A 922,746-nucleotide genomic window follows, 5' to 3' on the forward strand; every position below is an offset into this window, starting at 1 on the left:
TAGCCGGATTCACGATGCACCGCCTTTGATGGCCTGCCGGCGGGGAGTCTCCTTGCCGTCCGCGCCCCGGGTCCGCAGCATCCTCGACACCGAATCGTCCGCGTAGGAGCCGTCGGGCAGCAACGCGGCCACGTCAACCGCGTTGTGGCGTGCATAGACGCCGGGGTTGGGTAGCGGGGTCGGGCGCCCGCCGGAGCGGAACCGCTCCTCGGACAGTTCACGTTGTGTCTTGCGGCGTTCGAAACGCTCACGGTGCGCCAGCACCATCGCTCCGACCGCGGCGGTGATCAGCAGCGCGCTGGTCAGCTCGAACGCCCACAGGTAACGCGAAAAGATCAGCGCCGCCAGGCCTTCGACATTGCCGTTGGCGTTCGCGGTGGTCAGTCCGACGAAGCCCCCGGTCGTCACCTTGCCGATAGCGGCAACCAGCAGAATGCCGAACCCGACTCCGGTGATCACCGCGGCGACGCGCTGCCCGCGCAGCGTTTCCTTCAGCGATTCCGCGGAGTCCACGCCGATCAGCATCAGCACGAACAAGAACAGCATCATCACCGCGCCGGTGTAGACCACGACCTGAACTACCCCCAGGAACAGTGCGTCCTGGATCATGTAGAAGATCGCCAGGATGATCATCGTCATCGCCAGGAACATCGCTGAGTACACGGCGTTGACGGCGGTGACCACTCCGATCGCGCCGATCACGGCGAGAGCGCCCAGCAGCCAAAAGGCCACCGCTTCGCCGGTGGAGGTGGAAACGATGACGTCGGTCGCCAGGTTGCTGGCAACCGCGCCCGTCATCGGGCTTCTCCGGCAGCATCTTTCGCGTGGTTTCCCACGCTTAAGCCATCCGCGGTGACGTTGCCCTGGTAGTAGTCCTTGTCCGTGGCGCCCTCGGCCCTGGGGTGCGGCGGCGCGAGCATGTCTTGCAGCAGCGGCGCCAGCAGCCGGTTCTTTTCGTAGATCAGGTCGGCGCGGTTGTCGTCGGCCATCTCGTAGTCGTTGGTCATCGTCAGCGCGCGGGTCGGGCAGGCCTCGATGCACAGGCCGCAGCCGATGCAACGCAGATAGTTGATCTGATAGACCCGGCCGTAGCGCTCGCCCGGCGAAAACCTTGCCTCGTCGGTATTGTCGGCGCCCTCGACGTAGATCGCGTCGGCCGGGCAGGCCCAGGCGCACAGCTCGCAGCCGATGCACTTCTCCAGGCCGTCGGGGTACCGGTTGAGTTGGTGGCGGCCGTGGTAGCGCGGGGCGACCGGGCCTGGCTTCTCCGGATACTCCTCGGTGACAGTCTTTTTGAACATCGCCGCGAACGTCACGCCGAATCCGGCCACGGCGTCGAGGAATTTAGCCATGTGCTTTCTCCTTGGTCGCACCGACTGACGACGTCAGAACTTTGCCCGGCATCGGTGGTGTGGGGAAGGCCGGTGGTGGCGGTAGGGCGTCGCCACGCTTGCGAAGCTCTCGCGCCAGTGCGCGATTGGCCGGTGTCGTGCTGAATGGCTTGCGCAGCAACAGCACCAGCGCTACGGCGAAGACGATGCTGCAGACCACCAGCAGGGGAGTCCAATGCGCGTCGCCCTGGTTGCGCAGCGTGCGGATGACCGCCGCGATCAGCACCCAAACGAGCGAGGCGGGGATGAGTAGTTTCCAGCCCAGCGCCATGAACTGGTCGTAACGCAGCCGGGGCAGGCTGGCTCGCAGCCACATGTAGATGAACAGGAAGACCCACATCTTGGCGGTGAACCAGAGCACCGGCCACCAGCCGCTGTTGGCGCCGTCCCACATATTGAGCGGCCACGGGGCATGCCAGCCGCCGAAGAACATCAGCGTGGCCAACGACGAAACCGTCATCATGTTCACGTATTCGGCCAGCATGAACATCGCGAACTTCAGCGACGAGTACTCGGTGTGGAAGCCGGCGACGAGTTCACCCTCGGCCTCCGGCAGGTCGAACGGGGCGCGGTTGGTTTCGCCGACCATCGAGATCAGATAGATGATGAACGACGGCAGCAACAGGAATATGTACCAGACGCCGTCCTGCGCCTTCACGATTCCAGACGTCGACATCGTCCCGGCGAACAGGAAGACGGCCGCGAATGACAGCCCCATCGACACCTCGTAGGAGATGACCTGCGCGGTGGATCGCACCCCGCCGAGCAGTGGATAGGTCGAGCCGGATGCCCAGCCGCCCAACACGATCCCGTAGACGCCGATCGCCGACAGCCCGAGGATGAACAGCACCGCCACCGGCATGTCGGTCAGCTGCAGCGGGGTGCGGTGACCGAACACCGACACCTCGGGGCCGAACGGGATGAACGCGAACGCGGTAAACGCGGGGATCGTCGAGATGACCGGCGCCGCCATGTAGACAAACCAGTCGACGCCGCGAGGGGTGATGCTCTCCTTGAGCGCGAGCTTGATCCCGTCGGCCAGGCTCTGCAGGGCGCCCCACGGGCCCGCCCGGTTCGGGCCGGGCCGCAACTGCATCCAGCCGAGAATCTTGCGCTCCAGCAGAATCGCCAGCAGCACGTTCAGCATCAGGAACACGAAGATGGCCAGCGCTTTACCGAGCACCAGCCACCAGGTGTCGTGCCCGAAGGCGGTCATGAGCCCACTCCGATTCGCACGATGTTGCCGACTGTGACACCCAGGTCCCGCTGCACCGCCGAGCCCGGCGAGTTCAGTGGCAGCCACACCACCCGATCGGGCATGTCAGTGATGTTCAGCGGCAGGCTGATTGACCCGCGCGACGTGCTGACCGTGACCGTGTCGCCCTGCACCGCGCCGATCTCGGTCGCGGTGCAGGCCGACAGCCGCGCCACGGGTTTGCGTGCCGTTCCCGCCAAATGCGGTTCGCCGTCTTGGCCGCGGCCGTTGTCGAGCATCATCCGCCAGCCGGTGAGCACGGCCTCGCCCTGGCCGGGCTGCGGCGGTTTCGGTGCCTGAACCGTTGCCCCGCTTGCGCGTTCGCCCACCCAGTTGCCCAGCGCCGAGACTTGCTCGCGGGCCGCCTGGACGCCTGTCATACCTAGGTAAACACCCATTTCGTCGGCCAGCGTGTCGAGTACTTGATGGTCGGACTGGGTGGCCCGCTGGGTGCTGCCGTGCAGGGCCGGCTCGAAGGGCCGGAATCGGCCTTCCCAGTTGACGAATGCGCCCGCCTTCTGCGTCGTCGGCGCGACCGGGAACACCACGTCGGCTCGCTCGGTGACTTCGCTGTGCCGCAGTTCGAGGCTGACCACGAAATTCGCGGCATCCAGCGCGGCCAGCACCGCATCCGGGTCGGCGAAGTCGGCGGGCTCGATACCGCCCACCAGCAACGCGCCCAGGCTCCCATCCGTCGCCGCGGCCAGGATGCCGTCGACGTCACGCCCAGCGGCAGCGGGCAATTCGTCGACGTTCCACGCCGCGGCCACCTCGGCGCGCGCGGTCTCGTCGGCGACCAGACGACCACCTGGCAGCAACCCGGGCAGTGCGCCGGCTTCCAGCGCGCCACGTTCTCCGGCGCGCCGCGGCACCCAGGCCAGCCGAGCCCCGGTGGCATCGGCGAGCCGGGCCGCCGCGGACAATCCGCCGGGCACTGTGGCCAGGCGTTCGCCGACCATGATGACCGCTCCGGCCTTCGACAACAGGTCGCCCACCTCGCCGGTGGCCAGGCCGTCCAGTGTGGACGGTTCGGTGCCCGGCACGGTCTGCAGCAGCCGGCCCGACATCTTCGTCAGCGCCCGAGTGGTGAACGGGGCGACCGCGTAGATCGGCACGCCGCGCTTGCGGGCGGCCTTGCGTAGCCGTAGGAACACGATCGGTGCCTCGTCCTCGGGCTCGAACCCGACCAGCACGACCACCGGCGCCGATTCCAGATCGGCGAAGCTGACCGTCAGCGGCTGACCCGCGACGCGGGCCGCCAGGAACTCTGCCTCTTCGGCCGAGCAGGGGCGAGCCCGGAAGTCGATATCGTTGGTGTCCAACACAATTCGCGCGAACTTGGAATAGGCGTAAGAGTCTTCCCAGGTGCCGCGGCCGCCGACCAGCACGCCGGTGCGCCCGCGGGCGGCTTCGAATCCCTGCGTTGCGGCCACGATCGCGTGTGCCCACGAGGCAGGCTGCAGCGTGCCGTCAGCGTCTCGGACCAGGGGAGTGGTGAGCACGTCGGGCTGGGTGTCGTAGCGGAAAGCCCAGCGGCCCTTGTCGCAGTTCCACTCCTCATTGACCTCGGGGTCGTCGCCGGCCAGCCGTCGCAGTACCTTGCCGCGGCGGTGATCGGTGCGCTCGGCGCAGCCGCCGGCACAGTGCTCGCACACGCTGGGGCTGGAGACCAGATCGAAAGGGCGGGCCCGGAATCGATATGCGGTGCCGGTCAAGGCACCCACCGGGCAGATCTGCACGGTGTTGCCGGAGAAGTACGAGTCGAACGGCTCGTTGGCGTAAATGCCCACCTGCTGCAGGGCGCCGCGCTCCTGCATGTCGATGAACGGGTCGCCGGCGATCTGCTCGGAGAATCGCGTGCAGCGAGCGCACAGGATGCACCGCTCGCGGTCCAGCAGCACCTGCGAGGAGATGTTGATCGGCTTGGCGAAGGTGCGCTTGACATCCTCGAAGCGAGAATCGGCGCGGCCGTTCGACATTGCCTGGTTTTGCAGCGGGCACTCGCCGCCCTTGTCGCACATCGGGCAGTCCAGCGGGTGATTGATCAGCAGCAGCTCCATCACGCCGTGCTGGGCCTTGTCCGCGGCCTCGGAGGTGAGTTGGGTACGTACCGCCATGTCGTCGGTGCACACGATCGTGCACGACGCCATCGGCTTGCGCTGGCCCTCCACCTCGACCATGCACTGCCGGCACGCACCGACCGGGTCGAGCAGCGGGTGATCGCAGAACCGCGGAATCTGGATGCCCATCAACTCGGCCGCCCGAATCACCAGAGTTCCCTTGGGAACCGAGATTTGATTACCGTCGATGGTCAGCGTCACCATGTCCGGCGGCGTCACCTCGTCGCCTGTCTGGGTCTTGGCCGCACTAGTCATGGGGCTGTCAAGCCTTTCCGTTCGTGCTCAACATGGAGTCTCGTGGGTCGAATGGGCAGCCGCCTCCTTCGACGTGGGTGATGTACTCGTCGCGGAAGTGCTTGATCGACGACATCACCGGGCTGGCCGCGCCATCGCCCAACGCGCAGAACGACTTTCCGAGGATTGCGTCGGAGATGTCGAGCAGCTTGTCGAGATCCTCGTGGGTGCCTTCGCCGGACTCGAGCCGGGTGTAGATCTGGTCCAGCCAGAACGTGCCCTCGCGACACGGCGTACACTTCCCGCACGACTCGTGCTTGTAGAAGTATGTCCAGCGCTGCACCGCGCGCACCACGCAGGTCGTCTCGTCAAAGATCTCCAGCGCCTTGGTGCCCAGCATCGAGCCGGCCGCACCCACGCCCTCGTAATCCAGTGGCACGTCGAGGTGTTCGTCGGTCAGCAGTGGTGTCGACGACCCGCCCGGTGTCCAGAACTTCAGGCGGTGCCCGGCGCGGACCCCGCCGGCGTAGTCGAGCAACTCGCGCAGCGTGATGCCCAGCGGGGCCTCGTATTGGCCGGGACGAGTGACGTGCCCGGACAGCGAATACAGCGTGAAGCCAGGCGATTTCTCGCTGCCCATCGACCGGAACCACTCGACGCCATTGAGAATGATCGACGGCACGCTGGCGATGGTCTCGACGTTGTTGATCACCGTTGGGCAGCCGTAAAGCCCGGCCACGGCGGGGAACGGCGGGCGCAGCCGGGGCTGGCCGCGCCGGCCCTCCAGACCCTCCAGTAGCGCGGTTTCCTCGCCACAGATGTAGGCGCCCGCACCGGCGTGCACCACCAGCTCCAGGTCGTAGCCCGAACCCGCGATGTCGCGGCCCAAAAAGCCTGCAGCGTAAGCCTCGGCGACCGCGTTCTGCAGCCGGCGCAGCACCGGCACCACTTCGCCGCGCACGTAGATGAAGGCGTGGCTGGCCCGGATGGCGTAGGAGGCGATGATGGCGCCCTCCACCAGCAGGTGGGGTGTCGCCAGCATCAGCGGAATGTCTTTGCACGTACCGGGTTCTGATTCGTCGGCGTTGACGACCAGGTAGTGCGGCTTGGCGGCCGCGCCGGAGTCGCCCTGCGGGATGAACGACCACTTCGTTCCGGTCGAGAAGCCGGCGCCGCCGCGACCGCGCAGGCCCGAGTCCTTCACGGCCCCAATCACCGCGTCGGGCTCCATCTTCAGGGCCTTCTTCAGCGCCTGGTAGCCGTCGTGGCGCTGGTAGGTCTGTAGCGTGAACGACTTCGGATCGTCCCAGTAGCGGCTGATGACCGGGGTCAGCGGGGTGGTCATGACTTGCCTCCGGGAGCCGGCGGGGGTTCCATGCCCTTTTCCTTCGCCACCCGCAGCCCGGCTAAAGTGGCTGCGCCAGCGCCACCTTGGCCCTCGTCCGGGCGCTCGTCGGGCAGGCCGGCCAAGATGCGCGAGGTCTCGCGGAACTTGCACAGCGGCGCACCGCGGGTGGGCGCGTTGGGCTTTCCGGCCCGCAGCGAGTCGACGAGTTCGCGCGCCGATTCCGGTGTCTGGTTGTCGTAGAACTCCCAGTTGACCATCACCACGGGCGCGAAGTCGCACGCGGCGTTGCATTCGATGTGCTGCAGGGTGACCGATCCGTCGGGGGTTGTCTGGTCGTTGCCGATGCCGAGATGCTCTTTGAGTGAGTCGAATACCGCGTCACCGCCCATCACCGCACACAGCGTGTTGGTGCAGACGCCGACCAGGTAATCGCCGGTGGGGCCGCGGCGGTACATCGTGTAGAAGCTGCCCACCGCCGACACCTCGGCGCCGGTCAGTCCGATCTGCTCGCCGCAGAACTCCAGACCCGCCGGTGTCAGGTAGGAATCCTCCGACTGGACCAGGTGCAGCAATGGCAACAACGCGGAGCGCTTGTTGGGGTAGCGGCTGATGATCTCCTTGGCGTCGACCTCCAGTCGTGCCCGAACCTCCGGCGAATACGACTGTGGCGCACCCTCAACCACGAACTGGTTGGGTTCTTCGGGCGGTGGCCCCAGCCGGATGAACACCCGCTCGCCGCTGCCTCCCACCGGTGCGGTCATCGGTCGACTCCGCCCATGACCGGGTCGATGCTGGCGACCGCGGTGATCAAGTCGGCGACCATGCCGCCCTCGCACATCGCGGCGACCGACTGCAAATTGGTGAAGGACGGATCCCGATAATGCACGCGGTAGGGCCGGGTTCCGCCGTCGCTGACCATGTGCACGCCGAGTTCTCCCCGGGGTGATTCCACCGCGCTGTAGACCTGGCCGGCCGGCACCCGGATGCCCTCGGTGACCAACTTGAAGTGGTGGATCAACGCTTCCATCGAGCCGCCCATGATCTTGGCGATGTGCTCGGGCGAATTACCCATGCCGTCGGGGCCTACCTTCAGGTCGGCGGGCCAGGCGATCTTGCGATCCTCGACCATGTGCGGTCCCGGCCTCAGTTTGTCCAGGCACTGCTCGACGATCTTGATCGACTCCCACATCTCCTTGACGCGAATAATGTAGCGCCCGTAGGAATCACACGTGTCGGCGGTGATCACGTCGAATTCGTAGTTCTGGTACCCGCAGTAGGGCTCGCTCTTGCGCAGGTCGTGCGGCAAGCCGGTGGCACGCAGGATCGGGCCGGTGATGCCCAGCGCCATGCATCCGGCCAAGTCGAGGTAGCCGACGTCTTGAGTGCGTGCTTTCCAGATCGCGTTTTCGTTGAGCAGGTCGCCCATTTCGCGCAGCACTTGCCGCAAGCCCTTGAGGCCTTCGACGATGTCGGCCTCGGCGCCCGGCGGTAAGTCCTGTGCCACGCCGCCCGGGCGAACGTAGGCGCTGTTCATCCGCAGACCGCTGATCTTTTCGAACAGGGTGAGCACGATCTCGCGTCCCCGGAAGCCGACGAACATCGGCGTCATCGCGCCCAGTTCCATGCCGCCGGTGGCCAGCGCCACCAGGTGCGAGGAGATTCGGTTGAGCTCCATCATCAGGACGCGAATGACGTTGACCCGCTCCGGGATTTCATCGGTGATGCCGAGCAGCTTCTCGACCCCGAGGCAGTAGGCGGTCTCGTTGAAAAACGGTGACAGGTAATCCATCCGGGTCACGAAGGTGACACCCTGCGTCCAGTACCGGTATTCGAGGTTCTTCTCGATCCCGGTGTGCAGGTAGCCGATTCCGCACCGGACCTCGGTGACGGTTTCGCCTTCGATCTCGAGGATCAGGCGCAACACCCCGTGCGTGGACGGGTGCTGGGGCCCCATGTTGACGACGATGCGCTCACCGGGATCCGCGGCACGGGCCGCTTCGACGACCTGCCCCCAGTCCTGTCCGCCGGCGACAACAACAGTTTCGGCGCCGCCATCGTGCGTCGAGTCAGTGATTGTGCTCATTAGTTGTACGCTCTCCGCTCGTCGGGCGGGGGTATCTCTGCTCCCTTGTACTCGACGGGAATACCGCCGAGCGGGTAGTCCTTGCGTTGCGGATGGCCGTGCCAGTCGTCGGGCATCTCGATGCGGGTCAGCGACGGGTGCCCGTCGAAGATGATGCCGAAGAAGTCGTACGTCTCGCGCTCGTGCCAGTCGTTGGTCGGGTAGATCCCATATAGCGACGGGATGTGCGGATCACCGTCCGGTGCAGACACTTCCAGCCGGACTCGACGATTGTGCGTGATCGACAGCAACGGGTAGACGGCGTGCAACTCGCGGCCCGCTTCGTGCGGGTAATGCACACCGTTGACGCCCAGGCACATCTCGAAGCGCAGCTCGGGATCGTCGCGCAGACGTTGGGCCACGTGCGGCAGTGCCTCGCGGCGCACGTGCAACGTCAGCTCGTTGCGGTCGACGACGACTTTCTCTATGGCGTTTTCGAATTCGACGTCGCCGGACTTCAGTGAGTCGGCCAGCCGGTCGACGACGTCGTCGAAATAACCGCCGTAGGGCCGGGGGCTGCTGCCCGGCAGCGTGACCTCGCGTACCAGTCGCCCGTATCCCGACGTGTCACCCGATCCCGAAATGCCGAACATGCCACGGCGCACGTTGATCACTTCTTCGTCGGGCGCGGGCAGCGCGCCACCCACTTCGCTGGCGGCTACCTTGGGGTCGTGTTCGGGTGAGCTCATCGCAGCAGTCCACGCATCTCGATGGTGGGCCGGGCGCCCAGTGCGGCCTGCTCGGCTTCCGCGATGGCCTGCTCGCGGTTCACGCCGAGCGGCATTTCCTGAATCTTCTCGTGCAGCTTGAGGATTGCGTACAAGAGCATCTCCGGACGGGGCGGGCAGCCGGGGAGGTAGATGTCCACCGGAACCACGTGGTCCACGCCCTGAACGATCGCATAGTTGTTGAACATCCCGCCGGACGACGCGCAGACGCCCATGGCCAGTACCCATTTCGGTTCTGCCATCTGGTCATAGATCTGGCGCAGCACCGGCGCCATCTTCTGGCTCACCCGCCCGGCCACGATCATCAGGTCGGCCTGGCGCGGTGTTGCCGAAAATCGCTCCATCCCAAACCGTGCGATGTCGAACCGTGGTCCGGCAGTCGCCATCATCTCGATCGCGCAGCAGGCCAAGCCGAATGTTGCGGGCCACAGCGAGTTCCTGCGGACGTAGCCGGCGATCTTCTCGACAGTCCCGAGCAGGATGCCGGCGGGTAGCTGTTCTTCCAAGCCCACGGTTTACCTCAATCCCATGTCAGGCCGCCGCGGCGCCACACGTAGGCGTAGGCCACGAAAACGGTGAGCATGAACACCACCATCTCGACCAGAGCAAAGAATCCCAACGCGTCATAACTGACCGCCCAGGGATATAAGAAGACGATTTCGATGTCGAAGACGATGAAGAGCATTGCGGTCAGGTAATACTTCACCGGAAACCGCTGCCCGGGCGTTGCATGCGGGCCACTCACCGACGTTTCGGTCGGCTCGATTCCACACTCGTAGGCCGCCAGCTTCGACTTGTTGTAGCGCGACGGGCCGGCCAGGCTCGCGATCACGACCGAGCCCACAGCAAAGGCGGTGGCGATTCCGCCTAGGACCAGGATGGGTATGTAGACGTTCAACTCGCTCCAAGATCCGTCGTGGGCCGCCTATAAAGCGACCAGGCGGCGACCGGGCTGCTGTGACGAGCCGGGTCTGTAGCCCGTCACAGTGATCTTCAACATAGCGTTGAGGCGGCTGGGGCACGTGCTCGGGGTGGTGCTAATGCTGTGAGATCCGGCACGTTTTTGGGGTACGTCCAACGCGGCGCCGGGACGGCGCCGGGAAGCAGCAGGTCGTTGGCTTCAGATGGCGGGAGCGCGGAGCAACCCGAGCACGGTTCGACCCAACACGATGGGGTCGATCGGATGCGGCACCGAGGCTTCCGCGCGTGACCAGTTCGCCAGCCATGCGTCATCGGGGCGCCCGGTGAGCACCAGGATCGGTGGACAGGTTTCGAGTTCGTCTTTGAGCTGTTTGGCGATTCCCATGCCACCGGTCGGCGTCGCTTCGCCATCGAGGATGGCAAGGTCGATGCCGCCCTCGTCCATGGTGCGGACCACCATCGGGCCGGTCGCCACCTCGACGTAGTTCAGCTCGGGCAGATCCGGGTGCAGGCGTTTACCCAGGGCCCGCTTCACTTCGTCGCGGGTGTTGGGATTGTCGCTGTAGACGAGGATCCGCAGAGCGATGGTGGCGTCGGGCACGGTGCAGATGCTACTGGTGCGCGGCCAGCTTTATTGGCCAGACCGCACGAAAACGGCCTGCACCGCTGCCTTGGCCGCCGGCGCGATCATGCCGAACTTGTTCCAGCCGATGTCGAACTGGGATCGATCGATCGTGGTTTTGCCCGAGATCTGGATCGAACCGTCGCCGGCCTCGGTGACGGTGACGGGCAGTTGGAGCCCGGCGGTGACTCCCTTGATGGTGAAGCTGGCGCGCAGCTCCGCGGTCTTGCCTTCGATCGGGTGCACCGCGGTGACGACGACGCTGATCTCGGGAAAACGCTCGACGTCGAAGAAGTCGGCCGCGCGCAGGTGGTCGTCGCGACGGCCGATGCCGGTGTGCAGCGACGCGGTGTCGATGTCGAGGCGGCCGAAGGCCGCGCCGTTGCCGGTGAGCTGTCCGTCGCCGGTGAACTCGGCGAAGCGGCCTTTGACGTTCACCAGGCCCCACATGTTCCTGATCTTGAAGGTGACGGCCGACCGGTCCGCAACGATGTTCCACACCCCGGCTAGGTCGGGATCATTCAGCAGTGTTTCCAGCGTCGTCACTGTCCGTCTCACCTAATCAGCGGCGCGATTTCGGCGGGGTCGAAGTACTCGTCAATCCGGTCGATCAGACCGTTTGTGCCCACCCTGATCACGATACAAACACGCATGGAGATCGATTGCCCCTGATGGCCGGTGGCGTGCAGGACGTGCTGCTGGACGAAGCCGCTGACCGATCCGTCGTCGAAGAGCCGACGATCGAGGATTTCGTAGCGGCGCTCGGTGGTGGCGCCGATGAACCAGTCGATGACTCGCAGCGCCCGGGGCTTGTCGTTGTCCCGGCTGGCGCCCACCCGCCACACCGCGATGTCGTCGCTGCACAGCCGGTCGACCGCGGCCTTGTCGCCGTTGACGATCGATGTGAACAGCTGGTCGGCCGTGTCGACGACGACCTCAGCAGTAGCAGCGGGCATGTCAGGCTCCTATTCGCTGTCGTATCCGGGATGCGCAACCGCCAACCGATTGCGCACCAGGGTCCTTAGGCCGGCGAGGACCTCGGCGGCACGCTCGTCGAGCTCGCCGGCCCGGATGGCGGCGGCGAGTTGTTCTTCGTCGACGAAACCCAAGCCGGCCAGCGCGGCTCGCGACTGCGCCTGCCTCTCGTCGAGCAACTCGCGCTCGACGATGCGCAAGGCGTTGGCGGCCACCCGGGAGTGGAAGTTGACCTGTCCGTCGGTCGCAGCCCGAACGTCGGTCTCCAGGAATTCGGCCACCGCGGCCACCAGCTCGGCTGCCAGCGGGCGGCCGTACGCGCCGATCATGCCCGGACCTCCTCGAGCAGGTTGAGAATGTCCCACTCGGTCTCGCTGACCCGGCGACCGATTGCCGCCAGTTCGACCGAACGGGATTGACCGCTCAAGTGCCGCTCCGCCTGGAAGCGGCAGATCACACCCCAGCGCAGGGTGGCCAGCACCAGCCACCAGTGCAGTGCCACTCGGTCTACGGTGGTTTCGCTGGCCTGTTCGTAGTGGCGCACGAAGCTCTCGATGCTGCCGAGGCCGCCGGCGCCAAGGCGGGCTGGAGCGCCGAATCGCCAGGCGCGAATGCAGAACCAAGCCAGGTCTTCGTAGGCCTCGCCGAGGTGTACCAACTCCCAGTCGAGGACCGCGGCGAGGTCGGATCCGTCGACGATGAGGTTGCCCATCCGGTAGTCACCGTGCACCAGGACCGTCGCCGACGCGTGCGGTCGGTGGGCGGCCAGCCAGTGAAACGCCCATTCGAACGTCGCGGTGGTGTCGTTCATCGCGTCGAGCCGCCCGCGGTATTCCACCAGCTGGTCCTGGTAGGCCAGCCCGGGGATTTGCGGGTCGGCGCGGTGAATGGCCGCCAGTGCCCGTGCGCATTGCCGCAGCAGCTCGGTTCGGCGGGTTTGCCCGCCGGCGGCGTCGAGCTGGCGCTGGATACGCCGGACGATGGTCTCGCCCTTGATCTCATCGCAGACGAGATACGGATTACCCAGTGCGGCAATCGAATCGTCGGCGACCAGGATGTGGGGGACCGGTGCCCCGGCCGCCGCGGCGGCCGCCTGCGAGCGGGCTTCGAGCTCCATGCCGGCGTGCACGTCGTCGGGTGGCCCGGTGCGCAGGATCAGCGCGTGCCGTTGGGTGCCGGTGACTGCGTCGAACGCCCACGTGGTGCGGCTGGCGCCACCGGTCAGCGCCCGCAGATTCTCGATCGCGGTGCCGGCGCCGAGTGCCGGCTCTAGTGCTGCCGCAAGTCTAATGTCGAGTTCGTTGCCGTCGGTCACTGCTTGCCAAACTTGAACAGCCGCTGCGCCACTCGGCGAATCTGGATTTCCTCGGCCCCTTCGGTAATGCGGTAGCGGCGGTGATGGCGGTAGATGTGCTCGAACTGCTCATGGCGGCTGTACCCGAGGCCGCCGTAGACCTGCATGGCGCGGTCGGCAGCGTCGCAGACAAGTCGGTTGGCGCGATAGTTCGCCATCGACACTTTGTCCGACACCTCCATGTGGTGGTCGCGATCCAAGTGCCAAGCGGCGAATTGCACCAACAGCCGCACCATCTGCGCTTCGGTCTGCAGCTCGGCCAGCGGCCATTGCACGGCCTGGTTGACCGATAGCGGTTTGCCGAACACCGTGCGCTTGGCGGCGTATTCGGCGGCGCGGTCGATGCAGTACTGGGCCGCGCCCAGGCTGCTCGCGGCTTGGCGGATCCGGTTCTCGTGCAAGAACGTTTGCGCGACTTCGAGGCCGCGGTCGACCTCGCCGAGCACCGCGTCGGCGGGGATGCGGACATCGGTCAACTCGACCTCGCCGTGATCGGTGGGCATGTTGAACGTCCACCAGTAGTAGGGGACCGAGAAGCCGGGCGTGTCGGTTGGGACCAGAAACGCGGTGATACCCCGGGCTTGCCCCGGCTCTCCGGACGTTCGGGCGAAGACCAAGTCATGCGTGGCGCGGTGCACACCGGTGTTGAACCGCTTGGAGCCGTTGATCACCCAGCTGTCACCATCGCGTTGGGCGTGAGTCTCCAGCCAGGTCGCGTCGGATCCGTGCTGCGGCTCGGTCAGTCCGAACGCCATGGACCGCTCCCCGGTGATCAACGCCTCGGACCATGCGCGACGCTGCTCGTCGGTGCCGAACCGCTCCATCATGATCACCTGGGGAAAGTTCCCGACGATCGACGACTCGTTCTGCAAATCATTGTGCAGCCCAAGTCCCTGGTGCGCCAGGTGTTCCCGGATCACCGCCATGTCGACGTTGGAACCGTCGCGGCCGCCGAGCGCGGCCGGCAATCCGTAACGCAGCCAGCCCGCCTTGTCGGCGCGTCGCCGCATCTCGGAGAGCAGCTCCTCCCACGCTAGAGTCGGAATGCCGTCGTTATCCCAATCGGTGCGAGCATGCTCTCGGCGCTGGTCGAAATACTGGATGTTTTCGCGTTCCAGCGGCTTGATCTCCGCCTCGATGAACGCATCCATCTCGGCTAGCAGGCCCGGAAGATGCTCTGGCAGGGTGAAATCCATAGTCAACTCCTCGCGATTCTCGCGTTACGCGCCATAGAGGGTCTTCTTCCAAATCGTCGACAGGGTAACGATGGCGTCTTCGTCGCTGATCTCCATTCCCAGACCAGACTGTCCGACGAAGACGGTGGTGAAGTTCTCGAATAGCAGCGCGATGGCCGCCGCAGTGTGCTGCGGGTTGAGCTCGCCGCCATACCCCTGCTGCTGAGCGCGCCGCACCGATGCGGCCACGATGTCCATCCCGAAACGCCGAAACTCGTTCTGCACAACGGCGAACCGCTGCTGAGTGGTGGCCAGCTGGGCGACGGCGATCATGATGCCGATGTTCTGCTTGAAGATGTTCCAGTATCCGGTGACCACCGCAGTAAAAAAGTTGTCATCTTCGGTGGGGGCACCTCCCGCTTGCGGGGGAGAATCCGGTAGATGCACACTCAACCCGGACGGGGCGACGACCTCGTGCAGGAAAGATTCCGCCAGGGCGGCCAGCAGATCTTCCTTGTCGGCGAAGTACCGGTAGAAGACTGCCGGTGATTTTCCCGCGGCCGAGGTGATGTCGGCCAGTGTTGTGCCGTGAAAGCCTCTTTCGGCAAACAGTTTTCGCGCCGCAAGTTCGATGGCCTGCCTGGTCTGGCGGCCCTTGGATGTCAGTGGCCGCGTCGATTCGGGGGCGGGCGTGGGCATCAGTTCCTGATCCGGTCGCCGGCCCGCAGCAGCGCGCTTGGCAGGTCATGGCGGACAGCCGATTTCGCGACATCGGCGGCGGCGATCGCGGCCTGCAGGTCGACGTCGACGTCGATATCGCTGTCGGTCAGCAGGTAAACCAGATCCTCGGTGGCGATGTTGCCGGTGGCGCCCGGTGCGAACGGGCAACCGCCGAGCCCGCCGACCGAGGCGTCCAGCCGGGTGACTCCGGCACTGACGGCCGCATACGCACTGGCCAAACCGGCACCGCGGGTGTTGTGGAAGTGCGCGCCCAGCGGCAGCTCGCCGATCACCGGATGCAGTTGGGCGATCAGCGAACTCACCCGGCCCGGGGTGGTGGTGCCGATGGTGTCGGCGATCGACAGTCGGTCGGCCCCGCGGTCGCGCGCGGCCGCGGCGATCTCCAGCACCCGCTGCGGCGGAGTAGGACCTTCGAACGGCGAGTCCCACGCGGTGGCGATGACAACCTCGACGGTGACGTCGCTGCCGTGCGCGATTGCGACGATCTCGTCGATCTGGTCGGTGGCCTGCACGCTGGTGCGCCCGACGTTGGCCGTGCTGAACGTGTCGTCGGCGGCCACCACGTACTCGATCGACCGCAGGCCGGCGGCAACGGCGCGCTTGGCGCCGTTAGGGCTGGCGACCAGCGCAGAGAACTCGATGTCGGGGTACAGGTGCAGTTGCGCCGCGAGTTCGGCGGCGTCGGCCATCGACGGCACCTTCGTGGGGGACACAAAAGCCGTCACTTCCACCTCGCGCACGCCGGTGGCAGCCACCGCCGCGAGCAGCTCCAGCTTTGCCGACAATGGGATTGGCGTTTCGATTTGCAGCCCGTCGCGCAGCGCCACCTCACGGATATCGACGTGTTGGTTCACAGCACCCCCTCGGTGCGTAGCTCCTCGATCTCTGCGGCGGTCTTGCCCAGCAGCCCCACATAGATGTCGTTGTTGTGTTGGCCCGGACAGGATGGCCCGGCGTGGCGGACGCTGCCCGGCGATTCGGACAACACCGGAATGACGCCGGGCCCCAAGACATTGCGCTCGATGCGTTCGTCGTAATGCTCGACCAACATGCCGCGCGCGCGCAGTTGGGGGTCTTCGACAACCTCCGCGACGGTGTTGATGGGGCCCGCGATCACGCCTGCGGCACTGAGGGTTTCGACGATGTCTGCGGGCTGTCGCTCGCCGGCCCAAGCGCCGATGATCTTGTCGATCTCGTCCTGGTTGCGGCCGCGCGCGGTGTGGGTGGCGAACCGGTCGTCGCTGGCAAGCTCCGGGCGCCCCATCGCGGTGCACAGCCGGGCGAACACGGTGTCCTGGTTGGCTGCGATCACCACCCAGGAATCGTCGGCGCTGCGATAGATGTTGGACGGTGCGATGCCTTCCAGCCGGGTGCCCGACGGTCCGCGCACCACGCCGCCGACGTCGTAATCGGGAATCGTGGATTCCTGGATAGCTAAACATGATTCGGTCAGTGCGACGTCGACGACCTGGCCCCGCCCGGTCACGCTGCGGCGATACAGTGCCGCCATCGCGCCCTGCGCCCCGAACATGCCGGCCAGGCTGTCGCCAAGGGATAGCGCAAGCCGCGGCGGCGGACCGCCGGGAAAGCCGTTGAGGTGCCGCAGCCCGCTGGACGCCTCGGCCACCGAGGCGTAGCCGGCCTTGTGTGCGTCGGGGCCGGTCTGTCCGTAACCCGACACCCGGACCAAGATGATGCCGACATTGCGTGTGCTAAGCACGTCGTAGCCCAGGCCCCACTTTTCCAGCGTTCCCGGGCGGAAGTTCTCCACCACGACGTCGGCCTTCTCGACGAGTTCGAGGAACAGTTCGCGGCCGGGTGGCCGGCGCAGGTCGAGCGTGATGGCTTTCTTGTTGCGCGCTGCCACCGTCCAGAACACGTGGTGCCCCTCGTGTTCGGCTTGGCCCCAGCTGCGCAGTGGGTCCGGCGCGCCGGGCGACTCCACTTTGATGACCTCTGCGCCCATGTCCCCGAGTAAGCGGCCGGCGAAGGGACCCGCGATCAAAGTGCCCAGTTCGAGCACCCGGATACCGTCCAGCGGGCCGCTGACGGTCATTCGGCGCTCGCCAAATCGTGCCTGATCAGCCAGTCGGTGACGATATCGACGGCTTTGCGCAGTTTATCGCGTTGGTCAGGGCCCGCGTAATAGTGTGTGGCGCCAGGTATTTCGTGCATCTCCTTGTCGGGATGCCCAATCGCCTCGAACAGCCGCCGGGTGTGGCTGGGTGTGCAGGCGTCGTCGGCCAGGTTGCCGATCACCAGCGCGGGGATCGCGATGTCACGCCCGCAATCCACGCCGTCGCCGCGCGCCTCGTCGTAGCTCCATTGCGACAGCCAGCCGCGCAGCGTCGAGAAGCGGGCCAGCCCGACCGGGCTCATGTTCACTACCTGGGGGTCACCCAGGTAGCAGGTTCCGGGGGTGCGCTCGTTGGGATCCACGGTGGGATCCAGCCACCGGGGGTCGGCCATGGTGCCGTGCACGACGAATCCGAATTCGTCGTCGGGGCGGCCCTGAGCGCTCAAATCTGCCAGCTTCTCTTTGACCCATGTGGTGATGCGGCGGTTGCGATCGATCTGCGCTTGACGGTACCGGTCCAGAAACTCCTGGGTGTAGGGCGGTTGGTTGGGGTTGTCGGGGTTGTAGATATCCAGTTCGGGATCACGCTTGGTGGGATCGGATTCGTCGAGGATGGACGCGTCGAGCCATTCGGTCAGCGTGCCGTGCCGGCTGATGTGCGCGGCCAGCAGCATGATTGCGTCGGCGGGGGGCAGTTCCAGCGCGGTCAGGTCCGGGCCGTCGCCGGTCGGGCTCGACGTGATCGTCGCGTGCTGGGCCTGCTGCTGGTAGAACACGGACAACGAGCCGCCGCCACTCCACCCGGCGAGCACCACTCGGGAGTAGCCGAGACGGTTTTTCGCATCCTTGATGCATTCGCCGAGATCCTCGACGACCTTCTCCATCAGCAGCGCCGAATCCGTGCCGCGGAACCGGCTGTTGCAGTAGATGACGTGATGGCCGGCCCGGGCCAGCGCGTTGATCATCGGTAGGTAGGCGCCGCCGCCGATCGGGTGCATGAACACCAGCACGGTGTCTGACGGCTTGTTTTTCGGTTTCAGCAGGTAGCTCTCCAGCACGGTGATCTCGGCCAGCCCGCCGTAGACATCGCGGACGCTGGAATTGTTCTGGAAGGCAACCAGATACGGAATTCTTTCGTAGTCGTGCTTGACGGCTTGCTTCACAGTTTGCGCGCTCCCCATGTCAGTGTTGTCCCAAGTCGTGTGCCAGTACTTCGGGTGACGGTGTCAGGCGCCGACGGGTGTCGACGGCGATGACTTGCCAGTCGACGCGTGAGTGCTCGTCGAACTTGCGGCGTGCTCGTTCACGCGCCTTCTCCGGCGCGCCGTGGTGAACCCCTTGCGGCGCATGGCTAATCAGACCTGGGGGCATCGGGATGCCGTAGAGCGAGCCGCCGTGGAAGAACGCGATCTCGTCATAGTCGACATTGCGGTGATACCAGGGCGTGCGTTCGGTGCCGGCAACGCCCTCGGCAGGCTTGGGCAGGAAGTTCATCACGTAGACGCCGGTGGCCTGCATGAACAGATGCACGGTCGGCGGCAGGTGGACGCTGTCGGAGGTGATGACGTTGTAGTCGTCGATATTGAAGGTGAAGGCGAAGTTGTCGCCACGCCATCCTTCGACATCGAGCGGATTGTGTTGGTAGAAAAGTGTTGTCGGACCGCCCTCGTGGACGAGCCGGACCTGGTACTCGTCGCGGCCGTCGTCGTCGATCGGCGCCGGCTCGGGGATGGTGGCCTGCGACGGATCGAACGGGAAGTGCCGGCCCAGCGGGCCAGGCGGTGGCACCCGGAACTCGTCGGTGGCCTCGATCATCAGCAGCGTGGTCTCGCGATCCGGTACCTGGCGCCAGGTGCAGGCCTTCGGGATGTAGACCCAGTCGCCGTCGGCGTAGCGCAGCGGACCGAACTCGGTCTCCAGCAGCCCGGTGCCTTGGTGAACGAAGGACAGCAGATCGCCGTCGACGTGGCGGGCGAAGTAGGGCATCTCGTCGGCGCGACGGCTCAGCAGGATGCGGCAGTCGTCGTTGCTGAACATCAGCAGCGGTCCGCCGTTGGCGTCGGAGGCGTCGCTGGGCTTGAGCTCGCTGGACAGCACGTCGACCGGGCGCAGCGGTCCGGCCGACCGATACGCGATGGGGTCGTGGCGGCGGTAGATGTTGGCCGTCCGTCCGGTGAATCCGCCGCGGCCCAGCTCGTCGTCCTTGAGGCCGTCTAGATCGGCGTGCAAGCGATGCGGGGTCTTGCCTTTACGCAGGTGAACGAATGATTCCATGGTGACTCCCGAGTGGTGGGCGGCCCGTCAGGCGATCAAAACTGAAAGTGACATTACTTTCTCTTTTGGACGCGCACAAGGGCCGCCCGTCCGCGGGGGCCGGGTTCAGCGGACGCGAAGGACGACCTTTCCTTTAGCGGTGCGGTTCTCCATGGACGCGACGGCGGCGGCGGCTTGGTTCAGCGGGAAGACCTGCGGCTGCGGGGCGGCCAGCTGGCCGGAGCGCAGCAGGCGCTCGAGTCCGGCCCACTGCTCGTCCAGCGCGTTGGGGTGCGTCGCCGTCCAGGCGCCCCAGCCGACGCCGACCACGTCAATGTTGTTGAGCAGCAGCCGATTTACCTTAACGGTGGGAATCTCGCCACCGGTGAAACCGATGACCAGCAACCGTCCGCCCGGGACGAGCGAGCGCAGGGAATCGGTGAATCGGTCACCGCCGACCGGGTCGACGACCAGGTCGACGCCGCGGCCGCCGGTCAATTCCTTCACCGCGTCCTTGAAGCCGTCGGCCAGCACCACATCGGTTGCGCCCGCCGCGGTCGCGACCTGGGCCTTCTCCTCGCTGCTGACCACCGCGATGGTGCGTGACGCCCCGAGCGCGGGTGCCAGGCGCAGCGTCGAGGTTCCGATCCCGCCGGCCGCGCCGTGCACCAGCACCGTCTCGCCCTGTTGCAGGCGGCCGCGCACCGTCAGCGCGAAGTACATCGTCAGGTCGTTGAACAGTAGGCCGGCCCCCGCCTCGAAACTCACGTTGTCCGGCAGCTTGAACGCTCGGCCCGGGGAGAGCACCGCGACTTCGGCCATGCCGCCGGTCAGCATCGTCAGGCCGACAACCCGGTCGCCGGGACGGAAGTCGGAGTTGTCCGGTGCCGATCGAACGACCCCGGCGATCTCGGCCCCCAGCACGAACGGTGGGTCGGGCCGGTACTGATAGAGGCCGCGGGTGAGCAACGCGTCCGGGAACGCGGCGCCCGCCGCGTGCACCTCGACGACGATCCCGTCGCTGGTGGGTTCGTCGACCTCGCCGACCTCGATCGCGTCTGGACCATCTAGCCGCGTCACCCGTGCTGCACGCATGCTGCCTCCGTTGTCGATAGGGCCGAAACCTTCCGGCCAGCGCTCGAATAGCCTACTGCCAGATCAGAATCCGCCGGCGACGCGTACCACCGCGCGACCGGAGAAGGTGCCCGCGCGCAGTTGATCCAGCACGCCGACGACGTCTTTGACGTCAACATCGCTGGTGACTGTGTCCAGATGCCGCGGCCGCAAGGAGTCGCCGAGCAGCGCCCACAGCTCGCGGCGGCGGGCGATCGGCATCAGCACCGAGTCCATCCCGAGCAGGGAGACGCCGCGCAGGATGAACGGCATCACCGTGGTGTGCAGCGCCGGTCCGCCGGTGAGGCCGCTGGCTGCCACGGCCCCGCCGTATTCGATGGTGCTGAGCACATCGGCCAGCGTCGCACCCCCGACGCAGTCCACCGCGCCTGCCCAACGCGCCTTGGCCAGCGGTCGCGGCTTGGCGTCGGGATCGGCGGGTAGCCGACCGATAACCTCCGCGGCACCAAGGTCTTTCAGCATGCCGGCGGCTTTCTCCTTACCGCTGGAGGCGACCACCTGGTAGCCGGCGGCCGACAGCAGGTCCACGCTGACCGACCCGACGCCGCCGGAGGCGCCGGTGACGACGATGGGCCCGTCGTCGGGCGTGATGCCCCAATCGATCAGCGCCTGCACACTCATCGCGGCGGTGAAACCGGCGGTTCCGATGGCGGCACCCTGGTGCGGGCTCAGCGCGCCCAATGCCACCAGCTGGTCGGCAGGCAGCCGCGCATACTCGGCGTAGCCGCCGTGGTGGCCGGTGCCGATCTGATACCCGTGGGCCAATACCTTGGCGCCTACGCTGAAGTCCGGTGACTGCGATTCGACGACTTCGCCGGTGATGTCAATGCCGGGCACGATCGGATAGTCGCGGACCACGCCGCCCTTAGGCGTCAGCGCCAGCGCGTCCTTGTAGTTGACGCTGGAAAACAGCACCCGGATCGTCACTTCACCGGGCGGCAGGTCAGACAAGCTGAGCGTCTCGACCGACGCGGTTACTTCCTCACCGTCTTGGCGGGCTACCAGCGCGTGAAAAGTGTCCATACGACGACGCTAACCTCACCCTATGGATCCCTTTCCACTCGGTCGCTTCTCGGTAGCCCGGATTGGCTTCGGCGCCATGCAACTGCCTGGTCCTGGTGTGCTGGGGCCGCCGCGCGATCGCGACGAGGCGCTGGCCGTGCTGCGCAGGGCCGTCGAACGCGGCGTCGACCATATTGACACCGCACAGTTCTACGGCCCGGATGTCGCCAATGAGCTCATCCGCGAGGCGCTGCACCCGTACCCGGAGAACCTGGCTTTGGTGAGCAAGGTCGGCGGGCGTCGCGATGACGCCGGCGCCTGGCTGCCGGTCAGCGAGCCGGCCGACCTACGCCGCGACATCGAAACGAACTTGCGGACGCTCGGCGTCGATCGATTGGCGGCGGTCAATCTGCGGCTCTTCGAGAGCGACGGGCCCAACCAGCAGTTCGACGATCAGCTCTCGGTCATGATTGATGCTCGCGACGAGGGGTTGATCGACGGAATCGGGTTGAGCAACATTAACCGTGAGCACCTGCTGCATGCCGTGGAGCGCACCGAGATCGCTTGTGTGCAAAACGCTTTCAATCTGGTCCAGCGGGACTCGGCCGCAGTGCTGGACGAGTGCACTAGGCGGGGGATCGCGTTCGTTCCGTTCTTCCCACTGGGGGCGGCTTTCATGCGGCCGAACCCGGTGCTCAATCACGAGCTGGTAGGCAAGGCCGCCGAGCGACTCGGGCGCACCCCGGCGCAGGTCGCGTTGGCATGGACGCTGAGCGTGGCGCCCAATGTGCTGCTGATTCCGGGCACCTCCACGGTGGCGCACCTCGAGGAGAACCTGGACGTCGCTTCGATCGAGCTCGACTCGGACACCCGCGAGCAGCTGAACGCAGTCGCTGCCTGATGCCGCCACGGATTCGACGCGCGACCGCAGCCGACGCCGCGGCGTGCGCGGACATCTACCGGCCTTACGTGCTGGACACTGCGATCACGTTCGAGACCGACGTGCCCACGGCGGGGCAGATGGCCGAGCGCATCGACAAAGCGCTCGCAACGCACGAATGGCTGGTGCTCGAGGCGGACGGCAACGTCATCGGTTATGCCTATGCGCAGCAGTTCAATCCACGTGCCGCCTACCTATGGTCGGTCGAGACGAGTGTCTACCTCACTCAGCACAGGCGTGGCGCCGGCGGTGGCCGGATGCTCTATGCCGAACTGCTACACCGGCTGGGCGAACGCGGCTTCCGGCGGGCGTTCGCCGGTATCGCGCAACCCAACGAGGCTAGCAATGCGCTGCATGCGGCGTTCGGCTTTCACCCCGCGGGTCACTACCAGCGCGTCGGATGGAAACTCGGCGCGTGGCATGACGTCGCCTGGTGGCAGCTTGACCTGCTTGGGCCCGACGACGAGGTTGACCCGCCGCGTCCGATCGCTACTTGAGTTCGGCGGACGACAGACCCAGCAGGCGGCGGGCCACGACCAGCTGCTGAATTTGCTGGGTGCCTTCGAAGATGTCCATGATCTTCGAATCGCGTGCCCACTTCTCCAACAGTGTCTGCTCTGAATAGCCTGCGGTACCAGCCAATTCGACGGCCTTCAGGGTGATGTCGGTGCCCACCCGGCCGGCCTTGGCTTTGGCCATCGATGCTTCTTTGGAGTTGGGGATCTTGTTGTCGGCTTGCCAGGCGGCCCGCAGGGTCAGCTGGTAGGCCGCCTCCCAGTCGGCCTCCATCCGCAGAAACTCGGCGGCGGCAGCGCTTTGGGCGTGCGCCGGCCTGTCGTAGGAAATCTCCACCCCGGCCTCGGTCAGGATCGTTCGCAGCTCTTCCAGCGAGGCGCGGGCAATGCCCAGGGCCATGGCGGCCACCGCCGGCCGGGTGCTGTCGAAGGTCTCCATCACACCGGAAAACCCTTTGCCGGACTCGATTTCCGGTTTGCCCAGCAGGTTGTCTTTCGGTATCCGCGCGTTGTCGAACCGGAGAACGGCGGTGTCGGAGCCCTTGATGCCGAGCTTGTTCTCTAGCCGCTCGACGCTGACACCTGGATGTTCGCGCGGCACGACGAACGATTTGATCGCCGCCCGGCCCTGTGATTTGTCCAGCGTCGCCCACACCACGATATGGGTGGCTCTCGAACCCGCGGTGACGAAGATCTTTTCGCCGTTGATCACATACTCGTCGCCGTCCAGTTTTGCGGTGGTGGATACCGCCGCCGAGTCGGACCCGAACGCGGGTTCGGTGATGGCCATCGCGGCCCAGACTCTGCCTAGCCGCTGCAATTGCTCGTCGGTTGCCACACCCGAGATCGCCGCGTTGCCCAGACCTTGGTAGGGGATGGACAGCATCAATGCCGCGTCGCCCCAACAGGCTTCCAGGGTTTGCAGCACCGCAGCCATGTTGGCGCCATTGCGGTTTTCTTCCTTGCCTTCGGCGCTACGGAGCGCTTCGGCTCCCGCCAGGCCCAGGGCGTTGGATTCAGCGGCCCCGGAGAACAGATTGGCCAACGTGTCCAGCTCCACCGGATACGCGTGTTCCTTGAGGTCGTATTTGCGGGCGATCGGGCGCATCATTTCGGCGCCGGCCTGGTGTGCCTTGTCGACCACCGCTTGCATCTTGCGGGGCAGTTCCAGATTGATTGCCATGAAAGGTCTTTCGCTAGATGACGACTTAGATAAGGACGACGCCCTCGGCGACGCCGACGGCCCGCAGGTCGCGGTACCAGCGTTCGACCGGGTGTTCTTTCGTGTAGCCATGGCCGCCGAGCAGTTGTACGCCGTCCAGGCCGATTTGCATGGCCTTGTCGGCGCCCAGTCGCTTGGCCAGTGCCGCCTCGCGAATGAACGGAAGTCCTTGTTCGGCCCGCGCGGCGCCGCGCCAGGTGATCAGCCGCAGTCCGTCCAGCTCGATGGCGATGTTGGCGCACATGAACGCGACGGCCTGCCGATGGGCGACGGGCTCGCCGAATGCCTCGCGGTCTTTCACATACGGGATGACGTAGTCCAGGACCGCGTGCGAGGTCCCGACGGCCAGTGCCGCCCAGCCCAGCCGGGACAGCGCGATCGCCTCGGAATAGTCGTCATCGGTGGCTTCGTCTTCACCCAGCCGGGCATTCAGCGGCACCGACACCCCAGAGAGCTCGAGCTGGCCCAGGGCCGCGGCACGGATACCCATGCTCGGATCCGCTTTGACGGTAAGGCCTTTGGCGGCGGACTCGACGATGAACAACGCCGGCCTGCCATTCAGTTGCGCGCCGACGATGAACAGCTCAACGTCGGCCGCGGCCGGGACCAAAGACTTCACGCCGTCGAGCCGGTATCCGCTGGGTGTACGCACCGCGGTGGTCTTCAGGCGGGTGGGGTCGAACAGTGGCCGCGGTTCAGCGATGGCCACGCAGGCCTGCGGAACATTCTCGCCCGCAAACTCTTTCAGATATGTTGCCTGCTGATCCGCGCTGCCCCAATGGGTCAGCGCGGACGCCACGCCGCCCGGCGCCAGGATTGGCAGTGCCAGCCCCATATCGCCATAGGCCAGCGCCTCGGCCACCAGCACGTTGGTCACGCTTGAGCGGTGTGCGGCAATGCCGTCGAAATCCTCGGGGATGTTGATCGCGGTGATACCCAGATCGGCGGCCTTCGCGATCAGCTCCGGCGGGTAGGTCGCGGCCGCGTCAGCGTCGGGCGCCGCGGGCCGCAGCACTTCTTCGGCGAATTCCTCTAGGGTCTCGACGATCATCTTCTGCTCGTCGTCGGGCGTCAGGTCGTAGAAATCCTTGCCGCTGGATTTGAGGCGGGTCGGGCCACCGCGGAGGTTCTGCACGCGTTTGAACTGCCGGGAAGCGGCGCCGGCGGTTGAGAAGATCGTTTTTGTGCCGTAGCGCAGGCCCCGGTTTATCGGGTCGCGCAGATGGTATTTGTCCAGGAACTCCTGGCCGACAATCGGCGTGAGCAGCGCCATCGTGATGTCGATCCCGGTGCGTTTGTGCGGTTGTAATCCGACGCCGGTGTTGCGGCCGCGCCGTTTGGCGCGCGAGCGGGAGGTATTTGAGCCGGAAGCAGAGTCCGTCATGTCAGCAGCCTCGGTAGTTGGGGCGATGCAGTCGGAAGACTATCTTACTCCGGAGTAAGATAATGAGGGCTTGTTAACTAATTCACACCCAGGCTGCGCAGTACGCGCTCGTGTAGCAGGCCGTTTGTCGCCACGACGTCGCCGCCGTGTGGGCCCGCGGCGCCGTTCAGGCCGGTGAATGTGCCGCCCGCCTCGCGGACCAGGATGTCGAGCGCGGCCAGGTCCCACACCGAGACTGCCGGTTCTGCCGCGATATCGACGGCCCCCTCGGCAAGCAGGCAATACGAGAAGAAGTCGCCATAGGCGCGTACCCGCCACACCGCATCGGTCAGCTCGATGAGGCGTTCCCGCAGGCCGCGCTGCGCCCACCCCGACAGGCTGGAGAACGAGAGGCTCGCAGAATCCAGTTGTGCCACCGACGATACCGACAGTGGGCGCGGCGGCGCGCCGTTGACCGACACGAAGGCCCCCCGGCCGCTGGCCGCCCACCACCGACGTTGCAGCGCGGGCGCACTCACGACGCCTACCACTGGGACGCCGTCTTCGAGCAGGGCGATCAAACTCGCCCACACCGGTACTCCGCGAACGAAGTTCTTGGTGCCGTCGATCGGGTCGATGACCCATTGACGCCCGGTGAATGTGGTGGTCCCGCCGAATTCCTCGCCGACGACGCCGTCGCCGGGCCGCTCGCGCCCGAGCACCTCACGCAGGTCGGCTTCGACCGCCCGGTCGGCGTCGGTGACCGGAGTCAGGTCCGGTTTGGTGTCGACGCGCAGGTCCAGCGCGCCGAACCGGTCGCGGGTCAGCGCATCGGCGCGGTCGGCAAGCGTTGTCGCCAACGCGAGATCATCCTGACTCATGCCAGCAGTCCTACCACGGCGGTCAGTGGCCGTGTGCGGCGTCCGTCATCCCCGGTGGTTGAAGTTGTCGACGACGCCCCGCAGCGCCTCGGGGTTGCGCAGGAACGGCGTGATGATGTCGACGGGGAGGGGAAACACCACCGTCGAATTCTGGTCGGCGCCCAACTCCAACAGCGTTTGCAGATATCGCAATTGCAGTGACGCGGGGCTCTTGGACAGGGTCTCGGCCGCTTGGCGCAGCTCGTCGGAGGCCTGCAGTTCTCCGCGGGCGTTGATGACCTTGGCGCGGCGCTCGCGCTCGGCTTCGGCCTCGCGGGCCATCGCCCGCTGCATCGACTCGGGTATCTCGACGTCCTTGATCTCGACCACCCGAACCTCGATGCCCCACGGCTCGGTCATCTTCTCGATGATGGTGCGCAGATCGCTGTTGAGGTCTTCGCGATGTGCCAGCAGCGTGTCGAGATCGGCGCGGCCCAAAAGCGACCGCAGTGTCGTCTGGGCTATCTGCGAGGTGGCGACCGCATAATTCTCGACCGCCAGAATCGCCTTCAGCGGGTCGGTCACCTGGAACATGACGACGGCGTTCACCCGGGCCGGCACATTGTCGCGGGTGATCACCTCCTGCGGCGGAATGGTCAATGTAACCAGCCGCTGGTCAACCCGAATCATCTTGTCCGCCAGCGGAATTAGTAGCTGCAGCCCTGGACGATAGAGCGGGCGGACATGACCCATCCGGAACACCACACCGCGTTCGTACTCGCGCAGTACCGACAACGACCGCCACGCAAGGACGACCAGGACAACGATCAGCGCGGTGATCATCGCGATTGCTACTCCGGTCATGTCGTTCTCTCCTTGTTGGCATCCCGGCTGCCCCAGCGAGTCGAATACCGGTCGATGGTGGCGGCGATTTGGTCCTCGATCGCGGTGCGGTGCGGTAGGTGCTCGGGCGCGTTGGACGGCGTGTTCCACAGGTGGCGCACAAGGGGCAGGCCCAGCACAACCACGACCAGGATTGTTCCCGTCAGCACCAGCAGATCGCTCACGGAATGATTGGCAACTGAGGTGGCCAGCGGCAGGATCACCCCCAATGAAGCCACGCAGCAAGCGATTCCACGGTGGAACCGCCCGGCATCCGAATGCGGCCAAGGGTCGATGTCACGGCTGATCTCCCGGCCGTGATCTGACGTCGTGCAAGTGGCTTTGATCGGACAGCTATTGCACACCACGGGTAGCGCGCGATAGCGCATCACCCGGTGCTGCGGATCGAACGAGCTCGGCCACAACCAGTGATCCTGTGGGCACACCCAGGCGTCATGGTCGGGCCGGTAGGCGAATTGCCCGGTGCGCCACTGGGCGGCGCGGGCCGACGCGTGCCGCGCCATCGCGTCGAAACCCCATCCGATGGCCATTAGTGCCACCGAATATCCGGCGATCAGCCACACCGATGTGGTCGGAGGCGGCATCGGTCAGCCCTTCACCGACGCGGTAGCACCGGCGGCGGTCTCGGTGTAGAGCGGGTGCTCCGGCAACTCCTCAACCGTCGTACCGGAGCGGAAATTGCGCAGCGCGGTCCATGCGATCCAGACGAAGGGCACCACACCGCCGACGATCATGATGGCATCGCCGGGGAGCCGCAGCCATTCCAGTAGCGAGTTGCCGGGTTTGGTGATGTAACCCAATGACCGAGCTTCGAAGTAGCCTTCGCCGACCGAGTGATAGAGCTGCATCACACCGAGCGGCAAGAGGGTGGCGAACACCATCCACGCCAAACCGATGTTCATGCACCAGAACGAGATTCGGGCCAGTCTATCGGGCCACTTCTGCGGTGGAATCACGTAGCGGAACGCGAACATAGCCAGACCCACGGCGAGCATGCCGTAGACCCCCATCATCGCCCCGTGCGCATGGTTGGCGGTCAGGGCGGTGCCTATCTCGTAGTAGGACACCACTGGCAGGTTGATCAGGAAACCAAAGATGCCTGCTCCCAAGAAGTTCCAGAAGCCGACCGCGACCAGGAACATCACCGCCCATCGATGCGGGAACGGTTTTGCGTCGCCCGACTGCTGGCGCGCACCCAGCTGCAGGAACGCCCAGGCCTCGACGGTCAGGAAGGTCAGCGGGATGACCTCGCCCGCCGAGAAGAACGCGCCCAGCGCCATGTGCTCGACCGGGGTACCGGAGAAGTACAGATGATGCATGGTGCCGATCACGCCGCCGGCCGAATACAAGATGACGTCGAGGAAGATCACGCCCAACGCAATCCGCTCACGCACCACTCCCAGTAGCACGAATATGTAGGCCACCATCACCGTGGTGAACAGCTCGAGGAAATCCTCGACCCACAGGTGCACCACCCAGAATCGCCAGAAGTCGGCGACACTGAAATGGGTGTCGCTACCGGCCAGCAGTCCAACGGCGTAGAACGCGGGGATCGCCAGCCCCGCGAAGAAGAACATCCACGGCATGTTCATCTTCGACTCGCCTTTGAGCCGGGCGCGCATGCCGCGCCAGATGATCGCGATCCAGACGAACAGCCCGACGACCAGCAGGATCTGCCACAGCCGCGGCAGGTCAAGATATGCCCACTGCTGCGAGAGCAGACCGCCCTGCGGAATGACGCCGTAGATGGACAGCGCCTCACAGATCATCGATCCGAACACCACCGCCGCGACCGCGCCAAGCAACACGTAGGTGAGCAGTCCCTGACGTTTCGGCTCGCGGCCCGCGATGAACGGCACCAGGAAGATGCCGCCGGCGAGAAAGGCCGCCGCGGTCCAGAACAGCGACAGCTGCACATGCCAGGTGCGGGCCAGGTTGTAGGGCAGCAACCGGGCCAGGTCCAGACCGAAGAATGTCGACAAATCGGCCCGGTAATGCTCGACCGCCCCACCCAGCACGGTTTGCGCCAGGAACAACACCGACACCACGGCGAAGATCCAGATGCAGGCCCGTTGCGCCGACGTCAGGCTGACCTCGCCGGGCTGGCGAAACGACAGGTTCGAGGCCTCGGCGCTGTGCCAGCCGACGTTCTGACTCCATCGCCCGTAGACCGCGAACATGATCCCGATCCCGCCCAGCAGTGCGATCAGCGACAGGCCCGACCACACGACCAACGCGGCGGTGGGACCGTTGTCGACTCGCGTCTCGGCCGGCCAGTTGTTCGTGTAGCTGTACTTGTGGCCGGTAGCTGTACTTGTGGCCGGGCCGTTCGGCGGCGGCGGCCCATGCGGTCCAGGCGTAGAACGCCGTCAAGTCGCGGATCTGCGTCTTGTCGGTGATGAACTTTGGCTTTAGCCCGTACTTGGTTGAATCCTCGCCGAAGTAGGCCGCGTAATAGTTTTGGATGTGGTCAAACGCCTCGGCTTGGCGGTCGGTGAACACCAGCGTTTTGGTGTTGGCGTTGTAGCGGTTGGTCCGGAATTCGGTGACCAACCGGTCATGCGTATCGGCCACGCCCTGCGCGCGCAGTTGATTGGACACGTCGTCGGTTGCCATCCGCAGGTACTCGGCGGTGTAGTCGGGGCCCAGGTAGGCGCCATGCCCCAGGATCGAGCCGTACTGCATCAGGCCGCGGGACTGAAAGAGTTCCTGCCCCCGGGTGATGTCTGCACCCGTGAACAGCGTTTGGCCTGATTCGCTGACCACCTTGTCCGGCATGGGCATTGACGCCGAGTAGGTGCGATAGGCCAGGATGCCCATCACGAGAAACCCGAAGATCATCACCAGGGCAACGCCCTGGAGCCAGCCCTTTCCGATGAGGGGTTGCGACGTTGGCTGATGAACGCTCTGGTCGGTGGTGATTTTGACGACCTTCCTGTCGGGCGGTGGGTTCTAGCGGCGTCTACCAGGGGCGACGCCAGCTGAACATCCACGGCGGGCTGCGCTGCGGTGGCAACAGTATTGGCTGCAGAATTTGACCAATAGGGACCAATGGCCTTGATTTGCTGACCAATGCTGTTGGGGGACAGAGGCTTCGGGGGCAGCAACCGTAGCGAATCAGGCCGCGGTGGAGAAGGGACTTTTGGCCCTAACGTGCAACACCTCGCGGCGGGATGATGTTACTGCGGGTTGCAGATAAGCCGCACGTAGCTCGGAAGGTCGCTGATCATGAACCGCCTGACGACACTGGACGCCGGTTTCCTCAAGGCCGAAGACGCCGATCCACGGGTCAGCCTGGCCATTGGTGGTGTGGCGGTCATCGAAGGTCCGGCACCGGACCAAAGCGCGTTGACGTCGGCATTCGCCGACCGGATGCGCGCCTGTCCCCGGTTCGGTCAGCGGTTGCGGTTGCGCCCGTTCGACCTCGGCGCTCCGCAATGGGTGGAGGATCTCGGCTTCGACATCGGCCGTCACGTTCGGCGGGTGGCGCTGCCACAGCCAGGAGACGACCAGCAGCTGTTCGCGGTGGTCGCCGATTTGATGGCGCGGCGTTTGGACCGGGATCGACCGTTGTGGGAGATCTGGGTCATCGAAGGTCTCGCCGACGGCCGATGGGCGATGCTGACCAAGATCCACCACTGCATGGCCGACGGAATCGCGGCCACACACATGCTCGCCGGGCTGTGCGATGACGGCGTCAGTGACAGTTTCGCCCATCACATCAGGGCCGCAAAGGAAGTGAAAAAGCCTGCACCCGAGGTCAATCCGCTGGTCATGTTGGGCGGGTTATGGAACATTTCTACCGCCGTGGCCGCGGGTGCCGCGCGAGCGGCCCAGGGCGCAGCCGAAATTGCCCTCGGTCTGCTGCGTACGGCACCGTCGCCGCTGAACGGGCGCATCGGCGATCTGCGTCGATACAGCGGGGCGCGGGTGCCATTGGCCGACGTCGAGCAGGTATGCCGGGCTTTCGATGTAACGATCAACGATGTTGCGCTGGCAGCGATTACGGAAAGCTACCACAAGGTGTTGGTCAAGCGCGGCGAGCGACTGCAGCCGGGTTCGCTGCGCACGCTGGTGCCGGTGTCGATGCGATCCAGCCAAGCCTTCGACAAGACCGACAACCGCGTTACGGTGATGCTTCCGCAGTTGCCGATCGACGAAGAGAACGCGGTGCAGCGGTTGCGGATGGTGCACGCGCGGCTGCACCGGACGAAGGTGGGCGGGCAACGGCAGCCGGAAATGCGTTCGTGTCCATGGCAAATCACGTTCCGTTCGCGTTCAGTGCGTGGGCCCTCGGGTTGCTCACGCGGCTGCCGCAACGTGGCGTCGTGACGTTGGCCACGAACGTGCCCGGTCCGCGCCGGCCCCTGCGAGTGATGGGCAAAAAGGTGCTGGGTGTGTTCCCGGTCCCGCCGATTGCGATGCAATTGCGAACCGGCGTCGCGATGCTTAGCTATGCCGATGATCTGTTCATCGGCATACTCGCCGATTACGACGGTATCGCCGACATCGATGAGCTGGCTCGTGGAATCGAAGCCGCGGTGGCTCGTCTGGTGACCATCAGCAAGCGGCGCGAGGCGCATTACGCGCGCGGACCGTTGTCCCTGGTCGTGTGACGATGAGCAAAGGCCATGCGGATCTGGTCGACCGCGCCGACATCGAGGAACTGCTTCGTCGCTTCTATGACCGGGTGCTGACCGACGAGGTGCTGGCCGAGCCGTTCGCGCAGCTGCGGTCGGAGGGATTGGATGCGCACATCCCCGTGATGTGCGACTTCTGGGAGACGGTGCTGTTCCGCGCGGGCCGCTACCGCGGCAGCGCGCTCACCGTGCATCGGGTGGTTCACCAGCGGAGTCCGTTATCCGGCAAGCATTTCGTGCGTTGGCTGACCGTCTGGCGCGACACCGTCGACGAGATGTACCGGGGGGCGGCGGCCGAGCGGGCCAAGGTGCAGGCCGCCAGGATTGCGTGGGCGATGCACCGGCGGCTGACGGGGGTCGACGCACAGGAACTCGACGCGCTGCTGGCGGGCTGACCGGCTCAGGCGAAAGAGGCGTTGGGATCGGGTTCTGGACCGAAGGTGAAGTGGCGTCCGGTGATTTCGGTCGGGGTCACCCGGACGTAATGCTTCTTGATGGTTGCGGTCCACGGCATCAGCTGAACGCGTTCGGCTTCCTCGATCTCCGCCGCGGTGCGCAGCACCCGGGCGCGGCCGCGGACAATCACACTCCAGCCCTCGGCGACGTCGTGATCGTCGGCCTCGAACACCACAACGCCGATCGCGACAGCGGAAAACAACTTGGTGCCCTCGGCGGTGCGGAACAGCACGGTCCGGTCTTGCACCGCATAGTTCACCGGGAAGATCTCGGGTTCACCGGCGAAACTCGTCACGAGTCGGCCCAGGGCGGCGCCGCCCAGCCTGCGCCAACTCTCGCCTTCGGATAAAACGACCGCGGGCTCATCAGTCATCGACCTCACCTTTCCTCGGTGCAGCAGTGCCCACGACGCTACGGTGAATCCGCGTGCGACAGTAGGGCCCTAGGTCAACTTCGCCGAACGCCGCCATCGGTCGGGGACCATGCTGGCCGCGGCCGTCCTACCATGGCGATGTGTGGGAATTCGGTCTGCTGCTTTTGCTCGTCGCGGTCTTGGGCTTATTTCTTGCCCAGCGGTTCGTCCCGCGCGGCCCGCGCGGCGAGCTCCTCGACGGGACATTGCTGGTGACCGGGGTGAGCCCGCGACCCGATGTCAGCGGGGAGCAGTACGTCACGCTCGCCGGCGTGATCAACGGGCCCACCGTCAACGAGCATCCCGTCTACTGGCGGTTGGTGGTCGACGTCGACCAATGGCCGGCCATGGGTGAACTGCACCCGGTGGTGTATTCCCCGAAGAATCCGGACAACTGGAAGTTCGCCCCGCCCGAATCACCCGCGGGCTAGCTCGACGATCACTGCTTGCATTGTGGGTATCAGGTGGCATTCTGATGTCATGGCGGGCAAAGACATCGAGCGGATGCGGGCAAAGAGTGCTCTCGAAGTGATCAGGCAGCACCCGGTCCTGGTGCTCTTCGCGGTGTCGCCCGCGATCGCGGTGCTGGGCGTCATCTGGTGGGTCGCCGGGGCGGGGTGGGCCATCGCCCTGCTGCTCGCCAGTGCGGGCTTCATCGTCTTTAGGAGCTGAGTCGCACTCAGCCCCAACATAATTGGGCCATCGCGGGGCCGGTCTGCGATCAGCCGTGGCTGATGCGCAACAGCTCGGTGAGGTTCGGCAGCTTGACGCGCGGGCGCCCGTGCGGCTCGCCGGCCGCACGTTCGTGGGCATCGATGATGTCCCAATGCGCCGAGGTAACCAGCTTCGGCTGACGCGACGCCAGCCAGTCCGCCAGCTTGTCGGCGTGGTCGTCCGGGAACTCGGATAGCTCTGCAGCGCCGGTCAGATCGTTGATCAGGGTATCGACGGTGTCCTGGGAGTCCTTTTTGTTGGTGCCGATCACACCGGTCGGCCCACGCTTGATCCACCCGACGACGTACTCGTTGCGGCGGCCCTGGACCCGGCCGTCGGTGTTGGGGATGGTCGCGCTCTTGTCGTCGAACGGCAGGCCGGGAGTGGGCACGCCGCGGTAGCCCACCGAGCGCACCACCAATTGAGCCGAGAGCTCCTCGCGTTCCCCGGTGTCCTTGGCCGACACCCGCCCACTCTCGTCGGCGACCAACTCGTTGCGGCCCAGCACGATTCCCTCGACCCTGTCGTCGCCCGTGATCTCGATCGGAGACGTCAGGAACCGGAAAACCATGCGGCGGTGTCCCGGACGGGGCTCGCGGCTGGCGTAGTCGCGCAGCACCTTGATGTTGGTCTTGGTGGTCTTGCCGGCGGCTTCCGCTTCCTCGTCGCTGATGCCCTCCAGCTGCGCGGGATCGACGATGACGTCGACGCCTTCGAGGTCGACGAGCTCACGCAGCTCCAGCGTGGTGAACGCGGTCTGCAGCGGCCCGCGCCGGCCGACGACCACCACTTCTTCCACGCCGCGTGGGCGCAGCGATTCCAGCGCGTCGGGGTCGGTGATCAGAATGCGTGCCACGTCGAGCGCGACATTGCCGTTGCCGATGACGATGGCCCGGGCGCCTGACAGGTCGGGCGAGATCTGCTCGAAGTTCGGGTGCGCGTTGTACCAGCCGACAAAGTCGACGGCGGCGACACTGCCGGGCAGCTCCTCGCCCGGGATGTTCAGGGAACGATCGGACTGCGCACCGACCGCGTAGATCACGGCGTCATACTGCTCGGCGAGTTCGGCGGCCTCGACGTGCTCGCCGACCACCACATTGCCGAAGAAGCGGAAGCGTGGATCACCGGCGGTTTTTTCAAACTGCTTGCTGATCGACTTGATCTTGGGGTGGTCGGGCGCGACGCCGGAGCGCACCAGGCCCCACGGCGTCGGCAACATTTCGAGCATGTCGACGGCGACGTCAATCTCATCGGAGGAATCGGCGGCCTTCAGCAAAGACGCCGCGGCGAAGAATCCCGACGGTCCGGAGCCGACGATGGCGACATGGAATGGACGCATATACAAGCCTTCTGTTCATGCCCGGCTGCGACGCAAGGGGCTGAGAACGGGCTGGGCGTCGCAGTAGCGGGCGCACATGATGGTGATTCGATGCTAGACGCTGAACCCCGGCAGGTGGTCAAAGTGCCGCACGTCGTGACCTGAGCATTCGCCTCCGACCAGCGCGCCGGTAACGTGGTCGGCTGTGGAACCCGACCGTCAAGCCGATATCGCCGCCCTCGACTCCGCCCTGACCACGGTGGAGCGGGTGCTCGATGTGGATGGTCTGCGCAGCCGCATCGAGAAGCTCGAGCAGGAGGCGTCCGATCCCAAACTGTGGGACGACCAAGCCAACGCGCAGCGCGTGACCAGCGAGTTGTCCCACTCTCAGGGGGAGCTGCGCCGTATTGAGCAGCTGCGGCAGCGGGTCGACGACCTGCCGGTGCTCTATGAGCTGGCCGCCGAGGAGGGCGCCGCCGACGAGCTGGCCGAGGCAGACGTCGAGCTGAAGGCTTTGCGTGCCGACATCGAGGCCGCCGAGGTGCGCACCCTGCTGTCGGGCGAGTACGACGAGCGCGAGGCGCTGCTCACCATTCGCTCCGGCGCCGGCGGGGTGGATGCCGCGGACTGGGCCGAGATGCTGATGCGGATGTACATACGGTGGGCCGAAGCGCACAAATATCCGGTCGAGGTGTTCGACACGTCCTATGCCGAAGAAGCCGGCATCAAAAGCGCCACTTTCGCGGTGCACGCACCGTTTGCCTACGGCACGTTGTCGGTGGAACAGGGCACGCATCGGCTGGTCCGAATCAGCCCGTTCGACAACCAAAGTCGGCGTCAGACATCGTTCGCCGAAGTCGAGGTGCTGCCGGTGGTGGATACCACCGATCACATCGACATTCCGGAAGGCGATGTGCGCGTTGACGTCTACCGCTCCAGTGGTCCGGGTGGCCAATCGGTGAACACCACCGACTCGGCGGTTCGTTTAACTCATATCCCGACGGGTATCGTCGTAACTTGCCAGAACGAAAAGTCGCAACTGCAGAACAAAGTTTCGGCGATGCGAGTGCTCCAGGCAAAGTTGTTGGAGCGCAAGCGTTTAGAAGAGCGCGCTGAGCTGGACGCGCTGAAAGGGGAGGGTGGCAGCTCCTGGGGTAACCAGATGCGCTCCTACGTACTGCACCCGTATCAGATGGTCAAGGATCTGCGGACCGAGTACGAGGTTGGCAATCCTGCGGCCGTTCTGGACGGGGACATTGACGGATTCCTGGAAGCGGGAATCCGATGGCGCAACCGAAAAGATGACGACTAATACAACCTTTCTTGCTATGTCGATGACGCAGCAGTGGCACAGCTTTTGGCACGGCCACATCGGGGGATGGATCCTCGACCAGGGTCTGCGCATCGTCATGGTGTTCATCGCGGCGATGCTGGCGGTCCGCTTTGTCACCTGGGTAGCCCAGCAGGTCACCCGGCAACTCGACGTCGGCTTCGCCACCAGCGACGCCCTGGTGCGCTCGGAGGCGAACAAGCACCGCCAAGCGGTGGCGTCGGTGATCCAGTGGGTGTCGATCGTCCTGATCGCGATCTGGGGCGTCATCCAGATCAGCGACGTACTGAACTTTTCCGTCGGCGGTTTGGTCGCCCCCGCCACCGTCATCGGTGCGGCGCTGGGTTTCGGTGCTCAGCAGCTGGTCAAGGATCTGCTGTCGGGCTTTTTCATCATCGTCGAGAAGCAGTACGGCTTCGGTGACCTGGTTTCCCTGACCGTCAGCGGGATCAACGCCGAGGCGCGCGGCACGGTCGAGAATGTGACGTTGCGGGTGACCCGACTGCGCTCGTCGGACGGTGAGTTGTTCACCATCCCCAATGGCCTGATCGTCAAGACCATCAACCTGTCCAAGGACTGGGCGCGCGCAGTAGTGGACATCCCCGTCTCGACCAGCGCCGACCTCAACCGGGTCAACGAGGTCCTGCATGAGGCGTGCGACCACGCCATGGACAACCCGCTGCTTGGTGAGTTGTTGCTGGACGCGCCGACTCTGATGGGCCTGGAGAAGATCGAAGTCGACACCGTCACGCTGCGTATGGTGGCCCGCACACTGCCCGGCAAACAGTTCGAGGCCGGCCGGCAGTTGCGGGTGATCGTGATGCGGGCACTCGCGCGCGCCGGCATCGTCACCATGGCCGAGGCGACAGTGAGCGTGCTTGAGGACGACCCGAGTGCCACCGCGGCGCAGGCCGCCGAGGCATCGCGTGAGAGCGCGGAGGGGTCGGTGAAAAAGTGAAGCTGACCCTCAACGTCCTCGAGAAGCACCGCGACGACGAGGAACGCCGCTGGCCGCGCTATGTGTTCGGTGGCCGGATACGCACCTCGACCGTGGCATTGATCGTCGCCTTCCTCGCCATTTGGTGGGTCTACGACGCCAACCGCCCGGAGCCGGCCCCCAAGCCGGCGCCGTCGCAGGTGGTGCCGCCGGGTTTCGTCCCCGACCCGAACTACACCTGGGTGCCGCGCACCAGGGTGCAGATGCCGGCACCGACCAACACGTTCGTGCCGACTCCGACCAGCACGGTGCCGCCGCCCCCGCCCACCACGTCGACGCCGCCGCCACTGCCGACGACCCCTTCGCCGCCGCCGTTCCAGCTGCCCTGCTTGCTGCCGCCGCCATTCTGTCCGCCCAGCCCGAGTCCCTCTCCACCCGCCCCACAGCAACCGCTGCCGGAGCCCGGTCCGGCGCCCACATCGGCGCCACCGGTGAGCTGACCTTCGCGTTGCAGCGAAATTCACCGCTACACTGGCGTGCCGTGATGATCACCCTTGACCATGTCAGTAAGAAGTACAAAGCGTCGGCACGCCCGGCGTTGGACGACGTCAACGTCAAAATCGACAAGGGTGAATTCGTCTTCCTGATCGGCCCCTCGGGTTCGGGGAAATCGACGTTCATGCGGTTGCTGCTGGCTGCGGAGTCGCCGACCAGCGGGGACGTGCGGGTCTCGAAATTCCACGTCAACAAGCTGCCCGGCCGGCATGTGCCGAAGCTGCGCCAGGTGATTGGCTGCGTTTTCCAGGACTTTCGTCTACTACAACAAAAGACGGTGTATGAAAACGTCGCCTTCGCGCTGGAAGTCATCGGCAAGCGTGCCGATCAGATCAACCGGGTGGTGCCCGATGTGCTTGAGACAGTTGGGTTGTCCGGCAAAGCCAACCGGCTGCCCACCGAGCTGTCTGGTGGTGAGCAGCAGCGGGTTGCGATCGCGCGCGCGTTCGTCAACCGGCCGCTGGTTCTGCTGGCCGACGAGCCGACCGGCAACCTCGACCCCGACACCAGCAACGACATCATGGATCTGCTGGAGCGGATCAACCGCACCGGGACGACGGTGCTGATGGCGACGCACGACCACCACATCGTCGACGCGATGCGGCAGCGCGTCGTGGAGTTGGCGCTCGGCAGGCTGGTTCGCGACGAACAGCGTGGCGTCTACGGGATGGATCGCTAGTGCGCTTCGGCTTCCTACTCAACGAGGTCCTGACCGGGCTTCGCCGCAATGTGACGATGACGGTCGCGATGATCCTGACGACCGCGATTTCGGTCGGCCTGTTCGGCGGCGGGCTGCTGGTAGTTCGGTTGGCCGAGCACTCGCGCGCCATCTATCTCGACCGCGTCGAGACGCAGGTCTTTTTGACCGAAGACGTGTCCGCGAACGATCCGGCCTGCAGCACCAATCCGTGTAAGGCGTTGCGGACCAAAATCGAGGGCCGCGATGACGTCAAATCGGTTCGCTTCCTTAATCGTCAGGACGCCTACGACGACGCGATCCGAAAGTTCCCGCAGTACAAGGACGTTGCGGGCAAGGATTCCTTCCCCGCGTCGTTCATCGTCAAGTTGAACAATCCGGAGCAACACAAGGATTTCGACGTTGCGATGCAAGGCCAGCCGGGAGTGTTGTCCGTACTCAACCAGAAAGACCTGATCGACCGGCTGTTCGCGGTGCTGGATGGCTTGGGCAATGTCGCGTTCGCCGTCGCATTGGTGCAGGCAGTCGGTGCGATCCTGTTGATTGCCAACATGGTTCAGGTTGCCGCATATACGCGGCGCACCGAAATCGGGATCATGCGACTCGTGGGCGCCAGTCGCTGGTACACCCAGCTGCCCTTCCTGGTGGAGGCGATGCTCGCTGCCGCTCTTGGTGTGGCGATCGCGGTAGGCGGTTTGCTCGTGGTGCGGGCATTTTTCCTGGACAACGCGTTAAATCAGTTCTACCAAGCCAATTTGATCGCTCGGGTTGACTACGCCGACATCCTTTACATCTCACCGATTCTGTTCCTGCTCGGCGTGTCGATGGCCGGGTTGACGGCATACGCGACGCTGCGCCTATACGTACGGCGTTAGCTGTGGCCGATAAGTCCGGTGGGCGCAAAGCGAGTGGCGGCAAGCGCGACAGCAAAAAGGTTGTCGCCACCAATCGCAAAGCCAGGCACGACTACGCGATCGTCGAATTATTCGAGGCCGGAGTGGCTTTAGTCGGCACCGAGGTGAAAAGCCTGCGGCTGGGCCAAGCTTCGCTCGCCGACGCGTTCGCAACCGTCGATGACGGCGAAGTGTGGTTGCGTAACTTGCACATTCCCGAGTACGAGCACGGTAGCTGGACAAACCATGATCCTCGCCGCAATCGCAAGCTGTTGCTGCACAGGGCACAGATCGACACGCTGATCGGAAAAATCCGCGATGGTAACCTCGCCTTGGTGCCGCTTTCGCTGTATTTTTCCGAGGGCAAGGTCAAGGTCGAGCTCGCACTGGCACGAGGCAAGCGAGCGTACGACAAACGTCAGGACCTAGCCCGCCGTGACGCCCAGCGCGAAGTTGTTCGTGAGCTGGGGCGACGAGCAAAGGGTATGAAGTGATCGGAGCCGCTTACGCTCAGCTGTCCGCCGTTTCGTACGGGGTCAGCGATTTTATGGGCGGCGTAGCAGCACGGCGGGTTGCCGCGCTGCGCGTGATGTTGGCCGCGTACCCGGTCGAGGCAGTGTTGCTGGGCCTGCTGGCACTGAGCGTGGGCGGGCCCATTCATTCCGGTGCCATCCTGTGGGGCTGCCTGTACGGCGTCGGCCAGGCGTTCGGAATGTGGGCGTTCTACGCAGCACTGGGCTCCGGCCCGATCTCGGTGGTGGCGCCGTTAGCGGGCGTACTCAATGCCGCCGTACCCGTGGCGGTAGGTGTCGCTCTAGGGGAGAGACCCGGCGCAGCGGCGTCGGCCGGCGTGGTGCTGGCAATCGTCGCGGTCACGTTGGTCAGCCGCGAGGCCACGGTCGAGGGCAAGACACAATTCCGGTTCACTCCAAAAGTGGCCTGGCTCACAATATTGGCCGGCTGCGCGTTCGGGCTGGACTTGGTGTTCTTGCACCAGTCGCCGCACGACTCCAAACTGTGGCCGCTGATGTTCGCCCGGCTGTCGGCCACCGTGGTGATCACGATTCTGGCCGCCTCGAGACGTAACCTGCGGCTGCCGCGGGGGCAATCGATGAAGCTGGCTCTGGCCGTTGCGCTGCTGGATATCTGTGCGCTGGTGACCCAACTGATAGCGATACAGTCGTGGCTGCTGTCGTTGGCCAGCATCATGATTTCTCTGTATCCCGCCGCCACCGTCGTACTGGCGATGATGGTGTTACGCGAGCGAGTGAGTCGCTGGCAGGGCATAGGCATGGTGATGGCCATGGGATCTGTGGCCATGATCGCCGCCAACTAACTTCTGCGCCGCGACCTACTATGGACCCGGCGGGACTATGTCGGGAGAAGACGTTGCGTGAAGACCCGGTAATTCGGGAGTTGTCTGTTGCCGTCGAACGCACCCCTGATGTGGTCGAGCTGCGGTTGCATCTGGCCGGCCTACTGGCCGACCGGGGACGCTACGCCGAAGCCGTGGGTCACTGCAGCGCGGTTCTGGGTCAAGATGCCGGGAACGCCAACGCGTTAAGCCTGTTGCAGCGATGCAGCACGGCGCTCGCGGCGCCCGCTGCGGCGGCAGCAGCCGAAGAAGCACCCGCGGCGGGGCGACCTGCCGCGAACGACCAGTTCGACTGGTCCAGCGCCGAACGGCAAGTCGCCGACATCATCGAGCCGGCATTCGTCGAGGTGCCCGCCGACGTCATCAATGAAGGTGACTTCGACGTTTTGAAGCGCAGCAGCGTAGGGCTCGACGATGTAGCGGGCATGGCCGATGTGAAACGGCAGATTGAGCTTTCGCTACTCGGTCCGATCCGAAATCCCGAGCTGATGAAGGCATACAAGGTCTCTGCGCGCGGTGGCTTGTTGCTCTACGGGCCGCCCGGTTGTGGCAAAACCTATATCGCCAAAGCTATTTCGGGTGCGCTCGGGGCGAATTTCTATCAGGTGGGAATCGCCGACGTTCTGCACCATTGGTTCGGCGAGAGCGAACGCAGCATCCGTTCGGTCTTCGACAGCGCTCGTCGCAACGCTCCCTGTGTGCTGTTCTTCGACGAACTGGACGCCCTAGGGCATCGGCGATCGGCGCTGAGTGGAACCTCCGGGATGCGTCCGATTGTCAATACGTTGTTGGAAGAAATGGACTCGGCCACTTCGACCAACGACGGGGTGTATGTGCTCGGTGCCACGAATGCACCGTGGGATGTCGACCCGGCTTTGCGTCGGCCCGGCCGGTTCGATCGCATGATCTTTGTGGGATTGCCCGACGCCGAGGCCAGGACGGGGATTCTGCGCTCGCACCTGGTGGATCGGCCGGTGGCGGGCATTGATTTGAAGTCGATCGCGAAGCGTACCGATGGGTTTTCCGGTGCTGACCTTGCGCATGTGTGCGACAGCGCAACGCAATTGGCGATGTCGGCGTCGATGCGCAGCGGGCAGGTTCGTCCAGTGACGATGGCCGACGTGGATGAAGCCGCGGCGCAGATCCGTCCGAGCACGGGGCCGTGGTTCGAGGTCGCACGCAACATCGTCGAATTCGGCAACAACGATGGAACTTACGACGATCTAGCAAAGTATCTGCGGCGCAGGAAAATTCGGTAATCGCCGATGACATCGCAGCCCGGTGTCGATCAAGCCGACCAAGCGATTCGCATTGCTGAGGCGTACTTCGACACCGAGAATTACGAACGCGCGCGTGAAGTTCTGCGCAGTTCGTTGTCGCAACACCCGGACGATCCGGGCCTGTTGGCCCAGCACGCTCGCGCCGAATATCTGCTCGAAAACTATGATGCCGCGGCGCGCAGCGCACACGCCGCGTTGTCCGTCTCGCCGCAGCACGAATTGGCTATGCGGATCTACGCCTTGTCCCTCGATGGTCTCGCTCGGCACGGTGAGGCGCTGTGGATGGCTTGGCAGGGAGTAAGGTCCCATCCGAATGAGACTCTGCAACACCGGGTTTACGCTCGACTACTGCAGAAATCTTTGCAACTGCAATCGGCGCTCGTCGTCGTCGACGAGGCGTTACGGCTCGACCCGGCGAGTCCCGACGGGCTGGTCTTGCGGGGCTCGATCCTGCATGACATGGGCCGCATCAGCGAATCGACTGAGTCGTATCGACAAGCGTTGGCTTTGGATGCGAACCATGCTGCGGCGCTGAACAATCTGGCTGTCAATCGGCTTCAGCGCGGCAAGTTCGGCCACGCTATGCGCGGGTTTCTCGGTGCCGCCGGTAGCGACCCGGCGCTCGGCGAGCTGGTGCGCAGGAATATCGGCGCGGTGCTGGCAAAGATGTTGCGGCGGCTGACTGTCGTTGCCACTGTTCTGGCGGTCCTGATCCAGATTGTCGGGATTGCCCGCGGCGACGGTCATCCGACCGGGACACTGCGCGTGGTCACCGGCTTGGTCTCGGCGGCACTGATCGTCATTCTTGGCCGGCTGCTACACACCATCCCCCGCTCGGTGCTGTCGTCTGTCTTACGGCAGCGGGGCTTTGTCGTTGCCCGTCTGGGCCATGCGCTGCTGGTAATCGGTCTCGGAGCGTGGGTTACCGCCTTCGGTGGATCGACCTGGACGATCGCGGCAGCCGGCATTCTGACGATCATCGGTCTGATTCTGGCGCGCGTGGGGCTAACGCTGGATCGGTAATAGGCCTAGCATCCGACCATGGCCACGCGTGCTGTCACCACACTCGACAAATCGGATGTGCTGAACGGTCTGTTCGCGGTGTGGGACTCGATCGATGCGCTGCTCGCCGCGCTGCCCGAGGCGCAGTGGCGGGCGGTGACCCCACTGCCAGGTTGGGACGTGCAAGGCGTGGTGTCGCACATCATCGGCACCGAGTCGTTCCTGGAGGGGGTTTCCGCACCCGAACCGGACATCGACGTCAAGGGCCTCGACCATGTGCGTAACGACATCGGGGCAATGAACGAGTGCTGGGTGCGCCACCTCGGCGGGCAATCCGGCAGCAGCGTTCTGGCGAAATACCGCGCGGTGACCGAAGGTCGTCGCAATGCTTTGCGGGCGATGTCCGAGCAGGACTGGAACGCCGAGACGTTCACGCCCGCGGGTCCAGACAGTTACGGGCGGTTCATGCGGGTCCGCGTCTTCGACTGCTGGATGCACGAGCAAGATATCCGCATGGCGATCCAGCGGCCGTCGACCGACGCGGAACTGCAAGGATCCGCCTCCCAACTGTCCCTGGATGAGGTCGCCGCCACATTGGGCTTCGTCGTCGGTAAACTCGCCAAAGCGCCCGACGGCTCACGCATCCATTTCGATCTGACCGGACCGCTGACGCGCAGCATCCGCATCAACGTCGACGGTCGCGCTCAGTTGGTCGAGGACTTCGACGGTCGCGAGCCCACCGCGACGGTCCGCGCGGACGCGCTGCAGTTCACCCGGCTCGCCGGCGGGCGACCGCTGTGCCCGGCGCGACCGCAGGATGTCGAACTCGCCGGTGACGCCGACGTCGCCGCCCGGATCGTCGAGCGACTGAACTTCGTGATCTAGGACCAGCCTGCCCAGGGTGTCGGGCAGATAATTCCGTTGCCGCTGGTTGCAGCTGCCGTAGAATGGGTTGTCCTGCCGAAAAAGCGGCAGGTGCGAAAAGTGCTAGAGCGCGAAAACACACGACAAGGGGCTGAACGGTTTCGACTTCGCGCATCGAATCAAGGGAAGCGTGCCGGTGCAGGCAAGAGACCACCGTAAGCGTCGCTGCAACCATATAAGCGCCGATTCACATCAGCGCGACTACGCACTCGCTGCCTAAGCGACTGCGTGTCCGTCAGACCGGGAAAGCCCTCGACCCGGACCCTGGCGTCAGCTAGAGGGATCCACCGATGAGTTCGGTCGCGGGACTCATCGGGACACCAACAGCGACTGGGATCGTCATCCTGGCTAGTTCGCGTGAACAGGAGATCCGAGTAGAGGCATAGCGGACTGCGCACGGAGAAGTCTTGAGGGAATGCCGTAGGACCCGGGTTCGATTCCCGGCAGCTCCACCAAAGGGCCGCAGCGATGCGGCCCTTTCGTTTGACTGGATTATGAGCAGTAATTTCGACGCACCGGTGGATCACGTACGACAGCGAGGAGCGCCCGTGGGCGGCAAACGATTGCTTGTGCTGATCGGTATCGCCGGTGTCGCGGGGTTGGCGGCATGTAGCAACACGACCAGCACACCCGCAGAGCCGCCGTCGATCGCCAGCGAGCCGTTCGGTCAGGTGGATGGGACCCCGGTGACCCGCTACACGCTCACCAACAGGCACGGCATGCGTGTGCGAATCCTGACCTACGGCGGCATCATTCAGTCGATCGAGGTCCCCGATCGCAGCGGGCATGTCGACAATGTGGTGCTGGGCTTTGCGACGCTGGCCGATTACCTGAACAACACCGGATCCGCCAAGACCTATTTCGGCGCGATCGTCGGCCGCTATGGCAACCGGATCGCCAAGGGAGCTTTCTCGTTGAACGGCAACGAGTATCACTTGCCGATCAACAATAACGGCAACAGCCTGCATGGCGGCACTGTGGGTTTCGATGCGAAGGTGTGGCAGGCCAGTCAGCACAACGCTAGCGACAGCGTGAGCCTGAAGCTCCAATATGTCAGTCCCGCAGGAGAAATGGGCTACCCCGGAACACTGACGACCACTGTCACCTACACCCTGAATCAGAAGAGCGAACTGCGCATCGACTACCACGCGACCACCGATGCGCCGACCGTGATCAACCTGACCAATCACAGCTACTTCAACCTGGCAGGTGAGGACACCGTAGACATCTACGGCCAGAGGGTCACCATCCATGCCGACAACTACACGCCAACCGACCCCACGCAGATCCCTACCGGCCAGATTGCCCGGGTGCAGGGCACACCGTTCGATTTCACCTCACCGACCGCGATCGGCGCGCATATCACCGCGAATGACCCGCAACTGTTGTCGGCCCACGGTTACGACCACAACTGGGTGATCAACCGCGGCGACAACACGGGGCTGGTGGAGGCGGCCAGGGCCGAGGATCCGCAGACGGGGCGCACCCTGACTGTGTCCACAACCGAGCCCGGGGTGCAGTTCTATACGTCTAACTTCCTCGACGGGGCGTTCACGGGCACCAGCGGGCATATCTACCGGCAGGGCGCGGGATTCGCGATGGAGACCCAGCATTACCCGGATTCGCCGAATCACCCGAACTTTCCGACCACCACGCTCAACCCGGGCCAGACCTACGATTCGACAACGGTTTTTGCCTTCGGCGCGCAATGAGCGCCGGTGTCAGCGCGCAGGCCAGTTCGCGTGCTTTCGCGTTGTTTCAAGCAAATCAAGAGACCTACGGGTTGGCCTATGCCTGGGGTGAGCCGCTTTAATCGTCAATGACGCCGATGGCACGTTGTGCACGCCCGACACTGCAGCACGAGAACGTGAGGAGCCCTGATGACCAATCGCCGTCTTGCGTGGGCGCTCGGCGCCGTGCTGGCGGCGGCGGCCGTCATTCCCGTCACGGCCCACGGCGAGCCGCCGACGAAGTGCCTGACCAACACCCCCAAGGGCAAGCAGGTCTACGTGCCCTGCGATCTGCTCAACGCCGGCGCCAATTTCCCGCCGGGGCAGCGTTGTCCTCCACCGCTCGAGCAGTACCCGAAAGATGTGGCGGACTGGTGTGGCGAAGGGCCAGGCCTCGCGAGCACCACGCCGACGAGTCCCACGACTCCGACGAGTCCCACGACTGCGACGAGTCCTACCACGCCGACGAGTCGTACCACCCCGACGAGTCCCGCGCCCACTACGACTACTACGAGATAGCATCGCGGGGCCACCAGCGCATTGGCGTCCGTAAATCCCGAGATCGACGTTAGCGTGCAGTTCACCGGCGTTTCTTCGCGCCAGCGTCGATCTCGAGGAAGAGTCGCAGAAAGCACCGCGCCGCCAGGCTGCGGCAGGGCATTACAACAGGCCGAGTTCTCGCCCCCGGCTGACTGCCGCGCTGCGGTGCTCAACGCGCAGCTTGCGGTACACGGCGCGCTGGTGGGTCTTCACGGTATTGAGAGAGACGTAAAGCCGCTCACCGATTTCACGTCGCGATAACCGGGTGGCGAGCAGACGGAGAACCTCAACCTCCTTGGGGGTCAGCTCCTCACCTACCTCGACCCGCTCGTTGCGCGAAGTCACCGTGACGCCCGCGCTCCGTTCGGCCGAAGCGAGCAGCGCCGAGGCGATGCCGGCGTCCGGGCAGCCGCGCACCATGGTGGCGGCCTCTTGGAGGATGCTCTTCGCGGTCTGGCGGTCGCCGAGATGTTCGGCGATCTCCGCTCTGACCAACAGCGTCTTGGCCACCTCGAGGACGGCTCCACCTTGGCGGGCCGACATGACCGCGATGACGGCGGCGGCCTCCGCGGCAGCCGTGTCACCGTGCACACGCGGGAGTTCGGCCGTGGCAAGCGACACCATCACGTCCACGAGGTGTTCCGCGTCCGCCAGGTCCCGGGAGCTGCCGGAAGCCTGACGGATCTGACGTTCGGCGTCTACGAGCTGCCCATCTTCGGCCGAAATCAGTGCCAGATGGCCCAATGCGTAGATGCGGGCGCGACGATCACCGGCCTTTTCGGACAGCTCGACGGCCCGTCGGAAGGCGGCTTGCGCCTGCTGGGTGTTACCCGAAAAGTACAGCGCGGATCCATAGATGCATAAGGCGCTTGATCGGCCTGGCGGCGTTTCGCCGAGGTCGAGGGTGATCGCCCGGCGAGCCGTCTCGAGTGCCACGGTGACTTCAGCCGTCTTGAACGAGTGAACCGCGCGCAACAGGACGACTTGAGCGCTGAAGACGCCACCATCGGTGGCTGATCGAGTGTCGACAGCCTCGATCCACTCGGCGGCGTCATCGAGTTGGCCAACGCTCAGGGCGATCCAGGCGCGGGCCACGCCCAGCCGCGGATCCTGTAGCACGGTCTCCTCGGGAAGCAGGTCAAGCATGCCGGAGACGGTCGACAGGCCACCCCCGTTGAATTCGTCGACCCAGTCCGCGGCGATCAGGTCAGCACCGCGAGCGAGGTCGCCGCCAGCGACCAGATGGCGCACCGCCTCATCGATGAGGCCCTCGCTCTCGAACCAGGCCGCGGCTCGTCGGTGCAGATCGGCGACGAGATCGGGTTCGGTGCGACGCAACTCGGCGCGCAACAACTCTCCGAACAGGTGGTGATAGCGGTACCAGTGACGTGACATGTCCAGCGGCACCACAAACAGGTTTTCGCGCTCGACCTTCTCCAGGACCGAGGCCGAGTCAGATGTTTGCAGCATCTCGTCGCATAGCGGGCCGCTGAGTCGTCCCAAGATCGAGGTGCGCAGCAAAAAGCTGCGCACCTCGGCGGGCTGACCGTCGAGCACCTCGGCCATCAAGTAGTCGACGATGTGACGGTTATCGCCGGCGAACGTCCTGATGAACGTGGCGCTATCGGCACGCCCGGCAAGTGAGAGGGCGGCAAGGTAGAGGCCGGCCGCCCACCCTTCGGTGCGTTGGTGCAACAGTTGAATATCTGCGTGGGCCAAATCCAGCCCAAGGACATCGTTCAGTAGATGGCCCGCCTCAATAGCCCCGAAACGCAAATCGTCGGCTCGAACCTCGGTGAGCTCGCCGCTGGCCCGCAGCCGGGCCAACGGCAGCGTCGGATCCGATCGGGTGGCCAATACCAAGTGAAGATTCGCCGGCATCCGGCTGACAAAGAATGCGAATTGCTGATGGACCGCTCGACTTACCACCAGGTGGTAGTCATCAACAATGAGCACCATCGGGCTCGCGATCGTGTCCAGATCATTCAGCAGGGTAGGCAGAACGACCTGTACGGGGTCCGCGCCCATCGCAAGGAGGTCGACCGCGCGCATCCCCACGCCGGGATTGATCGTCTGCAGCGCGGCGATCGTGTACATCCAAAACCACACCGGGTCGTTGTCGGAGGGATCAAGCGACAGCCAGCCGAATCGCCGGTCCTCCCCGGCCCCCAGAGTCCACTGCGCCAGCAATGTCGTCTTGCCCCAGCCCGCCGGCGCACTCAGTAGGGTCAGCTTGCCCTGGCTCCCCGCCGACAGCGCGTCGAGCAGGGCGGCGCGGTGAACGAGCTGGGCCCCGATGGTCGGGACGTGCAGCTTGGTGGCGAGCAGGACTGCGCGCGCGGCGGCTTCTCCGGCGCCGCTATCGCTACGCCCAGCTGAGCCGACCATGTCCGAACCCCCCGCACTCCGCGAATCGGTAGAACCGAGCTTCCGGGCGGCAACGCTCGGTGTCGACCCATCCTGGGCGGGTGCCGACTTCTGCGCATTCCAGTTGTTGCCCGTAGGGCCGGATGGGCTCGTGCTGCGTGGCGATCGCGGTGACTCTATTGAATCAGTTACGTTCTCCGCGAATACCTCTGGTGCACGCGGTCGGTGCCCGTTTGGGCTGGTCGGCCGGCGTACCGCCACTGGTCCGATGATGTTCTCGTGAGCCGCGCTCACGCTGTGCCCGCTCACCGAATTTCGCCTCTTTCCAATCGATGCGATGGCTGGTCGCGGCGATCCAGAACTTACTGAACACGTTGGCAGCACGGGCACCGCCGCCGCAATCGCCCAGCGGCTGATCTTTAGGGCCGGGTCGGTGTATGGCTAGTGGCCTGGATTTTTGACGGACCGGTCAATCCGGGCGGCGCATGAGTTGCGTCAGTTGAGCTCGAGACGTGATGCCGAGCTTGGCAAACGCATTGTGCGCGTGGGTCTTCACCGTGTGAGGGGACAGGTGCAGTTGTTGCGCGACGGAGCGGTTGGTCGCGCCTTCGGCGATCAGATGGACCACGGTGAGTTCCGATTCGGTGAGGCTGTCCCAGCCCGTTTTTGCCCGTGGGTGGTTGACGATGCGTCGTTCCACGCCCAACCCGCGCAACGCGCGGCCGACCCGGCGGGCATCGGCGGTCGCCCCGCACTCGATGTAGGTGTCGAAGGCCGCATTGAGCTGGCCAAGCGCCTCGACGTTGCGCTGTGCGCGACTCAGCTCGGCTCCGGCGTCCTCGGCAGCGCTGGCATAAAGCAGCGGCCTTGAAGACGCGCGAAGCAACTCCGCAACTGCCACCAGCGCCTGGGCATCGTGTTCGAGGATCCCGCGGGCATACCGAGCCACCGTCGCCAACAGTGGCACCGCAGGTCGTTCACGCTCAAGCACCTCGGCGGCCTGCAGGACCCGTGCGCGCAAGCCGGCATCACCGGCGGCCGAGGCCACCCGCGCAGCCAAGATCAGCCGAACCAACGCATGGGGGAAAAGGGGTGTCCCCAGCAGGCTGATGTCGCCAAGCCAGCGCGCTGCCTCATGAACGTCGTCGCGATACCACGCCGCCCGCGTCAGCACATACGCTGATGCTCGATGTTGGCCAGGTGATGAACCGGCGGAGTGGGCATCGCGTGCATCATTGGCCGTCTGCTGCAGCAAGCTCCGGTTGTCGGTGTGCGCCGCCACCTCAGCGAGGGTCAGCATACGATGTACGTCCTGCTCAGTCGCGCCTGTCGGCTGTGGGGGCGGCAGAGAATCAGCCGCGTCGCGAGCGGCCGACAGCCGCCCCGCAGCGAGGTGGACCCACCCACTGAAGACGGTCCAGGTAGTAAGGGCCAACGAGTTGCCTTCCCGGCTGGCTTGCCCTATGCCTTCGGCGACCCGGGCGGTCGCGTCGTCCAATCGGCCGACGACTGCCAGCAGGTTTGCGTGGAACATCCCGGCATAGGCATGTGCCAAGGCCGTTTCATTCGTGTAGGCGATTGGGCGAAGCTGTTCGAGGCGGGCTAGGGCGCGGCCGCATACCCCTCGCCAGAATCGAGCAAAGCGTGGGTGACCTCGGCCATGATGGTGGCCTCGAGATCACCGGTGGCTGCTGCAGCGGCGGCGGCTTCGTCGGCTGCGGTGCGCCATTGCCCGCTTTTGTCCTGCAACGCCAGGTTGAAGGCCAGCCACGCCAGATGCCGTGTCCGGGTGACCTCGCTGATGCCGCTCAACTGCAGCGCTCGGCGGTTCTCCGCTACCCGACGCGGAGAGCTGTGCTTGGTATGCGTCGGAATCCGGAGGCGGATCTCAGCCTCGACTTCGGGCGAAGCCGCCTCCGCGAGGGCCACGGCGGCCAATTCTTCCGCCTCGCCATAGCGGCTGGCCCGGTTAAGCCACTCCACCGTTTCCGCGACCAGGGATCCACGCTCAGCGTCGTCGGCGGGCAACAGCTGCAACGCGCGTTTGCTCAAGTCCGCGGCCGCGCTCGCATCGCCGCGGCCGACGGATTGCGCGGCTTGGCGCAGTGCATTGATCGCCTCCCGGTCTCCCGGCTCGGCGCTGCGTGCCAGCTGGGTGGCCACTTCGGCTGGCGCGGCGCCCATCCCCAGCATGACCGACGCCGACTGGCGCTCCATCGCTCGCCGCAACGACTGCGGCAGCGACTGCCGGGTGGCCTCGCGCAACAGGTCGTGCCGAAACCTCAACTGCTCGCCGTCTTCGACGAAAAGATCCGCGCGCACCGCCTCCTCGAGCGCCGACAGCAACGACGTCGGCGAGCGTTCCAGCATCGCGGCCAGCAAGCCGGCCGAGAACCGGTCCGGCAGCACCGCGGCCACCCACACCACCTCGGAAGCACTATTGGAGAGCAGGTCCAGCCGTTGCTGCATACCGGCGCCCAGCCGTCGCGGCAGCCCGTCACCGGCGGCCACGGCCAGGCCGCCGCTGACATTCAGACGGCCCTCCTCGCCCAGACCCCCGACAAGCTCGCTCACCAGGAACGGATTTCCGTGCGCCTTGGCGGCCAGATTCAGGAGTGAGGGATCCGGCCGCGCCCGCACCGCGTCTTGGACCATATCGGCGACCGCGTCCGGCGTCATGGCCGCCAATTGCAAGAAAGTGGCGTTCTGGCGGTGCAACGCCGACAAGGTCTCGTGCGCCGCCGGTCCGCCGGTCCCGGTGCGCGCGGTCAACACCCATAACACCGCCACATCCGGCCGCGCGGTGGCCAACGACCGCATCGCCAACAGCGTGCCCTTGTCGACCCAGTGCAGGTCCTCTAACACAATCACCAGCGGGGTCACCGCAGCCGCCGCGTTGATCGCATTGTGCAGATCGTTGACTACCCAATAGCTCAGGTCCGTTGAGCCGCCCAGCCGGCGCAGCGCCTCGGCGTCTCCAACCGGGGGATCGGCGCGCAGCGTCGCCATGAACAGCGAGAAAAACGGCACCGTCTGCTGATACTCGAACGCTTCGCCGAACAGCGTTCGAACACTTGCCTTTTCGGCGAGCGCCAAGACCTCGGTCAACAACCGGCTCTTCCCGATGCCTGGCGGGCCCTCGATGACCAGTACGCCCCCGCGCCCCTGAGCGACCGCCGCGATCAGCCGGCTGATCACCTTCAGCTCGCCCGCCCGCCCGCGAATCGGCGGTATCCGCATTTTCCCTGACGCCCTCGCGGTACTCACGCGAACTACCGCCCTCCGACGTGAAGTCGGTGGGCGTAAACCCTCCCGGTTGTGTCGTCCACAGTCCTCGCCACCGCTAGCGCTGGTAGTCAGTGTAGGAGGAGGCGTGTTTGCTGCGCCATCCGCGGTGCTGGCGACGGCGCAACGCTGGCGGGCCACCCTGATTCCTTTCGCCTGCCCAGTGCTGCCGTTGCACTCACCCGGGTGAATTAGCTCTCCGGGTGATGACGAATCACCCCGCCGCGATGAACGCTGGATCAGCAGTTGGCGAGCGGAGGGTTACATGCAGTCGACGATGTACCGGATCTGCATTCGAGGCCGCGTGACTGAGCGACTCGGGTCCGCATTGGAAGGGATGCGGCTCGAAGCCGCCGGGACCGAAACCGTGTTCACCGGCGAAATCCGTGACCAGTCGCAGCTTTACGGACTGCTCGATCGGGTCCGTGATCTAGGCCTTGAGCTCATCAGCGTGCAACCGCAGCTCGCGGCCGACCCGACAACAAATGCCCACATCAGGAGGGACCCGTAATGCAAGCCATCGCTGTGCCAGATCATGTAATGCAAGCCATCACGGTTTCAGATCGCGACGCCGGCGTCGCCGACCTGTCGCTGACGGAGCTGCCCTATCCCGAGGCGGCCGACAACGAAGTCATCGTGCGCGTACACGCCGCGGGCTTCACACCCGGCGAACTTGACTGGCCGCACACCTGGATCGATCGTGCGGGCCGTGACCGGACACCGAGCGTGCCCGGCCACGAGCTGTCCGGGGTCGTGGTTGAGTTGGGTTACGGCACAACTCTTTTGAGTGTCGGCCAGCGAGTGTTCGGACTCACTGACTGGGCCCGCAACGGCTCGCTAGCCCAGTACACCGCTATGGAAGCCCGGAATCTCGCACCGCTGCCGATGGACATCGACCATACGGTGGCCGCGGCGCTGCCGATCTCTGGATTGGCCGCCTGGCAGGGCCTGTTCGACCACGGCCGCCTGGCCGCCGGGCAAACGGTTCTGGTCCATGGTGCCGCGGGTGGAGTTGGGTCGATCGCGGTGCAGCTCGCTCGCGAGGTCGGTGCGCGTGTCATAGGTACCGGCCGCACCGCAGACCGAGACCGGGCAGCGGAGCTCGGCGTCCACACCTTCCTGGACCTGGAGACCGAAAAGCTGGAAGACGCAGGCGAAGTCGACGTGGTGTTCGATGTGATCGGTGGAGACATTCTGACCCGTTCGGCGGCTCTGGTGCGGGCTGGCGGAACGCTCGTCACCATCGCCGAGCCGCCAAAGACCCTGCCGCGCGACGGCCGGGCGATTTTCTTCCTTGTCGAAGCCGATCGCGGCCAACTCGCCGATCTCGCAACACGAGTGCGGGATGGGCGCCTCAAGCCGGTGGTGGGTGCCGTGCTGCCGCTGGCCGAAGCTGCCGCCGCATTTGCTCCCGGCAAGCGCACCCCTGGCAAGACGATCCTGCGTGTAGCCGAAGACTGAAGGTAGCCAAAATGGCCTTAAAGATCCCATTGGCGGCATTGGCAGTCGCAGTGATACTCGCGCCCGCGGCTCACACCGAGCCGACGCCACAGAATTCAGGTCAAAACCCGGTTGTCCGGCCAGTTTTCAATCAGCCTGCCAATGTTGTGGGCAAGTCACTCGAGGCAGTGACCGTCAGCTATCCGCCCGGAGCCAAAAGCGGTGCTCACCACCACGCGGAATCGGCGTTCATCATGGCCTACGTGATTTCCGGAGCGATCCGCAGCCAAGTTGAAGGTGAGCCTGCACGCGTCTACCAGGCCGGTGAGACGTGGAGCGAAGCTCCGGGCGCGCACCACACGATCAGTGAGAATGCCAGTGCCACCGAACCCGCTGAATTGCTCGCAGTCTTCCTGGTCGACACCGGAGACGGTCCGCTCACCACCGCTGACGACGCGAAAGTCACTGGCTCGTAACAGCTGTACGCGCCGAGCCGCGTCAACGATTCCACACCAGCAAGGAGTCGAGAGATGACCATCGTTACCCCGATCTACATCGGAGTGGCCGCTCAGACCGGCACCGCCATCCCGCTGACATGAGCGATTACGCGAAAGTCGACTTGACCATCGATGAACTGCTGACCACGACCCGTTCGGTGCGCAAACGTCTCGATTTGACCAAACCTGTTCCGATCGACCTGATCCGGGAATGCCTGGGGATCGCGATACAGGCACCGACGTCGGGCAACGTGCAGAATTGGAGTTTCATCATCGTCACCGATGCCGAACAGCGTCGTGCGATCGGCGATGTGTACAGCCGCACATGGGACTGGATCGTCACGTCGCCTTTCGCGGTCGCGGATCGGTTCAACGACGACCCCGCGCGAAATCGTGAGCAGCGCAAGGTGTCCGACAGTGCGGCGTTTCTTGCCGAGCATTTCGGCGAGGTCCCCGCCCTGATGATCCCGTGCGTCGAAGTCATCGACGGCGATGGCTCGCTGACGGGCGAGAACGCCAACCAGTATTGGAGTTCGATCATGCCGGCCGCGTGGAGCTACATGCTCGCCGCGCGTTCTCGGGGCTTGGGAACCACCTGGACCGGGGTAACCATAATGGCCGACGACGAGATGCGGGCCATCCTCGGCCTGCCCGACAACGTGTATCACGCCACGACCATCCCCACCGCCTACTACACCGGCACGACCTTCCGCCGCGCCCGTCGGATTCCGCTCGACGACGTGCTGCATTTCGACCGATGGTGAGCCCGCGATGACGCTGCGCGACACGGCACCGACCAGGCGCGCGATGGTGGTCGCGGTGATGGTGTCGATGGTTGCGTTTCTCGACTCCACCGTGATCAACCTGGCTTTGCCGGCCACCGAGCACGACCTCGGCGGCGGTCTGGCGATGCAGCAGTGGGTCATCGACGGCTACCTGTTGGCGATGGCGGCTGCGATTCTGCCCGGCGGGTCTATCTCGGATCTGTTCGGGCGCGTTCCAGTAATGCGGTTCGGGCTGTCGGCTTTTGGGGCAGGCTCTGTGCTGGCGGCCGTTGCCAGCTCACCGGCGATGCTGATCTCCGCGCGCCTTATCCAGGGCCTGGGTGCGGCGTTTCTCGTGCCTGGCTCGCTGGCGCTGATCAACACGGTATTCGACAAAGCGCACCAGTCTGCTGCGATCGGTGTCTGGACGGGGTGGACGGGAACCGCCTTCGCGTTGGGTCCCTTGCTTGGCGGGATGTGCGTCGATTTCCTTGGCTGGCGTTGGATTTTCGTGTTGTCAGCGATCCCCATGGGGATCGGATACGCGCTGACGTTCTGGCTGTGCCCAATGTCGGGGCGGGTTGAAGGCGCCCGCGTCGATACCGCCGGGGTGGGCCTTTCGACGGTAGGGCTGTCCGCGACCGTGTATGCGTTGATCGAATCACAACGCGATGGCTGGACCGATCCGATGGTCAGCACACCATTGGTCATCGGGATTGCTGCTCTCGGCGGGTTCGTAAGCTGGCAGCGCCGCAGCAAGTCGCCAATGCTCCCGTTGCCGCTGTTCACCTTTCGCAACTTCGCTGCCGCCAACCTGGTCACCGCGTTCGTCTACGGCGCGTTGACACTGGGATCGCTGGCCATCGCCCTCTACACCCAAGAAATCGGCGGATACTCCGCCACCGCGGCCGGACTGGCCACCCTGCCGATCCCGGTGGTGTCGTTCGTGTTCGCCCGTCATGTCGGCCGCATCGCCGCGCGGGTGGGACCACGAGCATTCCTGATCGCGGGCCCCGCCCTAGCGGGGATCGGGCTGCTGCTGATTCGCCCGAAACCCAATGGATTCCACGCAATCGCCGACCTGGTCCCCGGGATGACCGTGTTGGCCATCGGGCTGGTCGCGACTATTACACCGCTGACGTCGGTGACGCTGGCCTCGGTGCCGATCGAACGCAGCGGCTTGGCGTCGGCAATCAACAACGCCGTCTCGCGGCTCGCCGCGCTGATGTCGATCGGGTCCATAGGCCTGATCAGCGTTGGCACGCCGAGCGCCACCGGTTTCGCCCACGTGCTAGAGGTGAGCGCGGCACTATTCGTGTTGGGCGCGTTGTGCGCCGCGCTGTTGATAACCAACCCGCCCGCCGGGTGCCAACCCGTTCCCTGCGACATCGCGGCGCTGTGCCGCGACCGGCCCGGTGTGCAACCCGCCCTGGCCAGCAGCGCCTCGGCTGCGAGATGAACGCTGCTGCCACGGCGCGCCGGTATGGTGGCCACGGCGGGAATCAGCGCGACCACTATGGCGTTTGCCTTGCGGTGGCGTGGTCATCGATCTGTCCTAATATCAGCCCATCGAGTATTCCGGAGCGGGAGGCACTCGGTTGCTGACACTTCTTAAGCGAGCTTGGGTTCCGCTGGTCGTAGTCGTGGCTCTGATTATCGGCGGTGTTGCAGTGGACCGACTCAACGGCGTCTTCCCGGGACCGGGCTTGCCCAAGCCTGATCCCCGCGATGCCACCCCGCCGTATGCGGCCAAGACCGCCGTATATGAAATATTTGGACCACCCGGTACGACCGGCGTCGTCAACTGGATGGACGCGGAGTCACTACCGCAGAAGGCCAACTTCACCGCGTTGCCATGGTCGCCGACGATCGTCGCCGAGATGCCCGGCATCTTCGCCTACGTCGTCGCCCAAGGTGACAGCACCTCCATCGGATGCCGGATCACCGTCGACGGCAAATTGGTCGACCAACAACAGGTCGTCAACACCCGCGACGCGCAGGTTTCCTGCTTGGACAAATCCGCATGACGAGCGACGCGCGCGACGCTGAGGACACCGACGAAAGCCCGGTCCCGCAGCGCACCGTAGTCGAGCGCAAACCACGTGTGGCCCGCACCCTCCGCGTCCTGGCGCTGCCGATCATCGTGGTCTGGCTGCTGATCGCGGTCGGCGTAAACGTCTTTGTCCCACAGTTGGAGAAGGTTGCCGAGGACGTCTCGGTGCCGCTTTCGCCGTCCGACGCGCCTTCGGTAACCGGGATGAAGCACATCGGGGAGAAATTCAAGGAGTACGACTCCGACAACCTCGTCCTGGTGACCCTGGTCGGTGACAAACCTCTGGGCGAGGAGGCTCACCGGTATTACGACGGCTTGGTCACAAAGCTGCAGCAGGACCACGAACACGTCGAGCATGCGCTGAATTTCTGGGGGCAGCGATTCACGTCCTCGGGTGTCGAGAGCTACGACCACAAAGCCGCCTACGTCCAGGTCAACCTGCGCGGTGACCAAGGCGGAGCCGTCGGCGACAAATCGGTTGCCGCGGTTCGCAAAATCGTCGCGGACTCGAAGCCGCCGCCCGGGGTGAAGGCCTACGTCGCCGGCCAAGGAGCCCTGACCGCCGACACGATCGTTGTCGGCGACGCGAGCCTGGCCAAGATGACGATCATCACCATCATCATCATCGCGATCATGCTGATATTCGTCTACCGATCCATCGGCACCGTGCTGCTGACGATGGTCATCCTGTTCGTCGGACTGGCCACCGGCCGAGGCGTGGTAGCGCTGCTGGGCGAAACCGGCATCATGGGGCTGTCGACTTTCGCCGTCAACTTGCTGACGGCGTTAGCCATCGCGGCGGGTACCGATTACGCGATATTCATGGTCGGCCGCTATCAAGAGGGCCGCGCACGGGGGCTGGACCGCGAAGCCGCCTACTACGACACCTTCGCCGGGGTCACCAAGGTGGTGCTGGGTTCGGGTTTGACGATCGTCGGGGCGCTGGCCTGTTTGCATTTCACTCGGCTGCCGTACTTCAGTTCGCTGGCGTTTCCGTGCGCCGTGGGTCTGCTGGTGGTGGTGGCCGCCGGGGTGACCCTGACGCCGGCGCTGATCGCGTTCGCAAGCGGGTTCGGCCTCTTCGACCCGAAGCGCGAGTTCAACTACACCCGGTGGCGCCGTCTGGCGACGGCTATCGTGCGGTGGCCGGCGCCGATCCTCGCCATCTCCGTCATCCTGGCGATCGTCGGCGCCTGGGCTTGGCGGGCTTCACCCCGCGCTACAACGACCTGTATTACCTGCCGCAGAGCGCGTCGTCGGTGAAGGCATACACCGCGGCCGATCAACACTTCACTCAGGCTCGTTTGAACCCGGACCTGCTGATGATCGAATCGGACCACGATCTGCGCAACACCACCGACATGCTGGTCCTGGACAAGATTGCCGGCGCGATCTTCCGGGTGCCCGGCATCGAACGGGTGCAGAGCATCACCAGACCACTCGGGCCGCCAATCCAAGACGGATCGATTCCGTTCCAACTCAGTGTGCAAAGCGCGCCGATCCGCGACAACCTCAATTATCTGAAGTCCCGTGTCGGCGACATCAAGAAGATCACCGGCTTCCTCGACACTCAGATCGCCCTGTTAGAGCGCCAGTACGCGGTGACCCAGAAGCTCGCGAATGCCGCGGACGACAGCTCGAAAACCACGGGGGAGACGGCTGCCATCACGGACGAGATCCGGGACCATATCGCGGATTTCGACGACTTCTGGAGACCGATTCGCAGTTACTTCTACTGGGAGAAGCACTGCTACGACATCCCGATTTGCTGGTCGCTACGATCGCTCTTTGACGCGCTGGATGGGTTCGATCGGCTGGCCGAGAAGTTCCACGCCCTCACCAGCGACCTCACCGACACGGCTGCAGCCACCCGCGAATTGTTGGCGATCATTCCCGAGAATATCGCCGTCACGAAGGCGATCCGAGACACGACGCTGACCATCTACAGCTCGTTCGACAGCCTGATCGATCAGTTCGACCGGCTGACCGACACTAACGCCGTGATGGGTAAGTCTTTCAACGACTCTCGGACAGAAAGCCTGTTCTACCTGCCACCCGAGATCTTCCAGAACCCGGACTTCCAGTTGGGGTTGCGGTTGATGGTATCGCCGGACGGAAAAGCCGCTCGCTTCATCATCACCCACGCGGTGGACCCGGCGACGACGAAGGGAATCGCGTCCGTCGATCAGGAGCGCCAAGCGGCCAAGGAGGCGCTGAAACTCACGTCGCTGGAGAACGCCGATATCTATCTCGGCGGCACGGCCGCGACGTTTTACGACATCGCCAACGGCGCTAAGTACGACCTGATGATCGCCGGGGTGGCCTCGATCGTGCTCATCTTCATCATCATGGTGATCGTCACCCGCGCTTTGGTCGCAGCGGGCGTCATCGTCGGCACCATTGTGATGTCGCTAGGGGCGGCTTTCGGATTCTCGACACTGATCTGGCAGCACCTTGGCAATTTCCAGTTGCACTGGGTAGCAACCGAATTCGCGTTAATCGTGCTCTTGGCGGTGGGATCCGATTACAACTTGATGCTGGTGTCGCGGATCGAGGAGGAGATCGGTGCCGGCCTGAAAACGGGACTCATCCGTGGTATGGGTGTGACCGGCCCGGTGGTGACTGCTGCCGGTGTGGTGTTCGCCGTCACCATGGGCACGATGATCACCAGCGATCTGCGGGCGATCGGCCAATTCGGCACGACGATCGGAATCGGCCTGTTGTTCGATACCTTCGTCGTCCGATCGCTCATCACGCCCTCGATCATGACGGTGATGGGACGCTGGTTCTGGTGGCCGAAACGGGTGCGGGTCCGCCCGGCCAGCCAGATGCTTCGGTCCGTCGGGCCGCGCCCGCTGGTTCGTGCCCTATTACACCAGCCGCGGCACGGGGTCCCGCCCACATAGCACCCGATATTGTCCGCGCTGCCGATTACGGATTGGGCTGCACCGACAACACGTCTTGTCCATAGCTTGTTTAACGAATTCGCGAATGGCGCCAACGAATTTGGTTGATTTCACGCCACCGAGATGGGGTCAACGCGCGTAGTCTGACCTTTATGGTCAAGACCAAGACCTGCGTACACTGCGGCCATACCTTCCATCCGGACGCCCGGCCGCGTGACCTTTCTGATCCGGAATGGCTTCCGGTGGCATCTGTCTATTGTTCGCGTGAATGTAGTGACCGGTTCCATTGCGATATGGGGCATCGCTGCTCCACCCATGTGAAAGAAAAGGCGCAGCGCGAGGCCGCCAAGGCGGCGCACTCCAAAACGTAGACCGATCGACACCGCGTTTAACATCGCCGCACGCCGGCTACACCGCGCGACCTTCTCGGTATCCGTGACCTCGCGGTCCGCCTCATCTGCCGCACAGACTTTTCGGCTTTCTGGCTCTCAGCCATCCGCACGTCGGTTCACATCGCGCCGCCAAAACTCGCCCGGGTGAAACAACGCCTGGGGTGATGACGGCTCACCCCGCCGGGCAGCAGTCTCGGTATGACGGCGTGGTCGATACGAAGAACGGCGGTTCGGTCGGAGCCGTCAGGAGAGCCTGGAAGGGATCCGATATGCATTTTGACGCCAAGAAGGTCGTTGTCGTCGGAGGTAGCGCCGGCATGGGTCGGCAGGTCGCCGTTGATATCGTGCGCCACGGCGGCAGTGCGGTGATCGTCGGACGCTCGCAAGACCGTGTCGACGACACCGTGACCGACCTGACGAGCGGGGGTGGCCAAGCCTGGGGGATCACCGCCGAACTGACCGATCGCAGCGCGGTCGCCGATGTGCAGCGTGCGATTTCTGAGCAGCACGGCGATGCGACACTGTTGGTCAATGCGGCCGGATTCTTCATCCCCAAGCCGTTTCTCGAGTACGACGCGCAGTTCTACGACTCGTACCTGGATCTCAACTNCTCAACTATGCCTTGTTCTTCCTGACGCAGACCGTCGTCGCGGGCACGATCGCGCGCGGGGAGGGCGGTGCGATCGTCAACATCGGCAGCATGTGGGCACATCAGGCCATTGGTCTGACCCCATCGTCGGGATACTCGATGCAAAAGGCTGGCTTGCATGCGCTGACCCATAACCTGGCCATCGAGCTTGCCGGGCACAAGATTCGGGTCAACGCGGTCGCGCCGGCCGTCGTCAAGACCCCGCTCTACGAGGGCTTCATTCCCAAAGACGAGATTGACGCCACCTTGCACACTTTCGCGCCACTGCATCCGTTGGGACGTGTCGGCACTCCCGCCGACGTCGCCAACGCCGTCACCTATCTGCTGTCTGACGAGGCGAGCTGGGTGACCGGCGCGATTCTCAACGTCGACGGTGGCATCATGGCCGGCCGCAACTAACCCGATGGAGGATATCCGTGCCACACGAATACAACAAGAACCCTGCCGCTGTTGATGCGTTGAGCCCCGAGCAGTACCACGTCACCCAGGAGAACGGCACCGAGCTTCCGTTCACCGGCGATTATCACAACAACCATGAACCCGGCATCTACGTTGACATTGTTTCCGGCGAACCACTTTTCGCTTCGGTAAACAAATTCGACAGCGGTACCGGTTGGCCGAGCTTCACCGAGCCTATCGACGCGGATAACGTCGTCGAGAGGCGAGACCGGAGCCATTTAATGGACCGCGTCGAGGTGCGTTCCGCCCACGCCGATAGCCATCTGGGACACGTATTCCCGGACGGCCCAACAGAAGCCGGAGGATTGCGCTACTGCATTAACTCGGCATCGCTGCGGTTTATCCACCGCGACAACCTTGACTCTGAAGGCTACGGCCAGTACCAGAGTCTGTTCACGAACGCGGTACCGGCGCACAGGGAAGGAACAGGAAAATGAACGACACCAAGCAGTTGCTCGAAGATCTGGCGATCCTCGAGCAACTCAACAGTGACTACGTCCACTCCGACCAGTTCAACGACGTCAAGCGCTTCAGCGAGTTCCTAGCTGAAGACTTCATCGTGCAGACTCCTGGCGTCACCCGCAACCGTGAAGAGTTCCTCGACTACATCGGTAAGCCGCGCCCCTTCAGGGATCTTGCTGTGCACGACGTCAACATCCGCATCCTCAGCGACGTTGCTCTGATCCACGCCCGCGCCACATACACCACGCTCTCCGATGGAGTGGACCAGGAAGCTCTGTACACGGACACATATCAGAAGCGTGCGGGCACCTGGGTCTGTGTCGCAGCCTGTGCGATCGCTCCGGGCGCTTAGGCGACAGCCAATTCTCAGTCGATACGAAGAACGGCGGTCCAGTCGCGGTCGCCAAGAGAATCGGGAAGGGGCCCCGCACATGCATTTTGACGCCAAGAAGGTCGTTGTTGTCGGCGGCAGTGCCGGCATGGGCCGCCACGTCGCGATCGATGTCGTCGATCACGGCGGGAGCGCGGTGATCGTCGGACACTCGAAAGCGCGTGTCGACGACACCGTCGCTGAACTAAAGGGCCGGCGTGGCGAGGCGTGGGGCATCGCCGCCGACTTGACCGATCGCACCGCCGTCGCCGATGTGCGGCGTGCGATTTCTGAGCAGCACGGCGATGCGACACTGTTGGTCAATGCGGCCGGATTCTTCATCCCCAAGCCGTTTCTCGAGTACGACGCGCAGTTCTACGACTCGTACCTGGATCTCAACTACTCAACTATGCCTTGTTCTTCCTGACGCAGACCGTCGTCGCGGGCACGATCGCGCGCGGGGAGGGCGGTGCGATCGTCAACATCGGCAGCATGTGGGCACATCAGGCCATTGGTCTGACCCCGTCGTGTGGGCACTCGATGCAAAAGGCTGGCTTGCATGCGCTGACCCATAACCTGGCCATCGAGCTTGCTGTGCACGAGATTCGGGTCAACGCGGTGGCACCTGCCGCCGTCAAGACCCCCGCTCTCGAGCGGTGGGTCCCCAAGGGCGAGATCGACGAGACGCTTGACGCTTTCGCGCCACTTCATCCGCTGCGGCGAGTCGGCACCCCCGCCGACGTCGCCAACGCGGTCACCTATCTGCTCTCCGAACAAGCCAGCTGGGTCACGGGCGCGATCCTCAACGTCGACGGAGGCTTCATGGCCGGCCGCAACTAACCCGATGGAGGTCCTGGCACGGCAGGGAACTGGGCCGAAACATTCTGGGGCGCTGGACAATCGACCGCACACCCAGCTGAGGCGCATCGTTGAGAAGGGAATCCAGTGACAAATGACATCCTGAGGCCGGGTGGCCCGCCGGCTAAGTCCGTTGGCCGCACCGAGGGCAAGTCGGTGTTCCTGGGGACGGTCGGTGTTCGCCACATCGTCGACAAGGTTGCGGCGGAAGGGCGTTTTTCCGTCCTCGAGCATCCGATGTCACCGCGAGCGCTAGCCTCGGCGCTGCATCGTCACCATAACGAAGATGAGTACAGCTGGATCATCGAGGGACGGGTAGGCGCTTTGCTTGGCGACGAGGTGCTCTACGGCGGACCCGGCGACTTCATCTTCAAGCCACGAGGCCAATGGCATACCTTCTGGAACGCGGGCGATGAGCCCGCCCGCATCCTTGAGATCATCTCACCCGCGGGATTCGAGCAGTTCTTCGATGAACTTTCTGACCTCGGCGGTGTGGACCAGATATCGACAGAGAACCTAGATGAACTCTGTGCGCGGTATGAACTGGAGATGGATGTCGACAGTATCCCCGAACTATGCAAACGCTTCGGCCTAGAATTTCCCGGTGTGCCTATTTGGCAATGAACCGTAAGGTGTCGAAATCTCGCTATGCCCAAGCAATGTCGGCGATAACCAGTCAAACACGAGCCTGAAAGGTTCATCATGAAGATCGTAGTCATTGGCGGTGGTGGGCTTATCGGCTCGAAAGTAGCGACCAAGCTGCGCGCGCAGGGACACGACGTGATCGCCGCCTCTCGCCGATCGGGTGTCGATTCACTTACCGGTGCGGGCCTAGCCAACGCCGTCGACGGCACAGATGTCCTGGTCGACGTCGCCGACTCGCCATTGTTCGACGATGAACCCGTGATGCATTTCTTCACGACCACGACCACGAATCTTCTTGCTGCTGAACAGGAAGCGGGAGTCAGTCACCATGTGGCGTTGTCGGTGGTGGGCGCGCAGGTCATGCCAGATAGCGGCTACAACACGGCGAAAGCAGCTCAGGAAAACCTGATCAAGAATTCTGGCCGGCCGTATTCGATCGTGCGAGCAACTCCGTTCTACGAATTCGCGCTTGGCTTGGCAGATTCCGCCACAGACGGAGACGTTGTCAGGTTGCCACCCGCATTGTTCCGTCCTATCGCCGCCGACGATGTCGCCACCGCCGTGGCCCGTGCGGCCGTGGCGCGCCCTACCAACGCAGTACTGGAGATCGCTGGACCCGAAGCAATGGGGATGGACGACTTTGTCCGCTTGGGCCTTGCCGCCAATGGTGATCAACGTCGGGTTGTGACTGACGCCCAGGCGCCGTACTTCGGTGCGGTGATCGACGATCACTCCCTCGCACCAGACGAGACCGCCACTATCTTCGCTACTCGATACTCCGACTGGATCGACGCAGACTCCAGCCGCCGCATTTAGGGATAAATGTTGGATACGACGGGCTCCAAATCGAAATCGACAATCAAGGTAGTGCAGGAAGTACAGTCACCGTTGATACCTCAGGATGCCCACGTATTGACTGTCCTCATCAACCATCCACCGGGCGCAGCCGGTTACCCGCCACATCGCCTTCCTGGCGGCCCGGGATTCGGTTACATGATTGCCGGTGAAATGTTGTTCGAGCTCGAGGGTGCAGCACCACGGGTCCTTCGCGCCGGCGACGCGTTCTGGGGACCCGGCGGCGACGTAATCCACTATCAGGACGCCAACAATCGCGCTAACATCGCTTGCAGCTTCGTCCTCACATTGTTGTGCCGGCCCGGGCAGCCGATGCTCGAACCGGTTACCGAAGAGGAGCTTGAGGAGCGAAAGGGACTGCGCGTCGTGCGAGGCTAGCGACCCGGCAACATCAGCGGGTTCGGAGCCGCGCCGGCACCTGGAGACTGGAATGGGAAGGACGGAAAGGGATGGGCGCCGGGCGCTTGCATCGGGAACGGCATGTTCCCGTGGGCGAGCGACGTCATCACGCCCGGGCATTGCGTCTGTATCGCCATGCTGGCGACCATCCCGGCGATCGTCGGCGAAAGTCCGGTGTTCCCAGATAGTTGCGATGTGATCGACGCGAGGGTCGCACCTGGTTTCACCAGCGACGGGCAGATCGACTGACCGATGCTGGCAATCCTGTCGCTGAACGAGCCGCTGTTGGCAATTCCTGCGCCGTTCAGTGCGGTGGTTATTGGGTCGTTCGACGGGTCGGCTTGCGCGAGAGCAGGCAACGTCGATCCAGCCGCGATGATGCCCGCCGCAACCGCTACTGGACGAAGTCCCGCTGAAGCAGCAGTGATGATATCTGCCCATAGCGCCGGCAGGCGAACCGCCGAGGCGCGACGAACCGTCTGCCGGTTCCGTGCGCGGGACATCATCAATGCCGTCATGCATTGCTCCTCAGTGCTTTGGGGGAAGTGCACAGCTGCGCACTCCTGACACTTCGGTTCGGTTGATCGATTCGTTACATCCATCTCCCGCTCGCGGCGGCAAGGCCACGCGAACGAGCAGGGCTAAACCGTGTCGACGTGGAACGAATCGGCAGTTCAGATGTCCTGGTAGAGCATCGGTTTCAAGTCCCGGCAGCTCGGTTGGCCGCAGACGTCGTTGACTTGGATGACGACTTTGTCGTTGCCCGTAGTTCGCTGTAGCGATCCGACCAGCCATGGCACTTCGTATGGTGTTCCCCATGGACGCCGTCACGCCTGGCCATCGCGAGGTCGGCCGTGTGCCCGTCAACCGTCGCCGGTTGCTGCAGCTGGCGGGCGGCGCGGGGGCGCTGGCGATCGCGAGCGGGTGCGGGCAATCCGTGACTGAGCCCGCGACGGCGTCCGCGGTTCCGCTTAGCGCAGCTTCAGCTGCCATGTTGTGCCGAGATGCTTGGGGCGCTCGTCCCGCCCGTGCCGGCGGCAGGCCTCACACCATCACCTGCATGACTCTTCACCACGAAGCCGTCGTCTTGGAAGACAACCGGAACGCTCCGGGTCGCCACCGTCAGGATCAGCGCTACCACCAAGACAAGTTGGGATGGGTCGACATCGCCTATCACGTCGGCATTGACCGCGACGGCAACATCTACGAACTGCGAGCGCCGCAGATCGCGGGCGACACAGCGACAGACTACGACACGACAGGGCACTTCCTGGTTCTGTGCGAAGGAGACTTCGACAAAGAAGTTATCCGAAGCCCAACTTCACGGAGCCGCTCTCGCCTTCGCCTGGGCCACCCAAACCTTTCACGTCGCCGCCGGCACTCTGGCCGGCCACCGCGACCTGGCCCAAACCTCATGCCCGGGCACGAACCTGTACGCGCATCTTTCGTCGGGAGACCTCAAGCACCGCATCGACGATTTACTTGCCGCTGGACCGGTAAACCTCGAACGCATCTGTGGGACCGATGCGGCGGCGACTGTCGCGGCAATCGAGGCTGGCTAATCCTCAGGTCCCGCAAGGACAAATTTGTCGCGCACTCAGGTCTTCGCTGGCGCTGGGAAGCACAGTCCGCGATGCATCGCAGCGCTGGCGTCGTCCAGCGGCACTCTCGATGGGTCGCGCAGTACCAGCGTCGCGGCCCCCGCGAGCAGAAAGCAGATGCCGGCCAGCAGAGTCGTCATGCGCAGCCCCATTCCGCTAAGCACCAAGGGGGTGACGAGAGCTCCGATGAAACCGCCCACCTTGCCCAGACACGACGACAGCCCGTGTCCAGGACGACAGCCCGTGTCCAGTACTGCGCACTGTGGTGGGATAGCACTCCGCGCCGAGCAGTATCAGCCCATAGTTCGGCCCGAAAGTGGTACCGAATAGCGACAGTCCGAACACCGCCGCGAACAGTGTGACTGTTTGGGTCAGCCCCGGAATGGCTGTGATGAGCAGCATCGACACCGCGCACAACACCAACCCGCAGATTTGCAGAGTGGTGCGGCGCATCCGGTCCACCACGGCCAACCCTGCGAGCGCACCGCCTAGTCCAAAGCAGATCATCAGCACGGCGTTGATCGCCACATTGGTGATGGTCTCAGTGGACGGCGAGATGCTCTTGATCAAAAGCGGTTGGCTCACCGCATTGCCGTAGGTGGCGATGTTGAAGAAGAACCAGCTGCCACCGGTCCCGATGAGTGTGATCACAAAGGTGCGGTTGGTCAGCATCTCGGAGAGCCGGACCCTTATCCGGGCCTTGCCGGTGGCGGCGACCGGTTGCGATGTCGCGGAGAACGCTGACAGGTCGCGTTCGGCGCGCTCGCGGTCCTGGGCGACCCGCAGCGTCCAACGCGGCGACTCCGGCATATGTCTGCGGTTCCACAGCACCAGGAGTGCAGGCAGCGCACCGAGACCCAGGATGAGCCGCCAGGCCAGATCATGCGGCGTTCCCACGGCCAGAATCAGCAGTGCCGCCAGATACGCGGCGACCTGACCGAGCGCAAAGAACAGGAAGGCGAAACCGACCAGCCGGCCCCGGTTGGAGCGGTTGGCGTACTCCGTGGTGATCACACTGGACGCCGGGTAGTCGCCGCCGATACCGATGCCGAGGACAAACCGTGCGACCAGCAACCAGGTGAAGTTCGGCGCGAACGCGGACAGCAGTGCACCCACCACCATGATGGCCGCCTCGAGGCCATACACCCTGCGCCGGCCGAGGAGATCGCCAAGCCTGCCGAACACAAACGCGCCGATGGCCACGGCTAGCAGGGCCGAGCTGGTCAGCAGCGCCACCTGTCCCGAGCTCAGCCCAAACTCCGGCTTGACCAGCAGGATGACGGTGCCAATGACGTTGAGGTCGTAAGCGTCAGTGAAAAAGCCGGCGCCCGCAGTCGCGGCAGCCTTGAAGTGGAACAAGCTCAGCGGGGCATTGTCGAGGGCTTTTTCGACCGGATCCGTTGGTGTCTGGGCGGCTGGCCTATTGGCATCCAGGGTCTGCGTCATCTACTTCTCCCTGATGGTGAGGAAGGATCAAATACCTCCTCAGTTTCGGGATCTATGCGACGGTCAAATCGAACGCCGTTGACGCGCGAATTAACAACTGGAGAATGTGCTTGCCCGTCTTCCGGATAAGTGAGGCACGTCTCAGGCGCAGGTCGCACCCGTATTTCTCGGCGAACGCGTAGCCGGATACACCGCTTTGCGTAACCGCGTCTTTTTCCGATGGCTACCCGCGGTGCGTACACCGGATGGCCGACGCCCGGATTGCGCCGGGTCAGCCGACGAATGGGGAGCGGTCAGGACATGAGACGCGTGCTATTTCTCGGGGATGTCGTCGGTCCCGCTGCGGTGGACCATGTCTGCGAGCGGATGCCCGCGCTGCGTTCGCAATACAACGTCGACTTGGTCGTGGTGAACGCGGAGAACGCGCAGCGCAGCGGACCGCACATCCGGACCGGGTTCGGGCTCAGCATCGAAGTGGCAGAGCGCCTGCTGGAGTCAGGCGTCGACGTAATCACCGGTGGAAACCATTCCTGGGACGGGGAGATGGCCGAGGTGGACAAGGTGCTCGCGCACCCCAAGGTGCTGCGTCCGTTCAACATGCCCGATGGCCTGCCGGGTTCCGGGGTGCTCCAATTGAGCGTCTCCGGAACGGATTTCACCGTGATCAACCTGATGAGCAGAACCGCCGTGGTCGAGCCGGACCCGCTGTTCGGCAGGTGGCTGACCGAACGACAACACGTGGCGCCGCCGTGGCCAGCGTGGCAGTCGATCGACCGTCGCGGCGCGGTGATCGTGGATTTCCATGGGTTGAGCATCAACGAAAAGCAATCGTTCGCCCACGCTGTCGACGGCACTGCCGCCGCGGTGCTGGGTACCCACACCCACGAGGCGACGCTGCCGCTGCATTTGTTGCCCGGGGGTACTGCTTTGGTCACCGATGTCGGAATGACCGGCGCCACCGGTGGTGTCATCGGTATCGATCCGCAGCATTGGGTGGCCAGGATGCGTGGAGAAGACCATGTCACATTGGCGCCCTACCGGCTGGCCTCAGGGCCGATGACGATGGGCGCGGTGCTGCTGGCCATCGACGGCACCCGGTGTACCGCGATGGAGCGGGTGCACTAACTACCGCCTAGCGGATCGGTATCTCGGTCCTTCCACGGTCACAAGAAGGTAACGCTTGGTTGCCAACGACCGAAAAGTAATACATGGCAACCGGCAACATGACGATGAAAGTCAAGGTTACCGCCGTGTTCGCGCTCGGCGCCTTGTTCGTCACGGCTCCCGCGACCGTTGATTTTGCTGCCCGCGCCGAGGGTCCGGGGACCGCCCTGTACAGCGGCGTCAGCCGGATTCGCGAGGCATGCGGGGTGATCGGCAACGACCCGCGGTTGACCGAAGCGGCGCAGCGGCACGCCGACGACATGCTGCGCAACGGTGTGAACGGTCATATTGGTTCGGACGGATCTTCACCGCAGGTGCGTATCACCGATGCGGGCTACCGGACCCCCTACAGCGGTGAGGTCGTCTTCTGGGGCACCGGATCCGCAGCGAATCCGGGCGAAGCGCTCGACTTGTGGATGCAGAGTCCTCCACACCGCGCGATCATCCTGAACTGCGCATACTCCGCGGCTGGCTTCGCGACCGCTTCAGACGGCAACAAGATGACTATCGTCGGCGACTTCGCCGCCTGACGCCATCACGCCGTAGTCTTCCCACGTGAACGCGATCGACCCGGACAAGCTCGACATTTGCCTACAGGTGCTGGCAGACATCGAGTCGTTGCCGCCCGAGCATCCTGATGCCATTACGGTGCGCAGGGCCACCGCCGGCATATTCAAGTCAGTCAAGAAGGCCCGCCGCAATGCCAAGCGCGACGAAATCGCGGCCGCCGACCGCGCTGTGGTCGCCGCTACCGCGACCGGCGCCCCCGGCCGCATCGACGACGAGACACAGGGCCTGCCGTTGGTATCCACGGCGGTGGGCGCCTCCGCGGGCACGTTGCGTCGGTCACGCGCCTGCTATATCTGCAAGAACCATTACACGGTGGTCGACGCCTTCTACCACCAGCTCTGCCCGGGCTGCGCCGCCCTCAACCGCGCCAAGCGCGACGCGCGCACCGACCTCACCGGTAGGCGCGCTCTGCTCACCGGTGGCCGCGCCAAGATCGGCATGTACATCGCACTGCGCCTGCTCCGCGACGGCGCCGACACGACCATCACCACCCGCTTTCCGAACGACGCTGTGCGCCGCTTTGCCACGATGCCCGATAGTGCCGACTGGCTGGATCGGCTACACGTCGTGGGCATCGATCTACGTGACCCGGCCCAGGCCGTCGCGCTCGCGGACACCGTGGCTGCGCAGGGCCCGCTGGACATCCTGATCAACAACGCCGCCCAGACGGTGCGCCGAGCCCCCGGTTCCTACGCGGCGCTCGTCGAGGCCGAGCGCACGCCGGCGCCGGAACTAGTCGACGTGATCACGTTCGACCGCGTCAGCGACGCCCATCCCAAGGCACTTGCCGGAAGTCTGGCAGAACACCAAACTCCGCACGCCATAACCGAATTGGCTCTCGCCGCTCGAAGCGCCTCGCCGGACCGGATCGCTGCGGGCATCGCAATCGACGCCGGTGGCCTGCTGCCTGACACCGCGCCCATCAACAGTTGGACCCAGCGCGTGCACGAGGTCGACCCGATGGAACTGCTCGAAGTTCAGCTCTGCAACCAGACCGCGCCATTCATTCTGGTGAGCCGGCTGCGCCCGGTGCTGGCCGCTTCACCCGCCCGCCGCAAGTACGTCGTGAACGTGTCCGCGATGGAGGGGCAGTTCAGTCGCCAATACAAGGGCCCGGGGCATCCGCACACCAACATGGCGAAGGCCGCACTGAACATGCTCACTCGCACCAGCGCCGGCGAGATGCTAGAGCAGGATCGCATCCTGATGACCGCCGTCGATACGGGCTGGATCACCGACGAGCGTCCACACCCGACCAAGTTGCGGCTTGCCGACGAGGGTTTTCATGCCCCGCTTGATCTCGTCGACGGCGCCGCCCGGGTGTATGACCCAATCGTGCGCGGGGAGTCCGGCGAAGATCTGCGCGGCTGCTTCCTCAAGGATTACTCGCCGAGCAATTGGTAGCTGCCTTCTCGTTGACAAAAGCTGCGGTGAAATCGCCGAGCCGATGGCGCAGCCGCCGCTAGCGGGAGAGCTGGAGGTAGCGATGGACGTGGGCGACCGCCATGCCGCCTTCGCCTACGGACGCCGCCACGCGCTTGACCGATCCGGAGCGAATATCGCCGACTGCGAAGATCCCCGGGGCGGTTGTCTCGAGAGCGAAGGGCTCGCGGTCGGCCTTCCATTGGCCCGCCTTCAACGCGTCGGTCCCGGTGAGGATGAACCCGTGCTGGTCGCGCGCGATCGCCGGGGGGAGCCAATCAGTCGTTGCTTCGGCACCGATGAGAACGAAGAGCACCCGCGCATCCCGTCGAGTTGTCGTGCCGGTCTCGCGATCGATGACCTCGATCGCCTCGAGTTGTTCGTCTCCGTGCACGGCGACAACCTCGGATCGCGTTTGAACCCGGACGTTCGCTTTTGTTGCGATCTGCTCGATGAGGTAGTGGGACATGCTCGCTGCGAGCGACTCTCCCCGGACCAGCAGCGTCACCGATCGCGCGTGATTGGAGAAGAAGATGGCGGCTTGCCCGGCCGAGTTGCCGGCGCCGATCAGATAGACATCGTTTCCCTGTGCCAGACCGGCGTCGCTGCGTGCCGCACCGTAGTAGACACCGGAGCCGACGAATCGATCGATCGAGTCGACATCGAGGCGTCGCCACTCCACGCCCATCGCGAGCACGATCGATTCCGTTCGCAGAACGTCGCCTCCGTCGAGCGTCACGGTCAGCTCGGCGGGGTCGATGCCTTCGACCCGACGGGTGACGACGATCTCGGCGCCCAGCCGCTTCGCCTGCTGCAGTGCCCGGCTCGCGAGCTCGTCACCGGCGACGCCGTATGGGAACCCCGTGTAGTTCTCGATCCGCGTCGAGGTACCGGCTTGTCCGCCAGGGGCGAAGGACTCGATTAACGCCGTTTGCAGGCCCTCGGAAGCGCTGTTGACCGCCACCGTCAGACCTGCCGGCCCGCCGCCCACGATCACGACGTCGTAGTGCGCCCGGCCGGGCGTGGCCGTTAGTCCAGCGACAGTGGCAACGGCACGCATCGTCGGGTTGATCAGCCGGGTGCCGTCGCGCACCACCACCACCGGATAGCCGGTGGTTTCGCCTGCGATGAAGGCGTGAGCTGCAGGATCGTCCGGGTCCAGGCGTTCATAAGGAATCTGATTGCGATGCAGGAAGCTGTCGCAGCTGTGCACGCCCGGGTCGACGCGCGGGCCGATCACGAACATTGCTGGCTCGCGTGGGTGCCCATTCGCGTTTTTGAGCATCTCGATGCGTTCCAACGCGGCCGCACCGACCGCTTCGGAGATCTGGGGGGCCATGGCGGCGAGCGTGTGGAACACCTCGACCGTCAGTTTTAGTACGCGCGATGGTTCGACGGCTCGCATGCTGGCGGGCAACGGGGTACCGAGCGTCATCGGGATCTCGCCTCCGACTTCGCCCGGAAGTCGGACGCCAATCACCTGCTCGACTCCGTTAACCAATTTCGTCAGCTCGGCCTTGCCTTCGACCATGATCGCCAGGGATCGGCCTTCGCCCTCATGGCCTACGTACTCGCCGGGGATGAGGTGGATGTCCTCGACGGTGCCAGCAAGGTACTCGAGTTCTTTTTCTCCGAGCGTCGAGAAGAGCGGGATCGTGGCCAGCTCCTCGATAGTGAACATGATTGCCTACCAAGAACTTTCGGGGAGCCGCTGGTTCACAGAAGCGGCTTCGCATTCGGTGTCGAATCTTCGATGCGGTAATCGTCCGCCACGTACTCACGGCGGCACATGAGGCATCCGCCCCAAAGTTGGGGATCGAGCTCGGTTGGCGCACGTTCAGCTCGTGTATCGATTTCGATTCCCGGCAGCTCCACGAAAACGTTGTTGCCGCTGTCGCCAACGCAGCCAAATAACGCATTACCAATGCGAGTCAGTTTCGACGTCATCTTCGACTCCTTCAGCTGAAGGTCCGTCGAGCTGATTCGAGGACGACGAAACTTTCCCGAGCCAGCGTCGATGTGCTGGCTCGGGAAAGTGTGTGACGTCGCCGCTACTCCGCTTGGTCAGGCTGGCGGCGGTGGCGGACCGCCTGGAATTGCCCCGTCGCAGCCGCCAGGTGGGGGCGGGGCCGGGAAAGGTTCGTCGCCGCTGACGCAGTCGAAGTGGTACGTGTAACTGTCTTCCCACTGATGCCAGTACGACCCGTCGGCGTACTTTGTGCCGTCGCAGATATATCCCCACATTCGCGCACCTTCGCACCAGTTCCGCGTGATGTTGGGCAGATGCGGGTCTGGTGGGCTAGCGGTAGCAACGCCGGCGGACAACACAGTCGCCGCAGCACAGCCCAGCAGCGCAGCACCGATTCGACTAAATTTCGACTTCATTTCGACTCCTATTCAAAGTGTGTGGATCGGGGTCAGGCGGGCGGAATCGCCCCGTCGCAGCCACCAGGCGGGGGGAGGGCGGGGAAAGGCTCATTGCCGCTGACGCAGTCGAAGTGCCAAATACGAGGACCCTCGCCGTACTCGCCGGTCGACTGGGACCACTGATGCCAGAACGATCCGTCGGGATACTTGGTGCCGTCGCAGACATTTCCCATAAATCGCTGGCCCTCGCAGTAGTTCGACGGGAGGTCCGGCTGGTGTGGGTCTGGCGGATCGGCGTTGGCGACGCCAGCGGAAAACATAATCGTCGCAGTACAGCCCAGTAGGGCAGCGCTGACGCGAGCGAGTTTCGACTTCATTTCGACTCCTATTTCAGAACTTGTGGATGAGCCTCGGGCAACGCAGCGTGAGCGGTCGGACGTCTGGTTGCTTTGCGGCAATCCTTACTATAGCTAACAATATATATTGCAGCGTAAAACATATACAACTTACTAACAAATATGCGGTTGGTGAGTTACGGCACAGGCGACGAAGGGCTCGGCGCGTTGCTCGCCCACTCCTTAGGGATTGGGACCCGTCGCGGGCGCCCTTTTGAACGCCGGGCTGCTTTGAGCTGAAGCCCAATGCGTCAGTTGCGCAACGTCTTTCCCGTTGGAGCAGGGACCCAGCTGTCCAACGCCTTACGCCCAATCAATTGACAGCGGTGCGTGTAGGCCAATTGCTTTGCAGCAGAGGTGAACTCCTGGTTGCTCACCACGATGCTGCGCGTGCACCCGTGATGACGCGCACCCGCTACCACCTGCTGAACCGCTGCGACGCCGACCGCTTTACCGTGTCGTTTGCACTGGACGGCCGCATACTGACCATCTTTTTGAGCGATAAGATCGACGCCGTAGTCGCCGACGGCAGGGGTGAAGCTGACCTCCCAGCCCGCGCGCTGCATACGTGCGGCGACGTAGTCCTCGAACTCCACGCCGTCCATTGCGTCGATCTCCCCGATGCCCGCGTTGGCCCGCAGCCGCCGCGACCGACGGTAGGCCGGCTGTATCAACGCGGCGAAAAGTAGGCCACAACATGCCCCGGCTAGGCCTAGCGAGACGCGGTGCCCCAGGAAGCCAAGCAGAAGCCCGAAGTAAATCGGGAGAAAGACGAATGCCGTCTTCATGTCGAAGACACCGTATGCATGCGCCGATGATAGGGATCAGCAGCGACAAGGTCGTGAATATGGGGCCTGCTTGTCGTCATGCTCGTCGCCGCAAGCCCGAGCGCTTGAGGTGAAGGGCGCCGTCTGGCAATTCTGGCTAAGCTTCACCGCGCAGCGCCGGCGAAGCAATGGGGGGGCATCGTGGCTGATGAGTTCGATGTAGATGTCGTCGCGCTACACCTCGGTAGCAACCATGTGCTCAATGGCATTGGTGACGCCGCCATCGACTTCGTCGGTCATGAAGACGGGCTGGCCGACGCTGTGCCGGGTTGGGTCGGGTCCTCGCAGCTGGCGTTGGGCGAGCTCGCGGCCCGTTGGGAGGCCCGGCACAACCAACACAAAGTCCGGGTGGGCGGTTTGGGTACGCATGTCGCCGAGGCCATGGTCGGTTATTCCACGAACGAAGACCGTTCGGCCAGTGCTCTCAGGTCGGTGCGGGAATAGGGGTAGCGGGTGGGTTCGCTGACTCCGGCAGACGTCAAACGCTGGGATCTCAACGCGATTCACGCGGTGTTCCAGACGGCCACCGGACGCGCTAATACCTTGCAGCGCTTGGGCGACAGCCTGCAACAGGCAAACAACGTGCTTGCCGAGTGGCAAGGTGAGGCGGGTGACGCTTTTCGCGTCGACGTCGGCTTGATTCGCCGCGACATCGAGGCGGACGGCGCGGAATCTCGGCAGGTAGCGGCGGCGGTCTCGCGCGCCGAGGCGGATGTGAGCGCCTGCAAGCGCGAGCTGGATGACATAGAACAGGCCGCCCAGGCTAACGGCTGGGCCATCACGCCGGACTGGCGAATCGACATCGGCCCCAAGGGGATTCCACCGAATCGAATCGACCTCGCCAACAAACTGCAGACTTTGCAGGGCGAACTCAACGCCTGCAAGGTCCGTGCCCACACCGCCGACCACGAGCTTGCCACCGCGATCGGCGCCGCCGTCGGCGCAGTCTCGCTGGATGCCGCTGGATCGGCGCCAGATGGTGCCCCAGCGCCACAAGGGCCGCCGAACCCTGGCCCGGGAGGCAAGCCGAAGACGTGGCAAGAGATGTTGCTGCCCCCTGGCGCCGCGGACGCTTCACCTGGCGGTGCCCCGCCGAAGGATCCGTCGGTGCCTGCGGGCCAGCCGCGTTCGTTGGAAGACATGCTGTTGCCCGAGGGCGCCGTTGCGCCCCCTGCGCCGAGCCCGGCGGAGATGGAAAGCGCCAAGGCTTTGCTACGCAAAGTGATGCTCGGTGACGGCGTCCCGCCGGATCAGATCGAAGCGCGCGTGAACGAGATGGTGGCCGGTGCTCAGCAGTGGATCGACCAGGGAGGAATTCCTCCTTACCGTCCGCCCGAACCTAAGCCCTTGCCGCCGCCGGGATTCGGCGAAGGTTTCGGTGATCGTTGGCGTGCAACTGAAGAGAGCATCCATAACCTTCTCGGGGTAGGACAAGGCGGGGCGCCGGGCGCGCTGCAGGCGTGGAAGCAAATGCTCGAGGGCACGCTCGAGACGGTCCAAAACCCGGCGGCCGCCGCGGCGGGCGAAGTCAAAAACATGTTGGACTCGCCCAGCGCGGCCTACTACCTGGGCGGTAAAGTCTCCGATGGCGCGTTCGCCTTGCCCGGAATGCTCTTCGGGCCGGAAGTTGCCGGCGTTTCACGCGCAGCCGAACTGGCAGACCTCGACGCCGCCGCCGGACTGCCACACGATATGCCTGGCGGGCACCCGTCGGTAGGTGCTGGTGATCACTTGCCTACTGGCATTAGTGATCACCACATCCCTGCGGCGGGGGACCACACCGTCCCGGATGGGAACCACAGTCTTGGCGGCTACCCCATGGACGCGGCGGGTCACTACCTACCCGGCAGCTTGCCGTCATATGAACAGCTTCAAGGAATCACGTCGACAGCGCCGAATAGCGCATACTACTGGTCGGGCCGAACCGCCGATGGAATCGGAGTTGGCCCCGATGGCTCAGGAGTAGCGGAACTTATTGCTCACGGATCTGGGGGCAATACTTTGGAAATGACGCTTGCGGAGAACGGCGTAGATCCGCTCCCAGTCTGGAATCGCCATGATCCGGTATCGGTCAAGTTCTGGGAGGATGCTTCGGCGGCTTACGCGGGAAGCGCACGCGGTGAAGTTACCGCAATCGTGGGCAGCAATTTGCGTCCAGGCAACATTTGGCAATCTGTTGAGATACCTCGCTTGATGGAAAATCCAAATGTGACTCGCATTGTGCAGATAGATCCCGATGACGGTCATTCAACCATAATATTTGAGAGAGGTAAGTGAGGTTCCACTACGTGACATCCGGAAATAGCTTTAATACAAGTGATGCCATTGTGCTATACCTGAGGCGCTATCCGGGAAAGAACGAAGAAGAGTTCAACTTATACTATGGCTCCGCGAGGGAATACGCGCATGAGCAGGTGCAGTTACTGCTCAAAGAGGCGATGCGGATCGAGCCTGACTGGAATCGCCTTACTCTAAATGAAGCCGGCGATTACATCGAATCTGTGATGCGGGAAAGGCATCCAGATCTCACATCGGAAGCGCTGGAAGCAATCGGTAACTATTACACCTTCCTGATGCGCTGAGGCCTGGGGCGGTAGGCGAAAGGGTTCCGTTGTGTTCTTCCGTTCGGTTGACAATCGAGAATGTGGCACTACTTCAACGACTTGCAGATCAATCCAAACTGGCGCTGGAAGAGATGGTGCAGAAGCTTCGGGGAGAGCGCGTAAATCTCGAAGCTACCCCACGAGTCATCCCGATACTGCGTCCCGCCCGGGTCCTCCCCAGCGACGAGCCACGTGCTAGCCGCAGTGTGGCTAGTGTGACGACGGCAGACCGGCGGTTGGCCCGTCGCAGGAATTTGCGTTGCACTCGCGGGCGTTGGTTGTCGGCAGACTACAGATCAACGGCGGCAGATAGGGAAGAGCATGAAATTCGGGATCGCGACGTTCGTCAACGACCACACCATCGACACGGTATCGCTGGCACGAGCGATCGAAGAGCGGGGTTTCGCATCGCTGGTCATCGCCGAACACACCCACATTCCGGCGAGTCGGGAGTCCGCCTATCCAATGGGTGGCGAGCTGCCGTCGATCTACTACCGCACCCTCGACCCCTTCGTGACGCTGGCCGCGGCGGCAGCGGTGACCTCATCCATCGAGTTGTTCACCGGGATCGCCCTGCTGATCGAGCGCGATCCGATCATCACCGCGAAAGAGGCTGCCAGCATCGACCTGATCTCCGGTGGCCGCTTCGTGTTCGGCGTGGGCGCCGGCTGGAACATCGAGGAATTGCGCAATCACGGCACCGATCCGAAGACGCGCGGCGCGCTGCTCGACGAACGCATCGAGGCCATCAAGGCGCTATGGACCACCGAGCCGGCTGAGTACCACGGCAAGTACGTCGACTTCGACCCTGCCTACCTTCGCCCCAAGCCGGTTCAAAAACCGCACCCGCCGATCTTCATCGGCGGCGATTCGGATGCCACCGTCAAACGGGTGATTCGCCACGACGCCGGGTGGATATCCAACCCGCTCCCGGTTGAGCGGCTCACCAAACGCGTTGATCAACTGCGTGAGGGCAGCGGACGCGATGTTCCACTGGCAATGTTCGGCACGCCGGCCGACCCCGGCTATTGGGACGCTGCCCGGGACTTGGGTTTCAGTCGACTCGCACTGATGCTGCCCACCAAGCCGCTGGACGAATCGCTTCGGTTGCTCGATGAGTACGCCGCAAAGGTAGGCAGCTACTCCGATTGAGGTGGTTCGACCCGTTCGATCGTGGCGGACGCTGAAACTGCGATCCCAATAACCCGTCGGCAGGCCTGGCCGATGGCCTTTGGGCCGTCCCAAAAACCTTCGACAGGACAGCGTCGTCGATCTGTAGGAGGATGGTCTGATGCGGGGAATTCTTCTTTTGCTTGCAAGCTTTACTGCAGTAGTTGCCCTGGCCGTGCCGGCTCAGGCCGACCCCAGCCCGGATGCGAAATTTCTGGCCGCGCTGACCAAAGCCGGCATCACCTATCAGACCCCGAGCGTCGCGATCAGCGTCGGCAAGAGGGAATGCGCGCTGATGGACCAGGGCATGCCCGAGGGGGACGTCATCAGGACGGTGTCGGAGAGCAACCCGGCATTCAAGGGGAACGCCGCCGTCGAGTTCACGACGATCGCAGAAGACGCCTACTGCCCTCAGCACGAAGGCGAATCAGCTGCCCAGCCGGCACCACCTCCTGCATAGCTGAAGCCGATAGCCCTGTGCGGCAAACTATTTCGTAACTTATTGCTGGGTGCGGCTGACGTGGCCCGTCGGCCGCGTCCGCAATTGCGCTGGTAGGCTTTTGAATCCGTGCAAGGTCACCAACTCGAGTGGTTCGGGCTGCTCGCGCAGGCTCAAGCCAGGGAACCGTTCGAATAAGGTGCGAAGGGCGATGACGCCCTCTATTCGCGCCAGGGCCGCGCCGAGACAACCGTGTATGCCGGAACCGAACGCCAAATGTTCTCGCGCGTTGGGTCTGGTGATGTCGAACCGCCCAGGGTCAGTAAAGACGCCTGGGTCGCGGTTCGCGCCGCCCATCAGCAGCACCAACATCGCGCCGGTGCGGATGTGTTCGCCAGCGATCTCAACGTCGCGGCGAGCGGTGCGTACGAGCATCTGCACGGGGCTTTCGAACCTTAAGATCTCTTCGATGGCAGCTGGCCAGAGTCCCGGATCATCGCGCAACAGCCCCAACTGCTGAGGATGTTTGAGCAGCAGAACGATCCCGTTGCCGATCAGGTTCACTGTCGTCTCGAACCCGGCGCCGACCAGAAGCGCTGCATTCGCAGCGAATTCGCGGTGGGTCAGCTCGCCGCCGGCGGCCACCCGGCTGAACGGATCGTCGCCCGAGTCAGCCGCACGCGCCCGTTCGATGAACTCGGCGGCGTAGTGGTCGACCTCGCGCAGATGCTCGATGGCGTGCCGAAACGTCTTCCAGTTGGTACCGAAATCCAGCAGCGGCGCCAAGCTGTAGCCCCATTCGCGCACTTGTGGGCGCGCATCGGTTGGTAGACCGAGGATCTCGGCGATGACGGCCACCGGTAGTTCCGTCGCGAAGTCGGCGACCAGATCGGGTTGCGGCTTCCGCTCCAAATCGTCGAGCAGTTGCGCGGTGATCTCTTCGACTCGAGTGTTGAGCCTGTCGATGGCCCGAGGTGTGAAGCTCTGCGCGAACAGGCGTCGATAACGGGTGTGATCGGGCGGATTCGTCATCACCATCGCCGGCCGCTCGACGGGATTGGGCAGGCCCGGATCACTTCGGGCGAGCAATGCCGGAATTGGCTGGGGGAGAGGCGCGTTGACGAGATTGGTGGCCCCGAACGCGCCGTCGCGCAGTACCGTCCGGCAGATTTCGTGGTCGGCGCTCACCCACACGAATGGCCGTTGTACCAGCCGCCCCTGAGTCCTGATGTCTTCGACGAGCCGATACATCTCGTCTCCGCCGGCACGGCCCAGCAACAACCGGGCCAACGGTTGTCCGCGGCGAGCCTGCACCGTCAAAAATGCGCGCGGCGCACCGTACCTCGCCACCCAGCGAGCCCAGATGCTCGTCCGCACAGCGATTCCCCTTCGGCGGCCGCGATGTCGTTTGCGGGAACATATCACCGGCGTCCGTCGTCCGCCGCTCGGGCTGGACCATGCCAGCTGGTCCAGGTTGGCCGGGGGCCAGGAATTTCCGGACTAATTCGGTTACTCAGTACGAGCCGACCAATAACGGACGCACGCACTTTCAGTGAGTGTCGCTCCAGCGATCCAGCGCCGGCTGTACGTCGAGGCAGAATGTCGCGACGGCGGCTCCCACGATCATGCCCGTCTGTCCGGCCGCATAGCCATTGCTCGCCACCGTCGGGTAGATGGTGTCCTGGTCGCGAAGTGGTCTATATCTTGGCGGGCACGTAGCTCGTCAGCCCGCCGTCGACAACGAACTCCGCTCCGGTGGCGTATGCCGACTCGTCGCTGACCAGGAACACCACAAAGGTGGAAACCTCGCCCGGCGCGGCACCGCGCCGCAACGGAATGGGTTGCATGAATTCTTCGGTGACGCCCTGGCTTAACGGGGTGTGCACCAGGCCCGGGTGGATGGAGTTGACCCGGATGTGGTGTTGGGCCAATTCCACAGCGGCCGATTTGGTAATGCCGCGCAGGCCGAACTTGGCGGCCACATAGCTATGCAGGTGGGCGCTTCCAGCCAATCCCTCTACCGACGAGATGTTGACGATCGATCCGCCGCCGGCGGCGATCATTGGTTCGATCGCCGCTCGCATACCCAGGTAGGCGCCGGTGAGATTGACATCGAGGACTCGCTGCCAGTCGGACAGCGAGGAGCCGCGCAACGAACCGAGCTTGACGATCCCGGCGTTGTTCACCAGCGCGTCCAATCGCCCGAAGCGGCTGACCGCCGCATCGACGGCCTGGTCCCACTGATCCGGGTCCGCCACGTCCAGATGGACGAAATGAGCTGATTTCCCGAGCTTTTCGGCGACTGCGTAGCCAACGTCGTCGAGGACGTCGGTGATCAGAACGCAGGCGCCCTCGGCCACCAGCGCATCCGCATGGGAAGCACCCATGCCGCGGGCACCGCCGGTGACCAGCACTACCTTGCCTTCAACGCGTCCCGCTCGTCCCATGGCGGGTTACCGTACACCCGATCGAACCGCGCAGCGGGTACCCTCCAACGCCATGGCGGGGACACGATGAGTGCAGGTCTCTTCGGGCTCCTCGACGACGTCGCGGTTCTGGCACGCCTGGCGGCGGCCAGCGGCCGCGCGACAGCCAAGGCGGCCGGCGTGATCATCGACGACACCGCCGTGACGCCGCAGTACGTGCACGGCATCGCCGCCGAGCGCGAGCTGCCGATTATCAGGCGGATCGCGATTGGATCCCTACGCAACAAGCTCTTGTTGATCCTGCCCGTCGCGATGTTGCTCAGTCAGTTCGCGCCCCGGCTGGTGACCCCGATCCTGATGCTCGGCGCCGTCTATTTGTGCTACGAAGGCGCGGAGAAGGTGTGGGGGAGTTTCCACGGTCATCACGCCCACGCAGCGCCGGCGGCCGAGAATGTCCTGGTGGCCGGGGCGGTCCGGACCGACTTGGTGCTGTCCGCCGAGATCATGGTGATCGCCCTGAATGAGGTCGCCGACCAGGTGTTCCTGCCGCGGTTGATCATCCTGATCGTGGTTGCCTTGATCCTCACCGTGGCGGTCTACGGCGTCGTGGCCGTCATCGTCAAAATGGACGACGTCGGCTTGCATCTCACGTCGACCGGATCCCGAATCGGCCAGCGACTCGGCCGGGGCTTGGTCGCGGCGATGCCCCGACTGCTTTCAGCGCTCTCGGCCACCGGGATGGTGGCGATGCTCTGGGTAGGCGGACACATCTTGCTCGACGGCGTCGATCACCTGGGTTGGCACGCACCGCGGGGCCTGGTTCACCACGGCGAGCATCAGGTTGGCCTTGCCGTCGATTCCGTTGGTGGCGCGCTGGCCTGGCTGCTCAATGCCGGGGTGTCCACGGCGATCGGGTTGATCGTCGGATTCGCTGGTTTCGCGGTCGTTCAGCTGCTGTCACGGGCCCGGCGAGGTCGTTAAGGCCCGCTACCGACCAGGTTGTTGTGCTGCGGGCAATAGGCGTGTACCGAGATGGTCACGTACGCCTCGGCGTCGCTGGCAAGTGCGGGGTTGCTCGTCCGGAAATCTGCGATTATCTGCTGCACCGTCATGCCCAGACGGATGTTCTCGCACACCATCTTGCCGTTGTAGATGGCGGCGTCGGGATTGGCGAAGGAGATTCCCCGGTCGTTGAGGGACTGAACGTACTTGTTGTCCTGATCCGGCGTCGACACGATCGATGACGGCGCAGCCGTCGATGCCGACCTGGGTGTCGTGGGGGCTGCCGTTGATGTCGGCGCCGCGGCCGGTGGGGGCGCCGCGACTTTCGGATGCGGGGTCAACAGCGAACGCCCCAAGACAATCGCGCCAGCGATCACGAGCCCGGCCGCGAGCAGAGCGGCGGCGGTGCGCCAGGTCGACCGCCACGATTGGCGCTGGTTCGCCTTTTCGGGCGGCGTCTCGACGTCGTCGTCGCGGGACCACGCCAGGCCGGCCGAGTTCGCCGAAGTGGCGGCCTCGGGCTCCGCGGAAGTGGGCGCGGCAGCTGTCTCGTCCCCGCCCAGCCCGGCAGTCTTGTCGGTAGCTGGTACCGGCTCGGACATGACGGCCATGGTAGCGGCCGCCAACGACGACTTGGGGAGCTAGTTGGGCGCCCGGGTGCCGAGCAGCTCACGGACCTGCGGACGCGTGCCCTCAGACCGAAGCAGGAAACTCGCCGGCCGCGGTCGCACTCGCAGTGGCCACCAGAACCAGCGTCCGAGCAGCGCGGCGATGGACGGTGTCATGAACGCGCGCACGATCAAGGTGTCGAACAGCAAGCCCAGACCGATCGTGGTGCCGATTTGGCCGATCACCATCAGGTCGCTGACGACCATCGAGGCCATCGTGACGGCGAATACCAAGCCCGCGGCCGTGACGACCTTGCCGGTACCGCCCATCGCCCGAATGATGCCGGTGTTTATACCGGCGGCGAGTTCTTCTTTCATTCGGGAGACGAGAAGCAAATTGTAGTCAGATCCGACGGCCAACAGAATGATGACGGACATCGGCAATACGAGCCATTCCAGCCCGAGCCCGATAATGTGCTGCCACAGCAGCACGGACAATCCGATGGATGCCCCCAGCGACGTTACGACGGTACCCACGATCACCATGGCCGCCACAAAACTCCGCGTGATCATCAGCATGATGGCAAAGATGAGGCAGAGCGACGCAATCCCGGCGATCATGAGGTCATACTCGGAGCCATCTTGCAGGTCTTTGTACGTCGCCGAGACGCCTCCGACGTAAATATTGGTGTTCTCCAGCGGCGTCGACTTAAGTGATTCCTCGGCCGCATTCTTTATCGCTTCGACGCGCGCGATACCTTCGGTGGTTGCGGGATCGCCCCGATCCGAAATGGTCATGCGCGCCGCTTTCCCGTCCGGCGACATGAACAGTCCCATAACCCGCTGGAAGCTTGGGTTCTGGAAAACCTCCGGCGGCAGGTAGAACGAATCATCGTTTTTCGCGGCGTCGAACGCTTCGCCCATCTGCGTCGAGATGTTGCCCTGCGAGTCGGCCTGGCCGATGATTCCGCTCATGGTGGAGTGCATCGTCAGCATCATGGTGCGCATGCTCTTCATGGTTTCAATCTGAATCGGGAGCTCTGCGGCCAGTTTCGGCATCAAGATGTCGATCTTGTCGACGTCTACAACTAGTTCGCCCAGTTTGTCGTTGATCTCGTCGATGCCGTCGAACGAATCGAAAAGAGATCTGATCGCAAAGCAGACCGGAATGTCGTAGCAGTGCTTTTCCCAGTAGAAGTAGCTACGGATCGGCCTCAAAAAATCCTCGAAATTCGAAATCTGATCTCGGATCTCACCGGTGATTGCCTGAACGTCGTGCGTCCTGCCGGCCAGGTCATGGGTCACGGCGTTCAGCTGCAGGATTAGGTGGTACAGCGTTGTTGTGATTCCGATCGTTTTGTTCAGCTCTTCGGCCTGCGTGAGCATGTCGTTCATGCGGGCTTTCTGATATTCGAGATTGACCAGCTGACTCGCGTTCATAACGCCGAACCGGAACGGGATGGTCGTATGTGCCATCGCGGTGCCCGCCGGCCGAGTGACAGATTGCACTCGAGAAACACCAGGAACCGCGAGGACACCCTTGGCCAATCGCTCCAACACCAGAAAATCGGAGGGATTACGCATGTCGTGATTGGCCTCGATCAACACGAACTCGGGCAACATCCGGCCCAGGGGAAAGTGCCGACTTGCGGCCGCATATCCCTGATTCGTCGGGAGGTCGTCGGGGAGGTACACGCGGTCGTGGTAGTTGGTGGTGTATCCCGGCAGTGCCAGCAGGCCGACCAGAGTGACCGCGCACGCCGCGGCGAAAATCGGTCCCGGCCAGCGCACTACTGCCGTGCCGATCCGTCGCCAGCGCCGCACCGTGATCCTTCGCGCGGGCTCGAACAGGCCGAATCGGCCACCGACGGCCAGCACGGCAGGAACCAGCGTCAGCGCAATCGCGACGGCAACCAGCATGCCCACCGCGCAGGGGACACCGATCGTCTGGAAATACGGCATCCGGGTGAAACTGAGGCAGAAGACAGATCCGGCGATCGTCAAGCCGGAAGCTAAGACAACCTTCGCCGTGCTCCGGTACGTCGTGTAGTAGGCCGTTACCGGATCTTCGCCGGCCTGGCGTGCCTCTTGATAGCGGCCGACGAAAAAGATCCCGTAGTCGGTCCCCGCCGCGATCCCGAGAGTGATCAGCAGATTGACGGCGAAGGTGGAAAGGCTGATGGCGCCGACATTTCCGAGGAATGCGACGATTTGGCGCGCGACTTGCAGCTCTATTCCGACCATCAGCAACAGCAGGACGACGGTGCCAATAGACCGGTAGACGAGGAGCAACATCGCGAAGATCACCACGAGGCTCACCACGGTGACCTTGAGGATCGTCCTCTGGCCGCTGTGATTCAGGTCCGAGATGAGCGGGGCGGGGCCGGTGACGTAGACCTTGACTCCCGCCGGTGCGGGCGTGCGCTCTACGATCTTGCGGACGGCGTCAGCTGATTGGTTCGCCGTGCTGGTGCCTTGGTTGCCGGCGAGCTTCAGTTGCACGTACGCGGCTTTACCGTCCTCGCTTTGGGCGCCACCCGCCGTGACTGGGTTGCCCCATAAATCCTGGATGTGCTGCACATGCCGCGGGTCGTTTCCCAATTGACGGAGCAACTGGTTGTAGTAGTGGTGAGCGTCGTCGCCCAGCGGCTGATCGCTCTCCAGGACAATCATCGCCAAGGCGTCCGAATCGGATTCGTTGAAGTCCTGGCCCATTCGCTGCATGGCCTTGATCGACGGCGCATCTTTGGGGCTCAGCGATACCGAGCGCTCCTGCTCCACTCGCTCGAGCGAGGGCACGCCGATGGTCACGATGACGGTGAGAGCCAGCCACGCCAGGATGATGGGCACCGACAACAGATGGATCGTCCGCGCGACGCGGGGCGTACGACGTCCGCCGTTCACGCGTTGATCGGTCATGCGGCCCTCAGGCGGCAGAAGTTGTCGGCGTTCACGTCGGATGTGGTCACGGTCGACCACGCCCTCCACCCCGGTGCGCCAGCAGCTGCTGTCACTATTGCTCGTCTCCTCTGGTGATGCAGTCGCCCCGCCCCGAGAGCAGGTGATATCCACGCAAGGCTTCCAAAGTCTCTCATTGATGCATCGGTGGCGACAGGAAACCTATTACACCTGACCGTAGCGGCCCGGTTTCGCGCGCGCCCGACAGGGCTGTGACCTGCGGTAACCATTTGCGTCTATCAGTTGCATGGCGGCACCTCTGATGGACCAGTAAGTTCGCGGGCAGGCTAATCGGGGCTTGTTTGCGCGCGGAGTTCGCGCGAGGACGGGATGTCAATGCATTGGGCGATCACCGGCGCGACCGGGTTTCTCGGGGTTCACATCCTGAGCGAACTCCTCCGCGAGGACGATACGTTCACCTTGCTGACTCGGCCGCAGTCCGACCCGGTACTGCGCATCCATAAGGCTCTCCCGCTCGCGGTCACCGACGGGCTGGTGTGGGCCGAGGGCGAGCTGCGCGAAAGATTCACCGTCGTGCCGGTGGATCTCGCCGCGCCCAAGCTCGGGTTATCGGATCAACAGTTTCAGGACCTTGCCGACAGCGTTGACGCGATCCTACATTGCGCCGGGATCATCGAGCTGGACGCCGATCTCGCCGACCTTCGATGTACGAATGTCGGCGGTACCACGCGCATCCTCGAACTGGCCGAGGCCGGGTCGCGGGAGCCGGATCTGTTCCATGTGTCGACCGCCTTCGTTGCCGGCCGGCGCCGGACGGGTCGCATCTACGAGACCGAGCTGCGCGACGACCAAGGATTCGAGAACAACTACGAACAGTCCAAATTCGAGTCCGAAACGCTGGTGCGGGAGTGGGCGCGGCGCACCGGGCGCCGGGTCGTGGTGTTTCGGCCGAGCGCCCTGATCGTCGAGCGGCCGCCGCATCCGGACTTTCCGTTGCACCCGCTTTCGTTTCTTTCGACGTCGGCAGACAGCGGGATGCGCCTGTTCTCGGTTTCCGGACGACCGTTGCGCACCAATTTGTCAATGCGCCTGCGAGGTGATCTCAACGGCCACTTGAACTACATGCCGGCCGACGAGGCCGCCGACGAGATGGTTCGGCTGATGCGGCTGGCACCCGATGGCCTGAGTAGCTTCCACGTCGTTCACCATCACGACGTCGCTGTGCAAACTCTGGTCGAACTTTTCAACGCCGTGTCTCCGATCCCCTTGACGCTGGTCGAGGGACCGATTGAGAACCCCAATCTGCTGGAACGCCGCCTGCGGTGGGCCAGCGGATTCATGCCCTACCTGGAGCACAGCCGGACCTACGACACGACCGATGCCCGAGCGGTGATCGGAGAGCCGCACCGCCGGACGGTTGTCGACTTCGAGTACCTGCTGGGAAGCGTGGGGCGGTACAAGCGCTACTTCACGGTGAAATCCGAACCGCGCCAGCCCCGCGAGTCGGCGCCGGCGGTTGAACCCCTGGTATCGATTGGGCGTCCCTTCGATGTGACTGCCCACAGCGCCGACGAGGCTCGTCCCACGCGAGGGTTGACATTCATCGTCACGGTCGGACGAAGCGGATCCACCGCACTGTCGCGAATCCTCAGCGCGCACCCGGATGTGCTCAGCCTCAACGAGTTCTACCTGTCGGTGCGTGCTTCGTCGGCGGCCGATCACGTCCTGTCGGGTGAGCAGTTCTGGCGGATGCTGGCTGAGCCGCACCCGATCTTCGATTCGATGGTCCGGGGCGGTTCGGCCATGCCGGAGTTCATCTATCCACGACTGCAGGGGACCCGGTTCGATGCGAGCACGACCGGGATTCCCGCGATCTCCATGATGACGCTGCCGCATCTGACGTCGGACCCCGACGCCGTGTTCGACGCCCTTTCCGCGGAGGTTCCGTCGTGGCCGGAACAGACCTCGCGGCTGCACTACGAGCGTCTCTTCGCTTGGCTGGCAACATATTTCGGCGGGACTGTCGTAGTCGAGCTGTCGGCCATGTCGCTGAGCAGTGTCCCGTGGTTACGGGAGACGTTTCCGGACGCGAAGTTCGTGCACCTATTCCGGGATGGTCCGGACACGGCGGTTTCGATGAGCGACCACACCGGATTTCGCTTGATGGCGCTGATTCAGGACGCGCTGGAGCTGCTTGATTTCGATCCGGAGCGTCGCCATCCCGGGCTGCGGCTGGATCCGACGGCGATACCGATCGAGCTCGCCTCTTTGGTCGGCGACACCTGCGAGGTCGAATACCTGATGGGTCAGAACATGCCCGTCAGCCGATTCGCTCGTATGTGGAGCGAGCTGATCGTCACCGGCGAAGCCGAACTCGCCGATCTGGATGCAGACCGCTATCTCCCGCTGTCGTACGCCGACCTGGTGGCCGATACCCGGTCATCGCTGGCGCGGCTGGCGCGTTTCCTCGACGTCGACGCGGACCCGAAGTGGCTGGAATTCGGCGCCAGCGTCATCGACCCGAGGTTTACCGGCGCCTCTAATCGGTTGTCCGCGCAGGAACTACAGGCAGTCATCGAAAGCTGCGCTCCCGCCGTGACCCGTCTCGCGAAACATGCCGTTGCCACAGCAGCCAACGAAATTGGGGCGGCCCGGTAGACGGCGCAGTAGGCTGCGGCCATGGCGATCGACCGTGCCGCGCTTATCGCGGGCAGTATCCGACTTGCTTCAGGTGTCCACTTTCTCGTCGATCCGCTGGGTGCGAACCGGCTCTGGGGCGACCCTGGGGAGCCGACGCCGACGGCGCGACTGCTGTTGCGATCGATGGGCTACCGCGACGCATTGATCGGCGGGCTGCTCGCGACGGCGGCGCTGCGCGGCAAGAACACCCGCGGCTGGTTCCTGGCGTCCGGCGGAGCCGATGCGGCCGATCTGCTGGGCGGACTCAGTGTGCATCAAGAACTCAAACGCTCACAGCAGCTGATCGGCCTGGGCGGCGCCGTCATCGGAATCGGCGTTGGATTGTGGGGCGCGGCGCGGCCCGCACCTGCAGCGGCGGAGACGTTGGAGGACTGAGGCCCGCCGCGAGCCCGGATGGGGTTGACTGGTGACCGTCAATCGGCGAAGGGAGCGGACGTGGGTATCGGTGTCCTGACTTTTGCGACCGACGAGGGGATCGGCCCCGTCGAGCTGGGTAGAGCAGTTGAGGAGCGTGGGTTTGGGGCGCTGTTCCTTGCCGAGCACACGCACATTCCGGTCGAGGCGAAGACTGCCTACCCGCTGGGCGGTCCGATCCCGCGCAAGTATTACCGGACTCTGGATCCGTTCGTGGCGTTGACCGCGGCGGCGGGGGCCACCGAGAATTTGGTCCTGGGCACCGGTATCGCCTTGATTCCCCAGCGCGACCCGATCCTGACAGCCAAGGAAGTGGTGTCGCTGGATCTGGTGTCACAGGGGCGTTTCCGCTTCGGTGTCGGCGTGGGCTGGCTACGCGAAGAGATCGCCAACCATGGTGTCGATCCCGCTGTTCGCGGACGCGTGGCTGACGAGCGGCTGCGCGCGATGATCGAGATCTGGACACAGGAAAAAGCGGAATTCCACGGTGATTTCGTGAATTTCGACCCGATCTACGGGTGGCCGAAACCGTTGACGAAGCCGCATCCGCCGCTTTACATCGGCGGCGGGCCGGCCGGTTTCAAGCGCATCGCCCGGTTGAAGGCGGGCTGGATCGCGATGGCTCCCTCACCGAACGCGCTTTCGGGTCAGCTCGAAGAATTGCGCGCGGTGGCCGGGCACGACGTGCCGCTGATCAACATGCACATGGGGGAATCGACAGCGAAAGCCGTTGAGGGCTATCGTGATATCGGTGTTGAGCACGTTCTAGTAGAGCTGGAGACCGAGCCCCGAGACGAGACGCTTCGACGCTTGGACCAGTTGCGGGCCGAATTCGCAGAGGTTATGTAAGGCTAAGTGCCGCAAAATGTTTGGTAGGTTCCAAAGTCTTCAGGAGCCGGGCTGGTGTAGCGCTCGAGGCCTGGCCGCTCGTCGTAGGGAGCGGTCACGGCGTCGAGGAGCTGCTCGACTGGACCGAGATCGCCCGTCGTCGCCGCGGCCAGTGCCTCTTCGACCAAGTGATTTCGCGCAATATAGATCGGGTTCGTGCGATCCATCAATTCGGCGTCGGGGCGCAACCCGCGCCAGCCCGACATCCAATCGTCGAAGCCGGCGAGGTCGATGAACACACCGCGCGCGGGTTCGGCGTCGCCCCGGGCCGCGTGGCCGAGGTGGCGGAAGAACGAGGTGTAGTCGACGTGGCTTTCCTTGAGTAGCCGCAGCAACTGATCGGCCAGCGCCGTTACGGCCCCGGCCGCGACACTCGCTGGCAGGCCGAGTTTGGCGCGCATGCCAGACGCCCACATGGCGTCGTATTCGGTTTGGAATTCCCCGAACGTCTCCTCGGCGAACGCGACTCCCTCCTCGATTTCGTCGGATAACAACGGAAGCAATGCCTCTGCGAACCGGGCCAGATTCCACCCGGCGATGGCGGGCTGATTGCCGTACGCGTAGCGCCCCCAATGGTCGATCGAGCTGAAAACGGTGTCGGGGTCGTAGGCCTCCATGAACGCGCACGGGCCGTAATCGATCGTTTCGCCGGAGATCGTGGTGTTGTCGGTGTTCATCACGCCGTGGACGAATCCGATCAGCATCCACCGAGCGATCAACGAGGCCTGGACACCGACCACCGATTCGAACAGCGCGCGATACGGGTTTTCGGCCCCTGCCGCGCCGGGGTAGTGGCGCGCGATCGCATGGTCGGCCAGCCGTCGCAGCAGGCCGGCGTCGCGGGTGAGGGCCGCGTACTGGAAGCTCCCGACCCGCAGGTGGCTGCTGGCGACGCGGACGAGCACGGCCCCCGGCAGCAGTGAGTCGCGCTGCACCGGCCGCCCGGTGGCGACCACGGCCAACGAACGCGTCGTCGGGACACCGAGGGCGTGCATCGCTTCACTAACCACGTATTCGCGCAGCATCGGGCCGACCGCCGCGAGCCCGTCGCCACCACGGGCGAACGGTGTCGCCCCGGATCCTTTGAGGTGGATGTCGCGTACGCGGCCGTGCTCGTCGGCCAGCTCGCCCAGCAGCAGTGCGCGTCCGTCGCCCAACCGCGGGACAAGGCCGCCGAATTGATGCCCGGCGTAGGCCTGCGCGACCGGGACCGCGCCGCTGGGCAGCAGATTGCCGGCGAGAAAGCGCAGCCCGTCGGGACCCCGCAGCCAGGCGGCGTCCAGACCGAGCCCGGTGGCCAGCGACTCGTTGAGCACAAGCAGCTGCGGGGCCGGAGTCGTCTCGGCCTGCCAGCGCACCCCCATCTCGGGCAGCTCGCGGGCGAAGCGGTCTTGCAGGGGGACGCTGATCTCCGAAGCGACACTCACCCCATCGAGACTACGAGCATCGACGCACCCGGCCCTTTGGGTGCGGTGGCTACGCTGGCGGGATGAGCGCCAAAAGCCGTATTCGGGTCGGGCGTCTCTACGACGACATCGACCCCGACGACGGCCAGCGCGTCCTGGTTGATCGAATCTGGCCGCGGGGGATCCGTAAGGACGACCCACGGGTAGGCATCTGGTGCAAGGACGTTGCGCCGTCGAAAGAATTACGCGACTGGTACCACCATCAGCCGGAACGTTTCGACGAATTCGCGTCGCGCTACCAAGCCGAACTGACCGGCAACACCGCGCTCGACGAGCTGCGCCAGCTGGCCAAACGAGAGGTCGTGACCCTGGTTACCGCCACCCGGGAAGTGGAGGCAAGCCATGCGGCGGTGTTGGCGAAGTTGCTCAAAAGCCGCTGAATCGACGCGTGAGACGATCGTGCGATGCAGATTGGATTGCACGCTCTGGGAATCGGCGCCGGTGCCGATCGGGCGGTGATCGATGCCGTCGCTTCCTCGGCCGACGAATGCGGTTTCGCCACCTTGTGGGCGGGTGAGCACGTTGTCATGGTTGATCGATCTGCCTCGCACTACCCGTACTCCGATGACGGCGCCATTGCCGTTCCGGTGCAGGCAGATTGGCTTGACCCGATGATCGCGCTGGCGTTCGCCGCGGCGGCATCGTCACGGATCACCGTGGCGACGGGCGTCCTGCTGCTGCCCGAGCACAACCCGGTGGTGGTGGCTAAGCAGGCGGCGAGTTTGGACCGGTTGAGTGGCGGGCGGCTGACGCTGGGCGTGGGCGTCGGGTGGTCCAGGGAGGAATTCGCTGCTCTTGGAGTGCCTTTCGCGCATCGCGCGGCGCGCACCGCCGAGTACGTAGCGGCGATGCGCACGTTGTGGCGCGACGACATCGCCTCGTTCGGCGGGAAGTTTGTCGGCTTCGAGTCGATTCGGGTGAATCCCAAGCCTGTTCGCGATCGTCGCATCCCGATTATGTTGGGCGGCAACAGTGATCCAGCGCTGCGTCGGGTGGCAAGCTGGGGCGACGGTTGGTACGGATTCAACCTCGACGATGTGGCCGCGGTGCGCGATTGCGTTGGCAGGCTGGACCGGTTTTGCGTCGAGTCGGGCCGTGACCGTGCCGGGCTGCGGTTGGCAGTGGCACTTCGCAATCCGCGCGATAGCGACGTCGGCGCGTTAGCCGAATTGGGGGTCGACGAACTGGTCTTGGTGGCGACCCCGCCTGAGAGTGCGGACGCGGCCGCCGACTGGGTGGCCGCGCTCGCCGAACGGTGGATCAAGAACCGCAGGTAGGCCCCGGGGGGAGGGGGTAATCTCGCCGGAAGACATGAGTAACTCCGAAGCGATCCTGCCCCGCCAACTGACCGGCGTCAGCGCCGAGATCCGAAATATCGCGCCGCCGCCGATACCGCAACTGCCGGCGCCGTACGGCTTGCGTCTTGCTGATCCCGATATCGATGCCGAGTTGATCTCTGACTGGATGAACCGACCGCATTTGGCCGAATCGTGGGAGTATCCCTGGCCACCGGAGCGCTGGCGTCGTTATCTGCGTGCGCAACTCGACAGTGACTTCTCCCGCCCCTTCGTGGCCAGCCTGGACGGGGTAGACCACGGATACCTCGAACTCTACAGAGCAGCAAAGGATTCCATCGCGGCGAGATATGACTACGATCCCTACGATTTAGGGTTACACGTCGCCGTCGCCGATCTGGATTATCTGAGTCAGGGGCACGTCAGCTACTTGCTGCCGTACTTGTTGATCAGCATCTTCGAGCTTGAACCGGAGTGTCGCCGGATCATGTTTGATCCCGACCACCGCAACGTGTTGGCGCGCAAGTTCTGTGAGCGTGGTGGCTGCGTGTTTCTCGGCGAGCACGATATGTCCAACCGGCGGATGGCGCTGTACGTGCTGCCCCGGACGCCCGATGACGTGCCCCGGCCTCGCGAGAGCTGATCTGTCTCTGCGAAAGTGAACAGCCATGTGGGCTCGACTTGTGGCGGCGCCATGGGGGGTGCTGTGGCTGGTGAATGCGGCAACCTTCACCGTCACGCTCGGCGCGATTTGTGTGCTCGGATTCTCCGGCTTTGCCTCCTGCGGCTGGACGTGGCCACTGCTGTCGGTCCTGGGCTTCAGCGTGATCGCGACCGCGCTGATAACCCTTTCCCGGCGCCCGGTACAGCAGAGCTATGCGCGGACCGTGGCCGGATTGAGCCGGGCGCAACGCTCGCAAGCGGTCGGGGCGCTGCGGCGTGGTGAGGCCCCCTCCGATCCGGCGGTCTTGGCGGCCGCCATTCGCATCGGCAACCTCTCGATGGCGTACCAGCGGCGGGTGCCGCGGTGGCAGAAGAGGCTGGCTTGGTGCGTGCCGCTGCTGTGGGTGGTGGCCGGAGTGCTGGAATTCATCGGCAACAATGCGCGCGGCGCGCTGACCTGGAGTGCGCTGGCGCTGCTGGTGGCGGCTCGAATGGCCTGGGCATCGCAGCGAGCACGCCGATTGCCGCAACGCCTTGAGCTGGTGCGTTCGGCGGCCGCCTTGAGCCCGCCTGCACTGTCGGCGCTGGCTGATACCCAGGACTCCGCCGCGCCGCCGCCGAGCCGGCGTTTCCGTCTGGCCTTTGCGGCCGTGGTCGCCGTCGCAGTCGCCGGAGCAATCGTCGCGGTGTACCAGCAGGGCCAGCCCAGCCGGGACTGTCGTACCGCCAACGCGGTCGTTGGCTTCATCCACGCCCACCCCGACATGCTCGATTCCACGCTGATCAACCCCGGCGGGCCCGGCCTGGACAAGTACCAGGACTGGTCGGATCGACTGATCGCCTACTCGCAGCAGGTGTCCGCGCCCGATCTCGCGCCGCACCTGCGCCGCATCGCCAAGATCTCCACAGAGGCACTCAAGCTGGTGACTGAGGCGCGACAAGACTCCTTCGCAACCCAGCCCGGCGACGAAGTAGTCGCTCGGCAAGTCACCTACCACGCGATCATCGGCCAGCTGATCGACGACGACAAAGCCCTCATCCCGCCGTGCCACCCACACCGCTAAGCGGTTGTAGGCGAACAGGCTTAGCGTCAGTAGTCGAGCTGTGCCAGCGAGATGTCGCCGAGGCGTTGCGTGTCGTCCAGTGACAAAACGGCCGGCACCATTTCGCTGGTGACCAGCCCGTGGCTGCCGGTCAGCTCGTCGACGATGTCGAAACTTCGCGCGATCGACTCTGGGGTGTCGACGATGATGGTTGTCACCGGAACCCGCCGCGCGACCTGAAACATCTTGTCCCCGTGCGGTTTATGGTCGCCGTGGAACCCCCAGAGGCCACGCAACACCGTCGCCCCGCGGGCTGTTCCGCAGTGCAGCAGTCGCTGTACGAGTGCGCGGTGGATCGGCAGCGCCTCGTGCCGGGTGGTTTCGGCCGTGTACACCATCAGCTTTTGCCACAGGGTGCGTCCCTGGCTGTCCGTCATCGGTAGCTGCTGCGGGCGTGCGAACGTCTCTCCGTCGCGCTTGCACAATCGCACCCGTTCGACCGTCATCAGCGGGTCGGTCAGAATGTCGGCCAATTCCGTTGCGGCATCAGATGCCTGATCAGTTGTTCCGATGCCGATGATCATCATCGGAACATTGACATTGCGGCCGAAGAAGTGCGCCCGATGGCGCTGTCCGTGTGCTGTGCCGTCGACGCCGAGAAGCACGATGGCGCCGGCGAATCCATGTCGATACAGCAGGTCGCAGACTGCGTAGTGCGCCGGCTTCGCGCCGATGCGTTCTTGACGGCCGACATACACGGTCAGTTTTGTGGCGTCTCCGTTGTGCGCCTCGAAGCCGCCGAGCGCGTCGGTGCCTCGTCGCCGGGTGAACAGCCGCGCCCGCTCCAGGGTCAGTAGCCCGTGGCCGGTCATCGCGGCCACACCGTCGACCAGGGAGCGGATCTTGGGCTCAACGTCGACCGCGGCGATCGCCACCGCGGGATCCTCGGACAAGCTCAACGACACGTCGGTGCGCAGCTCGTGGCTCGACCCGAAACTTGCGATACCGCGCAGCATCACGCTGGTCGCGACGTCGTTGGCGCCGAACACGTCGAACATCGCATCGGCCAGAAAGCGCCCACCGTCACCGACGGCGCGTTGGCGCTCACCGAAGTACGCGGTCAACTTCAAGCAGGGCTGGTTCATAGCTGCTCCGCCAGCCATTGTCCAAGTAATGCCGCGGCCACGCCGAGCACGACGCTGACCACGCTGTTGGCGGTCGCCGCCCACATCCGACGCTCCTCGCCGAGGCGTTGGGTCTCCAGCATCCAGGTGGAGAACGTGGTGTAGGCGCCGACGAAAGCGGTGCCCGTCAGCATCGCCGTGTCCTTGCTCAATGCGAGGCCGCTGAGGAATCCGAGCGCCAAGGCGCCGGTGATGTTCACCGCCAGCGTGCCGACCGGAAATGGCCGCGCCACCCCGCGGGTGACCGTGCGATCCACCAGAAAACGCAGCACCGATCCGATGCCGCCAATGACAACGACACCGGTCCAGACCAACATGATCGTCGCGGTCATCAGCGAACCCGCACCCGGCGGACCAAAGCGGTGGCCAGATGCACTGCCAACAATCCCAGCACGATGCTGACGACCGTGTAGGACACCGCCAGCATCCAATGGCCGTGTTCAAGCATCTTCAGGGTTTCGACCTGCATCGTGGAGAAAGTGGTTAAGCCGCCACACAATCCGGTGCCCAGCACCGGCCGTCGATAGCTCGACAACGGCAGCCGCTCCAGCAGACGGGTGGTGAAATAGCCGATCAGGAACGCGCCGACGATGTTGACGGCGAATGTCGGCCATGGCCAGCCGGCGGGGTCAGGGACCGCAAGGGTGCTCAGCGCGGCGCGCGCCAGCGTGCCCAGCGCACCGCCGACGAAAACCGCGGCCAACTCGCGATAGTCGGGTTGTGCCACTGGTTTGTTCCCTTTCGTTTGGCAATGCGCTACGCAGCATAGAGCGACGTGAACGTCCGACGCGGGCACAATCTGTAGATATGGCCAACCCGCGAGCCGGTCAGCCGGCCCAGCCCGAAGACCTCGTCGATCTATCCCATTTAGTCACGGCGTATTACTCCATCCAACCCGACCCCGACGACGTTGCGCAGCAGGTGGCCTTCGGCACGTCGGGCCACCGCGGCTCGGCCCTGGTCGGTGCGTTCAACGAAGCCCATATCTTGGCGATCACCCAGGCGATCGTCGAGTACCGGGCCGCGCACGGCACGAGGGGTCCGTTGTTCATCGGCCGGGATACCCACGGTCTCTCCGAGCCGGCGTGGGTGAGCGCGCTCGAGGTGCTGGCCGCCAACGATGTGGTTGCCAAGATCGACTCGGCCGACCGCTACACGCCGACTCCGGCAGTCAGCCACGCCATCCTTACCTACAACCGCGGCCGCACCGACGCGCTGGCCGACGGGATCGTCGTGACGCCGTCGCACAACCCGCCGGCCGACGGCGGCTTCAAGTACAACCCGCCCAACGGCGGCCCGGCCGATGCCGACGCGACCAACGCAATCGCCAAGCGCGCCAACGAGATCCTGCGCGCCCGTGGTGCGGAGGTGAAGCGGGTCCCGCTGGCCCGCGCGCTGCAGACCGCCCAGCGCCACGACTACCTGGACGCCTACGTCGCCGATCTGCCGAACGTCGTCGACGTCGACGTGATCGGTAAGGCCGGGGTCCGGATCGGCGCCGACCCGCTGGGCGGGGCCAGCGTGGATTACTGGGCCGCTATCGCCGAACGGCACAGCCTGGAGCTGACCGTGGTCAATCCGCTGGTCGACGCGACCTGGCGGTTCATGACGCTTGACCATGACGGCAAGATCCGGATGGACTGCAGCTCCCCGAATGCGATGGCATCGCTGATCGCCAACCGCGATCACTACCAGATCGCCACCGGCAACGACGCGGACTCAGACCGCCACGGCATCGTCACTCCCGACGCGGGGCTGATGAATCCCAATCACTACCTGGCGGCGGCCATCGACTACCTCTATACGCATCGACCGTCCTGGCCGGCCGGCATCGCGGTCGGCAAGACCGCGGTCAGTTCGTCGATCATCGACCGGGTGGTCGCGGGCATCGACCGCAAACTCGTCGAGGTGCCCGTCGGGTTCAAGTGGTTCGTCGACGGCCTGATCGGCGGCACCATTGGCTTCGGCGGCGAGGAGTCGGCAGGCGCGTCGTTCCTGCGGCGCGACGGATCGGTGTGGACTACCGACAAGGACGGCATCATCCTGGCGCTGTTGGCTTCCGAGATCCTCGCCGTCACCGGCGCCACACCCTCGCAGCAATATCAGGCGCTGGCCGACAAGCACGGCACACCGTTCTACGCCCGGGTCGACGAACCCGCCGATCGCGAGCAGAAGGCCCGGCTGGCCAAGCTGTCGGCCGACCAGGTGACCGCGACGGAGTTGGCGGGGGAGCCGATCACGGCAAAGCTGACCGCCGCGCCGGGCAACGGCGCCGCACTGGGTGGATTGAAGGTGACGACCGCCAATGCGTGGTTTGCTGCAAGGCCTTCCGGTACCGAGGATGTGTACAAGATCTACGCTGAATCCTTCAACGGGCCCGAGCATTTGGCCGAGGTGCAAGAAACGGCGCGCGAGGTAGTTAATAAAGTCATTGGGTGACTTGTTCCCTCCGTCTTGCCCGCCCGGGGGGCGCGGGTTGTCTTCAGTTCGGTTGCCGCGCGAAGTTTGGATTCTGAGCTGGGCAAATATCATGATCGCGCTCGGCTACGGCGTCGTCTCACCGGCGTTACCGACCTTTGCGCGCACGTTCGGGGTCAGCATCAAGGCGGTGACCTTCTTGGTTACCGTCTTTTCATTGGCCCGATTGTGTTTCGCACCGGTAAGCGGGTTACTGGCCCAACGGTTGGGTGAGCGGCGTATCTATATCGGTGGTTTGCTGATCGTGGCGGTATCCACAGCCGCGTGCGCATTTTCGCAGACTTACTGGCAATTGCTGCTTTTCCGTGCGCTCAGCGGCATCGGGTCGACAATGTTTTACGTTTCGGCGCTGGGCCTGATGATTCACATCAGCCCGCCCGATGCGCGTGGACGGATCGCGGGACTGTTCACCACCTCATTCATGGTGGGCGCGGTCGGGGGGCCAGCGGTCGGCGGCCTGGCGGCGGGGTGGGGGCTGACCGCCCCCTTTGTCGTGTACGGCGTCGCAATGCTCGGTGTGGCGGTGGTGCTGTTCTATAGCCTGCGGAATTCGGAGCTGGCCGCGCCCCCGCCCCCGACACGAGCGACGGTGACGATGCGCGAGGCGCTGCGGGTCCGCGCGTATCGATCGGCGCTGCTGTCAAATTTCGCAACGGGCTGGGCGGCGTTTGGGCTGCGCGTCGCGCTGGTCCCGCTGTTCATCGCCGACATCATGCACGGGAGCGTCGGCGTCATCGGTTGGGTGCTCGCGGCGTTCGCGGGCGGGAATGCTCTAGCCGTCGTGCCCAGTGGCTACTTGTCTGACCGGATGGGACGGCGCACGTTGTTGATCGTCGGCCTGGCGGCTTCCGGGGTGGCGACCGCCTGGCTTGGCCTCGTGTCGACATTGCCGGCGTTTCTGGTCGCGGCGGTGGTGAGCGGCGCGACGACCGGCGTCTTCATGTCACCGCTGCAGGCCGCCGTCGCGGACATCCTGGGTGGTGAGGCTCGCGCGGGCCTCCCCGTAGCGCCGGTCCAGATGGTGACGGATCTGGGCGCGATCGTCGGGTCCATGGTGGTCGGCTGGGCCGCCGAGCAGCTCAGCTATACCTGGGGCTTCGCGATTAGCGGGGCCGTGCTGCTGATCGCCGCGGTCGGCTGGGTGGTGGCACCGGAGACCAGGACGATCATCGATCCGGCACCGGATCTCTTACCGTCTGAAGCGGACCTGGATGCCGTCTGAGCAGCAACTTTGAAGGACCGTTGCCGGTGGTGTAGCTTCGATGGGCACGACATCTTGGGGCTATGGCGCAGTTGGTAGCGCACCACACTGGCAGTGTGGGGGTCAGGGGTTCGAATCCCCTTAGCTCCACTTTTTTGAACAGGTAGTTTATGAATCTTGCGGCTCGGTCGAAGCCGTCTGACACCGTCTTGACGACAGTTTTGACGACACTTGCAGCTTGGCGCCGCGACCACTTCCGCGCGGCTCTCGGCGGTATCGAAGCGGTCTGTCGATACCTAATGCCGAGCTACCTCGTCGGACGTATCGTCATGGGCCCCGACGGGTTCACTCCAACCGTGCTCAATTCGGCGCATCTCGTGCTGGCATCTAATGAAACATCGGTCGCGAGTGCCTTCGTAGGACTGCTGATCCTAGGTAGCCGCGCGAAAAGCTAAGAATATGTTGGTTTTTGAGGTTATGCGCTTGCGAGGATGAGGTCGACCGCTTTTTCGGCGATGGCTAAGACGGTGGCGTTGGTGTTGGCCGCCGGGACTGACGGCATCACCGAGGCGTCGACCACCCGAAGATCGTCGACACCGTGCACCCGCAGCTCGGTGTCGGTCACCGCGTTTGCATCGGCCCCCATCCGGCACGTGCCCACGGGGTGGAAGTAGGTCCCGACACTCTGGCGGAGGTAGGCATGCAGCTGCCGATCCGTTGTGATGTGCGCGCCGGGAACGACCTCGGCGTCGCGCCAGGCTCCGAGGGCAGCGGCGGCTCCGACGTCGCGAGCCGCGCGGGCCGCACGCAGCATGAAGGCGACGTCGCGTTCGTCGGTGAGGAAACCGGGGTCGACCAACGGTGCAGCGGCCGGGTCCGACGAAGCCAGCCGCACGGTCCCGCGGCTGTGCGGGCGGAGCATCGCGAACTCGATCGAGTATCCGGGCATGGGAGCGGCCCGGCCCGGCGGGGGGAGGGGCACGTCGCAGAAGAGGATGTGGGTGTCGGGCGCCGTTGAGGCGGGATCGGTGCGAACGGCCGCCAACGCGTCGCAGTGGTTGGTGGCCCCAGCAGGCATTGGCTGAGATGCCGAGTAAACCAGTACCCCCAGTGGATGGTCGGCTAGATTGGCGTCGACGCCGGGCAGGTCAGAGACGATGTCGATGCCCCGCTGCCGTAGGTGCTGGGCCGGACCGATTCCCGCGAGCTGTAGTAGATGGGGTGATCCGATTGCGCCGGCGCACAGAATGATCTCGCGTTCGGCGTGAACTGTGCGCTGGTCGGAGCCGCCTCGGCCATACTTCACTCCAGCGCAGCGGCCGCCAGTCACGATCAGGCCGGACACTGCGGCGCCGGTGTGCACGGTCAGGTTGGGCCTGTTCAGGTTGGGTCGCAGATACGCGTCGGCCGCCGACTGGCGTCGACCTGCGACGATATTGCGGTCATACCAGCAGACCCCCTCGGACTGGGCGCCATTCAGATCGTCGGACACCGGATACCCATGTTGCTCACAGGCCCGGAAGAAGGCCTCCGCCGCGGGATGAATGTCGGTCGCGCGCTCGATGGTCATTGGACCTTCCGTGCCGCGGAAATATGGATCAAGGCCCCGGGTGGTTTCGGAGCGTTGGAAGTACGGCAACAGGTCGTCGAAGCCCCAGCCCTTTGCTCCCTCAGCTGCCCAGTGGTCGTAGCTGGAGCGGTCAGCACGCAGGTGCGCCATCGCATTGATGCCGCTACATCCACCAAGCACCTTGCCTCGTGGGTACGGCAACGCGGCGCTGTCGAGCCCGGCCTGTGGCACTGTCTGCAAGCCCCAGTCGACCACTGAAGTCAGCAGAGTCGGCCACATCGCAGGCACGGTCATCGCGTCAGGTCCGCGGTCTTTGCCCGCCTCGATGAGGAGGACTCGCCGATCTGGCTTCTCACTTAGGCGCGACGCGACAACACATCCGGCGGTACCTGCGCCGACCACGACGAAGTCGAAAGATTCCATACCAAACGACGCTATGGCCGCGCCTGACCAGCGGGTAGCCGCTGCGTGCGGCGGCAGTGTCGCAATGTGCGAAATCCCTCTCCGAATTTTTTCGGGCGGCTGGGGCGTCTATGTAGACGAAGGTGTCCTCAGAAGGAGTCATCAGTTGACGGACGACGCGAGCGTGCCGGCGGCGCACGGATGGATTACGGCTCGGTCATTGGAAGACGCGGTGACGTTGTGCGGTGCGGCGTTTTATCCGCAGCAGGACATCGGTGTTCTCGATGATCCGAGGGCCTTCTCACTTACCCAGCGCGTGGGCACTCTAGGCCCGATCACCGTCGGCGAGGTCACGTTCGGGTCGCCGGTCTGGATGGATTGCGGGGAAGATCGCAGCGCCTACCACGTCAACGTGCCGCTGTCAGGGCGCTTGGAGTCCACGCACCGTGGCCAGCACATGTCTGTGCGGCACGGGGTGGCGGCGGTGTATCACCCCGAGGGTCACACGGCTATTTCCCGATGGGAAGGGGGTGGTCGGACGCTGTTCGTGAAGCTCGACCGTGGCTGGGTCAACGACGCGCTCGCGCACAGTCTCGGTCGCGAACTGACATCCCAAATCGACTTCCATGCCGCGATGCCCACCACGTCCGGGCCGGGGCGCAGCTGGATCGAGATGCTCCTGTTGCTCAAGAGGCAACTATTCGCGCCCGACAGTCTGATTCACCGACCGCTGGTCGGCCTGCCGATGATCGACAGTCTCGTTTGGGGGTTGTTGTTTGCTGCTGGACATCGCGAGCGAGAGGCGGTCATGCGTGGTTCAGGTCACCTGGCGCCCAGCGCGGTTCTCGCTGCCATCGACATCATCGAGGCGGAATCCGAAATGCCGTTGACGGTGTCCGCCCTGGCGGTCCGCACCAGCGTCAGCGTCCGGACTCTCTACGACGGGTTCCGGCGGCATTTGGGTACCACCCCGATGGCATATCTACGGGACGTGCGACTTCGCCGGGCCCACGAAACGCTGCTCGAGTCTGATCCCAGCGTCAGCACGGTTGCCGCCGTCGCCCACCGCTGGGGCTTCACCCACCACGGTCGATTCGCGGCGGCATATGCCAACCGCTACGGCGAGAAGCCGGGAACTACTCTGCGGCGCACGACGTTTGGCGCAGCGAGGCTTCGCACTATTCGGCCATAGGTCTGCACTCGACAGCTAGGCGACGGTCTGTCGCCTACATAACCTAGACGTGTGCGGGATCCCGCCCGCCGACGAGACATTCAAAACTCTTTGCTCAGTGGCGATTTCGGGACCCTGGACGACTCGCGGAACGATGGGACGAATGATCAGTAGCGGACGAGCGGCCCTCGAATTCATATGTTTGCGTTTCGGCAACGACGAGCCGCTATATGGACTTGCGGATGTCTCGGCACGTACCGCCGGGCTGTTGAGTGCAGTCTCGGCACTCTCGCACTCGCTTTGCGAGACGTGGGTCCATACCGACACGGTGATCTGCGAGGTGGCGATCACCTACGAGCGTCGTGACGGCTCGCAAATCACCTTGCCGTGTATCGACGTCTTCCGAGTGAGCAACGGTCTCATCGCCGACTACCGCGGTCCGCTGTTTACCACTGCGACCTGACCCACCGGACGGCCGATCATCAACACCAAGGAGTGCGGGATGGATTCAAATCATGCGGGTTTCACAGCTCTGCGGCCCTCACACGAGTTGGCCATGCGCTATCGGGCCGAGGGCTGGTGGCGGGATACCGGGCTCGTCGGGGATCTTCGCAAGTGGCGTGACGCGGCACCCGATGCTGTGGCCATCGAGGCGATCGCCGACCGGCAGCGCAGGACCGTCACCTACCGGACCTACGCGCAGATGGCGGAACGGTTTGCCGGCGCTCTGTACGAGCTCGGGGTTCGCCGGGGACAGGTCGTGGCTATGCAGCTGCCGAACTGGTGGCAGGCGTGCGCCATGTACGTCGCAGCTGCCCGGCTACGAGCCGTCGTCGCCCCGGTGATGACGACCATTCGCGGTCGCGAGCTCGAACGACTCCTCGTCCGTGCAGCGGCTGGCGTGTTCGTGACCGTCGACCGATGGGACGGTTTCGACCATGCCGAACTGGCCCGTTCGATCACACCCCGACTGCCGGAATTGCGCCACCTCGTCGTCTTTGGGCAGCCGGGGCTGGGCACCGAGATCGACTTCGGCGAGTTCTTCGAGAACACTCCGTGGGAACAGCGGCACTCCGTTGCGCTCGATGACGCGCGCGAGGATCCCGATGCGGTGTCCATCCTCCTCTACACCTCAGGTACGTCCGGGCAACCCAAGGGCGTCTTGGGCACGCAGAACACCTGGTATGCGGGCAGTTCGGGACTGGCCGCCGCCGAGGAGATCACACCGTCAGACGTGATTTTCACCCCGCACAGTGCGATGTACAGCCTCGGTACTGTTTTCTCTCTGTATCTGCCGCTACAGACTGGGGCTCGGACGGTCCTGCTGGAATCGTGGTCGGGATCGGCGGCCTTGGAGGTCATCGAGCAGGCCCAGGTGTCCGTAATGATGGCCGCGCCAAACTATTACAGCGATCTGGTGGCCGCGTCGGTGGAGCACCGGCGGACGTCGTTGCCAGCGCTGCGTGTCATGGCAGCCACCGGCACGACGATTCCGAGCCGCGTGGTACGCGATGTGATCACGACCTACGGCATCGGGCTGCGGTCGGAGTGGGGCATGACGGAAGTCGGCTGCGCGACCATGACCAGAGCCGAAGACCCCGTCGACTGGGCGCTGCGCAGCGACGGACGGCCCTTCCCGAGTTGTGAGCTCGAGGTCCGCTCTGACGAGCCGGTTGCGTCTGCATCGCCGGGGCGGCTTTTCGTGCGCGGTCCCGGGGTGTGCCTCGGCACTCTTCACGGCGACGACAACGAACTGTCTGTCATCAGTGAACATGCCGACGGTTGGTATGACACAGGTGATCTCGTCACTTGGGATGGCCGCGGTGGAATCCGACTTCTCGGACGCGTCGCCGACAGGGTTGGTGGTGCGTTCATGATTCCGGTCGCCGATGTCGAAGACGTGCTGCGCCAGCACCCCGCTGTCGCCGACGTCGCGGTGGTCGGCTACCCCGACGAGCATGACGGCGAGCTCGCGTGCGCCGTGATCTCCGTCGAAGGAAACACACCGCCCACTCTGGCCGAACTGCGCGGACACCTTACCGGCCAAGGAATGACCCAGTGGTACCTGCCGGCTCGGCTCGAAATCCTCGACGAATTACCGCGGAACTCGACCGGCAAGGTGCAGAAGCACCTGCTCCGTTACTGGCTGAGCGGCGCGGACTAGAAACGCCACCCGACGAGAGGCCAGTTGTTCTTCCCGGCCCGCGGGTCTCTAGCTGTCCACATAGAGCCTCGACGAACTCGATGTGCGCGTCCGGCGATGAATTCGACCACGTATCAAACAGTGCTGCTTGGCATTTCGCGCATTGCTTCTAACGCGTCGCAGCCAAATGTAAGGCGGACAGCGATTCTGGTGGCGATGCCGCGTCTAAGGCACCCGTTCGGCCCGCGAAAACACTTGTCCGGAGAATTTGGCTGCTCAGCCGCCGCGGCTTTTTGGGCCCGGCGGAAGCTTCGAGTTGTCGTGGACAATACGACTTTGCCGATATGGTCGCGAACTGCGCGGCGCCGTTGGTGGTCAGGCCCGGATTGTTGTCTCGCAGGTCGTTGAGGAGTTGAAGGCCGGATACGCCTCGAGAAATTAAGCCGCACACCGACTTTCCGGCCTCGATCGCTTGGCCCGGGTCCTGGAAGCCGATCCCTGCCTTCGTCAGGTCGTCGATGAAGACCTCGTTGCTCTCATCTGTGGCCGCCTCGCCCTCGCCGTGTATGGGGTACGCCGGTGGCGCGACAACGATTCCCAGCGAGACGCCCAGAAGTGCTAAGAAAAGTTTCACGAATCCTCCCTCGATGGTACGAAAATCATTGTGGTGCGGTTCTTTACCCCAGCTTGCATTCGGAACCGGTGCCCGTGACCTCTTCGCCCTCTGTCACGTGCACGGCGTGTACGCCAGGGGTTGTTCTGAGTTTGGCGACCAGGTCATCGAGGTTGGCCTCGTCGACGTTCCAGTGCTGCACTTGTTCGGGCATCTCCTGCAGCTGGGCGATGATGCGGTCGAGCTTGACCGGACCCGTGCGACGCTCGCCGGTGATGGTGGGGGCGTGGATGCCGGTCGAGCTGACGACGCGCGCCGCCGGGGCGCCCAGCGCACCCCCCCGCCAGGCTGTCCAGGGTCGCCTCGTTGACCAGGCCGCTGGGGAAGCCGGGCACGGCGGCCGCCGCGACGCTGGTGGCCGGTAGTGCGCTGGAGGCCAGCCTGATCGCCGGGGTGGCGGTCGCCCAGCTGGGTGGCACCGATAACTTGCCCACCGTTGGCGCGTTGCCTAGTACTGCCGATACGGGCTTAGCCGGGACGGCCGCGGCGACGTGCCCCGGGGACGTCAGGCCGGCGCCTAACGATGATTTGGACATCGCGGCGAAGTTCGTACCGACCTTTGCGAGCGAGTGGCCTGCGTCGTACAGCTGGATGGCTTCGGTGATCTGGTCGTCAGTCAAGCCCTGACGGCGGACGGGTACGTCAGCATCGCGAAGCAGCCTGATGACACTGCCCTTGCTGAGGCCGAAGCTCTTGGCTATGGCAGTCGACGGCTCGCCTGATTCGTAGCGAGTGATGATCTCGGCGATGGCTTGTGGTTTGAGGCGCTGATCGAGCTTGAAGGGCTTGGGCGGGGCGGCGGGATGTCCCTTGATGGCGAGTGAAAACTGCCGTCATGGCTTCTGACCAGCGATTTTGTTAAAATAGCGACGGATCTCTGGAACGAGTCAAGTTTCGAGTAGCGTTGCAGTAGCTCCACCAAGATCAATGGCATTTTGCGTGCCTCGTTTGAGGCTTCTGACGACAACGGCAGGCTCCTCGGCGACCGCGACTGAAAAGCGGGGTGGCGCAGGAATGCCGCAAATCACGGACTCGTGGCTGTCGCAAGTCGGCTGTCTCGCACAGCGGATGGAACATTCGATTGACGTTGCACGGTTCGACGTAGCTGCCGGTCGCGGTTGTTTGACGCTACTTCCCCAAACGGGAAAGGCGTTGTGTCGCAACCATAGTCAGACGCGTCCATTAGACGGCACGACTTTAGTCGATGTCATTGCGCCTAATGGTCGATCACCGCGCGAGCCACTTCGGTCACTTGTGGAACGCACAGATATCCAAGGCGATTAGGAGCGATGCGGTGAAGTGGTAGCTGGTACCGACCGCGGATTGGCTCACTCGATCGCCGTAGGCGTCGGCCAGTGCGTGTAGCGCTCGCCAGCCCGTGCAGTGGCCGCAGATGATGTACCGAATATCAAAGGGTTCCAGGCCGTCGACTGTTTCGGGGATGATCCGTTCCATGACCCCACCAAGATGTAAACCGCCCATCACGGCGTGGATCGGGATATCGGGAAACAGGCGGCGCACTTCGGTGCATACATTGACGATGCCGGCGTGAGAGCAGGCACTAAAGACAATGAGGCCCAGATCGCGAACGTGGACAACCAGCATCCGCTCGTCTAGAAGCAACGGATCCGGTTGCCAGTCCGCGGATCCGCCGGCGGGTCGGCACATGTGATCATCACGGCCCTTCTCAAAGGCCGTAACCCGCGGGATCTCGCCGCTGTAGTACGCGTGCCCGTCGCCCAGCAAGCGAGCCTCGTCGTCGTTGACCACCGTCGCGCCATGGCTTCGAAGCTCGTCTGGTGTGGGCACCATCTCGACCGGTATCACCGCGCCACGCGACAGTCGCACCGCGCGCTCGTTGAACATCTGGGAATTGACGTGCACGGTCACCGATCCCCGTTGTGCGACGATCGCATCGACGGCCGCTGTCAGCGCCCCTATGTGGTCCCAATGTCCGTGGGTGATCGCGATTTCCTCGACGGCTCCCAAATCGAGGTCCAGGGAGTCGCAGTTCCGAAGGAACGCAGCGGGTTCGGTACCGGTGTCGAACAGAAACGCGTGCTCGGCGGCGGCTAACCGGGTACGGAGCAGTAGGCCATAGCCAAGGTTGGCCACAAGCAGCGAATGGCCTGAGATGATCCTGGCGCCGCCGTTGATGACGTTGTCAATTTCGGAGCGGGCGAACGGCGTCTTGCTCACATAGGTGTCGCTGACGTTGTCGCTGATGACATCGACCTGCAACGAATCCAACGCAACCAGCGCTTCAACGGCGAGGCTCACCTCTTCACCCACCCGCCTGACCCAGAGACGGCAACCAGAGAGCATGGCATCTGCACGATGGTACGCAGGCACCGTCACGTCAGGAGGCTGCGATCACAGCGCGGCTCATCGCAGCGCGCAGGAAAACTTCCCCTGCCCACCGCGCCGAGAGTCTCGGTGGGCACGCCGTCGATGACGACGGCTGGCCACTGATCAACACCGCCTTCGCCAGGCCGGCATCGTCACGTGATCGGTTACATCGGGTCCGACGCCGTGGGGCGAAGCCGCTGGCTTAAACCGAGCACCTAGCGACGCCGACCGCCTAACGCGACAACAGAGCCGACCGTGAATGCAACTCGGCGTCCGACACCACCGTCGTCACCGTCCGCTTCGGGGCTGGTCCACTCCACCTGAGCTGTACCGGACAGCTGAAGGCTGGCGCCGGTGACAAAGTCGACGAACAACAGGGCAGCCTCATCGTCGACCGCCAGGTTGCCGAAGCTGTTGAACATGTTGTTGCCCGGGTAATCCGGCCACCACAGCCGTGTGGGGGAGTCGACCCGGACAAATCCGGCCGGACCTCCGCGGTGCGACGCATCACTGCCCCGGGTGGGATGCGTTGTACCCAGGAAGAAGGTATCCGCGGCTTCGATCATCGCCCGATCAGCGGCGATCAAAGATGTTGTGTGCCTTGAGTGTTCCACGGGAGAGGTGACCGCGGAGACGTAGATGTCGCGCCGGTGGATGTACTGCGGGCAGTTCCCGTACGCCTGGTCGACGCGCACCGTCATGCCCGCGTTGTCCCGATCGACGAGGCTGCCGTTGATGCGTATTCTGCGTCGGGCAGCGAACTCGATGGCGATCAACCCGATCTGTTGTCCGACGGGCATTCCATGCAGGGGATCGCCTTCGCGCGCTGCGGCCGCGATCTGCAACGTGTCGTTGCAGCCGCGCAAGAATCCCGGCTGTCCCGACAGGGGGGAAATCCACAGCAACCCCTCGCCGTCGCGTCCGGTCAACGCGGCAAACCGCTGCCTGGTCAGGAACTGGGTAGCACCTGCGGATAATTGGTTCGCGCCGAGCATGTTCTCCAGCCGTTTTGCGGCGGCTTCGACGCCGGCCCGGCGTTGGGTGGCTATCTCACCCTCGTGAAAACCCGTTACGGCCACAGGCTGAGCAACGCCGCCGGTGGTGCAAAACTTCCCGTTGCCTGACCCGTACCGTCGTCAGCGAAATCTTGCGTCCTGGTACGCGTTGCTCGCGTGCTTCAGCTTCGCAACGCTGCCCGGCCTGCGGCACGGTGACAACAGCTCGAGGACCGCGTCAGCCATATCGCGGGCCTTCGATACCACCGGGTCGATGTTGTGTGGCTCCTTCGCGAAGCGCAGCGCCGCGGCTCTCAACTCGGCCTTCTCTTCGTCGGTGGGTGCGTGGTGGCCCAGCCAGTGGTCGCCAAGAAACCAAAAGACCCGCACCGCCAGGTCGTCGGCGTGCTCAAGTTGACTCATATTTCAGAATTCGAAGCTGTGCGCCCTACGGATGGGTGTTTCACATCACCAGGGCGCGGACCGGGCGCCCCGGGACGCAAATCCGGTCAAGACGCACCGGTGGCTCAGCGCCTCCGGGGCTTATGAGTGCTCACCAGGTCGCGGATCAGCAGCCCCACCAAGGCCGCCACGCATAGTGGCACGTACAGCCTGAAGTTGTTTGAGGCGTGCTCATACAGCGCGATGTAGGCGATCGTTACGAGCGCCATGATGGTGAGCAGAATGTCGCGGATAACCTTGTCCGTGCTCATGCTTCGACCTAACTTTTCGGTCGGCAGTTTGCCGCGAACATCAGCATAAACCTCCCAACCTCATTTCTCACCGACCTATTTCGCGCGCCGCTGAAATGACGTGAATTGCGCGATACAGTCGTGGCGATTCTGCGACACACGGCTCATCATTTTCACCGACCGGAGATCTCGCGGAAAACGGCTACCACCTCTGCACGAGCGAAGCGCAAGCTCTACTCTGACCCCATGGCACCGACGCCGCGCCCGCGCCGATCCGCTCTCTATCTCCCCGGCAATAAAGATCGAGCACTCGAGAAGGGGAAATCGCTACCCGCGGATGTGTTGATTTTCGATCTCGAGGATGCGGTAGGCCCCGACGCCAAAGTCGATTCCAGAATCAGGGTGTGTGACGCGGTCTCGTCAACGGGCTATCGGCCTCGCGAGATTGTGGTGCGCATCAATGGTGCAGGCACCGACTGGCATGACGACGATCTGGCCGCCGTGGCCGGTTCGGCCGCCGACGGTGTGCTGGTGCCGAAGGTCGAGACGGGACAAGAGGTCCAAGCGCTGGCCGACGCGCTCGACGCGCTCGACGCGCCGCCGTCGTTGCAGCTGTGGGCGATGATCGAAACGCCGCGGGCGATATTGCGGGCCGAGGAGATCGCCTCGGCCAGCGATCGATTGACTGTGCTGGTCGTCGGCACCAACGACCTGGTGAACGATCTCCATGGCTTGCACGTACCCGGGCGTGCGCCCGTCGCCCCGGCGTTGTCGTTTGCGGTATTGGGTGCGAGGGCTGCGGGGAAAGCCATCTTGGACGGCGTGTTCAACACCATCGCCGACGAGGCTGGCTTCCGGGCCGAGGCTCAGCAAGGCCGCGAGCTGGGTTTCGACGGCAAGACGCTGATCCATCCGTCCCAGGTTGGCCCGGCGAACGAACTGTTCGGCCCCTCGGAACAGGAATTGGCCGACGCACGCAAGATCGTCTCGGCCTACCAGGAAGCCCGGGCAGCGGGAACCAGCGTTATCACCGTCGATGGCCGCATGATCGAAAGCCTGCACGTGCGCGATGCTCAGCGGATCCTCGCGCTGGCTGACCTCATTTCCGAGCTGCAATCCCAATGACGGTCCGCCCGAGCCCATTTCGGGCCGATCTCCTGCAAGGGAAGGTCGCGCTGGTGACCGGTGGGGCTACCGGACTCGGACTGGAGATCGCGCGGGTATTGGGCACTCACGGCGCGCGTGTGGCCATCTGCAGCCGAAAAGAACCCAATCTCCAAGCCGCGGTTGCGGCGTTGCGGGAACAGGGCATTGAAGCCAGCTACGGCGTGTGCGATGTTCGTCGTGGCGACGAGGTGACGGCGGTCGTCGAGGAAGTGTTGGCCACCTTCGGCCGACTCGATGTGGTGGTCAACAATGCCGCCGGAAACTTCCCGGTGCCGATCAGTGAACTCAGTCCTAACGGATTCAAAGCAGTGGTCGACATCGACCTGCTGGGAACGTTCAACGTATCCAAGGCGGCATACGACCTTTGGCTGCGCGATCACGGTGGTGCAGTGGTCAACATCAGCGCGGCGATCCAGTACCGCGGCATGGCCTTGCAAGCGCACGTCGTTGCGGCCAAGGCCGGTGTTGACGCGTTCAGCCGCGCCTGTGCGATCGAATGGGGGCCTAACGGTGTTCGGGTCAATGTCGTTGCCCCCGGGGCGATGTCGGGAACCGAGGGGGTCCGCAGAATCGCCGGCGACGACCAGCACCGGGCTATCCAGAATCCGCTGCGACGTCCCGGCTCGACCACCGAAGTCGCCGAGACGGTGCTGTTCCTGGCCGGCGACGCCGCGTCTTATGTGACCGGAGCAGTGCTGGTGGTCGACGGCGGTGGCTGGTTGACCGCCAGCGGCGTACCGGATCTACCGGGCTATCACTGACAACGATCACGCAACGGCGAGATCACGGCCCAGGCTCGGAGTCTCCTGGCCGATTAGGTGTTTTGCCCCGATCCGCATTATTCTTGCCCGCGGCTCATTGTCGACTCAGGAAAAGTAGATGCTGATTCAGCCCACCCTGCGACGGGCACAATCGCCGCGCAGCGCTCAACGTGTGATCTTCCCGAAGATCGGTCAGTGCTTCGACGTCGAAGTCACCCGGGAGACCGACGGGTGGCTCGTCCAGATCCCCGAGATCGCCGCGATGGCTCGTACCGGCCGCCGCTCGACCATCGAGTTGGTGGCGCGCGAGTGCATCGCCGCTCGCACCGGCATCCCGATGGGTTACATCAGCGTCTACGTGACGAAAGAGACCCGCTAGCGCCGCAACTGCGGTGCTCAGATTTTCACGGTCAGCGGCCAGACCTTCCAAATGTCGTCGCAATACTCCGCGATCGCGCGATCGGATGAGAACTTACCGCTGCGCGCGGTGTTCAGGATCGACATCTTGGTCCACGACTCCCCATCCAGCCACGCGGCGCTCACCCGGCCCTGGCACTCCACGTAGGAGGCGTAGTCGGCGCACACCAGGAAGGGGTCGTCGTAACGCAGGTTGTCCACCAACGGCTTGAACACCTCGGTGTCGCCGTGCGAGAACGTCCCGTCGGCAATCAGATTCAGCACCGCGCCCAGCTCGTCGTTGCTGTCGATGTACTCCGCCGGGCGGTATCCGCGTGCCTTGAGCGCCTCAACCTCGTCGACGGTCAGGCCGAATAGGAAGAAGTTCTCTGCTCCGGCCTCTTCGCGAATCTCAACGTTGGCGCCATCGAGCGTGCCGACCGTCAGGGCGCCGTTGATCATGAACTTCATATTGCCGGTGCCCGAAGCTTCCTTACCGGCGGTCGAGATCTGCTCGGAGACATTGGCGGCCGGATAGATCAGGTGCGCGTTCTGCACGTTGAAGTTCGGTATGAATGCGACCTTTAGGAACTTGTTGACCATCGGGTCGTTGTTGATCGTGTCACCGACGGCGTTGATCAACTTGATGATCCGCTTGGCCAAGAAGTAACCGGGCGCTGCCTTGCCGCCGAAGATGAAGGCGCGCGGCGGAATTGAGAGCTCCGGGTTTTGCTTCAGCCGATAGTACAGCGCGATGATGTGCAACACGTTGAGGTGCTGGCGCTTGTATTCGTGAATCCTCTTGACTTGGATGTCGAAGATCCATTGCGGGTTCAGTTCGACGCCGGTCGTCTCGTGGATGAAGTTGGCCAGCCGCGCCTTGTTGTTGCGTTTGATGTCGCGCCACTGCTCCCGGAAGGACGAATCGTCGATGAACGGTTCCAGTCCACGCAGCATGCCCAGGTCCGTCAGCCAGCCATCCCCGACGGTGCGGTCCAGCAGCTCGCGTAGGCCGGGATTGGACAACGCAAGGAACCGCCGTGGTGTCACGCCATTCGTCTTGTTGCTGAAGCGCTCCGGCCACATCTCATAGAAATCTTTAAGCACACTGGATTTCAGTAGCTCCGAGTGCAGGGCGGCAACACCGTTGATAGCGTGGCTGCCGACGGTTGCCAGGTGTGCCATCCGGACGAACTTGGCGCCGTCCTCGCCGATCAGCGACATCCGGCGCACCCGGTCCGCGTCGCCGAGGAATCGGGTGCGCACCTCGTTGAGGAAGCGCCGGTTGATCTCGTAAATGATCTCCAGGTGTCGCGGCAGCGAGTCGCCGAACATCTCCAGCGGCCACGTCTCGAGCGCTTCGGGCAGCAGGGTGTGGTTGGTGTAGGCGAATGTGGCGACGGTGATGTCCCACGCCTCCTCCCACGCCAGTCCGCGCTCGTCGATCAGCAAGCGCATCAGCTCGGCGACTCCGATAGATGGATGAGTGTCGTTGAGCTGCAAGGCGAATCGCTGGGGGAGTTCCCGGACGCCCGCGTCGGCGAGATCGTCCATGATGTGCAGCACGTGCTGTAGCGAGCAGGACACAAAGAAATGCTGCTGCAGCAGACGGAGCCGCTTGCCGGCTTCGGGTTCATCGTTTGGGTAGAGCACCTTGGTGACCGTCTCCGAGGTCACCTCATCTTCGACCGCTTTGTAGTAATCGCCGGTGTTGAAGGCGTCCAGTGCAAACGACTTGACCGCCCGCGCGCTCCACAACGTCAACACGTTGCAGGTGTTGACGCCATAGCCCTGGATGGGCGTGTCGTACGCAACGCCTTTTAGTAACAACCCCGGCACCCATCGGGAGCGCTCGCGCCCGGCGTCGTCGGTATAGCGCTCGACGTAGCCGCCCCATTTGACGAGATAGTTGACGTCGGGTTTAGCTATTTCCCAAGGATTTCCGCGATCCAGCCAGTTGTCGGTCTGTTCGACCTGCCAACCATCGTGGATCTCCTGGTCGAAAATGCCGAATTCGTAGCGGATTCCATAACCGATTGCCGGCCGCTCCAGAGTGGCCAGCGAGTCCAGATAGCAGGCCGCGAGCCGGCCGAGGCCGCCGTTGCCCAGCCCGGGTTCTTCTTCGCAGGCCAGCACCTCGTCAAGCCGCTGTCCCATCGCGGCCAGCGCGGACTTCGCTGCCCCCTCCAAGCCCAGGTTCAGCAGGTTGTTGCCCAGCTGCGGGCCCATCAGGAATTCGGCCGACAGATAACAGGTCACCTTGCGTCCGAGGTCGAGCGAGGTCTGCGTCGATGCCACCCGACGGTCCTGCATGCGGTCCCGCACGGCCAGCGCCAGGGCCCGGTAGTAATGCTCGGGCCGCAGCGCCGCGGCCGGACGGCCGATCGAATACCGCAAGTGATCGGTGATCGCGCGTTGCAATGCGGGAGCGCCCATCCCGGTACGGGAGTGCTCGGTCAGGTCGGCCGGCCGGGATCCGGCGGCCGACATACCGTCGGAGGGGGTCTGATCGAGATCGGTCATGTGAGTCCTACTCCCTAGATGTGGTGGCAGTATCGCACCGATCTGGTCGGCTTGGCGCAGTTCGTCAGGCTGACAGCGGTGTTTGCATTCCTGGCGCGAAACGGACGACGGCCACATGAACGCAACCTCACGCACTGGCGACAAACCGGCGTTGCCGGGGCAGACGAAGGCCGGGCAAAATCTCCTGCTGTGAAGCAGGTGCCGTTGGCGTCGCCGGGGGCGCGCTGGTTGATCGCGGCGGCCGTGCTCGGCTCGGGGATCGCCTTACTGGACGCCACCGTGATCAATGTCGCGCTGCCGGCCATCGGGCGAGAGCTGGGCGCGGACCTGACCGGCCAGCAGTGGGTGCTCGACGGCTACCTGCTGACCCTGAGCGCGTTGCTCCTCTCCGGCGGCGCGGCGGGCGACCGCTATGGCCGTCGCCGGGTATTCCTTGTCGGGTTGGCCGTCTTCACCGCGGCATCACTGGGCTGCGGTCTCGCCCCGACCATTGGCTGGTTGATCGGCGCCCGGCTGGGGCAAGGTGTCGGCGCGGCCGCATTGGTTCCCGGCAGCCTCGCGTTGATCGATGCCGGAATCACCGACGACGACCGGGGCCGCGCGGTGGGAATCTGGGCGGGCATGTCGGGGGTGACGACGGCGCTGGGCCCGTTCATCGGCGGGTTCCTGGTCGACTCGGCGTCGTGGCGCTGGGTGTTCTTCTTGAACGTTCCACTCGCCGTCGCGGTGGCGTGGATCGCGGCCCGCCACGTTCCCGAATCACGAAATCCGGCCGCCTCTGGCCCTCCGGATATCTTCGGAACATCCTCTGTCGCAGTCGGTTTAGGTGGAGTGGTATACGCGCTGATCGAGATTCCGGCACGGGGTGCGACGCTGAGCACCGTCGCCGCCGCCATTGTCGGCGTCGCCGGGCTGGCTGCCTTCCCGCTGATCGAAGAGCGGGTGCAGTCACCGTTCTTGCCTCTCAAGCTCTTTCGTTGCCGGCAGTTCACCGGTGCCAACCTGACCACCCTGGCCGTGTACACCGCGGTCGGTGGTGCGCTGTTCCTGTTGGTCCTGCAGCTGCAACAAAGCCTGCACTACTCGGCGCTGTGGGGTGGGCTGGCGACGCTGCCGATGACGATCATCATGCTGGTCGGTTCCCCATGGATAGGCGCGGTCGCACAGCGAATCGGGCCGCGGATCCCGATGACGGCCGGGCCGCTGATCGCCGCGGCAGGCGTGGCTCTGATGGCGCGCGTCGTGCCCGGGGCGACTTATCTGGGTGCGGTTCTGCCTGCCGTAGTCGTGTTCGGCCTCGGCTTGGCGATCACCGTGGCGCCGCTGACTTCGGCAGTCCTGTCCGCAGTCCCCGACAGCTATTCCGGCACCGCATCCGGTGTCAACAACGCGATTTCGCGCGTCGCGGGACTGCTCGCCGTCGCCGTGCTGCCGGTCGCGGCCGGGATCCGTGCGAGCCCCGGGCAACCACTGGGCCCCGGCTTCTCACTGGCGATGCTGATTACCGCCGGCATCTGCCTGATAGGTGGAATCACGGCGTGGGTGACCATCCGCACTGGCGCCGTCGTCGCACACCAGGTGCTGCCGGGAATCAACCACGCCTGCCAAGACCCATCCACCCGACGCGCCCGCGATGTTGCCTAGTCGAAGATGACGACCGCGCGTAGACGTGTTGTGATACAGCCGCTTTGACCCTGACAATGCCAGCAAACAATCAAGCTGGCAACAGCGAGCTCGCTCGACTAGCCGGTGACCGTCATCTGGTCGTCACCGCTGTCCCACGATCGCATGAAGACGTCGATCGGGACCTGCTCGTCGCGGCCCTGCTCGCTGCCGCTGTCGTTGAGGTGCACGATGCCGGCCGCGGTGTCGACACCGGTCACCACCACGGCGTGGTTCGCCAAGGGCTCACCGTCCGAGTTTTTGTCCTCGACGGGCTCACCCCAGATGATTTCGGCGTTGACCCCGGCAATGACCTTGTGGCCCTTGGCCAGATCCTGCTCGAGCGCCACCAGGCCGGTTGGGACGTGTGTCGTCGCGGCACTTTGCTTGTCGGTGCTTTCGGCACGGATTCCATAGTGCGCCAACAGTGTCGGTTCGTCGTCGAATGAAGTGCCCTCGCCGCTCTTGTGTTTCTTCGGCTTGGTGTAGATCGGCCCGGGGTGAACGCTGCTGGGAGTCGATTGGGCCAGTTTGACGATCTCGTGCTCGGAGGGCTGCTTGCCGGTCAGTTCGCCGACCACGTCGGCAACCGCCATCTCCACGCAGTCGTCGTCGTATTGCTGGTAGCGCCAGAACGGGGCGGCTGCGGTGGGGTCGCCGTAGAGCGTGCCCGCGCCGCTGGGTAGGCCGGGGCCGCCCGGAGCGGCGTGGGCTGTGCCCACCGCCAACCCGAGGGCGACCGCGCCGGTCAGCACCGCAACGGCAGCGCTGCGGGCCACGGTCGCAATCCTGATCATTCGGTGTCCTGTTCCAGAGCTTCGCGGCGGTGCGGTGACTGTCCAGGAAAGGGTCTCTTGCTGACCTCCACGAATTCTTGAAGTCCTGGTCCGAATAGGCGCAGGCGCGCGTTAGGGTCATGCTCCATGACTTCTGCCCACGTCCGAACGCCGATGCGTTTCGACGTCAGCGACGTGGTCGGGGAGCAGGCCTCGCTGGCCGCGACTTACTACCCGGCACGCAACGACATCGCAGCCCGCGCGCTGCTCGTCTGCCTGCCCGGCGGCACCTACAGCCGCGAATACTGGGACCTGCGCGTTGTCGGCCACAGCGGATACAGCTTCGCCGACTTCGTCACCGAGAACGGCTATGCCGTCCTGACGGTCGACCCGTTGGGCACCGGCGAAAGCTCAAAGCCAGCAAGCGATTTCGACTTCACCGATATCGCCACCGCGCTCGCCCGCGCCGTCGCCGTGCTGCCCGCCGCAATCGGTAACCACGCGCCGCCCATCGCGGTAGCGCATTCGCTGGGCGGTTATCTAGCGATTACCCAGCAAGCGCTGTTCTCCAGCTATGCAGGGCTCGCGAATTTCGGATGCACCAATCAGCACGTCGCACCGCTGAACTTGGACCCGGCGTTCATTGCCCGCGCCGCCACTGCGGACGGCCGCGCGGCGCTTGCGCAAGAGATCCTTTCGGCTCTTCCCGAAGCGTATTTCGAGGGCCCGCGCGAACACTTACAGGGTTGGTTTCACCTCGACGATGTTCCGGCCGATGTGGTGGAAGCCGACAGCGTAACCGCGAAATCGGTGGTGCCGCGGGTATTTGGCACGGCCATGATTCCCGGCGTTGTCGCCCAGCACGTCGCGCTGATCGACGTCCCGGTCCTGCTCGGCTACGGCGTGGTGGACGTCTCGCCGAACCCGCGCGCCGAGGCCGCCCTGTATTGCAGTAGCCCCGACATCACCACGTTGGTGGTGGCCGGCAGCGCACACTGTCACAACATGGCATCGAGCCGGCACCGGCTGTGGCGGCGACTGCTCGCGTGGACGGAAGGCGTCGTCGCCCTCAGTGGGCGCCGGACAAGTTCAACGTAATCACGCCCACGATGATCAGCCCGACGCCGACGACTTTCGCCACGGAGATCGGCGAGCCCAGAAACAGCACGGCGATCAGCACGATCGCCGCGGTACCGATCGCCGACCACAACGCGTAGGCGACGTCTGTCTGCATACCGCGCTGGATCGACCAGGCCAGCAGCGCTAAAGAGGCGCCGTAGCCGAGCAGGCAAATCACGGTCGGCCATAAACGGCTGAAGCCTTCGGTGCTCTTGAGCAGGCTCGTCGACACCACCTCCGCGACGATCGCGCCGAACAGGAGCAGGTATGTCAGTGCGCCTCCTTGCATACGGACGTGTTTACACCACCCGCACGACCTCGTGGTCGCGACGCTCACTGGGCCGTCGGCCGTAACGTGGCGCTATGATGACGAGTCTCAACGACCGCCTGACGCGCTCCACGCCAGCCGCGGTGAGCCTGTTCCGGTTGGTCTACGGGTTCCTGTTCGCCTGCTACGGCTCGATGCTCCTGTTCGGCTGGCCGGTCCGGCCGCCCGCGCCCGTCACGTTGGGAGCATGGCCCGGCTGGTATGCGGGACTCATCGAATTCGTTGCGGGGCTACTGATCTCAGTCGGATTATTCACTCGCCCCGCCGCATTCGTCGCCTCCGGCCACATGGCGGTCGCTTACTTCTGGATGCATCAACCGCGCTCGGTGTGGCCGATCGGTGATCCACCGGCCGGCAATGCCGGAACCCCGGCGATCCTGTTCAGCTTCGGCTTCTTGCTGTTGGTGTTCGTCGGCGGGGGCCGCTACTCGGTCGACGCCTGGCGCAAACGCTGATCAGATCAGTTGCCCCACCGACCCTGCGAGGCCGCTAATTCCAACAGGGTGACGCCGTCGGTCTGGCGCTCACGCAGCACCTGGCTGGGAAATGTGTAGGGCGGCGCCGCCTCGGGGCTGCGCTCTGCCTGCGCGGCGATCGCGTCCATCAGCGTGCGCGCCATCGCTAACCGTGGATAGCGGGCGTGGATCGTGGCCGCGATTTCGTCGTCGATGAATTCGGCGTCGCGGCCGAAATCCGCACCCACACCGCTGCGCACCAGGTGGCACAGCGCGCCCCGCCGGTCGGCGATGCCCATCGAGGTGTGTAGGGCAATGGCCTCCCACACGCCGTCCACCAGCGCGCGCTCGCAGCCGTGTTCGGTCAGCAGCGCGGCCGCGAGGTCGGCGCCTTCGACTTCGAACCGCTGCTTGCCGGGCGCCGCGGAGCCAGCGCCCAGGTCGTGCAGGACGCATCCCAAAAACAGGGCGTCCCCGTCGTAGTCCGCGCGAGGGCGCATTCCCTCGCGTGCGGCGATCAGTTCGCCGAACAGGTAACTGCGCACGCTGTGGTTGAACACCGACGGCGACTCGGTCGACTGCGCCAACCGGATCGCGGCCTGTGCGACGGCGGTGTCGGGGAGAGCGGAAATGACCTGCATAGCGAGAACATTAGGGTCGCCACCGTCATCTGGTGAGTGGCTGAAACGACACGATCCCCACGATTTGAGCCACGATGCCGGGGGGCCGTGCCTGCGCTTCGCATCGATCAGTGATAATGACGTTCTCTAGTTTGGAGAAGGCATTTCCGTTTAGCGGACCGTCCCGTGGAGGTCGACGATGAGCGCCAACCAACGATGCGACGGGATGGTGGCCCTGGTCACCGGCAGCAGCCGCGGACTGGGTAAGGCAATCGCCGCGCGGCTTGCCGCGCAGGGTGCCGCGGTCGCGCTGACCGCCCGAACGATGGACCCCGATCCCAAATACCACGGGTCATTGCGCGAGACCGTCGATGAGATCGTCGCCGCGGGCGGGCGGGCTGTTGCCATCCAGGCGGATCTGTCCCAACCCGAGGAACGCGAACGGCTGTTCGTCGAGGTGGTGGATGCCGTTGGCGCCCCGGACATCCTGGTGAACAACGCCGCGGTCACCTTCCTGCGGCCGCTCGACGGGTTTCCCGAGCGGCGTGCCCGGCTGATGATGGAGATGCATGTCCTTGGGCCATTGCATCTGTGCCAGTTGGCAATTCCCGCGATGCGCGAGCGCGGTCGGGGCTGGATTCTGAACCTGACCTCGGTCGGCGGCGACTTACCGCCCGGGCCACCGTTCTCCGAATTCGACCGAACCGCCGGCTTCGGGATTTACGGCACAGCCAAGGCCGCGCTCAACCGACTGACGAAAAGCCTTGCCGCGGAACTGTACGACGACGGTATCGCCGTCAATGCCGCCGCTCCTTCCAATCCCGTGGCGACCCCGGGCGCGGGCACCCTCGATCTCGCCAAGACCGACACCGAGGATATCGAGCTGATCACCGAGACCGCGTACCGGTTGTGCACGGGAAATCCGAGAACCCTTACCGGTCGTGTTGCCCATACCCAGGCCTTCCTCGCCGAGGTCGGCTGGTTTGCGCCCGCCGGCTGATGGTCGAGGTCGACCTCGACGAGCTGCGAAACCGGCTCGCGGCTGCCGACATCACCGACGTCACCGCGTTGGCCGGCGGTGCCTCCAGCTTCACCTTTCGCGGCGCGCGATCCGGCCGGCCAGTGGTGATCAAGCTCGCCCCGCCAGGCGTTGAGCCGATCGCGCACCGGGATGTGCTGCGGCAGGCCCGCATCCTCAAAGCGCTTGCCGGGACTCGGGTTCCGGTTCCTGAGGTGCTATGGGAGGAGCCGGGGGATCCGCCCGCCACCCCTCCGCTGTTCGTGATGTCACACGTCGACGGCGACTCCGCCGAGCCGCTGTTCGACGGTTGCGCACCGGCACCCGAGGTGGTCGAGCGCTACCGCAACGCATGCCGAGCGATGGCCGCATTGCACAGTCTGTCACCGGGCGACCTCGGGCTGCGCGGGGAACCGGTCGTCGAGCCGGTCTCGGAAGTCGAGCGCTGGTGCCAGACGTTGCAGACGGTCGATGCGGCGCTGGTTCCCGGCTGGCAGGGCGTACGCGAAGCATTATTGCGTTGTGCGCCAACGGCTATCGGGTCGAGCGTGGTGCACGGTGATTTCCGGCTGGGCAACCTGATGGCCGTCGGAGCCAGCGTCAACGCGGTAATCGATTGGGAGATCTGGTCGATCGGTGATCCGCGCATCGATGTGGGCTGGTTTCTGATCAACTGTGACTCCGAGACCTACCAACGTGTTGCGGCCCCGGCCGGTATCGCACCGCCGATTGCCGAACTCGCCGAGATCTACCAACGCGAACTGGGGCACGAGGTCGCCGACCTGGCCTGGTTCAGCGCGCTGGCATGTTTCAAGTCGGCAGCCACCTGGTCGCTGATCGTCAAGCACAACCGCCGAAGGCATACCCCGCGCGAAGAATGGGAAGCCATGGCATCCATGTTGCCGAGGCTGTTGACCCGTGCCCGGTCGATTGTGGACTAAGCCGACGGGAGGTCGGTTACCCGCACCGGATGAAAATATTCTGGCAATACATTCCGACACCGTCCCAGTTCTTCTCTATTGGGCGGCCACGGTCCGCCGGGTTCGTGAATATCGAGGGCGCGTCAATCGTGTCGAATTGACCGAGTTCTGGGATCACTGGAATCGGGGTAGGGCCGTCGGGATCCGCCTGTGCCAGTCCGGTACCGCCGCAGAGGGCAATGACGCTGATCGCACCGGCAACCAGTCCGCGAGCGCACGCACGAGCCTTCATAGCGCCCTCTCTGTCGTTGCCTTGTGTCAGCCTCCTGCAATTTTAGCCGGTGGCCGGCTATAGGGGCCAATGCCAGCGTGCCGAGGCCGCATCGCATATCAATTACGAACGCGCAACAACTCTGCCGGATCGGCCAGCAAATTCCCCGGCTCGAATGTCACGGCGCATACGTTGTTGCCCGTGAGGGGGAAAGCCCTGGTCTTGCGTCGCGCCGGCGTATTTGACGTGTGCGTGGCCATGTCCGTGATCATGGCTCCCACGGCGCGAGGGGATCCCGACACCGAGTCCGTCGCTGCTGCCGCGGCACCGGCCGGCGGGCCGGTGGCCTCGAATCCGCCGGCAACGATCACGACACCCGATGGCTGGAGCCTGGGCCTCGGCGCCAAGGACGAGGCCCAGGTGCCCGTCTCACCGCTGACGACCGCGATCTCGTCCCGGGAGTACCTCTCGAGCGGAGTATTCGTCGGTTCGCTAAGGGGGCCCGAACAAGCCCAGGGCATCCTCGAAGTGGGTTACGAGATCGGTTGTGGAATCGACATGAGCACGTCCAATGGTGTCGAGGTGGGCGGCGACGCCGGGCTTACCCCGTCGCTGGGTTTCACGGGCGCGTTTCCCATACCGGGAACCCTCCTGCCGGTGATTTCCGCCCCGATGGGCGGTTCGATCAATATGGGGCTCAAGCCCGGCTTCGTGATCGTCGTACCGGTAGTCAAAAAGCAGTTCCGGGGCGCGAATCCGTGGGTGATGATCAGCAACTTCCACGTCAAGATCGACGGCTGCGTGGGCCAGTCGTTCATTCGCCCCTACGCCACGCTGACCCGGGTGACCGATCTTTCCGACGTGGTGCTGTCCTACGTCGGTGTCACCACAGCCGTCTGAGGGCTAGCCGCGGGGGATGCCGGCCAGCTTGTCGGCGAACTTGGCCTCGGCGGCCGCACGCAGCCGCAGCAGGTGTTCGGAGGGAAACAGATCCGGCGCGGGCTCGCGGTCTTTGAGCAGCAGGCGGGCCAGGGTCACCTTGTGCACTTCGGTCGGGCCGTCGGCGAGGCCGAGTACAAAAGACTCCACCAGATACTGCACGAACGGCATCTCATGCGTGGTACCCAAGGATCCGTGGAGTTGCAGTGCCCGCGCCGACACGTCGTGCAGCACCTTCTGCATCATCGCCTTGACCGCGGAGATGTCGGCGCGCACCGCCTTGTAGTCGTTGAATTGGTCGATCTTCCAAGCGGTTTGAAGGGTGAGTAGCCGAAACGCCTCGATCTCCATCCACGAGTCGGCGAGCATCTCCTGCACGAGCTGCTTGTTGGACAGGGCCTCGCCCTGGGTGTGGCGTGACACGGCCCGTTCACAGATCATGTCGAAGATCCGTCGCACCAAGCCGACGGTGCGCATCGCGTGATGAATGCGCCCGCCGCCCAGGCGGGTTTGCGCCACGACAAATGCTCCGCCCCGCGGGCCCAGCATGTGATCGGCCGGCACCCGCACGTTCTCGTAACGGACGTATCCCTCGCGCCCGCCGCCGAGTGGCTGGTAGCCGAGTCCGACGTCGCGCATCACGTTGATGCCGGGTGTGTCGCCCGGGACGACGAACATCGAGTAGCGCTGGTAGGGAGGTGCGTCGGGGTCCGTCATTGCCATCACGATGAGGAACGACGCCATCGAGGCGAACGACGAGAACCACTTCTCGCCGTTGATGATCCAGTGATCACCGTCGGGCACTGCGGACGTGGTGAACACCTTCGGGTCCGCACCGCCTTGTGGTTCGGTCATCGAGAAGCAGGACACGATGCGGTTGTCCAGCAGCGGCTCGAGGTAACGCGACTTCAGTTCGGGCGTGCCGTAGTGCGCGAGGATTTCGCTGTTCCCGGAATCGGGAGCTTGGGAACCGAACACGATCGGTGCGCACTCCGAACGACCCAGAATCTCGTTGAGCAGAGCCAGTTTCACCTGACCGTAGCCCGGGCCACCCAGATGCGGGCCGAGGTGGGTGGCCCACAGTCCGCGGTCCTTCACGATCTCCTGCAGTGGTGGGATCAGCGCTTGGCGCACCGGATCGCCCAGATCGTGCGACTCCTTGACGATCAGGTCGATGGGCTCGCACTCGGTGCGCACGAAATCCTCGACCCATTCGAGTTGTTGCGCCCAGTCTGCATCAGTGGAGAAATCCCACGACATCTTTCATTCCCTTCATTTCGTCAGTGCGAGTTGCTTTGCGCCACCACTCCGGCGTTCACGAGCTCGGTGACGGCGTGTTCATCGAATCCCATTTCGTGCAGTAGGGCGTTCGTGTGATCGCCCGGCAACGACGGCGACGAGGGCGTCTCGGGCTGGGTACGTGAGAAGCGTGGCGACGGCGCGGGCTGGGTGATTCCATCCATCTCGATGAAGGTGTCCCGGGCTACCAGGTGTGGATGCCGCGGCGCCTCTGACAACGAAAGAACCGGTGTTGCACAACATCCTGGTGAGTCGAGGAGTTGTTCCCACTCGGCGCGCGACTTCTCGGCGAAGCGTCTAGCCAGCGCCGTGCGGTGTGCGGCCCAGCCGGCCGGTTCGTCGTCGTCGTGAGGAACGTCGACGCCAAGGCGATCACAGAGTTCGGCATAGAACTTGGGTTCCATTGCACCTACGGCGATATGGCGGCCGTCCGCGGTGGCATACGTGCCGTAGAAATGTGCGGCACCGTCGAGCAGGTTGTCCTGGCGATGGTCGCGCCAGGTGCCGGCGGGCACCATCCCGAAGTAAGGGGCCAGCAGCGTGGCGACGCCATCGACCATGGCGACGTCGAGTACCTGACCTTCACCGGAGTCGCGGGCCTCGAGAATGGCGCTGAGCAGGCCGACCGCCAGGAGCATTCCGCCGCCGCCGTAGTCCCCGACCAAATTAAGTGGCGGAATGGGTGATTCGGCGGTGCCGATGCCGTGCAGCGCACCGGCCAGTGCGAGGTAATTGATGTCGTGGCCGGCGTGACCGGACAGCGGTCCGTCCTGCCCATAGCCGGTCATCCGGGCGTAGACAAGACGCGGATTTCGGGTTCGCAGCGCGTCCGGGCCGATGCCCAGCCGCTCGGCCACACCCGGGCGGTACACGTCGACGAATGCGTCGGCGTCGGCGACCAGCCGGTGCACGATATCCCTGCCGCGGGGATCCTTCACGTCGGCGGCAAGGGACCGCTGGCTGCGGCGGACCGTGTAGTCGATGGGGAGTGGACCGCCCACGCCCGCAACAGGGTCGACGCGGATGACGTTTGCGCCCAAGTCGCCCAACAACATCCCGCAGAATGGTGCTGGCCCCAGGCCTCCCATCATCACGATGCGGACGCCGCCCAGCGGACCGCTCACTGGCTCTGTCCCGAAGACCACTTCTGCCGGCGCGCGGCCGCTTCCTCGGTGGCGTGCGAGATCACCTGATTGCGGTTCTCCAACTCCAGCGCCGAGGAGAGATTCGCCGCGTCGGTGTTGACCTGCAACGCGCGCTTGGTCAGCTGCACCCCCAGCGGGGAAAGATCTGCGATCGACGATGCCAACTCGACCGCACGGTCGGTCAGCCGATCCGGCTCGACGAGCTCGCTGACCAGACCGCGCCGTTCGGCCTCCGGGGCCGACACTGTGCGACCGGTGAGCATCCAGTCCGCCGCGACACTGGTCCCGACGATGCGGGGGAGGTGATAGCTCATGCCCATCTCGGCGCCCGACAACCCGAGCAGGATCGCAGCATTACCGAATGATGCTGCCGCCGAACAGATACGGATGTCGCAGGCGAGGCACAGCGCGAACCCCGCGCCGACGCACGGGCCGTTGACGGCGGCGATGACGGGCGCGGGCAACGCGCGCAGAGCCTCGGCCAATGCTGCCATCCTCTCCTGAAACCGCATCCGGTCCAGTGCGGGCGCCGTGGCCTCGAGCATGCCGGGCCCGAAGTCGCGCATATCGATTCCGCGCAAAAGCCCCGCTCGGTGCCCGTGAGGACGACAGCGCGCGCCGAGCCGTCGTCGGCTAAATCGCTGAAGACCTGGATCAACTCGGATTGCATCACCGCGTTGATCGCGTTGAGCCGCTCGGGCCGGTTCAGGCGCAGGATGACGACGCCGTCACGGGGCCGGTCGAGGTTGAGCGTGCTCGGCATGGTCACACCCGCTCGACGATCGCCGCGGTACCCATGCCGCCACCGGTGCACATGGTCACCAGTCCAGTTGTCAGGTCACGACGTTCGAGCTCGTCGAGGATCGTTCCGATCAGCATCGCGCCGGTGGCACCGATCGGGTGGCCCAGGGCAATCGCGCCGCCGTTGACATTGACCCGGTCGGGATCGATGTCGAGGTCGCGGATCGTCTTGAGCGGCACCGCGGCGAAGGCCTCGTTGATCTCCCACAGGTCGATGTCCGCCACCGTCATGCCGGCTCGCGCCAGGCAGCGCTGCGCCGCCGGACCCGGGGCGGTCAGCATGATGATGGGCTCGCTGCCGATCGCGGCAGCCGCCCGGATCTGGGCGCGCGGTTTCACTCCGTTGGTCTGCGCCCAATTCGGTGAGGCGAGCAACACCGCCGCCGCACCGTCGACAACCCCGGAGGAATTGCCGGCGTGATGAACGTGGTCGATCTGATCGATGCTGGGATAACGCTCGAGGCAGATCTCGTCGAAGGTGCGGTGTTCGCCGCCGGCGCATGCCGCACCCATCGCCGCGAACGCCGGCCGCAGTCGCGCCAGCGTCTGGGCCGACGACCCGGGGCGGGGGTGCTCGTCACGGGCGAAGGTGCCGTCGGGCGTAGCCACCTCGACCAAGGAGCGATCGAATCTGCCCTCGTCGATGGCGGCGGCGCGGTCCTGGCTAAGTGCGGCATAGCTGTCGACGACCTCGCGGGTGAAGCCCTCGAGTGTCGCGATCAGATCGGCCGAAATACCCTGCGGCACCGTCGGATAAGCCGCACGGAAGTCTGTGTTGTTGCCGTCGATGGTCGGCACTCCGGCCGTGACGTCCCAGCGGGACATCGATTCGACGCCGCCGGCGATCACCAGATCTTCGCTGCCCGCGGCGATCGAGGACGCCGCGACGGTGACGGCTTGCTGACCCGATCCGCAGAACCGGTTCAGTGTCATCCCCGGCACGGTCTCGGGCCAGCCGGCCAACAGAACGGATAGGCGCGCGATGTCGTCGCCGTGGTCACCGGAGAGGATGCCGTTGCCGGCGATCACGTCATCGACGTGCGCTGGGTCGAAGCCGGTGCGCTTGGCCAGCGCTGCGAGGCAAGTGGCGAACAGCGTCTGCGGATGCACGTCGTGTAGTCCGCCGTCCGGGCGGCCGCGGCCTCGGGGCGTGCGTACCGCATCGAGAATCCAGGCGTCGATGGTGGGCTCCGATCGTTGTACGAGGGTTTCGATACGGCACCGTTGATTCGTTTCCGATCGTAATGGGTCTCGCTATTTTGGAGAATAATCCTCTCAAAAATAGCGAAGCTATTCTCGGTCGCGCTGGGACACCGGCGCGGGTTTGGGTCCCTCGAAAGAACATGGCCCAGTGGGCGGCGCCTACTTGATCGCAATCGGTGTGGTCGGGGAGCCAACGGCCCCGCTGATGCGAAGCGGTGGGGCGACAAACATGAAGCTCCACTTGCCATCGGCCGCGCAGTCTTGCGATAGCGCATCCAGATCGAGAATCTCGGCCAGCGGCATGCCCATGTCGCGGATCAAGATGCAATGCAGCGGTAGCAGGGTCGCCGTTTGACTTGGCACGACTTCGACGGCCCAGTTATCCGCGCCGACAGCGGCGACGCGCCGGTCACGCAGCCAGCGTGGACAGTCGATACCCAGTCCGGGCTCGGCCTCCATCCACCCGTCCTTTCCTTCTCTTGCTAAGCGCTGCCGCCAACCGGTGCGAACCAGGAGAAAGTCGCCATCACCGACGGTCACGCCTTGTGCGCGCTCGGCCTCCTCGAGGTCGCCGACGGTGACCGCGGTACCGGGCCTCAACCAATCGGCACCATGCAGTCGAGCGATGTCGAGGAGTACGCCTCGACCGACGATTCGATCGCTGAAAGCATCAATCGCCAATTGCTGGGCGCCATGGAGGGCACTGACTTGGTCGATGCCATAGCCGTTATACAGTTTGCCGGCGTAAGCGATGTGCGACAGGGCGTCCCACTGAGTGCCGGACTGCAACGGCATGACGATCCAATCGTCGGCCACCTGCGGGCCGTCAGGATTCCAGTTGCCGGGTTGCATGGACATTAGGTGAACGGGATTGACCCGACCGATAAACCCGTTTTGCGGCCCATCCTTCCCGACCGGAATGCTCAACTGGAATACCTTGCCGGTGACGATTTCGCCGGCGGCTGCTTGAATGTGACTGGCAGTAACCAGGTTTAGCGTGCCGATCTGATCGGCCGCACCCCAGCGTCCCCAGTTGGACAGCTCTTGGCCCAGGGCTTTGAAGTCGATACTCATGATTGCAATTTAATGCGGTGGTGCGCCTTCACATTGCCTACGCCCTGGTGGTACGTGCTGTGGTGTCGCGCTGCGGGACGGGGATTGCCCGCCCCGACCCGCGCAGCGTGGCCGCCGGCGTCTCGCCGTACCGGGCGGCGTGTGCCGCGGCGAAGCGTCCGGGGTTCGTGTATCCCCAGCGCTTGGCGATCGATGCCACGGTTTCGACCGAAGGATCGGCGTTGATGAGCTCCTCATGCGCGCGCCTCAACCGCACCTGCCGCAGGTAAGTCATCGGCGACATACCCATATGGCGGACGAAGCTCTGCTGCAGGGCGCGCGAACTGACATGGCATTCAGCTGCTAGGGAGGTGATCGTCAGCGGCAGATGCGGCTCCGATTCAATGATGTCCACAGCTGGCCGAATACTATGGGGTGCAACAAGTTTGGTCTGCTCGGCGAGCACATCGCGGTATGGGTGGTCCGCGGCAAGTAGCAGCGCATGCAGCAAGCTGTCCACGAATGGAGTCGCCACCAGCGGTTGTGACAGGGCACTGTCAGTTCGAAAGAGCTCCTGGGCGAACACCGTGAACATGTGCATCCAGCTGCGCGCCGGTCCTTTGGTGGTGACCATGGACGGCTTGAATTCGATCTGTGTGGTCAACGGGCGCCCGAGCGCTTCGCCGAGAGTGTCCTCGAGCGCATTTCGGCCTACCCGCAACGCAATCATTCGGCAGCCCGCTTGCCACCGAGGGACCATCAGTTCGCCCTCGGGCAGGCAAATAGTCGCCAGACCGGGCGCATAGGTAATCGAAGAGCCACGCTGGAATAGCTCCATTTGGCCGGACGCAAGAATATTGACTTGGTAAAACGGCCGATCATGGGAGCACCGAATGCAGGCATCGACATTCAATGCCAGGTCAAGGACTGTGATGGGGCCGACACTGCCGGCGCGTTGGGTCAGCGAAACCGGTTTCCGGCGGTCCAGCGGGCCAAGCGCTTGGATACACGGAAAGAATTTGGTGACTTGCTTGAAGGTGTCGGTTGTCTTGAGTTCCGCGACGATTGCCGATCCGCTTTTCTCGCCCATTTCGAACTCCGCTTCTGCAGCTTTGTAGTCCGCTGACCGGACTAGTCGGGCATTCGCGACAAGTGCCTGTACGGATCGCTTAATGTGGCGGACGTCACACCGTCACATTCGTGATTGCGGGACGTTCGCAATTGGGCGTTTGCCGATTTCCACAACCGTTGAGAGCTCGAACCTCGGCATGCGTAGCAAAGTGTCTCAAACGTTGCGCGAACTGTACTGATAAGAGGTATCGCGGGCCTAGCGGCTCTAGCCTCGCTGTGAAAGCGTTACCCGACAACGGATTTCGTACGCGTGATCGGAGTGAGATGACATCAACGTCAGCGCAGTGTCCCACAGCACATGAGGAGCTGTTGGCCAGTGCGGTGCGATTGCAGCCGCTGCTTCGCGAAAGCACGTTGGCGAGCGAGGCCACGCGCAGGCTGCCGAACGAGGCGATCGATGCCCTGGCCGAGGCCGGCTTCTTCCGCTTGCTCAAGCCAGCTCGGTTCGGCGGTTTGGAAGCCCAGCAACGGACGGTGCTCGAGATCGCCGAAACTCTCGGCCACGCAAACGCATCGGCTGCGTGGCTGGTGAGCATCGGGGCCGGGGCCGCAATCGTGGCCAGGCATGGGTCGGAGCAGGCTCAATCCGAAATCTTCAGTGCGCCCGACGCCCGGATCGCCGGCGGACTGGCCCCGGGCAGGGCGCGACGCGTGGCGGGCGGGTTCTCGATCAGCGGAAGCTGGTCATACGCATCGGGCGCTCCGCACGCCGACTGGGCATCCATCGGCGTCCTGGTGCCCGATCAGGACGAACGCGACATGGAGACTTTTCTGTGCTTCGTGCCGGCCTCCGAGGTGCGACTGCGCGACACCTGGCACACCGTTGGTATGCGCGGTACCGCGAGCCAAACATTGTTGGCTGAAGACGTTTTCGTCCCGGAGCACCGCGCGATCGCATTCGGCACATTGCTGAACGGGCGGACGCCCGCAGATGAATCCGAACATCAGCTTCCGTTGGTTCCGGCCGCAGCTCTTCTTCTGGTCGGGCCACTGCTCGGCATCGGCCAAGCCGCCGCGGACCTGGTGCTTTCGACAGCGACGTCAAAACCGCTGACCAACACGTCATTTACCCACCAAAGTGACTCGGCGGGTGTGCAGATACAGGTCGCCGAGGCCGAGCTAAAGCTGCGGACCGCCAGACTGCATGCGTTTGAGGTCGCCGATGCCTTGGACGCGGGTGAGATCGTCAACGGTGAGGCGGGATACCCACTGCGCGCCCAAGCGCGCGCGCAGTGCGCTTACGCCGCCAGTCAAGTGCTCGAGGCGATACAGACGCTGATAAATGTCCACGGCGCAGGAAGCTTCGCTGATTCCAGTGCCATGCAGCAATATTGGCGCGACGCCAACGTCGCAGCCCGACATGCCGCACTGAATTCGTATGTCGGATATGAGATTTACGGCAAATCGCTGCTGGGTGTGCTCGAACGCATCGCCCCGCTCGTATAACGGGGGTAGGCGGTGTCGACTGTTGTCTTGGTTCACGGGGCGTCCCATGACGGCTGGTCATGCGATCGGGTCGTCGAACGATTGAATGCCCGGGGGCACAATGCATGCGGTCCCACCGTCGCCGGTCCTGGCCGGGATACTGGCCGCCCCGTGACCCACGCCGAGACGACGCGATCCCTCGTGGATTTCGTCATCGACAATGAGCTGACCGATATCGTGCTGGTCGGTCACGGTCACGGTCACGGTGGCACCGTCGTCAGCAAGGTGTCCGAAGCGATTTCGGAACACATCCAGGACTTGGCGACGGCATGCTGGACCTACGATCAGCTGTCGCCTCAGCCCTTCGGGCCGATGAGCGAACCATTGGACCTGAAGAAGTTCCACGCACTCGACACGCCGAAAAGCTACTTGGTGTGCACCGACGACATAGCGATGCCGCCCGGTGAGTGGGGCTGGCATCCCCGGCTATCCAGCCGGCTCGGGACGCACCGGCTCGTTCAAATGCCGGGAAATCACGAGACCATCTTCACCGACCCAATTGGTTTGGCCGACAAGATCATCGAAGCCGCCAGCGACTGAATCACCTGGAGTAGTCATGAATTTCGTAAGTCCGTTTCCCCACGTCGTCATCCCGGAGACCGGTGTGTACGAGTACGTGTTCGGCGACCTTGACGAGGCCGACGGCGATCGCGTCGCACTCGTCGAGACCGCAACCCAAACCGAAGTCAGTTACCGCGCGCTGGTCACTCGCATCGAGTCCTTCGCCGCCATGCTGGCCCACCGCGGAATCGGTGTCGGCGATGTAGTGGGTCTGCTGTCGCCCAACAGTTCGGCGTTCGCGGCTGCCCTGCACGGCATCCTGCGGGTAGGCGCAACGGCCACGCCGATCAATGTCTTGTTCACCGTGGACGAGATCGTCCGCCAGCTACGGGATTCGGGCGCACGACTGCTGATAGCGGCCCCACGATTGCGAGCGCAGGCCGAGGAGGCGGCGTCCGCGGCGGGCATATCCGGCAGTGATGTCGTGCTGCTCGATATTGACGAACACGCAAGTCCAACGGGCAGCTGCAGTCCGGACGTCGACTTTGATCCCGCGACACATGTGGCGGTTTTGCCCTACAGCTCGGGGACGACCGGAAAACCCAAGGGGGTGATGCTGACCCATCGGAATCTGGTCGCGAACGTAGCCCAATTGCACCCAGTGTCAGGAGTGGGCCCCGATGAGACACTGATCGCGGTGGTTCCTTTCTTTCACAGTTACGGATTGACTGGGCTCCTGTGTGCCGCCCTGCGGGACAGAGCCCGGCTGATCGTCATGCCGGCCTTTGACCTCGGCGAATTCCTAACCGCCATACAGGATTATCGTTGTACACAGGCTTATATCTTGCCGCCGGTGGCCGTGGCACTGGCCAAAGACCCGATGGTTGATTCGTTTGATCTATCGTCCCTGCACACCCTGACATCGGCGGCCGCGCCGCTGGACGAAGAACTCGCCAAGGCGGTGATACAACGGCTCGGGTGCTGCGTCGTGCAGGCCTACGGGATGACCGAACTAAGCCCCGCCAGCCACGTGATCCCGCTCGAAGGCCGGCATCCGGCGGGCACGGTAGCTCCCGTGAGCTCATGCGGGTGGACGGTGCCGAACTCGGAGAGCAAGCTCGTCGACATCGAGACCGGAGACGAAATACCCGTTCCCTCTTCAGGCTTCAGTGAAGCGGGTGAGTTGTGCTTCCGTGGGCCCAACGTGATGGCGGGCTATTTGGGAAATGCTGCCGCGACAGCGGAGATCATCGACGCCGACGGGTTTCTGCACACCGGTGATTTGGCGCGGGTGGATGCGCAGGGCTGCGTGTACATCGTGGATCGGCTCAAGGAGCTGATTAAATACAAGGGTTATCAGGTCGCACCCGCCGAACTCGAGGCGCTCCTGTTAACCCATCCAGGGATCGCTGACGTCGCGGTGGTTGGTGTCACCCATAACGCCTCGGGCGAAGAAATCCCGAAGGCGTTCGTGGTAAGGCAGGACGGCGCCGCGCTGTCGAAGGGTCAGGTCATCGACTTCGTTGCGGAAAAAGTGGCTCCCTTCAAGAAGATTCGCCAGGTCGAGTTTGTCGACAAGATCCCGAAATCGCCGACCGGCAAGATTTTGCGCAAGGATCTGCGCGCGGGCTGACCGCCGAAAGCCAGGGGGGACATGTCCACCACCCAACTCGGACGTCCCTTAACACATTGAAATGCATGCTGATGATTGACACACCACAGCACGCGCGTGATGGCGGTGTCGTAATCATCGGTGCCGGCCCGGCGGGAATCTCTGCGGCACTGAGCCTTAACGATCTGGGCCTCCGGCCGCTGGTCGTCGAACGGGCTGGTGAAGTCGCCGCAGCATGGCGTGGTCGGTATGACCGGCTCAAACTCAACACCGGCAGGCAGTTCTCGCATCTGCCCGGAAGGCGCTATCCGAAAGGGACTCCGGTCTATCCGAGTCGCGACCAGGTCGTCGAACACTTCGAAAAGCACGCTCGCGAAGAGGGTGTCGAACTAAAGGTCAACACTGAGGTCAAGCGGATCGACCGGCAGCCGTCGGGATGGCTGATGAGCACATCCGACGGTGACATCGAGGCTCGACATGTCGTGGTGGCCACCGGCTATCTGCACACACCGGTCCTACCCAACTGGCCGGGCAGCTTCGCCGGTGAGTTGTCGCATTCACATGGCTACCGCAATCCGGCGCCGTATGCCGGCAAGCGAGTACTTGTCGTCGGCTCGGGATCCTCAGGTATGGAAATTGCCCATGACCTGAGCACCGGTGCCGCCGCTAAAGTCTGGCTGTCCGTGCGCACGCCGCCGAACATCATGCCGCGCAACGGCCCTGCCGGACTGCCCAACGACGTGCTATCGATCCCCTTCTACCATCTGCCTGCGCGGCTATCGGACCGGATCGCCACCGCCGCTCGCCTCAAGGCATTCGGGGATCTCACCGAGTTCGGCCTGCCGGTGCCGGCGGAAGGCCCATTCGCCAGAGCGCATCGGCTAGATGTCGCGCCGACGATCGTCGATCCCGAGGTCGTCGACGCGGTCCGCGATGGATCCGTCGAGGTGGTGCCCGCGGTCGCCGGGTTCGAGGATAGCGACGTCGTCCTCGGCGACGGCAGCAGAATCAACCCCGATGCGGTCATCGCGGCGACGGGTTACCGGGCCGGATTAGAGCCGCTGGTCGGACATCTGGGCGTGCTCGCGCCCGATGGCGTACCGATTTATTTGTCGCCGTCACCCGCCGCTGATGGACTGTATTTCCACGGGATGCTGACCCGGCCCGGGTTGATCGGCCATGTGGCCAAACAGTCGCGAGCGCTAGCGAAAAGCATCGCCCGCGGCTGACGCCGCCGCTCAGTCCAGGTTGGTGCTACCGGTCAGCTGTTCCCATTTCGCGATCAGGCTGGCGCGGGCGTCCGCGGTGTAGCGATACAGGGCCAGGGCGTCGGGGCCCAGCAGCAAGAAGGCGGGCGGCTCGCTGGATGCAACGGCGGTGACGATCGCGGCGCCGGCTTTAGCCGGGTCGCCGGCCTGATTGCCGTCCATGGTGTCGTTTTCCTTGCGTCGTCGGCCGGCTGTGTCAGCGTAATCATCTATGGCAGTGCCTGATTGGACCAGTGAACGTCCGGCGAAGTCGGTGCGAAATGCGCCCGGCTCAACAACCGTCACCGATATGCCGAGCGGGGCCAGCTCGCCGCGCAGTGCCCCACTCATGCCTTCGAGTGCCGCCTTGGCCGCGGAGTAGTAGCCCGATCCCACCGGCGTCACCTGAGCGCCGATCGAGGAGACGTTCACGATCGCGCCGCTGCGGCGCTCCCGCATGCCGGGCAGGACGGCCTTGATCATGGCGACGGCGCCAAAGAAGTTCGTCTCGAACAGGGTGCGGACTTCTGCGTCGTCACCCTCCTCGACTGCGGCGCGATAGCCGTAGCCGGCATTGTTGACCAGCACGTCGACACCGCCGAACCGCTGTTGAGTCTGTCGGATGGCCGCATCGATCTGATCTGGCTTGGTGACGTCGAGCGCCACAGCCAGCACCCGGTCGGGTGCGGCGTCGGCGATATCCGCGACATTCGCGACGTCGCGCGCGGTGACGACGGCATTGTGGCCGGCCCCGATCACCGCGTCGGCGAGCGCGCGGCCGAGTCCGGTTGAGCAGCCAGTGATGAGCCAGGTGGGCATGAGCGGTCCTCTTCGGTTCGTGGCGCCGTCTGCGCCAGCATCGTTTCTAGCTCAGTCGGTCAGCGCGCGGCCCACAATCAACGGATCCGGCTCGCCCACCACCTCGTCGTCCTTGTCGTCGTAGTCGGATTTGGCGAGGACGTAGCGCATGGCATTGATGCGGGCCCGCTTCTTGTCATTGCTGCGCACCACGATCCACGGCGCAACGTCGGTATCGGTCGCTTCGAACATTTTCTCCTTAGCCGCGGTGTAGTCGCCCCACCGATCTATCGACTTCATGTCCATCGGCGAAAACTTCCAGTGCCGGACGGGATCGACCAGACGGATGGCGAAGCGGGTGCGTTGTTCGGCGGGGGAAACAGAGAACCACAGTTTGGTCAGGTTTATCCCGTTGGCAACCAACATCTCTTCGAACAGCGGTGCTTGCTGCATGAACTCGGCGTATTCGTCGGGGGTGCAGAAGCCCATCACCTTCTCGACGCCGGCCCGGTTGTACCAGGACCGGTCGAACAGCACTATTTCGCCGCCCGATGGCAAGTGGTTGATGTAGCGCTGGAAATACCACTGCGTCTTTTCGCGATCAGTCGGCTTCTCGAGCGCCACGACCCGCGCCCCGCGCGGATTGAGGTGCTCCATAAATCGCTGAATGGTTCCGCCTTTGCCGGCCGCGTCGCGACCCTCGAACACGATGACGTGCCTGGCCGCGGTCCGCTTGCTGTGTTTCTGTAGCTTCAGCAGCTCGATCTGCAGTCGCCGCTTCAGATGCTCGTATTCGTCGCGCGGCATTCGCTGATCGTAGGGATATCGCTCGCGCCACGTCTGGATGTGATTGCCCTCCCGGTCGAGCAAGACTGGGTCGTCGTCATCGTCGTCGATGACGGTGTAGCCGTGTTCCGGAGTGGACAGGGCTTCGAGATCGATCTCTGCCATGCAATCTGACGCTACTGCCATGTGACAAGGCCGTACTACAACCCCACAGAGGCGTGCCGCTCCAGGCGGAAGGTGCGCATGAAGCCGCCCGGTTGCGTCGTCAGCGTCACCTGCACGGCCCCGCTGGGCGCGACGACGTAGCGCTCTTCGACATCTGGTCCGTCCGTCCACCGACCGACCGGCTGGCGCCCGAGGTCGTCGCGGTCGTACAGGGCGGGGTCGAACGGGAACAGGACAGGATCGTAGGGGGTCACGTCGCCGTCGGGGCGGCCGTTGACGAGGCGGCTGCACTCCACGAAGCGGAAATGCCCGATATTGTGCGCGGCGCGGTACGTCCGCCGGACGATCAACGGAGTGTCCGCGCCGGTCGACAGTGAGACGTCTTTGGGCACGATCGGGTCGAAGACGACGCCGGCGCCGGCCTCAGCCTCGCGGAAGACGCCGAAGTGTCGCGAAAAGCGTTCGGATAGTGCGAAATCGGATTCGTTGTCGAGGAAGACGGCCAGGCCGATGGCCGTGGCGGCAAAGGGGTGCGGCGACCGTTTGACGCGCTTGTCCCCGAAGGCGGTGCGCAGCATCCTGGAGATGACAGGAAAGCCGCCGGCGCCGCCCACCACGTAGATTCCGGCGACCTCGGACCACGCCACGTCGCTGCTGCCGTCGTGCAGGATACGGCCGAGGAGATCGGTCGTGGGCTCGACGAGTGGCGCGCATGCCGAATAGACGTCGTCGATGCCGCAAGCAAAAGGCGGGCGATCGACCGAAGACAGGTCGACCACGAAGCGGCGCGTCTGTGGCCCGACGGCTTCCTTGCGAACCGCGCACTCCTCGCGAAGAAGCTCGAGCGCCGGGGCCGTTACGTCGCGCAGTTTCGCGCCGTCGCGGACGAGCCGCACAATCGCGTCGTCGAAATCATCACCACCCAGGCGCTGGATGCCCTCGCTGATCACCACCTCGTTCGAGTGTCCGGTCATCTTGAGCAGCGACGCGTCGAAGGTGCCGCCGCCGAGGTCGTAGATGAGGACGTACTCACGTTTGGCGGTGATAGTGGAGCGGTACCGATGGGCGTACTCGAGGCTGGCGGCGGATGGCTCGTTGAGCAGCGCGACGACGTGAAAACCGGCCGCCACGAAGGCATCCAGTGTCAGCAGGCGCTGCGCGCTGGAGGCGTTGGCGGGCACGCTGATAGCTGCCTCGATGGTTTCGCCCGGTGTCAGGCAACCATTCGAGCGCAGCAGAAGATCGTTTTTCAGCTGCGCCAGAAAGCCGGCGAGGAGTTCGCTCAACCGATAGCTGCGGCCGGCCAGGGTTACCTCGGTTTGCGGTCCGGCGTCGTTGAGCAGACGTTTGATCGATCGCAGCACCGACCAGTGGCGATCGTGGCGGACGGCGGCGGCGTCCACCCCGAACCGCAGCTCCCCGGCCGCATTGGCGGCGATCAGCGACGGCCAGGCATCGACGCCGTCGAACGATACGACCGGGTAGTTACCCCGGTCGACGAGTGCGACGACAGTGTGGGTGGTGCCGAAGTCGATACCGACTCTCATTCCGCACAATCTTAGGGCGGTGCAGCCAAATTCGGGACTCTAGACTTGTCCGGCGTGGCGCTCGCCGGACAGTGCCGCCTGCGGCTCGTCCCATTGCCATTGCACTTCGCGCTCCGCGGCGGTGGCCAGCAGGCCAGAGGGCGCGAAAATCTTCGACGGGATCGTGTCATCCTCGGTCAGTGGCCTCCCGCCACCACGAATTGCGTTGAATGCGACCGCAATTCCGGCAGCCAACACGATGATCACCACGAGCGCGAAAAGAATCGACAGGGCGCCCTGAATGAAAGTGTTCCGGATGACCTCATCGAGCTGGTGCGCATTCTTGGCCGAGCCGAAGGTGGTCTTGCCCGCATCTTTAGCGGCCGAATACTGGAAATGCTGTGACCAGTAGCCGATGGCCGGATCCGCCGAGAAGATTTTCTGCCACGACGCGGTCAGCGTGACCGTCAGATCCCATAGCAGCGGGACGCCCGGAATCCACACCCATCTCAGCAGCCCCTTCTTGACGACGATCACGGTGATCACGGTCAGCGCGATCGCCGCGAGCAGCTGGTTGGCGATACCGAACAGCGGGAACAGCGTGTTGATGCCGCCGAGCGGATCGGTCACGCCCATCAGCAGGATGCCGCCCCACGCCGCGACCACGGCAAGGCTGCAGCCCCGGACGCCTGGACGCCAGCTCGGATTTTGCAGCTTGGCCAGCGGACCGCCCAGGTTGCCCAGTGCGTCGGAAAGCATGAAGCGCGCGACCCGGGTGCCCGCGTCGACGGCGGTCAGGATGAACAGCGCCTCGAACATGATCGCGAAGTGGTACCAGAACGCCTTGAGGCCCGCGCCGCCGAAGGCCCGGTTCAACACCTCGGACATGCCTACCGCGAGCGTCGGGGCTCCGCCGGTGCGCGACACGATCGACTTCTCGCCGACGCTCGCGGCGGCCTGGTTGAGCTGGTCGGTCGTCGCCGGCGCACCCGACAACCCGAGCCCGTTGACGTAGTGCGCGGCGGTGGCCGCGGTGCCGCCGGTCTGTGCGGCCGGGGCGTTGAGCGCGAAATACACGTGCTGGTCGAGGATCGCCGCGCTGATCAATGCCATCACGGCGACAAACGATTCGGTGAGCATGCCGCCGTAGCCGATGAAGCGCATCTGGCTTTCCTTCTCCAGCAGCTTCGGGGTCGTCCCCGACGAGATCAACGCATGGAATCCGGACAGCGCACCGCACGCGATCGTGATGAACAGAAAGGGGAATAGCGAGCCGGGGAACACCGGGCCGTCGCCGTTGTGGGCGAACTGTGACACGGCGGGCGCCTGGATGAATGGGCGCGCGATGAAGATGCCGAGCGCCAGCAACGCGATGGCGCCGACCTTCATGAACGTCGACAGGTAATCGCGCGGTGCCAGCAACAGCCACACCGGCAGCGCCGAGGCCACGAAGCCATAGATGATGATCAACCACGAGACCGTCACCGCGGACAGATTCAACCACGATGCGCCCCAAGAGGTTTCGCTGACCCAATTGCCGGAGGCCACGGCGAGCATCAGCAATGCGAAACCGATCAGTGAAACTTCTCCTACCCGCCCGGGACGCAGGAACCGCAAATGGCAGCCCATGAAGATGGCAATCGGGATGGTCATCGCGATCGAGAACACACCCCACGGACTCTGGGCCAGGCCCCGGACCACCACCAGTGCCAGCACCGCGATGATGATCACCATGATCACGAGGACGCCGACAATCGCGGCGGCGCCGCCGGCGGCACCGAGCTCGTCGCGGGTCATCTGGCCCAGCGAACGGCCGCGGCGCCGGGTGGAGATCCACAGCACCAGGTAGTCCTGGACGGCACCGGCGAATACCGCGCCGAAGATGATCCAGATGCTGCAGGGCAGATAGCCCATCTGGGTGGCCAGCACCGGACCGACCAGCGGCCCGGCTCCGGCGATCGCGGCGAAATGATGGCCGAACAGCATCCGCCGGTCGGTCGGCACGTAATCGGCGCCGTCGTCCAGAATTTCGGCCGGGGTCGCGTGGTCGTCGCGCGGTCGGACGACCTTCATCTCGATCAGCCGGGCATAGAAACGAAACCCGATGATGTACGTGCAGATCGCGGCCACCACCAACCAGAAGGCGTTCACCGTCTCGCCGCGCACGAAAGCGATGATCGCCCAGGAAATCGCACCGAGCACCGCGATGATCCCGAAGACGATCTTGTGCCGGACGCTGATCGGGGAGCGGTCGATGATCGCGACGGGCGGCAAGTCCTTGTCAGTGCGGATGTAGCTGACAGCGTTGTCATGCACAGCCACGGACAAACCCTACGACGACGAGGGGTTTAGTGCTCGGGTGAATTAGTACAGCGCACGGACGTTGTCGATGGTGTCCGCCTCGGCCGGGCTCTTGTCATCGCGATAGCGCACCACCCTGGCAAACCGCAGGGCCAGGCCGCCGGGGTAGCGCGTCGACTTCTGTACACCGTCGAGCGCGATTTCGACGACCTGTTCGGGACGCAACTGCACGACATAGCCGTCCGTCGATCCGACGGCCAGTTCGCTGAAGCGCGCGGTCTGCCATTCCAGCATGGCATCGGTCATGCCCTTGAAAGTCTTTCCCACCATGATGAATTCGCCGGTGACCGGATCGCGTGCGCCCAGGTGAATGTTGGACAGTTTGCCGCGCCGGCGTCCCGACCCCCATTCGACGGCCAGCACCACGAGGTCGAGCGTGTGGACCGGCTTGACCTTGAGCCAGCCCGCCCCGCGGCGCCCGGCCTGGTAGGGGGAGCCTGGCGCCTTTGCCATCACTCCCTCGTGGCCGGCGGCCAGCGTCGCCTCCAGGAAGGCCGCGGCGGCGCCGGGGTCCGACGTGGTCAACCGATCGACCCGGTGCCGCGGTCCCACCAGCACGTCCAGGGCGGCCAATCGCTCGGTGGTCGGCGCGTCCAGCAGGTCGACGCCGTCGCAGTGCAAGATGTCGAAGAAGAACACCGAAAGCGGTTGCGCCGCTTGGGCTGCAGTCACGTCGACCGATCGGCCGAAGCGGGAGGCGGTGACCTGAAAGCGGTGCGGCCGGTTGTCGGGCCGTAACGCGATCGCCTCGCCGTCCGCGATGAGGTCGTTGACGGGCAGCGCCAGCGTTGCCTCCACCACCTCGGGCAGCCGGGCCGTAACGTCGTCCAGGCTGCGCGTGTAGACCGTGACTGTGTCCCCGGCGCGGTGGATCTGCACTCGCGCGCCGTCCAGCTTTGCCTCGAAGATCGTTGTGCCGCCGTGACGTTCGAGCGCGTCGGCCACGCTGGTCGCGGTTTGTGCCAGCATCGGGCCGACGGGCTGGCCCACCCGCAGCATGAATGCCTGCACCGCCACCGCTCCACCGCACAGGGCGGCCGCGGCGACCGCGGGCAGGTCGCCGCCCAGCATCGCCGCGCGCTGCACCGCGGCAGCGGGGATGTCGGCGGCCTTGGCCACCGCGTCGGCCATGATCCCGGCCAGCGCGCCCTGGCGCAGCTCGCCGCCGAGCAGCCGCACCAGGAACGTCTGCTCGGCTTCGGTCGCAGCGGCGAACAGCGTCGCGAGCAGTTCGGCGCGGCGCGCCTGCGACCCCTTGCCCGCGAGCCCGCCGATCTCGGTGAAGCTGGCGTGCACACCGGTCACCGTGAGCTCTGGCTCCGAAGCCGCCGGCGGTCGCGACCGCAACGACGCCCAGCCCACGCCGATCTGGCGCTGCGGCAGCTCACCGGAGAGCCACGACACGACGATCGCGACCAATTCCGGGTCTGGTGCGGCCTTCGTGAGAAGGTCGGCAATGCGTGCGACCTTGGTCAGCCGTGACGACGTGGCACCGACGTCAACCGACGTGGCTACCACCTCGAGAAGGAGCACGGTCGCCAGCTTGGCATGGCTCGGTGACAACCGTGCAGAACGGACACGCTAGCGTTCCTACGTAACGTTACAGATTGCACAGGATCTGACAACCCAAAAAGGAGACGTCCGGATGGAGATCAACGGGAAGAAGGCCGTCATCATCGGCGGCGCATCGGGGATGGGTCGCGCCACCGCCGAGCTGCTGCACGAACGCGGAGCGGATGTCGCCATCTTCGACCGCGAGGGCTCCGACGGCAAAGCGGTTGCCGAAGGCATCGGCGGCACGTTCTACCCGGTCGACGTCACCGACTTCACCGGCACCGAGCGGACCTTGCAGACTGCGGTCGACAAGCTCGGCGGGCTGCACGTCATCGTCACCACCGCCGGCGGCGGAATCGCCAAGCGCACGCTGACCAAGTCGGGCCCCCACGATCTCGAATCCTTCCAATCCGTGATCGATCTCAACCTCATCGCGACTTTCAACATCAGCCGGCTGGCGGCCGCGCACATGGCCAAGAACGAGCCCGAAGACGACGAGCGCGGCGTCATCATCAACACCGCTTCGATTGCCGCCTTCGAGGGTCAGATCGGCCAGGTCGCCTACACCGCTGCCAAGGCGGCGATCGCGGGTATGTGCCTGACGATGGCTCGTGACTTGGGGTCGATGGGCATCCGCGTGCTGGCAATCGCCCCGAGCCTGTTCCTCACCGGCCTGACATCGATGGTTCCCGATGAGATGGCGGCGACGCTGACCCGCGACGCGGCTTTCCCCAAGCGGATGGGCCGGCCGGAGGAGTACGCCAAGCTGGCGGCGGCCATCGTCGACAACCCGATGCTCAACGGCCAGTGCCTGCGGCTGGACGCCGGGCAGCGCTTCGCGCCCAAGTAGAGACCCCCGGTAGGGGCCTGTCCGCAATAAGTACACTCTTTAGGCAGCCACTCCGCTCCCCCTCGGAGCGGGGTGGCCAACCACCCGACGACGGTGCGGGGAGGGTACTGGCGCGAGGAGGTCTCCATGGGTATCGCACTTACCGACGACCATCGCGAGCTTGCCGAGGTCGCTCGGTCTTTCCTGACTTCGCAGAAGGCGCGCTTGGCGGCGCGTGCGCTGCTCGACAGCCCCGAAGAGGATCGGCCGACATTCTGGTCCGACATCGCCGAGCTCGGCTGGCTCGGACTGCACGTCGACGAGCAACACGGCGGCTCCGGCTACGGGTTGCCCGCACTCGTGGTGGTGATCGAAGAGCTTGGCCGTGCGGTCGCTCCGGGTCCGTTCGTCCCGACCGTGATCGCCTCCGCGGTGATCGCCAAAGACGGTACAGCCGAACAGAAGTCGCGATTGCTACCCGGCCTGATCGACGGCACTGTCGCCGCGGGTATCGGCTTGGACAGCAGCGTGCAGGTCAAAGGCGGCGTTGCGAACGGCGAGGCCGGAGTCGTATTGGGGGCCGGGCTCGCCGAGCTGCTGCTGATCGCGGCCGGCGACGACGTTCTGCTGCTGGACCGCGGCCGCGCCGGTGTGTCGGTCGACGTGCCCGAGAACCTCGATCCAACTCGGCGTTCCGGACGGGTTCGCCTGGATAACGTCAGCGTCGATTCCGACGACATCGTTACCGGGGCGCGGGAAACGGCGCTGGCCCGGGCGCGAATGTTGCTGGCCGCCGAGGCGGTGGGCGGATCGTCGGACTGCGTCGATGCCGCCGTCGACTACGCGAAGGTGCGCCAGCAATTCGGCCGGACCATCGCCACATTCCAAGCGGTGAAGCACCATTGCGCGAACATGCTTGTCGCCGTCGAGTCGGCGACGGCCGCGGTATGGGACGCCTCGCGTGCAGCGGGAGAGGACGAGGAACAGTTCCGTCTCGTCGCCGCAGTCGCTGCGGCGCTGGCACTTCCGGCGTATGCCCGCAATGCCGAACTCAACATTCAGGTACACGGCGGTATCGGCTTCACCTGGGAGCACGACGCGCATCTGCACTTGCGACGGGCGTTGGTGACCTCGGCACTGTTCGGCGGTGACACGCCGGCGCGCGATGTCTTCGATCGCACCGCGGCGGGCGCTGTCCGGGAAAACAGCCTGGACTTGCCGCCCGAGGCCGAGGAACTGCGCACGCGCATCCAGGCCGATGCCGCCGAGCTGGCCGGTCTGGACAAGCAGGCGCAACGCGACAAGCTGATCGCGACCGGCTACGTGATGCCGCACTGGCCCAAGCCCTGGGGGCTGGCCGCCGATGCGGTGGAGCAGCTGGTGATCGAGGAGGAGTTCAAGGCGGCCGGCATCAAGCGCCCGGACTACGGCATCACCGGCTGGGTGATCCTGACCCTGATCCAGCACGGAACCGAGTGGCAGATCGAAAGATTGGTCGAGAAGGCGTTGCGCAAAGACGAGATCTGGTGCCAGCTGTTCTCCGAACCCGAGGCGGGGTCGGATGCGGCATCCATCAAGACCAAGGCCACTCGGGTCGACGGCGGCTGGAAGATCAACGGCCAAAAGGTGTGGACCAGTGGAGCCCACTACTGTGCGCGTGGCCTGGCCACCGTGCGCACCGATCCCGACGCGCCCAAGCATGCCGGCATCACCACGGTGATCGTCGATATGAAGGCGCCCGAAGTCGAGGTGCGTCCGCTGCGGCAGATCACCGGCGGCTCGGACTTCAACGAGGTGTTCTTTAACGATCTGTTCGTTCCCGACGAGGATGTCGTCGGGACGCCGAACTCGGGATGGACGGTCGCGCGGGCGACGCTGGGCAACGAGCGGGTCAGCATCGGTGGTAGCGGATCTTTCTATGAGGGATTGGCGACCGCGCTGGTAGAACTGGCCCGACAGCACGCAGATCGATTGGCGGGCGCGGATATTCGGGTCGGCTCCTACCTTGCCAACGAAACCGCGCTGCGGCTGCTCAACCTGCGGCGGGTCGCCCGCAGCGTCGAAGGCGCGGGCCCGGGACCCGAAGGCAACGTCACCAAACTGAAGCTGGCCGACCACATGGTGGAGGGCGCCGCCATCATGGCCGCCCTGACCGGGCCCGAGGTGGCGCTGGTCGACGGCGCTGGTGCCGCGCCGGGCCGGCTGATCATGGGTGCGCGCGGCATGGCCATTGCCGGCGGTACCTCGGAAGTCACCCGCAACCAGATTGCCGAGCGCATCCTCGGCATGCCGCGTGACCCGCTGATCAATTAGCTCTAGGCCGGTGCGAACAACGGCGCACCGCCGGCGCCCTGCTCGGGCCGGATGCTGACCGGCATCCCGCACGTCACCGAATCCGGTTCGCAGTCAACGATATTGGCTGCCACTCGCAGGCCGCTTTGTTCGGCGAGCTCGACGATGGCGATCACATAAGGGACGGGGATCTCCGGGTTATACGGATGGTGGTTTACCGTGAAGGTGAACACCGTGCCCTGTCCCGAAATCGGGCGCGCCACCAGTGCGGCGCCGCACTCCCGGCATTCGCCGGTTGCGGGATGCACCCAGCGTGAGCAATCGTCGCAATGCTCGATGAGCAGCGGTGATGTCGACTCGGCTGACACGGGCAATACAGTACACTCTATTGATTCCAGTGGTTGCGATGGGTTCTCCTCTGACTGGCGGTGCAGATGACGTATTTCGAAAAAGACGCGATTGTGTCCGGTATCGGCATTTCCCGGATCGGCCGCCGGACCGGAATCCCGGGGCGGGAGCTGACGATGGAAGCGGTGCGCGGCGCGATCGCCGACGCCGGCTTGGTGCCCGCCGACATCGACGGCATCGCGACGTTGGGTGATACCCCCGCCGAAGAGGTCAATGCCGAACTGCAGATCGAGGCGGCCGACTGCGGCAGCGGCTTTGGTACCGGCGGGCTGCTGAGCCCGGTGATGTCGGCATGTCGTGCGGTGTCCGAGAGACGCGCCCGGCATGTGGTGGTGTACCGGACCATCCAAATGCTCGGCGGCACAGTGCCCGTCAAGCAGGAGGAGAACGCGCCCGCCCCGCCGCTGGCGCGGATGTTCGAAACACCCGAGGGCGCAAAGCGGCCCGCGGTCGGCCCGATGGATGACGTCAACGATCTGGTTGCGGCCCAAGCATATTCCGCCGCGAACTGGTTGGCACTGAACTGCCGTCGTCATATGGAACTGTACGGGACCACCAAGGAGCAGCTGGGTTGGCTGGCACTCAATGGCCGGCGTAATGCTGCGCTGAATCCGCTTGCCGTGTACCGCGAGCCGATGACGATGGCCGACTACCTGGGGGCGCGGCTGGTTTCGACGCCGTTCGGGCTGCTGGACTGCGACGTGCCCATCGACGGCTCGATCGCCGTGCTGGTGTCGAACGCGGAGTACGGCCCCGATTGCCCGCACCGGCCGGTGCGGGTGGAGGCGATCGGCGGGTCGGACGGCGCTGGTGGCTGGTTCCACCGCGACGACTACCCGAGGATGGCGATGTCGGATGCGACCGCGCAGATGTGGTCGCGCACCGACTTGAAACCCGCCGACCTCGCGCTTGCCGAGCTGTACGACGGCTTCACCTATCTCACCATCGCCTGGCTGGAGGCCCTGGGGATTTGTGGCGACGGCGAAGCCGGCCCGTTCGTCGAGGGCGGCGCTCGGATCGCCCGCGACGGGCAACTGCCGTTGAACACCTACGGCGGCCAGCTGTCGGCGGGGCGCATGCACGGCTACTGGGCACTGCACGAAGGGTGTCTGCAGTTGCGCGGGGAAGCGGGGGAGCGACAGGTGTCGCGGCGTCCCGAGGTCGGCGTGGTTTCCGTGGGCGGGGGTCCGGTCGCGGGTTGCATGCTGCTTAGCTGTTGAGACAGCTTGTGGGAGTGCAGTATTGAGATTCAGCTAAGCCCCGCGCCGGCCGCGGGAGGGACAAAGAAACTGGCTGCGACGATTGCCCGTCAGATCGAGGCGGACATCGTTCGCCGTGGCTGGCCCGTCGGAGAGTCGCTGGGTTCAGAACACGCTCTACAAGAACGCTTCGGCGTGAGTCGTTCGGTGCTGCGGGAGGCCGTTCGCCTCGTCGAGCACCATCAGGTGGCCCGGATGCGCCGCGGGCCGGGCGGCGGGTTGCTGATCAGTCAGCCCGATGCGGGACCCGCGACTCGCGCGGTCGTTATCTATCTCGAATACCTGGGCACCACGCTCGCTGATCTGCTCAACGCACGGCTGGTGCTCGAGCCGCTGGCGGCCTCGCTTGCGGCGGAGCGGATCGACGAAGCGGGTATCGAGCGGTTACGCGAGGTGTTGCGCGCACAGGAACAGTGGCGGCCGGGACTGCCGGCGCCCCGGGACGAATTCCACATCGCGTTGGCCGAACAGTCGAAAAACCCGGTCCTGCAACTCTTTATCGATGTGTTGATGAGGCTTACCACTCGATACGCCCTGCGATCGCGAACCGACTCGGCAAGTGAGGCTATCGAGGCGCTCGACTATATGCACAGCGACCACGCCGAAATCGTTGCGGCGGTCACCGCCGGCGATCCCGGCCGGGCCAAGTCGCTGTCCGAGCGACACGTCGCGGCGGTGACCGGCTGGCTGCAAGAGCATCACCCGGGCGACCCGGGGCGCCGCAGAGCGCGGAAGGGACGCCAACGCGAGACGCCCGAGACGGAAGTTCCGCGCGGCAAGTTGGCGGAGGTGCTCGCGGCCACCATCGGCGACGAGATCGGTTCTGGCGGCTGGCGGGTCGGGTCGGTCTTCGGCACCGAGAGTGCCTTGTTGGAACGCTATCGAGTGAGCCGTGCGGTGTTGCGCGAAGCGGTGCGACTACTCGAATATCACTCCGTCGCGCAGATGCGACGCGGACCCGGCGGCGGGCTGGTCGTCACGCAACCCCATGCGCAAGCCAGCATCGACACGATCGCCCTGTATCTACAATTCCGGAAGCCGCGGCGCGAAGACCTGCGTTGTGTGCGGGACGCCATCGAGATCGACAACGTCGCTAAGGTCGTCAAGCGACGGGCCGACCCCGAGGTGGCGGCTTTCCTGCAGGCCCACCGGTCCGCACTCGAGCACAACCTGCACACCGCCGATGACGTGCGCCAGGCGACCTTCGAGGAATCACGGTTCCATATCGGACTGGCGCAGCTGGCCGGCAACGCGCTGCTGGACCTGTTCCTGCGGATCATCGTCGAGCTGTTCCGCCGGCATTGGTCCAGCACCGGACAGGAGCCGCCGGCTCGGGATGACGCCGTCGCCGTCGAGCACGCGCATTTGCGGATTCTCGACGCGATCACGGCCGGTGACGACAGCTTGGCGCGCTATCGCGTCCGTCGTCATCTCGACGCCGCGGCCTCGTGGTGGCTGTGACGAACATCCTTCTACCCGAGGCGGGTTTGTGATCCGTTTCCTGCATAGGGAACGCGCGTGCGGGGTATTGGGAGGGGTAATGGGGCGCGGGGATAGGGACAGGAGAGCCGGTCCGGCTGGGGGTTGGCATTGGTGATGATGGAAAGCGGGAGTGCCGAAATGATCAGGGGCACGGAGAACGGGCATCAAGGTTTCGTTCATTCCGCGCTCCTCTACAACTCGCAGCGGGAGTACCTGGACGCAGTGGTGCCCTTCGTGCTCGAAGGTTTGGCGATGGACGAGCCGGTGCTCGTCGCGGTTCCCGGCGAATATTTGGCCTCGCTCCGTGACGCGCTCGGCGGTGAGGGCACGACATCCGCACTGCAGCTGGTCGACATCGCCGAGGCTGCCCGCAACCCGAGCCGGTTTCTGGCGCTAGAAGGCTCCTTTGTCGAGGAGAACGCCAACCGGCGGGCCCGGATTGTCAGCCAGGTTTTCTGGCCGGAGCGCAGCGCCGACGAGTCTTTGGCCTGCATGCAGCATGAGGCGCTGGTCAATAGCGCGTTTGAAGGTCGTCGGGTGACCGCGCTGTGTCTCTACGACGCCGAGCGGCTGGACAACGACGTGCTGGCAAGCGCCGGCATGACGCATCCGCTGTTGTGGAAATTCGGTTCGCCGCAACGCAGCGACGACTACGCGCCGGATGAGGTGCTGGCGCAGTGCAATCAGCCACTGCCCGTCAATCCGGGCGCGGTGACGTACATGGTTCGCAAATCCGCGGACCTGCGGCCGGCTCGATCGTTCGCCGTCAACTACGCCGGGTGGGTTGGGCTGTCCCAGGACGGAATCGAAGATCTGCAACTGGTCGCGACTGAGCTGGCCACCAACAGCTTGATGTACACCGACGGCGCCTGCCGGCTGGCGTTCTGGCGCGACGATGACCATTTGGTGTGCGAGGCGCGCGACAGCGGACGACTCGATGATCCGTTGGTAGGACGGCTGGACCCCGGCCCAACCGGACCGGCCAGCCGGGGACTTTTTCTGGTCAACGCCATCTCGGATCTGGTGCGTACCCACACCGCCAGCACCGGAACGACGATTCAGGCATATCTGCGGCTGGATTCCCCGGCCGGCCCGGTCAGCTGAGCAGGAAGGCGGCCCACCAGGAACCGAAGTTCCCGGCAGGCCGTCTTCTCCTGGGGCGGTTAGATGCAGAGGGACCCGACGCAGATTGGCGGGACGGCGACGCCGCCGACTACGGGTGCGCCGGTGCCACCCGCGGCTGTTGAGCAGCCCGGTAACAGCAACACCGCGGCCACGCCCGCGGCAGCTGCAGCAGCTTTAACAGTTTTCTTGGTGTTGTTTGCCTTCATGATCGTCTTCTTTCTAAACGATTAAACACATGTTGAATAACAAAGGGCGGCGTGTGCCGCCGACCGGAACTCCGGTGAGTAAGCGTGCGAATAGGTCACACACAGGTGAAAGATCGGGGGCCATCCCGCAGCGAGCGGGCGCTAGTTCCGTTTGGCTAGACGCAGACGAGGGAGCAGCCCGTGCCGCCGGCGGCTGTGGAGCATCCCGTCGGCACTAGCAACACCGCGACGACACCCGTCGCTGCTGCCACTGCTCTTAGGGTTTTCCTGGTGCGTTTCGACTTCATTGTCGTGCCTTTCCGAGTGAGGGGACAATCTAGCCGTTGATGGCCAATGCGACGGGGCGCATACCCTCTGTTAAACACGTGTAAACCAGATTTTGTGATGTTTTTAGTGGCGCGTGCTAACAATTGCGTTTTGTCACATCGATACTGGCGCAACGCAATAGCGTTTTGTCACGCTTGTACTGGCACAACAGGGTAAAGATTAGGTTTTGTCATATTCCTACTGGCGCAAAACAATTGAGTTTTGTCATGCCAACACTGGCGCAATGCACTAGCGCAATTACGCTGCAGGGCAAGCGATGTGAATCGATGAAGTTAGCGCAACAGCGCGGCGACCGGCTGAATTCCCTGCAGGCTCGATTGGCTGGAAACCAAAGCGGCCCACCAGGAACTGAGGTTCCCGGTGGGCCGACTCCCTGGTTGATTTAGATGCAGACGATCACGCAACTGCCGCGGGGGCTGGCGGCGCGGTGCCGCCGGCGGGCGCGCAAGCCGGTAAGAGCAACGCTGCGGCCACCCCCATCGTTGCTGCAACTGCTCTGAGGACCTTCTTGGAGTTCGGTGACTTCATCATTGCTCCTTTGTGGGAGGGACAAATAGTCCGTTGCGGACACTGGCACCTCAGATACTCCACCTAACCGACATATAAAGCTATCATTCGTGACACAACTCACTAGTATGAGACATAGATGTCTTATACCCACGTCCGCGCACGCGGCGCGAGAACATGCAGCGGTGGTGGGACGTGTCGCGGTCATGGATACGGATGCGATGAAGTGCACGTAGAAGTCTGGGAGGGCTTGCCGCGTTTCCGCCAATCGACTTCAGCCCCAAGCCATTTAGCTGAGTGGTTGCTTAGCCGCCTTCTGGCGCGACGACGGAATAGCGCTCGACCGACACGGATTAATTGGTTTCGCAGCGCGGCGATCAGTTGCCTGCTGCCGCTACCCGCTCCCACGCGGATGACAATCTCGTCGGCACCAACAGCACTTCGATCAGGCCTATCGCAACTGTCGCCGCTTCACGCGCCTTGTCGATGCTTGTCGACTTCATTGCCGTCGCCTTTCATCTGACGAGGATGGGGCAGCTGCTTGCGTAAGGCGACGACGGGATAACCACTATTTAACTAAGGTAAACCTAATTTGGTGAATTTTTTCAAACGCCGTCTCGCGGTCGCGAAAATGAAGTTGCACTCTCGACGGACGGCGCCTACTGTCGCGTTCGTGCGTCTTCTCAAGAGTGCCGTAGTAGCCAGCACCCGCAGCGGGGTCTGATCCAGACCGACCCCCCGCTGTGGGTCGCAAGCTACTACCGTCGGTCGCTCCTGCTGACCAGAGAAGACCGACGCAATGCCTCTTACGCAGCCCCTTTCCAGACCTCAGTCCCTTCGCGAGCTGGACTTAGCCAGTGTGGTGGCGCACCCGTGCGACGCCAATGCGTGGTTCGGCGATCGCTTCGGGGTCGCCTTGCCGCGCGGCCTGCGGGAACAAGCCGGCGCGATGCCCTGGGAGAGTTTCCTGGCCAGATATGGTCAGGCCGCCGGCCCACTACGGATAGGGCACTGGAAGTGCGCGGACATCGAGCGACCCACTGGGCGGCTCGGTGCGCAAGCCCGCAACTTCCGGGCGATGATCGCCATCGGGGATTGCATCAGCACCTCGACCGCTGCCGCCAGCGGGCCGATCGCCGCACTCACCGCAATGTTGCACGAGCGCGGAATCGCGATCGAAACACTGAAGTTCCATCAGATGGCTTCTGACGGATGCACCGCAACGTTCATCTGCGGCAGCGACGGCATCCGCGCCGAGTGGGCAATGGGTCTGTCCGAAGATCCGATTCAGTCGGCGCTGCGCGCGCTGATCACGTGCGCCAATCGGCTGATGGCCTGAGCTCGCGGGTACTCGAGTTCAGATCGGGCGCAAAATAATCGGCATGCCGTCTTTCGGCACCGGCATCCCGCCGTAGTCCCAGTCGCACTTGTAGCCCGGGCGGGGTTGCTCCAACCGGTAGCGGCGCAGCAGGCGGTGCAGGATCGTCTTGATCTCCAACTGCCCGAACGTCATGCCGATGCACTTGTGGGCACCCCCGCCGAACGGTGTGAACGCATAGCGGTGCCGTTTGTGCTCGTTGCGTGGCTCGGTGAACCGCTCCGGGTCGAATTTCAGTGGGTCCGTCCATAATTCGGGGAGCCGGTGATTCATGCCCGGATAGGCGATGACGTTGGTGCCCTTGGGAATGTAGTAGCCCAGCAGTTCGGTGTCGCGGACTGTCTGCCGCATGGCCCACTGCACCGGGGTCACCAGCCGGATCGACTCGTTCATTACCAGGTCGAGTGACTCCAACTTCTCCAGCGACTCGATGTCGACGGGCCCGTCGCCGAGCCGGTCGGATTCTTCGCGGCAGCGCTGCTGCCATTCCGGGTGGGCGGCAAGGTTATAGGCCATCGTCGTCACCGTCGATGTCGACGTGTCGTGTGCGGCCATCATCAGGAAGATCATGTGGTTGACGATGTCCTCGTCGGAGGACTTGTTGCCGTCCTCGTCCTCGGTGCGGCACAACACCGACAGCAGGTCGTCGCCTTGGGTGGCCCGCTGTTCCTTGACTCGCTCGCGGAAGTAGTTCTCCAGCAATTCGCGGGCCTTGAGTCCACGCCACCAGGTGAACGGCGGCACGGGAGTGCGGATGATCGCGTTGCCCGCGCGCGTGGTGATCGCAAACGCGTTGTTGACCTTGGTCACCAGTTCGTGGTCGGTGCCCGGCTCGTGGCCCATGAACACCATCGACGCGATGTCGAGCGTCAGTTCCTTCATTGCCGGATAGAGCAGGAAGCGCGCGTCATTGGCCACCCAGTCGTTGGCGATCGTCTGCGAGACCACCTTGTCCATCTGCTCGACGTAGCTGACCAGCCGGGAGCGGACGAAGGCCTCCTGCATGATCCGCCGGTGGAACATGTGCTCTTCGAAGTCGAGCAGCATCAGGCCGCGGTGGAAGAAGGGACCGATCACCGGAACCCAGCCCTGCTGCGAGAAGTCCTTGTTGCGGTTGGAGTAGACGACCTGCGCGGCGTCTGGGCCCAGGGCGGCGATGCCCGGCAGCACGGGTGAATCTCCGAAGACCACGGGCCCCTTGGTTTGGTAGAGGTGCATCAGATAGTCGGGTCCGCCCCGCAGCATCTCGATGATGTGCCCGATGACCGGAAGTCCCGCGTCGCCGACCGCCGCCTTGAGGCCGCTGCCCGGCGGTGGGTCGGCGAGTTTGCGCTCCTCGAATTGAGTGTTCAGCAGCTTGCGCTCGACCATCCCCATACCGGGAAAGTTGTTGATCGACGGGGTGAACCGGCGCCGTGCCTGGTCAAGCAGGTAATGCGGCGTGCTGATGGTGGCGGGCATGGACGCTCCTTTGCGGACCCGGGGCTGGTGACATCCGTCACTTGCCACTATCCTTCGATACAAAGTTGACGGCTGTCAAGTTTGTATTTGGAGTGGTGTGGTGCAAGGTCAGGGGATGAGCAGCCACGCGGAGCCGGGTGAGTCGGCCACCCGACGACGTGGCGACAAGCACCGGCAGGCGATCATGGCCGCGGTGCGCGAACTGCTCCAGGAGCGGCCCTTCGCGGAGCTGTCGGTCAGCACCATCAGCCTGCGCGCCGGGGTGGGCCGGTCCGGCTTCTACTTCTACTTCGACTCCAAGTACGCGGTGCTCGCGCAGATCGTGGCCGAAGCCACCCAGGAGCTCGAAGAACTCACGCAGTATTTCGCTCCCCGCCGTCCCGACGAGTCACCGGAGCAGTTCGCCAAGCGGATGGTGGGTAGTGCCGCCGCCGTCTACGCGCACAACGACCCGGTGATGGCGGCCTGTAATGCGGCCCGCTACACCGATATCGAGATCCGGGGCATTCTCGATCAGCAGTTCGACGAGGTCGTGCGCGAGATCGTTGCCATCGTCGACGCCGAGATGAAGGCCGGGACCGCGAGTCCGATCAGCGACGACATCACGACCCTGGTGCGCACCCTGACCGGTACCACCGCGCTGATGCTCAGCGGTGACCCGGCGTTTATCGGCGGAGCGAACGACGACATTGACCGTCGCATTCGCCTGCTCGAGCAGTTGTGGCTCAACTCCTTGTGGGGTGGCGGCCGGGGATAACGCGGCCCAGCCGGTACCGGCGGTATCGTCACCCTCATGGCGCAACGGGGATCCGCGCGGTACTTCGCAGGGAAGCGCTGTCTTGTCACCGGCGCGGCCAGCGGCATCGGCCGGGCCACCGCGTTGCGGCTGGCGGCGCACGGGGCCGAGCTGTTTCTGACGGATCGCGACGCGGACGGGCTGGCGCAGACCGTGGCCGACGCCCGTGCGCTGGGGTCTCAGGTGCCGGCGCACCGGGTGCTGGATATCGCCGACTATCACGAGGTCGCGGCGTTCGCCGCCGACGTTCACGCCACGCACCCGACCATGGACGTCGTGATGAACATCGCCGGCGTATCGGCCTGGGGCACCGTCGACCGGCTGAGCCACGAGCAGTGGACCAAGATGGTCGAGATCAATCTGATGGGCCCGATCCACGTCATCGAATCGTTTGTTCCCCCAATGGTCGCGGCGCGCCGCGGTGGGCATGTGGTCAATGTGTCGTCGGCGGCCGGGCTGGTCGCGCTGCCGTGGCATGCGGCCTACAGCGCCAGCAAGTTCGGACTCCGTGGCCTGTCCGAGGTGCTGCGCTTCGACCTGGCCCGGCACCGCATCGGGGTCTCTGTCGTGGTGCCCGGGGCGGTAAAGACGCCGCTGGTCAATACCGTCGAAATCGCCGGCGTCGACCGCGAGGACCCCAAGGTCAGCCGGTGGATCGACCGCTTTAGCGGTCATGCGGTGTCACCGGAAAAGGCTGCCGAGAAGATCATGGCGGGCGTCGCGAAGAACAGATACCTGATCTACACGTCTCAAGACATTCGGGCGCTCTACGCATTCAAGCGGCTGGCGTGGTGGCCTTACAGCGTGGCGATGCGGCAGGTGAACGTCATCTTCACGCGGGCGCTTCGGCCCAGCCCGGCCCAGCTAGGCCGGCAGCACCAATTCGAGCCGGACCCCGAGTAGCCGGACCGGACGGTCGAGTTCGAACAGATCCAGGACGCCCAGCGCCGCTGCGATGATGACGTCGGGATCGGTAGTTGGCGCCGGCAGCTTGCGAATCTTGGTGCGGGTGTAGAACGTCGCCGTACGCACGGTGACCGCGACCCGGGTAACAGTGCGGGCCGATGCCACAACTTCGTCCAGCGCGCGCCTCGCCAATTGTGTGACAGCCGAGTCCATTTCGGAGCGGTCGGTGAGGTCGCGCGGGAAGGTGACGACATGGCTGCGAGAGCGCGGGACCCACGGTTCGGCGCTGACCTCCGCGTCGCCGCCGCCCTTGGCGAGCAGCAGCAGCCACAGGCCGGTGCGTGGTCCGAAGATGGACGTCAGGACCTCGGCGTCACTGTTAGCCAGCTCTCGTACCGTGGTGATATCGAGGGCCGCAAGCTTTTTTGCCGTCTTAGGGCCGACGCCCCACAGCGCGTCGACCGGCCGATCGGCCATTACGTCCATCCAGTTCGCGTCGGTGAGCGCAAACACCCCGCCCGGTTTCCCAAAGCCGGTGGCCACCTTCGCGCGCTGTTTGTTGTCGCTGATGCCGACCGAACAAGACAGTCCGGTTTCTGAAAAGACAACGGCGCGAATCTGTTCCGCGACTTCAGTGGGATCGGCATGCGTCACCGACAGGTAGGCTTCGTCCCAGCCCCACACCTCGACCGGGTGCCCCAGGTCGCGTAGCAGCCCCATCACCTGGTCGGACGCCTCGTCGTAGGCGGCCGGATCCGACGGCAAGAAGGTGGCCCCTGAGTTTGGCGGGCAGCGCCGAGCGGCGGTGCGCAACGGCATGCCCGCGTGTACCCCGAACTCACGAGCCTCGTACGACGCGCAGGTGACGACCTTTCGCGGCTCGGTGGGATCACCGCTGCCGCCCACGATGACGGGTAGCCCAGCCAGTTCGGGATGACGGCGCAGTTCGACCGAGGCCAGAAATTGATCGAGATCAACGTGCAGGACCCAACTGGATGGCGGCGCGACCATGTCGGTCAGGTCACTGTCCGCATAGCTTGCGCGCCAGACTCTCCCAGGCATCGCCCAGCATCTCAAGAGTGAGGCCGCCGTAATTCAGTTGGTGCTCAACGTAATCCACGTCTAGCAAGGCCAGCAACGCGTCGGTCTGCACATCGAGATCGCCGCTGGTGTTGGCCGCTTGCAGCAGCACCCGCACATGCGTGCGCTGCACCGCTGCGGCCCCGACGTGGCGGGTGAGCGGCTCGCCTTTGGCCGCCGACAGCAGTGCGTGATGGGTGTGGACAAAGCGCAGGCGATCGCGGCCGAATGCCTCCAGTCGATCCATCGGCGGCGCGTCGGGCCCCAGCGGCGGCGGCCCGAATAGGAAGGCCTGCTGACTGCTGCGCTCGTCCTCGTCGAGCAGCACCATCATCAGCCCGGCTCGACTGCCGAACCGGCGGAAAAGCGTGCCCTTGCCGACGCCGGCAGCCGCGGCGACGTCGTCCATCGTGACCGCTTCGGCGCCGCGTTTGGCGACCAAACGGCGGGCCGCCTGCAGCAGCAGTTCCCGGTTGCGCGCGGCGTCGCCCCGTTCCTGGGGTAGCTCGCGCGGAGCCGACACACGCAACTCGCCCAATCGCTCGACACCGCTCACCACTGCACTTTAACGCGGCTGGAATAAAACGGACTATAGTCCGCTTAACCCGTGCGAAGATATAGAACGACAACCGGAGGGAAACGAAACAGTGGCAGAGATCAAGGTCCTGGCGTTGGTGGGCAGCCTGCGCGCGGCATCGATAAATCGCAAGATCGCCGAACTGGCGGTTGATGTGGCGTCCGACGATGTCATCGTCACCGTGTTCGAAGGGCTGGCCGAGCTTCCGTTCTACAACGAGGAGATCGATGACTCGATGAACCCCGAGGCTGCTGAGCTGGCTCCGGTGGATGCACTACGCGCCGCGGCGGCTGCGGCAGACGCCGCGCTGGTGGTCACCCCCGAGTACAACGGCAGCATTCCGGCCGTCGTCAAGAACGCGATCGACTGGCTGTCTCGCCCCTTTGGCAACGGCGCGTTGAAGGACAAGCCGCTGGCGGTCGTCGGCGGGGCCTTCGGCCGATATGGCGGAGTTTGGGCGCACGACGAGACCCGCAAGTCGTTCGGCATCGCCGGTGCCCGGGTCGTCGAGGCGGTCAAATTGTCGGTGCCGTTCGGAACTTTGGAGGGCAAGGCCCCCGCCGAGCACGCCGAGTTAGTGGCCAATCTGCGCGATGCCGTCGGCAAGCTCGCGGCCGAAGTCGGCTGAATTTGGCTGCCTGAAATTGGTAGAAGCCAACAAGGCGTTCGTTGGGTGACCAGCAGCGTTCCGGAAAGTTAATAGTTAAAGCCGCCAGCTAGTGCTGGCGGCTTTGCTAGCTGCGGGCTAGCAGGACGGCGGCACCGGGGTTGTCGGTGGCCGCTGCTATACCAGTACGCATGAGCGTTCTGGACCGGGTTTGTGATCTGCGACACGCCGGGGCGTGGCTGCGCGGCAGCGCTTGCGACCAGCGAATTTCAGAATTGTTATTCAGAACATGTTGTATCTCGACATCTTGTCAGCCACTAGGTGTAGTGTTTCGGGAGCCGGCAGATCCCAGGTTCACGAAGCTCGCAAGGCCCACTGAACCTCCCGAAATCGGCTTAGCCAGGTCGTTCAGCCTGACAGCCGCAAGACGGGAATCCGGGGGCTTGACGGATCGCTGAACATAGCGGCGATGTAGTGCCCCAAGCAGTTGCCAGTCCGTAATAAAACTCCCGACCTTCCTTCCCCGCAGAGGAGCGGCTTCCATGAGCATCACCGTGTACACCAAGCCGGCATGTGTGCAGTGCAGCGCCACCCACAAGGCTCTCGACAAGCAGGGTCTTGCTTACGAGAAGGTCGACATCAGCCTGGACGCCGAGGCGCGCGACTTCGTGATGGCACTGGGTTATCTGCAGGCCCCCGTCGTGGTGGCAGGAGATGCCCACTGGTCGGGCTTCCGGCCCGATCGCATCAAGGCGCTTGCCGGAGCCGCGCTGAGCGCGTAGTGCAGTAGATGAGCAAGTAAGGAGGTTGCGGTGCCATGGACATCACGCAGCGCAACCTGGTCTATTTTTCGTCGGTGTCGGAGAACACCCACCGTTTCGTGCAGAAGCTGGGTGTCCCCGCCACCCGAATCCCACTGCGTGGCCCTATCGAGGTCGACGAACCGTACGTATTGATACTGCCCACGTATGGCGGCGGTCGGGCTACGCCGGACATCGACAACGGTGGCTACGTCCCCAAGCAAGTCATCGCCTTTTTGAACAACGAGCACAACAGGTCGTTGATCCGCGGCGTCATCGCCGCGGGCAACAACAACTTCGGTGCAGAATTCGCCTACGCGGGCAACGTGGTTTCCCGCAAATGTGGCGTGCCCTACCTCTACCGCTTTGAACTGATGGGAACCCCGGACGACGTGGAAGCCGTTCGCGTGGGCCTTATTGAATTCTGGAAGGAACAGACGTGCCACCAACCGTCGCTGCAGAGCCTATAACCGCTGGCACGCATGTGTTGCCCGAAGAGACGGACTACCACGCGCTGAACGCCATGCTGAATCTGTACGACAAGGACGGCAAGATTCAGTTCGAGAAAGACGTCCTCGCGGCGCGTCAGTACTTCCTGGAGCACGTCAACCAGAACACGGTCTTCTTCCACAATCAGGACGAGAAGATCGACTACCTGATCCGCGAGAACTATTACGAGCGTGAGGTTCTTGACCAGTACTCGCGCAACTTCGTCAAGACGCTGCTGGACCGTGCCTACGCCAAGAAGTTCCGGTTCCCGACGTTCCTGGGCGCGTTCAAGTACTACACCTCCTACACGCTCAAGACGTTCGACGGAAAGCGCTACCTGGAGCGCTTCGAGGACCGGGTCGTGATGGTGGCGCTGACCCTGGCCGCCGGCGACACGGTGCTGGCAGAGAAGCTGGTTGACGAGATCATCGAAGGGCGGTTCCAGCCGGCCACCCCGACGTTCTTGAACTCGGGCAAAAAGCAGCGCGGGGAACCGGTTAGCTGCTTCCTGCTGCGCATCGAGGACAACATGGAGTCGATCGGGCGTTCGATCAACTCCGCACTGCAGCTGTCCAAGCGCGGTGGGGGAGTTGCGTTGCTGCTGACCAACATTCGTGAGCAAGGCGCGCCGATCAAGAACATCGAGAACCAGTCGTCGGGTGTCATCCCGATCATGAAGCTGCTCGAGGATTCGTTCTCCTACGCCAATCAGCTGGGCGCGCGCCAGGGCGCTGGTGCGGTGTACCTCAACGCGCATCACCCTGACATCTACCGCTTCTTGGACACCAAGCGCGAGAACGCCGACGAGAAGATCCGGATCAAGACCCTGAGCCTGGGGGTGGTGATTCCCGACATCACCTTCGAGCTGGCCAAGAACAACGAGGACATGTATCTGTTCTCGCCCTACGACGTCGAGCGGGTCTACGGCACGGCGTTCGCCGACATCTCGGTGACCGAGAAGTACTACGAGATGGTCGATGACGCTCGCATCCGCAAGACCAAGATCAAGGCGCGGGAGTTCTTCCAGACGCTGGCCGAGCTGCAGTTCGAGTCCGGCTACCCGTACATCATGTACGAGGACACCGTGAACCGGGCTAACCCGATCGAGGGCAAGATCACCCACTCCAACCTGTGCTCGGAAATCCTGCAGGTGTCCACGCCGTCGCTGTTCAACGACGATCTGTCCTATGCCAGGGTGGGCAAGGACATTTCGTGCAACCTCGGGTCGCTGAACATCGCCAAGACGATGGACTCGCCGGACTTCGCGCAGACAATCGAGGTGTCCATCCGCGCGCTGACTGCGGTGAGCGACCAGACTCACATCACCTCGGTACCGTCAATCGAACAGGGCAACAACGACTCTCACGCGATCGGGCTCGGGCAGATGAACCTGCACGGCTACCTGGCTCGCGAGGGCATCTTCTACGGTTCCGAAGAGGGCGTTGATTTCACCAACATGTACTTCTACTCCGTGCTGTATCACGCGCTGCGGGCATCGAATCGCATTGCGATCGAACGAGGTAGGGCATTCGGTGGTTTCGAGCAGTCGAAGTACAAGTCGGGAGAGTTCTTCGACAAGTACACCGAACAGGTGTGGGAGCCCGCGACCGACAAGGTCCGTCAGCTATTCGCCGATGCCGAGATTCGCATCCCGACGCAGGACGACTGGAAGCGGTTGAAGGAGTCGGTGCAAACGCACGGCATCTACAACCAGAACCTGCAGGCAGTCCCGCCGACGGGGTCGATCTCCTACATCAACCACTCGACGAGCTCGATTCACCCGGTCGCGTCGAAGGTCGAGATCCGCAAGGAAGGCAAGATTGGGCGGGTTTACTACCCGGCGCCGTACATGACCAACGAGAACCTGGAGTACTACCAGGACGCGTACGAGATCGGCTACGAGAAGATCATCGACACCTACGCCGCGGCCACCCAGCACGTCGACCAGGGGCTGAGCCTGACGCTGTTCTTCAAGGACACCGCCACCACCCGCGACGTCAACAAGGCGCAGATTTACGCCTGGCGCAAGGGAATCAAGACGCTCTACTACATCCGGCTGCGGCAGATGGCCTTGGAAGGAACCGAAGTCGAGGGCTGCGTGTCCTGCATGCTGTAAGTCACGGCGCTGGTTCGACGGCGCGTCGCGTTGGGCAGCTCACACTCGGTCACTGCGAGTTGGCGCCCCGTGGCGCGCCGAGCGCGTTTTTCGGCCATCACCGCGCGATTCGGGTAGACCCGCGGCGGCCGTCGCTTACCAGTGGGGGTTCGGTAATCTCGGCCGGTTCTCTGCCGACTACCGGCGAGAGTTCGGCCGCTTGCCCAGCGAGGTACTGCGCGCGCCGCGCTGATGCCGCCGAGCAGCGACATTTGGCGAAACTGGGCCGGGTCGTTAGGGCATGCCGAAAAACAGATACGTACACGCATAGCAGTCTGCGCAGGTCAGCGGGTACAACGGGGTAAGGTGCGTGATTGTGGTGAGAATTTCTCGACCCCACCCGAGCGTGAAGCCGGGGGCCAAGGTCGACGCGCGAAGCGAACGTTGGCGTGAACACCGCAAGAAAGTGCGCAGCGAAATCGTCGAGGCGGCGTTTCGCGCTATCGACCGGCTGGGGCCCGAGCTCAGCGTGCGTGAGATCGCCGAAGAGGCCGGCACCGCCAAGCCGAAGATCTACCGCCACTTCCACGACAAGTCCGATCTGTTCCAGGCGATCGGTGAGCAGCTGCGCGACATGCTGTGGGCGGCGATCTTCCCGTCGATCAATTTGGCCACCGACTCGGCCCGCGAAATCGTCCGGCGCAGCGTCGACGAATACGTCACTCTCGTCGACAAGCACCCCAACGTGCTGCGTGTTTTCATCTCGGCGCGTTCCGGAGCGACCACCGAGTCGACGGTGCGCACGCTCGACGAGGGTCGTCAGATCATGTTGACCATGGCCGACATGTTCGACAACGAGCTCAGGGACATGAAGCTGGATCACGCGGCCTTCGAGCTGGCCGCACATGCGGCCTTCGGATCGGCCGCGTCATCCACCGAGTGGTGGTTGGGCGAACCCGACAGCCCGCGCCGGATGCCGCGCGACCAGTTCGTCGCCCATCTGACCACGATCATGATGGGGGTCATCGTCGGCACCGCCGAGGCGCTGGGCATCGTGGTGGACCCCGACCAGCCGATCCACAGCGCCGTGCGAAGCAATCCTGCCGCGAGCTGAGCTGCGGCGACGGCGTTGACATCGCCTCGGGCATCGATAACACTCGTCCTATCCGATACCTTGGGTACTGGGTATTTACGTTAGCTAGGCGGGGGTCTCTAATTAGCTGCGCCGGCCGACGTACGAGCTGACCGGCCGATAGAAAGACCGATCCACTGTGACCGATGCATTGACACAAGCCGAAGCAAACCCGGCTCCGGGGCCCGAGGCCCCGACGCCGGTGCACACCCGCGCGCTGATCATTGGGACCGGATTCTCCGGTCTGGGTATGGCGATCAAGCTGCAACAGCAGGGTGTGGACTTCGTCATTCTGGAGAAAGCCGACGACGTCGGCGGCACCTGGCGCGACAACAGCTACCCCGGGTGCGCCTGCGACATCCCGTCGCACCTGTACTCGTTCTCGTTTGAGCCCAAGCCGGACTGGAAGAACCCCTTCTCGTATCAGCCCGAGATCTGGGACTACCTCAAGGGAGTCACCGAGAAATACGGGCTGCGCCGCTACGTCGAGTTCAATTCACTCGTCGACCGCGGACATTGGGACGACGAAGAAAACCGCTGGCATATTTTCACCGCCGACGGCCGTGAATACATCGCCCAATTCCTGATCTCGGGCGCGGGCGCGCTGCATATCCCGTCGATCCCCGAGATCGAGGGTCGCGACGAATTCCGTGGTCCCGCTTTCCATTCCGCGCAGTGGGATCACAGTGTCGACCTCACCGGCAAGCGGGTGGCGATGATCGGCACCGGCGCCAGCGCGATCCAGATCGTGCCGGAAATCGTCGGACAGGTCGGCGAACTGCAGCTCTACCAACGCACTCCGCCGTGGGTGGTCCCCAGGTCGAATCCTGATCTCCCGATAGCGGTGCGCCGGGCCATGGCGAACGTCCCCGGGCTGCGGGCACTGGTGCGGCTGGTGATTTATTGGGGGCAGGAGGCGCTGGCCGTCGGGATGACCAAGCGGCCGAACCTGCTGAAATTCATTGAGGCGTACTGCAAATACAACATTCGCCGGGCGGTGAAGGACCGCGAGCTGCGCCGCAAGCTGATCCCGAGCTACCGCATCGGCTGCAAGCGGATCCTGAACTCCTCCACCTACTACCAAGCCGTGGCGGATCCGAAGACCGAACTGATCACCGACGGCATCAGCCGGATCACGCCCGACGGGATCGTCACCGCCGACGGCACCGAGCACCAGGCCGACGTGATCGTCTACGGCACCGGCTTCCACGTCACCGACTCCTACACCTATGTCCAGATCAAGGGACGCCACGGTGAGGACCTGGTCGACCGCTGGAATCGGGAGGGCATTGGTGCGCACCGCGGCATCACCGTGGCCGAGATGCCCAACCTGTTCTTCCTGCTCGGCCCCAACACTGGGCTGGGGCACAACTCGGTGGTGTTCATGATCGAGTCCCAGATCCGTTACGTCGCCGACGCGATCAAGACCTGCGACAAATACGGTGCCCAGGGTCTGGCACCGACCCGCGTTGCGCAGGACAAATTCAACGACGAGCTTCAGGAGATGCTGAAGGACTCGGTGTGGAGCCGCGGCGGATGCAGCAGCTGGTATCTCGATGCGCACGGTAAGAACACCGTGCTGTGGGGTGGCTACACCTGGCAGTACTGGCGGGGGACCCGGTCGATCAAACCCGATGAGTACCAATTCTTTGGAGTTCGCACCGATTCACACGGAAAGGGTTCGGCGGTGGCTGCTGGGAGCTCTACACTGGGGGACTTATGAGCGCCTATCAGACCGTCGTGGTCGGCACCGATGGCTCGGACTCGTCGCTGCGTGCGGTAGACCGCGCGGCCGCTATCGCGGCGGACCACGGCGCGAAATTGGTCGTTGCGACGGCACATCCGCCAGTCCCCGAGGAACGCGGACGCTACGCCATCCCGCCGGGGAGCGACCACGGTCAGGATTACCGGACGGTGGGCGAGGCCCCTTACTACGCGATCCTGCACAACGCCAGGGAGCGGGCGCACCAAGCCGGGGCCAAGAACGTGGAGGAGAAGGCGATCGTCGGTGCCCCCATTACCGCGCTGGTGCAACTCGCCGAGGAGGTCGACGCCGACCTGATGGTCGTCGGCAACGTCGGGCTCGCCAGCGTCGCCGGACGGCTGCTGGGATCGGTCCCCTCCGAAGTCTCCCGCAGGGCCAAGATGGACGTCCTGATCGTCCACACCGCCGGCTGAAGCATCGTTAAGAATTGTTCGGCCTCATCGAGGTCGATACGTGTCACCGCCCTTGCCGCGCAGCAGAGAAACGAAAGCCGCTGCGGCAGCGTCCACACCGGCATCGTCGTTGGTGGCGACCAGGTCCAGCAGTAGCCCGCGGGTGACGGCCAGCCCGAGCCTCGTCATCGCGGGGTCGGTCGAGCCGGGCGCTGCCGCCTCGACCGCGCTGAGCCAGCCGTTGACCGCGTCGGGAGTCATTCGGGCGAAGGGCTTTTCGCCCTGGGCGGCGCGCGCGTAACACTCGAAGAACAGGCTTTCGAGCCGGCGTAGCTCGGGCCGACGCAGGTCCGCCCACATGGCTGCGAAACCAATCGCTGGGTCCGTGGGCAGCCCACCGAGTAGGCCCATCTGCCGGCGCTCGACCTCCTCGACGACGGCCAGCAGTAGATCCTCGCGAGAGCCGAAGTGGTGCAGCAACATTCGATGGCTGGTGCCGACGGCGCCGGCCACTTCGCGCAGTGAGCGGTCGCCGATGCCGCCGTCGGCGAACTCGTCGATCAGCGCATCGAGAAGCTGTCGGCGCCGCTGCAGGTCAGGAGTGCGGACCATTGGCCCGGCGCAGCTGCTCCGAGCGGGCCTTGAGGCCCTGCGCCTCCAGCTCGAGAAAGCGCTTGGTCTTCTTGGCCATCAGCCGCCCGACGAGAGCTCCCAGGACACCGCGTTGGTCAAGTTGCTGGCGTACCAAGGTGCAGCCGCCGGGCCCGGTGGTGACATCGTGGCGCGCGGTCACGAGTACGCCGGGGGAGCGTTGCACCCAGGTCCAGGACGAGCCGGGATGGAGCTCGGTGACCTGCCAGACCAGCTTCTGCATGCCGGGCTGTTTGATCGCAAACCGTTTGCCTACAGCGAGTTCGGGTCCATCGAGCCCGACCAGTGAGGTCACCGAGGCGGTCCAGCCAGGCCAGTGCTCGACGTCGGTGAAGACATCCCATACCAGTTCCGGTGCGGCGTCGATCTCGATGCCGTCTTCGCTAAACATGTACCAAATGGTACATGAAGGATGGCGCTTTGCCTACGCCTGGGCTACGCGCACGTCGAGATGCTTGAGCGCGGCTTCGGCGCCGTTCCATCCGGGGATGCCGGTGACTCCCGGGCCGGGGTGGGTGCACTGGCCGCACAGGTAGAGGCCGTCGACCGGGGTGGCGAACTTGTCGGCCCCTTCGACGACGCGGCCGGTCCACAGTTGATTGGGCTGCAGCAGGCCGTGCGAGTAGTCACCGGCGTGCGCGCTGAAGGTGCTGCCGAAGTAGCGGTTGGAGAACACGACGCGGTTGGTGACGGAGTCGGCGAATCCGGGCGCGTACGTGTCGAAGATTTGTACGCAGGTGTCGGCGTATTGCTCTTTCCAGCTGCGATTTTCGTCGGCGTCGAGACCGGTGGGGAAGTAAGGCGTGAAGATCGTTGCGCTGTGCTTGCCTTCGGGCGCCAGCGACGAGTCGACCATGCTGGGGATGTAGAGATAGGTGGGCGGTGCGTCGGGCAGCTGGCCCTTGCGGTATTGCTCCCAGGCATCGCTGATGTATTCCGCTGACGGCGCATAGGCGACGGTCGGACACCATTGCCCGTTGTCCTGCATGTAGGGCTGTAGGCGCTCGATCCATTGCGGCGCTTGGTCGATGGTGAGATGCGCCTGGATGTATCCCAGGTTGAAGTTAATCTCCTTGATCTTGCGGATGTAGTCGGGTGGAAAGTTCTGCGCGCCGGCCAGATTCACGAAAGTGGTGAACGGGTCAAGCGACGAGAGCACGACGTCGGCGGAAATTGTTGTGCCGTCCCGCAACTGGACACCGGTGGCACGTCCGTCCTCGACCAGGATTTCCTTGACGTGCTGCTTCATCTGCACTTCGGCGCCCAACGATTCCGCGCGCCGGCACAGCGCGGTGCTCAGCGAACCGATGCCCGCGCGCGGCATGATGTATTCCACGTTGCCGCCGCCGATCAGGTAGTGATACAGCGTCGAGGCGTTCGAGCCCGGCGTCCACGGACCGCCGTCGAACGCGTCGATGGACATCGCGGCCAGCGAGCCCTGGATGCAGCGGCCCTGATCCGGCGCCAGGAAACGGCGAACGGTGTCCATCGTGCTGCCGTACCACATTTGGGCGAAGTCATGGCGAGCCTCGGGCGTGGGCTGTGACGCGATCACCTCGATGATGTCCAGCGGCGGCCCGAACGCCGAGTCGACGAAATACGGTGCGAACCGGCCGATGTGGGCGAATAGGCCGCCCAGGCTGGCCGCCACGTCGGCTCCGTGATCCTCGAACAGATGACGACCCATCCGCTCCAGGTCGTTGTACATCACGAACGGGGTATCGGCGGCGTCGCCGAACGTGCACGTCGAGGTCCACTGATCCATCAACTCGAAGCCCCACTTGGTGAGCTCCAGGCGTTCGGTCATCTCCTGGCGCCAGATCAACACGGCCCAGGCGCCGACGCTGTGCTGGTAGCCGTCGAAGAGTTCGCGGGTCGCGGCCATGCCGCCGAGGAAGTGCGCGCGCTCCAGCACAAGCACTTTCGCGCCGCCCTTGGCCAGCACATTCGCCGCTACCAGACCGTTGTGACCTGCTCCGATGACGATCGCGTCATAGTCCGCCATGCTGACTCCTCCGGTGATAATCCCTCGACAGAAGGCACAATGTCACATGTGACATATTTGCGTCAATGGTGACATTTGGTGTCTGCTAATAACGTGGAATCTCGTAGTCAGCGCACTCGGCAGGCCCTGTTGCAGGCGGCAATGAAACGCTTCGTCGCCGACGGCGTGCACCAAACCAGCGTGTCCGACATCGTGGCCGATGTCGGGGTCACCGAGCGGACCTTCTATCGGCACTTCCCGTCCAAGCACGCGGTGATCTTCGCCGACTACGACATCGGCTTCGAATGGTTCGCTCGCGCGCTGGCACTGCGACCGCACGGCGAACCCATCACCGCGTCGGTGCGAAAAGCCGTAGACGCCTTCCCTTTTGATTTCGCGATGGTTCGCGAAGCCGCCACCATCCGGTCGCGCGACCTGGACCAGGACATCATCAACACGCACATTCGACGGATGACCGATCAGGTCGCTGCCGAGATAAGCCGCTTCATCCACGGACGGTCCAAACCCACTGCCGACGGAGCCATGATCGCCGACATTGCCGCGCACAGCCTGGCGACCGCGGTGTTCGTCTCGCTGGAAGCGTGGATGAGCAAGGGCGGAGAGGACATCGACGAACTGAGCCGGCTCACCGACATCGCGCTGAGCGCGCTCGAAGACGGCCTCACGCGCACATTGCGCGACGCTGGATTGGATTGACGACCAAACAACCACCCCGAGCAAGCAGGCACAATTGATTTTGGAGGCGATGTGAGTGCTTTCGGCTCGGCCCGGCTCGCGACACGCAAACACAAGTTCTTGTGTTGCCACCGGTTGTCGTACCCCAGGGGTAGTGTTTGCAGCCTGACGTCCCTCGGGCAAAAATCGTGTGTGAAGTGGGGTTCTGGTGACTGAAAACATGAAGCTGATCGATCGCGCCTCGGCGATCAACTGGAACCGGGTGCAAGACGAGAAGGACGCCGAGGTCTGGGACCGGCTGACCGGAAACTTCTGGCTACCCGAGAAGGTGCCAGTCTCCAATGACCTCCCGTCCTGGGCAACGCTGACCGCCAACGAGAAGCAGCTCACGATGCGCGTCTTCACCGGTCTGACGTTGCTGGACACCATCCAGGGCACCGTCGGTGCGGTCAGCCTGATTCCCGATTCGCTGACGCCGCACGAGCAGGCCGTCTACACCAACATCGCGTTCATGGAGTCGGTGCACGCCAAGAGCTACAGCTCGATCTTCTCCACGCTGTGCTCGACGGCCGAGATCGACGACGCGTTCCGCTGGTCGGAGGAGAACCCCAACCTGCAGCGCAAGGCCGAGATCGTCATGCAGTACTACCGGGGCGACGAGCCGCTCAAGCGCAAGGTCGCCTCCACGCTGCTGGAAAGCTTCCTGTTCTACTCCGGCTTCTACCTGCCCATGTACTGGTCGAGCCGGGCCAAGCTGACCAACACCGCAGACATGATCCGGCTGATCATCCGCGACGAGGCCGTGCACGGTTACTACATCGGCTACAAGTTCCAGCGTGGCCTGGCGATGGTCGATGAGGCCAAGCGCGCCGAGCTCAAGGACTACACCTACGAGCTGCTGTTCGAGCTCTACGACAACGAGGTGGAGTACACCCAGGACCTCTACGACGAGGTTGGGCTGACCGAGGACGTCAAGAAGTTCTTGCGCTACAACGCAAACAAGGCGCTGATGAACCTCGGATACGAGGCGTTGTTCCCGCGTGACGAGACCGATGTGAACCCGGCGATCCTGTCGGCCCTGTCGCCCAACGCCGACGAGAACCACGACTTCTTCTCCGGCTCGGGCTCGTCGTACGTGATCGGCAAGGCCGTCGTCACCGAAGACGAGGACTGGGACTTCTAACGCCGTAGCGAACGGCCTGGAATCTGGTTTCCTGCAGGCGGATTGGCGTTGCCCGTGCGCTGCTCGGGCAGGATGGGCGAGATGAGCAGTGAGAACCCGGTGGGCGCGGCGGACTTTCGTCGCGCACTGGCGCTAATTCAGCACGGTGAACGCGGTGACGAAGCGGGTATGCGCGTCATCGTCGACGACGAAGTGATTCCCGCTGACCGGTTGCCACAGCTGATCCGCGCCACCGTGTCGATTTTCTGGCAATTGGTCGCTCAGCTCTGCGAACCGAACGAGATCGCCGAGATCGGCGAGACGCTGACCATGGCAGCTGCCGCTGACGACGTCGAACTCGACCGCGACAACCGGCTGGTGGCCCGCATCGCGATGGCGCAGCATTCTCAAGATCTCAACGCCGAGTACGAGGTGGTCCGCGACGCGGACACGGCGCCCGACGGACTGGTGTGCCTCGCGCTCACCGCCGCCGGTGTCGTCTCCGCGATGCTGCCCCAGCTACGCACCGAGGTGGGACGCCAGCTGCTCAACAACTTGGCGATGCAAGCCCTACGCGACGAGAACGGCTGACGGGAGGCGTCAGCTGATGCCGCACACGCCCATGCCGTCCGGGCAGTCGATTGTGCACCCCGACGTGGTGGCGGCGGCGAAGGCGAGAACCAGGGCGACGATGAGTTTGCTCGTGAGACCAGACATGACCACTCCGTTCTTCCGGGCGCAGCCCGGGCCCCCTTATCGGCTCGCTGATCGTAATTCGCGTCCGCGGCGAACAGAGCGGATTTCTAGAGGATGACCCGCTGCACTCTTCGATCGATGCGGCGCAGCGATTCCAAGCAGCAGATGTTCGGGTCGTGAACGGCATGTGAATTGTCGCCGTGGCGTGCCGCCATGGCAGCGTCCCTACCGCGAGACTGGGTGGGTGTCTGAAACTCACAAGCACGCGAAATTTCTCAAGTCGGTGATCCGCTGGCTGGACGTCGGCTACCCCCAAGGCGTCCCGGGCCCGGACCAGGTGGCGTTATTTGCCCTGCTGCGGAGCACACCGCTGACCCCCGAGCAGCTCGAAGAGGTGGCTCACAAGATCGCGGTGAAGGAATCGCAGCCAGGAGCCGACGGCGTAGTCAGCCGCGAGGAGATTGCCGACTTCATCACCCAGACCACCAACCGCGACGCCGGGCGGGAGAACATTCAGCGCGTGGCCGCGACACTGGCCGCCGCCGGCTGGCCGCTGGCCGGCATCGACGTCAGCGAGGTGATTCCCGGTGACGAGCACGGCGAGGCGGCCGAAGAGATCGCCTGGCGCCGTGACGATCTCGCCGAGGGCGTCTCACAGGGTTGAGATGTCGATCACGAAGCGGTAGCGCACGTCGCTGGCGAGCACCCGCTCGTAGGCCTCGTTGACGTAATCCGCTTCGATGACTTCGATTTCGGGGGTCACGTCGTGTTCGGCGCAGAAGTCGAGCATCTCCTGGGTTTCCGCGATGCCGCCGATGTTCGACCCGGACAGGCTGCGGCGCGCCAGCGCCAGCGGGAACGCTCCCACCTCCATCGGGTGCTCGGGGATGCCCAATTCGACGAGCGTGCCGTCCACGTCGAGCAGGTTCACGTAGTCGTTGAGGGGCAGGTTCGCCGAGACGGTGTTCAGGATCAGGTCGAAGCTGCTGCGCAGCGTGCGGAAGGTCTCGCGGTCGGAGGTCGCGTAGTAGTTGCTGGCTCCCAGCCGCAGCCCGTCCTCCATCTTCTTCAGTGACTGCGACAGCACGCTGACCTCGGCGCCCAACGCCTTGCCCAGCTTGACGCCCATGTGGCCCAATCCACCCAGGCCGATGATGGCCAGGCGGGTGTCCTTGCCGGCTTTCCAGTGGCGCAGCGGCGAGTAGAGCGTGACGCCCGCACACAGCAGCGGTGCCGCTTTGTCCAGCGGCAGCGAGTCGGGGATGCGCAGGACGAAGTTCTCGTTGACGACGATGGCCTGGCTGTAGCCGCCCAGGGTCGGGGTGCCGTCCTTGTCGACGGAGTTGTAGGTGAAGGTCGCGCCCTGCTTGCAGTACTGCTCAACCCCGGCCTTACAGCTGCTGCACTGACCGCAGGAGTTCACCATGCAGCCGACGCCGACGTGCTGGCCCACCTTGTGTCTGGTCACCTCGGAGCCGACGGCGCTCACCACGCCGGCGATCTCGTGGCCGACGACTACGGGGTAGTTCGGCACGCCCCATTCGGATTTGGCGGTGTGGATATCGGAGTGGCAGATACCGGCGAACTTGATGTCGATCGCCACGTCGTGCGGGCCAGGCTCCCGGCGGGTGATCGTCGTCTTGGTCAACGGTTCCGTCGCCGAAGTGGCGGCGTACGCGAAAACAGTGCTCATGGCAATTCCTCTTCGGTTCGAGTGCGTCCTGAAATAGCTTAGCTAAGGTAAAGGTTTCAAGCCAATCGTGCCCGAATCCGAATATCAGCCTATGACGATTTGTGCGTACCGGACCTGCGGCGCTAATTGGCTAATTGATCGCGGCGTTGACCAGGCGCAGGTCATCGACGATGCCGCGGGCGGCGATCACACCCTCACCGGTCTGCCATACCTCGTCGTTGACGATGTAAACGCGATTGTCCCGGTTGGCGGAGAGCTTGCGCCATCCGGCGCTGTCCAGGATCACCGCAGCGCGGTCGGCGGCGGCACGGGTGGCGCACGACATGTAGATGACGTCGGCCTCGGCCGCCGAGAAATCCGGTGTCTTCGCCAGATCGGCGTCGGTGGCGCCGATCTCGATGTACGGCTTGTCGGTGAACCGCTGGGAAGCCGGCCGGTCCACCCCGACCGCACTGAGCACAGCGGCAGGGAAGTTGTTGGCGCCGTAGATCCGCAGGCTGTTGACGGTCAGCTGGACAACCGACGCCTGGAAGTGGGCGGCGTCGTGGCTGGCCCCGATCTGGTTGGCCCGTTGGGTGAAGCTACCGATCAACCCGTCGGCGGCGCCGCTGCGCGCTGTCGCGGCGCCGACGACACGCAGGTTGTCCTCCCACGCGGCGCCGGGTGCGCCGGTGAACACCGTCGGGGCGATCGCCGCCAGCTTCGGATACATCCGCGGCGTCAGCGCCACCGAGCCCAGGATCAGATCCGGGTGCAATGCGGCAATCCCGTGCAAGTCGGGATTGTTCCGGGGACCGACGCCCGGCAGCGCGTGCACGGCGTCGCCCAGATAGGACGGCTGACTTGACGAGTCGTCCGGCAGTGCCGCGGCGACCACTCGCGATTGCAGGCCAAGCGCGCACAGAGCGTCGAGCTGATCACCGGAGAGCACCACGATGCGTTGCGCCTCCGCGGGCACCTGGACCGAGTCCGGCGTGAGTCCCGCGGCGTTGTGGGCCTGGTGGGTCGACCCCGAATCGGCCGGCGCCGCGTCGCGCGCACACGACTCGTCGGGCTTGCGGTCGTTGCCCAGCACCCCGGCGCCTGCGATTTGCGTGGTGGGCGTCACCAGGGGCCGAGTCGAGGGCCCCTTGGAACCGGACTGCCCGGACCCGCAACCGCTGCATGTCAGCACGGCGGCTGCCGCGATCGCGGCGACGGCCACCAGTCGTCGGTTGATGGGTCCTTCGATGGGGCTCAGGGTGGGTCGCCTACCGCCGGATTGCACGCGTTCGACGCTAACATCTGGCCAGCTTGGAACCGGTCTGCCGACCCGGCCGCCCGCCTGTGACGAACCAAATACGACAGTTTGTAGGACCAGCACTCCCCGCGGCCAGATCGGGGGCTAAGATTTGGGGGAACCCTGTCTGGGATGGATGTTTGGAGGAGCTGTTGACAGCCGAAGCGCCCCCGTTGGGAGAACTCGAGGCCGTTCGGCCGTACCCGGCCCGCACCGGTCCCAAAGGGAACCTGATCTACAAACTGATCACGACTACCGATCACAAGCTGATCGGCATCATGTACTGCGTCACCTGTTTCATCTTCTTCTTCATTGGTGGCCTGCTGGCGCTGTTGATGCGCACCGAGCTGGCCGCGCCAGGTCTGCAGTTCTTGTCGAATGAACAGTTCAACCAGCTGTTCACCATGCACGGCACGATCATGCTGCTGTTCTATGCCACCCCGATCGTGTTCGGTTTCGCGAACCTGGTGCTGCCGCTGCAGATTGGCGCGCCCGATGTGGCATTCCCGCGGCTGAACGCCTTCTCGTTCTGGCTGTTTCTGTTCGGCGCCACGATGGGTATGGCCGGTTTCATCACGCCGGGCGGCGCGGCCGACTTCGGCTGGACCGCCTACACGCCGTTGACCGACGCGATCCACTCACCCGGCGCCGGCGGCGACCTGTGGATCATGGGACTGATCGTCGCGGGTCTGGGCACCATCCTGGGTGCGGTCAACATGATCACCACCGTGGTCTGCATGCGCGCACCCGGGATGACGATGTTCCGGATGCCGATCTTCACCTGGAACATCCTGGTGACCTCGATCCTGGTGCTGATCGTCTTCCCGTTGCTGACCGCAGCGCTGTTCGGCCTGGCCGCCGACCGCCACCTGGGCGCCCACATCTATGACTCGGCCAACGGCGGAGTTCTGTTGTGGCAGCACCTGTTCTGGTTCTTCGGCCACCCCGAGGTGTACATCATCGCGCTGCCGTTCTTCGGCATCGTCTCGGAGATCTTCCCGGTCTTTTCCCGCAAGCCGATCTTCGGTTACACCACGCTGGTGTACGCGACGCTATCGATTGCCGCGCTGTCGGTCGCGGTGTGGGCGCACCACATGTTCGCCACCGGAGCCGTTCTGCTGCCGTTCTTTTCGTTCATGACGTATCTGATCGCGGTGCCGACCGGGATCAAGTTCTTCAACTGGGTTGGCACAATGTGGAAGGGGCAGTTGACCTTTGAGACGCCGATGCTGTTCTCGATCGGCTTCGTGGTCACCTTCTTGCTCGGTGGACTGACCGGTGTGCTGCTGGCCAGCCCGCCGCTGGACTTCCACGTCACCGACAGCTACTTCGTGGTCGCGCACTTCCACTACGTGCTGTTCGGCACCATCGTGTTCTCCACCTTCGCCGGGATCTACTTCTGGTTCCCGAAGATGACCGGCCGGCTGCTCGACGAGCGACTGGGCAAGCTGCACTTCTGGCTGACCTTCATCGGTTTCCACACCACGTTCCTGGTGCAGCACTGGCTGGGCGACGAGGGTATGCCGCGCCGCTACGCCGACTACCTGCCTACCGACGGCTTCCAGGGCCTCAACATCGTGTCGACGGTCGGGGCCTTCATCCTGGGCGCCTCGATGTTCCCGTTCGTCTGGAACGTCTTCAAGAGCTGGCGCTACGGCGAAGTGGTCACCGTCGACGACCCCTGGGGTTATAGCAACTCGCTGGAGTGGGCAACCAGTTGCCCGCCGCCGCGGCACAACTTCACCGAGCTGCCCCGAATCCGTTCGGAGCGACCGGCTTTCGAGCTGCACTACCCGCACATGGTTGAGCGCATGCGCGCCGAGTCGCACGTCGGCCGTAGCCATGGCAAAGAGGGCAACGACGTGACGCGGCTCGACGACGTCGACGTCCGCAGCTAATGGCCTTTTCCGGCCGCAGTCGCGAGTGAACGCACCACCCAAGGTGTCGGTGCTGATCACCGTCACCGGCGTGGATCAACCGGGTGTGACGTCGGCGCTCTTTGACGCGCTGTCCGGGCACGGAATCGACCTGCTCAACGTCGAGCAGGTGGTCATCCGAGGCCGGCTGACGCTGGGCGTGCTGTTGTGCTGTCCACCGGAGGTCGCCGACTCCATCGTGCTGGGCGACGATGTCGCCGACGCCATCCATGCCGTCGGCCTCGAGGTCACGATCGAGCGCAGCGAGGCCGTGCCGATCATCCGCGACCCCTCTACCCACACCATCTTCGTGCTGGGCCGGCCGATCACCGCCGGGGCATTCGGCGCGGTGGCCCGGGAAGTGGCGGCGCTTGGCGTCAACATCGATTTGATCCGCGGTGTCTCCGACTATCCGGTGACCGGTCTGGAGTTGCGGGTTTCGGTGCCGCCCGGAGCCGACGGGGAGCTGCGGACCGCGCTGAACAAGGTGTCCTCCAACGAGGGTGTCGACGTGGCGGTCGAGGACTACAGCCTGGAAAGGCGAGCCAAGCGGCTCATCGTGTTCGACGTCGACTCGACGCTGGTTCAGGGCGAGGTCATCGAGATGCTGGCGGCCAAGGCCGGTGCCGAGGGCAAGGTCGCCGCGATCACCGAGGCCGCGATGCGCGGCGAGCTGGATTTCGCGGAGTCGCTCGAGCAGCGGGTCGCGACGCTGGCGGGCCTGCCCGCCACAGTGATCGACGAGGTCGCCAGCCAGCTGGAGTTGATGGCCGGCGCCAGGACCACGCTGCGGACACTGCGCCGCCTGGGCTATCACTGCGGCGTGGTCTCCGGCGGATTCCGGCGGATCATCGAACCGCTGGCCGAGGAGCTGATGCTGGACTTCGTCGCCGCCAACGAGCTCGAGGTCGTCGACGGCAAACTCACCGGCCGGGTGGTCGGCCCGATTATCGACCGGCCGGGTAAAGCCAAGGCGCTGCGCGACTTCGCGCAGCAGGCCGGCGTACCGATGGCGCAGACCGTCGCCGTCGGAGACGGCGCCAACGACATCGACATGCTGGCCGCGGCCGGGCTGGGAGTGGCGTTCAACGCCAAACCGGCGCTGCGTGCGGTCGCCGACGCGTCGCTGAGCAGCCCCTACCTGGACACGGTGTTGTTTCTGCTCGGCGTGACCCGCGGCGAGATCGAGGCCGCCGATGCCGTCGACGGCGAAGTGCGCCGCGTCGAGATTCCGCCCGCGTAGATGAGCTCTGAGCCGACCCGGCAGCCGTCGCACTCTCGCGGTACGGCACGATAATCGGGTGCTGCAAACCGGTCCCGAATCTGGCTCCGAAACCGGCACTGCCGCAGCCGACCCCGATCTGCTGATCGACTTCAGAAACGTCTCGCTGCGACGCGGCGAGCGGGTCTTGGTCGGGCCGCTGGATTGGGCAGTCGAACTCGACGAGCGCTGGGTGATCATCGGACCCAACGGGGCCGGCAAGACGTCACTGCTGCGCATCGCCGCAGCCACCGAGCACCCGTCGTCCGGCGTCGCGTTCGTGCTCGGCGAGCAGCTGGGCCGGGTCGACGTGTCGGAGCTGCGGGCCCGGATCGGGCTCAGCTCATCGGCTTTGGCGCAGCGGATCCCCACCGATGAAATCGTGCGCGACCTGGTCATCTCGGCCGGCTATTCGGTGCTGGGCCGCTGGCGGGAGCGCTACGAGGACATCGACCACCAACGCGCCGTCGACATGCTGGAGAGCCTGGGCGCCGAGCACCTCGCCGACCGCAGCTACGGAACGCTGTCGGAAGGGGAACGCAAGCGGGTGCTGATCGCCCGGGCGATGATGACCGACCCCGAGTTGCTGCTGCTCGACGAACCCGCCGCCGGCCTGGATCTGGGCGGCCGCGAGGAATTGGTGTCCCGGCTGACCGACCTAGCCGCCGACCCCGACGCGCCCGCTCTGGTGCTGGTCACCCACCACGTCGAGGAGGTTCCGCCCGGCTTCAGCCACTGCCTGCTGCTGTCGGAGGCACGGGTGGTGGCGGCGGGATTGCTGCCGGACGTGCTGACCGCCGAGAACCTCTCGGCCGCATTCGGTCAGTCGATCGCCCTCGATGTGATCGACGGGCGGTACTTCGCGCGGCGCGTCCGTACTCGCGCGGCTCACCGGAGGGGGCAGCAATGAACACCACGCCCGAGCCGCTCCCGACCCGGCCGGCGGCCACCGTGATGCTGGTCCGCGATGTACCCGGTGGCTTGAAGATCTTCCTGATGCGGCGCCATTCGAAGATGGAGTTCGCCCCTGGCACGATGGTTTTCCCCGGCGGCGGGGTCGACGACCGCGACCGCAATGCCGATATCGCGTGGGCCGGTCCGTCGCCGGACTGGTGGGCACAGCGGTTCGGCATCGAGACCGACCTGGCCGTGGCGCTGGTATGCGCGGCGGCCAGGGAGACCTTCGAGGAGTCCGGGGTGTTGTTCGCCGGCCCGGCCGATGACCCGGACGGGATCGTCCGTGACGCCTCGGTTTACGCCGAGGCCCGCCGCGCCCTGGACGACCGGACGCTGTCGTTCGCGGACTTCCTGCGCACCGAAAACCTGGTGCTGCGCTCCGACCTGCTGCGGCCGTGGGCCAACTGGGTCACCCCGGAGGCCGAGCGCACCCGCCGTTATGACACCTACTTCTTTGTGGCGGCTCTGCCCGAGGGGCAGCGTGCCGACGGCGAGAACACCGAATCCGACCGGTCCGGCTGGGCGTTGCCGCAGGATGCCGTCGACGACTTCGAGGCTGGTCGCAGTATCCTGTTGCCGCCGACCTGGACCCAGCTGGACTCGCTGGCCGGCCGCAGCGTCGCCGACGTGCTGGCCGTCGAACGCCAGATCGTCACCGTGCAGCCCCTGCTCGAGAAGCGCGGCGACAACTGGGTCTTTGAGTTCTTCGACTCCGACCGTTACCACCAGGCGCGCAAAGCGGGCGGCTCCATGGAGTGGCCGCTTTGAGCGAGTTCGTCCACGTCGTGGTCAGCGACGGCACCCAGGACGCCGGCCTGGCCGTGCTGCTGCTGTCGCGGCCGCCCACCAACACGATGACCCGGCAGGTCTATCGGGAGATCGCGGCCGCGGCCGCCGAGGTGGGGCAACGCGACGACGTCGCCGCGGTGATCCTGTTCGGCGGCCACCAGATCTTCTCGGCCGGTGACGACATGCCCGAGCTGCGGACACTGACCGCGGCCGAGGCCGGTATCGCGGACCGGGTGCGCGCCGAGGCCGTTGACGCCGTCGCGGCCATCCCGAAGCCCACCGTCGCCGCGGTGACCGGCTACGCGTTGGGTGCCGGCCTGACACTGGCGCTGGCCGCCGATTGGCGGATCAGCGGCGACAACGCGAAGTTCGGGGCGACCGAGATCCTGTCCGGCCTGATCCCCGGTGGCGGCGGCATGGCACGCCTGACCCATGCGGCCGGGGCGAGCAGAGCCAAGGAGCTGGTGTTCAGCGGGCGCTTCGTCGACGCCGAGGAGGCCTTAGAGCTGAGCCTGGTCGACGAGTTGGTGGCTCCCGATGACGTGTATGACGCCGCCGCGAATTGGGCACGGCGCTTCCTGGATGGCCCGCATCGCGCGCTGGCCGCCGCCAAAGCCGGGATCAACGCCGTTTTCGATCCGCAGTCGCACGGCAGTTAGGCTGCCCTGCATGACCGATGCAACTCCGGCGGCCCACGTGACGGCCGATCAGGTCGAAGCCGCCCGGCACGACACCAAGCTCGCCCAGGTGCTCTATCACGACTGGGAAGCCGAGACCTATGACGAGAAATGGTCCATCTCGTATGACCAGCGCTGCGTGGAGTACGCCCGGGGCCGGTTCGACGCGATCGTGCCCGACGAGGTCATCGCCGAGCTGCCCTACGACCGTGCGCTCGAATTAGGTTGCGGCACAGGATTTTTCCTGCTCAACCTGATCCAGTCCGGCGTCGCGCGGCGGGGGTCGGTCACCGACTTGTCGCCCGGCATGGTCAAGGTCGCCACCCGTAACGGGCAGTCGCTGGGTCTAGACATCGACGGTCGGGTCGCCGACGCTGAGGGCATTCCCTATGACGACAACACCTTCGACCTGGTGGTGGGCCATGCCGTGCTGCATCACATTCCCGACGTCGAGCTGTCGCTGCGCGAGGTCATCCGGGTGCTCAAGCCCGGCGGCCGGTTCGTGTTCGCCGGCGAGCCGACCAATGTCGGCGAGGTCTACGCCCGTTCGTTGTCGACGCTGACCTGGCGGGTGGCCACCAATGTCACCAAGTTGCCCGGCTTGGCGAGCTGGCGGCGCCCGCAGGTCGAGCTCGACGAGTCCTCCCGGGTCGCCGCGCTGGAAGCCATCGTCGACCTGCATACCTTCGCGCCAGAGGACTTGGAGCGGATGGCCGCCAACGCCGGCGCGGTCGACGTCGAGACCGCCAGCGAGGAGTTCACCGCGGCGATGTTCGGCTGGCCGGTTCGTACCTTCGAGGCGTCGGTGCCACCGGGGCGGCTGGGCTGGGGCTGGGCGAAGTTCGCTTTCAACGGCTGGAAGACGCTGAGCTGGGTCGATGCCAACATCTGGCGGCACCTGGCGCCGAAGGGCTGGTTCTACAACGTGATGGTCACCGGGGTCAAACCCTGCTGAACCAGTCCTTTCAAGGCCTGCGCTTTACCGCCGACGACGTCGCCTACCTGCGGTCGGAACCGGGTGTCGCGGCGCTTGCCGCGGTCGCGGAATTCGCGTTGACCGACGCCACCCGGATCGCCGACATCGCCGCGGCGCGTGCCCGCTTCGGGGACCGGTCGCCGGTGCTGGTGGAAACCACGCTGCTGCGCCGGCGCGCCACCGACAAGCTCGGTGACGTGTCGAGCTGGCTCCTGACCGACGAGGCGCTACAGCAGGCCACCGCGGCCCCGGTGGCGGCGCATCGGGCGCGACGGCTGGCGGCGGGCGGCGCTGTCGTGCACGACGCGACGTGTTCGATCGGCACCGAAGTGGCCGCGCTGCGCGACGCGGGCGCCGCCGTGGTGGGCAGCGACATCGACCCGGTACGGCTGGCGATGGCGGCCCACAATCTGGGCCCCGGCGCCGTGCTGTGCCGCGCCGACGCGCTGCACGCGGTGACCCGCGACACGGTGGTCGTCGTCGACCCGGCACGCCGCCACGGCGGGCAGCGCCGGTTCAACCCCGCCGACTACCAACCCGGCCTGGGTGAGCTGATCGACTGCTACCAGGGTCGCGATCTCGTCGTAAAGTGTGCTCCCGGAATTGATTTCGATCACGTGCGACGTCTCGGTTTCGGCGGCGAGATCGAGGTGACGTCGTATCACGGCTCGGTGCGCGAAGCGTGCCTGTGGTCGGGTCGGCTGGCCGAGCCCCGGGTTCGGCGGCGCGCGAGTGTCCTCGACAGCGGCGAACAGCTCACCGACACCGAGCCCGACGACTGCGCAGTGCAGCCGGCCGGGCGCTGGATCGTCGACCCGGACGGCGCCGTGGTGCGGGCCGGCCTGGTGCGTCACTACGGCGCCCGGCACGGTCTGTGGCAACTCGATCCCGACATCGCCTACCTGTCCGGAGACCGGTTGCCGGACGGCGTCCGCGGCTTCGAGGTGCTCGAGCAGTTGGAGTTCGATCAGCGACGGCTCCGCCACGCGTTGTCGGCGCACGATTGCGGGGCGCTGGAGATCTTGGTGCGCGGGGTGCAGGTCGACCCCGACGCATTGCGGCGACGGCTGCGGCCCCGGGGCAGCCAATCGATGTCCGTGGTCATCACCCGCATCGGCACCCGACCCGCCGCCCGCGCGATGGCCTGTGTCTGCCGTCCATCGCGGTAACGCCCTGTACGCTGTCGGCGGTCACTTTCCGGGGGACCTCGCCATTTGAAACCGACGAGGACAATTCGACTTATGCGTTTTCTGATCGCAGCCGCGACGCTGATCGCCGCGGCACTGGCGGCCTGGCCGGCTGCTGCCGAGCCACCAACCTGTGCCGGCCTGGGCGGAACCGTCGAGGCCGGGCAGCTGTGCCACGTGCGTGCCACCGGCCCGACGTACACGCTGACCATGACCTTTCCCGCCGACTACCCCGACCCGCAGCCGCTGGACGACTACATCACGCAAAACCGGGACGGGTTCATCGCCGTCGCGCAGACCTCCGGGCCGCGCGATCAGCCCTATCAATTGGAGGCGACGACCGAGCAACACGGCGCCGGTCAGCCGCCGCACAACACCCGCAGTGTGGTGCTCAAGTTCTTCCAGGACGTCGGCGGATCGCACACGTCCACCTGGTACAAGGCGTTCAACTACAACCTTGGGACTAAACAGCCCATCACGTTCGACAACCTGTTCGCCCCGAACACGTCGCTGCTGGACGCGATCTTCCCGCTGGTTCAGCGCGACCTGGCACGGCAGAACGCGCTGGGTGCCGCGATATTGCCGTCGTCGGGGCGCGACCCGTCGCACTATCAGAACTTCGCGATCACCGACGACCAGTTGATCTTCTACTTCGCTCCGGGGGAGATGCTGCCCGCGTTCGCCGGCCCGTGCCAAGCCACGGTGGCTCGCAACGCGATCCCGCCGCTGGCAATCTGACCGGCTTAGGCCGGGGCGAAGCCGTAGACCTGACCGTCACTGGTGGTGGCCACCACCCGACGGTCGCTGCCTATCGCTAGTCCGAGCGGGTAGCCGGTGGCTGCGGGAAGTGGGTAGCTGTTGATCGTGTAGCCGTTGCCCGAGTCGAACACCAGTAGCGACATCCCGGCAGCGTCGTCGCGGGGTGGGCCGCCGGTCACGGCATAGCCGACGCTGCCAGCGGCCAGGCCCGGTGACGACAACGGGGTGACGTCGTCGCGGCGCCAGACCTGATCGGCATGATCGCCGCCGTCCTTGAAGGCCACCAGCCGGGTGTCGGGCCCACCGCCGGACACGATCAGGCCGCCGGGGGTGACCGCGGGCGGCGTCTGGGCCAGGAACCCCAACGGCATGGACCACTTCGGTTTCCCGTCGGCGGCATTGAGCGCCCACAGACGCTGGTCGCGGCCGTTGACGTAGACGGTCGATCCGTTGGCCGACAGCACCGGGCTGGCAATCACACCGGCGCCCACGGCGTCGCTGGTCCACTCCCGGGTCACCAGCGGAGTCTGGCCGCGGTGGTATTTGAGCCCGACCAGCCCGGCCGCCGCAGCGCCCGGCTGCCACACACCGAGCACCGCCATCCCGCTGGCCGCGGAGAAGGCGGGAGCCGCCGCGACCGGGCAGCCTTGGCGCGCCGGGGCGCAATCGGCCAGCCCATGCGTCGCATCCGTCGGGTCGATCCCATCCACCAGGTCCAGCGGACTGCCGACCACCATGCCGCGGTGCGCGTCGAAAACCAGCACCTGTCCCAGATGCGTAGCGACCAGCAGTTGACCATCGCCGAGAAACCTTGGTGTGGACGGCATTCCGATCACCGGTTGACGCCAGCGCGTCCACTGTGTCACCGGGAAGGACAGAAAAGCGCCCGGCTGACCGACGTAGAGATTGTCGAAACCGTCGAACAGGGGACCGCCGAAGCCGCCGCCCTGGAAGAGCCGCACGCACCAGCGTTGCCGGCCGTTGTCGTTGTTCTCCCACTCCATCAGCGAACACCCGGCGGGGGTTTGTGCGTTCAAGGCGAGGTAATTGCTCGAGCTCAGCGCGGGTCCGGCGCCCAGGTTGCCCTTGACCGACCGGGTCCATTGCAGTGACAGCTTGTCGGCGCCGCCGGTCGTCGTGTAGCTGCTGTTGGCCGCGTCGCCATACTGCGCGGACCAGCCGGGTGCGGCCGCGGCCTGCACCCATGCGTCGGTATTGCCGCAACCGCCGAGCCCGGCCGTGAGCCCAGCCGCCAACACCACGGATGAGCAATGCCGAAGGCCACTGACGAGTTGTCGGGCAAGCACCTTGGGTTTCCCAAATCCTTCTTTCAACGCGGGCCGCTCGTGGGCGGGCCGGGCTGTTCGGCAGCGATTGAGTACAGGTGAGGGTAACCCGTGGCGGTTCGCGGGCTGGTGATTGACCGGGCTAGGCTTTCCGGCTGTGACAAGCATGTGGGGTGCCCCGGTCCATCGCCGCTGGCGGGGTCACCGGCTGCGAGACCCACGCCAGGCCAAGTTCTTGACGCTGGCCTCGCTGAAGTGGGTGCTGCGCAATCGTGCCTACACGCCGTGGTACCTGGTGCGCTATTGGCGGCTATTGAAATTCAAGCTGGCCAACCCGCACATCATCACCCGCGGAATGGTGTTCATCGGCAAGGGCGTCGAGATTCACGCGACGCCCGAGCTGGCACAGCTGGAGATCGGCCGTTGGGTGCACATCGGCGACAAGAACACGATCCGCGCGCACGAGGGCTCGCTGCGGTTCGGCGACAAGGTCGTGTTGGGCCGCGACAACGTGATCAACTGCTACCTCGACATCGAGCTCGGCGATTCGATGCTGATGGCCGACTGGTGCTACGTCTGCGATTTCGACCACCGGATGGACGACATCACGCTGCCCATCAAGGATCAGGGCATCGTCAAGTCCCCGGTGCGGATCGGGCCGGACACCTGGGTCGGGGTGAAGGCGACCGTGCTTCGCGGCACGTCGATCGGGCGGGGCTGCGTGCTCGGTTCACACGCGGTGGTTCGCGGTGTGGTTCCCGACTATTCGATCGCGGTCGGCGCTCCGGCCAAGGTGGTCAAGAACCGGCAGCTGTCGTGGGAGAGCTCGGCCGCGCAGCGCGCCGAGTTGGCCGCCGCCCTGGCCGATATCGAACGTAAAAAGGCGGCCCACTGACCCCGCCGGTCCCGGGCACCACACCGGCGCGTCCCGGATGGGATGTGGCGCTATCCATCGTGCTGATGGTTGTTGCCGTCGTCGGCTGGGGCGTGGCAGCGGGCATGGAGTTCATGTTCCTGGCCTTCACGGACTACTGCCCCCCCGAGCATTGCAGCGTGGACAATGCCGCCACGTCCGTGTTGGTGTCCGTATCGGTGGCGGCCGCCCTGACCGTCATCGGGTGTGTCGTGACGATCATCCGACTGGTTCGCCGACGGTGGGGCTGGCCGTATGCCGCCGCGACGCTAGGCGCGTCCGCCCTGGCCGAACTGCTTGGCATCGTGGGTTACTTTGCGGCTGTTGGCCATTGATCGTTCGGGTAGGGCGTTAGGACGATGACGGCTGGTCGTCGACGACGAAGTGATAATCGACGGTGCCGGCGTCGACGCCTGTGACGGACACAGTCACCCCGTAGGTTTTGCCGTCGGTAACCAGCTTGCAGCGCAGCGTGGCGCCCTGCACGCCCTTCAGATTGTCGGGGCACGTCACCGATTCCGGCTTGGTCCCCACCTGCTGCGTGATGTTGTCGCTGATCGATGCGGCGACCTGGCTCTTGTCGACCGTTTCCACCATGTCGAACTTGACATTGCTGCCTTCGACGCTGGTCACCGTCACATTGACGTTGTAGGTGGCGCCTTTGACCTTCATCGAACAGTTCAGCTGTGCGCCCACGTTCGCCGGCAGATCACCCGGGCAGTCGACGGAGTCGGGCTTGTTGCCCTGGGCGTCGGTCATCTTCTGGATGATCTGGCTCGCGACATCGCCCTTGGCGACCGCGTGCGACGACGATCCGATCGAACACGAGCAGGCGCCGGCGCTGGCCATCAGCCCCGCGGCAGCACCGGAAACCAGCAACGTCCGAACGATCGAGTGAGCCATATCGCCTCCCTGCGCCTTGACAACTGTGAGTTGGCTGATAATTACATGCCAAACAGCGTCGGCAGGCGATTTCGGCAAAAGATGGTTGCGTGCCCCGCAACGCTGTGCGGAAAGGCGGCGCCGGCACCGGGCTACGAGCTTAAGCCCTGATAGCGGTTCAGCGCTTCGGCCCGCTCGGTGCCATGGTCGACGATCGGCGCCGGATAGCCGTGCGGGCGTTCGCCTTTACGCAGATGGACATCGCCGGCGGCACTCAGTTCGGGGACCCAGCGCCGGATGTAATCGCCTGCTGGGTCGAACTTTTCACCCTGAGTGATCGGGTTGAACACCCGGAAATACGGAGCAGCGTCGGTGCCACACCCCGCGCTCCACTGCCAGCCGTGCTGGTTGCTGGCCATGTCGCCGTCGGTGAGTTGATCCAGGAACCATTCGGCGCCCCACTGCCACGGCAGGTGAAGGTCCTTGACCAGAAACGATGCGACGATCATCCGCACCCGGTTGTGCATGAAGCCGGTCTCGCGCAGTTGGCGCATGCCCGCGTCGACGATCGGATAACCCGTTTCGCCCGCCTTCCACGCCTCGAAGCGACGTTTGGCCTGCGTGCCGGTGTCGGTCAAGATGGCGTCGAAGTCGCTGTTCCAGTTTCGCCAGGCGCTGGCCGGCCAGAAATGCAGCACCCCGGCATAGAAGTCACGAAAGGCCAACTCCCGCAAGTACGTTTGTGCGCCGGCACTACTCAGGTCCATCGCCGCGAGCATGGTGCGAGGATGGATGGTGCCGAACTTCAGGTGCGCTGACATCCGGCTGGTGCCCGCGATGTCCGGCCGGTCGCGGGCTTGTGCGTAGCGGTCCAGTCCGCCGTCGACAAACTCCTCCCATTGCGAAAGCGCTGCTGCCTCACCGGCATCGACGCCAAGCTCGATGCCGGGGTCGGGGATCTCGCACTGCTTGACCAGATGAGCCGGGTCGAGCCAGCGTGCGGAATCGGCACTCGATTGCGCGGACTTGCGCCATCCGACTTCACGCCACTTCCGCAGAAACGGCGTGAACACCTTGTAGGGCTCCCCGTCGTCCTTTCTGACGCGGCCGGGTGTAACCAGATACGGCGAACCCGTCGCCACCAATGGAACCGAGCGCAGTGCTGCGCGCACCTTTTCGTCGCGGCGCTTTCCGTACGGTGCGAAGTCTTCGGAGATGTGTACCGTCGACGCGCCGATCTTGCGGGCAATGCGGGGAATCTGTTCTTCGGCGACCCCACGGGTCACCAACAACCGACCATCCAGGTCGTCGCGCAGGTGCCGCAGCGTGTCGCCCAGGAATTGCAGGCGGCGCTGGCCGGACGACTTCTCGAGACGTGGATCGACGACGAAGCAGGCGAGCACATCTTCGCTTTCGGCGGCGGCGAGCAGTGCGGGATGATCGCGCAATCGCAGGTCGCGGCGAAACCACAAGAGCGCAGGCATTATTGGGCGCGACGGTTGAGTCGCCAGATATGGGTGGACAGGACGGTGGCGAAAGCGCACCACAGCGGGTAGGGCGAGAGCGCTTTGCCGGCGCGCGGATCCGCCGCGGCGGCCCGGCGGGCGAGGTCGGCGCTGCTGACCGTCAGTGCGGCCGCGCCCAGCGCGGATGCGCCGAGTTTGTGAAAGCGGAAGAAAAGCCAACTCCACCCGGCGTTGAGGAGCAGGTTGATGCTCAATGCCGCGGCATAGCGGCGCGCCTCAGCCTGCTGTCCGGTCGCGCGAAACTTGTCGATTGTCACCGCGGAAGTGGTGGCGATGTCGCCGTAGAGTGCGGTCCAGACGATCGGGAAGGCGGCACCCGGTGGCTGGTAGGAGGGTTTGGGTAGCCGCGAGTACCAGGCCCCCACGCTACGTGGGCTGGCGATGCTTCCGGTGCCTGCGGCCACCGCGACGGCGATTGTGGTCGCGGCCAGGGTCGAGGGTTTCACAGCCTGCTCCGTTCGTCTTGTAGGGAATCCGTTTGCCGGTCAACGATTTTGGTGTCGGTCGGGTCCGCCGGCCACCAGATGCGATCGCCGATCAGGGCGAACAGCGCGGGGATGACGAGCGTGCGCACCACGAAGGTGTCGAGCAGGATCCCCAAGCCCACGATAATGCCGAGCTGGGTCAGCACGATCAGCGGCAATACTGCCAGCACGCAGAAGACCGCCGCCAAAACGATTCCCGCGCTAGTGATGACGCCGCCGGTGGCCGACACCGCGCGGATCATGCCTTCGCGCGCTCCGTGCCGTGCGGCCTCTTCGCGGGCGCGGGTGACCAGGACGATGGTGTAGTCCACGCCGAGGGCGGCCAGGAACAGGAACGCGAACAGCCGGGTGCTGTTGTCCAGTGCCGGAAATCCGAAGACGTGCATGCTCGTCCAGCCGCCGAGACCGAGGGCGGCCAGCGCGCCGAGAATCGTGGCGGACAGCAGGTTGGGCGGCGCCAGTGCCGAGCGCAGCAGTACGAACAGGACAATCGCGATGACGGCCAGGATCGCCGGGATCAGCATCAGCCGGTCGTGCACGGCCGCATCTCGGATATCAAGCGCCTGGGCGTCGGGACCGCCGACCAGCACGCCGGGGTCGGCGGCCTTCGTCGAATTACGCAGTGCGGCAATGATTGTGAATGCGCGATCCGATGACGGCGGGGAGTCGGTCACCACCGACCATTTCGTCAAGCCGGAAGCCGACTGACCCGCGTCGGTCGCCGAGACCACGCCCGGGGTAGCGACGATCGCGGCCCGCACCTGCGATGCCTGGGCACTGCGGGCCACGACGAGTGTGGGGTTGGCCAGTCCGGCGGGAAAGTGTGCTGCCACCACGTCGTAGCCGGACACCGAGTCCGCCTGCACCCGGAACTGCTGGGTCTGCGACAACCCGATTCGGGTTCCCAGCAGGCCGCCGGCCAGGGCCGCCAGCGCCGCGACCGAGACCGCGGCGACGACGGCGGGACGGCGGGCCACCTGTTCGGCAATCCGGTGCCAGGCCCCGGACTCGAGGGTGGCGGTGCCGTCGGGCGCAGGGATCAGCGGCCAGAACAGTCGCCGGCCGCACAACGCGAGCAGCGGCGGCAGCATCACCAACACCGAGACCGCGGCGACCACCAGTCCGCAGGCCGCCAGCGCTCCCAAGCTGCGGGTGCTGGGCGTCGACGCGAACAGCAGGGTGAGTAGCGCCAGCACCACGGTGGCATTGCTGGCGACAATGGCCGGACCGGCCATGCGCACCGCGCGGCGCAACGCGTCACGGTGCTCGGTGTGGCTCCGAAGTTCTTGCCGATAGCGGGAAATCAGCAGCAGTGCGTAATTGGTGCCCGCCCCGAACACCAGCACGCTGGTGATGCCGGACGTCGCGCCGTCGAAACTCAAACCGGTCAGCGAAGCCACTGCGGTGCCCACCGCCGCCGCGACCCGGTCGGCGAATCCGACCACCAGCAGTGGCGCCAGCCACAGCACCGGCGAGCGGTAGGTGACGATCAGCAACAGCGCGACCACGGAGGCCGTCACCGCCAGCAAGGTGATGTTGGCGTCGGTGAACGCGTTGGCGATATCGGCGCCGAAGGCCGGGCCCCCGGTGACATGGGCTCGCAGGTCCGCGGGCAAGCCGGCGTCGGCGGCGCCGCGCAGCGCGGTGACTCCCTCGGTGAGGACCAGGCCGGACAAATCGGCGCGGATGGGCACCACGGCGACGGCCGCCATGGCGTCCGACGACACGATCGGCGGCGCCGCGTCGGTGGCGCCAAAGGGAGCCACGACGGCTTGCATCCGGTCGCGGGCCGCCCCGGCCGCGGTCACGTCGGCGGCGGTCAGCGGCGCGCCATCGGTGCGATTGACGACCAGCAGCAGCGGAACCCGATCACCGCCGGGAAACTGCCGAGCCAACGCGTCGACCTGTGCGGAGTCCGAGTCGGTGGGCACCGATAGCGGCGCCTGGCCGGCCGCGGCATTCCCGCCGATCACCACCATCAAGCCGATCCCCAGCAGCACCGCGGCTAATCCGGGCCGCCAGCAACGCCGGCCCGTCACGGCCGCGGCCAGAGACTCCCACATCACGACACCAGCGTTTCCATCATTTCATTCAATTAAACATTAAAAGACTGAAATGACTGGCCACTCGCGACTATGCTGCCCACGGGTATGAACGCTGACGAGAGTCCGTCGGGCCGCGAGGCCCTGGAGTCGCTGATGTCGGCCGATCTGCGCGAGATGTCGTCAGAATCCGACCAGATCGGCCGACTGTTCGCGGCGTCTCAAGACGTGCGCCCCACCGATTTCCGCGCGCTGCTGCACATCATGGTGGCCGAAACCAGCGGTCGGCCGATGACGTCCGGGGACCTCAGCCAGCGGATGGGTTTGTCGGGTGCGGCGATCACCTACCTGGTGGACCGGCTGATCGAGTCCGGCCATATCTGGCGCGACTCGCATCCCAACGACCGGCGCAAGGTCATCCTGCGTTTTTCCGAGCCCGGCCTCGACACCGCCCGGTTGTTCTTCACCCCACTGGGCGCACACACCCGCGACGCACTGGAAGGCCTGCCCGACGCCGATCTCGCGACCGCCCACCGCGTCTTTGGGGCGCTGATTGCGGCGATGCAACGCTTCCGGGGTGAATTGGGCGCTCCCTGGCCCTGATTCGCCGCACCGTAATCGGCAGGTTCACTGCGGGGCGCGCCCGAGCAGGTGACGCAAGGCGCTGTCCAGGTCGGGTTGCCGGAACCGGTGCTCGGCCTGGCCGAGCCGTTGCGGGACGACCTGCTGGCTGGCGCAGGCCAATTCGCGGGCACCCTGCCCGCCGAGCAACAGCCGGGGCCCCAGCGAGGGAACGGGCAGGACCGCGGGCCGGTGTAGCACGCGGGCCAGAGCGCGGGTGTATTCGGTATTGCGAACCGGTTGCGGGGCAACAGCATTCACCGGCCCGGACAGCTCGGTGTCCCAGAGGGCCCGGTGGTATACGTCGACCAGGTCGTCAATCCCTATCCAGGACAACCACTGCCGGCCGTCGCCGAGCCGGCCACCCAGCCCAGCGCTGAACAGCGGACGCATCAGCCTCAGTGTGCCGCCGCGCGGGGATTGCACGATGCCGGTGCGCACCTGCACCACCCGCGCCCCGGCCTGTGCGGCCGGCGCGGTCGCGTCTTCCCAGTCGGCGACAACGTCGGCCAGGAAGCCGTCGCCACGCTCGCTTGCCTCGGTGAGTTCGTCGTCGCCGCGGTCGTATCCGTAATAGCCGATCGCCGAGGCCGAGATCAGAACCGACGGGCCCTCGGCGGTGCGCGCCAGCAGTTCGGCCAGTCGGCGAGTTGGGCCAATCCGGCTGTTGCGCACCGCTTCCCGGTGCTTGTCGGTGAACCGGCCGGCGATCGAGGCGCCGGCCAGATGAATGACGGCGTCGACCCCGGCCAGTAGGTCCGGGGCGGGGTCGACGGGATTCCACTGGCGTTCGTCGCCGGCGCCCGCGAAGCGGCGAACCAGGTGGACAACGCGGTGCCCGCCGGTACGCAAGAACGCGGACACCGCCGAACCGACCAGTCCCGACGACCCGGTGATCGCGACGGTCAGCGGAGTCAAACCGTGCTCGGCCGCCAACTTGTGGGCGGCCAGATCGTCGGCTAGCTGCCGGTGCCGATAGATGAACATCGGACGCAACGCGGCGCCGGGTACCGGCGTTTGGACCCGGTCGATCACCCGGGTGCGCAAGGCGCCGAGGTCATCGAATTCGTGGATGTGCCGCCACCGCACGGCGATGCGAGCCGGTAGCGAGGCCAACCCGTCGCTGCCGATCGTGTCGACGAAGCGCCGCGGCGGATCGTAACCCTGGGCCTGGTGCTCGGCTATCCAGCGCAGGCCGCCCGGCAGGGCGAGTTCGGCGCGCCCGTCCCGCAGTGATGAAGCCTCGGTGACCAGCCGCATCGGTGACCATGGCGGCGAGAGCCGCTCGAAGGCTCCCGGCCGCGCGTACCAGGCGAACACGTCTTCGCGCGGCGCGTCCACCACGCTCGAAAATTCCAATCCCATGGTTTCCAGAGTTACCCAACCACGACCAGAGCATGCCTCGCGGCATTCTGGGTACCAGGGATTGCATGAGTATTCACGCCCGCTGGCGGTCCCTGCTCGACACCGCCCTCGATCGGACGATCGTCGGCGGCTACACCCGCATCGGCTACCACCTGCGACAGTGGGGATGGCCCGACGACCCCCGGCCGCATGCGCTGAAGGGCAAGACCGCGCTCGTCACTGGCGCGAATCGTGGCATCGGCAAAGCGATCGCCACCGGCCTGGCGCAGCTCGGTGCGAACGTGCTGTTGACCGTCCGCGACGAGACGAGCGGTGCGCAGGCGCGAAAAGAGATCGTCGACGCCAACCCCGAGGCCGACGTGCAGGTCGAGGTCTGCGACATGTCCGACCTGTCCGACGTCCGTGCCTTCGCGGCCGACTTGTCGGCCAGGGAGTGGGAATTGGATGTGCTGATCCACAACGCCGGGGTGTTGCCGCCCGAGCGGACCGAGACCGTCGACCGCCACGAGCTCACCCTGGCCACGCATGTGCTGGGTCCGGTACTGCTGACCGAGTGCTTGGCTCCGGTTCTGAGCGCCGCCGAGGACCCGCGGGTGATCCTGATGTCGTCGGGCGGGATGTACACCCAGTCACTGCCGGCCGATGACCCCGAATACTTCGACGAGCCCTACAGCGGCGTCACCGCCTATGCGCGCACCAAACGGATGCAGGTGGCGCTGACCCCGATCCTGGCCCGGCATTGGGCCGACGACAACATCCGCGTCTACGCCATGCACCCCGGCTGGGCCGATACCCCGGGGGTGGCCACGTCGCTTCCGGCCTTCCGCTCGCTCACGGCACCGCTGTTGCGCACGCCCGAACAGGCGGCCGACACCGCGATCTGGCTGGCCGCGACCGATCCCGCGCCACCGACCGGCGGCTTCTGGCACGATCGGCGGCCCCGCCCCGAGCACTACCTGCCGTTGACCTGGCACGGCGAGCGCGAGCGGCAACGGTTGTGGCGATACTGCGCCTATTCGATCGGCATCGACAACGCGTGAGGTTCAGCGGTCGGGTAACGCGTGCTCGATGATCGGCAGGCGGGGCAGCTGCTGACGCTCGTCGCGCTTGGCCGCCACATACACCTGCGCGGTCTGGCCGGCCACCGTCTGCCAATCGAAATCCGAGGTGAGCCGCTCGCGGGCGGCGTCGGCACGCCGCTGCGCGGCGTCCGGATCGTCGAGCACGGTGCGCACCGCCGCGGCCAGCCCGGCCACGTCGCGGGGCGGACACGACACCCCGGTCTGCCCGTCGATCACCGCCTCGCCCAGACCACCGATGTTGGAGGTCACCAGCGGGGTACCGGCCGCGGCGGCCTCCAGCGCGACGAGCCCGAACGGTTCGTAATGGCTGGGGAACACCGCGGCGTCCGCCCGATGCAGCGCCGCCAGCAGTTCGTCGTGGTGTAGATGTCCGACGAACCGAGTTGCCTTGAGTACCCGGTGTTTACGGGCTTGTTCGTAAAGCCAGTTCTGCTGGGTTCCATCACCGGCAATGGTCAACGTGGTGCCCGGGTTGGTGCGCCTGATCCGCGGCAGTGCGGCGATGAGGTCGTGTACACCCTTCTCGTACTCCAGGCGCCCGACATAGAGCAGTTCGGCGGGCCCGGTGCGCGGGTGACGGGGCGCGAACGGCCAGCGCGCCGCGTCGATCCCGTTGCGGATCACCGTCGTTTCAGCCAGTCCCGGACCGAACAATTCGGTGATCTCATCGCTCATCGACGCCGAACATGTGATCAGTGAATCGGATTCGCGCACCAGCCACGACTCGACCGCGTGCACCTGGCGGCTGATCGCTCCGGAAACCCAGCCCGAATGCCTGCCGGCCTCGGTCGCGTGGATCGTGGAAACCATTGGAACGTCATAGTATTGGGCGAGCGCAATGGCGGGGTGGGCGACCAGCCAATCGTGTGCATGCACTACATCGGGACGCCACAGTCGCCCAGTGCCCGGTTTCTTCAGAGTGAGCCCGGCGCGGATCATCGCGTGACCCATCGCCATCGTCCAGGCCATCATGTCTGTGCCGAAGGCGAATTCGTGCGGATCCTGGGCGGCCGCGATCACCCGGACACCCTCGCTGATCTCGTCGGATGACGGGTGCGTGCTCGGGTCGGTGCCCGACGGGCGCCGCGACAGCACGACGACGTCGTGGCCGGCGTCGGCCAGGGCGGTCGACAGGTGATGCACGTGGCGTCCCAGCCCGCCGATCACCACCGGCGGGTACTCCCACGACACCATCAGGATTTTCATCGGGGCAGCCTTCGGGCATCCAGGGCGCCGAACATGCCGTCGGCGCGGTTCCAGCCGTCGGCCAGCCGCTGCGCGGTGTCGCGCCGGCCCGAGGCCAGTGCCCCGGCGATCTCGCGGGTGGCGTGCGCGTGCAGGTGCGCGCGGTACCGGGCGTAGTCGGCGGCCGAGTCCTTGCTGACCATGAACGGCCAGTCGCTGGACACGGTCAACAATGTCTCGCGCAGGATCTGGTCGGCGACGCGATCGCGGGGGGTTGGCCCGCCCAGTGACGCGGTGGTCTGTGACAGCGCCTTGTCGACGGTGCTCAGCGCGGTGTCGACGACCTCCGTGTTGAGCTGGACTAGGTCGGCCACCTTGTCGCCGTCCCACACCTGCCAGTCCTTACCCGAGCCCCACGAACTGGGCGGCAGCGCGACCGACTCTCCGACGAACCCACCGGCGAGCGCATCGCTGAGCGTGCCGACCCGCACCCCGGCGGCGGGCAACGCCCGCAGCACCCGCGCCAGCCACGTCGGACCCTCATACCACCAGTGGCCGAACAGTTCGGTGTCGAAGGCGGCGACCACGTGTGCCGGGCGCCCGATGCGCTCGGATTCGCTGCGCAGCCGATCACGGACCACGTCGACGAAGTCGGCGACATGGACGTCGACGGCGCGGTCGGCGCGCTCGGGGTCATACGGCGCCTTGGCTTCCGAGGACACGTTGCGGCCGGTGACCCGCGCCGGCTTGAGCCCGGTCAGGTGGTCGTAAGTGTGGAAGTCGCGGTAGGCGGCATGCCCGGGGTAGCCGGATTTCGGCGACCACACCCGGTAGCTGACCTGCAGGTCGCGCCCAAAGGCCAGCACGCCGCTGTCGCCGACGGGCCGGCCCAGCGCGGTGTCGCCGTGCAGCGACGGGCCGTCGACCATGAAATGGGTGACTCCCGCAGCGGCATAGTCGTTTTCCATGCCCGGGGCGTAGGCGCATTCGGGTGCCCAGATGCCGCCGGGGCCTTGCCCTTTTCCTGCCCCTAGGCGATGCCCGGCGTCGGCCAGGCCTTCGCGCAGCGCAAATTCGCGCAGCCGCGGCGCGAGCAGCGGCTGGAACGGGTGGGCCAGCGGGCCGCCGAGCAACTCCACCGTGCCGGCGTCGATCAGGCTGCGCAGCAGCGGGCTGCCACCGTGCTGCCACAGGGTGGCGAAGTCGTCCAGCGCCTGGTCCGCCTCCGCACATTCACGAACCCCGAACGCCCGCAACGCTTCCGGTGTGCAGGATTGGTAGTCGGTCGACTTCGATCGGGGAACCGACCGCACGCTGGCGGCTTCGGCCGCCCGCAGCCGCCAGTTGGCCAGCCACTGATACATGGCGTCGAGGCAGTACGGGTCGTCGAGCTGCGCGTTGACCACCGGAGTGACGCCGAGCGTGAGCAACCGGTGCCGGTCCTCGCCGGCCAGCGTGCGCAGCACCCGCAGCAGCGGAAGATAGGAGGCGGCCCAGGACTGGTAGAGCCATTCCTCGCCGACCGGCCAGCGGCCGTGGTGGGCCAGCCACGGCAGGTGCGTGTGCAGCACCAGCGTGAACATGCCGGGCACCGGTGTCGCGGATGTGTTCACGGCCGCACCGCGATCGCGATCAGATCCAGGCTGTCATCGATGTCGCGGTCACCCGCCGCCACCAGGTCGAAGTCGTCAATGGTGACCGCGGTGACGTCGGCAGCCAGCTGCGGCGGCCACGGAGCATCGGCGACGGCCCGCGCGATCTGGGCGTCGATGATCGAACCGCCGTGACGCAAATCCATCTCTCGCAGGCGCGCGCCGTGGAACAGCCCGCTAACCGACACCTGGGAGAAACCCCCGTCGACCAGCAACTCGGTCAGCTCGCCGGCGTTGAGTTCTCTGGTGTGAAACGGGTTGATCGGGGTGTCGCGGCCCGGGGAAAAGGTGACGCGATTGGGCGTGGACATCATCAGCAATCCCGAAGGCCGCAGCACCCGGGCGCATTCCTTGACGAATTGGGTCTGGTCCCACAGGTGCTCGATGACCTGGAAATTCACCACCACATCCATCGACGCGTCCGGCAGCGGCAGCTCGGCCAGGTTGGCCTGCATGACTTCTACCCGGGGATAGCGGCTGCGGACGTGGGCCACCGCCGCCTCGTCGTAATCCACCGCGACGACCCGCCGAGCGTGCTGCGCGATCAAATCGGCACCGTAACCTTCGCCACATCCAGCCTCGAGCACGTCGCGGCCCACACAGTGCATTGCCAGTCGCCGATATACGACTTGATGGCGGCGGAACCAGTAGTTCTCGATGTCCAGGTCAGGGATGGTGCGCTCACCGGTCAGCGTCAACACCGCATCGACCGCCGGTGAAGTGCCGTCGGGGATGCCCGGGGGAACGTCGGGGACGAATGCGCTCATTGCATAGGGAGGCTAACGCGAAGTATCGGATTCGCGAACCGCCCCGTGGGTAGTCGCCCGTTGGCGGGGGAGACAGGGCGCAAGAACCTGCAGTATGACCCGCTATGGTGTGATGGCAGGCCGCACAAAGTTACCGAGTAGTAACACGACCGTGCGCTGCAAAACGCGTACTGAAAGTCCCGTGGCTGACTGCTGCGAGACTCCTTCAAGGAGGACAAACCACACTCATGACGAACATCGTGGTCCTAATCAAGCAGGTCCCAGACACCTGGTCGGAGCGCAAGCTGACTGACGGCGATTACACGCTGGACCGTGAGGCCGCCGACGCGGTGCTGGATGAGATCAATGAGCGCGCCGTCGAAGAGGCCCTGCAGATTCGTGAGCGGGAAGGCGGCGAGGGCTCGGTGACCGTGCTGACGGCCGGTCCCGAGCGCGCCACCGAGGCCATCCGCAAGGCGCTGTCGATGGGAGCCGACAAGGCCGTTCATCTCAAGGACGAGGGCTTGCACGGCTCGGACGTGGTCCAGACCGGATGGGCGCTGGCCCGTGCACTGGGCACCATCGAGGGCACCGAGCTGGTCATCGCCGGTAACGAGGCCACCGACGGCACCGGCGGTGCGGTCCCGGCGATCATCGCCGAGTACCTGGGCCTGCCGCAGCTGACCCACCTGCGCAAGCTGTCGATCGAGGGCGACAAGGTCACCGGCGAGCGCGAGACCGACGACGGCCTGTTCACCCTGGAGGCCACGCTGCCCGCGGTGGTCAGCGTCACCGAGAAGATCAACGAGCCGCGCTTCCCGTCCTTCAAGGGCATCATGGCCGCCAAGAAGAAAGAGGTCACGGTGCTGAGCCTGGCCGAGATCGGCGTCGAGAGCGACGAGGTCGGGCTGGCCAACGCCGGGTCGACGGTGCTGGAGTCGACACCGAAACCTGCGAAGACCGCGGGTGAGAAGGTCACCGACGAAGGTGAAGGCGGGAACGAAATCGCCAAGTACCTGGTCGGCCAGAAGATCATCTAAGACGAGCACCAACCACATACACGAGAAGAGCGATATAACCCATGGCTGAAGTATTGGTGCTCGTCGAGCACGCTGAAGGCGCGGTGAAAAAGGTCACTGCCGAATTAATCACCGCCGCACGCGCTTTGGGCGAGCCGTCCGCCGTCGTCGTCGGCGCGCCGGGCACGGCCGCCCCGTTGGCTGACGGACTGAAGGAAGCCGGCGCCGCCAAGATCTACGTCGCCGAATCCGAGGACGTCGACAACTACCTGGTTACCCCGGTCGTCGACGTGCTGGCCTCGCTGGTCGAATCCGCTTCTCCGGCAGCGGTTCTGCTGGCCGCCAACGCCGACGGCAAAGAGGTCGCCGGCCGTCTCGCGGCTCGGCTCGGTTCCGGCCTGCTGGTCGACGTGGTCGACGTCAAAGAGGGCAACAAGGCCATCCACTCCATCTTCGGTGGCGCGTTCACCGTCGAGGCGCAGGCCAATGGCGACACCCCGGTGATCACCGTGCGGGCCGGTGCGGTCGACGCGGAGCCGTCGGCGGGTGCGGGTGAGCAGGTCACCGTGGAGGTGCCGGCCGCCGGCGAGAACGCCACCAAGATCACCGCTCGCGAGCCCGCGGTCGCGGGCGACCGCCCTGAGCTCACCGAGGCCACCGTCGTGGTCGCCGGTGGCCGTGGCGTCGGCAGCGCGGAGAACTTCAACGTGGTCGAGGCGCTGGCCGACTCGCTGGGCGCGGCCGTCGGTGCCTCGCGTGCCGCCGTCGACTCCGGCTACTACCCGGGCCAGTTCCAGGTCGGCCAGACCGGTAAGACGGTCTCGCCTCAGCTCTACATCGCGCTGGGCATCTCCGGGGCGATCCAGCACCGGGCGGGCATGCAGACCTCGAAGACCATTGTCGCGGTCAACAAGGACGAAGAGGCGCCGATTTTCGAGATCGCCGACTACGGCGTGGTGGGCGACCTGTTCAAGGTTGCTCCTCAGCTGACCGACGCGATCAAGACCCGCAAGGGCTAGTCCGTCTCCGCTTTACGCAAAAGCCCCCGCGCGCATGTCGCGTCGGGGGCTTTTGCGTTGTGCGCAAGCCCGAACCGTCACTAATCGAAAGTCGCCTATCGGTTCCCCGGGCGGCATGTCGGTAGTGAGAATCCCTGGCCCCGAACATAATTCGGGATTATCCGGCCGCGACGGCCCGTGTCGCCAATTTGGCGAGAACGTTAACTACGAGGAACGTGCGGGTGTTTATCATGTTGCCGCTCTTACAGATACGACGGATCAGCGTTGGCGTTAGATTCGCCACACTTCATCCCCGCAACACATTTCGTCATCTTGCGTGCACCGACACGTCATAGCGCCGATGCCGATTAGCTCCTCGATTGCGTCACGTTGTTCCCCATGAGCATTGCTTCTGTCCTGATACCGAGCGACAAGCCGGACGGAGCGGCGAGAGGCTCTGCTGGTCCGCGTTACTCGCTGTTGTTGTCCACCGACCCCAGCCTGATCGAGGCGGCGCAGCGGCTGCGATACGACGTATTCACCAGCACCCCCGGCTTCGCGTTGCCGGCATCGGGTGCCGGAGAGCGCGATGTGGACCGCTTCGACGAGTTCTGCGACCACCTACTGGTCCGTGACGACGACACCGGCGAGCTGGTGGGTTGCTACCGGATGTTGGCGCCGGCGGGCGCGATCGCGGCCGGGGGCCTCTACACCGCGACGGAATTCGACCTGCGCGCGCTCGACCCGCTGCGGCCGTCGCTGGTGGAGATGGGCCGCGCCGTGGTCCGCGACGGCCACCGCAACGGCGGCGTCGTGCTGCTGATGTGGGCGGGGATCCTGGCCTACCTGGACCGCTACGGGTACGACTACGTCACCGGGTGTGTATCCGTGCCGATCGGCAGTGACTGCGGTGACCAGGCGCCGGGCAGCCAGCTTCGGGGCGTGCGTGACTTCGTCCGGGGCCGCCACGCGGCGCCGCCGCAGTACCAGGTCTACCCGCACCAGCCGGTGGTCGTGGGCGGCCGGACCCTCGACGAGATCGCGCCGCCGTCGCGCCCCTCGGTTCCGGCGCTGATGCGCGGCTACCTGCGGCTGGGTGCCAAGTCCTGCGGCGAGCCCGCCCTGGACCTGGACTTCGGTGTCGGCGACTTCTGCGTTCTGCTGGACAAAGGCCAGGCCGATACCCGGTATCTGCGAAGACTGAGGTCGGTATCGGCGGCCTCCGAGATGAGCCGCGAGACGGTGGGCGGCGCCCGATGACCGCTCCCGCAGCCGCCACCGACCACGCCTGGCTGCCGCGCGCGACGTGCGACAGCACCTGCGTGGGTGTAGGCCCCGCGTCGCCGCGGTGGCTGGTGGTGCTGCGGGTAACGCTTCGCGTCATGCTGGCGCTGCTGCTACTGCTGGTGGCGCCGTTGGCGCTGGTGCCAGGGCCAAGTCAGATGCGGGTGCGACGGTTCTGCTGCGGGATGGTGCTGCGGGTATTCGGGGTCCGGATCAGTGTGTCGGGCGCCCCGATCCGCAACCTGCGCGGGGTCCTGGTGGTCGGCCCGCACATGTCCTGGCTGGACGTCTTCGCCGTCGGGGCGGTGTTGCCCGGGTGGTACGTCGCCCGCGCCGACATGTTCGGCGAACTCACGGCGCGCCTGCTCAAAATCATTCCCATCGACCGCGCCAGCCTGCGCCGGCTGCCCGCGGTGGTGGACTCAGTGGCTGAGCGGCTGAGCGCGGGGGAGACCGTGGTGGCCTTCCCCGAGGGCACCACCTGGTGCGGCGTGGCCTGCGGCTCGTTCTATCCGGCGATGTTCCAGGCCGCGATCGACGCGGGACGCCCGGTGCAGCCCCTGCGATTGACGTATCACCACGTCGACGGCCTTATTTCAACCGCTCCGGCCTTCGTCGGGGACGATGCCCTGGGCGCGGCGATGGGCCGGATGCTCGCCCAGCGGCGCACCCTGGCGCATGTTCACGTGGAATCCCTGCAGCTGCCGGGCACCGATCGCCGTGCCCTGGCCCGCCGCAGCCAGTTGGCGGTGGGCGTGGGAGTGGCGCAGCGCCCAGGTCAGCGCCACGTGCTGGTCGCTTAGCGGAACTGGGCGGCCCGGTATCGTGGGGCGCGTCATGGTCTACCTCGATCACGCCGCCACCACCCCGATGCACCCCGTCGCCATCGAGGCGATGACGGCTGTGCTCGGCACCGTCGGCAACGCCTCGTCGCTGCACACCAGCGGCCGCACGGCGCGGCGCCGGATCGAGGAGTCTCGTGAGCTGATCGCGGACAAGCTGGGCGCACGGCCGTCCGAGGTGATTTTCACCGCGGGTGGCACCGAGAGCGACAACCTGGCCGTCAAGGGGATCTACCGCGCCCGGCGCGACGCCGATCCGCGCGACCGCCGCATCATCACCAGCCAGGTGGAACACCACGCGGTGCTGGACTCGGTGGACTGGCTCGTCGAGCACGAGGGCGCCCAGGTGACCTGGCTGCCCACCGCCGCCGACGGATCGGTGTCGGCGGCCGGGCTGCGCGAGGCGCTGCAGAGCCAGGACGACGTCGCACTCGTGTCGGTGATGTGGGCCAACAACGAGGTCGGCACCGTCATGCCCATCGCTGAACTCGCCGCCATCGCCCTCGAATTCGGCGTCCCGATGCATAGCGACGCCGTTCAGGCGGTCGGGCAGCTGCCCGTCGACTTCGCCGCCAGCGGACTGTCCGCGATGAGCGTCGCGGCGCACAAGTTCGGCGGCCCCCCGGCGGTGGGTGCCCTGCTGCTGCGCCGTGACGTGACCTGTGTTCCGCTGCTGCACGGCGGCGGCCAGGAGCGCGATATCCGTTCCGGCACTCCCGATGTCGCGGGCGCGGTCGCAATGGCCGCGGCGCTTCGGCTCGCCGTGGACGGGCTGGAGGTCAACGGCGCACGGCTGCGTGCATTGCGCGATCGTCTGGTCGAGGGCGTGTTGGCCGGGGTCGACGACGTCCGATTCAACGGGTCTGCTGAATCGCGGCTTCCGGGCAATGCCCACTTCACTTTTCGCGGCTGCGAAGGCGACGCGCTGTTGATGCTGCTGGATGCCAACGGAATCGAATGCTCGACCGGGTCGGCGTGCACCGCCGGTGTCCCGCAGGCCTCCCACGTGCTGATCGCGATGGGCGACGATGCCGCCACCGCCCGCGGGTCGCTGCGGCTGTCGCTGGGGCACACCAGTGTTGACGCCGACATCGACGAGGTGCTGCGGGTGCTTCCCGCGGCGGTGGACCGGGCCAGGCGAGCGGCTCTGGCCGCGGCGGGGGCGTCCGGGTGAAAGTTCTTGCCGCAATGAGCGGTGGCGTCGATTCGTCGGTCGCCGCCGCTCGGATGGTCGATGCCGGCCACGATGTGGTCGGCGTGCATCTGGCGCTGTCGTCGGCACCCGGCACGCTGCGCACCGGTTCGCGGGGGTGTTGCTCGAAAGAAGATGCCTCTGACGCGCGACGCGTTGCCGATGTGCTCGGAATACCGTTCTACATTTGGGATTTCGCGGAGAAGTTCGCCGAAGATGTGATCGACGATTTCGTGTCGTCGTATGCACGCGGCGAAACACCGAATCCGTGCGTGCGCTGCAATCAGCGCATCAAGTTCGCGGCGCTGTCCAGGCGTGCCGTCGCACTGGGTTTCGACACGGTGGTCACCGGCCACTATGCCCGGCTGTCGCAGGGGCGGCTGCGCCGCGCCGTCGACCGCGACAAGGATCAGTCCTACGTGCTGGCGGTGCTGACCGCAGAGCAGTTGCGCCACGCCGCTTTTCCGGTCGGGGACACTCCCAAGCCGCAAATTCGTGCGGAGGCGGCTCGTCGCGGCCTGGCCGTCGCAGACAAGCCCGACAGCTATGACATCTGCTTCATTCCATCGGGGGATACCCGGGCATTTCTGGGGGAGCGCATCGCCGTTCGCCAGGGCAACGTGGTCAACGACGACGGCGCGGTGTTGGCCACCCACGACGGCGTGCACGGTTTCACGATCGGTCAGCGCAAGGGTCTGGGCATCGCCGGTCCCGGACCGGACGGTAGCCCGCGGTACGTGACGGCCATCGATGCTGATACGGCGACGGTGCACGTGGGCAGCGCCGCGGACCTCGAAGTGCGTTCGCTGACGGGACGGGAGCCGGTGTTCACCGCCGGCGCCGCGCCGGAAGGCCCAATTGAGTGCGTTGTTCAGGTGCGAGCCCACGGTGAAACCGAGAGTGCGGTGGTCGAATTGATCGGCGACCAGCTTTGCGTGCGATTGCGTGCCCCGCTGCGCGGTGTGGCCTGCGGCCAGACAGTCGTGCTGTATCGCCCGGATTCGGCCGGCGACGAAGTGCTCGGCAGCGCCACCATCGCCAATACGTCGCGCTAGTTTTCCCAGCTCGGCGCCGATCGCCGTCGCGTTCCAAGAATTTTCCAAGCGTTCTCGGAGACTATTCGTGTCGACAGTCGGGTGGTCCCAGAGTGAGAAGGAACGAAAGACGATGAGTGAAAACCAGGTCGCGGCACCGGCAATGCAGACCAACGGCCTTGCCGTTGCGGCATTCGTGCTGAGCATCATGGGCATGTACGCCAGCCCGATCCTGAGCAGCGTTCTCGCGCTGGCCGGAATGCGGCAGGTCAAACAGCGTGGTCAGCAAGGCTTCGCGTTTGCGGTCGCCGCCCTGGCGGTCTCCGCGGCCGTCACCGGCCTGCATATCGCGATGTGGATCCAATGCGGCGACCCGAACTTCGAGTTGATGACCACAGCGCACTGGTGACGACGATAGCTGTTGTGCCACAAACACTTCCGTGAGCGCCGCTATCGCGGGATGTTGGCGGTGATATTCGCCATCACGATGTCGGACACCGACTGCGGGAAGCCGCAGAAGGTGACTTCCACCAAGGCCACCGACAGCACCCGGTAGTCGCGCCCGCAGCCGCCGGGTCCCAGGTGCAGCGAATTGGCATCGGCCTTCCAGTCACCGACGATCAGCTGGCCGGCCGAGCCGTCGGCGCAGTCGGTAACGGTCGAGACCAGAGCGGCGAACGCGTGCTGCGCGGTCACGACATCGCGATAGGCCGCGGCGCCCTCGGAGATCAGCGCGCCGTCGGGCGGATCCTGAAACGTGGTCTTGTGGAACTCTTCGACGTCGGGCCCGAATGTCGCGGTCTCGGCAAAGATGAACCGGCATGCCCGCGGTGTGGTGTTCGCGAGCGTTTCGATGTCGACCGGAGCGCTGCCGTCCATCGACGGGACGATCGTTAGATGCTCGCCGGCGCCGGTGATCGCGCGCATCCGCGGCTGATCCAGCAGGATCGTGTCGACGTTGACCCCGTTGATGCCCCGGGCGCCGCCGGTGAAACCCGGCAGTGCCGTACCGTCCACCACCCGGGTGCATGCGGCAGTCAGCACCACCGCGCCACACATCAGCAGCGGCCACGCGAATCTTGCCTTGCGCCACACCGTTTTGCACCCCTCCAAACCTTCGAGACTAGTCGCGCCGACCGGCGGCAAAACACCCCTGGCCACCGGGGCGCAATTTGACGTCGAATACGGTTGCCCGGTGAGTGTTTTCGCGACCGGCAGTGGCGTGGGCTCGTGGCCCGGCACCGCGGCACGGCCGTCGGCGGAGGTTGTCGTCGGCGAGTTGGCAGCAGCGCTGGCACACCTCGTCGAGCTGCCCGCCAGGGGAGTGGGCGCCGACCTACTGGGGCGGGCCGGCGCGCTGCTGATCGACGTGCCGATCGACACCGTGCCGCGCGGATACCGCATCGCCGCTCGTCCCGGCGCCGTGACCCGGCGGGCCGTCAGCTTCCTCGACGAGGATATGGACGCCCTCGAGGAGGCCTGGGAGACGGCGGGCCTGCGCGGCAGCGGACGGGTGGTCAAGGTCCAGGCTCCCGGCCCGATCACGCTTGCCGCCGGGCTCGAGCTGGCCAACGGCCATCGGGCGATCACCGACCCCGGGGCGGTGCGCGATCTGACGGCGTCGCTGGCTGAAGGTGTTGCCACCCAGCGCGCGGCGCTGTCCCGCCGGCTCGACACCCCGGTGGTGGTGCAGTTCGACGAGCCGTCGTTGCCGGCGGCGCTGGGTGGGCGGCTGAGCGGGGTCACCTCGCTGCGTCCGGTTGCGGCGCTCGACGAGTCGGTGGCCGCGTCGCTGCTCGACACCTGCGCCGAGACGGCCGGCGCCGAGGTGGTGCTGCACAGTTGTGCCGCTGAATTGCCGTGGGACCTGTTGGTAGGCAGCGCAATTAGTGCCATATCGGTCGACACGGGCACGCTCAAGGCAGCGGACCTGGACGGTATCGCGGCGTTCATCGAATCGGGTCGCGCGGTGATGCTGGGCGTGGTCGCCGCGACTGCGCCGGACAAGAGGCCCGCCGCCGAGCAGGTGGCCGCCGCGGTCGTCGCGGTGACCGATCGGCTCGGATTCGGCCGCTCGGCGCTGCGCGAGCGTATCGGCGTCACCCCGGCATGTGGTCTGGCCGCGGCGACGCCCCAGTGGGCCCGCACCGCGATCGAGCTGGCCCGTAAGGCTGCCGAGGCGTTCGCTTCGGACCCCGACGCCATCTAGGTGTCGTCGGGGTCCTTCGATAGCCTGCCAAGGTGAGTTCGCCAGAAGTCGACCCCGTCACTCCCGAGGTTCGGCGTCTTTGGCGGGAACTCGCCGACGAGGTGCGCGAACACCAGTTCCGCTACTACGTCCGCGACGCGCCGATCGTCTCCGACGCGGATTTCGACGATCTGCTGCGGCGGCTGGGCGCGCTCGAGCAGCAGCATCCCGAGCTGCGCACCCCCGATTCGCCGACTCAGCTGGTCGGCGGTGCCGGCTTTGCCACCGACTTCACCTCGGCCGAACACCTGGAACGGATGCTGTCGCTGGACAACGTGTTCAGCAGCGAGGAATTCGACGGGTGGGCCGCACGTATCCATGCCGAGGTCGGCCCCCCCGGTTCTCAAGACGTGCCGTTTCTGTGTGAGCTCAAGATCGACGGCGTCGCGCTGGCGCTGGTCTACCGTGACGGCCGGCTGGTGCGTGCCGCGACGCGGGGGGACGGCCGCACCGGCGAGGACGTCACGCTGAACGCGCGCACGATCGACGACGTGCCCGAACGGCTGACGGCCAGTGACGGCTATCCGATCCCCAAAGTCCTCGAGGTACGCGGCGAGGTGTTCTTCCGGCTCGCCGACTTCGAAGCACTCAACGCCGCGCTTGTCGAGGACGGCAAGACGCCGTTCGCCAATCCGCGCAACAGCGCCGCGGGTTCGCTTCGGCAGAAGGATCCCGCGGTGACGGCTCGCCGCAAACTGCGGATGATCTGCCACGGTGTGGGACACACGGAGGGATTTCGGCCGGCCTCGCTGCACGACGCCTACCTGGCGCTGGGCGCCTGGGGTCTGCCGGTTTCCGAACACACCACCCGCGTGGCCAACGCCGCCGGCGCGCTGGAGCGGATCGCCTATTGGGGCGAGCACCGCCACGACGTCGATCACGAAATCGACGGTGTCGTCGTCAAAATCGACGATGTATCGCTGCAGCGCAGGCTGGGGTCGACCTCTCGGGCGCCGCGCTGGGCGATCGCCTACAAGTACCCGCCTCAAGAGGTGCAGACCAAGCTGCTCGACATCAACGTCAACGTCGGCCGGACCGGACGCGTCACGCCGTTCGCGGTCATGACCCCGGTCAAGGTGGCCGGGTCGACAGTCGAAATGGCGACCTTGCACAACGCCGCCGAGGTCAAGCGCAAGGGCGTGCTGATCGGTGACACCGTGGTGATCCGCAAGGCCGGCGACGTGATTCCCGAAGTACTGGGTCCGGTGGCCGATCTGCGTGACGGCACCGAACGCGAATTCGTCATGCCCACCCACTGTCCCGAGTGCGGCACCCAGCTGGCTCCGGCCAAGGAGGGCGACGCCGACATCCGTTGCCCAAACTCCCGGTCGTGCCCAGCGCAGTTGCGGGAGAGGGTGTTTCACGTCGCCGGCCGCGGCGCGTTCGACATCGAAGGTCTGGGCTACGAGGCCGCCACCGCACTGCTGGCGGCCGCGGTGATCACCGACGAGGGGGACCTGTTCACCCTCACCGAAGGTGACCTGCTGCGCACCGAGCTGTTCACCACCAAGGCCGGAACCCTGTCGGCCAACGGTAAACGGTTGCTGGCCAACCTGGATAAGGCCAAGGCGCAGCCGCTGTGGCGGGTGCTGGTCGCGCTGTCGATCCGGCACGTCGGGCCGACGGCCGCGCGTGCCCTGGCAACCGAGTTCGGCAGTCTCGACGCGATCACGTCGGCGTCGACCGAGGAGCTGGCCGCGGTCGAGGGCGTCGGGCCCACCATCGCCGCGGCGGTCACCGAATGGTTCACCGTCGACTGGCACCGCGCGATCGTCGACAAGTGGCAAGCGGCCGGCGTGCGGATGGCCGACGAGCGGGACTCCAGCGTGCCGCGCACACTGGCCGGGCTCAGCATTGTCGTCACCGGTTCGCTGACCGTGTTTTCCCGTGACGACGCCAAGGAAGCCATCGTGTCCCGCGGCGGCAAGGCCGCCGGTTCGGTGTCGAAGAACACCGCCTACGTCGTCGCCGGTGATTCGCCGGGTTCCAAGTACGACAAAGCGGTGGAACTGGGCGTGCCGATCCTCGACGAGGACGGGTTTCGCAAGCTGCTCGACGAGGGGCCTGCCACCGACACCACAGCCGATTAACAGCGCAGTACTGGTCCGTACTGCCGTTGCGGCTCTATCGTGGGCGCTATGACCCAGACGGCAGATCAGTGCATCCAGGCATCGCCGTGGTCTGCGCGTGAAGCCGAACTGCTGGCGGTCACCCTGCGGTTGCTGCAAGAACACGGCTACGACCAGCTGACGGTAGACGCGGTCGCCAGTGCCGCCCACGCCAGCAAGGCCACGGTGTACCGGCGCTGGCCCTCCAAAGCCGAACTGGTGCTGGCTGCCTTCATCGAAGGCGTTCGCCTGGTCGCGGTCGCGCCCAACACCGGCACGCTACGCGGCGATTTGATCAGTCTCGGCGAAGTCTGCGGCGAACACGGACGCCAGCACGCCAGCACCATCCGCGCGGTGATGGTCGAGGTGTCCCGGCATCCCGCGCTCAATGACGCCCTGCAGGAGCAATTCCTCAAGCAACGCAAAGCCCTGATTCAGCACGTCCTGCAACAGGCCGTGGACCGTGGCGAGATCAGCCAAGATGCCCTCGCCGATGAACTTTGGGACCTGCTACCCGGTTACCTGATCTTCCGGTCCATCATCCCCGACCGGCCGCCCACCCGTCACACCGTGCAGCTTCTCGTCGACCAATTCCTGATCCCGGGCCTGACCCGATCCGGCAACTAAAGCCAAAGCCCGCACCACGACAAATGTGTACGGTCGCGTCTCTTGTACAGTACGGTCCAGTACCGTACTGTGAAGTCTGTCGAGCGCGCTGGCGTGAGACAACCGCGATAGTCATAGAGTGATCGAGACCGCCCGACCATCGAAAGGCCGACGGGTGAAGGCGATTTCAATGTCCACCGTGCTGAGACAAGGGTGGATGGTGTTGGTCGCGGTACTCGTCGTCGCCGTCGCGGGGTTCGGTATCTACCGGTTGCACGGAATCTTCGGCTCGCACGACACCACCAGGGCCAATAGCGGTCTGGCGGCAGAAATCGTGCCGTTCAACCCCAAGCAGGTAGTGCTCGAGGTCTTCGGCGCACCGGGCGCGACGGCCACCATCAACTACCTGGACGTCAACGCACAGCCGCAGCAAGTCAAAGACGCGCCGCTGCCCTGGTCGTTCACGATCACCACCACCGAGCCCGCGGTCGTCGCCAATGTCGTGGCCCAAGGCAACGGGGACACCCTCGGGTGCCGCATCACCATCAACGGCGAGGTCAAAGACCAACGCACCGTCAACAAAGTCGACGCCTACACCTTCTGTCTGGATAAGTCGGGATGAGCAACCAAACCAACGAACAGCAGACGCGGCCTTTTGTGCCGCGGAACATCCGCCGGCTCGCGTGGGCGATCCTGCTCTTCTGGGTGGCGTTGGCCGCCGTTACCAACATTGCGGTGCCGCAGCTCGAGGAGGTGGGCAAGACCCACAACGTGGCGCTGAACTCGCCAGATGCGCCGTCGCTCAAGGCGATCAAGCGCATCGGCCAAGCGTTTCACGAGTTCGACACCGACAGTTCGGCGATGATCGTGCTGGAAGGCGACAAGCCGCTCGGCGCGGACGCGCACCGCTTCTACGACGAGATGATCCGCAAGCTCGAGCAGGACCGCAAGCACGTCGAACACGTCCAGGACTACTGGGGCGACACCCTGACCGCGGCGGGATCGCAAAGCAGCGACGGCAAGGCCGCCTATGTTCAGGTCAACCTGACCGGTAATCAAGGCTCGGCGTTGGCCAACGAGGGTGTCGGCGCCATCCGCGACATCATCGAGCGGATGAAGCCGCCACCGGGTGTCAAGGCCTACGTGACCGGTGCGGCGCCGCTGATCTCCGACCAGTTCGACGTCGGCAGCAAGGGCACCGCGAAGGTCACCGCGATCACCATCGGGATGATCGCGTTGATGCTCTTTTTCGTTTACCGCTCGGTGCTCACCACACTGCTGGTGCTGGCCACTGTCCTCATCGAAATGTCCGCCGCCCGAGGTCTTGTCGCCGTTCTCGGAAACGCCGGTATCATCGGGCTGTCGACCTACGCGACGAACATCCTGACGCTGTTGGTGATCGCCGCCGGAACGGACTACGCGATATTTTTCGTCGGCCGCTATCAAGAAGCGCGCGGCACCGGTGAGAGCCGCGAAAAAGCCTTCTACACCATGTATCACGGCACCACTCATATCGTGTTGGGTTCGGGTCTCACGGTGGCGGGCGCGGTGGCCTGTCTGAGCTTCACCCGATTGCCTTACTTCCAAAGTCTCGGCATTCCAGCCGCTTTGGGCGTCTTGATCGCACTGTTCGCCGCACTGACGCTGGGGCCCGCGATCCTCACCCTGGGCGCCAAGGCGGGCATCTTCGACCCCAAACGGGCGTTGAGAACCCGCGGCTGGCGGCGGATCGGCACCGCCATCGTCCGTTGGCCCGGCGCCGTTCTTGCGGCCGCGTGCGCGCTGGCGCTGGTCGGCATCATCGCCTTGCCCGGCTACCGGACCAGTTACGACACTCGCCCCTACATGCCCGCCAGCGCGCCGGCCAATATCGGCTACACCGAAGCCGAAAAGCACTTCTCCCGGGCCCGGCTGGAGCCCGAATTGCTGATGGTCGAAACCGATCACGACATGCGTAACCCCGAAAGCATGCTCATTCTGGACAAGGTGGCCAAAGCGGTATTCCACGTTCCCGGGGTCGCGCAGGTACAGACCATCACTCGGCCGTTGGGAACCCCGCTGGTCCACAGCTCGCTTGCGTTCGTGGTCAGCAATCAGGCCGCGGCGCAGCAGCAAAACCTGACCTATCAACGAGATCGGGCCGACGATGCCCTCAAGCAGGCCAATGAACTGAACAAGACCATCAACATCTTGAAGCAGCAGTATGTATTGCAGCAGCAGCTTGCCGGCACCACCCACGACGAGACCGAAAGCTTTCACGACACGCTCGCCACGATCCAGGATCTGCGCGACAAGATCGCGAATTTCGACGATTTCTTCCGGCCGGTTCGCAGCTATTTCTATTGGGAGAAGCATTGTTACGACATCCCTGCCTGCTTCGCGTTCAGGTCGCTCTTCGACGCGCTCGACGGCATTGACCAGCTCACCGAGAAATTCGAAAACCTGACGGCTTCGCTGGACAAGCTTGACGCGCTGCAGCCGAAACTGGTTGCACTGATCCCGCCGCAGATCGACAGTCAGCAGACCAATCACGATCTGACTCTGGCGAATTACGCGACGCTGTCCGGTATCTATGCGCAGACCGCGGTCGCGATCGACAACGCCACGGCGTTGGGGCGGGCCTTCGACGCGGCCAAGAACGACGACACGTTCTACCTGCCGCCCGAGGTTTTCGACAACCCTGACTTCAAACGCGGGCTGAAACTGTTCCTCTCGCCGGACGGCAAGGCCGCTCGCATGATCGTCACGCATGAGGGCGATCCCGCTACCACAGAGGGTATTTCGCATATCGATCCGATCGCCAAGGCCGCGCACGAGGCCTTGAAAGGCACGCCGATGGCGGCCGCGGGGATCTATCTTGGCGGCACGGCCGCGACGTACAAGGACATCCAGGACGGCGCCAAGTACGACCTGATGATCGTGGCATTCGCGGCGCTGAGCCTCATCCTGCTGATCATGATGATCATCACCCGCAGCCTGATCGCCGCGCTCGTCATCGTGGGCACGGTGGCCCTGTCGCTGGGTGCTTCGTTCGGGCTGTCAGTTCTGGTGTGGCAGTACATGTTCGGCATTCAGCTGTACTGGGTGGTGCTGGCGCTGGCCGTGATCCTGCTGCTGGCGGTCGGATCCGACTACAACCTGCTGTTGATCTCCAGATTCAAGGAAGAAATCCATGCCGGGTTGAATACCGGCATCATCCGGGCGATGGCCGGCTCCGGCTCGGTCGTCACGTCGGCCGGCATCGTTTTCGCCGTCACCATGTGCGCGTTTGTTTTCAGCGGTTTTCAGGTTCTCGGTCAGATCGGGACGACGATCGGCCTTGGGCTGTTGTTCGACACGCTGATTGTGCGCTCATTCATGACGCCTTCTATCGCAAGGCTTCTCGGGCGCTGGTTCTGGTGGCCGCAACGGGTGCGTCCGCGTCCGGCCAGCACCATGCTTCGGCCGTATGGCCCGCGTCCGGCGGTGCGTCAACTGCTGCTGTGGGATGACGACGACGCGGTGGCGCCGAAGCCGACCGTGGCCGCGCGCTGAGTCAGCGCAGCATCGTGGCCACGATCCCGGCCAGGTAACCCAGGCGGGCCACCTCCGACGGCCGGAATTCGGGACCGGGACGGCCCAGCACCACCGCGGTGTGCGGGTCACCCAGCGGGGCGGCGACCAGCGTGATATCCATGTCGCGCCAGGCTTCCGGCACCCACTCGGCGGCGCCGTCCAGCGTCGCGGCCTCCCGGATCGGCAGCCACGGCGCCGAGACCGCGCGGGTCTCCGGTGCACCCGTGCTGGCGGCCAGGCGGTGCAGTTCACCGTCCGAACCGTGCAACACCGTGCACCAGCTCACCCGCAGCACTCGGGGCGCCTCGTCGGCCAGCACCTGCAGCCGCGCCGCCTTGTTTTTGGCGGCGGCAACGTGGTCGAGAAGTTCCAGCTCGCGGTGCGCTTCCAGCAGGCCGGTGTGCGGGCGCACGCTGTCTACTCGTACGCCGTTCAGCGACTCGGCCGCGGTGATCAGCGTGTCGGGCATTGCACCGGCCGGCAGCTCGATCACCAGGTCGTCGGTCGCGTACCCGGAGATGCGCTCGACGACGTCGAGCGACAGGATGTCGGCGCCCACCGAACCGAGCGCCACCGCCAGCGCGCCCAGGCTTCCTGGGCGGTCGACGAGTTCGATGCGCAACAGATAGGACGGCACGCGCCCACTGTTGCACAGAGCCGAGCACGCGGCATTTCCGCAGGGCGGGGCGTCGGCAACCGCCTGAGGGCTGTCGCGTTAGGCTTTTCGCTCGTGTCCCAGATCTCCCGCGACGAGGTAGCGCACCTGGCCAGGCTGGCCAGGCTGGCGTTGACCGATACCGAGTTGGATGGCTTCGCCGGCCAACTCGACGCCATCCTGACCCACGTCAGCCAGATCCAGGCGGTCGATGTCACCGGCGTCGAGCCGACCGACAACCCGCTCAAGGACGTCAACGTCACCCGCCAGGACGAGACCAGGCCGTGTCTGACGCAGCAGGAGGCGCTGGCCGCGGCGCCGGAAGTCGTTGACGGCCGCTTCGCCGTGCCGCAGATCCTCGGGGACAGCGAGTGAACGAGATCATCCGATCCGACGCGGCGACGCTGGCCGCCAAGGTCGCCGCCAAAGAGCTGTCATCGGTCGAGATCACCCAGGCCTGCCTAGATCAGATCGCGGCGACCGACGACCGGTACGGCGCGTTTCTGCACGTCGCAGCCGACGAGGCGCTGGCGGCGGCGGCCGCTGTCGACGCGGCGGTGGCCGCCGGAGAGCAGCTGCCCTCGGCCCTGGCCGGTGTTCCGTTGGCGCTCAAAGACGTGTTCACGACCGTCGACATGCCCACCACCTGCGGATCCAAAATCCTGCAGGGCTGGCGTTCGCCGTACGACGCCACCGTCACCGCCCGGCTGCGCGCCGCCGGCATCCCGATCCTGGGCAAGACCAACATGGACGAGTTCGCGATGGGCAGCTCGACAGAGAACTCGGCCTACGGCCCCACCCGTAACCCGTGGGACCTCGAGCGGGTGCCCGGCGGCTCGGGCGGTGGCAGCGCTGCGGCGCTGGCCTCCTTCCAGGCCCCGTTGGCCATCGGCACCGACACCGGGGGCTCGATTCGCCAGCCCGCGGCGCTGACCGCGACCGTCGGGGTCAAACCCACCTACGGCACGGTCTCCCGCTACGGCCTGGTGGCCTGCGCATCGTCGCTGGATCAGGGCGGCCCGTGCGCGCGCAGCGTGCTGGACACCGCGCTGCTGCATCAAGTGATCGCCGGGCACGACCCAATGGACTCCACCTCCATCGATGCCGCGGTGCCCGACGTGCTGGGCGCCGCCAGGGCGGGCGCGCAAGGCGATCTGAGCGGCGTGCGGATCGGTGTGGTCTCCCAGCTGCGCGGCGAGGGCTACCAGCCCGGGGTGCTGGCGTCGTTCGAGGCCGCGGTGGAGCAGTTGACCGCGCTGGGTGCCGAGGTGAGCGAAGTCGACTGCCCGCACTTCGATTACGCGCTGCCGGCCTACTACCTGATCCTGCCGTCGGAGGTGTCCAGCAACCTGGCGCGCTTCGATGCGATGCGCTACGGGCTGCGGGTCGGTGACGACGGCAGCCACAGCGCCGAGGAAGTGATGGCGCTGACGCGGGCCGCGGGCTTCGGGCCGGAAGTCAAGCGCCGCATCATGATTGGTGCCTACGCGCTCTCCGCGGGCTACTACGATGCCTATTACAACCAAGCGCAGAAAGTGCGCACCCTGATCGCCCGGGATCTGGACCGGGCCTACCAATCCGTCGACGTTCTGGTGTCGCCGGCGACCCCGACCACCGCGTTCCGGCTGGGGGAGAAGGTCGACGATCCGCTGGCCATGTACCTGTTCGACCTGTGCACGCTGCCGCTGAACCTGGCCGGCCATTGCGGGATGTCGGTGCCGTCGGGGCTGTCTCCGGACGACCAGCTGCCGGTGGGGCTGCAGATCATGGCGCCCGCGCTGGCCGACGACCGTCTTTATCGCGTCGGTGCCGCCTACGAGGCTGCGCGCGGACCGCTGCCGGTGGCGCCGACCGTTTAGCCGCGCGGTGCCCCAGCTTGCCCCGCCGCCGGTCGGCACGGGCAAGATAAGGGAATGCGGATCGGAATTCTCACTGGAGGCGGCGACTGTCCGGGGCTCAACGCTGTTATCCGGGCGGTGGTACGCACCTGCGACGCCCGCTACGGCTCGTCGGTGGTCGGCTTCGAAGACGGGTGGCGCGGGTTGCTGGAAAACCGGCGCATCCAGCTGCAGAACGACGACCGCAATGACCGGCTGCTGGCCAAGGGTGGAACGGTGCTGGGCACCGCCCGCGTACACCCCGACAAGCTGCGGGCCGGGCTGGATCAGATCAAGCAGACCCTGGACGACAACGGCATCGATGTGCTGATCCCGATCGGCGGTGAAGGCACGCTGACGGCCGCGCACTGGTTGTCGGACGAGAACGTTCCCGTAGTCGGCGTGCCGAAGACGATCGACAACGACATCGACTGCACCGATGTGACTTTCGGTCACGACACGGCTTTGACCGTCGCGACCGACGCGATCGACCGCTTACACAGCACCGCGGAGTCCCACCAGCGCGTGATGCTGGTGGAGGTGATGGGCCGCCACGCGGGCTGGATCGCGCTGAACGCAGGGCTGGCTTCCGGTGCGCACATGACGCTGATCCCCGAACAGCCCTTCGACATCGAGGATGTGTGTCGGCTGGTCAAACGCCGCTTCCAGCGCGGTGATTCGCACTTCATCTGCGTGGTGGCCGAGGGGGCCAAGCCGATCCCCGGCTCGATCCCGTTGCGCGAGGGCGGGATTGACGAGTTCGGCCACGAGAAGTTCACCGGCGTGGCCCAGCAGTTGGGTATCGCGGTGGAGAGGCGGATCAACAAGGAGGTCCGGGTGACCGTGTTGGGCCACGTCCAGCGCGGCGGTATCCCGACGGCGTACGACCGGGTGCTGGCCACCCGGTTCGGGGTCAACGCGGCCGACGCCGCGCATGCGGGCGAGTACGGCCAGATGGTGTCGCTGCGCGGACAAGACATCGGCCGCGTTCCACTGGCCGACGCGGTGCGCCAGCTCAAGCTGGTGCCCGACGCCCGCCACGACGAGGCCGCCGCCTTCTTCGGCTGACACGCAGCGGTGCGCAAACAGCCGGTGCCACGAGCCTGACGACCATCCGCATTTGCCGCCCGACCGGGCCCGTGCCCATTACCGAACCCATTTTCCTGGTTTAACCACCAGGTCAAAACGGCTACACCAGCGGGTATCAGTAACCGCGAGGGGGTTCGCGGAGTCAATGCCCTATCTGCTGCTCCGGTGCATCCGTCGAATTCGGCGAAACCAGCACCTTCGGTGCCACGCTGGCGCGCCGACGCCTACCCAAGCGCGGCCACGGTGCCGGAGCCGCGCTACCCACCGCCAGGTCGTCCGTCGCGGCTGGCCGGCCCGCCGACCCCGTCCCGGCTGATCCGGGCACGGCGGGCCGCAGCGTCGTATCGCCGCGATCTGACCCTGGGCGGGACGGCTCTCGACGGACTGAGCCACCGGGAAAACGCGGAGTCGGGCCGACGCGGCTGGCGAGAGGTGTTGCACCGGGTGACCGGGATCGATGTCGGTCCGGGCAAGGCCGCCGCATACGAACAGGCACTGCGCGAACGGATCGGCACCGGCATCGGCGGCAATTCCCGATCGCCGTGCTCAACTTCAAGGGCGGCGTCGGCAAGACCGCGGTTGTCGAGGCGCTCGGCTCGACCCTCGCCGAGGCGCGCGGCGACCGGGTCATCGCCGTCGACATCGACGCCGGCGACCTGGCGCAACGACACGGCCGCCGCAACCCGCTGAGCCTGGCCGACCTGCTCGCACGCGACTCGGTTACCCACTATGCCGAGATCCGGGCGCACACCCACATGAACAGCTTCGGCCTGGAAGTGCTTGGGCTGCCCGACTACGGCCGCACCGACTGGCGGTTGGAGCGCCAGGACATCGCCAAGGCATTCTCGATTCTGCGCAAACACTATTCGGTGGTGCTGGTGGATTGCGTCAAGGCGATCAACTCCCATGTGATGGACGCGGTCTTGCCCGAGGCGCGAGCCCTGGTGGTGGTCAGCGGCACCTCCATCGATGCGGTACGAAAGACCAGAACAACGCTGGAGTGGTTGTCCAACAACGAGTATCGGCGACTGATGGCATCGACGGTACTGGTCATGAACTACACCGAACCGGCCAAGCTGGACGGCGTGGTCGGCAAGGAATTCGAGGAGCTGTCGGCTCGCGTCGGCGCCACCGTGGTCTTGCCGTTCGATCGCCACGTGCACGAGGGCAAGGAACTCGGGCTGGACCGGTTGAGTAAGGAGAGTCGGCGCGGCTATCTCGAGATCGCGGCGGCGCTGGGCGACATCGCTGCCGGCCGGGCCGCAGGCCACGATGCCCCGCTGGGGTCCTGGCGGGAACCCCGGTTGTCCTGATCGCCGGCTGTTGTGCCGGGCCCCGCGGACCGCTGCGCCACCACTAGGATCGATCCCATGACTGTGACTTCCGGGGCGGCTGAGCTGCTGGATTACGACGACGTCCTGGCGCGTTTCGACCCGGTGCTCGGGCTGGAAGTACACGTCGAGCTGTCGACCGCGACCAAGATGTTCTGCGGCTGCTCCACCACATTCGGTGCCGAACCCAACACCCAGGTGTGCCCGGTGTGCCTGGGGTTGCCGGGCTCACTGCCGGTGCTCAACCGAACCGCCGTCGAGTCGGCGATCCGCATCGGGCTGGCCCTGAATTGCGAGATCGTGCCGTGGTGCCGCTTCGCCCGGAAGAACTACTTCTACCCGGACATGCCGAAGAACTACCAGATCTCGCAGTACGACGAGCCGATAGCGATCAACGGTTACCTCGAAGCGCCGCTGGAAGACGGCACCACCTGGCGGGTCGAGATCGAGCGTGCTCACATGGAAGAGGACACCGGCAAGCTCACTCACCTGGGTAGCGAGACGGGCCGCATTCACGGCGCGACGACGTCGCTGATCGACTACAACCGTGCCGGCGTGCCCCTGATCGAAATCGTCACCAAGCCCATCGAGGGAGCCGGAGCCCGGGCACCGCAGATCGCTCGCGCTTACGTGACGGCACTGCGAGACCTGCTGCGCGCGTTGGAAGTATCCGACGTACGCATGGACCAAGGTTCGATGCGTTGTGATTCCAACGTGTCGCTGAAGCCGACCGGTGCCACCGAGTTCGGCACCCGCACCGAGACCAAGAACGTCAACTCGCTGAAAAGCGTTGAAGTCGCGGTGCGTTACGAAATGCAGCGCCAGGCTGCCGTTCTGGTGTCCGGCGGTTCAATCCGGCAGGAAACCAGGCATTTTCAGGAGGCCGGCGGTACCACCAGCGCGGGCCGCGCGAAGGAAACTGCGCAGGATTACCGCTATTTCCCCGAGCCCGACCTGGAACCCGTCGCACCCAGCCGCGAGCAGGTCGAGCAATTGCGCCAGACCATTCCAGAGCTTCCGTGGTTGAGCCGCAAGCGGATTCAGGACGAGTGGGGTGTCTCCGACGAGGTGATGCGTGACCTTGTCAATGCCGGCGCAGTCGAATTGGTCACCGCGACGATCAAGCACGGCGCCTCCAGCAAGGACGCGCGTTCCTGGTGGGGAAACTTCCTGGTGCAGAAGGCCAACGAGGCGAACATCGAGTTGGACGAGCTGGCCATCACGCCGGCCCAGGTCGCTGCGGTGATCGCACTGGTCGACGAGGGCAAGCTGTCCAACAAGCTGGCCCGCCAGGTCGTCGAAGGTGTGCTGGCCGGAGAGGGTGAACCCGAGCAGGTGATGACCGCCCGTGGTCTGGCGCTGGTCCGCGACGACTCGGTCACCCAAGCCGCGGTCGACGAGGCCCTGGCCGCCAATCCCGATGTGGCGGAAAAGATCCGTGGCGGCAAGGTGGCTGCGGCCGGCGCGATCGTGGGTGCGGTCATGAAGGCCACCCGCGGGCAAGCCGACGCGGCTCGGGTGCGTGAGTTGGTGCTGGCCGCCTGCGGGCAGGCCTAGCGCAAGTCGGCGCGCGAGGCGCGGGTCGGCCTCAGGCCTTGTCGTCGTTGTTGCGCGGGAAGCCGCCACCCTGTGGGAACAGCGGGAAGACCACGTCGTCAAGCTTTTCGGCGTCACCGGCGGTCTTGTTGATGGTGGCGCCCCAGACGTTTCCGTCCGGCGACATCCGCAGCGCCCACGCGTGGGCGTGGGTGTCTTTGCGGACCACGTCGGGTTCACCGGTGACCGCGCCCGTTTTCGGCGCAAGTCGCACGGCCACCGTCGATTTGGTGTTGACCAGGTTGACCATTACGGTCCCGTCCATCGCTGCGCATCCGGCAACGCCCGGCTTGTCCGGCCACGTCCACACCGTCGAAACCTCAGACGCCTTGGTGATGCGCTGTAACCGATCCGCGGTCGGGGTGCGATCGGCGACATACAGTGAGCCGTCGACCGGATCGACGCACAGGCCGCCGCCCGAGCCGATGCCGGACAGCGCCGTCGTCGGCGGTGCCTGGCCGACGGTGGTCGGCTGCTCGATGCGCAGCACCTTGCCCGCCAACGATTTAGGGTCGGCGGCCATCGCCGGGTTACCCGCATCGCCGGTCAGCACCAGCAGCGTGGTCGGGCTGGTGAACAGCAGCGCTCCGGTGTTTCCCATGGCGCCCTTGGGAATACCTATCAGGATGTCCTTGGGGATATCGCCGTCGGCGATGCGGATGACCCGGTTATCGGTGGGCGTGCTGATATAGGCGTACATCAGGCGGTCCTGCGAGTAGGTCGGCGACAGCACGATATCCATCAAACCGCCATCCCCGGACGGGTCGACCGGGATGACCAGTTTCACCTTCGGCTCGGCGCTTACCGAAATGTCCTTGACCGCTCCGGTGGTGCGTTCGGCTACCAACGCGGTTTTGCTGTCGGGGCCCATGATCAGGCCGCTGGTGCTCTCCAGGCATCCCTGCATCACGCCGGGAGCGGGGCAGGCCTTCGGGAAAGGCGTGGGAGGCAGCGGCGGCGGCGGGGGAGGCGTCGAGCTGGGCTGCGGCTTGAGTTCCGGGGCGGTGGTGAAGGGCGCGGACGCGGCGTCGTTGAACCGCGCGCAGCCCGTCGCGACCAGCATGGCCGCGCAGAGCGCAGCGAGCCCGCATCGAACCGGCCACCCCAGACGCATGACCGACAGGCTACGGATAGTGCGACCACCGGCGCCACAGGCGTCCCTGTGTGCGCGCCCGAAGCCGGTGCTGCCGGTCGGACGGCGGGCGGACGGTTTTCGGCCATCCGTTCACCGTTTCGGAACGACGAAAAGCGCAACTGGCGCCAATCCAGACCGGTTTAGCGGTCTAGGCATCGATTGCCTGGCGAAAGCGCCGCTCAAATCCCCGATTCACGCCTAAATGCCCTTACCCTGACACCCGTGACCGGTCAATCGAATGACGCACCATGGCAGCGGCCCGGCGAAGCGCCGGAGCCGGCCCCGGCCCGTCCCGCCGCAGCGCGCTTGGTCGACCCCGAAGATGACCTGACCCCCGTGGGGTATCCGGGCGACTTCGGACCTACCTCCGTCATCCCGTACCAAGACCCCAACCAGGTGGCCAGCCCGGCCCCACCGCCGTACAACGTCCTCGACCAGCACGAGCCGCTGCCGTACGTGCAGCCGCAGCAGGCGCCGCGGCATTTAGCGGCCGAGCCTGCCGAGATCGACGCGAGCGAGGACTTCGAACGGGAACGCGCCATCGGCCGGCGCGGCACCCAGAATCTCGGTTTGCTGGTCTTGCGGGTCGGCCTCGGGGTGGTGCTCGGTGCGCACGGCCTGCAGAAGCTTTTCGGCTGGTGGGGCGGTCAGGGCATCGGCAGCTTCAAGAACTCGCTGTCCGATGTCGGCTACCAGCACGCCGACATCTTGTCCTACGTGAGCGCGGGCGGTGAGATCGTCTCGGGCGCGCTGCTGGTCCTGGGGTTGTTCACTCCGGTGGCCGCGGCAGGTGCGCTGGCGTTCCTGATCAACGGTCTGCTGGCCAGCGTTTCGGCGCGGCCGCACACCTTCGCGTTTTTCCTGCCACAGGGGCACGAATACCAGATCATGCTGATCGTGCTGGCTGTCGCGGTCGTCCTGGCCGGACCCGGCCGTTACGGTCTGGACGCCAACAGGGGATGGGCGCATCGGCCCTTCATCGGGTCGTTCGTGGCGCTGCTCGCCGGCATTGCCGCCGGTATCGCCGTGTGGGTGCTGCTCAACGGCGTTAATCCGATCGCCTGAACTGCCTGCGCTGGGCCGGCCGTCAGCGGTAGGGATTGGGTACGCGCCCGGAACTGACCGCCGTCAGCTGCGGCAGGGTCGCGAAAGTCACCGCCGGCAAACGCAGCTCCGCTCCGCTTTTCAGCTTGGCCCGCCCCCACGAACCCCGGTGGAAGCGCAGTCCGTCGATGTCGTCCCAGCCCACCGTCTGGCTCCCCAGCAGGTTTCGCACCGTCACACCCTTGTCGTCGGCAACCGTGCGCAGCCGGATGATCAAAGCCGACAACAGCACCGGGAGTGCGAGCAGCGGCGTCGATAACGGCCACGCCAGCACCGGAATCAGCAAGCCAAGAGCCAAAAATCCCACGGCGAGGTGCGCGATCGGTGAGATCTTGATCACTACGGGCGCGGGTGTCGGTGCGGTAGAACCAGAAGCCACCCGAGCATCATTTCATCCTGGTTTGCATCACGATTACGCGCCGAGGCCGGCGCGGAGGATATTGGTCAACGCCGCAGCGGATTTGACGGTTGAGCAGTGCGAAGGCTACCGTCGAACGTTATGAATACCACCGGAAAGCCCGGGATGCTCGTAGTAATTAGTCGGCGCGTTGGCGGCTGACTAGCTCCTTGCAGCATGTGAAGCTATCCGGCACCAACGCGCAACCCTCGATCAGCGGCAGCTGACGGGGGTTTTTTCTTGCGTATCAACGAAACTTCCACAGCCAGATCAGGACTAAGAGGACAATCACCAGAGTGAGCGCACCCACCAGGTCACAGACACCCGAGTCGCAGAATGGCGACGACTGGGCGCCGAATGCCGCCGAAGCCGCCGCAAAAGTCCCGCCCAAGCAATCCAGACACGTTGCACCGCATCAACTTACCGGCGCTCAGTCGGTAATCCGATCGTTGGAGGAACTCGACGTCGAGGTCATCTTCGGGATCCCGGGCGGCGCGGTGCTGCCGGTCTACGACCCGCTGTTCGACTCGAAAAAGCTGCGGCACGTGCTGGTTCGTCACGAACAGGGCGCAGGCCACGCGGCCAGCGGCTACGCACACGTCACCGGCAAGGTCGGCGTCATGATGGCCACCTCGGGTCCCGGAGCCACCAATCTGGTGACCCCACTGGCAGATGCGCAGATGGACTCGATTCCCGTGGTCGCCGTCACCGGCCAGGTGGGGCGGTCGCTGATCGGGACCGATGCCTTCCAAGAGGCTGACATCTCGGGCATCACCATGCCGATCACCAAGCACAACTTCCTCGTTCGCAACGGCGACGACATTCCCCGGGTGCTGGCCGAGGCTTTCCACATCGCCTCGTCGGGGCGTCCCGGCGCGGTGCTGGTCGACATCCCCAAGGATGTGCTGCAGGGTCAGTGCACGTTCAGCTGGCCGCCGGGGATGGACCTGCCCGGCTACAAGCCGAACCTCAAGCCGCATAACCGGCAGATCCGCGAGGCCGCCAAGCTGATTGCGCGTGCGCGCAAACCAGTGCTTTACGTCGGTGGCGGCGTCATCCGTGGCGAGGCGACCGAGCAGCTGCGGGATTTGGCTGAGCTGACCGGGATCCCGGTGGTCACGACGCTGATGGCACGGGGCGCGTTCCCGGACAGCCACCGGCAGAACCTGGGCATGCCGGGCATGCACGGCACCGTTGCCGCGGTGGCGGCGCTGCAGCGCAGTGATCTGCTGATCGCGCTGGGCACCCGTTTCGACGACCGGGTGACCGGACAGCTCGATTCCTTTGCGCCCGAAGCCAAGGTCATCCACGCCGATATCGACCCGGCCGAGATCGGCAAGAACCGGGTGGCCGATGTGCCGATCGTCGGCGACGTCAAAGCCGTCATCACCGACCTCATCGCGATGCTGCGTCAGTACGAAACACCGGGCAAGATCGACACGACGGCCTGGTGGAAATATCTGGACGAGGTTCAGTCGACCTATCCGCTGAGCTACGGCCCGCAGAGCGACGGCAGCCTGAGCCCGGAGTATGTGATCGAGCAGCTCGGCAAGATCGCTGGGCCCGATGCCGTCTACGTCGCCGGCGTGGGTCAGCACCAGATGTGGGCTGCACAGTTCATCTCGTACGAGAATCCACGCACCTGGCTTAACTCGGGCGGGCTGGGCACCATGGGGTTTGCCATCCCGGCGGCCATGGGCGCCAAGGTCGCTCGCCCCGAGGCGGAGGTCTGGGCGATCGATGGCGATGGCTGCTTCCAGATGACCAACCAGGAGTTGGCCACCTGCGCGATCGAGGGTGTGCCGATCAAGGTGGCGCTGATCAACAACGGCAACCTGGGCATGGTGCGGCAATGGCAGAGCTTGTTCTACGAGGAGCGTTACTCGCAGACCGATCTGGCCACGCATTCCCACCGTATCCCGGACTTCGTGAAGCTGGCCGAGGCGCTGGGCTGTGTCGGAATACGTTGCGAGCGTGAAGAAGACGTCATCGACGTGATCAATCAGGCGCGCGCGATCAACGACCGCCCGGTCGTGATCGATTTCATCGTCGGCGCCGATGCGCAGGTGTGGCCGATGGTGGCCGCCGGAACAAGCAATGACGAGATTCAGCATGCCCGCGGAATTCGTCCGTTGTTCGACGACGAAACCGAAGGACATGCCTGATGTACGCGAAGACGCACACGCTTTCAGTGTTGGTCGAGGACAAGCCGGGTGTGCTTGCGCGCATCGCGGCGCTGTTCTCGCGGCGCGGCTTCAACATCGAGTCGCTAGCGGTGGGTGCCACCGAGCAAAAGGACATGTCGCGGATGACAATCGTCGTTTCCGCCGAGGAAACTCCGCTCGAACAGGTCACCAAGCAGCTCAACAAGTTGATCAATGTCATTAAGATTGTCGAGCAGGACGAGGACAACTCGGTGGCTCGCGAGTTGGCCTTGGTCAAGGTGCGGGCCGATGCCGGTACCCGCGCTCAGGTAATCGAAGCGGCAAACCTGTTCCGCGCCAAGGTCGTCGACGTTTCCCTGGATTCGCTGACCGTCGAGGCGACGGGTACTCGTGGCAAGCTTGAGGCGCTGCTGCGAGTGCTGGAACCGTTCGGTATCCGCGAAATCGTCCAATCGGGAGTCGTATCGCTGTCCCGCGGGCCGCGTGGTATCGGCACCGCCAAGTAGTGTTGCGTACTCGCAAAATTACAACCAGAAAGAGAGATTCACCGTGCCTGAGGCATTAGAGATGTTCTACGACGACGACGCAGACCTGTCGATAATTCAGGGCCGCAAGGTCGGCGTCATCGGCTACGGCAGTCAAGGGCACGCGCACTCGCTGAGCCTGCGCGACTCCGGCGTCGAGGTTCGGGTCGGCTTGAAGGAGGGTTCGAAGTCGCGAGCCAAGGTCTCCGAGCAGGGCCTGACCGTCGACACGCCTGCCGAGGTGGCCGAGTGGGCCGATGTGATCATGTTGCTGGCGCCCGACACCGCCCAGGCCGAAATTTTCAAGAACGACATCGAGCCGAACCTCAACGAGGGTGACGCGCTGTTCTTCGGTCACGGCCTCAACATCCACTTCGACTTGATCAAGCCGCCCGGCAACGTCACGATCGCGATGGTCGCCCCGAAGGGGCCCGGGCACCTGGTGCGCCGGCAGTTCGTCGACGGCAAGGGCGTTCCCGCGCTGATCGCCGTCGACCAGGACCCGACTGGCAAGGGCGAGGCGCTCGCGCTGTCTTACGCCAAGGCCATCGGCGGTACCCGGGCCGGCGTCATCAAGACCACCTTCAAGGACGAGACCGAAACCGACTTGTTCGGTGAGCAGGCCGTGTTGTGTGGTGGCACAGAGGAATTGGTGAAGGTCGGCTTCGACGTGATGGTCGAGGCGGGCTACCCGCCGGAGATGGCCTACTTCGAGGTGCTGCACGAGCTCAAGCTGATCGTCGACCTGATGTATGAGGGTGGCATCGCCCGGATGAACTACTCGGTGTCCGACACCGCGGAGTTCGGCGGGTACCTGTCGGGCCCGCGGGTCATCGATGCCGGCACCAAGGACCGGATGCGGGAGATCCTGCGCGACATCCAAAACGGCGACTTCACCAAGAAGTTGGTCGCCAACGTCGAGGGTGGCAACAAGCAGCTCGAGGCGTTGCGCAAGGAGAACGCCGAGCACCCGATCGAGGTCACCGGCAAGAAGCTGCGCGACCTGATGAGCTGGGTGGACCGCCCGATCACCGAGACGGCCTAGCCGTTCTCGTCGAGATTGACGTTAGCGCGCCAACTTTCGGCGTGTCGTCGCGCTAACGTCGATCTCGGCGATAGCCGCGGCGGGCAAGCGCCTGGGAGACCTGCACAACGATGTCCTGCGGGCGGTGTTCGGCGACGACGCGAATCACCACCCAGCCCAGCTCCTGCATCGCCGCGATCCGGTTAATGTCCCTGACGAACTGGCGCCGGTCGGCCCGGTGTTGGTCGCCGTCGTATTCCACGGCGACCAAGTGGTCCTCCCAACCCATATCGAGCAGACCCACAAGTTGCCAACCGCGGTGCACCGGTATCTGTGTGGTCGGCTTCGGCAACCCGGCGTCCAGCAGAAGTAGACGCAGCCAGCTTTCTTTCGGTGATGCTGCGCCGCCATCGACCAACGGCAGCACATCATTGAGCTGCCGTAGGCCACGGGCGCCCCGGTATCTCTTCGCAAGGATCGAAACGTCCTCGACAGAGAACCGGGTGGCGCGTGCGTGTGCATCGAGTCGTGCCAGCGCCTGACCTCGCGGCAGGTGTCGGCCGAGATCGAAGGCGGTACGCGCCGGTGTGGTCACCGGAAGCGTGATCGAGCGACGCCTGACCTGGGTGACCTCGTCGGCGCGCAACGTCTCATTGCGAACGATCAATCCACTTTGTGGCCGGGCGCTTTTCGCGACCAGCTCCACGGGCGTCCCCGCGTCGACCCACTGGGCCCCGTGCAGTGCCGACGCCGCAACACCGGCTACCACCGCTCGCTTGCGCGACCACAGCCAGGCGCCGACTGTGTAGTCGTCAATCGTTGGGTCGCACCATTGCGGCAGGTACACGCCGCGGAAGATCGGTCGGTGCTGACGCCGTAGCTGATGCTCGGTGAGCGCAGCGGCCGCAACCGCTTCGCTACCAACGAACACGTCCGTCATGCGTCGATCGTGGACGCGGCCACCGACAGGTCCGCCGAGATCGACATGAGCGCGACGAGGTGCGGCGTGTCGTCACGCTTACGTCAATGTCGCGACCGCAGGCTACGACGAGAGGCGGTCGGCGACCGTCACCACGCGGCGCGCCAGGTGTTCCAGTGCGGTGCCGGTGATGTCGCCGATGTCCTCGATGTTGTCGTGTGTGGTGACCAGGCTGGCGCCGTAAGGGTTGCCGTCGACGAACTTGGACGGATCGGTGTATCCCGGCGGAACAATGATGCCGCCGAAGTGAATCAGCGTGAGGTAGAGCGAGACGAGCGTGGTTTCCTGGCCGCCGTGCGCGGTGTTCGACGACGTGAACCCGGCGTACACCTTGTCGGCCAGCTTGCCCTCGGCCCACAGCCCGCCCAGCGAGTCCAGGAAGCTGCGCAACTGCGACGCCGGCGAGCCGAACCGGGTGGGCGAGCCGAAGATCACGGCATCGGCCCACGCGATGTCGTCGCCGCTGGCCACGGGAAGGTCCTTGGTGGCGTTGTAGTTCGCCGTCCAGGCCGGGTTCTGCGCAAACGATTCCGGGTCGCGCGTCTCGGTGACGGGGCGCACCCGGACCTCGGCGCCGGCGGCCTGCGCCGCCGCGGCGACACGGTTAGCCATCGTGGTGCCATGGCCGGTCGCCGAGTAGTAGATGATCGCGAGTTTGGTCACGCGGTTAGCTTAAGCCCGGGTAGCTGGCCCCAAAAAGGGAAGCGTGGCGATGCCGAATTCATGGCGCAACAGGCTGCGCGCGGCGAAGTAACCGGCCATGCCGTGCACGCCACCGCCGGGCGGGGTGGCCGCCGAACACAGATACGCCTTGGGAATCGGTGTGCGCCAAGGGTCGAGCCGCGGTGTGGGTCCGGCGATCGCGCGCCACGCGGAATTTCCGCCCATCCCGATGTCACCGCCGACGTAGTTGGCGTTGTGGTCGGTCATGTGTGCGGCGGGCACGGCGCGGGCGGCGACCACAACGTCACGAAAGCCCGGTGCGAACCGCTCGATGGTCGCGGTGACGGCCTCGGTCGCATCCAGCGTGGAACCCGACGGGACGTGGGCGTATGTCCAGAACGGACGGCGACCCTGGCCGTCGATCCGAGCGGGATCGGCGACGTGCGGCGCGGCGGCCAGCACCATTGGCCACTGCGCATGGCGGCCGGCTGCGATCTCTTTTTCGGCGAGCGCCATCTGCTGCCGGCTGCCGCCGAGATGCAGGGTGGGTGCTTGGCGCAGGCGCGGGTCCGACCATGGAATCTCGTCGCCCAGCACGAAATCGACCTTGGCGACTCCGGGGCCAAATCGATAGCGGCGCAATGCTTTAGCATAGCGATCTGGCAGGGCGTCACCGTATATCCGCAACAGCGCGGTCGGCGCCGTGTCGAATGCGACGACACCGTTTGGCGGCTCGGTGATTTCGACGCCGGCGATGACCTCACCGCCGTGTGCGCGCAGGTCGGCGAGCAGCGCGTCGGTGATCGCCTGGCTGCCGCCGACCGGGATAGGCCAGCCGACCGCGTGCGCCAACACCGCCAGCAGCAACCCGGCCCCGGCCGCCGTCAGGGACGGCATTCGCGAAAGCACATGGGCGGCAACGCCGGTGAACAGGGCGCGACCGTCGTATCCGTTTAGCAAGCCGGCCAACGATCCCCACGCCGGCGTGCCCTGCCCCAGCATCCGCGCCCCAAGCCGCAGTGCGGTAGGCAGCGAGCCAGGCACCGACCGCTTATCGCCGAGCAGCAATTCCACGACGGCATGCCAGTCGGTCACCAGCGGGCCCAGCAGCCGCCGCCAGGAGGCGCCGTCGGACAGTTCGGCGCAGGTGCGTTCGAGGTCGCGGTAGGCGATCGCCGCCGGCCGGCCAGTTAGCGGATTGCCGTAGGCGATGTCCGGTACCGCCAGCCGCACGCCGCGCGCGGGCAGGTCGAACTCGGCGAAAAACGGCGACGCAAGCGCCAGTGGGTGAACCGCCGAGCAGATGTCGTGTTCGACTCCGGGAAATTCTGGGTCGGCCGCGGTGCGCGCACCGCCGCCCAGGGTCGGCTGCGCCTCGACGACCTGCACTTTGAGTCCGGCGCGGGCGCAGATGACGGCCGTGGAAAGCCCGTTGGGTCCGCTGCCGACGACGGTGAGGTCCATCGGACAATTACAGCCGAGACGGTGGCCTATAACCTGGTCGGGTGAACTTGCCTGTTGTGTTAATCGCCGACAAACTCGCTCAATCAACTGTTGCCGCCCTCGGTGACCAGGTCGAGGTGCGCTGGGTAGATGGTCCGGACCGGGAGAAGCTGCTGGCAGCGGTGCCCGAGGCCGACGCGCTGCTGGTGCGTTCGGCTACCACCGTCGATGCGGAGGTACTGGCGGCGGCTCCCAAGCTCAAGATCGTCGCGCGCGCCGGGGTCGGGCTGGACAACGTCGATGTGGACGCCGCCACCGAACGTGGTGTCCTGGTGGTCAACGCCCCGACGTCGAACATCCACAGCGCTGCCGAGCATGCGATCGCGCTGATGCTGGCCGCGTCGCGCCAGATTGCGGCGGCCGACGCCACGCTGCGCGAACACACCTGGAAGCGGTCGTCGTTCTCGGGCACCGAGCTTTTCGACAAGACCGTCGGCATCGTGGGGCTGGGCCGAATCGGCCAACTCGTCGCGGCGCGAATCGCGGCATTCGGAACCCACATCATCGCGTATGACCCCTATGTCTCACCGGCGCGCGCCGCGCAGCTCGGCATCGAATTGCTGCCCCTCGAGGAACTGCTGACCCGCGCCGACTTCATCTCGGTGCATCTGCCGAAGACGTCCGAGACTGCCGGCCTGATCGACAAGGAGGCGCTGGCCAAGACCAAGCCCGGCGTCATCATCGTCAATGCCGCCCGCGGCGGCCTGGTGGACGAGGCGGCGCTGGCCGAAGCGATCAGCAGCGGCCATGTGCGTGGCGCTGGGCTCGACGTGTTCTCGACCGAGCCGTGCACCGACAGCCCGCTCTTCGAGCTGCCGCAAGTAGTGGTGACGCCGCACCTGGGGGCGTCCACTGCCGAGGCGCAGGATCGCGCCGGCACCGACGTCGCCGAGAGCGTACGGCTGGCGCTGGCAGGGGAGTTCGTGCCGGATGCGGTCAACGTCGGCGGCGGCGTCGTCAACGAGGAGGTGGCGCCGTGGCTGGACCTGGCGCGCAAACTCGGCGTGCTGGCCGCTGCTCTGTCCGATGGTCTGCCCGCGTCGTTGTCGGTACAGGTGCGCGGCGAGCTGGCAGCAGAAGACGTTGAGGTGCTCAAGCTTTCGGCTCTGCGCGGGCTGTTCTCGGCGATCATCGAGGACCCGGTCACTTTCGTGAACGCGCCGGCGCTGGCTGCCGAACGCGGCGTGACCGCCGAAATCAGCACGGCCACCGAGAGTCCCAATCACCGCAGCCTGCTGGACGTGCGGGCAGTCGCGCACGACGGCTCGAGCGTCAACGTCGCCGGCACGCTGTCGGGTCCGCAGTTGGTCGAGAAGATCGTTCAGATCAACGGCCGCAACTTCGACCTGCGCGCCCAGGGCAGGAATCTGGTGGTCAACTACATTGACCAGCCCGGTGCGCTGGGCAAAATCGGCACCCTGCTGGGCGCGGCCGGGGTGAATATCCAAGCCGCACAGCTCTCCGAGGACGCCGAGGGTCCGAGCGCGACGATTCTGCTGCGCCTCGACCAAGACGTACCGGACGATGTGCGGACGGCGATCTCGCTTGCGGTCGGCTCCAACAAGCTCGAAGTGGTTGACCTGTCATGAAATTGGCGATCATCGGCGGTGACGGGATCGGGCCCGAAGTAGTCACCGAGGCAGTCAGAATCCTGGATGCGGTCTCCCCGGGCGTGCAGAAGACCGAATACGATCTGGGCGCGCGGCGTTTCCACGCCACCGGTGAATTGCTGCCGGAGGCGGTGGTCGCCGAGCTGCGGGAGCACGACGCGATCCTGCTCGGGGCGATCGGTGATCCCTCGGTGCCCAGCGGCGTGCTGGAGCGAGGTCTGTTGTTGCGCCTGCGCTTTGAGCTCGACCATCACGTCAATTTGCGGCCGGCCCGACTGTACAAAGGGGTGAGCAGTCCGCTCGCCGGAAATCCCGACATCGATTTCGTGGTGGTGCGGGAGGGGACCGAAGGTCCCTACACCGGCAACGGTGGCGCGATCCGGGTGGGAACTGTCCACGAGGTGGCCACCGAGGTCAGCGTCAATACCGCGTTCGGGGTGCGGCGAGTGGTGGCCGACGCGTTTGAGCGAGCCCGGCAGCGTCGCAAGCACCTGACCCTGGTGCACAAGAACAACGTGCTGACGTTCGCCGGGAAACTGTGGTCGCGAGTCTTCGCCGAGGTCGGTGCGCAATATCCCGACGTCGAGGTGGCCTATCAACACGTCGACGCCGCCACCATCTTCCTGGTCAACGACCCCGGACGATTCGACGTGATCGTCACCGACAATCTGTTCGGCGACATCATCACTGACCTGGCCGCGGCGGTGTCCGGCGGAATTGGCTTGGCCGCCAGTGGAAATATCGACGCTACCCGGACCAATCCGTCGATGTTCGAGCCGGTGCACGGCAGCGCACCCGACATCGCCGGCAAGGGCATCGCCGATCCGACCGCGGCCATCATTTCGGTGGGGATGCTGCTCGCCCATCTGGGTGAGTCCGAGGCGGCTACCCGGGTGGACCGGGCTGTCGAGGCGTATCTGGCCTCTCGCGGGGACGAACGGCTTTCCACCACCGAAGTCGGCGAACGGATTGCAGCCGGGCTGTAGCTTCCAGACCCGGTGGCAGCAGCTTGGCCGGCACGAACGGGATCGCCGCCAGCGGGAACAGCCCGCACAATGCCCACGCCGGCGGATATTTCGCGGCGGTGATCAACGCACCGAACAACGGCGGTCCGGCGGCCGCCATCACTCGCTGAGCGGTGTTCTGGATGCCCAGTGCGCGTCCGCTCCAATACGGTCCGGCGACCTCGGTGATGGCCGTGGCCTGAAGTCCGTTGTCCAGTACCGCGATCACCGAGATAGCAGCCATCAGCGGCGCCTGATACTGCGAGTCAAGATGGTCGGCCCACGCGAGTAAGAAGAGGGACGCAGCGGCGCAGGCCGCGATGATGCGAACAGGCCGCATGCGCGAGCCGATTCGGTCGGACCAGCGGCCGACTGCGACGCGCCCGAGCGCGCCGAGCAATTGGGAGAGGGTGACCAGACTGCCCGCTGCCGCCACCGACCAGTGCAGATTCTTGATCAGCCACACCAGCATGAATGTCACGGTTACAGTCTGCGGCATCATCATCAGGCCCGATGTCGTGTGAATTCGCCACAGCGCCAGCGAGCTTCGGTAAGGACTGGCCAGTTCTTGATCGCTCGCCTTCTCCCGGGATTTCCGCGGCGGGTCAACGATCCCCACCGCGCTTGCCGCCGCCCCCAACGTGCAGACCACCGCCGGGAACAGCAGCCCCGCGGTCGGCCCATGCTCCGCAATCTCGGGAATTACCAAGGCGCCCAACGCGATTCCGAGGGGTTGCGCGGTCTGGCGGATACCCATGGTCAGGCCGCGCTGGTGCGGTGGAAACCAGGCCGAAACCAGCCGGCCGCCGGCGGCGTTGCAACCCGCGGCGGCCATGCCTCCCAGAAACAGATACACGCCGACCGACAACATGGAATGCACCGAGGCCGCCCCGTATGCCGCCGCCGCGGTGAGCGCCGAGCCCAGCGTCAGCACGACTCGCTCGCCGACGCGATCGAGCAGATAGCCCCAGAGGACCAGGGTTACGACCATGCCCCAGCTGGGCATCGACGACAACAGGGCGGCTTCGTCGAGCGGGATCCCGCGTGCGGCTTGCAATGAGGGGATCAGGAACGCAATGCCGTTGATGAAAAGGAACGAACCGGCCGTGGCCACCAGGGAAACGGCCAAGACCGACCAGCGTGCGCCGGTGCTCAGTTGGCCCGTAACCTCCGGGTCCGTGGGCATTCGCTCATGCTTGCACACGCCTGCGCGAATTGTCGGTAGCTCGCTGGACAGGCTGCCAGCGCCCGGCTGCCGCCGGGCTCGCGACCTTCACTAGGCTCGACGAAATGCGCCTTGGTCGAATCGCCAGCCCGGACGGTGTCTCCTTTGTCAGCATTGAGGGACCCCTGCAGGACCCGAACGCGATGATTGCCCGTGAGATCGCCGAGCACCCGTTCGGCACGCCGACCTTCACCGGTCGCTCGTGGCCGGTCGCCGACGTCCGGCTGTTGGCCCCGATGCTGGCCGGCAAGGTGGTCTGCATCGGCAAGAACTACAGCGACCACATCGCCGAGATGGCAAGCTTCGGAACGGGGCCGGTCGCAGCGGATCCCATCATCTTCCTCAAACCCAACACCGCCATTATCGGCCCGAACGTGCCGATTCGGTTGCCCGCCAACGCATCACCCGTGCATTTCGAGGGTGAGCTGGCGGCGGTGATCGGCCGCCCCTGCAAGGACGTCTCCGCCGCCCAGGCCGCCGATAACATCCTGGGATACACCATCGCCAACGACGTGTCGGCGCGCGATCAACAAAAGGCCGACGGCCAGTGGACTCGCGCCAAGGGGCACGACACCTTCTGCCCGGTCGGACCGTGGGTCGTCACCGATACCGACCCGGCCGACATCGCATTGCGCACCGAGGTCAACGGTCAAGTCAAACAAGACAGCCGCACCTCGCTGATGATCCACGACGTAGCCGCCATCGTGGAATGGATCTCGGCGGTGATGACGTTGCTGCCGGGCGACCTGATCCTCACCGGGACGCCGGCCGGTGTGGGCCCCATCGAGGATGGCGACACCGTCTCCATCTCGATCGAGGGCATTGGCACCCTGTCCAATCCCGTGGTCCGCAAAGGAAAGTCGTGACCGCACCAGGTGCCGTTCGGGTCCGCTTCTGCCCATCGCCCACCGGCACCCCGCACGTCGGGATGGTTCGCACCGCCCTGTTCAACTGGGCTTACGCGCGGCACACCGGCGGCACCTTCGTCTTTCGCATCGAGGACACCGACGCCGAGCGCGACAGCGAGGAAAGCTATCTGGCCCTACTCGACGCGTTGCGCTGGCTCGGGCTGGATTGGGACGAGGGGCCCGAGATCGGCGGACCCCACGGCCCGTACCGGCAGTCGCAGCGTAGCGAGATCTACCGAGAGGTGGTGGACAAGCTGCTCGCCGCGGGTGAGGCCTACTACGCGTTTTCGACGCCGGAGGAGGTGGAGGCCCGCCACGTCGCCGCCGGCCGCAATCCCAAATTGGGCTACGACAACTACGACCGCGAGCTGACCGAGGAGCAGCGCGCGGCGTTCCTGGCGCAGGGCCGTAAGCCGGTAGTGCGGTTGCGGATGCCCGACGAAGAGCTCGCCTGGGATGACCTGGTGCGCGGGAGGACTACCTTCGCGGCGGGCTCGGTGCCCGATTTCGCGCTGACCCGCGCCAGCGGAGATCCCTTGTATACCTTGGTCAACCCGTGCGACGACGCGCTGATGAAGATCACCCACGTGCTGCGCGGCGAGGACCTGCTGCCCTCGACGCCACGTCAGCTGGCGTTGTACCAGGCGTTGATCCGGATCGAGGTGGCCGAGCGTATTCCGGAATTCGCTCACCTGCCAACGGTATTGGGGGAGGGCACCAAGAAGCTGTCCAAGCGAGACCCGCAGTCCAATTTGTTCGCCCACCGCGACCGGGGCTTCATCCCCGAGGGGCTGCTGAATTACCTTGCGTTGCTGGGCTGGGCGATCGCCGACGATCACGATCTATTCAGTCTCGACGAAATGGTGGCCGCGTTCGACGTGGTCGACGTCAACTCCAATCCGGCCCGATTCGATCAGAAGAAGGCCGACGCTCTCAACGCCGAACACATCCGGATGCTCGACGTGCACGATTTCACCGATCGGCTGCGCGACTACTTCAACGTGCATGGTTATCGCTTGGGGGTTCAGGACGCGGCTTTCGCCATCGCCGCCGAGCTGGTGCAGACCCGCATCGTGGTGCTCGGCGATGCCTGGGAGCTGCTGAAGTTCCTCAACGATGACGAATACGTGATCGATCCCAAGGCCGCCGCCAAGGAGCTCGGTCCCGACGGGGCGGGGGTGCTGGACGCCGCCCTGACGGCGCTGGACGGCGTGACGGACTGGACCGTGGCCCAGATCGAGGAGGCGCTCAAAGCCGCACTGATCGACGGTCTGGCGCTCAAACCACGCAAAGCCTTTGGGCCGATCCGGGTGGCCGCGACCGGGACGACAATCAGCCCGCCGCTGTTCGAGTCTCTCGAGCTGCTCGGCCGCGACCGCAGTGTGGGGCGGTTGCGGGCTGCGCGCGACGGGGCGGTCTAAATCTTTGGTAATCTGCACAGCGGTTTGCAAAGGCCGACGACGGCTGGCAGCGGCGGTCTTCGAGGTTGGTAACAGCCGGCGAAACCCGCTCTGAGCAGCGGTTTTAGGTAGCCAATGGGGTATGGTGTAATTGGCAACACAGCTGATTCTGGTTCAGCCATTCTAGGTTCGAGTCCTGGTACCCCAGCAAAATCCGTCAAGCTGCAAGCGATTAGGCGGCCCCCGTCGGGTGAGCTATGCTGGCAGCTCGGATCGGTTCTGGCCCCGTCGTCTAGCGGCCTAGGACGCCGCCCTCTCACGGCGGTAGCGTGGGTTCGAATCCCATCGGGGCTACAAATATTTACTGGCCGGTCCCCTGCACGGCCGGTGCGGTGGATCCACCCACCGGCATCGGCGGCATCCCAAGTTTGCGGTGATCCCACGAGCGCGAGCGCCGGGCGACGATGCGCACGCACACCCGCTTATTCATCATCTGCTCGACGAAGGGCAACATGTCGTCGGTGTAGGGACCGGTGTAGCGCTCCCACACGCTGACCCCGACGCGGTGCGAGACCTCGGGATCGTCGACGATCTCGGCAACGCCCTCAAAGGACACCCCGCGCAACGTGTCATAGGTGTCGCCGTCCTCGATCAAAAAAGTCACTCGCGGATCGCGGGTCAGATTGACGGCTTTCTGAGACTTGGCTTTGGTCTCTATCCAGATTTCGCCATCGACGACGGCGTACCACATGGCGGTCAGGTGCGGTTGGCCGTCGCGCCCAATGGTGGCCATTGTTCCGGTGCGGCTCTTGACGACGAAATCGGCGATCTCATCATCGGACATGACGATGCTCGCGCGCTGATTGGTTCCCATCGCGTCAGTTTGTCAGGCGGTCTGCGGCGAGTGTGCACTGGTGGCGTCGAGTTTGCGTCGACGGCGAGAGATCCGGGATTCCGTCGCCCCGGACGCACACTCGACTCGAATTACAGACGCCGAGCCATTGCGTCGGCCGCCGACAACAGGTCGGCGGCCCAGCGCGCTCCCGGACGCCGACCGATCCGGTCAATGGGTCCCGACACAGAGATGGCGGCAACGACCACACCACGGCCGTCGCGCACCGGCGCGGACACACTCGCCACCCCCGGCTCGCGCTCGGCAACGCTTTGCGCCCAACCGCGCCGACGTACTTCGGCCAGCGTCCGGTCGGTGAACTTCGCGGTCGGGAGCACGGCGTTTTGCGTGGCGGCATCGCTGTGGGCGAGCAGAACTTTGGCCCCCGAGCCCGCCGTCATCGGCAACCTTGCGCCGATCGGGACCGTATCGCGAAGGCCCGCAGACGGTTCCAGGGCGGCCACACACACCCGCGACGTGCCCTCGCGGCGGTACAGCTGCACGCTTTCGCCGGTGGTCTCGCGCAACTGGGGGAGCACGGCTGCTCCGGCCGCCAGCAATGGGTCGTTGACGTGCGCGGCGAGTTCGGTCATCGCGGGCCCCAGCTGCCAACGTCCTTCGTCGTCGCGCGCGAGCAGGCGATGTACTTCAAGCGCGGCCGCCAGCCGGTACGTGGTGGCCCGCGGCAAGCCGGTCCGTTCGCACAGTTCGGCCAACCCGCAGGAGGATTCCGCGATCGTGTGCAGCACATCCACGGCTTTATCCAGGACGCCGATGCCGCTATGCTGTCTCATAGAGAGATACTAGCGTCTCGCATTCTGAGATCACAGCCCAGATTGATCAGCGAGCCGCGAATGAGGCGAATCGAGGCGAGTTTCACGATGGCAACCGAAATACCTGGTGCAAAGCCGCGCACCCTGGCCGAAAAGGTCTGGGACGACCACGTTGTGGTGTCCGGCTCGTCGGGCGAGGGGGCCGGCGCGCCCGACTTGATTTACATCGACCTGCATTTGGTGCACGAGGTCACCAGCCCGCAGGCGTTCGACGGTTTGCGGCTGGCCGGCCGCCCGGTGCGCCGGACGGATCTGACGCTGGCCACCGAGGACCACAACGTGCCCACCGTCGACATCGACAAGCCGATCGCTGACCCGGTATCGCGCACTCAGGTCGAGACATTGCGGCATAACTGCGCCGAATTCGGTGTCCGGCTACATCCGATGGGCGATATCGAACAGGGCATCGTGCATGTCGTCGGACCGCAATTGGGGCTGACCCAACCGGGAATGACAATCGTCTGTGGGGACAGTCACACGTCCACCCACGGGGCATTCGGTGCGCTGGCAATGGGAATCGGAACCTCGGAGGTCGAGCATGTGCTGGCCACCCAGACATTGCCGTTGCGGCCCTTCAAAACAATGGCGGTCAATGTCGACGGCCAATTGGCGCCCGGAGTCTCGGCCAAGGACATAATCCTCGCGCTGATCGCAAAGATCGGCACGGGAGGCGGACAGGGCCACGTCATCGAATATCGGGGCAGCGCGATCGAATCGCTGTCGATGGAAGGCCGGATGACGGTCTGCAACATGAGTATCGAGGCCGGTGCCCGGGCCGGAATGGTGGCCCCAGACGAGACCACCTATGAATTCCTGCGTGGCCGTTCGCACGCGCCGACCGGCGCGCAGTGGGATGCCGCGCTGCGGTATTGGCAACAGCTGCGCACTGACGACGGCGCAGTTTTCGACACCGAGGTCTATCTCGATGCCCAGGCGTTGACCCCGTTCGTCACCTGGGGGACCAATCCCGGCCAGGGAGTGGCATTGGGTGCGACGGTGCCCGATCCCGATATGATGACCGACGACGGCGAACGACAGGCCGCGGAGAAAGCCTTGGCCTATATGGACCTTCGGCCGGGTATGCCGATGCGCGAGATCGCCGTCGACGCGGTGTTCGTCGGGTCTTGTACCAACGGTCGTATCGAGGATCTGCGGGTGGTGGCCGACATCTTGCGCCGTCGCAAGGTAGCTCAGGGTGTGCGAATGCTGGTCGTTCCGGGCTCGATGCGGGTGCGTGCGCAGGCCGAAGCCGAAGGCCTCGGTGAGGTATTCACCGCCGCCGGTGCCGAATGGCGGCAGGCCGGCTGCTCGATGTGCCTGGGCATGAACCCCGATCAGCTTGCGCCAGGTGAGCGCTGTGCTGCGACGTCCAACCGCAACTTCGAAGGGCGGCAGGGCAAAGGCGGCCGTACACATTTGGTATCACCGGCCGTCGCCGCGGCAACCGCGGTCCGCGGCACATTGTCCGCTCCGGCCGACTTGAACTGAAAACGAAATCGAGGACGAAGATGGAAGCCTTTCACACTCACACCGGGATTGGCGTGCCGCTGCGGCGCTCCAATGTCGATACCGATCAGATCATTCCTGCGGTGTATTTGAAGCGCGTCACCCGAACCGGGTTCGAGGACGGCTTGTTCGCGACGTGGCGCTCAGATCCGTCATTCGTGCTCAATCTCAGTCCATTTGACCGAGGCTCGGTCTTGGTCGCCGGACCCGACTTCGGGATCGGTTCGTCGCGTGAGCATGCGGTGTGGTCACTGATGGACTACGGGTTCCGGGTCGTCATCTCGTCTCGATTCGGTGACATTTTTCGGGGCAACGCGGGCAAGGCGGGGCTGCTGGCCGCCGAAGTCAGCCAGGACGGAGTGGAACTGCTTTGGAAGCTCATCGAGCAGAGTCCGGGACTGGAAATCACTGCCAATCTTCAAGATCGAAATATCACCGCGGGAACGACGGTGCTGCCGTTCACGATTGACGACCACACCGCATGGCGACTGCTCGAAGGTCTTGACGATATAGCCCTTACGCTGCGGAAACTCGACGAGATTGAATCTTTCGAGACGGCTCGTCCGGACTGGAAACCGCGCACTCTGCCCGCCCCTTGATCGGTCGATCGGGATGACATTTTGCCCGGATCCTCTTAGATAGCAAGGCTTATTTTTCGCCCGCGTCACTAGCCAAGGGCGGCAAGCAGATTGCGGAAATTCTTGTCGCGTGGCCGTGAAATTGCGCGTGGCGCTTGGAAATTTGCTAGGTAAGGGTTTACCGTGTTCGCTAGTCGGTTCCCAAAAAAGGAACCACTGGCTTCGGAGGGTTTGGATGAACAAAGCAGAGCTCATAGATGTGCTCACACAGAAATTGGGCTCGGACCGTCGGCAGGCGACCGCCGCCGTCGAGAATGTTGTCGACACCATTGTGCGTGCGGTGCACAAGGGCGACAGCGTAACCATCACTGGGTTCGGTGTGTTCGAACAACGGCGCCGCGCAGCGCGTGTGGCCCGTAACCCGCGTACCGGTGAGACGGTGAAGGTAAAGCCGACGTCCGTCCCCGCGTTTCGTCCGGGTGCTCAATTCAAAGCGGTTGTCGCTGGCGCACAGCGCCTCCCGTCGGAAGGACCGGCCGTGAAACGTGGAGTTGTAGCAGGCGCAGCCAAGAAGGTTGCGAAGAAGGCGCCCGCCAAAAAGGCTGCCGCCAAGAAGGCGCCCGCCAAAAAGGCGCCCGCCAAGAAGGCGCCGGCCAAGAAGGCCGCAGTGAAGAAGGCGCCCGCTAAGAAGGCGCCAGTGCGCAAGGCCGCAACCAAGGCTCCTGCCAAGAAGGTTGTGAAGAGGGCTCCGGCCAAGAAGGCGCCCGCTAAGAAGGCCCCAGTGCGCAAAGCCGCAACCAAGGCTCCTGCCAAGAAGGCTGTGAAGAAGGCTCCGGCCAAGAAGGCCGCAGTCAAGCGCGGCCGCAAGTAAGGCAGTAACCGAGTTCAGACGCGAATACCCTTCGGGCGGCAAGTCTGCCCCCGGAGGGTATTTCGTGTGTCAGGCCCGGACGTTGGCGGCCAGCGCGCCGCCGATGTGATCGGCTCCCACCAGTCGGCCGTCGGACAGCGACAGCACCCAGGTGCTGCCTTTGTGGTTGCGGGATTTGTCGGGGTCCACCCCGTCGCGCTCGCACCACCATTCGATCAGATCCGGAATCACCTTGCCCTGCGAGCAGATCACCGGTGTGCCCTTGTGCTCGGCGATGCGCAGCATCCGGTGCCGGCCGCGTTTGGGGCTCTTGGCGTATGACTCCTCGGTGAGGGTGGGCTCGTTCTCGATCGGCACACCCAGCTCCTCGGCGAGCGGTTCGACCGTCTGGTGGCAACGCACCCGGTCGGCGGCGAACACGTCGGTGGCGCCGAACGCCATCAGCTGTGCGACCAACGCCTCGGCCTGTGCGCGCCCTCTTTTGTCCAATGGCCGCTTGGTGTCGTCTCCCGCAAAGCGTGACTTCCGGCCGGCGGTGCCGTGCCGGACCACCAATACCGTTCGGGTATCAGCTGGTTGTTTAGTAAAGCGCTGCAACACGTTTCGGTCTTGGGCGTAGTCGAGTTTCTTCATCGCGTCGGCGACGGGCAACCAGATCAACTCGTCGACCTCTTTGCCCGGTTCGAATTCGCCACCGGTACTGCGGGCCGCCCAGTAGTACACCTTTTTGACGCCCTGGTCGATCGGATAGCTCACCTTGTTCAGGCGCCTGCCGAGCACACAGTGTTGTCCGGTCTCCTCGAGCACTTCGCGCACGGCAGCCACCGGTGCTGTTTCGCCGGGGTCCACTTTGCCTTTGGGCAGTGACCAGTCGTCGTAGCGGGGACGATGGATGACGGCGATCTCGAGCTCGGGGTTGGCCGAATCGGCGCAGGCTTGCCGCCACAGCACCGCGCCTGCGGCGTAGACGATGCGCTTCCCGGAGCGCCGACCGCCTGACGAGTTCTGGTCCGACACCTCACTCCTGCAGGTCAATTCGGCCAGCGCCACGCCGGCCTGGGGTGGCCTGGAAAACTACCACACCGCGTCAGGCGCTGCGGTGCCGCTCCATCAATGACTCCTGGTGGTCGCGCACAGAATGACCTTCGCGCGGCGACGCGATCCACTGCCCGTCCGACTCGAGCTCCCAGCACCGGGTGGACGGATCCAGCGCGGACTCGAACAAGTCGTTCAGATATGCGGTCAACTTCGAATCCCTGACCTGAACCAGCGCCTCGACCCGCCGGTCGAGGTTGCGGTGCATCATGTCGGCGCTGCCGATCCAGAACTCGTTGATGCAACTGAAATGCATGATCCGCGAGTGCTCCAGGAACCGGCCGAGGATGGACCGGACCGAAATGTTCTCCGAGAAACCTTCGGTGCCCGGGCGCAGCGCGCAGATACCCCGTACCACCACCTCGACCCGCACGCCGGCCCGCGACGCGCGATACAGCGCGTCGATCACCTGCTCGTCGACCAGAGCGTTCATCTTCATCCGGATCCGGCCGCCGCCACGTTCGCGGTGGGCGGCAATCTCACGCTCGACACGCTCGACGATGCCGGTGCGAATGCTGTGTGGAGCAACCAACAGGTTGCGGTAGGAGACCTTGCGCGAGTAGCCGGTCAGCGAATTGAACAAGTCCGTCAGGTCGGCCCCGATCTCCGGGGAGGCCGTGAGCAGACCGACATCCTCGTACAGTCGCGCGGTCTTCCCGTTGTAATTGCCGGTCCCGATGTGGCAGTAGCGCCGGATGGTTGAACCTTCGCGGCGCACCACCAGGCAGGTCTTGCAGTGCGTCTTGAGTCCGACGTACCCGTAGACCACGTGGACGCCCGATTGCTCAAGGGTGCGTGCCCAGCGGATGTTGGCCTGCTCGTCGAAGCGAGCCTTGATCTCCACCATTGCCACGACTTGTTTTCCGGCCTCGGCGGCTTGGATCAGTGCCCGAACGATCGGCGAGTCACCGGAGGTGCGGTAGAGCGTCTGCTTGATCGCCAGCACGTTGGGGTCGGCGGCGGCCTGCTCGATGAATCGTTGCACGCTCGTGGAGAACGACTCGTACGGATGGTGAAGCAGCACATCGCCTTCGCGCAGCGTCGCGAAGATGCTCTTGGGTGTCTCCCGGTCGGCGAAGGTGGGACTGGTGGCCGGAATCCAGGTGCGGTCTTTCAGTGCGGGCCGATCCACTCCGTAGATCTGCCACAGCCTGGAGAGGTCGAGAAGTCCGGGGACTTCAATGACGTCACCGGGATTCACGTCGAGTTCGCGCAGCAGCAGCTCCAACATGCTCTCGGTCATGTCGTCGGCGACCTCGAGCCGCACCGGCGAACCGAACCGCCGGCGCGCCAATTCCCGCTCCAGGGCCTGCAGCAGGTCCTCGTCGCGGTCCTCTTCGACCTCGTAGTCGGCGTTGCGGGTAATGCGGAACGCGTGGTGCTCGACGATCTCCATGCCCGGGAACAGCATCGGAAGGAACGCCGCGATCAGCTCTTCGGTTGGCAGGTAGCGGATGACGGCTTGGCCCTCGTCCCCGTCGCCGCGGCCCTGCAGCTCGACGAAGCGATTGACGTTGTCGGGCACCTTGACTCGGGCGAAGTGCTGACCGCCGTCGTCCTTGACCGTGACAGCCAGGTTCAGGCTCAGGCCGCTCACGAACGGGAACGGGTGCGCCGGGTCGACGGCGAGCGGGGTCAGGACCGGGAAGACCTGCTCGTTGAAATAGGTCTGCAATTGGTCGCGCTCGGACTGATCCAGATCGGCCCACGCGACGATATAGATGCCTTCTTGCGCGAGCGCCGGTCGCACCGAGTCGAGGAACTCCCGGGCGTGCCGGGTGGCGATCCGCTGTGTCTGCTCGCCGATGCGGGCCAGTTGCTCACGCGGTGTCAGGCCGTCGGCCGAGCGGACCGACAGTCCCATCTCGTCGCGGCGCTTGAGGCCGGCCACCCGGACCATGTAGAACTCGTCGAGGTTGGACGCGAAGATCGCCAGGAACTTGGCTCGCTCCAGCAACGGCAGAGAGGTGTCGGCGGCCAAGGCCAGCACGCGGGCGTTGAAGTCCAGCCAGCTCAGTTCCCGGTTGAGGTACCGGTCCTCGGGCAGCGCATCGTCGATCGCGGCGGGGGTGGTGGCCGGCGGTGCTCCCACCGAGCTCTCTGTGGATTGCCACGCGGTTTCGTCGAGACGTGCTTGCGCTTCGATATCGGTCACGATGGAATCATTGCTCATCACCCGCTGGTGCTGCTAGCGCTCGGTAGAGATCCACATGTCGTTGGCGAGCCGTTCATCCGCTAGACAAGTTTGCCAGGCGCCAATTCTCAGTGCTGCGCGATCGCGCGGGCGGTTGCCGGTCCGACACCGAGACGGCGGGCGGCCACCAGGTCGGCGGGAGTGTCGACATCGCAGCGCAAGCCGGGCCACGCGCCCGTCAGCTCGATCGCGCCCGAACGACGGTGCCGCGCGGCCGAATCCGAACCGAAGTGTGGATCCAATGTGGCACCGAATGCGCATAGTGCCGCGGTCCCGGTTGCCAGCCGGTCGGCAACGAAGGAGCGTCGATGCTGGCGTGCGGCCGCGATCGCGTCTGCCAGCTCTTGTGTCTGCAAGGCAGGCAAATCACCTTGCAGCGCAATAACATTGGAGAAGGATTGGGCGACCGAGCTCTCGGCGGCGGCGATGGCGTGATTCAGGGGATCTTCATGGTCTTCGGGTGTCGGGTCGGCGAGCACCTGCGCTCCGAGCCCCACCGCCGTGGCCGCCGCGGCCTCGTCGGGTGTGATGACGGTGATCGAGCCCACCGATCCGACCCCCGCCGCGGCTGTCACGGTATCCACCAACATCGCCAGCACCACGGTCTCCCGGGTCCGCGCCGAGAACACCGGAGCCAGCCTGGTCTTGGCGGCGGCCAGCCGCTTGACGGCGATGATCAACGCGATATCGCCGGCACCATCACCCCGTGTGCCGCTCATGGCTCAATCCTGCCAGCGCGGCGTTTCGCCCCGGTCGCGAGCATCATGGTGACGGTCGCTCATCCTGTTCTAGGGTGTATCGGCTGCAGATGCCGCGTTGATGACAGATCGGGATGAGAAATGGCCAGCACATCGGGCGCCGTCGCGGTAATGGGCGCCGGAGCATGGGGAACCGCGCTGGCCAAGGTGCTCGCCGAGGCCTCCGAAGGAGCCGCCGCGCCGGATGCCGAGATCGCCCTGTGGGCCCGGCGATCCGATGTCGCCGAGCAGATCAACGCCACCCGATACAACCCCGCCTACCTGCCCGGAACCGCGCTGCCGCCGGGCATCCGGGCCACCGCCGATGCGGCCGACGCGCTGCGCGGCGCGACGACGGTGTTGCTGGGCGTGCCGGCGCAGAACCTGCGGAGCAACCTCGAGCAATGGGCTCCGCTGATCGCTGACGGTGCGACGCTGGTCAGCCTGGCCAAAGGTATCGAGTTGGGCACCCTGATGCGGATGAGCCAGGTCATCGTTTCGGTGACCGGCGTCGACCCGTCGCAGGTCGCGGTGATTTCCGGGCCGAACCTGGCCAGTGAAATCGCCGAATGTCAACCCACCGCCACCGTCGTCGCGTGCAGTGACTCCGGCCGGGCGGTCGCCTTGCAGCGCATGCTGAACACCGGATACTTCCGCCCGTATACCAACAGCGACGTGGTCGGCACCGAAATCGGCGGGGCTTGCAAGAACGTCATCGCACTCGCGTGCGGGATGGCGGCCGGCGTCGGCCTGGGCGAAAACACCGCCGCGGCGATCATCACCCGCGGCCTGGCCGAGATCATGCGGCTGGGCATCGCGCTGGGCGCCAAGGGCGCGACGCTGGCCGGCCTGGCGGGTGTGGGTGACCTGGTGGCCACCTGCACGTCGCCGCATTCGCGCAACCGCTCAATGGGTGAGCGCCTGGGGCGGGGCGCGACGATGCAGTTAGCGCTGGAAGGAAAGGAAGGGCACGTTGTCGAGGGCGTGACCTCCAGCGAATCCGTGCTCGCGCTGGCGTCCAGCTACGACGTCGAGATGCCGCTGACCGACGCGGTGCACCGGGTCTGTCACAAGGGACTTTCGGTCGACGAGGCGATGGCGCTGCTGCTGGGCCGCACCACCAAGCCGGAGTGAGGCCGTCGAGGCCGGCGGCCAGCAAAAACCCAGTCAAGGACCGGCCACCCGACCCGTTGGCGGCCCAGGCGGTAGCCTCTCCAGGTTGTGAACGCCAGCGACGGGACGAGCCGGGCACCCGGGTTACGGGGTAGCCGGGTGCGGGTAGCCGTCATCTTCGGTGGGCGCAGCAACGAGCACGCCATTTCGTGTGTGTCCGCGGGCAGCATCCTGCGCAACCTCGACCCGCAGCGATTCGATGTGGTCGCGATCGGGATCACCCCGGCAGGGTCGTGGGTGCTGACCGACGGCGACCCGGACGCGCTGGCGATCTCCAACCGGCAGTTGCCCGAGGTGACCACCGAGTCGGGCACCGAGCTGGCGCTGCCGGCGGATCCGCAGCGCGGTGGCCAGTTGGTGTCACTACCGCCCGGCGCCGGTGAAGTCCTCGGCTCGGTGGACGTGGTGTTCCCGGTGCTGCACGGCCCCTACGGCGAGGACGGCACGATCCAGGGTCTGCTCGAACTCGCTGGGGTGCCGTACGTCGGAGCCGGTGTGCTGTCCAGCGCCGTCGGGATGGAGAAGGAATTCACCAAGAAGCTGCTTGTCGCCGAGGGTCTTCCGGTCGGCGCGTACGCGGTGCTGCGCCCATCGCAGCAGACGCTGCTCCGCCAGGAACAGGAGCGGCTGGGGTTGCCGGTGTTCGTCAAGCCCGCACGCGGCGGTTCGTCGATCGGTGTCACCCGGGTGGCACGCACCGACGAGCTGGCGGCCGCGGTGGCCGAAGCTCGCCGGCACGATCCGAAGGTGATCGTCGAGGCTGCGATCAACGGTCGCGAGCTGGAATGCGGCGTCCTCGAAATGCCAGACGGCGCAATAGAAGCCAGCACGGTAGGGGAGATCCGGGTGGCCGGCGTGCGCGGCCGCGAGGACAGCTTCTATGACTTCGCGACCAAATACCTTGACGACGCAGCCGAATTGGATGTGCCCGCCAAGGTCGACGACGACATCGCCGATGTCGTGCGTCAATTGGCGATCCGGGCGTTCAAAGCCATTGACTGCCAGGGCCTGGCCCGGGTCGACTTCTTCCTCACCGACGACGGACCGGTGATCAACGAGGTCAACACGATGCCGGGGTTCACCACGATCTCGATGTACCCGAGGATGTGGGCGGCCAGCGGCGTCGACTATCAGACTCTGCTGTCGACCATGGTCGAGACGGCTTTGGCCCGGGGTACGGGTCTGCGCTAACGCTCGCCGGGCCGAGCGGGATCGATCGGCACCGCGGTAATGATGCGATCGATGACCTCGGACAGCTGCTGGATCGGTGTCGGCCCTGATCCCGACGGCAGGGTCAGTGCGAGATACACCGGCCGATCGACCGTGTACCAGGTGGATCTGCCTGCGTCACCGGCGGATTGCTGTTCGGCGGCCACTTCGAACCACTGCACCCGGTCGACGATCTGGATCGCGGAGCCCACCACGAAGCCGGTCGGGCGGTCCAGCCCGCAGCGCAATACCACCGGCTCGCTGCCGGTTCCGGCGCGCCAGGCGGTCGCACCCTGCGGCGCGGGCTGCGCCAGCGCCGCGCGCTGGTAGTCCCCGAGCCGCTGCGGCAGCGCCGCCGACAGTGCGTGGCATGCGGAACTGTCGGCCTGGGGCGCCGGCACCGAGGGAAGGGCGACCGGCTGCGGCGGTGCTTGACGGGTTGCCGCGATGACAAGGACGATTCCGATCGCGACGACCGCCACCGCAACCGCGGCGATCAGCAGGGCCCGTGGCGGTCCGCCTGGGTCGTCTGTGTCCGAACTTGCCATCACCGCCCGGACATCGACGCAACAGCATCGACCACCCGGGCACCTCCCATCTCATACACTGGCGCCGTCCGCTTGCGCGGGCAGGGACCAAACTTACCGCAGGTCGGACCATGGTACGAGGGCCTTAGGTCGCCGAGCGCCCGAGGAGGTGACATGCGCGAAGAAGTAGCCGGGGAGTCGCCCACCTTAGGGCAGCTCGGTGAATTCGCCGTCATCGACCGGCTGGTTCGCGGGCGCGCGCAGCCCGATGCCGTGCTGCTGGGGCCCGGCGACGACGCGGCGGTGGTGTCGTTCGACGACGGCCGCACCGTGGTGTCGACCGACATGCTGGTGGCCGGCCGGCATTTCCGGTTGGACTGGTCCGCGCCCCGCGACGTCGGCCGCAAGGCGATTGCGCAGAACGCCGCGGACATCGAGGCGATGGGCGCACAGGCCACCGCATTCGTGGTCGGCTTCGGCGCACCAGCCGATACGCCGACGGCGGACGCGGACGCTTTGGTCGACGGAATGTGGTATGAGGCAGCGCGACTCGGCGCCGGCATCGTCGGCGGCGACCTGGTCAGCTCCCCGCTATGGGTGTTGTCGGTGGCGGTGCTGGGCGACTTGGGCGGTAGGGCGCCGGTGTTGCGTTCCGGCGCGAAAGCCGGCGCAGTGCTTGCCGTCGCCGGCGAGCTGGGCCGCTCTGCTGCCGGATACTCGCTGTGGGACAAGGGGATTGGCGGGTTCGACGAACTGCGCGCCCGCCATCTGGTGCCCGAGCCGCCCTACGGTCAGGGTGCGGTGGCCGCGGGGGCGGGTGCTCAGGCGATGATCGACATCTCCGACGGTCTGGTCGCCGACCTGCGGCACGTCGCCGAGGCGTCCGGTGTCGGTATCGACCTGTCCACCGCGGCGCTGGCTCCCGATCGCGACGCGCTGGGCGCGGCCGCGGCGGCGGTCGGGGCCGATCCGTGGGCGTGGGTGCTGGGAGGTGGTGAAGACCACGCGCTGGTGGCCTGTTTCGCTGGCCCGGTGCCATCCGGGTGGCGCGTCATAGGTCAAGTGCTCGAAGGGCCGGCCCGGGTGCTCGTCGACGGCGCCGACTGGCAGGGGTACGCGGGCTGGCAGTCGTTCGAGGGTTAGGGTTGCGCGGTGACCGCACGTCCGTTGGGTGAACTCGTCGAGCAGGGCTGGGCGGCTGCGCTGGAGCCGGTGGCCGAACAGGTGACCCAGATGGGGGAGTTCCTGCGAGCCGAGATCGCGGCGGGCCGCAAATACCTACCGGCCGGACAGAATGTGTTGCGCGCCTTCATTTTTCCGTTCGACCAGGTGCGGGTGCTGATCGTCGGGCAAGACCCCTACCCGACACCGGGGCATGCGGTGGGCCTGAGCTTCTCGGTGGCTCCCGAGGTGCGTCCGCTGCCGCGCAGTCTGTCCAATATCTTCGACGAATACTCCGCCGACCTGGGGCACCCGCAACCGTCGTGCGGCGATCTGACGCCCTGGGCGCAACGCGGCGTGCTGCTGTTGAACAGGGTCCTGACGGTTCGTCCGAGCAACCCGGCATCGCATCGCGGCAAGGGCTGGGAAGCGATCACCGAGTGTGCCATCCGCGCGCTGGTGGGGCGGTCGCGGCCGATGGTGGCGATCCTGTGGGGTCGCGACGCGTCGACGCTCAAACCGGTGCTGGCGGAGGGCAACTGCGTGGCGATCGAGTCGCCGCACCCCTCGCCGCTGTCTGCGTCGCGGGGATTCTTCGGCTCGCGCCCGTTCAGCCGCGCCAACGAACTACTCGCCGGGATGGGAGCCGACCCGATCGACTGGCAGCTGCCGTAGGCCGGCGCTCACGACTCCGGGAAGTTCACGTCCTTGGTGACGGCCTTCCACTCCTCGATCGAGGCCGACATCGCTGTGATCTTGTCGCGCATGGCCTTCAGCACGTCGCGGCCCAGCAGTAGCCGCAGCGGTGGGTCTTCGAGCGTGGTCACCATCAGCACCGCCTCGGCCACCTTGCGTGGGTCGCCCGGCAGGTGATCGGCGAATTGCTTGATCAGGTCCTTGCGTGCTGCCACGTCGGCGTAGGCGGCAATCGGGCTGCCCGATTCCTTCATCGACCGGGTTGCCCAATCGGTACGAAAGGCTCCCGGCTCGATGGCGGTCACCTTGATGCCCAGGGGTCGCACCTCGGTGGCCAGTGCCTCGGTCACCGCTTCGAGCGCGAACTTGGTCGACGAGTAATAGGCGTTGGGCGGGTTTGCCACCAGACCGGTCATCGAGGAGATGTTGATGATGTGCCCCGATCCGCGCGCCCGCATCGCGGGCAGCACCGCCTTGATCATGTCGACGGACCCGAAGTAGTTGACGTCGAATAACTTTCGAACCTCGGCGTCCTCGCCCTCTTCCACCGACGACAGGTAACCGTGACCGGCGTTGTTGACCAGGACGTCGATACCGCCGCCGCGATCTGGGCGGCATCGGTCACGTCGAGGGCCACGGCCACGGCTCGTTCCCCGAATTCGTCGGTGAGATCGGTCACCGCTTCGGCCCGCCGCGCGGTCACCACCACGCTGTGGCCGGCTGCTAAGGCGACGCGGGCGATTTCGCGGCCGAAGCCGGTGGAACAGCCGGTGATCAGCCAGCGCGACATCAACAGATCGTCCCTTCCGGTAGCCGCCGCAGATAGGCTTTGCGCCGGTCGGCCAGTTGTGCGGCGCGCTCCTGGGCGCTCACCCGCGGCAGGTGCGGCACCTCGGCGTCGAGCCGGTCGAGTTTGATCACCCGGCCGCGCGCGCCAAGGTCTGCACGCGGACCGGTCTCGCCGAATTCCGCCATGCGCAGGGTCAAGATGGCCTCCCGCAGGCCATCGGAGTCGATCCAGTTCGCCACGCCGGGATCGACGGGCGAGATCACGTAGGTGTAGGTGCCGTCCTCGCCGGCGACCGACTGCGCCTTGTTGAGGCTGCCGGTGCGGTCGACGAGATCGAGTGTGGTGCCCCAGATATTGCTCAGCGGAACGGTGAAGTATTCGGCGCCGCCGTCGCTGAGGTCGACCACGAACGCTTCGTCGGGCTCGAGCTCGAAGCGGCCCATCACATAGACCTGGTTGCGCATCGCGCCGACTTTGTCGGCCGACCACGCCAGGTTGAAGTGGTTGGCGGGCATCTTGTACACGCCGTGGCTGAGCTTACCGGTGAAGTTGGCGAAGTAATCCATCATCGCCGCGGTGGCCTCGGCCTGCTCGTCGAGGGTGCGCGCGGGCGTTTCGGGATGGCCGCCAAGCCGTTGCACCTCAATATGATTGGGGTCGTCGCGGCCCCAGTCCAGCAGCACGTCACGGATGTAGAACTCGTGGGCCGCCGCAGAAGCCTGCACGTGATTGGGTCGCCCGTTGGCGGGCTCGGCGTCGACGGTGATGGTGTAGCTGCCGTCGGAGTCGACCACCATGGTGCGACCGTTGAGCACGTTGACGGTGCCCATGTTCGCATCCCACAGCGTGAAGTAGTTCTCGGTCATGCGGTGCTCGCCGACCCGGCCGTGGATCTCGTAGCGCTCGTCTCCCGAGATCGGGATCACCCGGTACACGCTGTCGGGATTGTCAATGCCCCAACGTGATCCGGGAATGTTTCGGCCTTCCACCGGATGGGCGAGCCGGGTGATACAGCTGACCTTGGGCCGCAGCTTGTCCTGATTGGACGACCACACCGCCGCGGAGAACATCACCTCGGCGAATGAATCGTCGAACCGCTCGCGCATCGCATCGGATGCCTTGGCGCGGCCCAGCCAGGTCTGCGCCACGCTGCGGTAGGCGGCTTTGACGGTCGGATGCTCGATCAGGTCGAGGGCGGCCAGCTCTTGTTCGCGCTGGGATGCGGTCGAGACTGGATCGTCAGGCATGCGCTGTTCCTCCGATGTGCTGTTCAAAGCGCTTGTTGTACAAATCGAATCGCTCGTCGACCTGTTCGGGAAGCAGACCGTAGTTGTCCAGTCCGTAGGGCGGGCGGACCGCCTCGCGGGGACGCTCGTGCAGCCAGCGCCGCATCGCGTCCTCGGCGGCATCTATCAGCGGCAGGCCAATGGCGTCGTAGACGTGGGCCACCTGCCCGATCGGATCGGCCACCGCCTCGTCGTATCCGATGTCGGTGACCACTGTGGCCTCGCCACCGGTTTGGCGGGCCCACCCGTCGCGAGCCGACATGGCCCGGTCGTTGGTCCAGCCCATCCGCGCCAGCCACTGCGCGCCGACCCGGTGTACGTCGACGGTATCGGCGTGCATCGCGTGCAGCGTGGCGTTCAGACTGGCGCCCGAGGCGATCGTGGTGCGCGGGTCGCGATGCATGTGCACCACGTGCAGGCCGGGAAACCGTGCTGCCAGCTTGTCCAGATAGCCCAGGTGCGCAGGCGATTTCAGCACCCAGCGCGGTGCTTGTAGTCCGCCCCCCGAACAACGTTGCCGCTTTTGCCACTGAACGAATTGCAACATGCGGTGCAGGTGTTCGTAGGCGGGGGAGAAGTCCTGCTCGTCGAGCCAGGGCCGGTAATGCGGAAGGTGGGCTCCTGATTCGGGGACATGGGACAAAAACGCGTCAGCCAGGAAAACGATTTCTTCCTCGGCTTCTGCTGCGTACATCGGGTGGATGGCGAACAGATCCGGCGCCAGCGCACGGGTTTTCGCTTCGCGCGCTCGGCTGATCGGGATGCGCCGATCGACGGCATCGCTGAACCGATAGTCGAGCTTGGGCGCGACCTCGACGACCTCCCACCCGTAGGCGCAGATGAAGCGCGGGTCGGCGGCCAGCAGTCGTTGCAGCAGCGTGGTGCCGCTGCGCATCATCCCGACGACGACGATCGGCGCGGCGACCCGCTCCTCGAGGATCTCCGGGTGGCGGCGGATCCACTCCTGGGTGCGAAGCCGCATGCGCAGGCTGTGCACGATGCCCGAGCGCAGGATGTGCACCCCGATGGCGTTCAGGTCGGCCCGCGCGTAGTCGTCCAGCAACACCTGCAGTGGACCCTCGAATTCGCCGGGGCCCCAATCGGTCAGGGTCTCCTTGCGCTGCGCGTCGGCCTGCACAGCGGCTAAGTCAAACGCGCTCGAGGCTGCCACGCGTTCAGAACTTCAGGTGCTGGCTGACATCGCCGAGCTGGTCGACGAACATGATGCGGCTGTCGAACCACCAGGCGCCGTCCACCCGGTGAAAAGTGTCTTTGTAATGCCCAGTGACGATCACTTGCAGCGGAAGATCCGGGGTGGCCTGCGTGACGCAGTAGTAGGACGTGCTGCGTGCGGTCCCCGCGCCCTCGTCGATGTGGAGCTGCACATTGCTGGTGTTGTGCTTGGTCTTCGGGGTGCCGTCGTCGTAGATGCGGGTGGCCATGTCGTACATCTGCCGCACCCGGGCGGATCCCTCGAACACCGTCTCCGGCGGACCATCTTCCATGCCGCAGATGCGGCCATGTTCGAAAAGCCCGGCAACCCCGTCCAGGTCACCACCGTCGAGGAGCTCGGCGTAGGTGTAGATCAGGTTGGTGATTTCTCGCGCGCTGTCACTCATGCCAAGCCACTCCTGTGCCGTTTGCAGACCATGTTGGCAGAACTGACCCAACTTACATAGAACCGCCCATTACTCTTAGTCGCCGTGACGTTACCTTGGACGCCGAGCCGCCTCGGCAACTTGACCGGCAAGCGGGTCATCGTGACCGGAGCAACCAACGGCGTTGGGCTGGGCACCGCGCAAGCGCTGGTCAAAGCCGGCGCCCAGGTGATCATGGCCGTACGCAACACCGACCTTGGCAAGCAACGGGCCGAACAGATGGGCGGCTCGACATCGGTGGTCAAACTCGATCTCGCCGACCAGTCGTCGGTGCGAGCCTTTCCCGATCAGGTGGACGGCGATATCGACATCCTGATCAATAACGCCGGCACGCTCACCGATCGACGCACCGACACCGTCGACGGCTTCGAGATGACGCTGGGCACCAACCTGCTGGGACCGTTCGCGCTGACCAATCTGCTGTTGCCGCGGGTGCGTTCGCAGATCATCAACGTCGGCTCCGATGCGCACAAGTCGGCCACCCTGCGACTCGACGACCTGCACCTGCGCCGCAACAAGTGGACCAGGCTCGGTAGCTATGCCATGTCGAAGCTCGCGGTGATGCTGTGGGGGCTCGAGCTGGACCGCCGGCTGCGCGCCGCGGGATCGCCGATCGTCAGCCAACTCACCCACCCGGGGTGGGTGGCCTCGAACCTGTCCAATCTCTCGGACGCACCGCTGATGTCGCTGGCCCACAAAGCCGTCACGCTGGTGGCCGACCGGCTGGCCAACGACATCGACGAAGGTGCGGCGCCGACCTTGTACTGCATCAGCGAGCCGGTTCCGCCGGGCAGCTTCGTCGGCGTCAGCGGCAGGCTTGGCCTGCGCGGCGAGCCGGCCATGATCGGTCGCACACCGCTGGCGTGCGACTATGACGCGGCCGCCCGGCTGGTGGCCTTCGCCGAAGAACAGACCGGGACAACGCTGGAGGTATAGCCATGGGTGAACTCGACAACTCGGTCGCCGTCATCACCGGTGCAGCGCGCGGCCAGGGCCGCAGCCACGCCGTGGCGCTCGCCGAACAGGGCGCCGACATCATCGCCGTGGACATCTGCGCCGACATCGACGCGATTCCCTACCCGCTGGGGAGCAAATCGGATCTCGACGAGACCGCGCGGCTGGTCGAAGCCGCAGGTCGCAAGGCCGTGACCGTCGTCGCCGACGTCCGCGACCTGCCCCAATTGGAAGCGGCGGTGCAAAGCGGCATCGACGATCTCGGAGAGGTCGATATCGTCATCGCGAACGCCGGAGTGGTGGCGATCGGCGACCCGGAAATCCATTCCGAGCCGGTGTTCAACTCGATCGTCGACACCAATCTCAAGGGGGTCTGGCACACGCTGCTGGCGACGGTGCCGTCGATCGTCCGCAAGGGCCGGGGCGGGTCGATCGTGCTGGTCAGTTCGTCGCAGGGCCTGACCGGTCGGGGCGGCGACGGCAGCGCCGCAATGTTCGCCTACGCCGCATCCAAGCACGGCGTGGTGGGGCTAATGCGTTCGGCCGCCAATGCGTATGCGCCACACAAGATTCGGGTCAACTCGGTGCACCCGAGCGGTGTCGCCACACCGATGATCATCAACGACTTCGTGGTGAACCGGATGCTGGAGAATCCGAACCCCGCGGTCGCCCAGATGCTGTTGCCCGACGTGCCGTTGGTCGAACCGCAGGACGTGACGGAAGCGGTGCTGTGGCTGGTCGGTCCCCGGGCGCGCTACGTGACCGGGGTGTCGATACCTGTCGACGCCGGGCACATCGTGATGTAGCCGCGGCCGCTGGCTCCGGACTAGCCCCGGACGACCTTGCCGGCTTTGATGCAGGACGCGCAGGCGTTGACGCGCTTCTTGTTGCCGCCGGGACGAGACACGACGTGCACAACCTGAACGTTGGGGTCCCAGCGCCGGCTGGTGCGGCGGTGGGAGTGCGACACCGACTTACCGAAGCCGGGGCCTTTCCCGCAGATATCGCACACAGCGGCCATCGTTGTAGCTCCTCAAATGTTCGGGGGTCCGGCACGGATAAGGTCGAGACGCGCCGCGACAGTTCAGGATACCGACTGAGGTGGGCAACCACCAAAACGATCCACAACTGACGGCGGCGCACCTCTGATCCTGTCGCTGTCGCTGGCTAGGCTCAATAGGCCGGTCAGCCCTTGCCGGCAAGGGGTGGCTCGCGGGCAGCCGCCACGTGCGTCATCGCCGCGCTACGCTGGCGCCCGCCGGCCGCTGGCTGCGAGGAGGTGGGTCAAGTGGGCAATCCGGAACGTCTGCTCGACGCGCCGGCCCTGCGGGATTGGGCGCACGCCGCCGTCAGCGACCTGATCACTCACATCGACGAGATCAACCGCCTCAACGTGTTCCCGGTCGCAGACTCCGACACCGGCGCAAACATGCTGTTCACGATGCGTTCCGCGCTGGCCGAGGCCAACGCCGGGATCGGTGCCGACAGCGGCCCCGGATGCGTTGCCCGGGTCGCCTCCGCACTGTCGGTGGGCGCGCTGAACGGTGCGCGCGGCAACTCCGGGGTGATCCTGTCGCAGATCCTGCGCGGCATCGCCGACGTCACCGCGACCGCGGCCGCCGATTCCGGCGGTGAACTGCCGCAGCTGGACGCGGTGCTGCTCGGGGCCGCGTTGCATCGCGGCGTCGAGCTGGTGATCAGCTCGATGGGCGGCCAGGAAGTCTCGGGAACCATCGTCTCGGTGCTGCGGGCGGCTGCCGACGCCGTCGACGGCAGCGCGCGCGACGGGCTGGCCTCGGCGATCACCGCGGCCGGCGACGCGGCCGTTGTCGCGCTGGAGAAAACCCCTGAACAGCTGGACGTTCTTGCGGACGCCGGTGCCGTGGACGCCGGCGGGCGGGGCCTGCTGGTGCTGCTGGACGCGCTGCATTCGACCGTCATCGGGCAGGCGCCGGCCCGCACCATCTATGAGCTCTCGCCGCGGGCGCAGCCCGCAACGGGTGTGACCAAGCGGCCGGCGCCGCAGTTCGAGGTGATGTATCGGCTGGACGGGTGCAATCCGCCCGCCGCGAACGCCCTGCGGAACCGGCTGATGAAATTGGGTGACTCCGTGGCCATCGCCGCCGCGCCGTTCACCAACCAGGCCAGCTACTCGGTGCACGTGCACACCGATGACGCCGGGGCCGCGGTCGAAGCGGGGGTGGCGGCCGGACGGCTGAGCAAGATCGTGATCTCGGCGCTGAGTTCTGGGATCACCGGGCTGCCCGCGGGCAGCTGGACCAAGGAACGGGCGGTGCTGGCGGTCGTCGACGGGGACGGCGCCGCGGAGCTGTTCGCCGGCGAGGGCGCCCAGGTCCTGCAGCCCGCCCCGGACGCAGGCGACCCGACCACCGCCATCAGCGCTCACCAGCTGATGCGGGCCGTCGTCGACGCCGGCGCCGCGCAGGTGATGGTGCTGCCGAACGGCTACGTGGCCGCCGAGGAACTGGTCGCCGGCTGCACCGCGGCCATCGGCTGGGGCATCGAGGTGGTGCCGATACCGACGGGGTCGATGGTGCAGGGGCTGGCCGCGCTGGCCGTGCACGAAACCGACCGGCAGGCGGTCGACGACGGCTACACGATGGCGCGCGCCGCCGGCAGCGCGCGATATGGATCGGTACGCATCGCCACCGAGAGCGCGCTGACCTGGGCGGGTCGCTGTCAGCCGGGCGATGGCCTGGGCATCGCGGGTGACGAGGTGCTGATCGTGGCCGCCGACGCGGCGGGGGCGGCGATCGGCCTGCTCGACCTGCTGTTGGCTTCGGGCGGCGATCTGGTGACGGTGCTGGTCGGTGTCGGCATCGACGACGGCGCCGCTGTGGTGACCGCCGTCCTGCACAAGCACGTGCACGACCACCATCCGGGCACCGAGCTGGTGACTTACCGCACCGGCCACCGCGGCGACGCCCTGCTGATCGGGGTCGAGTAATCGTGGCGTCGCTAAGCGACCGGCTGGACTACGTGCTGGGCGCCAAGGCCGCGGATTCCCTCGACGAGGTGTTCGGCATCCGGACGGTTGACGACCTGCTGCGCCACTACCCGCGCAGCTACACCGAGGGCGCGGCGGTCCGGGGTGCCGACGACGAGCGGCCCGAAGAAGGCCAGCACATCACCGTCGTCGACACCATCACGCAGGTTTCCGAGCGGCCGATGCGCAAGCGCCCCAATAACAAGATCCTGCTCGTCACCGTCGGGTCGGGACGCAACAAGCTCACCGCCACCTTCTTCAATGCGCGCTTCCTCAAGAAGGGGCTCACCGAGGGCACCCGGGTGATGCTCTCCGGCGAGGTCGGATACTTCCGGGGCGCGATGCAGCTGACACACCCCGCATTCCTGATCCTCGACTCGCCGGACGGTAAAAACCGGGGCAGCACCTCGCTGCGTGGCATCGCCGACGCTTCGCAGGCGGTCAGCGGCGAGGTGTTGATGTCGGCATTCGAGCGCCGCTTCTTCCCGATCTATCCGGCCAGCACCAAGCTGCAAAGCTGGGACATCTTCGCGTGCGTGCGCCAAGTGCTCGAGGTTCTCGATCCGGTGGCTGATCCGCTGCCCGGGGAGTTCGTCGCCGCTCACGAGTTGATGTCCGAGGACGAGGCGCTGCGCGCGATTCACCTTGCCGAAGACGAGGGGGAGCGGGACCGGGCGCGCGAGCGGCTGACCTTCGACGAGGCAGTCGGCCTGCAATGGGCGCTGGTGTCACGCCGGCACGGTGAGCTTTCGCAATCGGGGCCATCGGCGCCCCGGCAGTCGGCCGGACTGGCCGCGGAACTGTTGGGCCGCTTGCCCTTCGAGCTGACAGTCGGGCAGCGCGAGACGCTCGACGTGCTGTCCGAGGGGCTGGCGGCCAATCGCCCGATGAACCGGCTGCTGCAAGGTGAGGTCGGCTCCGGCAAGACGATCATCGCGGTGCTGGCGATGTTGCAGATGGTAGATGCGGGCTACCAATGCGCGCTGTTGGCCCCCACCGAAGTCCTTGCTGCACAACATCTTCGGTCGATCAACGATGTGCTGGGCCCGCTGGCGATGGGCGGTCAGCTGGGCGGGGCCGACGACGCTACCCGGGCGGCGCTGCTGACCGGATCGATGTCGGCCGCGCAGAAGAAACAAGTTCGGGCCGAGATCGCCGGCGGCCAGGTCGGCATCATCATCGGCACGCACGCATTGCTGCAGGACGCCGTTGAATTCGCCAACCTGGGCATGGTCGTCGTCGACGAGCAACACCGGTTCGGCGTGGAGCAACGAGATCAGTTGCGCGCCAAGGCTGCTGCGGGCATCACGCCGCACCTGCTGGTGATGACCGCAACGCCGATTCCACGGACCGTCGCGCTGACCGTCTACGGAGATCTGGAAACCTCGACATTGCGTGAGCTGCCACGCGGACGTCAGCCGATTACCAGCAACGTTATTTTCGTGCGCGACAAGCCCGCCTGGTTGGACCGCGCCTGGCAGCGCATCGCCGAGGAGGTCGCCGCCGGACGGCAGGCCTACGTGGTGGCGCCCCGCATCGACGAGACCGAAGAGTCGGGGAAGGGAGAAGACGATGCGCGCCCTACGGAAACCGCCGTGGGGCTTTTCGCGCGTTTGCACTCCGGCGAGCTGGCGAATCTGCGACTGGGTTTGATGCATGGTCGGTTGCCTGCCGACGAGAAGGACGCCGCGATGGCCGCTTTTCGCAACGGTGAAACCGATGTGCTGGTGTGCACCACCGTGATCGAGGTCGGCGTCGACGTCCCCAACGCCACGGTGATGCTGGTGATGGACGCCGACAGGTTCGGAATCAGCCAATTGCATCAGCTACGTGGCCGCATCGGTCGCGGCCAGCATCCGAGCCTGTGTCTGCTGGCCACCTGGAGTTCACCAGGTTCCCCGGCCGGCCGGCGGCTGAGTGCCGTCGCCGCAACCCTGGACGGTTTCGCGCTTTCCGAGCTGGATCTGCGAGAGCGCCGGGAGGGAGATGTGCTGGGCCGCAACCAATCCGGTAGGGCGATCACGCTGCGGCTGCTGTCGCTTGTCGACCATCTGGTGTTCATCGAAGCCGCCCGGGAGTTCTGTACCGACGCGTATCAGGACGCCAGCCTGCATGCCGGATTAGCGCTGCTGGCAGCGCAATTCACCGAAACCGACCGCATCGAATACCTGGACAAGTCGTGAACGGCAAAGTGCTGCTGTGGTTGTCGGCCGCTGCGGTGGTCGCGGTGCTGGTCGCCTATCAGACCCTGGGGTCGACGTCGGCCAAGCACGCGCAAGTTGCCGCGCGCGCCGATGTGCCCACCGTGGCACCCGGCGCCGATGTGCTGGCCGGTATTGCGGTGGTACCCCTTCGGGTGCACCGCTACGACTACCTCAGGGCGGCTTACGGCGACGCCTGGGACGACGACAACGGTGCCCCGGGCGGGCACAACGGATGTGACACCCGCGACGATATTCTCGACCGCGATCTCGTCGACAAGACGTTCGTGGCGATCAAGCGCTGTCCCAGCGCCGTGGCCACCGGCGTACTGCACGACCCGTATACCAACACCACGATCGCCTTCCAACGGGGCGCCAAGGTCGGCGAATCTGTGCAGATCGACCACATCGTGCCACTCGCGTACGCCTGGGACATGGGAGCGTTCGGCTGGTCGGATCCCGAGCGGCTGCGCTTCGCCAACGACCCGGCCAACTTGCTGGCCGTCCAGGGTCAGGCCAATCAGGACAAGGGCGACCTGCCGCCGGGTTTGTGGATGCCGCCGAACAAGGCGTTCGCCTGTCAGTACGCGATGCAGTTCATCGCGGTGCTGCGGGGTTACCGGCTGCCGGTGGATCAGGCGTCGGCGGGTGCGCTGCGTCAGGCCGCGTCCACCTGCCCGACGGGCTAGCGACCGGCCGGCTGTCTAGGTGCCCTCGTAGGTGTCCGGGTCCGGGCGCAGCCGAGTTCCGTCATTGAGCGCGTTGATCGCGTCCACGTGCTCGGCGGCCAACTCGAAATCGAACACGTCGAAGTCGCTGGCGATGTGCTCGGGGTTGGCCGACCGGAACACGACCGCGTTGCCCAGTTGCAGGTTCCACCGCAGCAGCACCTGCGAGGGTGTCTTGCCGTACTCGCCCGCAACGGCGTTCACGGTCGGGTTCTCGTTCAGCTTGCCGAGAGCCAGCGGTGTGTAGGACTGCGTCACGACGTTGTGCTGCGCGTTGGTCTTGCGCATGTCGTCCTGGTTGAGCAGTGGATGCAGCTCGATCTGGTTGACCGCCGGGGTCGTGAAGACCAGGTCGATGACCATCTCCAGGTGTTCGGCGGTGAAGTTGGCGACACCGATCGATCGGGCGTGTCCGTCGCCGCGGAGTTGCAGCAGCCCGCCGAAGGAGTCCACGTACATGCCCAGCGCGGCGGCCGGCCAATGAACCAGGTAGAGGTCGAGGTAATCCAGGCCCAATCGTTCCAGGCTGGCGTTGCAGGCATCTCGGGCACCGGTGAGCCCCTGGTCGGCCGTGGCCAGTTTGGTAGTGACGAACAGTTCCGCGCGGGGAATCCCGGAGGCGGCAATCGCGCGACCGACCGCGGCTTCATTGCCGTATGCGGTGGCGGTGTCGATCAGCCGGCAGCCGACCTCCAGCGCCGCCGAAACGGCACGTTCGGTCTCGTCCTCCGACAAATCCGCGACGCCAAGGCCGAGCACCGGCATCGTGTTTTCGTCATTGAGGGTGATCGAGGGCACGGCGAGGCGTGCGTCGCCAGTCAACGTATTCACCTACCTGTGAAACTGAAAGTTCGTGGATCAGGACCAAGCCGCGTTCCGTCGTCGAGCGAGGAAATCGCCGCCATGTCATTGGCGCTGAGTTCGAAATCGAACACGTCGAAGTTGCTCGCAATCCGTGCAGGGTTCACCGACTTGGGGATCACGATATTACCGAGCTGGATATGCCACCTAATCAACACCTGGGCGGGTGTCCGCCCACTTTCGTCGGCGACGGCGGTAACCGTCGGGTGTGCCAGCAGCGCTCCTTGGCCCAGCGGAGCCCACGCCTCGGTCGCGATACCGCGCTGCGCGTGGACTTTCCGCAATTCCGTCTGGGGAAAACGAGGATGCAGCTCGACCTGATTGACGGCGAGAATGATGCCGGTGGAATCGATGAGAACCATCAGGTGCTCGGGCTCGAAATTGCTGACTCCGATGGACCGGATCCGGCCCTGGTCGCGCAGGTGGGCGAAGGCCTTGAAGGTTTCGACGAACTTACCCACCGCGGGCTGCGGCCAATGGACCAGATAGAGGTCGAGATACTCGAGGCCGAGCCGGTCCATGCTGGCGTCGAAGGCGACCAGCGTGCTGTCGTAGCCCTGGTCCGCGTTCCACAATTTGGTCACCACGTAGAGTTGATCGCGCGGCACGTCGGAGTCGGCAATTGCGCGCCCGGTTTCCCGTTCATTGCGGTAGGCGGCGGCGGTGTCGATATGCCGGTAGCCGGCTTGCAGCGCACTACTCACCGCCTGCTGGGTTTCCGCCGGAGGAACTTGGAAAACTCCGAGCCCGATGGCGGGGATCGCATGACCGTCATTAAGGGTGACCAAGGGGGCTGCCATGACACAGAGTCTGCCAGGCGCACCGGAGCTGCATCTGGAAGCCAGGCGCGGATCGGGCCGTTGGACCGACCGGGTGCAGGACGTCGTCACCAACGTTGGCGTCAAGGCCATTCCGTGGATTCCGACGCCGGCGAAGCGGGTGATGTTCGGCGGTCGGTCGATCATCATCGATGGCAACACGCTGGACCCCACCCTGCAGCTGATGCTGTCCGGTCTGCGGCTGGGCGGTATCGACGGCTTGGTGGTCAACGGCGACCCGGTAGCCTCGCGTGCGCAGATGCGCCAGTCGATCCTGTCCATGCCCGGACCCCAGATTCACGTCACGGTCGACGACCTGACGATCCCCGGTCCCGCCGGCCAGATCCCGGTGCGGCACTACCGTCCGGCCAGCGGTCCGGCCTCGGACTTGCTGGTCTTCTACCACGGCGGGGGCTGGGTGCTCGGCGATCTGGACACCGCCGACCCGCTGTGCCGGCTGACCTGCCGTGACGCCGGAGTGCACGTGTTATCGATCGACTACCGGCTGGCCCCCGAACACCCCGCGCCGGCCGCCATCGACGACGCCTATGCGGCGTTCAAGTGGGCCTGCGAGCACGCCGCCGAACTCGGCGCGACCCCGGACGTGTCGCCGTCGGCGGGGACAGCGCGGGTGGCAACCTGGCTGCGATCGTGTGCCAGCGCACGCGCGACGAGGGTGGTCCCTCGCCGCTGCTGCAGTGGCTGCTCTACCCGCCGACCGACTTCACCGCACAGACCCGGTCGCTGAGCCTGTTCGCCCGCGGCTTTTTGCTGACCAAGCGGGACATCGACTGGTTCGCCGCGCAGTACCTGAGCGGCACCGGCATCGACCCAGCGGACCCGCGGGTATCGCCGCAGTGCGCCGAGTCGATGTCCGGGCTGGCGCCCGCGCTGGTCGCCGTCGCCGGGTTCGACCCGTTGCGCGACGAAGGCGAGCGTTACGCCGCGGCGCTGCGGGCCGCGGGCACCGCGGTGGATCTGCGGAGCCTGGGTTCGCTGACGCACGGGTTCGCCAGCCTGTTTCAGCTCGGCGGCGGCAGCGCGGCCGCCACCAGCGACCTGATTTCGGCCCTGCGCGCTCACCTGAGCCGGGCCTGATTTGCCGAGAGACGCGCGCCGGTAATCTATGAGGCGTCGTCTGAAACCGCGGTCGAGACGCCCGCAAACCGACCTAAACACCGAAGGATCAGGGAACCCTGTGGCCGACAAATCGAAACGTCCCCCCCGATTCGACCTGAAGTCCACCGAAGGCAAGTCCGGCCGCCTGATTCAGATCGGCGGTACCGCGTTCATCGTCATCTTCGCGGTCGCGCTCGTCTTCTACATCGTGACGTCGCATCACGACAAGAAGGGCGCCGCCACCGGACCGGGCGACACGGTCCGCGTGACGTCGAGCAAGGTGGTCAACCAGCCCGGGACGAACAACCCGAAGGCCGTCGTGACCTTCTATGAGGACTTCTTGTGCCCCGCCTGCGGCAACTTCGAGCGCACCTTTGGGCCGACGGTCTCCAAGCTGATCGACTCCGGTGCCATCGCGGCCGACTACTCGGTGGTGTCCATTCTCGACAGCTCCAAGAACCAGAACTATCCGTCGCGAGCGGGGGCCGCCGCCCTCTGCGTCGCCGACGAGAGCATGGACGCGTTCCGCCGCTTTCACACCGCGCTGTTCAGCACCGGTATCCAGCCCGACGAGCGGGGTCCCAATTTCCCCGACAACGCGAAACTGATCGAACTCGCCCGGGAAGCCGGCGTCGTCGGCAAGGTGCCGGATTGCATCAACAGTGGGAAGTATCTCTCCAAGGTCACCGGCGAAGCGGCGGCCGCGAATATCACCGCCACTCCGACGATCAAGATCAACGGCGAAAACTACGACCCGTCGACACCCGATGCGCTGGTCGGCAAGATCAAGACCATCGTGGGTGATGTGCCGGGCATCGACGCACCTGTCGCCCCGCCGGCTTCGTGACGGTTGCGGTGTCGGTCGAACCCGCCGAGCGATCCGGCGACCCGACACCGGCTTCGGCGCGTGACCCATCCGTGCCGACGCTGCGCGCATGGTGGGTGCTGATCGCCGGTGCGGTCGGCCTGGTCTCCTCCATAACCCTGATGGTGGAGAAGATCGACATCCTGCTCAACCCGTCGTACGTGCCGTCGTGCAACGTCGATCCGATCATCTCGTGCGGCTCGGTGATGATTACGCCGCAGGCGTCGGTGCTGGGCTACCCGAACCCACTGGCCGGCATCGTCGCGTTCACCGTCGTGCTGGTCGTCGGGGTCCTTGCGGTAGCGAAAGTATCGATACCCCAATGGTTTTGGTCGGTGCTAGCGGCTGGGTTGCTGGTCGGTACGGGGTTCGTGCACTGGTTGATCTTCCAGAGCCTGTACCGGATCGGGGCGTTGTGCCCCTACTGCATGGTGGTGTGGGCGATGACGATCACGCTGCTGGTGGTGGTGGCGTCGATCGCGCTTTCGCCGGTCCTCGACAACCGCGACAGCACCGTGGCACGGCTGCTTTACCAATGGCGATGGTCGCTCACCGCGTTATGGTTTACCGCGGTGTTTCTGCTGATCATGGTTCGTTTCTGGGACTATTGGTCGACACTTCTGTGAGGAGCCGAAGGTGATCTCGAAGGTATTGGTGGCCAATCGCGGCGAGATCGCGATACGTGCGTTCCGCGCGGCCTATGAACTCGGCGTCGGCACGGTGGCCGTGTACGCCTACGAGGACCGCAATTCGCAACACCGGCTCAAGGCCGACGAGTCCTACCAGATCGGTGAGGTCGGTCATCCCGTGCGGGCCTACCTGTCCGTCGACGAGATCGTCGAAACCGCCCGCCGGGCCGGCGCCGACGCCGTCTACCCCGGGTACGGCTTCCTTTCGGAGAACCCGGACCTGGCCGCTGCTTGCGCGGCCGCCGGTATCACGTTCGTCGGTCCCAGCGCCGAAATCCTTGAGCTGACCGGAAATAAGGCGCGGGCAATCGCTGCCGCCCGCGAAGCCGGACTGCCCGTTCTCACGTCCTCGGCGCCGTCGGCCTCGGTCGACGAGCTGGTGTCGGCGGCGCAAGACATGCGGTTTCCGTTGTTCGTCAAGGCTGTTGCCGGTGGCGGGGGACGTGGCATGCGCCGCGTCACCGACATCGCCGCGCTGCCCGAAGCGATCGAGGCGGCCAGCCGTGAGGCCGAGTCGGCCTTCGGCGACTCGACGGTCTATCTCGAGCAGGCGGTGATCAAGCCGCGCCACATCGAGGTGCAGATCCTGGCCGACAACGCCGGCAACGTGATCCACCTGCACGAGCGCGACTGCAGCGTGCAGCGTCGCCATCAAAAGGTTGTCGAATTAGCGCCCGCGCCAAACCTTTCCGCCGAGCTGCGGGACAAGATCTGCGCCGACGCCGTCGCTTTCGCCCGGCACATCGGGTACCGCCTTGCGGGCACCGTGGAGTTTCTGCTGGACGAGAGCGGCCACTACGTCTTCATCGAGATGAATCCGCGAATTCAGGTGGAGCACACCGTGACCGAGGAGATCACCGACGTCGATCTGGTGTCCAGCCAGTTGCGCATCGCGTCCGGCGAGACGCTAGACGATCTGGGTCTGCGGCAGGAGGACATCCGGCCACACGGCGCCGCGTTGCAGTGCCGGATCACGACCGAGGATCCGGCCAACGGGTTCCGGCCCGACACCGGCCGGATCAGCACGTACCGCAGCCCCGGTGGCGCCGGCATCCGCCTGGACGGCAGCACCAACCTGGGCGCGGAGATTGGTGCCCACTTCGATTCGATGCTGGTCAAGTTGACCTGCCGGGGTCGCGACTTCCATACGGCGGTGTCCCGCGCCCGCCGCGCGATCGCCGAGTTCCGCATTCGCGGTGTGTCGACGAATATTCCATTCCTGCAAGCGGTTCTGGAGGATCCGGACTTCCAAGCCGGCCGAATCACCACGTCGTTCATCGACGAGCGGCCGCAGCTGCTGACCGCACGCGCATCGGCCGACCGCGGCACCAAGATCCTGAACTATCTGGCCGATGTCACCGTCAACCACCCGCACGGCACCCATCCGTCGAAGGTGTACCCGCACGACAAGTTGCCCGAGGTCGATCTCGAGGTGGCGCCGCCGGCCGGATCCAAGCAGCGGCTAGTCGAGTTGGGGCCCGACGGTTTCGCGCGCTGGCTGCGCGAGTCGCCCGCGGTGGGCGTGACCGACACGACGTTCCGCGACGCGCACCAGTCGCTGCTGGCGACACGGGTGCGCACCAGCGGGCTGATGATGGTGGCGCCGTATCTGGCCCGCACGATGCCGCAGTTGCTGTCGGTGGAGTGCTGGGGCGGTGCGACTTACGATGTGGCGCTTCGCTTCCTCAAGGAGGATCCCTGGGAGCGGCTGGCCACGCTGCGCGAGGCGATGCCCAACATCTGCCTGCAGATGCTGCTGCGGGGCCGAAACACGGTGGGGTACACCCCATATCCTGAACTGGTCACGTCGGCCTTCGTCGAGGAGGCAACCGCCACCGGCATCGACATCTTCCGCATCTTCGACGCGCTCAACAACCTTGACTCGATGCGGCCGGCTATCGACGCTGTCCGCGAAACAGGTTCGGCAATAGCAGAAGTTGCGATGTGCTACACCGGAGACCTGTCCGACCCGGGCGAGCAGCTCTACACGCTCGATTACTATCTCAACCTGGCCGAGCGGATCGTGCAGGCCGGCGCGCACGTGTTGGCTATCAAGGACATGGCCGGACTGTTGCGGCCACAGGCCGCCCACCAATTGGTCAGCGCGCTGCGCAGTCACTTCGACTTGCCGATCCACGTGCACACCCATGACACACCGGGTGGCCAGCTGGCCAGCTATATGGCCGCGTGGCAGGCGGGAGCCGACGCCGTCGACGGAGCTGCCGCGCCGATGGCGGGAACCACCAGCCAGCCCGCGCTGAGTTCGATCGTCGCCGCCACCGCGCACAGCGAGCACGACACCGGCCTGTCGCTCTCGGCGGTATGCGCGCTAGAGCCGTACTGGGAGGCGCTGCGAAAGGTCTACGCCCCCTTCGAATCCGGATTACCGGGTCCGACGGGGCGGGTCTACCACCACGAAATCCCGGGCGGCCAGTTGTCGAACCTGCGGCAGCAGGCGATTGCGCTGGGGCTGGGGGATCGATTCGAACAGGTGGAAGAGGCCTACGCCGGTGCCGACCGCGTGCTGGGCAGGCTGATCAAAGTCACGCCGTCGTCCAAGGTGGTCGGCGACCTGGCGCTAGCTCTGGTGGGCGCCGGGGTGAGCGCTGACGAATTCGCCTCTGAACCAGCGAGATTCGACATCCCGGAATCGGTGCTGGGATTTTTGCGCGGCGAGCTGGGCGATCCGGCCGGTGGCTGGCCGGAGCCGCTGCGCAGCGCCGCGCTGGCCGGCCGTGCGCCCGCCAAGCCGGTCCCGCAGCTCAGCGGAGAGGACGAGGCCGTGCTTGCGCTGACCGGACCCAAACGTCAGGCCACGCTCAACCGGCTGCTATTTCCTGGTCCGACAAAGGAATTCGAGGATCACCGAGAGACCTACGGCGATACGTCGCATCTGTCGGCCAACCAGTTCTTCTATGGACTGCGCCAAGGCGAAGAACATCAGGTGAAACTGGAACGCGGTGTCGATCTGTTGATCGGACTCGAGGCCATCTCCGAACCCGACGAGCGCGGCATGCGCACGGTGATGTGCATCATGAACGGCCAGCTGCGGCCGGTGCTGGTGCGCGATCGCAGCATTGCCAGCACGATCCCGACCGCCGAGAAGGCCGAGCGGGCCAATCCCGACCACATCGCGGCACCATTCGCCGGCGTCGTCACGGTTTCGGTGGCCGAGGGCGATCGGGCGAGCTCCGGCCAGACGATCGCCACCATCGAGGCGATGAAGATGGAAGCTCCGATCACGGCTCCAAGAGATGCCACCGTGGCGCGGGTAGCGGTGTCGAGCACCGCGCAGGTGGAGGGCGGAGATCTGCTGGTGGTGCTGAGCTGACCCGCATTATCGGCGGGGTCGCCGGAGGCCGGCGCATCGCGGTGCCGGCACGGGGAACCCGGCCGACCACCGATCGGGTGCGCGAGTCGCTTTTCAACATCATCTCGTCGCGGCTGGATCTGACCGGCTTGGCGGTGCTGGACCTCTACGCGGGTTCGGGGGCGCTGGGTTTGGAGGCGCTATCCAGAGGCGCGGGGTCCGCCTTGTTCGTCGAGTCCGATCAGCGCACCGCGGCCGTCATCGCACGCAACATCGAGACCCTGGGCCTGCCGGGGGCGACGCTGCGCCGGGGCGCGGTGGCCGTGGTGCTGGCGGGCGGCGCCGCGGCCCCGGTCGATCTGGTGCTGGCCGACCCGCCCTACGACGTCGAGAAAGCCGAGGTTCAGGCGGTCTTGGCAGCGCTCAGCGTGCACGGCTGGGTGGGTGAGACGACCGTCGCGGTGATCGAGCGTGCCGCCGCCGGGCCGCCGCTGACCTGGCCGGACGGCTGGATCAGCTGGCCGGAGCGGGTTTACGGCGACACCCGATTGGAGCTGGCCGAATTTGGCTGACGTGCCCTGCTACCTTGGTCGCTTATGAGCGGCGCCGTATGCCCGGGCTCGTTTGACCCGGTGACGTTGGGCCACATCGACGTGTTCGAACGCGCCGCGGCCCAGTTCGACGAGGTGATCGTCGCGATCCTGAGCAACCCCGCCAAAAAGGGGATGTTCGACATCGACGAACGCGTCGCGATGATCGAAGAGGCGACGACTCATTTGCCGAACTTGCGTGTCGAGGTCGGGCAGGGCCTGGTGGTGGATTTCGTAACGTCGCGCGGCATGACCGCGATCGTCAAGGGGCTGCGCACCGGCACCGACTTCGAATACGAGTTGCAGATGGCGCAGATGAACAAGCACGTCGCCAACGTGGACACATTTTTCGTGGCCACCGCGCCGCAGTATTCGTTCGTGTCGTCGTCGTTGGCTAAAGAGGTAGCGATGCTGGGCGGTGACGTCACGGCGCTGTTGCCGGAGTCGGTGAACCGCCGATTGCGCCAGAGGCGTTCCCGTGAGCGGTGACCCCGGGCCGACGGCTGTCGCGGGGGACTAGCACCAATGAGCTCTGCCGAGCGCGAGTTCGACATCATCGTTTACGGCGCCACGGGTTACTCGGGCAAGTTGACGGCGCAATACCTGGCACGGGTTGCCGGCGACGCCCGCATCGCGCTGGCCGGGCGCTCACGTGAGCGGTTGCTCGCCGCGCGCGAAAGCCTTGGCCGCAGAGCCCACGATTGGCCGCTGATCGTGGCCGATGCAGCACAGCCGGCGCCGGTGCAGGATATGGCGGCCCGCGCCAGGGTGGTCGTGACGACGGTAGGTCCCTACACCACTTACGGCTTGCCGGTGGTGGCGGCGTGCGCGAAGGCTGGGACGGACTACGTCGACCTGACCGGTGAGGTGATGTTCGTCCGGAACAGCATCGACCGGTATCACGAACAGGCCGTCGACACCGGTGCCCGGATCGTCGTCTCGTGCGGATTCGCTTCGATCCCTTCAGATCTCAATGTGTATCAACTCTACCGACGGGCACGCGGCGACGGCGCCGGTGAGCTGTGCGACACCACGCTGGTGTTTCGTTCGTTCTTTCAGGGCGGGGGATCGGGAGGCACCGTCGCCTCGGAGTTCGAGTCGATGCGCACCGCGTCCAGCGATCCCGAGGCCCGCCACCAGATGGACGACCCGTATACGCTGACCCCCGACCGAGGTGCCGAACCCGATCTCGGCCCCCAGCATGACTTTGTATGGCGCCGGGGCAGTCGGATCGCGCCCGAGCTTGCCGGCTTCTGGCTGGGTGGCCTGGTGTGGGCGCCGCACAACACTCGAGTGGTACGGCGCAGCAACGCATTACAGAACTGGCCTTACGGCAGGAGGTTTCGTTACTCGGAGACCATGAGCCTGGGGAAGTCCTTCGCCGCACCGGTCGCCTCCGGGGTGGTTACCGGGACACTGGCGGGTGCGTTTGCGTTGGGCACCAGGCACTTCAGCCGAGTGCCGCAGCGATGGTTAGCGCCCTTGGCAAGGCCAGGGACCGGACCGGGCGAGAAGATGCGCGAACGCGGCCACTACACGGCACAGACGTACACCACCACGACGTCCGGTGCTCGGTACCTGGGGACCTTCGCGCAGCAGCTGGACGCGTACAGCGGGACCGGGGTGCTGCTCGCCGAGTGTGGTCTGGCGCTGGCGTTCGATCGCGGTCGGCTCTCCGACTTGCGGGGCGTGCTCACGCCCGCCGCGGCGATGGGCGACGCTTTGCTGACCCGGCTACCGGCCGCCGGGGTATCGATGAACACGGTCCGGCTGAGCTGAACCGCGCCGCTCTCAGCGCGGCGCCGGCCCCGCGAGCAAGCGATCCGCGAGTTCAACGGCGAAGTGCCGGGTCTGCTCGAGCTGATAGGGCTGGACGTTGGTCGCGGGAATCGGCACGCCGAAGTATCGGTCACGGTATCGGCCGGACCGCAGGTAGCTGATCATCGAGAGCCCGGAGGCGAACTGCCCGCCGAGGTATTCGAAGTGGATGCCGCCCAAATACTGTCCGCCGCGCTTTTCCCCGAGTTTGCGCGCCTGCGCGAAATTCCCGCGCCAGTAGCGACGGCACACGCAGAACGCGGCGAAGGGTGTGCCGGCGAGCAGCTTGCCTGCCTCGTCGGATTTCAAGAAGGTGCGCATCGGCATGTTCATGGTGAACCACCATGTCGATGATCCGATGCAGACCAGGTCGTAGTTCCCGTTTCGCACCTCGTCCGGGGTTCGGATTTCCCCGGCGGCGCGGCGGGCTTGGGCGGGAAGCATGCTGAGTAGATCGAGCATCGCGTGGCGTAGCGGGACGCGCGAGAAGCGCTGTGCCCAACGATGATCGGTGAACTCGATCCGGGCTTTGTCTACCTGGAAGCCACGCTCACTGAAAACCTCTCCCGCAGCTTCCAGCACCCGCAGCGCCTGCCCGGTGAACGTGTAGTAGAGGAGCAGCACCCGAGGCCGGCGGCCGGCGGCTTCATCGGAAGTCATCGCGTTAACGTAACTAAAAATTAGTCGCGGAGCTGTGTTTTCATTCCGTGACCGGAATACGCTGATCAGCCAGTCTTACCGAGTCCGATCCTTCGGCTTCCGAAGGCCGCCGAGGGCCTTGCCCGCGGTGACCACACTTGTTGCCTCGAATCACTTTTCGACGCGTATCCCAGGTCAGTACCGTACATTCCTTAATGAAAACCATTATCACCAAGGAGACGCCCGCCATCCGGATCGCCGGCCAGAGCTGCGCCCGGCGGGGGTGAGGGCGTTGTTGCGCGCTGCACGAATGCCGCGGTCTAAGCGCTGAGGGGGAATGATGCTGGATTTTGCGTTGCTGCCGCCGGAGGTGAATTCGGCCAGGTTGTACGCCGGTCCTGGGTCGAGGCCATTGTTGGCGGCCGCTGTCGCCTGGAGGTCGATTGCGGCTGAAATGCGTTCTGCAGCAATCGATTATGATTCGGTGATCAGGGAGCTGATCACGGTGGGCTGGCACGGCCCGTCGTCAGCGTCGATGTTGGCCGCGGCCGTACCCTTTATGACTTGGCTGAACACTACGGCGGCTCAGGCCGAGCAGGCCGGTGCGCAGGCCGATGCGGCGGCGATGGCTTTTGAGGCCGCGTATGCGATGACGGTGCCCCCGCCGGTCGTCGTGGCCAACCGCACGCTGCTGGCGAACCTGGTGGCCGGCAACGTTGTTGGGCAGAACTCCCCGGCGATCGCGGCGACTGACGCCGAATACGCCGACATGTGGGCTCGGGATGCCGAGGCGATGGGCGACTATGCCACCGCCTCGAACTCCGCGGCACAGATGACGCCGTTCACGTCGCCGCGCACGAACACCACCCCCGACGCGGTGGCCAGACAGAATCAGACGGTCAATCAGGCCGCTAATTCGGCGGCCGACGCGGATGCCGCGCCCACGTCGGGATCGTTTATCGACTATCTGACCGGCTTGTTGGACGGGTCGAACAACACCGCGCTGGGCAGCTTCCTGGGAAGCAACTTCTTCAGCAACGACATCCTCAACGGCATCATCGCCGGTGGTCCGTTCAACCCGCAGTCCATCATTGGGACGGCAGTGGGTTCGATGGCGACACGCGCCACGACGTTGTCGGGTCTAGAGGACTTCGCTTTTGGCGCCGAGGTCGGCGGGAATGCCGCGCTGGCGTCGAGCACGGCCGGTTCGGCGGGCCTTACTTCCGCTTCTGCCGGCGTGGGCAACGCACATCTGGTGGGTTCCATGTCGGTGCCGCAGAGCTGGGCCTCGGCCGCCAGTATCACCCCCGGCCAAGCCGCGGCACCGGTCAGCGGCCTTGGCGATATCGGCTCCGCCGGGGCGCCGGCGGCGGGCGGGCCGGGAGGCGTGGCAGGGCCGCTGGGCGGCAACGGCCGCCGACTGCGCCGCGCTATCCCGCGCTATGGGGTTCGTCCCGTCGTCATGCCCCGGCCGCCGGCCGCCGGTTAAGAGACTTCAGGAGAAGATGTCATGCTGAATTTTGGAGCATTGCCGCCGGAGATCAACTCGGCCAAAATGTATGCCGGCCCCGGGCCGGGGTCATTGTTGGCCGCTGCGGCCGCGTGGAATGTCATGGCTGCTGAGATACGTTCCGCAGCAACCAATTACGACGCGGTGATCAAGTCGCTCGTCAGTGAGAGCTGGCTGGGTCCGGCGTCGGCGAAGATGGCGGCGGCGATCGGCCCGTATCTGGCCTGGTTGGACACCACCGCAATCCAGGCTGAGCAGGCCGGCGCGCAAGCCAACGCGGCCGCGGCCGCTTTCGAGGCCGCATTCGCCGCGACGGTGCCCCCACCGCTCGTCGCGGCCAACCGCGCCCTGCAAGCAAAGCTGTTGGCGGGAAACATCTTCGGCCAGAACACTGCAGCGATCGCGGCCACCGATTCCCAATACGGCGAGATGTGGGCGCAAGATACCTCCGCGATGACCAGCTACACCAGCGCCTCACGCGCGGCCAGCCAAATGACGCCGTTCAGCCAACCGCGGTCCGACACCACTCCGGACGCAACGGCCCTGCAGGCCAACGCGGTTCTCGGCGCCAGCAACGACGCGGGTGCTGACGCCGCCGCGGCTCCTCAGCCGACCAGCATCTGGGACTGGCTCGGTCTGTCGCCCAATTCGAACACGTCGACCACCGGACTTGCCGGCATCATGAACTTCTTCAGCAACTCCAATCCGAATCTGATCGGAGCCTTCGTCAACAACGCCTCGGTCTCCGGGGTGTCCAACGGGTTCACCACCAACGGAATTCTGAACCCGACGACTTTCGTCGATTCGCAGGTGTCGCTGAATTCCCTGGGCGCGGTTGGGGCAACCACATCGGGACTGGAGGATCTGGCCGCCGGTCTTGGTGGTAGCGCGTCGCTGGCCTCAGCGGTGAGCGTGCCCGGCGCCGCGGCGACAGCGGGGCTGGGGCAGGCGAGTCTGCTAGGCGCCCTATCGGTGCCTCCGACTTGGGCCGGCAGCGGCGCAACGGTCAGCACAGTCGCGGCGACGACTCAGGTGGGCGCCGGGGCATACCACAGCTTTGGCGCCGCCACCCCGATGGTGATGGAAGAGGCTGGGGCAGTGGGCATGCCGGGGGTGCCCCTGGTTGGTCTGCCCGGTTCGCACGAGGACGAGTTCGCCGATCCGATCTATGGGTTCCGCCCCCGCGTCGTCGGACGCCCACCTGCGGCCGGGTGACGACAGCTATGAAAGTCCCACCGCTGCTGGCCGGCGCCCTGGTGGTAATCGCTGTGGCCGCACCGGCACACGCCGACCCCGATGACGACGCCTTCCTGGCCGCGCTCAACCAGGCGGGCATCACCTTCCGCGACCCCGACCACGCCATCAAAGCGGGCCAGAAGGTATGCGACTTGGCCAGCTCGGGAACCTCACAACTCGACATCGTCCGAGACATCCGCGACCTCAACCCCGCATTCACGATGGCCAGCGCCGCCAAATTCGCCAAAGCCGCCGCCAGCATCTATTGCCCCGAACTCCTGTCCACCGACAGCGCAGCCACCGACCCCAGCGCCGGAAGTTAGCCGTGGAAGCGCCAATTCGTCGTGCCCGCCCGCGACTATGCACGTTGTCAATCGCACCCCGAGCGGTTGGATGCGAACGCCACAATCGCGTGCTAGCGTCGCGAATATTAATGAAAATGATTGCCAATAAGCTGGAATGGAGAACGGTGCGATGGCAGGTCGACCTGGTCAACGCCGGTTAGCGGCATTGGTAGCGATGCACCTAGTCGCGATACTGGGCGCGGTTGCGTGTAGCAGCGGCAACGTGTCGCAATCCGGACCCACCAGCACGGGCAGCGCCAGCGCCGGTGCCAGGCTTGTGGTTGTTGCCACGATAAACGCGTGGGGCAGCATCGCCGCGCAGCTGGGGGGTGACCGGGTGACGGAGACCAGTATCATCACCAACCCCAACACCGACCCGCACAGCTATGACCCGTTGGCTGCGGATGCACGCATGGTTGCCGACGCGAAGGTGGTAGTCGAAAACGGTATCGGGTACGACACCTGGGTCGACAAAATGCTTGTGTCCGACCCGAATCCGAACCGCGCCGTGGTCAACGTCGGCGACACCGTTGGAGTCGCCGCGGGCGGAAACCCGCATCAGTGGTACTCGCCTGGCTCGGTAACCAAGGTTGCCGATGCGATCACCGCCGCCTACAAGAAGGCCGACCCGAGCGACTCGGGATATTTCGATCAGCGCAACCAGCAGTTCCTCAACCAGGGCCTGTCCAACTACCGCAGCTTAATCGCCAGCATCAGGGCCAAATACGCTGGGACACCCGTCGGCGCCAGCGAGTCGATCTTTTCCCCGCTCTCGGATGCGTTGGGGCTCAATCTGATTACGCCGCCGGAGTTTCTCAAGGCAATCAGTGAAGGCACCGATCCCTCGCCGGCGGACAAGGCGACCATCGACCACCAGATCGCCGCCAAATCGCTCAAGGTGTACGTGTTGAACACCCAAAACAACACCCCGGATGTGCAGGCCCAAGTCGACGCGGCCACGAAACAGGGAATTCCCGTCACAACGGTGACCGAGACACTGTCGCCGATAAACGCGTCGTTTCAGGATTGGCAATCCGCACAGTTGTCTGGCCTGGCCGATGCTCTGCATAGCGCAACAGGAAAGTAGATGACCGGCGCGGGCCCTGTCGACGCCAGCCAGCACGTTGCCCCCGCGCCGGTGGCCCGCGAGATCAGCGTCCGGATGCGCGGCGCGTCAGCCGTGGTGGGTGGCAAGACGGTGTGGTCGGACGTCTCCCTCGATCTCGCCGCCGGGGAATTCGTCGCGGTACTCGGACCGAATGGCTGCGGGAAGTCAACGCTACTCAAGGTCCTATTGGGGCTAACACCTTCGCACGGCATGGTTGAGGTGCTAGGAGCGCGCCCTGGCCGACGCAACAAGCTGATCGGTAATCTGCCGCAACGACGCGCGTTCGACGCCAGCGTACGCATCCGCGGCGTCGACGTGGTTTCCCTGGGATTGGATGGCGCGCGCTGGGGAACGCCCGTGCCGGGACTGGCCCGCCTGCTGGCCCCGCGCCGGTGTGCGCAGCGGCGAAGACGGCTTGAGCATGTGATCGAAGTGGTCGGCGCCGCTGACTATGCCCGGCGCCCGATCGGTCGCTGCTCCGGTGGTGAACAGCAGCGGTTGCTGATCGCGCAGGCTCTGATCCGCCAGCCGGAACTGCTGTTGCTCGACGAGCCGCTCGACAGTCTCGACGTACCCAGCCAGGCCGGGATCAGCGCTTTGGTGGGCGATATCTGCCGCCGAGAGGGTGTGACCGTTCTGATGGTGGCCCACGACGTGAATCCGGTCCTGCCATACCTCGATCGCGTTATCTACATCGCCCGCGGGTCGGCCGTGATCGGAACGCCCGAGGTGGTGATCACCGCCGAGCAGCTCAGCGCGCTCTACGGCGTCCCGATCGAAGTGCTCCACGACCGGGCGGGTCACCTGTTCGTCGTCGGGCAACCCGGCGTTCGTCCCACCCAGATCGCCGGAGCGCGTGCATGAATCCGCAGCTGACCTGGAATCTGATCGCCGACGTGCAGCAGATGTTGGTGTACCCGTTCATGGTCACCGCGTTGCGCGCCGGCACCGTCGTCGCCGTCCTAGCCGGTGTCGTTGGATGGGTGATGGTGCTACGCAAGGAAAGCTTCGCCGGGCATACCCTGGCCGTCGTCGGCTTCCCCGGCGCCGCCGCGGCGGCCTGGCTGGGCGTAGCCACCGGCTACGGTTACTTCGCGGCCAGCATCGGTGCTGCCGCGGCAATTACATTGCTGCCCAAGTCAACTCAGACGGGCAGGCCGAGCCTGGGCGAGGAGTCCGCTGGGATCGGCACGATTCAAGCTTTCGCGATGGCGACGGGGTTTCTGTTCGTCAGCCTCTATCACGGATTCCTGTCGGGTTTGACGAATCTACTGTTCGGCACCATCGCCGGGGTCAGCTCCCAGCAGCTTGACGTACTGCTCCTCGCGGCGCTGGTGTGCCTGATCGTGCTGGCCGCGATCGGGCGGCCACTGCTGTGGGCGTCGATCGACCCCGATGCCGCCACTGCCAACGGAGTCCCGACTCGATTCGTCGCCGCGCTGTTCCTCCTGGTGCTCGGTGCTGCCGCGGCCGGCGCCAGTCAGATCACGGGCAGCCTACTGGTATTCGCGCTGCTGGTGGCCCCGTCTGCGGCCGCTTTCCACTTCACCGCCCGTCCCGCGATGGGCATCGCGCTGTCCGTCATCTTCGCGGTCACCGTGACCTGGCTGGGTATCGGCTGCGCGTTCTATTCTCCGTTTCCAATCGGGTTCTGGGTTAGCAGTTTCGCGTTCGGCGTCTACTTGCTGGCCGTTTGCTACCGCGCGAGTGTCGAACGGAGCCAGCAGCGATTCGATCGACGGCGCTCCCCGGCCTGCACCACGGTGGCCGCATGACCGTCAGCGACAAGCAGGCCAGCGCGTCGGGCCCACTGACCGGCCTCGCGAACATGCTGTCCCACCCCTTCATCAGTCACGCGCTGGTGGCCGGGACCGCGGTGGCGATCGTGTGCGGGTTGGTCGGCTACTTCCTGGTGCTGCGCGGCCAGGTATTCGCCGGCGACGCCCAAGGGCACATCGCGTACACCGGGGCGATGGCCGCTCTGGTGGCCGGCTTGGATCCCCGAATCGGATTGTTTGCCGCCACGATCGTGGCCGGAGTCGCGCTGGGCATGATCAACCGTCGCGGCGCGGACGACGTCGCGATCGGCTCGTTCTTCTCCTGGATACTCGGGTTGGGCGCGCTGTTCTTGACCTACTACACCACTCACGGCAGCGGCCACAACGGCACTGCCAACGTGAATGTCTTGTTCGGCAGCATCTTTGGGATCAATGACCAAGCTCGAACCCTTGCAGTGGTCGTCGCCGCCGGATTAGGCGCCGTGCTGATCTCGATTGCGCGCCCGCTGCTGTTCGCCACGATCGATGCGGGCATCGCCCAGACCGCCGGCGTGCCCACCAGGCTGCTAAGCACGCTTTTTTTGGTCATCGTCGGGGTCACGGTCGCCGAGGCGACTCAGATCATCGGCGCGCTTGTCGTGCTCGGCCTGCTCGCGGCACCGGGAGCCGCCGCCGCGCGGCTGACCACTCGACCCTGGCGCGGGTTCTGGCTGTCCGCGGTCTTGGCCACCGCCGCGATCTGGATTGGCGTCACCATCGCCTACGCCGTTCCCGCGGCGCCGGCGACCTTCACCATCATGAGCACGGCCACCACGATCTACCTGGTCGCCGAAGTAATCGGTGCCCGAGACCGCCAGCCGCGGCATACACCGGCGGCCCAGTAACGCAACAAATCGGCAGGAGTGCAACGATGCCCGTGCCGCGGGTGCTACACCGGACCCGAATAACCGCCCAGCAACGAGCCGTGCTCGACCTGCTGCAGCGCAGCGACCGCTTCCGGGGTGCCCAACAACTCCATCTCGATCTCCGTCAACGGCACGGCGTCCAGATCGGGCTGGTCACCGTGTATCGAATTCTGCACCTGTTCGCCGACATGGAAATCACCGAGACCCAGCGCGCCGAAGATGGCGAGATGCTTTATCGGCTGCGCACCACACCCGGGCATTGCCACTACCTGCTGTGCCGACGGTGCGGGCGTGCGATCGCGTTCACCACCGACGAAATTGAAGATTTTACAAGTCAACTCGCTCAGCGACACCGCTACACCGACATCGCCCACCAGATCGACTTCTACGGAACCTGCCCACGATGCACCGAAAGTTGATCGGGGCTTCGCAGTTGGCTGCCGCCCGTTGTGATGCGTAGCGGTCCTGGTTGGGTCTAATGATGGTGTTGCTGATCGGGTTTCGGGTCGGGGCCACCGCCCATCATCCGCAGCATCGGCATGCCGCCAGAAGTTACGAACCGGATGATTAGCACCGCCGCGCAAACCAGGAACGCGATGTTGAGCCAGGTGGTGTAGTTCCAGGAGATCGACGCTTCCATGACCGTGGCGTTGCGCTGGTGGGGGATGAGATCGGTTGTCCCGAATATCAATTCGACCAGGTATCCGGCGACGACCATGGCCAGGTAGAAGGTGCCCAGGATGGTCAGCATCATCTTGGTGCCGTAGTACTTTCGGTAGATGTTCAGGATCGGCAGGATGATCAGGTCGGCGAAGATGAAGGCGACGACACCGCCGAAGCTGATACCGCCGTTCCAAAGCACCGCTGCCAGCGGCACGTTGCCGATCGAGCAGACGAAGGACACGATCGCCACGACGGGGCCGACGATCGGTCCCCACACCGTCGCAAGGTCGGGGTGATTGGCTAGAAAGAAACTCTGCCAAAAGGTTTCGGGAACCCAGGCCGCGATGGCGCCCGCGATCAACAAGCCCAGCACCAGGTCGCGCAGGATCGCCAGCCATTCCATCACGAACACATGCGAAACCGAGGTGAAACCCTCCGGGGAGAACACCCGCTGCCAAAACGACCCGTCCCGTTGGATCGACATGTCCATGGCGGCATGGCCTTCCATCGAGCCGGCGATTCCCCGCTCGGCTTGCTCGCGTGCGGCGTCGACGAGTCGCGAGCGCACGAACAGCCGGAACAGGACGGCCAACACGACGATCATGATCGGGCCGCCGACGAACTCCGCGGCGGCGAACTGCCAGCCCATCAACAGGGCCAGGATGATGCCCAGCTCCACCACGAGGTTGGTGGAGCCGATCTCGAATGCCATCGCGGCGGTGAAGTTGGCGCCCTTGCGGAATAGCGACCGGGCCAACGCCACCGCGGCGTACGAGCATGAGGACGACGCCGCACCGAGCCCGGCCGCCACCGCCAGGGTGCGCGGCCGGTCGTCGCCCATCAGGCTCACGATCGTCGAGCGACGCACCACCGCCTGCACCACCGCCGACAGGATGAAGCCCAGGATCAGCGCCCAGGTGATCTCCCACGTCATCGACCCCGCCAGCGCTAGGGCATGGCCGACGGCCGCGAGCACTTTGCCTGTCACTGGGGCCTCCGCAGGGGTTGCGTGATGGGAGTGATTATCGCGTATCGGTCCCGGTGGCGCCCGCTTCTCGGCCAGGCCGAACCGCGTCGAGGCGGTTGATGAAGTGCCTGGTCAGCGCCTAGAGTGAGGTCGCGACCAGGCAATTGCACCCATTCCCGCGCCGGTCTTGGGCCGGGCGTTTAAGCTTGGGCGGTTCGTATTTTTCCGTGTCGATACCCGGATTAGTGGTTCTGCGAGCGCTGCTACGGGGGTTCCGTTGCGCGTATCGACATTCTGGTGATGCTTGGGGAGCATCACCGGATGAACTGAGACGAGGTATGAACGGCGATGCAGTCGCGTGTCACGCCCATTGCGGTGATTGGAATGGGCTGCCGGCTCCCCGGCGGTATCGACTCACCTGACGCGTTCTGGCAAGCGCTGCTGCGCGGCGAGGACTTGGTCACCGACATACCACCCGACCGGTGGGACGTCGAGGACCACTACGACCCCGAACGCGGCGTCCAGGATCGGTCGGTGTCGCGGTGGGGCGGCTTCATCGACGACGTCGGCGGATTCGACGCCGCGTTCTTCGGCTTCGGGGAACGCGAGGCGACGGCCGTCGACCCGCAGCACCGGCTGCTGCTGGAGACGTCCTGGGAAGCGATCGAGCATGCCGGAATCGTTCCGGCCGCACTGAGCGGCTCGCGAACCGGAGTGTTCGTGGGGCTGTGTCAACAGGACTACACGCTGATGACCGGGGACGCCGGAGTGCTCGGCGACGCCTACGGCTACACCTGCACGCCGTTCAGCATGGCTTCGGGGCGAATCGCCTACGGGCTGGGGCTGCTGGGGCCGGCCATCACGATGGACACCTCGTGCTCGTCAGGTCTGCTCGCCGTGCACCTGGCCTGCCAGAGCCTGGATAGCGGCGAGAGTGATCTCGCCCTGGCCGGCGGCGCGATGCTGGTGCTGGACCCGCGGGTGTCCACCTCGGCATCCGGGCAGGGCATGCTCTCGCCCACCGGCCGCTGCCACACGTTCGACGTCGCCGCCGACGGTTTCGTCCGTTCCGACGGTTGCGCGGTGGTGATGCTCAAGCGCCTGTCCGACGCGCAGCGCGATGGCGACCGGATCCTGGCGGTAGTACGCGGCTCGGCAGCCAATCAGGACGGCCGTTCCGAAACGATCACGACGCCATCGTCGGATGCCCAGGCCGCCGTCTACCGGGCGGCATTGGACTGTGCCGGAGTGGACCCGAAGACCGTCGGCATGGTGGAAGCGCACGGCACCGGAACCCCGAAGGGCGACCCACTCGAATTCACGAGCCTCACCGAGGTTTACGGTGCCGCGGGCAACCGCGTCGCGCTGGGATCGGCCAAGGCCAATGTGGGCCACACCGAGGCGGCCGCCGGCGCCGTCGGGTTGGTCAAGGCGGTGCTCGGACTGCGGCACGGGGTGGTGCCGCCGATGGCGCACTTCAGCCGGCTGCCTGACGAGCTGAAGCAGATCGACACCGGATTGTTTGTGCCACAAGAGGTCACGCAGTGGCCGGACAAGGGCGACGGTCCGCGCCGGGCCGGCGTGACGTCGTTCGGAATGTCGGGCACCAATGTGCACGCCGTGCTCGAACAGGCGCCCGAGGCGCCAACCGGCGTAACGGAAACCCCCGGGGCCGGACCGCTGTTCTTCGGATTGTCCTCGACGTCTGCCGACGAGTTGCGCCGCACCGCGCGGCGGCTGGGCGACTGGCTGGACGCCAACAAAGCGGGACTTTCCGCTGCCGACTTGGCCTATACCTTGGCGCGACGGCGTGGGCACCGGACCGTGCGCACCGCGGTGGCAGCGGACAACCTCGACGGCTTGCGTGCCGGGCTGCGTGAAATCGCGGACGGTGCAACGCCTTACCTGCCGACCGCGGGGCACGACGACCGCGGGCCGGTGTGGATCTTTTCCGGTCAGGGCTCGCAGTGGGCGGCGATGGGCGCGGAACTGCTGGCCAACGAGCCGGCGTTCGCCGCAACCGTCGCGCAAGCCGAGCCGTTGATCGCGGCGGAGTCCGGCTTTTCGGTCACCGAGGCAATGTCGGCGCCCGAGACGGTGACCGGTATCGGGCGGGTGCAGCCCACCCTGTTCACCTTCCAGGTGGCGATGGCCAACGCCATGTTGGCCTACGGCGTGGCGCCCGGCGCGGTCATTGGGCATTCGATGGGGGAGATCGCGGCAGCCGTCGTCGCCGGCGCTCTGTCGCTGGAAGACGGCGTCAAGGTGATCTGCCGGCGCTCCGCGTTGATGTCGCGGGTCGCGGGTGCCGGAGCGATGGCCTCGGTGGAGTTGCCTGCCCAGCAGGTGCGAGACGAATTAGCCGCCCGTGGCATCACCGACGTCGTGGTAGCGGTAATCGCCTCGCCGAACTCGACCGTGATCGGCGGAGCCGGCCGGCCGGTGCGGGATCTGGTCGCCGAATGGGAAGCCCGCGAGGTGATGGCGCGCGAGGTGGCCGTGGACGTCGCGTCGCACACGACTGCGGTCGACCCGATCCTCGCCGACTTGGCCGAAGGGCTCGCGGATCTCACCCCGATGACGCCTAGCGTGGCGTATTACTCTGCGACACTGGATGATCCGCGTAGTCAGCCGGCTTTTGACGCCGACTACTGGGTAAGCAACCTGCGGCAGTCGGTGAAGTTCGCTGCCGCGGTGCAGGCTGCCCTGGACGACGGTCACCGGGTGTTCGGCGAACCGTCGCCGCATCCGCTGCTGACCCGTGCGGTGGAACAGACGGCCGGCGCTGCCGACATCACCGCGGCGGCCCTGGCCGGTATGCGGCGTGAGCAGCCGATGCCGCACGGACTGCTCGGCTTCCTGACGGATCTCTACAGTGCCGGCGCCGCAATCGATTTCTCCGTGCGGTATCCGGCCGGGCAGCTGGTGGACGCCCCGCTGCCGACCTGGACCCGCCAACGGCTGCTCGTCGAATCCAGCGGATCGGCGGCGCGGGATCAGTCCGCGATCGCGGTGCACCCGCTGCTGGGCGCGCATGTCCGGTTGCCGGAGGAGCCTGAACGCCATGCCTGGCAAGGCGAGATCGGCACCGCGGCATTGCCGTGGCTGGCGGATCATCAGGTGAACGGCGTCGCGGTGTTCCCGGGCGCCGGCTTCTGCGAGATGGCGCTGGCGTCTGCTGCCGAGATACTCGGCACCGACGCCGAGGTGCGCGATGTCCGGTTCGAGCAGATGTTGCTGATGGATGACGAAACCCCGGTCAGCGCCGTGGCTTCGGTGAAGGACGCCGGCGTCGCCGACTTCATCGTGGAGACCGAGCGCGACGGCGAACGCACCCGGCGGGCGACCGCGGTGCTGCGCACGGCGCAGGACGAACCACCACCGCGGCACGACATCGCCGCCCTGCTGGCCACCCACCCGCACCGGACCGACGGTGCCGCGGTGCGACGCCTGTTCGCCGAACGCGGCGTCGACTACGGCCCGGCCTTCACCGGTTTGGTGTCGGCGCACAATGCGGAAGGCAAGAGCCGCAGCGTTGTCGTCGAAGTCGAGTTGCCCCGGGCGGTCCGGACGCAACAGGGGAGTTACGGCGTTCATCCCGCGCTGCTGGATGCCTGCTTCCAGGCGGTGCTGGCGCACCCGGCCGTCAAGGATGCTTCGCAAGTGGGACTGTTGTTGCCGCTGAGCGTGGGCCGGCTGCGCCGGTATGCCCCGATGCGAGCTACCCGCTACTGCCAGCTGCGCATCGTCTCGGCCAGTGAGTCGGCCCTCGAGGTCGATCTGGATCTGCTGGACGAGACCGGCGAGGTTCTGCTGGCCGCCCACGGCCTGCGAATGGCGGCCAGTGGCGGCGGCGCCGACCACCTGATGGCCGAGCGGCTGCTGACCGTCGAGTGGCAGCAGCAGACGCTGCCGGCGGTACCCGAGCGGGCGGTGGGAAGTTGGTTGCTGATCAACACCGCCGAGACCGACCTGCTGGAGTCCAGGCTCACGGACGCACTGAAATCCCTTGGTGCACAACCCACGACCCTGAGCTGGACGGAGCAGTCCGACCACTGCGCCAACACCGCACAGCTGTCCGCCGCGGTGCGTGGCGGTCTCGAAGGCGTGGTGATCGTGTGCCCGCCGCCCGCCGGCCAGCCCGACGAGCAGGGTCTGGTGGCCGGCCGCGAGCAGGTGCGCCATGTGGTCCGGATGATTCGGGAGTTGCCGGAACTGTCGGCCGAACCGCCGCGGCTGTTCGTCCTGTCCCGGCGGGCCCAGATCGTCTTGGCGGACGACGACCCCAACCTGGTGCAGGCCGGACTGCGTGGCCTGTTGCGAGTGGTCGGCGCGGAGAACCCGCAGCTGCAAACCACCCAGATCGATCTGCAGGACGACGGTGACATCGAACAGGTGGCCCAGGAGCTGCTGTCCGGTTCGCCCGAGGACGAGACCGCCTGGCGTGGCGGCCAGCGATACACGGCACGGCTGCGCTGCACACCGCTGGGAGCCGAAGAACGCCGAACCACCACGGTCAACCACGAATCCGACCAGCTGCGCGCGGTGGTCCGCCACCCCGGCGACCTGCACACGATGGAGTTCGTCGCCTTCGACCGCAAGACACCGGAGCCGGGCCAGGTCGAGATCGCGGTCGACGCGTCCAGCGTTAACTTCGCCGAAGTCCTTGCGGCCCTTGGCCGCTACCCTGACCTGGAGGGCGAGCCACACCAGTTGGGATTTGACCTCGGTGGTGTGGTGACCCGAGTCGGTGACTCCGTCACCGATCTGGTGGTCGGCGACCGGGTGGGCGGCTTCTCCGGATTCGCCAACGGCAGCTGGGGCACGTTCGTCACCTGCGATGCCCGGCTCGTCGCCGCGCTGCCGCCGGCCGTCACCACGGTCGCGGCCGCCGCCGCGGCAACCGCGTACGGCACCGCGTGGTACGGGCTGTGCGAACTGGCCCGAATCTCGGCCGAGGACAAGGTGCTGATCCACTCGGGCTCGGGCGGCGTCGGTCAGGCCGCGATCGCAATCGCGAAGATGGTGGGCGCGCAAATCTTCGCCACCGCGGGCAGCCAGGAGCGGCGGGCCCTGTTGCGGGACATGGGCATTGACCACGTCTACGACTCGCGTAGCACCGCGTTCGCCGATGAGATCCGCCGCGACACCGACGGCTATGGCGTGGACATCGTGCTCAACTCATTGACCGGTGCGGCCCAGCGCGCCGGAATCGAGCTGCTGGCCTACGGTGGGCGGTTCGTCGAGATCGGCAAGCGCGATATCTACGCTGACGCCCGGCTGGGGCTGTTCCCGTTCCGCCGCAACCTCACCTTCTACGCCGTCGACTTGGCGTTGCTTACCCACACCCATCCGCGGCGCGTGCAAGAGCTGCTGCGCACGCTGTACCAGCGGATCGCGGATGGCGACCTGCCGGCTCCGGCCTGCACCGAATATCCGCTGTCGCAGGCGGCTACGGCGATCCGGGTGATGAGCGGTGCCGAGCATACCGGCAAATTGGTGCTCACCGTGCCGCGCTTCGGGCAGACCCGCGCGGTGCTGCCGCCGGAACAGGCTCCGGTGTTCCGCAAGGACGGCGCCTACATCGTCACCGGCGGCCTGGGTGGCCTCGGACTGTTCCTGGCCGGCCAGATGGCCAAGGCGGGTTGTGGGCGGATCGTGCTGACCGCGCGTTCGGTCCCAACTGCCAAGGCGCGCCAGGCAATTGAGCGGCTGCGCGCCAACGGGACCGACGTCGTCGTGGAGAGCGGCAACATCGCCGAGGCCGAAACCGCCGCCCAGGTGGTGGCCGCGGCGACCGCGACCGGGCTTCCGTTGCGCGGAGTGCTGCATGCCGCCGCCGTGGTCGAAGACGCCGTCCTGGCCAATATCACCGACGAGCTGATCGACAAGGACTGGGCGCCAAAGGTCAACGGCGTGTGGAACTTGCATCACGCGACGGCCGAACAGCCGCTGGACTGGTTCTGCTCCTTCTCGTCGGTGGCGGCGCTGTTCGGCTCGGCCGGACAGGGTGCCTACGCCGCGGCGTCGAGCTGGCTGGACGCGTTCACCCACTGGCGCCGCAGCCAGGGTCTTCCGGCGAACACGATCGCGTGGGGGGCGTGGGGCGAGATCGGCCGCGCCACCTTCCTGGCGGCCGGCGGTCGCACCACGATGATCGCGCCGGACGAGGGGGCGCAGGCGTTCGAGACGTTGTTGCGTTACGACCGCGGCTACACCGGCTACGTGCCGACGACGGGTGCGCCGTGGTTGGCTGCACTGGTTGCGCGCAGCCCGTTCGCCGAAGCGTTCCAGGACTCCGGCGACCAGCATGGGGCCGAAAGTTCGGCGCTGCGTGCCGAATTGCGGACGCTGTCGCCAAACGAGTGGCCGGCCCGGCTGCGCCGCCTGATCGCGGATCAGACCGGCTTGATTCTGCGCCGTGCGATCGACCCCGACCGTCCGTTCGCCGAGCACGGCCTGGACTCGCTGGGCAACCTCGAATTGCGGACCCGCATCGAAGCCGAGACCGGAATCCGCGTCACCCCGAAGACCATCGCCACCTTCAACTCCGCACGTACGTTGGGGCAGCACCTGTCGGAGGCGCTGGCAGCAGAAGAGGGTCAGCCGCCTTCGTAGCCGGGTGGCACTGGGTCGTGGTTACTCCACGACCCAGCTGTCCTCCTCGGCGAGCAGTGAACAGAGCAGTGAATGTATTGCCTCCAGCGGCTTTTCCCGCCCGGGCAGGTGCGCATGGTGCTCGATGAACAGCCGGCCCGCGAAACTTCCGCAGCTGTAGAGGTCCACGGGGGCGCGGGTCGGGAACCATAGTTCGCTCGCGAAGTCGTCCAGCTCCATGTCCGGCGGTGTGCGCAGCGCAGGGATGGTGCCGGTGTCGGTGCACAGCACCACCGGGGGCAGGCCCGCCGGTGTGCCCTGGTATTGCAGGTTGAAATGCAGCGCGGATTGCTGAATCACACCGTCGGACAGGTCCGTCCGGAACGAGTCCACGATGCCGCGGGCCAGCTCGACGAGGTCGGTGTCCGGCCTGATCTCGGCCAGGTAGGTCGCCACCCCCAGCGGCAGCGTGCTGCCGGTGAGACTCACCGGGGGCGACAGCAGATAGCGCAGATCAACCGGATAGATGTAGGGAATCGGAATGTGCGGGGTCTTGCGCAGTTCCCATTCCGCCAACAGGATCGCCGCGGCCACCACGGAGTTAAGGCTGAGCTGATTGGCCAAACCGAACTCCACCAGTTCGGCGGTCTCTTCCTCGGAGAACCGGATCCGGGCGATCGGAATCGGTTGGATTGAATCCGGATCCGCCATCTCGGGTGGCTTCTCCTGGGCCGGCAAGTCGTAAGCGAACAGCGCCTTGAACAGCTTTTCGAGCCCGGACCGCTGTTGCTTGGTCACACCACGCTGTTCGAGCAACAGCTCCAGCGCCTCGGGTGCGGGTTGCGGAGTCCTCGGAGCCGGGGCGCCGGTGGTGACCACGTCGGTGTAGAGCGAGAAGAGTTCTTCGAGGAGACCGAACGCATGGTGGGCGTCGGCCAGGCTGTGATGGGTGTACAGCGTGATCTCGGTGCGTCCACCGCTGCGCTTGCACCGCAGATTCAGCAGCGTTTGGTGCTGATCCAGGTGCATGCCCGCGGTTTTCGGTGCGGCATCCGAATCGTCGTCGACGACCCAAATGCCCGGGTGCATCAGGTCTTCGGCGATGATCTGGTAGCGGCCGTCGTCGGTCTTCTCCAGCCGGCCGGTGAATACCGGGTGGGATTCCAGCAACGCGTCGAAGGCGTCCGACATCGCGCCGATGTCGACGGGACCGTTGACATGCGCGGTGAAGGCGAAATAAGTCTCGTTGATCGCGAACACCTCTTCGCTACGCGTCAACTTTCGGATCACGGATCCGGGAAACACCGTCATACCCCCCTGTTCAACATGTGCTGGCCCGTCGATAGCCCAAAAGCGTTGGCACGATGCACACGACAGCGATGCCGCCGGACCACAGCAGTGTGGCGATCATCGGCCACCGCACCGGTCCGCCCATGGACAGTCCGCGCATCGTTTCGATCGCGTAGCTCATCGGCTGGTGCGCGACGACCGGCTGTATCCACTTGGGGAATTGGTCCACCGGCAGGAACCCGGTGGAGAACACGACCGCGAGGATGTGCACCAGCGTGACCGTCTCGAGCAGAAAATTGTTGGCCGTGTACAGCGCAACCATCGTGATCAGGGTGGCGAATGCCAGCCCGAATATCAGCGGGATGACGAACCAGGTCAGGGTCGCGAGAATGCCCTGGTGGAACCGGAATCCGAGGATCAATCCCACGGCCAGCACAACCAGCGTCGTGATCATGATCCGAACCGTCTCAGCGACGATCCGCGAGAGCACACCCGACGCGCGGTGCACCGGAACAACCCACAGGCGGCGCAGCAGGCCGTCGTTGCGCTCGCGGATCAGGCCGATCGCCCCGACGACGGCACCGTTGATCGTGGCGGCGAGTGCGTTCAGCGGCACCGTGCCGTACAGCGCACTGTGACCGCTGACTTGTGAAATGACGTTGCCCAGAATGATGTTCAGGGTCAGCAGGAAAAGGATGGGCAACACCAGCGCCTCGATCACCGCCGTGAGGTCGCGTGCCCACCCCAGCAGGATCCGCCTGGTCTGGACCCGGGTTTGGGCTACCAGTGCCCGCAGTGAATTCTCGTGGTACTGCCCGTGGGGCGCACCGAAACCGGTGGCGGGCTCGTGCACCAATGTCATTTTGCCCGCCTAGACAAAACGATCACCGACGTCGGTATCAGGAACGCGGTCAAGCCGCAGAGCCAGGCCAGCGTCGGCACCAGCACCGACCAGGTCACCGGGGTGCCGTACGGGGCGGCGTCACCGTCCAGCGCGCGCAGCGCGGTCACGAACTGCGACACCGGCTGGTTGCGCACAATGGGCTGGATCCAGTGTGGAAATTGTTGGGCCGGTTGAACTCCCGTGGACAGCAGCCCGAAGATCAGCGGTGGCAGGATCAGCAACGGCGTCATCGCCTCCGGGTTGCGGCTACCGGTGCCGATCAGGTCCGCACCGAATGACAGCACCGACCCGATCGCGACCACTAACCCGACGAACGCGATGGTGTACGCCACCGAGTGGTGGAACCGGAATCCGATCACGTAGCCGCAGACCACCGCCACGGCCATCGAGATCGTGCACCGGTACACCGCGGCCGAGATGCGGGCACCCACCGGTGCGAACGGAGCCATCGGCATCGATCTGAATCGCCGATTGATGCCCTTCACCGAATCCGTCGCCGCCCGAAAAGCCGTCGACATCGCGGCGAATGTGATGGCCTGCAAGGCGATCAACGGCATCACGTATTGCGCGTAGCTGCTGCACAGGGTTTTGGTCGCGGTACCCATCACCTGATGCAACGGGATGTAGAAGCCGGCCGTGAAGACCACCGAGGACGCGATCGTCACGACGAGCTCACCGTTGCGCAGGGTCGGCGCGATGAAACGCTTGGTGAGTACCCACCATTGTGCGAGCGGTGAGAGGTGGCGCTCGGTGGTGGTTGACGCGGTCACCCGGCGGCCTGTGTCGCAACGGGAGTGCGCTGCCTGGGGGATTCGTCTGTCAGCGCGAGGAATACGTCGTCGAGTGACGGGCGCCGCAGCGCCACGTCGGCCACGTCGATGTTGGCCGCGGCCAGCCGGCCCACCGCCTCGATCAGCGTGTTGGCGCCATCGGGCGCCGGTATCGCGATGCGATCCGACTCGGGTGTCAAAGCGGCCCGGATCTTGTCGGGCACCAGCGAGCCGAGCGTGTCGGCGATCGTGGCCAGATCCTTGAGATTGCGCGGCACGATTTCGCAGTAACTGCCGCCGGTGCGCTCCTTGAGCTGATCGGCCGTTCCCTGCGCGATGACGCGTCCGTGGTCGATCACCACGATCCGATCGGCCAGCGCGTCGGCTTCCTCGAGATACTGCGTGGTGAGCAGCGTGGCGATGCCCAGACCCTTGAACTTGCTGACCAGGTCCCAAATGCTTTGCCTGCTACGCGGATCCAGCCCGGTGGTGGGTTCGTCGAGAAAGACCACCTGAGGCCGGACCACCAAACCGCAGGCGATATCGATGCGCCGGCGCATACCGCCCGAGTAGGTTTTCACGCGCCGGTCGGCGGCGTATGCCAGATCGAATTCGTCGATCAGCTCCTTGGCGCGGGCGTGGGCGGCCGACTTACGCAATCCGAACAGCTGACCGAACATCACCAGGTTTTCGCTGCCGGTGAGCATGTCGTCGATCGCCACTTGCTGGCCGGTGAGCATGATCGAGCGGCGCACCCCGGCCGGCTCGGACACGACGTCATAGCCGGCGACCTCCGCACGGCCGCTGTCCGGCCGGCTCAGGGTGGACAGGATGTCCACCAGCGTGGTCTTACCCGCCCCGTTCGGACCGAGCAGGCCGAGCACCTCACCGCGACCGACTTCAAAGCTGACCTCTGCTAAGGCCACAAACTCGCCGAAGGTCTTGCGAACCTTGTCGACGATGACGGCCTTCTCAAAGTCCTTATGCGCGTTAACCACTCAGTTCCCCTCAACCCGCGTCAAGCGCCGACAAATCCACCAGGGCCAGCTCGACGGGCTGACCCATCTCGCCGTCGTCACCGACCGCGGTGATCGCATCCTGGATCAACTCGCGCAGCGCGATCGGGAAACGCTGCGCCAGCGCCTCGGCCTGCGCGCCCTGCACCCGGCGAGCGTCATACCACCAATCGAGATGCAGCATCCCGGAGTGCCGGTACACCCGGAACTCGATGGCATGGCCGAGGCCCGGAATCGAGTCGCGCACCGGCATCGCTACGTCGGAGTCGAATTGCACCGCGGCATCGATGGGCGGCAACTCGGGGATCGCGCCGGCGTACCGGAAGTGCAGATCCGCCGAGCCCGCGGCGCAGAGCTGCCGCGCGGTGGGCGCATAGAGGTTCCGCAGCAGCCCGTAGCCGATGCCGTAATGCGGAACGGATTTGAGCGTGTCCCGCACGGCTTCCAGCAGTTCGGTCGCCGCAGTGTCGCTGGTGCACCCGAGCGCGATCGGGTAGATCGTGGTGAACTGCCCGATGGTTCTGCGCAGGTCGACATCCGGGCGCAGCACCGAGCGGCCCGGCCCTTCCAGGTCGACGGCGAGGACACCGGAGCCCATTGTTCCGGCGATGGTTTGACTCAGCGCGGCGAGCAGGATCTCCTCGACCGACCACCCGAGCACCCGGCGCGCGTCGTCGACCTCCGATGTCTGCTCGACGGTCAGCTTCGATAGCACCTTCTTGAGGTCATCGCCGTGCGGCGGTTCGGTGACCTCCGTGTTCGCCGGCCGCAGCGTGGCCACCTTCGAGCTCTCCAGCCAGAATTCGCGAGTGTCGAGCACCGCCGGATGCGTGGCGAGAGCCGCGCAACGCTGCGACCAGTCCCGCCATGAGGTGGTGTTCGCCGGCAGCGAGATGTCCTCGCCGGCAAGGCGTTGCGTGAATGCCGTAAAGATATCGGCGATCAGGATTTCCCGCGACGTGGTGTCGGCGACAATCTCGTGCAGCGACAGTGCCAGGTAGCACGCACCGTGGGAATCCGAGACGTAGACGGCCGTCAACGGCGCGGCGAGGTCACCCGTGGTGGTCAGCTCGGCGGCGATGTCGAGCACCGCTGCCCGTTGCACTGCGGATTCCGATGCCCCCCCAGTTTCCGGGCTGTCCGGAAGCGAACGCGAGGACAGTGCGTCGAATTCGTCTGGCGCAGCGATGTGTTGCTCCCAGACTCCGGCGCGTTCGACGAGCCGCACGCGCAATGCGTCGTGGTGGTTGGTCAACGCGGTGAGCACGGACCGGACGTCGTCCACGCCGACTGCTGCGTCGAGACGCAGGATCAGCGGCACCCGCCAGCGTCCCGCCTCCTGCACTCCGTGGTCGAGGAAGTGCGCGATATTCGGTGGAATGGTCGGATGAGAGCTGGCCTCAGCCGGTTTCGCCAAGCCGCCGGCCGCATACTTCGAATCGACATGCGCGGCCAGGGCTACCAGCGTCGGGTTTCCGTAGAGGTCCTGCGGGCTGATGTCCAGGCCCGCGTTGCTGGCGTTGGTCGCGATGCCGATCGCGATCAGGGAGTCGCCGCCGAGGTCGAAGAAGTTGTCGGTGCGCCCGATGGAGTTCAGTCCCAGGCACTGCATCCAGATCTGCCGCAATACCGCCTCGGTTTGCGATTGCCCGTTGGCGGCGACGTCGGCGTGGACGGCCGAGCCATTTGTGGATGCTGCCGCCACCGTGTCCTCGGCGGTCCGGTCGGCCCAGTTGACCGGCCTAGCATCAATCCAATGCCGTTCGTGGGCAAAGGGATAACCGGGCACGGAGATGATGTGCTGCTTAGTTCCGGTTGCCGGTGTCCAGTCGACCGGCACGCCCGCCGACCACAATTGGCCGAGGCCCAGCAGGAAGGTGTCCCTGTCGTCGACATTTTGAATCGGGTGCCGCATCAGGCGAATCGCCCGGTGCCCGCCCGACCACTTCGGGTGCCGCATCGCCGAACCCGTCAGGCTGCCGCCTGGGCCCACCTCGACAAGGATCCGGTCCGGATCGCTCAGCAGCACGTCGAGTTCGTCGGCGAAGCGGATCGTGGAGCTGATCTGCCGGGCCCAACTGGCCGGATCGGTGATCTGTTCATCCGACATCCAGGTCCCGGTGAGATTGGACAGCAGCGGTGTGTTCGGCCGGCCGAGTTTGACGCCGGTCAGGAACTGCTGAAATTCCGCTGCCATGGCATCCATTGCGCTGGAATGGAATGCGTGGGTGGCGCGCACCCGTCGGGCGGTGATGCCGGCCTCGCGCAGGCGTTGGGTGAACGCGCGGATCTCGTCGTTCGGTCCCGAGACGACGCAGTTGCCCGGGTCGTTGACCGCGGACAGCTCGACACCGGGACGCAGGTACTCGGCGATGTCGTCGGGACCCAGCGCCACGGCCACCATGGAGCCCGGCGGGGACTCATGCATCAGGCGGGCACGCAGGGCCACCAGCTTGATCGCCGTCTCGAGGTCGAAGACCCCGGCCAGGGTGGCGGCGATGTACTCGCCGGTGCTGTAACCGATGTATGCCCCGGCGCGCACGCCAAAGCTTTCGACCAGCCGCGCCAGCGCGTACTCCACCGTGAACAGTGCGGGCTGGGAACGGTCGATGCGTTCTAAATCCGTTGTGGCGTCGCCGAATATCTCCGCGTGCAGGTCGATCTCCATCTCGCTGCGGAATCCAGCGACGCACGCGTCGAAATGTTCGGCGAAGACGGGCTCGGTGTCATACAGCCCGCGGGCCATCCCTACGTGCTGAGCTCCCTGGCCCGGGAACATCAAAACGACGTGCTCCGAATTCGATTCGGCGTTGTCGCCGACGGATTCCCCGACGAAGACGTTGTCGTGCTCAGCCGCCCGCAACACCGTGGCGGCGTGCTCGCGGTCGTGCACGACGGCTGCCATGGTGACGGGATGCTTGCGGCGACCGGCGAGGGTGAACGCGACGTCGGACAGGTCCGGGCCGTCCGGCGCGGTGAGCGCGGCGGCCAGGGTGGCCCGCGATTCTCCCAGCGCCGCCGCGGTGCGTGCCGACAGCAGCAGTACCTGCGGCTTGGTCGACTCGACCTGCACCGCAACCGGCGGCGCCTCTTCCAAGACGACGTGCGCGTTGGTGCCGCCCACACCGAACGAGCTGACCCCGGCCCGGCGCACTCCATCGGATTCCCACGCGGCGTAGCTGCTCTGCACAGTGAACGGGGTCTCGTCCAGGCGGAGTTCCGGGTTGGGGCTGGTGTAGTGCAGCGTCGCGGGAATCGCCTTGTTCTTCAGGCACAGAATCGTTTTGATCATGCCCACCACACCGGCGGCTACCTCGAGGTGGCCGATGTTCGACTTGACCGACCCAAGAACACATGGTCCGGGTCTGGGTGTGTCGGACACGGCGAACGCGTTGCGCAGTCCCTGGACTTCGATCGGGTCACCCAGCGGCGTGCCGGTCCCGTGCGTCTCGACGTAGCTCACGGTCGAGGCGTCGACGCCCGCCACCGCGTGAGCTTCGGCGATAACGTCGGCCTGGGCGGCCGGATTCGGTGCCGCATAGCCCATTTTCGCCGATCCGTCGTTGTTGATCGCCGATCCGCGGATCACGGCGTGGATGCGGTCCCCGGCTTCGCGCGCGGCCTGCAGTGGCTTGAGGGCAACCATCGCGACACCGCTGCCGAACACCGTACCGTCGGCGCGCACGTCGAAGGGCCGGCAGTGGCCGACGGCCGACACCATCGATCCCGGCGAGTTCCAGTAGCCGACATGGTGCGGCACCGACAGCGAGACCCCGCCGGCCAGCGCCATGTCGCACTCGCCGGATAGCAGGCTCTGGCAGGCCAGATGGACCGCGACCAACGACGACGAGCACGCCGTCTGCACGGTGAGGCTCGGGCCGCGGAGGTTGAACTGGTGAGATACCCGCGTCGCCAGGAAGTCCTTGTCGTTCTGCAGGAACAGGTTGAACTGCTCGAAGTTGAGTCCTGTTCCCATGAACGCGTTCTGGCCGTGGTGTGACGACAGGTTGTGCAGCAGATAGCCGCTGGGGGAGCAGGTTCCGTAGACGCCGATGGACCCGTCGAACAGGGCTGGGTCGCAGCCGGCATCTTCGAAGGCGTGCCATGCGCATTGCAGGAACAACCGATGCTGGGGATCCAGCGTCCGGGCGAATTGCGGTGGGAAGCCGAAGAATTCGGCGTCGAACTCGTCGATACCGTCGACGATCGGTGCGCGGCGCACATACGCCGGGTTCGCCAGCACCTCGTCGCCGACCCCGGCGGCCCGCAGTTCGTCTTCGGACAGTGTGCTGATCGACTCTTCGCCGCGCGCGAGGTTGTCCCAGAACGCCGACACACTGTTGGCGCCGGGGAATCTTCCGGCCATGCCGACCACCGCAATTGCGGTGTCCGGCAATCCCTCTTCCTGCGTGCTCATGCTTACTGTCCTCGCTTCCGCCGCATCGCGGCTCCCTGGCGCGCCGCGGCGCGCTGTTGTGCTCGGTCGCGAACCGCGTTACCTCGATCGAGGTTTTGTTCAGGCTCGGCGAGGCCGAGCTGGCGGATCACTTCGACCGTGAGGTCTTGCAGCGATGCACCTTGCAGGATCATCGCCACCGGTGGCTCGATGCCGAAATCCGCACGTGTGGTGTTGCGGATCCGCACTGCCATCAAAGAATCCATACCGAGTTCGGTCAGCGGCACCCCGGTGTCGACGGCCGACCGATCGGCATAGCCCATCACCCCCGCGATGCGTCCGCACAGGCGTTCTCGCACCACTTCCCGGGCCTCGGCCGGATCGAGCTCGCGCAGGGCCTGGGGTCCGGACCAGTCGCCGCCGTCGCCGGCGATGTCCAGTTCGGAGACCACGCTGGTGAAATAGCCGAGGTTACGGATCTCGGGGAACGCGAGCATCGCGCGGTCGGCACGCAGCCGGGTGACGCCGGTGTGGCTACGGTCGGTGGCCAGCAACGCGTCCATCGCCGCGATGCCCTCCGCCGGACTGATGGGGTCAAGCGGGCTGCCGACCAGTGACTGAGCGACACCCACTTCCGACCACGGTCCCCAATTGATCACCGCCGCCGGCATTCCGGCCGTGTGGCGCCAGGCAACCAGCGCATCGAGCCATGCGCTTGCGCACGCGTATGCGCCCTGCCCTGCCGAGCCGAGCAACGAGGCGGTGGTGGAGAAACCCACCCACCAGTCGAGCTCACGACCGACGCTGGCCTGGTGCATCCGCAGCGCGCCGGCGGCTTTAGGAGCCCACACTCGCTGCAGGCTCTCTTTGCTCATCGACAACACCAGACTGTCGTCGATCACCGCGGCGCCGTGCACGATGCCGGCCAACCGGCGATTCTGGTCCTCGGCGGCCGCGACTAGGCGTTCGGCGACGCCGGCAGCGGCGATATCGCCGCACACCACCGCGACCTCGGCGCGGCTTTCCAATTCGGCCAGCACCTTGCGCGCGTCGTCGGAGGGTTCGCTGCGCCCGTTGAGTACCACCCGGCCCGCGCCGCTCTCGACCAGCCAGCGCGCGAAGACCAGGCCGAGACCGCCGAGGCCACCGGTGACGATGTAGGACGCGCCCGACTCGACGACCGCGTCGCGCACCGGCTCGCCCAAGGTCGCGCGGCCCAGCCGCTCCACGTACCGCTGTCCGTCCCGCCAGGCGACGACGTCGTCGAAATTAGCCGCGGAATCCTGTGATTCGAGTTCGGCCATCACCGCGGACACCGGGTTCCGGGTGATGTCGAGGTCGACGAGCGTGGTGCGCAGGTCGGGATGTTCGTAGGCCAGCACCCGGACCAGACCCCGCAGCGCACCGATCGCCGGGCGGCCCGGTTCGTCATGAACCGCCAGACCGCCGGCCGTGACCAGCCAAAGCCGCGGTGACCGGCCGTGCCAGCCGCCGAGGACCGCGCGCACCACCGTCGAGATCGCCCACACCGAATCCCGGGCCCGGTTGAGCCCGGCGGCGGTGATGCCGGCATCGTCGGAGCCATCGTCGACGAACGCGACCACGCCGACCGGCGGGCGCTCGGGATCGCCTGCCGTTTCGGCGAATGCGGCGAGCATTGCGGCTTCATCGCCGAGATCGGCGGTGATCACCCGGCGCGCCGGTGAGCGCCACTGCTCGACGAATTCCCCGGCCTTCGAGCCGGCATCGGTGAGCACCAGCCAACTACCCGGAGCGTCGGAGGAGCCCGCATCCGCGATGGCGGCGTCAACCCAGCTGGTGTCGAAGACTTTCTGCGCCAGCGGCAATGGCGCGCTGCGCCGTTCGACGCGGCGCAGGTAGAGATCGTTGATTTCGGCGGTCACGTTTCCGGCGTCGTCGGTCAAGGTGATCTTGCCGAGCTTTCCGGCGCCGCCCGCGTCAAGGTCCATCAGCCGGGCCCGGCAGCGGGCGTGCCGTCCGGGGTTGCCGTACACCCGTAGCGACTCGAAAGATACTGGAAGGTAACTGATTTCGGCCGAACCCGCGGTCGCGGCGGCTTCCTCGCCGGGTATCGCCGCCGCCAGACCTTGCAGGGCCGCATCGAGCATGACGGGGTGGATGCGGTAACCGGGATGCCTGGGCGCCCCTTCGGGCAGGGTGATCTCGGTTTCCACCGAACCGTCCGGCTGCCGGTTGATCTGAGTCAGCGCCGCGAAAGACGGGCCGTGATTCTGTCCGGTCAACCGCAGCACCGCGTACAGATCGGCCGGCGATACCGCGGTCTGGCCGTCGCGGGTGCCGGGTGTACGCCGCTCGGGGGTGGCTTCCGGCGGCGATACCGCGGCCCTGGCGGTCGCGTGCCGGCACCAGCCCGCGGGGGTGCGCGAATAGATCTCGATACGGGTCTTGTCGTCGGCGTCGCGGGTCAATTGCGTCGTCACCTGGGTGTGGCCGTCGAGGGTGAGCATCTGCTCGACCTCGAGCTGGTTGATCGCCAGGGCGTCGACCGGCAGGCCGAACGCTTCACTTGCCGCGGCCAAAGCGATTTCGGCGAACCCGGCCGCCGGCATGACTGCCTGGCCGAAGACCTTGTGGTCGGCCAGCCAAGGGGATACGTCGGTGCCGACGTCGGCTTGCCACACGTGGTCACGGCTCGAGGGAACTTCGACATGCATGCCGAGCAGCGGGTGCGCGTCGGCCGAGTCCGGCCCGGGGTAGCTAGCCGAACGGTCCGCGACCCAGAAGTGAGTGTGCTGCCAGGGCGTCAGCGGGATGTCGGCCAGCCGCCGGGTGGTGTCGATCTCCGGGAGCTTGCCGACCGCCGCGAGTTGGGTGTGGAACGTGACGGTGTCGTCGGTGTCGCGTTGCAGGGTGCCGACGGTCGTCAGCTGAGCCCGGTTCGCCGAATCGCTGAGCGTGTCGTCGATGGCATAGGTGAGCACCGGGTGCGGGCTGACCTCGATGAAGGTGTGGTAGCGGGCCGCCGCGGTGGTGATGGCTTGGTGGAAGCGCACCGGGTTGCGCAGGTTGGCGGCCCAGTAGCCGGCGTCCAGCACGGTCTGGGGCTGCTCGCTGGTGGTGCTGATCATCGGAATGGTCATCGGCTGCGGCGCGAGATCGGTGAGCGCGGAACGCAATTGCGGCAACACCGGGTCGATGATCGGGTGGTGGGAGGCCACGTCGACGTCGATGCGGCGGGCCAGCCGGTTTTGGGCGGCCACCGCCTCGATCACCGCGTCCACCGATTCCGGTGGCCCGGCGATCACGGACTGACGTGGTGAGGCATGGACCGCCAACGTCACCTGTGGGTAGTCGGCGATCAGCTGCGCGGCGGCGTCGGCGTCGAGCTCCAGCAGGGCCATCGCGCCCTGGCCGGCCAACTGCGCCATCAGCCGCGAGCGGGTGGCGATCACCCGCAACCCGTCGGCGGCGCGCAGCGCCCCGGCGACGACGGCGGCCGACACTTCGCCCATCGAGTGGCCCACCACCGCGTCGGGTGTTACGCCATACGAACGCCACAGTGCGGTCAGCGCAAGCTGAATCCCGACCAGCACCGGCTGAATGCGGTCGATGCCGACCACTTCGACGCCGTCGGCGAGAGTCTGGCGCAGCGAAAAGCCGGCCTGTGCAAGGAAATCAGGCTCGAGCTCGTCGATGGCCGCGGCGAACGCCGGTTCGTCGGCCAGTAGCCGCCTGCCCATGCCGACCCATTGCGAGCCCTGACCGGAGTAGACGAACACCGTGCCGGGGCCGGTGAAGCCGTCCCGGCACTCCAGCACGCCGGGAACGGGGCGCCCGGCGGCCAGCGCGCGCAGACCCGCGATCGCGTCCGTACGGTCACGTGCGACCACGACAGCGGCCTTGGGATGGCGGGACCGGTGGTGGTTGAGGGTGTGCGCGACATCGGCGAGCGGCGCCGCTGCGCCGGGGCCTTCCATCCAGTCGGCCAGCCCCGCGGCCAGCGAGGCGGTCCGCTGAGAGGTCTTGCCCGACAGCACCAGGGTGGACAGCCGCGGACCGGATCCCTTCACCGGTGCCGATTCCGGGGCTTGTTCGATCACCACGTGCGCATTCGTCCCGCTGAGGCCGAACGACGACACGGCCGCCCTGCGCACACCGTCGGGCCACGCCGTGGGCTCGGTCGGGACGAACAGCCGGGTCGACGAGGGGTCGATGGCCGGATTCCATCGGGTGAAGTGCAGATTGGGCGGAATCTGGCCGCGTGACACAGCCAGGGTCGCCTTGATGAACCCGGTGATTCCGGCCGCGGCCTCCAGGTGACCGATATTGGTCTTCACCGAACCGAGCGCGCACTTGCCGTCGCCACGGCCGTAGGTGGCCGACAGTGCCTCGAATTCGATCGGATCGCCCAATATTGTTCCGGTGCCGTGTGTTTCGATGTAGTTCACCCTGTCCGCGGTCGAGTCGGCCTGCCGCAGCGCGGTGGTGATCACGTCGCGCTGTGCCGCCGCATTCGGCGCGGTCATGCCGTTGGATCGGCCGTCTTGGTTGATCGCCGAGCCGCGGATCACCGCCAGCACCCGATCGCCGTCGCGGGTGGCGTCGGCCAGTCGCTTGAGCACCACCACGCCGCAGCCCTCGCTACGCACGAACCCGTCGGCCAGGGCGTCGAAGGTCTTGCAGCGGCCGGTGGGCGACAGGGCCGACCACTTGGACAGCGCGATGCTGGTGAACGGGGACAGCATCAGCTGAACGCCACCGGCGAGCGCCACGTCGCTTTCGCGCAGCCGCAGGTTCTGGCAGGCCAGATGCAGCGCTACCAACGACGACGAGCACGCGGTGTCCACGGCCACCGCGGGGCCGCGCAACCCCAGCAGATAGGAGATCCGCCCGACCGCGGCGCTGTGCGGGTTTCCGGTGCTCATGTACGCGTCGATTTCGGCGCGGCGCTCGAGGTTGACGATCGTGTAATCCCACGCCGACAGCCCCATTATCGCGGCGGTCCGGCTGCCGCTCAGCGAATCTGGTTGCAGCCCAGCATGTTCGAGTGCCTCCCAGGCGACTTCGAGCAGGATCCGCTGTTGGGGGTCCATCGCCTCGGCTTCGCGCGGGGTGATGCCGAAGAAGTCGGCGTCGAAGCCGGCGACGTCGTCGACAAAGCCTCCCCACTTCGTCGTCATCCGCCCCGGTGCCTGCGGGTCGGGGTCGTAGAACGCGTCGGCATCCCAGCGATCGGCGGGCACCACGTCGACGGCGTCACGCCCGTCCATCAACAGCTGCCAAAAGCTGTCCGGCCCAGTCACACTGCCCGGCAACCGGCAACCGATCCCAAGCACCGCGACCGGTTCGGCGACGTCGGTGGGAAACGTCGTCCCCGCGCGCACCAGCTCGCGTGCAAGGACCTCGCGCGCCTTCGGTGACATCTGCGCCGCGCGCTCGGCAAGACTCGTCATTTACTCACTGCCCCCGGTTGCCGTCTCCAGCTCGCTGGCCGCAACGAGGTCGGACAGCAATTCCATTTCTTCATCTGACAGCTCGGATTCGGCCTCCGGCGCCGCCTCGGCCTCGGCCTGCGACTCGTAGCCCAGCCGTTCACACAGTGCGCCGGCCAGATCGGTGATGGTCGGGTAGGCCCAGACCAGCGCGGCCGGCAACATGGTGCCCAGGCTCGCTTCGAGCCTGTTGCGCAGCTCCAGCGCCATCAGCGAGTCCAGACCAAGCGACTCCATCGGCCGGTCGGGGTCGATCGGCTCGGTCGAGCGCAGCACCGCCCGGATCTCGCCGGCGATCGCGGTCGCCAGGCGCGCCGGACGCTCGGCGGCGTCGCAGGCGTCCAATTCCGCGCGGATCGCGCCGCCGCCGCGTCGCTCGGCGGGGGTCAGGTCCTGCAACTTCGCGAACAGCGAGGAACCCGCCGCCGACGGGAAGGACTGGAACCATTGGCGCGCGTCGAGGCTGAACACACCGGTGCGTGCCCGGTCGGCGGCCAGTGCCAGCTGCATCGCCGCCAGCCCCTGCTCGACGGTGATCATCGCGACACCGAGGTCGGCGAAGAACTGGGCGCGACCGACTTCGGCCCATGGGCCCCAGTTGATTCCGACGGCTGCCAGCCCGAGCGAGCGCCGATGGGCGACCAGGCCGTCCACCCACGAGTTCGCCGCGGCGTAGCTGGCCTGGCCCGGCGCGCCCAGCAGTGAAGCCACCGAGGAGAACGTCAGCCACCAATCGACGTCCAGGTGCGCGGTGGCCTGATGCAGGCGCCAGCTGCCGGCGACTTTCGGGGTGAACACCCGCCGCGCGGCGGCATCCGTGACGTTCAGCACGATCTCGTCATCGAGAACCATTGCGCTGTGCAGGACTCCGGCTACCCGAAAGCCGGCGTCTTCGACCGCCCGCACCAGCCGGCCGGCCGTGTCGGCGTCGGCGATGTCGCCGGTGACCACCTCGATACGACTGCCGGCGGCGTTCAATTCTGCGATCGCCGAACGGGTCTCGTCGCTGGGCGCTGAGCGCCCGTTCAGCACAACCAATCCCGCGCCCTGTTCGGCCAGCCACTGCGCGACGACGAAGCCGAGGCCGCCCATGCCGCCGACGATCAGGTAGCCGCCGTCGGGACTCACCAGCGGAAGTGGTGGCGGTGCCGCGATCGCCGCTATGTCACCGCCGGCCGGTATCGACATCACGATCTTGCCGGTGTGCCGGCCCGAGGCCATCAGCCGGAATGCGTCGGCTGCGTCGGGAAGGCTGAACTCGGTGACCGGGAGCACCTGCAGTTTGCCGTCGGCCACGTGCGCCAGGATGTGCCCGAGCATTTCGCGGTAGCGCGCGGGTTGCAGCTTCAGATTCAGGTCGAGGTCGACGACGGCGAAGGACGCGCTTTTCGCCAGTGCGGCCAATCCCAGGCTGGCGTCGGCGTGCACGTCCTTCTTGCCCAGCTCGATGAACCGGCCGCAGGGGGCGAGTATCTGTACGCCGCGCTGAATCGCCTCGCCCGGAAGCGAATTGAGAACGACGTCCACGCCGTAACCGTCGGTGATGTCGAGTATCTCGTCGGCGAACGCCACGTCGCGGGAGTTGCCGATGTACTCGACGCCAAGTCCGGCCAGCATTTCACGTTTGGCATCAGAGCCGGCCGTCGTGTAAATGCGGGCTCCGATCATCTTGGCGATCGACACCGCGGCCAGCCCGACACCGCCGGTGGCCGAATGAATCAGCACCCGCTCGCCGGGTGCCAACCGGCCGACCTCGCACAGTGAGTGCCAGGCGGTCAGATACGCGATGCCGAATGCGGCCGCCTCGCCGTCCGGCAGCGCCTCGGGGACCGGGGCCACCAGATCGGCCAGCGTTGTCATGTGTGAGGCGAAAGTTCCGGGCCCGAACGCGATGACGCGCTGTCCGACCCCGACCGCGTCGACACCTTCCCCGACCGCCGTCACGAAACCGACGCACTCGCCGCCGATCACCAGCGGGGCACCGTCGAGTCCGGGATACACGCCCATCGCCTTGAGCACGTCGCTGAAGTTGAGGCCGGCGGCGACGACGCGAACTTCCACTTGACCGGCCGATGGCGCAATCCGCTTGACCGCGTGCACTTTCAGCTCGTCGAGGCGCCCGGGCCGGTCGATCCGCAGCCGCACGGCGCTGTCGCCATCCAGGCTCACCACGGTGCGGCGGGATTCTGCGACAAGGTCACCGGCCGCGTCGACCGGCGCGGGCACCAGCCGGTTGACATACCGTTGCTGCTCGCGCAGCGCGATCTCGTCGTGGTCCGCGCCGGCCAGCAGCTCCTCGGTCAGCGCGGTCAGGGTGCCGGAGCCGTCGGCGTCGATGTCGACGATCGTGGTCCGCAGTTCCGGATGCTCGAACGTCAGCACCCGCGCGATGCCCCGAAGTTGGGTCTGCGCCAGGGTGACTGCATCGCCGGGATCGAGCTGTTGGGCGCCGCGGGTGACGATCCACAGCCGGGGGCTGTTGCGGGCCCCCATTCGCGTCACCGTCTTGGCGATGTCGGCGATCAGCAGCGTGCGGGTCTGCGCCAGCTCCAGCTGCGCCGCCTCGTCGCGCGCCCCGTCGACGTTGCGCGCCGGGCAGACCACGACGATGCTGTCCCACGGGTTTTGGGTGATCGCCGCGCGCAGACTTGCCGCGTCGGCGGCCGACACCACCTCGATGTCGGCGACGCCGTCGTGCAGCGACGACCGCAGCGCGGGTAGCAGCGGGTCGTCACCGATCAGCAGCACGCCGCCGAGCGTGCCAACGGGCTTGTCCAGAGGTGTGGGCTCCCACTGCACCGTGTACAGCTGACTGCTGAGTTCGGTTGTGCCGCCGCTCGACCCGAGTACCGCCATCTCCACCTCGTCGATGACGAGCAGCGGCCGGCCATCCGGGTCGGTCAGGGTGACGTGACCGCGGAGCCGGTCGGGGCTATCGGTGGCGGCCAGCGAGCCTATCGAGCAGACACCGCCCGTGATGTCGCCGTAGACGTGAACGCCCGCGAAACGTATCGGCAGCACCAGGGTTTGACGGGCTGACTGCCCGCCGGCCAGGTCGGTCGCGATCCGGGTGGCGCCCAGTGCCTGCACGGCGATGTCCATCATCACCGGGTGCAGGCCGAAGCTGCGGAAGCCGGTTTTGGCCGTCGCGGGCAACCGCACGTCGGCGCGGGCGGCACCGGACTTTTCGACGGCGAGCCCGACGATTCCGCGGAATGCCGGTCCGTGTTGTTGGCCCGCGCCGCGCAGCCGTTGGTAGAGCTCCTCGGGGTTGAGTTCGTCGGCCACCTCGTCGAGTGGCGCCGGTCTCGGCACCTCGTCTTCGGACACGGTCTCCCGGGCAACCGTTGCGGTGGCGTGTTTGATCCACCCCGAAGTGGCATTGCGCGTGCGCATTTCGATCCGGCACGTCTGCTCGTCGCCGGTCAGCGTCGTGACGAGCAGCGTGCGATCCGTGACGTGCAGCATCTGGTGCAGGCTAAGTTCGCGGATCATCCAGCCCGCTGAGCCTGCGGCGTCTGCGAATGCGTTCGTCGCGGCGGCCAGCGCGACCTCGGCGTAGGCCGATCCGGGCAGCACGCAGAGGTCGTCGATCACGTGGTCGCCGAGCCACAGCAGATCTGGGCACAGTTCGCATTCCCAGATCCGGGTGCCGGTGCCCGGATCGGTGACGCCGATGCCGAGCAGTGGGTGGGTGTCAGCGGTGTGGTGGGCGGGGATCGTGGGGGCGATCCAGTGCCGGGTGTGCTGCCACGGTGTGGTGGGCAGCACCGGGTGCGGCTCGCACGGGTGCGGAGTCTGCGGCGGGCGGCTGGTGTGCGTGGTGTTCAGGTTGGTGTGGAAGGTCAGGGTGTCGTGCGCATCCCGTTGCAGGGTGCCGAGACTCAGATAGTCGGCACCGTCGTCGTTCTCACGCGCAGCGAGGGTTTCGGTGATGGCATGCGTCAACAATGGGTGGGCACTGACCTCGATGAAGGTGTGATGCTCGGCGGCTGCGGCGGTGATGGCCTGTTGGAAGCGCACCGGGTTGCGCATGTTGGTGGCCCAGTGCTCGGCATCGAATGCCGCTGGGGCTTGCAGGTTTTCGTAGGTGGTCGAGATGACCGCAATGGTCGGCGGTTGCGGGTCCAGACCGGCCAGCTCGGCACGCATCGCGGGCTGCAGGGCGTCCATGGCCGGGTTGTGCGGGGCCACTTCGATGTTGACTTGGGAGGCGAACTGGCCCTGCGCGCGCACCGTCGCGATCAATTCGTCGATCTGTGCGGTGGGCCCCGAGATGACCGTCTGGCGCGGGGAGGCATAGATCCCCAACGTGACCTGCGGGTGGTCGGCGAGCAGCGCCTCGGTGGCGTCGGCGTCGAGTTCGAGCATTGCCATGGTGCCCTGCCCGGACAACGGTGCCATCAGCCGCGACCGGGTCGCGGTCACCCGCAACCCCTCGGCGGGGGTGAGCGCACCCGCGACTACCGCCGCGGCCACTTCGCCCATCGAGTGCCCGATCACCAGATCCGGGGTGACGCCGTAGGAACGCCACAGCGCGGTGAGCCCGATCTGCATCCCGATCAGGCCGAGCTGAATCTGCTCGATGCCGTCGAGCTCCTTGCCGGTGGCGATCATATCGTGCAGCGAAAAGCCGGCTTCGGCAACGAATGTCGGCTCCAGTTCGGCGACCGCCGCGGCGAATGCCGGCTCGTCGGCCAACAGCTGGCGACCCATGCCGGGCCACTGCGATCCACGGCCCGAGTAGACGAACACCGTGCCCGGCCCGACCGACCCTTCGTGGCAGTCCACGACTCCCGGGGCGGGTTCGCCGGCGGCCAGCGCACGCAATCCCGCGACGGCTTTGTCGCGGTCGGCGGCGGCCACCGTGGCGAACTTGGTCTGCCGGGCCCGGTGATGGTTGAGGGTGTGGGCGACATCGGCCAGCGCCACGTCGGCACCGGGGCCGTCCATCCAGTCGGCCAGCACCGCCGCCGTCGCCGCCACCCGCTGCTTCGTCTTGCCCGACACCAACAGCGTCGTTACCGCCGGGCCAGACCCCTGGTGCGGAACCGGCACCGGATCTGCTGCCTGCTCGACCACGATGTGCGCATTCGTTCCGCTCACACCGAACGACGACACCCCAGCCCGGCGCGGTTGCCCGGTGTCCGGCCATTCCATGTCCTCGGTGGCGATGGTCAGCCGAGACACACCTTCGCTGGCGTGCGGCGTGAGCTCGCGGAAGTTGAGGTTGCGAGGAATGCGCCCGTGCCCCACGGCCAGCACGGTCTTCATGAATCCGGCAATACCGGCCGCGGCTTCCAGGTGACCGAGATTGGTCTTGACCGCGCCCAACACCAGTGGCGCGCGGTCCTGTCGGTCGGCGAAAACCTTGCTCAGCGAATCGAGTTCGATCGGGTCGCCGAGCGGAGTGCCGGTGCCGTGCGCCTCGATGTAGTCAATGTCGGCCGGCGTCAACTTGGCCGACGTCAGCGCCTGGCGAAGCAGCGCCTGCTGCGCCGGGCCGTTCGGAACGGTCACCCCGCTGCTGGCGCCGTCCTGGTTGACCGCCGAACCGCGCACCACGGCGAGGATCCGGTTGCCGTCCCGTTGCGCGTCCGAGAGTCGCTTGAGCACCACCACCCCGGCGCCCTCACTGCGGACATACCCGTCGGCGCCCGCGTCGAAGGTTTTGCATTGGCCTTCCGGCGACAGCATGCCCGACCGCGAGCAGGCGATGCTGGTTCCCGGCGTCAGCAGCAGGTTGGTCCCACCGACTAGCGCCGTGTCGCTTTCGCGCCAGCGCAGACTCTGGCAGGCAAGGTGGATGGCCACCAGCGACGACGAGCACGCCGTGTCCAGCACCACCGCGGGACCGCGGGCCCCGAGCAGGTAGGCCATCCGGCCGGCGGCGAAATTCGCCGAGTTCCCGGTGAGTACGTAGGCGTCGAGGTCGACCGGGCGCACCGTGCCGGACATCTTCAGCATGTAGTCGTAGGCGGTGACACCGACGAAAACCGAGGTCTGGGTGCCGCGAATGGTGTGCGGCGGAATGCCGGCATTCTCCAAGGCTTCAAAGGCGACTTCGAGGAACAACCGCTGCTGCGGGTCCATCGCCGCCGCCTCGCGCGGGGTGATGGAGAAGAACTCCGCGTCGAATTCGTCCGGCTCCCAATTGGAAAGGAAGCCGCCTTCGCGGTTGCAGATGGTGCCGGGAACCGTGTGGTCCTCGGTGAAAAGAGCGTCGGCGTCCCAGCGTTGCGATGGAACCCGCACAATGCCGCTGCGCCCATCGCGCAACAAATCCCAGAACTGTTCCGGGTTGTCGACACCACCGGGAAACCGGCAACCCATCCCGACAACCGCGATGGGCTCGGTGCCCGCCTTCTCGGCGATCTCCAGCCGAGCCGACAGATCGTCGATCTTGTGCAGCGCCTCGGCAATGATCGCCCGGCGATCTGGTGTCGGGGTGGTCATCAGGTCCCTCTTAGTCTTTCCGAAAGTTGTTCCAACAACTCGGCTTCGCTGAATTCGTCGTAGGCATCCGCGTCCGGCTGCTCGTCGGCCTCGCCGAGCTCGGGCAACACCGTGCCCAGATAGTCGGTGAGGCTGTACACGGTGGGGTAGTCGAAAACCACGGAGGCGGGCAGGAATTCGCCGAGGGTGTCGGACAATGTCCGCTGCAGAGTCACGCTCATCAGCGAGTCCATCCCGAGCTGGAAGAAGCCGGTCGAGGGGTCCAACGACTCCGTCGGCGGCAAGCCCATCACATTGGCCGCGAGCCGAGCCACCTGGTCGAGCAACATGTCGTGGCGCTGTTCCGGCTGGCACTTGCCCAGGGCGATGCGGAACTCACTTTCCGGCATCGCCGTCTCGCCGGGGATCGGCAACAGATCGTCGACGATGCGCAGCGAGCCGCGGGTCCGGTAGGCGGCCGCCAGCAGCGGCCAATCCGCTTCGACGACAACGGAATGCACCCCGGCCGACGGGCTCATCGCGCGTGCCAGACCGCCGATGGCGATCTCGTCGTCCATCGGCAGCAAGCCGGAGCCCATGCTGACCTGGCTGAAATCGTGTTCGGCGTCGGCCAGCGATTTCCACAGTCCCCAGTTGACCGTGGTGGCCGACAGCCCCATCACGCGGCGCGCATAGGCAAGCGCGTCCAGGTAGCCACTGGTAGCGGTGTAGTGGGCCAGCCAGCGCGAGCCGGTCAGGCCGGAGATCGAGGAGAACAGCACGAAATGGCGTACCGGCTTTTCCAGCGACAGCCGGTGCAACACCGTGACGGCGTCCAGCTTGGGCGCGAACATCGCGGTCACATCGTCGTTCGTCATCTCGCTGAGCAGGATCGGCTGACCGGCGAAGGCCGCCAGATAGATACCTTCCAGCACAGGCAAGTCGGCGCCGAACCGGTCGAACAGCGCGCTCATCGCCGTCTCGTCGGTGGCATCCGCCGCGATGGTCATGAGTGTAATACCTTGTAATGCAAGGCTTTCCGCGAGCTCATGCAGTCGTTGGCCAGGGTTGCGGGAGACGGCGACGACGGTCCCCGCGCCCATTCGCGCGAGCTGGCGGATCAGGTGCGGCCCGATATTGCCGGTAGCGCCGATGACGAGCTGAGCGGCGTCGGGGTCCAGCGTGACCGCTTCGGCCGGCAGCACACGCTTGCGCAGCCGCGGCACGTGCCGCCGTCCGGACCGGTAGACGACCTGGTCTTCGCGATCGCCTGCGCCCGCCTCGTCGAGCACCAGCCGTGCCAGTAGCTGGACGGGTACCGAGCTGTCGAAATCGATGATGCTGCCCCATATCTCGGGGTGCTCGAGCGCGAGTGTCCGTCCCAGGCCCCACAGTGCCCCGTGACTGGGGTTGGCGCGATCGCCTTCGTCAAGGGGTTGAGCGTTGCGGGTCACCAGGAACAACTTGGCCGGCGAACTGCTGGCCGCCATCGCGCAGGCAAGCCGGCGGACCTGATGGAAGAGCTGATAGGCCGTTCCCACGTCGAGCGGATCGCCCGGATCCGGAGCGGCGTAGACGACGTGGTCGACATCGCCGAGCGCCCCGCCCAACGCGGCCGGCTCGGCATCCGCGGCCCGCACGTCGGCCAGGCAACCCAACTCGGCGGCCAGGGCTGCGTCGCCGACCACCAGCCAGCGGCCGGCGACCGTGGTATCGGCGTCGGGCAGCGGCGCTGCTTCCCACACGACCTGATGCGACCAGTCATCGAGCGGTCCGCCGATTCCCGGTGTCGAATGGGTGTGCTGCGCAGCGCCATTGCGTTCCGGCGCTGTCGCCTTGTTCACGGGAATCCAGTGGTGGGTGTGGTGCCACGGGGTGGTGGGGATCTGGGGGTGTGGTTCGGGTGGATGTGGAGTCTGCGGCGCGTTCGCGCTGTCGGTCAGATAGAGGTTGGTGCGGAAGGTGACGGTGTCATCGCTATCACGCTGCAGCGTCCCGACGCAGGCGTACTTGGTTCCGTGCTGGGCGCTGTGCAGGGTTTCCAGCACGGCTTGGGTGAGTAGTGGGTGGGCGCTGATCTCGATGAAGGTGTGGTGGTCGGTTGCGGCTTTGGTGATGGCTTGTTGGAAGTGGACGGGGTTGCGCATGTTGGTGGCCCAGTGTTCGGCGTCGAATGCTGCTGGGGGTTGGAGGTTTTCGTAGGTGGTGGAGATGATCGGGATCGATGGGGGTCGTGGGGCCAGGGTGGCTAGTTCGGTGCGCATGGCGGGTTGCAGGGCGTCCATGGCTGGGTTGTGGGGGGCTACTTCGATGTTGACTCGGCTGGCGAATCGGTTTTGGCTGCGTACCTTGTCGATGAGGGCTTCGATCGCGTCGGTGGGTCCCGAGATCACGGTTTGGCGTGGCGAGTTGTAGATGCCGAGTGTGATGTGGGGGTGGTCGGCGATCAGCGCCTCGGTTGCGGCCACATCAAGCCCGAGCAGGGCCATGCCGCCCTGCCCCGACAGCGGCGCCATCAGCCGCGAGCGGGTGGCGGTGACCCGCAGTCCTTCGGCCGGGGTGAGCGCGCCGGCGACGACGGCCGCGGCGACTTCGCCCATGGAGTGCCCGATGACCAGGTCTGGGGTGACGCCGTGGGAGCGCCAGAGTTCGGTCAGGGCCAGTTGCATGCCGATCAGGCCGAGCTGGATTTGTTCGATGCCGTCCAGTGGCTTGGCGGTGGCGATCACGTCGTGCAGTGAGAATCCGGCCTCGGCAACGAATGTCGGCTCGAGTTCGTTGACGGCGGCGGCGAACGCCGGTTCGTCGGTCAGCAGTCGTTGGCCCATGCCGGCCCATTGCGAGCCGCGTCCGGAGTAGACGAACACGATGCCCGGCCCGCCGGCGCCTTCGTGGGGGCCGACCACGCCGGGGGCGTGCTGTCCGGCGGCCAGGGCGCGAAGACCGTCGATGGCGTGGGTGCGGTCGCGGGCGACGACGGTGGCGAACTTGGCTTGGCGGGCCCGGTGATGGTTGACGGTGTGGGCGACATCGGCCAGCGCCACGTCGGCACCGGGGCCTTGCATCCAGTCGGCCAGCACCGACGCCGTCACCGCCACCCGCTGCGCCGTCTTACCCGACACCACCAACGTCGACACCCCCGGCTCGGGGAGTGCCCGACGAGGCGGCGCGACGTCTTGGCCCTGTTCGATCACCACGTGCGCGTTGGTGCCGCCGAATCCGAACGACGACACCCCGGCCCGGCGCGGACGTCCCGTCTCGGGCTAAGCGGTCTGTGTGTCAACAACTTTCATCCGCAGGTTGGCAAAGGGGATATGTGGATTCGGGCTTTCGAAGCGCTGATTCGGCGGAATCTCGCCGCGCTGTACCGCCATCACGGCTTTAATGAAGCCGGCGATTCCGGCTGCGGCCTCGGTGTGTCCCAGGTTCGTCTTCAGCGCGCCGATCAGCAGCGGCGAGTCCTCGGGACGACCACGACCCAGCACCGCACCCAGAGCGCGAGCTTCGATCGGATCGCCCAACAACGTTCCGGTGCCGTGTGTTTCGACATAATCGACCATGCCGGGCTGCATTCCCGCGTTGGTGTAGGCGGCACGCAGCACCGCCATCTGGGCCGCCGGGTTGGGAGCCATCAACCCGTTCGAGCGGCCGTCCTGGTTGACGGCCGAGCCGCAGATCACCGCCAGCACCCGATCGCCGTCACGCTGGGCGTCGGTCAACCGCTTGAGCACCACCACCCCGGCACCCTCACCACGCACAAAACCGTCCGCCGCCGCGTCGAACGCGCGGCATCTACCGGTTGGCGAGAGCGCGCCGACTTGGTCGAAACCGCGGAATACCGCCGGCGTCAACAGCAGGTTCACCCCCGCGGCAATGGCCAGATGGGAATCCTGGGTGCGCAGGCTCTGGCAGGCCAGGTGGATGGCCACCAAAGAGGACGAGCAGGCGGTGTCCACCGCGACCGACGGGCCGCGCAGATCAAGGAAGTACGAGAGACGGTTGGCGATGATGCTCATCGCGCCGCCGGTGTTGTTCCATCCGTCGACCTGGCACAGATCGTTGGACGCGATCACGCCGTATTCACTCAGGCATGCCCCGGCGAATACCCCGGTCTGCGAACGGCGCAGCGAGCTCGGCGGTATCCCGGCATGCTCCAAGGCTTCCCACGCCACCTCCAGCAGCAGGCGCTGCTGGGGGTCCATCTTGTCGGCTTCGCTGGGGGATATCTCGAAAAACTCGGCATCGAACGCGTCGATGTCGGGCAAAAACGATCCCCACCGCGTTGTGCGGGCCAGCGTCGCCGCTACCTCAGGCGAGCCGCTCTCGAATGGCTGCCACCGCTCGGGCGGCACTTCCCCGATCGTGCAACCGCGCTCAACCAATAACTCCCACAACGCTTCCGGGCCCGTTATCCCGCCGGGGAAGCGGCACCCATCCCTACGACGGCGATCGGCTCGTCCAGGGCGTTGCGCATCGGGCGCTTGGCCCCCGCGTCGGATTCGGGGTCGGGTTCGGGCGCGGTCAGGTATGCGGCCAGGGCGTTGATCGTCGGGTGCTCCCAGAATTCGATCGGGGATACCGGCTTCCCCAACAACTCCGACAACTCGCCGGACAGCACGACCGACTCGCGAGAGCTCACGCCAAGGTCGGCCAGGGAGAGGTCAGGGTCGACTTCGTCCGGGGTGCATCCGATGTTGGTCACCAAGTAGTCGACGAGCCAGTGGCGCAAGTCAGCTTCGCCATTGATGCTCGAAGAGGTCATACGCTCACATCCAGCCGCTTGAATCCGTCAGTTTGATAGCGCTCGACGCAGGCCGAGCGCCGGACTTTGCCGCTCGTCGTGATCGGTATCGAACCGGGCGACACCAGAACAAGATCGGCGACCCGAAGACTGTGCGACTTCGAGATCGCCGAGGTGACCTTGCGCTTCACCGAACGAAGCCGCACCAAACCCTCTTCCTCGGACGCCGCTTTGCTCTTGAGCTCGATGATGGCCACCAGTTGTTCGGTGATGTCGTCGGGCACCGAGATCGCCGCGACCCGGCCGCCGGTGATCTCGGTGATCGTCGCCTCGATGTCGTCGGGGTAGTGGTTGCGCCCGTCGACGATGAGCAGGTCTTTGATGCGGCCCATGATGAACAGTTCGCCGTCGGAGATGACGCCCAGATCACCGGTCCGCAGCCACGGCCCCTGGGCGGCGCCCGGCGCGGGATCGGCCAGCTTGGCGTTGAACACCCGCTCGGTCTGTTCCGGCTTGCGCCAATATCCCAGCGTCACGTGGTCGCCCCGGACCCAGATCTCGCCCTCCGTCCCCTCGGGGCTCTCAACCATGGTCTCCGGGTTGACGATTCGCACGGACGTGGGGTCAGGCGCACCGTAGCCGATGAGCTCGGTTCCGAGGGTGCCGTCGGTGCAGGGCCGGGCCCGACCGGCGGTCAGGTGTTCGTAGTCGAAACGCACCGTCTTGGGTGCGGAGCCGGGTTCGGCGGCAGCCACAAACAGCGTCGCTTCCGCGAGCCCGTAAGAGGGGCGGATTGCCGTCGGGCTCAGATTGTAGGAAGCGAAACGCTCGTTGAAGCGTTTCACGGTCGCCACGTGGATCCGTTCGCTGCCACTGACGATTCGCTGCACGTTGCCCAGGTCAAGTCCGGCCATGTCGTCGTCCGAGGTCCTTCGCACGGCCAACTCGAAGGCAAAGTTCGGCGCCGCCGAGAAGCAGGGACCATTGGTGGCCAGCATGTTCATCCAGCGCGCCGGGCGAACCAGGAACGACATCGGACTCATCAACACCGCGCTGCGGTCGGTGATCAGCGGCGCGCACAGTCCCAGAATCAGCCCCATGTCGTGATACAGCGGCAGCCACGATGTCAGAGTCAAAGCGGCCGGCAGCTGAGCGGGATCGCCGAAGTACGCGTACATGCTTTGCGTCACGTTGGCGATGACGTTCGTGTGCGAAACGATGACGCCGGCCGGCGTCCGCGTCGACCCCGATGTGTATTGCAGGTATGCCGCGCCGGAAGAATGGTGCCGGCTTGACGAGAGTTCGCGAGGGGACTCCAGGTCCAGCAGATCGACCTCGATGACGAACGGGGCGGGTTGCCCGTCATATGCGGTTGCGTATTTCGTCACGTCGCCGACCACGGCGGAAGTAGTGAGAATGGCGACCGGATTCGAATCGCGCAATACCGAGGAAATTCGGTCGTCGTGCATACCGTATTGCGGTGTCGAAAGCGGTACGGCGATGAAGCCGGCCTCGAGTGCACCGAAGAATGCGACGATATATTCCATTCCCTGCGGCGCCAGAATTGCGACTCGGTCTCCGGGTGAACCGCACAGTGCGAGCTCCTCGGCAACAATGCGGGCGCGCTGTGACATTTGCGACCATGTCAAGGTCTCAGCAAACCCCGCGGGGTCCTGCTCGTAGTCGATATACGTAAATGCCGTCGCGTCAGGCTGCTGGTCAGTCCGCGCCTGCAGCAAAGCAGGTATAGACGCACTGGTTACCGGCATTTCGTTACCTTCCCAACTCGCTGTCGGCGTCACTAAGTGCACGCACCCTGTGTGTTGCGTTGAGCGGCATTGTGGCTCCTAGGAGGAGCCCCCCACACACAGCAGCTGCTGGCGGTAAATCCTGGCGCTTTGAGACTAGATGGACGGGGTCCCGGTTTCCCCTCCCCGACCACGAGTCTTCTTAAGCTAGGTAAGCAATCTAACACGGGGAGGTGATGGGAATTTAGAAATCCACAGATTCATACACAGGACAGGGCGTGGGTTGTTGACTAAGCGGGCTACATTTGTCGTGAACGACGTTCTCGCAGGTCATGGCGCTATGTTCAGCAAGTGGCTTGTGGTGTTAATGGTACTGAAGGGGCATACGGGCAGCACGGGACAACTAGGTCGGCCGTCCAGCGGGCGACGGAACCGGTCGGTTTTGGCACCAGCGCACCGTTTCGCCACAGGCCCGCATGCGCCGGCCCCAGGGGCCTGCAGACGCGCGAACACAGCTGGTGCCAGCGCAGGCCGGGGGACGACGCGGCCGCCCGGACGGGGTTGTGCGCGGGCGTTTGCGGCGAACGGACGACCACCTGCGGCCCGTCGGCGGCGGGACCGTGCCGGTCCTCGCCGGCCGGTGCGCCTAGCTAACTCCTGGCGCCTCGATCGAGATTTTCTCCTCGATATTCATCACCAATTCCGACAAGTTGTTGTTGAGGTAAAAGTGATCCCCAGCAAACACTTGGAGGGAGAATTCGCCCGTGGTGCGATCCGTCCACGCCGTCATGTTTTCCTCGGCCACAATGATGTCGTTATCCGCGACGAAGGTGTGGATCGGACACGACACCGTCACCTCGGGTGCGCGGGTATAGGCGGCAATGGCCCGCACACTTTGCAAGGTGGGCAGAATCGTCGACGCGAATTCGTCATTCGCCAGCATTTCGGGGTTTGTGTCGGTGACCTGGGCGACCACGTTCAGGATGTCGCGATCCGAACCCTGCAGTTCCTTGTAGCGGATATGGCCGGGTGCTGCGCAAGACGACACGAACAGGGCCGCGACCGGATGTCCGGCCGATTGGAAGCGCAGGGCCACCTCGAAGGCCAGCAACCCGCCCATGCTGTGGCCGAAGAACACCACCGGACGGTCGGTCGGTGCAGTGGGCGCCATCGTGGTGAAGATTTCGTCGGCGAACTCGGGAATGCTCGGCAGTTGGGTGAGGCCGCGGTCGCTGCGTCCGGGATATTGGACGGCTACCCGCTGGATGTCGGTGGAGAACGCCTTCGCGAACGGCACGTAAAAGGTCGCGGAGCCACCGGCGTGCGGAAATATGTAAAGCGTTGCTGCGGGCGGCTTTGCGCCGGCGCTGCCTCGGTCCGTGGGCCCATTCACCGGCTCAGCGTATCCCGGGGCCATTAGCTGGCCCGTTGCCTCGGCAGATGCGCTTTCTCGTCGGCACGACAACGGCATGCGTCCCGCGCGGGACGCAACACGGAAGTCCTGGAAGAATCGGCTTTTGTGGGCTGATCGCCGGCTGTGGCCCGCCTGCGGTGGTTCCGGTCGGGGAATTTGCCCGACACACCGGTGTCGCCACCGCCGTCACAGAGGTAACACCAGGCACACTGGTAACAACAGGAATTGTGCAAGACGCCAGGAGGGTATGGCCGTGTACCGAGTCTTTGAAGCGCTGGATGAATTAGGCGCCATTGTCGAAGAAGCCCGCGGCGTGCCGATGACGGCTGGCTGTGTGGTGCCTCGTGGTGACGTGCTGGAACTGATCGACGACATCAAGGATGCGATCCCCGGCGAGCTGGACGACGCCCAGGACGTGCTGGATGCTCGCGATGCGATGCTTTCCGACGCCAAGTCGCACGCCGAATCCATGGTGTCCTCGGCGACCACTGAGTCGGAGTCGATGCTCAACCACTCTCGCGCGGAGGCTGACCGGCTGCTTTCCGACGCCAAGTCGCAGGCCGACCGGATGGTCAACGAGGCACGCCAGCACAGCGAGCGGATGGTCGCCGACGCCCGCGAGGAAGCGATGCGTATCGCCACGGCGGCCAAACGCGAGTACGAGGCCAGCGTCGGCCGCGCTCAGGCCGAAGCCGACCGGATGATCGAAAACGGCAACATCTCCTATGAAAAGGCCGTGCAAGAGGGCATCAAGGAGCAGCAGCGCCTGGTCTCGCAGAACGAGGTCGTGCAGGCGGCCAACGCAGAGTCCACCCGGCTGATCGACACCGCGCACGCCGAGGCCGACCGGCTGCGTGGTGAATGCGATATCTACGTGGACAACAAGCTCGCCGAGTTCGAGGAGTTCCTCAACGGCACACTGCGTTCCGTGGGCCGCGGCCGCCACCAACTGCGGACGGCTGCCGGAACGCACGACTACGCGACCCGGTAGGGAAACTGAGCGCGCCGTAAGATTTCGCTATGGCGCGCAAACACAGCACCACTGCGCAGCATCATCCGGCCTCGCCGATGACCGTTGACGTCGCGCGGCTCGGGCGACGCCCGGGATCGATGGTGACCTTGCGCAACACCGTGCCCAGTCCGTCGCGTATCGGACTGGACATGATCGCTATCGAGCAGGGCGCGCCGCTCGACATGGATCTGCGGGTCGAATCGGTGTCGGAAGGCGTGCTGGTCACCGGCACGGTGTCTGGACCCACCGTCGGCGAGTGCTGCCGGTGCCTGACCGCGGTCAACGGGCGAGTGGAGATTGGGTTGACCGAGCTGTTCGCCTACCCGGACAGCGCCACCGAGGCGACCACCGAGGAAGACGAGGTCGGTCGGGTCGTCGATGACCGCGTCGACCTCGAGCAGGCCATCGTCGATGCCGTCGGACTCGAGCTTCCGTTCACACCGGTATGCCGACCGGATTGCCCGGGGTTGTGCCCGCAATGCGGCATCTTGCTGGCCGATGACCCCAGTCACCACCATGACGCCATCGATCCGCGATGGGCCAAGCTGGTGGACATGATGTCCGACGATTCACCCGCCCCGGACACCGCTCGGGGTGACCAGTGACTTCGCGGCAATCTTTGATCGATGCGCTCGGGGTAGAGCTGCCCGAGGAACTGCTCTCGTTGGCGTTGACGCATCGCAGCTACGCCTACGAGCACGGCGGACTGCCGACCAACGAGCGGCTGGAGTTTCTCGGCGACGCCGTACTGGGTCTGACCGTCACCGACGAGCTCTATCACCGTCATCCCGACCGTTCGGAAGGTGATCTGGCCAAACTGCGTGCCAGCGTCGTCAACACCCACGCGCTCGCCGACGTGGCGCGGCAGTTGTCCGAAGGTGGGCTGGGCAATCACTTGCTGCTGGGGCGGGGCGAGGCGAACACCGGCGGCGCCGACAAGTCGAGCATCCTGGCCGACGGCATGGAGTCGCTGTTGGGCGCGATCTACCTGGCGCATGGCATCGAGACATCGCGCGAGGTGATCCTGCGTTTGTTCGGCGGGCTGCTGGACGCCGCGCCCACGTTGGGCGCCGGGCTGGATTGGAAGACCAGCTTGCAGGAGCTCACCGCGGCGCGCGGCATGGGTGCGCCGTCCTACCTGGTCACTTCCACCGGCCCGGACCACGACAAGGAATTCACCGCGGTGGTGGTCGTGATGGAGACCGAATACGGGTCGGGGATGGGTCGCTCCAAAAAGGAGGCCGAGCAGAAGGCCGCGGCGGCGACCTGGAAAGCGCTGGAGGCGCTGGACCCCGCTGGGAAAACGCCCGCCTAGTGCCCGAGCTGCCCGAAGTCGAGGTGGTGCGCCGCGGCTTGCAGGCCCATGTTGTGGGCAAGACGATCACCGCGGTTCGGGTGCACCACCCCCGCGCGGCACGCCGGCACGAAGCCGGGCCCGCCGACCTCACGGCCCGCCTGCTCGGCGCGCGGATCGACGGAACCGATCGCCGCGGCAAATACCTGTGGCTGCTGCTGGACGGCGATACCGCGCTCGTTGTCCACCTCGGCATGAGCGGCCAGATGCTGCTGGGCGAGGTGCCACGCGCCGACCACGTCCGGATCTCCGCATTGCTCGACGACGGCACCGTGCTGAGCTTCGCCGACCAGCGGACCTTCGGGGGGTGGATGCTGGCCGACCTGACGGAATCCGACGGCAGCGTGGTGCCCGAACCCGTCGCTCACCTCGCGCGGGATCCGCTGGACCCCCACTTCGACGCCGACGCGGTGGTGAAAGTGTTGCGGGGCAAGCATTCCGAGATCAAACGCCAGCTGCTGGATCAGCAGGTGGTTTCGGGTATCGGCAATATCTACGCCGATGAAGCGTTGTGGCGGGCCAAAGTTCATGGTGCCCGGCTGGCCGCCGCGTTGAGCCGCCGCCAGCTGGGCGCGGTGCTGGCCGCCGCCGCGGATGTGATGCGCGACGCGCTGGCCCAGGGTGGGACTTCGTTCGATTCGCTGTACGTCAACGTCAATGGCGAGTCGGGCTACTTCGACCGCTCCCTGGATGCGTATGGGCGCGAAGGCGAAAGCTGTCGGCGGTGCGGCGCGGTGATCCGCCGCGAGAAGTTCATGAATCGATCGTCGTTCTCCTGTCCGCGGTGCCAGCCGCGCCCGCGCGGTTAACACTTTCTCGCGGAAAGCTGAGGATAACCTTCCCGTCGTGAGGTTATCCTTACGAGGATGATGACCCGCTGGACATGGGGAGGCTAATGCGCAAGTCGGTGCGGAACGCAGATCGTATATCGGGTTCGCCCACCGTGCTGGCGCAGCTGTCGCCAGGCGAGCGGGCAACCATCGTGGGCGTGGCGCCGGCGGCGTCGGCCGCGGTGGCGGGCCGATTGCGGCAGTTGGGATTTCGGCCGGCCTCCGATGTCGAGGTCATCCGCCGGGCTCCGATGGGCGATCCGACCATCTACCGGGTTCAGGACACCGAGCTGTGCCTGCGCCGCCGCGAGGCGCGGCTGATTGAAGTCGCGTCGGGGACTGACGCATGACGTCATGCCACGAAGAAGACGGCTCCGGGGTCGCTGTCGCCGGACTGGCGCGCATCGCGCTGGTGGGCAGTCCCAACGCGGGCAAGACTTCGGTTTTCAACCACTTGACCGGATTGCGCGCCAAGACCGGTAACTACCCGGGCGTCACGGTCGGGCGCACCGTCGGCACCACCAAGGTGGACGGCGTCGAGGTCGCCATCGAGGACCTGCCCGGCACCTACAGCCTCGACCCGATCAGCCCGGACGAGCAGGTGGTGTCCGACCTGCTGGGCGGCGAGGTCTACGGCGACGGCCGCCCCGATGCGATCGTCATCGTCGCCGACGCCACTACGCTGTACCGCTCGATCATCCTGGTGGCCCAGGTGCTGCGCCAAGACCTGCCGTGTCTGTTGGTGCTGACCATGACCGACGAGCTGACCGCGCGGGGCGGCGGCATCTCCGTCGATGCCTTGTCGACGGCGCTCGGCGTCCCGGTGCTCGCCGTCGTCGCCAACCGCGGCGTAGGCATTGACACCCTGCGCGCCCAACTGGTGGCCTTCGGCCGCTGGCAACGGCCCCCGGTGCTCCCGCCGGCCGATGATGCGGCCATCGACGCCTGGGGCCGCTCGGTGCTGAAGGCGGCCGATTACGTTGCCCCCCAACCCGATCGGCGTACCCGACGGATCGACGCGCTGGTGCTGCATCCGCTGTGGGGGACCATCATCTTCTTCGCAGTGATGTTCTGCTTCTTCCAGGTGGTCTTCACCGTCGCCGCGCCGCTGCAGGATCAAGTGGGCGATTGGCTCAGCTGGCTCGGCACCCTGGTGAGCAACCACGTCGGCAACTACGTGGTGCGCGGATTGCTCGGCCAGGGGCTGATCGGTGGCGTGGGAACGGTGCTCCAGTTCATCCCGCAGATCGTGTTGCTGTTCTTACTGATCGCGCTGCTCGAGAACGTCGGCTACATGGCGCGCGCCGCATTCCTGATGGACCGGGTCATGGCCGCGACGGGGTTGGAAGGCCGCGCCTTCGTCGCGATGCTCTCGTCGTTCGCATGCGCGATCCCGGGGATCATGGCCACCCGAACACTGCCGTCGTCGAAAGACCGGATCGCCACGATCATCACGGCACCGTTGATGACCTGCTCGGCGCGGCTCCCGGTGTTCACCCTGCTGGTCGGACTGCTGGTGTCGCCGCGCACGCAGTGGGGTGGGCTGAGCGCGCAGGGCATCGCGATGTTCGCACTGTATGTGTGCGGCGGCACCTCGGCGCTGATCGCCGCCTCGGTGTTCAAGTCGACGATCCTGCGCAGCGACATGCTGCCGTTCACGATGGAGCTTCCGCCGTACCGCTTCCCGTCGCCCAAGAACGTGCTGATCACGATGTGGGATTCGGCGAAGATGTTTTTGCGCAAGGCCGGAACGATCATCCTGGGCACCTCCGTGGTGCTGTGGGTGTTGCTCAATCTGCCGGCCCGCGCGTCAGAGACTGCGAACATGTCGCCAACGGATGCCACCGCTTACGTGATGAACCACAGCTACGCCGCCGATGTCGGGAAGGCGATCGGGCCGGTGTTCAAGCCACTCGGATTCGATTGGCACATCAACATTTCGCTGCTCGGATCGTTCTCGGCGCGCGAGGTGTTCGTGTCCACCCTGGGCCAGGTGGCGGCGGCGGAAAGCCCCGACGATCCGCACGAAGCACTGCTCAACTTGAAAGACGATGCGGGCCATAAGGTGTTCACCGCGCCGACGGTCATCGCGCTGATGGCGTACTTCATCTACGCGTTGCAATGTATGTCCACCGTCGCGGTGATGCGCCGCGAAACCAATTCGTGGCGGTGGCCGGTAATCGCCTGGTCCTACATGTTCGTGCTGGCGTGGCTGGCGGCGTTCGCCGCCCGGGCGGTCGCGATGGCGCTAGGCGCATGATTCCGATCCACGCCACCGCCACCGCGAATCCGCGCCAGCTGCGCTGGGTGGTCGCCCCCGAGCAACTACCGGCGCGCGGCACCGTCCGCAACGCCCCGGGCAGGCTGGGCGCCTTGCTGGACGCCCACGCGATCGACGAGGTCGTGGTGGGCGCCGGCGGCATCCTGATCACGATCGGTGCCGGCGGCGATTGGCGTGAGCTGGGCGACGATATCCGCGAGGCGCTCGGCGCGGCGCTGCTGGACTCGGCGGGTTGGACGATCGACGAAACATCGTTTCCCGCAAGCAAATTGGAAACGGTCGTTGAGGAACTGCTGGCCGGGCCGGTGGGTGCACTGGCCGCCTCGCATGGCGGATCGATCGAGCTGGTTTCGGTGGTGGGCCACCACGTGACGGTTCGGATGGTGGGTGCCTGCGATGGATGTCCGGGTGCGTCCTCCACACTGCGCGAGGCGCTCGAGCGTGAGTTGCGACGGCGGGTCGATGAGCAGGTCGTGGTCGCCTCATCCGAAAACGATTCGGCCTCACTGTCTTTGGGAAAGAAGCTGCTGTCGTTGATAGTCCGTTGAGGGCGTTGTCGTCGTCCCCGGTAGAAATGAGTGATGACGGAACTGTGGGTCGAACGCACCGGGACGCGCCGCTACACCGGCCATAGCTCAAGGGGAGCGCAGGTCCTGGTCGGGTCCGAGGACGTCGAGGGCGTGTTCACCCCCGGCGAACTGCTCAAGATCGCGTTGGCCGCGTGCAGCGGGATGTCCAGCGACCAGCCGCTGGCCCGTCGGCTCGGCGACGACTATCGGGCAGTGGTCCGTGTCTCCGGCGACTCCGACCGCGCCGAAGAGGTCTATCCGCTGCTCTCTGAGACGCTGGAGCTCGACCTGTCCGGACTGTCCGACGACGAAACCGAACGCCTGGCCGTGGTCGTCAACCGGGCGATCGACCTGGTCTGCACGGTCGGGCGCACCCTCAAGTCGGGCACCACGGTCAAGTTCGAGATCGCGTCCGAAGCCAACAATGCCGGGTCCTGACGTCGCACTCACCGCCTGGGTGCAAGGGATGGTTCAGGGTGTGGGTTTTCGCTGGTGGACCCGTTGCCGCGCGCTGGAGCTCGGCCTCACCGGCTACGCGGCCAACCAGGCCGACGGCCGCGTCCTGGTCGTCGCGCACGGCCCCCGGGAGGCGGGCGAGAAATTGCTGCAGCTGCTGCAAGGCGGCCATTCGTGGCCCGCGCAGCCCGGCCGCGTCGACAAGGTTGTCGCCGAATGGTCGCGGCCGCAGGAGCAGTTCGAGGGATTCGTCGAGCGCTAGCCTGGGCGGCGAATCAAACGCACGATGGCGTCGTTTTCGGTGACTGAAGTGGCCACTGTGGCCAGTGCGTCAGACTGTGAACAACAGGTGTATTTCAGGCGAGCCGACACCCCTTGGTGACCGTGCCTCCGGCAATTTGGGCGGTAGTCTGGCTCGCCGTGTACCTCAAGAGTCTGACGCTGAAGGGCTTCAAGTCCTTCGCCTCGCCGACGACTCTGCGCTTCGAGCCCGGTATCACCGCCGTCGTCGGGCCCAACGGCTCCGGCAAGTCCAACGTGGTCGACGCCCTGGCCTGGGTGATGGGGGAGCAGGGCGCCAAGACGCTGCGCGGCGGAAAGATGGAAGACGTCATCTTCGCCGGCACCTCGTCGCGCGCGCCGCTGGGCCGCGCCGAAGTCACCGTCACGATCGACAACTCCGACAACGCACTGCCGATCGAGTACAACGAAGTATCGATCACGCGGCGGATGTTCCGCGACGGCGCCAGCGAATACGAAATCAACGGCACCGGTTGCCGTTTGATGGATGTCCAGGAGCTGCTGAGCGACTCCGGCATCGGCCGCGAGATGCACGTGATTGTGGGCCAGGGCAAGCTCGACGAGATCTTGCAGTCGCGTCCCGAGGATCGCCGTGCCTTCATCGAGGAAGCCGCTGGTGTGCTCAAGCACCGCAAGCGCAAGGAAAAAGCCCTGCGCAAGCTCGACGCGATGCAGGCCAACCTGGCCCGGCTTACCGACCTGACCACCGAGTTGCGCCGCCAACTCAAACCGTTGGGCCGCCAAGCCGAGGTGGCTCGTCGCGCCCAGACCATCCAGGCCGACCTGCGTGACGCGAAGCTGCGGCTGGCCGCCGATGACATGGTCAACCGTCAGGTGCAGCGGGACGCGATCCTGGAGGCCGAGGCCACCATGCGCCGCGAGCACGACGTCGCCGCCAGCCGGCTGGCGGTGGCGTCCAACGAGCTGACCGCACACGAGACCGCGCTGGCCGAGCTGTCGGTGCGAGCCGAGTCGGTCCAGCACACCTGGTTCGGGCTGTCCGCCCTGGCGGAACGGGTGAGCGCCACGGTGCGCATCGCCAGCGAACGCGCTCAGCACCTCGACCTCGAGCCGGTCGCGACCAGCGACACCGACCCGGATGCGCTGGACGCCGAAGCCGACAGAGTCGCGGCCGCTGAGCGGCAGCTGCTGGCGGAACTGGCCGCCGCCGGGACCCGGCTGGAGGCCGCCCGCGCCGAATTGTCCGAGCGCGAGCGCGAGGCCACCGAGGCCGACCGTGCGCATCTGGCCGCCGTCCGGGCTGAGGCGGACCGGCGTGAAGGCCTGGCCCGGCTGGCTGGTCAGGTCGAGACCATGCGGGCCCGGGTCGAATCGATCGACGACAGCGTCGCCCGGCTGTCCGAGCGAATCGAACAGGGCGCTGTGCGCGCTCAGCAGACCCGGGCGGAGTTCGAGACCGTGCAGGCCCGCGTCGGCGAACTCGATCAGGGCGAGGTGGGCCTGGACGAACACCACGAGCGCACCGTGGCCGCGATGCGAGCGGCCGACGAACGTGTCGTCGAGTTGCAGGCCGGCGAGCGCGAAGCTGAGCGCCGGGTGGCTTCGCTGCGAGCCCGCATCGATGCGCTCTCGGTGGGCCTCGAGCGCAAGGACGGCGCCGCGTGGCTCACGCAAAATCACAGCGGTCCAGGGCTTTTCGGCCCAATCGCGAAATTGGTCAAGGTCCGCTCGGGGTATGAGGCGGCGCTGGCCGCGGTGCTCGGGTTGGCGGCCGACGCGCTGGCCGCCGAAAGCTTCGGCGCGGCCCGTTCGGCGGTCGCCGCGCTCAAGCAAGCCGACGGAGGCCGGGCGGCCCTGGTGCTGGGTGACTGGCCCGCCGATCAGCCCGCGTCGGGCGCGCCGCTGCCCGACGGGGCTCTCTGGGCGCTCGACCTGGTCGACGCCCCGCCGCGGTTGCGCGGCGCGATGGCCGCCATGCTGTCCGCCGTCGCGGTGGTCAACGACCTGGGCGCGGCGCTGGATCTGGTGGCCAGCCGCCCGCAGCTGCGGGCGGTCACGCTCGACGGTGACCTGGTCGGCCGCGGCTGGGTGAGCGGCGGTTCGGACCGCAAGCCCTCGACGCTGGAGCTCACCTCGGAGATCGACAAGGCCGGCACCGAGCTGGCCGCCGCCGAGTCGCAGGTGGCGCAACTGTCCGCGGCCTTGTCCGGCGCGTTGACCGAGCAGCGGGGCCGTCAGGACTCCGCCGAGCAGGCGCTGGCCGCGCTCAACGAATCCGACACCGCGATCTCGGCGATGTACGAGCAGCTGGGCCGCCTCGGACAGGACGCCCGGACCGCCGAGGACGAGTGGAACCGGCTGCTGCGCCAGCGCGAGGAGCTGGAGGCCGGTCGCGCCCAGACCGTCCAAGAGGTCACCGGACTCGAAACGCGGCTGCGCAACGCCCAAGAGAGCCAGCTCGCGCCCGCGGAAGAACCCGTCGATCGTCAGCGCATCGCCGCCGCGGCCGATACCGCCCGCGGCGTCGAGGTGGAGGCCCGGCTTGCGGTGCGCACCGCCGAGGAACGAGCCAATGCCGTTCGCGGCCGGGCGGATTCGCTGCGCCGTGCGGCCGCCGCCGAGCGCGAGGCACGGGTGCGGGCCCAACAGGCACATGCCGCGCGACTGCGGGCGGCCGCGGTGGCCGCGGCGGTGGCCGACTCGGGTCGGCTGCTGGCGACACGGTTGAACGGGGTGGTCGCCGCGGCATCGCAAATCCGCGACGCGATGGTCGCCGAACGCGAGGCGCGCTCGACCGCGATGACGGCGGTGCGCGAGGAGGTGCACACACTGGGTGCCCGGGTGGCCAAACTGACCGACTCGCTGCACCGCGACGAGGTGGCCAACGCGCAGGCGGCGCTGCGCATCGAGCAGCTGGAACAAACGGTGCTCGAGCAGTTCGGCATGAGTCCCGCGGATTTGATCGCCGAGTACGGCCCGCAGATCGCATTGCCGCCCTCCGAGCTGGAGATGGCCGAGTTCGAGCTGGCCCGCGAGCGTGGCGAACAGGTCACCGCGCCCGCGCCGGTGCCCTACGACCGGCCCACCCAGGAGCGGCGGGCCAAGCGGGCCGAGCGGGAGCTGGCCGAACTGGGCAGGGTCAATCCGCTGGCCCTCGAGGAGTTCGCCGCGCTGGAGGAGCGCTATAACTTCCTGTCCACCCAGCTCGAGGACGTCAAGTCGGCCCGCAAGGATCTGCTCGACGTCGTCGCCGAGGTCGACTCGCGCATCCTGCAGGTGTTCAGCGATGCCTTCGTCGACGTGGAACGCGAATTCCAGGAGGTCTTCACCGTGTTGTTCCCCGGCGGCGAGGGCCGGTTGCGGCTGACCAATCCGGACGACATGCTCACCACCGGCATCGAGGTGGAAGCCCGTCCGCCCGGCAAGAAGGTCACCCGGCTGTCTTTGCTGTCCGGTGGCGAGAAGGCGCTGACCGCGGTCGCGATGCTGGTGGCGATCTTCCGCGCCCGCCCGTCGCCGTTCTACATCATGGACGAGGTGGAGGCCGCGCTCGACGACACCAATCTGCGCCGCCTGATCTCGCTGTTCGAGCTGCTGCGGGCCCGCTCGCAGCTGCTGATCATCACCCACCAGAAGCCGACAATGGAGGTCGCCGACGCGTTGTACGGCGTGACCATGCAGGGCGACGGCATTACCGCGGTGATCTCGCAGCGCATGCGCGGACAAGAGGTCCAGCAGCTCGCCACCACTTCTTCGTAGCGCGCGGGCGGCGGCCTGCCGCTGTGGTCGCTGTGAGTTGCAGGGCGTGGCCCTGAAACAATGTCAGCGTGTCGCAAGGTCTTTGGATCGCCATCGCCGTCGTTGCCGCCCTGGTTGTCATCGTTGTGCTGGTCCTGGGGCTGACCCGGTACCGCCGCCGGCGGCGCATCAGCCTGACCCGGCCCGAGCCGGGCGCACTCGAGGGTTCCGGGCGCTACACGGCGTCATCGGGCATCAGCTTCAGTCAGGGTGCGCAGACGCAGGATCGGATCGACACCAGCGGGTTGCCCGCTGTCGGAGACGACGCGACCGTCCCGCGTGACGCGCCGCGGCGCACGATCTCCGATGTTCACCTGCCCGCACCGCAGGCCGAACCCGAGACCGTCACACCGCTGCCGGCGCCGGCCCCCGAGCCCGAAGCTGAGCCGGCGATCCCAGCGACGGCCGAGATCGAGGAGATCGCGCCGACCGAAGGCCGGCTAGAGCGCCTGCGCGGCCGGCTGGCCCGATCGCAGAACGCGCTCGGGCGCAGCATGCTGGGCTTGATCGGCGGCGGCGACCTGGACGAAGACTCCTGGCAGGACGTGGAGGACACCCTGCTGGTCGCCGATCTGGGCCCGGTGGCCACCGAGTCGGTGGTCTCGCAGCTGCGCAGCCGCCTGGCCGGCAGCAATGTGCGCACCGAGGCCGACGCGCGTGCGGTGCTGCGTGACGTGCTGATCAGCGAGCTGAAGCCCGAGATGGATCGCTCGATTCGCGCGCTGCCGCACGACGAGCACCCGTCGGTGCTGCTGATCGTCGGCGTCAACGGCACCGGAAAAACCACCACCGTCGGAAAGCTGGCGCGGGTGCTGGTCGCCGACGGCCGGCGGGTCGTGCTGGGCGCGGCCGACACATTCCGGGCCGCGGCCGCCGATCAGCTGCAGGCCTGGGCTTCCCGGGTGGGCGCGGAGGTAGTGCGCGGCGCCGAAGGCTCGGACCCGGCCGCGGTGGCCTTCGACGCCGTCGACAAGGGCATCGAAACGGGCGCCGACGTCGTGCTCATCGATACCGCGGGGCGTCTGCACACCAAGGTCGGCTTGATGGACGAACTCGACAAGGTCAAACGGGTGGTAACCCGGCGCGCCGCGGTCGACGAGGTGTTATTGGTCCTCGACGCCACCATCGGACAGAACGGGCTGGCTCAGGCCAAGGTGTTCGCCGACGTCGTCGACATCACCGGCGCGGTGCTGACTAAGCTGGACGGAACGGCCAAGGGCGGCATTGTTTTCCGGGTGCAGCAGGAGCTCGGTGTGCCCGTGAAACTGGTCGGCCTCGGCGAAGGACCCGACGATTTGGCGCCGTTCGAGACCGCCGCGTTCGTAGACGCCCTGCTCGGCTGAAACCCCTTACACGGGGGCCGTTTCGTTAATGATGCCGAAACACGGTGGCCCCATCTCGGAAACAACCATTGCGCAAGGTTCTGGATCAGGTCATCAGGCGCATGTCTGATGACCGGTTCAGGGCCGACCGGAGGTGATACCGAGTGAGTTTCCCAGTAATGGGCCAGCCCAATACCGGCGATACGGCATGGATGCTGGCGAGTTCCGCGCTGGTGTTGTTGATGACGCCAGGTCTGGCGTTCTTCTATGGCGGGATGGTCCGCGCCCGAAGCGTGCTCAACATGCTGATGATGAGCATCAGTGCCATGGGTGTGGTGACCGTGCTGTGGGCGCTGTATGGCTATTCCGTTTCGTTTGGCACCGACAAGGGCAACTTCCTCGGCGATCCGACCGAGTACTGGGGCCTGAAGGGCCTGATCGGCGGCAACGCCGTGGCCGCCGACCCGACCAAGGGCGTTGCGGCGACGGACATCCCGCTGGCCGGCACCCTGCCGGCGATAGTGTTCGTGGCATTCCAGCTGATGTTCGCGATCATCACGGTCGCGCTGATCTCGGGTGCGGTGTCCGATCGGCTCAAGTTCAGCGCCTGGTTGGTGTTCTCCGGTCTGTGGGCGACGTTCGTGTACTTCCCGGTCGCGCACTGGGTGTTCGCGTTCGACGGCTTCGCGGCCGAGAAAGGCGGCTGGATCGCGAACAAGCTGCACGCGATCGACTTCGCCGGTGGGACGGCGGTTCATATCAACTCCGGTGTGGCCGGTCTGATGCTGGCGATCGTGCTGGGCAAGCGGCGTGGTTGGCCTACGACGCTGTTCCGCCCGCACAATGTGCCGTTCGTGATGCTCGGTGCGGGTCTGCTGTGGTTCGGCTGGTACGGCTTCAACGCCGGGTCGGCCACCAGCTCCAACGGCGCCGCGGGTGCGACGTTCATGACGACCACGATCGCGACGGCCACGGCGATGCTGGCCTGGCTGCTCACCGAGCGCATTCGCGACGGCAAGGCGACAACCCTGGGAGCCGCATCGGGAATTGTGGCAGGGCTGGTCGCCATCACGCCTTCCTGCTCGTCGGTGAATGCGCTCGGCGCCCTGATCATCGGTCTGGTGGCGGGCGTGCTGTGTGCGCTGGCGGTCGGTCTGAAGTTCAAGCTCGGCTTCGACGACTCGCTGGACGTGGTTGGGGTGCACCTGGTCGGCGGTCTGGCGGGCACGCTGCTGGTGGGTCTGCTGGCCGCCCCGGAGAGCGTGGCGATCAACGGCGTGACCGGCGTATCCAAGGGTCTGTTCTACGGCGGTGGCTGGGATCAGCTGGAGCGACAGGCGGTCGGCGCGTTCGCCGTTCTGTTCTACTCCGGGATCGTGACGCTTATTCTGGCTCTGATTCTGAAGTACACCATCGGGCTGCGTTTGAGCCCGGAAGCCGAAGCCGCAGGTATCGATGAATCTGAGCACGCGGAGGGCAGCTACGATTTCGCAGTGGTCACCGGTTCGATTCTCCCTCATGCCAGCCTGCCGGACAGCTCTAACGGACTGGACGAAGCCGTGGCCGAGAAAGTGGAGGCGGAGTAATCATGAAGCTGATCACCGCGATCGTGAAGCCGTTCACCCTTGATGACGTCAAGACCAGCCTGGAGGACGCGGGCGTCCTGGGGCTGACGGTCAGCGAAGTCCAGGGCTACGGCCGGCAGAAGGGGCACACCGAGGTTTACCGGGGTGCTGAATACTCGGTCGATTTCGTGCCGAAGGTTCGGATCGAGGTCGTTGTCGACGATTCCATCGTCGACAAGGTCGTGGACAGCATCGTCCGGGCGGCACGCACCGGCAAGATCGGTGATGGCAAGGTCTGGGTGAGCCCCGTGGAAACCATCGTGCGAGTGCGCACCGGTGAGCGCGGGACCGATGCGATATGACGCTAACCGCAAATTGACGATCCAGCCCGGGCGGGCCGGGAGGTTATGAAACCGGACGAGCCCGACCGGGAGTCTGGAGCGGACACCGCGCACGCAGGAATCGCTGCTGGAGCAAGCGATTTAGCCGCTGCACGGCGCACGCTGCTGTCCGAGGGCAGCACCCTGCACGCGGCGGAACTGCGGCACGCCTGGCTGGACCTGCACGAGTCGTGGTTGACGGCCAAAGCCACTGAGCTAGGTATCACCGATGCCAGTGGCTTCGCGATCGTCGGAGTCGGCGGCCTGGGCCGCCGCGAACTGCTGCCCTACTCCGACCTGGATCTGATGCTGTTGCACGACAACGTGTCCGACGAGGCGCTGCAGAAGGTTGCCGACGGGCTGTGGTATCCGCTGTGGGACGCCAACGTTCGGCTCGACCACAGCGTGCGAACGGTGTCCGGAACTCTCGGTGTCGCCAATGGCGACATGATCGCCGCGCTGGGGCTGCTGGATGCTCGCCACATCGCCGGTAACGCGGAGCTGTCCGAGGAATTGGTCTCCGGCGCAAGAAGGCAGTGGCGCACCGCAATTCGTTCCCGAATGGACGAGCTGGTAGAGATGACGAATGCTCGCTGGCTGCGCTGCGGCCGAATCGCGCAGCGCGCCGAGCCCGACCTGAAATCTGGTCGCGGTGGCTTGCGCGACGTCCAACTGCTCGACGCGCTGGGCGTCGCCCAACTCATCGATCGCCGCGGCATGAATCGTCCGGAGGTCCCGGGTGGTTCGCTCGACGATGCCTATCTGACCCTGCTCGACGTGCGCACCGAACTGCATCGGGTGTCCGGGCGCGGACGCGATCAACTGCTGGCCCAGTTCGCAGACGACATCAGTGCCGCGCTGCACATCGGTGATCGTTTCAGCTTGGCGCGTCAACTGTCTGACGCCAGCCGCACTATCGCTTACCACGCCGAAACCGGAATGCGGACAGCGCAAAACGCATTGCCGCGGCGCGGCATTACGGCATTGGTGCGGCGCCCGAAGCGGCGACCGCTGGACGAGGGCGTCGTCGAGTACGACGGCGAAATCGTGCTGGCTCGCGAGGCTCAACCGGATACCGATCCCGGCCTGGTGCTGCGGGTGGCCGCCGCGTCCGCGGACCACAACCTGCCCATCGGCGCCGGCACGCTGAAACGGCTGGCGGCAAGCGTCCCGGATTTGCCGACACCGTGGCCGCGCGAGGCGCTGGACGACCTGCTGGTCGTGCTGCTGGCCGGACCCACGATGGTGAATACAATCGAGGCGCTGGATCGTACCGGCCTGTGGAGCAAGCTATTTCCGGAATGGGATGCGGTCCGCGACCTTCCGCCGCGCGACGTCTCGCACGTGTGGACCGTGGATCGTCATATCGTCGAGACCGCGGTCAATGCGGCACCGTTGACGACCCGTGTCGCGCGATCGGACCTCCTGGCACTGGGCGCGTTACTACACGACATCGGCAAGGGGCGTGGCGTAGACCACTGCGCGTTCGGGGCCGATTTGGTGCCTCCGATCGGTGAGCGGCTGGGGCTCTCCGCCCGGGACATCGACACGCTGGCGGGCATGGTCCGCCATCATCTGCTGCTGCCCATCGCCGCCACCCGAAGCGACCTCAACGACCCGGCAACCATCGAATCGGTGTCGCAGGCGTTGGGTGGAGACCAGCAACTGCTGGAGTTGTTGCATGCGCTGGCGGAAGCGGACTCCAAGGCCACGGGGCCAGGGGTGTGGAGCGACTGGAAAGCCTCTCTGATCGAGGATCTGGTGCGTCGCTGCCGGATGGTGATGGCCGGTGAGCCGCTGCCGGAAGCCGAACCGACTGCACCACACTATCTTTCACTAGCGGCCGACCATGGCGTACACGTTGAGATCAAGCCGGGGGAGCAGGAACGTCTGCACGCGGTGATGGTCGCACCGGACGGGCGGGGATTGGTGTCGAAAGCGGCGGCGGTGCTGGCACTGAACTCGCTGCGAATTCACTCCGCGACGGTCAACACCCACGATGGCATCGCGATCGCCGAATTCGTCGTGTCGCCGATATTCGGTTCTCCGCCCGAGGCGGGCCTGCTACGTCAGCAGTTTGTCGGCGCGCTGGCCGGCGACGTCGACGTGCTTGGCGCGCTGGAGAAGCGCGACACCGAGGCCGCCAGTTCGGCGATGGCCCGGGCCGGGGAGATCCAGGCGGGGGCGCCGCTGACGCGCTCGACCGCGCCGCCGCGGGTGCTATGGCTGGACGCCGCGCCTGGCCAATTCGTCGTCGAAGTTCGCGCCAGGGACCGGATCGGGCTGCTCGCGCTGCTCGCGCAGGCGCTCGAGCGGGCGGGAGCCGACATCGCCTGGGCGAAGGTCAATACGTTCGGATCCACGGCCGCCGACGTGTTCTGCGTGACCATGCCGGTCGAGTCCCCGGACGCAGCCGAGCCCGACGGGGAGCATGGGGCGGCCCCGCGCGCCGAGGTGGAGAAGCACTTGTTGGCTGCTCTGGGTGCCTCCGCCGATGCGGTGGTCGACGAGCCTGTCGCCGAGTGAGCGCTACGCAAGCTCCGAATTCAGTTGCCGCACAGCCACAATAAGCTCCTTGAGCTGGTCTTGCGTCGCTGCGGCAATCGGCGGCCCGCCGCAGCGCCGGCGCAACTCGTTGTGGATCCATCCGTGCGGCTTGCCGGTGCGGTGATGGGCGACCGACACCAGACTGTTGAGTTCGCGACGCAGCTCGCGGAGCTGACCATGCATGGACCCCGACGCCGACGGCACCGGTGCCGCCCGGCCGGACGCGGCCCGCTTCTGTAGCTGCTCGTCCTGGCGCCGGTGCAGCAGAGCCCGCATCTGGGTGGCGTCGAGCAATCCCGGGATACCGAGGTAGTCGGCTTCCTCTTCGCTCCCGGCCGCGGCGGCGGTGCCGAACGAGGACCCGTCGAAGATGACCTGATCCAATTCGGCGTCGGCGCCCAGCGAGGTGAAACCCTTTTCCAGTTCCGTCTTTTCGTTTTGTTCCTTGACGGCAGGATCGGCGTCGAGGGGATCGTCGAGGGACTCGCGGTGCGGCTCGCCGAGTACGTGATTGCGTTGGGCTTCCAACTCGCTGGCCAGCATCAGCAGGCTGGGCACCGACGGCACGAAGATGCTCGCGCTCTCGCCCGGCCGCCGTGACCGCACGAAGCGCCCGATGGCCTGCGCGAAGAACAGTGGCGTCGAGGCGCTGGTGGCGTAGATCCCGACCGACAGCCGCGGCACGTCGACACCCTCGGAGACCATGCGGACCGCGACCAGCCAGCGTGTGGTGCTCTCGGCGAATTCGGAGATCCGGTCCGACGATCCGGGATCGTCGGAGAGCACCAGTGTCGGCACTTCGGCGGTGAGTTTCGTCAGCAGGGCGGCATACGCGCGAGCCGCGGTCTGATCCGAAGCGATGATCATGCCGCCGGCGTCGGGCACATGGGTGCGCAGCTGGCGCAGCCGCTGGTCCGCGGCGGTGATCACCGCCGGCATCCATTCGCCCGCGGGATCCAGCGCGGTGCGCCAGGCCCGCGCGGTCTGCTCGGCGGACAGCGGCTCGCCCAGTCGCGCTTCGTGCTCCTCGCCGGCGCTGTCGCGCCAGCGCGCCTGCCCGGAGTAGGCGAGGAACACCACCGGCCGCACCACGCCGTCGGCGAGCGCTTCGGCGTAGCCGTAGGTGTGGTCGGCCTGCGAACGGCGCACACCGTCGGCACCCGATTCGTACGTGACGAACGGGATCGGGCTGTCGTCACTGCGAAACGGCGTGCCCGTCAAGGCAAGTCGGCGGGTTGCGTCGCTGAAGGCTTCGCGAATGGCGTCGCCCCAGGTCTTGGCGTCACCGCCGTGGTGGATCTCGTCGAAAATGACCAAGGTCTTGCGCTGCTCGGTGCGCACCCGGTGCAGCGTCGGATGCGACGCGATCTGGGCGTAGGTGACCATCACGCCGTGGTACTCCGACGAGGTCGCTGCGCTGGTGTTGGAGAACCGCGGGTCCAAGAAGATGCCGTATCGCAGCGCGGCCTGCGCCCACTGCACCTTGAGGTGTTCGGTGGGCACCACGACCGTGATCTGTTCGACGGCGCGACTGGAAAGTAGCTCGGCGATCACCCGTAGCGCGAACGTCGTCTTGCCGGACCCGGGCGTGGCGACGGCGAGGAAGTCGCGCGGCTCGGCGGCCACGTACTTCACCAACGCGCGGCGCTGCCAGCCTCGCAGCGGTGCAGTGTCGACTCCAACGCTCGCGTCGGCGGCGCTGACCGGCTGCATCGACACAAGCTCCCCTCCGGCGCGCGTTTCGCACGGCGCGCCCTTTCAAAAGTCTTAGGCCCCGGCCCGCGATGCTACCGGTGTGACAGGCGGGTGTGAAATGTAGCATGACAACGCTTTTCGGCGCTGTAGCGACGCTGAAACGACGCGCCGGTTTATCCTGAAAGCGGTGTCGGGTTCGCCAAATCGCGAGTCTGCAGCCACCCGTGAATTCGTTCGGCGACGTCGGCCCAGCCCGGCTCGAGCATCATGTTGTGACCCATGGCAAAGAACTCCGGCTCGGTCCGGTAGGCGCGCGCCGTGGCGCGTACCGCGCGAGTGCTGACGAAGCCGTCGTGCAGGGCCCCGAGGACCAGGATCGGCGCGCTCACCCGCCGGGTTCGGACGCGGCGGACCATCGGGTCGATCATCGTCGCGCGAATGCTCTCGGCTCCGGCGCGTTGCCGGCAGGATTCGACGACGGCCTCGGGCGTGTCGGCGCAGAACAGGTATTCGCGAGCCAGCGCCGGGGTGGCGAGGAATTTCAGCAGCGTGGGGTCGTTCCAGGATTCCATCGTCATCGTGGGGCGGCGGCGCCACACCCGCAGCGCCGTACCGAGCACGCCCTGCGGGGGCAGTGAACCGATCAGCACCGCGGCCGGCGCGCTGCGCTCTTCGAGGTAGCGCTGGACCACGAACCCGCCCACGGAATGGCCGATCAGCACCGGGCGGCCGCCTAAGTCGTCGGCCACCGAAGCGACGTCGTCGACGTAGTCGGCGATGGTCACCTTGGGCAACGGTTTGGCTGTCGGGCTGGTGCCGTGGCCGCGCAGGCTGAGCGAGACCGCGCGGTAGCCGGCGTCGGCGAAGTAGTCCAGAAATCCGTCGTCCCAGCACCACGCGCCGTGCCAGCCACCGTGCACGAAGAGCAACGGGACCGGGTGCGCGTCGGTACAACGTCCCTTGTCGATCACCTCGAGCATGAGCTGACATTTGCTGGCCTGAGCTCCGCCGTCAAGACCTTTCGGCAGCCCGCCGCGCCCGGCTCCGCCGCGCTCGCGATCACCACTAGGCTGGCGGGGTGTTTGAATCGCTGTCCGACCGATTGACCGGTGCCCTACAGGGGCTGCGCGGCAAAGGTCGACTGACTGACGCCGACATCGATGCCACCACTCGCGAAATCCGCCTCGCGCTGCTGGAAGCCGACGTATCGCTGCCCGTCGTGCGCGCATTCGTCGGCCGGATCAAGGAGCGCGCTCGGGGCGCAGAGGTGTCCGGTGCGCTCAACCCGGCGCAGCAGGTCGTCAAGATCGTCAACGAAGAACTCATCGGCATCCTCGGTGGCCAGACCCGCCAGTTGGCGTTTGCGAAGACGCCGCCGACCGTGGTGATGCTCGCCGGCCTGCAGGGTTCCGGTAAGACCACGCTGGCCGGGAAGCTGGCCGCGTGGCTGCGCGGCCAGGGCCACACGCCACTGCTGGTGGCCTGCGACCTGCAGCGTCCCGCCGCGGTCAACCAGCTGCAAGTGGTCGGCCAGCGGGCCGGGGTGCCGGTCTTCGCGCCGCATCCCGGAGAGTCGCCGGAGTCCGGCCCCGGTGACCCCGTTGCCGTCGCGTCGGCCGGGCTCGCCGAGGCCCGCGCCAAGCACCATGACGTCGTCATCGTCGACACCGCCGGCCGGCTGGGCATCGACGACGAGCTGATGAGCCAGGCCACCGCCATCCGCGACGCCGTCGATCCCGACGAAGTCATCTTCGTGCTCGACGCGATGATCGGTCAGGACGCGGTCACCACCGCCGAGGCGTTCCGCGAGGGCGTCGGCTTCACCGGCGTGGTACTGACCAAGCTTGACGGCGACGCCCGCGGTGGTGCCGCGTTGTCGGTCCGCGAGGTCACCGGCGTCCCAATCCTTTTCGCGTCCACCGGCGAGAAGCTGGAGGACTTCGACGTCTTCCACCCGGACCGGATGGCCAGCCGCATCCTGGGCATGGGTGACGTGCTCAGCCTGATCGAACAGGCTGAGCAGGTCTTCGACGCCGAGCAGGCCGAGGCCGCCGCCGCCAAGATCGGCACCGGCGAGCTGACCCTGGAGGATTTCCTCGAGCAGATGCTGGCGATCCGCAAGATGGGGCCGATCGGCAACCTGCTGGGCATGCTGCCCGGCGCCGGGCAGATGAAGGACGCGCTGGCCGAGGTCGACGACCGGCAGCTCGACCGGTTGCAGGCCATCATCCGCGGCATGACGCCGCAGGAGCGCACCGATCCCAAGATCATCAACGCCTCGCGGCGGTTGCGTATCGCCAACGGTTCGGGTGTGACGGTGTCCGAGGTCAACCAGCTGGTCGACCGCTTCTTCGAAGCACGCAAGATGATGTCGTCGATGCTTGGCGGCATGGGCATCCCGGGCATGGGCCGCAAGTCGGCGACGCGAAAAGCCAAGGGCGCTAAAGGCAAGAAGGGCAAGAAGGGGGCACGCGGGCCGACGCCGCCGAAGGTGCGCAACCCGCTCGGCGCCGGCATGCCGGGCATGCCCGCGGGGTTCCCCGATCTGTCGCAGATGCCCGAGGGCCTCAACGAGTTGCCGCCCGGCCTGGCGGACTTCGATCTATCCAAGCTGAAGTTCCCGGGCAAGAAGTAGCCGCACGGTGCCCATGCACGTGCGAGGTCGGGGGTTACCCGACGAGACCTCGATCGAACTGTGGATCGTCGACGGCCACATCAGCACCGAACGGGTTGCCGGGGCCGACACCGTGTTTGGCTCGTCTGGTTTTCAAGGCTGGATCCTGCCCGGGCTGGTGGACGCGCACTGCCACGTCGGACTTGGCCATCACGGCGAGATCCCGCTCGCCGACGCGATCGTGCAGGCGCAGGCCGAGCGTGATGTCGGCGCACTGCTGTTGCGCGACTGCGGCTCGCCGACCGACACGCGCAGCCTGGATGACCGCGACGACCTGCCCCGCATCATCCGGGCCGGAAGGCACATTGCCAGGCCCAAGCGCTACCAGGCGGGTTTCGCGAATGAGCTCGAAGACGAATCCCAGCTGCCGGCCGCGGTGGCGCAGGAGGCGCAGCGCGGCGACGGCTGGATCAAATTGGTCGGCGACTGGATAGACCGCAGCGTCGGCGACCTCGCCCCACTGTGGTCCGACGACGTGCTCAAGGCCGCGATCGACGCCGCACACTCCCACGGTGCCCGCGTCACCGCGCACGTCTTCAGCGACGAGGCGATGCCCGGGCTGATCAAGGCCGGCATCGACTGCATCGAACACGGCACCGGGCTCACCGACGACACCATTGCGTTGATGCTCGAACACGGAACCGTGTTGGTCCCCACCCTGATCAACATCATCGACAACTTCCCGGGTATCGTCGATGCTGCGAAGCGCTACCCGGTCTATGCCGCGCACATGCGCGAACTGTATGCGCGTTGCCCGGAGCGGATCGCGGCGGCCGTGGACGCGGGTGTGCCGATCTATGCCGGAAGCGATGCCGGCACGATGATCGCGCACGGCCGGATCGTCGACGAGGTCGAGGCGCTGGCGGGGGTTGGGATGAGCCGCACCGATGCGCTGGGGGCGGCGTGCTGGGATGCGCGGGCCTGGCTGGGCAGGCCCGGCCTGGACCACGGCGCGCCAGCTGATCTGTTGTGCTACTCACAGGACCCGCGGCAGGGTCCCGATGTGCTAAGCCAACCCGACCTGGTGATCTTGCGCGGCAACACGTTTCGTTCGTAACGCCGGCCGGGCGCCTGATCGGCGTGGCGTCGCGGCAGCGGATAGAATGACCCGATGGCGTTGGCCAGCGGCGCGGTTATTGCCGGTTATACCGTCGCTCGAAGGCTCGGATCCGGGGTGACTGGAGATGTCTACCTTGTCCAGGATCCTCGTTCCGCGCGCTGGCAGGCGCTGAAGGTTCTTTCGCTGACGCTGTCCTCGGACCGTGCGTTCCGCCGGGATTTTCTGGACGAGACGCCGACCGTGTCGGGTCTGCATCACCCGAACATCGTGGAAGTGCACGACCGCGGCGACGTCGATGGGCAGCTGTGGATCGCGATGGACTACGTGGAGGGCAGCAACGCCGCGCAGCTGTGCAAGGACCGATTCCCGGCGGTGTGGGCCGTCGGTGAAGTCTTGGCCATCGTCACCGCGATGGCCGACGCGCTCGATTACGCGCATGCGCACGGACTGCTGCATCGCGACGTCAAACCGGCCAATATTCTGCTGACCAGCCCGGCCGACGGCGAACAACGGATTCTGTTGTCGGACGTCGGGGTAGCCCGGCCACTCGGCGAGCACTCGGGCGTGGTCGGCTCCCACATCCCGGTCGGCACTGTGGGCTACGCCGCGCCCGAGCAGCTGATGGGGGTGGACGTCGATCGGCGCGCCGATCAGTATGCGTTGGCGGCCACGGCATTTCACCTGCTGACGGGCGCACCGCCGATCGAGTACCTCAACCCGGCCGCGGCGCTGCGCGAGTTGCTCACCGGTGCGCCGCGCAAAATCAGCGACCAGCGCCCGGAATTGGCGCAGCTGGATCGGGTGTTCTCGCGGGCGCTCGCCAAACGACCCATCGACCGGTTCGCGAGCTGTCGAGAGTTCGCCGACGCGGCGGGCGAACTGGCCGCGGTCGAGACGGCAGGTCGTGGTCCCGAGGCTGTCCTTGTGCTCGATTACCCGGCCTTAGGGTGGCCCGGCGACGAGGACACCGCGGATGCCGGACCGGCCCGTGCGGCCGTCGCTGACGCCGAGGCGCCGATTAGCCTGCCGACAAAGCGCAGGCCCCGCAAGATCGTGATCGGTGCGGTAGCGATCGCGGTGCTGATCGGGCTGTTCGCCTTCGGCATCATCACCGGACGAAAGATGGAGTCGACCGCCGCGCGGGCGGCGAGTGTCCCGTCGAGTGCGCCCGCCCCGGCCGCCGCACTCCCACCGCCGAGCGCAACGTCGGGTCCGCCCGCGGCGCTGGACGGCACTTATCGCCTCGAGGTCGAGCGGTCCAAGCAGACTTTCGACTACACGCCGAGCCCGCAGCCCCCGGACGTGACCACCTGGTGGGCATTCCGCTCGTCGTGCACGCCGTCGTACTGCTCGGCCGCCGCGATACTGCTCGACGACAAGGATCACACCCAGCCGGCCCTGACCGGCGGCCGTCCCGTCGTGTTCCGCTTCGACGATGGTCAATGGCAGTCGCGTCCGGAAACGGTGCCGTTTCCGTGTGTGGGACCCAACGGCATCGCCAAGTCGCAGACCACGGTGCAGACGTTGGTGCTGCGGCCCAACGCGACGGGCGATCTCGTCGGCGAGATGGAGCTGGTCGTGCAAACCGACGAATGTGGCCAGCGGGCGTCGGTTGTCCGGGTCCCGGCAAAGCTGAGCCGGGCCGCCGACACCCCGCCAGGTGTGTACGTGCCGGACCCGGTCACCGTCCCCGAGATCGCCGGCGCCCAGACCGCCGCATCCCCGACCCCCAGCGACTCGAAGTCACCCGCGGCGCCATCCAAGCCGGGTCGCTAACCCGTTTTAGCGTCGTGACCTGCAGGCTTGTCTGTCGCAGAAAAAGATTGCGAGTGCTCACTATCTATGATAAGTTCGCTGCAACCGATCAGCCTGGAGGCGACAGTGACGTACGACGTGATCATCCGCAACGGATTGTGGTTTGACGGAACCGGCAGCGCGCCGCATACCCGCACGCTGGGTATCCGCGACGGAGTGGTGGCCACGGTGGCGGCCCAGCCGCTGGACGAGACGGGCTGCCCCGAGGTGATCGATGCGGCGGGCAAGTGGATCATGCCCGGCTTCCTCGACGTGCACACCCACTACGACGCCGAAGTGCTGCTTGACCCGGGCCTGCGCGAGTCGGTGCGCCATGGTGTCACCACGGTGCTGCTGGGCATGTGCTCGCTGTCGACGGTCTACGCAGACTCCGAGGACGCCGCCGACCTGTTCAGCCGGGTCGAGGCGGTGCCCCGCAAATATGTGCTGGGCGCGCTGGAAACCAACCGAACCTGGACCACCGCAGCCGAGTACATCGCGGCCATTGACGCGCTGCCGCTCGGCCCGAATATCAGTTCGCTGCTTGGCCATTCGGACCTGCGCAGCACGGTACTCGGACTGGACCGGGCCACCGACGCCACCGTCAAGCCCACGGACGCCGAGCTGGAGAAAATGGCGACCTTGCTCGACGAGGCGCTCGAGGCGGGCATGCTCGGCATGTCGGGCATGGACGCGGCGATCGACAAGTTGGACGGCGACCGCTTCCGCTCGCGGGCGTTGCCGTCGACCTTCGCGACCTGGCGGGAACGGCGCAAGCTGATCAAGGTGCTGCGCAAGCGCGGCCGGATCCTGCAGAGCGCGCCCGACGTCAAAAATGCGGCGTCCGCACTTATGTTCTTCTTGACCAGCAGCCGGATATTCAACCGGCGCAAGGGTGTTCGGATGAGCCTGCTGGTGTCCGCCGACGCCAAGTCGATGCCGCTCGCGGTCTACGTCTTCGGGCCGGCAACTCGGCTGGCGAACAAGATCCTGGGCTCTAGCGTGCGGTTCCAGCACCTGCCGGTGCCGTTCGAGTTGTACTCCGACGGAATCGATCTGCCGGTTTTCGAGGAGTTCGGCGCCGGCACGGCAGCCCTGCACCTCCGTGACCAGTTGCAGCGCAACGAGTTACTGGCCGACGAGGCTTACCGTCGCAAGTTCCGCAAGGAGTTCGACCGCATCAAGCTCGGGCCGTCGTTGTGGCACCGCGACTTCCATGACGCGGTGATCGTCGAATGTCCCGATAAGTCGTTGATCGGCAAGAGCTTTGGCGCGATCGCCGATGAGCGCGGACTGCACCCGCTCGACGCGTTCCTCGATGTGCTGGTGGAAAACGGTGAACGCAACGTGCGGTGGACCACCATCGTGGCCAACCACCGGCCCAAGCTGCTCAACGCGCTCGCCAACGAGGACAGCGTGCACATGGGCTTCTCGGATGCCGGTGCGCACCTGCGCAATATGGCCTTCTACAACTTCGGGGTCAAGCTGCTCAAGCGAACTCGCGACGCCTATCAGGCGGGTGCGCCGTTCATGTCCACCGAACGGGCGGTGCATCGTTTGACCGGCGAACTGGCGGACTGGTTCGGCATCGACGCCGGCACCCTGCGCGAGGGCGACCGGGCGGACTTCGTGGTGATCGACCCGGCCGGCCTGAACGACGAGGTCGAGGCCTACCACGAGGAGGAAGTGCCCTTCTACGGCGGCTTGCGGCGGATGGTCAATCGCAGCGACGGCGCCGTCGTCGCAACGGGCGTCAACGGCGCCGTGGTGTTCCGCGCGGGTCAGTTCCGCGACGGCTACGGCGAGACGGTGCAGTCCGGCCGCTACCTGCGGGCGGGTCAGCCCGCGCGGCGCAGCGCTGCGCTGGTCTGAGTCCGAGATGGCCAGAACTCAGCAGCAGCGCCGTGAGGAGACCGTCGCCCGGCTCCTCGAGGCGGCCATCGCCAGCATCGTCGAGGTCGGGTACGCGCGGGCATCCGCGGCAGTGATCACTAAGCGGGCCGGGGTGTCGGTCGGCGCGCTGTTCCGTCACTTCGAGACGATGAGCGACTTCATGGCGGCGACGGCGTCGGAGGTGCTGCGCCGGCAGGTGGAGTCGTTCACCAAGCAGGTCGCCCAGATTCCGGCCGACCGGCCTGCGCTGGAAGCGGCGCTGACGATTCTGCGGGACATCACCGGAGGCTCCACCAACGCGGTGCTCTACGAACTGATGATCGCCGCGCGTACCGACGAGAAGCTGAACGCCCATCTGCGCGACGTTCTGGGGCAGTACACCGCGAAGATTCTCGACGCGGCGCGGGCGCTGCCGGGCGCCGACGCCGTCGGAGAAGACACGTTCCCGGTGCTGGTGGCGTTGATGACGAATGTCTTCGACGGCGCGGCGATCGTGCGCGGGATTTTCCCGGAACCCGACATCGAGGAGCAGCGAATTGCGTTGCTATCCGCGCTGATCACCGGTCTAGTCGGTGAATGAAGGCTCCTAGCAACGGGTTACAGCGAGCCGATACTGGATTGCGGGTTGAGCGCGAAACCCCAGTCGAACAAGCTGCCGGCCTGATCCCAATATGTCGGTCCGCCGGGCTTGACCATTCCGTACATCATGGCGACCACTAAGCGGCGTCCACCGCGGGAAGCGGCACCGACGAAGGTCTTGCGGGCCGCGTTGGTGAACCCGGTCTTGCCGCCGATGGCGCCGGGATAGCGAGTCAGCAGTTCGTCCTGGTTGGTGATCGGTTCGTCGCCGCGATCGCCGGGGAACATCGCCGACGGCTCGGCAGTGATGTGGGCGAACATCGGGTTGGCCATCGCGGCCCGGAAGATGACCGCCAGGTCGTGCGCGGTCGAAGCCCCGGAGCCGCCGGGGCCGTCCAAGCCGGACGGGGTGGCCGCGTGGGTGCCGGTCGCCCCGAGGGAGGCGGCCATGGCGTTCATCTTGGCCACGGTGGCGTCGGCGCCGCCCATCAGGTGCGCCAGGGTGTTGGCGGCATCGTTGCCGGACACCAGCAGCAGCCCGTCGAGCAGCTGGCGCGCGGTGTAGCTGCGGCCGGGCTTGATGCCGACGCAGTTGCACTCGACCTGGGTGTCCGCGACGTCGGCGACGACGGTGGAGTCCAGGTTCACCTGGTCCAGCACCACCAACGCCAGCAGTACCTTGATAGTGCTCGCGGGCGGGTGGGCGACGTACTGGTCGCGGCCGGCCAACACCTGACCGCTGTCGAGATCAGCCAGGATCCAGGTCTGAGCCGGGCCGTCGGGGATCGGGACCGAGCCAACCGGCTGCATGTCGTCGGCCCAGGCCGTGGCAGCGGTGGCGGCGCAGGACCCGACCGTGACCAGAGCAGCGACCGCGGCCATGAGTTTGCGCATGGGCGCAAAGTTTAACTTCCAAGCCCGACCGTCACCTCACGGACACCACGGCGGAACGGGGCAGAACGGAAGCGTCGGCAGCGGCAGATATGAGGTCTGGGTGGGTACCGGCCCGGGCGGAGGCGGCTGCTTGAACGGCATCGACGACCAGGAATAGAACGCGCCGGTGCCCGTGTCGTGCACGCCCGCGTAATCCCAGTAGAAGTCGTGGCAGACGTTCGCGTCCCAGGGGATGGGCCGGCCCGCGGGATCCGGGTCGCCCGGACACCAGCGTTGGCAGGAGTTGCCGGGCGCGCAGCTTCCGGGAGCCGCGGCGGCTAAAGGCACACCGAGCCACACCAACAAGACCGTTGCCAAGCAGGCGATTCCTGCTCTCACAGCTGGGATTATTCTCCTCGGCGGCTTTGCGTGGTAGGGGAGAAGGGGAGGAGGCAGTTATGAGTGAACGAATCGACTACGAGGCGGTGGCCCCGCGCGGTGTGAAGTCACTCGGCGGGGTGCACCTTTATTTGAGCCAGTCCGGTCTGCCGCCGGTGTTGCTGACCAGCGTTTACCTGCGGGTGTCGCTGATCAACGGCTGCGCGTACTGCATCGACATGCACTCGCGGGAATTGCGCGATTTGGGGGTTTCGAACGAAAAGATCGCTCTGGTTCCGGTGTGGCAGGAGGCCGGCGAGCTGTTCGACAGCCGCGAGCGCGCCGCGCTGGCGTGGGCGGAAACCGTCACCCTGATATCGGCCACGGGTGCGCCCGACAGTGCTTACGCGGCGGTATCGGCGCACTTCGACGAGAAGGAACTGGTCGACCTCACGATCGCAATCGGGTTGATGAACGCCTACAACCGGCTGGCGATCAGCTTCCGCAATCCACCGGCTGCGGTGAGTGCGAAACATGCTGAAACACAAAGGAACTGACGACTGCTCGGGGTGCCTGGGCGTCGACAGGACCCCGGGTGTTGAATCGATGCATGTTGAGCCTGGCCGAAATTTCCGACCGTCTGGAGATCCAGCAGCTGATGGTCGACTATTCCACCGCTATTGACCAGCGGCGATTCGACGATTTGGACAAGGTATTCACCCAAGACGCATACATCGATTACACGGCCTTGGGCGGGATCGAGGGCCCCTATCCCGATGTCAAGAAGTGGCTGTCGGAGGTGTTGCCGACCTTCCCGGTGTATGCGCACATGCTCGGGAACTTCTCGGTGCAGATAGACGGGGATAAGGCCTCGTCACGGGTGATCTGCTTCAACCCGATGGTGCTTCGCGGTGATAAGGAGCAGGTGCTGTTCTGTGGGCTCTGGTACGACGACGAGTTCGTGCGCACCCCGGACGGCTGGCGAATGACGCGCCGGGTCGAAACGAAGGTCTTCCAGAAAATAATGTGACCCGGGGCGTTGCGGCTGGGCGAATTTCTGCCGAAGCCCCTCGTTCTGGCACAATAGGCGGCTGTCCGCCGCGCGACCCGCCCCTTTTGTGGGGGTGCTTGTTCGGCGGTCATACACGCGAGGCAAAACCGGACCCGGGCATCCCGCCCCGATCGCTGAATTGCAGCGTGACACCCAGGAGAAATCGCTTAATCATGGCTGTGAAGATCAAGCTCACCCGGCTTGGCAAGATCCGCAATCCCCAGTACCGCATCTCGATAGCCGACGCGCGCAACCGCCGCGACGGCCGCTCGATCGAGGTGATCGGCCGGTACCACCCGAAGGAAGACCCCAGCCTGATCGAGATCAACTCGGAGCGGGCCCAGTACTGGCTTTCCGTCGGTGCGCAGCCGACCGAGCCCGTCCTCAAGCTGCTGAAGATCACCGGCGACTGGCAGAAGTTCAAGGGCCTGCCGGGCACGGAGGGCAGCCTGCAGGTTGCGGCGCCCAAGCCCAGCAAGCTGGAGCTGTTCAACGCCGCACTGGCCGAGGCCGATGGCGGACCGACCACCGAGGCCACCAAGCCGAAGAAGAAGGCCCCGGCCAAGAAGGCCGCGAAGGCCGACGAGCCCAGCGCTGAGGCCACACCCGAGGCCGCACCGGCCGAGGCCGCGGCCCCGGCTGCCGAGGCCGCCGACGCGCCCGCCGAGGGCGGCGCGCAGCCCGAACCGACCACCGAAAGCTGACTGACGCGATGAGTACGGTCGTCGTCGACGCTGTCGAGCATCTGGTCCGCGGAATCGTGGACAACCCTGACGATGTCCGGGTGGACCTGGTGACCAGCCGCCGTGGACGCACTGTCGAGGTTCATGTCCATCCCGACGATCTGGGCAAGGTGATCGGCCGCGGGGGACGTACCGCGACGGCGTTGCGCACGCTGGTCGCCGGTATCGGTGGCCGCGGCATCCGCGTCGACGTGGTGGACACCGACCAGTAGCGGGGCGCGCTCATGGAGCTGCTCGTCGGGCGCGTCGTGAAAGCACACGGCATCACCGGCGAGGTGGTCGTTCAAGTTCACACCGACGACCCCGCTGATCGCTTTGCGTCGGGTAGCACGTTGCGCGCCAAGCCATCCCGCGGCCGCGGCGAAGAACGCAGTTACGTCGTGGACGCCGCGCGCGAACACGGCGGGCGGCTGCTGGTGCGATTGGCCGGAGTGAACGACCGCGACGGCGCCGACGCATTGCGCGGCAGCCTGTTCGTGGTCGATTCCGATGACCTGCCGCCGATAGACGAGGCGGACACCTACTACGACCACCAGCTCGAGGGCCTGCACGTGCGGACCACGGCGGGTCAAGATGTCGGGGTCGTCGCCGAGGTGCTGCACACCGCGGCGGGGGAGTTGTTGGCGGTGCACCGAACCGACGGTGACGAAAGTCGGGAAGTCTTGCTGCCGTTCGTGAATGCGATCGTCACGTCGGTGTCGCTGGACGACGGAGTGGTCGAAGTTGACCCGCCCGAGGGCCTGCTGGATTTGGAGTAGCGGGTGCGCGCATCGACATGAAGATCGACATCGTGACAATTTTCCCAGACTTCCTGGACCCGCTGCGGCAATCGTTGCCGGGCAAGGCAATTGCGTCGGGCCTGGTCGACCTGCGGGTACATGACCTGCGGGGGTGGACCCACGACGTACATCACTCGGTAGACGACGCACCCTACGGCGGTGGGCCGGGGATGGTGATGCGGGCGCCGGTGTGGGGCAAAGCACTGGATGAAATCTGTTCTGAAGAAACACTATTAGTCGTTCCAACCCCGGCGGGCGCGCTGTTCAATCAAGCCACCGCCCAGCGCTGGAGCGCCGAGAGGCACCTGGTGTTCGCTTGCGGGCGCTACGAGGGCATCGATCAGCGCGTCGTCGAGGACGCGGCCCGGCGCACCCGGGTCGAAGAAGTCTCGATCGGTGACTACGTGCTGCCGGGAGGCGAGTCGGCGGCCGTCGTGATGATCGAGGCCGTGCTGCGGCTGCTGACCGGCGTTCTGGGTAATCCCGCGTCGCACCGCGAGGATTCGCACTCGCCGGCCCACGGGGGTCTGCTGGAGGGGCCCAGCTATACCCGGCCGTCGAGCTGGCGGGGCCTGGACGTCCCCGAGGTGCTGCTGTCCGGCGACCACGCGCGTATCGCGGCCTGGCGCCGGGAAGTTTCGCTGCAGCGCACTCGCGAGCGCCGCCCCGATCTGGATCCGGACGATTCGCCTTAGAAAGGCGTGGGACCTATGCGGCCGCCGGGGAACATCGTCTTGACGGCCTGGGTGATCGTGTCGCGCGCCGTGGCGTCGTCGGAAGACTGCAGCGACTCGACGACCACGATGTAGCGTCGGTCCGCGCCCACCACGCCGGTCGACAGATGCATCCATTCGGTGCCGATGCAGCACATCCAGCCCTGCTTGACCGCCACCGGCTCCGCGAACAGACCGTCGGGGATGCCGAACCGCTGCGGGTATCCGTCGACCCCGTTCGGGGTGGATTGCGCCAGATCGTTGACGATGATCTTGGCCCGCTCCGCGGGCAGCCCGCCGCCCCCGTCGAGCAGCTTGTCGTAGTAGTTGATCAGGTCGGTCAGCGAGCTCATCGTGTTCCACCAGCGCCCGTCCGACGGCGGGGTGGTCGACGACAGCCCGTAGCGTCCCGCCACCTGGCTGATGATGTTGTCGCCGCCGTCCTGATCCCAGAACCTCTCGGCGGCGCCGTCGTCGGACGACTTCAACATGACGTCCAACGCCTGACGGTCGTCGGGGGACAGCCTGGTCTTGCCCTGGGCTTCCTGCAGTAGCAGGTCGTCGGCGATGAACAGCTTTGCCACCGACGCGGTGCCGATGATCTGGGTGTTGCCGTTGGAGATCAGCTCATGCGTCTTGCGGTCGAGGATGCCCACCGAGAGCGTGGCCCCACTGGCCGCCGCCTGCTCGGTCGCCTGCTGCATGCGGGCCTGCAGCCCGCCGAATCCGGCGATCGGGGCCGCTGGCACGTCGCTGATGTCCAGCAGCAACTGAACGAGTTGCTGCTGATGATCGGCCGCGCCGGGGGTGGACCTGCTGGACCCCTTCGTCGGGGTCCTTGCCTCTGGTGATGCCCCGAGCCTTGCCTCGTCGCACCCGGCCAACACCAGCGTCACCGCCGCGATGGCGGCGAGCGCGGTGAGCGGGCGTACGCGCATCGTTTTCTTCTCCCAAGTTCTCCGACGTAATGCTGCTGTGGGCGGTCGTTTCGCAATCTGCCCGGGCGTCTTCGAGTTCGGGTAGCGACTAGCGTGTTTTGACCCCAGTCATATGTACCATTCACCAGCGCCTTCGGGGCCCCATGAACCGCAGGGTTTACCTGTGATTTTCAATGCATGCGGGGTGTCTGGCACAATTGACCAGTTGTCTCCAGCGACCGCCGGCCGGCCGGGCCGCTTTTCGCTCGCTGCGAGATACGACCCAAAGCCCGAATCGGCTTAACGACCACCCCTGCGTGCGGGCAGTTGCCGCACGCCGCGACCTCAAGGAAGTGTCTCTGCGATGAACAGGCTGGACTTCGTCGACCAGGCGTCGCTGCGCGACGACATCCCGGCCTTCAGCCCGGGCGACACCATCAACGTGCACGTCAAGGTCATCGAGGGCGCCAAGGAGCGCGTCCAGGTGTTCAAGGGTGTGGTGATCCGCCGGCAGGGCGGCGGCATCCGGGAGACCTTCACCGTGCGCAAGGAGAGCTACGGCGTCGGCGTCGAGCGGACCTTCCCGGTGCACTCGCCGAACATCGACCACATCGAGCTGGTGACCCGTGGCGATGTCCGCCGCGCCAAGCTCTACTACCTGCGCGAACTGCGCGGCAAGAAAGCCAAGATCAAGGAAAAGCGCTGACCGGGTGCGTCACGGCGGTCGCTGCGGCACGCCACGACGCTTTACAAACACCCAAATCGCGCTGGCTACTCTGATCTCGTGACGGATTCCACGGACTCACCCGTGCCCCAGTCCGAGCCTGGTCAGTCGGAGCCGAAGGTCTCCACCCGCGCCGCTGATGATCCCTCAGACGAAACGGCCGAGGCCACCGACGTGCCCGAATCGGACGAGCAGTCCGACGCGGACGAGCCGGAACCCAAGAAGAAGTCCGCGCTGCGTGAGCTGGCGATCCTGGCGATTACCGCGATCGTCCTCTACTACGTCATGTTGACGTTCGTGGCGCGTCCGTATCTGATTCCGTCGGAGTCGATGGAGCCCACGCTGCACGGATGTGCGGGTTGTGTGGGCGACCGGATCATGGTCGACAAGCTCAGTTTCCGCTTCGGATCGCCGCATCCCGGCGACGTCATCGTCTTCAAGGGACCGCCGTCCTGGAACGTCGGCTACAAGTCGATCCGGTCTTCCAACACCGCGCTGCGCTGGGTCCAGAATGCGCTGTCGTTCATCGGTTTCGTGCCTCCGGACGAGAACGATCTGGTGAAGCGGGTCATCGCGACGGGCGGGCAGACGGTGCAGTGCCGGGCCGACACCGGGTTGACGGTCAACGGCAAGCCCCTCAAGGAGCCCTACCTGAACCCCAGCACCATGATGGCCGACCCGTCGGTGTACCCGTGCCTGGGCAGCGAGTTCGGGCCGGTCACCGTCCCGAACGGACGGCTGTGGGTGATGGGTGACAACCGCACGCATTCGGCGGATTCGCGCGCCCACTGCACCAGCACCCCGGCCGACGCACTCAAAGGCATTCTGTGCACCGGTGATCCGATGTCGGGGACCGTGCCGGTGGACAACGTCATCGGTAAGGCCAGGTTCATCGTCTGGCCGCCGACACGATGGGGCCCAGTGGGTTCGGTGAACCCACAGCAAGGTCGGTAGCCATGGCCACGACGTGGCCGCCGCGGACGGTGATCCGCAAATCGTCAGGGCTGCGCACCCTGGAGTCCGCGCTGCATCGCAGCGGCCTGGGGCCGGTGGCCGGCGTGGACGAGGTGGGCCGCGGTGCCTGCGCGGGCCCGCTGGTGGTAGCGGCCTGCGTGCTGAGCCCTAACCGTCTGGAAAGCCTTGCTGCTCTTGATGATTCGAAGAAGCTCACCGAGAAGATGCGGGAGAAGCTGTTTCCGTTGATCTGCCGCTACGCGGTGGCCTATCACGTGGTGTTCATCCCATCCGTCGAAGTCGACCGGCGCGGCGTGCACGTCGCCAACATCGAAGGCATGCGGCGTGCGGTGGCCGGTCTGCCGGTGCGCCCGGGGTACGTGCTCAGTGATGGGTTTCGGGTGCCCGGCCTGCCGATGCCATCGTTGCCGGTGGTCGGTGGGGACGCGGCCGCCGCCTGCATCGCAGCGGCCAGCGTGCTGGCGAAGGTCAGCCGGGACCGGCTGATGGTCGCGATGGACGCCGACCACCCCGGCTACGGCTTCGCCGACCACAAGGGCTACAGCACCGCCGCGCACAGCACGGCGCTGACCCAGCTCGGGCCGTGCGCCGAGCACCGGTATTCGTTCATCAACGTCCGGCGGGTGGCCTCGCCGTCGGGGCAGCGCTCCCGGACGCGGGTGGTGGCTGAATGCAAACCGGACCCTCCGGACGAGCGGGGCGGACGCCGGTGAGGAAAGATGGAAGCAGCCTTCTCGCTCGGCGAGCGCGCTGTCGGTCAGCGGCCCGTTCGGGAAGTCGGAGAAACTGGCAGGGAAAAGGACGTCTGAGCAGATGAGTGCCGAAGATCTCGAAAAGTACGAAACCGAGATGGAGCTCTCGCTCTACCGCGAATACAAGGACATCGTCGGCCAGTTCAGTTACGTGGTGGAAACCGAACGGCGCTTCTACCTGGCCAACAGCGTCGAGATGGTGCCGCGCAACGCCGACGGCGAGGTCTACTTCGAACTACGGCTCTCCGACGCGTGGGTCTGGGACATGTACCGGCCCGCGCGGTTCGTCAAGCAGGTTCGGGTGGTCACGTTCAAAGACGTCAACATCGAAGAAGTCGAGAAGCCTGAGCTGCGGCTACCCGAATAGTTAGCTGTCGAGCCCCAGCTCTTGCTCACCGTTGGGCGGCAGGCCGCCGCGCCGGTCGATGACCTCGCGTGCGACGTCGGCCAGCTTGATGTTCAGGGCCTGGGAGTGGCGGCGCAACAGGTCGAACGCCTCGTCTTCGGCCAGGTCGTGCAGCAGCATCAACATGCCCACGGCCTTGCCGATCTCGCGGTTGCTGAGCAGTCCCCGTCGCAGGCTGGCGGCATCGTCGCCCTTTGCCACCGCGTTGATGGCCACGCTGGCGAACGATGCCAGCACCGCGGCCCGCCCGGCCGATTCGTCGTCGAACATGTTGGGGGTGTCACTGAACAGGTTGAGCGCGGCCCCTTTGCGCTTGTTGACCAGTAGTCGAAACCCCATGGCACCGCGCACCGGCGTCTCCGCGACAAGCCGGGCGGCCAGCTTGGGCCAATGCGACGGCGTGGTCAGGTCCGTGTCGATCTGCGGAATCTCCTCCTCTATCGCGTCCAGACACGGGCCGTCGCCGGCTTCCAGCTCCATCTGATCGATTTTCTTCGCCAGCGCGTCGCTCGCGCCGACGGTGACATAACGATCTTTGTCGAGCACCAACAGGCTGGCGTGATCGCAGCCGCGGACGGCCAGGGTCGCGGCGACGCAGATGGCCGCGTACATCTGGGTGGCATCCGAGCCTTGATAAATGATCTCGGCAAGGGCCGCGAAAACCGTCGCCGGATCGGCCTTCTCTCCACCCGGCATCGACTCATCGCCTTTTGCTTCATCTGCCATGTTGTGCCTCATTTCCGCCAGTGGCGTCACCCGCGTTCGGGGCGCCGCAAATTCGTCGGCCAACAACGCAAGTTTTACCCCTGTCGCCCCATGCTCATCCACCGGTAACCGATAAGCCACCGTCGACAGTAAAGCAATCGCCCCCGAGCGGCGTCGAAATTGGCCCCACATTTGGCGGCCGGGCGGCCGGGCGCGAGCCAATGTAGTTTGGCTTAGTGAGGTTTCAGCGCCCGTCCGGAGTAATGAACCAGTGGGAAACGTAACCGCGCGCCGGCGCGCAACCCACCTCGCCGCAGGTCAGGCGATTACCCGGCCCGAAACCCTGGCCGTTGAGGAGCCACTGGAGATCCGCGTCAACGGCACGCCGGTCACTGTGACCATGCGGACCCCCGGTTCGGATTTCGAACTCGCGCAAGGCTTCCTGCTCACCGAAGGTGTGATCGCGCGGCGCGAAGACGTGCTTACCATCCGCTATTGTGGCGGTCGCGGCGAGAACGGCGCCAACACGTACAACGTGCTGGATGTGACGCTGGCCTCCGGCGTGAATCCGCCCGATCTCAACGTGACTCGCAACTTCTACACCACCTCCTCGTGCGGGGTCTGCGGCAAGGCGTCGCTGGACGCGGTCCTGGTGATCAGCCGCTTTCCGCCGGGGGATGACCCGGTCACCGTCGCCGCCGCCACGCTCAAGGCGACACCCGGTCAACTGCGCAGTGCGCAAAAGGTTTTCGACAGTACCGGTGGGCTGCATGCCGCCGCGCTGTTCGATACCGACGGCGCGATGCTGGTGGTTCGCGAGGACATCGGCAGGCACAATGCCGTCGACAAAGTCATCGGCTGGGCGCTTGAACACGAGCGGATACCGCTGACCGGTACGGTGCTGCTGGTCAGCGGGCGGGCGTCATTTGAGATCACCCAGAAGGCCGTGCTCGCGGGGATTCCAGTGCTGGCCGCGGTGTCGGCGCCGTCGTCACTGGCGGTGTCGCTGGCCGAGGAGTCCGGGCTCACGCTGGTGGCGTTCCTGCGGGAGGATTCGATGAACGTCTACACCCGCTCCGACCGTATTGGCTGATCGGCGAACCTCGACGCGTCAATGCACGGCATCGAATTCGATGGGAAGTGTTGTCGGACACCTGCAACCTCGTTTCCGAACATGATTTAACGCCTTGTTGGCGCCTTATGACGAGCTTCGGCGTCAAACGCCAAGGCGGGATTCGCGTTGGTAGACAGAGCGTTCATAAGTGCCTGCCCGCGTCACGGATACAGCGGCCGCCGACTGTGATGCGGTTGATCGCGCAGTAGCTACCCTTCGGGTGCCACGGAAGGCGTTGCTAAACAATGGAATTCGGGGGTGCTCTTTGTACCCCGTGATTTCCGGTCTCGCTGCCCGGCTGTGCATCGACGCCGGATTGGGGATAACCGGTCGCCACACCGGGCCCGCGGCGCCCGGTGCGGTACGTCATGTCGGGCCCACCGGGCATCTTGGCCGCATGACGACCGCAAAGACACCGACTCGGATCGAGTTGGGAGCGATGGGTGAGGCCCTCGCCGTGGAGTACCTGACCCGGATGGGATTGCGGATCCTGGACCGCAACTGGCGGTCCAGGTACGGCGAACTCGACGTGATTGCCGCCGACGACGCCACCGGCACGGTGGTGTTCGTGGAGGTCAAGACGCGGACCGGCGACGGATATGGGGGTCTGGCACACGCCGTCACACCCCGCAAGGTGCGGCGGCTGCGGCGGCTGGCCGGACTCTGGCTGGCCGCTCAGGAAGGGCGCTGGGCGGCGGTCCGCATCGACGTGATCGGGGTGCGGGTCGGGCGCCGCCGCACGCCGGAGATTTCGCATCTGCGGGGGATCGGCTGATGGCGTTGGGGCGCGCGTTCTCGGTCGCGGTGCGCGGACTGGACGGACAGATCGTGGAGATCGAGGCCGACATCACCTCGGGGCTGCCCGGGGTCCATCTCGTCGGGCTGCCCGACGCCGCGTTGCAGGAGTCGCGCGACCGGGTCCGGGCCGCGGTGACCAACTGCGGAAACAGCTGGCCCATGGCCAGACTCACGCTTGCGTTGTCACCGGCGACGCTGCCGAAAATGGGGTCGGTTTACGACATAGCCCTCGCGGCAGCGGTGTTGTCGGCGCGACGCAAGAATCCGTGGGAACGCCTGGAGAAGACGGTGCTGCTCGGCGAGTTGTCGCTGGACGGCCGGGTTCGGCCGGTGCGCGGGGTGTTGCCGGCGGTGCTGTCCGCCAAGCGCGACGGCTGGCCCGCCGTCGTCGTCCCGGTGGACAACCTGGCCGAGGCCAGCCTGGTCGACGGAATCGAGGTCTGGGGCGTTCGCACACTCGGGCAACTGCAGGGCTGGCTCGGCGGGTCGGCCCGGTTGGACGAGCGGACCCGGGCGGCGGCCACCGATCCGGAGCCGGCGGGAGATCTGGCCGACGTGGTGGGGCAGGCGCAAGCGCGCTTCGCGGTCGAGGTGGCGGCCGCCGGGGCGCATCACCTGATGCTGACCGGCCCGCCGGGTGTGGGCAAAACGATGCTGGCGCAACGTCTTCCAGGTTTGCTGCCCAGCCTGACGGACGACGAAGCCCTCGAGGTGACCGCGATCCACTCGGTGGCCGGGCTGTTGTCCGGAGATACGCCGCTGATCACCGAGCCGCCGTTCGTGGCGCCGCACCACAGTTCCAGCGTCGCGGCACTCGTCGGCGGCGGTTCCGGAATGGCCCGCCCCGGCGCGGTCAGCCGAGCGCACCGCGGAGTGCTGTTCCTCGACGAATGCGCCGAGATCAGTGTCAGTGCACTGGAAGCATTGCGAACACCGTTGGAGGATGGTCTCATTCGGCTCGCACGCCGCGACGGGGTGGCGTGCTACCCGGCCCGCTTCCAGCTGGTGCTGGCCGCCAACCTGTGCCCCTGCGCGCCGACGGATCCACAGGATTGCATCTGTGCGGCCGCAACCAAACGGCGCTACCTGGGCAAACTTTCGGGTCCCTTGCTGGATCGGGTGGACCTGCGGGTACAGATGCATTCGGTGCGGGCGGGCGCGTTCGCGGCGGCGGACGGGGAATCCAGTGCGCAGGTGCGCCAGCGGGTGGCGCAGGCCCGCGTAACGGCCGCCGCGCGTTGGCGGCCGCACGGTTTTGGAACCAACGCCGAAGTCAGCGGAACGTTGTTGCGGCGCAAGTTCCGGCCCAGCAGCACAGCAATGGATCCGCTGCGCCTTGCGGTGGAGCGTGGACTGCTCAGTATTCGCGGTCTGGATCGCACATTGCGCGTCGCGTGGAGTCTGGCCGACTTGGCCGGCCGAAGCTCGCCGGGGCTCGACGAGGTGACCGCCGCGCTGAGCTTCCGGCAGCTGGGAGCGCAACGATGACCGCGGCCTTCGACGATCCCGCGTGGTCGGCCTGGGCTTACCTGTCACGGGTCGCGGAGCCGCCGTGTCCCGAACTCGCCGGTCTGGTGCGGTGCGTCGGCCCGGTTGAGGCCGCCGAGCGGGTCCGGCGTGGACTGGTCGGCGACGAGCTGGCGCAGCGTACCGCGGCCAGGCGGGAAATAGACCGGGCCGCGCAGGATCTCGACCTGCTGGCTCGTCGCGACGGTCGGTTGATCACACCCGACTGCCCGGAGTGGCCGCTGGTCGCTTTCTCGTCGTTCGATGGAGTCGGGGCGCGGCCGCGCGGCGCGCCGCCCATGGTGTTGTGGGCGCTGGGTCCGGCGCGGCTGGACGAGGTGGCAGGGCGCGCGGCCGCGGTGGTGGGTACCCGGGCGGCGACCGCTTACGGCGAGCAGGTGGCCTCCGACCTGGCGGCGGGGTTGGCCGAGCGCGACGTCGCGGTGGTATCCGGCGGTGCCTACGGCATCGATGGGGCGGCCCACCGCGCGGCGCTGCACTGCGACGGAATCACCGTTGCGGCGCTGGCTGGGGGCATCGACATCCCTTATCCGGCAGGGCATTCGGCGCTACTGCACCGGATCGGCCAGCACGGGCTGCTGTTCAGCGAATACCCGCCCGGCATCCGCCCCGCCCGGCACCGCTTCTTGACCCGCAATCGCCTGGTCGCCGCCGTCGCGGGGGCCGCCGTGGTGGTGGAGGCGGGCGTGCGAAGCGGCGCCGCGAACATTGCCGCTTGGGCGAGTGCATTGGGCCGGGTGGTGGCCGCGGTGCCCGGACCGGTCACCTCGTCGGCGTCCGCGGGCTGTCACGCGTTGCTGCGCAACGGGGCGGAGCTGGTTACCCGGGCCGACGACATCGTCGAACTTGTCGGCCGCATCGGCGAACTCGCCTTCGAAGATCGCCGGCCCGCAACCGCTTTCGACGGGCTGGGGGAGGCCGAACGCCAGGTTTACGAGGCGTTGCCCGGCCGCGGTGCCGCGACGGTCGATGAAATCGCCGTCGCATCCGGGCTACCGCCCGAGCATGTGCTGGGACCGCTGGCGATGCTCGAGGTGGCCGGGCTTGCGGTGCGCGACTGTGGGCGATGGCGCATCGCTTCTGCCCGCGGCCGCGCGGAGGCGACGCAGCTGCGGGCTACGTGACCCACGGGAATGCGTCGGCCGTGGACCGTGCGCCTTCGGCGGCCCGGGAGCGGTTCGGCTCGTCGAGCTGGGCCAGGATCTGCGCGCCGGCGGTCACGACGCCGGAGAATACCGCGGGAGTGAGCCATGGCGGCTGCAGCGCGAACAGTAGATCTTCGGTGGAGGTGTTGCCACTTGCTCCGGGGGCGAAAGGACAGCCGCCCAGGCCGCCGAGCGCCCCGTCGACCATATCGGCGCCGGCTTGGATCGCGGCGATGGTGTTGGCGACTCCCAAGCCCCAGGTGTCGTGCCCGTGGAAGACGATCTCGAGCTCCGGCGCGAGATCGCGGACTTGCGTGACCAGCTGCCGCACTTCATCCGGTGTGGCCTGGCCGAGGGTGTCGCACAGCATCACGCTCGAGATACCTGCCGCACGGTTGTCGCTCACCAAGTCGATGACCTGTTTTGGGTCGATCGTGCCCTGGTATGGACAGGTGAATGCGGTAGCCAAGGTCAATTGTAGCCGGGCACCACCGACCGCTGCGAAGTCGACGGCCTCGGGGAGAGCGGCCATGCTCTGCTCGGTGGTACGCCCGACATTGGCGTAGTTGTGTTGATCGCTGACCGACAGACAGTATTCGAGGTTGCGTGCACCAGCCTCGATGGCCCGGGTGACGCCGCGCGGCGTGGCTGTCCACACCCAACACCGTTGCAGCTCTTCGGGAGTCAGCGCTTCGATGACCTCAACGGTGTTGGCCATCGGGGGCACCAAGTCGGGTCGTGCCATCGCCCCGATCTCTAATGAGTCGATGCCGGCGTCCAGCAGCGCCCGTGCCAGCCCGACTTTCGTGTCCGTGTCGAGCAGCTTTCCGGTGAGCTGCAAGCCGTCGCGCAGTGTGACATCGCGCAATCGCGCCGAGGTTGTCATCCGGTCAGCTCCTCGATATTGGGACGGTGCAGGTCGCGTCGCACAACCGCGGCGCCGAGTATCTCTTCGGTGTGCTCGCCGAGATCGGGCCCGAGCGTGCGGATTGCCCGCGCTCCCTCGCCGATTCTGGGCACGATGCCCGGGAACGCGACGTCGGGCAGGGTCTCGGTACCGGTGGATACCGGCATGTGCTGGATCATGCCGCGCGCCAAGAACTGCTCGTCGGCCTTGATGTCGGGAGCGGTATTGATTGGGCCGGCGGGGACTCCGGCGGCTTCAAGCGCCGAAAGTGCTTCGCGTGCGGTCATTGTGGCGGTCCACGCCCCGATCGCTTTGTCGAGTTGGTCGCGGGCCTGCCACCGCAGCGCGTTGTTGACCAGCTGCAGGCTCTCGGCAAGCTCTGGCCGGCCGATCAGCTTCATGAACCGGCGATATATGCCGTCGCCGTTGCCGGCGATCACCACCCAGCGGCCGTCGCAGCACAGGTACGCATTGGAGGGGGCGATACCTTCCAAGCGGCCGCCGGTGCGGGCCCGCGTGACGCCGTAAGCGTCGTACTCGGGGACCAGCGATTCCATCACCGAGAAGATCGCTTCGGTCAACGCGACGTCGACGGTACGGTCACATATTGGCGTGGATCTGCCTGCTGCCCGGTCTCTTTGGCGTTGGTGCAACGCAACCAGAGCGCCAAAGGCCGCGTAGATTCCGGCGATGGAGTCGCCGATGGACACACCCGTGCGCGACGGTGGACGGTCGGGATCGCCGGTGAGCGCCCGCAGACCTGCCATCGCTTCGGCAACCGCGGCGAAACCGGGCTCATGCCGCCGCGGTCCGGTCTGCCCGTAGGCCGACACCCGCACGATGATCAGGTCGGGATTCTCCGCGCTGAGCTCGGCCGGGCCGATGCCCCACCGTTCCAGCGTCCCCGGGCGGAAGTTCTCCAGCACGATGTCGCTGCAGCGGGCCAACTCGCGCACCACCGCCTGACCGTCCTCGCTCTTGAGGTCGACGACCACCGACTTCTTGTTGCGGTTGATGGTGCGAAACAGCATTGAGGTCGTACCGGAGTACAGGCGCCAGGTGCGCAACTCGTCCCCGGTCTCTGGCCGCTCGATCTTGATCACTTCGGCGCCGAAATCGGCCAGGAGCCGTCCCGCGGTGGGCGCGGCGATGTAATTGCCCAGCTCGAGGACGCGTACCCGGTCGAGCGGTCCGTTGGCTTCGTTCACTGGAATCCTTCCTGTAACCCACATCGTGCACTGCTACCCACAATATGGCAAGAGACCTCTTCCGTTCAGTGACGGGACCCGCTACAGTCGGACCTTGTTGCCTGGCTCACACTGCAAGCGACAAACCACGTTGTAGATCTGCTGCGAAGGTGGCGGATCGCGAAAACGAGAAGGTGGGAATGACCGCATCACCGATCACGGCAGTGGGCACGGACTCCGTCGGCGAGCAATTGGATCGCTTGCCGGTGGGGGCGGTGCACCGCAAGGTTGTCGTCGCGGTGGGACTCGGCTTGTTCTTCGAGATGTACGAGATCTTCTTGTCCAGCACCCTGAGCGCCACGCTCAGCCACGATTTCGGAATACGGGGCACCGCCCTCAAGCTGGTCCTGGCGTCGTCGTTCATCGGAATGTTCTTCGGCGCGGCATTTTTCGGCCGGCTCGCCGACCGGATGGGTCGCCGAAAGGCGTTCCTGCTCGGCCTCAGCTGGTTTTCGGCCTTCTCGTTCGCCGGTGCGTTTGCGCCGTCTCCCGCGTTATTGGTGCTCGCGCGATTCCTGGCCGGCGTCGGGATCGGCGCCGTGTATCCGGTCGCCGACTCCTACCTTGCCGACGTCTTGCCCAAAGAGCACCGTGGCCGGCTGGCCTCCTATGCCTATACCTGTTCGTTTCTGGCGGTGCCCTTCGCCGCCTTTCTGGCGTGGTGGTTGGCGCAGCATTCGCCGCTCGGCATCGCGGGGTGGCGCTGGCTGCTGGCGCTGGGCGCCGGTGGCGCGGTGATCGTGTTCATCCTCAACCGCTGGTTACCGGAGTCGCCGCGCTGGCTCGCGTCGGCGGGACGGTTCGAGGAGGCGCAACGGGCACTGAACGCGTTCGCTGCCGGGTCGGATGTGCCTGCGGTGCAGATCAATGCCGGCCCGCAGATCGGACGTGTCGGCCGGCCCGCTCAGTCGGCACTGACGCAACTACGGCGTGCCCCATACAACCGCCGGGTCGTGATGCTGACGGTGTTCCACCTGTTTCAGACATACGGCTACTACGGGTTCGGCACGCTGGCCGCACTGGTGCTGGTCAGTCGCGGCTACGACGTCACGTCCTCGATGCTGTTCAGTGCGCTGTCGTTTCTCGGATATCCGATCGGGTCCCTGATGGCGATCCCACTGCTGGCCAGATTCGAACGCAAATTCCTGCTCGTCGGCTCGATCGTGGCCGTCGCGGGATTCGGACTGTTGTTCGCGACACAGTCGTCGGTCGCGTTGATCGTGGTGTTCGGCTTCATGACCACCGCCACCAGCAATATCTTCTCCAACGTCTACCACGTCTACCAGGCCGAGATCTTCCCGACCACGGTGCGCGCCACGGCCGTCGGATGGACGTACTCCTTGTCCCGGTTATCCAGTGGCGCTTCGCCTTTCGTGCTGATCCCGATCCTGGACCGCTACGGAGCCGGTGCGATGTTCACCGTGGTGGCAACGGCGTTGGCCGTCGTCATCGCCGCTGTTCTCACGCTGGGCCCGCGCACGTCGCGGCGCAGCCTTGAGGAGATCAACCCGGTATGAGCGTCCAGGAGTAGTAGTGATCGATTTTGGGGCGCTACCGCCGGAAATCAACTCGGCCCGGATGTATGCCGGTGCCGGGCCGGGGCCCATGATGGCCGCGGCCGCGGCCTGGGACTACCTGGCCGTCGACCTGGCGTCGAGTGCGGCCAGCTATTCGACGGTGACGGCGCAGCTGACCTGCTCGTCGTGGTTCGGCCCGGCATCGAGATCGATGATCGCCGCTGCCGCGCCTTACATCTCATGGCTCAGCGCCGCCGCGGCGTTGGCCGAACAGACCAGCATGCAGGCGAAGGCGGTCGCGTCGGCCTTCGACGCGGCGTTTGCGATGACGGTCCCGCCGCTGGTGGTCGCCGAGAACCGCACGCAGTTGATGGTGCTCACCATGACGAACTTTTTTGGTCAGAACAGCGCGGCGATCGCGGCCACCGAGGCCAGCTACGCGGAGATGTGGGCGCAGGACGCCGTCGCCATGAACGGTTATGCCGGTTTCGCGACAACTGCTTCACAATTGGCCCCGTTCACCGAGCCGCGCCAGACCACCGACCAAGCCGGACTGGCCCAACAGCAAGCTGCGGTCGCTCAGGCCGCGGCCACAGCGGCGGGGACTGACGCACCGTCGGCGACACAGCCATCGGTCAACGACATCATCAATACCTTGTCCAGTCAGATAAAAGGACTTCTGTTCGGTCCCCTGGACGTCATCTACTGGCCGATGATCTATGTGGGATCTCTGATTTTCTCGCAGATAGGCGTGCTGTGGCCCGAGCATCTCGCCGGCGCGGCCGCAGCTGGCCTATCCGCAACGCCCGCACTCGCGGCGCCAGTCAACCTCGGCGGTGGGCTGATCTCGGCAAACTTGGCTTCGTCCACCAAGATCGGTTCGCTGTCGGTTCCAACGAGCTGGTATGCGACAGCACCTAAGGCGGCAGAAAAGTCCATCGTTGAGGCGATCGGCATTGAGGGTGTCGGCGCGCCGTCGAACGGACCAGAGGCACTTCTCCGCCAAATAGCGCCGATCCGCGGCAGACGTGGCCGCGGCGGCTTGCCGCCCCGCGAATATGGATTTCGCCCCCGCTTTACCGCTCGTCCACCATCGGCCGGATAACGCCATGGTCCGAAACACATGCCTTCGATTGCGATCGTCCGGAGTGCGACCCAATCGTTGTCGGTATCGAAAACTCTCGAGGCTTATTGAGCCGGAAGGTTATTGAGTAAGGAGATCATATGTCCTTCGTTACTGCGCAACCGGAAGCGTTGACGGAAGCGGCTGGTGCATTGCGGGCTATCGGCTCTGCGTTGGCGGCTCAGAATGCGGCGGCGGCGGCGCCGACCACGGGGGTGATTCCCGCTGCCGCAGACCACGTGTCGATACTGACCGCGGCGCAGTTCGCAGCCCATGCACAGCTGTATCAGCAGTTCAGTACACAGGCGACGGCGATTCACGAAATGTTTGTCGAGGCACTGGATTTCAGCTCGGGATCGTATGCGGCCACTGAGGCCGCTAACGCGATCGCGGCTGGTTAAGGGGCCCGTGATGCTCGACTTTGGGGCATTACCACCGGAGATTAACTCGGGGCTGATGTACGCGGGTGCGGGCTCGGCGTCGATGATGGGGGCGGCTTCCGAGTGGAATACTCTTGCCGCTGACCTGAATTCGGCTGCCGTAGCCTACGGCAGGGTGGTGAACACGTTGTCCAGCGAGGAGTGGTTAGGCCAGGCCTCGACATCGATGGCCGACGCGGCCACCCCCTATGTGGAATGGATGAGAACTACTGCCGCTGCGGCTGAGCATGCGGCCAGTCAAGCCATGTCCGCCGCGTCGGCCTTTGAAACGGCGCATGCCACGATCGTGCCGCCGCCCGTGATCGCGGCCAATCGTGTCAATCTGGCGCGGCTGCTGTCCGCCAACGTGCTGGGCCAAAACGCCGCGCAGATAGCGGCTTTGGAAGCCCAATACGAGGCCATGTGGTCCATCGACTCCGCGACCATGTACAACTATGCGGGCCGATCTGCGAACACCTCGGCGGTCAAACCGTTTACCTCGGCACCCCATATGACCAACCCGGCTGGTACCGGAAACCAGCAGACCGCGGTCACTGCGGCCACCGGTACCGCGGCGGGCACGGCGCAAAACACGTTGCACAGCAAGATGAGCAAGATCACCTCGGCGTTGGGAAAGCTGGCCACCGGCATGCAGGCTGCCGAACCGGCGGATGATCCGGTCAAGGACGCGCTGACCACGGGTCCGCTGGGATGGCTGGGTGATCTATTGACCTTCTACGCGCCGTTTTCCACCACCTTCTACAACACCGAGGGCCTGCCCTTCTTCTCCGCCGGCCTCGCCAACACCTTTGTTTCGATCGCGAAATCCACCGGCGCGATCGGAGGGGCAGCTACGGCTGCCGTGCCCGCCGCCGTACCCGCTGCGACCCCGGCGTTAATCGGTGGTGGCAGTACGGTTTCCGCGGGGCTTGGCACCGCGGGCACGGTCGGGAGCTTGTCGGTTCCGCCGGTCTGGGCTAACGGCAGCGTGGTGGGAGCGGAGCACGCTGCGACTCCGCTGCCGATCAGCAATATCCGAGAGACGCCGGACTCCGGGATCGGAAGCGTGATGGGTGGCCTGCCGTTGGCCGGAGTGGGAGACGGCAGCGCAAGCAGGACACCCAAATACGGCCTGCGCCCGACGGTGATGGCGCGCCCGCCTTTCGCGGGCTAGCTCAATATGGGAGCCGGCCGCCGAGGGTGCGGGTCGCCTGGTCGGCCGCGCCAACAACATTGTCGGCCCACAGTTCGGCGAGCTCATCGGAGAACCGGAAGCTGGGTCCGCTGATCATCAGCGCACCCAGCACATGACCATGCGAATCGAACACCGGCGCCGCGACGCCGGTGGCGCCCTCATCGCGTTCGCCGCTGGTGATGGCGAAACCCATCCGGCGTGTCTGTTCGACCTTGGTGCGCAACAGGTCTGGATCAGTGACCGTCGCATCGGTGAACCGGATCAACTCAGACGCCAGTACCTCTTGCAATGCTTCGTTATCCCAGGCCATCAAGACCCGGCCAGCCGAACCGACATAGAGCGGAATGATCTTGCCGACATGCATCTCACGACGGATGCCGTGGCGTGATTCCGCGAGTGCGACACACACCCGGAAAGGTCCCTCGCGACGGAAGAAGCACGCGGTCTCACCGCTCGCGTCGCGCAGCGTTTCCAGCGCCGGTGACACCGCGTCCAGCAAGCCCATGCTGCTCGCGACCGGAGCCGCCCAGTATGCGACCCGGGCCCCAATCCGGAAACGGTCGTCGATCCGATCGAGGAACTCCTCGGCCACCAGGTTGGCCACCAGCCGCTGCACCGTCGACGTCGGATACCCGGTCCGGGCGCGAATCTCGCTGAGCGTCAACTCCGGCTCAGACAGCGTGAAGGCGTCCATGATGCCGCGAATCTTCGCCAGTACCAGCAACGGCTTCATCCCCGCGGACAACGTCCGCGATGGCGCCAGTGGCGGAATGTCCAGACCGTCGGCCTCGCTCATGCCCCCATTGTCGCGGTATCGACCCGGATAACGGTGCATTTGCACACCGCGGTGGCGGCCGACCTGCGGCGACGGCTCGACTCGTATAGTCGGCTGAGGCCGGGTCTGGACAGGAGGACATGTGGCAGGTCGACCACTTCAACGTTTCGAAGTCGTAACCACCCAGCAGATCGCGCCGCACATGGTGCGGGTGACGTTGGGGAGCAGTCAGTTCGAGACCTTCGTACCGAGCAATTTCACCGACTCCTACGTCAAGTTGGTTTTCGTCGCCGACGACATCGACGTGGCCGGATTGCCCCAGCCGCTGACCCAGGACAGCTTTGCCGTCCTGCCGCCCGAGAAAAGGCCGTCGGTGCGGACGATCACCGTTCGCAAGGTCGACGCCGCGGCCTGTCAGATCTCGCTGGACATCGTGGTGCACGGCGAGCATGGCGTCGCGGGTACCTGGGCGGGCTCCGCCCAACCCGGTCAGGTGATCTATCTGATGGGGCCCGGCGGCGCCTACACACCCGACCCCGCGGCCGATTGGCATCTGCTGGCCGGTGACGAGTCCGCGCTGCCGGCCATCGCCACCGCGCTGGAGGCGTTGCCCCCCACCGCAATCGGCAAGGCGTTCATCGAAGTAGCCGGTCCGGCCGACGAACTCCCGTTAGCCGCGCCGGAAGGCATACAGGTCAGCTGGATTTACCGCGGCAGCCGCGCCGATCTGGCCGGCGACGACCGCGCCGGCGATTTCGCGCCGCTGATCGAGGCCGTCACCACCACGCTGTGGTTGCCCGGGCAGCCACACGTCTTCATCCACGGTGAAGCCCAAGCCGTCATGCACAACCTGCGGCCCTATATCCGCAAAGAGCGCGGCATCGACGCCAAGTGGGCGGCGTCGATCTCCGGCTATTGGCGGCGCGGCCGCACCGAAGAGACCTTCCGGCAATGGAAGAAGGAACTGGCCGAGGCGGAGTCGGCAAGCTCGTCGGCCTGACGGCCGCCTGGCATTCTCTATCCCATGGCATTCGCGGACTACCAGAACGAGATCTACTTCCAGGGCCTGTCCGGGATAGCGCCCAAGCTGCCGATGGCCTTCGCGGAGTTGGAGGCCCGCGCCGAGCAGGCCATGCCGCCGTCGGTGTGGTCCTACGTCACCGGGGGCGCCGGCGACGAACGCACGCAGCGGGCCAACCGGGAGGCGTTCGATCACTGGGGCCTGATGCCGCGCATGTTCGTCGGTGCCGCCAACCGCGACCTGTCGGTGCAGATGTTCGGCTTGACCTTGCCGTCTCCGCTGTTCATGGCGCCGATCGGCGTCATCGGCATCTGTGGCCAGGACGGCCGAGGCGACCTGGCCACCGCGCGTGCGGCCGCGGCCACCGGTGTGCCCATGGTTGTTTCCACCCTGACCGCCGACCCGATGGAAGACGTTGCCGCGGAGTTCGGTGATACTCCCGGCTTCTTCCAGCTGTACACCCCGAAGGATCGCGACCTAGCCGCCAGCCTGGTGCAGCGGGCCGAAGCCGCCGGCTTCAAAGGCATCGTCGTCACCCTCGACACCTGGATTCCCGGGTGGCGCCCGCGCGACCTCACCACTGCCAACTTTCCCCAATTGCGGGGGCTCTGCCTGAGCAACTACACCAGCGATCCGGTCTTTCGCGCCAGCTTGGCGCGCCCGCCCGAGGAGGATCCGCAAGGCACCGTGCTGCAGTGGATAACGACCTTCGGAAGCCCGCTGACCTGGGACGACCTGCCCTGGCTGCGGTCGTTGACCGACCTGCCGATGATCATCAAGGGCATCTGCCATCCCGACGACGCCCGGCGCGCCAGGGACGGTGGCGTCGACGGGATCTACTGCTCCACGCACGGCGGGCGGCAGGCCAACGGCGGTCTGCCCGCGCTGGACTGCCTGCCGGGTGTGGTCGAGGCGGCCGACGGCTTGCCGGTGCTGTTCGACTCGGGGATCCGCAGCGGCGCCGACATCGTCAAGGCGCTGGCCATGGGCGCGACCGCCGTCGGGATCGGTCGTCCCTACGCCTATGGTCTGTCGCTCGGCGGGGCCGACGGGATCGTGCACGTGCTGCGCTCGCTGCTGGCCGAAGCCGATCTCATCATGGCCGTCGACGGCTATCCGACCCTGAAAGATCTCACCCCGGACACGCTTCGGCGCGTCGACTGACGCGACGGTCCAGGCCTGCGACCGTGGGGGAGTGCAGGCGATTCTCGAGGAGTTCGACGAGTACCTGGATTTGCAGTGCCTGCGTTCAGCACATACGCGCCGCGCGTATCTGGGTGATCTGCGTTCGTTGTTCGCCTTCCTCGACGGCCACGGCGCTGCCCTGGACGGTTTGAGTCTGCCGCTGCTGCGGACGTGGCTGTCCACCGGCGCGGTGGCCGGCGCCGCGCGCACCACGCTGGCCCGCCGCACGTCGGCGGTCAAGGCGTTCACTGCGTGGGCACTGCGGCGCGGCCTGCTGACTGTGGACCCCGCCGCGCGGCTGCAGGTGCCGAAGGCGCACCGCACCCTGCCGGCGGTGCTGCGTCAGGATCAGGCCGCCGACGCCATGGCCGCCGCGAAATCCGGTGCCGAACAAGGAGATCCGCTGGCCCTGCGGGACCGGCTGATCGTCGAGATGTTGTACGCCACCGGGATTCGGGTGAGCGAGCTGTGTGGCCTGGATATCGATGACGTGGACAACGGCCACCGCGTGGTGCGAGTCCTCGGAAAGGGCAACAAACAGCGGACCGTGCCGTTCGGGGTGCCGGCTGCCGACGCGCTGCACTCCTGGCTGGCCGACGGGCGGCCCGCCCTGGTCACCGCGGACTCGGGGCCGGCGCTGTTGCTGGGCGCGCGAGGGCGTCGGCTCGATGTGAGGCAGGCGCGCACCGTCGTGCACCAGACCATTGCCGCGGTGGACGGCGCGCCGAACATGGGGCCACACGGGTTGCGACACAGCGCCGCGACGCATCTGCTCGAAGGCGGGGCTGACCTGCGCGTCGTCCAGGAGCTGCTGGGCCATTCCAGCTTGGCGACTACGCAGCTCTACACCCATGTCGCGGTGTCGCGGTTGCGGGCGGTGCACGATCAGGCACACCCGCGCGCCTAGTCTCCTAACGGCTTGAGCCGAATCGGCGTCGCCCGGAGCAGGCCCAGCGGATCGACGTAGCCGGCGCCCGACGCCGGGCCCCACATCGCGCCCCAATGCAGACAGGCCGCCGCCCGGCACCCGCTGTGCCCGGCGACCAACTCGCCGATCACTGTCTGCGCCGTCACCTGCTGACCGGCGCGGACGTTCGCCCGGACCGGCTCGTAGCTGGTGCGCAACCCGCCCGGATGAGCCAGCGACACCACCGGCCGTCCCGCCAGTAGCCCGGCGAACACCACGGTCGCGCCGCCGGCGGCGTAGACGGGCTGGCCGGGACGACCCGCCAGGTCCACGCCGCGGTGCCCGGGATGCCAGTTGGGCGACGGGGCGTCGAATCCCCGGACTACGGCCGGGGCCGGCCGTAGCGGCCAATCCAGCCGAACCTCGTCCGCCGCCGCCGAGAATGCGCAGATCAGGGCCAGAGCCAGGGTGGAGCTCACGATCAGCGCCGCCCACCGCACCCCATGAGTTCAGCGCGACGTCGACGACATGGCCACCCGTGTTTGCCGAATCTGTGTACGCAAGCCGCACTGTGGACAATGTGCTGGGGAAAAAGCACCAGCTGAGTCGGTGTAAACTGCTCGTCGCAGCTCGTTCGCGGGCTGACTTCGCGCGTCTGCCCCGCGTCTCCCGTTCCACTAGGAGAACGCAGCGCATGCCGGGCGGTCCCGTAACAGGGTCCGGCATCGCAGCAGGCGCCAGGGCCTGGCTTCACCCGATGCCGGGCGACAACCGACACAAAGGAATGGCATCACCATGGCCGTCGTGACCATGAAACAGCTGCTGGACAGCGGCACCCACTTCGGGCACCAGACCCGACGCTGGAACCCCAAGATGAAGCGGTTCATCTTCACCGACCGCAACGGCATCTACATCATCGACCTGCAGCAGACGCTGACCTACATCGACAAGGCGTACGAGTTCGTCAAGGAGACCGTCGCCCACGGTGGCAGCATCATGTTCGTCGGTACCAAGAAGCAGGCGCAGGAGTCCGTCGCGGCCGAGGCGACCCGCGTCGGCATGCCATTCGTGAACCAGCGCTGGCTGGGCGGCATGCTCACCAACTTCTCCACCGTGCACAAGCGCCTGCAGCGCCTCAAGGAGCTCGAGGCGATGGAGCAGACCGGTGGCTTCGAGGGACGCACCAAGAAAGAAATCTTGATGCTGACCCGCGAGAAGAACAAGCTGGAGCGCAGCCTCGGCGGTATCCGCGACATGGCGAAGGTGCCGTCGGCCATCTGGGTCGTCGACACCAACAAGGAGCATCTCGCGGTCGCGGAGGCCCGCAAGCTCAACATCCCGATCATCGCGATCTTGGACACCAACTGCGACCCCGACGAGGTCGACTACCCGATCCCGGGCAACGACGACGCGATTCGCTCGGCGGCGCTGCTGACCAAGGTGATCGCCTCCGCGGTCGCCGAAGGCCTGCAGGCTCGTGCCGGCGTGGGCCGCGGCGACGGCAAGCCCGAGGCGGAGTCCGCAGAGCCGCTCGCCGAGTGGGAGCAGGAACTGCTGGCTTCCGCCACTACGACTGCGACAACCACAGCCACCACCGACGCCGTTGGAGCTGCAACCGAAACAACCCCTGAATCCTCATAGGAAGGCTGATCATTGGCGAACTTCACCGCTGCCGACGTCAAGCGTCTTCGTGAGCTCACCGGTGCGGGCATGCTGGACTGCAAGAACGCACTGGCCGAAACCGACGGCGACTTCGACAAGGCGGTCGAGGCACTCCGGATCAAGGGCGCCAAGGATGTCGGAAAGCGCGCCGAGCGTGCCACGGCCGAAGGTCTGGTCGCGGCCAAGGACGGCGCGCTTATCGAGCTGAACAGCGAGACCGACTTCGTCGCCAAGAACGCGGAATTCCAGCAGCTGGCCGACGAGATCGTTTCCGCCGCAGCCCAATCCAAGGCTGCAGACGTTGACGCGCTCAAGGCGGCTGTTATTCCCGGGGGTGGGGCGACAACTACCGTCGAGCAGGCCGTCGCCGACCTGTCGGCCAAGATCGGCGAGAAGCTGGAACTGCGCCGTGCCGCCTTCTTCGACGGCACCGTCGAGACCTACCTGCACAAGCGCGCCGCGGACCTGCCGCCGGGCGTGGGTGTGCTCGTCGAATACACCGGCGATGGTGCCGAGGCTGCGCACACCGTCGCGCTGCAGATCGCGGCGCTGAAGGCCCGCTACCTGTCCCGCGACGACGTCCCCGAGGACGTGGTGGCCAGCGAGCGGCGCATCGCCGAGGAGACCGCGAAGGCCGAAGGCAAGCCGGAGCAGGCGCTGCCCAAGATCATCGAGGGCCGGCTGAACGGCTTCTTCAAGGACTCCGTGCTGCTCGAGCAGCCGTCGGTGTCCGACAACAAGAAGACCGTCAAGGCTCTGCTCGAGGAGGCCGGCGTCACGGTGACCCGATTCGTTCGCTTCGAGGTGGGTCAGACCTAAGCGCGGCAACGTGAGCGGCTAGCGTCAGTGCCATGCGACGTGTGCACGCTTTCGGTGACGACGCCCTCGGCGATCTCGACGCCATCGGTCTCAGCGAGGCCATCCGAGCCGGCTTGATCGGCAGAACCGACGTCATCGAGGCTGCGATCGCTCGCACCGAGGCCGTCAACCCTGCCCTGAACGGCTTGGCGTATAAGGCCTTTGAGCAGGCTCGGAAAGTCGCGACGACCGCGTCGGCGAATCCTGCGAGTGCCTCGGCCCGGTTTTTCGAAGGGGTGCCGACGTTCCTCAAGGACAACGTCGACGTCGCCGGCCAGCCGACAATGCGCGGCGCCGACGCGTGGGCGCCCCGCAATGCCGTTGCCGACGGCGAGTTCACCCAGGTGTATCTGGCCACCGGGCCGACGCCGCTGGGCAAGACGCAGATGTCGGAGTTCGGGTTCAGCGCTGCCGCCGAGCACCCGCGGCTCGGGCCGGTGCGCAACCCGTGGGACACCGACTACACGGCCGGGGCTTCATCGTCGGGATCGGGGGCGTTCGTCGCGGCCGGGGTGGTGCCGATCGCTCACGCCAACGACGGCGGTGGCTCGATCCGAATTCCGGCCGCCTGCAACGGGATCGTCGGTCTCAAGCCGTCACGCGGCAGGTTGCCGCTTGACCCGGAGTTACGACGGATGCCGGTGGGCATCGTCGCCAATGGCGTGCTGACCCGCTCCGTGCGCGACACCGCGGCCTTCTATCGGGAGGCCGAACGCATCTGGCGTAATCCCAAGCTGGCGCCCGTCGGCGACGTCACCGGGCCCGGCCGCCAGCGGCTGCGGATCGCGGTGGCCACCGCTTCGGTCCGGCGCGAGTGCGGCCAGGAGCTCACGGAGCTGACCCTCAAGTCCGCCGGCGTACTCGAAGAGCTGGGGCACCGTGTCGAACACATCGAGGAGCACCCGGTGCCGGACAGCTTCGTCGACGACTTCATCCTCTATTGGGGATTTCTCGCGCTGGCGCAGGTGCGCACGGGGCGGCGCGTGTTCGGCAACACCTTCGACCGCACCCGGCTGGACGCCTTGACGCTGGGCTTGGAGCGCCACACCAGCCGCAACCTGCATCGGTTGCCGGGGGCCATTGTGCGATTGCGCAGAATGCGGCGGCGCAGCGCCGAGTTTTACCGAACCTATGACGTGTTGCTCACCCCGACGCTCGCCGACATGACACCGCGAGTTGGTCATTTGGCGCCCAACGACTACCAGCAGGTCATGGACCGGCTAATCGATTGGGTGGCGTTCACGCCGCTGCAGAATGTCACCGGGGATCCGGCGATTTCGTTACCGCTGGCGCAGTCAGCCGAGGGGATGCCCGTCGGCATGATGCTCGCCGCCGACCTGGGGCAGGAAGCGCTGCTGCTCGAACTCGCCTACGAGCTCGAAGAGGCACGGCCGTGGGCACGGATCCAGGCGGCCGAATAGCCGCATTCAGTCGGAGCCGAGCCTTTCCAGCATCCGTTTGAATTCGCGTTGCTGCGCCGCGGTCAGCTTGGCCAGGATGCGATCATCGGCGCTGCGGACCGCGGCTTCGGCACGCTTGAGTATCGTGCGTCCCTGACCGGTCAGCGTTGCCGGTAGGGCGCGCCCGGAGGACACCGACGTCGGCCGTTCCACGGCGCCAACCTCCTCCAGCCGGCGCAGCACCGTATTCATCGCCTGCGGTGTGACGTTGGTGTTGCGCGACAGCTCGGCGCTGGACAGCCCCGGGGACGTCGAAAGGATTCTCAGACAAACGAATTCGGGAAGTGTCAAGCCGAGCGGGCCCAACACGGCGGCAACCTCGGGTCGCAGCACGGCTGCAACCCGGTAGAGCAGATAGCCAAGCGGAGCATCATCGGTCTGGCCCATGTCAGCGATATTGACATATCCGCGCGGCGTCCGGCCGTAAGCACGGCCCGACACCGACCGATCGGCGTCGTGTACGCCGATCGTGGATATGTGGATTCGGCACGCGTAATCGGTGTGATTTACGAATTCGCGAGCGAACATGTTCGCGCTGCAGATCTCGATTGTGGCATTTGGGGCGGAACTTAGTTGTTGAGGTCTCTGCGTATTCTGGGGCGACAAGATCTTCCCGCAGTAATGGTATCGCCTCATGTCAGAGCCATGATGTTTGGACCAGCTGCGGAATGGCTATGCGGCAAAGGCGCGGTGATAACCCGTGCCGGGGGTAAGTCATCGCGGGGAAACAATGGTAACGATTGGACTGAGAGGTATTTAGCGTGAAGTTTACTTCTAATGCTATGAAATCGGTGATCGGAGCCGCCGGTATTGCTGCTGTCGGCGCTTTCACCGCAGCGACCGCAACCGCGGCGCCCAATATTCAGGGCTTCGGCACCAGCCAGCAGCTCATTCAGGGGCCGCTGATCACGAACTACACGGTGAGCAACCTGCATCCGAGCAATGCGGCGATCCCCGGCTACACGCCGAAGGGCACGCTGTATCAGGTGGATGTCACCGCCCGCTCGGATGGCGGTCTGGTCACCCCGATGGTGAACGACTTCATCGCCCGCGGGCCCAACGGTCAGAACTACCGGGTGATCGACAAGGTTCAGGCTCCCGGCAGCCTTAACCCGGCGCCGATCCAGCAGGGTAGCGAGTCGACCGGCACGCTGTACTTCGACGTGACGGGCGCACCGCCGAACGGTGTCGCCTACAACGAGGGCGCGCAAGATGTCCTGATCTGGACGTCGAACATGCCGGGTGGCTCGGAGCCCGCAGCGCCGAACGCAACCCCAGCGCCTGGCATGCCGCCGGGCCCGGCGCCCGCAGCGCCGGCGCACACCTAAGCCTGGCTAGGGCCTAGTTGCCGAAAAGAACTCCCCGCGCCGCACACCGTGGCGCGGGGAGTTCTGCATCGGTGCCACAAGCATTTTGGTGAGTATTGGACGAATTGGATATGACTGCGCTGGGTACCCGTCAGTAATGAGTCGTGCAGATCACAGACCGGCTTCGGTACGCGAACAAGCGGAACGACATGCCGAACAGGCCCGGGCGACAATGGAGGAAAAGCGCAGCGATCAGCGCGGCGGAGTGAGCGGCTGGGTGGCGCAGCGAGCCGCTGAATGGGATCTGAGCGGTCAGGACGAGACCACCCTGCAACGGCAGAAGTTTGCCTGGAATCTGTTGGTCGACTATTGGTTTCGGATGGAAATCGACGGCTGGGAGCACGTTCCCGAGCCGCCGGCGCTGTTGGTCGGAATTCACTCTGGCGCCCCATTCGTCTGGGATGCCTGGACCGTTGGCATCCAGTGGTGGCGACGATTCGGCCAAGAACGCACACTGCATGGGACGGCTCACGACGCGCTGATGGCCATCCCGCTTATCGGGCGCTACTTCCGGTCGATGGGAGTGCTTCCGGCCGCCCCGGACGCCATTGCCACGGCGCTGGCCGAGGGGCGAGATGTCGCGCTATGGCCTGGCGGAGAAGTGGATTCGCTGCGCCCTTGGGCCGAGCGTGACCATGCCAACCTGGCGGGGCGCAAAGGCTTCGTGAAGATGGCGATTCGCGCTGGCGTGCCGATCGTGCCGATCGCGACGGTCGGCGGCGCGGACGCCATGCCCGTGCTGATCCGCGGTGACCGCCTGTCGAAGGCGTTGCAACTCGACCGGCTGCTGCGGCTCAAGGTATTTCCACTGGCGGTCTCACTGCCGTGGGGCCTCGCACCCGCCGCACTTCCGCAGCTGCCGCTGCCGGCCAAAATCAGAACGCGATTCATGCCGGCGGTTGAGCTGGACCACGATGCGGCGAGCGCTGAGGACGACGACTACGTCGACAGCAAGTACCGAGAGGTCCAAAACGGCATTCAGCAGGGAATGGACGCGCTGGCACGCAAGCGTGCGCTGCCGCTATTCGCCTGACACGCGAAAGTGCTTGGAAAATAACCGCATACGCTGTGGTCAGCGGTGAATGCCGTTGAGGTTTGGACTTGGCCCGGTGTCGTTGACGATCCACTGCGGGTGCGGTGGCGTCACCGCCATGTAGCCCACACCGCGGACCGTGTCGACCATCGATTCGTGTTCGCGTCCAAGCTTTGCGCGCAGCCGTCGCACGTGAACATCGACGGTGCGGACGCGTCCGTTGGAGTCGTAGCCCCAGACCTCGTGCATCAGCCGGGTGCGGCTGAATGCCCGACCGGCATGTTGCACAAGGAAATTCAGCAGCTTGAACTCGGTGACGGTCAGGCTGAGATCCTTGCCGCACAGCGACCCGGCGAAACTTGCCGGGTGCAGAACGAGATCACCGAACTTCAGCGACCCGTCCACCGCGCTGCGGCGCCGCTTGATCGCCAGCCGCAGCCGCGCCTCCAACTCGTCCGCGCCGGTGGCGGGCAACATCACATCGTCGATGCGCCAGTCGACGTCCACGGATGCGAAATGCGCGGGGGCAACGACGGCCACGACCGCGATGGCCGGTGTGTTGGCCGTCAGGCCGCGACACACGTTGCGGGCTGCCGCCAGGTCGGTGCGCGCGTCGATGATTGCTACGTCAGCACTGTCATGATGTCCGTCAAGCTGGTCGCAGAGCGGGATGCGCCGGATCGTTTGCGTCAACGACTGCAGGGTCGGCAATGCCGATGCGAAATCATCGGCATTGGAAAGCAGTAGCACGTCCAAGACATCTCCAAACCTCATGAGGGTCTGTCGCCGCCCCCGACCGCGCCGGCAACTCGCGGGAGATGCCGTCAGCGCAGCGCTGAGTACCCCATTGCGCACACAACTATGCCTTCTTTTTTGCTCGTGTTCGCGCGAATACCGGCTTAGACAGGCGATTCATAGGAATGGTTTTGCCTGGATGGAGCGGAAAACGGCTCCCGAAAAGTCGACGGGTCCGGCCCGTCAAAACGGGCCGGACCCATCCTCGAATCAAGCTATTGGTTGGACTTCTGGCGCTCCTCGGCGACCTTCGCGGCGCCGCGCGCGGCGTCGGCTTCGGCTTCCTTTTTTGCCGCGTCGCGCTGGGCCTCCGCCTTGTCCTGCTGGGCCTGGCCCTCGCGGGTGAGGTCGTCGCGTCCGGCCAGAGCACCGGCGGCTTCCTTGACCTTCCCCTTGACGTCCTCGACGACGCCCTTGACGGCTTCCGCGGGTCCGGAGTTTTCGTGGTCGGCCATGGATCATTCCTCCTGTGGCGTACGTGGGGGTGAGCGACTGACGCGCTCGTACGATCGGCTCAACGATCGATTCGGTCATACGGCATGTCCGGCCCTGCTTCTCAAAGCCGTGGTTTCCCCGCCGCGTAATGACGTGTTCCCGGGCCGCCGAGAGCTCAAACATCTGATGCCGGAGGCAAAGTCGTGAAAGCGACTCTTCCGAGCGTGACCTGCGCCGACTGGTGAAGGCAGCGACCCGGTTCGCGACCCGCACAGATAATGCACCCCGCTGGCGCCAGATTGTGCTGCGATGGGGCAGGATATGAACGGCCGTTCCGGGTGGGTGACAAGTAGCCGAGCCTGGGATGGCACTGTCATGCGAGGAGTTTGATGACGCAGCCTGAGCCTACGAGCGCTAACGGCGTTCCGGCATCCGCAGCCGACCACGAAGACCCGCCGAACCCGGCTAAGTATTCGCGAGTGTTGCTCAAGCTTGGCGGCGAAATGTTCGGCGGCGGCCAGGTCGGACTGGATCCCGATGTCGTGGCGCAGGTGGCCCGACAGATCGCCGAGGTGGTCCGCGACGGTGTGCAAGTCGCCGTCGTGATCGGCGGTGGCAACTTCTTCCGGGGTGCTCAACTTCAGCAGCGCGGCATGGAGCGCACCCGTTCGGACTACATGGGCATGCTCGGCACCGTGATGAACAGTCTTGCGCTGCAGGACTTTCTGGAGAAGGAAGGCATCGCCACCCGCGTCCAGACCGCCATCACGATGGGCCAGGTGGCCGAGCCCTACATCCCGTTGCGGGCCGTCCGGCACCTGGAGAAGGGCCGCGTCGTCATCTTTGGGGCCGGCATGGGGCTGCCGTATTTCTCCACCGACACGACGGCCGCGCAGCGCGCCCTGGAGATCGGCGCGGACGTGGTGCTGATGGCCAAGGCCGTCGACGGTGTGTTCACCGCCGATCCGCGGCAGGATCCCAACGCCGAGTTGCTCGCCGTGATCAGTCATCGAGAAGTCATCGACCGAGGGTTGCGGGTGGCCGATGCGACGGCGTTCAGCCTGTGTATGGACAATGGCATGCCGATCTTGGTGTTCAACCTGCTGACTAACGGCAATATCGCTCGGGCGGTCGCTGGTGAGAAGATCGGAACGCTAGTTACCACTTGAGGGGAAGACGCGATGATCCGCGCTTGCGACGATGCACGATGCAGGACCAGGAGGAGCGGCGCACATGATCGATGAGGCTCTCTTCGACGCCGAAGAGAAAATGGAGAAAGCAGTGTCGGTGGCGCGGGACGACATGTCGAGCATCCGGACCGGCCGCGCCAATCCGGGCATGTTCAACCGGATCGTCATCGACTACTACGGCACGAACACCCCGATCACCCAGCTGGCCAGCATCAACGTCCCCGAGGCGCGGCTGGTCGTGATCAAGCCGTACGAGGCCAGCCAGCTGCAGGCCATCGAGACGGCGATCCGCAACTCCGACCTCGGCGTAAATCCCGGCAACGATGGCACCCTGATTCGGGTGGCGGTGCCGCAGCTGACCGAGGAACGCCGCCGCGAGCTGGTCAAACAGGCCAAGGGCAAGGGCGAGGACGCCAAGGTCTCGGTGCGCAACATCCGTCGCAAAGCGATGGAAGAGCTGCACCGGATCCGCAAGGACGGCGAAGCCGGCGAAGATGAGGTCGGCCGCGCGGAGAAGGACCTGGACAAGACGACTCAGCAGTACGTCACCCAGATCGAAGAGTTGGTCAAGCACAAAGAAGGCGAGCTGCTGGAGGTCTAGCGGCCGCTCAGCAACCAACTCCGTGGCAACCTCCGATGCTGGCGCAGGCACCCCGTCCGACGCGCGGGAGTCCAGCGAACCGACGCCGGGGCCGACCCGCAAGACGTCCCGGGCGGGGCGAGACCTGCCCGCCGCATTCGCGGTTGGGCTGTTCACCGGGGGACTTGTTGTTGTCACGCTGATGTTCGCGCCGCGCTACTGGGTGGTCCTATGCGCTGGGGCGATCTTGATCGCCAGCCATGAGGTGGTGCGGCGGCTGCGTGAGGCAGGCTACGTCATCCCGGTCGTCCCGCTGCTGGTCGGCGGCCAGGTCACGGTATGGCTGACCTGGCCATACGGTGCTCGCGGGGCGTTGGCTGGTTTCGGCGCCACGGTGGTGGTCTGCATGTTTTGGCGGCTGTTCATGCACGACGAAAGCAGGCACCACGATCCCGCCGCCGGCCCGCCACCCCCGTCGAACTACCTGCGCGACGCGTCGGCCACCATATTCCTGACCGCATGGGTTCCGCTGTTCGCCTCCTTCAACGCGCTGCTGGTCTATCACCCGTCCGAGGGCGCGGCGCGGGTGTTCTGCCTGATGATGACGGTCGTCGCCTCCGACGTGGGTGGTTACGCATTCGGCGTGCTGTTCGGCAAGCATCCACTGGTTCCGACGATCAGCCCGAAGAAGTCGTGGGAGGGACTTGGCGGTTCGCTGGTCTGCGGCATCACCGCGGCGTTTCTGATCGCGACTTTCCTGGTGCGCCGACCGCCGTGGGAGGGTGTGGTGCTGGGCTTCGTGTTGGTGCTGACCTGCGCGCTTGGCGATCTGGTGGAATCTCAGGTCAAGCGCGACCTCGGCATCAAGGACATGGGCCGACTGCTTCCCGGGCACGGCGGCCTGATGGACCGCCTCGACGGTGTGCTCCCGTCGGCGGTCGCGGCCTGGACGCTGTTCACCTTGCTGCCCGCCTGAGAAGGCCGATACTGGTCACGTCATGGTCCAAGAATTGGTGTTCGACGCCCCGCGCCGCGGCCTGCCGCCGCGGCACCTTGCCGACCTCGATGCGAGTGGGCGAGCCTCGGCCGTCGCGGAGCTGGGCTTGCCGGCGTTTCGGGCCAAGCAGCTCGCTCACCAGTACTACGGCCGGCTGATCGCGGATCCGCGGCAGATGACCGACCTGCCGGCGGCCGTACGCGACGTGATCGCCGAGACCATGTTCCCGAACCTGATCGGCGTCGCCACCGAAATCACCTGCGACGCGGGCCAGACACGAAAGACGTTGTGGCGGGCCATCGATGGCACCACCTTCTAATCGGTGATGATGCGCTACCCGCAGCGAAACACCGTGTGCATCTCGTCGCAGGCCGGCTGCGGCATGGCCTGCCCGTTTTGTGCCACCGGCCAAGGCGGACTGACGCGCAACCTGTCGACTGCCGAGATCCTGGAGCAGGTGCGCGCCTGCGCGGTGGCGCTGCGCGACGACTTCGGTGACCGGCTGTCGAACGTGGTCTTCATGGGCATGGGGGAGCCGCTGGCCAATTACGCCAGGGTGCTGGCCGCGGTGCGGCGCATCACGGAGGCGCCGCCGCACGGGTTCGGCATCTCGGCCCGCTCGGTGACGGTGTCGACCGTCGGCCTGGCCCCGGCGATCCGCAAGCTCGCCGACGAACGGCTGGGGGTGACGCTGGCGTTGTCGCTGCACGCGCCGGACGACGAGCTGCGCGACACGCTGGTTCCGGTCAACAACCGGTGGAAGATCAGCGAGGCGCTTGACGCCGCGCGGTACTACGGCGACGTGACCGGACGGCGGGTGTCGATCGAGTACGCGTTGATTCGCGACGTCAATGACCAAGCCTGGCGGGCCGACCTGCTCGGCAAGCGCCTGCACGGGGCGCTGGGGCCGCTGGCGCACGTGAACCTGATTCCGCTCAACCCGACGCCGGGCAGTGACTGGGATGCCAGCCCCAAGAATGTGGAGCGCGAGTTCGTCCGGCGGGTCCGGGCACAGGGCGTCTCGTGCACGGTGCGCGACACCCGGGGCCGCGAGATCAGCGCCGCGTGCGGACAGCTGGCCGCCGAAGGCGGGTAGCTGAAGCGCTGAACCGGTCGGCCGGCTACGCCGTGTTGTGAGGTAGCAGTCCAGCAAAGGGGGTTGGCATGACCATCCGCAAGGTAGCGCACGTCAAGATGTTTGCCGCGGCTTTGGTGACGAGCCTTGTCGTGGCTGTCCTGATATCGGCCGCCGCGCCGCGCGCGCTGGCCGCCGACGACCGGCTGCAGTTCACCGGGACCACGCTGAGCGGCGCGCCGTTCAACGGGGCCAGCCTGCAAGGAAAGCCCACGGTGCTGTGGTTCTGGGCGCCGTTCTGCCCGTTCTGCAACGCCGAAGCTCCCGGCGTCAGCCAGGTAGCGGCCGCCAATCCCGGCGTCACGTTCGTCGGCATCGCCGGGCATTCTGATGTCGGCGCCGAACAGAACTTCGTCTCCAAGTACAACCTGAACTTCACCAACCTCAACGACGCCGACGGCTCGCTTTGGGCCCGCTACAACGTGCCGTGGCAGCCGGCGTACGTGTTCTACCGGGCGGACGGCAGCTCGACGTTCGTCAACAACCCGACCTCGGCCATGTCCCAGCAAGAGCTGGCCGGGCGGGTGGCCGCGCTGAAGTGAACCAAGGCCTAATCGGTCTGGCGTTCGCCGCCGGGTTGGTGGCCGCGGTGAACCCGTGCGGGTTTGCGATGCTGCCTGCCTACCTGCTGCTGGTGGTCCGCGAGCAGCGCAACAGCGAACGCGTCAGTCCGCTTGCCGGCCTGGTGCGTGCACTGAGCGCAACCGCGGGGATGGCGCTCGGTTTTCTGACGGTGTTCGGTTTGTTCGGCGCGCTGTCCATCTCGGCGGCCACGACGGTGCAGCGTTACCTGCCGTACGCGACCGTGGCAATCGGCATTGTGCTTGTCGTGCTTGGGATCTGGCTGCTGTCGGGTCGGGAGTTGACCGCGCTGACGCCCCGGCAGCTGGGGCCGCGGTGGGCTCCAAAGCAGCAGGGATCGCGCCTGGTAGGCATGTACGGCTACGGCATCAGCTACGCGATCGCGTCGCTGTCCTGCACGATCGGGCCGTTCCTGGCGGTCACCGCCGCCGGTTTGCGGAGCGGGTCGGTTGTCACCGGGGTGTCCATCTATCTGGCGTACGTCGCCGGCCTGACTCTGGTGGTCGGCGCGCTTGCCGTCGCCGCCGCGACCGCGAGCTCGGCCTTGGCCGATCGGCTGCGGCGGGTCCTGCCGTTCGTCAATCGGATTGGCGGGGTGCTGCTGGTGGTGGTCGGGCTGTACGTCGGCCATTACGGCCGCTACGAGTTGCGGCTGCTCAACACCGCGGCGGATCCCCGGGATGCGTTGATAACCGCGGCGGGCCGGTTACAGGGCGTGCTGGCCGGCTGGGTGCACCAGCATGGCGTCTGGCCGTGGATCGTGGTGCTGCTGGCCGCCGCGCTGGTGAGTGCGTGGCGCCGACGGGCGCGGCGTTGAGCGGCTAGCGGATCCAGCCGCGCCGGCGGCCCCACATGTCGCGGATCAGGATGACGACTGCGAGGACGGCGAACCCGATCAGGAAGTTGTCCTCGACGTGGCCGACGTGATTGCCGCGCAGCATCGCCAGCAGGAAGATGACGCCGAAGATGCCGACGCCGTGCCAGGTGCGGGTGTTGACCTTGCTCCACCCCCACGCGGCGGATGGCACCTCGGCCGGGTCGACGCCGTTGTAGTGCTCCACCTCGGTACTGGCCACGGCGATTCCCTTCGGATCGGATCGTCTTCTGATCACAGATTCTGGCATACGCCGCGACGGACCGCCGCTGTCGCCGGGTCGACGCTGCACAATGAGTGAGTGACCAACCCGAGGACCGAAGCGCCGGCCGACGGCCCCATCCGCGTGCTCGTGTTGGGCAGCACCGGTTCGATCGGCACCCAGGCGCTCGAGGTGATCGCCGCTAACCCGGATCGCTTCGAGGTCGTCGGGCTGGCGGCCGGCGGAGCGAACCTTGACACGCTGGCGCGACAGCGCGCCGAGACCGGAGTGACGAACATCGCCGTCGCCGACGAACACGCGGCCGCGTCACTCGGAGACGTCGCCTTCCACGGTCCCGAAGCCGTCACCCGGCTGGTCGAGCAGACCGAAGCCGACGTCGTGCTCAATGCCCTGGTCGGGGCGCTGGGCCTGCGACCGACCCTGGCGGCACTGAACGCGGGTGCGCGGCTGGCGCTGGCTAACAAGGAATCGCTGATCGCGGGCGGTCCGCTGGTGCTGAAGGCGGCACAACCGGGTCAGATCGTGCCGGTGGACTCCGAGCACTCCGCGCTGGCCCAATGCCTGCGCGGTGGCGAACCCGACGAGGTCGCCAAGCTGGTGCTGACCGCCTCGGGTGGGCCCTTCCGCGGCTGGGCCGCCGCCGACCTGGAGGCCGTCACGCCTGAGCAGGCTGGTGCGCATCCGACCTGGTCAATGGGCCCGATGAACACCCTGAACTCGGCGTCGCTGGTCAACAAGGGGCTCGAACTCATCGAAACCCACCTGCTGTTCGGCATCCCCTACGACCGCATCGAGGTCGTGGTGCACCCCCAGTCGATTGTTCATTCAATGGTCACATTCATCGATGGCTCGACGATCGCTCAGGCCAGCCCGCCGGACATGAAGCTGCCCATTTCGTTGGCGCTGGGCTGGCCGCGACGGGTGACCGGGGCCGCCGCGAGCTGCGACTTCAGCACGGCCTCTAGCTGGGAATTCGAGCCGCTGGACAGCGATGTTTTCCCGGCCGTTGAGCTGGCCCGGCACGCCGGCGAGACTGGCGGCTGCATGACCGCGGTCTACAACGCCGCCAACGAAGAAGCCGCGGCGGCCTTCCTGGACGGCCGCATCGGCTTTCCGGCCATCGTCAGAACAATCGCCGACGTGCTGAGCGCCGCCGACCAATGGGCCGTTTCACCCGCTAACGTGGATGAGGTACTAGACGCGCAGCGCTGGGCGCGGGAGCGAGCGCAGCGCGCGGTCACAACCGCAAGCCCCGCGGGAGTCACCAAAAAAGTTTCGGGAATGGTCTTAGAGAGGTCCTAGCGCCTGATGATGTTCGCAATCGGCATTGTGCTGTTCGCGCTGGCCATCCTGATCTCGGTGGCCCTGCACGAGTGCGGCCACATGTGGGTCGCGCGCGCCACCGGCATGAAGGTGCGCCGCTATTTCGTCGGCTTCGGTCCCACGCTGTGGTCGACCCGGCGCGGCGAGACCGAATACGGCGTCAAGGCCGTTCCGCTGGGTGGGTTCTGCGACATCGCCGGGATGACCCCGGTCGAGGACCTGGCGCCCGACGAATCCGAGCGGGCGATGTACAAGCAGACGACGTGGAAGCGCGTCGCGGTGCTGTTTGCCGGCCCGGGCATGAACTTCATCATTTGCCTCGTGCTGATCTACGTCATCGCAATGGTCTGGGGGCTGCCAAACCTGCACCCACCCACCAAGGCCACCGTCGGCGAAACCGCTTGTATCGCACCGGAAACGGCACCCGGCAAGATCGGGAGCTGCACCGGTCCCGGCCCGGCCGCGCTGGCCGGCATCCGGGCCGGCGACGTCGTCGTCAAGGTCGGTGACACCTCGGTGTCCACCTTCGACGACATGGCCGCCGCGATCCGCAAGCTGCACGGCAGGGTGCCGATCGTCGTCGAGCGGGATGGCACCCCGATCACCGTTTACGTCGACATCACCCAAACCGAGCGGTTTGTGGCCAACGGCCAGGACGGAAAGCCCGCGGCGTCGACGGTCGGCGCCATGGGTGTCGGTGCGGTCAAGGTCACGCCGACGCGTTACGGCGTGCTGGCCGCCATCCCGGCCACCTTCTCCTTCACCGGCGACCTGACTGTTGAGGTGGGCAAGGCGCTGGTCGCGATCCCGACGAAGGTCGGTGCGCTGGTGCACGCGATCGGCGGTGGGCAGCGCGACCCGGAGACACCGATGAGCGTCGTCGGGGCCAGCATCATCGGCGGCGACACCGTCGATCACGGGTTGTGGGTGGCGTTCTGGTTCTTCCTGGCTCAGTTGAATCTGATCCTGGGCGCGATCAACCTGTTGCCGCTGCTGCCGTTCGACGGCGGTCACATCGCGGTCGCCGTGTTCGAAAAGCTGCGAAACCTGGTGCGGTCCACCCGCGGCCTGGTCGCGGCGGCGCCGGTGAACTACCTCAAGCTGATGCCAGCGACCTACGTGGTCTTGGTGTTTGTGGTCGGCTACATGCTGCTGACTGTGACCGCGGATCTGGTCAACCCGATCAGGCTCTTTCAGTAACCAACCGAAGGAATTGAAAACAGTGGACATTGGCTTGGGCATGCCGGAGGCTCCGGCGCCCACGCTCGCACCCCGGCGTAAGACGCGCCAATTGATGGTGCGCGACGTCGGGGTCGGCAGCGACCACCCGATTTCGGTGCAGTCGATGTGCACCACCAAGACTCACGAGGTCAACACCACGCTGCAGCAGATCGCCGAGCTGACGGCAGCGGGCTGCAACATCGTCCGGGTGGCTTGCCCGCGTCAGGAGGATGCCGACGCGCTGGGCGAGATCGCCCGGCACAGCCAGATCCCGGTGATCGCCGACATCCACTTCCAGCCGAAGTACATCTTCGCCGCGATCGACGCCGGATGTGCTGCGGTACGGGTCAATCCGGGCAACATCAAGGAGTTCGACGGCCGGGTCGGTGAGGTCGCGAAGGCGGCGGGCGCGGCCGGCATCCCGATCCGCATCGGCGTCAACGCCGGCTCGCTGGACAAGCGGTTCATGGAAAAGTACGGCAAGGCGACGCCCGAGGCGCTGGTCGAGTCGGCGCTGTGGGAGGCCTCGCTGTTCGAGGAGCACGGCTTCGGCGACATCAAGATCAGCGTCAAGCACAACGACCCCGTCGTGATGGTCGCCGCCTACGAACAGCTGGCCGCGCAATGCGACTACCCGCTGCACCTCGGCGTCACCGAGGCCGGGCCGGCCTTCCAGGGCACCATCAAGTCGGCGGTGGCGTTCGGCGCCCTGTTGTCGCGCGGCATCGGCGACACCATCCGGGTGTCTTTGTCGGCGCCACCGGTCGAGGAAGTCAAGGTCGGTATTCAGATTCTCGAATCGCTCAACCTGCGACCGCGTGGGCTCGAGATCGTGTCGTGCCCGTCGTGCGGTCGCGCCCAGGTCGACGTCTACACCCTGGCCAACGCCGTCTCCGCGGGGCTGGACGGCCTCGATGTGCCACTGCGGGTCGCCGTGATGGGGTGCGTGGTGAACGGCCCGGGGGAGGCCCGCGAAGCCGATCTCGGCGTTGCCTCCGGAAATGGCAAGGGTCAGATCTTCGTTCGGGGTGAGGTGATCAAGACCGTGCCCGAAGCCCAGATCGTCGAGACGCTGATCGAAGAAGCCATGCGGTTGGCTTCCGAAAGTGAACAGGCGGTCCGAAGCGATAACGGTCCTGGCCCAACAGCGAGCGGTTCGCCAATTGTGACCGTAAGCTGAGTAAGACCAGTTCGCTCTTACTGGCCTCAGTTCGCTTCACAGAGAGTTCGCCAGATGTCGGCTCCGCCCCTGTTTCGCCTAGTCGGCGATCGACGGGTGTCCGTGGTGCGTGACACCGCCGCGGTTTGGCGAGTTCTGGACGAGGATCCGATCGGCTCATGCATGGTGGCCTCCCGCGTCGCCGATCACGGGATCGACCCCGGCGCGATCGGTGGGGAGCTGTGGACCCGCCGCGGGGCCGACGAGTCGCTGTGTTTCGCCGGAGCCAACCTGATCCCGCTGCGGGGGCTGCCGGCGGACCTGAACGCGTTTGCCGACGAGGCGATGAGCGGGACACGTCGCTGCTCGTCGCTGGTCGGCCGGGCCAGCCTGGTGCTGCCGATGTGGGAGCGGCTAGAGCAGGCCTGGGGGCCGGCGCGCGACGTGCGCGAACGCCAACCACTGATGGCGCTGGCCAAGCACCCGCTCTGCGAGCTCGACCCCGAGGTGCGCCAGGTGCGGCCCGAGGAGCTGGATGCCTACCTGGTGGCCGCGGTCGACATGTTCATCGGGGAGGTCGGCATCGACCCCCGGCTGGGCGACGGCGGTCGGGGCTACCGCCGCCGGGTGGCCAGCCTGATCGCGGCCGGGCGCGCCTGGGCCCGGTTCGAGCACGGTCAGGTCGTCTTCAAGGCCGAGGTGGGGTCGCAATCGCCCGCGGTGGGTCAGATCCAGGGCGTCTGGGTGCATCCGGAGTGGCGTGGCTTGGGGCTCGGCGCTCGTGGCACCGCGATGCTGGCTGCCGTGATCGTCGGCAGCGGGCGCATTGCCAGCCTGTACGTCAATGACTTCAACGAGGTAGCCCGGGCGGCCTACTCCCGGGTGGGCTTCGCCGAGGTCGGCAACTTCGCCACGGTGCTGCTCGACTAGCTCGACAACTTCGCCGTCACGACGATGCGACCGGCCGCACGGTCGGCATGGGAATCGTCGCGAGCCTCACATAACGGTCGGGTCTCGGTGTGTCTGCGCTGCTGCGCGAGCCACAGTTCTTAACATCAGTAACGATGGCCACAAAAACCTCACCAGTATCAGGCGTTTCGATAGCCGCGGTCCTGCTGCTTGTCGCGACTGTCGCGATGTCCGGGTGCACTCCGCGTCCCGACGGACCGGGCCCCGCCGCTGAGAAGTACTTCCGCGCCTTGGCCATTGGCGATACCGCGACGGCCGCCCAACTCAGCGACAACCCCAACGAGGCTCGCGAAGCGCTGAATGCGGCCTGGGCCGGGCTGCAGGCCACCCACCTGGACGCGCAGGTACTGAGCGCCAAGTACGCCGAGGACACCGGCACGGTCAGCTATCGCTTCACCTGGCATCTGCCCAAGAATCGGCTCTGGAGCTACGACGGCCAACTGCGGATGGCCCGCGACGAGGGGCGCTGGCAGGTTCGCTGGGCGCCGAACGGGCTGCACCCCAAGCTGGGCGAGCATCAGACCTTCGCCTTGCGGGCTGATGCCCCGCGCCGCGCCTCGGTGAACGAACTCGGGGGCAGCGACGTGCTGGCGCCGGGCTACCGCTATCACTACACCCTGGACGCCACCAAGGCCGGACCGCCGCAGTCGCTGAGCTTCACCACCCACTCGATCGTCGACGTGCTGCGGCCCTTCAACGACACGCTGACCGACCCGCAGCTGCTGGCCGAGCGGGCCAGCTCGACACCCAACCAGGTGGACCTGGGGGTCACGCTGCTTCCCGCCGACAACGACAAGGTGTTCCCGGTGATCGGGCGGCTGCCCGGCATCGTGGTCACACCTCAGGCTGACATGCTGGCGACCGACCCGCATTTCGCGCCCGCCGTCATCGGCCAGGTCAAAAAGGCCGTGATCGACCAACTCGACGGCCAGGCGGGGTGGCGGGTGGTCAGCGTCAACCAGAACAATGTCGACGTCGCGGTCCTACACGAGGTCGAAGGTTCGCCGGCGCCGTCGGTGTCGATCACGTTGGACCGGCTGGTACAGAACGCCGCCCAGCGCGCGGTGGACAACAAGGGCGGCAAGGCGATGATCGTCGTGATCAAGCCGTCGACGGGGGAGATCCTCGCGATCGCCCAGAACGGCGGCGCCGACGCCGACGGCCTGCCCGCCACCAACGGCCTCTTTCCACCCGGATCGACGTTCAAGATGGTCACCGCGGGAGCGGCCGTCGACCGCGACATGGTTACGCCCAACTCGATGCTCGGCTGCCCGGGCCATCTCGACATCGGACACCGCACCATCCCCAACTACGGCGGCTTCGATCTGGGCGTGGTGTCGATGTCGCGCGCGTTCGCCAGTTCCTGCAACACCACGTTCGCGGAGCTGAGCAGCAGGATGCCGCCCCGCGGCCTGACCCAGACGGCTGCCGAGTACGGCATCGGACTGGACTACACCGTGGACGGCATCACCACCGTCACCGGGTCGGTGCCGCCGACGGTCGACCTGGCCGAGCGCACCGAAGACGGCTTCGGTCAGGGCCGGGTGCTGGCCAGCCCGTTCGGCATGGCACTGGTGGCGGCCACCGTCGCCGCCGGGAAAACCCCAGTGCCACAACTGATTGCGGGCCGGCCGACGCAGGTCGAGGGTGACAACACCCCGATCAGCCCGAAGATGGTCGACGCGCTGCGGCCGATGATGCGACTGGTGGTCACCAACGGAACCGCCAAGGAGATCAACGGCTGCGGCGAGATCTACGGGAAGACCGGTGAGGCCGAATTCCCGGGCGGGTCGCACTCCTGGTTCGCCGGGTATCGCGGCGATCTGGCCTTCGCCGCGCTGATCGTCGGGGGTGGCAGCTCGGAGTGGGCGGTCCGGATGACGAAATTCATGTTCGAATCGATGCCGCCCGGCTATCTGGCCTGAAGCGCCCGGTCCGTGGGTGCCCAACAGCGGTAAATTGCGATCATGACGGATACCGGCGGGGACATGGTGACGTTGCGCGTCTCCGATGCGGACCGCAACGGCACGATGCGACGGCTGCACAACGCGGTTGCGCTCGGGCTGATCGATATCGACGAGTTCGAGCAGCGCTCGTCCCGGGTGTCCTACGCGCGCACCCAGGGCGAACTGGACGGCCTGGTCGGCGACCTGCCCGGGCCGGGCGCGATCGTCACCTCCGCGGCCGACCGGGTCGAGCTGCGGGGCTGGGCCGGCTCGCTGCGGCGACACGGCGAATGGACGGTGCCCACCCGGTTGGCGCTGGTGCGCCGGCTGGGGTCGGTCAAACTCGAGCTCACCAAGGCCCGATTCGCCGGCCCGGTGGTGGTCGTCGAGCTCGACCTGCGGTTCGGCTCGGTGGATATCTGGCTCCCGGACGGCGCCAGCGCCTCGATCGACGACGTCGAAGTCTATGGAGGCAGTGCCCGCGACCGCCGCAAGGATGCCCCGGGCGAAGGCAGGCCGCATGTGGTGCTGACCGGCCGGGTGGTGTGCGGCTCGGTGACCATCCATGGACCACGCCGCTCGCTGTTGCGTCGCCGCGCCGTCTAGTTCGCCGAGCCAGAAAATCTGGGAGCAGAAGTGCGAGTAGCGGCGTGCGGATTTACCGACTCCGCGACGGCAGTGCGAAGCGAGCATCGTTAAGCTGGCGAACATGTCTGCTCGCACCGCGCTTTCGCCCGGAGTGTTGTCCCCGACGCTGCCGGTGCCCAGCCGCATCCCGCGCCCCGAGTATGTCGGCAAGCCGACAGCCAAGGAGGGCACCGAGCCGTGGGTGCAGACACCCGAGGTAATCGAGAAGATGCGCGTCGCGGGCCGGATCGCGGCGGCCGCCCTTGCGGAAGCGGGCAAGGCCGTCGCGCCCGGCGTGACGACCGACGAACTCGACCGCATCGCACACGAATACATGGTCGACAACGGCGCCTACCCGTCGACGCTGGGTTACAAGGGCTACCCGAAGTCGTGCTGTACGTCGCTCAACGAGGTGATCTGCCACGGTATCCCCGACTCGACGGTGATCGCCGACGGCGACATCGTCAACATCGACGTCACCGCCTACATCGACGGCGTACACGGCGACACCAACGCGACGTTTCTGGCCGGTGATGTGTCCGAGGAGCACCGGCTGCTCGTTGAGCGGACCCGCGAGGCGACGATGCGAGCGATCAACGCCGTCAAGCCCGGGCGCGCGCTGTCCATCGTTGGCCGCGTCATCGAGGCATACGCAAATCGCTTCGGGTACAACGTCGTTCGCGACTTCACTGGCCACGGAATCGGCACCACGTTCCACAACGGGCTGGTGGTGCTGCACTACGACCAGCCGTCGGTCACCACCGAGATACAGCCGGGGATGACGTTCACCATCGAACCGATGATCAATCTCGGCGCGCTGGACTACGAAATCTGGGACGACAGCTGGACGGTGGTCACCAAGGACCGCAAGTGGACCGCACAGTTCGAGCACACCCTGCTGGTCACCGATACCGGCGCCGAGATCCTCACCGTCGCCTGAGCCGTTCGCACACGTGAACGGCGCTCTGCTGGTCGCGGGCACCAGCTCCGATGCCGGAAAATCGGTTCTGGTCGCGGGTCTGTGCCGGCTGCTGGCTCGCAGCGGAGTCCGGGTCGCGCCGTTCAAGGCGCAGAACATGTCGAACAACTCCGCGGTCACGGCCGAGGGCGGCGAAATCGGCCGGGCCCAGGCGATTCAGGCCCGCGCGGCGGGACTGGAGCCCAGTGTGCGGTTCAACCCGATCCTGCTCAAACCGGGCGGCGACCGGACGTCGCAGCTGGTGATCCGGGGCCGCGTGGCCGATTCGGTTACCGCGGCAAGTTATTTTGAGCATCGCGATCAGCTTGCGCAGGTCGTCATCGATGACTTGTCTTCTCTACGAGACGAATTCGATGTGGTGATCTGCGAGGGCGCCGGTTCACCGGCCGAAATCAATTTGCGGGCGACGGATTTGGCCAACATGGGATTGGCCAGAGCCGCAAACCTGCCGGTGGTTCTGGTGGGTGACATCGATCGCGGCGGCCTGCTGGCTCATCTGTTCGGGACGGTTGCGGTGCTCGAGCCCGACGACCAGGCGCTGATCGCGGGATTCATCGTCAACAAGTTCCGCGGCGACCCGGCGCTGCTGGAGCCCGGGCTGCAGCAGCTGCTCGAAATGACCGGCCGCCCAACGTATGGCGTGTTGCCCTACGCCGACGAGCTCTGGCTGGACGCCGAGGACTCGCTGTCGGTCCTCGCGCATCGCGTCGTCGGCAGGCCGGCCCCGCCACTGGCCGGCGAGTGGCTCAAGGTGGCCGCCATCCGGCTGCCGCGAATCTCCAACTCGACCGATATCGAAGCCCTGGCATGCGAGCCGGGTGTGCTAGTGCGCTGGGTCAGTGACCCCGCCGACCTCGCCGACGCCGACCTGGTGGTGCTTCCGGGCAGCAAGGCGACCGTCGCCGACCTGGACTGGCTGCGTGATCGCGGCCTGGCCGCCGCGATCACCGATCACACACGAGCCGGCAAGCCGATGCTGGGCATCTGTGGGGGGTTGCAGATGCTGTGCCGGCGCATCGTGGACACGGTGGAATCCGGACATGGGGAAGTGGCGGGCCTGGGCCTGCTGGACGCAGACATCGTCTTCGGCGAGCACAAGACGCTGCGTCGTTGGCAGCACCCGCTCAGCGGCTACGAAATCCACCATGGCCAGCTCGTTCGATGCGACGAGTCGGCCTGGTTCCAGGTCGACTCCCAACCACACGGCATCGTGGGCGGTGCGATCTACGGCACGCACTGGCACGGCCTGCTGGACAACGACGAGTTCCGGCGCGGGTGGCTCACCCGTGTCGCCGCAGCCGCCCGGCGGAGGAGATTCGTTGTTGCCGACGACACCAACGTCGCGGCACGCCGCGACGCCCAGCTGGATCTGATGGCCGACCTGATGGCGTCGCACCTCGAGGTGGACGCCATCCTCGGTCTGCTCGACGGCGCAGGGCCGCCACGACCGCACATCGCAAGCCAGCTGCGGCGGTAGGGCCGTCGGTTGCTGGGGTACCGGAAGGAAACCTCGCGCGGTGTCAATATTGGCTGTAGCGTGCGTAAGTGCCCTCGATGATGACCACGCTCGACGGGTTTCCCGTCCCGGTTGGCGTGTCCGGTCCTGAGAACGGTGTCGTCGTCGTCATCCTCGGCGATGAAAATCGCGAGCTAGGCGCCTACGACGCGGTCTGCGACCGCCTCCACACCGCTTCGATTCGCACCATCGTCATCGGCCTCGACCCGCGGCTGACCCCGAAGTCGGTGATCGGCATCCTTGACGGATTGGGCATCGGCTGGGCGGTGGTGGTGGGCGATCGCGCCGGCGGCGACATCGCCTGGGAACTGGCGGCGACCAAACTGGGCCGGTTTGTCGGCCTGGTCGTCGTCGACCGCGGACATCCGCGAGTGGCCGACGTCAACGGCGCGGTCCGTGACGACCACTGCCCGCCGGTGGAGATCGGCACCACCGTGTTGGTCAGCACTCAGGACGGACGCGCCGTGGCCCGCAACAGCCAGCGGTTCGTCTACGCCGACTACCGCACAGTGGATTTGCTCGGACGGCGCAATGCGCAGGAGTCGACCGCGCAGTTGGCGGCCGAGATCGTGTTGCGCACCAGCACCTGGTAGCTCGGGCAGGCGAGGACTGATGGGCCGCGGCGCTGAGGGCGGCAGACATTCGGCGACAATGCGGTCGCACGGTCAGGTGAATGGAAAGGATGCGTTTGGCGTGAACGTCTCTGCAGCGAGACGGCCGGTAATCGGCCTGACCAGTTATCTCGAGCAGGTGCAGTCCGACGGGTGGGACATCCCGGCGGGGTATCTGGGCGCGAACTATTTCGAGGGCGTGATCATGGCCGGCGGCGTCGCGGTGCTGCTGCCGCCGCAGCCGGTGGATCCCGATATCACCGAGGCCGTGCTCGACAGCCTGGACGGGTTGGTGATCACCGGGGGATATGACCTGGACCCGGCCACCTACGGTCAGCAACCGCATCCGAAGACCGACGCCCCGCGCACGGTTCGCGACGCGTTCGAATTCGCGCTGTTGCGGGGTGCGCTGGACCGCGGGCTCCCGGTGTTGGGTATCTGTCGCGGCACGCAGATGCTCAATGTCGCGTTCGGCGGAACGCTGCACCAGCACCTGCCCGACGTTCTCGGCCATCGCGGGCATCATGCGGGCTATGGGCGGTTCACCGAGTTGCCGGTTCGCACGGTTGCGGGCACCAGGCTGGCCGGGCTGCTGGGTGAGTCCGCAGATGCGTGGTGCTATCACCATCAAGCCGTCGACAAGGTCGGTGACGGCCTGATCGTCAGCGCCTGGGACGCCGACGGTGTCGTCGAAGGGCTTGAGGTACCCGGCGACAACTTCGCGGTCGCCGTGCAATGGCATCCCGAGCAGTTCCTCGACGACCTGCGGCTGTTCGGCGCGATTGTCGACGCTGCGAGCTGCTACGCCGCGAGCACGCGGCTCGGTGATTCGTCTCGTCGTTAGCGGGTGAGTGGCCACGTCGGCGACTCGGCTGTCTCGACCAAACGCATCGGCTGATAATCCCAACCATGCCGCGGCGCAGTGGTTTCCGAGTGCGGCGTGTTGGCTAGCCAGCCCCGCGGTACAGACAGCGTCCCGACCGATGTCGCGCGCCCGAAGCCGGTTGTGACGGGTGTGGCTGCGGCGCGGCCACGGTTGGGCAGCAGCGACAGCATCGCCGCCGCGTTATCGAGTGCGGCGCGCTTGTTCAGGGAATTCAGGTGATTGATCGCGAAATCTGACGGCGCGGACAGTGAAGCGAGTTTCGAAAGTGACGAGCTGACCGGCGACAGGAACGCGTCGAATGCCGTCATCGGTGCTGCGGACAGTGCACCGAGAGCGTCGGGAATGACCGAGATCACTTGGCGGCCAGCCGCGACCATGTCCGGCGCCGCCTTCAGGGTCCAGCTGCCGGGTGCTCGGGTGATCGTCTCGCCCGGCCCCGCAATGGCGGGCGGTGAGCGCAACGGTGTCACCGTTGCGGCGTCGGCCGAAGCCTCGGCGTAGCTGTGCATTGTGTCGACGTCCTGAGCCCACATCTGCTCGTAGTCGCCTTCGGCGTCCGCGATCGCCGGGCTGTACTGGCCCAGACAATTCGTCGCGGCAAGCCACGTCCGCAGCATGCGGTTAGCCTGGATGGCTGAAGGCGGAACCATCGCTGTTAACGCCAACTCATAGGCACTCGCGGCCGACCTGGCCTGAGTAGCCGTCTTTTCGGCCTGCGCGGCAACGACATTCAGCCAATCGATATGGGCTGCCACGGCCTCGAGTAACGCCGCTGACCCGGTCGCCAGCTTCGAGTTGACCGAACTGTATTGCACCGCCGTGTCATACAGGCGAATGGCCAGCCCGTCCCACGCTATGGCGGCGTCCATCATCGATCGTGAGCCGGGGCCCGAATGCATCAGCCCGGAGTTGATTTCCGGCGGTAGCGTTCCAAAATGCATTGCTAACTCACCTTTAGGGAGGTGGTGAATTTTGAGAACATGGATTTCCCTCCAAGACATAGACGCGAAATAGGCCGCTGGTGGGCGCTATCGCGTTTGCTGGCTGTGAAAGTTCGATCGCGCGGCGCTAGCGGTGCTGCGGCGAATGAACGCCGGGGCACTGGCCCCCAAAAGGCCAGTGGTGTCCTATCAGCGACGAGATACGCAGAGCAGCGTCAAGATTTGATCGCCGCATTCAGCCGCGGGTGCGCTGGTGTGAACATCGCCGGATCGAAAACCTATGCCGGCGAAGGAAGCCGGTAGCTGCGAGCGCACCGTCTGCGATTGCAATCGCGGCCACATGTCCGGGCGGTCGTGCGTCATCCACATGCTGTGAAACGGCTTCTTGTGTACCGGCGACGCGCCCCATGAGCAGGCACGTTGAAGGTGGGACGTGGCCGTGGACTCGCTACGCGTCTGCGAATGCCCGGCAGTGCTGCCGGCGCTCGGGTTGACGTGTGACCACGCCGCGGGCTCGGGCAATGTGGCCGCGGAAAACTGGGACCGCAACGCAGAACCGGCGACGAGACTGATGAATAAGCCGAGCGCCGCGACCACGGCGATGGCACGGTGCCACCGCCGGGAATGTCCAGCGTCCCAAACGTTCACAGTGGCCCGACTGTACAACACGAAAGCTGTGTAGCAGCCGCTGCCAGCTGTGAGATCGATCAAAGTCTGATGTGCATTTTGGTGAATGGAAGAATAGCGGTATTCGCATTGATTTGCTGATCACACTGACCGCATCAGCGCGAATCGAGTTGGGCTGGAACCTATTTAAAAAGTGATATCGCGTTTCAAACGATGTAGTCCGAAGCTCCGCGATGTCGATCCGGTGCGTGTGAGTCCACCCCACGCAGCTTACGAGTCGAAAATGATGAGCGGAATTGCCATTTCAGCCGCGGTGGCGCTGCCGTGAAAACCTATGAGGCGAGCCACTTCGGGGGGTTCGTGTTTGGTTGCCAGCACGGCGGTATCGCCGGTGCAGATGACGACAACGTCGCCGATTCGTGCCAGATGCAGCGGGTTGACCGGCCCGAACATTCCGGTAGCCACCGCTTGTTCGCGGCTGTAGACCGCGGCACGGCCGTCGAGCAGCTCGCTCCACGTTGCTTGCACGTCGGCCGCGGCCCCGGGTTCGGTGTGCAGGTAGCGCACCCGCGGTTCGCCCGCGACCACCCGGATTCCCGCGCTCAGCCTGGTGTCGGTGTCCAGATCGACGCGGGCCTGGGGCGCAACGTTGAGACCGCCGTGGTCGGCGGTCACCAGCAGCGCCGCGTTCGGGGGCAGGGCGTCGACCAGGCGAGTCAGCAGCGCGTCGATGCGTGCGGCCGCCTCATGCCAGTGCGGAGATCCGATACCGAACACGTGCGCGGCGGTGTCCAGGTCGGCTGTGTAGGCGTAGACGAGACCCGGCGCTGCACTCAGCTCGTCAATGACGTGCTGGGCGTAGTCGTCGGTCGGGGCGGTCGGGCGAAAGCCCGCGCCGCGATACGCCGCGTCGGTCAGCCCACTGCCGATGAACAACGCCGGCAGTACCGCCCGCGCCGTGACCCCGGATTGGGTAAGGCGTTCGAACCAGGTGGGCACCGGCTGCCATTGCGCGTATGGCGGGTCGTCACGCCAATAGATGTGGGTGAGAACCCGATCGGTGCCGGGGACGTTGACGGTGAAGCCCAGGATGCCGTGCGCGCCCGGCGGCGCGCCGGTGCCCAGCGATACCAGGCTGCTCGGCGTGGTGGACGGGAAGGTGCAGGTCAGTTCGCTCATCCGGCCGGTGCCGCCGGTCAGGACGGAGGCAAGCAGCGGCGCGCTGCCCGCCAGCTCCGGCAGCAGGTGCCAACCCAGGCCGTCTACCAGCACGACGGCGACGCGATCAACTTGCTTAGCAACCGATTCCGTCACCGCCAGCCGGTCGACGGCATCCGGGACGCCGAGCAATGCGGCGGCTGCGGGCAGGACATCGCACAGGGATCCGGGCGTTGGACCAGACATGGCCCCAGTCTGGCACGACTAAACGTGAGCCAGCCGTTCGCTGGTCACCTCGACCTCATCCGCGCCACGGGAAACGACTGTGCCCCAGGTAATCCGGGAGTCGTCCAGTGCGCCGGTGATCTTCGACTGCCCACCGCAGACGCGGCAGCGCACCTCGGCGGGCTAGGGCGCGCTCTCGGCGGGCACGGACCACTTCTCTTCGATGCGGCCATAGCGCCAGACGAGCAGCGCTACCAGCCAGGTGATCACGAAGATGCCGACTATGACGAAGCCGACGGTGTTGAGGTCGAGCTCGCCGAGCCAGTCCCAGAAGGGGCCCCGCCACCCGAGCTGGCCGGCGAACAGGCCGAGCAGTTCGATACTGCCGATCAACAGGGCGACGACGACCGAAAGCCCGGTAATGGTGATGTTGTAGTAGATCTTGCGCACCGGGTTGGAAAACGCCCAGCCGTAGGCGAAGTTCATGAACGAGCCGTCGATGGTGTCCAGCAGGCACATGCCGGCGGCGAACAGCACCGGCAAACACAGGATCGCGTACCACGGCAGCCCGGCCGCCGCGCTAGAGCCGGCCAGCACCAGCAGGGCGATCTCGGTGGCGGTGTCGAAGCCCAGTCCGAACAGCAAGCCGACCGGGTACATGTGCCAGGACTTGGAGATCGACTGGGTGAAACGGCCGAGGAAGCGGTTGAGGAATCCACGGTTGTCCAAATGCTGTTCCAGCTCGGCCTCGTCGTATTCGCCGCGGCGCAACCGCAGGAACACCCGCAGGATTCCGACCAGCACGATCACGTTGAGAAGGGCGATCAGATAGAGGAAGACGCCCGAGACGCTGGTTCCGATCAGGCCGGTGTAGTGATGCAGCGCCGAGGAATCGTCTTCGACCGGCCCCACGATGGCCTTCGCGCCGATCGCCAGCAGCATCGCCAGCACGAACACCACGGTCGAGTGGCCTAGCGAGAAAAAGAATCCGACCGCAAGCGGGCGCTGCCCGTCGCTCATCAGCTTGCGGGTGGTGTTGTCGATGGCGGCGATGTGGTCGGCGTCAAAGGCGTGCCGCAGGCCCAGCGCGTAAGCCGTCAGTCCGACACCGATGCCAAATGCCTTGCCGCCCACACTCAGTCGCGCCGGATCCACAAGTAAGACCAGGGTGGCCCAGCCGATGAGATGCAGCGCGACGATCACCGCCAGCATGGCCCCCAGACGTCCCCATTCCGCTGGAGCCAGGAGGCCGTGCAGCCCGGCTAACCTGCTCTGACGGGTCCGGAGTTCAGTACTGGCCACCGGGTCGACTCTAGGGTCGGGCGCGAGTTCGATGCAAGCGAGTTGCAGGACGGCTACCCGCTCGGGCGGTGCCTAAGACTGGCAATCCGGCATGTCCGGCGCAACACTGAACGGGTGACGTCCAACCGGTCTGCGCTCGACCCTGAAGTCACTGAACGCATCGGCGACTTTCTGCGTGCCCGCGGGCTGCGGCGGATGACGTCACGCATACAGGTGTTGGCGGTGCTCGAACCGGTCAACGGCCACCTCTCCGTCGCGGAGATCCATCGCCGGGTGCAGGCCGGCTTGCCGGCCGGCGCCCAGCCGCCCGACGTGGCCACCATCTACCGCACCGTGACCACCCTGGTCGAGCAGGCGGTGCTGCACGCGTTGACCCTCGACGGCGGCATCACCACCTACGGGCTGGCGGCCGCCCCCCATCACCACGCCGTGTGCACGCAGTGCGGCTCGATCATCGAAGTGCCCGCCCGGCAGCTGAGCTCCGCACTCGAACACGCGATGGAGGGTAGTGCGTTCGCCCTGTCGGAGCGCGCCGGCCTGACGTTGCGCGGTCTGTGCCCGCAATGCCAGCAAGCCGAGTCGGCGGGCCGCCGCTGAGGTCAGCGCAGGCCCAATAGCGCGTTCTCCACCACCTCGGGCAGCGCCGGATGGATCCAGTACTGCCCGCGGGCCATTTCCGGGGCGGTAAGTCCGAAACTGATGGCCTGGATCAACGGCTGGATTATCGACGATGCCTGATGTCCCATGATGTGTGCACCCAGCAGCCGCCCGGTGCCGCGCTCGCCGATCAGCTTCACGATCCCGGTGGTGTCCTCCATCGCCCAGCCGTAGGCGACGTCGCCGTAGTCCTGAATTTTCACCGAGATCTTGAAACCCTGTGCAATGGCTTCGTTTTCGGTCAAACCCACGCACGCGATCTGGGGATCGGTGAATACCGCGGACGGCACGTAGCGGTGGTCGGTGATCGCCATCGATTCGGTGTCGTCCCAGTCGCACAACAGATTGTGCTGCACCACGCGCGCCTCGTGGTTGGCGACGTGCTTGAGCTGATACGGCGAGGAGACGTCGCCGAGGGCGAAAACCCCGCGCGCCGTGGTCCGCTGGTACTCGTCGACGACCACGAGGCCGTCCTCGATGGCGACACCGGCTTGATCGGCGTCCAAAAGATCAGCATTGGAAACCCGGCCCGTCGCGACCAGTAGTGCGTCGGCTTTGATGGTGTGACCGTTATCGAGTTGCACCGCGACGCCCGGGCCCTGGTCCTCGGCACTCACGACATTGCGATGGGTGTGCAGTTCCCATTTGCTCGACGCGATGCGGGTGAAGCGTTTGCACAGGGTGTCATCGCAATGCCGCAGCAAGGCAGAGCCGCGTACCACCAGGGTGACTCGCGAGCCCAGCGAGGAGAAGATGTGGGCGAATTCGGCCGACACGAAACCGCCTCCGACGATCACCAGATGCTCTGGCAACTCGGAAATTCGCATGATCGTGTCGCTGGTGTAGTACTGGGCACCGCTCTCCAGGATGGCCGGGGGAACCACCGAACGTGCCCCAGCAGCTATCACCACCTGGTCGGCCGAGAACTCGTCGCCGGCGTCGGTGCGCAGCAGGTAGCGCCCGTCGGCCTGAACCGGACCGAATCGGGTGTGCTGCTTGTACACGTCGATATTGGGCTCGGAGCTGCGATAGTCCTCGCCGCCGACGCCGATCGGATCGATACGCCCGAAGACGCGCGAGACGATGTCATCCCAGCGCACCCGGTCAATGCGCGCGTCGACGCCGTAGCGCGCCGCCTCCCGGATCGTTTGGGCGACCTCGGCGGCGTAGACGAACATCTTGGTCGGGATGCACCCAACGTTGAGGCAGGTACCGCCGAATGTGCCCTGCTCGCAGATTGCCACCCGCTTGTCGGCGAAGCGATCGTCGAGAATGGTGTTGCCCGAACCGGTTCCGATGATTGCGATATCGTAAGTCTGCACGCCGTCAACCCTTTCCAAGCGATGCCGAGGCGTCGGTGTTGTTGGTGCGAAGGTAGCCGTCCAACCAGAGATCCAATTCCCGATAGGCGACTTCGCGCGGCCGCCGGACAGACAGGAACACATCGTGTTTGGCGTCGACCACTGGGATCACGGTGCTGCGGTTCCCGACACAGCCGGCCCATCTGGCGATCTGAGCGACGTCGAGAACCGCGTCGCCGCGTTGCATGTCCATCGCGTCGGTAGTTTCGGGCACGCTGTGGTCCGACCGCAGGATCAAGTTGGGCACACCGACATCCAGGCCCCGGTGCAGCCGGGCATGGCCGCGGCGCACGGCGTGCAGCCACCCCGCGGTGATCGGGAAGCCGCCCAACGGTTTCCACTGCAGGTCGTAGTCGAACTCGCCGTCGTAGTCGCGATGCAGGGTGGTGCCGTAACCGCCCTTGCTCGACCCGCGGAGTACGCGTTTGGAACGCACTCGCGACAATCCGGCGATCATTGCCGAGGTCAGTCCCATCCGCAAGATCGCCGGGCCGTGCAGATCCAGGAACGGGCTATTGAGAACCAATCCGCCGATACCGGCGTGCGCCTTCGGGTTTCGCCGGCGCAACCGGTCCATCCACAACGCCACGATCAGACCGCCGGCGGAATGGCCATACATCAGAACCTTGACGGCCTGCTCGGCGATGACGGCCAGGGCACGGTCGAGTTCGGCGTCGTAGTGCGCGAGATCGGTGATGAAGTGCGGGGTCTGGCCGTCGCGCCGCGACCGGCCGCACTTCTGTAGGTCCAGTGCATAGAAGGTGAATCCGCGGTTGGCGAAGTGGTCGGCCAGCGCGGTGTTGAAGAAGTAATCGGTGTAACCGTGGACCGCCAGCACCGCGTGCTCGCGACCGTTGGGATCGCCGGTTACCGGGCCGCGCCGGATCAGGGTTGCGACGATGTCGCCCTCGCCAGCCGGATCGGGTCCGAGTCCGATGGTGTATTGCCAGTAGCCAGGCAGGACGTCGGGCACCCAGCCAGTCACCAGGCAAGCTTAGCGTGGCGAAGGCTTTTGCTGGTTGCGGCAGGTGTGGATCGTTTCGGTCGCGCTGGCCGGGATAACCTGATGGCCGGCACAGTCAACGAAAGGACCAGCGTTTCGGTGGCAGACGTAGCGACGACGCGCACCGACGTCGTGCTGGTCGGTGCCGGCATCATGAGCGCGACGACGCGCACCGACGTCGTGCTGGTCGGTGCCGGCATCATGAGCGCCACCCTGGCCGCATTGTTGCGACTGCTGGAACCGGACTGGTCGATCACCGTGATCGAGCGGCTGGATGCCGTCGCCGCCGAGAGCAGCAGTCCGTGGAACAACGCCGGCACCGGGCACGCCGGGCTGTGCGAGATGAACTACACACCGCAGCGTGACGGCTCGATCGACATCAGCAAGGCGGTGTCCATCAACGAGCAATTCCAGGTGACGCGCCAGTTCTGGGCCTACGCCGTCGAGAACGGCATCCTCGTCGATCGAAGCTTCGTCAATCGCGTCCCGCACGTCAGTTTCGTGCATGGCGCGCAGCGGGTCGACTATCTGCGGCGGCGCCAGCAGGCGTTGGCGCCCAACCCGCTGTTCGCCGGTACCGAACTGGTCGACGACCCGGATGAGTTCGCCCGCCGGCTTCCGTTCATGGCCGCCAAACGTGACTTCTCCGAGCCGATTGCGCTCAACTGGGCGCCCGACGGTACCGACGTGGACTTCGGTTCGCTGTCCAAGCAGCTGATTGGCTTTTGCGTGCGCAACGGTGTGACCGCACTGTTCGGCCACGAGGTCGAAAACCTGACCCGGCAAGCAGATGGCGGCTGGACCCTGCGGATCGGTAATCGCCGTACCGGCGAAAAGCGAAAGCTGAAGGCGAAATTCGTGTTCGTCGGCGCCGGTGGTGACGCATTGCCGCTGCTACAGAAGTCCGGCATCAAAGAGGTCAAAGGCTTCGCCGGCTTCCCGATCGGCGGCCGGTTCCTGCGCACCGACAATCCCGCGCTCATCGGTGCGCATCGGGCCAAGGTCTACGGTGCCCCGGCGTCCGGTGCCCCACCGCTGGGGGCGCTGCATCTGGATCTGCGGTTCGTCAACGGCAAATCGTGGCTGGTCTTCGGGCCGTACGCCGGCTGGTCGCCTAAATTCTTGAAGCATGGTCACCTCAGCGATCTGCCCCGATCCATCAGGTGTGACAACGTGGTGTCGATGCTGGGCGTCGGCATCACTGAGATGAAAATGGTCAATTACTTGATCCGCCAACTGCGGCTCACCGAGCCCGGCCGGATTCATGCGCTGCGCGAATTCGCGCCCAGTGCGCTGGATTCGGATTGGCAGCTGACGGTGGCCGGTCAGCGCGTACAGGTGATCCGGCGAGCCAAGGGCGCCGGAGGCGTGCTCGAATTCAGCACCACCATCCGGCGTTCGGCCGACGGCAGCATCGCCGGACTGCTCGGTGGCTCCCCGGGAGCCTCGACGGCCGTGCCGATCATGCTCGACGTGCTTGCCAGCTGTTTTGCGAACCGCTATCGGTCCTGGCTGCCCAAGCTCAAGGAGATGATCCCTTCGCTTGGGACCGAGCTCTCCAATGAACCGGCGCTCTACGACGAGGTGCGCTCGTGGAGCGCCAACGTATTACAGTTGAACGCCTTATGACCCGCGCCGGCGAGCGAAAGCGAATAGTGATTAGGAGGAGCGGCGCAAATGACTGAAGCGCTACGCCGCATCTGGGCCAAAGACCTTGACGCCCAAACCCTTTACGAGCTGCTCAAGCTCAGGGTGGAGGTGTTCGTCGTCGAACAGGCCATCCCGTATCCGGAACTGGACGGGCGCGACTTACTCGCCGAGACTCGGCACTTCTGGCTGGAAACATCTGACGGCGACGTGATCTGCACGCTGCGGCTGATGGAGGAGCACGCCGGCGGCGAGAAGGTGTTCCGGATCGGACGGCTGTGCACCAAACGCAGCGCGCGCGGACACGGCCATACCACCCGGCTGCTGCGCGCCGCACTGGCCGAGGTCGGGGACTACCCGTGCCGGATCAACGCGCAGACCTATCTGGCCGACATGTACGCCCACCACGGCTTTATCCGCGACGGCGACGATTTCCTCGACGACGGTGTTCCGCACGTCCCGATGCTGCGGCCGGGTTCCGGCCTGCCGGAGAAGCCGTGAAGCCCTACCCATTCAGCGCGATCGTCGGTCACGACCAACTGCGGCTGGCGCTGCTGTTGTGTGCGGTGCGCCCGGAAATCGGCGGCGCGCTGATCCGCGGCGAGAAGGGCACCGCCAAATCGACGGCCGTACGCGGCTTGGCCGCGTTGCTGTCCGCGGCGACCGGAAGCAACGGCGTCGGGACCGGCTTGGTCGAAATGCCGCTGGGCGCAACCGAAGACCGGGTGATCGGTTCGCTGGATCTGCAGCGGGTGCTGCGCGACGGTGAGCATGCGTTCTCCCCGGGATTGCTCGCGCGTGCCCACGGTGGCGTGCTTTACGTCGACGAGGTCAACCTGCTGCACGATCACCTGGTCGACGTGCTGCTCGACGCCGCCGCGATGGGGCGGGTGCACATCGAGCGCGACGGCATCTCGCATTCGCATGAGGCCCGTTTCGTGCTGATCGGCACGATGAATCCGGAGGAAGGCGAACTGCGCCCGCAGCTGCTCGACCGGTTCGGGCTGACCGTCGACGTGCATGCGTCGCGTGATGTCGACGTGCGGGTGCAGGTGATTCGGCAGCGGATGGCCTACGAGGCAGACCCGGATGGGTTCGCTACTCGTTATGCCGCCGACGACGCCGAGCTGGCCCGGCGGATCGCCTCGGCTCGTGTGTTCGTCGACGATGTGGTATTGCCGGACAACGAGTTACGGAGAATTGCGGCGCTGTGTGCGGCGTTCGATGTCGACGGGATGCGAGCCGATCTGGTGGTTGCCCGCACGGCCGTCGCTCACGCCGCCTGGCGGGGCGTGACCACGGTGGAGGAACAGGACATCCGGGTGGCGGCCGAACTGGCGCTACCGCATCGGCGCCGCCGCGACCCGTTCGACGATCCGGGTATCGACCGCGACCAGTTGGACGATGCGCTGGAGCGGGCCGGTAATGATCCAGAACCCGATCCCGACCCGCCCGGTGGCGGCCAGCCCGCCGATGACCCTGCCTCGCAACCGGATTCGCCGTCGTCATCCAAGCCGCAGCCACCCAGGACACGGCCCAGTGCCCCGCCGTCGAAAACGTTTCGTGCCCGCGCGCTGACGGTTCCCGGCGTCGGTGAGGGAGCCCCCGGCCGACGCTCGCGAGCCCGCAACCGCGCGGGGAGTGTGGTGGCGGCGGCCGACGCCGACAACCCCGGCGCGCACGGCCTACACCTGTTCGCGACACTGCTGTCGGCCGCCGAGCGGGCCGGTGCCGGGCCGCTGCGCCCGCGACCCGACGACGTGCGCCGCGCGGTCCGCGAAGGACGCGAAGGCAATCTGGTGATCTTCGTCGTCGACGCGTCCGGATCGATGGCCGCCCGGGACCGGATGGCCGCGGTGAGCGGTGCCACCCTGTCGCTGTTGCGCGACGCCTATCAGCGACGCGACAAGGTCGCGGTGATCACCTTCCGCCGGCACCAGGCGCGGCTGTTGCTGCCACCGACGTCGTCGGCGCACATCGCCGGCCGGCGCCTGGCCCGGTTCGATACCGGCGGCAAGACGCCGCTGGCCGAGGGTCTGCTGGCCGCACGTGAGCTGATCGTCCGGGAAAGGGCGCGCGATCGGGCACGGCGTCCGCTGGTGGTGGTGCTCACCGACGGTCGCGCGACCGCGGGGCCGGACCCGTTGGGCCGCAGCCGAATTGCGGCCTCTCGATTGGTCGCCGAAGGCACCGCGGCGGTGGTCGTGGATTGCGAAACATCTTATGTGCGGCTGGGATTGGCGGGGCAGCTCGCCCACCAGCTCGGTGCTCCAGTCGTACGGCTGGAGCAATTGCACGCTGATCATCTGACGCGAGCCGTGCGCAGCGCGGCCTAGCCGGCGGGCCGCAACAAAGGAGGTGTGGCCTTATGCCACAGGGAACCCCGGTGCAGGTCCCCGATGACGGGCTGACCACCCGGCACCGTCGCAATCTGCCGGTGCTCGCGGTGCACACCGGCGACGGCAAGGGAAAGTCGACGGCGGCGTTCGGAATGGCGCTGCGCGCGTGGAACGTAGGGCTCGACGTCGCGGTGTTTCAATTCGTCAAGAGTGCGAAGTGGAAGGTGGGGGAGGAAGCCGTTTTTCGCCAGCTCGGCCAATTGCACGACGAGCGCGGCGTGGGGGGAGCGGTCGAATGGCACAAGATGGGCAGCGGCTGGTCCTGGTCGCGTAAATCCGGCAGCGAGGACGATCACGCGGCCGCGGCCGCCGACGGCTGGGCGGAGATTTCGCGCCGGCTGGCCGAGCAGCGCCACGACTTCTATGTGCTTGACGAATTCACCTATCCACTGAAGTGGGGCTGGGTCGACGTCGATCAGGTGGTGCAAGTGTTGACGGCCCGGCCTGGTCATCAGCATGTGGTGATCACCGGACGGGCCGCCCCGTCGCGGCTGATCGAGGCCGCCGACCTCGTCACGGAAATGGTCAAGGTCAAGCACCCGATGGATGCGGGGCGCAAGGGACAAAAGGGCATCGAGTGGTGAATGCCCCCGCGGTCGTCGTCGCCGCGCCCGCGTCGGGCAGCGGAAAGACCACGGTGGCAACGGGTTTGATTGGGGCGCTGCGCCAGGCCGGGCATACCGTCGCGCCGTTCAAAGTGGGCCCGGACTTCATCGACCCCGGCTACCACGGGCTGGCCGCGGGCCGGCCCGGACGCAACCTCGACCCGGTGCTGGTGACCGAAGGGCTGATCGGCCCGCTGTACGCGCACGGCGCCGCCGGTGCGGACATCGCGGTGATCGAGGGCGTGATGGGGCTGTTCGACGGCCGGATCGGGCCTCTTGAGAATCCAGTGACGCCGGTGCCGACGGGCAGCACCGCGCACGTCGCCGGCCTGGTGGGAGCCCCGGTGATCCTGGTGGTCGATGCGCGCGGCCAAAGCCACAGCATTGCCGCACTGCTACATGGCTTTTCGGCGTTTGACACCGCGACCCGGATCGCCGGCGTGATTCTCAATCGGGTGGGATCTGCCCGGCATGAGCAGGTGTTGCGACAAGCCTGCGAGCACAACGGCATCCCGGTGTTGGGCGCCATTCCGCGTACCACCGAATTAGAGCTTCCGACAAGGCATTTAGGCTTAGTCACCGCGGTCGAGTACGGGCACCGTGCCCGGCTCGCGGTCGAGGCGATGACAGCCCTGATCGCCCGGCACGTCGATTTGGCCGCGGTGATGGCGGTCGCGGCAACCCGGGTCAACGGTGCGGCGTGGGATCCCGTTGCCGCAGTGGGGGAGACGACGGGTCGGCGCCGCGCCACGGTGGCGATGGCCGCCGGCAAGGCCTTCAGTTTCGGCTACGCCGAACACGCGGAGCTGCTGCGCGCCGCCGGCGCCGACGTGGTTGAGTTCGACCCACTGGTCGACACATTGCCCGACGGCACCGACGCCGTATTGCTGCCCGGCGGTTTTCCCGAACAATTCACGGCCGAGCTATCCGGCAATGACGTTGTCCGGCAACAGATCAGCGAGCTGGCCGGCGCCGGAACACCCGTGCATGCCGAGTGCGCCGGGCTGATCTATCTGGCCTCCGAGCTCGACGGGTATCCGATGTGCGGAGTACTGGGCGGATCGGCGCGATTCACCGCGGCGCTGAAGTTGGCGTACCGCGACGCCGTCGCGGTGGCCGATTCGGCGCTGTTTTCCGCCGGAGCGCGGGTGGTCGGACACGAATTCCACCGCACCGTGCTCACCTTCACCGAGAGCTACCAGCCCGCCTGGGTCTATCGCGCCGGCGAAGCAGGCCAAGACGCGGCGCCCATGCGCGATGGCGTCGTGCATGCCGGCGTACACGCGTCGTATCTGCACACGCACCCCGCCGCCGTCCCCGACGCGGTCGCCCGCTTCGTCGCACGCGCCGCCGACCCTGCCCGGCAAGCGGGCGGTACCCACACGCGCCCGGCATGACCACCTCGCCGGCGCTCTTCACTAGGCTTGCCGCGTGACCGAGAGCCCCTACCTCGTCGGATTGCGACTAACCGGCAAGAAGGTCGTCGTGGTCGGCGGAGGCACGGTCGCTCAGCGTCGGCTGCCCCTGCTCATCTCCAGCGGCGCCGACGTCCACGTGATCTCCCGTTCGGCCACCCCGGCCGTCGAGGCGATGAACGGAATCACCTTGACGGTGCGCCAATACCGCGACGGTGACCTCGAGGGAGCCTGGTACGCGATCGCGGCCACCAATGACGCAACGGTCAACGCCGCGGTAGTCGCCGAGGCCGACAGCCGGCAGATCTTCTGCGTACGGGCCGACGTCGCCATCGAGGGCAGCGCGGTGACCCCGGCGTCGTTCGAATACGCCGGGCTGTCGGTGGGGGTGCTGGCCGGCGGCGAGCACCGCCGGTCGGCGGCGATCCGCTCGGCCATCCGTGAGGCGTTGCAACAGGGCTTGATCACGGCAGAGAGCTCCGACGTCGTGCGGGGCGGCGTGGCGCTGATCGGCGGCGGCCCCGGCGACCCCGAGCTGATCACCGTCCGCGGTCGCCGGCTGCTCGCCCAGGCCGACGTCGTGGTCGCCGATCGGCTGGCTCCGCCCGAATTGCTCGCCGAGCTGGCGCCGCACGTCGAAGTCATCGACGCCGCCAAGATCCCGTACGGGCGGGCGATGGCCCAGGACGCGATCAACGACGTGATGATCGAACGGGCCCGCGCGGGCAGCTTTGTGGTCCGGCTCAAAGGCGGTGACCCGTTCGTGTTCGCCCGCGGCTATGAGGAAGTCATCGCGTGCGTCGATGCCGGCGTTCCGGTCACGGTGGTCCCAGGTGTGACAAGCGCCATAGCGGCGCCCGCGCTGGCGGGTGTTCCGGTCACTCATCGGGCGGTAAATCACGAGTTTGTGGTGGTCAGCGGCCATCTGGCGCCCGAGCATCCCGAATCGTTAGTGAATTGGAATGCGCTGGCGGCATTGTCGGGCACCATCGTTTTGCTGATGGCGGTCGAACGCATCGAACTCTTCGTCGACGTGCTATTGAAAGGCGGCCGACCTGCGGATACGCCGGTGCTGGTGGTTCAGCACGGAACGACACCAGCGCAGCACACGTTGCGGGCCACTCTTGCCGACACGCCGCAGATGGTTCGGGCGGAGGGGATCAGACCTCCCGCGATCATCGTGATCGGGCCTGTGGCGGCGTTCGGGGTTTAAACGATTCTTAAGATTACTGTAAGGTAACCCGTTATGACGGCCCTCAACGACACCGAGCGTGCGGCCCGGAATTGGACCGCTACTCGCCCCGATCGTCCGGCCCCGGAGCGCACTGAGCGCCCGTCCGAGACCGCTTCCGGGACCGCCACCGCCCGTACTAGCAGGTATTACCCGGCTTGGTTGCCCTCTCGCCGCTTCATCGCGGCCGTGATCGCCATTGGCGGTATGCAGCTGCTGGCAACCATGGACAGCACCGTCGCCATCGTCGCGCTTCCTAAGATTCAAAACGAACTGAGCCTTTCCGACGCCGGCCGTAGCTGGGTGATCACCGCCTACGTGCTCACCTTCGGCGGGCTGATGCTGCTGGGTGGCCGCCTCGGCGACACCATCGGCCGCAAACGCACCTTCATCGTCGGTGTCACGCTGTTTACGATCTCCTCGGTGCTGTGCGCGGTGGCCTGGGACGAGGCGACATTGGTCATCGCCCGGCTGCTGCAGGGTGTCGGGTCGGCCATCGCGTCGCCGACCGGCCTCGCCCTGGTGGCCACGACTTTCGCGAAGGGCCCGGCCCGCAACGCGGCGACGGCGGTATTCGCCGCGATGACCGCGATTGGCTCGGTGATGGGGCTGGTCGTCGGTGGAGCGCTGACCGAGTGGTCGTGGCGGCTCGCGTTCCTGGTCAACGTGCCGATCGGGCTGGTGATGATCTACCTGGCCCGCACCGCGTTGCGCGAGACTAACCGGGAGCGGATGAAGCTCGACGCCACCGGCGCCATGCTGGCCACATTGGCTTGCACCGCTGCGGTTTTCGCCTTCTCGATGGGTCCGGAACGGGGCTGGGTCTCGCTGACCACCATCGGTTCCGGTGTGGTGGCGGTGACCGCCGTGATCGCGTTCGCCATCGTGGAGCGCACCGCCGAAAATCCGGTCGTGCCGTTCGAATTGTTCCGCGACCGCAATCGGCTGGTCACGTTTGTGGCGATCTTCCTGGCCGGCGGCGTGATGTTCAGCCTGACGGTGTGCATCGGCCTGTACGTGCAGGACATCCTGGGTTATAGCGCGCTGCGCGCGGGCGTCGGCTTCATTCCGTTCGTGATCGCGATGGGAATCGGCCTGGGTGTGTCCTCGCAGCTGGTGTCGCGGTTTTCGCCGCGAGTGCTGACCATCGGCGGGGGATGGCTGCTGCTGGTTGCCATGCTCTACGGTTCGGCTTGCATGCACCGCGGTGTGCCTTACTTCCCGAACTTGGTGCTGCCCATCGTTGTTGGCGGGATCGGTATCGGCATGGTCGTCGTTCCGCTGACGCTGGCGGCGATCGCGGGCGTTGGTTTCGACCAGATCGGTCCGGTGTCGGCGATGACGCTGATGCTGCAAAGCTTGGGCGGGCCGCTGGTGCTGGCCGTGATCCAGGCCGTCATCACCTCGCGCACGCTGTACCTGGGCGGTACCACCGGACCGGTGAAGGTCATGAACGACGCTCAATTGAACGCGCTTGACCACGGCTACACCTACGGCCTGCTGTGGGTGGCCGGAGCGGCCGTCATCGTCGGCTGCGCGGCGTTGTTCATCGGCTACACCCCGCAGCAAGTCGCGCACGCCCAAGAGGTCAAGGAAGCGATCGACGCCGGCGAGCTGTAGCTCCCGCCACTAACTCAGGTCACGGAGTAATCGCGGAGTTCGATGCCGATCAGCAGTGCCTCGGGATCGCTGAGCGGACCCGGGCGGTTATCGGCATCGAGCGGCACAACTTTTCGCAGCGACGGAAACTGAATGCCGTCGTAGTCGGCATAGTCGAAGAGATAGTGCGCGGCAAGGGGGGCGGGGATTACGTCGACCGAATAGTCGTGGCGCGCAATCAGCCCGTTGCTGTCGATGTAGAGATCCTGCACCGAGGTGTGAGTGGCGATCTGCGGCGGAAACGTCAGGCGTAGTCGACGCCACTTCTCCCCGGATTCTTCGACCCAAGGATCGATTTCCTGGGCGTCGACGTCCGGACGCGCGGCGACGAAGGGCAAGTTGAGATAAGTCCACATGGCGTAGCTTGCGAAATACAGACAGTGCAGGTGATCCCAGGCCGAGACGAGCGTGTGGCCCTTGAACGCCTCTCGCGGGTGGGCACGTTCTTGCAGGATCGTTCCGTCGGCTGATTCGATATGCACGCGTTCGGGGGTATAGATGCCCCGCCGGCCGGCACCGTTGAAGGGATCGACCTGCATCGACTGACTGGTGGTTGCGGCCGCGAAGGTGCTCCACAAAGAAAAGACATTCGGGTGACTTTTGATTGACCAGGTCTGACCCCAGGAGCGCAGCGAGGTGGTGACAGTGCGAGCTTCGCGCCACCGGTCCAAGCCACCATGGGCGCCGATGGTGGTCTCAAGCAGATCGTTCATGTTCATTCCTTCCAAGAGGTGCTTCAGTGGTTTGCGTTCGGGTCAGGGCCTATGCCCCACCGCGAGCCGGTTCGTTGCGTGGTGACTCATTGACAGGTTCAAAAATGAAGAGCCGAATTTCGCGGTCACCCGCATCACAGTGCCGGACATCGTCGCCCGGCCACCGGAAAGCTTGTTGATCGCCCGGTCGATCGCCGGCGCGCAGCGGCGGGAAAGCAGAGCTAACGCGTTCGTGTGTCCGAGCAACTGCCACCAGCGCCGGTATGAGCCAACCACTTTCGCGCGGCGGACTGGCATAGCGCTCATGTTGATGGTTGACCGGGCTTCGCTGGTCAGCCACCGCGTTGCCTGAATCTCGGCAAGCCGGAAAGACTGCATCAGTGCCAGCACGTCTCGGCGGTCCGAACTGGTGGTCCATCGCTGAGCGTCTTGGCGGGTCTGAAAGGACATTCGGAAAAAGCAGCGGTCCGGCTCGTCCAAACGCGTCATCTGCCGGATGTCGATGAAGCCCGGATAGCGGCTGACGAGCGCCTCGATCTCGCGTATCCATACCGGAAAGCGTTGCTGCCCTTCGGTAGTGAAGAAATGTTCGACGATGATCTCGATCACTGCGTGCTCCCTTCTGCGGTGGTGGACCGGCCCCGCCCGAAAACGGGGCCAGTTCAACGGCCTCAGTCGAGCGGACAAACCCGGTCGGGATCGCCGTCGACGGCGACGCTGACGGCCTCCCAGGCTTCGAGGTTGGCCAGGCGCGACTGCAGCGCCTTGCGAATGGTGTTGACCGCGACGCTGCCGGTGGCCAGCCGCAGCGGCGGCTCGTCGGCATCGACGGCGGCCAGAATGGCCGTCGCGATGGGCCCAGGCTGGTTGTAGTGTTCGGGGCCCTTCGCTCGGACCGCTTTGAGCCCTTCACGCACCGTCTGGTCGTAGTCGGCGATTTCGGGTGCGCGGTCCAGGTTGTCCCGGAACCCGGTGGCCGACGGGGCGGGCTCCACCATGGTCACGTGGATGCCAAGGGGTTTGAGTTCCTGATAGAGGGCGTCGCCCAGGCCTTCCTTGGCGTAGTTGAACGACGCGAGCAAACCCATACCGGGCGCCGCGCTTTGGCCCCGGTAGGCGGTGACCTGAACAAAGTGACCGCAGCGTTGGGCGCGCAGGGTGGGCAGGGTCGTCCGCAGCACGTTGAACGTGCCGAAGACGTTGGTGTCGAAGGCGGCCCGCACCTGCTCGTCGGTGGCCTCCTCGATTCCGCCCCCAGGCCGTAGCCGGCGCTGTGTGCCACCACGTCGACACGCCCGAACTTCTCGAGCCCCTGCTCGACGGCGGCTTCGATCTGTGACTGATCACGGATGTCGGCTCGCAGCGCCAGCAGCTGCTGCGGGTGAGCATCGGCGACCTTTTTGAGGGGTTCGGGGTTGCGGCCGAGCCCAATGACGTTGTCGCCGCGAGCGATCGCGGCTTCCGTCAGCGCCAGTCCGATTCCGGAGCTTGCGCCAGTGATGAACCAATTGCGGTGTGAAGCTAATTTTGTCATGTGATCATCGTAAGTCTGTTGACGATAACGAGTCAACAGAATTGGGAAGAAAAGTAGCTGCCAAAATGCTGTGAGGGATAACGCAAGGTTGCTGATTGAGATCCGGATTGCGCACATCTGGCCTGCTGGGTGGCCGGTTCGCCGACAGATGAGGCGATAGCTGGTTCGTGATCAGCGTCAGCGATTAGGCTATAACGCACGAAACGAGGAGGTGCACCATAGCGAGTTCGGGCGATACCGGCGTCGATCCGGCCGAATTGGTGCTGGCGTTTGCCAACACGCACGACCACCGCGGTCGGTTGCCCGACAGGTTCTCCGACGTTGCCGGACTGCAGGTCTGGCTGACCGCTCAGCAGTCGAGCGCCGACGGCGCGGCCGTAGTCACCCCGGCAGATGTGATCGAGGCGCGGGAGATTCGCGACGCGCTGGTGACGGTGTTGCTCACGCACGCCGATGCCGGCGATGCGACCGAAGCGGAGCTCGTCGCCACAGAACACGCGTTGCGCCGGGTGGCGCATCGGTATCCGTTGGAGGCCAACATCACTCGCGATGGTGCGGGACTGGTGTCCACCCAGCCGGGGCTGGCCGGCGTGCTGGGCACGATCCTGGCCGCGGTGGTCGAGCTGTCCCAGTCGGGGGCGTGGGATCGACTGAAGGCCTGCCGCAACTGCCATCATGCGTTCGCCGATCAAAGCCGCAACTGGTCCGCGACGTTCTGCCGGGCTCAATGCAGGTCTCAGGCCGGGATGCGGGCCTACCGGAGCCGTCATCGGAGCCCCGGCGACGCCTAGCCGCGGCCGGAGTGCGCGAACATCCGACAAGTAGGCTGGCCCGCTGTGATCACCCGGATGTCCGAGCTATTCCTGCGCACTCTGCGCGACGATCCCGCCGACGCCGAAGTGCCCAGCCATAAGCTGCTCGTTCGTGCCGGATACGTCCGGCAGGTTGCTCCCGGGCTGTACAGCTGGCTGCCGCTGGGGCTGCGGGTGCTGCGCAACATCGAACGCGTTGTCCGCGAGGAGATGAACGCGATCGGCGGCCAAGAGATTTTGTTTCCCGGGCTGCTGCCGCGCGCGCCGTACGAGACGACGAATCGGTGGACCGAATACGGCGACGGGGTGTTTCGGGTGCAGGACCGTCGCGGTAACGACTACATGCTGGCTCCCACGCACGAAGAGTTCTTCGCCCTGGCCGTCAAGGGCGAGTACAGCTCCTACAAGGACTTCCCACTGACGCTGTACCAAATTCAGATCAAGTACCGCGACGAGGCGCGGCCGCGAGCCGGCATTCTGCGGGCCAGGGAGTTCGTCATGAAGGACTCCTACTCCTTCGACACGGATGCCGCCGGGCTCAAAGCCGCTTATCACGCGCACCGGGAGGCCTACCAGCGCATCTTCGACCGGCTACAGGTGCGGTACGTCATCGTGTCGGCGGTGTCCGGCGCGATGGGTGGTAGTGCCTCCGAGGAGTTCCTGGCGGAGAGCCCGATCGGCGAGGACACCTTTGTGCGTTGTGTGGAGTCGGGTTACGCGGCGAACGTCGAGGCGGTCATCACCGCGCAGCCCGAAGCCACGCCCATCGACGGGCTGCCCGAGGCGGTTGTGCACGACACCGGCGACACCCCCACGATCGCCACGCTGGTCGGTTGGGCCAACGGAGCCGGATTGGGCCGCACCGTCACCGCGGCGGACACCCTCAAGAACGTCTTGGTCAAGGTCCGCGCGCCCGGCGCGGAGTGGGAGCTGCTCGCCATCGGGGTGCCCGGTGACCGCGAGGTCGACGACAAACGGCTGGGCGCGGCCCTGGAGCCGGCCGAATACGAGCTGCTCGGCGACGCCGACTTCGCCAAATACCCGTTTCTGGTGAAGGGCTATATCGGGCCGAAAGCATTGCTGGACAACGATGTTCGCTATCTGGTCGACCCGCGGGTGGTGGACGGGACCAGCTGGATCACCGGAGCCGACGAACCGGGTCGCCATGTCGTCGGGCTGGTGGCCGGCCGTGACTTCATCGCGGACGGCACCATCGAGGCGGCGGAGGTACGCGAAGGCGATCCGTCGCCCGACGGGGCCGGCCCGCTGGTGATGGCGCGCGGCATCGAGATCGGGCACATCTTCTCGCTGGGCCGTAAGTACACCGATGCGTTCACGGTCGACGTGCTCGGCGAGGACGGCAAGCCGGTGCGATTGACGATGGGCTCCTACGGCATCGGGGTGTCGCGGCTGGTCGCCGTCGTCGCCGAACAGCAGCACGACGAGCTGGGTTTGCGCTGGCCCGGGTCGATCGCGCCGTTCGATGTGCACCTGGTGATCGCCAACAAAGACCCGCAGGCGCGCGAAGGTGCCACAACGCTGGCCGGCGACCTGGACCGGCTGGGCCTCGAGGTGCTACTGGATGACCGCCAGTCCTCGCCCGGGGTCAAGTTCAAAGACGCCGAGCTGCTGGGGATGCCCTGGGTGGTCGTGGTCGGCCGTGGTTGGGCAGACGGCGTGGTGGAGCTGCGCGATCGCTTCGGCGGACAAACACGTGAGCTGGCGGCAGGGGACTCGCTGGCCACCGACATCGTGGCGGCCGTGACCGGCTAGCCGGGGGCGCGGCTACTCGTTGCCGCCGGGGAAACTGCTCGTGATCGGCCAGGCGCCCAGGATGCGATTCCATCGGGCACCCAGCACTGCGCTTTGAGTCAGGGCTGTCGAGGCGAACGCACGGTCCTCGGCGGTCTCGGCGTGCTCGGTTACCGCGCGCCATGCCGTCGCGCCGTCGTTTTCCATCCGCACCGCCAGGCGCGCCGCATCGGCCGGGCTGCCGACCAGCAAGGGCAGCTGATAGCCGGCGGCGGCGGGCGGGGCCGTCACCTTGCGGGCGGCCAGCATGGCGATCACGTCGTCGCGACGCTGGCGATGCTGCAGCAGCGCCTCGACCACTAAGTCGTTGACGCTGGGTGGCGACAGCGCGGACACGATGCCGTAGCCGTAGATGGTCGAGTGCTCGACGGCCAGCGCATCGCAGAGCGCGGCGTTGTCGGCGTCAGTGCCCGAGGTCATATCGACGGGCCTCCGGGTACCAGCGCGACCAGGTAGGACGCCGTGCACGACGCGGCAACCGAGGCGAGCAGCCCCGCCCGATAGCCCGACTCGGAGGACACCAGGCGCGCGGCGTCGTCGGCCGAGGTGCGCAGCGCGTTGATCACGTCGGACACCGGGGGTGGGGGCGGCGGCGGACCGGCCGGGGCGGCCGGGCTGGGGCTGGTCGTCTCGCTCGACGAGGCGGTGAGCTTGCCGGCGGCCCGGGAGATCTCGGTGGACAGCGCGCGGGCATGCGCGGCGCGCTGGTTCGCCACCACCGACAGCGCGGCCGCGATTTGCGGCGCAACGCCGACGGCCGCGGCGGCGGCACCGGCCAGCACGCTGTCGCGTCTGGCTTGGTCTAAGGGCCCCAGCAGCTGTTCGACCGCGGGGGGTTTGGGCGGGGATTCGCCGCAGGCGGAGACCACCACTGCGAGCGCAGCAAGGGCGGCACCCCCGGCGAGCACACCCCGCCTGCTGGTGACGGGTACTGCGCTAGGCACAGCAACATCCTGCCATTGGAACCGATGCGGGCATGATGCCAGGACCTCGACCTACGCGATCACCTCGTCGTACGCGATTCCTGGCGTATCGTTAGTGGCTGGTTCTCGCGGAACGGCAGTTGTTGCGCTCCACCGGGACGCGGGGAGCCGCCCGAAGATGAATGGGCGGCGACATCACGCCAGATGACCGGACAACTCAAGATGAGGAGCTCGCCGTGGCCACCGGGCTACCGTCGCAGACGCAGGTGATCGAGCTACTCGGTGGAGAGTTCGCGCGCGCTGGCTATGAAATCGAAGACGTGGTCATCGATCCGCGGGTGCGTCCACCTCGGATCACGGTGATTGCCGATGGGGACACCGCTCTCGACTTGGACGCGGTCGCCGCGCTGTCGCGTTCGGCGTCGGCTCTGCTGGACGAGCTGGACGGTTTCGACGACCAGTATGTTCTCGAGGTCAGCTCACCGGGCGTGCAGCGCCCCCTGACGAGCGAGAAACACTTCCGCCGCGCGCGTGGCCGCAAGGTCGAGATGGAGTTGTCGGACGGATCGCGATTGACCGGCCGGGTGGGGGAGACTGGCGCCGACGCGGTGGCGCTGGTGGTCCGCAATGGCCGCGACTGGGCGGTGCGGGATATCCCGCTCGTCGATATCGCGAAAGCTATTGTCCAGGTTGAGTTTTCGTCGCCATCGGCAGTCGAGCTGGATCTGGCGGGCGCGGGTGAGTCCCGGAGGACGGAGGCCGGAGCATGAATATCGACATGGCTGCGTTGCACGCCATCGAGGTGGACCGGGGTATCTCGGTCAATGAACTCCTCGAGACGATCAAGTCGGCGTTGCTGACCGCGTACCGGCACACCCAGGGCCACCAGAACGATGCGCGCATCGAGATCGACCGCAAGACCGGTGTCGTGAAGGTGATGGCGCGCGAGGTGGACGAAGACGGCAACGTCATCAGCGAATGGGACGACACCCCCGAGGGTTTCGGCCGCATCGCCGCAACCACCGCACGGCAGGTGATGCTGCAGCGCTTCCGCGATGCCGAAAACGAGCGCACCTACGGCGAGTTCTCCACCCGCGAGGGCGAAATCGTCGCCGGCGTGATTCAACGTGACAGCCGGGCGAACGCCCGTGGTCTGATCGTCGTGCGGATGGGCAGTGAAACCAAGGCATCCGAGGGCGTCATCCCGGCGGCCGAGCAGGTCCCCGGCGAGAGCTACGAGCACGGCAACCGGGTGCGCTGTTACGTGGTCGGTGTGACGCGGGGTTCACGGGAGCCGCTTATCACGTTGTCCCGTACCCACCCCAATCTGGTGCGCAAATTGTTCTCGCTGGAAGTCCCCGAGATCGCCGACGGGTCGGTGGAGATCGTGGCCGTGGCCCGCGAGGCGGGGCACCGCTCCAAGATCGCGGTTGCGTCGCGGGTGTCCGGCCTGAACGCAAAGGGCGCTTGCATCGGGCCGATGGGGCAGCGGGTCCGCAACGTGATGAGCGAGTTGTCCGGGGAGAAGATCGACATCATCGACTTCGACGAGGACCCGGCCCGTTTCGTCGCCAACGCGTTGTCGCCCGCCAAAGTGGTGTCGGTGTCGGTCATCGACCAGTCCGCTCGCGCCGCCCGCGTGGTGGTGCCCGACTTCCAGTTGTCGCTGGCCATCGGCAAGGAGGGGCAGAACGCGCGGCTGGCCGCCCGGCTCACCGGATGGCGTATCGACATCCGCGGCGATTCACCCGCGAGTGCCGGAGAGCATCCGGAGGACCAGCCGGAACACGGTGCCAGCCAGCCGATGGCGCACGACCACTAACTCGCATAACCAGTGCGCGTGCTGCGCACCCGCGGGTGGTTCTGACCATCGGTTCCGTGACGCTAGACTGAGCCGTGATCCAGCGCGAGCCTTCGGCCTTGGCGCACAGACAAACGGGTGGACCCGTGCGGACGTGTGTCGGGTGCCGAAAGCGAGAGTTGGCCGTCGAATTGCTCCGAGTGGTGGCTGTGTCTACCGAGAACGGCGAATACGCCGTAATCGTTGACACGGCGACTAGCCTGCCGGGGCGGGGTGCTTGGCTGCATCCCGTATCGCGGTGCGTACACGAGGCGGTTCGCCGGCGGGCTTTCACCAAAGCGTTGCGCATCGCGCGTCCACCGGACACAACCGCGTTGGTCGAGCATCTACAGGTGCTCGACTCGCCCGGCAACAGAACAGGTAGCGAAGAACATGAGCACACCGTGAAGTCCCGATGACCATGCGTCATAGCTAAACCCGAGGCGCGGCCCACGAACTGTCGCCTCTTAGACAGGAGATGTAGTGGCAGGTAAGGCCCGCGTACACGAGTTGGCCAAGGAACTCGGTGTTACCAGTAAGGAAGTTCTCGCCCGGCTGAATGATCAGGGCGAATTCGTTAAATCCGCATCCTCGACCGTAGAGGCGCCGGTTGCTCGCCGATTGCGCGAGTCCTTTGGCGGCAATAAGCCCGCGGCCGCGAATAAGAGCGCCGCGAAGAGCCCGGACCGGTCGCTCGACCAGGCCCTGGACAAGGCGATTCAAAAGCCCTCCGGTAACGGTGCGGCGGCCGCCGCACCCGCGAAGCCTGCTGACGCCGGCGCAGCGGCTACCGCAGCCCCGGCTTCCCCCGCCCCGCCGGCTGAAACTCCCGCGGCGCCGACGCCCGCGCCCAGACGGCCCGCCCCGTCGCCCGCGGCGCGCCCGTCGGCTCCGTCACCCGGTGAGCCGAAACCGCCGGCGCAGCCACCCGGCCAGCAGCCGCCGCCTCCAGGTGCGACACCCGGTCCGCGACCCGGCCCGATCCCCAAGCCGGCCGCACGTACCCCGCGCGTCGGCAACAACCCGTTCTCGTCGGCGCAGCCTGTCGACCGACCGATCCCGCGGCCGCAGGCGCCGCGTCCGGGCGCGCCCAGGCCGGGCGCGCCTCGGCCGGGCGGTGCGTCGCCCGGCAGCATGCCGCCCCGTCCTGGTGGCGGCGGCGGGTTCCGTGGCCCGGCACGTTCCGGTGGCGGCGGATTCCAAGGGCGTCCCGGTGGCGGTGGTGGCCGTCCCGGCCAGCGCGGCGGTGCGGCCGGCGCGTTCGGCCGTCCCGGTGGCGCTCCCCGGCGCGGACGTAAGTCGAAGCGGGCAAAACGCGCCGAGTACGAGAACATGCAGGCGCCGGTTGTCGGTGGCGTGCGGTTGCCGCACGGCAACGGCGAGACCATCCGGCTGGCCCGCGGCGCATCGCTGAGCGATTTCGCGGACAAGATCAACGCCAACCCGGCCTCGCTGGTGCAGGCGCTGTTCAACCTCGGTGAGATGGTCACGGCCACGCAGTCCGTCGGCGATGAGACGCTCGAGCTGCTGGGCAGCGAGATGAACTACGTCGTCCAGGTCGTCAGCCCGGAGGACGAGGACCGTGAGCTGCTGGAGTCGTTCGACCTGACCTATGGCGAGGACGAGGGCGGCGAGGAAGACCTGCAGACCCGCCCGCCGGTCGTGACCGTGATGGGTCACGTCGACCACGGTAAAACCCGGCTGCTGGACACTATCCGTAATGCCAGCGTCCGCGAGGGCGAGGCCGGTGGCATCACCCAGCACATCGGCGCCTACCAGGTCGGAGTCGACTTCGAGGGCAACGAGCGGCTGATCACCTTCATCGACACCCCGGGTCACGAGGCGTTCACCGCCATGCGTGCCCGCGGTGCGAAGGCCACCGACATCGCGATCTTGGTGGTCGCCGCCGACGACGGCGTGATGCCGCAGACGGTAGAGGCGATCAACCATGCGCAGGCGGCCGACGTGCCGATCGTGGTCGCGGTCAACAAGATTGACAAGGAAGGTGCCGACCCGGCCAAGATTCGCGGCCAGCTCACCGAATACGGTTTGGTAGCAGAGGATTTCGGTGGCGACACGATGTTCGTCGACATCTCTGCCAAGCAGGGCACCAACATCGAGGCGCTAGAGGAAGCGGTGCTGCTGACCGCCGATGCCGCTTTGGACCTGCGGGCCAACCCCGACATGGAGGCTCAGGGTGTGGCGATCGAGGCACACCTGGACCGCGGTCGCGGACCGGTTGCCACCGTGCTGATCCAGCGCGGCACGCTGCGGGTCGGTGACTCGATCGTCGCCGGCGACGCCTACGGCCGGGTTCGACGCATGGTCGATGAGCACGGCGAGGACGTCCACGAGGCGCTTCCCTCGCGGCCGGTCCAGGTCATCGGCTTCACCTCGGTGCCCGGCGCCGGTGACAATCTGCTGGTGGTCGACGAGGACCGCATCGCCCGCCAAATCGCCGACCGGCGCAGCGCCCGCAAGCGCAACGCCTTGGCCGCGCGATCGCGCAAGCGGATCAGCCTGGAGGACCTGGACTCGGCGCTGAAGGAAACCAGCCAGCTGAACCTGATCCTCAAGGGCGACAACGCCGGTACCGTCGAGGCGCTGGAAGAGGCCCTGATGGGAATCGAGATCGACGACGAGGTGGAGCTGCGTGTCATCGACCGCGGTGTCGGTGGCATCACCGAGACCAACGTCAACCTGGCGTCGGCCTCGGACGCGGTGATCATCGGCTTCAACGTGCGCGCCGAAGGCAAGGCGACGGAGCTGGCCAACCGCGAAGGCGTGGACATCCGGTACTACTCGGTGATCTACCAGGCGATCGACGAGATCGAGAAGGCCCTGCGCGGCATGCTCAAGCCGATCTACGAGGAGAACGAGCTGGGCCGTGCCGAGATCCGGGCGATCTTCCGGTCCTCCAAGGTCGGCATCATCGCCGGCTGCTTGATCACCTCCGGCATCGTGCGCCGTAACGCCAAGGCCCGGTTGCTACGCGACAACATCGTGGTGGCTGAGAACTTGACGATCTCCTCGCTGCGCCGTGAGAAGGACGACGTGACCGAGGTCCGCGACGGCTTCGAATGCGGTATGACGCTTACCTATTCCGACATCAAGGAAGGCGATGTCATCGAGTCCTTCGAGCTCGTCGAGAAGGAGCGCACCTGATGGCTGACCCCGGTCGGGCACGCCGGCTGGCCAAAAGGATCAACACGATCGTCGCTTCGGCGATCGAGTTCGAGATCAAAGATCCGGGACTCGACGGGGTGACCATCGTCGACGCGAAGGTGACCGCCGACTTGCACGACGCGACGGTGTTCTACACCGTGATGGGCCCAACGCTGGACGACGAGCCGGACTACGAGGCGGCGGCGGCCGCGCTGGACCGGGCCAAGGGCACGTTACGCACCAAGGTGGGGGCGGGCACCGGCGTGCGCTTCACTCCCACCTTGACGTTCACCCGGGACACCACGACGGACAACGTGGCGCGGATGGACGAGCTGCTGGCGCGTGCGCGCGCCGCCGATGCCGACGTGGCCCGTGTTCGGGTGGGGGCCAGGCCAGCCGGGGAGGCCGATCCATACCGTGAGAGCGGGTCTGCCGCGGGGACAGTGGACGGGTTCGATGCTGAGGACGCCGGTGACGACCATCGACCCGAAGACTGAACTGGCCCGCGTCCCGATCGCGGGCACGCGGGTAGACGCGGTCGGCGCCGCCGAGTTACTTTCGGCCGCAACGACAATCGCGGTGATCTGCCACGTTCATCCCGATGCCGACACGATCGGCGCGGGGCTGGCATTGGCTACGGTGCTCGATCGAAGCGACAAACAGGTCGAGGTGAGTTTCGCCGCGCCGGCGACACTGCCGGAGTCGCTGCGCTCGTTGCCCGGCTGCCATCTGTTGGTCGACCCCGATACGATGTGCCGCGATGTCGATCTGGTTGTGACGGTGGATGTTCCGAGCGTCAAACGGCTCGGCGCGCTGGGCGAGTTGGCCGGACCCGGTCAGCCGCTGCTGGTGATCGATCACCACGCCTCCAACGACATGTTCGGTACCGCGAACTTCGTCGACCCGTCGGCGGACTCCACCACGCTGTTGGTGGCCGAACTTCTCGACGCATGGGGTAAGCCGATCGATCGTGACGTCGCGCACTGCATCTACGCCGGGCTGACCACCGACACCGGCTCGTTCCGCTGGGCCAGCGCCCGCGCGTTCCGGCTGGCGGCGCGCCTGGTCGAGATCGGCGTGGACAACACCAAGATCAGCCGAACGCTGATGGACACGCATCCGTTCGTGTGGCTGCCGCTGTTGTCGCGGGTGCTCGGCTCGGCGCAGCTGCTGGCCGACGCGGTCGGCGGGCGCGGGCTGGTCTATGCGGTCGTCGACAACCGCGACTGGACCAACTCACGCCCGGAGGAAGTCGAGAGCATCGTCGACATCGTGCGCACCACACAGCAAGCTGAGGTGGCAGCGGTGTTCAAAGAGGTTGACCCGCAACAGTGGTCGGTATCGATGCGGGCCAAGGCTGAGGTAGACCTGGCCGCGGTCGCGTCGGTGTTCGGTGGCGGTGGCCACCGGCTCGCCGCTGGCTATTCGACTGTCGGGTCGATCGACGACGTTGTGGCCTCACTGCGTACCGCGCTGGATTAGGGCTGGGTTAGAACGCCCAGCTTCCCATGGATTGCAGGACGAATCCGTGGTCCCCGCTGGTGGTGTCCAGGCAGGCGATGAGATTGTCGGCGCCCACCGCGCAGGTGACGTTGAGGTACGACAGTTTCTGTCCGGTGGCTAATGTCTTGCCGCCGTACGGCAAAGCCGCCGGACTGCCGCCGCATCCGCCGTAGGACATCCGGCTCAATTCGTAGCCGGGGCCCTTGAAATTCACCGAGCCCTCCACGCAGTCGCCCGGTTTCGGATGACCGCCGCCGGGAAAGGTAATGTCGTCCATTCCGGGCACTTCGCCATTGCACTTAATGTCTTGTGACGGTTGTGGCGCGGGCGCCGGTCCGCCGTAGAAGTCGCACACCACCGAGTTTGGGGCCGAGAAAATTACCCGCGGTGCGTTACCCGGTAGCGACGTCGCGATATACCCTTCGGCCGGAACTGCAGTGAATCCGTCGAGATTGGGAAATCGCGGTGGCGGCTGCGCTGCCGCGTGCTGCCCGGACGTGATTGCGACTGCGAATATCACGGTCAGGACGCCGAGAACCCGCAATACGAGGTCGATAACAATGCGCATCGATTCCTCCTGCCCTGGGAGAATAGTTTCGGGTCGCTGTTGGGATCGTATTGGCTATTGGCCCGCGTGGCGATCAAAAGTTTCGCGGCACAGGGCAACGGCATATAGAACGAAATAGCGGCGATTTTCGCAACGTGGGCCCGCTATTGTCTGGTTCCCCGAGCAAGTCAATTCGGCCAAGGCGCCGACCACCGCTAACGGACTTGGGCCCGGCCGCGTTGCAGTACTGCCTCGCGGTTGGCGGCAATGTCGTCGCCGGTGGTCCGGAATTGCCTGGCCGCCATGGCTTCCAGCCAGAGCCCCTCGCTGGTCTGCGACTCGTCGATGCGGTGGTAGGAGGCCAGCAACGCGCGCACCGCGTCCTGATTGTTGCCGACGATCGACGCGGCCACCCGGCGTGCGGTTGCAAGCAGCTGGTCGTGCGGCACCACCTCGGTGGCCAGCCCGGCCCGCAGCGCGTCGGCGGCCGACAGATAGTCCCCGGTGAGGCTCATGCGGCGGGCCAGGCCGATGCCCAGCTTCTGCGGTAGCCGCACGGACAGGCCCCAGGTGGGCAGCAGGCCCACCCGGGCGTGGGTGTCGGCGAAGCGGGCCTGCTCCGAGGCGATCACGATGTCGCAATACAGCACCAGCTCCAGCCCGCCGGTGACCGCGGCGCCGTTGATCGCGCCGATCACCGGCTTGGTCATCGACGGCCACCGCGGCGAGATGTCCGGCAGTGCGGCGGAACCACCCAGCTCTTTGAGGTCGAGCCCGGCGCAAAAGACCGGGTCGGCGCCGGTGAGGATGACGACGTCGACGTCGTCATCGGTTTCGGCCTCGCTCAGCGCCCCGAAGAACCGATCTCGCAGCGCCGAGGACAGCGCATTGCGCGATTGCGGCCGGTTGAGGGTCAGGGTGCGCACCCGCTCCTCGGTCGTGATCAGCAGAATGTCGTCGCTCATGGCATCACCGTAGAGGGTCGCGATAGGCCTCAATGCGGTCGGCCGGGTGTGCACCGCTGTTTCGGGGCCGGCCCCACCGGTGCGCCAGACGCTCGGCCCCACCACGGATCAAATGGTCGCGTTCTCGAGCTCGGCGAGCCGGGCCTCGAGTTCGGCCAGCCGGCCACGGAGCGCCCGCTCTTCGCTGCGGCGCTCGGTCACCTCGCGCATGATCGCGGATATTCCGACGATGCGACCGTCGTCGCGCTGCAGAAGGGCGACACTGAATTCGATCGACAGCCGGTGTCCGTCCCGGTGAGTTGCGGGCACGCTCAGTAACTTGTCGCCGTATCGGGTTTGCCCGGTGGCCATCGTTTGGTGATAGCCGTCCCAGTGTCGCTTACGCAGCTTTGTCGGGATGATGATGTCGAGGCTTTGTCCGATCGCCTCTGACGCCGAGAAGCCAAATATGCGTTGCGCCCCGTTGTTCCATAACCGGATCGCCCCGGTCGCGTCACATACCACCAGAGCCTCTGGTGTCGCGGCCACGACGGCCTGGGCAAGCCATTCATCAGTCATCTTCTCGTCCGTGGCGCGCGAGTAAGCCTGCGGCTGGGCAAGGTCTGTGTCAGGGCTGTTCACATTTCTTCCTTCCTATGACGCAACCGGCGATGGATGAGGACCCCCGGTGAACGGGGCCCCTACTGGCGAGTAGTCTAATGCATAATGCATACTGCATACAGTTTCAATGAATGATGACGCCAGCCTCAATACGGCGCTGTTGGCAGGCGAGGAGGAGCCTTCATGCTGCTACGTCAACTGGAGTATTTCGTTGCGGTGGCAAGGGAACGACACTTCGCACACGCGGCCGAAGCCTGCTATGTTTCCCAGCCCGCGCTCTCGGCTTCCATTGCCAAGCTGGAACGCGAACTCAACGTCACCTTGATCAACCGTGGCCGCAACTTCGAGGGTCTGACCGTGGAGGGCGAGCGGCTCGTCGTATGGGCCAAAAGAGTTCTCGCGGTGCACGACGGGCTGGTGGCGGAAGCAGCCGCGTTGCGGTCCGGCATTTCAGGAGTGTTGCGGCTGGGGGCCGGGCCGACGGTATCGACGACGACGGCGTTACCGATCGCGGCCTTTTGTTCGTTACACCCGTTGGCGCGGGTGAAGGTCAGTTCCCATTTTCCGACAACGGAATTGGTGCGTCAGCTTCGCTGTTTCGAGCTCGATGCCGCCATCGGCCATTTCGATGTGCGTGAGCACGCGGGCTTGGAGCTGGTCCCACTCTATGAGGAACAGTGTGTTTTGCTGGTGGCGGGAAAGCAGCTGGTGCCGTCGGCGGGCACCATCACGTGGTCGGAGGCGGCTCAGCTGCCGCTCGCGCTGCTGGCTCCAGAAGTCGGGTTTCGGCAGTTCATCGACAATGCGTTTGCCAACGTCGGTGCCGCAGTCGTGCCGCAGATCGAGACCGATTCGATGGCGTCGCTGTACGCTCACGTAGCCACGGGTGCATGGGCAAGCCTGGTGCCGCACACATGGTTTCGTTCGATTCCGATGACCGGCGCAATGCGGGGTTTGCGCCTGGTCGAGCCCGATCAACGGGCGCCGATAGCAATCGCCATCCATGCCTCCGCACCGGGTTCGGCTGCGGCAAGGGCGTTTTTGAATGTGGCGGTGGGTGCGCCGCTTGGCCGCGAAGACTTTACCTACGCGGGTTGCGCTGCCGACGGCGAATACGATTCGGATTCGGACCTGATCGTCGCGAATACGGCGGTGAGGGGATCTTTCGTGGCCTGATGACGTCGCCAACATCCGAGGTGTCTTACGCGCATGTGCCGTCGCGGACCGTGATAACTCCCATCTATCTCGTGAGTGCTATCAGGTCTTGGACACAGTGCTCAAGGTTAGGGAAAAGTAAAGAGCAAGAAAGTAATTCGACCAAGGCGCGTGCTGCCGGAAAGGGATGTTGCAATGACCGCCGCTACCATCGAAGACACCGAGGCCGATGACGTCGGGGCTCTCACCGATGGAATACATCTGGTGGTCGACGCGCTCCGGCTCAATAATGTGCACACCATCTACGGGCTGGTCGGCATTCCCATTACCGACTTGGCACGCACCGCACAGGCATCGGGTATCCGCTACATCGGCTTTCGTCACGAGAGTGCGGCGGGGCACGCTGCGGCTGCAGCCGGCTTCCTAACCCAAAAACCCGGTATCTGTTTGACCGTGTCGGCGCCCGGATTTCTCAACGGATTGGTGGCCTTGGCCAACGCCACCACCAATTGCTTTCCGATGGTTCAAATTTCGGGATCCAGTGAGCGTCACCTGGTCGATCTGCAACGTGGCGACTACGAGGAAATGGATCAGCTGGCCGCGGCTAGGCCATTCGTCAAGGCGGCTTACCGGGTGTCTCGGGCCCAGGACATCGGCCGGGGGGTGGCGCGTGCAATTCGGACCGCGGCGTCCGGACGTCCTGGCGGGGTCTACCTTGACATCCCGGCGGCGGTGTTGGGTGAGGTTCTCGATGCGAAATCTGCAGCCCAAACACTGTGGCGCGTAGTCGATCCGGCGCCACGCCAGTTGCCTGATCTCGACTCGGTGGATTCGGCAATCGAGCTGCTGGCCGGCGCCCAGCGACCTCTGATCGTGTTGGGCAAGGGCGCCGCGTACGCACAGGCCGACGAGCAGATCAAAGAATTTGTGGAAGGCACCGGGATGCCCTTCTTGCCGATGTCGATGGCCAAGGGGCTGCTTGTTGACGACCATCCGCAGTCGGCGGCGACGTCGCGATCACTGGCTCTGCGCCGCGCCGATGTCGTGCTGCTGGTGGGTGCGCGGTTGAACTGGCTACTCGGACATGGCGATGCGCCGCAGTGGAGTCCCGACGCCAAGTTCATTCAGATCGACATCGAGGCCAGCGAGATGGACAGCAATCAGCCGATTGCGGCTCCGCTTGTCGGCGATATCGGCTCGGTGATGCAGGCTCTGGTGGAGCGTTCCAAGCCAGGTCAGATCAGCACATCGGCGCAATGGCGAGCCGAACTCTCGGCCAAAGCGGAGCAAAACGTCGCCAAGATGGCGGACCGTCTCGCGGCCGCGCGCATCGCTGCGCCGATGAAGTTCCTCGGCGCTTTGCAGGCGATACGCGATGTACTGCGCGATAATTCGCAGGTATGCCTCGTCAACGAAGGCGCAAACGCTCTGGATCTGGCGCGCAACACGATCGGGATGTACCGGCCGCGCCGCCGCCTGGACAGTGGGACATGGGGCGTGATAGGCATCGGGATGGGGTATGCGATCGCGGCCGCCGTGGAGACCGGCGAGCCTGTGGTGGCGATCGAAGGTGACAGCGCATTTGGCTTCAGCGGAATGGAATTGGAGACAATCTGCCGCTACAAGCTACCGATCGTCACCGTCATCCTCAACAACAGCGGCGTGTATCGCGGCGACGATATCTCGGGGTCTGACGACCCCGCTCCCACGGCGCTCGAGGCCCACCACGAGTTCATGATCAAGGCTTTCGGTGGTTCGGGCTACCGCGCCGAAACCCCCGAAGAGGTCGCCGCCGCACTGCGGGAAGCCCTGGCAGCCGGGCGGCCGGCCCTGATCGATTGCCTGATCGATCCCTCCGACGGGACCGAAAGCGGCAACATTGCCCACCTCAATCCCAAGGGGATAACCAACAAGGGCTGAAAGCCCACGAGCATGCCTGCCTGCCAGGCAAACGTCGATACAAGAAAAACTCGAAAGAAAGGAAATCTGTTATGACCGAACTGCCGTTGTCTGGGATCAAGGTCATCGACTTCACCGGCGTGCAGGCGGGTCCCGCCTGCACCCAGATGCTCGCTTGGTTTGGAGCTGACGTCCTCAAAGTAGAGCGGACGACTGGTGGCGACGTGACGCGTAATCAATTGCGCGACATACCAGATATCGACGCGTTGTACTTCACGATGCTGAACAGCAACAAGCGCTCGCTGGCGATCAACACCAAATCCCCGCAAGGCCTTGAGGTGATGGAAAAGCTGATCCGTCAGGCCGATGTGCTGGTGGAGAACTTTGCGCCCGGTGCGATGGACCGAATGGGCCTGTCCTGGGACAAGTTGCAGTCCTGGAATCCGCGACTGATCTTCGGTTCGGTCAAGGGCTTCAATGACGATTCGTCGTGGAACGACCTCAAGGTCTATGAGAACGTCGCGCAATGCGCCGGCGGCAACGCATCCACCACTGGATTTTGGGACGGCCCGCCGACGGTCAGCGGTGCGGCGCTGGGTGACTCCAACACCGGGATGCATCTACTGATCGGCATCCTGACTGCACTGATCGCGCGGGACAAGACCGGCGAGGGCCAGAAGGTGTCTGCCTCGATGCAAGATTGCGTGCTGAACCTGTGCCGGGTGAAGCTGCGCGACCAACAGCGCCTCGAGCAAGTCGGTTACCTCGAGGAGTACCCCCAGTACCCCAACGGCACGTTCGGTGACGCAGTGCCGCGCGGCGGAAACGCCGGCGGTGGTGGCCAGCCGGGCTGGGTGCTCAAGTGCAAGGGTTGGGAGTCCGACCCGAACGCGTACATCTATTTCACGATCCAAGAGCAGAACTGGGTGCGCACGGCCGAGGCGATCGGGCGGCCGGAATGGGCGACGGATCCGGGCTACAGCAGCGCGCTTGCCCGCCAGGACAAGATCTTCGACATCTTCGCGGAGATCGAGAAGTGGCTGGCCGACAAGACGAAGTACGAGGCAGTCGACATCTTGCGCAAGTGGGAGGTCCCGTGTTCACCGGTGTTCTCGATGAAAGAGATTGCTGTGGACCCCGATCTGCGCAAGAGCGGCAGCGTCGTCGAGGTAGAGCAGAAGGGGCGCGGCACTTTCTTGACCGTCGGGAGCCCGATCAAGTTCTCCTTCTTCAAGCCCGAGATCAAGGGTGCACCGCTGCTCGGTGAGCACACCGACGAGGTGTTGGCCGAATTGGGCTACGACACCGACACCATCGCCGGATGGCGGCAGGACGCGATCGTCATCTAGAAACGGGGGGCGCGCCCCGCGCCTGCGCGCCCCCCAATCGCCGGGTCACGGCGGGAACGACCCCAGGGATTTCGCTCCCTGGGGTCATTTCGCGGTCCGCTCTACGGTGTCGCGGCGGTACCACGGCAGGCCGAGGCGAGATGAGATCGGGTGACAGCGTCGGGCCTTGCCGAATGAGTCAATTCGGCAGGCGACAAACGGGATAGCCGGGGCGCTGAAGGCGCCGTGGTGCGATGGCGGCGGCGCACAGGCAGAGCAAGCCGATGGCGACGAAAGCGGCCCCGAGCCGACCAGTTGGTATCAGCAGAGCGGGCAGTCCCACTCCGATCAGACCGCCGAAGATCTTGGCGCTGTAAACCAGCCCGAAATTGCCGACCGCACTGCGCTCTCCGAAATAATCGGCGACCAGATTGATGAACAGCGAATAGAAGGCTCCGCCGGCCAATCCACCGAGCGCGGCAAACGCAACGAATCCGACGGTGGATCCGGCCGAAGCCGAGAACGCCAGGCCCAACAGCGCGGCGCCCTCGATGCCCAACGCCAGACTCAACGTCTGACGTCTGCCATATCGGTCCGAAAAGCGACTCGCGATGATGCGCCCGCCTCCATTGACCAGAGCCAGCACGGCCACGGCGGCCGCGCCGACAACGAGCGGCAGGCCGTGGACGATGGCGATGCTCGGCACGTACACGATGGTCAGCAGCGCCGCGGCCGACGCCACCATCACAATGAGATACACCAGGAAGAAGGCCGACGTCCGGGCCGCCTCGCTGGGCCAATACTGCCGTATCGCAGGGGCGTTGCCTAACAGGCTGCGATTCATCCGCTTGTCGACTCCCCACAATCTCGGGTCGACCTCGGCCGGCCACCAGTCGAGCGGTGGGTCGCGAAAAAAGACGCCGCACATCGTCACGACGACGAGTACGCAAAGCCCCACGGTCGTGAAAACGGGCCCGAGGTTGTCGGGGTGCAGCCCGAAGGCGAACAGCACGACAAACGGAACCGCGCCGCAACCGAATGCACCTGATACCAGGGACACTTTCGCACCGCGTTGCTCGGGATACCAATGTGCAACGGTGGATAGGCAAGTGGCGTAGACGATCCCGGCGCCGGTACCACACAGCACTGAGTAACCCAGTACCGCGAGGCCGAGATTGCTGGTGCAGGAAAGTGTCAGCGGTCCGATGGCGGACAAAACGGCACCGATCGACATCGCGGTCGACGGGCCGACACCTAAGCGCCGCCTCAGTGTTGGGGTAGCCGCCGTGGCAGCTGCCTGGAAAACCACCCATAGAGCCAGCACCCAGAAGGCGCCGGCGGCAGGGGAGTGATGAGGCCGCTGCACGGCGACAACAGCGACTCCGTAGCCAAATTGGAGCATGCTGATGGCGGCCATCGCTGTCCATGGCAGCCAGAGCATCCAGGCTCTCGAACGCGCCATGATGTCGTGCGGTCGCTCGCCGATACGGTACGAGCAGCCATGCGCTCTAATCTGCAGAACCGAGATTCCGTCGCCTCCGGACATCATGATAACCCCTTTGCATACAGTATGCATTTGTTGTACTCCTGATCACACTGTGTGTCCAGGGGCGGCCGAGCAACCCCGCGCCTGAGGCGCCTCCGACGCGTGAGCGCCCCTGGCGCAACGCTATTCGGCAAACAACTTTGGCTAACTAATTCTTTGCCGCGGGTGCCCGACAGTGTCCATTCCATCGGTGGCGCGGCGTTTACGAGGGGATTGGCGCTAGACAATTCGCCTGTGATTGGTAACACTGTTCGTATACGATATACAGTCTGCAGAAGACAGTGAGTCTTGTCGCCGGCCGTGGCAGCCAAATCCACTGCTTCGGCGGCTGCTGCTGTGTGGAGAGCCGGGTGGGCAGCAGGCCCTGAGGAAGTTGAGGAAACAGTGGGCACCTTATCCCGGCCGTCGGTAACCCGAATCCGCACGGGCAGTGGGCTACTCGGCGGCCAGCGCGACGCGACTATCAGCCACAACGACAACTCTCAGGGGAGATCTCATGGGTAAGGCACTACACGGCGTTCGGGTGCTCGATATGACTCACGTCCAGTCGGGGCCTTCTGCTACGCAGATGCTCGCCTGGTTGGGCGCCGATGTCATCAAGCTCGAAACACCAAGTGGCGGAGACGTCACACGCAGCCAGCTGCGCGACCTCGCTGATGTGGACAGCCTCTATTTCACGATGCTCAACTGCAACAAGCGCAGTGTGACCGTCAACATGAAAAGCGAAGACGGTAAGGAGATCTTCCGCAGGCTGGCGGCACGCGCCGACGTTCTGGTGGAGAACTTCGGTCCCGGCGTCGTCGACCGGTTCGGCTTCAGTTGGGCCCGGCTGCAGGAGATCAACCCGGGGTTGATCTATGCGTCGATCAAAGGGTTCGGACCAGGTAAGTACTTCGACTTCAAGGCGTACGAAATCATCGCCCAAGCGATGGGCGGGGCCATGGCCACAACGGGTTTCGAAGATGGTCCGCCCACGGCTACGGGTGCACAAATCGGCGATTCGGGTACCGGGATTCACCTCGTCGCCGCGATCCTTGCCGCGCTGCTCCAGCGCACCAACACTGGCCGTGGGCAACGTGTTGAGGTGGCGATGCAGTCGGCCGTACTCAACCTCTGCCGGGTGAAGCTGCGTGATCAGCAACGGCTCGCCCATGGCCCACTGCACGAATACCCCAACGAGCGCTTCGGCGACGAGGTGCCCAGAGCTGGCAACGCGTCCGGGGGAGGCCAACCGGGATGGGCTGTTCGGACCAAAGGGGGCGGCCCCAACGACTACATCTATGTGATCGTCCAGCCGGCCGGATGGGCGCCGCTCGCACAGCTCATCGGTCGACCCGACCTCGCCGATCACCAGGATTGGGCTCGTCCGGAAGATCGATTACCCAAGCTGGACAAGGTTTTCGCGTTGATCGAGGACTGGAGCCAACGGCACACCAAGTGGGAAGCCATGGAGGCGCTCAATGAGATCAATGTGCCCTGCGGTCCGGTACTGAGCACCAAAGAGCTGATCGAAGACCAGACACTGGCAGATCTGGACGCGATCGTCACTGTCGAGCACCCCGAGCGCGGGACGTTCAAGACCGTCGGCAGCCCGCTCCGGCTCTCTCACTCGCCCGTCGACGTCGTGCGTCCACCGCTGCTGGGCGAGCACACCCAGGAAATCTGCTTGGAACTCGGCTATTCGCCAGATCAGTTGCAGCGCTTGCGAAGCGCCGGAGTGATCTGAGCTGACACGGGCATGAGAAGCATCTAGAGATCCACTGGCTCGGCGAAGAAGGATCCGGTTGTGGGAGATGGCCGCGCGCAGCTCGGTGCAAGACCGAGGTGGATCATGACTGGCCGGCCACGGCTTCGGGTGTCCGGTGTCGCTACCAGAGTGCGTTGTGCGGGCGAAATCACCGGTCGTGCACCGCCATAGCGCCCGCGGGTCAGGAATCTCCCCCGATATCGAACCAAGCCATCAGCCCGATGGCGGCCGCGTCGTTCGACGCGAGCAGCCATCGAGCCGACCCTTTATGCCCATTTTCGAAAGTGAGTCAACGATGTCTTCAACTCTCGCAACCTATCGCGAGGTGATCGATGCGAACGGTCGCATCTATCGCGTCGGCGAAACTGATCGCGAACTGCTCGGCAGATCCCGATCCTCGATGGTCTGGCTGCCGTGGATCGCGATGATGGCAGTCAGTGTTTTTGAATACGGCTACGGCGCTGCCGCCGATACCCTGCGCCATGCTCATGGCTGGAGCCTGTCCGAAACCTTCTGGCTGCTCTCAGTCTGGGCCGTGTTTCAGGCGGCCGTCGCCTATCCCGCCGGCCGTCTGAGGGAGAAGGGAATCACCTCGGCGAGGTCGACGATGTTGGCCGCAGCCGTGTTGTCCGCATTGGGCTTCGTCGCCGTTGCCCACAGCAGCAATCTGATCGTGGCTTTCCTTGGATTCGCGGTGTGCGGTGGCTGCGGCGTCGGATTGGTGTATTCCACGGGTATCACCATCGTCGGTAAGTGGTATCCAGAGCGGCGAGGCGCCAAGACGGGGTTCGTTTGTGGCGGATTTGCCTACGGCGCAGTTCCTTTCATCTTCATCTTCAGTTACGCGCTGCATCCCAACACTTATGTATGGGTTCTCGACCTGGTGGGTGCCTTCATGCTGGTGGTCCTCACGGTATGTGGTGCCTATTTCCAGGATCCACCAAAGAACTGGTGGCCGGCGGACGTCGACCCGCTGCAGCACGCCGCCGCCAACGCCGACGCCAGGAGCCTTCAGAAGAACCCGCCTGCGGTCCGCCAATTCGGTCCGGTCGAGGCACTCAAAACGGGTATGTTGCCGTTGATGTGGGTGTCGTTGGGGATTACCACCGGCGTCTCGCTGTTCGGCATCAGCTACATGGTTCCGTTCGCCAAACACCTTGGCTTCGGCGCGATGATCGTGGCTTCATCGGCGGGCGCCCTTTCGATCATCAATGGTGTCGGCCGCGCGGTGACCGGTTATGTCTCGGACCGGATCGGTCGTAAGCAAACGCTGTTGATCGTGCTGCTGGTGTCGGTCGTAGCCCTGATCGGCCTGCTCTACACCGGGCTCGCCAAGAACGAGATCGCCTTCATCTTCTTTGCCGTCCTCGTCGGGTTCGGCGGCGGTGCTTTCTATCCGCTGTTCGCCACCTTGACCACCGACTACTTCGGTGAAAACAACAACGCCAGCAACTACGGCATCGTATACAGCGCCAAGCTGGTCGGCTCGATCCTAGGAATTGGTGTGGGCGCCAGCGTGATTGACGCCTGGGGCTACACCGGTGCCTACTGGCTGGCCGCGGCAAGCGCGCTGCTCTCAGCCGGCACTGCGGCGTTGTTGCGGCAGCCGGGACGACGGAAAGGCGATGTGGTGGTTTCCCAGCCGGTCGTCAGTCAGGCCACGCCCTCGGCACCGTCGGCGGCTTCCTGACGTCGCTGATGGTAGATCTCGCGGGTGCGTTCGGTGTGGCGGCGCATCAGATCTCCGGCACGCTTGCCGCTGCGCCCGGCGATCGCCTCGATCAGCTCGGAGTGTTCGTCCCAGGCATCTTTGCCGCGGGCTAACGCGATGGGCTCGTAGTACCAGCGGACCCGGCGGCCGACCTGGCCGATGAGGTTGGCCAGCACGCTGTTGGCCGACATCGCAACGATATAGGAGTGAAAGGCGTCGTTGGCGGTGACAAGACCTTCCTTGTCACCGCCGGCGAGTGCCTTCTCCCCGGTGCGGTGCAATTCCCAGAGACGGTCGACTTGGGGCGGCTTGGCGGCGCGGGCGGCCAATCTGGCCGACTCGGCTTCAAGCAGAGTTCGCACGGCCAGCAGCTCGTCGGCCTCGGCATCGGTGGGCACGTGGACAAATGCGCCCAACGCAGGCCGCAGATCCACCCAGCCCTCGCTTTGCAAGCGCTGCAACGCCTCTCGAATGGGTTGCCGACTCACGCCCAGCTGAGCCGCTAACTCGTTCTCCACCAGATGTTGGCCGGGCCGCAGCTCGCGGGTGATGATCAGTTCCATCAGCGCCTCATAGGCCGCCTCACGCAACGGCGCCGGACGCTCCAGTCTCATCCGCGACCCAACCTCGCTCGGCGCGCTGGTGGTGGCCATGAAGACTTCCCTCATTCCCGTCCTGGTTAATCGAGATTTACCGACTCAGAGATGTATGTAGCATACAGTCCACAACATGCAACTGGGCCGCTTCGACACTGTGAAATCTGCAGCTTTTCTCAAGGTTGTATACAGGATACAGGCGGGTGGACCGGGTAGACGCCAGATAGCAAATATTGCGACGTGATTCGCCGCACTGCACGGTCAAGACAAAAGGCAACGGGGTTGGCGAGCAGCACAACTGATCTGCTCGCCAACCCCGTGGGCCAGGCCGCCGGACGAAGCGGCGTCGCCGGTTTCAGGTGACCGCCAAATCCGATCCGGCCCTAGGCCGCACCGGATTTGGCGGTTGCGGTGTAAGACCGTGCCCCGACACCGGCCAGTGCGCCGCCGTCGACTATCAGATACTCATCGCGGATCGGCATTCCGCCGAAGTAGCACTCCAGAATTTCCCTGGTACCGGCCGCATATCGAGTCTGCGCCGATAGCGTGGAGCCAGAGATATGCGGAGTCATGCCCTGATGGGGCATCGTGCGCCACGGGTGGTCGGCCGGTGCCGGCTGTGGGTACCACACGTCGCCGGCATAGCCCGCCAACTGACCACTTTCCAGCGCGCGGACGATGGCGGCCTGGTCGCAGATGAGCGCTCGCGCCGTATTAATAAGGTAGGCACCGCGTTTCATCGTCGCCAGCAGCTCGTCGTTGAACAGACCCCGGGTCTCCGGGTGCAGGGGAGCGTTGATCGTCACCACATCGAGGTGAGGCACCATTTCCTGGACGCTGGGGTGGAAGGTCAGGTTCAGTTCTTTTTCGACCTCAGCGGGCAGCCGGTGCTTGTCGGTGTAGTGCAGGTGCACGTCGAACGGCGCCAGACGGCGAAGTACGGCGAGCCCGATTCGGCCGGCGGCGACGGTACCGACCTGCATTCCCTCTAGGTCGTAGGAACGTTGCACACAGTCGGCGATGTTCCACCCTCCGTCGATGACCCAATGATGCGATGGCAGGTAATTGCGAACCTGCGACAGAATCATCATGACAACGTGCTCAGCGACGCTGATGCTGTTACAGAAAGTGACCTCGGCGACCGTGATGCCGTGATCGATCGCCGCATCCAGATCGTAGTGATCCGAGCCGACGCCCGCGGTGACCGCCAACTTGAGTTTGGGGGCGCGCGCGATCCGCTCGGCGGTCAGGTAGGCCGGCCAAAACGGCTGTGATATCACCACTTCGGCGTCCGCGAGGTGCCGGTCAAACTCCGAATTGGTGCCTTCTTTGTCTGAGATTACGACCAACTCGTGACCGAGGCTCTCCAGGTATGGACGTAGACCCAGTTCGCCGGAGACGCTGCCCAGCAGTGCACCCGGGGCGAAGTCGATGGCCGACGGAGTCGGCAGCGTCTGCCCGTCCGGGTAGCCGTCCAGGTGCGGCAGCCCGTCACGCGGGAATTCGGTGGGATGCCCGGTTACCGGGTCGTCGTAAAGGACGCAAACCACTTTTGACATAGAAACTCAATTCCTTTCTAACCGCCGATCCTCGGCTCTTTTTCCTGCCGCCGCGCTGATGTGGCGGTCAAGTTTGTTTGGCTGCGCGGCAATCCCGGCGCGCTTTCACAAGACCTTTAGCTCCTGGGTGATTTCGGCGACGGATGCCTTCGCGTCACCGAATAGCATCGAGGTCTTCTCGTTGAAATACAGCTCGTTCTCGATGCCGGCGAATCCGGGGTTCATCGAACGTTTGAGCACGATGACCGACCTGGCTTGATCTACGTCCAGGATCGGCATGCCGTAGATCGGCGAAGCTGGATTCGACCGCGCCGCAGGGTTTGTCACGTCGTTGGCGCCGATGACCAGGGCCACGTCGGTGCGGCTGTACTCGCCGTTGATCTCGTCCATCTCTTTGAGATGCTCATAAGGCACATCGGCCTCGGCGAGCAAGACGTTCATATGCCCGGGCATGCGACCCGCCACCGGATGTATGGCATGACGCACCTCCACGCCGCGTCCCTCCAGCAGGCCGGCCATTTCGCGGACCACATGCTGGGCTTGCGCGACGGCCATTCCGTACCCGGGCACGATGATCACCTGGCTGGCATAGCCCATCTGCAATGCCGCGTCGGCCGCACTGGTCTGGCGCACGGTCTGGTCGGCGCCTGGGTCCCCGCCGTCCGCGCTGGTCCCGGTGCCACCGAATCCACCGGCGACGATGGCGGGGATCGAACGGTTCATCGCCTTTGCCATCAAGTTGGTCAGGATGGTTCCCGAGGCTCCGACGATCATTCCCGCGACGATCATCGCCGTGTTGTCCAGCCCCAGGCCGGTCGCCGCCGCGGAAAGCCCGGTGAGCGCGTTGAGCAGCGAGATCACTACCGGCATGTCGGCGCCTCCGATGGGCAGCACCACCATGACACCGAGCACTGCCGAGAAGACGAGCACACCGATGAAGACCAGCGGCGCGCGCTGGCCGGCCCCGATGGCGCCGGCGCAGGCGACGGCGGCGAGCAGCAGTATCAGGTTGACTGGCTGCTGGGCTCGGCCCAGTCCGATGGGCTTGCCCGGCAACACTTCTTGCAGCTTTCCGAACGCGATCAACGATCCCCAGAATGACAGCGACCCGACGATAGCGGCGAACAGTGACGCGATCGTGACGTAGGTCGGCGCCCAGGCGTAGCCGTGACTGTCGCGGAATTCGACCCACGACACCAGCGCGACCGCACCGCCGCCCACGCCGTTGAACAGCGCCACCATCTGAGGCATTGCGGTCATCTTGACCCGCTGCGCCGCCGGAACCCCGATCAATGATCCGAGCAGCAGTCCGAGCGCGATCAACAACCAATTGCTTGTGCCCGGAGTCAGCAGGGTGGCCACGATCGCGATCGCCATGCCGACACCGGCAATCAGATTGCCGCGCGCGGCGGTGCGGGGACCGGTCAGGCCCGAGAGGCCGACGATGAATAGTGCGAACGCGACGATGTAGAGAACCGGGATGAGCTCATTCACGTGCCGACGCAACCTTTCCGGCCTGGCCACTGGATTTCTTCTTGAACATGCCGAGCATGCGGTCGGTCACCAGGAAGCCGCCCACGACGTTGATCGCGCCGAAGGCGATAGCGACTACCAGCAGCAGCCGGTCGAATGCATCGGTGGTCGACTGGCCCACCAGAACCAGGCCGGCGAGCAGAACGATGCCGTGAATTGCGTTGGTGCCGGACATAAGTGGGGTGTGCAGTGTGTTGGGTACCTTCGAGATCACCGCGAAGCCGACAAATCCTGCCAGCGTAAGGATCGCCAGGTTGGCCACTAGTGTCATCGGATCCCCGTCAACTCGTTGTCGGATTTGGTGACGCAGCAGGCATCGAGGATCTCGTCAGACAGGTCGCGCACTGCCGCGCCGTCGAGCATGTGCTCCAGCAGGGCGCCGATGTTGCGCGCGTAGAGCTCGCTGGCGTGTTCGGGCATGCTGGCCGGAAGGTTCAGCGGCGCAGCGATCGTGACGTCGTGTCGCAGCACCGTCTCGCCCGGCACGGTGAGTTCGCAGTTGCCGCCGGCCTCGCCGGCGAGGTCGACGACCACGCTGCCGCTACGCATCCGACGCACCGCCTGCGCGGTGACGAGTTTGGGTGCGGCGCGGCCGGGAACGAGGGCGGTGGTGATGACCGCGTCGAAGCCCGGGATTGCTTCGGTTAGGCGTTGTTGCTGCTCGATCTGTTCTTCGGGCGTCAAAGCTCGGGCGTATCCGCCTTCGCCCGCCGCCGAAACACCGAGTTCGAGCCATTTGGCGCCCAAGGACCGGACTTGCTCGGCGACCTCGGGCCGAACGTCGAATCCGGTGGTGCGGGCGCCCAGCCGTTTTGCCGTGGCCAGCGCCTGAAGTCCGGCGACACCGACACCGAGCACCAAAACCGTTGCCGGCTTGACCGTTCCAGCGGCCGTGGTCATCATCGGGAAGAAGCGGGTCGAGCATTGCGCGGCACACAACACCGCTTTGTATCCCACGACATTGGCCTGGGAAGAAAGCGCATCCATGGTCTGGGCACGCGAAATCCGGGGCACTGCTTCCATCGCGAAGCCGGTGACACCCGCTCGGCGTAATTGGTCACTGACCTCCGGCCGGGTGCGCGGTGCGAGGAAGCCGATCAAGTGGGCTCCCTGCTTCAACCGGCCGATCTCCATCTCGGTCGGCGGGTTCACCTTGACCACGACATCTGCCGACCAGGGATCACCGATCACGGCCCCGGCTCTTAGATAGTCCTCGTCGCGGATCAACGCGCCCTCGCCCGCACCCGTTTCAACCACGAGATGGTGGCCGGCGGCACGCAAGCGTTCGACGACGCCGGGTACCAGGGCGACTCGGCTTTCGCCAGCGGCGATTTCGCGAGGCACTCCGATCGCAGACATCTTCCTCTTCCTTGGCTCGGCCGGAAGTCACGCTCAACGTGGTCCGGATTTACTGACAGTCCTCGACGTCCCGCCGAGAGCGCGATGTTTTCAACATACAAGGAGCGCATACTGTATGCAATAATGAATGAGGCCTTGAACGTAGTCGCCAAGCGGCGGTGTGCATTGGGGATGCGAGAGGAGACTCTATGAAGATTGCAGTCGTTGGTGCCGGAGCTATTGGTGCCTATTGGGGTGCGGCGTTGCACCGCGGCGGTGCCGATGTTCACCTGATCGCGCGCAACGACAACCTACGGGCAATCCGGGAGAATGGTGTCCGCGTGCTGAGCCCGCGCGGTGACTTCCTCGCGCATCCGCACGCGACGGACTCACCGGCCGAGATCGGGCCGGTCGACTACATATTCTTGGGCCTCAAAGCGCACAGCTATCCAACGTGCGGTCCGCTGATTGAGCCCCTGCTGGGTCCCGACACGGCAATTGTGGCCGCACAGAACGGTATTCCCTGGTGGTATTTTCACGGGCTGTCGGGTCCGTATCAAGGACACCGGATCGAGGCTGTCGATCCCGGCGGTGCCACCAGCGCCGTGCTGGCTCCGGAGCGAGCGATCGGTTGCGTGGTGTATCCCGCGACAGTTCTGGAGGCTCCCGGCGTCGTGCGCCATCTGGAGGGGACTCGCTTTTCCATCGGGGAGCCCTCAGGAGAGCTCTCCGAGCGCTGTCGGTTGCTGAGCGACGCGATGATCGCCGGCGAGCTGAAATGCCCGGTAGAGCCTGAGCTGCGCAACGACATCTGGATCAAGCTGATGGGCAATGTGGCGTTCAACCCGCTCAGCGCGCTGACCAGATCGACGATGGTGCAGATGTGCCAGGACCCGAACACTCGGCAAGTCGTGATACAGCTGATGGAGGAGACCCTGGATGTCGCCGCGAGATTGGGTAGTACGCCGGAGATCTCGATCGAGAAGAGGCTGCGGGGCGCCGAAAATGTGGGTCACCACAAGACCTCGATGCTCCAAGATCTCGAAGCGGGCAAGCAGCTGGAGCTCGATGCGATCGTATCCGCGGTGGTAGAGCTCGCCGACCTGACCGGAGCAACTGCTCCGACCCTTCGCACCGTCCACGCTGCCACCGGCCTCCTCGCCCATGCCAGTGGGGTGGCGCCGTCACGCAGTGGCGGGAATTCGCAACAACAACCTCAAGCTGCCCTGCGCTAAGGGAAAGGACACCTGGGATGCGCACAACAAAGATCGTCTGCACGCTCGGACCCGCAACCGCCACCGCTCCACGCCTGACTGAACTCATCGACGCCGGAATGGATGTCGCGCGCCTCAATTTCAGTCACGGCACGCATGCGGAACATTCGGCCTTCTACGACCTGGTGCGCCAGATCGCGGCCCGGCGCCGGCGCTCTGTGCAAGTGCTCGCCGACTTGCAAGGGCCCAAGATTCGGTTGGGCCGGTTCGCCAACGGGCCGGTGGTGTGGAGTGTCGGCGAGAAAGTCGCGATCACCACCGACGCGTGCCTGGGCGATCACGACCGAGTCTCCACTACCTACGGCGGCCTAGCCTCGGATGTGAAAACCGGCGATCGGCTGCTCGTCGATGACGGCAGAATCGACCTGGCGGTGGTGGAAATCAACGGCGCAGACATCGGCTGTGAGGTGATCCACGGCGGACCGGTCAGCGACAACAAGGGCATCTCATTACCGGGAGTTGCTGTCAGCGCCCCGACGTTGTCCGACAAAGACATTGACGACCTGAAGTTTGCCTTGGACCTCGGCGTGGACATGATTGCCATGTCGTTCGTGCGCGCGCCGGAGGAAGCGAAGCTGGCGCACGCCATCATGGGTGAGGTCGGCAGACGAGTGCCCGTGATCGCCAAACTGGAAAAGCCGGAGGCGGTCTCGTGCTTACCGGCGATCGTCGAGGCTTTCGACGGGTTGATGGTGGCCCGTGGTGACCTCGGCGTCGAGATGCCGTTGGAGCAGATACCGCTGGTCCAAAAGCGAGTCATCCGGCTCTGCCGCGATGCCGCAAAGCCGGTCATCGTTGCCACTCACATGCTCGACTCGATGGTCTCCGATCGGCGTCCCACCCGAGCCGAGGTCTCCGACGTGGCCAACGCGGTGCTGGATGGGGCCGACGCGGTGATGCTGTCCGCGGAAACCAGTGTCGGCGCCTATCCAGCTCACACCGTGACCACGATGGCGCGCATCGTTGAGGAGGCCGAGGGCGCGATCCACCGCGGCGAACCGCCTTACTGGGCCGGTCGTCAGGACGGCGATCGCGACTTCCTGGGTGACGTGGTGGTGGCGGCGGCCCGGTTGGTGCGGCGGCGACTGCGAGCGGTCGCGGGTCGCTACGCCATCGCGGGCGGCACCGCGGCGTTAGGCCTCTTTGTTGCAAAGCGTTAAGGAGAACAGCGCATGTCGTTCGTCAACGTGCACCCCGAAGCGCTGGCGGGAGCTGCCTCGCAGTTAGGTGCCATCGGTGCTTCGATGAGTGCCCAGAATGCGGCGGCGGCGGGCCCCACCGCCGCCGTGGTCCCCGCGGCGGCGGACGAGGTGTCCGCACTGATCGCAGCCCAATTCGCGATGCAGGCTCAGATGTATCGGTCCGTCAGCGCCCAAGCCGCGGCGATCCACGAAACGTTGTTCAAAACCATGGCGGCAAGTGCGGATTCGTATGCCGTCGCTGAGGCGGCCAACGCCGCGGCCGCCGGGTGAATAGCTTACGGGGCGGTGCTTTTGTCGAACTCGGAAGCGATGTTGCGCGCGATTCGCTTCAACAGCGGGGTAACCGTTGGCGCGGACTTCAACGTGACTCGCACCGCAGGGCCAGAGATCGAAATGGCCGTCAGTGACGGCGCGTCGGGCACCGGTACGGCAAAGCATCGCACACCGATTTCCTGCTCACCTTCGTCGACCGCATAACCACGGACACGGCACAACGTGATGTCTTGCAGCAAGCCGTCGACCGTCGTATGCGAGTTCTCGGTCGATGCGGGCATCCCGGTGCGCGCCACCAGAGCACGCAGTGCCTCGTTGGTAAGTTGCATCAGCAGCGCCTTGCCCACTCCCGTGCGATGCGGGTAGACCCGCCGGCCGACCTCGGTGAACATGCGCATGGAATGCGGTGAGGGAACTTGAGCTACGTAGACGGCCATGTCGTTGTCCATCACTGCCATGTTCGCCGTCTCGCCGGTTCGGTCTACCAACTCGCTCAGATGTGGACGCGACCACATGCCAATGAGCTGACCCGCGCTCTCGCCCAAGCGGATCAGCCTGGGCCCCAACGAGTAGTGCCGGTTCGGAAGCTGCCGCAAATACCCCATGCTGAGCAACGTTCGTACCAGTCGACGCATCGTGGGCTGCGGGAGATCTGCGCGAGCGGCGAGCTCGCCGAGCGCACCCGTGCCACCCATGGCGGCTAAAATCTCGAGTACCCCGAATGCTCGTTCCACCGATTGAACACCGACCGCGCGGTCGGCGTCGTCATGCTCGGTAACCATCGGCCTCATGCTCCGGTTGTTCAAGGACGTCCGGCCAGACATCGCTCGCCGGGGTCCGGCGCAGCGGTGGTGAGCTAGTCGAATAGCAATGCGGCGGTGGGTGAGTCGTCGATCGTCGCTGCCAGCTCGTTGTGTTCGGTGATGTTGTCGATTTCGGTGCCCATCGCAATATTCGTGATCCGTTCCAAGAATATCTCGACTACCACGGGCACCTTGTGTTCGCGCGCGAGCTGCTGGGCTCGGGTGAGTGCGGGCGCGATCAGTGCGGGGTCGGTAACTTGAATCGCCTTGCAGCCCAGCCCTTCGGCCACCCGGCGATGGTCGACACCGTAGCCCTTGGGCAGATCGGTCTCACCGGATTCCTGGGCATTGATGTTGTCGAAGGCCAATGAAACGAAATAGTTCATGTCGAAGTTGAGTTGAGCTTGCCGGATCAGTCCGAGGTAGGAGTTGTTGACCACGACATGGACGTAAGGCAGGTTGAACTGTGCGCCGACGGCGAGCTCCTCGATGAGGAACTGGAAGTCATAGTCGCCCGACAGTCCGACCACCGTGGCGGTCGGGTCTGCGGCGACCACACCTAGCGCGGCGGGAACCGTCCATCCCAATGGTCCGGCCTGGCCGCAGTTGATCCAGTGCCGCGGTTTGAAGACCTGCAGGAATTGGCCGCCGGCGATCTGTGAGAGCCCAATCGCGGTGACGTACCGCGCATCACGGCCGAACACCCGGTTCATTTCCTCGTACACGCGCTGCGGTTTGATGGGGATGTCGTCGAAGTGGGTCTTGCGGTGCATCGTCCGTTTGCGGTCTTGGCAGTCGCGCACCCAATCAGCCCAATCAGGGATCTTGTCCGCCGAACGCCGCTGCGAGGCACCGGCCACAAGCTGTTCGAGTGCCGCCTTGGCGTCCGAGGCAATACCGAGGTCTGGGGCGAACACCCGGCCGATCTGGGTGGGTTCGACGTCGATGTGGACAAAGCGACGACCTCGCCGGTAGGTGTCGAGTCCGCCGGTGTGGCGGTTGGCCCACCGATTGCCGATACCCAGAACGAAATCCGATTCGAGCAGGGTGGCATTGCCGTAGCGGTGGGCGGTCTGCAACCCGACCATGCCTGCGGCCAGCCGATGGTCGTCGGGAATGATGCCCCAGCCCATCAGCGTGGGCACTACCGGGATGTTGAGCACCTCGGCGAGCTCGACGAGTAGTTCGGCGGCGTCGGCGTTGATGATGCCCCCACCGGCGATGATCAGTGGGCGTTCCGCGGTGACCAGCATGTCAAGCGCTTTGGCTATTTGTGTTGGGGTGGCCACGGGCTTGTAGACCGGCAGGGGAGCGTAAGCGGCGGGGTCGAAATCGATTTCGGCCAGCTGCACGTCGATGGGCAGGTCGATCAGGACCGGGCCGGGTCGGCCCGAACGCATCAGGTGAAACGCCTGGGCGAAGGCGCCGGGAACCTGCCCGGGTTCGAGAACCGTCATGGCCATTTTCGTCACCGGTGCCGCGATCGCCGCGATGTCGACTGCCTGAAAGTCCTCTTTGTGGAGCTTGTTGACCGGAGCCTGGCCCGTGATCGCCAGGATGGGAATGGAATCGGCACTGGCCGAATACAATCCGGTGACCATGTCGGTGCCCGCTGGTCCTGAGGTGCCGATGCACACACCGATGTTGCCCGGTGCCGCGCGGGTATAGCCTTCGGCCATGTGACTGGCGCCTTCGACATGGCGGGCCAGCAGGTGCCGGATTCCGCCGTGCGCCCGCATCGCCGAGTAAAACGGGTTGATTGCTGCGCCGGGTAATCCGAATGCTTGGGTAGCGCCCTCGATTTCGAGGATTCTGACGGCGGCGTCGACCGTGCGCATCCGGGTCACTGGGTCCCACCTTCCTTATGTCCGGACAGGCGTTCGACACCCCGCAGCAGGCCTGAGTGGTCGAGGGAGCCGTCCCCGTTGGCCAGGGCGGAGGCCATTAGCTGTGCGACAACTGCACCGAGCGGAATGACCACCCCGGCTTCGCGTGCCGCGCTGGTGACGATGCCCAGGTCTTTATTGTGCAGTTCGATCCGAAAGCCTGGATCGAAGTTACGTGCCAGCATCTTTGGCGCCTTTTGCTCGAGCACTGCCGAGCCCGCCAGCCCGCCGCCGAGCACTTTGACCGCCGCGTCCAGGTCGACGCCGTACGCACGCAGAAACGTGATTGCTTCCGCGAGGAGTTCGATATTGCCCGCGACGATCAGTTGATTGGCGGCCTTGACGGTCTGTCCGGCCCCGCTGGGGCCGACGTGAACGATTGTCTTGCCGACGATTTCGAGAATCGGTGTGGCAGCAGCGAAATCGTCATCGGCAGCCCCGACCATGATCGACAGCGTTGCGTTCTTGGCGCCGGGCTCTCCGCCGGATACGGGGGCGTCGATGAGACGCAGCCCGCGTTCGCTGGCTTGCTTGGCCAGCTCGGCGGTGACGTCAGGGCGGATCGAGGAGAAGTCGATCACCAGCGTCGACGGTTGCGCGTGGGCGAAAACACCGTCCTCCGAGAGCAACACATTTTGCACGTCGGGGGAGTCGGGGACCATGACCGCCACCACGTCGGCTTTTTTCACGGCTTCCGCGATGGAATCAGCCTCCACTCCACCGGCCTCGATCAGCGCCGCGGCACGGCCCGGCGAACGGTTGTAACCGATGACGGTGTGGCCGGCCCGGGCGAGATGGCAGGCCATCGGGCTGCCCATGATGCCCAGCCCGATAAAGCCGATCGTGGTCATTGATTCCTCGTTCCTGTCAGTGTTCGCAGCGACTCGACGCTGACACCGCCACGACCTCGCTCGGCAGCCGGCAGCCAGTCGAACGTGTCGGGCCGAGAAGACTTGTATTCCAAGCCGATGTAGCCGTCGTAGTCACGTCCCAGCAATATGGCGAGATAGTCGCCCAGCGGGACTTCACCGGTTCCCGGCTCCCCGCGTCCGGGGGCGTCGGCAACCTGAACGTGCCCGATCCGCTCATAGTTGGACAGCAGGGCGGCGGTCACATCGTCGTTGTTGACATAGAGGTGATAGAGATCCGCCAACAGACGCAAGTTGGTGGCACCCGATTCAGCGTGCACGCGGTCGATGATGCGCACCGCGTCGGCCGCGGTTTCGAGCGGGTACCGGGGCGCGCCGCTGACCGGCTCGATCAGCACCGTCGCGCCGATGCGCTGGGCGGCTTGAGCCGCGTAGGCAAGATTCTTGGCCGCGACCTCGTCCTGCACGGCCGGCGCTATACCCTCGATGCGGTTGCCGTACAGCGCGTTAAAGGCACGGGTGCCTAAACTTTCGGCGATACCGACGGCAACTTGCACATTTTCGCGAAAATCGGTTGTCAGCGCGGGATCCGACAGAACTCCCCGGTCGCCGCCGGCCATGTAGCCGGCGAAGAAGTTCAGTCCGGACAACTGCACCCCCGCCTTCTCGATGGCGCGGACGAATGCCCTGACGTCCGCCTCCGGGGGCGTCGCCTCGATGAACGGCCACCAGAACTCCACCGCCTCAAACCCCGCCGCCCGAGCTGCGGCCGGCCTGTCCAGCACCGGTAGATCGGTGAAAAGGATCGAGCAGTTCACCGTATAAGTCGCACCAGCCATCGCTGTCCCTTCTATTGCCTAGACCGCGGACGGCTCGGCGCGCTCCATCCGAAGTGGCCTCAGATCTGGTTCCGTATCGCGGAATTGCCGCATCGGAATACGAAATAAGTCAAGGTGATACTCCAGTTTGTGTCAAGAATCGGCGAAACTCGTACAACCCGAATTGTCAGACTTGATAAGCGATTTCGATGACTACGGCGGATGTCAAGCGCCGAACCTTTGACAGCTTTGCCTTGTGTGTGTCAGGTTATTGAGGTGGAGGTGGAGTTCCGCATTTCGGAATGCTGGCTAGTTGCGCAAGCCCTGCACCATCCGCCACAAAGCCCTCTGAAACGTGTGTGCGGCTCGACCTTGATGGGATGACCTGGGTGATGAGGCGCAACATCGTGCTGGCGCCGGACAAGTTCAAGGGCTCGTTGACCGCCGAGCAGGCTGCCCAGGCAATGGCGCATGGGGTGTGCCGAGCAGATCCGACGATGAACCCAATCGCCTGCCCTGTCGCAGACGGGGGAGAGGGCACCCTGCATGCCGTCTTGGCGGCCGGATTTGAACCAGTCGAAGTGCAGGCGTGCGGGCCGACCGGCGCACCGGTGCGTACCGGGTATGCCCGCAAGGGCGGGCGCGCGGTCATCGAGATGGCGGATATCTGTGGGCTGCAGCGGCTTCCGGCTGCAACGCCGGCGCCGGTGACGGCGACGAGCTACGGGCTGGGCAGCGTGATCGCCCACGCGCTGGACGACGGCTGCCGAGACATTGTCATCACCGTCGGTGGAAGTGCAAGCACCGACGGCGGCGCGGGGATGTTGATGGCGCTGGGCGCCGAGATACTCGATCGCCACGGTCAGCCCATTGCTCTCGGTGCTCAAGGTCTGGCCGACGTTGCTCACCTCGATCTCAGCCGGCTGCACCCGGGCCTGCGCACAGCGACGGTGACGCTGGCGGCCGATGTGGACAGCCCGCTGTGTGGGTCACTCGGTGCGGCCGCTGTCTACGGACCGCAAAAAGGAGTCCTCGGCGACCGCGTGGCCGAAGTGGACGGCGGTCTGTCGAAATGGGCGGACCTGGTTGAAACGGTCATCGGCGCGGATTGCCGAGATGTGCCAGGGGCGGGCGCCGCGGGAGGCGTGGGATTCGCCGCGCTTGCCGTGCTGCGCGCACGGATGAGACCCGGCATCGAAATGATCCTCGACCTCGTCGAACTCGATCGAAAGCTGCTGGGCGCCACGATGGTCATCACCGGTGAAGGCTCCCTCGACGGCCAATCGTTACGAGGTAAGGCGCCCGTGGGCGTTTCGCGATGTGCCCACTCCCACGGCATACCAACCTTTGCCATCGCCGGGATATCGACGTTGACGAGCGCCCAAGCCCGAACGGCAGGCTTCGGCGCGGTGCGCACCCTCAACGAGCTCGAGCCAGATCTTTCGCGCTGCACCAAATACGCCGCAAATCTGCTGGCTGTGGTCACCGAACGGTTGATCCGCGAGAGCACCGACGTGTTTGGCTGATACCGAAATTCGATCAACTGGCGATGCGGTTCGACCCGAGCCGCATACGGTATTCAGACACGAGATTGTTCTTGGATGTGTAGTCCACGACCCTGAAAAGAGGTCTGCCGCAATGTCCACCCTGCTGCTGCACCACCCGAGTTTCGCTAACCACCGGACCGGTGGGGGTCATCCGGAGCGGCCGGATCGCTATCGCGCGGTGGAGGCGGTGCTAAGCCAGCCACAATTCGACACGCTGGTGCGCGAGCAAGCCGAGCCAGCCGACCTCGCGACTACCCGCTATGTGCATTCGAACCGTTACGTCGACGATCTCGAAGCCGCTCGTCCCGCCCAAGGTTATGTGTACCTCGACGGTGGCGACACCGTAATGGAGCCATCGACGTGGGAAGTGGTCTTGCGCGGGGTGGGCGGGACGCTACAGGCGATCGACAATGTGCTGACCGGGCAGGTTCAGAATGCTTTCGTGGCCTGCCGGCCGCCGGGCCATCACGCGGAGACCGAGCGGGCAATGGGCTTTTGCTTGTTCAACAACATCAGCATCGGAGCGCGGCATGCGCAGCAGACGTACGGGGTAACACGGGTCGCGATCGTCGATTTCGATGTTCACCACGGCAACGGCACGCAGCAGATTTTCTACTCCGATTCCGACGTGTTGTATGCGTCCACTCATCAGATGCCACTGTTTCCCGGCACGGGTGCAGCAGATGAAACCGGGGCCGGCAACATCTTCAATTCACCGCTGAAGCCGGGCGACGGTGGGCCCGAGTTACGCGAGGCATTTCAGCAACGAATTCTGCCTGAGCTCGACAGGTTCTCCCCGGAGCTGATTCTGGTGTCCGCGGGATTCGACGCACACGAACGTGACCCGCTTGGTTCGCTGACGATGACTGCTGACGACTTCGGCTGGGTCACCCGCGAGTTGATGAACTCAGCCGAAAAACTTTGCGACGGTCGGCTGGTGGCGGTGCTGGAAGGAGGCTATGACCTTCAGGGGCTGGCGGATTCGGTCGTGGCTCACGTCGGCGAGCTGATCAAGGGTTAGGCAACCGGTTGCGCTCTGAGCTTGGCCCCGACCACGAGTTCTACGCTGGGCACCGAGACACGGGCTTGATTCAACCGCAGGAATCGGCCGTCGATCGAGTACTGACCGATCACGTATACCTCGACACGCTCCGCCGAGCCGTCGGTTTTGCTGACCTCGAGGACAAATCGTGCGGCGTATCGATTCCAGAAGCGGAATTCTTCGAGCGTAAACACGCTCCCGTGGGTGATTTCGGAGCGTGCGATCGCGGCTAGACCGGCGAACTCGTCTCGGGTGTAAGCCTTTCCATTGTCGCGATGCTGGTAGCCATGGTCGAAGAATGCGTTCATCACGTCGTCGACGCTGCGGTGCGCGCAGAACAGCAATTCGCGCAGCGCGTCACTAAATGATGGTCGGATCACCAGATCTCCTCCCGCCACCTAACGCATCCTCAACGTACCTATTGTGATAGACCTTTGGCGTTGCCCGCTATGACGAAAAGTGAAGCAGGCCATCATTTGGACGCATGGCGCTCGCTCAGCCTCCGATCGGTGAACGCGGAATGAGCGAGGCGCGCACCCCCACTCGGTGCGCCGCGCCGCCGGACTCGCTGCCGACCATGCCGCCCGTCGGCGTGTTGGCGGCATGGCGATGTGCCGCGCCGTGGTGGTTATGGTGACCGGCCTGCGAAGCGGAGTGCATGGGCGGGTTGCCGGCGTTCCCCGAAAGCGCATTGGCCCAACCGGGTGGTACCGACAAGGTTCCCAGTTGGGACGCTTGACCGAGGCCAGCCGAGGGCTCGCCGCCGAATCCCGCCGACCAGGGGGCGGCGAGGGGGTTCAACCCGTCCAGCGACCCTAGTTCGCCGAGCTCACCGGGGAGTGCCTCCTCGACGCCCAAAAGCGAATCGCCACCGACTAGTTCGAGGCCGGAGCCGGCCAGGTCGAGGGCGAATCCGCTGATGTCGGTGCTCAGACCGAAGCCATCTGAGCCGAGCCCCAATGCGCTGGTGCCGATTTCGGGTGCGGAGCTACTACCGACGTCAACCAGGCTAGCCATCGTGCTGGCCAACATAGAGGTGGCCCGCATCCCTGCAGTTGTGCTCGTGGTCGCGCTCTTAGAAGTCTTGGCCAGCTGCGCCAGCATGGACACCGAGGAGGAAATTCCCGACGCCGCGAGCGGTGTCCCAGCACCCATCGCTGCCGACGTGCCGGCACCGGGGCTCGCAAGTCCTTGCAGTGTCGTCTCGGCCGAACTCAGCAACTTAGCCGGCGCCGGCGCGGGTGCGCCTGGATCGGTCGTGCGTGGTGGCGGTGCAAAGGCTGAAAGTCCGGATACGCTAGCCGAATTCGCCGCATAGCCGTACATAGCCGCCGCGTCCCTGGCCCACATTTCGCTGTACTCGCCTTCCGCAACCATGATGGCGGGGGTGTTCTGTCCGAGAAGGTTGCCGGCAATCAATGCCGCAAGCCGAATGCGGTTGGCGACGATCATCGGCGGTGGCACCGTCATCGCGTACGCCGTTTCGTAGGCCGCCGCGGCGGCGGTGGCCTTGCTGGCCACCTCCTCGCAGTGCGCGGCCGTGGATCTGATCCACCCGGCGTATGGCATAACCGCCGCTGTCATGGCCATCGACGATGAACCCGTCCACGATGCACCGATTAATTCGGCGACGACTGATTCGCATCTGCTGGCGGCGAGGTGCATCTCCGCGGCCAACTCCTCCCATTCCGCGGAGGCGGCCAGCAGGGTTGCCGGTCCGGGACCCGAATACATTCGGCCGGAGTTCACTTCGGGTGGCAGCGCCCCAAAATCCATTGGTTTCCTCGTCTTGCCCGTGGTCCGGTGCCGTGCGTCGCCGATGGGGCAGCCGGTGCTCGAAGCGTTCGGAAAGACTACTGTATACAGTATCCAGTTGCTGCTCGACGGCCCCGGTGGCGACACATATGAAACTCATATGTTGCGGACCGGGCGTGCCAGCAACCCTGGGCGAACATGGCACCGATTGCTGAGGTGTGGGCGGCCGTCTCGACGAGGCCGCAGCGGCAAATCCCGCCTATCGTTGAGGGATGTGCCGGAACATCACCGAACTGCGCGGTTTGCAGCCCGCGGCCACGGCTGAGGAGGTCGCCGCGGCCGCGCGCCAATACGTGCGAAAAGTCAGCGGCATCACCCACCCGTCGGCCGCGAACGTCGACGCGTTCGAAGCCGCGGTCGCCGAGGTCACCCAGACGACGACGCGCTTGCTGAAGTCCTTGCCGCCGCGCCGGCAACCACCCAAGACCGTCCCGCCGTTGCGCCGACCTGAGGTAGTGGCGCGCCTCTCCGCAACGAAATGACCCTCACCGCAACGACGCCCGCGCTCAAAGAATGGAGCGCCGCCGTCCACGCACTGATGCGCGGTCGGCAGTACGTGCTGTTGCGCAAGGGTGGTATAGGGGAGAAGCGGTTCGAAGTGGCGTCGCAGGAGTTCCTGCTGTTTCCGACGGTTGCGCACAGCCACCAGGAGCGTCTCCGGCCAGAGCATCACGACCTGCTGGCCGCTGCGGCGGCCGACAGCACCGACGATCAGCTGGTGATCAGGGCTGCGGCGAAAGTGGTTGCGGCACTGGTGGTTAACCGGCCCGAGCGGCTCGGGGAAATCGAGGACCTGCACATCTGGACCGCCGAGTCGGTGCGCGCCGACCGGCTGGATTTCCGGCCCAAGCACAAACTCGCCGCGCTGGTGGTGTCGGTGACCCCGCTGATCGAGCCGATACACCTGACCCGGATCCCCGAATATCGGGGTTGTAAGAGTTGGGTGCCGTTGCCGGCGAGCCCGGCATTGGGGACGCCGATCCACGACGACGCCGTGCTAACCGGGATTGCCGCCCGCGTCCGCGACGCCGTGGGCTGACAGGTCGAGCGGGCCGACCGGCAACAGCAGCCGGGAGCTCCCGTAGGCGATGGCGTGAGTGGCCGGCTTCGATTGGCGGGCCGTCAACATCGGTTCGCCGCTGCCAAGGTTGGGCGCGTACCGCGGAAACCAGCTGCCGGTAACGAACAGGCGGATGCGCGAACCGGCTCGAAAGCGATGTGCGATCGCGTCGAGTTCGATGCTGACGGTCTTCGCCGGGGCGGCCAGCCGCCGGTAGCCGTCGCTGACGTTTCGCGAGTGCCCCTTGGCGTCGAGTTCGCTGACCCGGACGAACAGGTCGACGTGCGGATTGTCGGAGCTGTGCGCCAGCTCGACGATCGGATTCCCGTAGACGCACAGATCGTGCAGCAGGGTCGCGCTGTTGAAGGTAAGCACATCGTCGCGCAGCGCCAGCCGGCTGTCGTCGCGGTAGCCGCCACGTGTGGACAGCGACGGGCCGCCGACGGTCGGTGTCGGGTCGGCGGGGTTGTAGTGGAAGGTGGCCGGCGGTAGCCCTTTCAGATCCTTGGGTGACGCCTCATCCAGATAGCGGCCGGGCCTCAGGTATAACGCGCGCTGCGAGGTGACGGGTGGCCAATCGGGTAGATCGCGCCAGCCCTGGCCGGTGACCCCGACGCGAACCCTGCTGGGGCGGCTCAGCTCCGTGGTGCCCGCCAGATGGGTGTCCAGCCAGTCCAAGGTCTCGCGCGCATTGGTGGGCAGTCCCTTGCCGAGCAACTGAGTGTGGGTCCAGGGCCCGACCGTGAGCGCGACGTCCGCGCCGCGGCGGCGAAGGTGCGCATACTGCTGCAGCGTCTGGCGCAGAAAGACGTCTTGCCAGCCACTCATCAGCAAGACCGGCACTTGCACCCGGTCCAGCGCGGTGCTGCAGCGCAATTGGTTACAGATCGCGTCATCCGGGTCTGGGCGCTCTACCCAGGATTCGAACCACGGCGCACCGGTGCCGAGCAGCGCGCGCGCCGATTCGCCGAACGGCACTCCGGCGGCCGCCCGGGCCACCCTGCGCAGAGCCAGCAACTGGCGAATTCCGGCTTGGACCCGGGACGAGTCTTCCTGGTGGGCCACCATGTCGCTCCACAGGAGAAAGTCGATTGTGAACGAGCCGGTATCCCAGAGTGCGGCGTGGAAGTCGTGTGGGCCCCCCCGCGATAACGGCGGCGGCCAGTTCGGGCGGCGGGTCCTGAAGCAACGCCCATTGCGTGAAACCCTGATATGACGTGCCGATGGTGGCAAATCGGCCGGTGAACCACGGCTGCTCGACTAACCATGCGGCGGTGTCGGCGCTGTCGGTGATTTCATTGGCCATCGGCTCGAAAACACCGCCAGACCCGAACGTTCCGCGCACGCTTTGCAGCACGACGTGGTAGCCCCGCGTCGCAAACGGCCAGGCGAATACCAGCGAGAACGGATATCCACGCCCGTAAGGCCCGCGCACCAGCACAGTGCCGACCGGGCTGGAGGTAGTCGGTGCGTAGTGATCGGCAACCAGCGCAACCCCGTCGCGCATCGGCACCTCAACGCGATTCACGGTGTAGCCGCTGGTGGCCGGCCGCAGACCAAACAGCCGGCCCAAGGCGTTGCCACCGATCTGGGTCAGGGTGCGCAGCGCGGGTGGAACAGGTCTAGTCGACGTCATGCTCACGTTCCCCAGGTTAAGGTGGACCGGCTACGGTCTTCGCGCCGGCGCGAATTCATCTCAGCCACAAAAGATCGTGCGCACCGGCGCCGATCACCGTGGCCGGGCTAAAACTTGTAATACGGGGTGAGGTCGTTGGCCCGCTGCAGATTGGTGGACGGGCAGTCGACCTCGGGGTTTGAGTAGACCGTCGAGTAGAACAGCGCCTGTTGCAGCACGCCGTAGCTGGTCTTGAACGCCACCATGCAGGAGAAGTACCAGAAGCTGTTGTGGTAGGTCGGCTTCAGCACCCAGTAGGTGGCCGCGCGGTGGCCCTGGATCGTGGTCTCGAGGGCGTCGGGAGGCAGGGACTGCTCGTAGGTGCGCCAGACGATCGGCTCGACGGCCACCTGATAGTTGCCCGCGTCGAGTTTGCAGCGCAGACCGTCCTCATGCTCGGGCGGCGTGAACCCCAAACCGAGCCGCTGCAGGGTGTCGAACGGGATGTCTTCGCATGCGTCGAAGGGCCGCGGGTCGGTGGTCGCGATGATGGGACTCTTCATCGTCGTTTCCAGTGGCCGCGCCGTTGAGCGCAGATCGACGGTCTCGCCGCCTCCGGTCCGGGCGGGCGGGCCGCTCTGCCAGCCCACCGTGCCTCCGATGACCGCCGTCAGCACCGCACCGAGCGCTCCGAGCAGGCGCACCCTGGTGAACATGACGCCCCCCAACCGTCGGCCGTCTCTTGTGCGGGGAGTTTACAAGTCACGTGCGCGAGGTCACAGCCAAACCTGAACTTGTTCTAACCGGGAGGTGGTAGCGGCCGAAACTCCCAGCGGAACCCGGGTCGGCGCGTCGGGTCGTTAGGCTGGTTACTCGTGGTGACGCGGGACTCGACAAACGGGGGACAGGCGACCGGCCAACCGACACTGTGGGCGGTCTCCGATTTGCACACGGGTCATATGGGCAACAAGCCGGTCACCGAATCGCTGCATCCGTCGTCACCGGATGACTGGCTGATCGTTGCCGGCGATGTGGCCGAACGCACCGATGAGATCCGTTGGGCCCTTGACCTGTTGCGACGCCGATTCGCCAAGGTGATCTGGGTGCCGGGCAACCACGAACTGTGGACCACCAATCGCGATCCCAACCAGGTCTTCGGTAAAGCTCGCTACGACTACCTGGTCAACATGTGCGACGAGATGGGTGTGGTGACGCCCGAACACCCGTTCCCGGTGTGGACCGAACGCGGCGGTCCGGCCACAGTCGTGCCGATGTTCCTGCTCTACGATTACAGCTTCTTGCCTGAGGGGGCGCGCAGCAAAGCCGAAGGCCTGGAAATCGCGCGAGCGAACAACATCGTGGCGACCGACGAATTCCTGCTCTCATCGGAGCCGTACCCCACCCGCGACGCGTGGTGTCGCGAGCGGGTGGACATCACCCGCGCTCGCCTGGAACAACTCGACTGGATGACGCCTACCGTGCTGGTCAACCACTTCCCGCTGGTGCGCGACCCTTGCGACGCGTTGTTCTACCCGGAGTTCTCGCTGTGGTGCGGCACCACCAAGACCGCCGACTGGCACACTCGCTACAACGCCATCTGCTCGGTTTACGGCCACTTACACATTCCGCGGACCACCTGGTATGACGACGTGCGCTTCGAGGAAGTCTCGGTGGGATATCCGCGAGAGTGGCGGCGCCGCAAACCGCCCAGCTGGCTGCGCCAGGTGCTGCCCGACCCGCAGTACGCGCCCGGCGACCTCAACGACTTCGGTGGCCACTTCCAGATCACTCCCGAGATGAAGGCGCAGGCCACGCAGTTCCGGGAACGATTGCGGCAGCGGCAGTCGCGATGACCGCGGACACCCTCGTGTCGTCGGTGTTGCCGGCGACCGACGATATGGCGTATTCGGAGGTGTACTCCGACCCGCCCGGGCTGGCCCCGCTGCCCGAAGAAGAGGCACTGATCGCCAAGTCGGTTGCCAAGCGGCGCAACGAGTTCATCACCGTCCGGCATTGTGCCCGCATCGCACTCGGTGAACTGGGCCTGCCGCCGGTGCCGATTCTCAAGGGCGACAAGGGGCAACCCTGCTGGCCCGACGGCGTCGTCGGTAGCCTCACGCACTGCACGGGCTATCGCGGTGCGGTGGTGGGCCGCAGCGCCGCGGTGCGCTCGGTGGGGATCGACGCCGAACCGCACGACGTGTTGCCGAACGGCGTGCTGGATGCGATCAGCTTGCCGGCCGAGCGCACCGAAATCGCGCAGGTAATGCCGGGAGATCTGCATTGGGATCGAATCCTGTTCTGCGCCAAGGAAGCAACGTACAAGGCGTGGTTCCCGTTGACCAAGCGATGGCTGGGCTTCGAGGATGCCCACATCAGCTTCGAGGCCGACGGCCCGGCGACCGGCACGTTCGTCTCGCAGATTCTGATCGATCCGGAGGCGCTGTCGGGTCCGCCGCTGACGGCGCTGCGGGGCCGCTGGTCGGTCGACCGCGGACTCGTGCTGACCGCGATCGTGCTATGACCGAAAGCTGCACCGGTCCAGGACTAGTCGTCGTCGACAAGCCGGCCGGAATGACCAGCCACGACGTGGTGGGGCGCTGCCGGCGAATCTTTTCCACCCGACGGGTGGGCCACGCGGGCACCCTGGACCCGATGGCCACCGGGGTTCTGGTGGTCGGGATCGACCGCGCCACCAAGATCCTCGGGCTGTTGACGGCATCCGAGAAGTCGTATGCCGCCACGATCCGCTTGGGTCAGGTCACCTCCACCGAGGACGCGGAAGGTGAACTGTTGCAAAGTATCTCGGCTGAACATCTCACCGACGAGGCGATCGCCGCGGCGATCGCCGGGCTGCGCGGCGACATCCAACAGGTGCCGTCGGCGGTTAGCGCGATCAAGGTCGGTGGCCGTCGCGCCTATCAGTTGGTCCGCGAGGGCGAGGCCGTCGAGCTCAAGGCCCGCCCGGTACGCATCGATCGGTTCGCGATCTCGGCGACCCGGCGTTCCGGCAGCGGGCAAGGCCTCATCGATCTCGACGTCGACGTCGACTGCTCGTCGGGAACCTACATTCGCGCGCTGGCCCGCGACCTGGGGTCCGCGCTCGGGGTGGGCGGGCATCTGACTTCGCTGCGGCGCACCCGCGTCGGCCGCTTCGAGCTCGATGCGGCGCGCTCGCTCGACGAACTCGCCGAACAGCCGCGACTGAGTTGGACGCTGGACGACGCGTGCCTGCTGATGTTCCCGCGCCGCGACCTGAGCGCTGAGGAAGTCGACGCGACCAGCAACGGCCGGCCCTTGTCGCCGGCGGGTATCGACGGTGTCTATGCCGGAGCCGGCAGCGACGGTCGGGTGATCGCGCTGCTGCGCGACGAGGGTTCGCGGACCAAGTCGGTGGTGGTGATCCGCCCCGCGACGCTCTAACAGGTCCCGGCCGAGCGGTTGGTTGGGCGGCGTTGCACACTGGGATGACTAGGCGGCCTACCGTTCGGAAGGGGACAACGATGTCCAACAAGGTTTATGTCATCGGCGTCGGCATGACGAAGTTCGAGAAGCCGGGCCGCCGCGAGGGCTGGGACTACCCAGACATGGCTCGCGAGTCGGGAACCAACGCGCTGGCCGACGCAGGCATCGACTACAGCGAGATCGAGCAGGGCTACGTCGGCTATGTCTACGGAGAGTCGACCGCGGGGCAGCGAGCACTCTACGAATTGGGCTTGTCCGGCATTCCGATCGTCAACGTCAACAACAACTGTTCGACCGGCTCCACCGCGCTGTTCCTGGCCGCGCAGGCGATTCGCGGCGGGTTGGCTGACTGCACGATCGCGCTGGGGTTCGAGAAGATGAAGCCCGGATCGCTGGCGACGACCTACGAAGACCGCACCAACCCGATGGACAAGCACGTCAAGGCGATGGCCGAGATCAGCGAGTTCGCCTTCCCAGCGGCGCCTTGGATGTTCGGCGCGGCGGGCCGTGAGCACATGTTGCAGTACGGCAGCACCGCCGAGCACTTCGCAAAGATCGGCTACAAGAACCACAAGCATTCGGTGAATAACCCGTTCGCGCAGTTCCAGGACGAGTACACCCTCGACGACATCCTGGCCGCGAAGATGATCTACGACCCGCTGACCAAGTTGCAGTGCTCGCCGACGTCGGACGGTTCGGGCGCGGCGATCCTGGCCTCCGAAAGCTTCGTCGACCGCCACTCGCTGGCCGGTCAGGCGGTGGAGATCGTCGGTCAGGCCATGACGACCGACTTCAAGTCCACCTTCGACGGCAGCGCCAAGGGGCTCATCGGCTACGACATGAATGTGCAAGCAGCACAACGGGTTTACGACCAGTCCGGTCTGGGGCCCGAGGACTTCCAGGTGATAGAGCTGCACGACTGCTTCTCGGCCAACGAGCTGCTGCTCTATGAAGCCCTCGGCCTGTGCGCTGCGGGCGAGGCGCCCAAGCTGATCGACAACGGCGACACCACGTACGGCGGACGCTGGGTGGTCAACCCGTCCGGCGGCCTGATCTCCAAGGGTCACCCGCTGGGCGCGACCGGGCTGGCGCAGTGCGCCGAACTGAACTGGCAGCTGCGGGGCCAGGCCGACAAGCGGCAGGTCGACAACGTCACCGCCGCGCTGCAACACAACATCGGGCTGGGCGGCGCCGCCGTCGTCACCGCATACCAGCGGGCCGAGCGCTGAGCGGCGCGGCGGGCGGGCAGGCCCAGGGGGACAAACTGTGATCGAGTGGTCGGAAACCGATCTGATGATGCGGGATGCCGTTCGTCAGTTCGTGGACAAGGAGATCCGCCCGCACCTGGACGAATTGGAAACCGGTGCGCTGTTGCCGTATCCGATTGCCCGTAAGTTCTTCAGTCAGTTCGGCCTGGACGCGATGGCCGCAGAGTCGGTCAAGAAGATGCTGGACCGCGAGCGCGCCAAGCGCAACGGTGAATCCAAGGGCGAAAAGCGAGACAGCGCAGAAGATTCGGGCGGTATCGGCGGTCAGCAATCGATGGTTGCGGTACTGGTTTCCGAAATCGCCCGGGTCAGCATCGGATTGCTGAGTACCGCATCGGTCAGCCTCGGCCTCGGTGCGGCGACCATCATGAGCCGCGGCACGCTAGCCCAGAAAGAACGCTGGCTGCCCGAGCTGATGACGCTGGAAAAGATTGCGGCGTGGGCGATTACCGAGCCGGACTCCGGGTCGGACGCGTTCGGCGGCATGAAGACCTACGTCAGACGCGACGGCGAGGACTACATCCTCAACGGGCAGAAGACATTCATCACCAACGGGCCTCACGCCGACGTCCTGGTCGTGTACGCGAAACTGGACGAAGGCGACGCTTCCCCGGACAAACAAGACAAGCGGAACCGGCCGGTGCTGGTTTTCGTGCTCGACGCGGGGATGCCGGGCCTCACACAGGGCAAGCCCTTCAAGAAGATGGGCATGATGTCCTCGCCGACCGGTGAGTTGTTCTTCGACAACGTGCGGTTGAGCCCGGACCGGCTGCTCGGCGAGAGTGAGCAGCACGCCAGCGGCGACGGACGCGACAGTGCCCGCGACAATTTCGCCGCCGAGCGGATCGGGATCGCGATGATGGCGCTGGGCATCATCGACGAATGCCACCGGCTGTGTGTGGACTATGCGAAGACTCGCACGTTGTGGGGCAAGAACATTGGGCAGTTCCAGCTGATCCAGCTGAAGCTGGCGAAGATGGAAATCGCCCGGATGAACGTCCAGAACATGGTGTTCATGACCATCGAGCGCCAACAGGCCGGTAAACCGCTGACGCTGGCCGAGGCGTCGGCCGTCAAGCTGTACTCCTCGGAGACGGCCACCGAGGTGGCGATGGAGGCTGTGCAGTTGTTCGGCGGCAACGGCTACATGGCCGAATACCGGGTCGAGCAGCTGGCCCGGGACGCCAAATCACTGATGATCTACGCGGGCAGCAACGAGGTCCAGGTGACCCACATCGCCAAGGGACTGCTGACCGGCTAGGTCATCTGGCGGCGCCGCGCTTGCGGGTCGCCGCTAGGGCACCACCCAGACGGCCCGGGCCGCCGGACTGCCCAGATCGACGATGGTCTCGGCGCCGTCGGCCGATTCGATCGCAATCGAGATCATGCCGGCGAATTCACGTCGGGTCTCGACACGCACCCGCGAGTCGAGACTGATTCCGACGCTGGAGAAATACCGCAGCATCTCCGGATCCTTGTCGGAGATGCGAGCGACCTTAACCGTCTCGCCCTCGTTGCACGCCCACAGCTGGCGGGCCGGCGGGGCGGGCACCTGCCCGTCGGAGGCGGGGATGGGGTCGCCGTGCGGGTCGCGCTGCGGGAATCCCAGCTTGGCGTCGATGCGATTCACCAGCCGATCCGATACCGCATGCTCGAGCACTTCGGCCTCGTCGTGCACCTCATCCCAGCCGTAGCCGAGCTCGTTGACCAGGAAGGTCTCCAGCAGCCGGTGCCGGCGCACCACCTCGAGTGCCGCGCGCCGACCCGCTTCGGTCAGCGTTACCGCTCCGTACTTCGCGTGGTCGACGAGGCCCTGCTCGGCGAGTTTGCGGATCGACTCCGAGGCCGTGCTGGCCGATACCCCGATCCGGTCGGCCAGCATCTTGGTGCTGACCCTTTCTACCGACCACTCTTGGGCATTCCAGATGACCTTGAGATAGTCCTGGCCAACCGCGGTGAGACCGCCAGCCTCTTCGTCAGCCCTCACAAACGAAAAGTTTAGGCAATCTACGGCTGGTCGGGCGTGGTGACCGGCACGACTCGGCGTCGCAGTTCCGAAATGCCCACGCCAGTTCTACGGAATTGGGATCCTTCGGCGCGCCGGACAACTGTGCACCGTAGGCTGGCGGTCGTGCAGCGGTGGCGCGGCCAAGACGAGATCCCCACTGACTGGGGCCGATGCGTGCTCACGATCGGGGTGTTCGACGGTGTGCACCGCGGTCATGCCGAATTGATTGCGCACGCGGTGAAAGCCGGCTCGGCGCGCGACGTGCCGATCGTGATGATGACCTTCGATCCGCATCCGATGGAAGTGGTCTATCCGGGCAGTCACCCCGCGCAGCTGACAACCTTGACCCGCCGCGCCGAGCTTGTCGAAGAACTGGGTATCGACGTCTTCCTGGTGATGCCGTTCACGACGGACTTCATGAAGCTCACGCCGGAGCGTTACGTGCACGAGCTGCTGGTGGAGAACCTGCACGTCGTCGAGGTCGTGGTGGGGGAGAACTTCACTTTCGGCAAGAAGGCGCTCGGCACCGTCAACACCTTGCGCAAGGCCGGTGACCGGTTCGGATTCGCGGTCGAGTCGATGTCACTGCTGTCCGAGCACCACAGCAACGAGACCGTGACGTTCTCGTCCACCTACATCCGCTCCTGCGTGGACGCCGGGGACATGGCGGCGGCGACGGAGGCGCTGGGCCGTCCTCACCGCGTCGAAGGCGTCGTGGTCCGTGGTCATGGGCGCGGCGCCGAGCTGGGCTTTCCCACCGCGAACGTCGCACCGCCGATGTACTCGGCCATCCCGGCCGACGGCGTGTATGCCGCCTGGTTCACCGTGCTCGGGCACGGGCCGGTGGCCGGCACCGTCGTGCCGGGCGAGCGCTACCAGGCCGCCGTCTCCGTCGGCACCAACCCGACCTTTTCCGGACGCACCCGCACCGTCGAAGCTTTCGTCCTCGACACCACCGCTGACCTGTACGGACAGCATGTTGCCCTGGACTTCGTCGCCCGCATCCGCGGCCAGCACAGGTTCGATTCGATCAAGGAACTGGTCGCCGAGATCGGCGTCGACACCGAACGAACGCGCACCCTGCTCTCCGACTGACCGCGCCTGACGATTCGGGACGGGCAGATCTTGGCTGCTAAACTGCCGGACGACATCGGCGCGTGCTGCGGTTCGCGGTGGCCGCGCCTTTACACAGAACCTTCGCAGACCCAGTGATGGAGATATTTCGTGGCGCTTACTGCCGAGCAGAAAAAAGAAATTCTGGGCCAATACGGCCTGCATGACACCGACACCGGATCGCCGGAGGCGCAGATCGCGCTGCTGACCAAGCGGATCTCCGACCTCACCGAGCACCTCAAGGTGCACAAGCACGACCACCACTCACGCCGCGGCTTGCTGCTGCTGGTGGGACGCCGGCGTCGGCTGATCAAATACATCTCGCAGATCGACGTCGAGCGCTACCGCTCGCTGATCGATCGGCTGGGTCTGCGTCGCTGACGCTGACCCATTCCACGCTATTCTCGTGGGCCGTGTTCGCCCATGTAGAGTGGGAGCGTTCTGGGGCCTGTCTGGCCCGAACAAATGGTGCGGTCCGCGCAGATCCGCGTGTTCCGTTCCAGCGTGTCACGACGGGAGCAGCCCAGTCTGTATCGGGCGGTCTTCGGTAGTGGCAGCCGGGCTCTCCGGATCTGGAGCAGGTCGGCCGCTTCGATCGATGGCCGTAGCCGCATTCAGACTCCAGGTATCTCAGGGAAGCTCTCAGGGGTGGCTCGCGGGTCCGTCCGGGCCGGTGAGCTGGCCCGGGCCCTCTTCGGGTCGCGTGTGACGACGCGAAAAAGCTGAATAACCCAGAGAGGCTGTACGGACACCTATGTCTGTAGCTCAAATTGATGAAGGCGTGTTCGAGGCGACCGCCACAATCGACAACGGGACCTTCGGGACCCGGACCGTGCGTTTCGAGACCGGCCGGCTGGCCCAGCAGGCCGCCGGCGCCGTCGTCGCCTACCTCGACGACGAGAACATGCTGCTGTCGGCGACAACCGCCAGCAAGTCGCCGAAGGAACACTTCGACTTCTTCCCGCTGACGGTCGACGTCGAGGAGCGGATGTACGCCGCGGGCCGTATCCCCGGCTCGTTCTTCCGTCGTGAGGGCCGGCTCTCCACCGACGCGATCCTGACCTGCCGGCTGATCGACCGCCCGCTGCGGCCGTCGTTCGTCTCCGGCCTGCGTAACGAAATCCAGGTCGTGGTGACGATCCTGAGCCTGGACCCCAACGACCTGTATGACGTGCTGGCGATCAACGCCGCGTCGGCCTCCACCCAGATCAGCGGGCTGCCATTCTCCGGTCCCATCGGGGGCGTGCGGGTGGCGCTGATCGACGGCACCTGGGTCGCGTTCCCGACCGTCGAGCAACTCGAGCGGGCCGTGTTCGACATGGTCGTGGCCGGCCGAAAAGTAGACGGCGACGTCGCCATCATGATGGTTGAGGCCGAGGCCACCGACAAGGTCATCGAACTCGTCGAGGGCGGCGCCCAGGCGCCGACGGAAACCGTTGTGGCCGAAGGCCTGGAGGCCGCCAAGCCGTTCATCGACGCGCTGTGCACCGCTCAGCAGGAGCTGGCCGACGCGGCCGCCAAGCCGGTCGGTGAGTTCCCGACGTTCCCCGACTACCAGGAAGACGTGTACTACGCCGTCGCCTCGGTGGCCATCGACGAGCTGGCCAAGGCGCTGACCATCGGCGGCAAGGCCGAGCGCGACGCACGCACCGACGAGCTCAAGGGCGAGGTGCAGCAGCGGCTTGCCGAGACCTACGAGGGCCGGGAGAAAGAGGTCAGTGCCGCGTTCCGTTCGCTGACCAAGAAGCTGGTCCGCCAGCGCATTCTGACCGATCACTTCCGCATCGACGGCCGTGGCATCACCGACATCCGCGCGCTGTCGGCGGAGGTCGCCCTGGTGCCGCGCGCGCACGGCAGCGCGCTATTCGAGCGCGGCGAGACCCAGATCCTGGGTGTCACCACACTGGACATGGTCAAGATGGCCCAGCAGATCGACTCGCTGGGGCCCGAAACTTCCAAGCGGTACATGCACCACTACAACTTCCCGCCGTTCTCCACCGGTGAGACGGGCCGGGTCGGTTCGCCCAAGCGGCGTGAGATCGGGCATGGTGCGCTCGCCGAGCGGGCTCTGATTCCGGTGCTGCCCAGCGTCGAAGAGTTCCCCTATGCGATCCGTCAGGTGTCCGAGGCCCTGAGCTCCAATGGCTCGACCTCGATGGGATCGGTGTGTGCATCCACGCTGGCGCTGCTCAACGCCGGCGTGCCACTCAAGGCGCCGGTGGCCGGCATCGCGATGGGCCTGGTCTCCGACGACGTCGAGGTGGACGGCAAGACGGAGCGTCGCTTCGTCACGCTGACCGACATCCTGGGCGCCGAGGACGCGTTCGGCGACATGGACTTCAAGTGCGCCGGCACCAAGGACATCGTCACCGCGCTGCAGCTCGACACCAAGCTGGACGGGATCCCGTCGCAGGTGCTCGCCGGTGCGCTCGCGCAGGCAAAGGATGCGCGCCTGACGATCCTCGAGGTGATGGCTGAGGCCATCGACGCACCCGACGAGATGAGCCCGTATGCACCGCGGGTGACCACCATCAAGGTGCCGGTGGACAAGATCGGTGAGGTCATCGGGCCCAAGGGCAAGATGATCAATTCGATCACCGAGGAGACCGGCGCTCAGATCTCCATCGAGGACGACGGCACCGTGTTCGTCGGCGCCACCGACGGGCCCTCGGCGCAGGCAGCGATCGACCGGATCAACGCCATCGCCAACCCGCAGCTGCCGACAGTGGGCGAGCGATTCCTCGGAACCGTGGTCAAGACAACGGATTTCGGTGCGTTCGTGTCGCTGCTGCCCGGTCGCGACGGTCTGGTGCACATCTCCAAGCTCGGTAAGGGCAAGCGCATCGCCAAGGTCGAGGACGTGGTGAACGTCGGCGAGAAGCTGCGTGTGGAGATCGCCGATATCGACAAGCGGGGCAAGATCTCGCTGGTCCTGGTGGCTGACGAAGACAGCTCCGCCGCCGCGGATTCCCCGGAGACCGCACCCACCGCCGATGCCGCGACGGCCAGCAGCTGACTTACCCGGGGCGCGCCCCGGTCGGGTGAGTGCCCTGCGGCAGGGCAAACAAGCCGTCGAGGCGCAACCTCTGTTGCAGGCCACGTTGCGGCGCACCACCTTGCCGGGCGGCCTGCGGGTGGTCACCGAGTACCTGCCCGCGGTGCGCTCCGCGTCGGTCGGGGTGTGGGTCGGTGTCGGATCGCGCGATGAAGGCGCGACCGTTGCCGGAGCCGCGCATTTCCTCGAGCATTTGCTGTTCAAGTCGACGCCGACCCGCACGGCGGTGGACATCGCCCAGGCGATGGACGCCGTCGGAGGTGAGCTGAACGCGTTCACCGCCAAGGAGCACACCTGCTACTACGCGCACGTGCTCGACAGTGATCTCGAGCTAGCCATCGACCTCGTCGCCGACGTGGTGCTCAACGGCCGCTGCGCTGTCGAGGATGTCGAGCTCGAACGCGATGTCGTTCTCGAGGAAATCGCGATGCGCGACGACGACCCAGAGGATGCGCTGGGGGACATGTTCCTTTCGGCGCTCTTCGGTGACCATCCGGTGGGACGCCCGGTCATCGGTACGGCGCAATCCGTGTCGGCGATGACGCGGGCTCAGCTGCACTCATTCCACATGCGGCGCTACACGCCGGAACGGATGGTCGTCGCGGTGGCCGGCAATGTCGACCACGACCAGGTCGTCGCATTGGTGCGGGATCACTTCGGATCGCGTTTAGTCCGTGGGCGCCAGCCTATTTCGCCGCGCAAGGGCGCCGGACGCGTGGCCGGCCAGCCAGGATTGTTGGCGGCGAAGAGGGACGCCGAGCAGACCCATGTGTTGGTGGGCGTACGTACTCCCGGGCGCACTTGGGAACATCGCTGGGCGTTGGCGGTGCTGAATACCGCGCTGGGTGGCGGGTTGAGTTCAAGGTTGTTCCAAGAGGTTCGCGAGCTGCGCGGGCTGGCCTACTCGGTCTACTCCTCGGTCGACGTGTTCTCCGACAGCGGTGCGCTGTCGGTGTATGCCGCGTGCTTGCCCGAGCGGTTCGTGGACGTCATGCGGGTGACCAGTGAGGTGCTCGGATCGGTGGCACGCGACGGCATCACCGAGGCGGAATGCCGCATCGCTAAGGGCTCCATGCGTGGCGGGATCGTGCTCGGCCTGGAAGACTCCAGTTCTCGTATGAGCCGCATCGGTCGTAGCGAATTGAACTATGGCAAGCACCGCAGCATCGAGCACACCCTGCGGCAGATCGACGGTGTGACCGTCGACGAGGTCAACGCGGTGGCCGGCCAGCTGCTGACCAAGCGCTTCGGCGCCGCCGTTCTGGGGCCATATGCTTCGAAACGGTCACTGCCGCAACAACTTCGGGCAATGGTACGGTAGCTCAATGTCCGCCTCCTTACTCGCGCCGTCCCGGTGCTCGCCGTCAGCGGACTAGCCGGATGGTACTGGGTTTTTGGGACATCGCGGTGCCCATTGTGGGTGCACCGATGTCGGGCGGACCCGGCAGCCCGGCATTGGCGGCGGCGGTGTCCAACGCGGGCGGACTCGGATTCGTGCCCGCCGGGTACCTGAGTGCAGACCAGTTCGCGCAGGACGTCGCTGCGGCGCGCGCCGCCACCACCGGCCCGCTCGGCGTGAACCTGCTGGTACCCCAGCCCAGCGTGGCCGACTGGGTGGCACTGGACTTCTACGCGGACGAACTCGAAGGTGTAGCCGAGCATTACCAGGTCCACGTCGGCCGGCCCGAATACGGCCACGATGACGACTGGACGCGCAAGCTCGAGGTGGTGGCCGACCTGCGCCCGGAGCTGGTGTCGTTCACCTATGGAGTGCCGTCGCCGGATGTGATCCGGCGGCTCGGCGCGCTCGGGCTTTTGGTGATGGTCACGGTGACATCGGTGTACGAGGCCGGGGTGGCCGTCGCCGCCGGTGCGGACAGCCTGGTGATCCAGGGCCCCAATGCCGGCGGGAACCGCGCCACCTTCGCCCCCGACGTGGACCCCGGCAGTGAGTCGCTGCATCACCTGATCGACCGCATCCACCGGGCGCACCGCGACGTCCCGATCATTGCCGCGGGTGGGCTGGGCACCGCCGAGGATGTGGCGAGCGTGCTGCGCCGGGGGGCGGTGGCCGCGCAGGTCGGGACCGCGCTGCTGCTCAGCGACGAAGCCGGCACCAGCCCCGGGCATCGTGTCGCCATGAAGAATCAACTCTTCGCCAAGACCATCGTCACGCGCGCGTTCTCGGGCCGTTATGCGCGTGGTCTGGAGAACGAATTCATTCGCCTCTTCGACAACATCGCGCCGCTGGGCTATCCCGAGGTCAACCAGATGACGCTGCCGATCCGGGAAGCCGCGGCCGACCGGGAAGACCCGAACGGCATGAACCTCTGGGCGGGAACGTCGTTCCGCAAAGCGCAGCCCGGACCGGTGGCCGATATCGTCGCGAGCCTCACGCCCAACGAGTAGCGCACCGTGGATGAACTGACACGACGGCGGATGTTGTTGGCCGCAATAACGTTGCCGGTGCTGAGTGCCTGTGGACGCGCGTTCGCCGTGCCCGATGCGGCTCAGGTTGATGACCGCCTGGCAGAGCTGGAGCGCCAATACGATGCCTACATCGGCCTTTTCGCGACGGACGTCGGATCGGGCCACACCTTGGCGCATCGTGAGGACGAGCCGTTCGCCATGTGCTCGACGTTCAAGGCCTATGCAGCGGCTCGGGTGCTGCAGAAAGCCCAGCGCGGCGAATTAGATTTGCAGCGACCGGTTTTCATCGACCCCGCCGCCCTGTTGCCTAACTCTCCGGTGACCGCGCCGCAGGCAGGCAACACCATGGCGCTCGCGCAATTGTGTGCAGCCGCGTTGCAGCGCAGCGACAACGCCGCCGCCAATCTGCTGTTGACCGAAATCGGCGGACCGCCGGCCATCACCGACTTCGCTCGCTCCATCGGCGACGAGCGAACGCGGTTGGACCGCTGGGAGATTGAATTGAACACCGCGATCCCTGGCGATCCGCGCGACACCAGCACCCCGCGGGCCCTGGGCACCGGATTCCAAAAGCTGCTCACTGGAACGGTTCTCGGCGAGGCGCAGCGTGCTCAGTTGGAACAATGGATGCGCGACAACATGACCTCAAGCATGCGGGCGGGCCTGCCACCGGGGTGGACCACTGCCGACAAGACCGGCGCCGGGGCTTACGGCAGCACCAACGACATCGGCATGGTCTATGGGTCAGCTGGGCAGCGGGTGCTGCTGTCGCTGATGACCCGCTCGCAGTCACCCAACCCCGACGCCGACGCGCTGCAACCGCTGATCGCCGAGGTGACGAAATCGGTGCTGGGGTGGCTGACCGGACAGGGCTGAGTTTCAGGCCAGCACGCTGGCCGGTTCGCTGAACGGCAAGCCCAGGTCGGCGGCCACCCGTTCGGACAGCAGCGCACCCTGGTGGGTCGAAAGACCTTTTGCCAGAGCGGGATCCGACCGGCAGGCCGCCTGCCAGCCCTGGTCGGCGAGCCGCAGCACGTATGGCATGGTCGCGTTGGTCAGCGCGTACGTCGAGGTGTTCGGGACCGCGCCGGGCATGTTCGCCACGCAGTAGAACACCGCGTCGTGCACGGCGAACGTCGGGTCATCGTGAGTGGTCGGTCGAGAATCCTCGAAGCAACCACCCTGGTCGATGGCGATGTCCACCAGCACTGCGCCCGGTTTCATCTGTGCGACAAGAGAATTTGTGATCAACTTAGGCGCCTTGGCGCCGGGCACCAGGACGGCCCCGATCACCAGGTCGGCGCGTTTGACGGCGCCTTCGATCTCGTAGGCCGACGAGTGGCGGGTCTGGATGCGGCCGGTGAACTCGGCGTCGAGCAGCCGAAGCTTGTCGATGTTGAGGTCCAGCACCCGCACACTGGCTCCCATGCCACTGGCCACCCGGGCCGCGTTGTAGCCGGCGGTACCGGCGCCGAGGACCACGACGTCGGCGGGCTTGACGCCCGGCACCCCACCCATCAACACGCCGCGCCCGCCCTGCGTGCGCATCAGGTGGTACGCCCCGATCTGGGCGGACAACCGGCCGGCGACCTCGCTCATCGGGGCCAACAGCGGTAGTGCCCCGTCGGCGGTCTGAACGGTCTCGTAGGCGATCGCGGTGGTACCGGAGGTCAATAGCGCGCCGGTACAGGCACGTGACGCGGCCAGATGTAGATAGGCGAACAAAACCTGCCCGGAGCGCATCAGGCCGTACTCGGCCGGCATCGGTTCCTTGACCTTGAGCAGTAGATCGGCGTCGGCCCATACCTGCTCGGCGGAGTTGAGCAACTGGGCGCCCGCCGCCTTGAACTTCATGTCGGTGATGGCCGACCCTTCTCCAGCGCCGGCCTGGACGAGCACCTCGTGGCCGCGGTGCGTCAGTTCGGCGACGCCTGCCGGGGTGATAGCGACCCTGAATTCGTTGTTTTTGGTCTCGGTGGGGATGCCGACGCGCATCCTTCAATTGTGAAGAAAGTTCGGCCGTGGGGCAAATAGACTGATGTTAATTCTGTAATATCGGCGCATGGTCGATAAGATTACCGATGTTGCCGTTGGACTGGGTGGCTCACCGAAGGATCTCCGGCCTGCCGACCTCGACGACGTCGACCGAAGAATTCTGGGCCTGCTGCACGCCGACGCCCGCATCACCAACAACGCGCTCGCCGAGGCGGTCGGCATCGCCGCATCGACGTGTCATGGCCGGGTGCGTCGGTTGATGGACCTCGGCGTCATCCGGGGTTTCTACACCGATATCGACCCGGCGGCGGTGGGGATGCCGCTGCAGGCGATGATCTCGGTCACCCTGCAATCCCATGCGCGCGGCAAGATCCGCAGCTTCATCCACCAGACCCGGGGCAAACGACAGGTGATCGACGTCTACTTCCTCGCCGGCGCAGACGATTTCATCCTGCACGTCGCCGCCCGCGACACGGAGGACCTGCGTTCGTTCGTGGTGGAGAACCTCAATGCCGACGCCGACGTCGCCGGCACCCAGACCTCGTTGATCTTCGAGCATCTGCGCGGAGCCGCACCGATCTAGGCTTACCGCGAGTTAGCTGTGGTTATGATCCACCGATGATCGACCCGTGCGTTTCGGCCTCCGTCGCGATTGACGCTTGCCCCGATCTGGTCTATTCGCTCCTGACCGACCTGCCGACATTGCTGTTACTCGCCGAAGAGGCGACCGCCATGCAGTGGTGCAAGGGCGATGCTGCGTGTCGGGGAGCGGTGTTCGCCGGGCATAACGAAAACGGCAGCAGGCGGTGGAGCACGAAATGCACCGTCACCGACGCCGAGCCCGGCCGCATCTTCGCGTTCGACGTGCGACACACGGTCTTTCCCGTCGCGCGCTGGCAATACGACATTGTCGCGTCCGACGGCGGTTGCCGGGTCACCGAAAGCACCTGGGACCGTCGGCCCGGCTGGTTCCGCAAACTCTCCGGCAAGGCCACCGGCGTCACCGATCGGGTGGCCGCCAACACCAAGAACATCGAGCTGACCCTGCAACGCCTCAAGCAGCGCGCCGAGGCCGGGTAGTCAGAGAGGGCGGTACTCCGATGACGAGACGCGATCCCGCCGTAGCCGTCGTCGGAGCAGGCATGTCTGGCCTGTGCATCGCAATTACCTTGCTGCGCAGCGGTATTACTGACGTCACCATCTACGAAAAGGCCGACGAGGTCGGCGGCACCTGGCGGGAGAACAGCTATCCTGGGCTGGTCTGCGACATCCCCTCGCGCATTTACCAGTACAGCTTCGCCAGGAATCCGAACTGGTCGCACTTGTTCTCGCCCGGCGGGGAAATCCAGGCCTACTTCCGTGACATTGCCGACCAATACGGGCTGCGAGACCGGATCCGGTTCGGCACCGAAATTGCCCATGCGCGCTTCGACGACGGTCGGTGGGTGCTGCGCACGGATACTGGCGAAAAGACAGAAGTCGACTTCCTGATCTCGGCCACCGGCGTGCTGCATCATCCGCGGATGCCATCGATCGCGGGCTTGGACGACTTCGGCGGCCATGTTTTTCACTCGGCGCGCTGGGATCATGGTATTGCGGTGCAGGGGCGCCGAATCGCGGTGATCGGCAACGGATCCACCGGTGTCCAACTCGTCTGCGGCCTGGCTGGTGTGGCGGGCAAAGTCATGCTGTTCCAGCGCACCGCGCAATGGGTGCTACGGCTGGCGAATCCCCACTACAGCAGGTTCACCGGGATTACCCGACGGAAGTTGCCGTGGCTCGATTGGTTGGCGTACCGCATCTACAGCCTTGGGTACGACTTCTTCGCGGTCGGACTGACCAAGCCGGGCGTACGTCGAAAGATCATGGCGACGCTGTGCCGCGCCAGCCTCTGGGAAGTGCGTGATCCGCAGTTGCGTCGCGCGCTGACGCCGAACTACACGCCGGCCTGCAAGCGACTGGTGATGTCGAACGGCTTCTACCGCGCACTGCAGCGCGACGACGTCGAACTCGTCACCGCCGCCATCGATCATGTGGAACAGCGCGGCATCGTCACCGCCGACGGCGTGCTGCACGAAAGCGACATCATCGTGCTGGCAACGGGATTCGACACGCATGCCTTCTTCCGGCCGATGGAGCTGATTGGCCGGGGCGGGACTTGTGCCAACGAAGTCTGGCGCGACGGTCCGCGCGCCTACCAAACCGTCGCGCTGTCCGGCTTTCCCAACTTCTTCATGATGCTGGGGCCGCACAGCCCGGTGGGAAATCTTGCGCTGACGACCGTGGCCGAATCGCAGGCCGACCACATCCTGGGCTGGATCGAGCGCTGGCGCCGTCGCGAATTCGACACCGTCGAGCCGACTGCCGCGGCGACCGAGCGTTTCAATGCGAAGCTGCGTGCCGCCATGCCGGACACCGTGTGGACCACCGGCTGCAACAGCTGGTACCTCAACAAAGACGGCGTGCCCGAGGTGTGGCCTCTCACACCGGCCGAACACCGTGCCATGTTGGCCAATCCCGACCCCGACCAATACGACCTGCGCCGCGACGTCACGGCCTGCTGAGGACCGCAAGGGAAAAACCCGGTACCGGCGGTTTCGCATATCTGGGTTCCGAACCTATACTTGCCATGCCCGATATTCACCGAAACGACTTTGATGGTCGGTAAACGCGCAGGTAGGGGGCCACATGTTCACTGTCGACGACCAGGCTGCGGGACCGCACGACGCATCGCTGGATCACGAGCGGCTGGTGCTCGAGGCGCGTGATGTCGCGTTCGACTGGGCAAAGCTGCCGGTGCACTATGTGCCCAACGAGCCATTCACCACTCACATGCTCGACGTCCTGCACCTGCTGCTGCCCGCCGGCGAAGAATTCTTCGTCGAGGTGTTCAAGAGGGCGCTGCCGCTGATTAAGGACGACCAGTTGCGTCTGGATGTGCAGGGATTCATCGGGCAGGAGGCGGTGCATTCTCAGGCGCACTCGGGAGTGCTCGACCGGTTCGACGCTCAGGGCATCGACGTGACGCCCTACACCGGCCAGATCAGGTGGATGTTCGAGAAGCTGCTGGGAAACAGGCCCGGGTGGAGCAAGCGGCGACAGGACGGTTGGCTGCTAGAGCAGGTGTCGTTCATCTCCGCGATCGAGCATTACACCGCCATCTTGGGTGAGTGGATTCTGAACACCCCGGCTCACGACGCCATCGGCACCGATCCCGTGATGCTGGACATGCTCCGGTGGCACGGCGCCGAAGAAGTCGAGCACAAGTCGGTGGCCTTCGACACCATGAAGCATCTGCGGGCCGGCTATTGGCGACAGGTACGCGCGCAGCTGATTGTCTCGCCGGCGATGTTGCTGCTGTGGATTCGCGGCGTTCGCTACCTGTATTCGGTGGACCCGCAGCTGCCCCCGGGTGCCAAGCCACGCTGGCGCGATTACTTCAAAGCCGCACGCCGGGGTCTGTTGCCCGGCCCGAGGCGATTCGTGCGTGGCGTCGCCAACTACTACCGGCCGGGTTTTCACCCCTCACAATTGGGCGGGCTCGGACTGGCCGTCGACTACCTGGCCGTATCACCTGCGGCGCGGGCGTCGCACTGACCCATGACCATTAGTTTCGGTTACACATCATCCAACGGTGTGGCTCTGGCCGTCCATCGCTACACCGAAGTCGACGCGGCGCGCCCGACCATCCTGGCCGTTCATGGCTGGCCCGATAACCACCACGTATGGGATCCGGTAGCCGAGGAGTTCGCGCGCAGCTACCCCGGCCAGTACAACGTCGTCGCCTACGACGTGCGCGGCGCCGGTGAATCATCGCGTCCGGCAAACAGATCCGGATATTCCTTCGTGCATCTGCTGGCGGATCTCGGTGCGGTGATCGACAGCCTGGGAGTCGATCAGGTTCACCTGCTGGCCCACGACTGGGGCTCGATTCAAGCCTGGGCGGCGGTCACCGACGAATCGGTGATGGGCAAAATCGCCTCGTTCACGTCGGTCTCGGGCCCGCACCTGCAGTACGTCGGCGCGTTCATGCGATCGGCGCGCACTCCCCGCACACTCGCGCAGGTCGCCAGGCAGTTGGTGGGCTCGGCGTACATCCCCTTCTTCCTGTGTCCAGGTGCGCCGGAGCTGGCGTTCCGCTCCCGGGTCGGAGTGAAAGTCGTTGAGGCTTTTGAACGTATCGGCCGATCGAGCACGCGTAGCCAACGCCGCGCGACACCTCGATCGATCACCGACTACGTCAACGGGCTCAACCTGTATCGGGCGAACATGCCGGGGCCGATGCTGTTGCCTGGGCGCGAGCTTTCGAAAACCACTGTCCCGGTCCAGGTATTGGTGCCGCGCAAGGACATCTTCGTGACTCCGGCTGTGCAGCGGTTCACCGGAGCGATTCCCGCTGGCGGCAGGGTGATTTCGATCGAAGGCGGCCATTGGGTGGTGACGTCGCGCCCCGATGTCGTGGCCCGGTTGACCAGCGAGTGGATCGAGCGAAGCGCTGCCGGCACGGTCACCGCAACCGAGCCGTCGGTGGTCGGCGGCCCGCACGAGATACTTGGGAAACTCGCGTTGGTCACCGGCGCGGGTGCCGGTATCGGCAGGGCCACCGCGGTGGAGCTGGCTCGTCGCGGTGCCCGCAAGGTGGTCATCGTCGACCGAGACTTCGCCGCGGCCAACGAGACCGCGGATGCCGTGCGCGCGGCGTGTGCGCAGACCGCGGTGTACCAAGCAGACGTCAGTGATGGGAAGTCGATGAATGACCTTGCGGCACAGGTCTTCAGCGACCACGGGGTGGTCGATATCCTTGTCAACAACGCCGGCATCGGGATGGCGGGCCGCTTCCTGGAGACCAGCCCGCAGAATTGGGAAGACATCATCGGGGTCAATCTCCGCGGCGTGATCACCGGCAGCAGGGCATTCGGCGCTCAGATGGTTGAGCGTGGCGAGGGCGGCACGATCATCAATGTGGCGTCCGCGTCGGCATACCTGCCGTCAAAATCCATGGTCGCCTACAGCACCACGAAGGCGGCGGTGCTGGCATTCAGCGAATCGTTGCGGGCCGACTTCGTTGACGAGGGGATTGCCGTCACCGCCGTGTGCCCCGGGTTCGTCAACACCGATATCGCCAAAAGCACCGTCTACGCCGGGATGTCAGCCGACGAACAAGAGCGCGCCCGAGGCAAGGCCGACGTGGCCTACCGGCGCCGCAACTACACGCCGGAGGCCACCGCCGAGGCGATCGTCAAGGCCGTCAAGAGCGGTCCGGCGGTGCTGCCGGTCGCGGCGGAGTCCAGGATCGGCTACGCGATGCGCCGGATCAGCCCGTCGGCGATTCGGCTGCTCGCGCGGTTGGACATTCGGCCGACGTGAGTATTGTGGGGGATTTGCCTGTGCGGGAAAGCATTTGGACCAGTAGGCCGGCCGACCTCTACGGTCGGCGCGACCGGGACCGCCTCGGCACGCTGTTGTGGGGCATCCGGGTGCTGTATGACGGGTTCGCCTCGTTATCGCGATGGGAGCCCTCACGGATCAAATCCGTGCGTCGCACCCAGGCCGCCGTCGTCACCAAACGCGAACTCGTCGCGCCCGACGTGGTCGCGTTGACATTGGCTGACCCGCAAGGCGGTTTGCTCCCGTCTTGGACCCCCGGCGGGCACATCGACGTCTCGCTGCCCTCGGGCCGGCGACGCCAGTACTCGTTGTGCGGGACACCCGGGCGACGGACGGACTACCGCATCGCCATCCGCCGGATAGCCGACGGAGGTGGCGGTTCGATCGAAATGCACGACGCATTCGACGTAGGCAGCACGCTGATGTTCGAAGGCCCACGAAATGCCTTCTACCTCGGCACGGCCGAACGCGACGTGTTGTTCGTGATCGGCGGCATCGGTGTGACGCCGATGCTGCCGATGCTCCGTGTAGCCGTACAGCGCGGAATCAATTGGCGCGCAATCTATGCCGGGCGCAGTCGGGACTACATGCCGCTGCTGGACGAAGTCGTGTCGGTGGCGCCGGACCGGGTGACTGTGTGGGCCGACGACGAACACGGCCGGGTCGCCGCCGTCGATGACTTATTGGCCGGCGCCGGGCCGACGACCGCGGTCTACGTGTGCGGTCCGGGTGCCATGCTCGAGGCGGTGCGTCTGGCGCGTAACGAACACGCCGACGCGCCATTGCATTACGAGCGATTCAACCCGCCGCCGGTCGTCGACGGAGTCCCCTTCGAGCTCGAGCTCGCGCGGTCGCAGCGACTGCTGTGTGTTCCGGCGAATCGGTCGGCGCTCGACGTGATGCGCGACCTCGAGCCGACAACTCCATACTCCTGTCAGCAGGGGTTTTGTGGGACGTGCAAGGTCAAAGTGCTTGCCGGACAAGTCGATCACCGTGGGCGCACGGCTGTGGGTGACGGCGAGATGTTGGTCTGTGTGTCGCGGGCAAAGGCTGACCGACTGGTCATCGACGCCTGAGGTCAGTCCGGCGGGGATTGTTCGAGATAGGCGACCAGAGCGTTGGTCAGGCCTCGCCGTGCCATGTCCAGGTCTGCGTAAGAACCGAGCTGGCGCTCCGACACCAGGCCGCGCATCGCGCCCGGGATGAGTGCGGCTACCTCGAGTACCCGGTTCGGGTCGACATCGAGGCCGGCAAAAGCGTTTTGACAGGTTTCCAGCCAGCTCTTGCCCCAGGAGAACAACTCGGCCGCGGTGAGCGGATAGAGGCGTTCGAGTTCGTCGGGATTCCGGGGGAGGGCTGCGCGCAGATTTTCAATCGCGCGTGAATCCGCGGACGCCAGGCCACGGTACAGGGTTTCGATGATGATGCTGACCCGCTCGCGCAGCGGTGCGTCCGGTGAGACCGGTGTCGACAGTGTCGAGAACGTCGATTCGCGCCGCTCGGCGGTGCGGTGCAGCACGGCCGCCCAGAAACCGTCGGTATCGCCGAACTGATACTGAACAGCGCCCCAGGTGGCGCCGATCTCCTTGGCGATGCGATTGGCGGACACCGAACCTGGCTCGCCGGAGGCCAGCGACCGCAACGCGGCCTCCAGCATGTTCTCGCGAGTCGCGCTGCCGCGCCGGTTGGGACGCCGGCCCACGATGCCGGCCTGTGCAACATGCCGAGTAGTCCGCTGCGCCATCGGCCGATCCTAATCGATTGCTTGCACACGGCGGGCTAGCGCACTACCGTTTTCATAGATGGTACTCTGATTTGTGCGCGGCGCCGCTATCATTCGTACGCGAGGAGGGCAGCTCAGATGGCAAAGCCGCCGTTGTCGATGAAACCGACCGGATGGTTCCAGGTCGCCTGGTCCGAGGAGATCGGCGTCGGGGACGTCCACAAGATGAAGTACTTCGACCAGGAGATGGTCGCCTGGCGGGCCGAATCCGGCCAGCTCACCGTCATGAACGCCTATTGTGAGCACCTCGGTGCGCACCTGGGCTACGGCGGCAAGGTGCTCGGCGAGGTGTTGCAGTGCCCGTTCCACGGCTGGCAGTGGAGCAGTGAGGGCCGCAACGTGTGCATCCCGTATCAGGACCGCCCCAACCGCGGTCGCTGGGTGCGCACCTATCCCGTGGTGGAGCGCAACGCGTCGGTTTACATCTGGCACGACGTCGAGCGCCGCGAGCCGTTCTTCGACGCCCCGGATGTGTTCGCCGCGTTCGGTGATGGCAGCAGCGCGGACGGCTACTACCCGCAGCAGCGGTTGTACCGCGCCGGCCTGGAACTGCATCCGCAGTACGTGCTGGAAAACGGGGTGGACTTCGCGCACTTCAAGTACGTGCACAACACGCCGATCGTGCCGGTCTTCACCCGCCACGACTTCGGTGAGCCGGTGTCCTTCGTCGACTTCACCATCACCTTCGAGGGCGATGACGGGCAGCGGATCGAGGATGTCAACAGTGGTGTCGAGGCGATCAACGGCGGACTGGGTATCGCGGTGACCAAAAGCTGGGGCATGGTCGACAATCGCACCATCTCGGCGATCACGCCAATCGACGACTGCACCTCCGATGTCCGATTCATGGTGTACATCGGCCGGGTGCCGGGCATGGAAGCCGGAGCGGGCCTTGAAAAGGCGCGAGCCAAGGCACAGGAGTTCGGGCGAGAAGTCATCCGGCAGTTCGAGCAGGACATCGAAATCTGGCAGCACCAGCGATATTCGGATCCGCCCGCGCTGGCCACCGACGAGTACGAAGGGTTCACGGCAATTCGCAAGTGGGCCAAGCAATTCTATCCTGACGGTATCGGCGGCAGTGCCGCCGAAGTGTACGCAGCATCCCAGAAAGGCTGAATGGAATGAATGCACCCGCGCGACCGATTCGCGTCTTCCAAGTCGGAAGCGGAAACGTCGGTTCGGAGATGATCAGGCGGATCGCCACCCAGCCCGATCTTGAACTCATTGGCGTGCACTGCTATTCGCCGGATAAGGTCGGCAAGGACACCGGCGAGTTCGCCGGCCTTGGGTCCAACGGAGTGAAGTTCACCGGCAGCATCGATGAGATCATCGCCGGTAAGCCGGACGCGCTGACGTTCCACGGTGTGTTCCCCGACGAGGACCTTTACGTCAAAGTGCTTGAGGCGGGCATCGATATCGTCACCACCGCCGACTGGATCACCGGCTGGCACCGCGACACCAACCACCCGCACCCATCCGGCAAGCTGGTGAGCCAGCTGCTGGCCGAGGCCGCCGAGAAGGGCGGTGCGACCTTCTACGGCACCGGGATGAACCCGGGTCTGAATCAGATCCTCGGAGTAGTTTGCTCGGCCGATGTTGCCGACATCGAAAACGTCACCACGATCGAGTCCGTGGACGTATCGTGCCATCACTCCAAGGACACCTGGATCGAGGTGGGTTATGGCCTGCCGGTTGATGATCCGTCGATTCCGGGCAAGCTGGAGAAGTACACCCGCGTCTTCGCCGACAGCGTGCTGATGATGGCCGACTGCTTCGACGTGAAACTCGACGAGGTCAAGTTCAGCTACGAATTGGGTGCCTGCACGAAAGACGTCGACCTGGGCTGGTACACCCTGCCCAAGGGTTCACTGGGTGGCAACTACATCAAGTACCAGGGCATGGTGGACGGGGTGCCCCTGGTCGAGACGCACCTGGAATGGCAGATGACCCCGCATACCGATCCGCACTGGGATATCAAGGGCTGCTACATCACCCAGATCAAGGGCGACCCGTGCGTCTACAACAAGCACATGATCTTCCCCAAGCCCGGCGTGGACCTGTCCAATCCGGACAACTTCGCGTCGATCGGCATGACCGTGACCGGGATGCCTGCGCTGGCCTCGATCAGGTCGGTAGTGGCGGCGCGGCCGGGGCTGATCACCAGTGCCGACGTTGCGCTGCGCGGGTTCGCCGGGCGATTCAAGAAGTAGCGTCAGCACGCCTCGTCATTACCCAGGAGCCGTTCGGGGTGATGGTAGTCGTTGGTGCGGGCGCCGCGGTCTCATTGCGGCGGCGGGATCCACTCCGTGCGAGCGTTTGCTGATTTCCCTGTCCGCCAACCCGTTCCGGCCAGTTTGTGGTGTGGCTTGCACGCGAACGTCAGATTGGCGATGTCGATGTTGCAGTCGGCGGCGGTGTATGCGCGGATTTCTGCGGATGTGGACGGTAAATCTTTGGGTGCAACGGCAGTTGGAGGATTGCTGCAAGCTCGCCGCGTTCGCGGCCTAGGAGATCGGGCCGCAAGTCTGCGCGTATGCGCCGTAAGTGTCAGCAGAAAGCCGCCCAGGGGTGGTAGATGGTAGCCCCGCGGCCCCATCGCGGAGGCCATCACCGGGTTGCATCGCGACATCGCGCCCGCCACCGACACCGGGCGTGGGCGAGTCGTGAGTAGCCGTCGAGTGCCGAATGCAAGAACACAGCTAGTTGTCGTAGTGCGGCAGGTCGAAGCTCGACGAAGTGTTCAGCATGCGGCCGATCATCAGTTTGTTCAGAATTTTTCCGACAGCGGGCATACTTGTACTTGCGAGAAGTCGTGCTCGCCACTTCATGTGACCGAGAGTCGTCGTGGGGAATGCTGCGGATAGGTTTGTTTTCGCAAGTTTCTGACACTCAGCAACGAATGGTTTCATGTGGTTCTGGTAACGTACGTATGCTTGTGCGTGGTCATTGGATCTATCTATTTCGTGGGCAAGTACGTAAGCCCCGGTTATTGCCAACGTTGTACCCATGCCAGAGGCTGGTGATGCGGAGTATGCGGCGTCCCCGACCAGGCATACTCTACCGCGCGAATACGAAGGTAGATGCACAAGGCTGTATGAATCGAAATAAAGTTCAGAAGCATCCTTCAGCTCCGCGAGAATACGTGGCGTCTCCCAGCCGGTATGCGCAAAGTTTTCGGCAAGAATCTGTTTGTGCTGATTAGTGTCACGATAATTAAATTCAATATATTTAGGAAAGGAGATTAGCACTACGCGGGCCATATCCGATCTGCCGTGCTCATTCTCGGCGCTTTGTAAAATTATGGTGCGCTTGAATGCAGAATGGAACACTCGATGGCGGCTGGGTTTCTCGTAGGGCATTAGGAATGACCCCATGTAAGCCCCGAGCTGCTCTGTGAGGTCTTTTTCGGGTCCGAAAGCCAGGGCGCGGATCCGTGAATGCAGTCCGTCAGCACCGATTACGAGGTCGTAGGTTCCGGTCGTTCCGTCGTTGAACTGAACATGGACATCGTCATCGCCATCGAGGAGGGCCACAACATGCGATGAGAACCGATATTCGATCGTGTTTTTCACGACGTCATAGAGGATATGGGTTAAATCATCCCAGCTTACTTCCAGCTCCCCGCTAAACGCCTCAGAAGGGATTTCCCCTATCTTGCGGCCATGCTTATTTACACAGACAGAATCCCCAAAATTTATGGCCCTCTCTTGTAAGGCATCGAGTATGCCGCACATCTCGGCAAGTTCCATGGATGGCCCACGCAAATCAATGAGATGGCCTCCTGATCGCAACCGGTCGGAACGTTCCACAATGGTTGTAGTATGGCCGAGCCGATGCAGCCAGAATGCCAGTGTCATGGCGGCGATACCGCCTCCATTGATGAGGATGTTTTTCTGCGTCACCGTCTCTTATCTTTCTGGTTCGTCGAGAGGCCACCGGTGTGGCATATGAAAAAAGCAATACTCGGTACGCTGTAACAAAATCACCGCGATACAGTGGAGTTGTTTTCTTAGTTCTTGGGGGGTCTGTAACATCCACCGTTTTCAGACAGCCGGGGACGTTTCTGTCAGTATGTTATGTGTTCTCGAGAATGGTGCGACCGCAACGGTCTCCGATCATCATAGCGGGGGCGTTGGTGTTTCCCGAGGTGATGGTGGGCATGACTGCGGCGCTGGCTATGCGTAGGCCGGTGACCCCGTGAATGCGTAGCTGGGGATCAACGACGGCGTGTTTGTCGATCCCCATGCGACAGGTGCCAACAGGGTGGAAGTTGGACGTGGTGTAGGTGCGCAATGCTGCGAGGAGTTCACCGCGGGTTGTGATCTTCGCTGACGGAACACCGCTTTTGCGGCTCAGCCAAGGTTGTAGACATTTTGCGTTGATGAGTTCGCGCGCCATTTCGTACGCTTCAAGAGATGCCTCCACATCCTCACTTGCCTGCAAGAAGTTGGGCTGAACGACAGGTGGTGTGCGCGGGTCGCTCGATCTCAACTCCACGAATCCTCGGCTGGCTGGGTGTAGGTTTATCCCGCCGATTGTCATTGAATTGGCAGGGAATGGCGCGTAGGTCTGCCGATTTCCGTAGAACTGAAACTGGAACCGGGGTGTCGTGGATGGTTCGGCGCCAGAGAAGATACTGGCCAACATAGTGACCCCTTTCTCCGCAGGAAGGGGCTGGCGCAGCGGTCGGGCAATTAGGGAGATCAGATGGTCCTGTAGGTTTGCCCCAACTCCCGGCAGATCGGCGACCACAGCTATGCCATGCTTTTCCAAATCTGCCGCCGGCCCCAGGCCGGACAGGTGCAACAATTTCACCGTGTTGACTGTCCCGGCGCAGACAATGACCTCCCGGTCGGCATAAAAGCTGATTTCTCGACTGTCCCTGTCGACCACGACCCGCTCGACGGCGTTGTCCGGATTGAACTCCAGCCGGACGACATCCGCGTTTGTCAGGACCGTCAGTCGCGGATCGCTGAGATATGGCCCCACGAAGGACGTGAACGCGTCCTGCCGGACGCCGTCAACGATGTTGAACTGCGTGTAGCCGACTCCCAGTTGTCTTGCGCCGTTGTAATCGGGGTTGAAGGGGTGACCAAGATCAACCCCGGCCTGCACCGCACCGTGCGAGAGTGCAATACGGCGCGACAATTCATCTGATGGTCTGATCGGCCCTGTCAACGCGTCAAACGAGGCTTGCACGCTAGCGCAGTCCCAGCCCGCGCACCCTTGCTCTGACCACGAGTTGTAGTCCGCGGCATTTCCTTGGACCCACACCATCCCATTGATAGAGCTGGTCCCGCCTTCCAGTTTCCCGCAGGTAAATGCCATGGTTCTGCCCAGCAGAGCGGGTTGTGGTTCGGATTCGAACGGCCAGATAAGCGAGGATCCTGGCCTGCGTAACTTTGGCGGATCGTCAAAGTTACGCACGTCGGGCCGGGCATTCGATGCGCCTGCTTCAATCAAAAGCACCGTCGCTTCCGAATCGGCCAAAAGCCGAGCCGCCAGCGTGCATCCTGCCGAACCCGCTCCGACGATTACGTAGTCATAGCGGGCCACACCGCTGGCCCTCCTTAACGCACTCAGTGCCGCAGCCGAGACGCCGAACAGCGCGAGCAGTGCACGCCGCGACAACATCCCCTTGCCTTCCAGCACTTCCGACACCCTAGCTCCGCCTGCAGGCCTGATACGGCCAACGTCCACCAGCTGTGATCACCGCATCCTCCCCGGCATGCGTTGACTGCAGGCTGCGCTCCATTCTCGTGTCATATGAGACATCACTATTACATTGTATGAGACGATTATGTCTCATACAATGTAATAGGTCTGCTAATGGATGGCCGGTGAGGGTTGTGCGCCCAGATAGCTGTTCGGCGTCCTTTGCTCGGCGGCGAGCTTCGGCGTAACTAATCCGCAGGCAATCGGCAATGACCTTGGAATCGGGCCACCCATGGCGGCCGGCTCCTCCATGGGCAAGCTCGCAATGACGTCGTGGCTTGACGCAATCTGTCGTCGGCGTGAGGCTTCCATCCGTTCGAGCGCTCGCAGCCGGACGGTGGGGCCCAATGCATCGAAGTTCAGGGCGGCGGACACCTGCGCCCGAAGCCAATCGAATACATGTTCGAATTGTGTCGGCGTTTATCGGACCGAGCGATGGCAGAGGCGCAGCTTGTCGACAAAGGCCCAACTGTGGACAAAGGCCACCCGACCGCCCGTCTAGGGTGAACGCCATGCGGGTAGGAGTGCTGGGAGCCAAGGGCAAGGTCGGGACGGCGATGGTGGCGGGCGTGCAGGCCGCCGACGATCTGACCTTGTCGGCCGAAGTGGACGCCGGCGACCCGATGAGCCTGTTGACCGACGGCAACACCGAGGTCGTCATCGACTTCACTCACCCAGATGTGGTGATGGGCAACCTAGAGTTCCTGATCGGCAACGGAATTCACGCCGTGGTGGGCACGACGGGCTTCACCGCCGAGCGGCTACAGCAGGTCGAGGCGTGGCTGGCCGACAGCGCAGGCACGTCGGTGCTGATCGCGCCGAACTTCGCGATCGGTGCGGTGCTGTCAATGCATTTCGCGAAGCAGGCGGCACCCTTCTTCGACTCCGCCGAGGTAGTCGAACTGCATCATCCACACAAGGCCGACGCACCGTCGGGCACCGCAACTCGCACCGCCAAGCTGATCGCCGAATCCCGAAAAGGCATGCCGCCCAATCCCGATGCCACCAGCACCGGCCTGCCCGGTGCGCGCGGCGCCGACGTCGACGGGATACCCGTGCACTCGGTGCGGTTGGCCGGGCTGGTCGCCCACCAGGAGGTGCTGTTCGGCACCGAGGGGGAGACACTCACCATCCGCCACGACAGCCTGGACCGTACGTCGTTCGTGCCGGGCGTGCTGCTGGCGGTGCGCCGCATTCGGGACCACCCCGGGCTGACCGTGGGGCTCGAGCCCCTGCTCAACCTGCAATGAACAGGTCGCTGCGCGCGCAATTGCTGATCGCGTTCCTGTGCGCGGCGATGTTGCTGTACTTCGTGCTACTGGGCCGGTTGGCGGTCGTGATGATCGCGTCGGGGCGCGTCGCCGCCGTTGGTCTTGGGCTGGCGGTGTTGATCATGCCGGTGATCGGGCTGTGGGCGATGATTACCACGCTGCGGGCCGGATTTGCGCACCAGAAGCTGGCACGCCTGATCGCCGAGCAGGGAATGGAACTCGACACCAGCACGCTGCCGCGGCGGCCGTCGGGTCGCATCCAGCGTGACGCGGCCGACGAGTTGTTCGCCACCGTGCGCACCGAAGTGCAAGCCGACCCCGACGACTGGCGGCATTGGTATCGGCTGGCCCGGGCCTACGACTATGCGGGGGACCGCCGCCGCGCCCGGGAAGCCATGAAGACGGCGGTCGAGTTGGAGGCACGCCCGTGAGCAAGACGCTGTTGATCGTCCATCACACGCCCTCGCCGCACTGCCAGGAGCTGTTCGAGGCGGTGGTGGCCGGGGCCACCGCCCCCGAGATCGAGGGTGTGGAAGTCTTGCGTCGGCCGGCGCTGACCGTGTCGCCCGTCGAGATGCTGGAGGCCGACGGTTATCTGCTCGGCACGCCGGCGAATCTCGGCTACATTTCGGGCGCGCTGAAGCACGCATTCGATTGCGCCTACTACCAATTGCTCGATTCGACTCAGGGGCGCCCGTTCGGTTTGTACCTGCATGGAAACGAGGGCACCGAGGGTGCAGAGCGGGCGGTCGCCGGCATCGCAAACGGTTTAGGGTGGGTGAAATCCGCTGATACCGTTTCGGTTTCAGGAAAGCCGAGCAAGGCTGACGTCGAGGCGTGCTGGAACCTCGGTGCGACAATCGCAGCTCAGCTGATGGAATGAAAACTGCTTAGGGAGAACGTGTTTCACCAACTTATCTGAAGCTTTCTGGCGCGCCGGGCGTGGAGAACAGCGATCTCGGGGTGGCCTGCGGCAACGTGGTGTGGTCGACACTATTCATTGTGCGGACAAAGGCCGAACCCACTTCAGGGCGAGCGATTGCTTCCGAGATGGGCCGCGAGGCGTCGGGACGAGCCGCGAGCGTGGTCGGGTCCGCCATTTGGAATGGCTCGCGGAGGATGTCAACGTTTGGGCCGTCAAATGGGGTCGCAGCTGGTTCGGTGCCGACCGCAGTGAGTTGACTCTGGTGGTACTTGCTGGGCGCCCGGGACACCAACTTCGGCGGCCATGTTGAGTTCGAGCCGGTACCGTCAGCGCTTTTTGGGATGCCCTTGCTCGCGTACTCATCGTCGGGCGGAATCGGAACATCGGACCAGGGCTGGGCACCGGTTTTGCCGCCGTCGTTGGCGGGTGCCGTGGTCGCCTGGGTCGGTGCCGGCACCGCTCCCGTCGCCTGCTCGAGGTACTGCCGCCACGCCTGAAGATGACTGAACAGCTGCTGGGCGTAGTCGCCCGGCGCCGGTGACACCGTAGGCGTGGGCGGCCCCATCGGCGTGGATGGAATTGGTGGCATGACCGGCATTGGCGGCAGGAACTGCATGAACGGCCCCATGGGCGGAATGAACTGTCCTCCCGCCGGGGCGGTGGGCAGCACCGGCGGCCCGGTCAGGAATGGTGACCCGGCCGCCATTGCCGCCCACTGCTCGAGAAGCTGTCGCCAATTCTGCAGATAGCAGAGCAACTGCTGGTTGTAATCCGTTGTAGGCATGTTCATTTGATGACCTCCAGCTAGTGCGGGATGGGGGGCGAAGGGGTGCCGAACGACACCGCGGCCGGTGTATCCAGCGGATGCGGCAGCGACTGTTCGCTGAGTTTCGAGTCGACCGTGCGGAGCGCGCGGGTGTCGGCCGGCTCACGGTTTTCGATGTCGAACACGTAGCAGTAGTCGCCTGCCGGTGTCGGCATCCGAATCGGACTCGACATACCTTGATCGAGGAAGCCGTAGGGGAACTCCCAGTCGAGCGCCGGGGTCTTCTCTCGGCGATCGAGACCACCCGACTCGACCCAAATATAGTGGTCGAGAATGGCATTGACGGCATGCCGTCCCGATTCGCACGCTGACTCCATCGACGTCACCCGAGTGAATGTCTTGTTCCACGTGCCCGCGAAGACCACCGAATTGTTGTGCACCTGATAGCCGCCATGACGAGCCTGCCAGACATTTTGCTGCTCAAGATCTTCCAGCCACACGTCCTCTGGCGGTGTTGTCGTATAGGACGTTCCGTGCGGGTTCCACGGATCGCTGCCGGGCCGATTGTCCCAGTCTCCGACAATGGGAACCAGGTACGGTGACTCGTTGCGAACCACGCGGCCCTGGCCCTGCCCGGGTCCGGTAGCCATGACCAGGCCCCGGTCGAGCGCGTACCACACCGGCCACGGCATGACCTCTTCCGCGGCGGATCCCGCGTTGCTCGTGAGCGCGGAAATGATCTGGTGCCACACCTCTGCGGCGATTTCGTCGGCTGTGCAGTCGCGAGCCGCCTTTCCCCGGCCGAACTCATCGAGCAAGTGACCGGAAGGGGTGTTGAAATCCCCGATGTCGACCGAGAGCACCGAGGTGCAGCCGTCGAGGTCCAGTATCGGTCGCTTCTCCCACAATCCAGACTGGTTGATCGAGGACAGCGCCCACTGAGTGCCGGTGAGCAATATGTGTCCTCGGAGCAGCTGAAATTCCGTGTCGAAGTAGTACTGGATGCCGCACAGCGTTTGGAACCGATCCCATGGCACCCGTCCCATCTCATCCATCGAGTAGGGATTCCGCCGCCGCTGAGGCCGGGTCTTTTCGGGTTGCAGGGGGCCGTCCGGCGGGGGAGCGATGGTGGTGAAGCCGTTCAGCCTGGCCACGGTTCCGCCGGTGCCCGCCGCGCGCAACGCGCTGGTGATGTATTCGGCTCCCGGGGCGTCGACTGCGACGACCGTGTAGTCCGAACTCACCCGGGTACCATCCGCCAACGTGATCTGCGCGCGGGGCCGCAGATGGGCCGGCTGAGTCGGGTCGAAGACCGGAGGGTCAAGGCGAGCCGCCGCGTTCTGGACGAAGCGGACGCCGAGTGCGACGAGGTGGCGATACCAGTGGTCTAACCACGACTCGGTGGTGGGACCGTTGAGCACTCCGTCGGCCTTGTTGTCGCGGCGGTCCATATTCAGGTACAGCTGTAGATAGGTGCTCATGTTGGTCCGCGCGTCGCCCCAGATCGAATCGAGAGCAACCAGGATTCTTGGCATTTGGCGCAACAGCTTGTCGCAAGTCGGTGAATAGGCGTAGCGGTTCATCCCTGTCTTGCGGTCGTGGCCGACCAGATAGTCGTAGGCGGACAGGTTCTGCAAATCCTGTGCGCGACGCAAAGGGCTGGAGGACAGGTAGCAGAGCAGCCTAGTCAGGTAGGTCGCGACGTCGCTGGCAGTGAAGCCCAATGTTGCGAGTTCGCTGAGGATTCCGAGAAACTCGGCGGGGCTGCGTGGGAGTTCGCTGGGAAAGACGAGGGACGGCTGACCGTGCACCGTGACGCCCTTGGTGACTACCCGCCGGACGTTGTCGTACACAGTGCGCGACGTTGGTGTCCAGCTGGCCGTACCGCCGGCCGTGTGCGTCAGCTGGTAGACCGGGATGCGCTGGAACAGATCCCAGATATGTAGGTAGAACGCGGGGAAGAAGCGAAAGCCGTGTTCACCCGGAACCGGTCGTCGGGGCTCACGCGGCCGGCCCCGCCGGCCCGGGAAGGGCCGCAGTTCGGCTTGGCTCCCGTCGTGTGTGCCCACCGTCGAATACTGAGAGGCCGCGAGGCCGCCGAGTTTGACGGGCGGGTAGGTGCCTGCCGGCTCGGATCCCAGCCCGTTGCGTTCATCCCGTCGCAACTCGTACACCGTGACGACGAAACCACGCTCCGCGAGTTCGTGCGCGGCGGTGAGGCCGGCGATGCCGGCGCCGAGCACCGCCACCGCGGGACGTCGTTCGCGGGATGCCGGCGTCGTGATGCGCCCGGTCATGGCGCCCCCGCCCGCAGTTCGGACAGCAGTGCGGGCTGTGAGGAGGCGCGGACCGCGGCGTGGACATACGCCAGCAGCGAGTTGTGAGCGCATTGGACGTCGTCGAGCGACCCGTGGACGCTCAGCGTGCCCGTCTCGACGGCCTCGCTGAGCCCCACTTTCGCATCGAGCAGGTCAAGGATCGTGGCTCGCGAGGTGACGATCCGGGCACCGGCCGTCGGAGCCGCACCGTCCGATACCTGCAGTCGACCACCGCCGCGAAGCGAAAACACCTCGTCGTCGACGTCGAGTTCGACCACCATCGGACCGAGCGTGGCGACGATCAATCGGTAACTGTCGGGCACCTCGTGCTCCAGGTGCTCGGCCGAGCGTCGCAATAGCGACGAAATGTTTTCAGCCATAGAGGAACTCGAATACACCAGTTCCGGCGAAGTCGAAGTCTTCGCCGTTGATTTTGCCGCATGCGCTTGTGGTGCCGCCCGTTTCGCAAAGCACAGTCGAACGGTCGAGGTATATCTCGCTCGGCTGTGCAAGGCGGGCATAAGAATGCGAGCGGAACTCGGCACGCACCCGGTCGCCTGCCCGTGTCGCGGTGATATCCGTCCGTTCCGGCGCGCCCGGTACCTCGCCGTCCAGCAGCAGCCGCATCGGGGGCGGCAAGGTGCAGTCGGCCGCTCGGGCAAGCCGACCCTCCGAGCGCGTCCGCACCGACGCGTGCCGGAATATCGCGGCGGGCTCGTCGTGGTGCCAGACGTAGAGCGCTTGGGACAGACAGCGTTGCCGGCTTCGGTCGGTCGTCTGCATGAATACCATCGACCACGGGTTGGCGGGTTCGGTGGGCAAGATTGTGCCCCATGTCCAGCCGAAGTCGTCGCCCCACCGGAACCGGCCCCAGTTGTGGTCGTGATAGGCGAGGTCGTCTTCCATCCGGTGTTCACGGCCGCCGATACATACCCATCCGTTGGCGCGCAGCCGCGGTACGAACAGCCAGTTGATCCGGCCGTCCCCCAGCGGTTGATTGCGGACCACGAACGGCCGGCTCGCCGAGGTGAAATGCAATGTACCCCGGATGTTTTTGTCCGGCAGGTCGATTGTGATGCGGTAGCCGTCGGGCAGCACGGTCATCCGGCTGGCGCCGATGGTCAGTTCACCCAGATCGGCCGAGACGTTCAAGGCGCGCCCGTCGAACCGCTCGATAGCGCCGGTCCAATCCTCGTTGTGAGCGATCACGATGACGCGTGGCGCGAGCCGGACTTCGTCGGCGCCGACCGCTTCGTTGTTGAAGCTGAAGTTGATCAGAAGCCGGGTGTCACGTCCGTGGACCACGAAGTGCTGCCACTCCTTGTACCCCGCCGGTCTGGTCATGGCCAGCACCGGGGCGCGGACGAAGTCGCTGCGTGCCAGCAGCGCGGTCATCGCAGCCACCGCGTGATCGGTTCGGCGGGTATCGCGGCTGTTGGATTCTGCTGTGCCGTAGTTGAATTGGAGAGGCGTTCGATCGCCGCGCCGACGCTTGCAAGCCCCAGCAAGGCGTGCACGAAGTCATCTGGCGCGCGGCCGGCTCCGACTCGGCGGTTGTCGTCGGCGAGGTTGTGAACCATCCGGGCCGCGCCGGCCAGGCCGACCAGGTAGCCGATGAAATTGCTCTGATCGGCGAGCGCTTCGCGAGGATCGGTGAGCGTCATGCGAACCCCTCGGGCCGCAAGCGAGCGAGGATCGAGTCTTCGAGGCCGTGTCCGATGACAGCGTCGGCCAGCAGCTCCGCCCAGGCGTCGGGGGCGGAGTTAGGCGTGGCGGGGCCGTCGAGAACGTTGAGGCTCACCATCTCCCAGACGCGCCGGAGGTTCTCTACCGCTTCGGAGTCGACCAAGGCGTCGCGCAGCCGCGCCCCGCGGGGAGTGCTCGCGTAGCGGCGGCCCTCGGCAACGAGTAGGTCGTGCAGCCCTCTCGCGGCCGTGGGGTTGCCCAGGACCGCGCGGCGCGCGCCAACAAGCAAATCGAACGCGGTCCGCTCGGTCCCGCTAGCGTCGTCCGGCGGGGCCGGGCGCAACTGCGGGGTCTCCCGGTCGATGACGTCGAGAGTGAGCTCGCGGATCCGCTCGAGTTCCGCCAGCATGCCAAGCAAGGTTTCGGGGTTCATCGGGTCCGCCCGTGTACGTAGTCCACGAGGTCGGCCAGCATGTCTCGATGGCGGCTGGGTGGGAACCAGTCGAGACTGGCGAGCGCCGCGGCTGCCTTCTGGGCATGCCCGGCGGCGATATTCCGCGCGTGCTCGAGCGAACCGACGTCGTGCATCAATTCGTAGAGCCATTGAATGTCGTTGAGGTTCTTGCACTCCGAGGGGTGGTGTCCCTGCAGCCGAGCCTGGATTTCAGCCCGCCCCGACTGGGACAATTGCCCGCAGGTGGTGAGGCGATCCAGCAGTTCGATCAGCTCCAACTCGCCGTCGGGGCCGGGCCGCCGCTTGGCCAGAATCTGTACGGCGCGTTCCTGGTCCTTCGATTCGGCACATCGCAAGGTGTGCAACAGCATCAGGGTTCGTTTGCCCTCCCAGAGGTCGCCGCCGATCTCCTTGCCATACTCCTGCGGATCGGCCCGCAAGTTCAGCAGGTCGTCGGTGATCTGGAAGGCCGCTCCGAGATGCCGGCCGAGTGACTCGAGGGGAGCCATTCGCTCGGGTGCGGCCCCGGATGCGATCGCGCCGGCCTGTAGCGGTGTGATGAACGTGTACCAGCTGGTCTTGAGTTCCACCATCTTGAGGTAGTCGGCGTCGTTGAGCCGCCAGGCGTTGGATCGGACCCAATCGAGTTCCAGCGCCTGGCCGTCGACGGTCAGCCGGGTCATCTTGGCGATGGCTCGTAGGATGCGCAGCGCAGGTCCGAGCCCGACTCGCTCGACATTGTCAAGCAGCGGTTGCAGCGAGAGCGACAGCATCGCGTCACCGACGTTGACGGCGATCGGCACGCCGTGGTCGATGTGCAGTGTGGGTTTGCCACGCCGCCACCATGATTCGTCTTCGATGTCGTCGTGGATGAGAAACGCGTTGTGGTAGAGCTCGAGCGTCGCAGCTGTCGGCAGGACTGCCTCCAGGTGGCCTCCGAGTCCGAGGCACGCCGCGATGCTCAGTGCCGGCCGCAGCGCCTTCCCGCCGCGCAGCGGGTAGTCGAGGATCAGATCGTAGAGGCTGTTCGACCCACGTTCGTCCGGACCGTACAGCCGCTCGATCTCGCTGTCGCAGGCGTCCTTGCACAGTGCGAGATAGTCGTCGAGCGCGTTCACCGCGATCGGGCCTGCGCGCGCGCCAGGCAACGTCGACGTCATTACGGAACGCGGATAACGACGAGCCCGCGTCGATCCTTCACCCTTGTCACGTACCTGATGCGGACCCGTAGGTTTATGTTGTTCCCGGTCGCACCGACGACCTCCAGGCTGGGAAGAACGCTGACGGCGAGGTCCACGGCCTCTTCACCTGGCGAGGCGCCCGCCGCGCCGCCGTGTGCTATTCGTTGGCGCCGTCCGAGCAGCCACCCTCGGACGTCGAGGGCGGTTATGGGTGCGAGGGTATTGACGCGGTGCAGCGAGTTGATGTTCGCCGGAGGCAACAGCACATCGGTGCCGGAATTCCCGGTCGCGATAGTGCTTCCGGCGAGGTAGTGCAGCCCAAAGGTGTCCGTCACGAGACACGACGGAGCCCGGTAGCCCCCATTTTCGACCTTCGCGCGAGCCTCGATCAGCCCAGTCAGAAGCTGCTGAGTCGTTGGCCACCAGGGGATGTGCACCGTCGTCGCCAGTGTCATGGCCGGATAGAGTGCCGGGAACACCGCAGCATCTACTTTCGCGGCGAGCTTGACGGTGGCGGCGTTCACCAGCTCGAGCACCTCGTCGGGCGTCGGTGCGACGGCTTGGGCCAGCGACACGATGAAGTCAACGTGTTCCAGCTGAAGCGGCACATTGGCAAGCGTGGTCAAGCTGTCGTTGGGCACCATCGTCTGGCTGGGATCACCAGTGTCCCAATGCGGGAAGGCCTGCCAGGCAACGCTGCAATGCGCGAACGTGTCTTTGACCGCCTGGTTGGCCAGAGCCAACCGCTCCGCACTCATGTACATGGCTGCCGCTCCTCGAGGGCCCCCGACTGTCGGTACAAATCATGAGACAAATTCGGCACGTGCGCAATTACTTCGCCGAAGTTGTCGAAGTGGAGTAGTGCACTACTTGTTCAACAGCGCTATCTCTTGACCGGGGGTCATCTCACCGCGTGCCACCGCGTCGCAGTGCGCGAGGTGCAGCGGTGCTACAGGATCCTCGGGCAGTAGCTCGCGGCATCGTTCGAAAGCGGCGCGCGCCCCGCCGACGTCGCCCGCGTCGAACAGCGCGAAGGCCTCGTCGAATGCGGGTTGCGCCGCGCGTTTCACCTCGCGAAGTGACGCCGAATCCTCGTCGTACACTTCATAAATCGTGACCGGTCGGCGTCGGTTGACCACCATGACGCGCTCCATGCGACGGACGTCGAACTGCTCGGATTCAGCGAGGCGCTGATAGGTGCGATCGGAGATAAGCAAGGCGGAGCCGTAGCGTTTGTTGGTGCTCTCGATACGCGCGGCCAGGTTCACCGCGTCGCCGATGATGGTGAGCACCATGCGGTTTACGCCACCGACGAGCCCAACTCCCACCGCCCCGGTATTGATGCCGATGCCCGCCCGCAGCTCCTCGGAGCCCAGCGCCTTACGTTCCCGGTTGTGCTCGGCCAAGGAGCGCAGCATGGCCAACCCCGCCCGGACGGCGTCGGACGGGGACTCGAAGACGGCGACGATTTCGTCGCCGCGTACGTCTTGAATCATGCCGTTGTAGCTGATGATTGGGAGCTCGACGGCCCGCAGAAAGCCCATCGCCAAATTGCCCGCTTCGCCGACGTTCATGTCTTCGATCATGGTCGTATAGCCCCGGATATCGCTGATGAGCACCGTCATCTCACGCTCGACCCGGTAGCCGCTGCGGACCCGGCGAAGGTCGTCGATGTCGAGGATGCGCAGCAGTTCGTTGGGCACAAATCTCGACTGCACATCCATCAGGGACTGCCGGTACTCGTCGGCGGCCCGTAGTCGTGCTTCGAGCTGGAAGTTCCATAGCGGCGCGGCAGCCTGGGCGCACAAGAATGCGACCGCCTGCTCGTGGTCGGCGACGAAGTTGCTACCGGGCTCGCCATGCTCGGCATAAACCACGCCGATTGTTCTGTCCTGCACCATTATCGGAACGACGAGTATGGACGGCCTTGATGCCTGAATTTGCTGCTGCTGCTGACGCCGTCCCGGTGACCGGCCGCCCGTCGGGGCGGCGGCGTCGGCCGCGACGATCAGCGGGGAGCCCGCGTCCATTGCGCGGCGCACGATATTGGTGTCATAAGACACCTCGGTCCACGGCCCGTCCACAATCGAAATGTCGCCGTGATCGTTGACTGCGCGCACCGACAGATTCCCCGCTTCACCGGTGAGGAACAGGACGCGGCTCGCGCCCGTCGTGTCCGCGACCGAGCCCAGAATGATGTTGGCCAAGCCGTCCGGCGTTCGCGCGCCCGATAGCGCGTGCAGCAGTTGATGCGCGCCGACCGGGTCGATCCCAGCCGAACCCGTGAGATCGCGTCGCAGTAGCCAGGGGTGTTCCCGCGCGAGCCAGTCGGCGCGCACCGCGAAACCCAGATTCAGCCAGTGCTGGTACGCCGACCGCAGCATGTGTTCACGAAGCGTCGTGCGCCCGGTGTCGGCGTAGAGGGCGGCGGCTTCCTCGTGGGCGCGCGCACTGATCGTTGGGAGCTGGTTTCTCTCGGCGAGCTCGATCGCTTGGTGAAGGTAGCGCTCCGCTTTGGCATGTTGCCCGCGTGCTCGCTCCCACGACCCCTGGATCAGGGCATGCGGTGCCGCGTAGTTTTCCGGTGCGCCCGCCGCCCACTTGCGGTGCAACGCCAGGGTCTGGCGGACAAAGTGGGCTGTCGAAGAGTCTCGCGGCGCGCACTGGATCATGCTCAGCGCGCCGACCAGATAGACAAGTTGTGATGCCGTGGTGCCGGCCAGCCCGCCGAGATACTCGATTGCTGCCGGCGTGGCCGCGGCCGCCCCGGCGTGGTCGCCACACCAGAAGTGCAGGCCCTGCTTCATGGCTGCAGCGACGCCCAGGGCCACCTCGTCGCCCTCGAGACGGGCCGCCGGCAGCACGTCTCGCTCGTCGTAACCACTCTCGCCGGCGAGCAGGAAGGGATCGGCGCTGCGGCCCATCAAATTGAGGCAAAGCTGCTGCATCGCCTGGCAAAGGGCGCTGGGCACGGGCTGGGAACGGAACTGCGGGATCAGCGAGCTGGCCAGCGCATCGATCTCCGCGAGCGGACGGCCGGCCCAGAATGACTGGGCTAGCAGGACCGCGACCAGGTAGGCGGCATACTCCTGGTCGCCTTGATCGAGTGCCTCCTCGGCGCTGTCGCGAAGCTCGCCCAACCCGTCGCGGATCGGTTGCCTCCAGTGGCGGATGTAGTCCAGGTGCATGAACACCGTTTGTGGCCGGGTCTCCCGGAATTCCGGGCGCTCGGCAAGCTGCATGGCTACCTCGCCGAAGCGCTGACCGCCCGCGTAGTCACCGACCAGCACGAGGACAATCCCGTACGCGGCCATGACCAGCGGCGAGGACGGTGTGTGGCCGTACGCCAAGGTCAGATTGAGTTGCTTTCGGACCAGCAAGGGCAGGAGGTTCGGCCGGACGAGCACCGCCATGCTGCACAGTTCGACAAGAATCCGGTGCAGCGCGATGAATCCCTGGTCATCGCAGTGCGGTAGCCGCAGCAGCCGCTCGGTGCTCCAGCCACGCATCGTCAGCCTCATCCGGACGATTGCGTTGCCCATCCGTGGCTTGCCCGCGTCGCTTGGCACCTTTTCGCCGAACTCGTCGAGCGTCTTCCGCCCGATCTCGAGCGCCTCCTGCAGTCGGTTCTCTGCGACGCGCCCCTTGAGCCGCAGGTATGCGAGTCGCGCGCGGTCCGCGGGCTCGCGCAAGATCTTCTCGGCCTCGTCGAGTAGCGCATTGAGCGCTGTCACATCACCGACCAGCAATGCCGCGTCGGCGGCGTCGAGTTGCAGCTCCCGGGTCAGCGCGAAGTGTGCGGCCCAACGTTGCTCACCGAGCAGGTCCAAAGCGCTCCGGCAGTACCCGAAGGCCAACGGGAACGAGGCCTGCGCTCGAGCCTTCCGCGCGGCCCGCCGCACTACCTCGACGAACCGGGTGCGCTCTACGTCGTCGGCCAGCCCGAGGCCACCGATGCCGACGTGGCGCGCGGCTTCGAACACCCGAGCGTCGCCAAGCGTGACCAGCCGTCGGCCGAGGCGCAGGTGAATGGCGCGCATGTCGTCGGCGGACAGCGCCGCGCGCGCCGTTTCAGCCACGCGGTCGTGGCTGAACCGATAGCGGGCGTCGCGGCTGATCGCGTTGGTGATCCGCTGGCCGCCGCCGTCGAGGGCCTCGATCAGCCGAAGCTCGAGGCAAGCCCAGAGCGCTTGGGCCACGACGTCGGGCGACCGCGCGGCCGCTTCCGTGGCGTCGTCGAGGTCGAACTCACCACCGATGCATGACAGCGAACTCAACACTTCCCGGTCGCCGGTGCGAAGTTGGTCGAGGTACCGGCCGAGGAACTCGGCTGCCGTCGCGGAGACCTCGATCGACGTGAGCACGCGCAGGTCCCAGCTCGGGTGGCCACCGGGGCCGACCGCGATGAGCGCGCCTTCGCGTTGGGCGCGGTACAGCAGCTGACGGACCTGCAGCGGATTGCCTCCGGTGCGATGGTGGAACTCGGCGGCCACATCGCTCAGCTCCACGCTCTGGCCGCACACGTCGGCGAGCAGCTCCTCGACATCTTCGGGCGCCAGCGGTTCGAGCGCAATGGTGTTGAGGTTCTCCGATTTAATGCCCGCCAAGTCCGGATCGAATTCGCCCGCGCGGTGCGCACCGATGACTAAGACGTTGCGAAGCGACACCGTCAACAGTTCGGACAACAGCAGCAGCGTGTCTCGATCTGCCCACTGCAAGTCATCAATCGCCAGCACCACCGGGCGGTAGGACGCGGTGGTCGACACCAGTCGGATGGCCGCGCGGTGCAGGCGACGGCGAGCATCCGCCGCATCGAGGTCGGCATCATCCGAGGATTCGCCCAGCACCTGCGCCAGTTCGGGCACGAGCTCGCAGAGGACACCGGCGAACCCCGACGTCTCGCCGACGAGATCGGCACGCCAACTGTCGCGCTCGGCCGCACCGGTGGCCTCCATGGTGCGGACCAGCGAGCTAAGTGCGTCCGCCAATGCTGAGTAGGGCGCCGGTGCGCCGTCCCGGCACCTGCCGTAGGCGAATATGCAGTTGCGGCGGGAGACCTCGACGCCGAAGGCCTGCGTGAGTGTCGACTTGCCTACTCCTGGAGCCCCGCTGAGCAGGACGCATCCTCCGCTGACCCGTCCGGCCGTTTCTACTGCGGTTCGGAGTTCGGTGAGCTCGTGGCGTCGGTCGACCACGCGGCCGTCGAGGTCGAGCACCGGAGTTGTCACGGCGCAGGGCACACCATGGCGGGCGCCGTCCCGCAGACGGCGCTGCAAGGGGATCGCAAGCCGAGGCGCATGTGCACTCCCCTCCAAGGGAAATGTCCACCCACCGCAGTGACGGTCCCCCCGCTACGGGACTGTGTAGCTCCGATCTGCAGGTAGTAGAGGAGCATAGCCCAAACGCCGGACACAGTGCGAGATTTCGACGGTCAAGCAGATCGGTGGGCAGGCGGGTATGCACGAATAGTGATGACCTGGTCGTCGCGACGCGGTCGGGCTAAGTGTGAGTCGGTTTGAATGCATCCGCGGGCTGGGCCACGGCCAGTGCGGAGCTGGTGCCGATCGGGCCGTGGCAGTCGAACAGGGTCGCCGCGCCGGTGGCGACCCCTGCTGTGCCGTAGTGGCTTTGAGCGGCCAACCCGACAAATTCACCATCGGGCAGTCGGCTCGCGGTAACGGTGTAGTCGGCATTGATGTAGCGCAATCCGCCTGTGCCCCAATGGGTGAGCGAACTCGTGATGTCACCGACGAAGGCCAGGCGAGTAAACGGCGTCAACGGGTAGCCTTGCACCATCGGGCGAAACACCCGCGCCCAGGCGAACTTCTGGGGGTGGGATTGCTCCCACTCGCCCGCCGCGATGCCGGGACTGCCTTCGAACGTGGCCCCGTACCCCCAAATGAGGAACGGCATGTCGGTAGGAAAACCGTCGTAGGACGTCGGCAGCGCCGGCATCTGGACCGGATAGGACCACACTTGGCCCTCGGGATGATCGCCGCGACGCAGGAACAGCGCACTAGCGCGGGCGACGACCGTGCCGCGCTGAATCAGGGCGGCATCGACCAGCTTGATGCGGCGGCCTTCGCGTTGTATCGAAGTCTGAATCTGCACCGGTCGCAGCAGCACTGGCCGCAGCAGGTCGACGGTAAGCCGGGCAGGCTGAAAGTCGGCATCGATGCCCGATTGTTCTATGCCCCAACCCAACAAACCTCCGACGATCTGGCCGCCCATTGCCGCGCCCCACGGCCCCTGTGTCAGCGGAGCCGGAACATAGGAGTCGCCGACGGCGGCGAAAAACGCCTCGGGCATGATGGCGGAATCCTCGATCGTCACCGCTATCACGATAGGACACGCCAATAGTAAGGACCGGGCATGCCTGAAGTGATCGAAATTCCACGCGGCCACAACCCGTTCTCGACGACGGGCGTGACCCGCGACCCCGACGGCATCCTGCGTTACGAGGACCTGCCTGCCACGCTGCTGGACATGCTGGCCGAGCAGGTCGAGCGCCGTCCCGCTAGCGAGGCCGTGGTCGAAGTCGGTGCCGGCCGACTGACCTACCGGCAGTTGTGGGACCGCGCTGCGCGGGTCGCCGGCGGGCTGCGGGCGGCCGGTCTGCAACCCGGTGACCGGGTGGCGGTGCGCTATCCCGCGGGTATCAATTGGGTGTTGGCGTTTTGGGGAACGGTGATGGCCGGCGGCATTGCGGTGGCGGTCAATACGCGCTCGGCGCAGCCCGAAATCGAGTTCGTGCTGTCCGACGCGGGTGCGCGAGTGGATCTGTCTGCGGACACACCGCTGCCCGACGGCCTACCCTATGTGGCCGAAGGACTCACGCCGTTGGACACCGCCGCGCTGTTCTACACCTCGGGGACCACCGGGCATCCCAAGGGCGTGCCGACCACCCATGAGGCATTCGTCACCAACACCGAGAATTGTGTTCGGTGCATGGGATTTCCACCAAATGCCGGTGAGGAGCTGCGCACCCTGATCTCGGTGCCGCTGTTTCACGTAACCGGTTGTAATACACAATTATTAGTCGCTGTGCGACTCGGGGGAGCCTCGGTGATCATGCCGACGCTCAACCTAGACGAGGTGACCACCACGCTGAGCATCGAACGCATTTCGCAGCTGGTGACTGTTCCCGCGATTTACGCATTATTACTGCGGCACAAGGAATTTCATTCCACGGATATCTCCGGTGTTCGCTGGGTGGGCTACGGTGGGGCGCCTATCGCGCCCTCGTTGGTGCGGTCGGTGAAGAACGCCTTTCCGCAGGCAAAGGTGTTCAACGGCTACGGCATGACCGAGTCCGCCTCGCTGATGACCGTGCTACCCGACTCCGACGCGGTCGAACACGCCGACTCGGTGGGGTACGCGGTCCCCACCGTGGATCTCGGCGTGATCCCCAGCGGTGACGACGCAGGTGTGGGTGAGTTGGTGGCGCGCGGGGCCAATCTGACTGCTGGATACTGGAACCGGCCGCAGGCGTCCGAGGAGGCCATCATTGACGGCTGGCTGCACACCGGCGACGTGGTGCGTGTCGACGACGCGGGCCGGGTGCACATCGTCGACCGACTCAAGGACATCATCAATCGCGGCGGAGAGAACGTCTCGAGCGTCGAGGTCGAAGCGGTGTTGTTGGCCGCGCCCAACGTCGCGGATGCCTGCGTGCTAGCGGTGCCCGACGAGGTCATGGGTGAGAAAGTAGGAGCCGTGCTGTTCGGTGGTGCGGCGCAGATCGACGTGCCGGCCGTACTCGAGCACTGCAGCGGACAGCTCGCCGATTACAAACTTCCGCAGTACGTGACGGTGGTATCAGAAGCGTTGCCGCGCAACGCTGGCGGCAAGCTACTCAAAGCCAGGCTGCGTGGTGAAGTGCAGTGGGGTGACCCGCTCCGATGAGCGCTACCCTGCTGATCGCGAACCGCGGCGAGATCGCACTTCGGATCATCCGCACCGCCACCGAATTGGGTATGCAGACGATCGCGGTCTACGCCGAGGACGATGCCGACAGTCCGCACGTGCACGCGGCGGACGAAGCGATCGGTCTGCCGGGCAGCGGAGCGCAAGCCTACCTGGACCAGTCGTCGCTACTCGCGGCGGCGAAGAATGCCGGCGCGGGGCTGATTCATCCAGGCTATGGCTTTCTCTCGGAGAGCGCCGATTTCGCTCGCGCGTGCACAACGGCCGGGTACACGTTCGTGGGGCCGGACGCCGACGTGCTCGAGACGGTCGGTAATAAATCCGCGGCGCGCGCCGCCGCGATCGCTGCCGGTGTGCCGGTGTTGCCCGCCACCGTTGGGCCCAGCAGCGCCGCGGACATCCGGGCATTCTTCGCCACTCAAGGTGGGGCTGTCATGATCAAGGCGCTGGCAGGCGGCGGCGGGCGCGGTATGCGCCGAGTCGATAGCGCTGATCAGATCGACAATGCCCACCGGCTGTGTGCCGCGGAGGCGCAACTGGGATTCGGCGATGCGGCGGTGTTCGCCGAGGCGGTTCTCGACGACGCCAGGCACATCGAGGTCCAGATCGTCGCCGCGCCCGCCGGGCCCCGAACGCATGCGCTCGCCCTGGGCGACCGCGATTGCAGCCTCCAGCGCCGCTACCAGAAAATCGTCGAAATAGCTCCTGCTCAAGGGATTTCGGATGCGTTGCGCCACCAGCTACACCTGGCCGCCGCTCGGCTGTGCGGCAGAGTCGGACTGCGCGGGCTAGCCACCGTCGAGTTCCTGGTCGCCGGTGAAACATTCGTCTTCCTCGAGGTCAACCCCCGCATTCAGGTCGAGCACACGATCACCGAGCAGACCGCCGGGGTGGACCTGGTCGCGGCACAGCTCGCCATCGCCGGCGGCGCCTCCTACTACCAGCTGGGATTGCCGTCCGGAATCGCCTCTGACGGTGACGAAGTCATCGGCGAGCCCGCCGCACGGCGCGGCATTGCGATACAGGCCCGGGTCAACATCGAAACCCTGACGGCCGACGGGGCGGTCGTGCCCGCCGCAGGCGTCTTAACGGTGTTCTCGCCGCCGAGCGGTCCGGGTGTACGCGTCGACACCTTCGGCCGGACGGGGTTGGCGTTGAGTGCGCGATACGACTCGCTGCTGGCCAAGGTCATCACCCACGTGCACGGGTCGTCGCTGCAGGCGGCACTGCGCAAGTTGCGCACCGCGCTGGCCGAATTCGGTGTCGAGGGTGTCCGCACGAACATCAATTTCCTGCAAGAGCTGCTGTCCGACAGCCAAATTCAGTCCGGCGTGGTGACGACGGGCTTCCTCGATGCCAAGCTTCCGAAGTTGGCGGCCGCGGCGCTCACCCACGAACACGACACCCGGATGGCGTCCGTCGAGCTCTATCCCGGTGAGGAAGCGCTACGTGCGCAGCTGGCGGGCACCGTGGTCGAGTTGGCGCCCGAGGGAACCGCGCTTTCTCCCGGCGATCAACTGGTCGTGCTCGAGGCGATGAAAATGCAACATGTGCTCGTCGCACCGCACGCGCTGCGAACGGTCCGCAATCTCGTGACACCCGGTCAGGTTGTCGGAACCGGCGATCCACTGGTGGTCTTCACCCGCACCGGGGCCAGTATCGGCGGCGAGTCCGCTGTCGCCGCGGTCGATCTCGACCGGCCGCGCGCCGACCTCGACGAGGTCCGGCGGCGCCATCTGCTCACCCTTGACGAAGGGCGCGAAGCCGCAGTAGCCAAGCGGCACAACAAGGGTCGGCGCACCGCTCGGGAGAACATCGCCGATCTGGTCGACGCCGGCAGCTTCGTCGAATACGGCGCGCTCGCCATTGCCGCGCAACGCAGCCGGCGCTCCGAAGAGGACCTCATCGCCAACACCCCGGCCGACGGCCTGGTCGCCGGCCTGGCAACCATCGGCGCCGGCCGATTTGGGCGGGCGGCGGCCGAGACAGTGGTGGTGTCCTACGACTACACCGTCCTCGCCGGAACGCAGGGCATGCGCAACCATGCCAAGACGGACCGCGTCTTCGACGTGGCCGCCCGAAAGCGGTTGCCGATAGTGCTGTTCGCCGAGGGTGGGGGCGGACGGCCCGGCGACACCGACGTCGGTGGTGCGGCGGGCCTGGATGTGCCGACATTCCGGGTGCTTGCCGGGCTGCGCGGCCGGGTGCCGTTGGTGTCCATCGTCTCCGGGCGTTGCTTCGCCGGAAACGCCGCGCTGGCCGGAGTGTGCGACGTGATCATCGCGACCCCGGACGCCAATATCGGGATGGGCGGGCCGGCAATGATCGAGGGCGGCGGGCTTGGGGTGTACCCGCCCGAGGCGATAGGTCCGATCGACGTGCAGCGGCACAACGGCGTGGTGAGCCTGGTCGCCCGTGACGAAACGCATGCGGTGTCGCTGGCCAGACAATATCTGTCGTACTTTCAGGGCAGCGTCGGCGACTGGGAGGCGCCCGATCCACGGCTGGCGCGACATGTGGTGCCGGAGAACCGGTTACGCGCCTACGACGTGCGGCGGGCGATCGAGTCGATCGTCGATGTCGGCTCGGTGCTCGAGTTGCGCCCCGATTACGGCGTCGGGATCGTCACCGCACTTGTCCGCGTCCAGGGTGTGGCATTTGGATTGATAGCCAACAGCAGTCACCATCTGGGTGGCGCGATCGATGCCGAGGCCGCTGATAAGGCCGGTGACTTTCTCGCGTTGTGCGAATCGTTTCGGCTGCCGGTGATTTCGTTGTGCGACACACCCGGATTCATGGTCGGGCCGGACGCCGAGAAGCAGGCCGCGGTCCGCCGCTTCGGCCGGATGTTCGTGCTGGGTGCGCGGCTGACGGTGCCGTTCGGAATGATCATCTTGCGCAAGGGTTATGGATTGGGTGCGATGGCCATGGCGGGCGGCCCATTCCATGCCCCGCAGTTCACCGTCGCCTGGCCGACGGGGGAGATCGGCGGCATGGGCCTGGAAGGCGCGGTGCGGCTGGGCTTCAGCAAGGAGCTGGCCGCAGCGGCCGATGCGGGCGAACGTGAGCAGCTATTCGAAAAGCTGGTGGCCGCGGCGTATCAACACGGAAAGGCGCTTCGGGCCGCCACGACGTTCGAGCTTGACGACGTAATCGACCCCTCAGACTCCCGCGCCTGGATCAGCAGGCTGACGGGAGTCTGAAGGGTCGTGTCGGCAGGGGAATCAGGCGTGGCCGGATCCGCAGCCAACGCCCGGCAGGCATCCGGTACCGCCCGGAACGCCGCCCGGGCCGGCGTTCTGGCCGCCGGAGCCGCAGCCGACGCCCGGCAGGCAGCCAGTGCCACCCGGACCGCCGCCCGGGCCGCTGTTCTGGCCGCCGGAGCCGCAGTTGCCGTTGGCGTCGCAGCCGCCGCCGCCCGGGTCGTCCTTGAAGACGACGTGGGTCGCAGACGGGCCGGTCATCGCCGGGCCGGTCGCAAAACTATCCGCGGCGGCCATCGGTGCGGCGGCGATCGCGGCAGCAACAGCCCCGCCGAGAACCAGTGGTTTCAGGAGGGTCAATTTCGCTAACATGCGACTCGCATACCACGCACGCACGCGAACAAAACCTCCCAGAAAAGATTGGTTGACAATCTACGTTCTCTGCTGGCGAAGTTGGCCCCCCACAAAACAAAAGGTGTACGAAGATGACTTCACTGGATTTGACCGGCCGTACTGCGATTATCACGGGAGCCTCGCGCGGAATCGGGCTGGCGATTGCCCAACAGCTGGCGGCGGCGGGAGCCAATGTGGTGCTCACCGCCCGCAAACAGGAAGCGGCGCAAGAGGCTGCGGCGCAAGTCGGAGAGCGGGCGCTGGGCGTGGGGGCACACGCGGTCGACGAGGACGCCGCGCGCAGCTGCGTGGATCTCACGCTGGAAAGGTTCGGCAGCGTTGACATCCTGATCAACAACGCGGGCACCAATCCGGCATTCGGGCCGCTGATCGAGCAGGATCACGCGCGGTTCAGCAAGATCTTCGAGGTGAATCTGTGGGCTCCGCTGTTGTGGACTTCGCTTGCTGTCAAGGCATGGATGGGCGAACACGGCGGCGCGATCGTCAACACCGCCTCGATAGGCGGGCTGCACCAATCGGTGGGGATGGGTATGTACAACGCCACCAAGGCGGCGCTGATCCACGTCACCAAGCAACTGGCCCTGGAACTATCGCCGCGCATCCGGGTCAATGCGATTGCCCCGGGAGTGGTTCGCACCAGGTTGGCCGAGGCGCTATGGAAGGACCACGAAGACCCACTGGCATCGCAGATTGCGCTCGGACGCATCGGTGAGCCAACCGATGTGGCGAACGCGGTGGCCTTTCTGGTTTCCGACGCGGCGAGCTGGATCACCGGTGAGACGATGGTCATCGACGGCGGTTTGCTGCTCGGCGGTGCGCAGGGCTACCAGATGCGGCCCGAAGGCACGCCATGAGCGCGCAGGATTTCTCGGCCGACGTTACCGCGCGGGTGCAGGCTCTGCTGGACGGGCACGACCCGGCGACCACCGAGCCTCGCGATTTCCTTGGTGCGCAATTCGATGCGGGGTTGGCCTGGGTGCACCTGCCGCCGGGTTTCGGCGGATGCGACCTGCCGCGTAAAGCGCAGGAACTGGTGAACACTCGGTTGGCCGCCGCGGGCGCGCCGGTGGGCGGAACCGTCAAGAACTTCATCGGCATGGGCATGGCGGCCCCGACCATCGCGGCCTTCGGCACCGACGAGCAGAAGCGAAAGTTCTTGCGCCCGTTGTTCACCGGTGAACAGGTTTACTGCCAGCTATTCAGCGAACCGGGCGCGGGATCGGACTTGGCCGGGGTGGCGACGCGCGCGGTCCGCGACGGTGACGACTGGATTGTCAACGGGCAGAAGGTGTGGACGTCGATGGCGCAACACGCGCAGATGGCCATCCTTGTTGCCCGCACCGACCCGACCGTGCCCAAGCACGCGGGTTTGACCTACTTCGTCTGCGACATGACGCAACCGGGTGTCGATGTCCGGCCGCTGCGCCAGATCACCGGTGAGGCCGAGTTCAACGAGGTGTTCCTCACCGATGTCCGCGTGCCCGATGCGAATCGGCTCGGCCCGGTGGGTGGCGGCTGGCGGGTTGCGACCACCACGCTCAACAACGAACGTGTCGCGATCGGTGCCAGTTCCGGTGTTCCGCGGGAGGGCGGGATCATTGGCAAGATCGCCCGCGCATGGCGAGACGAACCGGGGCTGCGCAACGGCGCGATGCACGACGAACTGATGCGGCTCTGGGTGGAGGCGGAAGTCCTTCGACTGGCGGGGGAACGGCTGGGGCAGCAGGCCGTAGCGGGCCAGCCTGGGCCGGAGGGCGCCGGCATGAAGATCGCCTTCGCCAAGCTGGCGCAATCGCTTTCGGGTTTCGACATCGAGCTGCACGCCGAGTCCGGCCTACAGTACGACGATTGGACGATGCGCAGAACAGAAGTCGTCGACTTGGTCGGCCGCGAACCCGGATACCGCTACCTGCGGGCACGCGGTAACTCGATCGAGGGTGGCACGTCGGAAATCTTGCGCAACACCATTTCTGAACGGATTCTCGGCCTGCCGGGCGAACACCGCGTCGACAAGGATGTCGCCTGGAAGGACCTGAACCGATGAGCATCGGGGACTTGCTTTACTCCGACACCGAGGAGGCGCTGCGCGACAGCGTCCGCCACCTGTTCGCCGAGCGGTGTGCACCCGAGGTGGTAGCTCGGGCTTATGACCCAGAGCCGCAGGACTTTTCCGACCTCTGGCTGCGGCTTGGCGGCGAGCTGGGGGTTGCGGGCCTGCTGGTGCCGGAATCGCTTGGCGGTGCCGGCGGCAGTGCCCGTGAGGCCGCGGTCGTGATGGAGGAGATCGGCCGCGCCGTCGCGCCGGTGCCGTTCTTGTCCAGTGCGGTGCTTGCCACGGTCGCGTTGTTGGTGGCCGGCGACACCGAAACCCTTTCTGGGCTGGCCCAAGGTGAGTTCACCGCGGCGCTGGCGGTGCCGCTGTCGACCGCGCCCGGCGACGCGATCGCGGGGGTAAGTGTCGGGGCGGACGGGCTGAGCGGGGCGGTCAGCAGCGTCGCCGGCGCCGGTCAAGCCGACGTCTTGGTGGTGCCGGTCGCGGGTGCCGACGGTCTTGAGCTGCACACCGTCGCCACCAACGCAGCGGGTGTGCAGGTGTCACCGCTGCTGGCCCTGGATATGACGAGACCCCTTGCCAATGTACGTTTTTCGGCAGCGCCGTCAACGGTCGTCGGACCGGCGGATCCCGCAGTAGCCGTCGCGTTACAGACGGGTGCGGCGCTGCTGGCGTCCGAGCAACTCGGGCTGGCGCAGTGGTGTTTTGAGACCACCCTGGACTATGCCAAGCAGCGCAAGCAGTTCGGCCGCGCGATTGGTTCGTATCAGGCGATCAAGCATCGGTTGGCGGATCTGTGGTTCGAGGTCGGTGCGGCGACGGCGGCCGCACGTCACGCCGCGGACATTTGCGCTTCCGAAGATCGCGACGCGGGCATCGCGACGGCCGTCGCGCAGGCTTACTGCAGCGGTATCGCGGTGCATGCTGCCGAGGAGTGTGTGCAGCTACACGGCGGCATCGGCATGACATGGGAGTATCCGGCGCACCTATACCTCAAGCGAGCCAAGAGCGATCAGCTGGCCTTCGGCACTGCCTACCGTCATCGGGCCCGGCTGGCCGAGCTGGTGGACCTGCCGGCCGGCTGAGCGCCATGCGCGTGTTGCTGACGACATACGATTCGCGCGGCGGCGTCGAGCCCCTACTGGGACTTGCGGCCGCACTGCAATCGCTGGGCGCCCAGGTAGTGCTATGCACCCCGCCCGACGACGAATTCGCGCAACGGGCAGCCGGTTTCGGTGTTCCGCTGGTGGGATTTGGTCCGTCGGTGCGCGCGATGGCGACCGCAGCGACGCGGTCGTCCGAAGAGGACCTGCGCGACCACCTGCTCGGGTTGGTCGCCGAGCAGTTCGACACGGTCGCCGCCGCCGCGCAGGGATGCGACGCGCTGGTGTCGGCAGGCCTGGTGTGGACGTCGGCCGGGGCACGATCGGTGGCCGACAAACTCGGCATCCACTACGTCTACGCCAGCTACCACCCAACTCATCTGCCGTCGCCGTATCACCCGCCACCGGAGTACGTTGGCCGGGGGATGGGGACCACCGAGATTGACAACCGGATGATGTGGGATCACAACGCGCGCAACGCCAATACGTTGTTCGGTCCGACGCTCAACAGCCACCGCGCGGCGATCGGCCTGGCCCCGGTTGACAACGTGCGTGCTTACGCCTACACCAACCGGCCGTGGCTGGCCGCCGACCCGACGCTGGGTCCGTGGCAGCCGCTGGCCGACTTCGATGTCGTGCAAACCGGAGCGTGGCTGCTGCACGACGAACGCCCGCTGGAAGCCGAGTTGGAGGCGTTCCTCGATGCCGGCACACCGCCGGTATACCTGGGGTTCGGCAGCATGCCGCTGTGGGGCGCCGGGGAAGTCGTCCCGATGGCGATCGAGGCGATCCGCGCCCAGGGCCGGCGCGTGCTGCTCTCGCACGGCTGGGCCGAGCTGGCGTTGCACGATGATCGCGACGACTGTTTCGCCGTCGGCGAGGTCAATCAGCAGGCGTTGTTCGGGCGGGTGGCCGCTGTCGTGCACCACGGCGGCGCGGGCACGACGACGACGGCCGCCCGGGCCGGCGCGCCCCAGCTGGTGATACCGCAGGGGGCCGACCAGGTGTACTGGGCCTGCCGGGTGGCCGAGCTGGGCATCGGTACCGCATGCGACGGTCCGACACCGCCCCCGGGCGCCCTGCCGGTCGCGCTCGAGGCGGCCCTGGCCGACGAGACCCGCGCCCAAGCCGGCGCCGTCGCGGCCACTGTCCGCACCGACGGTTCGACGGTGGCCGCGCGGTTATTGCTCGACGCGGCGAGTCGCGAAAAGCGTTAGCGCGGCAGCGCCGAGGCGAAGACCCCCGTCATCGCCTCCCAGTGCCGCTCGGCGGCGGCCGCGTTATACGGCGCGTTGTCCGGTACCGCGAAGCCGTGCGCGGCGTGGTACCACTCGATGGTGTGCCGCACACCGGCCGCCGTCAGCGCCTTGTCCAGCTGTTCGGCGTGGTCGGTAGTGAAGGCCGCATCGTTCTCGGCGCCGCCCACATACACCGTGGCGGTCATCCGGTCGGCCAGCAGATGCGGGCTGTCCGCGGTATCGGTCACCAAACCGCCGCCGTGGAAGGACGCCGCGGCAGCGACACGGTCCGGAACACGGCCGGCCACCATTACCGAGATTCGCCCGCCCATGCAGTAGCCGCACACGCCGAAGCGTTCGCCGGATACCTCGGGGCGAGCCGACAGGTAGTCGAAGAATGCCCGGGCGTCGGTGGTGATCTTGGCCGCTGTCAGGCTGCCGATCATGGAAAACAGGCGTTTGCGTTCTGCATCGTCGCCGAACACACTGGGCATGTCGAAGGGGGCCCAGTCGCCGTTGCGGTAGTACACATCCGGTAGCAGCACCGTGTAGCCGAATCCGGCCAGTTTTGCCGCCATTTGCTGTAAGGTGTCGCGAAGTCCACCGGCGTCGGGGTACATGACCACGCCCGGCCACGGGACTTGGGATTCCGGACCTTCGGGGGTGAACAAGTGGACGGTGCAGGTCCCGTCGGTGGTGGTGATGGTGTCGGTGATATTCGGCATGGCACCCGTTCTACTCCGCAACTGTGGACGGAAAGTAATCGGCGTGAGCGGGAGGCGCCCCCACGCGCGCCGGCTTCGCCGCGCTCGCAATCGCCGCGCGAATTTTTGGCGTCGACCCGCCCGCGCCCGGCTTCGCCGCGCTCGCGATCGCCGCTAAGCTGACCGCGTGCCGATCGCGACGCCCTACGAGGACTTACTGCGCCTGGTCCTCGAGACGGGTTCGGTCAAACCGGACCGCACCGGCACCGGAACCCGCAGCCTGTTCGGCCGGCAGTTGCGTTACGACCTGTCCGCCGGCTTCCCGCTGCTGACCACTAAGAAGGTCCATCTCAAATCGGTGGTCTACGAGTTGCTGTGGTTCCTGCGCGGCGACTCCAACGTGAGCTGGCTACACGAACATGGCGTCACGATCTGGGACGAATGGGCCAGTGACACAGGCGATCTCGGCCCCATCTACGGCGTGCAGTGGCGATCCTGGCCGACCCCGTCGGGTGAACACATCGATCAGATCAGCGCCGCGCTGCAGCTGCTGCGCACCGACCCGAACTCCCGGCGCAACATCGTGTCGGCCTGGAACGTCGGAGCAATCCCGCAGATGGCGCTGCCGCCGTGTCACGCGTTCTTCCAGTTCTACGTGGCCGACGGGCGGTTGAGCTGCCAGCTTTACCAGCGCAGCGCGGACTTGTTTTTGGGTGTGCCGTTCAACATCGCCAGCTACGCGCTGCTCACCCACATGATGGCGGCCCAGGCCGGCCTCGGCGTGGGGGAGTTCGTCTGGACCGGCGGCGACTGCCACATCTACGACAACCACGTCGAACAGGTGCGGACCCAGCTCGGTCGCGATCCGCGGCCGTATCCGGAACTTTCTCTGGCCCAACGGGATTCGATTTTCGACTACACCTATGACGACGTCGTCGTAAAGAATTACGATCCGCATCCGGCGATCAAAGCGCCCGTCGCTGTATGACGGTCGTCGGCTTGGTGTGGGCTCAGTCCACATCCGGGGTCATCGGCCGCAATGGCGACATCCCCTGGCACGTGCCCGAGGACCTGGCCCGCTTCAAGCAGGTGACCGTGGGCCATACCGTGGTGATGGGCCGGCGGACCTGGGATTCGTTGCCGGCCGCGGTGCGGCCGCTGCCGCGGCGGCGAAACATCGTCGTGTCCCGTCAAGCCGACTTCTGTGCGCAGGGAGCCGAAGTGGTCGACTCACTCGACGAGGCCCTGACCGAGCCTGAGGCGTGGGTGATCGGCGGTGCCGAGATTTACCGTCTCGCGCTGCCGCACGCCACCCGATGCGAGGTCACCGAGATCGAGATCGACCTGGTCCGCGACGACGACGACGCGCTGGCCCCGGTGCTCGACGAGACCTGGCTCGGTACGACGGGGGAGTGGCAGGTCAGCCGGTCTGGGCTGCGATATCGGTTTCACAGCTATCGTCGGCTCTGAGCGCACGTCTGCGCGTCAACTTTCGTGACCTGACATACTCGGGCGGGGGTCGGCGGCGTCGGTGTGACGGAACTTCCAGCATTTCCAGGGAGGGGAATTGGCAGTGATAACCGAACCCACAATGCTGTTCACCCGCAAATTCATGGGCTACGACGCGACCGCGGTCGATGCCCACATCGAGATGTTGAGCACCAAGCAGAGCCTGCTGCTCAACGACGTCGAAAGCCTGCGGGCTCGGCTGAAGGAATCCGGGGACGAAGCGGCCGCGCTGCGCAAGGAAGTGGCCGTCCTGACGGACACCTCACCGGCGCCCCACGCGATGCAGCAACGGATGGCGAGGATGCTGCGGCGTGCGGTCGACGAGATTTCGGAGATGCAGGCCGAGGCGCGGGCCGAGGCAGAGGCGCTGATCACGGCTGCCGAATCGGAAATCGAGACCGAGCGGCGCAAGCACCAAGAGGTGTTGGCGGACATAGCCTCGCAGCAAAAGGCGCTGGAAGCGCAGTATCGCGAAACCAAGGAGACGCTCGACGCCGAACTGGCCAGCATGCGCGACGACGCCCAGCAGGCGCGTGCGCAGCTGCTCGCCGAGGCCAAGGAACGGATCGACCGCGACCGCGAGCAAGCCCGCCGGGCAGTGGACGCGGCGAGCGACCAACGGGTGAAGGTCCTCGAACAACTGATGGGCGTGTACCGCGACCTGGAATCGGTTCCGGCCGCGCTTGAGACGGCCTACCAAGAACAAAAGAATCCGCCGGACCGCAGTGCTGCGGCACCGGTAGAGGAGACGGCCAGCGCGGGGTGAGCCTTCGCTGAGACCGCCCGATTGACCGGTATTCTCGGCGCGTGTCGATCAGCAAGCTATCCGCCGCGCAAGCCCGGCGGATAGCCGTTGCGGCCCAAGGGTTTAACGAGCCGCGACCCGGTGGTGCCATCACCCGCGCCCACCTGCGTCGACTGATTTCGAGAATTCAAGTGCTGCAACTAGATTCGGTTTCAGTGGCGGTTCGTGCGCATTACGCACCGGTGTTCAGCAGGCTGGGCCCCTACGACCGCGACGTACTGGACCGCGCCGCCTGGGGCCCACGCTCGTCGCGGCTGCTGGCCGAGTACTGGGCACACGAGGCTGCACTGATGGCCGTCGACGACTGGCCGCTGATGCGTTGGCGGATGCGCCAGTACCAGCACGGCCGCTGGGGCACCCATATCGTCAAGGCCAATCCGCAGCTTGCCGACAAGATCGTCGCCGCCATCAGCGAACTCGGGCCCAGCACCGCCGGACAGATCGAGGCCCATCTCGAGTCCGAACCGCGCGGGCCCAAAGGAAGCTGGTGGGGCAGTCGCAGCGACACCAAATGGGTGGCCGAAGCGCTGTTCGCTTCGGGGGTGCTGACCACTGCCACCCGGGTCGGTTTCGCCCGCCACTACGACCTGGTGGAACGGGTGCTGCCGGCCGGCGTGCTGGCCCGCGAGATCGACGATGTCGAGGCCATCCGCGAGCTCATCCTGCGAGCGGCCACCGCTTTAGGGGTGGGTACCGAGGCCGACCTCCGCGACTACTTCCGGCTGTCCGCGCAGCAGGTCAAACCGGCGATCGCCGAGCTGGTGGCCGCCGGCGACATCGAGGCGGTCAGCGTCGACGGTTGGTCAGCGCCCGCGTACCTGCACGCCGGCCGGTCGGTGCCCCGGCTGGATCGCGGCACCGCGCTGCTGTGTCCGTTCGACCCGTTGATCTTCTTCCGGCCCCGGGTGGAGCGGCTGTTCAACTTTCACTACCGCATCGAGATCTACACCCCCGCGGCCAAGCGCCAGTACGGCTACTACGTGTGGCCGCTGCTGCTGGACGGCGAGCTGAGGGCACGCGTGGACCTCAAAGCCGACCGCGCCGCCGACACACTGCGGGTAGCGGGCGCGTTCGGTGAGCCTTCCGATGCCGACCGAGCGTCGCGCTCCCGAGTGGCCGCCGCGCTGGCCGGAGAGCTGGACTCGATGGCGTCATGGCTTGGCCTGGGCGGGTTTACCGTGTCCGGCCGCGGTGATCTGGCCGGTGAATTGCGTAGTGCCGCCAAGCGGGTCAGCTGATGGCGCCGTCCAGGGAGCTCAAGACCACGTTGTGGAAGGCCGCCGAGAAGCTGCGCGGCTCGCTGTCGGCAAGTCAGTACAAGGACGTGATCCTGGGGCTGGTGTTCCTCAAGCATGTGTCAGATTTACGTTGGAAGTCGTTGGCGGACAACGCAAAATCTGACAACATCGGTCAGCTCGTCGACGACGCGATGGACGTCGTGATGGCGGCGAACCCGGCCCTTGCCGGGATGCTGCCGCGGATCTACGAAGACCTCGACCAGCGCCGGCTCGGTGAGCTGGTGGGTCTGCTCGACGGCGCGCGATTACACCCGCAGGGACCCCGGGATCTGATGGGGGAGGTGTACGAGTACTTCCTCGGCAATTTCGCGCGCGCGGAAGGCAAACGGGGCGGAGAGTTCTTCACACCGCCCAGCGTGGTGCGGCTGATCGTGGAGGTCCTGGAACCCTGCGGCGGTCGGGTGTACGACCCCTGCTGCGGCTCCGGCGGAATGTTCGTGCAGACCGAGAACTTCATCGCCGCCCACGACGGCGACCCGAAGAGCGTGTCCATCTACGGGCAGGAGGGCGTCGAACAGACCTGGCGAATGGCGAAGCTGAACCTCGCTATTCACGGGATCGACAACACCGGCCTGGCCCGGGGCGACACGTTCGTGAATGATCTGCACGCCGGCATATGCATGGACTACGTGATGGCCAATCCACCGTTCAATATCAAGGATTGGGCTCGCGACGAACACGATGCGCGCTGGCGCTTCGGTGTTCCGCCCGCCGGCAACGCCAACTACGGGTGGATTCAGCACATCCTGTCCAAGCTGGCACCGGGTGGTGCGGCCGGCGTGGTGATGGCGAACGGCTCGATGTCGTCGAACGCGCTCGGAGAGGGTGACATTCGCGCGCGGATCGTAGACGCGGATCTGGTGTCGTGCATGATCGCACTACCCGCACAGCTGTTTCGCAGCACCGGGATCCCGGTGTGCCTGTGGTTCTTCGCGCGGGACAAAGGCGACCGCTGCGGTCAGGTGCTGTTCATCGACGCCCGCAGGCTCGGCTATCTCGTCGATCGCGCGGAACGCGCGCTGACCGACGAGGAGGTCACCGGTATCGGCGACACCTATCACGCGTGGTGCGGGTCGGGTTCGGCGGCCGCTAGAGGCATTGTGTACGAGGATATTTCGGGGTTCTGCAAATCCGTATCGCTGGATGAGATCGCGGCAGCGGGTTACCTGCTTACACCGGGGCGGTATGTCGGCGCTCCGGCGGCGGATGCTGACGCGGAGCCCGCTGACGAGAAGATCGCGCGGCTGACCGCAGACCTGATGACCGCGCTCGACGAGTCCGCACGATTGGAAACGTTACTGCGGCAACAGGTGCGGCGATTATGCTGAAGGCAACGCTCGGCGAGTATCTCGACTTCAGCACGGGAAGCCGATCGCCGGCGCGAATACCGGACGGGCGGTTCCCGGTCTATGGGGCCAACGGCGTGATCGGGTATGCGGCGCAACCCAATGCGAGCGGGCCGCTGATCGTGCTCGGTCGCGTCGGATCGTATTGCGGCAGCGTGCGCTATTGCGATTCCGATGTTTGGGTCACCGACAACGCTCTGGTGTGTCGGGCCAAAGAGCCTGCGGAGACCCGATATTGGTATTACGCGCTGCAAAACTGCAGGCTCAACGAGCATCGGGCCGGATCGGGGCAGCCGCTGCTCAACCAGGCAATTCTGTGTGACGTTTCGGTCCGGGCGGCCCCGGGACGCCAGCGGCAGCGGATCGCCGAGCTGCTCGGCGCTTTCGACGACAAGGTTGCCGCCAACCAGCGCGTGGTCGAGGCCGCCGAGCAGATGATGGTCGCCATCGTCGAGTCGATCTGCGACCAGGTGCCGCTGTGCAGCCTGGCGCAACGGTCGACGGTGCTTCGCGCGCCGGCGCAATTTGACCACGTCGTCGCGCATTTCAGCCTTCCGGCATTCGACGACGGCACCACACCTGCGTGCGTGAACGGCGCATCCGTGCGAAGCAGCAAGTTCGTGTTGTCGCAACCGTGCGTGTTGTTCGCCAAGTTGAACCCGCGCATTCCGCGAATCTGGAATGTGGTCCAGCTTCCTCCCGAAATGGCAGTGGCCAGCTCGGAATTCGTCGTGCTGCGCCCGATTGGCGTCGACACCTCGGCGCTGTGGGCGGCGATACGGCAGCCCGACGTCTCGCAGCGACTGCAGCAGCAGGTCGCCGGAACCTCGACTAGCCACCAACGCATCGCGCCGCGCGACCTGATGGACGTTGTGGTGCGCGATGTGCGGTGTCTGAGCGCCGATGCCGCGCAGACGATCACCACGCTGGGTGCGCTGTGTCACGCGCGGCGCAGCGAATCCCTGCGGCTGTCCGGTTTCCGCGACGCGTTGCTGCCGTTGCTGATGTCGGCGACAGTCCAGATAGGGTAGGCGCCGTGGCCGAGATCGCGCCGCTGCGCGTGCAACTGATCGCCAAGACGGAGTTCTTGGCGCCGTCAGACGTGCCGTGGACCACCGACGCCGACGGCGGGCCGGCGCTGGTCGAGTTCGCCGGTCGGGCCTGCTACCAGAGCTGGTCGAAACCCAACCCCAAGACCGCGACCAACGCCGGCTACATCAAACACATCATCGACGTCGGGCATTTTTCGGTGCTCGAGCACGCAGCCGTGTCGTTCTACATCACCGGCATCTCGCGCTCGCTGACCCACGAGCTGATCCGGCACCGGCATTTCTCCTACTCGCAGCTCTCGCAGCGCTACGTCCCCGAAACCGAATCGCAGATCGTCGTGCCGCCGGGCCTACAGGACGACCCCGAACTGCGGCAGATCCTGGCCGATGCGGCCGACGCCAGTCGTGCCACCTACACCGAACTGCTGGACAAGCTCGAAGCCAAGTTCGCCGATCAACCCAGCGCGGTGCTGCGGCGCAAGCAAGCGCGGCAGGCGGCCCGGGCCGTGCTGCCGAATGCCACCGAAACCCGCATCGTCGTGACCGGGAACTACCGGGCGTGGCGGCACTTCATCGCAATGCGCGCCAGCGAGCATGCCGACGTGGAAATCCGGCGTCTGGCCATCGAATGTCTGCGCCAGCTGGTAGCGGTCGCACCGGCGATATTCGCCGATTTCGAGATCTCCAACCTCGCCGATGGGACCGAGGTCGCGACCAGTCCATTAGCCACCGAAGCCTAGGGGGCGCGGCGGCGAAATCGGCTTGGCACCGCCAGGTAATCTGGGACCCGTGAGTTCCGTCGGATTCGATGCCCCCGCGCGTCTGGGAACCTTGCTGACCGCAATGGTGACGCCGTTTGCCGCCGACGGCTCGCTTGACACCGCCGCTGCGGCGCGCGTGGCAAGCCACCTGGTAGACGCCGGCTGCGACGGCCTGGTCGTCTCGGGAACCACCGGTGAGTCGCCGACTACCACCGACGACGAGAAGCTCGAGCTGCTGCGCGCCGTCCTCGAAGCGGTGGGCGACCGGGCTCGGGTCATCGCCGGCGCTGGCAGCTACGACACCGCACACAGCATCAAGCTGGCCAAGGCCAGCGCGGCGCAGGGTGCGCACGGTCTGCTCGTCGTCACGCCGTACTACTCGAGGCCGCCGCAGAGCGGACTGATCGCGCACTTCACCGCCGTGGCCGACGCGACCGACCTGCCGGTGCTGCTCTACGACATCCCGCCGCGGTCGGTGGTCCCGATCGAGTCCGACACCATCCGCGCGCTGGCGGCACACCCGAATATCGTCGGGATCAAAGACGCCAAGGCCGATCTGCACAGCGGTAGCCAGATCATCGCGGAAACCGGATTGGCCTACTACTCCGGAGACGACGCGCTCAATCTGCCCTGGCTGGCGATGGGTGGCATCGGCTTCATCAGTGTGATTTCTCATCTGGCCGCTGGGCAGCTTCGAGAGTTATTGTCCGCCTTTAATTCCGGAGACATCGCCACCGCCCGCAAGATCAACGTCGCGGTCGCGCCGCTGTGCAACGCGATGGGCCGGCTGGGCGGAGTGACGATGTCCAAGGCGGGTCTGCGCCTGCAGGGCATTGACGTCGGCGATCCCCGGCTGCCGCAGATGGCGGCCACCCCCGAGCAGATCGACGCGCTGGCCGCCGACATGCGCGCGGCCTCGGTACTCAGGTGATCGACAGGTGAACGAAGACCTCAGCCCCCCAGGTCCGTTGACCGCAGGTGGGTTGCGGGTGACCGCGCTCGGCGGCATCAGCGAAATCGGCCGCAACATGACGGTTTTCGAACACCTGGGCCGGCTGTTGATCATCGACTGCGGGGTGATGTTTCCCACCCACGACGAGCCGGGCGTCGACCTGATTCTGCCCGACTTGCGCCACATCGAAGACCGGCTCGACGACATTGAGGCCCTGGTGCTAACGCATGCGCACGAGGACCACATCGGGGCGATCCCATTCCTGCTCAAGCTGCGGCCCGACATCCCAGTCGTCGGGTCCAAGTTCACCCTGGCGATGGTCGCCGCCAAGTGCCGCGAGCACCGCATCAAGCCGGTGTTCGTCGAAGTCAAAGAGGGACAGAGCAGCCACCACGGCGTGTTCGACTGCGAATACTTCGCCGTGAACCACTCCATCCCGGACGCACTGGCAATCGCCGTCTATACCGGCGCCGGAACGGTTCTGCACACTGGCGACATCAAACTGGACCAACAACCGCTGGACGGCCGGCCCACCGACCTCCCCGGCATGTCACGGCTCGGCGGCACCGGTGTGGATCTGTTTCTGTGTGACTCGACTAACGCCGGGATCCCCGGTGTCGGGCCGTCCGAGAGCGAGGTGGGTCCGACCCTGCACCGGCTGATCCGTGGTGCGGAGGGGCGCGTCATCGTGGCGTGCTTTGCCTCCAACGTCGACCGGGTACAGCAAATCATCGATGCGGCAGTCGCTTTGGGCCGAAGGGTATCGTTCGTCGGTCGATCCATGGTGCGCAACATGAGTATCGCCCGAGATCTGGGCTTCCTGCAGGTCAACGACTCCGACGTGATCGACATCGGGGCCGCCGAGATGATGGCGCCCGAGCGGGTGGTGCTGATCACCACCGGCACCCAGGGCGAGCCGATGGCGGCGTTGTCCCGGATGTCGCGCGGCGAGCATCGCAGTATCACGCTGACCTCGGGTGACCTCATCGTGCTGTCGTCGTCGCTGATCCCGGGCAATGAGGAAGCGGTCTATGGTGTCATCGATTCGCTGGCCAAGGTCGGCGCCCGAGTCGTCACCAATGCCCAAGCCCGGGTGCATGTTTCGGGCCATGCCTACGCTGGTGAGCTGCTCTTCCTGTACAACGGGGTGCGGCCGCGCAATGTGATGCCGGTGCACGGGACCTGGCGGATGCTGCGAGCCAATGCCAAGCTGGCCGCCACCACCGGAGTGCCGGAAGAGTCAATCCTGTTGGCCGAGAACGGTGTCAGCGTTGACCTGGTCGGTGGCAGGGCGACGATCGCCGGCGCGGTGCCGGTTGGCAAGATGTTCGTCGATGGTCTGGTCACCGGCGATGTCGGCGACATCACGCTGGGCGAGCGGCTCATTCTGTCCGAGGGGTTTGTCGCGGTGACCGTGGTGCTCACCCGCAGCACCGGGCGTTCGGCAACTACGCCGCACCTGTATTCCCGCGGCTTCTCCGAGGATCCCAAGGCGCTCGAGGCCGCCGTGCGTAAAGTCGAGGAAGAACTGGAAGCGCTGGCTGCCGCCAACGTGACCGACCCGATCCGGATCGCCCAGGGTGTGCGGCGCACTGTCGGAAAGTGGGTGGGCGAAACCTATCGCCGCCAGCCCATGATCGTGCCGACCGTCATCGAGATCTAGATTTTCTCGGCGTAGGCCGACCATTCCAGTTGCGACGCGTTGAGATTGCGGCCGGTGGGCTGGACGTAACGTGTGACGCGTTCATCCGGTCCGGCCTGCTCGACGGCGGCCAGCACCATGAGACCAAAAGCATTCTGCGCAGCGGGGTTTCGCGCCATAGCCGCTACTTGTTCAAGAAGCCCGCGTCGACCGGCAGGGTCACGCCGGTGATGTAGCGCGCCTGGTCGGACACCAGCCATGCCACCGCGTTGGCGATGTCCTCCACGTCGAGCGTTTCGACCGGCATGGCATTGCCCATGGCTCCGGGAGTGTCGGTCGCAGCGGCCATCTTGGCCAGCCACTCGCGGGTGAACTCGTTGTTGATCATCGGAGTTTCCACGCCGGACGGATGAAGCGAGTTGACCCGAATCATCTGCTTTGCAAGCAGATTCGCGTATACCCGCATCAGCCCGACGACCCCGTGTTTGGCCGCGGCGTAGCCGACGGAACCGGCGTCCGCGCTGCCGACACCGGCCAGCCCGGCACTCGAACTGATCAGCACGATCGACCCGCCGGTGCCTTGGGCGACCATGGTGGGTATCGCGGCCTTGATGGTGTTGTAGACGCCGGTGAGGTTGACGTCGATGACGTCGCGCCAACCGTCGTCGCCGGATTGCATAGGGGCGATACCGGCGTTGGCCACCACGATGTCGAGCCGGCCCAACTCGTCGATCCCAGCTTGCACCGCGGCCGACAGCGACGCGCGATCACGCACATCGCTCTGCTTGGCCACGATCCGGGCGCCGGTGTCCTCGACGAGTTTGACGGTGGCCGCCAGGTCATCAGGGGTGGCCAGGGCGTAGCGAACACTGTCGATCTGTGCGCACAGGTCTACGGCGATCACGTCGGCGCCGTCGGTGGCCAGCCGAACCGCGTGCGCGCGGCCCTGCCGCGGGCCGCGCCGGTAATCAGCGCGACTTTTCCCTTTAGCGGTCCGTCCGGGCGCTGCTGGTTCACTGGCGCAGTTGGCCCTTGCCCGGGTCGCCCGCGGGAATGGGCTGCAGGGTCTTGATGTCCGGCGCTCCGGCCAGGTGCTCGCCGGCCGCCGAGAACAGCTTGCCGATCGCGGGAGCTGTGCTGTGCACCTTGAGTGCGTCTTCATCGGCCCATTGCTCGATGAAGACGAAGGTCTCACCGCTTTGATGCACCGAATAGAGCTGGCACCCCGGCTCCTCGTGCACTTCTTCAACCGCGGCCGTCAGGATGTCGCGAACGGTGTCGACGGACTCGGGTTTGACGGTCAGGGTGGCGACAACGACGACGGGCATGCGGAGCTCCTTGAGGAGTAGCGACGGGATGGCTGTCACCCTACTCACCCGGAATCGACGGCCGCTGTGATGCCCGCTGCGACCGAACGGCGCTGGTCCCGGCTATTTCGGGTGCTGTCGAAGCGCTCCGATAACCGAATCGAAACGGTTTTGTGACCCGTGTGGCTGATGGTGAATATGGGGCGGTTGCGACTAGGCTGGACCCCATGGCTAGTAAGACCGCTGCCCGCTCCGGAACCCGAACGAGCAGGTCAAAGGCCACTTCGCGCACCAGCGGGCCTCGAAGTGCGCGACCGGCACCTGCCCGCAAGAAGGTGAGCAGGCCGGCCAAACGTCATAACCGGTCCCTGCTGGTTGCCGCCGGCATGACCGGCGGGCGCGCGATGCGTGCCACCTGGCTGATGGCGGCACGGGGCACCGGCGGTGCGGCACGGTCGATCGGCCGGGCCCGCGACATCGACCCGGGGCACCGTCGCGACGGAATCGCGCTGGTTCTGCTGGGCATAGCCGTGGTGGTCGCGGCGAGCTCATGGTTTGACGCCGCGCGGCCGGTCGGCGCGTGGGTCGACGCGGTGCTGCGCACGTTCATCGGCGCCGGCGTCCTGGCCCTGCCGGCGGTGCTGGCCTCGGTAGCGGTGGTGCTGATGCGCACCGCGCCCAACCCCGAGGCGCGACCCCGGCTGATTCTGGGCGCGAGCATGATCAGCCTTTCACTGCTCGGTCTGCGTCATCTGTGGTCCGGCTCGCCGGGTGACCCCGAATTGCGCCGTCGCGCAGCGGGATTCATCGGCTTCGCCATCGGCGGTCCGTTGTCGGAGGGGTTGACGCCCTGGATTGCGGCACCGCTGTTGTTCATCGGCGCACTGTTCGGGTTGCTGTTGCTGACCGGCACCACCATCCGCGAGCTGCCGGAAATGATGCGCGCCTTGTTCAACACCCGGTTCGTGGATGATCTTTATTCCGACGAGGGCGAATACGACTACGACGACGCGGACGGCCAAGGGCGCGAAGACTTTTCCGACGGTTACTACGACGACGGTGCATTCGAAAATGAGCCGCAGGCGTGGCCGTCGGCGGATGCCGCCCCCGCCGCACTCGACCCGCTCCCGGACGAAACTCCCACCATTCCGGAACCCACCGCCCGCACTCGTCGTCGCGCCGCCAAGAAGCAGGACACCCAGGTAACCGACCGGATCGTCGAAGGCCCGTACACGCTGCCGCCGATGGAGCTACTGGTTACCGGCGACCCGCCGAAGAAGCGCAGCGCGGCCAACACACAGATGGCCGAAGCCATCGGTGAGGTGCTGACCCAGTTCAAGGTTGACGCCGCCGTCACCGGCTGCACCCGGGGTCCCACGGTCACCCGCTACGAGGTGGAGCTGGGGCCGGGTGTCAAGGTCGAGAAAATCACGGCGCTGCAGAAGAACATCGCCTATGCCGTGGCGACCGAGAGCGTCCGGATGCTCGCCCCGATCCCGGGCAAGTCCGCGGTCGGCATCGAGGTGCCCAATACCGACCGGGAAATGGTGCGACTGGCTGACGTCCTCACCGCGCCCTCGACTCGCCGCGACCATCATCCGCTGGTGATCGGGCTGGGCAAGGACATCGAAGGCGACTTCATCTCCGCGAACCTGGCCAAGATGCCGCACCTGCTGGTGGCCGGATCCACCGGATCCGGTAAGTCCAGCTTCGTCAACTCCATGTTGGTGTCGCTGTTGACCCGGGCCACCCCGGAAGAGGTCAGGATGATCCTGATCGACCCGAAGATGGTGGAACTGACGCCATACGAAGGCATTCCGCATCTGATCACCCCGATCATCACCCAGCCGAAGAAGGCGGCCGCCGCGCTGGCCTGGCTGGTCGAGGAGATGGAGCAGCGCTATCAGGACATGCAGGCGTCGCGAGTGCGTCACATCGACGACTTCAACGCCAAGGTGCGATCCGGTGCCATCACCGCGCCGCTGGGCAGCCAGCGCGTGTACCGGCCGTACCCGTACGTGGTCGCGATCGTCGACGAGCTGGCCGACCTGATGATGACCGCGCCGCGCGACGTCGAGGACGCGATCGTGCGGATCACCCAGAAGGCCCGCGCCGCCGGCATCCACCTGGTGCTGGCCACCCAGCGCCCGTCCGTCGACGTGGTCACCGGGCTGATCAAGACCAACGTGCCCTCGCGGCTGGCGTTCGCGACGTCGTCGCTCATCGACAGCCGGGTGATCCTGGACCAGGCGGGCGCGGAGAAGCTGATCGGGATGGGTGACGGCCTGTTCTTGCCGATGGGTACCAACAAGCCCATCCGGCTGCAGGGCGCATTCATCACCGACGACGAGATCCACGCCGTCGTCACCGCCTGCAAGGACCAAGCCGAACCCGAATACACCGAAGGCGTCACCACCGCGAAGCCCACCGGCGAGCGCACCGACGTCGACCCGGACATCGGCGACGACATGGATGTCTTCCTGCAAGCCGTCGAGCTGGTGGTGTCCAGTCAGTTCGGCTCCACCTCGATGCTGCAGCGCAAGCTGCGGGTCGGCTTCGCCAAAGCCGGCCGGCTGATGGATCTGATGGAGACCCGCGGCATCGTCGGGCCCAGCGAGGGATCCAAGGCGCGCGAGGTGCTGGTCAAGCCTGACGAGCTGGCGGGAACGCTGGCGCTGATCCGCGGCGGTGCTAACGCCGACGGCTCCGAAGACGACGGCGAAGACTAGAGCAGCAACAGCATCCGGGTGTTGCCCAGGATGTTCGGCTTGACGTAGCTCAGGTCCAGGAACTCGGCGACACCGATGTCGTAGGAGCGGCACATCTCCTCGAATACCTCGGCGGTGACCGGCGTGCCCTCGATCTCGGTGAACCCGTGCCGGCCGAAGAACTCGGTCTCGAAGGTCAGCACGAAGATTCGCTGAAGCGTCAGCTCGCGAGCGACGTCGAGCAGCCGCGTGACGATCGCGTGTCCGATGCCGTGGCCTGTCGCGGTCGGATCGACCGCGATGGTGCGGATCTCGCCAAGATCTGACCAGAACACGTGCAGCGCGCCGCAGCCGACCACCGTGCCGTCAAGCTCGGCCACCCAGAACTCCTGGACGGCCTCGTACAGCGTCACCAGGTTCTTTTCCAGCAGGATCTTGCCCGCATAGGTGTCGACGAGGTGCTTGATCATGGGGACATCGGATGTTCGCGCGCGCCGGACGACGACTTGCCCGCTATCCCAAGAACGTTCGGTCACGGATAACAGTATTGACATCTGGGGCGGGTCCGCTGGTCAACCGCTATTCTGATGCCGTGTCGGGGCAGCCGCAGACAGGACCAGTGGCGGGACGCGTCAGCATCGCCAACCTGGCCAACGTCCTGACGCTGTTGCGACTGGTGCTGGTTCCGATCTTCCTGCTCGCATTGTTCGCCGGCGGCGGTCACGAGACCTCCGCCCGGATCGTGGCCTGGGCGATTTTCGCCGTTGCCTGCCTTACCGATCGATTCGACGGCCTGCTGGCACGCAACTACGGCATGGCAACCGAATTCGGCGCGTTCGTCGATCCGATCGCCGACAAGATGTTGATCGGGTCGGCGCTGGTAGGACTGTCGATGCTCGGCGACCTGCCCTGGTGGGTGACCGTGCTGATCCTGGTCCGCGAGGTTGGGGTCACGGTATTGCGGCTGGCCGTGATTCGCCGCGGCGTCATTCCGGCCAGCTGGGGCGGCAAGCTCAAGACTTTCGTCCAGGCGGTGGCCATCGGGTTATTCGTGCTGCCGGTGTCGGGACCGTTCCTAGTAGTGGCGTCGGTGGTGATGGCCGCCGCTATCGTGCTGACGGTCGTCACCGGTATCGACTATGTGGCTTCGACCGTCAGGGAAGTGCGGCGGACGGGAACCTAGACGGCCGCTGCTGGCGTTGACCTGATGAAGCAGCTTTGCCGGACGAAGGAGATCAGCATGTCGCCACTGGTGCGCGAGGTCATCGGCGAGGTGCTGCGCCTGGCCCGGACGTCGCAGGGTCGGACGCTGCGTGAGGTGTCGGACACCGCCCGGGTAAGCCTCGGGTATCTCTCGGAGGTGGAGCGCGGCCGCAAGGAAGCCTCCAGCGAGCTGCTGAACGCGATCTGCGACGCGTTGGACGTCCCGCTGTCGACGATGCTCACCGATGCCGGTGAGCGGATGGCGAACGAGGAGCGCACTGCGCAGCGTGTACCGAGCGGCGAGGCAAGCGTCACCACCATCGACGCCAGCACCAAGGTCGTCATCCCGCCGGTGGCGGCGCTCGTGGTGGCCTGAGTGCCAGGATTGCTCGGCAACGCCGATCACCCGCCAGGGGTGGGGCGATCGGCGGCTACCCGATAAATTGAGCGGCAGAGTGATCGCCAGGGCCCATCAGGGGGCCTGCGGCACACGGAAACGAAGGTGGAGCTAACTCATGGCCAATCCGTTCGTCAAAGCGTGGAAATACGTCATGGCGCTGTTCAACGCGAAAATTGACGAGCACGCCGACCCCAAGATCCAGATTCAGCAGGCTATTGAGGAAGCCCAGCGCACGCACCAGGCGCTGACCCAACAGGCGGCGCAAGTGATTGGCAACCAGCGCCAGCTGGAGATGCGGCTCAACCGCCAACTCGCCGACATCGAGAAGCTCCAAGTCAACGTTCGCCAGGCCCTGACGCTGGCCGACCAGGCCACCTCCGGCGGCGACGCGGCCAAGGCCACCGAGTACAACAACGCCGCCGAGGCCTTCGCGGCCCAGCTGGTGACCGCCGAGCAAAGTGTCGAAGACCTCAAGACGCTGCACGACCAGGCGCTGGGCGCCGCGGCCCAGGCGAAAAAGGCCGTCGAGCAGAACTCGATGGTGTTGCAGCAGAAGATCTCCGAGCGCACCAAGCTGCTCAGCCAGCTCGAGCAGGCCAAGATGCAGGAGCAGGTCAGCGCGTCGCTGCGGTCGATGAGCGAGATCGCCGCGCCGGGCAACACCCCGAGCCTCGACGAGGTTCGCGACAAGATCGAACGCCGCTACGCCAACGCGATCGGCTCCGCCGAACTCGCGCAGGGTTCGGTGCAGGGCCGCATGCTCGAGGTCCAGCAGGCCAGCGTGGAGATGGCGGGCCATTCCCGGCTCGAGCAAATCCGAGCGTCGATGCGTGGCGAGGCTCTGCCGACGGGCGGGACTTCCGGTTCCGGAGCCACCCCTGCCGCGCCCGCGCCCGCCGAGAGCGCCGGTGGACAGGTTGCCGAGAAACCCTTTGGTCAGTAGCCGTTCGGTCGGTCTGACATGGCGGTGAAGGCGACGCAGCGCGGCCCCTGGCGAGCAATGCTGCAGCAGGGGTTCGACACCGCCGCCGATCTCACCGCCTTCGTCGCCCAGAAGATCACCGCGGCCACCGATCCGCGGGCGCGGCTGCTGCGCCGCCGCCGCCGCGCACTGCGGTGGGCGTGGATCTTCGCCGTCGGCAGCGTGTTCTGGGGTCTGGTCACCGCAGTGCTGGCCTGGTGGGGCTGGTTCGTGCTGTTGCTGCAGATCACCGGCGCGATCGCGGTCATCGAGGTGATTCCCGCGACGTTGTTGTTCTTCCGATACCACTGGCTGAAATCGGAGCCGCTGCCGGCGAGCCGGCCCACCAACCCCCGTCGGCTGCCGCCGCCGGGTTCCGCGGCGCGACCCGCGATGTATGCGCTCGGCGCCTCCGAACGCGGGTTCTTCTCGCTGTTGAGCGTCATCGAGCGCGGTGCCATGTTGCCGGCGGACGAGATCAGTGACCTGACCGCGGCGGCGAACAAGACTTCGGCGGCGATGGCGTCCAGTGCCGCGGAGGTGGTGTCGATGGAGCGCGCCGCGCACAGCTCGGAGTCATCGCGGTCGTATCTGGTGCCCACCATCAATGCGTTCACGGCGCAGTTGAGTGCCGGTGTCCGGCAGTACAACGAAATGGTCACCGCCGCAGCACAATTGGTTTCGTCAGCGAACGGCAATGGCGATGCGGGGCTCGCGGCCGCACACCAGCGCTATCGGTCCGAGCTGGTCGAGGCTACCGATCGCCTGACCGGTTGGGCTCAGGCGTTCGACGAACTCGGCGGCTTACCGCGCCGCCCGTGATCTGACTAGAACGACGCTTTGAGCGACGGCAACACCAGCGCCGCCACGCCACGCAGCAACGCCTTGCTCATGTCGAAGAAGTCAAAGTAGTCCCGCCACAGCGTGATGCGCCCGTTGTGGACCTCGAACACGCCGCAAACCCAGAACTGCAGGCGCAGCGGGCCCAGGGTCAGCGCGTCGCTGCGCTCGGTGAGCACGGCGGCGCCGTCAGCGGCGACGCGATGGATCTTGACTTCGAATCCGGCGCGGCCGTCCATTCGGCGGAACAGCTTCATGGCCCGGGCACGGCCGTGGATGGTCGGCAATCCGACGTTCTCGTAGACGAGGTTGTCGTCCAATGAGGCATCCGCGGTTTCGTAGTCCGCATCCATTAAGGCGTTCAGAAAAGTCTCGACCGTGCGCGTGTTCGCGACGGCTGTTCCGGTCAGCTCGGTCATGGTGCCAGCGTAGGGCGCGTGCCGGTCGGCCGCTGTGGCAGGGTAAGGCGGTGCGAGTCGCCGTGGTCGCCGGGCCGGATCCTGGGCACGCGTTTCCCGCGATCGCGCTGTGTCAGCGTTTCCGGGACGCGGGCGACGAAGCCACCCTGTTCACCGGCGAGGAATGGATCCAAGCCGCCCGCGACGTGGGCATCGCGGCTGTCGCACTCGACGGGCTCGCGGCGACCGATGAAGACCTCGACGCCGGGGCCCGAATCCACCGGCGCGCGGCGCGGATGGCGGTGCTCAACGTGCCGGCGCTGCGCGACCTGGCACCCGACCTGGTGGTGTCCGACGTGATCACCGCCGGCGGCGGCATGGCCGCCGAGCTACTGGACATCCCGTGGATCGAGCTGAACCCGCATCCGCTGTATCTGCCGTCGAAGGGGTTGCCGCCGATCGGCAGCGGGCTAGCCCCGGCGACCGGCATTCGCGGCCGGCTGCGTGATGCCGCGATGCGGGCGATGACGGCGCGTTCCGTGCGCGCGGGCCAGCAGCAACGTGAGAGATCCCGCGTCGAGATCGGGTTGCCGGCGCGCGATCGGGGGCCGCTGCGGCGGCTGATCGCCACACTGCCCGCGCTGGAGGTTTCCCGGCCGGACTGGCCGGCCGAGGCCGTCGTGGTCGGGCCGCTGCACTTCGAGCCGACCGATCAGATCCTCGAGGTCCCGGCCGGCTCGGGGCCGGTGGTTGTGGTCGCGCCGTCGACCGCATTGATCGGCACCGAGGGTCTCGCCGAGGTTGCGCTGGCGTGCTTGACGCCGGGCGAGACGCTGCCGGCGGGATCGCGTCTGTTGGTGTCGCGGCTGGACGGACCGGAGCTGACGGTGCCGTCGTGGGCGGTGGTCGGGCTGGGACGCCAGGACGAGCTGTTGGCGCATGCCGATGTGGTGATCTGTGGCGGCGGCCATGGAATGGTGGCCAAAACGCTGCTGGCCGGGGTGCCGCTGGTGGTGGTGCCCGGCGGCGGCGACCAGTGGGAGATCGCCAATCGGGTGATGCGCCAGGGGAGCGCGCGGCTGATCCGGCCGTTGACGGCCGACGCGTTGGTCCAGGCGGTCAGCGAAGTGTTGTCGGCACCCCGCTACCGCGAGGCCGCACGCACGGCCGCGGCCGGCATCCACCGCGTCGCCGACCCGGTGCGGATATGCCACCGAGCGCTGGCGCTCGCGGGATGACTGCGATCGGTATGTTGGCTGGCGTGCGGCTGACGGAGTTCAACGAGCGGGTGGTGCTGCGGTTCGGCACCGCGTACGGCGCTTCGGTGCTGGTAGACCACGTGCTGCCCGGTTTTGACGGCCGAACCGCGTCGCAGGCGATCGAAGACGGCGTCGAACCTCGCGATGTCTGGCGGGCGTTGTGCGTCGACTTCGATGTGCCCCGCGAGCAGTGGTGAGCTTTTTCGCATACTCATCTCCGGCTTGATCGTGGTGCCTGGCGAAAGACGCAGTCGCCGCACACTGCTCGCCCCGGGAGGCGATAGAACAGGCAGCAGCTGTTGCGCTTGAAGCCCAGATGCGAGCCGCTGATAGCACCGGATCCGGACAGCACGCCGGTGTCCAGCAGGGAACCGGTGATCTCGACAATCCGTGCGCGCAGGTCGGGCCGGGCCACGAGCAGCGCCCGCGACGCGCCGACGAGTGCGGACGCGATATTGCCTGCCAGCAGGACAGGCGCCAGCTTGACCCGCAGACCTGCCTCGAACGGCTGCATATGTTGTTGCACCACAACGCCGTACAACAACTCCGCGGAGATTTCCGGCACCGCTGTTCCGATGGGTTCGGGCATGCGCAGCGGCGCCCCGTCGTCGGCACGTTGCAGGTCGTCGAGGTCTGGAACAACGTCGTGGGCCAAAGCGCATGCCAGCACCGGTGACCACAGCCGGGTGGCATGGCCGAGATGAACCAGCGAGGCGCCGATCCGTAGGTCAGTCGTGTGGTAGTGCTGCGCGGTGGTGTCGATCAAACCGGTGAAGCCGTCGGCGTAGTCCTGTCGGACCGGATGCCACCCTGCTCCGGTGCCGCCCACCGTGAGCGCGAAAAATCCTTTGTAGGAAGATATTTGGGCAAGCTCGCAGGAGATATCCATGCGTGCGCGCCACCCTCTCTGGGGAGGTCCGCCCCAGCGTCTAGTGAGGAAGCGCCGACGGTGAGTATCTGGCTCTCGGGTCGCAATGCGACGCCCGATCACAGTGGCGGGACCGCACCGGATTCGCACCGGTTTCCTCAGCTTTTTCCTGCAGGCCCGTCGACGCCCTTTCGGTAGCCGATGTTGCCACACGCGCGGCGTGTCGAACTTGAATCGAACAGGTGTTCGGCTACTGTGGTGATCGTTCGGAGATGTCGACTTGTCGGTGGCCATCTCTAATGTCTCGCCCAACCGACCGAAACCGGTCATCGAACACATCGACTATAGGAGAGGCACCATGGCGCAAGCCCCCGACCGCGAGAAGGCTCTCGAGCTGGCGATGGCCCAGATCGAGAAGAGCTACGGCAAAGGCTCGGTGATGCGTCTCGGCGAAGAGACACGTCAACCGATCTCGATCATTCCGACTGGATCCATCGCGCTGGACGTGGCCTTGGGCATCGGCGGCCTGCCGCGCGGCCGGGTCGTGGAGATCTACGGCCCGGAGTCCTCGGGTAAGACCACCGTCGCCCTGCACGCGGTGGCCAACGCTCAGGCCGCCGGCGGCGTCGCGGCGTTCATTGACGCCGAGCACGCCCTGGACCCGGACTACGCCAAGAAGCTCGGCGTCGACACCGATTCCCTGCTGGTCAGCCAGCCCGACACCGGTGAGCAGGCCCTTGAGATCGCCGACATGCTGATCCGCTCCGGCGCACTCGACATCCTGGTCATCGACTCGGTGGCCGCGCTGGTGCCGCGTGCGGAACTGGAAGGCGAGATGGGTGACAGCCACGTCGGGCTGCAAGCCCGGCTGATGAGTCAGGCGTTGCGGAAAATGACTGGCGCGCTGAATAATTCGGGAACCACGGCGATCTTCATCAACCAGCTCCGCGAGAAGATCGGGGTGATGTTCGGCAGTCCGGAAACCACCACGGGTGGAAAGGCCTTGAAGTTCTACGCATCGGTGCGCCTGGATGTGCGCCGGATCGAGACGCTCAAGGACGGCACCGACGCGGTCGGTAACCGCACCAGGGTCAAGGTGGTCAAGAACAAGGTGGCACCGCCGTTCAAGCAGGCCGAGTTCGACATTCTCTACGGTCGGGGCATCAGCCGGGAAGGCTCGCTGATCGACATGGGCGTGGACCAGGGCTTCGTCCGCAAGTCCGGTTCCTGGTTCACCTACGAGGGCGAACAGCTCGGCCAGGGTAAGGAGAACGTCCGCAACTTCTTGATGGAGAACGGCGATATCGCCAACGAGATCGAGAAGAAGATCAAGGAAAAGATGGGCATCGGTGCGGTGGTGACCGATGACGACGTCCTCCCCGCCCCCGTCGATTTCTGAGCCTGCCCGCGAAGAGCAGGCGCGGGCGTTGTGCCTGCGCCTGCTCACCGCGAGGGCGCGCACCAGGGCCGAGTTGTCCGGCCAGCTCGCGAAACGCGGATACCCCGGCGACGTCAGTGCCCGGGTGCTCGATCGGCTGGCCGCTGTCGGGTTGGTGAATGACCGGGACTTCGCCGAACAGTGGGTGCAGTCCCGGCACGCCAGGGTGGGAAAGAGCAAGCACGCCTTGGCCGCCGAGCTGCACACCAAAGGTGTCGACAAAGAGGTCATCACCACGGTGCTGGCCGGGATCGACGCCGGTGCAGAGCGAGGCCGGGCCGAAGAACTGGTACAGGCCAAGCTACGACGGGAGACGCTGAGCGGGGACGACGCGCGGATCACTCGACGGCTGGTGGGGATGCTGGCGCGCCGTGGCTATAGCCAGAACCTGGCCTGCGAGGTCGTCCTCGCCGAGCTGAACGCCGAACGAGAACGCCGCCGGGTCTAGCTGCGGGTTAATGCCCTCGGCCCCGGTCGCCGTAGCATGGCCCCGTGACTTCGACAGTGGCGCCAGACGCCGCGAGCCTCTCCGGGGCCGTGGCTGGGTCGGCGCGCACCTATCAAGTTCGCACTTATGGCTGCCAAATGAACGTCCACGACTCCGAGCGGCTCGCGGGCCTGCTCGAGGCGGCCGGTTACATCCGCGCCGCCGAGGGCGCCGACGCGGACGTGGTGGTCTTCAACACCTGCGCGGTGCGCGAAAACGCCGACAACAAGCTGTACGGCAACATCAGCCACCTGGCCCCGCGCAAACGCGACAACCCGGACATGCAGATCGCCGTGGGTGGCTGTCTGGCCCAAAAGGACCGAGACTCCTTGTTACGCAAGGCCCCATGGGTCGACGTCGTGTTCGGTACGCACAACATCGGGTCGCTGCCCACGCTGCTGGACCGGGCCCGGCACAACAAAGTCGCCCAGGTGGAAATCGTCGAGGCGCTGCAGGAGTTTCCGTCGTCGCTGCCGAGCGCTCGCGAATCCGCCTACGCTGCCTGGGTTTCCATCTCCGTCGGCTGCAACAACAGCTGCACGTTCTGCATCGTCCCGTCGCTGCGCGGCAAGGAGGTCGACCGCAGCCCGGCCGATATCCTGGCCGAGGTTGAATCGCTGGTGGACGACGGGGTACTGGAAGTCACCCTGCTGGGCCAGAACGTCAACGCCTACGGTGTATCGTTCGCCGACCCGGCATTGCCCCGCAACCGCGGCGCGTTCGCCGAGCTGCTGCGGGCCTGCGGAGCTATCGACGGGCTGGAACGCGTGCGATTCACCTCGCCGCACCCGGCCGAATTCACCGACGACGTCATCGAGGCAATGGCGCAGACACCCAATGTCTGTCCCGCCCTGCATATGCCGCTGCAGTCCGGATCCGACCGGATGCTGCGGGCGATGCGGCGCTCCTACCGGGCCGACCGTTACCTCGGCATCATCGACCGGGTTCGCGCCGCCATGCCGCACGCGGCCATCACCACCGACCTCATCGTCGGATTCCCCGGCGAGACCGAAGAGGATTTCGCGGCCACCCTCGACGTGGTGCGCCAGGCGCGGTTCGCGGCGGCGTTCACCTTCCAGTACTCCAAACGTCCCGGCACCCCGGCTGCCGAACTCGACGGACAGCTGCCGAAAGCCGTTGTGCAGGAACGTTATATGCGGCTGATCGAACTGCAGGAACAGATCTCACTGGAGGGCAATCGCGAGCTGATCGGTCAGTGGGTCGAATTGCTGGTCGCCACCGGCGAAGGTCGTAAGGACGCTCGCACGGCCCGCATGACCGGGCGGGCGCGCGACGGACGGCTGGTGCATTTCACCGCGGATACCGCGGTGCGGCCCGGCGATATCATCACCACGGCGGTCACCGGGGCCGCGCCGCACCACCTGATCGCCGATGCCGGCATCCTGACCCACCGCCGCACCCGAGCCGGTGACGCATATGCTGCCGGACAACGCCCACGCGGTATCGGTCTGGGCATGCCAGGCATCGGGCCTGCCGCCGAACCAGTCGAATCCCTTGGATGTGCCCGATGACGAAAGAACACACCGACTATGACGCCCTGCGAGCCGAGATCGAGGCCGCAGAACGCCGGGTAGCACGCGAGATCGACCCGGGCCCACGGGCATTCGTCGTCGCGATCCTGGTGTTCGTGTTGCTGGGATCGTTCATCCTGCCGCATACCGGTCATGTCCGTGGCTGGGATGTGCTGTTCAGCAGCCACGGCGCCGGTGCCGCCGCGTTGTCGCTGCCGTCCAAGGTGTTCACCTGGCTGGCACTGGTTTTCGGTGTGGGCTTCTCGATGGTGGCCTTGCTGACACGGCGCTGGGCGCTGGCCTGGATCGCGCTGGCAGGCACGTCGATAGCCAGCGCGACCGGGCTCTTGGCGGTGTGGTCACGCCAGACCGTTGCCGCCGGTCATCCCGGCCCCGGTATCGGGCTGTTCGTCGCATGGATCACCTTGATTCTGTTGACGTTCCACTGGGCCCGTGTGTTGTGGTCGCGCACGATCGTGCAACTCGCGGCCGAAGAGCAACGCCGACGCGTCAGTGCCGAGCAGCAATCCAGGACGCTGCTGGAGACCCTCGGCGACGCGGACACTCCCGAGGGCCCCGTCGCTGAGAACCCCGACGCCGAGGCGCCGCCGGACCAGGCGGAGAACCGCTAGCGCTTCAGCGCATCAACGGCGGCCTGCGCCCACTGGCGCCATTGTTCGGCATTGGCCTGTGCCTCTTGGGCTTCTTTGGTCCGGCCGGCCGCGGCCGCCTTGCGGGCCTGCTGCTCGTAGTGCTCGGCGCGGGTCGCGAATTGTTCGGCCCGGGCCTGTGCCTCGGGGTCGGACCAATTCGCTTCACCGGCATCGCGCACCTTCTTTTCGACGGCGCGCAGTCGCCGCTCCAAGTCGGCCGACCGCTCCCGGGGCACTTTGCCGATCGCATCCCATTTGTCGGCGATCGACCGCAGTGCCGACCTGGCCGCTTCGTGATTGCTGGTGTCGATCTTCTCGGCCTCGGCCAGCAGCGCCTCCTTGGCGGTGGCGTTGCCCCGGAATTCATGGTCCTTCTCCGCCGTCGCGGCGTTGCGCGCGGTGAAGAACGCATCCTGGGCGGCCTTGAAGCGGTGCCACAGGGCGTCGTCGACTTCCCGGGTCGCCCGCCCCGCCGCTTTCCATTCGGTCAGCAGCTTTCGGAATTCGGCGCTGGTGCCCGCCCAGTCCGTCGAGTCGGACATCTCCTCGGCCCGCTCGCAGAGCCGTTCCTTGGACTGCCGCACGCCCGCGCGCTCGCGGTCCAACTCAGCGAAGTGCGAACCCCGCCGCCGGTTGAACGCCTCGCGCGCTGCCGAATAGCGCTTCCACAGCGCGTCGTCGACCTTTCGGTCCAGGCCGGTGACCGTCTTCCACTCGTCGAGAATCTCGCGCATCCGGTCGCCGGCGACCTTCCAATGCGTCGAGTTGGTGGCCAGGTCCTCGGCCTCCGCGGCCAGTGCCTCCTTGCGTGCGGTCTGCGCGGTCCGGTGCTCGTCGCGGCGGGAACGATCGTCGGCGACCGTGGCGTCGGCGTGCTCCACCAGGATGGTCAGCCGGCCCGCGAGCGCATCGATGTCGCCCAGCACGGAGGCCGTCGGCAACGTCTCGGCCAGTGCGGAGGCGTTGGCTTTGATCTTGCGCGCGTCGCCGCTTCCGGAGGCCAGCCGCTCTTCCATCAGCGTGACCTCGGTGCTCAGGTCCTCGAACCGCCGACCGAAGTGAGCGAATGCGGCCTCACGGTCGCCGGCCTGCCAGGAGCCGATGACGCGTTCGCCGGATGAGCTGATCAGCCACACCGTGCCGTCGTCGTCGACGCGGCCGTACTGGTGCGGATTGCTGGCCGGGGGCAACACCAACGGGTGGGCGCTGGGTCGTGCTGTCGGCCCAGGCCCTGGCCGCGGGCCCGGGCGTGGACCAGGACGTGGTGTCGGCTTGGCGGCGTCGCTGGAGCGGGGCGCGTCATCGGTCATGCGCTCGTCACCTACCCTTCGCGCGGTCACATTCCCGCGCACCTGCCGCGCGTAGCGGCACCCGTTCGGTCGGGAGACCTGCTGCCATCAACAGCTGCTCCGTCACCGATTCCAACAGTATTCAAGCAGCTTGGCGGGCTGTATGCCGCAACCTGATTGTCGTTGTTTGGACAGCCCGTTGTGGAACAGTGGTGCACGCAGCATTTTTACTCGTGAATCACGCTCGACTTGGAGAGAACCCGCACATGGACAAGGCCGATATCGCCGCGTTGCTCGCGTTGACTTCGGCGCTGTGCGTCGCGATCGGCGACGTCCTCCAGCAGCGTGCGACGCACCGGATTACCGACACATCGCTTGGCCTGCCGCAGCTGTTCGCCAAATTGGCCCGCAATCAACGCTGGCGATGGGACGTGCTGATCCTGATCGGCAGCATCGTGTTGCAGGCGGCCGCGCTGGACCGGGGTTCGGTGCTGCTCGTGCAGGCGTTGCTGGTCCTGTCGTTGCTATTCGCGCTGCCGATCAGCGCGAAATTGGCTCAGCGCCCGGTGAGTAGCCGGGAGTGGATTTGGGCCGTCGTGCTGACGGCGGCGGTCACCGTGATCGTCACGGTCGGCAACCCGCAGGCCGGCCATTCCAATGCATCACTTCAGACCTGGGCCTACGTGGCGGCGGTGTTGGGGCCGCTGCTGGTCGGGTCCATCGTGGCCGCCCGTATCCGGGGCGGCGCGCTGGCCGCGGTGCTGTTCGCCTTCGTCTCGGGTGCGCTGTGGGGGATCTTCGCGGTACTCACCAAGGGCGTTGTCCATCGGCTCGGCGAAGGTGGCTGGACAGTGTTCGCCAGCCCCGAGTTGTACGCCTGGCTTCTGGTCGCCATCGGCGGCTTCGGGTGGGAACAGTCGGCGTTCCGGGCCGGCGCGCTGACGGCGTCGATGCCGACCCTGCAGGTGTCGCAGCCGGTGGTGGCGGCTTTGCTGGGCGTCGTCGTCCTCGGCGAAACGCTGAACACCGGCCGCGGCGGAATGGTCGCCCTGATCGCAGCCGCGTTGGTGGTGGCGGCGGCCACCGCGGAGCTTGCCCGCGTCGATGCCGTCGCGACCGGTAAGCGCATCGACGCGGCGCTCGGTGGCGCCGTCGAGCAACCGGTGTAATCCTCGCACCCGGCCCGGATAACAGTTCCATTCCACCGTTGCTGGGGGCGTAGGGCGACGTCGCAGCGCCCGGTACGGTAATGGTGACAATTGGTGTTGTTGGTACTTGTGGGGCTGGAGGGGGCACGTCAGGATGGCGGAGGGAGGTCGTTGCGACGGCGGTTTCGTCCCGCGAAATAGTCGCGACGATGGCTGTCGCAGAGCAAGCCGGGGCGGCGGCCGGGTGTCCGGCTGTGACACCATTGGGGGCGTTCTTCGGTCCTATCGGGAGTCAGCATCCAGCCACAGCCGTGTCATAGGTTGTACATAGGTTCGTGAACTACGTATTGCGCAGGACCGTTTCTTCGGAAAGCAGCGCGTGTCACGCACGCAACGGAAACGGTTTTGAAACGGGTAGCGAATACCCGCCGTAGATACTGGCCCTCGGGCCGCGGCGCCGGGGAGGAGGTCGCAGATGACGAAAACGGACATCGCCGTTGTCCTCGCCCTGCTCGCCGCGTTCGCGTCGGCACTGGGCAACGTTGTCCGTCAGCGTTCAGCGCAGGAGATCACCGACAAACCGGTAGGCCACCTCGAGCTCTTCCGGATGTCGCTGCGCGACACCAAGTGGTGGCTGGGGGCGGGCGGTGCCATCGGCAACTACGCGCTACAGGCCGCAGCGCTGACGCTGGGCTCCGTGATCATGGTGACGGCGTTGCAGGTCACCGCTCTGCTGTTTGCGTTGCCGATCTACGCGCGGATGACCCGGCGCTCGGTCACCCGCTGGGAATGGACTTGGGCATTGCTCCTGGCCGCCGCCCTGGCGGTGGTGGTCATCGTCGGGGATCCGGATCCCGGAGCGTCGCGCGGGACGGTCGAAACCTGGATGGTGGTCGCTCTCGTGATGGGCCCGGCGCTGGTGTTCTGCGTGCTGGGCGCGCGGATCTGGTCCGGCTCGGTGGCCGCGGTGCTGCTGGCGATCGTCGCCGGTTCGTCGTTGGCGTTGTTTGCGGTGCTGACCAAAGCCGTCGTCGAGGTCGTCGGAGAAGGCGTCGGCGCGCTGCTGGCCGCGCCCGAGTTCTACGCCTGGATCGCCGCCGCGCTTGCCGGCATGATCTTCCAGCAGTCGTCGTTCCGTGCCGGTTCGCTAACCGCTTCGCTACCGACTTCCGTTGTGGCCAAGCCGGTAGTCGGTTCGATCCTGGGCATGGCGGTGCTGGGTGAGTACCTAGACTGCACCGGGCCGGCGAGGCTGGTGCTCGCGGCGGGGATCGTGGTGGTGGTCGTCGCGACCGTGGCGCTGGCCCGCGGCGAGGCCGCGACCATGTCGAGCAAGGTGGCGGACAAACTGGCGAAAAAAGCCCTGCGGAAATCGGGGGAGATGCGGCTCGCCGAGGCGGAGTGCAGCTGAGGGTCCCGGGCGGACCGACTGGCCTGTTGGCCTAGCAGACTTTGGCCCTTCAGTTAGTTTGGTGGCGTGCTGAGCGCCATCGCGATCGTTCCTGCCACGCCGCTGCTCGTTCCCGAGCTTACCGGGGCAGTGGCGGCCGAGGTGGCCGACCTGGCCACCGCGGTCTCGGCAGCGGCTGCCCTACTGCCGTCGCGGTGGGTCGCGATCGGAACGGGCGGCGCCGACGATGTGCTGGGCCCCAGCGGGATCGGCAGCTTTGCGGGTTACGGCGCCGACGTGCGGGTCCGGCTCTCGCCCCAGGACTCCGAGCCGGTGGCCGACTTCCCGCTTTGCGCGTTGATTGCCGGCTGGCTGCGCGGCCAGGCCCGGCCCGAGGCCAGCGCGCAGGTACGGGTCTATCGCGGCGATCATGACGTCGACACCGCGCTTGGTCTGGGTAGACAGCTGCGCGCCGAGATCGGCCAAGCGCCCGATCCGATCGGTGTGCTGGTCGTCGCCGACGGCGCGAACACGCTGACACCACGCGCGCCCGGCGGTTATGACGCCGGCAATATCGATGCGCAGCGGGCCCTCGACGACGCACTGGCGAACGGCGACACCGCCGCCCTGACCCGGCTGCCGGAGCCGATCCTCGGCCGCGTCGCATTCCAGGTTCTGGCGGGACTGACTGAGCCGGGCCCGCGTGCGGCCAAGGAGCTGTACCGCGGCGCGCCCTACGGAGTGGGCTACTTCGCCGGAGCCTGGCAACCATGAGACCGCTGGCGATTATCGGGCCCACCGGCACCGGTAAGTCGCAGCTGGCCCTCGACGTCGTCGAGCAACTCAGCGGCGAGGTGGGCGCGGAAATCGTCAACGCCGACGCCATGCAGTTCTACCGCGGCATGGACATCGGGACCGCCAAGCTGCCCGTTGAAGCGCGCCGTGGCATCCCGCATCATCAGCTCGACGTCCTGCACGTCACGCAGACCGCGACCGTTGCCCGCTATCAGCGGGCCGCCGCCGCGGATATCGAGGCGATCGCGGCCCGCGGCGCGGTGCCGGTCATCGTCGGCGGGTCGATGCTCTATGTCCAATCGCTGCTCGACGACTGGTCTTTTCCCGCGACCGATCCCGTGGTGCGCGCGCGCTGGGAACAGCGCCTCGCCGAGGTGGGAGTGGGCGAGCTGCACGCCGAGCTGGCCCGCCGGGACCCGGCCGCTGCCGCCGCGATCCTGCCCACCGACGGCCGGCGCACGGTGCGCGCGCTCGAGGTTGTCGAGCTCACCGGCCAGCCGTTCGCCGCGTCCGCGCCCCGCATCGGTGTTCCACGCTGGGGCACCGCCATTGTCGGACTGGACTGTGACACAACAATTCTTGACGAGAGATTGGCCCACCGCACCGACAACATGTTCGAGCACGGCCTGGTCGGCGAGGTCCGTGCACTGCTGCGCGACGGCCTGCGCGACGGCGTCACCGCGTCGCGCGCGCTCGGCTACGCGCAGCTGATTGCCGCTTTCGACGCCGACGGCCCGCAAGCTTTGCGGGACGCGCAGGAGCAGACATACTTCGGTACCCGGCGCTACGTGCGCCGGCAACGGTCGTGGTTTCGGCGCGACCACCGGGTGCACTGGGTCGACGTGGGCGCCGCGACGGACGCCGACCGCGCCCGCATCGTCGTGGACACCTTGCGAGCGTGGCGGCACGTACCCTGAACAGGTGATCCGCGCCAATGACGAAGACCCCGGCATGGCCGGGGTTGAGGAGTGGCGCAGATGATCTTTGCTAAGGGCCACGGCACCCAGAACGACTTCGTGCTGTTGCCCGACGTCGACGCCGCCCTGCCGCTCACGGCGCCGAGGGTGGCTGCGCTGTGCGACCGGCGCCGCGGATTGGGTGCCGACGGAGTGCTGCGGGTGACCACCGCTGGTGCCGCCCTGGCGGTCGGCGTGCTCGACCGGCTGCCCGACGGTGTCGGCGCGAACGATTGGTACATGGACTATCGCAACGCCGACGGGTCCACCGCGCAGATGTGTGGCAATGGTGTGCGGGTGTTCGCGCACTACCTACGCGCCAGCGGCCTGGAATCCCGCGACGAGTTCATCGTCGGATCGCTGGCGGGGGCGCGGATGGTCACCCTGCACCACGCCGACGCCACCAACGCCGACATCACCGTCGACATGGGCAAGGCCAACCGGCTGGGTACGGGGGAGGCAATAGTCGACGGCAGGCGTTTGCGCGGGCTGGCGGTCGACGTCGGTAATCCGCACCTGGCATGCCTGGACGCAGCGCTGAGCGATGACGAGCTTGCCGCGCTGGATGTCGGTGCGCCCGTGCACTTTGACCGCGCGCAGTTCCCCGAAGGTGTGAACGTCGAAGTGCTCACCGCGGCCACCGACGGCGTGGTGCGGATGCGGGTCCACGAGCGGGGGGTGGGCGAAACCCGCTCGTGCGGAACCGGAACGGTCGCGGCCGCGGTGGCCGCGCTCGCCGATGCCGGGGCCGGCACCGGCACGCTGACCGTCCGCATACCCGGCGGCGACGTCGTCGTCACCGTCACCGATGCCACTAGTTACCTGCGCGGGCCGTCGGTGCTGGTGGCACACGGCGAAGTGAGCGAGGATTGGTGGCACGCCCAATAATTCGGATGCACGCGCTGGATTTGGCGTGCACTATTGCTAATTGCCTATGACGCACCCTGAAACTCCGTACCGCGATCAGCCAGGCGGCCGTCCCGTTGCCGAGCCCAGCGTCGGCGAGCTAGCCCTTGAAGATCGATCGGCGCTGCGCCGGGTGGCCGGGCTGTCGACCGAACTCGCTGACATCTCCGAGGTTGAATACCGGCAGCTGCGTCTGGAACGCGTTGTGCTGGTGGGGGTGTGGACCGAGGGCAGCGCGGCCGACAACCAGGCGAGCCTGGCCGAGCTGGCAGCCCTGGCCGAGACCGCCGGCTCGCAGGTGCTCGAAGGCCTGATCCAGCGCCGCGACAAGCCCGACCCGTCGACCTACATCGGCTCGGGCAAGGCGCAGGAGTTGCGCGAAGTGGTCCTGGCTACCGGCGCCGACACGGTCATCTGCGACGGCGAATTGTCGCCGGCGCAGCTGACCGCGCTGGAGAAGGCCGTCAAGGTCAAGGTCATCGACCGCACGGCGCTTATCCTGGACATCTTCGCCCAGCACGCCACCAGCCGGGAGGGCAAGGCGCAGGTATCGCTGGCCCAGATGGAGTACATGCTGCCGCGGTTGCGCGGCTGGGGTGAGTCGATGTCCCGGCAGGCCGGTGGCCGCGCCGGCGGCAGCGGCGGCGGGGTGGGCCTGCGTGGTCCCGGTGAGACCAAGATCGAAACCGACCGGCGCCGCATCCGCGAGCGGATGTCCAAGCTGCGCCGCGAGATCAAGGACATGAAGCAGGCGCGCGACACCCAGCGCAGTCGCCGGGTGCACAGCGACCTGCCGTCCATCGCGATCGTCGGCTACACCAACGCCGGCAAGTCCAGCCTGCTCAATGCGCTGACCGGGGCCGGGGTGCTGGTGCAGGACGCGCTGTTCGCCACCCTGGAACCCACCACCCGTCGCGCCGAGTTCGATGATGGCCGGCCGTTCGTGCTCACTGACACCGTCGGTTTTGTCCGCCACCTGCCCACCCAGCTGGTCGAGGCATTCCGCTCGACGCTGGAGGAGGTCGTCGACGCCGATCTGCTGGTGCACGTCGTGGACGGTTCCGACGTCAACCCGGTCGCCCAGATCAATGCGGTGCGCCAGGTGGTCTCCGAAGTGGTCTCCGACCACCACGGTGATCCGCCTGCAGAGCTGCTGGTGGTGAATAAGATCGACGCCGCAAGCGATCTGATGCTGGCCAAGCTTCGGCATGGGCTGCCCGGTGCCGTGTTCGTCTCCGCGCACACCGGCGACGGGATCGACGCGTTGCGCCGGCGGATGGAGGAGCTCGCTGCTCCCACCGATACCGCCGTCGACGTGGTGATTCCCTACGACCGCGGCGACTTGGTGGCGCGTGTGCACGCCGACGGCCGGGTCCAGCAAGCCGAGCACAAGCCCGACGGCACCCGGATCAAGGCCCGGGTTCCCGAGGCGCTGGCCGCGAGCCTGCGGCAATTCGCCACGGACTAGCCACCGTGGTTGACGAGGTCTGCTAGCCGCTACGAGGTGCCATCAGGTCGGCCGTCGGGTCAGCTGCCGACCAACCGTCTGGTTGGTATATGTTGGGCGACAGAGTTCCCGTTGGCCGGAGGTTATCCATGAGCAGCGCAATCAGGTACCAACGCACACTGTTCGAACCCGAGCACGAATTGTTCCGCGAGTCCTACCGGGCCTTTCTCGAGCGCCATGTCGCGCCGTACCACGACGAGTGGGAGAAGGCGAAAATCGTCGATCGTGGCGTCTGGCTTGAAGCCGGCAAGCAGGGATTCCTCGGCATGGCGGTGCCCGAAGAGTATGGCGGCGGCGGCAATGCCGATTTTCGGTACAACACGATCATCACCGAGGAAACCACCGCCGGGCGTTATAGCGGGATCGGCTTTGGACTGCACAACGACATCGTCGCGCCGTATTTGCTGGAGTTGGCCAACGAAGAGCAGAAGCAACGCTGGTTGCCAAAGTTCTGCACCGGGGAACTGATCACCGCGATCGCCATGACCGAGCCGGGTACCGGCAGTGACTTGCAGGGCATCAAGACTCGTGCGGTCAAGCAGGGCGATCACTATGTGCTCAACGGCGCAAAAACGTTCATCACCAACGGAATCAACTCCGACCTGGTGATCGTGGTGGCCCAGACCGATCCGGAGAAGGGCTCGCAGGGCTTTTCGCTGCTCGTCGTCGAACGCGGCATGGAAGGCTTTGAGCGGGGCCGACATCTGGACAAGATCGGACTGGAAGCGCAGGACACGGCGGAGTTGTCGTTCACCGACGTCAAGGTTCCGGCCGAAAACCTGTTGGGGGATGAGGGCAAGGGCTTCATCTACCTGATGCAGAACCTGCCGCAGGAACGGATCTCGATCGCCGTCATGGCGGCCGCGGCGATGCAGCAGGTGCTCGATCAGACGCTGCAATACACCAAGGAGCGCAAAGCCTTTGGAAAGCCGATCGGCAGTTTCCAGAACAGCCGGTTTGTGTTGGCCGAGCTGGCAACCGAGGCCACCGTGGTGCGCATCATGGTCGACGAGTTCCTCCGGCTGCACCTGGACAAGAAGCTGACGGCCGAGCAAGCGGCAATGGCCAAGTGGTACTCCACCGAAAAGCAGGTGCACCTGATCGACCGTTGCCTGCAGCTGCACGGCGGCTACGGCTACATGCGCGAATACCCCGTGGCGCGTTCCTATCTCGACGCCCGGGTGCAGACGATCTATGGCGGCACAACCGAGATCATGAAGGAAATCATCGGGCGCGGCCTCGGCGTTTGACGCTCATGATCGCAACCCCGTCGGCTAGCGTCGGCGGCGGTGAACCAATCCTGCTGCCACGCAACAACGAATCGTGGGCGGACGTTCGAAACGCGCGCCGATGGTGACACGGCCGAAGCACAACTAGTGCGCTTACCGTCTGGTTGCCCTGGTGTGCGGCAAAATGGTTGCCGCCCATGAATTGCTTCTTTGCTCGAGTGCATAGCCGGCGAACTGATGGCTTCGCGTACGGTCAGCGCATATGTTTCGGCTTCGTGGAGCGCGCAATCACCCGCCCACGGCGTGTACGAACATACGATGAGTCGCGACGCGATCGTCGTCCCGCATCATTTCGACATCAGAGCGGTATCCGTTTTCGTAATATTCGCGAATTGCCTTCGCATTTCTTGTTCGCTAGAGCAAAGTTATGCGAGCCCGGCGATATGCGAACTCTGATGGGGTTCGTAACCCGCGTTCGGGGTACCAACCGCTCGCAGGGTCCGCAGGGCACGGGCATGGCCATATTTGAGGGCATATCCGTCGGCTGGGAGGCTTGGTGAACGGGAAGAGAGGTCAAGTGCGCAGGCTCGCCGGGCGGGCGCTGATCAGCGTGGCGACCACAGCGTTGGCCGTCGTGCTGCTGGCACCTACCGCCTCAGCTTCTCCGATCGGCGACGCCGAAGCCGCCATCATGGCCGCGTGGGACAAGGCCGGCGGCCCCACCTCACCGCTAGGCCCCCGCAAGGGCGACGTCTATCCCGTGGCCGACGGCTTCGCGTGCGACTTCGACGGCGGCAAGTTCTTCTTCACCACGGCCACCGGTGCGAAATTCGTGTACGGGCCGATCCTGGAAAAGTACGACATGCTCGGCGGCCCGGCCGGTAGCGATCTGGGATTTCCGACCATCAACGAGGTTCCCGGACTCGCGGGCCCCGACAGCCGCGTGGCGACGTTCTCGGCCAGCGACAAGCCGGTGATTTTCTGGACGCCCGATCATGGCGCGTTTGTCGTGCGCGGCGCGCTGAACGCCGCCTGGGACAAACTCGGTAGCTCGGGCGGCGTTCTCGGCGCCCCGGTCGGAGATGAGACCTACGACGGCGAAGTGTCCTCGCAGAAGTTCGGCGCCGGCCAGATTTCCTGGAACCGCAAAACCAAGGAATTCACCACTGAGCCAGCGGGATTGGCCGACCAGCTGAAGGGCTTGCAGGTAGCCATCGATCCAGCCGCGGCCATCAACATGGCCTGGCGCGCGGCCGGCGGTGTGAACGGCCCGCTGGGCGCCAAGCAGGGCGGCCAGTATCCGATCGGCGGCGACGGAATCGCCCAGAACTTTGCCGGCGGCAAGGTGTTCTTCAGCCCGGCGAACGGCGCGAACGCCCTGGAAAGCGACATTCTGGCCAAGTACGAGTCGGTGGGTGGCCCGGTCAGCAGCGACCTGGGCTTCCCGATCGCCAACGAGTCCGACGGCGGCGTCAGCCCCAACAGCCGGATCGCGACGTTCTCGGCAGCCGACAAGCCGGTGATTTTCTGGAGCTCTGACCACGGTGCCTTCGTCGTGCGCGGAGCGATGAAGGCGGCCTGGGACAAGCTGCGCGGTCCCACCGGCAAGCTGGGTGCCCCGGTCGGCGATCAGACCGTCGACGGCGACGTGATCTCGCAGAAGTTCACCGGCGGCAAGATCTCGTGGAACCGCGCGAAGAACACCTTCTCCACCGACCCGGCGAACCTGGCTCCGCTGTTGTCGGGCCTGCAGGTGTCGGGACAAAACCAGCCGAGTGGTTCGGCAATGCCGCAGCACTCCAACAAGTGGTTCACCTGGAGCTGGTGGTACCTGTTCGCCCTGGTCCCGCTGCTGGTTCTGGTGCTGCTGGCGGTGTTCGTGGCGTTGCGGTGGCGCCGGCATCGCGCCGAGCGCAATGCCGCGCCCTACAACCTCGATCGCGACGTCGACGTCGGTGGCTACGACGACTCGGGTGAGCCGCGCTGGGGGCCCGACTACGCCGATGCCACGACCGAGCACTTGTCCTATGGCGACGTGCACTCACTGGAGCACCACGACGACGACGCCCCGCGAGTCAGGTGGCCGCATTCACCCGAAACGGTCGAACTGGACGAAGATGCCGCGGCCGGTTACGCCGACGAATCCGTATCCGAGGAAGAGTGGGATCAGTTAGGGGTCGACGACCAGGATCCCGACACGGTCGACACCGATTCCATCCATGTGGTGTCGGCGGACGATCTCACCGAGGCCGGCTATGGCGATGAGATACTCCAAGCCGGCTACCTGGATGATGTCGAAGTGTCGGAGCGCGCCGATCCGGACACTGAATACACCGATGCGAGCGTTCCGGAAGCCGCCTACCCTGACGCCGCCGAGGAAGACACCCCGTATGCGGAGGCGGGCTATCCGAGTGCCGACGATGCGGAGGCGGGCTATCCGGGTGCCGACGATGCGGAGGCGGCCTATCCCGACGTGGCCGTGCCGCATACGCCGCCCGATCTTGCCGCCGCAAGCGGCGTCACGCCCGGTGCTGCCGCTGCGGATGATGTCGCGGCCGGCCTCGCCGCCGCGGTAGGCGCTGCATCGCGTGGCGGACGGCACGCCGCCGCGGACGCTGACGACGAGTCAGACTTCGAGTCGGCAGCCGCCCTCGGGGCACTAGGCCCGGCCGGACGTCCGACGATCCACCTGCCTCTGGATGACCCGTATCTGATTCCCGACGGTTATCCGATCAAGGCGAGCACCCGCTTCGGCCTCTATTACACCCCGGATAGCGACCTCTATCGCGACACGCTCGCCGAAGTGTTCTTGTCCAGCGAGGAAGCCGCGCTGGTCAACGGCTTCATCAAGGCCGACTAGATAGCGAACTTTCGCGGCACTAGACCTTGCGGATCACCGTGACGACCTTGCCGAGCACGGTCGCGTCATTGCCGGGGATGGGATCGAACGCCGGGTTGTGCGGCATCAGCCACACTTGACCCCCCGCGCGCTTGAACGTCTTGACGGTGGCCTCACCGTCGATCATGGCGGCGACGATGTCGCCGTTGTCGGCGACATTCTGTTGCCGCACGACGACCCAGTCGCCGTCGCAGATCGCGGCTTCGATCATCGAGTCGCCGACCACCTTGAGCAGGAAGAGGGTGCCCTCGCCGACCAATTCGCGGGGGAGCGGGAAGACATCCTCGACGGCTTCTTCGGCCAAGATCGGTCCACCGGCCGCGATGCGCCCGAGCACGGGGACGAACGTCGGCTCTGGCAACGCGTCGGATCCGGCGACCTCGGTGGCCGGCGCCGCCGCAACGAGGTCATCGGCGCCGCGAACATCGACGGCCCGGGGGCGGTTCGGGTCGCGGCGCAGAAATCCCTTGCGTTCCAGAGTACGCAGTTGGTGAGCCACCGAGGACGTCGAAGTCAGCCCGACGGCATCGCCGATCTCCCTGATGCTGGGCGGATATCCACGGGTGGTCACCGATTGACGGATGACGTTCAAGATAGTGCGTTGCCGCTGGGTAAGCGATGAATCCACGGAATGCAACCGGCCTTCGGGGCCGGTGGCTGAGGTGTCGTTGCTGTCGCTCATGGCACTGAATGTAACCCCCTGGAAGCCGAGAATCAAACATGTGTTCGACTAGCGTGTCGTCCCTTCGTGTCTCCCGAAACAGTGATCCGCGCAACTTTTGCGAATAACAATGGTGTAACTCTCGAAAAGACCGGGTATTTGTGCGTGATGGCAGTGATAGCGACCGATGGAGGTTGTCGGTGGCGTGGTCTAGCGTTTTGCTCGTGCGACACGCTCCGCTCAAATGTTCGGATTTCGAACACACGAGCGATAGTGTCGAACACACGAGCGAGGATTAGTTGACCGGAGGAACGCACATGACGCTCATGCACACAGTCTCACCGCGGACCAACAACGTGCGGCGCCCGAGCGATGGGCTGGTTGCACGGCCTCGCTACGACCAGGAACGCGCGCTGCGGTCGCGCCGGTCCGTGCAGTCGCGGCCGGCCGGCGCGCCAATGCGGTACCGCGGTACCGGGGTAGCGATGTCGGCCACGCCGCATCGCCGCCGTCCGGCCACACTGGGGACGACGCTGGGGCTGGCCCTGATGGCCGGGATCATCACGCTCTGGCTGGGTCTGGTCGCGAATCTCGGTCAGATCGCCAACGGTGACTCCGCCGCCGCTCCCGTACCGGACAGGCTGTCCGTCGTGCAGGTCGAGCCGGGCGAGTCCCTTCAAGACGTCGCACACCGGGTAGCGCCCGAAGCGCCGGCGCGCCAGGTTGCCGACCGCATTCGCGAACTCAACAACCTGAACTCGCCGTCACTGGCCGCCGGCCAGACCCTGATCGCGCCGGTCGGCTGACGGCGCGGCGACGCCGTACGAAAACCGCTCTACGCCAACGCCGCTCAGTCCTCGCACCGCTACCAGCACCCGTGGCGCGGCTACATTGGCTCGGCGGGGGAGCGCACGGGTACGCTCGGAGTGTTCTGCGAGATGCCGGCCCCGCGAAGGAGCGGTCATGCATTGTCCGTTCTGCCGCCATCCCGATTCCCGGGTAATTGACTCGCGGGAAACCGATGAAGGCCAAGCCATTCGGCGCCGCCGATCGTGCCCGGAGTGCGGGCGACGGTTCACCACGGTAGAAACCGCGGTCCTGGCCGTGGTGAAGCGCAGCGGAGTCACCGAGCCGTTCAGCCGCGAAAAGGTCGTCAAAGGGGTGCGCCGCGCGTGCCAGGGCCGTCAGGTGGACGAGGACGCGCTGAACCTGCTGGCGCAGCAGGTGGAAGACACCGTCCGTGCCGCCGGCTCGCCCGAGATTCCCAGTCACGAGGTCGGCTTGGCGATCCTGGGGCCGTTGCGTGACCTGGACGAGGTGGCGTACCTGCGCTTCGCGTCGGTTTACCGGTCCTTCTCTTCGGCCGACGATTTCGAACGCGAGATCGAGGCGCTGCGCCAGCACCGCAAGGTATCGACACCCACCTGATGGTCCGCCGCGTGACTCGGGCGCAACGGTACTGGTCGGCACCGGACTAGGCTGAATTCATGCCTGGTGACCTGCATCCGGATCTCGAGGCGCTCGCGCCGCTGCTCGGCACCTGGGCTGGTCGCGGTGCGGGCGAATATCCGACGATCCAGCCCTTCGAGTATCTCGAAGAAGTTGTGTTTTCCCATGTGGGCAAACCGTTTCTGGCCTACGCGCAAAAGACCAAAGCGCTGGCCGACGGCAAACCGCTGCACGCCGAGACCGGCTATCTTCGGGTGCCCGAACCCGGCCACGTCGAGCTGGTTCTGGCTCACCCCAGCGGGGTCACCGAAATCGAGGTCGGTTCCTACCGGTCGACCGGCGATGTCATCGAAATCGAGCTGGCCACCACGTCGATCGGTTTGACGCCGACCGCCAAAGAGGTTTCCGCGCTTGGTCGTTCCATCCGCCTCGACGGCGACCAGCTTACGTACTCGGTACAAATGGGTGCGGTCGGGCAACCCATGCAGCATCATCTTGCCGCGGAGTTGCAGCGGAAGTCCTGAATTCCCAGCGGCCTCGGCTGGCCGAGTATCCTTCAGTCCAGTTGTGTCACACCGTCGTTGACGACGCGGCCAGCCACCCGAACCCAGCTCTCGGGACTCCAGACAGTTTCCAGCATCGATCCTCTGCCCTGGGTGATGCTCAGGTCGCGGCTAAGATGGTCGGTAATCCGCATCGCTGCCGAGCCGGTCGCTTCGTCTTCGGGTACACCGAGATTTGCCGCGAACATCCGGGAACGCAGCGCCCCGGCGGACTCATCGATCCAGGCCCACAGGTAGTGCGCGGTGTCGTCGGGAAAATCGTCTGGGTCGGCCGCCAGAAGCTGCTCGACGGAATCGAATTCGTGCACTGCGAACACGGGAGCCCAGTCCGAGCGGGCGCTGATGCCCACCAGGTCACCCGCGTAGTGCACCTGCACAATGCCGGCTGGTACCTGCAGCGTGTTGATCGGCGTACCGTTGGCGCGCAGCCACCACGGCGCGCCCACTGACGGGTGCCCGGCGAACGGAATTTCGATGCGCGGAGTGTAGATGGTGACCTGCGCTGTGGTTGAGCCGCCGGCCGGAAGATCGACGAATACCGTTTCGCTGTAACCTAATTGGGCTGCCAGCGCCTGGCGATCGGCGAGAGCGACCTGTTTGGCGTCGACCACGCCCAGTGGATTGCCGAATTTTCCGGCCCGGTCGGTGAAGACACGCAACACCGTCACATCGATCCCCATGGGCCGACTGTACGGGGCGGGTCAACGCCGAGGGGGCCTCAGGTGGCGCTGCGCTCGTCGGAACCCATCGCGTTGAGCACCGCGACGCGCGTGTCGGCCGGACCCGTGACGGTGCGTTCGCCGCTGCCGGTACGCAGCAACTCACGAAGCGCGCCCTGATCGTGTTGGGCAGGGGCGGTGCTGTCGATGAAGCGCTGGACGACGTCGATGAAGCGTGCCGGGTCTTCGTGGAATGGAAAGTGGCCGGAGCCGGCAAAGATCTCCAGGCGCGAGCCTGGCATCGCGGCGTGGGCCATCCATGCGTGCCGGACGGAAACCACCGCATCCTTGGTGCCCCACACGATCTGCACCGGGATGGTCTCGGTCAAATAACATCGATCCAGCATCGTGACGATCTGGCCGCGCCAGTCCACCACGGCCCGCAGCGTCCTGCTGAACGCCGACGAGGCCGTCGGTTCGGGTAGGTCGTCCAGAATCCGCAGCACGTTCGGCAGATCGCGGCCCAGGCCGGTCGATCCGATCGCCAGGCCCGCGAGCCGGCCCGCCAGCTGTACTGCCGGCAGCACCAGCGGCAGCCGCAGCAGCGCCAGCGCCTCGGTGCCCACCGGCAGCGAGGCCAACCGGAATACGACGTTGACGTCTTTGGTGACGCCGCCCGCGGAGACCAGGATCAGCCGGTCGACCAGATGTGGGAACTGGTAAGCGAATTGCATCGCCACCCCACCGCCGAGCGAATGTCCGACGATGGTCACGCGCTCGATTTCGAGCACGGAGAGCAGGTCGCGCATCCCGTTGGCGTATGCGGCGACCGAGTAGTCGGCGCGCGGCTTGTCGGACTGCCCATGGCCGAGCAGATCGGGGGCGATCACTGTATACCGCTGAGCGAGCTTGGCTTGCACGGTATTCCACGTCGTGGAGTTGTCGCCGATGCCGTGAATTAACAGAATCGCCGGCCCGGAGCCGGCGATTCGGTAGGCCCGCTTGTACCCGTGGATGGTGCGGAACTCGAGCGAGGGGGTAGTTACTTCGCGCACCGGGCGAAGATTGCTCTTGCGCTTCCGCTCAGTCATCTCGCCACCCTTGTCGTCGCGCCCGCTGAGGCGTTTAAGCCGGGTCGTCGCCGTCGCGCTTCTTTTCCGCCTGCTGGGCTAGGAACCGCTCGAACTCGGCCCCAAGCTCGTCGCCGCTAGGCAGGTCTTCATCGCGTGTTAGTAATGACCTGTTTTCCTGAGCGTCGATGAACGCATCGTACTGGCGCTCGAGTGCAGCCACCACTTGGGCTACTTCGGCACTGGCTTCCACCTGCTCGTCGATCTTGCCACGGATCTCTGCCGCAGCCTCGGTCAGCGCCGACAGCGGCAGGTCCAGCGACCCGGTTTTGGCGACCTGCTCGAGCAGCGCCTGGGCGGCGGCGGGGTAGTCGGTCTGCGTCAGGTAGTGCGGCACGTGGACGGTGAAACCGACCACCTCATGCCCGTGCTCACCCATCCGGTATTCCAGCAGGTTTGACGCACTGCCGGGGACCTGGATCTCCGCAATCCACGGCTGGAAGTCGCTGATCAGGTCGCGGTTGGTGGAGTGCGCCGTCAGCGTGATGGGCCGGGTGTGCGGAACAGCCATCGGAACGGTGCCCAGGCCGATGGTTTGGCGTACCCCCAGCCGCTCGGCCAGCAGCCGGACCGCGGTGATGAACCTCTCCCACTTGAGATCCGGCTCCATGCCCGCCAACAACAGAAATGGAGTGCCGACGCTGTCGCGCAGCGCGTACAGGCTCAGCTCCGGGTCGTCATAGTTGGTGAAGTGATCGGTCTTGAAGGTCATCAGCGGCCGCCGCGAGCGGTAGTCCAGCAATTCGTCGATCGCGAACGACGCGACCAGCTCGGTGTCCAGCGCGGCCTTCAGGTGGGTCGCGGCCAGCCGAATCGCATGCCCGGCGTCCGAGAAACCCTCCAAAGCGTGCACCAACACCGGTCCGCGGCCGTCCGATGTCACCAACTGGGGCGCCGGGAACTCCAGCTCGTACATGCCGGGTTGCCCTGGCTGGTAATAGAGATCGTCGTCTTGGTGCTCGTCGGACATCGAGTTTGCCTCCTCTCGGGGTCCTTCCAGGGTGCCCTAGCCAGTGTCCCCCGAATCAACGGGCATCAGTAATGGAAACAGCTTGACGCACGAACGTAATCCAGAAGGAACAATTCCGGTGGCACCGGATCTGCCAGCAAATCTAGGTGTCGCAGCGCGATGCGTCGAATTCCGCTTCCGGACCTGTGGTCGGGCATGATGGGATCCGATGCGCGTCCCGATGCTGCTGCTCTGCCCGATTGTCGGCCTCGCGACGTTACTGGCGTCGTGTGACCGTCCGGTGCTGCATGTGTCGTTGCCCACTACGACACCGGCAACGAAGACGAGCGGGCCCGTCCAACATCTGAGCCAGCCCGAGCCGGGCGCGGTTGCGGGTCCGGTGGACCCGGACAGGCGGGTAGGAGCAATCTTTCTGGATGGCAGCACCCAGCACGTGTGCACGGGTTCGGTGCTGCATTCCACGGCCGGAAAACTGGTCCTGACCGCCGCGCACTGCCTGGCCGGAGCTGCTCAGATCACCTTTGTGCCTGGTCTGTCCGGTGACGGTGCGCCACCCGATCTTTGGAAGGCGGACAGCGTCTATCTGGATCCGCGGTGGGTCGCCAGCAAAGATCCGCACGCCGATTACGCGATCGCCCGGGTCAACAGCGAGCACGGCGGTTCCGTCGAGTCGAGTGAAGGCTTGGCGCTAACCCTCGGCACGGCTCCGCCTCCCAGCAGTCGTGTCTCCGTGGTGGGCTATCCGAGCGGCGTGGGTGGCTCGCCGATCGGATGTCAGGGCAACACCGCTGTCACCGACGGCGGATTTCCCTCACTGGTATGCCAGGGACTGGTCGGCGGCACCAGCGGCGCGCCGTGGGTCAGCGGCACTACCGTCGTCGGGCTGATCGGTGGATTTGAGCGCGGCGGTTGCGCCGAGAACGTGTCCTACTCCGCGCCGTTCGATGAGCACACTGCCGCGCTGCTGGCCCGCGCCGAAGCCGGCGGTCCGGGCGATCCGGTGCCGGTCGACTTCGACGGCACCTGCTAACCGTCAGCGGCGGAACTCGTTGAGTGCGCGCACTTTGTTCATTACGTCGAGTGCGGCGACCTTGTAAGCCTCGGAGAACGTCGGGTAGTTGAACACCGCGTCGACCAGATATTCGACGGTGCCGCCGCAGCCCATCACGGCCTGCCCGATGTGGACCATCTCGGTCGCGCTGGTGCCGAAGATGTGCACCCCGAGCACTTTGAGGTCGTCGGTGGACACCAGCAGCTTGAGCATGCCGTAGGAATCACCCGCGATCTGACCGCGAGCCAGCTCCCGGTAGCGAGCTATGCCCACCTCGTAGGGGATCGAGTTCTTGGTCAGCTCCACCTCGGTGGCACCGACGTAGGAGATTTCGGGAATCGAGTAGATGCCGATCGGCTGCAGGTCGGTGATGCCGTCGCACGCTTCCCCGAACGCGTGGTAGGCGGCCAGGCGGCCCTGTTCCATCGAGGTTGCGGCCAATGCGGGGAAGCCGATGACGTCGCCGACGGCGTAGATGTGGGGCACCTTCGTCGCGAAGTTATCGTCGACGAAAATTCGGCCGCGGTTGTCGGATTCCAGCTCGGCGTTGTGCAGATCCAGGTGGTCGGTCTGCCCCTGCCGCCCGGCGGAATACATCACCGTTTCCGCGGGGATCTGCTTGCCACTGGCCAGGGTTGTGATGGTGCCGGCCGAACCGACGTCGACCGCGGTCACCTCCTCACCGAACCGGAAGGTCACCGCCAAGTCGCGCAGATGGAACTTCAGCGCCTCGACGACCTCGGGGTCGCAGAAGTCGAGCATGTCGCCGCGCTTTTCCACGACGGTCACCTTGGTGCCCAGCGCGGCGAACATCGACGCGTATTCGATGCCGATCACACCGGCGCCGACCACCACCATCGAGGCCGGCAGCGCCTTGAGGTCGAGAATCCCGTCGGAATCGAGCACTCGGTCTTCGTCGAACTCGACGCCGGACGGCCGTGCCGGCCTGGTACCGCTGGCGATCACGACGTATTTGCCACTGATGGTTAGCTTTTCGCGCCGAGAGGGATCTTCGACCTCGATCGTGTGCGCGTCGATGAACCGCGCGTGGCCGATCAGCAGGTCGATCCGGTTGCGCATCAACTGATTGCGCACCACGTCGACCTCCTTGCCGATCACATGCTGAGTGCGGGCCAGCAGGTCGGCCGGGGTGATCTTCTCCTTGACGCGGTAGCTCGCGCCGTAGAGTTCGCGTTGGCTCATTCCGGTGAGGTAGAGCACCGCCTCACGCAACGTCTTTGACGGGATGGTGCCGGTTTGGACGCAGACGCCGCCCAGCATTTGGCCGCGTTCGACGATCGCGACCGATTTGCCGAGCTTGGCCGAGGCGATGGCGGCTTTCTGTCCGCCGGGCCCCGAGCCGATCACGACCATGTCGTATTCCTGCATCGATCCCATGAGATAGACGATAGAGCCCACAGTCGAGACTTTCTCCACAGACCGAAAGCTCAATTGCCTTGCGCGAGCGCGTTCTGACGGTGGCGGCCATCAGCGTTAGGCCTCATGACACCGCATTCGCCCGATTTTGAACTCAACCGCCCGGGAGCGCTGGTTGCTGCGCTACCCGCCGTTCTCGGCTTTGTTCCGGAGGATTCATTGGTCTTGGTGTCGTTGGACGGTGGCGAGCTGGAAGCGGTGCTGAGGGTCGACCTCTGCGAGGAGCTCGCCGACCGGGTCGGACACCTTGTCGAGGTTGCTGCCGCGGCCGAGCCCGAGGCGGTGATCGTCGTGATCGTCAACGACGAGGGCGCCGACTGTCCGCGCTGCAATGACGAGTACCGGCAGCTCTGCGCGATGCTCGCAGAGATGTTGGCGGAGTACAACATTGAGCTGTGGGCGGCGCATGTCGTGGATCGGGTGGCCCGCGGCGGGCGCTGGCATTGCGTGGACGGCTGCGGCGCGAGTGGGACGGTCGACGATCCGTCGGCATCGCCGCTGGCCGCCGCCGCGGTGCTGGAAGGCCGCCGGCTCTATGGGCGCCGCGCCGACCTACAGGCGGTCGTGGCCATCGAGGATCCGGCGCGAAGTGCCGCACTGGCCGGGGTCCTTACCCGGCAGGCGGCCACCCGCGCGCAGGCGCATCGCACGGACCCAGCGGGCTGTAGCCGCCGTGATGTGGAAGCCGCGCTGACCGCGGTCGGCCGCGTCGGTGCTGGGGGATCGCTGTCGAACGCCGAGCTGGCCGCCCTGGGCTGCGCGCTGAATGACGTGGCGGTGCGCGACACGTTGTACGCCCTGGCGGTCGGCGAGAAGGCCGGGGAAGCCGAGGCGCTGTGGGCGTCGCTGGCGCGCATCCTGCCTGCGCCGTGGCGCGTCGAGGCGCTGGTGTTGCTGGCGTTCAGCGCCTATGTCCGCGGCGACGGCCCGTTGGCAGGGGTGTCGCTGGAGGCCGCGTTGCGCTGCGATCCGGATCACCGGATGGCGGGCATGCTGGACACGGCGTTGCAATCCGGTCTGCGACCGGAGCAGATTCGCGACCTGGCGGTGACCGGCTATCGACTGGCTAAGCGACTCGGCGTGCAGCTTCCGCCGCAGCGGGTGTTCGGTCGCCGTGCGGGGTAGGGGAGTCAGACCTTCTCGACCTTGACCGCGTGCGCCATCTCGTGCGGCAGGGTGACGTTCTCGTGCCCGGGTATCAGGATGGTGACCCCAACGGGACCGGTTTCCACCGTGACCCGCGCATTGGGCACCACGCCGGCGTCCTTGAGCCGGCTGATCAAATCGATGTCGCCCTGAACGTGCTCGGTCAGCTGGCGGACGACGACCGCGACCGGAGAACCCGCCGGCAACTCGGTCAGCCGGACTAGGTTGACGTCCTCGGCGCCGGAATTCGAACCCACACCTAGGTCCAGCAGACCCGGAATCGGATTGCCGAACGGGGAAGTGGTCGGGTTGTCGAGTACCTTCACCAGGCGGCGCTCGACATCCTCGCTCATCACGTGTTCCCACCGACATGCCTCGGCGTGCACTTCTTCCCACGGCAGGCCGATGACGTCGACGAGTAGTCGTTCGGCGAGGCGGTGCTTGCGCATCACCGCGATGGCCAGGGCCCTGCCCTTGTCAGTGAGCTCCAGGTGCCGATCACCGGCGACGTGGAGCAATCCGTCGCGCTCCATCCTGCTGACGGTCTGGCTGACGGTCGGCCCACTCTGGTCGAGCCGTTCGGCGATCCTGGCGCGCAGCGGCGTAACGCCCTCTTCTTCCAGGTCGTAGATGGTTCGCAGGTACATCTCGGTGGTATCAACCAGGTCGTTCATCCAGCACCCTCCATTGACGCCGAGTCTACTTGGCCAGCTGCCGAAATGGGTCTAACGCTCCCTACGCAAGCAGTATGCCCGCCGCGAGTTTGCGGTGGGCATACTGTCCTGCTGCTGGGCCGGGTGCCGGCTTAACTGGCGTACGAGCGCAGCCGATCGGCGCGTTCTCCGTTACGGAGCTTGGCCATCACGTCGCGCTCGATCTGACGAACCCGCTCGCGGGACAGGCCGAACAGCTTGCCGATCTGATCCAGCGTTCGCGGCTGGCCGTCGTCCAGACCGAAGCGCAACCGGATCACCTGGTGCTCCCGCTCGTCGAGAGTGGCGAGCACGCTGCGGATATCGGTGTGCAGCAGCTCGGCGATCACCGCGTTCTCCGCGGACATCGCTTCGGCGTCCTCGATGAAATCGCCCAGCGGGGCTTCTTCCTCGGAGCCGACCGGCATGTCCAGGCTTACCGGGTCGCGGCTGTGCTCGAGCAGATCATTGATCTTCTCGACCGGGATTCCGGACTCGGCGGCCAGTTCGTCGTCGGTGGCCTCACGGCCGAGGTTCTGGTGCATTTCGCGCTTGATCCGCGCCAGCTTGTTGACCTGCTCGACGAGGTGAACGGGCAGCCGGATGGTGCGGCTCTGGTCGGCCATACCGCGGGTGATGGCCTGACGGATCCACCACGTGGCATACGTCGAGAACTTGAATCCCTTTGTGTAATCGAACTTCTCCATCGCGCGGATCAGCCCGAGGTTGCCCTCCTGGATCAGGTCGAGCAACGGCATCCCGCGGCCGGTGTAGCGCTTGGCCAACGACACCACCAGACGCAGGTTCGCTTCCAGCAGGTGACGGCGCGCCGCCTGACCATCACGCGAGATGGCCGCCAGATCGCGTTTGCGGTTCTCGCCGAGACGCTTCCGCGTCGCGAGCAGATGCTCGGCATATAACCCGGCCTCGATGCGCTTCGCGAGTTCGACTTCGTCCGCGGCGGTCAGCAGCGCCGTCTTCCCGATGCCGTTCAGATATACGCGCACGAGATCCGCTGCAGGGCTCTGAGCATCTAGATCGCTGGTGTCGAACCTGCCTGTGATGGCATTCGCCATGGCGGCCTCCCGATTGGCTTTGTAGCTGTCATGGTGTTTAACGACATATCAGCTCTGAGAGTTCCCGCCCCGCCGTCATCTCACACGCTTTGACGTGCAGAAATGTGCCGACGACCTGAGAATGTCCTGAGAAGTGCGTTCAGTGGCCAGTCAGCCGGAACTGGCGTCGTACCCGTGACCCCGGTTGTACTCGGAACTGGGGTCGTAGTCGCGGCCCGGAGAACCCGGGGGTGGCTGCCGCCGCGCCTCGAGTGCCGGCCGCTCGGCCGTCGGGAACAACGGCGTGCGCCGAGTGGCATCGTCGAACCGCCGGGGCTCGTCGCGGCGGCGGGGCGGCCGATCGTTGGCGATCAGTACGGCCATCCAGGGCAGCGGGATGGACGCCGCAACGATGGCCAGTGAAATCAGGCCGTTGTGCCAGGCGCCGTAGGCGAAGGCGGCCAGCAACAGTGCGGGAATCCGGAAGGCCATCAGCGTCAGGTATTTACGCACCCGGGCGCGATGCTGCTCTTCGTACGAAGGTTCGGCGGCGGTGATGAGCACCGGCCGGCCGTCGTCGTCGAACCCCAATTCCGGGCCGCGCTTCATTCTTCCACTGTCCCACATCCGCCGGATTCCGGTTGGGCCACCTTGGCAGGCACAATATGAGGTATGCAGACCCAGACGATCGAACGCACCGATACCGACGAACGCGTCGACGACGGGACCGGCAGCGACACTCCCAAGTACTTCCACTACGTCAAGAAGGACAAGATCGCCGAGAGCGCGGTCATGGGTAACCATGTGGTCGCGCTGTGCGGCGAGGTTTTCCCCGTGACGAAGGCCGCCAAGCCGGGATCGCCGGTCTGTCCGGATTGCAAGAAGATTTACGAGCAGCTCAAGAAGAGCTGATCAGGTCGGCGGCTCTGCCGACGCGGGATCGCGTTCTTGCGTTGCGGGATTGGTCGTCACCGGATTCGATAAAACCTCCGCCGTCCGCTTCAGGGCGGGTGAACGCGAGAACAACCAATTGCGCAGCCGGTGGGCGTGTGTCCGGGGCGCGGGGAATTCTTCCTGGATCGCCGCATTGAGCTCGGCGCCGAGCATGATCGCGAACCCGCCGAAGAACGCGAACAACAGAAACGCGATCGGCGTGGACAGCGCGCCGTAGGTGTAGCCGGTGCTGGTGATCCACCGCAAATAGACGCGCAGGCCCAGCGTCGCGGTCACGAACACGAAGGTAGCCAGGACGGCGCCCAAGACGAGCCGATGTGTGGGCAGCGGCTCCGGCAGCGACACCCGGTACAAGATGACGACCCCGGTCATCAGCCCGAGCACCAGCGCCGGGTAGTAGCCGTAGTGCAGGACGTTGGCGAGGCCATCGGGGATGTGTTCGGACACTTTGCGCGGGCCCACCACCAGTACCGGTGCGGCCACGACCGTGGACACCAGCCCGACCACGTAGAGAAACAGCGCGAACAGCCGCTGTCGCACCGGGTGGCGCAGCGGCGTCTGGTCATGCGCCTCGACCACGGAATCGACGAATGAGGAGACCGCCGACGAGCCCGCCCATAGCGATAGCAGAAAGCCGAGCGAGACCACCTCGCCGCGGGCATGCGCCGTGATGTCACGGACTGTGGGTTCGATGATCTCGTTGACGACGCTGGACGAGAAGAGACTGTGGGCCGCCGAGATCGCGCTCTTCTCGATGCTGGGCAGTGCGTCCGGCCCGAACAGCGGCGCCACATAGGCCAGGCTGCCCAGCATTCCCAACAGCAGCGGAGGCGTAGAGAGCGCCGACCAAAAACCAGCCTGCGCGGACTCGGAAAAGATCGAGTCATCCCAGCTTTTGGTCAGGGTCCGCAACGCAATTCGCCAAATGTGATGGCGCGACGGCTTTACGGTTTGCTCGCTCATATCGGTCCAGCATTACCGATCGGTGCGCCCACACCCCACATTGTGACTGGGCGAGTTTCGCTGGACCTAGCTTGCGCTGACCTCCAACACGGCGGCGAGCTCAACAAGCTTGGCCTCGTGTTCGTTAGCGTGATGCTGGCAGAAGAGAAGTTCGGCTCCAGAAGGCAGCTTGGCGCGTACGCGAGCTGCAGCACCGCAGCGGTCAGCTCTAGTCAGCTCGGGACTTGTCAGAGTTGCGTTCATTGGCTTCTCCGTTCTCTTGTATCCACTTTCTCAGACGTTCGGCGTTTTCGCGTTGTTCCCCGATCGTTATCGGGTGTGTCGTTTCTCACGACCTGTAAACGTTTGGTTTCAACGGGCTTCCTAGAGTTAATGACTGTGACCATCGCTGCTGACCTGCTTGTACATCTGTGTGGAATCGAAGAGTGGTCCGACGCCCAGCGGCGGGGTGAAATCCGCCCCGAGGGCACCGCGGTGTTCATCCATCTGTCGGCGCCCGAGCAGGTACATCTGCCGGCCAACCGGCTCTTCTGTGGGCGCCAGGATTTGGTGCTGCTGCACATCGACCCGGGTTTGCTGGACTCGCCCGTGCGTTGGGAGCCGGGTGTGCCGACAGATCCGGAGGCGATGCTGTTCCCGCACCTGTACGGACCGCTGCCGCTCGCCGCTGTGAAAAAGGTCACGGAGTATTTGCCGGGGCCCGGGGGAACGTTTGCGCCCGTCGTAACTACTCACGACCCGACGTAGGCGTCGGCTTCGATCTCCACCAGCAATTCGGGTGCGATCAGCGCCGAGACTTCGACCATGGTCGCCACGGGACGTATTTCCCCGAAGGCCCGCGCGTGCGCCGCCGCCACCTCGCGCCACCGCGAAATGTCGGTCACGTACATGCGGGTGCGGACCACGTCGGTCAGCGAAGCGCCCGCCTCTTGGAGCGCAATCTCGATGCGGCGCAAGGCGTCTTGGGCTTGCGCGACGATGTCACCGGCAGGCCCGGTGCCGGTCGTGCCGGCGACCGCCACGTACGGGCCTACTCGCACCGCGCGCGAGTAGCCGACTGTCGATTCGAAGTCGGATCCGGACGAGACGAGCACGCGGTTGGCGGACATCGGGTCACCCTACGACGATGCCCATGGCCGGCGCACCTGATTTTCGCTGTGGCAAACCAAATTCCGGCGCACCGAGGCTAGCCGAGCTTGTGCGGCAACAGGTCTGGCGAAAGCGCGCGTTAGTCGAGGTAGTCGCGCAACACCTGGGAGCGGCTGGGGTGGCGCAACTTCGACATGGTCTTGGATTCGATCTGGCGAATGCGCTCGCGGGTCACTCCGTAGACCTGGCCGATCTCGTCGAGGGTACGAGGCTGGCCGTCGGTAAGACCGAAGCGCAGCCGTACTACGCCGGCTTCGCGCTCCGATAGCGTCTCGAGCACCGACTGCAGCTGGTCTTGCAACAACGTGAAGGACACCGCGTCGACGGCCACGACCGCTTCGCTGTCTTCGATGAAGTCACCAAGCTGGCTGTCGCCCTCATCGCCGATGGTCTGGTCCAGCGAGATGGGTTCACGCGCGTACTGCTGGATCTCCAGCACCTTCTCCGGCGTGATGTCCATTTCCTTGGCCAGCTCTTCAGGCGTGGGCTCGCGGCCCAGATCCTGCAGCAGCTCGCGCTGAATGCGGCCCAGCTTGTTGATCACCTCGACCATGTGCACCGGGATGCGGATGGTGCGCGCCTGGTCGGCCATGGCGCGGGTGATCGCCTGGCGAATCCACCACGTCGCGTAGGTGGAGAACTTGTATCCCTTGGTGTAGTCGAACTTCTCGACGGCGCGGATCAGACCCAGATTGCCTTCCTGGATCAGGTCGAGGAAGGCCATCCCGCGACCGGTGTAGCGCTTGGCCAGCGAAACCACCAGCCGCAAGTTGGCTTCCAGCAGATGGTTTTTGGCGCGGTCGCCGTCGCGGCAGATCCACATCATGTCGCGACGCTGCGCGGCGGGCAGCTTGTCGCCGCGCTCGGCGTGCTCGGCCATCAGCTGAGTGCCGTACAGACCGGCTTCGATCCGCTTCGCCAGTTCGACTTCTTCCTCTGCGTTAAGCAGCGCGACCTTACCGATTTGCTTCAGGTATGCGCGTACCGAGTCCGCGGAGGCGGTGAGTTCCGCGTCCTTGCGGGCTTGCCGCAGCGCCTCGGATTCGTCTTCGTCCCAGACGAAATCGCCGGACGCCTTGTCCTTTTCGGAGGGCTCGGCGATCTCTTCCTCTTCTTCGGCCGGCGCCTTTTTCGCGGCAGGTTTCGCGGCGCTCGCGGTGTCCTCGGCTTCGTCATCCCCATCGCTGTCGCCGGCGTCGTCGTCCCCATCGCCGTCGGACGCGACGTCGTCTTCCAGGTCGTCGAGGCTGAGGTCGCTGTCGATGTCGATGTCCTCGCCGGGCTCACCTTCGAGGTCGGGTTCCGTGTCGAGTTCCTCGGCGGCGTTCTCGTCGACGCCCTCGACGTTGTCGTCGTCTCCGGCGCCCTTGGATGCGGCTTTGGTACCGCGACCCGATGGCGCCTTGCCCGCGGCCTTGGCGGGGGTACGGGCCTTCTTCGGGGCGCCACCGTCGGTGTCGTCGGCGGGGTGAGTGCCCGGTGCCTCAGTCTTCGTCGCACGCTTGGCCGGCGCGGTGCCATTGGCGGCCTTTGCCGCGGGCCGCTTAGCGGGGGTCTTCGTGGCGGTGCGTTTCACCGGCTCATCGGTTGCCGGGCTGGTCTTAGTCGCTGCCACTTACACCCCTTCGGTTGGATTCACTATCGGTGGGTTTGGGCATGGTTAACCGAAAGTGTCTGCTATGTCGAATGTCGGCGTTGGTACCAGCGTGACTGCTCGCACGCTATCTGTCGGGCGGTCGCCGTGAACCATTGTAACGACAACGCGCGCTCGTACCGCCCTAGCGGGGAAATTCAGTGCGTTACGTCCGCGGTCGACGCCATCGCGGCGCCGACTATCCCGGCGGAATTGAGCAATGCCGCCGCCACCACCGGGGTGCGGTTTTCGAGCAGCGGCACCCATTGGTCGGCTTTCCGGCTGATGCCGCCGCCGGCGATGAACAGGTCCGGCCAGATCAGGTTTTCGATCGCGATCAGCACCCTGGTCACCTCTTTCGTCCAGCGCCGGTAGCTCCATTCGTTCTTGTCTTTGATCGACGACGCCGCGCGCTCCTCGGCTTCTTTGCCACCGACTTCGAGATGGCCGAACTCGGTGTTGGGGATCAATTTCCCGTTGTGGATCAGGGCGGACCCGATTCCGGTTCCGAAGGTCAGCAAAACGACCAAACCGGAGTTGTTCCTGCCGGCTCCGTAGCGCTCTTCGGCGAGCCCCGCCGCGTCGGCATCGTTGAGAACGGTGACCTGCTGGCCGTCCAGCTTGGAGCTGATCACGTCGCGCGCGTTGGTCCCGATCCAGGCGCGGTCCACATTGGCGGCCGTCCGGACGATGCCGTCGGTAACGACGCCTGGGTAGGTCACGCCCAGCGGGCCGGTCCACCCGAATTCCTTGACGACCTCGGCGATGGTCTTGGCAACGGCCGACGGCGTGGCGGGTTGCGGTGTCAGCAGTTTGATCCGGTCCCCGATCAACAGTCCGTTGTCCAGGTCGACGATGCCGCCTTTGATTCCGCTGCCGCCGACGTCGATGCCGAATCCACGTCGCTGCGGCGTACCGGAGGCCGCCCCGGCATCGGGGGTATCGGTGGCCGATTCGGTGCTGGTCATCGAAATCTCCTTGGCGAGATTTGGGCTGTTTCACACCATAGGGCAGCGAAGCGGTTGCGGTCGGGCAATACGAGGGGGGACTCGCCGCGCTGCGCGGTGGTGGGCGACTGTGATGCGATAGACCGGTGACGCGAGTGCCCCCACCCGCCGGCGGTGCAGAGCCCGCCGGGCTGCGCTTAGTGGCCGAAACGCTAGCCGCCGAAGCCGCCGAGTTCGTGAGGTCGCGGCGCGCCGAGGTGTTCGGTGCTCACGCGGGCGCGACCGACAGTGGCGCGGTGCGGTCCAAAAGCACATCGACCGATCCGGTGACGGTGGTCGACACCGAGACCGAACGGCTGCTGCGCGATCGGTTGGCCGAATTACGGCCCGGTGACCCGATTCTCGGGGAAGAGGGCGGCGGGCCCGCGGAGAAGGCCGCAGACACTGACGCGGTCACCTGGGTGCTCGACCCCATCGACGGCACGGTGAATTTCGTCTACGGCATCCCGGCTTATGCGGTGTCGGTCGGGGCGCAGCGCAACGGCGTGTCAGTGGCCGGCGCGGTCGCCGACGTCGTCGGAGGCCGGGTCTATTCCGCGGCCACAGGTCTCGGCGCGCATTTCATCGACGAGCAGGGGACGCACCCGCTGCGGTGCGCCGATGTCGACGAATTGTCGATGGCCTTGCTGGGCACCGGCTTTGGGTATTCGATCGCGCGCCGCACCACCCAGGCGGCGCTGCTGGCGCAGCTGCTGCCATTGGTTCGCGACGTGCGGCGCATCGGTTCCGCGGCGCTGGACTTGTGCATGGTCGCGGCGGGGCGGCTGGACGCCTACTACGAGCACGGGCTGCAGGTGTGGGATCGCGCGGCGGGTGCACTGATCGCAGCCGAGGCTGGAGCGCGGGTGTTGGTGCCGCCGCCCGACGAGCAGGTCGGCGGCGCCGGACTGGTGGTTGCGGTCGCACCCGGAATCGCCGACGAACTGCTGGCGGCCCTGCGGCAATTCAACGGCCTCGCGCCAATCGCGGACTGAATCAGCAGCTGCTGGCGTGAATCTTCGACAACAGCGACGGATCTGACGATCCGATGGCACCGGGGCGCAGGCTGGCGAGCACCGAGTCGATGTCGTCATTGTGGGCCAGTGCGTTGAATTCCGTGCCGACGGCCAGGTCGACGGAGTCGTCGGCACGGCTGTCGTTGAACAGCTCGCTGCACGGCGCAACCAGCCACACCGCGGCGGCGGTGGCCTGTCCGGCCGTACCGAAGCGGATCTGGCCCTGGCAGGTCAGACGGGTGCCGGCGTAGACCGGGTCGTTGGCCGCTGGCGTTGAGGACGCGGACCTTGGTGTCGGCGAGTTTTGCGGGCATCACGTCGGCCATTGCACTGCGCGACATTTGCTCGCCGATTTGGGCCGGCGCCGACCCGGTCGGCTGCGGGGGCGGGTTGCACGCTTCGACTTCGTGAACTTTCGCGGGTCGCGTCAGCGCCACGGTCCACGCGACGCCCGTCACCGCCACCAGGAAGACCAGCACGACAATGGCAGGTCGGGGATTGCGCCGCCGAAAGGGCCGACCATGCTTGTCGAAGGCTGTACCCTCGGTGATTTGTGCGACCACAGCTGCACTCTAGCCGCACACTAAATCCACTGTTTGAAGGCGAATACGAGGGTCAATTCAGGGGTGTGAGGTAAATCACAACCGAATCGACCGGGATACGGGCACGAATCATTTGGTGGATGCGTTCGACGCTGGTACAAAGCGTTGCTTGAGGTAACGCAGGCATGTGAGGGGATTGGACGATGCCTACCGACTATGACGCTCCACGGCGGACCGAAACGGACGACGTTTCGGAAGACTCGCTGGAGGAGTTGAAAGCTCGACGCAACGAGGCGGCGTCGGCTGTTGTTGACGTGGACGAATCCGAGTCCGCCGAGAACTTCGAACTGCCTGGTGCCGACCTGTCCGGCGAGGAGCTATCAGTTCGGGTCATCCCGAAACAAGCTGACGAGTTCACCTGCTCAAGCTGCTTTCTGGTGCAACACCGCAGTCGACTTGCCAGCGAGAAGAACGGTGTGATGATTTGCACCGACTGCGCAGCCTGATAGCCGCACCTAGCTTGTCAGGGCCGACAGCACCCGCTCGGGGTGACGGCAGCTCACCATCCAGTACGGCGTCGGGTCGTCTGGGTCATCGAGGACCAGCAAAATCATCGGTCCGACCCATGCGCGATGCAGCACATACGCCGCGGGATCGAGCTGACGCCCCAGTGCCGCCGACTTCGCCGACGGCGCTATCTGAGCGGATCGGGCGATCACGGTGATCGGCAGATGGGCATCGGCGGCCCACAGTTGCACCACACCGTCGGCGGAGGCGGTGACTCGGATTTCGACGTGGCCCAGCCACAGCAGCGCGCCGGTGGCCACGAGGAACAGCACCACGAACGGCAGCCAGTCGGGGAGTGCCCTGACACCGAGATTGACTTCGACAGCAATCAGCGTCGCTAGCGCGAACGCCGGTGGCCACCACCACCATGGGACCCACAGTCGCTCGCGATATCGCACGCTGTGCGGCGCGACACGCGTACCGGACACGCGGTCAAGGGTAGTCTGTGGCCCCGTGTCGACCAGTCTGGCCATTGTCCGCCTCGACCCCGAGCTCCCGCTGCCCAGTCGGGCACACGACGGTGACGCGGGGGTTGATCTCTACAGCGCCGAAGATCTCCGGCTGGACCCGGGGCAACGCGCCCTGGTACGGACGGGTTTGGCTGTCGCCATCCCCTTCGGAATGGTCGGCTTGGTGCACCCGCGCTCGGGATTGGCTGCGCGGGTTGGACTTTCGATCGTCAATAGCCCGGGTACCGTCGACGCCGGCTATCGGGGCGAGATCAAGGTTGCGCTGATCAACCTCGACCCGGCCGAGCCGATCGTGGTGCACCGTGGCGATCGGATCGCCCAGTTGCTGGTGCAGCGGGTCGAGTTGGTCGAGTTGGTCGAGGTCGCGTCGTTCGACGAGGCCGGGCTGGCCGAAACATCCCGTGGCGACGGTGGCCACGGTTCCTCCGGCGGACATGCGAGTTTGTGATGGCATTCGGAAAATCGGGCAAAGACGATAGCGACAAGCCGGTAGCGCCAGAGGCTGCGGCCGACCCCGTCGATGACGAGTTCGACGACGATCTGGAGGGGCCGTTCGACATCGACGACTTCGACGACCCGTCGGTCGCCGAGCTGGCCCGGCTCGACTTGGGCTCGGTCCTGATCCCGATGCCGGAAGCCGGCCAGCTGCAGGTCGAGCTGACCGAGACCGGCGTGCCGAGCGCCGTGTGGGTCGTCACGCCCAACGGCCGGTTCACGATCGCCGCCTACGCCGCCCCCAAGACGGGCGGCCTGTGGCGTGAGGTGGCCGGCGAGCTTGCCGACTCGCTGCGCAAGGATTCGGCTCAAGTCAGCATCAAAGACGGCCCGTGGGGTCGCGAGGTGGTCGGCACCGCGACGGGAGTGGTGCGCTTCATCGGTGTCGACGGCTACCGATGGATGATCCGCTGCGTGATCAACGGAGCGCACGAGACCATGGAGGCGCTCGAGCAGGAGGCGCGTTCGGCGTTGGCGGACACCGTGGTTCGCCGCGGTGACACCCCGCTGCCGGTGCGCACGCCGCTGGCCGTGAACCTTCCCGAGCCAATGGCCGAGCAGCTGCGTCAGGCCGCCGTGGAACAGGCCGAGGCGCAGCAGCAGGAGCAGCCGCCCAACGATCCGGCCGCGCGCCGCAGCGTGGACGGATCGGCTATGCAACAGTTGCGCACCACCACCGGCGGTTAGCCGCCGGTTGGAACAACTACGCGTCGGCCAGTGCGGCCAGGCAGGCCGCCCCGAGCGCGGCGCTGTCCGCGCCGATCTGATCGAGCGTCACCGTCCGCAACCCCGCACGCGGTGCGGCGGCGACCCAGTCGACACCGGCCTGCAGCGGATGAATCGGATCGTCGACCGCGGCCGCCACGCCGAGAGGCGCGGCCAGTTTGTGGAGTTCGTCACAGCTCGGTGCGACGTAGGCGGCGGCTTCGTCCATGGCGTCGGGCAGCAGCGGCCATTGGGCAAGCCAGGACCGAGTCAGCTCCTCGGCTAGCCAGACCGGGCTGGACGCCTGCATCTGTGCGGTCGTCGCGGCCAGACCGTCGGCGCGTAGCTGGGATGCCGAATACCGCGCCGCAAGGGCGGCCGGCGCCGACCCGGGGGCCCCCGCCCAGGCCGGCAGCGCGGCCAGCACGGCGACGGTCTGACCTGGATGTGCGAGCGCCCACGCGGCTGCCACCGCGGCTCCGATCGAGATTCCGCCGACGGCGATCCGACCGTCGCGCGCCGCGTCATCCAATGCGGACAGGTAGCCATCGACCAATCGGTCCGGGCGCGGCGCGGGGGTCACCAACCGGGCGCCGGCATTGCGCAACGGCCCGGAAAACGCCCGATTGACGTATACGTCGTCGGACCCGGTCCCGGGCAAGAGCACGGTCGTGACACCGCGCAAATCGACACCCACGCCCCGATACTGCCCGGCCGGGACAAGCAGCCCAAAATCACGGTTTCGATCCGGTTGGCGCCGGGGAACCAAGAGGTCTACGGTGTCCGTTGGCATAGATGAAAGCACCGCGGCTTTTTCGCCAATTGTCAGGAGTGAGCATGGGGGCTCAGGGTTATTTACGCCGCCTCACCCGTCGGTTGACGGAGGACCCGGAGCAACTTGATTCCGAGGAGTTGTCGGACGAGGTTGCGAGTACCGGTGCGCAGCGCGTCATCGATTGCGAACGTGGCCAGGAGGTCACGATGGTAGGCACGCTGCGCAGCGTGGAATGTAACGGCAAGGGCTGCGCGGGCGGTGTCAAGGCCGAACTGTTCGACGGCAGTGACACCGTGACCCTGGTGTGGTTGGGACAGCGCCGCATTCCCGGCATCGACTCGGGCCGCACTTTGCGGGTGCGGGGCCGGATGGGCAAGCTGGAGAACGGAACAAAGGCCATCTACAACCCGCATTATGAAATTCAACGTTGACCCTGCCCAGTAATACGTCGAATCGCATCAGTCCAGAACGCCTGCTGAGCCAGCTAGGCGGGGTCAGTGGTGTCATCTACTCGTCGCTGCCCGTCGTGATCTTTGTGGCCGTTTCCAGCCTGTCGGGCCTACTGCCCGCAATCGGCGCGGCGCTCGGGGTGGCCGCGCTGGTCTTGGTGTGGCGGCTGATTCGGCGGGATTCCATCCAGCCGGCGTTTTCCGGGTTCGCCGGCGTCGCCGTCTGTGCGCTGATCGCTTACATCGTCGGGGAATCCAAGGGCTATTTCTTGCTCGGCATCTGGATCTCGCTGCTGTGGGCGGTCGTGTTCGCGGTGTCCGTGGTGATCCGCCGTCCGCTGGTTGGCTACGCGTGGAGCTGGGCCACCGGGCGGGATCGGGGCTGGCGCAACGTGGCCCGGGCCGTCTACGCGTTCGACGTCGCCTCGCTGTGCTGGGTGCTGGTCTTCGGCGCGCGGTTCGGGGTTCAGCTACTGCTGTACGACGCGGGTCAGACCGGCTGGCTGGCCGCGGCGCGCATCGGGATGGGCTGGCCGCTGACCGCGGTGGCAGCGCTGGTGACCTATGTGACGATCAGGGCCGCGCAGCGTGCGATCGCCGGCGCCGCCGATGATTTCGACCCCGCCGCCGTCGCGTTCGACGCCGACACCGTCGGCGACTAGTTCGCGGGCGGCGCGGCCGCCGGCAACAGCAGTTTGCGCAAATCCTCTTCCGCCTCGGTGACCGAGACGAAGAGCAACTCGTCGCCGCCTTCCAGCGGCTCGTCGGCCTCCGGCACGATCACGCGCGGCCCGCGCAGGATGGTGACCAGCGCGACGTCCCGGGGCGGCTCGAGCCGGCGTACCGGCTTGCCGCCCCAGGGCGTGTCGTCGGGCAGGGTGATCTCGACCAGGTTGGCCTGACCCCGCCGGAATTCCATCAGGCGCACCAAATCTCCCACGGCGACGGCTTCTTCGATCAGTGACGCCAGCATCCGCGGGGTGGACACCGCCACGTCGACGCCCCAGGCGTCGGTGAACAGCCATTCGTTTCGGGGGTCGTTGACCCGGGCCACCACCCGGGGCACCGCGAACTCGGTCTTGGCCAGCAGGCTGAGCACCACATTGACCTTGTCGTCACCGGTCGCGGCGACCACCACGTCGAAATCCTCGAGGTGCACCGACTCCAGCAGGCTCAGTTCGCAGGCGTCGCCAAGGCGCCAGTGCGCGGACGGGATCGCGTCGACGTCGACGTGCTCGGGGTTGCGTTCGATCAGGGTGACGTCGTGGTTGTTCTCGATGAGCTCGCGGGTGACCGAGCGGCCGACTGCGCCGGCACCGGCGACAGCTACCTTCATGTGTGCCGCTCCTTAGTCGTGGTCGGGCGGCTCGGGATCAATGCCCCGCTCCCGAATCGATGTCCTCGCTGGGCGGCAGCGCGGCAATGGCCACCGCCTCGGCTGCCCGGCCGGATATCGCGGCGATGTAGACCTGATCGCCGGCCTGGATGACAGTCTTGGGTTCGGGCAAGATGCCGGTGCCGAAGCGGATCAAAAATGCCACGCGCGCGCCGGTGGCCTGCTCGAGATCGGTGGCCCGGCGGCCCACCCAGTCCTCCTGCAGGACGACCTCAGCCACGGCGACAGTTCCGGTGGGGTCGCGCCACTTGGCGGTCTCGCTCTCCCGGGTCAACGCGTTGAGCAGGCGATCGGTGGTCCACGGCACGGTGGCGATCGTCGGGATGCCGAGGCGTTCATAGACCTCGGCGCGCTTGGCGTCGTAAATGCGGGCCACCACCCGGTTAACGCCGAACGTCTCGCGAGCAAGTCGAGCCGAGATGATGTTGGAGTTGTCCCCGGATGACACCGCGGCGAACGCGTCGGCCTCCTCGATGCCCGCTTTCAGCAGCACATCCCGGTCGAAGCCCTGGCCCAGCACCCGTTCTCCGGCGAACTCCGGGCTCAGCCTGTTGAACGCCGAGCTGTCGCGGTCGATCACCGCGACATCGTGGCCAATTCGGGACAACCCGTCGGACAGGGAAGAGCCCACCCGGCCGCATCCCATCACAACCACCCGCACGTCAGGTCCTCTCGGCTGATCGGAGTATGTGTCATTTCATCGGCAAACTTCGTTGGCCAGCCGATATCCGTCGGGAATATTGTCGCCCAGGGAACGCTACCGGCACGGCCCGTTGCGCTTACTCTTGGCTCTCGTGTCCAAACTTTCAACCGCAGCGCGCCGGTTGCTGATTGGCCGGCCCCAACGCAGCGACCGGCTGAGCCACACCCTGCTGCCTAAGCGCATCGCCTTGCCGGTGTTTGCTTCCGACGCACTGTCCTCGGTGGCGTATGCGCCCGAGGAAATCTTTTTGATGCTCTCGGTGGCCGGAGCGGCCGCTTACGCCCTGACGCCGTGGATCGGTCTCGCGGTGGCCGCGGTCATGCTGGTGGTGGTGGCCAGCTACCGGCAGAACGTGCATGCCTACCCGTCCGGCGGTGGCGACTACGAGGTGGTCACCACGAACCTGGGCGAGACCGCCGGACTCGTGGTGGCCAGTGCCCTGATGGTGGATTACGTTCTCACGGTTGCTGTTTCGACTTCGTCGGCGATGGCGAACATCGGCTCCGCGGTCCCGATCGTCGCGCAGAACAAAGTGTGGTTCTGTGTGGTCGCCATCGTGTTGGTGACGGCGTTGAACCTACGTGGCATCCGCGAGTCCGGGGTGGCCTTCGCGATCCCGACTTATGCGTTCATCGTCGGCGTCGTCGTGATGATCGGGTGGGGGCTGATCCGGATTTTTGTGCTGGGCAATCCTTTGCGGGCCGAATCCGCCGGCTTCCAGATGCACGCCGAGCACGGCCAGATCGTCGGTTTCGCGTTCGCGTTCCTGCTGGCCCGCTCGTTCTCGTCGGGCTGCGCGGCGCTGACCGGTGTCGAGGCAATCAGCAACGGGGTGCCGGCGTTCGAGAAACCCAAGTCGCGCAACGCCGCAACGACTCTGTTGATGCTGGGCGTGATCGCGGTGACATTGCTGATGGGCATCATCGTGCTGGCCCAACAGATCCACGTGCAGCTGGTCGACGATCCGGCCACCCAGCTGACCGGCGCCCCGGCCGGCTACATGCAGAAGACGCTGGTCACGCAGCTGGCGCAGACCGTGTTCGGTAACTTCCGCATCGGGTTCCTGCTCATCGCCACCGTGACCGCGCTGATCTTGGTGTTGGCGGCCAACACCGCGTTCAACGGGTTCCCAGTGCTGGGCTCGGTGCTGGCGCAGCACAGTTACCTGCCGCGTCAGTTGCACACCCGCGGCGACCGCCTGGCGTTTTCCAACGGAATTCTGTTCCTGTCGGCGGCGGCGCTGGCGTTCGTCATCGCGTTCCGCGGTGAGGTGACCGCGCTGATCCAGCTCTACATCGTCGGCGTGTTCATATCGTTCACACTGAGCCAAATCGGGATGGTCCGGCACTGGACTCGGTTGTTGCGCACCGAGACCGACCCCAGGGCGCGGGCCAAGATGGTGCGCTCACGTGTGATCAATACGGTCGGCTTGCTGTCCACCGGAGCGGTGCTGCTGGTGGTGCTGGTCACCAAATTCTTTGCCGGAGCATGGATCGCGATCGTCGCGATGAGTGCGCTGTTCGTCGTCATGAAGTTGATCCGCAAGCACTACGACACCGTTGGCCGGGAACTCGAAGAGCAAGCCGCCGCCCAGCACGACGTGGTGCTGCCCAGTCGTAACCACGCGTTGGTGCTGGTGTCGAAGCTGCATCTGCCGACCCTGCGGGCATTGGCTTACGCGCGTGCGACCCGTCCCGACGCGCTCGAGGCCGTCACGGTCAGTGTGGATGACGTGGAAACCCGTGCGCTGGTCCATGATTGGGAGAAGAGTGAAATCAGCGTCCCGCTGAAGGTCATCGCCTCTCCATACCGCGACATCACCCGTCCGGTGCTCGACTATGTGAAACGAGTCGCCAAAGAGTCACCGCGCACCGTGGTGACGGTGTTCATCCCGGAGTATGTCGTCGGCCACTGGTGGGAGCAGGTGCTGCACAACCAAAGCGCCCTCAGGCTCAAGGGACGTCTGCTTTTCATGCCCAACGTTATGGTCACTTCGGTTCCCTGGCAGTTGAATTCGTCGGAGCGACTGCAGATGCTGCAGCCGCACGCGGCTCCCGGCGATGCCCGTCGCGGCATCTTCGACTAAAGCGAATATGTCGTGAGTGCCGAAGCATCGCTGCCCCCCGCTGGCGGGGAGCTGACGCTGGTGACCGGTGCTCCGGCCAACGGCGGCAGCTGCGTGGCTCACCACGAAGGCCGGGTGGTGTTCGTGCGCTACGCCTTGCCCGGTGAGCGAGTACGGGCCCGAGTCACGGCTGATCGCGGATCCTATTGGCACGCAGAGGTTATTGAGGTTATCGAGCCGTCGGCGGATCGGACCGAGTCGCTGTGCCCGATAGCCGGGGTGGACGGCTCCGGTTGTTGCGATCTGGCCTTCGCCACCCCGGACGCGGTTCGGGCGCTCAAGGCGCAGGTGGTGTCGAATCAGTTGGAACGGTTGGGCGGATATCACTGGAGCGGTGCGGCGGAACCGCTTTCGGATTCCGGCCCCACCGGCTGGCGCACCCGGGTGCGCCTGGAGGTGGGCTCCGACGGCCGCCCCGGGTTTCACCGCTACCACAGCGACGAGCTGGTGGCCGACCTGCGCTGCGCGCAGTTGCCGCCGGGAATGCTGGACGAACTGGCGCAAGCATGTTCTGCGGCTGATCTGTCGCCGACCGCGCAGCTGCACGTCGCGATCGACGATGACGGCCAGCGCCATGTGGTGCGCACTCTGCGCCACGGCGGGCGGACGACGACCAATGTGGTGCAGGGTGACTACGAGGCAACCCATCGGGTGGGGCCGCGCAGTTGGCAGGTGCCGGTGACCGCGTTCTGGCAGGCGCACCGCGACGCGGCGCGCGTCTGCAGCGCTCTGGTTGCCGACTGGGCACAGCCCGGCACCGGCATGCGGGTGTGGGATCTCTACGGCGGCGTAGGCGTTTTCGCCGCCGCTTTGGGCGATGCGGTGGGGGAGTCCGGGCGGGTGCTCACCGTCGACACCTCCCGCGCGTCGACGCGGGCCGCTCGCGCCGCACTGGTCGATCTGCCGCAGGTGGACATCGTCACCGATTCGGTGCGCCGCGCGGTGTCGGCTCAGCGAAGCGGTGCCGACGTGGTCGTGCTGGATCCACCGCGTTCGGGCGCCGGGCGCGATGTCATCGACCTGCTCGCCGCGGCCGGCGTGCCACGGGTCGTGCACATCGGCTGCGAGGCAGCATCTTTCGCCCGCGACATCGGCCTGTACCTCGGTCGTGGCTATACGGTCGAGAAGATCAGGGTGTTCGATGCGTTTCCGCTGACGCATCACACCGAATGCGTGGCGCTGCTGACCCGCTAGGAAGTATCCGTAACCGAATGCGTCTGCGGTGATTCCCGCGACAGGCTAAACTCCGTCGCGGTGTGCCGGGAAGTCTGGTCGGCAATGTCGTTGTCGACCAACCGAAAGGTTCGAGTGCTTACCAACCAAGAACGGTCCCTGACTGTCGAAGGGCCGCCATCGTGAACGAGACTATCCATTACGCGTTGATCGTCTTGTTCTGCAGCGCCGTCGGTTTGGTCGCGGTCTTGGCGAACCGGCTGACCGAACGAGTCAAAATCCCGGTGGCCCTGCTCGTGCTGGTCGGAGCGGCCATGGTGGTGCACACCGTGCCCGCGGTGCAGTCACCGTCCGAGCCGACCGTCGAGCGGCTGATCACCATCGCGCTGGTACTGGTGTTGTTCGACGGCGGAATGCACATCGGGCCTTCGCGCTTCCGCGCGGCGATTGTCCCGATCCTGTCGGTCGGCGTGGTGGGCACCGCCCTCACCGCCGCCGGCGCGGCACTGATGCTGCACTACGCGTGCGGAATCGGTTGGTTCCCTGCGTTGCTGGTGGCCACAGCCGTGGCGCCCACCGATCCGGCTGTGGTCTTCTCAGTCCTGGGCAAACGCGAGATTTCTGGTCGCAGTAGCACCATCCTGGAGGGCGAGTCCGGCGCCAATGATCCAGTCGGCATCTCGTTGATGGTCAGCCTGATCGCCGCCGGTGGCCTCAGTGCAGCCGGCTTCGCCAGCGTCGGAGCCCAATTCGCCCTGCAAATGGCGATCGGTCTGGCGGTCGGGGTCGTCGGCGGTCGCGCCCTACTCGTGTTCATGCGGCGCGTGGCATTGCCGAGCGAAAGCCTGTATTCGCTACGCACGTTGGCATGCTGCCTGATGCTGTACGGCATCGCCACCCTTGCGCACGGCTCGGGATTTCTGGCGGTATTCGTCGCCGGCATCGTGATCGGCGACGCTCGCGCGCCCTACAAGCCGGATATCAAGCGATTCCACGCTGCCTTGGCCGGTCTGGCTGAAATCGTCGCGTTTGCCGTGCTGGGTTTAACTGTCGACCTCAACGTGCTCGCCCATCCCGACGTGTGGATTCCCGGGCTACTCCTCGGGGTGGCCCTGACAGTGGTGATTCGGCCGTTGGCGGTGGGCTCCTGCCTGATTCCGGTCCAGCTGCAACGAAACGAACGCATCTTCATCCTCGCCGCCGGGCTCAAGGGCGCGGTGCCGATCCTGTTAGGTGAGTTCTTGCGCGCTGCCCACGTCGCCGACGCCGAACGTTTGTACGGCATCGTGGTCGTGGTCGTCGTCTTCTCCGTTCTGGTGCAAGGCAGCTCCGTGCCCGGTATCGCAAAACTGTTGTGCCTGCCCATGCGTACCGTCGAGACGCAGCCATGGGAGATCGGTGTCCGGCTCGCGGATGAACCGCAGGGGATCCACCGCTTCAGCGTTGTCTCCGGGTCCGCTGCCCAGGGTTGCACGGTCGAACGTCTCGGTGACCGCGTCGGTGACATTTGGGTGAGCATCGTCGTCCGCGCCACCGGCCTGGTGCCGGTTCGGGGTGACACCGAACTTCAGGCCGGCGACGAGGTCGTGGTGCTGGCGGACCCCGAACTTCGTGACACCCTTGCCGAACTGTTCGACCCCTCGTAGGGAGCCACATCCGGCGTTGGCTGCGTAGACTGTCGTGATGCTCGAACAGATCCGCGGGCCTGCCGATCTGCAGCCCCTTTCACAGCAGCAGCTCCGCGATCTGGCCTCCGAGATCCGCGAGTTCCTGATCCACCAGGTGGCTGCGACCGGGGGGCACCTGGGACCCAACCTCGGCGTGGTCGAGCTGACGCTGGCGCTGCACCGGGTGTTCGACTCGCCGCACGATCCGATCATCTTCGACACCGGCCACCAGGCCTATGTGCACAAGATGCTGACCGGCCGCTGCCAGGACTTCGAGACGCTGCGCAAAAAGGGCGGCCTGTCGGGGTATCCGTCGCGCAGCGAAAGCGAGCACGACTGGGTGGAGTCCAGCCACGCCAGCGCGGCGTTGTCGTACGCCGACGGCCTGGCCAAGGCGTTCGAGCTGACCGGGCATCGCAACCGGCACGTGGTCGCGGTGGTCGGCGACGGCGCGCTGACCGGCGGCATGTGCTGGGAGGCGCTGAACAACATCGCGGCGTCCGGTCGTCCGGTCGTCATCGTCGTCAACGACAACGGTCGCAGCTACGCACCCACGATCGGCGGCGTTGCCGACCACCTGGCCATGCTGCGGCTGCAGCCGGCGTACGAGCACGTGCTGGAAAAGGGCCGTGACGTGGTGCGGGCGATGCCGCTGATCGGCGAGATCTGCTACCACTTCATGCACAGCGTCAAGGCGGGCATCAAGGACTCGCTGGCACCGCAGCTGATGTTCACCGATCTTGGGCTGAAGTATGTCGGCCCGGTCGACGGTCACGACGAACGCGCCGTGGAGGCCGCGCTGCGCCGGGCCCGCGGTTTTGGCGGCCCGGTGATCGTGCACGTCGCCACCCGCAAGGGCATGGGCTACGCCCCGGCCGTGGCCGACGAGGCCGAGCAGATGCACTCCACCTCGCCGATCGACCCGGTCACCGGCCAGGCCACCAAGATCCCCGGCCCGGGCTGGACCGCGACCTTCTCCGAGGCGCTGATCGGCTACGCCAGAAAGCGCCGCGACATCGTGGCGATCACGGCCGCGATGCCCGGCCCGACCGGGCTGACGGCGTTCGGGCAACGTTTCCCGGATCGGCTGTTCGACGTCGGCATCGCCGAACAGCATGCGATGACGTCGGCGGCTGGGCTGGCGATGGGCGGGATGCACCCGGTGGTGGCCATCTACTCGACGTTCCTCAACCGGGCGTTCGACCAGATCATGATGGACGTGGCGCTGCACAAGCTACCCGTCACCCTGGTGCTCGACCGTGCCGGGGTCACCGGTTCCGACGGCGCGAGCCACAACGGCATGTGGGATCTGTCGATGCTGAACATTGTGCCCGGCATGCGGGTGGCCGCCCCGCGCGACGCTGCCCGGCTGCGCGAGGAACTCGGCGAGGCGCTCGACGTGAACGACGGCCCGACGGCGCTACGGTTCCCCAAAGGTGATGTGGGCGAAGATATTCCGGCCTTGGAACGGCGATCCGGATCTGATGTGCTCGCGGTACCCGCCGGTGGGCTGAACCACGATGTGCTGCTAGTCGCCGTCGGCGCATTCGCCTCGATGGCGCTGGCTGTGGCCAAGCGACTGCACAACCAGGGGATCGGTGTGACCGTGATCGATCCGCGTTGGGTGTTGCCGGTGTCCGACGGTGTTCTCGAACTGGCGGGGCAGCACAAACTGCTTGTCACGCTGGAGGACAACGGCGTCAACGGCGGTGTGGGGTCAGCGATTTCGGCCGCGCTGCGCCACGCCGAGATCGACATGCCATGCCGCGACGTCGGCCTGCGCCAGGACTTCTACGAGCACGCCTCCCGCGGCGAGGTGTTGGCCGACCTCGGGCTGACCGACCAGGATGTGGCCCGCCGCATCACCGGTTGGGTTGCTGCACTGGGCAGTTACGAATCCGAAGCCGAGATCCGCGAGCACCTCGACTAGCTGTCGGTGCGCTCGGCCTCGGGTGGCGGCTGCAGTGCCGTCGCCAGCACGGGGTCGACGAGTTCACGTTGCCAGTCCCTCGCGTGGCCGGCGCACAAGAATCCTTCGACAGCCTCGACCGGGTCCGCCGCGCCCTCCCAGTCCCAGCACAGTCGGCGCACCAAGTCGGGCGAGACCAGGTTCTCCGTCGGCACATTCACCCGCTCCGACAGCTCCGACAGCCCGGCGCGGGCCGCCTCCAGCCGGGCGGCTGCCTCCGGCTTGCGTCTGCTCCAGCGCGCCGGCGGCGGCGGCCCGTTCGGCGGCTCGGCGTCTTCGGGTGGATCCTTGCTGTCGCGGGCGGTCTGCAGCGCGCCCAACCACGTTGCCGCGCTGCGCCGTTGGTTTCGCCCGCCGAACACGGGCAGCGCTATCAGGTCTTCGACGGTCTTCGGGTTGGCGATGGCGGCGTCGATGATCGCCGAGTCCGGCAGGATGCGCCGCGGGGCGATGTCGCGCCGCGCCGCGATGCTGTCGCGTGTCGTCCACATTTCGCGCACCGCGGCCAGGCCGCGCCGGTCCCGTACCTTATGGATGCCCGACGTTCGCCGCCAGCGGTCGCGCCGCGGCGCGACCTCCTTGCTGCCCACGACCCGCAAATGATCGAATTCCTGTGCAGCCCAATCGCTTTTGCCTTGCTCGGCCAGCTCGGCGGCGATGGCGGCGCGGAGTTCGACGAGCAGTTCGACGTCGAGGGCCGCGTAGTTGAGCCATTCCGCGGGCAGCGGGCGCTTGGACCAGTCGGCCGCGCCATGACCTTTGACCAGACCATGACCCAGCAGCCGCTCGGTCATCGCCGCCAGGTTCACCCGCTCGAACCCAGCCAGCCGTCCCGCGAGCTCGGTGTCGTACAGCGCGGGCGGTCGCATGCCGACCTCGGCCAGACAGGGCAGGTCCTGATCGGCCGCGTGCAGAATCCATTCGTCTTGGCTGAGCACGTCGGCGACGGGCCGCAGCGCCGTCAGGGGATCGGCACCGTGGCTGACCGGGTCGATGAGCACGGTGCCCGCGCCGGTGCGCCGAATCTGGATCAGGTAGGCCCGATTGGAGTAGCGGAATCCCGACGCCCGCTCGGCGTCCACCGCGAATGGGCCATGCCCGCGGTCCAGGAGTCGCGCGGCATCGGCGATCTCGCCGACACTCACCGAGAGATCGGGTACTCCGTCGGCCGGGCGCAGAAGTGGTGTGGATTCGGGTTCAGTGCTGCCGGGCACGTTGCTGTCGGGCCCATCGGACCCCGGCTCAGACATGTCAGGCGCGTGACCGCGAGCTCAAGTCGGTGACCCCGGTCGGCGGTAGGCCTGCGGCGTGTTCGAGCACCTCGCAAAACGCCTCGACATGCCCGCCGACGGCGGGTGAGGTGGCCGTCCATGAGGCCCGCAGCTCGAGCTGGTGCGCCCGCGGCGGCCCGGAGATGTCGCCGTAGCGCACCGATGTGGTGGCGGTGACGGTGCCACCCAGAGCTGTGACCTGGTCAGTCCGGGCTTCCAGCGCGTCGACGAGCCAGCTCCACGCCACCTCCGGCAGCAGGGGATCGACGGCTTCGCTGGAGTCCAGGTCGGCTTGGATGTAGGCGACCAGGCGCATGGTGCCGTCCCAGGCGTCCGCGCCGTCCGGGTCGTGCAGCAGGATCAACCGGCCGAACGCGTCGCCTTCTGACCGCTCGGGAACGATCTCGAGGTCGGGATGTTTGACTTCGGCGCCCAGCGCGTAGCTGAAGGGGGCCAGGCGCTGCGGCGGCCGGATCGGGCCCAACTCGATCTCCGGCCGTGCGTTGACGGCGTTCATTGCCGCCACCGCCTCGCGGAATGGGGCCGGTTCGACTGAGGTCATTGGCGCCACTCCTCCTCGTCGCGCCCGCTCCGCATCGTCGTAGGCGCGGGTCACAGCGTTCGACGCTAGACCTATCGCCTGACACGCCGCGACAGGCGCGCCGATCTTCAAACCCGTCGCGACCAAGCTGTTACCAGGGTGTGTCACGTCGTGATCTCACGACGTTTATGCTGCTCAGAAGCTCTTCAGTCGTTGAATCGCGCCGGGCGCTTCTCGCGGTGCGCGGCGAGGCCTTCCTGCACGTCCGGGCCGCTGAAACTCAAGAATTCCAGGCCGAGCGACGTCTCGAAGGCGGGCGCGAACATGCGATACCAGTGGTTGAGGCTGTGTTTGGTCCAGCGGATCGCGTTCTGGGCTCCCTGCGCCAGATCATTGGCGACGCGGGTCGCCGTCGCGAGCACGTCGTCATCGTCGACGCAGACCGACACCAGGCCGATGCGTTCGGCTTCTTCGCCCAGCAGGGTGTCGCAGGTCAATAGGTAGTACTTGGCCTTGGCCATGCCGACCAGCAGTGGCCAGCAGATCGCGGCGTGGTCGCCGGCGGCCACGCCGAGCTTGGTGTGGCCGTCGATGATCTTGGCGGTCCGCCCGGCCACCGAGATGTCGGAAAGCAACGCCACCACCAATCCGGCGCCGACGGCGGGGCCCCGGATCGCCGAAACCATCGGCTTGTCGAAGTTGACGATGTTGAGCACCAGGTCGCGGGCCTCGCGCATGATGCGAAGCCGGCCCTCATAGTCGCCGATGGTTTCTGAGATCAGGTCGAAACTGCCGCCGGAGGAGAACGCCTTACCTTCACCACGGATCAGGACGGCCCGTACGTCGGGGTCGCGGTTGATGGCGGGCCAGACGTCGGCGAGATCGCGGTGCATTTGCGGCCCCACCGAGTTCAGCCCGGGAGCGTCGAGAACCACCGTGAGGACGCCATTGCCGCCGTGTTCAAAGCGGAGGCTGGGGAACTCGTCGTAGTTGACTGAGACTGGCGCTACTGACACTGGGTCGATGTTACGCAGCGATGCCGGGTGATCGAGGGGCGCCGCCCGGCCCCGGTACCAGCACCGTGGCAGCATTGAGTGCAATGAGTACCCGTCGCGAACTTCCCGAGGCGCCCTACCTGGCTGCTGTCACCGGCCGTAAACCCGGCCGCGTGCCGGTGTGGTTCATGCGGCAGGCCGGGCGTTCGCTGCCCGAGTACCGCGCGCTGCGCGAACGCACCAGCATGCTTGAGGCGTGCTTGCAGCCCGAGATCGTCTGCGAGATCACCCTGCAACCGATCCGGCGCCATGACGTCGACGCGGCGATCCTGTTCTCCGACATCGTCGTACCGCTGCGTGCCGCGGGCATCGATTTGGATATCGTCCCCGACGTCGGGCCGGTGATCGCGCACCCGATCCGGACCCACGCCGATATTGATGCAATGAAACCCTTTGAACCGCAAGCCATTCAGCCGGTTTGTCAGGCGGTGTCGCTGCTGGTCGGCGCGCTCGGCAACGTCCCGCTGATCGGTTTCGCCGGGGCGCCCTTCACGCTGGCGTCCTACCTCGTCGAAGGTGGCCCGAGCCGAAACCACGCCCGCACCAAGGCGATGATGCTGGCCGAACCCGCCAGCTGGCACGCGCTGATGTCGAAGCTAACCGATCTCACCGTTCAGTTCTTGCGCGGCCAGATCAACGCCGGGGTGGACGCCATCCAGCTGTTCGACTCGTGGGCGGGAACCCTGTCGCTGGCCGACTATCGCCAATATGTGCTTCCGCACAGCAGCCGGGTGTTCGCGACGCTGGCCGAATACGGGCTGCCGATGACACATTTCGGCGTCGGGACGGCCGAACTGCTGGGCGCGATGGGCGAAGCGGGTCCGACGGTCGTCGGGGTGGATTGGCGAACCTCGCTCACCGATGCCGCTGCCAGAGTGCGGCCCGGCACCGCGCTGCAGGGCAACCTCGATCCGGTGGTGGTGCTCGCGGGCTGGCCGGCGACCGAACGCGCGGCGCGCGCCGTCGTCGACGATGGCCGCCGCGCTGTAGACGCCGGTGTCGCGGGCCACGTCTTCAATCTCGGTCACGGAGTGCTGCCCGAGACCGACCCCGGTGTGCTGACCGACCTGGTGTCACTGGTCCACTCGTTATGACCCAACGCTCGTATTGTGTTGTGGGAGGCGGGATTTCCGGCCTGACGGCGGCTTACCGGCTGCGGCTGGCTGCCGGCGACGACGCGAGCATCACGTTGTTCGATCCGGGCGAGCGGCTTGGTGGGATATTGCGCACCGAGCAGGTCGGCGGACGGCCGATGGACCTGGGTGCGGAGGCGTTCGTGCTGCGCCGGCCCGAGATGCCCGCGCTGCTCGCCGAGCTGGGGCTGTCTGATCGCCAACTTGGCACCACCGGCGCCCGGCCATTGATCTACAGTCAGCGCGAGCTGCACCCGCTGCCGGCGGCCACGGTCGTCGGAATTCCGTCCTCGGCGGCGTCGGTCGCCGGACTGGTCGACGACGCCACCCTCGCACGCATCGAGGCTGAGCCGGGCCGCCGGCTGGATTGGAAACCCGGAACCGACCCCGCCGCAGCCGAATTGGTGAGTGACCGGTTCGGCGAGCAGACCGTGGCCCGCTCGGTCGACCCGCTGCTGAGCGGTGTGTACGCGGGCTCGGCGGCCACGATCGGGCTGCGCGCCGCGGCCCCCAGCGTGGCGGCGGCTCTGGATCGCGGCGCCACCAGCTTGACCGACGCGGTCCGGCAGGGTCTGCCGCCGGCGACGGGTGCGCCGGTGTTCGGCGCGCTGGACGGCGGCTACCAGGTGCTGATCGACGAGCTGGTGGCGCGCAGCCGGGCGCGCTGGATTCGGGCCGCGGTGCAGCGGCTCGACCCTGCCGGGCAGGGCTGGGCGCTGCGCGATGACAGCGGCGCCGGATGCAACGCCGACGCGGTGATCCTGGCCGTCCCCGCCCCGCGGCTGGCCCGCCTGATCAATCGCGTGGCCCCGCGGACGTTCGTCGCCGCGAGCCGGATCGCGAGTGCGTCGTCGGTGGTGGTCGCGCTCGCGGTGCCCGGTGATACGGCGTTCCCGGAGTACTCGGGAGTGCTGGTGGCCAGCGGTGAGCGGTTGCGCAGCAAGGCAATCACGCTGTCGTCACGCAAGTGGGGTGTGCCGGGCGACCTGCAATTCCTGCGGCTGTCCTTCGGGCGGTTCGGCGACGACCTGGCGGCCACCGCCTCCGACGAGGAGCTGCTGGCCTGGGCGGTCGACGACCTGGCGACCGTGTTCGGGCTGGGCGTCGAACCGGTGGATGCCCGGGTGCAGCGGTGGATCGAGGCGATGCCGCAGTATGGGCCGGGCCACGCCGACGTGGTCGCGCAACTGCGCGACGGCTTGCCGCCGACGCTCGCTGTGGCGGGCAGCTACCTCGACGGGATCGGCGTGCCGGCCTGTATCGGCGCGGCCGGCAAGGCCGTCGAGCGTGTGATCAGGGCCATCGAGGGTTCCGACGCGGAAGTGGCACGATAGGTCTCATGGCCAAGATCGACTTTGACGCCCTGAACTCGACGATTCGCTACCTGATGTTCTCGGTGTTCTCGGTGGAGCCCGGTGAATTGGGTGACCAGCGTGACGCCGTCATTGACGAGACGGCCCGGTTTTTCAAGCAGCAGGAAGAACGCGGTGTCGTGGTGCGCGGTCTTTACGACGTCGCGGGTCTGCGTGCGGATGCCGATTTCATGATCTGGACGCACGCCGAGCGGGTCGAAGCGTTGCAAGCCACCTATGCAGATTTCCGCCGCACCACGACGCTAGGACAGGTCAGCGCGCCGGTGTGGAGCAGCGTGGCGCTGCACCGGCCGGCGGAGTTCAACAAGAGCCACATTCCGGCGTTTCTGGCCGGCGAGGAAGCCGGTGCTTACATCTGCGTGTATCCGTTCGTGCGGTCCTACGAGTGGTACCTGCTGCCCGACGAGGAACGCCGCCGCATGCTCGCCGAGCACGGCATGGCCGCGCGCGAGTACAAGGACGTCCGGGCCAACACGGTGCCAGCGTTCGCGCTCGGCGATTACGAATGGCTCCTGGCCTTCGAGGCTCCCGAACTGCACCGCATCGTCGACCTGATGCGTGAACTCCGCGCCACCGATGCCCGGCGGCACACCCGCGAGGAGACGCCGTTCTTCACCGGGCCGCGGGTGCCGGTCGAGCAGTTGGTTAATTCCCTGCCGTGACAACGCAATTCGATCCCAACGATCCCACCCGTTTCGAGCAGATGTACCGCGACGACCAGACGTCGCACGGCCTGCCCGCGGCGACCCCATGGGACATCGGCGGCCCGCAGCCGGTGGTCCAGCAGCTGGTCGCGCTCGGCGCGATCAAGGGTGAGGTGCTCGACCCGGGCACCGGCCCGGGCCACCACGCGATCTACTACGCATCCAAGGGATACTCGGCCACCGGCGTCGACGGGTCGGCGGCCGCCCTGGAACGGGCCTGCGAGAACGCCCAAAAGGCAGGCGTATCAGTGAATTTCGAACTGGCCGACGCCACCAAGCTGGAAGGGCTGGACAACCGTTTCGACACCGTCGTCGACTGCGCATTCTACCACACCTTCAGCGGTGAGCCCGAGCTTGCGCAGTCGTACGTGCAGGCGCTGCGGCGGGCGACCAAGCCGGGCGCGCGACTCTACATGTTCGAGTTCGGAGCGCACGACGTCAACGGCTTCACCATGATGCGGTCGTTGTCCGAGAACGACTTTCGTGACGTGCTTCCAGCCGGCGGCTGGGAGATCAGCTATCTGGGCACCACTACCTACCAAGTCAACATCAGCGCCAAGAGCATTGAGACGATGGCCGCGCGCAATCCCGACATCGCCGATCAGGCCGAAGACATGCTGAAGCGGTACCGCTCGATGGAACCCTGGCTGAAGGACGGTCGGGTGCATGCGCCGTTCTGGGAAGTCCACGCCACCCGAACGGGCTAGTTTCGTCGAGACGGTAAATCCGCAGCGAAAGTGCGAGTAGAGCCCCGCGAAATTACAGGCTCGGCGACAACGCGGTGAGGCCGCTATTCGTCAGACGGGACCAGGCGCAGCGCGATCGAGTTGATGCAGTACCGCTGATCCGTCGGCGTTGGATAACCCTCGCCGGCGAACACGTGACCCAGATGGCTGTGGCAGTTCGCGCAGATCACCTCGGTACGCGTCGCGCCGAGCGAATGGTCGGGTCGCAGGATCACCGCTTCCGACTTTGCCGGGTCGAAGAACGACGGCCAGCCGCAGTGCGAGTCGAATTTCTCCGTGCTGCGGAACAATTCAGCGCCGCAGGCCCGGCACTGGTAGACGCCCTCGGTCTTGGTGTCGGTGTACTCGCCGACACCGGGCCGTTCGGTGCCGGCGCGGCGCAGCACCACAAACTCCTCCGGGGTGAGTTTCTTGCGCCACTCGTCGTCGGTCAGTTGCACCTTCGGAGCAATGTCGGGGGAAGTCATGCGTCCACGTTAGCCCGCATCCGCTCGGACGTCAGCCAGGCCGGGTCGATGCCGCTGTCCAGCCGGTTTTCGGTCTTGGCGTCGGAGTAGCGGAAGTAGAGCACCGTGAACACCACGATCAACAGCAACGACCAGCCGTAGGTGATCTTGAGGTACTCCAGGGCGCGGCCGTATCGCATCCAGTTGAACAAAAGCCAGCGGTCCAGAGTCATGAAGCCGTAGATCCCCAGCCAGGCCGGCCAGTTGCGGAGCACCGAGTTGGGCAACACAACCGTCATCAGGAACGGGAACAGCATCATCGAGTAGTAGCCCTGCGACAACGACAATGCCAGCCACGACCACAGCAGCAGCACGCCGGCCGAGGTGGTGAACCAGAACAGCGGATCGCGGGTGCGGTAGTAGCGGTACAGCAGCCAGATCGCACCGATCGCGAGCACCGTGAACAGCAGCCGCAGGAACACGATCAGCCAGGTGGGCAAGCCGAAGTAGATGCCGTTGCCCTCGATGGAGCTGTTGAAGTAGTCGCGAGTGCCCAGGAAATACGGCACCGTTTTCGTGACGAAGTCCTTCGGATCGTTGACCAGTGGCCACGCGGCCACATTGACCACGATCGGAACCACGACCGCGGGCACCAGCGCCCGCCACTGCCGGTTCAGCAGAGGCAACAACAGCAGCGGTAAGAGCACCGGTTTGAGCGTGAGCGTCAGGCCGATCACTAAGCCGGCCCACCATTGATGGCTGCGTTTGCCGTCCAATAGCCACCACAAGAACAGCATCTCGGCGAGCAGCACGCAGCCGTTGATGTTGGTGAACACCAGCGTGTTCGTCACCGTCTCGGTGCAGAACATGGCCAGTAGCAGGGACGGGGCCGCGACCGAGGACAGGGTGAATTTGAACAGCCGCAGCAACAAGTACCAGGCGATCAGGATCGCGATCGTGTTGATCAGGATGAACAGGTAGCGCGACGGCGCGAACGGCAGGTAGCCGAAGGGTGCCATCAGCAGCGTGCCGCCGGGCGGATACAGGTAGTGCGGGTCGACGTAGTCGAAGTGCTCGTTGTAGATGGCCCAGCCGCGCCGGAAGTTCAGCACCGCCCGATAGACCGGCTTGAAGTCGTCGGTGATGTTGCCGTTGGTAGTGATCACGATGCTGCGGTGCAGCACTGAAAGAATCGCGGCCGGCCACAGCGCGGACCGCAATATCGTCGCCGTGCTCGGTGGCCCGGTGCGGGGACGGAAGGTGGCAAGCACCCGACCGCGCAGGCCGGTCCGAGTCGAGTCAGCAGCCGTCACCAGCGCACCGTACACCGCGGCGACGGGCCGTCCGGTCAGGCGGGACAGTAAGTGTCGGTTCCGGGCAGTTTGCCGGTGTCGATGTAGCCGACCATCGGTGGGACGGCGCACGGCGTGTAGATGCTCGCGCCGTGTCCGATGCCCTGCCACATCACCCGCCGGCTGGCCGCGTTCGCGTTGATGATGGTCGCCGCTGTCTGGGCAACGCCTTCGGAGCCGACGATCGGATCGTTCTGCACGCCCAGCAACACCACGTCGACCTTGAGATCCTTGGGCGGCGCCGTCGGCGAGATCGTGGGCCAGTGCACGCACTTGATCAAGTTGAGCGCGCCCACCGTGCCGAACTGCGGGTAGAGCTTGCCCCAGGCGACCACGAGTTCACGGACCCGGTCCGGGGTTGGGCGGTTGATCGCGTCGCTGCAGGAGTTGACGAACTGGCCGTCGGTGTCCTGGGTGGCGTCGGCATGGTTGATCAGGTTGGTCAGCGGGTTGGCGTCGCCGGAGCGGGCAGCCGCCAGCGCGTTGGCCAGACTCGTGGTGGCGTTGACGCGGTTCCCGGAGGGGAAGCCCAGCGCGACGGTGATGGCGTTGACGACTTCGGCCAGCGAGGCGCCGCCGGGGCCCCTGCCGGCGCGGGCGTCGGCGAGCAGCGAGCTGACGGCGCCCTTGGGATCGGGCCCCAGCGCGCAGTTCACCGCGACGCATTGCGCGGCGAAGGCGTCGAGCGCGGCCTGCTGGCCCTTGACTTGTTGCTCGGCGGCCGCTTCGGCGTTGACGCCCAGGGCAATTGGGGAGTCCAGCATCAGCCGGGCGACTTTGTCCGGGCGCGACGACGCGTAGGCCAGCGCGACCTGTGCGCCGTTGCCGATGCCCAGCAGCGCGACCGAGGGCACGTCCCACAGACTGCGCAGCCGCTCGATGTCCGAGGCGGCGTGTGAGTTGTCGTAGGCACTGTCACCCGGCGCGATGGCGTCGGTGCAGTTGGTGGTGGCGGTGTTGGAGATTTCGGACAGATTGGCGACCGGGTCGTCACCGCTCTGAAATTGCGCCTGATCGCGCATTGCCTGGCGGTCGGAGTGATCCCGGCAGTCGAGCGGGCTCGACATGCCGATCCCGCGGCGGTCCACGGCGACAATCGGGTGGGCCGTCAGCAGATCGTTGCCCGACCGGGACAGCCATACCGGCAACTGCGCCGACGACGGCAGGTCCGAGCCGGTGGTGAAGACGACGGGGCCCGCGTCCTTCGGGGTCTGATTGGACCGGGCGCGCACCACGCCCACGGTCACGGTTCCCGACCCTCCGTTGACCGGGTCGAGGTCGGCGTCGAAGTTCGCGCAATCCAGCTGGATGCCGCCCGGGGCGGGTCGGACGCCGGCGTCGTTGAACACCTTCGAGGTGCAGTCGTGCCATGACAAGTCGTTCTTGGGGGCGGCGATCGGCGGCGGGCCGGCGGGCGGGGGCTTCGTGGTGGCCGCGCCCTGTGGCCGGGCGCCGGCGTTTGTCGCGAAGCGCGGGTCGGCGGCCAGGCCCGGGACGCAGCCGGTCAGCAGGGCGGTCACCGCGACCAGGGTCGTCGCGGACGTGATGTGCCGACTCATGCCGACCACAGTAGCCATCCCGGGTGGTATCGCCGGGCTAAGCCCGCACGTAGCGCGTGTACAGGTAGCCGGCGTCGTCGCTCAGGATCTGGGTGCAGCCCATCTTGGTCATCACCTGGCCGGGCCCCGTCGCGATACGCCGGGCTAGCCCTCCCACGAGATACGGCGCGATCGTCAGGCACAGCTCGTCGAGCAGATCCCGCTGTATGAAAGCGCCGAGCAGCATCGGCCCGCCTTCGGTCAGCACCCGCCGCAGTCCTCGAGCCCGCAGGATCGCCAGCAGGGCAGCCTCGTCGACTTCGCCGGGATCGCGGCCGGAGCAGTCAATGACCTCGGCCAGATCGCCGAGCAGGCGGCGGGTCTCGTCGGCCGCCGCACTGCAGGTGAGAACCAGGGGCGGCACTTCGGTCCGGGTGAACACGCCCATATCCCGGTCCAGGGCACCGGACTTGGTGACGATGGCCAATTGCGGCACTTCGCTTTGCCCGCGGGCCTGCCGGCGCTGGCGCTCGGCGATTCCCGCGTGCGCGCCGGAATAATTCTCGACCCGCACCGTGCCCGCACCGACGACGATGACGTCCGCGAGTTCGCGCAACAGAAAGAAGATCAGCCGGTCACCGGGGCCCGCCATCGGGCCGGTCTTACCTTCGGCGGTGGCCCCACCGTCGATGCTGGTGATGAAGTTCGCCCGCACCCAGCTCTGATCGGTGTCCGGATAGGCGTAGAGCGCAGGGAGTTCGCCCTCGTCGAGTTCGCGCCCTGACCCGAAAAGGGTCAAGGACGTCTCGGCGGCTCTGCCGCTGCCAGACTCGGGCATGAGGACGATTGCAGCACGCCGTTAGAGTTTTCGCATGCACGGGTCCACCTCAGCAGATGGTTCTTCGCCGGTGGACCATCTGGTGGATCGGCATCCGAGTGTCTCGCCGGAACGGCTGATCGCCCAATTGCGGCCACCGCCAACGTTCGCCGATGTGAGCTTCGCGACCTATCGCCCGGATCAGGCGGAACCGACCCAGGCCGCGGCGCTCGCGGCGTGTCAGGACTTCTGCGGTCAGGCCGTGCAGCGGCGTGCGGGCCGGCGCAAGCTGTTGGGCAAACGGGCGGTGTTGCCGGGTGTGGGCATCTACCTGGACGGCGGATTCGGCGTGGGCAAGACGCATCTGCTGGCCTCGGCCTACTACCAGTTGCCGGGCCCAGGGCCCGACGGCTCGCCGGATGCTTCGACCCATGCCCACGCTCGTCCCAAGGCGTTTGCGACATTCGGGGAGCTGACCCAACTCGCCGGGGTGTTCGGCTTCACCGAATGCATCGACCTGCTGGCCGATTACACGGTGCTGTGCATCGACGAGTTCGAACTCGACGACCCGGGCAACACCACGCTGGTCTCGCGGATGCTGTCGTCGTTGGTCGAGCGGGGTGTGTCGGTGGCCGCCACCTCCAATACGCTGCCCGAGCAGCTCGGCGAGGGCCGTTTTGCTGCCCAGGACTTTCTGCGTGAAATTAACACGCTGGCAAGCATTTTCACTACCGTTCGGATCGAGGGCCCGGACTACCGGCATCGCGGCCTGCCGCCCGCCCCGCAGCCGCTGTCGGACGACGAGGTCGTCGCGCGTGCGGCCGGCGTTCCCGGGGCGACGCTCGATGACTTCGATGCGTTGTGTGCGCATTTGGCGACGATGCACCCGTCGCGGTACCTGACCTTGATCGAAGGTGTGACGGCGGTGTTCCTGACCGGTGTGCACGGTATTGGCGACCAGAGCGTCGCGCTGCGGCTGGTATCGCTGACCGATCGCCTGTATGACGCCGGCATTCCAGTGGTGGTGTCCGGCGCGAAACTGGACACCATCTTCAGCGAAGAGATGCTGGCCGGCGGTTACCGAAAGAAATACCTGCGGGCCACCTCGCGGCTGTTGGCGCTGACCGCCCCGGCTAGCCAACCTCGCGAATCATGACGTAGTCGTTTTCGAGGTGGGCACCTACTCGAAACGTCCTGGTGCCATTGATATTAAATCCGCTCTTGGCGTAAAAGCGTTGGGCGCGTTGGTTTGCCTTGCTGACACCCAGCCACATGCAGCGCACACCCCAGTCGGCCGCAATCGCCAGCGCAGCGTCCATCAGCGCCGCCGATGCTGTGCTGCCGTGGTAGTCGGGCAGCAGGTACAGCTTCGACAGCTCGGCCGCCGGGCGGATCTCGACGGCCTGTTGCACGCCGGCGTCGTCGGAGACGCCGCGAACCACCATCGCGTAGCCGACGATCCGGCCGTTGCGGCGCGCGGCGACAATCGCCCGGTCCGGATCGCCGAGATACTCACCGAAGCGAGCGGGCGACAGGTTGACGTCAACGAACGTCGCGATGTTCTCCGGCGTCGCCGTGGGCGGACACGCTAGCGGAAAGGTAAGGGCCGCGACGCTGGCCAGTTCCGCGATATCGACGGAATCCGTCGCGACCCGGCCGATGGTGAGGGTCAGAGGTTCCACTGCGCGAGGTGCTTGCCGGTTTTGCGGTCCAGCAGCACGACGTTGGAGACCGGGTCGCGGTAGGCATCCCAATACACCCCGCCGCGCACGATCGCCCCGTTCGGCGCGTTGACGAGCACGTTGTCCAGGGCGTCGGGCGCATCGGTGGCCCGCGGCTTGTAGGCGTCGGCGAACGGAGTCACCCCGTCGAAGCTGAACGCGGTCGCCATGACGAAGGGGTTGGGCACCTGGATCGCGCGGACCGTCACGTCGGCGCGGTTGGGCGTGCTGCCGGGGAAGCTTTTGATCGGAACGCCGCTGCGGGTGTAGCCGAATCCGGGCGGCGGGTCGCAGGGGGACACGCTGCTGACGGTGACGTCGGCGATGTAGGTCCCGGTGTCCACCCGCAGCGTGTCGCCGATGTGGCCGATCGGCGCATCCTGAGCCCGCGCGCGCGGAGCGGCAACCCCCGCCGCGGTGAGGCCCGTGGCGGCGACGAGCAAGGTCGACAGGACGATCAGCCAGCGGCGCATCTTCGAATAATTGCACACCGCCTATCGCCAACGGGAGGGGTTACACCGGCCGCTACCGCGCCCGATCGGCCGCTTTGACCAGGGCTCCGGTGGGTCGCGACGGCCTTTTGTCGCCGGTTACCGCGGCGGGATGCGAGTTTGCCGCTGGTCTGCGACTATCAGGGGGCTATGAGACGCCTTCTGATGCTGGTGAGCGCCGTCGCCATGGTCGGCATGCCCGCCCCGGCTTACGCCGACGGCATGGACGACCAATTTCTCGCCGCGCTCCAGGCGTCCGGTGTCACCTTCCCGGACCCGGCTCGGGCGATCGCGGCGGGCAAGTGGGTGTGCCAAGCGGTCGGCCAGGGCACGCAGATGGTGGATGTCGTCAAGACGGTGGAAGACCGTAACCCCGGCCTGCGCGAGGACAACGCCGCCAAGTTCGCGGCGATAGCTGCCACGGCCTATTGTCCCAGCGCGCTGCCGCATACCAGCTCTAACAGCAGCGGCCCCCAGTAACTACCGGGCTACTCGCTTTCGGCCGTGTCGGTGGTGGGTGGCGCTGCGTGTCCCCGGCCAGGTGCCCGCCCCAGTTCCAGCGGACCCATTCCTGTCGCCGTGCGTGGGGGAGTCGTCGGACTCCGTCGCTTGCGCCAGTGGCCGGCTCCCGAAATGCGCCAATCGGCTGCCCATCTCCACTCGTAGATTTGCGGCGTGCCCAGATTCGAGGCGATCGCGGCCATCCGAAGGTTGGCGTTGTCAACGGCCATCCAGGACGCGATGACCCAGACGTTGTCGAGTGACTCTTCGGGAATCTCGAAGCCCCAGGACATTTCGTCGTCATTGCAGCCCATCGACGGGCGTATCGCCGGCTTTGGCGTCGGCGCGTCGAATGGTTTACCGTCCGCTTCAAGGTCGAGTCCCACTTCGTAGCGCACGGTCGGGCCGACCATTCGCATGCTCACCTGCAGTCGGGCAATGTTCTTTCGGCGGGGCGGCAGGCGGTCGATCACCAGCGCGACGCCCTTGGCGCCCGCTCTTCGGCGGTGCGCGCGCAGCCGATTCCATACGGCAATCAGCGCGACCACAGCGATGATGCCGACAAAGACGTCGAGAACAATCAAGATGGCAGCCACGTCGTCCTAGCCAACACCATCCGAGCTTGCGGCGCTGCGGCGCCTCGGCGGGATGCGTGGTTCCCACAACTCTGGGAGAATCGGCGAATTATGAGACGCCTCATGATGCTGCTAAGCGTCGCCACCACGATTGTCCTGGCGGTTCCGGCGCACGCCGACCCCAGCCCGAGCCCCAGTCCCGCGCCGGACCCGGCCGCCGATGCCGCCTTCCTTTCCGAGCTCAAAGACGCCGGGCTGACGTATCAGGACCCGGCCGCCGCGATCTCGGCGGCCAAGACGGTATGCGAGCTCGTCGACAGCGGACACTCGGACCAGGAAATCGTCAACAACCTTCAGCTGCACAATCCGGGATTTGCCGATACCGGCGCCGCCAAGTTCACCGCGATCGCCGCCGGCTCGTATTGCCCCAAGTATCTGACCGGCGAGGGTCGCGGACCCAAGCCTGAGGGTGCCGCCGGCAACTGAGCGCCGCTTGCGGCCCGCATACGCTAGGGGTATGCCCCTCGATCCGGGCCCGCTGACATGGGGCGCCTTGATACAGACCTGGTATCTGGACCCCACCTCCGCGGCGGTGCTCGTGATGGTCGCGGGCACCTACGCGTGGTGCTACCGACGGGCCCGCGGCGGCGCACGATCTGTCGAACCGGCGGCGGCCGGATGCTTCGGCGTCGGCATTGTGCTCTGGGCAGTGGCCACCGTCAGCGCCATCGGAAGCTACGCCTACTTGCTGTTCTGGATGCGTGCGCTCCAGGTACTGCTGCTGCTGTATGTGGTGCCGTTCTTCCTTGCGCAGGGCAAGCCGGTCAGCGTGCTGCGTGACGCGCTCGGCGTGGACCGTATCGAGAAGCTGCTGGGGACCCGTTGGGCCCGAATTCTCGTGCACCCGTTGACGACGTCGCTGGCGATGCTGGCCACGCCCTGGCTGCTGTACCTCACACCGTGGTACACGGCGGCTCTGCAAAACGAATGGATCGGTGCGCTTACCCGAATAGTTTTGGTAATCGTAGGGTTTGGATACTTTTACGCCCGGCTGCAATCCGATCCCGTGCCTCGCAAATACCCCCAGCTGATCTCGCTGCTGATCTCGGTCGCCGAGACCCTCGGTGACGGAGTCCTGGGGTTGGTCATTTGGCAGGGCTCGTTGATCGCCGCGGCGTATTACTCGGCCTTGCACCGCTCCTGGGGCCCGGACCAACGGCTCGATCAGACCATCGGCGCCGGCGTGCTGTGGATTCTCGGAGACGTGGTCGGGTTGCCATTCGTGCTGCTGCTGATGCGCGCGCTGTCTCGCGACGAACGGGCGCACGCGGTCGAGGTCGACGCCGAGCTGGATCGGACGGAAGTGGTGGGCAGCGACGACGCCGACGCTGCGCCCGCGGGGTTGTGGTGGGAGAACGACCCGCAAATGCGCGAGCGATTCCGCCGCGGCTAGCGGCCGGCAAGCCGTCGGCCGTCATTGGAGATTCCCGCAATGCGATCGACGCCTTCGCGGTAGCGCTCGGCGCCCGGGTGTGGTTGGTTAATTGGAAACTATTTAAGGGGATTCACTTCGAGTTCATCCGGGGATCGGCTATGTTGCCCGGGACGCTGGCAAATCGGTACGACACCCAAAGGAGTCAATGGTGAAGAAGGCATCTGCGGCCGCAGCCGGTCTGGCGGCGACCACTCTGGTGATCGGCGTGGCAGTCACCGGATGTGGCGGCGACAAGTCGTCTGGCCCATCGTCGTCAGCGAAATCGTCGTCGACGGCTACTTCCGCGGCGTCCTCCTCGGCCGCACCGACATCGAGCAGCGCTGCCGTCCAGCCTTCGGACTACAGCAACCTGCTGATCAAGGCCACCGACATCGTCGTGCCGGGGGACAGCTTCAGCCCGCCCAGGACGCGGCAACTGACCGACCCGGCATCGGGCATCGAGGGCGTGTTCGCGAATCAGAATGGCGCGCGCAGCATCACCGACTCGCTGCTCGTCTACCCCGATCCGGGCGCGGCGGACAAGGACCGTGATTCGCTCACCAAGTCTTACGTCGATCCGCAGAACGGCGCCATCAAGGGCGGAACACCGGCGCCGGCCGATGTGGGTGTCGGCGGCACGATCATTTCGGGACCCTCGGCCGACGGCAGTAAGGCGAAGACGTCGGTGATCTTCGGTGAAGGCAAGGTGGTTGCCCTCATCGAGTTCGAGAGCGCGCCGAACGACCTGGTGCCGGCGGACATCGTCCTGGATGTGGCGCGCAAGCAGGACGCGGCCATCAAGGCCGGATTGCCCGGCTAGACAACGAAAGGCGCTGCAGCGCGCCGCGTTTCAAGTCAGCAGCAGTGCTCGCCCCGCCATGCCGTGCGGCCCTCCTTGACGGCGACGGCGGCGATCACCAACGCCACGACCGGATCGGCCCACGACCAGCCGAACAGATAGTTCAGCAGCAGCCCGACCAGCAGCACGCCGGACAGGTATGTGCACAGCAGCGTTTGGTTGGAGTCGGCGACCGCGCTGGCCGAACCGAGTTCTCGGCCGGCGCGCCGCTGTGCGTAGGACAGCAGCGGCATGACCACTAGCGACACCGCCGCCAAAATGATTCCGGCGGCCGAGGTTCCAGCGGTCTGCCCGCCGAGCAGGGAGCGAATCGACTCGAGCGTCACGTAGCCGGCCAATGCGAAGAATGACAGCGCGATCACCCGTAACGCGGCCCGTTCGCGGGCCTGCGGGTCGGTGCCGGAGAACTGCCAGTACACCGCTGCGGCAGAGGAGACCTCGATGACCGAGTCCAGCCCGAACCCAATCAACGCCGCCGAGGACGCCACCGCGCCGGCCGAGAGCGCGACGACCGCCTCGATGATGTTGTAGCTGATTGTCGCCGAGACGAGCAGGCGCACTCGTCGCGACAACACCGCACGGCGTTGTGGCTCAACGGTATTCGTGGTTGCCGAGGTGCAGCACTCGTCCTGGCAGCAGTCTGTCGCCGGCGCGGAGAGCGGCAATGGGCGGCCAGTTCGGCCCAAGGCGTCCCCGTCGTTCATCGCGCCGTGCCCGCCTTGCTCGGCGCGGGGTCGTTAACGCACGGCTGATCGGTGTCGACGGCGAGCACCACCTGGACCAACTCACCCAGTGCCCGGGCAAGGTGCGCATCGGCCAACGCGTACCGGACCTGTCTTCCCTCGTAGGTGGCCAGCACTAGACCGCAACCGCGCAGGCAGGACAGATGGTTGGAAACGTTGGAGCGGGTCAGGCCCAGCCGGGACGCCAATTCGCCCGGGTAACAAACATCATCGAGCAACGCCACCAGAATCCGGCACCGCGTCGGATCGGCCAGGGCGCGCCCCAGCCGGGCCAGCGCGGACTCCCGCTTCTCACAAGTCAGCATGCAGAGAACAATACAGCGTTCGCTGAAATAAAGCAGTACCCCGAGCGGTCAGCGTCCCGTGCGGGCGCTGCCTTCCAGCAGATCGGCGGTGCGTGCCACGCTTTCGGCCGGCGTGGCCATCAGAGCGGCAATCGCACGTGCACGAGTGGCGTAGTCGTCAGTGAGGATGCCGCGCAGCGCCGCGACCAGTGAACCCAGGGTGGTCGCCCGAAAATCCTGGCCGGAGCCGACTTTCAGCCGTTCCACGGTCGCGGCCCAGACCTGTTGATCGTCGACGCCGAGCCAGAGGATCAACGTGGGAATGCCGGCTCGCATGCCCGCGGCCGTGGTTCCGGCGCCTCCGTGGTGGACGACCGCGCGGCACGCCGGAAAGACGGTTGCGTGATTCACCTCGTCGACAACCTTGACGTGGTCGAAATCCGGAACGCCGGTGAAGTCGTTGGGGCCGCTGCAAATCAGCGCCCGCTCGCCCAACTGTGCGCAGGCCGCGGCGATCGCCCCGACGGTGTCGGCGGAGGTGACCCGCACGCCGCTACCGAAGCCGAAGTAGATCGGTGGTGTCCCGGCGTCGATCCAGGACATCGCCTCGGCGTCGCCATCGGCCGGCAGCTCAAGGGTCAGTGAGCCAACGCAGGGCCGCCGCAGGCCCTGTTCGGTCCACTCGGCGGCCAGGCCGGGAAAGCAGAGCCTGTCGTAGGCCTGGATCTCCAATGCGGTGTGCCCGGTGGTCTCCGGCAAGCCCAGTTCGCGGCGCTGGGCCTGCGCGGCGTCGGTCGCCAGGCGCACCAGCGTGTCATTGCGGGGCGCGGCGCCGTCCGGGAAGAAGTGCAACGCGGCCGACGGAATGCCTTGGTAGCGCGCAACATTGGCGGCAAGGCCCTGCTCGCTTTTACCTGTCAACACCAGGTCGGCGCCATCGGCCAGCGCCAGCAACGTCGTGCCCCACTGGACCCACGCCGCTTTCAGGTGATCCACGAAGGCCGACATCATCATGATCGGGTTCTGCAGCGTCGTGGGCGCGAAATCCTCGTTCTGCGGCGGGTTCTGCCCGAACGCCCCCGCGGCAAGCCCCGCCGATTCCACAAAGCCGATCATGTTGGGTGTGACCGCTAAGGACACGTCGTGACCCCGACGCAGTAGCTCCCGTCCGACGGCCGCGAAGGGCTCGACGTCGCCGCGACTGCCATAGCCGGCGAGTGCGAACTTCACGGGCAGAACCTTGCCGGTCGGGCCGGTCGGGCGCAAGCCGGGACCGCGGCGGCCGAGGTGGTGGCGAGGTCATAGGAATCTCATATTTTCTGCCGCCGGATTCCGCGTTGCGCCGTCAGTTGGCGGCGGTCAGGGAGCCGATGCAGTAACTTCGGTGCGATCATGGAAGCTCTTTTGCTGGCGCTCGCCGGTCTGGCCTTCCTCGACTCGCTGAATGTCCTCAACGTGGGCGTCGTCTCAGCCGTCGTCTATGCCAGCCGACTCGATCGTCGATCGCCGGTCCCAGGCGGCTTGAGCTTTATCGCTGGTTTGTTCGCGATCACCACCACCTTCGGCGTCTGCACCGTACTCGGCCTTGGCTTCTTGACGCATTCGGTCGACTTCAAAATCACACCGGCATTTCGCTTTTGGGGCCAGCTGCTGCTGGGCGTGGTGCTGATGTGTCTGGCCTACTTCCCGTTGACCGCGCAAACGTCGGCGCCGGGATGGGCGCTGGCGGCCATGCGGCAACGCCCCTGGTTGCTCGGAATTCTTGGCGCCGCGGTCGGGATGGGGCAGGCGCCGACCTCAATTCCCTACATCACCGGATTGGCCACACTCGCCGCGGTGCATCCGCGACCGCCGGCCTGGCCGCTGCTGATATACGGCTATTGGACGCTGGCGCTGACGCCGTCGGTGCTGATCCTTTTTCTGGCCACCCGAAAGACGAAGCGAGCGGTCCGGATGCAGCGCGGGATCGTGCGTGGAATGACTCGCTACGGACCCATTTCGGTGCGAATATTGTTTTTGGTCGTCGGGGTCGGACTAGTAGCGGACGCCCTGCTATTTCGCAGCGTCCTGTGGTGAAGCTAGCTTGAGCGCCGACAACTCGGGTGGATGACGCTGGGATTGAGGTACGCCGGGTGAGACGCAGTTGATGGCAGCACCGCGTCACCCGATCCGCGTGCTCACGATCGGTAACGCTCCGGCCGGGCCCAACAGTCGCGGCGGTATGGCGACGGTGATGCGGCTGCTGATCGAGGACACCGACTCGCGGTTCCGTCTTCGCCTGGTGCCCACCTATGTCGACGCCTCCGTGGCGGCGCGGCTATGGACCGGAATAACGGGCATGCTCAAGGCGTCCCTGCTGCTGCTTTTTGGCTCGGTCGACGTGCTGCATGCGCACTATTCGTTGCGCGGCAGCGTCGTCCGCAAGTCGGTGCCGTTATTCGTCGCGCGGGTGCGCGGCGTCCCGACGATTGTTCATTGCCACAGCTCGCACTTTTTCACCTGGCTCGATGGTCTCTCGCCGCTGCAGCGACGTGCGGTTTACGCCGCCTTGCGTGCCGACTATTCCGTGGTGCTCGGTCAATCCCATCTGCAGAAGTCGTGTGTGCGTCTCGGGTTCGACGAAACCAACACACGAGTGCTGTACAACCCCGTGGTCCTGCCCGCCGTCGAGCCGTCGCCGCGTACCGTTGGGCCATTGCGGGTGGTGTCGCTGGGCAGATTGGGCGCCAACAAGGGAAGCTATGACCTGGTTCGCGCAATTGGTCTGCTGCCCAACGATATTCGAGCCGACCTGCGGGTCACGCTGGCCGGCGACGGTGAGGTGGAGCGGGTTCGCGCGTTTGTCCGTGCCAAGTCGCTGGACGACGTCATCGATGTCGTCGGCTGGGTCGACCCGCAACGCCGCGACGAGCTGTTGGCCGAATCGGCAATCTTCGTATTGCCCAGCTACAGCGAGGGTCTTCCGATGGCGGTGCTGGAGGCGATGGCCAACGGCGTGGTCCCGGTGACCACCGCGGTCGGTGCGATCGCGGAAGTGGTGACCGACGGGGTGAGCGGTGTGCTGGTCACGCCCGGCGATCCCGTCCAGCTGGCGGCGGCGCTGCAATCGCTCATCACCGATGGCGATCTGCGAAATCGGCTCGCCGCCGCGGCCTACGCACGTGCCCGCGAGTTCGACATCGACCGCTGGCGGGAGGCGCTGCACGATCTGTGGCTCGCTGCCGCGTCCCGCGGCTCGCGCTAGCGGCAGGGTAGCCCGCCCGAGACCAGGAGCCGGAAGTAGTCGAAAGACGAATTACTGCCCAGCGCTAGCCGCGGCAACGCCATCGGGTCGCTGTGACGGTCGGCGAATCCCGGCGTGGTCGATAACGCCCAGCGCACGCCGCGCTCGTGCAGCACGTTCTGGGTGCGGCCGTCGAAATCCTGCGGCCGACCATTAGGGTAAGCGAAAATTGTTGGTGTGCTGCCAGTCTCACGCTCCAGCGTGATGCAGGAATCCGTGATCTCCTGTTCGACCTTGTCGTCGCCGCAGCGCGCAAGAATGGGGTGGGTCACCGAATGCGGGTGCAGCGTGACCAGGCCGTCGGCGACCATCTCCCGGGCTTCATCCCAGGAGAGCATCCGGAACGGACCACCGTCGCCGTCGCGGTGGCCCAGCGCGTCCAGAATCTTGTCCAGCACCGCGATCCGTTGCGCGTCGGGCAGGTCTTTGCATCGCTGCACCGCGGCCGCATAGACCTTGCCGCGGTTGGCATTCCCTACCAGCGATCTGGTGCCCAGACCTAGTGCGGCCAGATCAGCCTCGGTCGCTTTGGTGCGGGCGATCGCCAGCCAAAGCCGGTCGGGCCATAGGGTTTCGTCGCTATCCATCGGGCCCGTCGCCAGGAACACCGCGGCGGGCAGTCCCAGCTCGCGCAACACCGGGGCCGCGTGGGTGGCGAGGTTGCGGGTGCCGTCGTCGAAAGTGATGGCCATCGCCCGTGGCGGTAACGTCCCCGCGGCAAGGCGCTCGAGGGCGTCGGCGAGTGCAAGGACGTTGAAGTGCTTACGGATGTATTCGAGTCGACGGCGATACGTCGCCGAGTCGAGTACATGCCAGCACGCCGGCGACAACGGTTCGTCCTCGACGCCATGGAACATCACGATCGCGAGCCGATCGCGGTGTCTTCGCCGGGTCAACGCCGGGACGCCGGCGGCGCAAAGCAGCCCGGCCGCGAGGCTTTTGACGGTCTCCCGTGTCGCGGGTGGGGCGAGATCTGTCAGTCGTGCCATCAAGTGGGGAACTCTAGCCACCCTCGCCGATCCGGCTCCGGCAGCTCGCGTTGCTACATCCAGTCGCGACAGCAGCCGTTCGCCTGCAGTTCATTCAAAAGTTCGGGTGTGATCCTATGCTCACATCCATGAAAACAGCACTAGCGGCATCACTGATCGCCCTATCCGCACTGCTGTGTTCCGTGCCAGCAGTCGCCAACGCCGACCCGGAGAATACGCCCGAATACATCTCCTATCTCGACCAGAACAACATCAAGTACAACAACCACGAAACGATCGTCCACGTGGGAACCGCACTGTGCAACGAGCTGCGCAACGACATCCTCCCGCCCGATCAGGCGTTAGCGCGGATCCAGAACATGGGGTACAGCAAGCAGCAGACGAAGGTGATCGCCTTCGCCGCGGTCGAGGCGTTCTGCCCGGACATGGACATCGACGCCCAGAAGGCGCCCAAGTCGTAAACGCGCCGCAAGGCCGTTATGGGTATTTCGGGTCGCCACCCATCGTTTTCGTGACCGTGATGTTATTTGCGCCAAAGTTTGCTGAGGCGCCGGGCCGGCAGATGGTGCGCGAAGAATTGGCCGACTGATCACATGGCCGAAACCCGGTCATGGCACGGTGGCCGCGTGCCAGCCGAATCGCGGGTTAGCCCATCACGCGCGGTCGACCGATTCCACAAGTCTTGTGCGGCGGTCGTCGGTCGGCTCCCGTTCGGGCTCGGCTCGGTCATTGCGCCGACGTTCCTCGGCTTCTGCGTGATCAACGGATTTACCTTCAGCGCCGACCTCGCGCTGCTCACCTTGCTGCGCAGCGGGCTCGATCTCGCGGTGCCGATCGCCGTCACGGTCGCCTACGCATGTGCCTTCGCGCTCAGTTACGTGCTCAACCGCACCTTCAACTTTGCGTCCCATGGCGCGGTCGGCCCACAGGTCGCGGTCTACGTCGTGGTGGTCGTCGTCAACTACCTGGCTTTCATCCTTGGGGTGACGAGCGTGTTATCGGCCATCGGCGTGCAATATCAGCTGTCGCGAATCGTGGCGGGCATGTGCGAAGCGGTGTACATGTACAGCGCGATGAGATGGGTCGTCTTCCGTCGCTGACCCGCGGCGCACAGCGTGCATTCGCTGCCTAGTGTGGAAGTGACTCAGTGCGAAGGAGGCATCCGTTGAGCGGGCACGAAGTAAAGATGATCATTCTGTCGACCGACGACTTGGACGAATCGATCCGGTTCTACAGCGAGACCCTTGGCATGGCACTGAAGTTCCGCGATGGCGCCCACTTCGCGGCACTCGATGGTGGGCCGGTCATTCTCGCACTGGCGACGGACGTCGACCATCCCATGCCCGGTCAGGTTGTCGTCGGTATCAAGACCGCTGATGTCGATGCCGGGGCAAGGCGGTGCAGGCCAGCGGTGGCGGCATCGTGAAGGGCCCGTACGACGACGCCCACGAACGACGTGCCGTGGTGTACGACAACAAAGGCAATGGGTTGGTGTTCTACAAGCCGCTGGCCCGCTGAAGGACGCGCGTCACGCGGTGGGGCGCTGCTCGGCTTGTTGTTGGGCGAGGTGAGAGCCGGTGGCTTGGAAGATAACTCGTTGACCCACCGTGACGGCGTGGTCCGCGAAGCGCTCGTAGTAGCGGCTCAGGAGAGTGACATCGACTGCGGCGGCGACGGTGTGAGACCACTGCCGATCCATCAGGGTCGTGAAGACAAGCCGGTGTAGCTCGTCCATCGCGTCGTCGTCGGCGGCGAGTTTGGCAGCGTGATCAGGATTTCCGGAAAGCACGACATTCGTCGCGTTCCGGCTGAGATCCACAGCGATGCGGCCCATTTCGGCGAAGCAAGACTTGATGTCATCGGGGATCGCGGTGCCGGGGTGGCGGCGGCGGGCAGTGTCGGCGACGTGGTGGGCCAGCGCGGCCATCCGGTAGACGTCGGCGACGTTTTGCAGGCTGGCCAGAATTGCCCGCAAGTCCGTGGCCACCGGTGATTGCAGCGCCAGCAGTGTGTAAGCGTCGTTTTCGGCCTGCGTGGCCCGGGCCATCAGCTCTGGATGGGCGCTGATCACGGCTTCGGCCAAGACGATGTCGGCGCTCAGCAGGGCTTCGGTGGCCTGTGCCATCGCGGTGCTGCTCAGATCGCACATGTCAGCAATGCTCTGGCTCAGCGCGTCGAGCTGGTTATGGAACGCGGTCCGCATCTGGTTCAACTCTTGCGTTCTGGTGGCCAGCCGATGGCTTCCAAGCGACGCTGCACCCGATCGAGCTCGTCGGCCCAGGGTGGCTCGTTGGTGATCCGGGTGATGGCTGAGCCGATTTCAGCCGTGTCGATTTTCAACTCGTCGCGGGCGGCCAGCTGTGCAGCGACCGCTGCCACGTCGTCGTCGGTGAGCCGACGGCGAAGCACGGCCAGCAGCGCGAATGAGTCCGTCGCGGGGACCCCCTGCGGGTAGCCGGCCCGGACGAACTCCACCATCTTCATCACCACGTCGGCGAGATTCACACTCATGGATGGCGGATGCCACGAATCGGTCCGGCTAAACGTGAACGTTTGCCCGCACGACGGTTGACCAGAGGGGTCGTGACCTGCGTTGTCGCCAGGCGTCTGCGGTACGAGTCGCAGATCTCGGCAAGAAGTCACGAAAACGACACGCGAATCGGAGGCTGAAGCTAGCATCGTTTAATGGCCGACGAGGCGGCCACCGGGAGGATCCTCGGTGGCCGCTTCACTTAATTTTTCGGCCGACAGCCCTCACCCCTGCCAAGCGCAAGGCTTTGTGCCGTGCCTGCGCGCACAGCTTCACATTCCCGAATGTGCTTGCATCCCAAGGCTATTGCGGTGACCCGCAGCGGTTCTGTGGCGTCCCGGTGAAGGTGGGGCCACAAGCCCTCGACGCCCGCCGGCGCCGGTGCACGAACGCCGGGGCGCAGGGAGATCTTCGGGCTGGGGCGCAAGCCGGCTCAACCGAAACGCTGATGGCCGCTGCGGCGCGAGTGCGGTGAAAGGCACCCAGCCCGCTAGCACACGCCTTGGCGCAGGGTACCGAGAAATTGGCCAGATCATTGAGAATTCTGATCCTGGCGCCGGCATGCGGCGAATTGATCTTGATGTCTAAACAATCGATCTTGATGACTTGGAATTCGAACTTGACGCCGCCGATAATTTGTAGAAGTTTTATGGTTTAGTTCCGCTCAGTTGGTGGTATTCGCGACGCATTCAAATCAGGCTTTCGGGTGGGAGGTCAGAATGGAGACGGTCGGAGCTCTGTTTATTGCTTCGGTTGGCGCGTTCCTGCTAACTATCGGTATCGGAAGTGCTGATTGCGTCAGCCAATGCTTCGGCAACGGCGCGGGAATGCAGTGCACCTCCTGCGACTCGCCCCAAGGATGGCGAGAGCCGCATGGCCACCTTGTTCGAGTAGATAACCACTGCTCAAAGCGATTTCATCTGGATTGGTCCGCTTACTGCCCGGCGATCGGCGCGAACCGGGACAGTGGTACCCGTAGGGTTCTCGCCCACCCGCCCTCCGTGGTGGCGGCTGCATTCAAGATCATCCAGCAAACAATGGCCGCCGACTCTTGAGCTGACTCGTTAGGCGACCAATAAATACTTGATAAAGCCCCGAGTCTGTTATTTAGACGAGATCCGTACCAGTGAATTCCCATCGCGCATGAAATAATCTTTCAGTCCGTTCAATTCGAGCAATCCATACCCGGAACTCATATGTACGTGCGCAATCACTGCCGGAAAAGTCTCGAAGTTTGTGAGATCCGCAGAATTCATACCTGCGGGCTCAGTCGCCCCGGAGAGTTACAACTTTCGGAATGTACTCCACGGGGTCGATGGCTGGTGTCCTGCCTGCGAGCGCCGGAATTGCGTCAGTTGCTGGGATCGCCGGTGGCCTGGAAGATGACCCGGCGGCCGATTTCTACGGCGTGGTCGGCGAACCGCTCGAAGTACCGGCCCAGCAGCGTGACGTCGACAGCGGCTGCCACGCCGTGCTGCCAGTCCCGGTCCATCAGCACCGTAAACAAGTGCCGGTGCAGCTCGTCCATGGCGTCATCTTCGTCGGCCAGTCTGGCCGCTTGTTCGGGATCACCGGACAACACAACATCTTTGACGTCACCGCCGATACTGACGGCGATGCGGCCCATTTCGGCGAAGTAGCCTTTGACGTCGTCAGGGATGGCGTGCGCGGGGTGCCGCCGACGGGCGGTTTTCGCGACATGGAGCGCCAGGGCGCCCATCCGGTCGACGTCGGCGACATTCTGCAAGCTGCTGAAGACCGCGCGCAGATCGGTGGCGACGGGAGCTTGCAGCGCCAGCAGGTTGAAGGCGTCGCTCTCGGCCTGGGCGGCGTAGGCGAGAAAATCCTCGTGTTCGCTGATCACCGTTTCGGCCACGCCGATGTCGGCTTCAAGGAGGGCCTGGGTCGCCCGTTGCATCGCGGTGCCCGAGATGCCACACATGTCGCCGATGCCGTGTTTCAGCGCATCGAGCTGCTGGTGATAGGCCGTCCGCATCGGTCAACGTTAGTCCGCCGGCCGGCGATGCCGCTGATTCGACACCATGGACACGGTTGGTCACCCGAGCTGTAGTTTGAGGGTCTAATCGGGCCTACAACTGCATTGGGGACGTAATGGCGAATCTGGGCGATCTTGCCGCCAGAATCGTGGCGTTCATCCGCGCCGGCTACCCGCAGGGCGTGCCACCGACCGATTACGTCCCCTTGCTGGCATTGCTGCGGCGCAGGCTGACCAATGACGAGGTAACCGAGGTGGCCATCCACCTCGCGACCAGCGGTGAGTTGAACGTCGACGTCGCCGATATCGGTGCGGCCATCACCCGGGTAACCGACGAGCTGCCCTCCCTGGAGGATCTCGACCGGGTGCAGCGACGGTTGGATGCGATCGGCTGGCCCGCCGAACCCGATTCTTAGAGTTGTCCTCGGATCGATCAGACTCAGCAGGGCACGAGGGGCGAGCAGAGGAGCCGAGGTGGCCGACGAATCGCGAACCGAAGAGCCGCAGTTGAAGGTGCAGCGCGACGGCAGTGTCGTGGTGCTCACGATGAACAACCCGCGGCGCAAGAACGCCCTGACACCGGCGATGATCACCTTGATGGCGCAGGCCTGGGATGAGATCGACGCCGATGACGGCATTCGCGCGGCTATCCTGACGGGAGAGGGATCCTCGTACTGCGTCGGCGGTGACCTCGCCGATGGATGGATGGTCCGGGGTGCCAAGGGCGGCGATGGGTCTGCCGCTGTGCCGGAAGGGAAGTCGGCCGGCGGCATCATCAGTTCGGGTCTGCTGTTGAGCCGTTCCCTGACGAAGCCGTTGATCGCCGCCGTCAACGGCGCTTGTCTTGGCGGAGGCTGCGAGATGTTGCAGCAGACCGATATTCGAGTCGCCGAGGAGCATGCGACGTTCGGGTTGCCCGAGGCCAAGTTCGGCCTGATCGCGGGAGCCGGCTCGACGGTCCGCCTCAAGCGCCAGATTCCCTACACAAAAGCCATGGAGATGATTCTGACCGGCGAGTCCCTGACCGCCGCCGAGGCGTATAACTTTGGCTTGGTGGGCCATGTCGTGCCCACGGGTCAATCGTTGGAGAAAGCGCGCGAGATCGCCGCCCGCGTTGTGGCCAATGGGCCACTGGCCGTGCGCAACGCGAAGGCATCGATCCTGCGTAGTGGGTGGATCGACGACGAGGACGCCCGCAAGATAGAGCAGCGCTTCGTGATTGAAGTGATGCGTTCGCAAGACGCCAAGGAAGGTCTTGCCGCCTTCGCGGCCAAGCGCGAACCACGTTTCAACGGCAAGTAATCAGCGAATTTTATTGGGCTGCAGAAAGATTCGCACTTCTCACTGACGATCGTCGTGGACACGCGGGCACGCGAACGGCGGTCGGGTACCGGTGATCATGAAGCGTCACATCAGCAGCTAGACATCGCGCCCCACCGAGCCATCGAGTTCGGGAGGGGTTTTCCTATCGTTGGTTCGGCGTTTTTACTTCCTTCGCGGGCCGTTATGAAACATACTGACGTTCCCATCAGTTGCGGTGTAACGGGCACACCCCCTAGTCACGAGGCAAAGACGCCATGGATTTTGGGTTGCTCATGCCGGAGATCAACTCCGGTCGCATGTATGCCGGTCCCGGATCGGGCCCGATGCTCGCCGCCGCGGCGGCCTGGGATGCACTGGCCGCGCAGCTGGAATCGGCTGCCAACGGCTACTTTTCGGAAGTCTCAGGTTTGGCCGGGCAGACGTGGTTCGGCCCGTCGTCGATGCGGATGACCGCCGCCGCCACGCCCTACGTGGCCTGGATGCAAGTGGCCGCCGCCCAGGCCGCCCAGACCTCGGCGCAGGCGTACGCGGCGGCCGCGGCCTATGAGGCGGCATTCGCCATGACGGTGCCCCCACCGATGATCGCGGCCAACCGGGCCCAGCTGATGGCTCTGGTCGCGACCAACTTCTTCGGGCAGAACACCCCGGCGATCGCGGCCACCGAAGCCCAGTACGGCGAGATGTGGGTCCAGGACGCCACCGCCATGTACACCTATGCCGCCGACTCGACGACCGTGAGCACCCTGACGTCGTTCGACGAGCCGCCGCAGACCACCAACCCGTCCGGGCAGGCTGATCAGGCCCGGTCGATGGCCCAGAACGCGGGCAATCTGACCAGCGCCCGCACCCAATCCCTGGTGCAGCAGGCGTCGACCAACACCGGGCCCGGTTCCATCGACTACACCCCGCCGGCCGAGCTCGACCCATCCATCCCGCCCGGCCAATCCGCCAACGTACCGCCCTTGAGCATCATCTCCGTCGGGACCAACTCGCACATGATCGTCGACGCCGGGTCGGTCACCATGGCACCCACCGGCGTCGCCGGCGCCTTCGAAGTCACTGCCGCTCACGGTTCGACGATCACGCTCAATTCCGGCAGTATCTTTACCGCTGGTGGACCCTTGCAGTGGTTAAACGCGGCCACCGGCGCCCACGTGAGTGGCGTGGTGAACGTTGGTGTTGGAGAAAGCCTCACCCTTACCCCCAACCTGAACGCCGGGGCCTTCGGCTTCCTCAACGCGGGCTCCGTCACGCTCGGACCCGGAACCGGCATCATCACCGTGAACAACCCCGCCATCGGAATTGCCGGGCTCACCGGCGCGACCCTCACCAATGCCGCGGGCACCGTCTCCTACACCTCCGTCCCCGCACCCGCATTGGCCGCCGCACCCGGTCTGGCCGGAACCGCCGGGATTCAACCCCAGCTCAACACTGAGGGACTTGCGGACTGGGCCCGCCGCCTGACCGAAGACCAACTTGCGGCCGGCTTAGGTTAAGGACATCCCACCCGACGTACTCACTCGCCCGCAGTCGTGGTCTGGGCTGGCGGTAGCTGTATTACAGAGCCTCACCTCACTCACCCTTTGGCGGCGGGTTGCTGGCAGGCAGGTCCGGGGGCTCACCGTTAGCCTGCTGCGAGGGGACATAGCTTCCCGGCATTGCGAATGCGATCGAAACGAAAATTATTGAGGGGACGACCATGCACAAGACGATCCCGATGGCGAAGTAGAAAATTGAATGCGAGTCCGGCAGCCAGGGATAGAGTACTGTGAATCCAAGGGCCACAAGAAGATACACGATGCAAGGGGTTGAGACCCAAAACCGCGTACGTTTAGAGTCGACTACACCGCGCCGCCCCGACGCAACCCTAATGAGGGTCCGCAGCACCATCGCGGTGCAAACAATGAAGCAGATACAAACAATTGCTACTCCGAATCCCTGTGCCTCTGTGCAGATTTCGTCAAGTTCGCCGCGCATCTCGTCGATGAAGTTTATTGCGTTATATGCCAGCAGGGTCAGCGGCCCAAGTATGACAACCAGAGCGGCGTAGCTTGCGCGAGTAGTAAATTCCGCACTGTCGCCGCCCCAGTCATGCCGAGCGATGACCCAGGCGAGGCCCGCCACAAGTAGCACCGCACCGACTCCGAGGAGTCCCGCCGCAGGCATAAAATCTAGCCAGGCCCGCTTGCAAACCTGTTGGTAATCCGAGTGCTCGTCCGGCTTTATGGCAGCGATGGAGCCGAAGAGGTAACTGTCCAGCCCAAGGACTATGACTCCCAATCCCAAATAAACGACAGCGTTTTCTGCGGCTTCGAGATCGGCACGCTTCATAGTCAGGAGTGTTGTTATTGCGAGGAGCATGAATCCCGCGAGGACGCCAGCGAGCTGGGCGTTAGGCGTTGAGACGTCTATAACGCTCCATGGATGCTGCTGGGACACACACTTATCACTCAGGGCTGAGTACGTAATCACACTGATGCTCATGTCATCTCCCAAGCTAGATGGCAGACGCGTTGCTTGATTCGTATTTTATGAACGCACACTCGCCGCGCGCAGCATTATGTGTTAGAACGTGTTCGATTCAGACGCGGGACGATGCCTGTGAAGTTCCATGGAGCGCTAGCCGCCCTTGAAGGTTGCATCGATTGACCGACGGAGTTCCGCCTTCGCAGCTAGACGCGACCCACGAGAATCTTTCACAAAGCTGGGGTGATCAATCGACCAGGCGCATACGCTTCCAGCGTCGAATCTTGTCCTGATGCGCGCATACAGGCGGTTCGAGGATGCTGACGACGAGACACTCTCCAAGACCTTCGTCAATATTCCACCTTTAGAGGCGATGCTTCGCTCACGCCAACACCAGAGCGTTTACGGGCGGAGAGGCACCGGCAAGACTCACGTTCTGAGATACCTGACGAACACCGAGCGTGGTTCTGCCAGTAGCCACTGCAACGAGTGAACGACTAGGCACGCTTGAGGGACGCTCCGCGCAATCACGATCTACGGCATCTACCACGTGACGCTCGCTTCACGGCGGCACAGACGGGGCGCTGCGGGGTGCCCGGTTGGCGCCAATGATTGAAACCCCGACCAGCGTCAACGGTGGCCGCGGTGGCACTCTGACCTGCTATTACGTGGTGCGCGATACTGGGATTGAACCAGTTCACTCAGTTTGCTAGCGTGGGTATTGTGACCAGCGCAAATAGTGGATTTACCTGCTCTGACACTGGTCAGTGTAGCGGAATTCCGCGGAATGTCACGGAAAGTTGATACAGTCTTGTTAGCTCACGAGGAGTTCACGCAGTTCACGCCAGTGCACGGCAAAGTATCGCAGCAGGTAGAGGGCATGGTTCGAGGAAAAGGCCGCAAGCCACAGAAGCGCGGCGCGTTCGGCACCGCCCATAAGCTGCCGAGCGGCCGGTACCGCGCGATGTACCACGGACCGGACGGGCGACGCTACACAGCCCCGAAGACATTCCTGACTGAGAAGGACGCCCGCGGCTGGCTCTCGCTGCAGCAGTCGGAGATCATCCGCAAAGCTTGGGTGCCGCCCGAGGCGGACGCGCAGCCAGCGCCAAAGCTGACATTCGAGGACTACTCGAAGACGTGGATGACCCAGCGGGACCTCAAAGACCGCACCCGCGAGCACTACGAGAAGCTTCTCGAGGATCACATCGTGCCCAAGTTCGGCTCGTGGCCGATCGGGTCGATCACAGCCGACGATGTGCGAACCTGGCACGCCAAGATGAGTAACAAGACACCGACGCTGCGTGCCCACTGCTACGGTCTGCTGCGGACGATCATGGGCACGGCGCTCAGTGACGGAAAGATTCGGGTCAACCCTTGCGTGATCCGCGGCGCCGGTAGCGCCAGGCGGGTCCACAAAATCCGTCCGGCGTCACTTGACGAAATCGCTGTCATCGCAGAGGAGATGCCCGAGCGATACCGGGCGATGGTGTTGCTCGCCGCGTGGTGTGCACTGCGGTTTGGGGAGCTGACCGAACTCCGGCGCCGGGACATCATCATCGTCGAACCGGCCGAGGAGCAATTGGCTACGGCCGCAGCCAATTCGGAGGAGCCGCCCGAGTCGTACGGCATTGTCCGTGTCGAGCGAGCCGTCGTCCGTACCAAGAGCGGCTTCGAGCCCACTACGCCGAAGTCGGATGCCGGCCGTCGTGACGTCGAAATCCCACCGCATCTTCTCCCGGTGATCAAAGACCACCTAGAACAGCTCGTAGAAGCTGACAAAGAGGCTCTCCTTTTTCCCGCTGTACAGGGAGGCCACCTGGCACCGGCCAGCCTCTATCGCCAGTTCTACAAAGCCCGCTCGGTGGCTAAGCGAGACGACCTGCGTTGGCACGATCTCCGGCGCAGCGGCGCTGTATTGGCCGCCGCGACCGGCGCCACGCTCGCGGAATTGATGGCACGCCTTGGACATTCAACACCGCAAGCCGCGATGAGATACCAGCACGCAGCACAAGGTCGCGACAGACAGATCGCGAAACTGCTCTCAAAGCTCGCAATCGATAGTGGGCCATGATGGACGAAAAGATCAGGTATGTCGTCATGTGCAGCTGCACGGGATCGCTTGAGCCCATTGCCTACATAGATGATCACCGCCCTTCAGAGCACCCTCAATCAATACTTCGCGGACTGATAACCATCACAGGTCCGTCGAGCCAGAAACTTGCGTCGGGCCTGCCCTCAACACTGGCCATTCCGAAGGACGACGCTAACGCTAAGCGGAAGACCGCTAACGTCAGCGAAATCTTCTGGGGTGATGGCCACGTCGAGTGGACGTTGCGATGCCTGGAATGTGAAGTTGAGGTCCGGATGCACCGTGACACGATCCGCAGGGTTGCCGATGAGTTAGCCGCAGGATTAGACCAATGCCCACTGGTCAAGTTGCCCGACCCAAAAGAGCCCGAGCGTCATTTAATTCAACTTGGCGTGTTGAATGACCGTGTCTCACGCCAAGACCGCTAGACTTTCCACTGCGCTCATGTAGCGCCACGTCTCCGAGACTCGGGTGGGCGTCACTTCAGTGACACCCGAAAGGCCCGAGATGGCAGACACAATCACCCCTCGTCGGCGATACGCCAAGATCGCCGAAGCAGCGGACTACCTGCAAGTAACTGACCGCACCATTCGGCAGATGATTGCCGACGGCCGCCTCACTGGATATCGCAGTGGCGGCCGCCTGGTCCGCATCGACCTCAATGAGCTCGACGCGGCGATGAAGCCCTTCGGGGGTGCGGCATGACAGAAGCGAAAAGGCCGGCCCCCGCCAAGGAAAACCGGCCTTCTCCAAACACCACCAATGAGGCCAAGCTTACTCGTCTCCTCGGTCTACAGCGACACGAACCGATGACTGCGGAGGATCGCGCCGATATCGACGTGATCATCGCGGCTGCTGAGCGCGGATTTCGACTGGCCACCAAGTGTTCTGCGTGTGGGAGCTGGATCAGTGCACCGTCCAGTGTCCGTCAGCATCTCGGTCCTGTCTGTGCGAAAAGGGCGGCCAGGAAATGACTCTCACACTTGATTCTCGCCAGGTGACCTGGTGGACGGTCCATGAATTCGTTGAAGCTGCGCTCAGCCGAGCCGATGTCTCCTCGTGGCCTATGGCCGGCACTCCGGCTTGGTGTGCCCTCGCCGAGGGGGACCCGCGGAAATGGGCTGCCCTGTTCGATGCTGGCGAGCACTGGGCGCTCCGTGTTGAGACGTGCCAAGAGCATTTTGGTGATGCTGCGAAAATGGTTGCCCAGTCGGAAGATTGGTCGGTTGTCGCTCGTCGAATCCAGGACCGCAACTCCTTCTATGCGGAGAAGCCCTGGCTTAAGCGGGTGCCCCGATGAACGAACCGCTACCCACAGGGGTGCAGTTGACGAGGCTGGCAGACGTTGAACCAGAAGAGGTCTCGTGGCATTGGTACGGTCGCCTTCCGGTTGGAAAGCTGGTCACCCTTGATGGGGATCCTGGTCTTGGAAAGTCCACCCTGGCCCTAGCTATCGCGGCGAACATCACGCGCGGCGGCCGCTGGCCCGATGGCAGCACATGCGAGTACCCCGGAGCTGTCTTGCTGATGTCAGCGGAGGACGGCCTAGCCGACACGGTCAGGCCTCGTCTCGACGCTGCAGGGGCCGACGTGGCTCACGTGCATGCGATTGAGGGCGTTCTGATCAGCGAGGAGCATGGCGAACGCATACTGCGGCCGCCGAACCTCGCCGACATAGAAGCGCTGGAGGAGGCGATCACACGTACCGGGGCCCGGCTCTTGGTGATTGATGTCGTGATGGCGTATCTGCCGACCGGCACCGACGCTCACCGAGATCAGGATGTCCGACGCGTGTTGTCGCGGCTGTCATCGCTGGCCGAACGAACCCGCTGCACGATTCTGCTTCTGCGGCACCTCAATAAGGCAAAAGGCGGAGATCCGATTTATCGGGGCGGCGGATCTATCGGCATCGTCGGTGCTGCACGGGCGGGCATGCTCGTGGCCCCGGACCCCGATGACCCCGACCGTCGAATCCTGGCGGCAGTCAAGTCAAACTTGGGTCCGCCGCCGGAATCGCTTGCATATCGTTTGATTGGCGATGGCGGATTCGGTGTAGCTCGGGTGCAGTGGGAAGGAAGCACCGAACACACGGCACGGACTTTGCTGTCGGCACTAGACGGAGACGACGAACATGGGGCAGCGACTGAGGCCGAGCAATGGCTAGCGGACTATCTCACCGAGCAGGGAGCCGCCCCGTCGAAGACTGTCAAAGCCGCCGCAGCGAAGGCTGGAATCGCTGAACGCACCCTCAAGCGGGCAGCCAAATCGTTACCCGTCGTCGTCGATTCCCGCGGCTTTCCTCGGGTCACTTGGTGGGAGATCCCCAGTCAGGCCAACGCCAGTCAGGACACCCCCGTCTCCCGAAATGTTGGCCCAACTGGCCCAACTGGCGGCGAGCTGCAGAAATGTGATGGCCCACCTGGGCTGAATCCGCAGTTGGGCCAAGTGCGGGAGACGGGCCCAACTGCAGAGGAAACGGCAATTTCAGGTGTCCGATTTCGGACACGTGCATCGAGCACCGATCCGCTCTGTGGGTGCGGAGCACCACTGCGGCAAGAGGAATCGATCAAGTCCGGGCAATGCATGGAGTGCTACATGTCCGGGATCGCAGACAAGGTGTCCGCCCCGTCCGGCGGCCGGGCGAAATCATGAACCGCAAGCAACGTCGAGCCGCCCGCAAGCAGACGCCCGCCAACATCCGCGCATTTGCTGACGCCTACCGATGCCCTGACTGTCTCAGTGAAACAGCCGAGCCGGTAACCGACGAGTTCGGTATCTGGCACCTGGAAGTGCGCCACGACGACACCTGCCCCACTCTCAACGCATTTGGAAGGAACGCAAACTCATGACCACCAATCCCGCTGCCGACATGACACTTGACGAGTTCGAGGCTGCGACCCAAGCGGCCAAGGACATCCTGCGCCGCCGCGTCGACGAAATCCAACAGGCTCGGGATGAACAGCCGGAGCGGCTGGCCGAGGCTCGGAGTCGGGCTGATGAAGCCCGGGGGTGGGCGCTCATCGAGGAGCCATTCGAAGGCCAAATACAAACGATGAGCTCCACCGACGGCGCTGCGACGCTCGCACTGCCGAACATCACCGCCAGAGAATTGTGGGGCGCCCGTCTGGCTTTCGATCTCCTCGACTGCGGCGATGACTTCGACCAAATCGACGCTGTCATCTCTCGTCTTTTCTCCGCGGCCAGCGGCGACACGGGAATCACGATGGTCGTCATGGCGGCAGCGCTGTCCACGATCGCGAGTCTCGTTGTACCTCAGTTGCTTGACGAGATCGAACACTCCGCGTCGAACTACGACGAACGCGTCCGTCTCTCCGAAGCCCGGGCGAAAGCTTGGAATGGTCGGGTCAGTGAGATCCGTGAGTTGAACAAGGGACTGGGAGAGATGGGTGTGAAGCCGGTCGATGGCTTTGACCTCGGTGCCAACGCGCTCGACCCCGACAGCGGCGATGCTCTCGGGTAGCCCGCCGCCGGTGTCGCAGCACGGTGCGGCGGTATTGCTGCAAGGGATTGGGGTATCGGAGGTCTACGCGGTCTTCGAGGCAGGCTTGAGGTGGATGAAAGGCCAAGGCATCAAGGCGGAGCAGATGACACGGTTGTGCGGCTACCGCGACGTACTGGCTCGAGCCCACGACGACCGAATGTTCGCGGACGAACATGGATTTCCGACTTATGTTGTCGTTGAAGCACACTCAAGATGTCAGGACGTTGCAGATCTGATCACGGTCGCCGACGCAGCGGAGGCGTTGGGTTATACGCCGCAGCATGTTCGGCGGTTAGCCCGCTCCGGACGCCTTCAGCGCGAAGGCATATCAGGGCTGCTGATCCGCAGCGACGTCTTGACGCTAAAACGTCAAAGAAAGAGGAGTGCTTGATGGCGATCAGTTATTCACATCTCGGTGTGAGGCATGCGCGGACTCTGCTCAAAGACATCGCCGAATGCGGTGTCAAGCCGCCAAAGACGTTGACTGACCTGGTTGACGCCTACGACGATTTGGCGCAAGCCTCGGGGGTTAGCGACCCGATGGCCGCCTTGGTCAGAGTTGTTGCGACGGGCCAGGTTCGTGGGCAGGAACTCGACGAGCAGATCAGCGCCGCCGCGGCCGCGGTCCACGTGCAGGAATTCCGCCGCGGTCTACAGCAACGTGTCGAGCCGGCCGTGATGCAACAGTTCGTTGAAGCTCTCGACGAGGGTGGATGTGCTGACGCCGTGATCGACAGCCTGCGACCGCAGTTCGACGAGGCCGCACAAAAACTCACCGCATGCGCCGAGCTAGTCACACCCGGCGCCGACCCGGAAACGTTCCTCGCTTCAGCCACATCCGAGCAGATCCAGTCGTGGCAATCAATCGACGAACACGTCGCGACTCTTACCAAAATCAGTTCAGCTGTCTCCCATTTCGGCCCACACTCGACCAGCTTCCCGCTATCAGAGGTGCCCGGTAACACAGGCGCGCATGCAGGCTTCGTCAACAACAACGGAGTGATGTGCGTCGACCCGCAATGGAGTCTCGTACATGGATGTGAACTGTTCTCCGGCTACGGAAGCCACCGCAATTCGCCTTGGTTCAAAGGCGCATCGGTTCTCAAACTGAACAGCGTCGCCGAAACTAGGGAGAAGATCCGCGCCTGGGCTGAATCGGCATGGGAAGCACTGAATCTCAATCAGGGCCGCGGACGCCTCGAACCCGGTACAGGATTCGTCGCTGAGCCGATCCGAAACCCGTACAAGCTCGCTGCGGCGAAGGGATAGAACCATGTCAGGCGTTGTGAAAGCAGACGATTCGTACCCCGAGGAATGGGGATACCAGCGCGACGACGAACCCGCCGCCGACCGCCCAATCAGCAGCCTCAAATCCGGCCTCGCGGACTACGGCACACCGCAAGCCGACCCCAACGCCTACCCCGAGTCATGGGGCTACAAGCGATGAGCAGCCGACAAACCCGCATCAAGAAGAAGCTACGCGGCCAGATCCGCAAAAGGGGCGGCCAGCAGCAGTGAGTACCTGGGGTCAAGGATCCACACGCGCCAGCCGCAAAGCACGAGCCACCGCACTCGAACGCGACGCCCATGTGTGTCAACTCCGACTGCCCGGCTGCACCGTTCATGCGACGATCACCGACCACATCGTCAGCATCGCCTCGCGCGGACAGACACGGGCGCAAGCCACCGACCCCGACGACCTACAAGCCGTCTGCCCAAACTGCCACGAACGCAAGACACAACAGGAATCAGCAGCCGCCCTCGCCGCATCCAACGCACAACGAGCAGCACGCAAGAAACTGCCAACATGTCCACACCCAGGAGACTGACGATGCACACTGCACACCAGGTCATCAACCTTAAGGAGCAGACGTGCGATACCAATGCACCTTTGTTCAACCAGCGCCAGCCCTCGCCGTTCCCGAAGAGTTCGTTGACACGGCTAACCAACACATGTCAGCAATGGCCAACAGCGGATGGCGACTCGTCTCAACCTGCGATAGAAGTTCAAACGTCATTTACTTGTTCTGGGAGAAACCCTGACCCTCGCTGGGTGGCGCCCACTCCGACTCCCCTCGTACGGACACCGAAACGTCATAGCGTCTGCCAGTCAGTGCATGCATCGCTCCAAACTCGCGGTTATGGAACGGTCACCGCAGGTCAGGCTCGGTTGGGGGTGCTTTGAAAACGCCCATAACGCCCGGAAAGCGGCTCATAAACGTTCTTAACGCGGCTTTGCGGGACGATGCCGAGTGGTCGGAGCAGGAGTTGGTTGCGCTCGACTTGATTGAGGAATCGGCGAATCGACTGGCGGTGCTGCGACGGCTGTTCGATGCGGAGGCGGCGAAAGTTGTGCCGTCGCGGCGGGCTGTGGAGTTGGCGGCGGAGGTTCGTCAACTTGAGGGGCAGTTGGCGAAGCTGGTTGCGAGTGTGGTGCCTGATCCGGATGACATGCCTCGCAAGTCCCGTCACCATCAGAAGGCTGCGTTCACTCGGTGGCATGGTGTCTCGTCTTAGGGCGCGCGGCCTCGGCGAGGTCGGGCTGCGGGAGGTTCTGCTCGAGGACGCCCTGTCGCTGCGTGATCGCTACGGCGTTTACGATCCGGACTTTTGGGCTGAGCTGTCGAAGCCGGTGAATCAGCTGATCGGTGGCGAGGCGTATCAGTTGCGTCGGTATGAATTGCCGGTCGACCATCCAGAGCGACGTGTCGGCCAGCCGAGTGATGTCCTGGTTCTCACTGAGGACAACCGCTTAATGCCGTCCTCTGGGTGACGGCTGCTTGAGAAGCCCTGGCGCACATGCAGTTTCCGACCCCGCCACCCTGAATGGCCGACATGCCCCGGCCGCACCATCCGCGTGCCAAGGTATTCGAGACGCAACCGGCTTTCGCCGCGTGCCAATGGATTTCAGGCAAACCGATCCTGAGCCTCGACATCAGGAAGCTCCGAATCTTGGCTCTCCGGCGGCGCTGCTGGCTTTGCGGATATCCCGTCATCGGCGCCGGCTACCAGGTTGTTACAGAGGAAGATGTGTGCGACCGATACGGCGACCTGCACACCGAAGGCTCCGGGCCGATACACCTCTCGTGTGCCTTGTACTCGGTCGCCGCCTGCCCGTTTCTGAGGTACGGAAGGTCGCGCCGGCGCATCACCGGCGATGCTTATCGCGGGGTCCTATCAATTAAGGGATTCGGCGAATTCGGTGTTTTCTTCCCCCCGGCGGACCCGGACGGCGTTTTCATGCTCTTCGGGTTTTTCAACCCGACCGAAATGATCGCGATCACCAACCAGACGCGAGTGGCCGATCTGTACGAGCAAGCCCTGATCGCTGACGCTGCAACGGGTTTCACCGAGACGCAACGCCTGTACTGGACGGACGCGACCGCGGATGTGCACCGCCTGGGTGGCGAATGGTTCGACGCCTGGCAGAAATTGCTTGCTTGGGCGCAGACATCGGTCATAACAGTCAACGGTCACGACTACCGTGGCCACGCTATAGACCAATCCACAATGAACCTTTGACCTGCAGATAAGGGGGCCCGCAACCGACGTACCGAGCGCACCCAAGACTCCAAAATATGCCGGCGTGAGATGATCGCTTGCTGTGGCGGCCGCTGAACTCGGTGAGGATCGAGAATCCGCAAATGTGGTGCTAGGGACTTTCGAGACCATTGCCGATTGGCAAGCACGGCTAAGCAAGCCCTACATCCCACCATCACCCTCCGAACTTGCCACCGACGACTTGGACTGGCCTTGGTTTTCGACGTCGCAGATTGCGTGGTCGGGACTTGCTGCGGCTGCGGATCACTTAAATGCGATCCGCCGGCACGTGGAGGTGCGCACCCTGTTCGCAAGCGCACATCTCACGCTTGTCCGGTCTGCGCTGGTGGGCGCGGCCCAGTGTGTATGGGTGCTCGGTCCCTCAGATCCTGGAGAAAGGGTGTCTCGCAGCCGGACGGTCACGGCTGAGATTTATAGGAGGCATCTGCAATACCTGCGGGGACTGCAGGAGCTTGCGACTATGCCGCACCTAGGTACAGACATCGTGGCTGACACCATCTCCCAGCGCATCGCCCAACTCAGATCGAAGCGTGAAGCCGACGGTCAGGTGGCTGAACTGGACACCACTAGGATGATCAAGGAAGCGGCTGAGTTAGCTTTCGGACGAGACGACCTCATAAAGCAGGCTGTGCTCGCTTGGCGTAGCACATCTGGCGCTGCCCACGGCCTTCCGTGGCCCCTATTTGGCACATCAGGAACGGTGCAAACCAAATTAGCGGGTGAGGACGGCATTGCCGAATTCCAGGCCGGTGGTTCTTTGGCGCGGATCGCCAACGCATATATGGCGGCGTATCACCTTGGGCAGCAGGGTTGGCAGTTGCTTGCGCGACGCGGAGAACAGCTAGCTACTAGCTGAACAACCATGGTGCACATCGCCGGCCTCTAAAGGTCGCGGCCACCTGATTAACCCGTGATCGCTTGTCGTCGTTGAGGCGGTCCCACCACTGGATCACGTGCTCGTCGAGGCCACTCATAACTGGACGCCGAGCTGGCCGGCCTCAAGCTTCTTCACCGCTTCGTACAGGGCCACGACGACGGCAGCGGAGTCCTTGCCGTAGTTCTTAGCGACGTCCCAAACCCCGGCTGAGATTGGGAGATCGTCGGGGCGAGGGCCGGGGAGCCAATGCGGCTGATGGTCGGGATCGCCGCCGAAAGTCGTTGTCTGCACACTGATATCAGTACTCATGCGCCGAACTGTAACGATTGTGACCGACAAGCGGTGCCTAGCTGCGGCGATCAGCACGGCCATCGCCGGCATCCCATCTTCGGTGGTCATGCAATCAGCAGGAGGCAACCACTACTCACTAACTCGATGGCGTCAGTCCCCAGCCCAATTCCGCGACGAATTGGGCCACATTCGCGCGGAAATAGAAGAAGCGGCTATTCGCAGACAGTTGATCGCGTAGCAGGGCTGGCTCGATACCGATGTCCAGCAACAGCAGACTCCTCAGCAGCCATGGCGTCACATAGCTGACGACCAGCCAACGGAGATACCGAACCTCAAGCGGCTCCTTCTCGTGATCGAGAGGAAGTTGGTGGGCCATCTCGTTGCGCGCGTCCCTGAGACGTTTAGGCAAATCCGCGACCGACTCGTTGATCTCAGGCAAGACATTGCACACCATCGTCACCACATCGTCGGCACGCTGCAGATAGTCGACATCGTCAAAGTGACCGACCGCATCTTTCACCGCGTTGCGAACTTCGTCCGGATCGAGATCCTGTTCGTCCTCGGCCTTATTCTTTGCGGCGCGCCGGGCAGCTTGTCTGATCCGGTCCAGCGCGCTTCCCGACGCGGCCGGAAACTTCGACTGTTCAAACGTCTTCGTCATCCGTCGGTGCAGCCCTTCAACTAGGGCGGTGACGACGAGAACTTCGGTCTGTAGGAGACCCTTGAGCGGGCGAGCCACCACCGTAGCGAGGCCGTCCAAGGTGTCGTTGAACGGAATCCATTTGGCGAAGCGCTCGATTGTGAGTTCCTCGCGGGGTAACAACTCGCGGTCTTCGAGCTCTTTCGGCGGAGTGTTGGCGCCGGGTCCGTGCACCGTGAGCCATGCATCGCCCTCGTTGATACGCACCTGAGTGTCCCGGGCTTCGAACTCAGGGGCCAGCACCAACTCGGCAAGCGTCTGGCAACCCAACACGACCAGCGATTCGAGTCGTCCGAGTGTCGCAGGGGTCGCAGGGGTGTAGAGCAGCCAATTTCCGTCGTCATCGGCAACGACGCTGAGTGTGGACCCGCCACTATCAACGGCACTGGCTTCTCCGTCTTGCAGGTGACCCAACCAGTAGGGGTCACCAAAGCGGAAACGCATGCTGCCGAATGGTTGATCAGGGCCGGACACGAGACGGTCGCCGACTATGGCGTAAAACGCTTTGTAGTAAGGATTTTCGAATGGTCGTCCGGGTCCGCCGTGGTTGTGCGCGTTGACTAGCGTGACAACTTCACCGGAGTCGAGTTGGCCTTGCAAAGTGATGGGTAGAAAGGCTTGTATCGAGCTGGCGCCTCCCTGCGCGTAAGTGATGCCACCATGGCTGCTGCGCGTTACTCGTGGATCGTCGACAACGCCCTCGGCGAGCTTGGCCGTAGGCTGATCCCCGGGCGCTGACGTAAACGTGCCGGACACCTTCACATTGGGCGCCTGCGGTACCCAGAAGTGGCCGCTCGCAACAATACTCACGGCGCCCTCCACAACCGACCTTCCGCCTCGGAGCGAGAAATGCGCTTCGCGGGAATCGATGAACCCGTCTCCCAGTAGTTGCCGTTGGCATCCAAAAACACCACCACAGCGTCAGGCATTACTGGCACTTCCTCGAAAGTTGGCGAATAGACTTCGTCGTCTTCGACCCTTTTGGGAACGCGCTCGCCATACGCATCAGTGAATTGAATGCTAATGACGCGGGGTTTCGAAACTCCCTCGACGTACGGCTGCACTATTTTCACAGGATCCCGATCGATGTCCGAGTGGCGCCATCCATAGTCAGGCTGTCCAAACCACCAGGCGTCTGTGACCCCAGCACCGATAATTGCGCGGTCACCATAGTTGCGAATCTTCACCTGGAAATTAGACGTTCCCCTAGCTCGTGCAACCTCTATCTGGACCAAGCGGGCCTGAGCGTGATTGGCATCGTCACGCTCCCGTTGCCGTTCCCTTCTGTCGCCAGTGGCGATCGACAGCGCCACACCGGCGGCGACGAGGCTGCCGAGACCTCCTAGCCATTGACCGAAACCTGCGTACCACTCCACTGTTTGGCCTCGGTCGTGGGCAATCTGGCTGCCGGCCCACAGGGCAAATACCGAGACGACAGTCACTGTTATCGCCCAGAACCACACACCGCGGGACCGCAGCCAGCCGCGTACCAGACGACGTTGCTTAGTCATTCCACGGGTGGGGTCAAGAGGTCTTCGATAAAGCCGAAGACCTGCTGCGGCTTTGCACCCTGCCCGATCCACAACGAATAGAGCGCCGTGGCGACTATCAGAAGTCCGTGTGCCAGATTGAGCGCATTGTCCTCGACGGGCTCCGCCGGGTTGTGCAGAGTGTCCTGCAGCAGCTGGTCAGTGCCCGGCCCCTTGCTGTTTTCCAGGATGTAGCTGCGGAAAATCTCCAACGCATTCTTTCCGTCGGCGTATGCCTCCGGTGTAATTGACCACGACCAGCTCAGGTCCTCGTCGTCACTCATGCCGGGGAGTCTGCCATGACGGGTCGGGCCGCCCCCAAGGAGAGAGTAGGGGCGGCCCGACTATCTAACTCAAACACGAGATACGGCGACCTGGTTCCTCCGGATTCGCCTCGAAGTAGTCACCAATCAAAGCGGCCACTTCGAGGCGTTCGTCGAGCGTCCAGCTCTCGGGAGGTGTGCCCCTGAGCGCCAGTCGGATCCGTGGCCTCATCGCCAGTGTCTGCCTCATCGCTCCGCCCCGTCGTCGAGCTTGGCTGCATACCGCCGCAGATCCGCGACGCTCGAGACCCCCGGCAAGTCGATTCGGCGCCACACCTCGTCAGCGCCATCCATATCACCTCGCTCTACAAGCACCTCCATGTGCGAGATGAGCATTTCAGCAATCACCTGGGCGGGTAAATCCTCGATGCTCTTCATCGCTTCGCCAGCCGATCAACCTCAGCGGCAGTCTCGAGCAGCGCCGACGCCAACTCGCGCGCCTGGTCGCTGTTGAGGGTGTTGTCGCTGTCAGCGCCGCTTGCGAGGATCTCTACATCGTCGATGCTGCCGTCGCTGTACTGCAGCGCCCGTATCCATACACAGCCGCCATGGTCAGTGACCTTGCGATCGCGACTGTAGATAAGGCGCCAACCACGCGTCTCCTCGCTGTCCAAGACGCGGCCGGGCTCCCATTCATCTGGGGCAACGAAGCCGGTGGGCAGCGGGACATCAGGTCGCAAATTGGTTGCAGTTGTCATAGCTGGACCTTCCTGTCGGGGAAGATCCACGGTGGCACTGGGCACCGACACATTCATGGCTAGCTACCTCTCAGATGGGTTGCTAGCGCCCTGGCTCGACTAGTTCACATGTAGTTCACGTCGCCGGTTATCCAGCTCAGATTGTGCTTCTGAGCATTGCGAACTCTGGTGCGCGATACTGGGATTGAACCAGTGACCTCTTCCGTGTCAGGGAAGCGCTCTCCCGCTGAGCTAATCGCGCTGGGTAAAAATTTGGAGGTGGAGACGGGAATCGAACCCGTGTGCACGGCTTTGCAGGCCGTTGCCTCACCACTCGGCCACTCCACCGCTGGGATTGATGCCATGTGCACCTTCGAGCGGATGACGGGATTCGAACCCGCGACCCTCACCTTGGCAAGGTGATGCGCTACCAACTGCGCTACATCCGCGCGCAACGGACGAGATCGTCGCCCGGTGCGAAGGACGACGATAGTCCACCTACGCGGGCGCGCACAAATCTCTTGGTACGTTGTCGCTCTAGGCTATAGGGCGACTCGTGAGGGCGCATATTGCTGTGCTTGCGACCGGCGGTTCGTGCTAGTCTTCGACGTCGTTCGCCTCTCGGCGCCGGTCCCGTGGCTCAGTGGGAGAGCGTCCGCTTCACACGCGGAAGGTCGCTGGTTCGATCCCAGCCGGGACCACAAACATCGCTACAGGTCACAGGGCGTTTCGCCCAGCCGTCATTCCCCTTGAGCCATCGGCTAGGCCGATACCGAATTCCGTCCTGGCATGCAAGCTACATCTCACCCAGACTGAAGCTGCGGTATTCCCCAGCCCAGAGAGCAGGCGAGATGACTTCCTTGGAGCTAACAGGCACGGGGACAGCAGATTTCAGCGAGGGCGACGTCTACGTCATCGGAAGCGCCACCACGCTGATCTGCTACAACGACTTCTCGGTGTTTCTCTCCGGCCTCGATGACTTCAAGAAGGCCGCCGAGGCCTCGTCGGCGAAGACGAAATTCGTCTACCTCGCCCACGGCGAGACCTACACGTTTACGCCCAGCGCGTGACGACAACAATCAGCACCAGCACCAAGCCAACACCGCAGAGGAGTGAACCATGAGTAACCAGGAAGGGATCGGCATCCTGAAACTCGAATGCCCGCAGAGCCACCCCGTCGGCAGGATCCTCAAGGAAGCCCCCCACCAGCAGGTCGTCTTCGATCCGGGTGTTCAGGTCGGGCCGCGCCGATTCTGGCCGGACGAACAGGATCAGCCGCAGTTCACCACGCGCTGCCCCCAATGTGACAAGGCCGTGGGAGACGCCTCGACCGCGCTGCAGGACAAGCATCGCAACCTGGTCATGAGCATGTCCGAGATCAGCGAGATCGCCACGCTGCCGTTCGTGTAGGGCCCTCGCGCATACTGTAAGAGTTTCAGTAGCGAGCGCGATCCTGGAGGAGTCCCGTGGCGCAGACCCCGCCGACACCGCAGAGCACACCCCGCCCCCCGGACGGGGATTGGCTGGGCACCCCTTACTTGTCATTCGAGCGCGAGGGACCGATCGCGGTGTGCACGATCGATCGTCCCGAGGCGCGCAACGCCATGACGCCCGCCATGTACTTCGGAATCCGTTATGCCGTAGGCGTTGTCAATTCAGACCCCGGCCTCTCCGGGTTGCTGATCACCGGAACCGGAGATGTGTTCGCGCCCGGCGGTGACATGACCGGCGGGGGAGGCGTCGACGACTGGATCACCTTTGGTGCCGCGCTGGGGATGGACGTCACGCCGTTCGACGCCGTGCGGACCTCGGCCAAGCCCGTTGTGTCCGCCGTCAACGGGCTATGCCAGGGCGGCGGCATGCAGATCGCGCTGTGCAGCGACTTGTCCGTGGTGAGCGAGCGCGCGACCTTCCGGGTTCCCGAGCTGTTCCGCGGCTATGCCGACACCTACTACAGCCAGATGCTGGTCCGCCTGATCGGGCCGGTGCGCACTCGCGACCTGATGTTCACCGGCCGGGTGCTGTCCGCGCAGGAAGCTCTCGACTGGGGCCTGGTGACCAGGGTCGTGCCGCACGAGAGCCTGTTCGAGGTGGCCCGCGAGCTGCTCGCGCAAAGCTGCCGGACTGCGCCGCGCGCCCGCAACGTCATCAAATCCAGCATCGACAGCTATCTGGGTCTCTACGACCGCATCGGCATGACCGCCAGCCTGATGGACGCCGAGGCCCGTGAGGGAGTCCGCGCGTTCAAAGAGCGGCGCTCGCCCGACTGGGTGCATCCGGAGCTACGGACGCCGGGACGCCTCTGACAGCGTTGCCCGCCTACTTCAGGTCGATCCACTCGCCGTGGGTGGCGGTGCGCAGCACCCGTTTGATCCCGGCCTGGTCGAATGCGGCGGCGAATTCGTCGGGGCCCTCGCTGAAGTGGGCCCAGCCGTCGACGTGAGCCGGTATCACCACTTTGGCGCCGAGAACCTCGGCGGCCGCGGCCGCGCGCGCCGAGGTCAGCGTCAGCGGACGCCCGCGCTCTTTGGTCGGCACACTCGCGGCTCCAGCGAACAGCACCGCGATGTCGATATCGCCGATGCGGTCCGCCACCTCGCCGACGGCACTCAACGAGGCGTTGTCGCCGCTGAGATAGATGGTGGGCAGTTTGGGCCCGTACAACACGAAACCGGTCACCTCACAGTTGACGTGGCCTTCCATGTCACGCACCCCGTCGGCCGGGCCGTGCACGGCCGGAACCGCTTGTGCCGCAATGCGTCCGAGTTCGCCGGGTAGGTAGAAGGACTGCCACGGCTGCAACCCCACCGCCGGAGGGCCGAAGCGGCGCGCGGCACCAGGGTTAGTGACGATCAGCGGTGCGGCCTGTGCCAGCCGGCGACCGGCGGCGTCAAGGTTGTCGGGATGCTGGTCGTGGCTGATCAGTACCACGTCGATGCGCCCAAGGTCCTCGGCGCTCACCGCGGGACCGGTGAGCTTCGTCAGGTAGTCGTGGGGGCCGGGCGGATCGAAGGTGGGGTCCATCACGATCCTGCGACCTGCGATATCGATGACTGTCGTGGGGCCGCCCAGCACAGCGATCGCGCAATCCTGTCGCTGCGCGTCTACTACCTCGCCCATGGCGCCCCTGATTGCATTCGCAGAGAATCGATATCGGGTTGAAAGCAGGCTATAACATCGGGGCCTGCGCAGCGCGGTGAGTTCGATTTTCACCCGGGCATCCGGCCGGATCAGCGCCGGCGCCACCGTGAGCGGGCAGCATCGTGTCGGGGCGCAGGCCGGGCTGCCCGAGACTCATATCGCCCTGTAGTCCGGGGTTCGGTAAAGCCAGGTTCACACCTTGCGGGCGCGATCCTTCCAATATGGTTCGCGCAGCTGATTTTTCAGGATCTTGCCGCTGGCATTGCGGGGCAGCTCATCCACGAAGTCAACCGTTCGCGGACATTTGTAACCGGCCAGATGTTTGCGGCAGAACTCGATGATCTCGGCAGGCTCCAGCTGGGTGCAGGTGACCACGATCGCCTTGACCGACTCGCCCCATTGATCGTCGGGCACGCCGATGATCGCGGCATCGGCGATTCCGGCATGCTCTTGGAGCACGCTTTCCACCTCGGGTCCGTACACGTTCTCGCCTCCGGTGATGACCATGTCCTTGAGCCGGTCCTCGATGAAAAGGTAGCCGTCGTCGTCGAGGCGCCCGATGTCACCCGTGCGCAGCCAATCGTCGGCAGTGATGGTGTCTGCGGTGGCCTCGGGCCGATTCAGGTATCCGATCATCCGCTGATCGCTGCGCACCCATACTTCACCGGACTCACCGTTGCGCACCCGCTCGCCCGAATCGGGATCGACAATACGAATCTCATTGCCCTGAGCGGCTTTTCCGGCCGACATCAGCAATTCAGGCCGACTGGAATTGCGATGGTCCTCGGCATCCAGCGCGGCGATCGCACCACACAACTCCGTCTGCCCATACACTTGCACGAAGTTCATCCGGGGCCACGCGGCGAGCGCTCGCTGCAGCAGCGGCACCGGCATGGGTGCCGCTCCATAGACCAGGTAGCGCAGACTCGACAGCGCGGCGGTGGCCGCCTCTCCGGCATCCAAAAATCGGGCGATTACCGGAGGTACCAAAAATGCATGCGTCGCACCGGCTTTCACCGCGCCGATCAGCGTCGCGGCATCCGGCTCGCGGGTCAAAAACGTCGGCACGCCCGCGCGTATGCCGAAGAACGCGTACGCGATGCCACCGACGTGGAACAACGGCATGGCCACCAAGTTGGCGTCGCCGTCCGAGAACGGAAACGGCGGAGACAGATTCACGATGTGATTGACCACCGCTCGCTGGGTCAGCTGCACACCCTTGGGGCGCCCGGTGGTGCCCGAGCTATATATCGTCAGCGCCGTGTCGGTGTCGGCAACGTTGGGATCGACATCGGCGGGTGACGCCGCGGAAAGCAAGGACTCGTATTCATCGTTGGCGCCCCCCACCACGATGATGCGTTCCACGCCGGGGACTTTCGCGCGGATTCCGTCGACCGCGGGCAGCAGCTCGGCGCCGACGAAGACCACGCGCGCGCCGCTGTCATTGAGCACGTGGACGAGCTCGGCGCCGATCACCCGCCAGTTGACGATCGTAGCCACCGCGCCGATCGACGTTGCGGCGAGCAGGGTTTCCAGACAAGCGGGGTGGTTCTTGTCCAGGAAGGCCACCACCTGGCCGCGCCGCAGGCCGGCGTCCCGCAGCATTCCGGCGGTCTGCCGAATCCGCATAGCCCACTGCGCCCACGACCACCGCTGCTCACCGAAGTGGATCGCGATGTCGTCGGGTCGGTGCCTCGCATGCTGCTCGACCATGCCGACGAGCGTCTCCGTCGTGCCGGTGCTGACGTCGGTTGCTGGCATTAGTGCTCCGCTCATCGAAGTCCGTGGGGTCCCGAGTTCAGTCAAGCCAAGGCTAGTCACCCTGTCCACATGCCGTTCCATTGGGAGTGGGTGCCTCTATCCTGGGAGCAAGCCGGTCATGGCGTAAGCCATGTTGTGGAGCGAATGATCAGCTGTGATGAGTCACAGCGTCCTGGCATGCGATCTTCCGACACACGAGGAAGTTGTTGCCCTCGCCCGCGCATTGCAGCCGGTTTTACGCAGGCACGCCGCGGCGGGTGAATCGCTTCGCCGGCTACCCGACCCGGTCGATGCCGCACTATCCAAGGCAGGGATGTTCCGGCTGCAGACGCCCAAGCGCTTCGGCGGCTTCGCCGTCGGCGCCAGCACCGTGCTCGAGGTGGGCGAGGTGTTGGGGGAGGCTGACGCCTCCGCGTCCTGGCTGGTCGTGCTCGGAGCGACGGGGAGCTGGATGGGCGCCCGGTATTCGCCGCAGGCGCAAGAGGAATTCTTCGGGGCGAATCCCGACGCGCGGTTCGCCGGGTCCACCCATCCCGGGACGGCTCAGCGAGTGCCGGGAGGACTGAGCGTCTCCGGACGTTGGCCGTTTGCCTCGGGCGCTCATCACGCGGACTGGGCGTTACTGGGCGCCGTCCTGCCCGGCGAGCCGGAGGAGGCGATGCTGTGCGCAATGCCGGCATCTGAGATGACGCTGGAAAATACTTGGCGCACTGTCGGTATGCGGGGAACCGGCAGTGACACCTGGGTCGGGGAAGATGTCTTCGTCCCCGACGATCGGACAGTTTCCCTCGGCGCGATAGCCGAGGGAAACTGGCCGCTTCCGGTCGACGAGCCGATGTACCGGCTGCCGTCCGCGGTGGCGGTGATGGTGCCGCTGCTGGGTCCGCTGTTGGGAGTCGGCCGCGCGGCGCTGCGTTTTGTGGTGGACCAAGCGCAGACCAAACCGCTTGCCGGTACCACGATTTCACGTCAAAGCGAATCTGTTGGGCTGCAAATACGTATCGCCGAGGCGGCGATGCGTATCAGCACGGCGCGACTGCACCTTTACGACATGGCCGCCACCCTCGACGCAGCCGCCGCCGCAGAGCAGACCGTCGACTACGCCGCTCGCGCGGAGTTTCGCGCTCGGCTCGGCTATGCCGCGCAGCAGGTGATCGAAGCGCTGTCCATCCTGGTCGATGCGCATGGAGCCGGAAGCTTCGCGGAATCTAACCAGCTGCAACAGTATTGGCGCGACGCTAACACCGCGGCGCGGCACGCGGGCTTGCAGGCAACCGTCGGCTATGAGGTCTACGGAAAGTCGATGCTGGGTATCTCGGAGCACATCAGCAGCACGGTATGAACCGCGTATTCACGCGGTTGCCAGGGTGATTCGCGACCGGTAGGGGTCACTGAAGGGAAGCCAGGCCTCGTCAAGATCGGGAAGATCGGCGGCGGTTGTCAACGCGTCGATCACGCCGCGGACGGTTTCGCGGTTCTCGATGCGGCGCCACACCAGCGACCACGTCCAGAACGGCGTCGGCGCGGCAACAGGGCGCTGCACTAGGTCGGCTGGCAACCCGGCGGTTTGAGCCTTGGGGGAGCTCAACACCGGCCGGCCCAGCCTGCGAACGTGTTCGAAAAACATTGGGGCGGCCAAACCGCCGTCGCTGATCCGCACCGTGCGAGCGCCGGTCTCTCTGGCGAATTGCTCGCCGTACCGGTTCCACGAAAACCAGCTGCCGGAGTCGGCATCGAGCAACACGACCGTGTCGGCCGCATCGACCGCAGAGGCATCCGAACCGACGCTGACCGCGTAAAGCTGTTCTGCGCCAATCAGATACGCGTTCAGGCCGTGCCTGTCCAGGTCGGCAGAACGCACCCCGCAGATCGCCAAATCGATGCCGCCCTCGGCGACCCGGGCCACCTGGGCGTGCGAAGGCAGCACCCACGTGTCGATGTGCACCTTCGCCACCGCCGCCGTCCGATCAGTCAAATCCGGGGGAAGCCACTGCGCGTAGCCAACTCGCACGGGTTCGGCCAGTGACAGCCCGATTGCCGACCGGCGCAACTGATCTGCCTGATCCAGCAGCGTGCGTGCCGAAGGAAGCAACGCCGCACCGGTTGCTGTAAGCGTTACAGAGCGGCGGTCGCGATCGAATAATCGCACCCGCAGATCCCGCTCCAGCACCTTGATCTGCTGCGAAAGCGACGGGCCGGCAATGCATAAACGCTTCGCGGCGCGACCGAAATTCAGCTCTTCGGCGACCGCTACGAAATAACGAAGATGACGCAACTCCACACCGAAAATGCTAGTGCGACACTGGGAGTTACGGCCTAGCAGAATCGTGTTGACAACGTATGTAACCATTGCTGGGCAAACCCTCTGATAAAGGAATTCAATCATGGCCAAGGTTGATCGCGCCCGTCGTCGCACATTTGTCGTGACCGGCGCAGCGTCGGGCATCGGCCTAGCTACCGCGCGGCGCCTGCTCGCCGAGGGCGCAACCGTCGTCGGAGCCGACCTGGAATCCCCACCCGATATGGGCCCAGAGTTCCACTCCGTGACGGCCGACGTGACCGACGAAGCTGCCATCGAGGCCGTGCTGGCCGCCGTACCCGACCGCCTGGACGGGATCTTTCACGCCGCCGGTGTCGCCGGGGGCGGCCCGGTCCATCTGTTGGACCGCGCGGAATGGGATCGGGTGATCGGGATCAACCTCACCGGCACGTTCCTGGTGGCCAAGGCGGCCCTGGCCAAGATGATCGAACAGGAAAGAGTCGACGGTGAGCGCGGCTCAATCGTGACCGTCGCCAGCGTCGAGGGACTCGAAGGCACCGCGGGCGGCAGCTCTTACAACGCCGCCAAGGGTGGGGTTGTGCTGCTCACCAAGAACATTGCGCTCGATTACGGTCCCAGCGGTATCCGGGCGAACGTGATCTGCCCCGGCTTCATCGATACACCGATGGCCCAAAGCGTTTTCGGCCTGCCAGGGATGGAGGGTCCGCTGGCCTCCATCACCGAAGAACATGCGCTGCAACGGCTCGGCCGGCCGGACGAGGTCGCGGCCATGGCGGCGTTCTTGTTGTCGCTCGATGCGTCATTCGTCAGCGGCCAGGCCATCGCCGTCGACGGCGGCTACACCGCGGGCCGCGATCACGGTGTCGTCAAACTCTTCGGTTTTCCTGATTGATGCCTTTAGGATTCGCAGATGGGCAGCCCTGTCTCTGCTGACGACGCGATCGATGCGATTCGCGGTACCGGGGGAGCACAACCCGGCTATCGCGCGCTGCATGCCAAAGGCACGCTGTACCGCGGCACATTCATCGCCACCGGTGACGCGGCCGAACTCTCTCGCGCGAAACACCTCGACGGCTCCACGATTCCCGCGCTGATCCGCTTCTCCAACGGCTCCGGTAACCCGAAGCAAGCCGACGGCTCGCCGGGAGTTCGCGGGGCCGCGGTGAAGTTCACCCTGCCCGACGGGTCCACCACCGACGTGTCGACGCAGACCGCCCGGCTATTCGTCTCGAGCAAGCCGGAGGGCTTCGTCGATCTGCTCAAAGCGATGCGACCCGCTCTGACGACACCGCTGCGGATGGTCAAATACTTCGTCACGCATCCTCGACTGCTCGGCGCGTTGCCGGTGCTGCGCGACGCCAACAAGGTGCCGGCCAGTTATGCCACCATCGAGTATCACGGGCTGCACGCATTCCGCTGGATCAGCGCCGACGGCAACGCCAGATTCGTTCGCTACCACCTGATCCCGGCCGCGGGCGAGAGCTACCTCTCGGGGTCCGACGCCCACGGTGTGGGCTCCGACTTCCTCACCGAGGAGCTGAATACGCGTCTGGCACAAGGGCCGGTGCGATTCGATTATCGCGTGCAGATCGCCGGGCCACAGGACTCGACGGTCGACCCGTCGGCGCCCTGGCGGAGCGTCGAGACGGTCACCGTCGGCACCCTGGAGATCACCGGCCTGGACACCGAGCGCGAGCACGGCGGCGACATCGTCGTGTTCGACCCGATGCGGGTCACCGACGGCATCGAACCATCCGACGATCCGGTGCTGCATTTCCGCAGCCTTGCGTACTCGGCCTCGGTCAAGCTGCGCACGGGAGTAGACCGCGGCGCGCAAGCGCCTCCGGCCTGACGAAAAGGCGCTCAGCTGCACGATTGTCGGCTCAACGCGATGGCCGACTAAATTTTCCGAAGTGTTGGCTTCCCATGTCGTCGTGATCGGCCTGGCCGGGTTCGCCGCTGGCGCAATCAATGCGCTGGTCGGATCGGGGACCTTGATCACGTTCCCGACGCTCGTCGCTCTCGGCTTTCCGCCCGTCACATCCACCATGTCGAACGCGGTCGGTCTGGTCGCCGGCAGCGTCTCGGGCACCTGGGGTTACCGCGCCGAGCTGGGTGGTCAGTGGGATCGATTGCGTTGGCAGATCCCGGCGTCGCTGGTCGGTGGCGTGCTGGGATCGTTTTTGCTGCTACACCTGCCCGAGAACGTATTCATCAAGGTGGTGCCCGCGCTGCTGGTGCTGGCTCTGGCGCTGGTGGTGGCGGGGCCGCGGATTCAGTCCTGGGCACGGCAGCGTGCCGAGGCTGACGGGCGCCCTGCCGAACACGTCTCACCGCGGCGGATGGCGCTACTGGTATTCGGAACGTTTGTGGTCGGCGTCTACGGCGGCTACTTCACCGCCGCACAGGGCATTTTGCTGGTCGGTGTGATGGGCGCGCTGTTGCCGGAGTCGATGCAGCGCATGAACGCGGCAAAGAATCTTCTGGCCTTGGTCGTGAATGTTGTTGCAGCGGTTGGCTATACGTTGGTGGCTTTCGATCGGATCAGTTGGCCGGTGGCCGGAATCATCGCGGCGAGCTCACTGGTCGGCGGAGTGGTCGGGGCGCGCTACGGGCGTCGGTTATCGCCGGCCGCATTGCGCTTCGCGATCGTGGCTGTCGGCCTGATCGGGCTGTATCGGCTGCTGACGGTGTAGCCCAGCTCAACCCTGGGTGGCAGCCGCAGCTTGGGCGATGACGTCCATCACGTCGCCTCGCCTCTCCCATGCCTTGCGCTGCCGCATCGCCCCGTTGCCCTCGGCCAAGACGCGGTCGAGTTCGGCCTGCACGTGGTCGTATTCGCCCAGCTCATCGAGCGCTGGACGCACCCGTTGCACCAGTGCGTCCAGCTGCTGACGGGCCGGCACCGGCGCGTGGTCGTGGGCTGAGTCGAGCAATTGACCCGACAGTCCGTCGTGAGCGGCCTTCCAGTACGCCGCCCGCAGTGCGGCCGGCGGCAGGCGCGCGCCGTCATCGCCGCGGCCATCCGCTTCGAGTGCGGTCATCACCGCCGCCCGGATCAGGGTGGCAAGCAGCACTGTTTCCTCGACCGTTGCCGGGACGTCGGCCACCCGCACCTCGACGGTCGGGAAGTTGGCCGACGGGCGCACATCCCAATAGATCATCTGGTGATCCAGAATCACCCCGCTGTCGATAAGCATGCGCACCGTGCGGTCGTACTGCTCGGGTGAGGCGAAAAACGGCGGCGGCCCGGCGGCCGGCCAGCGCCGCCACAGGATGCTGCGCCAGCTCGCATAGCCGGTGTCGGCGCTGCGATACACCGCCGAATTCGCTGACAGCGCAAGCAAAGACGGCAGCCACGGCCGCAGCCAGTTGCTGACCTTGATGGCGGCCGCCCGGCCCGGAACTTGGACGTGCACATGGCATCCACTGATGCCTTGCTCGTGGGCGATCATCCCGAACTCCGCACCGATTCGCCGATAACGCTCGGTGTCGGTGACCGGGAACTCGTGCGGGGTGACCGGCGGCAGCCCCAGAGCAAGCAGCCGAACTCCGCTGGCCTCGGCGGCCTGCGCCGCGGTGCGCCGCAGCAGTTTGAGCTCCGCGCCGAGTTCCGCACTGCTCGCGGCCACCTCGGAGGTGGTTTCGACTTGGCAGCTGCTCAATTCCAGCTGCAGTTTGACGCCCCGCTGCTGAGCTGCCACGGCCACCTCGTTGTTGACTGGAGCCGGTTCGCCAGTCTCGGGGTCAACGAGGAGAAACTCCTCTTCCACGCCAAAGCTGGGTAGATGATGCATCCAGCTCAATCAACCTTTCGACCCGAGAAGCCGATTGCGGCTCAAGACATGTCGCTAACGAGCCAGCGCGGAATCCGCGGTCGGGTAAATGGGCAGCACGCCGCCGAGCCCGCAGGCGTCGACGATACGAGCGACGATTCTCTGCGTGCTGACCAACCGCACTTCGACTCCGCGGCGGCGGCAGTTTTCTGCTTCGTCGGCCAGCACCTCGACCGCGCAGCAGGCGATGAAATCCAGTCCGGTGACGTCGACGATCAGGGGGCCGGGGGAGGCGACGCCGCTGGCCGCCTCGCTGACCAGATGACGCCATGTCTGCTCGTTGGCGGCATCGATCTCGCCGCCCGCGTAGATGAGCACCGCCGGGCCGCGGCGATCGGTGGCCGCCCGCAGCGTGCTGTGCGGGTCACCGAGTTCATAGACCAGCCGCGTGCTGAGCTGAAGGTGCGGGCTCGAGGCGGGGGGTGCGAGATCGGCAGTTGTCTTCATTTGGGGACTCCTAATCCGACGCCTCCGGCGCCGCGATGGATGTCCGTCCTTGTGTCTGAAGACAGACTTTCCGCGAACTGCGGATCTCCTTTGTATAACGAGACAGGGCGGTCTGTCTACCTGGCGGGCATAAGAGTATCGTAAGCCGAAGTATGGCAACCTCCGACAACGTGCCGGCACCTCCGTCTGCTCGTGAACGGGTCTTGAACGCGGCATACGACCTGTTCAGTCGGCGTGGGATTCATGCGGTCGGCACCGATGAGGTGATCGACCGAGCCGGGGTGGCCAAGGCCACGTTGTACCGGCATTTCGCCACCAAGAACGACCTCGTGCTGGCCGTCTTGCAGCGCCGCGAAGAGATCTGGACGCACGGGCTGATCGAGGCGCAGTCCGAGCAGCGCGGCGATACCCCCGAGGAACAGCTGCTGGCGATCTTTGACGTCATGCACGATTGGTTCCAGCTCCGCGACGGCTACGAAGGCTGCTCATTCATCAACGTGCTGCTCGAGCTGGGCGCCGATCACCCCGCCGGCCAGGCCAGCATCGCGCACATCGATCACGTCCGCGACATCGTGCGCCGCCGTGCCGTCGCGGCGGGGCTCACCGACGTCGAGGACTTCGCGTCGTCGTGGCACATCCTGATGAAGGGGGCCATCATTCTCGCGGCGGTGGGTGACCTGGAAGCTGCGCGACGCGCCCAGAAGATGGCGATAGTGCTGATCGAGCAACACCGGCCGGTCGAGGTCACCGAGATTGGGGAGGCGGCCGGTTAGTCAGGCGGCGTCGGCCGCGGCGGTTCCGGTCTTGCGTTCGTGTTCCGCCTCGAGTTCAGCGATCGCGCGGGATGTCCGCTCACGCAGCAGGATTGCGGCGATACCGCCGATCACGACCGCAACGACGAGCGCGATCCAGGAGGAGCGCTCCAGCCATCGTTCGGCGGCCATCCCCGCGAAATAGACCAGCGCGGTCGTGCCACCCGCCCAGCAGATGGCGCCCGAGACGTTGGCCGCCAGGAAGCGCTGGTAGTGCATTTTCAGCGCGCCGGCCAGCGGCCCAGCGAAAATCCGCAACAGTGCGATGAAGCGCCCGAAGAACACCGCCCGAATTCCCCAGCGATCAAACAAACGCTCGGCCAGCATGACGTGCCCCGGGCCGAAGTGCTTCGGGAATCGCCTGCCCAGCTTGTCGAAGAGCGACATGCCGAAGCGCCGCCCGATCGAGTAGCCGATCGAATCGCCGATCACCGCGCCGATTACGGCGGCGACACCGACACCGATCGGGTTCACGGCAAGGTCGTGATGAGACGACATCAGCGCCGCGCTGACTAGAACGATCTCGCCGGGCAGCGGCACACCCAGGCTCTCCACCCCGACCACGCCCCCGACCACGAGGTAGACCGCCAGCGGCGGGATGGAATGCAGCAAAGCTTCCACGTTCATGCGTCAAGGATGCCTGACTGCTGTCGGCCCCGTGCCGCAATGTCGTTGGTCGGTGCGGTGTCGTGCGCCGTGCGGACGGGCTGCAGCTCCGGGCGCTTGGGAAATCGACCGTCGGCCGCGGACAAGCCGCGCATCCGGCGCCAGAGCCAGGGGAAGAAGTTGTCCTGCGTCCAGCGCAGCCTTCCGTAAGCACCGTCGGCAATCGACAATTGCGTGGGATTCGGGTGCGCTGCGGCCCAATCATGGCTGCTGTCAGGCAAATTGAGGGCCTCGGCGGCGGCCGCGGCGAATAGGATGTGGCCCTTGGGGGAGGCGTGCACGCGATCGAAACTCCAGGTATCCCAGTCGCGCATCGAGGCGGCGTTGTACAGGTCAATGAGCCTGAAACCATAGCGCCCGGCGGCGACCGTGATCGCGTTGTTCATCCGGTCAAGCCGTTTGGACACGATGCGGCCGAACGGCAGGAATTGTGCGACGTTCGGGAAAGTCGTCGTCAGCACCGTCGCGCCCGATCTGGCGAGCGCGGCGTAGACATAGTCGAGCTCGGCCAGGGCACGCGGAAACTGTCGCCCAGGCTGGATGACATCGTTCATTCCGACGCACACGGTGATCAGATCCGGCTTCATCGCCAGGGTCTGCGGAACCTGCTCGGTGAGCACGTCACCCAGCTTCTTGCCGCGAACCGCGAGGTTGGCGTACTGCAAACCGGGGTAGAGCGTGTCGAGCATGACGGCTAGTCGGTCGGCGAACCCCAGGAGGCCGGTGGTTTCGTCGCCGTCCCAAAGGCCTTCGGTTTGGCTGTCACCGATGGCGACGTATCTGGAGTATCCGGCCCGCGTAGCTCCGTACACGATGCCGAGACTAATCCCGTTCCGAATTCGGATGCGTGATATCCGCCCCGAAACGCTGTTGTAGCGTGGCTCTCGCCGGTTCTGTCGGCGTGAGGAGAGTCAGTGGAATTCAATCTCGCCCAAGTGTTCTCGGCGGTAGCCGCTGCAAATCTCGATCGCGACTGCATTGTATTTGGACACCGACGATTCACCTTCTCGCAAACTGACGGACGTGCTCGCCGGCTCGCGCGCGCTGCACGAGTGGGGGTTCGGCGCGCGCCGGGAACGCCGCGAGCTGGCGGCACATGAATCGGGCCAAAGCCACCTCGGGCTGTTGATGGCCAACTGCAACGAGTTCCTCGAGGGCATGCTCGGTGCGTACCAGGCGCGGGTGGCCCCGTTCAACGTGAACTATCGCTACGTCGCCGACGAATTGGTCTATCTGCTGGGCAATGCCGACGCCGACGCGGTGATGTACCAGGCGCGCTTCGCCCCGACCCTGGCCGAGGCGCTGGAGAAATCCCAGCTGCCGCCGATGCGGCTGATCCACGTCGACGACGATTCCGGAAACGGCCCGTTGCCCGGGGCGGTGCGCTACGAGGAACTGCTGGCCTCGGTGTCCGACGAGCCGCTCGACCTCGAGTTGTCGCCCGACGACCTCTACGTCCTCTACACCGGCGGCACCACCGGGCTGCCGAAGGCGGTGCTGTGGCGCCAGAGCGACATCTACCTGAACGCGATGGGTGGACGGATATTCGGAACCGGCGAGATGGTGGCCAGCCTGGAAGAGATCGTCGAGCGATCGCGGGCTGACGGCCCCGGCTCGATGACGTGCGCGCCGCTGATGCACGGGGCGGCGCAATGGGCGGCGTTCATCAACCTGTGCGGCGGTCGGCCGTTCGTGATGGCCCCGACGACCACCCACTTCGATCCGGCCGAAGCGCTGGCGCTGGCCAGCCGGGAGGGTGTGGTGTCGCTGTCGATCGTCGGCGACGCCTTCGGGCGGCCCCTGGTCGATGCGCTCGAATCCGGCGATTACGACCTGTCCGGGCTGCTGATACTGGTCACCGGCGGAGCAGCGATTCGTCGACCTGCTGCCGCAGCTGACAATCCTCGACGCGGGTGGATCGTCGGAGTCCGGCTCGCAGATGGGGCAGGTGTCCAGTCGTGCCCAGGGCGGCAGCGGACGGTTTGCCCCGAACCCGGGCGCGGTGGTGGTCAGCGAGGACATGACCCGGATTCTGTCGCCGGGGGACGACGAAATTGGCTGGCTGGCCCAGCAAGGTCTGATCCCGCTGGGCTACCTCGGTGATCCGGAGAAGACCGCGCGGACGTTTCCCGTGATCGACGGGATCCGGCATTCCGTTCCCGGCGATCGCGCCCGCTGGTTCGCCGACGGTGAGATCGAGCTGCTGGGCCGCGATTCGGTCACGATCAATTCCGGTGGCGAGAAGATCTTCGCCGAAGAAGTCGAGGCCGCCATCGCAGAGCATCCCGCCGTGTACGACGTGGTGGTGACCAGCAGGCCCAGCACCCGGTGGGGAAACGAGGTGGTCGCGATCGTTGCGCTGGCCAACGGTCAGCAGGCCGACCCCGACAGCATCATCGCCGAAGCCGCCCGTCATCTCGCACGCTACAAACTGCCAAAGGCCGTTGTCTTTCGCGACCGTCTGCAACGGTCACCGTCCGGCAAGGCCGATTACCGGTGGGCGAAAGCCCAAGTTGCGCACGACAACTGAATGAGCCCGGGTACGTTTGCAGCGCCCCGGCTGCAGGGGCGCGGGCGCGTCGCGACAGGTGTTCTGATCACATCGGCCGTCTTCGTGGTCGGGCTGCTCTGGGCGAAGTAGACGCCCTATCTCGCCAAAGCCCTGGCCGCACGGCGGACTCACCATTGGCCGGCGGGGACGGATGGAAGGCGATCGCGACGGCGACAGTAACGGTTGTCATGGCGCGGTTGCTCGGCGCAACCGTCCTAAGCGTGCTGTGAGACGCCCAACCTGGATGTTGTTCCGAGTACCGTGAACTCGTGCAGAAGAAGGGGCATCAGGACGCCATCGAGCCCGCCGCCGATTCGCCTGTGCCGCAGTACCCGATCGAGTCGGTCGACAATGCGCTTCGGCTGCTGCTCTTGCTGGGCGAGCAGCCTCAGATCCGGCTGAGCGAGGCAACCCGCTATCTGGGTGTGGCATCGTCCACCGCGCACCGGCTGCTGGCGATGCTGGCCTACCGCGGGTTCGTCCGGCAGGACCCGGTGTCGAAGGCCTACCTGCCCGGTCCGTCGCTCACCGGTGTGGCGTTTGCGATCTTCAGCCGCATCGACATTCAGGGCTCCGCCACACCGGTCATGCGTGGCCTGTCCGACCAGCTCCGGGAGACGATTCACGTCGGGATGCTCGACGGCGCCAACGTCCGCTTTGTCGCCGCGGTCGAGGGCCCGGCCGCGGTCCGGGTGGCATCCCGGTTGGGGCGGACGATGCCGGCGCATTGCACCTCGACCGGCAAGGCCATGTTGGCCCAGCTGCCGCAGCCGGAATTGGGTGTGCTGCTGCCGGACGAGCAGTTGGAGCGCATCACCGCTGTATCGATCGGCAGCCGTGCCGAGCTGGAGGCCGAACTGTCCCGCGTTCGTGAGCGGGGCTACGCCATCAACTCCGAGGAGAGCGAGGACGGTGTCGCCTCGGTCGCGGTGCCGATACCGACTCATGCACCCGGTTTGCGGCTCGCGCTCAACGCCGCCGCGCCGCGGCATCGGCTCGACGATTCGCAGCACGCATCGGTGGCGGCCGCACTTATCAAGGCGGCCAAGGAGATTGGCGATCAGCTGGTCTGAGCGGCGCCTCAGTAGGCCGCAAGCCGTGCGACCTCATGGCGCCAGGCCGCATCGGCGGTGAAGGCGGCTCCCAAATCGGGCAGGTCGTCCCAGTCGGCATCGTCGATGTCGCGCAATGTGCCTCCGGCCGACAGCACTCGCAACGACATCTGGGCCAACGCGTCGAGGCTGATCGCCTGCAGCACCGCCTGCGGCACAGTGGCTGCGGCGCTGGTGATCCCGTGCCCGCGGCAGATCACTACCGGTAGCCCGCGCATCGCGGCGACCATCTCCTTGCCCAGTGCGCTGTTGCGGATCAACACGGCGCGTTCGTAGACGGGCACGCCGCGGCGGGCGAGCCAGGCGCCGGGAATGTCGTATGCCCCGTAGATCGGCCGGATCGGGACGCCGGCGAGATCCGCGGCGACGACCGCCGGCGGGTGCAGATGCGCGACGGCCCGGTGCCGCGAATCCGCCTGCATGGTTTCGACGTGGATGGGCAGTTCGTTGGGGACGCGGTATCCGTCGAGTTCGCCACTCCCGCCGGCGCTGCCGTCGAATCGGATCAGGCGGATATCGCTGGGCGCGGTGTTGGCCACGCCGGTGTCGGCGTCGCTGCGGCAGCGGACGAGAAGATGATCGTCATCGACGCGCAGACTCAGGTGGCCGAGCATGCCGTCGACCAGGCCGCGGGCCGCGGCGACCCGGCAGCCCTGGGCGACCAGGGCGCGCTGGCGGTTCAGCTCGTCGGTCACGGTCGTTCGACTTTTGGTGTGCCGATGCCGAATCCGCCGTCCGGGTGGATGGTCTCACCGGTGATGCCGCGGGATCGGCCGGAAGCCAAGAACACGAACGACCACGCATGATCCGCGCCGGACAGTGCGACGTTCAACGGGGTGCGTGCGGCGACGTCGCGTGCCCGGTTGGGGTAGTCGTCGAGGCGGGTGTCGTTGAGCCCCAGGCTAGTCAGGCCGCGCAGGTCGGTGTTGACCGTGCCGCCCGGAGCTACCCCGTTGACCCGGATCTGCGGCGCCAGCTCATGCGCCAGCGAGGCCACCAGCCCGCGCACGGCAAACTTCGACGACACGTACAGCACGCCGCCGCGGCCGGGATGGTACGACGACGCCGACTCGGTCAGCACGATCGACGGCTCAGCGCCATCGCGCAGCGCAGGGACCGCGGCCTTGACCGACTGCAGGTGGCTCAGCACGTTGGTGCGAAACATTTCGTCGAAGGCGTCGGCGAGGTTGTCGGCATCGAGATCGGCCACGCCCTGGTAGAAGTCGAAGACTCCCACGCAGTTGACCAGGATGTCGAGCCCGCCGAACGCATCAACCGTTTCGGTGACCGCGCGATGGTTGGCCTCGCCGGTGATGGCGTCACCTTCGACCACCCGAATCTCGGGTAGCTGTGCGCGCAGCAGTCCGCACTTCTGTGGATCACGTTCCAGCACAGCCACTCTGGCGCCCTCGGCGAGGAAAGCCTCGACAACGGCCCGCCCGATTCCGGATCCGCCGCCCACAACCAGGGCACGCTTGCCGTCCAACCACGCGGTCATGACTGCGGGCTCTCCGGGTCGGGCAGCAACGGCGCACCGGAATTCCCCACCATGGCCGCCATCGTCCGGGGGTTCTGCCACGTCAGGGCCTCCACCTCTAGGGCGTCCAGGCTGATCCACCGGCCGGTTCTGGGCGCGCCGATCAACAGCCTCGAACCATTGCGGGTGTCAACTCGGCGCACCACAACCTCGGTGAATTCGTTCGCGACCGTGAGTGGTTCGCCGACCGTGCCGGCTAGCAACTGCTCGAGTTGATCATTCACAGGAACACCGCCAAGTTCTGCATCCGCAATACCGCCTCGTCGGCAATGATTGTGCGCCGGGCGAGCTTGTATCGACCTTCGCACCAGCGCAGCAGGTCTTCGCGACCGCACGACATCAAGGCGCTTTCGTTGACGTCGCCGCGGCTGCGGAACAGCAGTTCGGCGGATTCGACCACCAGCTGTGCTGCATCCCCTTCGGTTGGGTCGGATTCGAAGGTGCGCACGTTGGTGATGAAGTGGCGCAGCCGCGACGGTGGGTCCTCGGCCCACACGTGCTCGGTGCCCATTCGCGCGACCCGCTGGGTCAGCGAGTACTTGTCCTCGTCGAAATGCGCCATCCCCGGTGCGGTGTCAAACCCGGCGCCGCGTGCCGTCGTGACGCGCACCGGCATCACGTAACGGATGTCTTCGGTCAGCGTGTCCAGCCACTCCTCGTATCGCTGGGCGTCCAACAGATAGGCCTCGTCCACCAGGAACTGATGCGCCTGAAGATGCCGGGCGTCATCAAAAGGCAAGGACGGCAACGCTTTTCTTGACGAATGTGGGCTCATACGCCGGCTCCCTGCAGATAATCGGCCCACAGCTTCAGCAACTCACGCTGGTTGTACTCGTTGTAGCCGACCTGCGCGCGCCCCGGGCCGTGGAAGGACTCGGCGGGCAGCGCATCGACCACCGGGCGATCGTCAGACAGCAGGCCCATTCGGCTGTTCAGCAGCAGCCGCCGTGCCATCGAGCCGCCCGCGGTGGTGGTCAACGACACCCAGTTCTCCACGTCGTCCTGTTCGAACATTCCGCTCGAACCGAAACACATCAAATACGCCTTGTAGGAGTCCTTTTTGTACTGCGGGGGAGCGGCGGAGTCCACCGCGAACCACGAGCACACTTCGGTTTCATTCTCACTGATGGGTTGCCACAGGCGGATCGAAATGAAAGGCAGCACCTGGTCTTTTCGGTCGTGCACCTTGGGCCAGTTGTGCACGAAGCTCAAGTTCGGAAAGCAGGTCGCCGCCGAAATCATGAACCCGTCCTCGCCGACCACCCGCTGCTGCTGGGGCGTCCACACGCCTTTGATCCGCTCGATCATCTCGTCGGGATAGCCGACGTATCCCATCCGCTCCTCGAAGCTGCCCGGCGGCAGCTTGTACGTGGTCCCGCCGCCGCGATGCGCCCAGTAGGTGGCGCCGTCCTTGCGCTTCTGCGCCTTCGGCTCCCGGAACAGCCCGATCTCGACGATCGATGCGTGCGTATGCGGCGTGTGGTACATGTCGCCACAGAAATTCTCGGCGCCGATCTTCCAGTTGGACTTGATCCGCCAGCGTTGTGGCCCATGCACTTCCAGGCCCGCGACGCTCTGCTTGGTGTAGAAGTCCAGATAGAAGGTGAAGTCGCCGAGGAAGTCCTGCAGCGGTTCTGCGTGCGGATCCAGGTTGATGAAGAGCAGGCCGTTATAGCTGGCGAAGTTCGGCGCCGGCAGCAGATTGTTGGCGCTGCGCGCGAAGCCCTCGTCGCCCCCGTAGGCCTCGCGATGAAAGGGCAGTCCGGTGAGCCGGCCGTCGTTGCGGTAGGTCCACCCGTGGTACGGGCACCGGAAGTTGGAGGCGTTGCCCATCTCCGCGCGGCATACCTGCATACCGCGGTGCAGGCACATATTGAACATCGCCCGGATCTCGCCGCCCGCGTCGCGGGTGATGATGAATGAATCGTCGAGAACCCGGCGCACCACGTAGTCGCCGTCCTGGGGGATCTCCGACTCGTGGCCCACGAACGTCCAGGCCCGGCTGAACAGCCGCTCCCTCTCCAACGCGAACAGCTGCTTGTCGTTATAGATGTGCGCGGGGATCATGCCCCGGCGCACGCTCTCGAACAGGCCGTCCTCGAAATCGGCGTCTACCACGCGAGCCTCGCTCTGCTCTACAGAAAGTACTTCGGCTAAATAGAATCCTGTACGGCGCTCTGTTGGTCAAACAGCAGGAACTTGCGAGGTTTCACGGCGCCCTGTGCGGAAACTCCGAGCTAGCCCACAAGGAAGTTGCCAGAGGCCACAGTTACCGTCAGCATATGTCTATGCCGCACAGGGTATGTGAACTCTCAGGCTGTTCAGCGCGTACCGCGTAGAGGTCCGCCGTACGGCTGCGTTGGGGAAGGAACTTGGTGCTATGGCTGATCGATCCGCAGGTCGCCTGCGAAAATTCGGACCGCGTGTGCTGTCCGCCGTCGGGCGCCAAGAGTGGCTGGACCGGCCCAGCTATCGGCTGGAACACCTGCTCAGCTTCGCCTTCAACGGGCTGGGCCGCGCCCGCAACGACGTCGTGAACGCGCTGAACGGCGTCTGGCTCGGGCACCCGGCGCACCCGCCGCTGGCGTCACTGACCAGCGGGGCGCTCGCCACCACCGTTGCCCTGGATGCGCTCAGCGTGCTGCCCGGCCGCCCCGCCCAGGAAATGGTCGACGCCTCGCGGTTCGCCTCCCGTGCCCTCGGCGTCGGGATCCTGGGCAGCATCGGTTCGGCCATCACCGGCGCCACCGACTGGCAGCACACCCACGAAGAAGACCGCAGGGTCGGGCTGGTGCACGGCGTGGTGAACCTGTTCGCGACCGGGCTCTACGCGCAGTCCTGGTGGGATCGCCGGCAGGGCCGTCATCGTCGCGGCATCGCACTGACCGCGCTTGGCTATGTCGTCACCGTCGGTGGCAGCTATCTCGGCGGCGCCCTGGTGTTCGAATCCGGCATCGGCATCGATCAGTCCGGCCGGCGGCTGCGCACCAAAGAATGGACCCCGGTGCTGGACGCGAGTTCGTTGAACGGGAAGCCGGTGCGGGTCGAGGTCGACGGGGTGGGGCTGGTGGTATGCCAGACCAAGCCCGGCGAGGTGTCGGCGTTCGGCGAGTTCTGCCCGCACCTGGCGGCTCCGATGGCCGACGGCTGGGTGGATCGCGGCCGGATCGTATGTCCTTGGCACGGTTCGTGGTTCGCGGCCGAGTCGGGTGATGTTCTGCGTGGCCCGTCGGCAGCTCCGCTGCCGCGTTATGAGGCCAGGTTGGCCAACGGAATGGTCGAAGTCCGCGGCGAGGCGCAGCCCAGCCTCGACGGGTCATAGGGATTGGAGCGAAGGAGCAACGTGAACGCGTACGAAGTGTTGAAGGACCACCACGTCGTGATCAAGGGTCTCGGTCGCAAGATCAGTGACGCACCGGTCAACAGCGACGAACGCCGTGCACTCTTCGACGAAATGCTGATCGAACTCGACATCCACTTCCGCATCGAAGACGACCTGTACTACCCGGCCCTGGCGGCCGCCACCAAGCTGATCGCGGTGGCGCATGCCGAGCACCGCCAGGTGATCGACCAGCTTTCGGTGCTCCTCAAGACCCCGCAGACCGCGATTGGCTATGAAGACGAATGGAACTCGTTCAAGACGGTGCTCGAGGCGCACGCCGATGAAGAGGAACGCGACATGATTCCCGCGCCGCCCGAGGTGAAGATCACCGACGCCGAGCTCGAGGACCTGGGCAACAAGATGAACGCCAGAATCGAGCAGTACCGTGGCTCCGCGCTGCACAAACTTCGCACCAAGGGGCGCGCCGCGCTGGTACGCGCTCTGTAGCTGCAGGCCGATTGGCGAGTAGCGTCACGCTTCGTGAGGGCCGCACCGCAGGGCGTCGCGTCGCAGGGTGACATCACGGCGGAGATCGCCCGAATCGCGGCCGCCTGCGAGCACACGAACGCCGGCGCACAAGATCAGCCGCGGCTGAACTATCCGCCATACCGCAGCAGCATGTTGCGCCACCCGAAACAACCACTGCTGCTTACCGATCCCGAGGAGCTGGAGCGCTGCGCGCCGTGCTTCGGGGAAGTCGAGGTCCACCCGCTTGACGCCGACCTGACGGCCGGCCAGCCGGGCGAGCCGATCGGGGAGCGCATCATCGTGACCGGGCGGCTGCTGGATCGGTCCGGGCGACCGCTGGCGGGCCAGCTGATCGAAATCTGGCAGGCCAACGCCAGCGGTCGCTACCGCCACCAGCGCGACCAGCACCCGGCTCCGCTCGACCCGAACTTCATTGGTGCCGGTCGCTGCCTGACCGGGCCCGACGGGACGTACCGATTCCTGACCGTCAAGCCCGGTCCCTATCCGTGGCGTAATCACCACAACGCGTGGCGGCCGGCGCACATCCATTTCTCGCTGTTCGGTACCGCGTTCACCCAGCGCCTGATCACCCAGATGTACTTCCCGGGCGACCCGCTGTTCGACCTGGATCCGATTTTCCAATCGGTTCTGGATCCCGCTGCGCGCCAACGCCTGATCGCCGGCTACGACCACGATCTCACCGAGCCGGAATATGCCACCGGATATCGATGGGACATCGTGCTGGCGGGCAGCTCCAGCACCTGGACAGAAGCCGAACATGACTGAATTAGCCAGTACCCCGGGGCAAACCGTCGGCCCCTTCCTTCATCTCGGGTTGCCTTGCGACACCGAGATGGTGGACGACGCGGATCTCGGCGCGCTCCGGCTGCACGGCACGGTGTACGACGGGGCGGGCACACCGATCCCGGATGCCCTGATTGAACTCTGGCAGGCCGACACCGCCGGGCGCATCCCCCGCCGCTCGCTGCGGCGTGACGGCTTCACCGGGTGGGGCAGGGCCGCAACGGATGCCGCCGGGTGCTACAGCTTCACCACGGTGACACCGGGAAGCGACGGGCGGCCACCGTTCTTCGCGATCACCGTCTTTGCTCGCGGGCTGTTGAATCGACTGTTCACTCGCGCCTATCTGCCCGGCGCGGATCTGGCTGCGGACCCGCTACTGGCCACCCTCGCTGCCGAGCGGCGGGCCACCTTGCTCTGTGTTGGCGAAAGCGGCTCGGGCCGAACGGATTACCGATTCGATATTCATCTGCAGGGTCCACACGAGACCGTGTTTCTGGCGTACCGGGACGCTGCGGTATGACCAATCTGTTGTGGCCGGGCGACCACCGTGCCGGCGAGCACCTGACCGATCAGTCGCTGCTGCGGTCGATGGTCGCGGTGGAATCCGCGTGGCTGAGCGCCCTGGCCGCCGCGGGTTTGGCGCCCGCCGGCGCTGCAAGCGCCGACCTGTCAAACCTGGTGGACCAGGGCGATATGGAAGCGCTCGCAGTCGCCGCCGAGGACAGCGGCAACCCGATCGTAGGCCTGGTCGAGCTGCTGCGTGAGCGAGCTGAGCCTGCCTTCGCCCCGTGGATCCACCGCGGGCTCACCAGCCAGGACGTCGTGGACACCGCGCTGATGCTTGGCGTGCGCGCCGTGGTGGACGAGCTGAGAACGCAGCTTTGCGAGCAGGTTTCGACGCTGGCTGCACTTGCGGACTTACATCGGGCCACCCCGATGGTGGCCCGGACGCTCACCCAGCAGGCCGCGCCGACCACGTTCGGCGCCAAGGCGGCCGGCTGGTGCAACGGCGTCGTCGATGCCTGCGAGCAGCTTTGCGGGCTGATGACCCCGATCCAGGTCGGTGGGGCCGTCGGAACGTGGTCGGCCACGACGGAACTCGCCACACTGCTCACCGACGCGGCAGACCCGGCGGGAATATCGGAGCGGGTAATGCAAGCCGCTGCAGCGACTTTGGGTTTGGGGGTGCGGCCACCGTGGCATGCCACCCGGACGCCGGTGACCGCGGCGGCGGATGCCTTCCTTGGGTGCACCGATAGCTGGGGCCGGATCGCCTCGGATGTGGTCACCCTGGCACGTCCGGAGATCGGCGAATTGAGCGAACCGGCCGCCGGCAACCGTGGCGGCTCGTCGTCGATGCCGCACAAGCGCAATCCGGTGCTGTCCATCCTGATACGGCGGACTGCGATATCGGTGCCGCAGCTGGCCGCGACCCTGCACACCGCGGCGGCGCTGGCCAACGACGAACGCCCCGATGGGGCATGGCATGCCGAATGGGACACGCTGCGAACCCTGGCCCGGCGGACCCTGAGTGCGGGCTCCCAGTGTGGCGAGCTGCTGGCCGGGCTGCAGGTGCATGCCGGGCGGATGGCCGAGAACCTGAGTGCTGCAGACGTTCTCGGTGAGCAACGCGCGATCGCCGACCTGGCCGGGAAGTCGCCGACGCCAAGCTATTTCGGCGCGGTCGACCGATTGATCGACGCCAGCCTAGCTCGCGCCGAGCGGATATCCGGCAAGCGGCCGTGAGGTGTTGGCGGTGATGTCCCGCAGCGACAGCGCAGCATGCGCGGCGCCGGCGTTGCCGTCCTGGTAGATGCTGGCCAGCCAGATGTGCACCAGCGTGTCGATCACCCGGTCCTGGCCGATCGCCGGGGATTCGGTGGTGAACGTCGCGGTCATCAGCCGCTCGCTCAACATGTTCAGCGCGATCGATAGGTCCTCGGCTCCGACGGTCGCCGGGGCGATGCCCCGTTCGCGCTCGGCCGTGATCGCGACGGTGGTAAACGAGATCCACTTCTGCATCAGCGTCGACCAGAGCTGGCGGACCTCGGGGTTGGTGGCCTTGGCTGCCGCGCCGGCCACGGCGACCGCGCGGTGTGAGCCCGACACTTCGAAGAACGCCTCGATGCGGTCGCGCCACAGCATCGCGGGATCGCCGGTCAGCTTGTCGCGAAGTTTCTTCAGCGCCGCGTGTGCCTTGTTGTTCATTTGGTCCAGCAACGAAAGCAGCACCGCGTTTTTCGACGGGAAATAGAAGTAGAAGGTGGGGCGGGAGATGCCGGCACCTTTTGCCAGATCGTCGACGGAGAAGTCGGCCAGCGGCCGCTCCTGAAGGAGTCGCTCGGCGGTGGCCAGGATGGCCTGCTCACGGTCGTCACCCGAGTGATGCGAGGAACGGCGACCGCGGGAGACATGCGCGTACCCGGTGTGCATCGAGGGGTCGGACACGGCACATACCCTAGGGGTGCACCGATATATGCCAGGCAAATTGTTGATGACGACGAACAATAATGTCGATTAAGTTCAGCGCTTTGCCGGCGCGATCGGCGCCGGTGGCGAATTTCGGAGTCGACTTTACTCGTGCTCCGGCTTACGGGCGATGATCGCGACGGCGGTCAGCTGGTCGCGGTGCTTGCGGAACGTGTGACGCATGGTCAGCACCCGCTTGCGCGCGTCCGGATGCAGGAGCAGGTTTCTGGCAAACCGCAGCGCTCCGAAAAGCCCTTCGTCGGCGATGATCCGGCGTGGCTGCAACAGCGCCATCGGTGCGGTCACCACCCGGTCGACGATCAGTCCGTGGTCCGACAGGAGTTGTGACCATTCGGCAATGGTCAACGGACGCGCGTTCACCTTGATCGCGCGGGCAAGCGCCTGCCGGATCTCCGTGCTGATCTCCTCGGGCACGGTGTCGGGTGTCAGCGCGAGTTCGTGGATCGCGTAGCGGCCGCGCGGTCTGAGCACCCGCGCGGCCTCGGCGACGATCGCGTGCTTGGTGGCATCGCCCTGCATCGTCAGCATCGCCTCGCCGATGACGACGTCCCGACTGGCGTCGGGCAATCCGGTGTCGGCCGCGTCGGCGACCCGGACCGTGCCGGTCGCGGCGTTCAGTCCGGCAATGACGTCCCGAACGCTGTCGGCCGCATCGGGGTCCTGTTCGGCGCCCACATACGACCGCGGTTGCCGGTTGAGAATCTCCGCTGCGGTGCGGCCGAGACCCGGCGCCAGCTCAAGCACATCGGCGTCGGTCACCTGGGCGCCGGCCAGCATGGTGCGGGTGAGCCCGACGCCACCCGGGCGAAGGACTCGTTTCCCCAGCCGCGCAAGCGGCCAATGTCCCTGGACGCTGTGCGACTTGACATGGGAGCCATGGGCTTTCCCGTCCTTCCTGGTTTTCACAACTTTGATTGTGTAAACTCTATCGCATGACCTACGTTATCGGGAAGCCCTGCATCGATGTGATGGATCGGGCATGTGTGGACGAATGCCCGGTGGACTGCATCTACGAGGGTGGCCGGGCGCTCTACATCCATCCCGACGAATGCGTGGACTGCGGCGCGTGTGAGCCGGTCTGCCCGGTCGATGCGATTTACTACGAAGACGACCTGCCCGAGGAGTTGCGGCCGCACCTGGCCGACAATGAGGCGTTTTTCTCCGAGACCCTGCCGGGGCGCGACGCTCCACTGGGGTCACCGGGCGGAGCGGCCAAGCTCGGTGCACTGGGTGTCGACGCTCCGTTGGTGGCCGCTGAACCGAAGGCCGACGTTTCCGAGGGAGCGTGAGGAGGATCGCCATGTCAACGGGGGAGTCCGCGGGTCGTCGTCGTGAGGTGCTGCGGACGTTGCGGACATCCCGGGATCCGCTGACCATCGTCGCGATCGCCGATGCGTTGGGCGTGCATCCCAACACCGTTCGCTTCCACCTCGACAGTCTTCTCGGCGACGGCCAGGTGGAACAGGTCGAGCCGGGGCGCAAGGGGCCGGGGCGTCCACCGCTGATGTTCCGGGCGGTCCGCCAGATGGATCGCGGCGGCACGCGGCACTACCGGTTGCTCGCCGAGATACTGACGATGGCCTTTGCGGCCGAACAGGATTCGGGCGCCAGGGCGCTGGCCGCCGGGCGGGCGTGGGGACGACAACTCGATTCGAGCGTGGACTCGTCGCCCGGGGACGCCCAGAGTCCGCAGGCTTCGATCGATCAGCTGGTCGATGTGCTCGATCAGCTTGGGTTTGCCCCCGAGCGCCGCCGAGCCGACGGGGAACAACAGGTCGGTCTGCGGCACTGTCCGTTCCTCGAGCTCGCCGAAACCCGTGCCAGCGTTGTGTGTCCCGTCCATCTCGGGCTTATGCAAGGAGTCCTGGAAAGCTGGGGTTCCCCGTTTGCTGTCGAGCGCCTCGATACGTTCGTCGAACCGGATTTGTGCGTCGCCCACCTCGAGATGCAGGAGGCCTAACGATGAGCACCGAAATGGCGATCGCCGTCGCGATCACCTTCGTCTGGCTTGGCATGGTGTTGGCCATCTCGTTTTTGGAAGCCCCGCTGAAATTCCGGGCGCCCAACGTGACCTTGCAGATCGGACTTGGCATCGGGCGCTTGGTTTTTCGCGCACTCAACACCGTCGAGGTCGCATTCGCCATCGTCATCCTGGCGGTCGCGGTGGACGGCCCGATGCCGTCGCGGATCATCGTCGCATTTTGCGTCGCGTTCGCCGCGCTCGCCGTGCAGTTGATCTCGGTGCGGCCCCAGCTGACTCGCCGCTCGGATGCGGTACTCGCCGGATCGAACGCGCCCCGCTCCCGAGCTCACTACGTCTATGTCGCTTTCGAGGTGGTCAAGGTGGCGGCGTTGATTGTGGCGGGGATACTCCTATTGACCGCATAGACGTCTCAACGCCCACCGACAGCCCACCGCCACACCGAGGGGACTTACCAATGGAATCAATCTCGCTGACCAGCCTGGCGACCGAAAAGCTGGCCGAAGCCCGGCAGTCGCACAGCGGACGAGCCGCACACACCATTCACGGCGGCCACGACCATGAACTCCGGCAGACCGTGCTCGCGTTGCTCGCCGACCACGACCTGTCCGAACATGACAGCCCCGGCGAGGCGACGCTGCAGGTGCTGCAGGGTCACGTGCGTCTGACGGCGGGTGGCGACTCCTGGGACGGTACGACCGGTGACTACGTCGCGATTCCGCTGCAACGCCATGCCCTGCACGCGGTCGAGGATTCGGTGATCATTTTGACGGTGCTGAAGAGCATCCCCTCTGTGGCACACTAGCCGTATGTTATTCACTTCCTGGTCAAAGGATTTCGGCCTGCGGGTGCCTATTGTCAACGCCCCGATGGGTGGGGTCGCCGGTGGTCGGCTGGCCGCCGCGGTGACAGCTGCCGGAGGTTTGGGCATGGTCGGCATGGGCAGTTCGGCGACCAGGAAATCGTTGGCGACCCAGCTGCAACATGTCGACGGGCGATTCGGGATCGGCTTGGTGGACTGGGTGATACGCGGCCAACCGGGGCTGCTAGAGGATGCCCTGGCGGCGCGCCCGGTTCTATTGTCGGTCAGTTTCGGTACCGACTGGTCCTGGGTAGCCAAGGCGCATGACGTCGGAATTACCACCGTCACACAGGTATTCGATGCTGCCGACGCTCTTCGGGCTGTTGACGGGGGAGTCGACATCGTGGTCGCGCGTGGCGCGGAAGGTGGCGGTCACGGTGAGGTGAAGCTCGCGACGCTGCCGTTGCTGGATGCCGTGTTGGAGGCAGTGTCGGTGCCGGTGCTCGTGGGCGGCGGCATTGCCTCGGCGCGCAGCCTGGCCGCGGTGCTGGCGGCGGGAGCCAGCGGCGCGTGGGTCGGCACCCGGTTGATGGCGTGTGCGGAGAGTCTGAGCAGTGACGGTAGCCGCCGTGCCGTGATCGCAGCCAACGCCACCGACACCGTGGTCACCCGGATCTTCGACATCGCCGAGGATCTGGCGTGGCCGACGCGGTTTCCGTCGCGGGTATTGGCGAATGACTTTGTCACGCGCTGGACGGGTAAAGAGGACGCGCTTGCCAACGACCAAGCGGCCCGCGATGAGCTGGCCGCCTCGATCAAAGCCGACGACCGCAACGTTGCCGCGGTCCACACCGGTCAGGCTGTCGGCATGATCCGTGACGACGCATCAGTAGCCGAGGTCATAGACGGAATGTGTTCGGGTGCAAAGGAATTGCTGACTGGCTGGAGTTCCTAGCCGTCACACTCCGCGCAGGTAGCGCTTGGCGATGACGCGCTGAGCCACCGACACCACCGGATGCCCGAGTTTGCTCCACCAGGTCGCCGGGCGGGAAAACGCCGACACCTCGGCGAAGACCGCGTCCGTCGCCGGGTCGAAGCGGACGGCGAAGCGCTCCTCGCCGGATTCGGGATGGCCTTCCAGCGTGCCGTAGCCGAAACCGCGGATGTCGGGCTCATCGATCACGTACACGACCCGGCACGGCGCGGGCAGAAAGCCCATCCGCACCAGCACCACCGTGTCGAGGGCCGCGACGTCGGAGCTGGCGTTCACCCGCAGCCCGGCCCCGTGTTGCATGCCCCAGCGCATCACGGCCTCGGCGGCCCGCTCGAAACGCTGCCGGCCGGTACCGATCTGCTTCTCGACGTGCAAGTGGCCGTATCCAGCGGGCAGGTCGCCGGCGGCGGTCGCACCCACTTCGGAGTAACTCAGCGGAAGTTCCTCGAGTGCTGCTAGGTCCACACGCCCAGCTTGCCACGCCGAGATGCGTGAATGCGCTTGAAGCGTAAGTTCGTAGGCGTGACCGCACAAAACTCGAAAGCTGTTGCCGAAGCGTCAGGAACGTTCACCTTCGGCGGCGATCTGACCGTCAACCGCCTCGGTTTCGGGGCAATGCGCATCGTCGGCAAGGGCGTCTGGGGTCCACCCGCCGATCGCGACGAATGTGTCCGGGTGCTGCGACGCGCCGTCGAACTCGGCGTGGACCTCTTCGACACCGCGGATTCCTACGGCCCCTACATCTCCGAGGACATCATCCGCGAGGCGCTGTACCCCTACGACAACCTGGCGATCGCAACCAAGGCCGGGTTCTTGCGGACGGGCCCGGATGTCTGGATCGAGATGGGTTACCCGGCGTACCTGCGGCAGGAATGCGAGATGAGCCTGCGCCGCCTGGGCGTCGAGGCCATTGACCTGTTCCAGCTGCATCGCGTCGACCCCAAGTGGCCGTTGGCCGACCAGGTGGGCGAGCTGGTCAAGCTGAAGGACGAAGGCAAGATCCGGCATATCGGGCTGTCCGAGATCAATGTCGACCAGCTCAACGAGGCGCAGGCGATCACCCAGATCGTGTCGGTACAGAACCTGTACAACCTGACGGTCCGCAAGGCCGAACCGCTGCTCGATGCCGCCACCGAACAGGGCGTCGGCTTCATCCCGTACTTCCCGCTGGCAGCGGGGCCGCTGGCCGCTTCCGACGGCCCGCTGCAACGCATCGCCGCCGACCACCACGCGTCGCCGTCGCAGCTGGCCCTGGCCTGGCTGCTGAAGCGCTCGCCGGTGATGCTGCCGATCCCGGGAACGTCGAAGGTGGCGCACCTGGAGGAGAACGTGGCCGCCGCCGAGATCACGCTCAGCGACGACGAGTTCGAGACCCTGGCGGCTGCTGGAGCGCGGTAGGCGGCCACCCAATACGGTGTTCTGGTGGCCGGCGACCATCCGAAACACCCCGGTGGGGGGTTCAACCCACCCGAACCGACGACCAAGGGCGGGCCCGACTACGGCCGGTTCGTCGATGCGGTGCGCAAGCTGCAAGACCATGCGCGTGCCGTCGACGCCCCCGACGAGGTCATCAGCGAGGCCGCGGACACGCTGGAGAAGCTGTCTGCGCTGCTGAGCCCGTACGACGCCGACGAGTGGGCGTCGCCGTCGGGGCGGCGGATGGACTTGCCGATGCGCGGCAACATCCTCACGGTGCCGTTGTCGTCCCGCAAGACCGAGGACGGGCGGATCGAGGGAACGGCCCGCTTCGCGCGGTTTCACCTGGGGCGCAACGGCGCCGTCCACGGTGGGTCGCTCGGGATGCTGTTCGACACCATCCTCGGCCTGACCGCCTCAGTGCTCACTGGCAGCCCCCGTCAACGCACCGCCTATTTGATAGATCAACTACCGCAATATCGTGCCGGTCGAAAAAGAGGTGCAGTTCGACGTGGGCATTGACGAGGTGGACGGCCGCAAAATCTTTGTGTCGGGCAGGGTGACCGACGGCGACACGCTGCTGGCCGAAGCCGATGCGTTGTTCGTGAAACTCAAACCCGGCCAGCCCTGATCGCGTTGCGTCTCGCATGACAATAGCCCCAGCTCATTGTTGTCTTGACAGACTATTGCACAGGTGTAGATTGAGCTACCGAGGTGGCTATGAGCGCGAACAAGTACGTCAGATTGTGCGTAGTGACCGCCGCGAAATCCGCGGCGAGACTGACGGTCGCGCCAAGGCCTCGTTGTTCTATACGGGCCGGTGCCGTGCCGGCGATGGCCGACAGGCGCCGGTGCCCGTCGGTGGCGATCGTCATTCCGGCCTACAACGAGGAACGTTTCATCGGCAGGTGCCTTGAAGCGTGCCTCGATCAAACGTCGAGACCGGACGAGATCATCGTCGTCAACAACAGGTCGACCGATGGCACCGCCTCGATAGTGCGGAGATATCAAGCAGGCCAGCCCCGCACCGACATACGCCTGATCGATCAAAACGAGGTTCAGGGCATCGCGCCAACGCGCAACCGCGGGTTCGACGACGCGCGAAGCGATGTGATCGGCCGTATTGACGCCGACTCCGTCATTGCCAGCGACTGGGTCCAGACGATTCGCGGCCGCTTCCGGGACCCGGTCATCGATGCGGCGACCGGACCTGTCATCTACTACGACATGCCGATGCGCGGACTCTTCCTCCGGATCGATCGCACGGTCCGTGCCTGGTTGCAGTTCAGCTGCAAGGACCAACGGTTCCTGCTCGGGGCCAATATGGCCATCCGTGCCTCGGCGTGGAGGGCGGTCCGTCAGCTGACGCGGCTGGATCCAGAAGATCTCCTGCATGAAGACATTGACCTGGCGGTGACGCTGTTCAAGAACGACTTCGAGGTCGCATACGAGCCCACACTCGTTGCCGGTATGTCCGGTCGGCGGGTTGAATGCTCGCCGCGCGAGTTCTATCGCTACGCCACGCGCTACATCAGGACCACCAGAGCGCACGGAGTCAAGAGCGGTCCCGCCCGCTTGACGGTCGCCATCCTCCTGCTGGGGTACTTCCCAGCTCGCATGCTTCGGTTCTGCTACGACGTAGACAAACTTCGGTTCACCACGACGAAGCTGCGCGCCACACTTGGCGAGCTCACCAGCCGCGCCGGACGCGATGCGCGGGCGCAGGTGTTCAAACTGGGTAGGACCGACACTGCCGCGCGACCGGTAGCCCCGTTGCGTGATCGAGCGGCGTAGCGGCCGACTCGCTCGCATTTGTTGAGATGTTGGTCCGCCCGGCCGCGTCCGCGATGGGTTAAGCCGCGGCCAACCGGTATTGCCTTGGGCTCCTCGAGGTCCGCCCCGATAGCATGGCAACGTTCAATCAGGATCATTGGTGACCCGCAAACACAACTAAGCCTTGGAGACCCAACTCGATGAGCGCCCCCGCCGACTCCGTCCCAGCAGCCCCGATCCGGGTTCCTGCCGGGACTACCGCGGCCGCCGCGGTCGGCGAGGCGGGGTTGCCCAGACGCGGTACGCCCGACGCCGTCGTGGTGGTACGCGACGCCGACGGCAAGCTGCGCGATCTGAGCTGGGCGCCCGAGGCCGACACGCAGGTCGTCCCGGTCGCCGCCAACACCGACGACGGCCGCAGCGTCATCCGGCATTCGGCCGCACACGTGCTGGCCCAGGCCGTCCAAGACATGTTCCCGCACGCCAAATTGGGCATCGGGCCGCCGATCACCGATGGCTTCTACTACGACTTCGACGTGCCGGAGCCGTTCACGCCCGAGGACCTGACGAAGCTGGAAAAGCGGATGCGGCAGATCGTCAAGGATGGCCAGCTGTTCGACCGGCGGGTGTACGAATCCAAGGAAGCGGCGCGCCAGGAACTCGCCGGCGAGCCCTTCAAACTGGAGCTAGTCGACGACAAGTCCGGCGATCCCGATGTCATGGAGGTCGGCGGCGACGAGCTCACCGCATACGACAACCTCAACCCTCGTACCCGCGAACGGGTTTGGGGTGACTTGTGCCGCGGGCCGCACATCCCGACCACCAAGCACATCCCGGCGTTCAAGCTCACCCGTAGCTCGGCCGCCTACTGGCGCGGCGACCAGAGCAACGCAAGCTTGCAACGCATCTACGGCACCGCCTGGGAGTCGCAAGAGGCGCTCGACAAACATCTGGAGCTCCTCGAGGAGGCGCAGCGCCGTGACCATCGCAAGCTGGGCGTCGAGCTCGACCTGTTCAGCTTCCCCGACGAAATCGGTTCGGGCCTAGCGGTTTTCCACCCGAAGGGCGGCATCATCCGCCGTGAGCTGGAGGAGTACTCGCGGCGCAAGCACATCGAGGCCGGGTACGAGTTCGTCAATACCCCGCACATCACCAAGGAGCAGCTGTACATCACGTCGGGCCACCTCGAGTGGTACGCCGACGGAATGTACCCGCCGATGCACCTCGACGCGGAGTTCAACGCAGACGGGACGGTGCGCAAGCCCGGGCAGGACTACTACCTCAAGCCGATGAACTGCCCGATGCACCACCTGATCTATCGGTCTCGCGGACGCTCGTACCGCGAGCTTCCGTTGCGGCTCTTCGAGTTCGGCAGCGTGTACCGCTACGAGAAGTCGGGCGTGGTGCACGGGCTGACCCGGGTGCGCGGCATGACGCAGGACGACGCTCACATCTACTGCACGCGAGAGCAGATGCGCGACGAGCTGACCTCGCTGCTGCGCTTCGTGCTCGACTTGCTGGCCGACTACGGTCTCAACGACTTCTACCTGGAGCTGTCCACCAAGGACCCGGAGAAGTATTCCGGCTCTGACGACATGTGGGACGAGGCCACCGAAGTCTTGCGTGAGGTCGCCGTGGCGTCCGGGTTGCATTTCGTTCCCGACCCCGGTGGCGCGGCGTTTTATGGCCCGAAGATCTCGGTGCAGGTCAAGGACGCGCTGGGCCGCAGCTGGCAGATGTCGACCATCCAGCTCGACTTCAACATGCCGGACCGATTCGAGCTGGAATACACCGCGTCCGACGGGTCGCGGCAGCGGCCGGTGCTCATCCACCGGGCGCTGTTCGGCTCCATCGAGCGATTCTTCGGCATCCTCACCGAGCACTACGCCGGGGCCTTCCCGGCATGGTTGGCGCCGCTCCAGGTGATCGGCATCCCGGTCTCCGACGAACACGCGGCATACCTAAAAGATGTTGCCGCGCAATTGAGGTCGCGAGGCGTTCGGGTGGAGGTGGACAACAGCGACGACCGGATGGCGAAGAAGATCGTGAACCACACCGCCCAGAAGGTCCCGTTCATGTTGCTGGCCGGCGACCGTGACGTGCAGGCCGGGGCGGTCAGCTTCCGCTTCGGCGACCGCACCCAGATCAACGGCGTGCCGCTGGACGCCGCGATCGATACGATCGTCAAGTGGATCGCGGACCGCGAGAATGCATCTCCCACAGCAGAACTGGTAAAGGTAGCCGGCGGTGAGTGAGCAGGACAGCGCCGATGGCAGCGACGACACCATTCTCGACAGAGGTGTCGGCGAGCGTGACCATCTGCAGCGGTTGTGGACGCCGTATCGGATGACGTATCTGGCCGAATCGCCGGCCAAGCGCGACAACGGCAAAACTGAGGAGCCGTTCTCCGACATTCCAGAATTGCCCGACGAGGAGGGCCTGGTGGTCGCCCGCGGCGAGCTTGTCTACGCCGTGCTCAACCTCTACCCGTACAACCCCGGGCACCTGATGGTGGTGCCCTACCGGCGGGTTTCGGAGCTCGAGGACCTGACCGACGCGGAGAGCGCGGAACTGATGTTGTTCATGCAGAAGGCAATTCGCGTGATCAAGAACGTATCGCGGCCACACGGCTTCAATGTAGGCCTGAATTTAGGGACATCGGCGGGTGGATCGCTGGCCGAACATCTGCACGTGCACGTGGTGCCGCGCTGGGGTGGCGACGCAAACTTCATCACCATCGTCGGGGGCGCGAAGGTGATCCCGCAGTTGCTGCGTGAGACGCGCCAGTTGCTGGCTACCGAATGGTCGAAACAAGAATGAGTAAGGCGCCCTTCCTATCCCGGGCCGCGTTCGCCCGGCTCACTACTCCGACGGCCCGGGCGCTGCTGCGGCTGGGTTTGACGCCGGACGCCGTCACCATCGTGGGCACTATCGCGTCGGTCGCGGGGGCGTTGACGCTCTTCCCGATGGGCAAGCTGTTCCCCGGGGCATGTGTGGTCTGGTTTTTCGTGCTGTTCGACATGGTTGACGGTGCGATGGCCCGCGAGCGCGGCGGCGGCACCCGATTCGGTGCGGTGCTCGACGCCACGTGTGACCGGATCAGCGACGGTGCGGTGTTCAGCGGGCTGCTGTGGTGGATTGTCTTTGGCCTGCACGACAAACCGCTCGCGGCGGCGACGCTGATCTGTCTGGTCACATCCCAGGTGATCTCCTACATCAAGGCCCGGGCCGAAGCCAGCGGGCTGCGCGGCGATGGCGGAATCATCGAACGGCCCGAGCGGCTGATCATCGTGCTGTCCGGTGCCGGGGTGTCGGACTTTCCGTTCGTCGCCTGGCCGCCCGCGCTGCCGGTGGCGATGTGGGTATTGGCGGCGGCCAGCGTCCTCACCTGCCTGCAGCGGCTACACGCGGTGCGGACGTCGCCCGGTGCTCCCGAACCCTTGCCGCCCAATCCGGGTGGCCAGGAAACGAGCCAACCGTGATCTCCATTCCGCTGCGCCGCAATGTCCTCACGGCGCCGCGCGACCTGTTGACCCGGACGGCGACCGACTGGGCGTACGCGGCCGGCTGGATGGCGGTACGCACGGTCCCGGAGTTCGCCGCGCGCAACGTATTCGACACCGGAGCGCGCTACGCCGCCCGCGGCGGCGGACCCGAGCAGCTGCGCAAGAACCTGGCCCGGGTCACCGGTGTGCCGCCGGCGCAGGTGCCGGACAGCCTGATGCGGGCTTCGCTGGCGTCCTATGGCCGTTACTGGCGGGAGGCGTTTCGGCTGCCGTCGATGGACCATCGGGTGCTGGCCCGGCAGGTCGACGAGACGTTCGTGGGGGCCGACCATATCGACGCCGCCCTGGCCGCCGGCCGGGGTGTGGTGCTGGCGCTGCCGCACAGCGGCAACTGGGACATGGCCGGGCTGTGGCTGGCGCAGACGCGCGGCACTTTCACCACGGTCGCCGAGCGGCTCAAACCCGAGTCGCTGTACCGGCGTTTCATCGCCTACCGGGAAAGCCTTGGCTTCGAAGTGCTACCGCTGTCCGGCGGCGACCGTCCGGCCTTCGAGGTGTTGTGCGAGCGGCTGCGGGCCAACCGGGTGGTGTGCCTGATGGCCGAGCGCGATCTCACCCGCAGCGGCGTCGAAGTCGACTTCTTCGGCGAGCCCACCCGGATGCCGGCCGGGCCGGCGAGGCTCGCGATCGCAACCGGGGCAGCGTTGTGTGCGGCGCACTGCTGGAATGAGCCCGACGGCTGGTCCGTCGAGATATTTCCGCCGCTGGACTGTTCCAGCGGGGATGTCAAAGCAATCACCCAGGCGCTGGCCGATCAGTTCACCCGCAACATCGCCGCGCACCCCGAAGATTGGCACATGCTGCAGCCGCAGTGGCTGGCCGATCTTTCCGACGACAGACGCGCCCGGCTGAAGGAAGCCTGATGCGGATCGGGATGGTCTGTCCCTACTCGTTCGACGTGCCGGGCGGGGTGCAGTCGCACGTCTTACAGCTGGCCGAGGTGATGCGCGCGCGGGGCCATGAGGTCAGTGTGCTGGCTCCGGCGTCGCCGCATGCCGCGCTGCCGGACTACGTCGTGTCCGCCGGAAAGGCCGTCGCGATTCCGTACAACGGCTCGGTGGCTCGGCTTCGATTCGGCCCGGCGACCCACCGCAAGGTCAAGAAGTGGCTTGGCGAAGGCGCTTTCGACGTCTTGCACCTGCACGAGCCCAATGCGCCGAGCCTGTCGATGCTGGCCCTGAATATCGCTGCCGGGCCAATTGTGGCGACCTTTCACACCTCGACCACCAAATCCTTGACGCTGACCGTCTTCCAGGGTTTCCTGCGGCCGATGCACGAGAAGATCGTCGGCCGCATCGCGGTGTCCGACCTGGCTCGGCGCTGGCAGGTGGAGGCGCTCGGGACGGATGCGGTGGAGATCCCCAACGGGGTCGACGTCGACTCCCTGGCCTCGGCGCCGCAGTTGGACGGGTATCCGCGGCAGGGCAAGACGGTGTTGTTCTTGGGCCGCTACGACGAGCCGCGCAAAGGCATGGCGGTGCTCATCGAGGCGCTGCCTCAGGTGGTGGAACACTTTCCGGATCTTCAAGTGCTGGTCGTCGGCCACGGCGATGAGGACGAATTGCGCACGCAGGCAGGTGCATTGGCGGCGCACATGCGCTTCCTCGGTCTGGTCGACGACGACGGAAAGGCGTCGGCGATGCGCAGTGCCGATGTCTACTGCGCGCCCAACATGGGCGGGGAGAGCTTCGGCATCGTCCTGGTGGAGGCGATGGCTGCCGGCACGCCAGTGGTGGCCAGCGACCTGGACGCCTTCCGTCGCGTGCTGCGCGATGGGGAGGCCGGGCGGCTGTTTCCGGTCGGCGATGCGGCCGGGCTGGCCGATGGGCTGATCGAGATGCTGGAAAACGACGTGCTGCGCGAACGGTACGCGGCGGCCGCGTGCGAAGTGGTGGCACGCTACGACTGGTCGGTGGTGGCCAGTCAGATTACGCGGGTGTACGAGACGGTTGCCGGTTCGGGCGTCAAGGTTCAGGTGGCCAGCTGATGACCTGGCTGCTTGCGGTCCTCGTCGTGCTGCTCATTGTGTTTGCGCTGATCGGCATTTGGGCGATCCGGACGGCCCAGCGGCTGGACCGGCTCAACGTCCGCTACGACCTGTCCTGGCAGGCGCTGGACGGCGCGCTGGCGCGCCGCGCGGTGGTCGCACGCGCCGTCGCGATCGACGCCTACGGCGGCTCCACCGAAGGCCGAAAACTTTCCGCGCTGGCCGATGCCGCCGAGCGGGCGACCCGCCAGGCGCGGGAGAACGCCGAAAACGAGCTTTCGGCCGCGCTGGCGACTGTCGACCCGGCGGCCCTGCCCGCCGGTCTGATCGCCGAACTGGCCGACGCCGAGGCCCGGCTGCTGCTGGCTCGCCGATTCCACAACGACGCGGTCCGCGACACCCTCGCGCTGGCCGATCGGCGCCCGGTACGGGCCCTTCGGCTCGGTGGAACAGCCACGCTGCCAAGCTATTTCGAGATCGTCGAGCGGCCGCACGCGCTGGCCTACACCGGTCACGGGATGCCCAAACACCGCACCTCGGCGCGGGTGGTGTTGGTCGACGAGACCGACGCGGTGCTGTTGCTGTGCGGCTCGGATCCGGCGGTCGCCGACGCGCCCCGGTGGTGGTTCACCGTGGGCGGTGAGGTGCGGCCGGGCGAGCGGTTGGCCGCGGCCGCAGCGCGAGAGTTGGGCGAGGAGACCGGTTTACAGGTCGCGTCGGGCGACATGGTCGGACCGATCTGGCGCCGCGATGAGGTGTTCGAGTTCAACGGCACGCTGATCGATAGCGAGGAGTTCTTCTTCGTGCACCGCACCCAACGCTTCGAGCCGTCCTGCACCGGCCGGACCGAACTGGAACGCCGCTACATTCACTGCCACCGCTGGTGCGATGCCAACGACATCGCCGAACTGGTGGCCGCGGGCCAGACCGTTTACCCACGCCAGCTGTCCGAACTGCTCGCCGATGCGATCGCATTGGCGAGCAGTCGGACGCCGGGGCCGCTGTTGGGAATTCGCTGACGAGAGCTAGAGCCCGTTCGACGGGACGAGCAGTGCGCCCGCGGGCGGCGGTCCCGCGGCCAGCGGGAGCCCGAAACCCGGGATTGCGGCGGCGCCCGCCGGCTGTCCCAAAGCCAGCGGGAGCCCGAAACCCGGGATTGCGGCGGCGCCCGCCGGCTGTCCCAAAGCCAGCGGGAGCCCGAAACCCGGGCCTGCGCCGGCGACCGCGAGCGAGCCGATGGACTGCAGCGGCCCGGGAAGCCCGGTGGCGTAGCCGAATTCGACTAACGGCTGCAGGAACGGTTGCAGCAGATCGGCCAGCGGATTCCCCAGGATGGGGATCAGCCGCAGTGGATCCAGCAGCGGCAAATTCATGGTGGGGACGATGAAGTAGGTCGTGTTGCCAATCTGCTGTTGGATCGCGGTGGCAAGTTGCGCAGTGGTCAGCAACGGAGTTTGGGTGTGCAGCGGCAAGCCGAAAAGGGCGTTGAGGTCGGCCGAGATATTGAAAATGCCCGCGGGAAACTGGGCGACGGGGTCCCACTGGATGCCGTAAATGGCGGTCGTGTAGATGGTGTCCACCGGCGTCGGCACGTGAAATCCGGTGAAGGCCCCGGGATAAAGCGGGTCAGGATGCCGCCGGTCACCGGATTGTTCGGATCGGCGAGCATCATGAAGTTCAGCAGGTTGGGGCTCGGCCGCAGGGCGGCGGGTAGGGCGTCGAGATAGCGCATCTCCATAGTGGCGATCGTGGCGCTCTGCGAATAGCCGACGACGAGGAGTTGGTCGCCCGCGGCGGTATGGGTCATGACCGCGTTGTTCAGTATCGCGATGCCCTCTTGGACCGACTGCCCAAAGGTTTGGCTGTTGAGGCCGGTGAGCGGCCACAGCTGCTCGGGCGTGGTTAGACCCTGCGCGGTATAGGTGGGGTAATTCGGGAGGACGTACGTTTGGTAGACCGCCTGCAGATAGCTGGCACTGGGTTCCGGGTTGCCGGTACCGCCCATGATCAGTGCAATCTGGTTGCCTGCCGCCGACTGCATGGCGGACGCGTTGGACGCCTCGGCTTGGGCGTAGTTGTTCTCTGCGATGGTCAGGGTTTGCACGAACTGGTTGTGGAACAGTTCCGCCCGCGCGCAGAGCGTCTGATACTGCGCGGCCTGGGCGTCCAGGAACCCGGCCATGCGCACCGATACCGAATCCGTAGCCGGCGGCAGCACTCCCATCGTCGGGGCTGCCGCGGCCGTGTTCGTCGCATCGAGTGCCGCACCGATCCCTTGCAACTCGTCGGCGGCCGCCCCTATCGCGTCGGGGTCGGTGATCACGTATGACATCGGGTGCGCCCCTGACTAGTCCACCATCCGGCGCGGCGGCCCACCCGCGCGGTGCGCGGCGACCGCTGGAGCGGCCGCGCTCATCAATCGCCCGGGCACATTCATCGAGGGCGGGTGCGGGGTGGCGGGCAGGCTGGTCGACAGTGGGCTCACCGCGGCAGTGGCCACCCCGGCCGCCGCGGGAATTTGAGGTGCCGCGGGTGTGGCATTAGCCCAGGTCGCCGGCACGGACAACGGCCCAATGGTGGAAGCTCTGCCCATTCCCCCGGTCATGACGGCGCCGGTGAGCTGCGCTGCGCCCGGCCCGCCCACAGCCGGACTGACCGTCGACGCCAGGAAGGGATCCATTGCCGGGACACTGGCGGCGCCGCTGAGCAACGGATTCGCGCCGGACATGAGCTGGCCCATCGCCATTTGCATCGGTTCCATCGCGAACTGCGCGGGCGTCGAGAGCATCTGCAGCTGCGTCATCGGGTTCATCAGCTGCTGGGTCAGCGAATTGAACAGCGAGTCGAACAGCCGCTGAAGGGGCGAGATGTAGGTAAGGGTGGGCACGCTGAACAGGTTCAGCGGCGGGTTGCTGAACGGCGTCCATCCCGCCTGAGCCGCCGTTATGCTCGCGTCATAGCCCGTCATGGCCGTCACATCCTGGGCCCACATCTCGGTGTGCTCGGCCTCGGTCGCCGCGATTGCCGCGGTGTTTTGCCCCAAGATGTTGGTCGCGATCAGCGTCATCAGCAGGGTGCGGTTGGCCACGACGATTTCGGGGGGCACCGTGGCGGTAAACGCCGCTTCGAACGCGCCGGCCGATAACCGGGTCTGGATGGCCAGCAGCTCTGCGTTTGTCGACGTCGCGGTCAACCATCGCACATAGGGAGTGGCTGCGGTCGCCATCATCGTCGCCGCCAGGCCCTGCCAGGGCCCGCTGGTTAGCGACGACACCGTCGACTGGAAGGAGCTTGCCGTAGACCCCAACTGGGCGGCCACCGTATCCCAGGCTGCTGCCGCAGCCCACATCGTCCCCGAACGCGGTCCGGCGTACATGCGAGCGGAGTTAATTTCTGGCGGCAATAGCACGAAATCCGGCAACATCTCCGAACCCCTCCTCGACCAAACCCCACCGGCGGTGTGACCAGGGCTGTTACCCGTGAATTCGCACGGGCAGCAACAGTCTGCGCAAACGGTTGACGCAATTATTAGCACAATGTGACGTAGGTCGCACCCCTTTGTTGGATAGCGCTCGAACGCTCACCGGAATCGGGCGGGACAGCCGTTAGAGGACAGCGGCGGCGTCGCGGTGATGGCGCTGCAGCGCGTGCCCGCCGATATTCAAGGCGGGGTGTCACGAATCCGGTGATCACTAAGGCGCAGTGGGCATTTCATTGACGCGCGACAAGTGAAAGTTCATCGGCCGGTTGCCTGCGAGGCAGGGAATTCGCTGAGTTAGAACCCGCTCGCCGCACCGGCGGGGACCAGAGGCGGCAACGGCATCCCGATGGAGCCCATCGGCGGCAATGGCATTCCGATCGAGCCTACCGGCGGCATTCCGATGGAGCCCAGTGCGGGGAGTTCGGTGCCCACCGGCGGCAACGGCATTCCGATGGAGCCCAGCGCGGGGAGTTCGGTGCCGGCCAGCGCCGGCATTCCGATGGAGCCTTACGGCGGCATTCCGATCGAGCCCAGCGCGGGGAGCTCGGTGGAGGCCAGCACCGGCGTTCCGGTGGCGGCCAGCGCCGGGAATCCGGTGGTGATCCCAGCTGTGCCGCCCGTGCCAATGGCTCCCCCGAGGTTGAACGGACTCGGGAGCAACCCGTACTGGCCCAGGTCGACGATCGGCTTGAGGAACGGTTGGAGCGTGTCAGCCAGCGGATTTCCCAGGGTGGGGAGGAACATCCGCAGCGGATCCAGCAGTGGCAGGTTCACGTTCGGGATGAAGTGCATCGTCACGTTGCCGATTTGTTGTTGGATGGTGCCGATCCCGGATTCTAACGCGGAGACATAGGCAGCCATGTGGTGTGCTTTAAACAAGCTGAACAGCGAGTTCGCGCCAGTCGGAAGCCACAACGGGTTCTTCGGGAAGTCGGCGACCGCGTCGTATCCCAGCGTGAACATCCGGGTCGCGTATTGCGTCGTCAGCGGCGTCGCGAAGCGAAACTCTCCGAAGCCAGGCATCCCGAACCCGAAGAGCCCGTGCGACAGACCGCCGGTGAACGGGTTGTTCGGATTCGCCGCCAAGGTGAATTCGAGTAGTTGTGTACTTGGCCGTAGGGCGGCCGGAAGGGACTCCAGATAGCGCATGTGCACGCTGGCGATGGTTGCGCTCTGCGAATATCCCATGACGACAACCTTGTTGCCGGCGAGGGTCTCCGTCATGACTGCATGGTTCAAGGCTGAGACACCTTCGGCGACCGATCTGCTGAAGGTTCGGCTGCCCAGGCCGGTAAGAGGCCAGAGCTCTTCCGGAGTTTGCAGACTCACCAGTTCGATGTTTGGGTATTTCTGCAGAAACGCCTTTTGGATTGTCGTCATATACGCGGGGTCCGGTTTCGGGTTTCCGGTGCCGCCCATGATCAGCGCTTTTGTTCTTTGCGTCGCCGCCCCCGCCGCCATGCTGGCGTTATTTTCGACTTCGGTTTCGGCATAGTACTTCTGCGCATTGAGCAGGGTTTGCACGAACTGTTCATGAAATAGTTTCGCCTGCGCGCTGACCACCTGATACTGCTCGGCCTGTGCGACCAGGCGTGCCGCCGTTCGCACCGATACTGAATCCGTGGCCGGCGGCGGCACGGCCGTCATCGGGGCCGCGGCGGCGGCGTTTGTCTCGTGCAGCATCGCACCGATCCCGCGTAACTCCCCGGCCGCCGTGCCTATCGCTGCGGGGTCGGTAATCACAAATGTCATTGGGCGCGCCTTATGCCTAGGCCCGTACCGGGCACGATGTCGGAGCCTTTGCGCGCCGCGGCCGCCGCGGCCGCGGCGGCCGCGACTCGCCCGGGCATGCTGATCGAGGGCGAAGACGGCGTTGTGGCCACGCTCGCCGAAAGCGGGCTCACCGCGGCGGTGGACACCCCGGCCGCCGCGGGAATTGCGGGCGCCGCCGACGTGGCATTGGCCCAGGTTGCAGGCACGGACAACGGACCAATCGAGGCCGCCCGTCCCGCGCTCGCGCTGACCAAGCGGCCAGCTGCCGGCGCCGCGCCCTGACCAGCTGCCGCCGGACTGACGGCGGATGCAAGCACCGGATTCATTGCCGGAACGCTGCCGGCAGTGCTCGGCAACGCGTTGGCGCCGGTCATGGCCTGGCCGATCATCTGATTCATGGGTTCCATCGCGAATTGGGCCGGCGTCGAGAGCAGCTGCAGCTGCGTCATCGGGTCCTTCAGTTGACTCATCACCGCCTCTGACATCCACTCGAACAACTGCTCAGGGAAGGAAACGAACCTCCCCTCGGGGACGCTGAACAGGGTCAGTGGCGGTGTGCTGAACGGTGTCTGCGTGGCGCCGGCCGCCGCCGTGGCGACGTCATAGCCGGTCATGGCCGCGACATCTTGGGCCCACATCTCCATGTATAAGGCTCTCCATGTATAAGGCCTCGGTCGCCGCGATTGCCGGGGTGTTTTGACCCAAGATGTTGGTCGCGATCAAAGTCGCCAGCAGGTCGCGGTTGGCCTCGATGACCGGTGGGGGCACCGTAGCGGCAAACGCCGCTTCGAACGCGCTGGCCGATAATGTCGTCTGGAGGGCCACAGCCGCTGCGTTTTCTGAGGTCGCAGTTAACCACAGCACGTACGGAGCGGCAGCCGTCGCCATCATGGTCGCCGCCGGGCCCTTCCAGGGCCCGCTGGTCAGCGACGTCACGGTCGCACGGAAGGAGCTTGCCGTGTACTCCAACTCGGCGGCCACCACGGACCACGCTGCTGCCGCCGCCAACATCGGCCCCGAGTGCGCTCCCGCATACATGCGCGCGGAATTTATTTCCGGCGGCAACAGTCCGTAGTCCAGCGACATTGAACCTCCCCGTTTCTCGCTCTCGGCTAAATGCCAAACATCAAATACCAAAAGGCCGAATAACAAAGGCCAAAATAATGAGGGACCCCTCCCTCAACTAGATATCCGGCAAAGGAGCTCAATGGGACTGCTGCGGATATCTGTAAGCATTTCTATCACGATATGGTGGCCATTTACGTCCTCTATGACTTAGGTCAAACGGCTCATAGAAACCTCACACGAACGGGGGGGAAACCGATTTTTGTGCCCCACCACTAGAGTGGAAGCGCGATGGTTCAAGGAGAGAAGGGGCTAGTGAACAGCGGCGCAGAGTCGAGCCAGGCCAACAAGACGGGAACGGCGCGCGTCAAGCGCGGCATGGCCGAGATGCTTAAGGGTGGCGTCATCATGGACGTCGTCACCCCCGAGCAGGCCCGGATCGCGGAGGGGGCTGGCGCCGTCGCGGTGATGGCGTTGGAGCGAGTGCCCGCCGATATTCGTGCTCAGGGCGGGGTTTCGCGGATGAGTGACCCCGACATGATCGAGGGGATCATCGCTGCGGTCACGATTCCGGTGATGGCCAAGGCGCGCATCGGGCATTTCGTCGAGGCGCAGATCCTGCAAAGCCTCGGTGTGGATTACGTCGACGAGTCGGAGGTGCTGACGCCCGCCGATTACACCCACCACATCGACAAGTGGAAGTTCACCGTGCCGTTCGTGTGCGGGGCGACCAATCTCGGCGAGGCACTGCGGCGCATCAACGAGGGCGCGGCGATGATCCGTTCCAAGGGCGAGGCCGGCACCGGAGACGTGTCCAACGCGACCACACACATGCGCGCCATCGGCGGTGAGATCCGTCGCCTGACATCCCTGTCTGAAGACGAATTGTTCGTTGCGGCAAAGGATTTGCAAGCACCGTTCGAGCTCGTCGTCGAGGTTGCCCGGGCGGGCAAGCTGCCGGTCACGCTGTTCACCGCCGGCGGGATCGCGACTCCGGCGGATGCGGCGATGATGATGCAGCTCGGCGCCGAGGGGGTGTTCGTGGGCTCGGGGATTTTCAAGTCCGGCGACCCCGCGCAACGCGCCGCCGCGATCGTCAAGGCCACCACGTTCTACGACGATCCGGACATGCTGGCCAAGGTTTCACGCGGCCTCGGCGAGGCGATGGTGGGCATCAATGTGGATGAGATAGCGGAGCCGCATCGCCTGGCCCAGCGCGGCTGGTAGGCCGAAGGTCATCGGTGGCGATCGAAGAGATCCTCGATCTCGAGCAACTCGAGTTCAACATCTACCGCGGCAGCGTCTTTAGTCCGGAATCGGGATTTCTGCAGCGCACCTTCGGCGGCCACGTCGCCGGCCAGTCCCTGGTCTCCGCGGTACGCACCGTCGACCCGCGCTATCAGGTGCATTCGCTGCATGGCTACTTCCTGCGACCCGGGGATGCGTTAGCGCGAACGGTTTTCATCGTCGAGCGCACCCGCGACGGTGGTTCGTTTGCCACCCGGCGGGTCAACGCCATCCAGCACGGGGAAATCATCTTCAGCATGGGGGCTTCCTTCCAGGCGGATCAGGAAGGCATCCACCACCAAGACGCGATGCCGGCCGCGCCACCACCCGACGGGTTGCCCGGGTTGGACTCGATCAAGGTGTTCGATGACGCGGGTTTCAAGCAGTTCGAGGAGTGGGACGTCTGCATCGTGCCGCGCGATCGCTTAAAGCTGTTGCCTGGCAAGGCCTCTCAGCAGCAGGTGTGGTTTCGTCACCGGGACCCGCTGCCGGACGACCCGGTGCTGCACATCTGCGCGCTGGCCTACATGAGCGATCTCACGCTGCTGGGATCGGCGCAGGTCACCCACCTCGACGTGCGTGAGCATCTGCAGGTGTCCTCGCTGGACCACGCGATGTGGTTCATGCGGGCGTTCCGGGCCGACGAGTGGCTGCTTTACGACCAGTCCTCGCCGTCGGCCAGCGGCGGCCGCTCGCTGTGCCAAGGAAAAATCTTCACCCAGTCCGGTGAGATGGTCGCGGCGGTCATGCAGGAGGGGCTGACCCGCTTCAAGCGCGGATACCAGCCGTGAACCGTCCGATGATCGGCGTGCTGGCCCTGCAAGGCGACACCCGGGAGCACCTGTCGGCGCTGCGCGACGCCGGAGCCGAGTCGATGGCGGTGCGCCGCCGCCGCGAGCTCGAGGTGATCGACGGGCTGGTCATTCCGGGTGGGGAATCCACCACGATGAGCCAGCTGCTGGGGGATCTCGACCTGCTCGAGCCGTTGCGGGCGCGGCTGGCCGACGGGCTTCCGGCCTATGGCGCGTGCGCCGGCATGATCATGCTGGCCAGCGAGATTCTCGACGCCGGTACGAACGGACGCCAGGCGCTGCCGCTAAGTGGAATCGATATGACGGTGCGGCGCAACGCTTTTGGACGTCAGGTCGATTCGTTCGAAGGTGACGTCGAGTTCGAGGGCTTGGACGGCCCGGTGCGGGCGGTGTTCATCCGGGCTCCGTGGGTCGAGCGCGTCGGAGACGGCGTGCAGGTGCTGGCCAGAGCCGCGGGACACGCCGTCGCGGTCCGGCAGGGACCGAAGCTGGCGACCGCGTTTCACCCGGAGATGACCGGAGACCGGCGCATCCACCAGCTGTTCGTCGACATCGTCAGGGGTCGCGGCTAACGCGTGCTCTCATCCGGGACATTGCGTTGGGACTGATGCAAACCCGGCGCGTCAGGGTCGTCGTCCTGGTGTTCCAGTTGTTCCTGCTGCCGGCGCTGCTCTTCGGTCGACTCCCTGGCGTCTTCGGGCTCTTTCGGCTGATTCACCCTCTCAGGGTCTCCCGAATCGCACACTCCGAAACCGAGCTGTGAGCGTCAGTGCACACGCGACGCCCGGGTATTCGGCAGTGGCCGGATAACTCGCCCCGATCGTCCACGTAGACTCGTCGGCGAACTTTAAGTGACAGAAGAGGTAGAACACACAGATGAGCGGCCATTCCAAGTGGGCCACCACCAAGCACCAGAAGGCCGTCAAGGACGCCCGCCGTGGCAAGGAGTTCGCCCGGCTCATCAAGAACATAGAGGTCGCCGCCCGTACCGGCGGTGGCGACCCGGGAGGCAATCCGACGCTCTATGACGCCATCCAGAAGGCGAAGAAGACCTCGGTGCCCAACGACAACATCGAGCGTGCCCGCAAGCGCGGTGCCGGCGAGGAAGCCGGCGGCGCCGACTGGCAGACGATCATGTACGAGGGCTACGCACCCAACGGCGTGGCGGTGCTGATCGAGTGCCTCACCGACAACCGCAACCGCGCCGCCAGCGAGGTGCGGGTGGCGATGACGCGCAACGGCGGCACCATGGCGGACCCGGGCTCGGTCTCCTACCTGTTCACCCGCAAGGGCGTGGTGACGCTGGAGAAGAACGGCCTGAGCGAGGACGACGTGCTGACGGCGGTGCTCGACGCGGGCGCCGAGGATGTCAGCGATCTCGGTGACAGCTTCGAAGTTGTCTCCGAGCCAACCGATCTGGTCGCGGTGCGTACCGCGCTGCAGGACGCCGGCATCGACTACGACTCGGCCGAGGCGAGTTTTCAGCCGTCGGTTAGCGTGCCGGTCGACGTCGAGGCGGCCCGCAAGGTGTTCAAGCTCGTCGACGCGCTGGATGACAGCGACGACGTGCAGAACGTCTGGACCAATGTCGACTTGTCCGACGAGGTGCTGGCCGCTCTCGACGACGAGTGATTAGTCGTAGCCGTGGCGCATGTCCTCGACGATGCGCGGGTTGTCCAGGGTTGACGGTTCCAGCGGCCGCGGTGCGATGTCGTCGGAGAACACCGTTGCGGCCTGTAGTACCTGCGGGTTGAGGTAGCGCAGCGGCGGCGTGTCGGCCGGCATGCTGGGCATCGGTGCGGTGTCGCTGGGGCGGGCCAGTACGAAACCCCAGTCACCGAAAGTCGGCACGTGCACGTGATAGGGCGTGACCGCATACCCCGCGGAGTGCATGGTCGACACCGTGCGCCAGAACGCGGTCGGTGTGGAGAACGGGCTCCCGGCCTGGACCACGAGCAGCCCATCGGGGGAAAGTGCATGTGCGACAAGGGCATAGAACTCGGTTGAGTACAGCCGGCCCAGCACGGGTGTGTCCGGGTCGGGCAGGTCGACGATGACCGCGTCGAACCCCCCGGCGGGACGCAGCTGCGGGTGGGAAGCTCGAAGCCAGCGCATCGCGTCGTCGATCACCACCGAAACCCGAGGGTTGTCCAGCGCTCCGGCATTGGCGTCGTGCAGGGTGGTGCGGGCGATCTCGATCACGGCGGGATCCAGCTCTACCTGCACGATCTTGTCGATTCCGTGCTGGCGCAACAGTTCACGTGCGGCCAGCCTGTCACCGCCGCCCAGCACCAGCACCGAGTGCGCGCCGTTGCCGAGCGCGGGATACACCAGGCTCTCGGTGTAGCGGTATTCGTCCCGAGTGGAAAACTGCAACCCACCGTCCAGATACAGCCGGGTGTCGTTGTCGCGGCGGGTGACCACGATCTCCTGGTAGACGGTGTGCCGGTAGGCGATGATCGGATCGGCGTAAAGCCTTTGGCGGCTCGTTAATTCGATGTCATGGGCGTGCACCAGCAGCACGACGAGCAATCCGAGGGCCGCGGCGAGCGCGCACAGCGCCGTCACCAGCTGCGCGGTGGAGATGACACGCCGCAGCAGGAACATCGCCACAATCCCCGCCGCGACCAGGTTGATGACGCCGGTGGCCGCCGCGCCGCGGATCATCCCGAGATGTGGCAGCAGGGCGAACGGCCAGACCAATCCGCCGACCAGCGCCCCGAGGTAGTCGGCCGCGGTGAGGTTGGCCAGGGTGCGGCCGGTGTCGATCGCGCCGGACGTGCGGCCACGTTGCAGCAGCGTCATCAGCAACGGGACCTCAGCGCCGACCAGGCCGCCGATCAGCGCGGTGCCCATCGGCCAGCACCCACGTCGACCCGATCGCGCCGTCCAGGAATGCGAACACCGCATACAGCGTCGCCGCGGACAAGCCGCCGATGATGCCCAGCAGCGCCTCGACGGCGACGAACGTGATGCCTGCATGCCGCAGCAGCGGTTTGACCAGCAGCGCGCCCATGCCCAGCGCCGCGATGTAGCCCGCGACGATCAGTGAGGTGGCGACGATACCGCCGCCGTTCAGGCTCGCCGACAGCGTCAGCAGCGCCAGTTCGTAGATGATGCCGCACGCCGCGCACGCCGCGACGGCGGCGAGTAGTACGGCTCGCCAGCGTGTCGACGGTTGCGCGGCCCGGACCGCATCCTGGCTGGTCGTCATGACACCGCGGCAGCCGTCACTCCTCCTACGGCCAACAGCATCACGGCCACCGCGAACGAGCCCGGATGCAGCTCGGGGTCGTCGACGTGCTGGTGGAAGCTGCCCGGGATCACCAGGTGCAGTGTCAGCAGCGCGATGCCCAACAGGATCACACCCAAGAGTCCGTACACCCCCACGCCCACCAGCCCCTGAGCCAACTGGCTGTAGCTGTTGACGATGGCACTGACGATGACGGTGGTGAGCGCGACATACATCGCGCTGGCGACCACGACGGCGTTGGGGCGGCGGTCGACGAAGACCAGCTGGCGCAGCTTGCCCGGGGTCAACACATCGACCATGTAGAACCCGATGATCAGGACTGCCATGCCGACGACGAAGTACAGCAGCGTCGCGGCGACGCCTTTCAGGACGGGGTCGAGGTCCACGTTTCCGATATCGAAGGCGAGGTACATGGCTGTCTCCTTTGTTATTTCGTTCCGCCGGGGCCGCCGGGGCTACCGCCGGAGCCGCTCGACGGGGATCCTGGACTGAAGCCGGGGCCGAGGTAGATGAACGAACCGTGGCTGTATCCGGCGCCGAGGCTTTCGACGCGAATGCTGCACGGGTGGTTTCCATCTGGGCCGACGATCACGATGTTGTTGCTGTAGCGCAGGTAGTCGTTGTTGTCGTTGTCCGCGCGCGCCTCGGGCTCCTGGTAGTCGGCGAGTGTGTCGGCCACCTGGTCGGGTGATCCGCTGCACACGTATCGAGTGCCATTGGCATCGCGGGAGTACTCGCGATAGTTGCTTGCGATATACGACGCAATATCCTTCTGCAGCAATATGATTCCGACAATCAGGGACACCACGGAAGCCAAGGCCAGGCCACCGCCGAGCCAGAACAGATGTTTGCGGCTCACGGACGCCACCGGCTCGCCGTGTGCACCACTTCACCACCGGACCCAAGTGGGCTGCGCGGGTACAGGTGCCACGTCTGCCAGCGCCAGCCGGTGCCGTCGGGTTCGGCGGCCAGCACGGTCAACGCCGCGTCATCGCCGGGGAAAGTGCCACCGAGCCAGCCGGTTTCGGCTCGACACCGGTCGCGCAGCTCGCGGGCCAGCAGGCGAAACGCCGCCTCGTCGTGCGTGTCGGTGTGCGATTCCAGCGAGTAGCCCGAGGCCTGCAACCGCTCGGGCAGCTTGCCGGTATCGCTGCCCGCGGTGCAGGAAACCTGTTCGGAGAAGCTGCTGCCGGCGTGCTCGACCGTGACCAGATGTGAGGCGCCGAGCACCCCGAGCCGCAGCGCGCTGCCGTCGGGATGGCGGAGCAAGTGGCTGGCCAGTAGCGGGGGTGCGGGCGCGTTGAGCGCGAGCCGCAGCCTGCTTCCAGATACGTCGGCCGGAGCCACGGCGAGCTGATAGAGCGGCACCGCGCGGTCCTACGCGGAAGCCGGCGGCGCCGGGTAGACGGTGAGCTCGCCCGGCGATACCGGCTTGCCCGTCGAGATCTCCCAGGGCGTGCCGGGTGCCCAGCACTCGAAGGAGAGCAGCACGGACTCGTCGGCATTGGCACAGTCGACGAACTCCATCTCGCCGCCCGCCGGCAGGCCCGTGGTGCCCTCGGTGGTGTAGGACGCCCGACCGCGCTCCGCCTCGCGAAATGCCATCCCGTCCATGACATACTGGTCGCCGGGCTGCAACGTGAGGTCCTTGCGAGTCACCCACATGACCAGCTCGAGGCGGCCGTCGTCTTCTTCCACGGCGAACCAGGTCGGCTGGTCGCCGCCTTCCAGCAGGTGCTCCCACCACACGAACGGTCCCTCGCGAAACGTCACCGATCCGCGGACCACGTAGTCGACACCGCCATAGCTGACGATGGCGCCCGGGCCCAGTTGCCGGGGTCCGAACTGCGGCATCGCATCGGAGGAGAAGGGGTCGCTGCGCCCGCGCGGCCCGGCCGCTGCCTTGGGCCGCCGTGAAGCCACCACAAACACCACGATCGACGCGATGAACAGCACCGCAGCCAGCACCACCAGCACTGTTCCCACGCAAACCCTCCCGTCGACGCGGCGGTGGAGCGAACGTCGGCTTAAGTTAACAGCTTTTGCCGGCTGGGAGCCGTAAAGTGCCCGACCCAAAAGTGGGTGGGTGCCGCGTGTCCTGTCCCTAGGGGTCGGACCCGACCGCTAGGCTATCGAACAGCTGTTCGGTACTAGGTTGGAGCATGCTATGCGCGTGATGGGCGTCGACCCAGGACTGACCCGATGCGGGCTGTCTGTTGTCGAAAGCGGGCGCGGGCGAAATATCGTCGCGCTGGATGTCGACGTCGTCCGTACCCCGTCGGATGCCGCGCTGCCCAAACGGCTGCTGGTCATCAGCGACGCCGTCGAGCACTGGCTGGATACACATCATCCCGACGTGATCGCGGTTGAGCGGGTTTTCGCCCAGCACAATGTGTCGACCGTGATGGGCACCGCGCAGGCCGGTGGCGTGATCGCGCTGGCGGCGGCCAAGCGCGATATCGACGTGCACTTCCATACCCCCAGCGAGGTCAAGGCCGCGGTCACCGGCAACGGCGCTGCCGACAAAGCCCAGGTCACCGCGATGGTGACCAGAATCCTTGCGCTGCAAGCCAAACCGACCCCGGCCGACGCGGCCGATGCGCTGGCGCTGGCCATCTGCCACTGCTGGAGAGCGCCGATACTGGCCCGGATGGCCGCGGCCGAGGCGATGGCCGCCGAGGCGCGCCAGGTTTACCGCGCCAAGTTGGCGGCCAAGGCCAAGGCGGCCAAAGCGGGAGCGGGCCGATGATCGCCTCGGTGCGCGGTGAGGTGCTCGAGGTGGCACTCGATCATGTGGTGATCGAAGCCGCCGGTGTCGGCTACCGGGTGAACGCGACTCCGTCCACGTTGGCGACGTTGCGCCACGGCAGCGAGGCCCGCCTGATCACCGCGATGATCGTCCGCGAGGATTCGCAGACGCTGTACGGGTTTGTCGATGGCGAGAACCGCGACCTGTTCCTGACGCTGCTATCGGTCTCTGGAGTCGGGCCGCGACTGGCGATGGCGACCCTGGCCGTGCACGACGCCGCTGCGCTGCGCCACGCACTGGCCGACGGCGACGTCGCCGCGCTGACCCGGGTGCCGGGCATCGGTAAGCGCGGCGCCGAGCGCATGGTGCTGGAGTTGCGCGACAAGATCTATCCCGCCGGCACGCCCACGGCAGCACCGGCGGGTGCGGGTCTCAATGGCCACGGGGTACGGGGCCCCGTGGTCGAGGCGCTGGTCGGTCTGGGCTTCGCGGCCAAGCAGGCCGAGGACGCCACCGACAAAGTTCTTGCCGCCGTCCGCGAAAACGGCGAACAGGCAACGACTTCCGGCGCTTTGCGGGCCGCGCTGTCGTTGCTGGGTAAGTCCAAATGAGTGACGAGTACTCCGAAGACCATGCGGATCGCGACCTGTCCCCGGCGCTGACCATCGGGGAGGGCGACATCGATGTCAGTCTGCGGCCCCGCTCGCTGCGGGAGTTCATCGGCCAGGCCCGGGTCCGCGAACAGCTGCAGCTGGTCCTCGAAGGCGCCAAAAACCGCGGCGGCACACCGGATCACATTCTGCTGTCCGGCCCGCCGGGGTTGGGCAAGACGTCGCTGGCGATGATCATCGCCAGCGAACTCGGGTCCTCATTGCGGGTGACCTCGGGGCCGGCGCTGGAGCGTGCGGGCGATCTGGCCGCGATGCTGTCCAACCTGGTCGAGCACGATGTGTTGTTCATCGACGAGATCCACCGCATCGCCCGCCCGGCCGAGGAGATGCTCTACCTCGCGATGGAAGACTTCCGGGTCGACGTCATCGTGGGCAAAGGCCCTGGGGCAACATCGATTCCGTTGGACGTTGCGCCGTTCACCCTGGTCGGTGCGACCACCCGGTCCGGCGCGCTGACTGGGCCGCTGCGGGACCGCTTCGGGTTCACCGCGCATATGGATTTCTACGAGCCGGCCGACTTGCAGCGAGTCCTGGCGCGTTCGGCCGGGATCCTGGGCATCGAGCTGGGCGCCGAAGCCGGCGCGGAAATCGCCCGTCGCTCCCGCGGCACGCCCCGGATCGCCAACCGCCTGCTGCGCCGGGTGCGGGACTTCGCCGAGGTGCGGGCGGACGGGGTGATCACCCGCGACGTCGCCAAGTCGGCGCTGGAGGTTTACGACGTCGACGAGCTTGGGCTCGACCGGCTGGACCGGGCGGTGCTGTCGGCGCTGACCCGCAGCTTTAGCGGCGGGCCGGTCGGGGTTTCGACGCTCGCGGTGGCGGTCGGGGAGGAGGCGACCACCGTCGAGGAGGTGTGCGAGCCGTTCCTGGTGCGCGCCGGCATGGTCGCTCGCACGCCGCGCGGCCGGGTGGCCACCGCGCTGGCCTGGACTCATCTGGGTATGACCCCGCCAGCCGGAGTCACCGGTCTGGCTCAACCTGGGCTGTTCGAGTAGGAGGCGTCATGATCACCGCCGGACTGGTATTCGCCGCGCTTGCGGCGCTGTTGCACGTCTACATCTTCACGATGGAGTCGTTGACCTGGACCTCACCCCGTACCCGCGCCGCCTTCGGTACGACGGCCGAGGAGGCCGAGACCACCAAGCTGCTGGCCTTCAATCAGGGCTTTTACAACCTTTTCCTGGCGATTGCCGCGGGCATTGGGATCGCCGAGGTCGCGATGGGACACCGGGCGGTCGGAGCGGCACTCGTCTTCGCCGGGATCGGATCCATGGCCGCGGCCGCGGTCGTCCTGGTGGTGTCGGCGCCGGACAAAGCGCGGGCAGCGGTGACGCAGGGGGCGTTTCCGTTGATCGCGATCGTGCTGCTGGCGCTTGGCCTCGCCCCGTAACAGCAGACACGCCGGCCACACGGGTCACGGCCTTCGGAGCTGCCAGAGGTTACAAGCGCGAACCGCAGGGTATCCCCGCCGTGCTGAAGTAGTCCGGCGTCTATAGGGGGATGTAAATGAGTAACGCACAAGAAGGCCATCCAGGCAGGTTGTGGATGCCACGTTCCCGCGGTGCGGTCTGCGGGGTGATCCTGGTCGTCCTGGGTGCTTGGGGTGCGTTGATACCGTTCGTCGGTCCGCATTTCAATTTCGCCTACACGCCCGATCAGGATTGGGCATGGAGCACGGCCCGGGGCTGGCTCGAGGTGTTGCCAGGAGGCGTCGCCGCGCTGGGCGGCCTGCTGCTGATCTTTTCCGGAAATCGGATCACCGCGATTGTGGGCGGCTGGCTGGCGGTCGTGGCCGGCGGATGGTTCGTGATCGGTGGTGAAGTCGCTCCGCTGCTGGGAATCGGGTCTGCCGGAGACCCGATCGCCGTGACCGAGCGGAAGCGGGCCGCGCTGGAGATTTCGTACTTCTCAGGGCTGGGCGTCCTGATCGTCTTCGTCAGTGGCATCGCGCTGGCGCGCCTTGCGGTGCGACTCGCCAGCGACATCGAAGCCCTGGCACGGGTGCGGTCGGCGACGCCGGTGGCCGGCGAGCCCGTCTACATGTCGGGGCTGGAGGAGCCTCACCGTGAGGTGGAGGCAGACGCGATGACGACACCGCGGGCAGACCACTACGAGTCGTCCGAGGAGCCGAAGACCGGCGGCTGGCGCAAGCAGCGGACAGACGCCGCCCCCGCAAAGGGCGCGTCATACCTGCGCTGGCCGCATCCTCAGCGCTAACAACGCATCACGCTAAAGCCGGTCGCCAGCTCGGTATCTCGAGCTGGCGACCGGCTTTAGCGGTGCCCTTAGAGCAGGCCGAGCAACTGTAGGTCGCTGACGTACTTGTTGATGATCGGCGCGCTGATGTGCGGAATATCTTTGTCCGGGCCGACTTTGGCGTCCTGGACTGCCGCACGGAACAGATCGGTCGGTGCCATCGATCCGCGGATCGGGTGCTCCGGCTTCTGGTAGTTGTGCAGCAGCGGCAAAAGCGATGCGTTGCGCTGCTTTTCGGGCAGCGCGCGCAGGCTGGTCTCGAACCGTTGCAGCCACTCGCCGTAGTCATCAACGCGGCGGATGGCGGATCCGCCTTCGATGAGCCAGTCGACGAACTCGTCCATGCCGATGCCGTCGTCGTACGGGTTCATCACGTGGAAGGTGCGGAACCCGCCGGCGCTTTGTGCACCCAGCGTCGAGATCGCATCGGCGATGAACTCCACCGGCAGCCCGTCGTAGTGAGCACGCTGGCGGTTACCGATTGCGTCGCGCTCGTAGAACGAGGCGGCGCGATGCCGGTGGCCACCAGGCTCAGCATCATCCGGGTGAACATGTCCGGCACGTTGAGCTGACCGGCGTAGCTGGTATCGGCCAGGATCATGTCGCAACGGAACACCGCGACCGGTAGGCCACACAGGTCGTTGGCCTCGCGCAGCAGCACCTCTCCGGCCCACTTGCTGTTGCCGTAACCGTTGGCGTAGCTGTCGTTGATCTGCCGGGTGGCACTGATCTCGCGGATGTCGGCGTCCTCGACGAACGCGCCCGGCTTGATCTGGTCGCCCACCCCGATCGTGGACACGTAGGTGTACGGCTTCAACTTCGCGGTCAGCGCGATGCGGATCAGCTCGGCGGTGCCCAAGGCGTTGGGGCCGAACAGCTCGCTGTACGGCAGCACGTGGTTGACCAGGGCGGCGGGATCGACGATCAAATCGACCGTGTCGGCCAGCCGCTGCCAGGTCTGCTCGTCAAGGCCCAGGTTTGCCTCTCCCTTGTCGCCGGCGATGACCTCGAGGTGATCGCCGGCCAGCTGCCGGTAGTGGGCCAGCAGTTGGGCGTCACCGCTATCAAAGGTCGCATCCAGCCGGGCGCGCGCGGCCGCGTCGTCCTTGGCGCGGACCAGGGCGATCACCTTGCCGTCGACCAGGTCCATTCGCTCCAGCCATTCCAGGCCCAGGTAGCGGCCGAGGAAGCCGGTGGTTCCGGTCAGCAAGACGGTGCGCACCTCGGTGGCGGCGGCGGGCAGCTCCGGTGCGGCCGCCAACGTCGGCGCGTCGATGAACTTGTCCAGCGTGAGGTCACCGGCGTGCACCTCGACGGCGTTGCGCCCGTGCACGGCGGCGAAGGTGGGCCGCTTGTTGCCCTGGCGCTCGCTTTCGATGTAGGCGGCGATCGCGGCCAGGTCGTTGGCCGGGCTGACGATCACACCCACCGGGACGTCGACGGCGAAGATCTCGTGCAGCAGATTGCCGAATGTCAACGCCGACAACGAGTCTCCGCCGAGGTCGGTGAAGTGTGCTTCCGGCGACAGGTCGCCGCTCGCCGCACCCAGCAGTGCGGCCGCGGCCCGGCTGACCGTTTGCAGCACCGGGGCCTGGGCCCCGCTGCTGCGCAGTTCGGAGAGCTCGTTGGCCTGGGTCGCGGCCAGGTCGGTGTAGAGCTGTTCGAGCCGCTCGCCGTAGTGCTGCTTCAGCTTCGGCCACGCCAGCTTGCGGATGCCGGTCAGCAGACCATTCTCCAGCGTGAAAGGCGTTGTCTCGATAAGGAAGTCGCGCGGCACCTCGTAGGACTGCAGGCTGGCTTCCTTCGCGACGTCCTGCAGCGAGTCGGCGATTAGTCCCTTGAGCACCCCAAGGTCGTTGCGCCGCAACGCTTCTTCGGTCGGCACCACGACGGCCAGCAGGTAGGGGTGTGCACTGTTGCCATAGACGTAGATCTGCCGGATCAGCGGGCTGTTGCCGAATACTGCCTCCAGCTTGGCGACGGTGACGAATTCACCCTGCGCCAGCTTGAGCACGTTGTTGCGGCGGTCGACGTAGACCAGCCTGCCGGGCGCTACCTCGGCGACGACGTCGCCGGTCCGGTAGTAGCCTTGCGCGTCGAACACGCCGGCAGTGACCTCGGGCCTCTTGTAGTAGCCGGGGAACATGTTCTCGGTCTTGAGTAGCAACTCACCGCGCGGGTGCGGCCGGTCGGTGGCGAGGTAGCCCAGATCCGGCACGTCGACCAGCTTGTAGTCGATGACTGGCGGCTTCTGGACCTCGCCGTCGAACAGCACCATCCCGGCCTCGGTGGAGCCATAGCCGTCCAGCAGATGCATCTCGAGCAGGGCTTCGACCCAGGCCTTGAGTTCTGCAGAGGTGGGCGCCGAGCCCGTCATCGCGAAGATGAACCGGCCGCCCAGCAGGTGCTGCCGCTGCTCGTCGAGGACCTCGGTTTCGATGGCCGCCCGGTCAGCGGAGGCGCCGGCGTCGGCGATCCGACGCTCGACCTGGCGCTGGTATTCGCTGTAGAGGGTCTCCCAGATTCGCGGCACGAAGTTCATCTCGGTGGGCCGCACCAGCTGGATGTCTTCCAGCAGGGTGGACAGGTCACTCTTGGCGGCGAAGTAGGCCGTGCCGCCGTTACCGAGCGTGCCGTAGAGGATGCCGCGCCCCATGACGTGGCTCATCGGCATGAAGTTGAGTGTGATCGACGCGGCACTCGGCGCGAACCAGTTGCGGCGCGACCGGCACCACATCTTGCCGATGTTGCCGGCCAGATACATCGCGCCCTTGGGTGCGCCGGTGCTACCGGAGGTATAGATCAGCAGGGCCAACGGGTTATCGGTTGCGTCGGCATCCGAAACAGGCAGCGCCGGAAGCGCTTTCCCGCGCTCGATGATCTCGGCGAGCGGCTCGACAACGACCGCGGTGTCGGCCAGACGCGCACGGGCGGTTTCGACCGCCTCGCGCTGGTCGTCGGCCTCGGGGTGGTAGTCGAAGACGACCAGCTTGGCTGGGGTGTGGCCGGTCAGGATCAGCTCGACGGCCTCGGACAGCTGGCTCGCGCTGGCCGCGATCACGCCGGGCTCGGTTTCGGCCACGATCGGCTGCAGCTGTGTGAGCGCCGCGCTGGTCTGTAGCGGAACCGACACGGCGCCGATGTGGGCCAGTGCGACGTCGATAGTGGTGAAGTCGACGCTGTTGAAGCCCAGCACGGCGACGCGGTCGCCGGCCTGCACCGAATCGGCGGCCAGCGCGCTTGCCAGGGCATCGACGCGCTCGTCCAGTTCGCGGTAGGTGATGGTCTCGAAGCGGGGGAGCAGCTCTGGCGAAGTGCGCCCGGTCTTCGGGTCTTTGACGAACTCCACGACGCGCTGGCCAAGAGCCGGGCGGTCGGCGTAGCCCTCGAGCACGGTCTTGATGATCTGCGGCAGACGCCGTCCAGGCTGTTCGAGAGCCGCGGCGACGGCCGGGTCGGTCTTGGCGGCGGCGAACTGCGGGTCGTTGGCGGAGAGCTCCGCCACGCGGCGTTCGAGCCGCTCGTCCTGACTGGAAGTCGACATGACACTTCTCCTTGAAACAACTGAGAAATATGAGCTGTGATCGCGCGACACTGCGCCAACCCTTAAAACGTTAGCGAAACTAACGGTATTCCTCAATGGGCTGTAGTTGGCAGTTCTCTGTGAGTTATGCCACCGGGGTTATCCTCGCGAGTTTTCCGGATCGAGTGTGTCGAGCAACCGTTGCATCGTCGCTCACGTCGGCGAGCAGCCGTCGTCCCCGGTCGGTGGCGGGGTTCTGGTCAGAGATCGGCCAGTAGCGCGCGCAGCACGTCGAGTCCCTCGGTGAGCAGCTCGTCGCTGATCGTCAGCGGCGGCAGCAGCCGGATGACATTGCCGTACATGCCACAGGTCAGCACGATGATGCCGGCGGCGCCGGCCGCAGTGGCCAGCTTGTTCGTCAGCTCGGCGTCGGGTTCGCTGGTCCCGGATTTCACCAGCTCGACCGCGACCATGGCGCCGCGGCCGCGGACGTCACCGATTCGATCGTCGCCGGTCTGCATCCGCAGCAGCACGTCGGTGATCAGCCGCTCGATCTGCTGGGCCCGTTCGACCAGACCGTCGTCCTCGATCGTCGCGATACTGGCCAAGGCTGCCGCACACGCCACCGGGTTTCCGCCGAACGTGCCGCCCAGCCCGCTGACATGCGGGGCGTCCATGATTTCGGCTCGGCCGGTCACCGCCGACAGCGGCAGGCCCCCGGCGATGCCCTTGGCGGTGCAGATCAGGTCGGGCTCGATGCCTTCGTGCTCGCAGGCGAACATCGCGCCAGTGCGGGCAAACCCGCTTTGCACCTCGTCGGCGATGAACACCACGTTGTTCTTGCGGCACCAGGCCAGCAGCGTGGGCAGGAATCCCTCGGCCGGCACGATGAACCCGCCCTCGCCCTGGATGGGCTCGATGACGACGGCCGCCAGGTTGTCGGCGCCGATCTGCTTGTCGAACACGCTGATGGCGCGCTTGGCGGCTAGCTCACCGTCGGTGGCCAGCTCCTTGTCGAGCAGGCCATCCCGGTACGGGTAGGACATCGGCGCCCGGTAGATCTCCGGAGCGAACGGGCCGAAGCCGCTCTTGTACGGCATCGACTTCGCGGTCAGCGCCATCGTCATGTTGGTGCGGCCGTGATACGCGTAGTCGAAGGCCGCCACGGCGGTCTTGCGGGTGTAGGAGCGGGCAATCTTGATGGCGTTCTCGACGGCCTCGGCGCCGGAGTTGAACAGCGCCGAGCGCTTCGCACCCGAGCCGGGAGTGATCCGGTTCAGCGCTTCGGCGACCGCGATGTAGGACTCGTACGGCGTCACCATGAAGCAGGTGTGGGTGAACTCGGCCACCTGCTCGCGCACCGCGTCCACCACCCGCGGCGAGGAGTTGCCGATGGTGGTGACGGCGATGCCGGAGCCCAGGTCGATCAGCCGGTTTCCGTCGACGTCCTCGACGATGCCGCCGCCGGCACGGGCGACGAACACGGGCAGGGTGACGCCCACGCCGTGCGACACCGCCGCGCTTCGGCGTTTGTTCAGCTCCAGCGACCGGGGACCAGGGATTTCGGTAACCAGTTGGCGGGTCTGCTCAAGGCTGGTCACGGTATCCTCCCTGCGGCGCGCGGGTCGCGTCGCGCTGAGAGCCTATATGTTCGGGCGGTCGTGGTGCCTGCCGAGGACATGGTCGCGGTGTGTGGGCGGTGTGGTCCGCGCAGGTGCCGATCCGTCGCGACCGGTGGCCTGCCAGACTGGACGGGCACACTGGACCCGTTACGCGCTGCGTGACCTCCCGGTCGGCCGGCGTCGACCGTTGGCATACCCAGCAATACCGATACGAAAGACAGGCTTGTTCGATGGAAAGTTTGGTTTTGTTCCTGCCGTTCCTGCTCATCATGGGCGGGTTCATGTATCTGGCGTCGCGCCGCCAGAAGCGCGCGATGCAAGCCACCATCGACCTGCACGACTCCTTGCAGCCGGGGGACCGCGTGCACACGACGTCCGGCTTGCAGGCGACCATCGTCGCGTTCACCGACGACACCGTCGACCTCGAGATCGCGCCCGGCGTGGTGACCACCTGGATGAAGCTGGCCATCCGCGACCGGATCGTGGCCGAGGACGACTTGGATGAAGACGACGCGGCCTTTGGGGAGTCCGAAGGTCCCCAAGACCCTGCCGACGAGAGTCGGCTGACCAAAGATCAGTGACCGCTCCGGTCCGATAAGCGGTTTGCGCGACGCGGACACGTAGGCTCTGTCGGGGATAAAACCGATTTTCAAGGAGATATTAGGAAAGTGGCATCGTCTTCGGCGCCGGTGCACCCTGCCCGCTACCTATCGGTTTTCCTGTTTCTGCTGGTCGCTGTCTATTTGACGGTGTTTCTCACCGGTGATAAACGGGCCGCCCCGAAGCTCGGCATCGATCTGCAGGGTGGCACCCGTGTGACGCTGACCGCGCGTACCCCGGACGGGTCGCGCCCGAGCCGCGAGGCGCTGTCGCAGGCGCAGCAGATCATCAGCGCGCGCGTCAACGGCCTGGGCGTCTCCGGCTCGGAGGTCGTCGTCGACGGTGACAACCTGGTCATCACGGTGCCCGGCAACGACGGCAACGAGGCCCGCAATCTGGGACAAACGGCTCGGCTCTACATCCGGCCGGTGCTCAACGCGGTGCCGGCCCAAAGTGCCGAACCCAAGCCTGGGGCCCAGCCGCCTGCCGGGAGCCCATCGGGCGCCCCGGCGCCCGGGCAGCCGGCACCTCCGCCTGCCGGCCAGCCCGCGCCCGGGCAGTCGGCACCTGCGCCTGCCGGCCAGCCCGTGCCACCGCCGGCCGGACGGCCGGCGCCGCAACCGCGGCCCTATCCGCAGGACCCGCCGCCGACCCCCAGCCCCGCACCGAGCCCGGCGCCCGCGCCCGGTAATGCGCCGGCACCCGGAGCGCCGCCGCCCGGAGCGCCCGCCGCCGACGCGCCGCCGCCTGAGGCACCCGCGCCGCCCGATCCGCGCAAGGATCTGGCGGAGCGCATCCAGGCGATGAAGGATTTCCGGCAGAGCCCCAACCCTTACATTCAGATGGTTGCGATGCGCTGGGTTGCCGCCCACTGCGACAAAGAGGACATTCTGGCCGGCAACGACGACCCGACGCTGCCGCTGATCACCTGTTCCACCGACCACAAGACCGCCTACCAGCTGGGGCCGTCGATCATCAGTGGCGATCAGATTCAGGACGCCAGCTCGACGATGAACCAACACGGCATCGGCTACGTCGTCGACGTTCAGTTCAAGCCCGCCGCGGCCAACACCTGGGCTGACTTCACCGCCGCCCACGTCGGTACCCAGACCGCGTTCACCCTGGACTCGCAGGTCGTCAGCGCCCCGATGATTCAGGAGGCGATCCCCGGCGGCCGGACCCAAATCACTGGCGGTGACCCACCATTCACTGCCTCGACCGCCGGCCAGCTGGCCAACGTCCTGAAATACGGCTCGCTTCCGCTGTCCTTCGAATCCTCGGAAGCCCAAACCGTCTCGGCCACATTGGGATTGACCTCGCTGCGCGCGGGGCTGATTGCTGGCTCGATCGGCTTGCTGCTGGTGCTGCTCTATTCGCTGCTGTACTACCGGGTGCTGGGATTGCTAACGGCACTATCGTTAACTGCTTCCGGTGCAATGATTTTCGCGATCTTGGTGATCCTGGGCCGACAGATCAACTACACCCTGGACCTGGCCGGCATCGCGGGTCTGATCATCGGTATCGGAACCACCGCCGACTCGTTCGTGGTGTTCTTTGAACGCATCAAAGACGAGATCCGCGAAGGCCGTTCGTTCCGGTCGGCGGTGCCTCGAGGCTGGGCGCGGGCCCGCAAGACGATCGTGTCGGGTAACGCCGTCACCTTCCTGGCCGCCGCCGTGCTGTACGCCCTGGCGATCGGCCAGGTGCGTGGATTCGCCTTCACCCTGGGCCTGACCACGGTGCTCGACATCGTGGTGGTGTTCCTGGTGACCTGGCCGCTGGTCTACCTGACCTCCAAGTCTCCGACACTGGCGAAGCCCGTCTACAACGGCCTGGGAGCTGTGCAGCAGGTCGCCCGCGAACGCCGGGCTTCGTCGAGCGTGAAGACGGGACGGGGATAGGCGATGACCTCCAAAGGCACCGGCTCCGAGGCCGAAGACACGAAGGCCGACTCGGAGACCAAGAGCGACGCGGCCGAAATCAGCGAAGCCAGCGAGGGCGTGGTGGAGCCGACGTCGGACTCCCGCGCGCGGCTGCCGCATCACAGCTTCATCGCGCGGCTCTACACCGGAACGGGCGCGTTCGAGGTGGTCGGGCGGCGCCGGCTGTGGTACGGCATCAGCGGTGTGATCGTCGCGATCGCGATCCTGTCGATCATCGTGCGGGGCTTTACTTTCGGGATCGATTTCAAGGGCGGCACCACGGTCTCGTTCCCGCGCGGCGACGTGCAGACCTCGCAGGTGCAGGACGTGTTCAGGAAGACCCTGGGCCGTGATGCCGAATCGGTGGTCACCGTCGGCAGCGGAGCTTCGGCCACGGTGCAGATCAATTCGGAAACGCTGTCCAACGACCAAACCTCGAAGCTGCGCAACGCGCTGTTCGACGCGTTCGGGCCCAAGGGTCCCGACGGCAAGCCGAACAAGGCGGCCATCAGCGACTCGGCGGTATCTGAGACCTGGGGCGATCAGATCACCAAGAAGGCGCTGTTCGCGCTGGCGGTGTTCCTGGTGCTGGTCAGCATCTACATCATGGTGCGCTACGAGCGCTACATGGCCATCTCCGCGCTGACGACCATGGTGTTCGACCTGGCCGTCACTGCCGGCGTTTACTCGCTGGTCGGCTTCGAAGTCAGCCCGGCCACGGTGATCGGTTTGCTGACCATCCTCGGGTTCTCGCTTTACGACACCGTCATCGTGTTCGACAAGGTCGAGGAGAACACCCACGGTTTCCAGCACACCACCCGGCGCACCTTCGCCGAGCAGGCCAACCTGGCGATCAACCAGACCTTCATGCGCTCGATCAATACCAGCCTGATCTCGGTACTGCCGGTGCTGGCGCTGATGGTGGTGGCGGTGTGGCTGCTGGGTGTCGGCACGCTGAAGGACCTGGCGCTGGTGCAGCTGGTCGGCATCCTGGTCGGCACTTACTCGTCGATCTTCTTCGCCACCCCGCTGCTGGTCACGCTGCGCGAGCGCACGGAGCTGGTGCGTTCCCACACCCGACGCGTCGTGAGACGGCGCAAGCCCGGCACGCCGGAGCAGGCGAGCAGCGTCGGCGAAGAGGCGTCTGAAAGCACCGAGGAGACAAAGAAAGCCGCAGCGGCGTCCACCGAGTCGGCGCCGAGCAAGCCGGCGCCGGGTGCTCGGCCCGTGCGGCCCACCGGTACCCGGCGGCCGAGCGGCAAGCGAAACGCCGGCCGGCGGTAGCCGAGATGGCCCCCTGGTGTCCGCGGACTGTGGGCACCATTGGCATGCGGATCAGGCGGGGCCTGCGGCGGGCCGCGCCCGCGGCCGTGGTCGTGGCGCTCGCGTGCGCAGTCGCGCTGACCGGGTGCTCGAGTAGCGCCGCCTCGGAGATCGACTACGTCGTCGACGGCCCGCTGAGCAGCTACAACGTCAACACCACCGTCGGTTTCGCGTCGGCCGGGGCGCAGGCCTTCGCTCGCACGCTGACCGGGTTCGGCTATCACGGTCCCGACGGACAGGTCGTCGCCGACCACGACTTCGGCACCGTCGCGGTGGTGGGCGGTTCGCCGTTGGTGCTCGACTACCAGATCGCCGACAATGCCGTGTACTCCGACGGCAAGCCGGTGACGTGTGACGACCTGGTGCTCGCCTGGGCGGCGGCGTCGGGCCGGTTTCCCGGCTTCGACGCCGCCACCCAGGCCGGCTACGTCGACATCGCCAACGTCGAATGCATACCGGGGCAGAAGAAGGCGCGGGTGTCGTTCGTCCCGGACCGAGGCGTCGTCGACTACATGCAGCTGTTCGCCGCGACGACGATGCTGCCGTCGCACGTGATCGCCGACCAGCTCAACATCGACGTGACCGCGACGCTGCTCAGCAACAACGCGTCCTCGGTCGCACAGATCGCGCAGCTGTGGAACACCACGTGGAACCTCAAGCCCGGCCTCAAGCACGACGACATCGTCAAACGCTTCCCGTCGTCGGGGCCTTACAAGGTCGAATCCGTCCTGGACGACGGCGCCGTGGTGCTCGTCGCAAACGATCGGTGGTGGGGCCCCAAGGCGATCACCAAGCGGATCACCGTGTCGCCGCAGGCCGCCGACATCCAGGACCGGGTCAACAACCGCAACGTCGACGTGGTGGACGTCGCGGCCGGATCCTCGGGAGCGCTGGCCACACCGGACAACTACGAGCGCACCGATTCGGCGTCGGCAGGCATCGAGCAGCTGATCTTTGCGCCGCAGGGCCCGCTGGCGCAGGCCAAGGCCCGTCGCGCGTTCGCGCTGTGTACGCCCCGTGACGCGATCGCGCACGACGCCGGGGTCCCGATAGCCAACTCGCGCCTGTCTCCGGTTGCCGAGGATGCCGTCGCGCTGGCCGACGGTGCCGCCGAAGCCGCCCCGTTCAACAAGGCGGACCCCGCCGCTGCCCGCGATGCGCTGGGTGGTGCGCCGCTGCCGGTGCGAATCGGCTACCAGGGCCCCAACGCCCGGCTCGCGGTCACCGTCGGGACCATCACCAAGTCCTGCGCGGCGGCCGGGATCGGTGTGTCCAACATCACGCTGGATACGTCCGGACCCCAGGCACTCAAGGACGGAAAGATCGACGTCTTGCTGGCCAGCACCGGTGGAGCCAATGGCAGCGGGTCCACCGGATCGTCGGCGATGGACGCCTACGACTTGCACAGCGGCAACGGCAACAACCTGTCCGCGTATGCGAATCCGCAGCTCGACGGCATAATCGGGGCGCTCGCGGTATCGGGCGACCCGGCCGAGCGTGTTCGCCTGCTTGCCGAGGCTGCCCCGGTAGTCTGGGGGGACATGCCAACGCTGCCCCTCTATCGGCAGCAGCGCACGTTGCTGATGTCGAAACGGATGTACGCCGTCAGCGCAAACCCGACTCGGTGGGGGGCCGGTTGGAACATGGACCGATGGGCTTTGCTGCAATGACGACTGTTCGAGAGGACGCGCTGCTGGCCGCCCACATCGCGTCGTTGACGCGCGCGGTGGCCGATTTTCCGCAGCCGGGAGTCCACTTCAAAGATCTGACCCCGCTGTTCGCCGACGGGGAAGGCATGGGCGCGGTCACCGACGCGCTGGCAGATCTAGCCTCCGACGTCGATCTGGTGGCCGGTATCGATTCCCGCGGGTTTCTGGTGGCGGCGGCCGTGGCCGAACGGCTGGGCACCGGCGTCTTGACCATCCGCAAGGGCGGCAAGCTGCCGCCGCCGGTGTACGCCGTGGAATACGACCTGGAGTACGGCAGCTCCACCCTGGAAATCCCGGCCGACGGCGTCGAACTGCGCGACCGCAGCGTGATGATCTTCGATGACGTGCTCGCCACCGGTGGAACGCTGCGCGCGGCGGTCCGGCTGCTTGGGCAGGCCGGGGTCCGGGTGGCGGGGGCGGCGGTGGTGCTGGAGCTCACCTCGCTGGGCGGCCGCGAGGCGGTTGCTCCGCTGGAAGTACACAGTTTGTGCCGTGGGTAAGGGATATCCTCGAATTCGGAGGTGACCGACGTGGCGGATGAGCAGAGCACGGCGCAAGCTGTGGTGCCGCCCATAGAGTCGCCAGCATCGCTACCACCCCTCGACCCGCCGGGGCCGCCGGAGCCACCGGCCGAGTCCCTGAAGACGTCGAGCAGTGCGTCTCGTCGCGTCCGGGCCCGGCTGGCCCGGCGAATGACCGCCCAGCGCGGCGCGCTGAACCCCGTGCTCGAGCCGCTGGTGGCGGTGCATCGGGAGATCTATCCCAAGGCGAACCTCTCGATGCTCACCCGGGCGTTCGAGGTCGCCGACGAACGCCATGCCACACAGTTGCGGTATTCCGGTGATCCCTATATCACCCACCCGCTGGCTGTCGCCAACATTCTCGCCGAATTGGGCATGGACACCACGACTTTGGTGGCCGCGCTGCTGCACGACACCGTCGAGGACACCGGCTACACGCTCGAGGCTTTGAGCGAGGAATTCGGCGAAGAGGTAGGCCACCTGGTCGACGGCGTGACCAAGCTGGACCGCGTCGAACTGGGCAACGCCGCCGAAGGCGAGACCATCCGCAAGATGATCACCGCGATGGCTCGCGACCCGCGGGTGCTGGTGATCAAGGTGGCCGACCGTCTGCACAACATGCGCACCATGCGCTTCCTGCCGCCGGAGAAGCAGGCCCGCAAAGCCCGTGAGACACTGGAAGTCATTGCACCCCTTGCACATCGGCTGGGTATGGCCAGCGTCAAGTGGGAGCTCGAAGACCTGTCTTTCGCGATCCTGCACCCCAAGAAATACGAGGAGATCGTTCGCCTCGTCGCCGGGCGGGCGCCGTCGCGCGACACTTACCTGGCCAAGGTCCGTGCCGAGATCGTCAACACCCTGGGCGCGTCGAAAATCAAAGCCGTGGTGGAGGGTCGCCCCAAGCACTACTGGTCGATCTACCAGAAGATGATCGTCAAGGGCCGCGACTTCGACGACATCCACGACCTGGTCGGCATCCGCATCCTGTGCGACGAGATCCGGGACTGCTATGCCGCTGTCGGCGTGGTGCATTCGCTGTGGCAGCCGATGGCCGGGCGATTCAAGGACTACATCGCCCAGCCCAGATTCGGTGTCTACCAATCGCTGCACACCACGGTTGTCGGATCGGAGGGTAAGCCGCTGGAAGTGCAGATCCGCACCCGGGACATGCACCGCACCGCCGAGTACGGCATCGCCGCGCACTGGCGTTATAAGGAAGCCAAGGGCCGCAACGGTCTTCCGCATCTGCATGCCGCCACCGAGATCGACGACATGGCCTGGATGCGTCAGCTGCTCGACTGGCAACGTGAGGCCGCTGACCCGGGTGAGTTTCTGGAGTCTTTGCGTTACGACCTTGCGGTGCAAGAGATTTTCGTGTTCACCCCCAAGGGCGATGTGGTCACCCTGCCGAACGGTTCGACGCCGGTGGACTTCGCCTACGCGGTGCACACTGAGGTCGGCCACCGATGCATCGGCGCCAGGGTCAACGGGCGACTGGTCGCGCTGGAGCGCAAGCTCGAAAACGGGGAAGTCGTAGAGGTTTTCACGTCCAAGGCGCCCAACGCCGGGCCGTCGCGGGACTGGCAGCAGTTCGTGGTGTCGCCGCGAGCCAAGGCGAAGATCCGGCAGTGGTTCGCCAAGGAGCGCCGCGAAGAGGCGCTCGAGACCGGTAAAGAAGCGATGGCTCGCGAAGTGCGCCGCGGCGGACTTCCGTTGCAGCGCTTGGTTAATGGTGAGGCCATGGCCGCGGTCGCCCGCGAGCTGCATTACACCGACGTCTCTTCGATGTACACCGCGATCGGCGAGGGGCATGTGTCGGCGCGCCACGTCGTACAACGGCTATTGGCCGAGCTCGGCGGCATCGACCAGGCCGAAGAGGACCTCGCCGAGCGGTCCACGCCGACAACGATGCTGCGCCGGCCGCGCAGCACCGACGACGTCGGCGTCTCGGTCCCCGGTGCCCCCGGGGTGCTGAGCAAGCTGGCCAAATGCTGCACACCAGTGCCGGGCGACCAGATCATGGGCTTCGTCACTCGCGGCGGCGGCGTCAGCGTGCACCGCACCGACTGCACCAACGCCGCGTCACTGCAGCAGCAGGCCGAGCGCATCATCGAGGTGCTCTGGGCCCCGTCGCCGTCGTCGGTGTTCCTGGTGGCTATTCAGGTCGAGGCGCTCGACCGCCACCGGCTGTTGTCGGACGTCACGCGGGTACTGGCCGACGAAAAGGTGAACATCCTCTCGGCGTCGGTGACCACCTCGGGTGACCGGGTTGCCATCAGCCGCTTCACTTTTGAGATGGGCGACCCCAAGCATCTCGGGCACCTACTCAATGTCGTGCGCAATGTCGAAGGCGTTTACGACGTCTACCGCGTGACGTCGGCCGCGTAACGCTCGCGTTTAGCCGAGTCGCACCGATTTGATCGTGATCGGGGCGGCGGGAAGACCGCTGTCCCGATTGCCGGCCACACCCGCCGCGCCGATCTTGTCGAGAACCGCCAGGCCGGCCTCATCTATCGTGCCGAGCACCGTGTTCACCGGTGTTGTCTCGGTGTCCGCGAAGAACATGATGAATTGGCTGCCGTTCGTGTTGGGCTCGGAGGTGGCCATGGCCACGGTTCCGCGCGGGTACACGACGGTCGCCCGCAGCGCGGCATCCCCCGCGGGGTATTGGTTGGTCGGGTATTCGTCGGCGAATTCGTAGCCGGGGCCACCACCGCCGTCCGTGTCGGGGCCGCCGCACAGCAGTGACGCGGAGTCGGCGGTCTTGATTAGTCGCGCGCATGAGGTGTCGCTGAAGAAGCGTTGTCGGGTAAGGCTGGTGAAGCTGTTCACCGCGCAGGGGGCCTTGGCGTTGTCGAGCTCGAGGCCGATCTCGCCGACGTTGGTGGAGATGATCGCCCTGATTACCGGCGGGTCGGTGGCTACCCTGCCGGAGCGGGGCGGGTCGACGGGCTTGGGCGACGCATCGGGCGAGTCGGCGGCCACGACCGGATATTGGCAGTTGGCACCCAGGTCGGCGGGCGGCGCAAATGCGGGCAGCGGCGGCGCGGTGGCCCCGTTCGGGGTGGCCGAGGTCATCGGTGTGCCGGGCCCTCCCATGGCCGGCCCTTGTTTCGGCGTCCGGGGATGGGGTGCGGCGCTGGACGCGGTATTGCTCGTGGGGGAGTCGCCGTTCGTGATCAGCGAGACGACCAGGATCGTCACCATCGCAAGCGTGAAGATCGATGCGGCGACAATGCCGACGATCAGGCGCGTATGCGAGCGCTGCGCAGGCTGCTGCAAGGCGGTGGCCGGTGCAACCGGGTACTGCGGCCCAGTGGCGGCCGTTGCTGGGGATGGCGGTGGTGGTGCGCCGCCGTGCTGGCCTGCCAGTGCGGCTTTGGCCGCCTCGGCGAACTCGAGCGCCGTTTGGTAGCGGTGGTCGAGATCTTTTGCCATGCCCCGGGCGACCACGTCGTCAAGGGCCTGGGGTACGCCGGGCGCGGTGAACGAGGCGCGCGGCGGCGGGGTGTTCAGATGCGCGTTGAGCTGTTCTTCAAAGGTGTCGCCGGGGTAGGGCAGATGTCCGGTCAGGCATTCGTAGAGAACGCAGGCCAGCGCATAGACGTCGGCGCGGTGATCGGTCATGCCCCGGAACCGCTCGGGGGCCATGTAGGCCATCGTGCCCATGGTGTGGCCGGTGTGCGTCAGCGCGGTGTCGGCGGCGGTGCGTGCCAGGCCGAAGTCGATCAGGTAGATGAAGTCGCGGTTGGATACCAGGATGTTGGATGGCTTGATGTCGCGGTGGATCAGTCCGACTTCGTGTGCCGTATCCAATGCTGCGGCAACCTGTTCGACGACCGCGACGGCGCGCTCGGGTGCCAGGCGTCCGCCGTTTTCGGCGATGTACTGCATCAGATCGCGGCCCTCGATCAGCCGCATATCGACGTAGAGCCGACCGTCGATCTCGCCGTAGCTGTGGATCGGCACCATGTGCGGATCGCTCAGGCTGGCGGCGATCCGTGCCTCGCGGCGGAAGCGTTGCTGGAACTCGGCGTCTTCGGCCAGGTGCGCGGGCAGCACCTTGAGCGCGACGATCCGGTCGGTACTGGTGTCGTAGGCGCGGTACACCTGTCCCATGCCGCCGCGGCCCAGCAACTCACGCAGTTCGTACTGTCCGAATGACTCCGTCCCCACGCACCGACCTTAAGGTGTGGGCGGATCCAGGCGCCGAATTCTGACGAATCCGTGGCGATTCGTGTTGGGTCAGCCGGGGTCTAGTCGAGAAGTATCGACTTGATCGTGACTTCGCTGGCCGGGGCTCCGTCTTCACCGCCGCCGTTGACGCCGGCCTTGGCGATTTTGTCCAGAACGGCCAGCCCGTCGGGCTGAATCGTGCCGAAGACGGTGTATTGGGGCGGCAGCTGAGAGTCCTTGTAGACCAGGAAGAACTGGCTGCCGTTGGTGCCCGGTCCGGCGTTGGCCATCGCCAGGGTGCCGCGGGGATAGGTGACCGGTTGCTGCGACTTGGGGTCGTTCGGCGGGTACTGGTCGGTCGGGTACTCGTTGTCGAACTTGTAGCCCGGACCGCCGGTGCCGTCGCCCTTGGGGTCACCACATTGCAGGACGCCCAACGTCTCCGAGGTGGTCAGCCGATGGCACTTGGTGTTGTCGAAGTACTTCTGGCCAATCAGACTCGCGAAACTGTTGACCGTGCAGGGTGATTCGTTGTTGGCCAGCATCAGGCCGAGATTGCCCTGGCTGGTCGACATGCTGGCGCTCACCTGAGCCGGATCGGTCGGCACCTTGCCGGTGCGTGGCGGCTTGACCGGCTTGGCGGCCGGTTCCTGCGGTGTCGCCGGGTACTGGCAGTTGGCGCCAACGGTCGCCGACGGCTTGAAAGCCGGCAACGGCGGAGCCGGCGGGACCTGCCCGGTCGGGGCCGTCGTGCTCGCCGCGGCTGAGGTGGCGGGCGACGCCGTGTTGTCCTTGTGTTTGTTGGTGTTGATCACGGTGATCACCACCGCGGCCACCACCGCGACAGCCGCGACGGCGCCCCCGACGATCAGCAGGAGGCGGCGCAGTCGGGCTTGCTTTGCGCGGCGCTCCAGCTGCCGTTCGAGTTTGCGCTTGGCATTCGCACGTCGCTGTTCGTTGGTCGGCACGGCCGGTATGCCTCCATGGTTGTGAGCGGGGGCGGGTAGCCAGCTCAGGCTAATGCGAGCGCGGCGTTCGGTGTCAAGCGGCCCCCGTGGGAAACTGGGAAGCGTGTTGATCACCGGATTTCCCGCTGGCATGTTGCAGTGCAACTGCTACGTGCTGGCCGAGCGACCCGGAACGGACGCCGTCATCGTGGATCCTGGGCAGCGGGTGATGGGTCCGTTGCGGCGCATCCTCGTCCAGAATCGGCTGACGCCGGCCGCGGTGCTGCTCACCCACGGTCACATCGACCACATGTGGTCTGCTCAGAAAGTGTCCGACAGCTACGGCTGCCCGACCTACATTCATCCCGAAGACCGTTTCATGCTGAAAGACCCGATTCACGGCCTTGGGCCGAGGCTGGCGCAGCTGGCGACGGGTGCGTTCTTCCGCGAGCCCAAGCAGGTGGTCGAGTTAGACCGCGACGGCGACAAGATCGACCTCGGCAACGTGAGCGTCAACGTCGATCACACACCAGGGCACACCCGCGGATCGGTGGTCTTCCGGGTTGCGCAAGCCGCCAAGGCCGACGCCGACGTGGTGTTCACCGGTGACACGCTGTTCGAGCGCTCGGTGGGCCGCACCGACCTGTTCGGCGGCAGCGGTCGCGATCTGCTGACCTCGATCCTCGACAAACTGTTGGTGCTCGACGACAACACCGTGGTGCTGCCCGGTCACGGCAACTCCACCACGATCGGTGCCGAGCGGCGTTTCAACCCGTTCCTCGAAGGCCTGACCGGATGACGGAGTCTTTCACTGCGTTCTCTGGTCCCAAGGGTGTGCCGGATTACGTTCCGCCGGACTCGGCGCAGTTTGTCGCGGTGCGTGATGGGCTGCTCAGCGCCGCCCGTCGGGCCGGTTACGGCGATATTGAGCTACCCATCTTCGAGGACACCGGGCTGTTCGCCCGCGGTGTCGGTGAATCCACCGACGTGGTGTCCAAGGAGATGTACACGTTCGCGGATCGCGGTGATCGCTCGGTGACGCTGCGGCCGGAGGGCACCGCCGGGGTGGTACGGGCGGTGATCGAACACGGCCTGGACCGCGGCGCGCTGCCGGTCAAACTGTGTTATTCGGGTCCGTTTTTCCGCTACGAGCGACCGCAAGCCGGCCGCTATCGCCAGCTGCAGCAGGTCGGCGTCGAGGCGATCGGCGTCGACGATCCCGCGCTGGACGCCGAGGTGATCGCGATCGCCGACGGCGGGTTCCGGTCGCTGGGCCTGGATGGATTCCGGCTGGAAATCACCTCGCTGGGCGATGACAGCTGCCGGCCGCAGTACCGGGAAGTGTTGCAGGGGTTCTTGTTCGGGCTTGACCTGGACCCCGAAACACGCAGGCGCGCCGAGATCAACCCGCTGCGGGTACTCGACGACAAACGACCCGAGGTCAAGGCGATGACGGCCGATGCCCCGGTGTTACTCGATCATCTTTCGGATGCCGCCAAACAGCACTTCGACACGGTGCTGGCCCACCTGGATGCACTGGGCGTGCCGTACGTCATCAACCCACGGATGGTGCGCGGGCTGGACTACTACACCAAGACCACCTTCGAGTTCGTGCACTCTCGCCTGGGCGCCCAGTCGGGTATCGGCGGTGGTGGCCGCTACGACGGGCTGATGCGCCGGCTCGGCGGACAAGACCTGTCCGGCATCGGATTTGGGCTTGGCGTGGACCGGACGCTGCTGGCGTTGCGCGCCGAAGGCCGCAGCGTGGGGGAGACCACGCGCTGCGAGGTCTTCGGTGTGCCGTTGAGCGAACCGGCCAAACTGCGGCTGGCGGTGCTGGGCGGTCAGCTGCGTGCCGCCGGTGTCCGGGTGGACCTGGCTTACGGCGACCGGGGGCTCAAGGGCGCGATGCGCGCGGCCGACCGGTCGGGGGCCCGCATCGCGCTGGTCGCCGGGGATCGCGATATCGAATCCGGCACCATCGGGGTAAAGGATCTCGCGACCGGTGAGCAGGTGTCGGTGTCGGTCGATTCGGTTGTCGCCGAAGTACTTTCGCGTTTCGAACGGTAGTCGCGGGCGAGTCGGACGAGTTTGGGCCGCTGTCACCAGAGATTTGGCCGAATCGTCAATAAATCTCTGCGTTCGTCGTATTCTCTTCCCAACATTGCGCGGGGGAGGGAGACATCCGTGGACCGTGTCGAGTCGCATGGCGCCGAGAATCCGCCGGCGGTGAAATCGTTCCGCGACTTCTCCAGCGTCAGAGTCCAGTGCACGACTCTGGGCGCCTCGGCCTCGCTGGGGTCGTTGTCGGTGCCGGCGGCCTGGCCGACGTCAACGGCGAAAGCCACCGATGCCCCGACCGCGGCTACGGATAAGCCGCCGGGACTCACCTACCAGGACGGCCTGATGGGTGTGGTGACCGGGAACGGTACGGCTGCCCCAGCGTAATCACTTGTGCCACTTGCGTTTCAGCAATTTCTTGTCGGTGGGTGGCGATATCATTCGAACATGCGTTCGAGCGGTCGTGACGAGATCCGAGAGGCTGTCGACGCGATCGACGCTGGCCTGGATCGCGTTTGCGAATTCTCGTTCGACGCGTTGACCAACCCCGAGCGCTTGAGGCTGCTGGAACGGTTTGAAGAGATCGCGCGGCGACTGCCGGTGCCGGCCCATACGCTGATCAATGGCCTTGTCCGGGAGGCGACACCGGATGAGATCGGCGGAAAGCTGTCGCTTGTGCTGGCCGACCGGCTGCGCATCACCCGCGCCGACGCGGCACGCCGAATCAGTGTGGCCGACGACCTGGGTGCACGCCAAGCGCTGAGTGGTGAGCGGTTGGAGCCGCGGGTGCCGGCCACTGCCGCCGGGCAGCGCGAGGGCGCCATCGGCAGCGGCCACGTCGCGGTGATTCGCCAGTTCTTCGATCAGTTGCCGGCCTGGGTGGACGTTGAAACGCAAGGCCTGGCCGAATAACAGCTGGCCCAGCAGGCCACCCAATTTCGTCCCGAGCAGGTGAGCAAGTTGGCGGACCGACTGGCCTACTGCCTCAACCCGGATGGCAACTTCACCGACGTTGATCGGGCTCGCAAACGTGTACTGACGTTGGGGAAGCAGGACGTCGATGGGATGTCGCGGCTCACCGGCTGGCTGACGCCGGAAACGCGTGCCACCGTCGAGGCTGTGATGGCCAAACTGGCTGCCCCCGGCATGTGCAATCCCGAGGACCAAACGCCGACCATCGACGATGCGACACCGGCGGAGGCGATGCAGCGCGACAACCGCACGCCCGGCCAGCACAGCCACGACGGCCTCAACGCCGCCCTGCGCGCCGTCTTGTCATCTGGAAAGCTCGGGCAGCACAATGGGTTACCGGCGACGATAATCGTCGTGCGAATAATGTACTGTGACGGGGATGGCGAATCAGGCACCGCAACCTGTCAGAACGGCGATCTACACGCGCATCAGTCACGACCCGACCGGCCAGCAGCTAGGCGTCACACGCCAGCTCGAAGACTGTCGATCACTAGCCGACCAATACGGCTGGCACGTTGTAGAGGTCTTCGATGACAACGACCTCTCGGCCTACAGCGGCCGCACACGGCCAGGCTTCGAAGACATGCTTGATGCGATGAAGCGCGGCGAATTCGACGCGCTGATCTGCTGGCACACCGACCGCCTGTACCGGTCGATGAAAGACCTCGAACGCCTCATCGACGTCGCAGACGCCGGTCGCGTGCAGTTGCGTACCGTGCAAGGCGGTGACCTCGACCTGTCAACCGCGTCAGGACGCATGCTGGCCCGTATCTTGGGGTCGGTGGCGCGGCAAGAGTCTGAACACAAGGGTGAACGGCAGAAGCGTGCGAACGTGCAGCGCGCCGACAGTGGCGCGTGGTGGTCATCGAACCGGTGCTTCGGCTACACGCAGACCGGCGAACCGCTCGAGCCAGAAGCGTCGCTGATACGCGCGGCGGCGGCTGCCGTCCTCGAAGGAACATCACTGCGCGCCATCGCCCGCGGCTGGAACGAATCTGGTGTCGTGTCGTCGCGCGGAGCCGCCTGGAACACCTCACGCGTCAAGCGCCTGCTCCTCAATCCGCGGTACGCCGCGTTGCGCACCTACCACGACAAGGTGGTTGGCCCAGGCGACTGGCAGGCCATCATCAACGAAGACACGTTCCACGGCCTGGCCGCAGTGTTGCGGGATCCCAACCGCGGGGGCGCCGTCTCATACGAACGCAAGTACATCGGATCCCACCGCTACATCTGCGGCCTGTGCGGCGCTGTCATGCATCACACCGTGTCGACGCATAGCAACGGCCGCACGTTTCACCGGTACGGCTGCACGAAGCAGGCACACCTGTCCCGCACGCAACCAGAACTCGACGCCTGGGTCGAAGCCGTCGTGTTGAGCTACCTACGCGACGACATGAAGATGGCGGCCATAGTGGCCGACAACCGTGACGCCGCAGTCAATCTCACAGAGTTGACCACCAGGCGTGAGGCGCTGAAAGCCAAGAAACGTCAGCTTGCGACGTTGTTGGCCGACGATGTGCTTGACGAGGCTGACGTGCGCAGAGAATCAGGAAACCTGTCGGCCAAGATCGACGCCGTCGATGCGGCCATCAGCGGCGCGGCACGCCGGAACCCAGTACTGGATCTGATCAAGGACGGGCCCGATCTTATCGAAACACGTTGGGCTGCATTGACACCCGATCTGAAGGGCAAGGCCCTCGACGAGTTATGCACTGTGGTTGTTAACCCTGCCCCGCGCGGCCGCTACTTCAAACCTGAATGCATCGACTTCGTGCAGAAAGTGCTGGCGTGACCAACGTGGCGGTCGTCGGTCACACGCCGCGGCGCGACCGACGAATGCAGGTCACGGCAGCCGTTGACACACCACCGCACGCCGCGTAGCGTCAGTTCCGCGCTAGACGTGTCTCAAAAACCAGCTTCTAGCGATCCGCGTATCTGAACCCCGCCGGTATTCACCTGCGGGGTTTTTTCATGCCCAGAATCCGAAGGAGCACCACCATGGGTAAGAAGATCACCGTCCGCGAGGTCGTCAACACCTACGGCATCGGTGAGCGCACCGTGCGTCGCTACATCGCAGACGGACGCCTCACCGCGTACCGCATGGGACCTCGCCTCATTCGCCTTGACGCCGAGCAGGTCGAACAAGAACTGATTGGCGATCCGGTCAGGGGATCACACGACTGTTCGGCCTAGGCCCTGTCAGAAAGCTACGCACACAACAGAATACGACCCTACTAGCAAGCCCCCGCGATTCGCGCCGGGGGCTTTTTCATGTCCAGACCAGGGAGATGACCGTGACCGACCGGCCTGACAATGGAGACGCCGCGCACCGTGACGCGACGCTGCGCAAACGCGCAGAACGCGTCGTCGCAGACTGGGCACCGATGACAGATGCGCAGCGGCAGAAGGTCGCCGCCATTCTGAACACCAGTTCGACCGGCGTCGGTGCAGCATGACGACACGATCACGACAACCACGCATTCAATCGCGCCAGGTCGCATGGTTCGAAGTACACCTACTGGTCGCGCCGTGGCTCGCCACCGTCGACAGCTGGCCGGTGGCTGGTACCCCGGCGTGGTGCGCGCTTGATGACCACGATCCGGCGAAGTGGGCCGCGGTCCTCGACGCCGCGCAGCACGCCGTCTTGCACTGGGATGCCAGCCAGCAGGCACGCGCCGACGCCAGCCGTGAAATCTCGGCGGCCGCAGACTGGTCTGCAATCGCTCGGTCGATTGCTGATCGCGAAGCGTTCTACGCCGAACGGCCGTGGTTGAAGCGCAGGCCCGCATGATGGTCGACACCGCAGCGCAACAACACGCCGCCGAACTGTTTGACGACGTGAAGACGTACCTTGCGAGGTTCGTGGTGTACCCGAGTCCGGCTGCGCTGATCGCGCACACCCTCTGGATCTTGCACACCTGGTTCATGCACGAATGGGAGTCAACGCCGCGTATCGCGTTCTTATCGCCTGAACCGGCATCAGGGAAGTCGCGCGCACTAGAGGTGACAGAACCTCTGGTGCCGCGCCCGGTTCACGCGGTCAACGCCAGCCCCGCCTACCTGTTCAGGAAGGTGTCAGATCCCGACGGTAGGCCGACGATTCTGTTCGACGAAATCGACACCATCTTCGGGCCGAAGGCCAAAGACAACGAAGACATACGCGGCATGCTCAACGCTGGCCACCGCAAAGGCGCGGTCGCCGGCCGCTGCGTTATTCGCGGCAAAACCGTTGAAACTGAGGAACTTCCAGCGTATGCGGCGGTGGCGTTGGCTGGCCTTGACGACTTGCCTGACACGATCATGACGCGCAGTGTCGTCGTCAGAATGCGCCGTCGACTTGGTGACGAGAAAGTGGAACCGTGGCGTCGGCGCATCAACGGCAAAGGTGCTGAAGAACTCGCGGAGCGCATCGACAACTGGTCGTCCGACGAGGGTGTCAGGCCGACGTGGCCTGACATGCCGCCAGAGATACAAGACCGCGATGCCGACGTATGGGAAGCACTACTTGCCGTGGCAGACCTCGCTGGCCACGCATGGGCGACCACGGCACGCGACGCGGCGAAGACCATCGTTGCGGCTTCACGGCAGCGCAAGCCCAGCGTCGGCGTACTACTGCTGGCCGACCTACAGAAGGTGTTCAACGAGGCGAATGGCGACAGGTTGACCACGGTTGCAGTGCTGTCGGCGCTGAACGCGATGGCTGAATCACCGTGGCCAACCATCAGACGCGGCGAGCCGATTGATGCGCGCAGCCTGGCGAATCGACTCGGCAAGTACGGCATTGGTTCGAAGACGCTACGTCGCGGCAGTGTTGAGGTCTTCAAAGGCTACGCACGTTCACAGTTCGAAGACGCCTGGACGCGGTACGTGCCGATAGACGACGGCAAAGGCGACAACGAAGGCGATGATGACATTTCAGAGCCACCTGCGCCGGTCGAAAGAAATTCCGCGGTTACATCGGTTACATCGGTTGCCGCCGTACCGGATGTAACCGCTGTAACCGATCCAAACCTTCACGCGCGCGCAGGCTGCCACCACCGCCAAATGACCACCACCGCGGCAACGAACGGACACCACCAATGACCGACAGGCCGCAGGTAACCGACGACGAACTGAACGACCGCATCACGCGCATCATCACTGACGCCATCGACGCACTCGACGCCGAAGACATACAGGCACGCGTCGCCTGGTGCCAACAACACGACGCGCACGGCGTACGCGTGTTCTTCGACGAGGCCGATGACATCATCGAAATCCGCTGGGGCAACAAACCACTCATCATGGCCAGCCGCAGCACACTGCTCGACAGCGCACCGTTGCAGCCACCTGTGTTCGTCGTAGAGCCACCAGACTGCGTGCCACCAGACTGGACCGACCAATGACCGCCAACGCGGCTCTGACGCCAACTGAGCGCCGAACGCTGCTGCTGCTCGCAGTAGGCGCAATGGCCGAACGCCTATCTGTTGACGCCGATGCCGCAGAGCTGGCCATCGACCGCTACCAGGTGCGCTTGCATGGTGGCGACCGCGACGCGATGGTCGACGTAGCCGGTCAACGCCTGGTGCGCGCGCCGCGCGCATGGTTGGCCGAACTAGGCGGCTGATGCTTCACGCCAATGCGTCAAATCGTTTGGTACGCTCCGCAATTAGCTCGGTATCACCGCCACGCCGGATGCCTGCAAGATGCAGGCACAAACCGGACAACGGGTCACCACGCAGGACGCAAGCGAGATCACGCAACGTCACGTCAGGTGATAACCCTTGAGCAACACACTCTTTCGCAACGCCGACATGACCGCTGGCAGCGGCCGAACCGTTCACGGCATTGCCGTGCCATTCGGTCAGGTCGCAGAGGTCAGCGACGGCGACGGCCGCACCTACCGAGAACGATTCGAACACGGCGCATTCGCAAGATCGATTCGCGAACGCGGCAGCAAGATCAAGCTCCTAGCATCCCATGACAGACGCCGGTTTCCGGTCGGTCGCGCCGTCGAACTGCGCGAAGAACGCGACGGCCTGCACGCCGCCTTCACCATCGCCAACACACGCGACGGTGACGATGTCCTCGAGCTTGTTCGCAGCGGCACCGTAGACAGCTTCAGCGTCGGCTTCCGCGGCATTCGTGACCGGTTCGACGGCGATGTAGTGGTACGCACCGAAGTCGCCTTGATGGAAGTCAGCCTGGTCGCACTGCCTGCCTACGAAGGTGCCACCGTCGCTGGCGTGCGGTCACAACTCATCATCCCCCGCGGCGTCGCTGAACGACGCTTGCGCCTGCTTGAACTCTGAAAGGTCAACACCACCATGAACACGGACGGCAAGAACCTGGCCACGCTTGAGCGTGACGCAGACACCTACCGCAGCGAAGCACGCAGCATCTTGGATCGCGCAGGCGACGGCGACCTGACCGGCGACGACGCCGCACGCTTCGATGAACTGACAAGCCTGATCGAATCGCACAACACGGCCATCAGCGACCGTCAGCGTCAGCTTGCCGAGATTCGGTCTGCTGGCCAGCCTGGCAGCCGCGTGGCGATTGTCGATTCTGGCGGCGTGCAACGCGATAACCACGGTAACGACCGTGATCGTGCGCCAGGTGGTCACCTGCGCGACATTGCTCTGCGCGCACTCGACGCCGCAGTAAAGGCCGACCGGCTTGCCGCATCTGGTGCTGAACTAGTGGAAACGTTGATGCACAACGGTTCTGCGCACCAGCAGACGTGGACGCAACGCTATGCCGCCGCAGCCGGTTCAGAACACTACGAACGCGCCTTCGCGAAGCTGCTTGCCAACCCGACTCACGGCCACCTGACCTGGACACCAGACGAAGCCGACGCCTACCGCGCCGTGGCTGCGGTGCAGGCTGAACAGCGCGCGATGTCAACCAGCGACGCAGCCGGCGGATACATGATCCCGCTGACCTTGGACCCTGCCGTGATCATCACATCAAGCGGCAGCGTGAATCCGCTTCGGCAGATCAGCCGCGTCGTGCAGATCACCACCGACAACTGGAACGGAGTCACCAGCGCAGGCGTGTCGGCCGAGTGGACCGCTGAAGCGGCCGAAGTCGCCGACGCATCACCAACACTCGGTCAGCCGTCGATCCCCGTATATCGCGGGGATGCTTTCGTGCCGTTCGGCTTTGAGGTCGAAGGCGACGCCGTCGGCTTCATGCAAGAGCTTGGCAAGCTCTTGGTCGATGGCGCAGACCAACTGACTGCGGCTGCCTATACGGTAGGCACCGGTTCAGGTCAGCCGACCGGCGTCATCACGTCGTTGGTGGCGTCGGCTGGCACCGTGCCACTCATCACGCCGACCACACCTGAAACGTTCGCAGCATCAGACGCGTACAACGTGCAGAACGCGTTGCCGCCTAGATTTCAACCGAAAGCCAGCTGGACCGCGAACCTCAGCATCCTCAACCTGGCGAGGCAATTCGAGACGGCGTCAGGCAGCCTCAAATTTCCTGGGCTGCAATTCAATCCAATGATCCTGCTCGGCCGCACCGCCTACGAGAACAGCAACATGGACGGCGCGTTCGATGCGGCTGCGACTGCGAACAACTACTTGTTGGCGTATGGCGACTTCGCGAACTTCGTCATCGTCGACCGCGTCGGTAGCACGCTTGAACTGGTGCCGCACCTGGTCGGTAGCAATCGACGGCCGACCGGCCAACGCGGCGCACTGCTGTGGTTTCGCACTGGTTCGAATGTCGTTGTACCGCAGGCATTCAGACTGCTGAACGTGGCGACGACCGCATAGCGCGCGTTCGATGTGACCAGTCACACGAGATGTCCCGTGACTGGTCACATCGACCGGGGGGAGGGGTGTCAACGCTGTGACCTGCGGCGTTACGGCACCTCCCGCGAGGTAGGCGATTAGCGCAAACGCGACTCGGGTTGAACATCGTGTGACTGGCGGCCTCCGCCGACCACGCCGCGCGAAGCTAGACCCAAGGACCAGGTGTCGCGATCTGACCATCGCGCTTCCGGATACCGGCGCTCAGAACGCCACTAGGTCGACCGTCGCGGTTGTGGGTGATCGACCGCGGAACGCCGCAGGCCTCGGCATATTCGACGATGTCGAGGTTCGGGTCGGAGTGCATCAGCACCTGCGCCGTGACCCACATGACGTTCGTCCGAACGCAGTCGACCTCGATTGGTTCTTCTAAGAACTTCGTCCCGCGGTTCGAATCATCTTCACGATGGTGCCCGGCGCGATCGAGCCGATACGGGGCATCAGACCAATCGTGGTTCGCAATCTCAGCAGCGAACTCCTGGGCAATACGACTCAGCATCTGTTATTCCTCCGATGAGAATGGGTACAAGCCCCTCCCCGATGGAGGGACCAACACGAATGCTACCCGAACAAGCGCGTCGATCGCGTCAACTGCTCGCGTGACGCATAGTGCCGACAGGGCGACACAGCCAGCGCGGCGTAGGCCTGGTGTCGGGGCGAGTGCCTAACATTGCCACGTGGAATATGAGGGCGAGTTGTACGCCGAGCGGCTGCGCCGAGAGGCACAAGCAACACGGCTGACTGGTGGGGATGCGCAGTGGACCAAGCACTTTCACGAGCCGGCCATTCGGATCAAGCTCGACATCGCGTGGAGAGATGCGATTGAGCCGATACCTGATGCACTCTGGCCGACGCTCACCGACACGATCACAGGCCGCACGCTCAGATCGCTGGGCATCGAGCTAGCCCCAAGAAACATGACAGCCGCTGCGACTTCAGCGGAAAGTGAGTTGCTGTCACTCATAGAGGCAGAGCATGAGGCGCTTATGTGGCTCGTCGCCAAGTCGCGCGACGCCTCCGTCGACCCCGGACACTCCATTTCACGCGGGATCGCCGAGGCACCCGAGAACTTTCGGACTGACGTGAACCGGATCTTCGAGGCGTACGCACTCGCGTTCTCTTTGACGCAGTCAAGTCGGATCATCGATATCGAGTCGCAAGAAATGCACAACGCAGTCGTCGCGCCAACTCTGTATCTGTTGCATCAACAGCCGCGTTTCGCCGCCACCGAGACGGTCTACCAAAAGGCTCTGGCAGAGATACGCAACGGCGACGCAGCCGACGCCATAACGGACGCAGCGACTGCACTCCATGAGGCGCTGAGAGCATTGGGTTGCACTGGCAAGACGCTGGGCGAGCTTCTGACGTCCGCAAAGAAGACGGGTCTGGTGAAAGGCAACGACACGCCGCTCACGAAGACAATCGCTGACACCGTCAGCTGGGTCGCAGCGACCCGCAACGACGGAGAAGCACACTGGGCATCCGATGCCACGATGAGCGACGCTTGGATGGTCGTGCACGTCGTCGGCGCATTAATTATTCGATTGGCCGAACCGAGATCCGAACCGACGTCGCAGAGCGCCCGCAGGCCGAACCTACGGGCGCTTCTGCCTACTGACTAGGCCGCGCGACCGTCCTTGATCTTCAACTGCGTGCCTGCGCTGATTGCTTCTGCGAACTGCGTCAGGTGAGGATCAGTGATTGTTGCGCCGCGCCGCTTGAACTCGCTTTGCAGGCCGTCTTTCACGCGCTCCACGGGATGCCCCGCGTAGCGTCGATGAACCGCGTCGCACGCCTCTTGTAGCTGCGCCAGGATCTGACGATTGAGGTCGTCTTCCCAGCCGTCGTGCCACTTGATGCGCGCCATAGCCGCACCTCCGTACATCCCGCACCGAGCCCAAATGCGGCGGAGCCACCAGGTGCGTCGCTGATTTGACGGAGCACTCGGGGGGATTACAGTGGTGGTTCTTCACTACACACCACGGCCACCCCGTGACCGGCGCTCAACACCCGCGCTGATCGCGGGGTGTCCGCATTGACCCCATTATGGAATGGCGCGCCGACGTTCTGGGTTCGCCACGCCGTGCATCTGGTGGGCGAAGGGCTCAACTACCCCCACATCTTGTGGCGGTCTAGTGCAGCGGCAGCTAAGACTCACGCGCCGTAACCGCCTTGCCTGGGTTCAAAAGCGGTGGCCCGCAAGGTAAAGCACCAGCCTTCACCGCGTCCTCAACGGTCGACGCTTCCTTGCCTGAACGGCACACGACATACCGGTACTGAAAATGTTGCCGAATGTAGGTCTTGGTCAAGTCGTCAAGCAGTGTGTTTGCACCGCCGCGAAGCAGCGCCAAAACGTCAGAAGTCAGATCAGGCACGACGAACCGATCGCAGACGTACACACAGAACTGATCGCCGCTGCGCTTGCCGTTCGCGTGAGTGCGCAAACGGCCCAGAAGGCCTTGGCTGTTCGTTTTTGCCTGGCCTTCGTCGTCGATGTCCTCGACCTGTACACCACGGCCAGCCATGCCGACATAGATAAACGCTGTGCCGCTGAATACCGAATAGACGCCTGGTAGGCGCGGTATGTCGCGGTTTGGCCAATCAGCGAACCGGTGCAGCGGCCCTTCTTGAAGCTCAGCGATGTCTACGTCCACGTTGTGAGCGTCGCACGGTGCGACATCGCGGCGTGTCTGCACCGCCGACCATCACCGATGCGGAAACCTTCGTAGGCGTGCAGACACCCGACGCTAAACCCGCAAAACGACGCCTTGCTGTCTCCAGCGGTCGCGACGACATCGATTACGCCGTGAGCTACTGGCTCGACAGGTTGCCGGACCCTACTCCGGCGCAACGCGCCAAGGTCAGCGCGATATTCAACCGCGCAGCAGACCGTCGGGCCTCCGAGGGCGAAGACTCTTCGCCGCACTGAGGTGACAAGGTGGCGGTGCCTTGCAATCGCGGGGGCTGAACCAGTGCGGCAGCTTGAGTAGTAGTGCAGTCGTCGTACGACCATGATCGTTGTCACCACCACGCTCCAAGAGTTGGAGGCCGCTACCGGCAAGGCGCTCACCGGCGGCGGCGCCCTGTTGCCCATGTCCGACGTCATCCGCCTGGCCACCCACGCCCATCACTACCTGGCGGTCTTCGACAAGAGCCGCCCGGTAGGCCTTTGTCACGCCAAGAGACTGGCCTCCCCGGGGCAGCGAATTGTGTTGCATGCCAAAGATCGTGGGTGTTCGGCTCCCGGCTGCGACGTACCGGGTTACCTCTGCGAAGTCCACCACATCGATGACTATGCGGCCTGTCATACCACCGACGTGGACAACCTCACCTTCGCGTGCGGGCCCCATCATCGGCTGATCAAGCCCGGCGGCTGGACCACCCGAATACGCAAAAACGGCGACGTCGAATGGATTCCGCCACCACATCTGGACTACGGACAGTCGCGAAGCAACAGTTTCCATCACCCCGAGGAGCTGCTGACCGGTAAGGCGTCGCGGGCAGCGCCCTGAGACGTTGCGTGGCGCAGGCGAGGGCGCTGACACTGGTCCAGGCCGCCAGCGTTCTAGACGTGAGCGCGTGGCTCGTACTCGGCCAACCCCGCCAGCGCCTGTGGCAGTGGGTCGCGGTGCACAACGCCGAGGCGTTGCGTGGCGCGGGTGAGGGCGACGTAGAGTTCGGCCGCGCCGCGAGGGCCGTCGGCGAGGATCTGTTGCGGGTCGACGACCAGCACGGCGTCGAACTCCAGTCCCTTTGTTGCCGACGCCGGCACCGTGCCCGGCACGCCGGGTGGGCCGATCACGATGCTGGTGCCTTCGCGATCGGATTCGTCCCGAACGAAATCCTGGATAGCACCGGCTAGTTCGTCATCGGTGACCTGTCGCGACCACGGCCGCACGCCGCAGGCGCGCACCGACTCCGGCGGCTGAACCCCGGGCGCGAACTCCTCGAGCAACGCGGCGGCGACCGTCATGATCTCCTCCGGGGTCCGGTAGTTCACGGACAGCGGCCGGTATTCCCACCGGCCGGACACGTACGGCTGCAGCATCGCCCGCCACGATGTCGCTCCGGCCATCGACCGCCGTTGGGCGAGATCGCCAACCACCGTGAAGGATCGACCGGGGCAGCGTCGCATCAGCACCCGCCAGTCCATTTCGGACAGTTCCTGGGCCTCGTCGACGACGATGTGCCGGTACGTCCAATCCCGATCCGCCGCAGCACGTTCGGCGAGTTCACGAGTGTCGCGCTCGACGAACCGGTCCGCCAGGTCCTCGGCGTAGATCATGTGCTGGGCGCGCAACTGCTCCTCGTCGTCCATCGAGTCCTCGCTGCGCAGTTCGAGTAGGTCCAGCACGCCGGCGGCGTACTCCGCCTCGTAATTGCGCTCCCGCTCGGCGCTGGCCTCGGCGGACGCGGCGGCCTTGTCGCGGCCCAGCAGATCGACCAGCTCGTCGAGCAGCGGCACGTCCGACACCGTCCAGGCCTGGCCGTCAACGCGCAATAGCGCCTGGGGAGCACCCACGGCATGCAGCCGCTCGGGGGAGAGGTACAGCGAAGTCAACAGCTCCTGCGGTGTCAAGATCGGCCACAGCCGGTCGAGCGCGGCGGCGAACTGTTGGTTGTCGGCGAGCTCGGAGAGCAGATCCGCGCGCAGCTGCTCCCATGCGTCGCGGTCCTTGCGGGTCAGCCAGCCGCGGCCGATCCGGGCTATCGCCCGCTCGGTCAGTGCCCAGGTGAGGATGTCGACGAACACCGCGCGGGCCTGGTTATGCGGCTGTCCGCTGCCCCGCGCCTCTTCGCGCGCCCACCCGGCGATCTCGGCGTCGATGCGCATCGTGACGTCCGCCAGCTCGATTTCCAGCGGACGTTCGGGCACCCGCTGCCGATCGGCGATCGCTGCCGCCAGCACGTCCAAAATCTTCAGTGAGCCTTTGATCGCCGCGCATTCCGGGGTGTCCTCGGCGGTGATGTGCAGCCCGGGAACCAGATCGCCCGGTGTCACGAACACCACGCTGGACTCGCCCAGCGACGGCAGCACGCGGTCGACGTGGCGAAGGAACGCCGCATTGGGCCCGACCACAAGCACTCCGTGCCGCTCGATGCGCTCGCGTTGGGTGTACAGCAGGTACGCGACCCGGTGCAGTGCGACGACCGTCTTCCCGGTCCCGGGGCCGCCATCGATCACCAGGACGCCCGGGTTATCGAGCCGGATGATCTCGTCCTGCTGTGCCTGAATGGTGGCAACGATGTCGCGCATGCCCTCGCCGCGCGGGGCGTTGACCGCCGCCAGCAGAGCCGCATCGCCTTGCGCGTCGCCGCCCGGCCGGCCGAACACCTCATCGGTGAAGTCGACGATGCGCCGCCCTCGGGTGTGGAACTGGCGACGCCGGTGCATGTCCTCGGGGCTGGCGGCGGTGGCGACATAGAAGGCCCGCGCGGCTGGAGCCCGCCAGTCGAGCAGCAGCGGTTGGTACTCATTGTCGGCATCGAAGAGGCCGATCCGGCCGATGTAGGACCGTTCGCCGGAAATGGCGTCCAACCGCCCGAAGCACAGCCCGTAGTCCGCCACGTCCAGCCGCTTGACCTCCCTGGCCACCGCACGCACCTCGGCATCCCGATCCGAAAGGCTCTCGCCATCGCCCAGCAATGCCGCGCGGAATCGGTCCTTCGCCCGCGCACGTTCGGCATCGAGACGCGCATAGAGCTCGGTCACGTAGCCCTGCTCGGACCGCAATTCGTCTTCGTACTCTGGATTCGACAAGCGCCCCTCCGGCAGTTTTCGTCTCGGCCAAGTGTAGGGGGCCCGCTTGACATTGCATCGAACAATTGTTCGAATAACGGTATGCGGTGGGCGAACCAAGCCGTCGCTGTCAACGGCGAACCGGTTGACGACGGAGCACTTCCAGGGCTGCAGCGGATTGGCCTGGTCCGAAGCGTGCGCGCCCCGCAGTTCGAGGGGATCACCTTTCACGAGGTGCTCTGCAAATCGGCGCTCAACAAGATTCCGGACGCGGCCGCACTGCCGTTTCGCTACACCGTCAACGGCTACCGGGGCTGCTCGCATGCCTGCCGCTATTGTTTCGCGCGGCCCACCCACGAATACCTGGACTTCGACTGCGGCACCGACTTCGACACCCAGGTCGTGGTCAAGACGAACGTCGCGGAGGTTTTACGCCGCGAGTTACGCCGGGCGTCGTGGCGGCGCGAAACCGTCGCACTGGGCACCAACACCGATCCCTACCAGCGCGCCAAGGGCCGTTACGCCCTGATGCCGGGCATCGTAGCCGCGCTGACCGAGGCCGGCACGCCGCTGTCCATTCTGACCAAGGGCACCTTGCTGCGACGGGACCTTCCGTTGATTTCCGCTGCGGCCCAACAGGTTCCGGTGTCGGTCGCGGTGTCGCTGGCGGTCGGGGATGCCGAGCTACACCGGGATGTCGAGCCGGGTACGCCGACGCCGCAGGCGCGGCTGGGTCTGATCGCCGCGATCCGCGACGCCGGGCTGGACTGTCATGTGATGGTCGCACCGGTGCTGCCGCATCTCACCGACTCCGCCGAGCACCTCGACGGGCTGCTCGGCCAGATCGCGGCTGCCGGCGCCACCAGCGTGACCGTGTTCGGCCTGCATCTGCGACGTTCGACCCGCGGCTGGTTTATGTCCTGGCTGGCCCGCTCGCATCCCGAGCTCGTCGAGAACTACCGCGAGTTGTACCGGCGCGGAGCGTATTTGCCGCCGGACTATCGCGAGATGCTGCGGGCACGGGCGGCCCCGCTGATTGCCAAACACCGACTGACCGGAGACCAGCGGGCGTTCGCACAACCGCCCAGAGCCCTCGACCCGGAGCCGGCCCAGCCCACGCTGTTCTGAGCTAAGCCCGACCTAGTGGGTATGCGGCTCGAGTAATGCGGCCTGGCCGGTGGTCGGCGGGTGCGCCGCCAGCCACTCGCGGGTGGCCGCGTGTGATCGCTCGATAAGCGTTGCGGCGTGCGAGAAATCCGCTCCCGAGGTGGCGATCGGGCATAACGGATGGACAACGCGTAGGTCGACTGCCTGCTCGAAGCGTTCAATGTCGGCGGCCAGGCGATGGTTGAGGGCCAGTGTCATGGCGTGCAGCGCCATGTTCACCGCAGTTGTCGGCGACGCCGGCAGATCGCACGAGTAGCCGGTCGGCAATACCCAGACCCGGTCGGCCCCGAGCGCGACGGCATGGGAGATCGGAGTGTTGTTCACGACGCCGCCGTCCATCAGATCCCGCCCGTTGATTCGCACCGGCGGGAATATGCCCGGGATCGCGGCGCTCGCGGCGATTGCGTCGGCCGCGTTGCCGGACGACAGCAGCACATCGGTGCCCGAGACCACGTCCGTGGCCACCACATGCAGGGGGATCGGTGCATCCTCGAGCCGGGTGAACTCCAATTTGTCGGTCAGCACGCGTCGTAAACCGGTGTTGGGTACCAGGTGCGACCGGCGGCCAAGCATGCCCAGCGCCCCGGCGACCGGATGGGCCGGAAATATCTCCTTTCGCGACAACGAAATCCAGAGCTCTGCCAGTCCGCGAATTCCGGGGAGGTCGGGCCGTGACGCGATCCACCCGCCATTGACCGCACCGACCGACGTGCCGACGATCAGATCGGGCCGTTCTCCGACGCCGGCCAGGCCGAGCAGCATCCCCACATGGACCGCACCGAGGCTGGCGCCGCCGGACAACACGAATGCTGTGGGCACAGATGCATACTAGGGATTTCCGCCAGAAGTGCGATGGGTAACGCATCCGGTAGCGTTTTCGATATGAAGAACGTGCACAGAATGGCGAGCGCGGTCTCAGCGGTAATGCTGGCAACAGTCACAGGGGTGGTGTTCACGCCCGCGACCAGCCATGCGGATGGCCACCAGGTGACCTACACCGTGTCGAGCGCCAACAATCTGACCGCCACCGTCTCGTACGTGAACGCCGACCCGCCTAGCCAGGCCGCTTACAGCGCGGACCCGTCGAAGTTCATGACCAACCTGCAGGCCCCGCTCAGCGCCGGAGCGCCGGTCGTTTACACGGCCACGCTGGCGAACCCGAACCAGTGGGCGAGCGTCACCGCCAGCGGCATGCTGCACTGGCCGGATTCGGGCAACGGCCCGGCCTCGTTCCACTGCGAGATCGCCGTGGACGGTCAGGTGGTCGTGCAGCAGGACGCCACCACCACTGTCACCTGCGCGGCCCGGCGATAGTCAGCCCGCGAAGACGTACACCCAAGCGGTGGGCCCGGAGGCCAGCGGTACCGCGATGCGGCGGTAGTCGTCCACTTCGTACTCGTCGGCGGCAGCCAACTCGGTCCCGCTGATCTCGAACACCATCCCGTCTCCCTGCGCGCCGGCCCGGTCGGTGGGACGCAGGATCGGATGGCGTTCGCTGCCGCTGGTCGCGATCATGTGCGGGTCGGTGATGGTGACGTAGTCCAGGTCGTATCCGACGATCGCGTCGTGGCGGCCGCAGACTTCGCGCCCGAACGTCGCCCGCTGGACCGCCGGGAGCTGCAGGGTGCCGTAGGAGAACACCAGCTCGGTCATCGCGGTTCGGTCTGCGCGACGACGACGACCTCGGCCGGATCGCTGCCGATCGCGCGGATCTTGTGGCTGACCGACGCGTCGAAGTAGGCGCTGTCGCCGGTGCCGAGCTCGATGGTCTGGTCTCCGTAGTCGAGATTGATCTGTCCCGCATGGACGAACACGAATTCTTGACCCGTGTGCTCGGCATGTGGATTGTCGGCCAGGTTCGCGGTCGGCCGAACGACGAACGGCGACATGGACTTTCCGAGCAGTGTGGACGCCAGCACCCGGTAGCGGTCACCATCGCCCCCGACGGCCCGGTCGACGGTGATCTTCTCCTGAGCCGCCTCGTCGGAGAACAACCGCCCGACATCGACCTCGAGCGCTCGCGCCACCCTGAGGGCCACCGCGATCGACGGTGTGCTCTGGCGGCGCTCGATCTTGGACAGGTAGCTCTTGGTCAGCCCGGTCTGTGCGGCGAGCTGTTCGAGGGTTAGGCCACGTTGTCTACGCACGGCACGCAGTAGCGCTGTCATGTGACTGGCCTCCTGCTCGGACGACACAAACTGCTCTGATGACACAGAGTTTCCCTAATGCTACCTTAGTGTCATGGCAACCACGTTCCGCGATTCGAAGTCCGACCTGATGCGTCGCGCCGAGCAACAGTTGGCCGTCAACGTCGCCGATTCTCGGTTGACCACGCGGCAGAAGCTGGCCCTGACTTGCCGCGCACTGTTCGACGCCGGGCATGATTCCGGGCTGGCCGGACAGATCACCGCGCGCGCGGAAACCGACGGGACGTACTACACCCAACGGCTGGGCCTCGGGTTCGACGAGATCACCGAGGGCAATCTGCTCCTGGTCGACGAGGACCTCAATGTGCTCAACGGCGAGGGAATGGCCAATCCCGCCAACCGTTTTCACAGCTGGATCTACCGCGCCCGACCCGATGTGCAATGCATCGTGCACACGCACGCCTTCCATGTGGCAGCGTTGTCGATGCTGGAGGTCCCGCTGGTGGTCTCCCACATGGACACCACCCCGTTCTACGGCGACTGCGCATTCTTGGCCGAGTGGCCGGGTGTACCGGTCGGCAACGAGGAGGGTGAGATCATCAGCGCCGCCCTCGGCGACAAGAAGGCGGTGCTGCTGGCGCATCACGGCCAGGTGATTGCCGGCGCCAGCATCGAGGAGGCCTGCTCGCTGGGGATCCTGATCGAGCGGGCAGCGAAGCTGCAGCTGGCGGCCATGGCCGCGGGCCGGGTCAAGCCGCTGCCCGAGCAGTTGGCCCGTGAGGCACACGACTGGACGCTGACGCCCAAACGCAGCCAGGCCAACTTCGCGTACTACGCGCGCCGCGCGCTGGCGCGCCACCCCGACGCCCTGACGAGCTAAGGAGACCTGTGTCAGTTCCCAAGATCCACGGCATCATCGCCTACCCGGTCACCCCGTTCAACAACGGCATCGACACCGCCCGGCTGGCCGCGCTGGTCGACCGGCTCGTTTCGTCCGGGGTGCACGCGATCGTACCGTTGGGCAGCACCGGTGAGTTGGCTTATCTCGAAGAGCCCGAGTTCGACACCGTGGTGGACACCACGATCGCCGCCGTCGCCGGCCGGATTCCGGTCATCGTCGGTGTGTCAGATGTGACTACTGCCAAGACTATTCGGCGTGCCGAGTATGCCCAACAGGCCGGTGCCGACGCGGTGATGATCCTGCCGGTGTCCTACTGGAAGCTCACCGAGCGTGAGATCGTCGCGCACTACCGCAGCATCGGCGACGCCATTTCCATCCCGATCATGGCCTACAACAACCCGGCTACCAGCGGCGTGGACATGCCGCCCGAATTGCTGGTGAAGATGTTCGAGACCATCGACAACGTCACCATGGTCAAGGAATCCACCGGCGACCTGACTCGCATGCAGCGCATCACCGAACTGTCCGGTGGCCGACTGCCGTTCTACAACGGCAGCAATCCGCTGGTGCTCGAGGCCCTGAAGGCGGGCGCCTCCGGATGGTGCACGGCCGCACCGAACCTGCGACCGCAGCCGTGCATCGACCTGTATGACGCGGTGCGCGCGGGTGATCTGGAGAAGGCGCAGCTGCTCTACGACGACCTCAAGCCGTTGTTGGAGTTCATCGTCGCGATCGGCCTGCCCACCAGCGTGAAGGCCGGTCTCGACCTGCTTGGATTCCCGATCGGGGACCCGCGGGCACCGCTGCTGCCGCTCGATGAGCAGCACCGCGCCGAGCTGCAAGGCCTACTGGCCGGGGTTTAGCCGAGATTCGTCGAGGCGAAGGTGTCGCACTGGTGTGGGTCGCCGGCCTGATAGCCGATGGTGAACCACTTTTGGCGTTGTTCGGCGGATCCGTGTGTCCACGACTCGGGGTTGACGCGCCCGGTCGCCTCCTTCTGGATCCGATCGTCGCCGACGGAGGCGGCGGCCGAGAGCGCGTCCTGAATATCCTTGTCGCTCAACGGCTGTAGGTACGGCACGCCGGTGCTCTCCTGTTTGACCGTCGACGCGTAGTGCGCCCAGATACCGGCGTAGCAGTCGGCCTGCAATTCGGTGCGCACGCCGTTGCCGCCGGCGCCCTGTGCACCCTGCTGGGAGCGGCCCAGGATGCCCTGTAACTGCTGGACGTGATGGCCGTATTCGTGGGCGACCACGTACTCCTGCGCGAAAGGTCCACCGCTGGAACCGAATTTATCGACCAGCTCCTTGAAGAAGTCGGTGTCGAAATACGCGGTCTGATCCACCGGACAGTAGAACGGCCCGACCGCGGTGGTCGCGGGTCCGCAGCCGGTGTTGACCGAACTGGTGAACAGGCGCACATGCGGCCGGGTGTAATTCGGCATCAACTGATGCCACACCGCGTCCACGGAGTTTCCGGTGGCGACCACGCGGCACTGCACGTATTTATTGGCATCGGCTCCGGTCTTGCACTTGCTCAGATCGAAACCGGGAGCCGAGTAGCCGCCGGTGTTCGGCTGCTGCTGGGTCAAAACCCCCGGATCGACACCGAAAAACAACGCCGCGACCAGGATTAGCAGCCCAACGCCACCACCGCCGAACGCCAGCCCCATGCCGCCACCGCCGCCGGATGACGCCGCGGTGCTGGTGTCGATCTGCATACCCTCGTTGAAGGTCATGATTTAGCTTTGCACACACCTAACGCTGTTGCGTAGTAGCGAATCGGCTGTCGGTGTAGCGGCGCAGGTTGCTCAGAAACCGGCGCAGCGCCAGGTTCAACAGCGGCCCGGTGAAGACCATCGCCAGTCGTGCCGGACCCGCGGGTTTCTGTGCCATCGTCCAGGTCAGCCGGCAGCCACCCGGGATGACCTCGACGCGATAGTCCTCGGCGAAGGCGGCGACGGCCTTGCTGGAGCATTCGTTGAATCGGAATGCCATGTGGGTGAACGGCTCCCAGGCGAGGTACTCCTCGTCGCCGGTGATGCCCCCACGCATCTCGACGATGCGGGTGGTGCCGACGCCGCGCGGCTCGGGACTGGTCCAGGTCACCTTGGTGATCACCGACGCCCAGCGCGGCCAGGCTTCGGCGTCGGCAAGCACCTCGAAAACCTGCTCGGGCGTGATGGCCAGGTCGACGCTGTTGCGGAACCGGAATGGCGCGTTGTCGACGAAGTCGCGCTCGACGCGTTCGCAGGGGTGCATGGCAGTAAACCTAGCCCGGGCCGTCGCTGGCCGCGGCCAGCAGCGGCACCAGCACGTCGCTGATCGGTGTCGCCAGGTTGTGCGCGCGGGCCTTACGAATGATCACGCCGTTGCGGATGTCCCATTCCATCGGCCGGTGATACTCACGGTCGGCCAGTATCGAGGTGCCCATGTCTTCCGGTGCCTGACTGAACAGGTCGGCCAGCTCATCGACCACGCTTTCGGGTAGCCGGGCGCCCTCGGCCCGCGCGACCGCCAGGCATTCGGCGACATAGCGACGAGACAACGCGGCGACGTCGTCGCGGCGAAACATTCCGGAGCGCCGTCCCGACAGTGCCATGAACCCGGCCAGCGCATTGGTGAGCAGCTTGCGCCAGCCCGCAGTGATGAAGTCGGGGTCGCAGTCCACCCGGCAGCCGGCGCCGCGCAGCAGCTCGGCAACCGTCTGCGCCGACGGTCCGCTGGGCAGCACCAGCTCGGCTTCGCTGCGCAGCCGCACCCACCCTTGCGGCTGGGTCTCGGCGGAATACCAGACGATGCCCGGGACCACGGGCGACGACGGGCACAGCGGCTGGACCTGCTCCACCTGCTCGACGCCGTTCTGCAGCACCGTGACGATGGTGTGCTCGCCGCACAGCTTGGACAGCCAGGGCGCCGCGTGGTTGTTCTGGGTGGCCTTGACCGCCAGGATCACGACGTCGACGGGGCCGGACACCTCGGCGGGATCGGTGTGCACCGGCCCGGGCACCACGATCGCGTCCTGACCGTCGGGGCGCAGTTCGATGTTGTCGCGGGCGCTGCGCCCGCAGACCAGCACCGAATGCCCGGCCTTGGATAGCAGCGCGGCGACCGTCGTGCCGACGGCGCCGGGACCGACGAGTGCGATGTTTGTGGCGATAAAGGCGAAGTTACACGCCGTCCGTGGCGCCGCGGTTAGTACTTCAATTGGCCGCGGTCGACTGGGATTTGGCATCCCGACAGTGTGGCCGATCCGCTACCGGCCAGCCAGGCTACGACGTCGGAGACTTCCTCGGGCACGAGAAAGCCGAGCCGCGCCGGGTCGTCGATGCTCGGGGGTTGTAGGGGCATCGGTGACAGACTGTGCAGATAATTCGGATAGCGGGCCAGGATGTCCGACATCCCTTCAAATCCGGTCATCGGCGTGATGACGGCGTAGGGGTGGATCGAATTCACCCGAATTCCGTATTCGCCGACTTCGACAGCCAATGCGTTGGTCAGCCCTACCAACCCGTGTTTGGAGGCTGAGTAGTGGCCGTTGCCGGGCGTGGCTTTGATCCCCGTCGATGAACTCACAATGATAATCGAGCCGCCGTTTCCCGCCGAGATCATCGCCGGCACCGCGGCGCGGATGGTGCGCCAGGTGCCGTTGAGGTTGACGTCGATAACGGTGTCCCATTGCTCCTCGGACATCTCCCAGAGCCGATTCCAGCTCAACACACCGGCATTGGCGACCACGATGTCGAGGCGGCCGAACTGCGCAACACCGTCGGCCACGACCTGTTGCAACGTGGCCAGGTCGCGGATGTCGACTTCGCGAGCCAGTACGTCGCGGCCGGCCGCCTTCACCGATCGCGCGGTCTCGGCAAGTTCGTCGGGGCTCGCCGACGGATAGGTGATGGTCTGCGAGGCCGGACCGCAAAGATCGATCGCGATGACGTCGGCACCCTCGGCCGCCAGGCGTATCGCGTGTGACCGGCCCTGCCCGCGCGCGGCGCCGGTCACCAACGCCACTTGTCCCTGCAAGTCCCTCATGCTTGTTGAGAACACCTTTGGTGACCGAATACACGTGGCCGCACGAGGATGTGGCGCAGAACACCCTGGGGTGTGGATGGTTGTGCTCACCGCGCCGGGATCAGCGCGACCGAAATCACCTCCTCTAGACTGGGCACTCATTCTCGCCAGGTAAAGAGGAGTGTTTTGTGCTGCGCAGCCACGCCGCTGGTTCGCTACGGGATCGCGACGCCGGCCAACAGGTGACGCTGGTCGGGTGGGTAGCCCGTCGCCGTGACCACGGCGGCGTCATCTTCATCGACCTGCGGGACGCCTCCGGCATCGCTCAGGTGGTCTTCCGCGAGGGCCTCGGACAAGGACAAGTGCTCGAACAGGCGCACCGGTTACGCGCCGAGTTCTGCGTCGCGGTGCAAGGTGTCGTCGAGATCCGCCCGGAGGGCAACGCCAACGCCGAAATACCCACCGGCGATGTCGAGCTGAACGTCACGTCACTGACCGTGCTGGGCGAAAGCGCGCCGCTGCCATTCCAGCTGGACGAGCCGGCGGGGGAGGAGCTGCGGCTGAAGTACCGCTACCTCGACCTGCGCCGCGATGGCCCGGCCGCGGCAATTCGGTTGCGCTCCAAGGTGAATGCCGCCGCCCGCTCGGTGCTGTCGCGTCACGATTTCGTCGAGATCGAGACACCGACGATCACCCGCTCGACGCCGGAAGGTGCGCGCGACTTCCTGGTGCCGGCCCGGCTGCACCCCGGGTCGTTCTATGCCCTGCCGCAGAGCCCGCAGCTGTTCAAGCAGTTGCTGATGGTGGCCGGCATGGAGCGCTACTACCAGATCGCCCGCTGCTACCGCGACGAGGATTTCCGCGCCGACCGGCAACCGGAATTCACCCAGCTGGACATGGAGATGAGCTTCGTCGACGTCGAGGACATCATCGCGATTTCGGAGGAGATCCTGACGGCGCTGTGGGGGCTGATCGGCTATCAGCTTCCGACACCGATCCCGCGGATCAGCTATGCCGACGCCATGCAACGGTTCGGCTCCGACAAACCCGACATGCGATTCGGGCTGGAGCTCGTCGAGTGCACAGAGTTCTTCTCCGACACCACATTCCGGGTCTTCCAGGCGCCGTATGTCGGTGCGGTGGTGATGCCGGGCGGCGCCTCACAGCCCCGGCGCACCCTGGATGGCTGGCAGGAGTGGGCTAAACAGCGCGGACACCGCGGGCTGGCCTACGTGCTGGTGGGCGACGACGGCGAGTTGAGCGGTCCGGTGGCCAAGAACCTGACCGACACCGAACGCGGGGGCCTGGCCGCTCACGTCGGCGCCAATCCCGGCGATTGCATTTTCTTCTCGGCCGGGCCGGCGAAGTCCTCGCGCGCTTTGCTGGGCGCCGCCCGCGGCGAGATCGCCAACCGGCTCAACCTGATTGACCCGGACGCCTGGGCGTTCGTCTGGGTGGTGGACCCGCCGCTGTTCGAGCCCGCCGAAGACGCGACCGCCGCCGGTGACGTGGCCGTGGGCTCCGGCGCTTGGACCGCGGTGCATCACGCGTTCACCTCGCCCAAGCCGGAAGACGAGGGCGCCCTGTCTTCCGATCCCGGTCGCGTGCTGGCCGATGCTTACGACATTGTCTGTAATGGCAACGAGATCGGCGGCGGCTCGATCCGTATCCACCGCCGCGACATCCAGGAACAGGTGTTCGCGGTGATGGGCCTGGACACGGCCGAGGCCGAGGAGAAGTTCGGATTCCTGTTGGAGGCGTTCACGTTTGGTGCGCCTCCGCACGGCGGAATCGCATTCGGCTGGGACCGCATCAACGCGCTGCTGTCCGGGGTGGAGTCGATCCGTGAGGTGATCGCATTCCCGAAGACCGGCGGCGGCGTCGACCCCCTGACCGATGCGCCCGCGCCGATCACCGCGCAGCAGCGCAAAGAATCCGGAATAGACGCCAAACCCAAAAAGGTTGACGAAGCATGACGGACTCCAGCTCGATGGCCGAGATGGCCAAAACGTTCAACAAGGACATCGTCGTCGAATTTCGCGCCAATGCCGGCAAGGTGGGCGGGCAGTTCGAAGGTGCCGACCTGCTGCTGCTCACCACGACGGGCGCCAAGTCGGGTCAATCCCGGATATCCCCGCTGGCATATTTCAACATCGACGGCAAGCTGATCATCATCGGCTCGTTCGCCGGTGCGCCCAAGGATCCGGCCTGGGTGCACAATCTTCGGGCAAACCCGCAGGCGCACATCGAGGTCGGCACCGACGCATTCGATGTGACGGCGCACGAACTGCCGCTAGCCGAGCGCGACCAGCTGTTCGACAGGGTCACCGCCGCGGCGCCGGGCTTCGCCGAATATCAGTCGAAGACCAGCCGGGTCATTCCGCTGTTCGAGTTGCAGCGCAGGTAACGCTTCTCGCGTTGCCGCCGCTGGTGGAGCTGCGGTAAATAAGCGGGATGAGCACTTCACTGCTGACGCGGCCGTTCGCGGGGAGAGCCGCCGTGGCCGGCGGGTGGAAACGGGTCCGTGGCGTGTGGTTCTACCTGGTGCAGACCTCGGTCGCGGCGGGGCTGTCCTGGTACATCGCGCACGACCTGCTCGCGCACCCGCAACCGTTCTTCGCCCCGATCGCCGCGGCGGTGTCGCTGTCGACGAGCAACGTGCTGCGCGCCCAACGCGCCATCCAGATGATGATCGGCGTGACCCTGGGCATCGGGACGGGAACCCTGGTGCAGGGGCTACTCGGACCCGGTGCGGTCTCCATCGCGATCGCCGCGCTGATCGCGTTGTTTGCCGCGGTTTTCATCGGTCAGGGCTACATCGGCCAGGGGATGATGTTCGCCAATCAGACCGTCGTCTCGTCGATTCTGGTGCTCGCCCTCTACCGCAGCGGTGTCGGTTGGGAACGCATCTACGACGCGCTGATTGGTGGCGGCCTGGCCATCGTCGTCGCCATGCTGCTGTTCCCGGCCAACCCGCTCGTGGTGCTGCGCAACGCGCGCATCGAGGTGCTACGAACCCTGCACTCGGTGCTGTTCCGTACCGGCGATCTCGCCCGCGGCCGTGAAGTTCCCGCACCCGATTGGCCGTTGCCGGCCGTCGACAGGGTGTACGAACAGCTGGGCGGACTGATCCAGGCGCGGACCACGGCGCGCCAGGTGGTGCGAGCCGCGCCGCCGCGGTGGGGACTTCGCGACGCCGTCGCGGGTGCGGATCATCAGGCCGTGCACCTGGCCCTGCTCGCCGGGTCCGTGCTGCAGCTGGCCCGCGCCGTCGTGCCCGCCTCCCTTTCCGCCCCGGACGGCCGCCGCCAGCGCCTTCCGCAACCCGCCGAGGCGGTGCTGGACGACCTCGCGAAGGCGACCGCACTCGCCGACTCCGATCCCGCGACCGCAACGGCGCATGTCGAGGCCGCCCGCCGGCATGCGGCGACGATGGTGTCGAACGCCCGCGAGAGAACCGAGATGGTGCTCGCCGATGTCGTCGAGGCATGTGTCGACGATCTGCAGCGGGTGATCGAATTGCGCCAGGCCTGACCAGCTCAGGACGGGCCGGTCAGGAACTCCTGCACCAGCTTCTTGGGCGCCTGGGTCAGCCAGGCCTCGGTGATCAGTTCTTCGAGACCGCGCACGTCGATCTCGGCCAGCTTGACCAGCACCGCGGGATAGCCGTTGAAATGCGGGGTGGTGAAGTAGATCCTCGGCTCGTCGGCGACCAGCGCGAACTTGACGCCCTCATCGGACACCCGGACGCCGAGGAGGTCACCTTCGGGAGGCTCCATCCCACTCGCGCAGAGCGCCGCGCGGTCCGACGGGCGCAGCGGTCGCTCCCACGCCAGCAGCTTCTTACCGACTCGCCAGTCATGCGGCGACTGCTCGGAGACCAGTGGCAGCTCGCCGACGATCCGGGCGACGTCATCCCAGGTAGCCACAGATCGATTGTGCTCCCGCTATGGTGCGGTTGGCGCCGTATTGGTTAGCCGTCGCCAACCACCCGTCCGGAGATGTCAGGAGGTCACTCGTTGTCTTCTGCAGTGGAAGTTCCGGCCACCCGCCGGCACCGCGTCACCCACCGCACCGAGTACTGCTATTCGGACACCGTGACCAGCTCCTATGGCCGCGGCTTTCTCACTCCGAGGGACTCACAGCGGCAGCTTTGCATCGCGCACCGGCTGACGATCGACCCGACCCCCGCCGACATCTCCACCGGCGTCGACGGCTACGGCAACGTCAGCTCCTATTTCCATGTCACCGAGCCGCATCACACCCTGGCGGTCACCAGCGACTCGATCGTCGACGTATATCCGGCGCCCCCCGAGCGCTACAGCAACGGGCCGGCGATCGAACCGTGGGAGGCGGCCCGGCCGGCCGGACGCAGGGGAGCGCTGGCGACCGAGTTCGCCCTGGACCTGAATCCGCCGGAGATCACCGATGAAGTCCGCGACTACGCGGCGCCCAGTTTCGTGCCCGGGCGCCCGCTGATCGAGGTGCTGCGCGACCTCGCGTCCCGGATTTTCACCGACTTCACCTACCGATCGGGGGCGACGACGATTTCCACGGGAGTCAATGAGGTTCTGGCGGCCCGGGAAGGGGTATGCCAGGACTTTGCGAGGCTGGCGATTGCCTGCTTGCGAGCCAACGGGTTGGCGGCCAGCTATGTGTCCGGCTATCTGGCCACCGACCCGCCGCCCGGAAAGGATCGAATGATCGGCATCGACGCGACCCACGCCTGGGCTGCGGTGTGGACTCCGCAGGCGCCCGGACAATTCGAGTGGCTGGGAGTGGATCCCACCAACGACCAGATGGTTGACCAGGGCTACATCGTCGTGGGACGGGGCCGTGACTACGCGGACGTGCCGCCGTTGCGCGGCATCATCTACACCGACTCGGAGCGCAGCGTGATCGACGTGGCCGTCGACGTCGTGCCGTTCGAAGGTGACGAACTCTATGCGTGACTTCAATTGCCCCAACTGCGGTCAGCGCCTGGCGTTCGAGAACTCCACGTGCCTGAATTGTGGCAGTGCGCTTGGATTTTCACTCGAGCAGATGGCGCTGCTGGTGATCGCCGAGGATGGCGCAAGCGAGCATGTCGGCGTCGTGGATGCCGCCGAGTTTCAATTGTGCGCGAATCTGCAAGTCGCCGAATGTAATTGGCTGGTCCCCGTCAACACTCCGCGGCTGCTGTGCACATCATGCGTGCTGACCACCGAACGGCCCAACGATGCCGATACGGTCGGGCTGGCGGAGTTCGCCGCGGCCGAGGCGGCCAAGCGCCGGCTGATCGTCGAGCTGCACGAGCTGAAGCTGCCGATCATCGGCCGCGACCAGGACCCCGATTTCGGGCTGGCCTTCCGGTTGCTGTCCAGTGCGCATGAGGAGGTGCTGACCGGCCACGAGAACGGGGTCATCACAATCGATTTGGCCGAGGGTGACGACGTCCATCGAGAGCAGCTGCGGGTCGAGATGGACGAGCCGTATCGGACTCTGCTGGGGCACTTTCGGCACGAGATCGGGCACTACTACTTCTACCGACTGGTCGCTCCGTCAAGCGATTACGTGCAGCGATTCAACGAGCTGTTCGGCGATCCCGATGCTGATTATCAGCAGGCGCTGGACCGGCACTACAGTGGGGGCGCGCCCGAGGGCTGGCAGGACAGCTTCGTGTCGTCGTACGCGACCATGCATGCGGCCGAAGACTGGGCCGAGACGTTCGCCCACTACCTGCACATCCGCGACACCCTGGACACCTCGGCGTGGTGCGGCTTCGCGTCCGCGTCGGCAACCTTCGACCGGCCTCCGTTGGGGCCCAGCGCCTTTCCCAACATCATCGATATGTGGATACCGCTGTCGTGGTCGCTGAACATGGTGAACCGGTCGATGGGCCACGACGATCTGTATCCGTTCGTGCTGCCGGTCGCGGTGCTGGACAAGATGCAGTTCATCCACAATGTCATCGAAGAGGTGACGTCTAACTCGCAGGCCGCCGTCGCCAGCTAGGCCGGCATCACCCGCCGTTCGTCGGGGCCCCACAGCGGCTGCATGCCGCCGGGCAGGGTCAGCTGCGTCTCGGTGATGACCGCGGCCAAATTGCGCAACTCGGTGTGAATCGCGGCGAGCAGGTCGGCCAACTCTTCGCGGTGGCCGTCGGTGCCCGCCTCCTGCAGCTCGGCGGGATGCGACCGGCGCAGCAGTGTGCTGATCTCTTCGACCATCCGTTCCGGGCGCGACGAGCCCGACGCGCTGGGCAGCTCTTTGAGATTGGCCCGCAACCGGTCCAGCTGGTACAGCAGCGAGCGCGGGTTGTTCGCGTCGAACAGCATCAGCTCGGTGACCGCGGCGACGTTGACATGGCCGACCGTGCGGCGCCGGTAGATGACGGACGACTCGCAGGCCACCAGCATCGACTCGATGACGGTCTGCTCGGCGGCCGCGCGGCGGACCGTGGTGAGCGTGGCACCCAGCAGCGCGGTCAGCCACAGGCCGCGTTCGATCCGTTTGCCGATGTCCATCATCGCCCAGCCCACGTCGCGCACCATCGACTCGTTGGCCACGCCCGAAAGGGTCAGCATCCCGGCCAAAGTGCGCGCATGTGCCGATGCGAGCAGGGTGTCGGCCTCGGCCAGCGACTGCGGCGGCTCGGGCCGTTGGGCCAGCGCGCGCTCCAGGTTGGCCAGCACCACCCAGGTGTCGTTGGACATCTGATCGCGCACCGCCCTGGCGGCCAGCGCAAGCCCCTCCACCGACTGGATCAGGGATCCCGGGCGATTCGGGTCAACGGTAAGTGCCCACAGCGTCGAAGGGACGATCGCAATCATCTCGGCATGGTCGTTGTCGGTCCCGGTGTCGCTGCCGGTGATGCTGCCCAACGCGGCCATCAGCACCGGCACCACCTCGCTTTCCTCGGTGTCCTGCTGGTGCCGGTACACGTGGAAGCGGTCGCGGGCGGCCATCAGCAGCCGGGCCGTGCTTTCGGCGCGCTCGCCGTAGCGCCCGATCCAGAACAGGTCGGACAGGACACGCGGCGAGCTGATTCCCCAGGTACCCGCGGCGGTCTTCACCGGCGGCACCTCGGTGGGCAGCGTAATGGTCTCGGCTCGCGCGCGCTCCGTCGGGCGCACCCAAACATCTTTGGCAGCAACAGTCTTCAACGAATATGCCGCAGCCCCTGGTGCCAGGACGTAGCCGACGCCGCCGATCATCGGGGCATAGCCGCTGCGTTGGGCGACCGTGAACAACCGCATGCCGACACCGGCCGAGGACAACACTCCGGAGTGATCGGTGGGCGCCGAGGAGAACTGAGGCAACTCCTGACCGGCCCACTGCCAGGGCATGTGCTCGATCCGCGCAGCCAGTTCGGTCAGCTGGGACAGCGAAAGCGTTGGTCCGACAATGGTTTCCCCGCCGACAGTCGACCTGATCAACAGCGACGAGAGATTGGCCAGCAGATGCGAGAGTTCCTTCGCGATGCCACCCCAATACACCGCCGCGGTGTTCAGCAGCGGTGCTTCGCCGAGCAGCCGTTCGGCCACCTCTGGCAGAAAACGCAGCAGCCCAGGGCTTTCCAGGATTCCGCTGCCCAGCGTATTGACGACTGTCACCGTGCCGCGGCGCTGCGCCTCCACCAAACCGACCACCCCGAGCCGGGAATCTGCGCGCAAATCCAACGGGTCGGCGTAAAGCGCGTCGACGCGTCGAAGGACGACGTCGACGCGCTTCAGCGTGCCCAGCGAGCGCATCCACACCTTGCCGTCGCGGACCACCAGGTCGGCGCTTTCCACCATCGGAAAGCCCAGCAGCGTAGCCAGATACGCCTGATCGAACGCGGTCTCCGAGTAGATACCGGGGCTGAGAATCACCACGACCGGGTCTTGCGCGTCATCGGGTGCCGCGTCGATCAATGCCAGCCGCAGCGCCTGCGCGAACGGAGTATTGGGCCGCGGTGCGATCCGCTCGTACAGATCGGGAATCGCGTGCGCGAGGACGCGTCGGTCGGCCAGCGCATACCCGGCACCCGACGGCGCCTGCGTCCAGTCCGCGTTGACCTCGAAGCCGCCGCTGGGCAACCGGCTCAGATCGCACGCGTGCATGAATAGCTGGTGGTGGCCCGGCACTTCGATGCCGCTGGCCGCCCGCACGTAACCGGGGTGGGCGAACACCAGTTCCGGTGGCAGCATGCCGTCGGTGAGCAAGCTCCGTGGCCCGTACAGGTCGGCGAGCACGGCATCGAGCAGGCGCGAGCGCTGCACCAGCCCGGCCTCGAGCACCTCCCAATCGGCCGCGGACACCACGATCGGCAGGGTGTCGAGGCTCCACGCCCGAGGCTCGAGCGGGTGCCCGCTGCTGGGGTCGACCTCGGTGTAGGTGATCCCGTCGTTGTCGATCAGGCTGTGCACCACCGCGCGCAGCTGATTCAGCCCGGTGCGGCCGCGCTCGGCGACCGTGTCGGCCAGCTCGGCCCAGGCCGGTCGCACCGCGCCGTCTTCGTCGAGGAACTCGTCGTAGCCGGCACCTTGTGAGCTGGTGGGGCGCAGGTCGAACAGCGCTTCCTGGGCGCGTGCGGTGCGGTATCCGGCCAGCAGTCGATCGGCGTCGTAGCGGTCGGTTCCGACCGCCGAGGGATCGAGTGCCATTGTGATGTCAGTTCTGGTGGACGCCATTACTGCTGCACGGTACGCACGCGCCGAAGGTCGAGAATGCCCGGCGCGCCGATATCGGTGAAGATCCGGGCCTGCTTCTCCCGGATGCCGGACACGTCCAGGTTGCCCGGGGTAAAGCCGGTCGCCTCGAAGCGGCGGGCCCGGCGCGCCTCGGCCTCGACGGCGTTGACGGGCGGCTCGTCGTAGGCGCGGCCGCCGGGATGGGCGACGTGATAGGTGCAGCCGCCGCGCGAGGTTGCCGACGTGAGATCGATCAGCTCGAACTGCAACGGCACATCGGTGCTGATCGTGGGATGCAGCGCGCTGGGTGGCTGCCAGGCCTTGTATCGCACGCCGCCCACGTGGATGTCGGGGTTGTCGGTGGCCAGCAACGGGACCGGGTAGCCGTTGCAGGTCACCACGTAGCGGTGCCGGTCGGCGCCGATGATGCGGATCTGCAAACGCTCGACCGAGGAGTCGACGTAGCGGGCGGTGCCGGTCGCGGTGGCCTCCTCGCCGAGGGTGTTCCACGGCTCGATCGCGCCGCGCAGCTCGATTTCGACCCCGTCGAAGACGGCGGTGCCAATGCGCGGGAAGCGGAATTCGGTGAACGGGTCCAGCCAGCTGGTCTCGAACGCGATGCCGTGCGCGCGCAGATCGGCGGCCACATCCGCGATATCGTGAATCAGGAAGTGCGGCAACAGATATCGTCCGTGCAAGTTGGCTCCGTGCCGGATCAGCGGGGCACGCAGCGGCTCGTCGGTGAACCAGGCCACCAGCGAGCGCACCAGCAGCGACTGCACCATCGCCATGCGCAGATGCGGCGGCATCTCGAACCCGCGTAACTCCAGCAGACCGAGCCTGCCGCGGGCGCTGTCGGGGCTGTAGAGCTTGTCGATACAGAACTCGGCGCGATGGGTATTTCCGGTGATGTCGGTCAGCAGGTGGCGCAGCGCCCGGTCGGTCACCCACGGTTGTGGCCGGTCCTTCTTGGAAGACGAAGCCAGCCGGGCGATCTCGGCGAACGCGATCTCGAGTTCGTACAGCGCCTCGGGGCGGCCCTCGTCAACCCGCGGCGCCTGCGAGGTGGTGCCGACGAAGCGGCCGGCGAACAGGTAAGACAGCGATGGATGCCGCTGCCAGTAGGTGAGCAACGAGATCAGCAGATCTGGACGGCGCAGCAGTGGCGAGTCCGCCGGCGTCACGCCGCCCAGGGTGATGTGATTGCCGCCGCCGGTGCCGCTGTGGCTGCCGTCGACGTCGAAAGACTCCGTGGACAGCCGGGCCAATCGTGCTTGTTCGTAGAGGGTTTCGAGCTGTTGTCGCTGTTCGTCGAAGCTAGCGGTGGGTGCGATATTGACTTCGATGACGCCGGGGTCGGGGGTGATCGTCGTCGATTGCAGCCGCGGGTCCGGCGGTGGGCCGTAGCCCTCGATCACGACCCGGCTGCGGTTCATCGCCGCCGCGGCCTCGACGCGGGCGATCAGATCGACGAAGTGTTCCAGCGCATCGGTGGGCGGGATGAACACGTACAGCAGCCCGTCGCGGGCCTGCGCGACCAGCGCGGTCGGCGGCGCGGTGTCGTCGTCGACACCCTCGGCGCTGGTCGACTCCGTCGACAGCGCGTCGCGCACGGTGGTGGGGTCGACCTGGAACGACGGCCGTGCCGGATTCCAGCTGATCGATTTCAGCGGCAGTCGCAGTCCTGCGGGTGAATCCCCTTCGAGCAGCACGAGGCGGCCGCGGCGCAGCTGCCAGTTCGCGCTGGCCCAGCCCAGTTCGTCGTCGCGGCGATGCAATGGCAGCACGAATGCGGCTGGGGCCGAGGTGGTTTCGTCGAGGTGAGCCAGCAGTGCGGCGCGGGCGGCGGCACTGTCGGTGGCTAGGTCGTCGTCGGCCTGGACCGCGTCGCCTGCTGGCAGGCTGACCTTGGCCGCGAGCCGGGCCAGCGGATCCTCGTAGGCCGGGCGGACCTGGGACAGCGGCAATCCCAGGCTGTCGGCGATTCCGGCGAGCACCTTGTAAGCGGTCTCGCTATCCGCTGTCGAGCCCATTGTTGCTGGTGCCCAGGGGTCGGCCAGCAGTGCGTCGTCGGTCCACAGCGGTTGCCCATCGGTGCGCCAGTAGAGTGCGATCTGCCAGCGCGGCAATGGTTCTCCCGGATACCATCGGCCCTGTCCGCGATGAATCAATCCCTGAGGTGCCCACGCGGACTTCAGCCGGGCCGCCAAATCGGATGCGCGCTGCCGTTTGTGCGGGCCGTCGGCCGCGGTGGTCCACTCCTCGTCGACCTGGTTGTCCACCGAGACGAATGTCGGCTCACCGCCGACCGTCAGCCGGACATCTCCGGCGGCCAGGCGTTGGTCGACTTCGCCGCCGACCGCACAGATCGTTGTCCACGCCGCGTCGGTGTAGGGCAGTGTGACGCGCGGGTCCTCGTGGATGCGGGTGACGGTGTTGGAGAACTCCATGGTGGTCGCACACGGCTCGGTGCTGCCGCTGATCGGCGCGGCGCTCGAGGGATGCGGGGTGGCCACCAGCGGGATATGGCCCTCACCGGCAAACAGCCCCGACGTCGGATCGAGTCCGATCCAGCCCGCGCCGGGGATATAGACCTCGGTCCAGGCGTGCAGATCGGTGAAATCGGCCGCGGGCCCCGACGGCCCGTCCAGCGCCTCGACGTCGGAGGCCAGCTGCACCAGGTAGCCGGACACGAACCGGGCGGCCAGCCCGAACTGCCGCAGGATCGACACCAGCAGCCAAGCCGAATCCCGGCATGAGCCGACGCCGGTGCGCAGCGTGAAATCCGGTGTCTGGACACCGGGTTCCATGCGCAGGCTATAGGCGACATCCGCGTTGACCGCGTGGTTGAGCGCGACCAGGAAGTCGATGGTGCGGGTGCCGGCGGGCACCGAGAAGTCTTGCACCCATGCTTGCGCGAGCTCGCCGGGACCCGAGCCTTCGGCCTCTTCGTCAACTGGGCGCAGGTAGGGCTTGAGATCCTCCGCGAGCGCCTTAGGATAGATCAATCCTGAAGCGGGAGGCCATGTTTCGGCCCAGTCCTCGATGAAAAAGTCGAATGGGTTGATCACCTTGAGGTCGGCGATGAGGCCGACGGTGATGGTCAACTGGCGCGTCGGATTTGGAAACACAAGCCGGGCAAGGAAATTGCCGAGTGCGTCTTGCTGCCAGTTGATGAAGTGGTCGGCGGGTTCGACGCGCAGCGAGTAGGCCTCGATGGGTGTGCGCGAGTGGGGCGCCGGGCGCAGCCGTACGACGTGCGGGAAAACCTGGACCCCCCGGTCAAAGGTGTAACTGGTGCGATGCTCCAGCGCAACTTTGATGCTCATAACCGCTGATCTCATCACACGGGAAGCGGCGCCGCAGCGCGCCGTGCGTCAGCGGGAGCCCGGCTGGCTAGCTGGGCTGCGGCCCCGGCGGCGGTCCCGGGTGGTAGTCGGGCTGTGCCAGCGGCACCACCTGACCGCCCGAAAGCTTGCGGTAGGCGTAGGTCAGGATCAGCGCCACGACAGGGGCCGCCACCAACAGGCCGACGCCGCACGCCAGGGCACCGACGAAGATCGTCGCCATGGATACCAGCCACACCAGCAGGGAATTGACGAAATTCGACCCGACCAGCGAGAAGCCCGACGAGAACCCCTTGATGGCGGACTGCGAGCGATCGACCACGAACAGGATGATGAACTGGGTGAAGATCCCCACGATGACGCCGGGCAAGAAGCACGCGGCATAGCCGATCGAGGTGACAATGCTCACCAGGAACGCGGCGAGAAACGCCATGCCGAGGTTGCGCGGGTTGAAGAAGGACCCGACGCTCACCGGCCGGCCATCCGCGATATCCAGGCATCCGGACAGGAACCCAGCTTGGGCATACGCGGTCACAATCACCGACACGATGTAGCCGAGCCCCACGAGGGCCATTCCGGTGGGACTGAGGTTCATCGAGAAGCCGTAGTCGTAGTCGGAGGAGTCGAAGGGTGTGACATTCGCGCTCATGTTTTGGCCCACGAAGTTCAGGGTGGACGCAGCGGCGAATAGCAGGCCGTAGACAAGGGTAGGAATGACCAACGCGACGGCGTTCTTGGTGAAGGTGTTCCAGGCCCAGCTGAACGCCTCAGCGACGCTGAATTGCGGTGCCGTCGGGCCGCCGTAGCCGGGCTCCGGTGGATAGCCCGCCGCAGCGCCGTAGCCGGGTGGCGGCGCCGGGGGGGCGCCGTAACCGGGTGGCGGGCCGTAGCCCGGGGGAGGCGGAGGCGGTGCGCCATATCCCGGCGCGCCGCCGTAACCCGGCGCCCCTTGCGGTGGCGGTGGCGGCGGGTAGCCCGCAGGGTTCTGGTTGCCCGCGTCGGGGTCGGCCGGATTGCCGGGGTGCTCTGGGGGCTGGCTCATTTGCCGTCCTCATTTGCCGTGGGAGTAACTTGCCGGGCACACGCGCAGAACTAGGCATTGCGGAACTTAACAAATAAGCAGCCACGGGGCGAGGCTCGACTTACGTGTCGCGCGACCGATCTCCCCGGGCGTGAGCGGTCAGGCCCGGGGAGCCGGCTACTAGGCGAACTGCTGTCCGGGCGGCGGCCCAGCGGGAGGTCCCGGTTGATAACCAGGCTGCTCCACCGGAACGACCTGACCGCCGGAAAGCTTGCGGTAGGTGTACACCTGGATGAGCACCGCGACCGGCAAGGCGACGATCACGCCCACCCCGCACAACAATTGACCGACCACCATCACCGCGTACTGCACGAGCCATGACAGCAGCGCGGGGCCCACGTTGGCCCGAGCGAGCGCGATGCTGGCTTTGATGGACTCAACCGGCGACAGCGATCGGTCGACGACGAACGGAAGCGCGAACAAGGTGAGGAACACGAAAATCAGGCCCGGAACGATGCACAGGATCGATCCGACCAAGGTGCCGACCGCCACGAGCAACGAGGCGACGAACACCGGGCCGAGATTGCGTGGCTTGAAGAAGGTTCCGATGCTGACCGGCTTGCCGTCCGCGATGTCCAGGCAACCGGTCAACAATCCCGCGTTCATGACTACCGCGGCGATGAACACCAGGATGTAGCCGACGATCATCACGGCGATCGACGCCGGACCGTAGGCGATCTCGACGCCACTGGTGGTCTCGCCGTAGCTGGTCGTGTAAGTGCTGCTGGTGGTCTGGCCGAAGGCCATCGGTAACAGCCCGGCGACAAGGGCGAAGACGGTGATCACTGCCCCGTAGGCCAGGACCGGAACGATGAGTGCCGCGGGGTTCTGCATGAACTTGGCCCACGACCACTTCACCGCCTCACCGACGTCGAACCGCGGGACACCCGGGTCACCCGCCGGGCCGCCGAAGCCGGGTTGCGGCGGGTAGCCGGCCGGGGGTGCGCCGTAGCCGGGTGGCGGCGGTGGTGGCGGAGTTCCGTAGCCGGGCGGCGGCGGTGGTGGCGTTCCGTAGCCGGGTGGCTGGCCGTAGCCAGCAGGCGGCGCGCCATACCCCGGCGCGGCGTGCCGGGGCGGTGGCGGTTGATCCGCAGGGTTCTGGTTGCCGAAGGTGGGGTCGGCCGGGTCGCCTGGGTGTTCTGGGGGCTGGCTCATTTGCTGTCCTAATTTGCTGTCGGAGTAGCTTGCTGGCACACGCGCGGAATTTGGCAATGCGGAACTTAACAAATAAGCAGCCGCGGGGCGAGGATTGGCCTTTGCTTGTTTGACGGGTCGGCGCTGCCAATGCGGGTGCCTGTCCGTTCTGCGTGGTATGCCTGAAACCGTGTCCGACGGTCTGTTTGACCTGCCTGGCGAATCGCGGATGGCCAACGACGCCCTGGGCGTCTCGGCCGGCGCGCCGCTAGCTGTCCGGATGCGGCCGGCATCGCTGGACGAGGTCGTCGGGCAGGATCACTTGCTGGCAGCCGGATCGCCGCTGCGCCGCCTCGTCGAGGGCTCGGGGGTGGCCTCGGCCATTCTGTACGGCCCGCCGGGAAGCGGTAAGACCACGTTGGCCGCACTGGTTTCGCAAGCGACCGGCCGCCGCTTCGTTGCACTATCGGCGTTGTCGGCCGGCGTCAAAGACGTCCGGGCGGTCATAGACAGCGCGCGCAGGGCGCTGCTTTCCGGTGAGCAGACGGTGCTTTTCATCGATGAGGTGCACCGGTTCTCTAAAACCCAGCAGGACGCGTTGCTCTCCGCGGTGGAGAACCGGGTGGTGCTGCTGGTCGCGGCGACCACCGAGAATCCGTCGTTCTCTGTCGTGGCGCCGCTGCTGTCGCGGTCGCTGATCCTGCAGTTGCGCCCGCTGACTGCCGACGACGTGCGTGCCGTGGTGCAGCGCGCGATCGACGATCCCCGGGGCCTGGGCGGTCAGATCGGGGTGCAGCCCGAGGCGATCGACCTGCTGGTGCAGTTGGCCGCGGGCGACGCCCGCCGCGCGCTGACCGCGCTGGAGGTCGCCGCCGAAGCCGTCGAGGCGGGCGGCGAGCTGGCCGTCGCGGCCGTCGAGCAATCGCTGGACAGAGCCGCCGTGCGCTACGACCGCGACGGCGATCAGCACTACGACGTCATCAGCGCATTCATCAAATCGGTGCGTGGCTCCGACGCCGACGCGGCGTTGCATTATCTGGCCCGCATGCTCGTCGCGGGGGAGGATCCGCGGTTCATCGCGCGCCGGCTGATGATTCTCGCGAGCGAGGACATCGGGTTGGCCGACCCAACGGCGCTGCAGATAGCGGTCGCCGCCGCGCAGACGGTGGCACTGATCGGCTTGCCTGAGGCGCAATTGACGTTGGCGCACGCCACCATTCACTTGGCCACCGCGCCGAAGTCGAACGCGGTGACCACCGCCCTGGCGGCGGCGATGAACGACATCAAGGCGGGCAAGGCGGGTCTGGTGCCGGCCCATCTGCGCGACGGCCACTATTCGGGCGCGGCGGCACTGGGACATGCACAGGGCTACAAATACGCCCACGACCATCCGGATGGCGTTGTCGCACAACAATACCCGCCGGACGAGCTGGTGGACGTCGACTACTACCGGCCGGCCGGGCGTGGCGTCGAACGTGAGATCGCCGGGCGGCTGGACCGGTTGCGCGCGATCATCCGCCGCAAGCGCGGCTAGCCGTCAACGACGAAATTCAGACCAACTCGGGAACCCGCAGGCGCGCGATTGCCAGCTCGAACTCGGCGACGTCGACGATCTCGGCGCCTAAGTCGCGCGCACGCCTGCTGCGCAGCTCGCTGGCTTCCTCGCTGTTGCGGGCCATCGCCTCCTGGCTGTCGAACGTTGAGCACGACACCGCCCGCCGGCCGGCCGGGTGGTCGATCATCAGGCTGGAGCTGGAGAACCCCTCAAGTCTCTCCATCTCCGGAAGCACCGCCATGCGATAGAAGTCCAGCGATCGCTCGAGCTGGTCGGGCACCACCTTGAGCCAGGTGGCTCGCACAAACGCACCCTCGGGTGACCGGTGCCGGCGGTGCAGCGACGCGATGTGCCATTCTTCGACGCTGGCGCTGCCGTCGAACATCAACGCGACGTGGTCACGGACGATGGCCACCCGCTCGGCACTAGAGCGCATCGACGCGATGGTTTCCCAGGAGCTGGTGGCGATGCAGCGGCCGGATTGTCGATCGACCAACAGTGACATGCCGACATATCCGTCAATCTCGCGCATTTCTGGTATGGCGACATCGCGAATATGCGCGATTCCGATGTCGACCGACAAGGGTTGCCCCTCGATGGTGAAAGAGCGTGCGTACACGACGGCTCCCAACTGTTCGGGGCAGCGCCCCCGGTGGCGCCACCGGTCCCACCAAACACCTTCCTCCTCCCGACTACCGGTGGCAATGGGTTCACGGCGCGACGTGTGGCCGCGCTCACAAACGATTGGCTGGTCAGCGCGGCCGCGCCGTACTCTTGAGCGGATGCATACCGACGTGCTCGACGTGGACACCACCAGTCGTCGCATCGTGGATCTGACCGACGCGGTGCGCAGGTTCTGCTTCTCCTACGGCGATGGCCTGTGCAACGTGTTCGTCCCGCACGTGACGGCCGGGGTCGCGATCATCGAGACCGGTGCCGGCTCCGACGATGACCTGATCGACACACTGCAACGGTTGTTGCCGCGCGATGACCGCTACCGGCACGCGCACGGTTCGGCCGGTCACGGCGCCGATCACGTGTTACCCGCGATCGTGTCGCCGTCGGTGACGGTGCCGGTCGCGGCCGGCGAGCCGCAGCTGGGCACCTGGCAAAGCGTCGTTTTGGTCGACCTCAACCAGGACAATCCGCGGCGGTCGGTGCGACTGAGCTTTTTGGAGGGTTAGCTGCCAGGTAACCGACGCCGCCGCGACCGGTACTGTGAGCGGTCGAATCGCGTCGTTAGACGGCTTCTCAATAGCCCGGCGAATAGGCTGGAATTCGGCCTCAACGCAACACGCGCGTTCTCCCGGAGGGTCCGGGAGAACGCAAGGAATATAGGAAGAAGCGGAGAACAGTGCAGACACACGAGATCAGGAAGCGGTTTCTTGATCATTTCGTGAAGGCGGGTCACACCGAGGTGCCGAGCGCATCGGTGATCCTCGACGACCCCAACCTCCTGTTCGTCAACGCCGGCATGGTTCAGTTCGTGCCGTTCTTCCTGGGCGCGCGCACCCCGCCGTATCCGACGGCCACCAGCATCCAGAAGTGCATCCGCACGCCGGATATCGACGAGGTGGGTATTACCACTCGGCACAACACCTTCTTCCAGATGGCCGGCAACTTCTCGTTCGGCGACTACTTCAAGCGCGAGGCCATCGCTTTGGCGTGGGACTTGCTGACCAACAGCGTTTCCGAAGGGGGCTACGGCCTCAGTCCGGAAAAGCTCTGGGCCACGGTCTATCTCGACGACGACGAGGCCGCAGGACTCTGGCAGGAGATCGCCGGGCTGCCGGCCGAGCGGATTCAGCGCCGCGGCATGGCCGACAACTATTGGTCGATGGGAATCCCGGGGCCGTGCGGCCCGTCCTCGGAGATCTACTACGACCGCGGACCGGAATTCGGTGACGAGGGCGGCCCGATCGTCAACGAGGACCGCTACATCGAGATCTGGAACCTCGTGTTCATGCAAAACGAACGCGGCGAGGGCACCAGCAAGGAAGACTTCGAGATCCTAGGGCCGTTGCCGCGCAAGAACATCGACACCGGCATGGGTGTGGAGCGGGTCGCGTTCATCCTGCAGGGCGTTCACAACGTGTACGAAACCGACCTGATGCGGCCGGTCATCGATTTGGTGGCCGCGCGTGCGCCGCGCGGCTACGACGCCGGCAACCACAACGACGATGTCCGCTACCGCATCATCGCCGATCACAGCCGCACTGCCGCGATCCTGATCGGCGACGGGGTGAGTCCGGGCAACGACGGCCGCGGTTACGTGTTGCGCCGGCTGCTGCGCCGGGTGATCCGCTCGGCCAAGCTGTTAGGCATCGAAGGCCCGATCGTCGGCGACCTGATGGTCACCGTGCGCGACGCGATGGGCCCGTCCTATCCCGAACTGGTCGTCGATTTCGACCGGATCCGCCGCATTGCCGTCGCCGAGGAAACCGCGTTCAACCGCACGCTGGCGTCGGGCTCGAAGTTGTTCGACGAGGTGGCCGGCACCACCAAAGCGGCTGGGGCCAAGGTGGTTTCCGGTTCGGATGCCTTCACCCTGCACGACACCTACGGCTTTCCGATCGAGCTCACGCTCGAGATGGCGTCGGAGGCCGATCTGCGGGTCGACGAGGTCGGCTTCCGGGAACTCATGGCCGAACAGCGCAGCCGCGCCAAGGCCGATGCCGCCGCGCGCAAACACGCACACGCCGACTTGACGGCTTACCGCGAGCTGGTCGATGCCGGCCCCACCGAATTCACCGGATTCGAGGAGTTGAGCTCCGAGGCAAGAATTCTGGGCATCTTCATCGACGGCAAGCGGGTCCCGGTGGTCGCACACGGCTTACAAGGGGACCCGGCCGCGGCGGATCGCGTCGAGCTCATTCTGGACCGCACACCGCTGTACGCCGAATCGGGTGGCCAGATCGCCGACGAGGGCACCATCAGCGGAACGGGTGCCGGACAGAGCGCGCGGGCCGCGGTCACCGACGTCCAGAAGATCGGCAAAACCCTTTGGGTACATCGGGTTAACGTCGAGTCCGGCGAGTTTGTCGAGGGTGACACCGTGATCGCGGCGGTGGATGCTGGCTGGCGCAAGGGTGCCACTCAGGGACACTCGGGTACCCACATGGTGCACGCTGCGCTGCGACAAGTGTTGGGCCCCAACGCTGTTCAGGCGGGGTCGCTGAACCGTCCGGGATACCTGCGCTTCGACTTCAACTGGCAGGGGCCGCTGTCCGACGACCAGCGCACCCAAGTAGAGGAAGTGACCAACCAGGCCGTGCAGGCCGACTTCGAGGTGCACACATCCCTTGAGCAGCTCGACAAGGCCAAAGCGATGGGCGCGATGGCGATGTTCGGCGAGGCCTACCCGGACGAGGTGCGGGTGGTGGAGATCGGCGGGCCGTTCTCGCTGGAGCTGTGCGGTGGAACCCACGTGCACAACTCGGCGCAGATCGGTCCGGTGACCATCCTCGGCGAATCGTCGGTCGGGTCCGGGGTGCGCCGGGTGGAGGCCTACGTGGGACTGGAGTCGTTCCGCCACCTGGCCAAGGAGCGGGCGCTGATGGCCGGGCTGGCGTCGTCGCTGAAGGTGCCCTCGGATGAGGTGCCCGCCCGGGTGGCCAATCTGGTCGAACGGCTCAAGGTCGCCGAGAAGGAACTCGAGCGCGTGCGCAAAAGCACACTGTCCGCAACCGTGGAAAAGGTCGAGCCCGACCGCAGGGGCGCCGTCCTTGTGTTCCCGCATCGGACGTCTGGGCAGACCGCAGCCGAGGTGCGCTCCCTGGTCGCCGGCAAGATTCGCCAATACCCCAGCGACCCGACGGTGGTTGTGCTCATCTCTGAAGGCGATGGCGATACTGTGCCCTATGCCGTCGCCGCCAATCAGGCCGCCCAGGACATCGGAGTCTGGGCCGACGACCTGGTCAAACGACTTGCTGTCGAGGTCGATGGGCGCGGCGGTGGCAAGCCCGACCTGGCGCAGGGTTCAGGCAAGAATCCGGCCGGCATCGACGCGGCCCTCGATGCGGTTCGCGACGAGGTTCTCAAAGCGCAGGGCGTTTGAGTGGTAGTGGCACAGCATCGCTTGCCCGACCGGCCCGGCGATCCTAACCAGGACCCCGGGCGGGGACGGCGGCTCGGTGTCGACGTCGGCAGTGTGCGCATCGGTGTGGCGTCCAGCGATCCCGACGGCATCCTCGCCACCCCGGTGGAAACGGTGCGCCGGGACCGCTCGGGCAAGCATCTGCGACGGCTGGCCGAGCTCGTCACCGAACTGGAAGTAGTCGAGGTGATCGTCGGATTGCCCCGCACGCTGGCCGACCGCACCGGCCCGTCGGCACTCGACGCGATCGAGATGGCCGAGGCGCTGGCCCAACGGGTGGCGCCGACGCCGGTGCGGCTGGCCGACGAACGACTGACCACCGTCAGCGCACAACGTTCGCTGCGCGAGGCGGGGGTGCGGGCCAGACAGCAGCGGGCGATGATCGACCAGGCGGCGGCCGTGGCGATCCTGCAGAGCTGGCTCGATCAGCGCCGGGTCACTCTGGCCGAGTCCGGGGTCCAGTCTGCGGCGGGGGATGTCATCGATGGTTGATAGCGCACGCGGCGAGCGGGCCGAACCGGCCGCGGTCGGTCCACCCCGCCAACGGATGAGCCGGATGGCCCGGAACCGGGCCGAGCGTGGGCGCCGGCGGCGCCGTGCCATCGGCCGCGCCGTCTTGGGTGTGCTCGTCGTGATCGTGGTGGCGGCGATTGTCGTCGGCTCCAAAATGTGGCACACGATGTTTGGCATTGGCGACGATTACAGCGGAGACGGCAAGCGCGACATCGTGATTCAGGTTCAGGCCAGCGACTCCACCACCATGGTCGGCGAGACGTTGCAGAACCAGGGCGTGATCGCCACCGTCCGAGCATTCGTCAACGCCGCGCACGGCAACGCCGCGATCAACTCGATCCAGCCGGGCTTCTACCGGATGCGCACCGAAATCCCGGCGGCTTCGGCGGTCGCGCGGTTGGCCGATCCCGGCAATCGGGTAGGCAAGCTGGTGATCCCCGAAGGGCGTCAGCTCGACGACACCACCGACACGAAGTCCAATGTGGTGACACCGGGAATCCTGACGCTGATCTCGCGGGCCACCTGTGTGGATCTCGACGGAAACCGGCGCTGTGTGTCGACCGACGACCTGCGGGCCGCGGCGAGCAACACCCCACCCATTGCGCTGTCCGTGCCGGCCTGGGCCATCCAGCCCGTCGCCGAGCTGGGCAGCGATCATCGCCGGCTCGAGGGCCTGATCGCGCCCGGTACCTTCAACGTCGATCCCTCGGCCTCGGCGCCCGACATCTTGACGAACCTGATCAGCGCCGGATCCGTGGTGTACACGCAGTCCGCGCTGATGGAGACCGCCCAGGCGATGAGGCTGTCGCCGTACGACATCTTGGTGGTGGCCTCGCTGGTGCAGCAGGAGTCCTACTCGCAGGACTTCGCGAAGGTGGCGCAGGTCATCTACAACCGGTTGAACGCACATCACACTCTGGAGTTCGACTCGACGGTGAACTATCCGCTGGACCGCCGCGAGGTAGCCACCAGCGATGCCGACCGGGCCCTGAAGACGCCGTGGAACACCTACGTCTCCCAGGGTTTGCCGGCCACCGCGATCTGCTCACCCGGCATCGACGCGCTGCATGCCGCCGAGCACCCCGAGCCGGGTGATTGGCTGTACTTCGTCACGATCGACGCCCAGGGGACCACGCTGTTCACCAGGGACTACAAGCAGCATTTGGCCAATATCGAGTTGGCTAGGCACAACGGTGTCCTCGACAGCACGCCCCACTAGCGGGGCCCCCGGCAAGGCGGCCGTTCTCGGGTCGCCGATCGCGCATTCCAAGTCCCCGCAACTGCACCTGGCCGCCTACCGCGCGCTGGGCCTGGACGACTGGACCTACGAGCGCATCGAGTGCGGCGCCGAGGAGTTGCCGGGTGTGGTCGGCGGATTCGGGCCGCAATGGGTCGGTGTTTCGGTGACGGCGCCGGGCAAATTCGCCGCGCTGCGGTTCGCCGACGAGCGCACCGAACGCGCCGAGCAGGTGGGATCGGCCAACACGCTGGTGCGCACACAAGGCGGCTGGCGTGCCGACAACACCGACATCGACGGCGTCAGTGGAGCGGTCGGCTCCGCCTCGGGATGGGCGCTGGTGTGTGGATCGGGGGGCACCGCGCCCGCGGCCGTCGCAGGCCTGGCCCACCTCGGCGTCAGCGGTATCACCGTCGTGGCACGTGACCCGGAGAAGGCGGCCCGGCTGGTGGACCTGGGCGCCCGGATCGGTGTGCCAACACGGTTCTGCGGGCTGGACAGCGCCGAGCTGGCCGACCAGGTGGCGGCCGCCGAGGTGCTGGTCAGCACCATCCCGGCCGACGTGGCGTCGCGATACGCCGGCGTCTTCGCGACGATTCCGGTGCTGCTGGACGCCGTCTACGATCCCTGGCCCACACCGCTGGCCTCCGCAGTGACAGCAGCCGGCGGGCGGGTGATCAACGGCGTGCAGATGCTGCTGCATCAGGCCTTCGCGCAGGTCGAGCAGTTCACCGGACTGCCCGCGCCGCGCGAGGCGATGACTTGCGCTCTGGCCGCCCTGGATTAGCGTCCCGCGCGTGCGGGCAACAGCGGCGGCGGTGGTTCTGGTCTGGCTGGCGGCGCTGAGCTGCTACGACATCCGGCAACGCCGGCTGCCCAACCTGCTGACGCTGCCCGCGGCCGGGGGAATCCTGACGGCCGCGGGGTGTGTCGGGCGCGGATGGCCCGCGTTGGCCGGGGCCGCGGCCTTGACCGGTCTGTATCTGGTGGTGCACCTGGTCGCGCCGGCCGGACTGGGAGCCGGCGATGTGAAGCTGGCGATCGGTCTGGGCGCTCTGAGCGGCTGCTTCGGTGTCGCGGTGTGGTTTGCCGCGGCTCTGGCCGCGCCGCTGCTGACCGCGCTGCTGGGTGCGGTGCTGCGTCGCGGCTCGGTGCCGCACGGGCCGTCGATGTGCCTGGCCACCGCGGCGGCGGTAGGCCTTGTCGTCGCATGAGCCTGGCGGCGAAACGCTCTGAGGCACAGCAGTCACACCCAGCGCCTCGCCACTGCCCACCGTGGCGAAACCAAGCTGCGCACCATGGGAGAATGGGACCCGTGTTGCGTTGGATCACAGCCGGGGAGTCCCACGGCCGCGCGCTGGTAGCCGTAGTCGAAGGCATGGTCGCCGGGGTGGAGGTCACCTCCACCGAAATCGGCGACCAATTGGCCCGTCGCCGCCTCGGTTACGGCCGCGGCGCCCGCATGCAGTTCGAACGCGACGCGGTGACCGTGCTGGCCGGGGTTCGCCACGGCGTGACGCTGGGTGGGCCGATCGCGATCGAGATCGGCAACACCGAGTGGCCGAAATGGGAAACCGTGATGGCCGCCGACCCGGTCGATCCCACCGAGCTGGCCGACATCGCGCGTAATGCGCCGCTGACCCGGCCGCGGCCCGGGCACGCCGACTACGCCGGCATGCTCAAGTACGGCTTCGACGACGCGCGGCCGGTGCTGGAACGCGCCAGCGCGCGAGAGACCGCCGCCCGTGTCGCGGCGGGCACGGTGGCCCGATCGTTTCTGCGCCAGGCACTCGGTGTCGAGGTGCTCTCGCATGTCATCGCGATCGGTCCGTCGCAGCCCTACGACGGGCCGCCGCCGGGGCCCGGCGACCTGGACGCGATCGACGCCAGCCCGGTGCGCGCCTACGACAAGGACGCCGAGCAGGCGATGATCGCCGAGATCGAGGCCGCCAAGAAGGACGGCGACACGCTCGGCGGTGTGGTGGAAGTCGTGGCGCTGGGCCTGCCGGTCGGGCTGGGTTCGTTCACCAGCGGCGACAACCGCCTGGACAGTCAGCTGGCCGCCGCCGTAATGGGCATCCAGGCCATCAAGGGCGTGGAGATCGGCGACGGTTTCCAGACCGCGCGCCGCCGCGGCAGCCAGGCTCACGACGAGATGTACCCCGGTGCCGACGGCGTGATCCGCTCGACCAACCGGGCCGGCGGCCTGGAAGGCGGTATGACCAATGGCCAGGCGCTGCGGGTGCGGGCGGCGATGAAGCCGATCTCGACGGTGCCGCGGGCACTGGCCACCGTCGACATGGCCACTGGCGACGAGGCTGTCGCCATCCACCAGCGCTCGGACGTGTGCGCCGTGCCGGCCGCCGCTGTCGTCGTCGAGACGATGGTGGCGCTGGTGCTGGCCCGCGCCGCGCTGGAGAAGTTCGGCGGCGATTCGCTGGCCGAAACCCGGCGCAACGTCGAGGCCTACCAGCGCGCGGTGACCGAGCACGAGACGCCGGCCGCGCGCGCCAAGGCATCGGGGTAGGCGCCCCGTGACCCCCAGGGCGGTACTCGTCGGCTTGCCCGGCTCGGGCAAGTCGACCATCGGCCGTCGGCTGTCCAAAGCGATGGGCGTTGGTTATGTCGACACCGACGTGCTGATCGAACAGCACACCGGCCGCACCATTGCCGACATCTTCGCCACCGACGGGGAGCAGGAATTCCGCCGCATCGAGGAAGACGTGGTGCGCGCGGCGCTGGCCGACTCCGACGGTGTGGTGTCGCTCGGCGGCGGCGCGGTGACCAGCCCGGGGGTGTGCGATGCGCTCGCCGGCCACACCGTCATCTACCTGGAGATCGGCGCCCGAGAAGGGGTGCGGCGCACCGGCGGCACCTCCGTACGCCCCCTGTTGGCCGGTGGAAACCGCGCCGAGAAATACCGTGCCCTGATGTCGCAACGAGTGCCGCTGTACCGGCGCGTCGCGACGCTGCAAGTCGACACCAACCGCCGAAACCCCGGGGCAGTGGTGCGCTACGTCATGTCCCGGCTTCCCCTGCAAACCACCCAACAGCCGGTCAACCCCGGCACTCCGAATGCCAGCAAGGCCACCACATGACAGAACCCACCCCACCGGTCACCCTGCAGGTGGCCGTCGACCCGCCGTACCAGGTAGTGATCGGCACCGGCCTGCTCAACGAGCTGGGCGAGCTGCTCGGCGGCCGCCACCGGGTCGCGATCCTGCATCAGCCAGTGCTGGCGCAGACCGCTGAGGCGATGCGCAGCTACCTGGCCGACCAAGGCGTCGACGCACACCGCGTCGAAATCCCGGACGCCGAAGCCGGAAAAGATTTGCCGGTCGTCGGCTTCATCTGGGAAGTGCTGGGCCGCATTGGAATTGGCCGCAAGGACGCCCTGGTCAGTCTGGGTGGCGGCGCGGCTACGGATGTCGCGGGTTTCGCGGCGGCCACCTGGTTGCGCGGCGTCTCGATCGTGCATGTGCCGACGACGTTGCTCGGGATGGTCGACGCCGCGGTGGGCGGCAAGACCGGTATCAATACCGACGCCGGCAAGAATCTGGTCGGCGCTTTTCATCAGCCGCTGGCCGTCCTGGTGGACCTGACGACGCTGGAAACGTTGCCGCACAACGAAATCGTGGCCGGGATGGCCGAAGTGGTCAAAGCCGGGTTCATCGCCGATCCGGTGATCCTCGACCTGATCGAGGCCGACCCGCAGGCCGCGGTGGACCCGAAGGGTGACGTGCTGCCGGAGTTGATCCGTCGCGCCATCGCAGTCAAGGCCGAGGTGGTCGCCGCGGACGAGAAAGAGTCCGAGCTGCGCGAAATCCTGAACTACGGGCACACTTTGGCGCACGCCATCGAGCGCCGGGAGCGTTACCAGTGGCGGCACGGCGCGGCGGTATCGGTGGGGCTGGTGTTCGCGGCTGAGCTGGCCCGGCTGACCGGCCGCCTCGACGACGACACCGCCGCGCGTCATCGCGCCATCCTGACCTCGCTGGGCTTGCCGGTCAGTTACGACCCCGAGGCATTGCCGCAGCTGCTGGAATTCATGGCCGGAGACAAGAAAACCCGCGCCGGCGTGCTGCGGTTCGTGGTTCTCGACGGACTGGCCAAGCCGGGCCGGTTGGTGGGGCCGGACCCGGGTCTGCTGGTGACGGCGTATGCGGGAGTATGTGCGCCATGAGCAGCACGGTCAACGTCATCAACGGCCCCAACCTGGGCCGGCTGGGCCAGCGTGAGCCCGAGGTCTACGGGGACACCACGCACGATCAGCTGGCCGCGCTCATCGAGCGTGAGGCTGCCGGGCTCGGGCTCAAAGCCGTTGTACGGCAAAGTGATAGCGAAGCAGAACTGCTGGACTGGATTCATCTGGCCGCCGACGCGGCCGAACCGGTGATCCTCAATGCCGGCGGCCTGACCCACACCTCGGTGGCACTGCGCGATGCGTGCGCCGAACTGCGTGCACCGTTGATCGAGGTGCACATCTCCAATGTGCATGCCCGCGAGGAATTTCGGCGTCACTCATACCTGAGCCCGGTGGCGACCGGCGTGATCGTCGGGCTCGGTGTTCAGGGCTATCTGCTTGCGCTGCGCTACCTGGCTGAAGCGAAGAAGGACTAGCGGCTAGTCCTTCTTCGGGTCGCTGTCGGTACGAATCACCTCGGTTTTGGTGTCATCGGGACCAGTGGCGATCGTTTCCGTGGCTGACTCCCGCTCGACCGTCGGGATCGTCTCGGTGGGTGCGTCGCGTTCCACGGTGGCCACCGCCGACGTCGATGCCTCCGCCTGCGCGCCGGGATGCTGTACGGCCATCTCGCCGGTCGGCGCCTCATCGGCACTGGCGGCGGTGAACACGTCGGTGTCAGCCCTGTCCTCGCCCGGTCCGGCTGGGCGGTCGGCCGGGGGATTGCGGTCCACCCGCCAGCGGCCGAGGGCCACGCCGATGATCCCGGGCAGGAAGACGCAGAGCGCGGTGAAGGCCGCGAATGTCGTCACCTCGTTGATCAGGCCCCCGGTGTAGAGGCCCTTGTAGAACAGCGCGATGAGCCAGGCGACGGCCCCGCTCAGAATCCCGGCGAACAGGCCGGCCAGCAGCCAGGTCATCGCCAGATCCTGGCGGCGATCGGGATCCGCGGTGGCTTTAGCGTCGGCTCGGCCGTCCATCACCCCCCACACCACAACGCCGATGACGAACAGCAGCAGCAGTACCACGCTTACCAGCCCGGCCTGCGTCTGCCATGCGTTGATGATCGCCCCCTGGAACAACCGGACGACAACCATCACCGCCGCGAACGACAACCCGCGCAGCATCCAGTTAGTCATGGGCAAACAGCGTAGCGAGTACCGTCGTGAGTCGTGACACATTCCCAGCGTCGAGACAATTTAAAAGACCAGATCGGTGCCAGCGGTTTGGACGCGATGCTGGTCACAGACCTGATCAACGTGCGCTATCTGTCAGGTTTCTCCGGATCCAACGGCGCGTTGCTGGTCTTCGCGGACGATCGCGAAGCGATTTTGGCCACCGATGGCCGTTACCGCACCCAGGCCGCAGCGCAGGCACCCGATCTCCAGGTGGCCATCGAGCGGGCCGTCGGGCGCTACCTGGCGGGGCACGCGGCCGACGCCGGCGTGTCCAAATTGGGCTTTGAAAGCAGTGTGGTCACGGTCGACGGCTTCGACACGCTGACCGATGAGGTGGGTGAGCGCAGCGGGAACACCGAACTGGTGCGGGCCGCCGGAATCGTCGAAGCGCTGCGTGAGATCAAGGACGCCGGCGAGGTGGCGCTGCTGCGGCTGGCCTGCGAGGCGGCCGATGCCGCACTGAAGGACCTGGTGGCGCGCGGCGGCTTGCGGCCCGGTCGCACCGAACGTGAGGTCAGCCGCGAGCTCGAGGCGCTGATGCTCGACCACGGCGCCGACGCGATCTCGTTCGAGACGATCGTGGCCGCCGGGCCGAATTCGGCGATCCCACACCACCGTCCGACCGACGCGGTGCTCGCCGACGGCGATTTCGTCAAGATCGACTTCGGTGCGCTGGTCGCCGGCTATCACTCGGACATGACCCGCACGTTCGTGCTCGGCAAGGCCGCGGACTGGCAGCTGGAGATCTATCAGTTGGTCGCGGAGTCGCAGCGGGCCGGCCGGGAGGCGCTGCGGGCGGGTGCGGACCTGCGCGAGGTGGACGGCGCCGCGCGTGCGCTGATTGTCGACGCGGGGTACGGCGACCAATTCAGCCACGGTCTGGGACATGGCGTGGGTCTGCAGATCCACGAGGCACCGGGTATCGGGGCCACCTCGGCCGGGACGTTGCTGGCCGGGTCCGTGGTCACGGTGGAGCCTGGCGTCTACTTGCCCGGCCGTGGCGGTGTCCGCATCGAGGACACGTTGGTCGTCGCCGACGACGCGACGGAAACCAGCGGCCAGACCGCGGAGCTGTTGACTCGGTTCCCCAAAGAGCTGGCCATCCTGACATAGCTGGCGGTGCGTCGCACTTTCCTATGAAAACTCGCCGGCCCCTGCCCGAACTCCGGCGGCTGGGTAATGTTCGGGCAATGGCCTATGTCGCCCTGATCGTCGTCCATGCGGTGGCCGCACTCTCCGCGCTTGCCGGGATGTGGCTCACTGCAGCATTTTTCGTCAGCCACGACAATGACGGAACCGGCGCCATCACCAAGCACATCCGCCGGGCGGCCCCGCGCGGCCCGATTCTGGTCGCGGTCGGTGTTGGGTTGGGCTTCATCGGCAACATCGCCGCGAACCACCTGCCAGTGTCGCCCGCCTCCGGCATCGTCGCCCCGTCCAACGCGACGGACCTGTGCGATCTCAACGACGGACTTTTCGGCCTGTGCGGTGCCGGACAGCTCCATTAGCGGCGTGGTGAGTGCGCAACCGGCGCGCGGGTAAGCTGCATCCGGTGCTGCTCGCACCATGTGCGGCGGAACCCGCCACCGGGCAAAAGCTCGGCCCTGGAAAATTGGCCATCCTGTAGGAGATAGACCGACCGTGGCATCGACTGCCGACTTCAAAAACGGACTGGTGCTGGTGATCGACGGCCAGCTGTGGACGATAACCGAGTTTCAGCACGTCAAACCGGGTAAGGGCCCGGCTTTCGTACGTACCAAGCTGAAGAACGTGCTCTCGGGCAAGGTCGTCGACAAGACATACAACGCCGGCGTGAAGGTGGATACCGCCACCGTCGACCGCCGCGACGCCACCTATCTGTACCGCGATGGCTCGGACTTCGTGTTCATGGACAGCCAGGACTACGAACAGCACCCGCTGCCGGAATCGCTGGTCGGCGACGCCGCCCGGTTCCTGCTGGAGGGTCTGCCGGTGCAGGTGGCCTTCCACAACGGGGCACCCCTGTACCTCGAGCTCCCGGTGTCGGTCGAGCTCGTCGTCACCCACACCGAGCCGGGTCTGCAGGGCGACCGGTCCAGCGCCGGCACCAAGCCGGCGACCGTCGAGACAGGTGCGGAGCTCCAGGTGCCGTTGTTCATCAACACCGGCGACAAGCTGAAGGTGGATTCCCGCGACGGCAGCTATCTGGGCCGGGTCAACTCCTGACCATGCCGGACGGTAAATCGCCGAGGCCCGCCAAAGGACGCCATCATGCCCGCAAGCGAGCCGTGGACCTGCTGTTCGAAGCCGAGGCCCGCGGCCTGAGCCCGGTCGAGGTGGCCGACGTGCGCGCCGCGCTGGCGCAAGCCAACCCCGACGTCAAGGCGCTGCATCAGTACACCGTGGCGGTGGCGTACGGCGTCGGCGATCAGATCGCCCACATCGACGACCTGATCAGCACCCACCTGCAGGGCTGGACGCTGGACCGGCTGCCCGCGGTCGATCGTGCGATCCTGCGAGTTGCGGTGTGGGAGCTGCTTTATGCCGACGACGTGCCGGAACCGGTCGCCGTCGACGAGGCCGTGCAGCTGGCCAAGGAGCTGTCCACCGACGACTCACCGGGCTTCATCAACGGAGTGCTGGGACAGGTCATGCTGGTGACGCCGCAGATCCGGGCGGCCGCCCGGGCCGTTAGGCAAGCCACGCCAACAGGCCTGGCCACGACACCGGAGAACCCCGAACCGCCGTCATGAGCCGATTGGAGCTCCGCGCCTTCCTCGCCGCCTTCCTGGCAGCGACGGTGGTGCTGGGCGCCGTGATCTGCGCCGCCTACGGGCTGACCGTTGTCGCGTCGGCGCTGTCGATCTATGCGCTGGGTGTCGGCGCCTGGCTGTACCACTCGGTAGAGCGTCTGATTGTGGCCCGCCGGATCAGCACGGTGCGGTCGGCCGCCAAGCCGCTACAGCCACTGCTGCCGGTGATGGCCGCGATTATGGGCCTCACCCAGGCCATGGTGCGCTCGCTCAGCGACGTCACCGACCTGCCGGCCCGTGGACGCGAGCTGCCGATGCTGCGCTGGATGGACAACACCCGCGGTGGCCGGCGGGTGGTCGACAGCGACGAAACCGAGCGCTGACCAATCCAGTTGAATCCTTAGCGAAAAGATCGCGGACTCAGGCCATACCGGATAACAATGGTGGCGGACCATTTCCGTGCCTGCCGCGATACGTCATAGCTGCACTGGCGGCCGCGACCCGCACCAGAGAACGGTGACGACATGAATCCCTACAGTGCCTACACGCGCCGCCTGCGCGTCTCCGCGCTGGCGGCGGTGGCCAACCCGTCGTACACGCGCATCGACACCTGGAACCTGCTCGACGACGCGTGCCGTCACCTCGCCGAGGTTGACCTGGCCGGGCTGGACAAATCGCACGAGGTGGCGAAGGTCAGGCGGCTGATGGACCGTCTGAATGCCTACGAGCGGTACTGGCTGTATCCGGGGCGAGAGAACCTGGCGACCTACCGTGCTCACCTCGAAAGCCTGTCCACGGTGCGGCTCGCCGAGGAGGTGTCGCTGGCGGTGCGTCTGCTCAGCGAATATGGCGACCGTACAGCACTTTTCGACACGTCCGCCCCGTTGGCCGACCAGGAGTTGGTGGCCGAAGCCAAACAGCAGCAGTTCTACACCGTGCTGCTCGCCGACGACTCGCCCACGATGGGACCCGACTGCCTGGCCGAAAGCTTGCGGGAGCTGCGCGGTGCCTCCGATGATGTGCAGTTCGAGCTGCTGGTGGTGTCGAGCGTCGAGGACGCCATCACCGCGGTGGCGCTGAACGGCGAGATTCAGGCTGCGATCATCCGCCACGACGTGCCGCTGCGCTCGCGTGACCGCGTCCCGCTGATGAACACACTGCTGGGCGCCACCGACGATCCGGTCAGCCGCGACTGCGGTACCGACTGCATCGAATGCGGCGAGTGGATCCGCGAGCTACGACCGCACATCGACCTCTACCTGCTCACCGACGAGTCGATCGCGGCCGGCAACGACGCGGAAAACGGCGTCTACGACCGGACGTTCTACCGACTCAACGATGTCACCGATCTGTACAGCACGGTGCTCGCCGGGCTCCGGAATCGTTTCGCAACACCGTTTTTCGATGCTCTACGGGCTTATGCGGACTCGCCGGTCGGCCAGTTCCACGCGCTGCCCGTCGCGCGGGGCGCCAGCATCTTCAACTCGCGGTCACTGCAGGACATGGGGGAGTTCTACGGCCGCAACATCTTCATGGCGGAGACCTCGACCACCTCGGGCGGCCTGGACTCGCTGCTGGACCCGCACGGCAACATCAAGAAGGCGATGGACAAAGCCGCGCGAACCTGGAATTCCAACCAGACGTACTTCGTCACCAATGGCACGTCGACAGCCAACAAGATTGTCGTGCAGTCGCTGACCCGCCCGGGCGACATCGTGCTGATCGACCGAAACTGCCACAAGTCGCACCACTACGGTCTGGTGCTGGCCGGCGCCTATCCGCTCTATTTGGACGCTTATCCGCTGCCGCAGTTCGCGATCTACGGTGCGGTGCCGCTGGAGACGATCAAGACCAAGCTGCTGGACCTGGAGGCGGCCGGCGAACTGGACAAGGTGCGCATGGTGTTGCTCACCAACTGCATCTTCGACGGCGTCGTCTACAACCCGCAGCGGGTGATGGAAGAGGTGCTGGCGATCAAGCCGGACATCTGCTTTTTGTGGGATGAGGCGTGGTACGCCTTCGCGACTGCCGTTCCCTGGGCCCGGCAACGGACCGCCATGGTTGCGGCGGATCGTCTCGAACAGATGCTGGCGTCGCCGGAATATGCTGCGGAATACCGCAATTGGGCCGCATCGATGGAGGGGATCCCACGGTCGCAGTGGGTGAACCATCGGCTGCTGCCCGACCCCGGCAAGGCGCGGGTGCGCGTCTACGCGACGCACTCCACCCACAAGTCGCTGTCGGCGTTCCGGCAGTCGTCGATGATCCACGTGCGCGACCGGGATTTCAATTCGCGCGCCCGCGACGCGTTCGGTGAGGCGTTCTTGACCCACACCTCGACATCGCCGAATCAGCAACTGCTCGCCTCGTTGGACCTGGCACGCCGGCAGGTCGACATCGAGGGATTCCAGTTGGTTCGGCAGACCTATGACATGGCACTGGTGTTTCGGCACCGGGTCCGCAAGGACCGGCTGATCAGCAAGTGGTTCCGCATTCTCGACGAAGCCGACCTGGTGCCCGAGGAGTTCCGGGCGTCCGCGGTCAGCTCGTATCGCGAGGTTCGGCAGGGTGCGCTGGCGGAGTGGAACGAAGCCTGGCGGTCGGATCAGTTCGTGCTGGACCCGACCAGAGTCACCCTGTTCCTCGGCAACACCGGAATGAACGGGTACGACTTCCGCGAGAAGATCCTGATGGAGCGCTTCGGAATTCAGATCAACAAGACATCGATCAACAGCGTGCTGCTGATCTTCACCATCGGTGTCACCTGGTCGAGCGTGCATCATCTGCTCGACGTGCTGCGCCGGGTGGCCACCGACCTCGACCGGGAGAGGGAGCTGGCCAGCGTGGCCGACTGGACGCTGCACCAGCGCCGCGTCGAGGAGATCACCCAGGATCTCCCGCACCTTCCCGACTTCAGCGAATTCGATATCGCCTTCCGCCCGGTGGATGCCTGCGCCTTCGGCGACATGCGGTCGGCGTTCTACGCGGGGTACGAAGAGTCCGACCGCGAGTACGTGCAGATCGGCAGCGCGGGCCGGCGGATCGCCGAGGGCAGGAAATTGGTGTCCACCACGTTCGTGGTGCCCTATCCGCCGGGCTTCCCGGTGCTGGTCCCGGGTCAGGTCGTCTCCAAAGAAATCCTGTATTTCCTGGCTCAGCTCGACGTGAAGGAAATCCACGGATACAACCCGGAACTCGGCCTGTCGGTGTTCACGCCGGAGGCGTTGGCACGCCTGGAAGCCCAACGAAGCGCTGCGGCCGCCGCGGTGGGTTCTGCGTTTCCGGCGTTCGAACTTCCTTCGGACACATCCGTTTTAAATGGGGCGCGCAACGGTGACCGCGTCCAGCACGCGGTCACCGAAGGCGCTTGACAGCTGGTTCGTCGTTAGCCGCCGCAGGGCGGCCGCGCCACCATCTGTGGGCGGAAACCGTACTGCGGGGCATGGCGCCCCACGTTTCGAGCGGCCATGTGCGCCATGGGCATCCCGGGCATCCCGGCCGCGGCCGCTTGCGCCGGCGCAACCAGGGGAGTGCCAATCGCCGACGAGACGCGGGTTATTTCCGACGCTGTGGTCCAGCTCGGCGGCACCGATAGCTTGCCGATCAGGGTCGCGTTGCCGGTGCTGGCCGTGACGCTTCCGAAACCGGTCGCTCCCGACAGCGCGGCACCGAGCATGCCGGCGTCGGCAGCTGCCGCCACCGCACCGTCCCCGATTACCTCCGCACCGTCCGCGGCTGCCGCCGCTACCTCACCCCCGGCAACCAATCCCGTCCACGTCGTAGGCACCATGAAGCCGGCGACGATGGTGGCAAGGGAGTTCATCGTGTTTGAGTTCGGGCCCCAGTTGTTCATGAAGTCCGTCCACCAATCTGGGGGACCGTCGTCTTTGAGTCCGTTGGCTCCGGCGTCTCGATCGTCCGTCCCTTTGACGGCCTGTGGTGGTGGGCTAGGGGATGTCAACTGCGCCGCGGCCATCGACGCGAGCGCGTAGCTGGTCATCGCTTGGGCGTCTTGAGCCCACATCTCGATGTATTGCAGCTGGGTGGCCATGATCGCCGGGCTGTTCTGGCCGAGGAAGTTGGTCGCCACCAGGAGAGTCAGTTGGCTGCGGTTAGCCGCGACCACTGATGGCGGAACGGTTGCAGCGAATGCGGTTTCGTAGGCGGCCACGGCTGCGTCGGCTTGCCTGGCGTTGCGATCGGCCCAGGCGGCGGTGGTTCGCAGCCATCTCGTATAGCGTGCCGCGGCGGCTGCTGCCGGTGATGCTGAGACTGGGCCGTGCCATTCGTCGTCTACCAGTGTGGTCATGGTCGAGGCAAAGGCCGACGCGGCGTCGTTCAGTTCTGCGGCGACATGTCGTCACAGGCGATGACGCCGTGCCCGCCACCGTCAGTCAGGACGGCGACCCGGCGTCCCCGCGGAACCGCCCGTTGCCGCAGGGCGCACAACACGTCAGCGAGTTCACGGGGAGTGCGCACCAGCGTGGCGCCTGCTACCGCGCAGGCCGCGGTGATCACCGCCGAATCGCTGGTGAGAGAACCGGTGTGGGACTGGGCGCCGCGGGCAGCGGCGGTGCTCGCACCGGCGGCCAGCACCACCACCGGCGTTCCCGCCCGGACCGCGGCCGCGGCCGCGTCGACGAATCCGCGGCCATCCCGGAAGTCCTCGATATGCACGGCGATCGCGGATGTCTCGGGGTGGGCCGCGCAATCGTCGATCAACTCGACAAGGTTTACGTCGGCCTGGTTGCCCAGTGAGACGAACCGCGAGATACCCAGGCCCCGAACGGCGAACAGCCGATCCAGTTCGATGGCGAGATTGCCGCTCTGGCTCAGCAGCGCGACGTCGCCGGCTGCGAACTGATTCGACGACAGATAGGTCGCGGTCGTGTTATCAACGAGGCCAAGACAATTGGGGCCTACCAGCACCGCGCCTGCGTCTCGGACACGGGCTATCAGAGCATTCTCGCGTGCTCGTCCCAACTCGCCGGCCTCACCCAGGCCCGCTGTGATCGCGACGATGGCACGCGCGCCCTTGGCAAGCACGCCATCGACGGCAGCCTCGAATCCCGCTTCGGGCACCGCGATGACTGCCAGGTCGATGGGCCCGTCCAGTTCGTCAATCGATCTGACCATCGGCTGCCCGAGGATTTCACCGCCACTTCGGTTGACCAACTGGATGCGGTGTCGATACGCGCCGCGACGCGCCTGCATCGCAACGGCATTGCCCCACTTGGCCGGATCGGTGCTGGCACCGACGACCGCGATCGAGGAGGGGTTGAACAGGCTGGTCAGATCCCGGCTCACTTGAGCACCCGCAAGGCCCGTGCCGGGCACGCGTTCACCGCGTCGTGGGCATGGTTGTGTTCAGCAGAAGGCACGTTGTCGTCGCTCATCAGGTGGGCGTAGCCATCGTCATCGAGATCGACGAGCGCTGGAGCGGCTGCCTGGCAGAGGCCGTAGCCCTGGCAGGTGTCTTGGTCGAGGACGAGTTTCACGAGACCTCCAATGGGTTGGTGTTGATACGTGCCTTGAGTACGGGAATGGCCGCGGCGAGACGCTTTCGGCGTTCGGTGGTGCGGTAGTAGGCGTTGCCCGACAGCCCGATCAGCATCCGGTCGTGCTCGAGCACTACTTGTGCGACGGACAGAGCCAACGCGGGGTCGCCTTGGCGGTGCCCGCCGGCGACATCGAGCGCGACCTGCGCTGCTCGGTCGAGATAACGCAACCACCGCCTGCTGGTGCCCCGCAGGATGAGCCTGGTGACGTCACTGCGCTCCCGCGAAAGCGTCGACTCGTCCTTGAGGAAGCCCAGCAGTTCGGGAAGCGACTGCTCCGGCTCGGGGGTGAGGCCCAGCCAAGCGGTCGGCGTCCGGGGTGACTTTTCCCGAACGCTGCCCAACCTTTGAGCTGTGGCGTAGATCGCCCTAACCCTTGACATATGATGCTGCACACTGGCACAGTAACAAACTAATCAGTTAGTTAGCTAGTTCCAAATTTTTCGGAAGCCGAGCAGAAGGACGCATCGCACCGATGAACGAGACATCCGTCAAGGCCAGACCGCGCCCGAAAAGCGACGTCAAACCGCTGGAGCCGGGGTTGGATTCGCGCTACTACACAGATCCGCGGGTCGGCGACCTCGAGCAGCGGCGGATCTTCGACCGCAGCTGGCAGCTGGTCGGACACGTGACCGATCTGCCGAACCCGGGGTCGCGCATCGTCGGTTCGGTGGGACGTAAAGAGGTCGTAGTCGTCCGCACCGAGGACGGCAGCATTCGCGCCCACCTCAACACCTGCCGGCACCGCGGCACCCGGCTGGTGGCAGGGCCGGGTGAGGAAAAGGCGCTGCGGTGCCCGTACCACGGCTGGACGTATCATCTCGACGGCACGCTCGTCGGGGCACCGGAGAACCGCACGATCCCGTGCCTCGACAAATCGAAACTGTCACTCTTCGGCGCCCGAGCCGAGGTGTTCTGTGGACTGATCTTCGTCAATCTCGACATGGCCGCCGAACCGCTTGGACCGCAGTTAGAGGGCGTCCGTCCGCTACTGGAGCGTTACCTCGGCGGCACGATGGAGCCGTTCGGCAAGGCGCGCATCCACGTCAACAACCCCGACCACACGCAACAGTCGAACTGGAAGGTGGCGGTCGACAACTACCTCGAGGGGTACCACGTCCCGGTCGCGCACCCAGGCCTCATGCGACTGCTCGACTACAAGCGCTATTCCGTAGAGACCGCCGATATCTATGCCGTCTACAACGCGCCGTTGCGCGACAAGGCGTCGGACAACTGGGCCGAGCGGCTCTATCAGCGAGTGGTACACCCGATGCCCGGGCTCATCGAAGAAGACCACCGCGTCTTTCGCTACATCGCGATCTACCCGAACACAATGATCGACTTGTATCCCGACCACGTGCTGATTTGGAAGATGAACCCGCGTGGCGTCGATGGGGTCGACGTTCCCGGCGTCTATCTACGACGAGCGAACTGCGAAAAGCGCACCCGCATCGCCCAAAAGCTCAACTTCTACATCAGCGCGATCACCACGCATGAGGACGAAGACCTCGTGCAGCGGATGCAAATCGGTTTGGGCAACACCGATTTTCAGCCAGGGCCACTGTCCATGCGTGAGCGCGGTGTCGCGTGGTTCGCCGGTCGCATCCGCGCCGACTTGGGCGACCTGAACGAAGAGGTCGGTCGGTGAGGATGGTGCCTTCCGATACCAGCAGGCGCACCAGAGCCGAAATCGCGGCCGAGACCAGGGAAGCGATCCTGTCCGCCGCTTGCGAAATCATTAGCGAAGAGGGCTTTGAAAGCATTCGGATGCGGATGGTCGCCGAGCGAGCCGGGGTATCCACGGCGGCACTGCACTACCACTTCGACAACCGTGAGAAGCTCTTCGCCGCGGCGCTGCGCTATTCCTTCGAGAACACCGGTCGCGATATTTATCAGGCAAACACCGCAGCCGATACCGCGACAGCACGCCTGGCGCGCGTCATCTCCGCGTCGCTGCCGACCACCGTCGGCTTGCGCAGAGAGTGGGCCATGTATCAGGAGTTGTGGTGTCGAGCGATCCGCGACCCGGAGTCACGCGCTCTGGCCATTGAGTTGGACCGCGCGCAGCAAGACTGGATCGCAGAAACCCTCGCCGATGGTGTGGCTAGCGGAGAGTTCGAGCTATGTGACATCGGGGCGCTCGCCCGCATGATCAGTGCGCTATGTGACGGTTTCGGTGGGCAGTTGATGCTCGGGAACCCTTCGCTGACCATCGATTCCGTCCGTGCGGCGATCTGGGAACAGGCTAGCGGTGCGCTCGGGATCGCGGACGAGTTCCCTGAAGATCTACGGCGATGAACACTGGTATCCAACGCCGCAGGTTCCTCTCCGGCAGTGCGGCCGTCGCAGCGCTTCTTGGGTTGCCCGGCTGCGCTTACCTGACGCCCACACTGCAAGCGGCCCAGACCGAGCCCGTCAAGCCCGAGATCGACGGTGATCTCGTGTACTTCAATTGGGCGGATTACGTGCATCCCAGCGTGTTCCAGGGATTTGAGCGCGAATATAGCGTCAAGGTGATCCAGTCGAATTTCGACTCGATGGAAAGTATGCAAGCCAAGCTCGCCGCCGGAAATCGCTACGACATCATCTTTCCCTCGGCGCAATGGGTGCAGAAGATGGTTGCTGCCAATCAGCTACGCGTCATCGACCCGTCGACGCTGAAGAACGCCCCGCTGATCTTCGACCACTACGCCTACTTCAGGAACCCCTGGTACGACCAGCATTCCGCGCATTCCATCCCGTTCACGATGTACAAGACCGGAATCGCTTGGCGTAAAGACAAACTCGGCGAAAAGCTCACCGGCAGTTGGTCGGACCTATGGAACGAGACGTCGAAAGGGCACACGTTTGTCCTGGCTGACCGCAACGAAGTGCTCGGCATGGTTGCGCTGCTACTCGGGTACGACGTCAACACCGCCGACGACCGGGAGCTCGCGGCCTTGGTCAGGAAGTTCCGCAGCCTGCGCCCGTACCTGCGCGGCTTTTCCAGTGACGACTACAACAACTTGCTGTCCGGTGACGCCTGGATGCACCAGACCTGGAGTGGTGACATTGCCGCGTTGCTCCGGCAGGCGCAGGATCCGTCGATCTATGGATTCGAAGCGCCGATCCAAGGCGCACCGATCAATACCGATGCTTACGCGATCCCGGTCGGTGCGCGCCATCCAGGCACCGCGCTGCTCTTCATCGACTACATGCTGCGTCCGGAGAATGTCATGAAGAACATCAACCACATCGGTTATCCGATGCCAGTCCACGGGACTGAGAGCACATACGCCGATATCGTCGCGGATTTCCCGTCGTGCGCCGTCACCGTCGACGACCTGTCACGCAATCTGTATTACGCCAACAACAGTGTGGCCAAGACCCAGGCCCGTGACGCCGCCTACACGGAAATGACGGTCGGGGCATGACCACGACAACGCTGCAGACAGCAACCCCGACGTCGCGGCGCGTCCGCGGGGAACGCATGTGGACTTGGATGTTGGTGCCGGGCACCCTGTGGATGTCGGCATTCTTCGTCTTCGCGCTCTTGCTGCTCATTGCATTGAGTTTCGGAACCACCGATGCATTGGGCAACCCGCGCTTTGGCAGCACGCTCGACAACATCGCAAGCATCTTCACCCCGACCTATGTTCGGGTTATGCTGCGCAGCTTGGTGTATGCGGTGGCCGCTGCAGTGATCTGTCTGCTCATCGCCTACCCGGTTGCCTACGCGATCGCCCGGCACGGCGGGCGCTACAAGAACGCTCTGGTCGCACTGCTCGTAGTGCCGTTCTTTGCCAATTACCTAGTGCGGATGTATGGCTGGCAGACGCTGCTGTCCGACGAGGGCATCCTGATGAGCTGGCTGCGCCCGCTGGGCATCTCGGCGGATTTCCAGATCCTCAATACCGCTGCCGCTGTGATCGGTGGTCTGGTCTACGGCTATGTCGTCTTCATGATCCTGCCGATCTACGCCTCGTTGGAGCGCATGGACGGCTCACTCATCGATGCCGGGCGGGACCTCTACGGAACCTCGCTGCGTACCTTCTTGTCGGTGACCGTGCCCATGTCGAGGGCAGGCGCGTACGCGGGACTCGCACTCGTATTCCTACCTGCGATGGGCGATTTCATCAGTGCGCAGTTACTGGGCGGCCCCGACAACCTGATGATTGGCAACCTCATTCAAAACAAGTTCTTCGCCGGCCAGAACTGGCCGGGTGGTGCCGCACTGACCATGGCATTGATGATTTTGCTGCTGGTCTGCATGCTCGCCTACCTGCGACAGACCGCGCGCGATGCCAAGGCGGCACGCCGATGAGGCGATCACCGATTAATCGCAAGCCCCGCTTCGCCATTGGCGTCACGGTGCTGTTCTTCGTCCTGCTTTACCTGCCCATCATTTCGGTGGTTCTGTTCTCCTTCAACAGCAAGAAATCGCTCACCGTGTTCGACGGCTGGTCGCTTCGTTGGTATCGGGCGTTCTTCGACGACAACGAGCTGATTCAATCCCTGCACACGAGTGTGACTGTGGCGGTTATCGCGATGATCGGTTCGGTTGCGATCGGCGTCCCGCTGGCCTTCGGTCTGGTCCGTGCGCGCTCGAAGCTGGGCAACGCCGCTAACGCGATCATGCTGATTCCACTGATCACCCCGGAGATCGTCACCGGTGTCGCATCACTGATGCTGTTCAAAGGCGTTGGGCTGCAACCCTCATTGATAACCCTGATTCTCGCGGAGACGACGTTCTCGATCTCTTATGTGACGGTGATCCTGCGGGCAAGGGTCGCGGAGCTCAATCCCGAGATCGAGACTGCCGCGATGGACCTTGGCGCCACTCGCTTTCAGGCGCTTCGTCTGGTGACGCTACCGACGATGCTGCCGGCCATTATGTCGGCCGTCATCCTGATTTTCACGCTCGTCTTCGATGACTTCGTTCTCGCGTTCTTCGCCAGCGGTGTGGATCCTCAGCCGCTGTCAGTTCGCATCTACTCTGCGATCCGGTTTGGAATCCAGCCTTCGATAAACGCCGTCGGCACGCTGATGTTGGTTGCCTCATTGATGCTCATCGGGATCGCCTTACTGGTCCCGCGACTCTTCGGTAGGCGCGGCAACGGCCTCAACTTATTAGGAGGATGAGAATTGTCCACAACGATAGGTGACGTGAACCTGGTTCCAGCCGGCGAATCGGCGGGACCGCCCGCTGAGCCCGCCGTGGCTGCGGTCTCGCTCCGCAACATCTCGAAGTCGTACGGTGACAGCGCAGTGGTGCAGGACTTAAACCTTGACGTCGCGGCGGGTGAATTCTGTTCCCTGCTAGGACCTTCCGGCTGCGGGAAGACCACCACCCTGTGGATGCTGGGCGGCTTTGTCAATCCGACCTGCGGCCAGGTGTGGTTGCACGGCAATGAAGTCACGCATTTGCCGCCGAATCGCCGCGACATCAACACGGTTTTCCAGAGCTACGCACTCTTCGACCACCTCTCCGTGTGGGACAACGTCGCGTTCGGGTTGCGCCGCCGCAAGGTTGGCAAGTCCGAGATAACCCGGCGCGTCGGTGAGATGCTCGAAATGGTGCGACTGACCGGTCGGGACAAAGACAAACCGAGCGCGCTGTCCGGAGGCCAGCGCCAGCGTGTCGCGCTGGCCAGGGCGCTGGTCAACCGTCCATCTGTGCTGTTGCTCGACGAGCCACTTGCGGCGCTGGATCTCAAGCTGCGCAAGACGATGCAGGTGGAACTCAAGCGCATCCAACGTGAGGTCGGCATCACCTTCGTGTTCGTCACGCACGACCAGGAGGAGGCTCTGACCATGTCGGACCGCATCGCGGTGATGAGCGGCGGCATCATTCAACAATGTGGGACACCCGAGGGTATCTACGAGCGGCCCGCGAATCGATGTGTTGCAGAGTTCATCGGAACCGCCAATCTGATGACCGGAACATACCTGGGAACCGGTATCACACTGCCGGCGGGCGTGGTGCTACGCACGGGTCGGCTCGACGGTCGGGTCGCCGGCGACGAGGTCACGATCGCGGTGCGCCCCGAGAAGATTTGGATGTCCGAACTCAAACCCGACATGGTGCAGATCGATGCCATTCTCAAGGCGACTATTTACGGTGGAGCCACCACCACATACCTGTTCGAAATTGCACCGGGAGTTGAGCTTTCGGTGCTCGAACAGAACTTGGACTCGGCGCGCACCGAGGAACGTTGGGCCGATGGGGAGCGGGTCCGAATCGGTTGGCACGCCGAACACTGTCTCGTACTCTGAGGAGAATAAGGAACTAGAACAATGTCCTACGATGTAGCCGTTCTCGGTGCCGGTCTGTCCGGCCTGTCTGCTGCCCGAGACCTGATGAAGGCCGGGGCCGACGTTATTGTCCTCGAGGCTCGCGGCAGAGTGGGCGGACGCGTTGAGCAGATCACGCTCGACGATGGCCGCATTGTCCAGCTCGGTGGTGAGGTGGTTGGTACCGGGCACACCGCGTACCAGAAGCTGGTCGCTGAGCTCGGGCTCACCTTGATTCCGAGTTACGTTGCCGAGCCGGGTGAGCTCACTTACGTTTTGGATGACCAGACGTATATCGGCGACGAACCGACGTGGTTTTCCAACGACGACCAGCGCAGCATGCGAGAGGTGAAGCACGAGTTCGCGGCGCTCGCCGCGACCGTCGACCCGGATGACCCGTGGTCGCACCCGGACGCGGTGTCGCTGGACGCCATGCCCGTGATGAGCTGGCTGCGCTGCATTGGTGCAACTCCGAACGTGCGGCGTGCGCTCGAGGCGGGCCAATTGGGTCTGAGTTCGGGTTCCTTCGAACGGACTTCACTGCTGGCATTGCTGCGCAAGGCAGCCAGCATGCCGAGTAAGGAGCTGTACGCGTACGACGAATGGGAGAACCTTCGGGTGGCCGAGGGGTCGGCCACGGTGGCACTGCGGATGGCTGCCGAGTTGGGTGACCGCATTCGGTTGAGTTCCCCGGTTCGCTCGATCAAGGTGGCATCGGGAAGCAGTGCTGTACAACTGGTTTCGGGCGAGTTGGTGGAGGCGAACGCCGTGGTGAGCTCGCTTCCCGCCGGCCCGTTCCGGGACATCGCCGTCGAGGGTGTGTCCGACGCCCGCCTGGAGTCGCTGCGCCGGCAGCGTCACGCTCTGGCCGCGAAGTTCGTCGCCGCATACGAGCGGCCGTTCTGGCGCGATCGGGGGCAGAACGGCTTGACCGAATCCGAAGGCATCCTTGGGTCTTCGTGGCCGCAGACCGAAGGGGTGCTTTCCTGCCTTGTTCCGCCGGAGCGCATCGCCGCCTACTTGTCCACCTCGATGGAGCACCGCCAAGAGGAGGCGCTTGCCGAGCTGGCAAACTGGTTCGGAGCGCCGGCGTTGACCCCGGTCGCGACTTTCGAGCGGTTGTGGGGGACAGATCCCTGGACTCAGGGATACGTTACGCAGTGGCGTCCGGGCGATGTCCACCGAGTTGGTCGGTTGCACGGCACCCACGAGCCACCCTTCTACGTGTGCGGCTCCGACCAGTGGGTGGCGGGTTACATGGAGGGCGCGGTTCGCACCGGTCGCGCCGCTGCTGCCGAAGCGCTGGTGCGCGGATGAGCACGATCGAGGTTCTCGACCCGGCGACCGCGCAACAGATCTCGTCCATCGAGGACATGGACGAGGTCGCCGTTGACGCCGTAGTCGCCACGGCGCGCGGGGCTTTCGACGCGGGCAAGTGGTGGCCTGGCACTCCCGACGACGAGCGCGGGCGAGTGTTGGCGCGTGCCGCGGAGTTGGTGCGCGCCATGGCCGACGAGTTGGCCCGGCTCGAGTCGCTGGATGTCGGCAAGCCGCTGGCCGAAGCGCAGTGGGACGTGGCGGAAGCCGCCCGGATCTTCGAGTACTACGCCGGCTGGCCAACGAAATTGGCAGGAGAGAGCTTTCCCGTCTCGTCCGAGGCGCTGAGCATCGTCGTCCACGAACCCGTCGGGGTCGTTGCCGCGATCACCCCATGGAACTACCCCTTGATGCTGGCCGCCCAAAAGGTCGCGCCGGCATTGGCTGCCGGTTGCAGCGTGATCCTGAAACCGGCTCAGCAGACACCCCTTACCTCGCTGCGGTTACCGGAACTCTTCGCTCAAGCGGGATTGTCCGACGGGGTGTTTCAGGTGGCGACGGGCGGCGCCCGAACGGGCGCCGCCCTGGTCGCCCATCCCGGGGTGGACAAGGTGTCGTTCACCGGATCGTCCGCGGTGGGCCGGCTGGTACTGCGTTCGGCGGCGGATTCGATCAAGCGGGTCGGGGTGGAGCTGGGTGGCAAATCGCCGAACATCGTCTTCGGCGACGCCGACCTTGCGGCGGCCATCGCCGGTACCGCGGCGGGGTGTTCGCAAATCAGGGCCAGATCTGCTCCTCGGGTTCGCGCGTCTACATCCACGCGGATGTGTATGACGAAGTGCTGGAAGGCATCTGCGCGATCGCGGCCGACCTCAAACTGGGCGCCGGACTGGATCCCGACACGACGATGGGCCCGTTGGTAAGCCAGGTTCAGCAGGAGCGTGTCACGGAGTACATCCGCATCGGCGCCAAGGAAGGCAATGTCGCGGTGAGCGGCCGTTTGCCGACCGACCCTGGCCTCGAGAACGGCTTTTTCGTGCCGCCCACGGTGCTGGAAGTGGCGCATACGGCGGTCGTCGCGCGCGAAGAGATCTTCGGTCCGGTGATGGCGGTGGTGCGATTCACCGACACCGACGAGGTGCTCCGGATGGCCAACGACAGTCCGTACGGTCTCGCCGCGACGCTGTGGACGTCCGACCTCAGCCGCGCCCTGAGCGCCGCCCGCGCGATTCGGGCGGGCGTGGTGTGGGTGAACGAGTCGCAGACGGCGCCGCTACAGGCGCCCTGGGGCGGGTTCAAACAGTCTGGTATCGGACGCGAATTGGGTGCGCACGGGCTGGAAGAATACCTCGAGCCCAAGCACATCTACATCAACCACGGGTGACGCTAAGGCTTTTCGTTATCCGCGCAGTACCGAGATGAACACGCGTGCCGCTGCTACGGCCCGCTGCGGATCACCCGCGATGACTGCGTCGACCAACTCAGTATGTTGAGCCTCGTATGAGTCCCGGATACCGACCGGGCGGACCTCGACCGATCGGTTCAGCGTTGGCACCAGCAGATCGTAGAACTGCAGATAGACCTCGTTGTGGCTGGCCGCGACGATCGCCCGGTGCAGCGCCACGTCGGCCGAAACCATTTCCGTACGTTGGGATTCGGTGTCGGGATCTCGACTCCACAGTTCATTTCGCCGCACCAGCATTGCCTGCAAAGTCGAAATGTCAGTTGCGTCGCGCCGCTGTGCTGCCAGCGATGTGGCGGTAACTTCCAACGCCTCGCGTAACTCCAACACATCGCGTTCGCGTGCTGCGGCAAAGTATTCGGCGAGCGCGCCGCAGTGCTCGTCGTTGCTGACGACGTATGTGCCCGACCCTTGTCGTCGTTCGAGCATTCCCGCGTGTACGAGCGCCTGCACCGCCTCCCGCACGGTGTGACGCGACGCCCCGGTCATTTCGCACAGCTCCGGTTCGGTCGCGATGCGCTCGCCGACCTGCCACCGCCCAGACCTGATTTCGTCGCGCAGCTGATCGCTGACCTGCGCGACGAGTGTCTGGCGCCGAACTGGTTGCACGATCCGATGGTAGCCCGGTTTGACGAATTCATAGAATCATCCGATGATTTGATGAATATCCCCTACGAGAACGAGACAATGGCTGCGATTGCGAATGCCCAGGTTGAGCCCCCTGTCGCCCAGCGACGCCTGGTTGCCGGGCGAATTACCGTCCTGCTGGCGATCGTCCTGTTCTCGCTGGCGCTGCGTGCCGCGGTCACCTCACTGACACCCTTGTTGTCGCGAGTGTCAGGTGACATGGGCTTCGGCAGCACGATCGCCGGCCTCTTCGGGATGCTTCCCACCGCGATGTTCGCCCTGGCCGGATTCGTTGGCCCTGCGCTGGGCCGCAAGATCGGGCTCGAACGATTGGCTTTGTGCGCGGCTGTCGCGACAGCCGCTGGCCTTGCGGGCCGTTCGGTGGTGCCGAGCGTGGCGGGGCTGCTGGGGCTGATGACGGTCGCGCTGGCAGGCATGGGGATCGGCAATATCGTGATCCCACCGTTGATCAAGCGCTACTTCGCCGATCGGGTCGCGTCGATGAGCGCCGTCTACACGGCCTGTATCCAGTTGGGCACCATCATTCCTGCTGCCCTGGCGGTGCCCATCGCCGACGCGCAGGGCTGGCGAGTGTCGCTCGGGGTGTGGGCGCTGATCCCGGTAGCCGCGCTGCTGCCGTGCATCATGATCACCCTGCGGCCGCACGAGGCTGCTACCGCGGATCGCCGCGCTGGCGCACCGCAGGCAATCGGAGCTGTGTGGCGATCACCTGTCGCGTGGGGCTTGACCGTGATGTTCTCGATGACCTCATTGAATACCTACGCGTTGCTGACCTGGATCCCGCAGGTCCTCACCTCGGCCGGTGGCAGCGAGGCGTTCGGCGGTGCCATGGTTGCGGCCTTCTCGATCAGCGGGCTTGTCGCGGCGTTTGTCACGCCGGCCTTGTTCGCCAGGTTCGCGAACCCCTTCCCTGTCGTGATCGGTTGCGCGGTCTGTTATTTGATCGGTTTCGCCGGATTGCTCTGGCTTCCGCTGACGGCAACTGTCGTTTGGGTGCTCATCGTTGGACTCGGTCCCAGCACGTTCCCGGGGGCGATTACGTTGATCAATCTCCGCTGCCGCACCGGGGCGGGCGCGACGGCGCTATCGGGCTTCGTGCAGGGTGTCGGCTACTTGGTCGCTTGCGCCGGACCGCTGGTTTTCGGTGTTCTGCATCAGATCAGCGGCCAATGGGCGTTGTCGTTCGGCTTCCTAGTGGTCACCGTCGTGGCGTTGATCGTTGGCGGATACCAGGCCTGCCAGCCCCGGTATCTCGAAGACACCACGGGCTAGAACGGCTGCTGCACCCGAACGGTTCTGATCACCGGGATCGCAAAGGCGGCGCTTTTCCGCAGGTGGCGCAATAGCCACCCCGGCCCGGGTTTGCGCTGGTCGCCGCTGAAGTTCATCCGGCGCAATACCTCAACCTGCCATCGCGGTTGCTGATTGGCCACCCGAAATATGCCCCTGAGCTGCGTTAGCGTGGCGGCGTGGCTGAGCCGATACCCATTCGCGGACCCCGGGCCGACCGTGCTCGCCGGGTGGCCGACGTGCTGCGCCAGCAGATCCACGCGGCGGCCTATCCCGACGGCCTGCCGGCCGAAAGCGTATTGGCGGCCGAGTTCGCGGCGTCGCGCAACACTATTCGCGAGGCCCTGGGCATCCTCAAGTATGAGGGTCTGATCGACCGCGGACCCAAGGTCGGCACCCATGTCGCGCAGCGCAAGTACGACCACCGGATCGACTCCCTGCTGGGATTGAAAGAGACCTTCAAACACATCGGCGAAGTGCGCAACGAGGTGCGCGCCGCCATGCTCGTGGTCGCTCCACCCGCGGTGGCCGGCCGGCTGGCGCTGGAGCCCGGGGACCAGGCGGTGTTCATCGAGCGGTTGCGCTACCTCGGTGACTTGCCGCTCAGCCTCGACCTGACCTATCTCGCTCCCGATATCGGAACCCAGATTCTGGATCACCCTCTGGAAAACAACGACCTCTTCGCGCTCATCGAGCAGGTGAGCGGACACCGGCTGGGCTCGGCGTCGCTGGCGCTCGAGGCCATCCCGGCCGACGCGCATTCGGCGGCCACCCTGCAGGTGCCCGACGGCGCGGCGCTGCTCATGCTCGAGCGCGTCACCAGCCTCGACGACGGCAGACCCGTGGACTTGGAGTACATCCGGATGCGGGGGGATCGAATCACCATGCGCGGCAATCTAATAAGGAGCAAGCCATGACGCTGGTTGACAACAACCGAATCGACGTCCCGGTCACCATCGACGAGTCGCTGTGTATTGACGGCTGTACGCTCTGCGTCGAGATCTGTCCGCTGGACGCGCTGGCCATCAACCCCGACACCGGCAAGGCGTTCATGCACGTCGACGAATGCTGGTACTGCGGCCCCTGCGCCGCGCGCTGCCCGACCGGTGCTGTGACGGTCAATATGCCGTATCTACTTCGCTGAAATACCCTACAGCCCAGGATCTTTTATGAAACGACACGCCACTGTGCTGGTGTCGGTCGCCGCCGCGATCATCGCGGCCCTGTCCGGTTGCTCGCTGGAATCACTCTCGGCGTCCTCCGGTGTGGTCAACGTCGTCATCGGCTATCAGTCCAAGACCATCAACACCGTGACCGCGGGGACCCTACTGCGCGCGCAGGGCTATCTCGAGCACCGGCTCGCCGACATCACTACCCGTACCGGCACCAAATACGCGGTCCGGTGGCAGGATTACGACACCGGTGCCCCGATCACCGCACAGATGCTGGCCGAGAAGATCGACATCGGCTCGATGGGGGATTACCCCATGCTGATCAACGGTTCCAAGACGCAGGCCAACCCGCTGGCGAAAACTGAGATCGTCTCGATCACCGGCTACAACCCCAAGGGCGCCCTGAACATGGTGGTGGTGGCGCCCGGTTCGTCGGCCACCACATTGAACGACCTGGCCGGCTCGAAGGTCTCGGCGAGCGCGGGCTCGGCGGGTCATGGCACGTTGATGCGGGCGCTGGACCGGGCCGCGATCTCAGGCGTGGAGGTACTCAACCAGCAGCCACAGGTAGGTGCCTCGGCTCTGGAGTCCGGTCAGGTACAAGGCCTTTCGCAGTTCGTCGCGTGGCCCGGGCTGCTGGTTTTCGACGGCAAGGCCAAACTGCTGTACGACGGCGCCGAACTGAACCTGCCGACCCTGCACGGTGTGGTGGTGCGTCGCTCGTATGCGAGCGCTCACCCGGAGGTGCTAGGGGCGTTCCTGCAGGCGCAACTTGATGCCACCGACTTCCTCAATCAGAAGCCATTGGAGGCGGCACGCATCGTCGCCCAGGGCAGCGGGCTGCCGCAGGAAGTGGTCTACCTCTACAACGGTCCCGGCGGCACCTCGTTCGATACCACGCTCAAGCCATCGCTGATCGAGGCGCTGAAAAACGATGTCCCGTACCTGAAGTCGATCGGTGACTTCGCCGACCTCGATGTGGCCGGCTTCGTCCAGGATGCGCCGCTGCGCGCCGTGTTCGGTGCTCGCGGCCGCAACTACGACGCCACCCTGGCCGCTTCCGCCAACCCGTCGGTGCTTAGCGGGGATCCCGCCCTGGCAAGCGAACTGTGGCTGGACGGCTCCGATTCGACCCAGACGATGGCCAACCCGAACGGCCTGCTGCGGGCGGTCCGGGTCGCGACCGCCCGCGGTGCCAAAGTGCGCGCCGCCTATGTTCCCGACGCTGAGCTGGGCACCCGGTGGTTCGCCGACAAGGCGGTCTGGGTGCAAGACGGTCAGAACTACCTCCCGTTCGGAACTCCGGCCGGCGCGCATCGCTATCTCGCCGCTCACCCTGGCGGCGCCATCGTGAATTACGAACAGGCCCTTGGAGGATCGGTATGACCGCTTTCTTGACCGGCGACCCGGCAGCGCCGGTCACCGGCCACGTCGTCGACGTGGTCGCAGCGACCGGCGCCCCGCGGCGTGCCGCCTCGCCATGGTTTCCGCGGCTGCTGCGGCTGGCCTCGGTTGCCGCCGCCATCGGGCTGTGGCAGGTGCTGACCGCGGACAAGGTGCGGCTGCTGCTGCGATTCGACACGTTGCCGACCGTCACCGAGATCGTGCACGCGCTGCAGCGCCGGCTCGGCACCTATGAGTACTGGCTTGACCTGGCGCAGTCGTTGATCCGTATTCTCACCGGTTTCGGACTGGCCGCCGTGATCGGCGTCGCGACGGGCGTGTTGCTGGGCCGCTCCCGTTTGTTCGCCAACACCTTTGGCCCGTTGGCAGAGTTGGCCAGGCCCATCCCGGCGATCGCGATCGTGCCGGTGGCGATTCTGCTGTTCCCCACCGACGAGTCGGGCATCGTGTTCATCACGTTTCTGGCGGCCTACTTCCCGATCATGGTCAGCACCCGGCATGCGGTTCGGGCGCTGCCCACCCTGTGGGAAGACTCGGTGCGCACCCTCGGCGGCAACCGGTGGGACGTCCTGAAACAGGTGGTGCTGCCTGGCATCCTGCCGGGAGTGTTCGGCGGCCTATCCGTCGGCATGGGGGTGGCGTGGATCTGCGTGATCTCCGCGGAGATGATCTCGGGCCGCCTCGGGATCGGCTACCGCACCTGGCAGGACTACACCGTGCTGGCTTACCCCCAGGTGTTCGTCGGCATCATCACCATCGGCGTGCTGGGATTCGCGACAGCGGCGGCCGTCGAAGTCGTGGGCCGTCGGGTGACCAGCTGGCTGCCGCGCGCCAAGGAGGAGCAGCGATGACTACAACAAGTAACGCGATGAGTCTCGAAGTGGACCGAGTTCGCCTGTCCTACACCGATGATCCGGTGATCGACGGGCTGAGCATAGCCGTACGTCCGGGGGAGATCCTGGTGCTCACCGGTCCTTCGGGTTGCGGCAAGTCGACTGTGCTGCGCGCCCTGGCGGGACTGCTACGACCCGACCACGGCCGGATTCTGGCCGACGGCGCCGATGTGACCACCACCTCCGGCGACCGGGGGATGGTGTTCCAGGACAACGCATTGCTGCCATGGCGCACGGTGCGATCCAACATCGAATTGGCGCTGCGGCTGCGGGGCGTGCCCCGTGCCCGACGCCGAGCGGAGGCCAACCGCTGGATAGCCGAGCTCGGTCTCACCGGCTTCGGCGACTACCTGCCCAAGAGCCTCTCCGGTGGCATGCGCCAGCGTGTCCAGCTGGCCCGCGGACTGGCCGGGACGCCGCGTGCGGTGATGATGGACGAGCCGTTCGGTGCCTTGGACACTCAAACCCGTACGGCCATGCAGCGGTTGCTGATCGAAACCTGGAGTGCTCATCCGACGACGATCGTCTTCGTCACGCACGACGTCGACGAGGCGCTGCTGCTGGGTGACCGCATCGCGGTGCTGGGCAAGGTCGGACAGCCGTTACGTGCTCTGGTCGACGTGCCGGAGCCGCGCGTCGACCAGCAGCGCAGCGCCGTTCGCGCCGAAGTCATTGCCGCACTAGACCATTCGGCGGTAGCCGCATGATGCAGATACCGGATGCTGCCACACCGGTACGCCTGGACTGTGACGTGCTGGTCGTCGGCGGCGGCACCGCGGGAACCATGGCGGCGCTGTCGGCCGCCGAGAACGGCGCTCAGGTGCTGCTGCTGGAGAAAGCCCATGTGCGGCATTCCGGTGCGCTGGCGATGGGCATGGACGGGGTCAACAACGCCGTCATCCCGGGCAAGGCCGAGCCGGAGGACTACGTCGCGGAGATCACCCGTGCCAACGACGGAATCGTCAATCAACGCACCATCTACCAGACCGCCAGCCGCGGGTTCGCCATGGTGCAGCGGCTGGAGCGCTACGGGGTGAAGTTCGAAAAAGACGAGCACGGCGAGTACGCGGTGCGCCGGGTGCACCGCTCGGGTTCTTACGTGCTGCCCATGCCGGAGGGCAAGGACGTCAAGAAGGCGCTGTACCGGGTGCTGCGGCAGCGGTCGATGCGAGAGAAGATCCAGATCGAGAACCGCCTGATGCCGGTGCGGGTGCTGGTCGACGATAGTTCCGGGGAGCCGCGTGCCGTCGGCGCCGCGGCGTTGAACACGCGCACCGGCGAATTCGTCGCCATCGGCGCCAAGGCGGTCATCCTGTCGACGGGGGCCTGCGGTCGGCTCGGGCTGCCCGCATCGGGCTACCTGTACGGCACCTACGAGAATCCGACCAACGCCGGGGACGGGTACGCGATGGCTTACCACGCGGGTGCCGAGTTGTCCGGGATCGAGTGCTTCCAGGTCAATCCGCTGATCAAGGACTACAATGGCCCGGCCTGTGCTTACGTGGCGAACCCATTCGGCGGCTACCAGGTCAATTCGGACGGCGAGCGGTTCGTCGACTCCGACTATTGGTCGGGCCAGATGATGGCGGAGGTCAAAAGTGAAATCGACTCCGCGCGCGGGCCGATTTATCTGAAGGTCTCGCACCTAGCCGACGAGACGCTCACGGCGCTGGAAAACATCTTGCACACCACCGAACGTCCCACCCGGGGCACATTCCACGCCAACCGTGGCCATGACTACCGGACGCACGACATCGAGATGCACATCTCCGAAATCGGCTTGTGCAGTGGTCATTCCGCTTCCGGTGTCTGGGTCGACGAGCATGCGCGAACCACGGTCCCCGGGTTGTATGCCGCGGGCGATCTGGCGTGTGTCCCGCACAACTACATGATCGGGGCCTTCGTATTCGGCGATCTGGCCGGCAGTCACGCCGCCTCGGTGCGCACAGAAGTGACTGCGCCGCAGCGACTTCCGGACGATCAACTGCGTGAGGCGCACGAGTTGATCTATCGGCCGCTGCAGCATCCGGATGGGCCGCCGCAGCCACAGGTCGAGTACAAGCTGCGGCGGTTCGTGAACGACTATGTGGCGCCACCGAAGACGGCGGCCAAGCTGTCGATCGCAGTGCGCACTTTCGATCGGATGAAAGACGAGATCACCGAGATGGGTGCCCGCACCCCGCACGAGCTGATGCGGGCCGTCGAGGTGTCGTTCATCCGGGACTGCGCCGAGATGGCCGCGCGATCCTCGCTCACCCGCACCGAGTCCCGTTGGGGTCTCTACCACGAACGCGCCGACATGCCGGTCCGCGATGACAGCGAGTGGGGTTATCACCTCAACCTGCGTAAGGGATCCGGCGGCCAGATGGTCTTCCTCAAGCGCCCGGTGGCCCCGTACCTGGTATCGGTCCCGGAGCTGGATGGCCTGCCGCCGACCGACCAGACGGTGCACGAGGTAGAGCAGCCACCACTGGTCGGCGGCAAAGCCCCGGCCACTGCCGGTTCCCGAATCACTGTGGCCCCAAACACGTTCGAGCCGCCGTCACCGCGTATTGCCGAGGTGCTCGCGCTCGAAGAGCCCACGATCGCCGAGCTGCAGCCGTATTTGGCCGACGCCGATCCAGGGGTGCGGCGTACCGCCGTGGCAACACTGACCGAGCACATTCCCGACGGGTATGCGCCTGCCCTGTTCGCAGCGCTCGACGATGCCGACGCCGGGGTGCGCCGGACCAGCGCCGAGGGGATCCGCGAGCTGGTCGAAGTGCTGCCCGACCCGGCCGGCGCCGAGCCGTATCTGCTGTCGGCCGACACGGTCGTGCGGGCCGCCACGGTCTACCTGCTGGCCGCCCGCCGGGCCGGTGCGGCCGGCCAATACCGCCGCGCCCTAGACGATCCCGACCACCGGGTGCGTATCGAGGCGGTGCGGGCGCTGGTGTCGGTCGACGATGTAGCCGGGGTCGAGCTGGCCACCCGCGACGAAAGCCGGGAGGTCCGCATCACGGCGGCCGCCGGTTTGGCAACCCTGCGTTCCGGCGTGGCGGCCGTCAGCGCGCTGATCGCCGACCCCGATCCGTTGGTGCGCGCGGCCGCGCTCGCTGCGCTCGGTGAATTAGGCTGCGGCCAAGACGATTTCGCTGTCGTCGAACGCGCGTTGCTAGCGCCGGCGTGGCAGATACGCGTGGGTGCGGCTCGCGCGTTGGCCGGCGCCACGACCGAATTCGCGGTGCCACGGCTGACCGGCGCGCTGTCCGACCCGCACCTCGACGTGCGCAAGGCGGCGGTGCTCAGCCTGACCCGCTGGGCCGCCGACGCCGCGGCTCGTGATGCGCTCGGCATCGCGCTCAAGGACAGCGACGCCGACGTGCGGGCCTACGCGCGCCGGGCCTTGGAAGTCCAAAACGCGTAGTCAGGCGGGTCGACGCTTAGCCGCTGGAGAGTCGAGTGCCCATCCTGGGCATCGCGTGTGCGCACCGGGCGCAGATCTCGGCGACTTCTCATCGCGGCCGCACACTCAACGCCGGGTGGTGGCGTAGAGCAGGCTGTCCCGCAGTTCGGGTCCCATCGTGGGGTAGACGGCGTGCCGTGCCAGTCGTCCTTCCAGCACGAACCCGGCCCGTTCCAGCAGACGTGCCGATCGCACGTTGTCGACGCTGCAGGTGGCCCAGACACGATTCACCTTCCGGTCGGCCTCCAGCGCGGTCAGTAGCAAGTCCAGCACCTCGGACATCAAACCTTTGCCCCACCACTTCCGGCCGAGGCAGTAGCCGATTTCGACCGATTCGGGCGACGAGCGCCGGCAGCTGGTCAGCCCGATGACGTCGCCGCTGTGCCGCAGTTCGATGGCCCAGGTTCGCTCCTGGCCGGTGGCGTTGAGTTTCTCGGCGATCACCCGTCGCGTAGTCGCCACGTCGGGATGCGGCGCCCACAGCAGATACTTCGTGACCGCGCGATCACGGGCTACCCGCTGGAACAGCGCACCGGCGTCGTCGAGCGTGGGCAGCCGCAGCAGCAGCCGCGGCCCGATGATGCGGTCGGGTGGGTAGTCGACCACGGCGCTAGATGTCGAGCGCCTGATAGGTACGCCGGACGAACTTCGGTTGCGCCGTGCGTAGTTTGGCCAGCGACGTGTTGCCCGCGACGGCAGTGGCCGCGTCCACGGTCAGGTCGGGCATGTTCTGAATCAGATACAGCAGGATCAGATTCGCGGTCGGGTCCGCCTGCCACCACGTCCCGTACGCGCCGGGCCAGCTGAACGTTCCCACTCCGCCCGGCCCGAACAATGGCGTGGACTTCGCCTGATCGGTCACCACCGACAAGTTCAACCCGAAGCCGCGTCCCATCCAGTACGGCGCCCCCAGGAAGTCATGGCGTTTCTGTTCGTCGGTGAGCCGGTCGGTCCGCATCAGGCATACCGACTCGGGCGACAACACCCGCACGCCGTCGACTGTCCCGTCGCCGAGCAGCATCCGGATGAACCGCAGGTAATCCTGCGCGGTCGACCACAACCCGCCGCCGGCATTGCAGAACGACGGCGGCGTGATGTGCGGCGGCCCCATCACGTCGTGCCGTAGCTGATGATTGTCGTCGAGCGAATACATGGTCGCGGCCCGTCGCCGGGCTTCGGGTGAGACGAAGAATCCCGTGTCGGGCATGCCTGCCGGAGCCAGCACCCGCTCATCGAGAACCTGGTGGAACGGTTTGCCGTCGACACGAGAAGCGATGACGCCCAACAGATCTATGGAATGGCTGTAGGTAACTCGCTCACCGGGCTGGTGCACCAGCGGTAGCTTGGCAAGCTCGGTCAGCCAGACATCCGGGCCCTGGTTGAACGGCAGCCGCATATAAGCCCGAGAGATCGGCCCGGACACCGAAAACCCGTAGGCCAGGCCGCTGGTATGGGTCAGTAGATCCTCGATCAGGATCGCCCTGTTCACCGGGTGGGTGCGGTCCAGCAGGCCCCGCGGGTCGTCGAGCACCCGCAGGCCGGCCAACTCCGGGACCCAGCGCGTGATCGGGTCTTTCAGCGTCAGCTTGCCCTCGTCGACCATGCTCATGATCGCCGCCACGGTGACCGGCTTGGTCATCGACGCGATGCGAAATAGCGTGTCTCGTTGCATCGGCAGGCCCGCGTCGACATCGCGGTGCCCGATCTCGTTGACCTGCAGGACTTCTCCGTGTTGCCATGCCAGCGTCACTGCACCCGCGAGCAGGCCGGCGTCGCAGACCTCGCGGATGGAGGCTTGGTTGCCATCGAGATTCACCAGGTCAGGTTAGCCCGAAGCCAGCCAGCGCCGTTGCGCGCGTAGGTACAACAGCGTCTATTGCCGCTTCACATCTTGTGGCTGACAAAGGAACGGAGGTGACGGCGAGTCTGGTGATTGGATGTCCCGGCGTTGCCGTCGGTGTGTCTGCCCCGCAGGTAGTCGCCCTGCCACTGCACTTGTTCTCCCGCGGCCATCCTGGTTGTCTGCTCGGCTTGCTTTGCCGCGCTGCGGGAGCCAAGAAAGAACTCATACTGGCGCCGTAGCTCTTCGTCAGACTCGATAGGCCTGAGTTCTGGGGCGAACTGTTCGAGCTCGGCTCGGCGCTGCGGGACAATCACGCAGATCGGTTCGCCGACCTCGAATCGCACCGGCATCATTTTGCGGGTGAATTTCCAGTTCATGCTGAAACTTGCGCTGGTCCAGTCGGTTTCAACTATCCCTTCTAACGCGCATACGGCGTCCTTCGGATAGTTTGCTGGCCCGCGGACCAACAGGTTATAGCCCGGCGGTGTGCGGAACAGAATCGGCAGATGCCAGGTCAAGATGCCGTTTCCGAAATGGCTGGCGGGCAGCAGCTGGCCGGTGTCGCGCTGATGGGGTGCGATCACCACGTCTGCGCCGTTCTCCTGACCCATCCAGGTGGCGGTGAACGCGCACGGATTGCGCAGCTCCCAGCCGCTCTGGTTGGCGATGAGCATCGGCAGACATCGATTGGGCCAGCCCGTCTGCCGCTGCGCCATCTCCCGCATCCAAGCCCGGCCGGTCGATGCCGGCGCAATCTGCGGCACATTATCGCGCGTGATGAACCCGATTAGCGGGTAGGCCGGCTGGCGGGGCGTATCGCTCACACCGGCCAGGTTAGTTGTGGAAACTAAGAACCCGCCAGTGCAGGACATTAGACCTGCTCACGGTGTGACAACGACCGGCGTCAGCTGTTGTTGAGGCATCGGCGTTGCGCCGGTCCGGCCAAACGTCCTCTTTGCCATGGCCATCAGGGGACGTCGGGTCGCCCGCAGGTAAGCGCCTATCGCGACTTATCGTGTTCTGACTGAGCAAAGGGGCGGAGCTTACGGCGAGTCTGGTGATCCGGTGCCCCGGCCTCGCCGTCCCGGTGTTTGCCGCGGGTGTAGTCGCCTTGCCACTGGACTCGGTCTCCCGCGGCGACCCTGGCCAGCTGCTCGGCGTGCTGTGCCGTGTCACGTTCGGTGAGAAACAACCGATGCTTGCGCTGCAGGTCTTCGTCGGACTCGATGCGCCTGAGTTCCGGGGCGAACTCTTCCAGCTCGGCTCGGCGCTGCGGGACGATCATGCAGATCGGCTCGCCGACCTCGAATCGCACCGGCAGCATTTTGCGGGTGAGTTTCCAGCTCATGCTGAAACTCGCACTTGCCCAGTCGGTTTCGACTATGCCCTCTAACGGGCACACGCCGTCCTTGGGATAGTTCGCCGGTCCGCGGGCCAACAGGTTGTACCCCGCCGGAGTGCGGAACAATATCGGCAGACGCCAGGTCAGGATGCCGTTGCCGAAATGGCTAAGGGGCAGTAATTGATTAGCTCCGTACTCGTCGGGTTCGATCAGCACATCCATACCGTCGTTTTGAGCAATCCAGGTGGCGGTGAACGCGTACGGATTACGCAGCTCCCAGCCGCTCTGATTGGCGATGAGCATCGGTAAACACCGACTGGGCCAACCTTTGTCCGCTTCCGACTGTTTTGACATCCACTCCCGGCTAACCGGTGCCGGGGTGATCCGCGGCGCATTATCGCCGGTGATGAACCCGATAAGTGGACGGGACGGGTGAGCGTCAGTCACGCGAGTCAGATTAGCTGGGAACTCGTGGCCATGCCCGCGGTGAGTTAGCGCCGCCCGGCGCGCACGTACCAGAAGGCCATTTCGATTTCGCTGCCGTCGACCTCGCGTCGGACCGTGACGGGTTCCAGCGCGTCGATATCCCACCCGGCGCCGCCGAGGACGTCGCTCTGTGTCTGCTCCGACACCGCGGGCCGTGGCCGCTGTGGATCGGGTGGGTTGGCGTCGGAGAAGCAACTGATCAACAGCGTGGCGCCGGGCTTGGTAGCGCGATGCGCGGCGGCCGCGTAGCTGCGCTTGCCGTCGTCGTCGAGGCAGTGGAACATCCCGCTGTCCACGATGGTGTCGAACACGTCGGTGTAGCCCTCGAGCGTGGTGGAGTCGGTTACCGCGAACGTGATGTCGACTCCGGCGTCCTCGGCCCGCCGCTTGGCGGTGATCAGCGCGGTCGGGGAGATGTCCAACCCGGTCACGGTGTAGCCGTTCTTGGCCAAATACACCGCGTTGTCGCCGAGGCCGCAGCCGATGTCCAGGACATTGCCGTGCACCCGGCCGCCTGTGTGCCAGCTGATGACGTTCTCCTTGGGCGCCTTGGTATCCCATGGCGGTGTGGTCATCGGCGGGATGCCCTGGCCGGGGCTCTCGCCGCGGTACAAAGCGTCGAAGTCCATGCGCTGCAATCCGGACGGAAAGCCGGAGGGGTTGGTGTCAGTCATTTCCGCCAGCGTAGACGCCGAAGCGGCATTCGTGGCGGGTGTGGTGCCGGCGTCCGCGGCGGCCGCGGAAATAGGCCCAGGCGCGTCCGCCATCGTCGTGCGAGCCGCGGAATGCTACGCTGCCCGACAGTCGACATCCTTTAACGATCCGTCCCGAGAGGCGGAGAAGGAGGTCAAGGTTTCGCATGAGTGCCGCGGGTGATTCCGCAACCGGCCGCGAATTGATGTCGGCGGCCGACGTCGGCCGAACGATTTCGCGTATCGCGCACCAGATCATCGAAAAGACCGCGCTCGATAGTCCCGACGCGCCACGCGTGGTGCTGTTGGGAATCCCGACCCGCGGGGTGACTCTGGCCGCACGCCTGGCTGCCAATATCGGTGAATTCTGCGGTGTCGATGTCGGCCATGGTGCCCTCGACATCACTTTGTACCGTGACGATTTGATGACCAAGCCGCCCCGGCCGCTGGAGGTCACTTCGATTCCGGCCGGTGGCATCGACGACGCGCTGGTGATTCTCGTCGACGACGTGCTGTATTCCGGTCGCTCGGTGCGCTCCGCCCTGGACGCGCTGCGCGACGTGGGCAGGCCGCGAGCCGTGCAGCTGGCGGTGCTGGTCGACCGCGGCCACCGCGAGCTGCCGGTGCGCGCCGACTACGTGGGTAAGAATGTGCCCACCTCGCGCACCGAGAGCGTGCATGTGCAGCTGCACGAGCACGACGATCACGACGGCGTCGTCATCGGGAGGGACTCCGAATGAAGAGAGCCTCATGACCAGACACCTGCTGACCGCCGGGGACCTGACTCGTGACGACGCCACCGCCATCCTCGACGACGCCGACCGTTTCGCGCAGGCTCTGGTCGGGCGCGAGGTCAAGAAACTCCCCACCCTGCGCGGGCGCACCGTGGTCACGATGTTCTACGAGAACTCGACGCGCACCCGGGTGTCGTTCGAAGTGGCCGGGAAGTGGATGAGCGCCGACGTGATCAACGTCAGCTCGTCCGGATCATCGGTGAGCAAGGGGGAGTCGTTGCGCGACACCGCGCTGACGCTGCACGCGGCCGGCGCTGACGCGCTGATCATCCGGCACCCGGCCTCGGGTGCCGCACATCTGCTGGCCGACTGGACCGCTCCGGCCGACGGTGCAGAAGGCGGCCCCTCGGTAATCAATGCCGGCGACGGCACCCATGAACACCCGACGCAGGCGTTGCTGGACGCGCTGACCATCCGCCAGCGCCTCGGCGGCATCGAGGGCCGGCGCATCGTGATCGTCGGAGACATCCTGCACAGCCGGGTCGCGCGCTCCAACGTGATGCTGCTGGCAACGTTGGGTGCCGAGGTGGTACTGGTGGCGCCGCCCACGCTGTTGCCGGTCGGGGTCGACGGCTGGCCGGCCACCGTCTCCTATGACTTCGATGCCGAATTGCCGGCCGCCGACGCCGTGCTGATGCTGCGGGTGCAGGCCGAACGGATGAACGGCGGGTTCTTCCCGTCGGTGCGCGAATACTCGGTGCGCTACGGGCTTTCCGACCGGCGCCAGGCGCTGCTGCCGGGTCATGCCGTGGTGCTGCACCCCGGGCCGATGGTGCGCGGCATGGAGATCGCGTCCTCAGTGGCCGATTCGTCGCAATCCGCGGTGCTGCAACAGGTTTCCAACGGTGTGCACGTGCGGATGGCCGTGCTGTTCCATGTACTGGTCGGAACCGAATCGGCCGGAAGTGAGGGGGCCGCGTGACTGTGTTGCTTCGCGGAGTCCGGTTGTACGGCGAAGGTGACCGGGTCGACGTTCGGGTCGATGACGGCCAGATCGCCGAAATCGGTGCGGGGTTGGGCATCCCGGAATTCGCAGACGTCATCGACGCCACGGATCATGTGCTGCTGCCCGGGTTCGTCGACCTGCACACCCATCTGCGTGAGCCCGGCCGCGAATACGCCGAGGACATCGAGACCGGTTCCGCTGCTGCCGCTTTGGGTGGATTCACGGCGGTGTTCGCGATGGCGAACACCAAACCGGTGGCCGACAGCCCGGTGGTCACCGATCACGTCTGGCACCGCGGCCAGCAGGTCGGCCTGGTGGACGTACACCCCGTCGGCGCGGTCACCGTCGGCCTGGCCGGAACCGAGCTCACCGAGATGGGCATGATGGCCGCCGGCGCCGCGCAGGTACGGATGTTCTCCGACGACGGCGTCTGCGTGCACGACCCCCTGATCATGCGCCGCGCCCTGGAATACGCCACCGGGTTGGGCGTGCTGATCGCTCAGCACGCCGAGGAGCCGAGGCTGACCGTCGGTGCGGTGGCGCACGAGGGGCCCACGGCGGCCCGGCTCGGCCTCGCCGGATGGCCCCGAGCCGCCGAGGAGTCGATCGTCGCGCGGGATGCGCTGCTGGCCCGCGACGCCGGCGCCCGCGTCCACGTTTGCCACGCCTCCACTGCGGGAACCGTCGAGCTTCTGAAATGGGCTAAGGGTCAAGGTATTTCAATAACCGCCGAGGTGACGCCGCATCACCTTCTGCTCGACGACGCCAGGCTGGCCAGCTACGACGGGGTGAACAGGGTCAACCCGCCGCTGCGTGAAGCCACCGACGCGATCGCATTGCGCCAAGCATTGGCCGACGGGGTGATCGACTGCGTGGCCACCGACCACGCCCCGCACGCCGAGCATGAGAAATGCTGCGAGTTCTCAGCAGCCCGGCCCGGCATGCTGGGGCTGCAGACGGCGCTGTCGGTGGTGGTGGCCACGATGGTGGAACCTGGACTGTTGACCTGGCGCGATGTCGCCCGGGTGATGAGCGAAAACCCAGCGCGCATTGTCGGATTGCCCGATCACGGCCGGCCGCTGGAGGTGGGGGAGCCGGCCAACCTGACCGTGGTGGACCCGAATGCGACCTGGACGGTCACCGGTGGCGACCTGGCCAGCCGATCGGCCAATACTCCTTACGAGTCGATGACCTTGCCCGCCACCGTGACGGCCACATTGCTGCGCGGAAAGATCACCGCTCGCGATGGGAAGAGCCCGGCATGAATTCTTCAACGCTGGTGGGGTCGCTGATCTTCGCGGCCGTGCTGGTGGTGGTGATCGCGGTAGTCATCCAGCTGATGATGCTGGGCTGGCGCCGGCGCGCGCTGCGCCAGGAGGAGCTGATCGGCAACCTGCCTGAGGTGCCCGACGCGGTGGGAACGGCTACCACCACGCTGCGCGGCATCTATGTCGGGTCGACGCTGGCCCCGGAATCCAATGAACGGGTCACGGCCGGTGATCTCGGGTATCGCAGCAAGGCTGTGCTGAGCCGCTATCCCGAGGGGATCCTGCTGGAACGCGTACGCGCCAAGCCGATTTGGATTCCACAGAGTGCGATTTCCGATGTACGCACCGAACGCGTGATGGCCGGAAAGGTCGCGGCTCGCAATGGGGTGTTGGCCATTCGGTGGCGGCTGCCGTCGGGCGTCGAAATCGACACCGGGTTCCGGGCGGGTAATCGCGATGAATACGACGGTTGGCTACAGGAGGCTGCGTGACGACCAAAGCCCAGCTGGTACTTGAAGATGGCCGCATCTTCACTGGGACGCCGTTCGGCAACATCGGTCAAACCCTTGGCGAGGCTGTCTTTTCCACGGGCATGTCCGGCTATCAGGAGACGCTGACCGACCCCAGCTATCACCGCCAGATCGTGGTGGCCACCGCGCCGCAGATCGGCAACACCGGCTGGAACGGCGAGGACGCCGAAAGCCGGGGCGACAAGATCTGGGTCGCCGGCTACGCGATCCGCGACTCGTCGCCGCGCGCCTCGAACTGGCGTGCCACTTCGACCCTTCAGGACGAGCTGATCCGCCAGCACATCGTCGGGATCGCCGGTATCGACACCCGCGCGGTGGTGCGCCATCTGCGCAGCCGTGGGTCGATGAAGGCGGGCGTGTTCTCCGGTGCTGCGCTCGCTGAACCGGACGAGTTGCTGGACCGGGTGCGTGACCAGCAGTCGATGCTCGGTGCCGATCTCGCCGGCGAGGTCAGCACCCCGGACGGCTACGTCGTAGCAGCCGAAGGGCCACAGCGATTCACGGTCGCCGCCCTGGACCTGGGGATTAAGACCAACACGCCGCGCAACTTCGCCCGGCGGGGAATCCGCAGCCACGTGTTGCCCGCGTCGACCACCTTTGAGCAGATCGCCGACGTCAAGCCGGACGGGGTGTTCCTGTCCAATGGGCCCGGCGATCCCGCCACCGCGGACCACATCGTCGCGCTCACCCGAGAGGTGCTGGGCGCCGGAATCCCGTTGTTCGGCATCTGTTTCGGCAATCAGATCCTGGGCCGCGCGCTGGGCCTGTCCACCTACAAGATGGTCTTCGGCCATCGCGGAATCAACATCCCGGTCATCGACCACGCCACCGGACGGGTGGCGGTGACCGCGCAGAACCACGGGTTCGCGCTGGAAGGTGAGGCCGGCCAGCGGTTCGACACGCCGTTCGGCCAAGCGATCGTCAGCCACACCTGCGCCAACGACGGCGTAGTAGAAGGTGTCAAACTGCTTGATGGCCGGGCATTTTCGGTGCAATACCATCCAGAGGCCGCCGCCGGCCCGCACGATGCGGAGTACCTGTTCGACGAATTCGCCGATCTGATGGCCGCTCACAACAGGGAAGGGACACGCTAGTGCCGCGTCGCGCCGACCTGCGTCACGTCCTGGTGATCGGCTCCGGGCCGATCGTCATCGGTCAAGCCTGCGAATTCGACTACTCCGGCACCCAGGCGTGCCGGGTGCTGCGTGCCGAGGGCCTGCAAGTCAGCCTGGTCAACTCCAACCCGGCCACCATCATGACCGACCCCGAGTACGCCGACCACACCTACGTCGAGCCGATCACCCCGGCTTTCGTCGAGCGGGTGATCGCCCAACAGGCCGAGCGCGGCAACAAGATCGACGCGCTGCTGGCGACGCTGGGCGGGCAGACCGCGCTCAACACCGCGGTCGCGCTGTACGAGAACGGCGCATTGCAACGCTACGACGTCGAACTCATCGGTGCCGACTTCGACGCCATCCAGCGCGGTGAGGACCGGCAGCGGTTCAAAGATATCGTCGCCAAGGTCGGCGGTGAATCCGCGCGCAGCCGAGTATGTTTCACGATGGAAGAGGTACGGGAGACGGTCTCCGAACTCGGCCTGCCGGTGGTCGTGCGCCCCAGCTTCACAATGGGCGGGCTGGGTTCAGGCATGGCGCGCTCCGTCGAGGAGGTCGACCGGATGGCCGGCGCCGGGCTGGCCGCCAGCCCTAGCGCCAACGTGCTGATCGAGGAATCGATCTACGGCTGGAAGGAATTCGAGCTCGAGCTGATGCGCGACGGCAACGACAACGTCGTGGTGGTGTGCTCGATCGAGAACGTCGACCCGATGGGCGTGCACACCGGTGACTCGGTAACGGTCGCGCCGGCCATGACGCTGACCGACCGGGAATACCAGCGGATGCGCGATCTGGGCATCGCCATCCTGCGCGAGGTCGGCGTCGACACCGGCGGCTGCAACATCCAGTTCGCGATCAACCCGACCGACGGCCGGTTGGTCGTCATCGAGATGAATCCCCGGGTATCCCGTTCCAGCGCACTGGCTTCCAAGGCCACCGGCTTCCCGATCGCCAAGATCGCCGCCAAGCTGGCCATCGGCTACACGCTCGACGAAATCGTCAACGACATCACCAAGGAGACCCCGGCCTGCTTCGAGCCCACCTTGGACTACGTCGTGGTCAAGGCGCCGCGGTTCGCGTTCGAGAAGTTTCCCGGAGCCGACCCGACCCTGACCACCACGATGAAATCGGTCGGCGAGGCAATGTCGCTGGGCCGCAACTTCGTCGAGGCGCTCGGCAAGGTGATGCGGTCGCTGGAGACCGACCGGGCCGGCTTCTGGACGGGACCCGACCCCGACGGTGACGTTGAGGAGGTGCTGACCCGGCTAGAGACCCCGACCGAAGGTCGGCTCTATGACATCGAGCTGGCGTTGCGGCTGGGCGCTCCGGTGGAGCGCGTCGGCCAGGCCAGCGGGGTGGACCCCTGGTTCGTCGCGCAGATCGGCGAACTGGTGGCGCTGCGCGCCGAGCTGACCGCAGCCCCGGTGCTCGACTCCGACCTGTTGCGGCGCGGGAAGCACAGCGGACTTTCCGACCGCCAGATCGCCGCGCTACGACCCGAATTGGCCGGCGAAGACGGGGTCCGTTCATTGCGCGAGCGCCTCGGCATCCACCCGGTGTACAAGACGGTGGATACCTGCGCGGCCGAATTCGAGGCCAAGACGCCTTATCACTACAGCAGCTACGAACTTGACCCTGCTGCCGAGACCGAGGTCGCACCGCAGATCGAGAAGCCCAAGGTACTGATTCTGGGGTCCGGGCCGAACCGGATCGGGCAGGGTATCGAATTCGACTACAGCTGCGTGCACGCGGCAACCACGTTGACCCAGGCCGGTTTCGAAACGGTGATGGTCAACTGCAACCCCGAGACGGTATCCACCGACTACGACACCGCCGACCGGCTGTACTTCGAACCGCTTACCTTCGAGGACGTCGTCGAGGTGTTCCGCGCCGAAGCGGAGTCGGCCAGCGGTGGCCCCGGGGTGGTCGGTGTCATCGTGCAACTCGGCGGCCAGACCCCGCTCGGACTGGCCCAGCGGCTCGCCGACGCCGGGGTTCCGATCGTCGGCACCCCGCCGGAGGCCATCGACCTGGCCGAGGACCGCGGCGCCTTCGGCGACCTGCTCGGTGCGGCGGGTCTGCCGGCGCCGAAGTACGGCACCGCAACAACTTTCGCACAAGCTCGCCGGATCGCCGATGAGATCGGTTATCCGGTACTGGTGCGGCCTTCGTATGTGCTGGGCGGGCGCGGCATGGAGATCGTCTATGACGAGGAGACGCTGAAGAGTTACATCACCCGCGCCACCCAGCTGTCCCCCGAGCACCCGGTGCTCGTCGACCGCTTCCTGGAAGACGCCGTCGAAATCGACGTCGACGCGTTGTGTGACGGCGCCGAGGTCTACATCGGCGGCATCATGGAGCACATCGAGGAGGCCGGCATCCACTCCGGCGACTCGGCCTGTGCGCTGCCCCCGGTGACGCTGGGCCGCAGCGACGTGGAGAAGGTGCGCCGGGCGACCGAGGCCATCGCGCACGGCATCGGTGTGGTGGGTCTGCTCAACGTTCAGTATGCCCTCAAAGACGACGTGCTCTACGTCCTCGAGGCCAACCCGCGGGCCAGCCGTACCGTGCCGTTCGTCTCCAAGGCCACCGCGATCCCGCTCGCCAAGGCGTGTGCGCGGATCATGCTGGGCACCACCATTTCCCAACTTCGCGAAGAGGGAATGCTGGTGGCGGCCGGGGACGGGGCCAATGCGGCCCAGCACGCCCCGATCGCGGTGAAGGAGGCGGTGTTGCCTTTCCACCGGTTCCGTCGTGCCGACGGAGCGGCCATCGATTCTCTGCTCGGCCCGGAGATGAAATCGACCGGCGAGGTGATGGGCATCGACCGCGACTTCGGCAGCGCCTTCGCCAAGAGCCAGACCGCCGCCTACGGTTCGTTGCCGGCCGACGGCACCGTGTTCGTGTCGGTCGCCAACCGCGACAAGCGATCGCTGGTGTTCCCCGTCAAGCGGCTGGCCGACCTGGGTTTCCGCGTGCTGGCCACCGAAGGTACCGCGGAGATGCTGCGCCGCAACGGGATTCCGTGTGACGAGGTGCGCAAGCACTTCGAACCCCCCGGGCCCGGGTGCCCCGAGGTATCGGCGGTCGAGGCGATCAAGGCGGGTGACGTCGACATGGTGATCAACACGCCCTACGGCAACTCCGGCCCGCGTATCGACGGCTACGAAATCCGTTCCGTCGCAGTGTCGGTGAACATCCCCTGCGTGACGACCGTGCAGGGCGCATCGGCCGCTGTCCAGGGCATCGAGGCCGGCATCCGAGGTGACATCGGGGTGCGGTCGCTGCAGGAGCTGCACAGCGCGATCGGGCGCGGGGGCGCGACACAAAAGGACTCCCGATGACCGGGTTCGGCGTCCGGCTGGCCGAGGCGAAGTCGAGTCGGGGGCCGCTGTGCCTGGGCATCGACCCCCACCCGGATCTGCTGGAGGCCTGGGATCTGCCGACCACCGTCGATGGCCTGGCCCAGTTCTGCGACATCTGTGTGGATGCGTTTTCCGGCTTCGCCGTCGTCAAGCCCCAGGTGGCGTTCTTCGAGTCCTACGGCTCGGCCGGCTTTGCGGTACTGGAACGCACGATCGTCGCGCTGCGCTCGGTCGGGGTGCTGGTGCTGGCCGACGCCAAGCGTGGGGACATCGGGTCGACGATGGCGGCGTACGCGGCGGCCTGGGCCGGCGATTCGCCGCTGGCTGCCGACGCCGTGACCGCGTCGCCCTATCTGGGCTTCGGCTCCCTGCGACCGCTGCTGGAAACCGCCGCGGCGCACGACCGGGGAGTCTTCGTGCTGGCGGCAACTTCCAACCCGGAGGGTGGCACCGTGCAGCGCGCCACCTTCGACAGCCGCACCGTGGCTCAGCTGGTCGTTGACCAGGCGGCGGTGGTCAACCGGTCCGCCACCCCGTCCGGACCCGGCTACGTCGGTGTGGTGCTGGGTGCGACGGTCTTCGAGGCGCCCGATGTGAGCGCGCTGGGCGGACCGGTGCTGGTTCCCGGGGTCGGGGTCCAGGGCGGCCGCCCTGAGGCGCTCGGCGGCCTCGGGGGGGCCGTGCCGGGCCAGCTGCTGCCGGCGGTGGCGCGCGAGGTGCTGCGGGCCGGGCCGAACGTGCCGGATCTGCGGGCGGCGGGCGAACGAATGCTGGACGCCGTCGCCTATCTCGGTGTGCAATAGCGGGCCGATCGGGAGCCCGGTTAACACCGCCGGAATCTTTTCCGATCGGGTTCCACCCGACGACCTGCTGTTTGTCCGCGCCGCGACACGCGCGACACGCCATGGCAAATCGTGATACCCGGCACGGGCCCTGCGGCTATCAGTCAGCGCCCTCCGCAAGGGCCCCGTTGCGGTATCCGGTATCCGCGCTGCTCAGTGCTAAAACCGCAGTTAGAAGGCCTGATCTGGCTCGGCCCTGCGGGAATGTGGCCAGCGCCCCGGCACCGGATCCGGTCGCTGCCAGCGATGCCCAGCAGGCCGCTGACAGCATCCGTAGCCGCCGTACAAGCAGCGGATTTAACCCGTTAACCAGGGGGTCGGGTTAGATTTCGTCAGGAAGCGTGAGTACGGTCGTCTCCGCTGGGCCAAGCACCCAGCAGAGACACGAGATTGATCTAGATACGGAGGAATCGTGGCCCTTCCCCAGTTGACCGACGAGCAGCGCGCGGCCGCGTTGGAGAAGGCGGCTGCCGCACGACGTGCACGAGCAGAGCTGAAAGACCGTCTCAAGCGCGGTGGCACCAACCTGACCCAGGTGCTCAAGGATGCCGAGAGCGATGAAGTCCTGGGCAAGATGAAGGTGTCTGCCCTGCTTGAGGCATTGCCAAAGGTGGGCAAGGTCAAGGCGCAGGAAATCATGACCGAGCTGGAGATCGCTCCGACTCGTCGCCTGCGTGGTCTTGGCGACCGCCAGCGCAAGGCCCTGCTGGAAAAGTTCGGCACCGCCTAACCCGACCTGCGACGATGCAGGCCGGATGGCCTGTGGGCGCACCGACCATGGGGCGCCGATGAGCGTCGACGAGGGACCGGACATCGGGCGCCGCACACGTCCTGAGCCGTCAGGCAAGGGACGCGTCATAGTGCTGTCCGGTCCCTCAGCGGTCGGAAAGTCAACAGTGGTCCGGTGTCTGCGAGAGCAGGTGCCGAACCTGCATTTCAGTGTCTCGGCCACGACGCGGGCGCCGCGGCCGGGCGAGGTCGACGGCGTCGACTACCACTTCGTCAGTCCCGCCCGCTTCCAGCAACTCATCGACGAGGGCGCCCTGCTGGAGTGGGCCGAGATCCACGGTGGGCTGCAGCGATCGGGAACCTTGGCGGAGCCGGTGCGGTCCGCGACTGGCTCGGGATCTCCGGTGCTCATCGAGGTGGACCTGGCCGGAGCCAGGGCGATCAAGAAGGCGATGCCGGAGGCCATCACGGTGTTTCTGGCCCCGCCCAGCTGGGCGGACTTGCAGGCCAGACTGGTCGGGCGTGGTACCGAAACGCCGGAAGCCATGGCGCGCCGCCTGGAAACCGCACGGGTGGAATTGGCAGCCCAAGAAGACTTCGACCAGATCGTGGTCAACAGTCAATTGGAGTCTGCGTGCGCCGAATTGGTATCCTTGCTGGTGGGAAACGCGCCTGGCGCGGCATGAGCCGACTCGTCAGACGCGATTTGAATCGAAGTCTCTAACCGTTTTCAACCGCTCTAAGCGCCAGGAGAAAGTCTTAAGTGAGCATTCCGCAGTCTGACGCGTCGCTGACCGCCGTGGATCAATTCGATCCCTCGGCGGGTGGCCAGCGTGCCTACGACACCCCACTGGGCATCACCAACCCGCCCATCGACGAGTTGCTGGACCGCGTCTCGAGCAAGTACGCGCTGGTCATCTACGCCGCCAAGCGAGCTCGGCAAATCAACGATTACTACAACCAGCTCGGCGAGGGCATCCTCGAGTATGTTGGTCCGCTGGTCGAGCCGGGGCTGCAGGAAAAGCCGCTCTCGATCGCGATGCGTGAAATCCACGGCGACCTGCTCGAGCACACCGAGGGCGAGTAACAGGACGGGGCCGGGCGTGCAGAGCCGCTTCAACGAAGAAGGGCCGGCGTAGGTGGATCGCAAGCGGATCGTCGTCGGTGTCTCCGGGGGTATCGCCGCGTACAAGGCGTGCACCGTCGTCCGGCAGCTTGCTGAGGCGGGCCACGAGGTCCGCGTCATCCCCACCGAATCCGCATTGCGCTTTGTCGGGGCCGCCACGTTCGAAGCGCTCTCCGGTCAGCCGGTGCACACCGGCGTGTTCTCCGACGTTCCCGAGGTGCCGCACGTCCGGCTCGGTCAGCAGGCCGACCTGGTGGTGGTGGCGCCGGCCACGGCCGACCTGTTGGCCCGCGCGGTGCACGGCCGGGCCGACGATCTCCTGACCGCGACACTGCTCACGGCGCGATGTCCGGTGCTGTTCGCGCCCGCGATGCACACCGAGATGTGGTTACACCCCGCCACCGTCGACAATGTGGCGACTTTGCGCCGTCGGGACGCTGTGGTGCTGGAACCGGCATTCGGACGGCTCACCGGCACGGACAGCGGCAAGGGACGGCTCCCTGAGGCCGAAGAGATCACCACGCTGGCCCACCTGCTGCTGGAGCGCTCGGACGCGCTGCCCTACGACCTGGCCGGCCGCAAGCTGCTGGTGACCGCCGGCGGAACCCGCGAGCCGATCGATCCGGTCCGCTTCATCGGCAACCGCAGCTCCGGCAAGCAGGGCTACGCGGTGGCGCGGGTCGCCGCCCAGCGCGGGGCCGAGGTCACGCTGATCGCGGGCCATACGGTCGGGCTCATCGATCCGGCCGGCGTCGAAGTCGTGCACATCAGTTCGGCTCAACAACTCAGCGATGCGGTCTCCAAGCACGCGCCCGATGCCGATGTTCTGGTGATGGCCGCCGCGGTAGCCGACTTCCGGCCCGCCCAGGTTGCCGCCGCGAAGATCAAAAAGGGCCCGAATGATCAAGATCGGCCGCCGACCATCGAGTTGGTGCGCAACGATGACGTGCTGGCCGGCGCGGTGCGCGCGCGATCGCACGGGGAGCTGCCCAAGATGCGGGCTATCGTAGGTTTTGCCGCCGAGACCGGCGACACAGAAGGCGATGTGCTGTTCCACGCCCGAGCGAAGTTGCGACGCAAGGGATGTGATCTGTTGGTGGTCAACGCCGTTGGCGACGGTAGGGCATTCGAGGTGGACAGCAACGACGGCTGGCTGCTGGCCTCCGACGGAGCCGAGGCGGCGCTCCAGCACGGATCGAAGACGCTGATGGCGAGTCGCATCGTCGATGCGATCGTCACGTTCTTGGACAGCGACAGCGGATAGCGCCAGGTTGCAATCGGCCGCCGGAGCCGGTTGAGTTGAAGGCGCCTAAGATAATTTGCCTAACTAACATTAGTCAGTACGGAAGGATGACGCAGTGAGCGAAAAGGGTCGGCTGTTTACCAGTGAGTCGGTGACCGAGGGGCATCCCGACAAGATCTGCGACGCGATCAGCGACTCGGTCCTAGACGCGCTTCTGGCGGAGGATCCCCGCTCACGTGTCGCGGTCGAGACGCTGGTGACCACCGGACAGGTGCACGTGGTCGGCGAGGTCACGACGACCGCCAAGGAGGCGTTCGCCGAGATCACCAACACGGTGCGCGAGCGCATCCTCGACATCGGCTACGACTCCTCGGACAAGGGCTTCGACGGTCTCACCTGCGGTGTGAACATCGGCATCGGCGCGCAGTCGCCGGACATCGCCCAGGGCGTCGACACCGCCCACGAGACGCGCGTCGAGGGCGCCGCGGACCCGCTGGACTCCCAGGGCGCCGGCGACCAGGGCCTGATGTTCGGCTACGCGATCAACGACACCCCGGAGCGGATGCCGTTGCCCATCGCGCTGGCCCACCGGCTGTCGCGCAAGCTCACCGAGGTCCGCAAGAACGGCACGCTGGATTACCTGCGTCCGGACGGCAAGACCCAGGTCACGATCGCTTACGAGGACGACGTCCCGGTGCGGCTGGACACCGTGGTGGTCTCCACCCAGCACGCCGACGGCATCGACCTGGTGAAGACGCTGGACCCCGACATCCGGCGGCACGTGCTGCAGACCGTGCTGGACGAGCTGGCCCACGACACCCTGGACTCGTCGGCGACGCGGGTGCTGGTCAACCCGACCGGCAAGTTCGTGCTGGGCGGGCCGATGGGTGACGCCGGCCTGACCGGCCGCAAGATCATCGTCGACACCTACGGCGGCTGGGCCCGGCACGGCGGCGGCGCCTTCTCCGGCAAAGATCCGTCCAAGGTGGACCGGTCGGCGGCGTACGCGATGCGCTGGGTGGCCAAAAACATCGTCGCGGCCGGGCTGGCGGAGCGGGTCGAGGTGCAGGTGGCCTACGCCATCGGCAAGGCCGCCCCGGTCGGGCTGTTCATCGAGACGTTCGGCACCGCGACCGTCGACCCGGTCAAGATCGAGAAAATCGTGCCCGAGGTGTTCGACCTGCGGCCCGGCGCGATCATCCGCGACCTGGACCTGCTGCGCCCGATCTACGCGCAGACCGCCGCATACGGGCACTTCGGCCGTACCGATGTCGAGCTGCCCTGGGAGCAGGAGAACAAGGTCGACGACCTCAAGCGCGCCATCTAAGGCGCGTCTGAGCGTGCCGCCGCGTCGTCGAGGCTGGACGGCAACGGGTGGTCCGCGTCCAGCGCGGGTAGCCCGTCGATGCTGTGCTGATTGCGCTTGACGGCGTGCACGTACGAGTCGTCGTTGGCTTTGGCGTGATAGGTGTCGAGCACCGGGCGTTCGTCGACAAGCTCGTAGTACGGCACCGCGTATCCGCAGGCGTCGGCGATGCGCTCGACGTCGATGACGATGGCGGCCCGGATGCCGGCATGATCGCGGCCGAAATGCTCCGCCAGATTCCGGAATTCCGCGTCATCCGGACGGACCGTGCGTCCGGTGCCGGATAGCCGCAGGATCCGCGAGTTCCGGGTGAACGAGCAGAACATCAGGGTGATCCGGCCGTTGTCGCGCAGGTGCGCGATCGTCTCCACGCCGCTGCCGAACAGATCGAGGTAGGCGACGGTGTGCTCGTCGAGCACCGCGAAGGTATCGCTATATCCCTTGGGGGATAGGTTGATTCGACCGCCTTCGGACGGGGCGGTAGCGACGAAGAACATGGCCTGGCTTTCGATGAATTCTCGCAGTGACTCGTCGATACGCGAAAACTCTTTTGACATGCCTCGAGCCTAACGCCTGGTGAATCGATAGTCGTCGAGGTCGAAACGGCGACTGCGCCATTGCGCCTCCAGCGTGGTGGTGGGACGTAGCGGCACGTCGCCGTTCTTGTCGAAGTAATAGCTGTTGGCCAGTCGGCAACTGTCCTGCCAGAAGATCTGGCGGTGCCGCTTGCGCATCATCTCGGCGAAGTAGCGGTCGTTGGCCTGTTCGGTCACCTCGACGCGCGCCGCGCCGTCGCGCCGCGCCCGCTTCATGCATCGCACGATGTGGTGCGTCTGCGTCTCGATCAGCGCAAACCACGAAGAGCCGACGAAACCATACGGGCCCATGATGCTGAACATATTCGGGAATCCCGGGACACTGACTCCCTCGTAGGCCTGCAGTCGGCGCTCGTTCCAGAACGCGGTCAGCGTGGTGCCACCGCTGCCGGTGATAGCGAAGGGCGGCATGCTGTCGGTGTCCATCACCTTGAATCCGGTTGCCAGCACCAGCACGTCGATGTCGTGGTTTTCGCCGTCGGCGGTGGCCACCGACCCGGGCGTGATCTTGTCGATCGGCTCGGTGACCAGTCGCACGTTGCCGCGGTTGAACGTGGCCAGGTATCCGTTGTGGAACCCGGGCCGTTTGCATCCCACCGCATACTGGGGCGTGAGCTGCTCGCGGACGTCCGGGTCGTTGACCTGCTGACGCAGGTAGCGGCGACCGGCGGCCCCCATCCGTTTGGCCAGCGGAATCACCGTGAAGTACTGCGCGGCGATCGTGAAAGTCAACTCGACGAAGGCCTGGCTCAGCAGCCGCTGCAGGACCTTACCGCCGGGAATCCGCATCGCCGAGCGCAGCGGCGCCGGCAGCGGGACGTCGAATTTGGGGAAGCACCAAATCGGGGTGCGCTGAAATACGGTGAGCTGTTTAACAATTGGCGCGATCTCCGGGATGATCTGTACGGCCGAGGCGCCGGTGCCGATGATCGCGACGCGCTTGCCGGTCAGATCCTTGCTGTGATCCCAGCGCGCGGTGTGCATCGTGATGCCGTCGAAGGAGTCCACGCCGACGATGTCGGGCAGGTTCGGCACGGTGAGCGCGCCACTGGCGCTGATCAAGAATCTGGCCGTGACTTCTCCGCCCGGATCCGTCTGCACCCGCCACAGCGAGTGCTCGTCGTCGAACTCGGCGCAAAGAACCTTGGTGTTCAACCGGATTCGCGACCGGATGCGGTATTTGTCGACGCAGTGTTCGGCATACGCCTTCAGTTCCCGGCCCGGCGCGTAGGTGCGCGACCAATCCGGGCTCTGCTCGAAGGAGAACTGGTAGGAGAACGACGGAATGTCCACGGCGATACCGGGATAAGTGTTCCAGTGCCACGTTCCGCCGACTCCATCACCGGCCTCGACCACGAGGTAGTCGGTGAGCCCGGACTGGTCGAGCTTGATGGCGGCACCGATGCCGGAGAATCCGGCCCCGACTATCAGGGTCTGATAGTCGGGATTCTCGTTGCGGTCGGGGCTCATTGACGTTCCGTCTTTCCTAGTAGTGCAGTGCCTTTCGCAGCGCCGTCAGCCCGCGTTCGGTGGCCGCGGCGGCAGCCGGTATCACCGGCGCGAAGCTGGCATAGCCGTGTACCAGGGTCGGCTCGTTGCTCAGCTCGGCGGGAACGCCCGCGGCGTTGAGCATTTCCGCGTAGCGCGCCCCATCGTCACGCAGTGGGTCGTGCTCCGCGGTGCCGATGAACGCCGGTGGCAGACCCGACAGGTCGGCGGCATTGGCCGGGGCGAGAGTGATCGGCAGCACGGTGGGGTCGGTGATGTCGATCTCGGGCGGCAGGTACCAGGCCAGGAAGGCTTCGATCACCTCGCGGTCCAGAATCGGGGCGAAGGCGTTCTCGGTGTGCGACGGCAGCGAAAGATCCCCGGTCACGATCGGATACCAGAGCAGCTGGAACGTCAGCTCCGGCCCGCCGTTGTCCCGGGCCATCACGGCCATCACCGCGGCGAGGTTGCCACCCGCCGAATCACCGGCCACGGCGATGCGGTTGGGGTCACCACCGAGTTCGGTGGCGTGTTCGCCGGTCCATTGCAACGCGGCCCAGCTGTCGTTGACCCCGGCTGGGTAGGGGTGCTCCGGAGCGCGCCGGTAGTCCACGGAGACCACGATCGCCTCGGCGACGACCGCATGCGCGCGGGCGACGTGATCGTGGGTGTCCAAGTCGCCCAGACAGAAACCGCCGCCGTGGAAGAAGACGACAACGGGTGATACCTCGGCCGGGGTAGGCGGCCAATAGATGCGAATCGGAATGTCGTTGAGTCCGCCGTGGCCGATCGTGCGCTCTTCGATCCGCAGATCCGGCAGCATTTCGGGCGGCACCTTGAGTACCTTGAGCCGCTCGCGCGCGAGCTCGACGCCGTCGTCCGCGTTGAACGTCATCGGGAAGGCGTCGAGCAGCGCTTTGAACGTCGGATCGATGTCAGGTCGGGCGAGGGGAGGGTCGATCATTCGTTCACGGTACGCCGGGTGTTCACCCGTACAGCGCATCTCGCAACGCCGCGAGCCCGCGATCCGACCCGTCCGTGGCGGCGGGCACCACGCCGGCGTAGCCGAGGTAGCCGTGCACCAACGTCTCGGCGTTGTGCACCTCGACGGGCACGCCCGCGGCGGCCAGCAGCTTGCCGTAGCTGATGCCGTCGTCGCGCAGCGGGTCGTAACCGGCGACGCCGATGTAGGCCGGCGGCAGCTCGGCTAAGTTCTTCGCCCGCCCCGGCGCCATGCGCACCGGCGGGTCGGATAAGTCGGCATCGCCTGCGTACCAACGGGAAAACTGCGCGATGGCCCGGGTGTCAAGAATCGGTGCGATGGCATTCTCGGCGAACGACGGCAGCGACTGGTCCCACAGCACGGACGGATACCACAACAGCTGGAAGATGATCGGCGGTCCGCCCTCGTCGCGGCACTGCTGGGCGATCGCCGCGGCGATGTTGCCGCCAGCCGAATCCCCGGCGAGAGCCATGCGGTTCGGGTCGCCGCCCAGTTCGGTCGCGTGCCCGGCGACCCACCGTGTTGCGGCCCAAGCGTCTTCGACCGCGGCGGGATACGGGTGTTCGGGCGCCAACCGGTAATCGACCGACACCACAATCGTGTCGGCGCCCACCGCATGCTGGCGAGCGGTGCCGTCGTGGGTGTTGAGATCGCCGATCACGAACCCGCCGCCGTGGAGGTAGACAACGACGGGCAGCGCGCTATATCCGGAATCCGTTGACGGCCAATAGATCCTGATGTTGATCGGGCCGGCGGGCCCGTCGATGGCGCGGTCCTCGACGCGCAGTTCAGGATGCACCGACCGGCGCGGCAGGTCGCGGAACCGCTGACGCGCAGCATCGATGCCGTCGTCGGTGGATGGCCGGAACGGAACCGCGTCGAGTACCTTCAGCAGGATGGGGTCGATAGGAGGTTTCTCGTCGGCTTTGTCAAAGCTGGGCATTCAGGTACCGTACGCACCCCGCGTGATGGCCGTCTGCTGGGTGGCGGCCGGCTGGGCGGGCATCGCCTATGGCGTGTACTTGACCGTGGTCGCGGTGCATTCCCCGCCCGGAACCGAGCTCACCGGGCATTGGATTCTGCAGCCGCCGTTCAAGGCGTTGATGGCCTTGCTGTTGACTGTCGCCGCATTCGCACACCCCATCGTCAGCGAGCGGCGCTGGCTGATGCCCGCGCTATTGCTCTCGGCCACCGGCGACTGGCTGCTCGCCATCCCGTGGTGGACCATGTCATTTGTCTTGGGGTTGGCGGCATTTCTGTGTGCGCACCTGTGCTTCATCGGCGCGCTGGCCCCGCTGGTGGTCAAAGGGACGCTGTCGCGGGCCCGCATCGCCGTCATGGTGGCGCTGGGCGTGGCCGCGATCGCGTTGCTGGTGTGGTTCTGGCCGCACCTCGGTCGTGACGATTTGACCCTCCCGGTGACGGTGTACATCTTTGTGCTGACGGCGATGGCATGCACGGCCATCGCGGCACGGTTGCCGACGATCTGGGTGCCGGTGGGCGCGGTGTGCTTCATGGCATCGGACGCGATGATCGCGATCAGCCGGTTCATCCTGGGCCACGAGGCGCTGGCGGTGCCGATCTGGTGGCTGTACGCGGCCGCGATGGTCCTGATCACGGCAGGGTTCTTCTTCGGCCGTGACGTTGCCGGCCCTGACGATGAACCCGGGCCGGCGCAAGGATAACTGTCGGTGGTCGCCGCTACGGTGTGGCCCACGGACGGTAATGATGCTGGCTGACTGCGTATTTCGTGGCTCGGGAGTGCTGTGAGCGCGACCGGTGCCGCACGCACGCCGATCGAGGTGGAACCGATCGCACGAGTGCTGCCGATGTTGTCGGTGCCACACCTGGATCGTGAGTTCGACTACCTGGTGTCGGCCGAGCAATCCGACGACGCCCAGCCGGGGGTGCGAGTGCGGGTCCGGTTCCACGGCCGGCTGGTCGACGCGTTCGTGCTGGAGCGCCGCAACGACACCGACCACGCCGGGAAGCTGGGCTGGCTCGATCGCGTCGTGTCCGCGGAGCCGGTGCTCACCCCGGAGATCCGCCGGCTGGTCGATGCCGTGGCCGCGCGCTACGCCGGGACGCGCCCGGACGTGCTGCGGCTGGCGGTCCCGGCCCGGCACGCCAGGGTGGAGCGGGAGATCACCCAGATCCCGCCGCCGCCGACCATTGAGCCCGTCGACCCGTCCGGCTGGGAGGTCTACAGCCGCGGCGAGCAATTCCTGACCGCCCTGGCCGAGTCGCGTGCCGCTCGTGCCGTGTGGCAGACGTTGCCGGGCGAGCCGTGGGCGGACCGGTTCGCCGAGGCCGCCGCGCAAACGGTCCGCGCCGGCCGCGCGGCGCTGGCGATCGTGCCCGATCAACGGGACCTGGATGCGCTGTGGCTGGCCGCGACCGCCCGGATCGACGAAGACAGCGTGGTGGCGCTGTCGGCGGGCCTGGGGCCGGCCGCACGCTACCGGCGCTGGCTGGCGGCGCTGCGGGGCAAGGCGCGACTGGTGATCGGCACCCGCAGCGCAGCGTTCGCCCCGCTTGCCGACCTGGGGCTGGTCATGGTCTGGTCCGATTCCGACGACAGCCTGTCCGAGCCGCGTGCGCCCTACCCGCATGCCCGCGAAGTGGCGATGCTGCGCGCGCATCAGGCGCGCTGCGCTGCGCTGATCGGCGGCTACGCCCGCACCGCCGAGGCGCACGCCCTGGTGCAAAGCGGGTGGGCCCAAGACATCGTTGCGACCCGGCCGGTGGTGCGGGCCCGCACGCCGCGGGTGGTCGCGCTCGACGACACCGGTTACGCCGACGAGCGCGACCCGGCGGCCCGCTCCGCGCGGATTCCGTCCATCGCGCTGCGCGCCGCCCGCTCGTCGCTGCAGGCCGGGGCGCCGGTGCTGGTCCAGGTGCCGCGCCGGGGCTATGTGCCGTCGCTGGCCTGTGGACGCTGTCGCGCCATCGCCCGCTGCCGGCACTGCACCGGGCCTCTCTCACTGGCCGAGTCACTGCAGGAGCGCGGACCCGGCGCGCTGTGCCGCTGGTGCGGACGTGCCGAGCCGGCGCTGCGCTGCACCCGGTGCGGGTCGGATGCGGTACGCGCGGTCGTCGTCGGGGCCCGTCGCACTGCCGAAGAGCTGGGTCGCGCCTTCGCCGGGACGCCGGTGATCACCTCGGCGGGCGACACGATCGTGGCCGAGGTCGCCGCTCACCCCGCCCTGGTGGTCGCCACGCCGGGGGCCGAACCCCGCGCCGACGGCGGTTACGGGGCGGCGCTGCTGCTGGATACCTGGGCGCTGCTGGGCCGCCAGGATCTGCGCGCCGCCGAGGATGCGCTCTGGCGCTGGATGAGCGCCGCGGCGCTGGTGCGTGCCCGCGGCGACGGCGGCGTGGTGACAGTGGTCGCCGAATCAACGATCCCGACCGTGCAATCGCTGATCCGCTGGGATCCGGTGGGTCACGCGGAAGCCGATTTGGTGGCGCGCGGCGAGGTCGGCCTGCCGCCCAGTGTGCATATGGCGGCGATTGACGGTGGCGCCGGCGCGGTGACGGCATTGCTCGACGAAGCCCGCTTGCCGGACGAAGCAGACGTGCTCGGCCCGGTCGATCTGCCGCCGGGGGTGCGCCGGCCGCCCGGTACCCCAGCGGACGTGCCGGTGATCAGGATGCTGGTGCGGGTGCGCCGCGAGCGGGGTCTGGAACTGGCGGCTAGCCTGCGACGCGGCGTCGGCGTGCTCAGCGCCCGGCAAACTCACGAGCCGGTTCGCGTGCAGATCGACCCGCTGCATATTGGCTAGACATCGCGAATGGGCCACTCACCCAGCAATTTTCCGATAGAAGTCGCAGACCGCCTCACGTAGCGATAGTATGCATGAGCAACAATCTTTATCTCTACATGTTCGCAGGTTGTTATAGTTTCAGCCCTTTAGCTAGCCTGCGGCGGCCCGGATCGGGCCCGGGAAGGTGGCCTGGATGGCGACGGAGAACACGACGAAAGCCAGCGAGTCGCTGGATGTCATCACCGATGCGCTGCTGACGGCGTCACGGTTGCTTGTCAGCATGTCGGCACGGTCAATCGCGCAGGTCGACGAGAACATCACGATCCCGCAATTCCGCACGTTGGTGATCCTGTCCAATCGCGGTCCGGTCAACCTGGCCACGCTGGCCAGCCTGCTGGGTGTGCAACCGTCGGCCACCGGACGCATGGTGGACCGGCTCGTCGCCGCCGGGCTGATCGACCGCCTGCCGCACCCGACCTCACGGCGCGAGCTGATCGCCGCCCTGACCAAACGGGGCCGCGAGGTGGTGCGCCGGGTTACCTCACACCGGCGCGCGGAAATCGCCGCGATCGTGGAACAGATGCCGGTGGCCGAGCGTCACGGCCTGGTACGGGCTCTGACGGCCTTTACCGCCGCCGGCGGCGAACCCGACGCGACGATTGACCTCGATCTGTAGCTCGCCGCGTTGGCGTCATCGCTTCTGCGCGGTGACCAACAGATATTCCCATCCCATGGTGCCACCGGTCAGGAACTCCGCAGCGAGTTCGACCAGTTGTGCGTCGAGTTCGGCAGCCAAGACCCTATTGGCGCCGATGTTGGCGTAAGCCTCGATCGTTGGGCCGTAGTGGTTCTTGAAGTAGTCGTGAACGGCTGTGGCGCAGTCGAATCGATTGACTTCCAACATGGAGCGCGCCGTGGTGATGCGACCGATCCGCTCGCCCAGCAGCCCGGTGACGTAGCCCTCACGTCCCCATAGAGCCGCCGGTGGAACGGCCGACGAAAGGCTCGGCCGGTATGGCCTGAGGGTGGCCAGCATGCGTCCGAAGTATCCCTCCGGTGTCCAGCTGATCACGCCGATCGTCCCGCCGGGCCGGCAGACGCGGACCAGCTCGTCGGCCGCGCGCTGATGGTCCGGCGCGAACTGGACGCCAATCGCCGACATCACGACGTCGAACTCGTCATCGCCGAACGGCAGCGCGTGCGCATTGGCTTCCCGGTAGTCCAGCGTCAGTCCCTGCGCAGTAGCCCTCGCCTGCGACCGCGCCAGCAGCTCCGGTGTCAGGTCGGTGGAAACGACGGTGGCGCCGGTCGTGGCAGCGGGCAGCGAGATGTTGCCCGAACCGGCGGCGACGTCGAGTACTCGGGCACTGTGCCCAATGCCGGTGGCGGTGACCAGAATCGGGCCCAGGGGAGCCATCACCTGCTCGGCCATCAATGCATAGTCGCCCAGCGCCCACATGGCGCGATGAGTGGCCGCCAGCGCGTGGTCTTCGGGAATGGCAGTGTCGAGTGTCATGAAACCCTCCTGGGGGCGCGGGAAAAAGGCTGTTTACTCGACATCGTCGTCGATGGCGGCATCGCGGGAGCGAGCCAATCATTACCCATAGCGATAGTAGCTATCAGCAATAATATATATCTGCATTATAAGTTTCAGCTGAATGCCGGTTGAAAGCTAGCTGGGAGCACGTGCGGGGAGGACAAATCCCATCGCTTCCTAGACTGTCCGGGTGCGTCTCGTCTTCGCCGGCACCCCCGAACCGGCGCTCCCCGCCTTGCGTCGCCTCATCGACTCGCCCCGTCACGAGGTGGTCGCCGTGCTGACCAGGCCAGATGCCGCCGCCGGGCGGCGCGGCAAGCCCGAGCCGTCGCCGGTGGCACGCGAGGCACTCGAGCGTGGCATCCCGCTGTTACGCCCGCCTCGGCCGAACTCGGCGGAGTTCGTCGCCGAACTGGCCGAGTTCGCACCCCAGTGCTGCCCGGTGGTGGCCTACGGCGCACTGTTGCGCGACGGACTGCTCGCCGTGCCGCCGCGCGGCTGGGTCAACCTGCACTTCTCGCTTTTGCCGGCCTGGCGCGGTGCCGCGCCGGTGCAGGCCGCTGTCGCCGCGGGGGACGCGATCACCGGCGCCACGACGTTTCAGATCGAACCCAGCCTGGATTCCGGACCGGTCTACGGCGTCGTGACCGAGCGGATCCAGCCGACCGATACCTCGGGCGATCTGCTTGAGCGGCTGGCGATTTCGGGTGGGGCGCTGTTGGTGGCAACGCTGGACGGCATTGCCGACGGGGCACTGACACCGCAGCCACAACCGGCCGACGGCGTCAGCATTGCACCCAAGATTACCGTCGAAGAGGCCCGGGTGCGGTGGGACCTGCCGGCACCGGTGGTCGAGCGCCGTATCCGCGCCGTCACACCCAACCCTGGAGCCTGGACGATGATCGAGGACCTGCGGGTCAAGCTGGGGCCGGTGCAGATCGATGCGGACTCGTCAGAGTCGTTGCCGCCCGGTGTCATTCACGTGGACCGCAAAAGCGTTCGGATCGGTACCGGCTCGGAACCGGTGCGGCTCGGCCAGCTTCAGCCTCCCGGCAAGAAACTGATGAACGCCGTCGACTGGGCGCGCGGTGCCCGGCTTGACGCCGCCGCGCGGGCGTCATGAGCTCAGCCCCGAAACAGCGCCGGGCTGTCCCGCCCAAACGGCGCAAGCCGCTTGATCCGGCTCGGGCAGCCACCTTTACGGTGCTGCGGGCCGTCAGCGAGCGTGACGCGTACGCCAACCTGGCCCTGCCCGCGCTGTTGCGTGATCGCGGCATCGGCGGACGCGACGCGGCGTTCGCCACCGAGCTGACTTACGGCACCTGCCGCACTCGCGGCCTGCTCGACGCGGTTATCGGCGCGGCCGCCGGACGCCCGCCGGAGGCGATCGACCCGGTGCTGCTGGATCTGCTGCGGATGGGCACCTATCAACTGCTGCGCACCCGTGTCGACGCACACGCCGCGGTGTCGACCACCGTCGAACAGGCTGGGATCGAATTCGATTCGGCGCGAGCCGGTTTCGTCAATGGTGTGCTGCGAACCATCTCGGTGCGGGACGAGAAATCCTGGGTGGACGAACTTGCTCCCGACCCGTCTCGGGATCCGATCGGTCACGCCGCCTTCGTGCACGCGCACCCACGCTGGATCGCCCAGGCCTTCGCCGACGCGCTGGGCGCTGATGCCGGCGAACTCGACGCGGTGCTGGCCAGCGACGACGAACGCCCCCAGGTACACCTGGCCGCTCGCCCGGGTGTGCTGAGCGCGCAGGAGTTGGCCGACGCCGCCGGCGGCAGCGTAGGCCGGTACTCGCCGTACGCGGTGTACCTGCCCGGTGGTGACCCCGGACAGCTGGCGCAGCTGCGCGACGCCCGTGCCCTGGTTCAGGACGAGGGCAGCCAGTTGGTGGCCCGCGCGCTAACGCTGGTTCCGGTCGACGGCGACACCGGACGCTGGCTCGACCTGTGCGCCGGCCCGGGCGGCAAGACGGCGCTTCTGGCCGCGCTGGCAGTCGAGCGTGGTGCCCGGGTCACCGCGGTCGAGCCGTCGCCGGGCCGCGCGGAGCTGGTCGCCCAGAACACTCGCGGGCTGGACGTCGACGTGCTGCGTGTGGACGGACGCGAGACCGGTCTCGAGCCGGGCTTCGACCGGGTGCTTGTCGACGTGCCCTGCACCGGGCTGGGTGCCCTGCGCCGCCGGCCGGAGGCCCGTTGGCGCCGGCAGCCGTCCGATGTGCCCGCGCTGGCCAAGTTGCAGCGCGAACTGCTGGCCGCCGCGATCGCGCTGACCCGGCCCGGCGGCGTGGTGCTCTACTCGACCTGCTCGCCGCATCTCGCCGAAACCGTGGGGGTGGTGGCCGACGCGCTGCGCCGCCACCCGGTGCAGGCGCTGGACGCCCGGCCGCTGTTCGAGCCCGCGGAGCTGGGTCCTTCCGCGCAAGGGCCCTATGTGCAGCTCTGGCCGCACCGGCACGGCACCGACGCGATGTTCGCCGCCGCGCTGGGCCGGCTGCCGTGAGCTCGGCATCCCGGCTCAGTAGTGTGGCGCACATGTCTGGCAGCACCGGGGGACCCCTGATAGCTCCGTCGATCCTGGCCGCCGATTTCGCCCGGCTCGCCGACGAGGCCGCCGCCGTGGCCGGTGCCGATTGGCTGCACGTCGATGTGATGGACGGCCACTTCGTGCCCAACCTGACGATCGGTCTGCCGGTGGTCGAGAGCTTGCTGGCCGCCACGCGCATACCGATGGATTGCCATTTGATGATCGACAATCCGGACCGGTGGGCGCCCCCGTACGCCGAGGCGGGCGCCTACAACGTCACCTTCCACGCCGAGGCCACCGAGAACCCGATCGGGGTGGCCCGCGATATCCGGGCCGCCGGCGCGAAGGCCGGGATCAGCGTCAAACCGGGCACTCCGCTGGAGCCCTACCTGGACATCCTGCCGCAGTTCGACACCCTGCTGATCATGTCGGTCGAGCCCGGCTTCGGCGGCCAGGGCTTCATCCCCGAAGTGCTGAGCAAGGTCCGCATTGTGCGAAAGATGATCGACGCGGGGGAGTTGACGATCCTGGTCGAGATCGACGGCGGCATCAACGCGGACACGATCGAGGAGGCCGCCGAGGCCGGGGTCGACTGCTTCGTCGCCGGGTCCGCGGTCTATGGCGCGCAGGACCCCGAGGCCGCGGTCGCGGCGCTACGACGCCAAGCCGGCGCCGCGTCACCGCATCTACGCCGGTGACCGGTCAGTCTGTCGACAGCCTCGACGCCGCCATGCGCCTGGCGATCGAACAGTCCAAACTGGTCAAGGGCAGCACCTATCCGAATCCGCCTGTCGGAGCGGTGATTCTGGACGCCGACGGCCAGGTTGTCGGTGTCGGCGGTACCGAGCCGGCCGGCGGCGACCACGCCGAGGTGCTGGCGTTGCGCCGGGCCGGGAGCCTGGCCGCCGGTGGCACCGCGGTAGTCACGCTGGAGCCGTGTAATCACTACGGCAAGACTCCGCCGTGCGCGAACGCGCTGATCGACGCCGGCGTGCGCACCGTCGCCTACGCCGTCACCGACCCGAACGAGATCGCGGCGGGCGGCGCGGCCCGGCTGGCGGACGCGGGCGCGCAGGTGTCCTCCGGCGTGCTGGCAGCCGAAGCCGCCGGCGGACCGCTACGCGAGTGGCTGCACAAGCAACGGACCGGATTGCCGCACGTGACATGGAAATACGCCAGCAGCCTCGACGGCCGCAGCGCCGCCGCCGACGGCACCAGCCGGTGGATCTCCAGTGAGGCGGCACGCCTGGACCTGCACCGCCGCCGCGCCGCGGCCGACGCGATCATCGTCGGGACCGGAACCGTGCTGGCGGACGATCCGGCGCTGACCGCCCGGCTGCCCGACGGCTCACTGGCGGAGAAACAACCGCTGCGTGTCGTGGTCGGCATGCGCGAAGTACCGCCCGAGGCAAAGGTTCTCAACGACGATTCGCGGACCATGGTGATTCGCACCCACGATCCTGTCGAGGTGCTCAAGGCGCTGACGGATCGCACCGATGTCCTGCTGGAGGGCGGTCCCACCCTCGCGAGCGCCTTCCTGCGGGAAGAGGCGATCGACCGCATCCTGACCTACGTCGCGCCGATCCTGCTGGGTGGCCCCGTCACCGCGGTCCACGATGTGGGCGTGCCGACCATCGCCCGGGCGATGCGGTGGCGCTTCGACGGCGTGGACCGGGTCGGCCCGGATCTGCTGCTCAGCCTGGTGCCGCAGCGCGGCTAGCGCTCACCCGCCGCGACGGTCTCCTGCTCGGGGACCTCCGGCTCCTCGGCATGTTCCTTGCGGCCGCCGAGCAGCAGTCCCAGCAGCGCGCCCACCACACAGATGACGACGGTGGCCGCGAAGATGTCGCCGTACATCAGGGCGAACGCTTTGAGGTACAGGGTGGCTGAGGCGGCAAGCCGTTCCAGCAGCGTCGCGTCCGGCGGGATCTTCGCCGACAGCCCCGCGATGATCTGGTTGAACCGGTACAACCCCCAGGCGCTCAGCGCCGCGACGCCGATCAGCATGCCCGTCATCCGGGCCACCACCACCGCGGCCGAGGCGATGCCGTGTTGGGCCGACGGCACGACCCGCAGTGCGGCCGAGGTCAGCGGACCGATCACCAGGCCGAGTCCCAGACCGGCTACCAGCAGGTCCGTGTGGACCAGCGGCAGGCTGACCCCGAGGATGTCGTGGTGCTGGGTCATCACATCCATCCGCCAGAAGTGGATCAGCCAGTAACCGTAGGCCGCGATCAGCAGCCCGATGAAGGTCATCGCACGGTCGCCGATCCGGGTCGCGATGACACCGCCCAGCACCGCCCCGATCGGCAGCGCTATCAGGAACCACAGCAGCAAGCCGGCGGCCTGCGCCTGGCTCATTTGCAGCACGCCCTGGCCGAACAGCTCGACGTTGACCAGGGTCACCATCAGCGCCGCGCCCGCGGCCACCGACGCGCCCAGCGCGGCCAGGAAGGGCCGGAAGTGCACTCCAGTCGGTTCGATGAGCCGGGTGCGGCTGAAGCGCTCCCAGAGGATGAACAGCACGGCGACCACAACCGCCCCGATCACCAGCGGCAATCCGTAGCTGGGCAAGATCTGCTTGCCGTCAGGCTCGGGATTGTACAGCCCGATGACCGCCAGGCCCAGCGCGATGGCCAGCAGCACACCACCGACTACGTCGACCTTCTCCGGCTTCTCCGCGCGCTGGTGTGACGGCAGGCTGAACTGGATCATCACCATCGCGATCAAGGTCAGCGGGACGTTGATCCAGAACACATAGCGCCAGTCATGGAACAGCCAGACGATGAAGATCCCGTACAACGGACCGAGCACGCTGCCCAGCTCCTGTGCGGCACCGATGCCGCCCATCACGCCGGCGCGGTTGCGTTGCGCCCACAGATCGGCGCCCAGCGCCAGCGTGACCGGCAGCAGCGCGCCGCTGGCGACGCCCTGGACGGCGCGGCCGGCGATCAGCAGGTGGAAATCGCCCCAATGTCCGGCCAGCGCGGTGATCACCGAGCCGACGATGAACAGCGCCAGGCTGACCTGCAGCACCAGCTTGCGGCCGAACCGGTCCGAAGCCCGGCCCAGCAGCGGCATCGCGGCGATATACCCCAGCAGGTACAACGTGATGATCCAGGTGATGCGCTGCAGCTGGTTGATCGGAATATGAACGTCGCTCATGATGTCGCGCATGATCGTGACGACGACATAAGCGTCCAGGGCGCCCAGCAGCACGGCGAGGCTGCCGGCGCTGATCGCGATTCCGCGTCCAGCTCGCATACTCATCAGCTCACCGGGGGCTTGGTGACGGTGACCGGCTTGCCCCAGTCCGACAACGTCACCTGGACGGAATTGCCCTGGCTCTTCTGCAGGTTGGCCTGGACCAGCTGGTGATCGCCACCCTCCTGAATCCACACGGTGGACGGCAGGGGCTGGGTCGCGTTCATGCTCGGGATGATCTTGTTCACCGCGTCCGCGGTGGCATTGCCGCTGATCTTGATCGTGGTCTGGCCGTTGATCGTTTCGCGTCCCTCAGCCTTGGCGTCGGAGAAGTTCGCCAGCATGTTGCCCAGGCCGGCATCGGGGCTCAGCAGCACCGAGACGTCGTAGACGTCGGAGGCCTTACCGAAATCGCTCCACTTGTTCGGCGTGAGCGTGGCATACAGCACCGAGTCGTAGACCACGAAGTTCGCATCGATGTCGGAGCCCGCCATCGACAGCTGCGCGTTGCCCGACGCGGCGGTGCTCGGAGTGGTGGTCAGGTCGCCCGTCAGCTTCCTGATCGGCAGTCCGGGAATCTTGCCCTCGGTCGACAGCACCAGGTGCACGCTCTTGACGGTTTTGGTGACGTCGGCGGACTGCTTGACCAATGTGGTGGCGTCGGGCAATGGGCCACCGCTCTGCTTCGAACCCGACGAGCAGCCCGCGATCAGGGCGGTGGCGACAGTCAGGGAAGCGAGGACGGCCGTTAGACGGCGGCGTGTCTGCATACCGTGCATCGTAGAGGGTCTCGATGACGGGGCTTCGGGACGCGGGGGGCCCTCGGCCGCGCGACGAGCACGTTTCGCCTGTCGGTCGTGGCCGTTCACCAGGCAAAGCATCGGCGAATTAGCCTGGTGGAATGTTCACTGGAATTGTCGAGGAACTCGGAGAGATCACCGGCCGGGACGTCCTCGCCGACGCGGCCCGCCTGACCATCCGCGGGCCCGTCGTCACCGCCGACGCCGGCCACGGAGATTCGATCGCCGTCAACGGCGTGTGCCTGACGGTCGTCGAGTTGCTGGCCGATGGTCAGTTCACCGCCGATGTGATGGCCGAAACCCTGGACCGGTCCAATCTGGGCGGGTTGCAGATCGGTAAGCGGGTCAATCTCGAGCGGGCCGCGGCGGTCAACAGCCGGCTCGGCGGGCACATCGTGCAGGGGCACGTCGACGGCACCGGCCAGGTGGTCGCCCGCACGCCGTCGGAACACTGGGAAGTAGTGCGCATCGAGATCCCCCCGGAGGTCGCTCGCTACGTCGTGGAGAAGGGGTCGATCACCGTCGACGGGATTTCGTTGACCGTCTCCGGGATTGGCGCGCAGCCACGGGACTGGTTCGAGGTCTCGCTGATTCCGACCACCCGGGAATTGACCACGTTGGGCAATGCCCCGGTCGGCACCCTGGTGAACCTGGAAGTCGATGTAATTGCGAAATACGTCGAACGGCTGATGACTGCAAGAAACCAATGAGGGTCGTCTCCGTAATCGCCGCCGGCGCCGTGGTGTGGACGGCGTGGCTATTCAGCTGCGGAACCGCCCACGCCGACGCGAACCAGGAAAAAGAGGCGTGTCAACTGATGGACGATCCTGAAGGACGTGATTCGGGCTATCAGCCCGCCGAATACGCCTTCATGATGTTGCGTGGCAAGATGACGGCGTCGGACGCGCGAAATGCGATCTCCCTGGGGGTTCAGGACTTCTGCCCCAATCACCTGGTCGACTTACCGGCCAGTTGGCGATAAAAGCCTAATTACATTCTGTCGCAAGCGGATTCAAGTAATCCTGTTGAGTCCCAGAAGGTGTGGCAGCGGCCGGAAAAGGGCAATTGAGAGCCCCGTGGCTCGTTGCCTCCATGCCATTTACGGGGGATTCCCGCACCGGGAAGGGACCCCGGCCAAAGATTGCATTTTGGTAACAATAGTCACGATCGCACTACACCATGGCGACACGCCTGTTCTAAATCCCCACGCAGCCCTTCGCGGGTACATACTCGATTGCATAGGCCAGGCCGCCCTAACCACGCGAAGGAGCTGCAGAAATGTCCGTCGAAAGGTTAGCCGAGGCCGTCTACGAAGACCTCGCATTTGAAGCGGTAGCGACGTTGGCCGGCCGCAAGGCCGAGGCTCAAACATCTCGACCGGTGTGGAGCAGGGAAGTCAACGACACAACGTTGACGATCATCGAGCACCGAGTGCGCGACTACACAAGCTACGAGTTGATCGGTGTCGATGAGCGCGACGTGTCGCTGGGACGGTTTTCCAATTTCCCCGCCGCGACCGCAGAGGTCAGCAAGTGGACGCACTTCATCGAGGTCGGTGGTTCGGTCGGCAGGTGGCTGGCCCACTATGCGACCGACTGCGGTGGCGGCCAGGTGATTCAGATGCCGACCAGGCGGAGCGGGTAGCAACTTTCCGGCGGGCCGGTAAGCCGTCAGTGCACGCTCGATGTACGTGTCAGCCACCCGGCCGTTCGCCAGTACGGCGATGCCCCGGCCGCGGGTGGATATCGAACTTCCAGCGTTGAGCAATTCCCCGTAAGAATCGTCACAACGCACCTTGTCTTGCGTGCCGGCCGGCAGGCGATCACCGCAGCTCAGAGCCGGTAGTGGCGAGGCAGAATCGCGGTGCACGCAGGCACGACAGCCCATCTTGGCTCGGGCTGGTGTGAACGCCTCGCGAATGAGCAACGTCGGTGTCAATGTGGTGCACAAAGAAGTGGCCATAACGCTGCGTCCCGCGTGGTTCATACTTGAAGCAATACGCGGGCTTCGCGTGTTGCTCGGCACGACAGCAAGGCAGCACAGATGACGAGGTTGGACTCTGTCGAGAGGGCGGTTGCCGACATTGCTGCCGGTAAGGCCGTCGTCGTCATCGACGACGAGGAACGTGAAAACGAGGGCGACCTGATTTTCGCCGCCGAGAAGGCGACGCCGGAGATGGTGGCCTTCATGGTGCGTTACACCTCGGGCTACCTGTGTGTCCCGCTGGACGGCGCGATCTGCGACAAGCTGGGCCTGTTGCCGATGTACGCGCTGAACCAGGACAAGCACGGGACCGCCTACACCGTCACCGTTGACGCAAGAAACGGGGTGGGCACCGGGATTTCGGCGTCCGACCGCGCCACCACGATGCGGCTGTTGGCCGATCCGACCAGCGTCGCTGACGACTTCACCCGGCCCGGTCACGTGGTTCCGTTGCGCGCCAAAGACGGCGGTGTGCTGCGGCGACCCGGCCACACCGAGGCGGCCGTCGACTTGGCCCGGATGGCGGGACTGCAACCCGCGGGTGCCATCTGCGAGATCGTCAGCCAAAAGGACGAGGGCTCGATGGCCCAGACCGACGAGCTGCGGGTCTTCGCCGACGAGCACGATCTCGCACTGATCACCATCGCCGACATCATCGAATGGCGCCGCAAGCACGAGAAGCACATCGATCGGATCGCCGAGGCGCGCATTCCGACCCGGCACGGCGAGTTTCGCGCCATCGGCTACGCCAGCATTTACGAGGAAGTCGAACACGTTGCGTTGGTTCGCGGCGACATCGCCGGGCCGAGCGGTGAGGGCGACGACGTGTTGGTGCGGGTGCACTCCGAATGCCTGACCGGTGACGTGTTCGGCTCGCGGCGCTGCGACTGTGGGCCCCAGCTCGATGCGGCGATGGCCATGGTCGCGCGGGAGGGGCGCGGCGTGGTGCTGTACATGCGCGGCCACGAGGGCCGCGGGATCGGCCTGATGCACAAGCTGCAGGCCTATCAGCTGCAAGACGCCGGCGAAGACACCGTGGACGCCAACCTCAAGCTCGGGTTACCGGCCGATGCAAGGGATTACGGAATCGGTGCGCAGATCCTGTCAGACCTCGGAGTCCGCTCGATGCGACTGCTGACCAACAACCCGGCTAAACGGGTTGGGCTGGACGGATACGGCCTGCACATCATCGAGCGTGTGTCTCTTCCGGTGCGCGCCAATGCCGAGAACATCCGCTATCTGATGACCAAACGGGATAAGATGGGACACGATTTGGCCGGGCTGGATGACTTCCACGAATCCGTCCATTTGCCAGGCGAATTCGGCGGCGCTTTGTGAGCCGCGCCGGCGACGATGCAGGACGTAGTGATGCGCAGGAGCGGCGCAAATGAGCGGAGTGGGCATTCCGCAGGTGGGGGAGCTCGATGCGTCCGGGGTGCGGCTCGGTATCGTCGCGAGCACCTGGCACAGCACGATCTGCGAGGCGCTGCTGGCCGGCGCCCAGAAGGTCGCGACGGCGTCCGGGATCGACAGCCCGACGGTGGTGCGGGTGCACGGCGCGATCGAGATTCCGGTAGTGGCTCAGGAGCTGGCCCGCAACCATGACGCCGTCATCGCTCTCGGCGTGGTAATCCGGGGTGCAACACCACATTTCGAGTACGTGTGCGACGCGGTAACTCAGGGCCTGACCCGGGTCTCCCTTGACGCGTCGACGCCCGTTGGCAACGGCATTTTGACGACCGACACCGAGGAGCAGGCGTTGGACCGGGCCGGGCTTCCGTCGTCCACGGAGGACAAGGGAGCTCAGGCGGCCGGGGCGGCGCTGACCGCCGCCCTGACCTTGCGAGACCTGCGCGCTCGGTCGTGACTCGGCTGTCGGCCCGCGAGCAGTGGGATGCTGAACTGCGTCCGCACTGGACGCCGCTATTTGCTTACGGTGCAGCATTTCTGATCGCCGCGGCGCATATTGCCGTCGGCTTGCTGCTGAAGATGAGTTCCAGCGGCGTGATCTTCCAGACCGCCGACCAGGTGGCGATGGCCCTACTGGGCCTGGTGATCGCGGGCGTCGTGCTGTTGTTCGCCCGGCCCCGGCTGCGAGTAGGGGCACCGGGCCTTTCAGTGCGGAATCTGTTAGGAGACAAGGTCGTTCCATGGTCTGAGGTGGTCGGCGTATCGTTTCCGGCTGGCAGCCGCTGGGCGCATATCGACCTGCCTGACGACGAGTACATCCCCGTGATGGCGATCCAGGCCGTCGACAAAGACCGGGCCGTGGACGCCATGGATGCCGTGCGGTCGCTGTTGGCGCGCTATCGGCCCGATTTGCGGGAGCGCTGAACACCGCGAGCGGCGACATTGTCGTACGATCGCCCGATGGCACGTCAATTGCGTTCGGCCGGCGCATCGGTTGTGGTCGCATTTTCGTTGTGTGCGTGCACCACATCGGTTAGCGGCCGGGCGATTCGGGGAACCGAACAGTCGCCGTCCGGCGCTTCGACGTCCACCTCACCGGCGCCCGGACGGATCCCGGCGCGCGATTTGCTGCTTCAGGACAACGACGCCACTCCGCTCGGTGTGGCGACGGCGATTCCGGTGGGCGACACCTACTTCACCAGCGTGCAACCGGCCGAATGCGCTGCCGCACTGCTATTCAAGGGGTCGCCGCTGCGGCCGGCCCGCTCGTCGGACCACGCCGAGTCGGGGTACCGGATCAACGGCCCGGCGCTCTACGCCGAATCGGTCGATGTCTACGACAAGAAGTTGAATCCGCACCAGGTGGTGTCGAAGGGTTTCGGCGCCGTGTCGAAATGCCACGGGGACGCGGTCGGTCACGCCCCACTCGGGGATTCCAAGCCGATGCGGCTCAGTTCCTTCGGCACACCGTCGTCCGGTGTCCTGGTGTGGACTATGACCCGCCCGGATTGGAACTGCGACTACGGACTGGTCGCGGTTGCGCGGACGGCCTTGCTGCTATCGGCCTGCGACTTCAAACCCGGCTTCCCGATGGCCGACTGGGCGGCGAAAAGAAGGGCACAGCTAGACAGCCGGCCCACCTGACGCTTGGCTCAGTAGTTCTTGCAGTCGATCATCATCTGCCGGAAGATCGGGAACGCCTGGTCGGCTCCCGGGTTGTTCTGGATCGCCTTCAGCAGATTCACCCGCTGATCCGGCGATGACGCCATGAACTGCTGCAGAAATTGCAGGTTGGGCGGCGACTGATCGAGGTACTGGGCGGCCATCGGGTTTTCCGCGTGGACTGCCCGCATCGCCTGGTCGTAATTGCACGTCGTGTTGACCATCGGGCCGATATCGGGCGTCGCGGATGCGACCCCCGCCCCCGCGCTCAACGACAACGCCAGACAGCCAACCCCGACGGCCAGCCCGGTCAACGGTCGTTTGCTCATGTGAAAGCTCCCTCCAACTGTTGCACCCACTCTAGCGCCACAGCTAACACGGTACTTAACCCAAACGGCGGCCTTCCAAACCGTCAGGCCCGCTCGATCCGCCTTTATCCGCAGGTCAGCTGTGCGGTGATCCGCACTTCAGCCGTCCGGATTCTCGATGTCCGGAGCTCAGTTGCTCGGCATCATCGGCAAGGCAAGAACCGTTGCCAACGCAATCTTGGGTCAGTGTGGTTAACTTCGCCGCCGGTTGGGCGCACCCGGGTACCACCGCCGGCAACGCGTTGAGTTCCTCGGCTGCCCGAAGTGCATTTGGCTGCACGGTAGACCGGTGCGCAAGGCCGCAAGCCGTCCACGACTTGACGGAACGGGCTACTAGCCTGGATGCGTGCCAGATCCCGCCACCTACCGTCCCGCTCCCGGATCCATTCCGGTCGAGCCGGGCGTCTACCGGTTCCGGGACTCGCACGGTCGGGTGATCTACGTCGGCAAGGCCAAGAGCCTGCGCAGCCGGCTGACGTCATACTTCGCCGACATCGCGAATCTGCACCCGCGCACCCGGCAGATGGTGACCACCGCGGCCAAGGTCGAGTGGACCGTGGTCAACACCGAAGTCGAGGCGCTGCAGCTGGAATACAACTGGATCAAGGAATTCGATCCACGTTTCAATGTCCGCTACCGCGACGACAAGTCCTACCCGGTGCTGGCCGTGACTCTCAATGAAGAGTTTCCGCGGCTGATGGTCTATCGCGGACCGCGGCGTAAGGGTGTGCGCTATTTCGGCCCCTACTCGCACGCTTGGGCGATCCGGGAGACGCTGGATCTGCTCACCCGGGTGTTTCCCGCGCGAACCTGTTCGGGTGGAGTGTTCAAGCGGCACAAGCAGATCGACCGTCCGTGCCTGCTCGGCTACATCGACAAATGTTCGGCGCCCTGCATCGGCAGGGTCAGTGGCGAGCAACATCGCCAAATCGTCGACGACTTCTGCGACTTCTTGTCCGGCAGGACCGACCGGTTCGCCCGCGAGCTGGAACACCAGATGCATGCGGCGTCCGACGAACTCGACTTCGAGCGGGCGGCACGGGTTCGTGACGACATCGGCGCGCTGAAGCGGGCGATGGAGAAACAGGCCGTGGTGTTCGGGGACGGTACCGACGCCGACGTGGTGGCGTTCGCCGACGACGAGCTCGAGGCGGCGGTGCAGGTGTTTCACGTCCGCGGTGGCCGGGTCCGCGGTCAGCGTGGATGGATCGTCGAAAAGTCTGCTGACCCAGGTGATTCGGGCGAAGAGCAGTTGGTCGAGCAGTTCCTGACGCAGTTCTACGGCGACCAGGCGGAGCTGGGTGGCGCGGCCGACGAAGCTGCCAATCCGGTTCCGCGTGAGGTGCTGGTGCCGTGTCTGCCGTCCAACGCCGACGAGTTGGCGAGCTGGCTGTCCGGGCTGCGGGGATCGCGGGTTGCGCTGCGGGTGCCGCGCCGCGGCGACAAGCGGGCGCTGGCCGAAACCGTGCAGCGCAACGCGAAAGAAGCACTGCAGCAACACAAGTTGAAGCGAGCTGGCGACTTCAACGCCAGATCGGCTGCGCTGCAGAATATTCAGGAGGCTCTGGGGCTCGCCGATGCGCCGTTGCGGATCGAGTGCGTCGACGTCAGCCACGTGCAGGGCACCGATGTGGTGGGCTCGCTGGTGGTGTTCGAGGACGGCCTGCCACGCAAGTCCGACTACCGGCACTTCGGGATCCGAGAGGCCGCAGGTCTGGGCCGCTCCGACGACGTTGCCTCTATCGCCGAGGTGACCCGCCGCCGCTTCCTGCGTCACCTCAGCGACCAAAACGACCCGAATATGCTTTCCGCGGAAGGCAAATCACGCCGGTTCGCCTATCCACCCAATCTGTACGTCGTCGACGGCGGCGCACCTCAAGTCAACGCGGCCAACGCCGTTCTCGAGGAGCTCGGCATCACCGACGTCGCGGTGATCGGCCTGGCCAAACGGCTGGAAGAGGTGTGGGTGCCGTCGGAGCCGGATCCCATCATCCTGCCGCGCAACAGCGAGGGACTTTATTTGCTGCAGCGGGTGCGCGACGAGGCGCACCGGTTCGCGATCACCTACCATCGCAGCAAGCGATCCAAGCGAATGACCGCTTCTGCGCTGGATTCGGTGCCAGGATTGGGAGAACATCGCCGCAAGGCGCTGGTCACCCACTTCGGATCGATAGCCCGCCTCAAGGAGGCCACCGTCGACCAGATCACCGCCGTCCCGGGTATCGGCGTGGCAACGGCCACGGCCGTCCTCGAGGCGTTGCGACCAGCCGAGCAAGCCGAGCAACCCGGAGCGTCGGCATGACGAGCCACTTCGGGGACAGCGAGAAGCGGCCCGGCGCCGGACATCGGGAGCTGGCCGCCGGCCGCGCGGGTGACGCGGCCGGGATCGACGTCGTTCTGGTCACCGGATTGTCGGGGGCGGGGCGGGGCACCGCCGCCAAAGTGCTCGAGGACCTCGGCTGGTACGTCGCCGACAACCTGCCACCCCAGCTGATCACCCGGATGGTGGATTTCGGGCTGGCAGCGGGATCCCGGATCACCCAGCTCGCCGTGGTGATGGACGTCCGATCGCGCGGATTCACCGGCGACCTCGACGAGGTACGCAACGAACTGGCCACCCGCAACATCAATCCACGCGTGGTGTTCATGGAGGCCTCCGACGACATGCTGGTGCGCCGCTACGAACAGAATCGGCGCAGCCACCCGTTGCAGGGCCAGCAGACGCTGGCCGAGGGCATCGCGGCCGAGCGCCGGATGCTGGCACCGGTGCGCGCCACCGCGGACCTGATCATCGACACCTCCACGCTGTCGGTGCGGGGCCTGCGGGAAAGCATCGAGCGCGCCTTCGGTGGTGAGGCCAGCGCAACGACGAGTGTCACCGTCGAGTCGTTCGGCTTCAAGTACGGCCTGCCGATGGACGCCGACATGGTGATGGATGTGCGATTTCTGCCCAACCCGCACTGGGTCGACGAGTTGCGGTCACTCACCGGGCAACATCCGGCGGTGCGTGACTTCGTATTGGGCCAGCCGGGCGCGGCGGAGTTTCTCGACACCTACCATCAGTTGCTATCTCTGGTTGTCGACGGCTACCGCCGGGAGGGCAAGCGCTACATGACGGTCGCGATTGGCTGCACCGGCGGCAAACACCGCAGTGTCGCGATCGCTGAGGCATTGATGCAGTTGCTGCGGACCGATCAACAACTGTCGGTGCGGGTGCTGCACCGGGATCTGGGCCGCGAATGAGTCCACCACAAAGCGAGGGCATCGTCGCGATGGGCGGCGGCCACGGCCTGTACGCGACGCTGTCCGCGGCGCGCCGGCTGACCCCGTACGTCACCGCCGTGGTGACGGTCGCCGACGACGGTGGCTCCTCGGGCCGGCTGCGCAGCGAATTGGACGTGGTGCCGCCGGGTGATCTGCGAATGGCGTTGGCGGCGTTGGCTTCTGACAGTCCGTACGGGCGATTGTGGGCGACCATCCTGCAGCACCGATTCGGCGGCAGTGGGGCACTGGCCGGACATCCGATCGGCAACCTGTTGCTGGCCGGCCTGTCCGAGGTGCTTGCCGATCCGGTCGCCGCTCTCGACGAGCTGGGGCGCATCCTCGGCGTCAAAGGCCGGGTGCTGCCGATGTGCCCGATCGCGTTGCAGATCGAGGCCGACGTGTCCGGCCTGGAGGCCGACCCCCGGATGTTCCGGGTGATCCGCGGTCAGGTCGGCATCGCGACCACACCGGGCAAGGTGCGCCGCGTGCGCCTTCTTCCGCCGGATCCGCCGGCGACCCGGCAGGCCGTCGACGCGATCATGGCCGCAGACCTGGTGGTGCTGGGGCCCGGGTCGTGGTTCACCAGTGTGCTCCCGCACGTGCTGGTTCCGGAGCTGGCCGCGGCGCTGCAGGCCACGCCGGCCCGCCGCGCCCTGGTGCTCAACTTGGTCGCCGAGCCGGGGGAGACCGCGGGTTTCTCGGTGGAGCGCCATCTGCATGTATTGGCCCAGCACGCGCCCGGATTCACCGTCAGCGACATCATCATCGACGCCGATCGAGTGCCGAGTGAGCGCGAACGCGAGCAATTGCGCCGCACCGCGACGCTGCTAAAGGCCGAGGTCCACTTCGCCGACGTGTCCCGACCTGGTACACCTTTACATGATCCGGGCAAGCTTGCGGCGGCCCTGGACGGGGTCCGAACGGGCCGCACGGGTCCGGCAGCGCCTTCGGCGAAGGCCACCGCAGAGATTCGGGTTGACGGTGAAAGTTCAACGACGGGCGTGAGCGGACCAAGGGGTGACGACGCGTGGCGATGACGACCGAAGTCAAGGACGAGCTGAGCCGCTTGGTAGTGAAATCGGTCAGCGCGCGTCGAGCCGAGGTCACCTCCCTGCTGCGCTTTGCCGGCGGGCTGCACATCGTGGGTGGCCGGGTGGTCGTCGAGGCCGAGGTGGACCTGGGCAACATCGCACGCCGGCTGCGCAAGGACATCTTCGACCTGTACGGCTACAACGCGGTGGTACATGTGTTGTCGGCCAGCGGGATTCGTAAGAGCACCCGGTACGTGTTGCGGGTCGCCAACGACGGTGAGGCCCTGGCCCGCCAGACCGGGCTGCTCGACATGCGTGGCCGTCCGGTGCGCGGCCTGCCGGCGCAGGTCGTCGGTGGCAGCATCGGGGACGCCGAAGCTGCGTGGCGGGGTGCTTTTCTGGCACACGGGTCGCTGACCGAGCCCGGACGTTCGTCGGCGCTGGAGGTCAGCTGCCCGGGACCGGAGGCGGCGCTGGCGTTGGTGGGCGCGGCCCGCCGGCTCGGGGTCAGTGCCAAGGCCCGCGAGGTGCGCGGCGCCGATCGCGTGGTGGTGCGCGACGGCGAGGCGATCGGCGCGTTGCTGACCCGGATGGGCGCCCAGGACACTCGGCTGGTCTGGGAGGAACGCCGGATGCGCCGCGAGGTGCGTGCGACGGCCAACCGGCTGGCCAATTTCGACGACGCGAACCTGCGCCGTTCGGCGCGGGCCGCGGTCGCGGCGGCGGCCCGGGTGGAGCGGGCGCTGGAGATCCTCGGCGACACCGTTCCCAATCATCTGGCCTCGGCCGGCAAGCTGCGCGTCGAGCATCGGCAGGCTTCGCTGGAGGAGCTGGGTCGCCTTGCCGACCCGCCGATGACGAAAGATGCTGTAGCGGGCCGCATTCGGCGCTTACTGTCGATGGCCGACCGCAAAGCGAAGGTCGAAGGCATCCCCGATACCGAGTCGGCGGTGACGCCAGACCTGTTGGAGGACGCCTGACGACCATCGGGGTACCGCCCCCGGCCGCGAAGCGGCGAGGGAGCGGGACTTGGAACGTAGGCGAGTCGGGAGAAGCTTGAACAGCCGCATCGCAGCGGGGGATGAATATGGGGGGCGCGTGGTGGGATTGTTGCGGATAGCTCTACAGGATTTGCTGGCGAGGGCTACGGTCGTCGCATGAAGCGGCTTTCGAGCGTTGATGCGGCGTTTTGGTCTGCCGAAACTGCGGGCTGGCATATGCATGTCGGTGCGTTGGCGATCTGTGATCCCAGTGATGCGCCCGACTACAGCTTTCAGCGACTCCGCGAGCTGATCATCGAGCGGCTGCCGGAACTGCTGCAGCTGCGCTGGCGGATCAGTGGGGCGCCGCTGGGTCTGGACCGGCCGTGGTTTGTCGAAGACGAGGATCTCGACATCGACTTCCATATCCGCCGCATCGGCGTGCCGGCGCCCGGCGGTCGCCGCGAACTCGAGGAGCTGGTCGGCCGGCTGATGTCGTACAAGTTGGACCGGTCGCGGCCGCTGTGGGAAATGTGGGTGATCGAGGGCGTCGAGGGCGGCCGGATCGCATCACTGACCAAGATGCACCACGCCATCGTCGACGGGGTCTCGGGCGCCGGGCTGGGTGAAATCCTGTTGGACGTCACGCCGGAACCCCGCCCGCCGCAGCATGATTCGGTGGGAGCGGTGGAGAGATCTCAGCTTCCGGGCCTGGAACGGCGCGCGATTGGCGCGCTGATCAACGTCGGGATCAAGACGCCGTTCCGGATTGCCCGGCTGATGGAACAGACGGTGCGGCAGCAGATCGCCACCCTGGGCGTGCAGCGCAGGCCGCCGCGCTACTTCGAAGCGCCGAAAACCCGGTTCAACGCGAAGGTGTCGCCACACCGCCGGATTACCGGCAGCCGGGTCGAGCTGGCCCGGGTCAAGGCCGTCAAGGACGCCTACGGCGTCAAGCTCAACGACGTGGTGCTGGCGCTGGTGGCCGGCGCCGCCCGCGAATACTTGCAGAAACGTGGTGAGCTGCCCGCCAAACCGCTCATTGCGCAGATCCCGGTCTCCACCCGCACCGACGACGACAAGGACGACGTCGGCAACAAGGTGAGCTCGATGACGGTATCTCTTGCCACCGACATCGAAAACCCCGTGGAGCGGTTGCGGGTCATCTACGAGAGCACACAGAGCGCCAAAGAAATGGCCAAGGCGCTGTCGGCGCATCAAATCATGGGACTTACCGAAACCACGCCACCGGGGCTGCTGCAGTTGGCCGCGCGCGCGTACACCGCCAGCGGGTTGTCGCAAAACCTGGCCCCCATCAACCTGGTCGTCTCCAATGTCCCCGGTCCGAACTTCCCGCTGTATATGGCGGGCGCCAAACTGGACATGCTGGCGCCGCTCGGGCCGCCGGTGATGGACGTCGGTCTGAACATCACCTGCTTCTCGTATCAGGACTCGCTGGACTTCGGTTTCGTGACCACGCCGGAGTTGGCCAACGACATCGACGAGATGGCCGATGCCATCGAAGGCGCGCTGACCGAGCTCGAAAAGGCCGCCGCGGCAGATTAAGTCGTCAGTCGCGGGGTAGGTAAGTCGTCGCGTACACCCAGGACAAGAACCGCGCCACGGCATCGGCCGATTGATGAGCTCGCGGGGAGCCGAAGATGTCGAAAGCGTGCTGGGCGTTCGGCAACTCGGCGTAGGCGACGGGCGACTTCGACACCGCCCGTAGCTCCTCGACGAATTCCCGCGCCTCGACGACCGGGATCGGCGAATCGTCGGTGCCGTGCAGCACGAAAAACGGTGGCGCATCGGCTCGTAGGTGCTGGATCGGTGAGGCGTCCAGGTAGATGTCCCGGTTGACGCTGAGTTTCTGCTTGACCACCAGCTTTTCCAGCACCTCGACGAATTGAGCGCGCCCGGGGTCCGTGGTGGAGTACCAGTCGTAGCGGCCGTAGAACGGGACGGCCGCCGCCACCGACGTGTCGGCTTCTTCGAAGCCGGGCTGGAACTGGGGCTCGTTCGGAGTCAGGGCCGCCAACGCGGACAGGTGCCCACCGGCCGAACCGCCGCTGATGGCAACGAAATCCGGATCACCGCCGTAGGCCGCGATGTTCTCCTTCACCCACGCCAGCGCGCGCTTGACGTCGACGATGTGGTCGGGCCAGGTGTGCACGGGGGAGACTCGGTAGTTCATCGATACGCAGATCCAGCCACGCGAAACCAGGTGGCTCATCAACGGATACGCCTGCGGACGGCGCCAGCCGATCATCCACGCGCCGCCGGGCACCTGCAGTAGCACCGGGGCCTTGCCGTCGCGCGGCAAGTCGCGTCGGCGCCAGACGTCGGCCAGGTTGGATCGCCCGTGCGGGCCGTAGCGCACGATGTTCTCTTTTTCGACGAAGCGGCGGCGGGCGGCGGTGGTGCGCAGCGGCGGGTTGCGCCGGCCCCTGCGGGTCGGCTCGGCGGGCAGTGCTTTGAGTTCCTCGGCGTAGTCGGGGCCGAGCTGTTCGGTCAGGCCGGATTCCAGTACCGGGCCCGCGGTGGTCGCACCCCGGTAGCCGATTACCCCGAGGACCGCCCAGGATGCGGCCGTCAGTGCCAGCGCCGCTTTGCCTTTCGGCCCCGCGAAGTCGCCGCGGCGGGCGCGCCGCGCGGCGTCAACGATGGAGGCGCCCGCGTACAAGCCGGGCACCTCGGAGGCCGGCCAGCCGAACCAGAACACCGCTATGGATGCGTAGGGATTGCGGCTGACCGGGCGTAATCCGTTGACGGCGTTGAGGAGTTCGACTGCTGCACGCAACAGCGGCCTTCTTGTGAAGAATGGCCGGCGCATCAGCCACCCACCCGCGATTGCAGTTCGGCGCGCACGATCTTGCCGGTGCTGCTGCGGGGCAGCTCGTCGAGCACCGAAATCTCGCGCGGCACCTTGTAATTGGCGAGGTTCTCGCGGACATGCTGTTTGAGTGTGTCGGGCGTGGCGGTCGAGCCGGGCCCGAGCACCACGAACGCCGCCAGCCGCTGGCCGTACTGCTCGTCGTCCACCCCGATCACCGCGGCCTCGGCCACCTCGGGGTGCGCGGCAAGAGTCTTCTCCACCTCGATCGGGTAGACGTTCTCGCCGCCGGAGACGATCATCTCGTCGTCGCGGCCCACCACGAAAAGCCGTCCGTTTTCATCGAGATAGCCGACGTCGCCCGACGACATGAACCCGGCGTGGAAATCCTTGGTCTTGCCGGAGGTATAGCCGTCGAATTGGGTGTCGTTGCGGACATAGATGGTGCCGACATCGCCGGTGGGCATTTCGTTGAATTCCGGTTCCAGGATTCGGATTTCGGTTCCTCCCGCCGGCTTGCCCGCGGTGTCGGGCGCGGCGCGCAGGTCGGCCGGCGTGGCCGTCGCGATCATGCCCGCCTCCGTCGCGTTGTAATTGTTGTAGATCACGTCGCCGAACTGATCCATGAACGCGGTCACCACGTCGGGCCGCATTCGCGAACCTGATGCCGCCGCGAAGCGAAGGGAGCGGCCGCTGTAGCGGTTTCGGACGTCGTCGGGCAGGTCCATGATGCGGTCGAACATCACCGGCACCACGGCCAGGCCCGTCGCCTGGTAACGGTCGACGAGGTCCAGTGTGGCCTCGGGATCGAACTTGCGCCGGGTGACGATCGTGCACGCCATCGACGCGGCGAAGATCAGCTGCGAGAAGCCCCACGCGTGGAACATCGGTGCGACGATCACGACCGTTTCCTCCGCGCGCCACGGTGTGCGATCCAGGATCGCCTTGAGCGTCCCGATCCCGGCGCCCCCACCGGATTGCTTGGCGCCCTTGGGACTTCCGGTGGTTCCGGAGGTCAACAGGATCATATTGCCTTTGCCGCCGGTCCGCTGCGGCTGCTTCCCGAGGTGGTCGGCGATCAGCTTCTCGACGGTCAGGTCGTGCTGGCCCTCGGTCCAGGCCACGATGCGGGTGGCGTCGGGTCTGTCGGCCAGCGCGCGGTCCACCGTGCCGGTGAACTCCTCGTCGTAGATGGCGGCGTCGACGCCTTCGCGGTTGACCACCTCGGCCATCGCCGGTCCGGCGAACGAGGTGTTCAGTAGCACAACGTCGGAGCCGATCCGGCTGGCCGCCACCACCGCCTCGACGAAGCCGCGGTGATTGCGGCACATGATCCCGACCACCTTCGGCTGGCCCGACGCCAAGCCCTGCAGTGCGACCGCCAGCGCGTTGATCCGCTCGTCGAGCTGGCGCCAGGTCAGCGTGCCGAGTTCGTCGATCAGGGCCGCACGGTCCGGGCAGCGCTGCGCCGCGCCGGCGAAACCGACCGTCATGCCCATGCCTTCGCGACGCATCGCCGCCGCCATCTTGAGGTACCGGTCGGGCCGCATCGGCGCGATCATCCCGGCGCGTTGCAGCGTCGTCACGACGCCCAAGACGCCGCGAGCCTGGTCGAGGGGAGACGGCATCGGTCAGCCCAGAATCGGGAAGCGGCGCTTGGCGGCGAGGTCTTTGAGGGCAGACTGCATCACCGAGCGGACGTGCGCGTCGACCTCGTCGATGTCGGGGTCCTCGCCGAACTGTGCGGCGATGTCGATCGGTTCCAGCACCTGAGTGATGATCTTGGTGGGCAGCGGCACATTCGGCGGGACGACCGCGCTGAACCCGAACGGGAAGCCGAACGAGACCGGCAGGATGGCGCTGCGCAGCAGGCGCTTGATACCCAGCCGTTCGGCCAGCCAGGTGCCGCGGGTCAAGTACAGTTGGGTCTCCTGGCCGCCGATGGAGACCGCGGGAACGATCGGCACGCCGGCCTCGATCGCGGTGCTGACGTATCCCTTGCGGCCGTCGAAGTCGATGACATTCTCCGACGCGGTCGGTCGGTAGGCGTCGTAGTCACCGCCGGGAAAGACCACCACCACGCCGCCGGACCGCAATGCATTGGCGGCGTTCTCCCGGTTTGCCCGGATGTAGCCGGCCCGCCGGAAAAGCCCGCCCGTCACGCCCATGAACAAGATGTCGTGGCTCAGCGTGTACACCGGCCGGTCGTAGCCGAACTTGTCGTAGAAGTCGACGCTGAAGATCGGGACGTCCATCGGGAACATGCCGCCGGAGTGGTTGCCGACCACCAGCGCGCCCCCGGGCGGAAAGGAGTCCAGGCCGTGCACCTCGGAGCGGAAATAGCGCTTCAACACTGGCCGCAACACACCCATCAGGCGCTGGGTCAGCCCCGGGTCGAATTGGCCGATTTCGGGGTCGTCACTGCTGGATTCGTCCACTTCGCTCACCGATGCCCCCTTGTGGTTTCCTCGAGAGTTCCCGCGCTGAGTCCCTAGATGGTAGCGACGGGGGTAACCGGTCATCTCGGCTGGATACCCGGATGGGGTCTCAATTTGCTCGCATCGATCGGAGCAAAGTCGTCGACGGGGGCAGCCTGGCATCTCAAGCGTTTCGGTGTTTGCACTGCCATCGAGCAGACCGATATCAGCAATCTCATTGATATCAAAATTTTGTTATCGTTGGAATCATGACGAAACAGCGTCACCCCCATCCCGCCGATGATCCAGGCACTCTTGGGCAGCGGCTTCGTGCGGCACGATTGCGGTCATTTGTTGGACGTGACGTCGAGCGCGCGTTGTTCCACTCCGCTTTGCTGCGCGACCCGGACGGCTTCTCGGTGCTGTACATCCACGGGCCCGGCGGCGCGGGGAAATCGGCCTTGCTACGTGTACTCGCCGACGACGCCCGCGCGTCGGGCAGGTTTGTGGTCGAGGTTGACTTCCACGTGACGAGCGCCACGCCAATGGCTTTCGAAGTCGCGTGTGCCACTGCGCTGACGACCGCGGGCGCGGTTTTGGTGATCGACACCTTCGAGCAGAGCCAGGCGTTAGAAAGCTGGCTGCGCACCCGGTTCTTGCCCCGGCTGCCGATCGATGCACTCGTTGTCATTGCGGGCCGGCTCCCGCCGGACTCGGTTTGGCGCACCGATCCCGACTGGAACGACCTGTTGCGGGTGATCACATTGCCGGATCTAAACGCCGCGGAGTCGCGCGCGCTGCTTGCGGTCCGTGGAGTGCCCGAGGAACGGCATGCGGCGCTGCTCGACTTCGCCGGCGGTCAGCCGCTGGCACTGACTCTGGCCGCGGGCTTGGCAACCGGTCGTGAATTCGCACCCGAGGATTGGAGACCAGACCAGGACGTAGTAAAGACGTTGCTGCACAGACTCATCGGCCACATCCCTACGTCGGCTCACCGGCAGGCCCTCGAAGTCTGCGCCCACGTTGAGGTCACCACCGAGGAACTGCTGCGCAGCGCGCTCGGCGACGGCGCCGCAGATCTGTTCGAATGGCTGCGTTGTCTGCCGTTCATCGAGTCCAGCCGCTACGGTGTGTATCCGCACGACGTAGTGCGGGATCTACTGAGCCAAGACCTACGCTGGCGTGACCCGGAAGGCTCCGGGTCACTGCACCGCACCATTCACGATCATGTCCTCGACCGCGTCCGCGCCGCCTCGGGCCCCGAGGTAATCGAGGCCGCGCGCTCGTGGCTCTTTCTCTATCGACACACCAGCTCGCTTGCCGGGTACCTCACGTGGGCCGGACGCGGCGAGGTCTACGAGACCCCCTACCTGCCCGAGGATCGGGCAGCTGTGTTGCGGTTGACCGCCGAGTGTGAGGACGCCGAATCGGTCCGGATCGCCGGATTCTGGCTCGACCGCCAACCGGACGCCTTCCACCTGCAGCGCAAGGCTGATACCGGCGAGATCGTCGCGTTCTCCGCGTGGTTGCGGCTGCACCATCCCGAACCGGAGGAGATAGCCGCCGACCCGGTCATCGCGGCCGCCTGGCGCCACTGTGCCACCGATGGCCCTACCCGTCCCGGCGAGTACATCGCTGTCTCGCGCTTCACTGTCGACGTCGAGGCATATGCAAAGACCTCGCCGGCAATCGACCTCATGGTCACTAGGATAGTTGCGGAATGGCTGTGCGCACATCGGTTGGCCTGGTCGTTCCTGGTGCTACTGGACATTGAACCGTGGGTTAGCCAAGCCAAAACGGTTGAGCACCAGCCAATCAGCGAGCGGGTGACGGTCGGCGGGCGGGAGTTATTGCTCTATGGCCACGACTGGCGCGCCATGCCGTTGGAGTCGTGGCTGATGCGGCAGGACACCGAGGTCCTATCCGGCCACCGGCCCGCCGTGGCTGCCCAGCCATCGCGCCATGCCTTGCCCCGCCGCGCGTTCGATGCGGCGGTGCGCGCAGCGCTGCGACACGTTGGCCACGACGCCGCCCTGGACGCGAACCCCTTGTGTGGCACAGGTTTAGCGGATACGGGGCACGAATTGCGCGGACTGCTGAACGAGGCCGTCCAAGTGCTGGCCGACGATGTCCGTGCCGTCAAGCAGTACCGTGCTGTGCACACCACGTTCTTTTGCCCAGTGCCCACCCAGGAAGCCGCGGCCGAACAGCTAAACCTGCCATTCAGCACCTACCGTCGACACCTCGCCGGCGGAACCAAACGGATCTGCGAAGCACTGTGGAACTGGGAACTGAAACCGGAAACGGGCCGTTATTGAGCACCGAATGGTCTGGTAACTGACCATCGACCGGCGCCATGCTTGCTGTCATGATCGAACCGACTCAAGCCGTCGTAATCGGTGCCGGCATGGCCGGGCTCCTGGCCGCCTCCGCGCTGAGTGAAACCTTCGGCCAGGTGATGCTGATGGAGCGAGATCAGCTGCCCGCCCGTATCTCCGGGTGCCGCGACGTATCGCAGGGTAAGCACCTGCACCTCCTCCTTGCCGACGGACTGGCTGCGCTGAACAAGCGATTTCCAGGTTTCGACGCTGAGCTACTCGCCGCGGGAGCCATCCGTCCGAGCGTGCGGTCCGGCAGGGTGATAGACGTGCACCCGAAAAATCCCCAAACCTCCGGAAGCATCGGATGTTTCTGCAGCAGAGGGCTGTTGGAACAGTTGGTGCGTGAGCGAGTTAGAGAATTGCCAGACGTGGAGATCGTCGGCCACCGCGACGTGTTAGGAATCGTCCGTACCGATGACGGACAAATCATCAGTGGAGTGCGGATTAAGTCGCGTGTCGACAGCACTGAAATATCGCAATTAACAGTCGATCTGGTTATCGATGAGACTGGACGTGCCTTGCAAAACTCGCGGTGGCTCACCGTACTTGGCTATCTGCCCGCCAAGGAAACTGCGCCCACGGCAGTCTGTTGTTCACGCACCGGTGCACAAGCGCACGCGCATAGTGCTCGTCGTGCCCACACACAACCGCCAGAAATAACTTAGGCGTCTGGAGCCACGACCCCAGCTATTAACTGATCGACCCGCCGCTCCCACCTTTCGTCGGCGGCAGCCATCCGGCCGCCGCAGATCGGCCTGGACATGGTCGGCGACGCGGGCGGAGAACACGAGAAACAATTCACATCCGAGAAAGGCCGCGACCGTGAATGACATCGCAAACACTGGCGCCACAAACGTCGACAAGCGCATCCAGATCATGTTGATCCATGGGGGTTTTCATGGCGTGTGGGTCTGGGGCAAGGTTGTTGACCGACTCGCGGCGCTGGGATGGTCAGCGCAGACGGTCGCATTGCCAAGCGTGGCGGCCAAAGACCAGCCGCGCTATGGCATGCATGACGACGCGGTTGCGGTTCGTCGTCGGCTTGAGGTCATCGAGGATCCGGTTGTGGTCGTGGCGCATTCCTACGGCGGTATAGTCGCCACGCAGGCGGCCGTGGGCCTTAAGAACGTCGCACACATCATTTATCTTGCGGCATTTCAGCTTGACGTGGGCGACTCGCTGCTCGGCGTCGTTGGCGGACCCGCCCCGTGGTGGATTGTCGAGGACGACATGCTCAGTGCTGGGCGACCGTTCGAAACATTTTTTCCGATGTGCCTCTTGATGACGCCAGGCGGGCGATTGAGCGTCTACTGCCTTCGAGTTATTCCACTGTTACAGAACAGCTTACGCAGGCGGCGTGGCGTGAGATCGAGTCCACCTATGTGATTTGTGACGAGGACCGGGCACTCCCTGCGGCAGCACAGGCGCAGATGGCCAAACGTGCAACGTATGTCCGCCGCATGCCGAGCAGTCATTCGCCGATGCTGTCCCGACCGGAGGAGGTCGCTCTGATTATCGCCGATGCGGCGACGCAGGTATGGGAGCCATGGTGAAGGCGCCGAGTAGGTGCCCAGCCGCCTCACGATTCGATGGTTCTGAATCAGTAAGCAGCACAAGTTAGTCCAACACCGAGAGGTCTTTCCTCGATGACAGCAACCCCGCAGGACTCTTCGCCCTCAGATACATCGTCGGGCCACTTCGACGTGATCATCATTGGAGCGGGCATCTCCGGCATCGGAGCGGCCTATCGGATTGCCGAACGCAACCCGGGCCTGCGCTACGTCATCCTGGAGCGGCGGGCCCAGGTCGGTGGCACTTGGGACCTCTTCCGGTACCCGGGCGTGCGCAGCGACACCAGCACATACACGTTGTGTTTTCCGTGGGAACCGTGGACCCAGCCAGAGGCCATCGCCGGTGGCGAACAGATTCGCGAGTACATCACCAGGACCGCGCAGAAACACAGGATCGACAAGAACATCCGCTTTAACATCCATATTCGTTCGGCAGACTGGGATTCCGCTACTCACACGTGGACGGTGCGCACCGCTGTCGACGCCGCGGCAACGCCGACGGTCTTGCGAGCTCGGTTCCTGTTTTTCGGCACCGGCTACTACGATTACGACCAGGGTTATGCGCCTGGCTTCCCGGGCGCCGAACAGTTCGGTGGCACCATCATTCATCCTCAGCATTGGCCCGCAGACCTGGACTACCTGGGCCAGAGGATGGTCGTCATCGGTAGCGGTGCCACCGCCGTAACGATGGTGCCCTCGTTGGCAAAGCGGGCCGCGAAGGTGACGATGTTGCAGCGCTCACCCAGTTACCTGCTGTCGTTACCAAAGGTAGACCCGGGCGCCACGCTTGCGCGAAAGATGTTGCCCTCAATAACCGCGCACACGCTCACCCGCTTCAGGATCGCGGTCGTCGAGGTCCTGTTGTGGGAACTTTCACACCGGGCTCCGAGCTTAGTCAAGAAGATCCTGCGCAAAGCGGCTGTCGATCAGCTGCCCGATGGCTACGACGTGGACACCCACTTCACGCCGCGATACGACCCGTGGGATCAGCGGATATGCATAATGCCCAACAACGAGTTTTACAAGGCAATACGCGACGCCAGGGTCGAGGTAGTCACGGGTGACATCGACCATTTCGATGCCACCGGAATCGCGCTGAGATCCGGCGAGCACCTCGACGCCGACATCATCGTGACAGCCACTGGGATGAACATGTTGGCCCTCGGCGGGATCGCGGTCAGCATTGATGGTGCTGAGATAAGGCCGCAAGATCGGTACATGTACAAGGCGCGCATGATCGAAGATGTCCCCAACCTCGCCTGGTGCATCGGCTACGCGGGTCTGAGCTGGACTCTGCGCGCTGACATGACCGCCCGTTCAGTCGCTAATCTGCTGGCATGGCGTATCCGCATCGTGGCGCCGGGACGATGCCGGAGCGTCCACTGTTCGATCTCACCTCCGGGTATGTGACGAGGAGTGTGCACGCACTGCCCAAGTCGGGGAATAAGCGTCCCTGGAAAGTGGGCCAAAACTACCTTGCCGATGCAATTGTGCACCGCTTCAGCCGCATCGGCGATGCCATGGTTTTCGGCACCGCATGAGTCAGCCTGCGGGCCGAATTCAGGCGTCGCAGCCGCTGCGATGGATCGAAGAGTCCAAAGAAGTGCAGGAGATTTGAAATGCCGCCTACCAAAGTCCATTTCAACGGCTCGGTGAACCTTCCCGATGCCGAGACGGTCATGCGTGAGATCAGTGAACGAGTTCCACATGGGGTGCACGGGCAGCCACACCCTGGTTGCCGATTCGGTGTTCGTGCCGGAGCACCGAGTCTGCCAATTGAGCGTGGTCCTCTCCGGGCTAGCGGCGCCCGTCGAGCCGGTGTACCGCATTCCACTGGCTGCACTGCCGTTAATGCTGGTCGGCCCAATGCTGGGCTCGGCGCAGGCAGCGTTCGACCACGTGACGGTGATCGTGGCAGGGGACAAGCCGCTCGCAATGTCCAACTATCGGCGCCTTGCCGATTCGCCGAGCGCACAAGCTGCCCTCGCCGACGCGGCCACATGCATCGACACGGCACGGTTGCACGTATATCGGTCGGCAAACATGCTGGATGCCACCGCCGCCGCCGGTGAGTCCTTCGACCCGGTGGATCGCGCACGGGTGCGGATGGATGCCGGGCATGCCTCGGCTTGTTTGCGCGCTGCAATGGGGTTGCTGCTTGGTGTCGCGGGAGCCGCCAGTATGGCCGCCTCCAGCCCGATTCAGCGTCTGTGGCGGGACTTGGAGACCGCGGCACGCCATCCCAGCATCAACACCGGGCTCAGCCGCGAGATCTATGGCCGCGCTTTGGTCGGTAGCAGTGAACAGGTCACCTTTTGGGTGTGACGGTCCCAGGCTAGGTAGCTAGAGACTCGCAGTGGATGCCTAACAGGCAAACGCTCTTGCCTTCCCGCTCCCGATCGTCCGGGCGATGGATGGGTGGATAACGGACCGTCAGCTTGTCGCTGCGCGCTGACCGCGGGTTGCCCGCAATCCACATTGCGGCAATCGCAAGCACGTTGTGACGTCTGACGTAATAAGGTTGCCCCGCAACTACTTCGGGACAGCGTGACGCAAGCTTTCGAAAGGCTACAGCAAAGTATCGGCGACTTTCGTGGCGGTGTTGTGGTGCGGACGCGACCGCTCAATGTCCTTGGTAGCCAGCGCCTCGGAGCCGCCGAAGGAGTCAGCGCCTCCGAGCGGCTGATTGGGCATTTACTCTGTGCTAGCAAAAGCGACCTAAGCTTCGCGCCGAAGCGTATGGTGCAGGCCACATTCCGGGAGTTATTGTTACCGAGCTGACTAATGACATGCCAGTTGAGAGAGAAACAATGGACTTCGCTGGTTTACCCGAGGAGCCGGATCCACGTCCGGTCCTACCGCACCATTCGAGTAGTGGGCGTGACCGACGCGGGCGGACACCACACGTCGCCGCGGTCCGTCCGGTCCCGGGCCATGTTCATCAAGCAGGGGCGCTGAGCGCGCACCGGCCCGCCGCCGCTGCTGATCGCGTCACATATGCGGCCGACACCGCGGACCAGCGCCAGGCGGACTACTTTCTGCGTCTGCTCACCCAGAACCGCCGTTTGATCGACCAGCGGATCGACGGCTACCACAAGGCGATCGCTGTCGCCGAGGCCCGAGACGACGCCGAAAGCGCGTCCGTTTTCCGGCGCACCGCGCGCATCGAAGAGCAGGAGCGCAAAGCCCTCGACCGCCTTATCGAGAACCTGCAGCGCCGATTTGTGGTGCAGCCCACAGCGCAGGATCCGCCGCTCCCGCGGGGGTCGCGGCTGGTGGTCCGGTAGGGCCGCAGCAACCTACGTCTCATCCACGGCCTGAACTGGTCGGTGTCTTCTAGCTCGGCGTTTGTCCCGACGGCCCACGGCTTGAATTCGAAAGCACGCGGGCATAGCCTCCTGCACGGTCCGGGACTCTTACCGGCTCCGCAACCGTTGCTGCTACTGATCTAGGCTGACGGCCAGGGGTTCACCGCCAGACTCAGGAAAGACGAGGGAGACACAAGTGACAGTCCGAGTAGGTATCAACGGCTTCGGTCGAATCGGACGCAATTTTTACCGTGCGTTGCTTGCCCAGCAGGAGCAGGGCGGAGCTGACATCGAGGTGGTGGCGGTCAACGACATCACCGACAACAGCACCCTGGCGCACCTGCTGAAATTCGACTCCATCCTGGGCCGGCTGCCGCACGACGTCAGCCTGGAAGGCGACGACGCCATCGTGGTGGGCCCGGCGAAGATCAAGGCGCTGGCGGTCCGCGAGGGCCCGGCCGCACTGCCATGGGGTGACCTGGGCGTCGACGTGGTCGTCGAGTCCACCGGCATCTTCACCAAGCGCGACAAGGCGCAGGGCCACCTCGACGCAGGCGCCAAGAAGGTGATCATCTCCGCGCCTGCCAGCGACGAGGACATCACCATCGTGCTGGGCGTCAACGACGACAAGTACGACGGCAGCCAGAACATCATCTCCAACGCGTCGTGCACCACGAACTGCCTCGGGCCGCTGGCCAAGGTCCTCAACGACGAGTTCGGCATCGTCAAGGGGTTGATGACCACCATCCACGCCTACACCCAGGACCAGAACCTGCAAGACGGACCGCACAGCGATCTGCGCCGCGCCCGGGCGGCGGGCCTGAACATCGTCCCGACCTCGACCGGCGCAGCCAAGGCCATCGGCCTGGTGCTGCCCGAGTTGAAGGGCAAGCTCGACGGGTACGCGCTGCGGGTGCCGATTCCCACCGGTTCGGTCACCGACCTGACCGCCGAACTGCGCAAGCCGGCCGGCGCCGACGAGATCAACGCCGCGATGAAGGCGGCGGCCGAGGGTCCGATGAAGGGCATCCTCAAGTACTACGACGCGCCGATCGTCTCCAGTGACATCGTCACCGACCCGCACAGCTCGATCTTCGACTCCGGGTTGACGAAAGTGATCGACAACCAGGCCAAGGTGGTCTCGTGGTACGACAACGAGTGGGGCTACTCCAACCGTCTCGTTGACCTGGTCGCGCTGGTCGGTAAGTCGCTGTAAACCGTGGGCGTTCCAAACCTCGAAGACCTTTTGTCCGAAGGCGTTTCGGGTCGTGCGGTGTTGGTGCGCTCCGATCTCAACGTGCCGCTCGACGACGCCGGTGCGATCACCGACCCGGGCCGGATCATCGCGTCGGTCCCAACGCTGAAGGCGCTGTTGGATGCTGGCGCCAAGGTGGTGGTGGCCGCGCACCTGGGTCGCCCGAAGGACGGTGCCGACCCGAAGCTGTCGCTGACGCCGGTCGCCGCCGCGCTCAGTGAGCAGCTCGGGCGGCATGTTCAGCTGGCCGGCGACGTGGTGGGTACCGATGCGCTGGCGCGTGCCGAGGGTCTGACCGACGGCGACATCCTGTTACTGGAGAACATCCGCTTCGACCCGCGCGAGACCAGCAAGGACGACGGTGAGCGGCTCGCGCTGGCCAAGCAGCTGGCCGAATTGGTTTGGCCGGGAGGCGCTTTCGTCTCTGACGGCTTTGGCGTCGTACACCGCAAGCAGGCCTCGGTGTACGACATCGCCACGCTGCTGCCGCACTACGCCGGCACGCTGGTGGCCGAGGAGATCCGGGTGCTGGAGCAGTTGACCAGCTCGACCACTCGCCCCTACGCGGTGGTGCTGGGCGGGTCGAAGGTGTCCGACAAGCTCGGCGTCATCGAGTCGCTGGCGACCAAGGCTGACAGCATCGTGATAGGTGGCGGGATGTGCTTCACCTTCCTTGCCGCACAAGGCTTTCCGGTGGGCAAGTCGCTGCTCGAAGAGGAAATGGTGGACACCTGCCGTCGGCTGCTGGACACCTACGTCGACGTGTTGCGGCTGCCGATGGACATCGTGGTGGCCGACAAGTTCGCTGCCGATGCGACACCGCAGACCGTTGCGGCAGATGCCATCGGAGGTGACGCGATCGGCCTGGACATCGGGCCCGAGTCGGTGAAGCGTTTCGCGGCGCTGCTGTCCAACGCCCAGACGGTGTTCTGGAACGGCCCGATGGGCGTGTTCGAATTCCCGGCGTTCGCCGCCGGCACCAAGGGTGTCGCCGAGGCGATCGTCGCGGCGACCGGCAAGGGCGCGTTCAGCGTGGTCGGCGGCGGTGATTCCGCGGCCGCGGTGCGTGCGCTCGGGATTCCCGAGGGCGAGTTCTCACACATATCCACCGGCGGTGGGGCATCGCTGGAATACCTGGAGGGCAAGACGCTTCCCGGCATCGAGGTGTTGGGTCGCCCGCAGCCGAGCGAAGGAGAGTAGCCGTGAGCCGTAAGCCATTGATCGCCGGCAACTGGAAGATGAACCTCAACCACTTCGAGGCCATCGCGCTGGTGCAAAAAATCGCATTCGCATTGCCGGACAAGTACTTCGACAAGGTCGACGTCACGGTGCTGCCGCCGTTCACCAACCTGCGCAGCGTGCAGACCCTGGTCGACGGCGACAAGCTGCGGCTGACCTACGGCGCCCAGGACCTGTCCCCGCACGACTCCGGTGCCTACACCGGCGACATCAGCGGCGCCTTCCTGGCCAAGCTGGGCTGCAGCTACGTGGTCGTCGGCCACTCCGAGCGGCGCACCTACCACAACGAGGACGACGCGCTGGTGGCCGCCAAGGCCGGCGCCGCGCTCAAGAACGGCCTGACGCCGATCGTGTGCGTCGGCGAGCATCTCGATGTACGGGAGGCCGGCGAGCATGTCAGCCACTGCGAGAAGCAGGTGCGCGAGTCTTTGGCCGGACTGTCGGCCGAGCAGATCGGCCAGGTCGTCATCGCCTATGAGCCGGTCTGGGCGATCGGAACCGGCCGGGTGGCCAGCGCCGGGGACGCCCAGGAGGTCTGCGGGGCGATCCGCGAGCAGCTGGCCGCGCTGGCATCACCCAAGGTCGCCGAGACGGTGCGAGTGCTCTACGGCGGCTCGGTGAGCGCCAAGAACGTCGGCGAGATCGTCGCGCAGGAAGACGTCGACGGCGGCCTGGTCGGGGGAGCGTCGCTCGACGGCGAGCAATTCGCGACCTTGGCTGCCATCGCCGCCGGCGGGCCCCTCCCGTAGCCGCTCCGAGCGTCGGTTGGGGCTGCTCGCAGCCCACCAGGTAGGGTTGCGGCATGCAATTGGGCCTGCAAATCACTCTGGTGGTCACCAGTGTTCTGGTGGTCCTGTTGGTGCTGCTGCACCGCGCCAAAGGTGGCGGCCTGTCGACGCTGTTCGGCGGTGGCGTGCAGTCCAGCTTGTCCGGCTCGACCGTGGTGGAGAAGAACCTGGACCGGCTGACGGTGTTCGTCGTCGGCATCTGGCTGGTGTGCATCATCGGCATGGCGCTACAGATCAAATACCGCTGACCCAGTTTTGTCGGCAGGCGGGTTACGTCGTTCGCACCGATACTGAGACACATGGTTGAGGCTTCTGACGCCGCGCTGGCGCCGATCGGTGCCGTGCAACGGACCCGGATCGGACGCGAGGCGACCGAGCCGATGCGCGCCGACATCAGGTTGCTCGGCAGCATCCTCGGCGACACGGTGCGCGAGCAGAACGGCGACGAGGTATTCGACTTAGTCGAACGTGCCCGCGTCGAGTCGTTCCGGGTGCGTCGTTCCGAAATCGATCGGGACGAGATCTCGCACATGTTCGACGGCATCGACATCCGCCAGGCGCTCCCGGTCATCCGGGCGTTCAGCCATTTCGCGCTGCTGGCCAACGTCGCCGAAGACATCCACCGCGAGCGACGGCGTCATATTCACGTCGACGCCGGCGAACCACCGCAAGACAGCAGTCTGGCCGCCACCTACGCGAAACTGCATTCCGCAGAGCTGGATTCGGCAACCGTCGCCGATGCGCTCAAGGGAGCGCTGGTTTCTCCGGTCATCACCGCCCACCCCACCGAGACTCGCCGGCGCACCGTCTTCGTCGCCCAGCACCGGATCACAGAGCTGATGCGACTGCACGCCGAGGGCTTTCGCGAGACCGGCGACGGCCGCAGCATCGAACGCGAGTTGCGCCGCCAGGTGCTCACGCTCTGGCAGACCGCGCTGATCCGGCTGTCCCGGCTGCAGATCACTGACGAAATCGACGTCGGCCTGCGCTATTACCAGGCTGCGTTGTTCGAAGTGATTCCACAGGTCAACGCCGGTGTTCGTGACGCGTTGCGCGCCCGGTGGCCCGACGCCGAGCTGCTCGGTGAGCCGATCCTGCAGCCGGGGTCGTGGATCGGCGGGGACCGCGACGGCAACCCGAACGTGACCGCCGCCATCGTGCGGCGGGCCACCGGCAGCGCCGCTTTCGCCGCGGTGGCGCACTACCTGTCCGAACTCACCGATCTTGAGCAAGAACTATCGATGTCGGCTCGATTAGTCACTGTCACAACCGAATTGACGGAGCTGGAGCGCGGCTGCCCCGAGCAGGCCAGGTCCGACGAGCCCTACCGGCGGGCGGTGCGGGTGATTCGCGGTCGGCTCAGCGTGACCGCCGCGCAGATCTTGGACTCCGAACCGCTGCACCTGCTCGACCTTGGTCTCACGGCGTACGCCTCGCCGGACGAACTGCGGGCCGACCTCGACATCATCGACTCCTCGTTGCGCGCGCACGGCAGCGCGGTGCTGGCCGAGGATCGGCTGGGCCTGCTGCGAGAGGGCGTGCACGTCTTCGGGTTTCACCTGAGTGGCTTGGATATGCGGCAAAACTCGGACGTACACGAGGAAGTGGTCGCCGAGTTGCTGGCATGGGCCGGCGTGCACCCCGACTACGGCTCGCTGCCCGAAGACGAGCGGGTGGAACTGTTGGCGGGCGAGTTGAGTACGAGGCGACCACTGCTCAGCGACCGCGCCCGGTTGTCGGAGCTGGCCCATAAGGAATTGAGTGTGGTCGAGGCGGCCGCGCACGCCGTCAAGCGTTATGGTCCCGCGGCGGTGCCCAACTACATCATTTCGATGTGCCAGTCCGTGTCGGACGTGTTAGAGGCCGCGATCCTGCTCAAAGAGGCCGGGCTGCTGGATGTCTCCGGACCCGAACCCTATTGCCCCGTCGGTATTTCCCCGCTGTTCGAGACGATCGACGACCTGCACAACGGTTCGGAGATATTGCACGCGATGCTGGAACTCCCGATCTATCGGGCACTGGTGGCGGCTCGGGGCGACCGCCAGGAAGTGATGCTCGGCTACTCCGACTCCAACAAGGACGGTGGATACCTCACCGCGAATTGGGCGGTCTATCGAGCCGAGCTGGCGCTGGTCGAAGTGGCTCGGAAAACCGGAATTCGGTTGCGGCTCTTCCATGGTCGCGGCGGCACCGTCGGGCGCGGCGGCGGACCCAGCTACCAAGCCATCCTCGCGCAACCGCCCGGCGCGGTACAGGGTTCGCTGCGCCTCACCGAGCAGGGTGAGGTGATCGCGGCCAAGTACGCCGAACCGCAGACGGCGCAACGGAATCTGGAGAGTCTGGTGGCGGCGACTTTGGAGTCGACGCTGCTCGACGTGGAGGGTCTCGGCGACGAGCCGGAACCGGCCTATGCGGTGCTCGACGAGATCGCCGCGCTGGCCCGTCAGGCGTACACCGAATTGGTGCACGAGACACCGGGTTTCGTCGAATATTTCAAAGCATCCACACCGGTCAGCGAGATCGGGTCGCTGAATATCGGCAGCCGTCCGACATCACGAAAGCCCACCGAGTCGATCGCCGACCTGCGCGCCATCCCCTGGGTGTTGGCATGGAGCCAGTCGCGGGTGATGCTGCCCGGTTGGTACGGCACCGGGTCGGCGTTCGAGCAGTGGATCGCGGCGGGCCCCGAAAGCGATAGCGAGCGAGTCGAAGTCCTGCACGATCTCTATCAGCAGTGGCCGTTCTTCCGCGGTGTGTTGTCGAACATGGCGCAGGTGCTGGCCAAAAGCGACCTGGGGCTGGCGGCGCGATACGCGGAATTGGTGGCCGATGAATCGCTGCGGCGCAGGGTGTTCGACAAGATCGTCGACGAGCATCAACGGACGATCGCGATGCACAAGCTGATCACCGGTCAAGACGACCTGCTGGCCGACAATGCGGCGCTGGCCCGTTCGGTGTTCAACCGCTTCCCGTACCTGGAGCCGCTGAATCACCTGCAGGTCGAGCTGCTTCGGCGATACCGCTCGGGGGACGACGACGATATGGTGCGGCGCGGCATTCTGTTGACGATGAACGGGTTGGCTAGCGCGCTGCGGAACAGCGGCTGACCTTAGCGCCGCTGGCGGCGGGTATTCTGGCGCAGATGTCGCTCACTCACACATCGGTAACGCACTGGGGGGTATTCACCGCGCAGGTGCGTGATGGGGACATCACGTCGGTGAGTGCGCCGAGCGATGACACGAATCCGTCTCAGTTGCTGCAGAACTTGCCGGGTGCGGTGCGGCACCGCAGCCGCATCCTCAACCCAGCCGTGCGGCGTGGGTGGTTGGAAAACGGTCCTGGACCCAGTTCGGCGCGCGGGACCGAGGAGTTCGTCGAGATCAGCTGGGACGAATTGATCGACCTGGTGGCCGCCGAGCTGCGCCGCGTGGTCGACCGTTATGGCAACGAGGCGATTTACGGCAGCTCTTACGGCTGGGCCAGCGCCGGGCGGTTTCACCATGCGCAGAGTCAGACACACCGTTTTCTGAATATGTTGGGCGGCTACACCGCATCCCGACACAGCTACAGCGCCGGCGCATCGGAAGTCATCTTCCCCCATGTCTTCGGCTCAAACCTGTTTGATGCCATGGCAAGCAGCACCACCTGGGATGTCATCGTCGACCACACCGAGCTATTGGTGGCGTTCGGCGGGTTGCCGCTGAAGAACTCCGCGGTGATGCCCGGTGGCGCCGCCGCGCATCCAGACCGTGACTACGTCACCCGATACCGGGCCGGCGGCGGCCGGTTGGTGTCGATCAGCCCGCTGCGCGACGACATCACCGCGATCGCCGGCTCGCTCGATGATGGCTGCCAGTGGATCGCACCCGTGCCGGGCACGGATGTGGCGATCATGTTGGGGCTGGCGTATGTGCTGGCCACTGAATCGCTGGCCGATCGCGTCTTCCTCGACACCTACTGTGTGGGCTACGAACGCTTCGAGCGCTATCTGCTGGGCAGCGAGGACGGGACGCCTAAGACACCCGAATGGGCCGCAGCCCTGTCCGGGATCGATGCAGATGGCCTGCGGAATCTCGCCCGTCGGATGGCAGCCGGCCGGACTCTGATCACCACCAGTTTGTCTTTGCAACGGGCCGAACACGGCGAGCAGACCGTGTGGATGGGTGCCACCCTGGCGGCGATGCTGGGCCAGATCGGGCTTCCGGGTGGGGGATACGGTCACGGTTACAGCGCCAATGGCGTCGGTAACCCGCCGCTGGCGTGCAGCCTGCCGAAATTCTCGCAGGGCAGCAACCCTGTGTCGGCGTATATCCCGGTGGCGGCGATCACTGAGCTGCTCTGCCGGCCGGGTGAACAGCTGGCCTACAACGGCAAACTACTCGATCTGCCGCATATCAAATGCGTGTATTGGGCGGGCGGCAACCCTTTTCACCACCACCAGAATTTGCCGCGGTTTCGCCGGGCGATGGCCGGGGTGGACACGATTGTGGTGCATGAACAGTTCTGGACTGCAATGGCGAAACACGCCGACATCGTGATACCCACCACCACCAGTTTCGAACGGGACGATTTTGCGGGGAGTAAGACCGCTGCCATGCTGACCGCGATGCTGGCGATGGTGCCGAGGTACGCCAACGCCCGCGATGACTACGACACTTTTTCCTTGCTGGCCCACCGATTGGGATTCGGTGAGCGATTCACAGAAGGCCGCAGTGCACGTCAGTGGCTGGAACACAGCTATGAAAAGTGGTCGGCAGAGCTGGATTTCGCGGTGCCGTCGTTTGACGATTTCTGGCGTGCCGGCCAGCTTCAGCTGCCGACGAGGACCGGCCTCACGTGGCTTGCCGATTTTCGTGCTGACCCGGCCGCCCACCGGTTGGGGACTCCGAGCGGGGGCATCGAGATCTTCTCGGACACGATCGACGGGTTCGGCCTGTCGGATTGTGCCGGCCACCCCGCCTGGTACGAACCGACCGAGTGGCTAGGCGGTTCGCGCGCCGCGCGGTATCCGTTGCACATGATCGCCAACCAGCCGAAGACTCGCCTGCACAGCCAGCTCGATCACGGTGCTGCCAGCATTGCGTCAAAAATTCAGGGGAGAGAACCAATCCGGATTCACCCGGATGATGCCGCGGCGCGGGGGCTCAGCGACGGCGACATCGCACGGGTATTCAACGATCGCGGCGCTTGCCTGGCGGGTGTTGTGGTCGATGACAGCGTGCGACCGCAAGTGGTGCAGCTATCCACCGGGGCATGGTTCGACCCCGCCGACCCAAGCGATCCGGCATCGATGTGCGTGCACGGTAACCCCAATGCGCTGAGCAACGACTGCGGCACGTCGTCGTTGGCACACGGCAGCACGGGTCAACATGTACTCGTTGAGATGGAGAAGTTCACCGGTGAACTTCCGCCGCTGCGCGCACACGAGCCACCGATTCTGATTTAGCCAGTCGTCCGGTTCCGCAGCCGGTCCACCACACCGCGGACCGCGTGTTCGGTCACCGCTAACGGCGACATGACCGTCTCGCCGATGCTCACGATGTAGTCGATGCGCTTGACGATCGCCTCCACCGGCTCGACCAACGAGATGAGGCGTTTGGCGAGCTCATCGAGGCTTTCCATGGTTCCTTCCAGGTGATCCAGGCCGCCGTCCAAGCGCTCGACCGTGCCGTTCAACCGGGTCAGGGAACTGCTCAGCTCGTTCATGGTCTTGCCGAGTCCGTCGAGGACATCCTCGACCTGCTCGACCGTCTTATCGGCGTTCAAAGCCGCCTGAGTGAGGGTCTTGATCCGATTTCGCTCGGGCCCGTTGCGCACCGTTCGGTCTGCCATAACGCTAATTATGACCGGGACACAACCGGGCAAAACTTCGAAACATCTAATTGGATCTGCGCAGGCGTCGGCGCTGCGGTGGCCGGCGGGGCGGTCTAGCCCGGGGCGGGAAGCTTGGCGGCGGCGTCGGAGTCGAGCAGCCACAGCGTCGTTTCGAGCCCGACGGCCCCCGCGGCCGGTATCGCGACCGGCTGGGCGCCGCCGATGGCAGCGGCGGCCGCATCGCCCTTGGCGGACCCGGAGACCATCAGCCACACCTCGCGGGAGCGGCGGATCGCCGGAATCGTCAGGGTGATTCGTTGCGGCGGCGGCTTGGGGGAGTCGTCGACCGACACCACCATCCGGGTGCTCTCACGCACCGCCGCGGTGTCGGGGAACAGCGAATTGATGTGCCCCTCGGGGCCCATGCCCAGCAGGTGCACATCGAAGTTCGGGACCTGCTCGCCGGCTTCGGCGTTGGCCGCCAGCAGTTGTTCGTAGGCCAGCGCCGCGGCGGCGAGGTCGGTGCCGAATTCGCCGTCGCTGGCGGCCATCGGGTGCACGTTGCTCGACGGGATGTCGATGTGATCGAGCAGAGCCTCGCGCGCCTGCTTCTCGTTGCGCTCGTCGTCGGCTAAAGGAACGTAGCGTTCGTCGCCCCAGAAGAGGTGAACCCTCGACCAGTCGATCTGGTCGGCATGAGCGCGCAGATGCTTCAGCAACCCGGTCCCGTTGCCGCCGCCGGTCAGCACGATCAGGGCGCGCCCCCGCGCCGTCACCGCGGCCCTGATGGTGTCGACCAGCCGGCCGCTCGCCGCCTCGACCAGGGTTTGGCTGTCCGGAAAGATCTCAACGACTGTACTCACGCGTATTGCACCTTATCGATTCCTTCCAGCGCGCTGAAGTAGACCTCGTCGGGATCCAAGCGCCGCATGTCTTCGGCCAGGCATTCGCGGGTTTCTCTGCGCGCCAACGGAACCAGAGCATCCGGGCGCCCGGTTCGGCTCAGGGTCGCGGTCGCGCCCTCCTGCGGCCTGCTCAAAGTGATGGTTTCGGTTTTACGTACCAGTTCGACCTTCAGCTCGCCGACCTCGCGGCGCACCGGCCCGTCGATCCGGCTGGCCAACCAGCCAGCCAGGACGTCGAGCGAGGGTTCGGTGCGTAGACCGGAAACCAGCGCGGATTCGATTTTCTCGTGCGGCTTCTGGTCGACCGCGGAGGTGAGCAACGCCCGCCAGTAGGTGATCCGCGCCCAGGCCAGGTCGGTGTCCCCGGCGGTGTATCCGGGAAGCCTGCTCTTGATCACCGACAGCGGGTCGTCGGTGTTGGTCGCATCGGTGATCCGGCGAATCGCCAACTTGCCCAACGGGTCTTGGGCGGGCACCGCGGGAGCGATATCGGGCCACCACACCACGACCGGAATGTCGGGAAGCAAGAACGGAATGACGACGCTGGCCGAGTGACCGGAAAGAGGGCCGGACAGCCGTAGCACCACCACCTCCCCGGCGCCAGCATCGCCGCCGACCCGAACCTGGGCATCCAGGCGGGCATCGCGACCATCGGTGTCGCCGGCCGCCACGACGAGGACCCGGCTGGGGTGTTCGTGGCTGGCTGCATTGGCGGCCTCGATGGCCTCCTCGAGCAGGGTGTCGTTGTCGGACTTGATGATCAGCGTTCCAACGCGGCCCATCATCACCACGCCGGCCTGTTCACGAAGCTTGTCGAGCTTCTTGTTGACCGCGGTGGTGGTGGTGTCGAGCAGATCGACGATCACGGCCGCCGCCATTCCCGGTCGGTTCGGCGCAACATCTCATCCGCCGAAGCCGGCCCCCAGGTACCCGACTCATACGCGTCGGGCTTACCGTTCGATGCCCAATGGTCGAGGACGGGATCGAGTATCTGCCAAGCCAATTCGACCTCCTCGTTCACCGGGAACAGCGACGGCTCACCCAGCAGCACGTCCAGGATCAGCCGTTCATACGCCTCGGGGGAGTCCTCGGCGAACGCCGAGCCGTAGGAGAAGTCCATGTTGACATCGCGGACCTCCATCGCGCCCGGGACCTTGGATCCGAACCGCAGCGTGATGCCCTCGTCAGGCTGCACCCGGATTACCAGGGCGTTGGTGCCGAGTTCGTCGGTCATGGTGGCGTCGAACGGCAGATGCGGGGCGCGTTTGAAGACCAGCGCGATCTCGGTCACCCTGCGGCCCAGGCGTTTCCCGGTGCGCAGGTAGAACGGCACCCCGGCCCAGCGACGGGTGTCCACCTCGAGCGTGATCGCCGCGAAGGTCTCGGTGGTGGAGTCCTTCGAGAAACCTTCCTCGTCAAGCAGTCCCACCACCTGCTCGCCGCCCTGCCAGCCGGCCGCGTATTGGCCGCGGCTGGTGGTCGCCTCGATCGGCTGGGCGAGTTGGGTGGCCGACATCACTTTGATCTTCTCGGCCTGCAAAGCGTGTGCATTGAAGCTGACCGGTTCTTCCATCGCGGTGAGCGCCAGCAGCTGCATCAGGTGGTTCTGGATGACGTCACGGGCCGCGCCGATGCCGTCGTAGTAGCCGGCCCGCCCGCCCAAGCCGATGTCCTCGGCCATCGTGATCTGCACGTGGTCGACGTAGTGCGCGTTCCAGATCGGGTCCCACAGCTGATTGGCGAAGCGCAGCGCCAAGATGTTCTGCACCGTCTCCTTGCCCAGATAGTGGTCGATGCGGAACACCGACTCCTCTGGGAACACCGAGTTCACCACGTGGTTGAGGTCGCACGCGCTTTTCAGGTCGTGGCCGAACGGCTTTTCGATGACGACCCGGCTCCACCTGTCCTCAATTGGTCGGGCCAGCCCGGAGGAGTGCAGTTTTTCGCATACCACCGGAAACGACTTCGGTGGGATCGCCAGGTAGAAGGCATGATTGCCGCCGATGCCGCGCTCGGCGTCAAGCTTGTCGAGCGTCTCGGCCAGCCGCGCGAACGCGGCGTCATCATCGAAAGCACCCTGCACGAACCGCAGTCCTTCGGCCAGCCGATCCCAAATGGCCTGCCGAAACGGGGTGCGGCAGTGCTGTTTGACGTCGTCGTGGATTACCTGGGCGAAGGCGTCGTGATCCCAGTCGCGGCGGCCGAAGCCGACCAGCGAGAAGGTCGGCGGCAGTAGGCCACGATTGGCCAGGTCGTAGACGGCCGGCACCACCTTTTTGTGCGCCAGGTCGCCGGTGACGCCGAAAAGCACCATTGCACAAGGCCCGGCGATTCTGGGCAGTCGCTTATCGTCCTTGTCTCGCAAGGGATTACACCATTGCGAGCCATCAGCGCTCTGCGTCATTTGTTGGTGGAGCTCAGCTGTTTCTGTGTCTCGTCCAGCAGCTCGGTCCAGGATTCGACGAACTTCTCCACGCCTTCGTTCTCCAGGACCACGAATACGTCGGTGACATCGATCCCGACCGCCGAGAGCTTGTCGAACACGCCCTGGGCCTCGTCGGCGGTGCCGCGAATCGTGTCACCCGTGACGTCACCGTGGTCGGCGACGGCGTCAATCGTCTTCTCCGGCATGGTGTTCACGGTGTTGGCGGCGACGAGTTCGGTGACGTAGAGGGTGTCGGAGTAGTTCGGGTTCTTCACCCCGGTCGACGCCCACAGCGGACGCTGCACGCGGGCTCCGTCGGCCTTGAGCGCCAGGTAGCGCTCGCCGCTTTCGAAGACCTCCTGGTAGGCCGCGTACGCCAGTCGGGCGTTGGCGACACCGGCCAGGCCGCGCAGGTCCAGTGCCTCGGGCGAACCGATCTTTTCCAGTCGCTTGTCGATCTCGGTGTCCACGCGCGAGACGAAGAACGATGCCACCGAATGAATCTTGGACAGGTCGTGTCCCGCCTCGCGGGCTTTCTCCAGGCCGGCCAGGTAGGCGTCCATCACCTCCCGGTGCCGTTCGACGGAGAAGATCAGCGTGACGTTGACCGAAATCCCTTCCGCCAGAGTGGCGGTGATTGCCGGCAGGCCGTCCTTGGTGGCGGGAATCTTGATCAGCAGGTTCGGCCGGTCCACGATCTTCCACAGCTCGACGGCTTGTGCGGAGGTCTTGTCGGTCTCGCCGGCCAGCCGCGGGTCGACCTCGATGGACACCCGGCCGTCGACTCCGTCCGAGGCTTCCCACTCGCGCTTGAGCACGTCGCATGCGTTGCGGACGTCGTCGGTGGTGATGGTGCGGATGGTGGCGTCGACGTCGGCGCCGCGTTCGGCCAATTCGGCGATCTGGCCGTCATAAGCGTCGCCCTCGGCGAACGCCTTCTGGAAGATGGACGGGTTGGTGGTCACGCCGACCACACTCTTGGTGTCGATCAGCTCCTGCAGGTTGCCGGACTTCAGCCGGTCCCGCGACAGGTCGTCAAGCCACACGGCCACGCCCGCGGCGGACAGCGCAGCGAGGTTGGGGTTCTGAGTGCTCATGTAATCGCCCTTTCTCAGTTGTCGACTACTTCTTCTGCGGCGGCAGCGACGGCCTCCGCGGTGAAGCCGAACTCGCGGAATAATGTTTTGGCGTCGGCGGATTCGCCGTAGTGCTCGATCGAGACGATCTTCCCGGTGTCGCCGACCAGCTTGTGCCACGGTTGCGCGATGCCCGCCTCGACGGCCACCCGGGCCGAGACCGACGGCGGCAGCACGCTGTCGCGGTACTCAGCCGGCTGGGATTCGAACCATTCCACGCACGGCATCGACACGACCCGGGCAATAATGTTCTTGTCCGCCAACAGTTTTGTGGCTTCGACCGCAAGCTGGACTTCGGACCCGGTGGCGATCAGGACGACGTCGGGTTCTTCGTCGCCTTCATCGCCCAGCACGTACCCTCCGCGGGCGACGCCTTCGATATTGGTGCCCTCGAGCACCGGCACACCCTGACGGGTCAGGATCAACCCGACCGGGCCGCTGCCATTGCCGCGCGCCAAAATTGTGCGCCAGGCGTAGGCGGTTTCGTTGGCGTCGGCCGGACGTACCACCGACAGCTTCGGGATGGCTCGCAGCGCCGCCAGGTGCTCGATCGGCTGGTGCGTCGGCCCGTCTTCGCCCAGGCCGATGGAATCGTGTGTCCACACGTAGATGGTGTCGATGTCCATCAGCGAGGCCAGCCGCACTGCTCCGCGCATGTAATCGGAGAACTGCAGGAAGGTGCCGCCGTATGCGCGGGTCGGCCCGTGCAGCACGATGCCGGACAGGATGGCGCCCATCCCGTGCTCACGGACACCGAAGTGCAGCGTGCGACCGTACCAGTCGGCGGTGTAGTCCTTCGTCGTAATCGACGGCGGGCCAAACGATTTCACGCCATCCATGGTGGTGTTGTTGCTGCCCGCCAGGTCGGCCGAACCGCCCCACAATTCGGGAAGTTTGGGCCCCACCGCGGACAGCACCTTGCCCGAGGCCGCCCGGGTGGCCAGCTCTTTGGATCCCGGTTCCCAGTGTGGGATGTCGGCATCCCACCCGTCGGGCAGCTTTTGCGCGATCAGCCGGTCGAGCAGGGCCTTGCGCTCGGGTTCACGCTGGGCCCAGGCGTCGAACTCGGCCTGCCACTTCTCGTGCGCTTCTTTGCCGCGATCCACCAGCTTGCGGGTGTGCGCGATGACGTCGTCGCGGACCTCGAAGGTCTTGTCGGGGTCGAAGTTCAGGATCTTCTTGACGGCCGCGACCTCTTCGTCGCCCAGTGCAGCGCCGTGCGCCTTGCCGGTGTTCATCAACTTCGGGGCCGGGAACCCGATGATGGTGCGCAGCGAAATGAACGACGGCCGGTCGGTGACGGCCTTCGCGTTGGTGATCGCCTCTTCGATTCCGACGACGTTCTCGCCGCCTTCCACCTCCTGCACGTGCCAGCCGTAGGCGCGGTAGCGCGCGGCGGTGTCCTCGCACAGCGCGATGTCGGTGTCATCCTCGATCGAGATCTGGTTGTGGTCGTAGAACACGATGAGGTTGCCCAGTTGCTGGACGGCCGCCAGCGAGGACGCCTCGGAGGTCACACCCTCCTCGATGTCTCCGTCCGACGCGATCACGTAAATGTGGTGATCAAACGGGCTTTCGCCCGGGGCCGCGTCCGGATCGAACAGGCCGCGTTCGTAGCGCGCCGCCATCGCCATCCCGACCGAGGACGCCAGGCCCTGGCCCAGCGGACCCGTGGTGATCTCAACACCCTTGGTGTGCCGGAACTCCGGATGCCCCGGGGTCTTGGAGCCCCAGGTGCGCAGCGACTCGATGTCGGACAGTTCGAGGCCGAACCCGCCCAGGTAGAGCTGCAGGTACAGCGTCAGGCTGCTGTGTCCGGCCGACAGGATGAACCGGTCGCGGCCCAACCAGTGCGGGTCGCTGGGGTCGTGGGTCATCGTGCGCTGGAACAGGGTGTAGGCCAGCGGCGCCAGGCTCATCGCCGTCCCGGGGTGGCCATTGCCGACCTTTTGCACGGCATCGGCGGCCAGCACCCGCACCGTGTCGACGGCAACCGAGTCGAGGTCGGTCCAGTCGTCGGGGTGGTGCGGTCGGGTCAGCGTAGAGATCTCTTCGAGAGTGGTCACAGGCGTCAGTCCTTGGGGTGGCCGTAAGTCATAGCGCAGATCAATCCTCACCCTAGTGCGGGAGCGCCAGCGTTTGCAGTGCGGGTTTGCGGGTATTCCTATCGCCTTTCGTGGACATGACATCCGAGCGTCTCAGAGCTTGCGATCACCGCCGCCGCCGGGAAATTCTGTGTGAATAGACCCTGGAGGCTGGCTGCGGCCTCGACCCGGTCTACCATCGTGCGTAGTAGATGCTGCGCCCTGCTGCGACCCCAAGGAGTTATTGCGTGAGCGTTCGCGGGCGCGTCGCGCCGAGCCGGATACGTGGCTCGGTGCTGGCTTACCTGGCGCTGACGAAGCCGCGGGTCATTGAACTGCTGCTGGTGACGGCCATCCCCGCGATGCTGTTGGCGCACCGCGGCCAGGTGGACCCGCTGCTGATCCTCAACACGTTGGTCGGCGGGATGCTGGCGGCCGGCGGGGCCAACACGCTGAACTGTGTGGTCGACGCCGACATCGACAAACTGATGAAACGGACCGCGCGCCGGCCATTGGCCCGGGCCGCGGTGCCGACCCGGAATGCCCTGGTGTTGGGGCTGGTGCTCACCGTGGGCTCGTTCTTCTGGCTCTGGCGGACGACCAACCTGCTGTCGGGACTGCTCGCGATCGCCACCATCGCGTTTTACGTGTTCGTCTACACGTTGCTGCTCAAGCGCCGCACCTCGCAGAACGTCGTGTGGGGCGGCGCGGCCGGCTGTATGCCGGTGATGATCGGCTGGTCGGCCGTCACCGGCACCATCGGTTGGCCGGCGTTGGCGATGTTCGCGATCATCTTCTTCTGGACGCCCCCGCACACCTGGGCGCTCGCGATGCGGTACAAGGACGACTACAAATTGGCCGGCGTGCCGATGCTGCCCGCCGTGGCGACCGAGCGTCAGGTCACCAAGCAGATCCTGATCTACACCTGGCTGACCGTGCTGGCCACCATGGTGCTGGCGCTGGCCGCCGGCTGGCTGTACACGGCGGTCGCGGTGGTGGCCGGGGTGTGGTTCCTGGCGATGGCCCATCAGTTGTACGCCGGGGTCCGGGCCGGCGAACCGGTCAAGCCGTTGCGGCTGTTCCTGCAGTCGAACAACTACCTCGCGGTGGTGTTCTGCGCGCTGGCGGTCGACTCGGTGATCGCGTTGCCGACGCTGCTCTGACACCGATATCGCTTTCTCGACATAGGTAGTGCGCTGACGCTTGTGCACTTGCCAGTGACGCACAGCCAATACCCATGCGGTGCAAAGAGCGCAGCCCAATACTGGCTGTCACACCGTGCGGAAAAGGACGCGAGACCATGGCACACAGGCGCATCGTCAAGAAGTTCATCGCCGCGGCGCTGCTCTCGGGTGGTCTGGCGTTGTCCGATTTCGGCCTGACCACCACCACCGCCCAGGCTCAACGCGGGCCCGTCCCGCTGGATGCTTGGCCCGGCTGTCCCAACGACCACCCTCAGTGACCATGCCACTGGTGCCCGGGGCAACCGTTGCCGCCGACCGGCAATCACGTCACCAACCCGGTTGTTTGGGACAACAACATTTGCCACACCTACTTTTACGTCTACTTCGGGCAGGGCAATGTGGCCCAAAACATTTGGGACGGCGACAATCCGCCGCCCCCTCCGCCGCCGGCGCCGCCGGGCCTAATCAATAGAGACAACTGCCAGCAGATTCTCGGAATCTTCTGCCCGAAGGCCTGACGTGCCTTGAAACCGCTTACGGCAGAAGCACAATCGAGCCGGCGGTCTTGCGGCCCTGCAGGTCCTGGTGCGCGCGTGTCGCTTCGGCCAGCGGATAGCGGCCGCCGACTTCGATGTTGATCGCTCCGCTGGCAACCGCCTCGAACAATTCGTCGGCGCGCCAGCTGAACTCCTGGCCGGTACGCATGAAATGGGCCAGCGTAGGGCGGGTCAGGAATACCGAGCCAGCGGCATTGAGTCGCTGTGGATCCACTGGCGGCACGGGCCCGCTGGCGGCGCCGAACAGCGCCAGAGTCCCGCGGACGGCCAGGCTGGCCAGGCTGGCGTCGAACGTGGTGGCGCCGACGCCGTCGTACACCGCAGCCACCCCGACGCCACCGGTGAGCTCGCGAATCTGGAGGCCGAACTGCGCGGCGTCATCAGGGTAGGAGAGCACCTCGTCGGCGCCGGCCTTCTTGGACAGCTTGGCCTTCTCGGGTGTGGACACGGTGGAGATGACCCGGGCGCCGAGCAGGTGTGCCCACTCGGTCAGGATCAGCCCGACGCCGCCGGCGCCGGCATGCACCAGTACTGCGTCACCAGCCTGCACCGGGTACACCGACTTCAGCAGGTAGTGCGCGGTCAGGCCTTTCAGTAGCACTGAGGCCGCCACTTCGGAGCTGACGCCGTCCGGTACTTTAGCGGTCAAATGTTCTGGCGCAGTGGCAAATTCGGCGTACGCACCGGAGGCCGCCGCAGACACCACGCGGTCGCCGACGCTGAACTCTTCGTTGGTCCCTTCACCCACGGCCACCACGGTGCCGCACACCTCGGAGCCGAGGACGAAGGGCACTTCGCGGGGGTACTGCCCGGAACGGAAATAGGTATCAATGAAGTTGACGCCGACGGCCTCGGTCTGGATCAGCAGCTCGCCTCGGCCCGGCGTGGGCTGTGCCGTGTCGACGTAGCGCAGGACCTCGGGGCCGCCAGTTTCACTGACTTCGATTGCATGCATGTCGCTATCATGCCCGGGCATGAAGCTTGCCCGACCGGACGTCTTCCATCCCCGCATCGTGCTGGCCGGATGTCCACAGCACCCCGCCGGTGACGGCGACGACGCGGGCTTGGTCGCCGCGCTGCGCCAGCGCGGTCTGCATGCGCGCTGGTTGTCCTGGGATAACCCCGATACGTGCCATGCGGATCTGGTGATCTTGCGTGCCCCGCACGATTACCCCGGGCGGCTCGAGGAGTTCCTCGCGTGGACCGTCGGCATCAAGAAACTGCTGAATGCAGCGAATGTTGTCAATTGGAATCTCGACCGGCGTTATCTGCGCGACCTGGCAGCCCGCGGGGTGCCGACGGTGCCCGGGGAGATCGTCGCGCCGGACCGACGGGTTCGGTTGCCGGCTTCCGGTCAGGTGTTCATTGGTCCGGCCGTCGGCACGGGCACTCGCTTGTGCGCCGATCGGTCCGCGGCGGCCGCGTATGCCGCGCAATTGCACGACGCCGGGCGCAGTGTGCTGGTGCAGCCCGCGCCTGGGCCTGAGACGGTGCTGGTCTTTCTCGGGGGCAAGCCCTCGCATGCGTTTCCCTGCGAGCCCGATTTCGAACTCTGGGATGTCGGCGCCGCCACACTGGCCGCGGCGGCGGCCGAGACGAGCATCCAGGTAAGCGAATTACTTTATGCGCGAGTGCATTTGAGTGGTTCTCAGTTGCTGGAGCTGCAGCTGATCGATCCGTCGCTGGACTGGCGGCGACTCGATGCCGGGGCTCGAGACCTGGCCCAGCGCGAGTTCGCGCTCGCGGTGGAGTCAGCCTGCGAGCGGCTCGGGCTTGGCCCGTTCTCGCATCGACGCCCATAGCGCAGCGGTCGCGGCTGTGCAGGCCGCGGCGCCGGCGACGTGCACGGCAACCAGGGCCGCGGGAACGCCGGTGAAGTACTGCGTGGTGCCGACGGCGGCTTGCGTGCACACCAGGGCCAGCAGCACGCCCAGTCGCAGCATGATCGCCCGCGTCGCGCCGACGGCCAGCAGCCCGAAGCCCAGCCCGACCAACAGCGCGAGATAGGCGACCAGCAGCGACGAATGCATGTGCACCAGCGTCGTGATCTCGATCTGCAGCCGCGGCACCGTGCGACTCGGGCTGCGGTCGCCCGCGTGCGGGCCGGCAGCGGTCACCAGCGTGCCGGTGACCAGCAGCACGGCCAGGTTCGTCGCAGTCAGCGCGGTGAGTAGCCGCAGCGGCTTGGCCACCCGCTCGTGCACCACCCCGTCGTCCGGCTCGCCGACCTTGACGTACAGCAGCACCGACAGCCACACCATCGTCATCGACACCAGCAGGTGAATCGCCACCGTCCACCACAGCAGCCCGGTGCGCACCGTGATGCCACCGATCACCGCCTGCACCACCGTCGACACCGGCATCAGCCACGCGTACGCCAGCACCTCACCCCGCCGGCGGGCCCGGTACACCGCCAGCACGGCAAGCGCGGCGGTGACCACCACCGCGAGGCTGAAGATCCGGTTGCCGAACTCGACGGCCTGATGAACTCGCGGTACTTCGGCGACAGCGACCGGGACGAAACTGCCCGGGAAACACTGCGGCCAGGTGGGACAACCCAGGCCAGAAGCCGTGACGCGGACGATCGAGCCGGTGACGGCGATACCGCCCTGGGATCCGATCACGGTGGCGGCGATGATCCGCTGGACGCGCAGGCTGGGGTCGGGGAGCAGGTCCACCAACCGCAACAACACTCGTCCGACAGCCACCGCCCGATCGTAGGCCAATGAAAACTACGGCCTGTAGTACGGGACCGTTTGCGCTACGACTGTAATTTCGCAGGCTTTCCCCGGCGTGTGTGTCAGGTGAAGCGGAACCAGCGCAGCGCGGCCAGCGCGGCCAGCACGCCCCACACCGCCAACACGACAAGTCCGAACCAGTCGACCGACAACGTCATCGCCTGCGAGAGCGCCTCAGTGAGCGCACCGGAGGGGGTGAGCCGGGCTGCCCACTTGACCGCCGTCGGGATCATGTTCGTCTCGACGGTCAGCGCGCCCAGCCCCGCGAAGACGAACCACATCAGGTTGCCGACCGCGAGCACAATCTCGGCGCGCAGGGTGCCGCCCAGGAGCAGGCCGAGCGCCGTGAAGCCGGCGGTGCCCAGCGCGATGACCGCCGCACCCAGCGCAAGGGCCGCCGGGGCCGGTCGCCAGCCCAGTGCAAAACCGATGCCGCCCAATATGATTGCCTGCAGGAACACCACGGTAATGACGGCCAGCGACTTGCCGGCGATGATTCCCCAGACCGGAAGTGGTGTGGCCCCAAGCCGTTTGAGGGCGCCGTAGCGCCGGTCGAACGCGACCGCAATCGCTTGCCCGGTGAAAGCGGTCGAGATCACCGCCAGAGCCATGATCACCGGAACGAACGTCGCGGCGCGGTTCTGGCCGAAGGAGCCGAACGGCAATAGCGTGAGCCCGACCAGCAGGGTGATCGGGATGAACATCGTCAGCAGCAGTTGTTCGCCGTTGCGCAGCAACAGTTTCAGCTCCAGGCCGAACTGTGCGGAAAGCATTTTCGGGACTGCGTTGGGACGCGGGTCCGGGGTGAAGGTGCCCGCCGGAAACAACGGGGTGTTGGTGTCGGTCACGGTCGCAACTTCCTGCCGGTGAGGTCCAGGAACACATCTTCGAGACTGTGTTGCTCGACGCGCAAATCGGTGGCCAGCACGTCGATCTGGGCGCACCACGCCGTCACGGTTGCCAGCACCTGCGGATCGACCGGCCCCTCGACCAGGTACTCGCCCGGCGTCACCTCGCTGGCCTTGTAATCCTCGGGCAGCGCAGAAGCCAAGAGTGACAAGTCAAGTCGCGGCGGTGCGGTGAACCGCACCTGGTCTTTCGCGCCGGAGCGCATCAGCTCCGCCGGTGTGCCCGCGGCCACCGTCACGCCGTGGTCGATGATGACGAGCCGATCGGCGAGCTCCTCGGCCTCCTTGAGTTGGTGGGTGGTGAGCACCACCGTCACACCATCGCGGCGCAGCGCGTCGATCAGCTCCCACACCAGCAGCCGGGCGTGCGCATCCATGCCGGCCGTCGGCTCGTCGAGGAACACCAGCTCGGGGCGTCCGACCAGCGCGCAGGCCAGTGCCAGCCGCTGCTGCTGTCCGCCGGAGAGCCGCCGGTAGGTGGTGCGGGCGGCATCGGTCAGGCCCAGGGTGGCCAGCAGCCACTGCGGGTCCAGCGGGTCGGCGGCGTAGGCGGCGACCAATTCGAGCATCTCGCCGGCGCGGGCCGCCGGGTAGCCACCGCCACCCTGCAACATCACCCCGATGCGCGCGCGCAACCTGGCGTTGTCGGTGATCGGGTCCAGCCCCAGCACCTCGATCGTCCCGGCGTCCGGGCGCACGAAGCCCTCGCACATCTCGACCGCCGTCGTCTTGCCCGCGCCGTTGGGGCCCAACAGGGCCAGCACCTCGGCGGCGTGCACTTCCAGATCGAGATTGGATACCGCTGTCGTTGACCCGTACCGCTTGCTCACCCCGCGCAGCCGCACCACTGTTTCGGGGGCCTGGGGGTTTTGGGGGCCTGAACTCACGTCGAGTCAGCGTAGGCGTCGGGTGCCGACGTCGGACGTCGGGTCTGGACGGTCGCGGCGTCGTTCGCTTCGCCGGCCGCGGCGTCATTCGTTTCGCCACCCGCGGACTGCAGCGGTCGCCACGGCAGCCGGGTGTAGGTCAGCGCGACCAGCACGGCCATCACGGCGGCGCTGGCCAGGGTGGCGTCCAGGATCTGGAACAGCGCGAAGCGGTCGCCGTTGGCGGTCGGGCCGAAGATGCCGACGACGAGCGTGATCACGATGACCGTTTCGCGGAAGCCGGTGCGGGTCGCCCAGCAGGCCAACGGAATGATCGCCCACAGCAGGTACCAGGGCTGCACCACGGGGAACAGCAGCACGCAGATGCCCAGCGCCACGCCAAGGCCGCCGATCGGATGCAACCGGCCGCGCATCACCGCGAACAGCAGCCAGGTGACCAGCACCATGATGATCAGCACGCCGATGAAACGGGTCAGTGCCAGCACGGCGGTGGTGTGGTCGCCCAGGCCCAACAGGATCCCGACCTGCCCGGTGGCCAGGGCCAGCAGCGTCGGCGGCGACATCCAGCTGCGCACGACGTTGGCGGTGCCGAGCGTGAACATCCAGCCGAATCCGAGCCCGCTGATCCAGCCGACCACTGCCATCACCGCGAGCGAGAGCGCCCCCATGCCGCCACCGGCCAGTAGCAGCGCACGCAGGTTGCCGCCGCACCGATAGGCCAGCGCCATCGTGACGAATCCCAGCGCCAACAGCGAGGGCAGCTTCACCTGCGAGGAGAGCGTGATCAGGATGGAGCCGACCAGCAGCATCCCTAGCGGCTCCCAGTCGGGGCCGATGCGGCGCAACGACGTGGGCCGCAGCTGGGGTGCGTCGATCCCGCGCAGCGCGAGCTCGGCGCCGATCAGCATCAACCCGAGCATCAGCGCCTCGTTGTGGATGCCCGCGACCAGATGCATCAGCAGCAGCGGGTTCGCGGCACCCAGCCACAGCGCGCTGACCTCGGCGACACCGCAGCGCCGGGCCAGCCGCGGGGTGGCCCACACGATCATCGCCACGCCCGCCAGCACCACCAAGCGGTGGCAGAGCACCGCGGCGACGATGTTCTCGCCGGTCACGGCTGAGATGCCGCGGCCGATCCACAAGAACAACGGACCATAGGGCGCCGGGGTCTCCCGCCACACGCTGGGCACCGACAGGGTGAACACATGGCCGAGGCCGAGCCCGGACGCCGGACCGACCTTGTAGGGGTCGAGGCCTTCGACGGAGATCTGGCTCTGCGCCAGGTACGAGTAGACATCCTTGCTGTACATCGGCGGCGCGATCAGCAGCGGCAGCATCCACAGCACCAGGGTGCGATCCAGATCGCCGCGCGACATCTGCCGCTTGCCCAACGCGAATCGGCCCAGCATCAACCAGGCGAGCGCCATCATGACCGCCCCGACGGTGGTCATCGTCAACGACACCGTCTGAATCCGGGACGGCAGGTTCAACAGCCGGACGCCGAACGTGGGGTCCTGGACGACGGGCCGGGCTCCGGCGCCCAGCGCGCCGATCGCCATCAGGACGGTGCCCGTGGCACCGAACAGGCGAGTGCGCCGATGTGCGGTGAGTTCCGTCTCATTCAACGGTGAGCCGACGGGCTTCTCGTCGCCGTGCAAGGCGGCGATCGACGAGCTCAGCGTGTGGTGGCGCACTGCCATCAGTGCAGCGTAGCGACATGCCGAGAAGTGACCGGCCGGTGCTCGCCGCGAATCGGCACGACCCGCGACTCAGGGCACCCTTGCTAGTCCGATTTCCGGAATTGCGTCACACTGGTGTTGTGAAAATCCGGACCGCTGAGGAAGCCGTTTCCGCGCCTGAAATCGGTGCGGCGGCCCCTGCTGCGGTGCCGGATGGCCACACCCGCCGCGCCATCGTACGGCTGCTGCTGGAATCCGGATCGATCACGGTCAGCGAGATCTGTGACCGACTGGGCCTGGCTGCCGCCGGCGTGCGGCGGCATCTCGACGCGATGATCGAGGCGGGCGACGCGGAGTCGGCGGCGGCCGCTGCATGGCAGCAGGCCGGCCGTGGGCGTCCGGCGAAGCGTTTCCGGTTGACCGCGGCCGGCCGAGCCAAGCTCGACCACGCCTATGACGACCTGGCGGTCGCGGCCATGCGCCAACTGCGCGAGATCGGCGGACAGGGAGCGTTGCAGACGTTCGCCCGGCGCCGCATCGACACGATCCTGGCCGATGTCCAGCCGGCCGACAGTGCCGCCGATGCCGACGTCGAGGCGGCCGCCGACCGGGTGGCCGGAGCACTGACCAAGGCTGGCTACGTCGCCACCACCACCCGGGTGGGCCCGCCGCTGCACGGCGTGCAGATTTGCCAGCACCACTGCCCGGTGTCGCACGTCGCCGAGGAATTCCCGGAACTGTGCGAGGCCGAGCGGGAGGCGATGGCCGAGGTTCTCGGCACCCACGTGCAGCGCTTGGCGACCATCGTCAACGGCGACTGCGCCTGCACTACCCATGTGCCGCTCGCCCAGGTAGCGAGCAAGGCAGCAAGCAAGACCTAGCATCAAGCGGCGCACAGCCCGCGCCAGCACCGTACGAGCACCAAAGGAGCGTCCCGAATGACACTCACGCCAGAGGCAACCACGCCGCCGGTTTCCGGCGCGCCCGCAGAGTCCCTGACCCAGGAGCAGGCGATCGAGTCCCTGGGCAAGTATGGCTACGGCTGGGCGGACTCCGACGTCGCTGGCGCCAGCGCGCAGCGTGGGCTGTCCGAGGCGGTCGTTCGGGACATCTCTTCGAAGAAGAACGAGCCGGAGTGGATGCTGCAGACCCGGCTGAAGGCACTGCGCACCTTCGATAAGAAGCCGATGCCGAACTGGGGCTCCAACCTCGAGGGCATCGACTTCGACAACATCAAGTACTTCGTGCGCTCCAGCGAGAAGCAGGCCGCAACCTGGGACGATCTGCCCGCGGACATCAAGAACACCTACGACAGGCTGGGGATCCCGGAAGCGGAGAAGCAGCGCCTGGTCTCCGGCGTCGCCGCACAGTACGAATCCGAGGTGGTGTACCACTCCATCCGCGAGGATCTGGAGGCCCAGGGCGTCATCTTCCTCGACACCGACAGCGGCCTGCGGGAACATCCAGAGATTTTCAAGCAGTATTTCGGCAGCGTGATTCCGGCCGGTGACAACAAGTTCTCCGCGCTGAATACCGCTGTGTGGTCGGGTGGTTCCTTCATCTACGTGCCGCCGGGCGTGCACGTAGATATTCCGCTGCAGGCCTACTTCCGGATCAACACCGAGAACATGGGCCAGTTCGAGCGGACGCTGATCATCGTCGACGAGGGCGCCTACGTGCACTACGTCGAGGGCTGCACCGCACCGATCTACAAGAGCGACTCGCTGCACTCCGCGGTGGTCGAGATCATCGTGAAGCCCGGTGGCCGTTGCCGTTACACGACCATCCAGAACTGGTCGAACAACGTCTACAACCTGGTCACCAAGCGGGCTCGTGCCGAAGCCGGCGCCACCATGGAGTGGGTCGACGGCAACATCGGGTCAAAGGTGACCATGAAGTATCCCGCCGTCTGGATGACCGGTGAGCACGCCAAGGGTGAGGTTCTCTCGGTCGCGTTCGCCGGTGAGGGCCAGCATCAGGACACCGGCGCCAAGATGCTGCACCTGGCGCCCAACACATCGAGCAACATCGTCTCCAAGTCGGTGGCCCGTGGCGGCGGCCGCGCCTCCTACCGCGGCCTGGTGCAGATCAACAAGGGTGCCCACGGGTCGCGTTCCAGCGTGAAATGCGATGCGCTGCTTGTCGATACGGTCAGCCGCAGCGACACCTACCCCTACGTCGACATCCGCGAGGACGACGTGACGATGGGTCACGAAGCCACCGTGTCAAAGGTCAGCGCGGACCAACTCTTCTACCTGATGAGCCGCGGGATGACCGAGGACGAGGCGATGGCGATGGTGGTGCGCGGCTTCGTCGAGCCGATCGCCAAGGAACTGCCGATGGAGTACGCGCTGGAGCTCAACCGGCTGATTGAGCTGCAGATGGAGGGCGCGGTCGGATGACCGCTGTCGAAGGGTCTTCACTCACTGCACTGAACAAGGGGGAGCTGTTCGCGTCGTTCGACGTGGACGCCTTCGAGGTGCCAGGCGGTCGCGACGAGATCTGGCGGTTCACCCCGCTGCGACGGTTGCGCGGTCTGCACGACGGATCGGCTGTCGCCAACGGCAAGGCTGCTATCAGCGTCGGGGAACAGCCCGGCGTGCGGACCGAGGCCGTGCGCCGCGGCGACGAGCGGTTGGGGCAGGGCGGTGTTCCCGCCGACCGCGTTGCGGCCCAAGCGTTCTCGTCGTTCAACTCCGCGACGGTGGTGACCGTGGCGCGCGACACCGAGGTCGCCAAACCGATCGAGATCGCCATCACCGGGCCCGGCGAGGGCGCGGTCGCGTACGGGCATCTGCAAATCCGCGTCGAAGAACTGGCACGGGCGATCGTCGTGATCGACCTGCGGGGGAGCGGGACGTACGCGGACAACGTCGAGATCATCGTCGGCGACTCGGCGGCCCTCGGGGTAATCTGGATCGCCGACTGGGCCGACGACATGGTTCATGTCAGTGCGCACCATGCGCGGCTGGGCAAGGATTCGGTGCTCGGCCATGTCAACGTGACGCTCGGGGGCGACCTCGTTCGTACGTCGACGACGGTGCGGTTCACCGCTGCAGGCGGCGACGCCCAGTTGCTCGGTACCTACTTCGCCGATGACGGCCAGCACTTCGAGTCCCGGTTACTCGTCGACCACGCGTACCCCAACTGCCGTTCGGATGTGTTGTACAAGGGTGCGCTGCAAGCTGATCCGGAATCCAGCCGTCCCGATGCGCATACCGTCTGGGTGGGCGATGTGCTGATCCGCGCGGAGGCCACCGGCACGGACACCTTCGAGACCAACCGCAACCTATTGCTCACCGACGGCGCCCGCGCCGATTCGGTGCCCAATCTCGAAATCGAGACGGGCGAGATCGTCGGCGCCGGACACGCAAGTGCCACGGGAAGATTCGACGATGAGCAGGTGTTCTACCTACAAGCTCGAGGCATCCCGGAAGACCAAGCCCGCCGATTGATCGTTTGTGGTTTCTTCGGCGAGATCATCCAGAAGATCGCCGTGGCCGCCGTGCGTGATCGGCTGACCGAGGCCATCGAACACGAACTTGAGTTAACCGAAGGAATCAAGAACTGATGACCACGCTCGAAATCAAAGATCTGCACGTCAGCGTCGCACGTACCAACGAGTCCGACGCCATCCCGATTCTCAAGGGTGTCGACCTCACGGTGAAGTCTGGAGAGACGCACGCGCTGATGGGCCCCAACGGGTCGGGCAAGTCGACGCTGTCCTACGCGATCGCCGGGCATCCGAAGTACGAGGTGACGTCCGGCTCGATCACGCTGGACGGCGAGGACGTGTTGGCGATGAGCGTCGACGAACGTGCCCGGGCCGGCTTGTTCCTCGCCATGCAGTACCCGATCGAGGTGCCCGGCGTGTCGATGTCGAACTTCCTGCGCACCGCGGCCGCTGCCGTACGCGGCGAGGCCCCGAAGCTGCGGCACTGGGTGAAGGAAGTCAAGGGTGCGATGGACGATCTGGGAATCGATCCGGCGTTCTCCGAACGCAGTGTGAACGAAGGCTTTTCGGGCGGTGAGAAGAAGCGCCACGAGATCCTGCAGCTGTCGCTACTCAAGCCCAAGATCGCGATCCTCGATGAGACCGATTCCGGGTTGGACGTCGATGCGCTGCGGGTGGTCAGCGAGGGAGTGAACCGCTACGCCGAAGCCGAGCACGGCGGCGTCCTGCTGATCACGCACTACACCCGGATCCTGCGCTACATCCAGCCGCAGTTCGTGCACGTGTTCGTGGGCGGGCGCATCGTCGAGTCGGCCGGCCCCGAATTGGCCGACGAGCTCGAAGCGAGTGGTTACGAGCGCTTCGTCCAGGCGGCGTCTGCGAAGGCCTGACATGACTCGGCCCGATATGGCGACTGCGGCTCTGGATCTCGCGGCGATCCGTGCTGACTTCCCGATCCTGAAGCGAATCATGCGCAGCGGCAACCAATTGGCGTACCTGGATTCCGGTGCCACGTCGCAACGCCCGCTGCAGGTGCTCGACGCCGAACGGGAATTCCTGTTGACGTCCAACGGTGCCGTGCACCGCGGTGCCCACCAGTTGATGGAAGAAGCCACCGACGCCTACGAGCAGGGCCGAGCCGACATCGCGGCGTTCGTCGGTGCCGACACCGCCGAACTGATTTTCACCAAGAACGCGACCGAATCGCTCAACCTGGTGTCATATGTGCTGGGCGACAAGCGCTTCGATGGCGCGGTCGGCGAAGGCGACGTCATTGTCACCACCGAACTGGAGCATCACGCCAACCTGGTACCGTGGCAGGAGCTGTCCCGGCGGACCGGGGCGACGCTGCGCTGGTATGGCGTGACCGACGACGGACGTATTGACCTGGACTCCCTGCAACTCGACGAGCGCGTCAAAGTTGTTGCATTCAGCCATCATTCCAACGTCGCCGGCGCGGTAGCGCCTGTCAGCGAGTTGGTCGCCCGGGCCAAGGCCGTGGGCGCGCTGACGGTGCTGGACGCCTGCCAGTCGGTGCCACACGAGCGCGTCGACTTCCGCGCCCTTGACGTTGACTTCGGCGCCTTCTCTGGACATAAAATGCTGGGCCCCAACGGGATCGGGGTGCTCTACGCTCGACGTGAGTTGCTCGGGGAGCTGCCGCCGTTCCTCACCGGCGGATCGATGATCGAGACGGTCACGATGGAAGGCACGACGTATGCGGCACCCCCGCAGCGATTCGAGGCCGGCACCCCGATGACCTCCCAGGTGGTGGGATTGGCCGCGGCCACCCGCTATCTCGGCGCCATCGGCATGGATGCCGTGCAAGCCCACGAGCACGAGCTGGTGGCCGCGGCGCTGGCGGGGCTGTCCAGTATCGACGCGGTGCGCATCATCGGGCCGACATCGATGGATTACCGTGGCTCGCCAGTCGCATTCGTCGTCGACGGTGTGCACGCCCACGACGTCGGCCAGGTACTCGACGACGAGGGTGTCGCGGTGCGGGTCGGGCACCACTGCGCGTTGCCGCTGCACCGCCGATTCGGTGTGGCCGCCACGGCGCGGGCGTCGTTCGCGGTGTACAACACCGCCGACGAGGTCGACCGGTTGGTGGCCGGTGTGCGCCGGGCGACAGACTTCTTCGGCGGAGCGTGAGCCGTGCGCCTAGAGCAGATGTATCAGGACGTGATCCTCGATCACTACAAGCACCCGCAGCACCGCGGTCTGCGCGACCCGTTCGGCGCGCAGGTGTACCACGTAAACCCGATCTGCGGCGACGAGATCACGCTGCGGGTGACATTGTCCGGCGACGGTCAGACCGTCGCCGACGTTTCCTATGACGGGCAGGGCTGTTCGATCAGCCAGGCGGCCACTTCGGTGCTCGCCCAGCAGGTGGTCGGCCAGAGCGTCGGGGAAGCGCTGAAGACCATCACCGCCTTCACCGAAATGGTGTCGTCGCGGGGAACGGTCGAGGGGGACGAGGATGTCCTGGGCGACGGCGTCGCCTTCGCAGGAGTAGCCAAGTATCCGGCCCGGGTGAAATGTGCTCTGCTGGGCTGGATGGCTTGCAAAGACGCACTGGCCCAAGCCAGCCATGCTTTCGAGGAGGACCAACGATGAGCGAAACCACCGCACCCGACCAGGAATTTATCGCCGACCTCGAAGAGGCGATGCGTGACGTCGTCGACCCCGAATTGGGGATCAACGTCGTCGACCTGGGGTTGGTCTACGGCCTCAACGTCGAACAGGGCGACGAGGGCAAGGTCGCCACCATCGACATGACGCTGACGTCGCCGGCCTGCCCGCTCACCGATGTCATCGAAGATCAGTCGCGCAGCGCGCTGGTCGGCAGCGGTCTGGTCAACGACATCCGGATCAATTGGGTGTGGAACCCGCCGTGGGGCCCGGACAAGATCACCGAGGACGGGCGCGAACAGCTGCGTGCACTCGGCTTCACCGTTTAGCAGTAGCCCCACTCCGGGGTGGCGCGGTTGGCGGCCGGCAAATCAGGGTATGCCCCGCGCATCCCGCTGTTTTGGCTGTCGATTTCTGGGGGTGATCGGCCGTGGTCAGTTGGCTGGACAGTTTGCAACGACGGAATTCCCCCGTGAGTGTGGCGCTTGCCGTCATCTACAAGTATCTCGATGATCAAGGCGGCTACCTGGCCGCGCTGATCACCTACTACGGCTTCGTGTCGCTGTTCCCGATGCTGCTGCTGTTGACTACCGGGTTGGGTGTGGTGCTCGCCGGGCACCCCGCTCTACAAGAGCAGCTGCTGCACAGCGCCTTGAGCCAGTTTCCGGTGATCGGCAGTCAGCTCCATCAGCCCGGGGGGCTCAGCGGGGGGACGGTCGCCATAGTCGTCGGAATCCTTGCTGCGCTCTATGGCGGGCTGGGTGTCGGTCAGGCCGTCCAGAACGCGATGGACTCGGTGTGGGCCGTCCCGAAGCACAAGCGCCCCAATCCGATTCGGTCCCGCGTGCGCAGCTTGCTACTGCTGTTGGTGCTCGGTTCGGCACTCCTCGGGGCCACCGTCTTGTCCGGGGTCGCTCAGGCGACTCAGACACTGGGTGTCTTCGGAAAGATCGGCGTGGCGCTGGCCGCCGTGGCGATCAACGCGCTGATCTGTCTGGTGGTTTTTCGGGTCACCACCGCGCGTGAACTCACCTACCGGCAGGTCCTGCCGGGAGCTGTTGTGGCAGCCTTCATTTGGCAGTTATTGCAGTGGTTCGGGGCCGGCTACATTCAGCACACGGTCGAGACGGCCAGCGTCACCAACAGTATTTTCGCGTTGGTGCTGGGTTTGCTTGCTTTCCTGTATCTGGTCTCGACGACGCTGGTGCTGTGCGCTGAGCTGAACGTCGTGCTGGTGGAGCAGCTCTATCCGCGGGCGTTGCTCAGCGCATTCAGCGACGACGCCGAACTCACGCCGGCCGATCGGCGGACCTACGCCAAACGCGCCAAAGCCGAACGCGTCAAACAACTTGAGCACGTGATCGTCAGGTTCAACGACGTCAATAGACCCGTCACGCGATAGCGTCGGCTGAGTCAGAACGCGTCTTCGGAAATGCGCATGACGTCGTCGTCGATCGATTCGAGGATGTGGCGCAGTGCGGTCAGTTTCGGCAGCATGTTCTTGGCGAAGAACGCCGACGTCGCGACCTTGCCCTGATAGAACGCCGCGTCTTTCTCGGCGGGATTGTTCGCCAGTGCCGCGTGCGCAATCCCGGCGTGTACCAGCAATCGCCAGCCAATAAGCAGGTCGCCGACCGCGAGCAGATACCGCACCGACCCGAGCCCCACCTTGTAAATCTCGCTGGGGTGCTGGGTCGCCGACATCAGGTAGCCCGTCAACGCGCCCGTCATCGCCGTGACTTCGTCGAGGGCGTTCTGCACCGCCTGCGCTTGTGACTTCAGCGCCTCGTCGCAGTTGTCGATGGTCTGATTGATCTGAGCCGTGACAAAAGCCAGCGCCTGGCCGTGGTCGCGGACGATCTTGCGGAAGAAGAAGTCCAGCGCCTGGATCGCGGTGGTGCCCTCGTACAAGGAGTCGATCTTTGAATCGCGGATGTACTGCTCCAGCGGGTAGTCCTGCAGGAAGCCCGAACCGCCCAGCGTCTGCAACGATTCGGTCAGGACCTCGTACGCCCGCTCCGAGCTCACCCCTTTGACGATGGGGAGCAGTAGATCGTCGACGCGGTGTGCCATCTCGTGGTCTGCACCCGAAACATGTTGTGCAAGAGCATCATCCTGATGTGCGGCGGCATACATGTAGAGCGCTCGCAGCCCCTCGGCATAAGCCTTTTGGGTCATCAGGCTGCGGCGCACATCCGGGTGGTGCATGATCGTCACCCGCGGCGCGGTCTTATCGGTCATCTGGGTCAGGTCGGCACCTTGCACCCGCTCCTTGGCGTAGGCCAGCGCATTGAGGTAGCCGGTGGAGAGCGTGCCCGCGGCCTTGACGCCGATCGTCATGCGCGCGTGCTCGATCACGGTGAACATCTGCGCGATCCCGTTGTGCACGCCGCCGACCAGATAGCCCACGGCCGGCACGTCGGTGGCGCCGAACGTCACCTCACAGGTCGGGGAGGACTTGATACCCATCTTGTGTTCGAGCCCCGTCACGAAAGCCCCGTTGCGCGGACCGAGTTCGAACGTGTCGGGGTCGAAAAGGTAGTTCGGCACGTAGAACAAACTCAGCCCCTTGGTACCGGGCCCGGCCCCCTCCGGGCGGGCCAGCACGAGGTGAAAAACGTTGTCGGCGGTGTCGCCCACATCGCCTCCGGAGATGAACCGCTTGACGCCCTCGATGTGCCAGGTGCCGTCCGGTTGTTCGATGGCCTTGCTGCGGCCGGCGCCGACGTCGGAGCCCGCATCGGGTTCGGTGAGCACCATGGTGGCCGCCCAGCCACGCTCGACTCCCTCTGCGGCCCACTGCTTCTGCTGCTCATCGCCCTCGGCGTAAAGCGCTTGCGCCATAAACGGACCCAGGCAGAAGAAGCTTGCGGAGGGATTGGCGCAAAAGATCATTTCGTTGACCGCCCATGCCAGCGGCGGTGGTGCGGGCATGCCACCGATGTCTTCGGCCAGGCCGAGGCGCCACCACTCGGCGTCCTTGATCGCTTGCACCGTCTTGGCCAACTCGGGCGCCACACTGATGGTGTGCGCGTCGGGATCGAAGACCGGCGGGTTGCGGTCGGCGAATGCGAACGTTTCGGCCACCGGGCCTTCTGCCAGGCGTGCCGCCTCGGACAAGATGGTTCGCACCGTGTCAGCGTCGAGCTCGCTGAACTTCCCGGTACCGAGAACAGCGTCCACATCAAGAACTTCGAAGATGTTGAACTCGAGATCACGGACGTTAGCGATGTAGTGGCCCAAGACATCTCCCTCGACTGGCCCGTCCGGCGACGGATCATCAGCCCTAGTCTGTCCGAGCGGGGAAAACCTCCGCAACCGTAACCTCCGGGCAGTGACCGTTGTCGTCCACAATCGAAAACCAAGTGGCGGTGCGGGCCGTCGGACTGGCTAATCCCTGCTGGCGGTAGCAGTATGGGCAGGTGCGCCAATGGGCGACATTCGCGCGGGAACATCCAAGTAACACGCGGCGTTAGGCAAAACGTGACCACACAGGACCTCACTGCGGAGCAGTTCAACCCGACCATCGAGAACAACGACATCGTGCTGGTTGACTTCTGGGCTTCCTGGTGCGGGCCATGTCGCCAGTTCGGGCCGACTTTTCAGGCGTCGTCGGAGAAGCACCCCGACATCGTGCACGCCAAGGTCGACACCGAGGCCGAGCAACAGCTGGCGGCGGCCGCCCAGATTCGGTCCATTCCGACGCTGATGGCTTTCAAGAAGGGCAAGCTGCTGTTCAACCAGCCCGGGGCACTGCCGCCGGCCGCTCTCGAGGATCTGGTGCAGCAAATCAGGGACTTCGACGTTGAGGCGGCTCAAGCAGATCAGGCCTGAGGCGCGGCGCCGAATAGGTCTCTAGCAACGTCCGCGATACCGTTCACGGGTGAGTTTGGTACTGGTTGAACATCCACGCCCCGGCGTTGCGCTGATAACCCTCAATCGGCCCGAGCGGATGAATTCCATGGCATTCGACGTGATGGTGCCGTTGAAGGAGGCCCTGGAAGAGGTCAGCTACGACAATTCCGTGCGTGTCGTCGTGCTGACCGGGGCGGGTCGAGGGTTTTCTTCCGGCGCTGATCACAAGTCAGCGGGCGAGGTACCGAATGTGGACGGGCTGACCCGGCCGACGTATGCGCTGCGCTCCATGCAGGTGCTCGACGACGTCATCCTGCTGCTGCGCCGCTTGCATCAGCCCGTCATCGCCGCCGTCAACGGCGCCGCGATCGGCGGGGGGCTGTGCCTAGCGCTGGCCGCCGACATTCGGGTGGCTTCCACTACCGCCTATTTCCGGGCCGCGGGCATCAACAACGGTTTGACCGCCAGCGAACTGGGCCTGTCCTACCTGCTGCCCAGGGCCATCGGAGCCTCACGAGCCTTCGAGATCATGCTGACCGGTCGTGACGTCACCGCCGAGGAAGCCGAGCGGATCGGGCTGGTTTCCTGTCAGGTGCCCGAGGGTCAGCTGCTAGACACCTGCTACGCGATCGCGGCGCGGATAGCCGCGTTCTCCCGGCCCGGCGTTGAGTTGACCAAACGCACACTCTGGAGTGGGCTGGACGCCGGTAGCCTGGAAGGGCATATGCAAGCCGAGGGCTTGGGACAGCTTTTCGTTCGTCTGCTTACCGCCAACTTCGAAGAAGCGGTTGCTGCGCGCGCAGAACGGCGGCCCGCGGTGTTCACCGACGACAAATAGCTTGTATAGAGGAGAGCGATCGTGATCACGGCCACGGACCTCGAGGTCCGCGCTGGCGCGCGCATCCTGCTCTCTCCCGACGGCCCCGATCTCCGGATTCAGCCGGGCGACCGCATCGGGCTGGTCGGCCGCAATGGCGCGGGCAAGACCACGACCCTGCGCATCCTGGCGGGGGAGAGCGAGCCGTACGCGGGTACGGTCGCCCGGATCGGCGAAATCGGTTACTTGCCACAGGATCCCAAAGAAGGCGATCTCGATGTTCTGGCCCGCAACCGGGTGCTTTCGGCCCGCGGATTGGACGTTCTGCTCACCGATCTGGAGAAGCAGCAGGCGTTGATGGCCGAGGTTGCCGACGACGATGCGCGCGATCGTGCGATCCGTCGCTACGGCCAGCTAGAGGAGCGGTTCGTCGCGTTGGGCGGCTATGGCGCCGAGAGCGAAGCCGGGCGAATCTGCGCGAGTCTCGGCCTGCCCGAACGCGTCATGACGCAGCAACTGCGCACCCTGTCCGGCGGTCAGCGCCGCCGGGTGGAGTTGTCGCGAATCCTGTTCGCCGCCTCCGATACCGGCGCGGGTTCGTCGACCACGCTGCTGCTCGACGAACCAACCAACCACCTGGACGCGGATTCGCTTGGCTGGCTGCGGGATTTCCTGCGGTCCCACAATGGTGGACTGGTGGTCATCAGCCACAACGTCGAGTTGCTCGCCGACGTCGTGAACCGGGTGTGGTTTCTGGACGCCGTGCGCGGCGAGGCCGACGTCTACAACATGACGTGGCAGAAGTATCTCGATGCCCGGGCCACCGACGAACAGCGCCGCCGCCGGGAACGTGCGAACGCCGAACGCAAGGCCACCGCGCTGCGTTCACAAGCCGCCAAGCTGGGTGCAAAGGCCACCAAAGCCGTTGCGGCGCAGAACATGTTGCGGCGTGCCGATCGGATGATGGCCGCTCTAGACGAGGAGCGGGTCGCCGACAAGGTGGCGCGGATCAAGTTCCCCACCCCGGCCGCATGCGGGCGCACTCCGCTGGTGGCCAAGGGGCTGAGCAAGTCCTACGGGTCGCTGGAAGTGTTCACCGGCGTCGACTTGGCTATCGACCGGGGCTCCCGGGTGGTGGTGTTGGGACTCAACGGCGCCGGCAAGACGACGCTGCTACGCCTGCTGGCCGGCACCGAGACACCCGACACCGGAGGCCTCGAACCCGGACATGGTTTGCGGATGGGCTATTTCGCGCAGGAACACGACACCATCGACAACGACGCGACCGTGTGGGAGAACATCCGGCACGCCGCGCCGTCCTCGGGCGAGCAGGACTTGCGTGGGTTGCTCGGAGCGTTCATGTTCAGCGGCGCGCAGCTCGACCAGCCGGCAGGAACCCTGTCCGGAGGCGAGAAGACGCGGCTGGCGCTGGCCGGCCTAGTGGCATCCACCGCCAACGTGTTGCTGCTCGACGAACCAACCAACAACCTCGATCCCGCGTCGCGGGAACAGGTGCTCGACGCGCTGCGCAGCTATCAAGGCGCGGTGGTGTTGGTGACGCACGACCCCGGAGCGGCCGAAGCGCTGGACCCACAACGCGTGGTGCTGTTGCCGGACGGCACCGAGGATTATTGGTCCGAGGAATACCGGGATCTCATCGAGCTCGCCTGAGCTGCATAAGTCATCGCACGCGAATTCGGCGAAATTGACACGCGTATGACGGCAAGTTCTTACTCTGGGGGCTTGGGTTTGTGTTCAAGCGTGGAGGGGATAGTGCCAAAGTCGAAAGAGATGCGCGCCGAGTTGTTGCATGAGCTGCGCAATGCCTACGAGAGCGGAGCAAGCATTCGCAAGCTCGTCGCCAACACCGGCAGGTCGTACGGATCGATTCACAGCATGCTGCGTGAGTCGGGTACCACGATGCGCAGCCGCGGCGGACCCAACCACACATCTCGGCACCGCTAGATTGATGTAACCCCAGAATCGTTGCGGCGCACCGAGTTCTCCACTAGATCGAGGACCGCCGACAGTCGCTGCGGATCTTCTCCGGAGGCCAGCCGGGCCACCAATCCGTCCAGGACCAGTTCCAGGTAACACTGCAACACGTCACCGGGTACGTCGTCGCGCACCCGGTGTGCTTCCTTCTGCCGTTGCAGCCGATCCTGGGTCGCCGCTGCCAGTTCCGCGGAGCGCTCCGACCATCCGCGGCTGAACGCGGGGTCGTTGCGCAGCTTGCGCGCGATCTCCAACCTGGTTGCCAACCAGTCGAACTGCTCAGGCGCGGCAAGCATGTCGCGCATCACCTGGATCAGGCCTTCGCGAGACGCGACGTCGGCCATCCGCTCGGCATCCTCGTGCGCGAGCGCGAAAAACAGCGCGTCCTTGTCGCGGAAGTGGTGGAAGATCGCACCGCGTGACATCCCGATCGACTGCTCGAGCCGCCGAACCGTGGCTCGGTCATAGCCGTGTTCGGCGAAGCATCGACGAGCACCGTCAAGGATCTGGCGGCGTCGAGCCGCCAGATGGTCCTCGCTGACTTTGGGCACGGGCGGTGGGCTCAGGTCCTCGGGTGTCGACCCGCTGCGCCCGGCCGCGCCGGCCGTGCGGTCGCCACTAGCCGGACTTAAGCATGTTGCGCAGCACGTACTGCAAGATGCCGCCGTTGCGGTAATAGTCGGCCTCACCGGGAGTGTCGATGCGCACAACCGCGTCGAACTCGATGTCGTCCCCACCTTCCTTGCTGGCCTTGACGTGCACCGTCTTCGGCGTCTTCCCGTCGTTGAGCGCCTCGATGCCGGTGAAGTCGAACACCTCGGTGCCGTCGAGTCCGAGCTCTTGCGCCGTCTTGCCTTCGGGGAATTGCAACGGAATCACGCCCATGCCGATCAGGTTGGAGCGGTGGATGCGCTCGAACGACTCGGCGATCACCGCCCGCACGCCCAGCAGCCGTGTTCCCTTGGCGGCCCAGTCTCGCGACGACCCCGACCCGTACTCCTTGCCGCCCAGCACCACCAGCGGAATGTTGGATGCCGCATAGTTTTGCGCCGCGTCGTAGATGAAGGCCTGGGGCGCGCCGTCCTGAGTGAAGTCGCGGGTGTATCCACCGGAGACGTCGTCCAGCAGCAGGTTGCGCAGCCGGATGTTGGCGAACGTGCCGCGGATCATCACCTCGTGGTTGCCGCGTCGGGAGCCAAAGGAGTTGTAGTCCTTACGGTCCACGCCGTGCTCGTCGAGGTATTGCGCGGCCGGGGTGCCCGGCTTGATGCTGCTGGCGGGGGAGATGTGGTCGGTGGTCACCGAGTCACCCAGCAGCGCCAGCACCCGGGCTCCGGTGATGTCGGCGACCGCCTCGGGCTCGGCGGGCATGCCCTCGAAGTACGGGGGCTTGCGGACATACGTCGAATCCGCGTCCCATTCAAAGGTATTGCCGCTCGGGGTGGGCAGGTTGCGCCACCGTTCGTCGCCCTTGAACACATCGCCGTAGTTCTTGGTGAACATCTCGGAGTTGATCGCCGAGGCGATGGTGTCGGAGACGTCCTGCTGCGACGGCCAGATGTCCTTGAGGAAGACGTCGTTGCCGTCCGTGTCCTTGCCCAGTGGCTGCGACTCGAAGTCGAAGTCCATGGTCCCCGCCAATGCGTAGGCCACGACCAGCGGCGGTGAAGCCAGGTAATTCATCTTCACATCCGGGTTGATGCGGCCCTCGAAGTTCCGGTTGCCCGACAGCACGGCGGTCACCGAAAGGTCGTTGTCGTTGATGGCCTTCGAAATCTCTTCCGGCAGCGGGCCGGAGTTACCGATGCAGGTGGTGCAGCCGTAGCCGACCAGATAGAAGCCGAGCTTCTCGAGGTACGGCCAGAGGCCGGCTTTGTTGTAGTAGTCGTTGACGACTTGGGAGCCGGGCGCCATTGTGGTCTTCACCCACGGCTTGGACGCCAAGCCCTTCTCTACGGCGTTGCGAGCCAACAGTGCCGCGCCCAGCATCACCTCCGGGTTGGAGGTGTTGGTGCACGACGTGACCGCGGCGATCACCACCGCGCCGTGGTCGAGCACGAATTCGCCGCGCTCGTCGGAGCGCACGGTCACGGGGCTGCTCGGGCGGCCCTTGGAATGTGCGGCCGCCGAATGCACCGGGGGTAGGTCGTCAGCGTGTCCGTTGGACACCGCGCCCGGATCGCTGGCCGGGAAAGTCTCCTCGACTGACTCGTCCAGTTTCGAGTAGCCCTGTTTGCTGTCCTCGTCGCCGTCGACGTAGCTCAGAATTTGCTCGCGGAACGTGGACCTGGCGTCCGACAAGGCGATTCGGTCCTGCGGGCGCTTCGGTCCGGCGATAGACGGCACCACGGTAGACAGGTCGAGTTCGAGGTATTCGGAGAACGCGGGCTCATGGGAGGGGTCGTGCCACATGCCCTGTTCTTTGGCGTAGGTCTCCACAAGTGCCAGTTGCTCGTCCGTGCGGCCGGTGAACTTCAGGTAGGAGATGGTCTCTTCGTCGATCGGGAAAATAGCTGCGGTAGAACCGAATTCGGGGCTCATGTTGCCCAGGGTGGCGCGGTTGGCCAACGGTACCTCCGAAACGCCCGCACCGTAGAACTCGACGAACTTGCCGACCACGCCGTGCTTACGCAGCATCTCGGTGACTGTCAGGACGACGTCGGTCGCGGTCACGCCCGGCGCGATCTCGCCGGCCAGCTTGAAGCCGACGACGCGTGGGATCAGCATCGACACCGGTTGGCCCAGCATCGCGGCCTCGGCCTCGATGCCGCCGACGCCCCAGCCGAGCACGCCGAGGCCATTGACCATCGTCGTGTGGCTGTCGGTCCCCACGCAGGTGTCTGGGTAGGCCACTCCGTCGCGATCCATCACCACGCTGGCCAGGTATTCGATGTTGACCTGATGCACGATGCCAGTGCCGGGCGGTACCACCTTGAAGTCGTCGAAAGCTCCCTGACCCCAGCGCAGGAACTGGTAACGCTCACCGTTGCGCTGGTACTCGATCTCGACGTTTCGCTCGAAGGAGTCGGGGGTGCCGAATAGGTCGGCGATCACCGAGTGGTCGATCACCAGGTCGGCCGGCGCCAAGGGGTTGACCTTCTCCGCCTTGCCGCCTAGGTCGCCGATCGCCTCGCGCATGGTGGCCAGATCCACGATGCACGGCACGCCGGTGAAGTCCTGCATCACGACGCGGGCGGGCGTGTATTGGATCTCAATGCTGGGCTCTGCCTTGGGATCCCAGTTCGCGATGGCTTCGATGTGGTCCTTGGTGATGTTGGCGCCGTCCTCATTGCGCAGCAAGTTCTCGGCGAGGACTTTGAGGCTGTAGGGGAGTTTCTCGGTGTTCGGGACGGCGTCGAGACGATAGATCTGGTAACTCTTCTTGCCGACCTTCAGGGTGTCGCGGGCTCCGAACGAGTTCACAGTTTCTTGGTTGGTCACATCAACTCCCTGGGATTAAATTCTGCCGCCGACGGGCCGTGTCGACGGTGCGTTGCTCACTTTAACAGTACGCTTGTCCTGTAAGAAAGCGGCAGTCCGATTCTCAGTCTTGCCGGGTCGAGGCCGCGTTGAAACCCCTTTCTCCGACTGTTCGCGTACGGTGCCTGTAGCACCGAGGGAGGAGGCACACAGTGACCGGGCAAGGATCGTTCGTTGAACTAGCTCAGACCACCTTCTTCCTGCAGCCGGTTCTGCCCGCTTACATTCCGCAAGACGTCGACATGACGGCGGTCAAAGCTCAGGTCGCGACCTCCGGGGTCAGCGCGCCGCCGGATGCCGTGCCGGCCCTTCTCGATGTGGTCAACCACGCTCATGCCGCAGGTATCAATCTCAAAATCGTGTTGCTCGACCACAATCCGCCGAACGACACCCCGTTGCGCGATATCTCGACCGTGGTCGGCGCCGACTATCCCGATGCCACCGTCTTGACGCTCAGCCCGAGCTACGTGGGCAGCTACAGCACGCACTTCCCCCGGGTCACCCTTGAAGCCGGCGAAGACATCGCCAAGACGGGCAATCCGGTGGTCTCGGCGCAACATTTCTTGCACGAGCTGGAAAGCCCCGAGTTCCCCTGGACCGGGCTGACCATTTTCTTGCTTATCGGCGTGCTCGCGGCGGCCGTCGGCGCCCGATTCCTGCAGCTGCGCAGCCGACGGTCAGCAACCTCGGCCGATGCCGAAGAGGCTGACGTAGCACAGCCCGTCGAGGGCATCTAACCTCCCACGTTCACCTCGGTTGGTTTGGCTGGGGACAACTCACGATCGTCTGCGGCAAATCGCGTAGGTCACCGTTCGGTCACATTAAACGCACGTAGAGGGTTGCGATTTGTGACGAGCGTTTCCCCGGCGACCGGTGTGACGTACGGTGCAAATGATGCTCGTGTTTTCTTTGGCGCTTATAGAGGTAAATGTGTCTGGCGCCGCCGTCCGTGTTAAGCCCAAGGGGAGCTAAGTCGAATGAGACGCACACGCCGGGGCCCAGCTGCGCGACCGACCGCCAGGTTGGTCCGTCCGGTCATTCCAGCGGTCCTGAGCGTGGCCATGCTCGTCACCACACCGGGTCTGGCGCAAGGTGATCCGAACGCCGACACCCTCGGCGCGCTGATCGCGAATGTCGCCAAGGCCAACCAGCGTCTGGAAAACCTGAGTGCTGAAATCCAGACGGAGCAAGAGGTCGTCAACAAGGCCCTGGTCGATGTGGAGACCGCACGGGACGGCGTGACCACCGCGCAGCATGACGTCGAGGTCAGCCAGCAGTCGGTCAAGGATGCCAACGCGGCAATCGCTGCGGCCCAAAGCCGTTTCAACACGTTCGCGGCGGCCACCTACATGAATGGTCCGTCGGGCAGCTACCTGACCGCGACTAGCCCCGAAGACATCATCGCCACCGAATCCGCTTCGAGGACCCTGGCGACCAGTTCCCAAACGGTGATGGACAACCTGCAGCGGGCCCGCACCGAGCAGGTAAACAAGGAGTCGGCCGCGCGGCTGGCCAAGCAGAAGGCCGAAAAGGCTGCTGCCGACGCGAAATCCAGTCAGGATGCCGCGGTCGCTGCGCTCACCACCTCGAAGCACAAGTTCGAAGAACAGCGTGAGCAGATCGACCAGTTGGCCGCCGAGCGGGACGCGGCCCAGGCCAAACTGCAGCAGGCCCAACTTGCGTCCGCGCATTGGTCGACCGGAAACGGCGGCGGTGCACCAACGACGGGCGACCGGTGGGACCCCGGCGCGCCGGCCAGTGCGCCCCACACCGGCGGCCGCCAGTGGGACGGTTGGGATCCCACGCTGCCGATGGTGCCCAGTGCCAATATCCCGGGTGACCCGGTCGCGGTGATCAACCAGGTGCTGGGCATCTCGGCGACCTCCACGCAGGTGACCGCCAGCATGGGGAAGGGCTTCCTGCAGCAACTCGGCATTCTCAAGCCCGACGACACTGGGATCACCAACGCCGCACCCGGTGGGGTCGGGGGACGCATTCCGCGGGTTTACGGCCGGCAGGCCTCCGAATACGTGATCCGTCGCGGCATGTCACAGATCGGCGTGCCCTACTCCTGGGGCGGTGGCAACGCGGCCGGCCCGAGCCACGGAATCGACTCTGGCGCCGGGATCACCGGCTTCGACTGCTCGGGCCTGATCTTGTACTCGTTCGCCGGGGTGGGCATCAAGCTGCCGCACTACTCGGGTTCGCAGTACGGCCTGGGCCGCAAGATCCCGTCTTCTCAAATGCGTCGCGGCGACGTCATCTTCTACGGCCCGGGCGGCAGCCAGCACGTGACGATCTACCTCGGTCAAGGCCAGATGCTCGAGGCCCCCGACATCGGACTGAAGGTGCGCGTGGCACCGGTACGCACCAGCGGCATGACCCCGTACGTGATCCGCTACATCGAGTACTAACGAGGAGCTATGGGGCACAAGCGTTTTCGCCTGATCAACTTGGCCTGGATTGCCACAGTCGTGACCGGGCTGATGTTGTCTGTCGCCGCCCCGGCCACGGCTGACCCCGGCGGGTGGGACCCCACTTTGCCGGCCACCATCAGCGCCGGCGCTCCGGGCGATCCGCTCGCGGTGGCCAACGCTTCGCTGCAGGCCACCGCCCAGGCCACCCAGACCACCCTCGACCTCGGTAAGCAATTTCTGGGCGGCCTCGGGATCAACATCGGCGGCGATTCCGCTCCCACCGCGGCTACCCCGACCAACCCCGGCGGCAAAATCCCGCGGGCCAACGGCCGGCAGGCCATCGAGTACGTGATCCGGCGGATGGGCTCCCAGATGGGGGTGCCGTACTCATGGGGTGGTGGCTCGCTGGAAGGCCCCAGCAAGGGCGTCGGCGACGGCGCCAACATCAACGGTTTCGACTGTTCGGGCCTGATGCGTTATGGATTTGCCGGTGTCGGCGTGCTGATCCCGCGGTTCTCCGGTGACCAGTACAACGCTGGCCGCCACATTCCTCCCAACGAGGCCCGGCGCGGCGACCTGATTTTTTACGGCCCGGGCGGCGGCCAGCACGTCACCATGTATCTGGGCAACGGCCAGATGCTGGAGGCCTCCGGAAGTGCCGCCAAGGTGACTGTGAGCCCCGTGCGAAAGCCCGGTATGACGCCGTACCTGACTAGGATCATCGAGTACTGACCCAGGTGTGCCGTCGGGATCGCGGCCGAACCCGGCGGGTTTGATTTGCTCGTCAGCGGAGCGCGGCGTCGATGGAATCCCTAGGGCCTGGAATAGTTGGACGAGGGCACGTAGCTGCCCCACGACATTCGTCGTGATGGCAGTTGTGTTCGATTTGAGCTGTATCGGTTAAACCGAGAAGAGGATGTTAATGACAGCAGCAGGTGGGCCGCCCCCGGGCGCCAGCGGTTACTCGGGTCCGAGCGGGCAGTCTGGCCCCGGGGCCCATGCGGCGCCAGGTGGCGCCGACGGATTGGCTGCCGAAGTACACACCCTGGAACGGGCCATCTTCGAGGTCAAGCGGATCATCGTCGGTCAGGATCAGCTGGTGGAGCGGATGCTGGTCGGTCTGCTGTCCAAGGGCCATGTGCTGCTCGAAGGTGTCCCCGGCGTGGCCAAGACGCTGGCCGTCGAGACGTTCGCCAAGGTCGTGGGCGGCACGTTCGCGCGTATCCAGTTCACGCCCGACCTGGTGCCCACCGACATCATCGGTACCCGCATCTACCGGCAGGGCAAGGAAGAGTTCGACACTGAGCTCGGCCCGGTCCACGTCAACTTCCTGCTCGCCGACGAGATCAACCGCGCGCCGGCCAAGGTCCAGTCGGCGCTGCTGGAGGTGATGGCCGAACGTCAGGTGTCAATCGGTGGCAAGAGATACCCGCTGCCCAGCCCGTTCCTGGTGATGGCGACGCAGAACCCGATCGAGCACGAGGGGGTTTACCAGCTGCCCGAGGCGCAGCGTGACCGCTTCCTGTTCAAGATCAATGTCGGGTACCCCTCGCCCGAGGAAGAGCGCGAGATCATCTACCGGATGGGCGTTAAGCCGCCGCAGCCCAAGCAGATCCTGGACACCGGTGACCTGCTGCGGCTGCAGGACGTCGCGGCCAACAACTTCGTGCACCACGCGCTGGTCGATTATGTGGTGCGCGTCGTCACCGCGACCCGCCATCCCGAGCAACTCGGCATGAACGACGTCAAGACGTGGATCTCGTTCGGCGCATCGCCGCGTGCCTCATTGGGCATCATCGCGGCCGCCCGTTCGCTGGCGTTGGTGCGCGGTCGCGACTATGTGATCCCGCAAGACGTCGTCGAGGTCATCCCCGACGTGCTGCGCCACCGTTTGGTGCTGACCTACGATGCGCTCGCCGACGAAATCTCGCCTGAGGTCGTCATCAACAGGATTTTGCAGACCGTCGCCCTTCCGCAGGTGAATGCCGTTCCGCAGCAAGGGCATTCGGTTCCGCCGGTGATGCAGGCTGCGGGCGCGGCTAGCAGTCGGTGACCGATCCGAACCCCGCCGCGAAGTCCGCGGCGCTACATCCGCCGTCGTTTCAGCGCGGACAGCTCGATGACCCGAAATTGTCGGCGGCGCTGCGCACGCTCGAACTCACCGTCCGGCGCAAGCTCGACGGAGTCCTGCACGGTGACCACCTCGGCCTGATACCGGGCCCGGGTTCGGAGCCGGGGGAGTCGCGGGAGTACCAGCCCGGCGACGACGTCCGACGGATGGACTGGGCGGTCACGGCCCGCACCACCCACCCGCACGTGCGGCAGATGATCGCCGACCGCGAGCTGGAGACCTGGATGGTGGTCGACATGTCGGCCAGCCTCGACTTCGGCACCACGGTCTGCGAAAAGCGTGACCTGGCGGTCGCCGCGGCGGCCGCGATCACATTCCTCAACAGCGGGGGCGGCAATCGGCTGGGCGCACTCGTCACCAATGGTGCGGACAACGTCCGGGTGCCGGCCCGCTCCGGGCGGCAACACGAACAGACGCTGTTGCGCACCATCGCGACTATGCCCAAAGCGCCGGTCGGAGTGCGCGGTGACCTGGCGGTCGCCATCGACGCGTTGCGTCGCCCGGAACGCCGTCGCGGAATGGCCGTGATCATCAGTGACTTCCTTGGGCCGATCAACTGGATGCGTCCGCTGCGCGCGATTGCCGCTCGCCACGAGGTGCTGGCCATCGAGGTGCTCGACCCGCGCGATGTCGAACTACCCGATGTGGGCGACGTTGTGCTTCAGGACGCCGAAACCGGCGTGACCCGCGAATTCACCGTCGATGCGCAACTGCGGGATGACTTCGCCAAGGCGGCGGCGGCGCATCGTGCCGACGTGGCCCGAACGGTTCGCGGTTGTGGCGCACCGGTTTTGACGCTGCGCACCGACCGGGACTGGATCGCCGACATCGTCCGCTTCGTGGAGTCCCGCCGGCGTGGGGCCATGGCGGGGCGCCAGTGACTCGCGCTTTTCCCAAGGCGGTCATGCACGGCGAGACGGGTCTGTTATGACAATGCCTTTGCTCGGCGCGATGTCACTGTCCGGGTTCGCGCACGCATGGTTCTTCCTTTTCCTGCTCGTCGTTGTCGGGTTGGTCGTGCTGTACGTGCTGATGCAGTTGGCCCGCGAGCGACGCATGCTGCGGTTCGCCAACATGGAGCTGCTGGAAAGCGTGGCTCCCAAACGGCCTGCCAGATGGCGCCATGTGCCGGCGATCCTGCTGGTGGCATCGCTGGTGTTGTTCACCGTCGCGATGGCCGGGCCGACAAACGACGTCCGGATTCCACGCAACCGCGCGGTGGTGATGTTGGTGATCGACGTGTCGCAGTCGATGCGTGCCACCGACGTCGAACCCAACCGGATGGCCGCCGCGCAGGAGGCGGCAAAGCAATTCGCCGACGAGCTCACACCGGGCATCAACCTCGGCCTGATTGCCTATGCGGGTACCGCGACGGTGCTGGTGTCGCCGACGACCAACCGCGAGGCAGCCAAGATTGCGCTGGACAAGCTTCAGTTCGCCGACCGCACCGCCACCGGCGAGGGGATCTTCACCGCGCTGCAGGCCATCGCCACGGTCGGCGCGGTCATCGGTGGCGGCGACAAGCCGCCGCCGGCCCGCATCGTGCTGTTCTCCGACGGTAAGGAGACGATGCCGACCAACCCGGATAACCCCAAGGGCGCCTTCACCGCCGCACGGACCGCCAAGGACCAGGGCGTGCCGATCTCGACGATCTCGTTCGGTACCCCGTACGGCTTCGTCGAGATCAACGACCAGCGTCAGCCGGTGCCGGTCGACGACGAGACACTCAAGAAGGTCGCCCAGCTTTCGGGCGGAAATTCCTTCAATGCCTCGACCCTGCAGGAGCTCAAGGCCGTGTACGCGTCGCTGCAGGAGCAGATCGGCTACGAGACGATCAAAGGCGACGCCAGCGTGGGCTGGCTGCGGCTGGGAGCGCTGGTGTTGGCGCTGGCGGCGCTGTCGGCGTTGCTGATCAACCGCCGGCTACCGACCTAGCTGATCTCGCGATGGTCTTCGGCGACGTCGCATTGGCGGAATTGTGCCGAGAATCACCGACAAGCGCCGCGAGCCAAGGTAGGTCCCGGCCGCAAAGGGGGCAGACTGCAGCCCTGCCGCACCGAGGCGATAAGTTGGCCGGGTGACTGACGTAGCCACCGAGCTCGCCGCCGACGGCGGCAAACCCGCATTCGTATCCCGTTCAGTCCTGGTGACGGGCGGAAATCGGGGGATCGGCCTGGCGATCGCGCAGCGGCTGGCGGCCGACGGTCACAAGGTTGCCGTCACGCACCGCGGTTCAGGTGCGCCCGAGGGGCTTTTCGGCGTCGTGTGTGACGTGACCGACAGCGACGCCGTCGACCGCGCCTTCAAGTTGGTCGAGGAGCACCAGGGTCCGGTCGAGGTGCTGGTGTCCAACGCCGGTATCTCCAAGGATGCGTTCCTGATCAGGATGACCGAGGAGCGGTTCGAGGAGGTCATCAACGCCAACCTCACCGGTGCGTTCCGGGTGGCCCAGCGCGCATCGCGCAGCATGCAGCGCAAGCGATTCGGCCGGATCATCTTCATCGGTTCGGTGTCCGGCAGCTGGGGCATCGGCAACCAGGCCAACTACGCGGCCGCCAAGGCCGGCCTGATCGGCATGGCCCGCTCCATCTCCCGGGAGCTGTCCAAAGCCGGGGTGACCGCGAATGTGGTGGCGCCGGGCTATATCGACACCGAGATGACCCGCTCGCTCGACGAGCGCATCCAGGAGGGTGCGCTGGAGTTCATCCCCGCCAAGCGGGTCGGCACTGCCGAGGAGGTCGCCGGGGCGGTCAGCTTCCTGGCGTCTGAAGATGCAAGCTACATCGCCGGCGCCGTCATCCCCGTGGACGGCGGCATGGGCATGGGCCACTAGAGAAGGAAAACATTAGACATGGCAGGCATTCTCGACGGCAAGCGGATCCTGGTAACCGGGATCATCACCGACTCGTCGATCGCGTTTCACATCGCCAAGGTGGCCCAGGAAGCGGGCGCTCAGTTGGTGCTGACGGGCTTTGACCGGTTGCGGCTGATTCAGCGCATCGCCGATCGGCTGCCGGAAAAGGCCCCGCTGATCGAACTCGATGTGCAGGACGAAAAGCACCTCGACACGTTGGCGGATCGGATCAGCGCCGAGATCGGCGAGGGCAACAAGCTCGACGGTGTGGTGCACTCGATCGGTTTCATGCCGCAGACGGGAATGGGTATCAACCCGTTCTTCGACGCGCCCTACGAAGACGTGGCCAAGGGCATCCACATTTCGGCGTACTCGTACGCTTCGCTGGCCAAAGCGGTGCTGCCGATTATGAATTCCGGCGGCTCTATCGTCGGTATGGATTTCGACCCGACCCGGGCCATGCCGGCCTACAACTGGATGACGGTCGCCAAGAGCGCACTGGAGTCGGTGAACCGGTTCGTGGCGCGCGAGGCCGGTAAGGCGGGGGTGCGCTCGAACCTCGTTGCCGCCGGGCCGATCCGAACGCTCGCGATGAGCGCGATCGTCGGTGGCGCACTCGGCGACGAGGCCGGTGCTCAGATGCAGCTGCTCGAGGAGGGCTGGGACCAGCGCGCCCCGATCGGCTGGAACATGAAAGACCCCACGCCGGTCGCCAAGACCGTGTGCGCGCTGCTTTCGGAGTGGCTGCCCGCGACCACCGGCTCCATCATCTACGCCGACGGCGGCGCCAGCACCCAATTGCTTTAACCGGCAATGGAATTTGACGCCGTCCTGCTGCTGTCCTTCGGGGGCCCAGAGGGCCCACAGCAGGTGCGACCGTTCCTGGAGAACGTCACCCGCGGCCGCAATATACCGCCGGAAAGGCTAGACGACGTCGCCGAGCACTATCTGCATTTCGGCGGCGTATCGCCGATCAACGGCATCAACCGCGCGCTGATCACGCAACTGGAAGCCGAGTTAGCTGACCGCGGTTCGGATCTGCCGGTGTACTTCGGCAATCGCAACTGGGATCCGTACGTCGAAGATACGGTAAAAGTCATGTGTGACAATGGTATTCGTCGCGCTGCGGTATTCACCACGTCAGCCTGGAGCGGCTACTCCAGCTGCACGCAATATGTCGAAGACATCGCCCGCGGCCGTCGGGCCGCAGGTGCGAATGCGCCCGAGTTGGTCAAGCTGCGAACCTATTTCGATCATCCGCTATTCGTAGGGATGTTCGCCGACGCGATCGCGGCGGCCGCCGACACGTTGGCGGCCGAGTTGCGTGGCCAGGCGCGGCTGGTATTCACCGCACATTCGATTCCGGTGGCCGCCGATGAGCGCTGCGGCCCGCGTCTGTATAGCCGTCAAGTCGCTTACGCCACAAGGCTGGTCGCCGCGGCCGCCGGATACGCCGACTACGACCTGGCCTGGCAATCCCGATCGGGTCCGCCGCAGGTTCCGTGGCTGGAACCCGACGTTGCTGACCATCTGCGGGTACTGGCGGAGACCGGCACCAAGGCCGTCATCGTCTGTCCCATCGGATTCGTCGCCGACCACATCGAGGTGGTGTGGGACCTCGACGAAGAATTGCAGTCACAAGCGCGGGCGGCGGGGGTGGCATTGGCCCGGGCCGCCACGCCGAACGCCGACCGGCGATTCGCGATGCTGGCCGCGGATTTGATCGACGAACTGCGCTACAGCCGCGCTCCGGCCCGCACCGGCGGACCTGACCCGGTACCGGGTTGCCTTGCCAGCGTCGACGGCGCGGCGTGCTGCCCGCCGCATTGCGTTGCGGGAGAAGAGGGTTAGTCGGCCCAGGCCGAGTTAAGGATCGCGTTAACCGCGGCCATTCGCGCCGAGCGCACCACCGAATTCAGCGGTCGCAGTGCGTCGCCGGCGATCCGCGCCTCCGACGATGATTGGGTGCCGATCGGTTCCAGCCCGGATACGACACGGGCCGCGAAGCGATCCGCGGTCGGAGCGCCGCCCGCGTGCGCGGACGGATCGGAGGCCCGGCTGAGCCCGGCGCTCACCGCGATGATCGCGTCGACGTGTGCGGCGTTCTCCAGCACCCGCACGGCACGCGACGGCGCGTGGTCGGGAACCCGGTGTTGCCGTGCGGATTCCAGCAACTGTTCGACAAGTCCTCGCGGATCGTCGATGTCGCTTGCCGATCCCAGCCCGATAGCGCCGAGCGCATCGGCGGCCGAACGCACGGCCGACCGCAGCGAGTATTCGGCATCGCCCAGCTCGTGGTGTTCGAACACCGGCGCGCCGGGCAGTGAATACACCGTCCACGCCAGCGCGCACAGTTCCGGTAAGCCCGGGTCGTCGTCGCCGGCCTCCTCGGGATCGGTGTACGAGAACTCGGGGACCAGCCCGACAGCGGCGGTGGGGTCGTCCGGGTGGGTGATGATCACCGCCTCACCGGCGGCTAGCGCGTCGCGCTCGAACTGGGTCCCGGGGGCCAGGCCGCGAACGTCACCGGGAACCGGCAACACCACGTTGATCGTCCCCGGCAATGGACCCGAAGCACCCGTGGCCCCCGGCAGCGTCAGCCGGCCAACCGCGGCGCGCAGCGTCTGCAACAACGAGACGGTCCCGGCGTCGTGCACGTCGGGCCACGGCAGCCCGGTGTGGCCGGCTGCAACAGCATCATACGCGGTGACCGATTGCTTTGGCGCCCAAAGAGATAGCGCGTCCAACACGTCGTCGGGCGCAGCCTTGCCCGCGAGCCAGGCGTTAGCCCACACGCACAGCGAAACACTCGGACACCACATGATCTCGCAGTGTAGTTGTTTGGTCCGGCAAAGGCGGATCACGCGTATTCTGACGGCATGGCGATCGCGCTGAGCTGGCTAATCTTCGCACTGGCTCTTGCCGGTGCGGAGGCACTGACGGGCGATATGTTCCTGTTGATGCTGGGCGGCGGTGCGTTGGCCGCCTCGGCCACCGCATGGTTCACGGATTGGCCGATCCTGGCCGACGGGGCGGTGTTCCTGATTGTTTCGGTCCTGCTGGTCGTGCTGGTGCGGCCCGCGCTGCGGCGTCGGCTGACGCCTACACACGAGCTGCCCACCGGCATCAAGGCCCTGGAGGGCAAACGCGCGTTGGTGCTTGACCGAGTCGCCCGCGACGTGGGGCAGGTGAAGCTCGACGGCCAGGTGTGGACCGCGCGCCCGTTCAACGACGGCGATGTCTACGAAGCCGGCGAATCGGTCACTGTCGTGCACATCGACGGCGCGACGGCGGTGGTGATCAAACAGTAGCCCGTCGACACAGACGCTGCGAAAGCGCTGCGAGAGAAAGGAATTCCGGTGGAAGGTGCGGTTGCTGGTTTGGTGTTGCTGGCAGTCCTGGTGATCTTTGCAATCATCGTGGTGGCCAAGTCGGTTGCGTTGATTCCGCAGGCCGAGGCCGCGGTGATCGAACGGCTGGGTCGGTACAGCCGCACGGTCAGCGGGCAATTGACGCTGCTCATCCCGTTCATCGACCGGGTGCGTGCCCGGATCGACCTGCGCGAGCGGGTGGTGTCATTCCCGCCACAGCCCGTCATCACCGAAGACAACCTGACGCTCAACATCGACACGGTGGTCTACTTCCAGGTCACCGTCCCGCAGGCCGCGGTGTACGAGATCAGCAACTACATCGTCGGCGTCGAGCAGCTCACCACCACCACGCTGCGCAACGTCGTCGGCGGGATGACGCTGGAGCAGACCTTGACGTCGCGCGACCAGATCAACGGACAGCTGCGCGGAGTGCTCGACGAGGCCACCGGCCGCTGGGGCCTGCGGGTCGCCCGGGTCGAGCTGCGCAGCATCGACCCGCCGCCGTCGATTCAGGCCTCGATGGAAAAGCAGATGAAGGCCGACCGGGAGAAGCGGGCGATGATCTTGACCGCCGAAGGTACCCGGGAGGCGGCGATCAAACAGGCCGAGGGCGCCAAGCAGGCGCAGATCCTGGCCGCCGAGGGTGCCAAGCAAGCCGCGATCCTGGCCGCCGAGGCGGAGCGACAATCGCGGATGCTGCGCGCCCAGGGTGAGCGTGCCGCGGCCTACCTGCAGGCGCAAGGTCAGGCCAAGGCCATCGAGAAGACGTTCGCCGCGATCAAGGCGGGCCGGCCCACCCCGGAGATGCTGGCCTACCAGTACCTGCAGACGCTGCCCGAGATGGCCCGCGGCAGCGCCAACAAGGTGTGGGTGGTCCCCAGCGACTTCAGTGCGGCGCTACAGGGTTTCACCAAACTGCTGGGCGCACCGGGCGAGGACGGGGTGTTCCGGTTCCAGCCATCTCCGGTCGAGGACGTGCCCAAACACGCGGCCGACGCAGACGACGCCGAGATCGCCGATTGGTTTTCCACCGAGTCCGATCCCAAGATCGCCCAGGCGGTAGCCAAGGCAGAGGCGATAGCCCGCAAGCCGGTCGATGGCCAGCCGGGGCCGCCGCCAGAATTGACCCAATAGGATTGCCGGATGACTGCTTTGAGTTCGCCGAAGACCTATGCGGCGCTGGGCGCGTTTCATGCCGTGGACGCGGTGTTGTGCGGTGTTCAGGTAGCTCCGATCAAGAAAGTGTTGGACGACGTCGGTCTTCCGGACAACGTTCGGCCCGTGCTGCCGGTGGTGAAGGCGGCCGCGGCGGTCGGCTTGCTGTCCGTCAGCCGCTTCCCCGCGCTGGCCAGGCTGACGACGGCGATGCTGACGCTGTACTTCGTATTGGCGGTGGGCGCGCACGTCCGGGTACGCGACAAGGTCGTCAATGGCCTTCCGGCAGCGGTATTTTTGGCCATCTTCGCCGCGATGACGGTGAAGGGGCCGGAGCACAACTAGTCGAGCCGTAACTCGACCAACGGCAGCGGTGTATCGGTGTCGGTGATCGCAACGCCGAGTGTTTCTTCGAGCACCGGCCTGAATTGTTCCCACGTTCGCCGGTGACGGCTGCGGTAGTCGGCCAGCGTGCGATCGGCTTCGCGTTGGTCGAGGACACGTGCGGTCGCGGGCGCGGGCGCGCGGCTGCCGACGTAGATGCGCACCCGTGGGGAAGCTTGGATGTTGCGGAACCACTGCGCTTTTCGGCCGAACCCCGATGCGACGATGTATACGTCTGCCCCGCGGTGGTCGACCACTTCCAACACGGCGTAGCGCCGGACGCCGGACTTGCGGCCCAGATGTTCGAGCATCAGGATGCGCGAGCCGAACAGTGCGCCGCCGCGGCACCGGTAGATCCAGATCGGCGCGCGGACAAGAGGTCGGGTCCGCAACAGCCGCCCGGCCGCCCTGGCGACAAGGGATCGCGAATGTGCTTGTGCCACTTAAACCAAACCCAGGGGCGCTGCTACGGCGAGACCGGATCGAGCCGCGGTGACGGCGGCAGCGCGTGGGGGCCCGGCGGCAATGGTGGCATCGGCACGGCACTCGGCGCTGGCGCCGGTGTGATGGCAGACGGCGCGGGATACCCTGACGGCGGTGTCGAGGAGAACGGCGGCGGATAGGGCGGCGGGGGCAGCTGGACGCGGATCGTAAACACCAGGCCGGTGATCGCGAACGCGGCGATCGCGCCGAGGATCAGGCCAACCAGACCGGCACCAAGTAACGCCGCGGTGGAGAATCGCCGCCCGGGTGCGCCGATGGAGTTGTTGTCGGATGTCATGCGGCTCCCCACATTGCTCGTCGGATCAAGACGGTGGCGCGTCCGGTCTTTAGCGCGGACCGGGTCGTTGCGCGATCGCGGCGGTTAGCTGCCATTTGTTCAGCCACGGCTGTACTAGCTCGGCAACCGAGAATTTGGCCGGGGCCAGGCAGCCCGCGTTCGGAGTGGCAGGATTGCTGCCACGGATGTCGATGCCGACCGCCGTGGCGGTGCCGTCGTTTTGGATCAGATAGACCGGGCCGCCGGAATCGCCGCATTGACCGCCCGCCAAGAACGAGACCTTGCTCTCGGTGACGTCGAGCACCGGGCCGCATTCGGCCTCACCGCTACTCATGCCGAATTTGCACAGTTCCTGTCCGATCGACAGATCGGTGGTGACCCCCGTGATCGGCAGCGTGGTGGCGACCGCCGAACTCCGCGGGACGTTGTCGCCGTCGAGCACGATCAGGCCGATGTCGTGTTGCTCGTTGTGCACGCCTTCGCTGACTGTGCGGGCGAATGTGCCCAGCTTTGCGTACGGGAGGATGCCGCCGAGGTTCATCACCACCTTGCTTGGTGTGTGCGGCCGATTGCAGTGACCGGCGGTGAGAAGACCAGCCTCACCCGTGCTGGTACGCACTAAAAAGCCGGCAGTGCAACCCATTCCGCCGGAGCCATCGGCGTATTCAACATAGATGCCCGCGCCCGGGCCGGCGGCCGTCGACGCCGGCAATGCGATGGGGGTCAGTTCGGGAATGGGCGCGGGTTCTTGCACGCGCTCGATGTGCTTGGGTGCCAGCCAGATGGCCGTCATGCACACAGCGGCGGCGAATGCGGCTGCGATCGTCAGCCACGAGGCGCGCGTTCGCTCCCGCGCGGCATGCGGGTACGAGACGGCCGACGCGACGACCACGTCGCCGGTCGGTACGCGATACAGCCTGATCCGATCGAGCAGGAACGACAAGACAGCGACGCCCACCGACGCGAGGGCGCCGAGCAGGAGCACGAGCAGGCCCGCCCGCGACGGCTGCAAACCGAAAGTCGCTAGCTGCTGCGCGTAGACCCGCTCCATTGAGTAGATCTTTCAGGCAACTGGCTGCGCACTCAACAGTCCGGCCCGGTTAGCTGATAATGACCGGCTCGGAAGCGGGCTCGTCGGGGTGCGCCGTGTGGTGTCGTCGGCGGTAATGACGGACTTCGACGAACAGCCCCGTGAGCCCCAGCGCACTGGTGACCAGGGACACCAAGAAGAGCAGCGGGCTGGGGTGACCGGCCAGCGCGTCGCCGAGAAAAACCACCGCGGCGGTGCCGGGCAGTAGACCGGCCAGCGTGGCCAGCGTGTACGGCCTGATGCCGACCGCGGACGCGGCGGCGGCGTAGTTGACCACCGAAAACGGCAGGACGGGAATCAGCCGCAGCGACAGGACCGACACCCAGCCCCGCTCGCGCAGCCGCTGGTCGGCCCGGTGCAGCGCTCGGTAGCGAACCAGCCGGTCGAACCGCCACCCTGCGGCGCGGACCAGCACCAGCGCCAACACCGCGCTGGCGGTACTGGCGACCACCGCGATCAGCACGCCCAGGGCGGGGCCGAACAGCAGCCCCGCGGCCAGGGTGAACGCCGTGCGCGGGATTGGCACCACCGTAACGACGGTGTGCGCGATCAGAAACGCCAACGGGAACCACGGGCCCAACGATTGAGCCCAATCGCGCAGCTGCACCGCGCTGGGCAATGGAACACATAGCGCCAGCACAACCAAGAGTGTGATACCGACCACTGCCGCCAGAGCGCGCGGCCGGGACACCTGGCGTGTGGTCATCGCCAGCGCGCGCCAGAGACTGCGCAGCGTGCTGGTGGTTTTAGAAGTGGCGGAGCCCGTCACGCCACTAAACGTTACGGGCCAGAAATGAATAACTTGTATCCCGGGCCTGGCGTTTCGGCGTGTCCTCGCTCGATCGATTCACCTCGCGGTTTTTGGCGGCGGGGCCAATCAATTAGCCTGATTAGTGAGTCGCGTGTCCTCCGCAACCTCAAGCAACGTTGCCAATAGCTGCGAAAACAGGAGCCGTCGGTGTCCATTGACGTACCCGAGCTCGCCAACCTAGAACAGGTTCGCGAGCGCTGGCGCACCGCGGTGGCCGGTGTGCTTGCCAAGAGTGCCCGCAAGGAACCCGCCGAGTTGGGCGAACAGCCCGAGCATCTGCTGGACACCCAGACATACGACGGGTTCGCCGTACGCCCGCTTTACACAGCGTTCGACGAGCTGCCCGAACCGTCGCTGCCCGGCGAGTGGCCCTACCTGCGTGGCGGGGACCCGTTCCGCGACGTGAAATCCGGCTGGAAGGTCGTCGAGGCGTTTCCGGGCGCCGCAGCCACCGCCGCCGAAGCCAACGCGGCCGTGTTGGGTGCGCTCGGCGACGGGGTCAGCGCGTTGCTGATCCGCGTGGGGGCGGACGGTGCGACGGCCCAGGACCTCGAGGTGCTGCTCTCGGGCGTCTACCTGAGCATGGCGCCGATCGTCATCGAGGCCGGTGCCGACTACGTGGTGGCGGCCGACGCGATGCTCGCCCTGGTGGCCGACGTCGAAGCCGACCAGCGTGCCACCTTGTCGATTGACCTGGGCGCCGACCCGTTGACCGCGGCACTGAGCGGGCGTCCCGCGGCGGCGATCGACGACGTCGTCGCGGTGGCTTCGCGCGTGACCGACGAGCGCGGCGTGCGGGCAATCACCGTCGACGGGACCGCCTTCCACAACCTCGGCGCCAACGCGACCTGGGAACTGGCCGCCGGAATCGCGGCCGCGGTCGCCTATCTGCGGGTGCTCACCGAGGCAGGGATACCGGTGGGTAAAGCGCTGGGCCAGATCAGTTTTCGGTTTGCCGCCGATGACGATCAGTTCATGACGATCGCCAAGATGCGCGCAGCGCGTCAGCTGTGGGCGCGGGTCGCAGAGGTTGTCGGCGAACCCGACGCCGGCGGGGCGATCGTGCACGCGCAAACGTCGCTGCCGATGATGACCCAGCGCGATCCGTGGGTGAACATGTTGCGCTGCACGCTTGCCGCCTTCGGTGCCGGGGTCGGCGGCGCCGACACCGTGCTGGTTTTCCCGTTCGACATCGCGATCCCGGGCGGGTTTCCGGGCACGGCAAGAAGTTTCGCGCGCCGAATTGCACGCAACACACAGCTGCTGCTGCTAGAGGAGTCGCACGTCGGGCGGGTGCTGGATCCCGGCGGTGGATCGTGGTTCGTCGAAGATCTCACCAAACAGCTTGCGCAGCGGGCGTGGGAGCAATTCCAGGCCGTCGAGGCTCGCGGCGGGTTCGTCGACGCTCGTGACTACATCGCGGAGGCGATCGCTGACATCGCCGGACGGCGTGCCGACGACATCGCGCATCGGCGTACGGCGATCACCGGCGTCAACGAATTTCCGAACTTGACCGAACCCACACTGCTGCAAAGTGATTCGATCGGCCAGCCGGATGTCGGCAACCTGCAGCGCTACTCTGCCGCATTCGAGGCGTTACGCGATCGCTCGGACGCCTTCCTGGCCCGCACCGGTGCCCGCCCGCAGGCGCTGTTGCTTCCACTGGGGCCGCTGGCCGAGCACAACATCCGCGCCACATTCGCGGCGAACCTGCTGGCTTCGGGCGGCATCGAGGCGGTCAACCCGGGAACGCTGGACGCCGGGGCCGTCGCCGCGGCGGTGTCCGATGCGGGATCGCCCGCCGTGGCGGTGATCTGCGGTACCGACAAGCGTTACGTCACCGAGGCGGCCGGAGCCGTCGACGCGGCGCGTGCCGCCGGAGTGTCCAGGGTCTACTTGGCGGGGCCGGAAAAGGCGGTGGCCGACACTGGCCCGCAGCACCGGCCCGACGAATACCTGACAGCTAAAATCAATGCGGTCGAAGCGCTTTCGGATCTGCTCACTCGGTTGGGGGCGTAACAAGATGACAACGTCTACTCCTGTGATAGGCAGTTTCGCCGACATTCCATTGCACGGCGATCGAGTGGGCCAGCAGCCCACCGAAGCTGCCGTGGACGAGCATGTCGCCGCGGCGGCTGCCGCGCACTGGTACACGCCAGACCAGCTAGTCTGGCATACCCCGGAAGACATTGACGTCAAGCCGGTGTACATCGCCGCCGATCGTGCGGCCGTCGAGGCCGACGGCTATCCGCTGAAAAGTTTCCCCGGCGAACCACCGTTTGTGCGCGGCCCGTATCCGACGATGTATGTCAACCAGCCGTGGACAATTCGGCAATACGCCGGCTTCTCCACCGCCGCGGAGTCCAACGCGTTCTACCGTCGGAACCTGGCCGCCGGCCAGAAGGGCCTGTCGGTGGCCTTCGACCTGGCCACCCACCGCGGCTACGACTCCGACCATCCCCGCGTTCAGGGCGACGTTGGAATGGCCGGTGTGGCAATCGATTCCATTCTGGACATGCGGCAGCTGTTCGACGGCATCGACCTGTCCACGGTGTCGGTATCGATGACGATGAACGGCGCCGTGCTGCCGATCCTGGCGTTGTACGTGGTGGCGGCCGAGGAGCAGGGGGTGCCACCGGAGAAGCTGGCCGGCACCATCCAGAACGACATCCTCAAAGAGTTCATGGTGCGTAACACCTACATCTATCCGCCCAAGCCGTCGATGCGCATCATCTCCGATATCTTCGGCTACTCCAGCGCCAAGATGCCGAAGTTCAACTCCATCTCGATTTCTGGCTACCACATCCAAGAGGCCGGTGCTACAGCGGATTTGGAGCTGGCCTACACGCTGGCCGACGGGGTCGACTACATCAAGGCAGGCTTGGACGCCGACCTGGACATCGACAAGTTCGCGCCCCGGCTGTCCTTCTTCTGGGGCATTGGGATGAACTTCTTCATGGAAATCGCCAAGCTGCGCGCCGGCCGGTTGCTGTGGAGCGAATTAGTCAGCCAGTTCGACCCGAAGAGCGCGAAATCGCTGTCACTGCGCACACATTCACAGACCTCAGGCTGGTCGCTGACCGCCCAAGACGCGTTCAACAACGTTGCCCGCACCTGTATCGAGGCGATGGCCGCAACGCAGGGCCACACCCAGTCACTGCACACCAACGCGCTGGACGAAGCGCTGGCGCTGCCCACCGACTTCTCCGCCCGGATCGCTCGCAACACCCAGCTGGTGCTGCAGCAGGAGTCAGGCACCACACGGCCGATCGACCCATGGGGCGGCTCCTATTACGTGGAGTGGTTGACTCATCAGCTCGCGCAGCGCGCGCGTGCCCACATCGCCGAGGTTGCCGAGCACGGCGGGATGGCGCAGGCCATCGACGATGGCATTCCCAAGCTGCGAATCGAGGAGGCCGCCGCGCGCACCCAAGCCCGGATCGACGCGGGGATTCAGCCGGTGGTCGGGATCAACAAGTATCAGGTCGAAGAGGATCAGGAGGTCGAGGTCCTCAAGGTCGAAAACAGCCGGGTGCGCGCCGAGCAGTTGGCCAAACTGAAAGACCTGCGGGCAAGCCGGGATTCGCAGGAAGTCGAGGCCGCCCTGGCAGAGTTGTCCCGGGCGGCCGCCGCACAGGGCCGCGCCGGGGAAGATGGGCTGGGCAACAATCTGCTGGCGCTGGCCATCAACGCCGCGCGTGCCAAGGCCACGGTCGGGGAGATCTCGGATGCGCTGGAGAGGGTGTACGGCCGCCACCAGGCGGAGATCCGTACCATCGCCGGCGTCTATCGCGACGAAGCCGGAAAGGCTCCGAACATGGCAAGCGCCACCGAACTAGTCGAGAAGTTCGCCGAGGCCGACGGCCGCCGGCCCAGGATCTTGGTGGCCAAGATGGGCCAGGACGGCCACGATCGCGGTCAGAAGGTCATCGCAACGGCGTTCGCCGACATCGGCTTCGACGTGGACGTCGGTTCGCTGTTCTCCACGCCCGAGGAGGTGGCCCGCCAGGCTGCCGACAACGACGTCCATGTGGTCGGCGTGTCCTCGCTGGCCGCCGGACACCTGACCCTGGTGCCGGCGTTGCGTGACGCGCTGGCCGAGGTCGGTCGGTCCGACATCATGATCGTGGTCGGTGGCGTCATTCCGCCCGGTGACTTCGACGAGCTGTACGAGGCCGGCGCCGCGGCCATCTTCCCGCCCGGCACGGTGATTGCCGACGCCGCGATCGGCTTGCTGCACAAGCTCGCCGAGCGGTTGGGTTACCACCTCAGCTAGATGGCGACCAATGCCGGCAAGGCCGATCGTGAGGCCGTCGAAGGGCTAGCCGAGGCCATTCGCAGCGGGGACCGGGCCGCGCTGCCCCGGGCCATCACGATGCTGGAGTCCACCCGCGGCGACCATCGCGAGCGGGCGCAGCAGCTGCTGCTCGACTTGCTGCCCGACTCCGGAAACGCCCATCGGGTGGGCATCACCGGGGTCCCCGGGGTTGGAAAGTCCACCACCATCGAGTCATTGGGTATGCACCTGATCGACCGTGGCCACCGGGTGGCGGTCCTGGCGGTCGACCCCTCCTCGACGCGTACCGGCGGCTCGATCCTCGGCGACAAAACCCGGATGTCGCGATTGGCGGCGCACCCGGATGCCTACATTCGGCCGTCGCCTACGTCGGGAACGCTGGGGGGCGTAGCAAAGGCCACCCGGGAGACTGTCGTCCTACTGGAAGCGGCCGGTTTCGACGTCATCCTCATCGAAACGGTCGGGGTGGGCCAATCCGAGGTGGCCGTGGCCAACATGGTCGACACCTTCCTGCTGCTGACTCTGGCGCGCGCCGGCGACCAGCTGCAGGGCATCAAAAAAGGTGTGCTGGAGCTCGCCGACATCGTGGTGGTGAACAAAGCCGACGGCGATCACCTACCCGAGGCGCGCAAAGCCGCACGCGAGCTCTCGTCCGCGATCAGGCTGATCTATCCTCGTGAAACCCTATGGCGGCCACCAGTTCTCACGATGAGCGCGATGGAGAGGACCGGTTTGACCGAGATGTGGGACACCGTCGAGCGCCATCGGGAGGTGCTCAGCGAGGCGGGGGAGTTCGATGCTCGACGGCGATCCCAACAGGTCGACTGGACCTGGCAGATGGTCCGGGACACCGTCCTGGACCGGGTGCTGTCCAATCCGGGGGTGCGCAAGATGCGCGCCGAGTTGGAGCGGCAAGTCAAAGCCGGCGAGCTGACCCCTGCGATGGCGGCCCAGCAAATACTAGACGCGGCGTCTCGCTAACGGAAAGGTAAATTAATCCGTGTTTGTGCTTGACACAGGCTGATCCAAAGTAAATTCAAAATTGTGACGGTAGACAACGGGGTCGATCACCGCGCGAATCCCTCCGACGATGCTCCTGACGCAGGTCATCGTGTGTTCGGTTCGGTGGACCCAAACTTCTCTTGCGTCGTACGCGGTTTTTCGAGCCTGTTCCCCGGACGTCGATTCGGCGGCGGAGCGCTGGCGGTCTATCTCGATGGCCAACCCGTCGTCGATGTGTGGACGGGCTGGTCGGACCGGGCGGGGCAGCTGCGCTGGACGGCTGACCGGGCGCCGATGGTTTTCTCGGCGACCAAGGGCATGGCGTCGACCGTGATCCACCGGCTCGCCGATCGGGGCCTGATCGACTACGAAGCCCCGGTCGCCGAGTACTGGCGTGAGTTCGGGGCCAACGGCAAATCGACCCTCACGATTCGCGAGGTGATGAGGCACCGGGGCGGCTTGTCGGGCTTGCGCGGAGCCACGCAGGAAGACCTGCTGGATCACCTCGTCATGGAAGAGCGGCTGGCAGCGGCGTCTCCCGGACGCTTGCTGGGCAAGCCGGCCTACCACGCGCTGACCTTCGGCTGGCTGATGTCCGGCCTGGCCCGTGCCGTGACCGGCAAGGGGATGCGCGCACTGATTCGCGAAGAACTGGCAGAGCCACTGGGCACCGACGGCATGCACTTGGGCCGCCCGCCCGCTGGCGCCCCGACGCGGGTAGCCGAAATCATCATGCCGCAGCACGTCATCGGCAATCCAATCATCGGCTATGCGGCACGCAAGGTGGCTACCGAGCTGTCCGGTGGATTCCGCTCGTTGTACTTCCGTGGCGTGATGGCCGCCGTGCAAGGCGATATCCCGCTGTTGGATGCCGAGATGCCGGCAGCGAACGGGGTGGCAACGGCTCGTGGTCTGGCGCGGATGTACGGCGCCATCGCCAATGGCGGCGAGATCGACGGCATCCGGTTCTTGTCACCGGAGATTGTCGCCGGACTAACCGGACGGCGGAGCCTGAAGCGGGACCGAAACATCATGGTGCCCTTGTCATTCCACCTGGGCTATCACGGCGTGCCGTTCGGCAACGTGATGCCGGGATTCGGGCACGTCGGAATGGGCGGTTCGTTCGGTTGGGCCGACCCCGCGTCCGGGCTCGCGTTCTCGTTCGTGCACAACCGATTGTTGTCACCGTTCCTGGTGCTGGATCATTCCGGGGTGGCCACGTTGGGCAATCTGCTGCGGGTGGGCGTCGGTAAGGCCCGCAAGCATGGGTTCCGGCCGGTGAGCGAATTCGGGGCGCCGTTCAGCGAGCCTGGCGCCGTCGCTGGTTGATCCGAGTTCCCTCTCGAAATGCCGGGTTCGGCGGTATTATCAGCGAACCCTCGATGGTGTACACCCGGTGCCAGCCAAAGAACCACGAGGTTAGGGGCCGAGTGAAAGGGCTTCTTGGTGCGTACACCCAGATCCACCATCGAAGTGCCCGTGCCAATTTCCTTTCGGTCCCGTAAATTACCTTGGGTAATGATTAAAAGTCGGTGTTGCACCGCGACGGGCGCGCGAGCCGCATCCGGCACGGGACTGCGCCCATGACTGGCCTGCCAAACTGCGTGCGTCGCACGGTGCTATTCGTGCTGGGGCCGCAACGGTCCGGAACGTCGGCAATTACCCGCGTTCTTTCTCTGTGTGGTGTTGCGTTGCCTGCCGGGATGTTGGGCGCCGACGCGGGCAATCCGCGCGGCTATTGGGAACCGCGCAAGGCCATCGCCATCAACGAAGGCATCCTCTATCGCCACCAGAGCGCGTGGTTTGATCCTTCGCTGCGCTCGATGGACGACGCGCTCGATGCTGAAGAGAAGGCCGCCTGCATCGCTTCGATTCAGGAGTATCTCACTGGGCTGCCAGACGCGCCGCTGCTGGTGATCAAAGAACCCCGGATTACGACGCTGACTGAACTCTGGTTCGAAGCGGCACGACGGGCCGGGCTCGACGTTGCGGTCGTGATCGCGGTACGCCACCCGTTGGAGGTGATCTCGTCCGTCGCCGCGACCTGGCGAGTGTCGCGCGAGCTCTCGGGTGCCCTGTGGTTGAAATACAGCCTCATGGCGGAGCGGTGCACCCGCCGTCTGCCGCGCGTGTTCGTTGACTACGCCGACTTCCTCGACGACTGGCCGCGGGAGATAAAGCGGATCGCCACGACGCTCGACATCGAATTGAACACGCACCAAGAAGATGCAATCGAGGCGTTCCTCACTCCCGATCTCCGGCGCCAGCGCCACTCCGGATGCGTGACAGGGAAGGGGCTTGTCGGTGCGGACTGGATTTCAGTGGTCTACAACACACTGTGCGAGGCCGCACACGACGAGCCGCCGAACGAGGCCGCACTCGATTGCATTTTCGAGTCGTATCGCGAAAGCGACGAGTTACGCACGGCGTGTGAGGACTTCAGCAGCCGGTCCAAGAAAATGCTGTTCAGGTTGCTGCGGCCGTCGGTTGCGATGCCGATGATGGAGCTTGTCGCGATCGCACACGGGCGCCGTGGAACCTGGGCCTAGCGGCTTGGAACCGGTCTCGAATCGATCGGCAACTACCCGCGTCTAGCCGCCCTATATCGGGAATGCTGCTGGCGCACCCGCGGTCGTATATATGATCGATTGAACCCATTCTCGACAATGCATGTGTTCGTACTACCAACCCTGCAGACCAACGGGAGACGTCGACCCTTGACACAATCCGTGCTTATCACTGGTGGAGCTGGATTCATCGGGTCGGCGCTGTCGCGCCGCCTCACCAAAGCCGGTTATGACGTCGCTGTGCTCGATGTCCTGCACCCGCAAGTGCACGCCACGGGTCAAGCGATCGACTTGCCGGCATCCGTGCGGTTATTCACCGGCGATGTCACCCACGCGCCCGACTGGGATGCCGTTCTTCGGTTGTTCCGTCCTACCCAGATCGTCCATCTGGCAGCCGAGACGGGAACGGCACAGTCCCTGTCGGAGGCGACCCGCCACGGATCCGTCAACGTCGTGGGCACCACCCAGCTGCTGGACGCCCTGGGCCGCTCGGGACTTGTGCCCGACCAGCTGGTGGTGGCGTCGTCGAGGGCCATCTACGGCGAGGGCGCTTGGCAATCTGGTGCACAAACCTTCTATCCGCGGCCTCGCAGCCATGCACAGCTGGCGGCCGGCATCTGGGATCCGCAAGGCCCTACGGGTGAACGTGCGGTGCCACTTGCGAGCTGCGCAGGCCGGACAGAGCCACGGCCCACCAACGTGTACGCGGCGACCAAGCTCGCCCAGGAGCACACGCTCGCCGCCTGGACCGCCGCGCACGACACGAACGTCAGCGTGCTGCGACTGCAGAACGTCTATGGGCCAGGCCAGTCGCTGACCAATTCGTATACCGGGATAGTTGCTCTCTTCGCGCGGTTGGCCCGCGAGCAACACGCGCTGGAGGTCTACGAAGACGGTCGGATCGTGCGCGATTTCGTGTACATCGATGACGTGGTCGACGCGCTTTTTGCTTCGGTCCAGCAACCCGCGGCCGAGCAACGCTGCCTCGACATCGGGTCAGGCACCCCGACAACGATCCATGAGCTGGCGCAAACGATCAGCGCCGTCTGCGGGGCGCCCGAACCGGTCGTCGTATCGAAATTCCGCGATGGCGATGTGCGTGCCGCGAGCTGCGACATCGAGCCCGCGAAAGAAGCCCTGGATTGGCGTCCCAAGTGGACGCTCGACGATGGATTGCGTGAACTGCTGGAATGGATCGGACAACAGTACGAATCCCCTTCCACGGCAACCGATCACACACTCGAATCAAGCCGCTCGGTAGCCGAACATGCCGGTCGCAATTAACGGCGCCCGGGCTATGAATGGCGGGTCCTTTAACGAGCGGGTGCGCACGGCCTGCGATGACGCCGTGGGGCAAAGGACAAGCACGCGGGCCGGCTTCGGACGCGGTGACGCTGAGTTCGCTGGGGGCTCAGGATGACTTACGGGCAATCGCGTGATTCATTCCGCAATTGAAGTGATTCGCTATTACTGTAGCCAGTACAGGGAGGTGACCGGTGGGCGTTGTGGTCGACAAGCGGGCGGTGGAGCGGACGACAGTTCATCGTCTGTGGAAAGCGGTCCTCATTGGCAGCGCGCTTGTCGTGGCCACAGCATGCTTTTACGTGCCGACTCTGCTGATCCCGATCGGCGTGCTCCTGGGGTTGCTGATATTGGCGCGCATTGTTTATCCGGGGCGCGATCGCTACATTCCCAATTTATATGCGCGGGACACCAGGATTTATGACGAGGCCTATGGAGATTTTATTCGCCAGACCATGGCGGATCTGCGCCGACGCCGGATTCGGGGCCACACATTGTTGTCCGAAGCGTCGAACTTGGCGGGGCCATCCCTGGGCGGCTCCGACGAATTGATCCTGGATCTCGGCGTCTGGATCGGGTGGTCAACGAGGCTCATATCCGATGCCAGCGATCGAATGGTCTACGGCTTCGACAGCTTCGAGGGTCTCGTTGAGGACTGGAAACTCGAGGACCATGTCGTCAAACGCGGAACGTTTTCATTGACAGATCCGTTCGCCCAACGCTTTATGCACGACACCGGTGTGACTTTTCACGAGGGCCTACCTGACGCTCTCGGCCGTAAAGTCCAGTTCGTCAAGGGAAGCACTTACGACACGCTAGCTCCATTTCTGGCAGACCGGCCGAACGCGCCGATCAGGCTCTTTCACATGGATTTGGACACATATGAGAGTTGCCTGCATGGATTGGAGACGTGCAAGGAACACTTCGTGCCGGGGTCCATCCTTGTGTTCGACGAGTACCTCGTCACCAATGGTGAAATGCGGGCGTTCTTCGAGTTTCAGAATCGCTACGAGCTGGAATGGCAATACCGGGCCTGGGGTCTCGAGATGATGGAGATGAATCTCGAGATGGTTTCCCACCGGTGGAAACGCATCTTTTACCGCTTGGTCGCGCTTCCGGTTTATTGGTTGATCGGGGAGGGCAGCTTCACGGTGAAGTGCTTCAGAAAACCGTTCTGGCGATTCTGGTTAGGCGCTCCGATCAGCGACATGCTTTTCCTGCTCGGTGCCGCAGGGTCGCGGAAATCGGTGAGTCTCGAGATCACCGGTCTGGGTAAGCTCGACCGGACGCGCTAGGTTGATCGGCGATTGGCGGTAGACTGCCCCACGCCACGAGTCCGTGAAGTTCGATTGGTTTGGCTCCGCAGCGAGCAAAGCCCAAGCCGCCTTCGAAGGCTATCTGGCTTTGTCGAGGTCACGGTTACAGGTTGCGCCCGAGCATGAGGGAAAACCGCGAAACGAGTTGGCGGGGTCGGCGGACATCTAGGCTGAGCAACCGGCCGACACATGGGAAGAAGAAGTAGACGTATGGGAAGTAAGGGGCAGTTTTGACCGCAGCTGAATGCGACTCGCGATCGGCGTATCTCGACCTACTCCGTCGTGACCTCACAAGATACGGTCACGATCAGCTGGTGCCTGTCGGGTGGCACCGCCTGGGGCGGCCTGTTTTCAATAGCCGTAATTTTATGCTGGTCCGTAAATATCCGTTTAACGAGCATGCTCGGAACCTGGGCCTGGATTGGCCGACGGATGCTCTGACGATGATTGGGATGCAGCGGCTGATCAGTCTGCAGCATTGCGTGGAGTCGGTGCTGGCCGATGGTATTCCGGGTGATCTGGTCGAGTGTGGCGTCTGGCGGGGCGGCGCTGCGATTTTGATGCGTGCGGTCCTTTCGGCTTACGGGGACCTGTCGCGGAAGGTGTGGCTGTGTGATTCGTTCGCCGGCGTACCACCCCCAGATCCTGCGAATTACAAAGCCGACAAGGGAATTAAGCTGCATCGTCATGCGAAAATACTGGGAGTCCCAGAGGCAGAAGTAAGGGCGAACTTCGAGCGTTATGGCTTGCTGGACGATCAGGTGCGGTTTATCCCTGGCTGGTTCAAGGACACGTTGGCAGATGCCCCGATCGAGCAGATTGCGGTGTTGAGGCTTGATGGGGATCTGTATGAATCGACGATTCAGGCTCTCGATGCTCTCTACCCGAAACTATCGTCCGGCGGTTATTGCATCATTGACGACTACCACGCGCTGAAAGCGTGCGAGCAGGCTGTGGCGGATTATCGTGAAAAGCAGGGCATATCCGCCGATATCGTAGAAATTGACGGCACAGGCGTGTTATGGCGTAAGCCATGACCGCCAAACAACCGTAAACTTTGGGTCCGCAATGAAATTCGTGCTGGCGAATTATGGAACTCGAGGCGATGTCGAGCCTTCCCTCGTTGTCGCACGTGAGCTACAGCGCAGGGGCCACGATGTGCGGATGGCCGTCGCGCCCGATCTGATGGAATTCGTCGAGGCGGCCGGGCTTCCGGCGGTCTCCTACGGGCTGGATACGCGGACCTGGCTGGACGTGTACCGCAACTTCTGGACGTCTTTCTTCAGCAGATTCTGGCGGATTCGGCAGTTGAGAAGGCTGTGGCACGAGATGTGGGAGCTCAGCGACCAGTGCTGGACACAGATGAACACAACGCTGGTGTCGCTGGCGAAGGACGCCGACCTGCTATTCGCGGGGCTGAGTTACCAGGAACCGGCCGCCAATGTTGCGGAGTATTACGACCTGCCGCTGGCCACGCTGCATCACGTTCCGATGAGGCCCAACGGGCAGGTCGTTTCGATCCTGCCCTCGCCGGTGGCCCGCTACGCGATGACGGTGTTCGACTGGTTCTGCTGGCGCCTTAATAAGAAAATCGAGGACACGCAGCGGCGTGAGCTCGGCCTGCCCAAGGCAACCGGGCCCTCCCCGGGACGGATCGCCGAGCGCCGGTCCCTGGAAATCCAGGGCTACGACGAGGCCTGCTTTCCCGGGCTGGCAACCGAGTGGGCGAAATGGGACGGCCATCGCCCCTTCGTCGGCACGCTGACGATGGAGTTGACGACCGACGTCGACGACGAGGTCGCGTCGTGGATCGCCGCGGGCACGCCGCCAATCTGCTTCGGTTTTGGCAGCATGCCGGTGGAATCACCGGCCGACATGATCGAGATGATCAGTGCCGCCTGCGCGGAGTTGGGAGAACGGGCATTGGTGTGTGCCGGCTGGAGCGACTTCAGCGGCGTTGTGCATTCCGAACACGTCAAGGTGGTGGGAGCGGTCAACTACGCAAAGGTTTTTCCCGCCTGCCGCGCAGTTGTGCACCACGGTGGCTCGGGAACCACGGCCGCAAGCATGCGCGCCGGAGTTCCCACGTTGATTCTCTCGATGGACCCTAACCAGACGATCTGGGGATCGCAGCTCAAAAAGCTGAAAGTTGGTACTACCCGGCGCTTTTCGAACACCACTCGCGAATCGATGGTTGCGGACCTACGCCGAATCCTCGGCCCGGAGTACGCGTCGAGGGCGCGTGCGCTCGCTACCCGGATGACCAAGCCTGCCGAGAGCGTCAGCGCCGCCGCCGACCTGGTCGAAAACTTCGCTCGCGCGAAGCATTACGCGTAATTGGCGAGCGCGGCTCACCGCCAATTGTCCGGGGATATAATCAGAACCTGCCAGTTTGATTCAATGCCCGGGGCAATTTGTCATTCGTCCGGCGGCAGCAGTGTAATCAAAACTTCGCGGAGGTGTTGCGTTATTGAATAGTAAATCCGCAGACCGCCTTTGGCCCTCCCATCACGTCTTCTGATAGCCGGCAGGGGCCCGGTAAGATGTATCTGTTGCTACGGCGAATTGGGGGAACTTGAACCATGCAAGACCCGTCTGAACCAGGGGTAAGCACGCTAGCCTGGGCTTGCTTACAAACATCGGAAGTGATAGGTCTAGCCTCGCGATGAAATTTGCTCTGGCATGTTATGGAACTCGTGGGGATGTCGAGCCCTCTCTCGCAGCGGGACGCGAACTGTTGCGCAGGGGGCACGAAGTTCGCATAGCTATTCCGCCCAACTTGCTCGCCCTGGCCGAGACGGCCGGGCTGGATGCGGTTGCCTACGGACCGGACATGCAGGCATTCTGGGATGACGAGTTCCTGCGCAACTTCTGGTCGAGATTCCGTCGCACGTTTTGGACTGTCAAGGGTCCGATCGAGTTGGTGCGTGAAGCCTGGGAGCCTGTTCTGCGGTCCTGGACGGACATGAGCACGACTCTGACGGCGCTGACCGCGGGGTCCGACGTGCTCTTCACCGGGCAGCTGTACCAGGACCTCGCGACGAACGTGGCTGAGTACTACGACATCCCGTTGGCTGTGCTGCATTACATCCCGATGCGCCCCAACGGTCAGCTCATTCCGAACCTGCCTTCGCCACTCGTCCGGACCGGTATGGCGGCGTACGACTGGATGGTCTGGCGCATGAACAAGAAGGCCGAGGACACGCAGCGCCGTAAACTCGGCCTCCCGAAAACCGACTGTGCGTCGCCGCAGCGGATCGCTCGGCGCGGGTCACTGGAACTGCAGGCATACGACGAGGTGTGCTTCCCCGGGCTGGCGAAAGAATGGGCGAAATGGGGGAGCGACGGCCTTTCGTCGGCGCCCTGACGATGGGGCTGACAACGGATGTCGACGACGATGTCGCGTCATGGGTGCACGCTGGGACACCTCCGATTGTTTTCGGCTTTGGCAGCATGCCGGTCAGCGAATCTCCAGCCGACACGGTCGAAATGATCGCGGCGGCGTGCCAGCAATTGGGCGAGCGCGCCTTGATTTGCGCCGGTTGGGCCGACTTCAGCGAAGTGCCGCATTTCGATCACATCAAGATGGTCGCGGCGGTGAACTACGCGAAGATCTTTCCGGGTTGCCGCGCAGTAGTGCATCACGGTGGCTCGGGCACCACGGCCGCGGGACTTCGCGCGGGTCTTCCCACCCTGATTCTTTGGACAGCGGGAGACCAGCCGTTCTGGGGCGGTCATCTCAAACAGCTGAAAGTGGGTGCCGGCCGGAAGTTTTCGGCCACCACCCAGGAAACATTGGTCGAGGATCTGCGGGAGATCCTTAAACCGGAATACGCCACCCGCGCCCGAGCCATCGCGCCCCAGATGACACCGGCTGCAGATAGCGTCAGCCGTGCAGTTGATCTGCTTGAAAGTTTCGCGCATAACGGACGCTTTGCGTGATCGACGCTAGTCTGGGAGTCACCCCCGCGCTGCGTCGAGAGAAGTGGGGGGCGTCCGGACCGGCGGGGTTTCGGTAGCTGGCCTCCTGTGCATCCGACGTCGCAGGTGCGCTTCGGCAACGCGAGTCGGAGGTGAGGTGCTGGGTACTCAGCTAACATGATTGCTGGTCGAGCGGGGGAGTTGACAGAAGAACGTGGAACGCGTCGATGGCGTCGAGGGGCGTCTAGGCTCCATGACTGGGAGTAAGTGGCATGCCAGGAGAGGACAGTTTTGACCGTGACTGAACGCGACTCGCGGTCCGCGTACCTCGATCTGCTCCGTCGTGACCTCACTCGATATGGCCAGGACGAACTGGTGCCGGTGGGGTTGTATCGGCTGGGGCGGCCACTGTTCAACGCCCGGAATTTCATGCTGGTGCGCAAACGCCCGTTCAATGAGTACGCGCGGGATCACGGCCTGGATTGGCCGGCGGATGCTTTGACCATGATTGGCATGCAGCGGCTGACCAGTTTGCAGCAGTGTGTGGAGACCGTTCTGGACGACGGCATTCCGGGTGATCTGGTCGAGTGTGGTGTGTGGCGGGGCGGCGCTGCGATTTTGATGCGTGCGGTGCTTTCGGCTTACGGGGACCAGACGCGGAAGGTGTGGCTGTGTGATTCGTTCGCCGGAGTGCCTCCTCCGGACACGACGAATTACAAGGCGGATAAGGGTATTAGATTGCACCGGCATGCGAACGTGCTTGGGGTATCTGAGGCAGAGGTTCGAGCGAATTTCGAGCGTTACGGGCTGCTGGATGAGCAGGTTCGTATTCTGCCGGGATGGTTCAAAGACACATTGGTCGACGCTCCGATTGAGCAGATCTCGGTACTGAGGCTTGATGGTGACTTGTACGAATCGACGATTCAGGCCCTGGACGCGCTTTACCCCCGGTTGTCGCCCGGAGGTTATTGCATCATCGATGACTACTACGCGCTGAAAGCGTGTGAGCAAGCGGTAACGGACTACCGCGAGAAGCACGGAGTAACTGCTGAGATCGTGGAAATCGATGGCACCGGCGTGCTGTGGCGCAAGCCATGACCATCGCACAGCTGTAATGTCTGGGTTCCCGAAAGCACGGACGGCAAATGCCGTTCGCGGGAAACCGCTTGTCTACGAACATGTTTGCTTTCCGAGCTGCTGCGTACTAAGTCAAATGAGTTGGTAATGAACCCGTCCGATTCGCCGGAGACAAGGTGCGCGCCAATGCTATGGTTGCCGCCGTGGCCACCGGTCTAAACGCAAAAACAAACCTGCTGATGTGGTGGGTGCGCTTTGAGTACTGGCTCGCGCGCGCCGTGCTACCAGACGTGTACGCAAGCGACGGGCTGATCAGCTTCCACAACGATGCGTTCCTCGACGACCCCGCTTTCCAGCGCGCTTACCAACGCGGTGCGCGCGCTCTGCCCGACCAGGACTGGTATCAGTGGCAATGGCGGGTGCACGTCGGGCTATGGGCGGCGCAGAACGCGAGCCTGCTGGACGGCGATTTCGTCGAGTGTGGCGTCAGTTACGGGTTCTTGAGCAGCGCCATCATGGAGCGCCTCGACTGGGATCGGACCGGCAAAACCTTCTATTTGCTCGACACCTTCTCGGGGATCGATCCCCGCTTCGTCACCGACGGGGAACGCGAATCGGGGGAAGTTGAACGAAGCCAGCTGAAGCTGCGCAATGGGATGTATGTCAGCGGCGTCGAGGGTGTCCGCGCCAATTTCGCGCAGTGGAAAAACCAGCGCATCATCGTTGGTACGGTTCCGGAGACCCTGGAGCAAGTCGAGGCGCGCGCGGTCGCTTACCTGCACATTGACATGAACTGCGCTCCGCCCGAAATCGCTGCGCTGCGCCACTTTTGGCCGCTGCTGACACCAGGCGCCTTTGTGCTCCTCGACGACTACGCGAACCGAGGGCGTGACGAGCAGCGCGTCGCTATGGATATCTTGGCGGCTGAGTTGGGGGTATCGATCTGCGCACTGCCCACCGGGCAGGGCCTACTGATCAAGCCGGCCAAATAGTCCGCTCAGACGGACGCCTTCCGGCGGGCGGCATCTTCTAAGAGATCAGCCGTGCGGCCAATGCTTTCTTCGGGTTTGGTCATCCGGGTAGCGAGTTCGCGGGCGCGGCTGGTGTATTGCGGGGTCAGGATCTCGCGCAGATCGGTAATCAGCGTCTCCTGGGTGGCGGTCGAAAAGCGCCGGGCGGCCCCGACTTTCAGCCGTTTGACCTGAGCTCCCCAGTACGGCTGATCGGCCGAGCTCCACAGCACCAGCGTGGGGATCCCCGCGCGCAGGCTCGCGGCAGTGGTGCCCGAGCCGCCGTGATGAACTACAGCGCGACAGCCGGGGAAAACGGTCGCGTAGTTCACTGGGCCTACCAGCTTGACGTGATCGGGATGCGGAACGTTCGTGAAGTCCGTTCCGCCGAAGCACACCAACGCGCGCTCGCCCAACTCCGCGCACGTCGCGCTGATCATTTCGACCAACTCGGTGGGGGATTCCACCGGTATGCTGCCCGAGCCGAAGCAGATCGGCGGTGTTCCCGCGGCGATCCACGATGTGACCCCGTCGTCGGCCTCGGTCGTCAACTCCATTGTCAGCGCGCCGACGAATGGTCTGCGGCCATCCCACTCCGCCCACTCGGCGGCGAGCCCGGGAAAGCACACCTCGTCGTAGCCCTGGATTTCCAGCGATCCTCGCTCGGCGATCCTTCGCTGTGAACGCGATGCCGCGCTCGACAGGCCCAGTTCGCGGCGCTGCTCGTCTTCGACCTTCTTCGTCGAGCGCCAAAACAGCCATTCGATCGCCGTCATCGTGGAACGGACAAGGGGAGCCGGCATGGTCGGGACGAGCTGGCCGTTGGCCCGCATGGGGAAGTGATGCAGCGTGGCCAGCGGAATGTCGTAGTGCTCCGCCACGTTTGCCGCGGCCTGTTCGAAATTGATGCCGGTGGACAGCAGGTCGGCGCCCTCCGCCAGCGACATCAGGGTCGTATTCACTTGGGCCCAATGCACGATGATGGGCTCCCAGATTTTGCGCACCAGGTTGATCGGGCCGCTGATCGTCCAGGCGCTCCGGAAAAAATTCGTCCACATATTGCGCAGGAAATCCTCGTCCAGAAATTTCTCTATCGGTGGCCCGTAAGCCACGGCCGCCAGCTCAGCCTCCTCGGCGAAGTCCATCAATCCGGGGGGGACTGCCAAACAGACTTCGTGCCCCCGGCGCTGCAGTTCGCGGCCGACAGCGGCGGACGGCTCGATATCGCCGCGCGTCCCGTAGCTTGCCAGGGCGAATTTCATCAGGAGCAAGACCTTTCAGTTGCCGTCTAGTTGTTCGTTGCCGGCATGCGGGCGAAATTTTCGAGCAGATCGGCTGTCTTGGCGGCACTTTCGGCGGGATTGGTCATCCGGGTGGCGATGTCGCGGGCACGGTCGACACAATCCGGGGCGAGGATCTCGCGCAGGTCGCCGACGAGTGTTTCTTGGGTGGTGGCCGAAAAAGGCCGGGCGGTGCCCACCCGGAGTCGTTTGACCTGGCCGGCCCAAATCCTCTGATCACCCAGGCTCCACAGGCTCAGCGTCGGCACGCCGGCGCGCAGGCCGGCGGCCGTGGTGCCGGCGCCGCTGTGGTGGACCACCGCCCGGCAGGCGGGGAAGACAGTGGCATAGTTCACCGGCCCAACCACTTTGACGTGATCGAAATGAGGCACGGTGCTGAAGTCACTCCCGCCCGAGCCGACCAGTGCTCGCTCTCCCAACTGTGCGCACGCCGAGCCGATCATCTCGATTGTTTGGGCGGGAGACTTCACCGCCGTACTGCCGAAGCCGAAGAAAATCGGCGGAGTTCCGGCAGCGATCCACGCCGCGACATCCTGATCGGCCTCCGTGGACATCTCTATCGTCAGGGTGCCCACGAACGGCCGTTGATCGCGCCATTTGGCCCATTCGTCGGCCAATCCGGGGAACACAACCTGGTCGTAGGCTTGGATCTCCAGCGATCCACGCGCGCTGATGCGGCGGGGGGCCGGCCCAGTGGCCTTCGGCAGGCCCAGTTCGCGGCGTTGTGCGTCCTCGGCCCTCTTGGTTACGACGCGCTGCGGCCAGTCCAGCAGCGTCATCGCGGTGCGTACCAGCGGCGCGGGCACATTAGGAGCGAGTTGGCCGTTGGGCAGCATCGGAAAGTAATGCATCGCGGCCAAGGGAATGCCGTAGTACTCCGCGACATTGGCGGGGACCTGAGGGAAACCGGGGCCGGTGAACAGCAGATCGGCGCCGTCGGCCAGCGCCACCAGCGTCGCGCTCATCTCGCCCAACGAAACTTGCAGCAGGTCCTGAGTTTGGCGCCACGAGTCGAGCACCTCCCGGACCTTCCAGAACTTGCGGAGGAAGTCCACGTCCCAGAACCCTTGTTGCTGATCCGGTCCGTAGGGGACCACATCAAGCCCGGCCGCCTCGACGAGATCCACCAGGTTGGGCGGGACGGCCAGCCGAACTTCATGCCCTCGGCGCTGCAGTTCGCGTCCGACGGCGGTGCTGGGTTCGATGTCGCCGCGGGTTCCGTAGCTCGCCAGCGCAAACTTCACGACGAATCCTGCCTTCCGTGTGTCGAATAGTAGGACGACGCCGCTGCCATGACACTAGTCCTCGACTCTCAGATGTGCTTTGGCTGGGTGGCCCGGCCAGCTGGCCTTGGTTACCAACAGTGGCACTAGCGACGCTCGCTGTCCCCTGATTGCAAACCATGGTATGACCGAAATGCATCCAGTGAGACGACCGCGAGCGGGGTATCCGATTGACTGGGTTGCGCAAGCGGTTGAATGAATCGTGGACGGCCGCTGATTGGTGTTACGGCTCTAGCACAGGCAACGCAGGTAACCGTCGGGCGCTACTGTTATCTTCAACTTCTGCGGAGGTCCCGCGGTCAATCTTGAGTTCGGAATGCGACTGAGTGGCGCTGGGTGCGGTGCTTCGGTGCCCACCACACTGCTACTTGGGGTTTCACCTATCCCTTCTTTAATTATCCTGCCTTGCAGCGCATTACGCGGTCGACGCGCAACGTCGATTAGCCGGCTTGCCAGGTTGGCACTATGGTGCGTCCGTAACCTCAACTGCAACCTGGTCTTGGGATTACGCCTGCCCTGTCGAGTATCGCCGTAACCGCTTGCAGCGCAACATATGTAGGCACGTCATCGTCAAATACAAAGTGCGCTAGACGAAGTACGGCCTGCTCGGCACTGTGGTCGCCGGCAAAAGCGTGTTCCCGACCGGTCGCACGGGGTTCGAGGGCAGTTGGATGATGGCGCTGCTTAAGCGGTTGGGATGCGACGTGTACGGCTATGCCCTGCCCCCAAACGGAAACCGGGCCTGTTCGAATTGGCGTCGGGGCGCAAACTACTCTCCGGGGAAGCGCTTGCGGACATCCGCGATCCTTCTAAACTCGTGGAGTCATTGCGCATCGCACAACCCGGCTCTGGTGATCCACATGGCGGCGCAGGCGTTTGCGCGGCGAAGTTATGCTGAGCCGGTCGAGGATGTTGGTTTCGGGATGGGGAGAAGAGTATCAAGTGCGAATTGAGATAGGAAAGCGCCCGTGAACGAGCACGAAAAAGTTTGCGCTGAATGTGCCGAGGAAGTCGCCGAACAGGGCAAAACCCAAGAGCTTACGCTCCTTTCTTCTCAATGGATTTCCGCGTCCACTAGTGCTCGATACTCATACCATTTCACCGCGCTTGGCCGCCCGCAGGATATTGCGGCGACGATTGTCGAAGACCTGCCGGTCGGTGCCCATCCGGATCGTCTCTGGGGACACGGGGACAACCCGAAAACCGTCGTTTGGAAGCACTTTGAGACCCATCCGGAGTTCGAGATCGATGACTCCATCGACAGCAAGCCGCTGATCTCAGTGGCGCCACGCGGGTTCCTGCGCAGGAAGATGTGAACGTGGAAGATGTGAACGTGAATGGCCAAGTTCGAATAAGTATCGGCATTCCCGTCTACAATGGCGAGGCGTCTCTTGAGCAGGCTCTCAGATCTATAGATTCGCAGTCGTTCCATGACTACGAGGTAATCATCTCTGACAATGCATCCACGGATAATACGGCTCAAATTTGCCGAGAAATGGCTGCAATCAATCCTCGAGTGAAATACTTTCGTCAGGAAAATAATATTGGCGCCGCTGCTAATTTCAAGTTCGTTTTAGATAAAGCAGTCGGTGAATATTTTCATTGGCTTGCTGCAGACGATACGCGGTCAAGCAATTTCTTGGAATTAAATATCAACTTCCTGGACGAAAATGTCGACCATGTAGCGTCAACCTGCCCGAACAGGTTCAAGGGGCAGGCCGAAGCGGACAATGTCACCTTCTCGCTTGTCGGCACTCCGGCCGAACGCTTTGCAAGCTTTATGGACCACTGCTGGCAATCTCAAGCTGTGTACTACTCTGTGGTTCGGACCGCAATCCTGCGCCAATGTGATGTCATCGGTCAGTCATTCTGGGCGGTAGATTGGGCGATCGATCTGTTCCTTGCCTCGCGTGGAAACATCAATCGAACCGATGACGGCTGGTTGGAACTCGGTGTGTCGGGAGCCAGCAGCGGCGCGGACGCATGGCGTGTTCTGCGAAGTGGCCGCATCGAAGCTGTACTGCCGTTTTTCACTTTCTCGGCCCATGCGCTCAAATTGGCCAAGCCTTTCCCTCTGGCCGACAGGTTGTCACTATTGTCTCGGCTTGTGGTTCTCAACTGGCGCGGGGCCTATGGGAAAGCATTCACCGCGTTGTATCAGCGGTACAAGGCCGGTCTGCGCCCAATGCGGAGGGGCAACTGAATGCTGCGCAGTATCAAATAAGTGCTTGAGAATGGACTAGCGGAGGGGGCAGAGCGGGAAACTTCGTCGCCGGTGTTCCCGAGTTAAAAACTCTCTAGAGTCCCTGCCGTAAGTGCGGCGTGAATGCCGTTACTACCAACTAGTTTCGCCGAAGGTAAGCCCGCGGCCAGTACGTCACCCGCTCCGTCAAGGCACTCTCATTGAACGGCCAGGCAGGCTCGACACAATCGAATTCAGGATGGCCTTCCAAAAACTCGTCTATCGCCGAGAGCGGATTGTTCCAAGACCAGTCCTCTTCCGTTCTTGGAGCACCTGTCACCTGCTTCATGATTCCGTCGCACACGACGATATAGCTACCAGGGCTTACCATAGGTGAGTAAGCCTCAAGCTCTGCAGTTACGTGATCCTTGAGGTGATTGCTGTCCAAAATCACCAGGACGGTCTCCGATTTCCCGATCGCGCCCTTCACCGAATCAACGATCACCGAATCCACGGAGCTCCCCTGGATCAGGGAGATGGCCGGACTAAGTCGATGCTCCTCGATCGCCTTCCTATTGTGCGGGCGAATATCGATGTCAATACCGACAACCCTGCCCTTCCCGATCGCCGCGCAAAGGCTAGCGTAGAAAATCAAGGAACCACCGTGCGCAACGCCTGTCTCAACGATTACATCTGGCTTAACCTCGTAGATGACTTCTTGAATTCTGAGCATGTCTTCTGGAAGCTGGATTATTGGCCGGCCGAGCCAACTGAACCCATATACGTATTTCGTATCCCAACCTGCCCTCAGCCATGCTTCAGAAATGATCGAGAAAGCTTTAGGGTCACTCAAATTAATTACCGATCCATCGCTTAGAGTGATAGTCGAATTCGATGAGGAATAACTAAAGTCCGACATTGTTCCAATTCCTGTTAATGGTTCATCTGAAGTGGTTCTAATTGCTACTTACTGAACGGATCACACCGAGCACCTCATGTGCACAAGGGTGCGCGAAGATTCGCCCGCGCAATCAACTGAAGGAATTTCTGAAAGCTCGACAAGCTCGCCATGCGGTCCGCGAGTCTCGTAGAGTGGCGTCTCTTTCACTCTAGAAAAGCCGCACAATTCATAGAATCCGACCGCCGGATTATCGGACAACACTCTAACCCACACATCGCCAATACCAAGGTCCAACTTCGCCCAGTTGACCAAGCGCGAGAATGCGCTTCTCATCAGGCCAGGTTCCGACTTTCCCGCAAATCGGACAATTGCATCTCCTTCGATCCTCGTTCCAGCAGGATCTCCGTAGGCTAAACCCATATAGCCGTAATGGTCATTCGATTCAATATTGCTCACCGAAAACAATATCCGTGAAGGATCGCCTGCTACCGCACCCGCAAGCCAGCCCGCCGTTCGCTCAGCGGTGGCGGTAAAATAGGTAAGGAAAGAAAGCGGAGTTAGAATTGCGGGCTTCCGTCAGCATTCTAACTGTGCGGTCGTCTATCCGGTCGGCCTGACAGTTAATTGGGAAAAGGCCATATGCTGTCCCTTCGACCGGCAGGCAGAGGGAAGACAGATCGAGATCACCGACGCCCTTGAGGCACTGGAACAGCTCCTGGTATTTCATCAGTCAGCCTTGAATGTCGAAATGGAATTGATCACTCGCGATTGATCTTCACTGCTCATCCTACTGTGGAGCGGAACGGAAAGAATCTGATCAACAATCTTTTCGGTGACCTCCAGCGATCCCCTACGACAGTCCTTGAGGTAAGAAAAACTGTGCCCAGCTTGCCAATGGATACCCGTATCGACTCCACAATCCTTCATGTGGGCACGAAGTTCGTCACGACGACCGCCCAGCACTCGTACGTAGTACAAGAACGGGTTGACTTGGTCGAAGTCGCCACGAGGGGCATCGATCGAGTTGAGTGACGACAGCTCTGCGTAATATCGCTTACAGGCCTGTTGCCGCGTGGACCGGATTTCATCGATCTTTGAAATTTGTGCGACACCTATTGCGGCGTGGAGATTCGCCAAATGATATCTGAAACCGAGTTCTTCAATGTCATAGGTCCACGCACGCGAATTTGTATACATCTGCGCCGCAGGTTGGGTCATGCCAATCAGCCGCTTCGCGTGGAGCCTCGACACGTTATCGCGGCCGCGGACAACAATCGCACCGCCGTCAATACATGTGATTGTCTTTACCGGATCGAAGCTAAACATCGTGAATTCGTGCTGATTGCCAGTAGGCCGGCCTTGGTAAAACGATCCGAAGGAATGCGCTGCATCGTGTAGCACCGGGATACCGTGTCGTTCCGCCACGTCAGCGATTGCGTCATGATCACAGATGAAAATGTCGTAATCCATGGCAATAATGCATTTAGTTCTGGGTGTGATCAATTCTTCGATTTTATCAGGATCGATACAGAGTGTTTCTTCCTTGATGTCTACGAAGACTGGGTCGGCCCCGCAGGCGCGTATGGCTTGAAAATCTGCGGCGTTGTTGAAGGACGGCGTAATTACCTCATCGCCGCGCCCGACATTCATCATCAGCAGTGAAAGATGGAGCGCAGCGTGCCCAGTGCTAACTGCTACAACATGACGGTCATCATCCGATTCGAGTTGACAAGTCTTTTCAACTGCCTCTTCGAACTCTTGAACATAGCTGCCCATGCCGAGCCATCCAAGTTCGAGCGATTCCACTGCAGCAGCAATTTCTTCAACCTCGATCAGCGGCTTGAATACTGGGACAGTCGCCACGAGTTAATTCACCTCGCAAATAGTAAAGTCTAGCTGCACCTGCCAAACTTGCCGACGAACGATCATGCAGTTTTTAAACATACACGTCGTATGAAGACCTGCTGGCGAGTCCCCGACGTTGATGTGCCCCGGGAACATCAACGTCGCCGGAAACGCCGGGACGGATGTATGCATAGCACTGCTCGGCCGCAGCCGTTGGCCGCGGCATCGGTGGCGTAGCGCACCTCGAGTTCGGTGATCGATGGCCTGGTGTACGCAATACCTGGGTTCACAGGAAGCTCAGTTCAGGAACCGCTATCACGAAGATCGCGCCTCCCTCGGCGAGATCTTTCAGCTGGGTCCGCACTTCTTGAGCGATGTTCCTCGGCAGGATCACCACGTAGTCTGGCAAGTTTTCCCACAGCGCCTCGGGCGCTCGGATTGGAATGTGGCTTCCCGGCAGCAATTTCCCCTGCTTGGATGGTGCGGCATCACAGACGTAGGGCAACAAGTCGGGCCTGACACCGGCGTAGTTCAGCAAGGTGTTGCCTTTGGCGGCCGCTCCGTAGGCCGCCACTCGTCGGCCGGCACGCTTCTGTTCGATGAGGAAGGCTACTAGATCGTCCTTCACCCGGTCGGTTCGCTTCTGGAACTCGGTATAGGTCTCCAGCCGAGTCACCCCGAACTGGTCTTCGCGCGCGAGCAGCGCCGCAACGCGCTCCGTTGTGACGATTGCAGCCTCGGTGTGGCATCCGTAAACCCGCAGGCTATGGCCGTGGGTCGGCAGTTCCTCGACGTCCCACACCCGCAGGCCTGCTTCGGAAAAGATGCTGGCCACCGTGGTGAGTGACAAATAGGAGAAATGCTCGTGGTAGATCGTGTCGAATTGGGTCTGCTCGATCAATGGGACAAGGTGCGGAAATTCCAGTGTGACAGTGCCTTCCGGCTTGAGCACCGCAGCCAATCCCCGGGTGAAGTCGTTGATATCGGGCACGTGGGCGTACACATTGTTGCCGGCGATCAGGTCCGCCGAACGTCCTTCGTCCGTTAGTCGCCGTCCCAGGGCTTCGCCGAAGAATTCCCGCATGACGGGGATTCCCAGCGCCTCGGCCGCTGCGGCCGTGCTTGCAGTTGGTTCGATGCCCAGGCAGGGAATCCCTGCTGCCACAAAATTCTTCAGGAGGTAGCCATCGTTGGAGGCCACCTCGATGACGAAACTCTCGGGCCCAAGCCGCAACCGGTCGGTGATCATGCGTGCGTAGCCGGCCGCGTGTTCGAGCCAACTGCTCGAAGTGCTGGAGAAGTACGCGTAGTCGGCGCTGAACAGTTCCTCGGCCTGGGCATAGTCTTCGGTCTGCACCAACCAACAGCGGTGGCACACCTTCACCCGCAGCGGGTAGTGCACCTCCGGGTTGGACAGCTCCTCGGCGTAGACATAGGCGTTCGAGGGGGGCGCAAAGCCGAGGTCCACAAAGCTGTGCTCCAACGCCACGCCGCAGTGTCGGCATTTCATAAGGCGACTCCGGTGAAATCGGCACTCAATAACGGATGGGAAAGGTCACGAGCTGAAAGGTCCTGTGGCGGCAACGGCCACGCGATGTCCAGCCGCGGATCGTCAGGCCGCAGGCCACCTTCGGCGGCCGGGTGGTAGAACGCGGTGTGCAGATAGAGCAACTCGCTGTCCGGCTCCAAGACCTGAAAGCCGTGCGCGAAACCTTCTGGAATGATTAGCATTTGCGCGTCATCCTGTGCCAGTTCCTGAGCGTGCCACTGCAAGAACGTCGCGGATCCCGTACGCAGGTCGACGGCGACATCCCAGACCCGCCCGCGAAGGCAGCGGATCATTTTCACCTCCGCATACGGCGGATGTTGGAAGTGCATGCCACGCACAGCTCCGACGCTGCTGGTTCGCGAGTGGTTGATCTGCTCGATCCGGCGCTGGCCCAGCACGGGCTGAAGTTCCTCGGCGCAGAAAAGCCGAGTGAACGCGCCGCGCGCATCGCGGTGCGGTATCGACTGCGCGATTTTCAGATCCGCCAACGGCGTGTCAACGACTTTCATGCTGTCGCCCAACACAATCCGGCTCCGGCTGCATCGGCGGTGTAGGCCGTAAGTTCGTCAGTGCTCGGCAGTTCACCCGATTCCATCAGGAGGCGATACCAGTTGGCAGTGTGGTGGATTGCCTTTTCAAGCTTCCAGACGGGACGCCACCCCAACTGCATCCTCGCCTTGGCGCTGTCCAGTTGCAGCAGACCCGCCTCGTGCGGCTGAGGATCAGACGTCACTTGCCACCGAAGCTGCGGCCAGGTGTGAGCAAGGTCCTGAAGTACCTGCTCGACGGTTCGGTTTCCTTCCCCGTCCGGGCCAAAGTTCCACGCACCGGCGCAGGCGGCGTCGCCGGCGAGCAGCCGGTGCCCCAGCAGCAGATAGCCGCTGAGGCAATCCAATACGTGCTGCCAGGGCCGCGTGGCGCGCGGCGAGCGAATGACGAGCGGCTTGTCGGCGGCAACCGAACGCACCAGGTCGGGAATCAGCCGGTCCTCGGACCAGTCACCACCGCCGATTACGTTGCCGCCCCGGGCGGTTGCAAGCAGCGGAGCCGACGCCTGGTGCAGAAACGCGGTCCGATAGCTTGCGGCCACCAACTCGGCGCCGGCCTTGGACGCGCTGTAGGGGTCGTGGCCTCCAAGGCGGTCTCGTTCTCGGTACGCCCACGGCCACTCGCGGTTTTCGTAGCACTTGTCGGTCGTGACGACGACGATGGCACGCACATCCGGTGATTGGCGGGCCGACTCGAGGACATGCGCGGTGCCCATCACATTGGTAGCCCAGGTGGTGATCGGCTCGCGGTAGGAGCGACGCACCAAAGGCTGTGCCGCCAAATGGAATACGATCTCGGGCTTGGCGGCCGCGAAGACCTTTCGGACGGACGCTTCGTCGCGGATGTCGAGGCGATGGTCCTGGATCGTTAGCTTCAGGAGGTCCCAGTGGCTGGGTTCGGACGGCGGGTCTAAGGCGAGCCCGGCGACCTGGGCCCCCAGCATATGTAGCCAGAGACACAACCAACTGCCCTTGAAGCCCGTATGGCCGGTGACGAGGACGCGCCGGCCCCGATAGGCAGTCTCGAAAGCGTTCAACGCCAGCACTTCCACGGCGCTTCGCCGCTACTCCAGAGCTCTTCGAGCGTGTTCTTATCCCGAAGCGTGTCCATGGGCTGCCAGAAGCCGGAATGCTCGAAGGCCATCATTTCGCCATCGGCAGCCAGACGCGTCAGGGGCGCGCCTTCCCACGAGGTCTGGTCGCCTTCGATGTAGTCGAGCACCGCGGGGGAGAGAACGAAGAATCCACCGTTGATCAGGCCACCATCGCCCCGCGGCTTCTCGGCAAAGCCCTTGACCACGTCGCCCGAGCACTTGAGGGCCCCATAGCGGCCCGGCGGCAGCACCGCGGTGACTGTGGCGCGGCGCCCGTGCTGGCGGTGGAATTCGATGCTCGCGCCGATGTTCACGTCGCTCAGCCCGTCACCATAGGTAAAGCAGAAGGCCTCATCATCCCGGATATAGGATCCCACTCGCTTCAGGCGGCCGCCTGTCAGGGTGTTCTCACCCGTATCCACCAGCGTCACTCGCCAGGGTTCCGCGTGGTGCCGGTGGACTTCCATCTTGTTTGCCGACATATCAAAAGTGACGTCCGACATGTGTAGGAAATAATTGGCGAAGTATTCCTTGATGACGTACCCCTTGTAACCGCAACAGACAACAAAATCGTGAATGCCATGGTGGGAGTAGAGCTTCATGATGTGCCATAGGATTGGCCGTCCGCCGATCTCCACCATGGGTTTGGGGCGGATTGCGGTTTCTTCGCTGAGGCGAGTACCAAACCCCCCCCGCCAGCAATACGGCTTTCATTGGTGTCCCTCTCGACAGCTCCGTCGGCTACTTCCGGGTCTACAGCGCCGCACCAGGTCCACTGTGCCACGACGCATCCGGCTGGCTGCTTAGGGCCGGTGGGTGCTTCGCGTCAGGCCACGGGTTGCACGGCGCACAACGACAAGGGAATCGTAAATCTCGATAGCGCCCAAAATCGGTGTAATCGCTGGCACTGAGACTTCCCGGATCGGTCAGGATGTCCGACTTGAACGCCGGTTTCGCTGGTGGTGACCCGGTAGTGGGGGTGCATAGCATCTATCAACGCCCTGACGAAGTCGATGAATGAGGTACGGCTATCGCGATAGAATTCTCGGGTTGGTTTACATCGGTCGACAAATGAAAACGCGATCAGATGATTTCCCGATAGATTTGTGCCGTGCCGGCCGCGCACTTGTCCCAGGAAAACACGGCGGTGCGCGTGTATCCCCGTTCGCGTAGATCAGCCTGCAATTCGTCGGTGGTAACCACACGTTCAAGTACCGCCCGCAACTCTTCGTGATCGTTCGGGTCGAAATAGACGCCCGCGTCCCCGACTACTTCGGGAATCGAGCCGCCATTGCTACACACGACCGGGCAGCCATGACCCATCGCCTCAAGTGGAGGAAGCCCGAATCCCTCGTATTTTGAGGGACAGACGAACGCGGCAGCTGCCCGGTAGCGGGTGGCCAATTTCTGATCAGATCCCGACTCGTACCGCACCCGATCAGTGATGCCCAGTGCACCGATCTCTTCGTGCTCGTCGGGCAACAAGGGGGGACCGCCGAACGCGATCAGTTCGAGTTCTCGCAAGACGGGGGAGCTGGCGTAAGCTCGCAGCAGCGTGCTGAAGTTCTTGTAGCCCCGGCGATTTCCCACGTAGAGAAGGAATGGCGCGGTCTTTTGGCGATCTTCCTGCGTCGTCGTCGCGTTGGCGCCCGCGGTCATTGAGTAGCCGAGGTGGACAACGCTCGTTTTTTCCGGGTTGACGCCGTAGATACGCACGAGGTCCCGCTGGGTATTCTCGGAAATGCAGATCACATGGTCTGCCCGATCGACCGCGGCGCGTTTGGCTGCGGTCATCCGTTTGGCGTCTGGGAATTCTGCGGGGAGCAGCTCGTGGATCATGTCGTACACCGTCACCACGCGGCGCCGGCCCTTACCGACGGGCTTGGGGGCGAAGTAGGTCTCGTGGACGATGTCGGGTTTCGTTCCCCGCCACGTCCACGGTGCGACGAGCTGATTTGCCATAGGAATGACCGAAATCCCGCCGATTGTGTACGGCGGTATGTTCAGGTACCTACCGCGTGTGAAGCTGCTGCCAGAATCAGCCAGGTACTTGTTGACGTGCCATGGCGCGACGACGGAAACGTCGGAAGCGCCATGGGCCGGTAGGCGGCTCGCCAGTTCGAAGAAGTAGCGTGAAACGCCGCCATATGGTTGGAATGAGAAGATCTGGTGATCAAAGGCGACTTTCACCGGTGCTCAGCCCGATCCCACTCGGCCTCGACCATTGCCTTGACGACGTCGCTCATTCGGTAGGTGGCCGACCAGCCAAGGACTTCTCTTGCTCTGGAAGCATCGCCGCGCCCTTCGGCGAGATCCGAAGGGCGCCTTAGGGTCTTCGAGAGATCTGTATGCTCGCGCCAGTCGAGCCCCACCTGGCTGAACGCGGTAGCTGCGAACTGCTCAAGAGTAGAGCTCTCGCCGGTAGCGATCACGAAGTCAGACCCCTTGGGCTGCTGCAACATCCGCCACATCGCATCAACATATTCGGGTGCCCATCCCCAATCTCGTTTGATCTGAATGTTGCCCAGCATGAGGCGCGACCGCTCGTTACGGGCAATGCGGACAGCTGCCGCCACGATTTTCTTCGTCACGAAGCGCTCAGGGCGCAAAGGGGATTCGTGATTGAACAATATGCCGGTGCTCGCGTGGAGTCCGTATGCTTCTCTGTAGTTAGCGACGAGCCAATGCGCAGTGCTCTTCGCTACGGCGTATGGGCTGCGAGGACGAAACGGTGTCTGCTCGCTCGCCGCGCCACCCGTTGTGTCTCCGAAGCATTCGCTCGAGCCGGCACTATAAAAACGAATAGGCTTATCAAGGAAGCGGATCGCCTCAAGCAGATTGATTGTACCGACCGCGAGACTCTCGAGGGTCTCCACCGGTTGCTCGAACGACAGGCCAACCGAGCTTTGTCCGGCCAGATTGTAGATCTCTTCGGGATCGGTCTCGCGTAGTACGTTGAGCACGCTACGAAAGTCATTGGTGGCCATGGATTCCAAGTTCAAGCGGTCACGAATTCCCAGGCGCGTCAGGTTCGCGAACGTACCAATCTGTGCGTCGCGCGACGTGCCGAACACCTCATAGCCCTTGTCGAGGAGCAGGCGCGCCAAATACGCGCCGTCCTGGCCTGAAATGCCGCAGATGAGCGCTCTCAATCAAACCCTCCTGAGGTGTCTCCCGCCACGTCGGCAAACGCGGAAGGAGGCCAAACAGAACGTACGGCACGTTCTGCGTGATGAGCAAGCCAACCCACCTTAGATGCGGCGCTCACCTTATGGACCGCCGCGCACCACGGGTGCGTCGAGGGCCAAATCGTTCGCTATGCGGGCAGTCCAGCCCATGCTTCGTCCAGAGGACCGCGACTTTGCGTACTGCGGGGGCGAGGTTGCTGATCGATCTTGATAGCGCCACGTGCGCAATCACCGCCCCCGGTCGTTGAGTTAACTCCGGCCGTCACAACACCGCGGACAAGCCGCTGGTCGGACCTGTTGCGTGGGGCAGCAGCCCGCGGGGGATTGCGTTGCTCACACGTTTAGATCACGTCGCGGACCCGGGCTTCGACAAAAGCATTTCTCGACCAGTCCAAGTAGCCAGCTTCTGGTAAGCGCACTCCCATCTTGGATACCGGAGTCTTAGAACATTCCGCTTACCCCTGCGGCAGAGCGCCTTTCGCGTTCACGATGGCGAGATATCAACGTCGTCAGCGCTTCTCGACTTCGCATCGAAATCCGACTACTGGCTGGTGTTTGGCGCGGAAGCCGTTGAGTGCCTTGATATTTCAAAGAAAATTAGCGGACAGCGTGACGACCCTCAATGCCCATTGCCCCGTGGGCCGATGCTTTGCTAAGAATAGAGTTGCTGACTCAGTGCTCACGGATCCGGCCGCGACGGGTGTAGGCAGCGGGAATAGGACTCACGTGGAACTCAATCTCAATCCGCTGGCCCTCCTCGCGCAAGCCCTGACGGCGGGCGAAGCTAGGCAGCGCACTCTGATTGGCCGCGGGCTCACGTGGCAGGTGCGTGAACGGGAAGTGGTCAACGGCCTGGCCGACGTGGAATTCTCGGTGTTCAGTCAATTCGGCGACGACGGCATCATTCAGTGGCTCATCCATCGGCTTTCGGGATTGAGCGAGACCTTCGTAGAGTTCGGTGTCGGGGACTATCGAGAGTCCAACACTCGATTCCTGCTGCTGAACGACAACTGGCGCGGACTGGTGATGGATAGCTCCGATCGGAACGTCGCTGTCATCAAGCGCGACGAAATCTCGTGGCGCCATGATCTTCAGAGCGCCTGCACCTTCGTGACGGTAGAAAATATCAACCAATTGATGCTGGATCATGGGTTCGAAGGCGAGATCGGGCTTCTTCATATCGACATTGATGGCAACGACTACTGGGTCTGGCGTGGCCTGGATGCCGTACGACCCGCGATCGCGATCATGGAGTACAACAGCGTGTTCGGCGCCGAACGAGCGATCACGATCCCTTACGACCCGAATTTCAGTAGAGCGCGCATCAACAATCTGTACTTCGGCGCCTCGCTGCCGGCTATGTGCGACCTCGCTAATTCCAAGGGATATGACTTTGTCGGCAGCAACAGTGCAGGGAACAACGCTTATTTCGTTCGCTCCGACCTGCAGCACGGACTCAAGGTCCTGACCGCTGCGGAGGGCTACGTGACATCGAAGTTCGCCGAGTCCAGGGACAGCAAGGGCCGGCTGACTTATCTGCGAGGCGAGCGGCGACTGGCTTCCCTAAAAGGATTGCCCGTGGTCAATACTCAGACGAACGCCGAAGAGAAGCTCTGAGCCGCGGCCTGGAAGCGCATCATTCGCAGCCGCCGTGGCGATCAGTGGGCCCATCGCTCAACGTCTCTAGCCCGCGACATTTACTATGAGTCGACAGCGGGGCCTTACCGATTCAGCAACGTGAGGAGTGAAGCGGCCGCGATGATGAGATGCCGGACATTTGGTGATGAGGACGCGTCGACCCCGGGGGGATTCTGATGAAGCGAGCGTTGATCACCGGAATCACCGGCCAGGACGGCTCCTACCTCGCTGAACTGCTGCTGGGGAAGGGGTATGAAGTTCACGGGCTGATCCGTCGAGCTTCGACCTTCAACACGTCGCGGATCGACCACCTATACGTCGACCCGCATCAATCGGATGCGCGTTTGTTCCTGCACTACGGCGACCTCACTGACGGCACCCGGTTGGTCACGCTGCTGAGCACGATCGAGCCCGACGAGGTCTACAACCTCGCGGCGCAGTCCCACGTGCGCGTCAGCTTCGACGAACCGGTGCACACGGGTGACACCACCGGCATGGGATCGATGCGGTTGCTCGACGCCGTTCGCCTGTCCAAGGTGGATTGCCGGTTCTATCAGGCGTCGTCGTCAGAGATGTTCGGCGCGTCGCCGCCACCTCAGAGCGAACAGACGCCGTTCTATCCGCGCTCGCCGTACGGCGCGGCAAAGGTCTACTCGTACTGGGTAACGCGCAATTATCGCGAGGCTTACGGGATGTTCGCGGTCAACGGCATCCTGTTCAATCACGAATCACCCAGGCGTGGAGAAACTTTCGTGACCCGGAAAATCACCCGGGCGGTGGCGCGGATCAAGGCCGGAGTTCAGGAAGACCTCTACTTGGGCAACCTCGATGCCATCCGCGACTGGGGATACGCACCCGAGTATGTCGAAGGAATGTGGCGGATGCTGCAGGCCGCCGAACCGGACGACTTCGTTCTCGCGACAGGGCGCGGGTACAACGTTCGCGATTTTGTCGTGGCTGCATTCGAGCATGTCGGACTCGACTGGCAGAAGTACGTGAAATTCGACGAGCGCTATCTGCGTCCCACCGAAGTCGATTCGCTGATCGGCGACGCGACCAAAGCCGCCCAGGTGCTTGGGTGGAAGGCAGCGGTCCACACGGGCGAGCTCGCCCGCATCATGGTGGACGCGGACATTGCGGCACTGGAGTGCGACGGTAAGCCCTGGATTGACAAGCCGGCCCTGCCAGGTTGGGGCTGAGCGGGGGGATGGGTACATCAGCCGGCGTCCTCGACCGGGCAGCGCCCGTTTACATTGCAGGACACCGCGGTTTGGTTGGATCCGCTTTGTTGCGCGGCCTCCAGGCCGCGGGGTTCACCAATGTCGTGGTGCGGTCGCACGCCGAACTCGACCTGACCGATCGGGCCGCGACGTTCGACTTCATCCTGGGCGCTCGGCCCCAGCTGGTGATCGACGCGGCAGCGCGGGTCGGCGGCATCATGGCAAACCACACCTATCCGGCTGAATTCCTGTCCGAAAACCTGCAGATCCAGGTCAATCTGCTCGATGCCGCCGTCGCCGCGCGCGTGCCGCGGCTGCTGTTCCTCGGATCTTCCTGCATATACCCGAAATTCGCACCGCAGCCGATCAAGGAGGCCTCGCTGCTCACTGGGCCGCTGGAGCCGACCAACGATGCTTACGCGATTGCCAAGATCGCCGGCATTCTCCAGGTCCAAGCAGTGCGGCGTCAGCACGGGCTGGCCTGGATCTCGGCGATGCCCACCAATCTGTACGGGCCGGGTGACAACTTTTCCCCGACTAACTCGCATCTCTTGCCGGCGCTCATCCAGAGGTATGAGGAAGCCAAAGCCAGCGGTGCGGCGGAGGTGACGAACTGGGGGAGCGGAACTCCGCGGCGCGAGTTGCTGCACGTCGACGACCTCGCGAGTGCGTGCCTGCACCTACTGGAACACTTCGATGGTCCCGAGCACGTCAACGTCGGGACCGGTATCGACCACACCATCAGCGAGATCGCCGACATGGTAGCAGCCGCGGTGGGCTATACAGGCGAAACACGTTGGGATCCAACGAAACCGGACGGGACACCGCGCAAGGTGCTGGATATATCGGTGTTACGTCAGGCGGGCTGGCTGCCCCGGATCGCGCTGCGAGAGGGTATCGAGGCCACGGTGGCGTGGTACCGCGCCAGCGCCGGTGCGGTGCGGAGATGACATCGTGGCTCGCGCGGTGCCAGGCGTCCACTCGCATCGGCGTTAGTCTTTGTTCGTATTCGAATCGCTCCGTTGTTGGAGGATCTATTCCCCTCACATATGCGCATGTTAGTGTCACACAATGCAATTACTAAATCGTGCCGGCTTGATTGCACGTGCCGTCGCACTTCAGGTGTCGCGTTCCTATTCTGATCGGGACCTGAAACGCCATTTTGTCAAACATCTCGATTCGCATCAGGTAAACGTTGTATTTGATATCGGTGCTAATTCTGGCCAATATGCAGCCGGTCTTCGTAAGGCGGGTTTCAACGGGCGGCTGATATCGTTCGAGCCGCTGGCGGAACCGTTTTCGCGGTTGCAGAGCAACGCATCCAAGGATCCGCTCTGGGAGATCCGACGTTGTGCGCTGGGGGATACCGAGGGGACGATCTCGGTCAATGTCGCAGGCAATGCCGGCGAAAGTAGTTCTGTCCTCCCGATGCTGAAACGCCACCAGGATGCCTATCCGCCGGCAAACTACGTCGGTACCGAAGAGGTGCCCATACATCGGCTGGATGACGTGGCGTCGGAAATCCTCAAGCCGACCGACAAGGCTTTTCTCAAGATTGACGTGCAAGGATTCGAACAACATGTACTTGCCGGTGGCGAATCAACGATCAATAATCGCTGCGTCGGCATGCAACTCGAGCTGTCGTTCCTGCCGCTTTACGAAGGCGGCATGCTAATAAATCAAGCGCTCGATCTCGTATATTCCATGGGCTTTACTTTGACCGGCCTGTTGCCGTGTTTCGTCGATCCGCGGGATGGTCAGATGTTGCAGGCGGATGGCATCTTTTTCCGGCAGAGCGAATGAGTGAAGCCGCGGGTGCTCGATTGAGGCGCACGCCCGGTTGGACGCTGCTAACGTGGCTAGCGCCATGACTGCGCCGATGTTTTCCATCATCGTTCCCACCTTCAATACCGCCTCGACCCTCGACGCCTGCCTCCGCAGCATTGTTGGCCAGACCTGCAACGACTTCGAGGTGGTCTTGGTGGACGGTGGTTCCACGGATGGCACCCTCGACACCGTGAAAACCTTTGCCTCCGAGCTTGATACGCGTCTGGTGAGCCATTCCGGTCCTGACGACGGGCCCTACGACGCGATGAATCGCGGAGTGGACATGGCGAGTGGCTCCTGGGTGCTTTTCCTGGGCGCCGACGACGTTCTGTACGAAGCTGACACGCTGGCCCGGGTGGCGGCTTTCATTGACGGGCACGACTCCGCCGGTCTGGTGTACGGCGATGTGATCAACCGGTCAACTGGGACCCGCCACGCCGGCGAATTCGACCTCGACCGTCTGTTGTTCGAGACGAATATGTGCCACCAGGCGATTTTCTATCGTCGCGAGCTTTTCGCCGGTATCGGCCCCTACAACCTCAGGTATCGCATCTGGGCCGACTGGGACTTCAACATTCGCTGCCTGTCCAACCCCGCGTTAGTCACCCGGTACATGGATATTGTCGTCACGCTGTACAACGATGTCACCGGGATCAGCAGCGCTGTCGACAAAGAGTTCAGAAAGCGGCTGCCGATATTCTTTTGGGCTGCGGCCGCCGAGATTTCCGGCCGGACGCTGGCGTTGTTCAAGCAGAAGGAAGTCCGCCAGGCGGTATTTCGCCAATGGCTGGTCAGATTCAAGGCCAGGAGCTAGGGCAGGCCTCAGCCACCGGCCTCGGCGGCGCGCTGATAGCCCCGCACGGCCAAGGGCGCGAACACCGCGGCAAGCACGACCGTCCACAGCAGAGTTATTCCGAGGGGCACCAGCAGCGGACCGCCAAGCGCTAAGGACCGCATCGCCTCAACCGGTGGCGATATCGGCTGTACGCGAACAAATGGCTGGAGCCAACTCGGGTACATCCCGATCGGAGTGGTACCGGGGTTAAGGAAAGCCAGCGTCACAGTTCCGCCCGCCAACCACGTCATAATGCTGGGCCCTTTGCTCCTGACAACCGCGGTCGTGACCACTGTCGTGAACCCGACGACCATGATCGACGGGACCAGAAGGTACAACAGGGCGGTGGCCCAGCCATGGGCGAAACGCAGTCCCATCGCCACGCCAAGTGCAGTGATGACGGTCGTTCCAATGAGCGCGCGCACGATCTCGGCGGTCAGACGTCCGGTAAGTGCACTGATCCGGTGGACTGGCAAAACCCACATGCGGGTAAGCAGCCTCGACTGCCGGTCGACTGTGATGCCGACGGCATTGCCCAAGGCGCCGAACAGGGCCGACAACACCGAACAGACGGGTACCAACCCGTATACGCTCTCGACGCCGGTGACTTTGTGCACCTGCGGGCCAAGGATCGCCTGATAAAGAAGGAGTAGACAGACCGGAAAGAATATCGACCCCAGCAGCACCGGGCGGTCACGCCGCCACCGGACCAGGAGTCGACTGGCTTGCACCCAAGTCTGAGAGAGAAGCGAGTGCCGCGCCCCCGTCTCGGAGGTCACGAACTGCGCCTTTGCATCCGAAGCGTGATCGCCCCGAACACCAACACCATGCCGATGCACCACGTCAAGGTGATTGCGGCGTTGTCGACAGCGACGTGCCCGGCGCCGAGGCCGCGCAGCGTTTCGGCAACCTGTGACACCGGCTGGTTGCGCACCACTGGGCGCAACCAGCTCGGGAAGGTCTTCTCCGGGGCGATTCCGGTGGACAGCATGAACAGCAACAATTGGGGGATGAATAGCATGTAGCTCGCGCCCTGGAGACTGTTCGAGCTCGAGCCCAGCGCATCAGCGCCCAACCCGACGCCCAGGCACAGCAGCAACGCTATGAGGACGAAGGCCGTCGCGTATCCCGCCCCGCCGGTAAACCGGAATCCGAAACCGAAGCCGGTGGCCACTGCCACTGAGAGCGCAAGCGCAGCCCGGATCTGAGTGGCAGCCATGCGGGCGGTAACCGGGGCAATCGCCGCAATCGGCAGGGTGCGTAGCCGCTCGCCGAGTCCACTGAGGTGGTCACGTACCGCGCGGTCAGCGGTCATCAGCCCGACAAAGATCATCGATTGGACGACCACCGCCGGGACCAGATACTGGGAATAAGTCACGTTGCCGGTTTCGATCAGGCCACGCAGCGCCACGCTGAAACCCGCCAAGTAGGCGACTGGCGACACCACCTCGAAGATGATCTCGCCATCCCGCGCCGATGACAGCAGCGAACGTTCGGTAAGGGCGGCCAAAGCGGTCATGGGCGGGCGGTGGTCCGCTCGGTGATATGCAGGAACGCCTCGTCGAGTGAAGGCTTGCGCAGCGAGATGTCGGCGAGTTCGATGCCGAGGGCATCAACTCGGCGAAAGACATCGGCGAGTGTGGTTACTCCTTCGGGAGCGACCACCGACACCGAGTTGGTGTCGACGTCGACGTCGACGCCGTCTAGTCCTGTCAGGGCAGCCGCGACCTGGGGCAAGTCGGCGGGATTCGCCGGGCTCACTTGGCAGTAGTCGGCACCGACCCGACGTTTGAGGTCCTCGGCGGTACCGCTGGCGATCACCTGGCCGTGGTCGATCACGACGACTGAGTCACTCAGTACGTCGGCCTCTTCTAGGTACTGCGTAGTCAGTAGCACGGTGACCCCCTGCTCGGCCAGCGAGCTCACTAGGGCCCACACGTCGCGGCGGCTGCGCGGGTCGAGGCCCACCGTCGGCTCGTCAAGGAAAAGCACCTTCGGTCGCACCATCAATGCTGCGGCGAGGTCAACGCGACGCATCATGCCGCCGGAGTATGTGCCCGCTGCGCGGTCCGCGGCTTCGACTAGGTCGAACTGCTCGATCAACTCGTCCGCGCGAGCCTTCGCTTCCCGGCGACGTTGGCCTCGCAGCCTGCCGAACAAGACGAGGTTCTCCCGGCCGGTGAGCAGAAAGTCCAAGGCAATGAATTGCCCCGCTATCGCGATGCTGGCGCGCACTTGAGCGGGTCGGCGGGCAATATCGTGTCCGACAATGGTGGCCCGGCCCGAAGTCGGGCGTATCAGCGTGGACAGAATATTGATCGAGGTGGTCTTGCCGGCGCCATTGTGGCCGAGCAGACCGCACACTGTTCCTGGTGGGACAGAGAAGCTAACACCATTGAGCGCAGGCGTGTTTCGCCCGAAGGTCTTAGAGAGGCCGTCGACTTCGATCGCCAGTGAGCTCACAGTAGGGAGTATTCCATGGTGGGTGCCGGTGTGTTGTCGGTATCGGTGTTACATGGTCTGGGACAGTGGTTTTCGATGGCCTCTGCAAAACGGCTTGTACGCATCCACCTGCAAATTCTTAGCCAAATGCCCTCAAGCTTTTCCGCGTTCGCAATCGGTATCGTCAATTAAACCGATTGCCTTGGGATCTCGGCCGTGGGCGCGTCGTCAGGGTGCTCCTCGCCTAGCAAGGCACGTACCATGGGGCGGGATCCTTCGGGCCGCAGCATCTGACTGGACGGGCGCGGACGAACGACTTGTGGCCACCAGAACCAACGTCCAAGCAGCGCGGCGATTGTGGGGGTCATGAATGAGCGCACAATCAGCGTGTCGAACAGCAGGCCCAGACCGATAGTCGTACCGACCTGGCCGATGATTCGCAGATCGCTGGACGCCATCGACGCCATCGTGAAAGCGAACACCAGACCGGCGTTCGTCACGACCTTGCCGGTACCGCCCATGGCGCGAATGATGCCGGTATTGATGCCCGCGCCTATTTCCTCTTTCATTCGGGACACCAGCAGCAGGTTGTAGTCCGACCCCACCGCGAGAAGCACGATCACTGACATCGGCAGGACCATCCAGTACAACTTGATGCCCAGGATGTACTGCCAGATCAGTACCGAGAGCCCGAACGACGAGCCGAGCGAGAGTGCGACCGTACCCACGATGACTAAGGCGGCGACAAAGCTGCGCGTGATGATCAGCATGATCGTGAAAATCAGGCAGAGAGCGCCGATGCCCGCGATGAAGAGGTCGAATTTAGAGCCGTCTTTGAAGTCCTTGAAGGTCGACGCGGTGCCGGCGAGCCAGATCTTGGAGCCTTCGAGGGGCGTCGTTTTGAGCGCCTCCTCGGCTGCCGTCCGGATCCTGTCCACCCGTGCCACGCTTTCGGGCGATGCCGGGTCGCCCTTGTGGGAAATGATGAATCGGGCGGCTTTCCCGTCGGGTGACAGGAATTGCGTCATCGCCTTCTGGAAGTCCGGATTTTTGAAAACCTCGGGTGGCAGATAGAAGGAATCGTCATTCCTGGAGGCATCGAATGCCTGGCCCATAGTGGTGGCATCTTTGTTGTCGACGTCCACCTGGCCGACGATCCCAGACATCGTGCTGTGCATAGTCTGCGTCGTGGTTTTGAAGAACTGCATGGACGCGATCATCTGCGGGTACATTTCGAGTAACTGTGGCAGCAACGTGTCCATTTTGCGGAGATCGATCAGTAAATCACCGACTTTTTCACTCAGCTCATCGATACCATCGAGCAGGTCAAATATTGACCTCAGGGACCAGCAAATTGGGATATCAAAGCAATGCTTTTCCCAGTAGAAGTAGCTTTTGATGGGTCGAAGGAAATCCTCGAAATCTGCGAAATGGTTTCTTAATTCGTACAAGATCTGGGTCATCTCGGCGGTCTTGGTGATCGAGTCATGCGTAAGGGCAGTGAGCTCTTTCTGTAATGCGTAAAGACGTTTCATCGACGCCATTTGTACATCCATCATGCGGATCTGCTCGAGCATGTCGTCCATGCGCGCCTTGATATATTTTATATTTTGAGTCTGGGCCGAGTTCTGCATGCTGAGCATGAAGGGGATTGAGGTGTGTTCAATCGGGGTTCCCTCGGGCCTGGTTATGCCCTGAACCCGAGCAATCCCCGGGACTCTAAAGATCCCCCGGGCCAACCTGTGTAGGACGATGAAATCGGCCGGATTGCGCATATCGTGATCAGATTCGATCATTAGAATCTCGGGCAACATACGCGCTTGGGAGAAGTGACGGTCAGCGGCCGCATAGCCGACATTCGCTGGAATATCGTCGGGCATGTAGAGCCGGTTGTTGTAGCTCGTTTGGTAACCCGGCAGTGTGACCAAGCCGACCAGCGCGACGGCGATCGTGGCGACCAGAATCGGGATCGGCCAGCGGACAATTGACGTGCCGATCCGGCGCCACCGACCAAAGCGGATCGCTCGCGTGGGATCGAGTAGCCCGAAGCGGCCTCCAATGGTCAGGACTGCCGGCACCAACGTCAGCGCGATGACAACGGAAACGACCAAGCCGATGGCGCAAGGCACGCCCATGGTCTGGAAGATCGGCATTCGGGTAAAGCTCAGGCACAACATCGCTCCGGCGATCGTCAAGCCGGACCCCAAGACAACGGGAACGACCCCGCGGAAGGTGCTGTAGTAGGCGGTTTCCCGATCCTCGCCGGCTTGGCGTGCCTCTTGATATCGGCCGAAGAAGAAGATCCCGTAGTCCGTTCCGGCCGCCATCGCAAGGGCGACCAGCAGGTTGACGGCGAATGTCGACAACTGCACGAGACTGTTATCGCCGAGAAACGCGACGATTCCGCGGGCCGCGAGTACCTCGACCCCGACGGTGATCAACAATAGGATCGTCGTGATGATCGACCGGTAGACGAAAAGTAGCACCACGAAAATGATCGCCGCGCCTACCGCGGTCATCTTCAGGATCGATCTATCGCCAGCCTCTTGCATGTCCGAGAACAGCGCAGACGGACCGGTGACATAAGCCTTGATCCCAGCAGGGGGCGGATTTTTCGCAAGAATGTCTCGGACGGCGGCGATCGAGTCTTGGCCCTGCGTCGTGCCCTGGTTGCCGGCCAGATTCATTTGGACGTATACGGCCTTGCTGTCGGCACTTTGTGCACCCGCCGAGGTCAGTCGGTCGCCCCACAAATCCTGCACATGTTCGACATGTTTTGTGTCGGCCTTGAGCACCCGCATCAATTTGTCGTAGTACCTGTGCGCGTTGTCGCCGAGCTCGTTTTGCCCCTCGATCACGAGCATGACAAAGCTATCCGAGTCGGACTCTTTGAAGACCTTGCCCATGCGCATCATGGCCTGCACCGCCGGCGCATCCTGGGGAGCCAGCGGCACTGAATGCTCTCGGCCCACCCGCTCCAGCGACGGAACTCCGAAGGTGACCAGCAGGGTCAGCGCGATCCACCCCAGGACAAAGAGCAGCGAAAGATTGCGGAGCGTCCGTGCCACGAACGGCTTCTGAACCGGGGGCTCAGGGTGTTCGGTAGCTGTAGGTTCCGTGGTCATGTCGCGTCTCACCGCGTTTCTTTCAGCAGCAGCGAACGTACTAACGGGCGGGACCCCAGCGGGCGCAGCATCTGGCTTGCGGGCCGGGTGCGCACCTGCTGCGGCCACCAGAACCAGCGCCCCAGCAACGCCGCGACGGCCGGTGTCATGAAGGCACGCACCACCAGGGTGTCGAAGAGCAGACCCATCCCGATGGTGGTGCCCAGCTGGGCGATGCTGCGCAGGTCGCTGACGGCCATCGACGCCATTGTGAATGCGAACACCAGGCCAGCATTGGTGACGACCTTTCCGGTGCCCGCCATGGCGCGGATGATGCCGGTGTGGATGCCGGCGGCCAGCTCCTCTTTCATCCGGGAGACAAGTAACAAGTTGTAGTCAGAGCCCACGGCCAAAAGGACGATCACGGACATCGAAAGTACGGTCCAGTGGATTTGCAGGCCCAGTAAATATTGCCAAACCAGGATGGACATCCCGAAGGACGCCCCCAACGAAAGCAATACCGTCCCCACGATCACCAGCGCGGCGAAAAAACTTCGCGTCATGATCAGCATGATGATGAAAATAAGACATAGGGCCGCGACGCCGGCGATCAAGAGATCGTATTTGGCGCCGTCGACTAAGTCCTTCACCACAGCTGCGGTTCCGGTGAGGTAAATCTTGGAGTCTTCTAGCGGAGTGCCCTTCAGCGACTCCTCAGCGGCTGTTCTGATCGGCTCTACGCGCGAGAGGCCCTCAGGTGTTGCCGGATCGCCCTTTTGTGAAATAAGCATCCGGGCGTTCTTGCCGTCCGGCGACAGGAAGATCTTCATGACCCGTTTGAAGGCATCCGAACTTTCGATAATGCCCGGCGGCAGATAAAAACTATCGTCGTTTTTGGAGCTGTCGTACGCCTGGCCCATCGCATTCGGGTTTTGGCCGCCGTTCACCTCCATCTGGCCCATGGTCCCCTGCATGGTGCTATGCATGGTGAGCATCATTGTCCGCATACTCTGCATAGTTTCGATCATCTGCGGGATCTGTATGATTATCTGCGGCAACAGCAGATCGAGTTTATCGAGGTCGACCACTAGTTCGGTGAACTTGTCATTGACTTCGTCGACGCCGTCGATGGCATCGAAGACGGATCTAATCGCATAGCAGACGGGAATGTCGTAGCAATGCTTTTCCCAATAGAAATAGCTACGCAGAGGCCTGTAAAAATCTTCGAAGTCGGAAGCGCGATCCCGCAATTCCGCCGTAACTTTCTGAATTTCATGCGTTCGCGCGACCATGTCATGCGTCGTCGCGGTAAGTTCTTTCATCACACCTAGCATGTGTTGCATCAGGGCAATCATCTTGCCCATTTCCGCCGCCTGTTTCAGCATGTCATTCATGCGGTCCTTCTGGAACGCCATATTTGTCAGCTGAGATGACTGTGACATGCTCATGATGTACGGAATGCTGGTATGCGCGAGCGCTGTTCCCTCCGGCCGGGTAACGCTCTGAACCGTAGAGATTCCGGGCACTGCGAGAATGCCCTTAGCTAATTGATTCAATACCAGCATATCGGTAGAATTGCGCAGGTCGTGATCGGCTTCTACTAAAAGAATTTCCGGCATCATCATTCGCGACTCAGGAAAGTGTCGCGCCGCTGCCGCATTTCCTACGCTGGCGGGGATATTCTCGGGGATAAACTTCTGATCGTCGTAGCTGGGATTGTATCCGGGTAGCGTCAGCAGACCGATGAGGGCAACCGCTACCGTGGAGATGAGAATGGGTGTCGGCCAGCGAACTATCGCTGTACCAATTCGTCGCCAGCCGCGAACCTGGAGCTTCCGTTTCGGTTCGAAAAGGCCGAAACGGCCTCCAACAGCCAGAAGTGCGGGCGCGAGCGTGAGCGCCACCAGGACCGCGACTGCGATGCCCACGGCATTGGGAAGCCCGAGCGGTTGGAAATAAGGGAGCCGGGTAAAGCTCAGGCAAAGCACCGCCCCGGCAATCGTCAAACCGGACGCCAGGACAACCTTGGCAACGCTACTGAACGTGGTATAGAAAGCGGCTTCGCGATCTTCGCCAGCCTGTCGGGCTTCCTGATACCGCCCAACAAAAAATATTCCATAGTCAGTACCGGTGGCGATGACGGCGGCCACCAGCAGGTTAACGGCAAACGTGGTGAGCCCGAGGAGGCCGTGATAGCCCAGCAAGGCGACCATTCCGCGCGAGACTGTCAATTGCAGCCCGACCATCACCAACAAAAGAATGACGGTGAAAAGCGAGCGATAGACGAGCAGCAGCATAATGAAGATCACTGAAAGGCTGGCCAAGGTGACCGTTGTGACAGTCTCCTGACCTGCCTTATTCATGTCCGCGACGGTTGCTGCCGGGCCGGTCACGTAAACGTGAAGTCCGTTCGGCGCAGCCAATTCCGCCACGACGTTCCGGATGACCTGTACCGATTCGTCCCCCGCGGCCGCGCCCTGGCCGCCGTTGATGTTCAACTGCACATACGCGGCTTTGCCGTCAATGCTTTGCGCGGCGGCAGCCGTGACCGGGTCACCCCAAAAATTCTGGACGTGTTGAACGTGTTTGGTATCGGCTTCCAGCCGACGGACCAACTCGTCGTAATACTGGTGGTCCTGTTGGCCGAGGGGCCTGTCTGCCTCCAAGACGATCATCGCCAAAGCGCCCGAATTGGATTCCTTGAAATCCTGGCCGAGGCGCAGCATTGCTTTGAAAGATGGCGCGTCAATGGGGGTCAGCGATACAGAATGTTGTTGCTCGACGACCTCCAGCGGAGGGACACCTATCGTCACGAAGACGGCGAAACCCAGCCATCCCAGGATGATGAGTATGGAAAACCGGTGGATCGTCCGCGCCACGAAGGGCCGCGCGGGCCGCTCCGTGCCGATGTTTTCGTCGCTCATGCCGCCGTTAGCACGCAGTACGTGAAGGCGTTCACTTCGTGGGACACCTTCTCGGACTTGACGGTGCCATCGACGATGATGCGGCAGCCGATCGTATCGGTATCACCTTGCGCCACTACGTTTCCCACGATTGACGGAAGCGTCGTCGATAGATCCATCGACCACGGCAGAGTGACGGCGTTGATGTGCTGCGGGTCGGCATTGACATCGAAATAGCTGATATCGGCCACGGTCCCGGGCGCGCCGAAAACCTCGTACTTCAGATGCTTGGGGTTAAACGGCTTGCTGTCTTTGACCCTGGTGTCGGCGTACGACTGTCGCTTCTCAGAGCCGAATATCCCGTGCAACCGGGAGACCGTGAATCCGCCGGCAGTCAGCACCGCAACGATGAGCAGTGGAATCCAGATTCGCCCCAGCAGCCTGAATGCTCCAGTTCCCGCGTTGCGGCCGCCTTTTCGCGGGCCGTCGGGCGGTTGAGAACCCGGCGACGACTGGCGACCAAACCGCCCGAAGCGACCGGAGGGCTGACCAACGTCATGGTTACCCCCGGCGGCGGCGTCGGACCGGGCTCGAACGTCGTGTTCGACCACCGCACCCCCTTCAACCCGTTCCTGGACTCGCTGTTTCAAGCGCTTAAACATGTACCCACACTTCGATCGCACCACGCCAGACCTGCGGCGGTCGTCTCATACGAGTGGCGTTCGGCGAGTGCGATCAGATCTTGATGAGTAAACCATGCCATTGGCTCCGACATCAGATCTTTCGTAACCTGGTATGTGATCGTTACTGGAACCGCCAGCGTAGTGGCACGCTACCAAATCTGCCGAATCCCCCGAACGGCAGGGGTTGTATGCGTCATTGTCCCGAGCAATGGTGATTGATATTACATTCCCGTGCGATCCCGTGCAGTAAGCGACCATCCGCTGAAGGCTAGGGCATGGCCAGCTAACGAAGTGTTGGTGGTGCGTAAGCGTGTGATTTGTGGTCTTAAGAACGATTCTGGCGATCCCGTCTTGCCGCTAAGGCGAGGCTCGCCTAGGCGCTCGATGGAATGGGCGTGCGGGGGCTGATAGCTACCTTGCGGTCCTCGCGTTTACCCGGCACGGTATTCGGTCTGATCTGCGGAGCCCCGCGGTGGTCGGGTGTGGCGGGTTTGGCTCCCCGCAACTAACGAGCAAGGAGACCGTCGCTCGGTCGTCTGTTCGGCGCCGGTACCGTACTCTGGGCAGTCGACAGACAGCCAATGCCGTCACTGCAGGTCACTGCACTCGAAGGCGTCAACGCCCGCGCGTTGCGTCGGCGCACCCAATTGCCAAGAGGTGTCACGAGTGCTTAACAGATCACATCGGGAACTTTGTCCAAACGCCCGACCGAGCCTGTTGGCCTCCAGTATGGTTTGGAACGACCCCACCTATATCGAGAGAACGCCTGGAGAACTGTGAGCACCAATCCGTTCGACGACGATAATGGCAGTTTTTTCGTCTTGGTCAATGACGAAGAGCAACACAGCCTGTGGCCTACCTTCGCCGATGTTCCCACGGGGTGGAGGGTGGTATACGGCGAAGCCGACCGTGCGGCGTGCCTTGACTACATCGAGCAGAACTGGCCCGATATCCGGCCGAAGAGTCTGCGCGAGCGGCTGGCAGCGGGTCGGAGTTTTGATAAGTAAACCGCCTGGGTATGGGGACTCGGGTGGAGCTCTGGGGGTCTCACATGGAACGTGGTGAGCAGACACACCCGCTGACGCGTGGGCAGCTGGACATTTGGCTGTCGCAGGAAACCGGCTTTGCCGGCACCGAGTGGCAGCTCGGCCTTTTGGTGCGCATCGAGGGTGACGTCGATCGCGATTTGCTGCAGCAGGCGATCCGCCAAGTGGTCGCCGAAGCCGAATCCGGCCGGGTCGCGTTCTTCGAAGCGGATGGCCACGTTTTGCAAAAGGCTGTCGATTATCCGGATACCGAGCTGGGTTTCTATGATTTAAGAGGCGCGGAGGATCCTGTTCGAAAAGCCCGCGAAACGGCATCGTCAATTCAACGTACGCCAATGCCATTCTCTGGTCCGCTTTTCATATTTGCGTTATTCCAAACACAAGACAGTGAATTCTATTTGTTTGCTTGCTGTCACCACATCGCGGTAGACGGCATGGGCATGGCCCTGGTGAGTCGCCGGGTTGCCACCATCTACTCAGCGCTGGTCGCCGGTGAGCCGGCGCCCGACGCGTATTTCGGCTCCTTGCAGGACTTGATCGACTGCGAGTCCGGCTACGAGGCGTCCCCCGACTATCAGGACGACCAGGCCTATTGGCAGGAACACCTGCCCTCGGAAAGCGGATTCCATTACCGGCTACCTCAGGCCACGGCCGAGCGCGACCCGTATCTGACTTCCGCGTCGGTTCAGGTGGACCCGGCGGTCGTGGGCCGAATGCAGCAATTGACGAAACAGCTTCGGGTACGCCGGTATTCGGCTATTACCGCCGCGTGTGCGCTGCTGGTACGCGGATGGTCTGGGAACGCTTCCGAGGTGGTGCTCGATTTCCCGGTCAGCCGCCGGGTGACCGAAGCATCGAAGAAACTGCCCGCGATGCTTGCCGGAGTTGTTCCGTTGGTCTTGACGACATCACCGGAGTCGACGGTTGCCGATTTCGTTGCCCATGTCGACACGCGAATTCGGGAGTTGTTGCAGCATCAGCGTTTCCCGGTGCACGCCCTCGAAGGTGAGGGTGGCGCCAGACAGGACGCGAATCGGGTGGGCGTCAACTTCATCCCGTCGCGCCTGACCCTGAACCTTGCCGGTGCTCCGGCGCATGCGTCGTACACCAACCACGGCCCGGTTGGCCACTTCGGATTTTTCTTCCTCGGTGCCGGCGATCAGCTCCACCTGAGCACGGCCGGTCCGGGGCAGCCGTTCGCGAATTTCGCCGTCCCCGATCTTGCCGCGCGGTTGCAGCGCGTCCTGTTGGCGATGGTCGAGAACCCCGACGCGCCACTGTCGTCGATCGAGGCTCTGGACGCCGGTGACTCGGCCCGCCTTGACGAGATCGGTAACCGCGCGGTGCTGACCGAATCGGCCACGGCGAAGCTGTCGATTCCGGCGGTGTTCAGCGGACACGTCGAGCGCACCCCCGAGGCAGTGGCGGTCACTTTCGAGGGCCGATCCACCACTTATCGGGAACTCGACGAGGCCGCTAATCGATTGGCGCACTTGCTGGCCAGCGAAGGCGTGGGCCCCGGCCACTGTGTGGCCCTTCAGTTTTCCCGTTCGGCCGACGCGATCATCGCGATCCTGGCGGTGTTGAAGACCGGTGCTGCGTATCTGCCGATCGACCCGGCACTGCCTTCGGCGCGAACGGAGTTCATGGTCGCCGACGCCGCGCCGACCGCGGTGGTTACTACCGCCGATCTCCTGTCGCGGTTGAACGGCCGGGATCTGGTGGTCATCGACGTCGCTGATCCGCGTGTCGCGACGCAGCCCAGCACCGCATTGCCGCCGCCGGACCCGGACAATATCGCCCATATCATCTACACGTCCGGCACCACCGGCACTCCCAAAGGCGTTGCCGTCACGCATCACAACGTCACGCAGCTGTTCGCCAGCTTCGATGCCGGCCTGCCGCGGACCGGGGTGTGGTCGCAGTGCCACTCGCTGTCCTTCGACTTCTCGGTGTGGGAGATCTGGGCTGCCCTGCTCGGGGGCAGGCGCCTGGTTGTGGTGCCCGAGTCGGTGACTCGCTCACCGGAAGACTTCCACGCCTTGCTGGTTGGCGAACACGTCAGCGTGCTCACCCAGACACCCTCTGCGGTCGGGATGCTCTCACCCGAGGGTTTGGAGACGGCGGCGTTGGTGGTCGCGGGCGAGGCCTGCCCACCCGAGGTCATGGACCAATGGGCACCCGGACGGGTGATGATCAATGGCTACGGTCCCACCGAGACCACGGTCTGTGTGGCGATCAGCGCACCACTGGTGCCCGGATCCGGCGTGGTGCCGATCGGTTCGCCGGTCCCCGGTGCGGCGTTATTCGTGCTGGACCGATGGCTGAAGCCGGTGCCGCCGGGCGTGGTCGGTGAGTTGTATGTGGCGGGAGCCGGGGTGGCGTGTGGATATGTGCGCCGGGCCGGGCTGACCTCGTCGCGCTTCGTGGCGTGCCCGTTCGGGCAGCCGGGGGATCGGATGTATCGCACTGGAGACCTGGTCTCGTGGGGCGACGATGGACAGCTGCTCTACCTCGGTCGCGCAGACGAACAGGTCAAGATCCGCGGGTACCGCATCGAGTTGGGTGAGGTGCAGGCCGCGCTCGCCGCGCTGGACGACGTCAAGCAGGCGGCCGTCATCGCCCGCGAGGACCGTCCCGGCGACAAGCGCCTGGTCGGCTATGTCACCGGCGCCATCGACCCCGCCGCGGCGCGGACGAGGCTGGCTGAGGGACTGCCGGCCTATATCGTCCCGGCCGCGGTGGTCGTCCTGGACTCGTTGCCGCTGACCCCCAACGGCAAGCTCGACGCTCGCGCCCTGCCGGCGCCCGAGTACCACAACGTCGGTGGCGCTTACCGTGCTCCGACAACCGCGGTCGAAGAGGTCCTGGCCGCCATCTACTCCGAAATTCTGGGTCTCGAGCGAGTCGGGATCGACGACTCATTCTTCGACCTGGGCGGCGACAGCATTCTGTCCATGCAGGTGGTGGCCCGGGCCCGGGCGGCGGGTGTGCTGCTGCGTCCGCGGGACGTTTTTGTCGAGCAGAGCGTGGCCCGGCTGGCCCAGGTTGCCAACGTCGCCACCGGTGAGATCGGTGCGACCGACGAGGGTCTCGGCGAGGTGGTGGCCACACCGATCATCCGTTGGCTACAGGACACCGACGGCCCGGTCGAACAGTTCAACCAGTCGATGGTGGTGCAGGCGCCCACCGGAGTGAGCGAAGCCGACGTCGCGGTGGTGTTGCAGGCGTTGGTCGATCGTCATGCCACGCTGCGGATGCGCGCCGATGATGACGGTGTCGGCGGCTGGTCGCTGTGGGTGCCCGACGTCGGGTCGGTGAATGCTTCCGGTCTGGTGCAGTCGGTCGAGGTGCTGTCCGACGAGGCGCTCGTCGAAGCGCGGTCGCGGCTGAACCCGTCCACCGGGACGATGCTCAGCGCGCTGTGGGTCACCTCGACGTCGCAGTTGGCCTTGATCATTCATCACCTGGCCGTCGATGGGGTGTCGTGGCGAATCCTGTTGGAGGACCTCAACATTGCGTGGGCCCAGCATCACAGCGGGCAGGACGTGGAGCTGCCGGCACCGGGCACGTCCTTCGCCCGCTGGTCGGCACTGCTCGAAGAGCACGCCCGCTCCGAGGCCGTCGTGCGGCAAGTGGACGCCTGGCGGCAGGTGGCGTCGACCCCGGCCGTGTTGCCGGCGGTGCAGCCCGCGGTGGACACGCACGCCAGCGCCGGGCGGTTGTCAGTAGACCTGGATGTCGACACGACGCGTCAGATCCTGGGCGAGGTTCCGGCCGCGTTTCACGCTGGGGTGCAAGACATTCTGTTGATCGCGTTCGGGTTGGCCTGGGCGGAATTCCTGGGCTCCCCGGGCAAGCCGCTGGGTATCGACGTCGAAGGCCACGGGCGCAACGAAGAGCTGACTCCCTACGTCGACCTGTCGCGCACGCTCGGGTGGTTCACCACCAAGTACCCGGTGTCGTTGACCGTCGGCGGGCTGGACTGGGCACGGGTCACCGCCGGCGACCCGGCACTCGGTGCCGTCATCAAGGAAGCCAAGGAACAGCTGCGCGCTCTGCCCGATGGGCTGACCTACGGTCTGCTGCGCTACCTGAACCCCGAGGTAGACCTGGCCGGAACCGACCCGGCGATCGGGTTCAACTACTTGGGCCGCATGGGCGCCTCGGCGGCCGAGCTCTCCGAAGATCTTTGGCGGGTCAGCCAGGAGAGCCTCGACCTGGCCGCCGCGGCCGCGGCGATACCCATGCCGCTGGCACACACCGTGGAGCTCAATGCCGGCACGATCGACAGCGACGCCGGGCCGCATTTGCACGCCAACTGGACCTGGGCCCCTTCAGCTCTCGACGAGACCCAGATCAACAGGCTGAGCCAACTCTGGTTCGACGCGCTTGTCGGCATCTGCGCGCATGTGCGCAGCGGTGGCGGCGGGCTGACACCGTCCGACGTTGCCCCGGCCCGTCTGAGCCAGCAGCAAATCGACGACCTGTCCCGGCAGATCCGCATCGCCGATGTGCTCCCGCTGACCCCCGTGCAGCAGGGACTGTTGTTCCACGCCGCGATCGCGGAAGGCTCCGGCGACGACCTGTATGCGGTGCAACTGGGTATCACCGTCACCGGCCCGCTCGACCAGAAGCGGCTGCGCGAGGCCGTTCAGTCGGTGGTCAATCGCCACCCCAACCTGGCGGCGCGGTTCAGCCAACAGTTCGACGAGCCGATCCAGATCATTCCGGCCGAGCCCGTCATGGCGTGGCAGTACGCCGAAATGAGCGGTGCCGACCCCGAAGTCGATCGGCGGGTCCAGCAGCTGTGCGCCGACGAACGCGCCGCCGTCTGTGACATCGCCGACGAGCCGGCGTTCCGGGTGGCGCTGATCCGTACCGGAGACAACCGGCACCGGTTTGTGCTGACCATTCACCACATCGTGATTGATGGCTGGTCGCTGCCGATCCTGCTGCAGGAGATCTTCACGCTTTACTACGGGCAGCGGTTGCCCGCGGCCCCGTCGTATCGAAGCTTTGTCACCTGGCTGGCCGAGCAGGATCGCGATGCGGCCCAAGCGGCGTGGGGTGAGCTGCTGGCCGGCTTCGACACGCCCACGTTAGTGAGCCCGCCGGGGCAGGCGGCTGAGCGCGGCGTCGAATCGTATCGGGTTGGTGCCGATACCACCGGAGCCCTGACCGAGCTGGCCCGCTCGCATCAGACCACCGTGAGTAACGTGCTGCAGGCGGCGTGGGCGCAGGTGCTGATGTGGCTGACGGGCCATCAGGATGTCGCCTTCGGCACTGCTGTTTCCGGCCGGCCGACCGAGTTGCCCGGCGCGGAAGCGCTGGTGGGTCTGTTGATCAACACGATTCCGGTGCGCGCCAACGCTTCAGCGACGACGACCGTTGCCGACCTGATGGGCCAGCTGCAGCGGGCGCGCAACGACACCCTCGAGTACGACCACCTGGCGTTGCGCGACATTCACCGCGTCACCGGTCACGACCAGCTGTTCGACACGCTTTTCCTCTACGAGAACTACCCGGTCGACGCCGGCGCTCTGTTGGGCGTCCACGAATTGGCCATCACCGACTTCAGCAGTCGCGAATTCAACCACTACCCCCTGTCGGTCGTGGTGACACCGGGCCACGAACTGAGCCTGCGCGTCGAGTTCGACACCCAGGTCTTCGATGTGGCCACCGTCGACACACTGATCGAGCGGTTGCGGCGGGTGTTGGTCACCATGACCACCGATCCCACGCGACGCTTGTCGGCGATCGATCTTCTTGACAGCGACGAGCATTCGCGACTTGAGGAGTGGGGCAACCGCGCGGTGCTGACGCAGCCCGCGAGTGCTCCGGTGTCGATTCCCGAGCTGTTCGCCGCACAGGTCGCCCGCGCCCCCGAGGCCGTCGCGGTCAACTGCGGGGATCGCTCCTGGACCTACCGCGAGCTCGATGAGGCCGCAAATCGGTTGGCGCACTTGCTATCCGACCGCGGTGCAGGCCCCGGCGAACGAGTGGCGGTGCTGCACAATCGATCCGCCGAGGCGATTGTGTCGCTGCTGGCGGTGTTGAAGACCGGGGCGGCTTATCTGCCGATGGACCCCGCGCACCCGACGGCGCGGATGGATTTCATGCTTTCCGACGCCGCGCCGATCGCTGCCGTCACCACGGCGGACCTGCGGCCGCGGCTGGACGCGGCCGACGTGGCGGTCATCGATATCGACGACCCAGCCGTCAGCGCGGCACCCGACACCGCATTGCCGACCCCTGCAGCCGACCACGTTGCCTACATCATCTACACCTCGGGAACCACTGGTAAGCCCAAGGGCGTGGCTGTCACGCATCGCAACGTGACGCAGTTGCTGGAGTCCCTCGACGCCGAGATGGAGCTGGGACAGGTTTGGACACAGTGCCATTCGCTGGCCTTCGACTACTCGGTGTGGGAGATCTGGGGTGCCTTGCTGCACGGCGGCCGGGTGGTCGTGGTGCCCGACTCGATCGTCCGCTCGCCGGAAGACCTGCACGCCTTGCTGGTCAGCGAACAGGTCAGCGTCTTGAGTCAGACACCATCGGCGTTCTATGCGCTGCAAGCCGCCGACGCGCTGCAGCCGGAGCTCGGCCAGCAGCTGAAACTTCAGACTGTGGTCTTCGGTGGCGAAGCGCTTGAGCCACAACGGCTTCAGACGTGGTTGCACAATCACCCGGGGCTGCCGCGCATGATCAACATGTACGGCATCACCGAGACCACCGTGCACGCGTCGTTCCGGGAGATCGTCGACGCCGACGTCGAGAGCAACAACAGCCCGATCGGGGTGCCGCTGGCGCACCTGGCCTTCTTCGTGCTGGACGGCTGGCTGCGGCCCGTCGCGCCCGGGGTGGTCGGCGAGTTGTATGTGGCCGGCGCCGGTGTGGCGGGCGGATATCTCGGCCGGCCGGACTTGACGACGACGCGGTTCGTCGCCTGCCCGTTCGGCGGACCCGGATCTCGGATGTATCGGACCGGAGACCTGGTGTCCTGGGGTACCGACGGGCAGCTGCGCTACCTGGGTCGCGCCGACAAGCAGGTCAAGATTCGCGGCTACCGCATCGAACTCGGCGAGATCCAGGCAGCGCTGGCCGGTTTGGACGGGGTAGGACAGGCCGCGGTGATCGCTCGCGAGGACCGCCCCGGCGACAAGCGTCTAGTCGGCTATGTCACGGGAACCGCGGACCCGAACGAGATCCGCAGCCAGTTGGCCGAGCGGCTCCCGACCTACATGGTGCCGGTCGCGGTGGTGGTGCTGGACTCGCTGCCGCTGACGGTCAACGGAAAACTCGACACCCGCGCCCTGCCCGCGCCGGAATACCAAGGTGTCGACAGTTATCGCGCCCCGGCCGACGCGGTCGAAGAGATCTTGGCCGGGATTTACGCCCAGGTGCTCGGAGTTGAGCGGGTCGGAGTGGACGACTCCTTCTTCGATCTCGGTGGCGACAGCATCTTGTCGATGCAGGTGGTAGCCCGGGCCCGTGCGGCCGGTGTGGTGTGCCGTCCCCGTGACGTTTTCGTCGAGCAGACCGTGGCCCGGCTGGCCCGGGTGGCCAGCCTGGCCGGCGAAGGCGGCGGCGCGGCCGACGAGGGTCTGGGCGAGGTGGTGGCCACCCCGATCATTCGCTGGCTGCGTGACACCGACGGCCCGGTCGAGCAGTTCAACCAGACGATGGTGGTGCAGGCTCCCGACGGAGTGACCGAGGCCGACGTGGCCTTGGTGCTGCAGGCGTTGGTGGATCGCCACGCCATGTTGCGGCTGCGCGTCGACGACGACGGTGCCGGTGGTTGGTCGTTGTGGGTCCCCGAGGTGGGCTCGGTGGATGCGGGGTCACTGCTGCAGTCGGTCGACGTGTTGTCCGACGAGGCGCTTGTCCAAGCGCGGTCGCGGTTGAACCTGTCCGCCGGTGTGATGCTCAGTGCGGTGTGGGCCAACTCCACGTTGCAATTGGTGCTGATCGTTCATCACCTGGCCGTGGATGGTGTGTCATGGCGAATCTTGTTGGAAGACCTCAACATTGGCTGGGCTCAGCATCACAGCGGGCAAGAGGTGGCGTTGCCGGTACCGGGCACGTCGTTCGCCCGCTGGTCGTCGCTGATTGCTGAGCATGCGCGCGTTCCCGAGGTGGTAGCCCAGGCAGAGGCGTGGCGGCAGGTGGCTGCCGTGCCCGCCGCACTACCGGCAGTACAGTCGGCGGACACGTTTGACACGGCCGGACAACTGTCGGTCGGGCTGGACGTCGAGACGACCCGGCTGCTGTTGGGTGAGGCGCCGGCGGCGTTTCACGCTGGGGTGCAAGACATTCTGTTGATTGGGTTCGCGTTGGCCTGGACGGAGTTCCTGAGCAACGGCGGGGCGCCGATCGGCATCGATGTCGAGGGTCACGGCCGGCACGAGGAGTTGGCCGCCGATGTGGACCTGTCGCGCACGATCGGTTGGTTCACCACCAAGTACCCGGTGTCGCTGGCCGTCGGCGGTCTGGACTGGGCGCAGGTGGTGGCCGGTGAGGCCGCGCTGGGTCCGGTGATCAAGGACGCCAAGGAGCAGCTGCGCGGCTTGCCCGATGCACTGACCTACGGTCTGCTGCGCTACTTGAACCCCGATGTCGACTTGGACGGAGCCGACCCGGCGATCGGCTTCAACTACCTGGGCCGGCTGGGAGCGGGCGCGGCCGACCTCTCCGGTGACCTGTGGGGCATCTCCCAGGACGACTTGGCAGGGGTGGCGGCGGCGACAACTGTCGCCATGCCGCTGGCGCACACCGTCGAGCTCAACGCCGGCACCATGGACACCGAGAGCGGCCCGCAGTTGCAGGCCAACTGGACATGGGCATCGTCGGCGCTTGATGAGGCGCAGGTTATTCGGTTGAGCCAGTTGTGGTTTGACGCGCTATCGAGCATCTGCGAGCACGTGCGTGGTGGTGGCGGCGGCCTGACGCCGTCCGACCTTGCGCCCGCCCGGATGAGCCAGCAGCAGATCGACGAACTGCAACAGCTCGACCAGATCGCCGACGTGCTGCCGTTGACCCCGCTGCAGCAGGGCCTGTTCTTCCACGCCAGTACCGCGGAGGACCTCGGCGTCAGCGGCGACGATCTGTATGCGGTGCAACTGGACATCAACATCAGCGGTGCCGTCGACTCCGACCGGCTGCGCGATGCGGTGCATGCCGTCGTCACCCGGCACCCGCACCTGGTGGCTCGCTTCAGCGGCGAGTTCGACGAGCCACTGCAGATTTTGCCGGCCGAGCCCGAGTTGACTTGGCAGTACCTCGAATTGGACGGTGACGTCGACGAGCAGGTTGAGCAGGTGGCCGCGGCCGAGCGTGCCGCCGTCTGCGATCTCGCCGCCTTGCCGGCCTTCCGGGCGGCGTTGCTGCGCACCGCGGAAGACCAGTATCGGTTTGTGCTGACCAATCACCACATCGTGCTGGATGGCTGGTCGAAACCGCTTCTGCTGCAAGAGATTTTCGCCAGTTACTACGGCCATCGGCTGCCCGCGGCCGTGTCGTACCGCAGGTTTGTCGCCTGGCTCGCTGATCAGGATCGCAGTGCGGCCCGTGCGGCGTGGCGCGAGGTGTTCAGTGGCTTTGACACCCCGACCCTGGTCGGGCCGCCGCAACGGATGGGACTTGGACCGCGGGGCGTCGAGGAGTTCCAGTTGTCCGCGGACACCACCAGCGCCCTGAGCGAGCTGGCCCGTTCCTGCCGCACCACCGTAAGCACGGTGCTGCAGGCGGCGTGGGCGCAGCTGCTGATGCGGATGACCGGGCAGCCGGACGTCGCGTTCGGCACCGCGGTTTCGGGACGCCCGACTGATCTGCCGGGCGCGGAATCCATTGTCGGCCTGATGATCAACACGGTGCCGATCCGCGCCAACCTCAACTCGGCGACTTGCTCGACCAACTGCAGAACTCCTACACCGACACACTCGAACACCAGTATTTGGGGTTGAACGAAATTCACCGAATCACCGGGCACGACCAGCTGTTTGACACCATGTTCGTCTACGAGAACTACCCGATCGACGCCGCTGCGCTGTCGGGTGTCCAGGATCTGACGATCACCAGGTTCACGAACCGCGAATACAACCACTACCCGCTTTCAGTGCAAGCCGTACCGGGCCACGAACTGGGCCTGCGCGTCGAGTACGACACCGACATCTTCGACAAGGCCAGCATCGAGACGCTGCTCGAGCGGTTGCGGCGGGTGCTGGTGGCCATGACCGACGACGCAGGGGACGAGTAATGGCCGACGGAAAACGGCGGCTCTTATCGATTGACCTCCTGGACGGTGGTGAGGCCGCGCAGTTAGACGATTGGGGCAACCGCGCGGTGCTGACCCGGCCGGTGACGGCCGTGACGATTCCGGAGCTGTTCGCCGCGCAGGTCGCAGCGGCTCCTGAGGCAGTGGCGCTGGTGTGCGGTGACCGGTCGTGGACCTACCGCGAGGTCGATGAAATCGCGGAGCGATTGGCACGGGTGCTAACCGGTCACGGCGCAAGCCCGGGTCAGACTGTGGCACTGCTATTTTCGCGGTCGGCCGAGGCGATCGTGTCGATGGTCGCGGTGCACAAGGCCGGAGCTGCCTACTTGCCGATCGACCCGGCATTGCCGGACGCGCGAGTTGGAGTTCATGCTCGGCGATGCCGCACCGGTGGCCGCGGTCACGACGGCGGCACTGCGGTCGCGCTTGGATGGAGCCGATCTGGTCGTCGTCGACTTCGACGAGCCGGGCGCCGACCCCGACACGAAGTTGTCGGCGCCGGCACCGGAGGATCTGGCGTACATGATTTACACCTCGGGTACGACCGGGGTGCCCAAGGGCGTGGCGATCACCCAACAGAACGCGACCTCGTTACTGGAAAAGCTGCACTCGGGCGTGCCGTCGGGCTCGGGACAGGTGTGGTCGCAATGGCATTCCTATAGCTTCGACGTCTCGGTGTGGGAGATTTTCGGCTGCCTGCTGCACGGCGGGCGGCTGGTGATCGTCCCCGAGACCGTGGCGAGTTCACCGGAGGACCTGCACTCCCTGCTGGTCGCCGAAAAGGTCAGCGTTCTATGCCAACCCCCTCTGCGGCAGCGATGTTGTCGTCGGAGGGCTTGGAGTCCGCGGCGGTGTTCGTGGCTGGCGAGGCGCTGCCGTCCGAGGTGGTGGACCGATGGGCGCCGGGGCGGGTGCTTATCAACGCCTATGGCCCGACCGAGGGCACCATCTATGCGGCGATGAGCACATCGTTGACGCCCGATTCGGGCGCGCCGATCGGTTCGCCGGTGCCGGGTGCGGCGTTGTTCGTGTTGGACAAGTGGTTACGGCCGACACTCGAGGGCGTCACGGGTGAGTTGTACATCGCCGGTCGTGGTGTGGCGGTCGGCTACTTGCGTCGGTCTCCATTGACGGCGTCGCGGTTTGTGGCGTGTCCGTTCGGTGAGCCTGGGGCTCGGATGTATCGCACCGGTGACTTGGTGCGCTGGGGCTCCGATGGGCAGTTGCAGTACCTGGGCCGTGCCGACGAGCAGGTCAAGATCCGCGGCTACCGCATCGAATTGGGTGAGGTACAAGCAGCTTTGGATGCCCTCGATGGGGTGCAGGCCGCCGCGGTGATCGCTCGCGAGGACCGCCCGGGCGACAAGCGGCTGGTCGGCTACGTGACCGTCACCCCGGCGGCCGACCCGGCGCAGATGCGCGCCGCACTGGCCGATCGGTTGCCGGCCTACATGGTCCCCACGGCCGTCGTGGTGCTCGACACGCTGCCGCTGACGGTCAACGGCAAACTCGACAAACGCGCCCTGCCCGCACCTGAATACGCCGGCGGCGGCGAATACCGCGCTCCATCCGACGCGGTCGAGGAGATCCTCGCCGAGATTTACGCCCAGGTGCTCGGAGTGGAGAAGGTCGGAGTCGACGACTCCTTCTTCGACCTGGGTGGCGACAGCATCCTGTCGATGCAGGTAGCGGCCCGGGCCCGGGCCGCTGGCGTGTTGTGCCGTCCCCGTGACATTTTCGTCGAGCAGACCGTGGCGCGAGTGGCCCGGGTGGCCACGATGACCGATGGCGCCGACGGCGTGGTCGATGAGGGGATCGGGGAGGTGGTGGCCACCCCGATCATCCGCTGGCTGCAAGGCGTGGTGGGCCCCGTCGAACAGTTCAACCAGACGATGGTGGTGCAGGCGCCGACCGGGGTGACCGAAGCCGACGTGGCACCGGTACTGCAGGCGTTGGTGGATCGGCATGCCACCTTGCGGTTGCGTGTCGAGGACGACGACGCGGGCGAGTGGTCGCTTGCGGTACCCGAAGTCGGGACCGTGGACGCCGCCGGTCTGGTGGCGTCGGTCGATGTGCTGTCCGACGAGGCTCTCGTCGAGGCGCGATCGCGGTTGAACCCGGCCGCCGGAGTGATGTTGAGCTCGTTGTGGGTTGGCTCCACGTCCCAGTTGGTGTTGATCATTCATCACCTGGCCGTCGATGGCGTGTCTTGGCGAATCCTGTTGGAAGACCTCAATATTGCGTGGGCTCAGCACCACAGCGGACAGCCGATGGCATTACCCCCGGGCGGGACGTCGTTTGCCCGGTGGTCGTCGCTGCTCGAGGATCACGCGCAGCTTCCCGCCGTCGTGGAGCAGGCCGAGGCGTGGCGGAGA

General features: G+C 65.4%; 838 protein-coding genes, 7 tRNA genes, 1 other RNA gene, 41 pseudogenes and 1 riboswitch (2 of these 888 cut by a window edge). Of the genes and pseudogenes, 543 read left to right on the forward strand and 344 right to left on the reverse strand.

The window, feature by feature from the left end; translation table 11 throughout:
• The 24 genes from nuoK to H7K34_RS13735 form a co-directional block, all read right to left on the reverse strand.
• Positions 1-13 carry the beginning of an NADH-quinone oxidoreductase subunit NuoK gene (nuoK, locus tag H7K34_RS13620; RefSeq protein WP_025735676.1) on the reverse strand. The gene continues 287 nt to the left of window position 1, outside the view, so only the first 13 of its 300 coding nucleotides appear in the window; its start codon is at positions 11-13; its stop codon lies off the left edge, out of view.
• Positions 10-798 carry an NADH-quinone oxidoreductase subunit J gene (locus H7K34_RS13625; RefSeq protein WP_264062537.1) on the reverse strand — a complete coding sequence of 263 codons (789 nt, stop codon included), beginning with the start codon at positions 796-798 and terminating at the stop codon, positions 10-12. Before H7K34_RS13625 ends, nuoK begins: the two co-directional genes overlap by 4 nt.
• A complete protein-coding gene (nuoI, locus tag H7K34_RS13630) occupies positions 795-1,352 on the reverse strand; it encodes an NADH-quinone oxidoreductase subunit NuoI (protein WP_272896312.1) in 558 nt (185 codons plus the stop codon). The genes H7K34_RS13625 and nuoI overlap by 4 nt, the downstream gene beginning before the upstream one ends.
• Positions 1,345-2,607, reverse strand: a complete 1,263-nt coding sequence (gene nuoH, locus H7K34_RS13635; protein ID WP_264062538.1) for an NADH-quinone oxidoreductase subunit NuoH — start codon at positions 2,605-2,607, stop codon at positions 1,345-1,347. Before nuoH ends, nuoI begins: the two co-directional genes overlap by 8 nt.
• Positions 2,604-5,021 (reverse strand): NADH-quinone oxidoreductase subunit G, encoded by a 2,418-nt coding sequence (locus tag H7K34_RS13640; RefSeq protein WP_264062539.1) that lies wholly within the window; start codon positions 5,019-5,021, stop codon positions 2,604-2,606. The genes nuoH and H7K34_RS13640 overlap by 4 nt, the downstream gene beginning before the upstream one ends.
• Positions 5,022-5,028: 7 nt before the next feature.
• The gene (nuoF, locus tag H7K34_RS13645) at positions 5,029-6,345 is read right to left on the reverse strand and encodes an NADH-quinone oxidoreductase subunit NuoF (protein ID WP_108920851.1); all 1,317 of its coding nucleotides are present in this window, start codon (positions 6,343-6,345) and stop codon (positions 5,029-5,031) included.
• Positions 6,342-7,109: an NADH-quinone oxidoreductase subunit NuoE gene (gene nuoE / locus H7K34_RS13650; protein ID WP_264062540.1), complete on the reverse strand. Its 768-nt coding sequence runs from the start codon at positions 7,107-7,109 to the stop codon at positions 6,342-6,344. Before nuoE ends, nuoF begins: the two co-directional genes overlap by 4 nt.
• Positions 7,106-8,431: an NADH dehydrogenase (quinone) subunit D gene (gene nuoD / locus H7K34_RS13655; RefSeq protein ID WP_108920849.1), complete on the reverse strand. Its 1,326-nt coding sequence runs from the start codon at positions 8,429-8,431 to the stop codon at positions 7,106-7,108. The genes nuoE and nuoD overlap by 4 nt, the downstream gene beginning before the upstream one ends.
• Positions 8,431-9,159, reverse strand: a complete 729-nt coding sequence (locus tag H7K34_RS13660; protein ID WP_264062541.1) for an NADH-quinone oxidoreductase subunit C — start codon at positions 9,157-9,159, stop codon at positions 8,431-8,433. The genes nuoD and H7K34_RS13660 overlap by 1 nt, the downstream gene beginning before the upstream one ends.
• Positions 9,156-9,710, reverse strand: a complete 555-nt coding sequence (locus tag H7K34_RS13665; RefSeq protein ID WP_264062542.1) for a NuoB/complex I 20 kDa subunit family protein — start codon at positions 9,708-9,710, stop codon at positions 9,156-9,158. Before H7K34_RS13665 ends, H7K34_RS13660 begins: the two co-directional genes overlap by 4 nt.
• Positions 9,711-9,718: 8 nt before the next feature.
• Entirely contained in the window at positions 9,719-10,096 is a 378-nt protein-coding gene (locus tag H7K34_RS13670) for an NADH-quinone oxidoreductase subunit A (RefSeq protein ID WP_108920847.1), read from the reverse strand.
• Between the two features lie 222 nt (positions 10,097-10,318).
• Positions 10,319-10,720 carry an Rv3143 family two-component system response regulator gene (locus H7K34_RS13675; RefSeq protein ID WP_264062543.1) on the reverse strand — a complete coding sequence of 134 codons (402 nt, stop codon included), beginning with the start codon at positions 10,718-10,720 and terminating at the stop codon, positions 10,319-10,321.
• A gap of 30 nt (positions 10,721-10,750) precedes the next feature.
• Positions 10,751-11,287 (reverse strand): YceI family protein, encoded by a 537-nt coding sequence (locus H7K34_RS13680; RefSeq protein ID WP_264062544.1) that lies wholly within the window; start codon positions 11,285-11,287, stop codon positions 10,751-10,753.
• 8 nt (positions 11,288-11,295) lie between these two features.
• A complete protein-coding gene (locus H7K34_RS13685) occupies positions 11,296-11,697 on the reverse strand; it encodes a nuclear transport factor 2 family protein (RefSeq protein WP_264062545.1) in 402 nt (133 codons plus the stop codon).
• 9 nt (positions 11,698-11,706) lie between these two features.
• On the reverse strand, positions 11,707-12,045 hold the full coding sequence (locus H7K34_RS13690; protein WP_264062546.1) for a DUF6285 domain-containing protein: 339 nt from the start codon (positions 12,043-12,045) through the stop codon (positions 11,707-11,709).
• On the reverse strand, positions 12,042-13,031 hold the full coding sequence (locus H7K34_RS13695; RefSeq protein WP_264062547.1) for a phosphotransferase family protein: 990 nt from the start codon (positions 13,029-13,031) through the stop codon (positions 12,042-12,044). The genes H7K34_RS13690 and H7K34_RS13695 overlap by 4 nt, the downstream gene beginning before the upstream one ends.
• Positions 13,028-14,266 (reverse strand): acyl-CoA dehydrogenase family protein, encoded by a 1,239-nt coding sequence (locus H7K34_RS13700; protein ID WP_264062548.1) that lies wholly within the window; start codon positions 14,264-14,266, stop codon positions 13,028-13,030. Before H7K34_RS13700 ends, H7K34_RS13695 begins: the two co-directional genes overlap by 4 nt.
• Positions 14,267-14,290: 24 nt before the next feature.
• Positions 14,291-14,944 carry a TetR/AcrR family transcriptional regulator gene (locus H7K34_RS13705; protein ID WP_264062549.1) on the reverse strand — a complete coding sequence of 218 codons (654 nt, stop codon included), beginning with the start codon at positions 14,942-14,944 and terminating at the stop codon, positions 14,291-14,293.
• The gene (locus H7K34_RS13710; RefSeq protein WP_264062550.1) at positions 14,944-15,840 is read right to left on the reverse strand and encodes a hydroxymethylglutaryl-CoA lyase; all 897 of its coding nucleotides are present in this window, start codon (positions 15,838-15,840) and stop codon (positions 14,944-14,946) included. Before H7K34_RS13710 ends, H7K34_RS13705 begins: the two co-directional genes overlap by 1 nt.
• Positions 15,837-17,042, reverse strand: a complete 1,206-nt coding sequence (locus H7K34_RS13715) for a CaiB/BaiF CoA transferase family protein (RefSeq protein ID WP_264062551.1) — start codon at positions 17,040-17,042, stop codon at positions 15,837-15,839. Before H7K34_RS13715 ends, H7K34_RS13710 begins: the two co-directional genes overlap by 4 nt.
• Entirely contained in the window at positions 17,039-18,244 is a 1,206-nt protein-coding gene (locus H7K34_RS13720; RefSeq protein WP_372510770.1) for an alpha/beta hydrolase, read from the reverse strand. Before H7K34_RS13720 ends, H7K34_RS13715 begins: the two co-directional genes overlap by 4 nt.
• A 1-nt stretch (position 18,245) precedes the next feature.
• Complete coding sequence (locus H7K34_RS13725) at positions 18,246-19,337, reverse strand: homogentisate 1,2-dioxygenase (RefSeq protein WP_264062553.1); 1,092 nt, start codon at positions 19,335-19,337, stop codon at positions 18,246-18,248.
• A gap of 105 nt (positions 19,338-19,442) precedes the next feature.
• The gene (locus tag H7K34_RS13730; RefSeq protein ID WP_264062554.1) at positions 19,443-20,411 is read right to left on the reverse strand and encodes an NADPH:quinone oxidoreductase family protein; all 969 of its coding nucleotides are present in this window, start codon (positions 20,409-20,411) and stop codon (positions 19,443-19,445) included.
• Positions 20,412-20,474: 63 nt separating this feature from the next.
• A complete protein-coding gene (locus tag H7K34_RS13735) occupies positions 20,475-21,473 on the reverse strand; it encodes an acrylyl-CoA reductase family protein (RefSeq protein WP_264062555.1) in 999 nt (332 codons plus the stop codon).
• A gap of 22 nt (positions 21,474-21,495) precedes the next feature.
• On the opposite strand from H7K34_RS13735, the gene H7K34_RS13740 reads away from it, so the two are divergent.
• A complete protein-coding gene (locus H7K34_RS13740) occupies positions 21,496-22,353 on the forward strand; it encodes an oxidoreductase (protein WP_264062557.1) in 858 nt (285 codons plus the stop codon).
• Positions 22,353-22,889 carry a GNAT family N-acetyltransferase gene (locus H7K34_RS13745; RefSeq protein ID WP_264062558.1) on the forward strand — a complete coding sequence of 179 codons (537 nt, stop codon included), beginning with the start codon at positions 22,353-22,355 and terminating at the stop codon, positions 22,887-22,889. Before H7K34_RS13740 ends, H7K34_RS13745 begins: the two co-directional genes overlap by 1 nt.
• Here the strand turns inward: H7K34_RS13745 and H7K34_RS13750 are convergent.
• The 6 genes and pseudogenes from H7K34_RS13750 to H7K34_RS13775 form a co-directional block, all read right to left on the reverse strand.
• Positions 22,882-24,090: an acyl-CoA dehydrogenase family protein gene (locus H7K34_RS13750; protein WP_108920832.1), complete on the reverse strand. Its 1,209-nt coding sequence runs from the start codon at positions 24,088-24,090 to the stop codon at positions 22,882-22,884. The genes H7K34_RS13745 and H7K34_RS13750 overlap by 8 nt on opposite strands.
• A 25-nt stretch (positions 24,091-24,115) precedes the next feature.
• The gene (locus H7K34_RS13755; protein WP_264062559.1) at positions 24,116-25,513 is read right to left on the reverse strand and encodes an acyl-CoA dehydrogenase family protein; all 1,398 of its coding nucleotides are present in this window, start codon (positions 25,511-25,513) and stop codon (positions 24,116-24,118) included.
• A 77-nt stretch (positions 25,514-25,590) separates the two neighbouring features.
• Positions 25,591-26,373: a histidinol-phosphatase gene (hisN, locus tag H7K34_RS13760; protein ID WP_264062561.1), complete on the reverse strand. Its 783-nt coding sequence runs from the start codon at positions 26,371-26,373 to the stop codon at positions 25,591-25,593.
• A gap of 45 nt (positions 26,374-26,418) precedes the next feature.
• Complete coding sequence (locus H7K34_RS13765; RefSeq protein ID WP_264062564.1) at positions 26,419-27,216, reverse strand: slipin family protein; 798 nt, start codon at positions 27,214-27,216, stop codon at positions 26,419-26,421.
• Positions 27,213-27,839: a hypothetical protein gene (locus tag H7K34_RS13770; RefSeq protein ID WP_264062565.1), complete on the reverse strand. Its 627-nt coding sequence runs from the start codon at positions 27,837-27,839 to the stop codon at positions 27,213-27,215. Before H7K34_RS13770 ends, H7K34_RS13765 begins: the two co-directional genes overlap by 4 nt.
• A gap of 3 nt (positions 27,840-27,842) precedes the next feature.
• Positions 27,843-30,096, reverse strand: a pseudogene (locus H7K34_RS13775) (nitric-oxide reductase large subunit).
• 387 nt (positions 30,097-30,483) lie between these two features.
• Between H7K34_RS13775 and H7K34_RS13780 the strand changes: the two are divergent.
• A pseudogene (locus H7K34_RS13780) lies at positions 30,484-31,871 on the forward strand (WS/DGAT/MGAT family O-acyltransferase).
• Positions 31,872-31,873: 2 nt separating this feature from the next.
• On the forward strand, positions 31,874-32,290 hold the full coding sequence (locus H7K34_RS13785) for a group III truncated hemoglobin (RefSeq protein ID WP_264062566.1): 417 nt from the start codon (positions 31,874-31,876) through the stop codon (positions 32,288-32,290).
• Between the two features lie 5 nt (positions 32,291-32,295).
• Here H7K34_RS13785 and H7K34_RS13790 read toward each other — a convergent pair whose 3' ends face one another.
• Complete coding sequence (locus H7K34_RS13790; protein WP_264062567.1) at positions 32,296-32,724, reverse strand: pyridoxamine 5'-phosphate oxidase family protein; 429 nt, start codon at positions 32,722-32,724, stop codon at positions 32,296-32,298.
• A gap of 140 nt (positions 32,725-32,864) precedes the next feature.
• On the opposite strand from H7K34_RS13790, the gene H7K34_RS13795 reads away from it, so the two are divergent.
• Both H7K34_RS13795 and H7K34_RS13800 read left to right on the forward strand, forming a co-directional pair.
• The gene (locus H7K34_RS13795) at positions 32,865-33,194 is read left to right on the forward strand and encodes a hypothetical protein (protein WP_264062568.1); all 330 of its coding nucleotides are present in this window, start codon (positions 32,865-32,867) and stop codon (positions 33,192-33,194) included.
• A 49-nt stretch (positions 33,195-33,243) separates the two neighbouring features.
• Positions 33,244-33,435 carry a hypothetical protein gene (locus tag H7K34_RS13800; RefSeq protein ID WP_264062569.1) on the forward strand — a complete coding sequence of 64 codons (192 nt, stop codon included), beginning with the start codon at positions 33,244-33,246 and terminating at the stop codon, positions 33,433-33,435.
• Positions 33,436-33,484: 49 nt separating this feature from the next.
• Here H7K34_RS13800 and H7K34_RS13805 read toward each other — a convergent pair whose 3' ends face one another.
• Complete coding sequence (locus H7K34_RS13805; protein WP_264062570.1) at positions 33,485-34,816, reverse strand: FAD-dependent oxidoreductase; 1,332 nt, start codon at positions 34,814-34,816, stop codon at positions 33,485-33,487.
• A gap of 184 nt (positions 34,817-35,000) precedes the next feature.
• Here H7K34_RS13805 and prfB point away from each other — a divergent pair, with 184 nt between their 5' ends.
• The 13 genes from prfB to H7K34_RS13870 all read left to right on the forward strand — a co-directional run bounded on the left by prfB (position 35,001) and on the right by H7K34_RS13870 (position 46,037).
• Complete coding sequence (gene prfB / locus H7K34_RS13810) at positions 35,001-36,107, forward strand: peptide chain release factor 2 (protein WP_264062571.1); 1,107 nt, start codon at positions 35,001-35,003, stop codon at positions 36,105-36,107.
• Complete coding sequence (locus H7K34_RS13815) at positions 36,097-37,083, forward strand: mechanosensitive ion channel family protein (protein ID WP_264062572.1); 987 nt, start codon at positions 36,097-36,099, stop codon at positions 37,081-37,083. The genes prfB and H7K34_RS13815 overlap by 11 nt, the downstream gene beginning before the upstream one ends.
• Entirely contained in the window at positions 37,080-37,562 is a 483-nt protein-coding gene (locus H7K34_RS13820; protein ID WP_264062573.1) for a hypothetical protein, read from the forward strand. The genes H7K34_RS13815 and H7K34_RS13820 overlap by 4 nt, the downstream gene beginning before the upstream one ends.
• 44 nt (positions 37,563-37,606) lie before the next feature.
• On the forward strand, positions 37,607-38,296 hold the full coding sequence (ftsE, locus tag H7K34_RS13825; RefSeq protein WP_264063533.1) for a cell division ATP-binding protein FtsE: 690 nt from the start codon (positions 37,607-37,609) through the stop codon (positions 38,294-38,296).
• Positions 38,296-39,189, forward strand: coding sequence for a permease-like cell division protein FtsX (gene ftsX, locus H7K34_RS13830; RefSeq protein ID WP_264062574.1), 894 nt, complete (start codon positions 38,296-38,298; stop codon positions 39,187-39,189). Before ftsE ends, ftsX begins: the two co-directional genes overlap by 1 nt.
• Before the next feature lie 2 nt (positions 39,190-39,191).
• Positions 39,192-39,701, forward strand: coding sequence for an SsrA-binding protein SmpB (smpB, locus tag H7K34_RS13835; RefSeq protein ID WP_264062575.1), 510 nt, complete (start codon positions 39,192-39,194; stop codon positions 39,699-39,701).
• Positions 39,702-39,754: 53 nt separating this feature from the next.
• Positions 39,755-40,543: a DMT family transporter gene (locus H7K34_RS13840; RefSeq protein ID WP_264063534.1), complete on the forward strand. Its 789-nt coding sequence runs from the start codon at positions 39,755-39,757 to the stop codon at positions 40,541-40,543.
• 53 nt (positions 40,544-40,596) lie between these two features.
• Complete coding sequence (locus H7K34_RS13845; protein WP_264062576.1) at positions 40,597-41,841, forward strand: ATP-binding protein; 1,245 nt, start codon at positions 40,597-40,599, stop codon at positions 41,839-41,841.
• Positions 41,842-41,847: 6 nt separating this feature from the next.
• Complete coding sequence (locus tag H7K34_RS13850; protein WP_264062577.1) at positions 41,848-42,885, forward strand: tetratricopeptide repeat protein; 1,038 nt, start codon at positions 41,848-41,850, stop codon at positions 42,883-42,885.
• Between the two features lie 18 nt (positions 42,886-42,903).
• On the forward strand, positions 42,904-43,749 hold the full coding sequence (locus tag H7K34_RS13855) for a maleylpyruvate isomerase family mycothiol-dependent enzyme (protein WP_264062578.1): 846 nt from the start codon (positions 42,904-42,906) through the stop codon (positions 43,747-43,749).
• A gap of 126 nt (positions 43,750-43,875) precedes the next feature.
• Positions 43,876-44,243: a transfer-messenger RNA gene (gene ssrA / locus H7K34_RS13860) on the forward strand.
• A gap of 39 nt (positions 44,244-44,282) precedes the next feature.
• Positions 44,283-45,500: an aldose epimerase family protein gene (locus H7K34_RS13865; protein WP_264062579.1), complete on the forward strand. Its 1,218-nt coding sequence runs from the start codon at positions 44,283-44,285 to the stop codon at positions 45,498-45,500.
• Between the two features lie 168 nt (positions 45,501-45,668).
• A complete protein-coding gene (locus H7K34_RS13870) occupies positions 45,669-46,037 on the forward strand; it encodes a hypothetical protein (RefSeq protein WP_264062580.1) in 369 nt (122 codons plus the stop codon).
• A 141-nt stretch (positions 46,038-46,178) separates the two neighbouring features.
• Here the strand turns inward: H7K34_RS13870 and H7K34_RS13875 are convergent, their stop codons facing one another.
• Entirely contained in the window at positions 46,179-48,446 is a 2,268-nt protein-coding gene (locus H7K34_RS13875) for a LuxR C-terminal-related transcriptional regulator (protein WP_264062581.1), read from the reverse strand.
• A 448-nt stretch (positions 48,447-48,894) separates the two neighbouring features.
• Positions 48,895-51,665, reverse strand: a pseudogene (locus H7K34_RS13880) (helix-turn-helix transcriptional regulator).
• Positions 51,666-52,014: 349 nt separating this feature from the next.
• Between H7K34_RS13880 and H7K34_RS13885 the strand changes: the two are divergent.
• The 15 genes and pseudogenes from H7K34_RS13885 to H7K34_RS13965 all read left to right on the forward strand — a co-directional run bounded on the left by H7K34_RS13885 (position 52,015) and on the right by H7K34_RS13965 (position 64,438).
• Positions 52,015-52,221, forward strand: coding sequence for a hypothetical protein (locus H7K34_RS13885; RefSeq protein WP_264062582.1), 207 nt, complete (start codon positions 52,015-52,017; stop codon positions 52,219-52,221).
• Positions 52,222-52,250: 29 nt separating this feature from the next.
• Positions 52,251-53,171, forward strand: coding sequence for an NADP-dependent oxidoreductase (locus tag H7K34_RS13890; RefSeq protein WP_264063535.1), 921 nt, complete (start codon positions 52,251-52,253; stop codon positions 53,169-53,171).
• A gap of 11 nt (positions 53,172-53,182) precedes the next feature.
• Positions 53,183-53,626, forward strand: coding sequence for a cupin domain-containing protein (locus H7K34_RS13895; protein ID WP_264062584.1), 444 nt, complete (start codon positions 53,183-53,185; stop codon positions 53,624-53,626).
• Between the two features lie 119 nt (positions 53,627-53,745).
• Positions 53,746-54,411 (forward strand): nitroreductase family protein, encoded by a 666-nt coding sequence (locus tag H7K34_RS13900; RefSeq protein ID WP_264062586.1) that lies wholly within the window; start codon positions 53,746-53,748, stop codon positions 54,409-54,411.
• A 7-nt stretch (positions 54,412-54,418) separates the two neighbouring features.
• The gene (locus H7K34_RS13905) at positions 54,419-55,870 is read left to right on the forward strand and encodes an MFS transporter (protein ID WP_264062588.1); all 1,452 of its coding nucleotides are present in this window, start codon (positions 54,419-54,421) and stop codon (positions 55,868-55,870) included.
• 142 nt (positions 55,871-56,012) lie between these two features.
• A complete protein-coding gene (locus tag H7K34_RS13910; RefSeq protein WP_264063536.1) occupies positions 56,013-56,438 on the forward strand; it encodes an MmpS family protein in 426 nt (141 codons plus the stop codon).
• Positions 56,435-59,370 (forward strand): annotated as a pseudogene (locus H7K34_RS13915) (MMPL/RND family transporter). Before H7K34_RS13910 ends, H7K34_RS13915 begins: the two are co-directional and overlap by 4 nt.
• Before the next feature lie 152 nt (positions 59,371-59,522).
• Positions 59,523-59,741 carry a ferric uptake regulation protein gene (locus H7K34_RS13920; RefSeq protein WP_264062589.1) on the forward strand — a complete coding sequence of 73 codons (219 nt, stop codon included), beginning with the start codon at positions 59,523-59,525 and terminating at the stop codon, positions 59,739-59,741.
• Positions 59,742-60,031: 290 nt separating this feature from the next.
• A pseudogene (locus H7K34_RS26765) lies at positions 60,032-60,810 on the forward strand (SDR family NAD(P)-dependent oxidoreductase).
• A 17-nt stretch (positions 60,811-60,827) separates the two neighbouring features.
• Complete coding sequence (gene msrB / locus H7K34_RS13935; RefSeq protein WP_264062593.1) at positions 60,828-61,307, forward strand: peptide-methionine (R)-S-oxide reductase MsrB; 480 nt, start codon at positions 60,828-60,830, stop codon at positions 61,305-61,307.
• On the forward strand, positions 61,304-61,684 hold the full coding sequence (locus tag H7K34_RS13940; protein WP_264062594.1) for a nuclear transport factor 2 family protein: 381 nt from the start codon (positions 61,304-61,306) through the stop codon (positions 61,682-61,684). The genes msrB (H7K34_RS13935) and H7K34_RS13940 overlap by 4 nt, the downstream gene beginning before the upstream one ends.
• A 79-nt stretch (positions 61,685-61,763) precedes the next feature.
• Positions 61,764-62,542: pseudogene (locus H7K34_RS26770) on the forward strand (SDR family NAD(P)-dependent oxidoreductase).
• A 105-nt stretch (positions 62,543-62,647) separates the two neighbouring features.
• Complete coding sequence (locus H7K34_RS13955; RefSeq protein WP_235616631.1) at positions 62,648-63,184, forward strand: cupin domain-containing protein; 537 nt, start codon at positions 62,648-62,650, stop codon at positions 63,182-63,184.
• A 78-nt stretch (positions 63,185-63,262) separates the two neighbouring features.
• Positions 63,263-64,021, forward strand: a complete 759-nt coding sequence (locus H7K34_RS13960) for an SDR family oxidoreductase (RefSeq protein WP_264062597.1) — start codon at positions 63,263-63,265, stop codon at positions 64,019-64,021.
• A 6-nt stretch (positions 64,022-64,027) separates the two neighbouring features.
• A complete protein-coding gene (locus H7K34_RS13965) occupies positions 64,028-64,438 on the forward strand; it encodes a cupin domain-containing protein (protein ID WP_264062599.1) in 411 nt (136 codons plus the stop codon).
• Here H7K34_RS13965 and H7K34_RS13970 read toward each other — a convergent pair.
• From H7K34_RS13970 to H7K34_RS13980, 3 genes are all read right to left on the reverse strand, one after another.
• Positions 64,435-64,977, reverse strand: coding sequence for a DUF732 domain-containing protein (locus H7K34_RS13970; RefSeq protein WP_264062600.1), 543 nt, complete (start codon positions 64,975-64,977; stop codon positions 64,435-64,437). The genes H7K34_RS13965 and H7K34_RS13970 overlap by 4 nt on opposite strands.
• Before the next feature lie 1,079 nt (positions 64,978-66,056).
• Positions 66,057-66,200 carry a hypothetical protein gene (locus H7K34_RS13975; RefSeq protein WP_264062601.1) on the reverse strand — a complete coding sequence of 48 codons (144 nt, stop codon included), beginning with the start codon at positions 66,198-66,200 and terminating at the stop codon, positions 66,057-66,059.
• 16 nt (positions 66,201-66,216) lie between these two features.
• Positions 66,217-67,506, reverse strand: a complete 1,290-nt coding sequence (locus H7K34_RS13980) for an MFS transporter (RefSeq protein ID WP_264062602.1) — start codon at positions 67,504-67,506, stop codon at positions 66,217-66,219.
• A 300-nt stretch (positions 67,507-67,806) separates the two neighbouring features.
• On the opposite strand from H7K34_RS13980, the gene H7K34_RS13985 reads away from it, so the two are divergent.
• From H7K34_RS13985 to H7K34_RS13995, 3 genes are all read left to right on the forward strand, one after another.
• On the forward strand, positions 67,807-68,631 hold the full coding sequence (locus tag H7K34_RS13985; RefSeq protein WP_264062603.1) for a YmdB family metallophosphoesterase: 825 nt from the start codon (positions 67,807-67,809) through the stop codon (positions 68,629-68,631).
• A 98-nt stretch (positions 68,632-68,729) separates the two neighbouring features.
• Positions 68,730-69,200, forward strand: a complete 471-nt coding sequence (locus H7K34_RS13990; RefSeq protein ID WP_201263428.1) for a CAP domain-containing protein — start codon at positions 68,730-68,732, stop codon at positions 69,198-69,200.
• A gap of 25 nt (positions 69,201-69,225) precedes the next feature.
• Positions 69,226-70,644, forward strand: a complete 1,419-nt coding sequence (locus H7K34_RS13995; protein WP_264062604.1) for an SDR family NAD(P)-dependent oxidoreductase — start codon at positions 69,226-69,228, stop codon at positions 70,642-70,644.
• Positions 70,645-70,702: 58 nt separating this feature from the next.
• Here the strand turns inward: H7K34_RS13995 and H7K34_RS14000 are convergent, their stop codons facing one another.
• From H7K34_RS14000 to H7K34_RS14020, 5 genes are all read right to left on the reverse strand, one after another.
• On the reverse strand, positions 70,703-72,343 hold the full coding sequence (locus tag H7K34_RS14000) for an FAD-dependent oxidoreductase (protein WP_264062605.1): 1,641 nt from the start codon (positions 72,341-72,343) through the stop codon (positions 70,703-70,705).
• 35 nt (positions 72,344-72,378) lie between these two features.
• Positions 72,379-72,609 (reverse strand): hypothetical protein, encoded by a 231-nt coding sequence (locus H7K34_RS14005; RefSeq protein WP_264062606.1) that lies wholly within the window; start codon positions 72,607-72,609, stop codon positions 72,379-72,381.
• A gap of 117 nt (positions 72,610-72,726) precedes the next feature.
• The gene (locus tag H7K34_RS14010) at positions 72,727-73,047 is read right to left on the reverse strand and encodes a hypothetical protein (protein ID WP_264062607.1); all 321 of its coding nucleotides are present in this window, start codon (positions 73,045-73,047) and stop codon (positions 72,727-72,729) included.
• 32 nt (positions 73,048-73,079) lie between these two features.
• Positions 73,080-73,406, reverse strand: a complete 327-nt coding sequence (locus H7K34_RS14015) for a hypothetical protein (RefSeq protein WP_264062609.1) — start codon at positions 73,404-73,406, stop codon at positions 73,080-73,082.
• Positions 73,407-73,675: 269 nt separating this feature from the next.
• The gene (locus H7K34_RS14020; RefSeq protein WP_264062610.1) at positions 73,676-74,212 is read right to left on the reverse strand and encodes a restriction endonuclease; all 537 of its coding nucleotides are present in this window, start codon (positions 74,210-74,212) and stop codon (positions 73,676-73,678) included.
• Between the two features lie 180 nt (positions 74,213-74,392).
• On the opposite strand from H7K34_RS14020, the gene H7K34_RS14025 reads away from it, so the two are divergent.
• The 5 genes from H7K34_RS14025 to H7K34_RS14045 all read left to right on the forward strand — a co-directional run bounded on the left by H7K34_RS14025 (position 74,393) and on the right by H7K34_RS14045 (position 78,484).
• On the forward strand, positions 74,393-74,695 hold the full coding sequence (locus H7K34_RS14025) for an RNA 2'-phosphotransferase (RefSeq protein ID WP_264062611.1): 303 nt from the start codon (positions 74,393-74,395) through the stop codon (positions 74,693-74,695).
• 9 nt (positions 74,696-74,704) lie between these two features.
• Entirely contained in the window at positions 74,705-76,528 is a 1,824-nt protein-coding gene (locus tag H7K34_RS14030; protein WP_264062612.1) for a hypothetical protein, read from the forward strand.
• An 11-nt stretch (positions 76,529-76,539) separates the two neighbouring features.
• A complete protein-coding gene (locus H7K34_RS14035) occupies positions 76,540-76,833 on the forward strand; it encodes a hypothetical protein (protein WP_264062613.1) in 294 nt (97 codons plus the stop codon).
• A gap of 342 nt (positions 76,834-77,175) precedes the next feature.
• Positions 77,176-78,006 (forward strand): LLM class F420-dependent oxidoreductase, encoded by an 831-nt coding sequence (locus tag H7K34_RS14040; protein ID WP_264062614.1) that lies wholly within the window; start codon positions 77,176-77,178, stop codon positions 78,004-78,006.
• Positions 78,007-78,145: 139 nt separating this feature from the next.
• A complete protein-coding gene (locus tag H7K34_RS14045; RefSeq protein ID WP_108920792.1) occupies positions 78,146-78,484 on the forward strand; it encodes a DUF732 domain-containing protein in 339 nt (112 codons plus the stop codon).
• Between the two features lie 39 nt (positions 78,485-78,523).
• Here H7K34_RS14045 and H7K34_RS14050 read toward each other — a convergent pair whose 3' ends face one another.
• Together H7K34_RS14050 and H7K34_RS14055 are read right to left on the reverse strand one after the other, a co-directional pair.
• Positions 78,524-79,840: a cytochrome P450 gene (locus tag H7K34_RS14050; protein ID WP_264062615.1), complete on the reverse strand. Its 1,317-nt coding sequence runs from the start codon at positions 79,838-79,840 to the stop codon at positions 78,524-78,526.
• Positions 79,841-80,160: 320 nt separating this feature from the next.
• Positions 80,161-80,910, reverse strand: a complete 750-nt coding sequence (locus tag H7K34_RS14055) for a glucose 1-dehydrogenase (protein WP_264062616.1) — start codon at positions 80,908-80,910, stop codon at positions 80,161-80,163.
• 66 nt (positions 80,911-80,976) lie between these two features.
• On the opposite strand from H7K34_RS14055, the gene H7K34_RS14060 reads away from it, so the two are divergent.
• Complete coding sequence (locus tag H7K34_RS14060; protein ID WP_264062617.1) at positions 80,977-81,870, forward strand: DUF808 domain-containing protein; 894 nt, start codon at positions 80,977-80,979, stop codon at positions 81,868-81,870.
• On the opposite strand, the gene H7K34_RS14065 is transcribed toward H7K34_RS14060, so the two are convergent.
• Both H7K34_RS14065 and H7K34_RS14070 read right to left on the reverse strand, forming a co-directional pair.
• Positions 81,867-82,493 (reverse strand): DUF732 domain-containing protein, encoded by a 627-nt coding sequence (locus H7K34_RS14065; protein WP_264062619.1) that lies wholly within the window; start codon positions 82,491-82,493, stop codon positions 81,867-81,869. The genes H7K34_RS14060 and H7K34_RS14065 overlap by 4 nt on opposite strands.
• 39 nt (positions 82,494-82,532) lie before the next feature.
• Positions 82,533-85,418: an MMPL/RND family transporter gene (locus tag H7K34_RS14070; protein ID WP_264062620.1), complete on the reverse strand. Its 2,886-nt coding sequence runs from the start codon at positions 85,416-85,418 to the stop codon at positions 82,533-82,535.
• A gap of 375 nt (positions 85,419-85,793) precedes the next feature.
• On the opposite strand from H7K34_RS14070, the gene H7K34_RS14075 reads away from it, so the two are divergent.
• Genes H7K34_RS14075 through H7K34_RS14085 form a run of 3 tightly spaced genes read left to right on the forward strand, consistent with a single transcriptional unit; the run spans position 85,794 to position 89,381 of the window.
• Positions 85,794-88,076: an SDR family oxidoreductase gene (locus tag H7K34_RS14075; RefSeq protein ID WP_264062621.1), complete on the forward strand. Its 2,283-nt coding sequence runs from the start codon at positions 85,794-85,796 to the stop codon at positions 88,074-88,076.
• A gap of 21 nt (positions 88,077-88,097) precedes the next feature.
• The gene (locus H7K34_RS14080; protein ID WP_264062622.1) at positions 88,098-88,493 is read left to right on the forward strand and encodes a DUF4267 domain-containing protein; all 396 of its coding nucleotides are present in this window, start codon (positions 88,098-88,100) and stop codon (positions 88,491-88,493) included.
• A 60-nt stretch (positions 88,494-88,553) separates the two neighbouring features.
• Positions 88,554-89,381, forward strand: coding sequence for an LLM class F420-dependent oxidoreductase (locus tag H7K34_RS14085; protein WP_264062623.1), 828 nt, complete (start codon positions 88,554-88,556; stop codon positions 89,379-89,381).
• A 2-nt stretch (positions 89,382-89,383) separates the two neighbouring features.
• Here the strand turns inward: H7K34_RS14085 and H7K34_RS14090 are convergent, their stop codons facing one another.
• The gene (locus H7K34_RS14090) at positions 89,384-90,784 is read right to left on the reverse strand and encodes a protein adenylyltransferase SelO (protein WP_372510794.1); all 1,401 of its coding nucleotides are present in this window, start codon (positions 90,782-90,784) and stop codon (positions 89,384-89,386) included.
• Between the two features lie 125 nt (positions 90,785-90,909).
• Here H7K34_RS14090 and H7K34_RS14095 point away from each other — a divergent pair, with 125 nt between their 5' ends.
• The 4 genes from H7K34_RS14095 to H7K34_RS14110 are packed head-to-tail and all read left to right on the forward strand — an operon-like array spanning position 90,910 to position 93,908.
• Positions 90,910-91,266: a DUF488 domain-containing protein gene (locus H7K34_RS14095; protein ID WP_264062625.1), complete on the forward strand. Its 357-nt coding sequence runs from the start codon at positions 90,910-90,912 to the stop codon at positions 91,264-91,266.
• A 24-nt stretch (positions 91,267-91,290) separates the two neighbouring features.
• Positions 91,291-92,163, forward strand: coding sequence for an LLM class F420-dependent oxidoreductase (locus tag H7K34_RS14100; protein WP_264062626.1), 873 nt, complete (start codon positions 91,291-91,293; stop codon positions 92,161-92,163).
• Between the two features lie 34 nt (positions 92,164-92,197).
• On the forward strand, positions 92,198-92,824 hold the full coding sequence (locus H7K34_RS14105) for a GNAT family N-acetyltransferase (protein ID WP_264062627.1): 627 nt from the start codon (positions 92,198-92,200) through the stop codon (positions 92,822-92,824).
• 25 nt (positions 92,825-92,849) lie between these two features.
• Entirely contained in the window at positions 92,850-93,908 is a 1,059-nt protein-coding gene (locus tag H7K34_RS14110) for a hypothetical protein (protein WP_264062628.1), read from the forward strand.
• A 26-nt stretch (positions 93,909-93,934) separates the two neighbouring features.
• Here H7K34_RS14110 and H7K34_RS14115 read toward each other — a convergent pair whose 3' ends face one another.
• From H7K34_RS14115 to crcB (H7K34_RS14125), 3 genes are read right to left on the reverse strand one after another with little or no spacing between them, the layout of a single operon-like run.
• The gene (locus H7K34_RS14115; RefSeq protein ID WP_264062629.1) at positions 93,935-95,032 is read right to left on the reverse strand and encodes a DUF190 domain-containing protein; all 1,098 of its coding nucleotides are present in this window, start codon (positions 95,030-95,032) and stop codon (positions 93,935-93,937) included.
• Complete coding sequence (crcB, locus tag H7K34_RS14120) at positions 95,029-95,403, reverse strand: fluoride efflux transporter CrcB (RefSeq protein ID WP_264062630.1); 375 nt, start codon at positions 95,401-95,403, stop codon at positions 95,029-95,031. The genes H7K34_RS14115 and crcB (H7K34_RS14120) overlap by 4 nt, the downstream gene beginning before the upstream one ends.
• Positions 95,403-95,798 (reverse strand): fluoride efflux transporter CrcB, encoded by a 396-nt coding sequence (gene crcB / locus H7K34_RS14125; protein WP_264062631.1) that lies wholly within the window; start codon positions 95,796-95,798, stop codon positions 95,403-95,405. Before crcB (H7K34_RS14125) ends, crcB (H7K34_RS14120) begins: the two co-directional genes overlap by 1 nt.
• An 80-nt stretch (positions 95,799-95,878) precedes the next feature.
• On the opposite strand from crcB (H7K34_RS14125), the gene pgm reads away from it, so the two are divergent.
• The 3 genes from pgm (at position 95,879) to H7K34_RS14140 (ending at position 98,900) form a co-directional block, all read left to right on the forward strand.
• Positions 95,879-97,510, forward strand: coding sequence for a phosphoglucomutase (alpha-D-glucose-1,6-bisphosphate-dependent) (pgm, locus tag H7K34_RS14130; protein WP_264062632.1), 1,632 nt, complete (start codon positions 95,879-95,881; stop codon positions 97,508-97,510).
• Positions 97,511-97,601: 91 nt separating this feature from the next.
• Positions 97,602-98,771, forward strand: a complete 1,170-nt coding sequence (locus tag H7K34_RS14135) for an MFS transporter (RefSeq protein WP_264062633.1) — start codon at positions 97,602-97,604, stop codon at positions 98,769-98,771.
• Positions 98,772-98,827: 56 nt separating this feature from the next.
• Positions 98,828-98,900, forward strand: a tRNA-Ala gene (locus H7K34_RS14140).
• Between the two features lie 325 nt (positions 98,901-99,225).
• On the opposite strand, the gene H7K34_RS14145 is transcribed toward H7K34_RS14140, so the two are convergent.
• Complete coding sequence (locus H7K34_RS14145) at positions 99,226-100,743, reverse strand: GMC family oxidoreductase (RefSeq protein WP_264062634.1); 1,518 nt, start codon at positions 100,741-100,743, stop codon at positions 99,226-99,228.
• 145 nt (positions 100,744-100,888) lie between these two features.
• On the opposite strand from H7K34_RS14145, the gene H7K34_RS14150 reads away from it, so the two are divergent.
• The 3 genes from H7K34_RS14150 (at position 100,889) to H7K34_RS14160 (ending at position 104,057) form a co-directional block, all read left to right on the forward strand.
• Positions 100,889-101,914, forward strand: a complete 1,026-nt coding sequence (locus tag H7K34_RS14150) for a helix-turn-helix transcriptional regulator (RefSeq protein WP_264062635.1) — start codon at positions 100,889-100,891, stop codon at positions 101,912-101,914.
• 142 nt (positions 101,915-102,056) lie between these two features.
• The gene (locus H7K34_RS14155; RefSeq protein ID WP_264062637.1) at positions 102,057-102,356 is read left to right on the forward strand and encodes a nuclear transport factor 2 family protein; all 300 of its coding nucleotides are present in this window, start codon (positions 102,057-102,059) and stop codon (positions 102,354-102,356) included.
• 39 nt (positions 102,357-102,395) lie between these two features.
• The gene (locus H7K34_RS14160) at positions 102,396-104,057 is read left to right on the forward strand and encodes an AMP-binding protein (RefSeq protein WP_264062639.1); all 1,662 of its coding nucleotides are present in this window, start codon (positions 102,396-102,398) and stop codon (positions 104,055-104,057) included.
• A gap of 271 nt (positions 104,058-104,328) precedes the next feature.
• Here the strand turns inward: H7K34_RS14160 and H7K34_RS14165 are convergent.
• From H7K34_RS14165 to H7K34_RS26945, 3 genes and pseudogenes are all read right to left on the reverse strand, one after another.
• Positions 104,329-104,670: pseudogene (locus tag H7K34_RS14165) on the reverse strand (DUF732 domain-containing protein); the annotation flags it as partial.
• A gap of 43 nt (positions 104,671-104,713) precedes the next feature.
• Complete coding sequence (locus H7K34_RS26940; protein WP_264063624.1) at positions 104,714-104,863, reverse strand: hypothetical protein; 150 nt, start codon at positions 104,861-104,863, stop codon at positions 104,714-104,716.
• Positions 104,814-105,128, reverse strand: coding sequence for a hypothetical protein (locus tag H7K34_RS26945; protein ID WP_264063537.1), 315 nt, complete (start codon positions 105,126-105,128; stop codon positions 104,814-104,816). Before H7K34_RS26945 ends, H7K34_RS26940 begins: the two co-directional genes overlap by 50 nt.
• Between H7K34_RS26945 and H7K34_RS26950 the strand changes: the two genes are divergently transcribed.
• Complete coding sequence (locus tag H7K34_RS26950) at positions 105,016-105,336, forward strand: hypothetical protein (protein WP_264063625.1); 321 nt, start codon at positions 105,016-105,018, stop codon at positions 105,334-105,336. The two genes, H7K34_RS26945 and H7K34_RS26950, sit on opposite strands and share 113 nt — an antisense overlap.
• 621 nt (positions 105,337-105,957) lie before the next feature.
• Here H7K34_RS26950 and H7K34_RS14185 read toward each other — a convergent pair.
• From H7K34_RS14185 to H7K34_RS14200, 4 genes are all read right to left on the reverse strand, one after another.
• Positions 105,958-106,989 carry an MBL fold metallo-hydrolase gene (locus H7K34_RS14185; RefSeq protein ID WP_264062640.1) on the reverse strand — a complete coding sequence of 344 codons (1,032 nt, stop codon included), beginning with the start codon at positions 106,987-106,989 and terminating at the stop codon, positions 105,958-105,960.
• Between the two features lie 284 nt (positions 106,990-107,273).
• Entirely contained in the window at positions 107,274-108,137 is an 864-nt protein-coding gene (locus H7K34_RS26775) for a pyridoxamine 5'-phosphate oxidase family protein (RefSeq protein WP_264062641.1), read from the reverse strand.
• 57 nt (positions 108,138-108,194) lie between these two features.
• Positions 108,195-108,476 (reverse strand): hypothetical protein, encoded by a 282-nt coding sequence (locus H7K34_RS14195; RefSeq protein WP_264062642.1) that lies wholly within the window; start codon positions 108,474-108,476, stop codon positions 108,195-108,197.
• A gap of 104 nt (positions 108,477-108,580) precedes the next feature.
• Positions 108,581-108,766 carry a hypothetical protein gene (locus tag H7K34_RS14200; protein ID WP_264062643.1) on the reverse strand — a complete coding sequence of 62 codons (186 nt, stop codon included), beginning with the start codon at positions 108,764-108,766 and terminating at the stop codon, positions 108,581-108,583.
• A gap of 225 nt (positions 108,767-108,991) precedes the next feature.
• Here H7K34_RS14200 and H7K34_RS14205 point away from each other — a divergent pair, with 225 nt between their 5' ends.
• From H7K34_RS14205 to H7K34_RS14215, 3 genes are all read left to right on the forward strand, one after another.
• Positions 108,992-109,870 carry an HpcH/HpaI aldolase/citrate lyase family protein gene (locus tag H7K34_RS14205; protein ID WP_264062644.1) on the forward strand — a complete coding sequence of 293 codons (879 nt, stop codon included), beginning with the start codon at positions 108,992-108,994 and terminating at the stop codon, positions 109,868-109,870.
• The gene (locus tag H7K34_RS14210) at positions 109,867-110,673 is read left to right on the forward strand and encodes an SDR family oxidoreductase (RefSeq protein ID WP_264062645.1); all 807 of its coding nucleotides are present in this window, start codon (positions 109,867-109,869) and stop codon (positions 110,671-110,673) included. Before H7K34_RS14205 ends, H7K34_RS14210 begins: the two co-directional genes overlap by 4 nt.
• 118 nt (positions 110,674-110,791) lie before the next feature.
• The gene (locus H7K34_RS14215; RefSeq protein ID WP_235616624.1) at positions 110,792-111,052 is read left to right on the forward strand and encodes a long chain fatty acid-CoA synthetase; all 261 of its coding nucleotides are present in this window, start codon (positions 110,792-110,794) and stop codon (positions 111,050-111,052) included.
• Positions 111,053-111,069: 17 nt separating this feature from the next.
• On the opposite strand, the gene H7K34_RS14220 is transcribed toward H7K34_RS14215, so the two are convergent.
• Complete coding sequence (locus H7K34_RS14220; RefSeq protein WP_264063538.1) at positions 111,070-113,559, reverse strand: glycogen/starch/alpha-glucan phosphorylase; 2,490 nt, start codon at positions 113,557-113,559, stop codon at positions 111,070-111,072.
• Positions 113,560-113,781: 222 nt separating this feature from the next.
• Here H7K34_RS14220 and H7K34_RS14225 point away from each other — a divergent pair, with 222 nt between their 5' ends.
• Positions 113,782-115,236 carry an MFS transporter gene (locus H7K34_RS14225; RefSeq protein WP_264062646.1) on the forward strand — a complete coding sequence of 485 codons (1,455 nt, stop codon included), beginning with the start codon at positions 113,782-113,784 and terminating at the stop codon, positions 115,234-115,236.
• A 98-nt stretch (positions 115,237-115,334) separates the two neighbouring features.
• Here H7K34_RS14225 and H7K34_RS14230 read toward each other — a convergent pair whose 3' ends face one another.
• The gene (locus tag H7K34_RS14230; protein ID WP_264062647.1) at positions 115,335-116,051 is read right to left on the reverse strand and encodes a cysteine peptidase family C39 domain-containing protein; all 717 of its coding nucleotides are present in this window, start codon (positions 116,049-116,051) and stop codon (positions 115,335-115,337) included.
• A 126-nt stretch (positions 116,052-116,177) separates the two neighbouring features.
• Here H7K34_RS14230 and H7K34_RS14235 point away from each other — a divergent pair, with 126 nt between their 5' ends.
• Entirely contained in the window at positions 116,178-117,128 is a 951-nt protein-coding gene (locus tag H7K34_RS14235) for an alpha/beta hydrolase (protein ID WP_264062648.1), read from the forward strand.
• Here H7K34_RS14235 and H7K34_RS14240 read toward each other — a convergent pair.
• A complete protein-coding gene (locus H7K34_RS14240) occupies positions 117,100-117,423 on the reverse strand; it encodes a DMT family transporter (protein WP_264063539.1) in 324 nt (107 codons plus the stop codon). The two genes, H7K34_RS14235 and H7K34_RS14240, sit on opposite strands and share 29 nt — an antisense overlap.
• An 89-nt stretch (positions 117,424-117,512) precedes the next feature.
• Here H7K34_RS14240 and H7K34_RS14245 point away from each other — a divergent pair, with 89 nt between their 5' ends.
• The gene (locus H7K34_RS14245; RefSeq protein ID WP_264062650.1) at positions 117,513-117,932 is read left to right on the forward strand and encodes a DoxX family protein; all 420 of its coding nucleotides are present in this window, start codon (positions 117,513-117,515) and stop codon (positions 117,930-117,932) included.
• Positions 117,933-117,937: 5 nt separating this feature from the next.
• Here H7K34_RS14245 and H7K34_RS14250 read toward each other — a convergent pair whose 3' ends face one another.
• Positions 117,938-118,573, reverse strand: coding sequence for an HD domain-containing protein (locus H7K34_RS14250; protein ID WP_264062651.1), 636 nt, complete (start codon positions 118,571-118,573; stop codon positions 117,938-117,940).
• 178 nt (positions 118,574-118,751) lie between these two features.
• On the opposite strand from H7K34_RS14250, the gene H7K34_RS14255 reads away from it, so the two are divergent.
• The 3 genes from H7K34_RS14255 (at position 118,752) to H7K34_RS14265 (ending at position 121,661) form a co-directional block, all read left to right on the forward strand.
• Positions 118,752-119,552 carry an SDR family NAD(P)-dependent oxidoreductase gene (locus tag H7K34_RS14255; RefSeq protein WP_264062652.1) on the forward strand — a complete coding sequence of 267 codons (801 nt, stop codon included), beginning with the start codon at positions 118,752-118,754 and terminating at the stop codon, positions 119,550-119,552.
• Positions 119,552-120,511, forward strand: coding sequence for a phosphotransferase family protein (locus H7K34_RS14260; RefSeq protein WP_264062653.1), 960 nt, complete (start codon positions 119,552-119,554; stop codon positions 120,509-120,511). Before H7K34_RS14255 ends, H7K34_RS14260 begins: the two co-directional genes overlap by 1 nt.
• A gap of 466 nt (positions 120,512-120,977) precedes the next feature.
• On the forward strand, positions 120,978-121,661 hold the full coding sequence (locus H7K34_RS14265) for an MspA family porin (RefSeq protein WP_264063540.1): 684 nt from the start codon (positions 120,978-120,980) through the stop codon (positions 121,659-121,661).
• A gap of 3 nt (positions 121,662-121,664) precedes the next feature.
• On the opposite strand, the gene H7K34_RS14270 is transcribed toward H7K34_RS14265, so the two are convergent.
• The 6 genes and pseudogenes from H7K34_RS14270 to H7K34_RS14295 all read right to left on the reverse strand — a co-directional run bounded on the left by H7K34_RS14270 (position 121,665) and on the right by H7K34_RS14295 (position 128,291).
• Positions 121,665-122,960 carry an acyl-CoA dehydrogenase family protein gene (locus tag H7K34_RS14270; protein WP_264062654.1) on the reverse strand — a complete coding sequence of 432 codons (1,296 nt, stop codon included), beginning with the start codon at positions 122,958-122,960 and terminating at the stop codon, positions 121,665-121,667.
• Between the two features lie 20 nt (positions 122,961-122,980).
• Positions 122,981-124,123, reverse strand: coding sequence for a CaiB/BaiF CoA transferase family protein (locus H7K34_RS14275; RefSeq protein WP_264062655.1), 1,143 nt, complete (start codon positions 124,121-124,123; stop codon positions 122,981-122,983).
• Positions 124,120-124,913: pseudogene (locus H7K34_RS14280) on the reverse strand (enoyl-CoA hydratase/isomerase family protein). The gene H7K34_RS14275 and the pseudogene H7K34_RS14280 overlap by 4 nt, the downstream one beginning before the upstream one ends.
• Positions 124,910-126,115, reverse strand: coding sequence for an acetyl-CoA C-acetyltransferase (locus H7K34_RS14285; protein WP_264063541.1), 1,206 nt, complete (start codon positions 126,113-126,115; stop codon positions 124,910-124,912). Before H7K34_RS14285 ends, H7K34_RS14280 begins: the two are co-directional and overlap by 4 nt.
• Positions 126,116-126,307: 192 nt before the next feature.
• On the reverse strand, positions 126,308-127,222 hold the full coding sequence (locus H7K34_RS14290; protein WP_264062656.1) for a cyclase family protein: 915 nt from the start codon (positions 127,220-127,222) through the stop codon (positions 126,308-126,310).
• Between the two features lie 37 nt (positions 127,223-127,259).
• The gene (locus H7K34_RS14295; protein WP_264062657.1) at positions 127,260-128,291 is read right to left on the reverse strand and encodes an AraC family transcriptional regulator; all 1,032 of its coding nucleotides are present in this window, start codon (positions 128,289-128,291) and stop codon (positions 127,260-127,262) included.
• Positions 128,292-128,596: 305 nt separating this feature from the next.
• Here H7K34_RS14295 and H7K34_RS14300 point away from each other — a divergent pair, with 305 nt between their 5' ends.
• The 4 genes from H7K34_RS14300 (at position 128,597) to H7K34_RS14315 (ending at position 133,159) form a co-directional block, all read left to right on the forward strand.
• Positions 128,597-129,778 carry an acyl-CoA dehydrogenase family protein gene (locus H7K34_RS14300; RefSeq protein ID WP_264062658.1) on the forward strand — a complete coding sequence of 394 codons (1,182 nt, stop codon included), beginning with the start codon at positions 128,597-128,599 and terminating at the stop codon, positions 129,776-129,778.
• 150 nt (positions 129,779-129,928) lie between these two features.
• A complete protein-coding gene (locus tag H7K34_RS14305; RefSeq protein ID WP_264062660.1) occupies positions 129,929-130,357 on the forward strand; it encodes a hypothetical protein in 429 nt (142 codons plus the stop codon).
• 16 nt (positions 130,358-130,373) lie between these two features.
• On the forward strand, positions 130,374-131,951 hold the full coding sequence (locus H7K34_RS14310) for an AMP-binding protein (protein WP_264062661.1): 1,578 nt from the start codon (positions 130,374-130,376) through the stop codon (positions 131,949-131,951).
• Between the two features lie 65 nt (positions 131,952-132,016).
• Positions 132,017-133,159 (forward strand): flavin-containing monooxygenase, encoded by a 1,143-nt coding sequence (locus H7K34_RS14315; RefSeq protein ID WP_264062662.1) that lies wholly within the window; start codon positions 132,017-132,019, stop codon positions 133,157-133,159.
• 9 nt (positions 133,160-133,168) lie between these two features.
• Here H7K34_RS14315 and H7K34_RS14320 read toward each other — a convergent pair whose 3' ends face one another.
• From H7K34_RS14320 to H7K34_RS14340, 5 genes are read right to left on the reverse strand one after another with little or no spacing between them, the layout of a single operon-like run.
• A complete protein-coding gene (locus H7K34_RS14320) occupies positions 133,169-133,996 on the reverse strand; it encodes an oxidoreductase (RefSeq protein ID WP_264062664.1) in 828 nt (275 codons plus the stop codon).
• Positions 133,997-134,047: 51 nt separating this feature from the next.
• Positions 134,048-134,926: a polyphosphate kinase 2 gene (ppk2, locus tag H7K34_RS14325; RefSeq protein WP_264062665.1), complete on the reverse strand. Its 879-nt coding sequence runs from the start codon at positions 134,924-134,926 to the stop codon at positions 134,048-134,050.
• A 35-nt stretch (positions 134,927-134,961) separates the two neighbouring features.
• A complete protein-coding gene (locus tag H7K34_RS14330; RefSeq protein WP_264062666.1) occupies positions 134,962-136,473 on the reverse strand; it encodes an Hsp70 family protein in 1,512 nt (503 codons plus the stop codon).
• Positions 136,474-136,512: 39 nt separating this feature from the next.
• On the reverse strand, positions 136,513-138,780 hold the full coding sequence (locus tag H7K34_RS14335; RefSeq protein WP_264062668.1) for a carbon starvation CstA family protein: 2,268 nt from the start codon (positions 138,778-138,780) through the stop codon (positions 136,513-136,515).
• Between the two features lie 36 nt (positions 138,781-138,816).
• The gene (locus H7K34_RS14340; RefSeq protein ID WP_264062669.1) at positions 138,817-140,346 is read right to left on the reverse strand and encodes an ATP-dependent DNA ligase; all 1,530 of its coding nucleotides are present in this window, start codon (positions 140,344-140,346) and stop codon (positions 138,817-138,819) included.
• Between the two features lie 112 nt (positions 140,347-140,458).
• On the opposite strand from H7K34_RS14340, the gene H7K34_RS14345 reads away from it, so the two are divergent.
• Together H7K34_RS14345 and H7K34_RS14350 are read left to right on the forward strand one after the other, a co-directional pair.
• Entirely contained in the window at positions 140,459-141,217 is a 759-nt protein-coding gene (locus H7K34_RS14345) for an SDR family NAD(P)-dependent oxidoreductase (protein WP_264062670.1), read from the forward strand.
• A 126-nt stretch (positions 141,218-141,343) separates the two neighbouring features.
• On the forward strand, positions 141,344-143,509 hold the full coding sequence (locus H7K34_RS14350) for an acyl-CoA dehydrogenase (RefSeq protein WP_264062671.1): 2,166 nt from the start codon (positions 141,344-141,346) through the stop codon (positions 143,507-143,509).
• Positions 143,510-143,511: 2 nt separating this feature from the next.
• On the opposite strand, the gene H7K34_RS14355 is transcribed toward H7K34_RS14350, so the two are convergent.
• A complete protein-coding gene (locus H7K34_RS14355) occupies positions 143,512-143,856 on the reverse strand; it encodes a Zn-ribbon domain-containing OB-fold protein (protein ID WP_108920742.1) in 345 nt (114 codons plus the stop codon).
• Between the two features lie 66 nt (positions 143,857-143,922).
• Here H7K34_RS14355 and H7K34_RS14360 point away from each other — a divergent pair, with 66 nt between their 5' ends.
• The 3 genes from H7K34_RS14360 (at position 143,923) to H7K34_RS14370 (ending at position 147,741) form a co-directional block, all read left to right on the forward strand.
• Entirely contained in the window at positions 143,923-145,116 is a 1,194-nt protein-coding gene (locus H7K34_RS14360) for a thiolase family protein (RefSeq protein ID WP_264062672.1), read from the forward strand.
• A 27-nt stretch (positions 145,117-145,143) separates the two neighbouring features.
• Positions 145,144-146,616, forward strand: coding sequence for a FadR/GntR family transcriptional regulator (locus H7K34_RS14365; protein ID WP_264063542.1), 1,473 nt, complete (start codon positions 145,144-145,146; stop codon positions 146,614-146,616).
• Positions 146,617-146,751: 135 nt separating this feature from the next.
• On the forward strand, positions 146,752-147,741 hold the full coding sequence (locus tag H7K34_RS14370) for a sensor histidine kinase (protein WP_264063543.1): 990 nt from the start codon (positions 146,752-146,754) through the stop codon (positions 147,739-147,741).
• 1,438 nt (positions 147,742-149,179) lie between these two features.
• On the opposite strand, the gene H7K34_RS14375 is transcribed toward H7K34_RS14370, so the two are convergent.
• Complete coding sequence (locus tag H7K34_RS14375) at positions 149,180-149,305, reverse strand: hypothetical protein (RefSeq protein WP_264062673.1); 126 nt, start codon at positions 149,303-149,305, stop codon at positions 149,180-149,182.
• Between the two features lie 356 nt (positions 149,306-149,661).
• Between H7K34_RS14375 and H7K34_RS14380 the strand changes: the two genes are divergently transcribed.
• Positions 149,662-150,141, forward strand: coding sequence for a 2-isopropylmalate synthase (locus H7K34_RS14380; protein WP_372510771.1), 480 nt, complete (start codon positions 149,662-149,664; stop codon positions 150,139-150,141).
• Between the two features lie 18 nt (positions 150,142-150,159).
• Here the strand turns inward: H7K34_RS14380 and H7K34_RS14385 are convergent, their stop codons facing one another.
• Positions 150,160-151,641, reverse strand: a complete 1,482-nt coding sequence (locus tag H7K34_RS14385) for a cytochrome P450 (protein WP_264062675.1) — start codon at positions 151,639-151,641, stop codon at positions 150,160-150,162.
• Between the two features lie 115 nt (positions 151,642-151,756).
• On the opposite strand from H7K34_RS14385, the gene H7K34_RS14390 reads away from it, so the two are divergent.
• Together H7K34_RS14390 and H7K34_RS14395 are read left to right on the forward strand one after the other, a co-directional pair.
• Positions 151,757-152,398, forward strand: a complete 642-nt coding sequence (locus tag H7K34_RS14390; protein ID WP_264062676.1) for a TetR/AcrR family transcriptional regulator — start codon at positions 151,757-151,759, stop codon at positions 152,396-152,398.
• 36 nt (positions 152,399-152,434) lie between these two features.
• Positions 152,435-153,340 (forward strand): SDR family oxidoreductase, encoded by a 906-nt coding sequence (locus H7K34_RS14395; RefSeq protein WP_264062677.1) that lies wholly within the window; start codon positions 152,435-152,437, stop codon positions 153,338-153,340.
• On the opposite strand, the gene H7K34_RS14400 is transcribed toward H7K34_RS14395, so the two are convergent.
• Both H7K34_RS14400 and H7K34_RS14405 read right to left on the reverse strand, forming a co-directional pair.
• Entirely contained in the window at positions 153,302-154,354 is a 1,053-nt protein-coding gene (locus H7K34_RS14400; RefSeq protein WP_264063544.1) for a DNA polymerase IV, read from the reverse strand. The genes H7K34_RS14395 and H7K34_RS14400 overlap by 39 nt on opposite strands.
• Positions 154,355-154,364: 10 nt before the next feature.
• On the reverse strand, positions 154,365-154,979 hold the full coding sequence (locus tag H7K34_RS14405; RefSeq protein WP_264062679.1) for a TetR/AcrR family transcriptional regulator: 615 nt from the start codon (positions 154,977-154,979) through the stop codon (positions 154,365-154,367).
• Positions 154,980-155,070: 91 nt separating this feature from the next.
• On the opposite strand from H7K34_RS14405, the gene H7K34_RS14410 reads away from it, so the two are divergent.
• The 8 genes from H7K34_RS14410 to H7K34_RS14445 all read left to right on the forward strand — a co-directional run bounded on the left by H7K34_RS14410 (position 155,071) and on the right by H7K34_RS14445 (position 162,301).
• A complete protein-coding gene (locus H7K34_RS14410) occupies positions 155,071-155,628 on the forward strand; it encodes an NAD(P)H-dependent oxidoreductase (protein WP_372510772.1) in 558 nt (185 codons plus the stop codon).
• Positions 155,629-156,149: 521 nt separating this feature from the next.
• Positions 156,150-156,389: a redoxin NrdH gene (locus H7K34_RS14415; protein ID WP_264062680.1), complete on the forward strand. Its 240-nt coding sequence runs from the start codon at positions 156,150-156,152 to the stop codon at positions 156,387-156,389.
• 35 nt (positions 156,390-156,424) lie between these two features.
• Positions 156,425-156,877 carry a class Ib ribonucleoside-diphosphate reductase assembly flavoprotein NrdI gene (gene nrdI, locus H7K34_RS14420; RefSeq protein WP_264062681.1) on the forward strand — a complete coding sequence of 151 codons (453 nt, stop codon included), beginning with the start codon at positions 156,425-156,427 and terminating at the stop codon, positions 156,875-156,877.
• Positions 156,847-159,012 (forward strand): class 1b ribonucleoside-diphosphate reductase subunit alpha, encoded by a 2,166-nt coding sequence (gene nrdE, locus H7K34_RS14425; protein WP_264062684.1) that lies wholly within the window; start codon positions 156,847-156,849, stop codon positions 159,010-159,012. The genes nrdI and nrdE overlap by 31 nt, the downstream gene beginning before the upstream one ends.
• Positions 159,013-159,064: 52 nt before the next feature.
• Positions 159,065-159,244: a helix-turn-helix domain-containing protein gene (locus H7K34_RS14430; RefSeq protein WP_264063546.1), complete on the forward strand. Its 180-nt coding sequence runs from the start codon at positions 159,065-159,067 to the stop codon at positions 159,242-159,244.
• 123 nt (positions 159,245-159,367) lie between these two features.
• Positions 159,368-160,105 (forward strand): TetR/AcrR family transcriptional regulator, encoded by a 738-nt coding sequence (locus tag H7K34_RS14435; RefSeq protein ID WP_264062685.1) that lies wholly within the window; start codon positions 159,368-159,370, stop codon positions 160,103-160,105.
• 169 nt (positions 160,106-160,274) lie between these two features.
• Positions 160,275-161,846, forward strand: a complete 1,572-nt coding sequence (locus H7K34_RS14440) for a flavin-containing monooxygenase (protein ID WP_264063548.1) — start codon at positions 160,275-160,277, stop codon at positions 161,844-161,846.
• Positions 161,843-162,301: a universal stress protein gene (locus H7K34_RS14445; protein ID WP_264062686.1), complete on the forward strand. Its 459-nt coding sequence runs from the start codon at positions 161,843-161,845 to the stop codon at positions 162,299-162,301. Before H7K34_RS14440 ends, H7K34_RS14445 begins: the two co-directional genes overlap by 4 nt.
• 24 nt (positions 162,302-162,325) lie before the next feature.
• Here H7K34_RS14445 and H7K34_RS14450 read toward each other — a convergent pair whose 3' ends face one another.
• Genes H7K34_RS14450 through H7K34_RS14460 form a run of 3 tightly spaced genes read right to left on the reverse strand, consistent with a single transcriptional unit; the run spans position 162,326 to position 164,936 of the window.
• Positions 162,326-162,892: a TetR/AcrR family transcriptional regulator gene (locus tag H7K34_RS14450; protein ID WP_264062687.1), complete on the reverse strand. Its 567-nt coding sequence runs from the start codon at positions 162,890-162,892 to the stop codon at positions 162,326-162,328.
• A complete protein-coding gene (locus H7K34_RS14455) occupies positions 162,876-163,322 on the reverse strand; it encodes an SRPBCC family protein (RefSeq protein ID WP_264062688.1) in 447 nt (148 codons plus the stop codon). Before H7K34_RS14455 ends, H7K34_RS14450 begins: the two co-directional genes overlap by 17 nt.
• Positions 163,323-163,355: 33 nt before the next feature.
• Positions 163,356-164,936: a phytoene desaturase family protein gene (locus tag H7K34_RS14460; RefSeq protein WP_264062689.1), complete on the reverse strand. Its 1,581-nt coding sequence runs from the start codon at positions 164,934-164,936 to the stop codon at positions 163,356-163,358.
• A 93-nt stretch (positions 164,937-165,029) separates the two neighbouring features.
• Between H7K34_RS14460 and H7K34_RS14465 the strand changes: the two genes are divergently transcribed.
• From H7K34_RS14465 to H7K34_RS14480, 4 genes are all read left to right on the forward strand, one after another.
• Positions 165,030-165,632 (forward strand): TetR/AcrR family transcriptional regulator, encoded by a 603-nt coding sequence (locus H7K34_RS14465; RefSeq protein ID WP_264062690.1) that lies wholly within the window; start codon positions 165,030-165,032, stop codon positions 165,630-165,632.
• A 187-nt stretch (positions 165,633-165,819) separates the two neighbouring features.
• On the forward strand, positions 165,820-166,794 hold the full coding sequence (nrdF, locus tag H7K34_RS14470) for a class 1b ribonucleoside-diphosphate reductase subunit beta (RefSeq protein WP_264062691.1): 975 nt from the start codon (positions 165,820-165,822) through the stop codon (positions 166,792-166,794).
• Positions 166,795-166,875: 81 nt separating this feature from the next.
• The gene (locus H7K34_RS14475; RefSeq protein ID WP_264062692.1) at positions 166,876-167,364 is read left to right on the forward strand and encodes a hypothetical protein; all 489 of its coding nucleotides are present in this window, start codon (positions 166,876-166,878) and stop codon (positions 167,362-167,364) included.
• A 349-nt stretch (positions 167,365-167,713) separates the two neighbouring features.
• Positions 167,714-168,133: a DUF3349 domain-containing protein gene (locus H7K34_RS14480; protein WP_108920718.1), complete on the forward strand. Its 420-nt coding sequence runs from the start codon at positions 167,714-167,716 to the stop codon at positions 168,131-168,133.
• On the opposite strand, the gene H7K34_RS14485 is transcribed toward H7K34_RS14480, so the two are convergent.
• Positions 168,122-169,162, reverse strand: a complete 1,041-nt coding sequence (locus tag H7K34_RS14485; RefSeq protein ID WP_264062693.1) for an NAD(P)-dependent alcohol dehydrogenase — start codon at positions 169,160-169,162, stop codon at positions 168,122-168,124. The two genes, H7K34_RS14480 and H7K34_RS14485, sit on opposite strands and share 12 nt — an antisense overlap.
• Positions 169,163-169,292: 130 nt before the next feature.
• A complete protein-coding gene (locus tag H7K34_RS14490; protein ID WP_372510796.1) occupies positions 169,293-170,381 on the reverse strand; it encodes an iron-siderophore ABC transporter substrate-binding protein in 1,089 nt (362 codons plus the stop codon).
• Between the two features lie 212 nt (positions 170,382-170,593).
• Between H7K34_RS14490 and ctaD the strand changes: the two genes are divergently transcribed.
• From ctaD to H7K34_RS14530, 8 genes and pseudogenes are all read left to right on the forward strand, one after another.
• Positions 170,594-172,339, forward strand: a complete 1,746-nt coding sequence (gene ctaD, locus H7K34_RS14495) for an aa3-type cytochrome oxidase subunit I (RefSeq protein WP_264062694.1) — start codon at positions 170,594-170,596, stop codon at positions 172,337-172,339.
• 25 nt (positions 172,340-172,364) lie between these two features.
• Entirely contained in the window at positions 172,365-173,600 is a 1,236-nt protein-coding gene (serB, locus tag H7K34_RS14500; protein ID WP_264062695.1) for a phosphoserine phosphatase SerB, read from the forward strand.
• Between the two features lie 58 nt (positions 173,601-173,658).
• Positions 173,659-174,528, forward strand: coding sequence for an ABC transporter ATP-binding protein (locus H7K34_RS14505; protein WP_372510773.1), 870 nt, complete (start codon positions 173,659-173,661; stop codon positions 174,526-174,528).
• Complete coding sequence (locus H7K34_RS14510; protein ID WP_264062696.1) at positions 174,525-175,343, forward strand: NUDIX hydrolase; 819 nt, start codon at positions 174,525-174,527, stop codon at positions 175,341-175,343. Before H7K34_RS14505 ends, H7K34_RS14510 begins: the two co-directional genes overlap by 4 nt.
• Positions 175,340-176,002 (forward strand): annotated as a pseudogene (locus tag H7K34_RS14515) (enoyl-CoA hydratase); the annotation flags it as partial. The gene H7K34_RS14510 and the pseudogene H7K34_RS14515, both read left to right, overlap by 4 nt.
• Before the next feature lie 31 nt (positions 176,003-176,033).
• Positions 176,034-176,996: a class I SAM-dependent methyltransferase gene (locus H7K34_RS14520; RefSeq protein ID WP_264062697.1), complete on the forward strand. Its 963-nt coding sequence runs from the start codon at positions 176,034-176,036 to the stop codon at positions 176,994-176,996.
• Positions 176,990-178,186 carry a THUMP-like domain-containing protein gene (locus tag H7K34_RS14525; RefSeq protein ID WP_264063551.1) on the forward strand — a complete coding sequence of 399 codons (1,197 nt, stop codon included), beginning with the start codon at positions 176,990-176,992 and terminating at the stop codon, positions 178,184-178,186. The genes H7K34_RS14520 and H7K34_RS14525 overlap by 7 nt, the downstream gene beginning before the upstream one ends.
• Before the next feature lie 72 nt (positions 178,187-178,258).
• The gene (locus H7K34_RS14530) at positions 178,259-178,942 is read left to right on the forward strand and encodes an esterase (protein WP_264062698.1); all 684 of its coding nucleotides are present in this window, start codon (positions 178,259-178,261) and stop codon (positions 178,940-178,942) included.
• Positions 178,943-178,947: 5 nt separating this feature from the next.
• Here the strand turns inward: H7K34_RS14530 and H7K34_RS14535 are convergent, their stop codons facing one another.
• Positions 178,948-180,225 (reverse strand): PQQ-binding-like beta-propeller repeat protein, encoded by a 1,278-nt coding sequence (locus tag H7K34_RS14535; protein WP_264062699.1) that lies wholly within the window; start codon positions 180,223-180,225, stop codon positions 178,948-178,950.
• A gap of 181 nt (positions 180,226-180,406) precedes the next feature.
• Here H7K34_RS14535 and H7K34_RS14540 point away from each other — a divergent pair, with 181 nt between their 5' ends.
• The gene (locus H7K34_RS14540; protein WP_108920710.1) at positions 180,407-181,144 is read left to right on the forward strand and encodes an acyltransferase; all 738 of its coding nucleotides are present in this window, start codon (positions 180,407-180,409) and stop codon (positions 181,142-181,144) included.
• Between the two features lie 44 nt (positions 181,145-181,188).
• Entirely contained in the window at positions 181,189-181,497 is a 309-nt protein-coding gene (locus H7K34_RS14545; RefSeq protein ID WP_264062700.1) for a hypothetical protein, read from the forward strand.
• Between the two features lie 16 nt (positions 181,498-181,513).
• Here H7K34_RS14545 and H7K34_RS14550 read toward each other — a convergent pair whose 3' ends face one another.
• The 4 genes from H7K34_RS14550 to H7K34_RS14565 all read right to left on the reverse strand — a co-directional run bounded on the left by H7K34_RS14550 (position 181,514) and on the right by H7K34_RS14565 (position 186,118).
• Complete coding sequence (locus tag H7K34_RS14550; RefSeq protein ID WP_264062701.1) at positions 181,514-182,065, reverse strand: anti-apoptotic protein; 552 nt, start codon at positions 182,063-182,065, stop codon at positions 181,514-181,516.
• Between the two features lie 131 nt (positions 182,066-182,196).
• On the reverse strand, positions 182,197-183,528 hold the full coding sequence (locus H7K34_RS14555) for a cryptochrome/photolyase family protein (protein WP_264062702.1): 1,332 nt from the start codon (positions 183,526-183,528) through the stop codon (positions 182,197-182,199).
• A complete protein-coding gene (locus tag H7K34_RS14560; RefSeq protein WP_264062703.1) occupies positions 183,528-184,016 on the reverse strand; it encodes a TspO/MBR family protein in 489 nt (162 codons plus the stop codon). The genes H7K34_RS14555 and H7K34_RS14560 overlap by 1 nt, the downstream gene beginning before the upstream one ends.
• Positions 184,013-186,118 carry an MMPL family transporter gene (locus tag H7K34_RS14565; RefSeq protein ID WP_264063552.1) on the reverse strand — a complete coding sequence of 702 codons (2,106 nt, stop codon included), beginning with the start codon at positions 186,116-186,118 and terminating at the stop codon, positions 184,013-184,015. Before H7K34_RS14565 ends, H7K34_RS14560 begins: the two co-directional genes overlap by 4 nt.
• 72 nt (positions 186,119-186,190) lie before the next feature.
• On the opposite strand from H7K34_RS14565, the gene H7K34_RS14570 reads away from it, so the two are divergent.
• On the forward strand, positions 186,191-186,700 hold the full coding sequence (locus H7K34_RS14570; protein ID WP_264062704.1) for a MarR family winged helix-turn-helix transcriptional regulator: 510 nt from the start codon (positions 186,191-186,193) through the stop codon (positions 186,698-186,700).
• A gap of 24 nt (positions 186,701-186,724) precedes the next feature.
• On the opposite strand, the gene H7K34_RS14575 is transcribed toward H7K34_RS14570, so the two are convergent.
• On the reverse strand, positions 186,725-188,083 hold the full coding sequence (locus tag H7K34_RS14575; protein ID WP_264062705.1) for a TIGR01777 family oxidoreductase: 1,359 nt from the start codon (positions 188,081-188,083) through the stop codon (positions 186,725-186,727).
• A gap of 65 nt (positions 188,084-188,148) precedes the next feature.
• On the opposite strand from H7K34_RS14575, the gene H7K34_RS14580 reads away from it, so the two are divergent.
• Positions 188,149-189,123, forward strand: coding sequence for an SDR family NAD(P)-dependent oxidoreductase (locus H7K34_RS14580; RefSeq protein ID WP_264062706.1), 975 nt, complete (start codon positions 188,149-188,151; stop codon positions 189,121-189,123).
• 3 nt (positions 189,124-189,126) lie between these two features.
• On the opposite strand, the gene H7K34_RS14585 is transcribed toward H7K34_RS14580, so the two are convergent.
• Genes H7K34_RS14585 through H7K34_RS14595 form a run of 3 tightly spaced genes read right to left on the reverse strand, consistent with a single transcriptional unit; the run spans position 189,127 to position 192,769 of the window.
• The gene (locus H7K34_RS14585; RefSeq protein ID WP_264062707.1) at positions 189,127-190,371 is read right to left on the reverse strand and encodes a glycosyltransferase family 4 protein; all 1,245 of its coding nucleotides are present in this window, start codon (positions 190,369-190,371) and stop codon (positions 189,127-189,129) included.
• Positions 190,368-191,963 carry a glycoside hydrolase family 57 protein gene (locus H7K34_RS14590; protein ID WP_264062708.1) on the reverse strand — a complete coding sequence of 532 codons (1,596 nt, stop codon included), beginning with the start codon at positions 191,961-191,963 and terminating at the stop codon, positions 190,368-190,370. The genes H7K34_RS14585 and H7K34_RS14590 overlap by 4 nt, the downstream gene beginning before the upstream one ends.
• Complete coding sequence (locus H7K34_RS14595) at positions 191,960-192,769, reverse strand: class I SAM-dependent methyltransferase (RefSeq protein WP_264062709.1); 810 nt, start codon at positions 192,767-192,769, stop codon at positions 191,960-191,962. The genes H7K34_RS14590 and H7K34_RS14595 overlap by 4 nt, the downstream gene beginning before the upstream one ends.
• Before the next feature lie 227 nt (positions 192,770-192,996).
• Between H7K34_RS14595 and H7K34_RS14600 the strand changes: the two genes are divergently transcribed.
• From H7K34_RS14600 to H7K34_RS14630, 7 genes are all read left to right on the forward strand, one after another.
• Positions 192,997-193,788 (forward strand): electron transfer flavoprotein subunit beta/FixA family protein, encoded by a 792-nt coding sequence (locus H7K34_RS14600; RefSeq protein ID WP_108920698.1) that lies wholly within the window; start codon positions 192,997-192,999, stop codon positions 193,786-193,788.
• Between the two features lie 41 nt (positions 193,789-193,829).
• The gene (locus H7K34_RS14605; RefSeq protein WP_264062710.1) at positions 193,830-194,786 is read left to right on the forward strand and encodes an electron transfer flavoprotein subunit alpha/FixB family protein; all 957 of its coding nucleotides are present in this window, start codon (positions 193,830-193,832) and stop codon (positions 194,784-194,786) included.
• 378 nt (positions 194,787-195,164) lie between these two features.
• Positions 195,165-196,025, forward strand: coding sequence for a GNAT family N-acetyltransferase (locus H7K34_RS14610; RefSeq protein ID WP_264062711.1), 861 nt, complete (start codon positions 195,165-195,167; stop codon positions 196,023-196,025).
• Complete coding sequence (locus H7K34_RS14615) at positions 196,022-196,852, forward strand: lysophospholipid acyltransferase family protein (protein WP_264062713.1); 831 nt, start codon at positions 196,022-196,024, stop codon at positions 196,850-196,852. The genes H7K34_RS14610 and H7K34_RS14615 overlap by 4 nt, the downstream gene beginning before the upstream one ends.
• Before the next feature lie 34 nt (positions 196,853-196,886).
• Entirely contained in the window at positions 196,887-198,065 is a 1,179-nt protein-coding gene (locus H7K34_RS14620; protein WP_264062714.1) for a cysteine desulfurase family protein, read from the forward strand.
• Positions 198,062-199,138: a tRNA 2-thiouridine(34) synthase MnmA gene (gene mnmA / locus H7K34_RS14625; RefSeq protein WP_264062715.1), complete on the forward strand. Its 1,077-nt coding sequence runs from the start codon at positions 198,062-198,064 to the stop codon at positions 199,136-199,138. Before H7K34_RS14620 ends, mnmA begins: the two co-directional genes overlap by 4 nt.
• A 112-nt stretch (positions 199,139-199,250) precedes the next feature.
• Positions 199,251-199,526 carry a hypothetical protein gene (locus H7K34_RS14630; protein WP_264062716.1) on the forward strand — a complete coding sequence of 92 codons (276 nt, stop codon included), beginning with the start codon at positions 199,251-199,253 and terminating at the stop codon, positions 199,524-199,526.
• A gap of 41 nt (positions 199,527-199,567) precedes the next feature.
• Here H7K34_RS14630 and H7K34_RS14635 read toward each other — a convergent pair whose 3' ends face one another.
• Positions 199,568-200,176 carry a sensor domain-containing protein gene (locus tag H7K34_RS14635; protein ID WP_264063554.1) on the reverse strand — a complete coding sequence of 203 codons (609 nt, stop codon included), beginning with the start codon at positions 200,174-200,176 and terminating at the stop codon, positions 199,568-199,570.
• Positions 200,177-200,312: 136 nt separating this feature from the next.
• Here H7K34_RS14635 and H7K34_RS14640 point away from each other — a divergent pair, with 136 nt between their 5' ends.
• The 5 genes from H7K34_RS14640 (at position 200,313) to H7K34_RS14660 (ending at position 207,613) form a co-directional block, all read left to right on the forward strand.
• Entirely contained in the window at positions 200,313-201,326 is a 1,014-nt protein-coding gene (locus H7K34_RS14640) for a uroporphyrinogen decarboxylase/cobalamine-independent methonine synthase family protein (RefSeq protein ID WP_264062717.1), read from the forward strand.
• A gap of 32 nt (positions 201,327-201,358) precedes the next feature.
• On the forward strand, positions 201,359-203,455 hold the full coding sequence (gene ligA / locus H7K34_RS14645) for an NAD-dependent DNA ligase LigA (RefSeq protein ID WP_264062718.1): 2,097 nt from the start codon (positions 201,359-201,361) through the stop codon (positions 203,453-203,455).
• A 36-nt stretch (positions 203,456-203,491) separates the two neighbouring features.
• Positions 203,492-204,100: a TetR/AcrR family transcriptional regulator gene (locus H7K34_RS14650; RefSeq protein ID WP_264063555.1), complete on the forward strand. Its 609-nt coding sequence runs from the start codon at positions 203,492-203,494 to the stop codon at positions 204,098-204,100.
• Positions 204,101-204,269: 169 nt separating this feature from the next.
• The gene (locus tag H7K34_RS14655; protein WP_264062719.1) at positions 204,270-204,701 is read left to right on the forward strand and encodes an MmpS family protein; all 432 of its coding nucleotides are present in this window, start codon (positions 204,270-204,272) and stop codon (positions 204,699-204,701) included.
• Complete coding sequence (locus H7K34_RS14660) at positions 204,698-207,613, forward strand: MMPL/RND family transporter (protein ID WP_264062720.1); 2,916 nt, start codon at positions 204,698-204,700, stop codon at positions 207,611-207,613. Before H7K34_RS14655 ends, H7K34_RS14660 begins: the two co-directional genes overlap by 4 nt.
• 1 nt (position 207,614) lies before the next feature.
• On the opposite strand, the gene H7K34_RS14665 is transcribed toward H7K34_RS14660, so the two are convergent.
• Complete coding sequence (locus H7K34_RS14665; protein ID WP_108920687.1) at positions 207,615-208,271, reverse strand: ACT domain-containing protein; 657 nt, start codon at positions 208,269-208,271, stop codon at positions 207,615-207,617.
• A gap of 93 nt (positions 208,272-208,364) precedes the next feature.
• Between H7K34_RS14665 and gatC the strand changes: the two genes are divergently transcribed.
• The 5 genes from gatC (at position 208,365) to gatB (ending at position 214,143) form a co-directional block, all read left to right on the forward strand.
• A complete protein-coding gene (gene gatC, locus H7K34_RS14670) occupies positions 208,365-208,664 on the forward strand; it encodes an Asp-tRNA(Asn)/Glu-tRNA(Gln) amidotransferase subunit GatC (protein ID WP_264062721.1) in 300 nt (99 codons plus the stop codon).
• On the forward strand, positions 208,661-210,148 hold the full coding sequence (gene gatA / locus H7K34_RS14675) for an Asp-tRNA(Asn)/Glu-tRNA(Gln) amidotransferase subunit GatA (protein WP_264062722.1): 1,488 nt from the start codon (positions 208,661-208,663) through the stop codon (positions 210,146-210,148). The genes gatC and gatA overlap by 4 nt, the downstream gene beginning before the upstream one ends.
• Before the next feature lie 54 nt (positions 210,149-210,202).
• The gene (locus H7K34_RS14680) at positions 210,203-211,234 is read left to right on the forward strand and encodes an ATP-dependent 6-phosphofructokinase (protein WP_108920684.1); all 1,032 of its coding nucleotides are present in this window, start codon (positions 210,203-210,205) and stop codon (positions 211,232-211,234) included.
• 563 nt (positions 211,235-211,797) lie between these two features.
• Positions 211,798-212,568: a MinD/ParA family ATP-binding protein gene (locus tag H7K34_RS14685; protein ID WP_264062723.1), complete on the forward strand. Its 771-nt coding sequence runs from the start codon at positions 211,798-211,800 to the stop codon at positions 212,566-212,568.
• Positions 212,569-212,625: 57 nt separating this feature from the next.
• Entirely contained in the window at positions 212,626-214,143 is a 1,518-nt protein-coding gene (gene gatB, locus H7K34_RS14690) for an Asp-tRNA(Asn)/Glu-tRNA(Gln) amidotransferase subunit GatB (protein ID WP_264062724.1), read from the forward strand.
• 31 nt (positions 214,144-214,174) lie between these two features.
• On the opposite strand, the gene H7K34_RS14695 is transcribed toward gatB, so the two are convergent.
• Complete coding sequence (locus H7K34_RS14695) at positions 214,175-215,296, reverse strand: sorbosone dehydrogenase family protein (protein WP_264062726.1); 1,122 nt, start codon at positions 215,294-215,296, stop codon at positions 214,175-214,177.
• A gap of 243 nt (positions 215,297-215,539) precedes the next feature.
• On the opposite strand from H7K34_RS14695, the gene H7K34_RS14700 reads away from it, so the two are divergent.
• The gene (locus tag H7K34_RS14700; RefSeq protein WP_264062727.1) at positions 215,540-216,382 is read left to right on the forward strand and encodes a DoxX family protein; all 843 of its coding nucleotides are present in this window, start codon (positions 215,540-215,542) and stop codon (positions 216,380-216,382) included.
• A 22-nt stretch (positions 216,383-216,404) separates the two neighbouring features.
• Here the strand turns inward: H7K34_RS14700 and H7K34_RS14705 are convergent, their stop codons facing one another.
• Positions 216,405-216,761 (reverse strand): PH domain-containing protein, encoded by a 357-nt coding sequence (locus H7K34_RS14705; protein WP_264063557.1) that lies wholly within the window; start codon positions 216,759-216,761, stop codon positions 216,405-216,407.
• A gap of 353 nt (positions 216,762-217,114) precedes the next feature.
• Here H7K34_RS14705 and H7K34_RS14710 point away from each other — a divergent pair, with 353 nt between their 5' ends.
• The 3 genes from H7K34_RS14710 (at position 217,115) to ilvC (ending at position 220,552) form a co-directional block, all read left to right on the forward strand.
• Positions 217,115-218,983 carry an acetolactate synthase large subunit gene (locus H7K34_RS14710; protein WP_264062728.1) on the forward strand — a complete coding sequence of 623 codons (1,869 nt, stop codon included), beginning with the start codon at positions 217,115-217,117 and terminating at the stop codon, positions 218,981-218,983.
• A complete protein-coding gene (ilvN, locus tag H7K34_RS14715; RefSeq protein ID WP_108920677.1) occupies positions 218,983-219,489 on the forward strand; it encodes an acetolactate synthase small subunit in 507 nt (168 codons plus the stop codon). Before H7K34_RS14710 ends, ilvN begins: the two co-directional genes overlap by 1 nt.
• A 61-nt stretch (positions 219,490-219,550) precedes the next feature.
• The gene (ilvC, locus tag H7K34_RS14720) at positions 219,551-220,552 is read left to right on the forward strand and encodes a ketol-acid reductoisomerase (RefSeq protein WP_264063559.1); all 1,002 of its coding nucleotides are present in this window, start codon (positions 219,551-219,553) and stop codon (positions 220,550-220,552) included.
• A 52-nt stretch (positions 220,553-220,604) separates the two neighbouring features.
• Here ilvC and H7K34_RS14725 read toward each other — a convergent pair whose 3' ends face one another.
• The 3 genes from H7K34_RS14725 to H7K34_RS14735 form a co-directional block, all read right to left on the reverse strand.
• Positions 220,605-221,471, reverse strand: a complete 867-nt coding sequence (locus H7K34_RS14725; protein ID WP_264062730.1) for a hypothetical protein — start codon at positions 221,469-221,471, stop codon at positions 220,605-220,607.
• A gap of 102 nt (positions 221,472-221,573) precedes the next feature.
• Positions 221,574-222,173: an NAD(P)H:quinone oxidoreductase gene (gene wrbA, locus H7K34_RS14730; protein ID WP_264062731.1), complete on the reverse strand. Its 600-nt coding sequence runs from the start codon at positions 222,171-222,173 to the stop codon at positions 221,574-221,576.
• A 9-nt stretch (positions 222,174-222,182) separates the two neighbouring features.
• Entirely contained in the window at positions 222,183-223,637 is a 1,455-nt protein-coding gene (locus H7K34_RS14735; protein WP_264062732.1) for a phytoene desaturase family protein, read from the reverse strand.
• Between the two features lie 41 nt (positions 223,638-223,678).
• Between H7K34_RS14735 and serA the strand changes: the two genes are divergently transcribed.
• Both serA and H7K34_RS14745 read left to right on the forward strand, forming a co-directional pair.
• Positions 223,679-225,265, forward strand: coding sequence for a phosphoglycerate dehydrogenase (gene serA / locus H7K34_RS14740; protein ID WP_264062733.1), 1,587 nt, complete (start codon positions 223,679-223,681; stop codon positions 225,263-225,265).
• On the forward strand, positions 225,262-226,272 hold the full coding sequence (locus H7K34_RS14745) for a 3-isopropylmalate dehydrogenase (protein ID WP_264062734.1): 1,011 nt from the start codon (positions 225,262-225,264) through the stop codon (positions 226,270-226,272). Before serA ends, H7K34_RS14745 begins: the two co-directional genes overlap by 4 nt.
• On the opposite strand, the gene H7K34_RS14750 is transcribed toward H7K34_RS14745, so the two are convergent.
• Complete coding sequence (locus H7K34_RS14750) at positions 226,172-227,476, reverse strand: MFS transporter (RefSeq protein WP_264062736.1); 1,305 nt, start codon at positions 227,474-227,476, stop codon at positions 226,172-226,174. The genes H7K34_RS14745 and H7K34_RS14750 overlap by 101 nt on opposite strands.
• A 104-nt stretch (positions 227,477-227,580) precedes the next feature.
• On the opposite strand from H7K34_RS14750, the gene H7K34_RS14755 reads away from it, so the two are divergent.
• The 4 genes from H7K34_RS14755 (at position 227,581) to H7K34_RS14770 (ending at position 230,177) form a co-directional block, all read left to right on the forward strand.
• Positions 227,581-228,381 carry a fumarylacetoacetate hydrolase family protein gene (locus tag H7K34_RS14755; protein WP_264062737.1) on the forward strand — a complete coding sequence of 267 codons (801 nt, stop codon included), beginning with the start codon at positions 227,581-227,583 and terminating at the stop codon, positions 228,379-228,381.
• Positions 228,378-229,844, forward strand: a complete 1,467-nt coding sequence (gene gltX, locus H7K34_RS14760; RefSeq protein ID WP_264062738.1) for a glutamate--tRNA ligase — start codon at positions 228,378-228,380, stop codon at positions 229,842-229,844. The genes H7K34_RS14755 and gltX overlap by 4 nt, the downstream gene beginning before the upstream one ends.
• Positions 229,845-229,959: 115 nt before the next feature.
• Positions 229,960-230,031: transfer RNA gene (locus tag H7K34_RS14765), tRNA-Gln, on the forward strand.
• A gap of 73 nt (positions 230,032-230,104) precedes the next feature.
• Positions 230,105-230,177 (forward strand) — tRNA-Glu (locus H7K34_RS14770).
• 7 nt (positions 230,178-230,184) lie between these two features.
• Here H7K34_RS14770 and H7K34_RS14775 read toward each other — a convergent pair.
• Together H7K34_RS14775 and H7K34_RS14780 are read right to left on the reverse strand one after the other, a co-directional pair.
• Entirely contained in the window at positions 230,185-230,697 is a 513-nt protein-coding gene (locus H7K34_RS14775) for a pyridoxamine 5'-phosphate oxidase family protein (RefSeq protein ID WP_108920667.1), read from the reverse strand.
• 110 nt (positions 230,698-230,807) lie between these two features.
• Entirely contained in the window at positions 230,808-231,509 is a 702-nt protein-coding gene (locus tag H7K34_RS14780) for an IclR family transcriptional regulator (RefSeq protein WP_264062739.1), read from the reverse strand.
• Positions 231,510-231,596: 87 nt separating this feature from the next.
• Here H7K34_RS14780 and leuC point away from each other — a divergent pair, with 87 nt between their 5' ends.
• The 3 genes from leuC (at position 231,597) to H7K34_RS14795 (ending at position 234,503) form a co-directional block, all read left to right on the forward strand.
• Positions 231,597-233,036, forward strand: a complete 1,440-nt coding sequence (gene leuC / locus H7K34_RS14785) for a 3-isopropylmalate dehydratase large subunit (RefSeq protein ID WP_264063560.1) — start codon at positions 231,597-231,599, stop codon at positions 233,034-233,036.
• A 20-nt stretch (positions 233,037-233,056) separates the two neighbouring features.
• Positions 233,057-233,653, forward strand: a complete 597-nt coding sequence (gene leuD / locus H7K34_RS14790) for a 3-isopropylmalate dehydratase small subunit (RefSeq protein WP_264062740.1) — start codon at positions 233,057-233,059, stop codon at positions 233,651-233,653.
• Between the two features lie 214 nt (positions 233,654-233,867).
• Positions 233,868-234,503 carry an HU family DNA-binding protein gene (locus H7K34_RS14795; RefSeq protein WP_108920664.1) on the forward strand — a complete coding sequence of 212 codons (636 nt, stop codon included), beginning with the start codon at positions 233,868-233,870 and terminating at the stop codon, positions 234,501-234,503.
• 69 nt (positions 234,504-234,572) lie between these two features.
• On the opposite strand, the gene mutT1 is transcribed toward H7K34_RS14795, so the two are convergent.
• From mutT1 to cofC, 3 genes are all read right to left on the reverse strand, one after another.
• A complete protein-coding gene (mutT1, locus tag H7K34_RS14800; RefSeq protein ID WP_264062742.1) occupies positions 234,573-235,520 on the reverse strand; it encodes an 8-oxo-(d)GTP phosphatase MutT1 in 948 nt (315 codons plus the stop codon).
• Positions 235,521-235,590: 70 nt separating this feature from the next.
• Positions 235,591-237,774, reverse strand: coding sequence for an RNA degradosome polyphosphate kinase (locus tag H7K34_RS14805; protein WP_264062743.1), 2,184 nt, complete (start codon positions 237,772-237,774; stop codon positions 235,591-235,593).
• Positions 237,775-237,860: 86 nt separating this feature from the next.
• Positions 237,861-238,511: a 2-phospho-L-lactate guanylyltransferase gene (cofC, locus tag H7K34_RS14810; protein WP_264062744.1), complete on the reverse strand. Its 651-nt coding sequence runs from the start codon at positions 238,509-238,511 to the stop codon at positions 237,861-237,863.
• A gap of 120 nt (positions 238,512-238,631) precedes the next feature.
• On the opposite strand from cofC, the gene H7K34_RS14815 reads away from it, so the two are divergent.
• Positions 238,632-239,663, forward strand: a complete 1,032-nt coding sequence (locus H7K34_RS14815) for an NAD(P)H-dependent glycerol-3-phosphate dehydrogenase (protein WP_264062745.1) — start codon at positions 238,632-238,634, stop codon at positions 239,661-239,663.
• A gap of 87 nt (positions 239,664-239,750) precedes the next feature.
• Complete coding sequence (locus tag H7K34_RS14820) at positions 239,751-240,893, forward strand: D-alanine--D-alanine ligase family protein (protein ID WP_264062746.1); 1,143 nt, start codon at positions 239,751-239,753, stop codon at positions 240,891-240,893.
• On the opposite strand, the gene H7K34_RS14825 is transcribed toward H7K34_RS14820, so the two are convergent.
• Positions 240,890-241,459 carry a DUF3515 domain-containing protein gene (locus H7K34_RS14825; protein ID WP_108920658.1) on the reverse strand — a complete coding sequence of 190 codons (570 nt, stop codon included), beginning with the start codon at positions 241,457-241,459 and terminating at the stop codon, positions 240,890-240,892. The genes H7K34_RS14820 and H7K34_RS14825 overlap by 4 nt on opposite strands.
• 153 nt (positions 241,460-241,612) lie before the next feature.
• On the opposite strand from H7K34_RS14825, the gene H7K34_RS14830 reads away from it, so the two are divergent.
• Both H7K34_RS14830 and H7K34_RS14835 read left to right on the forward strand, forming a co-directional pair.
• Positions 241,613-242,581, forward strand: a complete 969-nt coding sequence (locus H7K34_RS14830) for a thiamine-phosphate kinase (protein WP_264062747.1) — start codon at positions 241,613-241,615, stop codon at positions 242,579-242,581.
• Between the two features lie 9 nt (positions 242,582-242,590).
• Positions 242,591-243,274, forward strand: a complete 684-nt coding sequence (locus tag H7K34_RS14835; protein ID WP_264062748.1) for a uracil-DNA glycosylase — start codon at positions 242,591-242,593, stop codon at positions 243,272-243,274.
• An 8-nt stretch (positions 243,275-243,282) separates the two neighbouring features.
• Here H7K34_RS14835 and H7K34_RS14840 read toward each other — a convergent pair.
• The 4 genes and pseudogenes from H7K34_RS14840 to H7K34_RS14855 all read right to left on the reverse strand — a co-directional run bounded on the left by H7K34_RS14840 (position 243,283) and on the right by H7K34_RS14855 (position 246,990).
• Positions 243,283-244,085 (reverse strand): annotated as a pseudogene (locus H7K34_RS14840) (oxidoreductase).
• Positions 244,085-245,332, reverse strand: a complete 1,248-nt coding sequence (locus H7K34_RS14845; RefSeq protein ID WP_264062749.1) for a hypothetical protein — start codon at positions 245,330-245,332, stop codon at positions 244,085-244,087. Before H7K34_RS14845 ends, H7K34_RS14840 begins: the two are co-directional and overlap by 1 nt.
• Complete coding sequence (locus H7K34_RS14850) at positions 245,325-246,542, reverse strand: sulfotransferase family protein (RefSeq protein ID WP_264062750.1); 1,218 nt, start codon at positions 246,540-246,542, stop codon at positions 245,325-245,327. The genes H7K34_RS14845 and H7K34_RS14850 overlap by 8 nt, the downstream gene beginning before the upstream one ends.
• 4 nt (positions 246,543-246,546) lie before the next feature.
• Positions 246,547-246,990: a nuclear transport factor 2 family protein gene (locus tag H7K34_RS14855; protein WP_264062752.1), complete on the reverse strand. Its 444-nt coding sequence runs from the start codon at positions 246,988-246,990 to the stop codon at positions 246,547-246,549.
• Positions 246,991-247,074: 84 nt separating this feature from the next.
• Here H7K34_RS14855 and H7K34_RS14860 point away from each other — a divergent pair, with 84 nt between their 5' ends.
• A complete protein-coding gene (locus H7K34_RS14860) occupies positions 247,075-247,965 on the forward strand; it encodes an SDR family NAD(P)-dependent oxidoreductase (RefSeq protein WP_264062753.1) in 891 nt (296 codons plus the stop codon).
• Positions 247,966-247,967: 2 nt separating this feature from the next.
• Positions 247,968-248,789, forward strand: a complete 822-nt coding sequence (locus H7K34_RS14865; RefSeq protein WP_108920650.1) for a mycofactocin-coupled SDR family oxidoreductase — start codon at positions 247,968-247,970, stop codon at positions 248,787-248,789.
• 20 nt (positions 248,790-248,809) lie between these two features.
• Here the strand turns inward: H7K34_RS14865 and rpmB are convergent, their stop codons facing one another.
• On the reverse strand, positions 248,810-249,004 hold the full coding sequence (rpmB, locus tag H7K34_RS14870; protein ID WP_108920649.1) for a 50S ribosomal protein L28: 195 nt from the start codon (positions 249,002-249,004) through the stop codon (positions 248,810-248,812).
• Between the two features lie 267 nt (positions 249,005-249,271).
• Here rpmB and H7K34_RS14875 point away from each other — a divergent pair, with 267 nt between their 5' ends.
• From H7K34_RS14875 to H7K34_RS14885, 3 genes are read left to right on the forward strand one after another with little or no spacing between them, the layout of a single operon-like run.
• Positions 249,272-250,951 carry a DAK2 domain-containing protein gene (locus H7K34_RS14875; RefSeq protein ID WP_264062756.1) on the forward strand — a complete coding sequence of 560 codons (1,680 nt, stop codon included), beginning with the start codon at positions 249,272-249,274 and terminating at the stop codon, positions 250,949-250,951.
• A 2-nt stretch (positions 250,952-250,953) separates the two neighbouring features.
• On the forward strand, positions 250,954-253,173 hold the full coding sequence (recG, locus tag H7K34_RS14880; RefSeq protein ID WP_264062759.1) for an ATP-dependent DNA helicase RecG: 2,220 nt from the start codon (positions 250,954-250,956) through the stop codon (positions 253,171-253,173).
• The gene (locus H7K34_RS14885) at positions 253,170-253,880 is read left to right on the forward strand and encodes an HNH endonuclease family protein (RefSeq protein WP_264062761.1); all 711 of its coding nucleotides are present in this window, start codon (positions 253,170-253,172) and stop codon (positions 253,878-253,880) included. Before recG ends, H7K34_RS14885 begins: the two co-directional genes overlap by 4 nt.
• Positions 253,881-253,895: 15 nt before the next feature.
• Here the strand turns inward: H7K34_RS14885 and H7K34_RS14890 are convergent, their stop codons facing one another.
• Both H7K34_RS14890 and H7K34_RS14895 read right to left on the reverse strand, forming a co-directional pair.
• Complete coding sequence (locus tag H7K34_RS14890) at positions 253,896-254,684, reverse strand: aldo/keto reductase (protein ID WP_372510797.1); 789 nt, start codon at positions 254,682-254,684, stop codon at positions 253,896-253,898.
• Positions 254,685-254,746: 62 nt separating this feature from the next.
• Positions 254,747-255,580: an aldo/keto reductase gene (locus H7K34_RS14895; protein WP_264062765.1), complete on the reverse strand. Its 834-nt coding sequence runs from the start codon at positions 255,578-255,580 to the stop codon at positions 254,747-254,749.
• Between H7K34_RS14895 and H7K34_RS14900 the strand changes: the two are divergent.
• The 7 genes and pseudogenes from H7K34_RS14900 to H7K34_RS14930 all read left to right on the forward strand — a co-directional run bounded on the left by H7K34_RS14900 (position 255,579) and on the right by H7K34_RS14930 (position 263,950).
• Positions 255,579-256,696: pseudogene (locus H7K34_RS14900) on the forward strand (alpha/beta hydrolase). The gene H7K34_RS14895 and the pseudogene H7K34_RS14900 sit on opposite strands and share 2 nt — an antisense overlap.
• Before the next feature lie 100 nt (positions 256,697-256,796).
• A complete protein-coding gene (locus H7K34_RS14905; protein WP_264062767.1) occupies positions 256,797-257,564 on the forward strand; it encodes a DsbA family protein in 768 nt (255 codons plus the stop codon).
• Between the two features lie 8 nt (positions 257,565-257,572).
• On the forward strand, positions 257,573-258,208 hold the full coding sequence (locus H7K34_RS14910; protein ID WP_264062769.1) for a vitamin K epoxide reductase family protein: 636 nt from the start codon (positions 257,573-257,575) through the stop codon (positions 258,206-258,208).
• Between the two features lie 10 nt (positions 258,209-258,218).
• Positions 258,219-261,602, forward strand: a complete 3,384-nt coding sequence (locus tag H7K34_RS14915) for a pyruvate carboxylase (protein WP_264062772.1) — start codon at positions 258,219-258,221, stop codon at positions 261,600-261,602.
• A complete protein-coding gene (rsmD, locus tag H7K34_RS14920) occupies positions 261,599-262,153 on the forward strand; it encodes a 16S rRNA (guanine(966)-N(2))-methyltransferase RsmD (RefSeq protein WP_264063561.1) in 555 nt (184 codons plus the stop codon). The genes H7K34_RS14915 and rsmD overlap by 4 nt, the downstream gene beginning before the upstream one ends.
• Before the next feature lie 24 nt (positions 262,154-262,177).
• Positions 262,178-262,660 carry a pantetheine-phosphate adenylyltransferase gene (coaD, locus tag H7K34_RS14925; protein ID WP_264062774.1) on the forward strand — a complete coding sequence of 161 codons (483 nt, stop codon included), beginning with the start codon at positions 262,178-262,180 and terminating at the stop codon, positions 262,658-262,660.
• Positions 262,661-262,696: 36 nt separating this feature from the next.
• Complete coding sequence (locus H7K34_RS14930; RefSeq protein ID WP_264062776.1) at positions 262,697-263,950, forward strand: saccharopine dehydrogenase family protein; 1,254 nt, start codon at positions 262,697-262,699, stop codon at positions 263,948-263,950.
• Between the two features lie 12 nt (positions 263,951-263,962).
• Here H7K34_RS14930 and H7K34_RS14935 read toward each other — a convergent pair whose 3' ends face one another.
• Positions 263,963-264,649, reverse strand: coding sequence for a flavodoxin family protein (locus H7K34_RS14935; protein WP_264062778.1), 687 nt, complete (start codon positions 264,647-264,649; stop codon positions 263,963-263,965).
• Between the two features lie 319 nt (positions 264,650-264,968).
• Between H7K34_RS14935 and H7K34_RS14940 the strand changes: the two genes are divergently transcribed.
• The 8 genes from H7K34_RS14940 to H7K34_RS14975 all read left to right on the forward strand — a co-directional run bounded on the left by H7K34_RS14940 (position 264,969) and on the right by H7K34_RS14975 (position 271,928).
• On the forward strand, positions 264,969-266,117 hold the full coding sequence (locus H7K34_RS14940; protein ID WP_264062779.1) for a PPE family protein: 1,149 nt from the start codon (positions 264,969-264,971) through the stop codon (positions 266,115-266,117).
• A 21-nt stretch (positions 266,118-266,138) separates the two neighbouring features.
• The gene (locus H7K34_RS14945) at positions 266,139-267,353 is read left to right on the forward strand and encodes a PPE family protein (RefSeq protein WP_272896310.1); all 1,215 of its coding nucleotides are present in this window, start codon (positions 266,139-266,141) and stop codon (positions 267,351-267,353) included.
• Positions 267,354-267,361: 8 nt separating this feature from the next.
• On the forward strand, positions 267,362-267,697 hold the full coding sequence (locus H7K34_RS14950; protein ID WP_264062782.1) for a DUF732 domain-containing protein: 336 nt from the start codon (positions 267,362-267,364) through the stop codon (positions 267,695-267,697).
• A 196-nt stretch (positions 267,698-267,893) separates the two neighbouring features.
• On the forward strand, positions 267,894-268,805 hold the full coding sequence (locus H7K34_RS14955; RefSeq protein WP_264063563.1) for a metal ABC transporter solute-binding protein, Zn/Mn family: 912 nt from the start codon (positions 267,894-267,896) through the stop codon (positions 268,803-268,805).
• Entirely contained in the window at positions 268,806-269,690 is an 885-nt protein-coding gene (locus H7K34_RS14960; protein ID WP_264062783.1) for a metal ABC transporter ATP-binding protein, read from the forward strand.
• The gene (locus tag H7K34_RS14965) at positions 269,687-270,601 is read left to right on the forward strand and encodes a metal ABC transporter permease (protein WP_264062785.1); all 915 of its coding nucleotides are present in this window, start codon (positions 269,687-269,689) and stop codon (positions 270,599-270,601) included. The genes H7K34_RS14960 and H7K34_RS14965 overlap by 4 nt, the downstream gene beginning before the upstream one ends.
• Positions 270,598-271,488: a metal ABC transporter permease gene (locus H7K34_RS14970; protein ID WP_264062787.1), complete on the forward strand. Its 891-nt coding sequence runs from the start codon at positions 270,598-270,600 to the stop codon at positions 271,486-271,488. The genes H7K34_RS14965 and H7K34_RS14970 overlap by 4 nt, the downstream gene beginning before the upstream one ends.
• Positions 271,489-271,514: 26 nt before the next feature.
• Positions 271,515-271,928, forward strand: a complete 414-nt coding sequence (locus H7K34_RS14975; RefSeq protein WP_264062789.1) for a Fur family transcriptional regulator — start codon at positions 271,515-271,517, stop codon at positions 271,926-271,928.
• Between the two features lie 56 nt (positions 271,929-271,984).
• On the opposite strand, the gene H7K34_RS14980 is transcribed toward H7K34_RS14975, so the two are convergent.
• Positions 271,985-273,205, reverse strand: coding sequence for a permease (locus tag H7K34_RS14980; RefSeq protein ID WP_372510798.1), 1,221 nt, complete (start codon positions 273,203-273,205; stop codon positions 271,985-271,987).
• A 282-nt stretch (positions 273,206-273,487) separates the two neighbouring features.
• Between H7K34_RS14980 and pks2 the strand changes: the two genes are divergently transcribed.
• Positions 273,488-279,757, forward strand: a complete 6,270-nt coding sequence (gene pks2, locus H7K34_RS14985) for a sulfolipid-1 biosynthesis phthioceranic/hydroxyphthioceranic acid synthase (protein ID WP_264062791.1) — start codon at positions 273,488-273,490, stop codon at positions 279,755-279,757.
• A 21-nt stretch (positions 279,758-279,778) separates the two neighbouring features.
• Here the strand turns inward: pks2 and H7K34_RS14990 are convergent, their stop codons facing one another.
• The 10 genes and pseudogenes from H7K34_RS14990 to H7K34_RS15035 form a co-directional block, all read right to left on the reverse strand.
• A complete protein-coding gene (locus H7K34_RS14990; RefSeq protein ID WP_264063564.1) occupies positions 279,779-281,041 on the reverse strand; it encodes a phthiocerol/phthiodiolone dimycocerosyl transferase family protein in 1,263 nt (420 codons plus the stop codon).
• Between the two features lie 16 nt (positions 281,042-281,057).
• Positions 281,058-281,888, reverse strand: coding sequence for an ABC transporter permease (locus tag H7K34_RS14995; protein WP_264062793.1), 831 nt, complete (start codon positions 281,886-281,888; stop codon positions 281,058-281,060).
• A complete protein-coding gene (locus H7K34_RS15000) occupies positions 281,885-282,700 on the reverse strand; it encodes an ABC transporter permease (RefSeq protein WP_264062795.1) in 816 nt (271 codons plus the stop codon). Before H7K34_RS15000 ends, H7K34_RS14995 begins: the two co-directional genes overlap by 4 nt.
• Entirely contained in the window at positions 282,697-283,698 is a 1,002-nt protein-coding gene (locus H7K34_RS15005) for an ATP-binding cassette domain-containing protein (protein WP_264062796.1), read from the reverse strand. Before H7K34_RS15005 ends, H7K34_RS15000 begins: the two co-directional genes overlap by 4 nt.
• A 10-nt stretch (positions 283,699-283,708) precedes the next feature.
• The gene (locus H7K34_RS15010) at positions 283,709-288,133 is read right to left on the reverse strand and encodes a beta-ketoacyl synthase N-terminal-like domain-containing protein (protein WP_264062797.1); all 4,425 of its coding nucleotides are present in this window, start codon (positions 288,131-288,133) and stop codon (positions 283,709-283,711) included.
• Between the two features lie 2 nt (positions 288,134-288,135).
• Positions 288,136-293,547, reverse strand: a complete 5,412-nt coding sequence (locus H7K34_RS15015) for a type I polyketide synthase (protein ID WP_264062798.1) — start codon at positions 293,545-293,547, stop codon at positions 288,136-288,138.
• Positions 293,548-300,042: a type I polyketide synthase gene (locus tag H7K34_RS15020; RefSeq protein ID WP_264062799.1), complete on the reverse strand. Its 6,495-nt coding sequence runs from the start codon at positions 300,040-300,042 to the stop codon at positions 293,548-293,550. It lies immediately after the preceding gene.
• A pseudogene (locus H7K34_RS15025) lies at positions 300,042-304,783 on the reverse strand (SDR family NAD(P)-dependent oxidoreductase). Before H7K34_RS15025 ends, H7K34_RS15020 begins: the two are co-directional and overlap by 1 nt.
• Positions 304,780-306,531 (reverse strand): long-chain-fatty-acid--AMP ligase FAAL26/FadD26, encoded by a 1,752-nt coding sequence (fadD26, locus tag H7K34_RS15030; RefSeq protein WP_264062801.1) that lies wholly within the window; start codon positions 306,529-306,531, stop codon positions 304,780-304,782. Before fadD26 ends, H7K34_RS15025 begins: the two are co-directional and overlap by 4 nt.
• 625 nt (positions 306,532-307,156) lie before the next feature.
• Entirely contained in the window at positions 307,157-307,927 is a 771-nt protein-coding gene (locus H7K34_RS15035) for a thioesterase II family protein (RefSeq protein WP_264062802.1), read from the reverse strand.
• Between the two features lie 250 nt (positions 307,928-308,177).
• Between H7K34_RS15035 and sepIVA the strand changes: the two genes are divergently transcribed.
• From sepIVA to H7K34_RS15105, 14 genes are all read left to right on the forward strand, one after another.
• A complete protein-coding gene (gene sepIVA / locus H7K34_RS15040) occupies positions 308,178-308,915 on the forward strand; it encodes a cell division protein SepIVA (protein WP_264063565.1) in 738 nt (245 codons plus the stop codon).
• A 29-nt stretch (positions 308,916-308,944) separates the two neighbouring features.
• Complete coding sequence (locus H7K34_RS15045) at positions 308,945-309,541, forward strand: YceD family protein (RefSeq protein WP_264062803.1); 597 nt, start codon at positions 308,945-308,947, stop codon at positions 309,539-309,541.
• Positions 309,538-310,251: a ribonuclease III gene (gene rnc, locus H7K34_RS15050; protein WP_108925882.1), complete on the forward strand. Its 714-nt coding sequence runs from the start codon at positions 309,538-309,540 to the stop codon at positions 310,249-310,251. Before H7K34_RS15045 ends, rnc begins: the two co-directional genes overlap by 4 nt.
• Positions 310,251-311,099: a DNA-formamidopyrimidine glycosylase gene (gene mutM / locus H7K34_RS15055; RefSeq protein ID WP_264062804.1), complete on the forward strand. Its 849-nt coding sequence runs from the start codon at positions 310,251-310,253 to the stop codon at positions 311,097-311,099. Before rnc ends, mutM begins: the two co-directional genes overlap by 1 nt.
• Positions 311,100-311,233: 134 nt before the next feature.
• Positions 311,234-311,470 (forward strand): FeoA family protein, encoded by a 237-nt coding sequence (locus tag H7K34_RS15060; RefSeq protein ID WP_108925920.1) that lies wholly within the window; start codon positions 311,234-311,236, stop codon positions 311,468-311,470.
• Positions 311,467-313,380 carry a ferrous iron transporter B gene (gene feoB, locus H7K34_RS15065; protein ID WP_264062805.1) on the forward strand — a complete coding sequence of 638 codons (1,914 nt, stop codon included), beginning with the start codon at positions 311,467-311,469 and terminating at the stop codon, positions 313,378-313,380. The genes H7K34_RS15060 and feoB overlap by 4 nt, the downstream gene beginning before the upstream one ends.
• Positions 313,377-313,949 carry a NifU family protein gene (locus tag H7K34_RS15070; RefSeq protein ID WP_108925885.1) on the forward strand — a complete coding sequence of 191 codons (573 nt, stop codon included), beginning with the start codon at positions 313,377-313,379 and terminating at the stop codon, positions 313,947-313,949. Before feoB ends, H7K34_RS15070 begins: the two co-directional genes overlap by 4 nt.
• A 33-nt stretch (positions 313,950-313,982) precedes the next feature.
• Positions 313,983-314,408 (forward strand): OsmC family protein, encoded by a 426-nt coding sequence (locus H7K34_RS15075; protein WP_264062806.1) that lies wholly within the window; start codon positions 313,983-313,985, stop codon positions 314,406-314,408.
• Positions 314,395-314,688, forward strand: coding sequence for an acylphosphatase (locus H7K34_RS15080; RefSeq protein WP_108925887.1), 294 nt, complete (start codon positions 314,395-314,397; stop codon positions 314,686-314,688). Before H7K34_RS15075 ends, H7K34_RS15080 begins: the two co-directional genes overlap by 14 nt.
• 158 nt (positions 314,689-314,846) lie before the next feature.
• Complete coding sequence (smc, locus tag H7K34_RS15085) at positions 314,847-318,446, forward strand: chromosome segregation protein SMC (RefSeq protein WP_264062807.1); 3,600 nt, start codon at positions 314,847-314,849, stop codon at positions 318,444-318,446.
• Positions 318,447-318,514: 68 nt separating this feature from the next.
• A complete protein-coding gene (gene ftsY, locus H7K34_RS15090) occupies positions 318,515-319,828 on the forward strand; it encodes a signal recognition particle-docking protein FtsY (RefSeq protein WP_264062809.1) in 1,314 nt (437 codons plus the stop codon).
• Positions 319,829-319,986: 158 nt separating this feature from the next.
• Positions 319,987-321,393 (forward strand): ammonium transporter, encoded by a 1,407-nt coding sequence (locus H7K34_RS15095; protein WP_264063566.1) that lies wholly within the window; start codon positions 319,987-319,989, stop codon positions 321,391-321,393.
• A 2-nt stretch (positions 321,394-321,395) separates the two neighbouring features.
• Positions 321,396-321,734 carry a nitrogen regulatory protein P-II gene (gene glnB / locus H7K34_RS15100; RefSeq protein ID WP_090601155.1) on the forward strand — a complete coding sequence of 113 codons (339 nt, stop codon included), beginning with the start codon at positions 321,396-321,398 and terminating at the stop codon, positions 321,732-321,734.
• A gap of 45 nt (positions 321,735-321,779) precedes the next feature.
• The gene (locus H7K34_RS15105) at positions 321,780-324,278 is read left to right on the forward strand and encodes a [protein-PII] uridylyltransferase (RefSeq protein WP_264062810.1); all 2,499 of its coding nucleotides are present in this window, start codon (positions 321,780-321,782) and stop codon (positions 324,276-324,278) included.
• A 3-nt stretch (positions 324,279-324,281) separates the two neighbouring features.
• Here the strand turns inward: H7K34_RS15105 and H7K34_RS15110 are convergent, their stop codons facing one another.
• On the reverse strand, positions 324,282-326,012 hold the full coding sequence (locus tag H7K34_RS15110) for a DEAD/DEAH box helicase (protein WP_264063567.1): 1,731 nt from the start codon (positions 326,010-326,012) through the stop codon (positions 324,282-324,284).
• A 155-nt stretch (positions 326,013-326,167) separates the two neighbouring features.
• On the reverse strand, positions 326,168-326,974 hold the full coding sequence (locus H7K34_RS15115) for an alpha/beta hydrolase (protein WP_264062811.1): 807 nt from the start codon (positions 326,972-326,974) through the stop codon (positions 326,168-326,170).
• A gap of 98 nt (positions 326,975-327,072) precedes the next feature.
• Between H7K34_RS15115 and ffh the strand changes: the two genes are divergently transcribed.
• The 5 genes from ffh (at position 327,073) to H7K34_RS15140 (ending at position 333,995) form a co-directional block, all read left to right on the forward strand.
• Positions 327,073-328,629 carry a signal recognition particle protein gene (gene ffh, locus H7K34_RS15120; protein WP_264062813.1) on the forward strand — a complete coding sequence of 519 codons (1,557 nt, stop codon included), beginning with the start codon at positions 327,073-327,075 and terminating at the stop codon, positions 328,627-328,629.
• 13 nt (positions 328,630-328,642) lie between these two features.
• Positions 328,643-329,725 carry a metal-dependent hydrolase family protein gene (locus H7K34_RS15125; protein WP_264063568.1) on the forward strand — a complete coding sequence of 361 codons (1,083 nt, stop codon included), beginning with the start codon at positions 328,643-328,645 and terminating at the stop codon, positions 329,723-329,725.
• 54 nt (positions 329,726-329,779) lie between these two features.
• Complete coding sequence (locus H7K34_RS15130) at positions 329,780-331,504, forward strand: serine/threonine-protein kinase (protein WP_264062815.1); 1,725 nt, start codon at positions 329,780-329,782, stop codon at positions 331,502-331,504.
• Between the two features lie 66 nt (positions 331,505-331,570).
• Positions 331,571-333,394 (forward strand): N-acyl-D-amino-acid deacylase family protein, encoded by a 1,824-nt coding sequence (locus tag H7K34_RS15135; protein ID WP_264062817.1) that lies wholly within the window; start codon positions 331,571-331,573, stop codon positions 333,392-333,394.
• Between the two features lie 7 nt (positions 333,395-333,401).
• On the forward strand, positions 333,402-333,995 hold the full coding sequence (locus H7K34_RS15140; protein ID WP_108925896.1) for a TetR/AcrR family transcriptional regulator: 594 nt from the start codon (positions 333,402-333,404) through the stop codon (positions 333,993-333,995).
• 17 nt (positions 333,996-334,012) lie between these two features.
• On the opposite strand, the gene H7K34_RS15145 is transcribed toward H7K34_RS15140, so the two are convergent.
• Both H7K34_RS15145 and H7K34_RS15150 read right to left on the reverse strand, forming a co-directional pair.
• On the reverse strand, positions 334,013-334,888 hold the full coding sequence (locus tag H7K34_RS15145; protein ID WP_264062818.1) for a D-alanyl-D-alanine carboxypeptidase family protein: 876 nt from the start codon (positions 334,886-334,888) through the stop codon (positions 334,013-334,015).
• Positions 334,889-334,924: 36 nt separating this feature from the next.
• Positions 334,925-335,245: a hypothetical protein gene (locus H7K34_RS15150; protein ID WP_264062819.1), complete on the reverse strand. Its 321-nt coding sequence runs from the start codon at positions 335,243-335,245 to the stop codon at positions 334,925-334,927.
• An 80-nt stretch (positions 335,246-335,325) separates the two neighbouring features.
• Between H7K34_RS15150 and H7K34_RS15155 the strand changes: the two genes are divergently transcribed.
• The 6 genes from H7K34_RS15155 to trmD all read left to right on the forward strand — a co-directional run bounded on the left by H7K34_RS15155 (position 335,326) and on the right by trmD (position 338,513).
• Positions 335,326-335,802, forward strand: a complete 477-nt coding sequence (locus H7K34_RS15155; protein ID WP_264062820.1) for a carboxymuconolactone decarboxylase family protein — start codon at positions 335,326-335,328, stop codon at positions 335,800-335,802.
• A gap of 53 nt (positions 335,803-335,855) precedes the next feature.
• The gene (locus H7K34_RS15160; RefSeq protein WP_264062821.1) at positions 335,856-336,275 is read left to right on the forward strand and encodes a nuclear transport factor 2 family protein; all 420 of its coding nucleotides are present in this window, start codon (positions 335,856-335,858) and stop codon (positions 336,273-336,275) included.
• A gap of 194 nt (positions 336,276-336,469) precedes the next feature.
• A complete protein-coding gene (gene rpsP / locus H7K34_RS15165; RefSeq protein WP_264062822.1) occupies positions 336,470-337,000 on the forward strand; it encodes a 30S ribosomal protein S16 in 531 nt (176 codons plus the stop codon).
• An 8-nt stretch (positions 337,001-337,008) separates the two neighbouring features.
• Positions 337,009-337,251 carry an RNA-binding protein gene (locus H7K34_RS15170; RefSeq protein WP_036354608.1) on the forward strand — a complete coding sequence of 81 codons (243 nt, stop codon included), beginning with the start codon at positions 337,009-337,011 and terminating at the stop codon, positions 337,249-337,251.
• Positions 337,252-337,263: 12 nt separating this feature from the next.
• Positions 337,264-337,797 carry a ribosome maturation factor RimM gene (gene rimM, locus H7K34_RS15175; protein ID WP_264062823.1) on the forward strand — a complete coding sequence of 178 codons (534 nt, stop codon included), beginning with the start codon at positions 337,264-337,266 and terminating at the stop codon, positions 337,795-337,797.
• A 17-nt stretch (positions 337,798-337,814) separates the two neighbouring features.
• Positions 337,815-338,513 carry a tRNA (guanosine(37)-N1)-methyltransferase TrmD gene (gene trmD / locus H7K34_RS15180; RefSeq protein WP_264062824.1) on the forward strand — a complete coding sequence of 233 codons (699 nt, stop codon included), beginning with the start codon at positions 337,815-337,817 and terminating at the stop codon, positions 338,511-338,513.
• Here trmD and H7K34_RS15185 read toward each other — a convergent pair.
• Positions 338,510-339,469 carry a hypothetical protein gene (locus H7K34_RS15185; protein WP_108925902.1) on the reverse strand — a complete coding sequence of 320 codons (960 nt, stop codon included), beginning with the start codon at positions 339,467-339,469 and terminating at the stop codon, positions 338,510-338,512. The genes trmD and H7K34_RS15185 overlap by 4 nt on opposite strands.
• Before the next feature lie 343 nt (positions 339,470-339,812).
• Here H7K34_RS15185 and rplS point away from each other — a divergent pair, with 343 nt between their 5' ends.
• From rplS to H7K34_RS15205, 4 genes and pseudogenes are all read left to right on the forward strand, one after another.
• On the forward strand, positions 339,813-340,154 hold the full coding sequence (rplS, locus tag H7K34_RS15190) for a 50S ribosomal protein L19 (RefSeq protein ID WP_108925903.1): 342 nt from the start codon (positions 339,813-339,815) through the stop codon (positions 340,152-340,154).
• A gap of 192 nt (positions 340,155-340,346) precedes the next feature.
• Entirely contained in the window at positions 340,347-341,126 is a 780-nt protein-coding gene (gene lepB, locus H7K34_RS15195) for a signal peptidase I (RefSeq protein ID WP_372510799.1), read from the forward strand.
• Between the two features lie 2 nt (positions 341,127-341,128).
• A pseudogene (locus tag H7K34_RS15200) lies at positions 341,129-341,894 on the forward strand (ribonuclease HII); the annotation flags it as partial.
• A gap of 66 nt (positions 341,895-341,960) precedes the next feature.
• Entirely contained in the window at positions 341,961-342,266 is a 306-nt protein-coding gene (locus H7K34_RS15205) for a DUF2469 domain-containing protein (RefSeq protein ID WP_007171389.1), read from the forward strand.
• Here the strand turns inward: H7K34_RS15205 and H7K34_RS15210 are convergent, their stop codons facing one another.
• The gene (locus H7K34_RS15210; protein WP_264062827.1) at positions 342,267-343,031 is read right to left on the reverse strand and encodes a GAF and ANTAR domain-containing protein; all 765 of its coding nucleotides are present in this window, start codon (positions 343,029-343,031) and stop codon (positions 342,267-342,269) included.
• A 250-nt stretch (positions 343,032-343,281) separates the two neighbouring features.
• Between H7K34_RS15210 and fdhD the strand changes: the two genes are divergently transcribed.
• The 4 genes from fdhD (at position 343,282) to dprA (ending at position 347,573) form a co-directional block, all read left to right on the forward strand.
• Complete coding sequence (gene fdhD, locus H7K34_RS15215) at positions 343,282-344,103, forward strand: formate dehydrogenase accessory sulfurtransferase FdhD (RefSeq protein ID WP_264062828.1); 822 nt, start codon at positions 343,282-343,284, stop codon at positions 344,101-344,103.
• Positions 344,104-344,521: 418 nt separating this feature from the next.
• Positions 344,522-344,899: a YraN family protein gene (locus tag H7K34_RS15220; RefSeq protein ID WP_108925911.1), complete on the forward strand. Its 378-nt coding sequence runs from the start codon at positions 344,522-344,524 to the stop codon at positions 344,897-344,899.
• Positions 344,899-346,410, forward strand: a complete 1,512-nt coding sequence (locus tag H7K34_RS15225; protein WP_264062829.1) for a YifB family Mg chelatase-like AAA ATPase — start codon at positions 344,899-344,901, stop codon at positions 346,408-346,410. The genes H7K34_RS15220 and H7K34_RS15225 overlap by 1 nt, the downstream gene beginning before the upstream one ends.
• Positions 346,407-347,573, forward strand: coding sequence for a DNA-processing protein DprA (gene dprA / locus H7K34_RS15230; protein ID WP_264062830.1), 1,167 nt, complete (start codon positions 346,407-346,409; stop codon positions 347,571-347,573). The genes H7K34_RS15225 and dprA overlap by 4 nt, the downstream gene beginning before the upstream one ends.
• Here dprA and H7K34_RS15235 read toward each other — a convergent pair.
• Together H7K34_RS15235 and H7K34_RS15240 are read right to left on the reverse strand one after the other, a co-directional pair.
• On the reverse strand, positions 347,566-348,480 hold the full coding sequence (locus H7K34_RS15235) for a beta/alpha barrel domain-containing protein (protein ID WP_264062831.1): 915 nt from the start codon (positions 348,478-348,480) through the stop codon (positions 347,566-347,568). The genes dprA and H7K34_RS15235 overlap by 8 nt on opposite strands.
• A complete protein-coding gene (locus H7K34_RS15240; protein WP_372510774.1) occupies positions 348,477-349,733 on the reverse strand; it encodes a CaiB/BaiF CoA transferase family protein in 1,257 nt (418 codons plus the stop codon). The genes H7K34_RS15235 and H7K34_RS15240 overlap by 4 nt, the downstream gene beginning before the upstream one ends.
• A 155-nt stretch (positions 349,734-349,888) precedes the next feature.
• On the opposite strand from H7K34_RS15240, the gene H7K34_RS15245 reads away from it, so the two are divergent.
• From H7K34_RS15245 to H7K34_RS15260, 4 genes are all read left to right on the forward strand, one after another.
• A complete protein-coding gene (locus H7K34_RS15245) occupies positions 349,889-351,265 on the forward strand; it encodes an MFS transporter (RefSeq protein WP_264062834.1) in 1,377 nt (458 codons plus the stop codon).
• Positions 351,266-351,284: 19 nt separating this feature from the next.
• Positions 351,285-352,370, forward strand: a complete 1,086-nt coding sequence (locus H7K34_RS15250) for a PPE family protein (RefSeq protein ID WP_308203156.1) — start codon at positions 351,285-351,287, stop codon at positions 352,368-352,370.
• 119 nt (positions 352,371-352,489) lie between these two features.
• Positions 352,490-352,789, forward strand: coding sequence for a PE family protein (locus H7K34_RS15255; RefSeq protein WP_264062837.1), 300 nt, complete (start codon positions 352,490-352,492; stop codon positions 352,787-352,789).
• 10 nt (positions 352,790-352,799) lie between these two features.
• Entirely contained in the window at positions 352,800-353,981 is a 1,182-nt protein-coding gene (locus tag H7K34_RS15260; RefSeq protein WP_264062838.1) for a PPE family protein, read from the forward strand.
• Position 353,982: 1 nt separating this feature from the next.
• Here H7K34_RS15260 and H7K34_RS15265 read toward each other — a convergent pair whose 3' ends face one another.
• The gene (locus H7K34_RS15265) at positions 353,983-354,798 is read right to left on the reverse strand and encodes an IclR family transcriptional regulator (protein WP_261863722.1); all 816 of its coding nucleotides are present in this window, start codon (positions 354,796-354,798) and stop codon (positions 353,983-353,985) included.
• A 121-nt stretch (positions 354,799-354,919) separates the two neighbouring features.
• On the opposite strand from H7K34_RS15265, the gene H7K34_RS15270 reads away from it, so the two are divergent.
• Genes H7K34_RS15270 through H7K34_RS15280 form a run of 3 tightly spaced genes read left to right on the forward strand, consistent with a single transcriptional unit; the run spans position 354,920 to position 357,890 of the window.
• Positions 354,920-355,777 carry a siderophore-interacting protein gene (locus tag H7K34_RS15270; protein WP_108919918.1) on the forward strand — a complete coding sequence of 286 codons (858 nt, stop codon included), beginning with the start codon at positions 354,920-354,922 and terminating at the stop codon, positions 355,775-355,777.
• Positions 355,778-355,801: 24 nt separating this feature from the next.
• On the forward strand, positions 355,802-356,962 hold the full coding sequence (locus H7K34_RS15275) for a lactate 2-monooxygenase (protein ID WP_264062840.1): 1,161 nt from the start codon (positions 355,802-355,804) through the stop codon (positions 356,960-356,962).
• A gap of 31 nt (positions 356,963-356,993) precedes the next feature.
• Positions 356,994-357,890 carry a tyrosine recombinase XerC gene (locus H7K34_RS15280; RefSeq protein WP_264062841.1) on the forward strand — a complete coding sequence of 299 codons (897 nt, stop codon included), beginning with the start codon at positions 356,994-356,996 and terminating at the stop codon, positions 357,888-357,890.
• Between the two features lie 5 nt (positions 357,891-357,895).
• Here the strand turns inward: H7K34_RS15280 and H7K34_RS15285 are convergent.
• A pseudogene (locus H7K34_RS15285) lies at positions 357,896-358,330 on the reverse strand (M23 family metallopeptidase); the annotation flags it as partial.
• Positions 358,331-358,685: 355 nt separating this feature from the next.
• On the opposite strand from H7K34_RS15285, the gene rpsB reads away from it, so the two are divergent.
• From rpsB to H7K34_RS15300, 3 genes are read left to right on the forward strand one after another with little or no spacing between them, the layout of a single operon-like run.
• Entirely contained in the window at positions 358,686-359,531 is an 846-nt protein-coding gene (gene rpsB, locus H7K34_RS15290; RefSeq protein ID WP_108919922.1) for a 30S ribosomal protein S2, read from the forward strand.
• A gap of 12 nt (positions 359,532-359,543) precedes the next feature.
• Positions 359,544-360,371 (forward strand): translation elongation factor Ts, encoded by an 828-nt coding sequence (tsf, locus tag H7K34_RS15295; RefSeq protein ID WP_264062844.1) that lies wholly within the window; start codon positions 359,544-359,546, stop codon positions 360,369-360,371.
• Positions 360,372-360,403: 32 nt separating this feature from the next.
• A complete protein-coding gene (locus H7K34_RS15300) occupies positions 360,404-361,831 on the forward strand; it encodes an amidase (RefSeq protein ID WP_264062845.1) in 1,428 nt (475 codons plus the stop codon).
• A gap of 6 nt (positions 361,832-361,837) precedes the next feature.
• Here the strand turns inward: H7K34_RS15300 and H7K34_RS15305 are convergent, their stop codons facing one another.
• Positions 361,838-362,257 carry a MarR family winged helix-turn-helix transcriptional regulator gene (locus tag H7K34_RS15305; RefSeq protein ID WP_264062847.1) on the reverse strand — a complete coding sequence of 140 codons (420 nt, stop codon included), beginning with the start codon at positions 362,255-362,257 and terminating at the stop codon, positions 361,838-361,840.
• 374 nt (positions 362,258-362,631) lie between these two features.
• On the opposite strand from H7K34_RS15305, the gene H7K34_RS15310 reads away from it, so the two are divergent.
• Entirely contained in the window at positions 362,632-363,198 is a 567-nt protein-coding gene (locus tag H7K34_RS15310) for an MPT63 family protein (protein ID WP_308203146.1), read from the forward strand.
• 136 nt (positions 363,199-363,334) lie between these two features.
• Entirely contained in the window at positions 363,335-364,270 is a 936-nt protein-coding gene (locus H7K34_RS15315) for a lysophospholipid acyltransferase family protein (RefSeq protein ID WP_264062849.1), read from the forward strand.
• Positions 364,271-364,309: 39 nt separating this feature from the next.
• Here H7K34_RS15315 and H7K34_RS15320 read toward each other — a convergent pair whose 3' ends face one another.
• Together H7K34_RS15320 and mbp1 are read right to left on the reverse strand one after the other, a co-directional pair.
• The gene (locus tag H7K34_RS15320) at positions 364,310-365,026 is read right to left on the reverse strand and encodes a winged helix-turn-helix domain-containing protein (RefSeq protein ID WP_264062850.1); all 717 of its coding nucleotides are present in this window, start codon (positions 365,024-365,026) and stop codon (positions 364,310-364,312) included.
• Positions 365,027-365,280: 254 nt separating this feature from the next.
• The gene (mbp1, locus tag H7K34_RS15325) at positions 365,281-365,520 is read right to left on the reverse strand and encodes a microaggregate-binding protein 1 (protein WP_264062852.1); all 240 of its coding nucleotides are present in this window, start codon (positions 365,518-365,520) and stop codon (positions 365,281-365,283) included.
• Between the two features lie 369 nt (positions 365,521-365,889).
• On the opposite strand from mbp1, the gene pyrH reads away from it, so the two are divergent.
• The 6 genes and pseudogenes from pyrH to H7K34_RS15355 all read left to right on the forward strand — a co-directional run bounded on the left by pyrH (position 365,890) and on the right by H7K34_RS15355 (position 370,801).
• A complete protein-coding gene (pyrH, locus tag H7K34_RS15330) occupies positions 365,890-366,669 on the forward strand; it encodes a UMP kinase (protein ID WP_108919929.1) in 780 nt (259 codons plus the stop codon).
• 64 nt (positions 366,670-366,733) lie between these two features.
• Entirely contained in the window at positions 366,734-367,291 is a 558-nt protein-coding gene (gene frr / locus H7K34_RS15335) for a ribosome recycling factor (protein ID WP_108919930.1), read from the forward strand.
• A gap of 22 nt (positions 367,292-367,313) precedes the next feature.
• Positions 367,314-368,246, forward strand: a complete 933-nt coding sequence (locus tag H7K34_RS15340) for a phosphatidate cytidylyltransferase (protein ID WP_372510775.1) — start codon at positions 367,314-367,316, stop codon at positions 368,244-368,246.
• 22 nt (positions 368,247-368,268) lie between these two features.
• Positions 368,269-369,363, forward strand: a pseudogene (gene rlmN, locus H7K34_RS15345) (23S rRNA (adenine(2503)-C(2))-methyltransferase RlmN).
• 68 nt (positions 369,364-369,431) lie between these two features.
• Complete coding sequence (locus H7K34_RS15350) at positions 369,432-369,944, forward strand: protein disulfide oxidoreductase (RefSeq protein ID WP_264062854.1); 513 nt, start codon at positions 369,432-369,434, stop codon at positions 369,942-369,944.
• Entirely contained in the window at positions 369,941-370,801 is an 861-nt protein-coding gene (locus H7K34_RS15355) for a cytochrome c biogenesis CcdA family protein (protein ID WP_264062855.1), read from the forward strand. Before H7K34_RS15350 ends, H7K34_RS15355 begins: the two co-directional genes overlap by 4 nt.
• Positions 370,802-370,805: 4 nt before the next feature.
• On the opposite strand, the gene H7K34_RS15360 is transcribed toward H7K34_RS15355, so the two are convergent.
• Positions 370,806-371,060 (reverse strand): DUF2631 domain-containing protein, encoded by a 255-nt coding sequence (locus tag H7K34_RS15360; protein WP_264062856.1) that lies wholly within the window; start codon positions 371,058-371,060, stop codon positions 370,806-370,808.
• A gap of 99 nt (positions 371,061-371,159) precedes the next feature.
• On the opposite strand from H7K34_RS15360, the gene dxr reads away from it, so the two are divergent.
• The 10 genes from dxr to H7K34_RS15410 all read left to right on the forward strand — a co-directional run bounded on the left by dxr (position 371,160) and on the right by H7K34_RS15410 (position 382,276).
• Positions 371,160-372,383, forward strand: a complete 1,224-nt coding sequence (gene dxr, locus H7K34_RS15365) for a 1-deoxy-D-xylulose-5-phosphate reductoisomerase (protein WP_108919938.1) — start codon at positions 371,160-371,162, stop codon at positions 372,381-372,383.
• A 6-nt stretch (positions 372,384-372,389) separates the two neighbouring features.
• Positions 372,390-373,604: a M50 family metallopeptidase gene (locus tag H7K34_RS15370; RefSeq protein WP_264062857.1), complete on the forward strand. Its 1,215-nt coding sequence runs from the start codon at positions 372,390-372,392 to the stop codon at positions 373,602-373,604.
• 22 nt (positions 373,605-373,626) lie between these two features.
• Positions 373,627-374,805, forward strand: a complete 1,179-nt coding sequence (gene ispG, locus H7K34_RS15375) for a flavodoxin-dependent (E)-4-hydroxy-3-methylbut-2-enyl-diphosphate synthase (protein WP_108919940.1) — start codon at positions 373,627-373,629, stop codon at positions 374,803-374,805.
• Between the two features lie 54 nt (positions 374,806-374,859).
• Entirely contained in the window at positions 374,860-375,714 is an 855-nt protein-coding gene (locus tag H7K34_RS15380) for a GNAT family N-acetyltransferase (protein WP_108919941.1), read from the forward strand.
• Positions 375,715-375,848: 134 nt separating this feature from the next.
• Complete coding sequence (locus H7K34_RS15385; protein ID WP_264062858.1) at positions 375,849-377,678, forward strand: penicillin-binding transpeptidase domain-containing protein; 1,830 nt, start codon at positions 375,849-375,851, stop codon at positions 377,676-377,678.
• A 42-nt stretch (positions 377,679-377,720) separates the two neighbouring features.
• The gene (locus tag H7K34_RS15390) at positions 377,721-378,305 is read left to right on the forward strand and encodes a DUF1707 SHOCT-like domain-containing protein (protein WP_108919943.1); all 585 of its coding nucleotides are present in this window, start codon (positions 377,721-377,723) and stop codon (positions 378,303-378,305) included.
• A gap of 103 nt (positions 378,306-378,408) precedes the next feature.
• A complete protein-coding gene (gene map, locus H7K34_RS15395) occupies positions 378,409-379,266 on the forward strand; it encodes a type I methionyl aminopeptidase (RefSeq protein ID WP_264062859.1) in 858 nt (285 codons plus the stop codon).
• Positions 379,267-379,279: 13 nt separating this feature from the next.
• Positions 379,280-380,782 (forward strand): cobyric acid synthase, encoded by a 1,503-nt coding sequence (locus H7K34_RS15400; protein ID WP_264062860.1) that lies wholly within the window; start codon positions 379,280-379,282, stop codon positions 380,780-380,782.
• A 77-nt stretch (positions 380,783-380,859) separates the two neighbouring features.
• Positions 380,860-381,414, forward strand: a complete 555-nt coding sequence (locus H7K34_RS15405; RefSeq protein WP_108919946.1) for an alpha/beta hydrolase — start codon at positions 380,860-380,862, stop codon at positions 381,412-381,414.
• Positions 381,415-381,472: 58 nt separating this feature from the next.
• The gene (locus H7K34_RS15410; RefSeq protein WP_372510776.1) at positions 381,473-382,276 is read left to right on the forward strand and encodes a gamma-glutamyl-gamma-aminobutyrate hydrolase family protein; all 804 of its coding nucleotides are present in this window, start codon (positions 381,473-381,475) and stop codon (positions 382,274-382,276) included.
• Here H7K34_RS15410 and H7K34_RS15415 read toward each other — a convergent pair.
• The 3 genes from H7K34_RS15415 to nicT form a co-directional block, all read right to left on the reverse strand.
• Positions 382,273-383,259: a PPE family protein gene (locus H7K34_RS15415; RefSeq protein ID WP_264062862.1), complete on the reverse strand. Its 987-nt coding sequence runs from the start codon at positions 383,257-383,259 to the stop codon at positions 382,273-382,275. The two genes, H7K34_RS15410 and H7K34_RS15415, sit on opposite strands and share 4 nt — an antisense overlap.
• An 897-nt stretch (positions 383,260-384,156) precedes the next feature.
• Positions 384,157-385,290: an alkaline phosphatase family protein gene (locus H7K34_RS15420; RefSeq protein WP_264062863.1), complete on the reverse strand. Its 1,134-nt coding sequence runs from the start codon at positions 385,288-385,290 to the stop codon at positions 384,157-384,159.
• Positions 385,291-385,452: 162 nt separating this feature from the next.
• Positions 385,453-386,571 carry a Nickel transporter NicT gene (gene nicT, locus H7K34_RS15425; RefSeq protein ID WP_264062864.1) on the reverse strand — a complete coding sequence of 373 codons (1,119 nt, stop codon included), beginning with the start codon at positions 386,569-386,571 and terminating at the stop codon, positions 385,453-385,455.
• Between the two features lie 114 nt (positions 386,572-386,685).
• Between nicT and H7K34_RS15430 the strand changes: the two genes are divergently transcribed.
• Positions 386,686-387,168, forward strand: a complete 483-nt coding sequence (locus tag H7K34_RS15430; protein ID WP_235616559.1) for a Fur family transcriptional regulator — start codon at positions 386,686-386,688, stop codon at positions 387,166-387,168.
• A gap of 2 nt (positions 387,169-387,170) precedes the next feature.
• Here H7K34_RS15430 and mtr read toward each other — a convergent pair whose 3' ends face one another.
• Entirely contained in the window at positions 387,171-388,550 is a 1,380-nt protein-coding gene (mtr, locus tag H7K34_RS15435) for a mycothione reductase (RefSeq protein WP_264062865.1), read from the reverse strand.
• Between the two features lie 4 nt (positions 388,551-388,554).
• On the reverse strand, positions 388,555-389,574 hold the full coding sequence (locus H7K34_RS15440) for an alpha/beta hydrolase (protein ID WP_264062866.1): 1,020 nt from the start codon (positions 389,572-389,574) through the stop codon (positions 388,555-388,557).
• Positions 389,575-389,745: 171 nt separating this feature from the next.
• Here H7K34_RS15440 and mqo point away from each other — a divergent pair, with 171 nt between their 5' ends.
• The 7 genes and pseudogenes from mqo (at position 389,746) to H7K34_RS15475 (ending at position 398,509) form a co-directional block, all read left to right on the forward strand.
• Positions 389,746-391,221 carry a malate dehydrogenase (quinone) gene (gene mqo, locus H7K34_RS15445; RefSeq protein ID WP_264063570.1) on the forward strand — a complete coding sequence of 492 codons (1,476 nt, stop codon included), beginning with the start codon at positions 389,746-389,748 and terminating at the stop codon, positions 391,219-391,221.
• 48 nt (positions 391,222-391,269) lie between these two features.
• Positions 391,270-391,740: a GNAT family N-acetyltransferase gene (locus tag H7K34_RS15450; RefSeq protein WP_108919953.1), complete on the forward strand. Its 471-nt coding sequence runs from the start codon at positions 391,270-391,272 to the stop codon at positions 391,738-391,740.
• Positions 391,737-393,575: a magnesium chelatase subunit D family protein gene (locus H7K34_RS15455; RefSeq protein WP_264062867.1), complete on the forward strand. Its 1,839-nt coding sequence runs from the start codon at positions 391,737-391,739 to the stop codon at positions 393,573-393,575. Before H7K34_RS15450 ends, H7K34_RS15455 begins: the two co-directional genes overlap by 4 nt.
• 32 nt (positions 393,576-393,607) lie before the next feature.
• Positions 393,608-394,222, forward strand: coding sequence for a cob(I)yrinic acid a,c-diamide adenosyltransferase (gene cobO, locus H7K34_RS15460; protein WP_264062868.1), 615 nt, complete (start codon positions 393,608-393,610; stop codon positions 394,220-394,222).
• The gene (locus tag H7K34_RS15465) at positions 394,219-395,640 is read left to right on the forward strand and encodes a cobyrinate a,c-diamide synthase (RefSeq protein ID WP_264062869.1); all 1,422 of its coding nucleotides are present in this window, start codon (positions 394,219-394,221) and stop codon (positions 395,638-395,640) included. Before cobO ends, H7K34_RS15465 begins: the two co-directional genes overlap by 4 nt.
• A 34-nt stretch (positions 395,641-395,674) precedes the next feature.
• Positions 395,675-396,882: pseudogene (cobA, locus tag H7K34_RS15470) on the forward strand (uroporphyrinogen-III C-methyltransferase).
• Between the two features lie 22 nt (positions 396,883-396,904).
• On the forward strand, positions 396,905-398,509 hold the full coding sequence (locus H7K34_RS15475) for an MFS transporter (RefSeq protein ID WP_264062870.1): 1,605 nt from the start codon (positions 396,905-396,907) through the stop codon (positions 398,507-398,509).
• Positions 398,510-398,523: 14 nt separating this feature from the next.
• Here the strand turns inward: H7K34_RS15475 and H7K34_RS15480 are convergent, their stop codons facing one another.
• From H7K34_RS15480 to H7K34_RS26955, 4 genes and pseudogenes are all read right to left on the reverse strand, one after another.
• Positions 398,524-399,261 (reverse strand): hypothetical protein, encoded by a 738-nt coding sequence (locus H7K34_RS15480; RefSeq protein ID WP_264062871.1) that lies wholly within the window; start codon positions 399,259-399,261, stop codon positions 398,524-398,526.
• 42 nt (positions 399,262-399,303) lie between these two features.
• Positions 399,304-399,870, reverse strand: a complete 567-nt coding sequence (locus H7K34_RS15485) for a hypothetical protein (protein ID WP_264062872.1) — start codon at positions 399,868-399,870, stop codon at positions 399,304-399,306.
• 62 nt (positions 399,871-399,932) lie between these two features.
• Positions 399,933-400,508 (reverse strand): SDR family NAD(P)-dependent oxidoreductase, encoded by a 576-nt coding sequence (locus H7K34_RS15490; RefSeq protein WP_264063571.1) that lies wholly within the window; start codon positions 400,506-400,508, stop codon positions 399,933-399,935.
• Positions 400,508-400,912, reverse strand: a pseudogene (locus H7K34_RS26955) (SDR family NAD(P)-dependent oxidoreductase); the annotation flags it as partial. The pseudogene H7K34_RS26955 and the gene H7K34_RS15490, both read right to left, overlap by 1 nt.
• A gap of 143 nt (positions 400,913-401,055) precedes the next feature.
• Between H7K34_RS26955 and H7K34_RS15495 the strand changes: the two are divergent.
• Positions 401,056-401,586: a CGNR zinc finger domain-containing protein gene (locus H7K34_RS15495; protein ID WP_264062873.1), complete on the forward strand. Its 531-nt coding sequence runs from the start codon at positions 401,056-401,058 to the stop codon at positions 401,584-401,586.
• A 45-nt stretch (positions 401,587-401,631) separates the two neighbouring features.
• A complete protein-coding gene (locus H7K34_RS15500) occupies positions 401,632-403,380 on the forward strand; it encodes a proline--tRNA ligase (protein ID WP_108919960.1) in 1,749 nt (582 codons plus the stop codon).
• Positions 403,381-403,392: 12 nt separating this feature from the next.
• Here H7K34_RS15500 and H7K34_RS15505 read toward each other — a convergent pair whose 3' ends face one another.
• Both H7K34_RS15505 and H7K34_RS15510 read right to left on the reverse strand, forming a co-directional pair.
• Entirely contained in the window at positions 403,393-403,839 is a 447-nt protein-coding gene (locus H7K34_RS15505) for a ferritin-like domain-containing protein (protein WP_108919961.1), read from the reverse strand.
• A complete protein-coding gene (locus H7K34_RS15510) occupies positions 403,836-404,363 on the reverse strand; it encodes a hypothetical protein (RefSeq protein WP_264062874.1) in 528 nt (175 codons plus the stop codon). The genes H7K34_RS15505 and H7K34_RS15510 overlap by 4 nt, the downstream gene beginning before the upstream one ends.
• Positions 404,364-404,578: 215 nt before the next feature.
• On the opposite strand from H7K34_RS15510, the gene rimP reads away from it, so the two are divergent.
• The 6 genes from rimP (at position 404,579) to H7K34_RS15540 (ending at position 410,829) form a co-directional block, all read left to right on the forward strand.
• Positions 404,579-405,112, forward strand: coding sequence for a ribosome maturation factor RimP (rimP, locus tag H7K34_RS15515; protein WP_264062875.1), 534 nt, complete (start codon positions 404,579-404,581; stop codon positions 405,110-405,112).
• On the forward strand, positions 405,109-406,164 hold the full coding sequence (gene nusA / locus H7K34_RS15520; protein ID WP_108919963.1) for a transcription termination factor NusA: 1,056 nt from the start codon (positions 405,109-405,111) through the stop codon (positions 406,162-406,164). Before rimP ends, nusA begins: the two co-directional genes overlap by 4 nt.
• 188 nt (positions 406,165-406,352) lie before the next feature.
• The gene (locus tag H7K34_RS15525) at positions 406,353-406,601 is read left to right on the forward strand and encodes a YlxR family protein (RefSeq protein ID WP_308203164.1); all 249 of its coding nucleotides are present in this window, start codon (positions 406,353-406,355) and stop codon (positions 406,599-406,601) included.
• A gap of 64 nt (positions 406,602-406,665) precedes the next feature.
• Positions 406,666-409,347 carry a translation initiation factor IF-2 gene (infB, locus tag H7K34_RS15530; RefSeq protein ID WP_264062879.1) on the forward strand — a complete coding sequence of 894 codons (2,682 nt, stop codon included), beginning with the start codon at positions 406,666-406,668 and terminating at the stop codon, positions 409,345-409,347.
• Positions 409,347-409,844, forward strand: a complete 498-nt coding sequence (gene rbfA / locus H7K34_RS15535; protein WP_108919966.1) for a 30S ribosome-binding factor RbfA — start codon at positions 409,347-409,349, stop codon at positions 409,842-409,844. Before infB ends, rbfA begins: the two co-directional genes overlap by 1 nt.
• Positions 409,819-410,829 carry a DHH family phosphoesterase gene (locus H7K34_RS15540; RefSeq protein WP_264062881.1) on the forward strand — a complete coding sequence of 337 codons (1,011 nt, stop codon included), beginning with the start codon at positions 409,819-409,821 and terminating at the stop codon, positions 410,827-410,829. Before rbfA ends, H7K34_RS15540 begins: the two co-directional genes overlap by 26 nt.
• A gap of 7 nt (positions 410,830-410,836) precedes the next feature.
• On the opposite strand, the gene H7K34_RS15545 is transcribed toward H7K34_RS15540, so the two are convergent.
• From H7K34_RS15545 to H7K34_RS15555, 3 genes are all read right to left on the reverse strand, one after another.
• Entirely contained in the window at positions 410,837-411,418 is a 582-nt protein-coding gene (locus H7K34_RS15545) for a hypothetical protein (RefSeq protein ID WP_264062882.1), read from the reverse strand.
• A gap of 194 nt (positions 411,419-411,612) precedes the next feature.
• Positions 411,613-412,362: an enoyl-CoA hydratase gene (locus tag H7K34_RS15550; RefSeq protein WP_108920104.1), complete on the reverse strand. Its 750-nt coding sequence runs from the start codon at positions 412,360-412,362 to the stop codon at positions 411,613-411,615.
• A 108-nt stretch (positions 412,363-412,470) separates the two neighbouring features.
• Complete coding sequence (locus H7K34_RS15555; RefSeq protein WP_264062883.1) at positions 412,471-412,983, reverse strand: PAS domain-containing protein; 513 nt, start codon at positions 412,981-412,983, stop codon at positions 412,471-412,473.
• Positions 412,984-413,145: 162 nt separating this feature from the next.
• Here H7K34_RS15555 and H7K34_RS15560 point away from each other — a divergent pair, with 162 nt between their 5' ends.
• From H7K34_RS15560 to frc (H7K34_RS15570), 3 genes are all read left to right on the forward strand, one after another.
• Entirely contained in the window at positions 413,146-414,138 is a 993-nt protein-coding gene (locus H7K34_RS15560; RefSeq protein ID WP_264062884.1) for a LysR family transcriptional regulator, read from the forward strand.
• Between the two features lie 174 nt (positions 414,139-414,312).
• Positions 414,313-416,037 (forward strand): oxalyl-CoA decarboxylase, encoded by a 1,725-nt coding sequence (oxc, locus tag H7K34_RS15565; protein ID WP_264062885.1) that lies wholly within the window; start codon positions 414,313-414,315, stop codon positions 416,035-416,037.
• Positions 416,038-416,108: 71 nt separating this feature from the next.
• Positions 416,109-417,365, forward strand: a complete 1,257-nt coding sequence (gene frc / locus H7K34_RS15570) for a formyl-CoA transferase (protein ID WP_264062886.1) — start codon at positions 416,109-416,111, stop codon at positions 417,363-417,365.
• A 178-nt stretch (positions 417,366-417,543) separates the two neighbouring features.
• On the opposite strand, the gene H7K34_RS15575 is transcribed toward frc (H7K34_RS15570), so the two are convergent.
• A complete protein-coding gene (locus H7K34_RS15575) occupies positions 417,544-418,893 on the reverse strand; it encodes an OFA family MFS transporter (protein ID WP_264062887.1) in 1,350 nt (449 codons plus the stop codon).
• A 493-nt stretch (positions 418,894-419,386) separates the two neighbouring features.
• On the opposite strand from H7K34_RS15575, the gene frc (H7K34_RS15580) reads away from it, so the two are divergent.
• Together frc (H7K34_RS15580) and H7K34_RS15585 are read left to right on the forward strand one after the other, a co-directional pair.
• Positions 419,387-420,616, forward strand: a complete 1,230-nt coding sequence (gene frc / locus H7K34_RS15580) for a formyl-CoA transferase (protein ID WP_264062888.1) — start codon at positions 419,387-419,389, stop codon at positions 420,614-420,616.
• A gap of 316 nt (positions 420,617-420,932) precedes the next feature.
• Positions 420,933-422,327, forward strand: coding sequence for an OFA family MFS transporter (locus H7K34_RS15585; RefSeq protein ID WP_264062889.1), 1,395 nt, complete (start codon positions 420,933-420,935; stop codon positions 422,325-422,327).
• Here H7K34_RS15585 and H7K34_RS15590 read toward each other — a convergent pair.
• From H7K34_RS15590 to H7K34_RS15610, 5 genes are all read right to left on the reverse strand, one after another.
• The gene (locus H7K34_RS15590) at positions 422,291-423,001 is read right to left on the reverse strand and encodes a GntR family transcriptional regulator (protein ID WP_264062890.1); all 711 of its coding nucleotides are present in this window, start codon (positions 422,999-423,001) and stop codon (positions 422,291-422,293) included. The genes H7K34_RS15585 and H7K34_RS15590 overlap by 37 nt on opposite strands.
• A 326-nt stretch (positions 423,002-423,327) precedes the next feature.
• Entirely contained in the window at positions 423,328-424,503 is a 1,176-nt protein-coding gene (locus tag H7K34_RS15595; RefSeq protein WP_264062891.1) for an NAD-dependent formate dehydrogenase, read from the reverse strand.
• 105 nt (positions 424,504-424,608) lie between these two features.
• Positions 424,609-425,997 (reverse strand): NAD(P)(+) transhydrogenase (Re/Si-specific) subunit beta, encoded by a 1,389-nt coding sequence (locus tag H7K34_RS15600; RefSeq protein WP_264062893.1) that lies wholly within the window; start codon positions 425,995-425,997, stop codon positions 424,609-424,611.
• Positions 425,990-426,307 (reverse strand): NAD(P) transhydrogenase subunit alpha part 2, encoded by a 318-nt coding sequence (locus H7K34_RS15605; protein ID WP_108919976.1) that lies wholly within the window; start codon positions 426,305-426,307, stop codon positions 425,990-425,992. The genes H7K34_RS15600 and H7K34_RS15605 overlap by 8 nt, the downstream gene beginning before the upstream one ends.
• On the reverse strand, positions 426,304-427,395 hold the full coding sequence (locus H7K34_RS15610; RefSeq protein WP_264062894.1) for a Re/Si-specific NAD(P)(+) transhydrogenase subunit alpha: 1,092 nt from the start codon (positions 427,393-427,395) through the stop codon (positions 426,304-426,306). The genes H7K34_RS15605 and H7K34_RS15610 overlap by 4 nt, the downstream gene beginning before the upstream one ends.
• A 188-nt stretch (positions 427,396-427,583) precedes the next feature.
• On the opposite strand from H7K34_RS15610, the gene H7K34_RS15615 reads away from it, so the two are divergent.
• From H7K34_RS15615 to H7K34_RS15625, 3 genes are read left to right on the forward strand one after another with little or no spacing between them, the layout of a single operon-like run.
• Entirely contained in the window at positions 427,584-428,609 is a 1,026-nt protein-coding gene (locus tag H7K34_RS15615) for a 2-dehydropantoate 2-reductase (RefSeq protein ID WP_264062895.1), read from the forward strand.
• A 17-nt stretch (positions 428,610-428,626) separates the two neighbouring features.
• Positions 428,627-429,808: a pyruvate kinase gene (pyk, locus tag H7K34_RS15620; RefSeq protein WP_264062896.1), complete on the forward strand. Its 1,182-nt coding sequence runs from the start codon at positions 428,627-428,629 to the stop codon at positions 429,806-429,808.
• A 12-nt stretch (positions 429,809-429,820) separates the two neighbouring features.
• Positions 429,821-430,120, forward strand: coding sequence for a PE family protein (locus tag H7K34_RS15625; RefSeq protein ID WP_264062898.1), 300 nt, complete (start codon positions 429,821-429,823; stop codon positions 430,118-430,120).
• Positions 430,121-430,125: 5 nt separating this feature from the next.
• Here the strand turns inward: H7K34_RS15625 and H7K34_RS15630 are convergent, their stop codons facing one another.
• The 4 genes from H7K34_RS15630 to H7K34_RS15645 form a co-directional block, all read right to left on the reverse strand.
• The gene (locus tag H7K34_RS15630) at positions 430,126-430,905 is read right to left on the reverse strand and encodes an IclR family transcriptional regulator (protein WP_264062899.1); all 780 of its coding nucleotides are present in this window, start codon (positions 430,903-430,905) and stop codon (positions 430,126-430,128) included.
• 74 nt (positions 430,906-430,979) lie between these two features.
• Positions 430,980-432,773: a glyoxylate carboligase gene (gcl, locus tag H7K34_RS15635; protein ID WP_264062900.1), complete on the reverse strand. Its 1,794-nt coding sequence runs from the start codon at positions 432,771-432,773 to the stop codon at positions 430,980-430,982.
• Entirely contained in the window at positions 432,770-433,771 is a 1,002-nt protein-coding gene (locus tag H7K34_RS15640; RefSeq protein ID WP_308205450.1) for a 2-hydroxy-3-oxopropionate reductase, read from the reverse strand. The genes gcl and H7K34_RS15640 overlap by 4 nt, the downstream gene beginning before the upstream one ends.
• A complete protein-coding gene (locus H7K34_RS15645) occupies positions 433,660-434,520 on the reverse strand; it encodes a hydroxypyruvate isomerase family protein (protein WP_264062901.1) in 861 nt (286 codons plus the stop codon). The genes H7K34_RS15640 and H7K34_RS15645 overlap by 112 nt, the downstream gene beginning before the upstream one ends.
• A 359-nt stretch (positions 434,521-434,879) precedes the next feature.
• On the opposite strand from H7K34_RS15645, the gene H7K34_RS15650 reads away from it, so the two are divergent.
• Entirely contained in the window at positions 434,880-436,025 is a 1,146-nt protein-coding gene (locus H7K34_RS15650) for a glycerate kinase (RefSeq protein ID WP_264062903.1), read from the forward strand.
• A 112-nt stretch (positions 436,026-436,137) separates the two neighbouring features.
• Positions 436,138-437,067, forward strand: coding sequence for a histone deacetylase family protein (locus tag H7K34_RS15655; protein ID WP_264062904.1), 930 nt, complete (start codon positions 436,138-436,140; stop codon positions 437,065-437,067).
• On the opposite strand, the gene H7K34_RS15660 is transcribed toward H7K34_RS15655, so the two are convergent.
• Together H7K34_RS15660 and H7K34_RS15665 are read right to left on the reverse strand one after the other, a co-directional pair.
• Positions 437,064-437,468, reverse strand: a complete 405-nt coding sequence (locus tag H7K34_RS15660; protein ID WP_264062906.1) for a hypothetical protein — start codon at positions 437,466-437,468, stop codon at positions 437,064-437,066. The two genes, H7K34_RS15655 and H7K34_RS15660, sit on opposite strands and share 4 nt — an antisense overlap.
• Positions 437,469-437,583: 115 nt before the next feature.
• Positions 437,584-438,864 carry a PPE family protein gene (locus tag H7K34_RS15665; protein WP_264062907.1) on the reverse strand — a complete coding sequence of 427 codons (1,281 nt, stop codon included), beginning with the start codon at positions 438,862-438,864 and terminating at the stop codon, positions 437,584-437,586.
• A 251-nt stretch (positions 438,865-439,115) separates the two neighbouring features.
• Between H7K34_RS15665 and H7K34_RS15670 the strand changes: the two genes are divergently transcribed.
• Positions 439,116-439,385 carry a DUF2277 domain-containing protein gene (locus H7K34_RS15670; protein WP_264062908.1) on the forward strand — a complete coding sequence of 90 codons (270 nt, stop codon included), beginning with the start codon at positions 439,116-439,118 and terminating at the stop codon, positions 439,383-439,385.
• Positions 439,382-439,942 carry a DUF1802 family protein gene (locus H7K34_RS15675; RefSeq protein ID WP_264062909.1) on the forward strand — a complete coding sequence of 187 codons (561 nt, stop codon included), beginning with the start codon at positions 439,382-439,384 and terminating at the stop codon, positions 439,940-439,942. Before H7K34_RS15670 ends, H7K34_RS15675 begins: the two co-directional genes overlap by 4 nt.
• Here H7K34_RS15675 and H7K34_RS15680 read toward each other — a convergent pair.
• Positions 439,901-441,605, reverse strand: a pseudogene (locus tag H7K34_RS15680) (CocE/NonD family hydrolase). The gene H7K34_RS15675 and the pseudogene H7K34_RS15680 sit on opposite strands and share 42 nt — an antisense overlap.
• Before the next feature lie 101 nt (positions 441,606-441,706).
• Positions 441,707-442,294, reverse strand: a complete 588-nt coding sequence (locus H7K34_RS15685) for a DUF3558 domain-containing protein (protein ID WP_108919990.1) — start codon at positions 442,292-442,294, stop codon at positions 441,707-441,709.
• Positions 442,295-442,456: 162 nt separating this feature from the next.
• On the opposite strand from H7K34_RS15685, the gene H7K34_RS15690 reads away from it, so the two are divergent.
• The 5 genes from H7K34_RS15690 to H7K34_RS15710 all read left to right on the forward strand — a co-directional run bounded on the left by H7K34_RS15690 (position 442,457) and on the right by H7K34_RS15710 (position 447,572).
• Complete coding sequence (locus tag H7K34_RS15690; protein ID WP_108920109.1) at positions 442,457-443,431, forward strand: metallophosphoesterase family protein; 975 nt, start codon at positions 442,457-442,459, stop codon at positions 443,429-443,431.
• A complete protein-coding gene (gene pptT / locus H7K34_RS15695; RefSeq protein ID WP_264062910.1) occupies positions 443,428-444,102 on the forward strand; it encodes a 4'-phosphopantetheinyl transferase PptT in 675 nt (224 codons plus the stop codon). Before H7K34_RS15690 ends, pptT begins: the two co-directional genes overlap by 4 nt.
• On the forward strand, positions 444,099-445,001 hold the full coding sequence (gene truB, locus H7K34_RS15700; protein WP_264062912.1) for a tRNA pseudouridine(55) synthase TruB: 903 nt from the start codon (positions 444,099-444,101) through the stop codon (positions 444,999-445,001). Before pptT ends, truB begins: the two co-directional genes overlap by 4 nt.
• 80 nt (positions 445,002-445,081) lie before the next feature.
• Complete coding sequence (locus H7K34_RS15705) at positions 445,082-446,272, forward strand: lipid-transfer protein (RefSeq protein WP_264062913.1); 1,191 nt, start codon at positions 445,082-445,084, stop codon at positions 446,270-446,272.
• A gap of 37 nt (positions 446,273-446,309) precedes the next feature.
• Entirely contained in the window at positions 446,310-447,572 is a 1,263-nt protein-coding gene (locus H7K34_RS15710; RefSeq protein WP_264062914.1) for an acyl-CoA dehydrogenase family protein, read from the forward strand.
• Positions 447,573-447,605: 33 nt separating this feature from the next.
• On the opposite strand, the gene mntR is transcribed toward H7K34_RS15710, so the two are convergent.
• Positions 447,606-448,298 (reverse strand): manganese-binding transcriptional regulator MntR, encoded by a 693-nt coding sequence (gene mntR / locus H7K34_RS15715; protein WP_108919995.1) that lies wholly within the window; start codon positions 448,296-448,298, stop codon positions 447,606-447,608.
• Between the two features lie 144 nt (positions 448,299-448,442).
• On the opposite strand from mntR, the gene H7K34_RS15720 reads away from it, so the two are divergent.
• From H7K34_RS15720 to bla, 6 genes are all read left to right on the forward strand, one after another.
• Complete coding sequence (locus H7K34_RS15720) at positions 448,443-449,414, forward strand: bifunctional riboflavin kinase/FAD synthetase (RefSeq protein WP_201263377.1); 972 nt, start codon at positions 448,443-448,445, stop codon at positions 449,412-449,414.
• Between the two features lie 129 nt (positions 449,415-449,543).
• On the forward strand, positions 449,544-449,813 hold the full coding sequence (gene rpsO / locus H7K34_RS15725; protein ID WP_108919997.1) for a 30S ribosomal protein S15: 270 nt from the start codon (positions 449,544-449,546) through the stop codon (positions 449,811-449,813).
• A gap of 373 nt (positions 449,814-450,186) precedes the next feature.
• Positions 450,187-452,448: a polyribonucleotide nucleotidyltransferase gene (locus H7K34_RS15730; RefSeq protein WP_264062915.1), complete on the forward strand. Its 2,262-nt coding sequence runs from the start codon at positions 450,187-450,189 to the stop codon at positions 452,446-452,448.
• Positions 452,426-453,808 carry a M16 family metallopeptidase gene (locus H7K34_RS15735; RefSeq protein ID WP_264062916.1) on the forward strand — a complete coding sequence of 461 codons (1,383 nt, stop codon included), beginning with the start codon at positions 452,426-452,428 and terminating at the stop codon, positions 453,806-453,808. The genes H7K34_RS15730 and H7K34_RS15735 overlap by 23 nt, the downstream gene beginning before the upstream one ends.
• A 59-nt stretch (positions 453,809-453,867) precedes the next feature.
• A complete protein-coding gene (locus H7K34_RS15740) occupies positions 453,868-454,896 on the forward strand; it encodes a nitronate monooxygenase (RefSeq protein WP_264062917.1) in 1,029 nt (342 codons plus the stop codon).
• A 6-nt stretch (positions 454,897-454,902) separates the two neighbouring features.
• On the forward strand, positions 454,903-455,793 hold the full coding sequence (bla, locus tag H7K34_RS15745) for a class A beta-lactamase (RefSeq protein WP_264062918.1): 891 nt from the start codon (positions 454,903-454,905) through the stop codon (positions 455,791-455,793).
• 3 nt (positions 455,794-455,796) lie between these two features.
• Here the strand turns inward: bla and ald are convergent, their stop codons facing one another.
• Positions 455,797-456,912 (reverse strand): alanine dehydrogenase, encoded by a 1,116-nt coding sequence (gene ald / locus H7K34_RS15750; protein ID WP_264062919.1) that lies wholly within the window; start codon positions 456,910-456,912, stop codon positions 455,797-455,799.
• A 67-nt stretch (positions 456,913-456,979) separates the two neighbouring features.
• Here ald and aldR point away from each other — a divergent pair, with 67 nt between their 5' ends.
• From aldR to H7K34_RS15780, 6 genes are all read left to right on the forward strand, one after another.
• On the forward strand, positions 456,980-457,495 hold the full coding sequence (gene aldR, locus H7K34_RS15755; RefSeq protein WP_264062920.1) for an HTH-type transcriptional regulator AldR: 516 nt from the start codon (positions 456,980-456,982) through the stop codon (positions 457,493-457,495).
• Between the two features lie 35 nt (positions 457,496-457,530).
• Entirely contained in the window at positions 457,531-457,992 is a 462-nt protein-coding gene (locus tag H7K34_RS15760) for an SRPBCC family protein (protein ID WP_264062921.1), read from the forward strand.
• Between the two features lie 20 nt (positions 457,993-458,012).
• Positions 458,013-459,476, forward strand: coding sequence for a flavin-containing monooxygenase (locus tag H7K34_RS15765; RefSeq protein ID WP_264062923.1), 1,464 nt, complete (start codon positions 458,013-458,015; stop codon positions 459,474-459,476).
• 124 nt (positions 459,477-459,600) lie between these two features.
• The gene (locus H7K34_RS15770; RefSeq protein WP_108920006.1) at positions 459,601-460,509 is read left to right on the forward strand and encodes a metal-dependent hydrolase; all 909 of its coding nucleotides are present in this window, start codon (positions 459,601-459,603) and stop codon (positions 460,507-460,509) included.
• A gap of 3 nt (positions 460,510-460,512) precedes the next feature.
• Positions 460,513-462,279 carry an SDR family oxidoreductase gene (locus H7K34_RS15775; RefSeq protein ID WP_264062926.1) on the forward strand — a complete coding sequence of 589 codons (1,767 nt, stop codon included), beginning with the start codon at positions 460,513-460,515 and terminating at the stop codon, positions 462,277-462,279.
• A 14-nt stretch (positions 462,280-462,293) separates the two neighbouring features.
• The gene (locus H7K34_RS15780) at positions 462,294-463,376 is read left to right on the forward strand and encodes a PDR/VanB family oxidoreductase (RefSeq protein WP_264062929.1); all 1,083 of its coding nucleotides are present in this window, start codon (positions 462,294-462,296) and stop codon (positions 463,374-463,376) included.
• Between the two features lie 2 nt (positions 463,377-463,378).
• On the opposite strand, the gene H7K34_RS15785 is transcribed toward H7K34_RS15780, so the two are convergent.
• Positions 463,379-463,957 carry a TetR/AcrR family transcriptional regulator gene (locus H7K34_RS15785; RefSeq protein WP_108920111.1) on the reverse strand — a complete coding sequence of 193 codons (579 nt, stop codon included), beginning with the start codon at positions 463,955-463,957 and terminating at the stop codon, positions 463,379-463,381.
• A 204-nt stretch (positions 463,958-464,161) separates the two neighbouring features.
• On the opposite strand from H7K34_RS15785, the gene H7K34_RS15790 reads away from it, so the two are divergent.
• Positions 464,162-465,199: a Rieske 2Fe-2S domain-containing protein gene (locus H7K34_RS15790; RefSeq protein WP_264062930.1), complete on the forward strand. Its 1,038-nt coding sequence runs from the start codon at positions 464,162-464,164 to the stop codon at positions 465,197-465,199.
• 5 nt (positions 465,200-465,204) lie between these two features.
• Complete coding sequence (locus tag H7K34_RS15795) at positions 465,205-466,293, forward strand: NAD(P)H-dependent amine dehydrogenase family protein (RefSeq protein ID WP_264062931.1); 1,089 nt, start codon at positions 465,205-465,207, stop codon at positions 466,291-466,293.
• Between the two features lie 489 nt (positions 466,294-466,782).
• On the opposite strand, the gene H7K34_RS15800 is transcribed toward H7K34_RS15795, so the two are convergent.
• The 3 genes and pseudogenes from H7K34_RS15800 to H7K34_RS15810 form a co-directional block, all read right to left on the reverse strand.
• Complete coding sequence (locus tag H7K34_RS15800) at positions 466,783-467,985, reverse strand: FAD-dependent monooxygenase (protein WP_264062932.1); 1,203 nt, start codon at positions 467,983-467,985, stop codon at positions 466,783-466,785.
• A 172-nt stretch (positions 467,986-468,157) separates the two neighbouring features.
• Entirely contained in the window at positions 468,158-469,744 is a 1,587-nt protein-coding gene (locus H7K34_RS15805; RefSeq protein ID WP_264062933.1) for a GMC family oxidoreductase, read from the reverse strand.
• A gap of 166 nt (positions 469,745-469,910) precedes the next feature.
• A pseudogene (locus H7K34_RS15810) lies at positions 469,911-470,173 on the reverse strand (DUF222 domain-containing protein); the annotation flags it as partial.
• Positions 470,174-470,310: 137 nt separating this feature from the next.
• Between H7K34_RS15810 and dapB the strand changes: the two are divergent.
• From dapB to H7K34_RS15825, 3 genes are read left to right on the forward strand one after another with little or no spacing between them, the layout of a single operon-like run.
• Positions 470,311-471,048, forward strand: a complete 738-nt coding sequence (dapB, locus tag H7K34_RS15815; protein ID WP_264062934.1) for a 4-hydroxy-tetrahydrodipicolinate reductase — start codon at positions 470,311-470,313, stop codon at positions 471,046-471,048.
• Positions 471,045-471,500, forward strand: coding sequence for a tetratricopeptide repeat protein (locus H7K34_RS15820; RefSeq protein WP_264062935.1), 456 nt, complete (start codon positions 471,045-471,047; stop codon positions 471,498-471,500). The genes dapB and H7K34_RS15820 overlap by 4 nt, the downstream gene beginning before the upstream one ends.
• Positions 471,497-471,952, forward strand: a complete 456-nt coding sequence (locus H7K34_RS15825; RefSeq protein ID WP_264062937.1) for a flavodoxin family protein — start codon at positions 471,497-471,499, stop codon at positions 471,950-471,952. Before H7K34_RS15820 ends, H7K34_RS15825 begins: the two co-directional genes overlap by 4 nt.
• 31 nt (positions 471,953-471,983) lie before the next feature.
• Here the strand turns inward: H7K34_RS15825 and H7K34_RS15835 are convergent.
• From H7K34_RS15835 to H7K34_RS15875, 9 genes and pseudogenes are all read right to left on the reverse strand, one after another.
• Positions 471,984-475,057 (reverse strand): annotated as a pseudogene (locus tag H7K34_RS15835) (NAD(P)-binding protein).
• Complete coding sequence (locus H7K34_RS15840; protein WP_264062940.1) at positions 475,054-475,458, reverse strand: SCP-2 sterol transfer family protein; 405 nt, start codon at positions 475,456-475,458, stop codon at positions 475,054-475,056. The pseudogene H7K34_RS15835 and the gene H7K34_RS15840 overlap by 4 nt, the downstream one beginning before the upstream one ends.
• Positions 475,451-476,473, reverse strand: a complete 1,023-nt coding sequence (locus H7K34_RS15845) for a hypothetical protein (protein WP_264062941.1) — start codon at positions 476,471-476,473, stop codon at positions 475,451-475,453. Before H7K34_RS15845 ends, H7K34_RS15840 begins: the two co-directional genes overlap by 8 nt.
• A complete protein-coding gene (locus H7K34_RS15850) occupies positions 476,470-476,742 on the reverse strand; it encodes a hypothetical protein (RefSeq protein ID WP_264062942.1) in 273 nt (90 codons plus the stop codon). The genes H7K34_RS15845 and H7K34_RS15850 overlap by 4 nt, the downstream gene beginning before the upstream one ends.
• Positions 476,739-477,197 (reverse strand): hypothetical protein, encoded by a 459-nt coding sequence (locus tag H7K34_RS15855; protein WP_264062943.1) that lies wholly within the window; start codon positions 477,195-477,197, stop codon positions 476,739-476,741. The genes H7K34_RS15850 and H7K34_RS15855 overlap by 4 nt, the downstream gene beginning before the upstream one ends.
• Positions 477,194-478,378 (reverse strand): polyprenyl synthetase family protein, encoded by a 1,185-nt coding sequence (locus H7K34_RS15860; protein WP_264062944.1) that lies wholly within the window; start codon positions 478,376-478,378, stop codon positions 477,194-477,196. The genes H7K34_RS15855 and H7K34_RS15860 overlap by 4 nt, the downstream gene beginning before the upstream one ends.
• A complete protein-coding gene (locus tag H7K34_RS15865) occupies positions 478,378-479,163 on the reverse strand; it encodes a hypothetical protein (RefSeq protein WP_264062945.1) in 786 nt (261 codons plus the stop codon). Before H7K34_RS15865 ends, H7K34_RS15860 begins: the two co-directional genes overlap by 1 nt.
• A 102-nt stretch (positions 479,164-479,265) precedes the next feature.
• Positions 479,266-483,615, reverse strand: coding sequence for an AAA family ATPase (locus tag H7K34_RS15870; protein ID WP_264063573.1), 4,350 nt, complete (start codon positions 483,613-483,615; stop codon positions 479,266-479,268).
• A gap of 283 nt (positions 483,616-483,898) precedes the next feature.
• The gene (locus H7K34_RS15875) at positions 483,899-484,732 is read right to left on the reverse strand and encodes a thioesterase family protein (RefSeq protein ID WP_264062946.1); all 834 of its coding nucleotides are present in this window, start codon (positions 484,730-484,732) and stop codon (positions 483,899-483,901) included.
• A gap of 39 nt (positions 484,733-484,771) precedes the next feature.
• Between H7K34_RS15875 and H7K34_RS15880 the strand changes: the two genes are divergently transcribed.
• On the forward strand, positions 484,772-486,304 hold the full coding sequence (locus H7K34_RS15880) for a class I adenylate-forming enzyme family protein (RefSeq protein WP_264062947.1): 1,533 nt from the start codon (positions 484,772-484,774) through the stop codon (positions 486,302-486,304).
• A complete protein-coding gene (locus H7K34_RS15885; protein ID WP_264062948.1) occupies positions 486,301-489,528 on the forward strand; it encodes an acetyl-CoA carboxylase family protein in 3,228 nt (1,075 codons plus the stop codon). Before H7K34_RS15880 ends, H7K34_RS15885 begins: the two co-directional genes overlap by 4 nt.
• 21 nt (positions 489,529-489,549) lie before the next feature.
• On the opposite strand, the gene H7K34_RS15890 is transcribed toward H7K34_RS15885, so the two are convergent.
• Positions 489,550-489,879, reverse strand: a complete 330-nt coding sequence (locus tag H7K34_RS15890; RefSeq protein ID WP_108920114.1) for a PE-PGRS family protein — start codon at positions 489,877-489,879, stop codon at positions 489,550-489,552.
• Between the two features lie 134 nt (positions 489,880-490,013).
• On the opposite strand from H7K34_RS15890, the gene H7K34_RS15895 reads away from it, so the two are divergent.
• From H7K34_RS15895 to H7K34_RS15910, 4 genes are read left to right on the forward strand one after another with little or no spacing between them, the layout of a single operon-like run.
• Entirely contained in the window at positions 490,014-490,796 is a 783-nt protein-coding gene (locus tag H7K34_RS15895) for an SDR family oxidoreductase (RefSeq protein ID WP_108920020.1), read from the forward strand.
• Complete coding sequence (locus H7K34_RS15900) at positions 490,793-491,986, forward strand: acyl-CoA dehydrogenase family protein (RefSeq protein ID WP_264062950.1); 1,194 nt, start codon at positions 490,793-490,795, stop codon at positions 491,984-491,986. The genes H7K34_RS15895 and H7K34_RS15900 overlap by 4 nt, the downstream gene beginning before the upstream one ends.
• Positions 491,983-493,080: an acyl-CoA dehydrogenase family protein gene (locus H7K34_RS15905; protein WP_264062952.1), complete on the forward strand. Its 1,098-nt coding sequence runs from the start codon at positions 491,983-491,985 to the stop codon at positions 493,078-493,080. Before H7K34_RS15900 ends, H7K34_RS15905 begins: the two co-directional genes overlap by 4 nt.
• 5 nt (positions 493,081-493,085) lie before the next feature.
• Entirely contained in the window at positions 493,086-494,315 is a 1,230-nt protein-coding gene (locus H7K34_RS15910; protein WP_264062954.1) for a glycosyltransferase, read from the forward strand.
• Here the strand turns inward: H7K34_RS15910 and H7K34_RS15915 are convergent.
• Positions 494,312-495,061 (reverse strand): dienelactone hydrolase family protein, encoded by a 750-nt coding sequence (locus H7K34_RS15915; RefSeq protein ID WP_264062956.1) that lies wholly within the window; start codon positions 495,059-495,061, stop codon positions 494,312-494,314. The two genes, H7K34_RS15910 and H7K34_RS15915, sit on opposite strands and share 4 nt — an antisense overlap.
• A 166-nt stretch (positions 495,062-495,227) precedes the next feature.
• Here H7K34_RS15915 and H7K34_RS15920 point away from each other — a divergent pair, with 166 nt between their 5' ends.
• The 9 genes from H7K34_RS15920 to H7K34_RS15960 all read left to right on the forward strand — a co-directional run bounded on the left by H7K34_RS15920 (position 495,228) and on the right by H7K34_RS15960 (position 504,423).
• Positions 495,228-496,028 (forward strand): thymidylate synthase, encoded by an 801-nt coding sequence (locus tag H7K34_RS15920; protein WP_264062958.1) that lies wholly within the window; start codon positions 495,228-495,230, stop codon positions 496,026-496,028.
• Entirely contained in the window at positions 496,025-496,510 is a 486-nt protein-coding gene (locus H7K34_RS15925) for a dihydrofolate reductase (RefSeq protein WP_264062960.1), read from the forward strand. The genes H7K34_RS15920 and H7K34_RS15925 overlap by 4 nt, the downstream gene beginning before the upstream one ends.
• 103 nt (positions 496,511-496,613) lie before the next feature.
• Positions 496,614-497,315 (forward strand): coiled-coil domain-containing protein, encoded by a 702-nt coding sequence (locus H7K34_RS15930; protein WP_264063574.1) that lies wholly within the window; start codon positions 496,614-496,616, stop codon positions 497,313-497,315.
• Between the two features lie 41 nt (positions 497,316-497,356).
• Positions 497,357-498,592 (forward strand): winged helix-turn-helix domain-containing protein, encoded by a 1,236-nt coding sequence (locus H7K34_RS15935; protein WP_264062962.1) that lies wholly within the window; start codon positions 497,357-497,359, stop codon positions 498,590-498,592.
• The gene (locus H7K34_RS15940; protein WP_264062964.1) at positions 498,592-499,980 is read left to right on the forward strand and encodes a class I SAM-dependent DNA methyltransferase; all 1,389 of its coding nucleotides are present in this window, start codon (positions 498,592-498,594) and stop codon (positions 499,978-499,980) included. The genes H7K34_RS15935 and H7K34_RS15940 overlap by 1 nt, the downstream gene beginning before the upstream one ends.
• The gene (locus H7K34_RS15945; protein WP_264062965.1) at positions 499,974-501,029 is read left to right on the forward strand and encodes a restriction endonuclease subunit S; all 1,056 of its coding nucleotides are present in this window, start codon (positions 499,974-499,976) and stop codon (positions 501,027-501,029) included. The genes H7K34_RS15940 and H7K34_RS15945 overlap by 7 nt, the downstream gene beginning before the upstream one ends.
• Before the next feature lie 5 nt (positions 501,030-501,034).
• Positions 501,035-501,787: an FAD-dependent thymidylate synthase gene (gene thyX, locus H7K34_RS15950; RefSeq protein ID WP_264062968.1), complete on the forward strand. Its 753-nt coding sequence runs from the start codon at positions 501,035-501,037 to the stop codon at positions 501,785-501,787.
• A 49-nt stretch (positions 501,788-501,836) separates the two neighbouring features.
• The gene (dapA, locus tag H7K34_RS15955; protein ID WP_264062970.1) at positions 501,837-502,739 is read left to right on the forward strand and encodes a 4-hydroxy-tetrahydrodipicolinate synthase; all 903 of its coding nucleotides are present in this window, start codon (positions 501,837-501,839) and stop codon (positions 502,737-502,739) included.
• Positions 502,740-502,746: 7 nt separating this feature from the next.
• Complete coding sequence (locus H7K34_RS15960) at positions 502,747-504,423, forward strand: ribonuclease J (protein WP_264062973.1); 1,677 nt, start codon at positions 502,747-502,749, stop codon at positions 504,421-504,423.
• Here the strand turns inward: H7K34_RS15960 and H7K34_RS15965 are convergent.
• The 3 genes and pseudogenes from H7K34_RS15965 to H7K34_RS15975 all read right to left on the reverse strand — a co-directional run.
• A pseudogene (locus H7K34_RS15965) lies at positions 504,420-504,524 on the reverse strand (SAM-dependent methyltransferase); the annotation flags it as partial. The gene H7K34_RS15960 and the pseudogene H7K34_RS15965 sit on opposite strands and share 4 nt — an antisense overlap.
• A gap of 62 nt (positions 504,525-504,586) precedes the next feature.
• Positions 504,587-505,419, reverse strand: a pseudogene (locus H7K34_RS15970) (mycofactocin-coupled SDR family oxidoreductase).
• Positions 505,416-505,730 (reverse strand): putative quinol monooxygenase, encoded by a 315-nt coding sequence (locus H7K34_RS15975; RefSeq protein ID WP_108920116.1) that lies wholly within the window; start codon positions 505,728-505,730, stop codon positions 505,416-505,418. Before H7K34_RS15975 ends, H7K34_RS15970 begins: the two are co-directional and overlap by 4 nt.
• A gap of 206 nt (positions 505,731-505,936) precedes the next feature.
• On the opposite strand from H7K34_RS15975, the gene H7K34_RS15980 reads away from it, so the two are divergent.
• A complete protein-coding gene (locus H7K34_RS15980) occupies positions 505,937-508,438 on the forward strand; it encodes an FtsK/SpoIIIE family DNA translocase (protein ID WP_264062975.1) in 2,502 nt (833 codons plus the stop codon).
• Here H7K34_RS15980 and H7K34_RS15985 read toward each other — a convergent pair.
• On the reverse strand, positions 508,435-508,953 hold the full coding sequence (locus H7K34_RS15985) for an amino-acid N-acetyltransferase (RefSeq protein ID WP_264062977.1): 519 nt from the start codon (positions 508,951-508,953) through the stop codon (positions 508,435-508,437). The genes H7K34_RS15980 and H7K34_RS15985 overlap by 4 nt on opposite strands.
• Positions 508,954-509,009: 56 nt before the next feature.
• On the opposite strand from H7K34_RS15985, the gene pgsA (H7K34_RS15990) reads away from it, so the two are divergent.
• From pgsA (H7K34_RS15990) to pspM, 4 genes are all read left to right on the forward strand, one after another.
• Complete coding sequence (pgsA, locus tag H7K34_RS15990) at positions 509,010-509,600, forward strand: CDP-diacylglycerol--glycerol-3-phosphate 3-phosphatidyltransferase (protein ID WP_201263382.1); 591 nt, start codon at positions 509,010-509,012, stop codon at positions 509,598-509,600.
• A gap of 57 nt (positions 509,601-509,657) precedes the next feature.
• Positions 509,658-509,996 carry a transcriptional regulator ClgR gene (gene clgR, locus H7K34_RS15995; RefSeq protein ID WP_108920118.1) on the forward strand — a complete coding sequence of 113 codons (339 nt, stop codon included), beginning with the start codon at positions 509,658-509,660 and terminating at the stop codon, positions 509,994-509,996.
• 139 nt (positions 509,997-510,135) lie between these two features.
• The gene (pspA, locus tag H7K34_RS16000; RefSeq protein WP_108920036.1) at positions 510,136-510,963 is read left to right on the forward strand and encodes a phage shock protein PspA; all 828 of its coding nucleotides are present in this window, start codon (positions 510,136-510,138) and stop codon (positions 510,961-510,963) included.
• 18 nt (positions 510,964-510,981) lie between these two features.
• On the forward strand, positions 510,982-511,803 hold the full coding sequence (gene pspM, locus H7K34_RS16005) for a phage shock envelope stress response protein PspM (RefSeq protein WP_264062981.1): 822 nt from the start codon (positions 510,982-510,984) through the stop codon (positions 511,801-511,803).
• Positions 511,804-511,808: 5 nt separating this feature from the next.
• On the opposite strand, the gene H7K34_RS16010 is transcribed toward pspM, so the two are convergent.
• Positions 511,809-512,240 carry a limonene-1,2-epoxide hydrolase gene (locus H7K34_RS16010; RefSeq protein ID WP_264062983.1) on the reverse strand — a complete coding sequence of 144 codons (432 nt, stop codon included), beginning with the start codon at positions 512,238-512,240 and terminating at the stop codon, positions 511,809-511,811.
• A 50-nt stretch (positions 512,241-512,290) separates the two neighbouring features.
• On the opposite strand from H7K34_RS16010, the gene H7K34_RS16015 reads away from it, so the two are divergent.
• Both H7K34_RS16015 and H7K34_RS16020 read left to right on the forward strand, forming a co-directional pair.
• The gene (locus H7K34_RS16015) at positions 512,291-513,457 is read left to right on the forward strand and encodes a glycosyltransferase (protein WP_264062984.1); all 1,167 of its coding nucleotides are present in this window, start codon (positions 512,291-512,293) and stop codon (positions 513,455-513,457) included.
• Positions 513,458-513,480: 23 nt separating this feature from the next.
• Positions 513,481-513,675, forward strand: a complete 195-nt coding sequence (locus tag H7K34_RS16020) for a DUF3046 domain-containing protein (RefSeq protein WP_409347541.1) — start codon at positions 513,481-513,483, stop codon at positions 513,673-513,675.
• A 14-nt stretch (positions 513,676-513,689) separates the two neighbouring features.
• On the opposite strand, the gene H7K34_RS16025 is transcribed toward H7K34_RS16020, so the two are convergent.
• Complete coding sequence (locus H7K34_RS16025; RefSeq protein ID WP_264062986.1) at positions 513,690-514,367, reverse strand: (2Fe-2S)-binding protein; 678 nt, start codon at positions 514,365-514,367, stop codon at positions 513,690-513,692.
• Positions 514,368-514,409: 42 nt separating this feature from the next.
• Positions 514,410-514,543, reverse strand: a riboswitch (cobalamin riboswitch).
• A gap of 161 nt (positions 514,544-514,704) precedes the next feature.
• Here H7K34_RS16025 and recA point away from each other — a divergent pair.
• The 4 genes from recA to H7K34_RS16045 are packed head-to-tail and all read left to right on the forward strand — an operon-like array spanning position 514,705 to position 518,435.
• Positions 514,705-515,745: a recombinase RecA gene (recA, locus tag H7K34_RS16030; protein WP_108920041.1), complete on the forward strand. Its 1,041-nt coding sequence runs from the start codon at positions 514,705-514,707 to the stop codon at positions 515,743-515,745.
• Positions 515,711-516,232, forward strand: coding sequence for a recombination regulator RecX (recX, locus tag H7K34_RS16035; RefSeq protein WP_264062988.1), 522 nt, complete (start codon positions 515,711-515,713; stop codon positions 516,230-516,232). Before recA ends, recX begins: the two co-directional genes overlap by 35 nt.
• 44 nt (positions 516,233-516,276) lie before the next feature.
• On the forward strand, positions 516,277-517,803 hold the full coding sequence (miaB, locus tag H7K34_RS16040; RefSeq protein WP_372510777.1) for a tRNA (N6-isopentenyl adenosine(37)-C2)-methylthiotransferase MiaB: 1,527 nt from the start codon (positions 516,277-516,279) through the stop codon (positions 517,801-517,803).
• Positions 517,791-518,435, forward strand: coding sequence for an Rv2732c family membrane protein (locus tag H7K34_RS16045; RefSeq protein ID WP_264062990.1), 645 nt, complete (start codon positions 517,791-517,793; stop codon positions 518,433-518,435). The genes miaB and H7K34_RS16045 overlap by 13 nt, the downstream gene beginning before the upstream one ends.
• Here the strand turns inward: H7K34_RS16045 and H7K34_RS16050 are convergent.
• Positions 518,432-519,766 (reverse strand): DUF349 domain-containing protein, encoded by a 1,335-nt coding sequence (locus H7K34_RS16050; RefSeq protein WP_264062992.1) that lies wholly within the window; start codon positions 519,764-519,766, stop codon positions 518,432-518,434. The genes H7K34_RS16045 and H7K34_RS16050 overlap by 4 nt on opposite strands.
• A gap of 245 nt (positions 519,767-520,011) precedes the next feature.
• Between H7K34_RS16050 and H7K34_RS16055 the strand changes: the two genes are divergently transcribed.
• The 8 genes from H7K34_RS16055 to H7K34_RS16090 all read left to right on the forward strand — a co-directional run bounded on the left by H7K34_RS16055 (position 520,012) and on the right by H7K34_RS16090 (position 530,536).
• Positions 520,012-520,914, forward strand: coding sequence for a DMT family transporter (locus H7K34_RS16055; protein ID WP_264063576.1), 903 nt, complete (start codon positions 520,012-520,014; stop codon positions 520,912-520,914).
• A 454-nt stretch (positions 520,915-521,368) separates the two neighbouring features.
• Positions 521,369-522,304: a DMT family transporter gene (locus H7K34_RS16060; RefSeq protein WP_264062994.1), complete on the forward strand. Its 936-nt coding sequence runs from the start codon at positions 521,369-521,371 to the stop codon at positions 522,302-522,304.
• 66 nt (positions 522,305-522,370) lie between these two features.
• Positions 522,371-523,057, forward strand: a complete 687-nt coding sequence (locus H7K34_RS16065; RefSeq protein ID WP_264062996.1) for a class III extradiol ring-cleavage dioxygenase family protein — start codon at positions 522,371-522,373, stop codon at positions 523,055-523,057.
• Positions 523,054-523,995, forward strand: a complete 942-nt coding sequence (gene miaA / locus H7K34_RS16070) for a tRNA (adenosine(37)-N6)-dimethylallyltransferase MiaA (protein WP_264062998.1) — start codon at positions 523,054-523,056, stop codon at positions 523,993-523,995. Before H7K34_RS16065 ends, miaA begins: the two co-directional genes overlap by 4 nt.
• A gap of 60 nt (positions 523,996-524,055) precedes the next feature.
• Positions 524,056-524,922 (forward strand): diaminopimelate epimerase, encoded by an 867-nt coding sequence (gene dapF / locus H7K34_RS16075; RefSeq protein WP_264062999.1) that lies wholly within the window; start codon positions 524,056-524,058, stop codon positions 524,920-524,922.
• A 46-nt stretch (positions 524,923-524,968) separates the two neighbouring features.
• Positions 524,969-526,408, forward strand: a complete 1,440-nt coding sequence (gene hflX / locus H7K34_RS16080; RefSeq protein WP_264063001.1) for a GTPase HflX — start codon at positions 524,969-524,971, stop codon at positions 526,406-526,408.
• Between the two features lie 128 nt (positions 526,409-526,536).
• Positions 526,537-527,697 carry an acyl-CoA dehydrogenase family protein gene (locus H7K34_RS16085; protein WP_108920049.1) on the forward strand — a complete coding sequence of 387 codons (1,161 nt, stop codon included), beginning with the start codon at positions 526,537-526,539 and terminating at the stop codon, positions 527,695-527,697.
• Between the two features lie 556 nt (positions 527,698-528,253).
• On the forward strand, positions 528,254-530,536 hold the full coding sequence (locus tag H7K34_RS16090) for an LGFP repeat-containing protein (RefSeq protein ID WP_264063577.1): 2,283 nt from the start codon (positions 528,254-528,256) through the stop codon (positions 530,534-530,536).
• 19 nt (positions 530,537-530,555) lie between these two features.
• Here H7K34_RS16090 and lexA read toward each other — a convergent pair whose 3' ends face one another.
• Positions 530,556-531,257 (reverse strand): transcriptional repressor LexA, encoded by a 702-nt coding sequence (gene lexA / locus H7K34_RS16095; protein ID WP_108920051.1) that lies wholly within the window; start codon positions 531,255-531,257, stop codon positions 530,556-530,558.
• A 296-nt stretch (positions 531,258-531,553) separates the two neighbouring features.
• On the opposite strand from lexA, the gene H7K34_RS16100 reads away from it, so the two are divergent.
• From H7K34_RS16100 to H7K34_RS16110, 3 genes are all read left to right on the forward strand, one after another.
• Positions 531,554-532,042, forward strand: a complete 489-nt coding sequence (locus H7K34_RS16100; protein ID WP_264063005.1) for a LysM peptidoglycan-binding domain-containing protein — start codon at positions 531,554-531,556, stop codon at positions 532,040-532,042.
• A gap of 157 nt (positions 532,043-532,199) precedes the next feature.
• Positions 532,200-532,664: a transcriptional regulator NrdR gene (gene nrdR, locus H7K34_RS16105; RefSeq protein ID WP_108920053.1), complete on the forward strand. Its 465-nt coding sequence runs from the start codon at positions 532,200-532,202 to the stop codon at positions 532,662-532,664.
• A gap of 59 nt (positions 532,665-532,723) precedes the next feature.
• Positions 532,724-533,209, forward strand: coding sequence for a peroxynitrite isomerase (locus H7K34_RS16110; protein WP_264063008.1), 486 nt, complete (start codon positions 532,724-532,726; stop codon positions 533,207-533,209).
• 32 nt (positions 533,210-533,241) lie between these two features.
• On the opposite strand, the gene H7K34_RS16115 is transcribed toward H7K34_RS16110, so the two are convergent.
• The 3 genes from H7K34_RS16115 to H7K34_RS16125 are packed head-to-tail and all read right to left on the reverse strand — an operon-like array spanning position 533,242 to position 536,007.
• On the reverse strand, positions 533,242-533,928 hold the full coding sequence (locus H7K34_RS16115) for a PhzF family phenazine biosynthesis protein (RefSeq protein ID WP_264063009.1): 687 nt from the start codon (positions 533,926-533,928) through the stop codon (positions 533,242-533,244).
• A gap of 38 nt (positions 533,929-533,966) precedes the next feature.
• A complete protein-coding gene (locus H7K34_RS16120) occupies positions 533,967-534,998 on the reverse strand; it encodes an alpha/beta fold hydrolase (RefSeq protein WP_264063010.1) in 1,032 nt (343 codons plus the stop codon).
• 34 nt (positions 534,999-535,032) lie between these two features.
• Positions 535,033-536,007 carry a proteasome assembly chaperone family protein gene (locus H7K34_RS16125; RefSeq protein ID WP_108920057.1) on the reverse strand — a complete coding sequence of 325 codons (975 nt, stop codon included), beginning with the start codon at positions 536,005-536,007 and terminating at the stop codon, positions 535,033-535,035.
• A 208-nt stretch (positions 536,008-536,215) separates the two neighbouring features.
• Here H7K34_RS16125 and H7K34_RS16130 point away from each other — a divergent pair, with 208 nt between their 5' ends.
• Positions 536,216-537,037: a trypsin-like serine peptidase gene (locus H7K34_RS16130; RefSeq protein ID WP_264063012.1), complete on the forward strand. Its 822-nt coding sequence runs from the start codon at positions 536,216-536,218 to the stop codon at positions 537,035-537,037.
• A gap of 3 nt (positions 537,038-537,040) precedes the next feature.
• On the opposite strand, the gene sthA is transcribed toward H7K34_RS16130, so the two are convergent.
• The gene (sthA, locus tag H7K34_RS16135) at positions 537,041-538,447 is read right to left on the reverse strand and encodes a Si-specific NAD(P)(+) transhydrogenase (protein WP_264063578.1); all 1,407 of its coding nucleotides are present in this window, start codon (positions 538,445-538,447) and stop codon (positions 537,041-537,043) included.
• A 114-nt stretch (positions 538,448-538,561) separates the two neighbouring features.
• Here sthA and H7K34_RS16140 point away from each other — a divergent pair, with 114 nt between their 5' ends.
• Positions 538,562-539,620, forward strand: a complete 1,059-nt coding sequence (locus tag H7K34_RS16140; RefSeq protein ID WP_264063013.1) for a DUF4192 domain-containing protein — start codon at positions 538,562-538,564, stop codon at positions 539,618-539,620.
• A gap of 5 nt (positions 539,621-539,625) precedes the next feature.
• Here the strand turns inward: H7K34_RS16140 and H7K34_RS16145 are convergent, their stop codons facing one another.
• From H7K34_RS16145 to H7K34_RS16155, 3 genes are all read right to left on the reverse strand, one after another.
• Positions 539,626-540,315: a metal-dependent transcriptional regulator gene (locus H7K34_RS16145; protein ID WP_108920060.1), complete on the reverse strand. Its 690-nt coding sequence runs from the start codon at positions 540,313-540,315 to the stop codon at positions 539,626-539,628.
• A gap of 131 nt (positions 540,316-540,446) precedes the next feature.
• A complete protein-coding gene (sigB, locus tag H7K34_RS16150) occupies positions 540,447-541,409 on the reverse strand; it encodes a sigma-70 family RNA polymerase sigma factor SigB (RefSeq protein ID WP_108920061.1) in 963 nt (320 codons plus the stop codon).
• 150 nt (positions 541,410-541,559) lie between these two features.
• Positions 541,560-542,015, reverse strand: a complete 456-nt coding sequence (locus H7K34_RS16155; protein ID WP_264063016.1) for a DUF3099 domain-containing protein — start codon at positions 542,013-542,015, stop codon at positions 541,560-541,562.
• A 45-nt stretch (positions 542,016-542,060) separates the two neighbouring features.
• On the opposite strand from H7K34_RS16155, the gene H7K34_RS16160 reads away from it, so the two are divergent.
• Positions 542,061-542,300, forward strand: a complete 240-nt coding sequence (locus tag H7K34_RS16160; RefSeq protein WP_108920062.1) for a DUF3039 domain-containing protein — start codon at positions 542,061-542,063, stop codon at positions 542,298-542,300.
• On the opposite strand, the gene H7K34_RS16165 is transcribed toward H7K34_RS16160, so the two are convergent.
• Entirely contained in the window at positions 542,301-543,305 is a 1,005-nt protein-coding gene (locus H7K34_RS16165; protein ID WP_264063018.1) for a YihY/virulence factor BrkB family protein, read from the reverse strand. It abuts the gene before it with no gap.
• 66 nt (positions 543,306-543,371) lie between these two features.
• Positions 543,372-543,548 carry a DUF7455 domain-containing protein gene (locus H7K34_RS27055; RefSeq protein ID WP_108920122.1) on the reverse strand — a complete coding sequence of 59 codons (177 nt, stop codon included), beginning with the start codon at positions 543,546-543,548 and terminating at the stop codon, positions 543,372-543,374.
• Between the two features lie 129 nt (positions 543,549-543,677).
• Here H7K34_RS27055 and H7K34_RS16170 point away from each other — a divergent pair, with 129 nt between their 5' ends.
• Entirely contained in the window at positions 543,678-544,052 is a 375-nt protein-coding gene (locus tag H7K34_RS16170) for a DUF952 domain-containing protein (RefSeq protein WP_264063020.1), read from the forward strand.
• On the opposite strand, the gene H7K34_RS16175 is transcribed toward H7K34_RS16170, so the two are convergent.
• The 3 genes from H7K34_RS16175 to ppgK form a co-directional block, all read right to left on the reverse strand.
• Positions 544,037-544,414, reverse strand: coding sequence for a RidA family protein (locus tag H7K34_RS16175; RefSeq protein WP_264063021.1), 378 nt, complete (start codon positions 544,412-544,414; stop codon positions 544,037-544,039). The genes H7K34_RS16170 and H7K34_RS16175 overlap by 16 nt on opposite strands.
• 119 nt (positions 544,415-544,533) lie before the next feature.
• Complete coding sequence (locus H7K34_RS16180; RefSeq protein WP_264063022.1) at positions 544,534-546,069, reverse strand: RNA polymerase sigma factor; 1,536 nt, start codon at positions 546,067-546,069, stop codon at positions 544,534-544,536.
• Between the two features lie 176 nt (positions 546,070-546,245).
• A complete protein-coding gene (gene ppgK, locus H7K34_RS16185) occupies positions 546,246-547,055 on the reverse strand; it encodes a polyphosphate--glucose phosphotransferase (RefSeq protein WP_264063023.1) in 810 nt (269 codons plus the stop codon).
• Positions 547,056-547,189: 134 nt separating this feature from the next.
• On the opposite strand from ppgK, the gene H7K34_RS16190 reads away from it, so the two are divergent.
• The gene (locus H7K34_RS16190; RefSeq protein ID WP_264063579.1) at positions 547,190-548,068 is read left to right on the forward strand and encodes an inositol monophosphatase family protein; all 879 of its coding nucleotides are present in this window, start codon (positions 547,190-547,192) and stop codon (positions 548,066-548,068) included.
• Between the two features lies 1 nt (position 548,069).
• On the opposite strand, the pseudogene H7K34_RS16195 reads toward H7K34_RS16190, so the two are convergent.
• Positions 548,070-548,652: pseudogene (locus H7K34_RS16195) on the reverse strand (envelope integrity protein Cei).
• A gap of 182 nt (positions 548,653-548,834) precedes the next feature.
• On the opposite strand from H7K34_RS16195, the gene H7K34_RS16200 reads away from it, so the two are divergent.
• A complete protein-coding gene (locus tag H7K34_RS16200) occupies positions 548,835-549,137 on the forward strand; it encodes a DUF4193 domain-containing protein (RefSeq protein WP_036468275.1) in 303 nt (100 codons plus the stop codon).
• Positions 549,138-549,146: 9 nt separating this feature from the next.
• Here the strand turns inward: H7K34_RS16200 and H7K34_RS16205 are convergent, their stop codons facing one another.
• Positions 549,147-549,626: a DUF3093 domain-containing protein gene (locus H7K34_RS16205; protein WP_108920080.1), complete on the reverse strand. Its 480-nt coding sequence runs from the start codon at positions 549,624-549,626 to the stop codon at positions 549,147-549,149.
• Positions 549,627-549,651: 25 nt separating this feature from the next.
• Between H7K34_RS16205 and dut the strand changes: the two genes are divergently transcribed.
• Positions 549,652-550,116, forward strand: a complete 465-nt coding sequence (dut, locus tag H7K34_RS16210) for a dUTP diphosphatase (RefSeq protein WP_264063024.1) — start codon at positions 549,652-549,654, stop codon at positions 550,114-550,116.
• A complete protein-coding gene (locus H7K34_RS16215; protein WP_264063025.1) occupies positions 550,116-550,850 on the forward strand; it encodes a DUF3710 domain-containing protein in 735 nt (244 codons plus the stop codon). The genes dut and H7K34_RS16215 overlap by 1 nt, the downstream gene beginning before the upstream one ends.
• Before the next feature lie 16 nt (positions 550,851-550,866).
• Here the strand turns inward: H7K34_RS16215 and H7K34_RS16220 are convergent, their stop codons facing one another.
• Positions 550,867-551,565, reverse strand: a complete 699-nt coding sequence (locus tag H7K34_RS16220) for an alpha/beta hydrolase (protein ID WP_264063026.1) — start codon at positions 551,563-551,565, stop codon at positions 550,867-550,869.
• Positions 551,566-551,705: 140 nt separating this feature from the next.
• On the opposite strand from H7K34_RS16220, the gene H7K34_RS16225 reads away from it, so the two are divergent.
• Together H7K34_RS16225 and H7K34_RS16230 are read left to right on the forward strand one after the other, a co-directional pair.
• The gene (locus tag H7K34_RS16225) at positions 551,706-552,074 is read left to right on the forward strand and encodes an OB-fold nucleic acid binding domain-containing protein (protein WP_108920084.1); all 369 of its coding nucleotides are present in this window, start codon (positions 551,706-551,708) and stop codon (positions 552,072-552,074) included.
• Complete coding sequence (locus H7K34_RS16230; protein ID WP_264063028.1) at positions 552,071-552,754, forward strand: DUF3159 domain-containing protein; 684 nt, start codon at positions 552,071-552,073, stop codon at positions 552,752-552,754. Before H7K34_RS16225 ends, H7K34_RS16230 begins: the two co-directional genes overlap by 4 nt.
• Here the strand turns inward: H7K34_RS16230 and H7K34_RS16235 are convergent.
• Together H7K34_RS16235 and H7K34_RS16240 are read right to left on the reverse strand one after the other, a co-directional pair.
• On the reverse strand, positions 552,751-553,428 hold the full coding sequence (locus tag H7K34_RS16235; protein ID WP_264063029.1) for a potassium channel family protein: 678 nt from the start codon (positions 553,426-553,428) through the stop codon (positions 552,751-552,753). The two genes, H7K34_RS16230 and H7K34_RS16235, sit on opposite strands and share 4 nt — an antisense overlap.
• Before the next feature lie 37 nt (positions 553,429-553,465).
• Positions 553,466-554,149: a potassium channel family protein gene (locus H7K34_RS16240; protein WP_108920086.1), complete on the reverse strand. Its 684-nt coding sequence runs from the start codon at positions 554,147-554,149 to the stop codon at positions 553,466-553,468.
• Between the two features lie 133 nt (positions 554,150-554,282).
• Between H7K34_RS16240 and H7K34_RS16245 the strand changes: the two genes are divergently transcribed.
• The 4 genes from H7K34_RS16245 to dxs all read left to right on the forward strand — a co-directional run bounded on the left by H7K34_RS16245 (position 554,283) and on the right by dxs (position 561,086).
• The gene (locus H7K34_RS16245) at positions 554,283-556,277 is read left to right on the forward strand and encodes an APC family permease (RefSeq protein ID WP_108920087.1); all 1,995 of its coding nucleotides are present in this window, start codon (positions 554,283-554,285) and stop codon (positions 556,275-556,277) included.
• A gap of 30 nt (positions 556,278-556,307) precedes the next feature.
• Entirely contained in the window at positions 556,308-557,510 is a 1,203-nt protein-coding gene (locus H7K34_RS16250) for a class I SAM-dependent RNA methyltransferase (protein WP_264063580.1), read from the forward strand.
• Positions 557,511-557,671: 161 nt separating this feature from the next.
• Positions 557,672-559,135 carry a cation:proton antiporter domain-containing protein gene (locus tag H7K34_RS16255; protein ID WP_264063031.1) on the forward strand — a complete coding sequence of 488 codons (1,464 nt, stop codon included), beginning with the start codon at positions 557,672-557,674 and terminating at the stop codon, positions 559,133-559,135.
• Positions 559,136-559,172: 37 nt separating this feature from the next.
• A complete protein-coding gene (gene dxs, locus H7K34_RS16260) occupies positions 559,173-561,086 on the forward strand; it encodes a 1-deoxy-D-xylulose-5-phosphate synthase (protein ID WP_264063033.1) in 1,914 nt (637 codons plus the stop codon).
• On the opposite strand, the gene H7K34_RS16265 is transcribed toward dxs, so the two are convergent.
• The 3 genes from H7K34_RS16265 to H7K34_RS16275 all read right to left on the reverse strand — a co-directional run bounded on the left by H7K34_RS16265 (position 561,083) and on the right by H7K34_RS16275 (position 563,953).
• Positions 561,083-562,375 carry a ribonuclease D gene (locus H7K34_RS16265; RefSeq protein WP_264063034.1) on the reverse strand — a complete coding sequence of 431 codons (1,293 nt, stop codon included), beginning with the start codon at positions 562,373-562,375 and terminating at the stop codon, positions 561,083-561,085. The two genes, dxs and H7K34_RS16265, sit on opposite strands and share 4 nt — an antisense overlap.
• 1 nt (position 562,376) lies before the next feature.
• Positions 562,377-563,012 (reverse strand): DUF3000 domain-containing protein, encoded by a 636-nt coding sequence (locus H7K34_RS16270; RefSeq protein ID WP_264063035.1) that lies wholly within the window; start codon positions 563,010-563,012, stop codon positions 562,377-562,379.
• Positions 563,013-563,143: 131 nt separating this feature from the next.
• On the reverse strand, positions 563,144-563,953 hold the full coding sequence (locus H7K34_RS16275; protein ID WP_201263385.1) for an enoyl-CoA hydratase/isomerase family protein: 810 nt from the start codon (positions 563,951-563,953) through the stop codon (positions 563,144-563,146).
• 83 nt (positions 563,954-564,036) lie between these two features.
• Between H7K34_RS16275 and hemE the strand changes: the two genes are divergently transcribed.
• From hemE to H7K34_RS16295, 4 genes are read left to right on the forward strand one after another with little or no spacing between them, the layout of a single operon-like run.
• Positions 564,037-565,086: a uroporphyrinogen decarboxylase gene (hemE, locus tag H7K34_RS16280; protein WP_264063037.1), complete on the forward strand. Its 1,050-nt coding sequence runs from the start codon at positions 564,037-564,039 to the stop codon at positions 565,084-565,086.
• Positions 565,083-566,459 carry a protoporphyrinogen oxidase gene (locus H7K34_RS16285; protein WP_264063038.1) on the forward strand — a complete coding sequence of 459 codons (1,377 nt, stop codon included), beginning with the start codon at positions 565,083-565,085 and terminating at the stop codon, positions 566,457-566,459. The genes hemE and H7K34_RS16285 overlap by 4 nt, the downstream gene beginning before the upstream one ends.
• Positions 566,460-566,464: 5 nt before the next feature.
• Positions 566,465-567,160 (forward strand): hydrogen peroxide-dependent heme synthase, encoded by a 696-nt coding sequence (gene hemQ / locus H7K34_RS16290; RefSeq protein WP_108920094.1) that lies wholly within the window; start codon positions 566,465-566,467, stop codon positions 567,158-567,160.
• Complete coding sequence (locus H7K34_RS16295; RefSeq protein WP_264063039.1) at positions 567,157-567,909, forward strand: class I SAM-dependent methyltransferase; 753 nt, start codon at positions 567,157-567,159, stop codon at positions 567,907-567,909. The genes hemQ and H7K34_RS16295 overlap by 4 nt, the downstream gene beginning before the upstream one ends.
• An 83-nt stretch (positions 567,910-567,992) precedes the next feature.
• Here H7K34_RS16295 and msrB (H7K34_RS16300) read toward each other — a convergent pair whose 3' ends face one another.
• From msrB (H7K34_RS16300) to H7K34_RS16315, 4 genes are read right to left on the reverse strand one after another with little or no spacing between them, the layout of a single operon-like run.
• The gene (gene msrB / locus H7K34_RS16300; RefSeq protein WP_264063040.1) at positions 567,993-568,415 is read right to left on the reverse strand and encodes a peptide-methionine (R)-S-oxide reductase MsrB; all 423 of its coding nucleotides are present in this window, start codon (positions 568,413-568,415) and stop codon (positions 567,993-567,995) included.
• On the reverse strand, positions 568,412-569,722 hold the full coding sequence (gene aftC / locus H7K34_RS16305; protein WP_264063041.1) for an arabinofuranan 3-O-arabinosyltransferase: 1,311 nt from the start codon (positions 569,720-569,722) through the stop codon (positions 568,412-568,414). Before aftC ends, msrB (H7K34_RS16300) begins: the two co-directional genes overlap by 4 nt.
• A 20-nt stretch (positions 569,723-569,742) precedes the next feature.
• Entirely contained in the window at positions 569,743-571,323 is a 1,581-nt protein-coding gene (locus H7K34_RS16310) for an alpha/beta hydrolase (RefSeq protein WP_264063043.1), read from the reverse strand.
• Between the two features lie 19 nt (positions 571,324-571,342).
• Positions 571,343-572,122: a pyrimidine reductase family protein gene (locus H7K34_RS16315; protein ID WP_264063044.1), complete on the reverse strand. Its 780-nt coding sequence runs from the start codon at positions 572,120-572,122 to the stop codon at positions 571,343-571,345.
• Between the two features lie 34 nt (positions 572,123-572,156).
• Between H7K34_RS16315 and zapE the strand changes: the two genes are divergently transcribed.
• The gene (gene zapE, locus H7K34_RS16320; protein ID WP_264063046.1) at positions 572,157-573,257 is read left to right on the forward strand and encodes a cell division protein ZapE; all 1,101 of its coding nucleotides are present in this window, start codon (positions 572,157-572,159) and stop codon (positions 573,255-573,257) included.
• On the opposite strand, the gene H7K34_RS16325 is transcribed toward zapE, so the two are convergent.
• Positions 573,235-573,783 (reverse strand): GNAT family N-acetyltransferase, encoded by a 549-nt coding sequence (locus H7K34_RS16325; protein ID WP_264063048.1) that lies wholly within the window; start codon positions 573,781-573,783, stop codon positions 573,235-573,237. The two genes, zapE and H7K34_RS16325, sit on opposite strands and share 23 nt — an antisense overlap.
• The gene (locus tag H7K34_RS16330) at positions 573,771-574,295 is read right to left on the reverse strand and encodes a hypothetical protein (RefSeq protein WP_264063050.1); all 525 of its coding nucleotides are present in this window, start codon (positions 574,293-574,295) and stop codon (positions 573,771-573,773) included. The genes H7K34_RS16325 and H7K34_RS16330 overlap by 13 nt, the downstream gene beginning before the upstream one ends.
• A 168-nt stretch (positions 574,296-574,463) precedes the next feature.
• Here H7K34_RS16330 and H7K34_RS16335 point away from each other — a divergent pair, with 168 nt between their 5' ends.
• On the forward strand, positions 574,464-574,793 hold the full coding sequence (locus H7K34_RS16335; RefSeq protein ID WP_108922302.1) for a DUF732 domain-containing protein: 330 nt from the start codon (positions 574,464-574,466) through the stop codon (positions 574,791-574,793).
• Positions 574,794-574,801: 8 nt separating this feature from the next.
• Here H7K34_RS16335 and H7K34_RS16340 read toward each other — a convergent pair whose 3' ends face one another.
• Positions 574,802-575,410, reverse strand: a complete 609-nt coding sequence (locus H7K34_RS16340; protein ID WP_264063051.1) for a hypothetical protein — start codon at positions 575,408-575,410, stop codon at positions 574,802-574,804.
• Between the two features lie 90 nt (positions 575,411-575,500).
• Here H7K34_RS16340 and H7K34_RS16345 point away from each other — a divergent pair, with 90 nt between their 5' ends.
• The 3 genes from H7K34_RS16345 to H7K34_RS16355 all read left to right on the forward strand — a co-directional run bounded on the left by H7K34_RS16345 (position 575,501) and on the right by H7K34_RS16355 (position 577,683).
• The gene (locus H7K34_RS16345; protein ID WP_264063052.1) at positions 575,501-575,875 is read left to right on the forward strand and encodes a DUF732 domain-containing protein; all 375 of its coding nucleotides are present in this window, start codon (positions 575,501-575,503) and stop codon (positions 575,873-575,875) included.
• Between the two features lie 31 nt (positions 575,876-575,906).
• Entirely contained in the window at positions 575,907-576,842 is a 936-nt protein-coding gene (locus tag H7K34_RS16350; protein WP_264063053.1) for a cytochrome c oxidase assembly protein, read from the forward strand.
• A 190-nt stretch (positions 576,843-577,032) separates the two neighbouring features.
• Positions 577,033-577,683, forward strand: a complete 651-nt coding sequence (locus tag H7K34_RS16355) for a hypothetical protein (protein ID WP_264063054.1) — start codon at positions 577,033-577,035, stop codon at positions 577,681-577,683.
• Positions 577,684-577,718: 35 nt separating this feature from the next.
• Here the strand turns inward: H7K34_RS16355 and H7K34_RS16360 are convergent, their stop codons facing one another.
• The 3 genes from H7K34_RS16360 to H7K34_RS16370 are packed head-to-tail and all read right to left on the reverse strand — an operon-like array spanning position 577,719 to position 579,979.
• The gene (locus H7K34_RS16360) at positions 577,719-578,426 is read right to left on the reverse strand and encodes a cation transporter (protein ID WP_264063055.1); all 708 of its coding nucleotides are present in this window, start codon (positions 578,424-578,426) and stop codon (positions 577,719-577,721) included.
• Positions 578,423-578,770: a Cd(II)/Pb(II)-sensing metalloregulatory transcriptional regulator CmtR gene (gene cmtR, locus H7K34_RS16365; RefSeq protein WP_264063056.1), complete on the reverse strand. Its 348-nt coding sequence runs from the start codon at positions 578,768-578,770 to the stop codon at positions 578,423-578,425. The genes H7K34_RS16360 and cmtR overlap by 4 nt, the downstream gene beginning before the upstream one ends.
• 48 nt (positions 578,771-578,818) lie before the next feature.
• The gene (locus tag H7K34_RS16370; protein WP_264063057.1) at positions 578,819-579,979 is read right to left on the reverse strand and encodes a glycosyltransferase; all 1,161 of its coding nucleotides are present in this window, start codon (positions 579,977-579,979) and stop codon (positions 578,819-578,821) included.
• A gap of 162 nt (positions 579,980-580,141) precedes the next feature.
• Here H7K34_RS16370 and H7K34_RS16375 point away from each other — a divergent pair, with 162 nt between their 5' ends.
• Both H7K34_RS16375 and H7K34_RS16380 read left to right on the forward strand, forming a co-directional pair.
• Complete coding sequence (locus tag H7K34_RS16375) at positions 580,142-580,825, forward strand: GAP family protein (RefSeq protein ID WP_108922311.1); 684 nt, start codon at positions 580,142-580,144, stop codon at positions 580,823-580,825.
• 70 nt (positions 580,826-580,895) lie between these two features.
• Positions 580,896-581,993: a glycosyltransferase family 4 protein gene (locus tag H7K34_RS16380; RefSeq protein WP_264063059.1), complete on the forward strand. Its 1,098-nt coding sequence runs from the start codon at positions 580,896-580,898 to the stop codon at positions 581,991-581,993.
• Here H7K34_RS16380 and H7K34_RS16385 read toward each other — a convergent pair.
• Positions 581,990-583,021: a polysaccharide deacetylase family protein gene (locus tag H7K34_RS16385; RefSeq protein ID WP_264063060.1), complete on the reverse strand. Its 1,032-nt coding sequence runs from the start codon at positions 583,019-583,021 to the stop codon at positions 581,990-581,992. The two genes, H7K34_RS16380 and H7K34_RS16385, sit on opposite strands and share 4 nt — an antisense overlap.
• Before the next feature lie 128 nt (positions 583,022-583,149).
• Here H7K34_RS16385 and H7K34_RS16390 point away from each other — a divergent pair, with 128 nt between their 5' ends.
• The 3 genes and pseudogenes from H7K34_RS16390 to H7K34_RS16400 all read left to right on the forward strand — a co-directional run bounded on the left by H7K34_RS16390 (position 583,150) and on the right by H7K34_RS16400 (position 584,539).
• Positions 583,150-583,482 (forward strand): DUF732 domain-containing protein, encoded by a 333-nt coding sequence (locus H7K34_RS16390; RefSeq protein WP_264063062.1) that lies wholly within the window; start codon positions 583,150-583,152, stop codon positions 583,480-583,482.
• A gap of 132 nt (positions 583,483-583,614) precedes the next feature.
• A complete protein-coding gene (locus tag H7K34_RS16395) occupies positions 583,615-584,121 on the forward strand; it encodes a GtrA family protein (RefSeq protein WP_276059637.1) in 507 nt (168 codons plus the stop codon).
• A gap of 65 nt (positions 584,122-584,186) precedes the next feature.
• Positions 584,187-584,539, forward strand: a pseudogene (locus H7K34_RS16400) (VOC family protein).
• A gap of 10 nt (positions 584,540-584,549) precedes the next feature.
• Here the strand turns inward: H7K34_RS16400 and phoU (H7K34_RS16405) are convergent.
• The 3 genes from phoU (H7K34_RS16405) to phoU (H7K34_RS16415) all read right to left on the reverse strand — a co-directional run bounded on the left by phoU (H7K34_RS16405) (position 584,550) and on the right by phoU (H7K34_RS16415) (position 587,547).
• On the reverse strand, positions 584,550-585,224 hold the full coding sequence (gene phoU, locus H7K34_RS16405; RefSeq protein WP_264063064.1) for a phosphate signaling complex protein PhoU: 675 nt from the start codon (positions 585,222-585,224) through the stop codon (positions 584,550-584,552).
• A 5-nt stretch (positions 585,225-585,229) separates the two neighbouring features.
• Positions 585,230-585,532, reverse strand: coding sequence for a DUF3349 domain-containing protein (locus H7K34_RS16410; RefSeq protein ID WP_264063065.1), 303 nt, complete (start codon positions 585,530-585,532; stop codon positions 585,230-585,232).
• Positions 585,533-586,902: 1,370 nt separating this feature from the next.
• A complete protein-coding gene (gene phoU, locus H7K34_RS16415) occupies positions 586,903-587,547 on the reverse strand; it encodes a phosphate signaling complex protein PhoU (RefSeq protein WP_264063066.1) in 645 nt (214 codons plus the stop codon).
• A 116-nt stretch (positions 587,548-587,663) separates the two neighbouring features.
• Between phoU (H7K34_RS16415) and H7K34_RS16420 the strand changes: the two genes are divergently transcribed.
• The 3 genes from H7K34_RS16420 (at position 587,664) to H7K34_RS26635 (ending at position 590,366) form a co-directional block, all read left to right on the forward strand.
• A complete protein-coding gene (locus H7K34_RS16420) occupies positions 587,664-587,963 on the forward strand; it encodes a DUF3349 domain-containing protein (RefSeq protein ID WP_264063067.1) in 300 nt (99 codons plus the stop codon).
• Positions 587,964-588,054: 91 nt separating this feature from the next.
• Positions 588,055-588,849 carry an enoyl-CoA hydratase-related protein gene (locus H7K34_RS16425; RefSeq protein WP_276059764.1) on the forward strand — a complete coding sequence of 265 codons (795 nt, stop codon included), beginning with the start codon at positions 588,055-588,057 and terminating at the stop codon, positions 588,847-588,849.
• A gap of 275 nt (positions 588,850-589,124) precedes the next feature.
• Complete coding sequence (locus H7K34_RS26635; RefSeq protein ID WP_276059638.1) at positions 589,125-590,366, forward strand: PPE family protein; 1,242 nt, start codon at positions 589,125-589,127, stop codon at positions 590,364-590,366.
• A 76-nt stretch (positions 590,367-590,442) separates the two neighbouring features.
• Here H7K34_RS26635 and H7K34_RS16435 read toward each other — a convergent pair whose 3' ends face one another.
• Positions 590,443-591,354, reverse strand: a complete 912-nt coding sequence (locus H7K34_RS16435; protein WP_264063069.1) for a hypothetical protein — start codon at positions 591,352-591,354, stop codon at positions 590,443-590,445.
• A 274-nt stretch (positions 591,355-591,628) separates the two neighbouring features.
• On the opposite strand from H7K34_RS16435, the gene H7K34_RS27060 reads away from it, so the two are divergent.
• The 13 genes from H7K34_RS27060 to H7K34_RS16490 all read left to right on the forward strand — a co-directional run bounded on the left by H7K34_RS27060 (position 591,629) and on the right by H7K34_RS16490 (position 601,347).
• Entirely contained in the window at positions 591,629-591,829 is a 201-nt protein-coding gene (locus H7K34_RS27060) for an ORC-CDC6 family AAA ATPase (protein WP_457852189.1), read from the forward strand.
• A gap of 387 nt (positions 591,830-592,216) precedes the next feature.
• On the forward strand, positions 592,217-593,410 hold the full coding sequence (locus H7K34_RS16440) for a tyrosine-type recombinase/integrase (RefSeq protein ID WP_264063581.1): 1,194 nt from the start codon (positions 592,217-592,219) through the stop codon (positions 593,408-593,410).
• Positions 593,411-593,935: 525 nt separating this feature from the next.
• The gene (locus H7K34_RS16445) at positions 593,936-594,133 is read left to right on the forward strand and encodes an excisionase family DNA-binding protein (protein ID WP_264063070.1); all 198 of its coding nucleotides are present in this window, start codon (positions 593,936-593,938) and stop codon (positions 594,131-594,133) included.
• 265 nt (positions 594,134-594,398) lie between these two features.
• Positions 594,399-594,728: a DUF2742 domain-containing protein gene (locus tag H7K34_RS16450; RefSeq protein ID WP_264063071.1), complete on the forward strand. Its 330-nt coding sequence runs from the start codon at positions 594,399-594,401 to the stop codon at positions 594,726-594,728.
• Positions 594,725-596,080, forward strand: coding sequence for an AAA family ATPase (locus H7K34_RS16455; RefSeq protein WP_264063072.1), 1,356 nt, complete (start codon positions 594,725-594,727; stop codon positions 596,078-596,080). The genes H7K34_RS16450 and H7K34_RS16455 overlap by 4 nt, the downstream gene beginning before the upstream one ends.
• Before the next feature lie 193 nt (positions 596,081-596,273).
• Entirely contained in the window at positions 596,274-596,909 is a 636-nt protein-coding gene (locus H7K34_RS16460; protein ID WP_264063073.1) for a hypothetical protein, read from the forward strand.
• Between the two features lie 10 nt (positions 596,910-596,919).
• Positions 596,920-597,321: a type IV toxin-antitoxin system AbiEi family antitoxin domain-containing protein gene (locus tag H7K34_RS26785; RefSeq protein ID WP_264063074.1), complete on the forward strand. Its 402-nt coding sequence runs from the start codon at positions 596,920-596,922 to the stop codon at positions 597,319-597,321.
• Entirely contained in the window at positions 597,321-598,199 is an 879-nt protein-coding gene (locus tag H7K34_RS16470; protein ID WP_264063075.1) for a hypothetical protein, read from the forward strand. The genes H7K34_RS26785 and H7K34_RS16470 overlap by 1 nt, the downstream gene beginning before the upstream one ends.
• A 4-nt stretch (positions 598,200-598,203) precedes the next feature.
• On the forward strand, positions 598,204-598,377 hold the full coding sequence (locus H7K34_RS16475; RefSeq protein ID WP_264063076.1) for a hypothetical protein: 174 nt from the start codon (positions 598,204-598,206) through the stop codon (positions 598,375-598,377).
• A 142-nt stretch (positions 598,378-598,519) separates the two neighbouring features.
• A complete protein-coding gene (locus H7K34_RS26960; RefSeq protein ID WP_372510800.1) occupies positions 598,520-598,759 on the forward strand; it encodes an HNH endonuclease in 240 nt (79 codons plus the stop codon).
• A 671-nt stretch (positions 598,760-599,430) separates the two neighbouring features.
• Positions 599,431-599,703, forward strand: coding sequence for a hypothetical protein (locus H7K34_RS16480; protein ID WP_264063077.1), 273 nt, complete (start codon positions 599,431-599,433; stop codon positions 599,701-599,703).
• 62 nt (positions 599,704-599,765) lie between these two features.
• Positions 599,766-600,452, forward strand: a complete 687-nt coding sequence (locus H7K34_RS16485; RefSeq protein ID WP_264063078.1) for a hypothetical protein — start codon at positions 599,766-599,768, stop codon at positions 600,450-600,452.
• A gap of 523 nt (positions 600,453-600,975) precedes the next feature.
• Entirely contained in the window at positions 600,976-601,347 is a 372-nt protein-coding gene (locus H7K34_RS16490) for a hypothetical protein (protein WP_264063079.1), read from the forward strand.
• A 114-nt stretch (positions 601,348-601,461) separates the two neighbouring features.
• On the opposite strand, the gene H7K34_RS16495 is transcribed toward H7K34_RS16490, so the two are convergent.
• The 9 genes from H7K34_RS16495 to H7K34_RS16535 all read right to left on the reverse strand — a co-directional run bounded on the left by H7K34_RS16495 (position 601,462) and on the right by H7K34_RS16535 (position 605,337).
• Entirely contained in the window at positions 601,462-601,677 is a 216-nt protein-coding gene (locus H7K34_RS16495; protein WP_264063080.1) for a hypothetical protein, read from the reverse strand.
• A 118-nt stretch (positions 601,678-601,795) separates the two neighbouring features.
• Positions 601,796-603,181: an ApeA N-terminal domain 1-containing protein gene (locus H7K34_RS16500; protein WP_264063082.1), complete on the reverse strand. Its 1,386-nt coding sequence runs from the start codon at positions 603,179-603,181 to the stop codon at positions 601,796-601,798.
• Positions 603,166-603,801 (reverse strand): hypothetical protein, encoded by a 636-nt coding sequence (locus H7K34_RS16505; RefSeq protein WP_264063084.1) that lies wholly within the window; start codon positions 603,799-603,801, stop codon positions 603,166-603,168. The genes H7K34_RS16500 and H7K34_RS16505 overlap by 16 nt, the downstream gene beginning before the upstream one ends.
• Positions 603,802-603,866: 65 nt before the next feature.
• Positions 603,867-604,172, reverse strand: a complete 306-nt coding sequence (locus tag H7K34_RS16510; RefSeq protein WP_264063086.1) for a hypothetical protein — start codon at positions 604,170-604,172, stop codon at positions 603,867-603,869.
• Positions 604,173-604,397: 225 nt separating this feature from the next.
• Positions 604,398-604,589 (reverse strand): hypothetical protein, encoded by a 192-nt coding sequence (locus H7K34_RS16515; RefSeq protein ID WP_264063088.1) that lies wholly within the window; start codon positions 604,587-604,589, stop codon positions 604,398-604,400.
• Positions 604,586-604,909, reverse strand: a complete 324-nt coding sequence (locus H7K34_RS16520) for a hypothetical protein (protein ID WP_264063089.1) — start codon at positions 604,907-604,909, stop codon at positions 604,586-604,588. Before H7K34_RS16520 ends, H7K34_RS16515 begins: the two co-directional genes overlap by 4 nt.
• A 166-nt stretch (positions 604,910-605,075) precedes the next feature.
• Positions 605,076-605,150 (reverse strand) — tRNA-Val (locus tag H7K34_RS16525).
• A gap of 12 nt (positions 605,151-605,162) precedes the next feature.
• Positions 605,163-605,236 (reverse strand) — tRNA-Cys (locus H7K34_RS16530).
• 28 nt (positions 605,237-605,264) lie between these two features.
• Positions 605,265-605,337: transfer RNA gene (locus H7K34_RS16535), tRNA-Gly, on the reverse strand.
• Positions 605,338-605,517: 180 nt separating this feature from the next.
• On the opposite strand from H7K34_RS16535, the gene H7K34_RS16540 reads away from it, so the two are divergent.
• The 4 genes from H7K34_RS16540 (at position 605,518) to H7K34_RS16555 (ending at position 607,194) form a co-directional block, all read left to right on the forward strand.
• Positions 605,518-605,589: transfer RNA gene (locus H7K34_RS16540), tRNA-Val, on the forward strand.
• Between the two features lie 150 nt (positions 605,590-605,739).
• Positions 605,740-605,958, forward strand: a complete 219-nt coding sequence (locus tag H7K34_RS16545) for a hypothetical protein (protein ID WP_264063091.1) — start codon at positions 605,740-605,742, stop codon at positions 605,956-605,958.
• A 49-nt stretch (positions 605,959-606,007) separates the two neighbouring features.
• On the forward strand, positions 606,008-606,298 hold the full coding sequence (locus H7K34_RS16550; RefSeq protein ID WP_108924141.1) for a hypothetical protein: 291 nt from the start codon (positions 606,008-606,010) through the stop codon (positions 606,296-606,298).
• A gap of 56 nt (positions 606,299-606,354) precedes the next feature.
• Positions 606,355-607,194, forward strand: coding sequence for an enoyl-CoA hydratase/isomerase family protein (locus H7K34_RS16555; protein ID WP_264063093.1), 840 nt, complete (start codon positions 606,355-606,357; stop codon positions 607,192-607,194).
• 13 nt (positions 607,195-607,207) lie between these two features.
• Here the strand turns inward: H7K34_RS16555 and H7K34_RS16560 are convergent, their stop codons facing one another.
• Together H7K34_RS16560 and H7K34_RS16565 are read right to left on the reverse strand one after the other, a co-directional pair.
• Positions 607,208-608,008 carry an MBL fold metallo-hydrolase gene (locus tag H7K34_RS16560; RefSeq protein WP_264063094.1) on the reverse strand — a complete coding sequence of 267 codons (801 nt, stop codon included), beginning with the start codon at positions 608,006-608,008 and terminating at the stop codon, positions 607,208-607,210.
• Between the two features lie 213 nt (positions 608,009-608,221).
• A complete protein-coding gene (locus H7K34_RS16565) occupies positions 608,222-609,790 on the reverse strand; it encodes a long-chain-fatty-acid--CoA ligase (RefSeq protein WP_264063095.1) in 1,569 nt (522 codons plus the stop codon).
• 157 nt (positions 609,791-609,947) lie between these two features.
• Between H7K34_RS16565 and H7K34_RS16570 the strand changes: the two genes are divergently transcribed.
• Positions 609,948-611,132, forward strand: coding sequence for an acyl-CoA dehydrogenase family protein (locus H7K34_RS16570; protein WP_264063097.1), 1,185 nt, complete (start codon positions 609,948-609,950; stop codon positions 611,130-611,132).
• Positions 611,133-611,141: 9 nt separating this feature from the next.
• On the opposite strand, the gene H7K34_RS16575 is transcribed toward H7K34_RS16570, so the two are convergent.
• Complete coding sequence (locus H7K34_RS16575) at positions 611,142-612,071, reverse strand: LysR family transcriptional regulator (protein WP_264063098.1); 930 nt, start codon at positions 612,069-612,071, stop codon at positions 611,142-611,144.
• A gap of 103 nt (positions 612,072-612,174) precedes the next feature.
• On the opposite strand from H7K34_RS16575, the gene H7K34_RS16580 reads away from it, so the two are divergent.
• From H7K34_RS16580 to H7K34_RS16590, 3 genes are all read left to right on the forward strand, one after another.
• A complete protein-coding gene (locus H7K34_RS16580; protein ID WP_264063099.1) occupies positions 612,175-612,963 on the forward strand; it encodes an SDR family NAD(P)-dependent oxidoreductase in 789 nt (262 codons plus the stop codon).
• Between the two features lie 18 nt (positions 612,964-612,981).
• Complete coding sequence (locus H7K34_RS16585) at positions 612,982-613,923, forward strand: catalase family peroxidase (protein WP_264063100.1); 942 nt, start codon at positions 612,982-612,984, stop codon at positions 613,921-613,923.
• 61 nt (positions 613,924-613,984) lie between these two features.
• Positions 613,985-614,767, forward strand: coding sequence for a sulfite exporter TauE/SafE family protein (locus H7K34_RS16590; protein WP_264063101.1), 783 nt, complete (start codon positions 613,985-613,987; stop codon positions 614,765-614,767).
• 6 nt (positions 614,768-614,773) lie between these two features.
• Here the strand turns inward: H7K34_RS16590 and H7K34_RS16595 are convergent, their stop codons facing one another.
• Both H7K34_RS16595 and H7K34_RS16600 read right to left on the reverse strand, forming a co-directional pair.
• The gene (locus tag H7K34_RS16595; RefSeq protein ID WP_264063102.1) at positions 614,774-615,868 is read right to left on the reverse strand and encodes a glutamate--cysteine ligase 2; all 1,095 of its coding nucleotides are present in this window, start codon (positions 615,866-615,868) and stop codon (positions 614,774-614,776) included.
• Between the two features lie 54 nt (positions 615,869-615,922).
• The gene (locus H7K34_RS16600) at positions 615,923-616,354 is read right to left on the reverse strand and encodes an anti-sigma factor antagonist (protein WP_264063104.1); all 432 of its coding nucleotides are present in this window, start codon (positions 616,352-616,354) and stop codon (positions 615,923-615,925) included.
• 152 nt (positions 616,355-616,506) lie between these two features.
• On the opposite strand from H7K34_RS16600, the gene H7K34_RS16605 reads away from it, so the two are divergent.
• Positions 616,507-617,127, forward strand: a complete 621-nt coding sequence (locus H7K34_RS16605; protein WP_108922357.1) for a TetR/AcrR family transcriptional regulator — start codon at positions 616,507-616,509, stop codon at positions 617,125-617,127.
• On the opposite strand, the gene H7K34_RS16610 is transcribed toward H7K34_RS16605, so the two are convergent.
• Together H7K34_RS16610 and H7K34_RS16615 are read right to left on the reverse strand one after the other, a co-directional pair.
• Positions 617,128-617,793 carry a DedA family protein gene (locus tag H7K34_RS16610; RefSeq protein WP_264063105.1) on the reverse strand — a complete coding sequence of 222 codons (666 nt, stop codon included), beginning with the start codon at positions 617,791-617,793 and terminating at the stop codon, positions 617,128-617,130.
• Positions 617,790-618,644 carry an SGNH/GDSL hydrolase family protein gene (locus H7K34_RS16615; RefSeq protein WP_264063106.1) on the reverse strand — a complete coding sequence of 285 codons (855 nt, stop codon included), beginning with the start codon at positions 618,642-618,644 and terminating at the stop codon, positions 617,790-617,792. Before H7K34_RS16615 ends, H7K34_RS16610 begins: the two co-directional genes overlap by 4 nt.
• A gap of 102 nt (positions 618,645-618,746) precedes the next feature.
• Here H7K34_RS16615 and H7K34_RS16620 point away from each other — a divergent pair.
• A pseudogene (locus H7K34_RS16620) lies at positions 618,747-620,362 on the forward strand (AMP-binding protein).
• Positions 620,363-620,652: 290 nt separating this feature from the next.
• A complete protein-coding gene (locus tag H7K34_RS16625; protein ID WP_264063107.1) occupies positions 620,653-621,456 on the forward strand; it encodes an IclR family transcriptional regulator in 804 nt (267 codons plus the stop codon).
• Between the two features lie 8 nt (positions 621,457-621,464).
• On the opposite strand, the gene H7K34_RS16630 is transcribed toward H7K34_RS16625, so the two are convergent.
• Genes H7K34_RS16630 through H7K34_RS16650 form a run of 5 tightly spaced genes read right to left on the reverse strand, consistent with a single transcriptional unit; the run spans position 621,465 to position 625,099 of the window.
• Positions 621,465-622,190, reverse strand: a complete 726-nt coding sequence (locus H7K34_RS16630) for a class II aldolase/adducin family protein (protein ID WP_264063108.1) — start codon at positions 622,188-622,190, stop codon at positions 621,465-621,467.
• Positions 622,187-622,993, reverse strand: coding sequence for a 3-(cis-5,6-dihydroxycyclohexa-1,3-dien-1-yl)propanoate dehydrogenase (hcaB, locus tag H7K34_RS16635; RefSeq protein WP_264063109.1), 807 nt, complete (start codon positions 622,991-622,993; stop codon positions 622,187-622,189). The genes H7K34_RS16630 and hcaB overlap by 4 nt, the downstream gene beginning before the upstream one ends.
• Positions 622,990-623,256 carry a dihydrodiol dehydrogenase gene (locus H7K34_RS16640; RefSeq protein ID WP_108922371.1) on the reverse strand — a complete coding sequence of 89 codons (267 nt, stop codon included), beginning with the start codon at positions 623,254-623,256 and terminating at the stop codon, positions 622,990-622,992. The genes hcaB and H7K34_RS16640 overlap by 4 nt, the downstream gene beginning before the upstream one ends.
• Positions 623,253-623,807: a 3-phenylpropionate/cinnamic acid dioxygenase subunit beta gene (locus H7K34_RS16645; RefSeq protein ID WP_108922373.1), complete on the reverse strand. Its 555-nt coding sequence runs from the start codon at positions 623,805-623,807 to the stop codon at positions 623,253-623,255. The genes H7K34_RS16640 and H7K34_RS16645 overlap by 4 nt, the downstream gene beginning before the upstream one ends.
• Entirely contained in the window at positions 623,804-625,099 is a 1,296-nt protein-coding gene (locus H7K34_RS16650; protein ID WP_264063582.1) for a Rieske 2Fe-2S domain-containing protein, read from the reverse strand. Before H7K34_RS16650 ends, H7K34_RS16645 begins: the two co-directional genes overlap by 4 nt.
• A 313-nt stretch (positions 625,100-625,412) precedes the next feature.
• Here H7K34_RS16650 and H7K34_RS16655 point away from each other — a divergent pair, with 313 nt between their 5' ends.
• The 5 genes from H7K34_RS16655 to H7K34_RS16675 are packed head-to-tail and all read left to right on the forward strand — an operon-like array spanning position 625,413 to position 629,432.
• Entirely contained in the window at positions 625,413-626,354 is a 942-nt protein-coding gene (locus H7K34_RS16655; protein WP_264063110.1) for a Rieske (2Fe-2S) protein, read from the forward strand.
• Positions 626,355-626,375: 21 nt separating this feature from the next.
• The gene (locus tag H7K34_RS16660; protein ID WP_108922377.1) at positions 626,376-626,861 is read left to right on the forward strand and encodes a hemerythrin domain-containing protein; all 486 of its coding nucleotides are present in this window, start codon (positions 626,376-626,378) and stop codon (positions 626,859-626,861) included.
• Between the two features lie 33 nt (positions 626,862-626,894).
• Positions 626,895-627,668 (forward strand): protocatechuate 3,4-dioxygenase subunit beta, encoded by a 774-nt coding sequence (pcaH, locus tag H7K34_RS16665; RefSeq protein ID WP_264063112.1) that lies wholly within the window; start codon positions 626,895-626,897, stop codon positions 627,666-627,668.
• Positions 627,661-628,206, forward strand: a complete 546-nt coding sequence (gene pcaG / locus H7K34_RS16670) for a protocatechuate 3,4-dioxygenase subunit alpha (protein ID WP_264063113.1) — start codon at positions 627,661-627,663, stop codon at positions 628,204-628,206. Before pcaH ends, pcaG begins: the two co-directional genes overlap by 8 nt.
• Positions 628,203-629,432, forward strand: a complete 1,230-nt coding sequence (locus H7K34_RS16675) for a lyase family protein (protein WP_264063114.1) — start codon at positions 628,203-628,205, stop codon at positions 629,430-629,432. Before pcaG ends, H7K34_RS16675 begins: the two co-directional genes overlap by 4 nt.
• Before the next feature lie 63 nt (positions 629,433-629,495).
• On the opposite strand, the pseudogene H7K34_RS16680 reads toward H7K34_RS16675, so the two are convergent.
• Both H7K34_RS16680 and H7K34_RS16685 read right to left on the reverse strand, forming a co-directional pair.
• Positions 629,496-630,119, reverse strand: a pseudogene (locus H7K34_RS16680) (TetR/AcrR family transcriptional regulator); the annotation flags it as partial.
• A gap of 141 nt (positions 630,120-630,260) precedes the next feature.
• On the reverse strand, positions 630,261-631,082 hold the full coding sequence (locus tag H7K34_RS16685; RefSeq protein WP_372510779.1) for a class I SAM-dependent methyltransferase: 822 nt from the start codon (positions 631,080-631,082) through the stop codon (positions 630,261-630,263).
• Positions 631,083-631,108: 26 nt separating this feature from the next.
• On the opposite strand from H7K34_RS16685, the gene fdxA reads away from it, so the two are divergent.
• From fdxA to H7K34_RS16710, 5 genes are read left to right on the forward strand one after another with little or no spacing between them, the layout of a single operon-like run.
• The gene (gene fdxA / locus H7K34_RS16690; RefSeq protein WP_264063115.1) at positions 631,109-631,465 is read left to right on the forward strand and encodes a ferredoxin; all 357 of its coding nucleotides are present in this window, start codon (positions 631,109-631,111) and stop codon (positions 631,463-631,465) included.
• Between the two features lie 11 nt (positions 631,466-631,476).
• Entirely contained in the window at positions 631,477-632,136 is a 660-nt protein-coding gene (locus H7K34_RS16695) for a helix-turn-helix transcriptional regulator (protein ID WP_264063116.1), read from the forward strand.
• Positions 632,137-632,138: 2 nt separating this feature from the next.
• Positions 632,139-632,564 (forward strand): hypothetical protein, encoded by a 426-nt coding sequence (locus H7K34_RS16700; RefSeq protein WP_264063118.1) that lies wholly within the window; start codon positions 632,139-632,141, stop codon positions 632,562-632,564.
• 50 nt (positions 632,565-632,614) lie between these two features.
• Entirely contained in the window at positions 632,615-632,962 is a 348-nt protein-coding gene (locus H7K34_RS16705; RefSeq protein ID WP_264063119.1) for a cupin domain-containing protein, read from the forward strand.
• Positions 632,963-632,966: 4 nt separating this feature from the next.
• Positions 632,967-633,914: an NAD(P)H-dependent flavin oxidoreductase gene (locus H7K34_RS16710; RefSeq protein WP_264063120.1), complete on the forward strand. Its 948-nt coding sequence runs from the start codon at positions 632,967-632,969 to the stop codon at positions 633,912-633,914.
• 3 nt (positions 633,915-633,917) lie between these two features.
• On the opposite strand, the gene H7K34_RS16715 is transcribed toward H7K34_RS16710, so the two are convergent.
• Positions 633,918-634,418, reverse strand: coding sequence for a DUF1990 family protein (locus H7K34_RS16715; protein ID WP_264063121.1), 501 nt, complete (start codon positions 634,416-634,418; stop codon positions 633,918-633,920).
• A gap of 30 nt (positions 634,419-634,448) precedes the next feature.
• On the opposite strand from H7K34_RS16715, the gene H7K34_RS16720 reads away from it, so the two are divergent.
• The 9 genes and pseudogenes from H7K34_RS16720 (at position 634,449) to H7K34_RS16760 (ending at position 643,714) form a co-directional block, all read left to right on the forward strand.
• Positions 634,449-635,351, forward strand: a complete 903-nt coding sequence (locus H7K34_RS16720; RefSeq protein WP_264063122.1) for an aldo/keto reductase — start codon at positions 634,449-634,451, stop codon at positions 635,349-635,351.
• A gap of 24 nt (positions 635,352-635,375) precedes the next feature.
• Positions 635,376-636,000, forward strand: a pseudogene (locus H7K34_RS16725) (PaaI family thioesterase).
• 203 nt (positions 636,001-636,203) lie between these two features.
• Positions 636,204-637,163 (forward strand): glycosyltransferase family 2 protein, encoded by a 960-nt coding sequence (locus H7K34_RS16730; RefSeq protein WP_264063123.1) that lies wholly within the window; start codon positions 636,204-636,206, stop codon positions 637,161-637,163.
• A 179-nt stretch (positions 637,164-637,342) separates the two neighbouring features.
• Positions 637,343-639,397, forward strand: a complete 2,055-nt coding sequence (thrS, locus tag H7K34_RS16735) for a threonine--tRNA ligase (RefSeq protein WP_264063124.1) — start codon at positions 637,343-637,345, stop codon at positions 639,395-639,397.
• Positions 639,390-639,962, forward strand: a complete 573-nt coding sequence (locus H7K34_RS16740; RefSeq protein ID WP_264063125.1) for an HIT family protein — start codon at positions 639,390-639,392, stop codon at positions 639,960-639,962. The genes thrS and H7K34_RS16740 overlap by 8 nt, the downstream gene beginning before the upstream one ends.
• Complete coding sequence (pgsA, locus tag H7K34_RS16745; protein ID WP_108922409.1) at positions 639,959-640,624, forward strand: phosphatidylinositol phosphate synthase; 666 nt, start codon at positions 639,959-639,961, stop codon at positions 640,622-640,624. The genes H7K34_RS16740 and pgsA (H7K34_RS16745) overlap by 4 nt, the downstream gene beginning before the upstream one ends.
• A complete protein-coding gene (locus H7K34_RS16750) occupies positions 640,621-641,571 on the forward strand; it encodes a phosphatidylinositol mannoside acyltransferase (RefSeq protein ID WP_264063126.1) in 951 nt (316 codons plus the stop codon). The genes pgsA (H7K34_RS16745) and H7K34_RS16750 overlap by 4 nt, the downstream gene beginning before the upstream one ends.
• Entirely contained in the window at positions 641,571-642,695 is a 1,125-nt protein-coding gene (locus tag H7K34_RS16755) for a glycosyltransferase family 4 protein (protein ID WP_264063127.1), read from the forward strand. Before H7K34_RS16750 ends, H7K34_RS16755 begins: the two co-directional genes overlap by 1 nt.
• On the forward strand, positions 642,695-643,714 hold the full coding sequence (locus H7K34_RS16760) for an NUDIX hydrolase (RefSeq protein ID WP_264063128.1): 1,020 nt from the start codon (positions 642,695-642,697) through the stop codon (positions 643,712-643,714). Before H7K34_RS16755 ends, H7K34_RS16760 begins: the two co-directional genes overlap by 1 nt.
• A gap of 6 nt (positions 643,715-643,720) precedes the next feature.
• On the opposite strand, the pseudogene H7K34_RS16765 reads toward H7K34_RS16760, so the two are convergent.
• Together H7K34_RS16765 and H7K34_RS16775 are read right to left on the reverse strand one after the other, a co-directional pair.
• A pseudogene (locus H7K34_RS16765) lies at positions 643,721-645,027 on the reverse strand (PE-PPE domain-containing protein).
• A gap of 15 nt (positions 645,028-645,042) precedes the next feature.
• Positions 645,043-646,119: a PPE family protein gene (locus tag H7K34_RS16775; protein WP_264063129.1), complete on the reverse strand. Its 1,077-nt coding sequence runs from the start codon at positions 646,117-646,119 to the stop codon at positions 645,043-645,045.
• Between the two features lie 184 nt (positions 646,120-646,303).
• Between H7K34_RS16775 and H7K34_RS26965 the strand changes: the two are divergent.
• Positions 646,304-646,378 (forward strand): annotated as a pseudogene (locus H7K34_RS26965) (hypothetical protein); the annotation flags it as partial.
• Positions 646,379-646,470: 92 nt separating this feature from the next.
• Here the strand turns inward: H7K34_RS26965 and H7K34_RS16780 are convergent.
• The 4 genes and pseudogenes from H7K34_RS16780 to H7K34_RS16800 all read right to left on the reverse strand — a co-directional run.
• Entirely contained in the window at positions 646,471-646,671 is a 201-nt protein-coding gene (locus H7K34_RS16780; protein ID WP_264063130.1) for a hypothetical protein, read from the reverse strand.
• A 12-nt stretch (positions 646,672-646,683) separates the two neighbouring features.
• Positions 646,684-647,928, reverse strand: a complete 1,245-nt coding sequence (locus H7K34_RS16785) for a PE-PPE domain-containing protein (RefSeq protein ID WP_276059640.1) — start codon at positions 647,926-647,928, stop codon at positions 646,684-646,686.
• Positions 647,925-648,434, reverse strand: a complete 510-nt coding sequence (locus H7K34_RS16795) for a PPE family protein, SVP subgroup (RefSeq protein WP_409347929.1) — start codon at positions 648,432-648,434, stop codon at positions 647,925-647,927. The genes H7K34_RS16785 and H7K34_RS16795 overlap by 4 nt, the downstream gene beginning before the upstream one ends.
• A gap of 57 nt (positions 648,435-648,491) precedes the next feature.
• Positions 648,492-649,035: pseudogene (locus tag H7K34_RS16800) on the reverse strand (PPE family protein); the annotation flags it as partial.
• A 294-nt stretch (positions 649,036-649,329) separates the two neighbouring features.
• Between H7K34_RS16800 and pdxS the strand changes: the two are divergent.
• Genes pdxS through pdxT form a run of 3 tightly spaced genes read left to right on the forward strand, consistent with a single transcriptional unit; the run spans position 649,330 to position 651,685 of the window.
• Positions 649,330-650,241, forward strand: coding sequence for a pyridoxal 5'-phosphate synthase lyase subunit PdxS (gene pdxS, locus H7K34_RS16805; protein WP_108922425.1), 912 nt, complete (start codon positions 649,330-649,332; stop codon positions 650,239-650,241).
• A gap of 14 nt (positions 650,242-650,255) precedes the next feature.
• Positions 650,256-651,092 carry an acyl-CoA thioesterase II gene (gene tesB, locus H7K34_RS16810; protein ID WP_264063132.1) on the forward strand — a complete coding sequence of 279 codons (837 nt, stop codon included), beginning with the start codon at positions 650,256-650,258 and terminating at the stop codon, positions 651,090-651,092.
• A gap of 8 nt (positions 651,093-651,100) precedes the next feature.
• A complete protein-coding gene (gene pdxT / locus H7K34_RS16815; RefSeq protein ID WP_276059774.1) occupies positions 651,101-651,685 on the forward strand; it encodes a pyridoxal 5'-phosphate synthase glutaminase subunit PdxT in 585 nt (194 codons plus the stop codon).
• On the opposite strand, the gene H7K34_RS16820 is transcribed toward pdxT, so the two are convergent.
• Positions 651,682-651,831 carry a hypothetical protein gene (locus tag H7K34_RS16820; protein ID WP_264063134.1) on the reverse strand — a complete coding sequence of 50 codons (150 nt, stop codon included), beginning with the start codon at positions 651,829-651,831 and terminating at the stop codon, positions 651,682-651,684. The two genes, pdxT and H7K34_RS16820, sit on opposite strands and share 4 nt — an antisense overlap.
• 158 nt (positions 651,832-651,989) lie before the next feature.
• Between H7K34_RS16820 and H7K34_RS16825 the strand changes: the two genes are divergently transcribed.
• On the forward strand, positions 651,990-652,745 hold the full coding sequence (locus tag H7K34_RS16825; RefSeq protein WP_108922431.1) for a YebC/PmpR family DNA-binding transcriptional regulator: 756 nt from the start codon (positions 651,990-651,992) through the stop codon (positions 652,743-652,745).
• Here H7K34_RS16825 and H7K34_RS16830 read toward each other — a convergent pair.
• From H7K34_RS16830 to H7K34_RS16850, 5 genes and pseudogenes are all read right to left on the reverse strand, one after another.
• A pseudogene (locus H7K34_RS16830) lies at positions 652,746-654,327 on the reverse strand (polyamine aminopropyltransferase). It abuts the gene before it with no gap.
• Positions 654,324-654,779 (reverse strand): DUF350 domain-containing protein, encoded by a 456-nt coding sequence (locus H7K34_RS16835; protein ID WP_264063135.1) that lies wholly within the window; start codon positions 654,777-654,779, stop codon positions 654,324-654,326. The pseudogene H7K34_RS16830 and the gene H7K34_RS16835 overlap by 4 nt, the downstream one beginning before the upstream one ends.
• 14 nt (positions 654,780-654,793) lie before the next feature.
• The gene (locus tag H7K34_RS16840) at positions 654,794-655,225 is read right to left on the reverse strand and encodes a DUF4247 domain-containing protein (protein WP_264063136.1); all 432 of its coding nucleotides are present in this window, start codon (positions 655,223-655,225) and stop codon (positions 654,794-654,796) included.
• A complete protein-coding gene (locus H7K34_RS16845) occupies positions 655,222-655,734 on the reverse strand; it encodes a DUF2617 family protein (RefSeq protein ID WP_264063137.1) in 513 nt (170 codons plus the stop codon). Before H7K34_RS16845 ends, H7K34_RS16840 begins: the two co-directional genes overlap by 4 nt.
• A gap of 9 nt (positions 655,735-655,743) precedes the next feature.
• Positions 655,744-656,352 (reverse strand): DUF4178 domain-containing protein, encoded by a 609-nt coding sequence (locus H7K34_RS16850; protein ID WP_264063138.1) that lies wholly within the window; start codon positions 656,350-656,352, stop codon positions 655,744-655,746.
• 181 nt (positions 656,353-656,533) lie between these two features.
• Between H7K34_RS16850 and ruvC the strand changes: the two genes are divergently transcribed.
• The 5 genes from ruvC to H7K34_RS16875 all read left to right on the forward strand — a co-directional run bounded on the left by ruvC (position 656,534) and on the right by H7K34_RS16875 (position 660,003).
• Positions 656,534-657,115, forward strand: coding sequence for a crossover junction endodeoxyribonuclease RuvC (gene ruvC / locus H7K34_RS16855; protein ID WP_264063139.1), 582 nt, complete (start codon positions 656,534-656,536; stop codon positions 657,113-657,115).
• Positions 657,112-657,726: a Holliday junction branch migration protein RuvA gene (gene ruvA / locus H7K34_RS16860; protein ID WP_108922442.1), complete on the forward strand. Its 615-nt coding sequence runs from the start codon at positions 657,112-657,114 to the stop codon at positions 657,724-657,726. Before ruvC ends, ruvA begins: the two co-directional genes overlap by 4 nt.
• The gene (gene ruvB, locus H7K34_RS16865) at positions 657,723-658,781 is read left to right on the forward strand and encodes a Holliday junction branch migration DNA helicase RuvB (protein ID WP_264063141.1); all 1,059 of its coding nucleotides are present in this window, start codon (positions 657,723-657,725) and stop codon (positions 658,779-658,781) included. Before ruvA ends, ruvB begins: the two co-directional genes overlap by 4 nt.
• A gap of 8 nt (positions 658,782-658,789) precedes the next feature.
• Complete coding sequence (locus H7K34_RS16870) at positions 658,790-659,176, forward strand: DUF1304 domain-containing protein (RefSeq protein WP_108922446.1); 387 nt, start codon at positions 658,790-658,792, stop codon at positions 659,174-659,176.
• A 116-nt stretch (positions 659,177-659,292) separates the two neighbouring features.
• Positions 659,293-660,003, forward strand: a complete 711-nt coding sequence (locus H7K34_RS16875) for a hypothetical protein (protein ID WP_264063142.1) — start codon at positions 659,293-659,295, stop codon at positions 660,001-660,003.
• Positions 660,004-660,071: 68 nt separating this feature from the next.
• Here the strand turns inward: H7K34_RS16875 and car are convergent.
• Positions 660,072-663,586 (reverse strand): annotated as a pseudogene (car, locus tag H7K34_RS16880) (carboxylic acid reductase).
• Between the two features lie 239 nt (positions 663,587-663,825).
• Positions 663,826-665,166, reverse strand: coding sequence for a 4-aminobutyrate--2-oxoglutarate transaminase (gene gabT, locus H7K34_RS16885; RefSeq protein WP_264063143.1), 1,341 nt, complete (start codon positions 665,164-665,166; stop codon positions 663,826-663,828).
• 251 nt (positions 665,167-665,417) lie between these two features.
• On the opposite strand from gabT, the gene yajC reads away from it, so the two are divergent.
• From yajC to H7K34_RS16915, 6 genes are all read left to right on the forward strand, one after another.
• The gene (gene yajC, locus H7K34_RS16890; RefSeq protein ID WP_108922453.1) at positions 665,418-665,768 is read left to right on the forward strand and encodes a preprotein translocase subunit YajC; all 351 of its coding nucleotides are present in this window, start codon (positions 665,418-665,420) and stop codon (positions 665,766-665,768) included.
• A gap of 87 nt (positions 665,769-665,855) precedes the next feature.
• Positions 665,856-667,688, forward strand: coding sequence for a protein translocase subunit SecD (gene secD, locus H7K34_RS16895; RefSeq protein ID WP_264063144.1), 1,833 nt, complete (start codon positions 665,856-665,858; stop codon positions 667,686-667,688).
• A 3-nt stretch (positions 667,689-667,691) separates the two neighbouring features.
• Positions 667,692-668,993: a protein translocase subunit SecF gene (gene secF / locus H7K34_RS16900; RefSeq protein ID WP_264063145.1), complete on the forward strand. Its 1,302-nt coding sequence runs from the start codon at positions 667,692-667,694 to the stop codon at positions 668,991-668,993.
• 38 nt (positions 668,994-669,031) lie between these two features.
• Positions 669,032-670,702 carry an ABC transporter substrate-binding protein gene (locus tag H7K34_RS16905; RefSeq protein ID WP_372510801.1) on the forward strand — a complete coding sequence of 557 codons (1,671 nt, stop codon included), beginning with the start codon at positions 669,032-669,034 and terminating at the stop codon, positions 670,700-670,702.
• Positions 670,699-671,241 (forward strand): adenine phosphoribosyltransferase, encoded by a 543-nt coding sequence (locus H7K34_RS16910; protein ID WP_264063146.1) that lies wholly within the window; start codon positions 670,699-670,701, stop codon positions 671,239-671,241. The genes H7K34_RS16905 and H7K34_RS16910 overlap by 4 nt, the downstream gene beginning before the upstream one ends.
• A 30-nt stretch (positions 671,242-671,271) precedes the next feature.
• The gene (locus tag H7K34_RS16915) at positions 671,272-673,650 is read left to right on the forward strand and encodes a RelA/SpoT family protein (RefSeq protein ID WP_264063586.1); all 2,379 of its coding nucleotides are present in this window, start codon (positions 671,272-671,274) and stop codon (positions 673,648-673,650) included.
• 9 nt (positions 673,651-673,659) lie between these two features.
• On the opposite strand, the gene H7K34_RS16920 is transcribed toward H7K34_RS16915, so the two are convergent.
• Both H7K34_RS16920 and H7K34_RS16925 read right to left on the reverse strand, forming a co-directional pair.
• Positions 673,660-675,438 (reverse strand): protein kinase domain-containing protein, encoded by a 1,779-nt coding sequence (locus tag H7K34_RS16920; protein ID WP_264063147.1) that lies wholly within the window; start codon positions 675,436-675,438, stop codon positions 673,660-673,662.
• Positions 675,439-675,518: 80 nt separating this feature from the next.
• Complete coding sequence (locus H7K34_RS16925) at positions 675,519-676,406, reverse strand: peptidylprolyl isomerase (protein WP_264063148.1); 888 nt, start codon at positions 676,404-676,406, stop codon at positions 675,519-675,521.
• Between the two features lie 103 nt (positions 676,407-676,509).
• Between H7K34_RS16925 and H7K34_RS16930 the strand changes: the two genes are divergently transcribed.
• The 13 genes and pseudogenes from H7K34_RS16930 (at position 676,510) to H7K34_RS16990 (ending at position 686,182) form a co-directional block, all read left to right on the forward strand.
• The gene (locus tag H7K34_RS16930) at positions 676,510-677,184 is read left to right on the forward strand and encodes an MBL fold metallo-hydrolase (RefSeq protein WP_264063149.1); all 675 of its coding nucleotides are present in this window, start codon (positions 676,510-676,512) and stop codon (positions 677,182-677,184) included.
• Positions 677,181-678,455 carry a histidine--tRNA ligase gene (gene hisS, locus H7K34_RS16935; protein WP_264063150.1) on the forward strand — a complete coding sequence of 425 codons (1,275 nt, stop codon included), beginning with the start codon at positions 677,181-677,183 and terminating at the stop codon, positions 678,453-678,455. The genes H7K34_RS16930 and hisS overlap by 4 nt, the downstream gene beginning before the upstream one ends.
• Positions 678,456-678,572: 117 nt before the next feature.
• Positions 678,573-678,833, forward strand: coding sequence for a PPE family protein, SVP subgroup (locus H7K34_RS16940; RefSeq protein ID WP_264063151.1), 261 nt, complete (start codon positions 678,573-678,575; stop codon positions 678,831-678,833).
• A 60-nt stretch (positions 678,834-678,893) separates the two neighbouring features.
• Positions 678,894-679,952: pseudogene (locus tag H7K34_RS16945) on the forward strand (13E12 repeat family protein).
• Positions 679,834-681,210 (forward strand): recombinase family protein, encoded by a 1,377-nt coding sequence (locus H7K34_RS16950; RefSeq protein WP_372510802.1) that lies wholly within the window; start codon positions 679,834-679,836, stop codon positions 681,208-681,210. The pseudogene H7K34_RS16945 and the gene H7K34_RS16950 overlap by 119 nt, the downstream one beginning before the upstream one ends.
• A gap of 206 nt (positions 681,211-681,416) precedes the next feature.
• The gene (locus H7K34_RS16955; RefSeq protein ID WP_264063153.1) at positions 681,417-681,611 is read left to right on the forward strand and encodes an excisionase family DNA-binding protein; all 195 of its coding nucleotides are present in this window, start codon (positions 681,417-681,419) and stop codon (positions 681,609-681,611) included.
• Positions 681,612-681,706: 95 nt separating this feature from the next.
• Entirely contained in the window at positions 681,707-681,874 is a 168-nt protein-coding gene (locus tag H7K34_RS16960) for a hypothetical protein (protein ID WP_264063154.1), read from the forward strand.
• Positions 681,871-682,209 (forward strand): DUF2742 domain-containing protein, encoded by a 339-nt coding sequence (locus H7K34_RS16965; protein WP_264063155.1) that lies wholly within the window; start codon positions 681,871-681,873, stop codon positions 682,207-682,209. Before H7K34_RS16960 ends, H7K34_RS16965 begins: the two co-directional genes overlap by 4 nt.
• Positions 682,206-683,501, forward strand: coding sequence for a DUF3631 domain-containing protein (locus H7K34_RS16970; RefSeq protein ID WP_308205451.1), 1,296 nt, complete (start codon positions 682,206-682,208; stop codon positions 683,499-683,501). Before H7K34_RS16965 ends, H7K34_RS16970 begins: the two co-directional genes overlap by 4 nt.
• The gene (locus H7K34_RS16975) at positions 683,498-683,803 is read left to right on the forward strand and encodes a hypothetical protein (RefSeq protein WP_264063158.1); all 306 of its coding nucleotides are present in this window, start codon (positions 683,498-683,500) and stop codon (positions 683,801-683,803) included. The genes H7K34_RS16970 and H7K34_RS16975 overlap by 4 nt, the downstream gene beginning before the upstream one ends.
• Positions 683,800-684,024 (forward strand): hypothetical protein, encoded by a 225-nt coding sequence (locus H7K34_RS16980; protein WP_264063159.1) that lies wholly within the window; start codon positions 683,800-683,802, stop codon positions 684,022-684,024. The genes H7K34_RS16975 and H7K34_RS16980 overlap by 4 nt, the downstream gene beginning before the upstream one ends.
• Before the next feature lie 157 nt (positions 684,025-684,181).
• Entirely contained in the window at positions 684,182-684,709 is a 528-nt protein-coding gene (locus tag H7K34_RS16985) for an HK97 family phage prohead protease (protein WP_264063160.1), read from the forward strand.
• A 15-nt stretch (positions 684,710-684,724) separates the two neighbouring features.
• A complete protein-coding gene (locus H7K34_RS16990) occupies positions 684,725-686,182 on the forward strand; it encodes a phage major capsid protein (RefSeq protein ID WP_264063161.1) in 1,458 nt (485 codons plus the stop codon).
• Between the two features lie 184 nt (positions 686,183-686,366).
• On the opposite strand, the gene H7K34_RS16995 is transcribed toward H7K34_RS16990, so the two are convergent.
• A complete protein-coding gene (locus tag H7K34_RS16995) occupies positions 686,367-686,717 on the reverse strand; it encodes a hypothetical protein (protein ID WP_264063162.1) in 351 nt (116 codons plus the stop codon).
• Between the two features lie 178 nt (positions 686,718-686,895).
• Between H7K34_RS16995 and H7K34_RS17000 the strand changes: the two genes are divergently transcribed.
• A complete protein-coding gene (locus H7K34_RS17000; protein ID WP_264063163.1) occupies positions 686,896-687,840 on the forward strand; it encodes a hypothetical protein in 945 nt (314 codons plus the stop codon).
• Here the strand turns inward: H7K34_RS17000 and H7K34_RS17005 are convergent.
• Together H7K34_RS17005 and H7K34_RS17010 are read right to left on the reverse strand one after the other, a co-directional pair.
• A complete protein-coding gene (locus tag H7K34_RS17005) occupies positions 687,837-688,085 on the reverse strand; it encodes a hypothetical protein (RefSeq protein WP_264063164.1) in 249 nt (82 codons plus the stop codon). The two genes, H7K34_RS17000 and H7K34_RS17005, sit on opposite strands and share 4 nt — an antisense overlap.
• Positions 688,086-688,365: 280 nt before the next feature.
• Complete coding sequence (locus tag H7K34_RS17010; protein WP_264063165.1) at positions 688,366-688,872, reverse strand: hypothetical protein; 507 nt, start codon at positions 688,870-688,872, stop codon at positions 688,366-688,368.
• Between the two features lie 32 nt (positions 688,873-688,904).
• On the opposite strand from H7K34_RS17010, the gene H7K34_RS17015 reads away from it, so the two are divergent.
• Together H7K34_RS17015 and H7K34_RS17020 are read left to right on the forward strand one after the other, a co-directional pair.
• Positions 688,905-689,147 (forward strand): hypothetical protein, encoded by a 243-nt coding sequence (locus H7K34_RS17015; protein WP_264063167.1) that lies wholly within the window; start codon positions 688,905-688,907, stop codon positions 689,145-689,147.
• Between the two features lie 85 nt (positions 689,148-689,232).
• Positions 689,233-689,730, forward strand: a pseudogene (locus H7K34_RS17020) (DUF222 domain-containing protein); the annotation flags it as partial.
• 53 nt (positions 689,731-689,783) lie between these two features.
• Here the strand turns inward: H7K34_RS17020 and helR are convergent.
• Entirely contained in the window at positions 689,784-691,979 is a 2,196-nt protein-coding gene (helR, locus tag H7K34_RS17025; RefSeq protein ID WP_264063168.1) for an RNA polymerase recycling motor ATPase HelR, read from the reverse strand.
• Positions 691,980-692,060: 81 nt separating this feature from the next.
• Here helR and H7K34_RS17030 point away from each other — a divergent pair, with 81 nt between their 5' ends.
• Entirely contained in the window at positions 692,061-693,086 is a 1,026-nt protein-coding gene (locus H7K34_RS17030) for an Rv2578c family radical SAM protein (protein ID WP_264063169.1), read from the forward strand.
• A gap of 12 nt (positions 693,087-693,098) precedes the next feature.
• Here H7K34_RS17030 and H7K34_RS17035 read toward each other — a convergent pair whose 3' ends face one another.
• A complete protein-coding gene (locus tag H7K34_RS17035) occupies positions 693,099-693,944 on the reverse strand; it encodes a patatin-like phospholipase family protein (RefSeq protein WP_264063170.1) in 846 nt (281 codons plus the stop codon).
• A gap of 63 nt (positions 693,945-694,007) precedes the next feature.
• Here H7K34_RS17035 and H7K34_RS17040 point away from each other — a divergent pair, with 63 nt between their 5' ends.
• Positions 694,008-694,439: a hypothetical protein gene (locus H7K34_RS17040; RefSeq protein WP_264063171.1), complete on the forward strand. Its 432-nt coding sequence runs from the start codon at positions 694,008-694,010 to the stop codon at positions 694,437-694,439.
• Here H7K34_RS17040 and H7K34_RS17045 read toward each other — a convergent pair whose 3' ends face one another.
• Together H7K34_RS17045 and H7K34_RS17050 are read right to left on the reverse strand one after the other, a co-directional pair.
• Complete coding sequence (locus H7K34_RS17045) at positions 694,440-694,778, reverse strand: gamma-glutamylcyclotransferase family protein (RefSeq protein WP_264063172.1); 339 nt, start codon at positions 694,776-694,778, stop codon at positions 694,440-694,442.
• Positions 694,775-695,293 (reverse strand): helix-turn-helix domain-containing protein, encoded by a 519-nt coding sequence (locus tag H7K34_RS17050; protein WP_264063173.1) that lies wholly within the window; start codon positions 695,291-695,293, stop codon positions 694,775-694,777. Before H7K34_RS17050 ends, H7K34_RS17045 begins: the two co-directional genes overlap by 4 nt.
• A 73-nt stretch (positions 695,294-695,366) precedes the next feature.
• Between H7K34_RS17050 and H7K34_RS17055 the strand changes: the two genes are divergently transcribed.
• Both H7K34_RS17055 and H7K34_RS17060 read left to right on the forward strand, forming a co-directional pair.
• A complete protein-coding gene (locus H7K34_RS17055; protein WP_264063174.1) occupies positions 695,367-696,152 on the forward strand; it encodes an aldolase in 786 nt (261 codons plus the stop codon).
• Between the two features lie 8 nt (positions 696,153-696,160).
• Positions 696,161-697,036: a dihydrodipicolinate synthase family protein gene (locus H7K34_RS17060; RefSeq protein WP_264063175.1), complete on the forward strand. Its 876-nt coding sequence runs from the start codon at positions 696,161-696,163 to the stop codon at positions 697,034-697,036.
• Here H7K34_RS17060 and ypfJ read toward each other — a convergent pair.
• Genes ypfJ through H7K34_RS17080 form a run of 4 tightly spaced genes read right to left on the reverse strand, consistent with a single transcriptional unit; the run spans position 697,033 to position 700,207 of the window.
• A complete protein-coding gene (gene ypfJ / locus H7K34_RS17065) occupies positions 697,033-697,911 on the reverse strand; it encodes a KPN_02809 family neutral zinc metallopeptidase (protein WP_264063176.1) in 879 nt (292 codons plus the stop codon). The two genes, H7K34_RS17060 and ypfJ, sit on opposite strands and share 4 nt — an antisense overlap.
• A 19-nt stretch (positions 697,912-697,930) precedes the next feature.
• Positions 697,931-698,434 carry an SRPBCC family protein gene (locus tag H7K34_RS17070; protein WP_264063177.1) on the reverse strand — a complete coding sequence of 168 codons (504 nt, stop codon included), beginning with the start codon at positions 698,432-698,434 and terminating at the stop codon, positions 697,931-697,933.
• A gap of 10 nt (positions 698,435-698,444) precedes the next feature.
• Entirely contained in the window at positions 698,445-699,332 is an 888-nt protein-coding gene (locus H7K34_RS17075; RefSeq protein ID WP_264063587.1) for an oxidoreductase, read from the reverse strand.
• A gap of 35 nt (positions 699,333-699,367) precedes the next feature.
• On the reverse strand, positions 699,368-700,207 hold the full coding sequence (locus H7K34_RS17080; protein ID WP_264063178.1) for a mycofactocin-coupled SDR family oxidoreductase: 840 nt from the start codon (positions 700,205-700,207) through the stop codon (positions 699,368-699,370).
• A gap of 167 nt (positions 700,208-700,374) precedes the next feature.
• Here H7K34_RS17080 and aspS point away from each other — a divergent pair, with 167 nt between their 5' ends.
• The 3 genes from aspS to H7K34_RS17095 are packed head-to-tail and all read left to right on the forward strand — an operon-like array spanning position 700,375 to position 703,720.
• Entirely contained in the window at positions 700,375-702,162 is a 1,788-nt protein-coding gene (gene aspS, locus H7K34_RS17085) for an aspartate--tRNA ligase (protein ID WP_264063179.1), read from the forward strand.
• Positions 702,159-702,593, forward strand: coding sequence for a nitroreductase family deazaflavin-dependent oxidoreductase (locus tag H7K34_RS17090; protein ID WP_264063180.1), 435 nt, complete (start codon positions 702,159-702,161; stop codon positions 702,591-702,593). Before aspS ends, H7K34_RS17090 begins: the two co-directional genes overlap by 4 nt.
• 47 nt (positions 702,594-702,640) lie before the next feature.
• A complete protein-coding gene (locus tag H7K34_RS17095) occupies positions 702,641-703,720 on the forward strand; it encodes an FUSC family protein (RefSeq protein WP_264063181.1) in 1,080 nt (359 codons plus the stop codon).
• A gap of 5 nt (positions 703,721-703,725) precedes the next feature.
• Here H7K34_RS17095 and H7K34_RS17100 read toward each other — a convergent pair whose 3' ends face one another.
• Entirely contained in the window at positions 703,726-704,115 is a 390-nt protein-coding gene (locus H7K34_RS17100) for an MmcQ/YjbR family DNA-binding protein (protein WP_264063182.1), read from the reverse strand.
• Positions 704,116-704,187: 72 nt separating this feature from the next.
• Between H7K34_RS17100 and H7K34_RS17105 the strand changes: the two genes are divergently transcribed.
• The gene (locus H7K34_RS17105) at positions 704,188-705,138 is read left to right on the forward strand and encodes a transglutaminase family protein (RefSeq protein WP_264063183.1); all 951 of its coding nucleotides are present in this window, start codon (positions 704,188-704,190) and stop codon (positions 705,136-705,138) included.
• Positions 705,131-706,180 (forward strand): zinc-binding metallopeptidase family protein, encoded by a 1,050-nt coding sequence (locus tag H7K34_RS17110; protein ID WP_264063184.1) that lies wholly within the window; start codon positions 705,131-705,133, stop codon positions 706,178-706,180. The genes H7K34_RS17105 and H7K34_RS17110 overlap by 8 nt, the downstream gene beginning before the upstream one ends.
• On the opposite strand, the gene H7K34_RS17115 is transcribed toward H7K34_RS17110, so the two are convergent.
• The 4 genes from H7K34_RS17115 to H7K34_RS17130 form a co-directional block, all read right to left on the reverse strand.
• Positions 706,177-708,813 (reverse strand): circularly permuted type 2 ATP-grasp protein, encoded by a 2,637-nt coding sequence (locus H7K34_RS17115; RefSeq protein ID WP_264063588.1) that lies wholly within the window; start codon positions 708,811-708,813, stop codon positions 706,177-706,179. The two genes, H7K34_RS17110 and H7K34_RS17115, sit on opposite strands and share 4 nt — an antisense overlap.
• Before the next feature lie 26 nt (positions 708,814-708,839).
• Positions 708,840-712,169 carry a transglutaminase family protein gene (locus tag H7K34_RS17120; protein WP_264063185.1) on the reverse strand — a complete coding sequence of 1,110 codons (3,330 nt, stop codon included), beginning with the start codon at positions 712,167-712,169 and terminating at the stop codon, positions 708,840-708,842.
• 67 nt (positions 712,170-712,236) lie between these two features.
• The gene (locus H7K34_RS17125; protein ID WP_264063186.1) at positions 712,237-713,229 is read right to left on the reverse strand and encodes a hypothetical protein; all 993 of its coding nucleotides are present in this window, start codon (positions 713,227-713,229) and stop codon (positions 712,237-712,239) included.
• A 159-nt stretch (positions 713,230-713,388) separates the two neighbouring features.
• On the reverse strand, positions 713,389-714,423 hold the full coding sequence (locus H7K34_RS17130; RefSeq protein ID WP_264063187.1) for a DUF2189 domain-containing protein: 1,035 nt from the start codon (positions 714,421-714,423) through the stop codon (positions 713,389-713,391).
• A 157-nt stretch (positions 714,424-714,580) separates the two neighbouring features.
• Between H7K34_RS17130 and H7K34_RS17135 the strand changes: the two genes are divergently transcribed.
• On the forward strand, positions 714,581-715,936 hold the full coding sequence (locus H7K34_RS17135) for a replication-associated recombination protein A (RefSeq protein WP_264063188.1): 1,356 nt from the start codon (positions 714,581-714,583) through the stop codon (positions 715,934-715,936).
• A gap of 16 nt (positions 715,937-715,952) precedes the next feature.
• Here the strand turns inward: H7K34_RS17135 and H7K34_RS17140 are convergent, their stop codons facing one another.
• On the reverse strand, positions 715,953-716,576 hold the full coding sequence (locus H7K34_RS17140) for a hypothetical protein (RefSeq protein WP_264063189.1): 624 nt from the start codon (positions 716,574-716,576) through the stop codon (positions 715,953-715,955).
• A gap of 175 nt (positions 716,577-716,751) precedes the next feature.
• Between H7K34_RS17140 and H7K34_RS17145 the strand changes: the two genes are divergently transcribed.
• From H7K34_RS17145 to aroQ, 10 genes are all read left to right on the forward strand, one after another.
• Positions 716,752-717,141, forward strand: coding sequence for a secondary thiamine-phosphate synthase enzyme YjbQ (locus H7K34_RS17145; protein WP_264063589.1), 390 nt, complete (start codon positions 716,752-716,754; stop codon positions 717,139-717,141).
• Between the two features lie 170 nt (positions 717,142-717,311).
• On the forward strand, positions 717,312-720,014 hold the full coding sequence (alaS, locus tag H7K34_RS17150) for an alanine--tRNA ligase (protein ID WP_264063190.1): 2,703 nt from the start codon (positions 717,312-717,314) through the stop codon (positions 720,012-720,014).
• Positions 720,015-720,545, forward strand: coding sequence for a Holliday junction resolvase RuvX (gene ruvX / locus H7K34_RS17155; RefSeq protein WP_264063191.1), 531 nt, complete (start codon positions 720,015-720,017; stop codon positions 720,543-720,545).
• Positions 720,538-721,785 carry an endolytic transglycosylase MltG gene (locus tag H7K34_RS17160; protein WP_264063193.1) on the forward strand — a complete coding sequence of 416 codons (1,248 nt, stop codon included), beginning with the start codon at positions 720,538-720,540 and terminating at the stop codon, positions 721,783-721,785. The genes ruvX and H7K34_RS17160 overlap by 8 nt, the downstream gene beginning before the upstream one ends.
• Positions 721,760-722,590: a shikimate dehydrogenase gene (locus H7K34_RS17165; protein ID WP_264063194.1), complete on the forward strand. Its 831-nt coding sequence runs from the start codon at positions 721,760-721,762 to the stop codon at positions 722,588-722,590. Before H7K34_RS17160 ends, H7K34_RS17165 begins: the two co-directional genes overlap by 26 nt.
• 10 nt (positions 722,591-722,600) lie before the next feature.
• On the forward strand, positions 722,601-723,017 hold the full coding sequence (locus H7K34_RS17170) for a prepilin peptidase (RefSeq protein WP_264063195.1): 417 nt from the start codon (positions 722,601-722,603) through the stop codon (positions 723,015-723,017).
• Between the two features lie 101 nt (positions 723,018-723,118).
• Positions 723,119-724,330 (forward strand): chorismate synthase, encoded by a 1,212-nt coding sequence (aroC, locus tag H7K34_RS17175; protein ID WP_264063590.1) that lies wholly within the window; start codon positions 723,119-723,121, stop codon positions 724,328-724,330.
• 7 nt (positions 724,331-724,337) lie between these two features.
• The gene (locus tag H7K34_RS17180) at positions 724,338-724,901 is read left to right on the forward strand and encodes a shikimate kinase (protein WP_264063196.1); all 564 of its coding nucleotides are present in this window, start codon (positions 724,338-724,340) and stop codon (positions 724,899-724,901) included.
• The gene (aroB, locus tag H7K34_RS17185; protein WP_264063197.1) at positions 724,898-725,986 is read left to right on the forward strand and encodes a 3-dehydroquinate synthase; all 1,089 of its coding nucleotides are present in this window, start codon (positions 724,898-724,900) and stop codon (positions 725,984-725,986) included. The genes H7K34_RS17180 and aroB overlap by 4 nt, the downstream gene beginning before the upstream one ends.
• A complete protein-coding gene (gene aroQ / locus H7K34_RS17190; protein ID WP_108922533.1) occupies positions 725,983-726,423 on the forward strand; it encodes a type II 3-dehydroquinate dehydratase in 441 nt (146 codons plus the stop codon). The genes aroB and aroQ overlap by 4 nt, the downstream gene beginning before the upstream one ends.
• A gap of 3 nt (positions 726,424-726,426) precedes the next feature.
• On the opposite strand, the gene H7K34_RS17195 is transcribed toward aroQ, so the two are convergent.
• Positions 726,427-727,125: a B-4DMT family transporter gene (locus tag H7K34_RS17195; protein WP_264063198.1), complete on the reverse strand. Its 699-nt coding sequence runs from the start codon at positions 727,123-727,125 to the stop codon at positions 726,427-726,429.
• Between the two features lie 33 nt (positions 727,126-727,158).
• Here H7K34_RS17195 and H7K34_RS17200 point away from each other — a divergent pair, with 33 nt between their 5' ends.
• The 6 genes from H7K34_RS17200 to H7K34_RS17225 all read left to right on the forward strand — a co-directional run bounded on the left by H7K34_RS17200 (position 727,159) and on the right by H7K34_RS17225 (position 733,267).
• Positions 727,159-728,277: a M24 family metallopeptidase gene (locus tag H7K34_RS17200; protein WP_264063199.1), complete on the forward strand. Its 1,119-nt coding sequence runs from the start codon at positions 727,159-727,161 to the stop codon at positions 728,275-728,277.
• A gap of 77 nt (positions 728,278-728,354) precedes the next feature.
• Positions 728,355-728,672: a hypothetical protein gene (locus H7K34_RS17205; protein ID WP_264063200.1), complete on the forward strand. Its 318-nt coding sequence runs from the start codon at positions 728,355-728,357 to the stop codon at positions 728,670-728,672.
• 133 nt (positions 728,673-728,805) lie between these two features.
• Positions 728,806-729,369, forward strand: coding sequence for an elongation factor P (efp, locus tag H7K34_RS17210; RefSeq protein WP_108922540.1), 564 nt, complete (start codon positions 728,806-728,808; stop codon positions 729,367-729,369).
• 2 nt (positions 729,370-729,371) lie between these two features.
• A complete protein-coding gene (gene nusB, locus H7K34_RS17215) occupies positions 729,372-729,896 on the forward strand; it encodes a transcription antitermination factor NusB (RefSeq protein WP_264063202.1) in 525 nt (174 codons plus the stop codon).
• Complete coding sequence (locus tag H7K34_RS17220) at positions 729,893-730,279, forward strand: antitermination protein NusB (RefSeq protein WP_108922544.1); 387 nt, start codon at positions 729,893-729,895, stop codon at positions 730,277-730,279. Before nusB ends, H7K34_RS17220 begins: the two co-directional genes overlap by 4 nt.
• 141 nt (positions 730,280-730,420) lie before the next feature.
• Positions 730,421-733,267: an aminotransferase class I/II-fold pyridoxal phosphate-dependent enzyme gene (locus tag H7K34_RS17225; protein ID WP_264063203.1), complete on the forward strand. Its 2,847-nt coding sequence runs from the start codon at positions 730,421-730,423 to the stop codon at positions 733,265-733,267.
• 14 nt (positions 733,268-733,281) lie between these two features.
• On the opposite strand, the gene H7K34_RS17230 is transcribed toward H7K34_RS17225, so the two are convergent.
• From H7K34_RS17230 to H7K34_RS17245, 4 genes are read right to left on the reverse strand one after another with little or no spacing between them, the layout of a single operon-like run.
• On the reverse strand, positions 733,282-734,205 hold the full coding sequence (locus tag H7K34_RS17230; RefSeq protein WP_264063204.1) for a PPE family protein: 924 nt from the start codon (positions 734,203-734,205) through the stop codon (positions 733,282-733,284).
• 29 nt (positions 734,206-734,234) lie between these two features.
• On the reverse strand, positions 734,235-735,203 hold the full coding sequence (locus H7K34_RS17235; protein ID WP_264063205.1) for a CoA-binding protein: 969 nt from the start codon (positions 735,201-735,203) through the stop codon (positions 734,235-734,237).
• Positions 735,200-735,394, reverse strand: coding sequence for a ferredoxin (locus H7K34_RS17240; protein ID WP_264063206.1), 195 nt, complete (start codon positions 735,392-735,394; stop codon positions 735,200-735,202). The genes H7K34_RS17235 and H7K34_RS17240 overlap by 4 nt, the downstream gene beginning before the upstream one ends.
• Positions 735,391-735,837, reverse strand: coding sequence for a hypothetical protein (locus H7K34_RS17245; RefSeq protein ID WP_264063207.1), 447 nt, complete (start codon positions 735,835-735,837; stop codon positions 735,391-735,393). Before H7K34_RS17245 ends, H7K34_RS17240 begins: the two co-directional genes overlap by 4 nt.
• Before the next feature lie 92 nt (positions 735,838-735,929).
• On the opposite strand from H7K34_RS17245, the gene H7K34_RS17250 reads away from it, so the two are divergent.
• The 8 genes and pseudogenes from H7K34_RS17250 (at position 735,930) to H7K34_RS17285 (ending at position 744,428) form a co-directional block, all read left to right on the forward strand.
• Positions 735,930-737,102 (forward strand): aromatic ring-hydroxylating oxygenase subunit alpha, encoded by a 1,173-nt coding sequence (locus tag H7K34_RS17250; protein WP_264063208.1) that lies wholly within the window; start codon positions 735,930-735,932, stop codon positions 737,100-737,102.
• 2 nt (positions 737,103-737,104) lie between these two features.
• A complete protein-coding gene (locus H7K34_RS17255) occupies positions 737,105-737,752 on the forward strand; it encodes a TetR/AcrR family transcriptional regulator (RefSeq protein WP_264063591.1) in 648 nt (215 codons plus the stop codon).
• Positions 737,749-738,867 (forward strand): extracellular solute-binding protein, encoded by a 1,119-nt coding sequence (locus tag H7K34_RS17260; RefSeq protein ID WP_264063209.1) that lies wholly within the window; start codon positions 737,749-737,751, stop codon positions 738,865-738,867. Before H7K34_RS17255 ends, H7K34_RS17260 begins: the two co-directional genes overlap by 4 nt.
• Positions 738,864-739,757, forward strand: coding sequence for an ABC transporter permease (locus H7K34_RS17265; RefSeq protein ID WP_264063210.1), 894 nt, complete (start codon positions 738,864-738,866; stop codon positions 739,755-739,757). The genes H7K34_RS17260 and H7K34_RS17265 overlap by 4 nt, the downstream gene beginning before the upstream one ends.
• Positions 739,754-740,575 (forward strand): ABC transporter permease, encoded by an 822-nt coding sequence (locus tag H7K34_RS17270; RefSeq protein ID WP_264063211.1) that lies wholly within the window; start codon positions 739,754-739,756, stop codon positions 740,573-740,575. Before H7K34_RS17265 ends, H7K34_RS17270 begins: the two co-directional genes overlap by 4 nt.
• 24 nt (positions 740,576-740,599) lie before the next feature.
• Positions 740,600-741,709 carry an ABC transporter ATP-binding protein gene (locus tag H7K34_RS17275; RefSeq protein ID WP_264063212.1) on the forward strand — a complete coding sequence of 370 codons (1,110 nt, stop codon included), beginning with the start codon at positions 740,600-740,602 and terminating at the stop codon, positions 741,707-741,709.
• Positions 741,710-741,730: 21 nt separating this feature from the next.
• Positions 741,731-743,044, forward strand: a complete 1,314-nt coding sequence (locus tag H7K34_RS17280) for a flavin monoamine oxidase family protein (protein ID WP_108922570.1) — start codon at positions 741,731-741,733, stop codon at positions 743,042-743,044.
• Between the two features lie 56 nt (positions 743,045-743,100).
• Positions 743,101-744,428: pseudogene (locus H7K34_RS17285) on the forward strand (aldehyde dehydrogenase family protein).
• Positions 744,429-744,443: 15 nt separating this feature from the next.
• On the opposite strand, the gene H7K34_RS17290 reads toward H7K34_RS17285, so the two are convergent.
• On the reverse strand, positions 744,444-745,115 hold the full coding sequence (locus H7K34_RS17290) for a FadR/GntR family transcriptional regulator (protein WP_264063214.1): 672 nt from the start codon (positions 745,113-745,115) through the stop codon (positions 744,444-744,446).
• A 78-nt stretch (positions 745,116-745,193) separates the two neighbouring features.
• On the opposite strand from H7K34_RS17290, the gene H7K34_RS17295 reads away from it, so the two are divergent.
• The 7 genes from H7K34_RS17295 (at position 745,194) to H7K34_RS17325 (ending at position 753,319) form a co-directional block, all read left to right on the forward strand.
• Entirely contained in the window at positions 745,194-746,426 is a 1,233-nt protein-coding gene (locus tag H7K34_RS17295) for an MFS transporter (protein WP_264063592.1), read from the forward strand.
• Between the two features lie 197 nt (positions 746,427-746,623).
• Positions 746,624-747,361 (forward strand): GntR family transcriptional regulator, encoded by a 738-nt coding sequence (locus tag H7K34_RS17300; RefSeq protein ID WP_264063215.1) that lies wholly within the window; start codon positions 746,624-746,626, stop codon positions 747,359-747,361.
• Positions 747,358-747,588, forward strand: a complete 231-nt coding sequence (locus H7K34_RS17305) for a 4Fe-4S dicluster domain-containing protein (protein ID WP_264063216.1) — start codon at positions 747,358-747,360, stop codon at positions 747,586-747,588. Before H7K34_RS17300 ends, H7K34_RS17305 begins: the two co-directional genes overlap by 4 nt.
• Positions 747,589-747,613: 25 nt before the next feature.
• Complete coding sequence (locus H7K34_RS17310) at positions 747,614-749,002, forward strand: ABC transporter substrate-binding protein (RefSeq protein WP_264063218.1); 1,389 nt, start codon at positions 747,614-747,616, stop codon at positions 749,000-749,002.
• A complete protein-coding gene (locus H7K34_RS17315; protein WP_264063220.1) occupies positions 748,999-749,871 on the forward strand; it encodes an ABC transporter permease in 873 nt (290 codons plus the stop codon). The genes H7K34_RS17310 and H7K34_RS17315 overlap by 4 nt, the downstream gene beginning before the upstream one ends.
• Positions 749,868-750,620 carry an ABC transporter ATP-binding protein gene (locus H7K34_RS17320; RefSeq protein ID WP_264063221.1) on the forward strand — a complete coding sequence of 251 codons (753 nt, stop codon included), beginning with the start codon at positions 749,868-749,870 and terminating at the stop codon, positions 750,618-750,620. Before H7K34_RS17315 ends, H7K34_RS17320 begins: the two co-directional genes overlap by 4 nt.
• On the forward strand, positions 750,617-753,319 hold the full coding sequence (locus H7K34_RS17325; protein ID WP_264063222.1) for a fumarate reductase/succinate dehydrogenase flavoprotein subunit: 2,703 nt from the start codon (positions 750,617-750,619) through the stop codon (positions 753,317-753,319). The genes H7K34_RS17320 and H7K34_RS17325 overlap by 4 nt, the downstream gene beginning before the upstream one ends.
• A 105-nt stretch (positions 753,320-753,424) precedes the next feature.
• Here the strand turns inward: H7K34_RS17325 and H7K34_RS17330 are convergent, their stop codons facing one another.
• The 5 genes from H7K34_RS17330 to H7K34_RS17350 all read right to left on the reverse strand — a co-directional run bounded on the left by H7K34_RS17330 (position 753,425) and on the right by H7K34_RS17350 (position 757,667).
• Complete coding sequence (locus tag H7K34_RS17330; protein ID WP_108922592.1) at positions 753,425-753,964, reverse strand: GNAT family N-acetyltransferase; 540 nt, start codon at positions 753,962-753,964, stop codon at positions 753,425-753,427.
• 4 nt (positions 753,965-753,968) lie between these two features.
• A complete protein-coding gene (locus H7K34_RS17335; protein ID WP_264063223.1) occupies positions 753,969-755,174 on the reverse strand; it encodes a serine hydrolase domain-containing protein in 1,206 nt (401 codons plus the stop codon).
• 68 nt (positions 755,175-755,242) lie between these two features.
• Complete coding sequence (locus H7K34_RS17340; RefSeq protein ID WP_264063224.1) at positions 755,243-756,025, reverse strand: DUF6065 family protein; 783 nt, start codon at positions 756,023-756,025, stop codon at positions 755,243-755,245.
• A 176-nt stretch (positions 756,026-756,201) separates the two neighbouring features.
• Positions 756,202-756,990, reverse strand: coding sequence for a DUF6065 family protein (locus H7K34_RS17345; RefSeq protein ID WP_235616761.1), 789 nt, complete (start codon positions 756,988-756,990; stop codon positions 756,202-756,204).
• Positions 756,991-757,034: 44 nt separating this feature from the next.
• A complete protein-coding gene (locus H7K34_RS17350; RefSeq protein WP_264063593.1) occupies positions 757,035-757,667 on the reverse strand; it encodes a class I SAM-dependent methyltransferase in 633 nt (210 codons plus the stop codon).
• A gap of 221 nt (positions 757,668-757,888) precedes the next feature.
• Here H7K34_RS17350 and pyrR point away from each other — a divergent pair, with 221 nt between their 5' ends.
• From pyrR to metK, 12 genes are all read left to right on the forward strand, one after another.
• Positions 757,889-758,461 (forward strand): bifunctional pyr operon transcriptional regulator/uracil phosphoribosyltransferase PyrR, encoded by a 573-nt coding sequence (gene pyrR / locus H7K34_RS17355; RefSeq protein WP_264063225.1) that lies wholly within the window; start codon positions 757,889-757,891, stop codon positions 758,459-758,461.
• Between the two features lie 10 nt (positions 758,462-758,471).
• Positions 758,472-759,437 (forward strand): aspartate carbamoyltransferase catalytic subunit, encoded by a 966-nt coding sequence (locus tag H7K34_RS17360; RefSeq protein WP_264063226.1) that lies wholly within the window; start codon positions 758,472-758,474, stop codon positions 759,435-759,437.
• Positions 759,434-760,726: a dihydroorotase gene (locus tag H7K34_RS17365; protein ID WP_108922602.1), complete on the forward strand. Its 1,293-nt coding sequence runs from the start codon at positions 759,434-759,436 to the stop codon at positions 760,724-760,726. The genes H7K34_RS17360 and H7K34_RS17365 overlap by 4 nt, the downstream gene beginning before the upstream one ends.
• Complete coding sequence (locus H7K34_RS17370; protein WP_264063227.1) at positions 760,723-761,220, forward strand: PH-like domain-containing protein; 498 nt, start codon at positions 760,723-760,725, stop codon at positions 761,218-761,220. The genes H7K34_RS17365 and H7K34_RS17370 overlap by 4 nt, the downstream gene beginning before the upstream one ends.
• Complete coding sequence (gene carA, locus H7K34_RS17375) at positions 761,217-762,353, forward strand: glutamine-hydrolyzing carbamoyl-phosphate synthase small subunit (protein WP_264063228.1); 1,137 nt, start codon at positions 761,217-761,219, stop codon at positions 762,351-762,353. The genes H7K34_RS17370 and carA overlap by 4 nt, the downstream gene beginning before the upstream one ends.
• Positions 762,353-765,718, forward strand: coding sequence for a carbamoyl-phosphate synthase large subunit (gene carB / locus H7K34_RS17380; RefSeq protein ID WP_264063229.1), 3,366 nt, complete (start codon positions 762,353-762,355; stop codon positions 765,716-765,718). The genes carA and carB overlap by 1 nt, the downstream gene beginning before the upstream one ends.
• On the forward strand, positions 765,715-766,542 hold the full coding sequence (gene pyrF, locus H7K34_RS17385; RefSeq protein WP_264063230.1) for an orotidine-5'-phosphate decarboxylase: 828 nt from the start codon (positions 765,715-765,717) through the stop codon (positions 766,540-766,542). Before carB ends, pyrF begins: the two co-directional genes overlap by 4 nt.
• Positions 766,543-766,993: 451 nt before the next feature.
• The gene (gene mihF / locus H7K34_RS17390; protein WP_077090846.1) at positions 766,994-767,311 is read left to right on the forward strand and encodes an integration host factor, actinobacterial type; all 318 of its coding nucleotides are present in this window, start codon (positions 766,994-766,996) and stop codon (positions 767,309-767,311) included.
• 58 nt (positions 767,312-767,369) lie between these two features.
• Positions 767,370-767,996: a guanylate kinase gene (gene gmk, locus H7K34_RS17395; RefSeq protein ID WP_264063232.1), complete on the forward strand. Its 627-nt coding sequence runs from the start codon at positions 767,370-767,372 to the stop codon at positions 767,994-767,996.
• Between the two features lie 77 nt (positions 767,997-768,073).
• Positions 768,074-768,397 carry a DNA-directed RNA polymerase subunit omega gene (gene rpoZ / locus H7K34_RS17400; protein WP_108922611.1) on the forward strand — a complete coding sequence of 108 codons (324 nt, stop codon included), beginning with the start codon at positions 768,074-768,076 and terminating at the stop codon, positions 768,395-768,397.
• 52 nt (positions 768,398-768,449) lie between these two features.
• The gene (coaBC, locus tag H7K34_RS17405; RefSeq protein WP_264063233.1) at positions 768,450-769,700 is read left to right on the forward strand and encodes a bifunctional phosphopantothenoylcysteine decarboxylase/phosphopantothenate--cysteine ligase CoaBC; all 1,251 of its coding nucleotides are present in this window, start codon (positions 768,450-768,452) and stop codon (positions 769,698-769,700) included.
• Positions 769,701-769,794: 94 nt separating this feature from the next.
• The gene (gene metK / locus H7K34_RS17410) at positions 769,795-771,006 is read left to right on the forward strand and encodes a methionine adenosyltransferase (protein ID WP_264063234.1); all 1,212 of its coding nucleotides are present in this window, start codon (positions 769,795-769,797) and stop codon (positions 771,004-771,006) included.
• Here the strand turns inward: metK and H7K34_RS17415 are convergent.
• The 4 genes from H7K34_RS17415 to H7K34_RS17430 are packed head-to-tail and all read right to left on the reverse strand — an operon-like array spanning position 771,003 to position 775,075.
• The gene (locus tag H7K34_RS17415) at positions 771,003-771,602 is read right to left on the reverse strand and encodes a pyridoxamine 5'-phosphate oxidase family protein (protein ID WP_264063236.1); all 600 of its coding nucleotides are present in this window, start codon (positions 771,600-771,602) and stop codon (positions 771,003-771,005) included. The genes metK and H7K34_RS17415 overlap by 4 nt on opposite strands.
• 9 nt (positions 771,603-771,611) lie before the next feature.
• Complete coding sequence (locus H7K34_RS17420) at positions 771,612-773,111, reverse strand: flavin-containing monooxygenase (protein ID WP_264063237.1); 1,500 nt, start codon at positions 773,109-773,111, stop codon at positions 771,612-771,614.
• A gap of 16 nt (positions 773,112-773,127) precedes the next feature.
• Positions 773,128-774,093, reverse strand: coding sequence for an alpha/beta hydrolase (locus H7K34_RS17425; RefSeq protein WP_264063239.1), 966 nt, complete (start codon positions 774,091-774,093; stop codon positions 773,128-773,130).
• 22 nt (positions 774,094-774,115) lie between these two features.
• Positions 774,116-775,075: an alpha/beta hydrolase gene (locus tag H7K34_RS17430; RefSeq protein ID WP_264063241.1), complete on the reverse strand. Its 960-nt coding sequence runs from the start codon at positions 775,073-775,075 to the stop codon at positions 774,116-774,118.
• Between H7K34_RS17430 and H7K34_RS17435 the strand changes: the two genes are divergently transcribed.
• The 3 genes from H7K34_RS17435 to H7K34_RS17445 all read left to right on the forward strand — a co-directional run bounded on the left by H7K34_RS17435 (position 775,074) and on the right by H7K34_RS17445 (position 778,575).
• Positions 775,074-775,817, forward strand: a complete 744-nt coding sequence (locus H7K34_RS17435) for a lysoplasmalogenase (protein WP_264063594.1) — start codon at positions 775,074-775,076, stop codon at positions 775,815-775,817. The genes H7K34_RS17430 and H7K34_RS17435 overlap by 2 nt on opposite strands.
• Before the next feature lie 144 nt (positions 775,818-775,961).
• Positions 775,962-777,917: a primosomal protein N' gene (locus H7K34_RS17440; protein WP_264063595.1), complete on the forward strand. Its 1,956-nt coding sequence runs from the start codon at positions 775,962-775,964 to the stop codon at positions 777,915-777,917.
• A 175-nt stretch (positions 777,918-778,092) separates the two neighbouring features.
• Positions 778,093-778,575 (forward strand): MarR family winged helix-turn-helix transcriptional regulator, encoded by a 483-nt coding sequence (locus H7K34_RS17445; protein WP_264063243.1) that lies wholly within the window; start codon positions 778,093-778,095, stop codon positions 778,573-778,575.
• A gap of 15 nt (positions 778,576-778,590) precedes the next feature.
• Here H7K34_RS17445 and H7K34_RS17450 read toward each other — a convergent pair whose 3' ends face one another.
• The gene (locus tag H7K34_RS17450) at positions 778,591-779,415 is read right to left on the reverse strand and encodes a class I SAM-dependent methyltransferase (RefSeq protein ID WP_264063244.1); all 825 of its coding nucleotides are present in this window, start codon (positions 779,413-779,415) and stop codon (positions 778,591-778,593) included.
• A gap of 211 nt (positions 779,416-779,626) precedes the next feature.
• On the opposite strand from H7K34_RS17450, the gene fmt reads away from it, so the two are divergent.
• The 4 genes from fmt to ribD are packed head-to-tail and all read left to right on the forward strand — an operon-like array spanning position 779,627 to position 783,694.
• A complete protein-coding gene (gene fmt / locus H7K34_RS17455) occupies positions 779,627-780,559 on the forward strand; it encodes a methionyl-tRNA formyltransferase (protein ID WP_264063245.1) in 933 nt (310 codons plus the stop codon).
• Entirely contained in the window at positions 780,556-781,950 is a 1,395-nt protein-coding gene (locus H7K34_RS17460; RefSeq protein ID WP_264063246.1) for an RsmB/NOP family class I SAM-dependent RNA methyltransferase, read from the forward strand. Before fmt ends, H7K34_RS17460 begins: the two co-directional genes overlap by 4 nt.
• A 32-nt stretch (positions 781,951-781,982) precedes the next feature.
• On the forward strand, positions 781,983-782,672 hold the full coding sequence (gene rpe, locus H7K34_RS17465; protein ID WP_276059648.1) for a ribulose-phosphate 3-epimerase: 690 nt from the start codon (positions 781,983-781,985) through the stop codon (positions 782,670-782,672).
• Between the two features lie 32 nt (positions 782,673-782,704).
• On the forward strand, positions 782,705-783,694 hold the full coding sequence (gene ribD / locus H7K34_RS17470) for a bifunctional diaminohydroxyphosphoribosylaminopyrimidine deaminase/5-amino-6-(5-phosphoribosylamino)uracil reductase RibD (protein ID WP_276059800.1): 990 nt from the start codon (positions 782,705-782,707) through the stop codon (positions 783,692-783,694).
• On the opposite strand, the gene H7K34_RS17475 is transcribed toward ribD, so the two are convergent.
• Both H7K34_RS17475 and H7K34_RS17480 read right to left on the reverse strand, forming a co-directional pair.
• Positions 783,691-785,238 carry an MFS transporter gene (locus H7K34_RS17475; protein WP_264063596.1) on the reverse strand — a complete coding sequence of 516 codons (1,548 nt, stop codon included), beginning with the start codon at positions 785,236-785,238 and terminating at the stop codon, positions 783,691-783,693. The two genes, ribD and H7K34_RS17475, sit on opposite strands and share 4 nt — an antisense overlap.
• A gap of 5 nt (positions 785,239-785,243) precedes the next feature.
• Positions 785,244-785,948, reverse strand: a complete 705-nt coding sequence (locus tag H7K34_RS17480) for an LppX_LprAFG lipoprotein (RefSeq protein WP_264063249.1) — start codon at positions 785,946-785,948, stop codon at positions 785,244-785,246.
• A 131-nt stretch (positions 785,949-786,079) separates the two neighbouring features.
• Here H7K34_RS17480 and H7K34_RS17485 point away from each other — a divergent pair, with 131 nt between their 5' ends.
• The 7 genes from H7K34_RS17485 to H7K34_RS17515 all read left to right on the forward strand — a co-directional run bounded on the left by H7K34_RS17485 (position 786,080) and on the right by H7K34_RS17515 (position 791,015).
• Positions 786,080-786,688, forward strand: coding sequence for a riboflavin synthase (locus H7K34_RS17485; RefSeq protein WP_264063250.1), 609 nt, complete (start codon positions 786,080-786,082; stop codon positions 786,686-786,688).
• Positions 786,685-786,960, forward strand: coding sequence for a hypothetical protein (locus tag H7K34_RS17490; RefSeq protein WP_264063251.1), 276 nt, complete (start codon positions 786,685-786,687; stop codon positions 786,958-786,960). The genes H7K34_RS17485 and H7K34_RS17490 overlap by 4 nt, the downstream gene beginning before the upstream one ends.
• Positions 786,961-787,256: 296 nt before the next feature.
• Positions 787,257-787,622, forward strand: a complete 366-nt coding sequence (locus H7K34_RS17495) for a hypothetical protein (RefSeq protein WP_264063252.1) — start codon at positions 787,257-787,259, stop codon at positions 787,620-787,622.
• A gap of 399 nt (positions 787,623-788,021) precedes the next feature.
• Positions 788,022-789,299, forward strand: coding sequence for a bifunctional 3,4-dihydroxy-2-butanone-4-phosphate synthase/GTP cyclohydrolase II (locus H7K34_RS17500; RefSeq protein WP_264063253.1), 1,278 nt, complete (start codon positions 788,022-788,024; stop codon positions 789,297-789,299).
• A gap of 49 nt (positions 789,300-789,348) precedes the next feature.
• The gene (ribH, locus tag H7K34_RS17505; protein WP_108922642.1) at positions 789,349-789,828 is read left to right on the forward strand and encodes a 6,7-dimethyl-8-ribityllumazine synthase; all 480 of its coding nucleotides are present in this window, start codon (positions 789,349-789,351) and stop codon (positions 789,826-789,828) included.
• Positions 789,829-789,833: 5 nt separating this feature from the next.
• Entirely contained in the window at positions 789,834-790,295 is a 462-nt protein-coding gene (locus tag H7K34_RS17510; protein WP_264063597.1) for a PH domain-containing protein, read from the forward strand.
• A gap of 36 nt (positions 790,296-790,331) precedes the next feature.
• A complete protein-coding gene (locus H7K34_RS17515) occupies positions 790,332-791,015 on the forward strand; it encodes a hypothetical protein (protein ID WP_264063254.1) in 684 nt (227 codons plus the stop codon).
• 8 nt (positions 791,016-791,023) lie between these two features.
• Here H7K34_RS17515 and H7K34_RS17520 read toward each other — a convergent pair whose 3' ends face one another.
• On the reverse strand, positions 791,024-791,362 hold the full coding sequence (locus H7K34_RS17520) for a hemophore-related protein (RefSeq protein WP_108922646.1): 339 nt from the start codon (positions 791,360-791,362) through the stop codon (positions 791,024-791,026).
• A gap of 385 nt (positions 791,363-791,747) precedes the next feature.
• On the opposite strand from H7K34_RS17520, the gene uvrC reads away from it, so the two are divergent.
• The 5 genes from uvrC (at position 791,748) to H7K34_RS17545 (ending at position 798,242) form a co-directional block, all read left to right on the forward strand.
• A complete protein-coding gene (gene uvrC, locus H7K34_RS17525) occupies positions 791,748-793,703 on the forward strand; it encodes an excinuclease ABC subunit UvrC (RefSeq protein WP_264063255.1) in 1,956 nt (651 codons plus the stop codon).
• Positions 793,700-794,644, forward strand: coding sequence for an RNase adapter RapZ (gene rapZ / locus H7K34_RS17530; RefSeq protein ID WP_264063256.1), 945 nt, complete (start codon positions 793,700-793,702; stop codon positions 794,642-794,644). The genes uvrC and rapZ overlap by 4 nt, the downstream gene beginning before the upstream one ends.
• On the forward strand, positions 794,641-795,702 hold the full coding sequence (locus H7K34_RS17535) for a YvcK family protein (protein WP_264063257.1): 1,062 nt from the start codon (positions 794,641-794,643) through the stop codon (positions 795,700-795,702). The genes rapZ and H7K34_RS17535 overlap by 4 nt, the downstream gene beginning before the upstream one ends.
• A complete protein-coding gene (gene whiA / locus H7K34_RS17540; protein ID WP_108924204.1) occupies positions 795,699-796,676 on the forward strand; it encodes a DNA-binding protein WhiA in 978 nt (325 codons plus the stop codon). The genes H7K34_RS17535 and whiA overlap by 4 nt, the downstream gene beginning before the upstream one ends.
• 177 nt (positions 796,677-796,853) lie before the next feature.
• Positions 796,854-798,242 (forward strand): WS/DGAT/MGAT family O-acyltransferase, encoded by a 1,389-nt coding sequence (locus H7K34_RS17545; RefSeq protein WP_264063258.1) that lies wholly within the window; start codon positions 796,854-796,856, stop codon positions 798,240-798,242.
• A 4-nt stretch (positions 798,243-798,246) separates the two neighbouring features.
• On the opposite strand, the gene H7K34_RS17550 is transcribed toward H7K34_RS17545, so the two are convergent.
• Genes H7K34_RS17550 through H7K34_RS17560 form a run of 3 tightly spaced genes read right to left on the reverse strand, consistent with a single transcriptional unit; the run spans position 798,247 to position 801,881 of the window.
• Positions 798,247-799,509, reverse strand: a complete 1,263-nt coding sequence (locus H7K34_RS17550) for an alpha/beta hydrolase (protein WP_264063259.1) — start codon at positions 799,507-799,509, stop codon at positions 798,247-798,249.
• Positions 799,509-801,137: an acyl-CoA ligase FadD12 gene (fadD12, locus tag H7K34_RS17555; RefSeq protein WP_264063260.1), complete on the reverse strand. Its 1,629-nt coding sequence runs from the start codon at positions 801,135-801,137 to the stop codon at positions 799,509-799,511. Before fadD12 ends, H7K34_RS17550 begins: the two co-directional genes overlap by 1 nt.
• 3 nt (positions 801,138-801,140) lie before the next feature.
• Complete coding sequence (locus tag H7K34_RS17560) at positions 801,141-801,881, reverse strand: 1-acyl-sn-glycerol-3-phosphate acyltransferase (RefSeq protein ID WP_264063598.1); 741 nt, start codon at positions 801,879-801,881, stop codon at positions 801,141-801,143.
• 314 nt (positions 801,882-802,195) lie between these two features.
• On the opposite strand from H7K34_RS17560, the gene H7K34_RS17565 reads away from it, so the two are divergent.
• From H7K34_RS17565 to H7K34_RS17585, 5 genes and pseudogenes are all read left to right on the forward strand, one after another.
• Complete coding sequence (locus tag H7K34_RS17565; RefSeq protein ID WP_264063261.1) at positions 802,196-804,244, forward strand: ATP-binding protein; 2,049 nt, start codon at positions 802,196-802,198, stop codon at positions 804,242-804,244.
• A 50-nt stretch (positions 804,245-804,294) separates the two neighbouring features.
• A complete protein-coding gene (locus H7K34_RS17570; protein ID WP_264063262.1) occupies positions 804,295-804,972 on the forward strand; it encodes an FAD-dependent monooxygenase family protein in 678 nt (225 codons plus the stop codon).
• Between the two features lie 211 nt (positions 804,973-805,183).
• Positions 805,184-805,860, forward strand: a pseudogene (locus tag H7K34_RS17575) (alpha/beta hydrolase).
• Between the two features lie 93 nt (positions 805,861-805,953).
• Positions 805,954-807,419 (forward strand): annotated as a pseudogene (locus H7K34_RS17580) (flavin-containing monooxygenase).
• 142 nt (positions 807,420-807,561) lie between these two features.
• Positions 807,562-808,203 carry an acyl-CoA dehydrogenase family protein gene (locus tag H7K34_RS17585; protein WP_264063264.1) on the forward strand — a complete coding sequence of 214 codons (642 nt, stop codon included), beginning with the start codon at positions 807,562-807,564 and terminating at the stop codon, positions 808,201-808,203.
• A gap of 243 nt (positions 808,204-808,446) precedes the next feature.
• On the opposite strand, the gene H7K34_RS17590 is transcribed toward H7K34_RS17585, so the two are convergent.
• Positions 808,447-808,572 (reverse strand): hypothetical protein, encoded by a 126-nt coding sequence (locus tag H7K34_RS17590; RefSeq protein ID WP_264063265.1) that lies wholly within the window; start codon positions 808,570-808,572, stop codon positions 808,447-808,449.
• 116 nt (positions 808,573-808,688) lie between these two features.
• On the opposite strand from H7K34_RS17590, the gene H7K34_RS17595 reads away from it, so the two are divergent.
• The 7 genes from H7K34_RS17595 (at position 808,689) to H7K34_RS17625 (ending at position 817,914) form a co-directional block, all read left to right on the forward strand.
• Positions 808,689-809,165: a hypothetical protein gene (locus tag H7K34_RS17595; protein ID WP_264063266.1), complete on the forward strand. Its 477-nt coding sequence runs from the start codon at positions 808,689-808,691 to the stop codon at positions 809,163-809,165.
• 217 nt (positions 809,166-809,382) lie between these two features.
• A complete protein-coding gene (gene gap, locus H7K34_RS17600; protein WP_264063267.1) occupies positions 809,383-810,402 on the forward strand; it encodes a type I glyceraldehyde-3-phosphate dehydrogenase in 1,020 nt (339 codons plus the stop codon).
• Between the two features lie 3 nt (positions 810,403-810,405).
• Positions 810,406-811,641 carry a phosphoglycerate kinase gene (locus H7K34_RS17605; RefSeq protein WP_264063268.1) on the forward strand — a complete coding sequence of 412 codons (1,236 nt, stop codon included), beginning with the start codon at positions 810,406-810,408 and terminating at the stop codon, positions 811,639-811,641.
• A gap of 2 nt (positions 811,642-811,643) precedes the next feature.
• Positions 811,644-812,429, forward strand: coding sequence for a triose-phosphate isomerase (gene tpiA, locus H7K34_RS17610; RefSeq protein ID WP_264063269.1), 786 nt, complete (start codon positions 811,644-811,646; stop codon positions 812,427-812,429).
• Positions 812,430-812,482: 53 nt separating this feature from the next.
• Positions 812,483-812,716, forward strand: coding sequence for a preprotein translocase subunit SecG (secG, locus tag H7K34_RS17615; protein WP_264063270.1), 234 nt, complete (start codon positions 812,483-812,485; stop codon positions 812,714-812,716).
• 51 nt (positions 812,717-812,767) lie between these two features.
• Complete coding sequence (gene ppc / locus H7K34_RS17620) at positions 812,768-815,575, forward strand: phosphoenolpyruvate carboxylase (protein WP_264063271.1); 2,808 nt, start codon at positions 812,768-812,770, stop codon at positions 815,573-815,575.
• 35 nt (positions 815,576-815,610) lie between these two features.
• Entirely contained in the window at positions 815,611-817,914 is a 2,304-nt protein-coding gene (locus H7K34_RS17625; protein ID WP_264063272.1) for a molybdopterin guanine dinucleotide-containing S/N-oxide reductase, read from the forward strand.
• Here the strand turns inward: H7K34_RS17625 and H7K34_RS17630 are convergent.
• The 6 genes from H7K34_RS17630 to tkt all read right to left on the reverse strand — a co-directional run bounded on the left by H7K34_RS17630 (position 817,911) and on the right by tkt (position 824,814).
• Positions 817,911-818,309: an ATPase gene (locus tag H7K34_RS17630; protein ID WP_264063599.1), complete on the reverse strand. Its 399-nt coding sequence runs from the start codon at positions 818,307-818,309 to the stop codon at positions 817,911-817,913. The two genes, H7K34_RS17625 and H7K34_RS17630, sit on opposite strands and share 4 nt — an antisense overlap.
• An 86-nt stretch (positions 818,310-818,395) precedes the next feature.
• Positions 818,396-819,145 (reverse strand): 6-phosphogluconolactonase, encoded by a 750-nt coding sequence (gene pgl / locus H7K34_RS17635; RefSeq protein ID WP_264063273.1) that lies wholly within the window; start codon positions 819,143-819,145, stop codon positions 818,396-818,398.
• On the reverse strand, positions 819,142-820,053 hold the full coding sequence (opcA, locus tag H7K34_RS17640; protein WP_108924210.1) for a glucose-6-phosphate dehydrogenase assembly protein OpcA: 912 nt from the start codon (positions 820,051-820,053) through the stop codon (positions 819,142-819,144). Before opcA ends, pgl begins: the two co-directional genes overlap by 4 nt.
• Positions 820,050-821,591 (reverse strand): glucose-6-phosphate dehydrogenase, encoded by a 1,542-nt coding sequence (gene zwf / locus H7K34_RS17645; RefSeq protein ID WP_264063274.1) that lies wholly within the window; start codon positions 821,589-821,591, stop codon positions 820,050-820,052. Before zwf ends, opcA begins: the two co-directional genes overlap by 4 nt.
• A complete protein-coding gene (gene tal / locus H7K34_RS17650; protein WP_264063275.1) occupies positions 821,588-822,709 on the reverse strand; it encodes a transaldolase in 1,122 nt (373 codons plus the stop codon). Before tal ends, zwf begins: the two co-directional genes overlap by 4 nt.
• 14 nt (positions 822,710-822,723) lie before the next feature.
• Positions 822,724-824,814, reverse strand: coding sequence for a transketolase (tkt, locus tag H7K34_RS17655; protein ID WP_264063276.1), 2,091 nt, complete (start codon positions 824,812-824,814; stop codon positions 822,724-822,726).
• A 266-nt stretch (positions 824,815-825,080) separates the two neighbouring features.
• Between tkt and H7K34_RS17660 the strand changes: the two genes are divergently transcribed.
• Both H7K34_RS17660 and H7K34_RS17665 read left to right on the forward strand, forming a co-directional pair.
• Complete coding sequence (locus tag H7K34_RS17660) at positions 825,081-825,995, forward strand: heme o synthase (protein ID WP_264063277.1); 915 nt, start codon at positions 825,081-825,083, stop codon at positions 825,993-825,995.
• A gap of 137 nt (positions 825,996-826,132) precedes the next feature.
• Entirely contained in the window at positions 826,133-826,294 is a 162-nt protein-coding gene (locus H7K34_RS17665; protein WP_264063278.1) for a hypothetical protein, read from the forward strand.
• A 256-nt stretch (positions 826,295-826,550) separates the two neighbouring features.
• Here H7K34_RS17665 and H7K34_RS17670 read toward each other — a convergent pair whose 3' ends face one another.
• Complete coding sequence (locus tag H7K34_RS17670) at positions 826,551-827,528, reverse strand: quinone oxidoreductase family protein (RefSeq protein ID WP_108922694.1); 978 nt, start codon at positions 827,526-827,528, stop codon at positions 826,551-826,553.
• Between the two features lie 19 nt (positions 827,529-827,547).
• On the opposite strand from H7K34_RS17670, the gene H7K34_RS17675 reads away from it, so the two are divergent.
• Positions 827,548-828,375: a hypothetical protein gene (locus H7K34_RS17675; protein WP_264063279.1), complete on the forward strand. Its 828-nt coding sequence runs from the start codon at positions 827,548-827,550 to the stop codon at positions 828,373-828,375.
• On the opposite strand, the gene H7K34_RS17680 is transcribed toward H7K34_RS17675, so the two are convergent.
• The 4 genes from H7K34_RS17680 to mptB all read right to left on the reverse strand — a co-directional run bounded on the left by H7K34_RS17680 (position 828,325) and on the right by mptB (position 832,806).
• Complete coding sequence (locus tag H7K34_RS17680; protein WP_372510782.1) at positions 828,325-829,299, reverse strand: COX15/CtaA family protein; 975 nt, start codon at positions 829,297-829,299, stop codon at positions 828,325-828,327. The two genes, H7K34_RS17675 and H7K34_RS17680, sit on opposite strands and share 51 nt — an antisense overlap.
• A gap of 74 nt (positions 829,300-829,373) precedes the next feature.
• Positions 829,374-830,159, reverse strand: a complete 786-nt coding sequence (locus H7K34_RS17685; RefSeq protein WP_108922700.1) for an ABC transporter permease — start codon at positions 830,157-830,159, stop codon at positions 829,374-829,376.
• Complete coding sequence (locus H7K34_RS17690) at positions 830,156-831,106, reverse strand: ABC transporter ATP-binding protein (protein WP_264063280.1); 951 nt, start codon at positions 831,104-831,106, stop codon at positions 830,156-830,158. Before H7K34_RS17690 ends, H7K34_RS17685 begins: the two co-directional genes overlap by 4 nt.
• Complete coding sequence (gene mptB, locus H7K34_RS17695; RefSeq protein WP_264063281.1) at positions 831,103-832,806, reverse strand: polyprenol phosphomannose-dependent alpha 1,6 mannosyltransferase MptB; 1,704 nt, start codon at positions 832,804-832,806, stop codon at positions 831,103-831,105. Before mptB ends, H7K34_RS17690 begins: the two co-directional genes overlap by 4 nt.
• A 17-nt stretch (positions 832,807-832,823) precedes the next feature.
• On the opposite strand from mptB, the gene H7K34_RS17700 reads away from it, so the two are divergent.
• The 8 genes and pseudogenes from H7K34_RS17700 (at position 832,824) to H7K34_RS17735 (ending at position 840,275) form a co-directional block, all read left to right on the forward strand.
• Entirely contained in the window at positions 832,824-833,666 is an 843-nt protein-coding gene (locus H7K34_RS17700; protein ID WP_264063282.1) for a helix-turn-helix transcriptional regulator, read from the forward strand.
• A gap of 57 nt (positions 833,667-833,723) precedes the next feature.
• On the forward strand, positions 833,724-835,187 hold the full coding sequence (gene sufB, locus H7K34_RS17705) for a Fe-S cluster assembly protein SufB (protein WP_264063284.1): 1,464 nt from the start codon (positions 833,724-833,726) through the stop codon (positions 835,185-835,187).
• Positions 835,184-836,356, forward strand: coding sequence for a Fe-S cluster assembly protein SufD (gene sufD, locus H7K34_RS17710; RefSeq protein WP_264063285.1), 1,173 nt, complete (start codon positions 835,184-835,186; stop codon positions 836,354-836,356). Before sufB ends, sufD begins: the two co-directional genes overlap by 4 nt.
• Positions 836,356-837,129, forward strand: coding sequence for a Fe-S cluster assembly ATPase SufC (gene sufC / locus H7K34_RS17715; RefSeq protein WP_264063286.1), 774 nt, complete (start codon positions 836,356-836,358; stop codon positions 837,127-837,129). Before sufD ends, sufC begins: the two co-directional genes overlap by 1 nt.
• 16 nt (positions 837,130-837,145) lie before the next feature.
• The gene (locus tag H7K34_RS17720) at positions 837,146-838,393 is read left to right on the forward strand and encodes a cysteine desulfurase (protein WP_264063601.1); all 1,248 of its coding nucleotides are present in this window, start codon (positions 837,146-837,148) and stop codon (positions 838,391-838,393) included.
• A gap of 18 nt (positions 838,394-838,411) precedes the next feature.
• A pseudogene (sufU, locus tag H7K34_RS17725) lies at positions 838,412-838,916 on the forward strand (Fe-S cluster assembly sulfur transfer protein SufU).
• Positions 838,855-839,202, forward strand: coding sequence for a metal-sulfur cluster assembly factor (locus tag H7K34_RS17730; protein WP_108922715.1), 348 nt, complete (start codon positions 838,855-838,857; stop codon positions 839,200-839,202). The pseudogene sufU and the gene H7K34_RS17730 overlap by 62 nt, the downstream one beginning before the upstream one ends.
• 101 nt (positions 839,203-839,303) lie before the next feature.
• Entirely contained in the window at positions 839,304-840,275 is a 972-nt protein-coding gene (locus H7K34_RS17735) for a YihY/virulence factor BrkB family protein (protein WP_264063287.1), read from the forward strand.
• Positions 840,276-840,286: 11 nt separating this feature from the next.
• On the opposite strand, the gene H7K34_RS17740 is transcribed toward H7K34_RS17735, so the two are convergent.
• A complete protein-coding gene (locus tag H7K34_RS17740) occupies positions 840,287-842,116 on the reverse strand; it encodes an acyl-CoA dehydrogenase (RefSeq protein WP_264063288.1) in 1,830 nt (609 codons plus the stop codon).
• Between the two features lie 240 nt (positions 842,117-842,356).
• Between H7K34_RS17740 and trxA the strand changes: the two genes are divergently transcribed.
• From trxA to H7K34_RS17760, 4 genes are all read left to right on the forward strand, one after another.
• Positions 842,357-842,707, forward strand: coding sequence for a thioredoxin (trxA, locus tag H7K34_RS17745; RefSeq protein ID WP_264063289.1), 351 nt, complete (start codon positions 842,357-842,359; stop codon positions 842,705-842,707).
• A gap of 49 nt (positions 842,708-842,756) precedes the next feature.
• Positions 842,757-843,566, forward strand: coding sequence for an enoyl-CoA hydratase (locus tag H7K34_RS17750; RefSeq protein ID WP_108922723.1), 810 nt, complete (start codon positions 842,757-842,759; stop codon positions 843,564-843,566).
• 21 nt (positions 843,567-843,587) lie between these two features.
• A complete protein-coding gene (locus H7K34_RS17755; RefSeq protein WP_264063290.1) occupies positions 843,588-845,216 on the forward strand; it encodes an ABC-F family ATP-binding cassette domain-containing protein in 1,629 nt (542 codons plus the stop codon).
• A 102-nt stretch (positions 845,217-845,318) separates the two neighbouring features.
• Positions 845,319-845,510: a helix-turn-helix domain-containing protein gene (locus H7K34_RS17760; RefSeq protein WP_108922727.1), complete on the forward strand. Its 192-nt coding sequence runs from the start codon at positions 845,319-845,321 to the stop codon at positions 845,508-845,510.
• On the opposite strand, the gene H7K34_RS17765 is transcribed toward H7K34_RS17760, so the two are convergent.
• On the reverse strand, positions 845,507-846,091 hold the full coding sequence (locus H7K34_RS17765; RefSeq protein ID WP_264063291.1) for a TetR/AcrR family transcriptional regulator: 585 nt from the start codon (positions 846,089-846,091) through the stop codon (positions 845,507-845,509). The genes H7K34_RS17760 and H7K34_RS17765 overlap by 4 nt on opposite strands.
• A gap of 67 nt (positions 846,092-846,158) precedes the next feature.
• Positions 846,159-848,981 (reverse strand): aconitate hydratase, encoded by a 2,823-nt coding sequence (locus H7K34_RS17770; RefSeq protein ID WP_264063292.1) that lies wholly within the window; start codon positions 848,979-848,981, stop codon positions 846,159-846,161.
• Between the two features lie 239 nt (positions 848,982-849,220).
• Between H7K34_RS17770 and H7K34_RS17775 the strand changes: the two genes are divergently transcribed.
• The 9 genes from H7K34_RS17775 to H7K34_RS17815 all read left to right on the forward strand — a co-directional run bounded on the left by H7K34_RS17775 (position 849,221) and on the right by H7K34_RS17815 (position 858,273).
• Positions 849,221-849,757, forward strand: a complete 537-nt coding sequence (locus H7K34_RS17775; RefSeq protein WP_372510803.1) for an Rv1476 family membrane protein — start codon at positions 849,221-849,223, stop codon at positions 849,755-849,757.
• A gap of 240 nt (positions 849,758-849,997) precedes the next feature.
• Complete coding sequence (ripA, locus tag H7K34_RS17780) at positions 849,998-851,434, forward strand: NlpC/P60 family peptidoglycan endopeptidase RipA (RefSeq protein WP_264063293.1); 1,437 nt, start codon at positions 849,998-850,000, stop codon at positions 851,432-851,434.
• Between the two features lie 9 nt (positions 851,435-851,443).
• A complete protein-coding gene (ripB, locus tag H7K34_RS17785; protein ID WP_264063295.1) occupies positions 851,444-852,169 on the forward strand; it encodes an NlpC/P60 family peptidoglycan endopeptidase RipB in 726 nt (241 codons plus the stop codon).
• Between the two features lie 190 nt (positions 852,170-852,359).
• Positions 852,360-853,490, forward strand: a complete 1,131-nt coding sequence (gene moxR1, locus H7K34_RS17790; protein WP_108922735.1) for a chaperone MoxR1 — start codon at positions 852,360-852,362, stop codon at positions 853,488-853,490.
• Positions 853,487-854,449: a DUF58 domain-containing protein gene (locus tag H7K34_RS17795; protein WP_264063297.1), complete on the forward strand. Its 963-nt coding sequence runs from the start codon at positions 853,487-853,489 to the stop codon at positions 854,447-854,449. The genes moxR1 and H7K34_RS17795 overlap by 4 nt, the downstream gene beginning before the upstream one ends.
• A gap of 46 nt (positions 854,450-854,495) precedes the next feature.
• Positions 854,496-855,503, forward strand: coding sequence for a VWA domain-containing protein (locus H7K34_RS17800; RefSeq protein ID WP_108922739.1), 1,008 nt, complete (start codon positions 854,496-854,498; stop codon positions 855,501-855,503).
• Between the two features lie 142 nt (positions 855,504-855,645).
• The gene (gene fabG1 / locus H7K34_RS17805) at positions 855,646-856,401 is read left to right on the forward strand and encodes a 3-oxoacyl-ACP reductase FabG1 (protein ID WP_264063300.1); all 756 of its coding nucleotides are present in this window, start codon (positions 855,646-855,648) and stop codon (positions 856,399-856,401) included.
• Between the two features lie 18 nt (positions 856,402-856,419).
• Positions 856,420-857,229, forward strand: a complete 810-nt coding sequence (gene inhA, locus H7K34_RS17810; RefSeq protein ID WP_108922743.1) for an NADH-dependent enoyl-ACP reductase InhA — start codon at positions 856,420-856,422, stop codon at positions 857,227-857,229.
• Between the two features lie 6 nt (positions 857,230-857,235).
• Positions 857,236-858,273, forward strand: a complete 1,038-nt coding sequence (locus H7K34_RS17815; protein WP_372510783.1) for a ferrochelatase — start codon at positions 857,236-857,238, stop codon at positions 858,271-858,273.
• Here H7K34_RS17815 and H7K34_RS17820 read toward each other — a convergent pair.
• Entirely contained in the window at positions 858,270-859,244 is a 975-nt protein-coding gene (locus H7K34_RS17820) for a hypothetical protein (protein ID WP_264063301.1), read from the reverse strand. The genes H7K34_RS17815 and H7K34_RS17820 overlap by 4 nt on opposite strands.
• Before the next feature lie 57 nt (positions 859,245-859,301).
• Between H7K34_RS17820 and H7K34_RS17825 the strand changes: the two genes are divergently transcribed.
• The 3 genes from H7K34_RS17825 to H7K34_RS17835 are packed head-to-tail and all read left to right on the forward strand — an operon-like array spanning position 859,302 to position 861,293.
• Entirely contained in the window at positions 859,302-859,733 is a 432-nt protein-coding gene (locus H7K34_RS17825; protein WP_264063302.1) for an NfeD family protein, read from the forward strand.
• 48 nt (positions 859,734-859,781) lie between these two features.
• A complete protein-coding gene (locus H7K34_RS17830; RefSeq protein ID WP_264063303.1) occupies positions 859,782-860,927 on the forward strand; it encodes an SPFH domain-containing protein in 1,146 nt (381 codons plus the stop codon).
• A gap of 9 nt (positions 860,928-860,936) precedes the next feature.
• Complete coding sequence (locus tag H7K34_RS17835) at positions 860,937-861,293, forward strand: DoxX family protein (protein ID WP_108922752.1); 357 nt, start codon at positions 860,937-860,939, stop codon at positions 861,291-861,293.
• On the opposite strand, the gene H7K34_RS17840 is transcribed toward H7K34_RS17835, so the two are convergent.
• From H7K34_RS17840 to H7K34_RS17855, 4 genes are read right to left on the reverse strand one after another with little or no spacing between them, the layout of a single operon-like run.
• Positions 861,290-861,775, reverse strand: a complete 486-nt coding sequence (locus H7K34_RS17840; RefSeq protein ID WP_264063316.1) for a nitroreductase family deazaflavin-dependent oxidoreductase — start codon at positions 861,773-861,775, stop codon at positions 861,290-861,292. The two genes, H7K34_RS17835 and H7K34_RS17840, sit on opposite strands and share 4 nt — an antisense overlap.
• A gap of 23 nt (positions 861,776-861,798) precedes the next feature.
• The gene (locus H7K34_RS17845) at positions 861,799-862,113 is read right to left on the reverse strand and encodes a hypothetical protein (protein WP_108922756.1); all 315 of its coding nucleotides are present in this window, start codon (positions 862,111-862,113) and stop codon (positions 861,799-861,801) included.
• A 49-nt stretch (positions 862,114-862,162) separates the two neighbouring features.
• On the reverse strand, positions 862,163-863,164 hold the full coding sequence (locus tag H7K34_RS17850; protein ID WP_264063317.1) for a S1 family peptidase: 1,002 nt from the start codon (positions 863,162-863,164) through the stop codon (positions 862,163-862,165).
• Between the two features lie 49 nt (positions 863,165-863,213).
• On the reverse strand, positions 863,214-863,972 hold the full coding sequence (locus H7K34_RS17855) for a TVP38/TMEM64 family protein (RefSeq protein WP_372510784.1): 759 nt from the start codon (positions 863,970-863,972) through the stop codon (positions 863,214-863,216).
• 189 nt (positions 863,973-864,161) lie between these two features.
• Here H7K34_RS17855 and mutA point away from each other — a divergent pair, with 189 nt between their 5' ends.
• The 12 genes and pseudogenes from mutA (at position 864,162) to H7K34_RS17915 (ending at position 880,488) form a co-directional block, all read left to right on the forward strand.
• Positions 864,162-866,033 (forward strand): methylmalonyl-CoA mutase small subunit, encoded by a 1,872-nt coding sequence (gene mutA, locus H7K34_RS17860; protein ID WP_264063318.1) that lies wholly within the window; start codon positions 864,162-864,164, stop codon positions 866,031-866,033.
• Between the two features lie 4 nt (positions 866,034-866,037).
• Positions 866,038-868,290, forward strand: coding sequence for a methylmalonyl-CoA mutase (gene scpA / locus H7K34_RS17865; protein WP_264063319.1), 2,253 nt, complete (start codon positions 866,038-866,040; stop codon positions 868,288-868,290).
• Positions 868,291-869,292: a methylmalonyl Co-A mutase-associated GTPase MeaB gene (meaB, locus tag H7K34_RS17870; protein WP_264063320.1), complete on the forward strand. Its 1,002-nt coding sequence runs from the start codon at positions 868,291-868,293 to the stop codon at positions 869,290-869,292. It abuts the gene before it with no gap.
• Between the two features lie 63 nt (positions 869,293-869,355).
• Positions 869,356-870,642 (forward strand): esterase/beta-lactamase LipL, encoded by a 1,287-nt coding sequence (gene lipL / locus H7K34_RS17875; protein WP_264063322.1) that lies wholly within the window; start codon positions 869,356-869,358, stop codon positions 870,640-870,642.
• Positions 870,643-870,896: 254 nt separating this feature from the next.
• A complete protein-coding gene (locus H7K34_RS17880; protein ID WP_264063604.1) occupies positions 870,897-871,862 on the forward strand; it encodes a sulfotransferase family protein in 966 nt (321 codons plus the stop codon).
• A 180-nt stretch (positions 871,863-872,042) separates the two neighbouring features.
• On the forward strand, positions 872,043-873,164 hold the full coding sequence (locus tag H7K34_RS17885; protein ID WP_264063323.1) for an NAD-dependent epimerase/dehydratase family protein: 1,122 nt from the start codon (positions 872,043-872,045) through the stop codon (positions 873,162-873,164).
• A 212-nt stretch (positions 873,165-873,376) separates the two neighbouring features.
• Positions 873,377-874,477 carry a class I SAM-dependent methyltransferase gene (locus H7K34_RS17890; RefSeq protein WP_264063324.1) on the forward strand — a complete coding sequence of 367 codons (1,101 nt, stop codon included), beginning with the start codon at positions 873,377-873,379 and terminating at the stop codon, positions 874,475-874,477.
• 251 nt (positions 874,478-874,728) lie between these two features.
• Positions 874,729-875,535 (forward strand): TylF/MycF family methyltransferase, encoded by an 807-nt coding sequence (locus H7K34_RS17895; RefSeq protein WP_264063326.1) that lies wholly within the window; start codon positions 874,729-874,731, stop codon positions 875,533-875,535.
• A 31-nt stretch (positions 875,536-875,566) separates the two neighbouring features.
• Positions 875,567-876,835 (forward strand): glycosyltransferase, encoded by a 1,269-nt coding sequence (locus H7K34_RS17900; RefSeq protein WP_264063327.1) that lies wholly within the window; start codon positions 875,567-875,569, stop codon positions 876,833-876,835.
• Between the two features lie 328 nt (positions 876,836-877,163).
• Positions 877,164-878,440, forward strand: a pseudogene (locus H7K34_RS17905) (glycosyltransferase).
• Between the two features lie 270 nt (positions 878,441-878,710).
• The gene (locus H7K34_RS17910) at positions 878,711-879,517 is read left to right on the forward strand and encodes a TylF/MycF family methyltransferase (protein ID WP_264063328.1); all 807 of its coding nucleotides are present in this window, start codon (positions 878,711-878,713) and stop codon (positions 879,515-879,517) included.
• Between the two features lie 170 nt (positions 879,518-879,687).
• Entirely contained in the window at positions 879,688-880,488 is an 801-nt protein-coding gene (locus tag H7K34_RS17915) for a class I SAM-dependent methyltransferase (RefSeq protein ID WP_264063329.1), read from the forward strand.
• Between the two features lie 5 nt (positions 880,489-880,493).
• Here the strand turns inward: H7K34_RS17915 and H7K34_RS17920 are convergent, their stop codons facing one another.
• Together H7K34_RS17920 and H7K34_RS17925 are read right to left on the reverse strand one after the other, a co-directional pair.
• Positions 880,494-881,768 (reverse strand): glycosyltransferase, encoded by a 1,275-nt coding sequence (locus tag H7K34_RS17920; RefSeq protein WP_264063330.1) that lies wholly within the window; start codon positions 881,766-881,768, stop codon positions 880,494-880,496.
• Between the two features lie 26 nt (positions 881,769-881,794).
• On the reverse strand, positions 881,795-883,051 hold the full coding sequence (locus H7K34_RS17925) for a glycosyltransferase (protein ID WP_264063331.1): 1,257 nt from the start codon (positions 883,049-883,051) through the stop codon (positions 881,795-881,797).
• A 1,007-nt stretch (positions 883,052-884,058) separates the two neighbouring features.
• On the opposite strand from H7K34_RS17925, the gene H7K34_RS26790 reads away from it, so the two are divergent.
• Positions 884,059-884,406, forward strand: a complete 348-nt coding sequence (locus tag H7K34_RS26790; protein WP_264063332.1) for a cephalosporin hydroxylase family protein — start codon at positions 884,059-884,061, stop codon at positions 884,404-884,406.
• Between the two features lie 2 nt (positions 884,407-884,408).
• Positions 884,409-885,293, forward strand: a complete 885-nt coding sequence (locus H7K34_RS17935) for a glycosyltransferase family 2 protein (protein ID WP_264063333.1) — start codon at positions 884,409-884,411, stop codon at positions 885,291-885,293.
• 139 nt (positions 885,294-885,432) lie between these two features.
• Here H7K34_RS17935 and H7K34_RS17940 read toward each other — a convergent pair whose 3' ends face one another.
• The 10 genes from H7K34_RS17940 to H7K34_RS17985 all read right to left on the reverse strand — a co-directional run bounded on the left by H7K34_RS17940 (position 885,433) and on the right by H7K34_RS17985 (position 894,361).
• Positions 885,433-886,191, reverse strand: a complete 759-nt coding sequence (locus tag H7K34_RS17940) for a cephalosporin hydroxylase family protein (protein WP_264063334.1) — start codon at positions 886,189-886,191, stop codon at positions 885,433-885,435.
• A 60-nt stretch (positions 886,192-886,251) separates the two neighbouring features.
• A complete protein-coding gene (locus H7K34_RS17945; RefSeq protein ID WP_264063335.1) occupies positions 886,252-886,629 on the reverse strand; it encodes a GNAT family N-acetyltransferase in 378 nt (125 codons plus the stop codon).
• 61 nt (positions 886,630-886,690) lie between these two features.
• A complete protein-coding gene (locus H7K34_RS17950) occupies positions 886,691-886,900 on the reverse strand; it encodes a hypothetical protein (RefSeq protein ID WP_264063336.1) in 210 nt (69 codons plus the stop codon).
• On the reverse strand, positions 886,900-888,036 hold the full coding sequence (locus H7K34_RS17955) for a DegT/DnrJ/EryC1/StrS family aminotransferase (protein WP_264063337.1): 1,137 nt from the start codon (positions 888,034-888,036) through the stop codon (positions 886,900-886,902). Before H7K34_RS17955 ends, H7K34_RS17950 begins: the two co-directional genes overlap by 1 nt.
• 268 nt (positions 888,037-888,304) lie before the next feature.
• On the reverse strand, positions 888,305-889,528 hold the full coding sequence (locus tag H7K34_RS17960) for a class I SAM-dependent methyltransferase (RefSeq protein WP_264063338.1): 1,224 nt from the start codon (positions 889,526-889,528) through the stop codon (positions 888,305-888,307).
• Positions 889,525-890,076, reverse strand: a complete 552-nt coding sequence (locus H7K34_RS17965) for a dTDP-4-dehydrorhamnose 3,5-epimerase family protein (protein ID WP_108924227.1) — start codon at positions 890,074-890,076, stop codon at positions 889,525-889,527. The genes H7K34_RS17960 and H7K34_RS17965 overlap by 4 nt, the downstream gene beginning before the upstream one ends.
• A complete protein-coding gene (gene rfbG / locus H7K34_RS17970; RefSeq protein ID WP_264063340.1) occupies positions 890,073-891,167 on the reverse strand; it encodes a CDP-glucose 4,6-dehydratase in 1,095 nt (364 codons plus the stop codon). The genes H7K34_RS17965 and rfbG overlap by 4 nt, the downstream gene beginning before the upstream one ends.
• A complete protein-coding gene (gene rfbF / locus H7K34_RS17975; protein WP_443677685.1) occupies positions 891,149-891,850 on the reverse strand; it encodes a glucose-1-phosphate cytidylyltransferase in 702 nt (233 codons plus the stop codon). The genes rfbG and rfbF overlap by 19 nt, the downstream gene beginning before the upstream one ends.
• Positions 891,851-892,292: 442 nt before the next feature.
• A complete protein-coding gene (locus H7K34_RS26795) occupies positions 892,293-893,399 on the reverse strand; it encodes a glycosyltransferase family 4 protein (RefSeq protein WP_264063342.1) in 1,107 nt (368 codons plus the stop codon).
• Entirely contained in the window at positions 893,396-894,361 is a 966-nt protein-coding gene (locus tag H7K34_RS17985) for a GDP-mannose 4,6-dehydratase (protein ID WP_264063343.1), read from the reverse strand. The genes H7K34_RS26795 and H7K34_RS17985 overlap by 4 nt, the downstream gene beginning before the upstream one ends.
• Before the next feature lie 762 nt (positions 894,362-895,123).
• On the opposite strand from H7K34_RS17985, the gene H7K34_RS17990 reads away from it, so the two are divergent.
• The 5 genes from H7K34_RS17990 to H7K34_RS18010 all read left to right on the forward strand — a co-directional run bounded on the left by H7K34_RS17990 (position 895,124) and on the right by H7K34_RS18010 (position 899,896).
• The gene (locus H7K34_RS17990) at positions 895,124-896,014 is read left to right on the forward strand and encodes a hypothetical protein (protein WP_264063345.1); all 891 of its coding nucleotides are present in this window, start codon (positions 895,124-895,126) and stop codon (positions 896,012-896,014) included.
• A gap of 197 nt (positions 896,015-896,211) precedes the next feature.
• Positions 896,212-897,234 (forward strand): GDP-mannose 4,6-dehydratase, encoded by a 1,023-nt coding sequence (gmd, locus tag H7K34_RS17995; protein WP_264063346.1) that lies wholly within the window; start codon positions 896,212-896,214, stop codon positions 897,232-897,234.
• An 8-nt stretch (positions 897,235-897,242) separates the two neighbouring features.
• The gene (locus tag H7K34_RS18000) at positions 897,243-898,205 is read left to right on the forward strand and encodes a GDP-L-fucose synthase family protein (protein ID WP_264063348.1); all 963 of its coding nucleotides are present in this window, start codon (positions 897,243-897,245) and stop codon (positions 898,203-898,205) included.
• A 121-nt stretch (positions 898,206-898,326) separates the two neighbouring features.
• Positions 898,327-899,058, forward strand: coding sequence for an FkbM family methyltransferase (locus H7K34_RS18005; RefSeq protein WP_264063350.1), 732 nt, complete (start codon positions 898,327-898,329; stop codon positions 899,056-899,058).
• Between the two features lie 64 nt (positions 899,059-899,122).
• Entirely contained in the window at positions 899,123-899,896 is a 774-nt protein-coding gene (locus H7K34_RS18010; RefSeq protein ID WP_264063351.1) for a glycosyltransferase family 2 protein, read from the forward strand.
• Between the two features lie 8 nt (positions 899,897-899,904).
• Here H7K34_RS18010 and H7K34_RS18015 read toward each other — a convergent pair whose 3' ends face one another.
• The 6 genes and pseudogenes from H7K34_RS18015 to H7K34_RS18040 all read right to left on the reverse strand — a co-directional run bounded on the left by H7K34_RS18015 (position 899,905) and on the right by H7K34_RS18040 (position 908,803).
• Positions 899,905-900,696, reverse strand: a complete 792-nt coding sequence (locus tag H7K34_RS18015) for an ABC transporter permease (RefSeq protein WP_264063352.1) — start codon at positions 900,694-900,696, stop codon at positions 899,905-899,907.
• Entirely contained in the window at positions 900,693-901,436 is a 744-nt protein-coding gene (locus tag H7K34_RS18020; RefSeq protein WP_264063353.1) for an ABC transporter permease, read from the reverse strand. The genes H7K34_RS18015 and H7K34_RS18020 overlap by 4 nt, the downstream gene beginning before the upstream one ends.
• Positions 901,433-902,380, reverse strand: a complete 948-nt coding sequence (locus tag H7K34_RS18025) for an ATP-binding cassette domain-containing protein (protein ID WP_264063354.1) — start codon at positions 902,378-902,380, stop codon at positions 901,433-901,435. The genes H7K34_RS18020 and H7K34_RS18025 overlap by 4 nt, the downstream gene beginning before the upstream one ends.
• Before the next feature lie 167 nt (positions 902,381-902,547).
• Positions 902,548-905,484: an MMPL/RND family transporter gene (locus H7K34_RS18030; RefSeq protein WP_264063355.1), complete on the reverse strand. Its 2,937-nt coding sequence runs from the start codon at positions 905,482-905,484 to the stop codon at positions 902,548-902,550.
• A 137-nt stretch (positions 905,485-905,621) separates the two neighbouring features.
• Positions 905,622-908,387: pseudogene (locus H7K34_RS18035) on the reverse strand (MMPL/RND family transporter); the annotation flags it as partial.
• Positions 908,384-908,803 (reverse strand): MmpS family transport accessory protein, encoded by a 420-nt coding sequence (locus tag H7K34_RS18040; protein ID WP_108924229.1) that lies wholly within the window; start codon positions 908,801-908,803, stop codon positions 908,384-908,386. The pseudogene H7K34_RS18035 and the gene H7K34_RS18040, both read right to left, overlap by 4 nt.
• A gap of 1,022 nt (positions 908,804-909,825) precedes the next feature.
• On the opposite strand from H7K34_RS18040, the gene H7K34_RS18045 reads away from it, so the two are divergent.
• Together H7K34_RS18045 and H7K34_RS18050 are read left to right on the forward strand one after the other, a co-directional pair.
• On the forward strand, positions 909,826-910,056 hold the full coding sequence (locus H7K34_RS18045; RefSeq protein ID WP_264063357.1) for an MbtH family protein: 231 nt from the start codon (positions 909,826-909,828) through the stop codon (positions 910,054-910,056).
• 11 nt (positions 910,057-910,067) lie between these two features.
• A pseudogene (locus H7K34_RS18050) lies at positions 910,068-922,746 on the forward strand (amino acid adenylation domain-containing protein); its annotated part runs 3,876 nt beyond the window's last position; the annotation flags it as partial.

Source organism: Mycobacterium montefiorense (genome assembly GCF_025823255.1).
Taxonomy (GTDB): Bacteria; Actinomycetota; Actinomycetes; order Mycobacteriales; family Mycobacteriaceae; genus Mycobacterium; species Mycobacterium montefiorense.

Excerpts from the sequence above, each read along its gene's own strand:
- H7K34_RS14055 (WP_264062616.1), bottom strand. The coding sequence starts at position 80,910 with ATGGGACGAGCGGGACGCGTTGAAGGCAAGGTAGTGCTGGTCACCGGC.
- H7K34_RS17535 (WP_264063257.1), top strand. The coding sequence starts at position 794,641 with ATGAGTCCACCACAAAGCGAGGGCATCGTCGCGATGGGCGGCGGCCAC.
- H7K34_RS16480 (WP_264063077.1), top strand. The coding sequence starts at position 599,431 with ATGGTGTCTCGTCTTAGGGCGCGCGGCCTCGGCGAGGTCGGGCTGCGG.
- H7K34_RS14000 (WP_264062605.1), bottom strand. The coding sequence starts at position 72,343 with ATGTTCACTATCGAGGAGCTGGCCACGATCCCGCTCTTCTCGACGCTC.
- H7K34_RS13755 (WP_264062559.1), bottom strand. The coding sequence starts at position 25,513 with ATGACGGACTCTGCTTCCGGCTCAAATACCTCCCGCTCGCGCGCCAAA.
- H7K34_RS17480 (WP_264063249.1), bottom strand. The coding sequence starts at position 785,948 with ATGCAGACACGCCGCCGTCTAACGGCCGTCCTCGCTTCCCTGACTGTC.
- H7K34_RS14595 (WP_264062709.1), bottom strand. The coding sequence starts at position 192,769 with ATGAGCGCATTCGTCCCCGACGTTCCCCCGGGCATCCCCGACGGCACT.
- H7K34_RS15125 (WP_264063568.1), top strand. The coding sequence starts at position 328,643 with ATGCACGTGCGAGGTCGGGGGTTACCCGACGAGACCTCGATCGAACTG.
- H7K34_RS27060 (WP_457852189.1), top strand. The coding sequence starts at position 591,629 with ATGCGCGCATACAGGCGGTTCGAGGATGCTGACGACGAGACACTCTCC.
- H7K34_RS17045 (WP_264063172.1), bottom strand. The coding sequence starts at position 694,778 with ATGACCGAGCTGGTGTTCTCCTACGGCACCCTGCAGCTCCCGGCGGTC.
- H7K34_RS13960 (WP_264062597.1), top strand. The coding sequence starts at position 63,263 with ATGAAGATCGTAGTCATTGGCGGTGGTGGGCTTATCGGCTCGAAAGTA.
- H7K34_RS14015 (WP_264062609.1), bottom strand. The coding sequence starts at position 73,406 with ATGAAGTCGAAACTCGCTCGCGTCAGCGCTGCCCTACTGGGCTGTACT.
- H7K34_RS15670 (WP_264062908.1), top strand. The coding sequence starts at position 439,116 with ATGTGCCGGAACATCACCGAACTGCGCGGTTTGCAGCCCGCGGCCACG.
- H7K34_RS15140 (WP_108925896.1), top strand. The coding sequence starts at position 333,402 with ATGGCCAGAACTCAGCAGCAGCGCCGTGAGGAGACCGTCGCCCGGCTC.
- H7K34_RS15045 (WP_264062803.1), top strand. The coding sequence starts at position 308,945 with ATGGCGCGCAAACACAGCACCACTGCGCAGCATCATCCGGCCTCGCCG.
- H7K34_RS14950 (WP_264062782.1), top strand. The coding sequence starts at position 267,362 with ATGAAAGTCCCACCGCTGCTGGCCGGCGCCCTGGTGGTAATCGCTGTG.
- frc (WP_264062888.1), top strand. The coding sequence starts at position 419,387 with ATGGGTAAGGCACTACACGGCGTTCGGGTGCTCGATATGACTCACGTC.
- H7K34_RS14395 (WP_264062677.1), top strand. The coding sequence starts at position 152,435 with ATGGCGCAACGGGGATCCGCGCGGTACTTCGCAGGGAAGCGCTGTCTT.
- H7K34_RS15105 (WP_264062810.1), top strand. The coding sequence starts at position 321,780 with ATGAAACCGGACGAGCCCGACCGGGAGTCTGGAGCGGACACCGCGCAC.
- H7K34_RS15910 (WP_264062954.1), top strand. The coding sequence starts at position 493,086 with ATGCGCGTGTTGCTGACGACATACGATTCGCGCGGCGGCGTCGAGCCC.
- H7K34_RS17425 (WP_264063239.1), bottom strand. The coding sequence starts at position 774,093 with ATGATCGACCCTCCCCTCGCCCGACCTGACATCGATCCGACGTTCAAA.
- H7K34_RS13750 (WP_108920832.1), bottom strand. The coding sequence starts at position 24,090 with ATGGCAATCAATCTGGAACTGCCCCGCAAGATGCAAGCGGTGGTCGAC.
- sufD (WP_264063285.1), top strand. The coding sequence starts at position 835,184 with ATGACCGCTGTCGAAGGGTCTTCACTCACTGCACTGAACAAGGGGGAG.
- H7K34_RS14930 (WP_264062776.1), top strand. The coding sequence starts at position 262,697 with ATGAGCTCTGCCGAGCGCGAGTTCGACATCATCGTTTACGGCGCCACG.
- H7K34_RS14965 (WP_264062785.1), top strand. The coding sequence starts at position 269,687 with ATGAATCCGCAGCTGACCTGGAATCTGATCGCCGACGTGCAGCAGATG.
- H7K34_RS13790 (WP_264062567.1), bottom strand. The coding sequence starts at position 32,724 with ATGACTGATGAGCCCGCGGTCGTTTTATCCGAAGGCGAGAGTTGGCGC.
- H7K34_RS15110 (WP_264063567.1), bottom strand. The coding sequence starts at position 326,012 with ATGCAGCCGGTCAGCGCCGCCGACGCGAGCGTTGGAGTCGACACTGCA.
- H7K34_RS15900 (WP_264062950.1), top strand. The coding sequence starts at position 490,793 with ATGAGCGCGCAGGATTTCTCGGCCGACGTTACCGCGCGGGTGCAGGCT.
- H7K34_RS16025 (WP_264062986.1), bottom strand. The coding sequence starts at position 514,367 with ATGGATATCTCCTGCGAGCTTGCCCAAATATCTTCCTACAAAGGATTT.
- H7K34_RS17360 (WP_264063226.1), top strand. The coding sequence starts at position 758,472 with ATGACCAGACACCTGCTGACCGCCGGGGACCTGACTCGTGACGACGCC.
- H7K34_RS15130 (WP_264062815.1), top strand. The coding sequence starts at position 329,780 with ATGGCGTTGGCCAGCGGCGCGGTTATTGCCGGTTATACCGTCGCTCGA.
- zwf (WP_264063274.1), bottom strand. The coding sequence starts at position 821,591 with ATGACGCAGAGCGCTGATGGCTCGCAATGGTGTAATCCCTTGCGAGAC.
- H7K34_RS17080 (WP_264063178.1), bottom strand. The coding sequence starts at position 700,207 with ATGAGGGACTTGCAGGGACAAGTGGCGTTGGTGACCGGCGCCGCGCGC.
- coaD (WP_264062774.1), top strand. The coding sequence starts at position 262,178 with ATGAGCGGCGCCGTATGCCCGGGCTCGTTTGACCCGGTGACGTTGGGC.
- H7K34_RS15370 (WP_264062857.1), top strand. The coding sequence starts at position 372,390 with ATGATGTTCGCAATCGGCATTGTGCTGTTCGCGCTGGCCATCCTGATC.
- H7K34_RS17105 (WP_264063183.1), top strand. The coding sequence starts at position 704,188 with ATGTCAGGAGGTCACTCGTTGTCTTCTGCAGTGGAAGTTCCGGCCACC.
- thrS (WP_264063124.1), top strand. The coding sequence starts at position 637,343 with ATGAGCGCCCCCGCCGACTCCGTCCCAGCAGCCCCGATCCGGGTTCCT.
- gatB (WP_264062724.1), top strand. The coding sequence starts at position 212,626 with ATGACTGTGACTTCCGGGGCGGCTGAGCTGCTGGATTACGACGACGTC.
- H7K34_RS17485 (WP_264063250.1), top strand. The coding sequence starts at position 786,080 with ATGTTCACTGGAATTGTCGAGGAACTCGGAGAGATCACCGGCCGGGAC.
- H7K34_RS14815 (WP_264062745.1), top strand. The coding sequence starts at position 238,632 with ATGGCCAGCACATCGGGCGCCGTCGCGGTAATGGGCGCCGGAGCATGG.
- frc (WP_264062886.1), top strand. The coding sequence starts at position 416,109 with ATGACCGAACTGCCGTTGTCTGGGATCAAGGTCATCGACTTCACCGGC.
- H7K34_RS14060 (WP_264062617.1), top strand. The coding sequence starts at position 80,977 with ATGAGTGCAGGTCTCTTCGGGCTCCTCGACGACGTCGCGGTTCTGGCA.
- H7K34_RS14100 (WP_264062626.1), top strand. The coding sequence starts at position 91,291 with ATGCAGATTGGATTGCACGCTCTGGGAATCGGCGCCGGTGCCGATCGG.
- H7K34_RS17950 (WP_264063336.1), bottom strand. The coding sequence starts at position 886,900 with ATGAAATACCAGGAGCTGTTCCAGTGCCTCAAGGGCGTCGGTGATCTC.
- H7K34_RS17450 (WP_264063244.1), bottom strand. The coding sequence starts at position 779,415 with ATGACACTCGACACTGCCATTCCCGAAGACCACGCGCTGGCGGCCACT.
- H7K34_RS16675 (WP_264063114.1), top strand. The coding sequence starts at position 628,203 with ATGACCAATCTGTTGTGGCCGGGCGACCACCGTGCCGGCGAGCACCTG.
- H7K34_RS16385 (WP_264063060.1), bottom strand. The coding sequence starts at position 583,021 with ATGGCACGACTGACAGATCTCGCCCCACCCGCGACACGGGAGACCGTC.
- H7K34_RS16560 (WP_264063094.1), bottom strand. The coding sequence starts at position 608,008 with ATGGGCGAGGTAGTAGACGCGCAGCGACAGGATTGCGCGATCGCTGTG.
- H7K34_RS14315 (WP_264062662.1), top strand. The coding sequence starts at position 132,017 with ATGCTGATGATTGACACACCACAGCACGCGCGTGATGGCGGTGTCGTA.
- H7K34_RS17070 (WP_264063177.1), bottom strand. The coding sequence starts at position 698,434 with ATGCACCCCTGCGAACGCGTCGAGCGCGACTTCGTCGACAACGCGCCA.
- H7K34_RS14245 (WP_264062650.1), top strand. The coding sequence starts at position 117,513 with ATGATGACGAGTCTCAACGACCGCCTGACGCGCTCCACGCCAGCCGCG.
- H7K34_RS17545 (WP_264063258.1), top strand. The coding sequence starts at position 796,854 with ATGAAGCGGCTTTCGAGCGTTGATGCGGCGTTTTGGTCTGCCGAAACT.
- H7K34_RS14865 (WP_108920650.1), top strand. The coding sequence starts at position 247,968 with ATGGGTGAACTCGACAACTCGGTCGCCGTCATCACCGGTGCAGCGCGC.
- H7K34_RS14005 (WP_264062606.1), bottom strand. The coding sequence starts at position 72,609 with ATGACGTCGAAACTGACTCGCATTGGTAATGCGTTATTTGGCTGCGTT.
- H7K34_RS14855 (WP_264062752.1), bottom strand. The coding sequence starts at position 246,990 with ATGAGTGACAGCGCGCGAGAAATCACCAACCTGATCTACACCTACGCC.
- hemE (WP_264063037.1), top strand. The coding sequence starts at position 564,037 with ATGAGTACCCGTCGCGAACTTCCCGAGGCGCCCTACCTGGCTGCTGTC.
- H7K34_RS17490 (WP_264063251.1), top strand. The coding sequence starts at position 786,685 with ATGAGGGTCGTCTCCGTAATCGCCGCCGGCGCCGTGGTGTGGACGGCG.
- hisN (WP_264062561.1), bottom strand. The coding sequence starts at position 26,373 with ATGAGTCAGGATGATCTCGCGTTGGCGACAACGCTTGCCGACCGCGCC.
- H7K34_RS16120 (WP_264063010.1), bottom strand. The coding sequence starts at position 534,998 with ATGACTGAGCGGAAGCGCAAGAGCAATCTTCGCCCGGTGCGCGAAGTA.
- H7K34_RS14605 (WP_264062710.1), top strand. The coding sequence starts at position 193,830 with ATGGCTGAAGTATTGGTGCTCGTCGAGCACGCTGAAGGCGCGGTGAAA.
- H7K34_RS14200 (WP_264062643.1), bottom strand. The coding sequence starts at position 108,766 with ATGAGCACGGACAAGGTTATCCGCGACATTCTGCTCACCATCATGGCG.
- sufC (WP_264063286.1), top strand. The coding sequence starts at position 836,356 with ATGACCACGCTCGAAATCAAAGATCTGCACGTCAGCGTCGCACGTACC.
- H7K34_RS15450 (WP_108919953.1), top strand. The coding sequence starts at position 391,270 with ATGACTGAAGCGCTACGCCGCATCTGGGCCAAAGACCTTGACGCCCAA.
- H7K34_RS26635 (WP_276059638.1), top strand. The coding sequence starts at position 589,125 with ATGGATTTTGGGTTGCTCATGCCGGAGATCAACTCCGGTCGCATGTAT.
- H7K34_RS16975 (WP_264063158.1), top strand. The coding sequence starts at position 683,498 with ATGACCGACAGGCCGCAGGTAACCGACGACGAACTGAACGACCGCATC.
- H7K34_RS15865 (WP_264062945.1), bottom strand. The coding sequence starts at position 479,163 with ATGTACATGAGTGCGGAGCGGTTGGCTCTGGCCAACCAGGCGGTCAAA.
- H7K34_RS15760 (WP_264062921.1), top strand. The coding sequence starts at position 457,531 with ATGATCGACCCGTGCGTTTCGGCCTCCGTCGCGATTGACGCTTGCCCC.
- H7K34_RS17040 (WP_264063171.1), top strand. The coding sequence starts at position 694,008 with ATGAAGAACGTGCACAGAATGGCGAGCGCGGTCTCAGCGGTAATGCTG.
- H7K34_RS13980 (WP_264062602.1), bottom strand. The coding sequence starts at position 67,506 with ATGACGCAGACCCTGGATGCCAATAGGCCAGCCGCCCAGACACCAACG.
- H7K34_RS15630 (WP_264062899.1), bottom strand. The coding sequence starts at position 430,905 with ATGGTTACCGAGCATGACGACGCCGACCGCGCGGTCGGTGTTCAATCG.
- H7K34_RS15775 (WP_264062926.1), top strand. The coding sequence starts at position 460,513 with ATGACCATTAGTTTCGGTTACACATCATCCAACGGTGTGGCTCTGGCC.
- H7K34_RS14065 (WP_264062619.1), bottom strand. The coding sequence starts at position 82,493 with ATGTCCGAGCCGGTACCAGCTACCGACAAGACTGCCGGGCTGGGCGGG.
- H7K34_RS14390 (WP_264062676.1), top strand. The coding sequence starts at position 151,757 with ATGAGCAGCCACGCGGAGCCGGGTGAGTCGGCCACCCGACGACGTGGC.
- H7K34_RS16225 (WP_108920084.1), top strand. The coding sequence starts at position 551,706 with ATGGGGGCTCAGGGTTATTTACGCCGCCTCACCCGTCGGTTGACGGAG.
- H7K34_RS17430 (WP_264063241.1), bottom strand. The coding sequence starts at position 775,075 with ATGCCCAGCTTTGACAAAGCCGACGAGAAACCTCCTATCGACCCCATC.
- H7K34_RS16475 (WP_264063076.1), top strand. The coding sequence starts at position 598,204 with ATGTCAGGCGTTGTGAAAGCAGACGATTCGTACCCCGAGGAATGGGGA.
- lexA (WP_108920051.1), bottom strand. The coding sequence starts at position 531,257 with ATGAGCGACAGCAACGACACCTCAGCCACCGGCCCCGAAGGCCGGTTG.
- H7K34_RS16130 (WP_264063012.1), top strand. The coding sequence starts at position 536,216 with ATGCGCGTCCCGATGCTGCTGCTCTGCCCGATTGTCGGCCTCGCGACG.
- H7K34_RS15155 (WP_264062820.1), top strand. The coding sequence starts at position 335,326 with ATGAGTGAACGAATCGACTACGAGGCGGTGGCCCCGCGCGGTGTGAAG.
- H7K34_RS13740 (WP_264062557.1), top strand. The coding sequence starts at position 21,496 with ATGGATCCCTTTCCACTCGGTCGCTTCTCGGTAGCCCGGATTGGCTTC.
- H7K34_RS16990 (WP_264063161.1), top strand. The coding sequence starts at position 684,725 with ATGAACACGGACGGCAAGAACCTGGCCACGCTTGAGCGTGACGCAGAC.
- ruvB (WP_264063141.1), top strand. The coding sequence starts at position 657,723 with ATGAGTGACGAGTACTCCGAAGACCATGCGGATCGCGACCTGTCCCCG.
- H7K34_RS17965 (WP_108924227.1), bottom strand. The coding sequence starts at position 890,076 with ATGAAAGTCGTTGACACGCCGTTGGCGGATCTGAAAATCGCGCAGTCG.
- dapF (WP_264062999.1), top strand. The coding sequence starts at position 524,056 with ATGATCTTTGCTAAGGGCCACGGCACCCAGAACGACTTCGTGCTGTTG.
- H7K34_RS17280 (WP_108922570.1), top strand. The coding sequence starts at position 741,731 with ATGTCCTACGATGTAGCCGTTCTCGGTGCCGGTCTGTCCGGCCTGTCT.
- H7K34_RS17195 (WP_264063198.1), bottom strand. The coding sequence starts at position 727,125 with ATGACTAACTGGATGCTGCGCGGGTTGTCGTTCGCGGCGGTGATGGTT.
- H7K34_RS16420 (WP_264063067.1), top strand. The coding sequence starts at position 587,664 with ATGGCGAATCTGGGCGATCTTGCCGCCAGAATCGTGGCGTTCATCCGC.
- H7K34_RS17130 (WP_264063187.1), bottom strand. The coding sequence starts at position 714,423 with ATGAGCCAGCCCCCAGAACACCCAGGCGACCCGGCCGACCCCACCTTC.
- rplS (WP_108925903.1), top strand. The coding sequence starts at position 339,813 with ATGAACAGGCTGGACTTCGTCGACCAGGCGTCGCTGCGCGACGACATC.
- H7K34_RS16595 (WP_264063102.1), bottom strand. The coding sequence starts at position 615,868 with ATGCATCATCTACCCAGCTTTGGCGTGGAAGAGGAGTTTCTCCTCGTT.
- H7K34_RS16350 (WP_264063053.1), top strand. The coding sequence starts at position 575,907 with ATGCCCCTCGATCCGGGCCCGCTGACATGGGGCGCCTTGATACAGACC.
- H7K34_RS14520 (WP_264062697.1), top strand. The coding sequence starts at position 176,034 with ATGACCGATGCAACTCCGGCGGCCCACGTGACGGCCGATCAGGTCGAA.
- pyrH (WP_108919929.1), top strand. The coding sequence starts at position 365,890 with ATGACGCAGCCTGAGCCTACGAGCGCTAACGGCGTTCCGGCATCCGCA.
- ribH (WP_108922642.1), top strand. The coding sequence starts at position 789,349 with ATGAGCGGAGTGGGCATTCCGCAGGTGGGGGAGCTCGATGCGTCCGGG.
- H7K34_RS14045 (WP_108920792.1), top strand. The coding sequence starts at position 78,146 with ATGCGGGGAATTCTTCTTTTGCTTGCAAGCTTTACTGCAGTAGTTGCC.
- H7K34_RS15560 (WP_264062884.1), top strand. The coding sequence starts at position 413,146 with ATGCTGCTACGTCAACTGGAGTATTTCGTTGCGGTGGCAAGGGAACGA.
- hcaB (WP_264063109.1), bottom strand. The coding sequence starts at position 622,993 with ATGACCGCGTGGTTGGACGGCAAGCGTGCCCTGGTTGTGGGCGGCGGA.
- ppc (WP_264063271.1), top strand. The coding sequence starts at position 812,768 with ATGGTTGAGGCTTCTGACGCCGCGCTGGCGCCGATCGGTGCCGTGCAA.
- trmD (WP_264062824.1), top strand. The coding sequence starts at position 337,815 with ATGAAGATCGACATCGTGACAATTTTCCCAGACTTCCTGGACCCGCTG.
- H7K34_RS16045 (WP_264062990.1), top strand. The coding sequence starts at position 517,791 with ATGTGCCCGATGACGAAAGAACACACCGACTATGACGCCCTGCGAGCC.
- H7K34_RS17225 (WP_264063203.1), top strand. The coding sequence starts at position 730,421 with ATGAATCCCTACAGTGCCTACACGCGCCGCCTGCGCGTCTCCGCGCTG.
- H7K34_RS15010 (WP_264062797.1), bottom strand. The coding sequence starts at position 288,133 with ATGAGCACGCAGGAAGAGGGATTGCCGGACACCGCAATTGCGGTGGTC.
- H7K34_RS15795 (WP_264062931.1), top strand. The coding sequence starts at position 465,205 with ATGAATGCACCCGCGCGACCGATTCGCGTCTTCCAAGTCGGAAGCGGA.
- dxs (WP_264063033.1), top strand. The coding sequence starts at position 559,173 with ATGCTCGAACAGATCCGCGGGCCTGCCGATCTGCAGCCCCTTTCACAG.
- H7K34_RS17730 (WP_108922715.1), top strand. The coding sequence starts at position 838,855 with ATGAGCGAAACCACCGCACCCGACCAGGAATTTATCGCCGACCTCGAA.
- H7K34_RS15820 (WP_264062935.1), top strand. The coding sequence starts at position 471,045 with ATGAACAGGTCGCTGCGCGCGCAATTGCTGATCGCGTTCCTGTGCGCG.
- rpmB (WP_108920649.1), bottom strand. The coding sequence starts at position 249,004 with ATGGCCGCTGTGTGCGATATCTGCGGGAAAGGCCCCGGCTTCGGTAAG.
- H7K34_RS15420 (WP_264062863.1), bottom strand. The coding sequence starts at position 385,290 with ATGTCTGGTCCAACGCCCGGATCCCTGTGCGATGTCCTGCCCGCAGCC.
- H7K34_RS13975 (WP_264062601.1), bottom strand. The coding sequence starts at position 66,200 with ATGACGACTCTGCTGGCCGGCATCTGCTTTCTGCTCGCGGGGGCCGCG.
- gmk (WP_264063232.1), top strand. The coding sequence starts at position 767,370 with ATGAGCGTCGACGAGGGACCGGACATCGGGCGCCGCACACGTCCTGAG.
- ilvN (WP_108920677.1), top strand. The coding sequence starts at position 218,983 with ATGTACGCGAAGACGCACACGCTTTCAGTGTTGGTCGAGGACAAGCCG.
- H7K34_RS15350 (WP_264062854.1), top strand. The coding sequence starts at position 369,432 with ATGACCATCCGCAAGGTAGCGCACGTCAAGATGTTTGCCGCGGCTTTG.
- H7K34_RS17700 (WP_264063282.1), top strand. The coding sequence starts at position 832,824 with ATGCCGAGAAGTGACCGGCCGGTGCTCGCCGCGAATCGGCACGACCCG.
- H7K34_RS14485 (WP_264062693.1), bottom strand. The coding sequence starts at position 169,162 with ATGAGCACTGTTTTCGCGTACGCCGCCACTTCGGCGACGGAACCGTTG.
- H7K34_RS14260 (WP_264062653.1), top strand. The coding sequence starts at position 119,552 with ATGGTCGAGGTCGACCTCGACGAGCTGCGAAACCGGCTCGCGGCTGCC.
- H7K34_RS14460 (WP_264062689.1), bottom strand. The coding sequence starts at position 164,936 with ATGGCGGACTATGACGCGATCGTCATCGGAGCAGGTCACAACGGTCTG.
- H7K34_RS15595 (WP_264062891.1), bottom strand. The coding sequence starts at position 424,503 with ATGTCAAAAGTGGTTTGCGTCCTTTACGACGACCCGGTAACCGGGCAT.
- gmd (WP_264063346.1), top strand. The coding sequence starts at position 896,212 with ATGAAGCGAGCGTTGATCACCGGAATCACCGGCCAGGACGGCTCCTAC.
- H7K34_RS16960 (WP_264063154.1), top strand. The coding sequence starts at position 681,707 with ATGACCGTGACCGACCGGCCTGACAATGGAGACGCCGCGCACCGTGAC.
- H7K34_RS14360 (WP_264062672.1), top strand. The coding sequence starts at position 143,923 with ATGACGTATTTCGAAAAAGACGCGATTGTGTCCGGTATCGGCATTTCC.
- ppgK (WP_264063023.1), bottom strand. The coding sequence starts at position 547,055 with ATGACCAGCACCGAATCGGCCACCGATACCCCCGATGCCGGGGCGGCC.
- H7K34_RS15765 (WP_264062923.1), top strand. The coding sequence starts at position 458,013 with ATGACGAGACGCGATCCCGCCGTAGCCGTCGTCGGAGCAGGCATGTCT.
- H7K34_RS14310 (WP_264062661.1), top strand. The coding sequence starts at position 130,374 with ATGAATTTCGTAAGTCCGTTTCCCCACGTCGTCATCCCGGAGACCGGT.
- H7K34_RS13870 (WP_264062580.1), top strand. The coding sequence starts at position 45,669 with ATGACCAATCGCCGTCTTGCGTGGGCGCTCGGCGCCGTGCTGGCGGCG.
- H7K34_RS17595 (WP_264063266.1), top strand. The coding sequence starts at position 808,689 with ATGGACTTCGCTGGTTTACCCGAGGAGCCGGATCCACGTCCGGTCCTA.
- H7K34_RS14155 (WP_264062637.1), top strand. The coding sequence starts at position 102,057 with ATGATCAGTAGCGGACGAGCGGCCCTCGAATTCATATGTTTGCGTTTC.
- H7K34_RS13705 (WP_264062549.1), bottom strand. The coding sequence starts at position 14,944 with ATGCCCACGCCCGCCCCCGAATCGACGCGGCCACTGACATCCAAGGGC.
- H7K34_RS15770 (WP_108920006.1), top strand. The coding sequence starts at position 459,601 with ATGTTCACTGTCGACGACCAGGCTGCGGGACCGCACGACGCATCGCTG.
- pyrF (WP_264063230.1), top strand. The coding sequence starts at position 765,715 with ATGACCGGGTTCGGCGTCCGGCTGGCCGAGGCGAAGTCGAGTCGGGGG.
- H7K34_RS13900 (WP_264062586.1), top strand. The coding sequence starts at position 53,746 with ATGAGCGATTACGCGAAAGTCGACTTGACCATCGATGAACTGCTGACC.
- H7K34_RS17625 (WP_264063272.1), top strand. The coding sequence starts at position 815,611 with ATGTCGCTCACTCACACATCGGTAACGCACTGGGGGGTATTCACCGCG.
- nrdI (WP_264062681.1), top strand. The coding sequence starts at position 156,425 with ATGGACATCACGCAGCGCAACCTGGTCTATTTTTCGTCGGTGTCGGAG.
- H7K34_RS14995 (WP_264062793.1), bottom strand. The coding sequence starts at position 281,888 with ATGACATTGGTGCACGAGCCCGCCACCGGTTTCGGTGCGCCCCACGGG.
- H7K34_RS16585 (WP_264063100.1), top strand. The coding sequence starts at position 612,982 with ATGGGCAGCCCTGTCTCTGCTGACGACGCGATCGATGCGATTCGCGGT.
- mbp1 (WP_264062852.1), bottom strand. The coding sequence starts at position 365,520 with ATGGCCGACCACGAAAACTCCGGACCCGCGGAAGCCGTCAAGGGCGTC.
- H7K34_RS13640 (WP_264062539.1), bottom strand. The coding sequence starts at position 5,021 with ATGACTAGTGCGGCCAAGACCCAGACAGGCGACGAGGTGACGCCGCCG.
- H7K34_RS14070 (WP_264062620.1), bottom strand. The coding sequence starts at position 85,418 with ATGACCGATCAACGCGTGAACGGCGGACGTCGTACGCCCCGCGTCGCG.
- rpsP (WP_264062822.1), top strand. The coding sequence starts at position 336,470 with ATGGCTGTGAAGATCAAGCTCACCCGGCTTGGCAAGATCCGCAATCCC.
- H7K34_RS15665 (WP_264062907.1), bottom strand. The coding sequence starts at position 438,864 with ATGGATTTTGGGGCGCTGCCACCCGAAGTGAACTCCGGCCGAATGTAT.
- yajC (WP_108922453.1), top strand. The coding sequence starts at position 665,418 with ATGGAAAGTTTGGTTTTGTTCCTGCCGTTCCTGCTCATCATGGGCGGG.
- H7K34_RS13890 (WP_264063535.1), top strand. The coding sequence starts at position 52,251 with ATGCAAGCCATCACGGTTTCAGATCGCGACGCCGGCGTCGCCGACCTG.
- H7K34_RS16710 (WP_264063120.1), top strand. The coding sequence starts at position 632,967 with ATGTTATTCACTTCCTGGTCAAAGGATTTCGGCCTGCGGGTGCCTATT.
- moxR1 (WP_108922735.1), top strand. The coding sequence starts at position 852,360 with ATGACAGCAGCAGGTGGGCCGCCCCCGGGCGCCAGCGGTTACTCGGGT.
- H7K34_RS17445 (WP_264063243.1), top strand. The coding sequence starts at position 778,093 with ATGGCGACGGAGAACACGACGAAAGCCAGCGAGTCGCTGGATGTCATC.
- H7K34_RS16965 (WP_264063155.1), top strand. The coding sequence starts at position 681,871 with ATGACGACACGATCACGACAACCACGCATTCAATCGCGCCAGGTCGCA.
- H7K34_RS14345 (WP_264062670.1), top strand. The coding sequence starts at position 140,459 with ATGGAGATCAACGGGAAGAAGGCCGTCATCATCGGCGGCGCATCGGGG.
- pspA (WP_108920036.1), top strand. The coding sequence starts at position 510,136 with ATGGCCAATCCGTTCGTCAAAGCGTGGAAATACGTCATGGCGCTGTTC.
- H7K34_RS16455 (WP_264063072.1), top strand. The coding sequence starts at position 594,725 with ATGAACGAACCGCTACCCACAGGGGTGCAGTTGACGAGGCTGGCAGAC.
- H7K34_RS15685 (WP_108919990.1), bottom strand. The coding sequence starts at position 442,294 with ATGTTCACCAGGGTGCGCCTGCTCGGAGCGCTCGGTGCGGTGCTGACG.
- H7K34_RS13815 (WP_264062572.1), top strand. The coding sequence starts at position 36,097 with ATGACGACTAATACAACCTTTCTTGCTATGTCGATGACGCAGCAGTGG.
- secF (WP_264063145.1), top strand. The coding sequence starts at position 667,692 with ATGACCTCCAAAGGCACCGGCTCCGAGGCCGAAGACACGAAGGCCGAC.
- H7K34_RS13940 (WP_264062594.1), top strand. The coding sequence starts at position 61,304 with ATGAACGACACCAAGCAGTTGCTCGAAGATCTGGCGATCCTCGAGCAA.
- H7K34_RS16445 (WP_264063070.1), top strand. The coding sequence starts at position 593,936 with ATGGCAGACACAATCACCCCTCGTCGGCGATACGCCAAGATCGCCGAA.
- H7K34_RS13895 (WP_264062584.1), top strand. The coding sequence starts at position 53,183 with ATGGCCTTAAAGATCCCATTGGCGGCATTGGCAGTCGCAGTGATACTC.
- H7K34_RS17850 (WP_264063317.1), bottom strand. The coding sequence starts at position 863,164 with ATGGAGCGGGTCTACGCGCAGCAGCTAGCGACTTTCGGTTTGCAGCCG.
- H7K34_RS13990 (WP_201263428.1), top strand. The coding sequence starts at position 68,730 with ATGACGATGAAAGTCAAGGTTACCGCCGTGTTCGCGCTCGGCGCCTTG.
- H7K34_RS15410 (WP_372510776.1), top strand. The coding sequence starts at position 381,473 with ATGCGGTCGCACGGTCAGGTGAATGGAAAGGATGCGTTTGGCGTGAAC.
- H7K34_RS13905 (WP_264062588.1), top strand. The coding sequence starts at position 54,419 with ATGACGCTGCGCGACACGGCACCGACCAGGCGCGCGATGGTGGTCGCG.
- pdxT (WP_276059774.1), top strand. The coding sequence starts at position 651,101 with ATGATCGGCGTGCTGGCCCTGCAAGGCGACACCCGGGAGCACCTGTCG.
- H7K34_RS14845 (WP_264062749.1), bottom strand. The coding sequence starts at position 245,332 with ATGCCTGACGATCCAGTCTCGACCGCATCCCAGCGCGAACAAGAGCTG.
- H7K34_RS18030 (WP_264063355.1), bottom strand. The coding sequence starts at position 905,484 with ATGACCACGGAACCTACAGCTACCGAACACCCTGAGCCCCCGGTTCAG.
- H7K34_RS13725 (WP_264062553.1), bottom strand. The coding sequence starts at position 19,337 with ATGGAATCATTCGTTCACCTGCGTAAAGGCAAGACCCCGCATCGCTTG.
- H7K34_RS16695 (WP_264063116.1), top strand. The coding sequence starts at position 631,477 with ATGTCAACGGGGGAGTCCGCGGGTCGTCGTCGTGAGGTGCTGCGGACG.
- H7K34_RS14960 (WP_264062783.1), top strand. The coding sequence starts at position 268,806 with ATGACCGGCGCGGGCCCTGTCGACGCCAGCCAGCACGTTGCCCCCGCG.
- H7K34_RS16910 (WP_264063146.1), top strand. The coding sequence starts at position 670,699 with ATGACGACTGTTCGAGAGGACGCGCTGCTGGCCGCCCACATCGCGTCG.
- H7K34_RS15945 (WP_264062965.1), top strand. The coding sequence starts at position 499,974 with ATGCTGAAGGCAACGCTCGGCGAGTATCTCGACTTCAGCACGGGAAGC.
- H7K34_RS15015 (WP_264062798.1), bottom strand. The coding sequence starts at position 293,547 with ATGACGAGTCTTGCCGAGCGCGCGGCGCAGATGTCACCGAAGGCGCGC.
- H7K34_RS14945 (WP_272896310.1), top strand. The coding sequence starts at position 266,139 with ATGCTGAATTTTGGAGCATTGCCGCCGGAGATCAACTCGGCCAAAATG.
- H7K34_RS16650 (WP_264063582.1), bottom strand. The coding sequence starts at position 625,099 with ATGATCCCCGCGCACATCTATAACGACAAGCAGCTGTTCGCGTTGGAG.
- H7K34_RS14795 (WP_108920664.1), top strand. The coding sequence starts at position 233,868 with ATGAACAAAGCAGAGCTCATAGATGTGCTCACACAGAAATTGGGCTCG.
- ripA (WP_264063293.1), top strand. The coding sequence starts at position 849,998 with ATGAGACGCACACGCCGGGGCCCAGCTGCGCGACCGACCGCCAGGTTG.
- H7K34_RS16495 (WP_264063080.1), bottom strand. The coding sequence starts at position 601,677 with ATGAGTACTGATATCAGTGTGCAGACAACGACTTTCGGCGGCGATCCC.
- H7K34_RS17420 (WP_264063237.1), bottom strand. The coding sequence starts at position 773,111 with ATGAGCCCCGACCGCAACGAGAATCCCGACTATCAGACCCTGATAGTC.
- H7K34_RS15245 (WP_264062834.1), top strand. The coding sequence starts at position 349,889 with ATGACCGCATCACCGATCACGGCAGTGGGCACGGACTCCGTCGGCGAG.
- H7K34_RS15390 (WP_108919943.1), top strand. The coding sequence starts at position 377,721 with ATGACGGATACCGGCGGGGACATGGTGACGTTGCGCGTCTCCGATGCG.
- dprA (WP_264062830.1), top strand. The coding sequence starts at position 346,407 with ATGACCGCGGCCTTCGACGATCCCGCGTGGTCGGCCTGGGCTTACCTG.
- H7K34_RS17135 (WP_264063188.1), top strand. The coding sequence starts at position 714,581 with ATGCCTGAAACCGTGTCCGACGGTCTGTTTGACCTGCCTGGCGAATCG.
- H7K34_RS15675 (WP_264062909.1), top strand. The coding sequence starts at position 439,382 with ATGACCCTCACCGCAACGACGCCCGCGCTCAAAGAATGGAGCGCCGCC.
- H7K34_RS15730 (WP_264062915.1), top strand. The coding sequence starts at position 450,187 with ATGTCTGTAGCTCAAATTGATGAAGGCGTGTTCGAGGCGACCGCCACA.
- H7K34_RS17260 (WP_264063209.1), top strand. The coding sequence starts at position 737,749 with ATGAACACTGGTATCCAACGCCGCAGGTTCCTCTCCGGCAGTGCGGCC.
- H7K34_RS14635 (WP_264063554.1), bottom strand. The coding sequence starts at position 200,176 with ATGTGTGGCGCGGTGGTGCTGACTGCCGCATGCACCCGGGTGGTGGAC.
- H7K34_RS13660 (WP_264062541.1), bottom strand. The coding sequence starts at position 9,159 with ATGAGCTCACCCGAACACGACCCCAAGGTAGCCGCCAGCGAAGTGGGT.
- H7K34_RS13730 (WP_264062554.1), bottom strand. The coding sequence starts at position 20,411 with ATGCGTGCAGCACGGGTGACGCGGCTAGATGGTCCAGACGCGATCGAG.
- H7K34_RS15115 (WP_264062811.1), bottom strand. The coding sequence starts at position 326,974 with ATGCTCGAGGTGATCGACAAGGGACGTTGTACCGACGCGCACCCGGTC.
- H7K34_RS14270 (WP_264062654.1), bottom strand. The coding sequence starts at position 122,960 with ATGTCGTGGGATTTCTCCACTGATGCAGACTGGGCGCAACAACTCGAA.
- H7K34_RS13800 (WP_264062569.1), top strand. The coding sequence starts at position 33,244 with ATGGCGGGCAAAGACATCGAGCGGATGCGGGCAAAGAGTGCTCTCGAA.
- H7K34_RS14195 (WP_264062642.1), bottom strand. The coding sequence starts at position 108,476 with ATGAGTCAACTTGAGCACGCCGACGACCTGGCGGTGCGGGTCTTTTGG.
- H7K34_RS15645 (WP_264062901.1), bottom strand. The coding sequence starts at position 434,520 with ATGGCTGGTGCGACTTATACGGTGAACTGCTCGATCCTTTTCACCGAT.
- H7K34_RS16395 (WP_276059637.1), top strand. The coding sequence starts at position 583,615 with ATGGCCGAAACCCGGTCATGGCACGGTGGCCGCGTGCCAGCCGAATCG.
- H7K34_RS14755 (WP_264062737.1), top strand. The coding sequence starts at position 227,581 with ATGCGCCTTGGTCGAATCGCCAGCCCGGACGGTGTCTCCTTTGTCAGC.
- H7K34_RS16360 (WP_264063055.1), bottom strand. The coding sequence starts at position 578,426 with ATGAACGACGGGGACGCCTTGGGCCGAACTGGCCGCCCATTGCCGCTC.
- H7K34_RS13920 (WP_264062589.1), top strand. The coding sequence starts at position 59,523 with ATGGTCAAGACCAAGACCTGCGTACACTGCGGCCATACCTTCCATCCG.
- H7K34_RS16440 (WP_264063581.1), top strand. The coding sequence starts at position 592,217 with ATGGTTCGAGGAAAAGGCCGCAAGCCACAGAAGCGCGGCGCGTTCGGC.
- feoB (WP_264062805.1), top strand. The coding sequence starts at position 311,467 with ATGACGTCATGCCACGAAGAAGACGGCTCCGGGGTCGCTGTCGCCGGA.
- H7K34_RS13685 (WP_264062545.1), bottom strand. The coding sequence starts at position 11,697 with ATGCCCGCTGCTACTGCTGAGGTCGTCGTCGACACGGCCGACCAGCTG.
- rimM (WP_264062823.1), top strand. The coding sequence starts at position 337,264 with ATGGAGCTGCTCGTCGGGCGCGTCGTGAAAGCACACGGCATCACCGGC.
- H7K34_RS15650 (WP_264062903.1), top strand. The coding sequence starts at position 434,880 with ATGACCTGGGTGATGAGGCGCAACATCGTGCTGGCGCCGGACAAGTTC.
- H7K34_RS16055 (WP_264063576.1), top strand. The coding sequence starts at position 520,012 with ATGGACAAGGCCGATATCGCCGCGTTGCTCGCGTTGACTTCGGCGCTG.
- H7K34_RS14745 (WP_264062734.1), top strand. The coding sequence starts at position 225,262 with ATGAAATTGGCGATCATCGGCGGTGACGGGATCGGGCCCGAAGTAGTC.
- H7K34_RS14375 (WP_264062673.1), bottom strand. The coding sequence starts at position 149,305 with ATGAAGTCGACAAGCATCGACAAGGCGCGTGAAGCGGCGACAGTTGCG.
- H7K34_RS17920 (WP_264063330.1), bottom strand. The coding sequence starts at position 881,768 with ATGAAATTCGCCCTGGCAAGCTACGGGACGCGCGGCGATATCGAGCCG.
- H7K34_RS16645 (WP_108922373.1), bottom strand. The coding sequence starts at position 623,807 with ATGAGCCCACATTCGTCAAGAAAAGCGTTGCCGTCCTTGCCTTTTGAT.
- H7K34_RS17090 (WP_264063180.1), top strand. The coding sequence starts at position 702,159 with ATGACGGACTCCAGCTCGATGGCCGAGATGGCCAAAACGTTCAACAAG.
- H7K34_RS14775 (WP_108920667.1), bottom strand. The coding sequence starts at position 230,697 with ATGGGAACCAATCAGCGCGCGAGCATCGTCATGTCCGATGATGAGATC.
- H7K34_RS15735 (WP_264062916.1), top strand. The coding sequence starts at position 452,426 with ATGCCGCGACGGCCAGCAGCTGACTTACCCGGGGCGCGCCCCGGTCGG.
- H7K34_RS17205 (WP_264063200.1), top strand. The coding sequence starts at position 728,355 with ATGGCCTATGTCGCCCTGATCGTCGTCCATGCGGTGGCCGCACTCTCC.
- H7K34_RS17560 (WP_264063598.1), bottom strand. The coding sequence starts at position 801,881 with ATGGGTGTGTTGCGGCCAGTGTTGAAGCGCTATTTCCGCTCCGAGGTG.
- H7K34_RS16795 (WP_409347929.1), bottom strand. The coding sequence starts at position 648,434 with ATGTCAGAGGCGGTGATGAGTCAACTGAAGGACCCGATGACGCAGCTG.
- H7K34_RS15505 (WP_108919961.1), bottom strand. The coding sequence starts at position 403,839 with ATGACCTCGGGCACTGACGCCGACAACGCCGCGCTCTGCGATGCGCTG.
- H7K34_RS18000 (WP_264063348.1), top strand. The coding sequence starts at position 897,243 with ATGGGTACATCAGCCGGCGTCCTCGACCGGGCAGCGCCCGTTTACATT.
- fadD26 (WP_264062801.1), bottom strand. The coding sequence starts at position 306,531 with ATGCCGGTAACCAGTGCGTCTATACCTGCTTTGCTGCAGGCGCGGACT.
- H7K34_RS14895 (WP_264062765.1), bottom strand. The coding sequence starts at position 255,580 with ATGGCAGCCCCCTTGGTCACCCTTAATGACGGTCATGCGATCCCCGCC.
- cobO (WP_264062868.1), top strand. The coding sequence starts at position 393,608 with ATGCCACAGGGAACCCCGGTGCAGGTCCCCGATGACGGGCTGACCACC.
- H7K34_RS17055 (WP_264063174.1), top strand. The coding sequence starts at position 695,367 with ATGGCAACCACGTTCCGCGATTCGAAGTCCGACCTGATGCGTCGCGCC.
- H7K34_RS15860 (WP_264062944.1), bottom strand. The coding sequence starts at position 478,378 with ATGACGTCGACGTTGCCTGGCGCGCGCGCAGGCCCGATCGCGGTGAAC.
- H7K34_RS14935 (WP_264062778.1), bottom strand. The coding sequence starts at position 264,649 with ATGACTTCCGATGAAGCCGCCGGCCGCCGGCCTCGGGTGCTGCTCCTC.
- H7K34_RS17900 (WP_264063327.1), top strand. The coding sequence starts at position 875,567 with ATGAAATTCGTGCTGGCGAATTATGGAACTCGAGGCGATGTCGAGCCT.
- H7K34_RS16545 (WP_264063091.1), top strand. The coding sequence starts at position 605,740 with ATGACTTCCTTGGAGCTAACAGGCACGGGGACAGCAGATTTCAGCGAG.
- H7K34_RS15975 (WP_108920116.1), bottom strand. The coding sequence starts at position 505,730 with ATGCCCGTCGTCGTTGTCGCCACCCTGACCGTCAAACCCGAGTCCGTC.
- H7K34_RS15205 (WP_007171389.1), top strand. The coding sequence starts at position 341,961 with ATGAGTGCCGAAGATCTCGAAAAGTACGAAACCGAGATGGAGCTCTCG.
- sufB (WP_264063284.1), top strand. The coding sequence starts at position 833,724 with ATGACACTCACGCCAGAGGCAACCACGCCGCCGGTTTCCGGCGCGCCC.
- cofC (WP_264062744.1), bottom strand. The coding sequence starts at position 238,511 with ATGAGCGGCACACGGGGTGATGGTGCCGGCGATATCGCGTTGATCATC.
- H7K34_RS16380 (WP_264063059.1), top strand. The coding sequence starts at position 580,896 with ATGGCAGCACCGCGTCACCCGATCCGCGTGCTCACGATCGGTAACGCT.
- ald (WP_264062919.1), bottom strand. The coding sequence starts at position 456,912 with ATGCGCGTCGGCATCCCCACCGAGACCAAAAACAACGAATTCAGGGTC.
- ilvC (WP_264063559.1), top strand. The coding sequence starts at position 219,551 with ATGTTCTACGACGACGACGCAGACCTGTCGATAATTCAGGGCCGCAAG.
- H7K34_RS14370 (WP_264063543.1), top strand. The coding sequence starts at position 146,752 with ATGATGGAAAGCGGGAGTGCCGAAATGATCAGGGGCACGGAGAACGGG.
- H7K34_RS14010 (WP_264062607.1), bottom strand. The coding sequence starts at position 73,047 with ATGAAGTCGAAATTTAGTCGAATCGGTGCTGCGCTGCTGGGCTGTGCT.
- H7K34_RS17325 (WP_264063222.1), top strand. The coding sequence starts at position 750,617 with ATGATGCAGATACCGGATGCTGCCACACCGGTACGCCTGGACTGTGAC.
- H7K34_RS17835 (WP_108922752.1), top strand. The coding sequence starts at position 860,937 with ATGACTGCTTTGAGTTCGCCGAAGACCTATGCGGCGCTGGGCGCGTTT.
- H7K34_RS15475 (WP_264062870.1), top strand. The coding sequence starts at position 396,905 with ATGACGGCCCTCAACGACACCGAGCGTGCGGCCCGGAATTGGACCGCT.
- aroQ (WP_108922533.1), top strand. The coding sequence starts at position 725,983 with ATGAGCAGCACGGTCAACGTCATCAACGGCCCCAACCTGGGCCGGCTG.
- H7K34_RS15415 (WP_264062862.1), bottom strand. The coding sequence starts at position 383,259 with ATGCATTTTGGAACGCTACCGCCGGAAATCAACTCCGGGCTGATGCAT.
- rapZ (WP_264063256.1), top strand. The coding sequence starts at position 793,700 with ATGACGAGCCACTTCGGGGACAGCGAGAAGCGGCCCGGCGCCGGACAT.
- H7K34_RS16330 (WP_264063050.1), bottom strand. The coding sequence starts at position 574,295 with ATGCGCCGCTGGCTGATCGTCCTGTCGACCTTGCTCGTCGCCGCCACG.
- H7K34_RS14970 (WP_264062787.1), top strand. The coding sequence starts at position 270,598 with ATGACCGTCAGCGACAAGCAGGCCAGCGCGTCGGGCCCACTGACCGGC.
- pyk (WP_264062896.1), top strand. The coding sequence starts at position 428,627 with ATGCGCACAACAAAGATCGTCTGCACGCTCGGACCCGCAACCGCCACC.
- ruvA (WP_108922442.1), top strand. The coding sequence starts at position 657,112 with ATGATCGCCTCGGTGCGCGGTGAGGTGCTCGAGGTGGCACTCGATCAT.
- H7K34_RS16470 (WP_264063075.1), top strand. The coding sequence starts at position 597,321 with ATGGCGATCAGTTATTCACATCTCGGTGTGAGGCATGCGCGGACTCTG.
- H7K34_RS15545 (WP_264062882.1), bottom strand. The coding sequence starts at position 411,418 with ATGCGCATTGTTATCGACCTCGTATTGCGGGTTCTCGGCGTCCTGACC.
- H7K34_RS16510 (WP_264063086.1), bottom strand. The coding sequence starts at position 604,172 with ATGAGTGACGACGAGGACCTGAGCTGGTCGTGGTCAATTACACCGGAG.
- H7K34_RS16825 (WP_108922431.1), top strand. The coding sequence starts at position 651,990 with ATGAGCGGCCATTCCAAGTGGGCCACCACCAAGCACCAGAAGGCCGTC.
- H7K34_RS15655 (WP_264062904.1), top strand. The coding sequence starts at position 436,138 with ATGTCCACCCTGCTGCTGCACCACCCGAGTTTCGCTAACCACCGGACC.
- rbfA (WP_108919966.1), top strand. The coding sequence starts at position 409,347 with ATGGCTGACCCCGGTCGGGCACGCCGGCTGGCCAAAAGGATCAACACG.
- H7K34_RS14735 (WP_264062732.1), bottom strand. The coding sequence starts at position 223,637 with ATGGACCTCACCGTCGTCGGCAGCGGACCCAACGGGCTTTCCACGGCC.
- H7K34_RS16085 (WP_108920049.1), top strand. The coding sequence starts at position 526,537 with ATGAGCAGCGCAATCAGGTACCAACGCACACTGTTCGAACCCGAGCAC.
- H7K34_RS15895 (WP_108920020.1), top strand. The coding sequence starts at position 490,014 with ATGACTTCACTGGATTTGACCGGCCGTACTGCGATTATCACGGGAGCC.
- H7K34_RS15925 (WP_264062960.1), top strand. The coding sequence starts at position 496,025 with ATGACGGTCGTCGGCTTGGTGTGGGCTCAGTCCACATCCGGGGTCATC.
- H7K34_RS16050 (WP_264062992.1), bottom strand. The coding sequence starts at position 519,766 with ATGACCGATGACGCGCCCCGCTCCAGCGACGCCGCCAAGCCGACACCA.
- H7K34_RS17880 (WP_264063604.1), top strand. The coding sequence starts at position 870,897 with ATGACTGGCCTGCCAAACTGCGTGCGTCGCACGGTGCTATTCGTGCTG.
- H7K34_RS15260 (WP_264062838.1), top strand. The coding sequence starts at position 352,800 with ATGCTCGACTTTGGGGCATTACCACCGGAGATTAACTCGGGGCTGATG.
- fadD12 (WP_264063260.1), bottom strand. The coding sequence starts at position 801,137 with ATGCCGTCTCCCCTCGACCAGGCTCGCGGCGTCTTGGGCGTCGTGACG.
- H7K34_RS13840 (WP_264063534.1), top strand. The coding sequence starts at position 39,755 with ATGGGCGGCGTAGCAGCACGGCGGGTTGCCGCGCTGCGCGTGATGTTG.
- H7K34_RS16980 (WP_264063159.1), top strand. The coding sequence starts at position 683,800 with ATGACCGCCAACGCGGCTCTGACGCCAACTGAGCGCCGAACGCTGCTG.
- H7K34_RS16610 (WP_264063105.1), bottom strand. The coding sequence starts at position 617,793 with ATGAACGTGGAAGCTTTGCTGCATTCCATCCCGCCGCTGGCGGTCTAC.
- H7K34_RS16060 (WP_264062994.1), top strand. The coding sequence starts at position 521,369 with ATGACGAAAACGGACATCGCCGTTGTCCTCGCCCTGCTCGCCGCGTTC.
- H7K34_RS14215 (WP_235616624.1), top strand. The coding sequence starts at position 110,792 with ATGCTGATTCAGCCCACCCTGCGACGGGCACAATCGCCGCGCAGCGCT.
- nuoD (WP_108920849.1), bottom strand. The coding sequence starts at position 8,431 with ATGAGCACAATCACTGACTCGACGCACGATGGCGGCGCCGAAACTGTT.
- H7K34_RS15035 (WP_264062802.1), bottom strand. The coding sequence starts at position 307,927 with ATGGCCCCGGGATACGCTGAGCCGGTGAATGGGCCCACGGACCGAGGC.
- H7K34_RS16870 (WP_108922446.1), top strand. The coding sequence starts at position 658,790 with ATGATCACCGCCGGACTGGTATTCGCCGCGCTTGCGGCGCTGTTGCAC.
- H7K34_RS15590 (WP_264062890.1), bottom strand. The coding sequence starts at position 423,001 with ATGGCCACCACCAGCGCGCCGAGCGAGGTTGGGTCGCGGATGAGACTG.
- H7K34_RS13745 (WP_264062558.1), top strand. The coding sequence starts at position 22,353 with ATGCCGCCACGGATTCGACGCGCGACCGCAGCCGACGCCGCGGCGTGC.
- H7K34_RS16450 (WP_264063071.1), top strand. The coding sequence starts at position 594,399 with ATGACTCTCACACTTGATTCTCGCCAGGTGACCTGGTGGACGGTCCAT.
- H7K34_RS16315 (WP_264063044.1), bottom strand. The coding sequence starts at position 572,122 with ATGCCCGAGTCTGGCAGCGGCAGAGCCGCCGAGACGTCCTTGACCCTT.
- H7K34_RS15575 (WP_264062887.1), bottom strand. The coding sequence starts at position 418,893 with ATGATGTCCGGAGGCGACGGAATCTCGGTTCTGCAGATTAGAGCGCAT.
- nusA (WP_108919963.1), top strand. The coding sequence starts at position 405,109 with ATGAATATCGACATGGCTGCGTTGCACGCCATCGAGGTGGACCGGGGT.
- H7K34_RS16145 (WP_108920060.1), bottom strand. The coding sequence starts at position 540,315 with ATGAACGACCTGGTTGATACCACCGAGATGTACCTGCGAACCATCTAC.
- H7K34_RS15585 (WP_264062889.1), top strand. The coding sequence starts at position 420,933 with ATGTCTTCAACTCTCGCAACCTATCGCGAGGTGATCGATGCGAACGGT.
- H7K34_RS15790 (WP_264062930.1), top strand. The coding sequence starts at position 464,162 with ATGGCAAAGCCGCCGTTGTCGATGAAACCGACCGGATGGTTCCAGGTC.
- H7K34_RS16780 (WP_264063130.1), bottom strand. The coding sequence starts at position 646,671 with ATGCCGGCGCTGGCCGGCACCGAACTCCCCGCGCTGGGCTCCATCGGA.
- H7K34_RS15625 (WP_264062898.1), top strand. The coding sequence starts at position 429,821 with ATGTCGTTCGTCAACGTGCACCCCGAAGCGCTGGCGGGAGCTGCCTCG.
- H7K34_RS15915 (WP_264062956.1), bottom strand. The coding sequence starts at position 495,061 with ATGCCGAATATCACCGACACCATCACCACCACCGACGGGACCTGCACC.
- pyrR (WP_264063225.1), top strand. The coding sequence starts at position 757,889 with ATGAGTGCCGCGGGTGATTCCGCAACCGGCCGCGAATTGATGTCGGCG.
- H7K34_RS16175 (WP_264063021.1), bottom strand. The coding sequence starts at position 544,414 with ATGTCCGCCAACCGCGTGCTCGTCTCGTCCGGATCCGACTTCGAATCG.
- H7K34_RS14575 (WP_264062705.1), bottom strand. The coding sequence starts at position 188,083 with ATGGGATTGGAATTTTCGAGCGTGGTGGACGCGCCGCGCGAAGACGTG.
- H7K34_RS14090 (WP_372510794.1), bottom strand. The coding sequence starts at position 90,784 with ATGGGGGTGCGCTGGCAGGCCGAGACGACTCCGGCCCCGCAGCTGCTT.
- H7K34_RS16700 (WP_264063118.1), top strand. The coding sequence starts at position 632,139 with ATGAGCACCGAAATGGCGATCGCCGTCGCGATCACCTTCGTCTGGCTT.
- H7K34_RS16785 (WP_276059640.1), bottom strand. The coding sequence starts at position 647,928 with ATGACATTTGTGATTACCGACCCCGCAGCGATAGGCACGGCGGCCGGG.
- H7K34_RS17800 (WP_108922739.1), top strand. The coding sequence starts at position 854,496 with ATGACAATGCCTTTGCTCGGCGCGATGTCACTGTCCGGGTTCGCGCAC.
- H7K34_RS16215 (WP_264063025.1), top strand. The coding sequence starts at position 550,116 with ATGGCATTCGGAAAATCGGGCAAAGACGATAGCGACAAGCCGGTAGCG.
- pgsA (WP_108922409.1), top strand. The coding sequence starts at position 639,959 with ATGAGTAAGGCGCCCTTCCTATCCCGGGCCGCGTTCGCCCGGCTCACT.
- H7K34_RS17515 (WP_264063254.1), top strand. The coding sequence starts at position 790,332 with ATGGCACGTCAATTGCGTTCGGCCGGCGCATCGGTTGTGGTCGCATTT.
- H7K34_RS14350 (WP_264062671.1), top strand. The coding sequence starts at position 141,344 with ATGGGTATCGCACTTACCGACGACCATCGCGAGCTTGCCGAGGTCGCT.
- H7K34_RS15380 (WP_108919941.1), top strand. The coding sequence starts at position 374,860 with ATGTCGGCTCCGCCCCTGTTTCGCCTAGTCGGCGATCGACGGGTGTCC.
- H7K34_RS13855 (WP_264062578.1), top strand. The coding sequence starts at position 42,904 with ATGGCCACGCGTGCTGTCACCACACTCGACAAATCGGATGTGCTGAAC.
- H7K34_RS17295 (WP_264063592.1), top strand. The coding sequence starts at position 745,194 with ATGGCTGCGATTGCGAATGCCCAGGTTGAGCCCCCTGTCGCCCAGCGA.
- H7K34_RS14610 (WP_264062711.1), top strand. The coding sequence starts at position 195,165 with ATGAGCATTGCTTCTGTCCTGATACCGAGCGACAAGCCGGACGGAGCG.
- H7K34_RS17495 (WP_264063252.1), top strand. The coding sequence starts at position 787,257 with ATGTCCGTCGAAAGGTTAGCCGAGGCCGTCTACGAAGACCTCGCATTT.
- inhA (WP_108922743.1), top strand. The coding sequence starts at position 856,420 with ATGGCAGGCATTCTCGACGGCAAGCGGATCCTGGTAACCGGGATCATC.
- H7K34_RS13985 (WP_264062603.1), top strand. The coding sequence starts at position 67,807 with ATGAGACGCGTGCTATTTCTCGGGGATGTCGTCGGTCCCGCTGCGGTG.
- H7K34_RS14565 (WP_264063552.1), bottom strand. The coding sequence starts at position 186,118 with ATGTGGGAGTCTCTGGCCGCGGCCGTGACGGGCCGGCGTTGCTGGCGG.
- H7K34_RS16550 (WP_108924141.1), top strand. The coding sequence starts at position 606,008 with ATGAGTAACCAGGAAGGGATCGGCATCCTGAAACTCGAATGCCCGCAG.
- clgR (WP_108920118.1), top strand. The coding sequence starts at position 509,658 with ATGTCGCCACTGGTGCGCGAGGTCATCGGCGAGGTGCTGCGCCTGGCC.
- pks2 (WP_264062791.1), top strand. The coding sequence starts at position 273,488 with ATGCAGTCGCGTGTCACGCCCATTGCGGTGATTGGAATGGGCTGCCGG.
- H7K34_RS16390 (WP_264063062.1), top strand. The coding sequence starts at position 583,150 with ATGAAAACAGCACTAGCGGCATCACTGATCGCCCTATCCGCACTGCTG.
- nusB (WP_264063202.1), top strand. The coding sequence starts at position 729,372 with ATGCCGGACGGTAAATCGCCGAGGCCCGCCAAAGGACGCCATCATGCC.
- H7K34_RS17670 (WP_108922694.1), bottom strand. The coding sequence starts at position 827,528 with ATGCATGCAATCGAAGTCAGTGAAACTGGCGGCCCCGAGGTCCTGCGC.
- H7K34_RS17305 (WP_264063216.1), top strand. The coding sequence starts at position 747,358 with ATGACGCTGGTTGACAACAACCGAATCGACGTCCCGGTCACCATCGAC.
- glnB (WP_090601155.1), top strand. The coding sequence starts at position 321,396 with ATGAAGCTGATCACCGCGATCGTGAAGCCGTTCACCCTTGATGACGTC.
- H7K34_RS16140 (WP_264063013.1), top strand. The coding sequence starts at position 538,562 with ATGACACCGCATTCGCCCGATTTTGAACTCAACCGCCCGGGAGCGCTG.
- H7K34_RS15905 (WP_264062952.1), top strand. The coding sequence starts at position 491,983 with ATGAGCATCGGGGACTTGCTTTACTCCGACACCGAGGAGGCGCTGCGC.
- H7K34_RS17720 (WP_264063601.1), top strand. The coding sequence starts at position 837,146 with ATGGCGACTGCGGCTCTGGATCTCGCGGCGATCCGTGCTGACTTCCCG.
- H7K34_RS14330 (WP_264062666.1), bottom strand. The coding sequence starts at position 136,473 with ATGAGAGTCGGTATCGACTTCGGCACCACCCACACTGTCGTCGCACTC.
- H7K34_RS14385 (WP_264062675.1), bottom strand. The coding sequence starts at position 151,641 with ATGCCCGCCACCATCAGCACGCCGCATTACCTGCTTGACCAGGCACGG.
- H7K34_RS15940 (WP_264062964.1), top strand. The coding sequence starts at position 498,592 with ATGGCGCCGTCCAGGGAGCTCAAGACCACGTTGTGGAAGGCCGCCGAG.
- H7K34_RS17220 (WP_108922544.1), top strand. The coding sequence starts at position 729,893 with ATGAGCCGATTGGAGCTCCGCGCCTTCCTCGCCGCCTTCCTGGCAGCG.
- H7K34_RS16565 (WP_264063095.1), bottom strand. The coding sequence starts at position 609,790 with ATGCCAGCAACCGACGTCAGCACCGGCACGACGGAGACGCTCGTCGGC.
- H7K34_RS16970 (WP_308205451.1), top strand. The coding sequence starts at position 682,206 with ATGATGGTCGACACCGCAGCGCAACAACACGCCGCCGAACTGTTTGAC.
- H7K34_RS16200 (WP_036468275.1), top strand. The coding sequence starts at position 548,835 with ATGCCTACCGACTATGACGCTCCACGGCGGACCGAAACGGACGACGTT.
- H7K34_RS26940 (WP_264063624.1), bottom strand. The coding sequence starts at position 104,863 with ATGCCCGAACAAGTGCAGCACTGGAACGTCGACGAGGCCAACCTCGAT.
- H7K34_RS13690 (WP_264062546.1), bottom strand. The coding sequence starts at position 12,045 with ATGATCGGCGCGTACGGCCGCCCGCTGGCAGCCGAGCTGGTGGCCGCG.
- H7K34_RS16875 (WP_264063142.1), top strand. The coding sequence starts at position 659,293 with ATGAGTAACGCACAAGAAGGCCATCCAGGCAGGTTGTGGATGCCACGT.
- frr (WP_108919930.1), top strand. The coding sequence starts at position 366,734 with ATGATCGATGAGGCTCTCTTCGACGCCGAAGAGAAAATGGAGAAAGCA.
- H7K34_RS17675 (WP_264063279.1), top strand. The coding sequence starts at position 827,548 with ATGAAGCTTGCCCGACCGGACGTCTTCCATCCCCGCATCGTGCTGGCC.
- H7K34_RS14695 (WP_264062726.1), bottom strand. The coding sequence starts at position 215,296 with ATGCGTCTGGGGTGGCCGGTTCGATGCGGGCTCGCTGCGCTCTGCGCG.
- H7K34_RS14235 (WP_264062648.1), top strand. The coding sequence starts at position 116,178 with ATGACTTCTGCCCACGTCCGAACGCCGATGCGTTTCGACGTCAGCGAC.
- H7K34_RS13875 (WP_264062581.1), bottom strand. The coding sequence starts at position 48,446 with ATGGTCGGCTCAGCTGGGCGTAGCGATAGCGGCGCCGGAGAAGCCGCC.
- cmtR (WP_264063056.1), bottom strand. The coding sequence starts at position 578,770 with ATGCTGACTTGTGAGAAGCGGGAGTCCGCGCTGGCCCGGCTGGGGCGC.
- H7K34_RS16165 (WP_264063018.1), bottom strand. The coding sequence starts at position 543,305 with ATGAGCGAGCAAACCGTAAAGCCGTCGCGCCATCACATTTGGCGAATT.
- H7K34_RS16010 (WP_264062983.1), bottom strand. The coding sequence starts at position 512,240 with ATGACCGAGCTGACCGGAACAGCCGTCGCGAACACGCGCACGGTCGAG.
- meaB (WP_264063320.1), top strand. The coding sequence starts at position 868,291 with ATGGCGACCAATGCCGGCAAGGCCGATCGTGAGGCCGTCGAAGGGCTA.
- H7K34_RS17815 (WP_372510783.1), top strand. The coding sequence starts at position 857,236 with ATGGAATTTGACGCCGTCCTGCTGCTGTCCTTCGGGGGCCCAGAGGGC.
- H7K34_RS15785 (WP_108920111.1), bottom strand. The coding sequence starts at position 463,957 with ATGCTGGAGGCCGCGTTGCGGTCGCTGGCCTCCGGCGAGCCAGGTTCG.
- H7K34_RS14400 (WP_264063544.1), bottom strand. The coding sequence starts at position 154,354 with ATGGTCGCGCCGCCATCCAGTTGGGTCCTGCACGTTGATCTCGATCAA.
- pgm (WP_264062632.1), top strand. The coding sequence starts at position 95,879 with ATGGCCAACCCGCGAGCCGGTCAGCCGGCCCAGCCCGAAGACCTCGTC.
- H7K34_RS15170 (WP_036354608.1), top strand. The coding sequence starts at position 337,009 with ATGAGTACGGTCGTCGTCGACGCTGTCGAGCATCTGGTCCGCGGAATC.
- nuoF (WP_108920851.1), bottom strand. The coding sequence starts at position 6,345 with ATGACCACCCCGCTGACCCCGGTCATCAGCCGCTACTGGGACGATCCG.
- secG (WP_264063270.1), top strand. The coding sequence starts at position 812,483 with ATGCAATTGGGCCTGCAAATCACTCTGGTGGTCACCAGTGTTCTGGTG.
- ypfJ (WP_264063176.1), bottom strand. The coding sequence starts at position 697,911 with ATGACCTTCAACGAGGGTATGCAGATCGACACCAGCACCGCGGCGTCA.
- H7K34_RS16485 (WP_264063078.1), top strand. The coding sequence starts at position 599,766 with ATGCCCCGGCCGCACCATCCGCGTGCCAAGGTATTCGAGACGCAACCG.
- H7K34_RS17265 (WP_264063210.1), top strand. The coding sequence starts at position 738,864 with ATGACCACGACAACGCTGCAGACAGCAACCCCGACGTCGCGGCGCGTC.
- hflX (WP_264063001.1), top strand. The coding sequence starts at position 524,969 with ATGACGCACCCTGAAACTCCGTACCGCGATCAGCCAGGCGGCCGTCCC.
- H7K34_RS16125 (WP_108920057.1), bottom strand. The coding sequence starts at position 536,007 with ATGTCCGACGAGCACCAAGACGACGATCTCTATTACCAGCCAGGGCAA.
- H7K34_RS17440 (WP_264063595.1), top strand. The coding sequence starts at position 775,962 with ATGTTGTCGGTGCCACACCTGGATCGTGAGTTCGACTACCTGGTGTCG.
- H7K34_RS14295 (WP_264062657.1), bottom strand. The coding sequence starts at position 128,291 with ATGGGCGAGAAAAGCGGATCGGCAATCGTCGCGGAACTCAAGACAACC.
- H7K34_RS15315 (WP_264062849.1), top strand. The coding sequence starts at position 363,335 with ATGAGTCGTGCAGATCACAGACCGGCTTCGGTACGCGAACAAGCGGAA.
- H7K34_RS15305 (WP_264062847.1), bottom strand. The coding sequence starts at position 362,257 with ATGGGCCAGACCGATGATGCTCCGCTTGGCTATCTGCTCTACCGGGTT.
- ftsE (WP_264063533.1), top strand. The coding sequence starts at position 37,607 with ATGATCACCCTTGACCATGTCAGTAAGAAGTACAAAGCGTCGGCACGC.
- scpA (WP_264063319.1), top strand. The coding sequence starts at position 866,038 with ATGACAACGTCTACTCCTGTGATAGGCAGTTTCGCCGACATTCCATTG.
- H7K34_RS15095 (WP_264063566.1), top strand. The coding sequence starts at position 319,987 with ATGGGCCAGCCCAATACCGGCGATACGGCATGGATGCTGGCGAGTTCC.
- rpe (WP_276059648.1), top strand. The coding sequence starts at position 781,983 with ATGTCTGGCAGCACCGGGGGACCCCTGATAGCTCCGTCGATCCTGGCC.
- H7K34_RS17115 (WP_264063588.1), bottom strand. The coding sequence starts at position 708,813 with ATGGCACTCGATCCCTCGGCGGTCGGAACCGACCGCTACGACGCCGAT.
- H7K34_RS17825 (WP_264063302.1), top strand. The coding sequence starts at position 859,302 with ATGGCGATCGCGCTGAGCTGGCTAATCTTCGCACTGGCTCTTGCCGGT.
- H7K34_RS16460 (WP_264063073.1), top strand. The coding sequence starts at position 596,274 with ATGACCACCAATCCCGCTGCCGACATGACACTTGACGAGTTCGAGGCT.
- H7K34_RS14530 (WP_264062698.1), top strand. The coding sequence starts at position 178,259 with ATGCGTTTTCTGATCGCAGCCGCGACGCTGATCGCCGCGGCACTGGCG.
- H7K34_RS14940 (WP_264062779.1), top strand. The coding sequence starts at position 264,969 with ATGCTGGATTTTGCGTTGCTGCCGCCGGAGGTGAATTCGGCCAGGTTG.
- H7K34_RS16310 (WP_264063043.1), bottom strand. The coding sequence starts at position 571,323 with ATGGCTACTGTGGTCGGCATGAGTCGGCACATCACGTCCGCGACGACC.
- H7K34_RS13970 (WP_264062600.1), bottom strand. The coding sequence starts at position 64,977 with ATGACGGCATTGATGATGTCCCGCGCACGGAACCGGCAGACGGTTCGT.
- ruvC (WP_264063139.1), top strand. The coding sequence starts at position 656,534 with ATGCGCGTGATGGGCGTCGACCCAGGACTGACCCGATGCGGGCTGTCT.
- H7K34_RS16730 (WP_264063123.1), top strand. The coding sequence starts at position 636,204 with ATGGCCGACAGGCGCCGGTGCCCGTCGGTGGCGATCGTCATTCCGGCC.
- H7K34_RS16285 (WP_264063038.1), top strand. The coding sequence starts at position 565,083 with ATGACCCAACGCTCGTATTGTGTTGTGGGAGGCGGGATTTCCGGCCTG.
- H7K34_RS18005 (WP_264063350.1), top strand. The coding sequence starts at position 898,327 with ATGCAATTACTAAATCGTGCCGGCTTGATTGCACGTGCCGTCGCACTT.
- pspM (WP_264062981.1), top strand. The coding sequence starts at position 510,982 with ATGGCGGTGAAGGCGACGCAGCGCGGCCCCTGGCGAGCAATGCTGCAG.
- H7K34_RS14655 (WP_264062719.1), top strand. The coding sequence starts at position 204,270 with ATGTCCACCGTGCTGAGACAAGGGTGGATGGTGTTGGTCGCGGTACTC.
- H7K34_RS14210 (WP_264062645.1), top strand. The coding sequence starts at position 109,867 with ATGACGGTCCGCCCGAGCCCATTTCGGGCCGATCTCCTGCAAGGGAAG.
- H7K34_RS16520 (WP_264063089.1), bottom strand. The coding sequence starts at position 604,909 with ATGACAACTGCAACCAATTTGCGACCTGATGTCCCGCTGCCCACCGGC.
- H7K34_RS17250 (WP_264063208.1), top strand. The coding sequence starts at position 735,930 with ATGAACGAGACATCCGTCAAGGCCAGACCGCGCCCGAAAAGCGACGTC.
- whiA (WP_108924204.1), top strand. The coding sequence starts at position 795,699 with ATGACGACCGAAGTCAAGGACGAGCTGAGCCGCTTGGTAGTGAAATCG.
- H7K34_RS16115 (WP_264063009.1), bottom strand. The coding sequence starts at position 533,928 with ATGGGGATCGATGTGACGGTGTTGCGTGTCTTCACCGACCGGGCCGGA.
- H7K34_RS15135 (WP_264062817.1), top strand. The coding sequence starts at position 331,571 with ATGATAAGTTCGCTGCAACCGATCAGCCTGGAGGCGACAGTGACGTAC.
- H7K34_RS17370 (WP_264063227.1), top strand. The coding sequence starts at position 760,723 with ATGAATTCTTCAACGCTGGTGGGGTCGCTGATCTTCGCGGCCGTGCTG.
- pcaG (WP_264063113.1), top strand. The coding sequence starts at position 627,661 with ATGACTGAATTAGCCAGTACCCCGGGGCAAACCGTCGGCCCCTTCCTT.
- H7K34_RS14220 (WP_264063538.1), bottom strand. The coding sequence starts at position 113,559 with ATGTCGGCCGCCGGATCCCGGCCGGCCGACCTGACCGAGCACTCCCGT.
- H7K34_RS16110 (WP_264063008.1), top strand. The coding sequence starts at position 532,724 with ATGCCTGGTGACCTGCATCCGGATCTCGAGGCGCTCGCGCCGCTGCTC.
- aldR (WP_264062920.1), top strand. The coding sequence starts at position 456,980 with ATGGTCGATAAGATTACCGATGTTGCCGTTGGACTGGGTGGCTCACCG.
- H7K34_RS17095 (WP_264063181.1), top strand. The coding sequence starts at position 702,641 with ATGAGCACTTCACTGCTGACGCGGCCGTTCGCGGGGAGAGCCGCCGTG.
- H7K34_RS14300 (WP_264062658.1), top strand. The coding sequence starts at position 128,597 with ATGACATCAACGTCAGCGCAGTGTCCCACAGCACATGAGGAGCTGTTG.
- H7K34_RS15275 (WP_264062840.1), top strand. The coding sequence starts at position 355,802 with ATGGCATTCGCGGACTACCAGAACGAGATCTACTTCCAGGGCCTGTCC.
- H7K34_RS16515 (WP_264063088.1), bottom strand. The coding sequence starts at position 604,589 with ATGAAGAGCATCGAGGATTTACCCGCCCAGGTGATTGCTGAAATGCTC.
- H7K34_RS17460 (WP_264063246.1), top strand. The coding sequence starts at position 780,556 with ATGAGCTCAGCCCCGAAACAGCGCCGGGCTGTCCCGCCCAAACGGCGC.
- H7K34_RS15020 (WP_264062799.1), bottom strand. The coding sequence starts at position 300,042 with ATGACCACCCCGACACCAGATCGCCGGGCGATCATTGCCGAGGCGCTG.
- H7K34_RS17590 (WP_264063265.1), bottom strand. The coding sequence starts at position 808,572 with ATGCCCAATCAGCCGCTCGGAGGCGCTGACTCCTTCGGCGGCTCCGAG.
- H7K34_RS17160 (WP_264063193.1), top strand. The coding sequence starts at position 720,538 with ATGGTTGATAGCGCACGCGGCGAGCGGGCCGAACCGGCCGCGGTCGGT.
- H7K34_RS14890 (WP_372510797.1), bottom strand. The coding sequence starts at position 254,684 with ATGCCGGTGCTCGGCCTTGGCGTCGCGGATTTGTCGGAGGACGAGACC.
- H7K34_RS17550 (WP_264063259.1), bottom strand. The coding sequence starts at position 799,509 with ATGCGCCGGCCATTCTTCACAAGAAGGCCGCTGTTGCGTGCAGCAGTC.
- H7K34_RS14115 (WP_264062629.1), bottom strand. The coding sequence starts at position 95,032 with ATGAACCAGCCCTGCTTGAAGTTGACCGCGTACTTCGGTGAGCGCCAA.
- H7K34_RS16410 (WP_264063065.1), bottom strand. The coding sequence starts at position 585,532 with ATGAGTGTGAATCTCGCCGACGTGGTGATGAAGATGGTGGAGTTCGTC.
- H7K34_RS14955 (WP_264063563.1), top strand. The coding sequence starts at position 267,894 with ATGCACCTAGTCGCGATACTGGGCGCGGTTGCGTGTAGCAGCGGCAAC.
- ribD (WP_276059800.1), top strand. The coding sequence starts at position 782,705 with ATGCGCCTGGCGATCGAACAGTCCAAACTGGTCAAGGGCAGCACCTAT.
- H7K34_RS16705 (WP_264063119.1), top strand. The coding sequence starts at position 632,615 with ATGGAATCAATCTCGCTGACCAGCCTGGCGACCGAAAAGCTGGCCGAA.
- H7K34_RS14475 (WP_264062692.1), top strand. The coding sequence starts at position 166,876 with ATGAGCAGTGAGAACCCGGTGGGCGCGGCGGACTTTCGTCGCGCACTG.
- H7K34_RS17845 (WP_108922756.1), bottom strand. The coding sequence starts at position 862,113 with ATGACATCCGACAACAACTCCATCGGCGCACCCGGGCGGCGATTCTCC.
- H7K34_RS16755 (WP_264063127.1), top strand. The coding sequence starts at position 641,571 with ATGCGGATCGGGATGGTCTGTCCCTACTCGTTCGACGTGCCGGGCGGG.
- phoU (WP_264063064.1), bottom strand. The coding sequence starts at position 585,224 with ATGCGGACCGCGTTCCATAACCAGCTCGACGCGCTGAGCCAGAGCATT.
- H7K34_RS14205 (WP_264062644.1), top strand. The coding sequence starts at position 108,992 with ATGGCACCGACGCCGCGCCCGCGCCGATCCGCTCTCTATCTCCCCGGC.
- H7K34_RS14415 (WP_264062680.1), top strand. The coding sequence starts at position 156,150 with ATGAGCATCACCGTGTACACCAAGCCGGCATGTGTGCAGTGCAGCGCC.
- ripB (WP_264063295.1), top strand. The coding sequence starts at position 851,444 with ATGGGGCACAAGCGTTTTCGCCTGATCAACTTGGCCTGGATTGCCACA.
- H7K34_RS16720 (WP_264063122.1), top strand. The coding sequence starts at position 634,449 with ATGCGCTTGAAGCGTAAGTTCGTAGGCGTGACCGCACAAAACTCGAAA.
- H7K34_RS13850 (WP_264062577.1), top strand. The coding sequence starts at position 41,848 with ATGACATCGCAGCCCGGTGTCGATCAAGCCGACCAAGCGATTCGCATT.
- H7K34_RS17820 (WP_264063301.1), bottom strand. The coding sequence starts at position 859,244 with ATGTGGTGTCCGAGTGTTTCGCTGTGCGTGTGGGCTAACGCCTGGCTC.
- H7K34_RS16835 (WP_264063135.1), bottom strand. The coding sequence starts at position 654,779 with ATGTACCTCGCCTTCGATATCGGAAACGTGGACCTCGACCCCGTCCTG.
- H7K34_RS15145 (WP_264062818.1), bottom strand. The coding sequence starts at position 334,888 with ATGCGCAAACTCATGGCCGCGGTCGCTGCTCTGGTCACGGTCGGGTCC.
- H7K34_RS15160 (WP_264062821.1), top strand. The coding sequence starts at position 335,856 with ATGTTGAGCCTGGCCGAAATTTCCGACCGTCTGGAGATCCAGCAGCTG.
- H7K34_RS16600 (WP_264063104.1), bottom strand. The coding sequence starts at position 616,354 with ATGAAGACAACTGCCGATCTCGCACCCCCCGCCTCGAGCCCGCACCTT.
- H7K34_RS27055 (WP_108920122.1), bottom strand. The coding sequence starts at position 543,548 with ATGAACGCAACTCTGACAAGTCCCGAGCTGACTAGAGCTGACCGCTGC.
- H7K34_RS14075 (WP_264062621.1), top strand. The coding sequence starts at position 85,794 with ATGCATTGGGCGATCACCGGCGCGACCGGGTTTCTCGGGGTTCACATC.
- H7K34_RS17915 (WP_264063329.1), top strand. The coding sequence starts at position 879,688 with ATGGTTGCCGCCGTGGCCACCGGTCTAAACGCAAAAACAAACCTGCTG.
- H7K34_RS14135 (WP_264062633.1), top strand. The coding sequence starts at position 97,602 with ATGATCGCGCTCGGCTACGGCGTCGTCTCACCGGCGTTACCGACCTTT.
- H7K34_RS17230 (WP_264063204.1), bottom strand. The coding sequence starts at position 734,205 with ATGACCACACTGGTAGACGACGAATGGCACGGCCCAGTCTCAGCATCA.
- H7K34_RS17565 (WP_264063261.1), top strand. The coding sequence starts at position 802,196 with ATGACGAAACAGCGTCACCCCCATCCCGCCGATGATCCAGGCACTCTT.
- H7K34_RS17475 (WP_264063596.1), bottom strand. The coding sequence starts at position 785,238 with ATGCGAGCTGGACGCGGAATCGCGATCAGCGCCGGCAGCCTCGCCGTG.
- H7K34_RS14620 (WP_264062714.1), top strand. The coding sequence starts at position 196,887 with ATGGTCTACCTCGATCACGCCGCCACCACCCCGATGCACCCCGTCGCC.
- H7K34_RS17500 (WP_264063253.1), top strand. The coding sequence starts at position 788,022 with ATGACGAGGTTGGACTCTGTCGAGAGGGCGGTTGCCGACATTGCTGCC.
- H7K34_RS13770 (WP_264062565.1), bottom strand. The coding sequence starts at position 27,839 with ATGCCGCCTCCGACCACATCGGTGTGGCTGATCGCCGGATATTCGGTG.
- H7K34_RS14680 (WP_108920684.1), top strand. The coding sequence starts at position 210,203 with ATGCGGATCGGAATTCTCACTGGAGGCGGCGACTGTCCGGGGCTCAAC.
- crcB (WP_264062630.1), bottom strand. The coding sequence starts at position 95,403 with ATGACCGCGACGATCATGTTGGTCTGGACCGGTGTCGTTGTCATTGGC.
- H7K34_RS15850 (WP_264062942.1), bottom strand. The coding sequence starts at position 476,742 with ATGACGCTCACCGATCCTCGCGAAGCGCTCGCCGATCAGAGCAATTTC.
- H7K34_RS14600 (WP_108920698.1), top strand. The coding sequence starts at position 192,997 with ATGACGAACATCGTGGTCCTAATCAAGCAGGTCCCAGACACCTGGTCG.
- ppk2 (WP_264062665.1), bottom strand. The coding sequence starts at position 134,926 with ATGGCAGAGATCGATCTCGAAGCCCTGTCCACTCCGGAACACGGCTAC.
- H7K34_RS13965 (WP_264062599.1), top strand. The coding sequence starts at position 64,028 with ATGTTGGATACGACGGGCTCCAAATCGAAATCGACAATCAAGGTAGTG.
- H7K34_RS17940 (WP_264063334.1), bottom strand. The coding sequence starts at position 886,191 with ATGTCGGACTTTAGTTATTCCTCATCGAATTCGACTATCACTCTAAGC.
- leuD (WP_264062740.1), top strand. The coding sequence starts at position 233,057 with ATGGAAGCCTTTCACACTCACACCGGGATTGGCGTGCCGCTGCGGCGC.
- H7K34_RS15550 (WP_108920104.1), bottom strand. The coding sequence starts at position 412,362 with ATGAGCGACGACATTCTGCTGATCACGACCGAGGAGCGGGTGCGCACC.
- truB (WP_264062912.1), top strand. The coding sequence starts at position 444,099 with ATGACCGAAAGCTGCACCGGTCCAGGACTAGTCGTCGTCGACAAGCCG.
- phoU (WP_264063066.1), bottom strand. The coding sequence starts at position 587,547 with ATGCGGACGGCCTATCACCAGCAGCTCGATGCGCTGAAACACGGCATC.
- H7K34_RS13720 (WP_372510770.1), bottom strand. The coding sequence starts at position 18,244 with ATGGGGAGCGCGCAAACTGTGAAGCAAGCCGTCAAGCACGACTACGAA.
- H7K34_RS14145 (WP_264062634.1), bottom strand. The coding sequence starts at position 100,743 with ATGGAATCTTTCGACTTCGTCGTGGTCGGCGCAGGTACCGCCGGATGT.
- H7K34_RS17570 (WP_264063262.1), top strand. The coding sequence starts at position 804,295 with ATGATCGAACCGACTCAAGCCGTCGTAATCGGTGCCGGCATGGCCGGG.
- H7K34_RS15480 (WP_264062871.1), bottom strand. The coding sequence starts at position 399,261 with ATGAACGATCTGCTTGAGACCACCATCGGCGCCCATGGTGGCTTGGAC.
- H7K34_RS16580 (WP_264063099.1), top strand. The coding sequence starts at position 612,175 with ATGGCCAAGGTTGATCGCGCCCGTCGTCGCACATTTGTCGTGACCGGC.
- H7K34_RS15225 (WP_264062829.1), top strand. The coding sequence starts at position 344,899 with ATGGCGTTGGGGCGCGCGTTCTCGGTCGCGGTGCGCGGACTGGACGGA.
- nuoI (WP_272896312.1), bottom strand. The coding sequence starts at position 1,352 with ATGGCTAAATTCCTCGACGCCGTGGCCGGATTCGGCGTGACGTTCGCG.
- H7K34_RS17270 (WP_264063211.1), top strand. The coding sequence starts at position 739,754 with ATGAGGCGATCACCGATTAATCGCAAGCCCCGCTTCGCCATTGGCGTC.
- H7K34_RS14570 (WP_264062704.1), top strand. The coding sequence starts at position 186,191 with ATGCTGCCCACGGGTATGAACGCTGACGAGAGTCCGTCGGGCCGCGAG.
- H7K34_RS14510 (WP_264062696.1), top strand. The coding sequence starts at position 174,525 with ATGAACACCACGCCCGAGCCGCTCCCGACCCGGCCGGCGGCCACCGTG.
- H7K34_RS14020 (WP_264062610.1), bottom strand. The coding sequence starts at position 74,212 with ATGAAGACGGCATTCGTCTTTCTCCCGATTTACTTCGGGCTTCTGCTT.
- fdxA (WP_264063115.1), top strand. The coding sequence starts at position 631,109 with ATGACCTACGTTATCGGGAAGCCCTGCATCGATGTGATGGATCGGGCA.
- recX (WP_264062988.1), top strand. The coding sequence starts at position 515,711 with ATGACGACGTCCTCCCCGCCCCCGTCGATTTCTGAGCCTGCCCGCGAA.
- H7K34_RS16375 (WP_108922311.1), top strand. The coding sequence starts at position 580,142 with ATGGAAGCTCTTTTGCTGGCGCTCGCCGGTCTGGCCTTCCTCGACTCG.
- H7K34_RS14290 (WP_264062656.1), bottom strand. The coding sequence starts at position 127,222 with ATGAGTATCGACTTCAAAGCCCTGGGCCAAGAGCTGTCCAACTGGGGA.
- sthA (WP_264063578.1), bottom strand. The coding sequence starts at position 538,447 with ATGCAGGAATACGACATGGTCGTGATCGGCTCGGGGCCCGGCGGACAG.
- H7K34_RS15080 (WP_108925887.1), top strand. The coding sequence starts at position 314,395 with ATGCCGGGTCCTGACGTCGCACTCACCGCCTGGGTGCAAGGGATGGTT.
- H7K34_RS18010 (WP_264063351.1), top strand. The coding sequence starts at position 899,123 with ATGACTGCGCCGATGTTTTCCATCATCGTTCCCACCTTCAATACCGCC.
- H7K34_RS17110 (WP_264063184.1), top strand. The coding sequence starts at position 705,131 with ATGCGTGACTTCAATTGCCCCAACTGCGGTCAGCGCCTGGCGTTCGAG.
- H7K34_RS14455 (WP_264062688.1), bottom strand. The coding sequence starts at position 163,322 with ATGTTTAGCGAAGACGGCATCGAGATCGACGCCGCACCGGAACTGGTA.
- H7K34_RS14080 (WP_264062622.1), top strand. The coding sequence starts at position 88,098 with ATGGCGATCGACCGTGCCGCGCTTATCGCGGGCAGTATCCGACTTGCT.
- nuoE (WP_264062540.1), bottom strand. The coding sequence starts at position 7,109 with ATGACCGCACCGGTGGGAGGCAGCGGCGAGCGGGTGTTCATCCGGCTG.
- H7K34_RS14230 (WP_264062647.1), bottom strand. The coding sequence starts at position 116,051 with ATGATCAGGATTGCGACCGTGGCCCGCAGCGCTGCCGTTGCGGTGCTG.
- H7K34_RS17120 (WP_264063185.1), bottom strand. The coding sequence starts at position 712,169 with ATGAGCATCAAAGTTGCGCTGGAGCATCGCACCAGTTACACCTTTGAC.
- H7K34_RS16605 (WP_108922357.1), top strand. The coding sequence starts at position 616,507 with ATGGCAACCTCCGACAACGTGCCGGCACCTCCGTCTGCTCGTGAACGG.
- sigB (WP_108920061.1), bottom strand. The coding sequence starts at position 541,409 with ATGGCGAATGCCATCACAGGCAGGTTCGACACCAGCGATCTAGATGCT.
- H7K34_RS17255 (WP_264063591.1), top strand. The coding sequence starts at position 737,105 with ATGGTGCCTTCCGATACCAGCAGGCGCACCAGAGCCGAAATCGCGGCC.
- mqo (WP_264063570.1), top strand. The coding sequence starts at position 389,746 with ATGAGCGCGACGACGCGCACCGACGTCGTGCTGGTCGGTGCCGGCATC.
- H7K34_RS17960 (WP_264063338.1), bottom strand. The coding sequence starts at position 889,528 with ATGAAATGCCGACACTGCGGCGTGGCGTTGGAGCACAGCTTTGTGGAC.
- H7K34_RS15075 (WP_264062806.1), top strand. The coding sequence starts at position 313,983 with ATGACGGAACTGTGGGTCGAACGCACCGGGACGCGCCGCTACACCGGC.
- msrB (WP_264063040.1), bottom strand. The coding sequence starts at position 568,415 with ATGACTTCCCCCGACATTGCTCCGAAGGTGCAACTGACCGACGACGAG.
- H7K34_RS16570 (WP_264063097.1), top strand. The coding sequence starts at position 609,948 with ATGAGTCACAGCGTCCTGGCATGCGATCTTCCGACACACGAGGAAGTT.
- H7K34_RS18020 (WP_264063353.1), bottom strand. The coding sequence starts at position 901,436 with ATGACCGCTTTGGCCGCCCTTACCGAACGTTCGCTGCTGTCATCGGCG.
- rpsB (WP_108919922.1), top strand. The coding sequence starts at position 358,686 with ATGGCCGTCGTGACCATGAAACAGCTGCTGGACAGCGGCACCCACTTC.
- H7K34_RS15605 (WP_108919976.1), bottom strand. The coding sequence starts at position 426,307 with ATGACACTAGTGGCCAACCTGGCGATCCTTACGCTGGCAGGATTTGTC.
- H7K34_RS14450 (WP_264062687.1), bottom strand. The coding sequence starts at position 162,892 with ATGGTCCGCACTCCTGACCTGCAGCGGCGCCGACAGCTTCTCGATGCG.
- hisS (WP_264063150.1), top strand. The coding sequence starts at position 677,181 with ATGACGGAGTCTTTCACTGCGTTCTCTGGTCCCAAGGGTGTGCCGGAT.
- pptT (WP_264062910.1), top strand. The coding sequence starts at position 443,428 with ATGACCGCGGACACCCTCGTGTCGTCGGTGTTGCCGGCGACCGACGAT.
- H7K34_RS15070 (WP_108925885.1), top strand. The coding sequence starts at position 313,377 with ATGATTCCGATCCACGCCACCGCCACCGCGAATCCGCGCCAGCTGCGC.
- map (WP_264062859.1), top strand. The coding sequence starts at position 378,409 with ATGTCTGCTCGCACCGCGCTTTCGCCCGGAGTGTTGTCCCCGACGCTG.
- H7K34_RS16170 (WP_264063020.1), top strand. The coding sequence starts at position 543,678 with ATGACTGTGACCATCGCTGCTGACCTGCTTGTACATCTGTGTGGAATC.
- miaA (WP_264062998.1), top strand. The coding sequence starts at position 523,054 with ATGAGACCGCTGGCGATTATCGGGCCCACCGGCACCGGTAAGTCGCAG.
- nuoH (WP_264062538.1), bottom strand. The coding sequence starts at position 2,607 with ATGACCGCCTTCGGGCACGACACCTGGTGGCTGGTGCTCGGTAAAGCG.
- H7K34_RS14630 (WP_264062716.1), top strand. The coding sequence starts at position 199,251 with ATGAGTGAAAACCAGGTCGCGGCACCGGCAATGCAGACCAACGGCCTT.
- H7K34_RS14095 (WP_264062625.1), top strand. The coding sequence starts at position 90,910 with ATGAGCGCCAAAAGCCGTATTCGGGTCGGGCGTCTCTACGACGACATC.
- H7K34_RS16775 (WP_264063129.1), bottom strand. The coding sequence starts at position 646,119 with ATGTTGCCGGATTTCGTGCTATTGCCGCCAGAAATTAACTCCGCTCGC.
- H7K34_RS17310 (WP_264063218.1), top strand. The coding sequence starts at position 747,614 with ATGAAACGACACGCCACTGTGCTGGTGTCGGTCGCCGCCGCGATCATC.
- aroB (WP_264063197.1), top strand. The coding sequence starts at position 724,898 with ATGACAGAACCCACCCCACCGGTCACCCTGCAGGTGGCCGTCGACCCG.
- H7K34_RS15240 (WP_372510774.1), bottom strand. The coding sequence starts at position 349,733 with ATGTGGGTTACAGGAAGGATTCCAGTGAACGAAGCCAACGGACCGCTC.
- H7K34_RS13785 (WP_264062566.1), top strand. The coding sequence starts at position 31,874 with ATGAGCAAAGGCCATGCGGATCTGGTCGACCGCGCCGACATCGAGGAA.
- H7K34_RS14550 (WP_264062701.1), bottom strand. The coding sequence starts at position 182,065 with ATGGCTCACTCGATCGTTCGGACGTTGCTGGTTTCCGGTGCTGCCGCG.
- H7K34_RS16100 (WP_264063005.1), top strand. The coding sequence starts at position 531,554 with ATGACGCTCATGCACACAGTCTCACCGCGGACCAACAACGTGCGGCGC.
- H7K34_RS15220 (WP_108925911.1), top strand. The coding sequence starts at position 344,522 with ATGACGACCGCAAAGACACCGACTCGGATCGAGTTGGGAGCGATGGGT.
- H7K34_RS15885 (WP_264062948.1), top strand. The coding sequence starts at position 486,301 with ATGAGCGCTACCCTGCTGATCGCGAACCGCGGCGAGATCGCACTTCGG.
- H7K34_RS14660 (WP_264062720.1), top strand. The coding sequence starts at position 204,698 with ATGAGCAACCAAACCAACGAACAGCAGACGCGGCCTTTTGTGCCGCGG.
- H7K34_RS17415 (WP_264063236.1), bottom strand. The coding sequence starts at position 771,602 with ATGTCAAAAGAGTTTTCGCGTATCGACGAGTCACTGCGAGAATTCATC.
- H7K34_RS15855 (WP_264062943.1), bottom strand. The coding sequence starts at position 477,197 with ATGAACCCCGAAACCTTGCTTGGCATGCTGGCGGAACTCGAGCGGATC.
- H7K34_RS13700 (WP_264062548.1), bottom strand. The coding sequence starts at position 14,266 with ATGGATTTCACCCTGCCAGAGCATCTTCCGGGCCTGCTAGCCGAGATG.
- H7K34_RS17245 (WP_264063207.1), bottom strand. The coding sequence starts at position 735,837 with ATGTCAAGGGTTAGGGCGATCTACGCCACAGCTCAAAGGTTGGGCAGC.
- oxc (WP_264062885.1), top strand. The coding sequence starts at position 414,313 with ATGACCGCCGCTACCATCGAAGACACCGAGGCCGATGACGTCGGGGCT.
- H7K34_RS15880 (WP_264062947.1), top strand. The coding sequence starts at position 484,772 with ATGCCTGAAGTGATCGAAATTCCACGCGGCCACAACCCGTTCTCGACG.
- recA (WP_108920041.1), top strand. The coding sequence starts at position 514,705 with ATGGCGCAAGCCCCCGACCGCGAGAAGGCTCTCGAGCTGGCGATGGCC.
- H7K34_RS13625 (WP_264062537.1), bottom strand. The coding sequence starts at position 798 with ATGACGGGCGCGGTTGCCAGCAACCTGGCGACCGACGTCATCGTTTCC.
- H7K34_RS17315 (WP_264063220.1), top strand. The coding sequence starts at position 748,999 with ATGACCGCTTTCTTGACCGGCGACCCGGCAGCGCCGGTCACCGGCCAC.
- H7K34_RS17125 (WP_264063186.1), bottom strand. The coding sequence starts at position 713,229 with ATGAGCCAGCCCCCAGAGCACCCCGGCAATCCGGCCGACCCCGACGCG.
- H7K34_RS14780 (WP_264062739.1), bottom strand. The coding sequence starts at position 231,509 with ATGAGACAGCATAGCGGCATCGGCGTCCTGGATAAAGCCGTGGATGTG.
- H7K34_RS15405 (WP_108919946.1), top strand. The coding sequence starts at position 380,860 with ATGATGACCACGCTCGACGGGTTTCCCGTCCCGGTTGGCGTGTCCGGT.
- nrdR (WP_108920053.1), top strand. The coding sequence starts at position 532,200 with ATGCATTGTCCGTTCTGCCGCCATCCCGATTCCCGGGTAATTGACTCG.
- H7K34_RS16995 (WP_264063162.1), bottom strand. The coding sequence starts at position 686,717 with ATGCTGAGTCGTATTGCCCAGGAGTTCGCTGCTGAGATTGCGAACCAC.
- H7K34_RS17005 (WP_264063164.1), bottom strand. The coding sequence starts at position 688,085 with ATGGCGCGCATCAAGTGGCACGACGGCTGGGAAGACGACCTCAATCGT.
- H7K34_RS15840 (WP_264062940.1), bottom strand. The coding sequence starts at position 475,458 with ATGGCTGAAAACATTTCGTCGCTATTGCGACGCTCGGCCGAGCACCTG.
- leuC (WP_264063560.1), top strand. The coding sequence starts at position 231,597 with ATGGCAACCGAAATACCTGGTGCAAAGCCGCGCACCCTGGCCGAAAAG.
- H7K34_RS15980 (WP_264062975.1), top strand. The coding sequence starts at position 505,937 with ATGGCTAGTAAGACCGCTGCCCGCTCCGGAACCCGAACGAGCAGGTCA.
- H7K34_RS14555 (WP_264062702.1), bottom strand. The coding sequence starts at position 183,528 with ATGCCTGCGCTCTTGTGGTTTCGCCGCGACCTGCGATTGCGCGATCAT.
- H7K34_RS14725 (WP_264062730.1), bottom strand. The coding sequence starts at position 221,471 with ATGACGGACGTGTTCGTTGGTAGCGAAGCGGTTGCGGCCGCTGCGCTC.
- H7K34_RS13715 (WP_264062551.1), bottom strand. The coding sequence starts at position 17,042 with ATGACCGTCAGCGGCCCGCTGGACGGTATCCGGGTGCTCGAACTGGGC.
- H7K34_RS16235 (WP_264063029.1), bottom strand. The coding sequence starts at position 553,428 with ATGAAGGTAGCTGTCGCCGGTGCCGGCGCAGTCGGCCGCTCGGTCACC.
- H7K34_RS14825 (WP_108920658.1), bottom strand. The coding sequence starts at position 241,459 with ATGGCAAGTTCGGACACAGACGACCCAGGCGGACCGCCACGGGCCCTG.
- H7K34_RS14250 (WP_264062651.1), bottom strand. The coding sequence starts at position 118,573 with ATGCAGGTCATTTCCGCTCTCCCCGACACCGCCGTCGCACAGGCCGCG.
- H7K34_RS14110 (WP_264062628.1), top strand. The coding sequence starts at position 92,850 with ATGTGGGCTCGACTTGTGGCGGCGCCATGGGGGGTGCTGTGGCTGGTG.
- rfbF (WP_443677685.1), bottom strand. The coding sequence starts at position 891,850 with ATGGTGGAGATCGGCGGACGGCCAATCCTATGGCACATCATGAAGCTC.
- H7K34_RS13765 (WP_264062564.1), bottom strand. The coding sequence starts at position 27,216 with ATGACCGGAGTAGCAATCGCGATGATCACCGCGCTGATCGTTGTCCTG.
- H7K34_RS14320 (WP_264062664.1), bottom strand. The coding sequence starts at position 133,996 with ATGCCCACCTGGCTCATCACTGGCTGCTCAACCGGACTCGGCCGCGCG.
- H7K34_RS17665 (WP_264063278.1), top strand. The coding sequence starts at position 826,133 with ATGGCACACAGGCGCATCGTCAAGAAGTTCATCGCCGCGGCGCTGCTC.
- H7K34_RS14160 (WP_264062639.1), top strand. The coding sequence starts at position 102,396 with ATGGATTCAAATCATGCGGGTTTCACAGCTCTGCGGCCCTCACACGAG.
- H7K34_RS15300 (WP_264062845.1), top strand. The coding sequence starts at position 360,404 with ATGCGACGTGTGCACGCTTTCGGTGACGACGCCCTCGGCGATCTCGAC.
- hemQ (WP_108920094.1), top strand. The coding sequence starts at position 566,465 with ATGGCCAAGATCGACTTTGACGCCCTGAACTCGACGATTCGCTACCTG.
- H7K34_RS14040 (WP_264062614.1), top strand. The coding sequence starts at position 77,176 with ATGAAATTCGGGATCGCGACGTTCGTCAACGACCACACCATCGACACG.
- H7K34_RS14445 (WP_264062686.1), top strand. The coding sequence starts at position 161,843 with ATGAGCGCCTATCAGACCGTCGTGGTCGGCACCGATGGCTCGGACTCG.
- H7K34_RS14255 (WP_264062652.1), top strand. The coding sequence starts at position 118,752 with ATGAGCGCCAACCAACGATGCGACGGGATGGTGGCCCTGGTCACCGGC.
- H7K34_RS16955 (WP_264063153.1), top strand. The coding sequence starts at position 681,417 with ATGGGTAAGAAGATCACCGTCCGCGAGGTCGTCAACACCTACGGCATC.
- H7K34_RS17050 (WP_264063173.1), bottom strand. The coding sequence starts at position 695,293 with ATGACAGCGCTACTGCGTGCCGTGCGTAGACAACGTGGCCTAACCCTC.
- H7K34_RS15235 (WP_264062831.1), bottom strand. The coding sequence starts at position 348,480 with ATGACAACCTCGGCGCGATTGCGCGATGTCACACTGCGCGACGGCTTG.
- H7K34_RS16265 (WP_264063034.1), bottom strand. The coding sequence starts at position 562,375 with ATGTCTGAGCCGGGGTCCGATGGGCCCGACAGCAACGTGCCCGGCAGC.
- dapB (WP_264062934.1), top strand. The coding sequence starts at position 470,311 with ATGCGGGTAGGAGTGCTGGGAGCCAAGGGCAAGGTCGGGACGGCGATG.
- H7K34_RS14830 (WP_264062747.1), top strand. The coding sequence starts at position 241,613 with ATGCGCGAAGAAGTAGCCGGGGAGTCGCCCACCTTAGGGCAGCTCGGT.
- H7K34_RS16335 (WP_108922302.1), top strand. The coding sequence starts at position 574,464 with ATGAGACGCCTTCTGATGCTGGTGAGCGCCGTCGCCATGGTCGGCATG.
- H7K34_RS16160 (WP_108920062.1), top strand. The coding sequence starts at position 542,061 with ATGCAGACCCAGACGATCGAACGCACCGATACCGACGAACGCGTCGAC.
- H7K34_RS17320 (WP_264063221.1), top strand. The coding sequence starts at position 749,868 with ATGACTACAACAAGTAACGCGATGAGTCTCGAAGTGGACCGAGTTCGC.
- H7K34_RS16345 (WP_264063052.1), top strand. The coding sequence starts at position 575,501 with ATGAGACGCCTCATGATGCTGCTAAGCGTCGCCACCACGATTGTCCTG.
- H7K34_RS16655 (WP_264063110.1), top strand. The coding sequence starts at position 625,413 with ATGGCTGATCGATCCGCAGGTCGCCTGCGAAAATTCGGACCGCGTGTG.
- H7K34_RS15255 (WP_264062837.1), top strand. The coding sequence starts at position 352,490 with ATGTCCTTCGTTACTGCGCAACCGGAAGCGTTGACGGAAGCGGCTGGT.
- H7K34_RS15210 (WP_264062827.1), bottom strand. The coding sequence starts at position 343,031 with ATGGCAGATGAAGCAAAAGGCGATGAGTCGATGCCGGGTGGAGAGAAG.
- H7K34_RS17520 (WP_108922646.1), bottom strand. The coding sequence starts at position 791,362 with ATGAGCAAACGACCGTTGACCGGGCTGGCCGTCGGGGTTGGCTGTCTG.
- tal (WP_264063275.1), bottom strand. The coding sequence starts at position 822,709 with ATGAGCACTCAGAACCCCAACCTCGCTGCGCTGTCCGCCGCGGGCGTG.
- H7K34_RS13735 (WP_264062555.1), bottom strand. The coding sequence starts at position 21,473 with ATGGACACTTTTCACGCGCTGGTAGCCCGCCAAGACGGTGAGGAAGTA.
- H7K34_RS15610 (WP_264062894.1), bottom strand. The coding sequence starts at position 427,395 with ATGTCTGCGATCGGAGTGCCTCGCGAAATCGCCGCTGGCGAAAGCCGA.
- H7K34_RS17030 (WP_264063169.1), top strand. The coding sequence starts at position 692,061 with ATGCGGTGGGCGAACCAAGCCGTCGCTGTCAACGGCGAACCGGTTGAC.
- H7K34_RS15385 (WP_264062858.1), top strand. The coding sequence starts at position 375,849 with ATGGCCACAAAAACCTCACCAGTATCAGGCGTTTCGATAGCCGCGGTC.
- H7K34_RS14750 (WP_264062736.1), bottom strand. The coding sequence starts at position 227,476 with ATGCCCACGGACCCGGAGGTTACGGGCCAACTGAGCACCGGCGCACGC.
- H7K34_RS14975 (WP_264062789.1), top strand. The coding sequence starts at position 271,515 with ATGCCCGTGCCGCGGGTGCTACACCGGACCCGAATAACCGCCCAGCAA.
- H7K34_RS15845 (WP_264062941.1), bottom strand. The coding sequence starts at position 476,473 with ATGACCGCGCTGCTGGCACGCAGCGACTTCGTCCGCGCCCCGGTGCTG.
- H7K34_RS14585 (WP_264062707.1), bottom strand. The coding sequence starts at position 190,371 with ATGAAAATCCTGATGGTGTCGTGGGAGTACCCGCCGGTGGTGATCGGC.
- H7K34_RS14580 (WP_264062706.1), top strand. The coding sequence starts at position 188,149 with ATGAGTATTCACGCCCGCTGGCGGTCCCTGCTCGACACCGCCCTCGAT.
- H7K34_RS14105 (WP_264062627.1), top strand. The coding sequence starts at position 92,198 with ATGAGTAACTCCGAAGCGATCCTGCCCCGCCAACTGACCGGCGTCAGC.
- H7K34_RS13805 (WP_264062570.1), bottom strand. The coding sequence starts at position 34,816 with ATGCGTCCATTCCATGTCGCCATCGTCGGCTCCGGACCGTCGGGATTC.
- H7K34_RS15185 (WP_108925902.1), bottom strand. The coding sequence starts at position 339,469 with ATGCGCGTACGCCCGCTCACCGCGCTCGCCGCCATCGCGGCGGTGACG.
- H7K34_RS16760 (WP_264063128.1), top strand. The coding sequence starts at position 642,695 with ATGACCTGGCTGCTTGCGGTCCTCGTCGTGCTGCTCATTGTGTTTGCG.
- H7K34_RS15615 (WP_264062895.1), top strand. The coding sequence starts at position 427,584 with ATGAAGATTGCAGTCGTTGGTGCCGGAGCTATTGGTGCCTATTGGGGT.
- H7K34_RS16155 (WP_264063016.1), bottom strand. The coding sequence starts at position 542,015 with ATGTGGGACAGTGGAAGAATGAAGCGCGGCCCGGAATTGGGGTTCGAC.
- H7K34_RS15265 (WP_261863722.1), bottom strand. The coding sequence starts at position 354,798 with ATGAGCGAGGCCGACGGTCTGGACATTCCGCCACTGGCGCCATCGCGG.
- mptB (WP_264063281.1), bottom strand. The coding sequence starts at position 832,806 with ATGGCAGTGCGCCACCACACGCTGAGCTCGTCGATCGCCGCCTTGCAC.
- H7K34_RS15705 (WP_264062913.1), top strand. The coding sequence starts at position 445,082 with ATGTCCAACAAGGTTTATGTCATCGGCGTCGGCATGACGAAGTTCGAG.
- H7K34_RS16435 (WP_264063069.1), bottom strand. The coding sequence starts at position 591,354 with ATGAGCATCAGTGTGATTACGTACTCAGCCCTGAGTGATAAGTGTGTG.
- H7K34_RS13865 (WP_264062579.1), top strand. The coding sequence starts at position 44,283 with ATGAGCAGTAATTTCGACGCACCGGTGGATCACGTACGACAGCGAGGA.
- H7K34_RS14615 (WP_264062713.1), top strand. The coding sequence starts at position 196,022 with ATGACCGCTCCCGCAGCCGCCACCGACCACGCCTGGCTGCCGCGCGCG.
- zapE (WP_264063046.1), top strand. The coding sequence starts at position 572,157 with ATGCACGGGTCCACCTCAGCAGATGGTTCTTCGCCGGTGGACCATCTG.
- H7K34_RS15740 (WP_264062917.1), top strand. The coding sequence starts at position 453,868 with ATGGTACTGGGTTTTTGGGACATCGCGGTGCCCATTGTGGGTGCACCG.